The following is a 922746-nucleotide window of genomic DNA, read 5'->3' as shown; positions in this document are numbered from 1 at the left end:
GCGCCAGCCACTGCAGGCCGATGATCGTCGCGGCATTGCAGATTCGGCCGTCGCGTACTGCTTGCAGGGCGTCCTCGAACGACCAGACCCGCACGCGGATATCCTCACCCTCTTCTTCCAGACCATGCAGGCCGCCGGCGCCTTCGCTGACACAGCGGCCAAGAAACAGGTGGACGAATTCATCGCTGCCGCCCGGCGACGGGAAGTAGCGGGTCATCGGCCACAGGGCGGTAAAGCTCAGCCCGGCTTCTTCCTCTGCCTCGCGGTGGGCAACCTGTTCAGGCTGCTCGTCCTTGTCGATCAGGCCAGCGACCATTTCAATCAGCCAAGGGTTATCCACCTTGTCCATGGCGCCCACGCGAAACTGCTCGATCAACACCACTTCATCGCGTTGCGGGTCATACGGCAGGACACACACCGCGTCATGGCGCACAAACACCTCGCGGCTGATTTCGCGGCCCAAGCCACCGGCAAACAGCTCATGGCGCAGGTACACCTTGTCGAGCTTGTAAAAGCCTTGGAAGCAGGTGTCGCGCTTGACGATCTCGACCGCTCTTGGCACTGAATTTGACGTGTCTGTCATGGAAATCCTCATTACCTCTAAAGCTGCATCGCGCCATCCTACTCTGCGTGTGGCCCGGTTTCACCCCTTTCCAGCGACCGTTCGTGCAACCGGGACAGGCCGCGATCTCTCTGATAGCTTAGTGGCGAACCGAAGGCTTTGCCGACGGTCCAAGGCCGACTATTCCTGTTCTGCAAGGATCATCATGACGCTTGTCAAACTGACTTCCGTGGCTGTGCTGGCAGTGGCCCTGAGCGCCTGCCAGAGCCTGTTCACGCCCAACTATCGGGCACCGCTCGAGGTCAAGCGCGATGCCTGGGAGCACGTCAAGCCGGGCTGCAGCGAAAGCGACTGCCCGCTGGTGAACATCGACACCATTCACTTCCCTGACCTGCCCAAGCTCGACGCCATCGTCGAAAGCCGCCTGCTGCAACTGACCGAAGACAACCAGCGCAGCACCGCGCCTACTACGCTCAAGGATTACGAAACGCAGTACCTGGCCAGCGCCGACAAGCGCAACAGCAGCTACCTGCAAGCCAAGGTACGCGAGCAGCATGACGGGCTGGTGATCGTCGAGCTGTCCAGTTACCTCGACAGCGGTGGCGCCCACGGCATGCCCGGCCGCGGCTTCATCAACTATTCGCGCAAGCTGGACAAGGTCCTGACCCTGCAGGACATGCTGGTGCCCGGCCAGGAAGAGACGTTCTGGAAGACCGTCGAAGAGTCGCACCGTGCCTGGATGATCAGCACCGGCATGGACAAGGATGCCGAGTTCGTCAAGACCTGGCCATTCAAGAAGTCCCCGCACATCGCCCTGACCTACGGTGCGGTCGTGGTGAAGTACGAGGTCTATGCCATTGCGCCCTACTCCATGGGCCACATCGAACTGAAGATTCCTTACCCGCGCCTGAACGGCGTGCTCAAGCCTGAGCTGTTTCCCGGCCGCGGCTGACGCTCAGCAGCGCGTATAGCAGCCCTGCCAGGACGATCGCCGGCAGGGTAGCGCCGACCTCGGGGGCGTGGCTGGCCATCACATGGTAGGCCGCCGCTCCCACCGCCCAGGCCAGCAGCGCCTGCCAGTGCAGCCCTGCGACGTGCGTCGGCATCTGTCGACGGCGAATCACGAAGTGGTCAACCAGCACCACGCCGAACAGCGGTGCGAACACCGAACCGATCAACAGCAGAAAGTTCTCGTACTGGGCCAGCGGCGCCAGGTAGGCAATCAGCGTGCACAACACACCGATGGCCAGGGCCAGGTGTTCGACCTTGATCGGCACCAGCAAGCCAGTCGAGACCGCGCCGGAATGGATATCGGCAAAGGCATTTTCGGTTTCGTCGAGCAGGATCAGCAGCAGCGGGATGCCCAGGCCAGCACCGGCCAGCGCCAGCAGCAACGCATTGGCTTCACCGCTCGGGGCAAACGCCAGGGTGTAGGCCACGCCCAGGCTCATCAACCAGGCATTGCCGAGCAGATAGCCCAGGGCGGTGCCGGCAAACACGCGGCTGGCGCGTTGGGCGAAGCGTGAATAGTCGGCGATCAGCGGCAACCACGACAGCGGCATGGCAATGACGATGTCAAAGCCCACCGCCAGCGACATCGAACCGTCACCGGCACGCGCCCAGATCTGCCCCAGGTCAGCCTTGGCGAACAGGTTCCAGGTCAGCCACAGGCAGGCGCCGATCAGCAGCCAGATGCCCCATTTGCGCAGGATCTTGCGCACGAAGGTCAACGGCCCGCAGATCGCCAGCAGGGTTGCCAGCGCGCCAAAGCACAAGGTCCACAGCAATGGGCTGGTCCACACGCTTTCTGCGCCGAAAGCACGCGCGCCGAGCAGGCTGGCAGCGTCACGCATGACAATGATCTCGAACGAGCCCCAGCCGATCAGTTGCAGCAGGTTGAGCATTGCCGGCAAGCGCGCGCCGTGCCCGCCGAGGGTCAGACGCAATGTGCCCATGGCCGACAGGCCGGTGTCACTGCCGATCACCCCGGCGGCCGCCAGCAGCAGGACGCCGACTGCCGTGCCGAGAACGATCGCCAGTACAGCCCCCGCCAGACCCAGGCCTGGCGCGAGCATGGCGCCAACCTGCAGCACCATCAGGCCGGTGCCGAGCGAGAACCATAGAACGAACAGGTCGCGGGCGCCGAACGGGCGTTGGCTGGTGGGGATCGGGTGATCGGGTGAGAAATGGCTGGGGGTGGTCATGCTTGGGCTCGCCGGAATTATTGTCGGGGGTTACACAAGGCCGCTCCCGCAGGGATCCTGCGGGAGCGGCCTTGTGTCGCGAAAGGGCCGCACTGCGGCCCCGCGTTACATCAGACTTTCTGGTACAGCTGGCTGCCTTCCTGGCGGAACCGCTCGGCCTGCTCGCGCATGCCCTCGGCAACCGACACATCCACCGCTTCGATGCGCTGGTTGGCGGCGTACTCACGGACTTCCTGGGTGATTTTCATCGAGCAGAACTTCGGCCCGCACATCGAGCAGAAGTGGGCGACCTTGGCCGATTCCTTGGGCAGGGTCTCGTCGTGGAATGCACGCGCGGTGTCCGGGTCCAGACCGAGGTTGAACTGGTCCTGCCAGCGGAATTCGAAGCGCGCCTTGGACAGCGCATTGTCACGAATCTGCGCGCCGGGGTGGCCCTTGGCAAGGTCGGCGGCATGCGCGGCGATCTTGTAGGTGATGATGCCGGTCTTGACGTCGTCCTTGTTCGGCAAGCCCAGGTGTTCCTTGGGCGTCACGTAGCAGAGCATGGCGCAACCGAACCAGCCGATCATTGCCGCACCGATACCCGAGGTGATGTGGTCGTAGCCGGGGGCGATGTCGGTGGTCAGCGGGCCGAGGGTATAGAACGGCGCCTCGTCGCAGCACTCCAACTGCTTGTCCATGTTCTCCTTGATCAACTGCATCGGCACGTGGCCAGGGCCTTCGATCATGCACTGCACGTCGTGCTTCCAGGCGATCTTGGTCAGCTCGCCAAGGGTCTCCAGTTCACCGAACTGGGCAGCGTCGTTGGCGTCGGCGATCGACCCCGGACGCAGGCCATCGCCCAGCGAGAAGCTGACGTCGTAGGCCTTCATGATTTCGCAGATTTCGTCGAAATGGGTGTAGAGGAAGTTCTCTTTGTGGTGCGCCAGGCACCATTTGGCCATGATCGAGCCACCGCGGCTGACGATACCGGTGACGCGCTTGGCGGTCAGCGGCACATAGCGCAGGAGCACGCCGGCATGAATGGTGAAGTAGTCCACGCCCTGCTCGGCCTGTTCGATCAGGGTGTCGCGGAACAGCTCCCAGGTCAGGTCTTCGGCAACGCCGCCAACCTTTTCCAGGGCCTGGTAGATCGGCACGGTACCGATCGGCACCGGCGAGTTGCGGATGATCCACTCACGTGTTTCATGAATGTGCTTGCCGGTGGACAGGTCCATGACCGTGTCCGAACCCCAGCGAATACCCCAGGTCAGCTTGGCCACTTCTTCCTCGATCGAGGAGCCGAGGGCGCTGTTGCCAATGTTGCCGTTGATCTTCACCAGGAAGTTGCGGCCGATGATCATCGGCTCGAGTTCGGTGTGGTTGATGTTGGCCGGGATGATCGCGCGGCCGCGGGCAACCTCTTCGCGAACGAACTCGGGGGTGATCTCCTTGGGAATGCTCGCGCCAAAACTGTGGCCGGCATGCTGCTGGTCGAGCAGGCCAGCGGCGCGGGCTTCCTGCAGCTTCATGTTCTCGCGGATGGCGACGTATTCCATCTCGGCGGTAATGATGCCCTGGCGCGCGTAGTGCATCTGCGAGACGTTGGCGCCGGCCTTGGCCCGGCGCGGGTTGCGCACATGGGCAAAGCGCAGCTTGGTCAGCTCGGCGTCGCTCAGGCGCTGCTGGCCGAAGTTCGAGCTCAGGCCGGCGAGGCGCTCGGTGTCGCCGCGATCATCGATCCAGGCCGAGCGCACATCACCCAGGCCCTTGCGCACGTCGATGATGACCTCAGGGTCGGTGTACGGCCCCGAGGTGTCATAGACCAGCACCGGCGCGTTGATTTCGCCGCCGAAGTCAGTGGGGGTGTCGTCGAGGCTGATTTCGCGCATGGGTACGCGAATGTCGGGGCGCGAGCCTTCGACATAAATCTTGCGCGAACGGGTGAAGGGTTGCACGGACTGCTGATCGACTTGCGCCGATTCGCTGAGGTTGATCGCTTTTTCTTGTTTGGTCATCACAGGCTCCAGACGGCTTCCTAGCGGCGGAATGTCGGGGAGAACCTGAACGACGCGGACGCACCCCATGATGGGTGCAGTGCCGGATACCTGGAGTGCCATGAGCGTGGTGCGCTGCTCGACAAATCCCGGACCTGACACAAGAGACTCGCCGGGAAAGCGAGAAATCTTGTTCCCTACGCAGGCGCTAACCTGATCAGGTTCAACGGGATCCGCAACTTTGCGATCTCAGCCTTTGCTTCAAGGCACCCCGACAAGAACATGCGCAGTCTAGACTGGAGTGGCAGCCGAAGCCAAGGGTGCTGTAATCCAGATTGATGAAAGGCGCGAGCAATGGATTGTTGCCGGCCGCGCGCGGCACTACACTGGCCCATCGCTCGAAACTCAACAGTTCAGTAATTAAAACTCGTACAAGGATTGCCCTATGCTGCGCAAACTCTCACTGGCGATTGCCGTGTCTTGTGCGTCCAACGGAGTGGTATGGGCGGCAGATGTACCCATGACGGTGAAAACCGACCTGGTCAGCGTTTACCACGAGGCGGCCAGCAACAACGCCGACCTCGCCGCCGCCCGTGCCGACTACGGCGCCCGCCGTGAAGTGGTGCCGCAGGCGCGGGCCGGCTTGCTGCCGAACCTGTCGGCCGGGGCCGAGATGATGAACACCCGGACCAAGCTCGACGAACCGGCGATCACCTCCAACCGCAGCGGCAATTCGTGGAGCGCGACCCTCTCGCAGCCGATCTTCCGCGCCGACCGCTGGTTTCAGTTGCAGGCAGCAGAAGCGGTCAACGAGCAGGCCGCGCTGGAGCTGTCGGCCACTGAACAGAATCTGATCCTGCAAAGCGCTGAGAACTACTTTGCAGTGCTCCGTGCCCAGGACAATCTGGCCTCGACCAAGGCCGAGGAGTCGGCGTTCAAGCGCCAACTTGACCAGTCCAACGAGCGTTTCGATGTCGGTCTTTCCGACAAGACCGACGTGCTCCAGTCGCAGGCCAGCTACGACACGGCCCGGGCCAACCGGATCATTGCCGAGCGCCAGGTGCAGGATGCCTTCGAAGCCTTGGTCACCCTGACCAACCGCGAATATGGCGCGTTGCAGGGCGTGGTCCACAGCCTGCCGATCCAGGTGCCGTCACCCAACGACGCCAAGACCTGGGTCGAGACTGCCGCACGGCAGAACCTCAACCTGCAAGCGACCAACTACGCCGTCGACGCCGCCGAAGAGACCCTGCGCCAGCGCAAGGCCGGCCATGCGCCGACCGTTGATGCCGTCGCGCGTTACCAGAAGGGCGACAACGACAGCCTCGGCTTCACCAACCCGGCGCCTCAGGCTGGCATACGCTATGGCGGCGATGTTGAACAGACCAGCATTGGCCTGCAATTGAACATCCCGATCTACAGTGGCGGCCTGACCAGCTCGCAAGTGCGTGAGGCCTATCAGCGCCTGAGCCAGAGTGAACAACAGCGCGAGAGCCTGCGTCGCCAGGTGGTGGAAAACACCCGTAACCTGCACCGTGCGGTGAACACCGATGTCGAGCAGGTGCAGGCGCGCAAGCAGTCGATCATCTCTAACCAGAGCGCGCTGGAAGCGACCGAGATCGGCTATCAGGTCGGCACGCGCAACATCGTCGACGTGCTCGATGCACAGCGCCAGCTGTACACCTCGGTGCGCGACTACAACAACAGCCGCTATGACTACATCCTCGACAACCTGCGCCTGAAGCAGGCGGCCGGGACCCTGAGCCCACAAGACTTGCAGGACCTGGGGCGGTATCTGAAGGCCGACTACAACCCGGACAAGGACTTCCTGCCACCGGATCTGGCCGCCGCCGCCGCGAAGAATTTCGAACGCCGGCCCTGATCGCTTGGCGGTTCCGGCCGCTTCGCGGGGAAGCCCGCTCCAGGTTTGGCGTGAATCCCTGTAGGAGCGGGTTTACTTGCGAAGAGGCCGGCACCGGTAAGCCCAAAGAATCAAGCAGCGACGGCAATTGTCGATTGCGAGTGCATGTAAGGCACGTCATCGTATATCGATGCAAAGGCCGTTGACGGTTCGAATCCAGCCATCGCGTCGATGAGATTGGCAAGATTTGGTAGAGGTCGGCTGTATGGCTGGACCGACATGGTGCTAACCGGATCGACTAGGCTGGCATTCCCCGCAAAGGCCGGCATTTGAGGTACACCTGTGTCGCGAACGTTGGACTCCTGACTCGTGACAAGGGCTGGTTGCGCGAAGATAAAATCTTCGCGCGTCACCTGAGCCACCTCGAGTGAATCCAGGTACAGCAGTTGCACCGACTTGTCATGCCCAGCCAACTGGCTCGCCTTTACTGTAACGCCGTGAATCTGAGCGACCTCGTTTAACATTGCCCGGTACACCTTGCTGATCTCAAGCTCCTCGAAACGGCTGACTCCAAGCTGGCCAAGGTCAATCCTGTCAATGCCATGTCTGAAGCCACGCAGTACATTTTTGTAGTTATCGACCCCCTCCTGTCTGGCGACTACGAAGACACTGGCGGCGGTACCCTCGGCTGAATACACCTTGCCAGCGAGTGAAGCGACGAGTTGCCCCGTCTGGTCAGGGCCGAAGAGGAAGCCATCGCTGCCACCGCTCAACAGTACGGTTCCATCGGACGGCCCAGCCGGACCGCCGGAACCTTCAATATCGAAAAAGTCCGCTGGGGCAGAGAAGGTATCCTTGAAACGAAAGTGTTCAGGCCGCAAATCGGCCAATGCCCGATCAGCCACCTTCAGTACCTGTCCGTCTCCCAGCACAATCATCACCGCTGAGCCCTCTTGCCGCATCTGCAGGTCGCTGAACTGCTTGCCGCTGAAACCCACCAGATCAATGAACTCGCGATCGACTTCAAAGTTCTCCAGCACATCTACGCCAGCACTGCGCCGATGTATCACATACAGGTCCGCACCAGCTCCACCCACCAGTCGGTTACGGCCGCGCCCAGCGTCCAGCAGTGCCCGCTCTGGGCCAGCGATGAGCGTGTCGTCACCGTCACCACTGATCAGATTGTGTAACGAGCCCGGCGCGATTGTCAGTCCGGCGCCGGCAATGGTCGCCATGCCCGTGCCCAGATCCACAGCTACGGCCCCGCTGACAGCGGCAGCATTGAGGGTATTGCGTCCGCCCACAGTGCCACTCACCGCATCGTCAAGCAGCGCCCGTCCCGGACTCCCGGCTGCGACAAGCGCATACTCGTCGGTAAAGTGGTAGGTGTCATTCGAGGTAGTCGGACTGCCACTCAGGCGCACTGCCCATCGGTTCAGCGCCAGCGGCATTCCGTTATCGGCATTGCGGACCTCGAGCGACCACACTCCCTCCGAGCCTTCGCCACGATGACGAGTCGACATGAATCCGTACTTGAACTCGCCCGTGCGGGTATTGCCGAGATCATCGTCAGAAGACCCTGGCGCTTTACCTGCACGGTCCACCAGCACACTCCGTGTGCCGCTAGGGGATATCAGCGTAAGCGTAAGGTCGCCGAGGCGTGTGACAACGGCATGGATATCAATTTCCACGTGTTCCACTTGCACCCCTGCGCCCATGCTCAGCGATAGCGTCGCGACTTGACCTGCGGCCAGTTCTTGAGGCTTATTCTCGCTCTGTGCGAAAACCAATCCTTCATTAGCCTTGGTCGCCTGACCATGCCAGGACTCGGCAATGCGTACGGCTGCGCGGGCGTCAATCATGCCGAAACCATAATCGTGACTGACATGCATACTCCCGCCATTCCAACTACGAGCAGCGTTTTGCGACCAATCGGTCGAAGGGTCTTCGACCATGCGTGCCGACAGCGCAAGTATCTGCTGGACGTCACGGTAGGCAAGAGCCGGATTAGCCTGAAGCATCAACGCGACCACCCCGGATACAATCGGCGCGGCGAAGCTGGTGCCTTGGGTCGTGCTGTAGGCACTGCCGACAGCCGCGCCACGTTCTGCCTCGAGGGCAAGGCTGCTTGACAGAACGTGGCTACCAGGCGCCGACACAAGTAAGCTGGCGCCTGGGTTGGAGAATGGCGAGGCCGCAACCTGCAAGACCGATAAGTCCGGCTTGGCATTGATAGCACCAACCTCGATCGCGTATCGGCTATTGTTGATCAGCGAACCCTGTGCACTGCCGCCCTTGTCGCGCTGGTTGCCTCCGGCAGCGACAATGATCGTCCCCAGCCCGCCACGACCATTGGTAGCCGCCAGGCGCGCGGTCGAGGCCAGGGCGAGCGCAGTGCTAATGGAACCGTCCTGAACGTTGCCCAATGCGAAGTCGTTGGAGAATCCCCAACTATTGTTGGCAATGTCATAGCCGACCATCTGTCCTAGGCTTGTCAGATCGTCGCCTTTGTTGGCCAGGTAATGACCGCCAATGGTTGAGTCGTAAGCGATGCCAATTCCACCCTGGCCATTTCGGGCGCCAACCATGACGCCTGCAACCTGAGTTGCATGATTTGATGCCAGCGCAGGCAAGGTGCGGTTATTGCGCTGAGTTTGTAGCCATACGGAGTCGATATTCTCTTGCAGATCTGGATGCTGGATATCAAGGATTTCCGGTGCAACGGCGAACTCGCCTCCGGGTTCGAACTGGCCAATCCTTATACCTTTGCCGGTGTAGTCCGCCCAGATCGGCTGGACGTCGATTTCACCCAGATACCACTGGCGTGGCACCAGAGGATCCGAAGGAGATTGCTCGTTGCGTAGGGTTACCAACGCTCGCAATGGTGCGGATGCGCCACTGACCACATCCTGAATCAACAACGAAGGATTTCCACTGCCGTCCACCACGTCATAGCGAAAACTGATATTTCCCACGTGTCCGTGCAAAGGTGCTACTCGCACGTTGCCTTGTTCGTCGAGATGAACAATCGCGCCCCTCGCCTGGGTGACCGTAGCGATACGCAGTGCACCAGCACTCGCTAGCAGCTGATCATTTTCCAACAGCACCGCAGCGGGTATCGTAAAATCCGCTTCGCCTACGGTGAACGAGGCCATCTGTTCCATACCCAGTGTATCGCTGATCGGCATGGCGGCCGGGGCCAACAGGTCTATAGACGCAATGTCAGCGAAACCCAAATTCTGGATGTTGCTGAGAGTGAGGCGGCCATCCCGTTTTGGCACCGTGTCCGAAATCTGGAACCCGGACGCCGTGCGAGTGATGAGGTATTCATCGTGGGTACCGTGGAGCTTGACCAGGTCGACCCCTTCACCACCATTGATCGTGGCGTCGCCTCGCCCGGCTTCAATCACATCATCGGCAGCACTACCGGTGATCAAGTCCGCGCCCCCGCCGGCATAAATGATACTGCCTCCTGCCGAAGCTTGGATGCGATCACCTTTGGGGCCTGCGTAAATCACAGACTTGCCGGTACCGCCGATGATGTTATTGCGGCCAACGCCACCGACCAGCACATCGTTACCACCACCACCGATCAGCAGGCTGTCACCCGAACCGCCCTTGATGAACACACCGCGCTGGCCACCGCTAGCAATAATGTCTCTACCCCTGCCGCCCTGCACAACGCTCAGTCCGGCCTTTGCCATGTTCAGCCCAACGCCCTGCTCGCCTACAATCAATGCTGTATCACGCCCGCCATTGCCTCGGATGTTCGCCTGATCATCGCTGGCACTGACCACAAAGACGTCGTCGCCAATCCCTCCAACGTAGGTGTTGCTGCCACCGCCACCAATGAGCCAACTACCGGCGGGAGCAGCCGTCAGGACATCATCGCCTACCGCACCGTACACGGTATCCACCCCGAGCAAGGAGGCATCCAGAGCAGTGCCCGCGCGGTTCTGGCTTATATAAGCGCGACGAGACGTCGGTCCGCTCGCCGAAGTCAGCAAAGTGCCACCCTCTAGAGGCTCGAGCTGATTGCTGACGGTATCGGCGAGAAACTTGACCGCCAGTATTTCCCGATCCGCCCCATTGAGTGTAAATGCCCCGCGGGAGATTACCTGGTTACCTTGACGCACTTCTCCCACCGGCTCGATCTGGCCATGCCTGATCTGTGTAATGCCGTGTTCTTGTAGTGCCTTGAGCTCACCGGCATCCGCGCGTCCGTCATGATTGCCATCGACCCATACTTTCAACTGCGACCAGATGGGGTCTTCGAAATTGATTGCGCCATCGCTATTGGCATCCACACTCGCTAGCGCGGCGAAGCCATCCTTGAATGGCGTCTCGCCCGCGTTTGCGTCACTACCGGCCTTGCCACCGTAGTACTCGGAAAACAGCTGGCTGATGTTGCTGACCAGCCCTGTGCCATCGTCGTGCACCAGCATGCCGGTCTTCCTGTCAGCCCAGCCCGTGCGGCGCAATGAACCGCTGTTATCTACATCAAACAGCACACCTTCTTCGATTCCCGTCAGACCGACCCCCTCACCGCTCAGATCGAGTAGCAGCGGGTCGACGAAGGTATTTACCGTGGTCATCGCCGCGAGCCCGTTGAGCACCACCGCATTGCGCAAGCTGAAATCGGGCTCCTCGCTGCCATCACGGTAAAATTGGGCCAAATGCTGGTTGGGGCGCACGTTCGGGTCAAGTTGTAGTTCCCCGGGACGAATGCCGCCTGTGGTTAGGCTGCCTATCTGAGCGGAAGTGAAGTCCGTGTTATCGAGGGTTTTGTCAGTGAAGGCGATACTGTGGGTGAGGTTCCGGTCGACGAAACCATTGGAGACATTGTTGCGGAAGTCGTCTTCACCCATCAGGTAGCGGCTGGATCCGGTCGCGGGCGTGATGTCTATCTTCAACGATGAGCTCGGAGGCTCACTTCCTTCCGAATCAATAAAATCGGAGATTACGCTTGCGATGCCTTTTCCTGTTGACTCGGCCAGGGAAAATATGAAAGACGCAACACCTTCTGGCGAATCTATGCGCGCTTTCCAATATCTCGCAACGGGACGTAGGTGCTCCGGAGCCAAGGCCGTGGAGTTAGACACACTGCTATCAGTTTGAATGGACAACCAAAGCTCGCTTGCTGGACTTCCGGCTGCTCGAAGTACTGTTTGCCAATACGCTTCACGCGATTCAGGCGCGATCAGTTCGAATACAGAATTAAGCGTCCACGCGTCTTTCGATCGCCCCAACCTCTCAAACACCTTACTATGAAAGTCCCAAACCTCCTTGTGACTGAGTTCAGTACTGAGCTTCCCATTACTGGCCTTAGCCTCCAATAAATCAAGGTAGGCCTTAGCCATGTTAAGCCGCACCTGTTCAACATCGACCTGCTGCATAGGGCGCCCAGCATCTTCTTCAGTCCTTTTCATGAACCCTATTGCAGCCAGGCCAGCTATCGAGTTGCCTTTAGCGACACCATTGGCGAGTAGTGCATAACGATCTCCCTTCCCTGCAAGGTAGTCGTACATTGCCGCGGCACCTTCCGACTCAAAGGTCCTGCGCGCTCTATTAACATCTTCCACAACCAAACCAGACATAGGTCACCTCATTTCCTACTTTCCACCAAAAAGTCTTTTAATGACTGCATAATCAACGACCATGAACCCAGCTTATCGGGGCGCATAATCACCTCCACTAGCACATCACCAAAGACGACATAGCTCATATGGCATGAATAGTAATTAGGCTCGCGCGGGCGCCAATCGCAGAAACCTACCGAAGTGACTTCTTCAAGACTATCACCCCAATAAATGAGCTTTTTATTATCCTCAAACACACGATCATGCATCTCAACCCGATACAGCTTTGCAACTTCATCATATGCCGTATTAGCAAGCACCTCCTGAACCGGCTTACCTAGCAGCCAATCCAGCGTATTACGTAAGTCTCCCTCTCTAGCAACAATTGGAGACATCGAAACTAATAACCCCTCGTGCTCAAGCCCCTGACGAAACACCCAACTATCATCAGCAGGAGACAGAGCAGGCCAACTCATCGATAAAAAAATAGATGAGAAATTAGCTTTACACCCCTTCTTATTGCTACCGAAGTCAGGGTCAAATGAACTTTTCCCTTCGTACTCTGGCCAGAAAGGAAAATATAAGCGGGGAAATTGGTATACGACTCCCGACATTCTCCCACACACTATCGGATCAACTTCAGCTTTCTCCCGAGGCACCCAAGGCTCTCCGTGCCAAATACCAAGAGCAATGACAACGCCATAAATAGATAGCAGAACAAAGCTAAAAATCCTCAACACACCCCATGACACCGCATAGAGGCGACAGACAATTCTTTTAATAAACATATTTCGTACCCTCTCGCTTGCTCGCGCACGCCTGAGTTATTCTCAACGCTCAACCTCGATAGCTTGATAGTCGCGGACCGACGAAGCCTTTACCGAGGCACTAGCGCTCACCCAAACTTTCACTGACATGCCGCTGCAGAGGACTCAGGAAATAACTTATGATTTTTCGCCGATCTACAATCACCTCAGCACGTACAGCCATACCGGCCGACAGCGGCATGTCCCGCTCGCCCACGCGCATCACATCATTAGCGAGTTGAATCCGGGCGCTGTATACCAACCCACGTCGTTCATCTTCAATCGCGTCATTCGACAACGTCTGAACAACACCCGGCACCACGCCATATTTGGTAAAGGTGAAGGTCTCGACCTTTACTTCTACAGCCTGTCCGGGAAATACAAAGCCGATGTCCTTGTTCTCTACCCATACCTCGACTTCTACAGGTTGCTCTGAAGGCACTATCACCATTAGCGTCTGTGCGGAGGTGACCACACCACCCTCGGTATGCACAGCCAGCTGCTGGACCGTCCCGTCCACAGGAGATGTCAGGGTTTTGAGCCGATGGCGTTGATGCGCCTTGCTAAGTTCCTGTCCTACCCCTGCTATACGCCGCTGTGACTCTCCGCCGAGATCGAGCATGGCGCGCCGTACCTGGGCAATGACCCCCGCCCGACGATGCTGAGCAGCAAGTCTTGCGGCGTTTAACTCGTCCAATCTGGAACGCTGGATGGTGAGTTCTCTCTCCTGCTCAAGTCGAATCTGCTGCTTCTCCAAATAGGTGTGTTTGGCAACCGCCGCCTCATCAAACAACAGCTTGTAGTCGGCCGTGAGCTGGCGGGTAATAACCAGTAACTGATCGAGAGCCCTGACACGAGCGGTTGCCGAACGGATTTCGGCCGCGCGTTGAGCGATCTCGGCATCGACTTGTTCGAGTGTTGCCTGCAACTCCAGATATTGCCCCTGAACCCAGCGTTGCGCCGCCACCTGCTGGGCCGGCGAGGCATGTGGAATGAGTGCTGCCATGGATCCCGGCTGATCTTGACTTTCGAGCGCGAGCAACAGGCTGGAAGCACGGGCTTGGTCGACCTTTGCCGCCATCAACTCGCTGCTCAGACGGCTGACGTCCGCCGCTGTCATCTGATTTTCCAGCTCAATAAGCAAATCGCCTTTGCGCACCCGCTGCCCGTCAATTACATGAATTGCTTGAATCACCGCTACTTCACTGGCTTGGATCTGCTTGCTTCTACCGCTGGGTACAATTTTGCCCTCGGCGGTGGCGACAACATCGACTTCTCCCAGGCATCCCCAGAGCAATGCCAAGCCAATGAGGGTCAGTAAAATCCATTGCACGATACGTGGCAGGGGATGCACCGGCGTTTCCTGCATAGCCAGAGCTGCTGGCAGAAATGCCAGCTCGTCCTTTTCGCGCGGCGTCCCTTCCAGCCTCCGGCGCTGGCGCCAGGCTCCTCGCCAAGCTTCGCGGTAGCGTTCTATCAGGTCGGCCATTGAGCCGCTCATGCAGCAGTACCGAGTTGCAGGCGGTACAAATAGGCGTACACACCCTGCGGATTCCTCAGCAATTCGTCATGCGCCCCTTGCTCGACAATCTGCCCGCACTCCATCACCACAATGCGGTCGGCATAGCGTACGGCGGATAATCGATGCGCGATGATGATGACCGTACGCTGTGCGCAGATACGCGCCATGTTCTCCTGGATGATGCGCTCCGACTCATAGTCCAGCGCGCTGGTCGCCTCATCGAAGATCAAAATTCGCGGATTACCCAGCAACGCGCGGGCTATTGCGATGCGTTGGCGCTGTCCACCTGAAAGGCTGGCACCGTGCTCGCCGATCAGGGTTTCGTACCCATTAGGCAGCGCAAGGATAAAGTCATGAGCGCCCGCCAGTTTCGCAGCATCGATGACCTCCTCAAGGGGCGCACCAGGGTTCACGAACGCAATATTATCGCGGACACTGCGCCGGAAGAGCATGTTCTCCTGCAGTACCACTCCAATCTGTCGACGCAGAGAGGCCACGTCGACCATCGCAAGGTCAGCGCCATCCAACAAAACCCGACCCCGCTCCGGCGAGTGCAGCCGCTGCATCAGATGCGTTAGCGTGCTTTTCCCCGAGCCTGATCTGCCGACGATACCGATTACTTCGCCAGCAGAGATTTTCACACTGACATCGCGCAGGACTTCACTGGCGTCAGGGCGATAGCGAAAGCAGACCTTCTCGAGCTCTATACGACCTTCTATGGAAGGCATCAGCGTTCCCTGGCCACTGGACGACTCAGTGCGGGTATTGAGAATGTCGCCCAGCCTCTGGATGGAAACGCCTGTCTGCTGAAAACTCGTCCACAATTGTGCCAAGCGCATGATCGGTTGAGACACCCGGCCAGCGAGCATATTGAAGGCAACCAGCTCGCCGACTGTCAGTTCACCATCAATCACGAGTCGGGCGCCCAGCCACAATGTACCCACCGTCACCAATTTGCCGATCAGCGCCACGCTCTCGTTTGCAAGATTGGACAGGTTCTGTGTCTTGAAGCTGGCGGCAACGTAGGCTGCCAATTGGTTGTCCCAACGTCGAGTGACTTGGGGCTCCACCGCCATAGACTTCAGCGTATCGATGCCATTTACGGCCTCAACCAGGAACGCCTGGTTCTCCGCGCCGCGCTGGAAACTTTGATCAAGCCGTGCACGCAGTAATGGCGTGACGATCAATGACACCAGGAAATAGAGCGGCAGGGATGCCACGACCAGCAACGTCAACCAGCCGCTATGGAGGAACATCACCGAGATAAATACTATGCTGAACAGGACATCCAGAATAAGCGTAATGCTATTGCCGGTGAGAAAACTTCTGATGTTCTCCAGTTCTCGCACTCGGGCCACAGAATCACCGACCCGTCGTGCATGAAAATAAGCGAGCGGCAGACCTATCAAATGCTTAAATAATTTCGCACCCAACTCAACGTCGATCCGGGACGCTGTGTGTGCTGCGATATAGGTGCGTAGGCCGCTGAGCAGACTTTCGAAAAGGATCACGAATAGTAAACCCAGTGCAATAACATTCAACGTGGTCAACCCACGATGCACTAACACCTTGTCCATAACCACTTGAAAAAAAAGCGGGGTCAACAATGCAAGTACCTGAATTACAAGGGATACCATCAGGACTTCACCCAGCATCTTTCGATACTTCACGACCGCTGGGACAAACCAGGTAAGGTCGAACCGACCTACACCTGCGGACAGCAGAGCATCGGAACGCACCATGATCAACTCGCCGCCCCAGCGTTCCGCCAGTGCCTCCAATGTCAGGGTTTGTGGGGACGCTACCCGCGGGTCTTGAATCAGCGCTCGCTCGCCATCAAAGCGGGCGATGATGAAGTGCCCTCCTTTGGCATCTGAGGCGATTGCGGGCAGGGGTACGAACTTCAAACGCTCGAGTTGCACGCTTCGCGCTTTCGCTTTAAGGCCAAGTTCCGACAGGGCACGAAGCATCAGGGAGACGCAAAAAGATTCTCCCCTTGATGCAAAGCCATGGATAAGCTGTTCAGGAGAAGCGACCACATCATGGAAGCGCGCCACCATGACCAGGCAGGCTAGTCCGCTGTCAATTTCCGGGCGCTCTTCACGAGCAGAAGGCCTCGACACAACAAACACCTCATGCGATTGGGGACATGAGGAATCGTAGTGCTGATCAATCAGAAATTATGTAGTACGCTGCCCGGAAATTTTGAAGGACGGTTCCGACAATCACATTAACTTTGTAGGAAATACTTAACCCCCACATAAAAACCTGCAGCTTTGCGTGTAGGATTCATGACGCCAACTTACAGTTGAAGCTCAAACTATTAGCTTGCGTATGCTCGACTTTGAATGCTCATTGAATAGCATTCGGTGTCGTTCACTTCAACAAAGAGCCCAATCCCTCCAGCAGGCGTTGCAACGCACCCTGATTGGCCTGCATCACCGCCCTGCCCGCCTCGCCCATGCGCCGCGCTTCCTGCGGGGCCTCCACCAGCCGGCACACCGCCAGCGCAAGGCCCTGGCCATCATCCACCGACTGCAACGCTCCGGCATCACGCAACATCGCGCTGATTTCGAGGAAGTTGAACACATGCGGCCCCATGATCACCGGCAATGCCAGCGCCGCTGGCTCCAGCGGATTGTGCCCACCGGTGGCAACCAGGCTGCCGCCGACAAAGCCGATGTCGGCTAACGCATAGAGGAATAGTAACTCGCCCATGGTGTCACCGAGCAGCACACGGGTCTCGCTGCTGACCGCCTCAGCGCAAGAGCGCCGCACCGTGGCGAACTGTTCGCGGCACAACTCATGCACCGTGTTGAACCGCTCGGGATGACGCGGCACAAGGATCAACAACGCATCAGCATGCCGCTCCAGCACCTGCCGATGGGCCTGCAATATCAGCGCATCCTCGCCTTCGTGGGTACTGGCGGCAATCCATACCGGACGCTGCATCGCGCCCCACTGCGCACGCAGCTGCCGCGCGCGCGGCAATAGCTGCTCGTCGATCTTCAGGTCGAATTTGATTGAACCGGTAACCTGCACGCACTCAGCCCGCGCGCCGAGGCGTCGGAAGCGCTCGGCCTCGGTCTCGGTCTGCACGGCGATCAGGCTCATCTCGGCAAGCATCGGCCGGGTCAGCTTGGCGAAGCGCCCATAGCCACGTGCGGAACGGGCCGACAACCGGGCATTGGCCAACGCCACGGGGATCCCGCGCTTGGCGCACTGGTGAATATGGTTGGGCCACAGCTCGGTCTCCATGATGATGCCCAGCCGTGGCTGGACATGATCGAGGAAGCGCCCCGCCGCCCATGGCAGGTCGTAGGGCAGGTAGCAATGCTGCACCCGCGGCTCGTCGGCAAACAGGGCCTGGATCCGCTCGGAGCCGGTCGGCGTCATGCAGGTCAGGGTGATCGGCAGGTCCGGGTAGGCCTTGAGCAACGCGCGCACCATCGGCGCCGCCGCGATGCTTTCACCGACCGACACCGCATGCACCCAGATCCCGCCTTGGCGCATGGCCGGCAGCTTGCAGGCGAAGCGTTCGCCAACACGTTGCCCGTAGGCCGGGGCTTTGCGCGCACGCAGGAACAGGCGCAGCGCAACCAGTGGCAGGGCCAGGTGAAACAGCAGGGTATAAAGGGTTCTGTTCATGGCGGCGAAGTTTACTAGGAATTGAGGGTTGAAGGCGGGCTTGAGCAGGTCGGGTGAAATTGCGCCGGATTCAAATACGCTGGGGCTGCCGAGCTCAATAACGAAGACCTAGAAAGCGCTGCTAACCAATCGCCCGCAGGTGCACGGCGAACCGCTCTGCCAGCCACTGCGCCGCCGGCCCCAACGGCTGATCACGGCGCCAGGCGAGTTCCACCACCAACGCCGGCGGGCGCCACTCGCTGTCGAGTTCGACCATCTGCGTCTGATACGTCGGGTACTGCACGACATGCCGCGGCAACCACGCCCAGCCCAGGCCACGCATGAGCAGCTCGGCCATCGCGTAGAAACTGTCAGCGCGCCAGATCTGCGGGCTGATCGCCTCGCCGCCCGGGTAGTCGCTGTGTTGCGGGGTGATCAACAGCTGGCGATGACGCGCCAGCTGTTGCCGGTTGACCCGTTCCTCGCCAGCCAGCGGATGCCCGACCGCGCACACCGTGACCATTTCAACGCTGCCCAGGGTACGCCGCTCTAAAGAGGCCGGGATGCGCTCGTGATGAAAGAACAGCCCGAGATCGGCCTGCCGCTCGACCAGCTTGCGCGCCACGTCGCCTTGGGCAGCACTGGCCAACTGTACTTGCAGAAACGGAAACTGGCTGGCCAGTTCGTCCAGACTGTCGATCACCGGCTGATAGGGCATGGCTTCGTCCTGGGCCACTCGCAGCAAGGCTTCCTGGCCACGCATCAAGGCCAACGCCCTGCCGTCGAGTCGCTCGCATTGGCGCAGCAGCTCGCGCGCATCCGCCAGCAACGCCGCGCCGCGCTCGGTCAAGCGTGGCTGGCGTCCACTGCTGCGCTCGAACAAGGTCACGCCGAGGTCGGTCTCCAGCATCGCGATGGCATTGCTTACGGCCGACTGGGCCTTGTGCTGCTCGCGGGCGACCGCAGAGAACGAGCGCAGCTCGGCCACGCGGACGAACAGACGCAGCTGCTCAAGGTTCCAGTACTGAGTCATCAACCCATCTCCAATATAGATAGGTAATGACTTTACCGCATCCAGGGAACACCTAAAATGCCCGCCACGAAACCGAGGAACTGCCCATGAACGCTTATACCTACCTGGCTATCGCTATCTGCGCCGAAGTCATCGCCACCGCCTCGATGAAAGCGGTCAAAGGCTTGAGCACACCTCTGCCGCTGCTGCTGATGGTCGGCGGCTACGCGATCGCGTTCTGGATGCTGACCCTGGTGGTGCGCACCATTCCGGTGGGAATTGCCTACGCCGTCTGGTCGGGATTGGGCATCGTGCTGATCAGCATCGCCGCGCTGGTGATCTATGGGCAGAAGCTGGATGTGCCGGCCATGCTCGGCATGGCCATGATTGTTGCCGGGGTGGTGGTGATCCAGGTGTTTTCCAAGACGGCTGGGCATTGAGCCATGGCACAGGCTGTTACCCCGCAGCGGGTCCATTAACGGTATCCCCGGCGTATACTGACTAGCTGTCCAAGTCTTCGAGGTACCCGCATGCCATCTGCCATTTCCACTGACGTGCTGATCGTCGGCGCAGGGGTCGCTGGCCTCTGGCTCAACGCCCGGCTGCGGCGCCAGGGTTACTCGACGGTGCTGGTCGAACGCGCCAGCCTCGGCGGCGAGCAGACCATCAAGTCGCAGGGGATCATTCATGGCGGTATCAAATATGCCCTGCACGGCAGCCTGACCGGTGCATCCGAGGCCATCGCCGATATGCCGCGGCGCTGGCGCGAGGCGCTGGCGGGCAGCGGCGAGCTGAACCTGGACAAGGTCCGCCTGCTGTCCGACGCCCATTACCTGTGGTCGCCGGGCGGCCTGCTGGGCAATGTCACGAGTTTTTTTGCCAGCAAGGCGATGCGTGGCCGGGTTGATCAGGTCAAGGGCGAGCATCTGCCGCCGGCCCTGCAGGACCGCGCCTTCAAGGGCAAGGTCTATCGCCTGGCCGAGCTGGTCATCGATGTGCCGAGCCTGCTCGCCAACCTGGCTGAACTTGCCGGTGACAGTTTGCTGGCCGGCGAGCGGATCGAGCCGCTGCGCGAGGCCGACGAACTGGTCGGCCTGCGCGTCGACGGCCGCGAGATTCGTGCCCAGCGCATCGTGCTGAGCGCTGGCGCTGGCACCGAAGACCTGCTCAACGCCTTGGGCCTGAGCCAGCCGGCCATGCAGCGACGGCCGTTGCACATGGTCCTGGCCAAGGGGCCGAACCTCAAGCCGCTGTACGCCCATTGCCTGGGTGGCGGGCCGAAGCCGCGCATTACCGTCACTACCCATCCGGCCGCAGACGGCCAGTGGGTGTGGTACCTCGGCGGCGACCTGGCCGAGGCCGAAGGCGTCGCCCGCGAGCCAGCCGCACAGATCGCTGCGGCGCAAAAAGAGATCGCCAACCTGCTGCCTTGGGTCGACCAGCGCCAGGTGCGCTGGGCCACGTTGCGGGTCGACCGCGCCGAACCCGCGCAGTCCGGCCTGGTTCGCCCCGACAACGCCTTCCTTGCCGAGCAACAGCGGCTGCTGGTCGGCTGGCCGACCAAGCTGGCCCTCGCGCCGGACTTCGCCGACCACGTGCTGGCCGCACTCGAACGCGACGGCATCCGCCCGGCGGCCCAGCCAGACCTCTCCGACCTGCCGCGCCCTGCGCTTGGCGTGCCTGCCTGGGAGGTCCTGTTGCCATGAGCCTGCCTACCCTGCACCACCTGCATCGCCCGCTGGGCAGCACCGGCCTCTCGGTTTCGCCGCTGGGGCTGGGCACGGTCAAGCTTGGCCGCGACCAAGGCGTCAAATACCCGACCGGCTTCACCATTCCCGGTGATGACGAGGCACGCCTGTTGCTCGCTCAGGCACGTGAACTGGGGATCAATCTGATCGATACCGCGCCGGCCTATGGGCGCAGCGAAGAGCGCCTCGGACCACTGCTGCGTGGCCAACGCGAGCAGTGGGTGATCGTCAGCAAGGTCGGCGAGGAGTTCAATGACGGCCAGTCGCGCTTCGATTTCAGCGCAGCGCATACGCGCCTGTCGGTAGAACGCAGCCTCAAGCGCCTGGAAACCGACCGTATCGAATTGGTGCTGGTGCACTCGGACGGCAATGACTTGGCGATCCTCGAGCAGCAAGAGGTCTACCAGACCCTGGCCGCACTCAAGCAGGAAGGCAAGATTCTCGGCTTTGGCTTTTCCGGCAAGACCGCCGCTGGCGGCCTCAAGGCGCTGGAGCTTGGCGACTGCGCGATGGTCACCTACAACCTCAACGAGCAGGCTGAACGGCCGGTACTGGACTACGCTGCCGAGCACGGCAAGGCGATCCTGGTGAAGAAGGCCCTGGCCAGCGGACACGTCTGCCTGGCCCCCGGTGTTGACCCGGTGCAGGCCAGTTTCGAACTGCTGTTCTCCCACCCGGGCGTGAGCAGTGCTATCGTCGGCACCATCAATCCGGTGCACCTGGCCCATAACGTGGCCACCGTCGCCCGCATCCTGGGCAAGCCTTGAGCTGCCCTGCCGGCTGCCCAGCACAAGGAGGAGGCACGTGGCGCGTACGCTGATCCGCAAGAACCCAAGCAACTTCAAGACCCTGCCGCTGCATGTCGAAGCCACTCCCGACGGCCTGACTTACCAGAGCATCGGCATGCCGCTGAACTTCGCCCAGACCCTGCAGCGGCGCAAGGCCGTGCAGGTCGCCGACAGTGAACGGTTCGTGGTCGAGCTGGCCAACCTTGGCGTGTCGGTACGCTTGACCCTGCATTGGCAGAACCGCGACTACTGGGTACTGGTTCGCCAGCGTCGGCAAGACCGCGGTGATGTGGTACTCAAGCTGATCTCCGGCTACGTGCCTGCGCAGGAGCTCAACCTGCCGCTGCACACGGCAATCCAGGAAGTCGCCGAAGAGTGCCTGCTGGAGACGCCTGAGGGCTGGCTTGGCGGGCGCTTCAATGACACCTGGCTGCCAGCGCCCTACGCGGCCGCCCTGCACTACCGCGAAACGCCGCCGTTTGTTCTCAGCCCGCAGTCAGGTGCTGCGCGGCCTGTGCACTGTGGCAACCTGAAGTTGCTTGAGCGGCCACGGGCCTACGTGCATCTGCCGACAGCGTCGTTGCAGCTGATTTATGACCTGCGTTTGCAGGTGCCGCGCGAGGCAAAGCCACTGAGCCTGTTTCATGTCGATGAGCGGCTCGAAGGTGATCAACTGGTGGCGCGGCTCAACCGCAAGCGGCCAGACCTGTATCTGATGCCGCTCAAAGAGGGCAAGCCGACGGCAGAGCTGTTTACCCTGAAGAAGGATACGCTGGTGCCGGCCAGCACTCGTGGCGTTTACCTGGCAGAGAGCTTTGCCGAGCAGGAAGGCTGGGTGGTGCGCGATGAGCGGATTCGCTGGAAGGATTGGGTGAGGCAGCAGGGGCTGGTCGAGCACAAGCCTGATTCGCGCTTGCGGCGGCTGACGGGCAAGGCCCGGGCGTTGCTGGAGCGGGCGCGGACTACGCTGCAGAAGTAAGCGTTTCGGGAGGGTCCGGCATCTAGGGCGACAATTCGGGCCTCTTCGCGGGGCAAGCCCGCTCCTACAGGATCTCCGCCAGCGGTGGGACAGGCGGTGATCCTGTAGGAGCGGGCTTGCCCCGCGAAGAGGCCCCTACAGCCACTAAAAGATCTGCCGCCTACCCCACAATGCCTCAGTTCTTGCGGATCTTCTCGACGATAGCAGTAGTAGAACTGTTCTCCACCAAGCCGAGAACCTTCACCGTGCCGCCGTAGCCCGCGACGATATCGGCACCGACCACCTGGTCGATGCCATAGTCACCGCCCTTCACCAACACATCCGGCTTGACCTGGCTCAGCAGGTTTTCCGGCGTGCCTTCAGCGAAGCTGATAACCCAATCCACCGCGCCAAGGCCAGCCAACACGGCCATGCGCCGGTCAACACTGTTGATCGGCCGGCCAGGCCCCTTGAGACGACTAACCGAAGCATCGTCGTTGACCGCCACGATCAGGCGATCACCTTGTGCGCGTGCCTGTTCCAGGTAAGTCACGTGGCCAGCATGAAGGATGTCGAAACAGCCATTGGTAAACACGATCTTTTCGTTATGAGCCCGCGCATCGTCGATGGCCAACAACAACTGATCGATCGTCAGCACACCACGCTCGGAACCTTCCTCGCGCTGGATCGCACGGCGCAGCTCCGGGGCGCTGATCGCCGCGGTACCCAACTTGCCTACCACGATGCCAGCCGCAAGGTTGGCCAGGGCCACCGCATGCGGCAGCTCTTCACCGGCCGCAATGGCCGCCGCCAGGGTCGAGATCACGGTATCGCCGGCACCGGTGACATCAAACACTTCACGGGCACGTGCTGGCAGGTGCAAGGCCGGATGATCGGCGCGCAGCAGGGTCATGCCATGCTCGCCACGGGTCACCAGCAAGGCGCCCAGGTCCAGCTCCTGCATCAACTGCAGGCCCTTGGCGACCAGGTCGGCCTCATCGGTGCAACGGCCGACGATAGCCTCGAACTCGCTGAGGTTTGGCGTAATCAGGCTGGCGCCACGGTAGATGGAGAAATCCTTGCCCTTGGGGTCGGCCAGCACCGGAATGCCTTTGGCGCGAGCCGCCAGGACCAGGCTCTGGTGGTTTTTCAGCGCCCCCTTGCCGTAGTCCGACAAGACCAGCACTTTGACCCCGTCGAGCAGCTTTTCGACTTCTTCACCCAGCGACAGCGGATCGGTGGCGAACGGTTCTTCGAAGTCGATACGCAGCAACTGCTGGTGACGGCTCATGACCCGCAACTTGACGATGGTCGGCTGATGCGCGATGCGCTGGAACACCGAGCGCACGCCCGCCGCTTGCAGGCTGTTGGCCAGGCTGTCGGCAGCTTCGTCCTGGCCGGTCACGCCGACCAGTGAAGCCGGCGCGCCGAGCGCGGCGATGTTGAGGGCGACGTTGGCCGCGCCACCCGGGCGGTCTTCGATCTGTTCGACCTTGACCACAGGCACTGGCGCTTCAGGCGAAATACGCGAAGTACCGCCATGCCAGTAGCGGTCGAGCATGACATCGCCGACCACCAGTACCGGGGCTTGATCGAAACGCGGCATGGACAACTTCATGGGCAACCCATATGGATAAATTAACAGGGGCAGGATATTAGCACAGGGTAGGCGATGGCTTTACGGCCAACCTGATCTGGACAATTCCGGTGACAATCGGGGCCAGCGTTGGCCCCGATCAGGGCGGGTCAGGTGATGTCGACTTTCTCTGACCGGTCCAGGCCCATGGCGTGCAAGCGGGCATAATGGCCATTAGCCTGAAGCAGCTCGGCGTGGGTGCCGCGCTCGACCAGGCGGCCGTTGTCCATCACCAGAATCATGTCGGCCTTTTCGATGGTCGACAGGCGGTGGGCGATCACCAGGGTTGTGCGCCCCTGCATCACGTGGTCGAGGGCGGCCTGGATGTGTCGCTCGGATTCGGTATCCAGCGCCGAGGTCGCCTCGTCGAGAATCAGCAACGGCGCATTCTTCAGCAAGGCCCGGGCAATGGCCAGGCGCTGGCGCTGACCACCGGACAGGAGCACGCCGTTCTCGCCAACATCGGTGTCGAAACCTTTCGGCAACTGATTGACGAAGTCCTTGGCGTAGGCATCCGCAGCCGCAGCCTCGATGGCCTCGCGCGGCGCACCGGCCAAATCGCCATAGGCAATGTTGTTGGCTACGGTATCGTTGAACAGCGTGACATGCTGGGTGACCTGGGCAACATGCCGACGCAAGTTACGCAGCTTGTAGTCCTCGATCTCCACGCCATCGAGCAGGATCTGCCCTTGGTCGTGGTGATAGAACCGAGGAATCAAACCCGCCAGGGTCGATTTGCCGCTGCCGGAGCGGCCAACCAGGGCGATCATCTGCCCCGGTTCGGCGGTGAAGCTGATATCGCTCAGCACCTGACGCTCGGTACCGGGGTAGGTAAAGCTGAGGTTACGCACCTCGAGGCGACCTTCGACCCGCTCTTTCTCAACGGTACCGGTATCCAGCTCGGCGGGCTCGTCCAGCTGCTCGAAGATGCTCTCGGCACCGGCCAGGCCCTTCTGGATGGTCGAACTGACTTCCGACAGCTGGCGAATCGGCTTGGGCAGCAGACCTGCGGCAGTGATGTAGGCAACCAGGTCGCCGGCCGAGGCTTCACCGCGCAGGAACAGCACGAGGAACATCAAGGCGGCCATGGCGCTGTAGATCACCAGTTGCAGCAGCGGCGTGTACAGCGCGCCGGTCTTGGTCATGCGCAGTTGCTTGTCGGTATTGCTCTGGCTGGCATTATTGAAGCGGCGTTGCTCGTAGCTCTCGCCGCCAAAGCTGCGCACCACCCGGTAGCCCTGAATGGTCTCGGAAGCGACGTGGGTGACATCGCCCATCGCCACCTGGATCTTCTTGCTCTGCTTGCGGAATTTCTTGCTGGCGGTGCTCACCATAATCGCAATGATCGGCAGGATCGCGACCATCACCAGGGTCAGTTTCCAGTTCATCCACAACAGGTAGGCGAACAGGAATACCACGGTCAGGCCTTCGCGAATCACGACCTTGATGGCATCGGTAGCGGCACCGGTGACCATGGTCACGTTGAAGGTGATCCGCGAGATCAGGTGGCCTGAGTTGTGGTTGTCGAAGTAGCGGTTAGGCAGCACCAGCAACTTGTTGAACAGCTCTACGCGCAGGTCATGCACCAGGCCCAGGGAAACCTTGGCCAGGAAATAGTTGCCGAGGAACGAGCCCAGGCCCTGCCAGGCCGCGATCAGGATGATCAGCAGCGGCACCGCCTGCAGCAGTTGCAGGTCGCGCAGGTAGGGCACAGAGGGGAACAACACCGCCTGAGGATCGCTCAGGCCGTCGACGAAATACTTGAGGATGCCGGCCAGCATGGGCTGGGTAGAGGCGAAGATGACGAAGCCGACGATGCTCAACATGAAGATGCCGATGTAGGGCTTCACGTAGCTCAGCAGGCGAAAGTAGATCTTCAGGCTCGCGGGGGCGGACGATTCAGGAACTGTCATGACAATCCGTCGGGTGAAAAAGAGTCGGGATTATAACACACGCGGTGTCTCCGACCGCCCGCTGCAGGTAAGATAGGCGGCTGTCCCGCCCTCATGGCCAAACTCTGGAGACGTGATGCAAGCGCTTGAACATGCACGTTATCTCGCCCTGCGCGAAGGTGCCCATGTGCTCGAAGCTGACGGCACGGGTGACAAGGTGCTGCGCCTGGTCGATGGTTCGATGCTCAAGCTGTTCCGCCGCAAGCGCCTGATCAGCTCGGCCGCCTGGTACCCCTACGCACAGCGTTTTGCCGACAATTGCCAGTATCTGGCGGAGCGAGAGATTCCCTGCCCACGGGTAATAGCGGTATACCGTATCACCGCCATCGCCCGCGATGCGGTGCACTACGACCCACTGCCTGGGCAAACCCTGCGCCAAGTGTTGGAGCAGCCCGGCGAGCACAGCGCGTTGCGCGCCCAGCTCGGTCGGTTTATCGCCACCTTGCATGAGCGCGGCGTGTATTTTCGCTCGGCACACATGGGCAATGTGGTGCTGACGCCCGAAGGCCAGTTGGGGCTGATCGATATCGCCGACCTGCGCATCTATCAACGACCACTGCGCAAATCGCAGCGCCTGCGCAACTTCCGGCACATGTTGCGCTATCGACAGGATCGCCACTGGCTACTTGAGACCGGCGACAGCAGCTTTGTCGATGCCTACCTCGCCAGCCAGCAGCTGTGCACGCCCCAGGAACTGGCAAACGCCCTGGGCTGAAAAACATAAGGCCGCCTGAGGGCGGCCTTATGTATTACAACGGTGAACGCCGTTGTTGCTGCACCACCCTGCCCAGCACCATCGCCGCCGGCAGCAGCACCAGCGGCCAGAGCTCGTCGGGGTTGCCGATCAACTTGCTGCCGTCGAAGTTGAGCATGACCAGCGCGCAGGCCAGGTACATGCCCCACGGGTCACGCAGGCGGATCGCCTGGATCAGGGTCATGGCCATGACGATCAGGAACAGCACCAGCGAAACACCGCCGGTATACAGACCGAGCGCTACGAAAATGTTATGCGGATGCTGGATAGCCGCCACGCCACCGAGCAACTGATCGGTCCGGAACTCGACGCCGCACCCCAGCAGCCAACCGCAATTGCGCCACTCGCCCACCATGATCCGGAACAGCTCGCCACGGGATGAATCACCCCGGGCAAACAGGCCATGGAACCAGTCCGCGTCCTTGACCATCCACAGTGTACCCGCGCCCAACACTGCCAGCGCCAATACCATAGGCCCGGCGACTCGCGGGTAGCGCCACAGCGCGTAGCCACCCCAGACAGCGAACAGGAAGGCCGCCCCCACCAGTGCCGTACGGGTTTGCAGGACGAAGGCTACCGCCACCACCGACAGCACCACTGCTACCGATGCCTCTAGCCAACGGCGGTTTCTGACCCAGAGAGGCATTGCCAGGGCCAAGGCGCAGAGCAGCCAGACACTGGCGTAGATCACATTGGCCAGCCGCGCGGGCAACAACCCCACCCGCGACCCGAAACCATACAGACCGGTCTGGTAGGCGTAGGCGGCACAGGCATAGATGTATAGGCAAATCACCCAGAACAATGCCCGGGTAAAACCTTCACTGCGGAAGAAGTTCGGGTCGAGCAATCCCGCCAGGACAAATACGAACAGCGCCACATACACAATGTGCTTATAGAACTGCCCATCCCCAGACACCGCCGCCGGCACCAGGAACCACAGCAGAAACACCACCCACGCCACGCCCAGCTTGTTGGAAAACAACCCCGCACCACGCTCCTTGATCAGGAACACCAGGCCGGGCAACGCGACGAACGCATAGAAAATATTGTTGGTCCACTTGGAAGATGCCATCAGCACGTAGCTGAGGAGGAAGATAATCAGTGCCGCGCCGAAGTAGTGCCTACTCATGCCACTGCCTTTGCCCATACCCTCAAACATCCTTCAAAATCCATCCAACCACGAGACCAATGAGCACGGCACCGATCAGCTTGATCTGGTCCCGACGTTTACGACGAAGCTTCTTCACCTTTTCTTCCTGCATCTCAACGTGCTCGCCGAAACCAGTGTGCAGCACTGCATCGTTCTCCAGGATCAGCGCGTAGCGATTGGCCTCGGCGTACAACCGCGACAGGCTCTTCTCGCCAGAATGCGAGGCGTACGGCGCGTGCGCCTGATAGTCAGCCAGGCGGCGCAAGCCTGGGTTGAAGGAAAACCCTTGCCATTCAGCCTTGTGCGAACCCAACTGGTAGAACGGGATGCCTTGCTCTACCTGGCGCTCATGCAGGAATACATAGGGGCTGTGCACCTGCAAGTCATGCATGAAGCTGCGCAACCAGACCTGCAACGCCTGCGGGTCGGCTTCGAGCAGCGTCTGGGAGTCTTCGATGAAGCCGGGGCGATAGAACGCCCAGTCATCCTCACAGTGGAACACCCAGAACGTCTTGATCTGGGCATACGCGGCATCGACCGAACGCAATTGGCCAAGCTTGGGATTGTTGACGATGAAGTGGGTGTGCGCGCGCCAGTGCTCTGGAATACATTCACGCACCGCCTCGTCGCCGGAGTCCTCGGTGATGAACACTTCACGGATGGGCGCGGTGTTGTAGCGGTCGAACGTCTCGAGCGTGCGCTTGAGCAGATCGAACCGACCACAACTGGTCACCATCAGCGTGATCTCGCTGCTTTCACTGAAGAGCATAGTTTCCTCGATGTTGGATGGCTCAGCGCGACCAGCCAAGGGCACGACGCAGGCGTTGCCACGGGCCCTCGCTGATGCGCTGACGCAAAGGGGCGCGCATGGCCTCGACGATCGACTGACCGATCGCATGGAAGGTGAATCGCTGCTCTGCCAGCTCCTGACCATTGCGCGAGATGCGTTCGGCCAGTGCGCTGTCGGCGCGCAGTACGGCAAGCTTTTCGCGCAATTGCTGCAGGTCGCGGTAGAGCACGATGTTGTGCATGTCGACGAAACCCAGGGCGCGATTCTCTTCCTCACCCTGGTCGTAGGCAAACAGCACACAGCCGCAGGCCATGGCTTCGAAGTTCTTGATCATGTACTCGCCCATGCCGACATCGGCACTGACGAAGTAACGGATCCGGCTCAGCGTCTGACTGTACTCTTCACCCGACTTGGTGCGGGTGACGACTAGGTTTTCGACTGCGGCCAGCGAGTCGAGCATGGCCTTGCGCCCGGAATAGGCAACGCTGCGCAAGCTACCAACGAACGCCAGCTCGATGTCGCGCTCACGGTTTTCGTTGCGCAGCAGCGCTTGATCGTAGCCCTTGGGCACGAACAGCGCATCAAAACCTTCGTCCTGCAGGCGCCGTGTCACCACTGCCCCCGAGGTGATCACCCGCGCCCACGGCAAGCGGCGGTAATGCGCGCTGAACTTGCCGGTGTACTTGCAGGGGATGTAATTCTGGTAGGCGTCGTGCTCGAGAATCACCAGGTTAGGGACTTGGCGGATGAAGCGAACCTGGCGGATTTCTTTCTTGAAGCGCAGGAAGAACAGGATGCGGTCGTACTCCTCCACCTTTACATGGCGGTTGAAGTAGCCGCGCAAGTCATCCTGTTCGTCGTCGCTCAACCAGCGAATGTCACATTCGCAACTGGCCGAGATGCCTTCGTACAGACGATCCAGGATCGCACGCTGCTCTTTCTGGACCAGAAACAGGACTTTCACTGTTGCTCTCTCTTGTCGATCAGAGTCTCGACCCAAAACAGTTCATGACGACGCACTGCCTTGCGGAAGAATTCATTTTCACCGAAAGCCGGCCAACGGCGACCGGCCAGATAATGCTGCAGGAAGCGGCGAATTCTCCGCTTGAGCGGCGCCGGCGGCTGCAGGTCGTGCATCATGCCCAAGGCCAGGGCCTTGTGTCGCTGCTGTGCGGGCGACACCTGCAAGGTCCACGGGCGCATCGCCCACTGCGCCTCGAAACTCGGCGGCAAGGCCACGCCGTCGCCTGCCTCGCCCATCGGCCAGCGGTCATTGTCGTGCAGGTGATTGGCGTAGAACAACAGGCTCTGCGGCTGCCACTGGGTGCCCTTGAGCGCCTCGCGAAGGGCGTCGTGGGCGCAGACGTGGTCCGGGTGCGGATCGAGCTGCGGGTGCGGCAGGACAATCGTTGCCGGGCGCGCTCGCTCGATCAGCTCGCGTAAATCCGCCACCAGGTTGCGCCAGGTTGGCAGGCCGTCGGCATCACTGTGCAGTGACAGTTCATTGAAGCGACGGAACGGCCGGGTATCGGCAAGATCAGCTTCGCGCGAGGAGACCACTGCCTCAGGGTCGGCCTGCATCGCCGCCAGCTGCATGCAGAAGTACCCCAACTGCACGCTCTGCGACGCCGGCACACCGGCCCAGCGCGGTACCGCGACGCTGTCCCAGCTGCGCACTTCACCCTTGAGCCGGGCCGCTGCGACCGTATCGAGCTTGAGCGTGTCGCGGTAGTACTCGTTTTCGATTTCGCCAGCGGTCACGGTCACGATCCAGCTCTGCGCCGCCTGAGCGTAGGCGGCAAAGGCGGCCAGCTCGGCATCGTCGGCATGCGGCGCAATGACCATCAGGCTGCCGGCAAGGTAGTCGGCATGGCGCACGACCAACAGCTCCATGTCGCCGGTCAGCCGGCAATGGCGGCCACGCAGGCGCAAACGGCCTGCGGCGAGTGCTTCATCCTGCCCGGTGAGGTTGAGGTAGCGCACGCCGCGCACACCACGCTCGAACGCCTGGCTGTCGGCGTTGCCACCCTCGATGAGCACCGCCGGGTCGAACAGCCGCCCCAACCAGCCAGCCCGCAGGCCAACGCGCACCAGCAACGTCTCGCCACCGTCGAGCGAACAACCGGCGGGCAGCGCGAGCAGCCCGTTACCGCTCTCAAGGGCATAGCGCTCACTGCCCTGCAGGTCGTACTGGTAGTCGCTGCCCGGCTCATAGAACAGGTGATCGGAAAACCACGCTTCGTGCGCCACCCACAGCAGCACCGCCAACAGCAACGGTAACCACCAGGCCAACAGCCCGGTGAGCAACAGCAGGCACAGCGCCACCAGCAGAGCGATGCGCTTGCCCTTTCGATGACGGCTCAGCAGTTGCTGCTTGCGTGCGCTCATGGTCAGACCTGATACACAGTCACGGGATTGCACCAACGGTCCTTGTACTCGCGGTCGGCACGACCGAAAGAGAACCGCAGCGGCTTGCTGCGTGCATTGGCATCTTCCCAGGCCGCCTGGGTGTTGAGGAAACTCAACACGCTGCCGGGGCTGAAGGCCTTGGTTTCGGGGTCGACACCGCCGTTGACGTATTCGACACTGATCCACTCGGGCGCTTCGACGCGATACACCAGCTGGATGGCAATGGGCTTGCCGTCGAGCAGCAGCACCGAGCCGATCAACAGTGCGCGCAGGCGCTCGATGACCTCGGCCATGTGCTGGGCACCGGTAGCGGCAAAGCCCCAGCGGCGCTGGAACAGGTCACAGTACATGGCGGCGATTTCAGCTGAGCTGAAGTCGCTGATCGCCTGCACCTGGCCACCCGCTTCTTCCAGCAGGCGCAGTTCGCGGCGCTGGTTGTAGCGAAACTTCTTCGACAGGTCTTCGTGGGCGCGAGCCATGGCCAACTGCTCGGTTTGCGCCTTGAGGCCACTGAAGCGGCCCTGGTTCAACTCGGACAGATAACGCCCGGCATGGCGCAGCGGCGCAGCAGCATTGGCGGCGGCAGGCAGGATCAGTTCGGCGTTGCCCAGGTCGAACAGGCCCTTCTTGCCGTGGCGCTTGAGCACATCCTTGGCCAAGGCCAGATGCCGCCCCCAGGTGGGAATGGCCGCCTGCAACTGGCCATCTTTCTCCCAACCCAGGTAACGCACCGGAATCTGCGCCAACTGCGCCAGTTGCTCGACCACCAGCGGGTGAGTCGCGACACTGCCGCCGAAGCGCTGCCAGGCGTCGGCATAGGCCGACGCATCAATGACCTGCCAGCCGCGTTCGCGCACAGCCTGAATACGGTTGAGCATCACGTGCGCACCACCAGCGCCCGAGCCTCTGGCAGTTGCCAGAAAGCGTCGCGCACGGCGTGATCGCTGAAGCGCTCGCGCAGCCGTTGCAGCATGTGCTCGGCGCACGCCTGGCGCTGCTGGTCGTCGAGCCTGGCCATATGCTTGAGGCCTTGTGCCAACTGCCCGGCATCACCAAGGGGGAACAGTACGCCAACCCCTTCGACCACTTCCCGGGCACCGCCGCAGGCGGTAGCCAGCACGGGCACGCCGGCGACCATGGCTTCGAGCAGAACCATGCCGAACGGCTCATGGTCGGAGCTCAGGGCAAACACATCGAACGCCTTGAAATAGCGCCGGGCATCCGCCACCTGGCCCAGGAAGTCGACCTGCCCGGCGATACCCAGCTCAACCGCCTGGGCCTTGAGCGTGGCTTCCAGGCGGCCCATGCCCAACACCGCCAGGCGAGCGCCCTCAGGCAACTGCGGCAAGGCCTCGGCAAAGCCCTTGAGCAGGGTGGCCTGGTCCTTGTCCGGGTGCAGGCGGCCGACGTTACCGACAATCCATGCCTGCGGGTCAAGGCCGAGCACGCGGCGCGCCTCATCGCGAGGTACCAGGCTCGCCTGCAGGCCCTCGACATCGATACGGTTGTACAGCGTCTGGATACGCTCGCCAGGCCACTGCGGCAGGCAGCGGCGCATGTCGTCGCGCACGGCGTCGGACACGCCGAGCAGGCTCAGCCGCTTGCGAAACAGGTTGGCAAACAGCCGCCGGCTCTGGCGCTGGTAATCACCAAAGGCATGGTGCACACCGATGACCGGCAGGCGAGTGCCGAGCAAGGCGATATAGATCGGCTTGAAGCGGTGGGCAATGCAGGCACTGAAATTGCGTTCGGCGGCGATCCGCCGCAGGGCACGAATGGCGCCCAGCTTCAGGCCGCGCACGGCCTTTGAGCTGAACTCCAGAAACAGCACTTCATCAGACGCACAGCCAGCCGCCACCTGCGGGTCGGCCTTACCGGTGAGGAACACCGTGGTGACCTGGTAGCCGCTGCCCTGAAACAGGCTGGCGTACTGACGGGCACAGTCGAGAAACGGCCCGTCATAGCCATGGCAGAACTGCAGGATGCGCGGTTCAGAGCGGCTGGTCATAAGGCGCAGCGCCATCCTTGACGACCAGGATGTCTTCCATGATCAGGTACTGCAGGTCAGAGCCGAAGAACATGTTCAGCGCATCGGTCGGCGAGCAGATCATCGGCTCGCCGCGGCGGTTGAGCGAGGTGTTCAACGACACGCCGTTACCGGTCAGGTCCTCGAGCGCCTTCATCATGTCGTAGTAGCGCGGGTTGTACTCACGCTTGAGCACCTGGGCACGCGAGGTACCGTCTTCATGGACGACTTCCGGCACGCGGGTCTTCCACTCTTCCGCCACTTCGAAGGTGAAGGTCATGAACGGCGCCGGGTGATCGATCTTGATCATCTGTGGCGCAACGGTGTCGAGCATCGACGGGCAGAAAGGCCTCCAGCGCTCGCGGAACTTGATCTGGTGGTTGATCCGGTCAGCCACGCCAGGCACGCTCGGGCAGCCGATGATCGAACGACCACCCAGCGCACGCGGGCCAAACTCCATGCGGCCCTGGAACCAGGCCACCGGGTTGCCATCGACCATGATCTTGGCGATCTGCTCGGGCATGTTGTCCAGCTTGCGCCAGGCCGGCTGGCTCGGGTGACGGGCACAGGCGGCGATCACGTCTTCGTTGGAGTACGCAGGGCCGAGGTAGACGTGTTCCATCTTCTCGACCGGTACGCCACGGGCGTGCGACACATAGGCCGCGGCGCCAACTGCGGTGCCGGCGTCGCCGGAAGCAGGCTGGACGAACAACTCCTTGACGTCCGGGCGGGCGATGATCTTCTGGTTGAGCTTGACGTTCAGCGCGCAGCCGCCGGCGAACGCCAGCTTGCCGGTTTGCTTGAGGGTGTCGCCCAGGTAGTGGTCGATCATTTGCAGGGCCAGCTTCTCGAACAGCGCCTGCATGCTTGCCGCATAGTGAATGTACGGCTCGTCGGCGATATCGCCTTCGCGCTTGGGCCCCAGCCACTCGATCAGCTTGGGCGTAAAGTAAAAGCCCTTGCCCTTCTCTTTATAGCGGCGCAGGCCGATGACGTTGGCGTATTCGGTGTTGATCACCAGTTCGCCATTCTCGAAGCTGGCCAAGCGCGAGAAGTCATACTTGCTGGCGTCGCCGTACGGCGCCATGCCCATGACCTTGAACTCGCCGTCGAGCATCTCGAAACCAAGGAACTCGGTGATCGCGCCGTACAGGCCACCCAGGGAATCCGGATCGAAGAATTCCTTGATCTTGTGAATCTTGCCGTTTTCGCCGTAGCCAAAGAAGGTCGTGGCGTACTCGCCCTTGCCATCGATGCCGAGGATCGCGGTTTTTTCCTTGAAGCCGGAGCAGTGGTAGGCACTGGAAGCGTGCGCCAGGTGGTGCTCGACTGGCTCGATCTTGATCTTTTTCGGATCGAAGCCCAGTTGCTCCAGGCACCAGACGATCTTCTTGCGGTAGCGTTTGTAGCGACGGTTGCCCATCAGGATCGCGTCAAGGGCGCGGTCCGGGGCGTACCAGTAGCGCTTGGCATAGTGCCAGCGGGCCTTGCCGAACAGGCTGATCGGGGCGAACGGAATCGCCACCACGTCGACGTCCGACGGCTTGATGCCGGCCTGTTCCAGGCAGAACTTCGCCGATTCGTAGGGCATGCGGTTCTTCGCATGCTTGTCACGCACGAAGCGCTCTTCTTCGGCGGCGGCGATCAACTTGCCGTCGATGTACAGGGCCGCGGAAGGGTCATGGCTAAGGGCGCCGGACAGGCCAAGAATCGTCAATGCCAAGGGTCTAGCCTCTTCATTCGGTAGAGATGCGCCGTCGGCCTGGTGGGCGGACGGCGACTAAAGGGCGGGATTATAACGCAAACATCAGGGACGCACTGCCCCCCGGGAACGGCTTGCCCCAGGATGCAATGCTGAATGTGTCGCCATCATCGCCGGACGAGCCAGGCAACTGCCTTTATTCAGCGATCAGCCAGTCAAGACGCCAACTGCCGTCGGTTTGCGCCAGCTCTTTTGCCAGCAGCGGCAGCAGCTCACGCAGTTCCTCTTCCAGCCCCCAAGGCGGGTTGGCAATGGCCAGGCCGGAGCCATTAAGCCCCTGCGGGCTGTCCTGGTGATGCACATACAACTCGGCGCGCAGCAGCTTTGGCGCGCCGGTGCTGGTCAGGTCCTGATAGAAGCGGGTCAGCGAGCGCTGGTCCTTGATCGGGTACCAGATCGCCGCGACGGTCTGGCGCATACGCCCGATCGCTTCTTTCACGGCCACGGTGCAGCGCTTGAGCTCGTCGGCCTGCTCGAAGGGCGGGTCGATGAGCATGATCGCGCGTTTTTCCTGAACGGGCAGCAGCGCCCGCGGCACGTGCCAACCCTCACCGAGGTGGACGGTGACGCGCGGGTCCTTTTTCATGTTCTCGCGCAGCAGCGGGCCGTCTTCGGGGTGTTTCTCGTTGAGCAGCGCGCGATCCTGCTGGCGCATCAGCCGACGCGCCAGCTCGGGTGAGCCGGGGTAGTAGCGCAGTTCGCCGTCCTGGTTCAGGCGCTTGATGACGCGCAGATAGTCGGCAGTGATCGCCGGCAGGTCATCGCGCCCCCACAGACGCGCGACGCCCTCCAGGTATTCACCGGTGCGCGTTGCCTGGTCGCCCTGCAGGTCGTACAGGCCCAGGCCTGCATGGGTGTCGATGTAGGCGAACGGCTGCTCCTTGCGCGACATCAGGGCGATGAGGCGGGTGAGCACGATGTGTTTGAACACGTCGGCGTGGTTGCCGGCGTGGAAGGCGTGACGATAGTTCATGGCAACTCCTGCAAGGCCGGCAAGTTTACCTTGTCGCGTTGAAGTCGTCAGGCCCGCCGGGCGATTGGTGGGGGTTGGCGTGAGCTCGCCGGGGCCGCTGCGCGCCCCTTTCGCGACACAAGGCCGCTCCCACATGGACGGCGCCGTGCAGTGACTTTCATGTATTGAACAAAAAATGGGCAACACTCCATCCTGTGGGAGCGGCCTTGCCGGGGCGCCGGACCGGTCGGAAAGGGCTGCGCAGCGGCCCCGGCGAGCTCAAGCCAGACCAAATTTCAAAGACCTTGAAAGGGATGGCCGTAAGGGCGGAAGGGGCCAGAAGCACCACCCCATCAAATGGATAAGCCCCCAACCTACAAACCCCGGAACCTACCCCTAGCCCCAGGCAACCCGTGAACAGAAAAAAGCCCGCATCTCCAAGAGACGCGGGCCTTTTCAGACAACCCTCAAACCACCATCACTTACCGATATGATAAGCCTCGTCAGCCTTCTCAAAGCGCGAAATCATGCTCAAAGTCGGCGCGCCCAGCTTGCTCACCACGAAGATCGCAATGCTAGCGAGCAGGAAGCCCGGGATGATCTCGTACAGTTTGCTGTCCAGCAGCTCATTGTCGACCAACTGCTTCCAGGCAATCACCGTTACCGCGCCGATGACAATGCCTGCCAGGGCACCGTTACGCGTCATGCCCTTCCACAGCACAGAGAACAGCACTACCGGACCAAACGCAGCACCGAAGCCAGCCCAGGCATACGACACCAGGCCAAGCACACGGTTTTCCGGGTTCGACGCAATGGCAATGGCGATCAGCGCCACCGCCAGCACCATCAGACGACCGACCCAGACCAGCTCGACCTGCGAGGCATTCTTGCGCAGGAAAGTCTTGTAGAAGTCTTCGGTCAGCGCGCTCGAGCACACCAGCAACTGGCAGCTCAAGGTACTCATCACCGCCGCCAGGATGGCCGACAGCAGCACACCGGCAACCCATGGGTTGAACAGAATCTTGGCCAGCTCGATGAACACACGCTCGTGGTTTTCGTTAACTGGGCCGGCAACCTCAGGGTGCGCCGAGAAGTAGGCGATACCGAAGAAGCCCACGGCGCAGGTACCGGCCAGGCAGAGGATCATCCAGGTCATGGAGATGCGACGCGCCTTTGCGATCGACTTGACCGAATCCGCCGCCATGAAACGCGCCAGGATGTGCGGCTGACCGAAGTAGCCCAGGCCCCAGCCCATCAGCGAGATGATGCCGACGAAGGTTGCGCCCTTGAACATGTCGAAGTGCGCCGGGTTCTGCAATTCAATGGCTGCGAAGGTTGTATCGAAACCACCGGTGGAGATCAGCACGATGATCGGCGTCAGAATCAACGCGAAGATCATCAGCGAAGCCTGCACGGTATCGGTCCAGCTCACCGCCAGGAAGCCACCGACAAAGGTGTAGGCGATGGTTGCCGCAGCGCCGGCCCACAGGGCGGTCTCGTACGACATGCCGAAGGTGCTTTCGAACAGGCGCGCCCCCGCAACGATGCCGGAGGCGCAATAGATGGTGAAGAACACCAGGATGACCACAGCCGAGATGATCCGCAGCAGACCGCTCTGGTCTTCGAAACGGCTGGAGAAGTAATCCGGCAGGGTCAGCGCGTCACCGTTGTGCTCGGTCTGCACCCGCAGGCGGCCGGCAACGAACAGCCAGTTGAGGTAGGCACCGACAGTCAGGCCGATGGCGATCCAGGCTTCGGAGAGTCCCGACATGTAGATGGCGCCCGGCAGGCCCATCAGCAGCCAGCCGCTCATGTCCGAGGCACCTGCAGACAATGCGGTTACCACGCTGCCCAGGCTTCGTCCACCCAGGATGTAATCGGAGAGGTTGTTGGTCGAGCGATAGGCGAAGAAGCCGATCAGTACCATTGCCGCGATGTAGACCACGAAGGTGATCGTTAGTGGATTGCCCATGAGTTGTGCCCTGGCGTTTGTTTTTATCTCTTGCAGACTCACCGGATAAGGCGGTTGCACCCAGGCGGCGAATCCTATGCAACAACATCAATTAGGTGCAACCATTTTTCGGCTGCAAGTTGCACCTACCCGTACAAATTCAGAAAAAGCCGCGTTCTTGCTCCTTTTTGGCGCAAACAACACCGTTTTCATAAGAAAACGCACTGTTGATGACCATTTTCGCTAAATCGGAAAAACCGTCAGACGAGTTGCACCTTTTCCCAAGAAAAAACGGGTTGCACCAGGTTGCACCTGAATTGTCCTACAGCTAATCTTGGCTCCAGCTTAGGCCACGCCCGTGGCAATAACGAGGATAAGAAATGGCGACGACCACCCTTGGGGTCAAACTTGACGACCCTACCCGCGAGCGACTCAAGGCAGCTGCGCAGTCCATCGACCGCACGCCGCACTGGTTGATCAAGCAGGCGATCTTCAACTACCTGGAGAAGCTTGAGGGTGGTGCCACCCTGACTGAAATAAACGGTCATGGCGGCAACCTCGGCGAAGACGCTGGCGACGTCCAGCAAGACCACAACCATCAATGCTTCCTCGAGTTTGCCGAAAGCATCCTGCCGCAGTCGGTACTGCGCTCTGCAATCACTGCCGCCTACCGCCGCCCCGAGCAGGAAATGGTGCCCATGCTGCTGGAGCAGGCGCGCCTGACCACGGCCCAGGCCGAAGCCACCAACAAGCTGGCCGCCGGTATCGCCGAGAAACTGCGCAACCAGAAGAGTGCCAGCGGTCGCGCCGGTATCGTTCAGGGCCTGCTGCAGGAATTCTCGCTGTCGTCGCAGGAAGGCGTGGCGCTGATGTGCCTGGCCGAAGCCCTGCTGCGCATCCCCGACAAAGGCACCCGCGACGCGCTGATCCGCGACAAGATCAGCACCGGCAACTGGCATCCGCACCTGGGCAACAGTCCATCGCTGTTCGTCAACGCTGCAACCTGGGGCCTGCTGCTGACCGGCAAGCTGGTTTCCACCCATAACGAATCCGGCCTGACCTCCTCGCTCACGCGCATCATCGGCAAGAGCGGCGAGCCGATGATCCGCAAGGGCGTCGACATGGCCATGCGCCTGATGGGCGAGCAGTTCGTCACTGGCGAGACCATCGCCGAAGCGCTGGCCAACGCCAGTCGCTTCGAGGCCAAAGGCTTCCGCTACTCCTACGACATGCTTGGCGAAGCCGCGCTGACCGAGCACGACGCGCAGAAGTACCTGGCCTCTTACGAGCAAGCCATCCATTCGATCGGCAAAGCCTCGCATGGCCGCGGCATCTATGAAGGCCCGGGCATCTCGATCAAGCTCTCGGCACTGCACCCGCGCTACAGCCGCGCCCAGTACGAGCGGGTCATGGAAGAGCTCTACCCGCGCCTGCTGTCGCTGACCCTGCTGGCCAAGCAATACGACATCGGCCTGAACATCGACGCCGAAGAAGCCGACCGCCTCGAGCTGTCGCTGGACCTGCTCGAACGCCTCTGCTTCGAGCCGTCGCTGACCGGCTGGAACGGTATCGGTTTTGTCATCCAGGCCTACCAGAAACGCTGCCCGTACGTGATCGACTCGGTCATCGACCTGGCCAAGCGCAGCCGTCACCGCCTGATGATCCGCCTGGTCAAGGGCGCTTACTGGGACAGCGAGATCAAGCGCGCCCAGGTCGAAGGCCTGGAAGGTTATCCGGTCTACACCCGCAAGGTGTACACCGATGTTTCCTACATCGCCTGCGCACGCAAGCTGCTGTCGGTGCCGGAAGCCATCTACCCGCAGTTCGCCACCCACAACGCCCACACCCTGTCCGCCATCTACCAGATCGCCGGGCAGAACTACTACCCGGGCCAGTACGAGTTCCAGTGCCTGCACGGCATGGGCGAGCCGCTCTATGAGCAAGTGGTCGGCACAGTCGCCGACGGCAAGCTGAACCGTCCTTGCCGCGTGTATGCACCGGTCGGCACCCACGAAACGCTGCTGGCCTACCTGGTCCGCCGCCTGCTGGAAAACGGCGCCAACACCTCGTTCGTCAACCGCATCGCCGACCACTCGATCTCGATCCAGGAGCTGGTCGCCGATCCGGTCGCGAGCATCGAGCAGATGGCTGCCCAGGAAGGCAGCATCGGCCTGCCGCACCCACGCATCCCGCTGCCGCGCGACCTGTACGGCAGCGAGCGGGCCAACTCGGCCGGTATCGACCTGGCCAACGAACACCGCCTGGCGTCGCTCTCCTGCGCCCTGCTGGCGACTGCCCACAACCCCTGGAAAGCCGAGCCCCTGCTGGGCTGCGCCTCTAGCCAAGAGGCCGCGGCTGCGGTGCTCAACCCGTCCGATCATCGCGACGTGGTCGGCCATGTGCAGGAAGCCACCATCACTGACGTCGACAACGCCATCCAATGCGCGCTGAACGCCGCGCCGATCTGGCAGGCGACGCCGGCGGCGGAACGCGCGGCAATCCTCGAGCGCAGCGCCGACCTGATGGAAGCCGAGATCCAGCCGCTGATGGGCCTGCTGGTCCGCGAGGCGGGCAAGACCTACGCCAACGCCATCGCCGAAGTGCGCGAGGCGGTGGACTTCCTGCGCTACTACGCAGTGCAGGCACGTAACGATTTCAGCAACGACGCGCACCGCCCGCTGGGCCCGGTGGTATGCATCAGCCCGTGGAACTTCCCGCTGGCGATCTTCAGCGGCCAGGTTGCCGCGGCCCTGGCTGCAGGCAACCCGGTGCTGGCCAAGCCGGCCGAGCAGACGCCACTGGTCGCGGCCCAGGCCGTGCGCCTGCTGCTGGAAGCCGGTATTCCGGAAGGCGTCCTGCAACTGCTGCCAGGCCGTGGCGAGACCGTCGGCGCGCGCCTGGTCGGTGACGAGCGGGTCAAAGGGGTGATGTTCACCGGCTCCACCGAAGTTGCCCGCCTGCTGCAACGCAACATCGCTGGCCGTCTCGACGCCCAAGGCCGGCCGATCCCGCTGATCGCCGAAACCGGCGGCCAGAACGCGATGATCGTCGACTCCTCGGCGCTCACCGAGCAGGTGGTAATCGATGTGGTGTCCTCGGCGTTCGACAGTGCCGGCCAGCGTTGCTCGGCGCTGCGTGTACTGTGCTTGCAGGAAGACTCTGCCGACCGCGTGATCGAAATGCTCAAAGGTGCCATGGCGCAGAGCCGCCAGGGCAACCCGGAGCGCCTGTCGGTCGACATCGGCCCAGTGATCGACGCCGAAGCCAAGGCTGGCATCGAGAAGCACATCCAGGCCATGCGGGAAAAAGGCCGTACGGTTTATCAGGTGGCCATCGCCGATGCTGCAGAGTGCAAGCGCGGCACCTTCGTCATGCCGACCCTGATCGAGCTGGACAGCTTCGACGAGCTCAAGCGCGAGATCTTCGGCCCGGTCCTGCACGTGGTGCGCTACAACCGACGCAACCTCGACCAGTTGATCGAGCAGATCAATGCCTCCGGTTACGGCCTGACCCTGGGCGTGCACACTCGCATCGACGAGACCATTGCCAAAGTGGTCGACAACGTCAATGCCGGCAACATGTACGTCAACCGCAACATCGTTGGCGCCGTGGTCGGTGTGCAGCCGTTTGGTGGTGAAGGCCTGTCCGGCACCGGCCCGAAAGCCGGTGGCCCGCTGTACCTGTACCGCCTGCTGTCGACCCGCCCAGCCGATGCGGTTGCGCGTCAGTTCCAGCGTACCGATGGTGAAGGCAAGGTCGACAGCTTACTGCGCGACCAGCTGATCAAGCCGCTGCATGCACTCAAAGCCTGGGCCGAGAGCAACCAGCTGAGCGACCTGTCGCGTCTGTGCGCCGAGTTTGCCGTGCAATCGCAGAGCGGTATCACCCGCCTGCTGCCGGGCCCGACCGGTGAGCGCAACAGCTACACCATCCTGCCGCGCGAGCACGTGCTGTGCCTGGCGGATAGCGAAGCCGACTTGTTGGCGCAGCTGGCCGCGGTACTGGCAGTCGGCAGCTCGGCGGTGTGCCTGGATGGCGAACCGGCGAAGAGCCTGCGTGCGCGCCTGCCGAAGGAACTGCAAGCGAAGATCAAGCTGGTTGGCGACTGGAACAAGGATGAGGTTGCCTTCGACGCCGTGATTCACCATGGCGATTCGGATCAGCTACGCGTGGTATGCGAGCAGGTGGCCAAGCGTGCCGGGGCAATCGTCGGTGTGCATGGGCTGTCCAGCGGCGATCATCAGATTGCCCTGGAGCGCTTGGTGATCGAGCGTGCGGTGAGTGTCAACACTGCGGCGGCGGGGGGTAATGCCAGCTTGATGACCATTGGTTGATTGAGCTGATGTAATGAAAAAGGAGAGCTTCGGCTCTCCTTTTTTGTGGCAACTACGCCCCCCCGTGGGAGCGGCCTTGTGTCGCGAAAGGGCTGCAAAGCAGCCCCAGCAGGCTCAAGCCAAACACAAGGGTCAGTGCGTCATGCCGAGCTCGGCATCATCCAACAGCGCCTTGGCCAAAGCGCTCAGGTAATGCGAGGCCCAGATCAGTTGCGGGTTGTCTTCCATTACGCCGGTAATGGTCATCTCTCGCACAACGCCCAGCAATTCAGAGGCTTGCTCGCGGGCGAATTGGCAAGGGATGCCGGGTTCGATGCAGAACAAGGGTTGAGTCATCCCTTCGCCCTGGTAGAAGCGGGTTTTGCCGACCGTAGTGTTGGGTTTGACTTCTTTTGTGGTCATGGTGAATCTCCCTGGAATCATCGTTTCAGTACTGGCCTCTTCGCGGGTCAAGCCCGCTCCTACAGGATCTTCACCGTCTCTGTAGCGGGCTTGACCCGCGAAGAGGCCCGAGCAGCCAGCATCGATCAATGCAACGCGCCCGGCTCTGCCGGCATCTGCACCTGAATCAATGCCGACTCGAGCAGCATGCGTAGCGCCTCAAGCTCGTGTACTGCAGCCATGATCAACACCGAAATGGGTGTTTTGGGCTGTTGCAGAAGGGCCTGATGAGCCACGGTCTGCGCGCACAGGGCGTACTCGGCGGCCTGGATGAGGGTGTCTTCTAGGGAATGACGATTGTGGGGTGGGTCGGGGACAATTTTCAGCATTGTATTTTTCCTGAAAAGTGGCCGTCACCCTCTGCTGTCAAACAAGAAGGTGGCAGCTGTACACGGGTTGACAGACCGGTAGGAAAAATCAAAAACCCGGCGCACACGAAGTGCCCCATGCACAGCTGCCATAAAAGCAAAGCCATGATTTTTACCTGGGCGGCCTGTCAAAGCCGGACGCTGATGTGCAGCGACCGTCCGAGACTAGGGCTCAACCCAGAGCATCGCAATGGCTTGAAAGGGGTTCGGAGTATGTTTGGGAAATGGACTACAAGGAATAGGGAAAACCTTAAAACCCGGGTGAAAATCTAAGCCCGAAGTTCGACCGCATCAGGGCCACCAGGCGCATGCCGCTGGCTTCTCGGGCGTTCTCAAGATCGAGCGCCGCCCGCGCGGCGCATCGCGACACAAGGCCGCTCCCACATTTGTTGCAACGTGCCATGGCCTGATAGACCGAGGGTTTAGCCTTGTACTTACGACGAGAATCTCGGGGCGATTCCAATGGTTCTCCCTACTGTTTCGATTTTTGCTGAATCTTGGATTTGGAGCTGTGGAGAAATGGACTACAACTGAGGGGAATGTCTCTGAAAATGCTGCATTTAATCATCATTGTCCTGACAAAATCGGCGTCTGGTTATAAAGTGTTCCAACGCACCGCCATACTGACTCATCGGAGCTCACCATGACTGCGAAAGCCCGCAACAAGCCCAAGGCTGACAACCCGCATGTCGAGGCTGCCGAGCGCATTCGTCAGCTCGCTCAGATTCTCGCTGGCAACCCATCCGAAGCAAAGGCATTCCGCGCCAGCACGGGTGTATTCACCGCGAAGGGCGAGCTCAAGGCCAATTACCGATAGATGTACCAGCAGCTTCCTTCATTCGTTCTCGGCTTCCACGGATGCGATCGCAAAATCGGAGAGGCTGTCTTGGCAGGAGAGCAGATATCTCCAAGCATCAATGACTATGACTGGCTCGGCGAGGGTGCCTATTTTTGGGAAAACAGCCCCGAGCGTGCCCTCAGCTATGCGCACCTAATCAAAAAATACAAACGTGGCCAAGGATCTATCAAAAGCCCATACGTTGTCGGGGCAGTGATCGATTTGGGGCTCTGTCTTAACTTGACGGAAGAGGGGGCATTGCTAGAGCTTGGAGCGGCTTACCCTCTCCTGGCAGCTAATAGTGATGTCCTCCCAGAAAACAAGTCTGGCTTCCGTGGCGACCCAGACAACCTCAAGCGATTCCTCGACTGCGCGGTCTTCCAGACCCTTCATTCGGCCCGTGGCTTTGTTGGCTTGGAGCCCTATCAGTCGATTCGCTCTCCTTTCCTAGAAGGACCCGCACTCTTTCCAGGCACCTCCTTTCGGCAGGAAACACACATTCAGCTCTGCGTACGCGACGTCAGCTGTATCAAGGGATATTTCCGCCCCCTGAATTCCGACGGCACCCTCTTTCAGCCCTGACGCCTTTCTGCATCGTTGCCGTCAAAACGATGCCCACTCGAGTTACCCACGCTTGTTCCGTGCTATCAGCTAGATAAATCATGGTGGTCGCCCCATCCGCGCAATCCTAGACTCGAACCACCCCGAATCAGGACCTGCCGCCATGCCCGAGACCCTGCTCAGCTCCCGCAACCTCGCCTTCGAGCTCTACGAAGTGCTCGACGCCGAATCCCTGACCGAACGCCCGCGCTTCGCCGAGCACAGCCGCGAAACCTTCGATGCTGCGCTGTCCACCGCGCGCACCATCGCCGAAAAATACTTTGCCCCGCACAACCGCAAGGGCGACGAGCATGAACCGCGCTATGTCGACGGCCGCGCCGAGCTGATCCCGGAAGTGAAACCCGCCGTCGATGCCTTCCTCAACGCGGGCTTCCTCAACGCCAACCGCGACTTCGACGTGGGCGGCATGCAGCTGCCAAGCCTGGTCTCACAGGCCTGCTTCGCCCACTTCCAGGCGGCCAACGCCGGTACCACGGCCTATCCGTTTCTGACCATGGGCGCCGCCAACCTGATCGAGAACTTCGGCACCGACGAACACAAACGGCTGTTCCTGCAGCCCATGATCGACGGCCGCTACTTCGGCACCATGGCCCTGACCGAACCCCACGCAGGCTCCTCGCTGGCCGACATCCGCACCCGCGCCGAGCCGGCTGACGACGGCAGCTATCGCCTCAAGGGCAACAAGATCTTCATCTCCGGCGGCGACCACGAGCTTTCGGAAAACATCGTGCACCTGGTCCTGGCCAAACTGCCGGATGCGCCCGCCGGGGTGAAAGGCATCTCGCTGTTCATCGTGCCCAAGTTTCTGGTAAACCCGGACGGCACCCTCGGCGCACGCAACGATGTGCTGCTGGCCGGGCTGTTCCACAAGATGGGCTGGCGTGGCACCACGTCGACAGCGCTGAACTTCGGCGATAACGGGCAGTGCGTCGGCTACCTGATCGGCCAGCCGCACCAGGGCCTGGCGTGCATGTTCCAGATGATGAACGAGGCACGCATCGGCGTCGGCATGGGCGCGGTGATGCTCGGTTATGCCGGCTACCTGTATTCGCTCGACTATGCGCGCCAGCGCCCGCAAGGACGCTTGCCGGACAACAAGGACCCGCTCAGCCCGGCCGTAGCGATCATTGCCCACACCGATGTGCGACGCATGTTGCTCGCGCAAAAAGCCTACGTCGAAGGCGCCTTCGATCTCGGCTTGTACGCAGCGCGGCTGTTCGACGACACCCATACCGCGCCCAGCGAAGACGCTCGCCGCGAGGCCCAGGCGCTGCTCGACCTGCTGACGCCGATCGTCAAGTCGTGGCCCTCGGAGTTCTGCCTGAAAGCCAACGATCTGGCGATCCAGATCCTCGGCGGCCACGGCTACACCCGCGAATACCCGGTCGAGCAGTACTACCGCGATAACCGCCTGAACCCGATCCATGAGGGCACCCACGGCATTCAATCGCTCGACCTGCTCGGCCGCAAGCTGGCGCAGAACGGTGGCGCGGGGCTCAAGCAATTGATCCGGCTGATCGCCGCCAGCGCCGAACGGGCCAGTCACCATCCCAGCCTGGACGCCCTGCGCGAGCCGCTGGAGCAGTTGCTCAAGCGCCTGCAGGCCGTCACCCTGGCGCTGCTCGGCGACCTCGCCCAAGGCAAGCTCAGCGGCGCCCTGGCCAACTCGGCGCTGTACCTCAAGGCCTTCGGCCACTGCGTGATCGGCTGGCGTTGGCTGGAGCAGGCGATCCGCGCCGAGCTCGGCCTGCTCAACGGCAACCCGGCCGACCGCGAGTTCTACCTGGGCAAATTGCAGGCGGCGCGTTATTTCCTCACCTGGGAAGTACCGCCCTGCCATAATGACCTGGCATTGCTCGAGGCCCGCGACGACACCTGCCTGAGCATGCAAGAGGGGTGGTTCTAGGGGGAGCCACCGCGCACACGGAGGTTCCCGCATGTTCGATTCCAGCGCCCTGCTGCGCCAGCGCTTTGCCGTACTGCGCAGCACGGCCGAGTTGTTTTCGCTGCGTCACGTCAAGCAGTCGTACCAAGGCCTTTCAGTACGCCGCAACGTCGCCGAGCCGCCGTTCTTCAGCCAGGACGAAGGCGCCATGCTGACCGTGCGCATCAACGGCGTCGAGGCTTACGCTGCCACCGCCGACCTGTCCCAGGCCGGCCTGCAGCGCGCGCTCGAGCAGGCCGAGGCGCTGGCCCGACAGATCGCCGCGCACAGTTTGCTCGACTTGCGCGACCAACCGGTGCCGAGCCAACGCCACGACCATATCTCACCCAATTTCGAACACGTCTTGCCTGACCTTGCCGACTGCCTGGGCCTGCTTGCCGCAGAATCTGCCAGCGTGCCGAAAGACAGTCGCCTGGTCGATTGGCAAGCAAGTCTTGGCATCAGCCGGGTCGAGCAGACCTACCTGAACTCGGCCGGCGCCGAACTGCGCCATGCCCAGCGCTTCCTGTTCCCGGGCCTGGGCGTCACCGCCAGCGACGGCCAGGACAGCCAAAGCCGCAGCCTGGGCCGGGACAACTTCGGCCAGCAAGGCGGCTTCGAGATCATCCAGCGCTGCGGCCTGGTCGGCGCCGCTGTGCAGGTCGCGGACGAGGCCTTGCAGTTGTTGCTGGCGCCCAATACCCCCAGCGGCCCGCGCGATCTGCTGTTGATGCCGGACCAGATGATGCTGCAGATTCACGAGTCGATCGGCCACCCGCTGGAGATGGACCGCATTCTCGGTGACGAGCGCAACTACGCCGGCACCAGCTTCGTCAAAGCCAGCGACTTCGGCCACCTGCAGTACGGCTCCACGCTGCTTGACGTGACCTTCGACCCGAGCATCGACGAAGAGCTGGCCAGCTACAGCCACGACGACGACGGCAGCCCGGCGAGCAAGCAGTTCCTGATCCGCCAGGGCAAGCTGCTGCGGCCCTTGGGCGGCGCCCTGTCGCAGTTCCGCTCGGGCCTGGACGGTGTGGCCAACAGCCGTGCCTGCAGCTGGAACCGCGCGCCCATCGACCGCATGGCCAACCTCAACATCGAGCCGGGTGATCAGTCGCTGGCGCAGCTGGTGGGCGGCATCGAGCGCGGCATCCTCATGCGCACCAACCGCTCCTGGTCGATTGATGACGCGCGCAACAAGTTCCAGTTCGGTTGCGAGTGGGGTCAGCTGATTGAAGACGGCCAGCTCAAGGGCGTGCTCAAGAACCCCAACTACCGGGGCATCTCCGCGCAGTTCTGGGGCAATCTGGCGGCGGTCGGCGACCGCAGTACCTTCCAGGTGCTCGGCACGCCCAACTGCGGCAAGGGCGAACCCAACCAGGTAGTGCGGGTCGGCCACGCTTCGCCGGCGTGCGTGTTCCGCCAGATCGACGTATTCGGAGGAGACGCCTGATGAGCGCCACACCCCAGCAAGACTTTGCCGACCTGCTCAGCGCCTTGCGCAGCGCGCTGGCCGAGGGCGAGCAGTTCACCCTCGGCTACAGTGCCGAGCAGTCGCAGTTCATCCGCTTCAACCATGCCAAGGTGCGTCAGGCCGGTGTGGTCAACCAGGCCAGTGCGCAGTTGCGCCTGGTCCGCGACGGGCGCCAGGCCGAACAGCAGTTCACCCTGTGCGGCGACGCCGAGCTGGATCGGCAGCGGCTGCACGACGCCCTAGCGCAGTTGCGGCAGACCCTGCCGCTGCTGGCGCTCGATCCCTACCTGAGCCTGGACGACAGCCCCTGGCAATCGCACAGCCAGCAGGATCAGGCCCTGCCCGAGCCGGCCGAAGTACTGGCTTTGGTCGAGCGCGAAGCGGGCCAACTGGACCTGGTCGGGATCTATGCCGCCGGGCCGATCTGCCGAGGTTTTGCCAGCTCGTTCGGCGCCTTCGGCTGGCACCAGGCAAACAGCTTCAACTTCGACTGGAGCCTGTTCCATGCCAATGGTGAGGCGGTAAAAGCCAACTATGCCGGGCAGTCGTGGGACGCCGAGACGTTTGTCGAGCGCTTGCGCCTGGCGCGCGAGCAGTTGACCTACCTCGGTCGACCGGCGATCACCCTCAAGCCCGGCAGCTACCGCGCCTATCTCGCGCCAGCGGCCATGGACGAGATCGCCGGAATGCTCGGCTGGGGTGGGTTTTCGGCCCAGGCGCTGGCCACCGGTAACAGCCCGCTGCAGCGGCTGTACAGTGGCGACGCCCAGCTCAGCCCGCTGGTCAGTTTCGATGAGCAGGTGACGGGGTCGCTCAGTCCGGCGTTTTCGGATGAGGGCTTGCCGCGCAAGGATGTTCGGCTGATCGCCGAAGGACGGGGCCTGGAACGTCTGGTCAGCGCCCGCAGCGCGGCCGAATTCAGCCAGCTGGCGAATGGCGCCGACAGCTACGAAGCGCCCTGCGCACTGAGCCTGGCGCCCGGCAACCTGGCATCGGAGCAGATCCTCGAACGGCTCGGCACGGGCTTGTACATCAGCAACCTGTGGTACCTGAACTACTCTGACTTGCCCGCTGCGCGCATGACCGGCTTGACCCGCTTCGCCACCTTCTGGGTCGAGAACGGCCAGATCCAGGGGCCGGTCAGCACCATGCGCTTCGACGACACCCTGTACAGCCTGCTGGGCAGCCAGCTGGAGGAACTGACCCGCGAGCGCGAGTTGATCCTGTCGACCAGCACCTATGGGCAGCGGCAAACCGGATCGAGTCATTTGCCGGGGGCACTGGTCAAAGGGCTGACGTTGACGCTTTAGCATTACGCTTGGGGGGCGTTGATCGTGCTCCTTCGGGGCGGGCCTCTTCGCGGGGCAAGCCCGCTCCTACAGATTCGAGGCGTACACAGAACCTGTAGGAGCGGGCTTGCCCCGCGAAGAGGCCCGCCCCGACACAACACCAGCACTCACCCACGGCAATCTCAGCCAGGAAGCTTGAGGCCCACATGTCCGAACGCGCACCGCTGGACCCCGTCACCGCCCGCTGGATCCCGTGGGTAGTGGCCATCGCCTTCTTCATGCAATCGCTGGACGGCACCATCCTCAATACCGCGCTGCCGGCCATGGCCCGCTCGCTCGAGGAAGACCCGCTGCGCATGCAGGGCGTGATCATCGCCTACATGCTCACGGTCGCCCTGCTGATCCCGGCCTCGGGCTGGATTGCCGACCGCTTCGGCACCAAGCGGATCTTCTTCAGCGCGATCCTGCTGTTCAGCTTTGGCTCGCTGCTCTGCGCCCTGGCCAACACCCTGAGCATGCTGATCGTCGCGCGAGTCATTCAGGGCCTGGGCGGCGCACTGATGCTACCGGTCGGCCGGCTGGTAGTGCTGCGTGCCTACCCGCGCTCGGAGTTGGTGCGGATCATGAGCTTCATCACCATCCCCGGACTGCTCGGGCCGCTGCTCGGGCCGACGGTGGGCGGCTGGCTGGTGGAGATTCTCAGCTGGCACTGGATCTTTCTGCTCAACCTGCCGGTCGGCGTTCTGGGCTGTTATGCGGTGTGGAAGTTCATCCCCGACTTGCGCGGCAGCGAACGCACCAGCTTCGACGGCCCTGGGTTCATCCTGTTCGGCGCGGCGATGGTGCTGATCACCATCGCCATGGAGGGTCTGGGCGAACTGCACCTGCCGCACCTGCGGGTGATGTTGCTGCTATTCGCCGGCATGGCTTGCCTGGCCGCCTACTGGCTACGCGCCGGGCGCGACCCGGAGCCGCTGTTCTCGCCGAGCCTGTTTCGCGTGCGAACCTTCGCCATCGGCATCCTCGGCAACCTGTTCGCCCGCCTGGGCAGCGGCGCCCTGCCCTTCCTCGTGCCGCTGTTGCTGCAGATCGCCCTCGGCTACTCGCCGTCGCAGGCTGGCATGAGCATGATCCCGCTGGCGGCGGCGGCCATGGTCGCCAAGTCCATCGCCCGGCCGCTGATCGAGCGCCTCGGCTACCGGATCATCCTCACCGGCAACACCCTGCTGCTGGGCATCCTTCTGGCCAGCCTGGGCCTGGTTGACGAACAGACCCCGTATGCCCTGCTGCTGGTGCAGCTGTCACTGCTCGGTGCGGTCAACTCGCTACAGTTCACCGCAATGAACACGGTAACTCTGATTGATCTGGACGATGCCAACGCCAGCGGCGGCAATAGCCTGCTGTCAGTGGTCGCGCAACTGAGCCTGAGCCTGGGCGTAGCCTGCGCCGGCGCCCTGCTCGGCGGTTTCACCGCGGCGGGCAGCGCCGAAGGCGTCGAGACGGCGCTGGGCGCCTTCCAGCTGACCTTCTTCACCATCGGCCTGATGTCGATGCTGGCGGCGGCGATCTTCCTCCAGCTGTCGCCGACGGACGGAAGGCGTGCTCGTCGTCCGGAACCGGAGATCGAACCTTAGGGCGAATGGCCACGAGGCTGGTAGACTGTGCGGCATTTTTTCGCTTCGCAACGCAGGCCCGCCTCGTGACCACCGAATCCACCGCATTTGCCACTCTGCCGCTGTCCAACGCCATGCTGGCCAACCTGGACGCTCTCGGCTATGCCGCGATGACGCCGATCCAGGCCCAAAGCCTGCCGGTCATCCTCCGGGGCCAGGACCTGATTGCCCAAGCCAAGACCGGCAGCGGCAAGACCGCCGCCTTCGGCATCGGCCTGCTCAACCTGATCAACCCGCGCTATTTCGGCTGCCAGGCGCTGGTCCTGTGCCCGACCCGCGAGCTTGCCGACCAGGTCGCCAAGGAACTGCGCCGCCTGGCCCGGGCCGAAGACAACATCAAGATCCTGACCCTCTGCGGCGGCGTTTCGCTCGGCCCGCAGATCGCCTCGCTGGAGCACGGCGCACACATCATCGTCGGCACCCCCGGCCGTGTGCAGCAGCATCTGGACAAGGGCACCCTGGTGCTCGACGGGCTCAACACGCTGGTCCTCGACGAAGCTGACCGCATGCTCGACATGGGCTTCTTCGATGCCATCGCCAGCATCATCGGCAAGACCCCGTCGCGCCGCCAGACCCTGCTGTTCTCTGCGACCTACCCGAGTGGTATCGAGCAACTGGCCGCCGACTTCATGCGCAAGCCGCAACAGGTCAAGGTCGAAGCGTTGCACAGCGATACGCAGATCGAGCAGAGCTTCATCGAAATCGACGCCGAGCAGCGCCTCGAGGCGTTGACCCGCGTGCTTGCCCACTACCGCCCAGCGTCGTGCGTAGCGTTCTGCTTCACCAAGCAGCAGTGCGAGGACGTGGTCGCCCACCTGACCGCCAAGGGCATCGTTGCCCAGGCCCTGCACGGTGACCTGGAGCAGCGTGATCGCGATCAGGTGCTGGCGATGTTCTCTAACCGCAGCAGTTCGGTACTGGTTGCCACCGACGTGGCCGCCCGCGGCCTGGACATCGACGGCCTGGACATGGTGATCAACGTCGAGCTGGCGCGTGATGCCGAGATTCACGTGCACCGCGTCGGCCGTACCGGTCGTGCGGGTGAGAAAGGCGTGGCCGTCAGCCTGGTGGCGCCGGCCGAGGGCCATCGTGCCCAGGCCATCGAGCAGCTGCAGAAGCGCCCACTGCGCTGGGAGCAGCTCGACAACCTGAAGAGCAAGGGCGGCGAGCCGCTGCTGCCGGTGATGGCGACCCTGTGCATCGGTGCCGGGCGCAAAGACAAGCTGCGCCCGGGCGATATCCTCGGCGCGCTGACCGGCGATGCCGGCATTCCCGGCAAGCAGGTGGGCAAGATTGCCATCTTCGACTTCCAGGCCTTTGTCGCGGTGGAGCGGGCGTTGGCCAAGCAGGCCATGCAGCGGCTCAACAGCGGCAAGATCAAGGGCCGTTCGTTGAAGGTGCGCATCCTCTGAGCCCCCTGGGGCCGCTTTGCGGCCCATCGCGACACAAGGCCGCTCCCCCAGGCATCGCGCCCATCAAGGGTGTTGCGCAACCTCTGTGGGAGCGGCCTTGTGTCGCGAAAGGGCTGCTAAGCAGCCCCAATTCCCTATTTGCAGCCCTCAAGAGGTAACTTCGTGCACTCCACCGACGTGATCATCCTCGGCGCCGGCGCCGCCGGCCTGATGTGCGCTCAACTCAGCGCTCGCCGTGGCCGCCGGGTACTGATGCTCGACCACGCCAACAAACCGGGCAAGAAGATCCTCATGTCCGGCGGCGGGCGCTGCAACTTCACCAACATGTACACCGAGCCGGCCAACTTCCTCTCGCACAACCCGCACTTCTGCAAATCGGCGCTGGCCCGCTACACCCAGTGGGACTTCATCGAGCTGGTGAGCAAGCACGGCGTGGCCTACCACGAGAAAAAGCTCGGCCAGCTGTTCTGCGACAACAAGGCCAGCGACATCCTCGACATGCTCCTTGCCGAATGCGCTGCCGCAGGCGCCGAGCTGCGCATGCAGACCAGCATCGAGACCATCGACAAGCACGAGCACGGTTATGTCCTGCACACCAGTGCCGGCCTGTTCGCCTGTCAGTCGCTGGTGATCGCCACCGGCGGCCTGTCGATCCCGACCCTGGGTGCCACCGGCTTCGGTTACCAGGTCGCCCGCCAGTTCGGCCACACCCTGCTGCCGACGCGCGCCGGCCTGGTGCCGTTCACCATTACCGAGCCCCAGCTCAAGGCGCTCTGCACGGAGCTTTCCGGCACCTCGCTGGACTGCACCGCCAGCTGCAACGGCAGTGCCTTCCGGGAAAACCTGCTGTTTACGCACCGCGGCCTGAGTGGCCCGGCGATCTTGCAGATTTCCTCGTTCTGGGAGGCCGGCGACACCGTCGAGATCAACCTGCTGCCAGACCGTGATGCGCTCGACTGGCTGCAACAGCAGCAGGTCGAACGCGCCAACAGCGAACTGAAAACCGTGCTTGGCGAGGTATTCACCCGCAAGCTGGCCAACCTGCTGGCTGATCAGTGGTTCGTCTCCAAGCCGATGAAGCAGTACACACCGGCGGAGTTGACGCAGATCGCCGACAAACTCTCGGCCTGGCAGGTGGTCCCGGCAGGTACCGAAGGCTACCGCACGGCCGAAGTGACCCTGGGTGGGGTGGATACGCGCGAAGTCTCGTCGAAGACCATGGAGTCGCTGAAGAGCCCTGGGCTGTACTTCATCGGCGAAGTGCTCGACGTCAGCGGACATCTGGGCGGATTTAATTTCCAGTGGGCCTGGGCCTCCGCCAACGCCGCCGCGCAGTTCGTGTAATGTAGAATCCTTTCAGCACGGAACGCTTCTTGCTGGTTTCGTGTTAGAGATGCCGTGAAGGGCCGCGCAGCGAATCCAGGTTCAGCGCTACCCCTGTAGGAGCGGGCTTGCCCCGCGAAGGGCCGCGCAGCGGACCCCGGCCACGGCACTCACTGAAAGGTTCTCATTCGATCACTGCCAGCAGGCCATCATGTCATCGAGCTCGTTCCGCCATTCTCTGCGTCGCCTATGGGGTCAAGACAAGTTCAGTTACAGCATCCGGGTAACCATCGCCCTCACCGGCAGCATGGCCCTGTGCTGGTATCAGGATGAAATGAAGCTGCTGATCCCGCTGTTCCTGGGGATCATCGCCAGCGCCCTGGCCGAAACCGACGATGGCTGGCAGGGCCGGCTCAGCGCCTTGCTGGTGACGCTGGGCTGTTTTGCCATCGCTGCGCTGTCGGTAGAGCTGCTGTTCCCCTACCCCTGGATTTTTGCGATTTCAATGGCCTTGGCCGCATTCGGGCTGACCATGCTCGGGGCGCTGGGCGAGCGCTACGGGGCAATCGCTTCGGCGACCCTGATCCTCTCCGTGTACACCATGATCGGCGTCGACCAGCGCGGCGGCGAGGTCACCGATTTCTGGCACGAACCCATGCTGCTGGTGGCCGGCGCCGCCTGGTACGGCCTGCTCTCGGTACTCTGGCAGCTGTTGTTTTCCAACCAGCCGGTGCAGCAGAGCCTGGCCAAGCTGTTCTACGAACTGGGCCGCTACCTCAAGCTCAAGGCCAACCTGTTCGAGCCGATCCGCAACCTCGAGGTCGAGGCCCGCCGCCTGGAGCTGGCCCAGCAGAACGGCAAGGTGGTCGCGGCGCTCAATGCCGCCAAGGAAATCATCCTGCACCGGGTCGGCAACAGCCAGCCCAACTCCAAGGTCAGTCGCTACCTCAAGCTGTACTTCCTGGCTCAGGACATCCATGAGCGGGTTAGCGCTTCGCACTATCCGTACAATGCCTTGGCCGAGGCGTTCTTCCATAGCGACGTGATGTTCCGTTGCCAGCGCTTGTTGCGTCAGCAGGGCTCGGCGTGCCAGCAATTGGCCGAATCGATCCGCATGCGCCAGCCGTTCGTCTACGGCACCGGCTTTGCCGAAGCCCTGGAAGACCTGCACGCCTCCCTCGAACACCTGCGCATCCAGAGCAATCCGGCCTGGCGCAGCCTGCTGCGCTCATTGCGTGCGTTGGCCGGCAACCTGGCCACGCTCGATCGCCTGCTCGGCGCTGCAAGCAACCCGGACGGCCTCGCCGACGCCAGCGACAGTAGCCTGCTCGACCGCTCGCCACGCAACTTCAAGGATGTCTGGAGCCGCCTGCGCACCCAGCTGACCCCCACCTCGCTGCTGTTCCGGCATGCCCTGCGTCTGCCGCTGGCGCTGTCGATCGGCTATGGCATGGTGCACCTGATCCACCCGACCCAAGGCTACTGGATCATCCTCACCACGCTGTTCGTCTGCCAGCCCAACTACGGCGCGACCCGGCGCAAGCTGGTGCAGCGGATCTTCGGCACGGCAATCGGCCTGACGGTCGGCTGGGCGCTGTTCGATCTGTTCCCCAACCCGATCATCCAGTCGATGTTCGCGGTGGTGGCCGGGGTGGTGTTCTTCGTCAACCGTACCACCCGCTACACCTTGGCCACGGCGGCGATCACCCTGATGGTGCTGTTCTGCTTCAACCAGATCGGCGACGGCTACGGGCTGTTCCTGCCGCGCCTGTTCGATACCCTGGTCGGCAGCCTGATCGCGATTCTGGCGGTGTTCCTGTTCCTGCCCGACTGGCAGGGGCGACGCCTGAACAAGGTACTGGCCAACACCCTGACCTGCGCCAGCGCCTACTTGCGCCAGATCATGCAGCAGTACGCCCACGGCAAGCGCGACGACCTCGCCTACCGCCTGGCGCGGCGTAACGCGCACAACGCCGACGCGGCGCTGTCGACAACCCTGGCCAACATGCTCATGGAGCCGGGGCATTTCCGTAAGGAGGCCGATGTCGGCTTCCGCTTCCTGGTGCTCTCGCACACCCTGCTCAGCTACCTCTCGGGGCTCGGAGCACACCGCGACGTAGCACTGCCGAGCGAGGTCCACGAGCAATTGATCGATGGCGCCGGCAGCAGCCTGGCGAAGAGCCTGGAAGAAATCGCCAACGGGCTGGCGGCGCGCTTGCCCGTAGCGATCCACAGCGATGAGGAAGAGGCCTTGGCCGCGGCGCTGGAACAGATGCCCGAAGAGCTCGACGAGCACCAGCGACTGGTGCAAACACAGCTGGCGTTGATCTGCCGTCAGCTGGGGCCGTTGCGGACCATGGCCGCGCACCTGATCAAGGAAGGTACGCCACCGGCGACCGCCTAGGCGGCAGTCACGGGTAGCCCAGCACCTCACGAATGCTGCGCAGGTGCTGGGTGATCCACTGTTTGTCGATCGCGCCCCAGTCATGGATGCGGTAGTGCCCGGCATGGTTGCGTGCGCCGGTTTCCTGCTCGAACTCGCAGACGATATCCAGGTCGGCCAGCGCGGCGATGGTGTCCTGGGCGGTGCGCCGCGGCATGCCGGTGGCTTCCATCAGCGCCGGCACACTGCTGGCGGTCTGGCTGTCGATCAGCCAGGCCACGTACAGGCGGCGGTAGAAACTGCTCTTGGTCTTGCTCACATCCATGCTGGTGGATCCTCAGGTAGTGCCCGGCAGTTCCCGGTAGGTCAGGTACACACGCAGGTCGAACTCCAGTTGGTGGTAGTCCGGCTCCATGTGCTGGCAGAGTTGGTAGAACGCCTTGTTATGGTCGCGTTCCTTGAGGTGGGCAAGCTCATGTACGACGATCATGCGCAGAAACTGCGGCGCGGCGTCCTTGAACAACGCCGCGATACGAATCTCTTTTTTCGCCTTGAGCTTGCCGCCCTGCACCCGCGACACCGCGGTATTGAGCCCGAGGGCGCGGTGGGTGAGGTCCAGGCGGTTGTCGAAGAGGACTTTGTCCAGGTTCGGCGCGCTGCGCAGGTAGGCCTGTTTCAGCTCTTGGGCATAGAGGTACAGCGCCTTGTCGTTCTGCACCTCATGCCGCGCCGGATAGCGCTGGCGCAAGTACTCGCCCAGACGATCACTGGCGATCATCTGGCGTACCTGTTCTTGCAGGTGCGGGGGGTAGGCTTGCAGATAGCGTAGGTCGGTCATGGCACGGCGTTCGATGAAAGCAACCGCGATTCTAGCCAATCACGACCATGGCCAGGGGAAATTCGCCGCAAACCCGCTCGCATCGGCAGCGGTCATCGGCCTGGCCACCAGAAAGCCTTGCACATAGGCGCAGCCGTTAGCCCTGAGCCAGGCTGCCTGGGCCGGCGTCTCGACGCCCTCGGCGATCACCGTGATGGCATAGTCTGCGCACAAGCCGATGACACTGCGCACCAGCGCGGCGTCCACGGCCGAGTCGGGTAGCCGCGCGACCAGGTGACGATCGAGCTTGAGCGTATCGATGGGCAGGTCGCGGATCATGCGCAGCGAACAATCGCCCGCGCCGAAGTCGTCCAGCGCCACCCGCACGCCCAGCTCGCGCAAACGATTGACCTGTTTCACCGCCGCGTCGATGTTGTACATCAGCGAGGTCTCCGCCACCTCGACCTCCAGTTGCGAAGGGTGCAGCCCATGCGCGCGAATCACCGCCTGCAACTCATCGACCAGGTTGGGCATGGCGAACTGGATACGGCTCAGGCTGATACCCAGCACCAAGTCGTCGGCAAACCCCTCGCACCAGGCCCGACGCTGGGCAGCGCTCTTGTCGTAGATCCAACTGGAGAGCCGGCTGATCAGCCGGGTCTCCTCCAGCAGCGGGATGAACAACGCTGGCGGCACATCGCCGACGCTGGGGTGCTGCCAACGCAGCAGCGCCTCAAACCCGCGCAGCCGACCATCGGCAAAAGCGACCTGAGGCTGGAACACCAGATTGAAATCCTTCTGTTCGATGGCTGCCCGTACGCCGTCTTCGAGCATAAGGCGCGAGCGCGCGCGACCATTGAGCTCCTGGTCATAAAAGCGGTATTGCTGACGCCCGGCCTGCTTGGCCGCGTACATCGCGGTATCGGCCGCGCGCAGCAGGCCCTCGACCGCCCCGCCACAATCGGGGTAGGTAGCGATGCCGATGCTGACGCCCAGGCAGACATCCACCCCTTCCACCTGATGAGAAATCGACAGACGCTCGATCACTTGCTCGGCGAAGCGTCCAGCCTGTTCGGGGTAAGGCAGGCCGTCGAACAGCGCGGTAAATTCATCGCCGCCCATCCGCGCCAGCAACGCCTCGCTGCCCAGGCACTCTTTGAGCTGGTCGCTTACCCAGCGCAGCACCTGGTCTCCGGCTTCGTGGCCGAGTGAGTCGTTGATCCGTTTGAAGCCATCGAGGTCCATGTACATCAGGGCCTGGACCTTGTCCGAGCGTTCGCTGCGCAGCAGCGCGCTTTCTGCCGCCTGGTAGAAACCGCGTCGATTGAGCAGGCCGGTGAGCGGATCGGTTACCGCCTGGTATTCCAGTTGCTGGTGCAGATTACGCACCGCTGACATGTCCAGTACGGTCATCACCATCGCCCGCTGCTCGGCAGGCAAGGGTGCGCACGACAAGGCGACGGGCACCAGTTGGCCGCCGAGCGTGCGCAGTTGAGCGTCGTGCACACGAAAGATCTGCCGGGCGAGATACGCTTGGTAGAAATCCGATTCGCGCCACAGGGTAGCGCTCGACAGCTGAATCAAGTCGAGCACATTCGCGCCCTGCAACTTATCCACAGGGGTGTCGAGCAGGCGCGAGATAGCCGGGTTGGCAAAGCTGATGATGCCACCTTCGTCGACCACCAGAATACCTTCGGCGGCGTTCTCCAGGATTGACGCATTGAACGCCCTGGAGGCCTCCAGCTCACGGGTCAGGCGTTGCAGCATGCGCCGGTTGCGCTGCTGTTCGAGCAATGCCTGGACCTTGGGCTTGAGCACCTGCGGGTCGAACGGTTTGAACAGGTAGTCCACCGCACCGGCGGCGTAGCCTTTGAGTACCGCGGCCTGCGACTGCTCGTTGGCGGTGAGGAAGATGATCGGGGTCAGCCGCGTACGCTGGCTGCCGCGCATCAGGCGGGCCACTTCAAAGCCGTCCATTTCCGGCATCTGCACATCCAGCAGAACCAGGTCGACTTCGTGCTGCAGGAGCTTGTTCAGGGCTTCCATCCCGGAGCATGCGGTCAGTACCTGCCAATCCTGGCGTGCGAGCAGCGCGCGCATGCTGATCAGGCTTTCTGGGTAATCGTCGACAACCAGCAGGACGGATTTGCCATCCGAGGCGTTGGGTTGAGCTTCATCCATGTTGCTTCTCGTGTAGGAGCGACTGCCAGTAGCGGTTGAATCCAATTCTTTACTCTAGTCGGGGGTTGGCATGGCGCAATGCAATCAGAACGCTATCAGCCAATATATTTTTGATGCGGCGACTGACGGTAGGGTCTTCTTAGGAATGCAGGTTCCCTCGCTCCGGTCTACTGAGGTCGCGAAGTTACGGGCGGCGTCTGGGTTGTCGTTGTTTTTGATAGTGGCATGGGTGGTGGATATTCGGGCCTCTTCGCGGGGCAAGTCGGATCGCCGCACCGCCGCCCCTACAGGATCTGCGCAGATTTTGAATTCGGCGCTGTACCTGTAGGAGCGGGCTTGTCCCGCGAAGAGGCCGGTACTGCCAATGCAAATCGCAGGGCGCAGCCCTGCCAGCCACCCCACAAATCCGCTGGTAGATAAACAAAGCGAGAGCGCAGCGATTCGCCAGCCGTTGCCCTGGCTGTTGATCTTGCTCTTGATCTACCAGCGACTTCAGGAGGCCGAGTGGAGGTCTTGCGCAGGGAGGTGGAGGCCATGGATGGCCGGAAAGCGCTGAGGCCCAGTATGGGCCGTACAGCGCGGTCCTCCCGGAGCAAGACCGGAGCGAGGGAACCCGTAGCGCAGCGAAGGGCCGGATGCAGGAGCAAGCGGTTTTTGGTTACTTTTTTCCAAGAAAAAAAGTGACCCACCGTAAGGGCGGAAGGGGCCAGCAGCAGCACCCCATCAAATGGATAAGCCCCCAACCTAAAAGCCCCAAAACCACAACCAGCCCCTCCCCCCAACAATTCGTGAAGAAAAAAAACCCGCATCTCTGCGGGTTTTTATTAAGCGCCTAACGACTCAAAGATCAGTTGATCTTGGCCGCCAGCTCACCTTTGGCATAACGCTGGAACATGCCTTCCAGGGAGATCGGCTTGATCTTCGAAGCATTACCCGCAGTACCGAAGGCTTCATAACGAGCGATACACACATCACGCATCGCCTTGACCGTTTCGCCAAAGAACTTGCGTGGGTCGAACTCGCTCGGGTTGGTCGCCATCAGGCGGCGCATGGCACCCGTCGAGGCCAGACGCAGGTCGGTATCGATGTTGACCTTGCGCACACCGAACTTGATACCTTCGACGATTTCTTCAACCGGTACGCCGTAGGTCTCTTTGATGTCGCCGCCGTACTGGTTGATGATCGCCAGCCACTCTTGCGGTACCGAGGAAGAACCGTGCATCACCAGGTGGGTGTTGGGGATGCGCTTGTGGATTTCCTTGATACGGTCGATCGCCAGGACGTCACCGGTAGGTGGCTTGGTGAACTTGTAGGCACCGTGGCTGGTGCCGATGGCGATGGCCAGGGCATCGACCTGGGTCTTCTTGACGAAGTCGGCAGCCTCTTCCGGATCGGTCAGCATCTGGCTGTGATCCAGCACGCCTTCGGCGCCGATACCGTCTTCTTCACCGGCCATGCCGGTTTCCAGCGAACCCAGGCAGCCCAGCTCGCCTTCTACCGAAACGCCGCAAGCGTGAGCCATGGCCACGGTCTGCTGAGTGACACGCACGTTGTACTCGTAGTCGGTCGGAGTCTTGCCGTCTTCGCCAAGCGAGCCGTCCATCATTACCGAGCTGAAGCCCAGCTGGATCGAGCGCTGGCAGACGTCAGGGCTGGTGCCGTGGTCCTGGTGCATGCACACCGGGATGTGCGGGAATTCTTCGATCGCAGCCAGGATCAGGTGGCGCAGGAACGGCGCACCGGCGTATTTGCGAGCACCGGCCGAAGCCTGCACGATGACCGGAGAGTCGGTCTTGTCGGCGGCTTCCATGATGGCGCGCATCTGCTCGAGGTTGTTGACGTTGAAAGCTGGAACGCCGTAGCCGAACTCGGCGGCGTGGTCCAGCATCTGGCGCATGCTAATGAGTGCCATTGTGTATCTCTCTCCCGACAAGCGTCGTTGTTTCGTGCAAGCCTGCCGCAGGGGCGGTTGCTGTTCAAGTTGTGTGGGCCACCATGGCGGCCCGGCCAGTCACGGTGCCTTGCAGCCCCGCCCAATCAGATCGTTGGTCGCCACCCAGTACACCAGGCCTTCTTCGCCCTTGGTGTGCAAGGCCAGCACTCCGTCGCTGTACAACGCGCCAGAGGAACCCGGCTCGGACTTGAGCCGGTAAACCTGGTCGCCGCCGCCAAGACGGACGTCGACCGAATCCTGCGCGGTATCGGCAAACCGCCAGAGTAGCTCGGTCTGCGTATCACAGACCCAGCGCGTCCAGTCGTCGGTCGCCGGGGTCTGCGCGGGGCGCAAGCTTGCGCATCCTGCCAATGTCGCCAGGGCCATCAAGGCCAGCAGCGCTTTCATTGAATATCCTCTAGCTGACCACTCAGCCGCCGCTTGGTTGCCGCGCGCCGATGAAGCGCAGGTTTCAAGGGCAACCCGGCGCCTTGCGCTGGTGCTCGTCGTCATACTTTTCCAGGCCTTCTGGCCCCAGGCGCTTGTTGATCACCGGCACCGTCTCGGCTTGCCATTGAGACTGGTAGCAGCCGCCTTGAGGCTCGTGCGGCTCGGCATCGGTGGCCGGGCCGCCGGAGCAAGCCCCGAGCAGACCAGCCACGATAATCACAGGCAATTGCTTGACCATCCGGCCGCTCCCTTTGCCATGCGCCTTCATGCTCAGGCCTTGGCTCGCGCTTCCAGGATCTCCACGGCGGGCAGGACCTTGCCCTCGACGAACTCGAGGAACGCGCCGCCACCGGTAGAAATGTAGGAGATATCGCCGGCTACGCCATATTTATCGATGGCCGCCAGGGTATCGCCGCCGCCCGCAATGGAGAAGGCTTCGCTCTGGGCAATGGCCTTGGCCAGTACCTGGGTGCCGTTGCCGAACTGGTCGAACTCGAACACGCCGACCGGACCGTTCCACAGGATGGTCTTGGACGACTTCAGGCGCTCAGCGAACTGCGCGGCGGTTTGCGGACCGATGTCGAGGATCATGTCATCGTCAGCAACGTCAGCGATCAGCTTGACGGTTGCCACGGCGCTCTCGGCGAACTCCTTGGCTACCACCACGTCGACCGGCAGCGGTACGTCGACCTTGGCTGCGATGGACTTGGCAGTGTCGATCAGGTCAGGCTCGTAAAGCGACTTGCCGACTTTGTGGCCGGCTGCGGCGAGGAAGGTGTTGGCAATGCCGCCACCGACGATCAGCAGGTCGCAGACCGTGCTCAGGCTGTTCAGCACATCGAGCTTGGTCGACACCTTGGAGCCGGCAACAATGGCGGCCATCGGCTTGGCTGGGGCTTTCAGGGCCTTGCCCAGGGCGTCCAGCTCGGCCGCCAGCAGCGGGCCCGCTGCAGCGATCTTGGCGAACTTGGCGACACCGTGGGTCGAGCCTTCGGCACGGTGAGCGGTGCCAAATGCGTCCATGACGAACACGTCGCAGAGGGCAGCATACTGCTGGGCCAGCTCATCGGCGTTCTTCTTCTCGCCCTTGTTGAAGCGTACGTTCTCGAACAGCACCAGCTCACCGGCCTGAACCTGAACGCCGTCCAGGTAGTCGGCGACCAGCGGTACGTCGCGGCCCAGCGCCTTGCTCAGGTAGTCGGCAACGGGCTTGAGGCTGTTCTCGGCAGAGAACTCGCCCTCGGTCGGGCGACCCAAATGCGAGCAGACCATTACCGCAGCACCTTTTTCCAGGGCCAGCTTGATGGTCGGCAGCGCAGCCAGGATACGCGCATCGCTGGCTACCACACCGTCCTTGACAGGCACGTTGAGGTCTTCGCGAATCAGTACGCGCTTACCTTGCAGGTCGAGGTCGGTCATCTTCAACACGGTCATGAATGCAGTCCTTCAGGGCTGTTTGATGCGGGTTTGGTGAACGACGTGCAGGTAATGACCAGCAACGTCGAGCATGCGGTTGGCGAACCCCCATTCGTTGTCGAACCATGCCAGCAGGTTCACCAGGCGAGGGCCGGAAACGCGGGTCTGGCTGGCATCGACGATGGCCGAATGCGGGTCATGGTTGAAATCGCAGCTGGCGTGCGGCAGCTCAGTGTAGGCCAGCAGGCCTTGCAGCGGGCCGCTCAGCGCGGCGTCACGGAGGATTTGATTGACCTCGACCGCCGTGGTGTCGCGGGCGGTCTGCAAGGTGATGTCCAGGCACGACACGTTGACGGTCGGCACGCGTACGGCTTTGGCCTGAATTCGCCCGGCAAGTTCCGGAAGCAGGCGTTCGATGCCACGGGCAAGGCCGGTGGACACCGGAATCACTGACTGGAACGCCGAACGGGTGCGACGCAGATCCTCGTGGTGATAGGCGTCGATCACCGGCTGGTCGTTCATGGCCGAGTGGATCGTGGTGATCGACACGTATTCGATGCCGAACGCCTGGTCCAGCACGCGCAACAGCGGCACGCCGCAGTTGGTGGTGCAGGAGGCGTTGGATACCAGTCGCTCGGCGCCGGTCAGGCAATCCTGGTTGATGCCGTAGACCACCGTCGCATCGACGTCGGCCTCGCTGGCCATCGGCTGCGAGAACAGCACCCGGGGCGCGCCGGCATCGAGGAAGCGCTGGCCATCGGCGCGGGTGTTATAGGCCCCGGAGCATTCCAGCACCAGGTCGACGTCCAGCGCGGCCCAGTCGATGCCCTCGGGCGTGGCGCTGCGCAAGACCTGCACGCAGTCGCCATTGATATGCAGACAATCGCCGTCGACCCTGACCTCGCCGGGGAAACGCCCGTGGGTGGAGTCGAAGCGTGTCAGGTATTCCAGGCTGGCCTGATCGGCCAGGTCATTCAGTGCGACGATTTCGAAGCCAGCCTTCGCCCCACGCTCGACCAGTGCGCGCAGGACACAGCGGCCGATGCGGCCATAACCGTTGAGTGCAACTTTGTAGGGGCGTGAGTGGGGCATTCAAAACTCGCTAACACATGATGGCTATTGGGGCCGCTGAGCAGCCCATCGCAACACAAGGCCGCTCCCACAGCGTCCGCGCAACGCAGATCCTGTGGGAGCGGCCTTGTGTCGCGATGGAGGGCAACGCCCTCCCTTGCGCGACCAGGGCGGGCATCGCTGCCCGCCCATTCTCATCAGTCTTCCAGCAGCTCTTCAGCAGTTCCCAGGATGTTCTCCAGGGTGAAGCCGAACTCCTCGAACAGCGCCGAGGCCGGCGCCGACTCGCCGTAGGTGGTCATGCCGATGACGCGACCTTCGAGGCCGACGTACTTGTACCAGAAGTCAGCATGGGCAGCTTCGATGGCGATGCGGGCACCGACTTCCAGCGGCAGCACCGACTGCTTGTAACCGGCGTCCTGGGCATCGAACACGCTGGTGCTCGGCATCGACACGACGCGGACCTTGCGGCCCTGCTCGGTCAGCTTGTCGAACGCCTGCACGGCCAGGCCGACTTCGGAGCCGGTGGCAATCAGGATCAGTTCTGGCTCGCCAGCGCAGTCCTTGAGCACATAACCACCACGCGCGATGTCAGCGATCTGCTGAGCGTCGCGGTGCTGGTGCTGCAGGTTCTGCCGCGAGAAGATCAGCGCCGATGGGCCGTCCTTGCGCTCCAGCGCAGACTTCCACGACACCGCCGACTCGACCGCATCGGCCGGGCGCCAGGTGTCCAGGTTCGGCGTGCTGCGCAGGCTGGTCAGCTGCTCGATCGGCTGGTGGGTCGGGCCGTCTTCGCCCAGGCCGATGGAGTCGTGGGTGTAGACGTGGATCACGCGCTGCTTCATCAGTGCCGACATGCGCACCGCATTACGGGCGTATTCCATGAACATCAGGAAGGTCGCGCCGTAAGGCACCAGGCCGCCGTGCAGGGCAACGCCGTTCATGATCGCGGTCATGCCGAACTCACGCACGCCGTAGAACACGTAGTTGCCGCTGGCATCGTTGGCTTCGACGCCCTTGCAGCCCTTCCACAGGGTAAGGTTGGAGCCGGCGAGGTCGGCCGAACCACCGAGGAACTCGGGCAGCAGCGGGCCGAAGGCGTTCAGGGTGTTCTGGCTGGCCTTGCGGCTGGCGATGGTTTCACCCTTGGCGGCGACTTCATTGATGTAGGCCTGGGCCTTTTCAGCGAAGTCGGCCGGCAGCTCGCCGCTGTCACGGCGCTTGAACTCGGCAGCCAGCTCCGGGTAGGCCTTGGCGTAGGCATCGAAGCGCTGGTTCCAGTCGGCTTCGGCCTTGGCACCGGCGGCCTTGGCGTCCCACTCGGCATAGATGTCGGCAGGGATTTCGAACGGGCCGTGGTTCCAGTTCAGTTCTTTGCGGGCCAGGGCGATTTCGTCATTGCCCAGCGGCGCGCCGTGGCAGTCTTCCTTGCCCTGCTTGTTCGGCGAGCCGAAACCGATGATGGTCTTGCAGCAGATCAGGGTCGGACGGTCGCTCTTGCGCGCGGTCTCGATGGCCATCTTGATTTCTTCGGCATCGTGGCCGTCGACGTTGCGGATGACCTGCCAGTTGTAGGCTTCGAAGCGTGCCGGGGTGTTATCGGTGAACCAGCCGTGCACTTCGCCGTCGATGGAAATGCCGTTGTCGTCGTAGAAGGCGATCAGCTTGTTCAGGCCCAGGGTGCCGGCCAGCGAAGCGACTTCGTGCGAGATGCCTTCCATCATGCAGCCATCGCCGAGGAACACATAAGTGTTGTGGTCGACGATGTTGTGGCTGTCACGGTTGAACTGGGCGCTCAGGACTTTCTCGGCCAGCGCGAAGCCAACGGCGTTGGCCAGGCCTTGGCCCAATGGGCCGGTGGTGGTCTCGACGCCTGGGGTGTAGCCGAGTTCCGGGTGGCCCGGGGTACGGCTGTGCAGCTGACGGAAGCCCTTGAGGTCGTCGATCGACAGGTCGTAGCCGGTCAGGTGCAGCAGCGAATAGATCAGCATCGAGCCATGGCCGTTGGACAGCACGAAGCGGTCACGGTCGGCGAAGCTCGGGTTGCTCGGGTTGTGCTTCAGGTAGTCGCGCCACAGTACTTCGGCGATATCCGCCATGCCCATGGGGGCACCTGGGTGGCCGCTGTTAGCCTTTTGCACGGCATCCATGCTGAGGGCACGAATGGCGTTGGCACGATCACGACGGCTGGGCATCGCTAAGTCTCCTGGGGGGCTTGAATAAGTAATGAAGCGCAAAAAGGCGACCATTTTCGCCCACAGGCGCCCCGGGGGCAATGACGGATTTCCAGAGCTTCAAGCAATACGCTGCAAGTGGTAAGAAAAAGCAGATCAGTGGCACGCTCAGCGCCTGCGGCTAATAGCTTGAAACTTGCAGCTCATCAGCAATATCAAAACTTTTTGATATTGCTATTGCGAGGGCAACGATGCCTGTCTAGACTGCCGCGTCATGAACCTACGTGCGCAGTCCATTCCCCTTCAGCGAAGCGACGAGCTGGCAGCCTTGTGCAAAGCCGGCGGCGACGAGTTGCGCCTGAATGTATTGCGCGCCTTGGCCAGCGATTCGTTCGGCGTGCTGGAACTGGCACAGATCTTCGGTATCGGTCAGTCGGGCATGAGCCACCACCTCAAGGTGCTGGCCCAGGCCGAGCTGGTGGCGACACGGCGTGAAGGCAATGCCATTTTCTATCGCCGCGCCCTGCCCGACAGCCTGCGCCCGGGCGGCCGCCTGCATACGGCGCTGCTCGAAGAGGTCGACGACCTGGCCCTGTCCGACGATGTGCAAGCGCGCATCGCCGTGGTCCAGCAGCGCCGCGCGGCCACCAGCCAGGACTTTTTCCTGCGTGTGGAAGAAAAATTCCGCGCCCAGCAGGACCTCATCGCCGGCTTGCCGCAGTACCGCGAAAGCTTGCTGGCGCTGCTCGACAAGCTGAGCTTCGAGCCTGCCGCCAGCGCACTGGAAGTCGGCCCCGGCGACGGCGGTTTTCTGCCTGACCTGGCCCGGCGTTTTGCCCGCGTCACGGCCATGGACAACAGCCCGACCATGCTCGAGCTGGCCCGTCAGGTCTGCGAGCGCGAAGGCTTGAATAACGTAAACCTGCAGTTGGCCGATGCACTGAGTGCAACGGATGTGGAAGCCGACTGCGTAGTGCTGAACATGGTCCTGCACCATTTCAGCGATCCGGCCCTGGCCCTGCGCCTGTTGGCCAAACGGGTAAAGGCAGGCGGTAGCCTGCTGGTCACCGAGCTGTGCAGCCATGATCAGAGTTGGGCGCGGGATGCCTGCGGCGACCTCTGGCTGGGCTTCGAGCAGGATGACCTGGCCCGTTGGGCCCGGGTGGCAGGGCTGGCGCCCGGCGACAGCCTCTATGTGGGCTTGCGTAACGGTTTCCAGATTCAGGTCCGGCATTTCCAGCGGACGGCTGGCGACACTCAACATCGGTAAATTTTAGGAACCCGTCGAGATGAGCGAATACTCCCTTTTCACCTCCGAGTCCGTGTCTGAAGGGCATCCGGACAAGATCGCCGACCAGATTTCGGATGCGGTCCTGGACGCCATCATCACCCAGGACAAATTCGCCCGCGTTGCGTGTGAAACCCTGGTCAAGACCGGTGTCGCCATCATCGCTGGCGAAGTCAGCACGTCGGCCTGGGTCGACCTCGAAGAAATCGTCCGCAAGGTCATTATCGACATCGGCTACGACAGCTCCGACGTCGGCTTCGACGGTGCCACCTGCGCGGTGATGAACATCATCGGCAAGCAGTCGGTGGACATCGCCCAGGGCGTTGACCGCAGCAAGCCGGAAGACCAGGGCGCTGGCGACCAGGGCCTGATGTTCGGCTATGCCAGCAACGAAACCGACGTACTGATGCCGGCGCCGATCTGCTTCTCGCACCGCCTGGTCGAGCGCCAGGCCGAAGCGCGCAAGTCCGGCCTGCTGCCATGGCTGCGTCCGGATGCCAAGTCGCAGGTCACCTGCCGCTACGAAGGCGGCAAGGTGGTAGGCATCGACGCCGTCGTCCTGTCGACCCAGCACAACCCTGAAGTGTCGCAAAAAGACCTGCAGGAAGCGGTGATGGAGCTGATCGTCAAGCACACCCTGCCGGCCGAACTGCTGCACAAGGACACCCAGTTCCACATCAACCCGACTGGCCAGTTCATCATTGGCGGCCCGGTGGGTGACTGTGGCCTGACCGGTCGCAAGATCATCGTCGACTCCTACGGCGGCATGGCCCGTCACGGTGGTGGCGCGTTTTCCGGCAAGGACCCATCCAAGGTCGACCGTTCGGCGGCCTACGCGGGTCGTTACGTGGCCAAGAACATCGTTGCCGCTGGTTTGGCCGAGCGTTGCGAGATCCAGGTGTCCTACGCTATCGGTGTCGCCCAGCCGACGTCGATCTCGCTGAATACCTTCGGCACCGGCAAGATCTCCGACGCCAAGATCGTCCAGTTGGTGCGTGATTGCTTCGACCTGCGTCCGTACGCCATCACCACCATGCTCGACCTGCTCCACCCGATGTACCAGGAGACTGCAGCTTACGGCCACTTTGGCCGTACCCCGCAGCAGAAGACGGTCGGCGACGACACCTTCACCACCTTCACCTGGGAGCGCACCGACCGCGCCCAGTCGCTGCGTGATGCTGCCGGGCTGTAATTTTTCTGCAGCGGTAAACGAAAGCCTCTGCCGAGTGATCGGTGGGGGCTTTTTTTTGGTTCTTCGCGGATTGTAGGGGGGAGATGATCTGTTGGCTTGGCTTGGCTTGGCTGGCTGCCTGCATTTTTCTGAATTTTTCTTTGGCTTGAGCTCGCCGGGGCCGCTGCGCAGCCCTTTCCGACCGGTCCGGCGCCCCGGCAAGGCCGCTCCCACAGGATGGAGTGTTGCCCATTTTTTGTTCAATACATGAAAGTCACTGCACGGCGCCGTCCATGTGGGAGCGGCCTTGCCGGGGCGCCGGACCGGTCGGAAAGGGGCGCGCAGCGGCCCCGGCGAGCTCACGCCAAGCGCAATTTCAGAACACCTTGAAAGGGTTGGCCGTAAGGGCGGAAGGGGCCAGAAAAAGTCACCACATCTAACGGATAAGCCCACCCCCTCGATTCCATTGACATATCACCTGACAACTCTCACCCGCACCTTCAACTGCACCAACCTAGGCTGAGCACTCATCTCGCCAAGCAAGGACGCTGGCCATGTTGCTAAAGCTGTTCGCCTGCCTTCTGACACTCGCCTGTCTATCCACAGCTCACGCTGCCTCCTGCCCGCCCACCCCCGCCGCACAAGCCCGCCTCGAGCTCAGCCAACTCCAGCAAACCGTGGCCCAGTGGGACGACCACTACCACCGCCTCGGCGTTTCGCTGGTAACCGACGAGATCTACGACCAGAGCCGTCAACGCTTGCACCACCTGCGCACCTGCCTCGCCATCACCACCGACGACAACCCACTGGCAACCGCGCGCGGCCCCATCCCCCACCCCGTGCCGCACACCGGCGTCGCCAAGCTGCACGACGATCAAGCTGTGACCCGCTGGCTGCGCGGCAAACACAATGTCTGGATCCAGCCCAAGGTCGACGGTGTGGCGGTTTCGCTGATTTTTCGCCAAGGCCAGCTGGCGCAACTGCTCAGTCGTGGCGATGGCGTGCAGGGTCATGACTGGAGCCGGCACATCGCCGCGCTCACCGGCATCACCCGCCAATTGCCCGGGCCAGACGACCTGGTCCTGCAAGGCGAACTCTACTGGCGGCTCGACCAGCATGTGCAAGCCACGGCCGGGGGGCTGAACGCCCGCGGCAGCATCGCCGGCCTGATGGCACGCAAGCAGTTCGGCACCGAGCACGGTGCGCAGGTCGGGCTGTTCGTCTGGGACTGGCCCAATGGTCCAGCCTCCCAGGCCGAGCGTCTGACCCAGCTAGCGGCGCTGGGTTTCGCCGACAGCCAACGCTACAGCATTGCCATATCCAGCTACGCCGACGCCGCACATTGGCGCCAGCACTGGTACCGCTCGGCGCTGCCGTTCGCCACTGACGGGGTCATCCTGCGTCAGGACAGCCGGCCTCCCGCCGAGCGCTGGCAAGCCAACGCCCCGTACTGGATCGCCGCCTGGAAATACCCGTTCCGTCAGGCGTTGGCCGAAGTCCGTGACGTACGTTTCAGCATTGGCCGCACTGGGCGCATCACGCCGTTGCTGCTGGTCCAACCGCTGCTGCTGGATGATCGGCGCATCAGCCAGGTCAGCCTGGGCTCGCTGGCGCGCTGGCAGGCACTGGATATCCGCCCTGGAGACCAGGTGGCGATCAGCCTGGCGGGGCTGACAATTCCCCGTTTCGACAGCGTGGTCCAGCGCAACGCCGAGCGCTTACCGGTCAATCAACCAGCCCCTGAACAGCATCACCCGCTCAGCTGCTGGCAGGACAGCCAAGCCTGTCGCCCGCAATTCGTCGCGCGACTGAACTGGCTCAGTGGCAAACAAGGCCTGGGCATGTCACGGCTGGGCTCGGCAAGCTGGGCGGCAATGGTCGAGAGCGGCGTTGTCAGCAATCTGGACGACTGGCTGGCCCTGGACCGTAGCCAATTGCTGCGAGTGCCCGGGATTGGCGCAACGCGTGCCGATCAACTCCTGCACATGTTCGAGCAGGCCCGCCAGCAGCCCTTCGAACGCTGGCTACGCGCGCTTGGCGTGCCCGCGCCGAAAAGCCTCGCGCTGGGCCCAGACTGGCAAACCCTGGCCGCCAGAAACACCGAGCAATGGTTGGCCGAGCCTGGTGTCGGGCGTGGCCGTGCCGCGCAACTGCAGGCTTTTTTCAGCCACGATGAGCTGCAGATCCTGGCCGACCAACTGCGCCTGCATGCAATCAAGGGTTTCTAAATTTGCCGGATCAGGGCAGCATTTCCCTTTCCGCCGCCCTGCCCCGAATGGAGTCCCCGATGAAACTGCTCTCGTCCCTTGCCCTGTCCGCCTTGATTGGCCTGACTGCCCAAAGCGCACTGGCTGCCGACCAGCAGCCCGGGCTGACCGGTTGCGCAGCCAAGAAACACGCCATCAGCGAACAGATCGAACAGGCCCGCGCCCATGGCAACAGCCATCAGCAGGCCGGCCTGGAAACGGCCCTGAGCGAAGTCACTGCCAATTGCACCGATGCCAGCCTGCGCAAGGAGCGTGAGCAAAAGGTGCTCGATGCCCGCCACGAAGTGAACAAGCGCACCAAGGACCTGGACAAGGCCATGAAGCGAGGAGACGCGGAGAAGATCAACAAGCGCAAGGACAAGCTGGCAGAGTCGAAGAAGGAACTGGAAGCTGCTCTAGACGACCTTGAGCGTTGATGTCAGTCCAGATAGTCCTTTAAGCGCGTAAGATTTTTCTGAACAAGAGGCCGTATTTATCTGCATGGGTTCAATTGGCCGCGGGTTGCGAGCACTATTGCCCCAACCCCACTCAACCCTTGCCCCGAAAGGAGGCTCTCATGAAACTGTTTTCTTCACTTGCCTTGCTGAGCGTGCTCGGCCTCGCCGCAGGCACACTGCAGGCAGCGCAGATTCTCAGCCCCGGCCTGACGGGGTGTGCAGCCAAGCGCAGCGCTATCGAGAATCAGCTGGCGCAAGCCCGCGCGCAGAACAATTCGGGGCAGATCAGGGGGCTTGAAAAAGCGCTCAAGGAAAACACCGAACACTGCACCGATGAGGGCCTGAAGGCCGAACGTCAGGCCAAGATCGACAAGGCCAAGGCGGAAGTCGCAGAGCGCCAGGCGGATCTGCAGCAAGCCGAGGCCAAGGGCGATGCTGACAAGATTGCCACGCGCAAGAACAAGCTGGCCGAGTCTGAAGCAGAGCTTGAGCAGGCGCAGGCCGAGCTCGACAAGTAAGCGCCAGTGCAATCATCCAGGAGCAGGCTTGCCTGCTCTTGCCTTCAATGATTGCGAAACTCGGCATGGCAAGCTTTGCAGGCGGCTTCCACCTTATCCATCGGCACCTGCAACTGCTGCGCCTCCAGCGGCTGGTTACGGCTTACCTGTAGCAGCTCGCCGGTCACCCCTTCCAACTGTCGTGCCAGATCCGTAAAGCGCGCCTGACGCTGCCACACGTCGGCCCGGGCACTGCTGTCGCCTTGATCCTGCACCTGTGGAAAATGCTCCCATGGGGCATGTGCCAGGCCGTCGAGCTTCTCTGCCCCCTTGGCAAATCCAGCTGCATCGAAGGGCAATCGGCCGCGCAGCATGCCGCCCATGTCCTCACTGGTTTTCAGCATCTCCTTGAAGATCGCCTTGCGCTGCCCCAGCGGTGAGTTAGGATCGACCCGGTCGCAGCCCAACAGGGACAGGCTGGCCAGCAGCAGCACGGTGAAACATTTGAACATCACGGTCACATTGGCATCGGAATGGGGCCGACAGTATCCTCGCCTGCTCGACAAACACCAATACCCATACGAAAAACAGGGGTAGCCGTAAACGGCCACCCGTTCAAGGATTCAGCCATGACATTTGCTCTGCGCCACCTCGCCTGGGCCTTCCCCGCCCTGGCCCTGCTGGCCGGCTGCAACGGCGGCGAAAGCGCCAAGCCCGAACCTCACGCCATTGCCACCTATGCCCCTGCCACCTGGGACGACCTGCCCAGCGTCAGCGACGCCGACCTGCTGGCCGGTTTCCAGGCGTGGCGCAACGGTTGCGAGAAGCTCAAGCGCGATCCGGTCTGGGCCTCTACCTGCGAGGCCGCCCAGCACATTGCCGACGACCCTGCCCAAGCGCGCGGATTCCTGCAACAGAACCTGCAGGTGTACGGGCTGCGCTCGGCCGAGAACAGCGCCAACGGGTTGATCACCGGCTATTACGAGCCGGTCTATCCTGGCAGCCTCAAGCAGACGCCAACCGCCCAGGTGCCGGTGTACGGGATCCCCGAAGACATGATCGTGGTCGACCTGGCCAGCGTTTACCCCGAGCTCAAGGGCAAGCGCCTGCGCGGACGCCTCGACGGCCGCGTACTCAAGCCCTATGACACCGCCGAGACGATCTACCGTGACGGCGTCAAGGCGCCGATACTGGCTTGGCTGACCGACCCGATGGACTTGCAGTTCCTGCAGATTCAGGGGTCCGGCCGGGTGCAACTGGAAGATGGTCGTCAACTGCGCCTGGGTTACGCTGACCAGAACGGCCACCCCTACCGGCCGATTGGCCGCTGGCTGATCGAGCAGGGGCAGTTGAAGCAAGAAGAGGTCAGCATGGGCGCTATTCATGCCTGGGCCGAAGCCAACCCGCAGCGAGTACCGGAGCTGATCGCGAGCAACCCCAGCTACGTGTTCTTCAGTGCACGGCCGGACAGCAACGAAGGCCCGCGCGGCTCGTTGAACGTGCCGCTGACCGCAGGTTACAGCGTGGCGATCGACCGCAAGGTGATTCCGCTGGGCAGCCTGCTCTGGCTCTCCACCACGCGGCCGGATGGCAGCCCGGTAGTGCGCCCAGTCGGCGCGCAGGACACCGGTGGGGCGATTACCGGCGAGGTGCGTGCAGACCTGTTCTGGGGGACCGGAACAGCGGCAGGCGAGTTGGCCGGCAACATGAAGCAGCAAGGCCAGATCTGGTTGCTCTGGCCGAAGGGCGCGGCGCTGCCAGAGGTGCCGAAAGTCCCCTGAACGGTGGAGAATTTTCGCGGCTGAACCCGTTCCCACAGGGACTGCAATGAACCCTGCAGGGGCGGGTTATCCGCGCAAAGGACGAGGCTGATTCAGACCGATATGACGAAGAACGCCACGATCAGCGCCAGCCCGGCAAACCACACGATCGAGCGCAGTGCAGCCCAGTCCGCCAGGTAGCAGATGATGTAGAGCAGGCGACTGGTGATGTACATCACCCCCAGTACGTCCTGGGTCACCTGCTCGGCATTGCCGACGATATCCGCCACCAGCACTGCCGCTGCAAACGCCGGAAACGCCTCATAGCCATTCAACTGCGCAGCATGCGCGCGCCGCGGCAACCCTTCGAGCTTGTCGAGAAACGCACGTGGATCGTGGTTGGCCCCCAGGCCGAAGCGGCCGCTGCTGACCTTGGCGATCAAGGCACACAGCGGTGGCAGGAACAGCGCAATCAGAATGCACCACAGGGCAACGGTCATGGACAGGACTCCTTGTTCGAAATGATCGGGATCAGAGCTTCATCACCAGCATGCCCGCCAGGACCAGCCCGCAAGCTAAGAGCCTTGGCCCGCCAAAAGGTTCTTTGAGGTAGCGCATGCCCAGCAGCACCACGAGGATCACACTCACCTCGCGCAGCGCCGCCGCCTCGGCCACCGACCCCAGGTGCATCGCCCACAGCACCAGGGCGTAACTCAGCAACACGCACACCCCCACCGCCAGGCCAAGCCGCCATTGCGTCCGCCAGAACAGTGCAAACGGCGCCCGACGCGCCACGCTGGCCAGCAACGGGAACGGCCAGGCGCTGAGCAGGGTCAGCCAGACCAGGTAATCCCATGGTTTGCCCCACATCCGCACCGCTTGGCCGTCAAACCAGGTGTAGCAACCAATGCACAGGCCGATCAGCGCCACCACCGGCAGCATCGACCACGGCAGCCGATCACCGCCACCGCCTTGCCACAGCAGGCAGGCCATCCCGCACGGGATCAACAGGATGCCGATGATCTGCTGATGGCTCAGCGACTCGCCGGCAAAGGTCAGCGTCAGGCCCAGCACCACCAGCGGCGATAGCCCGCGCATCAGAGGATAGACCAGGCCTAGATCACCGACTCGATAGGCCTTGATCAACAGTACCCGGTAGAGCTGCTCGGCCAGCGCCGAGGCGAGCAGCCAGGGCCAGATTTCACCGGGCGGGAATTCAGTGAAGGCAACAGCGCCGATGGCGAAGATCAGGGCGACAGCGTCCATGCTGGCGATCACCAGGAGGCGCTCGCCGCTGAACTTGATCAGGGTGTTCCAGGTGGCATGCAGCAGGGCTGCGACCAGTACCAGGGTGGTTGCCAACACACGGGAATCCTTGCAGGAGGCCTGATTGGGCCTTTGGCTTGTGAAGGCTCAAATATAGCGGGTTCAGGGAGATTGTTGGGCTGCTGCGCAGCCCCCAGTTTTTGAACGATTACAACATTTCCGGTCATAGGGTGTGTCCCGAAGCCATCGCCAGGCCATCAAAGAACTGCCTGAGCGATTCGGGTATCGACTTGGAAGCCACTCTTTACAGGATTCGGGATGCTTGAACTTGTTGCCGCTTTTATCTGCCTGACCACCCTCCTTACCTACGTCAACTATCGCTTCATCGGCCTGCCGCCGGCTATCGGCGTGATGGTCACCGCACTATTGTTCTCCTTGATACTGCAGTGCCTGAGCCTGATCGGCTTCCCTGGCCTGGAAGAACGTGTCGAAGGCCTGATGAACCAGATCGACTTCAACGATCTGCTGATGCACTGGATGCTGTCGTTCCTGCTGTTCGCCGGCGCTCTGCACGTCAACCTCGGCGACCTGCGCAGCTACCGCTGGCCGATCGGCCTGCTGGCCACCTTGGGCGTGCTGATCGCCACAGTGGTAATCGGCTTTCTCGCGCACTGGATCTTCGCCCTGTTCGGCTGGCACGTCAGCCTGATCTACTGCCTGCTGTTTGGCGCACTGATCTCGCCGACCGACCCGATCGCGGTGCTCGGCGCGCTGCGTACGGCCAACGCCTCGAAACCGCTGAAGACCACCATCGTCGGTGAGTCGCTGTTCAACGACGGCACGGCGGTGGTGGTGTTCACCGTGCTGCTGGGCATCGTCCAGCTGGGCGAAACGCCGAGCGTTTCCGAGACGGCCATGCTTTTCGCCCGCGAGGCCCTCGGCGGCATCGCCTTCGGCGGCCTGATCGGCTATGCCACCTACCGCATGATCAAGAGCATCGAGCAGTACCAGGTCGAGGTCATGCTGACCCTGGCGCTGGTCATCGGTGGTTCGGCAATGTGCTACGAGCTGCACGTGTCGGCGCCGATCGCCATGGTCGTGGCCGGCCTGATCATCGGTAACCTGGGGCGCAACCTGGCGATGAACGACATGACCCGGCGCTACATGGACGGTTTCTGGGAATTGATCGACGACATGCTCAACGCATTGCTGTTCGCCCTGATCGGCCTGGAGCTGTTGCTGCTGCCGTTCAACTGGCTGCACCTGGCGGCGGGCGGGGTACTGGCGGTGGCGGTCCTGATGTCGCGACTGCTGACCGTGGCACCGGCCATCGTCTTGCTGCGACGCTGGCGCAGTGTGCCGCAGGGGACCATCCGGGTGCTGACCTGGGGAGGCTTGCGTGGCGGGGTGTCGGTGGCCCTGGCGCTGTCGCTGCCAGTGGGGGAAGAGCGCGACCTGCTGCTGTCGATCACCTACATCGTGGTGCTGGCGTCGATCCTGATCCAGGGCTTGAGCATTGGCCGCGTGGTGCGCGGGGTGACTGCCCAGCCTTGACGCGTTGGGGGCGCGATGCGCCCCCAACCCATCAGTTACTCGACGGCGCTGTCGGGAAACTGATCCGACACGTACTTGATCTCGGTCCGCCCATGGGCGGCCGGCAGGCCATCGTCGCCGAGGTTGACGAAGACCATCTTGTCGACCGTGAGGATGCTCTTGCGGGTGATCTTGTTGCGCACTTCACACTTGAGGGTGATCGAGGTGCGGCCGAACTCGGTCGCGGTGATACCCAGCTCGATGATGTCGCCCTGGCGCGAGGCACTGACGAAGTTGATCTCCGAGATGTACTTGGTCACCACGCGCTGGTTGCCCAGCTGGACAATGGCGTAGATCGCCGCCTCTTCATCGATCCAGCGCAGCAGGCTGCCACCGAACAGTGTGCCGTTGGGGTTGAGGTCTTCGGGTTTAACCCACTTGCGGGTGTGGAAGTTCATCTTTGCTCCTACCAGCTTGGCTTACGTACAGCCATGATGGCAGAGCCTGCCGCTGGTCTCCATTGATGATCGACTATCGTCTCGATTAATCGACAGAAAACCTTGGGCTCGAGCCAGCTCACGGCTATAATCGCCAACGTTTTACATGGCCACCCGCCGCGGTGCCATGCCCGCCACCCATCCGAGGGGCGCTGCAGCAGGCTCGACCTGTCAGGCTCGGTTGGGGCGTTGTCCGCCATGCGGACGCTCAACGCACAACGGCGCCCATTCGCACACTACGAATGGAGGCTCTTCATGAGCGCTGTAAACACGCCTGCTGGTTTTACCGATTTCAAAGTCGCTGACATCTCCCTGGCCGCCTGGGGCCGTCGCGAAACCATCATCGCCGAATCGGAAATGCCGGCACTGATGGGCCTGCGTCGCAAGTACCTCGAAGAGCAACCGCTCAAAGGTGCGAAGATTCTCGGCTGCATCCACATGACCATCCAGACTGCCGTGCTGATCGAAACCCTGGTTGCCCTGGGTGCCGAAGTGCGCTGGTCGTCCTGCAACATCTTCTCCACCCAGGACCAGGCCGCTGCCTCGATCGCCGCTGCCGGTATCCCGGTGTTCGCCTGGAAAGGTGAAACCGAGCAAGAGTACGAGTGGTGCCTGGAGCAGACCATCCTCAAGGATGGCCAGCCATGGGACGCCAACATGATCCTCGACGACGGCGGCGACCTGACCCAGCTGCTGCACGACAAGTACCCACAGGTTCTGGATCGCGTCCACGGCGTCACCGAAGAGACCACCACCGGCGTCCACCGTCTGCTCGACATGCTGGCCAAGGGCGAGCTGAAAGTCCCGGCGATCAACGTCAACGACTCGGTCACCAAGAGCAAGAACGACAACAAGTACGGCTGCCGTCATAGCCTCAACGACGCCATCAAGCGCGGCACCGACCACCTGCTGTCGGGCAAGCAGGCGCTGGTCATCGGTTACGGCGACGTGGGCAAGGGTTCGGCCCAGTCGCTGCGTCAGGAAGGCATGATCGTCAAGGTTTCCGAAGTTGACCCGATCTGCGCCATGCAGGCCTGCATGGACGGCTTCGAGCTGGTCTCGCCGTTCATCGACGGTATCAACAACGGCACTGAAGCAAGCATCGACAAGGCCCTGCTGGGCAAAATCGACCTGATCGTCACCACTACCGGTAACGTCAACGTCTGCGACGCCAACATGCTCAAGGCCCTGAAGAAGCGCGCCGTGGTGTGCAACATCGGTCACTTCGACAACGAGATCGACACCGCCTTCATGCGCAAGAACTGGGCATGGGAAGAGGTCAAGCCGCAGGTACACAAGATCCACCGTACCGGCGCTGGCGACTTCGATCCGCAGAACGACGACTACCTGATCCTGCTGGCCGAAGGCCGTCTGGTCAACCTGGGCAACGCCACTGGCCACCCAAGCCGGATCATGGACGGCTCGTTCGCCAACCAGGTACTGGCGCAGATCTTCCTGTTCGAGCAGAAGTACGCCGACCTGTCGCCAGCACAGAAAGCCGAGCGCCTGACTGTCGAAGTACTGCCGAAGAAGCTTGACGAAGAAGTGGCCCTGGAAATGGTCCGCGGCTTCGGCGGCGTCGTCACCCAACTGACCACCCAGCAGGCCGAGTACATCGGCGTGACTGTCGAAGGCCCGTTCAAGCCGGACGCCTACCGCTACTAAGCGGCTGGCTGCGAGCGTCCGCGTGGCGCTCGCAGTACGGATCTTGAAAGATGCCCAAGCCAGGCCGGCCCACACCGCCCTGGCTTTTACTTGCAGCGCGCAGCCCTGAGCTTGCCGCTGAGGATTGAAAGATGTCCCAAGAACGCCGTTACAGTTTCGAATTCTTCCCGACCAAGACCGAAGCCGGTCATGAAAAGCTGATGGGCGTAGCCCGCCAGCTGGCCACCTACAACCCCGATTTCTTCTCCTGCACCTACGGTGCCGGTGGCTCGACCCGCGACCGCACGCTGAACACCGTGCTGCAGCTGGAGAGCGAAGTGAAGGTCGCCGCCGCCCCGCACCTGTCGTGCGTCGGCGACACCAAGGCTGACCTGCGCGCACTGCTCGACGAGTACAAAGCCGCCGGGATCAAGCGCATCGTCGCCCTGCGTGGCGACCTGCCGTCCGGCATGGGCATGGCCTCGGGTGAACTGCGTTACGCCAGCGACCTGGTCGAGTTCATTCGCCAGGAGAGTGGCGACCACTTCCACCTGGAAGTCGCTGCCTACCCTGAGATGCATCCCCAGGCGCAGAACTTCGAGGCCGACCTGGCCAACTTCGTGCACAAGGTCAAGGCCGGTGCCGACAGCGCCATCACCCAGTACTTCTTCAACGCCGACAGCTATTTCTACTTTGTCGATCGCGTGCAGAAGATGGGCGTCGACATCCCGGTAGTGCCCGGCATCATGCCGATCACCAACTACAGCAAGCTGGCGCGCTTCTCCGATGCCTGTGGTGCCGAGCTGCCGCGCTGGATCCGCAAGCAGCTGGAAGCCTATGGCGACGACACCGCCAGCATCCAGGCCTTCGGCGAAGAAGTGATCAGCCGCATGTGCGAGCAACTGCTGCAAGGCGGCGCACCGGGCCTGCACTTCTACACCCTGAACCAGGCCGAACCGAGCCTGGCAATCTGGAACAACCTGAAGCTGCCGCGCTAGCGCATCAAGTCCTTGGGGCCCTTACGGCCTCAAGGCAGCAGTTTGCCAGGGCCAGCAAACGGCCCTGGCCTGTACAAAAAAATACATTTGCACCACCCCGCTTCACTTCTCAGCACCTGACGGACGGCGTACTCTCACGCCATGCCGCGCCTCACCCTGACCCTCTGCCTGCTGCTACTGACCTGCCTGAGCCCGCTTGCTCAAGCCGAACGTCTGCGCCTGGTCAGCGACGATTGGGCGCCCTATCTGTATCAGGAAAACGGCCAACCCAAAGGCCTCGACTACGAAGTCGCAGAAGCGGTTTTCCAGCGCCTGGGCGTTGAAGTCGACTGGCAGTTCCTGCCTTGGAAGCGCTGTCTGGCAATGGTTGAACAAGGCTTGGCCGACGGCGTTCTGGACATTTTCCAGAGCGAGGCACGCAACGTGTTCATGGTCTTCCCCGACGAGCCCTTGTCCACTGTCGAGTTCGTCCTCGTGCGCAAGCGCAGCCAGCGCCCGCCTGTCCAGCGCCTGGAAGACCTCAAAGGCCTGTCCGTCGGCATTTCACCGGGCTACAACTACGGCTCGGCATTCAACCAGTCGCCGCTCTTCAGGCGTGAGCCTGGTCCCACCCATGAGGCCAACTTCGGCAAGCTGATGCTTGACCGAATCGACCTGCTGGTGACCGACCGGCGGGTGAGCCGACACCTGCAGCAACGGCTTGGGCTGGTGGGCCAGGTCGAAGAACAGCCGCTGGTAGTCAGCCGCGACCAGCAGTTTCTGGGTTTGGTACGCAAACCTGGGCGCGACAAACTGGCGCGCGCGTTCGCCGACGAACTGCGCCATTTCAAGCAAGAACCCGCCTATGCCGCCCTCATTGCGCGCCATCAGCCACCAGCTGGGCACATTCCTGAAGCCGTTGAGCAGCAGGAAAGCAGCACGCCGCGATAGCTCTGTTATACTCGGGCCTTCCCGCCAGGCTCACGCCCGGACGCTCGGCCTCGCAACAGGCATCTCGATCGGTGGCAATGCACTCCATAAGTGCCTACCCGCCGCCTCCCGGATGCGCAGTGAACGCCAAGCTGGACCGGACGCGATCGCATCCCTCAGATGCCCGTCGCGCCAGGCAGATCACCCCATAGGGCCTAGCCCCCACGAGAACAGGATTGCCCATGTCCTTTGCTTCCCTCGGTCTCTCCGAGGCACTTGTCCGCGCTATCGAGGCAGCGGGCTATACCCAGCCCACCCCGGTGCAACAGCGGGCCATTCCCGCCGTGTTGCAAGGTCGCGACCTGATGGTCGCCGCACAGACAGGTACAGGTAAAACCGGCGGCTTCGCCCTGCCAATCCTCGAGCGCCTGTTCCCGGGTGGCCACCCGGATAAATCCCAGCGTCACGGCCCGCGTCAACCCCGCGTACTGGTCCTGACGCCAACCCGCGAACTGGCCGCACAGGTGCACGACAGCTTCAAGGTCTACGCCCGTGACCTGAGCCTGGTCAGCACCTGCATCTTCGGTGGCGTTGGCATGAACCCGCAGGTCCAGGCCATGGCCAAGGGCGTCGACGTCCTCGTGGCGTGCCCGGGTCGCCTGCTCGACCTGGCCGGCCAAGGCAAGGTCGACCTCTCGCATGTCGAGATCCTGGTACTCGATGAAGCCGACCGCATGCTCGACATGGGCTTCATCCATGACGTCAAGAAGGTCCTTGCGCGGCTGCCGTCCAAGCGCCAGAACCTGCTGTTCTCGGCGACCTTCTCCAAAGACATCACCGACCTCGCCGACAAGCTCCTGCACAACCCCGAGCGCATCGAGGTCACGCCGCCGAACACCACCGTCGAGCGTATCGAGCAGCGCGTCTATCGCCTGCCGGCCAGCCACAAGCGTGCTCTGCTGGCGCACCTGATCACCCTCGGTGCCTGGGAACAGGTACTGGTGTTCACCCGTACCAAGCACGGCGCCAACCGCCTTGCCGAGTACCTCGAGAAGCACGGCCTGCCGGCTGCCGCGATCCACGGCAACAAGAGCCAGAACGCGCGCACCAAGGCCCTGGCCGACTTCAAGGCCAACACCGTACGCATCCTGGTTGCCACCGACATTGCTGCGCGTGGCCTGGACATCGACCAGCTGCCGCACGTGGTCAACTTCGAGCTGCCGAACGTTGAGGAAGACTACGTTCACCGCATCGGTCGTACCGGCCGTGCCGGTCGCTCGGGCGAGGCCATCTCGCTGGTTGCCCCAGATGAAGAGAAGCTGCTCAAGAGCATCGAGCGCGTCACTCGCCAGAAGATTCAGGATGGCGACCTGATGGGCTTTGATGCCAGCCAGGTTGAAGCCGAGAAGCCGGAAGTGCGTGAGCGTCCGCAAGGCACTGGCCGCGGTGGCCGTAACCAGCCGCGTGGCGACGCCAGCAAAGACAGCAACGGCGGTCGCAAGGATAAGGGAAAGGACAAAGGCAAGGCCAAGCAACCCGCCGCTGACAAGCCTGCCGAGAAAAAGGCTGGCGACAAGCCGCAACAGCAGCCGCGCAAGCCACGTGACAACAAGCCACGTCAGCAGCAGGCCGCTCAGGGCGAGAAGCGTGAAGCCTCCGGCAACCGTGACCCGGAAGTGTTCCTTGACGATGAGGTCGACAACTTCGGTAACCGCGCCGACTACGTCAGCCCTTACCAGAACGCCAAGAACCAGGGCCGCAATCGTCGTCCTGGCGCTACTGCCGGCCAGGGTCAGCCGCAGGGCAGCGCACCGCGCGCTGCTGGCGGCGGTGCCCCGAACCAGGGCCGCAGCAACAACGGCCAGCCGCGCCAGGGTTCGGGCGCAGGCTCGGGCGAGAAGCGTCCGCGCAGCAACAACGGTGGGGGTCGTCGTGACGGCAACCCGGGCCGTAACCGCTCGGCCGGCCGTGATGACAGCGCCCGCCAGGAACCGGCAGTGCGCAACCCGCGCGAATCGCAAAGCCAGCCGGTGATCATCCGCAAGGAATCCAAGCTCGACCGTTACCCAACGCCAGAGCAATTGGACGATCTGCCGAGCCGCCCACGTGGCGAACGCCCGGCACTGCTGACCCGTAATCGCTGATTACGCGTTTGCAGACATGAAAAAGCCGCCCGAATGGGCGGCTTTTTCATTGGGGCTTGAATCGGTGGTGCGTTTTTCGCGGGGCAAGCCCGCTCCTACAGGTTCTGAGTGATCACAAAACAGGTGATCGACCTGGCCCCTGTAGGAGCGAGCTTGCCCCGCGAAGAGGCCAACCACTCAACCCATCACTTCTGCTTGACGCCTTCCAGGCTGATGTCCAGGTCCAGGGTCTGCGAAGTCGGGCCTGGGCCCTTGATGCCGAAGTCGCTCAGGTTCAGCGTAGTCTTGGCGTTGAAGCCAGCACGCTCGCCGCCCCATGGATCCTTGCCTTCGCCGTTGAAGGTAGCCTTGAAGGTGACCGGCTTGGTCACGCCATGCAGGGTCAGGTCACCGGTCACATCGGCAGTCTTGTCACCGGTCGATTTGACTGCGGTGGAGACGAACTTGGCGTCTGGGTACTTCTTCACGTCAAGGAAGTCAGCGCTGGCGATGTGCTTGTCACGCTCGGCGTGGTTGGACCACAGGCTCGCGGTTTTCAGGTCAACGTTGATCTTGCTGGCCTCAGGCTTGGCGCTGTCCCAGCTGAACGCGCCGTCGAAGTCCTTGAAGGTGCCGTGAATGAAGCTGTAGCCCAGGTGGCTGATCTTCCAGTCAACGAACGCGTGCTGGCCTTCCTTGTCGATCTTGTAATCGGCAGCCATGGCCTGGCCAGCGGAGAACAGTGCGGTACCGAGCGCCAGAGCGGCAAAAGTCTTTTTCAACATCCTTTCTATTCCTTGCAATTGAGGTTGAGAGTCAAGCTTTGCGGCCCAGCATGCGAGTCAGGGTCGCGTCACGGTCGATGAAATGGTGTTTCAGGGCAGCCAGGCCATGCAGGACGGCGAAGATCACCAACCCCCAGGCCAGGTAGAAATGAACCACGCCGGCGGTATCGGCCTGGTCAGGCAGATTGCTCAGCAGGGCCGGTACTTCGAACAGGCCGAAGACCGGGATCCCGACACCATCGGCGGTAGAAATCAGGTAGCCCGCGATCATCACCGCAAACAGCCCCAGGTACAGGGCCAGATGGCCCAGCTTGGCAGCCATGCGGGTCAGTGGCCCGTGGTTGGCCGGCGCTGGCGGCGGTGGGCTGAGGAAACGCCAGACAACCCGCAGCAGCATTACCGCCAACAGCACCAGACCGATGCTCTTGTGCAGGTCTGGGCCCGATTTGCGCCAGGGGTTGTAGTAGTCGAGCCCGACCATCCACAGGCCCAGGGCGAACAGCCCGAAGACTGCCAAGGCCACACCCCAGTGCATGACGATGCTGACCAGGCCATAGCGAGAAGGTGAGTTGCGAACTTGCATGTTGGCGTAATTCCCCGTGGAAGCTGTGCACAGATTAACGCGAAACGTATCGAATAAAAGCAGAAAAAACCGCTTCTTATTATCGGATTTACCGATGGTTATTCTGTGCATTCGCTATTAAGGAAACATTAACCATAGCGGAAATTCTGCGGAGGGGGCGGTGCTCTCGAGATTGCTGGGGCTGCTGCGCAGCCCTATCGCGACACAAGGCCGCTCCCACACGTTCTGTGCATGCCTCGAAGGCGGCGTTGTCCTTGTGGGAGCGGCCTTGTGTCGCGAAAGGGCCGCGAAGCGGCCCCGGCAATCTCAAGGTATCAGCTGGCCTTGGCCTGAGTATTGGCCACCGGCTTTTTCACTGGCGCAGGCTTGGCCGCGGCTTTCTTGGCCGCCTCAGACTTCGCTACCGGCTTGGCGGCGGGCTTGTGCGCCGGCGCATGCTTGGCAGGCGCAGCCTTGCTCGCCGCCGGCTTGACTGCAGCTTCCTTGGCCGCAGGCGCAGGTGTCACCGGCGCCGCTACCGGAGCCGGCGCGGCAACCGGGGCGACCTCTTCGGCCTTGGCAATCGGTGCAGCCTTCACTTCAGGCTTGTCGCCACCACCAAACAGGCGGGAGAAGAAGCCCGGCTTTTTAACCTGATCAGTCTCCTTTGCGGTCACCGGCTCGGCCTTGGCGGATGCCTGGTCTTGCTTGTCGGTCTTGCTGGAGCCGCCGAACAGGTTGGAGAAGAATCCTCCTTTGTCTTTCGCAGCCACCGCACCTGCAGCCGCTGCCGCTGCGATCGGCGCAGCCTTGGCCGGGTCGAACGACTTGCCGGCGGCCAGGTCCTGCACCTGCCCCGCCGCGCGCTGACCACTGCGCAAGGCACCTTCGAGAGTGCCCGGATAAAGCGCATCGGTGTGCTCACCGGCAAAGGCGATGCGCTGCACCGGACGCTCCCACAGGCGCCAGTACTTGCTGATCTGCCCTGGGCCGTAGGCCAGATAAGCCCCCCCAGTGCCTGCATCGGTGCTGTAGCGCTTCACTTCATAGCCGGTAAAGGCCCCACGGGCTTGTGGATAAAACGCGTGCAGGCGAATCAGTACCTGATCGACCATCTGCTTGTCGCCAAACGCCTGCAGCAGGCGCGCGTTGTCGCCCGACAGGTTGATCACCACGTTGGCACCGCCCTTGAGGGCTGGCTCGATCCACAACATGCCCAGACCAGTGTTGCTGAAGATCTCACCGGACATGCGCGCCCGGCTTTCCCAGACCGGCTGCTTGAACTTGAGCATCAGCTGGTCACGCCAGCCGTAGTTGGTACCTTTCAGGGCAGCCAAGTGCTGGCTGTCCAGGCCTGGGGTCATCTGAATCTTGCCCAGGGCGCGCAACGGCACGGCCATTACCAGGTAGTCGGCCTGGTAACCGACACTGCCGACTTTCACCGTGACACCGTCCTTGCTCTGGACAATGGCGGTTACCGGCGAGCTGGTCTTGATGGTTTTCAGCTGTTTGACGAACGCCTGCGCCAGCACCGGGCTACCGCCAGGCAAACGCGCTGCGCGCAGGTCACGGTCACTGACGCCACGATAGACCCGGGTCTGCTGGGCAAAGTACAGCAGCGACAAGCGCGACGGCTCGTCATAGCGGGTGCGAATCTGCTGATTGATCAACTGACGAGCGGTTGATGGCAATTGCAGCTTGTCGAGCCAGCTGGAGACGTTGATCTGATCGAGGGCGAACAAGGTGCTGTTCGCCTGCGGGGTCAGCGGGTCATCGATAGAGCGGGCCAGATCATCCAGGGTCTTCTCGTAGCGCTTGAGCGCCTCGGCGGTCGCTGGCTGCTTGGTGGTCAGCTCGGCAGCGCTGAAATACTCACCGTCGATCAGATACCCGGGAGTACGCACAAACTCCGGCGCCGGCAGTGTTTCAAGTTTGAAACGGTCGATGTATTGGTTGAGCACCGGCTGCGCCTTGCCGTTGCCGATCCATTCACTGGTGGCCAGGCCAGAGCGCCCGCCCATGCCGGACTTGGCCTCCAGCAAGGTCACCTGCCAACCCTTGCTCTGCAGCTCGTAGGCTGCGGTCAGGCCCGCCAGGCCGCCGCCGACGACGATTGCCGTCGGGGGCGTGTCTTTCGCCAGCGCGGCACCGCTGGTGACACCGATCAATACCAACGCGCACAGGCGCACCCAAGCAGCAGCCATGTCGGCGAACTCCGGTTGAAATAGGTCAATGAAGGTGGGGAAGAACGCCCCGGATATGATGCGTTAAGAATACGTCACCCTTGGGCACCCTGCCAGCACAGCGACAACAAGTCGTTTATCCGGCTGGTATTTCTATCCAGCCGTTCTATCCAGCCATAGCCCAGCGATGTCGAACACGGTTGTGATGCCCGGCACCTTTGCTTAGGCTTATGCGGTCAAACCAAGCCGTGCCGCCAGGAGAAGTGCCGATGGGCCTCAATGATCAGTGGATGCAACGCGACCTGAAGGTCCTGTGGCACCCCTGCACCCAGATGAAAGACCACGAGCAGCTGCCGCTGATCCCGATCAAGCGCGGCGAGGGCGTCTGGCTGGAGGACTTCGAGGGCAAACGCTACCTGGACGCCGTCAGTTCGTGGTGGGTCAACGTGTTCGGTCACGCTAACCCGCGTATCAACCAACGCATCAAGGATCAGGTCGACCAGCTCGAACACGTCATCCTCGCAGGCTTCAGCCACCAGCCGGTGATCGAGCTGTCCGAGCGCCTGGTGGCGATGACCCCGGCCGGGCTCGACCGGGTGTTCTATGCCGACAACGGTTCGTCGTGCATCGAAGTGGCGTTGAAGATGAGCTTCCATTACTGGCTGAACAAGGGTCAGCCAGACAAGAAGCGCTTCGTCACCCTGACCAACAGCTACCACGGCGAAACCATCGCGGCGATGTCGGTGGGCGATGTGCCGTTGTTCACCGAGACTTACAAGGCGCTGCTGCTCGACACCCTCAAGGTGCCCAGCCCGGACTGCTACCTGCGCCCCGAAGGGGTGAGCTGGGAGGCGCATTCGCGGACGATGTTCGCGGCGATGGAGCAAACCCTCGCCGAGCATCACGCCAGCGTCGCCGCAGTGATCGTCGAGCCGTTGATCCAGGGTGCCGGCGGCATGCGCATGTACCATCCGATCTACCTCAAGCTGCTGCGCGAGGCCTGCGACCGTTATGGCGTGCACCTGATCCACGATGAGATTGCCGTAGGCTTCGGCCGCACCGGGACGATGTTCGCCTGCGAGCAGGCGGGCATTCGCCCAGACTTCCTGTGCCTGTCCAAGGCGCTGACCGGTGGTTACCTGCCGCTGGCCGCCTGCCTGACCACCGATGACGTGTACCAGGCCTTCTACGACGATTACCCGACCCTGCGCGCGTTCCTCCACTCGCACAGCTACACCGGCAACCCGCTGGCCTGCGCCGCCGCGCTGGCGACCCTGGATATCTTCGAGCAAGACAACGTGATCGAAGCCAACAAGGCCCTGTCGGCACGCATGGCCAGCGCTACCGCGCACCTCGCCGACCATCCGCACGTGGCCGAGATCCGCCAGACCGGCATGGCCCTGGCCATCGAGATGGTCCAGGACAAGGCCACCAAGGCGGCCTACCCGTGGCAGGAGCGGCGTGGCCTGAAGGTGTTCGAGCATGCCCTGACCCGCGGTGCCCTGCTGCGCCCGCTGGGCAGCGTGGTGTACTTCCTGCCGCCGTACGTGATCACCCCGGAGCAGATCGACTTCTTGGCCGAGGTAGCCAGCGAGGGCATCGATATCGCAACACGCAGCAGCATCAGCGTGGCCGTGCCGGCAAATTTCCACCCCGATTTTCGCGATCCGGGCTAGCCCCAGCATCGCCACATACCCTGTAGGAGCGGGCTTGCCCCGCGAAGCAGGCGACGCCGTGCATGGCACCCGCTTCGCGGGTGTTCGCGGGGCAAGCCCGCTCCTGCAGGGAAATCAGTGCCCCCATCCTTGAGCAGAACCATGAGACTGTCCCGCTTCTTCATCGACGCCCCCCTGTCCCTCGGCGAGCATGACCTGCCGGAAGCCCAGGCCCACTACATCGGCCGCGTCCTGCGCATGAGCGCCGGCGACGCCGTGCAACTGTTCGACGGCAGCGGCGAGGAATACCTCGGCCAACTGCTCGAAGTCGGCAAGAAAAACGTTCGTGTCAGCCTCGACCAGGCTCTCCCCGGCCAACTCGAGTCGCCTCTGCACATTCACCTGGGCCAGGGCCTGTCGCGTGGCGAGCGGATGGACTGGGCGATCCAGAAAGCCACCGAGCTGGGCGCCAACGCGATTACCCCGATCGTCAGCGAACGTTGCGAAGTGCGCCTGAAGGATGAACGCGCCGACAAGCGCCTGGCCCACTGGCGCCAGGTGGCAATGAGTGCCTGCGAGCAGTGCGGCCGCTCGACCCTGCCGGTGATCCACCCACCGCTGACCCTGGCCGAATGGCTCAAGGCAACCGAGGCAGACCTCAAGCTGGTCCTGCATCCGGTCGCGGAGCCGCTGACCAGCCATCAACGCCCGGCGCGCCTGGCCTTCCTGATCGGCCCTGAAGGCGGCCTGAGCGACGCCGAGGTCGACCAGGCCAAGACTGCCGGTTTCCACGCCGCGCGCCTCGGTCCGCGGGTGCTGCGTACCGAGACCGCGCCGGTGGTGGCATTGTCTGTGGCCCAGCAGTTGTGGGGCGATTTTTAAGGTTATTCACGGGTTGCTAGGGGGCTGATCTATTGGCTTGGCTGGCTGGCTGGCTGGCTTAGGGATTGTGGGCTTATCCATTTGATGTAGTGGCTGTAATGGCCCCTTCCGCCCTTACGGCGGGTCACTTTTTTTCTTGGAAAAAAGTAACCAAAAACCGCCTGCTCCTGCATCCGGCCTCCTGACGTCGCGAAGTTACGGGTGGCGTCTGGGCTGGCGGTGTTTTTGATAGTGGCATGGGTGGTGGGTATTCGGGCCTCTTCGCGGGACAAGCCCGCTCCTACAGGGTTGGCGCAGATTTTGAATTCGGCGCAATCCCTGTAGGAGCGGCGGTGCGGCGATCCGACTTGCCCCGCGAAGAGGCCGGTACTGCCAATGCAAATCGCAGGGCGCAGCCCTGCCAGCCACACCATAGATCCGCTGGTAAATAAACAAAGAGCGCAGCGGAGGGCCGGATGCAGGAGCAAGCGGTTTTTGGTTACTTTTTTCCAAGAAAAGTGACCCGCCGTAAGGGCCATCCCTTTCAAGGTGTTCCGAAATTGCGCTTGGCTTGAGATCGCCGGGGCCGCTACGCAGCCCTTTCGCGACACAAGGCCGCTCCCACAGGGATAGCGCATGTCTCAAGAACGGTGCGGTTCGCCCTTGTGGGAGCGGCCTTGTGTCGCGAAAGGGGTGCGCAGCGCCCCCGGCTCACTCAAGCCAGACCAAATTTCAAAGACCTTGAAAGGGATGGCCGTAAGGGCGGAAGGGGCCAATGGCACCACCACACCAAATGGATAAGCCCACAACCCACAAGCCCCAGCAGCAGCCCCAGCGCCCCCAACAATCCGGGAACCACCCTTTTCAAGCGCAGGCTAACGAACGTAAAAACTCACTGCGATAAAGTGCAGCAGGCTACCGGCGATGACGAACAAGTGCCAAATGCCATGCCAATGGCGAAAGCGCCTGTCGAAGGCAAAGAAGATGATGCCGACGGTGTAGCACACACCTCCCGCCGCCAGCCAGGCGAAGCCCGCAGTACCGAGGGTGTGCAGCAGAGGGTCGACCGCAACCAGCACGATCCAGCCCATCACCGCGTAGATGATGATCGACAGCACGCGCGCTTCAGAACGCGGCTTGATCTCCTGCAACATGCCGATCACGGCAAGCCCCCAGACCACCCCAAACAGGCTCCAGCCCCACGGCCCGCGCAGGCTGACCAGGCAGAACGGGGTATAGCTACCGGCAATCAGCAGATAGATCGACAGGTGATCAAGCTTGCGCATGATCACTTTCGCCCGGCCGCGAGTGCTGTGATAGAGCGTGGAGATGCTGTAAAGCAACAACAGGGTGCCGCCGTAGATGGAGAAGCTGACGATCTTCCACGGATCGCCTTGCAACCCGGCCGTGACGATCAGCCAGATAGCCCCTGTTGCTGCGAGTAGCGCGCCGACCAGATGGGTCCAGGCGTTGAAGCGTTCACCGTAATACATGCAGAAAAAGACCTCCGATGGCCAGGCAGGTTCCTCATGTCGCGTACCAAGGCTACATCAGCGTCCAGCCGCAATGCTAACCGGCATCAGGTTGCAGATCCGCGTCACGCACCATCCGCTCCAACCCCACCAGATCTGGCACCCGCACCACTTGCTCACCCACCTGCACCGCCGCCACCTCCAGTTCAGCCAGCGGCACATCAACATAATTGAGCTGGCTGTCGAGCTTGCACGAGCGCGGAATATCCTGCAGCAGCAGCGCCAGGTAACGCAGCCCGGTATCCCCCAGTGCATTGAGCACGACGATCCGCGCCCGCTCGCCACACACGGTTTCGCCGCCACAGGCCGCCTCGAAGCCAATCAACGGCAGACGCTGCTGACGCCAGTCGATCCAGCCCAGGTGCCAGGCCGGTTCGCCAATCTGGCAAGACAACGCCCGCTGCCCGATCAATTCGGCCACGGCAACGTTGGGCAAGACCAGGGTGCGGTCGCCCAACGGCAACAACAGCCCGGTCAGCGTGCTGCGCTGGCCGGAGATATGCTCAAGCATGGTGCTGGCTCCAGTGGGCGATGCTCTGCAGCAGAAGCGACTCCTGATAGGGCTTGCCGAGGTATTCGTTGACGCCGATGGCCATCGCCCGGTCGCGGTGCTTCTGGCCGCTGCGCGAGGTGATCATGATGATCGGCAGGTCCTTCAGGCGCTCATCGCGACGGATCCGCGTGGCCACTTCAAAGCCGTCCATGCGCGGCATCTCGATGTCCAGCAGGAGCACATCCGGCCGGTGCTGTTCGAGCTGGGCCATGGCATCGACGCCATCCTTGGCGGTCAACACGCTCATGCCGTGGCGTTCAAGCAGGCGGCTGGTGACTTTGCGCACCGTCACCGAGTCATCCACCACCATCACCAGCAGACGCTGACGCGGTGCCGGGCCCAATAGCAGGCGCTGACTGTCGTTACCCGCAGGCAGGCGCGCCAAGCGCCGCTGCTGACCGCGCAGCTGGCCCAGCAGGTCAAGAATCAACACCACTCGGCCATCCCCAAGCAAGGTCGCCCCTGACAACCCAGGTACCGCGGCGAACTGCGGCCCCAGGCTCTTGACCACGATTTCGCGGCTCGGCGACAGGCTGTCGACCTGGATGGCAAACGACTGGTCATGGGAATGCACCAGCACCACCGGCAGCGGCACACTCTGGCCAAGCAGGCTCGGCCGGGCGACGCCACCCTGCAGCAGCTCACCAAGGTAGCGCAGCTCGTAAGCGTGGCCGGCATACACGTAGCGCGGCGTGTCCAGTTGGTAGCAGGTGGCAAGCTCGGCCGGCGGCACGCGCACGATGCCTTCGATGGTGTTGAGCGGGATCGCGTACTGCTCCTCGCCCAGGTGCACCATCAAGGCACGGTTGATCGACACGGTGAACGGCAGGCGGATCAGAAAGCGTGCGCCCTTGCCCGGGCTCGATTCGATGCTCATGGCACCGCCCAGCTGCTTGACCTCCTCATGGACCACGTCCATGCCCAGGCCACGACCGGAAATCTGGGTGATCTTCTCCGCCGTGGAAAAGCCAGGACGGAGGATGAACTGGAGGATTTCGTGGTCGCTCAGCTGCGCCTGCGGGTCGAGCAGACCGCGCTTGATGGCTTTGTTGCGCACGGCCTGCAATGGCACCCCGGCGCCGTCGTCGCTCATTTCGATGACGATGTCGGCGCCTTCGTGCAGTAGATTCAAGTGAATCGTGCCGAGCTCGGGTTTGCCCGCGGCCAGGCGCGCCTCGCGCGACTCCAGGCCATGGTCGACGGCATTGCGCAGCATGTGCTCGAGCGGCGCGACCATGCGTTCGAGCACGCTGCGGTCTAGCTCGCCCTCGGCATTGCCGACCACCAGCTCTACCTGCTTGCCAAGCTCGCTGGCCACCTGCCGGACCACCCGCTGCAAGCGCGGCACCAGGCGCTCGAACGGCACCATCAGCGTCGCAGTGAGGCCTTCCTGCAACTGGCTGTTGACCCGCGCCTGCTGCTGCAACAAGCCTTGCGCCTCCTGTGCGCGCTGGCTCAGGGTCTCCTTGAGATCAAGCAGGTCCGAGGCCGATTCGAAGAGCGCCCGCGAGAGCTGCTGCAATTGCGAATGGCGGTCCATTTCCAGCGGGTCGAAGTCGTCGTAGGCATCGCCTTCAAGCGGCGAACGGCTGGACATGCGCCCCTGAGTCTCGATGTCCAGGCGCAGCAACTGGTCGCGCATGCGCTCAAGGGTGGTTTCCATTTCGCTGAGGGCGAACTGCGCATCGTTGACCTGTTGCTCGACGCGCCCACGAATTACCGCATGCTCGCCGGCCAGGTTGCCGAGGTCGTCGAGCAGCTCGGCAGCCACCTTGACCATGTCCCCCGGTGCCCGCTCCGGTGTGCTGGCCGGCAGATCGGCAACGGCCGCCGGTTCACTGCTGGCGGTCACCGCCGGCTGGCCTGCGGCGCTGTCGGTGAGGGCAGCGCTGCTGAAGTTGCGAATGTAGTCGATCAGGGCCGTGGCGGCGTGCAGTGGATGGCCAAGGCGTACCGCATCAAGCATGTGCGCGAGACGGTCGTGGCAGTTCTGCAGCAAGGCGAACAGGGCCGGGCTGGCCGGCAGGCGTCCAGCGGCGAGCAGTTCGTAGAGAAATTCCAGCTCATGGGCGAGGTCGCCAATCGCGGCGATCTGCACCATCCGCGCACCGCCCTTGAGCGTGTGCAGGTCGCGCAACAGGGTCTCGACCTCGGCGCCGCTGCGCGGATCGGCCTGCCAGCGGGCCAGCGCCGAAGCGGAGCTTTCGACGATGTCCGAGCTTTCTTCGAGGAAGACGTCCAGCAGCTCCTTGTCACCCGGGCTCTCAGGCTCCTGCGTCGGTTCCTGGGCAATTTCGGCAGTGGGTAACAGTGTGATCCCGTCCTGCCCGACCAGGCCCATCGCATCCGGCGCGAGGGCGCTGTCGAGCAGCGCCCGCAGGCCATCGAGGCACTCCGGACGCGCTGCCACTTCCTGCCCGGCGGCGACCTCGTCGAGCATGTCGATCAGCACATCATGGCCCTGCTGGACCTGACTGAAGAAGCGTGGGTCAGCCGCCAGGCTGCCCTCTTCCACCGCGCAATAGACGTCGAGCAGCGCCTCGCACACCTCGTCCAACTGCCACAGGTCGGCCAGATGCGCGCCGTGGCCTAGGCTGGTCAGCGCATCCAGCAAGCCTTCGAGCTGGCTGCGCTGGCCCGGCGCCTCCTGCCAACTCAACAGCAACGACTCGGCCTCCATCAGGCTGTCCATGCCCTCGGCCAGAAAACGCGCGATCGCCTGTGGGTCGCGGCGTGTGCGGCGGCTGGGATGGGGTTCGTCCTGCAAGGTGGCCAGGCGAGCATCAACCCCTTGGCCGACCTGCTCGATCAGTTCTGCGGCGCCGGGGATAACCGTCAGCGGCGCGCTGTCGAGCTGCGCCAGGCCGCGCTGGAACAGGCTACGCGCGGTTTCCAGCCAGTCGATTTCGGCCTGTTGCAACGGCAACTGATGGCCTTTGTATTCACGCGCCAGGCGATCAAGGGCGGTCGCCAGCTCGGCGATCGGCATGACCCCGGCCATCGCCGCGCTGCCCTTGAGGGTGTGCAACGCACGCTGCAAGCTGTCGCTGACCGGAGCATCGCGACCCTCCGTGTCCCGCAGGAATGCCTCGAGGCTGGCCAGATGGCCCTGAGCCTCGTTGCGGAAGATCTCCAGCAACTGCGGATCGAGGCCGTCGACCTCGGGCGCCGACGGCGCTTCATTGTTGGCCAGCGCATGCAGGTGGGTCGACAACGGCTCGATATCGCTCAGCGGCGGCAAGTGGCCGACGGCAAAATCGGCAAGCAGGTCCGGCAGGCGCACGAACACCTGCTGCAAGGCCACCACCGCCTCCGCAGACAAACCAAAGCGCCCCTCGAGCACCCGATTGATCAGGTGCTCGGCGCTCCACGCCAGTTCGGCCAGGGCCTGCGCATGGACCATCCGCCCCCCGCCCTTGAGCGTGTGCAATGCCCTGCGCACTTCGATCAGCGCATCACGCAGGGAATTGTCGGCGCGCCAGCGCAGCCAGTGCCGTTCAAGGTCCGGCAACAGTTCATCGGCTTCTTCGAGAAACACTTCGCGCAGCTCGGCATCGATCTCTTCGACCTCGTCGGCCAGCACCCCATGCCGGCAGGTTACGCCCAGCGCAGCCAGGCTGGTCTGGGCCATCTCGATGAATCGCTGGCCATCGGCCAACGGATCGGCCACGCGCCATTGCAGGTAACACTCGGCGGCGCAGAGGGCGTCGGCCAGGTGGGTCAGCTCGTCGGCGGGCGGCTCTTGCTCGAGGTGCGCCAGCCAGCCCTGGACGTAGCCGGCCGCCCCGCCAAACACTTCAGCGGCGGCCGGTAGCATCAGCATCGCCAGCGCCCCGCGCACTTGATGGAGCAAGCCCGGCAGGGCCTGCAGGCGCTGCCGGGGCCAACCTGACTCGAGGCAGTCGTCGACCAGCTCCTTGGCCTGTTGCAAGACCGAGACAGCCTCGCCCAGGACCAACTGGCGGATATGCGCGAGATCCGAGCCGGGCATGCTGCCCTGGCCGCTTTCTTCCAGCGGGCCGACCATGCCGTTGAGGGTTGCCTCGACGTACAGCAAGGCGCCCGCGACGTCCATCAACAGCGCGTCGTCCACCGCTTGCTGATCCTGGGCCAAGGCCTGCAGGGCCAGCACCTGGTCGATGATGACGCGCCGCGGCTGCTGGAAATTCAACACCGCGAGGGTATCGGCCACCTGGCGCAGGGGCGACACCAACGCATCGAGCTGTTCACGGGTCTGCTCACCGCGCACGAACTGGTCCAGGCAGTCCTTGATCCGCATCAGGTCATCGCACAGTGCCCCCACCACCGAGCGCAGTGCGTCTCGACCCTGGCCGGCCTGCAACTGCTCACGCCAGTTACCCAGCGACAGGTCGAGATCGGCCAGGTCGGCGGCACCCGCCAGGCGTTGCGCGGCCTCGCCGATCAGACTGCCTTGGGCCAAGGCTTCGACCCCGCGGCATTCACGCAGGCGATTGAGCAGCGGCAACATGACCAAGGGCAAGTCGTGCCGCGCCCCGCGCAACCGCTCCAGGTACGGCGGCAATTGCTCAAGGCCACGGAACATCGCACCCAGGCAGTCGCCGCGCGGGGTGATCTGACCGTCAAGCATGGCTCGACCGAGCAACTCCAGCTCTTCAGCCAGGCGCGTTGCCCCGCGCAGTTCGAGCATGCGCAGGCAGCCGTGGACCTGGTGCAGGTTATCCACGTAAAAGGCCAGCATGGCCAGGTCGGCGGGATCGCCGGCAAACCGCTCCAGGGCCTGTCGGGCCTGCGCCAGGCAGTCGAGGATCGGCGCCTTGGTCCAGGCCAGGGCGACCGTGTCGTGGCGCTCGGGGCTCACTGCTGCAGAGGCCATCACTGTTTCCTCAACGCGGCTCGGCGGGTGCCGGCAAGGTGAAACCGGAGACCGAGCGACGCATCTCGCTGGCCATGCGTGCCAGGTGGCGGATGCTGTCGGCGGTGGCACCTGAGCCAGCCGAGGTCTGCGCGGTGATCTGCTGGATCACCGCCATGGTGTGCGAAATTTGCCCGGCCGAAGACGTCTGCAGCTGCGCCGCGTCGGAAATACTGTGGATAAGATCGGCCAGGGTCTGCGAAACACCCTCGATCTCGGCCAGGGCAACCCCGGCATCCTGGGCCAGGCGCGCTCCGCGCACCACTTCAGCGGTGGTCTGTTCCATGGAGATCACCGCCTCGTTGGTATCGGTCTGGATAGTGCGCACCAGCGCCTCGATCTGGCGCGTGGCCGACGACGAGCGCTCGGCCAGGCGCTGTACTTCATCGGCAACCACAGCGAAGCCGCGCCCGGCCTCACCGGCCAACGAGGCCTGGATCGCAGCATTAAGGGCAAGAATGTTGGTCTGTTCGGCAATGTCGTCGATCAGGCTGACGATATCGCCAATTTCCTGGGAAGACTCGCCCAGGCGCTTGATCCGCTTGGCGGTGTCCTGGATCTGCTCGCGGATGTTGTCCATGCCGTGGATGGTGTTGTGCACCACCTCGTTGCCCTTGTTGGCGATGGCCACCGACCGCTCGGCGACCTTGGCCGACTCGTAGGCATGGGCCGAGACCCGATCAATCGACTCGACCATGTCACCCACGGCCAGCGACGCCTCGCTGATCTGCTCGACCTGATGCTCGGAGGCCTTGGCCAGCTGGCGGGCGGTGTTCTGCGTGTCCTGCACGGCCGCGGCGACCTGCAGCGCACTGTGGTTGATCGTGGTGACCAGGTCGCGCAACTGGTCGACCGAGTAGTTGATCGAGTCGGCAATCGCCCCGGTGAAGTCCTCGGTAACCGACACGATCACGGTCAGGTCGCCGTCGGCGAGCTCTTCGATCTCGTCCAGCAGGCGCATGATCGCCTGCTGGTTGCGCTCGTTCTTCTTGGCAGTTTCGCGCAACTGGCGGTTGGTCGCACGGACCATCACCGAGCCGATGAGGATGATCGAGGCCAGCGCCAACAGGCCCAGCACGTAGCCACCGACGGTATCCAGGGTGCGCCCGTTGGCCAGGTTCTCGAAGCCGTTGGCCAGGTGCGAGGCTTCGTCGAGCAAGGTCTGCGACAGGCTGAAAATGTTGCCGGCAGCCTCGCGCACGCGGAACAGTTCAGGCGAGGTCTCGAGGATTTCATCGACACTGCCGGCGACAAACTGGAACAGTTCGGCGATTTCCGCCAGGCGTGCGCGCGCATCGGCGTCCGCGACCCGGGTCACCTGAATCGCCGGGTTGCCGCCAAGCATGCCTTCGAGCACCTGGCCGAAACGGCTGGCATCGCGGCCAAAGGCATCGGCGGCCTGCACCGAGGTGTCGTCGCCGGCCAGCACGGTGTTGACCGAACCCAGAATGCGCTCGGCCAGCAACAGCTGACGCTGGGCCACGGCCACCTGGCTGGCGGGGGCACCGCTCTGCAGCAGGATCTCGACGACTTTCTCGTACTCGACCTGCAGTTGCGGCACGGTCTCGGCAAGGGTCGCCGCCACCTGGTGCAACGACAGCACGGTCTGCTCGCTGGCAAGGATCGTGTCGGTGTTCTTGCGCAGGTTTTCCCAATCCTGGCGTACCGCTTCCATTTCATCGCGCACCTTGGCCGGCGCTGCGGGCAGCGCGGTGGCCTTGTCACCCTCGCGCAGGTAACTCCAGCGCCGCTCGAAGTCGTTGCGCGCATCGGACAGCAACCTGAACGCCAGGGCCTTGCCGGCGGCGGCCTCGGTGGCGTTCTTGGCGATGCGCTGGGACAACACCCGCAACTCGCCGGCGTGGCCGATGTACTGCTTGTCGTAGTTGGACTGGGTGTTGAGGTAGGCAAAATTGGCGAACAGCAGGATGATCGACAGGATCAGCACCATGAACAGCACGGTAATCTGCGCGCTGCTGCGTACGCGCGGGGTCACGGCAGGTGGAGTGACGGGGCTGGCGGGCTTGTTCACGGTCGATCCTCTACAACGCTACATCGAGAAAACCTGGCGCCTGGGCCAGGGCAAACGGACTGAAGATCGCCCAGTTGTGTTCACGTGGGAAATGCCCCTGGACGAAGGGCGCGGCGGCCGCCAGCAACGGTTGTGGCGGCGACAGGTCGAGGCTGCTCAGGTTGAAGTGCTGCAGGCCGAGTACCTCGTCCACCAGCAATCCGGCGAACAGGTCTTCGTGATCCAGAACCAGTACCCGCCGTTGTTTGCCGGGTGCGCCAGGACCCAGGCCGAAGAAGCTGCCCAGGTCCATCACCGGCAGCAGCCGGCCACGCAGATTGGCCATCCCGCGCACCCACGGTTGCACCCCGGGTACGCGGCTGCTGCGCGGCTCACGCAGCACTTCGGCGACTTCCACCATGGGCGCCACGAACCATTGCCGGGCCACGCGAAAGCCAATCCCGCTCCACTGTTGCAGGCGGGTGTCCTGCAACGGTTGATCGGCTATCAGCAGGCGGCAGCGTCGATCGATATCCAGCAGCAGCTCGAAGGCGGTCAACGACGCGCCCTGGGGGCGGGTGGTCAAGCCCCGAGCACTTCTTTGAGCTTGGCGATCAGGGCGTCTTCTTCGACGGGCTTGATCAAGAAGTCGCGCGCGCCCTGGCGGGTCGCCCAGACGCGATCGGTTTCCTGATCCTTGGCGGTGATAATGAGCACCGGAATACCGCTGGTGACCGGGTCCTTGGACAACTGACGGGTCGCCTGAAAACCGTTGAGGACAGGCATGACGATGTCCATCAGGACCACGTCGGGCTTTTCCTGGCGGGCCAAGGCCACGCCATTGGCACCGTTGTCGGCCTTGAGCACCTCATGGCCATGCTTTAGCAGTATTGCGGTCAGTTTGTGCAACTCTGTCGGCGAGTCGTCGACAATCAGAACTCGGGCCATGCTGTTTCCCCATGAAGGAAAAGTGACGCCGCCATGGCGGGCGGGGTCAGGGTGCGTGTTGTTCCTGCGCGGCGAATTCAGGCAGGTGGGCCCTGATCGCGTCGAGCAGTTCGTCCTTGCTGAACGGTTTGGTAAGGAACTGGTCGGAGCCGACCACCCGGCCGCGGGCCTTGTCGAACAGGCCGTCGCGCGATGACAGCAAGATCACCGGGATGTCCTTGAAGGCGCTGTTGTGCTTGATCACTGCGCAGGTCTGGTAGCCGTCCAGGCGCGGCATCAGCACATCGACGAAGATGATCCGCGGCATATGGTCGACGATCTTGGCCAGCGCGTCGAAACCGTCGCTGGCGGTGATCACCTCGCAGCCCGCTTCGGTCAGCAGCAACTGGGCGGTGCGGCGGATCGTGCGGGAATCGTCGATCACCATCACCTTCAGGGGTTGTTCCATAAGTGCGTTGCGTCCGCTTATCGCAGGCTTGCCCCACGATCAAATCGCCCGAAGGCCTATGCAGGCATTTTTAGCACACTCCTGATAGGCATTCCATCTGCCGCACCCCTTGACCATCCACGCGTGCGGCGCCACCCTGAGCCACTTTTCTTTTTCGCCATCGCGGCCAAGCGCCGCCAAGAGGACCCACCCATGAGCGTTCGCCTCGGGATTGTCATGGACCCCATCGCGTCCATCTCCTACAAGAAGGACAGCTCGCTGGCCATGTTGCTGGCAGCCCAGGAACGCGGCTGGACGCTGTTCTACATGGAGCAGCAGGACCTGTACCAGAGCGCTGGCGTGGCGCGGGCCAAGCTGCGCCCGCTGAAAGTGTTCGCCGACCCGGCGCACTGGTTCGAGCTCGAAGCCGAAGTCGACGCGCCGCTGAGCGACCTCGACGTGATCCTGATGCGCAAGGATCCGCCGTTCGACATGGAGTTCGTCTACAGCACTTACCTGCTGGAGCAGGCCGAAGCCGCTGGCGTGCTGGTGGTCAACCGCCCGCAGAGCCTGCGCGACTGCAACGAAAAGCTGTTTGCCACGTTGTTCCCGCAGTGCACCCCGCCGACTCTGGTCAGCCGCCGCCCGGACATCATCCGCGCCTTCGCCGCCGAGCATGGCGATGTAATCCTCAAGCCGCTGGACGGCATGGGCGGTACCTCGATCTTCCGCCACCGGGTCGGCGACCCCAACCTGTCGGTGATCCTCGAGACCCTGACGGCGCTGGGCACCCAGCAAATCATGGCGCAGGCCTACCTGCCGGCGATCAAGGACGGCGACAAGCGCATCCTGATGATCGACGGCGAGCCGGTGCCCTACTGCCTGGCGCGTATTCCCGCCAGCGGCGAGACCCGAGGCAACCTCGCGGCCGGTGGCCGTGGCGAGGCGCGGCCACTGACCGAGCGTGACCGCTGGATCGCTGCCCAGGTCGGCCCGACCTTGCGTGAGAAAGGCCTGCTGTTCGTCGGCCTGGACGTGATTGGCGAGCACCTGACCGAAATCAACGTGACCAGCCCGACCTGCATCCGCGAGATCGACAACGCCTTCGGCACCCAGATTGGCGCACAACTGATGGACGCCATTGATCGCAAGCTGAAAGCTCGCTGACCGCCGACGCGGAGTGAGATCGCGGAGTGCGGTATGATGCGGGTCTTTTTCACCTGACCCGCTGCCCTGCTCCGCGGTTGCTGGATACCTGATGACGCTGCCCGCTGACATCCCTTCTGACCTGTTGCCACCCCGCGTCCGCCCGGTGGACAGGCTCGGCTTTACCCTGTTTCTGGCTGCCCTGGTGCACCTGGCGCTGATCCTCGGGGTCGGCTTCAGCGTGGTCAAGCCCAGCGACATTCGCCACACCATGGACATCACCCTGGCCACCTTCAAGAGCGAGAAAGCGCCCGAAAAGGCCGATTTCCAGGCTCAGGACAACCAACAGGGCAGCGGCACCCTGGACAAGAAGGCGGTGCCCAAGACCACCGAGCTTGCGCCGTTCCAGGACAGCAAGATCAACAAGGTCACGCCGCCGCCCGCGGCCAGGGTCGAGACCCCGCCTGCGCCGCAGAAATCCGCTGTGGCCACCCAGGCCAGCAAAGTGCACAAGGTCGAGCCCAAGCCCAAGGAAACCAAGGCCCAGCCCAAGCCTGCTGCGCCGACCCCGGATTTCGACAGCTCACAATTGACCAGCCAGATCGCCAGCCTCGAAGCAGAGCTGTCAAACGAGCAGCAGTTGTACGCCAAGCGGCCGAAGATTCACCGCCTCAATGCCGCCTCGACCATGCGCGACAAGGGTGCCTGGTACAAAGAGGAATGGCGCAAGAAGGTCGAGCGGGTGGGTAACCTCAACTACCCCGATGAAGCCCGCCGCCAACAGATCTACGGCAACCTGCGGATGATGGTGTCGATCAATCGCGACGGCTCGCTGTACGAGGTGCTGGTGCTGGAGTCGTCTGGCCAGCCACTGCTGGACCAGGCCGCGCAACGCATCGTCCGCCTGGCGGCGCCGTTTGCACCGTTTACCGGCGACATGGCCGAATTCGACCGGCTGGAGATCATCCGCACCTGGCGCTTTGCCCGTGGCGATCGTCTGTCGAGTAACTAAGCCTCGGGCGCGCTGTGTCAGATCCGGCCTCTTCGCGGGGCAAGCCCGCTCCTGCAGTGATCACCACCGACCCTGTAGGAGCGGGCTTGCCCCGCGAAGAGGCCGGGCCTGACACTGCAAACGCTGGCGCCGAACGCGCAGTACACGGCTGCAGCCTTTTTCTCGCAGCTTGCAGCTTGAAGCCGGAGCCACCTGGCGCCACACTATCCCCCATGAAAACCCTCACCCCGAGTTACCTCAAGCATCAGTTCCTGATCGCCATGCCGCACATGGCCGATCCGAACTTTGCCCAGACCCTGACCTATATCGTTGAGCACAACGCCAATGGCGCCATGGGGCTGGTGGTAAACCGGCCGCAGGAACTCAACCTGGCGGATATCCTCGAGCAGTTGCGCCCGGACGAAGAGCCGCCGATGAGCACCGTGCACGTGCCGATCTACCTCGGCGGCCCGGTGCAGACCGACCGCGGCTTCGTCCTGCACAGCAGCGAATGCAGCTACCAGGCCACGGTCGAGCTCGAAGGCCTGTCGCTGTCGACCTCGCAGGATGTGCTGTTCGCCATTGCCGAAGGGGTCGGCCCGGCCAAGAGCCTGATCACCCTCGGCTACGCCGGCTGGGAAGCCGGCCAGCTGGAAGCCGAGCTGGCCGACAACGCCTGGCTCAACTGCCCGTTCGACCCTGAGATCATCTTTGGCCTGGCCAGCGAGCAACGCCTCGAAGCCGCCGCTGCGCTGCTGGGGATCAACCTCAGCCTGCTGACCAGCCAGGCAGGGCACGCCTGATGAGCGAAATTCGCCTGCTGCTGGGCTTTGATTACGGCACCAAACAGATCGGCGTCGCAGTCGGTCAGGTCATCACTGGCCAGGCCCGCGAGCTGTGCACCCTCAAGGCCCAGGACGGCATCCCCGACTGGGCCCAGGTGGAAAAGCTGATCAAGGAGTGGAAGCCCGACGCCATCGTCGTCGGCCTGCCGCTGAACATGGACGGCACGCCCAGCGAGATGAGCGCCCGTGCGCAAAAATTCGCCAACCGCCTGCACGGCCGCTACAACCTGCCCGTGCACACCCACGACGAACGCCTGACCACCTTCGAAGCCAAGGGCGAACGCATGGCCCGTGGCGGCCAGCGCGGCACCTATCGCGACAACCCGGTCGATGCCATCGCTGCAGCGTTACTCCTGCAGGGCTGGCTGGAGGCCAACACCGGGCACTAATTTCATCATTCGCTTTACCGCCGGGCCAACCCGGCGCCCCGAGGAGCACGCAATGAGCCTACCCAATCCCGCCGACCTGATCCGGCAGATGGCCGTCGACCTTCGCGCCCACCTGGCCCGCCGCGCCATTGCCGAGCCGCGTTTCATCGGCATCCGCACCGGCGGCGTCTGGGTGGCCCAGGCCCTCCAGCAGGAACTGGCCGATGCAAGCCCCCTGGGTACCCTGGACGTATCGTTCTACCGCGACGACTTCAGCCAGAACGGCCTGCACCCACAGGTGCGCCCTTCCGAGCTGCCGTTCGAGGTCGAGGGCCAGCACCTGGTGCTGGTCGACGACGTGCTGATGAGCGGTCGGACCATCCGCGCCGCCCTCAACGAACTGTTCGACTACGGCCGCCCGGCCAGCGTAACCCTGGTCTGCCTGCTCGACCTGGACGCCGGCGAACTGCCGATCCGGCCGAACGTGCTCGGTGCCACCCTGTCGCTGGCCGCCCATGAGCGGGTAAAATTGACCGGACCCGCACCGCTCGCCCTCGAGCGCCAGGACCTCGCCACCGCTTCCGCCCTTTAAGAGCACCCGTGATGACGCCATTCGACGCCAAGCGCCCGCTGCAGCTCAACGATCAGGGCCAGCTGCGCCACTTTCTCTCGCTCGACGGTTTGCCCCGCGAACTGCTGACCGAAATCCTCGACACCGCCGACTCGTTCCTCGAAGTGGGCGATCGGGCCGTGAAGAAAGTCCCGTTGCTGCGCGGCAAGACCGTCTGCAACGTGTTCTTCGAGAACTCCACGCGTACCCGCACCACCTTTGAGCTGGCCGCCCAGCGGCTGTCGGCCGACGTCATCAGCCTGAACGTGTCGACCTCCTCGACCAGCAAAGGCGAGACCCTGTTCGACACCTTGCGCAACCTCGAGGCGATGGCCGCCGACATGTTCGTCGTGCGCCATTCCGACTCCGGCGCCGCGCACTTCATCGCCGAGCACGTGTGCCCGGACGTCGCGGTAATCAACGGCGGCGACGGCCGCCATGCACACCCGACCCAGGGCATGCTCGACATGCTCGCCATCCGCCGCCACAAAGGCAGCTTCGAGAACCTCTCGGTGGCCATCGTCGGCGACATCCTGCACTCGCGGGTGGCCCGTTCCGACATGCTCGCGCTGAAGACCCTGGGCTGCCCGGACATCCGCGTGATCGGCCCCAAGACCTTGATCCCGGTGGGTATCGAGCAGTATGGGGTGAAGGTCTACACCGACCTCGCCGAAGGCCTGAAAGACGTCGACGTGGTGATCATGCTGCGCCTGCAGCGTGAGCGCATGGCCGGCGGCCTGCTGCCCAGCGAAGGCGAGTTCTACCGCCTGTTCGGCCTGACCACGGCGCGCCTGGCCGGGGCCAAACCGGACGCCATCGTCATGCACCCCGGCCCGATCAACCGCGGCGTGGAAATCGAGTCGGCCGTGGCCGATGGCAAGCACTCGGTGATTCTCAACCAGGTCACCTACGGCATCGCCGTGCGCATGGCCGTGCTGTCGATGGCCATGAGCGGCCAGAACGCACAACGACAATTGGACCAGGAGAACGGCCTGTGAGCATCAGCATTCTTGGCGCCCGGGTAATCGATCCGCGCAGCGGCCTGGACACCACCAGCGACCTGCACCTTGAAGACGGGCGCATTGTCGCGATCGGCGCCGCGCCGGCCGGTTTCAGCGCCAGCCGTACGATCCAGGCCGAGGGCCTGATCGCCGCGCCTGGCCTGGTCGACCTCGACGTCTCCCTGCGCGAGCCGGGTTACAGCCGCAAAGGCAACATTGCCAGTGAGACCCGCGCCGCAGTCGCCGGCGGTGTCACCAGCCTGTGCTGCCCGCCGCAGACCCGCCCGGTGCTGGACACTTCGGCGGTGGCCGAACTGGTCCTGGACCGTGCGCGCGAAGCCGGCAACAGCAAGGTCTACCCGATCGGCGCCCTGACCAAGGGCCTGGACGGTGAGCAACTGGCCGAGCTGGTCGCCCTGCGCGATACCGGTTGCGTGGCCTTTGGCAACGGCTTGAATCAAATCCCCAACAACCGCACCCTGGCCCGTGCCCTGGAATACGCCGCCACCTTCGACCTGACCGTGGTGTTTCACTCCCAGGATCGCGACCTGGCCCAGGGCGGCCTGGCCCACGAAGGCCCCATGGCCAGCTTCCTTGGCCTGCCGGGCATCCCGGAAAGTGCCGAGACCGTAGCGTTGGCGCGCAACCTGCTGCTGGTCGAGCAGAGCGGCGTGCGTGCACACTTCACCCAGATCACCAGCGCCCGTGGCGCGCGGCTGATCGCCCAGGCCCAGGAGCTGGGCCTGCCGGTGACCGCCGACGTCGCGCTGTACCAGCTGATCCTGACCGATGAGGCCCTGCGCGACTTCTCCAGCCTGTACCACGTGCAGCCGCCGCTGCGCACGGCCGCAGACCGTGATGGCCTGCGCGCAGCGGTCAAGTCGGGGGTGATCCAGGCGATCTCCAGCCACCACCAGCCGCACGAGCGTGACGCCAAGCTGGCGCCATTCGGCGCGACCGAGCCGGGGATCAGCAGCGTTGAGCTGTTGTTGCCGCTGGCGATGACCTTGGTCGAGGACGGCCTGCTCGACCTGCCGACCCTGCTGGCGCGTTTGACCAGCGGCCCCGCCGAAGCGCTGCGCTTGCCAGCCGGCGAGCTGAAAGTGGGTGGTGCGGCGGATCTGGTGCTGTTCGACCCGAAAGCCTCGACCGTGGCCGGCGAACAGTGGCTGTCGCGCGGCGACAACTGCCCGTTCATCGGCCACTGCCTGCCGAGCGCGGTGCGCTATACCTTGGTCGACGGGCACGTCTGCCACGAAGCCTGATCCATCCCGGGGCCGCTTTGCGGCCCTTTCGCACAAGGCCGCTCCCACAATGTCCGCGCATGTCCTGTAAATATGGGCATGACGCCGTCAGTGTGGGAGCGGCCTCGTGTCGCGAACGGGCTGCGTAGCGGCCCCGGCATTGTTAAGCGAACAGCATTACGTCGAGTCGACCATTCATCCTCCCCGGTTGAAATCCTTCCCCCCTCCCCCCATATGAGTCTGCATCAGGCATTTTCGCCCCGCTGCGTGGAGACTCTTCCCTTGACTACCATCGTTTCAGTCCGCCGCCACGGCAAAGTCGTCATGGCGGGCGACGGCCAGGTTTCCCTCGGCAACACCGTGATGAAAGGCAACGCCAAGAAAGTCCGTCGCCTGTACCACGGTCAGGTCATCGCTGGCTTCGCCGGCGCCACCGCCGACGCCTTCACCCTGTTCGAGCGCTTTGAAGCCCAACTGGAAAAACACCAGGGGCATCTGGTCCGCGCCGCTGTCGAGCTGGCCAAGGAATGGCGTACCGACCGCTCGCTGAGCCGCCTGGAAGCCATGCTCGCGGTGGCCAACAAGGACGCCTCGCTGATCATTACCGGCAACGGCGACGTGGTCGAGCCTGAAGACGGCCTGATCGCCATGGGTTCCGGCGGCGCCTTCGCCCAGGCTGCGGCCCGCGCCCTGCTGAACAAGACCGACCTCGGCGCCCGTGAAATCGCCGAGACCGCGCTGAACATCGCCGGCGACATCTGCGTGTTCACCAACCACAACCTGACCATCGAGGAGCAGGACCTGGCCGAGTGATCAGTTGTTTTGGCGTCCCGCCCAGCGCGGGACTTTTCCACACTGATTGCGCCGCCCAAGGACCATACTGATCATGTCCATGACCCCCCGTGAAATTGTCCACGAACTGAACCGCCACATCATCGGCCAGGACGACGCCAAGCGCGCCGTCGCCATCGCCCTGCGCAACCGCTGGCGGCGCATGCAGCTGCCTGCCGAGCTGCGCGCAGAAGTCACCCCGAAGAACATTCTGATGATTGGCCCGACCGGCGTCGGCAAGACCGAAATCGCCCGTCGTCTGGCCAAACTGGCCAACGCGCCGTTCATCAAGGTCGAAGCGACCAAGTTCACCGAAGTCGGTTACGTTGGCCGCGATGTCGAATCGATCATTCGTGACCTGGCCGACGCCGCGCTGAAGATGTTCCGCGAACAGGAAATCATCCGCGTGCGCCACCGCGCCGAAGACGCCGCTGAAGAGCGCATCCTCGACGCGCTGCTGCCGCAAGCGCGCAGCGCCAGCAGCTTTGCCGAAGAAGCCGCGCCGTCGAGCAGCGATTCCAACACGCGCCAGCTGTTCCGCAAGCGCCTGCGTGAAGGCCAGCTGGACGACAAGGAAATCGAGATCGAAGTCGCCGAGTCGATGGGCGTCGAGATCGCCGCGCCGCCTGGCATGGAAGAGATGACCAACCAGCTGCAGAGCCTGTTCGCCAACATGGGCAAGGGCAAGCGCAAGGCGCGCAAGCTCAAGGTCAAGGAAGCGCTGAAGATGGTCCGCGAAGAAGAAGCGGGCCGTCTGGTCAACGAGGAAGAGCTCAAGGCCAAGGCCCTGGAAGCGGTCGAGCAGCACGGTATCGTGTTCATCGACGAAATCGACAAGGTCGCCAAGCGCGGCAACGTCGGCGGCGCTGATGTGTCCCGCGAAGGTGTCCAGCGCGACCTGCTGCCGCTGATCGAAGGCTGCACCGTCAACACCAAGCTGGGCATGGTCAAGACCGACCACATCCTGTTCATCGCTTCCGGTGCGTTCCACCTGAGCAAGCCGAGCGACCTGGTGCCCGAGCTGCAAGGCCGCTTGCCAATCCGTGTCGAGCTCAAGGCCCTGACTCCGGAAGACTTCGAGCGCATCCTGCAGGAGCCGCACGCTTCGCTGACTGAACAGTACCGTGAGCTGCTCAAGACCGAAGGGCTCAACATCGAGTTCCTCGGTGAGGGCATCAAGCGCCTGGCCGAGATCGCCTACCAGGTCAACGAGAAGACCGAGAACATTGGTGCGCGTCGCCTGCATACCTTGCTCGAGCGCCTGCTCGAAGAGGTGTCGTTCAGTGCCGGTGACCTGGCCAGTGCCCATGACGAGACGCCGATCCGTATCGACGCCGAGTACGTCAACGGCCACCTCGGTGAGCTGGCGCAGAACGAAGACCTTTCGCGCTACATCCTGTAACGCCCGCGGCCCGCTCCTTCAGGCTTTCCGGTCGGCCACAGCATGCTGTGACCGACACACAACCCTGTAGGAGCGCGCTTGCCCGCGAAGGGCTGCACAGCAGCCCCATCCGCACCACCTTGAATCTCCAGGGCCAAAGCCCGAAGCTTGCATCATCAAGCCCCGAGAGATTCAGCCCATGCCCCGCATCCCCTCTGCAATCAACCTGCACAAAGCCTCGAAGACCCTGACCCTCTCCTACGGGCCAGACGAGGTCTATCACCTCCCCGCCGAATTCCTGCGCGTGCACTCGCCCTCCGCCGAGGTCCAGGGTCACGGCAACCCCATCCTGCAGTTTGGCAAGATCAACGTCGGCCTCAGCGGCCTCGAGCCTGCAGGTCAATACGCACTGAAATTGACCTTCGACGACGGCCATGACAGCGGATTGTTCACTTGGGAATACCTCGAGCAGCTCTGCCTGCGCCAGGCCGACCTGTGGAGCGAGTACCTCGACGAACTGCGCAAGGCCGGAAAATCCCGCGATCCTGCCGAATCTGTGGTCAAACTGATGCTCTAGCGCAAGGCGCCTGGCGATTAGAGCGCATTTTCTAATTCAGTCTGCTTGAATGCCTTATTGACAGTCCATGACGGGCTGTCTTGCGCATTACATGAAAGTCGGGTAACCAATGGAGCTGGCAAGTTCCCTGCATTGCATCTCGGGCAAGCAGGGCCAGGCCGGTATGTTGTAGAGGTCGCGAGCGAAAGCAGGCTGTCTTCACACGCAGAGTACCCCGCAGCTCATCACTGACACGCATCCGGTCGCAGCACCGCTGTTCCTTCTCACTGGTCACCCGAGCAAGCAGTACCGGGCAGTCGTCTGTGTACCCGCCACAGCCAGCCGGTACTCGTCTCAGGACAACGGAGCGTCGTAGATGAGTAACAAGAACAACGATGATTTGCAGAGCCAGGCCTCGGAGAACACCCTGGGGCTGAACCCGGTCATCGGCATCCGCCGCAAGGACCTGTTGAGCTCAGCGCGCAATGTCCTGCGCCAGGCGGTGCGCCAGCCGTTGCACAGCGCCAAGCACATTGCCCATTTCGGCCTGGAACTGAAAAACGTCCTGCTGGGTAAATCGAGCCTGCAACCCGAGCGTGACGACCGCCGCTTCGCCGACCCGGCCTGGAGCAGCAACCCGCTGTACCGCCGCTACCTGCAGACCTACCTGGCCTGGCGCAAGGAACTCAACGACTGGATCAGCGATGCTGACCTTTCCCCCCAGGACATCAGCCGCGGCCAGTTCGTCATCAACCTGATGACCGAAGCCATGGCACCGAGCAACACCCTGGCCAACCCGCAAGCCGTCAAACGCTTCTTCGAGACCGGCGGCAAGAGCCTGCTCGACGGCTTGTCCAATCTGGCCAAGGACATGGTCAACAATGGCGGCATGCCCAGCCAGGTCAACATGGACGCTTTCGAGGTGGGCAAGAACCTCGGCACCAGTGAAGGCTCGGTGGTCTACCGCAACGACGTGCTGGAGCTGATCCAGTACCGGCCGATCACCGAACAGGTGCACGCCCGCCCGCTGCTGGTGGTGCCACCGCAGATCAACAAATTCTACGTATTCGACCTGAGCCCGGAAAAAAGCCTGGCGCGCTTCTGCCTGCGCTCACACCAGCAGACCTTCATCATCAGTTGGCGCAACCCGACCAAGGCCCAGCGTGAATGGGGCCTGTCGACCTATATCGACGCGCTCAAGGAAGCGGTCGATGCAGTGCTGGCGATCACCGGCGCCAAGGATCTGAACATGCTCGGCGCCTGCTCCGGCGGCATCACCTGTACGGCGCTGGTCGGTCACTATGCGGCGATCGGCGAGACCAAGGTCAACGCCCTGACCCTGCTGGTCAGCGTGCTCGACACCACGCTGGACAACCAGGTTGCGCTGTTCGTCGACGAGCAGACTCTGGAAGCGGCCAAGCGCCATTCCTATCAGTCCGGCGTGCTCGAAGGCAGCGACATGGCCAAGGTGTTCGCCTGGATGCGCCCCAACGACCTGATCTGGAACTACTGGGTCAACAACTACCTGCTCGGCAACGAGCCACCGGTGTTCGACATCCTGTTCTGGAACAACGACACCACGCGCCTGCCCGCCGCCTTCCACGGCGACCTGATCGAGATGTTCAAGAACAACCCGTTGACCCGCTCGGATGCCCTCGAAGTGTGCGGCACACCGATCGACCTCAAGCAGGTCAAGTGCGACATCTACAGTGTTGCCGGCACCAACGACCACATTACCCCGTGGCAATCGTGCTACCGCTCGGCGCACCTGTTTGGCGGCAAGATCGAGTTCGTGTTGTCCAACAGCGGCCATATCCAGAGCATCCTCAACCCGCCGGGCAACCCCAAGGCACGCTTCATGACCGGTGAAGACCGGCCCAACGAGCCGTTGGTCTGGCAGGAAAACGCGATCAAGCACGCCGACTCCTGGTGGCTGCACTGGCAGACCTGGCTGAGCGAACGTGCGGGCGACATGAAGAAGGCCCCGACCCGCCTGGGCAATCGCGCCTATGCCGCTGGCGAGGCGGCACCGGGCACCTACGTCCACGAGCGTTGAGCATGCCGCCCTGGCGCTTGCGCGCGGCCAGGGCGTTTCATCCCTTAAAGAGTCAGGCGCATGTCGCAACCGTACGTTTTTCGCACCGTCGAGCTCGACAACCAGTCCATCCGCACTGCGGTGCGGCCAGGCAAGCCGCACCTGACGCCGTTGCTGATCTTCAATGGCATCGGCGCCAACCTGGAGCTGGTGTTTCCGTTCATCGAAGCGCTCGACCCGGACCTGGAAGTGATCGCCTTCGACGTACCCGGCGTCGGCGGCTCATCGACGCCGCGCCAGCCGTATCGCTTCCCCGGCCTGGCCAAGCTGTCGGCGCGCATGCTCGACTACCTCGACTACGGCCAGGTCAATGTGATCGGCGTGTCGTGGGGCGGCGCGCTGGCTCAGCAGTTTGCCCACGACTACCCGGAGCGCTGCAAGAAGCTGGTGCTGGCGGCCACGGCCGCCGGCGCGTTTATGGTGCCGGGCAAGCCCAAGGTGCTGTGGATGATGGCCAGTCCGCGCCGCTATGTGCAGCCGTCCCACGTGATTCGGATTGCCCCGATGATATACGGCGGGGCCTTTCGCCGCGACCCGGAACTGGCCACGCAGCATGCCGCCAAGGTGCGTTCCGGCGGCAAGCTGGGCTACTACTGGCAGCTGTTCGCCGGGCTTGGCTGGACCAGTATTCACTGGCTGCACAAGATCAGCCAACCGACCCTGGTCCTGGCCGGTGACGACGATCCGTTGATCCCGCTGATCAACATGCGCCTGCTGGCCTGGCGAATTCCCAATGCCCAGCTACACATTATCGACGACGGTCACCTGTTCCTGATCACCCGGGCCGAGGCCGTCGCCCCGATCATCATGAAGTTCCTCCAGGAAGAACGACTGCGCGCGGTCATGCACCCCCGTCCCGCCGCCGGCCGGTAGGCGCGGCAGTGCGGCGATCCGACTTGCCCACGATCGGTCGAGCGGCTGGAACGTAACAACGATGGAGTGTTGTCATGAAAGAAAAGCCGCCCAAGGGGACCCCACCGGCCCCCGCCACGATCATGAACGTGCAGAACGCCATCACTGGCCTGCGCGGTCGCGACCTGATCTCGACCCTGCGCCACGTCGGTCGTCACGGGCTGCGCAATCCGCTCTACACCGCCCGCCACTTGCTCGCCCTCGGCGGCCAGCTGGGGCGGGTGATGCTCGGCGACAGCCCTTATCAGCCGCATGCGCGCGACAGCCGCTTCAGCGACCCGACCTGGAGCGAAAACCCGTTCTACCGGCGTGGCCTGCAGGCCTACCTGGCGTGGCAGAAACAGACTCGCCTGTGGATCGAAGAGAGCTCGCTGTCGGATGACGACAGGGCTCGCGCGCACTTCCTGTTCAGCCTGATCAACGATGCCCTGGCCCCCAGCAACTCGCTGCTCAACCCGCTGGCGGTCAAGGAACTGCTCAATACCGGCGGGCAAAGCCTGGTGCGCGGGCTGGGCCACCTGCTCGACGACCTGCGCCACAACGACGGCCTGCCGCGCCAAGTCGACGAACGCGCCTTTGAAGTCGGCGGCAACCTTGCCACCACGCCGGGTGCGGTGGTGTTTCGCAACGACCTGCTGGAGCTGATCCAGTACAAGCCGATGAGCGAAAAGCAGTACGCCCGGCCACTGCTGGTGATACCGCCACAGATCAACAAGTACTACATCTTCGACCTCAGCTCGAGCAACAGCTTTGTCCAGTACATGCTCAAGAGCGGCCTGCAGGTGTTCATGGTCAGCTGGCGCAATCCAGACCCACGCCATCGCGAATGGGGCCTGTCGAGCTATGTCCAGGCACTGGAGGAAGCCCTCAACGCCTGCCGCAGCATCAGCGGCAACCGCGACCCCAACCTGATGGGCGCCTGCGCCGGTGGCCTGACCATGGCGGCACTGCAAGGCCACCTGCAGGCCAAGCGGCAACTGCGCAAGGTGCGCAGCGCGACCTACCTGGTGAGCCTGCTCGACAGCAAGTTCGACAGCCCGGCCAGCCTGTTTGCCGACGAGCAGACCGTCGAGGCGGCCAAGCGCCGTTCCTACCAGCGCGGCGTCCTCGATGGCGGCGAAGTGGCGCGGATCTTCGCCTGGATGCGGCCCAACGACCTGATCTGGAACTACTGGGTCAACAACTACCTGCTCGGCAAGACGCCACCTGCCTTCGACATCCTCTACTGGAACGCCGACAGCACGCGCCTGCCCGCAGCGCTGCATGGCGACCTGCTGGACTTTTTCAAGCACAACCCGCTGACCCACGCCGACGGCCTTGAAGTGTGCGGTACGCCGATCAACCTGCAGCAGGTGGCAGTGGACAGCTTCCATGTCGGCGGCAGCAACGACCACATCACCCCCTGGGACGCGGTGTACCGCTCGGCGCAGTTGCTCGGCGGCGAGCGCCGCTTCGTGCTGGCCAACAGCGGCCATATCCAGAGCATCATCAACCCGCCTGGCAACCCCAAGGCGTACTTCCTGGACAACCCTCGGCTGTCGAGCGACCCGCGGGCGTGGTTCCACGATGCCAAACGCAGCGAAGGCAGCTGGTGGCCGCTGTGGCTGGAGTGGATCAGCCAGCGTTCAGGCGTGCTCAAGGCGCCGCGCGTGGAACTCGGCAACGCCACCTACCCGCCGCTGGCACCGGCACCTGGCACCTACGTGTTGGCGCGCTGAACGGATGAAGACCCGCGACCGTATCCTTGAATGCGCCTTGCAGTTGTTCAACCAGCAGGGCGAGCCGAACGTCTCGACCCTGGAAATCGCCAACGAAATGGGGATCAGCCCGGGCAACCTGTACTACCACTTCCACGGCAAGGAGCCGCTGGTCAACGGCCTGTTCGAGCGCTTCGAGGAGGCCTTGATGCCGTTGCTCGATCCGCCGCTGGACGTGCGCCTGGAGGCTGAAGATTACTGGCTGTTCCTGCACCTGATCGTCGAGCGCATGGCGCAGTACCGCTTCCTGTTCCAGGACCTGTCGAACCTGACCGGGCGTCTGCCCAAGCTGGCCCGGGGCATGCGCAGCCTGATCAACGCGATCAAGCGGACCCTGGCCGCATTGCTGGCCAGTCTCAAGTCGCAGGGACAGGTGACCAGCGAGACCCAGGCATTGGGGCAGCTGGTGGAGCAGATCACCATGACGTTGATGTTCTCGCTCGACTACCAACGGGTGATCGGTCGCGAGGGCGATGTCGGGGTGGTGGTGTATCAGGTGATGATGCTGGTGGCACCGCACCTGCAGGCACCGGCGCGCAGCGCGGCGGAGCAGTTGGCGATGAAGTATCTGGAGGGGTGACGCCGGCCCCTGTAGGAGCGGGCTTGACCCGCGAACACCGGCAAAGCCGGTGCCATACCCCAAGGTGGCTGGGCTGGCCTCTTCGCGTGGCAAACCCGCTCCTGCAGGGATCGGTGTGATCCTTGTAGAAGCGGGTTAGCCGCGAAGAAGACGACGCGCTATCAGGCCTCGGTCGCTGTGCTCACCGGTGCCGAAGGTGCACTGCTGGCCGTTGCCGCGCTCGGCGCTGGCGCTACGGTAGCGGCTGGCGAAGCGTTGGTCGCCGGGGCTGCCGATTTGGCTGCTGCGGGTTTGGCGGCCGCTTTCTTCACTGCAGGCTTCTTCGCTGCGGCAGGTTTTGCAGCCGGCTTGGCCGCTGCCGGTTTGGCGGCGGCGGTTTTCGCTGCAGGTTTTGCCGCAGGTTTTGCCGCAGCGGTCTTGGTTGCAGGCTTAGCCGCAGCCGTCTTCGCTGCAGGCTTGGCAGGCGCCTTGGCCAACGGCTTGGCGGCCGTCTTGCTGGCCGTTTTGCTCGCGGCCTTGGACACCGGCGTAACCGACGCGCCGGTCAGCTTCTCGATCTGCTTGGTCAGCGTATCGACCTGCTGGTGCAGGGCCTTGATCTCGTTACGGCTCGGCACGCCAAGGCGCGAGATGGCGCTGTTCAGGCGCTTGTCGAAAGCCTCCTCGAGCTCGCCCCATTTGCCCAGCGCACGCTCCTTGACATCAGAGACCCGCGAAGTGGTCGCGGACTTGGCACCATCGGCAGCCGAGTCGACGGTCTTCTTGGCTTGCTTCTCGGCCTTTTCGCCATCCTTGACCAACGAATCAAACAGCTTAGGGCCGTCCTGATCGACCTTGGAGTAGATACCCAGGCCAGCCAACCAGATCTTGCGGGAGTACTTCTCGATTCCGCCGATCCAGGAGCTGCCTTCTTTTTCGGTGTTCTTCTTGCCAGCCATCCTGCTCTCCTTATGGTTTGCGCGCGACACGCTCGAGCAACTCGTGGAGTTGTTCCAACTTGATGGACAACGCCTCAACGTCATGTTTAGACGGAATGCCGAGGCGATTCAAGCCACGCGCGACACGCGCATCAAAAGCTTTTTCAATTTTGTCGAGTTGAACTTCAACCTTGCCACGTACGCGGCTGACTTCTTCACCGGCTTCATCGATCTGCTCGTTGGCAGCATCGAGCTTTTTGTCGATGACTTTCTTGCCACGCTTCTCGACGCCTTCGCCAGCCTTGACCAGCTCCTTGAAGTAGTCGGTGCTCTCCTGGCCGACACGGGCATAGGCGCCCAGGCCTGCCAGCCAGACTCTGCGCGCATAGTTACGCACTTCGTCCAGCGTGCCCTGGGCGTCGTCTTTTTTCTTCAGATTGATCTTGGCCATGCTCTGCACCTCTCGCTCATAGGGGATGGAGGAACTGCCCACGGACTTCGGGCTTGAGCACAACGGTAGGCAGAAAAATTAGAATTCTCACCCTAAGCGACGCAACCACAACGGCCAGGCCCACGTTTGATGTATTTACCGCAGGCCACCACGGCCGCTGGCCTAGCGTACGAGCTCCTTTCGCACTGGAGACCTGCGCCATGCCGCTTGCCGCCCCAACGCCCATCGCTTCGATCAAACGCCTCGTCGCGGCGCGCTTCGCCAACCGCCCCAGCCTGCGCCAGGTCATTGCCCACGAAGGCCTGGAGACGCTGGCCAGGCGCTATCCGTGGATTCGCACCAGCTACCCTCAGCTCGAATCGATCGAAGGCTTCAGTATTCTCCATGCCCAGGCACACGGCGCAGCGCCTGGGCAAAGCCCGCTGGTCGACACGCTGATCGCCCACCTGCTCAGCGGAAATCGCATGGCCTTGGCGCCGACCGATCAGCTCAGCCTGACCCCGGGACAGGTGTTTCACCCGCAGCAAGCCGGGCCAGGCCAGCCAGAGATCGATCTGCGCATGGCCGACCTCAACCCGGATTTCGACGCCCTGCTGGCTTGCGTGATCGACAGCTTCCAGCAAGCCCAGATCGGCTTCTGGAACGCCCGCGAAGGCGATTCGGACATCTCCGCTCTGCGCTGGATGCAACAGTTGTTGAAAGCAAACCTGCTGGCCAACATCCAGCGCCAGGGCCTCGGCGACGCCGAGAAGAGCGTGCTGTACGGCTTGCTCGAAGGGCGCAGCGATGGCCTGGCGTGCCATGCCCTGCAGGTCAGACTGATCAGCGCGGGGGGCGAGCACTGCCTCTCACTCAGCAGCACGTTGCTCTGCGCACGCCACGCCGATCGTGACTTGCTGCTCTGGTGCAAGCCCTCCGGCACCGTGCACGGTTACCACGACCTGTCCGCCTTCGCCTGCGCCCTGCGCGACGAATTGGCACAGCGCTATCGCTTCGAATCGATGGTCTGGGCAAAGGCGCCGCTGGAGGAGGATGTGTTCGCACATCAGGCCCGCCAGTTGCTCAATGGCATCCTCGATCAGATTGGCCGCCTGCGCCTGGCCGATATCGCTACCCCGCGTGAACTTGAAGCGGCGCTGAGCCTGCTCAGTGACCCTGCGGCCGGCTTTCTCGATCAGCCCTGGCCGCCAGCGGCCCAACCCACCATCGAAGTACCGGGCTGGCTGGCCCAGGCCAGCGCGGGCGATCGTTTCCAGTACCAGACGGCCATGCTCCAGTTAGCCGCCAGCCAAGCCTTGGCCAAAGGCGAGACCTCGTGGGGTGATATCGAAGACCTCAACCAGTACGCCTCCCGCTGCCTGCGTGAACAGATGCACGCGGATCATCCCCAGGGGAGGCTGTTACAGCCAGACCAGGTGCTGGCGAGCATTGCCCAAAGGGTGCAGACCTCTTCGCTGACCTTCGATCTTCAATACCTCAGAACCGAGTCGCTCACCGCGCTGGCCATTGCCCGCCTGCAGGTCGGCGAGGATGAAGCGGTGACCGGCATTCTTCTGGCCGACGGCTCGCAACCGCCTCAATGGCTGACCCCAGAGTATGTCGACAGGTTGATACGGACAGTCGATATCGGCGGTCGCTACCCGGCGTACGTCAATGCCGCGCTGCAGGATGCCCGCAGCACGGCCCACCGGGTGCGGCTGCACGCCCGCGAATGGCGCAGCCATCTGCTGCTCGGAGCCCTCCAGGCGAAGATCGCTGGCCAGTTGCGGGAGCGCAGCTGGCAGGCGTTGGCCGATTTCTGTGATCGGCCCGAGGGTCGCTCCAGCGTCCACGCCATGGCCCCGCTGGCGTTTCTCTGTGCGCCGCAAGCGGCTGCGGCCAATGAGGTCCAGGGCATGTTCCTGATCCGGCTCCAGGCGAACGGGCCCTGGGTGCTTTACCGGGCGCTTTGCAACGAGCAGGTCGTACGCGAATTCGACGACCTCGAGCAACTGATGGACAGCGTTCTCGCCGATCAGCCCCTGCAGCAAGACATGCTGGACTGGATGGACGACGACGCTCGCGCGATCTATGAAGACGGTGGTTTCCAGCGACCGCACCTGCACCGCAATCTGTCTGAACTGGCGCACCTGCTGGCCCCTGCAGGCATGCTGGATACACTGCTGAGTCGATTGCGCCAGCCGGCAAGGGTGCGCTTCAGCGCCTGGCAGGGCGATCTTGACCAGCACATGTTCCAGGCCCGCGGCAAGGCCCTGCTGGTGCTGGCGTCCAGGCAAAGCGTTTCCAACGCACAGCAACGCTGGGCACTGATCAGCCAACTGGCCTGGCTGGCCTTCAACACGGTCGCATCGGTGCTACGCGGTCCAGCCGCGTCAGTGGCCTGGCTGATCATCAGCCTGGTCGCACTTAAGGATGACCTCGCCGCGCTGGAGCGGGGTACGCCTGAAGAGAAAGCCCTGGCGGTCACTGACGTGCTGACCAACCTGGCCATGCTGCTGGTTCACGGTCATGCCAGCGGGGCGCAACCAGACACCCCGCCCACATCCGTCAAGCCACGTCTCGATGGGCCCAGACCGCACGAACCCGGCGCCACGCTCAACCGTGAGGAACCCTCTCCGGCGCCCTGGCAGGAACCCGTCCGGCAAGGCCGACCGGCGCCGTTGCGGGTGAGTGGCTGGCAGAGTGGGCAAGGCCTTGGCCATTTGACCGCGGCGCAACGTGAGATGCTGGCCGACCTGCGTGCGAGGATCTCCCTCGCCGGGCACAGGCCCGAGGCGCACGGCCGCCTGCGCGGCCTGTTCAAGGTGGATGAGCGTCATTATGTGGCGCTGAACCACGAGCCCTACGAAGTCCAGGAGAGCTTTGCCGGTGTCCGCGTCATCGGTCCCGAGCAGAACCAGAGTGAATGGTCAGGGCAATGGGGTGGCGCGCCGGACGGTTATTACCTGCCTGATCGAGAACGTGTCCAAGGCCCTTGGATAACCCGCTGGAACGGCGAGTGGCGGCTCGACCTGAGGTTGGCCGGCGGGATGCCGAAAAGCAGGCGCCAGGCGATCGCAGAGAAAGTGGACCATTACAACGCGCTGCAGGATCGTCGCCGCAACAACGACAGCGAGCTGACCAAACTGGCGCCGCTGGCAGAACGCAATGCGCAATTGCTCAGCGCCTATGATCGAGAAGCCGCAGCCTTTCGAAGCGACATGGAAAAATTGCCGCCTGATGCACGCACAGCGCTCCCGGATGATTTACGTACCCGTCTCGAAAGCCTGCACGCGCAGCGCAGGCAACACCGCCCCATCCTCGGAATAATGGCCTCCATTTTCGAGAAACAGGCCGTGCTGATCGAGTCCAATATTGCGCTTTTCACTGAACTCGGCGAACCGCAGTACCAGCGCATGGATCCCGAGGGGCGCGCCCGTCGTGCCCTCAACCAATGGCACGAGCAGTCTATCGACAACGATCAGTACCTCTATCATCGGTTACTGGAACTGACCGATTACGATTCGCTCAGCCAGCAATCACGGGAGCTCGCACGCCTGCCTGTCGAGCCAGCCGAGATCGAGTTTGCCAGCACGTTTCGCCGCACTGTCGCCGAGGCTCTCACCACCCACCAGCGTATGCTCACCGTCAGCGAAAGGCTCGACGCCAACATCCGCACGCTCTACGCCGACCATCGGATTCAGTTCGAGAACAAGCAAGTAAAGATGAGCAAGGCGGTTGCGTATCGCACCTATTCGACCCTCATCGTGCGTGGACAGATCTTCAGCGATCTCGCCCAGTTGGTGATCGACAGGACGCGTCTGGACCCCGAGAATTTTGAAGCAGTGCTGCGCCTGCAGGCGGGTCTTCGCAGCAGTGACTTTCATCAGGCAATGCTCAGCCATGACAGCCTGGAAGGCACTGCCTTGGAACCTGCAGAGCGGGTGGAGGTGCTGGACAACGCATTGCGCGAATACCGGGCCTCGCTAGGCAAGGCCCACGAACTGTTGTCGCTCGACGAGCCTGCGGTGGACAAGCCCAGGGTCGAACAATACATCCGCGAGCTTTCCCAACTGGAAGCGCTGACCGTAGAACAGTTGAGCGACAACCTGCGCGACAACGACAGTGGCGCCACGCCCCAGATTGCGCCGATGACCCACAGGCAAAGACCGGGCAACCGTCGCTTGATCCGCACCGCCCGCGGCAAGCCGCTGCTCGCCGAGCAGAACGATCAAGGCACGCAGGCTGTCCAGCATGACCCCGTCACCGACCAGGCGGTCAGCCACTACGAGCAGCGTGACGGCCAATGGGACGAGGCGCCAAAGGCAGCGCCGACCCCGCCCGGCAGCGCCTACCTGCGCCGCGTTGGCTCAAGCCTGCTGGCGCGCAAGGACGCCAGGCTCGCACTGGCCGCCCGCTACCTGAACGAGCCCAACAGCCTCGCCGACCTGCTGGACTGGCACATCCAGGACATGGACGGCATTGCCACGCAACTTGAAGCCGGCCAGGAGCAGGCCCTTGCCGGCCAACTGCGTGAAGCCATCGAACAGATGCAAGGGGAAAAGCGCCGCCTGCTTACGCAGGCTTACCTCGATACCCGCCATCCTGACAGCCAGGCGTTGCGCTTTCTGGTGGCGCAAGGCGAGGTACAGATCCAGCGCGTACCGACGACGCTGCGCAAACGCCTCAAGGACAGCGATTACCTGGATGTCTACGCCATCAACCGCACGATGCCGCACCAGCAGCTATGGGAAGCGCACTTCCATTACTCCAGCGCACAAGCCGCGCCAGGCGCGTTTGCCAAGGGCCACCTGAAGTTCTGGGAGACACGCGCGATGAGCCGGGAAGAACAACTGCAGCGCACGGTAAACCCGGCGGAGCGGGTGCGCATCTACCGCGGGGATCTACGCCTGGAGCAGATCGAAGACCTGTTCCCGTTTTCCGCCCCCTAGCACGCCTCACTGAGCGTGGCGGTACCGGGGCTGCTGCGCAGCCCATCGCGACACAAGGCCGCTCCCACAAACACAGCGCCAGCCTCGAGGCATGCGCGGTCTCTGTGGGAGCGGCGCATGCCTCAAGACTGGAGGCTCAGGCCAGGGCCTTGTCCAGCGCTCGCTCGATCTCGCTCTTGATGGTGCCGCTCATCATCGACAGCATCATGCCCAGCTTCAGTTCGACGCGGATGCTGTCGTCGTTGATCTGCACGCTGCCTTTGGCACCGCTGCGTTCGACATCGACCCGGTCGCCGTTCCACGTCGCCTTGAGGTCGTATTCGCTGCTCAGCTTGTGCACCAGCGACTCGGCCTTGGCGCGGGCGGCTTCGCGGCCAAGCGCGTGTTTGCGTTCAACGCTGATCTGGGTCATGCGGGCAATCCTGGATAGACAGACAATGGCCACATTATGCCCGGCCCCCGCCCGACGGCACAGCCTGCCAAGACAAATCCGCCCATTGCCCCTAGAATGGCGGTAATTTTTTCCGGTGACGCGATATGACTGACCAGCGCAAAGGCGAACACGCCGAACCCACCACTCATTTCGGCTTCAAGGACGTCCCAGAAAGCCAGAAGGCGAAGAAAGTCGCCGAGGTTTTCCACTCCGTGGCCGCCAAGTACGACCTGATGAACGACGTGCTCTCCGGCGGCATGCACCGCCTGTGGAAGCGCTTCACCATCGAGCTGTCCGGTGTGCGCACTGGCAACCGGGTGCTGGACATCGCCGGTGGCACCGGCGATCTGGCGGCCAAGTTCTCGCGCCTGGTCGGCCCTACCGGCCAGGTCGTGCTGGCCGACATCAACGAGTCGATGCTCAAGGTCGGCCGTGACCGCCTGCTCGACCGTGGCGTGGCCGGCAACATCGAGTTCGTCCAGGCCGACGCAGAAAAACTGCCGTTCCCGGACAACCACTTCGACTGCGTGACCATCGCCTTCGGCCTGCGCAACGTCACCCACAAGGACGAAGCCATTCGCTCCATGCTGCGCGTGCTCAAGCCCGGCGGCCGCCTGCTGGTGCTGGAGTTCTCCAAGCCGACCAACAAGCTCATGTCCAAGGCCTACGACGCCTACTCGTTCGCCTTCATGCCGCTGGCCGGCAAGCTGATCACCAATGACTCGGAGAGCTACCGTTACCTCGCCGAATCGATCCGCATGCACCCTGACCAGGAAACCCTCAAGGCGATGATGGTCGACGCCGGCTTCGACCGCGTCACCTACCACAACATGACCAGCGGCATCGTTGCCGTGCACCGGGGGATCAAACCCTGATGGTCCTGGCCGGTCTGCTCGCCAGCGTCGAACATGGCCTGAACCGCGTCCTGCGCATGGACAGCACGGCCCTGCCGCGGCTGGCCGCGCTGGAGGGCAAGGTGATCGCCATCGACTGCGTGCAGCCGGCCCTGCAGCTGTACCTCCTGCCCGATGAAGACGGCCTGATGCTCGCCGCGCACTGGGAGGGAAGCGTCGACTGCACGTTGCGCGCCCCGGCCGGGAGCCTGGTGCAACTGGCTTTCGCCAAGGACAAGAGCGCCGTCCTGCACAGCCCGCAGGTTGAACTGCATGGCGACAGTGCGGTGCTGCTCGACCTGGTCGGCGTCCTGCAGGACCTGCAGCTCGACTGGGAGTACGAACTGTCGCGCTGGCTCGGCCCGGTGCCTACCGCGCTGCTCGCCGGCCACCTGCGTCTGCGTGCGCGCTGGACCCGCCAGGGCCTGGCGCGCTTCAGCCAGAACCTCTCCGAGTATCTGGCTGAAGAATCGCGTACGCTGGTGGGCCGGCGCGAAGCCGAAGCTGCTTTCAGCCAGCTCGACACCGTCAAAGTCGATATTGAACGCCTCGAGGCGCGCATCCGCCGCCTTGCCCGATCCCTTGATACCAGCGATAACGCATGAAGCTGCTCGCCGTCCGCCGTCTGTTGCGCATCCAGCGCGTCGTGATCCGCTACCGCCTCGATGATCTGCTGTTCGACCTGCCCCTGCCTTGGTGGCTGATGAGCTTGCGTTTGCTCATGCCCTGGCGCTGGCTGCCGCGCAAGCCGTCCGAGCTCAGCCGAGGCGCGCGCCTGCGTCTGGCCCTGCAAGACCTGGGGCCGATCTTCATCAAGTTTGGCCAGTTGCTGTCGACCCGCCGCGACCTGTTGCCCCTGGACATCGCCGATGAGCTGATGCTGCTGCAGGACCGGGTACCGCCGTTCGACCCGCAACAGGCCGTGGCGCTCATCGAGCAACAGCTCGGCGCCAAGGTCGGTGAGGTGTTCAGCCGCTTCGACGTCGAGCCGCTGGCCTCGGCCTCGGTCGCGCAGGTGCACGGGGCACGGCTGAAGACCGGCGAAGAAGTGGTGGTCAAGGTGGTTCGCCCGGGCTTGAAGCCGGTGATCGCCCAAGACCTGGCCTGGCTGTTCCTGATCGCCAAGGGCGCCGAGCGGGTATCGGCCGATGCCCGCCTGCTGCACCCGGTGGAGGTGGTCGGCGACTACGAAAAGACCATCTACGACGAGCTCGACCTGCTCCGCGAGGCGGCCAACTCGAGCCAGCTGCGGCGCAACTTCGAAGGCTCCGAACTGATGTACGTGCCCCAGGTGTACTGGGACCTGTGCCGGCCCAAGGTGCTGGTGATGGAGCGCATCTACGGCATCCCGGTCACCGACATGGCGACCCTGGCCGACCAGCGCACCGACATGAAGCTGCTGGCCGAGCGTGGCGTAGAAGTGTTCTTCACCCAGGTGTTTCGCGACAGCTTCTTCCACGCCGACATGCACCCGGGCAACATCTTCGTCAGCACGGTCAAGCCGTGGAGCCCGCAGTACATCGCCATCGACTGCGGCATCGTCGGCAGCCTGACCGCCGAAGACCAGGACTACCTGGCCCGCAACCTGATCGCCTTCTTCAAGCGCGATTACCGCCGCGTGGCCGAGCTGCACATCGACTCCGGCTGGGTGCCGGCGCATACCAAGGTCAACGAGTTCGAAGCGGCGATTCGTACCGTGTGCGAGCCGATCTTCGAGAAACCGCTCAAAGACATCTCGTTCGGCCAGGTGCTGATGCGCCTGTTCCAGACCGCGCGACGCTTCAACATGGAAGTCCAGCCGCAACTGGTGCTGCTGCAAAAGACCCTGCTCAACATCGAGGGCCTGGGCCGTCAGCTGTACCCGGACCTCGACCTGTGGAGCACCGCCAAGCCGTTCCTGGAGCGCTGGATGCGCGACCGCATGAGCCCCAAGGCGGTACTCGGCAACCTCTACAGCCAGGCTGAACAGCTGCCACACCTGGCCGACATGACCCGCGACCTGCTCGAGCGCCTGTCCCAGCCGCACCTGCAAGACCCACAGATGCCCGAGCGCCGTCGCCACAGCGACAACTGGGCGCTGCGCCTGCTCGGTGCCGGGCTGCTGGGTGGCGGCGCCACCTTGGCCGCTGGCGCGGTCAGCCTCAGTGCTCCTGCGGTTTGGCCGGCCTGGCTGATGCTCGCCGCCGGGCTGTACCTGATCGTGCGTCGCTAATAGCCAGCCGGGCCTGCTGCTGGCACACTAGCGCAACAGGCCCGGTACAGGAGCGGGCCCGGTTTTGGAGTCGACGATGAAAGACTGGCTGGACGAGATCAAGTGGAACAGCGACGGCCTGGTACCGGCCATCGCCCAGGACCACAAGACCGGACGCGTGTTGATGATGGCCTGGATGAACCGCGAGTCGCTGGCCTTGACTGCCGCCGAGCAGCGCGCCATCTACTGGTCACGCTCACGTGGCAAGCTGTGGCGTAAAGGTGAGGAGTCTGGCCATGTGCAGAAATTGCACGAAATGCGCCTCGACTGCGACGCCGACGTGATCATCCTGATGGTCGAACAACTGGGCCAGATCGCCTGCCATACCGGCCGCGAAAGCTGCTTCTATCGCGTCTTCGAAAATGGCCAGTGGACCACCGTCGACCCGGTCCTGAAAGATCCCGATGCAATTTACCACGCAGGACACTGACATGAGCGATACCCTCACCCGTCTGGCCGAAGTGCTGGAGGCCCGCAAAGGCGCGGCCCCGGACAGCTCCTACGTGGCCAGCCTGTACCACAAGGGCCTGAACAAGATCCTGGAAAAGGTCGGCGAAGAATCGGTAGAAACCATCATTGCTGCCAAGGACGCCGCCGTCAGCGGTGACTGCAGCGATGTCATCTACGAGACCGCCGACCTGTGGTTCCACAGCCTGGTGATGCTCTCGGCACTGGGCCAGCACCCACAAGCGGTGCTCGATGAACTCGACCGCCGCTTCGGGCTGTCGGGCCACAACGAGAAAGCCGCCCGGCAGCCGTCGGCCTGACAGCGCCTGACACATATTATTTAGGGAGTACATCATGGGTATTTTTGACTGGAAACACTGGATCGTTCTGCTGGTCGTGGTGGTCCTGGTGTTCGGCACCAAGAAACTGAAAAACCTCGGTGGCGACCTCGGCGAATCGATCAAGGGCTTCCGCAAAGCCATGAGCGATGAAGAGCACAAGCCCGCCGAGCAGACGCCACCGCCGGCGCAGCCCGTACCACCGACCCAGCAGCCGCATGCCAGCGCGCCGCTGAACCAGACGCACACCACCATCGAAGGCCAGGCCCAGCCGGTCCAAGAGCCACAGCGGAAAGACTGACCCATGTTTGGTATCAGCTTCAGCGAGTTGCTGCTCGTCGGCCTGGTCGCCCTGGTGGTGCTGGGCCCCGAGCGCCTGCCAGGCGCCGCACGGACTGCGGGGCTGTGGATCGGCCGGCTCAAGCGCAGCTTCAACAGCATCAAGATGGAAGTCGAGCGCGAAATCGGTGCCGACGACATCCGCCGCCAGTTGCACAACGAGCACATCCTGTCGATGGAACAGGAGGCCCGGCGCATTCTCGACCCGTTCAAGCCCGCGACGCCGCCAACCGATACGCCTGCCGCGACCGGCACCCCGACGGGCCCCGCAGTTGACCTGCCGCCCGCCGATGCGAGCACGCCGGCCGTCACCCCAGAACCACCCCAGGCGCCACGAGCCCCATGAGTGAAAGACCGGAACACGACCAGCCGATGCCGCTGGTCTCGCACCTGACCGAACTGCGCACCCGCCTGCTGCGTTGCGTGGCCGCCATCTTCCTGATCTTTGCCGGGCTGTTTTCCTTCGCCCAGCAGATCTACACCCTGGTATCCGCGCCGCTGCGCGACCACTTGCCGGCCAATGCGACGATGATCGCCACCGACGTGGCCTCGCCGTTCCTGACGCCGTTCAAGCTGACCATGATCGTCTCGCTGTTCCTGGCGATTCCGCTGATCCTGCACCAGATCTGGGGCTTCATTGCGCCGGGCCTGTACCGCCATGAGAAGCGCATCGCCATCCCGCTGCTGGTCTCCAGCATCGTCCTGTTCTACGCCGGGATGGCCTTTGCCTACTTCCTGGTGTTCCCGCTGATCTTCGGCTTCTTCGCCAGTGCCACCCCGGAAGGGGTGTCGATGATGACCGACATCGCCAGCTACCTCGACTTTGTCATGACCCTGTTCTTCGCCTTCGGCGTCGCCTTCGAGATCCCGGTGGCCGTGGTGCTGCTGGTGTGGATCGGCGTGGTCGACGTGAAGTACCTGAAGAAGATCCGCCCCTACGTGGTCATTGGCTGCTTTGTGGTCGGCATGGTCCTGACGCCACCGGACATCTTCTCGCAGACCCTGCTGGCCGTGCCAATGTGGCTGCTGTTCGAGATCGGCGTACTCTGCGGCGGGCTGATCCGCAAGCGCAGCGACGGCGACCCGGCTGCCACCGACGAGCCCAACGACCAGCCGCCAGCCACCCAGTCATGAACCTGTTGTTGCTCGAGGAGGCCGACTTCGTTTCGGCCGACCGTGTCGTCCTGGCTGATCGACGCTTCACGCACATGCAGGAGATCCATCGCGTGGCAGTGGGTGACACGCTGCGCGTGGGCCGCATCAATGGGCTGATGGGCCAGGCCACGGTGGTGCGCCTGGAAGGTCATGAAGCCGAGCTGCAGGTCGCGTTCGACCAGCAACCGCCGGCCAAGCTGCCCTTGACCCTGATCCTCGCCGTGCCGCGGCCAAAGATGCTCCGTCGGCTGTTCCAGACGGTCGCCACCCTGGGTGTGTCGCGGCTGATTCTGGTCAACAGCTACAAGGTCGAGAAGAGCTTTTGGCAGACGCCGTTTCTGCACCCCGAAAGCATCCGTGCCAACCTCATTCTCGGCCTCGAACAGGCGCGTGACACGGTGTTGCCGGAAGTGCTCATCGAGAAGCGCTTCAAGCCGTTCGTCGAAGACCGCCTGCCCGCCATCGCGGCTGGAACGCTCGGTCTGGTCGGCCATCCTGGCCCCTACCCCGCCTGCCCGCGTGCCGTACAAGATCCGGTAACGTTGGCGATCGGCCCTGAAGGTGGGTGGATCCCCTACGAAGTCGAACTGTTGGCCAAGGCCGGCCTGGCCCCGGTGCAGCTGGGTGATCGCATCCTCCGCGTGGAAACGGCCGTCACCGCCCTGCTCTCGCGAATTTTCTGACGCATCAGTCAGACTTTTCCTCCATAAAGTTTCCCCGGCCAAGGCCGATGGCCTATCCAGCACAACAATAATTTGCGCTGCCAAATGCCGGGGAGTCGAACATGTACCAATGGTTTGCCCAGTCACTGGGAAATATGAGTGTCAGCCGCAAGCTCGGCTTTGGCTTCGGTCTGGTCCTGTTGCTGACGCTGGCAATTACCCTGACAGGCTGGTCAGGTGTAGACAGTGTGGTGGACCGCGGCGACAAGCTGGGCAATATCTCGGTCATCCATCAAGGTACGCAGGAGTTGCGCATCGCGCGCCAGCATTACCAGCGTGACCGAGACGAAGCCGCAGTGGCCGAGCTGGAAAAAGCCATCACCCGCCTCGAAAACCAGGTGCAACTCATCCTTGGCCAGATCGAGCAGCCAGAAGACCGCCAGCGCCTTGAGCAGCAACGTGAATCGGTGCGCCAGTACCAACTGGCGTTTGCCCAGCTGCGACAGGCCGAGCAACAACGCACGGCCGGCCGCCAGGTGCTGGGTGACAGCGCCGACAAGGCTGCCGAGCTGATCGGCAAGGTTCAGCAGCGCCTGCTCGCCGGCGGCGACATCGGCCAGTACCGTGAGGCCGTCGAGGTCAGCACCCAGCTCCAGCAAGCGCGCTTCCAGGTGCGTGGTTACACCTACAGCGGCAAGGCAGACTTCCAGCGTTACGCACTGGACGCCATCGACCAGGCCCTCGCCGTACTCAAGGCATTGCCGGCCAAGGTGGGCGCCGAGTATGCCGCCAGCCTCGACGACGCCGCCAGTGCCTTGGCCGCCTACCGGGATGCGGTGATCCAGGTTGGCAACGCGCAGACCAGCAGCGAGCAGGCCCTCCAGCACATGACGGATCAGGGCAGCATCCTGCTCGACACCAGCCTGGCGCTGACCCAGTCGCAGACCCAAGTGCGCGACCAGGGCACGCAACAGGCCAAGACCCTCCTCGCCGGCGCCACTGCGCTGGCCCTGCTGCTCGGCCTGATCGCCGCGTGGGTGATTACCCGGCAGATCGTCGTGCCGTTGCGCTACACCCTTACCGCCGCCGAGCGGGTGGCCAGTGGCGACCTGAGCCACAACCTCAAGGTTGACCGGCGCGATGAACTGGGCCAACTGCAGGCCAGCATGCAGCGCATGACCCAAGGCTTGCGTGAACTGATTGGCGGCATCGGCGACGGTGTCACGCAGATCGCCAGCGCTGCCGAAGAGCTGTCGGCAGTCACCGAGCAGACCAGCGCCGGGGTCAACAATCAGAAGGTCGAGACCGACCAGGTGGCGACCGCCATGAACCAGATGGCGGCGACTGTCCATGAGGTGGCACGTAACGCCGAGCAGGCCTCGGAAGCGGCGCTGATGGCCGACCAGCAGGCACGCGAGGGTGATCGGGTGGTGAGCGAAGCAATCGCCCAGATCGAGCGCCTGGCCGGCGAGGTGGTCAACTCCAGCGAGGCGATGAACCAGCTCAAGGCCGAAAGCGACAAGATCGGTAGCGTGCTCGACGTGATCAAGTCGGTTGCCCAGCAAACCAACCTGCTGGCGCTCAATGCCGCCATCGAAGCGGCACGTGCCGGTGAGGCCGGGCGCGGCTTTGCCGTGGTTGCCGACGAAGTGCGCAGCCTGGCCCAACGCACTCAGCAATCGACCGAAGAAATCGAAGAGCTGATCGCCGGCCTGCAGAGCGGCACCCAGCGCGTGGCCAGCGTGATGGACGCCAGCCGTGGGCTGACCGACAGCAGCGTCGAGCTGACCCGGCGTGCCGGTGGCTCGCTGGAGACCATCACCCGCACGGTGTCGTCGATCCAGGCGATGAACCAGCAGATCGCCACGGCGGCCGAGGAGCAGAGCGCGGTGGCAGAGGAGATCAATCGCAGCGTGATGAATGTGCGGGATATTTCCGATCAGACCTCGGCGGCCAGTGAAGAGACGGCGAGCTCGAGTGTCGAACTGGCGCGGCTGGGTACCCACTTGCAGGGGCTGGTGGGTCGGTTCCGGCTCTGAGGCTGGCCTTCGGGCCTCTTCGCGGGGCAAGCCCGCTCCTGCACTGCTCCTGTAGGAGCGGGCTTGCCCCGCGAAGAGGCCCTCGCTGACACCCCTCACCTTTCCAAGAAACATCCTAGATCACATAGAGACTTTTCCTACACGGTTTACAGGTCCAGTCCTACACCCCCTCTGCCGATGAGCAAGCATGGCCACAGCCAGTGGCCATCACTCAAATGGACGGAGGAACAGCCATGTTCGGATACATCAATCACAGACTCGGCAACTTGAGCGTGAGGCTCAAGCTCGCCCTCGGCTTCACCATAGTCCTGTTGCTCACCCTGGCGACCACCGTCAATGGCTGGCGCGCGCTTGACGGCGCCATCACTCGCTCGCAACAGCTGAGCGAAATCACTCAGATCAATGACCTGACCAAAGACCTGCGCGCTGAACGGATCACCTTCCGGGTGCTGGCTGATGCGGCCAGCAAGGCGCGGATCAGCCAGATCATCGAGCAGCTCGAACATATGCTGACCACCCTGCAACAACGCAGTAGCGTCGATCAGTCCCGCGAGATGATCAGCGACAAGCTGCAGCGCTTGCAGCAGTTGCGCAACGATTTCAGCGCCCTGCTCAAGGCCGTCGACAACCGCCAGCAGCGTCGCGAACTGATGCAGGCTCAGGAGCACGCACTCGGCGAGGTCATCGACGACCTGCAAAACCAGGCCTTGCTGAAACTGCCTGCCGACAGCCCGCAAGGGGCCATCGTTGGCCTGATGGACACGTTGTCTCGCCACGTCGACGGCGCCAATCAGCAGAGCCTGGTACCGGCCTACACGTTCTCGCCCTTTGAAGACTTCGCCAAGGTCGGCGAGAGCGCCCTGACGGCCGCCGACACCACCCTCGCCCAACTGCTGAAGGCACTGGCGCCACTTGGCCTGCCGCGCGCCCTGCTGGAGCGGCCGAGCGCTGAACTGGCCCGCTACCGCAGCAGCCTCGAGCAGTACCGCCGCGCGGCAATCGAAGTCGAGCGGCTGCAAAATGGCATGGAAAAGATCGGCGACGAACTCAGCGCAGCAAGCGTCGCGCTGGGCCAGAGCAAGATCGAGCAGCGCGACCACGAGGCGCTCGCCGCCCGCTCGCTGTTGACCAGCATGGCCTTGCTGGCGCTGGTAGTCGGCATCATTGCCGCCTGGTTGATCACCTTGCAGATCACCCAGCCGCTGCGCCTGGCCTTGGCCCAGGCCGCGCGGATTGCCCGCGGCGACCTCAGCCAGGTGGAGCCGGTGCAGCGCCGTGACGAGATGGGCCAACTGCAGCAGAGCATGCGCGACATGACTCTGAGCCTGCGCGAGCTGATCGGCGGTATCGACCAGGGAGTCGGCCAGCTGTCGAGCGCCGCCTCGCAACTGGCCAGTTCCAGTGCAGAGACCAAGCAGCGGATCAGCCAGCAACGGGAGGAGACCGACCAGGTTGCCACCGCCATGAACCAGATGAGCGCGACGGTGCAGGAAGTCGCGCAGAATGCCGAGCAGGCGTCACAGGCAGCGACCACCGCCGACCACCAGGCGCAACAGGGTGACGACGTGGTGACCCAAGCGGTGGCGCAGATCGAACAACTGGCCGGACAGATGGACCACTGCCTCGAAGCGATGCACCACCTGGCGGCGGAGAGCCTGCGCATCGGCAGTATTCTCGATGTGATCAAGTCAGTGTCCACCCAGACCAACCTGCTGGCGCTCAACGCCGCCATCGAAGCGGCGCGTGCCGGTGAGGCCGGGCGCGGTTTTGCCGTGGTCGCCGACGAAGTGCGCGGGTTGGCGCAACGCACCCAGCAATCGACTGAAGAAATCGAGCAACTGATCGCCAACCTGCACAGTGGCACAGATGAGGTCACCAGCCTGCTCGACAGCAGCAAGCAGCTGACCGAACGCAGTGTCGAGCTAAGCCGCCAGGCCGGCGATGCCTTGGGTCAGATCGCCCAGACGGTTTCCAGCATTCAGGGCATGAACCAGCAGATTGCCACTGCCAGCGAGCAGCAGAGCGTGGTGGCGGAGCAGATCAACCGCAGCGTGATCAACGTGCGCGATGTGTCGGATCAGACCAGTGCGGCGAGTGAGCAGACGGCAGCGGCGAGTGGCGAGCTGGAACATCTCGGTGAGCAGTTGCGGGGGATGGTCGGGCGGTTCAGCCTCTGAACGGGCTGGAGATTCCGGGGCTGCTTTGCAGCCCTGTCGCGGTACAAGGCCGCTCCCACGCCGAATATGGTGGTAGCGGCCTTACCGGAGTGGCGGACCGGTCGCAAAGGGCTGCAAAGCGGCCCCAGCGGTTACAGCACCTGGCGCAAGAACGCCTGCGCGCGCGGATCCTTCGGCGAGTCGAAGAATGCCACCGGCGCCGAGTCTTCCAGCAGTTTGCCGTGGTCGAAGAACAGCACCCGGTCCGCCACTTCGCGGGCAAAGCCCATCTCGTGGGTTACGCAGACCATGGTCATGCCTTCCTGGGCCAGGGTCTTCATCACATCCAGCACTTCACCGACCATTTCCGGGTCGAGCGCCGAGGTCGGCTCATCGAACAGCATGACTTTCGGGTCCATCGCCAAGGCCCGGGCGATGGCCACCCGCTGCTGCTGGCCGCCCGACAAGCGCGAAGGAAACTCGTTGGCCTTCTCGGCGATGCCGACCTTCTTCAGCAGCGCATGGGCCTTGGCCTCGCGCTCGGCCTTGTTGCGCTTGCGCACGACCTTCTGCGCCAGGCACAGGTTCTCCAGCACGGTCATGTGCGGGAACAGGTTGAAGTGCTGGAAGACCATGCCGACTTCGCGGCGATAGGCGTTGATGTCGGTTTTCGGGTCCGCCAGCGGCAAACCGTTGATCGACACATGGCCGGCATCGAAGTGCTCCAGGCCGTTCAGGCAGCGCAGGAAGGTCGACTTGCCCGAACCCGACGGGCCCAGTACCACCACCACTTCGCCCTTGGCCACGCCGGTGCTGACGTTGTCTACCGCACGCACCACCTGGCCACGGGTATCGAACACTTTCAACAGATCACGGACTTCAATCACTTTGCGCAAGCCTCCGTTCAAGCCGGCTGGCAAGGTGCGACAGCGGCAGGTTGATCAGCAGGTACAGGCCTGCCACGCAGAACCAGATCTCGAAGGTCGAGAACGACGTGGTGATCGCTTCGCGACCGCTCTTGGTCAGTTCGGTGATGGCGATCACCGACACCAGCGAGGTGTCCTTGACCAGGCTGATGAACTGCCCGGCCAGCGGCGGCAGCACGCGCTTGAACGCCTGCGGCAGAATCACGTGGCGCATTGACTGGCCCGCATTGAGGCCCAGCGAACGGGCGGCCTCGTTCTGCCCCTTGGCAATCGACTGCACCCCGGCGCGGACGATTTCGGCGACATAGGCGCCGGTGAACAGCGCCAGCGCCGCCACCCCGGCAAACTCGCGCGACAGGTTGAGCACGGTACCGATGAAGAAGTAGAAGATGAAGATCTGCACCAGCAGCGGTGTGCCCCGCACCAACTCGACATAGACCGTCGACAGGTCGCGCAGGGTCGGGTTGTTCGACAGCCGGCACAGCCCGGCAAACAGCCCGACCACCAGGCCCAGCGCACCGGATACCACCGACAGCCACAGCGTGGTCCACAGGCCCCAGGCCAACGGGCCGGGCGCCCAGTGACGGGTCACGCCGATCTGGTCGCCTTCTGCGACATCGTCGCCGCGGCTCAGCTGCAGGCTGTCCTTGGCCACGTCGAGTACCTGCTCGGCGCCATCCTCGCCCTTGAGCGTGACGCGCGCAGTGTCACCTTGCAGGACGATGTCCTGGACGCTGCCATAGCTGGCAGCGCGCTGGGCGTCCTCGGCCTGGTAGGCGAAATACTGCGGGACGCGGTTCCAGCGCCACTCGTAGGACATCATCGAGGTGGCCAGGTACAGGCTGATCGCCAGGCCCACCAGGACCAGCGCGGTCAGCGCGTGCCAGGGCCACTGGGCTTTCTTGTGTTTGATCACGTGGGGTACTTCCGTAAATGCGAACGCGCAGGGTTTGCCTGCGCGTCGGGGTCAAAGCCTGGGTTTGTGGCCTGGGCTCTTATTCCATTTCCTTCAGCCAGTCCTTGTTCTTGAACCACTTGTCGTGGATACGATCGTAGGTCCCGTCATGCTTGATCTGGTGCAGGAAGTTGTTGATGAAGTTGACGCTGTCGTAGTCGCCTTTCTTCAGGCCGAAGGCCAGCGGCTCGTAGGTGAAGGGTTCTTCGAGGAACAGCAGCTTGCCAGCGCCGGCTTTCTCGACCGCCACCACGTTGTACGGCGCGTCATAGACGAAGGCGTCAGCCTTGCCATTGACCACGTCCATCACCGCTTCCTGCTCGTTGTCGTAGCCGTGGTACTTGGCTTTGCTGATGAGCTTCTTGGAGACCATCTCGCCGGTGGTGCCGAGCTTGGAAGTGATGCGGTACTTGTCGCTGTTGAGGTCTTTGTACGACTTGATCTCGCCTGCCAGTTCCTTGCGGATCAGCAGGGTCTGGCCAACCACGATGAAGGGTTCGCTGAAGTTCAGGCGCAGGTTGCGCTCCTGGGTCAGGGTCATGCCGCTGCCGATCATGTCGAACTTGTTGGTCAGCAGGGCCGGGATGATGCCGTCATAGGCGGTGGAGACCGTCTCCAGCTTGACGCCCATGGACTTGGCCATGGCCTTGAGGATGTCGACTTCGAAACCGATGATCTCGCCGCGCTTGTTGGTCATCTGGAACGGCATGTAGGTCGGGTCCATGCCCACCCGCAAAGTACCGCTCTTGACCGCATCGTCGATGGCGCCAGCCTGGGCGGCCGATACCGCAACCAGCGCGGTGACGCCGAGCAGCAGTCGCGACAGGTATTTTTTCATCATCACCAAGTCCCCTAGCAAAGAAAGAGTCGAATCTTATCGTTGGCACGACCGTACCGGCCGGCGTGGAATATCGGAGAGGGATGCTAACGCATGCGCGGCCTGGGACCTAGAGCCGGGGGGGACTTTGTTGGCCAAAAGCAGCGCAAGGCAGTACTTTCGAAGTGGCCCTTGAGGGGGCTTTGCCCCCTATTACGACACAAGGCCGCTCCCACAGGGAACGGTGTAAGCCCTGACTGTGGGAACGGCCTTGTGTCGCGAAAGGGCCGCGAGGCGGCCCCAGCATTGGATCAGGCGCCAACGAGCGTCGGTTGGCCCTCATTCTCGGGGTGCAGTGGCAGCAACGGCGAATGCGGGTCGTTGCTGATCGAACTGCGCCAAACGTCGATCCAGGCCGCATTGCGCTCGGCCCAGACCCGCTCGTGCAGACGCGACAGCGCCACCGGATCGCTCAGCAAGGCCAGGCGGGTATTACCATCCAGCCCCTTCGGCCCGGCTTGCAATGCCTTGGCGATGCGCTCTTCACGCAGCGTTTCGATCGCTGCAGCCTGGCCATGACGGGCCGTGCCCATCGCGCAGGCCAAGGCGTTCTGGCGTGGGTCGACCACTGCCCGGACGAAACCTTCATGCAGGGCATGCCAGCGGTTTTCGTGGGTGTACTGATCAGTCGACAGCAGTTCCTGCGGCGTGGCGTATTCCTCAGGGATCAGGAACAGCTTCTCGTCCTTGGCGCGCAAGCCCAGACGGGTGCGGCTGGAGATCACCGAAACCGGGATCGACAGCACCAGCGAACCGACGATCGGCGCCAGCCACCAGAGGAAGCTTGGGTTCAACCAGGCGACCAAGGCCGCCCAGGCAAAGCCGAGCAAGGTCTGCGGACCATGGCGACGCACCGCTTCGCTCCACGGGGTCGAGTCGTCGTCACGCTGCGGCGAGTTCCAGGTCGCGGCCCAGCCGAGGAACGCGGCCAGCACGAAGCGGGTATGGAAGATCATCCGCACCGGCGCCAGCAGCATCGAGAAGAGCATCTCGATCAACATCGACAGGGTCACCTTGATGCGCCCGCCAAACTCGGTGGCGCCCTTGGCCCAGATCAGGATGATGCTCAGCAGCTTGGGCAGGAACAGCAGCACGATGGTCGTCGAGAACAGCGCGATGGCCTTCTCCGGGTGCCATTGTGGCCACAGCGGATAGAGCTGGAACGGCTCGATGAAATACTGCGGTTCCATCAGGGTGTTGGTCGCCAACAGCGCGGTCGACAGCACCAGGAAGAAGAACCACAACGGCGCCGACAGGTACGACATCACCCCGGTAAGGAACACCGCACGGTGCACCGGGTGCATGCCCTTGACCAGGAACAGGCGGAAGTTCATCAGGTTGCCGTGGCACCAGCGGCGATCGCGCTTGAGCTCGTCGAGCAGGTTGGGCGGCAACTCTTCATAACTGCCCGGCAGGTCATAGGCGATCCATACGCCCCAGCCGGCACGGCGCATCAGCGCGGCTTCGACGAAGTCGTGGGAAAGGATCGCGCCGGCGAAGGCACCCTTGCCCGGCAATGGCGCCAGGGCGCAGTGCTCGATAAAGGGCTTCATGCGGATGATCGCGTTGTGCCCCCAGTAGTGCGACTCGCCCAGCTGCCAGAAGTGCAGGCCGGCGGTGAACAGCGGGCCATAGACACGGGTAGCGAACTGCTGCAGACGCGCATACAGGGTGTCCATGCCCGACGCCTTCGGCGCGGTCTGGATGATCCCGGCGTCCGGGTTGGCCTCCATCAGGCGCACCAGGCTGCTCAGGCAATCGCCGCTCATGACGCTGTCGGCGTCGAGCACGACCATGTACTTGTACTCGCTGCCCCAGCGACGGCAGAAGTCGTCGAGGTTGCCGCTCTTGCGCTTCACGCGGCGACGGCGACGGCGGTAGAAGATCCGGCCAAAGCCCTTGGCTTCGCGGCACACGTCCAGCCACGCCTGTTGCTCGGCAACGGCAATGTCAGGATCGTTGGTGTCGCTGAGCACGAAGAAGTCGAAGCGGTCCAGGTTGCCCGTGGCGGCGACCGACTCGAAGGTCGCCCGCAGGCCGGCGAACACCCGCGGCACATCTTCGTTGCAGATCGGCATGACCAATGCGGTCCGCGCTTCTGTAGCAATCGGCTCATCGCCGGCACTGCTGCCGGAAATCTTGTACTTGTCACGCCCGGTGAGCAGCTCGAGGAAGCCCATCAGGGCGGTCCAGAAGCCCGCCGAGACCCAGCAGAACAGGATGCCGAAGAGGATCAGGATGGACGTCTGCAAGGCATACGGCCAGACCTGCACCACGGTGTCCCAGATCGACTGGTTCATGATCTCGTCGAGGTCGACGAACGACCAGCCCTGGTAGGGCAGGATGCCTTTCATGTACCAGCCGGCGACGATGGTCTGACCCAGCATCAACGCCAGCAGGATATAGCGGCGCATCGAGCCGACCCAGCGCCAGCGCGCCGGCGGCAGCTCTTGCTTGGGCGGCTGCGGCGCATTCGGGCGACCGGTCATGCGCCGCCACATGCGTACCAGGATATTGGTCCGCCAAGGCTCGGGCAGGACCCGGGTGCGCTTGATCGGCGGGGCGATCTTCAGGCACAGCCGGCCGCTACCGTCGACGCCGAGCATCTCGGCCTCTTCCAGTTCGGCAGCGCTGCCTACGGTCAGGCGCGAGCCCACCGAGGCCTGTACGGCCTCGCTGGGGCTGGCCGCCGGATCAGCCGACAGACGTTGGTGCAGCTCGCTGAACGACGTGCAGTCAGCGAGTTGCGCCCGCTGCTCGTCGCTCAGAGGGAGGTGGGCCAGGTACTCGCCAAGCGATTCTGGCCGTGCGCTTGAGTTACTCATCGGCAGGCAACTGATAGCTCCAGGTCTCGGTCAGCACCTTCTCGGTGGTGGCCGGAGCCTCGGGGGTGGACGCCGCGTCGGCGGCTGGTTGCTCGGCAGGCTTGGCCGCTTTGGCATGCTTGGCCGCGGCCTTGTCCTGCTTGGTTTCCTTGGCTGGCTTGGGCGCTTCGACCGGTACGTCCTGCAGCAGGGCTGCACGCATCTCGGTGGACTTGTTGGCTTCCTTGACCTTCAACCGCAGGGTCAGGCGCCAGCCTTTGGTCTCTGGGTTATAGCGCAGATTGTTCTCGACCACCTCGGCGTTGTCGCCGACGCTGATCTGGCTACGCACCTTGGCGTCTTCCGGCAGGGCAGCCAGCGCGGGACCGGCGAAATCGACCAGGAAGGCCACGCTGCCGTCTGGCTGACGGATCAGGTTGGACTGCTTGACGTCACCGGTGGAGCGCAGGGTCTGCTTGACCCAGCCGAGGTCTGGGGCCTGGAACTTGGCCTCGTCGATGGTCCAGTGCAGGCGGTAGTTGTAATCGACCGGCTTGCCTGGCTCCGGCAGGGTTTCCGGGCTCCAGAACGCAACGATATTGTCGTTGGTTTCGTCGGCAGTCGGGATCTCGACCAGATCGACGGTACCCTTGCCCCAGTCACCCTTCGGCTCGATCCAGGTGCTTGGACGCTTCTGGTAGTTATCGTCGAGGTCTTCATAGTCGCTGAAGGCACGCTGACGCTGCATCAGGCCGAAACCACGCGGGTTCTCCACGCTGAAGTTGCTCACCGCCAGGTGTTTCGGGTTGTTCAGCGGACGCCACAGCCATTCGCCGTTGGCGGCATGGATCGACAGGCCTTCGGAGTCGTGCAGAGCCGGACGGTAGTTGAGCACCTTGGACGGCTGGTTAGGGCCGAACAGGAACATACTGGTCAGCGGCGCAATGCCCAGACGGCTGACGTGGTCACGCAGGAACACCCGCGACTGGACGTCGACAATGGTGTCGTTGCCCGGACGCACGATCAGCTTGTAGGCGCCGGTGGAACGCGGCGAGTCGAGCAGCGCGTAGATCACCAGGTGCTTGTCGGCAGCCTTGGGCTTCTCGACCCAGAACTCGGTGAAGCGCGGGAACTCTTCGCCAGACGGCAACGCAGTGTCGATGGCCAGGCCACGGGCCGACAGGCCATAGGCATGGCCTTTACCAACGACACGGAAATAGCTGGCGCCAAGCAAGGTCATGATTTCGTCTTGCTTGTCAGCCTTGTTGATCGGGTACAGCACGCGGAAACCGGCGTAGCCGAGTTTCTCGACAGTCTTGGCATCGTGCGGCACGTCACCAAAGTCGAAGCGACTGGCGTCGTACTTGATTTCTTCGACTTTGGAAGCGGTGACTTCGTTGATTTTCACCGGCGTGTCGAAGTGCATGCCCTGATGGTAGAAGGACAGCTTGAACGGCGTCTTGTCGTTCGCCCACTCGGCCTTTTCCTGAAGGAAACGGATCTTCTGGTAGTCGGCGTACTTCATGTCACGGAACACCGCTGGCAAATTGCTCTTCGGTGCTTCGTACTTCTGGCCGGCCAGATCCTTTGCCTTGGCTGCAACATCGTCAAGATTGAATGCCCACAGCTGACCGGCGCTCAGTAGGCCAACCAGCGCCACACCAGCTGCCAGGGCCGTACGCAGCCGATTGCCAGGGATTCTTTGTGCATTACAGGGACTTACAATCACGAGCAACCCTCGCCGAAAACAGATCATGAAACCAACGGCCAGCGACCAATGCCGGGTTGGCGAGCACTGTTCGGACCCCGTGAGGGCGTAATGATTCCCCAAACGGATCCAGACAGTACTCGAGTGAAGGTGAAACGGACCTGCGAACGCAGGTCCTTGCGACGCGCGATTATCCAGCAGGCCGCGTTACAACGCATCAGGCTGTACTAACTATTTATCGTATAAACCCACTTGTTTTCCTGCAAACAAGCGGATATTTCGCCTCAGATTTGTAACATAAATGTTACGGGGCCATCATTGACCAGGTGCACCTGCATGTCTGCACCAAAACGGCCGCTGGCCACGTTGTCGTGTGCCCCCTGCGCCCGTTGCAACAGGTAGGCGAACAGTTCTGCGCCGAGCGCAGGTGGCGCAGCGGTCGAGAAGCCCGGCCGCATGCCACTGCGGGTGTCGGCCGCCAAGGTGAACTGCGACACCAGCAGCAAGCCGCCACCGATGTCCTTGAGCGACAAGTTCATCTTGCCATCAGCATCACTGAACACCCGGTAGTTAAGCAGCTTGTGCAACAGCTTATCGGCATGTTCGCGGGTATCTTCAGGTTCTACCGCCACCAGCACCAGCAACCCCTGGTCGACGGCGCCGACGATTTCGCCGGCGACCTCTACCCGGGCACCGCGTACCCGCTGGAGCAGGCCCCTCATGCTTCTTCCAGGGGCAGGTCGAGCAGGCGTCGGGCCATCTGGTCGGCAGCGCGCACCAGGGCGTCGGTGATGCCTGGCTCGGACGCGGCGTGACCAGCGTCACGAATCACTTTCAGCTCACTGTTCGGCCAGGCCTGATGCAGCTCCCAGGCGTTGTCCAGCGGGCAGATCACGTCATAGCGGCCATGCACGATCACCGCCGGCAGGTGGGCGATCTTGGGCATGTCACGGATCAGTTGGTCCGGCTCGAGGAAGGCGTTGTTGGTGAAATAGTGGCATTCGATGCGGGCGATCGACAGCGCGCGCTGCGGCTCGGAAAAGCGATCGACCACCAGCGGGTTGGGGCGCAGGGTCGCGGTGCGGCCTTCCCAGGTCGACCAGGCCTTGGCCGCGTGCATCTGGGCGATCTGGTCGTTGCCGGTCAGGCGCTTGTGGAAGGCCGTGACCAGGTCGCTGCGCTCCTCCTGCGGGATCGGCGCGATGTAGTCCTGCCAGTAGTCAGGGAACAGGCGGCTGGCGCCTTCCTGGTAGAACCAGCGAATTTCCTGCGGACGGCACAGGAAGATGCCGCGCAGGATCAACCCATGCACGCGCTCGGGATGGGTCTGGGCGTAGGCCAGGGCCAGGGTCGAGCCCCACGAGCCGCCGAACAGCACCCATTTGTCGATGCCAAGGTGCTCGCGGATCCGCTCCAGGTCTTCGACCAGGTGCCAAGTGGTGTTGTTCTCGAGGCTTGCGTGAGGCGTGGAACGCCCGCAACCGCGCTGGTCGAAGGTGATGATGCGGTACAGGTTGGGGTCGAAGTAGCAGCGGCTCTGGGCATCGCAACCAGCACCCGGGCCACCGTGGATGAACACCACGGGCAAACCTTCCGGCGACCCGCTCTCATCGACATACAGCACATGCGGCGCTTCCACGGCCAGATCGTGCCGGGCGTAGGGTTTGATCTGCGGGTACAGGGTCTGCATTGCGCACTCCGTGTGAGGATTTAGTCTGCCGTTGGGCATCATAAACCTGAAATGCGCTCAGAGCATGTGTCGCAGTGATTCATCGGGATATTGCGCATCACGTGCCGACTGCGCGACACCGCCCTGGCCTACCGCAGGTAACGCGCCCGTCCCCATGCCAACATGGTCTCCAGCAATTGTTGCAGCACTACTTGAGTCGGCCGGGCCAGGTCTTCACGGTAGGCAAACGGCTCCACCTCTTCCATGTAGGTGCTCTGCGCGAGCTCCAGTTGCACGGCGTGGATATCCTGCGCCGGACCGCCGTAATGCCGGGTGATGTGCCCACCTTTGAAGCGGCCATTGAGCACGTGACTGTAATCAGCGGCCTCGCTGCACACCGCTTTGAGGCGCTCGGCCAACTGCGCATCACAACTCGCGCCATTGAACGTGCCGAGGTTGAAGTCCGGCAGCTTGCCCTCGAACAGGTGCGGGATGTGCGAGCGAATCGAGTGCGCATCCCACAGCAGCGCATAACCGAACTGGGCACGCAGGCGCGCCAGCTCGGCCTTTATCGTGTCGTGATACGGACGCCAGATCTGCTCCAGGTAGCCCGCCCGCTCTTCTGCACTGGGCACCTGCCCTGGCTTGAACAGCGGCTCGCCCTCGAACAGCGTGGCCGGGTACAGCCCGGTCGTGGCACCGGCGTACAGCGGCTGGTCATCGTCCGGCCGGTTCAGGTCGATGACAAAGCGCGAGTACTCTGCCGAAACCACGCTAGCCCCCAGGCCCTCGGCGAATTGATACAGCCGGGGAATGTGCCAATCGGTATCGGGCAGGCTGCGCGCCTGGTCGACCAGCCCGTCCTGCACGGCAGGCGTCAGCTTGAGGCCGGCGTGCGGCATGCTGATCAGCAGGGGCAGCCGGCCCTGGTGGAAATTCAGTACCTTGTCCATAGGGCCTCGTTCAATGGGAAATTTCCCGCCCCGAGCGCACCACACGTTTGGGCAAGTCGCCGCCGAGCCAGTAGGCCAGGTCGGCGGGGCGGGCGATCTGCCAGGCGACGAAGTCAGCCACCTTGCCGGCTTCCAATGAGCCATGGCTATGGCCCATGCCGAGCGCCGTCGCGGCATGTTGGGTGACGCCGGCCAACGCCTCTTCAGGGGTCATCCGGAACAGCGTGCAGCCCATGTTCAGCATCAGGCGCAGCGACAGGCCCGGCGAGGTGCCTGGGTTGAGGTCACTGGCCAGGGCGATCTTCACCCCATGCCGGCGCAACGCATCCATTGGCGGCAGCTGGGTTTCACGCAGGAAGTAGAACGCCCCTGGCAGCAGGACCGCGACCGTACCCGCCGCCGCCATCGCGATGGCGTCCTCCTCGGTCATGAACTCCAGGTGATCGGCCGACAGCGCCTGGTAGCGCGCGGCCAGGCTCGAGCCGTGCAGCGACGACAACTGCTCGGCATGCAGCTTGACTGGCAAGCCCAGCTCCTGGGCCTTGATAAACACCCGCTCGACCTGCGCCGGGGAGAACGCCAGGTGTTCGCAGAATGCGTCCACCGCATCCACCAGCCCCTCGGCCGCCAGCGCTGGTAGCAATGCGTCGCAGATATGGCCGATATAGTCATCCGCCCTGCCGGCATACTCCGGTGGCAGCGCATGCGCCGCCAGGCAGGTGCTGCGCACGGTGACGGGCAACACCTCGCCCAGGCGCCGAGCGACGCGCAGCATCTTGCGCTCGTTGGCCAGGTCCAGGCCGTAACCCGACTTGATCTCCAGCGTGGTGACCCCGTCACGCAGCAAGGCCTCGACCCGCTGACGGGCGCTGGCCAGCAACTCATCCTCGCTGGCCGCCCGGGTTGCACGCACGGTGCTGGCGATGCCGCCGCCCTGGGCGGCGATTTCGGCATAACTGACGCCCTGCAGACGCTGCTCGAACTCGCCGCTGCGGTTACCGCCGAACACCGCATGGGTGTGGCAGTCGATCAGGCCCGGTGTGACCCAGGCACCGTCGAGATCGACCGTGCGCTGCACGGCGAACTCGGGCAACTCGCCGCGCGGGCCGATCCACTCGATCAGCCCGGCACGGGTAACGATCGCCGCGTCCTCGATGATCGCGTAACTGCCCTGGGCCATGCTTGCCACATGACAGTGCTGCCAAAGGGTTCTCATATAGGCTCTCCGTTACTAGCGGTGCAACTCGGCGGGTTCGCACACCTGCGCGCCCTGCCCTGCACGTGGTTTGCACCAGAGCAGGTAGGACGCCACCAGGAATACGACCCAGACCACGCCGACGATCAATGCCGCCTGGGTGTCCGGGAAATACCCGAGTACGCCAAAGATGAACAACATGAAGGCAATCGCTAGCGCCGGTCCATACGGCCAGAACGGCACGGGGAAGGCCAGCTGGGCGGCTTCCTCGCGGCTCATGCGGCGGCGCATCGCCACCTGAGTGATCAGGATCATCAACCACACCCAGACGGTGGCGAAGGTGGCGATCGACGCGATCAGCAGGAACACGTTCTCCGGGATCAGGTAGTTGAGCACCACCCCGAGCAACAACGCCGCGCCCATCACCAACACGGTCAGCCACGGCACGCCGTGCTTGGACAACTGGGCGAAACCACGTGGTGCATGGCCTTGCTGAGCCAGGCCGTACATCATGCGACCGGCACCGAAGATGTCGCTGTTGATCGCCGACACTGCGGCGGAGATCACCACGATATTAAGGACGGCGGCGGCCGAGCCAATCCCCAGGTTACTGAAGATCTGCACGAACGGGCTGCCCTGGGTGCCGATCTGCGGCCACGGATACAAGCTCATCAGCACGAACAAGGTGAGCACATAGAACAGCAGGATGCGCAGCGGCACCGCATTGATGGCCTTGGGAATGACCCGCTGCGGGTCCTTGGCTTCACCAGCCGTAATACCGATGATCTCGATGCCACCAAAGGCAAACATGACCACGGCGAAAGAGGCGATCAGGCCACCGATGCCGTTGGGCATGAAGCCGCCATGCGCGAACAGGTTGCTGACGCCGACGGCCGAGCCGTTACCTACCTGCCCCAGGCCGAACAGCATGATGCCGAGGCCGGCAGCGATCATCGCGATGATGGCGCCGACCTTGAGCAGCGACAGCCAGAATTCCATTTCGCCGAACACTTTGACGTTGCACAGGTTCAGCCCGCCGATCAGGAAGACGATGCCCAGCACCCAGATCCAGCGGGCGACTTCGGGGAACCAGAAGCCCATGTAGATACCGAAGGCGGTCACGTCGGCGATACAGACGATGATCATCTCGAAGGCGTAGGTCCAGCCGAGGACAAAGCCGGCCATGGGCCCGAGGTAAGTACTGGCGTACTGGCCGAAAGAGCCGGCTACCGGGTTGTGCACGGCCATCTCGCCGAGGGCGCGCATGACCATGAACACGGCAGCGCCACCGATCAGGTAGGCCAGCAGCACGGCCGGGCCGGCCATCTGGATGGCCGAGGCGGAGCCGTAGAACAGGCCGGTGCCGATGGCCGAGCCGAGGGCCATGAAACGGATGTGGCGGGACGATAGCCCGCGTTTTAGACCTGGTTGAGCTTGTTGCATTTTGCGTCCCTTTTATTTTTATGGACGAATAACTGCGTGGGTTGGCGCTGCGGCGCAGCGCATCGCGGGGCAAGCCCGCTCCTACAGGGTTCAGCGCAAGCCCTGTGGGCGCGGGCTTGCCCGCGCAGCGGCCCCCGCAGGCATCACAGGCTAGGCAGCACTCCCGCCGGCAACAGCCCGGTCAGGCAACCTTCGGCCAATAGCGCACTGGCCATCTCGATGTCTGGCGAGAAGAAGCGGTCACGCTCGTAATGCGCGACTTTCTCGCGCAAAGCCCGGCGCGCCTGCTCCAGCTTGGCCGAGGTTTTCAGCCCCTTGCGCAGGTCCAGCCCTTGGCAGGCGCCAAGCCATTCGATCGCCAGCACGCCACGGGTATTCTCGGCCATTTCCCACAGGCGCTTACCGGCAGCCGGGGCCATCGACACGTGGTCTTCCTGGTTGGCCGAGGTCGGCAGGCTGTCGACACTGTGCGGGTGCGACAGGGCCTTGTTCTCGCTGGCCAGGGCGGCAGCGGTGACCTGAGCGATCATGAACCCGGAGTTGACCCCGCCGTTCTCCACCAGGAATGGCGGCAACTGCGACATGTGCTTGTCCATCATCAGCGAGATACGGCGCTCGCTCAGCGAGCCGATCTCGGCAATCGCCAGGGCCAGGTTGTCGGCGGCCATGGCCACCGGCTCGGCGTGGAAGTTGCCGCCAGAAATCACATCGCCCTCGGCGGCGAACACCAGCGGGTTGTCGGAAACCGCGTTGGACTCGACTGCCAGCACCTCGGCCGCCTGGCGCAGCTGGGTCAGGCACGCGCCCATGACCTGTGGCTGGCAACGCAGCGAGTACGGGTCCTGGACTTTGCCGCAGTTCTGGTGCGAGCGCGACACTTCGGTCGCCTCACCGAGCAGGTCGCGGTAGCACGCGGCCGCATCGATCTGGCCACGCTGGCCGCGCACTTCATGAATGCGTGCATCGAACGGTGAACGCGAGCCCAGCGCCGCTTCGACCGTCAGGCCGCCACAGGTAATGGCCGCCGCAAACAGGTCTTCAGCGTGGAACAGCCCGCGCAAGGCGTAGGCGGTAGAAGCCTGGGTACCGTTGAGCAGGGCCAGCCCCTCTTTGGCCGCCAGGGTCAGCGGCTCCAGGCCGGCAATGGCCAGGGCCTCGGGGGCAGACACCCATTGGCCCTGATAGCGCGCCTTGCCTTCGCCGAGCAGCACCAGCGACATGTGCGCCAGTGGCGCGAGGTCGCCGGAAGCCCCGACCGAACCTTTGAGCGGGATGTGCGGATAGACCTCGGCGTTGACCAGGGTGATCAGCGCATCGATCACTTTGCGGCGGATGCCGGAGAAGCCACGGCTGAGGCTGTTGATCTTCAGCACCATGATCAGGCGCACCATGGCGTCGTCAAGCGGCGCACCGATGCCGGCAGCGTGCGACAACACCAGCGAGCGCTGGAGGTTTTCCAGGTCTTCGCGGGCGATGCGGGTCGAGGCCAGCAGGCCGAAACCGGTATTGATGCCGTAGGCGGTGCGGTCTTCGGCAAGGATCTGTTCAACGCAGGCAACACTGGCGTTGATCGCCGGGCCGGCGCTGTCATCCAGGCGCAGCTGCACAGGCGCGGCATGGATCGCGCGCAGCTGGGCCAGGGTCAGGGTACCGGGCTTGAGGGTCAATTGGTTCACTTCGCTACTCCATTCGCGCGGGGCCCGCAGGCCCCTTCTTGTTATTCAGTATCGCCGTTGTCAGGGAGCGCTGATCAGCCTGTGATCATCGGCAGATCGAGGCCCTGCTCTTTGGCGCAGTCGACGGCGATCGAGTAGCCGGCGTCGGCATGGCGCATGACGCCAGTACCTGGGTCGTTGGTCAGTACGCGGGCAATGCGCTCGGCGGCTTCATCGGTGCCATCGCAGACGATGACCATGCCCGAGTGCTGCGAGAAGCCCATGCCAACGCCGCCGCCGTGGTGCAGCGACACCCAGGTGGCGCCGCTGGCGGTGTTCAGCAGGGCGTTGAGCAGTGGCCAGTCGGACACGGCATCGGAGCCATCCTGCATCGCTTCGGTTTCGCGGTTGGGGCTGGAGACGGAACCGGAGTCGAGGTGGTCGCGGCCGATCACGATCGGTGCCGACAGCTCACCGCTGCGCACCATCTCGTTGAACGCCAGGCCGAGCTTGGCGCGCAGGCCCAGGCCGACCCAGCAGATACGCGCTGGCAGGCCCTGGAAGCTGATGCGTTCACGGGCCATGTCCAGCCAGCGATGCAGGTGGGCGTCGTCCGGGATCAACTCCTTGACCTTGGCGTCGGTCTTGTAGATGTCGTCAGCTTCGCCCGACAGCGCCGCCCAGCGGAACGGGCCGATACCGCGGCAGAACAGCGGGCGAATGTAGGCCGGTACGAAGCCTGGGAAGTCGAAGGCATTGCTGACGCCCTCTTCCTTGGCCATCTGGCGGATGTTGTTGCCGTAGTCGAAGGTCGGCACGCCTTGTTTCTGGAAGTCGAGCATGGCCTGCACGTGCACGGCCATCGACTGCTTGGCGGCCTTGACCACGGCGGCCGGTTCGGTCTGGGCACGGTCGCGGTACTGCTCCCAGGTCCAGCCGGCGGGCAGGTAGCCGTTGAGCGGGTCGTGGGCGCTGGTCTGGTCGGTGACCATGTCCGGGCGCACGCCACGCTTGACCAGCTCCGGGAGAATCTCGGCGGCGTTGCCCAGCAGTGCGATGGAGATCGCCTTGCCCTCGTGGGTGTACTTGGCGATGCGCGCCAGAGCGTCATCGAGGTCGCTGGCCTGCTCATCGACGTAACGGCTGCTCAGGCGGAAGTCGATGCGACTTTGCTGGCACTCGATGTTCAGCGAGCAGGCGCCGGCCAGGGTTGCCGCCAGGGGCTGGGCGCCGCCCATGCCGCCGAGACCGGCGGTGAGTACCCACTTGCCCTTGAGATCGGCGTTGTAGTGCTGACGGCCGGCCTCGACGAAGGTTTCATAGGTGCCCTGGACGATGCCCTGACTGCCGATGTAGATCCAGCTGCCGGCGGTCATCTGGCCATACATGGCCAGGCCCTTGGCATCCAGTTCGTTGAAGTGTTCCCAGTTGGCCCAGTGCGGCACCAGGTTGGAGTTGGCGATCAGCACGCGGGGGGCGTTGGCGTGGGTCTTGAACACGCCGACCGGCTTGCCCGACTGGACCAGCAGGGTCTCGTCGTTTTCCAGGCGGGTCAGGGTTTCGACGATCTTGTCGTAGCACTCCCAGTTGCGCGCCGCGCGGCCGATGCCACCGTAGACCACCAGTTCCTTGGGGTTCTCGGCGACCTGCGGGTCGAGGTTGTTCATCAGCATGCGCAGTGGCGCTTCGGTCAGCCAGCTCTTGGCGGTCAGCGTGTTGCCACGTGGGGCGCGGATTTCTACGTCACGGTATTTGTTGTAGTCAGTCACGGGAGGTCCTCTGCGGTCATCCGACGGCGGTGTGTCGATGGGCAATATACAAACACACCTTTACTTGTATGTACAAGCATGGACAACCGAAATAATTGTACCTGTGCTGGAACTGCCGGGGCCGCTAAGCGCCCCATCGCGGGGCAAGCCCGCTCCTACAGGATGGCGTTGACCCTTGTAGGAGCGGGCTTGTCCCGCGATGGGACGCGTAGCGGCCCCAAATGCTTGAATCTCAGCGCGCAGTCAGCTCAACCAGACAGAACCGCCCGTGCACCTCCAGCCCGAGCAAACCGTCATTGCCCTGCACCTGCAAGCAGTCGTACAACCCTAGGCTCTGCGGCTCATGCCCGCTCACCGCCACCTCAACATGCTTACCCGCAGCAAACACCAACACCGTCGACGCCGAGCTGAACAGCCGACTGCTGCCATCCAGCCACTGCAACCGCGCCCGATACCGCTGCGGTGCATAGATCAGATTGAAATCCCGAATCGATCCGCCCAGCAGCTTGCAACTGACCTGGCTCTCACCCGCAAAGGCGAACCCATCGAACGCCAGCAGCGGCCGGCTGAGCTGGCCGTCGACCAGCAAACGCATGCCATCGCCCTGCAGCACACTGATAATCCGCTGATAACCGGCAAAACTGGAAAACCCGCCAGACTCGTCGATATCGGCAATCGACAGGCGCCAGCCGAAGCCTTCCAGCCCATCGCCGGCATCGCGGGTGATCTCTTCGGTAAACCCGCCGCCGTTCTTCCACGGCATGCGCGGATAATCCTTGGCACGCAACACCTGCAACTGGCTCATTTGCTGAAGCGTCCTTCCAGGCGATGACGGGAACCGGGATGAATCAACCGCGCGGCCGTCACCGGCTGGCGGCCGGACCAGGTCCGACGGCGGATCAGCAGGCACGGCTCGCCGCGCTCGATCTGCAACAGGCGGCACTCTTCAGGTTCGGCGAGAATCGCCTCGACCACGTGCTCGCCCTCGGTCAACGGGGCGACCTGGGACAGGTAGGCGTAAGGCGTCTGCCGGGTGAAGTCCTGCTGCAGGTAATCCGGGGCAATCGCGGCGTTGACGTAGCGGTCTTCGATCTGCACCGGCACGCCGTTCTCGTAATGCACGATCAGCGAGTGGAACACCCGCTGGCCCTCGCGCATGTCCAGCGCCAGCGCGCGCTCGGAGCCCGCGGCCTCTTCGGCGAGCACCATCACCTGGCAGCTATGCTGGTGGCCACGGCTGGCGATCTCGTCGGCAATGTTATTGACCTCGAACAGCGCCGAGCGGCTCTTCGGTTCGGCGACAAAGGTGCCCACGCCCTGCATGCGCACCAGCAAGCCATCGGCGGTCAATTCACGCAGCGCACGGTTGATGGTCATGCGGCTGAAGCCCAGCTGGCTGACCAGTTCGCTCTCGGACGGCACGCGATGATGCGGCGGCCAGCTGCCGTTTTCGATCTGCTGGATGATCATCTGCTTGACCCGGGCGTAGAGCGGCGCCGGCCCTTCGCCCATCGGGGCAACCAGCGCGGAGACAGGAGGTGTCGGCACGGCTTTGGTCCTTGTACGGTTTGAATGAGCGGTAGCTTGCCGGAGTTTACCGGGCAGGCAAACGCCTGTATATGTATATACAAGCTAACAAGAACAGGAAATCCCCCACATGTCCGTCTTTTTCGCCGAGCGCGCACTGCTGTCCAGCGGCTGGGCGCGCAACGTCCGCCTCGAAGTCGACGCCCTTGGTCGACTGTCGAGCATCCAGGCCGATGCTTCGGCCGACGGCGCCGAGCGCCTGGCCGGCCCGCTGCTGCCGGGCATGCCTAACCTGCATTCGCACGCGTTTCAACGGGCCATGGCGGGACTGGCCGAGGTGGCCGGCAACCCCAACGACAGTTTCTGGACCTGGCGCGACCTGATGTACCGGCTGGTCGGCCGGATCAGCCCAGAACAGCTGCAGGTCATCGCCCGTCAGCTGTATATCGAGATGCTCAAGGCCGGTTATACCTCGGTGGCCGAATTCCATTATGTGCACCACGACCGCGAGGGCCAGGCCTATGCCGATCCGGGCGAACTGTCCCTGCGCATCAGCGCCGCGGCGGCGAGTGCCGGGATTGGCCTGACGCTGCTGCCCGTGCTGTATAGCCACGCCGGTTTTGGCGGCCTGGCGCCCAACGACGGCCAACGGCGCTTCATCAATTCCAGCGAGCAGTACCTGCGCCTGCAGCAGCAGCTCAAGCCGGTGCTGAGCAAGCAGCCGGCGCAACGTCTGGGGCTGTGCTTCCACTCCTTGCGCGCGGTCACTCCGACGCAGATCGCCGAGGTGCTGGCGAACGCCGACCAGGACTGCCCGGTGCATATCCATATCGCCGAGCAGCAGAAGGAGGTCGACGATTGCCTGGCCTGGAGCGGTCGACGCCCGCTGCAGTGGTTGTACGAGCACGTCGAAGTCGATTCGCGCTGGTGCCTGGTGCACGCCACCCACGCGCACCCCGATGAAGTCAGCGCGATGGCGCGCAGTGGTGCCGTGGCCGGGCTATGCCTGACGACCGAGGCCAACCTGGGCGATGGCATCTTCCCGGCGGTGGACTACCTGGCGCAGGGCGGGCGCATGGGGATTGGTTCGGACAGCCATGTGTCGTTGAGCGTGGTCGAAGAGCTGCGTTGGCTGGAATATGGCCAGCGCCTGCGCGATCAGCGGCGCAACCGGTTATACCGAGGTGACCAGCCGATGGTGGGCAGAACCCTGTATGACGCGGCGCTCGCCGGCGGCGCGCAGGCGCTGGGGCAGGCGGTGGGCGAACTGGCGGTGGGCAAACGGGCCGACTGGCTGGTGCTGGACGGACAGGATCCGTACATCGCGACGGCTGAAGATGACGCCGTTCTCAATCGCTGGCTGTTTGCCGGAGGCGACCGCCAGGTGCGTGATGTGATGGTCAATGGGCAGTGGGTGGTGCGCCATGGGCGGCATGCGCAAGAAGATGACAGTGGCCGGGCGTTCATTGAGGTAGTGCGCCAATTGCTGGATTGATCGGCTGGCTGATGCAACGTCATCGCGGGGCAAGCCCGCTCCCACGCAACCTGTCGAACCAGGACGTTGCGTGGGAGAGGGCTTGCCCCGCGATAGCAACCTCAATGCCGGGCAGCGATATCCCGATCAGAAACCCGCCAGATCAGCCGATTGGTGTCATAGCCCTGCTGACGCGCCTTGGCCAGCAGATTCTCACGCTCCCAGGCCGGCAGCGACGGCGTGCGCGAGAGTATCCACAGGTATTTGCGATCAGGGCTGCCGACAAGCGCCGTGCGGTAGCGCGAGTCGACATAGAGCACCCAGTACTCACCTTTGGCCACGCCCGGCGCCAGGCGCGTGAACCAGTTGTCGAACTCGACCCACAGCTTGTCGGTATGCCCCACCTCTTGCGGCCGGGCGCTGCCTTCGGCGCGAATCCACTCACCGTCAAGCATGCGACAGCGATTGAGCACGCCAAGGGTACCGTCCGGCTTGGCGTTGTAATGCGCCTCGGACTGCGCGCAGTCGCGCTGGAAGTACATTGGCAGGCGCGCCAGCTCGTACCACTTGCCCTGGTAGCGCTTGAGGTTCACCGGGCCAGCGGTATTGGGCGCCAATGCGTCGCTGCCGCTCGTAGCACAGCCGCTCAACACGAGCGCCAGGCACAACCCCACCAGTAAACTCAGATGCCTCATTTGAGGCCCTGCCCGGAGTACATCAGCACCTTCTCTGCGGCGTACTGCACGCTGATAAAGCTCTTCTCGTCGCCCCAGGTACAGCTGCTCATGCCCAACGCGCCGGAGCACTCGGTCGGCGTGCCGAGCAGTTGCTCGACCTCGGCCTTGTTCATACCGGCCTTGAGCTTGGAATAGTTTTCCTGGTTGATCTTGCTGCAAGCGGTCAGAAACACGCACAAGGACAACAGGGCGAGGGAACGCAACGACATGACGGGACACTCCTGGAGATGGGCATCAGGCGAGAGGCCTGCGGAGACCTTAGAAGGCGAAAAGCCTCCTCGGTTCCGTGCCCCGCGTGCAGACAATGCGTTCAGGCCATGCCATTGGTCGCCTGGGGTTAACCGATTAATGTTTTACCCGCGCACGTCGACACAGTTGCCAGCAGTGCGGCTGCTTGCCGCCACCTCCCCTTCGACGTGCTTCGCGCAGACTCTTCAATGACCAACAACCTCAAGTTCAGCCACAAGATCCTGCTGGCCAGATTCTCGAGCTGAGCAGCGGCATCAACCTGCTCGCGCTCAATGCCGCGATCGAAGCGGCACGTGCCGGTGAGGCCGGGCGCGGTTTTGCCGTGGTGGCCGACGAGGTGCGCAACCTCGCCCATCGCACGCAGGAGTCGGCGCAGCAGGTGCAGCGCCTGATCGAAGAGCTGCAGGCTGGTGCGCAAATGGCGGTGAGCACCATGAACCAGAGCCAGCAGCAGAGTGAGCAGAGCGTTGGCATCGCCAACCAGGCCGGCGAGCGGCTGGGCAGCGTGACCCAGCGAATCGGCGAGATCGACGGCATGAACCAGTCGGTGGCCACCGCCACCGAAGAACAGACGGCCGTGGTCGAGTCGATCAATGTCGACATCACCGAGATCAATACGCTGAATCAGCAGGGCGTGCACAACCTGCAGAGCACCTTGCGTGCCTGCAATGACCTGTCGCAGCAGGTCGATCGCTTGAAGCAGCTGGTGGGCAGCTTCAGGATCTGATGGTTACAGGGCCGGCCTCTTCGCGGGGCAAGCCCGCTCCTACAGGTTGCGCAGCGCTGCATCACCTGCAGGAGCGGGCTTGCCCCGCGAAGAGGCCGGCACCGCCACTCCAGCAATCAGAACCTGGAGCCAGGCTCGAGCAGGAAATCCATCTCTTCGCTGGTACTCGGCCGACCCAGCATCAAGTTGCGATGCGGGAAACGGCCGAACCGGGCAATCACCCGCTGGTGCTGTTCGGCATAATCGAGGAAGCCTTCGAACAAGCGGCGACTCGCCTCCGGCTGTTCATCGAGCAACATCTGATAACGCTCGACGCTCAGGTTCTGCCAGTCCAGCACCTCGGCATGCTCCAGCACCAGCAGCACGAACACGCGCTGGATCGGCAGCAGCTGGTAGTCCCAGTCTTTCTGCAAACCCTGCATCGCGACGACTTGTGCGCGCCGGTCACCCTCGAACGACAAGGGCGTGTCGCGATGGATCATGCGTGGCAACTGGTCAAGCAACAGGATCAGGCCAAGCCAGCCCTGCGGGCTCTGTTGCCACTCATCGAGACCGCCCGCCAGGGCCTGCGCGCACAGATCGCCGAAGCGCTCGCGCGCCTCGTCGTCATGATGCTTGCCAAACCACAGCGTGCTCTTCTCGTCAGCCACGGCCTGCGGGCTCTTGCCCGGGCCGAACCACCACTCCAGCAAAGGCTGCCAAGGTGCGAGCATGACTTACTCCTTGTGGTACGCGGTGACGCGCTCCACCTCTTCCTTCGAGCCGAGAATCACCGACACGCGCTGGTGCAGGCTGTCTGGCTGGATGTCGAGGATGCGCTGGTAACCGTTGGTGGAGGCGCCGCCAGCCTGCTCGATGATGAACGACATCGGGTTGGCTTCGTACATCAGGCGCAGTTTGCCCGGCTTGCTCGGCTCGCGAGAATCGCGCGGGTACATGAACAGGCCGCCACGGGTCAGGATGCGGTGTACGTCGGCCACCATCGAGGCGATCCAACGCATGTTGTAGTTCTTTTTCAGCGGACCGGTCTCACCCGCCAGCAGCTCGCCCACGTAACGCTGTACCGGGGCTTCCCAGTGGCGCTGGTTGGACATGTTGATGGCGAACTCGGCGGTGGTTTCCGGCACCTGGATGTTTTCGTGGGTCAGGACGAAGCTGCCCAGTTCACGGTCCAGGGTGAAGCCCTTGACGCCATTGCCCAGGGTCAGGATCAGCATGGTTTGCGGGCCGTAGATCGCATAACCGGCGGCAACCTGCTCGGTGCCTGGCTGGAGGAAGGCGTTTTCGTTGAGGGTTTCGTTCTGGCTCAGGTACTCGTTCGGGCAACGCAGGACCGAGAAGATGGTACCGACCGAGACGTTGACGTCGATGTTCGAAGAGCCGTCGAGCGGGTCGAATACCAGCAGGTAGGCGCCTTTCGGGTACTTGCCTGGGATCTGGTAGGCATTGTCCATTTCTTCGGACGCCATGCCGGCCAGGTGGCCGCCCCATTCGTTGGCTTCGAGCAGGATCTCGTTGGAGATCACGTCGAGTTTCTTCTGCACCTCGCCCTGCACGTTTTCAGTGCCCATGCTGCCCAGCACACCGCCCAGGGCGCCCTTGGACACGTTGTGGCTGATCTCCTTGCACGCACGCGCCACCACTTCGATCAGGAAGCGCAGATCGGCAGGGGTATTGTTGCTGCGGGTCTGCTCAATCAGATAGCGACTCAGGGTAACGCGGGACATGTATGGCTCCGAAAAGGATAGAGGGAGAAAAACCCCCGCAGTTTACAGGGACTGGTGCGGCCTAGCGAGCGAATGCGGTTGGCATGGCGGATCAGACGGTGGAATGGGGGGTGAGTTCATTGGACGCACGGCCGGCCATCGATTGGGGGCGCGATGCGCCCCACTGGCGCTAATCCAGCGCCTTCCAGATGTCGGTGGCATATTCACGAATGGTCCGGTCCGACGAGAACCAGCCCATTCGCGCGGTGTTGAGCACAGCCACACGCCACCATTCCTGCGGCGTGTGCCAGAGTGCCTCGACCCGGCGCTGGGCATCCCAGTAGGCGTCGAAGTCGGCGCACAACAGGAAGCGGTCATGGTCGACCAGCGAATCGACCAGTTGCACATAGCGCGACGGATCATCCGGCGAGAACACCCCGCCGCGAATCGCCTCGAGCACATCCCGCAGGCGGCGCGAGTCGGCAATCGCCACATTTGCACCAAAGTCGCCGGCCCGCTTGCGCGCTTCCACCTGCTGCGCGGTCAGGCCGAAGATGAACATGTTCTCGGCACCGACCTGTTCGCACATCTCGACGTTGGCGCCATCGAGAGTACCGATGGTCAGCGCGCCATTGAGGCCGAACTTCATGTTGCTGGTCCCGGAAGCCTCGTAGCCTGCCGTGGAGATCTGCTCGGAGAGGTCCGCCGCCGGAATGATGCTCTCGGCCAGGCTGACGTTGTAGTTGGGCAGGAACACCACCTTGAGCAGGCCACGCACGGTCGGATCGTTGTTGACCACCCGAGCGATATCGTTGGTCAGCTTGATGATCAACTTGGCCTGGTGATAGCTGGCGGCAGCCTTGCCAGCAAAGATCTTCACCCGTGGCACCCAGTCGGTACTCGGCTCGGCGCGAATCGCCTGGTACAAGGCAACCGTGTGCAGCAGGTTGAGCAACTGGCGCTTGTACTCGTGGATGCGTTTGACCTGCACGTCGAACATCGCCTCAGGGTTGACCGTAACCCCCAGGCGATCCTGGATGATGCTGGCCAAGGCCCGCTTGCTGTGCAGGCGCTGGGCGGCGAACTGCTTGCGGAACGCCGGCTTGTCGGCGAACGGCGCAAGGTTGACCAGGCGCGTTTCCGAATCATCGAGCACCTCGATGCCCAAGGCCTCGATGAGCATGCCGGTCAGTTGCGGGTTGGCCTGGTACAGCCAGCGGCGGAAGGTGATGCCGTTGGTCTTGTTGTTGATACGCTCCGGGTAGAGCTTGTGCAGCTCGGCAAACACCGTGCTCTTCATCAGTTTGCTGTGCAGCGCCGAGACGCCATTGACGCTGTGCGAACCGAGAAACGCTAGGTTGCCCATGCGCACCCGACGGCCGTTGTCTTCTTCGATCAGCGACACCGCGCGCAGCACGTCGAAATCGTGCTGGCCCTTAGCCCGAAGGGCATCGATATGGTAGGCATTGATCAGGTAGATGATCTGCATGTGCCGCGGCAGCATGCGCTCCATCAGGGCCACCGGCCAGGTTTCCAGGGCTTCGGGGAGCAAGGTGTGGTTGGTGTAGGCCAGCGTGCCGACGGTCACCTCCCAGGCCTTTTCCCAAGGGATTTCATGCTGGTCGACCAGCAGCCGCATCAGCTCGGCCACCGCGATCGAAGGATGGGTGTCATTGAGCTGAATCGCCGCTGCGTCAGGCAGGTTAAGCAGGCTCTTGTGCATGTTCAGGTGACGGCGCAGCAGATCCTGCAGCGAGGCGGAAACAAAGAAGTACTCTTGGCGCAGGCGCAGCTCCTGCCCGGCTTCGGTGCTGTCGGCCGGATACAGAACCCGCGAGATGCTCTCTGCCCGCGCCACTTCGGCCACCGCGCCGAGGTGATCGCCGGCATTGAAGCGCTCCAGGTGCAGCTCTTCCAGGGCGCGCGCGCGCCACAAGCGCAGGGTGTTGACACTGGCGCCGCGCCAGCCGACCACCGGCGTGTCGTAGGCTACCGCCCGCACGGTTTCGCCGGGCCACCAGACCTGACGTTGCTGGCCAGTGGCGTCCTGCACGGTTTCGACGCTGCCGCCAAAGCTGATCGGGTAGATCACCTCGGCCCGCTCGAACTCCCACGGGTTGCCGAAGTCCAGCCAGTTCTCGGTCTGCTCCTGCTGCCAGCCATCGACCACCGCCTGGCGGAACAACCCGTGCTCATAACGGATGCCGTAGCCGTGGGCGGCGATACCCAGGGTCGACATGCTCTCCATGAAGCACGCCGCCAACCGGCCGAGGCCGCCGTTACCCAGCGCCGCGTCGGGCTCGAGCAGGCGGATCCTTTCAAGGTCGACGTTCAGCCCATCCAAGGCTTCGCGGGCGATGTCGAGCAGGCCGAGGTTGCTCAGGCTGTCGAACAGCAGGCGGCCAATGAGAAATTCCAGAGAGAGGTAATAGACGCGCTTCTGGCTGCGTCGATAGGCCTGTCGGGTGTGATCCATCCAGTGATCGACCATGTGGTCGCGAGCGGCCAGGGCAATGGCTTCGAACCAGTCATGATCGAAGGCGTGCTCCGGGTCCTTGCCGACCGCGTAGGTCAGCTTGGCCAATACAGCGGCACGAAAATCGGCCACCTCGGCGTCACGTGCTTTGGGTTCCTGGGACATGCGGCATCCTCGAGCAAGTTGACGAAAGCAGAGGGAGATTGTTCAGACTAGACCCTTCGACAGGGACTGACAGTTCCTGTTCGCAGTTTTCATGCCCAGATGCAGAATCGGGCAAAAGGTTGTTCACAAATTGAGCAACTCCGGTATCATCGCGCGCCCCAAGACCGTGATCTACCCCCCATAATTATGAAACCGACCCTGATTGCCGCGGCCGAAGTCGACCGCCTGGACACCTGGCAACGCTATGCCAGCCATATGTGCGGGGGCTGTCATTCAACCTGCTGCACGCTGCCCGTCGAAGTGAAGATCAAAGACCTCATCCGCATTGGCGTGGTTGATGACTTCGAAAAAGACGAGCCGCCGAAGAATGTTGCCAAGCGCCTGCAGAAGGACGGCATCATCGAGCGCTTCAACCAGAAGTCGGGGATCTTCACCCTGACCCGGATGAGCAACGACGATTGCCTGTACCTGGATCGCAAGAGCCGCCTGTGCACCATTTATGAGAAGCGCCCGGATACCTGTCGTAACCACCCCAAGGTCGGGCCGCGACCGGGGTATTGCGCGTACAAGCCTAAGGCGGCTACGCGCTGAGTTAATTGTTAGCCATTGTCGGCTTGGCTTTGGAGTTGTGGGCTTATCCATTCGATGTGGTGGCCCCACTGGCCCCTTCCGCCCTTACGGCGGGTTACTTTTTTCTTGGAAAAAAGTCACCAAAAACCGCCTGCTCCATCATACGGCCCTCCTGAAGTCACGAAGTTACGGGCGGCGTCTGGGTTGGCGTTGTTTTTGATAGTGGCATGGGTGGTGGTTATTCGGGCCTCTTCGCGGGGCAAGCCCGCTCCTACAGGATTTGCGCCGAATTCAAAGTTTGCGCAATACCTGTAGGAGCGGGCTTGCCCCGCGAAGAGGCCGGTACTGCCAATGCAAATCGCAGGGCGCAGCCCTGCCAGCCACCCCACAAATCCGCTCGTAAACAAACAAAGCGAGAGCGCAGCGATTCGCCAGCCGTTGCCCTGGCTGTTGATCTTGATCTTGCTCTTGATCTACCAGCGACTTCAGGAGGCCGAGTGGAGGTCTTGCGCAGGGAGGTGGAGGCCATGGATGGCCGGAAAGCGCTGAGGCCCAGGATGGGCCGTACAGCGCGGTCCTCCCGGAGCAAGACCGGAGCGAGGGAACCCCGTAGCGCAGCGTAGGGGCCGGATGCAGGAGCAAGCGGTTTTTGGTTACTTTTTTCCAAGAAAAAATCGGCATAGGGGGCAGCCCTCTAGCCGCGCCCCTGCCACACCACCCGGCATGCGGGTCCGCACCGGGCGGTTCGAGAACTCCAGATCAGATCAGGCGGGGTAACCCCATCCGGTCAAACCAGGCAACCGTCAGTACGCCATGAATCAGGCCGGCACTGTTATGCCATACCCTATGGCTCTGCGCCGCAGTCTGTGCAGCCAACTTGGGGCTGGCGCCCATCTTGCGCACTTCACGATAGATCGTTCTGCCGGTTCTCCATTGCTTGAGCTGGATCGCCCTGAGCCTTCGTCGTATCCACCCGTCCAAACGCCTCCACATCGCGGTGGTTTGCGACAAGCCGAAGTACGCTTTCCAGCCCAGTAGGTAAGGTCTCAACCCCTCAATCACCTGCTCCAGACTTCGACCACCATTACGTTTGGTCAACCCCCGGATCCGTTGTTTGAAGGTCTGTAACGCCTTGGTTGTTGCCCAGCGTCTGATCTTGCCTTGCGCTGACAGCCAGAAGCCGTACCCCAGAAACTTTCGACCAAACGCACTGCCAACCGCGCTTTTGCCTTCGTTCACCCGCAGCCCAAGACGACCGTAAAGGCGTCGGAGCAGTGCCATCACCCGCAAGCCGGCTTTGGGGCTTCGAACGTAAACGTTGGCATCATCCGCATACCTGACGAAGCGATGACCCCGTCGCTCCAGCTCCTTGTCCACCTCATCCAGCACCACGTTCGCCAACAGGGGTGAAAGCGGACCGCCTTGCGGCGTCCCCTGTCGGTCCACCACTATGTCCTGGCCGATCAGCGTCCCGCAGTTCAGGTAGGCACGGATCAGGCGCAGTACGCCACGATCAGTCACCGTCCTGCTCAGCCGGGCGATCAGCAAGTCATGCTGGACGCAGTCGAAAAACTGCTCAAGGTCCACGTCCACCACGATTCCACACCCCGAATGGATGTGTTGCTGCGCGGCCAAAACAGCTTGGTGCGCGTTGCGACCGGGGCGAAAACCATAGCTGTGCTCACTGAAACCAGGATCCAGCAAAGGCTGGAGGACCTGCAGCAGCGCCTGCTGGATGACCCTGTCCGTGACCGTCGGTATACCGAGCTTACGCTCGCCACCGCCCGGCTTTGGGATCAATACCCTACGCACCGGCGCTGGCCGGTATTCACCCGCCAGCAGTTGCCGACGGATCAGCGGCCACGCCGTTTTCAGGTGCTCTACGGTTTCGTCGATCGTGAGACCGTCTACACCTGCAACACCTTTGTTCGAACGCACCCGCTTGAGTGCAAGCAATAGATTTTCTCTGGTCAGGGCTGCTTGCAGCAGCCCTCCATCTGTGGGGTTTGGATCATGTCGCGGACAGCCAGCTTCAACGCTGGAGCCGCGCGCCAGGGATTCACCCCTCTTCGTCGACTCCCGCCCCGAGTTACCAGGCATCTGTTGCACGGCCGGCTGTATCTTCATGTCAAACCACTTTCCTTCTCGTTCGGCCCTTCGCTGTTAAACAGCTACTACGACCTCTGCTGACTTCTCGCTCCGGCTCACACCGTCGTCCTTTCGGACACAAGGCGAGATCTCCCCGGGTAAGAACGCCATCCTTCACCTCACAACCGCCGCATTTACGTATCCGGCCTTTAGGCCACAAGAGCTTCGCAGGCACTTGGCTGCTCGCCCTGACCGAATACGCCTCAGATGCGATTCGTGTACCTCGGCTCAAGGTTTATGCTCCACGCTTCCTCCCCACAGTCGGTCGCCCTTCTGCAGTTGCGCTTCGCTTCGCTCGCTGTGGCCAGCTCGCGGGAGGACTTGCACCTCCAGGATGGCGCCCATGCCGGGCGCACAAGTGACCCGCCGTAAGGGCGGAAGGGGCCAGCAGCGCCACCCCATCAAATGGATAAACCCACAGCCCACAAGCCCAAGCCCAACCCAAACCATCCCCCGGCGATCCGGAAACAACCCCAAAAAAAACGCCCCCGGTCTCGCGACCAGGGGCGTTTCTCATTCAGCCTGAGCTAACTCAGTTCTTGGATTTCTTGGCAGCGCGGGTACGCTCGCCTTCGTCCAGGATCTTCTTGCGCAGACGGATCGACTTAGGCGTGACTTCGCACAGCTCGTCGTCCTGGATGAATTCCAGGGCCTGTTCCAGAGTGAAGCGAACAGGCGGAACCAGCGCGATGGTTTCGTCTTTGCCCGAAGCACGCATGTTGTCGAGCTTCTTGCCTTTGGTTGGGTTGACGCCCAGATCGTTGTCGCGGCTGTTCAGACCAACCAGCTGACCGTTGTAGATCTCCTGGCCGTGCTCGACGAACAGCTTGCCGCGCGCCTGCAGGGTTTCCAGCGAGTAGGTCAGGGCCTTGCCGGTCTCGACCGAAACCAGTACACCGTTCTGACGGCCGGACATGTGGCCGGACTTCATGGTGTCGTAGCGATCGAAGATCGAGGTCAGGATGCCTGCACCGTTGGTCAGGGTCAGGAACTGGTTACGGAAACCGATCAGACCACGGGCTGGAATGTTGTATTCCAGACGAACACGGCCCTTGCCATCCGGCACCATGTTGGTCAGGTCGCCTTTACGCAGACCCATTTCTTCCATGACCTTGCCCTGCGAATCTTCAGGGATGTCGATGGTGACGTTCTCGAACGGTTCCTGCTTCACGCCGCCAACTTCGCGGATGATCACTTCAGGACGGCCTACAGCCATCTCGAAGCCTTCGCGACGCATGGTTTCGATCAAAACCGACAGGTGCAGTTCACCACGGCCGGAAACCTTGAACTTGTCAGCCGAGTCGCCTTCTTCAACGCGCAGTGCAACGTTGTACAGCAGCTCTTTGTCCAGACGTTCCTTGATGTTACGGGAAGTCACGAACTTGCCTTCTTTACCGCAGAACGGCGAATCGTTGACCTGGAAGGTCATGGAAACGGTCGGCTCGTCGACGGTCAGTGGCTTCATCGCCTCAACTGCGTCCGGGGAGCACAGGGTGTCGGAGATGAACAGCTCTTCGAAGCCGCTGATGCAGACGATGTCGCCAGCCTGGGCTTCTTCGACGTCAACGCGGTGCAGACCGTGGTGACCCATCAGCTTGAGGATACGGCCGTTACGCTTCTTGCCGTCGACGTCGATGGCAACAACCGGGGTGTTCGGCTTGACGCGACCACGGGCGATACGGCCAACGCCGATAACACCGAGGAAGCTGTTGTAGTCCAGAGCGGAGATCTGCATCTGGAACGGACCGTCACGGTCAACAGCAGGTGCTGGAACGTTGTCGACGATCGACTGGTACAGCGGGGTCATGTCTTCAGCCATTTCAGCGTGGTCCAGACCGGCAATGCCGTTCAGGGCCGAGGCGTAGACGACTTTGAAGTCCAGCTGCTCGTCGGTGGCGCCGAGGTTGTCGAACAGGTCGAAGATCTGGTCCAGAACCCAGTCAGGACGCGCGCCCGGACGGTCAACCTTGTTGATCACGACGATCGGCTTCAGGCCAGCTTCGAAAGCCTTCTTGGTCACGAAGCGGGTTTGCGGCATCGGGCCGTCCTGGGCGTCGACCAGCAGCAGCACCGAGTCAACCATCGACATTACACGTTCAACTTCGCCACCGAAGTCGGCGTGGCCGGGGGTGTCGACGATGTTGATGTGGTAGCCATTCCAGTTGATGGCGGTGTTTTTCGCCAGAATGGTAATGCCGCGCTCTTTTTCCTGGTCGTTCGAGTCCATTACACGCTCGTCGTTGAGCTCGTTACGCTCGAGGGTGCCGGATTGACGCAGGAGTTTGTCGACCAGGGTGGTTTTACCATGGTCAACGTGGGCGATGATGGCGATGTTACGCAGATTTTCGATCACAAATGTATCTCGATCAGAGGATTCGGTTGCCGCCCAGTCTAGGCGGCCAATATGAAGGTAAAAGGCTCAGCGGGCCCATTGGTCGGGAGGGCGATGGCGGATGCTGCCGCCATACAGCCCTGGCGTCTTATGCCGGACGATAAACACGCACATTGGCATGTCCCTCACTGAGCAGGTGATGCGCATGCAGGCGACTCATGACGCCCTTGTCGCAATAAAGAAGGTACTGACGGTTGCCATCGAGCTGCTTGAAACGGCTGTTGATGGCATAGAAAGGCATGACCTGGACGTCGATACCGTCGATCACCAGGGGTTCGTCTTCCTGGGCATCGGGGTGGCGAATGTCGATGACGATCTGGCCAGGCAGGGCTTCTGCCACTTCCTCGACCTGAATGTCCTGGCCCAACTCGTCGATAACATTGTCGATCGAAATGAAGCGGGCACGCTCAAGGGCGCGCTCAAGCACTTGCATGTCGAACTGTTTCTCTTCGTGGGCAACCCGGTGCGGTTTGGCACAGGTGGTCGGGTTCACGGAGATCACGCCGCAGTATTCTGGCATGTGCTTGGCAAACTCGGCGGTGCCGATCTGATAAGCGGTATCGATAATATCCTGCTTGTGGCTGGCCAGCAGCGGGCGCAGCACGAGCTTTTCGGTGGCTTGGTCAATAACGGCCAGGTTCGGCAGCGTCTGGCTGGAAACCTGGGAGATCGCCTCGCCGGTCACCAGGGCATCGATCTGCAGGCGGTCGGCGATGTTTGCCGAGGCCCGCAGCATCATGCGCTTGAGGGTGACGCCCATATAACTGTTGTCGACCTTGCCGAGGATCTCGCCGACCACTTCTTCGAACGGCACGCTGATGAACAGTACGCGCTGACTGCTGCCGTATTTCTTCCACAGGTAGTGGGCGACTTCCATCACCCCCAGCTCATGGGCACGGCCACCGAGGTTGAAGAAGCAGAAGTGGGTCATCAGACCGCGGCGCATCATCTGATAGGCGGCGACGGTTGAGTCAAAGCCACCCGACATCAGCACCAGGGTCTGCTCCAGGGCGCCCAACGGGTAGCCGCCAATGCCCTGATGCTGGTTGTGGATCACGAACAGGCGCTGGTCGCGGATCTCGATGCGGACCATGACCTCAGGCGTCTTCAGGTCGATGCCAGCGGCGCCACACTGCTGACGCAGTTGGCTGCCGACGTAGCGGTCGACGTCCATCGAGGTGAAGTCGTGGTGGCCGCCGCGCTTGCAGCGCACGGCGAAGCGCTTGCCGGCCAGCAGGTGGCCGAAGTGCTCGCGGCACTTGGCGACGATGTCGTCGAAGTCGCCCAGCGGGTACTCCTCGACCTGCAGGAAGTGGGTGATCCCCGGCATGCACGAGAGGCGCTCGATCATCTCGCGCTGAAGCTTCTCGTCTTCGACGCGGGTAACCACTTCGAGATTGTCCCAGACACCATCAACCTTCAGCTCAGGATCGACATCCTTGAGCACATTGCGAATGTTCTTCGCGAGCTGACGGATGAAGCGCTTGCGCACCGGCCGGCTCTTGATGGTGATTTCTGGGAAGACTTTGACGATAAGTTTCATGGGTAAACAGCGCGCCCAGGGCCTGCCGAAAATGAGGGGCGCGAATTATAGCGGAAATTGCTCAGGATTTGACCAACTTTTGTACAGAAAGGTTTGCGGGGCGTCAGCGGCGGCCTCTTCGCGGGGCAAGCCCGCTCCTGCAGGGGATTTTCCAGCCCTTAATCTTGTGGCTATGCGATTGAACTGCGAAGAAGCCCTTAAACAATGCACAAAAACCGATAGACGCACCATAATGGTGCCAGCAAGTTAATTCCTGCATCTTATAAGTGCGTTTTTCGCCGTAAGCCGTCGGCAATCTGCCCGCAAACGCCTGCTTTTGTCCTGTGTTCGCCATTTTCGGGCACTGGCATGCAATTTGCTCCCTTGTGAGGCAGGTAAGCTTGGCCGACTATGCGCGCCCGGCGACACCCTTTTTCCAGGGCAGCGGCCTACCGCGCTCTAGACCATCCGGAGGACAACATGTCGAAGTCGGTTCAGCTCATCAAAGATCATGACGTCAAGTGGATTGATCTGCGTTTCACGGACACCAAAGGCAAGCAGCAACACGTCACCATGCCAGCTCGCGATGCGCTGGATGATGAGTTCTTCGAAGCAGGCAAGATGTTCGATGGTTCCTCCATCGAAGGCTGGAAAGGCATCGAAGCCTCCGACATGATCCTGCTGCCGGATGACAGCACCGCCGTGCTGGACCCGTTCACCGAAGAGCCGACCCTGATCCTGGTCTGCGACGTGATCGAGCCGTCTACCATGCAAGGCTACGACCGCGACCCACGTGCCATCGCCCGTCGCGCCGAAGAGTACCTGAAGACCACCGGTATCGGTGACACCGTCTTCGTTGGCCCAGAGCCAGAATTCTTCATCTTCGACGACGTCAAGTTCAAGTCCGACATCTCCGGTTCGATGTTCAAGATCTTCTCCGAACAAGGTTCGTGGATGACCGACCAGGACGTCGAAGGCGGCAACAAAGGCCACCGTCCAGGCGTCAAAGGCGGCTACTTCCCACTGCCGCCGGTCGACCACGACCACGAAATCCGCACCGCAATGTGCAACGCCCTGGAAGAAATGGGCCAGGTCGTCGAAGTTCACCACCACGAAGTGGCGACTGCCGGCCAGAACGAAATCGGCGTCAAGTTCAACACCCTGGTTGCCAAGGCTGACGAAGTTCAGACCCTGAAGTACTGCGTGCACAACGTTGCCGACGCTTACGGCCGCACCGCGACCTTCATGCCGAAGCCGCTGTACGGCGACAACGGCTCGGGCATGCACGTGCACATGTCGATCGCCAAAGACGGCAAGAACACCTTCGCCGGTGAAGGCTATGCCGGCCTGTCGGAAACTGCCCTGTACTTCATCGGCGGTATCATCAAGCACGGTAAGGCCCTGAACGGCTTCACCAACCCGGCTACCAACTCCTACAAGCGTCTGGTACCAGGTTTCGAAGCGCCGGTCATGCTGGCCTACTCGGCCCGTAACCGTTCGGCCTCGATCCGTATTCCTTACGTTTCCAGCCCGAAAGCCCGCCGTATCGAAGCGCGCTTCCCGGACCCGGCTGCCAACCCGTACCTGTGCTTCGCCGCACTGCTGATGGCTGGCCTGGATGGCATCCAGAACAAGATCCACCCAGGCGATGCTGCCGACAAGAACCTGTACGACCTGCCGCCTGAAGAGGCCAAGGAAATCCCACAGGTGTGCGGTAGCCTGAAAGAAGCCCTGGAAGAGCTGGACAAGGGTCGTGCCTTCCTGACCAAGGGCGGCGTGTTCTCCGACGACTTCATCGATGCCTACATCGAGCTGAAGTCGGAAGAAGAAATCCGCGTTCGCACCTTCGTTCACCCGCTGGAATACGACCTGTACTACAGCGTCTGATGTAAGCGGCGCCCGGCGTCGCGACCGTCAACCAGAAACGGCCTCCCTGTGGAGGCCGTTTCCGTTTCGGCAGACACGATTTTCGGAAGCGTCCGACTTGTACTCCCAAAGCCGCGCTTCACACTCGCAGACTCCACTCAAACAGGAGACTGCCGATGCGCCTCGCCCCGCTTGTTCTTTTTTGCGTCTTTGGCCTGAATGGCTGCGCCGCTGCCCCCACCGACCCCACCCTCCTGCACTTGCTCAACCTCATCGAGCGCCGCCTGGCGACCGCTGACGTCGTGGCCCTGCATAAGTGGGATAGCCAGCAACCGGTGCAGGCGACTGAGCGCGAACACTCGATCGTTGCCGCTGTGAGGCTCGCAGCACCCGCCTATCAATTAAGCCCGGACCTGGCCGCCACGTTTTTCAAGGACCAGATCGAAGCCAATAAACTGATCCAGTACTCGCTGCTCTCGCAGTGGCACCTGGTCGGCCAGGCGCCAGACCTGCCGCGCCACGACTTGCAGAAAACCATCCGCCCGCGTCTGGATAGCCTGCAGGCTGACCTGCTGCGCCAACTGGCGTACTTCCATCAACAACGCCCGCAGGATTGCGCCAGCCAACTGGCCTTTGCCCTGGCACAACGCAAAGGCGATGCGATTCACCGCGTGGGCATGATCCGCGCCACGGGGCAGCTCTGCGACTAAGCCGTTTACCTCTATGCTCTATATTGGTGCAGAAGCAGGGCAAATGCCCTGCTATGCATCCCAATATGGTTCAAGAGAAACGATTCATCAGCAGTTTCTGGCTCGCAATAGCGCATATCCAGGGCTTTTTCAGGTAATTCCGCTTCTTTTCGGAGCCTTGGTTTGTTTCTTGCATTTTCAAGGCATCACGCGGATCACCAGCGCCCGCCCTTGGCTCAGTCAACGGCGGCCCATGTGCCAAAAGAGGTCAACGACGCCCCATGACCATCAGCGATGCACAGCACCGACTGCTTCTGGACAACCTGACCACCGCCACGCTGCTGCTCAATGCCGAGCTGCGCCTGGAATACATGAATCCAGCGGCGGAAATGCTCCTGGCCGTCAGCGGCCAGCGCAGCCATGGGCAGTTCATCAGCGAGCTGTTTACCGAATCGACCGAGGCGCTCAATTCGCTGCGCCAGGCCGTGGAGCAGGCGCACCCGTTCACCAAGCGCGAGGCGCAACTGACTTCGCTGACCGGGCAGAGCATCACTGTCGATTACGCTGTGACACCGATTCTGCACCAGGGCCAGACCCTGCTGTTGCTCGAGGTGCACCCGCGCGACCGACTGCTGCGCATCACCAAGGAAGAGGCCCAGCTGTCCAAGCAGGAAACCACCAAGATGCTGGTGCGCGGCCTGGCCCACGAAATAAAGAATCCGCTGGGCGGCATTCGCGGTGCTGCGCAACTGCTCGCCCGCGAGCTGCCCAACGACGGCCTGCGTGACTACACCAATGTGATCATCGAAGAGGCCGACCGCCTGCGCAACCTGGTCGACCGCATGCTCGGCTCGAACAAACTGCCGTCACTGGCCATGACCAACGTCCACGAAGTACTGGAGCGGGTCTGCAGCCTGGTCGACGCGGAAAGCCAGGGATGCATCACTTTGGTGCGCGACTACGACCCAAGCCTGCCGGATGTGCTGATCGACCGCGAACAGATGATCCAGGCCGTTCTCAATATCGTGCGTAACGCCATGCAGGCGATCAGCAGCCAGAACGAACTGCGCCTGGGCCGTATCACCCTGCGCAGTCGGGCGGTACGCCAGTTCACCATTGGCCATATCCGTCACCGCCTGGTGGCCCGTGTCGAAATCACTGACAACGGCCCCGGGATTCCGGTTGAACTGCAGGACACCCTGTTTTATCCCATGGTCAGCGGACGCCCGGACGGTACCGGGCTCGGTCTGGCCATTACCCAGAACATCATCAGCCAGCACCAGGGCCTGATCGAGTGTGAGAGCCACGCCGGCCACACCACCTTTTCGATCTTCCTGCCCCTGGAACAAGGAGCCACTGCCTAATGAGCCGAAGTGAAACCGTCTGGATCGTCGACGATGATCGCTCTATCCGCTGGGTACTGGAAAAGGCCCTGCAACAGGAGGGCATGACCACCCAGAGCTTCGACAGCGCCGACGGCGTCATGGGCCGCCTGGCTCGGCAGCAACCGGACGTGATCATTTCCGATATCCGCATGCCCGGCGCCAGTGGCCTCGACCTGCTCGCGCAGATCCGCGAGCAGCATCCGCGCTTGCCGGTCATCATCATGACCGCCCACTCCGACCTCGACAGCGCCGTGGCGTCCTATCAGGGCGGGGCTTTCGAATACCTGCCCAAGCCGTTCGACGTTGACGAGGCCGTCTCGCTGGTCAAGCGCGCCAACCAGCATGCCCAGGAGCAACAAGGCCTGGATGTACCGCCGACGCTGACTCGCACTCCGGAAATCATCGGCGAAGCGCCGGCGATGCAAGAGGTGTTTCGCGCAATTGGCCGGCTTAGCCATTCCAACATCACCGTGCTGATCAACGGTGAGTCGGGTACCGGTAAAGAGCTGGTCGCGCACGCCTTGCATCGCCACAGCCCGCGGGCGGCGTCGCCGTTTATCGCGTTGAACATGGCGGCGATCCCCAAGGATTTGATGGAGTCCGAGCTGTTCGGCCATGAAAAGGGGGCCTTTACGGGCGCGGCCAACCTGCGCCGTGGTCGATTCGAGCAGGCCGATGGGGGTACGCTGTTCCTCGACGAGATCGGCGACATGCCGGCCGACACCCAGACGCGTCTGCTGCGGGTACTGGCCGATGGCGAGTTCTATCGGGTGGGCGGCCATGTGCCGGTCAAGGTCGACGTGCGGATCATCGCCGCGACGCACCAGAACCTGGAAACGCTGGTACAGGCCGGCAAATTCCGTGAGGATTTGTTCCACCGCCTCAATGTCATTCGCATTCATATCCCGCGTCTGTCTGATCGGCGCGAAGACATCCCGACCCTGGCCCGGCACTTCCTCGGACGCGCCGCGCAGGAGCTGGCAGTCGAGCCCAAGCTGCTCAAGCCGGAGACTGAAGAGTTCATCCGCAACCTGCCCTGGCCGGGCAACGTGCGTCAGCTGGAAAACACGTGCCGCTGGATCACTGTCATGGCTTCCAGCCGGGAAGTACTGATCGGCGACTTGCCACCCGAGCTGCTCAACCTGCCACAAGACGCTGCGCCGGTGACCAACTGGGAGCAGGCACTACGCCAGTGGGCAGACCAGGCGTTGGCCCGCGGTCAGTCGAACCTGCTCGACAGCGCCGTGCCCAGTTTTGAGCGGATCATGATCGAGACAGCCCTCAAGCACACTGCTGGGCGTCGGCGTGATGCCGCGGTGTTGCTGGGCTGGGGGCGTAATACCCTGACCCGCAAGATCAAGGAGCTGGGGATGAAGGTCGATGGTGGGGATGATGATGACGGGGATGAGCATTGATCCAGGCCTGATGCACTGAATCCAGACACTTTGGGGCCGCTTTGCGGCCCCAAGCATTTTCGATCTCGGTGCACCGATTCTGTGCCGCGTGCACTGCCCCAAGGCACAAACCCCCTCAAAACCTGGCAAAAACGCCTTGAAACGCAATGTTTCCGGCCCCTGCGAAACTGGCACGACACCTGCAATATCTAATACATCCAGTTTCGGGGACCTCGGTACAGGCAAGGCCGGGAATTCCCCTCTTTTATTCGTGCGGCTTGCTGCACAGGCAAATACCAAGCGTCGTCTTGCGGCCCATCGCCATAAGCAGACGCTCCGGTTCTGGGGACCTCGGTACAGGCAGGCCGGGAATCCCCTCTTTTATTCGTGCAACCTCACCTGCACTCGCCAACGCCCATCGTCCTCTGCACCGGCCCAGTCGCCGTGCAGGGGACGCGCGGCAACCACGGTCAACAACAACCCTTCCTCGCTCTTCTGCAAGCGCCAGCCGACCGGCTTGCCCTGCAACATCAATTGGCCCCGCTGCGCCCTGCCTGTAGCCTGGAACACCAGCGCAACCGTCCCTTGGACATTCTCGCCATGCAGCTTGGGTTCTTCGTTGAACCACAGGTCGAGGCCATCCTGAACCACCTCGACCTGCTCGAGCACGCGCTCTTCAGGGGCGGTCAGGCGGCCGATCATCAGGCCGACCATCACGCCCACGATGGCCAGCGAAAACATCACCCGCGGGAAGGCCTTCGAACGCAGGTCGGGTTCGGGGGTAGAATGCCCGTCATCTTCATGCTTGGAGCCGTGCATGTTTCACGTCATCCTTTTTCAACCAGAAATTCCGCCGAATACCGGCAACATCATCCGCCTCTGTGCCAACAGTGGCTGCGACCTGCACCTGATCGAGCCGATCGGCTTCGAGCTGGACGACAAGCGCCTGCGCCGGGCAGGGCTGGATTACCATGAGTATGCCACGCTCAAGCGTCACGAGAGCCTGGCCGGATGCCTGGAGAGCCTCGGCCAGCCGCGTCTGTTTGCTTTTACTACCAAGGGTTCGCACCCGTTCCATGAAGTGGCTTATCAGCCGGGGGATGCGTTCCTGTTCGGCCCTGAGAGCCGCGGGTTGCCGGCCGAGGTGCTGGACAGCCTGCCGGCGGAGCAGAAGCTGCGGCTGCCGATGCGGCCTGGCTGCCGTAGCCTGAACCTGTCCAATACGGTGGCGGTGACGGTGTATGAGGCGTGGCGTCAGCAGGGGTTTGCCTGAGGGGCGGTGCTGGCACCTCGGCTACCTCGTACTCGCCCACAAAAAGGTTGTTCACGGATTGGCGGTGAGTAGGAACTGGTTCTGGGGCTTGCAGGTTGGGGGCTTATCCATTTGATGGGGTGACTTTTCTGGCCCCTTCTGCCCTTACGGCCAGGCATTTCAAAGTCTTTTGAACTTGTGTATGACTTTGGTATGCCGGGGCTGCTGCGCAGCCCTTTCGCGACACAAGGCCGCTCCCACATGGACCGCGCCGGGCAGTGCTTTTCGCGCGCTGAACAAAAATTGGACAAACGCCATCTTGTGGGGCCTTGTGTCGCGAAAGGGCTGCGTAGCGGCCCCGGCGAGCTCAGGCCAAGCGCAATTTCGGAACACTTTGAAATGCCTGGCCGTAAGGGCGGAAGGGGCCAATGGCGCCACCACAGCGAATGGATAAGCCCTCAATGCCTAAGCCGACCAGCCAAGCCAGCAGTTCATCTCCCCATCAATCCGTGAAGAACAAAAAAAGCGCTCCTGAGAGCGCTTTTTTATGCCTCGCAGCAAGGCTTACTGCAGCGAAGGTGCAGCTTCGCCAGCAGCCTGCATACGCTCCATCTCTTGCGCGTACAGAGCATCGAAGTTGACAGGCGACAGCATCAGTGCCGGGAACGAGCCACGGGTAACCAGGCTGTCCAGAGTCTCACGCGCGTACGGGAACAGAATGTTCGGGCAGAACGCACCCAGGGTGTGGCTCATCGACGAAGCGTCGAGGTTCTTGATCAGGAAGATACCGGCCTGCTGCACTTCGGCAATGAAGGCAACCTCGTCACCGTTCTTGACGGTCACCGACAGGGTCAGCACGACTTCATGGAAGTCACCTTCCAGGGCCTTCTGGCGCGTGTTCAGGTCCAGCGAAACAGCCGGCTCCCACTGCTGGCGGAAGATCTGCGGGCTCTTCGGTGCTTCGAACGACAGGTCGCGCACATAAATGCGCTGCATGGAGAATTGCGGTGCGGTTTCATCGGTGGCGGCGGCGCCGTTGTTCTGTTGGTCAGTCATGGCAGATCCTTTTCCTAATGGTTTTATCAGCGCTGAAAATCAGGCCTTGAGGAGGCTATCGAGCTTGCCCGCCCGCTCAAGGGCGTAGAGGTCATCGCAACCACCGACATGGGTAGTGCCGATCCAGATCTGCGGCACCGAGGTGCGGCCGGCCTTCTGGCTCATTTCGGCGCGAACCTGAGGCTTGCCGTCGACCTTGATTTCCTCGAACGCCACGCCCTTGCTCTCGAGCAGGTACTTGGCGCGCATGCAGTAGGGGCAATAGTCGCTGGAATATACGATGACCTTCATATCACTTCACCAGGGGCAGGTTATCGGCTTTCCAGCTGGAAACGCCACCACTGAGCTTGGCAGCGGTGTAACCAGCCTTGAGCAGTTCACGGCAGAGGGTGCCAGACTGCTGGCCCATGCTGTCGACCAGGATCAAGGTCTTGTCTTTATGCTTCTCCAGCTCGGCCATACGGCTGATGAGCTTGTCCTGCGGGATGTTCAGGGCGCCAACGATGTGGCCCGCCGCGTACTCCTTGCTGGTGCGGATATCGATGACCACGGCCTTGTCGGCATTGACCAGGGCAGTCAGCTGGCCGTTGCTCAGGCTCTGGCCGCCGCGACGAATTTCGTTGACCAGCAGCAGGATCAGCAGAACGAAGAAGATCGCCACCAGAATGAAGTGGTTAGTGGCAAATGTGATCAGGTTGGCAACCATCAGGTGTGTTCCAGGCGATTGAAAATGTCGGCCAGTATACACAGCCCCCAAGGCCCACCAAAGCCCGCTGGCCAGGGAGCAGGACAGCTTTCATTGGCGCTGACCAGTGCAATGCGTGACCAGCCAGAGGAATTTTCGCCCCAGATGGCGTATTTGCCCTAAAATGCGTGTCTTTATCATCTTCTAGCAACCGTGAGTGGGATTGATGACGAGCACGCCTAAACCCCTGGTCCTGATCATCCTGGATGGTTTCGGTCACAGCGAAAGCCCCGAATACAACGCCATCTTTGCCGCCAACACACCGGTCTATGATCGCCTGCGCGCTACCCAGCCGCATGGCTTGATCTCCGGCTCCGGGATGGATGTCGGCCTGCCTGACGGGCAGATGGGCAACTCCGAGGTCGGCCACATGAACCTCGGGGCCGGGCGTGTCGTGTACCAGGACTTCACCCGGGTGACCAAGGCCATCCGCGACGGTGATTTCTTCACCAACCCGGTCCTGACCGGTGCCGTGGACAAAGCCAGCAGCGCCGGCAAGGCCGTGCACATCCTTGGCCTGCTCTCCGACGGAGGCGTGCACAGCCACCAGGATCACCTGGTGGCGATGGCCGAGCTGGCTGCCCAGCGCGGCGCCGAAAAGATCTACCTGCACGCCTTCCTCGACGGCCGCGACACGCCGCCGCGTAGCGCCCAGTCGTCGATCGAGCTGCTCGACACGACCTTCGCCAAACTCGGCAAGGGGCGCATTGCCAGCATTATCGGCCGCTACTTCGCGATGGACCGCGACAACCGCTGGGACCGCGTCAGCGCGGCCTACAACCTGATCGTCGACTCGGTCGCCGACTACAGCGCCGAGAGCGCCGTGGCCGGTCTCGAAGCCGCTTATGCGCGGGACGAGAGCGACGAGTTCGTCAAGGCCACGCGCATTGGCGAGGCGGTCAAGGTCGAAGACGGTGACGCGGTGATCTTCATGAACTTCCGCGCCGACCGTGCCCGCGAGCTGTCGCGGGTATTCGTCGAGCCCGAGTTCAACGAGTTCCCCCGGGCACGCCTGCCCAAGCTTGCCGCCTACATCGGCCTGACCCAGTATTCGGCGAAAATCGCCGCCCCTGCAGCGTTCGCCCCGGCCAGCCTGAACAACGTGCTCGGCGAGTACCTGGCGAAAAACGGCAAGACCCAGCTACGCATCGCCGAGACCGAGAAGTACGCCCACGTGACGTTCTTCTTCTCCGGTGGCCGCGAAGAGCCGTTCGAGGGTGAAGAGCGCATTCTCATTCCTTCGCCAAAAGTTGCCACCTACGACCTGCAGCCAGAAATGAATGCGCCGGAGGTCACCGACCGCATCGTCGAGGCCATCGAGCAGCAGCGCTTCGATGTGATCGTGGTCAACTACGCCAACGGCGACATGGTCGGTCACACCGGCGTGTTCGACGCCGCAGTCAAGGCCGTCGAGGCGCTGGATACCTGCGTCGGGCGTATCGTCGAAGCACTGGACAAGGTCGACGGCGAGGCGCTGATCACCGCCGACCACGGCAACGTCGAGCAGATGGAAGACGAGTGCACCGGCCAGGCCCACACCGCCCACACCACCGAGCCGGTGCCGTTCATCTATGTCGGCAAGCGCCAGGTCAAGGTACGTGAGGGCGGCGTGCTGGCCGACGTCGCGCCGACCATGCTGAAACTGCTGGGCCTGGAAAAGCCCGCCGAGATGACGGGCACCTCGATCCTGATCGACGCCTGATCGCCGCCGGGGCCGCTTGCCGGCCCCGGTTCCACCGGCTTTCCAGACAAACGCCTCGCCGCAGATGCCGCGAGGCGTTTTTTTTGCAGGCCCAGGCGGGCATACTAGGCCAGTCTCCATCCCTGGTACGCCCAACCCCATGCTCCGCGCCCTGATTCTTCTAGCCCTGTCCTGCCTGCTCAGCCCGGCTTTTGCCGATGAGCGTGCGCAGACCCAGCAACAACTGGACGCCACCCGCCAGGACATCGCCGAGCTCAAGAAAGTGCTAGGCAAGCTCCAGGAAGAAAAGTCGGGCGTGCAAAAAGACCTCAAGAGCACCGAGACCGACATCGGCAATCTCGAAAAGCAGGTGGAGGCCCTGCAACAAGAACTAAAAAAGACCGAGGGCGAACTGGAGCGCCTTGATACCGAGAAAAAAAAACTCCAGTCCGCCCGCGTTGAACAACAACGACTGATCGCCATCCAGGCGCGCTCGGCCTATCAGAATGGCCGCGAGGAATACCTCAAGCTGCTGCTCAACCAGCAAAACCCTGAGAAATTCGCCCGCACCCTCACCTATTACGATTACCTGAGCAAGGCGCGCCTCGAGCAACTGCGTACCTTCAACGAAACCTTGCGCCAGCTGGCCAATGTCGAACAGGACATCGCCAACCAGCAGACCCAACTGCTGACCCAGCAGGGCGAGCTCGACAGCCGCCGCCAAGCGCTGGAAGGCGAACGCAGCAAGCGCCAGCAGGTACTGGCCAAACTCAACAGCGACATGAAAGCGCGCGACCAGAAGCTGCAGGCCCGCGAGCAGGACCAGGCCGATCTGGGCAAGGTCCTCAAGACCATCGAGGAGACCCTGGCGCGCCAGGCCCGCGAAGCCGAAGAAGCCCGGCAGAAGGCCTTGCTGGCCCAGCAGGAAGCGCAAAAGCGCCGGCAACAGGAAGCCCTGGCCGCCGCCGCCCGCAACGAAGCCGAGCCGCCCAAGAAAAAGGCCCTGACCACCCTCGGGCCGATGGTGTCCGGCGAGGGCGCCAACTATGGCGGGGCTTTTTCTGCTGCACGGGGCAAACTTCCATGGCCGGTCAATGGTCGACTGCTGGCACGCTTCGGCGATGCACGCGGTGGCGATGCCCGGGCCAAGTGGGATGGGGTGATGATCAGCGCCAGCACCGGCACCCAGGTTCGCGCCGTGCACGGCGGTCGCGTGGTGTTTGCCGACTGGTTGCGCGGCGCTGGACTTCTGGTCATTCTCGACCATGGTAATGGTTACCTGAGCCTGTACGGCCACAACCAGAGCCTGCTCAAGAACGCCGGTGACGTGGTCAAGGCCGGCGAAGCGATCTCCACCGTGGGTGACAGCGGTGGCCAGGAAAGCGCAGGCTTGTACTTTGCCATTCGCCAGCAGGGCCGCCCCAGCGACCCGGCGCAATGGTGTCGTGGCTAGGCATTTTTTACCTTTTACGGTTTACGGTGGCTGCACCGTTGCTCCTGCGGGAGCGCCAACAGGATCAGGAGTTCGTTCGACATGCTGCACTCGCCTCGCCTCACCCAACTGGCCCTGACCGTCGCTTTGGCGATCGGCGCGCCCCTGGCCCTTGCCGCCGAGCCGGCCAAGCCAGCCGCTGCGCCAGCTCCGGTGCCAGCCACCGAGGTCACAGCCAAGTCGCCGCTGCCGCTCGAAGAGCTGCGCACCTTTGCCGAGGTCATGGACCGGATCAAGGCCGCCTATGTCGAGCCGGTAGACGACAAGACCCTGCTGGAAAACGCCATCAAGGGCATGCTCAGCAACCTTGATCCGCACTCGGCCTACCTCGGCCCGGAAGACTTCCAGGAGCTGCAGGAAAGCACCAGCGGCGAATTTGGCGGGCTGGGGATCGAAGTCGGCCAGGAAGATGGCTTCGTCAAGGTGGTGTCGCCGATCGACGACACCCCGGCCTCTCGCGCCGGCATCGAAGCCGGCGACCTGATCGTCAAGATCAACGGCGCGCCGACCCGTGGCCAGAGCATGACCGAAGCGGTCGACAAGATGCGCGGCAAGATCGGCGAAAAGATCACCCTGACCCTTGTCCGTGACGGCGGCACGCCGTTCGACGTGACCCTCGCCCGTGCGGTGATTCAGGTCAAGAGCGTGAAGAGCCAGTTGCTCGAAAACAACTATGGCTACATCCGCATTACCCAGTTCCAGGTCAAGACCGGCGACGAAGTGGGCAAGGCCCTGGCCAAGCTGCGCAAGGACAACGGCAAGAAGCTGCGCGGCGTGGTGCTGGACCTGCGCAACAACCCCGGCGGCGTGCTGCAGTCAGCCGTGGAAGTGGCCGACCACTTCCTGACCAAGGGCCTGATCGTCTACACCAAAGGCCGCATCGCCAACTCCGAGCTGCGCTTCTCGGCCAACGCCGCCGACGCCAGCGAGGGCGTGCCGCTGGTCGTGCTGATCAACGGCGGCAGCGCCTCCGCGTCGGAGATCGTCGCTGGCGCCCTGCAGGATCAGAAACGTGGCGTCCTGATGGGCACCGACAGCTTCGGCAAGGGCTCGGTGCAAACCGTCCTGCCGCTGGCCAACGACCGCGCCCTGAAACTCACCACCGCGCTGTACTTCACCCCCAATGGCCGCTCGATCCAGGCTCAGGGCATCGTCCCGGACATCGAAGTGCGCCCGGCCAAGCTCACTGCCGAAGCCGACACCGAGAACTTCAAGGAAGCCGACCTGCAGGGCCACCTGGGCAACGGCAACGGCGGCGCCGACCGCCCGACCGGCAGCAGCAAGCGCAAGGATCGACCACAGGACGATGACTTCCAGTTGAGCCAGGCCCTGAGCCTGCTCAAAGGTCTGAACATCACCAAGGGCGACTGATCTTCTCGATGCGTTATCTGCTGTTCACGCTGTTCTGCCTGCTGGCGGGCACCGCACATGCGGCGCCCGCCAAGGCCTACATGAGCATCATCATCGACGACCTGGGCCAGAGCAGCGAGCGCGACAGCCGTACGCTCGCCCTGCCCGGCCCGGTCACCATGGCGATCATGCCCGACACCCCGCACGCCAGTGACTTCGCCCGGCAAGCGCACAAGGCCGGCAAGACGGTGATCCTGCACATGCCGATGGACCCGGCCACCGGGCCGTATGCCTGGCATCCCGACATCCCGCTGGCAGAGCTGGCCAGCCGCCTCGATGCAGCATTACTCAAGGTGCCTTACGCCGCGGGTATCAATAACCATATGGGCAGCCGCATGACGGCCCAGCGCCCGGCCATGACCTGGTTGATGGGCGAGCTGCAGCGCCGCCACTTGTTCTTCGTCGACAGCCGCACCAGTGCTGCCACCGTGGCCGCCGCCGAGGCCCAGGCGCAGGCGTTGGCACACGTTTCTCGCGATGTATTTCTCGACGACGTGCGCACCCCCGAAGCGATCACCGCGCAGTTGCAACTGGGCGTGGAGATGGCTCGCAGACAGGGTTCTGCCGTACTGATCGGCCACCCTTATCCGCAGACCCTGCAAGTGCTGGAACAACAGCTACCCCGGCTCAGGAGCCAGGGTATCGAGTTGATCGGCCTGCCACAGATGATCGGTGAGCGCGGTAACCAGGCCATGCCTGCCCATGGCAAGCACGGCCGTTACAGCAACCGCTGAGCACCTCAATCGAAGGGAATGACCCCCTCCACCTGCGCCAGGCGCAGATCACCGCGGTAGATCGCCAACAGATCTTCACCGGTGACCGCTGCTCGCAGTTGCGCGGTACGTCCCAGTTTGCGCTGCGCCCACAGTTTCAGGTGACCCTTGCTGAACTGCCGGGCGCCAGTGGTCGTGTCTGGATAGTGAAAGTGCGCCTCCCACAGCCCATCACCCTGCGCTTGGTCGGCCCGCGGCATACGCCTGACCTCATAAACATCGAGAAAATCCGCTGCTGACAGCGGCTTGCGTGTCGCTGTACGGCGGATGCTGACTTGCTGGTTGTCGAACAGAAAGCGCAGGCTATCGGCAGTAGGGTGATCAGTGGACAGGTAGATGCCCGTCAACAGGTCGCGGCGCATGGCCTGCATGCCTTCGATGGCCTGCCCGAGGCTTTCGTACAATGCATCCTCAGGGCTCATCCGCGGCAGTGTGGCCTGTGCTTTGTGCAGCTTTTCCAGATGATCATTGACGACCGTGTTCAGGCCATTAGGCTGCTCCGCCCGGAAGAAACTCCTGGCCAGTTTGTTGACTCGCTCAACTTCGGCCAACAAGGCTTGAGCACGCTTCCTTGCCAAGCGCGGCTCCAGTGGAGAGAACAGCGGCCCGCCCTCCTCCGCCGGCGGCGCATCTTCGACCCACTCGCCGCCATCCTGGTGGAACGTCTTGAGCACATGCTGAGTGCGTTGGTCGCGCTGCTGAACGACAGCCACGCCGTCCTGCTCAACCTCCTCTGCCAGCACCTTGCGTCCGCGCTGAGTCTGTACCAAGCGGCGCCGACCACCGCGCGGTGCATAGACTACCGGGCGTGGTGGCCTCGGTTCGGCGAACTCCTGTTCGCGCACCGCCTGCGCCAGATCGCCCTGGGCAGTGCGCTGCAAGCCCATCAGGGTTTTCTTGTACAACTGCAAATGCTCTTGCCTGATCGCCACGCCTCCCACGCTGCCCAGGTAGTCGGCCATTGCCGCCGCTTCCTCATAACCCTCCAGAATGCCGCTCAACACGTCGATCTGCTCAGCCAGCGACAGCTCGCTGCCAGCCAGATCACCATGCGCGTTGCCGGCACTTTTCAGACTGTCACCGGCCAGGTAGTCGAGGTATTGCGAAAGCAGTCGCTCGTCAACATCAGCCAGCCGATCCAGGCTCGCCTCCGCCAGATCCTGCAGCAGACGAAAATCCAGATCGACCGCCGATATGCGCCGAGTAGCAATGGTTGCCTTGAGCTCGGCATCCTTGTTGATGCGCACATTGGTCACATCATCGAAGAAGACGAATGAGTCGTCCTTGAGCGTTTCCTCGAGCAGACAGTCAAGCAGCCGCGACATGTCCACCAAGTCAGTTTCCCAGCGAACGACCTCGTCCAGCCTCGTGCGAAAATGCTGATACTGGCGGATTTCCTCAGGGCGCTCAGGGTGGATGACAATCTGATCGGCCAGGGTGTCGAGATTCTCCTGATTAATCATGGTGGCCATTTCGTTGTAGAACACCGACAGGTTCTCGATCAGCCCTTGGCGGAGCATGCTGCGCTGCTGCTTGAGCAGTGTGGTGAAGGCATAATCCTCATGACGCATGCCGGACAGGCTGGTAACCACCTGCTCATGCTTGAGGGCATTTTCGATCAGATCCTTGATCTCGTAGATGATCTTCAGCTTGATCTGCTTGCGCAGGCGCCGGGTCACGTCCAGCTCGCCGGCGGTCAGTTCGTCCTTGTCGCCGATCGACTCGAGCACTTCGATGCGTTTGTCTTTTTCGTTGAGCAGATCGCGGTGCTTGTTCAAGGTCTCCGCCAGCGCATTGTGCTGGTGAGAAAAAGCGACCTCTTCGATTTTGAGCTGTTCGATTTTCTGGCGATTTTGCTCTTTCACCACCTCACGCCGGCTCTTTGGCATACCCCCTAGCAGGCGCAACGAGCGGTCGATACGCCATTGTCCGTACTCGAATACCAGCCAAGGCCCCACGGTGCCGTCAGCACCGATGATACGCGGCCCTTGCTCATACACACGGGCCTCGTAGACGCCATCTGCCAAGTACAGGAAGTGGCGCCCGCCAACCTCATACAGGCCGCGAGCAACTCCCGATTGCACAGCCTCAAGGCCTTGTAACGATTGCTGCGAGCGCATGGCGAACAGCGCCTTGCGCTGTTGTGCCGTCAGCACATTGAAGCCCTGGGCGCCGCGCCAGCTGAAGTCCAGCTCGGTACTGCCGTGTAGCGCCAGCCCGCCCGCCACACCGACCTTGCCTTGCTTGGGCACAGCTGGCGTACGCGCATCTTCCAGCCACGCCAGCGGTACGCGGCCAGCGCCGGGTAGCTCGGCCAGGCGCGGTGCAGCAGTCACAGGACGCTGGGGCAATCGCAGGTGCATCAGGGCCATCGAAGTATTGAGCAACAGCTCGACAACAGCGCCACAGCGCTCGAATGCATCGCCGTCTCGCAATGCCGCCAGGTCGTTCTGCAGGCCTGTAATGGCCTGTACCAGCCAGGCAACGGTGGCCACCGGCCCGCGCAACAGCAGCGTGGTGACATCGAACAGCAGCCAGGCGCCCTGCAGCAGGATCGCCCAGCGGCTCTCGGCATTGGACACGGACTGCCGATCAGCCAGCTCAACCAGCAGGTCACGGTTGGCCTGGTACATCCTGAGGTCCGCATCATGGAGCCAGAACTGCGCGCCGAAGGTTGGCGGACGCACCCGCTCGGGCAGCAGTTGGGTATCAAGGATGGGGCCTGGCAGATGCGGCTCGTAAAAGCCCCCGTGGTCATAGACGGCGCGCGCCGCCGGCGTCAGCCAGCCGAGAACGCTGTCCTGCAAGGGGCCAGGGCGTCTGATCGCCGCCAACATCAGTTCCAGACTGGCGAACTCCAGTACCGGCGCCTTGGGGTATAGCGGCCGGTACAACAAGACCCGCGCGGGCTCGGAAGCAAACAGCACATACATGCCCCTGACTTCATCCTGACCTTGGGCACTTGCCTCACGCCGGAATGCCAGTGGCATCAGTATGATGCCCGGTAGCTCAGAATCGATGTAACCGCGGCAGTAGTCAGTCACGCACTGCAGACCGGCATCGCTCAGCCCACCTTGCAATCGGGCAAACAGCGCGCTGAACAGCAACGAACAACGCCACTCACGGGCAAAGCGCTTGACGCGCTCGGGTTGTGTCGCGGGGTCATCCAGTTTCTCTGCGACATAGTCAGGGTAGTGACGACCAACGTCGACGCGTTGTACCAGCGTCTTGAGGTAGTCGACGTTCATCCAGGGCATGATCAATTGGCTTTCGCGATGGCTTACCGCCTTGAGCTGCGCGCCCTGCAGCGAGCTCAGATTACCGATGGCGAACTCAGTCAAGCTCAGGCTGCGGTGGTCCACGACACCATCACCTGGCCCGACGCTGGCGCCTCCGGGCCTGCCAGCCGTGACAGTGAGCGCCAGGATCAGGTCATCGGCAAAGTAATTGGCCTCGTCCGGATAATCGGCAAGCATCTGCGCGCGTAGCGCCTGGCGGGTGTAAGCCTGCAGGTCGAGCACATCCTCCAACGCAGCGGTGCCTTCGGATTGCGCCTGGGCCAAGGCCAGCTCGAACACCCCACGCTGATAGGCAAAACTGTTAACTGGGTTGGTCCCCCTCAGGCCGGGGGGCAAAGCGATCCGCCCTTCGCTATCGAGCCCATAGCCCCTGATGAACCAGCGCGAAGGATCGCTCAGGGCGGAAAAGGACTGCTCAAGCGCTGCGACGTCCGGCAATTGCGCATAGCGCAGCCGACTGATCGAGTCGAGCAAGATCTCGAGCATCAGGCTGGTTTGTTGTGCAAACACATCGCCTTCGAGCTGATAACGGTTCCAGGTCAGCGCATCGAAGCGGTAGTGCTCGGCCAACTCTTCCTGGAGCGCCAGGGCAAACTCATCGAACGACGCAAATGCCTTGATCACACTGGAAGGGGCGCACCACAACAAGACTTCGCGTTCATCCCATTCGCCTCTGACCAGCAGGTTGGGTAGCCAGTCAGTCAGCTCCTGGATGCCCGTCCCGATCTCAGCCTGAACCACAAATACTGACGGCGCCGAGTGGTTCCCGCTGAGCAGCCCATGCACGCATTCGCGCTGCTGATCATCTAGCCCCTGCAGTGGCAGGTTGGTGAGCAGCGCCGATTTGAGTAGGTGCTGCAACCCAAGGTCTCGGCTAACGCCTTGACTGCCGGCGGCCTTCCAGTAGTCGATCTGCGATTGGCAAAAATCTGCCACCAGGGTGAACAGCAACTCATTCAGAGCGTCGAGCTGAGCATTAATGGAGATCACGCCAGACGGTAACGATTCGCCCGCCGCGTCACGCAGGAACCACGGCGGCTCGACGCTCAGCAGAAAATCGCCATCGGTCAGGCCCAGCGCTGCCAGCGGTTGGCCGCTGTGCAGGGATTCGAGCATGACCTCCAGCAACGGCCTCGGCGTCCAAACGTCGTAAGGCTTCGGTCCTGACAGACGAGTGCTGCTGGGAATCTGCAGGATCAAAGGTTCGGCATCCGCCAGTCGAGCGGCTGCCAGGGACGAATGCTGGGGAATCAACAGTGCGAGAACCTGTTGGCCGAGAACGCCGCGCAAGGTGGGACGACTGGCAAACTCGTTGGCAACGGCCCGGTGAAAATCCGGGGCAGGGTTGGCTTGACTGGGCATGGTGGGCGGCTTCCTCGCGGCAAATGGAGCGCAAGGATCGGCCGAGGGGGATGGCCTGAGGCATTACATAATGCTGGACTGATGCGGCCTTTTCGCGGGCGGGCTCGCGCCGCGAAGAGGCCGGCCGGGACACCGCGTTGGATGCCCCGGCACGTCAATCAGCTATAGACGCGACCCAGCACTTGCCGGTGACTCTCGAACTGGTCGAGCACATCACGCACTACCTGCTCAGGCGTGAAGCCCATCAGGTCGTACTCCTGGCTGCCGTCATGCAGATACACCTCGGCGCGGTAGTAGCGCTGACGGACTTCCGCCTCACCTTCGACCGAGGCTTCATTGGGCGCCGCCAGGTAGCCATCCAGGCTCACTTCGTAGACGAAGGGGTTGCCCTCTTCCATCATCACCCGCAGGCCCATCATGTTGCGCGACTGGCCCACTCGGGTTTCGACCTCGAAGCCCTGCGTGCGCAGCTGCTCGGCGGCGTCCTTGAGGGCCGGGCTGACGTGTTTGTCCATGAAGCGCTGAACCACCGACTGAGTCGGCTGCAGATCCATCGCACTGAGCCGCTCGCTGAAGCCGCGACGGCCACGAGCGGCCAATTCGGCGCGTTCAAGCTCCAGCTGCGAGTCCTGCTTCATGGCCTTGTACAGGCCAAACATGAACAGCACCAGCACCACCGAGAACGGCAGCCCTGCCAGCACCACCATGGTCTGCATGGCCGCGAAGTTACCGGCAAACAGCAGGCCGATGGTGACCAGGGTGATCACCACCGACCAGAACACCACCATCCAGTGCGGCGCATCTTCGTCGACCTGGCCGCCTTTGCAGGAAAGGTTGGCCATCATCACGGCGCCGGAATCGGCCGGGGTGAGGAACAGCACGAAGCCGACGAACACCGCCACGCCAATCACAATCTTCGCGGCGGGGAAGAACTCCAGCAACTGGTAGATCGACATCGAAGGCTGCTCGAGCGCGGTCTTGCCCAGCTCCACGGCGCCGTGGTTCATCACCAGGTCGAGCGCGGTGTTACCGAAGATCGACAGCCAGGCCAGGGTGAAGCCCAGCGGGATCAGCAGCACACCGGCAACCAGCTCACGCACGGTGCGACCTTTGGAGATACGCGCAATGAACATGCCGACGAACGGGCCCCAGGAAATCCACCAGGCCCAGTAGAACACGGTCCACAGGCCCAACCAGCGCTCGGACGTGTCGCCCTCGCCTTCATACACGTAGAGGTCGAAGGTCTTCAGCACGATGCCGTTGAGGTAGTCACCGATGTTCTGCACGAAGCCGTTGAGCAGGTGCAAGGTATCGCCGGCCAGCAGGACGAAGATCAGCAGGCCGCTGAACAACACGATGTTCAGGTTGGACAGACGACGGATGCCGTTTTCCACACCCGACACCGCCGCCACGGTAGCCACCGTGGCCATGACCAGGATCACGATCAGCAGGTTGGTCTTGCTGTGGTCCATGCCGAACAGGTATTCCAGGCCCGAGGCCACCTGCATCGAACCGATGCCGAGGTTGGTGACCAGGCCCAGCAGGGTCACGAACATGCCGAAGATGTCCACCGCATGACCGGCGCCACCTTTGACCCAGCGCTCGCCCATCAGCGGGTACAGCGCCGAGCGCAGCGCCAGCGGCTGATTGTGGCGGTAGGCGAAGTAACCCACGGCAAGGCCGACCAGGGCGTAGATGGCCCAGCCGTGCAGACCCCAGTGCAGGAAGGTCAGCTGCAGCCCCTGGCGCGCGGCCTCGGCCGTGGCAGATGTCCCTTCTGGCGGGTTGAAGTAGTGGTCCAGCGGCTCGGACGCGCCGAAGTACAGCAGCGAAATACCGATACCGGAAGAGAACAGCATGCCGGCCCAGGCGCCGTAGCTGAAGTCGGGCTTGTCATCCTTGCCGCCAAGCTTGAGCTTGCCGAAATTGGAGAAGGCCAGAACGATCACGAACACCAGGTAGCCGCCGATCACCAGCATGTAGTACCAGCCGAAGCTGCGCGTCAGCCAGGTCTGGGCAACGTTGAGTACTTCGCCGGCTTTTTCAGGTACAGCGATAAGCAAGGCAGTCAACACGAGGATCAGCAGCGCAGAGGTGATGAACACCACGTTGTTGACCCGGACCCTCTCGGCGGGGGGCTTGGTTAGGGAGGCAGAACTCATTGCACGAATGCTCCGGGGAGTGCGGCTGTGGAGGCTAATCAGTCTTTTCCCGCGCAATTGGTGCAATAGCCCTACTGCGTCAGGTGTTATAAAAGGCACCTTGGAAACCGTGATCCCGAATCGATGCAGTGCAAAAAACAGACAGATGGCCTGTGTGCAACCCGCTATTGGCGCTGGGGTGCGCGCATTAGCCACAGTGAAACCAGCCCGCTCCAAGGGCCCGCCGCACGGCCCATGACCGTTCGGCAGAATCTGTCCCGCGCATCGCTCTTGCCCGTCAACGCCTTGTATTCCGGGGGTTACGCGATTTCCTGGGGTGTCAATCAGTGCTCTTTGAGGCAGCGTGAAAACTGTCAATGGCACAAATTGTCGCAGAGCTTATTCTTTATTGATTGAACGTTCAATCAAAACAAAATAGACTGGCCTTCGCCGAGGCAGCCGCTTGTCGTCTGCCCGCAGGCCTGAGGAGATTCGCTAGATGCCCAAGGTCGGTATGCAACCCATTCGCCGCCAGCAGTTGATCGACGCCACCCTGTTGGCGGTCGACCAGGTCGGTCTGGGAGATGCCAGCATTGCGCTGATTGCCCGTTTGGCCGGCGTGTCGAACGGCATCATCAGTCACTACTTTCAGGACAAGAACGGCCTGATTGCAGCGACCATGCGCCACCTCATGAACGCCTTGAGCGAGGGCACCGTCGCACGTCGACACGCCCTGCTCGACAACAGCCCGCGGGCGCACTTGATGGTCATCGTCGAAGGCAACTTCGACGCCAGCCAGGTGAGCGGCCCGGCAATGAAAACCTGGTTGGCCTTCTGGGCCGCCAGCATGCACCAGCCGTCCTTGCACAGGTTGCAGCGGATCAACGATCACCGCCTGTATTCCAACCTGTGCTTCCAGTTCCGCCGGGTGCTGCCGCGTGATGATGCACGCAGTGCAGCCCGCGGCCTGGCAGCCTTGATCGACGGCCTGTGGCTGCGTGGCGCCCTGTCGGGAGATGCCTTCGATACCGACCAGGCAATACGGATTGCTTACGAATACCTGGATTTACAACTGGCTAAACAGCAGCGCCCGGACCCAAACGACCAGGCCACTGAACAACCGCGCGTAACCATTGCCCAACAAGCAGGAGGGCGCCGCGGCTAGCCGATCACACACTGCACTTGCGAGGACACTATGGCCCGTTTCGGAACGCAAAAACTCTACATCGATGGTGGTTATGTCGACGCTGGCACTGACGCCACCTTCGAAGCCATCAACCCGGCTACCGGCGAAGTCCTCGCGCACGTGCAACGTGCCACCGAGGCCGACGTCGAGCGTGCGGTAGAAAGCGCCGAGCGCGGCCAGAAGGTCTGGGCGGCGATGACCGCCATGCAGCGCTCGCGCATCTTGCGCCGCGCCGTCGACATCCTGCGCGAGCGCAACGATGAGCTGGCCCAGCTGGAAACCCTCGACACCGGCAAGTCGTACTCGGAAACCCGCTACGTCGACATCGTCACCGGCGCCGACGTGCTCGAGTACTACGCAGGCCTGGTTCCGGCCATCGAAGGCGAGCAGATCCCGCTGCGCGAAAGCGCCTTTGTCTACACCCGCCGCGAGCCACTGGGCGTAACTGCCGGTATCGGCGCCTGGAACTACCCGATCCAGATCGCCCTGTGGAAATCGGCCCCGGCCCTGGCCGCCGGCAACGCGATGATTTTCAAGCCCTCGGAAGTCACCTCGCTGACGACGCTGAAACTGGCCGAGATCTACACCGAAGCCGGCCTGCCAGACGGCGTGTTCAACGTCCTTACCGGCAGCGGCCGTGAAGTCGGCACCTGGCTGACCGAGCACCCGCGCATCGAGAAAGTCTCCTTCACCGGCGGTACCACCACCGGCAAGAAAGTCATGGCCAGCGCCTCCAGCTCGTCGCTGAAGGAAGTAACCATGGAACTGGGCGGCAAGTCGCCGTTGATCATCTGCGCCGACGCCGACCTCGACAAGGCCGCCGACATCGCCATGATGGCCAACTTCTACAGCTCCGGTCAGGTCTGCACCAACGGCACCCGCGTGTTCATCCCGGCCTCGATGAAAGCGGCCTTTGAAGCCAAGATCGCCGAGCGTGTTGCCCGCATCCGCATCGGCAACCCGGAAGACGAGAACACCAACTTCGGCCCGCTGGTCAGCTTCCAGCACATGGAAAGCGTGCTCGGCTACATCGCCAAGGGTAAACAGGAAGGTGCCCGCGTCCTGTGCGGCGGCGAGCGTCTGAGCGAAGGCGACTTCGCCAAGGGCGCGTTCGTTGCCCCGACCGTGTTCACCGATTGCACGGACGACATGACCATCGTCAAGGAAGAGATCTTTGGCCCGGTGATGAGCATCCTCAGCTACGAGACCGAAGAAGAAGTCATCCGTCGCGCCAACGACACCGAGTACGGCCTGGCCGCAGGCGTGTGCACCAACGACATCAGCCGCGCCCACCGCATCATCCACCAGCTTGAAGCCGGCATCTGCTGGATCAATGCCTGGGGTGAGTCGCCGGCAGAAATGCCGGTCGGTGGCTACAAGCAGTCGGGCGTTGGCCGTGAAAACGGCGTCAGCTCGCTGGCCCAGTACACCCGCATCAAGTCGGTCCAGGTCGAGCTGGGCGGCTACACCTCGGTGTTCTAAGCACCCCGTGTAGTCACGCCCGCGCCGCGCTGCGCGGGCGTTCTCGCTCCCTGTCACCGCCACACGAGGGTACTTATCATGTCCCAGCAATTCGATTACATCATCGTGGGTGCCGGCTCGGCCGGTAATACCATCGCCACCCGCCTGACCGAAGACGCCAATGTCAGCGTGCTGCTGCTCGAAGCCGGCGGCCCGGACTACCGCTTCGATTTCCGCACGCAGATGCCGGCCGCCCTGGCCTTCCCGCTGCAGGGTCGTCGCTACAACTGGGCCTACGAGACCGATCCTGAGCCGCACATGGACGGCCGCCGGATGGAATGCGGTCGCGGCAAGGGCCTGGGTGGTTCTTCGCTGATCAACGGCATGTGCTACATCCGCGGTAACGCCATGGACTTCGACGGCTGGGCTGAACTGCCAGGCCTCGAAGACTGGACCTACCTGGACTGCCTGCCGTATTTCCGCAAAGCAGAAACCCGCGACATCGGCCCCAACGATTACCACGGTGGCGAAGGCCCGCTCAGCGTCGCCACGCCCAAGGCTGGCAACAACCCGCTGTTCAACGCCATGGTCGAAGCCGGCGTGCAGGCCGGTTACCCGCGTACTGAAGACCTCAACGGTTATCAGCAGGAAGGCTTTGGTCCGATGGACCGTTCGGTAACCAAGAAAGGCCGCCGTTCGAGCACTGCTCGCGGTTACCTGGACCAGGCCAAGAAACGCCCCAACCTGACCATCGTCACCCACGCCCTCAGCGACCGCATTCTGTTCGAAGGCAAGCGCGCTGTCGGCGTGACTTACCTGGTCGGCGATAGCGAAGAGCGCATGGAAGCCCGTGCGCGCAAGGAAGTCATCGTCAGCTCCGGCGCGATTGCCTCGCCGCAACTGCTGCAACGCTCCGGCGTCGGCCCTCGGGCACTGCTGGAAAGCCTCGACGTGCCGGTCGTGCACGACCTGCCAGGCGTTGGCGAGAACCTGCAGGACCACCTCGAGCTGTACCTGCAGTACGCCTGCACCCAGCCGGTCTCGCTGTACCCGTCGCTGCTCTGGTGGAACCAGCCGGCCATCGGTGCCGAATGGCTGTTCAACGGCACCGGCATCGGCGCCAGCAACCAATTCGAGGCCGGCGGTTTCATCCGTTCCCGCCCTGAGTTCGAGTGGCCGAACATCCAGTACCACTTCCTGCCGGTGGCGATCAATTACAACGGCTCCAACGGCGTCAAGGAACACGGTTTCCAGGCGCACATGGGCTCGATGCGTTCGCCTAGCCGCGGCCGTATCCAGCTCAAGTCGAAAGACCCGCGCCAGCACCCGAGCATCCTCTTCAACTACATGGCAACCGAGCAGGACTGGCAGGAATTCCGCGACGGCATCCGCCTGACCCGTGAAATCATGGCCCAGCCGGCACTCGATCAGTACCGTGGTCGTGAGATCAGCCCGGGCGAGCACGTGCAGACGGACGAGCAGCTGGACCAGTTCATCCGCGAGCACGCCGAAACCGCGTTCCACCCGTCCTGCTCGTGCAAGATGGGCACCGACGAGATGGCGGTGGTCGACGACCAGGGTCGCGTGCATGGCATGCAGGGCCTGCGTGTGGTCGATGCGTCGATCATGCCGATCATCATCACCGGCAACCTCAACGCCACCACGATCATGATTGCCGAGAAGATCTCGGACAAGATCCGTGGCCGCCAGCCACTGCCGCGCAGCACCGCCAAGTATTACGTGGCGAACGGCGCGCCGGTCAAAGGCAAAGCCATGCGTGAAGTGAAGCAGGGCTGATTGCGGCGCCAGGCGAGCGCTTTGCGCTCGTTCGCGGGGCAAGCCCGCTCCTACAGGGGTTCGGTATGTCCCCTGATGGGTGATCGACTCGGATCCTGTAGGCGCGGGCTTGCCCCGCGAAGAGACCGGCCCTGACGCCATACAAAGAAGGCACCCTGCGCGGTGCCTTTTTTCATATGCAGAAACGCTTTACACCCTGCCAATTCATCAGGTTAGAATCGATTGGCACGCGACCTGCTAGTTAGACCCTCTAATACACGCACGTCCCCTCCCCGCGATGACCCCCGGAGTAACGCCTTTGGATGCAAGCACCATCAACAGCCTGTTCCTGATCGGCGCATTGCTGGTGGGTGCAAGTATCCTGGTCAGCTCGCTGTCATCGCGCCTGGGCATTCCCATTCTGGTCATCATCCTCGCGGTCGGCATGGTAGCCGGCGTCGATGGTGGCGGCATCATCTTCAACAACTACCCGACTGCCTACCTGGTGGGCAACCTGGCCTTGGCCGTGATCCTCCTCGACGGTGGCCTGCGCACGCGGGTGGCAAGCTTTCGCGTGGCGCTGTGGCCAGCGTTGTCGCTGGCCACGGTAGGCGTACTGATCACCACCGGGCTGACCGGCATGGTCGCCGCCTGGCTGTTCGACCTGAGCCTGATCCAAGGGCTGCTGATCGGCGCCATCGTTGGCTCGACCGACGCCGCGGCGGTATTCTCGCTGCTCGGCGGCAAAGGCCTGAACGAACGGGTCACTGCCACCCTGGAAATCGAGTCGGGCAGCAACGACCCGATGGCGGTGTTCCTCACCGTCACCCTGATCGACATGATCGCCAGCGGCCAGACCGGCCTGCACTGGAGCCTGCTCACCCACCTGATCCGCGAGTTCGGCATCGGTGGTCTGCTCGGCCTGGGCGGCGGCTGGCTGATGCTGCAGATGGTCAACCGGATCAACCTGGCCGGCGGCCTCTACCCGATCCTGGTAGTGGCTGGCGGCCTGGTGGTGTTTTCCCTGACCAACGCCCTGCACGGCAGCGGCTTCCTTGCCGTGTACCTGTGCGGGCTGGTGCTCGGCAACCGGCCGATTCGCAGCCGCCACGGCATTCTGCACATGCTCGACGGCATGGCCTGGCTGGCGCAGATCGGCATGTTCCTGGTGCTGGGCCTGCTGGTCACCCCGCACGACCTGCTACCGATCGCAGTGCCAGCGCTGGCCTTGGCCTTGTGGATGATCCTGGTCGCCCGGCCGCTGTCGGTGGTTGCCGCGCTGCTGCCGTTCAAGGCCTTTCACGGGCGCGAAAAGGGCTTTATCGCCTGGGTCGGCCTGCGCGGCGCGGTACCGATCATCCTCGCGGTGTTCCCGCTGATGGCTGGGCTGCCGCAGGCACAGCTATTCTTCAACCTGGCATTCTTCATCGTCCTGGTATCGCTGCTGGTACAGGGCACCAGCCTGCCGTGGATGGCCAAGCTGCTCAAGGTCACGGTACCGCCAGACCCGGCGCCGATCTCGCGCTCCGCCCTGGAAGTGCATATCACCAGCGAGTGGGAGATGTTCGTCTACCGCCTCGGCGCCGAAAAATGGTGCATCGGCGCCGCCCTGCGCGAGTTGAAGATGCCTGAAGGCACGCGGATTGCCGCGCTGTTTCGCGGCGAGCAATTGCTTCACCCGTCAGGCAGCACCGTGCTGGAAGTTGGCGACATGCTCTGTGTGATCGGCCACGAGCACAACCTGTCGGCACTGGGCAAACTGTTCAGCCAGGCGCCACAACGCGGTCTCGACCTGCGCTTCTTCGGCGATTTCGTCCTCGAAGGCGATGCCGAACTGGGCGCAGTGGCGGCCCTTTATGGGCTGAAACTGGACGGCCTGGACGCCAATATGCCGCTGGCGCAGTTCATCCGACAAAAGGTCGGAGGCGCTCCAGTAGTAGGGGATCAGATCGAATGGCACGGCACAATCTGGACCGTCGCAGTCATGGACGGGAACAAGATCCACAAAGTGGGCGTCAGATTCCCCGAAGGAACCCGACCCGGCCCAGGGCTGTTCCTCTAAACTCCGATTTGCCTCGTTACACAAGAATTCTGCCTATGTCCCTGCGTGTGCACCTGCGCGCAGCCCTTCTCGGGCTGTGCTTGTCCCTCTCGTTTGCCGCCACCGCGGCCGAGACCCTGACCACCCCCAGCATCCAGAACAGTCTCGACAAGATCGCCGAGCGCAAGCTCCCCGAAGCAGAGCAGAAAGCCCTGCAGCAGGTGCTCGAACAGACGCTCACCCTGCTCGGCAACCAGCAGGACAGTGAACGCAAGCTCGCCGACCTCAAGCAGCAGCTGGCCGACGCGCCGCGTCTGACCAGCGAAAGCCAGCGCGAACTGGCCAAACTCAAGACCAGCAAAACGGTGCCGGTGACCCAGCGCTACGCCAACCTCACGGTACCGCAGCTGGAGAACATGCTCAGCGAGCGCAATACCCTGCAGGGCGAGCTGCAAAAGGCGCTGTCCGAAGCCAACAGCCTGATCATCAACTCGCAGACCCGCCCCGAACGGGCCCAGGCCGAGATCAGCAACAACCAGATTCGCACCCAAAAGATCAACAGCACCCTCAAGTCCGGCAAGGACAACGGCAAGAGCCTCTCAGCCGACCAGCGCAACCAGCTCAACGCCGAGCTTGCCGCGCTCAACGCACAGACCTTGCTGCGCCGCCAGGAGCTGGCCGGCAATGGCCTGTTGCAAGACCTCGGCAACGCCCAGCATGACCTGCTGGTCGAGCGCGCCGCGCGCCTTGAGCAAGAAATCCAGGACCTGCAGACGCTGATCAACGACAAGCGCCTGGCCCAGTCGCAGCAAACGGTCACCCAGCAGTCGATCGAAGCGCAAAAAGCCGGCGGCAGCAGCCTGCTGGCCAACGAAAGTGCGGCCAACCTGAAGCTCTCCGACTACCTGCTCAAGAGTACCGACCGTCTCAACGAGCTGACCCAGCAGAACCTCAAGACCAAACAGCAGCTCGATAGCCTGACCCAGGCCGACCAGGCCCTGGACGAGCAGATCAATGTGCTCAAGGGCAGCCTGCTGCTGTCCAAGATCCTCTACAAGCAGAAGCAGACCCTGCCGCACCTGACGCTCGACCGCGGCCTGGCCGACCAGATCGCCGACATCCGCCTGTACCAGTTCGAGGTCAACCAGCAGCGCGAACAGATGAGCAACCCGACCGGCTATGTCGATCGCCTGCTCGCCACTCAACCCGAACAGGACGTCAACCCCGCGCTGCGCAAGGCCTTGCTGGAAGTCGCCATCACCCGTAACGACCTTCTTGAACGGCTCAACCGCGAGCTGTCGGCACTGCTCAACGAGTCGATCACCCTGCAGTTGAACCAGAAGCAGTTGCTGAGCACCGCGCAAGGCCTGCGCACCACCCTTGAAGAGCAGATGTTCTGGATCCCCAGCAACAAGCCGCTCGACTGGGAGTGGCTGAGCACCGTACCCGGCCGCTTCGTCGAGCAGGTAGCCAGCCTGCCGTGGGGCTCGGGGGTCAAAGAGGTGGTCCAGGGCCTGAGCCAACGGCCGCTGCTGTTTCTGCCCTTGCTGTTGCTGATCGGTGCCTTGCTGTGGCGCCGGCGCTACCTGTACCAGCGGCTGAGCAAGGTTCATCAGGACATCGGCCACTTCAAGCGCGACAGCCAGTGGCATACGCCGCAGGCGCTGCTGATCAACGTCTTGCTGGCAATGCCGCTGAGCCTGGCGCTGGCCTTGTGCGCCTATATCCTGCAGGTCGATGCCCGTGGGCAGAACGCCAACCTCAGCGCCGCACTGTGGCAGATCGCCCAGGCCTGGCTGGTGTTCTACACCGCCTACCGCATCCTCTCCCCGGGTGGGGTGGCGGAGATCCATTTCCGCTGGCACAAGCCGCAGGTCGAGTTCCTTCGCGGCTGGGTGCGTCGCCTGGGTAGCGTGGTGCTGGCGCTGGTCGGCGTGGTGGCGGTGGCCGAGCACCAGCCCTCGGCGCTGGCTAACGACGTGCTCGGCATCGGTGTGGTGCTGACCTGCTACGCGCTGATGGCCTGGCTGCTCAGCCGGCTGCTGTTGAGCAGCCCGGCGCACCGCGATACCTCACTGTTCCGCAAGGCAGTCGGGGTAGCCTTTACCGCGTTGCCGATCGCCCTGTTCGTGGCGGTCTGCTTTGGCTATTACTACACCGCCCTGAAACTCACCGACCGCCTGATCTACACGCTGTACCTGCTGCTGTTCTGGCTGGTGATCGAGGCGGCGTTCGTCCGCGGCCTGTCGGTGGCGGCGCGGCGCCTGGCCTATCAGCGCGCCTTGAGCAAGCGCCAGGCGAGCAAGGAAGGCCTGGATGGCGAGGTCTTCACTGAAGAGCCGACCCTGGACATCGAGCAGGTCAACCAGCAGTCGCTGCGGCTGATCCGCCTGGCCTTGCTCGGCGGTTTCATCGGGGGCCTGTACTGGGTCTGGGCCGACCTGATCACGGTGTTCGCCTACCTCAACAACTTCACCCTGTACGAATACACCAGCGGCACCGGCGCCGCCGCCAGCATGGTGCCGATCAGCCTCGGCGACCTGCTCGGCGCGCTGGTGATCATCGGTATCACCTTTGCCTTGGCCGGCAACTTGCCGGGGCTGCTCGAAGTGCTGGTGCTGTCGCGGCTGAACCTGGCCCAGGGCAGCGCCTACGCAACCACCACGCTGCTCTCTTATGTGATCGCGGGGGTTGGTTTTGTCAGCACCCTATCGACCCTCGGGGTCAGCTGGGACAAGCTGCAGTGGCTGGTCGCGGCGCTGTCGGTGGGCCTGGGTTTCGGCATGCAGGAGATCTTCGCCAACTTCATCTCCGGCATCATGATCCTGTTCGAGCGACCGGTGCGCATCGGCGACACCATCACCATCGGCAACCTGTCCGGCACGGTGAGCAAGATCCGTATCCGTGCCACCACCATCACCGATTTCGACCGCAAGGACATCATCGTCCCGAACAAGACCTTCATCACTGGCCAGTTGATCAACTGGTCGCTGACCGACACGGTCACCCGGGTGACGCTGAAGCTCGGCATCGACTACGGCTCGGACCTCGACCTTGTGCGCGACCTGCTGCTCAAGGGCGCCCATGAGAACCCGCGGGTACTCAAGGACCCGGAGCCGCTGGTGTATTTCCTCAACTTTGGCGAGAGTTCGCTGGACCATGAGCTGCGCATGCACGTGCGTGACCTGGGTGACCGCAACCCGACCCTCGATGAGATCAACCGGTATATCAACCGGGAGTTCAAGGCGCACAACATCAAGATTTCGGTGCGACAGGTCGAGGTGTTCCTGATGGATACCTTGGGGCAAAAGCAGCAGCTGATTGCCATGGAAGGAAGCAATGGCGTGAAACCGGATGGCACCGCGCCGGTGTAGCTGGACTCCAACGGCCATCAACCGCAGAATCGCTGCGAGGGCGGCGCCCTCGTTTCGCGACACAAGGCCGCTCCCACAGGGACCGCGCTGAACCTGCAGGAGCGGCCTTGTGTCGCGATTGGGCCGCACAGCGGCCCCCGACCAGCAATCCAGGAGCCGGCCTTTGAAAGCCCTCGACCAACTGACCTTCGACAACCGCTTCGCCCGCCTGGGCGATGCGTTTTCCACCCAGGTCCTGCCCGACCCGATCGCCGACCCACGCCTGGTGGTAGCCAGCGCGTCAGCCATGGCCCTGCTCGACCTCGACCCGGCCCAGGCCGAGCTGCCGCTGTTCGCCGAACTGTTCAGTGGCTACCAGTCCTGGCAGGACGCCGACCCACGGGCGATGGTCTACTCCGGCCATCAATTTGGCTCATACAACCCGCGCCTGGGCGATGGTCGCGGCCTGCTGCTGGGCGAAGTGGTCAACGATGCCGGCGAGCACTGGGACCTGCACCTCAAGGGGGCTGGGCAGACGCCGTACTCGCGCATGGGTGATGGCCGCGCCGTGTTGCGCTCGTCGATCCGCGAATTTCTCGGTTCCGAAGCGTTGCATGCGCTGGGTATCCCCAGCAGCCGCGCGCTGTGCGTGATCGGTTCGAGCACGCCGGTATGGCGCGAGACCCAGGAAAGCGCCGCCATGCTCCTGCGCGTGGCGCCGAGCCATATCCGCTACGGCCATTTCGAATACTTCTACTACACGCGCCAGCCCGAGCAGCAGCAGGTGCTGATCGATCATGTGCTCACGCAGCACTACCCCGAGTGCCGTGAGGCCGAGCTGCCGTACCTGGCCATGTTCCGCAGCATTGTCGAGCGCAACGCCGAGCTGACCGCGTATTGGCAGGCCTATGGTTTCTGCCACGGCGTGATGAACAGCGACAACATGTCGATTCTGGGCATCACCTTCGACTTCGGCCCGTTCGCCTTCCTCGACGATTTCGACGCCAACTTCATCTGCAACCATTCCGATGACCGTGGCCGCTACAGCTATTCCAACCAGGTGCCCATCGCCCATTGGAATCTCAGCGCCCTGGCCCAGGCCCTGACACCGTTCATCGAGGTCGAGGCGCTGAAAGAGGTGTTGGGCTTGTTCCTGCCGCTGTACCAGGCGCATTACCTGGATTTGATGCGCCGCCGCCTGGGCCTGACCACTGCAGAAGACGACGACCTGGCGTTGGTCGAGCGTTTGCTGCAGTGCATGCAGCGTGGCGGCGTCGACTACACGCTGTTGTTCCGCCGCCTGGGCGAACAGCCGGTCGCCGAGGCGTTGCAGCGGGTCCGCGATGATTTTGTCGACCTGGCCGGTTTCGATGCCTGGGGCGCCGAGTATCAGGCCCGCTGTGAGCGCGAGCCCGGCAATGCCGAAGGCCGGCGTGAGCGCATGCATGCGGTGAACCCGCTGTACATACTGCGCAACTACCTGGCGCAAAAGGCCATCGAAGCGGCGAAAAAGGGTGACTACAGCGAGGTGCGCCGACTGCATCAGGTACTCAGCAAACCGTTCGAAGAGCAGCCGGGAATGCAGGCCTATGCCGAACGGCCGCCGGAGTGGGGCAAGCACCTCGAGATCAGCTGCTCGTCCTGACTAACCCGTGAATCCAAGGGCCGCAAGCGCGCTGCACACCCTGTAGGAGCGGGCTTGTCCCGCGAAACCGGCGAAGCCGGTGCCATCTACCATGGTGGCTGAACTGGCCTCTTCGCGGGGCAAGCCCGCTCCTACAGGGTTCCGCTAAATCAATGGGTTAGCGTTAGTTCTGTGGGAAACGGCTGCGCAGCTGCCCCAACAAACTCAAGGAGTACACAATGTCCGACCCGCTAGTGATCCCCTGCCCCCACTGCAATGGCCTCAACCGCCTGCCCGCCGCCCGCCTCACCGACGCGCCAAAATGCGGCCGCTGCAAACAGGACGTCATTCTCGGCAAACCCTTCGACCTCAGCGAAAGCAGCTACGCCAGCCAGATCAAGGGCGACCTGCCGTTGCTGCTGGACGTCTGGGCCGACTGGTGCGGCCCATGCAAATCCTTCGCCCCGATCTTCACCCAGGCCGCCGGCCAGCTCAGCGGCCGCTGCCGCCTGGCCAAGCTGGACAGCGAGGCCAACCGCAACCTCGCCGGGCAACTGGGCATCCGCTCGATCCCCAGCCTGATCCTGTTCAAGAATGGCCGCGAAGTGGCGCGGCAAGCCGGGGCGTTCCCACTGCAATCGTTGCTGGAATGGTTGCGAAGCCAAGGGGTCTAGGCTTCAGGAGCTTTCATCACACCGATGTTAGTGAGCCAGGTCTGGCGCCCCTGTATCAGGCGCCGGCCAGCAGAGACTCATAAGGAATACGTAGGCCATCATGCAGCCGCTTGATCATTGAAAGGCTCAAGCGTCGCTTTCCATTCAATACCTCAGAAACACGCCCGCTCGGCCCTATATAGCGCTCGAGATCTCGCGGGGTCAGCCCTTGCTGATCCATACAAAATTTGATTGCATCGACAGGGTTAGCTGGATGTATCGGGTAGTGCGTGTTCTCGTAGACTTCGATCAGCGTAACAAGAACCTCCATCTCGTCAGCTTCCGGTGAACCAGCCTCTGCCTGAAAGATAGTTTCCAATCGCAGAAAAGCTGCTCGAAGATCTTCATCGTTGCGGATTGGCTTAACATTCATTGATCGTCTCCACATCTATCTCATCATAGCGCTTGTGGGTACCGATGAATTTCACCCACGCAATACCGGCGCGGTATTGCATCTCCACCACCAGCCGGTATTTGTTACCCCCAATGTTGAATACCACCCGGTTATTGCCACAAATACTGGCATTTCCTATCTGGGTTCTAACATCCTGAGGCGTGCGCCAAAGCGCTTTCAGCGCTATATCGTGCCAGCTTTCCAAAGGTGCTTTGGCATCTTCATATCCAGGTTTCTGCCAGAATTTCACCAGGGTACTTTTGGCAATGACGCGCATCCAAATAAATCTCCCGTTTTGGGAGATATTAAACCATCGAATCTGCCCGCTCAAGGAGATCATGCAGCTCAACAAACTGCTGAGTCAGCTTGTGCCGCGGCTCCAGGTGGATCAGCGGCAGGCTGGCATGGTGCGACTCACGCATCTTCACCGAGCTGCTCAGGTATACCGGTAACACCGGCAAGCCCTCTTCCAGCAATTCGTCGAGCATTTGCTGAGGCAAGCTGGCGCGTGATTGGAACTGATTGACGACAATCCCCTCGACCTGCAGATCCTCGTTATGGTCGTCCTTCAGCTCTTCGATCTCGGCCAGCAGGCCATACAGCGCCTGGCGGGAGAAACTGTCGCAATCGAAGGGTATCAACACACGATCAGCCGCGATCAACGCCGAAACTGCGTAGAAATTCAACGCCGGCGGCGTATCGATGTAGATCCGGTCGTAATCCTCATCCAGATCATCCAGCAGTTTGCGCAGCTTGTTGATCTTGTGCTTGGCCTCAAGCTTGGGCTGCAGATCAGCCAACTCGGCGGTGGCGGTCACCACGTGCAGGTTGTCGAACGGGGTTTCGTAGATATCGACCTTGTTCTTCTTGCTGAACGGCCCGCTGGACAGGCTCTGCTTGAAGAAATCGGCAATCCCCATGGGGATGTCGTCGCCGGTCAGCCCGGTCAGGTACTGGGTCGAGTTGGCCTGGGCATCGAGGTCGATCAACAGGGTCCGATAACCCTCGTTGGCGCTCACTGCCGCCAGGTTGCAGGCAATGCTCGACTTGCCCACGCCACCTTTCTGATTGAATACCACGCGCCGCATGAGAGACCTCCGTGTATCAACGAATGCCCGAGTATGTGTGCAGCGCTCAGGCTTGACCAGCCCATGTTGTCGGCTGGCAACCGCGCAAGCACGCGGGATCGGATAAGCCACTGACGCGAGGCGAGAAAACTCTCCTACAAACCACGGTGAATTTTCTGCAAACCGTTGTCCAACACAACAATTGCTACCGCTCGCCAGCACCGGGATAATGCGCGCCACTACAGCACACCCCTGTCTCATTCCCTCGGCGAGCACATCTCCACAAGGCGGGAAGCAGATACACCGTGATCACTTTCGATATCAGCCAATGGCGCGCTTGGGCGCCAGGCTTGCAGGCGCCCGGCGCGTGGCAGGCCTGGGCCAACGGGGCCGAGCTGCCGGCAGACGCCGAGCAGGCTCCGGATGTCTCGTTCCTGCCGGCCATGCAGCGTCGGCGCCTGGGCGCCCTGGCACGCATGGCGTTCGCCGTCGGCTGGCCGCTGGCTGACGGTATCGACCAACTGCCGCTGGTCTACGTCTCGCGCCACGGGGAAACCCCGCGCACTTTTGCCCTGCTCAGCGAACTCGGCGCGCGCCAGCCGCTGTCTCCGACCCAGTTCAGCCTGTCGGTGCACAACGCCGTGATCGGCCTGTGGTCGATCCTGCGCGGGGAAACCAGCGAGATGACCGCACTTGCCGCAGCGGGTGACGGCTTTGAACAAGGCATTCTCGAAGCGGCCGGCCTGCTCCACGATGGCGCCCCCGCCGTGCTGCTGATCGTTGCCGAAGAACAGCCACCAGCCGCCTACCAACCCTGGATCGACGACGTACCCTTCCCCTATGCCTTGGCCCTGCTGCTCACCCCCGGGCAACAATGGGCGTTGACCGCAGGCCCTGCCAGCGAGCACCGCCCAGCCGCGCTGCCACACGCCCTGGACTGGCTGCGCGCCCTGCTCGGCGGCGAAAACCAGCTGGTTCATCCTGGCCGGCAGCGTTCATGGACCTGGCAACGGCAACCATGAACAGCCGCCGCGATGGCTACTACTGGCGCCTGCTGGCGACCGCACTGAGCTTTCTGCTGTTCGGTTTCGGCGGCCTGTGCCTGCGCGTGCTGGTGTTCCCCCTGCTCGCCTGCCTGCCCGGCGGCAGCGAACGCCACCAACAGCGGGCCCGGCGCACCATCGGCTGGCTGTTCTGGCGCCTGGTGCGCTTCATGCGTGTCAGCGGCGTGCTGACTTATGAGATCATCGGCGCCGAACGCCTGGGGCGTCCGGGGCAGATGATCATCGCCAACCATCCGTCATTGATCGATGTGGTGTTTCTCATCGGCCTGGTGCGCAACGCCAATTGCGTGATCAAGCACAGCCTGTTCAGCAACCCGTTCACCCGCGGCCCGGTCCGTGAAGCGCAGTACCTGGGCAACGATGGCAGCATGGAGATGCTCGACGCCGCCGCCGCGACCCTGCGCCGAGGCCAGCCGCTGATCATCTTCCCCGAAGGCACGCGCACCTCGCCTGGCCAGGCGCCAGCCTTTCATCGTGGCGCCGCCGCGATCGCCCTGCGCGGTGCGAAGATCATCACCCCGGTGGTTATCACGGTCAGCCCCACCACGCTGACCAAGAACGAGCCTTGGTACCGCATCCCGCAGCGCCGTGTGCATGTGCGCCTGCAGGTCGGCGTCGATATCGACCCGGCCCGTTTTACCGCCCTCGGCCCGGCGCCGCTGGCGTCACGCCGACTCAACGATTACCTGCACCAGTACTTCATCAAGGAGCTCGCCGCAGATGAGCGATGCACAGCAAGACCTGTACCGTGACATCAAGCAACTGATCATCGACGCCCTCGGCCTCGAAGACATCGCCGTACAGGACATCGACGACCAGCAGCCACTGTTCGGCGAAGGCCTCGGCCTGGACTCGGTGGACGCCCTTGAGCTGGGCCTGGCCCTGCAGAAGCACTTCGGCATCAAGATCGACGCCGAGGCCAAGGACACCCGTAGCCATTTCACCAACGTCGCCAGCCTGGCGGCGTTTGTCACTGCCCGTCAGGCCGCCTGAGACCGCACCATGCAAACCCGCGAAGACATTTTCAACATCCTGCGCGACGCCCTGGTCGAACTGTTCGAACTGGACCCCGCCAGCATCAACCTGCACGCCAATCTGTACCAGGAACTGGAAATCGACAGCATCGATGCCATCGACCTGATCGACCATATCAAGCGCCAGACCGGCAAGAAGATCAGCGCCGAAGACTTCAAGTCGGTGCGCACCGTCGGCGACGTGGTCGACGCCGTGTACCGCCTGGTCAACAGCGCGGCATGAAACGCCTGGTCGGCCCTGGCCTGGTGCTGGCCGGCGTGCTGTATCCGTTTGCGGTGCACTTCGGCCTGGGCCACTTCGCACCGTGGCAGTTCGCCTTGCTGCTCGGCGGCCTGTGGTTGGCCCGCGCCCTGAGCGCGCCGGCCCGGCCCGGTAGCCGCTGGATGGCGCTGCTGGCGCTGGCGTTCTGCGCGCTGCTGGCGGTGTCTGACAGCAGCCAGTTGCTGCGCTGGTACCCGGTGCTGGTCAACGCGTTCATGCTGGCGCTGTTCGGTTCGAGCCTGAAATACGGCCCACCGCTGGTGGAGCGCCTGGCGCGCCTGCGTGAACCGCAGCTGCCGGCTGCGGCAATCCGTTACACACGCCGCGTGACGCAGGTGTGGTGCGGGTTCTTCCTGGTCAACGGGCTGATCGCCGCAGGCCTGACCCTGTGGGCCCCGCTGGCCTGGTGGACCCTCTACAACGGCCTGATCGCCTACCTGGCGATGGGCCTGCTGTTTGCCGGCGAATGGCTGACACGACAACAGGTGCGAGGACGCGCATGAACTGGATCAACCCCGAGCACCTGTTGCGGCCACTGGATGGGCCGCGCCAGGTAACCCAGGCGCCATCACTGGACCACGCCGACCTGTGCCTGCAGGCCCTGCGCCTGGCTGGCGGCCTGCAAGCGCGCGGTGTACGCCGCCTGGCGGTGCACCTGCTGGATGCCGGCGAGCTGGCGATTGCCCTGCTGGGTGCCTGGCGCGCAGGGGTGCAAGTGCTGCTGCCGGCCGACCTGCAAGCCCAGACTCGCGCCCGCTGGCACGACCAGGTCGACCTGTGGCTCAGCGACCAGCCCGCCGATCACAGCATCGCCGCCCTGCAGGGCGAGGCCCTGGCACCCGCCGACCTCGACCTGGATGAGTGCCGCATCGGTCTGTGCACCTCTGGTTCGAGCGGCGAAGCCAAGCTGATCGACAAGCGCCTGCGCCAGTTGGCCAACGAAGTCACCGCCCTTGAGCAGCTGTGGGGCGAATCGCTAGGCGATGCCTGGATCATCGGTAGCGTCGCCACCCAGCATATTTACGGTTTGCTGTTTCGCGTGCTCTGGCCGCTGTGCGCCGGTCGTGGTTTCGGCCGTCAGGCGCTGCCCTTCCCCGAAGACCTGCAGCGCGCCAGCCGCGAACACCCGGCCTTCGCCTGGGTGGCCAGCCCAGCGCTGCTCAAGCGCATGGGCGATAACCTCGACTGGCCCGCGCTGAGCCAGGTCCGGCGGGTGTTCTCCTCAGGTGGCGAGTTGCCCGCCGAGGCTGCCGTACGCCTGCGGCAGCTGCTTGGCCAATGGCCGCTGGAGATTCTCGGCAGCTCCGAGACCGGAGGCATTGCCTGGCGGCAGAGCGATGCCTTGTGGCAGCCGTTCAACGGCGTTCAGCTTGCCCAGGATGAACACGGCGCCTTGCGCATCGCCTCGCCGTACCTGGCCCCCGGGCATATCGAGCAAAGCGCGGATGCCGCCGAAATCAGTACCGATGGGCGTTTCCGCCTGCTGGGCCGGCTCGACCGGATCGTCAAACTGGAAGAAAAGCGCATTGCCCTGCCCATGCTCGAACAGGCCCTGTGCCGCCATGCCTGGGTCAGTGAAGCACGCCTGGGCGTTATCGAAGAGGGCCGCGCCTCGCTCGGCGCCTTGCTGGTGCTCAGCCGCGCCGGCCTGCACGCACTGCGCAGCCAAGGCCGGCGGTCGCTGCTCGAGGGCCTGCGCCAGCACCTGGCCGAGCACTGCGAGGCGCTGGCTTTGCCACGCCGCTGGCGGCTGCTGCGCCAATTACCGTTGAACGCTCAGGGCAAGCTGCCCCAGGCCGAGGTGCAGGCCTTGCTCAAGGCATCCCGCGCCAACCAGCCGGAGGTTCTCGAGCGACACAATGACGGCACCGAGCTGCGCCTGTGGGTACCTTGCGACCTGCCCTGCTTCACCGGCCACTTTCCGACCTCGCCGATCCTCCCTGGCGTGGTCCAGATCGACTGGGCCATTAGCCTCGGTGCTGCGCTGGTTCCACAGGGCTTGCGCTTCGCCGGGATGGAAGTGCTCAAGTTTCAGCAATTGGTGCGCCCGGGTGACGAGGTGACGCTGACCCTGCGTTTCGACGGGCAGCGCAACAAGCTCTACTTCACCTTCAGCCAACAGGGCCAGCCCTGCTCCAGCGGTCGTATCGTACTGGAGGCGGCCGATGCATAAGCCTTGCGCGGTGATTCCGGTGTACAACCATGAGCGGGCGCTGCCGGCCGTGGTCGCCGAGCTGCTGCGCGCCGGGCTGCCGTGCGTGCTGGTCGACGACGCCAGCCACCCGCCCTGCGCCCAGGTGCTACGCCGGTTGGCCGAACAGCAGGCAGTGTTTCTGGTCACCCTTGACACCAACCAAGGCAAGGGCGGCGCGGTCATGGCCGGCCTGCGTGAGGCAGCCCGGCTGGGCTTTAGCCACGCCCTCCAGGTAGACGCCGATGGCCAGCATGACCTGGCCGACGTGACTACCTTCCTGGCCCAGTCGCAGGCTTATCCACAGGCGCTGATCTGCGGTTATCCACAGTACGACGACAGCGTGCCCAAGGGCCGCCTGTACGCCCGTTATCTGACCCACGTGTGGGTGTGGATCAACAGCCTGTCGCTGGCGATCCGCGATTCGATGTGCGGTTTTCGGGTTTACCCGCTGCCGCCCACCCTGGCCTTGATCGATTCGGTACGCTTGGGCAGGCGCATGGACTTTGACACGGAAATCCTCGTCCGCCTGGCCTGGCGCGAGCAACCCATGCGCTGGCTGCCAACCCGGGTGCATTACCCCAAGGACGGCCTCTCGCATTTTCGTCTGGTGCATGACAACGCGCTGATTTCGCGCATGCACGCCACACTGTTCTTCGGCATGCTGCTGCGCGCGCCGATGATCCTCTGGCGGCGGTGGCGTCGATGAGCAGCCCGCCTCGGCATTGGGCCGAGCAGCGCGAACGCGGCAGCTTCTGGCTGATGAAATTGACCGCCGTGCTGGTGCGCCTGCTCGGACGGCGCCTGCTGAGCCCGCTGATCCACGCCATCGTGCTGTATTTCTTCCTGTTCGGCCGGCGCGCCCGGCGCAGTGCCTGGCAGTACCAGCAACGCCTGGCGACGTGGAGCGCTGGGCGCACGCCCGCGCCAAGCCACTGGCAGGTGTTCCGCCAGTTCATGGCCTTTGCCGACTCGCTGCTGGACAAGCTCGACGCCTGGAACGGCAAGCTGCGCCTGGAAGACATCGAAATCGCCGACCCCGCCGGCCTGCGCCAGCAGCTGCGTGGCCGCCGCGGACAGATGCTGGTCGGCGCCCACCTGGGCAACCTCGAGGTGTGCCGGGCGCTGGCCGAACTGGGTGAGCAAGTGACCATGAACGTGCTCGTCCACACCCGTCATGCCGAACGCTTCAATCGCTTGCTGGGCGAGGCCGGCGCCAGCCACCTGCGGCTGATCCAGGTCAGCGAGCTGGACCCGGCGATCATGCTGCAGTTGTCCGAACGGCTGGAGCGCGGCGAGTGGCTGGCAATTGCCGGCGACCGCGTGCCACTGCACGGCGCACGCACGGTCGAGGTGGATTTTCTCGGCCATCCGGCGGCCTTGCCGCAAGGCCCGTGGCTGCTGGCCGGGCTGCTCGGCTGCCCGGTCAACCTGCTGTTCTGCCTCAAGCTCAAGGGCCGCTACCGGATCACCCTGGAACCCTTCGCCGAGCGCCTCGCGTGGCGTCGCGACAGCCGTGACCAGGTGATCGCCGAATGGGCCGCTCGCTACGCCGCACGCCTGGGCGATTATTGCCAGCAGGCGCCGACCCAGTGGTTCAACTTCTACCCCTTCTGGAAAGACCGATGACCCAGTCCGTAACCTTCGGCGAGGCGCCGCTCGCCATCGAAGATGTGCTCGCCCTCAGCCAGCGCCAGGCCACCGCACTGCTCGAAGAAGATCCGGCCTACCGCGAGCGGATCGCCCGTGGCGCGCGTTTTCTCGACACCCTGCTGGACAAGGAAGGCGTGATCTACGGGGTGACCACCGGTTACGGCGACTCCTGCGTGGTGGCCGTGCCGCCGGAACATGTCGAAGCACTGCCCATTCACCTGTATACCTTTCACGGCTGCGGCCTGGGCAAACTGCTCGAGCCGGCGGCCACCCGCGCCGTGCTGGCCGCGCGGCTGCGCTCGCTGAGCCACGGCATGTCCGGTGTGCGCCTTGAGCTGCTGGAGCGGCTGCGGGCGTTTCTCGCCCACGATATCCTGCCGCTGATTCCCGAGGAAGGCTCGGTAGGTGCCAGTGGCGACCTGACGCCGCTGTCATACGTGGCGGCGACCCTCTCCGGCGAGCGCGAGGTGCTCTATCAGGGCAAGCAACGCAGCAGCGCCGAGGTCCACCGCGCGCTCGGCTGGCAGCCACTGGTGCTGCGCCCCAAAGAAGCCCTGGCGCTGATGAACGGCACGGCGGTCATGACCGGTCTGGCCTGCCTGGCCTTCGGCCGCGCCGACTACCTGCTCAAGCTCGCCACGCGCATCACCGCGCTGAATGTGATCGCCCTGCAAGGCAACCCCGAACACTTCGACGAGCGCCTGTTCGCCGCCAAGCCCCATCCCGGCCAGACCCAGGTCGCCGCTTGGCTGCGCCAGGATCTGGCCATCGATGCACCGGCAGCGCCGCTGCATCGGCTGCAGGACCGCTACTCGCTGCGCTGCGCGCCGCATGTACTCGGGGTGCTGGCCGACAGTCTGGGCTGGCTGCGCAGCTTCATTGAAACAGAGCTGAACAGCGCCAACGACAACCCGATCATCGACGGCGATGCCGAGCGCGTGCTGCACGGCGGGCACTTCTACGGTGGCCATATCGCCTTTGCCATGGACAGCCTGAAGACCTTGGTGGCCAACGTCGCCGACCTGCTCGACCGCCAGCTCGCACTGCTGGTCGACACCCGCTACAACCATGGCCTGCCCAGCAATCTGTCGGGCGCCGAGGCTGACCGGGCGATGCTCAACCACGGTTTCAAGGCGGTGCAGATCGGCGCCAGCGCCTGGACCGCCGAAGCCCTCAAGCAAACCATGCCGGCCAGCGTGTTCTCGCGCTCCACCGAATGCCACAACCAGGACAAGGTGAGCATGGGCACCATCGCCGCGCGCGATGCCCTGCGCGTGCTGGAACTGACCGAACAAGTCGCCGCCGCGAGCTTGTTGGCCGCTAACCAGGGGGTCTGGCTACGCGCTCGCCAGGCGGGTGCGCGACCGCTGCCGCCGGCATTGGCCGCAATGCACCAGGCGCTGTTGGCAGACTTCGCGCCGGTCACCGAAGACCGCGCGCTGGAGCGTGAACTGCGCCTGTGCCTGGTGCGTATCGCCGACCAGCACTGGAAGCTGCACGATGCGTAACCCTGGTGTGTTCCACGTCGACAGCGAGATCGTCGTGCCCTTCTTCGACGTCGACAGCATGCATATCGTCTGGCACGGTCACTACGTCAAGTACCTCGAAGTCGCCCGCTGCGCACTGCTCGATGCGCTGCAACACGATTACCGAAGCATGCAGGCCAGCGGCTACATGTGGCCGGTGATCGACCTGCAGTTGCGCTACATCCGCGGCGCCAGCTTCGGCCAGCGCCTCAGCGTGCGCGCGAGCCTGGTCGAGTGGGAAAGCCGACTGAAGATCAACTACCTGATCAGCGACGCCGCCACCGGCGAACGCATGACCCGCGCCAGCACGGTGCAGGTCGCGGTGCACATCGCCAGCGGCGAGATGCAGCTGGCTTCACCGCAAGTGATGCTCGATGCGGTGCAGCAGGTGTTGCCATGAGCCGCCTGATGCCTGCGTTGGCGATGCTCGCCTTGCTGGCCTGCAGCCCACTGGTGTGGGCCTTCGGCCTGGACGACCTGCAAAAGCAGTTGAGCGAACCGGCGGTAGTCAGGGGCTCGTTCATTCAGGAAAAACACCTGCGCGCGCTGCCCCAGCCGCTGCTAAGTCGTGGCAGCTTTGTCCTGGCCCGCGAGCACGGGCTGCTCTGGCTGCTGCAAACGCCCTTGCGCCAGGACTACCGGATCAACGCCGAAGGCATTGCCCGGCGTGACCCGTCCGGTTGGCAACAGTTGCCCAACCGCAGTGCCGGGGCCGAGCAGAACCGACTGTTCTTCGCCGTGCTGCAAGGCGACAGCAGTGGCCTGCAGCGCGACTTCGAGCTGAGCCTGGCCGGCAGCGCCGACCACTGGCAACTGCGCCTCGACCCGCGCTCGTTGCTGCTCAAGCAGATTTTCAGCCGCATCGACATTACTGGCGGACGCTATGTCGAGCGCATCGAGCTGCAAGAAACCCAAGGCGACAGCACCGTGCTGCGCATGCCCGACAGCAGCGGTGACAGCGCCCTGAGCGAAGCGGAGCGCAATGACTTTGCCAAGTGAACGCCTTCTGCCACGCCTGTTCCTGGCCTTGCTGATGGGCGTGCTGGCGCTGGCCGGCTGGCAATGGCACAGCGGCGCGCCGCTATCTTCCGACCTGATGACGCTGGTGCCCGGGGATACCCAGGACCCCCTGGTACAGCGCGCCGAACAGCGCATGCAGGCGCCGCTCAACCGCGAAATGCTGGTGCTGGTCGGTCACCCACAGCGCCAGCAAGCGCTGGCATTGGCGCAACGCCTGGCCGAGCAGTGGCAAGCCAGCGGCCTGTTCGAGAACGTCCAGTGGAGCCTGCAGACCGATCTGCAGGCAGTACGCACGCAACTGCTTGAAGGCCGTCTGGCCATGCTTTCGGGCGCTGATCGCCAACAGTTGATCGAGCAACCCCAAGCGTTTATCGAGCAGCGTGTGCAAAGCCTGTTCGACCCCTTCAGCGGCGTCAGCCTTGTCGCCAGCCAAGACGACTGGCTTGGCCTCACCGGGCGTATTCAGGCCAGCCAACCCAGGCCTGGCAATATCCAGCTGGACACGGCCAGCGGCGCGCTGATCGCCGAGGCTGACGGCCAGCACTGGGTGCTGCTGCGGGCGCGCAGCCTGGGCGATGCCTTCGACCTGAAACTGCCGTTGCAAGTGGCCGACCTGCTCGCCGCCGGTCGCCTGCAGGCCAAGCACGACGGCGCCCAGCTGCTGGCCGTCAGCGGCCTGCTGCACGCGGCCAACGGCCAGCGCCAGGCCAGCCGGGAGATTACCTGGGTGGGCGGTGGCGCTACGCTCGGCATCCTCTTGCTGCTGCTGCTGGCGTTCCGCCGTTGGCGGGTGCTGCTGGCCTTTGTCCCGGTGCTGGTGGGCATGCTGTTTGGCGCAGTCGCCTGCGTTGCGCTGTTCGGCAAGATGCACGTGATGACGCTGGTACTCGGCTCGAGCCTGATCGGCGTGGCCGTGGATTACCCGCTGCACTATCTGTCAAAGAGCTGGAGCCTGCGTCCCTGGCGTAGCTGGGCAGCGCTGCGGTTGACCCTGCCAGGGCTGAGCCTGAGCCTGGCGACCAGTTGCATTGGCTATCTGGCCTTGGCCTTCACGCCGTTCCCGGCCCTGACGCAGATTGCCGTGTTCTCGGCCGCCGGCCTGCTGGGTGCCTATCTCAGTGCCGTGTGCCTGCTGCCCGCCCTGCTGCAAGGCGTCGAGCTGCGCCCGGCGCAATGGCCGCTGCGCATCGCGCAACGCCTGACGAGCCTGCGCGAGCGCCTGCTGCGCAAGGTCCCCAGTGCGGCGTTGCTGGGCCTGCTGTTGCTGTTCTGCGCGGGTGGCCTGTGGCAACTGGAGAGCCGCAACGATATTCGCCAATGGGTCGGCACCTCACCGCAATTGATGGAAGAAGCACAGGCCGTAGCACGCATCACCGGCTACCAGCCGACCAGCCAGTTTTACCTGGTGCGCGGCGTCGACCAGGAGCAACTGCTCGAACGCCTGCAGGCCTTGAGCAACAAACTCGACGAACTGGCTGAGCTGGACAAGCTCCGCGGTTACATGAGCCTCAGCCAATTGGTGGCCAGCGCCGCCGAACAGCAACACGCGCGCGCCGCCCTTGCGCAGCTGCCCACGCACTGGCAACCGCTGTTGGCACTGGGCGTGCCGCAAAGTGCGCTGACCGCCGAGCTGGACCTCCTGCGCAAGCAACCTGACCGCTCGATCGAGCAAGTCCTGGCCGGCCCCCTCGGTGAGGCGTGGCGACCGCTGTGGCTGGGTGCAGACGCTAATGGCGTGGCCGCTGTCGTCAGCCTGCAAGGGCTCAACGATCCGGCGCTGCTCCGCCTGCAGACCGACGAGCTGGCGGGTGTGCAACTGGTCGATCGCCTCGGTCAGTTGAACACACTGTTCGCCGCCACCCAGGTCAGCGCCGCCGAGCTCAAGCTGTTGTCCTGTGCGTTGATCCTGGCCCTGCTGGTGGTGCCGTTCGGCCTCGGCGGCGCCCTGCGTCTGGTCGCCTTGCCCTTGCTGGCGGCGTTGTGCAGCCTGGCCAGCCTTGGCTGGCTCGGTCAGCCGCTGACCTTGTTCAGCCTGTTTGGCCTGTTACTGGTGACGGCGATCAGCGTCGATTATGCGATCCTCATGCATGAACGGATCGGCGGCGCCGCGGTCAGTTTGCTCGGCACGCTGCTGGCGGCCCTCACCACCTGGCTGTCGTTCGGCCTGCTGGCGTTATCCAGCACCCCGGCGGTGAGCAATTTCGGCCTGGCGGTGAGCCTGGGTCTTGCTTTCAGTTTTGTCCTTGCGCCCTGGGCCGCCGCCCGCGAACGAGATACCCCGCAGCCATGAAACGCCTGTTGCTGTTGATCACCGTGCTGCTCGCCGCCTGCGCCGCGCGCGTCCCCCTGCCCGAACAATTGCCGGCATTGCACCTGCCGCAGCAACTGCACGTACAACGCCAACACGCCGAGCAGCGCCAGGACTGGCTGCTGGTGGTGCAGGGCGAAAACAGCCAGTTGCGCTGGTCGCTGCTCGACCTGATGGGCATCCCCCAGGCGCGGCAGTTGCTCGATGGCCAGGACTGGCACGCGGATGGCCTGCTGCCGCCCAACCCCGAGGCGCGCGAACTGTTCGCCGCCGTGCTGTTCGCCCTCACCCCCGAGGCGCAGCTGGCCAGCCTTTATCCCCAGGCTCGGCAACACGGTCAGCGGCGCTGGCTGGGCACGCGCTGGCAGGTCGATTACCGCCACCCCGACGACTTCACCTTGAGCCTCGGCCAAGGCCTGCGCTATCTAGTCAGCCCACTGCCCAGCGAGACCGCACAATGACCGCCTACCTCAATGCCCTGGGCCTGGTCTGCGCCCTCGGCCAGGGCCAGGCCGAGGTGGCCCGCAAGCTGTTCAGCGGCGATTGCTCGGGGATGCAGGCACAGCACGGTTGGGTGCCTGACAAGCAGGTGATGGTCGGCGCAGTCGACGGCGCCCTGCCGCCCCTGCCGCTGGACGGCCACCAGAGCCGCAACAATCAGTTGCTGTATGCCGCCGCACTGCAGATCGAGCCCGTCATTCGTCAGGCCATCGCCCGCTATGGCGCGCAGCGGATCGGCATCGTGCTGGGCACCAGCACCTCCGGCATCGCCGAAGCCAGCAGCGCTATCGCACACTACCTGAGCAATGGGCAGTTTCCCGACGATTATCGCTACGACCAGCAATCCCTTGGCGCACCAGCCGCCTTTCTTGCGGCCTGGCTGCAACTCGAAGGCCCTGCTTACGTGATCTCCACCGCCTGCACTTCCAGCGGCCGGGCGCTGTTGAGTGCCCGGCGACTGCTCGACCTGGGTGTGTGCGATGCGGTGCTGTGTGGCGGCGTGGATAGCCTCTGCGGCCTGACCCTGAACGGCTTCACGGCGCTCGAGGCGGTTAGCGCACAGCGCTGTAATCCGCTCTCGGTCAACCGTGACGGGATCAATATCGGCGAAGCCGCGGCGTTGTTCCTGATGACCGCCGAAGGCCCGGGTATTGCCCTGCTCGGCGCGGGCGCCAGCTCCGATGCGTACCATATCTCCGCGCCCGAACCGACCGGCACAGGCGCCTTGCAGGCCATGGGCAAAGCGCTGGACAATGCCCGCCTCGAGCCCGCTCAAATCGATTACCTGAACCTCCACGGCACTGCCACCGCGCACAACGACGCCATGGAATGCCGGGCAGTGCACAGCCTGTTCGGCGCCCAGCTGCCGTGCTCGTCGAGCAAGCCGATGACCGGCCACACCCTCGGCGCCGCTGGCGCACTGGAAGCTGCGCTGTGCTGGCTGAGCCTGAGCGAGCACAACCCGCACGGCCTGTTGCCGCCCCATTGCTGGGACGGTCAGCACGACCCACAGCTGCCAGCCCTGGCGCTGGTCGACGGCAGCCAGCGCCTGCCACGCCACGGTCCGCGCCGGCTGATGAGCAACTCGTTCGCTTTTGGTGGCAACAATGTCAGCCTGATTATTGGAGACCCGTCATGACCACCTGGCCCCTGGCCGACCTGCTGCCGCACGCCGGTGACATGATCCTGATAGAGGGCATCGAGCACTGTGACGAGGAGCAGGTCCACACCTATGCCACGGTGCGCGCCGGTGGCCAATTCAACCGTGCCGACGGCAGCCTGCCGGCCTGGTTCGCCCTCGAGCTGATGGCCCAGAGCGTGGCAGCCTTCGCCGGTTACCGCGCGCGTCGCCTCGGCAAGCCCGTAGAGATGGGCTTTCTGCTCGGCACACGCAAGTTCGAGTGCAACGTCGAGCACTTCCCGGCTGGCGCCGAACTGCGCATCCATGCCCAGCGCTCGCTGGAAGACGACAATGGCATGGGTGTGTTCGAATGCCACCTGCGCGGGGCCGGTATCCATGCCAGTGCCCGCCTGAATGTCTATCGCCCGCCCCAGGCCAGCCAGTACCTGGCCGAGGCGGCCCCTGAGGAACACCCGCATGACTGACACCATCCTGGTCACCGGCTCCAGCCGCGGCATCGGCCGCGCCATTGCCCTGCGCCTGGCCCGCGCCGGCTACGACCTGGTGCTGCACTGCCGCACGGGGCGCAGCGAAGCCGAAGCGGTGGCCGACGAGGTCCGCGGGCTCGGTCGCCAGGCGCGCATCCTGCAATTCGATATCGCCGACCGGCCGGCCTGCGCCGCCCTGCTCAACGAGGATGTCGAGGCGCATGGCGCCTACTACGGTGTGGTGTGCAACGCCGGCCTGACCCGCGATGGCGCCTTCCCGGCGCTGACCGAAGACGACTGGGACCAGGTCATGCGTACCAACCTGGATGGCTTCTACAACGTTCTGCATCCGCTGATGATGCCGATGATCCGCCGCCGCGCGCCGGGCCGGATCGTCTGCATCACCTCGGTCTCCGGGCTGATCGGCAACCGTGGCCAGGTCAACTACAGCGCCTCCAAGGCCGGCCTGATCGGCGCCGCCAAAGCCCTGGCGATAGAACTGGGCAAGCGCCGTATCACTGTCAACTGCGTCGCGCCGGGCCTGATCGACACGGCCATGCTCGACGAACACGTGCCGGTCGATGAACTGCTGAAGATGATCCCGGCGCAACGCATGGGCACGCCGGAAGAGGTCGCCGGCGCAGTCAACTTCCTCATGTCCGATGAAGCCGCCTATATCACCCGCCAGGTTATTTCGGTCAACGGAGGGCTGTGCTGATGCGTCGGGTCGTGGTCACCGGCATGGCCGGCATCACTGCGCTGGGCAATGACTGGGAAACCCTTGCCAATCATTTTGCCAATAACCACAGCGGCATTCGCCGGATGCACGAATGGGACCGTTTCGAGGAGCTCAACACGCGTCTCGGCGGCCCGATTGACGACTTCCAGGTCCCCTCCCACTGGACCCGCAAGCAACTGCGCAGCATGGGCCGGGTCGCGCGCCTGGCAGTCGCGGCGGCCGAGCGCGCGCTGGCCGATGCCGGCCTGCTCGACGAGCCGAGCATCCGCGACGGACGGATGGGCGTGGCCTGCGGCTCCTCAGCCGGTAGCACCGATGAGATCAAGGCGTTCGGCAACATGCTGCTCAACTCACGCGCCGATGGCCTCAACGCCAACTCGTACGTGCGCATGATGCCGCACACCACAGCAGCCAATATCAGTATCTTCTTCGGCCTGACCGGGCGCCTGATTCCCACCTCCAGCGCCTGTACCAGCGGCAGCCAGGGGGTCGGCTATGCCTATGAGGCAATCAAGTTCGGTCGCCTGCCCATGATGCTCGCCGGTGGCGCCGAGGAACTGTGCCCGACCGAGGCGATGGTGTTCGACGCCTTGTACGCCACCAGCCTGAAGAATGACACTCCGCAGCTGTCGCCGCGGCCCTATGACAGCGCCCGCGACGGCCTGGTCGTTGGCGAAGGCGGTGGCATGCTGGTGCTCGAAGAGCTGGAGCATGCGCTGGCGCGCGGCGCGCGTATTCATGCCGAGATCGTCGGCTTTGGCAGCAATGCCGACGGCCAGCACATCACCCGCCCCGAGCAGGTCACCATGGGCCGCGCCATGCAGCTGGCGCTGGACGATGCCGGCCTGGCAGCCGATGCCATCGGCTACGTCAACGGCCATGGCACGGCCACCGAGCAGGGCGATATTGCCGAGACCCAGGCGACTCACGAGCTGTTTGGTGCACGCATGCCGATCAGTTCGCAGAAGAGCTTTCTCGGCCATACCCTCGGTGCCTGTGGTGCGCTGGAGTCGTGGTTCAGTATCGAAATGATGAACCGCGATCGGTACGTGCACACGCTCAACCTCGACAACGTCGACCCGCGCTGCGCCGAGCTGGACTACTTGCGCGGCGGGATGCGGGTGATGAGCAATGAGTACGTGATGAACAACAACTTTGCCTTTGGCGGGGTCAACACCTCACTGATCTTCCGCCGCTGGGGTTGAATGTCCTGGGGGCGCTGCGCGCCCCTTTCGCGACACAAGGCCGCTCCCACAGAGACAGCGCAAGGCTTGAGGGCCGCGCACAACCTGTGGGAGCGGCCTTGTGTCGCGAAAGGGCTGCACAGCAGCCCCAGGGGTTTCAAGCCAGCTAGGCATTCGCCTGCCCCACCAACAACTCGGCAAACGCCTTGGCCATCGCCGACCCGCCGCCCTGACGCCGCACCAGCCACACCGCCGTGCCCGCCCCCTCGTCGAGTAACGTCCGGTACACCACCCCGTCAATGCGCATGCGCTGAAACGACGCCGGCAGCACCGACACGCCCAACCCCGCCGAGACCAAACCAATGATGGTCATCGCCTCGCCCGCTTCCTGGGCAAAGTGCGGACTGAACCCTGCCTGCCGCGCCAGGCTGAGCAACTGCGCATGCAAGCCGCTGCCGTAACTGCGCGGAAAGAACACGAACGGCTCATGCGCCAGCGCCGCCATGTACAGCCCCTGCTCACTGCCCTCGGCGAGCGGATGCGAGGCGTTGATCACCGCCACCAACGGCTCTCTGAACAGCTCGGTGGCCTCCAGCCCGGCGGGCAGTGGCATGGGCCGCATCAAGCCAACCTCGATGGACTCATCAAACACCGCTTCAGCGACATCGCGGCTGCTCATTTCCTTGAGGTTGAGGTGCACCGCCGGGAAACGCTGGCGAAAGGCATGCAGTGCCTTGGGAATCTTCGAGGTAAACGGCGCAGAAGAAGTAAACCCGATCTTCATCTCACCGAGCTCACCCAGCTGCGCCCGACGGGCGACATCTGCCGCTTTTTCCACTTGGGCGAGTACCAGCCGCGCCTCCTCGAGAAACAACCGCCCCGCCTCACTCAGCTCGACCCGACGATTGGTCCGCTCGAACAGACGTGCGCCGAGCTCCTGCTCCAGCGCCAGAATCTGCTGGCTCAAGGGAGGCTGGGAAATGCCCAGCTGCTGCGCAGCGCGGCCAAAGTGCAGCTCTTCGGCCACGGCGATGAAGTAGCGCAAGTGACGCAGTTCCATGGCCAGCTCCAAACAAGTCGTACAACGTCTTAAATAGGTCGAACAATATATTGGATCTAATCATTAGCCAGCTATATGATTTTTCAATTCGCAATACCGGCCTTCTGCGCCAGAGGTAGTCACCCGTGAAAACTGCTGTAGCCCCCTTACCCACAGAGCCTGACCCTGCCCCGCTGAACGATATCTGGATCGAGAAAGGCACGCCGGCCTTCCTCAAGACCGTGCTGGCGCTGTTCAGCGGCGGCTTCGCCACGTTTGCCCTGCTCTATTGTGTGCAGCCGATGATGCCGCTGCTGTCGCAGGAGTTCGCGATCAATGCCGCCCAGAGCAGCCTGGTGCTATCGGTCGCGACCGCGATGCTCGCGATTGGCTTGCTGATCACCGGGCCGATCTCCGACCGCATAGGCCGCAAGCCGGTAATGGTCTTCGCCCTGGTCTGCGCCGCACTGTCGACGCTGGCCAGCGCGGTAATGCCGAGCTGGGAGCTGGTGCTGGCGACGCGGGCGCTGGTCGGCTTGTCGCTGAGCGGCCTGGCGGCAGTGGCAATGACCTACCTGAGTGAAGAAATTCACCCGCAACATATCGGCCTGGCGATGGGCCTGTACATCGGTGGCAACGCCATTGGCGGCATGAGCGGGCGGCTGATCACCGGCGTGCTGATCGACTTCGTCAGTTGGCACACGGCGATGCTGACCATTGGCGGCCTGGCCCTGGCGGCGGCGGTGGTGTTCTGGAAGGTGCTGCCCGAGTCGCGCAACTTCCGCCCGCAGGCGATGAACCCACGCACCCTGCTAGACGGCTTTGTCATGCATTTTCGCGATGCCGGCCTGCCTTGGCTGTTCCTTGAGGCATTCTTGCTGATGGGCGCGTTCGTCACCCTGTTCAACTACATCGGTTACCGCCTGTTGGCCGAGCCCTATCACATGAACCAGGCGCTGGTCGGCTTGCTCTCGGTGGTCTACCTGTCGGGTATCTACAGCTCGGCGCAGGTCGGCGCTCTGGCGGACAAGCTGGGCCGGCGCAAGGTGTTCTGGGCGAGCATCCTGGTGATGGCCGGCGGCCTGCTGCTGACCCTGGCCAGCCCGCTGGCGATGATCATCATCGGCATGCTGGTGTTCACCTTTGGCTTCTTTGGCGCGCACTCGGTGGCCAGCAGCTGGATCGGCCGACGTGCGCTGAAAGCCAAGGGCCAGGCGTCTTCGCTGTATCTGTTCAGTTACTACGCGGGGTCGAGTGTGGCCGGGACGGCCGGTGGGGTGTTCTGGCACATGGCCGGCTGGGACGGGATCGGATTGTTTATCGGCGGGTTGCTGGCAATAGCACTGGTGGTGGCGCTACACCTGAGCAGGTTGGCACCGAAAACTGCGTGAAACGGGGGGCTGCTGCGCAGCCCCATCACACTTACGGATCAGTTGATGATCTCGACGGTGTCCACATCCACTTCACGGCTCATCAGGTTCTTCTCGACTTCACCGGTCAGCTTGACCTTGGTCTTGTCGTTGAAGCCTGCCGCCGGCATGTCTTCGTCGTCGATCTCAACCTTGATAGTGCCGGTGTTGTCCTTGAACTCGTACTTGTCGTCGTTATCCAGCTTCTTGGTGACGAAACCTTGAAGCACTACGCGGGTGTCGTCAGCAGCCTCGTTGGCGGCCGCGACGGTAGTGATCGGCTGAGCACCAGGGCCGGTGTAGGTATTGGCCAGAGCGGCGGTGCTGAACAGTGGCGCGAGAATCAGAGCGAGGTAGCGAGCTTTCATGATGATCAAGTCCTGTACTGGTTGAGATGGGACCAGATTAACGACGATCGCTGAATTTAAACTTAACGCACAAAAAAACCCGGCACATGGCCGGGTTTTTATTCAGCGACTGATCACTGATGGTATTGCGCCGACAGCTCATGCACGGCGTTGATGAACGCACCCGCATGTTCCGGATCAACCTCAGGCGTGATGCCATGGCCAAGGTTGAACACGTGGCCAGTGCCTTTGCCATAGCTGGCCAGGATGCGCCCGACTTCCTGACGAATCGCCGCAGGCTTGGCGTACAGCACGGTCGGGTCCATGTTGCCCTGCAGGGCAACCTTGTCGCCGACACGGCGGCGGGCATCGCCGATCTCGCAGGTCCAGTCCAGGCCCAGCGCGTCGGCGCCAGCCTCGGCAATGCTTTCCAGCCACATACCGCCGTTCTTGGTGAAGAGAATCACCGGCACCTTGCGCCCATCGTGTTCACGGATCAGGCCGCTGACGATCTTGCGCATGTAGGCCAGGGAGAACTCCTGGTAGGCAGCAGCCGACAGGTTGCCACCCCAGGTGTCGAAGATCTGCACTGCCTGAGCGCCGGCCTGGATCTGCCCATTGAGGTAGCTGATGACCGACTGGGCCAGCTTGTCCAGCAACAGGTGCATGGCCTGCGGATTGTCGTAGAGCATCGCCTTGGTCTTGCGGAAGTCCTTGGAAGAACCGCCTTCGACCATGTAAGTGGCGAGGGTCCACGGGCTGCCGGAGAAGCCGATCAGCGGCACGCGGCCGTTGAGTTCACGGCGGATGGTGCTGACCGCATCCATCACGTAGCCCAGGTCCTTGTGCGGATCAGGGATCGGCAAGGCTTCGATGTCCGCCAGGGTGCTGACGACTTTCTTGAAACGCGGGCCTTCGCCGGTCTCGAAGTACAGGCCTTGGCCCATGGCGTCGGGGATGGTGAGGATGTCCGAGAAGAGGATCGCGGCGTCCAGCGGGTAGCGTTCAAGCGGCTGCAGGGTGACTTCGCAGGCGAACTGCGGGCTCATGCACAGGCTCATGAAGTCGCCGGCCTTGGCCCGGCTGGCGCGGTACTCCGGCAGGTAGCGGCCGGCCTGGCGCATCATCCAGACAGGCGTGACGTCTACGGGTTGCTTGAGCAATGCACGCAGGAAACGATCGTTCTTCAGGGCAGTCATGTCGGCATCCGGAAAAATAGTGCGGGCATTTTCTCAGACACACAGAGAAAAGGCACGGCTGTTTGTCTGTCCGTATGCCTTGGATCAAGATTTTTGTATACACGTTACATCTAGCGAGGGCTCGCGCCCTCGATCGCGACACAAGGCCGCTCCCACAGAGACCGCGCACTCTCAGGTGTAATGCAGCCCCTGTGGGAGCGGCCTTGCTAGAGCGCCGGACCGGGCGGAAAGGGCCGCAAGCGGCCCCAGGATCTATCAGACTTCGAGATAGTCGAGGATCCCTTCAGCGGCCACACGCCCTTCGAAGATCGCCGTCACCACCAGGTCCGAACCCCGCACCATGTCGCCACCGGCGAACACTTTCGGGTTGCTGGTCTGGTGCTTGAACTTGCTCTGCTCCGGCGCAACCACACGGCCTTGGCTGTCGGTCTGGATGCCGTACTGCTCGAACCACGGCGCCGGGCTCGGACGAAAACCAAAGGCGATCACCACGGCATCGGCCGGGAGGATCTCTTCAGAGCCGGGGATCGGCTCAGGGCTGCGGCGGCCACGGGCATCCGGCTCGCCGAGACGGGTCTCGACCACCTTGACGCCTTCGACCTTGTCCTCGCCAACAATGGCGATCGGCTGGCGGTTGTAGAGGAACTTCACGCCCTCTTCCTTGGCGTTCTTCACCTCTTTGCGCGAGCCGGGCATGTTCGCCTCGTCGCGGCGATAGGCACAGCTGACCGACTTGGCGCCCTGGCGGATCGAGGTACGGTTGCAGTCCATCGCGGTGTCACCACCGCCGAGTACCACGACCTTCTTGCCCTGCATGTCGACAAAGTCTTCCGGCGACTTTTCAAAGCCCAGGTTGCGGTTGACGTTGGCGATCAGGAAGTCCAGCGCGTCATGCACGCCTGGCAGGTCTTCGCCGGGGAAACCGCCCTTCATGTAGGTGTAGGTACCCATGCCCATGAACACCGCGTCGTACTCGGCGAGCAGTTGTTCCATGGTGACGTCCTTGCCCACCTCGGTGTTCAGGCGGAACTCGATGCCCATGCCGGTGAAGACTTCGCGGCGATTGCTCAGCACGGTCTTTTCCAGCTTGAACTCGGGGATACCGAAGGTCAGCAAGCCACCGATTTCAGGGTTGCGATCAAACACCACCGGGGTTACCCCGGCGCGCACCAGCACGTCGGCACAACCCAGCCCGGCCGGACCGGCACCAATGATGGCGACACGCTTCCCAGTCGGCTTGACCTTGGACATGTCCGGGCGCCAGCCCATGGCGAAGGCGGTGTCGGTGATGTACTTCTCCACCGAACCGATGGTCACCGCGCCAAAGCCGTCATTGAGGGTGCAGGCACCTTCACACAGACGGTCCTGCGGGCAGACCCGGCCGCACACTTCCGGCAGGGTGTTGGTCTGGTGCGACAGTTCTGCCGCGGCGAGGATGTTGCCTTCAGAGACCAGCTTCAACCAGTTGGGGATGAAGTTGTGCACCGGGCACTTCCATTCGCAGTACGGGTTACCGCAACCCAGGCAGCGGTGCGCCTGGTCGACGGATTGCTGCGGCTTGAAGGGTTCGTAGATCTCGACGAACTCTTTCTTGCGCTGACGCAGCAGCTTTTTCTTCGGGTCTTTGCGCCCAACTTCGATGAACTGGAAGTCGTTATTCAGACGTTCAGCCATTTTCTAAAACCTCTCAACAGCAGCTGCAAGCTATTAGCTGCAAGCCACAAGACGATCACGTAAGCCTGGCAAACCTCGCACTGCTTCTACTTGCAGCGTGAGGCTTGCCCACTTGCAGCTGTTTTACTGCGGGTTGGCACGGGTGCTGGACAACAACTGCTTGAGCGTGGCCGCCTTTGGCTTGACCAGCCAGAAGCGCCGCACGTAGTCGTCGAGGTTCTCCGAGAGCTCACGCCCCCACTCGCTGCCGGTCTCATCCACATACTCGCCAAGGACCCGCGCCAGGTGGCTACGGTAGGCCTCCATCGCTTCACCACTGATGCGCTGGATTTCCACCAGTTCGTGGTTGAGCTTGTCGACGAAGCTGTTGTCCATGTCGAGCACGTAGGCGAAGCCGCCCGTCATGCCAGAACCGAAGTTGTAACCGGTCTTGCCCAGGACGCAGACAAAGCCGCCGGTCATGTATTCACAGCAGTGATCGCCGGTACCCTCGACCACAGCGTGGGCGCCGGAGTTACGTACAGCGAAGCGCTCACCCGCGGTACCCGCGGCGAACAGCTTGCCGCCAGTGGCGCCGTACAGGCAGGTGTTGCCGACGATGGCGCTGTCCTGGGTTTTGAACGGGCTGCCCGCAGGCGGCACGATGGTCACCTTGCCACCGGTCATGCCCTTGCCGACGTAGTCGTTGGCGTCGCCTTGCAGGTGCAGGTTGAGGCCACCGGCGTTCCACACGCCGAAGCTCTGCCCGGCGGTACCCTTGAAGCGGAAGGTCAGCGGCTTGGCAGCCATGCCCTGGTTGCCGTACAGCCGGGCGATTTCGCCGGAGATACGCGCACCGATGGAGCGGTCGCAGTTGCAGATGTCCAGCTCGAACTCGCCACCGGCCTGGTCGCGGATCGCCGGCAGGGCCATCTCGACCATCCGTTCGGCCAACTCGCCCTTGTCGAACGGCGGGTTCTTGTCGACTTCGCAGAACTGCGGCTTGTCGGCCGGAATGTGCGAGCTGCCCAGCAGCGGGGTGAGGTCCAGGTGATGCTGACGCTCGGTGTCGCCTGGCAGCACGTCGAGCAGGTCGGTACGACCGATCAGCTCGCCGAGGCTGCTGACGCCCAGCTTGGCCAGCCACTCGCGGGTCTCTTCAGCGACGAACTTGAAGAAGTTGATCACCATGTCGACGGTGCCGATGTAGTGATCCTTGCGCAGCTTGTCGTTCTGCGTGGCGACGCCGGTGGCGCAGTTGTTCAGGTGACAGATGCGCAGGTACTTGCAGCCCAGGGCGATCATCGGTGCGGTGCCGAAACCAAAGCTCTCGGCGCCGAGGATCGCGGCCTTGATCACATCCAGGCCGGTCTTCAGGCCACCGTCGGTCTGCACCCGGACCTTGCCACGCAGGTCGTTGCCGCGCAGGGTCTGGTGAGTTTCCGCCAGGCCCAGTTCCCACGGCGCGCCAGCGTACTTGATCGAGGTCAGCGGCGAAGCGCCGGTGCCGCCATCGTAGCCGGAGATGGTGATCAGGTCGGCATAAGCCTTGGCCACACCGGCAGCAATGGTGCCCACGCCGGCTTCCGCCACCAGCTTGACCGAGACCAGTGCCTGCGGATTGACCTGCTTGAGGTCGTAGATCAGCTGGGCCAAGTCTTCGATCGAGTAGATGTCATGGTGCGGCGGTGGCGAGATCAGGGTCACGCCCGGTACTGCATAGCGCAGCTTGGCGATCAGGCCGTTGACCTTGCCGCCTGGCAGCTGGCCGCCTTCACCCGGCTTGGCGCCCTGGGCGACCTTGATCTGCAGCACTTCGGCGTTGACCAGGTATTCCGGGGTGACACCAAAGCGGCCGGTGGCGACCTGCTTGATCTTCGAGCTGCGCACGGTGCCGTAGCGCGCTGGGTCTTCGCCGCCCTCACCGGAGTTGGAGCGAGCGCCCAGGCGGTTCATGGCCTCGGCCAGCGCCTCGTGGGCTTCCGGCGACAGCGCGCCGAGCGAGATGCCGGCGGAGTCGAAGCGCTTGAGGATCGCCTCCAGCGGTTCGACCTGGTCCAGAGCCAACGGTTGGTCGGCGACCTTGACCTTGAGCAGGTCACGGATCATCGACACCGGGCGAGTATCGACCAGTGCGGTGTATTCCTTGAACTTGGCGTAGTCGCCCTGCTGCACGGCGGCCTGCAGGGTGTTGACCACATCCGGGTTGTAGGCGTGGTATTCGCCACCATGGACGAACTTCAACAGGCCACCTTGCTGGATCGGCTTGCGCGCGCTCCAGGCTTCGGCGGCGAGCAGCTTCTGGTCGCTTTCGAGGTCGACGAAACGCGCGCCCTTGATCCGGCTCGGCACACCCTTGAAGCTCAGGCCGACTACTTCGTCGGACAGGCCTATGGCTTCGAACAGCTGCGCGCCACGGTACGAAGCGACGGTCGAGATACCCATCTTCGAGAGGATCTTCAGCAGGCCCTTGGAGATGCCTTTGCGGTAGTACTTGAACACTTCGTCGAGATCGCCCAGCACTTCGCCGGTACGGATCAGGTCGGCCAGCACTTCGTAGGCCAGGTACGGATACACCGCCGAGGCACCGAAGCCGAGCAGCACGGCAAAGTGGTGCGGGTCACGCGCGGTGGCGGTTTCCACGAGGATGTTGCTGTCGCAGCGCAGGCCCTTCTCGGTCAGGCGGTGGTGTACCGCGCCAACGGCCAGGGAGGCGTGCACCGGCAATTTGCCTGGCGCGATGAAGCGGTCGCTCAGCACCAGCTGGGTCTTGCCGCTACGTACCGCTTCTTCGGCCTGATCGGCGATGTTGCGGATGGCGGCTTCCAGGCCGAGGCTTTCTTCGTAGTTGAGGTCGATCAGCTGCCGCTCGAAGCCTTCGCGCTCCAGGCTCATCAGCGAGCGCCACTTGGCTGGCGAGATCACCGGCGAGCTGAGGATTACCCGCGAAGCATGCTCCGGGGACTCCTGGAAGATGTTGCGTTCGGCACCGAGGCAGATCTCCAGCGACATCACGATCGCTTCACGCAGCGGGTCGATCGGCGGGTTGGTGACCTGGGCGAACTGCTGGCGGAAGAAGTCGTACGGCGAACGCACGCGCTGCGACAGCACCGCCATCGGGGTGTCATCGCCCATCGAGCCAACGGCTTCCTGGCCCTGCTCGCCGAGTGGACGCAGGACCTGGTCACGCTCTTCGAAGGTGACCTGGAACATCTTCATGAATTGCTTGAGCTGGTCAGCGTCGTAGCTGGCCGCGCCCTGGTCATCGCTCAGGGTCGCCTGGATGCGCGTAGCGTGCTGGCGCAACCAGCGCTTGTACGGATGGCGCGACTTCAGGCGATTGTCGATGGCGTCGGTATCGAGGATCTGCCCGGTCTCGGTGTCCACGGCAAAGATCTGCCCTGGGCCAACCCGGCCTTTGGCGACGACGTCTTCAGGCTGATAGTCCCATACGCCGATTTCCGAGGCGATGGTGATGTAGCCGTTGCGCGTGGTCACCCAGCGCGCTGGGCGCAGGCCGTTGCGGTCGAGCAGGCACACCGCGTGACGACCTTCGGTCATGACGATGCCGGCCGGGCCGTCCCACGGTTCCATGTGCATGGAGTTGTATTCGTAGAACGCACGCAGGTCGGCGTCCATGGTCTCGACGTTCTGCCACGCCGGCGGTACCAGCATGCGCACGCCGCGGAACAGGTCGATGCCGCCGGTGACCATCAGCTCGAGCATGTTGTCCATGCTCGAGGAGTCGGAACCGACGCGGTTGACCAGCGGACCGAGCTCTTCGAGATCGGGGATCTGGTCGTTGGCGAACTTGGTGCGACGGGCCATGGCCCAGTTGCGGTTGCCGGTGATGGTGTTGATCTCGCCGTTGTGGGCGAGGAAGCGGAACGGCTGCGCCAGCGGCCATTTCGGCAGGGTGTTGGTCGAGAAGCGCTGGTGGAACACGCAGATCGCGGTTTGCAGGCGCTGGTCGTCGAGGTCTGGATAGAACGCCGCGAGATCGCGCGGCATCATCAGGCCTTTGTAGATGATGGTCTTGTGCGAGAAGCTGCAGATGTAGTGGTCGCTGTCGTGGGCGTTGGCCACGGACGAACGGCGACGGGCACTGAACAGCTTGATGGCGAATTCCTGATCGCTCAGGCCCTCACCGCCGATGAACACCTGCTCGATCTGCGGCAGGCGCTCAAGGGCAAGGCGGCCGAGGACGCTGGTGTCGATTGGCACTTTGCGCCAGCCGACCAACTGCAGGCCGGCCGCGATGATTTCGCGGTCCATGTTGGCGCGCGCTGCCTGGGCTTTGACCGGGTCCTGGTTGAAGAACACCATGCCGACGGCGTACTGCTTGGGCAGCTCGACGGCAAAATGCTCTTGGGCCATGGCCCGCAGGAACTGATCGGGCTTTTGCATGAGCAAGCCGCAACCGTCGCCAGTCTTGCCGTCGGCGTTGATCCCACCGCGGTGGGTCATGCACGTCAGCGCCTGCATGGCAGTTTGCAGGAGGTGGTGACTTGGCTCGCCCGTCATATGGGCAATCAGGCCAAAGCCACAGTTGTCCTTGAATTCTTCCGGATGGTACAGACCTGTTTTCATAGACACATTCTCACCAGGTTCACCTCTCGACGGAGGCAAATCTCTTTTTAGTACAACCACTTACCATCCACACCGGTCGAATGCCAGCTTTTTTGCGGGGGGCAACGTGAAACCATTGTTGCACAGCGACAGGGAAGCCCACAAATTTTAACGACGCTTCGTTGAAAATTTATGTCGCAATTTTGAATGTTTTTGGCCTGTCGCCATGGTACGGCATTGACCGGAGTCTGAAGCGTTTCAGCCTCGACTGCAACATCAGGCTTGTGGCCGGCAGTCTGGGACAGAAAAGCCTGCCGCGTTTGACGCAGCAGGCTAGACGAAAGTCAGGAGTCGCTCAGCAACTGGGCGGCGGGGTGGTGCCGCCCGGCAGGTATCAGCGGGCCGTAGCCAGCTCTTGTTGGACGCTGGCGACGGTACGTGGCCAAGGTTTACCAGCCTGGACCTTCGCTGGCAAGTTCTTGATTGCCGCAACCGCTGCATCGCGGTTGGCGAAGCTGCCGTAAGTGACCACGTAGAGGGGCTTGCCCTGCAGGGTTTTCTTGAAGTAGCGATAGTCGCCACCCTGCGCCTTGACGAACGATTGGGCGGACGCCTCGGAGCTGGTGCCGAGAATCTGTACCACATAATTGCCCGGTTTCTGCCCGCCATACCAGCCACTGTTGGCGCTGCCAGCGGCCGCCGGCTTGGCGGCGGGTTTGGCGGAGGCAACCTGGACCGGCTCAGGCGCAGGCTTGGCAGGTGCTACCGGCTTGGCAGGCTGGGTTGCAACAGGCTTTTGCGCAGGCGCAACCGGCTGGCTCGGCGCACTGGCAATCGGCTGTGCCGGAGTAACCGCAGGCCCGGCCGCAACACCAGCTGGCGGCGCAATGGTGGTTACAGTTGGCGGGTTCGACGGCTGCAGCGCGGTATTGCCGGCCGGGCCACTCTCCTCACCATCACCCATGCCCGCCGCTTGGGCCAGCGGCTCGCGCATGACCGGCTGGGACTGACCCACCAGTGGCAGCGGCATCGGTTGTGAAGAGCCGGAGAACTCGATCGCCGGGTTGCCATTGTTCGGCTGACCGGCGGCTGGCTGGCCCTCACCCAGTGGCAGCTGGGCCTGGGCGGCTGGGGCGTCAGTCGGGGCCTTGTCGGCACCCTTCTTGGGCATCAGCACCGCGGCGGCAACGGCGACCACGACGACTGCAGACAACGCGAGTACGTGTTTCTTAGGCATATTGAACCCCATGGTTGGTCGCTTCGCCGTAGCGCGGGTGGCGATCATGGCTTCGATCAAGGTATCGCGGGCAACCTGGTTGATAGCGCCAGGCCAGCCGTCCGAATGTTCATGGATATCGGCGATCTGCTCAGCGGTGAACACCTCGATGCCCCGACCAGCACCGTCCAGGCGCTGCTCCAGGTACTCGCGGGTCTCTTCTTCACTGTAGGGGGCGAGTTCGATAATGTGAAACCGCTCGGCACCCACTTCCAGCTCGTCCAGACCGGCGATAAGCGAAGGCTCACCAAACAGGAACACATGCGGACGCCCTTCCGGCACGCCCGCCGCCAACTCCAGCAACGCTTGGAGTGCCGACTCGTCGAGTTGTTCCGCATCGTCCACCAACAGATAGACTTCCTGCCCGGTCAGCGCCAGCTGCACCACCTGGGAGAGGATCGCCTGCATTTCAGCCTGGGCCACGCCAAGCGACTGGGCGACCTGGGCAAGCACACTGGCCGCATCGCTGGCGCCGCGGGCGGAGACCACCACGCTCTGCACCGACTGTTTGTTGGTGCTGGCGACCAGGGCCTGGCGCAGCAGGGTCTTGCCGCTGCCCAACGGGCCAGTGACCACCAGCATCAGCTGGCTGTAGCGAGCCAAGTGATGCAGCTGGCCAAGCACGGGTTTGCGCTGAGCCGGAAAGAACTTGAAGCCGGGCACACGCGGCGCGAACGGATCGTGGCTCAGCTGGTAATGGTCGAGAAACGCCTCATCGGCATGCAAACTGGTCATTGCGTTGTCACAACCTCAAAGCTGGGCCACGATCGCGCGGTAATCCGCCGCCAGCGTGGCCTGAAGGATCTCTTTCGGATAGTCGTCGGTGATAACGGCCTCGCCCAACTGGCGCAACAGCACCAGGCGCAAGCGACCGTCGAGCACCTTCTTGTCGACCGCCATATGCTCCATGAAATGCGCCGGGGTCATTTCCTGTGGTGGCACCACCGGCAATCCTGCGTCCTGCAACAGGCGAATTCCGCGATCACGTGCAGGCAGGTCGATCCAGCCCAGACGCATGGACATTTCCAGGGCCATTACCGTGCCTGCGGCCACGGCTTCGCCGTGCAGCCAGACGCCATAGCCCATGTGGGTTTCGATGGCATGGCCAAAGGTATGGCCGAGGTTGAGAGTGGCCCGCACACCTGACTCACGCTCGTCGGCACCGACTACCGCAGCCTTGGCCGCGCAGGAACGGCGGATGGCCTCGGTCAGGGCAGTGTTGTCCAGGCCTCGCAGGGCGGCCATATTTTCTTCGAGCCAGTCGAGGAAAGACTTGTCGCAGATCAGGCCGTACTTGATCACCTCGGCAAGCCCCGCCGACAGTTCGCGTGGGGGCAGGGTCTTGAGGGTGGTGGTGTCGATCAGCACCGCATTGGGCTGATAGAAGGCACCGACCATGTTCTTGCCCAGCGGGTGATTGATACCGGTCTTGCCGCCCACCGAGGAGTCGACCTGGGACAACAGCGTGGTGGGCACCTGGATAAAGTCGACACCGCGCTGGTAACACGCCGCGGCGAAGCCGGCCATATCACCGATCACGCCACCACCAAGGGCGACCACGGTGGTCCGGCGGTCATGCCGGGCAGTCAGCAGGCCATCGAAAATAAGCTGCAGGGTTTCCCAATTCTTGTGGGCTTCGCCATCTGGCAGTACCACATGGACCACCGCATAGGCGCCTAGGGTGCGGCTCAGGCGTTCGAGATACAGAGGCGCGACGGTTTCGTTGGAAACGATGGCAACCTGCCGGCCGGCGATGTGCGGCGCCAGCAGCTCGGGCTGGTCCAGCAGGCCTTCGCCAATGTAGATCGGGTAGCTGCGTTCGCCCAGATCGACCTTAAGTGTCTGCATGTATCCCCACAATGTGCTTGGGCGCGGCCTTGCCTGGGCAAACCGCGCGCTAACGTTGAACCCTGCCTCGGCATTGGTCGCCGAGAATAGTCCCGGCTTACCGGGGCGGCAACTGCTCGAGGCGCTCGAGGATATCGAGCACTACCATCCGTGGCGGCCGTTCGTCGGTTTCTACCACGACGTCGGCGATCTCTCGATAGAGCGGGTCACGCGACTCGAGCAAGGCGCGCAACGTCGCCTCCGGATTGGCCGTGCGCAACAGCGGGCGGTTGCGATCGCGGGCGGTGCGGCCGACCTGCTGCTCCACCGATGCGTGCAGATAGATCACCCGCCCCCCGGCATACAGTGCACGCCGGTTGGCTTCGCGCATCACCGCACCGCCGCCGGTCGCGACGACCACGCCGTCCAGCTCGCAGAGCTCGGCGATCATCGCCTCTTCACGATCACGAAAGCCCGGCTCGCCTTCTTTGTCGAAGATCCACGGGATATTGGCGCCGCTCCGCAGTTCGATTTCCTTGTCGGAATCTTTGAACAGCAGACGCAGCTCTTTGGCCAGAAGGCGACCGATGGTGCTTTTGCCAGCACCCATGGGGCCCACAAGTATCAAATTTCGCACAGAATCAACGACTCACAGCAATCGCCTGGTCACTCATGATACGCGGAGTCAGGAAGACCAGCAGCTCGGATTTTTTCTCTTGTAATGCATCGCGTCGAAACAGCCGCCCAACATACGGCAGATCGCCAAGAAATGGCACCTTGTCGACCACATTGTTTTGCGTGGTCGAGTAGACGCCACCAATGACAATGGTCTGGCCATCCGCCACGCGCACCTTGGCATTGACCTCGTTCTTGCGGATCGGTGGCACATCATTGAGTGCATTGACGTAATCAGGCTCGTCCTTGGTCACCCTCACGGTCATGATGACCTGCCCATCGGGGGTGATTTGCGGGGTCACTTCAAGCGACAGCGAAGCCTCGCGAAATGACACCGAAGTGGCGCCGCTCTTGCTGGTTTCCTGGTAAGGCACCTCGGTGCCCTTGAGGATGCGCGCGGTTTCCTTGTCGGCGGTGACCACCTTGGGCTGGGAGATGATCTCGCCGTTGCCGCTTTTTTCCATGGCAGTGAGCTCCAGGTCGAGCAGTGCATCGCCGCGTAACAGCCCCAGCCCCACCCCCGCGGTCGCCCGCTCGACACCGAGGTCAACGAACAGACCGTCACCGAGCTTGCCGTCATTGCCGGCGAGCGGCTTGCCCCAGCGCACCCCGAGGCTTTTTTCGTAGTCGACATTGGCCTCGACGATGCGTGCCTCGATCATCACCTGGCGCACCGGCACGTCCAGCTCGGCAACCAGGCGCCGCAACTCCGCGAGCCGGTCGGCAGGTTGATTGGCCACCAGGGTGTTAGTGCGCAGATCTACCCCCAGACTGCCGCGCCCGGTCAGAATGCCGTCGTCCGCCAAGGTCGCCAGCAAGAGCTCGGCAAGCTCCGCTGCCTGGGCGTGATGAACCGGCAGCAAGGCCCGTTGCAGCGGCTGCAACTGCGCCTCCAGTTCAAGCCCGAGACGTGCCTCGCGAGACTGCCCCGCCAGCTCGGCGGCGGGCGCGACCAGCAGCACATTGCCCTCCTGATGCCGTGCCAGGCCCTTGCTGCGCAACACCAGGTCCAGCGCCTGATCCCAAGGCACCTGCTCCAGCCTCAAGGTGATATTGCCACTGACCGTATCACTGACCACCAGGTTGATCCCGGCGTAGTCGGCCAATATCTGCAGGATCGAGCGCACTTCGACATCCTGGAAGTTCAAGGACAGTGGCTCACCCTCGTAGCTCGTCGCCCAAGCCCCCTGAATCGACAGGATGACTGCCAGTACCCACATCAATTGCCGCTTCACGTTCATCCTTGACCTCTTTGCCCGCGCGGTTCCTTAGCGCGAGATACGTCGTTCGTGGCTGCCAGTCACCGCCGAGAAACACCTGTTCGAGTACTTCCAGCTGATGCTCATCGACCCGTACCACGACCCCCTCATCCCTACCTAAGCGATCCCCCGGACGCAGCCGGTACAGGCGCCCGGCCGAGCGCACCAGCGCCTGGTAACGGCCATCACGGGCAAGACTGCCGACCATTTCCACCTGTGCCAGCGGCACCCTGGCGAGGCCGCCGTGCGTACTGATCTGCGCAGACCAAGGGGCGAATGGATCAGCCCGGGTGGCTTGTAGTGGCGGTCGGGCAGCGCCATGCGCCAACGATGCCGGGGCTTGCAATTGCTCACCGGGGTCATAGGCTTTTACTCGCAGGCGCATACGCAGCAGCCCGGTGCGGCCGGGCGCGAGGCCAAGCTGCAGGTTCGACGGGCGCAACAGGCGCACCTGCCCCAGCCACTCATCCAGCCATGTGCGCAACGCCCAATAGCTGCCCACCACCTCTATCTGCAATGGCGTGGCCCGATGGCCCGGTACAGCCAATTCATCCAGCACCTCGATGCGCTCGAACAGCAGCCCGTGGGCATGCCCAGAACCGGCCAACTGATCGAGCAGATCGCTCAGGCCATCTCCTGCCGCCAGCCGCCAGCGCGCGTCCTGCAGCTCAGCCGTGCTGCGAGCCAGGACGTCCTCAGCCGAGGCACGCGACTGCGCCGAGAGCGACTTGCTCGCATGCGCGCGCTCCAGTGCGTCTAGTGCCTCCGCGCCCAGGCGATAGGCCTGATGAGCTTCATGCAGACGAAACACCCAGCCAAGCGTGAAAACCATCACAGCGAGAACAATCAGCAGGATCACCCTGAAGGCTGCAGAGCGCGTAACCAGAGCCTGCAAGTCGGGCGCCCAGCCGCCGTTCATCGAGAAACCACCATCACCCGCGCCAGCAACAGAAACGCGTCGCCCTCGGGGCCGCTACGGATGTGCTTGAGCTCCAGCGTCTCAAAGAGCTGCGCGTGCTGCAGATCACGCATGAATTGCGCAACAACGGCAGGCGACGCGGCCAAGCCCAGCAGCTGTAATTGGCCTTCCTGCAATGACAACTCGGTGAGTTGCAGCCCCGTGCCAAGCGCTCGCTCCAAGGCGGCGAAGACGCTCTGCGCCTGGCCTTGATCCGACCTTAAAGCCTCAAGTGAAGCGAGCTGAGCAGTGACGACCTGGTGGGCGTGATGCAACCCGTCGACCTCCTCGAGTTGCTTGTCCAGACTGGCAATTCGCGCCTTGCCCTCGACGATGGCAGCGGCCTGCAGATGAGCACGCTGGCGTGCCAGATAATCCAGCACCATCACCCCACAGAACGCCAGCAGCAGGCTGCCAATCAGTGCACGCTGAAATCGTCTTAGCGCGGCAAGGCGATCCCGTTCGCGCCACGGCAGCAGGTTCAGGCGAAGTATCATCAGCCCTCTCCCATCGCCAGGCCGCAGGCCAGTGCCATGGCGGCGCAGCCCTCGGGCATTCCCTGCCCGCCCGCCGCCACCCCGGGCCATGGCGCCAGCGCCTCGCACGGTATAGTCAGCCGCTGCGTCAGGCCTTCGATCCAGCCTGCGGCGGTTTCGCTAGCCACTGCGACCAACACCCCCCGCTCTGGGTCGACGGTGTCGCCCAGCAACCGCGCGACACGCTCCACGCGCTGCTCGGCGCTGTCGACCGGAGCAAATTGCAGGTCATGACGCTGCGGCAACCCCTGCCCCGTCCAGGTGTGCAGCGATGCAGCGCCTGATTCGACGCGCAGCAACCTTTGCCCTGCGGGTAACACGCGTCGCAGGGCGATACTGTCGACTTCCAGCGCCACGGTTTGCAGGCCAGCCTCTTCGAACAGTTGCTCGAGCAGTTCGACCGAACGCTGGCGGCAAGCTGCTACCAGCACATCGACTTGGCAGCCTGGCCCCAGTGAAGGACCCAGCACCTGGAAATCCATCGCCAGATCTTCGAGCGGGAAGGGAAACAGCCGCTGTGCATCGCTCAGCAACTGCGCCTCAATCTGGTCTGTCGTGAGCCCGGCCGGCAGCCGGCAGACCTTGCAGATCACTTGCGTGCCGGGCAAAGCCACAGCGACCTGCCTGCACGTGCTGCCGCTACGTGCATAGGCGCTGCGCAGGGCGGCAATCACCGGCTGCGCGTTGCGCGACCAGTCGTCGCACAAGGGTGAGTGCAATGGCTCCCTGGCCCAGGCAGCCACCTTGCGGCGGCCGTGGCGCCGCTGCAGTTGCAGCATCCGTACCGAGTCGGCGGCAATTTCTACCCCCAACAGTGAACCGGCATCCTTGCCATAACGTCCAAGCATCGCTGTCTCTCTTTGTCAGTCGTCGCCAAACTGCACCAACGGATCCGCCCACACGGGCCGGCCGGTCGCCCGACAAGGCGAAAAATGCTTATAATGCCCAGCGTTTTTTCCCTGTCCGCCGGACCCGCGTGCACTCCATTTCTCAATCTGGACACCCAAAAGCCTTGATACGCCTGCTGAAGTTCTTCTGGTGGTCTTTCGTCGCAGTCATCTGCGCGCTCGTACTCGGTCTGAGCGGTGCGTTTCTGTATCTTAGTCCCAACCTGCCCTCGGTCGAGTCGCTCAGAAGCATCCAGTTGCAGATCCCCCTGAGGGTGTACAGCAGCGACGGCAAACTGATTGCCGAGTTCGGCGAGATGCGGCGCTCTCCAATCCGTTTCGCGGAAATTCCCCCACAGTTCATCCAGGCGCTTCTGTCAGCCGAAGACGACAATTTCCTCAATCACTACGGGGTCGATCCGAGCAGCCTGATGCGCGCTGCGACCCAGCTGGTGAAGTCTGGTCATATCCAGACCGGCGGCAGCACCATCACCATGCAGGTGGCGAAGAACTTCTTCCTCACCAGCGAGCGCAGTTTCTCGCGCAAGACCAACGAAATTCTGCTGGCCCTGCAGATCGAACGTGAGCTGACCAAGGACGAGATCCTTGAGCTGTACGTGAACAAGATCTACCTGGGTAACCGCGCCTACGGCATCGACGCCGCCGCGCAGGTCTACTACGGCAAGTCGATCCGTGACATCAGCCTGGCGCAGATGGCGATGATCGCCGGCCTGCCCAAAGCGCCCTCACGCTTCAACCCGCTGGCCAACCCGACCCGCGCCAAGGAACGCCGCGACTGGATCCTCGGCCGCATGCACAAGCTGGGCAAGATCGACGACGCCAGCTACCGGGCTGCCTTGGCCGAGCCGCTCAACGCCAGTTACCACGTACCAACGCCTGAAGTGAACGCACCGTACATCGCTGAGATGGCCCGTGCCGAAATGGTCGGTCGCTATGGCAGCGAGGCCTATACCGAAGGTTTCCGCGTCACCACCACGGTGCCGAGCGACATGCAGAACATGGCCAACAGCGCCGTGCTCAACGGCCTGTCGGACTATGACGAGCGGCACGGCTACCGTGGTCCGGAGTCGCGCTTCCCTGGCAAGACCCACGCGGCCTGGCTGCAGGAGCTGGCCAAACAGCGCCCCCTCGGCGGCCTGGAGCCGGCCATCGTCACCCAGGTCGACAAGACTGGCCTGCAAGTGCTGACGCGCAACGGCGAAGAGCAGACGGTTGCCTGGGACACCATGAAATGGGCCCGGCCGTTCCTCAACAGCAACGCTCAGGGCCGCGCACCGCAGTCCCCGGCGGACGTTGCTCAGGTCGGTGATCTGATCCGCGTACAACGCCTGGAAGATGCCACGCTCAAGTTCAGCCAGGTCCCTGGAGCGCAAAGCGCACTGGTTACCCTCGACCCGTACAACGGCGCTATCCGCGCCCTGGTCGGCGGTTTCTCGTTCGAGCAGAGCAACTACAACCGCGCGATGCAGGCCAAGCGCCAACCGGGCTCGAGTTTCAAGCCATTCGTCTATAGCGCCGCGCTGGACAGCGGCTACACCGCTGCCAGCCTGGTCAACGACGCACCGATCGTGTTCGTCGACGAGTACCTGGACAAAGTCTGGCGGCCGAAAAACGACACCAACACCTTCCTCGGCCCGATCCGCATGCGCGAGGCGCTGTACAAGTCGCGCAACCTGGTGTCGATCCGCCTGCTGCAGGCGATGGGTGTCGACCGTACCATCGACTACATTGCCAAGTTTGGCTTCAACAAGCAGGACTTGCCGCGCAACCTGTCCCTGGCACTGGGTACCGCGACGCTGACGCCGATGGAGATTGCTACCGGCTGGAGCACCTTTGCCAACGGCGGCTACAAGATCAGCCCGTACCTGATCGAGCGCATTGAAAGTCGCAATGGCGAGACCCTGTTCACCGCCAACCCTGCCCACGTGCCGCAAGGCGCGGGCCAGGACCAGGCGGGTATCGCAGCGCCCGAGCAGCCGATCAGCACCGCCGCCATGCCCGGTGAAGCACCGCCGGTGTTTGGCCAGGTGACGCCTGCGCCGCAAGCGCCGGTGATTGCCGAGCAGATCATTGATGGCCGCACCAGCTACATTCTCACCAGCATGCTGCAGGACGTCATCAAGCGTGGCACCGGGCGCCGGGCAATGGCCTTGGGCCGTACTGACCTGGCAGGCAAGACCGGTACTACCAACGAGTCCAAGGACGCCTGGTTCTCCGGCTACAATGCCGATTACGTGACGACTGTGTGGGTCGGTTTCGACCAGCCGGAAACCCTTGGTCGTCGCGAGTATGGCGGTACGGCGGCGCTGCCGATCTGGATGAGCTTCATGGGCGCGGCCTTGAAGGACAAGCCTAACCATCCGCCGGCCGAGCCTGAGGGTATCCTGAGTTTGCGGGTTGATCCGATCAGCGGCCGGGCCGCGACGCCGAGCACGCCGAATGCCTACTTCGAGCTGTTCAAGGCCGAGGATTCGCCGCCTTCGGGGGATGAGCTGGGCAATGGTGCGGCGCCTGGGAGCCCGCTGCCTGCGGATGAAGCGGCGCCGATGGATCTGTTCTGATCGCAGGTAGGCCGGGTTGGCTTGTTGGCTTGTTGGCTTGCTGGCTTGCTGGCTTGCTGGCTTAGGAAGTGTGGGCTTATCCGTTTGATGTGGTGGCCCCACTGGCCCCTTCCGCCCTTACGGCGGGTCACTTTTTTTCTTGGAAAAAAGTAACCAAAAACCGCTTGCTCCTGCATCCGGCCCTCCGCTGCGCTGCGGGTCCCCTCACTCCGGTCTTGCTCCGGGAGGACCGCGCTGTACGGCCCATCCTGGGCCTCAGCGCTTTCCGGCCATCCATGGCCTCCACCTCCCTGCGCAAGACCTCCACTCGGCCTCCTGACGTCGCGAAGTTACGGGTGGCGTCTGGGCTGGCGTTGTTTTCGATAGTGGCATGGGTAGTGGATATTCGGGCCTCTTCGCGGGACAAGCCCGCTCCTACAGGGATTACGCCGAATTCAAAATTTGCGCAAATCCTGTAGGAGCGGGCTTGCCCCGCGAAGAGGCCGGTACTGCCAATGCAAATCGCAGGGCGCAGCCCTGCCAGCCACCCCACAAATCCGCTGGTAAATAAACAAAGCGAGAGCGCAGCGATTCGCCTGCCGTTGCCCTGATTTGTGGAGAGCCCAGGAAGTACGCAAATCCTGTAGGAGCGGCGGTGCGGCGATCCGACTTGCCCCGCGAAGAGGCCGGTACTGCCAATGCAAATCGCAGGGCCCAGCCCTGCCAGCCACCCCACAAATCCGCTGGTAAATAGACAAAAGCGAGAGCGCAGCGATTCGCCTGCCGTTGCCCTGGCTGTTGATCTTGATCTTGATCTTGCTCTTGATCTACAGCGACTTCAGGAGGCCGAGCGCAGGTCTTGCGTAGGGAGGTGGAGGCCATGGATGGCCGGAAAGCGCTGAGGCCCAGGATGGGCCGTACAGCGCGGTTCTCCCGGAGCAAGACCGGAGCGAGGGAACCCCGAAGCGCAGCGTAGGGGCCGGATGCAGGAGCAAGCGGTTTTTGGTTACTTTTTTCCAAGAAAAAAAGTGACCCGCCGTAAGGGCGGAAGGGGCCAGATAATCCACCACATCAAATGGATAAGCCCCCAACCCTCAAGCCCAAGCCCCCCACCAACCCGCGAAGAACCAAAAAAAAGCCCCAACTCTCAAGAGCCAGGGCTTTTCGCTAATGCTACGACCAATCAGCCGTTGAACACGTCATCCACGCTTTTCAGCGGATAGTGCTTCGGATACGGCAGAGTCGCCACACCACTTTCGATCGCAGCCTTGGCTACCGCATCGGAAACCAAGGTGATCAGACGTGGGTCCATCGGCTTCGGAATGATGTACTCACGACCGAATTCCAGCGCCTGAACCCCGTACGCATCGCAAACTTCCTTCGGCACCGGCTGCTTGGCCAGGTCCTTCAGGGCGATGGCAGCAGCAATCTTCATCTCTTCGTTGATGCGCTTGGCGCGAACGTCCAGGGCACCACGGAAGATGAACGGGAAGCCGAGAACGTTGTTGACTTGGTTCGGGTAGTCGGAACGACCGGTCGCCATGATCACGTCATCGCGAGTGGCATGAGCCAGCTCAGGGCTGATTTCTGGATCAGGGTTCGAGCAAGCGAACACGATCGGGTTGGCAGCCATCGACTTCAGGCCTTCAGGGCTCAGCAGGTTCGGGCCGGACAGGCCAACGAACACGTCTGCACCTTGCAGGGCATCAGCCAGGGTGCGCTTGTCGGTCGCGTGAGCGAACTGCGCCTTGTACTGGTTGAGGTCGTCACGGCCAGCGTGGATTACGCCGGAACGGTCGATCATGAAGATGTTCTCGACCTTGGCACCCATGCTGACCAGCAGCTTCATGCACGAGATGGCTGCAGCGCCAGCGCCGAGGCAGACGATTTGAGCGTCTTCGAGTTTCTTGCCGGCGATTTCCAGGGCGTTGATCATGCCGGCCGCGGTGACGATGGCGGTGCCATGCTGGTCATCGTGGAAGACCGGGATGTCGCACTGCTCGATCAGGGTGCGCTCGATCTCGAAGCACTCTGGTGCCTTGATGTCTTCGAGGTTGATGCCACCGAAGGTGATGGAGATGCGGCGAACGGTGTCGATGAAAGCCTGTGGGCTTTCCGATTCGACTTCGATGTCGAATACGTCGATACCTGCGAAACGCTTGAACAGAACGCCCTTGCCTTCCATGACCGGCTTGGAGGCCAGTGGGCCGAGGTCACCCAGGCCAAGAATGGCGGTACCGTCGGAGATCACGGCGACCAGGTTGCCCTTGCCGGTGTATTTGTAAGCCAGCTCTGGATCACGACCGATCTCGCGCACAGGCTCGGCGACGCCCGGGCTGTAGGCCAGGGACAGGTCACGCGCGGTGGCGGTAGGCTTGGTGAGCTCGACGCTCAGTTTCCCCGGACGGGGCTGAGCATGGTATTCGAGAGCGGCGGTTTTCAGGTCTGACATGGTGGGCAATTCCGCTATTTACTGTTCTGACGGACCGCCGAGGATACGCAAAGTGCCGAGCAGCGACAAGACTGCCCGGTCACATGTGTCAAGGCCCTAAGCCTACGACTTTACGCTACAACCCACGGGGCATGCGGGTTTCAGTGTGTACAATCTAGCAATGTAATGTCTACAATTATTTAGCCAGATGTACCTTGAAGCATGCTCGGATCGGTCAATGGCAGCATCCAGCGACGCTGCCCGGGCTTCAGACCACCTTTGCGGGAACGATCCAGCATCCAGCCACGTGCCTCCACCTGGCGTCCTCTGAGGTTATCGAAGAAGCTGGCCGGGAAGTTGCGCTGCAGACGAGCGGGTACGTGCAGCACCACCGTATCGCCCAGATCCAGCCAGACCCCGGCACCATTGCGCTGTAGGCCGGTAATGCGTCCGCTGATCACGGTAAAGCCGGAGCGCCGAACATCGCCCTCGCGCTGAACCGGCGAGCGCTGCCAGAGCCCCGCCCGCGCTATCCTGGCAGCGTGCTCGGCCGCTTGCTGGCAACCCGCCAGGCGTGAATTGGGCGCAAACGCCACATGATAGCCAAGCCCTTCGCCGAGCAGCACAGCCTCTAGATTGTCGCCATTACGCCCATAGATGTGGGCCAAGGTGCGACCGTACTTGTCCTTTTTCTCGACCCCAGGCACCAACCCTACCCGGCCATCACTGGCCTTCACCAAGGCCTGCAGGCGCAGCCGGGCGGCTTCGGCATAGGGCTCGCTGGCGCGGCCCTTGCGGCCCAGCTCGGGCGCGTTGATACCGATCAGGCGCACACTGCGACCATCGCTCAGACGCACGGTATCGCCATCTACCACCTGGCGCACCGCGACCTGCTGCGGCTTGTCGGGCAGAGGGCAGAAGGCCTGGGCTGGCAGGTGCCAGATTGCGGCCACAAAAAAAGCGCCCGCAAGGGGCGCCTTTTTTTGCAACAGTGCGAAACCCGAGGGCATCGCCATGCGCATGATTACTTCTTGGCACCGAACATGCCGAAGCGATCTGCGAACTTCTGTACGCGGCCACCGGTGTCCAGGACTTTCTGCTTACCAGTGTAGAACGGGTGGCACAGCGAGCACACGTCGATCGCCAGCGGCTTGGCCAGGGTCGAACGGGTTTCGAACTTCGCACCGCAGCTGCAGGAGACTGCAACTACTTCGTAAGTTGGATGAATGTCTGCTTTCATGATCACTTCCTCGAGCTGCGTGCCGCCACCCAACACCTATTGTTGAATACCGCACGTAATTAGGCGGGGAATAATACCAGAGCGCAGCTTCTGCGCAAGTTGTCGCTTGTACCGACCGTCGTCTGCTAGGCTCGGCGCATCCCGATACAGTCCCGAAATGCCCTTCAGAGACCTTCTGCGTGTCCGACGTCATCCTGCGCCTTGCCCTACCCTCGCCTTTGCGTCGCCTGTTCGACTACCGGGCCACGGCAGCGATGGCGCGCCAAGCGCTGACGCCCGGCATGCGCATCCGCGTGCCGTTTGGTCGCCGCGAGATGATCGGCGTGCTGGTGGAAGTCTGCGACAAGAGTGAGGTCCCGGCCGAGAAACTCAAGCCGGCGACCGCCCTGCTCGACCCGGTCTCGCCACTACCGCCCGCGTTGTTCAAGCTCTGCCTGTGGACTGCGCAGTACTACCAGCACAGTCTTGGCGATACCCTCAGCTGGGCCCTGCCGGTGCTGCTGCGCCAGGGTGAACCGGCCGAGATCCGCCAGGAGCGCTTCTGGCAGGCGGTACCCGGCGCGCGCCTGGACGACCCCCGGATCGCCCGCGCCCCGCGCCAGCGCGAGGCCCTCAAGACCTTGTCGCAGCACCCGCATGGCGTGGCCCATACCCTGCTGAGCAAGCTCGGCCTGAACAAGGACAGCCTCGACCTGCTGCTGGCCAAGGAGCTGGTACAGCTCGAAGTGCGTCGCCATCTGCCGGCAGCGCGCCACGAGCACTGGCTGGCCCAGCCCGAACTGCCGCTCAACGATGAACAGCTGGCGGCGTTCGAGGCCGTGCGCTCAGGGTTTGGCAGTTTCCATGCGTTCCTCCTGGCCGGGGTGACCGGCAGCGGCAAGACCGAGGTCTACCTGCAACTGATCCGCGAAACCCTGGAGGCTGGCAAGCAGGCGCTGATCCTGATCCCGGAAATCAACCTCGGCCCGCAAACCCTGGCGCGCTTCGAGCAACGCTTCAACGCGCGCATCGCCTTGCTGCATTCTGCGGTGAATGACCGCGAGCGCCTGGATGCCTGGCTGGCCGCCCGCGATGGCGAAGCCGATATCATCATTGGCACCCGTTCGGCGCTGTTCACGCCAATGAAGAACCCCGGCCTGATCATCATCGACGAGGAGCACGACGGCTCCTATAAACAGCAGGAGGGCCTGCGCTACCACGCTCGTGACTTGGCGCTGGTGCGCGCGCACCAGGAAAACATCCCGATCCTGCTGGGCTCCGCCACGCCGTCGCTGGAGAGCCTGCACAACGCCCACAGCGGACGCTACGGCCTGCTGCGCATGAACCAGCGCGCTGGCGGCGCCCGCCAGCCACGCTTTCTGCGCCTGGACGTGCGCAGCCGGCCGCTCGACAGCGGTATCAGCGGCCCGCTGCAGCAGGCGATCGGCCAGACCCTGGCAGCCGGCCAGCAGGTGCTGGTGTTCCTCAACCGCCGCGGCTTCGCCCCGACGCTGCTGTGCCACGACTGCGGCTGGCTCTCGGAATGCCCGCGCTGCGATGCGCGGATGACCGTGCACCAGCGCTCCGCTGTACTGCGCTGCCACCACTGCGGTTACGACGAGCGCTTGCCGCTGTGCTGCCCGAAATGCGCGCATGTCGACCTGCGGCCGGTGGGGGCAGGCACCGAGCGCGCTGAAGAGCGGCTGAAGATCCTCTTCCCCGACTTTCCGGTGCTGCGGGTCGATCGCGACAGCACCTCGCGCAAAGACGCCATGCACAACCTGTTCACGACCATTCAGCGCGGCCAGCCGAGCATCCTGGTTGGCACTCAGATGCTGGCCAAGGGGCATCATTTCCCGCGGGTTACGCTAGTGGCCATTCTTGACGCCGATGGTGGCTTGTTCTCGGGTGATTTTCGCGCCAGCGAGCGCATGGCACAGCTCATCGTCCAGGTTGCCGGCCGCGCTGGCCGCGCCGAAGAACCCGGCAAGGTGATCATCCAGACACACCTGGCCGAGCATCCCCTGCTGGTGCAGTTGACCGAGCAGGGCTACTTCGCCTTTGCCGAGCAAGCGCTGAGCGAGCGCCGTGCCGCCGGCCTGCCACCGTTCGCTCACCTCGCCCTGCTGCGCGCCGAAGCGCATAAGCCGGGGCAGGCCGAAAGCTTTCTGGATGAGGCCTGCAGTGCAGCCGAACGGTTACTCGCCGAGCAGGGCTCACAGGGCATCGAGCTGCTCGGCCCAGTCCCGGCCCCCATGGAGCGCCGGGCCGGGCGCTTCCGTGCGCAGTTGTTGCTTCAGGCCAATGCCCGGGCGTCGCTGCATCGACTGATCAGTGCCTGGTTGCTAGTGTTGGAGCAGATGCCGTCCGGGCGCCAAGTGCGTTGGTCACTGGATGTCGACCCGGTCGATCTTTATTAGCGACAAGCGGCAAGCCAACCGCGGGTTGGCAATGACGGCTGAGCAACGGATAATGCCCAGTTTTTCCACCTGCGCATCGAAGCGCCACGCCGCGCTTGCGGTCGAAAAGAGAATCCCATGAAAGACACCATTCGCCAGCTGATCCAGCAAGCCCTCACCCAACTCGTCACCGAAGGTGTGTTGCCTGAAGGGCTGACTCCGGCGATCCAGGTGGAAAACGCCCGCGACAAGACCCACGGCGACTTCGCCAGCAACATCGCCATGATGCTGGCCAAGCCGGCCGGCATGAAGCCACGTGACCTGGCCGAGAAGCTGATCGCCGCCCTGCCCGCCAGCGACGACGTCAGCAAGGTCGAGATCGCCGGCCCTGGCTTCCTCAACTTCTTCCAGAACACCGAGGCCCTGGCCCAGCGTCTCGACGCCGCTCTGGCCGATGCCCAGCTGGGCGTGCGCAAGACCGGCCCGGCCGAGAAGGTCGTGGTCGACCTGTCGGCACCCAACCTGGCCAAGGAAATGCACGTTGGCCACCTGCGTTCGACCATCATCGGCGACAGCGTTGCGCGCGTTCTGGAGTTCCTTGGCGACACCGTCATCCGCCAGAACCACGTCGGCGACTGGGGCACTCAGTTCGGCATGCTGATGGCCTACCTGCAGGAAAACCCGATCACCAGCGACGAGCTGTCGGACCTCGAGAACTTCTACCGCGCCGCGAAGAAGCGTTTCGACGAATCCGAAGAGTTCGCCACCCGCGCCCGCGGCCTGGTGGTCAAGCTGCAGGCCGGCGACGCGGATTGCCTGGCCCTGTGGACCCGCTTCAAGGATATTTCCCTGTCGCACTGCCAGAAGACCTACGAACTGCTCAACGTCAAGCTGAGCATGGCCGACGTGATGGGCGAAAGCGCCTACAACGATGACCTGGCCAACGTGGTCGCCGACCTCAAGGCCAAGGGCCTGCTGGTCGAGAGTCAGGGCGCCCAGTGCGTGTTCCTCGATGAATTCAAGAACGCCGACGGCGAGCCGCTGCCAGTGATTGTGCAGAAGGCCGACGGCGGCTACCTGTACGCCACCACCGACCTGGCTGCAGTACGCTACCGCAGCAACACGCTCAAGGCCGATCGTGCCCTGTACTTCGTCGACCAGCGCCAGGCCCTGCACTTCAACCAGGTGTTCGAAGTGGCCCGCCGCGCCGGTTTCGTCGGTCATCCGATGCAGATGGAGCACATGGGCTTCGGTACCATGAACGGCGCCGATGGCCGTCCGTTCAAGACCCGCGACGGCGGCACGGTCAAGCTGATCGACCTGCTCACCGAGGCCAAGGAACGCGCCTACGCGCTGGTCAAGGAGAAGAACCCGAGCCTGGCCGAGGACGACCTGCGCAGCATTGCCGAGGTCGTCGGTATCGGTGCCGTGAAGTACGCCGACCTGTCCAAGCACCGCACCAGCGACTACAGCTTCAACTTCGAACTGATGCTCAACTTCGAAGGCAACACCGCCCCGTACCTGCTGTACGCCTACACCCGGGTTGCCGGGGTGTTCCGCAAGCTGGGCAAGGGCTATGACGAAGTCGACGGCCAGATCGTGTTGCAGGCTGCCCACGAACAAGACCTCGCCGCCCGCCTGGCACAGTTTGGCGAAGTGCTGAACAGTGTCGCCGACAAGGGCACCCCGCACGTGCTGTGCAGCTACCTGTACGACATCGCCGGGCTGTTCTCAAGCTTCTACGAGAACTGCCCGATCCTCTCCGCCGAAACTGCCGAACAGCAGCAGAGCCGCCTGCGCCTTGCCGCCCTGACCGGTCGCACGCTCAAGCAAGGCTTGGAACTGCTTGGCCTGGAAACCCTGGAGCGCATGTAAGTTGGCTGCCAAGAAAAAACCTGCACCCAAGCGTGGCGCCAGCCGCCAACAGGCGCCAGCCAAGCAGCCGATTCCCGGTTGGGTGTGGCTGGCGGTCGGCCTCACGGTCGGCGCCTTCATCGTCTTCCTGATGAAGCTCGAACCTGGTGGCGACGACATCAAGCGCGCCAAGCCCGAGCAGCAGAAGCCGGCCAAGGTCGCCGAAGCGGCCAAGGGCACTGCGGCGACGCCGCAGCAACCGGTCAAGCCGAAGTATGACTTCTATACCCTGCTGCCCGAGTCCGAGGTCATCGTGCCGCCTGAAGCGGTGCCTGAGAAGACGCCACCGGTGCCTGCACAGCCGGTCACCCCGGTGACGCCAGCGGAAGCGGCCAAGATCGACACCGCTCGCGCCCAGGCTGCGCTGTTGGGACAAACCCCGCCTCCGGCGCCCCCGGTGATCAAGCCGGCGGCAACCACGCAATTCTTCCTCCAGGCCGGCTCGTTCCGCAAGGAAGCCGATGCCGACAAGGTCCGTGCGCAGATCATTCTGCTTGGCCAGGCGGTCAAGGTTGAGTCGGGCACGGTCAAGGAAGAGACCTGGTACCGGGTATTGGTAGGCCCGTTCAGCAACCGCGAACAGCTGACCGTGGCGCAGAAGCAACTGGCAGGCGCAGGGTTCAGCAACCTCCTCCTGCAGCAGCGGCAGACCCGCCAGTAAACGAAAAAGGCCCTGCCGCCATGGTGCGACAGGGCCTTTTTTTGTAGGGCCAGTCAGACCCTGCCGGCATTGACCTCGGAAATCTGCCGGTTGAGCGTCCAGAAGTCATACAGCACACCGATCAGGAACAACCCACCGGTAAAGAAGTAGATGATCGCGCTGATCCACTTGCCTTGGTACAGGCGATGCGCGCCGAAGATGCCGAGAAACGTCAGCAGCACCCACGCCAGGTTGTAATCCACCCGCCCCGCCTGAAAGCGCATATCCGCTTCGCGGTCCATTGCAGGGATCAGGAACAGGTCAATCAGCCAACCGATACCCAGCAGCCCCAAGGTAAAGAACCAGATCGTCCCGGTGATCGGCTTGCCGTAGTAGAAACGGTGTGAGCCGGTAAAGCCAAAAATCCACAGCAGATAGCCGAGCACCTTGCTGTGAGTGTCGTGAAAGGGCGACCCCTGTTGATAACTGTTCATTCTTAACCCTCTGCGCTTAGCCCAAAATTTTCCAAGAAAAAATGTGACTTTTTCGTGGCGAGTCGACGTATGGCACCCTGCCAGTCGACCAACGGATCATTTTTTGAGCAAAAAGCTGTTATAAAGTTGCGCGCCAACATCTAATTAACATCACCAAGAGCTTCATCTATGCCGCCTTTATTCAAGACATGGCTGACCCTCTGCCTTTTATTACCACTGGCAGCCCACGCCACCAATCGTGAGCAACGTCTTCCAAACGGCTTCACGGGCTATACCACCAACGCTGATACCACCGTGAAGCGTGCACCGGTCAAGCACAGTACCTTGCGTGCTCGCCCGAACAACGCCGCCAAGTCTCGTGATGCAGTGCCTGCCGTTGCCATGTCGGCCAAGCAGAGCAGCGATGTGCTCAGCCGCGCCGTGAATGTGCTGGGCACGCCGTATCGCTGGGGCGGCAGCAGCCCGAGCAAGGGCTTTGATTGCAGCGGGCTGGTCAAGTACGCCTTCAACGATGTGGCGGACGTCAACCTGCCACGTACCTCCAACGCCATGGCTCAGGGGCATGGCGTCAAGGTAGCACGCAGCGATCTCAAGCCTGGCGATCTGATCTTCTTCAACATCAAGAGCCGGCGGGTCAACCATGTTGCCATCTACCTGGGCAACGACCGGTTCATCCATGCACCGCGGCGGGGCAAGCGGGTCAGTATTGATCAACTGAGCAAGCCTTATTGGCAGAAGCATTATGTGGTGGCCAAGCGCGTATTGCCTAAAGATCAGGAATCGCAGGGGCTGCGGTTGGCCAAGCGCTGATCACTTAGGCTGGTTCTGGGGCTTGTAGGTTGTGGGCTTATCCATTTGATGGGGTGACTTTTCTGGCCCCTTCCGCCCTTACGGCGGGTCACTTTTTTTCTTGGAAAAAAGTAACCAAAAACCGCTTGCTCCTGCATCCGGCCCTCCGCTGCGCTGCGGGTCCCCTCGCTCCGGTCTTGCTCCGGGAGTCGCTGTAGATCAACAGCAAGATCAAGATCAACAGCCAGGGCAACGGCGGGCGAATCGCTGCGCTCTCGCTTTGTTTATTTACCAGCGGATTTGTGGCGCGGCATGGCAGGGCTGCGCCCTGCGATTTGCATTGGCAGTACCGGCCTCTTCGCGGGGCAAGCCCGCTCCTACAGGTTTTTGTGAACGCCTCAGGACCTGTAGGAGCGGGCTTGCCCCGCGAAGAGGCCCGAATATCCACCACCCATGCCACTATCGAAGACAACCCCAGCCCAGACGCCGCCCGTAACTTGGCGACTTCAGGAGGCCGAGTGGAGGTCTTGCGCAGGGAGGTGGAGGCCATGGATGGCCGGAAAGCGCTGAGGCCCAGGATGGGCCGTACAGCGCGGTCCTCCCGGAGCAAGACCGGAGTGAGGGAACCCGCAGCGCAGCGGAGGGCCGTATGTGGGAGCCAGCGGTTTTTGGTTACTTTTTTCCAAGAAAAAAAGTGACCCGCCGTAAGAGCGCAAGGGGCCAGAAGCGCCCCCACATCAAATGGATAAGCCCACAATTCCTAAGCCAGCCAGCCAAGCCAGCAGATCACCTCTCCCAACAATCCGCGAAGAACCCTAAATAAGGGCATACACGATCGACCCGAGATCGGCCCCGTGTCGCGAAAGTGCAGCAGAGCAGCCCCAAACCAGGCGACCAGATCACAACTGCCTGGCATGAAAAAGCCCCGCATTACTCAGGCGCAACGACACCCCCAGCGCGCAACGTCTGCAGCGCCGCCTCCATCGTACGCATCCCCGCCGCGCCCCCCGTCTGCATCACCGAATACAACTGCGCCATGCGCCCCTCGCGAATCAGGTTGCGCACCGCTGTCGTCCCCACCAGCACTTCCCGCGCTGCCACCCGCCCACCACCAGCGCGCCTGAGCAACACTTGCGCCACCACCATGCGCAATGAGTCGGCCAGCATGGCCCGCACCAGAGGCTGCTCCTCAGCGGCAAACACCTCGACCAAGCGATCCACGCTGTTGACCGCCGAACGCGTATGCACCGTCGCCAGCACCAGGTGCCCGGTTTGCGCTGCACGCAAGGCCAGGCGGATCGACTCGAGGTCACGCAACTCACCGAGCATGATCACATCCGGATCCTGACGCAGAGCACTGCGCAATCCCTGGGCGAAATCGCGGCTGTGGCGACCGATTTCACGCTGGGTGATCAGGCTGCGCTGCCCGCGGTGAATGACTTCGATTGGGTCCTCAAGGGTAATGATGTGCAGCGACCGCTCACGATTGAACCAGTCGACCAGCGCGGCCAGGGTGCTCGACTTGCCGCTGCCGGTCGGCCCGCCGACCAGGACCAGGCCGTCGGTGCACTGCGTAACAGGTTGAAATACTTCCCTCAGGTCGAGTTCATCGAGTGTCGGCACGCGGCTGGGTATCAGCCGCAGGCTGGCTGCCAGGCCATTGCGCTGGCAGAACAGGTTCAAGCGACAGCGGCTGCCGTCCGCCAGGCTCACAGCCAGGTCGAGCTCATCGCAGGCGCGCCACTGCCGCCGTTGCTCGTCGTCGAGCAACGCTGCCAGCGCCTCCTCGAGCTGGCAGGCCAGCAGCGGCTCCAGCGCCATTCGCTGCAATTGCCCATCGCGGCGCAGCAAGGGTATCTCGCCCACGGCCAGATGCAGGTCGGATGCCCCCGCAGCAGCGGCCTGGGCCAGCAGGTCGGTCACGTCCATGAGACTCCCCAAAGGCCATCAAGCAGGTAGAATGCCGCAGACCACTGAGCCGCCGGCATCGATCCATGTCCACCATAGCAGACAACCTTGGCGCCCTCGCCGCGCGTATCGACCATGCCGCACAGGCCTGCGCGCGCGACCCCGCCAGCATCCAGTTGCTGGCCGTGAGCAAGACCAAACCGGCCGCCGCCGTGCGCGAAGCCTATGCCGCCGGCGTGCGCGATGTTGGCGAAAACTACCTGCAGGAGGCCTTGGCCAAGCAGGAAGAATTAACCGATCTGCCCTTGTCCTGGCACTTCATCGGCCCCATTCAGTCGAACAAGACCCGTGCAATTGCCGAACATTTCGACTGGGTACATTCCGTGGACCGCCTGAAGATAGCCCAACGCCTCTCCGAGCAACGCCCTGCCCAGTTGCCACCGCTGAACATCTGCCTGCAGGTGAACGTCAGTGGCGAAGACAGCAAATCCGGCTGTTCGGCCGCTGAGCTGCCGGCGTTGGCCGCTGCGGTTGCAGCACTGCCCGGCCTGCGTCTGCGCGGCTTGATGGCAATCCCGGAGCCTAGCGATGATCGCGCCACCCAGGAGGCTGCCTTCGCCCGCCTGCGCGAGCTGCAAGAACAGCTGGGCCTAGGCCTGGACACCCTGTCGATGGGCATGAGCCACGACCTGGAAGCCGCGATTGCCCAAGGTGCGACCTGGGTACGCATCGGCACCGCCTTGTTCGGCGCCCGTGATTACGGGCCCGCTTGAATCCATGCTTAACTCACTCTTTCCCTCAAGGACCTGACATGAGCGACACACGTATTGCCTTTATCGGCGCCGGCAACATGGCCGCCAGCCTGATCGGCGGCCTGCGTGCGCAGGGTCTGGACGCCAAGCAGATCCGCGCCAGTGACCCTGGCGCCGAGACCCGTAGCCGCGTCCAGGCCGAGCACGGCATCGAGGTATTCGAAGACAACGCCCAGGCGATCACCGAGGCCGACGTGATCGTCCTGGCGGTCAAGCCACAGGTCATGAAAGCCGTCTGCCAAAGCCTGCAGCCAAGCCTGCGCGACGGCCAACTGATCGTCTCCATTGCCGCCGGGATCACCTGCGTCAGCCTGCAGGACTGGCTGGGGGCCCGCCCGGTAGTGCGCTGCATGCCGAACACGCCATCGCTGCTGCGCCAAGGTGCGAGTGGCCTGTACGCCACCGCCGAGGTTTCCTCAGCGCAACGCGAGCAAGCCGAACAGCTGCTGTCGGCCGTCGGCACTGCGCTGTGGCTCGATCAAGAACAGCAACTCGACGCCGTCACCGCCGTTTCCGGCAGCGGCCCGGCGTATTTCTTCCTGCTGATCGAGGCCATGACCGCTGCCGGCGAGAAACTCGGCCTGCCGCGCGAGACCGCCTCCAAACTGACCCTGCAGACCGCCCTGGGCGCCGCGCACATGGCCGTGGCCAGCGATGTCGATGCTGCCGAGTTGCGCCGCCGGGTAACCTCGCCCGCAGGCACCACCGAAGCTGCAATCAAGTCGTTCCAGGGCAACGCTTTCGAAGCCATCGTGGAACAGGCGCTGCAGGCCGCGGCGACCCGCTCCGCCGAGCTGGCCGAACAATTGGGCAAATAAGGAGCTGTTGATGAATGCACTGTCCGGCGCCGCGATCTTCGTGGTGCAAACCCTGGTCAGCCTGTACCTGGCCATCGTCCTGTTGCGCTTCGTGCTGCAATTGGTCAAGGCCGACTTCTACAACCCGCTGAGCCAGTTTGCGGTGCGCGCCACCCAGCCGCTGCTCAAACCGATCCGCCGGATCATCCCCAGCATTGCTGGCCTGGACACTTCGTCGCTGCTCCTGGCGATATTGATTCAGGCACTGTTGATGGCCTTTGTGCTGATGATCACCTACGGCACGTTTGGTAATGTCCTGCATCTGCTCATGTGGGCGATCATCGGCGTGACCTCGCTGTTCTTGAAGATCTTCTGGGTAGCAATGATCGTCATGGTCATCGTCTCCTGGGTTGCTCCCAACAGCCATAACCCGGCTGCAGAGCTTGCCTATCAGATCAGCGAGCCGGTGCTGGCACCGTTCCGGCGCCTGGTGCCAAACCTGGGCGGCATGGACATTTCGCCAATCTTCGCCTTTATCGCCATTCAGGTGATCCAGTCGTTCGTCATGCCGGCGCTGGCGGCCTACGCTGGCATGCCACAAGAGCTGTGGCGGATGATCTGATCCGCGTACCCGCAGCGGCAAGCCTTTGCTTGCCGCTGCGGGTAGTGCTCTTTAGACTTACGCCTCCGTCAAGCGTGAGCAGGGTCGATGTCCACTGTCTTTCCCGAAGATTCCGTCGGTCTGGTAACACCACAGACTGCCCGGTTCGATGAACCGTTGGCCCTGGCCTGTGGCCGATCGATGGCCAGCTACGAGCTGGTCTATGAAACCTATGGCACGCTGAACAGCAGCGCGAGCAACGCCGTGCTGATCTGCCATGCGTTGTCTGGCCACCACCATGCCGCAGGCTTCCATGCCGCCACCGAGCGCAAGCCGGGCTGGTGGGACAGCTGCATTGGCCCTGGCAAGCCGATCGACACCAACCGTTTCTTCGTGGTCAGCCTGAACAACCTCGGTGGCTGTAATGGCAGCACCGGCCCGAGCAGTATCAACCCGCTGACCGGTAAACCCTACGGGGCCGACTTCCCAGTACTCACCGTCGAAGACTGGGTGCACAGCCAGGTGCGCCTGGCCGATCGTCTGGGCATTGGCCAGTGGGCCGCTGTGGTTGGCGGCAGCCTGGGCGGCATGCAGGCGCTGCAATGGACCATGACCTACCCGGACCGGGTTCGTCACTGCGTCGACATCGCCTCGGCACCCAAGCTCTCGGCGCAGAACATCGCCTTCAACGAAGTCGCGCGCCAGGCCATCCTCACCGACCCCGAGTTCCACGGTGGCTCGTTCCAGGACCAGGGCGTGATCCCCAAGCGCGGCCTGATGCTGGCGCGCATGGTCGGCCACATCACCTACCTGTCGGACGACTCGATGGGTGAAAAATTCGGCCGCGAATTGAAAAGCGACAAGCTCAACTACGACTTCCACAGCGTGGAATTCCAGGTTGAGAGCTACCTGCGCTACCAAGGTGAGGAATTCTCCGGCCGTTTCGACGCCAATACCTACCTGCTGATGACCAAGGCGCTGGACTACTTCGACCCGGCCGCGGCTCACGGTGGCGATCTGGCGGCCACCTTGGCCAAGGTTACGGCCGACTACTGCATCATGTCGTTCACCACCGACTGGCGCTTCTCGCCGGCCCGCTCGCGGGAGATCGTCAACGCCCTGATGGCGGCGCGCAAGAACGTCTGTTACCTGGAAATCGACTCGCCGTATGGGCACGATGCCTTCCTGATCCCCACGCCTCGCTACATGCAGGGATTCTCGAACTACATGAACCGCATCGCCATCTGAGGACAGCATGAGAGCCGACCTGGAAATCATCCAAGACTGGATCCCCGCCGGTAGCCGGGTCCTCGACCTGGGCTGCGGCAACGGTGAGCTGCTGGCTTCGTTGCGCGATCGCAAGCAGGTCACCGGCTACGGCCTGGAGATCGACGCCGACAACATTGCCGCCTGCGTCGCCAAGGGTGTCAACGTCATCGAGCAAGACCTCGACAAAGGCCTGGGCAACTTCGCCAGCAACAGTTTCGACGTGGTGGTCATGACCCAGGCCCTGCAGGCCGTGGAATACCCCGACCGGATCCTCGCCGAGATGCTGCGGGTGGGCCGTGAGTGCATCATCACTTTCCCCAACTTCGGCCACTGGCGCTGCCGTTGGTACCTGGCGAGCAAAGGCCGCATGCCGGTCTCGGACTTCATGCCGTACACCTGGTACAACACGCCGAACATCCACTTCTGCACCTTTGCCGACTTCGAACAGCTGTGCCTTGATCATCGGGCGAAGATTCTCGACCGCCTGGCCGTCGACCGCCTGCACCGTAACGGGTTGGGTGGCCGGGTATGGCCTAATCTTCTAGGAGAGATCGGTATCTATCGCGTCAGCAGCCCAGGCCTTGCGCAACACCAGGTCGCGGTCTGACCCGCCCACCCCGGAGGAATGCGTCCATGCGTCGTCTTGCTGTTTTCCTGTTCAGCCTGTGCCTGGCCTTGCCGGTACTGGCTGCCGATGCCGCCAGGCCCGAGCGCAAGGAAGTCTTCGGCGACGTGACCGTGCACTACAGCGCCTTCACCTCGAGCATGTTGCAGCCGGACATCGCTGCCGCCACTGGCCTGACCCGCAGCAAGCACCAGGGTGTGCTCAACGTGGCGGTGCTCAAGGCCGGCAAACCGGGCATGGCCGTGGTCAGCGGCACCGTCAAGGACCTGACCGGGCGCAGCAGCCCGCTGTCGTTCAAACAGATCAGCGATCGCGGCGCGGTGTACTACATCGCCCAGTTCAAGATCGAGCAGCCGGAAACCCTCACCTTCGACCTGAGTGTCGAAACCGGCGGCGTCAGCCACAAACTCAGCTTCAACCAGGAAGTGTTCCCAGGCGAATGATGAATTTCCAGCAACTCGTATTGGCCAGCCACAACGCTGGCAAACTCAAGGAACTCCAGGCCATGCTCGGCGAGTCCGTGCAGCTGCGCTCGATCGGCGAATTCAGCCAGGTCGAGCCAGAAGAAACCGGCCTGTCGTTTGTCGAGAACGCCATTCTCAAGGCCCGCAACGCCGCGCGCATCTCCGGCCTGCCGGCGCTGGCCGACGACTCTGGGCTGGCCGTGGATTACCTCGGCGGTGCGCCAGGCATCTACTCGGCACGCTATGCCGACGGCAAGGGTGATGCGGCGAACAACGCCAAGCTGCTCGAGGCCTTGAAAGATGTGCCGGACGGCCAGCGCGGTGCGCAGTTCGTCTGCGTCCTGGCCCTGGTGCGGCATGCCGACGACCCGCTGCCGATCCTCTGTGAAGGCCTGTGGCACGGCAGCATTCTACATGCCGCCAGCGGCGAACATGGCTTTGGCTATGACCCGCTGTTCTGGGTCCCGGAGCGCAGCTGCTCCAGCGCCGACCTCGCGCCACTGGAGAAAAACCAGATCAGCCACCGCGCCCGGGCCATGGCCCTGCTGCGCCAGCGTCTGGGCCTGGCATGACCGAAAAGCCGTCCATCCAGCTGCTCCACCCCGGAGCGGCTGGCGCCAGTCTGCACGTGCCACGCCTGGCGCTGCCTGAATTGCCGCCGCTGTCGCTGTATATCCATATCCCCTGGTGCGTACGCAAGTGCCCCTATTGCGACTTCAACTCGCACCAGGCCGGGCCTGAGCTACCGGAAGCGGCCTACGTCGACGCACTGCTGGCGGATCTGGACGAAGAGCTCGGCGCGGTGCTGGGCCGCCCGATCAGCTCGATCTTCTTCGGTGGCGGCACGCCAAGCCTGTTCAGCGCCGATGCCTTGGGCCGGCTGTTGCGCGGTGTCGAGCAACGCATTCCGTTTGCTGCCGACATCGAAATCACCCTGGAAGCCAACCCAGGGACGTTCGAGCAAGAGAAGTTCAAGGCCTATCGGCAGACCGGCATCAATCGGCTATCGATTGGCGTACAGAGCTTCCAGCCGGCCAAACTGGAAAAACTCGGCCGTATCCACAACGGCGACGAGGCGATTCGTGCCGCGGACATGGCCCGTGCTGCCGGCTTCGACAACTTCAACATGGACCTGATGCACGGCCTGCCCGATCAGTCGCTGGATGATGCGCTGGGCGACCTGAAGCAGGCTATCGACCTCGGCCCGACGCACCTGTCCTGGTACCAGCTGACCGTGGAGCCCAACACGGTGTTCTGGAACCAGCCACCGGAGCTCCCTGAGGACGATATCCTCTGGGATATTCAGGAAGCCGGCCAGGCCCTGCTGGCCGAGCATGGCTTCAATCAGTACGAAGTGTCGGCCTACGCCCAGCCGGATCGGGCTGCGCGGCACAACCTCAATTACTGGCGTTTTGGCGACTTCATCGGCATCGGCGCCGGTGCCCACGGCAAGCTGTCGTTCGCCGATGGGCGCATCCTGCGCACCTGGAAGACCCGCCTGCCCAAGGATTACCTGAACCCGGCCAAGCCCTACAAGGCCGGCGAGAAGCTGTTGCCGGTGGAGGAGCTGCCGTTCGAGTTTCTGATGAACGCCCTGCGCCTGACCCAGGGGGTTGAAGCCGATCTGTTCACCCGCCGCACCGGCCTACCCTTGGAGCAACTCGCCCAAGCGCGCCGCGAGGCAGAACAAAAGGGCCTTTTGCAGGTCGAACCGGATCGCCTGGCCGCCACGCCACGCGGCCAATTGTTCCTCAACGACCTGCTGCAGTATTTCTTGACCTAAGGATGACCCATGGACCTGGTACTCGACCTGCTTGCAACCGTATCCCGCTGGAGCCGCAGCAACCTGTCAGAGATCTCTCTGGCGTTGGTAGGCTGCCTGCTGGTGCTGTTTGGCACTGACATCAAGGCGTCAGTGGAGCAGCGACTGGGCGGCCTGGCCGGCGCCTTGCGCGTGCCGTTCATGGCGATGCTGGTGATGATCGGCAGCGGTGCGGCGCTGATCTACGCGACACCCTGGGTGATCAAGGGGCTGAGCCAGTTCAACAACTATGCGTTGGCGCCGGTGCTGTTGGTGGTGCTGGTGTTGATCGGCGTGGTGGCTGATCGGCGAGGATAGAACATCGCTAAAAGCCGCCCCGGCAAGCCGGAGCGGCTTCTCACCCGACTAGCCCCTAATGGGAGTCGTCGAAGTGATCACGCCGCCTTCCCAACCCCTTCATTGAATACAACCACATGAGAGTGAAGTGATCATACCCGGCACAGATCACTTCAACTCAGGTTTACTGATGCAGGATATGTTGAGGTGATTGACTCCCTCCAGACAGCTACCTATCATCGATTACGTGATCGAGATCCAGTGAAGTGAAGCATCCGCAATGATGGACTCTCAAGCCGTCACTGCAACAAAAAAAACCGCCCTTCTCAGGGCGGTTTTTTTTGCCTGCGGGTTAGCAGGCGCTGACATCGCAAGGGCTGGCGGGCAGCCCGACGATCAATCCAGCTTTTCGAACTTCAGATCCCACACCCCATGCCCCAGTCGCTCGCCGCGGCGTTCGAACTTGGTGATCGGGCGCTCTTGCGGACGCGGCACGTAGGCGCCATCCGCCGCCTGGTTGCGATAACCCGGCGCTGCGTTCATCACTTCCAGCATGTATTCGGCATACGGTTCCCAATCGGTCGCCATGTGGAATACACCGCCCGGCTTGAGCTTGCGGCGGACCAGTTCGGCGAACTCCAGCTGGACGATCCGGCGCTTGTGGTGACGCGCCTTGTGCCACGGATCAGGGAAGAACAGCATCAACCGGTCGAGGCTGTTATCGGCCACGCAACGGTTGAGCACTTCGATCGCGTCGCAGTCGTACACGCGCAGGTTCTTCAGCTCCTGAGTGAGCACGCCATTGAGCAGCGCGCCAACACCCGGGCGGTGCACTTCGACACCAATGAAGTCTTGCTCAGGCGCAGCAGCGGCCATCTCCAGCAGGGAGTGGCCCATGCCAAAACCGATCTCCAGGGTACGTGGCGCCGAACGGCCGAATACCTGGTCATAATCGACCGGGCTGTCCGCCAGGGGCAGGACGAACAGGGGCGCGCCCTGGTCCAGGCCGCGCTGCTGGCCTTCGGTCATGCGTCCGGCGCGCATCACGAAACTCTTGATGCGGCGATGCGGGCGCTCTTCGCCGTCAGGGGTGATCGGCGTATCTTGCGATTCAGTCATCAGGGGCTCTTACTTGATCAGACCATCCAGCGGCGACGAGGCGCTGGCATAGAGTTTTTTCGGCATGCGGCCGGCCAGGTAGGCCATGCGACCAGCAACAATGGCGTGCTTCATGGCCTCGGCCATCAGGACTGGCTGCTGGGCGTGGGCGATGGCCGAGTTCATCAGCACCGCCTCGCAGCCCATTTCCATGGCAATGGTGGCGTCGGAGGCAGTCCCCACGCCGGCATCGACCAGCACCGGCACCTTGGATTCTTCCAGGATGATTTGCAGGTTGTACGGGTTGCAGATACCCAGGCCGGTACCAATCAGGCCAGCCAGCGGCATGACCGCGATGCAGCCGATTTCCGCCAGCTGACGGGCGATGATCGGGTCATCACTGGTGTAGACCATCACGTCGAAACCGTCCTTGACCAGCACTTCGGCGGCCTTGAGGGTCTCGATCACGTTGGGGAACAAGGTTTTCTGGTCGGCCAGGACTTCCAGCTTGACCAGGTTGTGGCCATCCAGCAGCTCGCGCGCCAGGCGGCAGGTACGCACCGCTTCGATGGCGTCGTAACAGCCTGCGGTGTTCGGCAGGATGGTGTAACGGTCAGGTGGCAGCACGTCGAGCAGGTTCGGCTCGCCCGGGTTCTGGCCAAGGTTGGTCCGGCGCACGGCGACAGTGACGATCTCTGCACCCGAAGCCTCGATGGCCAGGCGGGTTTCTTCCATGTCACGGTACTTGCCAGTGCCGACCAGCAGGCGCGACTGGAAAGTGCGCCCGGCCAGGATGAAGGGCTTGTCGCTACGAACGTTGCTCATCGTTGTTCCTCTGGAAAAGGTTGCGGGACTTGCAGGGTGAATCGAAGCGGCTCAACCGCCACCGATGGCATGGACCACTTCGACCTGGTCGCCTTCGTTCAGCGCGGTCGTCTCGTGCTGGCTACGCGGCACGATGTCCAGGTTGAGTTCCACCGCCACCCGGCGACCGGTCAGCTCCAGCCGACCCAGCAAGGCTGCGACGCTCTCGCCCGCGGGCACTTCGTAAGGTTCACCGTTCAATTGAATGCGCATGCGCACGGCCACCGTTGTTCTTTGGGGGCCCGCATTCTAGCCCCGATCCACGCTTGAACCCAAGGGCGACAGGCGCCATTAGTCGCGATTGTGGACTGCCCGGTCAGCCCAGCCGCCACGCGGCGAGGAACAGGCACAGCCAGCCGGCGAGGAAGCACAGGCCGCCAATCGGGGTGATGATACCCAGCTTGCTTATGCCGCTCAGGGTCAGCAGGTACAGGCTACCGGAGAACAACACGATGCCCACCGCGAACAGACCACCGGCCCAGCCAATCAGGCGCCCGGGCAGGTGAGCCGCGAGCAGGGCCACGCCAAAGAGCGCCAAGGCGTGCACCAGCTGATAGGTCACACCGGTATGGAAGATCGCCAGGTACTCGGCGCTGAGGCGGTTTTTCAGGCCATGGGCGGCAAAAGCACCCAGCGCCACACCGGTGAATGCAAAAAATGCGGCAAGCATCAGGAAGCTGCGAAGCATGGGACGACTCCTCGGAAGGGGTCTGTATAATGGCCCGTTCCATCGGTCCGGCCAAGCCATCGCCATGCTGTCACTCTTTATCCGCCGCGCTGTCCGCGCCCTGCTCTGGTTTGCTGCTGGCAGTATCGTGCTGGTACTGGTGCTGCGCTGGGTACCCCCACCGGGTACCGCACTGATGGTCGAGCGCAAAGTGCAGTCGTGGTTCAGTGGCGAGCCGATCGATCTGCAGCGCGACTGGCAGCCGTGGGAGCAGATCTCTGATGACCTCAAGGTGGCGGTGATCGCCGGCGAAGACCAGAAATTCGCCAGTCACTGGGGCTTTGACATCCCGGCCATCCAGGCTGCCTTTGCCCACAACGAGCGCGGCGGCAATATTCGTGGTGCCAGCACACTGACCCAGCAGGTGGCCAAGAATCTGTTCCTGTGGTCTGGCCGCAGCTGGTTCCGTAAAGGGCTGGAGGCCTGGTTTACCGCGCTGATCGAGCTGTTCTGGTCGAAGGAGCGCATCCTTGAAGTGTATTTGAACAGTGTCGAATGGGGCCCTGGGGTATTTGGCGCCCAGGCTGCGGCGCGGCATCACTTCGGCGTCGATGCCAGCCGCCTTTCACGCCAGCAGGCAGCGCAATTGGCGGCGGTGTTGCCCAGCCCACTGAAGTGGAATGCGGGGCGCCCCAGCGCCTACGTGGCCAGCCGCGCAGGTTGGATCCGCCGGCAGATGAGCCAGTTGGGCGGCACCAGCTATCTGATGCAGCTGGAGGCCACCCGCGCGCCTTGAGCGGGTTTGGGCTTTGTATTTGCGTTACCGGCCTCTTCGCGGGGCAAGCCCGCTCCTACAGGTTCTCTGAGGACGGCGCATCCCCTGTAGGAGCGGGCTTGCCCCGCGAACACCGGCAAAGCCGGTGCCATACACACGCTGCCCGCGAAGCACAAACAACAAAAAACCGCCTGCCCCGTAAAGGACAGGCGGTTTTTTTACGATCAGGCGGCCAATCAGATAGTAATCAGCGCCTTGACCTTGTTCATCGCGTTCTTCTCCAACTGACGAATACGCTCGGCCGACACGCTGTACTTCTCTGCCAGCTCATGCAGGGTGGCCTTTTCTTCGGCCAGCCAGCGCTGATAGAGAATGTCACGGCTGCGATCGTCCAACCCGCTCAAGGCCTCGTGCAGGTTGCTCGTGGAGTTGTCGCTCCAGTCAGCATCCTCAAGCTGCATCGCCGGGTCGTAGCGGTGATCTTCCAGGTAATGCGCAGGCGACTGGAAGGCACTGTCGTCATCCGCTTCAGCAGCAGGGTCAAAAGCCATGTCCTGGCCGCTCAGGCGGCTTTCCATCTCGCGCACTTCCCGCGGCTCGACGCCGAGGCTTTCGGCCACGCGGTGCACTTCGTCGTTGTTCAGCCAGGCCAGACGTTTCTTCTGGCTGCGCAGGTTGAAGAACAGCTTGCGCTGGGCCTTGGTGGTAGCCACCTTGACGATGCGCCAGTTGCGCAGGATGAATTCGTGGATCTCGGCCTTGATCCAATGCACAGCAAAGGACACCAGGCGTACGCCCATTTCCGGGTTGAAGCGTTTTACCGCCTTCATCAGGCCGACGTTGCCTTCCTGAATCAGGTCGGCCTGTGCCAGCCCGTAGCCAGCGTAGCTACGCGCGATGTGCACGACGAAACGCAGGTGGGCCATTACCATTTGCCGAGCGGCCTCAAGATCCTGCTCGTAAAAGAGACGCTCGGCCAGTTCACGCTCCTGCTCGGGCGTCAGCAGTGGAATGCTGTTGACCGTGTGCACATAGGCTTCCAGGTTTGCACCGGGAACCAAAGCATATGCAGGTTGCAACGAAGTGGTCATTCAAGAACCTCCGACTCACTGGACTCGTGCCTTGTGGGCACTGCCAACATTGACCGGAAACCAAGAAACAAGTTCCCAGAACGCTATCAAAGTCAATGCTGGCGCAAAAACATTATCGTGGTGCCAGCTCATTCAAGTGACGAGCCACCGCGATCCATGCACCGATATACCCTAACAACACCGCACCAATCAAGAGCGACAGACCATCGGACGCCGGCACCCCGGCCAGGGCAAAGTTGCTCCCATACAGCCCGGAAAGCCCGACCACCGCGTCGTTGAGCCAATTCAGGCCGAACGCCAGGATGCCCCAGGCCAGCAGACCAGCCCCCAGCCCGTACAGGGCGCCCATATAGAGAAATGGCCGGCGTACATAGCTGTCGGTACCGCCTACCAGCTTGATCACTTCGATCTCGACACGGCGGTTCTCGATATGTAGACGAATAGTGTTACCAATTACTAAGAGCAAGGCCGAAATAAGCATCACCGCCAGGCCGAAGACGAACCGGTCACCCAGCTTGAGAATCGCCGCCAGGCGCTCGACCCAGACCAGGTCCAACTGGGCCACTTCGACCCGTGGCAGCTCAGCCAGACGCTGACGGAGGGCCTCCAGGGCAGGCTTGTCGACCTCGCTCGGCGTCACCACGACCACACCCGGCAGGGGATTATCCGGCAGCTCGCGCAGGGCCTCGCCCAAGCCGGACTGCTGCTGGAACTCTTCCAGCGCCTGCTCGCGGCTGACGTACTGGGCATCGGCGACGCCCGGCATGGCTTTGATTTCTTCGCGCAGGGCCTCGCCTTCCTTGCCGCCCGTGTCGAGTTGCAGGTACAGCGAGATCTGTGCGGCGCGCTGCCAGGAGCCACCCAGTTGCTCGACATTCTTCAGCAGCAACGACAAGCCCATGGGCATGCTCAGGGCGACGGCCATCACCATGCAGGTGAAAAAGCTGCCGATCGGTTGCTTGGCCAATCGGCGCAGGCTGTCGGCCAGGCTGGCACGGTGGCTTTCCAGCCAGGCGTTGAGCAGGGTGCGGAAATCCGGACCATCGTCATCGTGGCCGCCGCGTTTTTTGCCCGGCTGCGGATCGGCGGGCTTGGGCGCCACGCGCTCGGAAACCTTGGGTGTGCGTGCAGAGCTCATTGTCCGGCCTCCCCATCGCCGATCAGGCGGCCACGTTGCAGGGTCAGCATGCGGTGACGCATGCGTGCGATCAGCGCGAGGTCGTGGCTGGCGATCAGCACCGTGGTGCCCAGGCGATTGATGTCCTCGAATACCCCCATGATCTCCGCCGCGAGGCGTGGATCGAGGTTACCGGTAGGTTCGTCGGCCAGCAGCAAGGCCGGCTGGTGGACGATGGCGCGGGCGATACCGACCCGCTGCTGCTGACCAGTGGACAGGTCAGCCGGGTACAACTCACCCTTGTCGCTGAGGGCCACACGCTCCAGCGCCGAATCGACCCGTTTGGCGATTTCCGCCTTGGACAGCCCAAGGATCTGCAACGGCAGGGCGATGTTGTTGAACACCGTCCGGTCGAACAGCAACTGGTGATTCTGGAACACCACGCCGATCTGCCGGCGCAAGAACGGAATCTGCGCGTTGCTGATCTGACCCAGGTCCTGCCCGGCCAGCAGCAGCTTGCCACTGGTCGGGCGCTCCATGGCCAGCAACAGGCGCAACAAGGTGCTCTTGCCAGCGCCGGAGTGACCGGTTACGAACAGGAACTCGCCGCGGCGAGCGCGGAAACTCAACTCATGCAGGCCGACATGGCCATTAGGGTAGCGCTTGGCAACCTGTTCGAATCGAATCATGAAGGGTCCCGCTCGGCAAACAGGGCTTTGACGAAAGGCTCGGCCTCGAAGGTGCGCAGGTCATCAATGCCTTCACCGACACCAATGAAGCGGATCGGCAGCTTGAACTGCTTGGCCAGAGCGAAGATCACCCCACCTTTGGCGGTGCCGTCCAGCTTGGTCAGGGCCAGGCCGGTAAGCTCGACGCTCTGGTGGAAGTACTTGGCCTGGCTGATGGCGTTCTGCCCGGTACCGGCGTCGAGCACCAGCAGCACTTCGTGCGGCGCGTCGGCATCGAGCTTGGCGATCACCCGGCGGACCTTTTTCAGCTCTTCCATCAGGTTGTCTTTGGTGTGCAGGCGGCCGGCGGTGTCGGCGATCAGCACGTCGGCGCCACGGGCCTTGGCAGCTTGCACGGCATCGAAGATGACCGAGGCCGAGTCGGCGCCGGTGTGCTGGGCGATGACCGGGATCTGGTTGCGTTCGCCCCAGACCTGCAGTTGCTCGACCGCCGCGGCGCGGAAGGTGTCGCCCGCAGCCAGCATGACCTTCTTGCCATCGAGCTGGAGCTTCTTGGCCAGCTTGCCGATGGTGGTGGTCTTGCCGGCGCCGTTCACACCGACCACGAGGATCACGTAGGGCTTGTTCTTCGCGTCGATCTTCAGCGGCTGCTCGACCGGGCGCAGCAGCGCGGCCAGCTCTTCCTGCAGCGACTTGTACAGCGCGTCGGCATCGGCCAACTGCTTGCGAGCGACCTTCTGGGTCAGGTTCTGGACGATGGCCGAGGTGGCCTCGACGCCGACGTCGGCGGTCAGCAGACGGGTTTCGATCTCGTCGAGCAAGTCATCGTCGATGACCTTCTTGCCCAGGAACAGGCTGGCCATGCCCTCGCCGATGCTGGCGCTGGTCTTCGACAGGCCTTGCTTGAGGCGGGCAAAGAAGCCGGGCTTGGACTGCTCGGCGAGCGCGCTTGCCGGGGCGGGCTCAGGCTCGACCGTTGCGATTTCTGCCGCCACGGGCACAGGGGCTACAGGCTCGGGGGCAACAGGCTCGGAATCCGTGCGCTCAGGGATGACCGGAGGCGACTTGGGCTCCAGGTCAGGGACCAGCGCAACAGGCTCTTCGGCCACGGGCAGTACCAGGCTGCTGACCTGTGGCGTTACGAGGGGCTCAATTTCGGCAACTGCGGGCACAGGCTCGGGCGTCGTCGCAGGCAGGTCCACTGCCAGCGGAATCGGCGGCGGCTCTGCAATGACCGGCACCTCGAAGGCCTGAACCGGTGCGGGTTCGACCGGTGAGATCACGGGCTCAGGCGTCGGCGCCAGTACCACAGGCTCTGGCACGGGTTGCGGCGCGGGTACGACCGGCTGCGGCGCAGGCTGTGGCGCTTGAACAACAGGCTCAGGCTCAGGCTCAGGGCGAGGCGCCTCGGCAACCGGAGCCGGCTGCTCGACGGCGTCCTGCGCGGCCAAAGGCTCGGCAGCCTGGGGCTCAGGCGTTGATGGCTGTTCGGCGACAGGTTGCTGCGGTTTCTTGCGGAACCAGCCGAACAGGCCTTTCTTCTCGCCAGCCTCGGCCGGCGCTTTTTTGTCGTCGTTGGAACCAAACATGGAAGACGGCTATCTCAGGGTAGCGATGAGCCATTAGCGGCGCATCTGGAATTCTCTATCACGCAGAACAGACTATCTTGAATCCGGCTGGTTCATGCGTAACGTTTTGTCGTAGGGTCCTGCGGGCCAGAACGGCGACAGGCATGGTCGCCAGGCAACCGGATCAGTATCCTAGCACCTCCTGGCCCGCCGACGCTAAACCGAAGCGGGCCGCCGTACAGGTTAATCAACGTATGAATGCTCTAGCCCGCCGCGCCGCTGGCCTGTTGCTCAGCACGCTCTGCCTGCCACTGGCAGCCTTCGCCGCCGATCCGCAACCTACCCACGAGTTCATCCTCGATAACGGCCTCAAAGTGGTCGTGCGCGAAGACCATCGCGCGCCGGTGGTGGTCTCGCAGATCTGGTACAAGGTCGGCTCCAGCTACGAAACCCCGGGCCAGACCGGCCTCTCGCATGCCCTCGAGCATATGATGTTCAAAGGCAGCGCCAAACTCGGCCCTGGCGAAGCATCGCGGATCCTGCGTGATCTCGGTGCTGAAGAAAACGCCTTCACCAGTGATGACTACACCGCGTATTACCAGGTTCTGGCGCGTGATCGCCTGCCGGTCGCGTTCGAGCTTGAAGCCGATCGCCTGGCCAGCCTGCGCCTGCCGGCCGACGAATTCAGCCGCGAGATCGAGGTAATCAAAGAGGAGCGCCGCCTGCGCACCGACGATAAGCCCAACGCCAAGGCGCTCGAGCTGTTCCGCGCCATGGCCTACCCGGCCAGCGGCTACCACACGCCGACCATCGGCTGGATGGCCGACCTCGAGCGGATGAAGGTCGAGGAACTGCGCCATTGGTACGAGTCGTGGTACGCCCCGAACAACGCCACCCTGGTGGTGGTCGGTGACGTCACCGTCGACGAGGTCAAGGGCCTGGCCCAGAAGTACTTTGGCGCCATCCCCAAGCGCAGCGTGCCGCCGTCCAAGCTGCCGCTGGAGCTCGCCGAACCCGGCCAGCGCCAGCTCACCCTGCACGTGCGCAGCCAATTGCCCACCCTGATCTACGGCTTCAACGTGCCAGGCCTGGCCACTGCCAAGGACCCACGCACAGTGCACGCCCTGCGCCTGATCTCGGCCCTGCTCGACGGCGGTTACAGCGCGCGCATGCCGGCACGCCTGGAGCGCGGCCAGGAGCTGGTGGCCGGCGCCTCGTCCGGTTACGACGCCTTTACCCGCGGCGACAGCCTGTTCCTCATCTCGGCGACGCCGAACGTGCAGAAGCAGAAGACCCTGGCCGATGTCGAAAAAGGCATCTGGCAGTTGCTCGACGAACTCAAGACTACCCCGCCCACCGCTGAAGAGCTTGAGCGCGTGCGTGCCCAGGTCATTGCCGGGCTGGTGTATGACCGCGACTCCATCAGCAGCCAGGCCACCACCATCGGCCAGCTGGAAACTGTCGGCCTGTCCTGGAAGCTGATCGACAGCGAGCTGGACGAACTCAAGCGCGTAACTCCGCAGGACATCCAGGACGCCGCCCGCACCTACTTCACCCGCGAACGCCTGAGCGTTGCCCATGTACTGCCCGAGGAGTCCGCTCATGAGTGATCGCAGCGCCCCACGCTACACCCTGATCGGTGTCGGCCTCATCGCGCTGGTGGTGGCTGGCGCCTTCCTGCTGGCCCGCCCGGCCCAGTCTGATAACGCCAGCAAGCCAGACAGCAACGCCGCACGGCCGGCCAACACCCTGCAGTCGCTGGCCGAACTGGACGGTAAGGCGCCCAGCCGACGTCAGCTGAACATTCAGAGCTGGAATACCACTGAGGGCGCCCGCGTGCTGTTCGTCGAGGCGCGCGAGCTGCCGATGTTCGACCTGCGCGTGACCTTCGCTGCCGGCAGCAGCCAGGACGGCGGCACGCCTGGCCTGGCCAGCCTGACCAACGCCATGCTCAACGAAGGCGTTGCCGGCAAGGACGTCACCGCCATCGCCGAGGGCTTCGAAGGCCTAGGCGCCGACTTTGGCAATGGTTCATACCGCGACATGGCCGTGGCCACCCTGCGTAGCCTCAGCGCAGTCGACAAGCGCGAGCCAGCCCTGAAGCTGTTCGCCGACGTGGTCGGCAAGCCGACTTTCCCGGAAGACGCCCTCAAGCGCATCAAGAACCAGATGCTGGCCGGCTTCGAGTACGAGAAGCAGAGCCCAGGCACGATCGGTGGCAAGGCGCTGTTCGCCAACCTGTATGGCAGCCACCCTTACGCCCAGCCAAGCGACGGTACCTCGCAGAGCATCCCACCGATTACGCTTGAGCAGTTGCGCGCCTTCCATGCCAAGGCCTACGCCGCTGGCAATGCGGTGATCGCGCTGGTCGGCGACCTCGACCGCAGCGAAGCCGAAGCCATCGCCGCTCAGGTCTCCGCAGCGCTGCCCAAGGGGGCGGCCCTGGCCAAGCCCACCGAACCGAGCGCACCTGTAGCGGGCACGACCCACATCGACTTCCCGTCCAAGCAGACGCACCTGATGCTGGCCGAGCTGGGCATCGACCGTCAGGACCCGGACTGGGCCGCGCTGTCGCTGGGTAACCAGATCCTCGGTGGCGGCGCCTTCGGCACCCGCCTGATGAGCGAAGTCCGCGAAAAGCGCGGCCTCACCTACGGCGTGTACTCGGTGTTCAGCCCGATGCAGGTTCGCGGGCCGTTCATGATCAACCTGCAGACCCGCGCCGAACTCAGCGATGGGACGCTCAAGCTGGTTCAGGATATCCTCGCCGACTACCTCAAGACCGGCCCGACCCAGCAAGAGCTGGACGACGCCAAACGTGAGCTGGCTGGCAGCTTCCCGCTGTCCAATGCGAGTAACGCCAGCATCGTTGGCCAATTGGGCGCGATCGGCTTCTACAACCTGCCCCTGACCTGGCTCGAAGACTTCATGCAGCAGTCGCAGAGCCTCACCGTCGAGCAGGTCAAGACAGCCATGAACAAGCACTTGGCAGCGGACAAGCTGGTCATCGTTACCGTTGGCCCGAAAGTGCCGCAAAAACCACTGCCACCGCCTACTGACAAACCCGCCGAGCAACCGCTGGGCGTACCGGAGCATTAATGGCCAAGCCATCCACCCCTGCCCGCGCCAGCCAAGCCGCGAGCCAAGGCCAGGGCCACCTGCGCATCATTGCCGGCGAGTGGCGTAGCCGCCGCCTGGCGGTGCCTGCCGGCCCGGGACTGCGGCCGACGCCGGATCGCGTGCGCGAAACCGTGTTCAACTGGCTCGCGCCCTACATCGAAGGCGCGCAAGTGCTGGATGCCTTCACCGGCAGCGGCGCCCTGGTGCTTGAAGCCCTGTCCCGCGGGGCCGAAGATGCCGTGGCACTGGACAGCAACCCGGCGGCGATCAGCAACCTCAAGGACAACCTCGAACTGCTGCGTTGCCCGCGCGGGCAGATCCTGCAGACCGATGCCTTGCGCTACCTCGATGGTGAGGCGAAAAAGCAGTTCGACGTGGTCTTCCTCGACCCGCCGTTCCATCAAGACCTGCTGGCCAACGCCTGTACCTTGCTCGAAGAGCGCCAGTGGTTGCGCGAACGCGCGTGGATCTACACCGAGAGCGAAGCGGCGCCTTCTTCACTGCAGATGCCGGGCAACTGGCGCCTGCACCGCGAGAAGAAAACCGGCCAGGTGCACTATGCATTGTGGCAACGCGGCTGACCTCCAGCCGCTCGCCCGCCCCACCCCGACGCTCGCCTGAGTAACTATGTAACGCAGGCGAGCGCGCCCCATCACCGAAGCTGCCTTGGCCATATCGCCATTCAGGAGCTTCGCGTGACCTCTTCGACTTTCGCACCCGGCATCCCGTCAGGCCAGCCGCCTGCCGCTGACGCCAGCCCGCCCTTGCAGCAGTTCACCCTCGCCAACGGCCTCACGGTCTATCTGCGTGAGGACCACCGTGCGCCCTTGGTAAGCGTCCAGCTGTGGTACCACGTTGGCTCAAGCTACGAACCGCCTGGGCATTCGGGCCTGTCTCATCTGCTCGAACACTTGATGTTCGAAGGCAGCAGCAAACTGGCGCCCGGTGAGTATTCCACGCTGGTCAGCCGGCTCGGCGGCGAACCCAACGCCCTCACTACCCACGACGCCACCTGCTTTCCGGTGACCTTACCGAGCAGTCGCCTGGAAGTGGTGCTCGAAGCCATGGCCGACGCCATGGCCAGCGCCACCCTGGACCCGGCCGCGTTTGCCCGAGAACTGCAGGTGGTGATGGCCGAACGTCGCTCCACGGTGGACGACAACCCACTGGCACTGGCGATCGAGGCGGCGCAGCGCCTGGCGCATGGCACCAGCACCTATGCCACGCCGGTGATCGGCCATCAGGCAGACCTCGAACAGATGACCTGGGCCCAGGTCAGCACCTGGTATCAAAGCTGGTACCATCCGAACAATGCCACGCTGGTGGTGGTCGGCGACCTCGACCTTGAGCGCCTGCAACCGCTGGTCGAGCACCATTTTGGGCCCATTCCGGCCAACCGCCTGCCGCTGTCCGCGCGCCCCACGCCCGGTAGCTCGCTGGTACAGCGCCGCCAACAGCTGGCACTGCCGGGCATGCGTGATGGGTTGATCATGGCCTTCAACATGCCGAGCCAGGCCACCGCCCGCTCGTTGCAGGAAGCCTGTGCGCTGCGCTTGCTGCCGCAGTTGCTCGGCAACGGCAACAGCGCCCGCCTGCCGCAGCGCCTGCTGCACCAACGGCAACTGCTGCAGGCCATGAGTGCGGCCTACGCACATCAACTGCGCGGCGACAGCCTGCTGAGCTTGTACATGTTCACCAACCCCCAGCAGGGCACGCCGGAGCAGGCCATGCCTCAGGTGTGGGCCGAAATCGAACAGTTGCACCACTCAGCGCCAAGCGAGCGCGAGCTGAACCGGGCCAAGGCACGCCTGCTGGCCAGCCTGGTATTCGCCCGCGACAACATTGCCGAACAAGGCCATGCCCTGGGCCGGGCCGCCAGCAGTGGATTGGACCCCAGCCAGCTCGCGCATGAAGCCCAGGCGATCAATAGCGTCAGCCCAGAGGACGTTCAGCGAGTCGCCCTCACCTACCTCACTCAGGACCGCCTGAGCACCACTTACATGACTGCCGCAGAGGCCCGCCATGCGTGAACCTACCACCCTGACTCAGAGCACTGCTGGCCTTACCTCCCTTGCAGGTCTTGACCTGAGCCAGAGCGAACACCCGCACGCCGAGGTCCAGACCTGGCAGAGCCCGTCCGGCGCCCGTGTGCGCTTCGTCCAGGCGCGCCAGCTGCCAATGGTCGACCTGGTGCTGCGGTTCGATGCCGGCAGCTGCCAGGACAGCGAGCTGTCAGGGCTGGCTGCCCTGACCCTGTACATGCTCGACGAAGGCACGGATGCGCTGGATGCCGCGCAGTTCACCGAGCAGATCGAACGCCTGGGCGCGATCGTCAAGTCCTCGCTGCGCCTTGAGCATGCCACCCTGAGCTTGCGCAGCCTGAGCGCCAGCGCCCTGCTTACACCTGCCCTCGAGCTGTTCACCGCGATGGTCGCGCGGCCTGCCTTTCCCGCCCCGGAACTGGCAAAGGTGAAGCAACAACTGCATGCCCTGCAGACATATCGCGCAGGCTTGCCGGTGATTCGCGCCCGCAGCGAAGCGTTCATGCACCTGTTTGCCGGCCATCCCTATGGCAACCCGTACGGCAGCACCACGGCGGGTATCGACGCGGCAACCTGCGACGACCTGCGGGCCTTTCATCAGCGGGCCTATGCCGCCAACAACCTGGAGCTGTCACTGGTCGGCGACCTGTCGCGAAGTGACGCCGAGGCGATCGTCGAACAGATCTGTCAGGCACTGCCGCAAGGCTGGGCGGCCGTTGAACTGCCAGCGATACCCAGAGCTGAAGCGCGCAAGCTGCATGTCGAGCTACCCGGCGCCAATACCAGCATGCTCATGGCCGTACCAATGGCCCTGCAGGCGAGCGAACCCGAATACGCTGCCATGGTGCTGGCCAGCGAGGTACTGGGCACAGGCCTGGATTCACGCCTGATGCGCGAGCTACGCCAGCAGCTTGGGCTTACCTATGATGTCCATTCACGGTTGTCGCCGCTCAGCGCTGGCGGTTTCCTGTCGATCGAATGGAGTGTCGCCGTCGCGTACGTCGAGGCCTCTGAGCAGCGGGTAATGGCGCTGTTGAGCACCTTCATCGAACAAGGTCCGAGCGACAGCGAACTCGACGTTGCCCGCCAGCAGGTGATTGGCCGCTTGCTCAGAACTGTCGCCACCAATCAGTCACTGGTGGCCATGCTGAGCGAAAACGGCCATCTGCGCCTGCCCGCCGACCACCTCGAGCGCTACCTCGAGCAGTTGCTCGAGGTCACGCCACACGCGGTACGCGACGTGCTGAATCATCGGCTCGACCTGACCCGCCCGGTGCTGGTCAGCGTCGGTACCGTGGCGGATCAGCAGCCTTTGCCAGCACCACCGGCCAGCGACCAATAGCGCAGGTACAGGCGCGCTGTTTCATGGCACTCTAGTCCGGCACATCACGAGTCACACAGTATGCCCAGCCCCACCGACCGTTTTCGTCCGGCCACCGGCCTTGCCAACCCCCACCTGCAAACCTTGTGGGGTCCACTCTGGCGCAAGCTGCCCGCGTTTGAGCGCAAGCGCGAACGCCTGTGGTTGGCCGATGGTGATTTTCTCGACCTCGACTGGCACGGGCCGCATCAGCTCGACGCCCCGCTGGTGCTGGTCCTGCATGGCCTGACCGGCTCATCCAGTTCGCCCTATGTGAAGGGCTTGCAGCAAACGCTGCAGGCCCGTGGCTGGGCCAGCGTCGCATTGAACTGGCGTGGCTGCTCCGGCGAGCCGAACCTGCTTGCGCGCAGTTATCACTCCGGCGCCAGCGAAGACCTGGCCGAGACCATTCGCCACTTGCGCGCACAACGGCCACTGGCGCCGCTGTATGCGGTGGGGTATTCACTGGGCGGTAACGTGCTGCTCAAGTATCTGGGTGAAAGTGGTTCAGCCAGCCAGTTGCAGGCGGCGGTTGCGGTATCGGTGCCGTTTCGCCTGGATCAGTGCGCTGACCGCATCGGGCTGGGCTTTTCCAAGGTGTATCAAGCGCATTTCATGCGCGAGATGCTCGCTTACGTGCAAGACAAGCAGCGCCATTTCCGCGACCAGGGTCATCATGACAGGCTGGCCGAAATCGAGCGCCTTGGCTCCTTGCGCAACCTGCGCACATTCTGGGATTTCGACGGCAAGGTGACTGCGCCGCTAAATGGCTACAGCGATGTGCACGATTACTACCGGCGTGCCTCGAGTCGCTATTACCTGGGTGAGAACCGCACGCCGACCTTGATCATCCACGCCAGCGACGACCCGTTCGTGTTTGGCCACAGCCTGCCGACCGCCGATGAGCTGGCGCCGCAGACGCAGTTCGAACTGCACAGCCGGGGTGGGCACGTCGGGTTTGTCGACGGCAGCCTGCGCAAGCCAGGTTATTACCTGGAGCGCAGGATCCCGCAGTGGTTGGCGGATGGCTGTTAGCGGCGGGCCGTGCCGGTCTCTTCGCGGGGCAAGCCCGCTCCTACAGGTACGGGCTGACGGCACCCCTGTAGGAGCGGGCTTGCCCCGCGAAGAGGCCGGCACAGGCCATACGCTCAATCGCCGGTAGCCACTCCACGCTGCGGATCATTGATCCACTCGCTCCACGAGCCCGCGTACAGCCTGCCCAACGGATAACCGGCCAGCGCCAACGCAAACAGATCATGGCAGGCCGTCACCCCTGACCCGCAATACGCCACCAGCGCCTCTGGCGCACGCCCGGCGAGCTTCTCGGCAAAGCGCTGCTTGAGCTGCTCCGCCGGCAAGAAGCGTCCATCAGCGCCCAAATTGTCGGTGAAGGCCGCGCACTGCGCACCCGGAATGTGCCCCGCCACAGGATCGATCGGCTCGACCTCACCGCGAAAACGCGGCAGGCCGCGGGCATCGATCAGGGTCAGTTGCGGTGCCCCCAGTTGCGCGGCCAATTGCTCGGCATCGATCAACAGCTCCGCGTCGGCTTCACCGCTGAAATTGCCATCGCGCTTCACCGCAGGATCCAGGCTCAGCGGTAGATGAGCCGCGTGCCACGCCTTGAGGCCGCCATCGAGAATAAACACCCCATCGCGCTTGCCCAGCCACGCCAGCAGCCACCAGGCACGGGCAGCAAAAGCCCCTGGGCCGTCGTCGTACAGCACCACCTGGCTGGCGTCATCCACCCCCCACTCGCGCAGGCGCTCGACCAGCCGCCCAGCCTCGGGCAGCGGATGCCGACCGGTGCTGCCCTTGACTACCTTGCCGCTGAGGTCGCGCTCCAGATCGGCAAAGTGCGCCCCGGCGATATGCCCTTCGGCATAACTGCGTTGGCCGTAGTCCACGTCTTCCAAGGCAAAACGACAATCAAGGATCACCAGCCCCGGCGAGCCCAGTTGCTCGGCCAGCTGCTGTGGGGTGATCAATTGCGCAAGGGGCATGACAGTCTCCTGATCGATGGCATGAAGGCCTTGGTTCATTGCTCCAGGGCCTGATTGAAGGGGATGTGGAATTCCTCGCAGAGGGCGTCCACCGCCGCCCGGGCCTCGGCGGTGACGAAGCCGAGTTCCAGCACCAGTACCTGATAGACACCGCGTTTGAAGGCTTCTTCACCCAGGTGCGCAGAATGCTCACGGGTGGTACTCAGAAAACGGACCCAAGAGGTCAGCACAATCCAGGCGTTGATGGTCAGCGACTCGATCTGCATCGGCTCCATGGCCAGGATGCCGGCATCGACAAAGCCCCGGTAGATCGCCTGGCCCTGCAGCAGGCAGCGTTGCGAGAAGCGCCGGTAGCGGGCGGCCAGCTCAGGGTCACTTTCCAGGAGGTGCTCGAGGTCGCGATGGAGAAAGCGGAAATTCCACATCGCCGCGAGCAATGCCTTGAGGTAGAAACGCTTGTCCTCGACGGTGGCGGCGCGGCCTTGGGGTGGCCGCAGAAAGCTGTCCACCAGCTCTTCGTATTGGCTGAAGAGCACAGCGATGATCGCCTGTTTGTTGGCGAAGTGGTAGTACAGGTTGCCTGGCGAAATCTCCATGTGCGCAGCGATATGGTTGGTACTGACGCTGCGCTCGCCCTGCTGATTGAACAACTCCAGGCTGTTCTGCACGATGCGCTCTCGGGTCTTGATGCGCGGGGCCATGCTCTGCTCCGGTCTGCAGGCTTGTTGATAGACCCATCTTACGGTTAATTCGGGGCGGGATGCATCGGTAAGCCGCATGAAAAAGGTTCTTCACGGATTGTTGGGGGAGATGATCTGTGGGCTTGGCTTGGCTTGGCTTGGCTTGGCTTGGCTTGGCTGGCTTAGGAATTGTGGGCTTATCCATTTGATGGGGTGGCGCCACTGGCCCCTTCCGTCCTTACGGCGGGTCACTTTTGTTCTTGGAAAAAAGTAACCAAAAACCGCTTGCTCCTGCATCCGGCCCTCCGCTGCGCTACGGGTTCCCTCGCTCCGGTCTTCTGAAGTCGCGAAGTTACGGGCGGCGTCTGGGCTGGCGTTGTCTTCGATAGTGGCAGGTGTGGTGGATATTCGGGCCTCTTCGCGGGACAAGCCCGCTCCTACAGGTATCGCGCAAATTTTGAATTCAGCGCTGTACCTGTAGGAGCGGGCTTGTCCCGCGAAGAGGCCGGTACTGCCAATACAAATCGCAGGGCGCAGCCCTGCCAGCCACCCCACAAATCCGCTGGTAAATAAACAAAAGCGAGAGCGCAGCGATTCGCCTGCCGTTGCCCTGGCTGTTGATCTTGATCTTGCTCTTGATCTACAGCGACTTCAGGAGGCCGAGCGCAGGTCTTGCGCAGGGAGGTGGAGGCCATGGATGGCCGGAAAGCGCTGAGGCCCAGGATGGGCCGTACAGCGCGGTCCTCCCGGAGCAAGACCGGAGCGAGGGAACCCGGAGCGCAGCGGAGGGCCGGATGACGGAGCCGAGACCTTTTTGGTTACTTTTTGGGGCGTTTGCCAAAAAGTGACCCGCCGTAAGGGCGGAAGGGGCCAGAAAACCCACCACATCAAATGGATAAGCCCCCAAGCCCCATCCCCCCGCCAATCCATGAAGAGCCTGAAAAAACCTACCCGATGATCCCCGTCAGCATACAACCTCGAGGGGTTCACAACCCTTCGAAACCCGCATGACTTCGTCTTCTACCCTGCCCCCGGTACATTTCGACCTCGACACAATCGTCACCGGGCTGATCTTTACGCCATATGGCAAAGCCACGCAGCGTCTGGCGTACAAGCTGATAATTCGCTGACCAGCCAGGAACATGCGCAGGACATGACAAGCCATACCCGCACTGTCTATAGTGCCTTCGTCAGGCCGCGCGACTTGGCCGGGCGCAGTCGCTGCGCTACCATCCGACTCCCCAACGCACTCCAGCCAGGATGACGCGATGAACCGAGTGTTGTATCCGGGTACTTTCGACCCTATTACCAAGGGCCACGGCGATCTGGTCGAACGCGCTTCGCGCCTGTTCGACCATGTGATCATCGCAGTGGCCGCCAGCCCGAAGAAGAATCCGCTGTTCCCCCTGGAACAACGGGTAGCGCTGGCGCGTGAGGTCACCAAGCACCTGCCCAATGTCGAAGTCATCGGCTTCTCCAGCCTGCTGGCACATTTCGCCAAGGAAAAGGGCGCCAATGTGTTCTTGCGCGGCCTGCGCGCGGTTTCGGACTTCGAGTACGAGTTCCAGTTGGCGAACATGAACCGTCAGCTGGCGCCGGACGTCGAAAGCCTGTTCCTGACGCCTTCGGAGCGCTACTCGTTCATCTCTTCGACCCTGGTGCGAGAGATTGCCGCACTCGGCGGAGACATCACCAAGTTTGTCCATCCGGTGGTGGCTGAAGCCCTGACCGAACGCTTCAAGAAGTGATCCTCGCTGCCTGATCTTCGCGCCCGCGTGCACTGCGGGCGCGATTGCGGCACAATTGTGCCCATTAGGTATGAAACATGCCCGGGCCAAGAGCCCCGGCCGGAGCCCCCATGTCCCTGATCATCACCGACGATTGCATCAACTGCGACGTCTGCGAACCCGAGTGCCCGAACGCTGCCATCTCGCAAGGCGAAGAGATCTATGTGATCGACCCGAACCTGTGCACGCAGTGCGTGGGCCATTATGACGAGCCGCAGTGCCAACAGGTCTGCCCGGTCGACTGCATCCCGCTGGATGAAGCCCATCCGGAGTCCGAAGACGAGCTGATGGCCAAATACCGCCGGATTACCGGTAAGGCCTAGTGCCGTTCGTCGCTGCGGTTCGCAATGTAGCCCTTGCCGCTGCCCTCGCGCTGCTGGCGACTGCGGCCCAGGCGCAGGCGCCTGGCCGCGCGGCGATTGCCAGCCCGCATGCCGACGCCACTGCAGCAGCGCAGTTGATTCTCGAGCAGGGCGGCAACGCCTTCGATGCCGCCATCGCCGTCAGCGCTGCACTGGCCGTGGTCGAGCCCTATGGTTCGGGACTCGGCGGCGGCGGCTTCTTCCTGTTGCGCGAAGCAGGCGAGACCCCGGCCTACCGTTTCCTCGATGCCCGTGAGCGCGCGCCCGCTGCCGCCACGGCCGACATGTACCTCAAGGATGGCCAGGTCAGCCCGGGGTTGTCGATCAATGGCCCGTTGGCTGCCGGCATCCCGGGCCTGCCCCAGGCCCTGGCCGAGCTTGCCGCCAGCCATGGCCAACTGCCGCTCAAGGACAGCCTCGCCCCCGCCATTCGCCTGGCCAACCAGGGCTTTGCCGTCGATCGAATCTACCGTGACCGGGCCAAGATGCGCCTCGCTGCACTGCGTGATGATGCGCAGAGCGCCCAGCTGTTTCTGCGTGACCAGCAGGTTCCGGCGCTGGGTACGGTGATCCGCCAACCCGAACTGGCCAACACCCTGCAGCAGCTTGCCGAACATGGCCGCGACGGGTTTTACCGTGGTGCACTGGCGCAGCAGTTGGTCGACGGGGTGCGTGCGGCGGGTGGTATCTGGACCCTCGATGACCTGGCCAATTACCGCAGTGCCTGGCGTGCGCCGTTGCGTTTCAAACTCGCCGAGCAGCGCGAACTGATCAGCAGCCCACCGCCCTCCGCCGGTGGCGTGGCCTTGGCGCAGAGTCTGGCGATGCTCCAGCGCCTGCCTTGGCAAAGCGCGCACCCCGTGCAGCGCAGCCATTACGTGATTGAAGTGCTGCGCCGGGCGTATCGCGATCGCGGCCTGCTCGGTGACCCCGACTACGTCAACAACCCGCTCAACCACCTGCTGGCACGCAGTTACCTGACCGGCCTGGCCGACAGTATCGATGTGCACCAGGCCACGCCGAGCAGCGCCCTGGCACCCGCTCCGGCCTGGCGCGAAGGTGACCACACCACGCATTTTGCGGTGAACGACGCGCACGGCAATGCGGTCTCGGCGACATTGTCGGTCAACCTGCCCTTTGGCGCGGCGTTCACCGTGCCCGGCACCGGGGTGGTGCTGAACAACGAGATGGACGACTTCGCCGCCGACCCACAGGGCAGCAACAGCTATGGCCTGGCTGGCAGCAAGGCCAATGCCGTGGCGGCCGGCAAGCGGCCCTTGTCGAGCATGAGCCCGAGTTTTATCGAAAGCCCAAGCCAGTTCGCCAGCTTCGGGACGCCCGGCGGCAGCCGCATTCCGAGCATGGTGCTGCTGTCGGTGATGGGTTTTCTGGAAGGGCGACCGGTGGCTGAGTGGCCGGCGATAGGCCGCTATCACCACCAGTATCTGCCGGATGTCGTCGAGCACGAACCGGGCACCTTCGACGAGGCGCAGAAGGCTGAGCTGGCCGCTCGCGGCTATCGCCTGAAGGACTTGGGGCGCAGCTATGGCAACCAGCAGGTGCTGTATTGGGACAAGGCAGCGAGAAGCCTGGAGGCTGCGAGTGATCCGCGTGGCGTAGGTGAGGCTGTGGTGCTTCCCTAGTCAGTTAAAAGCTGGGGCCGCTTTGCGGCCCTTGCGCGACACGAGGCCGCTCCCACAACTATCGCGTATACCGATATATACAGGGCAAAAGCGAACACTGTGGGAGCGGCCTTGTGTCGCGAAAGGGCTGCAAAGCAGCCCCAAAACAGACGAACACGTTTTAACTGACAGGCATTAGGTCGAGTTAACGCTGACAACGCGGGCAGTACACGCTCGCACGCTGCCCCAGCTTGAGCTCGCGCAACGGCGTGCCACACACCTTGCACGGCATCCCGCCGCGCCCGTAGACAAACAGCTCCTGCTGGAAATACCCCGGCTGCCCATCGCCACCGATAAAGTCACGCAACGTCGTGCCGCCACGCTCGATGGCCGCTGCCAGTACTCGCTTGATCTCGATCGCCAGCCTCAAGTAGCGCGCGCGGGAAATCCCGCCCGCTTCACGGCGCGGGTCGATCCCGGCAGCGAACAACGCCTCGGTCGCGTAGATATTGCCCACCCCGACCACGATGGCGTTATCCATGATGAACGGCTTGACCGCCATCGTCCGGCCACGCGAAAGCTGGAACAGACGATCGCCGTCGAACAGGTCGGTCAACGGCTCCGGGCCCAGGCGCAAGAGCAGTTCGTGGTTGAGCGGGTCGAGCGACCAGAGCATGGCCCCAAAGCGCCGCGGATCGGTGTAGCGCAGCGCCATCCCCGACTCCAGTTCGATATCCACATGCTCGTGCCGAGAGGCCGGCAAGCCCTGCTCCACCAGCCGCAAGTTGCCCGACATCCCCAGGTGGCTGATCAACGTGCCCACCTCGGCATTGATCAGCAAGTATTTGGCCCGGCGCTGCACGGTGATGATGCGCTGCCCCGACAATCGCACATCGAGGTCTTCCGGAATCGGCCAGCGCAGGCGCCGCTCACGCACGATCACCCGGCTGACCCGCTGGCCCTCCAGATGAGGGGCGATGCCGCGGCGGGTGGTTTCGACTTCGGGTAATTCTGGCATTGGTCAGTGCCCGCCCAGTTCACGAATGGTCTGCTTGAGGTTTTCGAAGTCGTACTCCGAAAGGCCGATGTAGTCGAGTACCAGCGGGGCAATCGCGTTCCATTCATGGTCGACCGCCTGGCTGCCCAGCACCCGGTAGGACGCGCAAATGTGCTCGGCCATCTTCAGCACGGCCAGCAGATTCTTCAGCTGGGTCTGGGTATTGCGCGAGGATTCGTCGCGGAACACGGCCAGGGCGTTGTGGTGATTGGCAATGGCCCCGGTGAGGTGCTCGGGCAGGCGCCACGACTTCGCGGTGAAGTAGCCCACCACCGAATGGTTGGTGTTGTAAGCACGGTTTTCGGTGTCCACCACACGGGTCTGCTCGTCCGCCTTGGCGTAGGCCTCTTCGAGCACGTGCATGTAGTCGGGGAAGCGCTTGAGCATCAGCGGTACACCGCAATCATGGAACAGGCCCAGGGTATAGGCCTCGTCCGCAGCCTGCAGGCCGGTGCGCTTGGCCAGCGTCAGGCAGGTCATGGCGACGTCCTGCGCGGTGTCCCAGAAACGGTTCAAGGTAACGATGGTTTCATCGCTCATCTCGCCCTTGATCGACTGGGCGTTGATCAGGTTGATGATCGAGCGGCTGCCCAGCAGATTGACCGCGCGCTGGATCGAGCCGATCTTGTTGGAAAGGCCGAAGTGCGGCGAATTCACCAACTTAAGCAAGGCGCCAGACAAGCCTGGGTCCTGCGCTATCAGCTTGGCGATGGTTTCCAGATCCGGGTCGGGCATGTACTGCTCGAACTGCAGATCGACCATGATCTGCGGCTGCGGCGGAATGGTAATGCCTTGCAAGGCTTGTTGGATCTGTTCGGGGCTGAGTTCCTGGGACATGTGCACACGCTCGCTGATGACAGGCGATTCTACTCCTGTACCCCGCCAGCGTACCAAGCGCTGGATCAATCAGAAGGTGCTGAACGTACTACCGAAGGTGTCTGCGGCGGCCTTACGCTTTGTCGCGCGGCCACGCCGAAGCCACGACCAACGCGGTATACTCCCGCTCTTTTTTCCGGAGCGACGTCATGTCCCTGCCCAGCCTACGCCTCAAAGCCAATGCCGATCGCCGTCTGCGCGCCGGCCACCTGTGGGTCTACAGCAACGAGGTCGATGTCACCGCGACCCCGCTGCAAAGCCTGCAAGCCGGCCAGCAGGCGATCCTCGAGGCGGCCAACGGCAAACCTCTGGGCATCGTCGCACTGAGCCCGAACAACCTGATCTGCGCCCGCCTGCTGTCGCGCGACATCAAGCTGGCGCTGGACAAATCGCTGCTGGTGCACCGCCTCAACGTCGCCCTGTCGCTGCGTGAACGCCTGTTCGACAAGCCTTGCTACCGCTTGGTGTACGGTGATTCCGACCTGCTGCCGGGCCTGGTGGTCGACCGCTTCTTCGACATTCTCGTGGTCCAGTTGGCCTCGGCGACCATGGAGCAGCACAAGGACGAGGTGATCGCCGCCCTGGTCCAGGTGCTCAAGCCGAGCGGCATCCTGTTCAAGAACGACTCCGCCGCGCGCGATGCCGAAGGCCTGCAGCGCTATGTCGAGACGGTCTACGGCGAGGTCCCGGACTGGGTCGCGCTGGAAGAGAACGGCGTCAAGTTCGAAGCCCCTGTGCGTGAAGGGCAGAAGACCGGCTGGTTCTACGATCACCGCATGAACCGTGCGCGCCTGGCGCCGTACGTCAAGGGCAAACGCGTGCTCGACCTGTTCAGCTACATCGGGGGCTGGGGTGTGCAGGCCGGCGCGTTTGGCGCCAGTGAAGTGTTCTGCGTGGATGCTTCGAGCTTCGCCCTCGATGGCGTCGAGCGCAACGCTGCGCTGAACGGCATCAGCGAAAAAGTCACCTGCATCGAAGGTGACGTGTTCGAGGCGCTGCGCGAACTGAAGGCTGCCGAAGAGCGTTTCGACGTGATCATTGCCGACCCACCCGCCTTCATCAAGCGCAAGAAAGACCTGAAAAACGGCGAGGCCGCCTACCGCCGCCTCAACGAACAGGCCATGCGCATGCTCAACAAGGACGGCATCCTGGTCAGTGCATCGTGCTCGATGCACCTGCCCGAGGACGACCTGAACAGCATCCTGCTGACCAGCGCCCGCCATCTTGACCGCAACATGCAACTGCTGGAGCGCGGCGGCCAAGGCCCGGACCATCCGGTGCACCCGGCGATCCCGGAAACCCGCTACATCAAGAGCATCACCTGCCGGTTGCTGCCTAATAGCTGATTCATCCGAGTGATGAATGGGGGCTGCTGCGCAGCCCCCGCTCTCAAGTACAGATCAGATCTCCAGCACCTGCGAAGCGATCCCGAAGTAGATCAACACCCCCACCGCGTCCGCAATCGAAGTCACCAAAGGCCCACTAGCAGTAGCAGGATCAAGCTTGATGCGGCTCAGCATAAACGGCAGGCTCATGCCGATCAGGCTGCCAATCAACACGATCAACAACATGCTGCTGGCGACGATCAGGGCAATGTCGGTCCCGCCGCGCAACATCCCCAACGACGCCACCGCAATCGCCATGGTGCCACCCAGTGCCAAGGCCACCCCACACTCCTTGCCGAGCATGCGCAACCAGTCCCGCATGACCACATCCCCCGTGGCCAGGCCGCGTACCATCAGGGTTGCCGACTGCGCACCGGCGTTGCCACCACTGTCGACCAGCAAGGGCAGGAAAAACACCAGCGCAATGTGCGCGGCAATGGTGTCCTCGAAGGCGGCAATCCCCGCCCCGGAGAACAGATTGCCAAACACCAGCAGGACCAACCACAACACACGCTTGCGATAGAGCAGCCCGACTGTTGCATCACGCAGATTGCCGATATGGTTGGCGATCAAGGCGCCCTTGTGAAAGTCTTCGGTAGCCTCTTCGACCACCACGTCCAAAGCCTCGTCACAGGTGACGATACCGACCAGGCGCCCGGCCTCATCGAGCACTGGCACTGCCAGCAGGTCATGCTTGCGGATCAGCCGAGCGACCTCTTCCTGCAGGGTGCTGGTGCACACGCAGATGACCGTGTGCACCATCAACTGATCGATGGCCTGGTCAGGGGCCGCCAGGATCAATTCGCGTAACGAGACGGTACCGAGCAGGTTGCGCTGCTCATCGAGCACATAGGATTGATAGATGGTTTCGGCATCCGCCGCCTCACGGCGCAGCATGTCGATGGCCTGGGTAGCGCTCAAACCGCTGTCCAGGCTCGAGTATTCGCTGATCATCAATGCGCCGGCGGTGCCTTCGGCATAGCGCCCAGGCTGGAGCAGGCCGTCGCGTCGAGCTTGGGCAGCCCGCCGTTGGCGGGATTGTGCATCGATAAAATCGGGGGAGTAGTGCATGAGGTGTCTCCAGGCGCCCACCCAGGCGCCTACCGACCTCACCCTCTCAGGTACAAGCCTTCGGCAGCCCTGGCGACGGCGCGCTCAGTGCCAGAATGCGGTTCGCGATGAACTGAAAACTGGGAAGGTCCATTGAGGGTGTATCTCGGTAAGCCGCACATGCGGCGCGGGGATCATAGGCAGGCACGGTACTCCCGTCAGCAGGAAAAACCGCCCATCGGGACGTTTCGGAAGCGTCCTACGACACTTCGGCCATAGGCCGGCCTGTACCCACCCGGCACATCGTCATTCCTTCCAGGCGCCAGCGGTGTAGAATCGGCGTATTCATCGCCAGACATCCCCCGGCGGGTTTATGAGCTCTGGTCGAGCCTGCGGCGATCCCGCAGCGTGTTCGGCCTCATCCGTACCAGCGGCTATCGGCCTTCGGTGCAAAGGACAAGAGAAGCTCACTCCCCTATTAGTTTCTGACCTGATTCAGCCGCCAGGAGTGCTTCATGCCTGATTATCGTTCCAAGACTTCCACCCACGGCCGCAACATGGCCGGTGCCCGTGCCCTGTGGCGTGCCACTGGCATGAAGGATGACGACTTCAAGAAACCGATCATCGCCATCGCCAACTCGTTCACCCAGTTCGTCCCAGGGCATGTGCACCTGAAGGACCTGGGCCAACTGGTTGCCCGCGAGATCGAACGCGCCGGTGGCGTGGCCAAGGAATTCAACACCATCGCGGTCGACGATGGCATCGCCATGGGCCACGACGGCATGCTCTATTCGCTGCCGAGCCGCGAGATCATCGCTGACGCCGTCGAGTACATGGTCAACGCGCACTGCGCCGACGCCATCGTGTGCATCTCCAACTGCGACAAGATCACCCCTGGCATGCTGATGGCCGCCCTGCGCCTGAACATCCCGGTGATCTTCGTCTCCGGCGGCCCGATGGAAGCCGGCAAGACCAAACTGGCCAGCCACGGCCTGGACCTGGTCGACGCCATGGTCATCGCCGCCGACTCCAGCGCCAGCGACGAGAAGGTTGCCGAGTACGAGCGCAGCGCCTGCCCGACCTGCGGCTCCTGCTCCGGGATGTTCACCGCCAACTCGATGAACTGCCTGACCGAAGCCTTGGGCCTGGCCCTGCCGGGCAACGGTTCGACCCTGGCCACCCACTCCGACCGCGAGCAGTTGTTCCTCACCGCCGGGCGGACCATCGTCGAGCTGTGCAAGCGCTACTACGGCGACAACGATGAGTCGGTGCTGCCGCGCAGCATCGCCAACTTCAAGGCGTTCGAAAACGCCATGATGCTCGACATCGCCATGGGCGGTTCGACCAACACCATCCTGCACCTGCTGGCCGCGGCCCAGGAAGGCGAAGTCGCCTTCGACCTGCGTGACATCGATCGTCTGTCGCGCGTGGTGCCGCAGTTGTGCAAGGTTGCGCCGAACATCCAGAAGTACCACATGGAAGACGTCCACCGTGCCGGCGGCATCTTCAGCATCCTCGGCTCGCTGGCCCGCGGCGGCCTGCTGCACACCGACCTGCCGACCGTGCACAGCGCCAGCATGGAAGAAGCCATCGCCAAGTGGGACATCACCCAGACCGACGATGAAGCGGTGCACACCTTCTTCAAGGCCGGCCCTGCCGGCATCCCGACGCAGACGGCCTTCAGCCAGTCGACCCGCTGGGAAAGCCTTGATGACGACCGTGAAAACGGCTGTATCCGCAGCTTCGAGCACGCCTATTCGCAAGAAGGCGGCCTGGCTGTGCTGTACGGCAACATCGCCCTCGACGGCTGCGTGGTGAAGACTGCCGGTGTCGATGAGTCGATCCACGTGTTCGAAGGTAACGCGAAGATCTTCGAAAGCCAGGACAGCGCGGTGCGCGGCATTCTCGCCGACGAAGTCCAGGCCGGCGACATCGTCATCATCCGCTACGAAGGTCCGAAAGGCGGCCCGGGCATGCAAGAAATGCTCTACCCGACCTCGTACCTGAAGTCCAAGGGCCTCGGTAAAGCCTGCGCCCTGCTCACCGACGGTCGCTTCTCGGGCGGTACTTCTGGCCTGTCGATCGGCCATGCTTCGCCGGAAGCCGCTGCGGGCGGTGCCATTGGTCTGGTGCGTGATGGCGACAAGGTGCTGATCGACATCCCTAACCGCAGCATCAACCTGCTGGTCAGCGATGAAGAGCTGTCGCATCGGCGCATCGAGCAGGACAAGAAAGGTTGGAAGCCGGTCGAAGTGCGTCCGCGCAAGGTGACCACCGCGCTGAAGGCCTACGCCCTGCTGGCTACCAGTGCCGACAAGGGTGCGGTCCGCAACAAGGCGATGTTGGACGGCTTGTAGGAAGCGTCTGAAAAACACCAACCGGCGCCCCGTGCGCCGGTTTTTTTTGCCTGCGGCACTGGTGACACTCCTACACTGCCAGAAAAATAAAAGAGGCAGTGACCGCAATGACCCGGATCAGCCCACTCAACGCAACAACCCTGGCATGCCTAGGCCTGGTTTCGACACTGGCCTTGGCAGACAGCGTCATCGGCTTCAGCGGGGCAATCATCGAGCGCAGATGCGAGGCCGACTGGGACACTCGGGGTGCCCGTGTCGTGCTCCACGATTGCCCCGACGCCATGTCCTCCGGCAACCGCATGCCGCGGCTCGAAGCCGAAAATGTAGCCAACGGGCAATCGATCAGGATGGTTCGGACGCAAACCTCTGAGGGTTGGCAGTTCGCCTTGCTCGACCGGCAAGGCAGGGCGCTTGCCAGCGGGAATTATCGAGTAATCATGCACCTACCTTGATGGGTATATTCTGTTTAGATCTAAGCAAATTCCATCTAGGTATAAATAAGCCAGTTTTCAGACTGTTAGCATTTGAGTTCGAAATCGCACATAGAGGCGACGCTCACTCTTCAGTTTTCCGGAGCTTCAATGAACCTGCCGTTGTCACTCAATCTGCTGGCGTTCCTGGCCTTATTGCTGGGCCTGGTAAAAATTCCTCGTAGCGACTGGAGCCTGGCCAAGAAAGTCTTGCTTGGCCTCGGCCTGGGCGTGCTGTTCGGCATGGTCTTGCACACGATCTACGGCGCTGGTCATCCGGTGCTCAAGGCCACCATTGCCTGGCTCGACCTGGTCGGCAACGGGTACGTGGGCTTGCTGCAGATGATCATCATGCCGCTGATCTTCGCCTCGATCCTGAGCGCCGTGGCGCGCCTGCATAACGCCTCTTCGCTCGGTCGCATCAGTGTGCTGAGTATCGGCACGCTGCTGCTGACCACCGCCATCGCCGCGCTGATCGGCATCCTTCTGACCAACCTGTTCGGCCTCAGCGCTGAAGGCCTGGTGGCGGGCATTCCTGAAGCGGCGCGGCTGCAGGCTATCCAGACGGACTATGCCGGCAAGGTCGCCGACCTCAACATCCCTCAGTTGCTGCTGTCGTTCATCCCCAGCAACCCGGTGGGCGATTTGGCCCGGGCCAAGCCGACGTCGATCATCAGCGTGGTGATTTTCGCCGTGTTCGTCGGCCTGGCCGCGCTGCAACTGATCAAGGACGACCAGGACAAGGGCGCCCGTGCATTGTCGGCTATCGACACCTTGCAAGCCTGGGTCATGCGCCTGGTGCGTCTGGTCATGAAGCTCACTCCTTACGGAGTACTGGCCTTGATGGCCAAGGTGGTGGCCAGCTCGAACATTGACGACATCCTCAAGCTGGGCAGCTTCGTGGTGGTCTCGTACATCGGCCTGGGATTGATGTTTGTGGTCCATGGCCTGATCCTGGCGGCGACCGGCGTCAGCCCGCTGCGCTTCTTGCGCAAGGTCTGGCCGGTGTTGACCTTCGCCTTTACCAGCCGCTCCAGCGCCGCGAGTATCCCGCTGAACATCGAAGCGCAGACCCGTCGCCTGGGCGTGCCGGCGTCGATCGCCAGCTTCAGCGCTTCGTTTGGCGCGACCATCGGCCAGAACGGCTGCGCCGGTCTGTACCCTGCGATGCTGGCGGTGATGGTTGCCCCCGCTGTAGGCATCGATACCTTCGACCCGTTGTGGATTGCGACCTTGGTGGCGATTGTCACTCTGAGCTCGGCGGGTGTTGCCGGCGTGGGTGGCGGCGCCACGTTCGCCGCGCTGATCGTGCTGCCGGCGATGGGTTTGCCGGTTGAACTGGTGGCCTTGCTGATCTCGGTGGAACCGCTGATCGACATGGGGCGTACGGCGCTGAACGTGAATGGGTCGATGACGGCGGGCGTGGTGACCAGTCAGTTGCTCAAGCAGACCGACCAGGCTGTGCTGGCCGATGATCAGCATGCTGAACTGAGCCATACCTGAGATCCCGGGGCTGCTCCCCCAGCAGGCTTTCGATTAAAGGCCGGGCCTGCCACCGTGGTGTGTGGCACCGGCGCTGCCGGTTTCGCGGGGCAAGCCCGCTCCTACAGGATTTCGCTATATCAATGAGTTAGCGTCAGTTCTATTTGTGATGCGGCGAAAAAAAAACGTCGGCAATCCCACCGCATACCCTGTTGGGCTTGTCCCGCGAAGAGGCCAGGCCTGCCACCGTGGTGTATGGCACCGGCGCTGCCGGTTTCGCGGGGCAAGCCCGCTCCTATAGGATTTCGCTATATCAATGAGTTAGCGTCAGTTCTATTTGTGATGCGGCGAAAAAACAACGTCGGCAATCCCACCGCATACCCTGTTGGGCTTGTCCCGCGAAGAGGCCAGGCCTGCCACCGTGGTGTATGGCACCGGCGCTGCCGGCTTCGCGGGGCAAGCCCGCTCCTACAGGATTTCGCTATATCAATGAGTTAGCGTCAGTTCTATTAGCGATGCCGCGCAGAACAACGTCGGCAACCCCACCGCATACCCTGTAGGAGCGGGCTTGTCCCGCGAAGAGGACGGGCCTGCCACCGTGGTGTATGGCACCGGCGCTGCCGGTTTCGCGGGGCAAGCCCGCTCCTACAGGATTTCGCTATATCAATGAGTTAGCGTCAGTTCTGTTAGTTATGCGGCGAAGAACAACGTCGGCAACCCCACCGCATACCCTGTAGGAGCGGGCTTGTCCCGCGAAGGGCTGCGCAGCAGCCCCAACGGCCTCAGACCTTATCCCACACCTCAAAGTGATACGCCGGCTTGTCCCCCTCGCCCGGCTGCGGGTCAGAAGACGCCAACCGCCACTCCGCCTGATCAAACTCGGGGAACCACGCATCCCCCTGCGGCGACAGCTCGACCCGGGTCAGGTACATGCGACTGACCAAGCCCTGCTCCAACGCCAGTGCATACAACTGCGCGCCACCTATCAGCATCAGCTCGTCGACGCCCTGCTCCCGTGCCCACTGCTCGGCCCGGGCCAGCGCCTGCTCCAGCGAAGCGAACACCTCGGCGCCTTCCAGCTGCAACCCCGGCTGGCGGCTGACGACGATGTTCAAGCGCCCCGGCAGCGGCCGGCCGAGCGAATCCCAGGTCTTGCGACCCATGATGATCGGCTTGCCCAAGGTGGTGGCCTTGAAGTATTTGAAATCCCCCGGCAGGTGCCAGGGCATGGAATTGTCGATGCCGATCACGCGGTTCTCGGCGCAGGCCGCGATCAGGCTGAGGGGGAGTGATGTATTCATGTCGGCGAGGATAGCAAACCACGCCTGGGTTAAGCTTGTACCCTGACCTGTGCAATGGAAGACCTTGTGACTGCACCGACCGAACTGGACAAGCGCTGGCTCACCGAAGCGGTGCGCCTGCGTGAAGAACACGCCGGCCCCCTGGAGGACCAGGAAGCCAACCGCCGCGCCCGCCAACAAGGCGGCGACCTCGCGACACGCATCGAAACCCGCGCCCTGTGGCTGGCCGAGCGCGATGGCATCAGCGAGGCGCTGCGCCACTGGAAACAAGGCGCACGCCTGGCCCTGATCGGCTTGATACTGTTCGCCGTACTGAGCGGTGCGGGCCTCGGGCTGGCCGCATTAGGCGACGGACAACGGCCGGTCAACGTGTTCTGGGCGCTGGGCAGCCTGCTCGGGCTGAACCTGCTGATGCTGTTCGGCTGGGCCGCAGGCTTGATCACCGCCGGTGAACAAGGGGCTGTGCTGGGCCGGCTGTGGCTGTGGCTCAGCGAGCGCTTCGCCCGCGATGCCAAAGCCGCGCACCTGGCGCCAGCACTGCTCATCCTGCTCCAGCGCCAACGGCTCAACCGCTGGCTGCTGGGTGCTCTGGTCCATGGCTTGTGGCTACTGGCGATGATTGCCGCACTGGGCATGCTCCTGGCCCTGCTCGCCACGCGCCGCTACGGCTTCGTCTGGGAAACCACCCTACTCGCCGCCGAGCCGTTTATCCGCCTGACCCACGCCCTCGGCGCGTTGCCCGCATTGCTCGGCTTTGCCGTACCGGACGAGGCGATGATCCGCGCCAGCGGCGACACCCTGCCGGCCCTCGACTTGGCTCGCCAGGCCTGGGCCAGCTGGCTGCTCGGCGTGGTGCTGGTGTACGGCCTGCTACCGCGCTTGCTGCTGGCGCTGCTCTGCCTCTGGCGCTGGCGCCAGGGCCGCAAACGCCTGACGCTGGACCTGAGCCTGCCCGGCTATGCCCACTTGGGTGATGCGCTGATGCCACGCAGCGAACGGCTGGGCGTACAAGATGCCGCGCCCGAGGCACTGCCGCAGTTCGAGCCAGGGCAACAGGAGTCGGCCACCAGCGGTCCGCTGTTAGTGGGTCTGGAGCTGGACGATCAACGGCCCTGGCCACCCGCCCTGCCAAGCGCAGTGACCAACGCCGGTATCCTCGACAGCCGTCAGTCACGCCACAAGTTGCTCGAACAACTGAGCCGCTTCCCACCGGCGCGCCTGGCCATCGCCTGCGACCCCCGGCGCTCACCCGACCGCGGCAGCCTGGCGCTGCTTGCGGAGCTTGCGCGCAATGCCGGTGCCACACGCATCTGGCTGCTCCAGGCGCTCCCCGAGCAAGCCTTGGACCCGGCGCGCCTGGGCGACTGGCACGAGGCCCTCGACCGGCTCGGCTTGCCCCACGCCGAAATCTCCCCCCTGACCTGGCTGGAGCATGGCCATGACTGAGCCGCTGAAACTGGCCGTGGTCGGCCACACCAACGTCGGCAAGACCTCGCTGCTGCGTACCCTGACCCGCGACGTCGGCTTCGGCGAGGTCTCCCACCGCCCCAGCACCACACGGCATGTCGAAGGCGCGCGGCTGTCGGTGGACGGCGAGCCGCTGCTGGAGCTGTATGACACGCCTGGTCTGGAAGACGCCATCGCCCTGCTCGACTACCTCGAGCGTCTGGAACGACCTGGCGAGCGCCTCGATGGCCCGGCCCGGCTAGAGCGTTTTCTGCAGGGCAGCGAGGCCCGCCAGCGCTTCGAACAGGAGGCCAAGGTCCTCCGCCAGTTGCTGGCGAGCAACGCCGGGCTGTACGTGATCGATGCCCGTGAGCCGGTACTGGCCAAGTACCGCGATGAATTGGAGGTGCTGGCCAGTTGCGGCAAGCCGCTGCTGCCGGTGCTCAACTTCGTCGCCAGCAGCCAGCAGCGCGAGCCCGAATGGCGTGAAGCCCTTGCCCGGCTTGGCCTGCACGCACTGGTACGGTTCGACAGCGTGGCGCCGCCCGAGGACGGTGAACGGCGCCTGTACGAGAGCCTCGCCCTGCTCCTAGAGGATGCGCGTCCCGCGCTGCAGCGGCTGATCGATGACCAGTTGGCACAACGCGTGGCCCGTCAGCACAGTGCCAAACGCCTGATCGCCGAACTGCTGCTCGACTGCGCTGCCTGCAGGCGCAGCGTCGATGCCGAGCCTGCGGCCGAAGCCAAGGCCATCGAAACGCTGCGCGAGGATGTCCGCCAGCGCGAGCAGCGCTGCGTCGAAGCGCTGCTCAAGCTGTATGCCTTTCGCCGCGAAGACGCCGATGCCGGCGAGCTGCCGTTGCTCGATGGCCGCTGGGGGGATGACCTGTTCAACCCCGAGACCTTGAAACTGTTGGGCGTACGCCTGGGCAGCGGGGTTGCTGCCGGGGCTGCTGCCGGTGCTGGTGTCGACCTGCTGGTGGGCGGCCTGACCCTCGGCGCAGCGGCGCTCGCCGGGGCTATTGCCGGCGGTGCGCTGCAGGCCGCGCGTAACTACGGTTCGCGCTTGATGGGCAAGCTCAAGGGGCAGCGTGAGCTGACCGTGGCTGACAACGTACTGAGGTTGCTGGCACTGCGTCAGCAGCAGTTGGTGCAGGCGCTGGAGCGTCGTGGCCATGCGGCGCAAGACAGTATTCGCCTGGTGCCTGCGGACGAGAAGAGCTGGCGCGAAGGCAAGCTGCCCGAAGCGCTGGGCCGGGCGCGGGCGCATCCGCAGTGGTCGTCGCTCAACCCAGGCGCGCGGATCAACCAGGCCGAGCGCCAGGAGCAGCTGGAGTTGCTGGTCAGTCAGATCTGAGCGGGGCACACCGGCCTCCTCGCGGGGCAAGCCCGCTCAGGGTTAGCGTTTACGCCCCGCGCTCGACTACTGCTGAGCGACTTTCTCCGATTTGCCGTCATAACGCTTGCGCCATTCGGCGAGAATCTCGTCGCGATGCTGCGAGGCCCAGGCGAAGTCGTTCTTGATCAACCGCTGCTCATAATCCGCCGGTAACTCGGTCTGCGGCTTGGCAATCCCTGGCGCCGCCAACACGGCAAAGTTTTCCTTGTACAGCTCCATGGCCGCCGGGCTGGCCGAGAAATCTGCCAGACGCCGGGCCGCTTCAGCCTTGGGCGTGCCTTTGATCACCGCCGTGGCTTCGATCTCCCAGCCCAGCCCCTCCTTGGGCAGAATGATGTCAAGCGGCGCGCCCTGACGCTTGAGCTGCACCGCCGGATACTCGAAGGAAATACCAATCGGGAACTCACCGGAAGCCGCCAGCTTGCAAGGCTTGGAGCCAGAATGAACGTACTGGCCGATGTTCTGGTGCAGGCCATCCATGTAGGCCCAGCCCTGGGTCTCGCCGAAGGTCTGCAACCAGGCGCTGACATCGAGGAAGCCGGTGCCCGACGACGCCGGATTAGGCATGACGATCTTGCCTTTGTACTCGGGCTTGGTCAGGTCCTGCCAACTGACCGGCTTGCTCAGGCCCTGCTTCTCAGCCTCGACGGTGTTGAAGCAAAGGGTTGCCGCCCAGATGTCCATGCCGACCCAGGCTGGCGGGTTGGCGGCGTCGCGGTAGTTTTTGGAAATGCTCCCAAGGTCTTTCGGCGCGTAGGCCTCGAGCATCTGCTGCTGATCGAGAATGGCCAGGCTGGAAGCCGCCAGGCCCCACACCGCATCAGCCTGCGGGCGGTCTTTTTCGGCCAGCAGCTTGGCCGTGATGATGCCGGTGGAATCACGCACCCACTTGATCTCGATGTCTGGGTTGGCCTTTTCAAAGGCCTGCTTGTAGGTTTTCAACTGCTCGGCTTCCAGCGCGGTATAGACGGTCAGCTGGGTTCCGGCGGCCATGGCCTGCAGGCTGAATACGGCGGATACGGCAGCGGCAAGTGCAAAGGGCTTGAACATGATGCGGTTCCTTTCAGGGGTGGGCAGTCGGTCATTGACCAGGCGCGCGTTGGCGCCAGGCCTGGGAGCGGCGCAGCAGGCCGCGGGAAGCCGCAGCCAAGAGCAGGGATGCGCCCGCACTGGTCAGCAGAATCAAGGTCGACATCGCGGCAGCACCACCGACGTTGCCGGCGTCATCCATGTTCAGCACAGCGACGGCAGCCAGAATGGTGTCGGGGCTATAGAGGAAGATCGCCGCCGATACCGTGGTCATCGCCGAGACGAACAGGTAGCGGATGATGTCAAGCAGAGCCGGCAGGCAGATGGGCACGGTCACCCGCAGAAAATGCCGGTACAGCGGGGCCTTGAGCGACAGCGCAGCCGCTTCGAACTCGCCGTCGAGCTGGCGCAGGGCCGTGGTGGCAGTCATCTGTGCGGTGGTCAGGTAATGCGCGAGGGTGCAGATCACCAGCAGCGCCATGCTGCCGTAGAGCACGTGCAACGGGTTACCACTGAGATTGAAGAAGAACACATAGCCCAACCCCAGGACCAAGCCCGGCACCGCCATGGGGATGAAGCTGAGCAGGCGCAACGCCTGGTTGAGCAGGCGCTGGCCCTGGGTCTTCTCCATCAGGTAGGCACCGGCGAAGATCACCACGCTGCCGATCAACGCCGTGCAGATCGCCATGGTCACGCTGTTGCGGTAAGCCAGCCAGCCGCCACCGGCGGTGTCCTCGAAGCGGTAGTGGTTGAGCGACAGCGACAGGTTGTACGGCCAGAACTTGACCAGCGACGAGTACACCGCCATGCCGATGACCGCCAACAGCACCGTGCAGACCAGCAGCACGATCGCCAGGAACACGCCATCACGCAGCCGTGCCGGCTTGGGCTCGAACACCTGCGCCCGGCCGCTCAGGGCCTCGCCCTGACGCCGGCGCAGCCAGGCATCGACAGCGAAGCTGAGTAGCGCCGGGACCAGCAAGACCATCCCGATCAACGCGCCCCGGCCAAACTGCTGCTGGCCAACTACTGCCTTGTAGGCTTCCAGCGCCAGTACCTGATAATCACCACCGACCACCACGGGTACGCCAAAGTCGGTGATGGTCAGGGTGAACACCAGGCAAAACGCGGCGAACACCGCCTGGCGAGTGGCTGGCCAGGTGATGCTGAAAAACGCCCGTACAGGCCCGGCGCCCATGCTTGAAGCCGCATCGAACAGGCGCGCATCAGCCAGCGACAGGGCCGAGAGCAGGATCATCAACGCGTGCGGGAAGGTGTAGATGGCTTCGCCGAGGACAATGCCCCAGAAGCCGTAGATATTGTCGCTGAGCAGCCCGCGCAGCAGGCCCTGGTTGCCGAACAGGTAGACCAAGGCGATGGCCGGCAACATCGACGGCGCCAGCAGCGGCAGCAGCGAGATCCCGCGCCACAGGCCCTTGGCCGGGATCAGGGTGCGCTGCAGGGCGTAGGCGAACAGGTACGCCAGCGGGATGACCAGGGCGGCAACGGTAAACGCCACCGCCAAACTGTTGCCGAGCAGCCAGTGAAAATTGGCGCTGGCGAACAGCTCACGCGCGGCAACCCATCCACCGCCTTGGCCGGCCTCGCCACTGAAACCGCGCCAGAATATGGCCAGCAGCGGCATCAGCACAGCGATTATCAGCAATACCAGCAGCAGGCTCTTGCCGCCGACCACGAACAGACGATCACCGAGCGCGACGCCATTGCGCTGCGCTGCCTTGGCCTGGGTGAGCGGCAGGGACATTGACCCGGCCATCTCAGGCAAACACCTGCAGGCTCTGCGGCGGCAAGGCCACCCAGATGTCCTGCGAACCCAGCCGCGGTATGGCCTCCGGGGCCAACTCGGCCAACAGCGTGTGCCCTGGCAGGGTGTTCAGCTCAAAGCTCATCCGGCAGCGGTTGCCGAGAAAGGTGATCTCGCGGACTTGAGCCGGGAACAGATTCTCTTCGTGCACCAACGGATTGACGGTAATCGCTTCAGGGCGGCAGAACAGCCGTCCGCTGCTGGCCCGAGCGGCGTCCGGCAGCAAGCGCATGTTCATCCCGCCGACCTGGGCGTGGCTGGCGCTGCTGCGCTGGAACGGTAGCCAGTTGCCCTGGCCGACGAACTCGGCAACGAACGGCGTGGCCGGATGGTCGTAGATGGCCTGGGGCGTGGCGTATTGCTCGACCTGGCCGTTGTTCATCACCGCGATACGGTCGGCCATCAGCATGGCCTCGTCCTGATTGTGGGTGACCATCAGGGTGGTGATACCGAGCTGGCGCTGCAATTGGCGCAGCTCGCTGCACAAGTGCTCGCGAACACGGGCATCCAGGGCCGACATCGGCTCGTCGAGGAGCAACAGCGAAGGCGACGGCGCCAGGGCGCGGGCCAGGGCCACGCGCTGTTGCTGGCCGCCGGACAGCTGGCCGGGGTACTTCTTCTCGCTGCCCAGCAGGCCGACCAGCTCGAGCATTTCAGCGACCCGCTGACGGCTCTGGTCGCGATTGCTGGCGTTCAGCCCGTAGGCGATGTTGGCTTCGACGGTGAGGTTGGGGAACAGCGCATAGGACTGGAACAGGATGCCGTAGTCACGGGCCTGGGGCGGTAGCGTGGAGATGTCGCGCTCACCGATGTACAACTCGCCGCGGTCCTGGCGCTCCAGGCCGGCAATACAGCGCAGCAGGGTGGTCTTGCCGCAACCTGAAGGGCCCAGCAGGCAGACCAGCTCGCCTGCGGCGATATCAAGGGAGACGTCGTTGAGCGCGGTGAAGGCGCCGAAGCGCTTGTGGATACCGCGCACTTTCATCTGTGCGCCTGGGGATGCGATGGCGTGGGTCATGACAGGGCCTCGTCGAAGAGATGGAGGCCATGCTAGGTAGGCAATGCGAATGTTCTGTGGCGTTGGAGCAAAAGCTGCCGATAGGGGTATAGGTGGATTTTGGTGTGGCCGGGCCGGCCTCTTCGCGGGGCAAGCCCGCTCCTACAGGTACTGGGTACAGCGCCGACCCCGTGAAGAGGCCGGCACTGACAGCCCCTCAGAACTGCGAACCCGTGACCTCCTGCGCCACCCCGAGAAACGCCGCCGGCAAGCGCGCCTGGCGGCGCTCTTTGAGGCAGTACAGGTACTCGTGCATGACCGGTGCATCGTCGAGCACCAACACCTTCAGTTCCGAGTTATGCGGCACTTCATGGCGGGCAATGATGCTCACGCCGATATTGCGCAACACCGCTTCACGGATCGACTCACGGCTGCCAATCTCCAGCAATGTGCCCACCTTGACCCCCGCAGCGGCCAGCATCTGTTCGGTCAGCGTGCGCGTGGTCGAACCCTGCTCGCGCATCAGCAGGCAATGGCCCGCCAACGCCTCGATAGACACCGCCTGGCGTTGTGCCAACGGATGACTGCGGTGCACCGCCAGCACCAGCGGGTCAGCCCCCAGCACACGCCGAATCAACCGGGCGTCTTCGACCAGTTGCGACGACGCGGCGAGGTCCACCCGATAATCCTCGAGCATCTCCAGCACCTGCTGCGAGTTGCCGATCTCCACCGCCACCTCGACCTGCGGCAGGCGTTCGCGAAACACCTTGACCAGGTCGAGGATGTAATACGGCGCGGTAGCGGCAATGCGCAGGCTGCCCTGGGCCTGGCCACTGTTGCGCAGCTCGAACTCGATGTCCGCTTCCTGCTGCAGCAGCGCCTTGACCATCGGCAGCAGGCGCGCGCCCTCTTCGCTGAGCACCAGACGGCGACCGCCGCGGTAGAACAGCTCCACCGCATACTGGCTCTCCAGGTTGCGGATCTGCGTGGTCACCGTCGGCTGGCTGAGGCCGAGCTTCTTCGCCGCCAGGGTAATGCTGCCCAGGCGGGCCACCATGTAGAATGCTTTGAGCTCGGAACTCAGCATGTACATCCCTTACTTGCGCAACAGGCGCAGACCGTTGAAGACCACCAGCAGGCTCACGCCCATGTCAGCGAACACCGCCATCCACAGGGTGGCCATGCCGGCAAAGGTGATCGCCAGGAAGATCGCCTTGATCCCCAGGGCCAGAACGATGTTCTGGATAAGGATCGCCGCACTTCGCCGCGACAGCCTGACGAAGGCGGGAATTTTGCGCAAGTCGTCGTCCATCAGCGCCACGTCGGCGGTTTCGATGGCGGTATCGGTACCCGCCGCGGCCATGGCGAAGCCGATTTCGGCGCGGGCCAGGGCCGGCGCGTCGTTGATACCGTCGCCGACCATGCCGACCCGGTGGCCCTCGGCATAAAGCGCCTCGATGGTCTTCAGCTTGTCGCTCGGCAGCAGGTTGCCCTCGGCCCGGTCGATGCCGACCTGGGCGGCGATGGCCTGGGCCGTATGCGGATTGTCGCCGGTCAGCATGACCGTCTTGATGCCCAGCTCATGCAACTCGGCGATGGCCTGGCGGCTGCTGTCCTTGACCGTGTCGGCCACGGCGAACAGGGCCAGCGGGCCGCTGCGGTCGAGCAGCAGGACCACGGTCTTGCCTTGGCGCTCGAGGGCATCCAGCTGCGCCTCGAGCTGGGCTGAGCACACGCCCAGCTCTTCGACCAGGCGGTGGTTGCCCAAGTGATAAGGGGTTCCGTCGATCTCCCCACGTACACCGCGCCCGGCCAAGGCGGCGAACTCGCTGACCTCGCTCAAGACCACGCCTTGGCCCTTGGCGAACTGGGCAATGGCGCGAGATACCGGGTGATCCGAGCGCTCGCCCAAGCTGGCGGCCAGCGCTTGCGCACGGCCCTCGACGCGCGGATCCAGGACGACAAAATCGGTCTGCACCGGCTTGCCGTGGGTAATCGTGCCGGTCTTGTCCAAGGCCAGGAAGTCGAGTTTGCGCCCCCCCTCCAAATACACACCGCCCTTGATCAGGATGCCTTTGCGCGCCGCAGCGGCCAGGCCGCTGACGATGGTCACCGGGGTGGAGATCACCAGCGCACACGGGCACGCCACCACCAGCAGGACCAAGGCGCGGTAGATCCAGTCGAACCAGGCGCCGGCCATGAACAGCGGTGGCAGGACGGCCACCGCCAGGGCCAGGGCAAACACCACCGGGGTGTAGATGCGCGAGAAGCGATCGACAAAGCGCTGGGTCGGCGCACGGGCGCCCTGAGCCTCTTCCACCGCCTTGATGATCCGCGCCAGGGTCGACTGCCCGGCTAACGCGCTGACCCGGTACTCGAGCGCGCCTTCCTGGTTGATCGTGCCGGCAAACAACTTGTCGCCCAGCGCCTTCTCGACCGGCAGGCTTTCGCCGGTGATCGGCGCCTGATCGACGCTTGATTGACCACTCAACACTTCGCCATCCAGGCCGATACGTTCCCCCGGGCGTACCCGGACCACGGCGCCTATCCCGACATCGCGCACCTCCAGCTCGCGCCATTGGCCATCCGCCTGCTGCACCGTGGCCATGTCCGGACTCAGTTGCATCAGGCTACCGATGGCATTGCGTGCTCGGTCCAGCGAGCGCGCCTCGATCAATTCGGCAACGGTGAACAGCACCATGACCATGGCCGCTTCCGGCCACTGGCCGATCAGTACCGCGCCGGTCACGGCGATGCTCATCAGGGCATTGATGTTGAGGTTGCGGTTTTTCAGGGCGATCCAGCCCTTCTTGTACGTGCCAAGGCCGCAGCCGAGGATCGCCGCCAAGGCCAGCGCGGCGACCAGCCACTCAGGCGCCACGCCGCTGAAATGCAGCACTTCGGCGGCAATTGCGGCTACCCCGGACAGCGCCAATGGCCACCAGCGGGTCTTGACCACGGGCGCCGCAGTGCCGGCATCTTCCTCGCCGAGCGGCTCCGCGTGCATGCCCAGGCTGGCGATGGCCCGCTCGATCTCAGCCGTGCCCAGCAGGGTGTGGCGCACGCCGAGCACCCGGTTGATCAGGTTGAACTCCAGTTGCTCGATACCGGCCATCTTGCCCAGCTTGTCCTGGATCAGGGTCTGCTCGGTGGGACAGTCCATGGCCTGGATGCGGAAACGGCTGAGCTGCGCATCGCTACTCGCGGTTTCGCTCAGCTGGACCAGCGACGGCCCGGCACTGGCGCCACAGCAGCTATGGGCGTGGGCATCGTGGCTATGACCTTGGGCTGCAGGGTCATGAGCATGGAGATGATCGTGGCGCTTTTCGGGGCTGACAGGCTGGTACATGGATTCGTCCTTAAAGGGAGCCTGTTGCCAAGTGAACACCCTGTAGCCACTATAGGGTCAAGCCACCTGCAGGAGATTCGTCATGAAGATCGGAGAATTGGCCAAGGCCACCGACTGCGCTGTCGAGACCGTGCGCTATTACGAGCGTGAGCAACTGTTGCCGGAGCCTGCGCGCAGCGAGGGCAATTACCGGCTCTATACCCAGGCTCACGTCGAACGCCTGACCTTTATCCGCAACTGCCGCACCCTGGACATGACCCTGGACGAGATCCGCAGCCTGCTGCGCCTGCGCGACAGCCCCGAGGGGCAATGTGGCAGCGTCAATGCGTTGATCGATGAGCATATCGAGCACGTGCAGGCACGTATCGATGGCTTGATGGCGTTGCAGGCGCAGTTGCTGGAATTGCGCCAGCGCTGCACCGCGCCGGGGGCAGAGTGCGCAATCTTGCAGCAATTGGAGGTGAATGGGGCGGTATCGGTGCCGGAGACCGAGCATTCCCATGTGGGGCGCAGTCACGGGCACTGACCCGTGTAGGAGCGGGCTTGCCCCGCGAACACCGGCGAAGCCGGTGCCAGCTATCCGCGTTGACGGTGCCGGCCTCTTCGCGGGGCAAGCCCGCTACAGGCTCACGATTGCTCAGACCGCCATCGGCGCCGTCATTGGCGCATGGTGCTCATACCCTTCCAGGCTGAAGTCGCTCGGTTCGATCTTCTCCAGCCATTCAGGCTCGTACTTTCCAGTCTTGGCGAAGTCCGGCACACGGTCACTGATCACCAGCTTGGGCGCTTCCAGCGGCTCGCGCTTGAGCTGCTCATTGAGCATGTCCAGGTGGTTTTCGTACACATGGGCATCACCGATGAAGTAGGTGAACCAGCGCGGCGTGTAGCCGGTCAGGCGGCCGAACAGCGACAGCAGCGCAGCACCTTCGGTGAGGTTGAACGGTGTACCCAGGCCCAGGTCATTGGAGCGGATGTAAAGGGTCAGGGAAATTTCCCTGGTCTCGACATTCGGGTGGAACTGGTACAGCAAGTGGCACGGCGGCAGGGCCATTTCGTCAAGCTGGGCGCAGTTCCAGCCGTGGAACAGAATGCGGCGGCTGCCCGGGTCGTTGGCGATGGTGTCCAGGCATTGGCGCACCTGATCGATCGCCTTGTAGAGAATGACGAACGCCTGGCCGTCTTCCTCGTCCTGGGCGATCTTACGGAAGCCCTGCTGCTCGGCCATCTCGATGGCCGCCGGATTGCTCAGCGGTACACGCTTGTAGCCCGGCCACTGGCGCCATTGCACGCCGTAGATTTCACCGAGGTCGTCATGCCCCTGGCGGAACGGGTTGGCCAGCCACTGGGCGTTCTCGTTGGCGTTCTGGTCCCAGACCTTGCAGCCCAGCTCACGGAATTCACCGGCGTTCTTCACTCCACGCAGGAAGCCGACCATCTCGCCGATCGCCGACTTGAACGCCAGCCTGCGGGTGGTGATGGCGGGAAAGCCCTTCTGCAGGTCGAAGCGCAGCATGGCGCCGGGCAGGCTGATGGTGCGGATACCGGTGCGGTTGCCCTGCAGGGTGCCGTTTTCGATAACGTCGCGGACCAGATCTAGATACTGTTTCATGGCTTACCTGTAACAAGAACGGCAGGGGGATCACCCCTGCCGTGGAAATCAGACGGCGGCCTTGGCCGTGGGTTTGCGGTTGTAGGCCCACCAGATCAGGCCGAGGCCGGCGAGGATCATCGGCACGCACAGCAACTGCCCCATGGTCAGCCAGCCGAAGGCAATATAGCCAAGCTGGGCGTCGGGCACTCGCACGAATTCGACGATGAAGCGGAAAATTCCGTAGAACAGCGCGAACATGCCGGAGACGGCCATGGTAGGCCGCGGCTTGCGCGAATACAGCCAGAGAATCAGGAATAGTGCCACACCTTCCAGCGCGAACTGGTACAGCTGCGACGGGTGGCGCGGCAGTTGCGCCGGGTCGCTGAACGGTGGGAAGACCATCGCCCACGGCACGTCGGTGGCCTTGCCCCACAGCTCGGCATTGATGAAGTTGCCGATGCGCCCGGCACCCAGGCCGATCGGCACCATCGGCGCAACGAAGTCCATCAGCTCGAAGAACGACTTGTTGTTGCGTTTGCCGAACCACAGCGCTGCCAGCATCACGCCGATGAAGCCACCATGGAACGACATGCCACCCTTCCACACTTCGAAGATCAGCGTCGGATTGGCCAGGTAGGCTTGCAGATCGTAGAACAGCACATAGCCCAGGCGCCCACCGACAATTACGCCCATGGATAGCCAGAACACCAGGTCGGAGAGCTTTTCACGGTTCCAGGTCGGGTCGAAGCGGTTCAGCCGGCGCGAGGCCAGCAGCCAGGCACCGCCGATGCCGATCAGGTACATCAGCCCGTACCAGTGAATTTTCAGCGGCCCGAGGGCTATGGCCACGGGGTCGATCTGCGGGTAAGGCAGCATTAGGGTTCCTCTCGATTCAAATCAGGAAGCTGAGGCCGACGCAGAACAGCAGCGCGGCAAACAGACGCTTGAGCAGGCGCGGCGACAGCCGGTGCGCCAACCGCGCGCCATAGCGGGCAAAGAACATGCTGGTCACGGCGATGCCCAGCAACGCCGGCAAATAGACGAAACCGAGGCTGTGCGCCGGCAGGTGCGTTTCGTGCCAGCCCAGCAGCATGAAACTCAAGGCACTGGCCAGGGCAATCGGCAGGCCACAGGCCGACGACGTTGCCACCGCCTGCTGCATGGGCAGGCTGCGCCAGGTCAGGAACGGCACGGTCAGCGAGCCGCCGCCGATGCCGAAAATCGCCGACGCCCAGCCAATCACCACGCCAGCGCCGGTCAGCACCGGTTTGCCGGGCACGCCACGGCTGGCCTTGGGTTTCAGCTCGAGGGCCATCTGCGCCGCGATCACCAGGGCGAACACGCCAATGATCTTCTGCAGCATCGGGCCTTGGATCAGCGAGGCGGTCTTGGCACCGATGCCGGCGCCGATGAGAATGCCCAGCGTCATCCAGGCAAAGATCGGCCACTGCACGGCGCCTTTGCGATGGTGCTCACGCACGGCATTGATCGAGGTGAAGACGATGGTCGCCAGCGAGGTGCCCACCGCCAGGTGGGTAAGTACGCCGGGGTCGAAGCCTTGCAAGGTAAAGCTGAACACCAGCACCGGCACGATGATGATGCCGCCGCCCACGCCGAACAGCCCGGCCAGTACGCCGGCGCAGGCTCCCAACAGCAGGTAGAGTACGAACTCCATTCGTCGACCCCTAGCAATTCAATCCGGCATGGTAACGGAAGCCGGGGTCGCGGCTCTAGTGAACTCTGCGACAGGCAGCGGTGAACGCTGTGACAGGATGGATCTGACGCCGCCCAGTGGCTAGAGTGAGGCAAACCACAGAGGCCAACCTATGTGTCTGATCGTATTTGCCTGGCGGCCGGGGCACGCCCTGCCGCTGATCGTCGCGGCCAACCGTGACGAGTTCTACGCCCGGCCGACCCAGGCGCTCGCGGCCTGGGAAGACGCGCCCGGTGTCTATGCGGGGCGCGACCTGGAAGCGGGCGGTACCTGGCTGGGTATCGGGCCTGGTGGGCGCTTCGCGGCATTGACCAATATTCGTGATCCGGGGCAGGCACCGGGGCCGCGTTCACGGGGCGAACTGGTGGCGGCCTATTTGCGTGGCGAGCTTGCGGTTGAGCAGTACCTGGACCAGGTCGCCAGCCGCAGCGCGCGATATTCCGGGTTCAACCTGCTGGTGGGCGATGCCGAGCAGTTGGGCTTTGTGCATGCCCGTGAGGCGACGCCGCGGCTGCTTGAGGCAGGTGTTTACGGGCTGTCCAACGCAGGGCTGGATACGCCTTGGCCGAAGCTGGTAAAGACCCGTACAGGGTTGGAGCAACTGCTTGATGAGGCGGATCCGCAGCGCTTGCTGACGCTGCTCGCTGACGGCCAGCCGGCGGCGGACGCGGATCTGCCGCAAACCGGGGTTGGCCTGGCGACGGAGCGGTTGTTGTCCAGTGCGTTCATTGCCAGCCAGAACTATGGGACGCGGGCGAGTACAGTGCTGATTGTCGATGCCCAAGGGCGGCGGCGGATGGTCGAGCGCAGCTTTGGGCCGTTTGGTGGGCATCTTGGGGAAATTGAGGTGCAGGATTGAGATTGCTGGGGGGCGCTACGCGCCCCCGGTACCTCAAAGTATCTTGTCGGCGCCAGGCCCGATCATCCGCGCCAGCCCCAGGTTCTTCAGGGCCAATTGCAACGAGCTGTGGATAACCTGCGGGTTGTCATGGCTCATGGCATCGGCAAGCAGCTCCTTGGCCTTGCTCATGTTGATCTGGCGCAGCATCCACTTCACCTTGGGCAGGTTGGTGGCGTTCATCGACAAGCTGTCGAAGCCCATCGCCATCAGCAGGATCGCCGCCGCCGGGTCACCGGCCATTTCGCCACAGATACTCACCGGCTTGCCTTCGGCATGCGCATCGCGCACCACTGTCTGCACCGCCTGCAGCACCGCCGGGTGCAGGTAGTCGTAGAGATCGGCCACCCGCGGGTTGTTGCGGTCGACGGCCAGCAGGTACTGGGTCAGGTCGTTGGAGCCGACCGAGAGGAAGTCCACCTGGCGCGCCAGCTCTTTGGTCTGGTACACCGCAGCAGGAATCTCGACCATCACCCCCACCGGCGGCATCGGCACGTCGGTGCCTTCATCACGCACTTCGCCCCAGGCACGGTGGATCAGGTGCAGGGCTTCTTCCAGCTCGTGGATGCCAGAGATCATCGGCAGCAGGATGCGCAGGTTGTTCAGGCCTTCGCTGGCCTTGAGCATGGCGCGGGTCTGGACCAGGAAGATTTCCGGGTGGTCGAGGGTGACGCGGATGCCGCGCCAGCCCAGGAAGGGGTTTTCTTCCTTGATCGGGAAGTACGACAGCGACTTGTCACCGCCGATGTCCAGGGTACGCATGGTCACCGGCAGAGGATGGAAGGCGGCCAACTGCTCGCGGTAAATCGCCAGCTGCTCTTTCTCGCTGGGGAAGCGCTGCTGGATCATGAACGGCACTTCGGTGCGGTACAGGCCGACCCCTTCGGCACCTCGCTGCTGCGCGCGCGCGACGTCAGCGAGCAGGCCGGTGTTGACCCACAACGGCATGCGGTGACCATCCGGCGTCACGCACGGCAGCTCGCGCAGCGCGTCCAGGCCTTTGGCCAGTTCGCGCTCTTCTTCGACCACTTCGCTGTACTGCTTGCGCAGCACATCGCTGGGGTTGGTGAACACCTCGCCCTTGTAGCCGTCGACGATCATTTCGATGCCGTCGACCTTGGAGTACGGCAGATCGACCAGGCCCATGACCGTCGGAATGCCCATCGCCCGAGCCAGAATGGCCACGTGCGAGTTGCCCGAACCGAGTACCGAGACCAGGCCGGCCAGCTTGCCTTCCGGCACTTCGCCAAGCATCGCCGGGGTCAGCTCTTCACTGACCAGGATGGTATTTTCGGCATACACCAGCGTCTGCGAACGGGCTTCCTGCAGATAGGCCAGCAGGCGTCGACCGAGGTCCTTGACGTCGGAGGCGCGCTCGCGCAGGTAATCGTCGTCCATCAGTTCGAAGCGATTGACGTGCTCGCCAACCACCTGACGCAGCGCGCCCTGGGCCCACTGGCCGGTCTTGATGACTTCGACCACTTCACCGCCAAGGGCGGCGTCTTCGAGCATCATCAGGTAGACGTCGAACAGCGCCCGTTCTTCCGGGCGCAACTGGGTGGCGAGCTTGGCCGACAGTTTGCGCATGTCGGCGCGCACGCCTTCGAGGGCGTTGTTGAACAGCTTGAGTTCGGCGTCGATGTCATCGACGGTCTTCTCCGGGACCACTTCAAGGTCGGCCGGCGGCAGCATGACCACTGCGCGGCCAACGGCGGCACCCGGCGAACCCGGCACACCGACGAAGCGCGCTTCCTGGATACCCTTGCCCTGGCGGCCGAGGCCGCGAATCGAGCCGGTCGCCTCGGCGTGGGCGATAACCCCGGCGAGCTGTGCGCTCATGGTGACCAGGAAGGCTTCTTCGCCTTCGTCGAACTGGCGGCGCTCCTTCTGCTGGATGACCAGCACCCCGACCACCCGGCGGTGGTGAATGATCGGCGCACCGAGGAACGACGCGTAACGCTCTTCGCCGGTTTCAGCGAAGTAGCGGTAGCGCGGGTGGTCGGCGGCGTTTTCCAGGTTCAGCGGCTCTTCACGAGTACCGACCAAGCCGACCAGCCCCTCGTTGGGGGCCATGCTGACCTTGCCGATGGAGCGCTTGTTCAGGCCTTCGGAGGCCATCAGCACGAAGCGGTTGGTTTCCGGGTCGAGCAGGTAGACCGAGCAGACCTGGCTGCCCATGGCCTCCTTGACGCGCAAGACAATGATCCCCAACGCCGTCTTGAGATCTTTGGCGGAGTTCACTTCCTGGACGATCTTGCGCAGCGTATTGAGCATGGCTCGGGGTCGAACTCCGTCGTCAGTCGCGCGTCAGCAGGCGCGGTGCTAGCTCTTTCAGGGCGCGACGATAGACCTCGCGCTTGAATGTCACTACCTGGCCCAACGGATACCAATAGCTGACCCAGCGCCAGCCGTCGAATTCCGGTTTGCCGGTAAGGTCCATGCGCACCCGTTGCTCATTGGTGACCAGGCGCAGCAGGAACCACTTCTGTTTCTGCCCGATGCACAGCGGCTGGCTGTGCGTGCGCACCAGACGCTGGGGTAAACGATAACGCAACCAGCCACGGGTGCAGGCAAGAATTTCCACATCGTCGCGCTCAAGGCCGACTTCTTCATTCAGCTCACGGTACAGGGCATCTTCCGGCGTTTCGTCAGGGTTGATGCCACCCTGGGGAAACTGCCAGGCATCCTGGTTGATCCGCCGAGCCCATAGCACCTGCCCGGCATCATTCGTGAGAATGATCCCGACATTGGGGCGAAAACCATCCGGGTCGATCACGGCAGCAACCTCGCAAACGCATGTCACCGCATTGTTCCACAAAGCTCACGAGCGCAGCAACGCGCCCGCCAAGCTTATGTGCAGCGAGCCAAAAACTTCGTATTCTGCGCAGCCACCCTCTGCCTCAAGCGAGTGACCGCGATGCGCCTGGCTTTATTCGACCTGGACAATACCCTCCTCGGCGGCGACAGCGATCACGCCTGGGGTGACTATCTGTGCGAACGGGGAATTCTTGACCCGATTGCCTACAAGCAACGTAACGATGCCTTCTACCAGGACTACCTCAATGGCACCCTGGACCTGCAGGCCTACCTGGCCTTCTCGATGGAGATCCTCGCCGCCACCGAGCCGGCCACGCTCGACGAATGGCACCGCGACTTCATGCGCGACTGCATCGAGCCGATCATCCTGCCCAAGGCTCTGGCCCTGCTGCGCCAGCACCGCGAGGCCGGCGACAAGCTGGTGATCATTACCGCCACCAACCGCTTCGTGACCGCGCCGATCGCGCGGCGCCTGGGGGTGCGGACCCTGCTGGCCACCGAATGCGAGCGGGACGGCGAACGTTTTACCGGGCGCAGTACCGATATACCGTGTTTCCGTGAAGGCAAAGTGACGCGACTGCAGCGCTGGATGCTGGAGAACGGTTACGACCTGGAGGGGAGCTACTTCTATAGCGACTCGATGAACGACCTGCCACTGCTCGAGCAGGTGGAACATGCAGTGGCAGTCGATCCGGATGCGAAGTTGCAGGCAGAGGCGCTGAGCCGCGGCTGGCCCGTGATCTCTCTGCGGGATTGAGAGGCAGGGGCTGCTGCGCAGCCCTGTCGCCTCAGACCGGCTTGGCGCCCATCAAACCGGCGATCGACAGGAAGCACACCCCACTGAACACCGCCAGCGCCAAGGTCAAGCGCAGCTCGGCAGGCTCAGCTCGGCGCAGCCGGTTCAGGCGCACCAAGAGCCACCAGACGCTGAAGGCGCCGACGGTATAGATGACACTGGAGGCCAGCAGCCAGGTCTGCCCCAGCGGCCAGCCCACCAGGTGCACCAGCCACCAGCCGGTGAACGGCATGCTTACCAGGCACAGCCCCATCAGCAGCCAGACGAATAGCAGCGGTCGGCGCAGCAGCTGGCCGTAGACATTGGCATCGCCCCGGCGCTTGGCGCGCCAGGTCCAGATCGCCAGCCCCAGCGCGCCTGCCAGTAGCAGCACGGTGGCGAGGACATGGGCAGTCTTGAGGGTGATGAGGTATTCCATGGTTTGGTCCTTGGGTTGCGCTTGCTGGCCTCTTCGCGGGGCAAGCCCGCGCCTACAGGGGCTTGTGTTTACCAGGAACCTGCAGGCGCGGGCTTGCCCCGCGAAGAGGCCCTTGAGGCCTAGCTTAGCCGGTCAGCCCAAAAACAGCCTGTACGCCGGGTTCTCGGTCTCGTCCCAATACGGGTAACCGATCTTGGCCAACGCCGCCGGCACCAGGTGGCGCTCATCCTCCGGCACCTGCAGCCCCGCCACCACTCGGCCATCGGCCGCGCCATGGTTGCGGTAGTGGAACATCGAGATATTCCAGCGTCCGCCCAGCTTGTTGAGGAAGTTGAACAACGCCCCCGGCCGCTCGGGAAACTCGAAGCGCAGCACGATCTCGTCACTGGCACCGGCCGAATGCCCGCCGACCATATGGCGGATGTGCAGCTTGGCCAGCTCGTTGTCGGTCAGGTCGGTAACCGGGAAGCCCTGATCGGTCAACTGCTGGACCAACAGCGCACGCGGATCGTTTTCGGGATGCGTCTGCACGCCAACAAAGATGTGCGCCTCGTCCGAGGTGTGCTTGCGGTAGTTGAATTCGGTGATCTGGCGCTTGCCGATGGCCTCGCAGAAGGCCTTGAAGCTTCCCGGCCGTTCGGGGATGGTCACGGCAATGATCGCTTCGCGCTTTTCACCCAGCTCGGCCCGTTCGGCGACGTGGCGCAGGCGGTCGAAGTTGACGTTGGCGCCCGAGTCGATGGCTACCAGCGTATGCCCGGTAACGCCGGTCATCTCGACGTATCTTTTGATCCCCGCAACCCCCAGGGCACCAGCAGGCTCGGTGATCGAGCGGGTATCGTCGTAGATATCCTTGATCGCCGCGCAGATCTCGTCGGTACTTACCGTCACCACTTCATCGACGTGCAGCCTGCAGATATCAAAGGTGTGCTGGCCGATCTGCGCCACTGCAACACCGTCGGCAAACAGCCCGACCTGCGGCAACACCACCCGCTCGCCAGCAGCCATGGCCGCCTGCAGGCAGTTGGAGTCATCTGGCTCGACGCCAATCACCTTGATCTCGGGCCGCAGGTATTTGACGTAGGCAGCAATGCCGGCAATCAGCCCGCCGCCACCGACCGGGACGAAAATCGCGTCCAGACGGCCTGGGTGCTGGCGCAGGATCTCCATGGCCACGGTGCCCTGGCCGGCAATGGTATGCGGGTCATCGTAGGGGTGGATGTAGACGAAGCCCTTTTCCTCGACCAGTTTCAACGAGTAGGCCAGCGCCTCGGGGAACGAATCACCGTGCAAAACCACCTTGCCACCGCGCGAGCGCACGCCTTCGATCTTGATCTCGGGGGTGGTCTTGGGCATGACGATGGTCGCTTTGATGCCCAACTCGCGCGCCGCCAGGGCAACACCCTGGGCATGGTTGCCGGCCGAGGCGGTGACTACGCCGCGGGCAAGCTCTTCCGGGCTCAGCTGGGCCAGCTTGTTGTACGCCCCGCGGATCTTGAACGAGAACACCGGCTGCAGGTCCTCACGCTTGAGCAGGATCTGGTTGCCCAGGCGCTTGCTCAGCTGGCCGGCGCTGTGCAACGGGGTTTCGACCGCAACGTCGTAGACGCGCGAGGTGAGGATCTTCTTGACGTACTGTTCGAGCATCGGGAAAGCATCACTGGCCGCGGGACAAGGGCTGCGAGTCTACCCCAGCGCTACGTCGGCGGACCACAGCAAAGCCGAGGTTTTGCCGGCACTTGCCGCTATACTACGCGCCTCTCGAAACTCCCCTGCCCCTCTCGGAGCCCGCATGACCCAGGACCAACTCAAACAGGCCGTCGCCCAGGCCGCCGTCGATTTCATTCTGCCCAAGCTGGATGCAAAAAGCGTCGTCGGCGTCGGTACCGGTTCGACCGCCAACTTCTTCATCGACGCCCTGGCCCAGCACAAGACCGCCTTTGACGGCGCGGTTGCCAGCTCTGAGGCCACTGCAGAGCGTCTGAAGGGCCATGGCATCCCGGTCTACGAGTTGAACACGGTCAGCGAGCTGGAGTTCTACGTGGATGGTGCCGACGAGAGCGACGCGCACCTGAACCTGATCAAGGGCGGCGGCGCGGCCCTGACCCGCGAGAAGATCGTCGCGGCAGTGGCCAAGACCTTCATCTGCATCGCCGATGGCAGCAAGCTGGTACCGGTGCTGGGCGCCTTCCCGCTGCCGGTCGAAGTGATCCCGATGGCGCGTAGCCACGTCGCCCGCCAACTGGTGAAGCTGGGTGGCGATCCGGTCTACCGCGAAGGTGTGTTGACCGACAACGGCAACGTCATCCTCGATGTGTACAACCTGCAGATCATCGACCCTGTCGCTCTTGAGAGCCAGATCAACGCGATCGTTGGCGTGGTGACCAATGGCCTGTTCGCAGCGCGTCCAGCAGACCTGCTGCTGCTGGGCACTGCTGAAGGCGTGAAAAGCCTCAAGGCCGAGTAAACCCAATCGCGGGACAAGCCGCTCCCGAGCAGCCCTGTTTACCTGGGTATCAGGGCTGCACCATGACGGCGCGGGAGCGGGCTTGCCCCGCGATGAAGGCCTTCTACACAATCAATCGGCCGGCTGCTTGAACACATAAAACAGGTTCGGCTCACTTACCAGATAGATGGTCCCGGCATCATCCATGGCAATCCCTTCCGCCTGCGGCACGTTCTTCTGCAACCCCTGATAACCCTTGTTCAGCGACAGGGTGCTCAGCGGCTTGCCCGTTACGTCCAGTTCCACCACCAGCCGCGACTCGTCCGACAGGGCCAGCAGATGCCCGCTGCGCTCATCGAACTGCAGGCTCGACAGATCCCGCACGAACAGCCGTGAATCACGCTTGCGGTCCTGCACCACATGTACCGCATAAGGCTGCTCGGGGCTTTCATGGGGGAAACCGTGCACCTCGTAGATGACCATCGGGTCGCGCTCCTTGGCCACGAACAGGCGCTTGCCCACCGAGTCATAGGCCAGGCCTTCGAAGCCTTTGTTGCCATTGAGGCCGATGCCAAGGGTCAACTGCTCGGCATCGTTGGCGTCGAGGAACAGCGTGTCGTCATCGAGGCGTACGCGGATCAGCCGTTGCTGGCGCTCATCGGTGATCACGAAGGTGTTGGGCCCGATGTACTCCACCGCCTCCGGGTCGCCAAAGCCGGTCAAGGGTACCCGCCGCAAAATACGGCCATCCAGGGACAGCTCGATCAATTCGGAGCGTTTGTTGGTGACGCTGAACAGCGTCTTGCGCTCAGGGTCGTAGGTCAGGGCCGAGATATCATCGTCCAGCCCGTCGATGACCTGGGCCTCGACCACGACCTGATAGCGCCCCAGGCCAATGCCCGCTTCGCTCGGTTGCCACCAGGTCTTGAGGTTGAACCAACCCCGCTCGAACAGGCGAAACTCTTGCCCGGCCAGGCCCAGCAGGAGCAGCGAGGGCACACCGAGGATCAACAGGAGCAGTGGCAGGCGAAGGTAACGGCGCATAGAGGCAGACTCGGCGAAAGGATGGCGAATCTAACCACGAACAGCTGAAGTAAAGCTTAATGCCAGCATCGGAAAAATCCGAATCTGCTGTCAGTTTTTCTTGAAGCGATAGAACAGATCAGGCTCGCTGACCATGTACAGCGTGCCCTGCTCGTCCATGGCCACCCCCTCAGCCCGCGGCACGCGGTCTTCCAGGCCATTGAACCCGCCGAGCAAGGTCATGAAGCTGACCTGGTTACCGTTCTCGTCAAGCTCCAGCAGCATGTTCGAGTCAGCCGAGAGCACCAAAAGGTGCCCGGTGCGCGGATCGATGCCCAACGCCGACAGATTGCGCAGGTCGAGCTGATCATTGGCCAATGGCTGTTTGTCACCGGTCAGCGGGCTCCGGCCATCAGTACTCCAGGTGAACAGCTTCGGCGGACGCTCTTCACCGATCACCAGGCGCTGGCGCGCCGGATCCCAGGCGACCGCTTCAAAGCCCTTGTTGCTCTTCACCGACGTGCCCAGGTCGTAGCGCTGGAAATCGTCGCGCTTGAGCGCCGTGGTAGTGGCGTCGACTTTCACCAGGGTGATGTCATGGCCACGCTCGTCGACGATAGCCAGCAGGCCGTCTTCAAGCACAGCGACACCTTCGGGGTTTTCCCAGCCTTCCAGCGGCATCTTGCGCAGTACGTCACCGTCGAGGTTGAGCTCGACCAGGAACGGGTTCTTGCCCATCACCGCAAACAGGCTGCGGGTGCGCGGGCTGTAGGCCAGGTCGGAAGCCTCGTCATCTTCCATGCCGGGCAATACCTTGGCATCGATGTCTACCGTGTAATCGGGCAGCCACACGCTTTCACTGCGTTCGTTGGAACTCTCGAAGCGCTCCTTTACCCACAACAAACCACGATCATCCCAGTGCATGGCGATGGACAAGCCGTAGCCGATGACGGCCGTTACGCCGAGCAGGAACGGCCAACGCAGGAACACACTGCGTTTGCGCGACGAAGGACGAGAAGCGCTGGAGGGAGATGCCATGGTGGGAGAATTCCTGCGGATGCCGAGTTTTCCCTAACCGCGGCAGATGGACATAGGTGGGCGCATTATCCGGATTGTTTGTGAAAAAAACGCTAATTGGCGAGCGTTCTTGCCGGTAGTTCCGCCCCTTCGCGGGGCAAGCCCGCTCCTGCAGGATAGATTGCAGGAGCGTTCTTGCCCCGCGAAGAGGCCAGCGTTACGGGATCACAGCACCCGGCTCTCGAACCGGCTCACACCCGGCAACTCCAGCACCAGCTCGTCACCGACATTGAACGGGCCGACACCCGCTGGCGTACCGGTGAGGATCACGTCACCCGGATGCAGCGAGAAGTGCGAGGCCATGTGCTGGATGATCGGCACGATAGCGTTGAGCATCATCGCGCTGTTACCGTCCTGGCGCACTTCGCCATTGATGGTCAGGCGGATGCCGATGTCAGTGACATCCTCGAAGCTCGAAGCAACCACAAAGGGCGGCAGTACGCAGGCGCCATCAAAGCACTTGGCCGATTCCCACGGGAAGCCCTGCTCACGCAACTTGGTCTGCACGTCACGCAGTGTCAGGTCCAGTGCCGGCGCGTAGCCGGAGATCGCGTCGAGCACTTCCTCTTTGGTGGGATGGGCCGACAACGGCTTGCCCAGCAGCACCGCGATTTCTGCCTCGTAGTGCACCGAGCCACGCTCGGTCGGGATCTTGAAACCGCCTTCCAGTGGCACCACGCAACTGCCTGGCTTGATGAACAGCAGGGGCTCGGTCGGAATGGGATTGCCCAGTTCCTTGGCGTGCTCGGCATAGTTGCGCCCCACACAAACCACCTTGCCCAACGGGAAGTGGATGCGGGTGCCGTCTACATACTGATGCTGGTAACTCATGACCGACTCCTTCTGCTTACTGCTTTTATTCAGGAGCGAAGATCTTACCCGGATTCATGATGCCGTTAGGGTCGAAGACGGCCTTGATTGCCTTCATGCAGGCAATTTCATCCGCCGAACGGCTGTAACCCAGGTAGTCGCGCTTGGTCATGCCCACGCCATGCTCGGCAGAAATCGAGCCGTTGTAGCGCTCGACGATCTCGAACACCCACTTGTTGACCCGGGCACACGAAGCAAAGAACGCATCCTTGCTCATGTCATCGGGCTTGAGAATGTTCAGGTGCAGGTTGCCGTCACCAATGTGGCCGTACCAGACCACTTCGTAGTCCGGGTAGTGTTGCGCGACGATGGCGTCTATATCACGCAAGAACGCCGGCACCTTGGAGACCGTGACCGAGATGTCGTTCTTGTAGGGCGTCCAGTGCGAGATGGTCTCGGAAATGTACTCGCGCAACTTCCAGAGGTTTTTCAGCTGGGTTTCGCTCTGGCTCATCACCCCGTCGAGCACCCAGCCCTGCTCGACGCAGTGCTCGAAGGTGGCCAGGGCATCGTTGGCGACATCTTCGTTGCTTGCCTCGAACTCGAGCAAGGCATAGAACGGGCAATCGGTATCGAACGGCGGCGGGACATCGCCGCGGCCCATGACCTTGGCCAGGGCCTTGTCGGAAAAGAACTCGAAGGCGGTCAGGTCGAGACGGCCCTGGAAGGCATGCAGTACCGGCATTATCGAGTCGAAATCAGGCGTACCCAGCACCATCGCGGTGAGGTTACGCGGCGCCCGGTCCAGGCGCATGGTCGCTTCGACGACAAAGCCCAGCGTGCCCTCGGCGCCGATGAACAGCTGCCGCAGGTCATAACCGGTGGCGTTCTTGATCAGGTCCTTGTTCAGTTCGAGCAGGTCGCCCTTGCCGGTGACCACCTTCAGGCCCGCGACCCAGTTGCGCGTCATGCCATAGCGAATCACCTTGATCCCGCCGGCATTGGTAGCGATGTTGCCGCCAATCTGGCTTGAGCCGGATGAGGCGAAGTCGACCGGGTAATACAGCCCGTGATCTTCGGCGAACTGCTGCAGTTGGCGGGTGACCACGCCAGGCTGGCAGACCACGGTGCGGTCGAACTCATTAAAGGAAAGAATCTGGTTCATGTAGTCGAAGGCCACGACCACTTCGCCATTGGCTGCCACGGCGCCAGCGGAGAGGCCGGTGCGTCCGCCGGAGGGGACCAGCGCGACCTGGTGCCGATTGGCCCAGGCAACGATTGCCTGCACCTGCTCGAGGGTCTTGGGTAAGACGATGGCGCTTGGCGCAGGGGGATAATGCTTGGTCCAGTCCTTGCCGTAAGCCTCGAGGGAAGCGGGATCGGTAAGGACCTTGCCAGGGTCGACCAGGGTCATCAGCTCATCAATTACCGCAGGGTGGGTCATCGCTGGAACTCTCGACTTATTCATAGTCACCCTGAGCACTCTTCACCTGTCGGTATGGGCTCAGATTGTGTCGCGTATGCTAGCATAGCCCTCCCGCTGTTCGTGCTAAGGCCGACGCCGCGCCGCATTACCCCCTCGCCATTATTTCTCCGGGATACAGGTTTACGCAGATGAGCAAGACTTCTCTCGACAAGAGCAAGATCAAGTTCCTTCTTCTTGAAGGTGTGCACCAGAACGCGGTCGATACCCTCAAGGCTGCCGGCTACACCAATATCGAGTACCTCACGGGTTCGCTGCCGGAAGCTCAGCTGAAGGAAAAGATCGCCGACGCCCACTTTATCGGTATTCGCTCCCGCACTCAGCTCACCGAAGAGATCTTCGACTGCGCGAAGAAACTGGTCGCGGTTGGCTGCTTCTGCATCGGCACCAACCAGGTCGACCTGGGCGCGGCCCGCGAGCGCGGTATCGCCGTGTTCAACGCACCGTACTCGAACACCCGTTCGGTGGCCGAGCTGGTGCTGGCCGAGGCGATCCTGCTGCTGCGTGGCATCCCTGAGAAAAACGCGGCCTGCCACCGTGGTGGCTGGATCAAGAGCGCGGCCAACTCGTTCGAGATCCGCGGCAAGAAGCTCGGCATCGTCGGTTACGGCTCGATCGGCACGCAGCTGTCGGTCCTGGCCGAGAGCGTGGGCATGCAGGTGTACTTCTACGATCCGCTGACCAAGCTGCCGCTGGGCAACGCCACTCAGGTGGGTAGCCTCAACGAGCTGCTGGGCCTGGCCGACATCGTCTCGCTGCACGTGCCTGAGCTGCCGTCCACCCAGTGGATGATCGGCGAGAAGGAAATCCGTGCGATGAAGAAGGGCTCGATCCTGATCAACGCCGCCCGTGGCACCGTGGTCGAGCTCGACCACCTGGCCGCCGCCATCAAGGACAAGCACCTGATCGGCGCTGCGATCGACGTGTTCCCGGTCGAGCCGCGCTCCAACGACGACGAGTTCGAAAGCCCGCTGCGCGGCCTGGACAACGTGATCCTGACCCCGCACATCGGTGGCTCCACCGCCGAAGCCCAGGCCAACATCGGCCTGGAAGTGGCCGAGAAGCTGGTCAAGTACAGCGACAACGGTACTTCGGTGTCGTCGGTCAACTTCCCGGAAGTTGCCCTGCCGGCCCACCCAGGCAAACACCGCCTGCTGCACATCCACGAGAACATTCCGGGCGTGCTCAGCGAGATCAACAAGGTGTTCGCCGAGAACGGTATCAACATTTCGGGTCAGTTCCTGCAGACCGACGAGAAAGTCGGTTACGTGGTGATCGACGTGGATGCCGAGTACTCGGACCTGGCGCAAGAGAAGCTGCAGCACGTCAAGGGCACTATCCGCTCGCGCGTCCTGTTCTAAGGTTCTCTGCTGGATGAAGAAGGGAGGCCTTGGTGGCCTCCCTTTTTTTTGGTTCTTCATGGATTGTTGGGGGAGATGAACTGCTGGCTTGGCTGGCTGGCTTAGGAATTGTGGACTTATCCATTTGATGTGGTGGCCCCACTGGCCCCTTCCGCCCTTACGGCGGGTCACTTTTTTTCTTGGAAAAAAGTAACCAAAGACCGCCTGCTCCTGCATCCGGCCTCCTGACGTCGCGAAGTTACGGGTGGCGTCTGGGCTGGCGTTGTTTTTGATAATGGCATGGGTGGTGGATATTCGGGCCTCTTCGCGGGGCAAGCCCGCTCCTACAGGGATTACGCCGAATTCATAATCTGCGCCACCCCTGTAGGAGCGGGCTTGTCCCGCGAAGAGGCCGGTACTGAAAATGCAAATCGCAGGGCGCAGCCCTGCCAGCTACACCACAAATCCGCAGGTAGATAAACAAAGCGAGAGCGAAGCGATTCGCCAGCAGTTGCCCTGGCTGTTGATCTTGATCTTGATCTTGCTCTTGATCTACCAGCGACTTCAGGAGGCCGAGTGGAGGTCTTGCGCAGGGAGGTGGAGGCCATGGATGGCCGGAAAGCGCTGAGGCCCAGGATGGGCCGTACAGCGCGGTCCTCCCGGAGCAAGACCGGAGCGAGGGAACCCGTAGCGCAGCGGAGGGCCGTATGACGGAGCAAGCGGTTTTTGGTTACTTTTTTCCAAGAAAAAAAGTGACCCGCCGTAAGGGCGGAAGGGGCCAGAAAAGTCACCCCATCAAATGGATAAGCCCCCAACCCACAAGCCCCAGAGCCCCAGAGCCCCAGAGCCCAGCCCAGCCCAGCCCAGCCCACAGGCTCCACCGCAGGAAGCAAGCTTACTTGACGTCAACCGTAATCTTGTTCGACTCGACGCTCGGCTTGAACGGCACGTGATACTGGTCACCCAGTACCAGTTGCAGAGTGTGCTTGCCTGGCGTCAGGGTAATCGTTGCCTCAGTCTGCGCCTTGCCGAAATGCAGCACCTGCGGCCCCGCAGGCAGCGGCGCGTTGTTTTCAGGCATCAGGCTGGTCGGCAGCGGCATATCCTCGAGCGGCTGCTTGTCGACGTCCACCAGCAAGTGATGGTGGCCAGTGTGCGGGGTCTGGTCACCCGCTGGCTTGAGCTGCATACCCTCGATGCCGAACTTGACGGTAAAGGTCTTGTCGACCGTCGCGCCATCGGCAGGGGAAACAATGAAGACCTTGGCGTCTTTCGGCGGCTCGTGGCTCTTGAGGCCATCCGCGGCATTGGCCAACGCCGCCGCTCCCATCAGCAGACCGGCAACGGCAGCACGCGAAAATAGGCTGTTCATTCACTTCTCCTGTGATTCACTTCATTGACCGCCACCCATAAACGGTTGGCAGCGGACATTCAACATAGTCCAATTGTGCCCGGAGGTGTCTAAATCCGGCGTCACAAAAAATTCACCATCAACCAAAACATTAACAGGGAGACACGGTCATAGCCTGCGTTCGACCGGGACAGGCGGAAAAAGTCGCGGCGAATGAAATTCACCTGCCGAACAAGAAGGGACACTCATGCGTTTGACCATTGGCGTACTGCTGGCAGTACTGATCAGTCCGTTGGCCCAGGCCGAGCTGATAGACGAAATCAACGACCGGGGCGAACTGCGCATTGCCGTGCAAGCCGATACACCGCCCTACGCCTTCAAGGAGGCCGAACACCTGACCGGCTTCGAGATCGAGCTGGGCCAGGCCTTGGCCAAGGAACTGGACCTGCGCGCCGCGTTCATCGACACGCCAACTGCCGAAGTGCTGCCGGGGGTGGAGAGCGGCAAGTTCGATATCGCCCTGAACCAGCTGAATGCCGGGCAGAAGGTCGATGCGGCGCTGGATGTCAGCGATTCGTTTGGCAAAGCCAAGCGGGTGATCCCGTTCCAGAAGGACAACCCGGCGTTTGAGAGCGCAATGAACAACGCCCTGCAACGGATCAAGGATGACGGCAGATTGGCGGCATTGGAGCAGAAGTGGCTTGAGGGTGGCGAGCAGCCTACGGCGGGGCAGTGAATTCTGGGGCCGCTACGCGCCCCATCGCGCTACAAGGCCGCTCCCACAGCGCCTGAGCCTTTAGCTGTACATGTGGGAGCGGCCTTGTGGCGCGATGGGCTGCACAGCAGCCCCAAGGGCCTAAAGCCCTTCCACCGCCCGCTGTGCCGCCTCCAACTCCAGCTCACTGAACACCAGCACCCCTTCACCGCGCAATAACGCCGTGGTCACGCCCTCCCCCGGCACCTTCACCCCGGTGAACGTGCCATCGTAGGTCAGCGCATTGCCACACGACGGGCTGCCGGACTTGAGCACCGCAACCTTGATCGCATGCCGGCGCACCAGCGTCAGCGCCATCTGTGCACCAGCCACGAACGCTGCAGTGAAATCCTCACCCGACACCGCGATCACCTGCGCCTGCCCGGCAAGCACCTGCACGCCTTGTCCGCCGGGGATCTCCGCAGGTGGCCGCGGCGTCGGCAAGCCGCCAGCGACTTCCGGACACAGCGGCACCACCCGGCCCTCGGCCTGCCAACGCTGCAGCAGGTCGGGATGGCCACTGGCGCGCCCGTCATAACGCACCGGCTGGCCGAGCAGGCAGGCACTGACCAAGACCCGTGGCAATTCAGAACGGCTCATTGCCACGCCGCCGGAACCAGCCGGTCAAGGACAGTCGATCACGCCCGGTCACCAGCACTTCATGAGGCACATCGCCGGACAGAAACACCACCAGCGTGCCCCCGGTCGGCTGTACATCATGCTCACGCTCATCGGCGAGGAACATCCGCAGCTCGCCACCATCGCCTGGCTGCCAGTCCGAATTGAGATAGAACACCGCCGACACCGCGCGCCGGTCGTCATCACGGAAGCGGTCAAGATGGCGCTTGTAGAACGCCCCAGCTGGATACAAGGCGAAGTGGCACTCGTAGTCCTCAAGCCCGAGGAACAAACCCTGATTGATCGCCTGGCGCAAATCGTCCATGGCTGTCAGGTACTCGTCGCAGACCTCGGACTCGCCCGGTTCCAGCCAGAGGATATGATCGCCACGGATCGTCTCGCGCACCTCCTGGGCAGCGCCGCGGCCAACGCCAGCAGGGTTCAGCTCGCCTTCGGCGGCGCGCCGCCGGCATTCGGTGGCCAACGCGCTGACCAGCCCGGCAGGCAGAAAGTGCGCCTGCTGGGACCAGCCTTGGCAGGCCAGGTCATCGACAATGGCCGACAGCATCGGGAATTCGGGAGTATTGTGCATGGCGCATCATATCCATTCGCCCTGCCCCCCTCCAGCGCCACTTGGCTGACGTTCGTCATTGCGTCTCGACAAACTCCCGCCCCGCCACGGACAATAGCGCACTGCCGACAGGAGTCCTGAATGCGCCGCTTGTTTTCCCTGCTGTTGCTGATGATCTGCACCATGCCTGTCTGGGCAGACAGCCTCGATCAGCTGTACAAGGCCGCCGGCTGGCCCGACCAGCGCGCCCACTTTACCGACGCCGTGAGTGCTGCCCAACAGCGCTACCGCAATAGTCTGCCGCCTGCGGTTTACCAGGCACTGGTCAGCAACAGCAACCAGCGCTTCCAGGCCCAGGCCATGGACCAGCGTGCCCAGGCACAGCTGCGCAGCAATCTGCCCAACCCAGCCCCGGCTCTGGCGTTTTTCCAGTCGCCGCTGGGACGCAAGGTGGTGGCCGCTGAGTTGCTCGCCACGCGCAAGGACCAGCTGGCAAAAAACGCCAAGGGCCTGCCAAAGATCCAGGCCAGCGACACCCGCCAACTGATCATCGGCCACCTGGCCCAGGCCCTGCCTGCGCGTGAAGCGGGCGCCGAAGTCAGCCTGGCGATTGCCGGGGTTGCCGCTGACAGCCTCAGCTCGATGATCCCCGGCCTGTTCGGCGGCGGTCAGGCCCAGGGGCTGCTCGATGGCCAGCGCCAGCGCCTGATGAATCAGATCGGCGAAGACCTGAACAACACCTTGCTGTATGTCTACCGCGACCTCAGCGATGCGGAGCTGGAAGAGTTCTCCACCTTCGCCGAATCCGCCGAGGGCCAAGCCTATTACAAGGCGGCACTGGCCGCCGTGCGTGGCGGGCTGGCCGTCGGGCAGAGTGGCAACGAACTCAAATGATCAGCTCAGGCGCTGATCGATAAAGTCGAAGTAACGCTGGCGAATGCCCGGCAGTTCGTTGGCCAAGTGGTGGCGAGCCTCGGGCAACATGAGGATCTGCGGATCGGCGAACTTGGCCTTGAGCACTTTGAGGTTATACGGCCAATCGACCGTAGCATCCGCCTCCCCTTGCACGATCAACGGCCGCCGCGCGCTTGGCGGTGCGGCTTCGATGCGCTTGACCCAGGCCACCAACGCTCCCACCCAGGCGGTCGGCAGGCGCCGCGGTTGCAGGGGATCGGCCTGCAGAAACGGCAGAAAGGCCGGGTCGGTGCTGTTCTCGCTGAACTGCCGTTCGATGCCATTGACGAAGTGGCGCAGCACCCGATAGCTCAACTTCGACCAGTGCCAGGCGCGCGGCCGCACCAGCGGTGCGAGCAGGATCACCTGACCGTCCACCGGGCTGCGCTCGCCGGCATGCAGCAGGTGATCGACGGCGATTGCGCCGCCGGTACTCTGCCCACAGAGGTGCCAGGGACGGGGCAGCGCGAGTTGTCTGGCCTGCTCGAACAACGCATCGAGCACCTGCTGATACAGCGAGAAGTCGTTGATGCTGGCCCGCTCACCACTGGACAAGCCATGCCCCGGCAGGTCGCAGCTGATCACGGCGAAGCCCTGCTTGAGCGCCCACTCGATCACGTGGCGGTACAGGCCCATATGGTCGTAGTAGCCGTGCAGCAGGAACAAGGTCGCACTGGGCTGCTCAGGTAGCCAGGCCTGCCCGACCAGGTCGAAGCCCGCCGCCTGAAAGCCACCCAGCCAGCTGGCTACCGGCAGGTTCAGTCCATAGAAGCGCTGGTAATCCTGGGCTTGTGCCGATAGCGGCTGGCGAGCGGTCAACGGCGCCAGGCTGGGGCGCAGGAGGTCGGGGTGAAAAGCAGCGGGCATCAGGTACATCCGGAGCGAGTATTGATCTGTGATATTCAGGTCTTAGCCTCATCGTGGCAAGCTAGGGCACCTTCGAATGAGCAACATCGCTCCCCTGTGGGAGCGGATATCCATGAATAAGCGAATCATCAAACCGCTATGCACGGTACTCGCCGTTCTGGCCGGCACCGCCCTCCTCTGGCTGGCCTACGACAGCTTCCAGGCGCGCTACCTGCGCCCGTTCGACAACCAGACCACCTTCTTCGATGGCAGCCAACTGCGCCTGCCCACCGAACTCGCCGGCCCCGGGCCGATCCGCGTAGTGCATTTCTGGGACCCGGCCTGCCCCTGCAATGTCGGCAACCAGCAACACCTGGGCGAATTGATCGAGCACTTCACCCCGTTAGGTGTCAGCTTCCACTTGGTGCAGAAGCCCGGCAGCCACGGCCAGCTGCCGGCGAACCTGACCAGCCTCAATGCCATCGCCCACTTGCCTGGTAGCGAGCACCTGCCCGCATCCCCAGCCGTGGCGATCTGGGACCGCCAGGGCCGGCTGGCCTACTTCGGACCCTACAGCGAAGGTGCGGTGTGCAACTCGAACAACAGCTTCATCGAGCCGGTGCTCAAGGCGCTGCTTGAAGACCGCAAGGTGAATGCCTCCAACACCTTGGCTGTGGGCTGCTACTGCCCCTGGGCAGGCTGACGCACCCTGGCCGGGTTGCCCACCACCACCGCACCCGCAGGCACATCACGGGTCACCACGCTGCCTGCGCCGACCACTGCATCATCGCCAATGCTCACCCCGGGCAGAATGATCGCCCCACCACCGATCCAGACATTGTTGCCAATGTTCACCGGCCGACCGCTTTCCAGGCCGGTGCGGCGCACCGTTGGGTCAAGAGGGTGGTCAGCGGTATAGATCTGCACCGAGGGCGCAATCTGGCAATCCGCGCCGATGTGCACTGGCAGTACATCGAGAATCACGCAGTTGAAGTTGATGAAGGTGTTGGCACCGACCGTGATGTTGTAACCGTAGTCGCAGAAGAACGGCGGGCGGATCACCACGCTTTCGCCGACACTGGCAAAGTGTTCGGCGAGCAATGCGTAGCGGTCTTCGTTGAGCAACTCGACGTTGTAGTTGTAACGCTGCATCCAATGCCGGTTGGCAGTCTGTTCGGCTTGCAGCTCGGGGCAGCCGGCGTGGTAGAGCTGACCGCTGAGCATTTTCTGTTTTTCGCTGAGGGACATGGAAACTCCTTTCGAGGGCTATGCTCTGTTCGCGAATCCGTCGATGATCTGACCACCGTTTGCGTTCGAATGCACAAGGAGTCTCGATGAAACGCAGCCTCACCCTGCTGGCCATTGTCATCATTGCCGTGGCCGCTGGCGGCGGTTATTGGTACGTGCAAGGCAAACAGCCGCAGCGCCAGGGCGAGCTGACCGTCAACGGCCTGCAGGCGCCGGTCAGCGTGCGCTACGACGAACGCGGTGTGCCGCATATCCAGGCGCAGAACGAAACCGACCTGTACCGCGCGCTGGGCTATGTGCACGCCCAGGATCGCTTGTTCCAGATGGAGATCCTGCGTCGACTGGCCCGCGGCGAACTGGCTGAAGTGCTGGGCAGCAAGCTGGTGCCCACCGATACGCTGTTCCGCAGCCTGCGCATTCGCGAACAAGCTGCGCGCATGGCTCAGCGCCAAGACCATCAGGGGCCGGCCTGGCAAGGCTTGCAGGCCTATCTGGATGGCGTCAATCAATGGCAGGCCAGCCATCCCAAGCCGATCGAGTTCGACCTGCTTGGCATCGCGCCGCGCCCGTTCACCGCTGAGGACACACTGAGCATCGCCGGCTACCTCGCCTACAGCTTCGCCGCAGCGTTTCGTACCGAGCCGGCACTGACCTACATTCGCGACCATCTGGGCGCCGACTACCTGAAAATCTTCGACCTCGAATGGCAGCCCGAGGGTGCGCTCGGCACGCCATTGGCGGCCGCCGACTGGCGTAACCTGGAGCAACTGGCCCGGCTCAGCAGCGACGCCCTGCGCGAAGCCGGCATTGGCCAGTTCGAAGGTAGCAACGCCTGGGCAATTTCGCCCGATCGCACCCGCAGCGGCAGCAGCCTGCTGGCCGGCGACCCGCATATCGGCTTTGCCGTCCCGGCGGTGTGGTACGAAGCTGAACTGTCGGCGCCCGGCTTCAACCTCTATGGCTATTTCCAGGCGCTCAACCCGTTCGCCCTGCTCGGCCACAACCGCGACTTCGGCTGGAGCCTGACCATGTTCCAGAACGACGATGTCGACCTGATCGCCGAGAAACCACACCCAACAAATGCCGATCAGGTGCTGATCGATGGCCAGTGGCAGCCGTTGGAAACCAGCCAACAGCAGATCAGGGTCAAGGGCGAGGCCCCAGTCGATATCACCCTGCGCCGCTCAGCCCACGGGCCGATCGTCAACAGCGTGCTCGGCGAGAGTGGCGGAACCACGCCGATCGCCATGTGGTGGGCATTTCTGGAAACCGAGAACCCACTGCTCGAAGGCTTCTATCAGCTCAACCGGGCCGACACTGTGGCGAAGATGCGCCTGGCGGCGGTGAAGATCCAGTCACCCGGGCTGAATCTGGTCTGGGCCAATGCGCGCGGCGATATCGGCTGGTGGGCAGCTGCGCAGTTGCCGATCCGTCCGGAGGGGGTCAACCCTGCGTTCATCCTCGATGGCAGTAGCGGCCAGGCACGCAAGCTCGGTTTCTACCCCTTCAGCGTCAATCCACAGCAGGTAAACCCCGCCAGCGGCTACATCGTTTCGGCCAACTACCAGCCGCCTGCCAGTGTCCCGGTACCGGGCTACTACAACCTGGCCGATCGCGGCCGCCAGCTCGACCGGCAGTTGGCCAATCCTGAGATCAAGTGGGATGTGCAGAGCAGCCAGGCACTGCAGTTGGACACCAGCAACGACTACGGCCCGCGCACCCTGGCAGCGCTGCTGGCGACCCTGCGCGCGATTGCCGAAGGTGAACAGGAACAGGAACTGGTCGAGCAACTGGCGGCGTGGCGCGGCGATTATCCGCTGGACTCGACCAGCGCCACCCTGTTCAACCAGTTCCTGTATGAGCTGGCCTATGCGGCGCTGCACGATGAGTTGGGCGACAGCTGGTTTCCGGTGCTGATCAGCACGCGGGCCATCGACGCCGCGCTGCCGCGGCTGGCGGCCGATGCCGACTCGCCCTGGTGGGACACCCGCGGCGGCAATCAACGCAGCGACCGCACGGCCATCGTCCGTGAAGCCTGGGGCAAGAGCCTGGCGCATCTGCGCGAGACGTTCGGCAAGGACCCGGCTAGCTGGCAGTGGGGCAAGGCGCACACGCTGACGCACAATCATCCGCTGGGGGTGCAGAAGCCGTTGAACCTGTTGTTCAACGTCGGCCCGTTTGCCGCGCCGGGAAGCCACGAAGTGCCGAATAACCTCTCGGCCAAGATCGGCCCTGCGCCATGGCCGGTGACGTATGGACCCTCCACCCGACGGGTGATCGATTTTGCCGATGTTGGTCAGGCGCTGAGCATCAATCCGGTTGGGCAAAGTGGGGTGCCGTTTGATCGGCATTATCGCGATCAGGCAGAGGATTACATCGAGGGGCGGTACCAGCGGGCGCAGCTGGGGGTGATCCCGGCGCGCAGTACCTTGAGGTTGGTGCCGGCCAAGTGATTGATTGCGCGTCAGTGATGGCCTCTTCGCGGGGCAAGCCCGCGCCTACAGGATCCGGCTATGGCCCGATCACATGCCCCACGCAAACCTTGTAGGAGCGGGCTTGCCCCGCGAGGAGGCCATCACTGACAGCACAAAAAAAGCCGACGCAACTGCGTCGGCTTCTTCTAGCACTTCCACTCACGCGCATCAAAACGCCGGCAACACCGCACCGCTGTACTTCTTGGCGATGAAGGCCTTCACCTCAGGGCTGGTCAGCGCCTTGGCCAGCTTCTGAATGGCTTCGCTGTCCTTGTTATCAGGACGCGCCACCAGGAAGTTCACGTAAGGCGAATCAGCACCTTCGATTACCAGCGCGTCCTTGGCCGGGTTCAGACCCGCTTCCAGCGCATAGTTGGTGTTGATCATGTCCAGGTCGACCTGGTCAAGCACACGCGCCAGCATGGCCGATTCCAGCTCTTTGAACTTCAGGTTCTTCGGGTTCGAGGCAATGTCTTTCGGCGTCGCCAGAGCGTTCTTCGGATCTTTCAGGGTGATCAGGCCAGCCTTCTGCAGCAGGATCAGGGCACGGCCGCTGTTGCTGCCTTCGTTAGGAATGGCAACGGTTGCGCCATCTTTCAGCTCGCTGAGGTTCTTGATCTTCTTGGAGTAGCCGCCGAAGGGTTCGACGTGCACGCCAATCACGGTTTCCAGGTGAGTGCCCTTGCCTTCGTTGAAGCTCTTCAGGTACGGCAGGGTCTGGAAGTAGTTGGCGTCCAGACGCTTCTGGTCGACCTGCACGTTCGGCTGAACGTAATCAGTGAAGACCTTGATCTCGAGGTCGACGCCTTCTTTGGCCAGGGTCGGCTTGATCAGCTCGAGAATCTCGGCGTGCGGCACCGGGGTAGCGGCAACGATCAGTTTTTCCGCCGCGTGGGCCACGCCAGTCAACGACAGGGCAGCAGCCAGGGCCGCGGTCAGCAGGGATTTCTTCATGGTGATCCTTAATCAAGCTGGGCCATCGGCGATGGCAATGTGGGGTGCCCAGCGCTGCGCTGGGCGTGACGCGGACGATACCGGGATTTCTTATGCCGGAACAATATCTTTTACTTAGCTGCTTATGCCAAATTCCTACAGCTCTGCGGGAAGCTGGGCCAAGGTCTGCTCCAGCAAGCGGCGTAGCGCTGTAGCGGTTTCCGGCTCACGGCTACGCGCCAGTTGCCCCAACTGCCCGGCCAGGCTGGTCAAGGGTGCGGTATCTGGCAGGTCGAGATGCTCGGGAAGAATCTCCTCACCCTCGCTGACCAGCAGGGCGAAGTGAATGACGTTCTCCAGCTCGCGGGTATTGCCCGGCCAGCGGTGGGCCTCGAGCGCCTGCTGGGCCTGGTCGCTGATCAGCGGCACGGTACGCTCGAGGCGCGCACTGTAGATACCGACAAAGTATTCTGCCAGCGGCAGGATATCGCCAACCCGTTCACGCAGTGCCGGCAACTCGAGCTCACCCTCGTTCAGGTAGTGATACAGGCGTTCGTTGAACAGCCCGGCCCGCACCGCCTGCGCCAGATCGATACTGGAGGCGGCGACCAGGCGCACGTCCACCGGCTGCGGATGCGAAGCCCCGACCCGAGTGACCTCACGATTTTCCAGCGCCGCCAGCAGCTTGCCCTGAATGGCCAGCGGCAGATCGGCGATCTCGTCCAGATACAGCGTGCCGCCATTGGCCGAACCGAACCAGCCAGCGCGGCTGCTGGCCGTGCCGCCATGGCTGCCGGCGCTGTAGCCGAACAGTTCGGCATCCGCGTAGGTGTGGCTGATCGCCGCGCAATTGACCGAAACGAACAGCCCGGCACGGTCGCTGGCGCGATGAATCTGCCGCGCCAGCAACTCCTTGCCAGTGCCGGTCTCACCGCGGATCAGCACCGGCAGCGGCTGCGGCGCCAGGCGTTCGAGGGCCTGGCGTAGCTGTTGCGAGCGCGGATCGACGAACACCAGCGCCTTGGCGCGGATGCTCAGCGGGCTTTTATCCAGCTCGGGGAAGGTCAGCATGGGCTGGCCGAATGGGGCGTGAAAAGTCATGACAAACTCCCGCCCGGGGCCGCTGCCGGCCGGGCGTCTGGGTATTCAGTAGAAACCGCCGGATCAGGCTCGGCGCAGCGTGTGGTGCTCGATCCGACTCTGCAGACGGTAGAGGTAGGCAAAGCCCTGCTCCCACCGCTCATGACCGGACTTGACGTTGATGTGCCCAGCGTTGGCCAGCAGTCCTGCCTCGGCGCCCCACGACTGGGCCAGGTACAGCGCCCGTGGGACGTTGACCGCCGGGTCGTTGTCGGAGCTGACCACCTGGCTGGGAAACGGCAAGGGCTGCAGCGGGATCGGGGCAAAATTGCGCAGTGCCGGCGCGCAGGTCGGCCGCTCGACATCTGCCGGGGCCACCAGCAAGGCGCCGCGCACGCGCGCGAGCAGCGCCGGGCTGGCCGTTGCCGCCCAATGCGCGACGGTGATGCAGCCCAGGCTATGGGCGATGAGAATCACCGGCGAGCTGTCGGCGGCGATCGCCTGCTCGAGTGCCTGAACCCAATCGCGGCGCAGCGGGGTAAGCCAATCGTGCTGCTCGACCCGGGCGCTGTTGGGCAGGCTGCGCTGCCAGTGACTCTGCCAATGGTTGTCTGGCGATCCTTGCCAGCCCGGCACAATCAGGTAACGAATCGACTCATTGCGCATGGGGACGCCTCCCTAAGTTTGCGTGCTTGGAGACCAGTATAGGGAGGGAGTTATATTCGTAAAGGAATAAGAAGCTATTTGTTAATAACCATTTGCTTGGTGTGACTGTGACGGTGTCCTCGCGGGGCAAGGGCGCTTTTATAGGGTTGGACGGGGCTTGGCTTGGCTGGCTGGCTCAGGCATTGCGAGCTTATCCATTTGATGTGGTGGCGCCACCGGCCCCTTCCGCCCTTACGGCGGGTCACTTTTTTTCTTGGAAGAAAGTAACCAAAAACCGCCTGCTCCTGCATCCGGCCCTCCGCTGCGCTGCGGGTCCCCTCGCTCCGGTCTCCTGAAGTCGCGAAGTTACGGGCGGTGTCTGGGCTGGCGTTGTTTTTGATAGTGGCGTGGGTGGTGGATATTCGGGCCTCTTCGCGGGGCAAGCCCGCTCCTACAGGATTCGCCGAATTCAAAATCTGCGCAATCCCTGTAGGAGCGGGCTTGTCCCGCGAAGAGGCCGGTACAGCCAATGCAAATCGCAGGGCGCAGCCCTGCCAGCCACCCCACAAATCCGCTGTTAAATAAACAAAGCGAGAGCGCAGCGATTCGCCAGCCGTTGCCCTGGCCGTTGATCTTGATCTTGCTCTTGATCTACCAGCGACTTCAGGAGGCCGAGCGCAGGTCTTGCGTAGGGAGGTGGAGGCCATGGATGGCCGGAAAGCGCTGAGGCCCAGGATGGGCCGTACAGCGCGGTCCTCCCGGAGCAAGACCGGAGCGAGGGAACCCCGAAGCGCAGCGTAGGGGCCGGATGCAGGAGCAAGCGGTTTTTGGTTACTTTTTTCCAAGAAAAAAAGTGACCCGCCGTAAGGGCGGAAGGGGCCAGTGGCGCCACCACATCAAACGGATAAGCCCCCAACCCACAAGACCAAGACCAAGACCAAGACCAAACCCAGAGCCCAGCCCCATCGCCCCGCCAATCCATGAAAAACCCAAAAAAAGGGCCACCCCCCTGTCGAGAGAAGCAGCCCTGAAGCACTTGCCTGAAGAAACATCCACCGTTTAACGCGCAGTAATCACCGCCAGCTTGGTAATCCCAGCGCGCTCGATCGCCGCCATCGCCCGCGCCACCTCGCCGTAATTCACACCATCGTCGGCCTGCAATTGCACACGCAGTTCAGTGTCCTTGGCCTTGGCCGCCTTGAGGTTGGTTTCCAGCAGGTCCGGCTGGATCTCATCCTTGTTGATAAACAACTTGCCGCCGCCATCGATACTCACCACCAACGGGTCCTTCTGCTCGACCGGCGCGACGGCCTCGGTCTTGGGCAGGTTGATCGGGATGGCGTTGGTCAGCAGCGGTGCAGTGACGATAAACACCACCAGCAGCACCAGCATGACGTCCACCAGCGGTGTGACGTTGATTTCACTGAGGACTTCGTCGTTATCCTGGGTCGAGAAAGCCATGTCAGGACGCCTCTTTCACAGGTTGGGTGAAGCCGGTCTGGGCCCGGTGGGTAGCCGGGTGAACCAGTACACGGAAAGCACTCTTCTGCGCCAGGCTGTAGAAGTCATGAGCAAAGTCATCGAGGTCGGCGGCCGTCAGCTTGAGGCGACGCAGGAAGTAGTTGTAGACCAGCACCGCCGGCACCGCGACGGCAATACCGACGCCCGTGGCGACCAACGCCGCACCGATCGGACCTGCAACGGTTTCCAGGCTGGCAGAACCTGCCGCACTGATCCCCTTGAGGGCTTCCATGATGCCCCAGACCGTACCGAACAGGCCGATAAAGGGCGAGGTGCTGCCGATACTGGCGACTACCGCCAGGCCGGTTTCCAACGAGCGCCGCTCACGCACGATCTGCTGGCGCAGGGCGCGTTCGAGGCGGTCCTGGTGGTTGATCGACTGGCTCAGGTCACTGGCGTGTCCAGGCTCGCCGACAGCGATCGCGGCGTAACCGGACTGGGCCACTCGCGCCGCAGGGCCAGGCAGCTCATGGCTGATTTCGGCCGCTGAATCCAGGCTCGAAGCAGCCCAGAACTGCTGATGGAAGCGTTTGTCCTGGTTCTTCAGGCGCACGAACTGCACCACCTTGACCAAGGCCAGGCCCCAGGTGACGACGGAGAAACCAACCAGCAGCCAGATGACTGCGCTTTCAACGGATTCGAGGGGGGATGCCAACAGGCTCATGATGATGTCTTCCTATGTTCTGTCGATGTGCTGTTCAGGTGCGTATTAACGAAGCTTGAAATCGATGGGGACGCTGACCCAGCCGGACTGAGCGACGTCGCCCTGCTTGGCCGGGACGAAGCTCCAGCGCTTGACCGCCGCCAGCGCGGCGTCGTCCAGCGCCTGGCGGCCGCTGCTTTTCTGGATCTGGATCTGCCCCGGCTTGCCGCTGGCCATGACCTCGACCCGCAACAGCACGGTGCCCTCCCAACCGCGGCGCTGGGCCAACTGCGGGTACTCCGGCGCCGGGTTCTTCAGGTAGGCGGCGTTGGCCGAAGGCGGCGTGACCGGGGCTGGCTTTGGCGCAGGCGGTGCAGGTGGCGCGGGCGCGGCTACCGGCGGTGGCGGCGTCTCGACCGGCTTTGGCTCGGGCTTGGCGACCGGCTTTGGCGTCGGCGGCTTGGGCTTGGGCTTGGGCACCGGTTTTGGCGCAGGCTTGGCGGCCAGTTCGTCGACCACCGGCGGCGGTGGCGGCTCCACTACAGGCGGGGCCGGCGCGGGAGGTGGCGGCTCGACCACCGGTGGCGCAGGGGCGGCAAACTCGATGGTCATGGGCGGGATCTGCGGCGGCACCACTGGCAACGGCGGGGTCGGCGTCTGGCTGACCCAGTAGGCCGCAGCGCCATGCAGGGCCAGTACCAGCAGGGCCAACGCCCATTTATCGCGGCGCTTGAGGCCGCTGACTGGCGTGCGCTGCAGCCGCAGCTGGCCGAGTGGCAGGCGAAGCGTCCGTCCAAGCTCGACCAGGTCGCCCGGGTTCGGGCGCCATGGCTGGTCGTAGGCCCTGACGGCCGTCTGGACATTACCCATTGATCAAACTCCTGGGGGTCTTGATTCAGGTCTTCGGCCCTCCTTGGGTGGGCCTCGTGGCTGAATCATCGGTGCCAGACGCTTATCTCTGAAAGTAATGTTTAAAATTAAAGCTAGATCGTTATCGAATAACGAATTTTAGCTCGCGTTGCAAAGCCACGTATTTCAAGGGCTCTAGGGCGGGGGCTACGAAGCCATGCTTTGGTGGCATATTAAATATTCGTGTAAGGCATCAAATCCTGCGAGGGCTGCGCCCTCGTTTCGCGACACAAGGCCGCGCCTACGACGGGCTCAAGGCTGCACGTCCCCCTGTAGGAGCGGCCTTGCCGGGGCGCCGGACCGCTCGAGATGGGCTGCGCAGCAGCCCCAAAAATCTTTCAGACAATAAAAAAACCCGAGCCAGGGCCCGGGTTCTTCAGTCACTCACTCAGCGGCTCAGATGTCCGCCACCTTCTGCCACACCTTCGGCCGGAAGAACAACGTCTCCCCCCGCGCCAGGCCCGTCAGGCTGTCGTGATCCTTGACCACCTCGGCCTCGATCAGCTCGCTCTGCCCCGCCACCTTCAAGGTAACCCGGGTAGTCGCGCCAAGCGGCCGGATATCACGCACCTCGGCCGCATGGTGGCCTTCGGTCTCATGCCGCGACAGCGACACCTCGTGCGGGCGGAACAGCACATGGTTGCCCTCGCTCAGCGCCAGGCGGTTGGAGTCACCGAGGAAGTGGTAGACGAAGTCGTTGGCCGGCTGCTCGTACACCTCACCCGGCGAGCCGATCTGTTCGATCACGCCCTTGTTCATCACGACGATACGGTCGGCGACTTCCATCGCTTCTTCCTGGTCGTGGGTGACGAACACCGAGGTCAGGTTGATGTCTTCGTGCAGCCGCGCCAACCAGCGGCGCAGCTCCTTGCGCACCTTGGCATCGAGCGCACCGAACGGCTCGTCGAGCAGCAGCACCTTGGGCTCGACTGCCAGCGCACGGGCCAGGGCAATACGCTGGCGCTGACCGCCAGAGAGCTGCTCGGGGTAACGGTCGGAGAGCCAGTCGAGCTGGACCATGTTCAACAACTCATGGACCTTCTCGGCAATCTTGCTCTCGCTCGGCCGCTCGCCCTTGGGCTTCATGCGCAGGCCGAAGGCGACGTTGTCGAACACACTCATGTGGCGGAACAGCGCGTAGTGCTGGAAGACGAAGCCGACGTTGCGATCACGCACGTCATGCCCGGATACGTCCTCGCCGTGGAACACGATGCTGCCGTCATCCGGCGTCTCGAGGCCGGCGATGATGCGCAGCAGGGTGGTCTTGCCGCAGCCGGACGGGCCGAGCAGGGCCACCAGCTCACCGCTGTGGATATCCAGGTTGATGTTGTCCAGAGCCTGGAAGCTGTTGAAGCGCTTGCTGACGTTACGAACTTCGATCGACATGAATTATTCCTCCGCTGCGCTGTGGCGCAGGCGGTTAATACGGTTCTCGCTCCACTGCTTGAGCAGCAGGATGAAGAGCGCCAGGATCAGCAGCAGGCTCGCCACGCTGAACGCCGCGACGTGGTTGTACTCGTTGTAGAGGATTTCGACGTGCAGCGGCAAGGTGTTGGTGACCCCGCGGATATGCCCGGACACCACCGACACCGCACCGAACTCGCCCATCGCCCGCGCAGTACACAGCACCACGCCGTAGATCAGCCCCCATTTGATATTGGGCAAGGTCACGTGCCAGAACATCTGCCAGCCGTTGGCGCCGAGCAGGCGCGCGGCCTCTTCTTCCTGGGTGCCCTGCTCCTGCATCAGCGGGATCAGTTCACGGGCCACGAACGGCACGGTGACGAAGATGGTCGCCAGGACGATCCCCGGCAAGGCAAACACGATCTGGATGTCGTGGTCCTGCAACCACGGCCCGAACAGGCCCTGGGCGCCGAACATCAGCACGTAGACCAGACCGGCGATCACCGGCGACACCGAGAACGGCAAGTCGATCAGGGTGACCAGGATGCTCTTGCCGCGGAAGTTGTACTTGCTCACGCACCAGGCGGCGCTGACCCCGAACACCAGGTTCAGCGGCACCGAGATGAACACGGCGAGCAGGGTGAGCTTCAGCGCGGACAAGGCGTCGGGCTCGAAGATTGCCTCGAAGAACGTGCCAAAGCCGTTTTTCAGTGCCTGCGAGACGACGATCACCAGCGGCAACAACAGGAACAGCGCGAACACCAGCCAGCCGAGGCCGATCAGCACACGCCGCGAAGTGGCGCTGCCACGGCGTGCGGCGTTGGCGGCGGCGCTGGCACCAAGCGTTGAACTAGACATGAACTAGGCCTCCTTCAAGGTTTTTCGATGCGCCGCTGCAGCAAGTTGATCAGCAGCAGCAGGATGAAGGAAACCACCAGCATCAAGACGCCGATGGCAGTGGCGCCGGTGTAGTCGTACTGGTCGAGCTTGACCATGATCAGCAGCGGCAGGATTTCGGTCTTCATCGGCATGTTGCCGGCAATGAAGATCACCGAGCCGTACTCGCCGACGCCACGGGCGAAGGCCAGGGCAAACCCGGTCAACCAGGCTGGCAGCAACGCCGGCGCGAGGATGTGGCGGAACACCTGCAACGGTTTGGCACCCAGGCAGGCGGCAGCCTCTTCGACCTCACGGGGAATGTCGGCGAGCACCGGCTGCACCGTGCGCACCACGAACGGCAGGGTGACAAAGGTCAGTGCCAAGGTGATACCCAGTGGCGTGTAGGCGATCTTGAAGCCCAGGTCGGTAGCAAACTGGCCAACCCAGCCCGCCGGCGCGTACAGGGCCGTCAGGGCGATACCGGCCACGGCCGTCGGCAGGGCGAACGGCAGGTCGATCATCGCATCGATGATCTTGCGGCCGGGGAAGGTATAGCGCACCAGCACCCAGGCCAGCAGGGTGCCGATCACGCCATTGATGATGGCGGCGAACAGGGCGGTGCCGAAACTCAGTTTCAGCGCAGCGATGACCCGCGGTGCACTGATGATGTTCCAGAACTGCTCCCAGGTCAGCTGCGAGGCATGAATGAACATTGCCGCCAGCGGTATCAGCACGATCAGGCTGAGGTACACCAAGGTGTAGCCCAGCGTCAGCCCGAAGCCGGGTATGACGGGGGAAATACGACGTGACATAAAGGTCCCTGGTTGAACGCAAGAAGCCCGGGATCAATCCCGGGCCCGTGCAGGCTACTGAAGGGTGTTACTCCCGTGAGACACAGTAGCGATTACTGAGCCTGGTAGATCTGGTCGAACACGCCGCCATCATTGAAGAACTTGGGCTGTGCAGTCTTCCAGCCGCCGAAGTCCTTGTCGATGGTCACCAGTTCAAGTTTCGGGAATTGCTTGCCGAACTCGGCAGCGACTTTCTCGTCACGTGGACGGTAGAAGTTTTCTGCGGCGATCTTCTGCCCAGCCGGGCTGTACAGGTGCTTGAGGTACTCCTCGGCGATCTGCTCGTTGCCTTTTTTCTGGGCGTTCTTGTCGACCACGGCCACCGGCGGCTCGGCGAGAATCGACAGCGAAGGCACGACGATTTCGAACTTGTCGCCGCCGCCGTCTTCCTTGAGCGCCAGGAACGCTTCGTTCTCCCACGCCAGCAGCACATCGCCCTGGCCGTTGTTGACGAAGGTGATGGTCGAGCCACGGGCGCCGGTATCGAGCACCGGTACATGCTTGAACAGCTCTTGCACGTAGGCCTTGGCCTTGTCTTCGCTACCCCCGGATTTCAGCCCATAGGCCCAGGCGGCGAGGAAGTTCCAGCGCGCACCACCGGAGGTTTTCGGGTTCGGCGTGATCACCGAAACGTCGTTCTTGACCAGGTCGCCCCAGTCCTTGATGCCTTTGGGGTTGCCCTTGCGCACCAGGAAGACGATGGTCGAAGTGTACGGGGTGCTGGCGTCCGGCAGGCGGGTCTGCCAGTTGTCCGGCAGGGTCTTGCCGAGCTTGGCGATTTCGTCGATGTCGCCGGCCAGGGCCAGGGTCACCACGTCGGCGCGCAGGCCGTCGATCACTGCCCGGCCCTGTTTGCCCGAGCCACCGTGGGATTGCTGGATCTTCACCTTGTCGTCCGGGTGAGCTTGCTGCCAGTGCTTGATGAACTCGGCGTTGTACTGTTGGTACAGCTCACGGGTCGGGTCATAGGACACGTTCAGCAGTTCGTAGTCCTTGGCGATGGCGGAACCGGCAAAAACGGCACTGGCCAGAGCGGCAAGCGCATAACGGCGGATGGACATGGTGAAGCTCCCGATTGGCATTTTTCTAATTAGTAGGTGAGGCGGTATCAGCCGGCCTTGTTGCCGGGCTGTTGCAGGCGGAACTTCTCCTTGCGCTCGATCTGTACGACCTGAGCGTTGTGCACGGTAATCTCCACCGCACCGAATCGCAGATCGCGCAGGGCGCTCTGGATCTCACGCAGAATGGTGGCTTCGTCCTGACCGTCGATGCTACGCAGAGATGCACTCATGCTCGTTCTCCTGTGAGTGAAGTGCCGGGCAGGGGTTTGAAGGGGGTTTGCGCCTGGCTTGAGGCTCATAGTAGTGAGGCGCGGATATTCTTAAAAATACTGTTTAAGAATGTTTATATAACCAAAGTTTATTTATTGACGCGGATGGCCTCTCCGGGGCAAGCCCGCTCCTACAGGGTTGTGGAGTGCTGCAAATCCTGTAGGAGCGGGCTTGCCCCGCGAACACCGGCAAAGCCGGTGCCATGCATGAGGATGAACGGGCCGGGTGTCAGTCCGGTTGTTTCTGCGGCTCACGGATCTTGTACCAGGCCACATACAGCGCCGGCAGGAACAACAACGTCAGCAGCGTTGCACTGATGATGCCGCCGATCATCGCGTAGGCCATCGGCCCCCAGAACACTTCCCGGGCGATCGGGATCATGCCCAGGCTGGCCGCCGCCGCGGTCAGCAGGATCGGCCGGCGGCGATGGTTGGTCGCTTCCAGCACCGCGTCCCACGGCGTGTAGCCCTGGGCCTCGAACTCGTCGATCTGGGTCACGAGGATCACCGAGTTGCGGATGATGATCCCGGCCAGGGCGAGAATCCCGAGAATCGCCACAAAGCCCATCGGCGTGCCCGTCGGCACCAGCGCGACGACCACGCCAATCAACCCCAGGGGCGCCACGCTGACCACCAGGAACAGCTTCTGCACGCTGTGCAGCTGGATCATCAGGAAGGTCGCCATCAGGAACAACATCAGCGGGATGACCTTGGCAATCGGCCCCTGCGCCTTGCCGCTCTCCTCGACCGTACCGCCGGTAGCCACGGCATAACCGGGCGGCAGCTTGCTGGCAAAGGCATCGATGTCGGGCTTGAGCTGGGCCACCAGGTCGGTCGGTTGGATCTCGCCGTTGACCGAGGCCTTGAGGGTGATGGTCGGTTTACGGTCGCGGCGCCAGACCAGCGGCTGCTCCAGCTCGTAGCGCACCGTGGCAAACGCCAGCAGCGGGATCGAGGTGCCGTTGGGGGTGAGAATCTGCAAATTTTGCAGGGTGTCGGGTGAGCCTCGCTCGCTGTCCTCGGCGCGGGCGATCACGTCGATCAGGTAGATGCTGTCATTGACCTGCGTAACCGGGACGCCACTGACGATGCTGTTCATCACATTGGCCACGTCTTCAGACGACAGCCCCAACTGCCGCGCCTTGTCCTGGGCGATTTCGACCCGCAAGACCTTACCCGGCTCGTTCCAGTCGTAGATCATCTCGCCAATATGCGGGTTGTTGTCGAGCAGTGTGGCCAGGTCGATGGCGTGCTTGCGCACCTGATCGATGTCCTTGCCACTGACCCGGTACTGGATCGGCCGCCCAACCGGCGGGCCCATCTCCAGCGACTGGACGTTGCTGCCGATGCCGACGAAGTCTTCTCGCAGGATCTTCTGCAGGCGTTGCATCAAGCCTGCGCGCTCGTCAAAGCCCTTGCTGACGATCACCAACTGGGCGTAGTACGGGTTCTGCAGCTGCTGGTCGAGCGGCAGGTAGAAGCGAATCGCCCCCTGGCCGATGTAGGTACTCCAGCGCACCAGGTCCGGGTCGTCCTTGATCTTCGCTTCGAGGCGATCGACCGCCTTGCGGGTTTCTTCGATCGAGGCATTTTGTGGCAGGTTGAGGTCGACGAGGATTTCCGGCCGGTCGGACGACGGAAAGAACTGGTTCTGCACGAAACGCATGCTGAACAGCGCCAGGGCAAACAGCAACACGGTGCCAATGATGGTCAACCAACGGTGGCGCATGCACCACAGCAGGCCGTGCTCGAAGCTTCTGCCGACCCGACCAGGCTCGGCATCGTGGGCCTTGAGCTTGTCACTCTTGAGGATATGCACGCCCAATACCGGCGCAAAGAACACGGCGACCACCCACGACACGATCAACGCCACAGCGATGACCGCAAACAGGGTGTAGGTGTACTCGCCGGCAGAACTGGCATTGAGGCCGATCGGCACGAAGCCGGCGACGGTCACCAGGGTGCCGGTGAGCATCGGGAATGCGGTCGAGGTGTAGGCGAAGGTCGCCGCCTGCTCCTTGCTCTCGCCCATTTCCAGGCGTGTGACCATCACCTCCACGGTAATCATGGCGTCATCCACCAGCAGCCCGAGGGCGATGATCAGAGCGCCGAGCGAGATCCGCTGCATGGTGATGCCGCTGTATTCCATGAACACGAAGACCATGGCCAGCACCAGCGGAATCGAGCAGGCCACCACCAGCCCGGCGCGCACGCCGAGGCTGATGAAGCTAACCACCAGCACGATCACCACCGCCTCGAACAGGGCGCTGGTAAAGCCGCCGACGGCCTCCTCGACCACCACCGACTGGTCCGACACGGTGTGTACGCCAACGCCTACCGGCAGCTCGCTGACGATGCTGTCCATCTTCTGCTTGAGCGCCTCGCCAAACACCTGGATGTTGCCGCCGGCTTTCATGCCGATAGCCAGGCCGATCGCGGTCTGGCCGTTGTAGCGGAACATCGGCGCCGGGGGGTCGCTGTAGCCGCGCTCGATATCGGCGATGTCGGCCAGGCGGAAGAAGCGGTCGTTGATCCGCAGGTTGACCGTTTCGAGGTCTTTCTCGGAGGCGAACTGGCCGGTGGTACGCACCGAAATACGCTCCGGGCCGGCCTCGATCACGCCGGCCGGGGTCACCGTGTTCTGCGCTTGCAGGGCCTGCATGACCTGGCGCTGATCGATGCCCAGGGCGGCCAGCTTGCGGGTCGAGAAATTCAGGTAGAGCACTTCGTTCTGGGTGCCAACCAGCTCGATCTTACCGATATTGGGTACTTCGCGGACCTCGGCGCGGGCCTGTTCGACATAGTCACGCAACTGTCGCAGGCTCAGGCCGTCGGCGGTAAAGGCGTAGATCGAGCCGAACACGTCGCCGAATTCATCGTTGAAGGCCGGGCCCTGGATGCCCTGCGGGAACTGGCCGCGAATGTCCTGGATCTTCTTGCGCACCTGGTACCAGATGTCCGGAATGTCACCGGCCTTGGTGGTATCGCGCAAGTACACATAGACCGTCGACTCACCCGGGCGGGTGTAGCTTTTCACGTAGTCGAGCGAGTCGAGTTCCTCGAGCTTCTTCTCGATGCGGTCGGTGACCTGATAGAGCGTCTCGTCCTGGGTCGCGCCGGGCCAGCGGGTCTGGATCACCATGGTCTTGATGGTGAACGACGGGTCTTCTTCACGGCCCAGGTTGAAGTACGAGAACACGCCCATCAGCAGGCCGACGAACATCAGGTACCAGACGAAGGATTGGTGCTTGAGCGCCCATTCGGACAGGTTGAAGCTTCCTTTCATCGTCCTTCCTCGTCGAAAGTGACCTGCTGGCCGGGCTTGAGGCTGTTGACCCCAGCGGTGACCACACGCTCGCCGGGCTGTACGCCAGACGCCAGGATAATGCTGTTGTCGGTACGTTCGATCAGGCTGACGTCACGGGCGCTGACCGTTTTTTGCTGCGGGTCGACGACCCACACCTGGGTCTTGCCGTCGCGTTCGAGCAGGGCGGTGCGCGGTAGCTCGCTGCGCGGGGTCACCATCGACGTCAGGGTGACGCTGATGGCGGTGCCCAGATGGAACGCGTCAGGCGTGTGGGCCAGGCTCAGCCGGGCGCGACGGGTGCGGGTGGTGGCATCGGCCTGGGGTTCCAGTTCGCGCAAGGTGGCGGTGGTATTGATGCTCGGGTCGAGCTGCGAGGCGACGGTGAAGGTCAGGCCCTTGCTCAGTTGCTCGGCGAGCAGCAGCGGCAGGTCGATCACCGCTTCCTTGACGTCAGGCCGCGCCAGGGTGACTACCTCCTGGCCGGCACTGACGGTTTGCCCGGCCTCGGCGCGCCAGGCGGTGACAATCGCCGCGTGGTCACTGCGCAGCGTGCTGTAGTCGAGTTGGTCGCGAGCCTGGCTGACCGCTGCGCGCGCCTGCTCCAGCGACGCACCGGTGGTTTTCAGGTCAGTCTGGGCGATGTCCAGTTGCGCCTGGGCGCCGACGCCGCGGTCGTACAGCTGCTGCTGGCGGCGGGCATTGGCCTGGGCGTTGATCCACTGTGCCTGGACCCGGGCCAGATCGCCCTCGGCAGCCCGCAGCTGGTTTTGCTGGTCGGTAGGGTCGAGGGTTGCCAGGGTATCGCCCGGGTTGACCCGGGCGCCCACGTCCAGCCAGCGCCGGGCAATGCGGCCTGAGACGCGAAAGCCCAGGGTGCTTTCGTAGCGTGCCTGGATGCTCCCGGCAAAGCGGCCCAGTTGCGCCTGCACCTGGGGTTGCACCACCGTCGACAGCACCGGGCGAATGGGTTCGGGTTTCTCTTCGTCACTGCCGCAGGCGGCCAGCAGCAGACAGGAGGCGCACATCAGCAACAGGCGGTTCATGGCGCGGCCCCTCCGTCCTTGGCATCGACCTTCTCTACCTGCATGCCTGGGTGCAGCAGCTGGGCACCACTGATCACCACAGTCTCGCCACCCTTGACGCCATCAGCGATGACGATCTTGCCGGTCAGGTAGCGGCCTACCTGAACCTTGCGCAACTCAACCTTGTCGCCCTCGCCCACAATCCACACGGCGGGCTCCTTGAGCGCCTTGGTCAGGGCCGACCAGGGCAGCTCGATGCTCGGCCTGCCCTGGGTGCGGCCGGTGGCGGTGACCGGCGAGCCCAGTTGCATGCCGGCCGGCACATTGCGCAAGGCTACCTTGACCTGCACCGTGCCGCTTTCGGCGGAAACCGTCGGGGTGATTTCCCGGACCTTGCCTTCGGCCTGGACCTTTGGATCGTCGAGCAGGCTGACAATTACTCCCTCATCGCTCGGCGGCGCGATCAGCAAGGATTCATAGACGTTGAACACCGCATCGCGGTCGCCATCGACAGCCAGACTGAAGATTGGCATGGTCGCCTGCACCACCTGGCCAACTTCGGCCTGGCGCGCAGTGATCACTCCGTCGGCCTCGGACACCAACGCGGTGTAGCCGAGTTGTTCCTTGGCATTGGCCAGTTGTGCCTGGGCTGCCTTGAGCGCGCTCTGGTTACCGCGCAAGGCGGCTTGAGCGGAGTCGTATTCACTCTGGCTGGTATACCCCTTGGGCAGCAGTTTCTGCTGGCGAACGAACGCCGCGCTGGTCTGGGTGACCCGCGCCTGTGCCGCGAACACCTCGGCCTTGGCGGTATCGACATTGTTCTGCAGGTCTTTCGGGTCGAGCCGGGCGAGTACCTGGTTGGCCTTGACGTGGTCGCCCACATCGACGCTGCGCGAGATGATCTTGCCGCCAACGCGGAATGACAGGTCAGTCTGGACACGTGCTTGAACGTCGCCGGTCAGGGTGACCTTGGCGGCGAAATCAGTAGGTTCGACTTGCAGTACGCCGACACGAGGCAGTTCCGGGCTCGAGACTTCCTTCTCGCACCCCGACAACATGAACAACAACCCCAGACAAACGACCGACAGTAGACGCCTCAACGTCATGCGGGCTCCTTGCTTGCGCGCAAATGGTTCGAGGGATGCGACTGTTAGCGTAGATCAGGGTTCAGAAAAGGGTACTGATGGAGGTCAGTTGCAGGGTTTCGCAGCGACGCAGCCCATCAGGGCCGCGCCGCTCCGGCGATCTACCTGACCATGTGCAGGAACTGCATGTGCCGCTCGTACTGGTCGAGGATGTCGTTGATGATCTGCTCCTTGCTGTAGCCGACCAGGTCATAGTCCTGGCTACCCTCCGACAGATGCACCTCGGCCCGGTAATAGCGGCGATTCTTCAGGTCTTGCGAGCCCAACCCACCCAAGGCAAACGACGGCGTGAAATAGCCGCGCATCTGTACCTGATAGATGAACGGCTGCTCCTCGCCATGGCCGATCTTCAGGCTGACGTTGTCGTGGCTCGGGTCATCCTGGGTAATCAGCACCAGGCCCTTCTGCTCGAACACCTCGCGCACCTCGCCAATCGCCGGGCGCACCACGTCATCCATGAACCGGTACACCTCGTCCCGCGACGGGAAGTGCACCGCCTGGCTCAGGCGCTGGCGCCAGCCACCACGGCCGCGGCGGGTCTGGGCGAACGGCGCCAGCGAGTGCATCTGCGCAATGCGCCGCTGCGACTCGAGGTAAAACGCCTTGTGCAAGCCCCACATCATGCACAGCAGGATCATCGAGAACGGCAGCGAGGTGAGCACCACCGCTGACTTCAACGAGTCGATGCTGCCGGCGAAGAGCAACGCACTGGTGATCAGCGCGGTCATCGCACCCCAGAAGATTCGCAGCCAGTTCGGCCCGTCTTCATCAGCTGCGCCATCCTTGGCCGACAAGGTCGAGAGCACCACGGTGCCTGAGTCGGCGGAGGTGACGAAGAACACAAAGCTGATGAACACCGTGACGGCGATCACCGTCTTGCTCCAGGGGTAGGTCTCCAGCAGCAGGTACAGGCTCATCGACGGGTTATCCAGCGCCGACTGGCCGAGCGCGGTCATGCCGTGATTGATCACCTGGTCCAGCGCGCTGTTGCCGAAGATCGACATCCACGCCAGGGTGAAGCCCAACGGAATCAGCAGCACGCCGAAGACAAACTCGCGGATGGTCCGCCCGCGCGAAATACGCGCGATGAACAGCCCAACGAACGGCGACCAGGCAATCCACCAGGCCCAGTAGAACACCGTCCAGCCGCCCAGCCAGTCGCGGTTGTCGCCATAGGCATAGACGTCGAAGCTCTTGCGTGGCAAGGCCCCGAGGTAGTCACCGAGGTTCTGGATCAAGGTGTTGAACAGGTGCTGGGTCGGCCCGGCGAACAACACGAACAGCAGCAGCGCACAGGCCAGGAACAGGTTGATGTCGGACATCACCCGCACACCCTTCTCGACCCCGGCGACCGCCACGGCCACGGCCGCGCCCATCATCAGGGTGATCAGCATGACCTGTACCCACTGGCTGTGGTCGATGCCAAACAGGTAGTCGAGGCCAGCATTCAGGTGCAGCACGCCAAAGCCCATGTCGGCACCCAGGCCGAACACCGTGGCAATGATGCCGAAGCCATCCACCGCGTAGCCGATCGGGCCATTGATACGCTTGCCGATCAGTGGATACAGCGCCGAGCGCAGCGCCAGCGGCAGGTTGTGACGGTAGGCGAAGTAGGCCAGCGCCATGCCGACAAAGGCGAACACGCCCCAGCCGTGCAGGCCCCAGTGCAGGAACAGTACCTGCATCGCCTGCCGCCCGGCCTCGGCCGTACCGCCCTCGCCTTGTGGCGGCTGGAGCATGTGGGTCAACGGTTCAGAGACGCAGAAGAAGAACAGCGTGATGCTGATGCCGGCGGCGAACAGCATGCCGGCCCAGGACAGGTAGCTGAACTCGGGTTCGTCGTGGTCGGCACCGAGCTTGATCTTGCCGTAGCCGGACAAGGCGGTGACCACCACGAAGACCAGGTACAGGGTCATCGCCAGCATGTAGTACCAGCCGACCGTATTGGCCGCCCAGTTCTGTGCAGCGAGTAACCAGTCGCCTGCGGCTTGCGGATTGGCGATGACAACCACGCCAAAGATGAGGATGAAACTCGCCGCGAAATAGAACACCGGAGGGTTCATGCGGATCTGGCTGGAGGGGTTTGACGGTGCACTCATTTCAGGGGCACCTCGGGGCACGACGATGGGTTCGGAATGAACGGGTTCAGCAAAGGCTTTTCCTCCTTTTGAACACCGGCAGCGACCAGCGTTTACATTGAACAAGCGTTCAAGTTAAACATGGATAGCTATTGATTGCGACTTGGGGTGACACACGTGGGAGCGGGCTTGCCCCGCGATAGCGTTAGCGAATTCACCACCGTTATCACGGGGCAGGCCCGCTCCCACGCTCTGCCCCGGCACTTTTGGCTACTGCTTGGCCTCACAATCGAGCTGCAGATTGGCCTGGGTAATATTGCTCTCGGCCGGCACGCTGCGAGTCAGCCAGACATTACCGCCAATGGTCGATCCTTTGCCGATGGTGATCCGCCCGAGAATAGTCGCGCCAGCGTAAATCACCACGTCATCTTCAACGATCGGATGGCGCGGATGGCCCTTGTGCAGGGTGCCAGATTCATCTGCCGGGAAGCGCTTGGCGCCTAGCGTCACAGCCTGGTAGATACGCACCCGCTCGCCGATGATCGCCGTCTCGCCGATGACCACACCCGTGCCGTGGTCGATGAAGAAGCTCGGGCCGATCTGTGCGCCAGGGTGGATATCGATGCCGGTGGCCGAATGCGCCAGCTCCGAACTGATACGCGCCAGCAATGGCAGTCCGGCCTGGTACAGGTGATGGGCCAGGCGGTGATGGATGATCGCCAGGATGCCCGGGTAGCACAGCAACACTTCATCGACGCTGCGCGCCGCCGGGTCACCGTGGTAGGCGGCCAGCACATCGGTGTCGAGCAGGACGCGCAGCGCCGGCAATGCCGCGGCAAAGTCCTGAATCAAGCGCAGCGCGTGGGCGTCGACATCGGTCAGGTCGGTCTTGCCCTGGCGCGTCGCGTAACGCAGCTCCAGCCGCGCCTGGGTCAGCAGCGCAGTCAGCGCAGCGTCCAGGGTGTGCCCGACATAGAAGTCTTCGCTCTCTTCACGCAGGTCGACCGGACCCAGGCGCATCGGGAACAGGGCGCCGCAGAGCAGTTCGAGGATGTGCCTGACGGCCTCACGGGACGGCAGCTCGCGCCCGCCCTGCTCGCCGCTGCTGCGCCCGTTGCGGGTGCGCCACTGCTCACGCGCACCGCGCAAGCCGCTGACGATGTTGTGCAATTGCCAATGCCCTGGGGATGGTAGTTCGCTCACGGTGTTCTCCTGGCTGGCGGCATTTTTCTGGAAGTGCGGCGTGGCACTGGGTGTGAGCAGGCTCGCGCCCAAGAGGTTCCACGCTACAAACAAATATGTGGGCGCCGCCGGTGCAAGTTACTCTACGGCAAATCCGCCTCTTGGAAATAACAACGCTTTATTCCATCCTGCGCTAAGTCGGGCATAAGCAGTGCTGACGCAAGCGGCATTCGTGGCCTACCCTCAAAGCTGCCGATTCATGACAAAAGACCACAAAGAAATAACAAAAGACGTTTTTATTATTTCCAGGTCTATATGAGCCAACCCTATAGTCGCCACCCACTACTTCCACACCAAGCGCGGGGCCCTGCCATGTCGAATTTTGCCAAACCGCTTCTCAACGCCAGCCTGGCTATCCTGCTCGGCACCGGCCTGTTCAGCCACGCATTTGCCGGCGAGCAGCTGCAGACCATCAAGGACAAAGGCGTCCTCAGTGTCGGTCTCGAAGGTACCTACCCGCCGTTCAGCTTCCAGGATGAAAACGGCAAGCTCGCCGGCTTCGAGGTTGAGCTGTCCGAACTGCTGGCCAAGGAGCTTGGGGTCAAGGCCAAGATTCAGCCGACCAAGTGGGATGGCATCCTCGCAGCGCTCGACTCCAAGCGCCTGGACGTAGTGATCAACCAGGTGACCATCTCCGATGAGCGCAAGAAGAAGTACGACTTCTCCGAGCCCTACACGGTGTCTGGCATCCAGGCGCTGATCCTGAAGAAAAAGGCCGAGCAACTGAATATCAAGACCGCCCAGGACCTGGCCGGCAAAAAAGTCGGCGTCGGCCTGGGCACCAACTACGAGCAATGGGTCAAGCAGGATGTGCCCAAGGCCGAAGTGCGCACCTATGAAGACGACCCGAGCAAGTTCGCCGACCTGCGCAACGGGCGCATCGACGCGATCCTGATCGACCGCCTGGCAGCGCTGGAGTACGCCCAGAAAGCCAAGGATACCGAACTCGCCGGCCAAGCCTTCTCCCGCCTGGAATCAGGCGTGGCCCTGCGCAAAGGCGAGCCAGAACTGCTCGACGCGATCAACAAGGCGCTGGACAAGCTCAAGGCCGACGGCAGCCTGGCCAAGCTGTCCGAGAAGTACTTTGGCGCTGACGTGACTAAATGATCGAAGAAAGCCTGCAACTGGTCGTCGATTCGGTGCCCTTCCTGCTGAAGGGCGCTGGCTACACCATCGTGCTCAGCGTGGGCGGCATGTTCTTTGGCATGCTCCTGGGCTTCGCCCTGGCGTTGATGCGCCTGTCGAAGATCCTGCCGTTGGACTGGCTGGCGCGGATCTACGTGTCGTTCTTCCGCGGTACGCCCTTGTTGGTGCAGTTGTTCGTGATCTACTTCGGCTTGCCGCAGATCGGCATCGAACTCGATCCGATCCCGGCCTCGCTGATTGGACTGTCGCTGAACATGGCCGCGTACATCTGTGAAATCCTGCGTGCGGCGATTTCCTCGATTGACCGGGGCCAGTGGGAAGCCTGCGCCAGCATCGGCATGACCCGCAGCCAGGCGATGCGCCGGGCGATCCTGCCGCAAGCCATGCGCACTGCCCTGCCGCCGCTGGGCAACAGCTTCATTTCGCTGGTCAAGGACACCGCCTTGGCGGCGACCATCCAGGTGCCTGAACTGTTCCGCCAGGCCCAGTTGATCACCGCGCGCACCTTCGAAGTGTTCACCATGTACCTGGCCGTGGCAGTGGTCTACTGGATCCTCTGCTCGGTCCTCGCCTACTTCCAGAACCGCATGGAAGCGCGGGTCAACCAGCATGACCAGGAGCACTGAAGATGATCGTAGTAGAAGGCCTGAGCAAGCAGTTCAAGGGCCAGACGGTGCTCGACGGCATCAGCCTGACGGTCCAGCCCGGTGAAGTGATTGCCATCATCGGCCCCAGCGGCTCGGGCAAGACCACCTTCCTGCGCTGCCTCAACCTGCTGGAAACGCCTGATGCCGGGCGCATCCAGATCGGCGACATCAGCATCGACGCCAACCGCTCGCTGGGCAACCAGCAAAGTGCGATCCGCCGCCTGCGCCAGCAGGCCGGGTTCGTTTTCCAGAGCTTCAACCTGTTCCCCCACCGCACCGCGCTGGAGAACGTCATCGAAGGGCCGCTGGTGGTCAAGAAGACCCCGCGCGACAAGGCACTCGAATCAGGCCGGCGGTTGCTCGCCAAGGTCGGTTTGGCGGGCAAGGAAGATGCTTACCCGCGGCGCTTGTCCGGTGGCCAGCAGCAACGCGTGGCGATCGCCCGGGCGTTGGCCATGGAGCCGCAAGTGATTCTCTTCGACGAACCGACTTCGGCGCTCGACCCCGAGCTGGTCGGCGAGGTGCTGGCGACCATCCGCGGCCTGGCCGAGGAGAAGCGCACCATGATCATCGTTACCCACGAGATGAGCTTTGCTCGCGACGTGGCCAACCGGGTGATCTTCTTCGACAAGGGCGTGATCGTCGAGCAGGGCGAAGCCAAGGCGCTGTTTGCCAACCCCAAGGAAGAGCGTACGCGGCAGTTCTTGCGCAAGTTTCTGGGCACCACCATCTCGCAGGGCTGAGCCTCCAGCATTGCATTGCCGATCGCATTCGCGGGGCAAGCCCGCTCCTACAGGATCTATACAGAATCCGTCAGCCCAGGCTCCCCATGCCTACAAAATCTACGCAACCCCTGTAGGAGCGGGCTTGCCCCGCGAATGCGTCCGCCCAGGCGACCCCATCTCACGCCCCCTTCCAGCTTCTATATATATTCCTAAAAGTTAGTTCATAAACTTTTTATAAGCGATTAGGGTATATAAACCGGACCACCGGACCAGCAAACGTTTGTCGCCACCACCCCAAGCGACACCGCCAATTTGTGAGGTAAGGAATGGTCAGGATCACAATCACCCCAGTGCATAACGCCAGGGCATTGAGTACAGCCAAGGAGCGGTACTGATGTCCAGCCAGCCAGAAACCCAATTCGCCAGCGATCTCGACAGCTCGCCATTGCTGCTCCCGGCCAAGGTCCTGCGCAACGACGCCGAAGCCCTGCAAGCCGCCCGCGAGCTGGCCGACATCGCCCGCCAGCAGGCCGCCAAACGCGACCAGCAGCGCAAACTGCCCTGGGCCGAGATCGAGTTGTTCACCCGCAGCGGCCTGGGCAGCATCAGTGTGCCGAAAGCCTTTGGCGGCCCTGACGTGTCGTTCGCGACCGTCGCCGAAGTGTTCCGCCTGATCAGCGCCGCCGACCCGGCCCTGGGGCAGATCCCGCAGAACCAGTTCGGCATGCTCCAACTGCTGCGCCTGACCGCCACCGAGGCCCAGCAGGCGCTGATCTTCAGCGCCGTGCTCGACGGCTGGCGGATCGGCAATGCCGGCCCCGAACGTGGCACCAAGGACACCCTGACCCTCAAGGCGCGAATCAGCCGCGACGGCGACGGCTATCGCATCAGCGGTGAGAAGTTCTACTCCACCGGCGCCCTGTTCGCCCATTGGGTGGCGGTCAAGGCGTTGGATGACGAAGGCCGTCAGCGCCTGGCGTTCGTCCGCCGTGGCAGCCCAGGCCTGCGCATCGTCGATGACTGGTCAGGCTTCGGCCAGCGCACCACCGCCAGCGGCACGGTGCTGCTGGATAACGTGCCGGTCGACGCCGAGCTGGTGATCGACAACTGGCGCCAGCGCGACCGGGCCAATATCCAGGGCGCCGCCTCGCAGTTGATCCAGGCCGCCATTGACGCCGGTATCGCCGAGGCGGCCATCGATGAAGCCATCCAGTTCGTGCGTGAAAAATCCCGGCCGTTTATCGACGCCAACGTCGAGCGAGCCAGCGATGACCCCTATGTGATTGCCGACATCGGCCGGCTCAAGCTTGAGCTGCATGCCGCTGAAGCGCTGCTGCGCAAGGCCGCGCGGGTGCTCGATGAGGTCAATGCCGGCGACATCGACGATGACGCCGCAGCGCGCGCCTCGATTGCCGTGGCCGAGGCCAAAGTGCTGACCACCGAAATCGCCCTGCAGGCCAGCGAAAAGCTGTTCGAGCTGGCCGGCAGCCGGGCCACGCTGGCCGAGTTCAATCTCGACCGGCATTGGCGCAACGCGCGGGTGCACACCCTGCACGACCCGGTGCGCTGGAAGTATCACGCGGTGGGTGCCTGGCACCTGAACGGCACCCGTCCCGCCCGCCATTCCTGGATCTGAGTAGGCGCCCTAAGCCGCTTGCGCGCCCTTCGGGGCAAGCCCGCTCCCACGGGTACAGCATCGATCGTCAGATCTGCGCTGACCCTGTAGGAGCGGGCTTGTCCCGCGAAGGGCCGCACAGCGGCCCCCGTGCACCGGAGAACAGCATGAACGCATCAGTCATCACCAGTGACGCCCAAGCCCTGGCCGTCGCCGAGCAAGTCGCCCAACTACTACGCCGCGACAGCGCTCTACGCGACCGCGAACGCCGCCTGCCCCACGCCGAACTCGAGCTGTTCAGCCGCTCCGGCCTGTGGGCCATCAGCGTCCCCAAGACCTTCGGCGGCGCCGGCGTGTCCTACGTCACCCTGGCCCAGGTCATCGCCCGCATCGCCCAGGCCGACGCCTCGCTGGGGCAGATCCCGCAAAACCATTTCTATGCCCTGGAAGTGCTGCGGGTCAACGCCAGCCCCGCGCAACAGCAGCGCCTCTACGCCGAAGTACTGGCCGGCCGCCGCTTCGGCAACGCCCTGGCCGAACTAGGCACCAAGACCGCCCACGACCGCACCACCCGCCTCAGCCGCGACGGCGCCGGGTATCGCATCAACGGCCGCAAGTTCTACTCCACCGGCGCCCTTTATGCCCAACGCATCCCCACCTCGGTGATAGACGACGACGGCGTCCAGCAACTGGCTTTCGTCCCCGCCGACAGCCCAGGCCTGCAAGTGATCGACGACTGGAGCGGCTTCGGCCAGCGCACCACCGGCAGTGGCTCGGTGGTGTTCGACAACGTGTGGGTTGCTGCCGACGACGTGGTGCCATTCCAGAGCGCCTTCGAGCGCCCGACCACGGTCGGCCCGCTGGCGCAGATCCTCCATGCGGCGATCGATACCGGCATCGCCCGCGCCGCCTTCGAAGACGCCCTGCACTTCGTCCGCAGCCGCAGCCGGCCGTGGGTCGACTCCGGCCTCGACAAAGCCAGCGACGACCCGCTGACGCTGAAGAGCTTCGGCCAGCTGTCGATCCGCCTGCACGCCGCTGAAGCCCTGCTCGAACGCGCCGGTGAATACCTCGACCGCGCCCGCGCCGACAGCACCGCAGACAACGTTGCCGCCGCCTCCATCGCCGTTGCCGAAGCCCGCGCGATCAGCACCGAGATCTCCCTGGCCGCCGGCACCACCCTGTTCGAGCTGGCCGGCAGCCAAGCCACGCTGGCCGAGCACAACCTTGACCGGCACTGGCGCAACGCTCGCGTGCACACCCTGCACGACCCGGTGCGCTGGAAGTACCACGCCATCGGCAACTACTACCTCAATGAGGTCAATCCACCACGCCGGGGGACGATCTGATGAGCAAGCAGATCCTCCTCAACGCCTTCAACATGAACTGCATCGGCCACATCAACCACGGCCTGTGGACGCACCCGCGCGACACCTCGACCCAGTACAAGACGCTGGAATACTGGACCAGCCTGGCCAAGCTGCTCGAACGCGGCCTGTTCGACGGCCTGTTCATCGCCGACATCGTCGGCACCTACGATGTCTACGGGCAATCGGTCGACGTGCCGCTGAAAGAGTCGATCCAGTTGCCGGTCAACGACCCGCTGCTGCTGGTCTCGGCCATGGCCGCCGTGACCAGACACCTGGGCTTCGGCCTGACCGCCAACCTCACCTACGAGGCGCCCTACCTGTTCGCCCGGCGGCTTTCGACCCTCGATCACCTGAGCAACGGCCGGGTCGGCTGGAACATCGTCACCGGCTACCTCGACAGCGCCGCCCGCGCCATGGGCCTGCAGCAGCAGCCCGAGCATGACCGCCGCTACGACCAGGCCGAGGAATACCTGCAGGTGCTGTACAAGCTGCTCGAAGGCAGCTGGGACGACGATGCCGTGATCGCAGACCGCGCGCAGCGGGTGTATGCCCGGCCAGACAAAGTGCGCAAGGTCGAGCACCAGGGCGAGTTCTACAAGGTCGCGGGCTATCACCTCTGTGAGCCCTCGCCGCAACGCACGCCGGTGCTGTTCCAGGCCGGCAGTTCACCGCGCGGCCTGGCCTTTGCCGGCAACCATGCCGAATGCGTGTTCATCAGTGGCCAGGACAAACCCGCCACCCGCGCCCAGGTCGACAAGGTGCGCGCCGCCGCCCAGGCCGCTGGCCGCGACCCGCAGGCGGTGAAGGTGTTCATGGGCATCACCGTGATCGTCGCGCCCACCGCGCAGGAGGCTCACGCCAAGCACGCCGAGTACATCCGCTACGCCAGCCCCGAAGCCGGTGTCGCCCACTTCGCCAGCTCTACCGGCATCGACTTTGCCGCCTACGGCCTGGACGAACCGATCGGCTTTGCCAAGGGCAACGCCATCCAGTCGGCCACCCGCCAACTGCAAGACAGCGCCTGGACCCGCCGCCGCCTGCTCGAACAGCACGCCCTTGGCGGGCGCTACGTGACCCTGGTCGGCACACCCGAGCAGGTCGCCAACGACCTGATCGCCTGGATCGACGAGACCGGCCTGGACGGCTTCAACCTGACCCGCACCGTTACCCCGGAAAGCTACGAGGACTTCATCGACCTGGTAGTCCCTCAATTGCAGCAACGCGGTCGCTACAAGACCGCCTACCAAGCCGGCAGCCTGCGCGAAAAACTCTTCGCCAGCGGCCAGCCACACCTGCCCGCCGACCATCCCGGCGCCACGTACCGCGCCACTTACACGTCCCCCGCCCCGACTGGAGCCCTGCACCATGCTTGATAAACTGTTCCGGCCCGTCGCGGCCGCCGTGTTGTCCCTTGCCATCGGCGCCCATGCCTTGGCCGCCGAGCCACTGAAGATCGGTACCACCTCGGCCTTCGCCATCCCGCTGGAAGCGGCGGTCGAAGAAGCACACAAGCAAGGTCTGGAGGTGAAGCTGATCGAGTTCAGTGACTGGATCGCCCCCAATGTCAGCCTCAACAGTGGCGACATCGACGTGAACTACTTCCAGCACATCCCCTTCCTGGAAAACGCCAAGGCCGCTGCCGGATTCGACCTGGTGCCGTACAAGCCCGGAATCATCAACAACGTTGGCCTGTACTCGAAAAAGTACAAAAGCTTCGCCGAGCTGCCCGAAGGCGCCAGCGTGGCCATCGCCAACGACCCGATCAACAGCGGCCGTGGCTTGCAGCTGCTGGCCAAGGCCGGCTTGATCGAGCTCAAGCCCGGCGTCGGCTACAAGGCCACCGAGGACGATATCGTCGCCAACCCCAAGCAGCTGAAGATTCTTCAGGTCGAGGCCGTGCAACTGGTGCGCGCCTATGACGACGCTGACCTGGTGCAGGGCTACCCGGCCTACATCCGCCTGGCGAGCACCTTTGACGCCACCTCGGCGCTGCTCTTCGACGGCCTGGAAAACAAGGAATACGTGATCCAGTTCGTCATCCGCCCGCAAACCAAGGACGACCCACGGCTGGCCAAGTTCGTCGACATCTACCAGCATTCGCCGGCCGTGCGCGCCGCATTGAACAAAGCCCATGGCAGCCTCTACCAGGCCGGCTGGGAAGGCTGACATGAGCAGCGCCAGCGCCCTCAGGGCGCCCACCACTGACGCCACGCCGCCGCCCGGCCGCGAGCAGGCCCTGCGCCCGGAGATCAACCAGGCCCATGTGCGCTTCATCGGCCTGGGCAAGACCTACCCCGGCCAGGCCCAGCCTGCGTTGCAGGGGATCGACCTGAACATTCGTCGCGGCGAGATCTTCGGCATCATTGGCCGCAGCGGCGCCGGCAAGTCATCGCTGCTGCGCACCATCAACCGCCTTGAGCAGCCGAGCGAAGGCCGCGTGCTGATCGACCAGACCGACATCGCCCCGTTCGACGAAGACCGCCTGGTGGAACTGCGCCGGCGCATCGGCATGATCTTTCAGCACTTCAACCTGATGTCGGCGAAGACGGTCTGGCAGAACGTCGAACTGCCGCTGAAAGTCGCCGGCGTGGCCAAGGCCGAACGCCAGCGCAAGGTCCGTGAGCTGCTGCAGCTGGTTGGCCTGGCGGACAAACACCATGTATACCCGGCACAGTTGTCCGGCGGGCAGAAGCAGCGCGTCGGCATTGCCCGGGCGCTGGTGCACGATCCGCAGATTCTGCTGTGCGACGAGGCCACCTCGGCGCTCGACCCAGAAACCACCGCCTCGATCCTCGAGCTGCTGCGCGAGATCAACCAGCGGCTGGGCCTCACCGTGGTGCTGATCACCCACGAGATGGCGGTGATCCGCGACATCTGCCACCGGGTGGTGGTGCTCGAGCGCGGCGCAGTGGTCGAGCAGGGCGAGGTCTGGCAAGTGTTCGGCAGCCCCCAGCATGAGGTCACCCGGACCTTGCTCGCACCGCTGCAGGCCAAGCTGCCCGCCGCAGTGCAAGACGCCTTGCGCGCCAGCCCCGGCAGCCGCGATGCGGCGGTAGTGCTCAAGCTGGTGGTGATCGGCGAGCTGGAATTGTCGGGGCTGTTCAAGGACCTCGGCGGGCAGGTCAAGCTGCTCCAGGGCGGGGTCGAGACCATCGGCGAGCGCGCGCTGGGGCGGTTGATCCTGTCCGTGCGCGGCTCGGCGCATGAGTCGCACCAACTGCTGGAACGCGCCCGGCGCTGGGCTGATGACGTGGAGGTATTGGGTTATGTGGGTTGATCGACTGCTGCAAGGGTTGCTGGATACCCTGCTGATGGTGGGTGTGTCATCGCTGATCGCGCTGCTGCTGGGGGTGCCGATGGCGGTGCTGCTGGTGACCAGCGACAAAGGCGGGATCTACCAGGCGCCGCTGCTCAACCGGGTGCTGGGCGCCTTCGTCAACCTGTTCCGTTCGATCCCGTTTCTGATCCTGATGGTCGCGTTGATCCCGTTCACCCGGCTGATCGTCGGCACCACCTACGGGGTGTGGGCCGCCGTCGTGCCGCTGACGATTGCCGCCACGCCATTCTTTGCACGGATCGCCGAGGTGAGCTTGCGCGAGGTCGATCACGGCCTGGTGGAAGCTGCGCAGGCCATGGGCTGCCGGCGCTGGCACATTGTCTGGCATGTCCTGCTGCCAGAGGCGCTGCCGGGGATCGTCGGTGGTTTCACGATTACCTTGGTGACCATGATCAACTCATCGGCGATGGCCGGGGCGATTGGTGCGGGCGGGCTGGGTGACATTGCCTACCGCTATGGCTATCAACGCTTCGACAGCCAGATCATGCTGACCGTGATCGTCATGCTGGTGGCGCTGGTGGCGGTGATTCAGCTGGGCGGCGATCGGTTGGCGAAGGGCTTGAACAAGCGCTGAATGCTTGGCGCTCAGTCCCAGCGCAGATCCCCTGCCGGCACCGGTCGACCAAACCAATAGCCCTGCCCCAACTGGCACTCCTGCGCCAACAGGAACTGCGCCTGCTCCGCCTGCTCGACCCCTTCGGCATGCACCTGCATGCCCATGCTCCGCGCCAGGGCGATGATCACCCGCACGATGGCAATGTCATCCTCATCGCCCGGCAACCCGGCCACAAACCCCTGGTCGATCTTGAGCTTCTGCACCGGCAAACGCTTGAGCCGCAACAGTGATGAATAGCCGGTACCGAAATCATCGATCGCCAGGCGCAAGCCCAGCTCACGCAAGCGGTGCAGTTGCTCCAGTGCCACCTCCGGGTCTTCCATCACCGCGCTTTCAGTGACCTCCAACTCCAGCAGCGCCGGATCCAGGCCCGTTTCGTCGAGCACCTGCGCCACCTGCCGATACAACTCACGCTGGCCGAACAGCCGGCTGGAGATGTTCACCGCCACAAACTCCAGCTCATGCCCCTCGGCCTGCCACTGGACCATCTGCCGGCACGCCTGGCGCAACACCCAGGCATCGATCTCGGCGATCAACCCGGTGCGCTCGGCAATCGGGATGAACTCACCCGGCGGTACCAGGCCACGCTGCGGATGCTGCCAGCGCACCAGCGCTTCGAAGCCGATGCGCCTGCCGCTGGCCAGTTCATGCACTGGCTGGAAGAACACCCGCAGCTCCTCCTGCTCCAGTGCCCGGCGCAGCTCGCTGGCGGTCTCGACCCGATGCTGGGCGTGTGCGGTCAACTCCTCGGTGTACAGCGCATAGCAGGCGCGGCCATTGGTCTTGGCCTTGAACAACGCCGCGTCGGCGTTGCGCAACAGCTGCTCGGCGCTCAACGCATCGCTGGGGAACAGGCCGATGCCAACGCTGACACTGATGAACAGCCGATGCTCCTCGAAACTGAAAGGCTCGCGCATGCGTTCAATGATGTCCTGGGCCACGGTCGCGGCCTGGCCAACCTGCTGACAGTTCTCCAGCAGCACGCCGAACTCGTCGCCGCCCAGCCGCGCCAGGGTGACGCCATTGCCCAGGATCAGGCGCAGGCGCTCACCAACCTGTTTGAGCAACTGGTCGCCGATGGTGTGGCCGAGGCCGTCGTTGATGCTCTGGAAGTGGTCGAGGTCGAGCAGCAACAGGCCACAGCCGCGCTTGTTGGCCTGGGCCACGGCCAGCGCCTGCTCGGCACGGTCATTGAACAGGAGCCGGTTGGGCAGGCCGGTCAGCGGGTCATGGTGGGCGAGGTAAGCCAGTTCCTGCTCGGAGTGCTTGATCGCGCTGATGTCGCTGAACACCGCGACATAGTGGGTCAGCTCACCGTTATCGTCGCGAATGGCGCAGATTGTCTGCCATTGCGGGTAGATCTCACCGTTTTTTCGCCGGTTCCAGATCTCCCCGCTCCATTGGCCATTGGCCTCCAGTGCGGTGTAGATCTGCTGATAGAACGGCGGGCCATGGCGGCCCGACTTGAACTTGCTCGGACGCTGGCCGATGACCTCGTCCTGCTGGTAGCCGGTGATGCGCATGAACGCCCGGTTGACGTGCACGATCAGCCCACTGCGATCGGTCACCAACACGCCTTCCAGGGTGGTGTCGAACACCGCTGCTGCCATGCGCAGGCGCTCGCGGTCCTCGTTGCGCAGTTGTGCGCCGATACCGATGAAGTTCAACAGGCGCGCACGCGAGATGAAAATCAGCAAGGCGCTGAACAGCACCCACACCAGGAGGTTGATGCCGCGCCCCAAGGTCACCGCCAGCGGGCTGTCGGCCCACTGCTGCAGGAGCTGCTCGGTCAGCACCAGCCAGAGAATCGAGAACACCACATAGAGCGCGGCCATGCGCAAGGCGTCGCGAACGGAAACAGACATGTCGGGTGGGGATGCCCTTAAGAAAAGATGGGGCATTATAAGGGTGGAAACATGGCGTGACGCATTCCTGGTGCAGAATTTGCTCAGTAATGTCGAAATGCCTTATCGCGCGTCAAGCCGCTGCCACATTGGCTCCGACGCCATCATGGCGCTGGCTTTGGTACGGGATAAGGCCAATGCTGTCGACGCAGGGCTCTGGTTTTATTTCCCCGCCAAGGGATAATGCAAAGCGCTGTTTCCCCCGTTTTTCCGAGGGCTTTTACACCTATGTGGTACTACGGTTTACTCGACCTGTCGGCCTGGCAACTGGTCGCGGTCACCCTGCTGATGACTCACGTGACCATTATCAGCGTCACGATCTACCTGCATCGCTATTCGGCGCATCGCTCGCTGGAGCTGAACGCCGGGCTGAAGCACTTCTTCCGTTTCTGGCTGTGGCTGACCACGGCGCAGAATACCCGCGAGTGGACTGCCATCCACCGCAAGCACCACGCCAAGTGCGAAACCGCCGATGACCCGCACAGCCCGCTGTTCAAGGGCCTGGGCACGGTACTGCGCAAGGGCGCCGAGCTCTACCGCGAAGAGGCGCGCAACCCCGAGACCTTGCGCATCTACGGCAAGAACTGCCCGGATGACTGGATCGAGCGCAACCTCTACTCGCGCTACAAGCTGGGCGGCATCGCCCTGATGGCAGTGATCGACCTGCTGCTGTTCGGCACCATCGGCATCACCATCTGGGCCATCCAGATGATGTGGATCCCGGTGTGGGCTGCTGGCGTGGTCAATGGTCTGGGCCATGCAGTCGGCTACCGCAACTTCGAATGCCGCGACGCCGCCACCAACCTGGTGCCGTGGGGCATCCTGATTGGCGGCGAAGAGCTGCACAACAACCATCACACCTACCCCAACTCGGCCAAGCTGTCGGTCAAGCGCTGGGAGTTCGACATGGGCTGGGCCTGGATACGCCTGCTGAGCCTGTTGCGCCTGGCCAAGGTGCAGCGCGTGGCGCCGATCGCCCATCGAGTCGAAGGCAAGGCCAACCTGGACATGGACACCGCCATGGCGATCCTCAACAACCGTTTCCAGATCATGGCCCAGTACCGCAAGCTGGTGATTGCGCCGCTGGTCAAGCAGGAGCTGGACAAGGTCGACGCCTCTGTACGCCATCGCTTCCGCCGCGCCAAGCGTCTGCTGTCGCGCGAAACCAGCCTGCTGCAAGACCGCCATCACGTGCGCATCGAGTCGATGCTCTCACACAGCCAGTCGCTCAAGATCATTTACGAAAAGCGTCTCGCATTGCAGCAGATCTGGGTGCGTACCAGCGCCAACGGCCATGACATGCTCGCCGCCATGAAGGACTGGGTGCATGAGGCCGAAGCCAGTGGCATCCAGTCGCTGCGCGACTTTGCCGCCCAGCTCAAGACCTATTCCCTGCGCCCTACCGCCTGATCGCCTTTGATCGGCACGCCCCATATTGGGGCGTGCCATCCGGAACTTCACCCCCTGTTTTTACTCAAATCCGCCATATCGCCTGCGTGGCGGGCCGGATTGTGGCCGCACGCTTCCAGCCGAGAATTACTCCGTGCTCATGGCCAATAAAAATCCACCCACGCCGCCCAGTTACCGCCCTCCCGAAGCCGCTCAAACGTTGCTTGCGCTGTTTCACGCGCAAGGCGAAGTGGCTCGCCTGAGCGAACGCGAGCAGCTGTTCAGCTCCCTGCTCGACAGCGTCAACGCCGTGCTGTGGGCCTTCGACTGGGAAACCCGCCAGGTGCTCTACGTAAGCCCTGCCTTCGAGCGCATTTTTGGTCGCTCGGTAAGCCTAGTGATGGCCGACTACAACGAGTGGCGCGACAGCATCTACCCGGACGACCTTGAGTATGCCGAGCAGAGCATGGCCAAAGTGCTGGTCCAGGGTGCGGTGGAAGACCGCGAGTACCGCATCATCAATGGCCAGGGCGAGGTGCGCTGGCTGAGCGACAAGTGCTTCATCAATCACCAGCGCGAAGGTGAAGACCGGGTGATCATCGTCGGCATTGCCGAAGACATCACCGACAAGAAACAGCTCGAAGGCGAGTTGCAGCGCCTGGCCACCACTGACGTACTGACCCAGAGCAGCAACCGCCGGCACTTTTTCGACTGTGCCGAGCAGGCCTTTCAAACGGCCCGCGAAAAGGGCTCGGCGCTGGCCTTCCTGCTGCTGGATATTGATGACTTCAAGGTGATCAACGACAGCTACGGGCATCAGGAAGGTGACCAGGTGCTGCAGCGTATTGCCGACAGTGGCAAGGCGGTGTTGCGCCGGGGTGATCAGTTCGGGCGCATTGGCGGCGAAGAGTTTGCTGCGGTGTTCCCCGGTTGCACGGCCGAGGTGGCCGAGCAGATTGCCGAGCGATTGCAGCGCGAGATTCAGCGCTTGAGTTTCAGCCATGGGGAGCAGACCTACGGCGTGACGGTCAGCCAGGGCCTCACCGGGCTGAGCGCTGAAGACGACAGCCTCGACAGCCTGTTCGCCCGAGCGGATGCCGCGATGTACCAGGCCAAGCGCCAAGGCAAGAACCAGATCGTGCGCGGCTGAGCCTGGGGCTGTTCAAAAGGCCCCACAAACACAGCACCAGTCTTGAGGTATGCGCGGCCTTTGTGGGAGCGGCCTTGTGTCGCGAAATGAGGGCGCAGCCCTCACCGGCATCACCTCCAGATACGATCCGTTCGCCTGCTGCAATCCGGTCAGACCATCTTGAAAGCGCCGGACCGGTCGGAAAGGGCCGCTAAGCGGCCCCGGCAATCTATAAGTCAACGCTGATCCAAAGCCCTGTTCATCCCCAGCTCCATGTCATCAATCAGCGCCTTGGCGAACCCGCTGAGAATCCGCACCGCACTCCCCGCCAGCCGATCACCCTCCATCTCCGCTTCGGTCGCCAGATGCCGAATGCATCCCAGCAACACCGACAACTCGGAAAAAGCGTGGTCGAGCGGAATGTCTTCACGCACTCGAAACAGCTCCATGAAAGGTTCTGTCCCCACAGTGCGCGCCTGCAGCGAAAAGTCAGTCATGTGCGCAGCGCCTTTTCCGCTCTGGCGTGCGCCACCAGGACGCAAAGCATCTGCGACAGTATCTGGGCATTTTCGAGGCGGAAATCACCCACATCAACCTGCTCGGAGCAGAGGTAGGATTCGAGGTTTCGATTGAGCAAGTCCATCAGCGTGCCGGAGGCAGCCAGCGCGTCTTCGCCGGCGAGACCGCTGATGATCGAGAAGTAGGAAACGGGTGGGGTGAGGGGTGGATCGGGGACGATCTTTTTCATGGTCAGAACTCTCGTGTGGTTTGAGATAACCACCACTGGCGTCCTTTCTCACGGAACGAAGGGTGGCAGCCGTGCACAGGGTGAGAAACCGAGACACAAGAGAAACCCGGCCAGACCGAAGTCTGCCCGCGCACGGCCGCCATAAAACTGCCGCAGCTTGTGTTGTCGGGTTCTCACACCCGGTCGCCAGAACAAAGCGACCCGGTGAAGTTATCCCTGAGGGGTTTGCCCGACAACAGCGCTGCTTCCGCAAGACTCGTAGGATAATTCCTAAGCATAATCATGCAGAAGCATTTGGTTTCGAGTTCAGAAAGGTCTTACACGACATGTCCCGGGAAGAGGCCAACCCAGACAATGATGATGTATGGCACTGGCTGCGCCGGTGTTCGCGGGGCAAGCCCGCTCCTACAGGGGCCAGGATTAAGCCGACATCTCATTGATTTAGCGGAACCCCGTAGGAGCGGCGGTCGCCTCACTGGCTCGCCGGGCCTTGCTCGTCTCTGTCAGCCGCAGGTTCGGCAGGCTTGGCCGCTGGGTTCTGTACCTTGCGCAAACGGCTCAACTCCGGCAATCCAAGCTTGAGCAAACGCGCGGTCTTGTTGCTCGCGACCTTCTCCAGCCCTTGATCCGCCGGCAACCGCGCCAGCTGCCCGGCCAGGCTCATCGCCAGGATTTCGCGCGAATACACGCCGCCACCCAACTGGTAAACCGCGGCGATCAACTCACGCAAGGTCAGCGGCAAGCGCCAGCGGGTGCGCAGGGCCGAGCCGAACGGCGCACCGAAATCATCCAATGCCGCCTGCACCTGCTGTTCATCCAGCTCGCCACCGGCCAGGCGCCACTCCTGCAGGCAGCGCAACACCGCCAGATCACCCAGACAATGCAACAGCCCCGCGCAATAACAACGGCCCTCATCCACTTCAAGCATGCGCGCCAGGGTGTGACCGTACTCGGCGGTGTGCAGCGACAAATTCCAGTAATGCGCAGCATGCCGGGCCAGCAGCGGATCGCTGAGGCGGGCACTGCGCTTGAGGGTCAGGCCCAGGATCAGGTTCATGCTCTGCGTGCTGCCGAGCTTGTTCAGCGCCTGCAGCAGAGTCTGCACCGGCGCTTCGCGGTGCATCGCGGCACTGTTGGCCGCAGCGATCAACACGCCGGTGATCTGCGGATCGTTACGCACCTCCTCTTCCAACACCTTGAGGTTGAGGCCCTGCGGATTGAGCGCGCGCTTGATCGCCACCTGCACATCGGCCAGCAGCGGGCCGCCATCGGCACTGGCCCGGCGTTGTTCGAGAAACGCCGGCAGCTTCGCCCCCGGCTGCAAGGGTGGCACCGGGCAAGCGACCTCTTCACCACCGGCAATGAGCAGGGTTTCCAAGCGCTTGCGCAGCTTGTCGAGGTTGAGCGGTTTGCTCAGGTATTCGGTGGGATGCAATGGCAACACTTCGCGCACACTGGCGCTGTCGCTGCGTTCGCTCAGCAGAATGAACGGCAAAGCCGGTTTTTCACCCTTGCTGCGCACTTTGCGCAGCAGCTCCAGGCCATCGATACCGCCCAGTTCGCGGGCAGCGATGATCAGGTCAGGTTTGCTCGCCAGTGCACTGAGCGCCTGCGAGCCGTCGGCGCAAATCTGCAGGCGCGCATCGCAGCGCACGCTCAGCAGGGTTTCGCGCAACATGTCACGCACCCAGGGGTCGCCTTCGGCAATCAGTACGCAAGGCGGGGTGGGGTCTGCAGCGCTCATGGTCAACTCCTGAGTAATCCTGACACGCAATCCGTTGCAGCTTCCAAGGCATGTCCATCGGCTAACCATAGCGCCAGACGCGAGCAATAGGCATAAAAAAACCCGCCTAGGCGGGTTTTTTTCTAACGCGTTTCACACTTTTCAGGCAAGTTCAGCGAAGCACTCTTCGATGATCGCCAGGCCCTTGTCGAGCAGGGTGTCTTCAGCAGTCAGCGGCACCAGGATGCGCAGGACATTGCCGTAGGTACCGCAAGACAGCAGGATCAGACCCTTGTCACGCGCCTTGGCAACCACTTGGTTGACGGCAGCAGCGTTAGGGGTGTGCGAGCCAGCGGCGTCGAACACTTCAACAGCGATCATCGAGCCCAGGGCACGCACGTCACCGATGATCGGGTGCTTGTCCTGAATCTGCTTCAGGCCAGCCACCAGGTGCTCGCCAACAGCTTTGCTGCGGTCCAGCAGTTTCTCTTCTTCGAACACTTCGATCACGGCCAGGGCCGCGGCGCAAGCGATCGGCGAACCGGCGTAGGTGCCGCCCAGGCCGCCTGGAGCAACGGCGTCCATGTACTCGGCCTTGCCGCACACACCGGCCAGCGGGAAACCGCCAGCGATGGACTTGGCGAAGGTGGTCAGGTCAGGCGCGACGCCCATCTGTTCCATGGCGAAGAAGGTGCCAGTACGGCCAGCGCCGGTCTGTACTTCGTCGGCGATCAGCAGGATGCCGTGCTGGTCGCACAGGGCGCGCAGGCGCTGCATGAACGGTTTGGTAGCCGGGATGAAACCACCTTCGCCCTGAACCGGCTCGATGATGATTGCAGCGATGTCACGCGGCTCGGCGTCGTTCTTGAAGATGCGCTCGATGGAAGCGATCGACTCGTCGATGCTCACGCCGTGCAGTTCGTTGGGGAACTGGGCACGGAACACGCCGCCTGGCATCAGGCCCATGCCGGCCGAGTACGGCACGACTTTACCGGTCAGACCCAGGGTCATCATGGTACGGCCGTGGTAGCCGCCGGTGAAGGCGATCACGCCGGCACGGCCAGTGGCGGCACGGGCGATCTTCACGGCGTTTTCAACGGCTTCGGAGCCGGTGGTGACCAGCAGGGTCTTCTTCTCGAAGTCGCCTGGGACCAGCGCGTTGATCTTCTCGCACAGCTCTACGTAGGGCTCGTAGGCCAGCACCTGGAAGCAGGTGTGGCTGACTTTGGTCAGCTGCTTTTGCACAGCTGCAACCACTTTCGGGTGCAGGTGGCCAGTGTTGAGTACAGCGATGCCGCCGGCGAAGTCGATCAGTTCGCGGCCTTCAACGTCGATCACGGTAGCGTTCTTCGCCGATTCGACGAAGATCGGGTGAATCTGGCCAACGCCACGTGGGACGGCGGCGACACGACGTTGCATCAAGGATTCGTTGGTCTTGCTCATAATGCCCTCATTCGCGCCGATGCTGACGGCGCTTTTATTCGGGGGTGGCTGGATGTGTTCACGATCAGTATTCGTTGATCGACTGGCGTGAACGCCCTGGCCACCAGGTGCTGCGATGTAAAAAAGACCAGCGAGACGTCGCTCTCGCGCCCCGCTGGCAGAGGTAAAAACCTTGCTGCTAAATCAGACGCTGATGCACAGGTACTTGATCTCGAGGTAGTCCTCGATACCGTACTTGGAACCTTCGCGGCCCAGGCCCGAAGCCTTGATGCCGCCGAACGGTGCAACTTCGTTGGAGATCAGACCGGTGTTGATCCCGACCATGCCGTATTCCAGGGCCTCGGCAACACGGAACACACGGCTCATGTCACGGGCATAGAAGTACGAGGCCAGGCCGAACTCGGTGTCGTTGGACATGGCGATGACTTCGGCCTCGTCCTTGAAGCGGAACAGCGGCGCCAGTGGGCCGAAGGTCTCTTCCTTGGCCACGGCGGCGTTCTTCGGCACGTCGACCAGAATGGTCGGCTCGAAGAAGTTGCCTTCGATCAGCTTGCCACCGGAGAGCACCTTGGCGCCTTTGCTGATGGCGTCTTCGATGTGTTCCTGAACCTTGGCGACAGCCTTGCCATCGATCAGCGGACCGGTGGTGGTGCCGTCTTCCAGGCCGTTACCGATCTTCAGCTTGGCCACAGCGGCCTTGAGCTTCTCGGCGAACGCGTCGTAGACGCCGTCCTGCACGTAGATACGGTTGGCGCAGACGCAGGTCTGGCCGTTGTTGCGGTACTTGGAGATGATCGCGCCTTCGACAGCCTTGTCCAGATCGGCGTCGTCGAACACGATGAACGGGGCGTTGCCACCCAGCTCCAGGGAAACCTTCTTGATGTCCTTGGCGCATTCCTGCATCAGCTGACGACCGATTTCGGTCGAGCCGGTGAAGGACAGCTTGCGTACGATCGAGTTGCCGGTCAGCTCGGTGCCGATGTCGCCAGCGCTGCCGGTGACGACGCTGAACACGCCAGCCGGGATGCCGGCACGGGTCGCCAGCTCGGCCAGGGCCAGGGCGGAGTACGGGGTCTGCGAAGCAGGCTTGAGGACCATGGTGCAGCCAGCGGCCAGGGCCGGGCCGGCTTTACGGGTGATCATCGCTGCCGGGAAGTTCCACGGGGTGATGGCCGCGGTAACGCCGATGGGCTGCTTGATGACGATCAGGCGTTTGTCAGGCTGGTGGCCCGGGATGGTGTCGCCATAGACGCGCTTGGCTTCTTCGGCGAACCACTCGATGAACGAAGCAGCATAGGCGATTTCGCCCTTGGCTTCGGCCAGAGGCTTGCCTTGCTCGGTGGTCATCAGGCGAGCCAGGTCGTCCTGGTTCTCGATCATCAGCTCGAACCAGCGGCGCAGCTTGTTCGAACGCTCTTTGGCGGTCAGGGCACGCCAGGCCGGCAGGGCCTTGTCGGCGGCTTCGATGGCGCGGCGGGTTTCAGCGGCGCCCATCTTTGGCACGGTGCCGATGACTTCGCCGGTAGCCGGGTTGGTCACCTTGATGGTCTGGCCGTTGTCCGCATCCAGCCATTCACCGTTGACGAAGGCTTGCTGGCGGAACAACTGAGCGTCTTTGAGCTGCATGTCGGCTTCCCTTGAGCACCGTGCGCGCACGGGGCGAATTATTGATTGTTGAATAAGCGCCCCTGCAGGGAAACTGCCATCGCGGGGCATCGCGCGTTTGAAATCTCAAACGAATCCTAAGGGTCTGTTGGGTCTTGGACAATAGGCTGTTCGAAAAAAAGAACGAGTGGTTGAACACCTCGTCTGATTTTCGATCGGTGCAAGGCGAGGCTGCGCCCTCAAATCGCGACGCATGGCCGCTCCCACAGGGGCCGTGCCAGCTTCAGGTCTGCATGGTCCCTGTGAGAGCCTTGTATCGCGAAAGGGCGCGCAGCGCCCCCAGCAGTCTGGCTGGATGCCGCTATTACCCAGTTCAACGGGCAGAGAAAACATCCCCCAGATCAAGGCGATGGACGTCATTGGCCAAGATGGGTATTATTGCGCCGCGTTGCACTCGTAGCTCAGCTGGATAGAGTATTGCCCTCCGAAGGCAGTGGTCGTGGGTTCGAATCCCGCCGAGTGCGCCATACCCTGAAAAAGCCCTGGGAGATTTCCCGGGGCTTTTTCGTTTCTGCGGTTTAACCGTCATGGCGTTTTTCAATCAGGTCCATGCCGTTTTTCGCGTTGCCGTGCAGAGCATCCTGGCTGATGCTTTATTTACTCACAGACGCGCATTACCCACCCGCAGAGGCCCGTATGAAAACCGTCGAAGAAATCCTCAAAACCAAGTCCCAGCATCAGACCGTGTACACCATCGGCCCTGATCAGTCGGTGCTCGAGGCCCTGAAAATGCTGGCGGAGAAAAACGTCGGCGCGTTGCCGGTGGTGGAGAACGATCAGGTGGTGGGGATCGTCAGCGAACGTGACTACGCCCGCAAGCTGGTGCTCAAGGGGCGCTCTTCGGCCGCCACACCAGTCAGCGAGATCATGACCAGGACGGTGATCACCGTCGACCTGAAGAAAAGCCTCGACGACTGCATGAACCTGATGACCGACCGTCACCTGCGCCACCTGCCAGTAGTCAGCGACGGCAAGCTGCTCGGCCTGCTGTCGATCGGCGACCTGGTCAAGGAAACCATCGCCGAGCAGGCCAGCCTGATCCGCCAACTGGAGCAGTACATCCGCGGCGAGTGATCAGTGGTAGGCGCTCTCCAGCTCGTCCAGCTGATGATCGAAGCTGCGCAGACGCGCCGACCAGGTGTAGACCAGCACTTCAAGGTCCCGATTGAGTACAGCGGTGCCGCCCCTGCTGCCCTCGGGCAGGTCGCCGAGGTCGAGCTGATAGCGCTCGCGGGCCATCGCCGTGGCCACGCTGGAAAGGTCGCGGGCAAACGCCAGCCAGTGGTGGTGAGGGTCGTGGATCTGCTGATCGAGTTCGCGGCATTGGCACTTCAGCGCATCCAGGCACTGCTCCAGCGGCGTCCCCTTGAGTTCACCCATGACCTCCTCGAAGGTACGCCCGGAGTGCCAGTAGCTGCCCCAGAAGTAACGATCAAAGACGGTCTCGACCCGCCGCAAGGCGACCTTGGTGTTCCAGATGGTGACCAACGTGCGGCCCTGAACCAGTTCCCGCTTGTTCAGGTGCAGCTGCTGCCAGGCGATCCACGTCAGGCCGCAGAGCGCCACCGCCGCGGTAACCGCAGCGGCGGCGTAGAGAAACTGCACCGCCTGATTCATCTGATGGATGTGCCGGATACCGTAGAAGTAGCCAGCGGTCAGGGTGCCCAGGATCGTCACGGTGCACCAGAAACCCGGTGCATAGGGATCTTTCATCACGCTATCCCCTTATTGTTTTACCTGAGCATAGCAACGACCAAATCACCCATCAGGTGCCGCTCGGCGCTTTATTTCTTGTCCTCGTGCAGGGCCTCGTTGAGCTGATCGATCATGACGATCCAATCAGAGTCGGCGATATAATTTTCCTTCAAGAACTCACGTTGCGAATCGTTCCAGAACGGCGCATCAACCAGCTTGACGCCGTCGTCCAGCGGCGAATGAGAGGTAATGAAGCGATCGATCTCGACCGGATCGTCAGCCAGGCCCAGCTGTTTGAAAATATCGGAAAAAGGATGGTTCGGTGCGTCCATGGTGTCCTCCGTAATGCCAGGCAGGCCGTCCACGACGCCGGCCCGGCAGGGTTGGGAATCATCAGCAAAGCTCGCGCACTTCGGCGTTGGGCACCAGCTTCAGGTACTGCTCCATGCTCATGTGGATGAGGTGATCGTGATCACCTGCCTCAAGGTAGACATCACCTTGGCGGGTCAAGGTCGGGTCGAGTAGCATTTTTATCTCATAAGCGTCGCCAAGCGCAGGCACAGCGCCGCGCTCGCAGTCACCAAAGAGGCTCGGCAGGCCGCTTTCGCGGGTCAGTTGCCAGGCACCGGTCATGCGCACCTTGCTCATGTCCAGGTGCCGATTGGCCGGCAGCACGGCCATCAGGTAGTTGCCGCGGCGGTCGTCGAGCAGTACTGACTTGGCCACGCGCTCGGCCGGTACGCCGGCTGTGCGTGCCGACTCCAGGCTGGTGGCTGAATGTGGGTGGGAAATGATGTCGTAGTCGCAGCTGGCCTGGTCCAGGCGTTGCTGCAGGGTCTTGGCCATACGCATGATGCACCTCCAGTTTGCCCCCCTCTTCAAGTTTAGGCCTTGGGGCGCTGGGCACGGCTAAACTTCAGCTATACACCTTGCTGAGGTGACGACAGGTGATCGCTCGTTGCTGGCGCTGCATGCTGCTGTTGCTGGTGCTCGGCACTTGTCCGAGTGGGCAGGCTGCGGGTGCTGCAGTATCGCTGGCAACGGTGAGTTATGCCGGACTGGCGCTGATCCTGCTCGGCGTCGCGTTGATGCTCGCTGAAGTGTTGTTGCCCAGCTTTGGCGTGGTTGGCCTCGGCGGCATTGTCGCTTTCGTGGTCGGCGCGGTGACCATCGCCCGCCAGGCTGAGGCCGAACGTGAGCGGCGGGCCAAGGTGATTCATGCCGAAGGCGAGTTACAGGCGTCGGAGAAGCTGATGCAGGCGGCGCAGATGCTTGGCAGGGAGCAGGGAGCAATGCAGCTGCGGTATATGCAGACGTTGGGCTCGATTGCCGGGGACAAGAGCTCGACGATCGTCTTTCCAATGCCGATGGATTTGCTCAAGGGGTTGGTTGATCGCCAGCCGTGAGGCCCTCTTCGCGGGGCAAGCCCGCTCCTACAGGGCTGGCGGTGATCCATAGGCTGGCTGCTGTAGGGGCGGGCTTGCCGCGCGAAGAGGCCATCAAGGCTTCCTCGAAAATGGCTCAGAGCGGCGCGCGGCGCAGGGTCGCGAGGAAGGTTGCGGCACCGATGAACAGCCCGGCAAAGGTCCGGTTCAGACGCTTCTGCTGCTTGGGCGTGCGCAACATCCGCAGCACCCGCGACGCCAGCCCGGTATACCCGGCCATCACCAGCAGATCGACACTGATCATGGTTACGGTGATGGTCAGATACTGCGGCAACAAGGCCTGGTGCGGATCAATGAATTGCGGCAGCACCGCCAGCATGAACACCAGTGCTTTGGGGTTGCTGACGTTGACCAGAAAACCGCGGAACACCAGGCTCAACGGCTTGCCGATGGGCCGAATGCCTGACTCGTCGCTCATGTCCATGGGCAACGCACGCCACTGCTTGTAGGCCAGGTAGACCAGATAGAAGACGCCAAACCACTTGATCACCTGGAAGGCGGTGGCGGACGCGGCGAGGATGGCACCAACACCGGCGGCAATCACCGCAATCTGCACGATCAGGCCCAGTTGCAGGCCCAGAGCGTTCCAGTAACCGCGCCAGAAACCGTACTGCAGGCCGCTGGACATCGAGGCAATAGCCCCTGCCCCCGGCGACAGGCTGATCACCCAGCACGCGGCAAAAAAGGCCAACCACGCTTCCATCGACATCGAACACCTCGCTCATGCATTTGTTGCAAAACATTAAGCTACGAGGTGGATGAAAAAATGACCAGATAAATTTTTTGGAGGGTGTTTGAGGAGCGTGGCGTGCCGGGGGGGGGCTAGCCTCAGGTTTTGTTGCGCCCTCAAGATCGAGCGCCGGCAGCGCAGCGCATCGCGGGCGGGCTGGCTTAAGAATTGTGGGCTTATCCATTTGATGTGGTGGCGCCACTGGCCCCTTCCGCCCTTACGGCCATCCCTTTCAAGGTCTTTGAAATTTGGTCTTGCTTGAGTGAGCCGGGGGCGCTGCGCACCCCTTTCGCGACACAAGGCCGCTCCCACAAGGGCGAACCGCACCGTTCTTGAGACATGCGCTATCCCTGTGGGAGCGGCCTTGTGTCGCGAAAGGGCTGCATAGCGGCCCCGGCGATCTCAAGCCAAGCGCAATTTCGGAACACCTTGAAAGGGATGGCCCTTACGGCGGGAGGGCCTCCACTCGGCCTCCTGAAGTCGCGAAGTTACGGGCGGCGTCTGGGTTGGCGTTGTCTTCGATAGTGGCAGGTGTGGTGGATATTCGGGCCTCTTCGCGGGACAAGCCCGCTCCTACAGGTACAGCGCTGAATTCAAAATCGGCGCAAATCCTGTAGGGGCGGCGGTGCGGCGATCCGACTTGCCCCGCGAAGAGGCCGGTACTGCCAATGCAAATCGCAGAGCGCAGCCCTGCCAGCCACACCACAAATCCGCTGGTAAATAAACAAAGCGAGAGCGCAGCGATTCGCCTGCCGTTGCCCTGGCTGTTGATCTTGATCTGGCTCTTGATCTGCCAGCGACTTCAGGAGGCCGAGTGGAGGTCTTGCGCAGGGAGGTGGAGGCCATGGATGGCCGGAAAGCGCTGAGGCCCAGGATGGGCCGTACAGCGCGGTCCTCCCGGAGCAAGACCGGAGCGAGGGAACCCGGAGCGAAGCGGAGGGCCGGATGCAGGAGCAAGCGGTTTTTGGTTACTTTTTTCCAAGAAAAAAAGTGACCCGCCGTAAGGGCGGAAGGGGCCCGAAAATTCACCACATCAAATGGATAAGCCCCCAACCTACAAGCCCCAGCCCCCCCAACACCCCGTGAAAAACCTCAATCAGCAGAAACCGCCACATCCTTCCCAGCCACCGGCACCTCCGTACCCCGCCAGCGCCGCACGCACTTCTGGAAAAACTGGCTATTGGGCACCTGCACCAGCGCACCACCAGCGTCAGGCATTTCCATCAGCGTGGTGAACAGCAGGTTGATAGCGATGACCCGGCCTTTGACGCCTGGCTTGTCGAGGGTTTCCACCAGTTCAACCACATCACCAATGCGAAACGGCCCGACGGTAAAGATCAGCACCGCGCAGAGCAGGTTGGAGAGCACGCTCCACATGGCGAAGAACGCCACCGCCGCCACCGCGACAAAGCCCGACAGCGCGGTCCATAGCACGGTCGCCGAAACGCCCAGGCGCTCCAGCACGAACAGCAGCGCACTGCCCATGATCAGCCAGCGCAAGCCACCGCGTACCGGCACCAGCAACTCCGGCGGCAGCGGATAGCGCTCGCCCAGGCGGCTCAGGCAACGTGCCACGAAACGTTGCAGGACAAACGCCGCAACGAGGATCAACAGGATCTGCAGACCCATCCACAGCGCGTCCATCCATTGCCCCGGCAGCAGCCCCTGCAGCTCCTCCATCAGGACAGCGCCTCGAGCTCGGCCTGCATGCTCTCGAGCAACTCCAGGGCTTCCATCCAAGCTTCTTCAAGCTCGGCTTCGCGCTGCTTGAGCTTGCTCTGGCGGGCCAGCAGCTCACGCAGCTGGTCCTTGCGGGCCGCTTCGTAAATACCACTGTCGCCCAACGCCGTTTCGATCTCGGCCAATTGGCTGTGTACCTGGCCAAGCTCGGCTTCCAGCTTGTCGGCGGCGCGTTTGTGCGGTGCCAGTTGCTGACGCAAAGCGGCGGCAGCCTGGCGCTGGGCCTTCTTGTCGGTCTTGTCCGGATTGACTGGCGCACTGCTGACCGGCGCATTGCGCTGGCGGTAATCGATCAGCCAACGGCTGTAGTCGTCGAGATCGCCATCGAAGGTGTCGACCTTGCCGTCGGCCACCAGCAGGAAGTCGTCAGTGGTGCTCTTGAGCAGGTGACGGTCGTGGGAGACCACCACCACCGCACCGCTGAACTCCTGCAGGGCCATGGTCAGGGCCAGGCGCATTTCCAGGTCGAGGTGGTTGGTTGGTTCGTCGAGCAGCAGCAGGTTCGGCCGCTCCCAGGCGATCAGGGCCAGGGCCAGTCGCGCCTTCTCGCCACCGGAGAAGTTCAGCACGGGCTCTTCGGCGCGGGCACCGTGGAAGTCGAAACCACCAAGGAAGTCGCGCAGGGTCTGCTCGCGCTCCGTCGGAGCGATCCGCTGCAGGTGCAGCAGCGGGCTGGCTTTATCGTCCAGCGAGTCGAGCTGGTGCTGGGCAAAATAACCCACGGACAGGTTCTCGCCCCGCACCAGGCGACCACTGAGCGGCTGCAGTTCGCCGGCGAGGTTCTTGATCAGGGTCGACTTGCCGGCACCGTTGGGGCCGAGCAGACCGATCCGCGCGCCCGGGGTGAGCTGCAGCTTGACCTTCTCCAGCACAGCCTTGTCGCCGTAGCCGAGACGGCCCTCGGAGACGTCGAGCAACGGGCTGGAAATTTTCTCGGATTCGCGGAAGACGAAGTCGAACGGCGAATCGACATGCGCCGCCGACAGCTCCTCCATGCGTTCCAGGGCCTTGATCCGGCTCTGCGCCTGGCGGGCCTTGGTGGCCTGGGCCTTGAAGCGGGCGATGTACTTTTCCATGTGCGCGCGCTGCGCCTGCTGCTTCTCGTAGGCCTGTTGCTGCTGGGCCAGACGTTCGGCGCGGGTCCGCTCGAAGGCGGTGTAGCCGCCCTTGTACAGGGTCAGCTTGCGCTGCTCGACATGCAGTACGTGGTCGACCACCGAATCGAGGAAGTCGCGGTCGTGAGAAATCAGCAGCAGTGTGCCCGGATAACCCTTGAGCCAGTCTTCTAGCCAGAGGATGGCATCGAGGTCGAGGTGGTTGGTCGGCTCGTCGAGCAGCAGCAGGTCGGAGGGGCACATCAATGCCTGCGCCAGGTTCAGGCGCATCCGCCAGCCACCGGAGAAGTCCCCGACACGGCGGTCCATCTGCTCGTTGCTGAAGCCAAGCCCGGCCAGCAGCTTGCGCGCACGCGCATCGGCGGTATAGCCGTCGGCGATTTCCAGCTCGCTGTGCAGGCGTGCCAGGGCGGTGCCGTCGTGGGCCTGTTCGGCCACGGCGAGCTCGGCCTGGACCTTGCGCAGGCGAATGTCGCCATCGAGCACATAGTCCACTGCCAGCCGGTCGAGGGTGTCGACCTCCTGGCGCATGTGCGCGATGCGCCAGTCGCCGGGCAGCTGGCAATCGCCGCCATCGGGCGTGAGCTCACCGCGCAGCAAGGCGAACAGGCTGGATTTGCCGGCACCGTTGGCACCGATGAGGCCGGCTTTATGACCGGCGTGCAGGGTCATCTCGGCGCCATCTAGCAAGCGCTGCGGACCACGCTGTAAAGTGAGGTTGGATAGTCTGATCATGATGGTCGCGGAGTCTACCAGCTTCCTCGGCCGCAAGCGCGAGTGGAACCATGCACATCGACCTGTGGAATCACGCCCTGGCCTTGTACGCAAAGCCTGGGGTGGAAGACGCCTGCCTGACCCTTCAGCAATGCGGCGGCGATGTCTGCCTGTTGCTCTGTGCGACCTGGCTGCAACTGCGTGGGGTGGCGCCGACGGCCGAGCGGGTGCAGGCGCTGCGTGACCTTGCCGAGCCCTGGCAGCGCGAGGTTGTCGTGCCCTTGCGCAAACTGCGCGTGCAATGGCGAACGGCATCGGCAAGCGACGCGCAGTTGGCGAGCTTGCGAGAGCAGATCAAAGGGCTGGAACTACAGGCGGAAAAAACCCTGCTGGAGCGTCTGCAGGAAGGCTCGCGGCAATGGCCCGCGGACTCGCAAGAGACCACGGACGACTGGCTCGCCCGGCTGATGCCAGGGCTGGGCCGCGACCACGACGCGCTGCATCAGCTGCGCGTCGCGGCGGTAGGGCTTCAGGAAGCCGACGACGGCGTTTGAGCGGGCGTGCTGGCCGGATCTGACGAGGTCGAAGCCGGTGTTGCCGAGTTGGTCGCGGAAGCCGAGGTGCTGGCCGCTTGAGCCGGTTTGGCTTCGGCTGGCTTGCTCTCTACCTTGGCTGCAGCAGGCTTGGCGGCGGCTTTGGCGGCTGGCTTGGCAGCCGGTTTTGCCGCAGCTGTCTTGGCGGGGGCCTTGGCGGCGGCTGGTTTGGCGGCGGCGGATTTCGCAGCGGGCTTCGCCGCAGCCGCTTTGGCTGGGGCTTTGGCAGCAACGGGTTTGGCCGCCGGTTTCGCCGCGGCAGTCTTGGCCGCTACAGGTTTGGCAGCCGGCTTGGCAGCAGCGGTCTTGGCTGGCGCCTTGGCAGCGGCTGGCTTGGCCGCGGTTGCCTTGGCCGGAGCCTTGGCAGCAACCGGTTTAGCCGCAGAACGGGCTGCCGGCTTGGCGGCGGCAACTTTGGCCGGGGCCTTGGCAGCAGCGGGCTTGGCGGCAGCCCTGGTGGCTGGCTTGGCGGCAGCAGTCTTGCTCGCGGCCTTGCTGGCAGAGGCTTTGGCCGCTGGCTTGGCAGCCGATTTGACCGGTGCCTTGCTGGCCGCTGGCTTGGCCGTGGCACGCTGATCAAGAGCCTTGGTCGCCGCTTCACGCACTTTGCCAACACCCTGGGCGAGCTTCAGGCTCTGCTGGGCATCGCGCTTGAGTTGCTGAATATAAATACGGGTTTCCGACTGGCGTTCCTTGAGCGAATCAAGCAAGCCTTCAAGTTCAGCGCCGGCTTTGTGCGCCTTGTTTTGCGCCTTGGCTTTGCCCGCCTTGGCGGCGTCCTGCAATTTCAAACGCGAGTTGTGCAGTTTTTCCTGCGCCTTGCCACGTTGTTTTTCCAACTTCGCCAACAGTTTCTCTGCATCCGCCAGCGCTTGCGAGCAGGCATCTTCCAGATGTTCGAGCAGGCTACCTGAAAGTTGCTGGAGCAGGTGCAACGGCGTACTTACTGGCTTCTTCTTGGCCGACATGGTTTACCTCCTGGCTGACGAGATTGCGGCTCATACTATGCTTCTGCTGCTACCGCCGCTAGGGCATGTGGACAGTATTATTAGCGCCGCGTTGCATGCCTGGGCAAAGTTGTTATCTTGCAGCTTCGTGCAAGTGTAGTTGGCCATTAAAGTATTGCTGATATTTACACAACGACGCAGTACAACGCTGGCATACTTCCAACTCTTCGCAGCCGGAGTCTAGCGTGCCTCGTCATCTTCTTATTGGCCTTTGCCTGGTGGCTCCCTTTGCCCTCGGCGCCCCTGAAAGCACCCCCGCCAACGACCAGGACCTGGCCTACAGTCTCGGCGCCAGTCTGGGCGAGCGATTGCGTCAGGAGGTCCCTGGCCTGCAGCTCGAAGCCTTGGTAGAGGGCCTGCGCCAAGCCTATCAAGAGCAACCGCTGAAGCTCGATCAGGCGCGCATGCAGCATATCCTGCAGCAGCATGAGGAGCAGGCCATGGCTGCCTCCGCGCAGGCTCAGGAGGCCAAGCTGCAAGCGGTGGAAACACGTTTCATGGCCAACGAACGCGCCCGCGCGGGCGTGCATGAATTACCCGAAGGCATCCTCTACAGCGAGCTGGTCGCAGGCCATGGCGCGCAGCCAACGGCTAACGGCAAGGTCCAGGTACGCTATGTGGGGAGGCTGCCTGATGGCTCGGTGTTCGACCAGAATCAGCAAGCCCAGTGGTTCAACCTGGATTCGGTGATCGAAGGCTGGCAGGTGGCGCTGCCGAAGATGAAAGCGGGGAGCACATGGCGCCTGGTGATCCCTTCGGCGCAGGCCTACGGCGCCGAAGGTGCGGGCGACCTGATCGCGCCCTATACACCGCTGGTGTTCGAGATAGAACTGCTGTCAGTCGCAGACTGACCCAGGCTATCAGGCCTGGACCGCGTCTTCTTCCTTGTGGGCGTTGTGCAGCACTTCGATGAGGCAGTCTTCGAGTTCGAAGCGCTCGTGCAGCAAGCCGCCGAGCTTGGCCAGTTTCTCGGCAAAGCGCTCGGGGTCGGTGCACTCACCCTTTTCGCAATGGTCGTTGAAGGCCAGGGCGATCTGCGTGCTGTCATCGATGCGCGGATTGATCTGCGTGGCCAGCTCGAGCGCGCCGGTGTCACCAAAGGCCTTGGCCTCGCTGACCAACTGCTCGCTGACTTCGAAGTGCCAGGCCGACACATAGTCGACCAGAATCGCGCAGAAATCGCGGCTCTTGTCTTTGTCGGCGAAGGCCGGCTTGGCGTCACGCAAGGTGCGAAACGCCTCGACCAACTCCTCACGCTCCTTCAGCCAGCGATCTATGAGCTGATGAACCCCGCCCCAACGTTCTTGAGCGTTCTGACAACTATCGAGCATGGCAGTTCTTCCCTTCTGGGTAGATGCCGCTGCACCTCGTTCCACAACTGTGCGGCACAAAGGTGACATCAGCAGGACGGCATCGAGCAGTTGTGTTTTCAGTGTCCGTGCAGGGAGATTATTCCCGTGCGTGCTGCCCATCAAGGTACGCATTGGACAAAGTTCATACAAGCGTTTCATCCGCGTGAGGGACGCCACTGGTCGAGCAAGCGCAGCTGCGTTGCGTCAGGTCAAAGCCGTGCAAGGTTGCGGAAACGATACGCCAGCAGGCGCGACAAGGGCAGCATCGCCAACAGCAGAAAGGCCAACAGGCTCCATTCGGGCAGCGTCAGGTCGAGAAAGCTCCAGGCCAGCGCACCGCAGTCGGGGCCGCCCAGCAGCAACACCTCAAATGCCTGGCGCCAACTGTGCTCGAACAGCGCACCGAGCGGCTGCCCGCAGGCGCCCATCAGCGCCTCACTGCCCTGCAGCCAGACATGCCGCGCCGCAAGCAACGCGCCGCCCACCGAGCAGCTCAGCGCCAGCCAGGCATACACACGCCAACCGGATCGCCCCGGGCCATGGATCAGCGCTATCAGACACACCAGCGCATACAGGCTCAACAGCAGGCGCTGGCTGTAACACAGCGCGCACGGCATCAGGCCCAGGCTGCTTTGCAGGCGCAAGGTCACGATCAGGATCGCCAGGGCAGCGAGCAAGCCAGGCAGGAAGAATGTACGAAAACGGGCCAGCGACATGGCGATGGGGTCCCGGGGGGAGTGGACGTGACTTGAAACGGTAGAGGAAAGGGTCACTTTGTTTCAAGGCAATACAGTAGGGACAAGTCTCTGATTGCCAAGGAAAGATTGTAATTGCGCGTAGGAAACTTCCGAAGGCGGGACTGCTACGTAAGCAAAGTCGAGTGGAAAAATCCTTCAACCCACGGCCTGCGCGGGTTTGCGCAGGCCGTGGGGTGGATCAGGCTCGGATGCCGTCGGGCAACGGCAGCGCCAGCAGGCGCTCGTCGAGCAAGCCCAGGCCTTCCTGGAACAGCTGGTTGCTCCGCTCGACCTCGCCGAGGCTGGCAAGCAGACGAGCCAGCTCGGCACAGGTTTCCGGATTGCGTTCCAGGCGCAGGCTGCTTTCGAGGTAGTCGCGGGCCTTGCCCCAGAGGCGATTCTGCAGGCTCAGGCGACCCAGGGTCAGCAGCAGACTCGGGTCTTGCGGGTGCTCCTTCAGCCAGCCTTCGGCAGCCTGCAGCTGGCGCGTCGGGTCATCACCGCGGACCAGGCCATACAGCCGCGCCAGGTGGCTCTCGTAGTGGCGTTTGAGTGATTCGCGCAGGACCTTCTCGGCTTCACCCTGGGCGCCCACCTGGCGCAGCTGTTCGGCGTAGGCCAGGACCAGCTGCGGCTCCTGCCGCTGGGCAGCGGTCAGCTGCTGCCAGGCACGCTCCAGTGCTTGGCGGGCGGCCGGTGCGTCTTCGCCGCGGGTGACGGCAAGATTGAGGTTATGGCCCCAGGCACGCTGCTCCAGTTGGGCCAGCTCGGCAGTCGAGAGCACCTTGCCCTTGCGCAGCTCCGGCAGCAGGCGGATCAATGCCGACCAGTCGCCCCGCTCCAGGTACAGCCGCTGCAGCAAGCGCAGCACCTGGCCGTTGTGCGGATGACGCTCGTGCATCGCCAACAGGGTTTCCAGCGCGCCGTCGACATCGCCACGATCCATCTGCAGTTGCGCATGGGTCAAGGCAACCGCGAGCTCAGCCTGCGGCTGACGCTCGAGGGCACGCTCGAGCAGGTTGTCGCTGTCTTCGGTACGGCCCAGCTCGTTGGCCGCGCGGGCGGCGCCGAGGTAATACAGCAGCGGCTGGCGCTCGGCCTCGGCGGCCCGATGCAGGTGGCGCTGGGCGCTGGCCCAACGGCCCTCGGCGAGGTCCAGCTGGCCCTGCTCGACGGCAATGCGGGTACGCCGCCGGCGGTTACGCCGTGACCACGGATTGACCGCCCCGGTGGAGCTCAGCACCAGGCCAACCAGGTAGCGCAGCAGCCACAGCGCCAGCACCAGGCCGAGCAAGCCGCCCAGCGCAGCCCACAGGCCAGACTGGTAACGGAAGCTGCCGTAGGAGATCAGCACGTAGCCACTGTGCTGGGCCACGGCGATGCCCAAGGCTGCGGCCACCACAATCGCCAGTACCGCGAGCAGGTAGACGCGTTTCATGGTTTGCCCCCTTCAGCATCGGCTGGCAGGTGACGCCGCTGGATGTAGGCCTGCACGGCGGCCAGGCTTTCACTGAGGTCTGGGGTGACCACCGAAACCGGCTGCTCGGCCAGCGCGTTGAGGCTGTCGAGCATGGCCTTGCTTTGCGGGTTGTCGGCGTTGAAGTTGGCCAGCAGCACGCTGCGCGCATCGTCCAGGGCCTGGGTATAGACCTTGGCCTCGCCGTTGAGGGCGGCCCACTGAGCCTGTTCGATGGTCAGGCTGAGGGCCAGGCGCAGCTGATTGAGCGACTGCCCGGCCAGCAACGGGCGGACGTTGTCGTCGGCATCGAAGTCGATCTGGAAGTACTTGGAGATCTCCGCCCACCACTGCGACCAGCGACTGGCGCCGTCGCCATCGTTGGTCAGGGCGCCAAGGGCGTCGGCATTACTGTCGAACTCGGGCGACTGCGCACTCAACTGCTGAACCTGCTCGCGCTGGGCGGCGAGTTTCAGGAACAGGCCGGTGCGGTCCGGCTGCTGGGTGCTGCCGAGGGTGGCCAGGCTGCGCGCCAGTTGCTCGCGGGCGGCAAATGCGCCCGGGTCGCTCTGCTCGCGCAGGATCTCGTCGGCGCCTTCGACCAGGGCCTTGGCGCTGGTGATGTCCTGCAGTGCCGACAGGCGCAGGGTAGCCAGGCGCAGCAAGTGCTCGGCCTCGGCCAGGCGCCACTCCTTGCGGCTCTCGCCCATGACGGTGTCCAGGCGCTGGCTCAGCCGTTGCTGGTCGCCCTGCAACTGCGCGACCAGGCGGCGGCGGTCTTCCAGCTCACTGGCGGCCGGCAGGCTGGCAAGCTGCGCGCTGATCTGCTGATCACGCTGCTGCAAGACCGTGGCCTGTTCACTGAGGGTTTCAAGGCGCTGGCTGTGGCCTTGCTCGCTACCTTGTAGCTGGCGTACCTGCCAGACACCCCAGCCGCCAACGGCGACCCCGGCGGCACCCAGCAGCAAGGCCAGCACTGCCAGGCCGTTGCCTGAGCGCTTGACCGGCGTGGCGACAGGCGTTTCAAGCGCATCGGGCGCTTGCAGCTTTTCATTCTGGGGCAAGACCGTTTCGCTCACGTATCCATCCTTTGCATGGGGGCGCGTCGCTCTGAGCTTAGCGCCTTAAGAGGCAGGTGCAGCGCTACGCTGCACGGCTGCCAGCAAGGCCGCGGCACTCGCGCCACGGCAATCCACAACCTGTAGGGCACCCGCCGCACGGGCCTGATCGGCAACTCGCGGGCTGGGCACGAACAACGGCAAACGCGCCAGGCGCGGCCAATCTGCAGCCGCCATTCGCAGCAAGTGTTCAAGACCCTGCCCACTGCTGACCACCAGGCCGTTGAGGCGTTCCCGTTCGACTTGGCGGATCAGGGTGCCGGCCGGGTAATCCGGCAAGCGGCGACGGTACAGTTGCAGATAATCGACACTAGCACCTTGCTCTGCAAGACGCTCCGCCAGCAGTTCGCGACCTCCGACGCCACGGACGATGAGCACCCGCGGTGCAGAGCAGGCGATAGCCTGGCGCAAATGGGCCAGGCCGAGCAAGGCTTCGCTGTCATCGCCTGCACTGGGAAAGGCCACCTGCAAGCCAGCGTCCTGGAGCACCCGCGCAGTCGCCTCGCCGACGCTGAACCAACCTGCGGTCGGCGCCTGCAGCCCAGCCTGGGCAAGCCCTGCGAGCAACAGCCGGGCCGCCGGCTTGCTGACCACGATGCGTGCCTGATAGCCCGCCAACGCGCTCAGCCGCTCGATCTCGGGCTGTTCCAGGGCGACCGGTTCGATCGCCAGCAGGGGCAAGCTGCTGCTGGCAATGCCTGCGCCAGCCAGGCTCTGCGCCAGTGCCGCACAGTCCTCTTCAGGCCGGGTCAGCAACAGGCGCCAGTGGCTCACGGGTGGCCGGCCTCACCGTAGACTTCCTTGAGGATGGCTTCAGCGCCCTGGCCCAGCAGGTCTTCAGCGACCTGTACGCCAAGTGCCTCAGCCGCGGTGCGCGGCGCACGTGCCTCGGCGACCAGCAAGGTACCGCCGCTAGGTTGACCGACCAGGCCGCGCAGCCACAGCTGCTCGCCTTCGAGCACCGCGTAGCAGGCAATCGGTACCTGGCAGCCGCCATTGAGGTGCTTGTTGAGGGCGCGCTCGGCCACCACCCGGTCGGCAGTGTCGAGATGGTGCAGAGGGGCCAGCAAAGCGTGAATCTCGCTGTCGGCGCTACGGCATTCGATACCGACCGCGCCCTGGCCGCCGGCGGGCAGGCTGTCATCGACACTGATGCTGGCACTGATGCGGTCTTCGAAACCAAGGCGGATCAGGCCGGCGGCGGCCAGAATGATCGCGTCATACTCGCCGGCATCGAGCTTGGCCAGGCGGGTGTTGACGTTGCCGCGCAGGAAGCGGATTTCAAGATCTGGCCGGCGCGCCAGCAACTGGGCCTGGCGGCGCAGGCTCGAAGTGCCGACGATACTGCCTTCAGGCAGTGCCTCGAGGTTGGCGAAGGTATTGGAGACGAAGGCATCACGCGGGTCTTCGCGCTCGCAGATGCAGTACAGGCCCAGGCCCTCGGGGAAGTCCATGGGCACGTCCTTCATCGAATGCACGGCGATGTCGGCTTCGTTGTCGAGCAGGGCAGTTTCCAGCTCCTTGACGAACAGCCCCTTGCCGCCGATTTTCGCCAGCGGGGCGTCCAGCAGCTTGTCGCCGCGGCTGACCATGGGCACCAAGGTGACGACCAGGCCTGGATGAGCCTGCTCGAGGCGGGCTTTGACGTATTCGGCCTGCCACAGGGCCAAGGCACTTTTACGGGTGGCAATGCGGATTTCGCGAGTGGACATGAAACGCCCCGATGCAGAGAAATGCCGCCGATGATAACAGCTCCTCCGGGTCTGCCAGCAGACTCAGGTCAGGTATCGCCGGCGCCGCCTTCGCGGGGCTCACAGCACACCGTTCAGTGCAGCCCCTGCATCATTTTGCGTACGCCCGCCACATGCCGCCGGCTCACGGTCAGCGCATCGTCGCCCAGCCCTTTCAGATAAAGTTGAAAATGCCCCAACGGGGTGCGCTGCAAGCGCTCGATACGCTCGCGGGCGACCAGGGCGTTACGGTGAATCCGCACGAAACGGTCGCCAAATTCGTCTTCAAGGGCCTTCAGCGGCTCGTCCAGCAGTACTTCACCAGCCTCGTGGCGCAGGGTGACGTATTTGTGGTCGGCGATGAAATAGATCACCTGCGCCAGCGGGATCAGCTCGATGCCCTTGCGGGTTCGCGCGCTGATATGGCTGCGCGGGTTGCCGCCGCCTTCGTTGGCCGGCCGGGTGAGTGCCGCCAACTGGGCACGGTTGGGCTTTTCAGCTTTGCGCAGGGCATCGCGCAGGGCCAGCGGCTGGACCGGCTTGGTCACGTGACTGAGGGTGCTGTCCTTGAAGGCCTCGCTGCCGTATTCATCATCACCGGTGCAGAACACCACCGCTGGCGGCGCTTCGCGTTCGCACAGGCGGGCGGCGACCTGCAGGCCATCCAGGCCCGGCATGCCGATATCCAGGAGGACCACATCGGGCTTGAGGCTGTCGATCAGGGCCAGGGCCTCCTCGCCATTGGTGGCGCTGGGCTCCAACACGGTGTAGCCCTCCTGCCCGCCTAGCAAGCGGATGAGCTCCTCGCGGGCTTTGGGTTCGTCATCAACGATCAGGACATTCATAATTGCGCTGGATTCCTGAATGAGTCTTGCACAGGTTAGAGCGTAGACAGGTGTAGGTAGACCCACACTGCGGTCACGCTCTAGACCGATGCAATGGCCAAAGATTCACTGGTCCGGCAGATTCACTGCCAGCCCTTTGTCCAACTGTAGACGGTCCTTAGAACACTGCCGTTCAATCGTTGAATATCCTCACCGGCAACTTTGCCGCGGGTTTTCTGACGATTTCAATCGACCGGCGCCCTGCGGCAGCCCGCGCAACCCTGCTATTATCGGCGCCACTTTTTATCGTTCACGCCTTCAACGAGTGAATCCATGAGCACCGACAAGACCAATCAGTCCTGGGGCGGCCGCTTCAGTGAGCCAGTCGACGCCTTCGTCGCCCGTTTCACCGCCTCGGTCGACTTCGACAAGCGCCTGTACCGCCACGACATCATGGGTTCGATCGCCCACGCCACGATGCTGGCGCAGGTCGGCGTCCTCAGCGATGCCGAGCGCGACACCATCATCGATGGCCTGAAGACGATCCAGGGCGAAATCGAGGCGGGCAACTTCGACTGGCGCGTCGACCTTGAAGACGTGCACATGAACATCGAAGCGCGCCTGACCGACCGCATCGGCGTCACCGGCAAGAAGCTGCACACCGGCCGTAGCCGTAACGACCAGGTGGCCACCGATATCCGCCTGTGGCTGCGCGACGAGATCGACCTGATCCTCGCCGAGATCACCCGCCTGCAGCAGGGCCTGCTGGAGCAGGCCGAGCGTGAAGCCGAGACCATCATGCCCGGCTTTACCCACCTGCAGACGGCTCAGCCGGTGACCTTCGGCCACCATCTGCTGGCCTGGTTCGAAATGCTCAGCCGCGACTACGAGCGCCTGGTCGACTGCCGCAAGCGCACCAACCGCATGCCGCTGGGCAGCGCGGCGCTGGCCGGCACCACCTACCCGATCGACCGCGAACTGACCTGCCAGCTGCTGGGCTTCGAGGCCGTCGCCGGCAACTCGCTGGACGGCGTCTCCGACCGCGACTTCGCCATCGAATTCTGCGCCGCTGCAAGCGTGGCGATGATGCACCTGTCGCGCTTCTCCGAAGAGCTGGTGCTGTGGACCAGCGCCCAGTTCCAGTTCATCGACCTGCCTGACCGCTTCTGCACCGGCAGCTCGATCATGCCGCAAAAGAAGAACCCGGACGTGCCGGAGCTGGTGCGTGGCAAGACTGGCCGCGTCTTCGGCGCCCTCACCGGCCTGCTGACCCTGATGAAAGGCCAACCGCTGGCCTACAACAAGGACAACCAGGAAGACAAAGAGCCGCTGTTCGACGCCGCCGACACCCTGCGCGACTCGCTGCGTGCCTTCGCCGACATGATCCCGGCGATCAAGCCGCGCCATGCCATCATGCGCGAGGCCGCACTGCGCGGCTTCTCCACCGCGACCGACCTGGCTGACTACCTGGTGCGCCGCGGCCTGCCGTTCCGTGATTGCCACGAGATCGTTGGCCATGCGGTGAAGTATGGCGTCGACTCGGGCAAGGACCTGGCCGAGATGAGCCTGGACGAACTGCGTCAGTTCAGCGACCAGATCGAGCAGGATGTGTTTGCCGTGCTGACCCTGGAAGGTTCGGTCAATGCGCGTAATCACATTGGCGGGACAGCGCCGGAGCAGGTGCGTACGGCTGTGGTGCGCGGTAACGCGTTGCTGGCTTCGCGCTAAGCCTTGGCTGAGATTCTGGGGCTGCTTTGCGGCCCTTTCGCGACACAAGGCCGCTCCCACAGGGACCGCGCATGACTGAAAAGCACCGCGGTCCCTGTGGGAGCGGCCTTGTGTCGCGAAAGGGCCGCAAAGCAGCCCCAACAATCTCAATGATCAGCGCTTGCTGCTGATCATCTGCAGAAACCCCGGCATCGCCGCGTCCTTGTCTGCACGAATCTTCGCCATGTGCGGATTCGTCCCCATCAATTCCAGCAGCGCCCTGGCCTGCGGGAAATCCTCCAGCAAGTCCAGGTTCAACACCTTCTTGCCCACCGCATACGCCAGGTCGACCGAGAACACGAACATCAGGTCGGCAATGGTCATCTGCTCACCCGCAACATACGGCGCGAACTTGCCCGTGCGCTTGAGCGTGGCAAACCCTGCCAGCAGATCGCTGCGCGCCTTCTCCTTGATCAGCGGCTCCACCGCCTGCCCGAAGAACGCCTCGGCATAGCAGGTACGCGCCGGCAGTTCGATATACAACTCGATCTCCTTGAGCAGCTCCCGCACCTTGGCCTGGCCGAAGGCATCGGCCGGCAGCAGCGCCGTGCCCGGCTGGGTCTGCTCGATGTAGTCGAGGATCACATTGGTTTCACTGATGAAACCGTGCTCGGTCTCCAGCACCGGCACCTTGCCGCGCGGACTGATGGCCAACGCCTGTGGGGTCTGACCGGCGAAAAACAGCACTTCCTCGAACGGCAGGCCTTTTACCAGCAGGGCCAGCTTGACCATGTTGTAGTAATTGCTGACCGAGAATCCATGAAGCTTGAGCATTGATACAGCCTCCAGGCCGTGAGGGGATGGCTCGGCTGTTATAGCCGCAAGCCTGGGCCATGGCCAGCGTCATGCACGGCGTCGATGGCCGGGCATTGCCGGCACGGGCATGGCAAACTACCCACCTCACTACAGGAGCACTGCCATGAGCGAACCCCGCGACATCGACAGCAACGAGGACGAAGACTTCGCCGAGGCCACGCTGACCCAAGCCATCGAGAACCAGATCGAGAGCGGCGAGCCGCCGGCTGCCAAGGCCACCTTCAACAAGCTGACCCTGGTCGGCTACGAGCGTGAAGACATCCTCAATCTGATGGCCCACGTGCTGGCCATCGAGATCGACGCCCTGCTCGACGAAGACCGTCCCTTCAACACCGAGTGGTATGAAGAGGCCCTGCGCGCCCTTCCCGAGCTGCCACCTGAGCAAGATCAAGGCAACGACTGAAAAGCCTGACTACACTCGAGGATCAGGCACCGCCAGCGGTGCCCCATCCTTGTCTGGAAGTCAGGAGTTGCCATGTCCCTTACCCCCGAGCTGATCGCCGAACTGGAAGTCCTTGCCCTGTTCAACCTGGACAGCAGCCAGGAAGGCATCCAGGTTCATAACACTGCTTCCCCTGCCCTGATCGCCGCTGCCAAACGCCTGCACGAAAAAGAACTGACCGATCAGCCTGATGGTGGTTACCTGACCAGCCTGGGGCGTGATGCGGCCGAGCATGTGCAGGGCCTGCTGATCATTCTCAAGACACCAGAAACCGCTTGATACCAGATCCTGTTGGCGGGCTGCCTGCGCGGGCCTCTTCGCCGGGCACGCCCGCTCCTACAGGGTTCCACTAAATCAATGCGCTAGCGTTTGTTGTATGAGAACGGCTTGGCCCCGCGAAGACGCCCTGTGCAGCGCTATAAATCTGACGTCAAAAAAAACCACGCGAGCCTTATCCGCCCGCAGCACTCAAGCTAAACTCGGCGCAGCCCCACCCCCGGCCTGCCCCTGAGCGTGCAATGAACCACCCCCACGAAATCCGTCCCGACCTGGATGAAGGCATCGACCGCAAGGTCCTGGCCACGCTGCGTGCGCGCTTTCTGCTGATCAACCAGGGCCGTATGGCACGGGCACTGGAGGGCTTGTCGACCCGCCAGCAGCAGGTACTGACGCTGCTGCCTCTGCTGTTTCACGTCAATCACCCACTGCTGCCCGGCTATGTCTCGGGCACTACCCCGGCTGGCGTTTCCGACTACGAGCCGGAAGCCGAGCTGGTTACCGAAGCGCAACGCCTGGCCCGCTCGTTCAGTCACAAGCCGCGCCTGGCCACTACCCCACGGCCGATCCACGGCCTGTACCTGATGGGCAGCCTCGGCACGCTCGCCCAAGCCGAACAGAGCGACATGGACCTGTGGGTCTGCCACGCCCCTGGCCTTGGCGAAGACGCGCTGGCCGAGCTGCGGCGCAAGTGCCAGCTGCTCGAAAGCTGGGCGGCGAGCATGGGCACCGAGGCACATTTTTTTCTGATCGAGCCCCAGGGTTTCGTTCAGGGTGAACGCGACAGCCAGCTCAGCTCCGATGACTGTGGCACCACCCAGCATTATCTGTTGCTCGACGAGTTCTATCGCACGGCCATCTGGCTGGCCGGGCGCACGCCGCTGTGGTGGTTGGTTCCGGTCTATGAAGAACACAACTACCAGGCCTATACCCAGACCCTGCTGTCGAAGCGTTTTATCAGGGCCGAGCACGACCTCGACCTGGGCCACCTGGCGCATATTCCTGCCGGCGAATTCGTCGGGGCGGGCCTGTGGCAGCTGTTCAAGGGCATCGATTCGCCCTACAAGTCGCTGCTCAAGCTGCTGCTGACCGAGGTCTACGCCAGCGAGCACCCGCAGGTGCGCTGCCTGAGCCTGGATTACAAACAGGCGGTGTTCGCCAACCAGCTCGATCTCGATGCGCTCGACCCATACGTGATGATCTATCGCCGTATCGAGCAGTACCTGCAAAGGCGCGGCGACAACGGGCGCCTGGAGTTGGTACGGCGCAGCCTGTACCTGAAGGTGAACAAAAAGCTCAGCGGCCTTGGCCGCTCGCGCACCAGCGGTTGGCAGCGCCGCCTGCTCGCGCGGCTGGTGGAAGAGTGGGGCTGGGACGAGCGCCAACTGACCCTGCTCGACAGCCGTAGCCAGTGGAAGGTGCGCCAGGTCGCCGTCGAGCGCCGAGAACTGGTGGCCGAGCTGAATCACAGCTACCGCTTTCTCAGCCAGTTCGCCCGCGATCAGAACGCCAGCAGCCGCGCCGACCAACGCGACCTGAATGTCCTCGGCCGGCGCCTGTATGCCGCCTTCGAGCGCCGCGCCGGCAAGATCGAGGTGATCAACCCGGGGATCGCTCCAGACCTTGCCGAAGACACCCTGACCTTGGTCCAGGCACCGCATCGCAAGGAGCCCGGCAGCCATCAGTGGGGGCTGTACAACGGCAACCTCGGCGTACACGAATGGGAGCACTTCACCCCACTCAAGCGCTGCCGCGAGCTGCTCGAGCTACTGACCTGGGCGCACCGCAACGGGGTCATCGACAGCACCACCCGACTGGCGCTGCACCCCGGCGTCAGCGACCTGAGCGAGTTCGAGCTGTTCAACCTGCTCGGCAGCTTGCAACAGGCTATCGCCCTGCCCCTGGACACGGTCAGCGAGGTGCGCTTGCTGCAACCCAGCGTGGCTGACGAGATCCTCTTGCTGGTCAACGTCGGTGTCGATCCGCTGCGTCATCAGCGCGACCTGAACATCCTGATGACCACCGAGCGCACCGATTCGCTGAGCTATGCCGGGGTGCGCGAGAACCTGGTGCTGACCCTCGACCAGATCACTCTCAACAGCTGGAACGAAGTGCTGGTACAGCGCTTCGACGGCGAACATGCGTTGATGCGCTGCCTGCGCGACTTCCTCAACAGCCTCGGCCAGCGCAGCCACCGTCCGCGGTTGCGGGTGCGCTGCTTCTGTCATAACCGCGCCCAGGCCATCGCGCAACGGGTCGAGGCGCTGTTCGATACTGCCCTGCTGCTGCTCGATCAAGGCCTCAACCACCGCTACCTGGTGCAGATCGCCCAGCACACCCACGCGTTGGAGCTGAACCCTGGCCAGGTGACCCTGGCGACGTTGCCCGGGCATCAGCAGGTGCTCGAGTACCTGGGCGAGGAACGCGGCGCGTACAGCCCGCTGTACCTGGATGCCAATGCCCTGCAGGACCACGACCTGCCATGGGTCCTCGAGTACGGCCAGCCACAATCCATCCAGGTGTTCTACCGTCTGTTCGAGGGTTGGGCAGACGTGTATGTGCTGGATGAATTCAATGCGCTGTGGCAGCAGCGCCTGCCGCTCGAAGACGAAAGCCACCTGCTGCTGCCGCTGCAGCGTTTCTTGCGCTCGGTGCTGATGCGCCACGACGCGCGCCTGCCGCTGGACAGCCTGCAACAGGCATCGCTGGAGATCTTCTATTACCAGTTGCTGCCTGGCGGGTCGGGCAAGGTGCGTAGCCTGGAGCCACGCCCGGCGCCGCTCGATACCAGCACCCAGCCGTACTACGAAGTGCAGGCGATCATTCAGGGCGGGATTGGCGACGAGGTGCACATCACCCTGTACTGCGACCAGCTGGAATTTTCCGAGCTGGAGCATGGCGACCAACTGTATGCGGTGGTGGCGCGGCAGATCATTGGCCAGCGGCGCAGTGCCGGCAGCTATCGCTGCTACATCACCGACCTCGACCTGTCAGAGCTGCTGGCCGACGAGCAGGGATCGACCTGCCTGTACCTGCGTTACAAACGCGAACTGGAGCAGGCGCTGAATGAGGGGCTGGAGCAATTGCAGGCGACGCTGCAGTCTTGAGATCCCGGGGCTGCTGGGCAGACCGGAATCTCATATGAACGGCAGTCAGGAACGATCAGAGATCGAAATCGCCCGCCGCTTCCGGCTGGTATTCCACCGCCAGCAGTTGCAACTTCAGGGTCTTGCCGGCAGGCGCCGGCCAGTCGATCTGGTCACCTACCGACAAGCCCAGCAACGCACAGCCGATCGGCGCCAGAATCGACACCTTGCCGTCACCGCCGGCATCCTTCGGGTACACCAGGGTCAGGTGGTAATCCTTGCCACTGGCTTCCTCGCGGCAGTGCACACGCGAGTTCATGGTGACCACACCAGCGGGGACCTCATCATGACCGACCACCTTGTCGGCGCGATCCAGCTCGGCCTGCAGCGCGATCACACCCGGCGTGGTTTCATCGAGGCTGTCGATCAGGCGCTCGAGACGCTGCACGTCCAATCGGGTGAGGATGAGGGAAGGTTTGCTGCTCATGATCCAGTCAGACTCCGTGTTCAACAGGCAATTTGTAGTGCGCAGATAAAGCAAAACCCCGCCCAAGGGCGGGGTTTGAGAATGCTTTCGGCTGCACCGATGCAGAGCCCGACAGTACCACAGCGGGGTAAATACTCAAGCCCGTGCGCGCAGTGCCTCGGCTTCGCGACAGATCTGCCGGCGCCGCTGGTCGTCGGCCGAGCGCCATTCACGGATGTGCTCGACGTGCCGATGGCAGCCGGTGCAGACGCGCTGTTCGTCGAGCCGGCAGACATTGATGCACGGCGACTGCACGGCGGGGCTGACGTTGCTGTAGAGCGGCTTGGGCGGCCGCGGCTGCTCGCTCATCTCAGATCTCGTCAAAGTCCAGCTTTTCGCCAGCGCGTTCCCAGACGATACGCTCAAGCATCTCGCCAAGCAGCTCGTCGCTCTTCTCGCAGACCCACTTCTTGCTCTCTTCGTCGTAGTCGAAGTGGAAGCCACCGGACTTGTCCGCCAGCCACAGCTGACGCAGCGGCTCCTGGCGGCTGAAGATCAACTGGCTGCCGTTTTCGAACTTGATGGTCAGCACGCCGGCGGAGTTTTCCATGTCCAGGTCAAGGTCGGTTTCATCGAACAGGTCTTCCAGGGCCTGTTGGGTCGCGTCGACCAGGTCGTGGAAACGCGCTTCACTCAAACTCATTGCAGGAACCTCGAAATTGGCTGCTAACGGCAAGCGGGGGAAGATACGGACGCTTGGCCGTGAATGCAAAGGATAACCCCGAACACAGGACCGGCAGTACGCCCGCCAGGCGGACCGGCCCTTGCATAGGCAATCAGGCAGGCGCTCGGTATACTCGGGCGCAATACTGCTTATTTCAAGGATTTCGCCAATGAAGCGCCTGATTTCCTCCCTCGCGGCGCTGGTCGCGGTTGCCTGCCTCGTTTCGGCCTGCGGTCAGAAAGGCCCACTTTACCTGCCTGAAGACGGCAAGGACGGCAAGGCCAACAAATCGCACCAGCACCAGCACGCTGAGCCCTCGCCGCAGCAAACGCCGCAGCAAGAGCAAGACCCCGAGCAGCAGCCAGCGCAGTAAGGAAATCAGATGAACGCTTTCAACTACCGCGACGGCCAGCTGTTCGCGGAAGGCGTGGCCCTGTCGGCCATTGCCCAGCAATTCGGCACCCCGACCTACGTCTACTCGCGCGCCCACATCGAGGCGCAGTACCGTAGCTACACCGATGCCCTGCAAGGCGTCGAGCACCTGGTGTGCTTCGCGGTCAAGGCCAACTCCAACCTCGGCGTGCTGAACCTGCTGGCCCGCCTGGGCGCGGGCTTCGACATCGTTTCCGGCGGTGAGCTGGAGCGCGTGCTGGCAGCGGGCGGGCGGGCCGATCGCGTGGTGTTCTCCGGTGTCGGCAAGACCCGTGAAGACATGCGCCGCGCCCTCGAAGTCGGGGTGCACTGCTTCAACGTCGAGTCCACCGACGAGCTCGAGCGCCTGCAGGTAGTCGCCGCCGAGATGGGCAAGGTTGCCCCGGTTTCGCTGCGGGTCAACCCGGATGTCGACGCTGGCACCCACCCGTACATCTCCACCGGCCTCAAGGAAAACAAGTTCGGCATCGCCATCGCCGATGCCGAAGAGGTCTACGTCCGCGCCGCGCAATTGCCTAACCTGGAAGTGGTCGGTGTCGACTGCCACATCGGTTCGCAGCTGACCACCCTGGAGCCCTTCCTCGATGCCCTCGACCGCCTGCTGGCGTTGATCGACCGCCTCGGCGAATGCGGCATCCTCCTGCGCCACCTGGACCTGGGCGGCGGTGTTGGCGTGCGCTACCGCGACGAAGAGCCGCCGCTGGCCGGCGACTATGTCAAGGCGATCCGCGAGCGCGTCGGCGACCGTGACCTGGCCCTGGTGTTCGAGCCAGGCCGCTACATCGTGGCCAACGCCGGCGTCCTGCTGACCCGCGTGGAATACCTCAAGCACACCGAACACAAGGATTTCGCCATCGTCGATGCGGCGATGAACGACCTCATCCGCCCGGCGCTGTACCAGGCCTGGATGGGCGTCAGTGCCGTGCAGCCGCGCGACGGCGAAGGCCGTGCCTATGACCTGGTCGGGCCGATCTGCGAGACGGGCGATTTCCTCGCCAAGGACCGCGTGCTGAACCTGGCCGAAGGTGACCTGCTGGCCGTCGGGTCGGCGGGCGCCTATGGTTTCGTCATGAGCTCGAACTACAACACCCGTGGCCGCTGCGCCGAGGTGCTGGTCGACGGTGACCAGGCCTTCGAGGTGCGTCGCCGCGAGACCATCGCCGAACTGTTCGCCGGCGAAAGCCTGCTGCCGGAGTGAACCCATGCTGCTGCGTTTCACCAAGATGCACGGCCTGGGCAACGACTTCATGGTCCTCGACCTGGTCAGCCAGCACGCGCACATCCAGCCCAAGCACGCCAAGCAATGGGGTGATCGGCACACCGGCATCGGTTTCGACCAGCTGCTGATCGTCGAGGCGCCGAACAATCCGGACGTGGACTTCCGCTACCGGATCTTCAACGCCGACGGCTCCGAGGTCGAGCAGTGCGGCAACGGCGCGCGCTGCTTCGCCCGTTTCGTGCTGGACAAGCGCCTGACCGCGAAAAAGCTGATACGGGTTGAGACCAAGGGCGGCGTGATCGAGCTGGACGTGCGTAACGACGGCCAGATCTGCGTCGACATGGGCCCGCCACGGCTGAACCCGGTCGAGATCCCGTTCCAGGCGCCAGAACAGGCCCTGAGCTATGCGCTGGATATCGACGGCCAGAGCTACCCGATCGCCGCCGTGTCCATGGGCAACCCCCATGCGGTGCTGCGCGTCGATGACGTGCTGACCGCGCCAGTGCATGAGCTGGGCCCGAAAATCGAAAACCACCCGCGCTTCCCGCAGCGGGTCAACGCCGGCTTTATCCAGATCGTCGACCGCCACCGTGCCAACCTGCGGGTCTGGGAACGAGGCGCCGGCGAAACCCAGGCTTGCGGCACCGGCGCGTGCGCCGCGGCCGTGGCTGCCATCAGCCAGGGGTGGATGGATTCGCCCGTGTCCATCGACCTGCCAGGCGGTCGCCTGAGCATCGAGTGGGCTGGCCCCGGCCAACCGGTTCTGATGACCGGCCCAGCCGTGCGTGTCTACGAAGGACAGGTTCGTCTCTAAGCGAGTAACCGCCATGACCGATCAGCCACAGGTTGCACCCGAACAGACCACCGAGCTCGATGCCGAGGCGGTGGTTGCCTATCTGCGTGCCCACCCGACGTTCTTTGCCGAGCACGACGAGCTGCTGCTCGAGCAATGCATCCCCCACCAGCGCGGCGACAGCGTGTCGCTGGTGGAACGCCAGCTCAAGCTGCTGCGCGACCGCAACATCGAGATGCGTCATCGCCTGTCGCAGCTGATGGACGTGGCCCGGGACAACGACCGATTGTTCGACAAGACCCGTCGACTGATCCTTGACCTGCTCGATGCCAGCAGCCTGGAAGACGTGGTGATGGCGGTCGAAGACAGCCTGCGCCAGGAGTTCCAGGTGCCCTTCGTCAGCCTGATCCTGTTTGGCGAAAACGCCATGCCGGTCGGCCGCTGGGTCAGCAATGCCGAGGCCCAGCAGGCCATCGGGGCGCTGCTCGGCAGTGGCAAGACGGTCAGTGGCAACCTGCGCGAGCACGAGCTGGCCTTTCTGTTTGGCGAGGCGCAACGCAAGGAAGTCGGTTCCAGTGCCGTGGCCACCCTCGAGTACCAGGGCGTGCATGGTGTGCTGGCCATCGGCAGCCGTGATCCGCAGCACTACAAGAGCACGGTCGGCACGCTGTTTCTCAGCTACATCGCCGAAGTGCTTGGCCGCACCGTGCCGCGCCTGACCCAGACCCTGCGCCAGGTGCGCTGATGGAGCGCCAACTGGAGGCTTATTGCGCACACCTGCGCAACGAGCGCCAGGTATCGGTGCACACCCAGCTGGCGTACCGCCGCGACCTGGCCAAGGTGCTCGAATACTGCAACAGCCAGGGCATCGCCAGTTGGCGCGACCTGCAGATCCAGCAACTGCGCCAACTGGTCGCGCGCCAGCACCATCACGGCCAGTCCGCGCCGAGCCTGGCCAGGCTGCTGTCGGCAGTGCGCGGCCTGTATCGCTACCTCAACCGTGAAGGCCTGTGCGAGCACGATCCGGCCAATGGTCTCTCTCCGCCCAAAGGCGAGCGCCGCTTGCCCAAGGTGCTCGACACCGACCGTGCCCTGCAGTTGCTCGAGGGCGGCGTCGACGACGATTTCATTGCCCGCCGCGACCAGGCCATCCTCGAGCTGTTCTATTCGTCGGGCCTGCGCCTGTCCGAGCTGACCAACCTTGACCTTGACCAGCTGGACCTGGCCGCCGGCCTGGTCCAGGTACACGGCAAGGGCAGCAAGAGCCGCGTCCTGCCGGTCGGCCGCAAGGCCCGCGAGGCGCTGCAGGAGTGGCTCAAGCTGCGCGGCATCAGCGCACCGCGCGACAATGCGGTGTTTCTCAGCCGCCAGGGCCGGCGCCTCGGCCAGCGCGCCATCCAGTTGCGGGTAAAGGCCGCTGGCGAGCGCGAGCTCGGCCAGCACCTGCACCCACACATGCTCCGCCATTCCTTCGCCAGCCATCTGCTTGAGTCGTCCCAGGACCTGCGCGCGGTGCAAGAGATGCTCGGCCATGCCGACATCAGCACCACCCAGATCTACACCCACCTGGACTTCCAGCACCTGGCCGCGGTGTACGACAGCGCCCATCCCCGGGCCAAACGCAGCAAAGGCACAGACTCATGAGCATCAAGCTGATCACCTTCGACCTGGACGACACCTTGTGGGACACCGCGCCGGTGATCCTCAGCGCCGAGACCGTTTTGCGCGACTGGCTCGAGGCCAATGCGCCGCGTCTGGGCGGTGTGCCGGTCGAGCACCTGTTTGCCATCCGCGAACGCCTGGTGCAGGCCGAACCGGGCCTCAAGCATCGCATCAGCGCCCTGCGCCGAAGGGTGCTGTTCCATGCCCTGGCGGATGTCGGCTACAGCGAACAGCAGGCTCAGGCGCTGGCCAACGAAGGCTTCGAGGTGTTTCTTCACGCCCGGCACCAGGTCGAGGTGTTCCCCGAGGTGCAGCCGGTGCTGGAGATCCTCCGCCACCGCTACACCCTTGGCGTGGTGACCAATGGTAATGCCGACGTCAGCCGCATTGGCCTGGCGGACTACTTCAAGTTTGCCTTGTGTGCCGAGGACCTGGGGATCGGCAAGCCTGATCCGGCGCCGTTCCTTGAGGCGTTGAAACGCGGCGAGGCAGACGCCAGTGCTGCCGTGCATATCGGTGACCACCCTGGTGATGACATCGCCGGGGCCCAGCGCGCCGGTTTGCGCGCGGTGTGGTTCAACCCGCAGGGCAAGGCCTGGGCTGGCGACAAAGCGCCGGATGCAGAGATCCAGCGCCTTTCGCAGCTGCCTGAGGTGCTCGCCCGCTGGCGTTAAGCATCTTTGTTGAATGGCGAGGGCTTCGCCCTAGTTCGCGGGGCAAGCCCGCTCCTACAGGTTGTGTGTGAACACCACCGCCCCTGTAGGAGCGGGCTTGCCCCGCGAAGAAACCGCCACAGCCCAAACACCTTCAGCATCGCGCCCACAAAAAAGCCCGCAGCGACGGCGGGCTTTTTTGCAAACAACCACTCAGATAGGGCGGCTGCCGTATTTGTTGTCCGGCTTCTTGGGCGGATCGGCGACCACATTGGCCTCCACTTCCTGCACCTTGCCACCGCGCGACAGGAACTCTTCCATCGCCTTGGCCAGCGCATCACGCTCCTTCTGCTTGGCTTCCATGCTCGGCATCTCGTCTACCGAGACGGCCGCCTTGGATTTGCCTTTGGCAGCCGGTGCCGGGCTGTCTTCGCCAGCGTCTTCGGCGCTGTCGTCAGCCGCAGTCTCAAGACCTTCATCAGCCTCGTCTTCGTCGCCTACTTCGAGGTCATCATTTTCCAGATCGTCGTCGCTCATGTTCTACCTCATGACTTGCAAAAAGCAGGTTAGTTATAGACCAGTGCAGCCGTAGACCGGCCGCCACCAGTGAAAATTCAACTGGCCGTGGGTTGGCCACTGCCCTTGGGCAGCCGTCGCCTGATGAGCGGCGGCGCCGTTCAAACCCTGCTCCTGGCAGGGCCTGACAAAATCCGTGAGCTTCCCTGCTGGCCATACGCTACTGGCAAGCCTAGCAAAGGGTAGCGGAGTGTGCGGGTCACATCGTGCAACACCCTACGGCGCGCATTCTAGCGTGCCCGCAGAAAAAGCAAAGCACCATAAACGCCCTATGCGGTGTAAGTTTTTGCCACGCGTCGCGAACGTGAGGGATAAACCGTTTGCTCTGCGCGAACGTGCAAAAATCAGGCAAAAAAATGCCCGGCGAACCGGGCAAGTTTTTCCAGCGTCGTAGTTACAGGTTGTAACCACGTTCGTTGTGTTGAGCCAGGTCGAGGCCGACCGACTCTTCTTCTTCGTTGACCCGCAGGCCCATCACCACGTCCAGCACCTTGAGGATCACGTAGGTGACGATGGCGGTGTAGACCACGGTGAAGATCACGCCCTTGGCCTGGATCCAGAACTGCGCGCCGATGTCTTCGACTTCGCCGAAGCCGCCCAGCGCCGGAGCTGCGAACACGCCGGTGAGCAAGGCACCGATGATGCCGCCAATACCGTGTACGCCGAAGGCGTCCAGCGAATCGTCATAGCCCATCTTGCGCTTGAGGCTGGTGGCGCAGAAGTAGCAGATCACACCCGAGGCCAGGCCGATCACCAGCGCACCCATCGGGCCGACGGTACCCGCAGCCGGGGTGATGGCAACCAGGCCGGCGACCACACCCGAGGCAATGCCCAGAGCGCTTGGCTTGCCGTGGAAGATCCACTCGGCGAACATCCAGCCCAGCGCCGCCGCCGCGGTGGCGATCTGGGTAACCAGCATGGCCATGCCTGCAGTGCCGTTGGCGGCAGCGGCGGAGCCGGCGTTGAAGCCGAACCAGCCGATCCACAGCATGGCAGCGCCCATCAGGGTGTAGCCGAGGTTGTGCGGCGCCATCGGGGTGGTCGGGTAGCCTTTGCGCTTGCCCAGCACCAGGCAGCAGACCAGGCCCGCGATACCGGCGTTGATGTGCACCACGGTGCCGCCAGCGAAGTCCAGCACGCCCCAATCCCACATCAGCGCGCCGTCACCGCTCCAGACCATGTGCGCGATCGGCGCATAGACCAGGGTGAACCACACGGCCATGAAGATCAGCATCGCGGAAAACTTCATCCGCTCGGCAAAGGCACCGACGATCAGCGCCGGGGTGATGATGGCGAAGGTCATCTGGAAGGTGATGAACACCGCTTCCGGGAAGGCCGCGGTCAGGCTGTCAGGGGTGACGCCGTTGAGGAAGGCTTTGGAGAAGCCGCCCACGAAGGAACTGAAGTTGAGTACGCCCTTTTCCATACCGGTGGTATCGAAAGCCAGGCTGTAGCCGTAGACCATCCACAGGATGCTCATCAGGCCAGTAATGGCAAAGCACTGCATCATCACCGACAACACGTTCTTCGAGCGGACCATGCCGCCGTAGAACAGGGCCAGGCCCGGAATGGTCATGAACAGTACCAACGCCGTCGCGGTGAGCATCCAGGCGGTGTCGCCGGAGTTCAGCGTGGGGACAGCTTCCTCGGCCAGGGCGAGGCCTGGCATTGCGAGGGACAATAGGGCTCCTAGCCCTGCGATCTGACGCAGAGTCATGTTGTTTTCTCCTGGGGCGTTGGGTTTGGTGAGGCTTTTGTTGTTGCTTAGATCGCGTCGGTATCGGTTTCGCCGGTACGGATGCGGATGGCCTGCTCCAGATTGACTACGAAAATCTTGCCGTCACCGATCTTGCCGGTGTTGGCGGCCTTGGTGATGGCCTCGATTACCCGGTCCAGATCCTTGTCGTCGATGGCGACGTCGATCTTCACTTTAGGCAGGAAGTCGACCACGTATTCAGCACCGCGATACAGCTCGGTGTGGCCCTTCTGCCGACCGAAGCCTTTGACTTCGGTGACGGTGATGCCCTGCACGCCGATTTCCGACAGCGACTCGCGCACGTCGTCCAGCTTGAACGGCTTGATGATGGCAGTGACTAGCTTCATGAAACTCTCTCCCGATTTGGTGGACTTGCCCCAGGAAAACAAACCCGTCTCAAGTCTAAGCGCAGTGCCCGGCTTTGTAACGCATCGTTGGCACCCTCCTCACCGCCGATGCACGCCTCGACGGTAACGATCAGCCTTTCGGCTCGGCCTGCGCACTGCCTGGTCACAAGGAACTGCATCAGTGCATGGCTCGCAGAGGTCTTTGCAGAAACCTTGCCAGGTCGCACAAAGCGCCGGAAAACAGGTAGTTGCGTGAAAGAGCAGGGATTGGCCAGTCGCCATCAGTGGAAACATGCACAATTTCGGTGCACCGCCTTGTACCGCGCTGCGCAAAAAGTGTGCAGCGCCAGGGTCCCTTAGGGGCCATGGGGTGGCGTGTTACACTGGCGCTCTTTTACTGATCAAGCGGACAGCCCACCATGCTCGCGCCCAAAGCCCTCCTCGACGCCCTCAGCGACCAGGCCTCGCGCCTGTTCAGCGGCGACACTGCACAGCCCCGCGCCGAACTCGAAAGCCAGTTCAAGATGCTCATGCAGAGCGCTTTCAGCAAACTCGACCTGGTCAGCCGGGAAGAATTCGATAGTCAGATGGTGGTGTTGGCACGTACCCGTGCCCGCCTCGAAGCGCTGGAAAAGCAAGTCGCCGAGCTGGATGCGCGGATGGCGCCGATTGCGCCGCAGCCAGCAGCAGCGGCTGACCCGCAGGACTGAGCCCGTAACGCCACCCGCAATGGCGCCGCAAACCCTGTAGGATCGGCCGTGGTGGATGGCACCGGCGCTGCCGGTTCCGCAGGGCCGTAGCCGTTAGTAAAATCCGGTCGCACTCTTTCAGGGCTGCACGCCCGACTCCGCTCTACGCTTCACAAGCCGCAGGACGCGGCGTCCCTCAGCGACCACGGAGTGTCCATGTCCCTTGCCCTTGTCTACAGCCGCGCCCAGGTGGGCGTGCAGGCGCCGGCTGTCAGTGTCGAAACTCATCTGGCCAACGGCCTGCCCAGCCTGACCCTGGTCGGGCTGCCTGAAGCCACCGTGAAAGAAAGCAAGGACCGGGTACGCAGCGCCATCGTCAATTCCGGCCTCAACTACCCGGCGCGGCGCATCACCCAGAGCCTGGCCCCGGCTGACTTGCCCAAGGATGGCGGGCGTTACGACCTGGCAATTGCCCTGGGCATTCTGGCTGCCGATGGACAGGTGCCGGTGGCGCCGCTGAGCGATCTCGAATGCCTGGGTGAATTGGCACTGTCCGGGGCTGTGCGCGCGGTACAGGGGGTATTGCCCGCCGCGCTGGCGGCACGCGAGGCGGGACGGGCGCTGGTGGTGCCGCGGGACAACGCCGAGGAGGCGAGCCTTGCCAGCGGGTTGGTGGTGTATGCGGTGGGGCACCTGCTGGAACTGGTGGCACACCTCACCGGGCAGGTGCCATTGCCGCCCTATGCAGCCAATGGGCTGGTGTTGCACCAGCGGCCCTACCCCGACTTGAGCGAGGTGCAGGGGCAGGTGGCGGCGAAGCGAGCGCTGCTGGTCGCGGCGGCTGGGGCGCATAATCTGCTGTTCACAGGGCCACCTGGCACAGGCAAGACCTTGCTCGCCAGTCGCCTGCCCGGGCTGTTGCCGCCGCTGGATGAGCGCGAGGCACTGGAAGTGGCGGCGATCCAGTCAGTCAGCGGTCGAACACCGCTAAACAGCTGGCCTCAGCGACCCTTCAGGCACCCCCACCACTCCGCTTCCGGGCCGGCATTGGTGGGTGGCGGCAGCCGTCCGCAACCTGGGGAGATCACCCTCGCCCACCATGGTGTGCTGTTTCTCGATGAGCTGCCCGAGTTCGAGCGGCGGGTACTCGAGGTACTGCGCGAGCCGCTGGAGAGTGGCGAGATTGTGGTAGCGCGGGCCAAGGACAAGGTGCGCTTCCCTGCCCGCTTTCAGCTGGTGGCGGCGATGAACCCCTGCCCGTGTGGCTATCTGGGCGACCCCACCGGGCGCTGCCGGTGCAGCACCGAGCTGATCCAGCGCTACCGCAACAAGCTGTCCGGGCCGTTGCTAGACCGCATCGACCTGCACCTGACCGTAGCGCGGGAAAGCACGGTCCTGAGGTGCGACCCCAGTGGTGAGTCCAGCGCCAGCGTGGCCAGCGTAGTGGCCGAGGCGCGCGAGCGTCAGCAGCGCCGCCAGGGCTGCGCCAATGCCTTTCTCGACTTGAACGGGCTCCGCCAGCATTGCCTGTTGAGCACAGAGGATCAGCGCTGGCTGGAGAACGCCTGTGAACGCTTGAGCTTGTCGCTGCGTGCCGCGCACCGTTTGCTCAAGGTGGCGCGGACCTTGGCCGACCTAGAGCAGGTCGAGTTGATTGGCCGTCCGCACTTGGCCGAAGCACTTCAATACCGGCCAGGCAGTTGAGCGGAGTACCGTCAGCGAGGTACACCTGGCAGCTTGACGACCCACGGGCCCGGGCCGGTCAGCGCCAAGCCGGCGTACAGCACCAGGAACAACCAGGCGAACTGCCCTTGCTCAAGGCTCCACTCCGGGTGCACCACCACCAGCGCCACCAGCAGCACGGCGATTACCGGCAGGCAGGCCAGCCTGGCGCAGATGCCAAGGATCAGCAGCAACGGGCAGAACACTTCGGCGAACACGGCGAGGCCGAGGGTCAGGCTAGCGCCGAGGCCGAACGGGTCTTCGATCCGTTGCAGTTCGCTGCTCCAGTTGAGCAGTTTTGGCAGGCCGTGGATGAGCAGTAGCAACACCGCAGCGGCGACGCGCATGAACAGCAGGCCGGCGGCGGGTGATGCGAGGAATTGGAGTTTTTGCGGGCGGGGCATAAGGGGCGTCTCGGCAATCCGAACAGCGGCGGACTATGCCGGGGATCGTTGAGGGATGATTGAGTAGATGTGCTGTCATGGGAGGTTCAGGCCACGCAGCGCGCCCCTGCAGGAGCGGCGGTACGGCGATCCGACTTGACCCGCGAAAACCGGCGAAGCCGGTGCCATACACCACGGTGGCTGGACCGGCCTCTTCGCGGGGCAAGCCCGCTCCTAAAAAGTATGCGCCGCTTTTACGGGCGTTGAGCGCAGCCCGAAGGGCCGGGCAATCTCCTGCAGGATCCGCGGATGGTTGATGTTGTGATCAGCCCGCAGCCACATCACTTGATGAACCGCACCTGGCTGTTGATCTTTTCGATCACCGCGCCCTTGCGTTCGTTGAAGCGCAACTTGTTCTGCTCGAACAGGTTATTGCCCTTGGTATCGATCGAAATGATCAGCGGCCCGAACTCACGCACGCGGTTCACCCAGAGCGTTTCCGGCATACCCAGGTCCTGCCATTCGGCACGGACGATCTCTTCCACCTGGGTGGCCGCCAGCACCGCACAACCACCGGGGAACACCGCATGCACCGCCTTGTTCTCCAGGCAGCCGGTGGTGGTTTCCGGGCCCATGCCGCCCTTGCCGACAATCAGCTTGACGCCGGTCTGCTCGATGAACTCCTTCTCGAATTTTTCCATGCGCATGCTGGTAGTCGGCCCGATGGAGACCATCTCGAAGCTGCCATCGTCTTTCTTGCGCACGATCGGCCCGGCATGAAAGATCGCCCCGCCGCGCAAGTCCACTGGCAACTCACGCTTGAGCTCGATCAGGCGCCGGTGGGCGACGTCGCGGCAGGTCACCAACTGGCCGGTCAGGTAAATCACGTCGCCGACATTCAGGTCAGCCAGGTCTTCGTCCTTGATCGGGGTGCTGAGGATCTTCTTCACAGGACTACTCCTTCATGCGAGAAGATGTCGTAGGACAGGTCGGCATTGATGCGGATCTTGCCGCGGCGGTGGGCCCAGCAACCGGTCGACACGGCAACGCCGATGGTCGACGGGTGACGCGCCGACGACTCGATGTTCACCCCCATCACGCTGCTGTTGCCGGTCAGCCCCTGCGGGCCGATGCCGATTTCGTTGAGGCCATCCTCCAGCAGCTTTTCCATCATTGCCGCGCTTTCGTTGGGGTGGCTGGAGTCGACCGGACGCAGGATCGCCCGTTTGGACAAGCGTGCGGCGGTCTCGACCGAGGTCGACACGCCAACGCCAACCAGCAGTGGCGGGCAGGCGTTGATGCCGCGCGAGGTGATCACATCGAAGACGAACTCGGTGACCCCTTCATAGCCCTGCCCCGGCATCAACACCTTGGCCGAGCCCGGCAAGGTGCAACCGCCACCGGCCATGTACACGTCGACGATGGCATGATCCGCATCAGGGATGATTTCCCAGTCCAGCCAAGGGATCTTCGAGCCCGTGTTGGTGCCGGTGTTTTTCTCGATGAAGGTTTCCACCGCGTTATGCCGAAGCGGGCCCTTGATGGTCGCCTCTTTGGTGGCATTCTCCAGGATGCTTTCCAGCTCTCCCAGCAGCGGGAAACGCGCCCCGGCACTGATGAAGTACTGGATCACCCCAGTGTCCTGGCAGCTTGGCCGGTCGAGCTTGTCGGCGTAATCCTGGTTCTCGGCCATCGAGTCATAGACGGCGATGGCCAGCGGATTGGTTTCCGCTGCACGCAACTTGGCGGTCTTCTCCTTGACGTCCTTGGGCAGGCGCTTGCCGATATAGGCGGTGAACTTGGCCATGACATCGGTCAGTGATTCAACGGCGGCTTGTCTATCCACGATTATTCTCCTCAGGGCATCACAAGGCTGGTTTGACTGGGCTCTGGGTACTCAGCGGCGGCGCATCCTGAGCTTGCTTGAGCTCCGGTACCGGCCCGCCATCGAGCACCTGGTCCATGGTTTTCTTATCGAGTGCACCCACCCACTTGGCGATCGCCATGGTGCCGACCGCATTGCCGATGGTGTTGGTGATGGCGCGCGCCTCGGACATGAAGCGGTCGACGCCGAGCAGCAGGACCATGCCCGCCACCGGGATGTTGTCCATGGTCGCCAGGGTTGCGGCGAGAGTGATGAAGCCCGAGCCGGTGACCCCCGCCGACCCTTTGGAGGTCAGCAGCAAGACGCCGAGGACGATCAGCTGGTCCATCAGGGTCAGCGGCGTGTTGGTGGCCTGAGCGATGAAGATCGCCGCCATGGTGTAGTAGATGCACTGGCCATCCGGGTTGAAGGTCAGCCCCGACGGGATCACCAGGCCGACCACCGGCTTGGACACGCCGACCCTTTCCAGCTTGGTCATCAGCTGCGGCACCACCGACTCCGACGAGCTGGTGCCAAGCACGGTGAACAGCTCTTCCTTGAGGTACTTGAGAAACTTCCACAGGCTGAAACCGGACATCCGGCAGATCGTGCCAAGGATGATCACCACGAACAGGAAGCAGGTGATGTACATGGTCGCCATCAACTTGCCGAGCGACACGATCGAGCCCAGCCCGTACTTGCCGACGGTAAATGCCATCGCCCCGCAGGCCGCCAGTGGCGCAACCCGCATGACCAGGCCGACGATGTAGAACATGCCGTGGGAGAACGCCTCGAGCACATCGACAAAGGGTTTGCCACGCGGCCCGAGGTGCGACAGGGCGATACCGAACAGGGTCGAGAACAGCAGTATCTGCAGGATCTGGTTCTTGGCGAAGGCATCGGTAATGCTCGCCGGGATCACGTTCATCAGGAACTCGGTAAAGCCGCCCGAGCTGGTCGCCGCCGAGGTGTAGGTCGAGATGCTGGCGATGTCGAGGGTGGCCGGATCGACGTTCATGCCCTTGCCGGGTTCGACCAGGTTGACCACGATCAGGCCAAGCACCAGGGCGAAGGTCGAGAGGATCTCGAAGTAGATCAGCGCTCGCACGCCAACCCGGCCCAGCTCCTTCATGTTGTCCATCTTGGCGATGCCGAGCACCACCGTGGCGAAGATGATCGGGGCAAAGACCATCTTGATCAATTTGATGAAGGCGTCGCCCAAGGGCTTGAGGTCGACGCCGACGTGTGGCCAGAACACACCGAGCAGGATGCCGATGGTTACGCCAATCAGAACCTGGACATAGAGCTTTCCGAGGAATCGCATGGCCATTTTTCTCCGCATTATTGTTGTGAGTCGGATTTTTTCGTGGCGGCGCGTTCGCTACCCAAGGCCAGGCATTGGCGAGGGAGGCGCGTAGAGAACGCAGTGGTGCTGTGGGAAATCACCCCTACAAATTAATGGTTTTGCAAATGTTCTGTAATACACTGAAATTCACTTCATTAAGTCTTCAGAGTTACTTATGAGCCCGACCTCGGAATTGGCCTTTTTCGCCCTGCTGACGAGGCTCGGCAGCCTGGCGGCGACCGCCCGCGAGCTCAACCTGACCCCACCGGCGGTGTCCAAGCGCCTTAACCAGCTGGAACGCCGGCTTGGCGTGCGTCTGCTCAACCGCACCACACGCAGCATCAGCCTGACGGCCGAGGGCGAGCTGTACCTGGTCAATGCACAGCGCATCCTCGGCGAGATCGAAGAGATGGAACGCCAGGTCTCCAGCAGTCGCGCAGAGCCCAAGGGCCTGCTGCGGGTCAATGCGCCGCTGGGCTTTGGCCGCACCCATGTGGGGCCGGCGATCTCTTCATTCGCCAAGCGCTACCCCGAGATCGAGGTGCAGTTGCAGCTGAGCGATCGGCCGATCAACCTGCCGGATGACGCCATCGACGTTGCCATCCGTTTTGGCGAGTTGCCGGATTCACGCCTGATTGCGCGCAAGATTGCCGCCAACCGGCGGCGGTTGTGCGCGGCGCCGGCGTACCTGCAGGCGCATGGCTACCCGGAGAAACCCAAGGACCTCGCCCAGCACAACTGCATCGTGTTGCGGCAGAACGATTCGGCCTTCGGCAGCTGGCGGCTGAGCCGAGGCAAGCTGACCGAGTCGGTCAAAGTGGGCGGTAGCCTGAGTACCAACGATGGCGAGGTGGCACTGAACTGGGCGCTGGAGGGGCACGGCATTCTCATGCGTGCAGAGTGGAACCTCGCCGGGCATCTGCGCAGCGGGCGGCTGGTCGAGGTGCTCAGTGACTACGAAACGCCGCCCGCCGATATCTATGCGGTCTATCTCGAGCGGCTCAACCTGTCGGCCAAGGTGTCGTTCTTCATCGAGCACCTGCGCGAGTTCTTTCGCAGCAAAGCTGACAGCCCGCAAGCCTGGCCATAGTGGCCATAAAGTGGCCAGAATGGCTCGAGACTAATTGGAAACACCGCGTAACATTTATAGATAATTTTTAGTTGTACGATATCCTACCAACTGTGTTCGACTGCGCCGGCTCTCAATACAAAAATAATGGAGACACCCGCGATGACGAGCATTCCTTCCGTTGAGGGCAAAACCGCCACGCCCTCTCAAAGCCGCCTTTCCCGTGTAGTCAAACTACTCGGGCCGGGCATCATTGCCGTTCTGTCATGGCTCGGCGCCGGTGATCTGATCACTTCATCCGTGGCAGGCGCCAACTACGGCTACGCCATGATGTGGGTGCTGGCGGTCTCGCTGCTGCTGCGCTATCTGATCGTCAACATCATTGCCCGCTTCCAGCTGTGCAATAACCAGGGGATGACCATCCTCCAGGGCTACGCCCAGCTGCACCCGGTATTTGCCTGGTTCATGCTTGGTTATGCGCTGATCATGGGCCACTTGATGAACGCCTACATGATCAAGGGCGCGGGCGAATCCCTGGCGATGCTGCTGCGCATCGACTACCCGCTGCTGTGTTCCATGGCCGTGGTGCTCGCCGTGTGGATGCTGGTGGGTCGCAATATCTATTCGATGATCGAAGGGGTGATGAAAGCCCTGCTGGCGATCATGACCCTGGCCTTCCTGGCCCTGGCAGTGATGTCCGGCCCGGACGTGGTCGGCATCGTCAAAGGCACCATCGGCTTCAGCATTCCGCCTGACGAAGGCGTGCACGGTGCCATGCTCGTGGCGGTTTCGGTGATTGGTGCGGTGGCCGGGTCGGTGGCCAACTTCGTCCACCCGTACGTGATGCGCCAGAAGGGTTGGGTCGGGCCGCAACACAAGCGCGTGCAGCGCAACGACCTGCTGTTTGCGGTGTTTGTCGGGATCGTCATCAACCTGGCGATCTGGATTGTCGGCGCCGAGATCCTGCGGCCCAACGGTATCGAAGTGAACACCCTGGCGGACCTGGGCAAGGCGCTGGAGATGTTCTTCGGGCCGATTGGCTGGTACGTGTTCTTCATCGGTGTGTTCGCCACCCTGTTCGCCAGCATTTCGGGCAAGACCACGGCCTTCCCGATGCTGATTACCGATGCGCTGCAGCACGTTCAACCGCAGCGTCGCGCCAAGTACGGCAAGGAGTTCCACAAGGATCCGGCTCACCGTTGGTTCATGCTGTTCATCCTGGTCACACCGCTGGTCTGGTCGATTCCGGGCATGCCCGATTTCGTTACCCTGACCATTGGTGTCAGCGCACTGAACATCATCGGTTTGCCAGTTATTTCGCTGGGCTTGCTGATCATGTCCAACCAGAAGTCGCTGCTGAGCAAGGAATATCGCAACAACCTGTTCGAGAACCTTGCGCTGGCGTTTGCGACGGGTCTGGCGTTGTGGGTTGCGTTCCAGCTGGGAGTCGATCTGTTTACCTGAGTCGTCGTACAACGGCAAAATCTGTTAGGGCCGTTGTGGTGAATCAGTGCGGGCCTCTTCGCGGGGCAAGCCCGCTCCTACAGGGATAGCGGCGCAGTCACTGTAGGAGCGAGGGGGCCGGCACTGACAAACCACTGTCAGTGCCGGCCCAAGGCCAATCCCACCGCATCGAGCAGCGCCTCTTCGCTGAACGGCTTGCGCAAACACGCCACCGCCCCTTCGCGCATCGATTGATCGAGCCCATCGTCATTCCAGTGCGCCGACATGCAGATTACTGGCAACCCCCAGCCGAGCACGGCCAGCTCGCGCTGAATCTCCAGCCCACCCAGTTCCGGCATCTTCAGATCGAGCAGCGCACACCCCGCCTCTCGCGCCAGACCGGACGCCAGAAACTCTCCACCGGAAGCAAACAACAACGTACCGAACCCGGCCGAACGCAGCAGGTTGGCCAGGCTCTTGCGCACCGACGCATCGTCATCAACGATGCACACCGATGCCTTGTCGCCCAGCCGGTCCCCGTTCATGCGGCGCTCTGGCCCTCGCAACGGCGGCTGCCTTCGATGACCTGGTGCATCGAGACCAGATCGACCAACGAGCGCGACTGCATCTTGTTCATGATGTTTTTCTTGTGCACCTTGGTGGTTACTTCACTGGTACCGATCTGCTTGGCGATCTGCTTGTGCGACAGCCCGTTGACCACCAGCGCAAACACCTCGCGCTCGCGGGTGGTCAGCCGGCCATACTTGTCCTTCACATGACGCGCATGCTGCCAGGCCCTGCCCGCGTTGACCGCACGGGCGCGCACGGTATCGAGCAATGTCAGCAGTTGTTGTTCATCGAACGGCTTGGTCAACACCTCGACCGCACCGGCACGCATTGCCTGCACCGTCATCGGCACCGTGCCGTAGCCGGTCATGAACACCACCGGCCAGGGCAGGTCGAGCTTGCCGAGCAGATCCTGCAACTCAAGCCCCGTCGCTGCCGGCAGGTTGATGTCCAGCAGCAGGCAGGCATAGGGCGTGTCGCACTGGCTCTGCAGCAGCTCTTCGGCCGAGGCGTACAGCCGGTGGGCGATGCCCTGCGAGCGGAACAAGCGGCCCAATGCAGTGCGCACCGAAGGGTCGTCGTCGACCACCAGCACGGGCACTGCGGCGCCATCCTCGCCAGGCGCCAGCGCGTCGGCATCGAGGTTGAACGAGGCGCGGTGGGCGTGGGCCAACGAGGACAGGTCGCCAGCCGGATCGACCGCCAGACGGTAGCCGCGGCGCGCCACGGTCTGGATCAGTTGCTTGTCGCCAAGCATCTTGCGCAGCAGTGAGATCTGCACCTGGAGGTTGTTGTCTTCGACCACGGTACCGGCCCAGACCTGGCTGAACATCTCTTCCTTGCCAACCACCCGCCCGTTGGCGCGGATCAGCATGGACAGCACTTCGAAGGCGCGCCCACCGAGCGGCAACGGTTTACCCTCGAGGAAAGCCTCACGCCGCTCCAGCGACACCAACGCATTGCCTAATCGGATCATGATCGTCTCGAATCTCACAGGCCATGGCGGTCGCGCAGCCTCGTGCAATTTAGGCCAACGCCCGCGTCCAGACAATTATCCCGAGGGATAGGTTGGCTTGAGGATACACCCCGCTACCGCTTGGCAATCGGCCAAGGCCGACTGCGCAGGGACCATAACGGTCAAGATGGTTCCCGTTCCTGCCAAGCCGTGTGGGGCAGACCTTCGTATCAGGGCCGCTGCGTATACTCGCGGTCACACTGCAGGTTGTTGAGGGTTGCCCGATGCTGGATGAACGCCTCGTTCACAGGCCCATCGATAACGATCCATCACTCGATGAAGACTGGCTGAATCGTTGCGACACCGCCTTGCTTGGGCAAGAGGGCGAGCTGACCTTCTTCCGCATGTGGGACGCCCGTTCAGGCAAAGCCTGGATCGCGGTACGCGCCCCAGTCGAGTCGCCAGCCGCCTGCCAGCGCCTGGAGCGCGACTACCGGGTCCGTCTGGAGCCAGCCTGGGCGGTGATCCCGGCAGCCTTTATCCGCTCGGCCGAGGGCCCCTTGCTGGTCTACCCCGCAGGCGAATCGATCGCCGACGTCATCGCCCAAGGCCGGCCAACCCTTGGCGCGTTCTTGCAGATTGCGGTACATGCAGCCAATGCATTGACCCTCGCCCATCAGGCAGACGTCCTGCATGGCGCACTGCAACCCCGGCACCTGTTTCTGCTCGATGACAACCAGGTCAGGCTTGGCGGGTTTCGCGCCGACACCGCCGACCTGACCGCCAGCCAAGGTACGCACGGCGTCAACTGGTCGTACCTGGCCCCCGAACAGATCTGCCCGCATGGCTCAAGCAGTGATCGGCGCAGCGACATCTATGCATTGGCGGCGATTCTCTATCAGATGCTGGTAGGCGAGCTGCCGCTGCGCGGTCGCGACAAGCTGCACTGGCGCCAGCTGCATGCGGGCGTCCAGCCCAGGCCCGCAACCGAGGTCAGGCCGGCACTCCCGGAGACGATCAGCCTGATTCTCGCCAAGGCCTTGGCCAAGGAGCCCGACGCCCGCTACCAGAGCGCCCAGGCACTGGCAGTGGACCTTGCCCACTGCCAACGCCAATGGGCCGCCAAACAGGCCATCGAGGTGTTTCAGCTCGGCCGTTGCGACCCGGTCCCGGCCACCCGGGAAGGCTTGTACGGGCGCACCGGCGAGATGCGCGAGATTGCCCGCATCCTCAAGACCCAGGGCCGCGACAGTAGCCCACAGTCACTGTTCATCAGTGGCGCCACCGGCATGGGCAAGTCGAGCCTGGTCAACGCCGCCCTGCGCGAAAACGCCCGCGGCTATTGGGCATCAGGCAAGTGCAACAGTCTCGAGCAAGCCATCCCCTACGCGCCGTGGATCGACATCCTCGGCGCGCTGACCACCCAGCTGCTGGCCAAGAACAGCGCCGACCTGCAAGCGATCGGTGAGCGGATCCGGCAGCGCATCAAGGGCCGCGGCCGGCTGCTGGTCAAGCTGGCACCAGACCTCAAGCTGATCATCGGGCCGATGGCCGACTTCCCGGAAAAACTCTCCAGGCTGGCCCTGGAAAAAGAGCTGCGGGCAATTGTCGAGTTCTTCCAGGTGTTCACTGCGCCGGGTCAGCCGTTGGTGCTATTCCTTGATGATCTGCAGTGGGCCGACGATGCCACCCTGCATCTGCTGCGCGAGTTGATCGGCCAACCGCCGAGCAATCTGCTGCTGATCTTCGCCAGCCGCAGCGACGCGGCCGGCAGCAACACGCCGCTGGCGGCTGAACTGAGCTACCCACGGACCCTGCGCGGCCAGCGCCTCGACCTGCTGCCGCTGCCGGTAAGCGCGGTGGTGGAGCTGATCTGCGCGCGCTATCACGTCACCGCCGAAGAGGCGCAGCAGGTCGCCGAACTGGTGCATGCCAAGGCCGCCGGCAATCCGTTTTTCGTCCGGCAGATTCTCAAGGCGATGGTCGAGGACCAGCTGTTCACCTTCGATACCCTTGGCATGCGCTGGTCGTGGTCGCTCGACGCCGTGGCCCAGCACCGCTACGCCGACAATGTCGCCGACCTCATGGTGCACCGCTTGGCGCGCCTGCCCGCCGCCCAGCGCGAGGTGCTGCGGATCGCGGGCGCCGCGGCCGGACGCTTTGACGAAGACCTGCTGCGCAGGTTGCTCACGGTGGCCCCGGAGCGTCTCGGCGACCACCTCAAGGCCCTGCTCGACGCGGGTTTCCTGTCGCTCAGCCAACACGAACTGGGCTTCTCCCATGACCGCGTGCAGGACGCCGCCTACTGGCTCACCGCGAGCGATGAGCGCGCCGCGCTGCACGCACGGATCGCCCGCGCCATGCAGCGCACCTGGTGTGCCGAGCTGCCTGATGCATTGTTCGAGATCGCCAATCAGGTACAGCGTGCCGACCGTTTCGCCTTTGCCGCAGAAGAGTGCGAGGCGCTGATCGTGCTTTTGCAGGAGGCCGCCACCCTGGCCCGTGACGCTGCCTCATATGACCAGGCCTACGGCTACCTGCAGGCCGCCGAAGCCTTGCTGCACGCCAACGCCTCACGGCAAACCCGCCAGCAGCATGCGTTCGCCCTCGCCTGCATGGCGGCGGAGTGCGACATGCTGCTGTCGCGCATGGCCGAGGCCGAGCAGCGTATCGTGCAGTGCGGCCAGCGCGTGCGCTCGCCGCTCGACCAGGCCACCGCGTGCAAACTGCGCGCCCGCCTGAAGACCCTGCGCTGCGACTATGACGGCGCCATCGACGATGCGCTGGCCGGCCTGCGTCTGCTGGGCATTGCGCTAGAGCGCGGCCACGTGCCGCAACAGGTCGAGGCCGAGTACCGCAAGATCCACGCCCTGATCGAGCGTCAGGGCCGCCACTGCCTGGAGGCACTGCCCAAAGCCGAAAGCGAAGAGGTGATCATTGCCATCGGCCTGCTGGCGACGCTGTCCTCGTCGTTTTTCATCGAGGACGACATCCGCTTCCTGCACCTGGCAAAGATCATCGAACTGACCCTCGCCCACGGCGTTGCCCCGGGCAGTACCTACGGCCTGGCCTGGTTCGGCGTGATGGGCGCGGAGCGCTTTGCCGCCTACCACGACGGCCACGCCTACTGCCTGGCGGCGCTGAAACTGATCGAGCGGCATGGCTTCGAGACCGACCTGACCAGCGCCCTGCTGGCCCTTGACCAGGTCAGCGCGTGGACCGCGTCGATGGAGTTCGCCCGCCGCACCGCGCTTGACGCGATCGACTCCGGCCGTATCAGCGGCGACCTGGCAATGGCCTGCTACGCCCGTAATCACCTGGTTTCAGACTCGCTGGTGATGGGCCACCACTTGCACAGCGTGGCCGAGGAAATCGAGCGCGGCCTGGATACCGTGCGCCAGTGCGGCTATCGCGACATCGAACAGATCCTGCAGGCGCAAAAAGCCTTTGTCAGCGCCCTCAGCGACGGCGCCGAAGCCCGCCGCGAGCACACCGAAAGCGCACTGTGCGACGCCCCTGAAGACCCGCTCGGTTCACGCACGACGCTGTTCTTCAAGCGCCTGTTCGAGGGTATGGCGGCGTTTTACCTGGGCGATATCCAGCAGGCCGTGCGCGCCCTCGACCAAGCCGGGCCACTGGCCTGGGCCGCACCGGCGCATATCAACCTGGCTGATTACCACTTGTTCTGCGGGCTGACCCTGGGCTGCCCGGAAGCCCCCGGCAGCCTTGAACACAAGCGTGAACAGCTGAGCCAATTGCGCGAGCGGTTTGCGCGCTGGGCGCAGTTCAACCCGATGACGTTTCGCAACAAGCTGCTGCTGATTGAAGGGGTGATCGCCAAGCTCGACGGTGACGGTCTGTCAGCCATCCGCTGCTTCGACCAGGCGCAGATCGCCGCCACCGCTGCGGGGTTTATCCATGAGCAGGCGTTGGCCCATGAGCAATTGGCCGAGGTGTGCATCCCCAGCGGGCTGATCTCGGGGGCCAACCTGCACCTGCGGATCGCCCGCGACTGCTTCCATATCTGGGGCGCGGCCGGCAAGGTACGCCAGCTGGAGACCCTGCATCCGTTTCTGCGCACTCAACCGATCCAGGAAACCTACCGCTCTGCTTCGCAGGCCAGCCTGGACCTGGAAGCTGGCATTGAAGCGGCCCGTGCGTTGTCGGAAGAAGTCCTGCTCGAGGGCCTGATCGAAACGCTGATGGGCCACCTGACCCTGCATTCTGGCGCCGATCACGGCGCCCTGCTGATTGTCAGCGGCGCCGAGTTCCAGATGGCCGCGGCGGCCGCGATCAACGATGGCGGCCTGCAGGTGAGCATGGAGGACTGCCAGAAATTCATGACCCAGGCGCCGCTGTCGATCATCAACGCGACCATGCGCACGAAGAAACCGCTGCTGCTGCACGACGCGTTGTGCGAGTGCCCGGAGGCGTTCCGCCAGGACCTGCACGCACGCGGCGCACGCTCGGTGTTGTGCCTGCCGCTGGTGATCCAGGGGGTACTGATTGGCCTGGTGTACCTGGAGAACCGCCTGGTGCCGAACCTGTTCGGCAGCCAGCGCCTGGCCATGCTGGAGATTCTCGCCTCACAGGCTGCGGTGTCGCTGCAGACGGCGAAGTTCTATACCCGCCTGGCCGAAGACAATCAGACCCGCGCGCAGATGGAAGCCGAGCTGCGCCGCTCGCGGGCGGAGTTGGCGCGCAGTTCACACCTGCAGGTGATGAACGAGCTGTCTGCCTCGATCGCTCACGAAATCAGCCAGCCGTTGTTGGGCATCGCCTCCAACGCCGCGGCCAGTTTGCGTTGGCTCAAGCGCGACGCGCCAGACCTGGCTGAGGCGATTGACGGCCTGGAAGACATCCGCGCCGACAGCGAGCGCGCCGCCAACATCGTCAAGGCGTTGCGCTCGCTGGCCAAGCAGGCGCCGCTGCAGGTCAAGCCGATCAACCTCGATGAGCTGGTGCAGGGGGTGATCCGCCTGACGTCGGCGGATGCGCTCAAGTGCGCAGTGAAGGTGCAGGTGCGGCTTGAAGCGGGGGTCAGCGTCAAAGGTGATCCGGTGCAGCTGCAGCAATTGGTGTTCAACCTGATTACCAATGCGCTGGAGGCGTTGGGCGGTTTTCGCGGGGATGGGCTGCTGCGCATTGGCACACGGCTGACCGAGGCGGGCGTGGAGATCTCGGTGGACGACAATGGGCCGGGGATTTCCGCCGAAGAGCGCGAGCGGATTTTCGAGGCGTTCTATACGACCAAGGCCAATGGATTGGGGATGGGTCTGGCGATCTGCAATTCGGTGGTGCGCGCGCATGGCGGGCGGTTGCGGGCGCTGGTGTCGGAGCTGGGTGGCTGTCGGATTCTGGTGGTGTTGCCGGTGGGATAGCGGGGGCCTGTGGGAGCGGGTTTACCGGCGAAACAGGTACCGCGCGGTGTATGGCACCGGCGTCGCCGGTGTTCGCGGGGCAAGCCCGCTCCTACAGGATTTGCGGGGCGCCCGATCCTGTTGGATTTGCGGGGCACTCGATCCTGTAGGAGCGGGCTTGCCCCGCGAATGGGCCGCAACGCGGCCCCACTGCATCAACGCGAAGTCAGTGCCGAATAGCTGTTCATCAGGTTGCGATAGTTGGGAATCCGCTGCGACAGCAGGTTGCCCAGCCCTTCGATATCGTTGCGCCAGTCACGGTGCAGCTCACACGCCACCGAGAACCAGTTCATCATCTGTGCACCGGCCTGGGTCATGCGCGCCCAGGCTGCCTGCTGCACGGTCTCGTTGAAGGTGCCCGAAGCATCGGTCACCACGAACACGTCAAAACCTTCAGCCAGCGCCGACAGCGTCGGGAACGCTACGCACACGTCGGTCACCACACCGGCGATGATCAGTTGCTTGCGCCCGGTCGCCTTGATCGCCTTGACGAAATCTTCGTTGTCCCACGCATTGATCTGGCCAGGACGGGCAATGTACGGCGCGTCCGGGAACATCTCCTTGAGCTCCGGCACCAGCGGGCCATTAGGGCCTTGCTCGAAGCTGGTGGTGAGGATGGTCGGCAGACCGAAGAACTTGGCCAGGTCACCCAAGGCCAACACGTTGTTCTTGAACTCGTTGGGCGAGAAGTCCTGCACGAGCGAAATCAGGCCGGTCTGGTGGTCGACCAGCAGTACCACGGCGTCATCTTTGTTCAGACGTTTGTAATCAGGATTGCTCATGACGGTGACTCCATTGGGTTGGGAAAGTCAGTGGCAACCGCCCTTGTCCACAGGGACCTATCCCTGAGGATAAAAACGGCTTAAGAAAGGTAGCTCGGTGCTTGCGATCGTGCTGCCATGCGCCAGGCTTTCGGCGGCTGTCCGACCAAACGACTGAAAGCACGGGTGAAGTGCGACTGGTCGCAAAACCCGCATTCCAGGCTGACGTAGGTGATCGGTGCTTCGGTGGCCAGCAACTGCTTGGCCTTCTCCATCCGCGCCAGCAGGCGCCAGGCTTGGGGAGAGAGGCCGGTATTGATCTTGAAAGCACGCGAAAAATGGCTCCGGGTCAGGTGACACAGAGCAGCGATGTCGATGATCGACAGCTCGCTGCGCAGCATCAGCTCCTTGGCCCGGCGAAGGCGTGTGGGGGTCAAGGCACCCGGCGCTAGGGTCTGGGGGGTCATGTCGACGCTCCTCATTTCAATGAGCAAAGTCTCGCCCTGGCGACATGACAAAGTCCTGAGCCAATCCTTAATAGTTATTAATTCTGCGGTGGGCCGTGAAATAGAGCGACTCAGAGGGTGATCCAGCCAAAACAGGTGCTGATTTTTCTGCACGTGCTGGCCCCAAGGGCTAAACCCTTACCTTAAGATGCCGATCTGGTTCGGGGTCAGGCCTTCTTGCAAGGGCCGGTTTTCAAGGTGAATGGGTATGCAGCAAAGTGACGCTCACCGTACGGTGGCACTGGTTCTTTTCAATGACGTGCTGATGCTCGATGTCACCGGGCCGATGGACGCGTTTGCCTTGGCCAACCGGTTTCTTCCGGAGCACAAACGCTACCGGCTGATCACCGTGGCCGAGGGCCAGGGCATCATTCGCAGCTCGTGCGGTTTGCAGGTGGTGGCCGACCTCTGCCTGCAGCAGTTGCCAGAGGCCGTTGACCTGCTGCTGGTACCCGGCGGCCCCGGTGCCTACGACATCGCCCTGCCCGGCGTGGAGCACTGGCTGACGCAGGCCGTGCACCGTGCTGGACGCTTCGGAGCAATCTGCACCGGGGTGTTTCTGCTGGCCCGCGCCGGGCTGCTTGGCGGCTATCGCTGCACCACCCACTGGAACTACGTCGAGCGCCTGGCCCAGCAGTTTCCCGAAGTGAAGGTCGAAACCGAGCAGATCTATGTGGTGGATCGCAACCTGATTACCTCGGGCGGGATCACTGCCGGTATCGACATGGCCTTGGCCGTGGTGGCCGAAGACCACGGCAAGGCGCTGGCGCTGGAAGTGGCCAAGGTGCTGCTGGTCGCCCGTCACCGCCAGGGTGGCCAGCTGCCCTATGGGCCGTTGCTGGCGGCGGTGCCACGCGATGGTTCACCCGTTGCGCGGGTCCAGGCGTACCTAGTCGATCACATCGACCAGGCGTTCACGGTGCAGAAGATGGCCGACCTGGTGGCGATGAGCAGTCGCAACTTTGCCCGCGCCTTTCAGCGGGAAGTGGGGCTTACCCCGCTGCAGTATCTGCAGAATGCGCGCATCGACTACGCGCGCAAGTTGCTTGAGGGTTCCGACCTGCCGTTGAAGGTGGTGGCGGCGCGCAGTGGGTTTGGCAGTGATCGGCACATGCGCAAGGTGTTTTGCGAACGCATCGGGATGACCCCGAATCAGTATCGGGCGCAGTTTGGCGGGGGCTGATAGCAGGAAGGTTCTGCGGTGCCCCCAATCCTGTAGGAGCGGGCTTGCCCCGCGAAGAGGCCAATCCTGATTGTCACTCTCTCGAGGACAATGTGTCCTCATCCAGCCAGATTGTCTTATCCACCCCCGCCCGCCACAATTCTCCCTTCACGTAATCAACGCTGCCCCGTAGCAGCTCATGGAGTTCGAGCGATGCCACACGAAGGCAGCCTTCTACAAACCGCCGTCATTTTCCTCCTCGCCGCCGTCATCGCCGTGCCCCTGGCCAAGCGCCTGCAACTGGGCGCGGTGATCGGTTACCTGCTCGCGGGCGTGGCCATCGGCCCGCAGGCCTTGGGCCTGATCCGCGATACCGAAAGCGTCGCGCACATCTCTGAATTGGGCGTGGTCCTGCTGCTGTTCATCATCGGCCTGGAATTGTCCCCGCGCCGCCTCTGGCTGATGCGCAAATCAGTGTTCGGCGTGGGCCTGGCCCAGGTGGTGCTGACCGGCGCGGTGATCGGCACCATTGCCCTGTTCGTCTTCGGCCAGTCGATGCCAGCCGCCGTAGTACTCGGCCTCGGCCTGGCACTGTCGTCGACCGCTCTCGGCCTGCAGAGCCTGGCCGAGAGCAAGCAGCTCAACGCACCGCATGGCCGTCTGGCATTTGCCATCCTGCTGTTCCAGGACATCGCCGCGATCCCGCTGATCGCCTTGGTGCCGCTGCTTGCCGCAACCGGTACGGACGCTGGCCACGGTGACGGCCTGGAACATGGCCTGAAGGTGTTCGCCAGCATTGCCGTGGTCATCGTCGGCGGCCGCTACCTGCTGCGCCCGGTGTTTCGTATCGTCGCCCGCACCGGCTTGCCAGAGGTGTCTACCGCCACTGCCCTGCTGGTGGTGATCGGCACCGCCTGGCTGATGGAAGAAGCCGGCATTTCCATGGCCCTCGGCGCCTTCCTGGCCGGCCTGCTGCTGGCCGACTCGGAGTATCGGCATGAGCTGGAGTCGCAGATCGAGCCGTTCAAAGGGCTGCTGCTCGGGCTGTTTTTCATCAGTGTCGGCATGGGCGCCAATCTCAGCCTGCTGCTCGAGTCGCCGTTGCTGCTGATCGGCCTGACCCTGCTGTTGATCGCCGTGAAATTGCCGCTGTTGATGCTGGTCGGGCGTCTGGGAGGCGGCCTCAGCAACGCTAATGCACTGCGCCTGGGCGTAGTCCTGGCAGCCGGTGGCGAGTTCGCCTTCGTGGTGTTCAAGCTGGGCAAGGATCAAGGCCTGTTCGATACCTACACCTATGACCTGCTGCTGATGACCATCACCCTGTCGATGGCCGCCACCCCGCTGTTGCTGCTGGTGTGTGCACGCTTGCTCAAGCGTCCGCAAATCACCCGCGAAGTGCCTGAGCAGTACAAACAGATCCAGGCTGATGCACCGCGGGTGGTGATTGTCGGCATGGGCCGCATGGGCCAGGTCGTCTCGCGCATCCTGCGCGCGCAGAAGATCCCCTTCATTGCCCTCGACACCTCGGTGGACGCCATTGAACTGACCCGCACCTTCGAGCAGGCGCCGGTGTTCTATGGTGACCCGCTGCGCGCCGAGGTACTGCATGCGGCCAAGGTCGGCGAGGCGGAGTATTTCGTCATCACCACTGACGACCCGGAGATCACCACCCGCACCGCCGAACGGGTCAAGCGCCTGTATCCGCACCTGAAGGTGCTGGCCCGCGCGCGTAACCGCCAGCATGTGCACAAACTGACCGACGTGGGCGCGGTGCCGATTCGCGAGACGTTCTACTCCAGCCTGGAGATGACTCGCCTTGCGCTGGTGGGGTTGGGCTTGTCCGAAGAGCAGGCCGCGGATCGGATTCAGCGGTTCAGCGAGCATGATGAGCAGGTACTGGAAACCCAGGGCCGCGTACGCGATGACCGCGCCAAGGTGATGCAGAACGCCAAGGAAGCGCGGGTCGAGTTGGAGCGGTTGTTTGAGTCGGATGCGGATTGATGTTTTGAGTTGAACATGAAGAGGGCTTAAGCCTAGCGCCGGTCAGTTAAGACTTGGTCGCCTGGTTGGGGGCTGCTTTGCAGCCCTTTCCGACCGCTCCGGCAAGGCCGCTCCTACAGGTACCGCGCTAGGCTCAGAGCCGGAGGCGATCACGGTCCCCTGTAGGAGCGGCCTTGCCGGAGCGCCGGACCGGTCGGAAAGGGTCGCGAAGCGGCCCCAGGATCTCAGGTTCAGCAACGTCCTACAGCATCTGAGGACGTTTCTTGCTGCCTACCCCAAGACCAGAGAAATACCCTACGAAGCCTGTCGATTCCCGTCTGATTGTCCAAGGAAACCATGCCCTCTAGGCTGTCCCGGTCGCTGTCGGTTCAGCGATCGGATGTGGAAATCCGGATGGTCAAGATAGGACTGCTCTTATGGCAGTTGTGCGCGGGAGGCCTATGGCCTGCCGGTTTCCTTCTTGGCCGGTTTTCCACCCCGCGTACAGCTGCCGCCTTCTGTGTGGAAACGGTTGATTGCAGCTCAACTCAAGGAGTTTTCTGCAATGAAAAAAATAGTCCCGGATCCCCCTCTCCCCAACACCACCCAACGCCCCTTCGGCCACTGCGACGCCGGCCATCCCCCCATGTTCACCGTCAACCCAAACATCACCGCCCACGACGCCCTGGTGCATGTCGCGCTGTACCTGCGCGGCGCCTACGCCAGCGGCCAAAAGGCGCTCGCGCATCTGGATGAAAAAGGCCAGAGTCTGTTGTGGGCGAACCTGCATTCGGTCGAGATGGCGGATGGATTGGTCGAGGCGATGCTGGAGGGGATCGAATCGCAGCCCGTGAACTGAGTTTGCGGTGGTTTGCACCGGCCTCTTCGCGGGACAAGCCCGCTCCTACAGGATCGGGGTGCAACTCGAAACCTGTAGGAGCGGGCTTGCCCCGCGAAGAGGCCAGTACTGAACACACACAAAAAGGCCGGCATCCTCAGAAGGATGCCGGCCTTTTTTGCCTTTCAGTCTGGAATTACTTGCCAGCAGTCAACGCGTTGTAGCTGGTCATCAGGTTGCGGTAGTCCGGGATGTGGTTGGAGCACAGCGCGGCCAGGCCTTCGATGTCGTTTCTCCAGTCGCGGTGCAGTTCGCAGGCCACGCCGAACCAGGTCATCAGTTGCGCACCGGCACGGCTCATGCGGTCGTGGGCGGCGTCGCGGGTCATTTCGTTGAAGGTGCCGGAGGCGTCGGTGACCACGAACACATCGAACTCTTCTTCCAGGGCCGCCAGGGCTGGGAAGGCGACGCACACTTCAGTGACGACGCCAGCGATGATCAGCTGCTTCTTGCCAGTCGCCTTCACCGCCTTGACGAAATCTTCGTTGTCCCAGGCGTTGATCTGGCCTGGGCGGGCGATGTACGGGGCGTCCGGGAACAGCGCTTTCAGTTCCGGTACCAGCGGGCCGTTGGGGCCTTGCTCGAAGCTGGTGGTGAGAATGGTTGGCAGGTTGAAGAACTTGGCCAGGTCAGCCAGGGCCAGCACGTTGTTCTTGAAGCGGTCTGGTTCGATGTCGCGGACCAGCGACAGTAGGCCTGCCTGGTGGTCGACCAGCAGTACGGCAGCGTCGTCTTTGTTCAGGCGGTTGTACTTGAAGTTGGTCATGGTCGGTGCTCCAGAAGGTGTTTTGAGGTTGAGTAAGTTGGGTGTTTCGCGTTGATGGGCAAAGATTAAAACCAACACCTTTGGAGCGGTAGATAGCGAAAATTGGCTTTAGCGTTCTATTATGCGAACGATAAATATGTAGCGCCTGTTCTGGCCTCATCGCGGGGCAAGCCCGCTCCTACAGGTTCGGTGGTGTTCATACAACCTGTGAGAACACCACCGAACCTGTAGGAGCGGGCTTGCCCCGCGAAGAGGCCAGAACAGGCAACAGAGCAATACCAGGAGATCAACCCGTGGAAGACCTCAACTCCCTCTACTTCTTCACCCAAGTGGTAGAGCACGGCGGCTTCGCCCCTGCCGGCCGGGCGCTGGACATGCCCAAGTCGAAACTCAGCCGGCGCATCGCCGACCTCGAGGATCGCCTTGGCGTACGCCTGCTGCACCGCACCAGCCGGCACTGCTCGCTGACCGAGATCGGCCAGGAGTACTACCGCCGCTGCCTGGCCATGCGCGTCGAAGCAGAAGGCGCCGCCGAGGTCATCGAACGCAACCGCTGCGAGCCACGCGGCCTGGTGCGCATCAGTTGCCCGACCACCCTGCTCAACTCGCTGGTGGCACCGATGCTCACTCGCTACATGGTCAAGTACCCGCTGGTGGAGCTGTTCATCGAAAGTACCAACCGCCGCGTCGACCTGCTCCACGAAGGCTTCGACATGGCCCTGCGCGTACGCTTCCCGCCGCTGGAAAACACCGACATGGTGATGAAAGTGCTGAGCAACAGCACCCAGTGCCTGGTCGGCAGGCCGTCGTTCCTCGAGCAGCTGCCAGCAGGCTTCGAGCCGCAGGCGCTCAGCGCACTGCCAAGCCTGCACTGGGGCGGCGCCCAGCGTGAATACCAGTGGGCACTGTTCCAGGGTGAAGACATGAGCCGCAGCATCGTCATCCCGCACACGCCGCGGATGGTCACCGACGACCTGTTCGCCCTGCGCCACTTCGTCCTCGCCGGCGTGGGCATCGCCCACCTGCCGCGGGTGGCGGTGCGCGACGACCTGGCCAGCGGGCGTCTGGTCGAGTTGCTGCCGGAGTGGCATCCGCGCTGCGGCATCGTCCATGCGATCTTCCCCTCGCGGCGTGGCCTGCTGCCCTCGGTGCGCTCGCTTATTGATCACCTGGCCGAAGAGTTCGCTGCCAGCGACATGGCCTGAGACGTCCAGCACACGCATACAAGAAGTCCGCCGGGGCATGCGCCACAGTGGAAGCTGAAGAGGGGCCGCTGCGCGGCCCCGGGTTTCTGAAGCCTATCCCCAGAACCGGACTCACCATGCCCCGAGCCTCCAGCAGGATCCCCATCACCCTGCTCACCGCCCTCGCCGTCTGCCATGCGCAGGCCGACGAATCCGGCTGGTCGTTGCTCAGCCGCAACTACCTGCTGCACAACGACTACCGCTCACCCACCGGCAGCGGCCAGAGCTACCGCCAGGAATGGGCTCAGGGTTTCATCGGCGAACTGCGCTCGGGCTTCACCGCAGGCACCATCGGCGTGGGCATCGACGCTCACGCCTTTCTCGGCCTCAAGCTCGACGGCGGCCGTGGCCACGCCGGCACCGGCCTGCTCCCGCGCGACAGCGATGGCCGCGCCGAGTCGGAGTACTCCAGCGCCGGCGCCGCGCTCAAGCTGCGTCTGGGCAACACCCTGCTGCGCTACGGCGAGATGACTGTCGAAACGCCGGTGTTCGACACCGGCGACAAACGCCTGCACCCCGAATACGCCACCGGCTGGCTGCTGGACAACAGCGACCTGCCCGACGTGCGCCTGCAGGCCGGGCGTTTCACCGCGTTCAACAACCAGGACAACAGCTCGAGCCACGATGATTTCAGTGGTGTTGGCGCGACCACCCACGGCCACGCCATCAGCCTGGCCGGCGCCACCTACGCGCCCGACGGCCCGTTCGGCGGCGCGCTGTACGCCTCGCAGCTGCAAGACACCTGGCGCCAGGCCTACCTCAACCTGAACCTGGCCGAGGGCAACTGGCGCTTTGACGGCAACCTCTACCACACCCGCGACACTGGCCAGGCCAGCGCCGGCGCCATCGACACCCTCGCCTACAGCCTGGCCGCCAAGTATCGGCGCGGCGCCCAGGCGCTGACCCTGGCCTACCAGAAGATCGACGGCGACACGCCCTTCGACTTTGTCGGCGGCGACTCGATCTACCTTGCCAACTCGATCAAATACGCCGACTTCAACGGCCCCAATGAACGCTCCTGGCAACTGCGCTACGACCTCGACATGGCCACCCTCGGCGTGCCCGGCCTGAGCCTGATGGGCCGCTATGTCAGTGGCCGCGGCATCGATGGCACGCATGCCCCGGCAGGCGGCGCCTACGTCGGCCAGCAAGGTGACGGCGGACGCCACTGGGAGCGCGACCTCGACCTCAAGTATGTGGTCCAGAGCGGCACCGCCAAAGACCTCAGCCTGTCGCTGTCGCACGTCAGCCACCGCGCCAACAGCGCCCAGGCCGGCGACGACATCGACCGCCTGTACCTGATCATCGAATACCCCCTCAAAGGCAGCTTCTGACATGAGCACTCCCTCCTCCGGCGCCTGGAGCCCCTTGCGCAACAGCACCTTCCGTATGCTGTGGATCGCCACCATCGCCTCCAACATCGGCACCTGGATGCACGAAGTGGGCGCCGGCTGGCTGATGACCACGCTGTCGGCCAGCCCCTTGCACGTGGCGTTGATCCAGGTCGCCGGCTCGCTGCCGATGTTTTTCCTCGCCCTACCCGCTGGCGCTGCGGCGGATATCGTCGACAAGCGCCGCTACCTGCTGCTGGTGCAGTTATGGATGTCAGCGGTCGCCTTGGCCCTGGCAGTACTGACCCTGCTCGGCTTGATGAACGTCACACTGCTGCTCGGGTTGACCCTGGCTCTGGGCATCGGCACCGCGCTGATGATGCCGGCTTGGAGCGCCTTGACTCCCGAGCTGGTAGGCAAGGACGAATTGTCGTCTGCGGTGGCCATTTCCAGCGTCGGCATCAACGTCTCACGCGCAGTCGGCCCGGCATTGGCTGGGGTGTTGGTCAGTCTGGTCGGGCCGTGGCTGACCTTCGCTCTCAATGCCGTGTCGTTCGCCGGGGTGATCGTGGTGTTGCTGCTGTGGAAACGCGAAGTGCAACAACCGCTGCTCCCCGCCGAGCGCTTCATCGGCGCCATGCGCACAGGGCTACGCTTCGCCCGCAGCTCCAAGCCGTTGCAGGCGGTGTTGGTCCGCGCGCTGGCGTTCTTCTTCTGCGCCAGCGCCGGCATGTCGCTGCTGCCGTTGATCGTGCGCGGCGAGATGCACGGCAGCGCGGCCGACTTCGGCATGCTGCTGGCGGCGATCGGCATTGGTGCAGTGGCCGGCGCGACCTTGTTGCCGAAGCTGCGCGAGCGGATCAGCCGTGACCGCCTGGTGGCCATTGCCGCCCTGCTGTATGCGTTGTTCCTGCTGACCTTGGCGCTGGTGCGCAACTTCTACGTGCTGCTCCCGGCCATGCTGCTCAGCGGCGCGGCGTGGATCGCGGTGCTATCCAACCTGCAGGTCGCGGCGCAGACCTCGGTACCCGCCTGGGTACGGGCGCGGGCGCTGTCGGTGTACATCTTGATCTTCTTTGGCGCGATGGCTGCGGGCAGCTTGTTGTGGGGTAGCCTGGCCAGCCATCTCTCAATTACCCAGAGCCTGCTGCTCGCTGCGGCTGGCCTGGCAGCGGGCACCCTGCTGACGCTCAAGGTGTCCTTGCCCACGACCGAAATCGAAGAACTGACGCCGTCGCTGCACTGGCCGGTGCCGGTACTCGATGCTGATGTGGATAAAGAAAGCGGGCCGGTGATGGTGACCGTCGAATACCACATCGAGGCAGCCAAGGCGGACGCGTTTCAGGTGGCTGCACGGGAGCTGGAGGCCATGCGCAAACGCAATGGCGCGCTGTCGTGGGGGTTGATGCGCGACAGTGCCGATCCGTTGATCTGGATGGAGTTCTTCTTCGAGGAGTCGTGGCTGGAGCATCTGCGCCATCACCATCGGGTGACCCGTGCAGAACTGAAGATCGAAGCGCGGGTGCGGCAGTTGCAGAGCGACGGCGTGCCGGTGCGGATTCGGCATTTGTTGGCAGGTAACGCGTAGCGCTTCGGTGAGGGCCTCTTCGCGGGGCAAGCCCGCTCCTACAGGTATCGCGCAAATTTTGAATTCGGCGTAATCCCTGTAGGAGCGGGCTTGTCCCGCGAAGAGGCCGGTACTGTTAATGCAAATCGCAGGGCGCAGCCCTGCCAGCCACCCCATAAATCCGCTGGTAAATAAACAAAGCGAGAGCGCAGCGATTCGCCTGCCGTTGCCCTGGCTGTTGATCTTGATCTGGCTCTTGATCTACCAGCGACTTCAGGAGGCCGAGCGCAGGTCTTGCGCAGGGAGGTGGAAGCCATGGATGGCCGCAAAGCGCTGAGGCCCAGGATGGGCCGTAAAGCGCGGTCCTCCCGGAGCAAGACCGGAGCGAGGGAACCCGCAGCGCAGCGAAGGGCCGGATGCAGGAGCAAGCGGTTTTTGGTTACTTTTTTCCAAGAAAAAAAGTGACCCACCGTAAGGGCGGAAGGGGCCAGAAAAGCCACCCCATCAAATGGATAAGCCCCAACCTTCAAGACCAAGCCCCAAGCCCAGCCGCATCGCCCCCACCAATCCGTGAAAACCCCAAAAAGGGGACCATCAAGGCCCCCGACTCACCTCAGAAAGCGAAGCAGGAACAACCCAACGCCCCCCAGAACCCCTGGAAGTCGTTAACCGGCACACTCGAATGACGCGCCTTCTCATGGCTGTGCGCATGCACCCCACAAGGCCCGACGCACTGGTGTACCGCGGCCGCAAGCGAAGGCGTACCAACGCGCCAGTGCCCCGGCACCTTGGCCACCGGCGACCACTCCGGCAGCACCGGCACCTGCGGAGGCCCAAGTTTGTCGAACTCGCCAGCGCCATACACAACCTTGCCATCAACCAGCGTCAGCACCGACTCGATGCCCTTGATCGCCTCTTCCTCGACACTGAAGAAGTCCAGCGACAACGCCGCCAGGTCGGCCAACTGGCCCACCTTGATCTGGCCCTTCTTGCCCTGCTCACTGGAGAACCAGGCACTGCCCTGGGTAAACAGCTGCAGTGCGGTGTCGCGGCTCAACCCCTCGGGATACAGCTCCATGCCGCCAACGGTCTTGCCGCTGACCAGCCAGTACAGCGACGTCCACGGGTTGTAGCTGGAGACGCGGGTGGCGTCGGTACCGGCGCCGACCGGCACGCCCATGTCGAGCATGCGCTTGATCGGCGGGGTCTGCTCGGCAGCCTTGGCGCCGTAGCGATCGACGAAGTACTCACCCTGGAAGGCCATACGGTCCTGAATGGCGATACCACCGCCCAGCACACGTACGCGCTCGATGTTTTCCGGGGTGATGGTCTCGGCATGGTCGAAGAACCACGGCAGGCCATTGAACGGAATATCGCGGTTGACCTTCTCGAACACATCGAGCATGCGCGTGATGGATTCGTTGTAGGTGGCGTGCAGGCGGAACGGCCAACGCTGTTCGACCAGATGGCGAACCACCGGCTCCAGTTCTTCTTCCATGGTTTGCGGCAGGTCGGGACGCGGCTCGAGGAAGTCCTCGAAGTCGGCGGCGGAGAACACCAGCATCTCGCCGGCGCCGTTGTGCCGGAGGAAGTCGGTGCCACTGTGCAGCTTGACGCTCGACGTCCACTTCTTGAAGTCGTCGAGTTCTTCCTTGGGCTTCTGGGTGAACAGGTTGTAGGCGATGCGCACGGTCAACTGGCCTTTGTCGGCCAGCTCCTGGATCACCGAATAGTCGTCCGGGAAGTTCTGGTAACCGCCGCCGGCATCGATAGCGCTGGTCAGGCCGAGGCGGTTGAGTTCGCGCATGAACTGGCGGGTCGAGTTGACCTGGTACTCCAGCGGCAGCTTCGGCCCCTTGGCCAGGGTGGCGTAGAGAATCATCGCGTTAGGACGGGCGATGAGCATGCCGGTCGGCTCGCCGAACTTGTTGCGCTGGATTTCGCCACCCGGCGGGTTCGGCGTGTCCTTGGTGTAGCCGACGGCCTTGAGCGCGGCGCGGTTGAGCAGCGCACGGTCGTACAGGTGAAGCAGGAACACCGGCGTATCGGGCGCGGCCTGGTTGATTTCTTCCAGGGTCGGCATGCGTTTTTCAGCGAACTGGAATTCGTTCCAGCCACCCACTACACGCACCCACTGCGGGGTTGGCGTGCGCTCGGCTTGGTCCTTGAGCATGCGCAAGGCGTCGGCCACCGACGGCACGCCTTCCCAGCGCAGTTCCAGGTTGTAGTTGAGGCCACCGCGGATCAGGTGCAGGTGGGAGTCGTTCAGGCCAGGAATGACGGTGCGCTGCTTGAGGTCGATGATCTGCGTGGCGGCGCTTTTGTGGGCCATGGCTTCGGCGTCGCTGCCGACCGCAATGAAGCGGCCGTCCTTGATGGCGACGGCGGTGGCGGTGGGCTTCTCACGGTCGACGGTGTGCAGTTTACCGTTGAACAGGATGAGGTCGGCGGTCATGGGGCCTCCTTGAGTGGATGCATGGGCGGAACCGGCGGAACCGGTGAAGGGCAGCGCAGACCAGAGCGCGCCAGCGGCACCGAGCACGGTGCTGGTGGCGAGGAACTGGCGACGGCTCTTGTCGTTGGGGTCCTGGGACATGGTCTTCTCCGTCTGGGTGCGACAGCGGCAGGCGCAACTGCGGAGCATGCCGGTTCATGGGTGACGACGATTGGATCGATGTGCTGGCTTGGAAGAGTTAAGGCTAGCAATCAGCCGCGCAGCCAATTGGCGCAGCGCCGGGTCACCCACGGCATGATGTAGAACACCACCGGGAGGATGACGAAGAGGTTGACGATCAGGTTGCCGAGCACCGGCCCGCCCACCTGCGGGAAGCGCGCGAAGAACGGCGCCAGCAGTTGCGGAATGACCATGGTCATCGGGCAGATCACCAGGTAGGTCAGCAGCGCCTGCTTCCAGCGCGGCGGTTGCGCCGCGGTGCTGCTCGGCGGGGTGAACCAGAATTCGGGGTCTTCATGCACTTGGGTATGGTCGCCATCCTCCAGCAGCGGCAGCACCTCGTTGACCAGCGCCTGACGCTCGGCTGAATTGACCCAACCCTGCAACAACCCTGCATCGGCAAAGCGCACCACGGTGGTGAAGTGGCAGCCACCGCCATCCGGGCGAATCACGTTGACGTCGAGGTGTCCCGGCTGCTGGCGAGCGGTCGACACCGCGCGCTTGAGCCATGCCTCGTACAGCGGCAGCGATTCGGCGCGGGCTTTGTGCTGGATGACCAGGGTCACCACGTTGCGATTGTCTGGAGTTGCAGTGTTCATCGGCGTTCCCTGGGATGAGCGGCGGGCCAGGCCCACTGTGCGGCAGTGGGTCGGCGCTGGATTGGATGGGTGTGCTGTGACGGGGCGGTTTACTTACCGGCGGTCAGGGCGTTGTAGCTGGTCATCAGGTTGCGGTAGTCCGGGATGTGGTTGGAGCACAGCGCGGCCAGGCCTTCGATGTCGTTTCTCCAGTCGCGGTGCAGTTCGCAGGCCACGCCGAACCAGGTCATCAGTTGCGCGCCGGCTTGGCTCATGCGGTCGTGGGCGGCGTCGCGGGTCATTTCGTTGAAGGTGCCGGAAGCGTCGGTGACCACGAACACGTCGAACTCTTCTTCCAGGGCCGCCAGGGCTGGGAAGGCGACGCACACTTCAGTGACGACGCCAGCGATGATCAGCTGCTTCTTGCCAGTCGCCTTCACCGCCTTGACGAAATCTTCGTTGTCCCAGGCGTTGATCTGGCCTGGGCGGGCGATGTACGGGGCGTCCGGGAACAGCGCTTTCAGTTCCGGTACCAGCGGGCCGTTGGGGCCTTGCTCGAAGCTGGTGGTGAGGATGGTTGGCAGGTTGAAGAACTTGGCCAGGTCAGCCAGGGCCAGCACGTTGTTCTTGAAGCGGTCTGGTTCGATGTCGCGGACCAGCGACAGCAGGCCTGCCTGGTGGTCGACCAGCAGTACGGCAGCGTCGTCTTTGTTCAGGCGGTTGTATTTGAATTTGGTCATGGTCGGTGCTCCAGAAGGTGATTTAGGTTGAGTAAGTTGGGTGTTTCGCGTTGATGGGTAAAGATTAAAACCAACACCTTTGGAGCGGTAGATAGCGAAATTTGGCTTTAGCGTTCTGTTTTGTGAACGATGGATTTTGGGAGGCAGTGCTTGCCCCACGAAGAGGCCGGCACTGCCGCAAAACTCTGTTGCTAGTGCACAGGTCCTGCTCTTTACTAGCCGACAGCCCTCCCCCATCCCCGAGACCGCCATGCTGGCTTTCATCCAGTCATATCCGTTGTTGCTCGGCTCCTGCTTGATCCTGCTCGACCTGCTGCTTTGGCAGATAATCCCCCTCCACCGCCAACCCTGGCGCATCGCCGCGCGTCTGCTGACCTTCCTGCTGTTCAGCGCCGTATTGCTGACTGCCGGCATGAGCCCGCTGCAACCGCCGCCCTGGGTCGATGACGTCGCACGCAACTTGCTGGCGACGGTATTGGCGATTGCCTGGTGGCTGTTCGGCGCACGCACGGTGACGGTGGTCTTCGGCCTGTTGCTGGTCGCCCGCGGCAGCCACGGCGGGCGATTGCTGCAGGATGTGCTGGGCGCGCTGATCTTCCTGGTGGCCGTGGTCGCCGCTGCGGCCTATGTGATGCAACTGCCGGTGAAGGGGCTGTTGGCCACTTCCGGGGTGATGGCCATCGTCATCGGCCTGGCACTGCAGAGCACCTTGAGCGATGTGTTTTCGGGGATCGTGCTGAACACCACGCGGCCCTATCAGATCGGCGATTCGATCTCGATCGATGGCACCGAAGGCAAGGTGGTCGATATCGACTGGCGCGCCACGCGATTGATCACCGGCAGCGGCAGCCTGGCGGTGATCCCCAATTCGGTGGCGGCCAAGGCCAAGCTGCTCAACCACAGTCGGCCGGCCGACCGGCATGGGCTGTCGATCAGTGTGGTGGTGCCGGCCAAGGTGCGCCCCAAGCGTGTGTTCGATGCATTGGAGAAGGCGCTGCAGGGCACCTCTGCACTGCTCGACACGCCGGCGCCGAAAGTCTCGGTGAAGGCCTCGACGCTCGATTCAGTCGAGTATGAGGCGAGCGGCTTTGTCGCTGACGCTGGGCGCAAGACCGAGGTGCGTAATCAACTGTTCGACCTCGCCCACCGCCATCTGGAAGCCAGCGGGGTGATGTGGAACGTCGACCTGGCCATGGCGCCGCGCAGCCGCCAGCGTGAGTTGCTGGATGAAGTGCGGGTGTTCCGCTCATTGAGCAGCGAGGAGCGCGACAGCTTGAGCCAGCACATGACGACCATGGAGTATCTGGTCGACCAGGTGATTCTGGGCGTTGGCGAGCGGTCCGAGCATGTGCTGGTGATTGGCAGCGGCGTGGTCTCGGCGTCGGTGCGTGATGGCGAGCGGCTGGTCGAGGCCGGGCGCATGGGCCCTGGCGAAGTGCTGGCGATTGAAGGGTTGGTCGACGACGAGGATTCTTCGGTGGAGTTTCGTACCCTCACCGGTTGCGTGCTGTATCGCATCGACAAGGAGCAGGTGCGCAGCTGTCTGGCCCAGCGCGGCGATGTGCAGACGGCGCTGAACAAGCTGCAGCGGTTCCGCCGGCAGAGCCGGGAATCGCTACTGATGCAGAAGCCTGCGGCGGTGAAGAAAGGTGGGTTCTTGAGTTGGTTGCACAAGTAGCCTGTGCCGGCCTCTTCGCGGGGCAAGCCCGCTACAGGGACCGCGCCGCTAAGAGACCGGCACAGACAACTACAACACCACCCGCAAACACTGTCCGGCGTGGTACAGGGAGAAGCCCGATTCGTAGAACGCAGTGCGCAGAGACGGCGCGCTGACCGCTTTCATCGGCGAGAACGGTAGTGGCAGACTGTCTGGATCATCCTTGAGCAGAAACTCGGCAAACGCCCGGCCAATCACCGTGCCGGTGGTGTTGCCACGGCCGTTGTAGCCGGTGACGGCAACCAGGCCGGGCGCGGGTTCGAACAGGCGCATCAGGTGATCCGGGGTGAAGTCGATGCAACCGGTCCAGTGCATTTCCCAGTCGACCTTGCCCAGCTCCGGGTAGTAATGGCTCTGGATCCGGTCAGCCCAGCTGCGCACGAACCACGCGGGCTTGTTGTCGACCCGGCCCAGGCTGCCGAGCAGCAGGCGGCCCTGGTCGTCGCGGCGAATGCTGCTGAGCACGGTGCGGGTATCCCACGAGCCTTGGCCGTGGGGCAAGACCTTGTCGGCCGCAGCGCCGTGCAACGGGGTCGAGGCGACCTGGTAGTAGTAGCCGCGGAAGTAGTGCTTCTGCAGGTTGCTCCAGTCGCCCTCGGTGTAGGCGCCGGTGGAAATCACCACCTTGTCGGCGCGCACACGGCCATGAGCGGTGTTCACTTGCCAGCCATCGCCTGCGCGCTGCAGGCCTAGCACCGCCGATTGCTGGAACAGCTTGCCTCCCAGTCGCGCGACGGCAGCGGCCAGGCCTTGGGTATACCCCATCGGGTTGATGGTGCCCGCGCGGTGGTCGAGCAGCGCGGCAGAAATCTTGTCGGTACCGCAGTATTCCTGGCATTGCGCGCCGGTCAGCAATTCGACATTGGCGCCGCGGCGGCTCCATTGCTGGTGACGGGCCTCCAGATCGGCGAGGCCGGTGGCGTTGTGCGCCATGTGCAAAGTGCCTTTGTGCTGGGCCTGGCAGTCGATACCCAGGCGCTCGATCATGGCGAAGACTTCGCCAGGGGCGTCACCGAGGGCCTTGTTCAGGCGGCTGCCCTGCTTCTGGCCGAGGGTCGCCTCGACATCGTCAGGGCGAATCCAGGTGCCCGCGTTGACCAGGCCGACGTTACGGCCCGAACCACCGTGGCCGATTTTCCAGGCCTCCAGAAGTATCACCGACTTGCCCTGTTCGAGCAGGTGGATCGCAGCGGACAGGCCGGTGATGCCAGCGCCGATCACGCAGACATCCGCCTTGTGCTCACCGGCCAGGGCCTGGGCGGCGACGGTCGGCTTGGTGACGTGTTCCCACAAGCATTGTTGACGCAGTTCGGACATGGCCGGCTCCAGCAGTATTGTTCTTATTGCGGGTGCATCTGAATCTTTTGGGCCTCTTTGCGGCCCATTCGCGGGACAAGCCCGCTCCCACAGGTACAGCACAGGTATCTGAAACTGTGATGTACCTGTGGGAGCGGGCTTGCCCCGCGAACCGGGGGCAACGCCCCCGGCCATGCAGCATCAGTCGAACACGATACCCTGCGCCAGCGGCAGCTCGCGCGAGTAGTTGACGGTGTTGGTCTGGCGACGCATGTAGCCTTTCCAGGCATCGGAACCCGACTCACGACCACCGCCGGTTTCTTTCTCGCCACCAAACGCGCCACCAATCTCTGCACCGCTGGTGCCGATATTGACGTTGGCGATGCCGCAGTCGCTGCCCGAGGCGCTCTGGAAGCGCTCGGCTTCACGCACGTCGGTGGTGAAGATGCACGAAGACAGGCCCTGTGGCACTTCATTGTTCAGGCGCAGCGCCTCTTCGAACTCGTCGTAGGCCAGCACGTAGAGAATCGGCGCGAAGGTTTCGTGACGCACCACATCGCTTTGCGCAGGCATCTCGGCGATAGCCGGCGAAACGTAGAAGGCATTCGGGTACTCGCCCGCCAACTGACGCTCGCCGCCAAACACCTGGCCGCCCTCGTCGCGGGCCTTGGCCAGCGCGCCTTGCATGGCGTCGAACGACTGCTTGTCGATCAGCGGGCCGACCAGGTTGTTTTCCCGCGGGTCACCGATGCGCACCTTGGCGTAGGCGGCTTTGACCCGGGCAACCACTTCGTCCTTGATCGAACGGTGGACGATCAGCCGACGCAGGGTGGTGCAGCGCTGGCCGGCGGTGCCGACGGCAGAGAAGAGGATGCCGCGCACGGCCAGGTCGAGGTCGGCACTCGGCGCGAGGATCATCGCGTTGTTGCCACCCAGTTCGAGGATGCTGCGGCCGAAGCGCGCGGCAACCCGTGGGCCGACTTCGCGACCCATGCGGGTGCTGCCGGTGGCGCTGACCAGTGGTACCCGCGGGTCATCGACCAGCGCTTCGCCGGCTTCACGGCCGCCGATCACCAACTGGGCCAGGCCCGCAGGCGCATCGCCAAAGACTTTCAGGGCTTTCTCGAACAGCGCCTGGCAAGCCAGGGCGGTCAGCGGGGTCTTTTCGGACGGTTTCCAGACCACGGCGTTGCCGGCGACCAGCGCCAGCGCGGTGTTCCACGCCCACACGGCAACCGGGAAGTTGAAGGCGCTGATCACGCCGACCACGCCCAGCGGGTGCCAGGATTCACGCATGTGGTGGCCTGGGCGCTCGGAGGCGATGGTCAGGCCGTACAGCTGGCGCGACAGGCCGACGGCGAAGTCGCAGATGTCGATCATTTCCTGCACTTCGCCCAGGCCTTCCTGGGTGATCTTGCCGGCTTCGACCGAGACCAGCTCGCCGAGGTCGGCTTTGTGTTCGCGCAGTACTTCGCCAAAGATACGCACCAGCTCGCCGCGACGCGGGGCCGGTACGGTGCGCCAGGCGTCGAAGGCGGCATGTGCCTGGTCGATGCGGGCGGTGGTCTCGGCCTTGCCGAGCAGCTTCACCGTGGCGATCTGGCTACCGTCGATCGGGGTGTGAACAGGGTAGTCGCCCTGGGTGTAAGCCTCGGCGGCAACGCCAAGGCGCTCGAGCAGTGCAGCAACCATTATGCTTCTCCTACATCGGGTGAAGGGGTGGTAAAGGTGATGTGGATCAGTATTAATCCGATCACATCAGTGCAACAAACGACCTTTATTCCGCATATCATTCCGTCAGGTCATGATCCCTTTGCCATAGAGACTGCTATGTCCAAACGTCTGGTGCCGTCGATGACGGCCCTGCAGTGCTTTGAAGCCGCAGCCCGTCACCTGAGCTTTACCCGCGCAGCCGAAGAGCTGCACCTGACCCAGAGTGCGGTCAGCAAGCAGGTGGCGCAGCTAGAAGAGATGCTCCGCCACCATCTGTTCCTGCGCATCCGTCGGCGCCTGCAACTGACGCCGGCCGGCAGCCTGTACCTGGCCGAGGTGAACAAGATCCTCACCCAGGTCGACATGTCCAGCCGCTACGTGCTCACTTACGGCGAGCAGACCGAGATATTGAAGGTAGCCACTCAACCGAGTTTTGGCGTGCGCTGGTTGATTCCGCACCTCAAGGGCTTCGGCAAGCGCTACCCGAACATCCACCTGGACATCCGCAACGAACAAGAGCCGTTTTCGTTGCTGCAGGGCTCGGCCGACGTGGTGTTCTTCTTTGGCCAGGGCACCTGGCCGGGGGCGACCTGCGTGGAACTGTTCCGCGAGGAAGTAGTACCGGTGTGCGCGCCGGAGCTGCTGCAGGGCGCCACGCTGACGGATGCCGGGGCGCTGGCGGAGCTGGTGCTGATGCAGAGCACGTCGCGGCCGGAGGCCTGGCATGAGTGGTTTCTTGAACAGGGGCTGCATACCGACAACAGCTACCGCGGGCCGCGCTTCGATACGTTCTATATGGCGCTGAGTGCGGCGCAGGCGGGGTGTGGGGTGGCCTTGGTGCCGCGCTACCTGGTGGAGAAGGAGCTGGCTGATGGCAGCCTGGTGATTGCCTGGGATCATGCGATGCGCAGCAATGGCGCGCATTACCTGGCGTTTGCCGAGCATGCGGCAGAGGTGCCCAAGGTGCGGGCTTTGCTGGAGTGGACCCGGGAGCAGCTGTTGGCTTGAGAGTGCTGGGGCCGCTGCGCAGCCCCAACACAGGCAACATCGATCTAAAAGGGAATGACACCTCTACTTTTTTTCGCTTGTGGCCCAAGTGCATTCCCCGCTTTCATGTAGTGGTCCACTTATCACCAGGAAGCTAGCGATGCCCGCCCACGATTTCGTCAGCCCAGACAGCATCCGCGCGCAGTTCTCTGCCGCCATGTCGCTCATGTACAAACAGGAAGTGCCCCTCTACGGCACGCTGCTGGCGCTGGTGAGCGAAATCAACCAGCAGGTCATGGACACTCAGCCCAAGGTCGCCGAGGCCCTGCGCTGGACCGGCGAAGTCGAACGCCTCGACCAGGAGCGCCATGGCGCCATCCGCGTCGGCACCGCCGAAGAGCTGGCGACCATCGCCCGCCTGTTCGCGGTCATGGGCATGGCCCCGGTCGGCTACTACGACCTCAGCTCGGCCGGAGTACCGGTGCATTCCACCGCGTTCCGCGCGGTGCACGAGCAGTCGCTGCACATCAGCCCGTTCCGTGTGTTCACCTCGCTGCTGCGCCTGGACTTGGTCGACAACCCACAACTGCGCGCACTCGCCGAAAGCATCCTGGCCAAGCGGCAGATCTTCACCCCCCGGGTGCTTGAACTGATCGCCCAGTGCGAGCGCGACAACGGCCTGAACGCCGCCGACGCCGAGGCTTTCGTCAACGAGGCGTTGCACACCTTCCGTTGGCACCAGGACGCGACGGTAACTGCCGAGCAGTACCAGCAACTGCATGACCAGCACCGGCTGATTGCCGATGTGGTGGCGTTCAAGGGCCCGCACATCAACCACCTGACGCCACGCACGCTGGACATCGATGCGATTCAGCTAGGCATGCCGGCCAAAGGCATTCCGCCGAAGGCCGTAGTCGAGGGGCCGCCTACCCGTCGTCACCCGATCCTGCTGCGCCAGACCAGCTTCAAGGCCTTGCAGGAAAAAGTCGCCTTCAGCGACCAGGACGGCAGCGAAGGCAGCCATACCGCGCGCTTCGGCGAGATCGAACAGCGCGGTGCGGCGCTGACACCGAAGGGTCGTCAGCTCTATGACAAATTGCTGGATGCCACCCGCGCAGCACTCGGCGGCGTGCCGGCAGAAGCCAATGCCGAGCGTTATCGGGCGCTGCTGGAAGCGCAGTTTGCCGAGTTTCCCGATGACCTGGCGCAGATGCGTGAGCAGGGGCTGGCGTACTTCCGTTACTTTGCCACCGAGAAAGGCCTTGCCGCGCGTGAGCAGGCGGATCGCCCAACCGATCTGCAAGGCTTGATTGATGCGGGGCATGTGCACTTCGAAGCGCTGGTTTACGAGGACTTCCTGCCGGTCAGTGCGGCGGGGATCTTCCAGTCGAACCTGGGTGATGATGCTCAGGCCGAGTACGGCAGCAACGCCAATCGCGAGGCTTTCGAGGCGGCGCTGGGGCTGCAGGTGCAGGATGAGTTGGCGCTGTATGCGCAAAGCGAGCGGCGTTCGCTGCAGGCGTGTGCGCAGGCGTTGAACCTGGGTGCGCTGTAAGGCTTGAGATCGCCTTCGCGGGGCAAGCCCGCTCCTACACGGACCGGGTCGATCACAAGATCCGGCCATTCCCCAACCCTGTAGGAGCGGGCTTGCCCCGCGAAAGCGTCGGCTCAGTCAGCCGTTGACCCGGAATCGGTCCACTTCCTGACGCAACTGCGCCGCCAACCCTTCCAGCTCGCGCGCGGTGGTCGCCAGTTCATTGGCCACATCACGCTGCTCGCTGTTGGCCTGGGCGATGCTCTGCAAGTTGCGGCTGAGCACGTTGGCCGTGCTGCTCTGCTCCTGGGTGGCAGTACTGATCGCCGCAAACTGCTCACCCGCCGTGCGGCTCTGCTCGTCGATCTGCGCCAGCGCATCGGCGACCTTGACGTTGCGCTCCAGGCCTTCCTGCATCAGGCGGTTACCCTGCTCGAGAGTGCTGATGGCGTGCCCGGTCTGCTGCTGGATACTGCCGATCATCCCGGAGATCTCATCAGTCGCCGAGCGCGTGCGTGCCGCCAGGCCACGCACCTCATCGGCCACCACGGCAAAGCCGCGACCCTGCTCGCCGGCGCGGGCCGCTTCGATGGCGGCGTTGAGCGCCAGCAGGTTGGTCTGCTCGGCAATCGCGGTAATCACGCCGACGATGCCACCGATCTCCTGCGAGCGGGCACCGAGGGTGTCCATCACTTCGGCGGTGCCGCCCAAGGCATCGGCAATCTGCCGTAACGAAGCCGAGGCCTCGTCCATCGCGCTGCGCCCGACGCGGGTGTGCTGGATGTTGTCGCGGGCCATGCGCTCGGTGCCGGCCATGTTTTCGGCAATGTTCATCGAGGTGGCACTGAACTCTTCCACCGCGCCGGCCATGCTGGTGATTTCGCCAGATTGCTGGTCCATGCCTTCGCACGCGCCAGAGGACAACCCGGCCAACGAGCGGGCACGGCCGCTGACCTGTTCGGAGGCGCTGCGGATGTGCTCGACCATGGTCGACAGGGCTTCGCCCATCTGGTTGAAGCTGCGCGCCAACTGGCCGATTTCATCATGGCTGCTCACCGCCAGGCGCGCACTCAGGTCGCCTGCGCCGAGGGCTTCGGCCTGGCGTACGAGGTCACCCAGCGGCCGCAACTTACGCCGCAGCAAAAACAGCGTCGCCGCCACCGCCAGAAGCATGGCCAACAGGCTGCCGATGGCCAGGCGCAGGCCGACACTCCAGGTGACGTCACGGATCTCGGTTTCCGGCATGCTGGCGATCACCGTCCACGGGCCTTCGGCGAAGGGCATGGCAACGCTGAAAACCTGCTGCCCAGCGCTGTTCCAGAACGCCCCGGCGCCAGCCTTCAGGCCTTTGACCGCCTGCGCTGCAGCTTGCGCATCAACCACATCGGCGGGCTGCACCAGCCATTTGCCTTGCTCGTCGAGCAGCGCCAGCGAGCCGGTCTGGCCGATGCGGAAACGCTTGAGGTTGGCGAACTGGGCGCTCTGCGCATCGGTGTAGTCGAAGCCGACGAACAACACGGCAATCACGCGACCGCCGCTGTCGCGCACGGGCACGTAGCGGGTCATGTAGTTGCGTTCGAACAGGATGGCGCGGCCGACGTAGGTCTGGCCTGCGATCAAACGGGCATAGGCCGGGTGCTGGCGGTCGAGCTGGGTGCCGATGGCGCGGCTGCCGTCCTGCTTGGTCAGCGAGGTGCTGATGCGGATGAAGTCGTCGCCGCTGCGCACGAACAAGGTCGCGACGCCGGCAGTCATCTGCTGAAACTCGTCGACCTGCTGGAAATCGTTGTTCAGCAGGTGCTCGCCCAGGTACAGCGCCGGGGTCGACTGGCCGGCGACGATGGCGGTTTCGCCCGGGTGCAGGGCCAGGCCCGAGGCGAAGCGCCGCTCGAACAGGCCGCTCAGGCGTTGGGTGTTGTCCTTGAGCGAGCCATGGAAGGTATCGAGTTGATCGGCCAACAGCCGCGCTTCACTGGCCAGGTGTTCCTGGCGGGTGGCGAGGTTGGCGGTGTCCAACGAACGCAAGGCGAACAAGGTACTGCCGGTAATCACCAGCGCCAGCACAATGGCGAGGGCGATACCGAGCTGCGAGGCAATCCGGGCACGGGGTTCAGACATGGGGAAGCTCCTGGCGAGAGGCCGGGATCATCCTGATCACCAGACCACCCGCTACGATCTACGGGGAGTTACGCCCTCTTTGCGGGACGCTGGTGCCACTGGATCGGCGTCGCAGGCGAATACTTGAGTGTCGGACCGGGATATTGTGTGTATCAGTGCGGGCCTCTTCGCGGGACAAGCCCGCGCCTACAGGGACGGCGCTGTGCCCCGCGAAGAGGGCCGCACTGCCCACCTCAGCCCAGGGCCGACAAGACATGCACATCGGGCAGCAGCATCGCGGCGGCTTCTTCCTGCAAAAATGCACTGAGCCTGTGCAACCGCTCCCCGCCCGGCCGGGTGCGTGGCCATACCAGGTAATAGTCCAGGCCACTGGCCACCGCTGTCGGCCACGGCAGGCTCAATCGCCCCTGCGCGACATCCTCAGCCACCATCAACAGATCGCCCATGGAGATGCCATAGCCACGCGCCGCGGCGATCATGCCCAACTCCAGCGTGTCGAACACCTGCCCGCCCTTCAGCGAGACCTTGTCGCTCAAGCCCATGCGTGCCAGCCAACTGCGCCAGTCACGTTTGTCCGGGGTCGGGTGCAACAGCTCGATGCCGGCCAGGCGCCGCTCATCCCAGGGGCCGTCTGCCAGCAGCTCCGGTGCACCCACCGGGATCAGCAGCTCGGAGAACAACCGACGCACTTCCCAATCTGCCGGGAACACCCCGTCACTGAGCAGCACGGCGCAATCGAACGGCTCCTGATTGAAGTCGACATGATCGACGTCCATCCAGGCGCTGGTCAGCTGCACCTCGTTACCCGGCTGCAGATGGCGAAAGCGGCTGAGCCGTGCCAGCAGCCAGCGCATGGTCAGCGTCGACGGCGCCTTCATGCGCAAGATGTCATCTTCACCGCGCAAGGTATCGCAGGCCCGCTCCAGCGCGGCAAAGCCATCACGCACCCCCGGCAGCAGCACCCGCGCCGCTTCAGTGAGCTGCAGGCTGCGCCCGCTACGCACGAACAGCCGGCAGGCGAAGTGATCTTCAAGCGTGCGGATATGCCGGCTGACCGCGCTCTGGGTGATCGACAGCTCCTCGCCAGCGCGGGTGAACGAGCTGTGGCGGGCAGCCGCCTCGAATGCGCGTAACGCATACAGCGGGGGAAGCTGACGAGACATGTCGTACCTATAATCTGGGGCTATCAACGCAATCGTGGAAATCATACATGCATGAGTTCAACTCATGCCAATGATCGCTTTTATCCTTTTGTGCAAAGTTGACCAAAGCCTCAGAATCGTCCCCTCACCCCCATCCGCCAGAGAAAAGGACCCCCGCCCATGCATGTCGCGCCCACCACAGAACTCAAGGCTTTGCTGCGCCTGGCCGGGCCGCTGATCGCCTCGCAGTTGGCGCACATGCTGATGGTGCTGACCGACACCCTGATGATGGCCAGGATCAGCCCGCAAGCGCTGGCTGGCGGTGGCCTCGGTGCGGCGAGCTACTCGTTCGTGTCGATCTTCTGCCTCGGGGTGATTGCCGCGGTCGGTACGTTGGTGGCGATCCGCAAGGGTGCCGGCGACATCGCCGGTGCCACGCGCCTGGCCCAGGCCGGGATCTGGCTGGCCTGGGGCCTGGCGCTGGGGGCGGCGCTGGCCTTGTGGAACCTTGGGCCGGTGCTGCTGATGTTTGGTCAGCAGCCGGACAACGTCGACGCGGCCATGGCCTTTCTCACCCTGTTGCCACTGGCACTGCCCGGCTACCTGACGTTCATGGCCCTGCGCGGCTTCACCAGCGCGCTGGGGCGCTCGACGCCGGTGATGGTCATCAGCCTGGTGGGCACAGTGCTCAACTACCTGTTCAACCATGCCTTGATCGAAGGCATGTTCGGCCTGCCCAAACTGGGCCTGATGGGCATCGGCATGGTCACGGCGGTGGTCTCGCTGGGCATGGCGGTGGCCCTTGCGCTGTATATCCGCTGGCACCCGTTCTACGCTGCCTACCCGTTGCGCAAGGGGCTGTCGCGGCCGTCGTTGCCGGCGTTGCGCGAGCTGTGGCGGCTGGGGCTGCCGATCGGCGGTACGTATATGGTCGAGGTCGGTTTGTTCGCCTTCGCCGCGCTGTGCATGGGGGTGCTCGGCAGTACCGAGCTGGGCGCGCACCAGATCGCCCTGCAGATCGTCTCTACCGCGTTCATGGTGCCGACCGGGCTTTCGTATGCGGTGACCATGCGTGTAGGGCTGTATTACGGCGGGGGCAACCTGCTGGCCGCGCGCAGTGCCGGGCGGGTCGGGATCTGCTTTGGCGCATTGCTGATGTTTGCCTTTGCCGCGTTGTTCTGGCTGCTGCCGGAGGAACTGGTCGGGCTGTTCATCAATCGCGATGACCCGGCGTTTGCCGGGATTTACCACCTGGCGGTGAGCCTGGTGATGGTGGCCGCGTGGTTCGAATTGTTCGATGGGGTACAGACCATTGCCATGGGCTCGATCAGGGGGCTGAAGGATGCCAAGACCACCTTCCTGATCGGGCTGTGCTGTTACTGGCTGGTGGGGGCGCCGGCGGCCTGGCTGTTTGCCTTCAATCTGGGTGGCGGTGCGGTGGGGATCTGGTGGGGGCTGGCGTTGGGGCTGGCCTGTGCGTCGGTGGCGCTGACCTTTGGCTTTGAATGGCGGGTGCGGCGGATGCTGCGCAAGGCGGAGCGTCGGGCTGAGGCGGCTGTTTCGGTCTGACTGAATGGCCTCTTCGCGGGGCAAGCCCGCTCCTACAGGACTTGGGGGCGCCTCGGACTTGTAGGAGCGGGCTTGCCCCGCGAAGAGGCCGGCTCAGACTGCGTAAATGCCGGCTACCGGCGCCTTTCTCAGATACGCCATCAACTCCACCACCGGCAACGGCCTGCTGACCAGAAAGCCTTGCACCTGGTCGCACCCAAACTCACGCAGCAAGGCCATCTGCGCCTCGCTCTCGACCCCTTCCGCCACCACTTCCAGGTTGAGGTTGTGTGCCAGGTTGATCATGGCATGCACCAGCTTGCGGTTCTCTTCACGCAGCTCCATGCCGCCGACAAAGCTGCGGTCGACCTTGAGCAACGTGATCGGCAGGCTGTTGAGGTGGACGAACGACGAGAACCCCGTGCCGAAGTCATCCAGCGAAAAACGCACACCAAGCCGGCCCAGCGCGTCCATGGTCTGGCGCACCAGCTCGTTGCGGCGCATCACCGCCGTCTCGGTCAGCTCGAACTCCAGCCAGCGGGCATCGACACCGTGCTCGATGATCAAGCGGCTCAGCGTGGCCAGCAACTGGCTGTCCTGGAACTGACGGAAACTCAGGTTGACTGCCATGTGCAGCGGCTGCAAGCCGTGCTCACGCAGCGCCTGCATGTCACGCAGGGCACGGGAGATGACCCAGTAGCCCAGCGGCACGATCAGCCCGCTCTGCTCGGCCAGCGGGACGAATTCGCTCGGTGCCAGCAGACCCCGCTCGGGATGGTTCCAGCGCACCAGCGCCTCAAGGCCGACGATGCTGCCATCGGCCAAGTTCAGCCGTGGCTGGTAGTGCAGCTCCAGCTCGTCCCGGCGCAAGGCGCGGCGCAGCTCACCTTCAAGGTCGGCGAGGCTGCGCGCGTTGTGGTTGATTCGCTCATTGAACACATGGAAGGTGCAGCCCTGGCTGCCCTTGGCCTGGCGCATGGCGATGTGCGCATGCCACATCAACGGGTCGGCGCCACTCTGCGCACGGGCGTGGGCCAGGCCCAGGCTGCAGCCGACCAACAGGCTTTCGCCGTCGATCCAGTAAGGCTCACCGAGGGCTTCGACGATACGCTCGGCCAGCCATTCGGCGCGATGCGGGTCGCGGCGGGTGTCGATCAACAAGGCGAATTCGTCGCTGCCCAGCCGCGCCAACTGGTCGCCGGCTTCCAGCTGTTGCTTGAGGCGCGTCACCACCTGCAGGATCAGGCGGTCGCCGCCCTGATGGCCGAGGGCATCGTTGACGTGACGGAAATTGTCCAGGTCGAGATGACCAAGGGCCACGCCGCGACCGTCGTTGACCGCCAGGCGGCTGGTCAGCAGGGCCTGGAAGCCCTGGCGGTTGGCGATGCCGGTGAGTGGGTCCTGCTCAGCCAGGCGCTGCAGGGTGGCGACCAGCACACCACGCTCGCGCACGTGGCGCAGGCAGCGACGCAAGGTGTCGGCGGTCAGCTGTGCCTGCACCAGCCAGTCGCTGACGCCGGCGGGCGCGACGTCGGGCTCATGCTCGAGCAAGAGGATGGTCGGCAGCTCGCAGCGGCCCGGGGTCGGCAGCAGGTCCGGCGTGGCCAGCACTACGGCCTGGCGGTCATGGGCGAACAGGGTGTCGACTGCTTCCCAGTTGGGTGCAGTGAGCAAGACGGCACTGCCAGCCAGTGGCTGCAGGCATTCGCGTAATCGGACGGCCCATGCCGGCTCATCAGCCAACAGCAGCAAACGCAAGGGTTCGACAGGCGTGGACAAGCGGGCTCCTTAGGGCGAGGTCGGTGCAACGGTTTACGCGCGGTATCCTACCGCATGAGTGAAAATGATTTTCACTTTTAAACATGCCTTTCCCTGGTCAAGGCCGACGCATTTTGTCGTGCATCCTGCGCGAAAGTTGCACAGCCGGCAATCCGATTAGGTCGGCAGCTGGATTGTGTCGGGTATGCCCTTGCCAGCCTCGTCAGGCCGGGCTCGCCAGGCAAAAGTCTGACTCCGGCGTCAGACGGTCGCGCCATAACCCCTGCAGGCCTGTTAGAATGCGCGGCTATTTTCTGGCGACCCCCGGTTTCTAGCATGTCCCGACTCAATCCCCGGCAACAAGAAGCCTGTGACTACGTCGGCGGCCCTCTTTTGGTGCTCGCCGGTGCCGGCTCAGGCAAGACCAGCGTGATCACGCGCAAGATTGCCCACCTCATCCAGAACTGCGGCATCCGTGCCCAGTACATCGTCGCCATGACCTTTACCAACAAGGCCGCGCGCGAGATGAAGGAGCGGGTCGCCACCCTCCTGCGCGCCGGCGAAGGCCGCGGCCTGACGGTCTGCACCTTCCACAACCTGGGCCTGAACATCATCCGCAAGGAGCATCAGCACCTGGGCTACAAGCCGGGGTTCTCGATCTTCGACGAGACCGACATCAAGGCGTTGCTGTCGGACATCATGCAGAAGGAATACTCCGGCGACGACGGCATCGACGAGATCAAGAACATGATCGGTGCCTGGAAGAACGACCTGATCATGCCCGCCGAGGCCCTGGAAAAAGCCCGTAACCCGCGCGAGCAGACCGCCGCGATCGTCTACACCCACTACCAGCGCACGCTCAAGGCGTACAACGCAGTGGACTTCGACGACCTGATCCTGCTGCCGGTCAAGCTGTTCCAGGAAAACCCCGAGGTACTCGAGCGCTGGCAGAACAAGGTGCGCTACCTGCTGGTGGATGAATACCAGGACACCAACGCCAGCCAGTATTTGCTGGTGAAGATGCTGATCGGCATGCGCAACCAGTTCACCGTGGTTGGCGACGACGACCAGTCGATCTACGCCTGGCGCGGCGCCCGCCCGGAAAACCTGATGCTGCTCAAGGACGACTACCCTTCCTTGAAGGTGGTGATGCTCGAGCAGAACTACCGCTCCACCAGCCGTATCCTGCGCTGCGCCAACGTGCTGATCGCCAACAACCCGCACGATTTCGAGAAGCAGCTGTGGAGCGAAATGGGCCACGGCGACGAGATCCGGGTGATCCGCTGCAAGAACGAGGACGCCGAGGCCGAACGCGTGGCCATGGAAATCCTCACCTTGCACCTGCGCACCGACCGCCCCTACAGCGACTTCGCCATCCTCTACCGGGGCAACTACCAGGCCAAGCTGATCGAACTCAAGCTGCAGCACCACCAGGTGCCGTATCGCCTGTCGGGCGGCAACAGCTTCTTCGGCCGCCAGGAGGTCAAGGACCTCATGGCTTACCTGCGCCTGCTGGTCAACCCGGACGATGACAACGCCTACCTGCGGGTGATCAACGTGCCGCGCCGGGAAATCGGCTCGACCACCCTGGAAAAGCTCGGCAACTATTCCACCGAGCGTGGCGTGTCGATGTACGCCGCCAGCGACGAGATAGGCCTGGGCGAGCACCTCGACGCGCGCTACACCGAGCGGCTGCAGCGCTTCAAGCACTGGCTCGACGGCGTCCGCCACAAGGTCGCACTGGACGACCCGATCGCCGCGCTGCACGAGATGGTCCGCGACATCGACTACGAGAACTGGATCCGCCAGAACACTGCCAGCGACAAGGCGGCGGACTTCCGTATCAGTAACGTCTGGTTCCTCATCGATGCCTTGAAGAACACCCTCGAAAAAGACGAAGAGGGTGACATGACCATCGAGGATGCCATCGGCAAGCTGGTCTTGCGCGACATGCTCGAGCGCCAGCAGGAAGAAGAAGACAATGCCGAAGGCGTGCAGATGATGACCCTGCATGCCTCCAAGGGCCTGGAATTCCCCTACGTGTTCATCATGGGCATGGAAGAAGAGATCCTCCCGCACCGCTCCAGCATCGAGGCCGACACCATCGAAGAGGAGCGGCGCCTGGCTTACGTGGGCATCACCCGCGCGCGCCAGACCCTGGCCTTTACCTTCGCCGCCAAGCGCAAGCAGTACGGCGAAATCATCGACTGCACGCCCAGCCGGTTCCTTGATGAACTGCCGCCGGACGATCTGTCGTGGGAAGGCCTGGATGATGCGCCGGTGGAAGTCAAAGCCGCGCGTGGCAACAACGCATTGGCCGATATACGGGCCATGCTCAAGCGCTAATCACCTTTAAACTTTGCCACAGCACACAGCCGTGGCCATTTTTGCTACATCGAGGAATTCCACAGTGGAAGCACTGCAGCAGAAGATTCGCGAAGAAGGCATCGTGCTTTCCGACCAGGTTCTCAAAGTCGACGCGTTTCTCAATCACCAGATCGACCCTGCGCTGATGCAGCTGATCGGTGACGAGTTCGCCCGTCTGTATGCCGACAGCGGCGTGACCAAGATCGTCACCATCGAAGCGTCGGGCATTGCGCCGGCGGTGATGACCGGGCTGAAACTGGGTGTGCCGGTGCTCTTCGCCCGCAAGCACCAGTCGCTGACCCTGACCGAGAACCTGCTGACTGCCTCGGTGTACTCCTTCACCAAGCAGACCGAGAACACCGTGGCAATTTCGCCGCGTCACCTCAACAGCAGCGACCGCGTGCTGGTAATCGATGACTTCCTGGCCAACGGCAAGGCGTCGCAGGCGCTGATCTCGATCATCAAGCAGGCCGGTGCCACCGTTGCCGGCTTGGGTATCGTCATCGAGAAGTCGTTCCAGGGCGGCCGGGCCGAGCTGGACAGCCAGGGTTACCGGGTTGAATCGCTGGCTCGGGTGAAGTCGCTGGCAGGTGGTGTGGTCAGCTTCATCGAGTAACGGCTGTTGGGGCCGCTTTGCGGCCCCAAAATCAGCGAGTCGCCTGCAGGCCCGCCAGCAGCAAGCGCTGGTACAGCTCTTCTTTCAGCCCTTGCGGCTGCTCCAGCCCCATCCTTGCCAACTGTTCCGGGTAGGCTTCAGGCGCCGGCGCATCCAGTGCCGCCTTGCCCAGCTCAAGCACCTCGCTCAGCTTGAACTTGCTCTTCAGCCAGTTCAGCGCCCTGAACAGGTCGCGTTCTTGCGCCGTAAAGTCACTGCCCAGCGGATACTCCGGGAACATCCGCGGATGCCGTTCGCGCAGCGCTTCAAGTCGTTCCGGGGTGTTGGCGCAAAACCGCGCATCGAGCTCGAATCCCTTGGCCAGCTTGCCCGCCGACTTGGCCTGTTCCATCAGTTCAGCCTGAAACCGCGAGTCGCTGATCGCCAGCAAGCGCGCAATCACCTCGCTGTCGGTCTGCCCGCGCAGGTCGGCAATGCCGTACTCGGTGACGACGATGTCGCGCAGGTGACGGGGAATGGTGCAATGGCCGTAGCTCCAGTACAGGTTTGAAGTCACCTCCCCGCCCGCCTCGCGCCAACTGCGCAGCAGCAGGATCGAGCGCCCGCCTTCCAGCGCGTGGCCTTGGGCGACAAAGTTGTACTGGCCGCCGACGCCACTCAACACGCGGCCATCTTCCAACTGATCGGCGACCCCGGCACCCATCAGGGTCATGCCGAATACCGTGTTGATGAACCGCGCATCGCGGCGCTGGCGGCGCTTGAGGTCTTCCTGGCCATACAGCTCGTTGATATAGCTGATGGCGGTCATCGCATACTGCTTGCGCTGCTCCAGCGGCATCTCGCGCAGGCGCTGATAGAACGCCCGTGGGCCGAGGAAGAAGCCACCATGCACCAACACCCCCTGCTCATCGGCGGGCCGGCGCACCACACCCGCCTCGGCCAACGCCAACAGACCGTTGACGAACATCTCGCTGCAGCCGTAGAGGCCCTGGGCGAAGCCATCCAGGCCCCCTTCACGCTCGATCAGTTGGTGCCACGGCTGCAGGTCCAGATCGTCCAGCAGCGCGCGATAGCCCTCGTTGTCTCCCTGGCGGGCGAGCAAGGCCGCCGCAACGGCATCGCCCATCGCGCCGATGCCGATCTGCAGGGTGCCGCCGTCGCGTACCAGGCTGCTGGCGTGCAGGCCGATGCAGTGATCTTGGGTGGCGACCGGCATGTTCGGCGTGGAAAACAACCGCCGCCGCTCAGGCGTGTCGATCAGCAGGTCGAAGGCATCGCGGTGCAGTTCGCAGGCGCCGGGCATGTACGGCAGCTCGGCATGCACCTGGCCCAGCACCAGGATGGTCTCGCCGGCGGCGCGACGCTTGGCGATCATCGGCAGCAGGTCGAGGGTGATGTCCGGGTTGCACGCCAGGCTGAGCTGATCGGGACACTCCGGGGTTTGTGCGACCAGCTGGGCGATCAGGTTCAGACCCTTGGCATTGATGTCGCGGGCGGCGTGACTGTAGTTGCTGCTGACATAGTCCTGCTGCGCCATGTCGCTGTGCAGCAGGCTGCCGGGCTGCATGAAGAACTGCTCGACACGGATGTTCGGTGGCAGTGCGTCATTGCGCAGGTCGGCGAGATAGTCGAGTTCTTCGTAGTCGGCGAACACCCGTTCGATGAACGGCTCGAGAAAGCGCCGTTGCAGGCCGTCGCCCAAGGGTGGGCGACCAAGGCTCAAGGCGGTATAGATGGTCAGGCGCCGTTCTGGCAGTGCGCGGACCTGAGCGTAGAGCGCGTTGACGAAAGCGTTGGGCTTGCCCAGGCCCAGGGGCAGGCCCATGTGGATATGGGCTGGAAGTTGGGCCAGGACCTGCTCTACGGCCTGGTCGATGGAGCAGCTGTGGGCCATCTGTGCCTCCTGTGACATCCGTGCGTTCAGGGGTTGGACCGTGGGCAGCCAGCAATTGCTGCAGTGCCCTTTTCGCGGATTAACCCGCGAAAAAGCCGCAACAAATATAAACCCAACAACAAAGCCCGCCTTATGGCCAGCCCTTTCAAGGTCTTTGAGATTTAGTCTGGCTTGAGTAAGCCGGGGCTGCTTTGCAGCCCATCGCGACACAAGGCCGCTCCCACAATGTCCGCGTTTGCCCTGTAAATGGGGCAGACACGATCGGCGTGGGAGCGGCCTTGTGTCGCGAAAGGGCCGCAAAGCGGCCCCGGCATTCTTGAGTGAACAGCATCACGCCATAAGACGGACTTCGCAAAATCAGTGCTGACTCAAAGACCCGACATCTTCTGGATCGCAGCCTTGAGCTCTTCATCCGAGCAATCCGCGCAGGTACCCTTGGGCGGCATCGCATTGATCCCGGTAATCGCCTTGGCGAGAATCCCGTCCAGCCCACCCTGGTGGTCAGCGCGTTCTTTCCAGGCCGCCGCATCACCGATCTTCGGCGCATTCAGCAGGCCGGTGCCATGGCAGGCATTGCAGTGCTTGGCGATGATCTCGTCAGGTGTCTTGGCGCCACCACCGCTGGCTGCGGCAGCCACTTCCATGCCCTTGCATTCCTGGCCCTGCACACACACCTGGCCGACCGGCTCGAGGCGCTTGGCAATATCGTCATTGGTTGCGGCGTGTGCATTGATTGCCCAGAGGGCGAAAACGGCTGCTGGTACGGCCAGCATCTTCTTGATTTGGTTCACGCGTACACCCTCATGGTGGCTAATCACGCCGGCAGTCACGAATTGCAGGCGTTGAAAAGTATAGCGGGATCCCAACACCCGTGAAACGACCACACACTGGAAAGGGGTATTAGCGAATCAATACGCTGCGCTGGATCAAAAGTTCGACGGCGTGGCCGCGCTGATCAGCCGTGCCGGCTCATCGAACGGGTTGCGGAAGCGGTGCGGACGGGTGCTTTCGAAGTAGTAGCTGTCGCCGGCCTCGAGCAGAAAGGTCTCACCGCCAACCACCAGTTCGAGGCGGCCTTCAAGGAGGATGCCGGTCTCTTCGCCGTCATGGGTGAGCATCTCTTCGCCGGTATCGGCGCCGGGCGGATAGACCTCGTTGAGAAAGGCAATCGCGCGGTTGGGGTGCGACTTGCCGACCAGCTTCATGGTCACTGCACCGTCCGAGATGTCGATCAGCTCGTGGGCCTTGTAGACGATTTGCGTAGGGCTCTCTGCAGCCAGCTCGACCGAGAAGAATTCGACCATCGACATGGGAATGCCGCTGAGCACCTTGCGCAGTGAGCTGATCGAGGGGCTGACGCTGTTCTTCTCGATCATCGAGATGGTGCTGTTGGTCACCCCCGCACGTTTGGCGAGCTCGCGCTGGGACAGGCCCTTGAGCTTGCGGATGGCTTGCAGTCGTTCGCCGACGTCCAAAGCTGGAGCCTCCTGAAACGTTAGGGGTGGGGTCGAGTGTGAACGATATCATGGCAATGCCGTTCAGTATTTACAACACTCGAGGCCCCAGCCTGTCCGCTTCAGCGCCTTATTCGCCGATATAGTCCAGCGGCACGCGCTTGAGGTTGCAGAAGATCTGGTAAGGAATGGTGCCTGCCTGCATCGCCACGTCGCTGGCCAACACCTGCTTGCCCCACAGCTCCACCGGGCTGCCGAGGGTCGCCTCGGGGATATCGGTGAGGTCGACGCAGAGCATGTCCATCGACACCCGACCGATCAGCTGGGTGCGCTTGCCGGCGACCATCACCGGCGTGCCGTTGGGGGCCAGCCGTGGGTAACCGTCGGCGTAACCCATGGCGACTACGCCAACCCGGGTCGGCCGCGGGCTGATGAATTTCGCCCCATAGCCAACCGGCTCACCGGCGGGCAGTTCGCGCACGCTGATGATCCGCGATTGCAGGGTCATCACCGGCTGCAGGCGCTTTGCCTCGGCCTGCGCCACTTCGAAGGGGCTGGCGCCATACAGCATGATGCCGGGGCGCACCCAGTCGCTGGGCACCTGCGGCCAGCCGAGCAGCGCCGGTGAATTGCGCAGGCTGCACTCGGCGCTCAGGCCCTGCCGGGCGGCCTCGAACACGGCGAGCTGTTGCGCGGTGGCGTCGACGTCCAGTTCATCGGCACGGGCGAAGTGGCTCATCAGCACGATGCGCGCAACCTTGCCACTGGCCAGCAGGCGCTGGTAGGCGTCGTGGTAATCCTTGGGATGCACGCCGGCGCGGTGCATGCCGGTGTCGAGCTTGAGCCAGACCTTCAGCGGCTTGTGGACTGGTGTCTGTTCGATCGCCTCCAGCTGCCACAGCGAATGCACCACGCACCACAGGTCGTGCTCACTGATCAGCGCCAGTTCGCTGGCCTCGAAGAAGCCCTCGAGCAACAGGATCGGGCCCTTGATGCCGGCCGCGCGCAGTTCCAGTGCTTCCTCGATGCAGGCGACGGCAAAACCGTCGGCCTCGGCCTCCAGGGCCAGGGCACAACGCACCGCGCCATGGCCATAGGCATCGGCCTTGATCACGGCGAGGGCCTTGGCGCCGGAGAGCTCACGGGCCAGGCGGTAGTTGTGACGCAGGGCTTGCAGATCGATCAGTGCACGGGCGGGACGCATGGCGGCAGCCTTATGGTCAGTCTGGTATTGAAGGGGTGAAGCTGGCGGCCTCTTCGCGGGGCAAGCCCGCGCCTACAACGGTATAGGTAATCCTGTAGGAGCGGGCTTGCCCCGCGAAGAGGCCGGCACAGCCTGTGCAATTCTATCGAGCTCGGCCGCTCACTGGTGAGCCGGTGCCGGGCTACCGTGCTTGGCCACTTCGCGGTTGTTGCCATAACGCGAAATATCCAGGCCTTCGGCGCTGATCTGCGGCTTGCGCCGGGCAATCAGGTCGGCCAGCAAACGCCCCGAACCACACGCCATGGTCCAGCCCAAGGTGCCGTGACCGGTATTGAGGAACAGGTTACGGAACGCCGTGGCGCCGACGATCGGCGTACCGTCCGGAGTCGCCGGGCGCAGGCCGGTCCAGAAACTCGCCTGGCTCAGGTCGCCGCCGCGAGGATAAAGGTCGTTGACGATCATCTCCAGCGTTTCGCGTCGACGCGGATTGAGCGACAGGTCAAAACCGGCGATTTCCGCCATGCCGCCGACGCGAATGCGGTTGTCGAAGCGGGTGATCGCGACCTTGTAGGTCTCGTCGAGAATGGTCGAGGTCGGGGCCATGGCCGGGTCGGTGATCGGCACGGTCAGCGAGTAGCCCTTCAGCGGGTAGACCGGCGCCTTGATGCCCAACGGCTTGAGCAACTGCGGCGAGTAACTGCCCAGCGCCAGCACATAGCGGTCGGCAGTTTCCAGTTTGCCGTCGATCCACACACCGTTGACCCGGTCACCGGCGAAGTCCAGGCGCTGGATGTCCTGGCCGAAGCGGAACTCAACGCCCAGCTTGATGGCCATCTCGGCCAACTTGGTAGTGAACAGCTGGCAGTCGCCAGTCTGATCGTTGGGCAGGCGCAGCGCGCCGGCCAGAATGTCCTTGACCCCGGCCAAGGCCGGCTCGACGCGGGCGATGCCGTCGCGGTCGAGCAGCTCATAGGGCACGCCAGACTGTTCAAGGACAGCAATGTCCTTGGCCGCGGCATCAACCTGGGCCTGGGTGCGGAACAGCTGGGTAGTGCCCAGTGCGCGGTTTTCGTAAGCCAGGCCGGTTTCGGCGCGCAGCTCGTCGAGGCAATCGCGGCTGTACTCGGACAGGCGCACCATGCGTTCCTTGTTCACCGCATAGCGATTGGCGGTGCAGTTGCGCAGCATCTGCGCCATCCACAGGTACTGGTCGACATCGCCGGTCAGCTTGATGGCGAGCGGGGCATGACGCTCAAGTAGCCACTTGATGGCCTTGAGCGGTACGCCCGGTGCAGCCCACGGCGAGGCATAGCCGGGCGAGATCTGGCCAGCGTTGGCAAAGCTGGTTTCCATGGCCACCGCCGGCTGGCGGTCGACCACCGTCACTTCAAAACCTTGCCGGGCCAGGTAATAGGCACTGGCGGTTCCGATCACACCGCTACCAAGTACCAGAACTCGCATCGTTTATCCCTCGCATGCGGCGCACCGCAATCTTTTGTTGGAATGGCTTGGATGCGCGCAGTATAAAAAGGACAGGCCAGTGCATTTCACTATATAAAAGCCTATATTTGGCGACAATTCTCGGCACAGTTGCCTTTTACGGAGGGGCATCCCCTATGAGAACCCAGCATCAGAGCAAACGTGAACTGGACAAGATCGACCGCAACATTCTGCGTATCCTGCAGAATGACGGGCGTATTTCCTTCACCGAACTGGGCGAAAAAGTAGGGCTTTCCACGACCCCGTGCACCGAGCGCGTGCGCCGTCTGGAGCGCGAAGGGATCATCATGGGCTACAACGCCCGGCTCAATCCGCAGCACCTCAAGGGCAGCCTGCTGGTGTTTGTCGAAATCAGCCTGGACTACAAGTCTGGCGATACCTTCGAGGAGTTTCGCCGCGCGGTGCTGAAGCTGCCGCACGTGCTCGAATGCCACCTGGTATCGGGGGATTTCGACTACCTGGTAAAGGCGCGTATCTCGGAGATGGCCTCCTACCGCAAGCTGCTCGGCGACATCCTGCTGAAGCTGCCGCACGTGCGCGAATCGAAGAGCTACATCGTCATGGAAGAAGTCAAAGAGAGCCTGTGCCTGCCGATTCCGGACTGAGGCTCAGACCAGCACCTGGCGGGTACTGGCGATGAACTGGTGGACCAGTTGCTCGGCCTGCGGGTCGATCGGTTGCGCCGGGCCACGGCCGCGCGGGCAGGCCAGGCGCGGGGTGGTACCGAACAGGCGGCAGATCATTGGCCGCTCCTGGTAGACAGTGCAGCCCTGCGGGCCGAGGTGAACGCAGTCGAGGCGTTCGAGGGCGGCGTCCTGCTCGGCCTTGGATTTGCGCGGCAGCTCGGCCATTTCTTCGGCCGAGGTGGTGACCGGGCCACAGCAGTCGTGGCAGCCGGGTTCGCACTCGAAGGAAGGGATCAGTTCGCGCAGAAAGTGGATCTTGTGGCGGTTGCAGGACATGGTCGGGCTGAATCGCAGAAAGGTTCGCGCATTCTAGACCGATTGGGGCCGCTGCGCGGCCCATCGCGACACAAGGCCGCTCCCACAGGGTTGAGCGTCGACCTCAAAAGCGGCGCGATGCCTGTGGGCTAAGCCTCGCCGGTTGCCCCACTGCGAAGCCACGGCTTATCCTCGCCGTCCTCAACCAATTCCCCAGGGCCGCCCCATGATCCACAGCGCGCAGCACGCCGCCTCCTACTATGCCGCCAGCAGCGCGCCGCAACCTGACTACCCTGCCCTGCAAGGCCAGCACAGTGCCGACGTGTGCATCGTCGGTGGCGGCTATTCAGGCTTGAACACCGCCATCGAACTGGCCGAGCGTGGCCTCTCGGTGATTCTCCTCGAAGCCAACAAAATCGGCTGGGGCGCCAGTGGCCGCAATGGCGGTCAATTGATCCGCGGCGTCGGTCATGGCCTCGAGCAGTTCTTGCCGGTGGTTGGTGAACAAGGCGTGCGCAGCCTCAAGCTGATGGGCCTCGAGGCGGTGGACATCGTCCGCCAACGGGTCGAGCGCCACGCCATCGCCTGCGACCTGACCTGGGGCTATTGCGACCTGGCGAACAAACCTGGCGAGCTGCAAGGCTTCGCTGAAGACGCCGAAGAACTGCGCAGCCTCGGCTACGCCCATGAACTGCGCCTGGTGAGTGCCGAGCAGATCCATACCGTGGTCGACTCCGACCGTTACGTCGGCGGCCTGATCGATATGGGCTCGGGTCATCTCCATCCGCTCAACCTGGCGCTGGGTGAAGCCGCCGTCGCCACACAGTTGGGGGCCAGGCTGCACGAGCACTCGGCCGTCACCCGCATCGACTACGGCCCACAGGTGCAGGTGCACACCGCCACCGGCCAGGTTCGCGCCAAGACCTTGGTGCTGTGCTGCAACGCCTACCACAACGATCTCAACCGCGAACTGGGCGGTAAAGTGCTGCCGGCCGGCAGCTACATCATCGCCACCGAGCCGTTGGGCGAAGCCCGTGCGCGCGCCCTGTTGCCGCAGAACATGGCCGTCTGTGACCAGCGCGTGGCCCTCGACTACTACCGCCTCTCGGCCGACCATCGGCTGTTGTTCGGCGGCGCCTGTCATTATTCCGGGCGTGACCCGCAAGACATCGCCGGCTACATGCGGCCCAAGCTGCTCAAGGTCTTCCCGCAGCTGGCCGACGTGCGTATCGACTATCAATGGGGCGGCATGATCGGCATCGGCGCCAACCGCCTGCCGCAGATCGGCCGGCTGGCCAGCCAGCCCAACGTGTATTACGCCCAGGCCTACTCGGGCCATGGACTGAATGCCACTCACCTGGCCGGGCGCCTGCTTGGCGAGGCCATCAGTGGCCAGCAAAGCGGGCGTTTCGACCTGTTCGCCAAGGTGCCACACATCACCTTCCCGGGCGGCAAGCACCTGCGTTCACCGTTGTTGGCGCTTGGGATGCTGTGGCACAGGCTGAAGGAACTGGTCTGATCGCGAGCGACACTCTCTCTCTGTAGGAGCGGGCTTGCCCCGCGAAACCGGCGCAGCCGGCGCCATACACCTCGGTGCCTGGACCGGCCTCTTCGCGGGGCAAGCCCGCTCCTACAGGGGGCTGCGCTGCCCGAAACAGGGTCGTCCCGCGCCTGTTCCCGGCTCAGGCCGACATCGCGAGTTGCGCGTCATGGGATGCCGTGTCACAGGCTGAAGGAACTGGTCTGATCGCGAGCGATACACATTCCCTGTAGGAGCGGGCTTGACCCGCGAAACCGGCGCAGCCGGTGCCATACACCACGGTGCCTGGACCGGCCTCTTCGCGGGGCAAGCCCGCTTACAGGGGACTGCGCTGCCCGAAACAGGGTCGGTGCAACACCACTCAATCCTTCCAGAAAGGCTTACGCCCCTCGATCCGCGCCTGCTCCCAGCTCAGGCCGACATCGCGCAGCTGCGCGTCATCCAGCTGCAGCAACGCCCGGCGGGTAGTCCAGCGGTGCAGCATCAGGCTGAACCGCCCCAGGCCAGCGGGCGCATTGGAGACACGTGGCTGTTGCCCTGACTCAAGCTCTTTGGCCAACAGTTGCAAGCGCACATCGCTGAAACCACCCATTGCTGCACCCTCCTCATCTGATCAAACCGTGGAGAAAGCATGCGCGCGGGTGGCCTGCCTGATACAGATGCAAACATTCTTTATTATTTCGATACAGAATTGGCGATTGCGCTGCTGAATGCTGTATTTTCGGCCCATCTGTACTGGTCCTAGATCGCGTTTTCTGCGGGAGTATGCCGTGACCCTCTACCTGAACCTCGCCGAGCTGCTCGGCGCCCGTATCGAGCAAGGCCTGTACCGCCCAGGCCAGCGCCTACCCTCGGTGCGCGCCCTGAGCCTGGAGCACGGGGTCAGCCTGAGTACCGTGCAGCAGGCCTACCGCATGCTAGAAGACAACGGCCTGGTGGCGCCAAAGCCCAAGTCCGGCTACTTCGTCACTGAACATCGCAGCCTGCCCGCCTTGCCTGCCGTCAGCCGGCCAGCCCAGCGGCCAGTGGATATCTCTCAGTGGGAGCAGGTGCTGGAGCTGGTCCGCAGTACCCCAGAACCGGGAGTGATCCAGCTCGGCCGCGGCATGCCCGACGTCACCAGCCCGACCCTCAAGCCACTGCTGCGTAGCCTCGCCCAGCTCAGCCGACGCCAAGACATGCCTGGGCTGTATTACGACAACATTCACGGCAACCTGGCCCTGCGCGAGCAGATCGCCCGGCTGATGCTCGACTCCGGCTGCCATTTGAGCCCCGCCGAACTGGTGGTGACCACCGGCTGCCACGAGGCGCTGTCGACCAGCATTCGCGCCGTGTGTGTACCAGGCGACATCGTCGCGGTCGACTCACCCAGCTTCCACGGCGCCATGCAGACCCTCAAGGGCCTGGGCATGAAGGCCCTGGAAATCCCTACCGACCCGATCACCGGGATCAGCCTCGAGGCGCTCGAACTGGCGCTGGAGCAGTGGCCGATCAAGCTCATCCAGATCACCCCGAGCTGCAACAACCCGCTGGGCTACATCATGCCCGAAGCACGCAAGAAGGCCCTGCTGACCCTCGCCCAGCGCTATGACGTGGCGATCCTCGAAGATGACGTGTATGGCGACCTGGCCTACACCTACCCGCGCCCGCGCACGGTCAAGTCGTTCGACGAGGACGGCCGCGTGCTGCTGTGCAGTTCGTTTTCCAAGACCCTCGCACCCGGCCTGCGGATCGGCTGGGTAGCACCCGGGCGTTACCTGGAACGGGTGCTGCACATGAAGTACATCAGCACCGGCAGCACCTCCGCCCAGCCGCAGCTGGCGATTGCCGACTTCATCGAAGCGGGTCATTACCACCCGCACGTGCGGCGCATGCGCAGCCAGTACCAGCGTGGCCGTGACCTGATGAGCGACTGGGTGGCGCGTTATTTCCCGCCGGGCACCCGCGCCAGCCGGCCTCAGGGCGGCTTCATGCTGTGGCTCGAGCTGCCGGAAAGTTTCGACACGCTACGCCTCAACCGGGCTTTACTTGAGCAAGGGGTACAGATTGCCGTTGGCAGTATCTTCTCCGCCTCGGGCAAGTACCGGCACTGCCTGCGCATGAACTATGCGGCGCGGCCAACTGCCGAAATCGAGGCCGCGGTACGCAAGGTCGGCGAAACCGCCCTTCGTCTACTGGTCGAGGAACACCCCGAGGCGTAACTTTGCGCCGCCTTCCGTGGTCAATAGCGCATTGGCCTTTTGCTGCACAGGACGACTATTTGAGACTCCAGCGAGCTCTGCCTCTGTTGCTGGTGCTGTTGCTCGGCCTTTCGGGCTGCGCCAGCGTCAGTACCCCCCGTGAAGTCAGCCAGGCGCTGCCCGCCAACGAGTCGCCCTTTGGCCGCTCGGTGCTACGCCAGGCTGCGCCCTACGAGGGGCGCTCGGGGTTTCGCCTGCTGCCCAACAGCAACGAAGCGTTCCGCGCCCGCGCCGAGCTGATTCGCAATGCCCAGACGAGCATCGACCTGCAGTACTACATCGTCCATGACGGCCTCAGCACGCGGGCGCTGGTCCACGAACTGCTGCGCGCCGCCGACCGTGGCGTGCGCGTGCGCATCCTGCTCGACGACACCACCAGCGACGGCCTCGACACCCTGATCGGCACCCTCGCCGCCCACCCGAACATCGACATCCGCGTGTTCAACCCGCTCAACCTGGGCCGCAGCACCGGCGTCACCCGCGCCATGGGGCGTCTGTTCAACCTGTCGCGGCAGCACCGGCGCATGCACAACAAGCTGTTCCTGGTCGACAACAGCATGGCCATCGTCGGCGGGCGTAACCTGGGTGACGAGTATTTCGACGCCGAGCCCAACCTGAACTTCACCGACATCGACCTGCTCGGCGTCGGCCCCGTGGCCGAGCAGCTCGGGCACGGCTTTGACCAGTACTGGAACAGCGCCCTGAGCCGGCCGATCGGCGACTTCCTCTGGCGCCAGCCCGACGCAGACGACCTGCACGCCAGCCGTCAGCGGCTTGAAGTGTGGCTGGCCGAGGCGCGCATCAAGCGCAAGGCCTTGTATGACCGGCTCATGGCCTATCAGTCCGAGCCGCGCCTGGACATCTGGCGCAACGAACTGATCTGGGCGCACAGCCAGGCGCTGTGGGATGCACCGAGCAAGGTCCTGGCCCGTGATGAGCCCGACCCGCACCTGCTGATGACCCAACAGTTGGCACCCGACCTGAACAATGTCCAGCACGAGCTGATCCTGGTCTCGGCCTACTTCGTCCCCGGCGAGTCGGGTTTGCTGTACCTGACCAGCCACGCCGACGCGGGCATCTCGGTCAGGCTGCTGACCAACGCACTGGAAGCTACCGACGTGCCCGCCGTGCATGGCGGCTATGCGCCGTACCGAAGGGCGCTGCTCGAGCATGGGGTGCAGCTGTATGAATTGCGTCGGCAACCGGGCGACCCCAGTGCCAGCCGCGGCCTGAATTTCCATGGCGGCTCGGACTCCAGCCTGCACAGCAAGGCGATCGTGTTTGACCGGCACAAGACGTTCATCGGCTCGTTCAACTTCGACCCGCGTTCGGTACTGTGGAATACCGAGGTGGGGGTGCTGGTGGACAGCCCGGAGCTGGCCGAGTACACCCGTGAACTGGCGCTGCAGGGCATGGCGCCCGCGTTGAGTTACCAACCGACGCTGGTCGACGGCAAGATGGTCTGGGTGACCGAAGACAATGGCCAGCGGCATATGCTGACCACTGAACCTGGCGGGATGTGGCGGCGGTTCAATGCCTGGATCAGCAAGGCGGTGGGGTTGGAGAAGATGCTTTGAGCTGAAATCGCTGGGGCCGCTCCCACAAGGGCCTGCGCTGTATCTGTGGGAGCGGCCTTGTGTCGCGATGGGGCGCGCAGCGGCCCCAGGATCTATCAGGCAGACGCCGGCTCGAAAGCGCCCTTGCGCCGCGTCAGCACCACCAACCCCGCCGCGCCGACTGCCATCAGCAACGGCAACGCATGGCCGCTGATCCACTGGCTCCCAGCCCCGGCCAGCAACGGCCCAAGCAGGCAACCAATCCCCCACAGCTGCGCCACATGGGCGTTCGCCCGCACCAGCGCATCATCCCGATAGCGCTCGCCGATGAGGATCAGCGACAGCGTGAACAAGCCGCCGGCACTGGCTCCGAACAGCACCCACACCGGCCAGATCAGCGCGGTGTCCAGGAGCAACGGAATCGCCAGGCTGGATACCATCAAGGTCACCGCACAGCCACTGAACAACGTCTGCCGCGACATCTTGTCGGCCAGCGCACCAATCGGCAGTTGCAGCACCGCATCGCCCACCACCACGGTGCTGACCATGAACAACGCGATCTCTGCCGAAAAGCCCTGCTGCAGGCAATACACCGGGAGCAAGGTAAGGATCATCGCCTCGAACGCGGCGAACAAGGCAATGGCCCAGGCGATCACCGGCAGCCGCCGGCAGAAGGCGGCCAGGTCCCTGAAGGTGACGCTATAGGCTTCGGTGGTCGGCGCTCCACCGCGGCCCAACAGCAGCAACGGCGCCACGATCAACAGTCCGGTGGCAGCCCAGAAGCCGAAGTCGTCATCCGAGCCGAGAAAGCCCAGCACCAGCGGCCCGGCTAGCTGGCTCAGCGCATAGCTGCTGCCATACAGCGCGACCAGGCGGCCGCGCCACTGCTCGACGACCAGTTGGTTGATCCAGCTTTCGCCAAGGATGAACACCACGGTCAGTGACATACCGATCAGCAAACGCAGCGCCAGCCACAGCGGATAGCTCGGCAACAGCGCCACCAGGCCAATCGACAGTGCCCCGCCCCACAAGCACAGACGCATCGCCGCAGGCACCCCGACCCAGCCGGCGAGCCGGCTGGCCAGGCTCGCGCCGATCAGTACGCCGACCGCCGGCATTGCCGCCATGACGCCGATGGCGAAGCTGCCGTAGCCCCAACCTTCCAGGCGCAAGGACACCAGCGGCATGCTCACGCCAAGCGCCAGACCAACACTGAGCACCGACGCCAGCACGGCAAAGTAGGTCGCCCACCGCATGACTGCCTCCCAGGCAAAAAATCGTTGAATGACAGAGACGACACAGCCGGGACGGCAGAGGGCCGGCCCGGCTGTGGTGGCATCTTCGCGGGGCAAGCCCGCGCCTACAGTGACGGCGTCGCAGTAATGTACGACGCAATTCCTGTAGGAGCGGGCTTGCCCCGCGAAAGGCTGTGCAACAGCCCCGCTTTTACAGCTTGATCCAGGTCGCCTTCAGCTCGGTGTACTTCTCAAGCGCATGCAGCGACTTGTCGCGGCCGTTACCCGACTGCTTGAAGCCACCGAACGGCGCGGTCATGTCGCCGCCGTCGTACTGGTTGACCCAGACGCTGCCAGCGCGCACGGCACGGGCGGTTTTATGCGCCTTGGAGATGTCCGAGGTCCAGATGCCCGCCGCCAGACCGTACGGCGTGTCGTTGGCAATGGCGATGGCTTCTTCGGCGGTGTCGAAGGTGATCACCGACAGCACCGGGCCAAAGATTTCTTCCTGAGCGATCTTCATGGCATTGGTCACGCCATCGAAGATGGTCGGTTCGACATAGGTGCCGCCCGTCTCTTCAAGGATGCGCTTGCCACCGGCCAGCAGCGTGGCGCCGTCCTGATGCCCGGCATCGATGTACGACAGCACGGTGTTCATCTGCTGGGTGTCGACCAGGGCGCCGACGGTGGTCGCCGGGTCCAGCGGGTTGCCCGGCTTCCAGGCCTTGAGCGCCTCGACGACCAGCGGCAGGAATTTATCCTTGATCGAACGCTCGACCAGCAGACGCGAACCTGCGGTGCAAACCTCGCCCTGGTTGAAGGCGATAGCGCTGGCGGCGGACTCGGCAGCAGCCTGCAGATCAGGCGCATCGGCAAAGACGATGTTCGGGCTCTTGCCACCGGCTTCCAGCCAGACGCGCTTCATGTTCGATTCGCCGGCATAGATCATCAATTGCTTGGCGATCTTGGTAGAACCGGTGAACACCAGGGTGTCGACGTCCATGTGCAGGGCCAGGGCCTTGCCAACGGTGTGGCCGTAGCCTGGCAGCACGTTGAGCACGCCAGCCGGAATCCCGGCTTCGATCGCCAGTTGGGCGATGCGGATGGCGGTCAGCGGCGACTTCTCGGACGGCTTGAGCACCACCGAGTTACCGGTGGCCAGCGCCGGGCCGAGCTTCCAGCAGGCCATCAGCAGCGGGAAGTTCCACGGCACGATGGCGCCGACCACACCCACTGGCTCGCGGGTAACCAGACCAAGCTGGTCGTGCGGGGTCGGCGCAACTTCGTCGTAGACCTTGTCGATGGCTTCGGCATTCCAGTGCAGGGCTTGCGCCGCGCCTGGGACGTCGATGCTCGAGGAGTCGCCGATCGGCTTGCCCATGTCGAGGGTTTCCAGCAGCGCCAGCTCTTCGACATTTTTGCGCAGCAGTTCGGCGAAGCGGATCAGCTTGGCCTTGCGCTTGGCCGGGGCCAGGCGCGACCAGACACCGGAATCAAAGGTGGCGCGGGCGTTTTCGACGGCGCGGTTGGCGTCGGCCAGATCGCAGCTGGCAACCTTGGCCAGGAAGCGTCCGTCCACCGGGCTCAGGCAGTCGAAGGTTTCAGCGGAGGCGGCGTCGGTGTATTCACCGTTGATGAAGGCACGGCCTTCGATCTTCAGTTGCTGGGCACGCTGTTCCCAGTCCGCACGAGTCAGGGTGGTCATACGAAACTCCTCCTCTTGTTAAGGTGCAGCGCCGCACTGGAGACTCACGGGCGCTGTCAGAAATTCTGGCCGGGCGACTAACGCACACAGGCACCCGTAACCCTAAACCAGCCCGTGCAAACTATCAATATATTTGACACGAACGGCCTAAAAGCCTACTGATGTGCATTTTATTAAACAACAAGAGGGCTAATCATGAGCATCAAGAGCATTGTCGACTTCGCCCAGGTACTGACCGAAGCGGAGCGCTACCGCCCGGCGGCGGAGAAAATCCTCAAGGGTGAGCCCGATCAGACCGTCTACAACCACTACGCCAGCCCCTGTGGTCAATTTGCCGCGGGCGTGTGGGAAGGTGCGGTTGGTCAATGGACGGTGAACTACACCGAGCACGAGTACTGCGAGATCGTCCAGGGCGTGTCGGTGCTGCGCGATGACGCTGGCGAGGCCAAGACCTTGCGTGCCGGTGATCGGTTCGTGATCCCGGCCGGGTTTACCGGCACCTGGGAGGTGCTCGAACCCTGCCGCAAGATCTACGTGATGTTCGAACAGAAGTGATTGCCCAGGTTAGCGTGGTGACTATGTACCGCTGATCGGCAGGCCAGCAGGTGAATCATCAAGGCGTCCAATCCAGGACACTTCACGGAGATTCACCATGACCACCGATATCCTCGCCCCTGCCCGTCATGTGATTGGTTCGCAGTATGTAGAAAGCGTCAAACCCTACATTCTCGAACTCACCAACATGACCTATGCTGCCGGCCCTCGCGACATCACCACCAAGGACATACGCTCCGACCGGGTGATGATCGGCGTCGATGGCAACGGCGCGATTGATCGCCTGCAGATCGCCTGATTCAAGCTGGCCAGTCTGTAGCAGGAAAGGGGCGCTCCAGGTGAGCGCCCCTTTTTTAGTTGTTGGGGGGGATGAGCTGTTGGCTTGGCTGGACTTGGCAGGCTTAGGCATTGTGGGCTTATCCATTTGATGTGGTGGCGCCACTGGCCCCAGCCCCAGACCCACCATCCCCCGGCAACCCGTAAAGAACCCTTTGATTGCGGAGCACTAACCCGCTGCCTTCTTATTCAGCCAGGCATAAAAAAACCCGCTTCCGTGAAGAAGCGGGTTTTTCAGGTTGCCGGATCAATTACTTGATCTTGGCTTCCTTGTAGGTCACGTGCTTACGGACGACCGGATCATATTTCTTGATCTCGATCTTGTCCGGGGTGGTGCGCTTGTTCTTGTCGGTGGTGTAGAAGTGGCCAGTGCCAGCACTCGATACCAGACGGATCAATTCACGCATGATGCTCTCCCTTAAACCTTGGCGCCGGCACGGCGGATGTCAACCAGAACGGCATCAATGCCGCGCTTGTCGATGATACGCATGCCCTTGGCGGAAACGCGCAGACGCACGAAACGCTTCTCGGATTCAACCCAGAAACGGTGGTGCTGCAGGTTTGGCAGGAAACGACGACGGGTTTTGTTGTTTGCGTGGGAAATGTTATTCCCAGTCACCGGACCCTTACCGGTAACTTGACAGACTCTCGACATGCCTCAGCCCTCTAAAACCACATGCCCAACCCGGCATGGGTTGGCCGCTTAATCTCTCAGTCTATGGCGCCAGGCGCCGTGTTTCCGGGGGTCTTATCGACCGGATCCGCTTTCGCGACAGAGCGAGCCCCTAGAAAAGAGCGCTGCTTTATACCAGAAAGACTCGGCCACAACAACAGAAGATGAGTATCTGCGAGGGGCCAAGCGAGTGCGGCCAGCATAGCGACTAGGCCCGCGCGCTGTCGACCGCTCGTCGCAGGGATTGTAAAAAAGGATGTGGTCATTTGCCAACGCGCGCACTAGGGTAGGACGTTTCCAGACTGCACTGGCAGATGGGCCACTGACCAGCCAAGGAGCTTTGATGCGCGCCGCCGCCCTTTCCCTGTTGTTCTCTTCCAGCCTGTTGTTCTGCGGCCTTGCCCAGGCAGCGCCGCTCGTCGTCTGCACCGAGGCCAGCCCGGAAGGCTTCGACGTGGTCCAGTACAACTCGCTGACCACCACCAACGCCTCGGCCGACGTGCTGATGAACCGCCTGGTGGAGTTCGACGCGACGAATGGCAAGGTGGTACCGAGCCTGGCCCTCAGCTGGACGGTCTCGGCCGACGGCCTGGTGTACGACTTCAAGCTCCGTGATGACGTCAAATTCCACAACACGGCGTATTTCAAGCCGAGCCGCGAGCTGAACGCCGACGACGTGCTGTTCAGCTTCCAGCGCATGCTCTACCCCGCCCATGCCTGGCACAAGACCGCCGCCGGCGGCTATCCGCATGCGCAGTCGCTGCAACTGGGCAGCCTGATCAAGTCGATCGACGCGCCCGACCCGCACAGCGTGCGTTTCACCCTGAGCCACCCGGACGCGACCTTCCTGGCCACCCTGAGCATGGGCTTTGCCTCGATCTACTCGGCCGAGTACGCCGACAAGCTGCTCAAGGCGGGCACCCCTGAGAAGCTCAACAGCCAACCTGTGGGTACCGGGCCGTTTGTCTTCAAACGTTTCCAGAAGGACGCCCAGGTCCGCTTCGATGCCAACGCCGAGTACTTCGCCGGCAAGCCGGCGGTGGGCCCGCTGATCTACGCGATCACCACGGACGCCAACGTGCGCTTGCAGAAGCTCAAGCGTGGCGAGTGCCAGGTGGCGCTGTCGCCCAAGCCACTGGACATCGCCGAAGCCGGCAAGGACGACAACCTCAAGGTCGCCACTACCCCGGCCTTCATGACCGCCTTTGTCGCCATCAACAGCCAGCACCCGCCACTGGACAAGCCTGAAGTACGCCAGGCGATCAACCTGGCGTTCGACAAGGCCAGCTACCTCAAGGCCGTGTTCGAAGGCACCGCCGTTGAGGCCGACGGCCCCTACCCGTCGACCACCTGGAGCTATGCCAAGGACCTGCCGGGCTACCCGACCGACCTGAACAAAGCCAAGGCCCTGCTGACCAAGGCCGGCCTGCCGGACGGTTTCACTACCACCATCTGGACCCGCCCTTCCGGCAGCCTGCTCAACCCCAACCCCAGCCTGGGCGCGCAGATGCTTCAGGCCGACCTGGCCAAGATCGGCATCAAGAGCGAGATCCGCGTGATCGAATGGGGTGAACTGATCCGCCGCGCCAAGGCCGGCGAACATGACCTGCTGTTCATGGGCTGGGCGGGTGATAACGGTGACCCGGACAACTTCCTCACGCCGCAGTTTTCCTGTGCAGCGGTGAAGTCCGGGACCAACTTCGCGCGCTTCTGCGACAGCCGCCTGGATCAGCTGATCAGCGCTGGGCGTACCACCAACGACCAGAGTGTGCGCAGCCGGCTGTACCAGCAGGCGCAGGCGTTGATCCAGCAGCAGGCGCTGTGGCTGCCGCTGGCGCATCCGACCGCCGCGACCTTGTTGCGCCAGGGGGTTGAGGGGTATCAGGTGAACCCGTTTGGGCGGCTGGATTTCAGCAAGGTGTCGGTGACGCGCTGACACCATTGGCTGGCGGTGGTTGAACCGGCCTCTTCGCGGGGCAAGCCCGCTCCTACAGGATTTGCAGCGCTGCAAACCCTGTAGGAGCGGGCTTGTCCCGCGAAGAGGCCGGCACTGGCTCGCAGATCAGCACGCCAGCCACCCATGTTCGAGCATCGACAGCGGCTCGCCGTCGCCGATGATCACATGATCCAGCACCCGCACATCGATCAGCGCCAGCCCGCGCTTGAGCGACAAGGTCATGTGCACATCATCCTGACTCGGTTCGCAATTCCCCGAAGGATGGTTGTGACACAGAATCAGCGCCGCCGCATTGTGCAGCAACGACCGACGCACCACCTCGCGGGGATAGATACTGGCGCGGTCGATGGTGCCGCGAAAGAGAATCTCGAACGCCAGCGGCCGGTGCTTGGAATCCAGGAACAGGCAGCCGAACACCTCGCTGGGCTCATGGCGCAGCATCGATTTCAGATAGCGACGAACCGCCAGCGGGCTCTCCAGGGCGGGCGCGCGCTCGATGGTTTCGTCCAGATAGCGCCGGCCGATCTCGAGCAACGCCTGTAATTGGGCATACTTCACCGGCCCCATCCCTGGCGCCTGCAGCACGGCACTGCGCTGCGCCTCGAGAAACTGTCTCAGCCCTCCAAAGCGCCCCAACAGCCCGCGCGCCAGGTCGACCACGTTCTGCCCCGCGACCCCTGAACCTAGCAGCACGGCGAGCAATTCGGCGTCCGACAGGCTCCCCGCCCCCTTGTGCAGCAATTTCTCTCTTGGCCGTTCGTTTACCGGCCACTCCCTGATGTTCATCGCTGCTCCTTGGCTCATACTGCGGCGCGTTTGGGCCCTGTGGTAATCTATTTCGCTTCGTAAATGCGACGATCTGCCGCAGGCCTTCTTCGTCGTCGCCCGTTTTCACTGGAAAAAGGCAAGCTTATGCAGCGGCTGTATCGCAAGCGCATCGTTCTCGGCGTGGGTGGCGGCATCGCCGCCTACAAGAGCGCCGAGCTGATTCGCCGACTCCTGGAACACGGCGCGCAGGTGCGCGTCGTCATGACCCGCGGCGGTGCCGAGTTCATCACGCCACTGACCCTGCAGGCCCTGTCCGGCCATCCGGTGCACATGGATCTGCTCGACCCAGCCGCCGAAGCGGCCATGGGCCACATCGAGCTGGCCAAATGGGCCGACCTGGTGCTGATCGCCCCGGCCACCGCTGACGTCATGGCGCGCATGGCCCAAGGCATGGCCAACGACCTGCTGACCACCCTGGTGCTGGCTACCGACGCCACCGTGGCCGTAGCCCCGGCGATGAACCAGGCCATGTGGCGCGACCCGGCCACCCAGGCCAACCTCGAGCTGCTACAGAGCCGTGGCATCCAGGTGTTCGGCCCGGCCTCCGGCAGCCAGGCCTGTGGCGACGTCGGCCTGGGCCGCATGCTCGAAGCGGCCGACCTGGCCTGGTGCGCCGCGGAAAGCTTCAAGCGCCAGGCACTGACCGGCAAACACGTGCTGATCACCGCCGGGCCGACCCAGGAAAACATCGACCCGGTGCGCTACATCACCAATCATAGCTCCGGCAAGATGGGCTTTGCCCTGGCCGAAGCGGCTGCCGAAGCCGGGGCTCGGGTGACCCTCGTCACCGGTCCCGTGCACCTGCAGACCCCGGACCGGGTCAACCGGATCGACGTGGTCAGCGCGCGGGACATGCTCGCGGCCTGTGAAGCGGCTATGCCCTGCGACCTGTTCATCGCCTCGGCAGCGGTCGCGGACTACCGCCCAGAAGTAGTCGCCACGCAAAAACTCAAGAAAGATCCTACGACCGGCGACGGCATGCTGCTGCAGATGGTGCGCAATCCGGATATCCTTGCCACCCTGGCTGGCCGAGCCGATCGGCCGTTCAGCGTCGGCTTTGCCGCCGAGACCGAACACTTGCTCGATTACGCCACGCGCAAGCTCAAGGACAAGAACCTCGACCTGATCGTCGCCAATGATGTGGCCAACCCCAGCATCGGCTTCAACAGCGAGGAGAACGCCTTGACCGTGATCGACCGCCAGCAGCACCAGACCCTCTTCGCGCAGACCAGCAAGGGCAAGATCGCCCGTCAGCTGGTTGCTTTTATCGCCGAACGACTCAATCAGGTTCAATAAGTTACATGCACGCTCTTCAAGCCAAGATTCTCGACCCGCGCATTGGCGCCGAATTTCCCCTGCCGCAGTACGCCACCCCCGGCTCCGCCGGCCTGGACCTGCGCGCCATGCTCAAGGAGGACACCGTCCTCGAGCCGGGCCAGACCCTGCTGATCCCCACCGGCCTGTCGATCTACGTCGGCGACCCGGGCCTGGCCGCGCTGATCCTGCCGCGCTCGGGCCTGGGCCATAAGCACGGCATCGTGCTCGGCAACCTGGTCGGCCTGATCGACTCGGACTACCAGGGCGAGCTGATGGTGTCCTGCTGGAACCGCGGCAACACGCCGTTCACCATCGCCATCGGCGAGCGCATCGCGCAGCTGGTGCTGGTGCCTGTGGTACAGGCGCATTTCGACATCGTCGAAGCCTTCGACGAGAGCCAGCGCGGTGCTGGCGGCTTCGGCCATTCGGGTAGCCACTGACGCCCGGATAACGACCGTTCACGCCAAGGATGGCGAACTCTCTGGCAAAAGTGCCGTCCAAGCGTGCAATTCGCGCCTACCCAGAAGCCTTTGATAGTGGAGCACCCAGAGATGAACGATACGGCCCAGCTGGTCCCCAACTTGCCCGAGAGCATCTTCCGCGCCTATGACATCCGCGGCATCGTCGGCAAGAACCTGCACGCCGAGACCGCCTACTGGATCGGCCGCGCCATCGGTGCACAGACCCTGTCTCAGGGCGAACCCAACATCTCCGTCGGCCGCGATGGTCGCCTGTCCGGCCCGATGCTGGTCGAGCAACTCATCCAGGGCCTGGTTGACGCCGGTTGCACGGTCAGCGACGTCGGCCTGGTGCCGACGCCAGCGCTGTACTACGCCGCCAATGTGCTGGCTGGCACGTCCGGGGTCATGCTCACCGGCAGCCACAACCCGTCCGACTACAACGGCTTCAAGATCGTCATCGCTGGCGACACCCTGGCCAACGAACAGATCCAGGCCCTGCTGACCCGCTTGAAGACCGACGATTTGACCCGCGGTGAAGGCCGTGTGGAAAAAGTCGAGATCCTCGCCCGTTACTACGACCAGATCACCGCCGACATTCAGCTGCAAAAGCCGCTCAAGGTCGTGGTCGACTGCGGCAACGGCGCTGCCGGGGTGATTGCCCCACAACTGATCGAAGCCCTGGGCTGTGAAGTGATCCCGCTGTTCTGCGAGGTCGACGGTAACTTCCCCAACCACCACCCGGACCCGGGCAAGCCGGAAAACCTGGTAGACCTGATCGCCAAGGTCAAGGAAGTCGGCGCCGATATCGGCCTGGCCTTCGACGGTGACGGCGACCGCGTCGGCGTGGTGACCAACACCGGTACCATCGTCTACCCCGACCGCCTGCTGATGCTGTTCGCCCAGGACGTGCTGTCGCGCAATCCGGGTGCCGAGATCATCTTCGACGTCAAATGCACCCGTCGCCTGACCCCGCTGATCGAACAGCACGGCGGCCGCGCGCTAATGTGGAAGACCGGTCACTCGTTGATCAAGAAGAAGATGAAACTGACCGGTTCGTTGCTCGCGGGCGAGATGAGCGGGCACATTTTCATCAAGGAACGCTGGTACGGCTTCGACGACGGCATCTACAGTGCCGCGCGCCTGCTGGAGATCCTCAGCAAGGCCGGCCAGGACGCCGAAAGCCTGTTTGCGGCGTTCCCTGACGATATTTCCACGCCGGAAATCAATATTGATGTGACCGACGAGGGTAAATTCAGCATCATTGATGCACTGCAACGCGACGCCGACTGGGGCGAAGCCAACCTGACCACCATCGACGGTGTGCGGGTCGACTACGCCCATGGCTGGGGCCTGGTACGCGCCTCCAACACCACACCGGTGCTGGTGCTGCGCTTCGAGGCCGACAGCGAGGCCGAATTGCAACGTATCAAGGATGTTTTCCGCGCCCAGTTGCTGCGAGTTGCCCCTGACCTGCAACTGCCGTTCTGACCGACTATCTGTTCCTTACAGGAGCCCTGCATGACCCTCGATCGCGATGCCGCTTCCCATGTAGCCGAGGTTTTGTCCGAAGCGCTGCCCTACATTCGCCGCTTTGTCGGCAAGACCCTGGTGATCAAGTACGGCGGCAACGCGATGGAGAGCGAAGAGCTCAAAACCGGTTTCGCCCGTGACATCGTGCTGATGAAGGCCGTCGGCATCAACCCGGTGGTCGTGCACGGTGGCGGCCCGCAGATCGGCGACCTGCTCAAGCGCCTGTCGATCGAAAGCCACTTCATCGACGGCATGCGCGTGACCGACTCGGCGACCATGGACGTGGTGGAGATGGTCCTCGGTGGCCAGGTCAACAAGGACATCGTCAACCTGATCAACCGTCACGGCGGCAGCGCCATCGGCCTGACCGGCAAGGACGCGGAACTGATCCGCGCCAAGAAGCTCACCGTGTCGCGCCAGACCCCTGAGATGACCACCCCGGAAATCATCGACATCGGCCACGTTGGCGAAGTGGTCGGGGTCAACACCGACCTGCTCAACATGCTGGTCAAGGGCGACTTCATTCCGGTGATCGCGCCCATCGGCGTCGGCGCCAACGGTGAGTCGTACAACATCAACGCCGACCTGGTCGCGGGCAAGGTTGCCGAGGCACTCAAGGCCGAGAAGCTGATGCTGCTGACCAACATTGCCGGCTTGATGGACAAGCAGGGCCAGGTCCTGACCGGCCTGACCACCGAGCAGGTCAACGAGCTGATCGCCGACGGGACCATCTACGGCGGCATGCTGCCGAAGATCAAATGTGCACTGGAAGCGGTCCAGGGTGGCGTGCAGAGCTCGCACATCATCGACGGTCGCGTGCCTAATGCGGTGCTGCTGGAGATCTTCACCGACAGCGGCGTGGGTACCCTGATTACCAACCACAAGCGTCATATCTGATAGTTCTTGGGGCTGCTTTGCGGCCCATCGCGGGGCAAGCCCGCTCCTACGCATAGCTCGCACCACTCGGGCTGCGTGGGAGCGGGCTTGCCCGCGATGGGCTGCAAAGCAGCCCCATGCAGTTCATTCACCTTGGAGAAATCGCGTGAAATACGCATCACACGGACTCGTGCTGGCAGCCGCCCTGGCTGTCGGGTCCCTGGCTGGCTGTGCCGCCACTGAAACATCCACCGCCGTTGCCGTACAACAGGTCGAGAGCGTCAACCGCCCGTACAGCGGCTTGCGCACGCCCATTGCCGTAGGCAAGTTCGATAACCGCTCCAGCTATATGCGCGGGATCTTCTCCGACGGCGTCGACCGCCTCGGCGGGCAGGCCAAGACCATCCTGATCACCCACCTGCAGCAGACCAACCGCTTCAACGTGCTCGATCGCGACAACATGAGCGAGATCCAGCAGGAAGCCGCCATCAAAAAGCAGCTGCAGAAGCTCAAGGGCGCAGACTTCGTGGTCACCGGCGACGTCACCGAGTTCGGCCGCAAGGAAGTCGGCGACCATCAGCTGTTCGGTATCCTCGGCCGCGGCAAGACCCAGATTGCCTACGCCAAAGTAGCCCTGAACATCGTCAACATCAGTACCTCGGAAGTGGTCTATTCGAGCCAGGGCGCCGGCGAATACGCGCTCTCCAACCGCGAGATCATCGGCTTCGGCGGCACCGCCAGCTACGACTCGACGCTCAATGGCAAGGTCCTCGACCTGGCCATGCGCGAAGCGGTGAACAAATTGGTTGATGCCGTCGACAGCGGTCAATGGAAGCCTCAAGCCCAGTAAACGGCCCAGCACGACAAGGAAGACAGTCCCATGCGCATCACCCTCCCCGCCGCCGGCCTCGTGCTGGGCGGCCTACTGCTGGCTGGCTGCAATTCGCACAAGACCCTCTACCAGTGGGAAAGCTATCAGCCGCAGGTCTACGAGTACTTCAAGGGCCAGTCCAAGGAAGAGCAGGCGATCGCCCTCGAGCGCGACCTGGAAAAGATCAAGGCCAAGAACGGCGCGGTGCCGCCGGGCTACCACGCGCAGCTGGGCCTGATCTATTCGAGCCTGGGCAAGGATGACCAGATGATCCAGCAGTTCCAGACCGAGAAGGCCCTGTTCCCGGAGTCGACCGCCTACATGGACTTTTTGATGAGTAACGCCCGGCAAGGAGCCAAACAGTGATCAAGCGCCTCTCCCAACTAATCGTCGGCGCCTGTGTGCTGGCCCTGTTCGCGGGCTGTGCCGAGCGCAAGACCATCGACTACTCGGCCTACAAGCAGAGCCGGCCGAAGTCGATCCTGATCCTGCCGCCGCTGAACGACTCGCCTGACGTCAAGGCCACCTACAGCATGCTGTCGCAGGTGACCTACCCGCTGGCCGAAGCCGGTTACTACGTGATGCCGGTGGCCTTGGTGGATGAAACTTTCCGCCAGAACGGCATGACCACTCCAGCCGACATTCACCAGTTGCCGACCACCAAGCTGCACGAGATCTTCGGCGCCGATGCCGGCCTGTACGTGACGGTGAGCGACTATGGCACCCGCTACATGGTGATTAGCAGCGCGACCATCGTCACCGCCAATGCCAAGCTGGTCGACCTCAAGACCGGCGCCACCTTGTGGACCGGTAGCGCCACCGCGTCGAGCGAAGAAGGCCGGCAGAACCAGGGCGGCGTAATTGGCTTGCTGGTGGCCGCGGCGATCAACCAGATCATCAGTAGCGTGCAGGACGACGCCGGCTACCCGATCGCCGGGATGACCAGTGCCCGCCTGCTGTCGCCGTATCCGAATGGCGGCATCCTGTACGGGCCGCGTTCGCCCAAGTACGGCACTGATTGAACCTCAGTGCAGAGGGCACGAAAAAGGCGACCTAGTCTTAAGTGGCCGGCATTGCCCTAACAGGTCGCCTGGTTTATTGGTTCTTCACGGATTGTTGGGGGAGATGATTTGTGGGCTTGGCTTGGCTTGGCTTGGCTTGGCTTGGCTTGGCTTGGCTTGGCTTGGCTTGGCTTGGGAATTGTGGGCTTATCCATTTGATGTTGTGGCTTTTCTGGCCCCTTCCGCCCTTACGGCGGGTCACTTTTTTTCTTGGAAAAAAGTAACCAAAAACCGCTTGCTCCTGCATCCGGCCCTCCGCTGCGCTGCGGGTTCCCTCACTCCGGTCTTGCTCCGGGAGGACCGCGCTGTACGGCCCATCCTGGGCCTCAGCGCTTTCCGGCCATCCATGGCCTCCACCTCCCTGCGCAAGACCTCCACTCGGCCTCCTGACGTCGCGAAGTTACGGGTGGCGTCTGAGCTGGCGTTGTCTTCGATAGTGGCAGGTGTGGTGGATATTCGGACCTCTTCGCGGGGCAAGCCCGCTCCTACAGGATTTGCGCCGAATTCAAAATCTGCGCAATCCCTGTAGGAGCGGGCTTGTCCCGCGAAGAGGCCGGTACAGCCAATGCAAATCGCAGGGCGCAGCCCTGCCAGCCACCCCACAAATCCGCTGGTGAATAAACAAAGCGAGAGCGCAGCGATTCGCCAGCCGTTGCCCTGGCTGTTGACCTTGCTCTTGATCTACAGCGACTTCAGGAGGCCGAGCGCAGGGCTTGCGCAGGGAGGTGGAGGCCATGGATGGCCGCAAAGCGCTGAGGCCCAGGATGGGCCGTACAGCGCGGTGCTCCCGGAGCAAGACCGGAGCGAGGGGACCCGCAGCGCAGCGGAGGGCCGTATGTGGGAGCCAGCGGTTTTTGGTTACTTTTTTCCAAGAAAAAAATTAACCCGCCGTAAGGGCCATCCCTTTCAAGGTCTCTGCATTTTTCTGAATTTTTCTTTGGCTTGAGCTCGCCAAGCGCACTTTCAGAACACCTTGAAAGGGATGGCCGTAAGGGCGGAAGGGGCCAGCAGCGCCACCCCATCAAATGGATAAGCCGCCAACCGAAAAGCCCCAAACCCAGCCCCCGCCCACCCGCGAATAACCTAAAAAAAAAGGCGACCCACACAGGTCGCCGTCTTTCTACCCGCGATCCTCAGATCCCGTACTGCGCCCGATACGCCTCTACCGCAGGCAGATGCTGCTTGAGCTGCGGATCATCGGCAAGGAACTCCAGCACCTGGGTCAGCGAAACGATGCTGACCACCGGAATACCGAAGTCACGCTCCACTTCCTGGATCGCCGACAGCTCGCCATTGCCGCGCTCTTCGCGGTTCAGCGCGATCAATACACCCGCGGCGGTGGCCTGCTGGGCACTGATGATCTGCATGACCTCACGGATCGCAGTACCGGCAGTGATCACATCATCGATGATCAGCACATTACCTTCGAGCGGCGCACCAACCAGGCTGCCGCCTTCGCCATGGGCCTTGGCTTCCTTGCGGTTGAAGCACCACGGCACGTCGAGCTGATGCCGGTCGGCCAAGGCCACCGCCGTGGCCGAAGCCAGCGGAATACCTTTGTACGCAGGGCCAAACAACACGTCGAAGGGGATCTTGCTGTCGACGATGGCCGCCGCGTAGCAACGCCCCAGTTCGGCCAAGGCCGAGCCGCTGTTGAACAGGCCCGCATTGAAGAAGTACGGGCTGGTACGCCCCGATTTCAGGGTGAACTCACCGAAGCGCAGTACGCCGCGATCGATGGCAAAACGGATGAAGTCGCGCTGATACGGCTGCATGAAGAGTCCCAGACACCACGGATTTAGCTAAATGAGTTGAGCTCGGGTATCATACACGCACGAGATTTTTGGGGCCATTTATGCGGATCATCAGTGTGAACGTTAATGGTATTCAGGCTGCGGCCGAGCGTGGTTTGCTCAGCTGGCTACAAGCCCAGAATGCCGACGTCATCTGCCTTCAGGATACCCGCGCCTCGGCCTTTGAACTCGACGACCCAGCTTTCCAGCTCGATGGCTATTTCCTTTATGCCTGCGATGCAGAGGTGCCCGCCCAAGGTGGCGTGGCGCTCTACTCGCGGATGCAGCCCAAGGCAGTCATCACCGGCCTGGGCTTCGAGACAGCCGACCGTTACGGGCGTTACCTGCAAGCAGATTTCGACAAAGTCAGTATTGCCACCTTGCTGCTGCCTTCGGGCATGAACGGCGACGAAGACTTGAACCAGAAATTCAAGTTGATGGACGATTTCGGCAAGTACCTGGACAAGCAGCGCCGCAAGCGCCGCGAGTACATCTACTGCGGCTCGTTCTACGTCGCGCAGCAGAAGCTCGACATCAAGAACTGGCGCGACAGCCAGCAATCGCCAGGCTTCCTGCCGCCCGAGCGGGCGTGGATGGACTCGATTGTCGGCGACATGGGCTACGTCGATGCCCTGCGCGAAGTCAGCCGCGAAGGCGACCAGTACAGCTGGTGGCCGGACAACGAGCAGGCCGAGATGCTCAACTTGGGCTACCGGTTCGACTACCAGATCCTCACCCCAGGCCTGCGCCGCTTCGTGCGCAACGCGCGCCTGCCGCGCCAGCCGCGGTTCTCCCAGCATGCGCCACTGATCGTGGATTATGACTGGACGCTGACCATCTGATCACAGAGGTCAGCACCGGCAGCACAAAAAAAGGCGACCATCACGGTCGCCTTTTTTATCTCTACATCAGCAATCAGTCCGCCAGGGCGGCATTCTGCAGTTCGTAGATCTCGTTCATGCCCTTCTGCGCCAGCGCCAGCATGGCGTTGAAGTCTTCCGGCTGGAACGGCGCACCTTCAGCGGTGCCCTGCACTTCGATGAAACCGCCAGCGCTGGTCATCACCACGTTGAGGTCGGTCTCGGCGGCGGAGTCTTCCAGGTAGTCCAGGTCGAGCACAGCTTCGCCCTGGTACATGCCCACCGACACGGCGGCGATCATGTGCTTGAGCGGATCGCCGCCCTTGAGGCCGCCGCGCTTCTTGATCACGCGCAGGGCATCGACCAGGGCGACCATGGCGCCGGTGATCGACGCGGTCCGGGTGCCACCGTCGGCCTGGATCACGTCGCAGTCGACATACAGGGTGACTTCACCGAGCTTTTTCATGTCCAGCGCAGCGCGCAGGGAGCGACCGATCAGGCGCTGGATTTCCAGGGTGCGGCCACCCTGCTTGCCACGGCTGGCTTCACGCTGGTTACGCTCGCCAGTGGAGCGCGGCAGCATGCCGTATTCGGCGGTGACCCAACCTTGGCCCTGGCCTTTGAGGAAGCGGGGTACACCGTTTTCGACGCTGACCGTGCAGATGACTTTGGTGTCACCGAACTCGACCAGTACCGACCCCTCGGCGTGCTTGGTGTAGTTGCGGGTGATGCGGATCGAGCGGAGCTGATCGGCGGCGCGACCACTTGGACGTTTCATTTGGGATACCTGTACTGGGACTTGAATCTGCCGAGCATTATAAAGCCCGCAGCCCGACGAGGACATGCCTATCGTCGTGCCCCTGGCAGCCTGTCGCCTTTTCCCACCCAGGCGGGGGCTGCCTGTAACATGGGCGGCTGCCCCGGGTAAGTTGGGCGCCAGGGCCGCACTGCGCTACAATCCTGCGCCTTGCAGCCGAAAGGCTCCCCGTTCAACCATCTTTTGCGAGGTCCTCCCCCATGGTGCACAGCATGACCGCTTTTGCTCGTGTCGAGCGCGCCGGCAGCCAAGGCACCCTGGTCTGGGAGCTACGTTCGGTCAACCACCGTTACCTGGAACCGCACCTGCGCCTGCCCGAAGCCCTGCGCGACCTTGAAGGCGCAGTGCGCGAAGGCCTGCGCCAGGGTCTGTCGCGGGGCAAGGTCGAATGCACCCTGCGCCTTAATGAAGACAGCACCGGCAAACCGCTGCAGGTCGACCGTGAGCGCGCCGCGCAACTGGTCGCCGCCGCCGAGACGGTGGCCAGCCTGATCAAGCAGCCGGCGCCACTCAACCCCTTGGAAGTGCTGGCCTGGCCTGGTGTGCTGGTGGCTGACGCCAGCGACCCGCAGGCGCTCAACGCCGAAGCCGTGGCGCTGTTCAACGATGCCCTGCAGGAGCTCAAGGTCGGTCGCCAACGCGAAGGCCAGGAGCTGGCTCGGCTGATCAACGAGCGCCTGGACAACATGGCCACCGAGGTCACCACCCTGCGCGCGCTGGTGCCGCAGATGCTGGCGGCGCAGCGGCAGAAGATCCTCGACCGGTTCCACGACATGCAGGCCGAGCTCGACCCGCAGCGTCTGGAGCAAGAGATGGTCATGCTGGCGCAGAAAAGCGACGTCGCCGAAGAACTGGACCGTCTCAACACCCATATCATCGAAGTGCGGCGGGTACTCAAGTCCGCTGGCGCTGCGGGGCGCCGGCTGGATTTCCTCATGCAGGAGCTCAACCGAGAAGCCAACACCCTCGGCTCCAAGGCGTTCGACCCGCGCAGCACGCAGGCGGCGGTCAACCTCAAGGTGTTGATCGAACAGATGCGCGAACAAGTACAGAATATCGAGTAAGGCCACCCCTACCATGAATCACTGCAGCGGCACCCTTTATATCGTTTCGGCCCCGTCTGGCGCAGGCAAGACCAGCCTGGTCACGGCGCTGACCCAGGCCGATGAACACATTCGCGTCTCGGTTTCGCACACCACCCGCGCCATGCGCCCGGGTGAAGAGCACGGCGTGAACTACCACTTCGTCGCCCACGAAGACTTCAAGGCGCTGATCGAGAAAGGTGACTTCCTCGAACACGCCGAGGTGTTCGGCAATTACTACGGCACCTCGCGCAGCGCCTTGCAGCAGACCCTGGACCAGGGCATCGACCTGATCCTCGAGATCGACTGGCAAGGTGCGCAGCAGGTGCGCGAGCTGATGCCCGAGGCGCTGTCGATCTTCATCCTGCCACCGAGCCAGGAAGACCTGCGCCATCGCCTGACCGGGCGTGGCCAGGACAGCGAAGCGATCATCGAAGGGCGCATGAAGGAAGCAGTCAGCGAGATGGAACACTTCGCCGAGTACGATTACGTGATCGTCAATGATGATTTCGCGACCGCGCTGGACGACATCAAGGCGGTGTTCCGCGCCAATCGCCTGCTGCTGGCCAAGCAGCAACAGCGCCATGGGGCGCTGCTCAAGCAACTGGTTGGCTGATCCATAGCCGGGGCCTCTTCGAGGCCCTTTCGCGACACAAGGCCGCTCCTACAGGTTCGACGCCAGCCATAAGCTGAGCGCGGTCCCCTGTAGGAGCGGCCTTGTGTCGCGAAAGGGGCGCAGAGCGCCCGCAACGATCAGTCCTGCAACTGCAGTTTTGCCTGCTGCTGCAAGGTAGCCCCGAGGAAAAACGCCGGCAGGCGCAGCCTGGACAGCAACATCAGGCAGATCCCCAGCAGCGAGATGATCGCCGCAATCACGAACACCAGCCCCAGCCCACCCACATGCGAGCCGCTGCCAAAGTCTGGCGAAGCGCTGTCGATTGCCGTGCGCACGAAGATCACCGACAAGATCACCCCACCCAGCAACGGGCACACCCCGCGCATGAAGAAGTGGCGCAGGCTGGCGAACAGGCTGTGGCGGAAGTACCAGACGCAAGCAAAGGCCGTCAGCGAATAGTAGAAGCAGATCATCATCCCCAGCGCAGTGATGGTATCGGCCAGCACGTTCTCGCTGAGCGTGCGCATGGTCACGTAGAACAGCGCTGCGGCGATGCCGGCGCAAATCGTCGCGTAACGCGGCGTCTGCGAACGCGGGCAGACCTTGGCGAAGCGCTGCGGCACGGCGCCGTAGTACCCCATCGCCAGCAACGTACGCGCAGGCGAAACAAAGGTCGACTGCAACGAAGCCGCGGTACTGGCCAGCACCGCGACCGACATCAGAATCGCCAGCGGCCCCATCACCGGACCTGCCAGGTGGGCGAAGACGTTCTCCTGGATGCGCGGATTACCCAGGCCCAGGCCGACGTCGCTGATGCCGGCGAACTGCAGAGTGGCAATCGCCGTCAGCAGGTACAGGAACAGGATCAGCAGCACCGTCCAGGTGGCGGCCTTGCCCGGCACTTCATCACTGCCAATCGACTCTTCACTCACCGTCAGGCACACGTCCCAACCCCAGAAGATGAAGATCGACAGCGACAAGCCCGCCGCAAACGCCGAGAACGACTCGACACCAAACGGGTTGAACCAGGCCAGATCAAAGGCCAGCGGTGGTGGCGCCGTGGTTTCACCGAACGCGGCGAAGGCAAAGCCGATCAGCACCAACAGCTGCAAGGCCACCAGGCCGTACTGCACGGTCATGGTCGTGCCCATCCCTCGGCAGCAGATCCACACCGCCAGGGCAATGAACGCGCAACAGGTGATGATGTTGATCGGCAGGTTGTCCGCCAGTGCCGCCAGCGACTGGTCGCCGGTGATCTGCGCAAGAAACAGATAGAAGAAGTCCACCGCCACGCCGGCCAGGTTGGACAACACGATGGTCGTGGCCACCACCAGCCCCCAACCGCCGATCCAGCCGATCATCGGGCCAAAAGCCCGCGCCGACCAGGTAAACGAAGTGCCGCTGTCCGGCTCTGCCGCGTTCAGCTCACGGTAGCCCAGGGCGACCAGCAACATGGGCAGGAAGCCGACGATGAACACCGCCGGCAGGTGCGCACCGACTTCACGCACGGTCGGCCCGAGGGCGCCGGTCAGGGTGTAGACCGGGGCAATGGTAGAGATGCCCAGCACCACGCTGGCCAACAGGCCAAGACGGCCCTTGGCCAAGCCCTTGCTGACCCGCGTGCCCGTGTTGTCTGGATCGGTCGCCGCATCGGGTGGGCGGCCGGTTTCAGTCTTTACGCTCATGAGTATTCGCCGTTTATATTGGTATTGTTTTACAGACCTTCCATAGCGGGGTCCGCTTTCACTCATTGAAAGCTGCTGCAACGGGGTGAGTCATCCGAGACCTTCGGCTGAGCTCAGGATGCCTTCTGCGGTAAACCCTCCCGAGCAGCATGGGCGATACAGGCCTCGCGAAACGCCTGAAACAGGCGTAGGGAGACCGGGTTTTCGGCGAAACGCCATTCCGGGTGCCATTGCACGCCGAGCACGAAGCCCGGCGCATCAGACATGGACACCGCTTCAATCAGGCCATCCGGGGCCTTGGCCTCGACGCGCAGGCCGGGGGCCAATCGGTCGATACCTTGGGCGTGCAGCGAGTTGACCTCGAACTGCTCGGCCAGGCCCAAGCGCTCGAACAGCCCACCCGCTTCAATGCGCACACTGTGCCGAGGGCCGTATTGCACCTCCAGCGGTGCCTCCTGCGATTCGCGATGGTCAAGGTAGCCGGGCAGCTCATGCACGCGCTGGTGGAGGCTGCCGCCAAGGGCCACGTTCAATTCCTGGAAACCACGACAGATGCACAGCACCGGTACGCCGGCGGCAATTGCCGCCCGCAGCAGCGGCAAGGTCAGGCTGTCACGCGCCTGGTCGTGACGGGTACCCTCGGCGCTGGGGGCGCCATTGTAATGATGCGGCTCGACATTTGAAGGCGAGCCGGTAAAAACAATGCCGTCGAGTGTGGCCAGCAACCTGGCAGGGTCGCCGGCCACATCGCGGGCCGGGAGAATCAGCGGAGTGCCGGCAAAGCCGGCTGCCTCGACATACTTGTCGCCGACCGTGTGCGACGAGTTCTTCCCAACCTGCTGGCGGCAGGCGCTGACACCGATCAGAGGGACCGCATTTGCGCTCATGGGCTTACACCGTGTGCAGGTACCAGTTGTACTCGAGGTCGGAGATCGACACTTCGAACTCAGCCTGCTCGCTTTCCTTGCAGGCGACGAAGATGTCGATGTAATCCGGGCTGATGTATTGGTTGAGGACTTCACTGTCATCCAACGCGCGCAGGGCGTCGCGCAGGTTGTTCGGCAGGCTCTGCTCGAGCTGCTCGTACGAGTTGCCTTCGATCGGCTCGCAAGGCTCGAGCTTGTTGACCAGACCGTGGTGGATGCCGGCGAGGATCGACGCCATCATCAGGTACGGGTTGGCATCGGCGCCCGCCACACGGTGCTCGATACGCACGGCATCGCTGCTGCCGGTCGGCACGCGGACTGCCACGGTGCGGTTGTCCAGGCCCCAGCTCGGTGCATTGGGCACGTAGAACTGAGCGCCGAAGCGGCGGTACGAGTTGACGTTGGGGCAGAGGAAGGCCATTGACGCGGGCATGGTTTCCAGCACCCCGGCGATGGCATTGCGCAGCGGCTCGCTCTCGAGCGGGTCTTCGCTGGTGAAGATGTTCTTGCCGGTTTTTTTGTCCAGCAACGAAATGTGCACGTGCAGGCCATTACCCGCCTGGCCCGGGTAGGGCTTGGCCATGAAGGTAGTGTCCATCTCATGGTCGTAGGCGACGTTCTTGATCAGGCGCTTGAGCAGGATCGCGTAGTCGCAGGCCTTCATCGGGTCAGCGACATGGTGCAGGTTGACCTCGAACTGCGCCGGGGCGCTTTCCTTGACTATCGCATCCGCGGGGATGCCCTGCTCCTTGGCGGCCTCGAGCATGTCCTGCAGGCAGTCGGCGTACTCGTCGAGGTCGTCGATCAGGTACACCTGGGTCGACTGCGGGCGCTTGCCGGAGATCGGCGAACGCGGCGGCTGCGGACGACCGTTGAGGTTGTCCTGGTCGATCAGGTAGAACTCCAGCTCGAACGCCGCGCAGATATCCAGCCCCAGATCGTCGAACTTGCTCACCACCTGGCGCAGCACTTCACGCGGGTCGGCGAAGAACGGCTCGCCTTCGATCTCGTGCATGGTCATCAGCAGCTGGGCGGTGGGGCGCTTTTGCCAGGGCTCGTAGCACAGGGTGCCGGGGATCGGGTAACAGATCCGGTCGGCATCGCCGATGTCCAGGCCAAGGCCGGTGCTCTCGACCGTCGAGCCGTTGATATCGAGAGCAAACAACGACGCCGGCAGGTTGATGCCGCGCTCGTAGACCTTGTGCAGGCTGGCGCGCTCGATGCGCTTGCCGCGGACCACGCCGTTCATGTCGGAGATCAGTAGATCAACATACTGGATGTCCGGATGGGCCTTGAGAAAGTCATTCACTTCGCTGGAAGAACTGGCGCACGGGGTGACCGACGTCATGGCTGTACATCCTATGATTTGGAGCGGCGATGTGGAGGGGTACGGCAGGCGCCTCACGGGCGACGATGGTTGCTGCTGTTGTTTTTTTCACGGTCCCATCGTGGGGATTTTCTGGCCCGACGGGGTGCATTGATTCCCGCAGGCCGTTTCACTATAAAATGGCCTCAACGCAACAGACATTGGCATTTCGGCAAGCAGAGCGTGCACCAATGCAATATCAGATTACCCATGCCGACCTTTCCCTGGTCCTGGCCCTGGAGCGAGGTAGGTCGCTGGCCAAGGCCGCCGAGCTGCTCAAGGTCGACGTTTCGACGGTGTTCCGCTCGATCCGCCGCCTGGAATCGGCGCTGGGCACCGCGCTGTTCGTGAAAAGCCGCAAGGGCTACCTGCCGACCGACACCGCCCAGGCCCTGGCCGAGCAGGCCGAACGCGCCGAGCTGGCACTGGAGGCGGCGCGCATCGCCCTGACCAGCGGTGAGCAGGTCGTCAGCGGCACGGTCCGCCTGACCTGCACCGAGGCCGTGCTGCACAGCCTGCTGCTACCGGCCCTGGCGACGTTCATGCCGAACTACCCGGCGTTGTCACTGGAACTGGGTACCTCCAACACCTTCGCCAACCTCAGCCGGCGCGACGCCGACATTGCCCTGCGTCTGACCAACACACCGCCCGAGCATCTGGTCGGGCGCTGCCTGGGCTCGACCTCCTACGTCATCTGCGGCCACCCCAGTTTGCGCGAACGCCTCGCCGAGGCCCCCGGCAGCGTGCCGTGGATCGCCCCGGACGACTCGATGCAGGATCACCCGACGGTGGTCTGGCGCAACCAGCAGCACCCAGGGCTGATCCCGCGGTACATGTGCAGCGGCATGTCGACCATCGCCCAACTGGTCAGCACCGGCCTGGGCGTGGCGGCGCTGCCCGATTACATGGTGCATGACCTGCCCGACGTCGAGGCGCTGAGCGCCGCGCTGCCCGGTTGCGACACGCAGTTATGGCTGCTGACCCGGCCGGACTGCCGCGCCTTGCGCTCAGTGCAGACGCTGTTCGAGGAACTGACCCCGCATTTGCGCGGGGCGATGTTGCGTTAGGCTCCAATCGTCTGTTGTATTTGAGGCCTGGAAACCGTTATCGTCAGAGCCATCAAGGCGTCTGTAGCGCCCCTTTCGCGGGGCAAGCCCGCTCCCACGGATTGTCCGCGAAAACCCGGCCGTCAAAACAGCCCTTCCCTATTGGCTGGTGATTTTTTAAACTACACAGTCCGCCTGCCCATTCTGGGCTGTACGCCTACCGCATTGCTACTGAGGAAGACCATGGCCCGCGTAACTGTTGAAGACTGCCTGGAACACGTGGATAACCGTTTTGAGCTGGTCATGCTCTCCACCAAACGCGCCCGCCAACTGGCCACCGGTGGTAAAGAACCACGCGTGGCATGGGAAAACGACAAGCCTACCGTTGTTGCCCTGCGCGAGATCGCTGAAGGCATCATCACCAACGAATTCCTCGCGGCCGAAGAGATCGTCACTGAGGATCCGGTATTTGCCGCGTTCGAGGACGAGTCCAACGAGGCTGTCTGATTGATGCCAGGTCGACGTCGCGCGGCAACCGGACCTCTACCTTGGCTGGAGGCAAACCCATGCCGAGCATAGACACCCTCGCCGAACGGCTGTCGACCTACCTCGGCCCAGACCAGGTCAACCTGGTCCGCCGAGCCTACTTCTACGCCGAACAGGCGCACGATGGGCAACGCCGCCGCAGTGGCGAACCCTACGTGACTCATCCGCTGGCAGTCGCCGGCATCCTCGCCGACATGCACATGGACCATCAGAGCCTGATGGCGGCCATGCTGCACGACGTGATCGAAGACACTGGCATCGCCAAGGAAGCCCTCAGCCAGCAATTTGGCGAGACGGTCGCCGAGCTGGTTGATGGGGTCAGCAAGCTGACCCAGATGAACTTCGAGACCAAGGCCGAGGCGCAGGCCGAAAACTTCCAGAAAATGGCCATGGCCATGGCCCGCGATATCCGCGTGATCCTGGTCAAGCTGGCCGACCGCCTGCACAACATGCGCACCCTGGAAGTGCTCTCCGGCGAAAAACGCCGGCGCATCGCCAAGGAAACACTCGAGATCTACGCCCCGATCGCCAACCGCTTGGGCATGCATACGGTACGCGTAGAGTTCGAAGACCTCGGCTTCAAGGCCATGCACCCGATGCGCTCGTCGCGCATTCACCAGGCGGTCAAACGCGCCCGTGGCAACCGTAAAGAGATCGTCGCCAAGATCGAACAGTCGCTGGCCAACTGCCTGGCCACCGATGGTATCGAAGGCGAAGTCAGCGGTCGCCAGAAGCACCTCTATGGCATCTACAAGAAGATGCGCGGCAAGCGCCGTGCCTTCGGCGAGATCATGGACGTGTATGCGTTTCGCATCATCGTCGACAAGGTCGACACCTGCTACCGCGTGCTCGGCGCCGTGCACAACCTGTACAAGCCGCTGCCCGGACGCTTCAAGGATTACATCGCGATCCCCAAGGCCAACGGCTACCAGTCGCTGCACACGACGCTGTTCGGCATGCATGGGGTGCCTATCGAAATCCAGATTCGCACCCGCGAGATGGAAGAGATGGCCAACAATGGCATCGCCGCGCATTGGCTGTACAAGTCCAACGACGACGATCAGCCCAAGGGCAGTCATGCCCGCGCCCGTCAGTGGGTCAAGGGCATCCTCGAGTTGCAGCAGCGTGCTGGCAACTCGCTGGAGTTCATCGAGAGCGTGAAGATCGACCTGTTCCCGGACGAGGTCTACGTCTTCACCCCGAAAGGGCGAATCATGGAGCTGCCCAAAGGCTCCACCGCGGTCGACTTCGCCTATGCGGTGCATACCGACGTCGGCAACAGCTGCATCGCCTGTCGCATCAACCGGCGCCTGGCGCCGCTGTCCGAGCCGCTGCAAAGCGGTTCGACGGTGGAAATCGTCAGCGCCCCAGGCGCGCGACCGAACCCGGCCTGGCTCAATTTCGTGGTCACCGGCAAGGCGCGTACGCACATCCGTCACGCCCTCAAGCAGCAACGCCGCTCCGAGTCGATCAGCCTCGGCGAGCGCCTGCTGAACAAAGTGCTGACCGGCTTCGACAGCAGCCTGGACAAGATCTCCCAGGAGCGCATCCAGCCGATCCTCGCCGAGTATCGCCTGGAAGTCATCGAAGACCTGCTCGAAGACATCGGCCTGGGCAACCGCATGGCCTACGTGGTCGCCCGCCGCCTGCTGTCCGCCGAGGGCGAGCAGCTGCCGGCACCGGAAGGCCCGCTGGCGATTCGTGGTACCGAAGGCCTGGTGCTCAGTTACGCCAAGTGCTGCACGCCGATCCCGGGTGATCCGATCGTCGGCCACCTGTCGGCGGGTAAAGGCATGGTGGTGCACCTGGAAGACTGCCGCAACATCAGTGAAATCCGCCACAACCCGGAGAAGTGCCTGCAGCTCTCCTGGGCCAAGGACGTCACTGGCGAGTTCAACGTCGAGCTGCGTGTCGAGCTTGAGCACCAGCGCGGCCTCATCGCCTTGCTGGCCAGCAGCGTCAACGCCGCCGACGGCAACATCGAGAAGATCAGCATGGACGAACGCGACGGCCGTATCAGCGTGGTCCAGCTGGTGGTCAGCGTGCACGACCGCGTGCACCTGGCCCGTGTGATCAAGAAGTTGCGCACCCTGACCGGCGTGGTCCGCATCACCCGTATGCGTGCGTAGTCCGTCAACCGCAAGGAGTCATCATGACCAAGACCGTCATCAACAGCGACAAGGCCCCAGCCGCCATCGGTACTTACTCCCAGGCGATCAAGGCCGGTAACACCGTGTACATGTCTGGCCAGATCCCGCTGGATCCGAAGACCATGGAGCTGGTCGAGGGCTTCGAAGCCCAGACCGTGCAAGTGTTCGAGAACCTCAAGTCGGTTGCCGAGGCTGCTGGCGGTTCGTTCAAGGACATCGTCAAGCTGAACATCTTCCTCACCGACCTGAGCCATTTCGCCAAGGTCAACGAGGTCATGGGCCGCTACTTCGAACAGCCCTACCCGGCCCGCGCCGCCATCGGCGTTGCTGCTCTGCCCAAGGGCGCCCAGGTCGAAATGGACGCTATCCTGGTCATCGAATGATGCCGTAGGTGACGGGCGCCCTGCCCGTCACCTTTTCTGCCCCCAAGGTTTCCCACCATGCGTCATGCCCTGTCTCTTACGTTGGCAGCCCTGCTCCTGGGCGGCTGCGCCAGCCACAAACCCGAAGATTACAACGGTACCTGGATCAACCAGGCCGCCATCGATGCCGCCGCCAAGGGTGGCAGCCTGCGCCAGGCACTCGCCGCGCATGGCCCGGTGTTCGAGTGGAAACTCGATGTCGCCCGCCAGCACGCCAGCTACAGCAATGGTTTCGAGGCCGCTGATGGCAGCCTGAGCGCTGCCGAGAAGCACTGGCAGGCCAGTTTCCAGGGCGGTCAGACCGAACAGCTGGAGCTCGACGGCAAAGCGCTGAATGTCACTGGCCAGTCCGGTGCGCAACAGACCTTCGTCAAGCCCCAGTTACCGGCAGCGGCAGACACACCCCTGGGCAGCAGCTTCGAGAAAGCGCTATACCAGAGCTACCTGAAAGGTGATTGGAAGATTGTCGAAGGCCAGGGTCAGGGCGCCGTGGTGCGCTTTGCCGACAACGGCAGCCTGACCGGTCTGCCAGGGCCTGATCGTTACGCGCTGTGCCTGGCAGGCGATTGCGCCAGCATGGGCGGCAGCAACGATACCCTGTGGCTGGAGCGCAACCAGCGTGGCGCGCCGTTCGTGTTCAAGCGTGACGGTGACCGGCTGGAGATCTTCCAGGCGGTCAATCGCGCGCAAGCGGGCGATATGCCGCAGCTGGCGCCCGGTGCGCGCCAGTGGTTGCTGGAGCGCGGCTAAGTAACAGGCCTGGATTTGGGCTAGCTTCTTCGCGGGGCAAGCCCGCTCCTACAGGGGCTCAGGTGATCCTGTAGGAGCGGGCTTGCCCCGCGAAGAGGCCGGTACCAACACCGCCTCCGCGTGCTGACTCAACCAAGCCCCTGCAAAATCGCCGCATAGCCCTCTTTATAGCTCGCATACTGCGGCACCCAGCCCAACGCCCGAGCCCGCGCATTGCTGCAGCGCTTGCTGCCAGTACGACGCACCCGCTGTTCATCGGACCACTCGGTAACCCCCATGTACTCGCGCAACCAGGCGACCACGTCGGCCAACGGCGCCGGATCGTCGTCCACGCCTATATAGCAGTCCTCCAGCGCCACCCCGCGCGCATCCGCCTGCAGCAGATATGCCAGCAGGCTGGCGGCATCCTCGGCATGGATCCGGTTGCCATAGAGAGGAGGCTGCTCGGCAACCCGATAGCCTTGGCGCACCTGGCTCAGCAGCCATTCTCGACCCGGCCCGTAGATCCCGGTCAACCGCACTACGCTGGCAGGGATACCACTGGCCAGCGCCAAGCGCTCGGCCTCAAGCATGATCCGGCCCGAATAGCCCTCAGGCTCGGTAGCCGCAGTTTCATCGACCCACTCACCCTGCTGTTGGGCAAACACGCTGCTGCTGGAGACGAACAACAAGCGTCGCGGGTTCTGCCCTCGGGCCTGCAACCAGCTCAGGACATTCCGCAGGCCGTCGACATAAGCCGCCTTGTATCCCGCTTCGTCATGCTGGCTGGCCGCCAAGCAATAGATGACATAGTCCGGCGCACGATCCGGCCAAGCAGCCGGAATGGCGTCATCGGCCAAGTCCGCAGCGACCGGTTGAACGCCCTTTGGCAATTGCCCGACCGACCGCCTCAGACCGCTGACATGCCAGCCAGTGGCCAGTAGTTGTTGGGCCAAACGCCCGCCAACATCTCCGCATCCCACGATCAAAGCCGATAAATCTGACATTACAAGACTCCATTTCTAAAGGCTCAGGCTAGCCGGACTACACGATCAACGGCTAGACAAAGATTAAAAAAACCAATCCTATTGCTTCTGTTAACAAGAATTACTTGCAATAATGGCCGCCAATCTGTTCTCGGCCCACCTCGAGGCCGTGGTGAACGTCAACTCTTTTTCTTCATCAGGTCCGGCCAGCATGACTCGTAATCAACCTTCCGCTTCGCCAACCCCGTCGCGCGCATGGCGCGCCATTGCCGCGCTGATGTTCAGCCTGGTACTGGCCCCAGCCGCCATGGCCGATGAGCCTGTCGCTCCGGCAGCCAACACCCCTGCTGCCGCCACCGCCCCTGCTGATGCCTCGGCGCCAGCCCCGGCCGCCGCAGCGGCTGAAGGCGCTGCCGTCGAAGGTCAGGCACCTGCTGGCGAAAACGTTGAGGCGCTGGTTGAAGACACCACCCTGGGCATGGCGCATGACCTGTCCCCATGGGGCATGTACAAGAACGCCGATATCGTCGTGAAGATCGTCATGATCGGCCTGGCCATCGCCTCGATCATCACCTGGACCATCTGGATTGCCAAAGGCTTCGAACTGCTGGGCGCCAAGCGCCGCCTGCGTGGCGAAGTCGCCGTGCTGAAGAAGGTCGCCAGCCTCAAGGAAGCCGCTGAGGTCTCCAACAAGGAAGGCACCCTGGCCCACACCCTGGTCCATGACGCCTTGGAAGAAATGCGCCTGTCGGCCAACGCCCGCGAAAAAGAAGGCATCAAGGAGCGCGTGGCGTTCCGCCTCGAGCGCCTGGTCGCGGCCAGCGGTCGTAACATGAGCAACGGCACCGGCGTGCTGGCTACCATCGGTTCCACCGCACCGTTCGTCGGTCTGTTCGGTACTGTATGGGGCATCATGAACAGCTTCATCGGCATCGCCAAGACCCAGACCACCAACCTCGCCGTGGTTGCTCCCGGCATCGCCGAAGCCCTGCTGGCAACCGCGCTGGGCCTGGTTGCGGCCATCCCGGCGGTAGTCATCTACAACGTCTTCGCCCGCTCCATCGCTGGCTACAAGGCACAGGTTTCCGACGCGTCGGCGCAAGTCCTGCTGCTGGTCAGCCGTGACCTCGACCACCAGGGTAGCGAGCGCGTCGCCCCGCACATGGTGAAAGTGGGGTAAGCCATGGGCCTGCATCTCAACGAAGGTGGCGACGACCTCGCCGAAAACCACGAAATCAACGTTACGCCGTTTATCGACGTGATGTTGGTACTGCTGATCATCTTCATGGTGGCAGCGCCCCTGGCCACGGTCGACATCAAGGTCGACCTGCCGGCCTCGACCGCCAAGCCCGCGCCCAGACCCGAGAAACCGGTGTTTGTCAGCGTCAAGGCCGACCAGAAGCTGTACGTCGGCGACGATCAGGTCGTACAGCCCGGCCAGCTTGGCGCGATGCTCGACGCCAAGACCAAGGGTGACAAGGAAACCACCATCTTCTTCCAGGCCGACAAGGGCGTGGATTATGGTGACCTGATGGAAGTGATGAACAACATGCGCGCGGCCGGCTACCTCAAGGTCGGTCTGGTAGGTCTCGAGACGGCAGCCAAGAAATGACGAAGACGCGGCACAATCTGGCGCGTTACAGCGGCAGCTTGGCGATCGTGCTCGCACTGCATGTCATCGCCGTGCTGCTGACGCTCAACTGGTCGGTGCCCCAAGCCATCGAGCTGCCTCCGGCAGCCATGATGGTCGAAATGGCACCGCTCCCTGAGCCAGCGCCGCCACCACCACCCAAGGCTGCACCCAAGCCGCCGGTGGAGGTTGAAGAACCGCCCATGCCCAAGCTGGTAGAGGCGCCGAAACCGAAGATCGCCATTCCCAAGCCGCCCAAGCCAAAGGCCAAGCCCCAACCGCCCAAGCCTGAGAAAAAGCCTGAGCCGGTCAAGGATGAACCGACCAAGGAAGAGGTAGTCGACACACCACCGAGCACTGCGCCTGCGCAGAAATCGGCGGCACCGGCACCGAGCATCTCGTCCAATAGCAACGCCTTGCCAACCTGGCAGAGCGACCTGCTGCGCCATCTGGCGAAGTACAAGCGCTATCCGGAAGATGCCCGCCGCCGAGGCCTGCAAGGTATCAACCGTCTGCGTTTCGTGGTCGATGCCGAAGGCAAGGTACTGTCGTACTCGATGGCGGGTGGTTCGGGCAGCGCAGCGCTGGACCGGGCAACCATGGAAATGATCCGTCGCGCGGGCAACGTACCCAAGCCGCCGGCTGAATTGCTGAACAATGGCACGATCGAAGTGGTAGCACCCTTTGTCTACTCGCTGGACAAACGCTGACACTTTGCTTCTGTCACAAAACGGCAAGTCTGATAACGTGCGTCTATCGATTGCAGCCGCTATGCTGGGGCCGCAACTTCATGGACGCACGTTATGACCCTCACAGAACTTCGCTACATCGTCACCCTCGCCCAGGAGCAGCACTTCGGCCACGCTGCCGAGCGTTGCCACGTCAGCCAGCCCACCCTGTCGGTCGGTGTGAAGAAGCTGGAGGACGAGCTTGGCGTGCTGATCTTCGAGCGCAGCAAGAGCGCGGTACGCCTGACCCCGGTCGGCGAAAGCATCGTTGCCCAGGCGCAGAAGGTCCTGGAGCAGGCCCAAGGCATTCGCGAGCTGGCCCAGGCGGGTAAAAACCAGCTGACGGCGCCCCTCAAGGTCGGTGCCATCTATACCGTTGGCCCCTACCTGTTCCCCCACCTGATTCCACAGCTGCACCGGGTCGCCCCGCAGATGCCGCTGTACATCGAAGAAAACTTCACCCACGTGCTGCGCGAGAAGCTGCGCAACGGCGAACTGGACGCGGTGATCATCGCCCTGCCGTTCAACGAGGCCGATGTGCTGACCTTGCCGCTGTACGACGAACCGTTCTGCGCGCTGATGCCCGCCGACCATCCCTGGACCGCCAAGAAGACCATCGATACCGCCCTGCTCAACGACAAGAGCCTGTTGCTGCTCGGCGAAGGTCACTGCTTCCGCGACCAGGTGCTGGAAGCCTGCCCAACCCTGAACAAGGGTGGCGACGGCTCCAAGCACACCACGGTCGAGTCCAGCTCGCTGGAAACCATTCGCCACATGGTCGCCTCCGGCCTGGGTATCTCGATCCTGCCGTTGTCAGCCGTGCACAGCCATCATTACGCCCCCGGCGTGATCGAGGTGCGGCCGCTGACCGCGCCGGCGCCGTTCCGCACTGTGGCCATCGCCTGGCGTGCCAGCTTCCCGCGGCCGAAGGCCATCGAGATCCTGGCTGACTCGATCCGCCTGTGCTCGGTGGTCAAGGCACCTGTGGAACAAACGGCCTGAGCCATGAACGAGCTGTCTAAGGTCCCCGTCACCGAACTCAAGGGCGTCGGCGAGGCGATGGCGGAAAAACTCGCCAAGGTCGGCCTCGAGAACCTGCAGGATCTGCTTTTCCACCTGCCCATGCGCTATCAGGATCGCACCCGCGTCGTGCCTATCGGCCAGTTGCGTCCTGGCCAGGATGCGGTCATCGAGGGCGTGGTCAGCGGTACCGACGTGACCATGGGCAAGCGCCGCAGTCTGGTCGTGCGCCTGGGTGACGGCAGCGGCGTGCTGACCCTGCGTTTCTACCACTTCAGCAACGCGCAGAAGGAAGGCCTGAAACGTGGCACCCATCTGCGCTGCTATGGCGAGGCACGCCCCGGCGCCTCGGGCCTGGAGATCTATCACCCGGAGTACCGTGCGCTCAACGGCAGCGAGCCGGCGCCACCGGTCGAGCAGACCCTGACGCCGATCTACCCGACCACTGAAGGCCTGACCCAGCAACGCCTGCGCCTGCTCTGCCAGCAGAGCCTGACGATGCTTGGCCCGCGCAGCCTGCCTGACTGGTTACCGCCCGAGCTGGCCACTGACTATCAGCTGGCACCGCTCGACGAGGCCATTCGCTACCTGCACAACCCGCCGGCCGATGCCGATCTCGACGAACTCGCCCTGGGCCATCACTGGGCCCAGCATCGGTTGGCCTTCGAAGAACTGCTGACCCATCAACTGTCGCAACAGCGTCTGCGCGAGAGCCTGCGCAGCTTGCGCGCGGCGGTGCTGCCCAAGGCCAGCCGGCTGCCAGCGCAGTACCTGGCCAACCTTGGTTTCGCCCCTACCGGCGCGCAGCAACGGGTCGGCAACGAGATCGCCTACGACCTCAGCCAGGGCGAACCGATGATGCGCCTGGTGCAGGGCGATGTCGGCGCTGGCAAGACCGTGGTCGCCGCGCTCGCCGCCCTGCAGGCGCTGGAGGCAGGTTACCAGGTGGCATTGATGGCGCCCACTGAGATCCTCGCCGAGCAGCATTACATCACCTTCAAGCGTTGGCTGGAGCCGCTGGGTATCGAAGTCGCCTGGCTGGCTGGCAAGCTCAAGGGCAAGGCTCGCGTCAGCGCTCTGGAGCAGATTGCCGGTGGCGCGCCAATGGTGGTCGGCACCCATGCGCTGTTCCAGGAAGAGGTCAAGTTCAAGCACCTGGCCTTGGCCATCATCGACGAGCAGCACCGCTTCGGCGTGCAGCAGCGGCTGGCCTTGCGCAAGAAAGGCGTGGCCGGCGAACTCTGCCCACACCAGCTGATCATGACCGCCACGCCCATTCCGCGGACCTTGGCCATGAGCGCCTACGCCGACCTCGACACCTCGGTGCTCGACGAGCTACCGCCTGGGCGTACGCCGGTGAATACCGTGCTGGTGGTCGATAGCCGCCGCTTCGAGGTGGTCGAGCGGGTTCGCGCGGCCTGTGCCGAGGGGCGCCAGGCGTATTGGGTGTGCACCCTGATCGAAGAATCCGAAGAGCTCACCTGCCAAGCCGCAGAGAGCACCTATGAAGACTTGGGCAGCGCCCTCGGCGAACTGCGCGTGGGCCTGATTCATGGGCGCATGAAACCCGCTGAAAAAGCCGCAGTGATGGCCGAATTCAAGGCCGGCAATCTCCAGTTGCTGGTCGCCACCACGGTGATCGAGGTGGGCGTGGACGTACCCAACGCCAGCCTGATGATCATCGAGAACCCTGAACGCCTCGGCCTGGCCCAGCTGCACCAGCTGCGCGGTCGAGTCGGTCGCGGCAGCGCAGCCAGCCACTGTGTATTGCTTTATCACCCGCCATTGTCGCAGATCGGTCGCGAACGCCTGGGCATCATGCGTGAAACCAATGATGGCTTCATCATCGCCGAAAAGGACCTCGAACTGCGTGGCCCCGGCGAGATGCTCGGGACCCGCCAGACCGGCCTGCTACAGTTCAAGGTCGCCGACCTGATGCGCGACGCCGACCTCCTGCCGGCGGTGCGCGACGCCGCCCAGGCGCTACTGGAGCGCTGGCCTGATCACGTCAGCCCGCTGCTCGACCGCTGGCTGCGCCACGGCCAGCAATATGGCCAGGTGTGACGCACTTCTCGGAATGGATCCAGTCTGTCGATCAGGCTGGTTATACTTTGCGTTTAAAGGATTTCTTGGATACAGACCATGACTGAAGTTGCCCTGGACACCGCAACCCCACACGCACCGTCTGTCATCCGGCTGTTGCTCGAAAAACTCGGCGTGAGCTACCGCGAGGTGCCTGAGCATCCGCAACTGCCGGCTGCTTCGCGTGTGCAGGCGGCCCTGCTCGATGACGAGATCGGCGCCTTGATGGTGCTGTTCCCGCAGGACCACCTGCTCGACCTCAACCGCCTGACCGAGTTGACCGGCCGCAAGTTGGTTGCCGTGCCCCTGGCGCGGCTCAAGCAGATGCTCGACAAGCACCACCTCAAGGCCCTGCCAGCCATTCCGGCGCTGACCAGCTCGCCGTGCCTGTATGAGGAGCGTCTGCTTGACGCGCATACACTGCTGATCCAGTCGGGTGAAGCCGGCTTGCTGCTGGAGATCGAACGTGGACCGTTCAAGCGCATGCTGATCAAGGCCAGCGCGGGTAATTTCGGCCAGAAAGTTGAAGACATCCGGCCAAACCTGAACCGCCCGGACGATGACAGCCATGAAATCACCCAGGCGGTGCAGGCCTTTACCGCCCGACGCATCCAGAAGCGCCTCGAAGAAACCATCGAGATCCCGCCGCTGGCCGACACCGCGCAGAAGATCATCAAACTGCGTGTCGACCCCAATGCCAGCATCGACGATATTACCGGCGTGGTCGAAACCGACCCGGCCCTGGCCGCTCAGGTAGTCAGCTGGGCGGCGTCGCCGTATTACGCATCGCCGGGCAAGATCCGCTCGGTGGAAGATGCCATCGTCCGTGTGCTGGGCTTCGATCTGGTGATCAACCTTGCGCTCGGCCTGGCCCTGGGCAAGACCTTGGAGCTGCCCAAGGATCATCCACAACAGGCCACGCCGTACTGGCAGCAATCGATCTATACCGCTGCAGTCATCGAGGGCCTGACCCGCGCCATGCCCCGAGCGGAACGCCCGGAGACCGGCCTGACCTACCTGGCGGGGCTGTTGCACAACTTCGGCTACCTGCTCCTGGCGCATGTCTTCCCGCCGCATTTCTCGCTGATCTGCCGGCACCTGGAGGTCAACCCGCACCTGTCCCATACCTTCGTTGAGCAGCACCTGCTGGGGATCAGCCGCGAGCAGATCGGTGCCTGGCTGATGAAGCTGTGGGATATGCCGGACGAGTTGTCCACTGCGCTGCGCTTCCAGCACGATCCGGACTACGAGGGTGAGAACGCCGCGTTCCCTAACCTGGTGTGCCTGGCGACGCGCCTGCTGCGTTCGCGCGGCGTTGGTTCGGGGCCGCAGCAGCCGATCCCGGACGCGCTGCTTGAACGCCTCGGGCTGAGCCGGGACAAGGCTGAGGATGTGGTCAGCAAGGTGCTGGAGGCGGAGGCACTGTTGCGTGAACTGGCTTCGCAGTTTCATGCGCCGCACTGAGACCAGCTGATGATCCTGCCTTAAGGTCCGCCCTCTCGAGACCTGTAGGAGCGGGCTTGCCCCGCGAAGAGGCCGGTCCAGGTACCGCGGTGTATGGCACCGGCTGCGCCGGCTTCGCGGCAAGCCCGCTCCTACAGGGGGGTGGGTCTCAGGCCTTCTTCTTCGGCTTCAGGTACTTCATCAGGCCTTGGAACCACATCACCAAGGCAGGGTTGCCTTTGATCTGGATGTGCTTGTCCTGAATCCCCTGCATGAATGCCAATTGCTTGTTACTCGCCTGCATCGTGGCAAACCCGTAAGCGGCATCCTTGAAGGCAATGGCGAACGCCGGCTGCGAGTGTGGGCCGCGCTTGCTGCTGATGCGCTCGTTGCGCACGATGAAGTGACGGGCAACCTTACCGTCGAGGGTCTGCATCTGAAACACCAGGTCCTTGTCGCGCAATTGCTGCTGGAATGCAGGGTTATTGCGACTGGCCCGGGCCATCAACAGGCCCATGGCCCAAAGAAGAAAGCGAAACTTCATCGACGCACACCGATTAAAAAGTGACTGAGTGGCGCAGTTTATCCCCTTCTCGACCCTTTAATGCAAGTTCGCCGTAGTTACCGTGTGTAAAGCACAACGGGCGCCCTGAAGGCGCCCGTTCGATGACTGTGCAGTGGAGCAATGACTACTTTTTCTTGGCAGCCTTGGCCGGCGCCGCAGGTGGATTCACGCTGTCTTTGAGGTTTTTGCCGGGTTTGAAGGCGACCGTGTTGCTGGCCTTGATCTTCACCGGTTCGCCGGTCTGCGGGTTCTTGCCGGTGCGTGCGCCACGATGACGCTTCTCGAAGGTGCCAAAGCCGACCAAGGTAACGGTGTCCTTGTCGAGCGCACCGGTGATGCTGTCTAGGATCGCATTAAGGACCTGATTGGCCTTTTCCTTGGTCAAATCGGTCTTTTCTGCGATGACGGCGGCGAGTTCTGGTTTGCGCATAGTGAAGCCTCTTGGACGGGAGTTCTTGTTGTTATTGCCGTGCTGCTTGGCAAAGCAGCGCTCAAGGCGCCGCAGGCTCTAAACTGCGGCAGACGCGACTGAGAATGGCACGCTCATGGGTACCGCGCCAGTGTCTGCGCGGCCAATGTCGCACCAACAACAAGGCAAAACCGACAGAACACCTTTCATTCACGCCATCAGGGCGGGTAACTGCCGATTCAGTGCCAGCTTTTCCATGACGGCGGTGCCGGTCAGGGCATAGCCCAGCAGCTGTCCTTGAGCATCTCGGCAGAGCAATTTAAGGTCACCGCCCTGCCCTTCGATCTGCCAGGTCCCCTCGCGACCTTGCGGCGGTGGCGAGACCACCAGCGGGCAGGCAGGGGTCTTGACGGTGATCGGCATGGGCCCGTAGGCGACTGCGACCGGGTTGCCGGTCAGCGTTTGCGCCAAGGCCCGCGCACAGCTCATCAGCGGCATCACGTACAGCAGGTTGATGCCATCGACCTCGGCACAATCGCCCAGGGCAAAAATGTTGGCGTGCGAGGTGCGCAGTTCGCGGTTCACCATCACGCCACGGTTGACCTGCAGGCCGGCAGCCGCGGCCAGATCAGTGCGTGGGCGCAGACCGACAGCCGAGACCACCAGGTCGCAGGCGATCACGCTGCCATCCGAGAGGTGCGCCTCGAGGCCATCAGCAGCGTGCTGCAGGCGCGTCAGTACCGGGCCCAGGTGAAAACGCACACCAAGCCCCTCCAGCCCTGCCTGCACCGCCCCAGCTGCAGCAGGATGGAGCAGGGTCGGCATGACCTGTTCGCAGGGCGCCATGACGTCGACCTCAAAGCCTCCCAGGCGCAGGTCATTGGCGAACTCGCAGCCGATCAAGCCAGCCCCGAGAATCAGCACCCGCCGCTTGCCAGCCGCCGCTGCACGGAAGCGGGCGTAGTCTTCCAGGTCGTTGATCGGGAAGACCTGATCGCCGGCATCACCGTCGATCGGCACCTGTACAGTCTGCGCGCCCCAGGCGAGGACCAGGTCGCGGTACTCGACTGCCTCTTCTCCGATCCACAGCCGCTTGTGGCCAGGGTCGATGCCGCTGATGCGCGTATGGGTGCGGACCTCGGCCTTGAGTTGCTCGGCCATCGCCCCAGGTTCGGCCATGCACAGGCTGTCGGCGTCCTTGTCCTTGGCAAAGCCGGTGGAGAGCATTGGCTTGGAGTAGGAGCGACCGTCGTCGGCGGTGATCAGCAACAGCGGGGTGTCGCCGTCGAGCTTACGAAACTCGCGGGCCAGGTTATAGCCCGCCAGGCCGGTACCGATGATCACCACGGGGGACGTCATGTCGTGCTTCCTCTGTTGTTCAATAAGGTGTGATCAGCCGATGGCGATCATTTCGAAGTCCATCTTGCCGACGCCGCAATCCGGGCACAGCCAGTCTGCCGGGACGTCTTCCCAGCGGGTACCGGGCGCGATGCCGTCATCCGGCCAGCCCTCAGCCTCGTCGTAGATCAGGCCACAGACAATACATTGCCACTTCTTCATCAGGGTTCCTCTTATCGGTTTGAGGCTGTAATGCTAATCACGCGGGGCTTTTTACTGGCCCTGCCAGCAGTATGCAAGCAGCGCGGGCAACATGCTAAGCTCGCCGCCTCTCTGGCTGTCACAAGCATACCGACGTGTCGTACGAATCCCCGCAAGCAGCCGCTGTCGCGTGGCTGCCGTATTCACAGCTGGCGACCACGCTCGACCAGCCGATCCTCGACTGGCTGTTCGACGAGGGTTCGCTGACCCGCCGCCTGACCCACCTGTCTCACGAGCACTTCTCCGTCACGCCGCTGTTCGAGGGCTGGCAAGCCCTGCGCGATGACGAATGCCAGGCGCTTGGCCTTGCGCCGGGTGCGCAGGGCTGGGTGCGCGAGGTGTACCTGCGCGGTCACGGCCAACCCTGGGTGTTCGCCCGCAGTGTGGCCGGGCGCAGTGCCCTGGAGCGCGGTGGCCTGGACCTGGAGACACTGGGCAGTCGCTCGCTGGGCGAGCTGTTGTTCTGCGACCAGGCGTTCATCCGTCACCCCCTGCACGTGTGTAGTTATCCACAGGCGTGGCTGCCGTCCGAGGTGGCCGCCGCTGGCCTCTGGGCGCGACGCTCGCGCTTTGAGCGCGATGGCCTCGACCTGCTGGTGGCCGAGGTGTTCCTGCCCGCGCTGTGGCAAGCGGCCAAGGAGGAAACCCGCTGATGTACCTGCAACTGCTCAAGTCGCTCAACCGCCTGCATCCGCGTGCCTGGGACTTCGTCCAGCTGAGCCGCATGGATCGTCCGATCGGCATCTACCTGCTGTTGTGGCCGACCCTGTCAGCGGTATGGATTGCCGGGCACGGTTCGCCGACCGTGGCCAACGTGCTGATCTTCGGCCTCGGCGTGGTGCTGATGCGCGCTGCCGGCTGCTGCATCAATGACTTCGCTGACCGCAAGGTCGACGGCCACGTCAAACGCACCGCTGATCGCCCGCTGGCCAGCGGGCGGATCAAGCCGCGCGAGGCGCTGGCGTTGTTCGCGATCCTGGTCGGGGTGAGTTTCCTGTTGGTGCTGTGTACCAATGCCCAGACGGTATGGCTGTCGTTTGGCGCCGTCGCCTTGGCTGCCTGCTACCCGTTCATGAAGCGCTATACCTACTACCCGCAAGTGGTGCTCGGCGCGGCTTATTCATGGGGCATTCCGATGGCCTTTACCGCGGCCGGCGCCGAACTGCCGGCCAGTGCCTGGCTGCTGTACATCGCCAACCTGTTGTGGACAGTGGGTTATGACACCTACTACGCGATGGTGGATCGGGACGATGATTTGAAGATCGGCGTGAAATCGACAGCGATTCTGTTCGGCGACTCGGACCGCACGATCATCCTGACCTTGCAGATGCTGTCGCTGGGCTGCCTGCTGCTGGCGGGTAATGCGTTTGTACTGGGCGGTTGGTTCCACCTGGGGATAGTCGGCGCGGCGCTGTGTTTCGGCTGGGAGTACTGGTCAACGCGCAAGCTGGACCGCGATTCGTGCTTCAAGGCGTTCCTGCACAATCACTGGGCGGGGTTGCTGGTGTTCATTGGTGTGGTGCTCGACTACGCATTGCGTTGAACCCAGGGGGCTGCTGCACAGCCCCCCGGCAATATCAGGGCTTGGCCACGTGCCAGACGTCTTTCATGCCATCACCAGTGGTTTCCCCAGCCTTCTTGTCCTTGACGAAGGTATACAGCGGCTTGCCGTCATATGCCCACTGCATGCTGCCATCGTCGCGGGTGACATGGGTCCACTTGCCCTTGGCGGCTTCGTCATCTTTCTTGACCATCAACGGCGGCCAGTTCTTCGCACAATCGCCATTGCACATGGACTTGCCGCCGGCATCCTTGTCGAACGTGTACAGCGTCATGCCGTCATGATCGACCCACATGCCATCCTTTTCCATGGCATGGTGGGCGGATGCCACTCCCGGCAGCGCCAGCACAGCGAAAAGGGCCATCCAGTTCAGCGTTTTTCGTGTCATTGGATTTCACCGTTTTTGTTCGGGGGTGGGAGCTAAAGCCTAGCTCAGCCACCGATACTTGCCGCAACGGCCCACGACATGTCACACGACTGCAATAATTCCGTTATCTAATGCGGGCCACGACACCGAATCCAGGAGAGGTTTTGAGCATGGTTGGCAGGAACATTCTGATCGTCGACGACGAAGCACCGATTCGCGAAATGATCGCCGTTGCATTGGAAATGGCCGGCTACGACTGCCTGGAAGCGGAGAACTCGCAACAGGCCCACGCGATCATCGTCGACCGCAAGCCTGACCTGATCCTGCTCGACTGGATGCTCCCGGGCACTTCCGGGATCGAGCTGGCCCGCCGCCTCAAACGCGATGAGCTGACCGGCGACATCCCGATCATCATGCTCACCGCCAAAGGTGAAGAGGACAACAAGATCCAGGGCCTGGAAGTCGGCGCCGACGACTACATCACCAAGCCGTTCTCGCCGCGCGAGCTGGTCGCCCGCCTCAAGGCGGTGCTGCGCCGTACCGGGCCAAGCGACACGGAAGCACCGATCGAAGTCGGAGGCCTGCTGCTCGACCCGATCAGCCACCGCGTGACCATCGACGGCAAGCCCGCCGAGATGGGCCCTACCGAGTACCGCCTGCTGCAGTTCTTCATGACCCACCAGGAGCGCGCCTACACCCGCGGTCAACTGCTCGACCAGGTCTGGGGCGGCAACGTCTACGTCGAAGAACGCACCGTTGATGTGCACATCCGTCGCCTGCGCAAGGCACTGGGTGAAGCCTACGAAAATCTGGTACAAACCGTCCGCGGTACCGGCTATCGCTTCTCGACCAAGAGCTGATCGAAGCCTGAGCACTGGCTGCACGCTGTACAAGGACTGTCACAATTGAACCAGAACTGGCACGCGACCCTGATTCGCCACCTGCTCCTGCTGATCAGCGTCTGCCTGATCGGGGGGCTGGTCACTGGCTATTACGGCTGGAGCCTGGCCATCGGCCTGGCGCTCTACCTGGGTTGGACACTCAAGCAGTTACTGCGCCTGCACGACTGGCTGCGCAATCACCAACCCGATGAAGCACCGCCCGATGGCTATGGCCTATGGGGCGAGGTGTTCGACAGCATCTACCACCTGCAGCGCCGCGACCAGCGTGTGCGCGGGCGTCTGCAAGCGGTGATCGATCGCGTCCAGGAGTCCACCGCCGCCTTGCGCGATGCGGTGATCATGCTCGACAGCGATGGCAACCTGGAATGGTGGAACCGCGCCGCCGAAACCCTGTTGGGCTTCAAGACCCCGCAGGACGGTGGCCAGCAGGTGACCAACCTGGTCCGCCACCCGCGTTTCAAGGAGTACTTCGAGGCAGAGAACTACCTCGAGCCGCTCGAGATCCCCTCGCCGATCAACGACCGCCTGCGGGTCCAGCTGCACATCACCCGCTACGGCAACAACGAGCACTTGATGCTGGTACGCGATGTCACCCGCATTCACCAGCTCGAGCAGATGCGCAAGGACTTCATCGCCAACGTCTCGCATGAGCTGCGCACGCCGCTGACGGTGATCGCCGGTTACCTGGAGACCCTGCTCGACAACGTCGAAGAGGTCAATCCGCGCTGGACCCGCGCGCTGCAGCAGATGAGCCAGCAAGGCTCGCGCATGCAGACGCTGCTCAATGACTTGCTGTTGCTGGCCAAGCTCGAGGCCACCGACTACCCCTCGGACAACCAGCCGGTGTCGGTGGATGCCTTGCTCGCGTCGATCAAGGGCGATGCCCAGGCGCTGTCCGGCCCACGCAACCAGCGCATCAGTCTGGAGGCAACCCCGGGCATCTCGCTCAAGGGCAGTGAGTCGGAGCTGCGCAGCGCGTTTTCCAACCTGGTGTTCAACGCGGTCAAGTACACCCAGGATGAAGGCAATATTCGCATCCGCTGGTGGGCCGACGAGCAAGGCGCGCACCTTTCGGTGCAGGATTCCGGGATGGGCATCGACGCCAAGCACTTGCCGCGACTGACCGAACGCTTCTATCGGGTCGACTCCAGCCGCAACTCCAATACCGGGGGCACCGGCCTGGGACTGGCGATCGTCAAGCATGTGCTGCTGCGCCATCGTGGGCGGCTGGAGATCAGCAGCGTGCCGGGCCATGGCAGTACCTTTACCTGCCACTTTGCGCCGAGCCAGGTGGTGATGGGCAAGGCCTGATACCGAGGGGCCGCTCCCACACGCCCGCGACCGATGCGCTGAACAACTCTTTGCTTTTGCGGGCTCAGCCGCTACATTGGCTGTCCTGTGCCAGCACCTGCTGGCACTTCTTTTTCATCCTTTTTGAAGACGGACCCCGTAAAACTCCATCATGGACCCTTCCCCTGGTATCAGCTTCACCTCCCTGTTTGCCGACTTCGGCATGATTCTCTTTGCACTGTTCCTGGTCTTGCTCAACGGCTTCTTCGTTGCCGCCGAGTTCGCCATGGTCAAGCTGCGCTCGACCCGGGTCGAGTCGATTGCCGAGCAGCATGGCTGGCGCGGCAGCATCCTGCGCAAGGTGCACAACCAGCTGGACGCCTACCTGTCGGCCTGTCAGCTGGGTATCACCCTTGCCTCGCTGGGCCTTGGCTGGGTCGGCGAACCGGCCTTCGCGCACTTGCTCGAGCCGCTGCTGGCCTACTTCGGCGTCGACAGCCCGGAACTGATCAAAGGCGTTTCGTTCTTCGTCGCGTTCTTCGTGATCTCGTACCTGCACATCGTGGTCGGCGAGCTGGCACCCAAGTCCTGGGCGATCCGCAAACCCGAACTGCTGTCGCTGTGGACGGCTGTGCCGCTGTACGTGTTCTATTGGGCGATGTACCCGGCCATCTACCTGCTCAACGCCAGCGCCAACGCCATCCTGCGCATCGCCGGCCAAGGCGAGCCTGGCCCGCACCACGAGCACCATTACAGCCGTGAAGAGCTCAAGCTGATCCTGCACTCCAGCCGTGGCCAGGACCCGAGCGACCAGGGCATGCGCGTGCTGGCCTCGGCCGTCGAGATGGGCGAGCTGGAAGTGGTCGACTGGGCCAACTCCCGCGAAGACATGATCAGCCTCGACGCCAAGGCGCCGCTCAAGGAAATCCTGGCGATGTTCCGCCGGCACAAGTTCAGCCGCTATCCGGTGTACGACGCCGAGCGCGAAGAATTCACCGGTCTGTTGCACATCAAGGACCTGCTGCTGGAACTGGCCGATCTTGACCATATCCCGGGCATCGTCGACCTTGAAGAGCTGTGCCGCCCGCTGGAGCGCGTGTCCCGACACATGCCGCTGTCGCAGTTGCTCGAGCAGTTCCGCAAGGGTGGCGCGCACTTCGTGCTGGTCGAGGAAGCCGATGGCAAGGTGATCGGTTACCTGACCATGGAAGACGTGCTGGAAGTGCTGGTCGGCGATATCCAGGACGAACACCGCAAGACCGAACGCGGCATCCTCGCCTACCAGCCGGGCAAGCTGCTGGTACGCGGCGATACGCCGCTGTTCAAGGTCGAGCGCCTGCTCGGTGTCGACCTGGACCACATCGAGGCCGAAACGCTGGCCGGGCTGGTCTACGAGACGCTCAAGCGGGTGCCTGAGGAAGAGGAACTGCTCGAGGTCGAAGGGCTGCGGATCATCATCAAGAAGATGAAAGGGCCGAAGATTGTCCTGGCCAAGGTTCTGAAACTGGACTGAGCCATTTGGGCCGCTGCGCGGCCCTTTCGCGACACAACGCCGCTCCCACAGGTGATCGCATATACCCTGTGGGAGCGGTCTCAAGCTTTCAGGGGTTGCCCGCGGTGAAGTTGGGCAACCCGCCAAGGGGCTTGTCGAACTGATACGGGATCGACTCCAGCGCCAGGCCGACATTGCGCTGCACCACGAAATGCAGGTGCGGCCCGCTGCTGTTGCCGGTGTTGCCCGACTTGGCCAGCCGCTCCCCCTGCAGCACCCGCTGCCCCTCACCCACCATGACCGACCCGCGCTGCAGGTGCAGGTAGACGCCCATGGTGCCGTCGGGGTGCAGGATGCGCACGAAGTTGCCCGAAGGATGGGTGCCGCGCCCACTCTGGCTGTTCTCGATCTTCACCACCACCCCGCCCCGGGCGGCAATGATTGGCGTGCCTTCCGGCATGGCAATGTCCATTGCATAGCGCCCTTTGGCGCCAAAATGGCTGTAGCGCCCATTCGGCCCCTGGGTCAGACGAAACGGCCCGCCGTGCCAGGGAAACGCGTAGCGGAAGGCCTGGGGCCTTTGCCCCGGGTTGCCCATGGCGTATTTCAACTTGGTCTGGTAGCCCAACTGCGCACCTGGCCGTGTCATCACCACGGTGAGCATTTGCGTCGAGCGCGCCGGGAGCACCTTGCGCACGATCCGCGGTGCGTTGCTGCCCAAGGCATTGCTCAAGCCTTGCAGGCGCAGTTCGACCTCGACCGGCGCAAACAGCTGATTGCGCGCCATGAAGCGCACACCGCCGGCAAAGGCCTCAGCGTCGAGGTGCACCTGGCTGTCGAGCCGCTCGACCATTGAATCGCGCAGAACCAGCGGCTTGGCGCCCAGGCTGGGGCGATCGGAGTAGGACACCACGCCGTAGGCATCGGTCGTTTTGTAGAGGGTCATGGCCACGCTCGACGCCGACGCCGTGAGCAAGACACAGAGCAACAACAGACGGCTGGACATGATAGTGGCTTTTTGACAGGTGAGATCTGTCGAAGCCTAGCAGCCGGATCAGCGACAAGATGTGCAGTTGGTCGGGTGAGCGGGTGTCAGTGCCGGCCTCTTCGCGGGGCAAGCCCGCTCCTACAGGTTTTTTGGGCGCCGCAGTCCCTGTAGGAGCGGGCTTGCCCCGGGTACAAACCGGAGACATCGTTTACATTTCAAACCGGGGACATGGTTTACAGGCTAATACGCATGATCAGGAGGTATTTGATCATGCCCTGGAACCAAGAGTCCCCCATGGATCAACGAGTCAGATTGATTGGCGAATGGCTTTCCGGTGATTACACCAAGAGTCAGCTTGCTCGCCGGTACAACGTCAGCCGCCCCACGATCGACAAATGGATATCGCGATATTCTGCGGGCGGCGTTGAAGCGCTGTCCGATGCCTCACGGCGTCCCGACAACAGTCCTAACAAGACAAGTGATGAGCTGTTGGCCCGCATTGTTGCGATGAAAGAAGCGCACGACAAATGGGGCCCCAAGAAGCTCATTGAGCTGTTGCGCCTTGAAGATCCATCCGTTGACTGGCCGTCCCCGAGCACCGCAGGGCAGTGGCTAGACCGACTGGGCATGGTTCACAAACGTGGGCCAAAGCGGCGATACGGGAAAAGCCCCACAAAGATGAGAGAGGCCAACGAGCCGAACAAGACCTGGTGCATCGACTACAAGGGCCAGTTCAAAATGCTCAACGGCCAGTGGTGCTACCCGCTAACAGTCACGGACCACGCCTCGCGCCTCCTCTTGGCCTGCAAAGCCCACAAGAACATCATGACGCAGCCGGTCATACAGACGCTTGAGTGGCTTTTTCAGGAGCATGGAATGCCAGAGGTAATCCGCTCTGACAACGGCAGCCCATTTGCTTCAGTCGGGCTGGCAAGGATGTCCACTATCGCTGTTTGGTTGATCCGCCTCGGGATTTTTCCCGAACGGACCGCTCCCGCGCGCCCAGATCAGAATGGTCGTCACGAGCGGATGCATCGCAGCATGAAGCTTGAACTGCCTCTGGGTCACAATCTGATCCATCAACAATTGTTGCTTGAGCATTTCCGCCACGAATTCAACTATGTCCGTCCCCACGAAGCACTGGGGATGAAGCGTCCATTTGAGCTGTATGTACCATCCAATCGGCCTTACCCCGGATGTCTGCCTGTCGTGGAGTATCCCGCCGAAATGGCTGTCCGCAGTGTCAGGCAAAATGGCTCGATCAAGTGGAAAGGCAAGCTGCTGTTCATCAGCGAGGCCTTGTCTGGCGAGAGGATTGGCCTGAAAGAGGTGGAGGATGATATTTGGGATGTGTTTCTGTGTGACCATCTCCTGGGGAGGCTGGAACGGGGTGAAAACCGCGTTCAAGCCTCAAATGTGTAAACCATGTCCCCGGTTTAAGATGTAAAGGATGTCTCCGGTCGTACACCCGCGAAGAGGCCGGTACAGACACAAGCGCAATCAAGCACCAGGAATAAAGTGCTTCTGCGCCGTTCCGCGAGCAATCAACCGCGACAGGTAGTCGAGCTTCTGCGCATCCTGGTCAACAAACTTGAAGGTCAGCTGCAACCAGTCGCTGTCAGGTTTTGGCTCCAGCGCTGCCACTGCATGCAGGTAGCCGTTCAGCCGTGCCACCTCGGCGTTTTCACCCTGCTCCAGGTCAAGCACTGCACCTTCCAGTACCTGCGGCAGGTTGGCGCTGCGGCGCACCACCAGCAGCGCTTCCTTGAGGCTCAACGCCTTGATCACGCAGGCCTGCGAACCGCTGGCCAAACGCAGTTGGCCCTGCCCACGCCCGCTCGGCGCAGCTGCAGCCGCAGGCTTGGGCGCCGGCGCACTGACCAGCGGCTTGGCCGCAGGCGCAACCTTGGCCGTCTCAGGACGGCCACCGGTCAGCGCGCTCAGCGAGTCATTGGCAAACGCCGAGTTGACCCGCGCCGCGCCGCCGGCCATCAGGCTGTCGAGCTTGCCGAGTTTGGTCAGGGACTTCTTCACCTTGCTCAGCAACTGCTCGTTGGTAAACGGCTTGCCGACGAAATCGGACACCCCGGCCTGAATCGCCTGGATGACGTTTTCCTTGTCGCCGCGGCTGGTCACCATGATGAACTGCAGGGCTTTGTGCTCTGGCTGCTGACGGCACCAGGTGAGCAACTCGAGGCCTGACATCTCCGGCATCTCCCAGTCGCACAGGACCAGGTCATAGCGGTCCTTGCTCAACAGGGCCATGGCCTTGCGGCCGTTGACCGCGTCTTCGATGACCATCCCAGGGAAGGCATTGCGCAGGCATTTCTTAACCAGGTCACGAATGAAGGGGGCGTCATCCACAACCAGCACATTGACTTTACTCATCAACACTCCTCTTGATCCTGGCTAGCATACCGCTGACTGGTGGCCATATGCCACGAAGCGGTCACGCCAAGACTGCTAACACTGTTCGCGGGTGCCTGTTGGCTGCTCGACCGCAAACGAAAACGCCCGGCACTAGGCCGGGCGTTCATGCTCGGGAGCAGTACTATTTATCGTCCGATTGCGCCGGAACATTAGCGACTTCGCCCTCTCGGCCTGCAGTGCCTTCAACTTCCGCTTTCATGCGCTTGAGGCCCATGTGGCGGACGTCGGTGCCGCGTACCAGGTAGATCACCAGTTCGGAGATGTTGCGCGCGTGGTCGCCGATACGCTCCAGCGAACGCAGGGCCCAGATAACGCTGAGCACGCGCGAGATCGACCGTGGGTCTTCCATCATGTAAGTGACCAGCTCACGCAGGGCGGTCTTGTACTCACGGTCGATGGTCTTGTCGTACTGGGCTACCGACAGGGCCAGATCGGCATCGAAGCGGGCAAAGGCGTCCAGCGCATCGCGGACCATGTTGCGCACCTGGTCACCGATGTGGCGCACTTCGACGTAGCCGCGTGGCGACTCGCCTTCTTCGCACAGCTGAATGGCTCGGCGGGCGATCTTGGTCGACTCGTCACCGATGCGCTCGAGGTCGATCACCGACTTGGAGATGCTGATGATCAGGCGCAGGTCGGAGGCCGCCGGCTGGCGACGGGCGAGGATGCGCACGCATTCCTCGTCGATGTTGCGCTCCATCTGGTTGATCTGCTCGTCGACTTCACGCACCTGCTGGGCCAGACCCGAGTCGGCCTCGATCAGCGCCGTGACGGCGTCGTTGACCTGCTTCTCGACCAGCCCGCCCATCGCCAGGAGGTGGCTGCGAACCTCCTCCAGCTCGGCGTTGAACTGCTGGGAGATGTGATGGGTAAGGCTTTCTTTGTTGATCATGCTTTCGCTCCGCGAAAAAGCTTCAAGTTGCAAGCTTCAAGCTTCAAGTTGTTCGTGTCGTTCCCGGGCTTCACGCTCGCCGCTTCTTGCAGCTTGAAGCTTGCAGCTAGCTGCTGCTACTAGCCGTAGCGACCGGTGATGTAGTCTTCGGTCTGCTTCTTCGAGGGGTTGGTGAACAGTGTATCGGTATCACCAAACTCGATCAGCTTGCCCATGTACATGAACGCGGTGTAGTCGGAGACGCGCGCCGCCTGCTGCATGTTGTGGGTAACGATGACGATGGTGTACTTGGATTTCAGTTCGTAGATCAGCTCTTCGACTTTCAGGGTCGAAATCGGGTCGAGTGCCGAGCATGGCTCATCGAGCAGCAGTACTTCTGGCTCGACGGCGATGGTCCGGGCAATCACCAGACGCTGCTGCTGACCACCAGACAAGCCCAGCGCCGACTCGTGCAGGCGGTCCTTGACCTCATCCCACAGGGCCGCGCCCTTCAGTGCCCACTCGACGGCCTCGTCAAGGGTGCGCTTCTTGTTGATGCCCTGAATGCGCAGGCCATACACGACGTTCTCGTAGATGGTCTTTGGGAACGGGTTAGGCTTCTGGAACACCATGCCAACCCGGCGACGCAGCTCGGCGACGTCTTCGCCCTTACGGTAGATGTTGTTGCCGTACAGGTTGATCGCGCCGTCGACGCGGCAGCCATCGACCAAGTCGTTCATGCGGTTGAAGGTCCGCAGCAGGGTCGACTTGCCGCAGCCGGACGGGCCGATGAAGGCAGTCACGCGCTGCTTGGGGATGTTCATGCTGACGTCGAACAGCGCCTGCTTGTCGCCGTAGAACAGGGACAGGCCAGGCACTTCGATGGCCACGGTTTCTTCGGCCAGGCGCAGGCCCTGCTTGTCGCGACCCAGGGCCGACATGTCGATGCCGCGGGCGTGGGATTCTTGCTGCATGGTCAACTCCATACGCTATCAATTCGTGTCAAAGGGCCGCCCGGCTCGCGGGCGGCACGCTTGTGGATCAGGCTTAGTGGTCGAGCGCCTTGTACTTCTCGCGCAGGTGGTTACGGATCCACACCGCCGAGAGGTTGAGGGTGGCGATGACCATTACCAGCAGCAGCGCGGTGGCGTACACCAACGGCCGCGCGGCCTCGACGTTGGGGCTCTGGAAGCCGACGTCGTAGATATGGAAGCCCAGGTGCATGATCTTCTGGTCAAGGTGCAGGTAAGGGTAGTTACCGTCTACCGGCAACGCCGGCGCCAGCTTGACCACACCCACCAGCATCAGCGGCGCCACTTCACCGGCGGCGCGGGCTACGGCGAGGATCATGCCGGTCATCATGGCCGGGCTGGCCATCGGCAGGACGATCTTCCACAGGGTCTCGGCCTTGGTTGCGCCAAGAGCCAGCGAGCCTTCACGCACAGTCCGCGGGATCCGCGCCAGGCCTTCTTCAGTGGCCACAATTACCACTGGCACGGCCAGCAGGGCCAGGGTCAACGAGGCCCAGAGCAGGCCTGGCGTACCCAGGGTCGGCGCCGGCAATGCTTCAGGGAAGAACAACCGGTCGATCGAACCGCCCAGTACATAGACGAAGAAGCCCAGGCCGAACACGCCGTAAACGATCGCCGGTACGCCCGCCAGGTTGTTCACGGCGATGCGGATCAGCCGGGTGACTGGGCCCTGGCGTGCATATTCACGCAGGTAGACCGCAGCCAGCACGCCGAACGGGGTGACGATCACGGCCATGATCAGGGTCATCATCACGGTACCGAAGATCGCCGGGAAGATCCCGCCCTCGGTGTTCGCCTCACGTGGGTCATCACTGAGGAATTCCCACACCTTGGCAAAGTAGGTCGTCAGCTTGGTGAAGGTGCCCATCGCGTTTGGCTGATAGGCATGGACGACCTTGTCCAGGTTGATCTCGACTTCGCGGCCGTTGCCGTCACGGGCCACCAGGCTGTCGCGGCTGAAGTCGCTGTGCAGGGCACCGAGGCGCTCTTCAATGGCTTTGTAGCGGTTGTTCAACTCGGCGCGCTCGGACTCCATGTCGGCCTGCGCAGCGGCGTCCAGCTTGCCGTCGAGTTCCAGCTTGCGGCTGTGCAGACGCAGGCGCTCAAGGCCATGGTTGATGGCACCGATGTCTTTCTTCTCGAGGGTCTGCAGCTCGCCAGCCAGCTTGCTGGCACGCTTGAGGCGCGCCTGCAGTTCGCCCCAGGCGGCCTGGCCCTCGGCAACTACCTTGCCGTTTTCCTTGACGCTGACCAGGTAGCCGTAGAAGTTGCCCCACTCGCGACGCTCCAGCGCGATCAACTCGGCGGGGGTGGTCTGATCCACCAGCCAGTCGCCGACCACCCAGGTGAAGTCGCTGCCATTGAGGTCGCGGTTACCAACCTTGACCAGCTCGCGGGTCATGAACTCCGGGCCATCCTCAGGCACCGGCAGACCGGCCCCTTTCAGACGCGCCAGCGGCACCTGTTCTTTCTGTACCACTTCACCAACAACCACATGATCAGCCTGGCCCGGCACCTTGTAGGTGGCCTGGATCAGGTCGGCCGGCCAGAAGTGGCCCAGGCCACGCACGGCGATCACCGCCAGCAGGCCCACGGTCATGATCACGGCGATGGCAACCGCGCCACCGCTGATCCAGACGCCGGGGGCGCCGCTCTTGAACCAGCCTTTGAGGGAATCCTTTTTCACGGATCTCTACCTTTCTATCAAAGCGACGAGTATTTCTTGCGCAGACGCTGACGAATCAGCTCGGCCAGGGTGTTCATCACGAAGGTGAACATCAGCAGTACCAGCGCAGCGAGGAACAGCACGCGGTAGTGGCTGCCGCCGACTTCCGACTCGGGCATCTCCACCGCGACGTTGGCAGCCAGGGTACGCATGCCTTCAAACAGGTTCATTTCCATGACCGGGGTGTTGCCGGTGGCCATCAGCACGATCATGGTTTCGCCCACCGCACGGCCCATGCCGATCATCAGCGCCGAGAAGATCCCCGGGCTGGCGGTCAGGATGACCACGCGGGTCAGGGTCTGCCACGGTGTTGCACCGAGGGCCAGCGAGCCCAGGGTAAGGCTGCGCGGCACGCTGAACACGGCGTCTTCGGCAATCGAGTAGATGTTCGGAATCACCGCGAAGCCCATGGCGATACCGACTACCAGGGCGTTGCGCTGGTCGTAGGTGATGCCCAGGTCGTTGCTGATCCACAGGCGCATGTCGCCGCCGAACCACCAGGTTTCAATGAACGGGCTCATGTACAGGGCGAACCAGCCGGTGAACAGGATCACCGGAATCAGGATCGCCGCTTCCCAGCCATCCGGGACGCGCAGGCGCAGCGACTCGGGCAGGCGGCTCCAAGTGAAGCCGGCGACCAGGATGCCGACCGGCATCAGCAGGAACAGGCTGAACACACCCGGCAGGTGGCCTTCGAGGTAGGGCGCGAGGAACAGGCCGGCGAAGAAGCCGAGGATCACCGTCGGCATCGCTTCCATCAGCTCGATCACCGGCTTGACCTTGCGGCGCATGCCCGGGGCCATGAAGTAGGCGGTATAGATCGCAGCGGCAATGGCCAGCGGTGCGGCCAGGATCATTGCGTAGAACGCGGCCTTGAGGGTACCGAAGGTCAGCGGCGAGAGGCTCAGCTTAGGCTCGAAGTCGGTGTTCGAGGCAGTCGACTGCCAGACGTACTTGGGCTCGTCGTAGTTTTCGTACCAGACCTTGCTCCACAGTGCGCTCCAGGACACTTCCGGGTGCGGGTTCTTCAGGCTCAGCGGCAGCAGCTTGCCGCCTTCCTCGATGAAGATGCGGTTGGCGCGCGGCGACAGGGCGAGGATGCCCGCGCCTTCGGCGGCCGGCTCGACCAGCAGGGTGCGATGCGCGGTACTGTGGAACACACCCAGCTGACCGGCGCTGTCCAGGGCGATGAAGCCCTTGCGGCGCTCTTCAGCGTCGATCTGCACGACCGGCGCAGTGCCCATCTGGAAGCTGCGGATCAGCTTGAAACGTTGCTCCCCATCCGGGTCGCGGGCCATGAACCACTGGCTCAGGCCGCCCTTGGAATCACCAAAGATCAGCGAAATGCCGCCGACCAGCTGGGTGCTGGCGGTAATTTCGGCCTGACCGTCGTCCAGCAGCTTGTAGCGACCGTTGAGGCTCTTGTCGCGCAGGCTGAAGACGTCGGCCTGGGCACGGCCGTTGACCACGTACAGCCACTGTTGGCGCGGATCGATGTAGATGGCTTTGACCGGTTCGGTCATCTGCGGCAGGTCGATGTTGGTCTGCTCGCTGGTGACCTCACCGGTCATCATGTTTTCTTCGCGGGTCAGTTGGGTGACCAGCAACTGCGAACCGTGCGAGCCGGCGACCGTCAGGGTCTCACCATTGATGTTGACGCTGACGTGCTCGAGCGCACGGCCCTGCGGGTCCAACGCAAACGGCGCCTGACCGTACGGGAAGTCGATGCCAGGGGTGATGGTCTTCTTGTTGTCCGGGTAGGTGATCTTGTAGCTGTGGTTGAACACCATGGCCTGGCCGTTGGAAAGGCCCAGCACGATCAGTGGGCTGCCCGGCTGGTCGCTGCCGATCGAGGACACTTGAGTGCCTGCTGGCAGTGGCAGGTCGACGCGCTTCACCTCGGCACCGGTCTTGGTGTCGAAGAACAGCGCCTGGCCCTTGTCGGACACACGCATGCCGACGAGGTTTTGCTCCTCGAGGGCAATCATCAGTGGCTTGCCGGCGTCCTGCTGCAGCCAGGTCGGCTCCAGGGCCTTCTTGCTGGTCAGTTCGGCGCCCTGGAACAGCGGCAGCACGACATAGGCCAGGTAGAAGAAGATCAGGGTAATCGCAGCCAGCACGGCAAGCCCGCCCACCAGTACATACCAGCGGGTCAGGCGATCCTTGAGGGCGCGAATACGGCGCTTGCGTTGCAACTCGGGCGTATTGAAATCAATCCGCACCGGAGCAGAATTTTGGGTCATGGTGGAGTTGGCCAGATCATTCATGCGCACACCCTAGCGGTCCCGTATTACAAAAACATGACAGTGCATTGACGCAAAAAAGCCCGCCGCTCAGGAGATCTGGCTTCGGACTGAGAATGTGTGGGAGGACCGGCCTTGCAGCCAGCCCTCGCCGGGGTATTACTTACTTCTTGGCGACATTCGCGTTGTGCGACAGGCCCAGGTCAGCCAGGGTCTTGTCGACCACTTTGGCCGGCAGCGGGATGTAACCATCCTTCACCACGACCTGCTGGCCAGCTTGCGACAGGACCAGCTTGATGAACTCGGCGTCCAGCGGTGCCAGCGGCTTGTTCGGCGCCTTGTTGACGTAGACGTAGAGGAAGCGCGACAGCGGGTACTTGCCGTTCAGGGCGTTTTCTTCGTTGTCTTCGATGAACTCGCCGCCGTCTTTCTTGGCCAGAGGCACAGTCTTGACGCTGGCAGTCTTGTAGCCGATGCCCGAGTAGCCGATGCCGTTCAGCGAGCTGCTGATCGACTGCACGACCGAGGCCGAGCCAGGCTGCTCGTTGACGTTAGGCTTGAAGTCGCCTTTGCACAGGGCTTCTTCCTTGAAGTAGCCGTAGGTACCGGATACCGAGTTGCGACCGAACAGCTGCACTGGCTTATTGGCCAGGTCGCCGGTCACGCCCAGGTCGCCCCAGGTTTTCACGTCGGCCTTGGCGCCGCACAGGCGGGTCGAAGAGAACACGGCATCGACTTGAGCCATGGTCAGGCCCTTGATCGGGTTGTCCTTGTGCACGAACACGGCCAGGGCGTCGACAGCAACCGGAATCGCGGTTGGCTTGTAGCCATACTTCTGCTCGAAGGCCTGCAGCTCGACGTCTTTCATCTTGCGGCTCATCGGGCCGAGGTTGGCGGTGCCTTCGGTCAGCGCGGGTGGCGCGGTGGAGGAGCCGGCAGCCTGGATCTGGATGTTTACGTTCGGATATTCCTTCTTGTAGGCCTCGGCCCACAGGGTCATCAGGTTCGCGAGGGTATCGGAACCGACGCTGGAGAGGTTGCCCGAAACACCGGTGGTCTTGGTGTAGGTCGGGATTGCTGGGTCGACAGCGGCTACCGCATTGGCGGTTGCAACGCCAGCGGCGGCAAAGGTAAGGGCCGCCATCAAACGCTTCAGTTTCATGCCTTGCTCCTAGCAGGAATATTGGGGGTGTTGGATGGATCGGGCCCAAGTATCTGCAGGCCGCATGAACACGATATGACCTCAATGTGACAATTGGATGAAAGGCCATCACCGCTTGCACGGGATGGCCTTTTCAGGATGTTTCAGGGGCGCGCTATGACACTAAAGTTCACGGCGATCCCTGAACATGAGGCTAGAAACGGACTGGCGGCATCTCGGCGGGCTCTATCCAGCGCGACCTTTACCGAGACCTGCAAACGTTGAAGCTGGCTAACAGCCCGCTTGGCCTGATGATGAGCCCGTTCGAGAGCCCGTAGCGCGTCCAGGCTGACGGCAAGCGGCTTCTGAGGCGCTTCGCCGGACAGGGTTATCTGGTGCTCGAGTATGGCTAACTTCTGCTCTGCCTCCCGTTCGGACAAATGAATGTCACCTACCAGTTTTCGGACGTTCTCCAGCGTCCGGGTTGAGGAATGGCTGGCCCGCTGTTCGCGCGTAAAAGTCTGATGAACCGGTGATGGTTGCAAGATCTGGTCTTTGAAGGCAGCCCGGCCGTTGTGCTGATGCCACCTTTTTATCGTGGCAACGATTTGATGAGGATCGATGATGCTGGCCGTGTCATCGGTCTCTGAGTAGAACAGTAGATCGCTGCCGGCGGGATGACCGACTATACGGTTGAAGTGCGTTATCAATACACCATGTGAGATTTCGTCGGTCTCCACATGCCATCTATCTTCGACCAGTCTACGAAAAGAATGCTCATCGTACTGATCCAGACTGGATATATTATCCCTCGCGCCATGAGTTAGCTGCACGTAGGCAGCCAGCGCATTCCCTTACAGTTAACGTTCGTGGCCCTACGTAGACATCAGGATGTCAAATGCTTGGTTATCCGACTAAAAATCACGATCCAACCCAGGCGCCAGCTCATAATGCTGCGTCAATGAACCGGAGTAAATCTCCATCAATTTTCCAGGGGGCACAAGCTCCGCCAATACCAGCTCACTGTGTAGACACCCTAAAAAATCAAATAACAATCGAGCCTTGAGAGTTCATTAACATAGCCCGTCATCTAAGTGAAGCTTAGGCAATAAATATTGAAAACTCATTTTTCCTTAGCTCTAAAGATAACGGCGGAAGTTTCGAAATCAGATGTGTATTGATACATTAATTCCACTCCCGCGAAGCCCTTTCCAGATAGCTCGTACGCATCCCACCCACCCGTCTTCCCTATGGGTTGTGGTAAAGCCACCGGGGCTCTGAAATTTACAGGGTCCCCCCATACTTCTCGAACAAAATGCTTACTCGTACAAGCATAAGGTGGAGACAAAATATCGTTAAACTCTGGTTCAAGCTCCACCCGCCTAATGAACGTTATAATAACAGCCTTCATAACCGCGGTTTCTGTATCAAATTTGTAACTAACGCCAGGCTCTGGCTCAAGGTAAAATTCTGTATCTCCTGGATAGACCGTTATGAATGGCAACCTCGGGTCGAGTCCCAGATCGAGCAACGCGGCATGCGTCTTACCCAAAAATCTCAACCAGTGCTCGACGTTTACAATTTTTTTCATGGCTTCACCACTTCAATGAAATTTTCAAGCAAACTAACAAGCTCCGACTTGACATGTTTCACTATGCTTTCTGTGCACCTCCGTAGGTATCACGACAGCGGGAGCCTGCCTGAGTAACGCTCTGAGCTGGTAAGGTGATAAATCAGGTAAAATGTTATTTATCCAGAGCTTTATCGCGCCTTGGGCTGGTATATGATCCACATCCATATCATCTCTGATACTTCTACGTTCCAAATCCGCATAGGTACCCGTTTCTGTATTTTCTGCCGGTTCATTATTAACCAGACCCGGCTCAGGTAGATCTCCCCCACCACCGAACCCCGGAATTATGGCCCCAGTTTCGCCTGGATTCGCGCCAGGAAGTATTTCAACCCTTGGCCCGACCGGATCAGGCGGTGGGCCAGGCAAGGTGCCCGGCAGGGCTGGGGCCACAGGCAGAAGCGTCGACTCCAGCAACTCTGCCCCAGGCGCCACCAGTGGTGTCCAGATACGCGGGGGCTGGCCGTGTACAATTGTCGCGTCAAATCCGAAGGCCACACTGCTGGCGAACCAGGGCTCGAACGGCTGAACGACCGTCAGGCTGCCCTGAGTGCTCCCAGGCGTGGGAATGCGGAGCTGATCAAGGTCGTAAAGCCCAAATTCGACACTGCCTGCAACGAGATGATGCAGTTCAAACGCGTGCCTGTTGCCGACCCAGCTTTCTTTGGGAGCAACGGGAGAGAAACCGCGAAGGATGCGCCGCTGGTTCAGCTCAAACACGGTCATCAAAGCGAACATCGACGCCTGCATTTACCTCAGCCGCTTCAGGCACTAACGCCAGCACTGCCAGACCTTGCATCTGGCCAGTGAAATGAGCGCCAAGCTGCGCACGGCGCTCCTCGCGTGCCCCTATAGCGCTACGTCAAAACACTCATTTCAGTTCATTTCAATGAATTCAATCCAGGCGTTTATCGATCTGGAAAACCTGTAGGACACTGCCTTATTAAAGGCGATGTCCCACAGCAACTAGAGCAATCAACGCTTTTTCGCCAGCAGGTAGAGCCCCACCAGCAGACCAACGGCGCACAGCACCGCCACATAGTAGGCAGGCGCCATTGGGCTGAACTTCAGCAGCGCGGTCACCGCCATCGGCGTCAGCCCGCCAAAGATGGCGTAGGCCACGTTGTAGGAGAACGACAGGCCGCTGAAGCGCACCGGCGCCGGAAACGCCTTGACCATCACATACGGTACGGCGCCAATCACCCCGACGCACAGGCCGGTGATGGCGTACAGCGGGAGTAGCAGGTCTGGCCGGGTCGGCAGGCTGTGGTAGAAGGTCCACGAGCTGGCCAGCAGCGCCAGGCTGCCGATCACCAGCACACGGCCGGCACCGAAGCGGTCGGCCAGGCTGCCTGAGCCGATACAGCCGAGGCTGAGCAGGACGATCGCCAGGCTGTTGGCCTTGAGCGAGTCGATCGGGCTGATGTGGTAAAGGCTCTGCAGCAATGTCGGGGTCATCAGGATGACCACGACGATACCGGCCGACAGCAACCAGGTCAGCAACATCGACAGGACGATTGCGCTACGGTGATCACGCAGTACCGCTGCCAGCGGCAGCTCTGCAGCCAGGGCCTTGCGTTGCTGCATCTCGGCGAACACCGGGGTCTCATGCAGCCAGCGGCGCAGGTAGACCGAGAACAGTCCGAACACACCGCCGAGCAGAAACGGGATACGCCAGGCGAAATCGGCCACTTCTTCCGGCATGTACAGGGAGTTGATCAGCATCGCCACCAGCGAGCCCAGCAGAATGCCGGCGGTCAGCCCCGCCGTCAGGGTGCCACAAGCGTAACCGGTGTTGCGCGCCGGCACGTGCTCGGAGACAAATACCCAGGCACCCGGTACTTCGCCGCCGATCGCCGCACCCTGGATGACGCGCATCAGCAGCAGCAGAATCGGCGCCCACAGGCCGATCTGCGCGTAGGTGGGCAGCAGGCCCATGATCAGTGTCGGCATCGCCATCATGAAGATGCTCAGGGTAAACATCTTCTTGCGCCCGAGCAGGTCGCCGAAGTGCGCCATGATGATGCCGCCCAGCGGCCGCGCCAGGTAGCCGGCGGCGAAAAGGCCGAAGGTCTGCATCATGCGCAGCCATTCGGGCATATCCGGCGGGAAGAACAGCTCACCAATAACCTTGGCGAAGAACACGAATATGATGAAGTCGTAAAACTCCAGAGCACCGCCAAGGGCGGACAATGACAAGGTCTTGTAGTCTTTGCGGGTCAGCGGCCGCGAGGGCTGCTCGATACTGCTCGGCACGGAGGTCATCGATTATCTCTTGTAGGGCGTGCAGGCCGCTTGCGGCGCGGCTTCTGGATTGGGAAACAGCGAAGATAACAAATTGCCACGCCGTGCTCATAGCAATACGAAAACCCTACAGATATTCATGAATGTACGGTCGTCGCTGGCGGTCAGGGTCTATATACTGCCCCTTCGTAGGAAAAGGTTGCTTCCCTAATGGGATGTTGTGCGAAAACGCCGGTCACTATGCTCGGGCGGTTTCGCAGAGTTTCCCTTTGGCCGCCCTCCAGAGCGAAATCAGCGTAGTATGTTTTTGGCTGAATCGTTTTCACGGCGTCCTTGATTGCGCCCACCAACGAAGCGTCACGGGTCAGAGGCCCCACGGCATGATTGAGCTCGAACAAGAAGATCCTATCCCGCAGGGCGACCTGGCCCTGCAGATCACTGCGTTACCCCGCGAAACCAACGGTTTTGGTGACATCTTTGGCGGCTGGCTGGTCGCCCAGATGGACCTGGCGGGTACCGCCATGGCCAGCCGCGTCGCGGGCGGTCGCGTAGCTACCGTGTCCATCGACCGCATGGCCTTCCTGGTGCCGGTGGCGGTGGGCGCACAGCTGTCGTTCTATACCCAGACCGTAGAAATCGGCCGCAGCTCGATCCAGATGCTGGTCGAGGTGTGGAGCGACGACCCGTTGTCCAGCGAATGGCGCAAGGTCACTGAAGCGGCGTTTGTCTTCGTCGCCATCGATGGCAGTGGTCGCACCCGTTCCGTGCCTCGTCGCTGAGGCACGCTGGCGGTAAACTCGTTGCAAGGCACAAGGTCGAAGGCCTGACGTGCAATCAACGAGACAAGCGTATGGCTAACTTCAAGGTCGACACCGAACTCCACGGTGAGCTCAACTGCTGGCGCATCAGCAGCGCCCACGCCGAACTACTGATCGCCCAGCAGGGTGCGCAGATCCTCAGTTACCAGCGGATCGGCGAGCCGCCGCTGTTGTGGCTGAGCGACCAGGCGATCTTCCGCCAGGGCAAATCCGTGCGTGCCGGGGTGCCGGTGTGCTGGCCCTGGTTTGGCAATTTGCAGCGCAACCCCGAATCTGTTCAAAAAATGTACAACGCTGAGCAGGCACCGGCGCATGGCCTGGTGCGTGCTCGCGACTGGCAGCTGCGCGGGGTCGAGGAAGTTGCTGGCAGCCTGCATATCGAATTCGAACTGCCCGAGGCCCAGGGCGATCTGCCTGGCTGGCCGCACGCGGTCGAGTTGAAGCTGCTGATCGAACTGGGCGAGCAGCTCAAGGTGACCCTGACCAGCCGCAATCTGGGCAACGACAGCGTGACTATCAGCCAGGCGTTGCATAGTTACTTTGCGGTCAGCGACGTGCGCCAGGCGCGGGTCGAAGGCGTCGAGGGGCTGGATTACATCGAGACCCTGGCTGATTGGCAGCAACGCCAGCAGGCGGGTCCGCTTGGGTTTGCCGGCGAGACTGATCGGATCTACCTGCACACGCCGCAGCAGCTGAGCATTGTCGATCCGCATTGGCAGCGACGGATTACCCTGAGCAGCAGTGGCTCGCGTTCGGCGGTGATCTGGAACCCGTGGACCGAGCGGGCCAAGGAATTGGCAGACATGGCCGATGATGGCTGGCAGCGGATGCTGTGCATCGAAACCGCCAATGTGTGGGATGACGTGGTGCTGCTCAAGCCGGGGGCAAGCCAGGCGCTGAGTGTGGTGATTGGCAGCGAGGCGCTCTAGTCCGAAATAGGTGGCGGCCCGTACCGGCCTCTTCGCGGGGCAAGCCCGCTCCTACAGGATCACTGCAACCCCCTGTAGGAGCGGGCTTGCCCCGCGAAGAGGCCAGCACCAACAACCTCAGAGGTCAGCGTCCTCCACAACCCTCACCTGCCCAGCATCCAGCGCATAGGCCGCATCAGCCAAATCATTGCTGACCTTCTCCAGCTTCAACGTGCCGCTGACCCACAGCGGCGTGTAGATGTCGTCGATCTTCAATCCTTTCGGATAACGCACTAACACCAGCTGGTTCGGTGGCGGCGGCGGCACGTGGATACAGGCGCCTGGATACGGCACCAGGAAGAACAGCGTACTGTTGCCCTTGGCGTCGCTCTCCAGCGGCACCGGGTAGCCGCCAAGGCGGATCTGTTTGCCATTCATCGCTGCCACGGTCTTGGTCGAGTACATCACCGCCGGCAAGCCCTTGCTCTGCTTGAGGCCGCCCTTGTCGGTAAAGGTACCCATGGCTTCAGGCGAGTCGTGGTCGATTTCAGGCATCTGCTCCAGCGCCTTCTGGTCCGACGTGGGCATCAACTCGAGCCAGTCGGTTTCGGGCAACTCGGCATGGGCCAGGGTACTGGCCAGCAGCAGGGGAAGGAGAAACAACGCACGCATGAGAACGCTCGGCAACTCGATAGAATTGCCGGGCATTCTAACGTGCAATCAGCGTTTCTTGATCAGTCCGTAGATCACCAGCAGGACGACGGCGCCGACCAGCGCGCCGAAGAAGCCCGCGGCCTGGCCAGCCTGGTAGATGCCCAACGCCTGGCCGCCGTAGGTCGCCAGCAGCGAGCCGGCAATACCGAGGAGGATGGTCATGATCCAGCCCATGCTGTCGTCTCCTGGTTTCAGGAAGCGCGCCAGCAGGCCGACGATCAGGCCGATGAAAATGGTTCCAATGATGCCCATGGCAATCCCTCTGCAATGAAGAAGAAAACAGCCAAAGCCTAGACAGCGCTTTGGCGTGTTGCCATCTCAGAGGGTTTACCAACCGCAGAGGTTCAATCAGCCGGCGATCAACGCCTCTACTTCGGCGATCTTGCCCTGCAGGGTGAGCATGTCGGAGCAACGCAGGGTGGCGTGGCCAACCTTGCGGCCGACCTTGAAGGCCTTGCCATAGTGATGCAGGTGGCAATCGTCGATGGCGACGATCTTGTCCACCGCCGGCACTTCACCGATGAAGTTGAGCATGGCGCTTTCGCCGACCTTGGCGGTCGAACCCAGCGGCAGGCCGGCAACGGCGCGCAGGTGGTTCTGGAACTGGCTGCACTCGGCGCCTTCGATGGTCCAGTGGCCGGAGTTGTGCACCCGTGGGGCAATCTCGTTGGCCTTGAGGCCACCGTCGACTTCGAAGAACTCGAAGGCCATCACGCCCACATAGTCGAGCTTCTCCAGCACGCGGCCAACGTAGTCTTCGGCCAGCGACTGCAGCGGGTGGTCTTCACTGGCGACCGACAGGCGCAGGATGCCGCTCTCGTGGGTGTTGTGCACCAGCGGGTAGAAGCGCGTTTCGCCATCGCGGCCACGCACGGCGACCAGCGAGACTTCACCGGTGAACGGTACAAAACCTTCCAGCAGGCACGGCACGCTGCCCAGTTCGGCGAACGTATCGAGCACGTCTTCAGGCGTGCGCAGGACTTTCTGGCCCTTGCCGTCGTAGCCCAGGGTGCGCGTCTTGAGCACGGCCGGCAGGCCGATGCTGGCAACCGCAGCGTCGAGGTCGGCCTGCGACAGGATGTCGGCGAAAGCCGGGGTGGGGATGCCCAGGTCGCGGAACATGCTCTTCTCGAACAGGCGGTCACGGGCGATGCGCAGCGCTTCGGCGCTCGGGTAGACCGGGACGAACTGCGAGAGGAAGGCGACGGTCTCGGCCGGGACGCTTTCGAACTCGAAGGTCACCAGGTCGACTTCGTCGGCCAACTGGCGCAGGTGCTCCTGGTCGCCGTAGTCGGCACGCAGGTGCTCGCCCAGCGGCGCGGCGCAAGCGTCCGGCGCGGGGTCGAGGAAGGCGAAGTTCATGCCCAGCGGGGTGCCCGCCAAGGCCAGCATGCGGCCCAACTGGCCGCCACCGATTACACCGATCTTCATGTGGTAAGCCTCAAACCTGACGCGGGTCTGGATTGTCCAGGACGGTTTCGGTCTGTTCCGTGCGGAACTGCTTGAGCGCCGCGTGGAACTGCGGGTGCTTGGCACCGAGAATGCTCGCCGACAGCAATGCGGCGTTGATCGCGCCAGCCTTGCCGATGGCCAGGGTCGCAACCGGCACGCCAGCTGGCATCTGCACGATCGACAGCAGCGAGTCGACGCCCGACAGCATCGACGACTGCACCGGTACGCCGAGCACCGGCAGGTGAGTCTTGGCGGCGCACATGCCTGGCAGGTGGGCAGCGCCACCGGCACCGGCGATGATCACCTCGATGCCGCGGCCTTCAGCCTCATCGGCATACTGGAACAGCAGATCCGGGGTACGGTGGGCGGAAACCACCTTCACCTCGTAGGGAATGCCGAGTTTTTCCAGCATATCGGCGGTGTGGCTAAGGGTGGACCAATCGGACTTGGAGCCCATGATCACGCCAACCAGTGCACTCATCGTCGAGCCTCTTCGCTTGTGCGCCATCTGGCGCGTCAAAAAACAACAAGCCACGCGGGACGACCGGCGTGGCTTGTTTGCTGATCATGACCGGAATCTATCCGGTCGAGGGGCCGCGCAGTATAACGTAACGCGATAGCATCCCGGCACCCCTGGCGACCAACTGTCGGGCCTATTTTTCGGGGGTTTGGCTGACTTTCGGGTCAACTGTGCCGCCTTCCAGCTTGCGCCACAGCAGCCTGACGTTGGCCTTGCGCACCAGGGCGCAGCGGTACAGGCGAATCTCCAGCGGCACGTGCCAGGCGCTGGTGCCACACACCGCCAATTCACCGCGCGCCAGCTCGCCTTGCATCGACAGGCGCGGCACCCAGGCAACGCCCATGCCTTCAAGCGCCATGCTCTTCAGGCTGTCGGCCATCGCTGTCTCGTAAACCGTGGTGTAGCGCAAGTTGCGCTGGCGCAGCAGCAGGCTCACCGAACGGCCGAGAAAGGCCCCGGCGCTGTAGGCCAGCAGCGGCACGCTGGCGTCGCCTTCCAGATCGAACAGGGGGTTGCCATCGGGGCCGACGGCGCAGACCGGCAGCATCTCGGTGGTGCCCATATGCAGGGAGGGGAATATCTCGGCATCCATCTGCAGCGCAGCGTCCGGGTCATAGAACGCCAACATCAGGTCGCAGCCACCTTCACGCAGGGCGTGCACCGCGTCACCGACGTTGGTCGCGACCAGGCGGGTGGCGATGTTCAGGCCGTCGTTACGCAACCCCGCTACCCAGCGCGGGAAGAACCCCGAGGCCAGCGAGTGCGCTGCGGCAACCTGGATAACCTCCCCCTGGCCACCTTCAATATGATGCAAATGGCGAAGAACCTCGCTCAACTGGTCGACAACCGTACGCGCGGTGACGAGAAACAGCTGGCCAGCCTCGGTCAGCTCGATCGGCGTGCGTGAGCGGTTCACCAGGGTCAGCCCCAAGGCGGCCTCGAGGCTGCGAATGCGCCGGCTGAAGGCCGGCTGGGTGACGAACCGGCGCTCCGCCGCCTGGGAAAAACTACGCGTCGAGGCCAGCGCACTGAAATCTTCCAGCCATTTGCTTTCAAGGTTCATCAAGCCATCTCCCACCGTGCACCAAAATGGAACACGCTCGAATATCAATTGACGTCACATTAATCATTATGCCGTTTGCGCATAGGTTAGCGCCTAACAGCATTGGCCGACAAATCCTCGCAGGCCTAGGATTGGCGGCATTCCGGCAGGTGCCGGGTCAAACTCGAGATGATATCCATCATGTCCTCCGCTGCATCGTTCCGCGTCGAAAAAGATCTGCTTGGTACCCTTGAAGTCCCTGCCGATGCCTACTACGGCATCCAGACTCTGCGCGCTGCCAACAACTTCCACCTCTCCGGCGTTCCGCTGTCGCACTACCCGAAACTGGTAGTCGGCCTGGCGATGGTCAAGCAGGCAGCTGCTGACGCCAACCGTGAGCTGGGGCACCTGAGCGATGCCAAACACGCGGCGATCACCGAGGCTTGCGCCCGTCTGATCCGCGGCGACTACCACGAGCAGTTCGTGGTCGACATGATCCAGGGCGGTGCTGGTACTTCTACCAACATGAACGCCAACGAAGTCATCGCCAACATCGCGCTGGAGGCCATGGGCCACCAGAAGGGCGAGTACCAGTACCTGCACCCGAACAACGACGTGAACATGGCGCAGTCGACCAACGACGCCTACCCGACCGCGATCCGCCTGGGTCTGCTGCTCGGTCACGACGCCCTGCTGGCCAGCCTCGACAGCCTGATCCAGGCGTTCGCTGCCAAGGGTGAAGAGTTCAGCCACGTCCTGAAAATGGGCCGTACCCAGTTGCAAGACGCCGTGCCGATGACCCTCGGCCAGGAATTCCGCGCCTTTGCCACCACCATGACCGAAGACCTCAACCGTCTGCGTTCGCTGGCGCCAGAGCTGCTGACCGAAATCAACCTGGGCGGTACTGCAATCGGTACCGGCATCAACGCCGACCCGGGCTACCAGATGCTCGCCGTACAGCGCCTGGCAACCATCAGCGGCCAGCCGCTGGTACCGGCTGCCGACCTGATCGAAGCAACTTCCGACATGGGCGCCTTCGTCCTGTTCTCGGGCATGCTCAAGCGTACCGCGGTCAAGCTGTCGAAGATCTGCAACGACCTGCGCCTGCTGTCCAGCGGCCCACGTACCGGCATCAACGAGATCAACCTGCCAGCACGCCAGCCAGGCAGCTCGATCATGCCAGGCAAGGTCAACCCGGTGATCCCGGAGGCCGTCAACCAAGTGGCCTTCGCCATCATGGGCAACGACCTGGCCCTGACCATCGCTGCCGAAGGTGGCCAGCTGCAGCTGAACGTGATGGAGCCGCTGATCGCCTACAAGATCTTCGACTCGATCCGCCTGCTCCAGCGCGCCATGGACATGCTGCGCGAGCACTGCATCGTCGGCATCACCGCCAACGAACAGCGCTGCCGTGAACTGGTCGAGCACTCGATCGGCCTGGTCACCGCCCTGAACCCGTACATCGGCTACGAAAACGCCACCCGTATCGCCCGCGTTGCCCTGGAAACCGGCCGCGGCGTACTGGAACTGGTGCGCGAAGAGCAGCTGCTGGACGAAGAGATGCTCAACGACATCCTGCGTCCGGAAAACATGATCGCTCCACGTCTGGTACCGCTGAAAGCGTAACCGACGGCTGTAACTGACTCACCAGGTTTGAGGGACTAGACACCTCTCGACCTTTCAAGGGCCCGAGCGCACGCTTCGGGCCCTTTTTTTATGTGCAGACTCTGCGGGACGCTGCCCGGCACACAATTTGCTCCATAATGCCTCCCAAGCCACGGGATTGCCGAGCATGCTGCACAGCCACCTGACTACCCTCAACGCCGTTTCGCTGATCCTCACGGTTTTCCAGGAGGAAGGCTGCGATGCCTCGGCGTTGCTGGCCGGCAGCGGCATTGGCCCAGCCGACCTGGGCCATGCGGATGCACGCATCACCACTCAACAAGAGCTGCAGGTATGCGCCAACGCCGTCAGCCGACGTGCGGAGATCGGCCTCGAGCTGGGCCGGCGCATGCATGTGTCGTGCTACGGCATGCTCGGTTACGCCTTGCTCTCCAGTGCCACTTTGGGTGACGCCCTGCGCCTGGCACTGCGCTATCCGGCACTGCTGGGAACAGTCTTCCAGCTGCGTTTGCTCGACGATGGGCAGCGCGTCTGGTTCAGCGCAAGCGATTACCGCGACAGCCCGGCGCTGGCCACCTTCAATGCCGAATTCTGCCTGGTTTCGCTGAAAACCATCTGCGACGACCTGCTGGGGCAGACGCTGCCGCTGTTGGCCGCGCGCTTCGAACACGGCCGACCCAGCTATCACGCGCGGTATCAGGGTGCATTCCCCTGCCCGCTGGGCTTCGCCGCGGGTGAAAATGGGTTCGCCTTCGAACGGCACTGGCTGGACATGCCGTTGCCGTTGGCCGACCCAGTCACCCACAAGGCCATGAGCGAGCGCTGCCGGCAGCTGAACCTGGAGTTCACCGGGCGCCAGGCCTGGCTGGGGCGGATTCGCCAGTTGCTGCTGCAGCAGCTGGATGCGGCGCCTGGGCTGGAAGGGCTGGCGCGGCAGATGAATTGCTCGTCGCGCACGTTGCGCCGGCACTTGCAGGCGCTGGGCAGCAGTTATCAGCAATTGCTCGACGAGCTACGGTTTGAGCGGGCCAAGCAGTTGCTGGCCGAGGACCAGATGCCGATTTATCGGATTGCCGAGACCTTGGGTTTTAGTGAGACCGCGAGTTTTCGGCATGCCTTCCAGCGTTGGAGCGGGGTGGCGCCCAGTCATTTTCGCGGTTAGTCAGTAAGGGCCTATTCGCGGGGCAAGCCCGCTCCTACAGGTTCTGTGTGCGCCGCGTTCCCCTGTAGGCGGGCTTGCCCCGCGAAGAGGCCGTGACTGGCCAGCCCAATGGCCACATCGATCCCCTTTTGGCCATCCCCGACGTTCTCCAGCCACTGGCAGGCCGCGACAATGGACCCACGCCAGTTACCCCGGAGAACAACAAATGCTGACGATCTATTCCGATGATCACCGCCTGCACCACGGCCGCTGCGAGCTGATCGACGGCAAACTGATGCCGTGCTTCGAGATGCCTTCGCGCGCTGACCACGTCCTCGACCAGGTCAACAAACGCAACCTCGGCCCGGTGCAGGGCCCGACCGATTTTGGCCGCGCACCGCTGCAACGCATCCACAGCGCCGACTACCTGAACTTCTTCGAAGGCGCCTGGGCCCGCTGGGCAGCACTGGGCCACGACGGCGACCTGCTGCCTTTCACTTGGCCAGCGCGGACCCTGCGCCAGGTCAAACCCAGCGGCCTGCATGGCGAACTGGGCTACTACAGCTTCGATGCGGGCGCCCCCATCACTGCTGGCACCTGGCAGGCCGCCTACAGCGCCGCGCAGGTCGCCCTCACCGCCCAGGCGGCCATCCAGCAAGGCGCGCATGCGGCCTTCGCCCTGTGCCGACCACCAGGCCACCATGCCGCTGCCGAAGTCATGGGCGGCTATTGCTACCTGAACAACGCTGCCATCGCCGCCCAAGCCTTCCTCGACCAGGGGCAGGGCAAAGTGGCGATCTTTGACGTCGACTACCATCACGGCAATGGCACCCAAGACATCTTCTACCAGCGCAATGAAGTGTTCTTCGCCTCGATCCATGGCGATCCACAAGACGAATTCCCGTTCTTCCTCGGTTATGCCGACGAGACCGGCGAAGGCGCCGGAGAAGGTTTCAACATCAACTATCCATTGCCCGCCGGCAGCGATTGGGACGCCTGGAACCACGCCCTGGAAGACGCCTGCCAGCGCATCGAAAGCTATGCGCCAGATGTACTGGTGATCTCCCTTGGCGTCGACACCTTCAAGGACGATCCGATCTCGCAGTTCAAGCTCGACAGCCCGGATTACCTGAAGATGGGCGAGCGCATTGGCCGCCTCGGCAAACCGACCCTGTTCGTCATGGAAGGCGGCTACGCTGTAGAGGAAATCGGCATCAACGCGGTCAATGTGCTGGAAGGCTTCCAGCGCGCTCAGCCAGGAGCCAAGCCATGAACCGACTCACGCGCCTGCTCGCCCCTCTGCTCGCGGTAAGCCTGGCTGCTGGGGTGGTTCAGGCGCAGGCCGAGCAGCGCACCTTGCGCGTGTACAACTGGTTCGACTACATCACCCCACAGACCCTGACCGACTTCCAGAAAGACAGCCAGCTCAAGTTGATCTACGACATCTTCGACACCAACGAGGCACTGGAAGCCAAGCTGCTCACCGGCAACTCCGGGTATGACGTGGTGGTGCCGTCCAACGTGTTTCTTGCCAAGCAGATCGAGGCCGGCGTGTTCCAGCCGCTGGATCGCAGCAAGTTGCCCAATTGGCAGCATCTGGACCCGGCGCTGATGAAACTCATCGAAGCCAACGACCCGGGCAACAAGTTTGCCGTGCCCTACATGTACGGCACGGTGCTGATCGGCTTCAACCCGGCCAAGGTCAAGGCCGCGCTCGGCGACACGGCGCCGGTCGACAGCTGGGATCTGATCTTCAAGGAAGAGAACCTCGCCAAGCTCAAGCAGTGCGGCGTCGCCCTGCTCGATTCGCCGTCGGAAATTCTGCCACTGGCCCTCAAGTACCTGGGCCTTGACCCCAACAGCAACAAGCCCGAGGACTACAAGAAAGCCGAAGCGCTGCTGCTGAAGATTCGTCCACACGTCACCTACTTCCACTCCTCCAAGTACATGGCCGACATCGCCAATGGCGACATCTGCGTGGCGGTGGGCTATTCCGGCAGCTTCTCGCAGGCGGCCAACCGTGCGCGCGAGGCGAACAACGGTGTGGTGGTGGACATGCGCCTGCCTAAAGAGGGCGCGCCGATCTGGTTCGACATGCTGGCCATACCGAAGAATGCGGCCAACGCTGACGATGCGCATGTGTTCATCAATTACCTGCTGCGGCCTGAGGTGATTGCGCCGATCAGTGATTTTGTCGGCTATCCGAACCCGAACAAGGACGCGACCGAGAACGTCAGCCCGGCGATTCGTAATAACCCCAATCTGTATCCGACGGCCGAGGCGATGAGCACGCTGTATACGCTCAAGCCGTTGCCGCGGGATGCGGAGCGGGCGCGGACCCGAGCCTGGACGCGGATCAAGTCCGGGACCTGATTTGAGTCCGGGGGCTGCTTTGCAGCCCCGGCTATCTCCAGGCCCTGCGCAAGCGCATCAAGGCATCAGCAATCTGCGCCTCCGGTACCGCGGCAAACCCCAGCACCAGCCCCGCGCGGTTATCCATAGGCACGTCACTGTCCTCCAGCCAGTAACGGCTCAGCGGATTCACCTCGACGCCGACCGCCTCGGCGCTGGCTACCAACTCACTTTCCCGCGCCAAGTTATCCACAGCCACCTTCACATGCAGCCCTGCCGACACCTGCGGCATCGCGCCCAACCCCGCCACGCCCTGTGGCCAGCCCGCCTTGAGCACATTGCGCCGGCTCAACGCTGCCCGCCGCATACGGCGAATATGCCGCTGAAAATGCCCCTGGGCGATGAACTGCGCCATCACGCACTGCGTGCCCACTTCCGAGTGCCGCACCGCCAGCGCGCGGCCCTGGCTGAACGCCTCGACCAGACGCTGCGGCAACACCAGGTAGCCCATGCGCAACGCGGGAAAGGCAATCTTGCCGAAGGTACCGACGTACAACACCCGCCCGTGCCGGTCCAGGGCCGCCAAGGGCGCCAGCGGTGCACCGCTGTAACGGTACTCGCCATCGTAGTCATCCTCGATGATCCAGCCATCCTGGCGCTCGGCCCACGCCAGCAATGCCAAGCGCCGGGCCAGGCTCATGGTGACCCCGGTGGGATACTGGTGCGCCGGGGTGACATAGGCCAGTCGGCAGTCGGTCAAGTCCGCGAGCCGGGTGCAATCGAGCCCCTCATCGTCTACTGGCACTCCCCGCACCCGCCCACCCGCAACGGCGAAGGCCTGCCCTGCTGCGCGATAGCCAGGGTTTTCCACAGCTACCTCGTCGCCAGGCTGCATCAGCAACTGTGCACAAAGGCTGATTGCCTCCTGCGCACCACTGGTGATCACTATTTGTCCAGCCGTGCACGACATGCCCCGCGAGCGGCGCAGGTAGGCGGCGATCAATTCACGCAGCAGCGGCTCACCCGCAGGGTCGCCATAGCCAAGTTGAGCTGGATCGGGATTGCGCCAGAAGCCCGCTTGCAGCTTGGCCCAGACCTCAAACGGGAACAGATCGAAAGCTGGAACTCCCACCCGGAATGCCCGTGGCGGGCCGACTTTTGGCGACGGCAGGTAGTTATTTTTCAGACGCTCCAAGGGCTCACTGGAGCGGCCAAAACTGGATAAATCCTCAGTGCTTTTATCTAAAAATGTGGATAAGTCTGTTGATAACCCATGGGATAACCCTGTGGACAGTTGTGTGGATAGTTTTGGCAGCTGGGTGACGTAGGTGCCATCCCCGACCCGGCTTTCGATATAGCCTTCGGCATACAACTGGTCATAGGCGCGCACCACACTGTTGCGCGAGAGCGAGAGCATCCCTGCCAGATCGCGAGTAGCGGGCAGGCGCGTGCCGCTGCTCAAACGCCCATCGAGCACGCGCGCGCGTAACGCCTGATAGAGCTGCTGACTGAGCCCTCGATGCTGGTCGAGAACGATCCCGGCAGGATCGAATGGCAATACCAAGGGACGCTCGCTCATTGCATTGGACCTATCAAATCTACCGTCAATGGCTCTTAACCTAGACCAATAGCCTGCCTAGGATGGAGCCATTCGACAAGGAACTCACCATGTACAACAGCAAACCGCATCAGGAGCACGACCTTGAGCGCCTGCACCAGCAGATGCAGCAGACCCGCCTGGCCGTGCTGGTGACCCACGACGAGCAAGGCCTTCTGGCCAGCCATATACCGGTGTTGATCGACACCGGCGAAGGTCAGTTCGGCACCGTTTACGGCCACCTGGCCCGCGCCAACCGCCAGTGGCAAGTTCTCGAGCAAGGTGCTGAAGCGTTGCTGGTGTTCGCCGGCGCCGACGCTTATGTCAGCCCTGGCTACTACCCAAGCAAGCTCGACAATCCCAAGGTGGTGCCCACCTGGAACTACCTGGCGGTGCATGCCTACGGCGCCGCGGAAGTGGTGCAGGACGGCCCGTGCCTGCTGGACATCGTCAGCCGCCTGACCGACCTGCACGAGCAAGGTCGTAGCGTGCCCTGGAAAGTCGCCGATGCGCCCAGCGACTACATCGAAGGCATGCTGCGCGCCATCGTCGGCTTCCGTCTGCCCATCGCCCGCCTACAAGGTGCGCGCAAACTCAGCCAGAACCGCTCGGCGCAAGACGTCGAAGGCGTGCGCCAGGGCCTTGCCAGCAGCACCGACCCACAAAACAACCAACTTGCGGCGCAGATGCGCCCACTGTGAAGGAATAGCCCAATGTCCAGCGTCACTATCCGCCCGGTCAGCGCCGACGATCACGCCGCCTGGCTGCCCCTGTGGCAGGCCTATCTTCGCTTTTATCAAACCGAGCTGGCCGATGACGTCAGCGCCGTGACCTGGCAGCGCATCCTCGATCCGCAAGAACCGACCCACTCGGCACTGGCCTGGGTCGATGGCAAGGCGGTGGGGATGGTCAACTGGATCTATCATCGAACCAACTGGAGCATCGCCAACACGTGCTACCTGCAAGACCTCTACGTTGACGGCGATCAGCGTGGCCTGGGCGTCGGCCGGCAACTGATCGAACAGGTCAACGCTACCGCCAAAGCGGCCGGCTGCTGCAGGGTGTACTGGCTGACCCACGAAACCAACACCCCCGCCATCGGCCTCTACGAGCAGGTCGCCGAGCGTGCGGGCTTCATCCAATTTCGCCAAACGCTGTAAGACAGGAGCCACCCATGAGTCAGCTTAGTAACTGGCAGCCGGCGACTTTGCCTCAAGCCGAGCCCCTTGAAGGGCGTTTCATTCGCCTGGAGAAGCTCGACCCGGTCCGTCATGCAGACGATCTCTGGGAGGTATTGCAGGGCCCGCAATCCGATCCGGCCCTGTGGGACTACCTGCCCTATGGTCCGTTTGCCGAGCGCGCGCCCTTCGACCAATGGCTTGCAGGCAATGCTGCCAGCGTAGATCCGCTGTTTTACAGCGTCATCGACCGTACCAGCGGCCAGGTCCAAGGGATCCTCAGCCTGATGTCGATCGTGCCAGCCCACGGCCGCATCGAAATCGGCCACATAGCCTTTGGCGCAGCGATGCAGCGCACCCCCAAGGGCAGCGAGGCGGTCTATCTGCTGGGCAAGTTGGCTTTCGAACTGGGCAATCGCCGCCTGGAATGGAAGTGCAACAACGCCAATGCCCGCTCCAAGCGTGCAGCGGAGCGCTTCGGCTTCATCTACGAGGGGGTGTTCCGCAATCACATGGTGATCAAGGGCCAGAACCGCGACACGGCGTGGTACGCGATTACCGATGAGGAGTGGCCAGCAGTGGCGGCGGGTTTCGAACGCTGGCTGAGTGCCGACAACCAGCGCCCCGAGGGTCAGTCGAAGACGCTGGAAGCTTGCCGCGAGCAGGGCTGAGTATCAGCTCAGGTGGCGTTTGAGCTCGGCAATGTGCTCTGGGCCGATGCCGCAGCAACCGCCGAGCAGGCTGGCGCCGCGCTGACGCCAATCCTGGGCCCAGCTCAGGTAACCCGGTGGGTCGAGGTCTTCGCGCAGCTCGTCCAGGCCATCGTTGGCGGTGGCGTCCTTGGGCTGCGGCGGGAAGGCATTGGCGTAGGCGCCGATGGCGATATCCACCGCGAGGCGCTCGAACACCTCGCGTGCGGCGTCAATCGCGGCACCGATCACCTCTGGCTGGCTGCAGTTGAACAGCATGGCTTTCACGCCCAGCTTGGCCACGGCTTCGGCTGCCTCGGTCACGCTTTCACCTGAACGCAGCGTCGGCACATCGCCGACGTCTTCATCCTGCAGGGTGAACGATACCCACAACGGCTTGCCGTCTGCCGGCAACTGCGCGGCAATTGCCTGCACTTCAGCGATGGCGCTCTGAGTCTCGGCCAGCCACAGATCGACATACGGCGCCAGGCCAACCACCAACGGCAGCAGTACCTCGGTCACTCGCTGTGGTTCGAAAAGGTCGGGGCGGTAAGAGCCGAACAACGGCGGCAAGGAACCGGCAACGCGCACCGGCCGTGGGCTGGCATCGGCTGCAGTACGCGCCAGCTGACCGGCGGTCGCGGCCAAGGCGAAGCCTTCATCGGCAAAACGCGCGTCTCCAATATGGAACGGCACCACCGCGTAACTGTTGCTGGTGATCACCCCGGCACCAGCCTCGATATAGGCCGCATGCACCGCCACCACCGCTTCCGGCGCCTCGCTCAGCGCAAGCGCCGACCACTCCGGCTGACGGAACGGCGCGCCTCGGCGCTGCAGCTCCCGACCCATACCGCCATCAAGAATTTCCAACGTCCGATCGGCCATATAACTTCCGCTTATATTGATATGAATATTATTCACTGGTGACTTCAAACTTATAACTATTAAATATCGAATCCGGTTTTTTTAACAACTTTTTCCCAGGTAACTCCATGCGATTGTCTTCCTTGCTTTGCGCAGGCCTTCTGGCCTTGAGCGCCACCTCTGCAGCCTTTGCCGGTGCCACCCTGGACCGCGTCGAGTCGCGCAAGGAAGTCGTCAACGTGCTGATGGAGAGCTACCCGCCGTTCTCCTTCCTCAACGACCAGAACCAGCTCGATGGTTTCGACGTCGACGTGGCCAAGGCTGTGGCGGCCAAGCTCGGCGTCAAGCTGCGCCTGGAAACACCGTCCTGGGACGTCATCGCGGCTGGCCGCTGGAGTGGTCGCTACGACCTGTGCATCTGCTCGATGACGCCAAGCAAGGCCCGCGCCGAGGTATTCGACTTCCCGGTGGAATACTACGCCTCGCCTGCAGTGATCGTGGTAAATGCCAAGGATGATCGGATTCATGCAGCCAAGGACCTCGACGGCCTCAAGGTCGGCCTGACCAGCGCCTCCAGCTATGAGAGCTACCTGAACAAGAACCTGGTGATCGAAGGCGCCGAAGACAAGAAGATCGAATACCCCTTCGACTTCGTCCAGATCGCACCGTATGACACCGACAACGTCGCCTTCCAGGACCTCGGCCTGGGTGCTGGCGTGCGCCTGGATGCGATCCTGACCAACCTGGTGACCGCGCAGCCGCGCCTGGATCAGGACAAGCGTTTCAAGCTGGCGGGCGCGCCGTTGTATGAAGAGCCCAATTCGGTAGCCATCGAAAAAGGCGACCCGGAGTGGGACGCCAAGGTGCGCCAGGTATTCGCCGAGCTGAAAGCCGATGGCACGCTGGCCAAGCTGTCGCAGAAGTGGATCGGCGCCGACATCAGTAAATGAGTGCCCACCAACCTGCACCCAAGCCCGTCGCTGCCGCGACGGCTTCGCGCCTGTTCGGCTTTCGCACCCGCCTGTACCTGACGTGGCTGGTGTTGCTGTTGCTGTTCGTGGGTTTCTTTCTCAGTTTTGACCTGAAGTTCTCGATCATCGTCGAGAAATTCCCCAACCTGGCAGGCTTCAAACTCGGTCCCAATGGCTTCTTGCAGGGTGCTGCGCTGACCCTGTTCCTGTGCCTGTGCTCGATGGTGGTATCGGTCGCGCTGGGCTTTGCCGCCGCCCTGGCACGGCTGTCGAAGAGTGCCGTGTTGTTCGGCGTGGCCAGTTTCTACACCTCGTTCTTCCGTGGCACGCCGCTGCTGATCCAGATCCTGTTGATCTACCTGGGCCTGCCGCAGCTTGGCCTGGTGCCTGGCGCCATCGCAGCGGGGATCATCGCCCTGTCGCTCAACTACGGCGCGTACCTGAGCGAGATCTTCCGCGCCGGCATCATCGGCGTCGCCCTTGGCCAGCGCCAGGCGGCACTCGCCCTGGGCATGCGCCCGGCGGCGATCTTCTGGCACATCACCCTGCCCCAGGCCATGCGCACGATCATCCCGCCAAGCGCCAACCAGTTCATCTCGATGCTCAAGGACTCGTCACTGATCTCGGTGATGGGCGTCTGGGAAGTGATGTTTCTGGCGCAGTCGTACGGGCGTTCGAGCTATCGCTACCTGGAGATGCTGACCACTGCGGCGGTGATCTACTGGGTGCTGTCGATCCTGCTGGAGCTGGTGCAGGCTCGGCTGGAGCGGCATTTTGGCAAGGGCTATCAGCGCTAGGGCTATCTGAACTGGTGGGGGCGCTTGACTACCCCCATCTGCAGACCAAAAGGTCTGAACACGGCGTTCAGCGACTTCAGTGTCGGGTTGCCTTCACCCTGCTCAATCTGGATCAGTGTGCGCACTGATATCTTGCACATACGCGCGAACGAGGCCTGCTGCATCTTGGCCACCTCAACCCGCAACCGTCGCACGGCAGCGCCCAAGTCCAGACTCCCGTCAGCAATACCTTCGCGTACGCCCTCGATCAGCACACCGCGTATATCAATCGACAGCGTCATATCAGCGACCAGTCCTTCATTTTTTGTTCGAGCTTACTCAGAGGGATGGCCGGGTGGTTCATCACGGCATCCGGCAGTCCGGACGCAGACAAGATATCTGGCAGTGCCAGCAAATGCCGAGCATCCTCGCGGAGTTGTTCATAGGCTTGTGCTGGATCCACCAAGGCAGCCAATGTGTTACAGGCGGCCCGCCAATCGATGTCCCCAGCCCGCTCAATGGGTGCCGCCCACTTGGTGGTCCGCGTTACACCTTCAGCATCCATCACCATCGGCGCAAGGTCGTAGATAGGCGCCAGGCGCATGGTTTGCGAGGTGCGAATGATTGCCGTATTGCGCCCATGGTTATCGGAGTTTCCCAGGATTTTGTTGATCAGATCGCGACGCAAATACTCTGCGATCAAGTCAGGGACCTGGGATTCTTGCCCAGCGCGCTGCCAAATCCGCGCCAGCACGTGGATAGCCTCCAGATGCCCGGTCCGCCCGCCCGCTACTCCTAGTAATGAGTAGATCGACTCGACAGCCAACCGCTCCACACCTTTATCAGATACGCGTCGATCAAAACGCTTCATCCACAGACTGGGCTTGGTCGCTTCCTCCAGTGCCAGTTCCGGGCTCGCAACCGTTTCGATATTGAGGCTCTCCAGCGCTTTGTAATACAGGTACTCGGCACGAAGAATATCTTGGTCATTGGCCAACGCCTGGTTGCGGGCAAATTTGACGAACCAGTGACAGCAAGCGTGTTCATCCTCCAACACAGCATCCGGGTAGAGGCGCCCATCCCTACCTTCAGTCAGCAACAACTTGGGCGCTTCGCCCCCGGCGCCGGTAGCGCCGCCAATGGCCGCGCCTTGCTCGTAGGCATACTCGAGAAAACGCTGGTCCCTCGTCACCACCTCTGCCCGAGGAAATCCGATGGGGTCGCTTGTATCCAAGTGCTCAACCGACTCTTTGATACGAAGGTTACCAATGGGCGCTGGCGTACTACGCCCCAACAAAAACATGTCGTCACTGAAGCCTTCAGGTTTCTCGCGACCAATATGCTGCAGGAGAAAGCGTTTGGCAGCACCAGAAGGCGCAATGTCATAAAGAAACGCGGGGGCGTGTGGCAGCCGATAGGCGTCGAAGTCAACGGGCAGGTTTACACTGACCGCTTGAGCGAATTGGCTATCGTATACCTCAGGATTGCACCTGACGTAATCCGATTTGTAGGCAATTTCACAGGGGCTCAATAACCCTTGAGCAGGCTCCGCGAATGTCATGACCATCGCATCGTGCCATTTGCCTTCGACGTACAACTGGAGCATTAATCTGTACATGACGGACCTGCAATTTATTGCATATTCTCGGCAGCATACACCGCCACTTCTGCAATATAGTGCATCTATCAGAAAATACGAGCCCGGATTCTGCATCTAAATGCAGAATTAGGGCTGTCTACTCTGAATAAACGCATTTAAATGCAGATCACAGGTACAAAAAAAGGGGAGCTTATCGCTCCCCAATGAGGTTAACCGCTTGCAGATGAGGGCTTGGCTCAGCCCTCGATCTCGATCAGGATTTCGCCCGGCGTTACCCGGTCACCCTTGGCCACATGAATGGCGACAACCTTGCCGGCGATAGCCGCCTGGACTTCGGTCTCCATCTTCATCGCCTCGGTGATCAGCACAGCCTGGCCGGCCTTGACCTCGTCACCTTCCTTGACCAGCACATCGACGATGTTGCCCGGCATGGTGGTGCTCACGTGACCTGGAGCACTGGCCTGCTTGCGCTTGCTGCCGCCACCACCGACGAAGTCGTTGAGCGGCTCGAACACCACTTCTTCCGGCATGCCATCGATGGACAGGTAGAAGTGACGCTTGCCTTCGGCCTTGACGCCAACCCCGGTGATGTCGACGCGGTAGGTCTCGCCGTGCACATCGATGACAAACTCGGTCGGCACGCCTTCACCGCCAGGTGCAGCAACAGCACCGGCTTCAGGGATCGGCAGCAGGGCTTCAGGGCTCAGGGTGCCGGCTTCGCGCTCCTCAAGGAACTTGCGGCCAATGTCCGGGAACATGGCAAAGGTCAGCACATCTTCTTCGCTACGGGCCAATGCGCCGATATCGCCACGCAACTTGGTCATTTCTGGCTTGAGCAGGTCGGCCGGGCGCACGTCGATCACGTCTTCGCTGCCGATTGCCTGGCGCCGCAGCTGTTCGTTGACCACGCCCGGGGCCTTGCCGTAGCCGCCTTGCAGGTAGAGTTTGACCTCGTTGGTGATGGTCTTGTAACGCTCGCCAGCGAGCACGTTGAAGAACGCCTGGGTACCAACGATCTGCGAGGTCGGGGTGACCAGCGGCGGGAAGCCGAGGTCTTCGCGCACACGCGGGATCTCTGCCAGCACTTCGCTCATGCGGTTGAGTGCGCCCTGCTCCTTGAGCTGGTTGGCCAGGTTGGAAATCATCCCACCCGGGACCTGGTTAACCTGCACACGGGTGTCGACCGCGGTGAATTCGCTTTCGAACTGGTGGTACTTCTTGCGCACGGCGTAGAAGTACAGGCCGATTTCCTGCAGCAGCTCGAGGTCCAGGCCGGTGTCGAACTCGCTGCCCTTGAGCGCGGCAACCATCGACTCGGTGCCCGGGTGGCTGGTGCCCCAGGCGAAGCTGGAAATGGCCGTGTCGATATGGTCGGCACCGTTCTCGACTGCTTTGAGCTGGCACATGGCGGCCAGGCCGGCAGTATCGTGAGAATGGATGAACACCGGCAGCGACTGCTCGCTCTTCAAGGCCTTGACCAGCTCACCGGTGGCGTATGGGGTAAGCAGGCCGGCCATGTCCTTGATCGCAACCGAATCACAGCCCATGGCTTCCATCTGCTTGGCCTGGGCAACGAAGGCTTCGATGGTGTGGACCGGGCTGGTGGTGTAGGCGATGGTGCCTTGAGCGTGCTTGCCAGAGGCCTTGACTGCCTCGATGGCGACACGCAGGTTACGCACGTCGTTCATGGCGTCGAAGATGCGGAACACGTCGATGCCGTTGACCGCAGCCTTGGCCACGAAGGCCTTGACCACGTCATCACTGTAGTGGCGGTAGCCGAGCAGGTTCTGCCCGCGCAGGAGCATCTGCAGGCGAGTGTTGGGCAGTGCCGCGCGCAGCTTGCGCAGGCGCTCCCACGGGTCTTCCTTGAGGAAGCGCACGCAGGCATCGAAGGTGGCGCCACCCCAGACTTCCAGCGACCAGTAGCCGACGTTGTCGAGCTTTTCGCAGATCGGCAGCATGTCTTCGGTACGCATGCGAGTGGCCAGCAGGGACTGGTGGGCGTCGCGCAGGATCGTGTCGGTTACGTGAATTTTCTTGGACATTATGGGGTTCCTCACAGGCCTGCGTGGGCGGCGATGGCGGCGGCGATGGCCAGGGCCAGCTCTTCGGGTTTGCGCTTGATCGAGTAGTTGGTCAGCTCAGGGTGGCTTTCGACAAAGCTGGTATTGAACTGGCCGCTACGGAATTCCGGATTGCGCAGGATCTCCTGATAATACGCAGCGGTGGTTTTCACCCCCTGCAGGCGCATGTCGTCCAGGGCCCGCAGGCCGCGGTCCATGGCTTCTTCCCAGGTCAACGCCCAGACCACCAGTTTCAAACACATGGAGTCATAGAACGGCGGAATGGTGTAGCCGGTGTAGATCGCGGTGTCGGTGCGCACGCCCGGGCCGCCCGGAGCGTAATAACGGGTGATCTTGCCGAAGCTGGGCAGGAAGTTGTTTTTCGGGTCTTCAGCGTTGATGCGGAACTGCAGCGCGTATCCGCGGTGCTGAATGTCTTCCTGCTTGACCGAAAGCGGCAGGCCCGAGGCGATGCGGATCTGCTCGCGGACGATGTCGATGCCGGTGATTTCCTCGGTGATGGTGTGTTCCACCTGGACCCGGGTGTTCATCTCCATGAAGTACACCTCGCCATCGGCGAGCAGGAACTCCACGGTACCGGCGTTCTCGTAGTTGACCGCCTTGGCCGCGCGCACCGACAGGTCGCCGATGTAGGCGCGCTGTTCAGGGGTCAGCTGCGGGCTCGGTGCAATCTCGATGAGCTTCTGGTTACGCCGTTGGATCGAGCAGTCACGCTCGAACAGGTGCACAACGTTGCCAAAGCTGTCGCCGAGGATCTGCGCTTCAATGTGCTTGGGGTTGACGATGCACTTTTCCAGGAACACTTCGGCCGAGCCAAAGGCTTTGGTCGCCTCGGAAATCACCCGGGGGAAGGCCTGTTCCAGCTCCTCGCGGCTGTTGCAGCGGCGAATACCACGGCCGCCACCACCGGAAGTGGCCTTGAGCATCACCGGGTAGCCGATGCGCTCGCCTTCGGCGAGGGCCTCGTGAATATCCGCAACGTTGCCCTCGGTGCCGGGCGTTACCGGCACACCGGCCTTGATCATGGTGCGACGCGCTTCGGTCTTGTCGCCCATGCGGCGAATGACTTCAGCGGACGGGCCGATGAACTTGACCCCGCGCTCGGCGCAAATTTCTGCCAGTTCGGCGTTTTCCGAAAGGAAGCCGTAGCCAGGATGCAGCGCATCACAGCCGGTTTCCACAGCCAGGTTGACCAGCTTGCGCGGGTTCAGGTAACCGGCCAGGGGCTCGGCACCAATGCTGTAGGCCTCGTCGGCGCGCTTGACGTGCAAGGCATGCCGGTCAGCGTCGGAAAAGATCGCCACCGAGCGGATGCCCATCTCGGCGCAGGCCCGCACGATTCGGACCGCAATTTCACCCCGGTTGGCGATCAGGATTTTTTTTATCACTGGATTCTTCCCAAAGCCGATGGAACATACGAGCCGGTTCTACCGGTCGGCGCGTGACCAGATGCTGCTGGCCAGTCGCACATCCACCCTAGCGCTGTAGGACGATAAACAAAAATCAATATTTGTTAGAGGCAGCATTAGCAAAAGCTTATAGTTCGGTAACAAGGTTTTGCCGGAGCGTGGAAAAAGATGCGTAAGTCATTGATGCGTATGACATTGCGTCAATTGCAGATCTTCAATGAGGTGTGTGATTTACGCTCTTACAGCCGGGCCGCCGAAGAGATGTCGCTGACTCAACCCGCCGTTAGTCTACAGATTCGTCAGCTCGAAGAGCTGGTCGGCCAACCGTTGTTCGAGTATGTCGGCAAGAAGCTGTACCTCACCGAAGCTGCCGAAGCCTTGCAGCGCGCCAGCCGCGACATTTTCGGCCGGTTGGAGAACCTCGACATGCAGCTGTCGGACATGCAGGGCTCACTGCAGGGTCAGCTGAAACTGGCAATCGAGTCCAGCGCCAAGTACTTCGTGCCGCACCTGTTCGCCGCCTTCAAGCAACGTCACCCGGAGGTCAACCTGACCCTCACCGTGGTCAACCGCGCCCAGGCGATCCGACGCCTGTCGGACAACCGCGACGACCTGATCATCATGTCCATGGTGCCGCAGGACATGGGGCTGGAATTTCTGCCGTTTCTCAACAATCCGATCGTTGCCGTGGCGCCGCCGGACCATCCGTTGTGCAAGTTGGACAAGCTGCGTCTGCAGGACCTGGAGCCGCATACCCTGCTCATCCGCGAGCAGGGTTCGGGAACGCGCAAAGCCTGCGAAGAGTACTTCAAGGACAAGCGCGTGCACTTCACCCAGACCCTTGAAGTGGCTTCGGCCGATGCCCAGCGCGAATGTGTGATAGCAGGCCTGGGCATCGCCTTGCTGACGCGCCATGCGCTGAACCTCGAACTCGCCACCGGCATCCTTAAAGAATTGCCGGTCGAGGAGCTACCGCTGTACCGCAGCTGGTGCGTGGTGCAGGCCAAAGCCAAGCGGCAGTCGCCGGTGGCCTTGGCGTTTCTCGCGTTCATCCGCAGCGAACGTGCAATGATCAGCGCGATTGTTGAGCGGTTTTCGGGGAAGCTGCCGCAGATACCTGCCACACCGTGACCTCCCTCAGCTCGGGATAATCGACGATTTCGCGCAGTAATTGACGTTGCTCGGAGTAGCTTTCGATCGCGCGGCGGAATTCCATCCGGCGCAGATCCTTCTCCTGCTGTTTGCGAGCCTTGGCGTTGGGTTGATACGAGCCATCGAAGTCACGAGCCATGCCTGTCTCCCTGATCGAGTGCGGGGAGTTTCAGACTGGCGTGGGGGGTTTACAGTTTGGCTGCCGAAGGGTGACAGATCGATGAAATTTGCATCGCCGCCGGCGAACGCTGGTACCGATCAGTCATCCATCGCCTTGATCGACTTCGGTGACAAGCGCAGGCTGCGCAAGCTGCGCTTGACGCTCTTGAGGTGGTTGACCAGGCTCGGTCCACGCGCCATCGCAACGCCCATGGCCAACACGTCGATCACCACCAGGTGGGCAATACGCGAAGTCAGCGGGGTATAGATCTCGGTATCTTCATGCACATCGATCGCCAGGTTGACCGTCGACAGTTCGGCCAACGGCGTCTGGCTCGGGCACAGGGTGATCAGGCTGGCGCCGCTCTCGCGGACCAGATTGGCGGTGATCAGCAGGTCCTTGGAGCGCCCCGACTGCGAGATGCACACCGCCACGTCGCCGGGCTTCAAGGTCACCGCCGACATCGCCTGCATGTGCGGGTCGGAATACGCCGCTGCGCTGAGCAACAAGCGGAAAAACTTGTGTTGGGCATCGGCAGCCACCGCACCGGATGCGCCAAAGCCATAGAACTCCACCCGCTGAGCCGTAGCCATGGCCGCGACGGCCTGCTGCAAGGCATGCGGGTCAAGGTGCTCGCGCACTTCCATCAGGGTATGCAGGGTAGTGTCGAAAATCTTCAGGCTGTAGTCGGCAACCGAGTCATCCTCGTGGATCGCGAACTGGCCAAAACTGGCACCGGCGGCCAGGCTCTGCGCCAGCTTGAGCTTGAGATCCTGAAAGCCCGAACAGCCAATCGCCCGACAGAAACGCACGATGGTCGGCTCGCTGATACCGACGTTGTGGGCAAGGTCGGCCATCGAACTGTGCATCACCGCAGCCGGATCAAGCAGCACATGGTCAGCCACCTTGAGTTCCGATTTACGCAGCAGGTGGCGCGATTGGGCGATATGTTGCAACAGATTCACGGGCTGGACTCGGTTATGATCGGCTGGCCGGGGATGTAGCTTTCTTGTAGTTATACTACATGACCGGCGACCCGCCCAGTTAAACGAACGTGGAGAGTGGTGGCTTGACGATTCCTTGCGACATTCTGGTTTTCGGCGGCACAGGCGATCTGGCCTTGCACAAACTGCTCCCGGCGCTCTACCACCTGTATCGCGAGGCTCGCCTGCACAACGCCGTGCGCATCATCGCGCTGGCCCGACGCCACCTGCACCGGGACGACTACCTCAAGCTCGCCGAACGCCACTGCCGGGTACAGATCGCCCGTGAAGATTTCGACGAAGAGGTCTGGCGGCGGTTTTGCGCGCGGCTCGACTACTTCGCCATGGACGCCGCGCAAAGCGCCGACTTCGGCCGCCTGGCGCGGTACCTGGGCGAGCCTGGCGGGCTCACCCGGGTCTACTACCTGGCCACCGCTCCCCACCTGTTCGTGCCGATTGCCAATAACCTGCGTATTGCCGGCCTGGCCGACCCCGAAGCACGCATCGTGCTGGAAAAACCGATCGGCCATTCGCTGGACTCGGCCACCGCGATCAACCAGGCGATCGGCGCGGTGTTCGATGAGTCTCAGGTGTTTCGCATCGACCACTACCTGGGCAAGGAGACCGTGCAGAACCTGATGGCCCTGCGCTTCGCCAACGCCCTGCTCGAACCGGTGTGGCGCAACGGCCAGGTCGACCATGTGCAGATCAGCGTCTGTGAAACCCTGGGCGTGGAGAACCGCGGTGGCTACTACGACCGCGCCGGGGCCACCCGCGACATGCTGCAAAACCATCTGCTGCAGTTGCTCTGCCTGGTGGCGATGGAGCCACCTGCGCAATTCGAGGCAGAAGCGGTGCGCGACGAAAAGGTGAAGATTCTCCGTGCGCTGAAACCGATCAGCGGCCAGGACGTGCAGGACAAGACCGTACGCGGCCAGTACAGCGCGGGACGCATCGGTGGCCAGGAAGTGCCGGCCTACTACTTCGAGAAAGACGTCGACAACGACAGCGACACCGAGACCTTCGTCGCCGTCCAGGCGCAGATCGACAACTGGCGCTGGGCCGGCGTGCCGTTCTATTTGCGTACCGGCAAGCGCATGGCGCGACGCTCTTCGCAGATCGTCATTCAGTTCAAGCCTGTGCCTCATGAGCTATTCAGCGGTGGCCAGGTCAACCAGCTGTTGATCCAGTTGCAGCCGGACGAGCGCATCAGCCTGCGCATGATGACCAAGAGCCCGGGCAAAGGCATGCGCCTGGAGCCGGTCGAGCTGAACCTCAACCTGGCCCAGGTATTCGGCCAGACCCGCCGCTGGGAGGCCTACGAGCGCCTGCTGCTGGACGTGCTCGAAGGCGATTCGACGCTGTTCATGCGCCGTGACGAAGTGGAAGCGGCGTGGGCCTGGATCGATCCGATCCTCACGGGTTGGGAAGAGCACTTCCAGGCGCCGCGCCCCTATCATGCCGGCAGCAACGGGCCGGAGCAGGCCAACAGCCTGCTGGCGCGACATGGAAGGCAGTGGCACAGATGAATGATTTCTGCCTGCGTCCTGCCTCGAGCACCATGCAGGCCGGCGGGCGCCGTCATAGAGCCCGCCAGGTCCGCCCAGGCCGATGAATGGCAAGCCCCTCAGGTGAACATTTATACAGTAGAGGTTTGCCCCTCCCCACGCCTCGCCCTAGAATGGCGGGATGCGCACAGACGACCTCTCCCTCCTGCTGAACTCCCTCAACGATGCCCAACGCCAGGCTGTAGCGGCCAAGGTCGGGCGTCAACTGGTGCTTGCCGGCGCCGGTTCCGGTAAAACCCGCGTGCTGGTGCACCGTATCGCCTGGTTGATCCAGGTCGAACAGGCCTCGCCGCACTCGATCCTGTCGGTGACCTTCACCAACAAGGCCGCGGCAGAAATGCGCCAGCGGATCGAGCAACTGATGGGAATCAACCCGGCCGGCATGTGGGTGGGCACCTTCCACGGCCTGGCTCATAGACTGTTGCGGGCCCACTGGCAGGAAGCGCGACTGGCGCAGAATTTCCAGATCCTCGACAGCGACGACCAGCAACGCCTGGTCAAGCGGGTCATGCGTGAGCTCGGCCTCGACGAGCAGAAGTGGCCGGCGCGCCAGGCCCAATGGTTTATTAATGGGCAAAAGGATGAAGGCCTGCGCCCGCAGCACATCCAGCCCGGCGGCGACCTGTTCCTGGGTACCATGCGTAGCGTCTACGAGGCGTATGAGCAAGCCTGTGAGCGCGCCGGGGTGATCGACTTCTCCGAACTGCTGCTGCGCGCGCTGGACCTGTGGCGCGACAACCCTGGCCTGCTCGAACACTACCAGCGGCGCTTCCGCCACCTGCTGGTGGACGAATTCCAGGATACCAACGCCGTTCAGTACGCCTGGTTGCGTCTGCTCGCCAAAGGCGGCGACAGCCTGATGGCGGTGGGCGACGACGACCAGTCGATCTACGGCTGGCGCGGCGCCAAGATCGAGAACATCCACCAGTACACCGCCGATTTCCCCGACGCTGAAATGATCCGCCTGGAGCAGAACTACCGCTCCACCGGCGGTATCCTCAAAGCAGCCAACGCCCTGATCGCCAACAACACCGATCGGCTCGGCAAGGAGCTGTGGACCGACGTCGGCGAAGGCGAGCCGCTGACCCTCTACGCGGCCTACAACGAACACGACGAGGCGCGCTACGTGGTCGAGTCGATCGAAAGCGTGATCAAGCAGGGCAATGCGCGCAGCGACATTGCCATCCTGTATCGCTCCAACGCCCAGTCGCGGGTGCTCGAAGAGGCGCTGTTGCGCGAGCGAGTGCCATACCGGATCTATGGCGGTCAGCGCTTCTTCGAGCGCGCCGAGATCAAGAACGCCATGGCCTATCTGCGCCTGCTCGAGGGCCGCGGCAACGACGCGGCGCTCGAGCGCGTGATCAACGTGCCGCCGCGCGGCATTGGCGAGAAGACCGTCGAGGCGATCCGCGATCACGCCCGCCACAGCCAGTTGTCGATGTGGGAGGCGATGTGCCAGCTGCTCGCCGCCAAAGCCCTCAAGGGGCGTGCCGCCAGTGCCCTGGGCGCGTTCATCGAGTTGCTCGAGAACCTCGCCGCCAAGGCTGCAGAGATGCCGCTGCACCTGATGACCCAGACGGTCATCGAGCAGACCGGTCTGATCATCTATCACCAGGAAGAAAAAGGTGAAAAGGGTCAGGCACGGGTGGAAAACCTTGAGGAACTGGTCAGCGCCGCGCGCAACTTCGAAAGCACTGAAGAAGATGCCGACCTGTCGCCGTTGTCGGCGTTTCTCGGTCACGCCTCGCTGGAAGCTGGCGAGTCGCAGGCCGACGAGCACGAAGACAGCGTACAGCTTATGACCCTGCACAGCGCCAAGGGCCTGGAGTTCCCCTATGTGTTCCTGGTCGGCATGGAAGAAGGCCTGTTCCCACACAAGATGAGCCTGGAAGAACCCGGCCGCCTGGCCGAGGAGCGCCGCCTGGCCTATGTCGGTATTACCCGGGCCATGCGCCAGCTGTTCATGACCTACGCCGAGACGCGTCGCCTGTATGGCAGCGAGACCTACAACAAGGTATCGCGCTTCGTTCGGGAAATTCCGGCGGGCCTGATCCAGGAAGTGCGCTTGTCCAACTCGGTAAGCCGCCCGTTTGGTGGCTCCCAGGCCCCGGCCAGCAGCATTTTTGCCAACGCCAATATTCCGCAGACCGCCTTCAACCTCGGCCAGCGGGTGCAACACTCGGTGTTTGGCGAAGGGGTGATTCTCAACTTCGAGGGTTCTGGCGCGCAGGCGCGGGTGCAGGTGAACTTTGCCGAAGGCAGCAAGTGGTTGATGCTGGGCTATGCCAAGCTCGAGGCTATCTGAGCCAGCACGGCCCTCTTCGCGGGGCAAGCCCGCTCCTACAGGTTATGCGCTGCCCCTGTAGGCGGGCTTGTCCCGCGAAGAGGCCGCATATACAGGTTACGCGCTGCCCCTGTAGGAGCGGGCTTGTCCCGCGAAGAGGCCGCATCTAATACCACGCGATTTTTCCTACAGCACTAAATCCAAGGCCCTACAGCCAACCTCCGGTCAGACTTCAGACCTGTCAGGCAAAAGCTGGAAACATTATGGCGCTAGCCATGTCTCCTACAACATGTGCACCATGACGCGCGTGCAATCCACAATCAGGGGATATCCCACTTATGCAACGTTTTCTTAGCATCGCCCTGGCGCTGTGCGTCGGTCTGACGCTGAGCCTGGACGCCAATGCCAAACGCTTCGGCGGCGGCAAGAGCTCGGGCTCCGCGCCTATCCACCAGACTCGCCAGGCTACGCCAACCACGCCTGCTGCCGCAGCGACCACGCCAGGTCGCGCGCCGGCCGCCGCCAGCGGTGCTTCGCGCTGGCTGGGCCCTCTTGCCGGCCTCGCCGCCGGTGGCCTGCTCGCCTCGATGTTCATGGGTGACGGCTTCGAAGGCATGCAGATCATGGACATCCTGATCATGGCGCTGATCGCCTTCCTGGTGTTCCGCTTCATCGCCGCCCGCCGTCGTCAGCAACAGCCTCAAGCCGCTGCTGCCGGTCATGCGCCGTTCCAGCGTGAAGCCCATGCCCAGCAACCAGCCCAGCCGTCGGTATTCGGTGGTTCCGCAGCACCTGCCGCTGCCGCCCCGGCGATCAACGCGCCAGCCTGGTTCAATGAGCAGAGCTTCCTCGCCGCCGCTCGCAGCCACTTCCAGTCGCTGCAGCAGCACTGGGATGCCAACGAGATGGACAAGATCGCCGAGTTCGTGACCCCGCAACTGCTTGAGTTCCTCAAGCGCGAGCGCGCCGACCTGGGTGATGGCTTCCAGTCCACCTACATCGATAACCTCGAAGTGCAGCTCGAAGGTGTCGACGACCGCGCCGACAAGACCATTGCCACCCTGACCTTCCACGGTCAGTCGAAGACCTCGCGTTTCGACCAGGGCGAAGTCTTCAGCGAAAGCTGGCACATGGAGCGCGCCCAAGGCGAGAACCAGCCTTGGCTGCTCGCAGGTATCCGCCAGAACGGCTGATCCTGACGCGCTGAAACAAAAAAACCCCGGGCTTGCCCGGGGTTTTTGCTTTTGCCGCAGTGGCCTACTAGGGTATAACGCGCAGCGTTGTCATCAAGGTAGAGGATGTGAACCGTGGAAGAAGTGATCGAACAACTGCGTGAAGCCAATGAACCGGTGCCGGTGCCCCTGGAGCTTCCTGACGACGATCAGCTGGTCGAGGTCGAGGAGCAGCTGTTCATCAATATTCCGTTTGTGTTCAAGGAGTACCTGCTGACCGTCAGTGACGTCATCTACGGCAGCCTGGAGCCGGTAACCGTCACCGATCCGCAATCCCACACCTACCTGCCCGACGTTGCTGCCAACGCCTGGGATGCAGGCGTACCGCGCGACCTGATCCCGATTTGCCAGGACGGCGACGATTACTACTGCGTCGAAGAAGACGGCACCGTGGTGCTGTGGTCAGGTGAAGAAGAAATCGTCACGGAAGAGAGCTGGGAGTCGGTCTGGCACTGGGTGCGCGACGTCTGGCTGGAAAGCTGAACGCGCACAATCCGCTCAAGTAATGGCCCTTAGCTACTAGTGGCAGTAGAATCGCCAGGCTTTCTGCGCCTGGCGACTTCGCTACCGTGTCATCCCCTCGGACTTCGAAGAAATCTTGCGCAGGGAGCATTCCCTTCAGTGCGTGTGATCACGGTTGTTTTCCAGGGTCTCGAGCAAGGCGATCTGCATGCGGGTATGCACCCGGATGAACCAACGCCACAGCAGCGCCACCACCACCGCCGCCACCACCACGATCACCAGCAGCAATTCGTTGGTCGGCAGGATGCTTGCCGACAAAGCCGAAAGCAGCACGAAGATCACCAGCAGTGACAGTAGCGGGATCACCTCGGCAATCACTCGACGCACGCGCTGGGTGTGCCGCCCGGCCATCTCCGGCTTGACCCCCATCTCTGCCAACAACATCGACAGCGCCTTGAGCTTGCGATAGGCGGCAATCAGGAACGGCAGCGACAACAGCAGCGCTGCGCCCCAGATCAGGGCCTTCTGCTGGCTGACCTGGCTAACCCACTGACTCATCCAGGTGCCGATGCGCTCGGCAAAGTAGCCGCCACTGAAGAAGATCGCGATCACCAGCGCCAGGTTGACCCCGACCTGCAGCAGGATACGCCGGATCATCGCCGCCAGCATTGCGCCCTCGCCCTGCGGCTGAATGCTGCGCAGCCACTCGCCATACAGCGACAGCACCCGCGACAGGCGGCTAGGCATCACCTTGCCAAGCTTGATCGACAGCGGATCAGCGGCGCGGATCAGGTAAGGGGTGAGCAGCGTGGTAATCGCCGAAACGGCCACCGCGACCGGGTAGAGGAAATCGCTGGTGACCTGCAGGGTCATGCCCAGTGCCGCGATGATGAAGGAGAACTCGCCAATCTGCGAAAGCCCCATCCCCACCCGCAGCGAGGTACGCCCGTCGTTGCCGGCAATGAACGCGCCCATTCCGCAGGAGAGCATTTTGCCCAGCACTACTGCGAAGGTGATGACCACGATCGGCCAGGCGTAGTCGATCAGCACCTGCGGATCGATCATCAGGCCGATGGCGACGAAGAAGATCGCGCTGAACATGTCGCGTACCGGTTCGATCAGGCGCTCGATTTTCACCAGTTGGCGTGATTCGGCCATGATTGCGCCGATCAGGAAGGCGCCGAGTACCATGCTGTACTCGAGCTTGACCACCAGCAGGCAGAACCCGAAGCACAGCCCCAGCACGGTGATCAGCAGCATTTCGTTGCTTTCGAACTTGGCCACATACGCCAGCAGCCGCGGCACCACGAGGATGCCGATGACCAGCGCAACGATCATGAACAGCGACAGCTTGCCCACCGTGGAGAAGACTTCGCCAGAACTCACCGAGCCGCTCACGGCAATGCCCGACAGCAGGGCAATGATGCCGATGCCAAGGATGTCCTCGACGATCAGTACGCCAAAAATCAATTGGGCGAAGCGCTCGTTCTTCATCTTCAGGTCATTGAGCGCCTTGACGATGATGGTGGTCGACGAGATCGCCAGGATTGCCCCGAGGAACAGCGAGTCCATGGTGCTCCAGCCGAACCAGCGGCCGATCTCGAAACCGATCCAGATCATCAGGACGATTTCCAGGAACGCTGCGATGAACGCCGTGGCGCCCACCTTGAACAGCTTGCGCAGGCTGAACTCCAGGCCCAGGCAGAACATCAGGAAGATCACCCCAAGCTCGGCGAGGGTCTTGATCGTGTCTTCATCGTGGATGAGGCCAAACGGCGGTGTGTGCGGGCCGATGATGAAGCCGGCGACGATATAACCGAGCACCACCGGCTGCTTGAGGCGATGGAAAAGGATGGTCACCACCCCCGCCACCAGCATGATCACTGCCAGGTCCTGAATGAAGCTTATGGCATGCATGGCGTGGTTCTCCTTTTCACGTTGCCAAGGCAGACCGCTCCTCTGCCGGGGCAAACCAGAGCGAGTAGCGGGTACATACTGTGTTTGATGCAGGAAAGCCCATGTTGCATGGGCTCGCTCAGGTTAACATCGCGCCTCTGCGCAAAGCGTTTGTGCAATATGCAGAAACAGATCGGCCATTGTCGGCACGGCTGATTTGGTGTGTCAGGCTTGTCCGGGAAAGGTCCAGCCGAATCCACGTGACGATGGAACGCCACGCGACGTCCCGTACCAGGATGGGAAAATTCAACAGGGGTACACAGAAGTGTCTGCAGATACCGGCCCCGTAACAGCGCAACCTTACCGTGAGCACACTATGGAACCTGGAAACGCCCAGCTGACTATGACCGTCCTGATGACGCCGGACATGGCCAACTTCTCCGGCAACGTACACGGCGGCACCTTGCTCAAATACCTCGACGAAGTGGCCTATGCGTGCGCCAGCCGTTATGCCGGCACCTATGTGGTGACCCTGTCGGTTGATCAGGTGGTGTTCCGCGAGCCGGTCCACGTCGGCGAATTGGTAACCTTCCTCGCCTCGGTCAACTACACCGGCAACACGTCGATGGAAGTCGGCATCAAGGTGGTTACCGAAAACATTCGCGAGCGCTCGGTGCGCCACTCCAACAGCTGCTTCTTCACCATGGTCGCGGTCGACGACAATCGCCGCCCGGTACCGGTCCCGGCGCGCCTGCCGCAGAGCAGCGAAGAGAAACGGCGCTTCCTGCAGGGCAAGCAGCGCCGGCAGATCCGCCAGGAGCTGGAAAAGCGCTACCAGGACCTGAAGACCGACGCTATCTAAACGCTCAGGCGCTGCGCCTCAAAGCGCACACGCGGATGGGCGATGCGATCCTGGGCCCGCACCAGCTGCAACTCGTAGCTGGCGCTGGCCTGGGTTTCGAGAAGCACCTCGTGCACCGCCGCAGCGGTGTACTCGAAAGCCTGCAGCCAGTTGTCACCCAGCAGTACCCGCGCCAGGAACAGGCCCGAGGTCAGGTCACCCACGCCCACTGGCTGGCGAGGGAAGCACAGCAATGGACGGCGCAGGTGCCAGCTCTCTTCACGGGTCACCAGGAGCATTTCGAAGGCATCCTCGGCGCGACCCGGATAGCTCAGGTGCTTGACCAGCACCACCTGTGGCCCGCGCTCGAGCAAACCGCGCGCCATCGCCACGCAATCCTCCAGTGACTGCGCCCGACGCCCGCTGAAGCTGTCCAGTTCGAGCTGATTGGGGCACAGGATGTCGGCCTTGGCCGCGGCTTGCTGGAGGAGGAACTGGCTGACTTCTTCGGGCACGCTACAGCCCTTCTGCGCGTGGCCCATGACCGGATCGCAGAGGTACAGCGCCTTGGGATTGACTGCCTTGATCCGCTCGACACCGGCGAGAATCGCCCGACCCTGGGCGGCGCTGCCCAGATAGCCGGAAAGCACCGCGTCGCAATTGCCCAGCTCGCCGATACCGCCAATACCTTCTATCAACGCAGGAATTTGCGCTGGAGCAAGCACTTCTCCTGCCCACTGGCCATACTGAGTGTGATTGGAGAACTGCACGGTATTGAGCGGCCAGACATTGACCCCGATCCGCTGCATGGGAAACACCGCAGCGCTGTTACCGGCGTGGCCAAAGACCACGTGAGACTGAATGGCGAGCAGGTGCGGGGTTCGTTTCATGCAGGGATTTCCAAAGCTGATTCAGGATGAGAGCGACGCGCAGTATGAACTCGATTGCCACCTGTACGACAGGCCAGGGACGCAGTTAAGCTGGTTTGACCTGTTTGGAGCCTACGCAAAATGCTGACCCTGGAGAACCTCTTCGTCCTGATGGTGCTGGCCACCGGTGGCGCCTGGCTGTGGCACAACCATGGCTTGCGCGAGAAAGCCCTGGCGCGGGTCAAGCAGCATTGCGCCAAACTGGATCTGGAGCTGCTGGATGACGCTGTCGCGCTCAAGCGCATCGGTTTCGTGCGGGATGCCAATGGCCGCAAGCGCCTGGCGCGGATCTACAACTTCGAATTCACCGTCACGGGTGAACAGCGCCACCCGGGCACCGTGACCCAATTCGGCGCCCACACCATGCAGATCGAACTGGCGCCCTACCCGTTCGAGATCAAGCCAGCTCCGCGCACTGATAACGTTATCGAGATGCAGCAGTGGCGCCAGGAGCACAATCGCTGGCGCAACGATCAGCGCTGATCACGGCAGGCGGCCAATGCCGCCTGCAGCGCCTGCGCAGGTTGCTCAAGGTCGAAGATCAGTTCGACCCGGGAATCCTTGCGCCACTCACTGGGCTGCCACGCCACAGGATTTCCCCCCAGGCCGTTGAACGACTGCCAGCCCGTCCCGCTGTGGATAACTCCCTTGGCGCGCCGCCATGGCCAAGCCCGCAGGAAGCGCTCGACGCGTAGTCGATCAAAATGCTGCGAAGCATGCCAACGCCAACCAATGCTCCAGCCGCCCTCCCCCTGTTGCGCGAGACAAATCGGCGCCGATGGATCTGTCCACACGGTGACGCTGGGCGTTGTTGGCTTTTCCACAGGCAGATCGTGAGTTACCCCAGGCTCCTCCCCGCTTGTGGAAAACTGCAAACGTTCGAAAGCGACCTTTCCATACTCGGTCCAACAAATTGTTGAATTAATAAATTCATTACTTATCAACAACCTACGTGATTCTTCCACAGCCCCGGACTTGTTGAATATCAACAAGCCCGCCGCTGAAACAGCCTCACGCTGCGCCTCTGGCAGCGGCTCTGCACGGGCCAGCGCCTGGGCGTCCAAGACCATGATCAACGGCTGCACACTGAGCACGCCAAGCCACGGCGCCTCGCCCAGCTGATGCAGCAGTTGCAGCGGATGACCCAAGCCAGACGGCTCGATGAACACACGATCAGGCTTGGCCTTGCGCAGCAGGCGGCCCAAGCCCACCTGGAATGGCGTGCCATTGACGCAGCACAGGCAACCGCCGGCAACCTCACCAATGGCCACGCCATCTTCATCCCGCGTGAGCAGCGCAGCATCGAGGCCGATCTGCCCGAATTCATTGACCAATACCGCCCAACGCTCAGTCGGCGGGCGTTGCTCCAGCAAATGACGGATCAGGCTGGTCTTGCCGGCACCCAATGGCCCGGCGATAACGTGGGTAGGTATGTTTCGCAGCATCTGTGGGTATCTGGTTGTGCGAGGGCCAAGGCCCTCGTTCGCGAGTGGTTCAGCCACTATGGCCCGTCACGCCAACCAGTCAAGGCTGAGCAGCAGCCTCCGCTCACCCGCAGCGGTCATCGGTGACCTGTGGATAACTCCAGCACCCTCAGTCCAGCGCTCCCCTTTCAAAATCGCCACATTGCCCGTGCTAAGCCTTTGAATCTTATCCACATCTGGTTTCATGCGTTGCAGATCAGCGCGATCACACTCAGCCTCGCGCAACCATTCACTGCCTGCGCCGGTAAAAGTTGTCAACAGACGCAAGGTGACTTTATCCACATGAAAGCGGGGGCACATCGCGCCGTCCAAGACCCGTAGCCGCAGCCCGATACGCCGCGCACCTACCAGACAGGTGAAGGCCGCTACAAGCCAACACACATCGGCGACAAAAGCCTCATAACCGTGCAAGTCTGCCGCTTCAGCCAATAGCCCTGGCAGTTCAACGGGGGCATCCTCGTCCACATCGATAATCCGCTCATCCGAGAGCAACTGCCCAAGGCTGGCCAACACTGTGGAAAAGTCTTCAACTTGGGCCGGCAGGCGCCGCTGCCAGACCGCAAGATTGACCCCTTCCTGGAGAATCTCGGTCAAAACCTGCGGCGACTCGCCAAACACTTGGCGGATATCCACAGCCCCAGGCACAGTACTCATGCTGCCAGCTCATCCTGCCAAAGACCAAATGGGTCAGGCAGTTGTAGCCACACATCCGGGCCAGCGGCCATCTCGGCATCGGTCAGCAGGCACTCATCCAGCGCTGTGGATAACTTGGCGAAGTCGATGTTTTGCCCAATAAACACCAGCTCCTGGCGGCAGTCACCGGTCTCGCTGGTCCACTGCTTGAGGATCGCCGCAGTGTTATCCACATCCTGCGGCCACTCTTCACGGGGCACGAACCGCCACCAGCGACCCGCGAAGCCGTGGCGCATCATGCCCCCTGCCTGTGACCAGCTGCCGGCCTCCTGATATTTGCTGGCCAACCAGAAAAATCCCTTCGAACGCAGCAGCCGGCCGTTGCTCCAGGGGCTGTGGATAAAGTCGAAAAATCGCTGTGGGTGCAAAGGACGCCGGGCCTGCCAGGTGCTGGCGGCAATGCCGTACTCTTCACTCTCGGGCATGTGCTCGCCGCGTAACTCCTGCAACCAACCGGGCGCTTGCGCGGCTTGATCGAAGTCGAACAGACCGGTATCCAGCAGACGCGCCAACGGCACCTGGCCCATCACCATCGGCAGGATCTGCGCGCGGGCGTTGAGGCTGCGCAGGATGGCGGTGAGTTCTTCGCGCTGGTCGTGGCCGATCAAGTCGATCTTGCTCAGCAAGAGCACGTCGGCGAACTCGATCTGTTCGATCAGCAGGTCACTGATCGAGCGTTCGTCGTCTTCACCCAGCGTTTCACCGCGGCTGGCCAGGCTGTCTGCCGCCTGGTAATCGCGCAAGAAGTTCAAGCCGTCGACTACCGTTACCATCGTATCGAGCCGGGCCATGTCCGACAGGCTGCGACCCTGCTCATCACGAAAGGTGAAAGTCTCCGCGACCGGCAAGGGCTCAGAGATACCCGTCGACTCGATCAGCAGGTAATCGAAGCGGCCGTCCTCGGCCAGCCGCGCCACTTCTTCGAGCAGGTCTTCGCGCAAAGTGCAGCAGATGCAGCCGTTGCTCATCTCCACCAATTTCTCTTCAGCACGGTTAAGGCTGACATTGCGCTGGACTTCACTGGCGTCAATGTTGATCTCGCTCATGTCGTTGACGATCACAGCGACGCGCAGGTTGTCGCGGTTACGCAGTACATGGTTGAGCAAGGTGCTCTTTCCCGCCCCCAGGAAGCCAGAGAGCACAGTGACAGGGAGACGCTTGGACATGGTGAACCTCATCAGGCGAAGGCATTCGAAACGATGCATTGCTTAATGTTATATTATAACAATACAATTTAGCCAAGCCGCTCTGCCCAATGGCTCATCTGGGAGATAGAAATGAAAGGGTCCTGTGTCCTCGCGCTCACGCTGCTATTCGCCTCGGCACACACGCTCGCCCAGCCAAAAAGCAACCTTTCTGTTTGCACGCGCAGCGCCACACTGCTGGCTTGCAAGGATGGCATCGGCAATTACTACAGCGTGCGTGACGCAGGCAGTACCTTCTATCTACGTGGCTATGAGGCAGCCAGCCGTCGCCTGTGGACGCAAACCAACAGCCGATACGGCGTGTTCACCTTCTACACAGGGTTGGCGAGCGATGGAGAGGCCTGGGTGGGCTACAGCCGGCGCGTTGGCTGGACCACTTTGAACCGCGTTTCCAGCTCCAGCGGGCAGCGCTTCAACTTGCATTGCAGCCTCATTGGCGGTTGCCGCTGACGCTGCTTGATGATGGAAAAATCCATGACCAGCCTGATACTTCCCGACATCGCCACGCAAACCCAGCAGCGTACCCAGCCGCTGCAATGGGTCGGCATGCAAGGCATCGCGTTACCGGTATTGTTCGAAGGGCGCAAGCTGAACGCTCGCGCCAGTGCAGGCGTCAACCTTGATGATGGCAAGTCCCGCGGCATTCATATGTCTCGCCTTTATCTGGCACTGGACAGTCTCGAGGATCAGTCGCTGAATACGCAGACCCTAAGGCGCCTGCTTGCCGAGTTTCTCGACAGCCACGAAGGCCTGTCTTCAGCTGCTTATTTACAACTCAGCTTCGACCTTCTGCTGAAACGCCCCGCACTGGTGAGCCCGTTAGCGGGCTGGAAAAGCTATCCAATCACCATCAAGGCCAGCATCGAAAACGAAATGTTCCACGTGGAACTATTTGTGCAAATTCCCTATTCGTCCACCTGCCCGTGCTCGGCCGCGCTCGCCCGGCAACTGATCCAAGCCCAATTCAAGGCGGATTTCGCAGACGCTGAGCTGGATCTGCAGACTGTAGTGCAGTGGCTAGGGACCAGCGAAGGCATCGTCGCAACACCCCACAGTCAACGCAGTGATGCGCAAATCAAGGTCAGGTTGATTGATAGCGCAACAGAGCTGCCGGTGAGTGACCTCATCGACCAGGTCGAATCTGCCTTGGGCACTGCCGTGCAGACTGCCGTGAAAAGGGCGGACGAGCAGGCCTTCGCATTGGCCAACGGACAGAATCTGATGTTCTGCGAGGACGCAGCGCGAAGGGTAGATGCCGTCTTGAAGACGATGGTGTGGGTGAGTGGGTTCAGCGTGCGGGTGGAACATGCTGAGAGCCTGCATGCGCACGATGCAGTGGCGGTTAGTGAGTGGCGGTGGTGAACAGGTGTCAGGGCTGTCTTGCAACAGCCCCCTGTGAATCAGTTAGCCGCGCGGGGTTTGACTGTTCCACAGTCGTTGCCTAACCACACAGCCCGAGTATTCATACTGCCCTGTTGCTGAACGCCGGAGGCGTTGAATGTCCCATTGACCTTGGTGGTGAATTCCCGGTCACTGAGGAAAGTCGCCTCGCCAGTCCCCTGCGCTTTTGGACAGCTGAACTGGAACTGCCAGACATTCCCGGTTCGGTCGGTAATCTTCTGGGTGCAGCCTGACTTAGGATCGGTCAACGGAATATCATCCGACTTGACCTGCTCAGGTGTCAGGCAAGAGCGCACGCCATTCCCCGCTACCGTAATCCCTTGCTTGGACAATGCGCCTTCCATCATGGCCCGCTGCTCGGGTGGCAGGTTTTTCAACTGGCCAAGCATGAAGCCCATATCAGGCAGTGGCTTGCCATCCACCTGCATGTTGCTGGTGGTCAACTCCCACAGGCCCGGTTGCAACATCTGCGCATTGACCAATGGGCTGGTCATCAGGCCCATGGCCAGGGCGAACAGCGGCAGACGAATCTTCATCGATGGATGCTCCTAATCATTACCAGCCACCTGGCTGGACAGAGCTTAGACGTCATTTCTGCGCCTGGGTTGCACGCCTACCCATGAACGTGGTCTGTTAGCACAAGTGATTTCGCCAAGCAGGATGCATATGGATTTCCACAGCCCCTACTTTTTTGGTTACGTGCTCGGCTTCATCCATCTGCTCGGCATCATTGCCGCACTGCATGCAGTATTAACCGTGCGCACGGCGCAGGGCGCGATTGCCTGGGCCATGTCGCTACTATTCATTCCCTATCTGACACTCATCCCCTACCTGGTATTCGGCGCGCGCTCATTCAACGCCTACATTCAGGCACGACGCCAAGCCAACCAGGAAATGCATGTGGCCATGGCCAGTCTGAACTGGCGGCCATGGGTGGAAGAAGCCCTCACGGCACGCGAGTCGGGCAGCTACGCGGCACTGCGAGCCATGCCCAAGCTCGGACGTATGCCCTGCCTCGCCAATAATCAGGTGAAGCTGCTGATCGATGGCGAGACCACCTTCGAGGCGATTTTCGCTGCGATTGCCGCGGCTCGTAAGAGCGTGCTGGTGCAGTTTTTCATCATCCACGACGACGGCATCGGTCGCGCCCTGCAACAGTTGCTGTTGCGCAAGGCCGCCGAAGGGGTAGAGATTTTTGCTCTGTATGACCGCGTCGGCAGCCATGCGTTACCGGCCAGCTATAGCCAGGTGCTGCGTGAGGGCGGTGTACAGATCAAGGCATTTGCCACGCGAGGGGGCTGGTTCAACCGCTTCCAGGTCAACTTCCGCAACCATCGCAAAATTGTCGTGGTCGACGGTATCGACGGGTTTCTTGGCGGCCACAACGTGGGCGACGAATACCTCGGCGGTAACCCGCGGCTGTCGCCGTGGCGTGACACGCATGTGCAAGTCAGTGGTCCTGTGGTCGCCTGCTTGCAGGAGTCCTTTGCTGAAGACTGGTACTGGGCCACCCGCCAGCTGCCGCCACTGATCCTGCCCGACACCTACCCCGACAACGGCGTGTTGTGCCAACTGCTCGCGAGCGGGCCAGCCGATCCCCAGGAAACCTGCTCACTGTTTTTCGTCGAGGCGATTCACTCGGCGAGCCACCGGGTGTGGATAACCACCCCTTACTTCATTCCTGACGAAGCGGTATTCGCTGCACTGCGACTGGCCGTGCTGCGAGGGGTAGACGTGCGCATCCTGATCCCCGCGCGCCCCGACCACCGCATCGTCTATGCAGCCTCCAGCCTGTTCGCGTTCGAGGCCGTGCGTGCTGGTGTGCGCATGTTCCGCTACCAGCCCGGCTTCCTCCACCAAAAGGTAGTGCTGGTTGACGACGAGGTCAGCGCGATCGGCAGCGCCAACCTGGATAACCGTTCGTTCCGGCTGAACTTCGAGATCACCCTGCTGACCGTGGACCGGGCGTTCGCCGATCAGGTCGAGGCGATGCTGCTCGATGACTTGGCCCAAGCCAAGGAGATCACTGCCGAAGACAGCCGCGATACGCATCGCCTGCAACAACTCGGGATGCGCATTGCGCGGCTGATCTCACCGATCCTCTGAGGCCTGATTAGCGGTAGAGGTCTTCACGCGTCCAGGGCAGGTTATGGTGGCCATCCGCGTAAGGCTTCAATGCCAGGATCTGATGCAAATTGATCCAGCCCTTGCTGAAGGCATAGGCGCAGCCTGCAAGGTAGAGGCGCCAGATGCGCAAGGTCTTCTCCGGCACCATCGCTGCGGCACGGTGCAACTGGTGCTCGAGGTTCTCGCTCCAGTGATGCAGGGTCTTGGCGTAGTGCAGGCGCAGGCTTTCGACATCGACCACTTCCATGCCAGCTGTGCAGATGCTGCTGGTGATCATCGACAGGTGCGGCAGCTCGCCATTGGGGAACACGTAGCGGTCGATGAACTCCCCCGCCCCGCGCCCAACCGGACGGCCATCGATGTGCTTGGCGGTAATCCCGTGGTTCATCACCACGCCCCCCTCGCGAACGGCGGCAAACAGCTTTTGGCAGTACAGGTCGAGGTTGGCGTGGCCGACGTGTTCGAACATGCCGACGCTGACCACCTTGTCGAAACGGCCATCTTGCGGCAGGTCGCGGTAGTCGAGAATCTGCAGGTCGACACGCTTGGCCAGGCCTTCGTCCTTGACCCGTTGGCGGGCGAGCTTGAGCTGCTGCTTGCTCAGGGTGATCCCGAACACCTTGGCCCCATACTCCCGCGCGGCGAACCGCGCCAGCCCTCCCCAGCCGCAACCGACATCGAGCAGGTAGTCGTCCTGTTGCAGGCGCAGCTTGCGGCACAGGTGATCGAATTTATCTTGCTGGGCTTGATCAAGGGTCGCATCGGGCTCTTTGAAGTAGGCGCACGAATAGGCCATGTCCTGGTCTAGCCAGAGCTGATAGAACTCGTTGGAGACGTCGTAGTGGTAGGAGATCGACTCGGCGTCGGTGCTCTTGTCATGCGCGACACGCAGCGGCGACGCCCCCTCGTCATCTCTGAACAGTGCGTCACTGAGCTCATCGCAGACGCGAATCGCTTCACCAATATCGCCTTCCAGCTCCAGCTTGCCTTCGACGAATGCAGCGCCCAGTTCACCCATGCTGGGGTGAGTGAGCTGACTGATCAACTGAGGTTCCTTGACCAGAATGGTCACTTGCGGGCTGGGCCCAAGGTCGAAATGGTTGCCATCCCAAAGCTTGAGACGCAACGGCAAGTGCAGGCTTTGCAACGCAGGTGGAAGTTGCGCAAGCATGGAATCACCCTCCCGGAAATTTCGGACGTCATCGAAATAGGGTAGTTCATCCGTGCAAAGTTTCCGTGGGGGTCCATCAAGGGCAAAGCCTCGTCGCGAGGCACGCCTACAAAAAAGCCCCCTTTCGGGCAATGCCGGTCAGTTAAGACTAGGTCGCCTGTTTTGGGGCCGCTTTGCGGCCCTTTCGCGACACAAGGCCGCTCCCACAATGTCCGCGCCTGCCCTGTAAATAGCGGCATGCACGATCCGTGTGGGAGCGGCCTTGTGTCGCGAAAGGGCTGCAAAGCAGCCCCCCGGCGTCTTTACTGACCGGCATTGCCCTGACGGTGATGTGCAGGATTAAAGTCGGTATCAGTGTCACCCGGTTCATGCGGCTTTGAGCCACTTTTTCCGTCCCTCAAAAGTCGGTCTCAACCTCGCACAATGGGTGAAATGCCGCTGGAGTTATGTAATAAAGTCGGTAACTCATCTCCAATTGCGCTCACCCGCTTTTTGGGTCGTCGGTTGTTAGCCCCACACAAGCAAAGGTCCGATGACCTGGCGAGCTTCTATTCGAGTAGAGGGAAGATCGAGACTAGTGCTCGGAGGGAGCGAGGGTGATCGCTCGACCAAGCTTGGTCCTCCAGATCACTCAGCGCGCGCTGCGTTGGAATCGGTCGAAGCGCGCGTGCTATCCCATCGTAGCTGAAAACGTGAAAGCCGAGCTCCAACGCACGGGACACCTGCCGATGCCAGTAGAATTTGCCGTCGCCCAAGACCGCGTCGTCAGCTAGTAGGAGCTCATAAAGCTGCGCGATATAGCCGAGCAGCACTTTTTGAGAGATATCGCGAAGCGCCTCTGAATGACACATGCTCGGCGACCGCCAGACCTGATGGTTCGCGATATTCCGTTTACTGACTTCCGGGATGTGAATCAGTCCGACCTTCACGTAATAGATAACGGAAAGCTCGATATCGTTTACCAAGGCGATCTCGAACTCATTCAGGCTATCTGAATCCAGCTGGCGATCGACGCGGATCAAACGGTAGTTAGGTTCAGCGCGGTAGCCGGCAGTCTCACCGATGTCACTTACCCCTCCAGCCGTCGTAAGAGCTGCGTAGAACGCAGAATTATCGGCACTGCGGGTAAGTGATTCTGAAAGAGAAACGCGCTTTTGGGCAGCGAGGGACATGTTGGTATCTCGGTGAGAGCTTGTGACCTGTACCTCCCACGCTAGCGGAATCTTGAATCCACTACAAAGAAATCGCGATGAGCAATGTCAAACACCGCTTGTCCCCCATAGCTCACCCACCGTGGGTCTTGCTCCGTAGGGCAAAAGCCGCTTAGCCTTGAGCAACTCACCGAGAATCCAAAGGGGAGCTCGGACGTGTGGGCTGGAGCGCCTATAGGAGCACCATGGAACATTTCGTACCGTTTGAGATTGCCATCTGCGAGAAAACTGCAAAAGCGGATAAGAAGGCATGTCCGCTTGTCCCCGACCCCGATAGACCTTTTCACCCGTTCAAAATTCGAGATCCCTTCGGCCTGAGAAATGCCGTAGTACCAGTATTTCGGCAGGACGCGGAGCTTCAGATCTTCGGGATGGGTACCGCATTCAACATTAACGAATTCGGCACGTTCCTGACCGCTCATCATGTCATAGACTTCGGGGGGCAGAGCGCGCCTAGCAGACCACTCCTTTTCCTGAGCATGCATGCCATAGTTTTTGGGAGAGTCGGAATTCCGGATGACTGCTTCGTTCCAATCACGAGCGCGCAGGCACCCGATATGGATTCCGACGATCCCATGGCAGCCTTGCGGGGTGGTTCGCAACGTAAGATCGCTATGGACATTGCAATTATGCAGGCGTCTCCTCTCGGCTCAGGGGTCCGCCCTCCCCACACACTGAAGGTGCGTGTGAATGGCTGGCGACCACATGTTGGCGACATCGTGCTGGCCGTTGGCTATCCGGAGTTGGACCTTTCGGAACTGACTGCCGACTCGCAAAATATACTGCTCACAGAAGGGATGTACGGGGCGTACGGCAAAATCGTCGGCATACATCCATTTGGAGTCGGTACCGCTAACCCAAGCCCGGTTTTCGAGGTGGAAACCGACTGGCCGCCGGGTATGAGCGGAGGGCCAGTCTTCAATCAGGCAGGCGAGGTGATTGGTATCGTCAGCCGATCGATGCGAGCCGACGCGGACCATGCGGGTAGAGGGTTTGCCGTGGATCTGGGCCGGTGTCACGAGATTCAGGTATTCGCACCTAGCCTTGATGCGCCTGGGTGGCAGATTTGCTGGGGACTGTTCCTCGAAAATGAGAGCGATCCAGTCAGCGTTCATGCGTAAGCGTCCGCCCAACTCACCTTGCGTAAGTTAGGCAGACACCCACTGATGCGGTAACAGTTGCCCGATCTCACTGGCCCGTTGCGTCGGCAACCGCGTCAGTACATCTTTGAGATAGGCATATGGATCATGCCCACTCATGCGCGCCGATTGGATCAGGCTCATGATTGCAGCTGCTCGTTTGCCGCTGCGCAACGACCCGGCAAATAACCAGTTCGAGCGCCCGAGTGCCCATGGCCGTATCTGGTTTTCAACTTGGTTGTTGTCGATGGGCACAGCACCATCGTCCAGGTAGCGCGTCAGCGCTACCCAGCGTTTCAGGCTGTAGTCGAGGGCTTTGGCCGTGGCTGATCCGTTGGGCACCAGGTCGCGCTGGGCCAACATCCAGTCATGCAATTTTTTACTGATCGGTACCGCCATTTCCTGACGTATTCGCCAGCGATCTTCATCACTCATGTCCCGCGCCTGGCGTTCCACCTCGTACAGGCCGCTGATCGAGTGCAACGCCTGTTCGGCTAGCTGACTTTTGTTCGCCACATGCAGATCGAAAAACTTGCGACGGGCGTGGGCCATGCAGCCGATCTCAGTGATGCCTTGCTCAAAACCAGCTTTATAACCAGCGAAGTCATCGCAAACCAGCTTGCCGTTCCAGTCGCCCAGGAAGTTACGCGCGTGTTCGCCAGCACGGCTTGGGCTGAAGTCGTAGACCACCGCCTTGAGCGCCGAAAACGGCGTCGTGCTGTAGGCCCAGACATAGGCTCGGTGGGTTTTCTTCTCGCCCGGCGCAAGCATTTGCACCGGCGTTTCATCAGCGTGAATCACGCCCTGGTTCAGAACGGCTTCACGCAGTGCATCGACCAGCGGCTGGAGCCGCACACCGGTTTGTCCGACCCACTGGGCCAGGGTCGAACGAGCGATTGCCAGCCCCGCGCGGCCAAAGATTTTCTCCTGCCGGTACAGCGGCAAGTGGTCGGCAAACTTCGCCACCATCACGTGGGCCAACAAGCCTGCGGTCGGGATACCTTTGTCGATAACCTGCGCCGGCACCGGCGCCTGCATCAGTATCTCGCACTGACGGCAGGCCCATTTGCCACGCACATGTTGCTCGACAGTGAACACGCCCGGCGTGTAATCCAGCTTCTCGCTGACGTCTTCGCCGATGCGCTGAAGTTGGCAGCCACAGGCGCACTGAGTGTCTTCGGGTTCGTGACGAATCACTGTGCGTGGAAACTGCGGCGGCAATGGCGCACGTTTCGGAGATTGCCGTGGCTCGGCTTGTGGCGAAGCTGGAAGGAGCTGTTTCAGTTCTGCTGCGATAGCTTCAAGGTCTGTGTCGAGCAGGTCGTCCAGCAAGCTGCCTTGCGCCGGGCTGATTTGCTCGCTGCGCTTAGCAAACTTGTGGCGCTTGAGCAGGGCGATTTCGAACTTGAACTGTTCGATGAGGATTTCATCGTTCTGGATCTTCCTGCTCATCGCCTCGACTTGGGACTGCAACTGCAGCGCCTGTGCCGCTAAGGCACGGAGCTGTTCCGGGGTCATCTGGTCGAGGTTGGGCGAGAAAGTCATGCCGCCGATTGTGCCAGAGCAGGCCCGAAACGACGACAAGCAGACCGGTCAAATGGCCGGCGATTACAGCATGCTGATCACGCCACCCGTACCGACTCGCTGCCACGGCAAACCCAGTACCAACGCCTGGAGTTGTTCGCTGTCGAGTTCGACCTCGCAGCCGTGGCGAATTCCGGGCCAGTGAAACTTGCCTTGGTTCAGTCGCCGCGCCGCAAGCCAGACGCCCACGCCATCGTGCACCAGTACTTTCATCCGGTTAGCCCGACGATTGGCGAACAGATAGGCGCAGTGCGGCTTCGCCGCACCGAACACTGCGATCACCCGGGCTAATGCGGTTTCGGTGCCGGCGCGCATATCCATCGGCTCGGTGGCCAGCCAGATTGCATCGATGCGGATCATTGAGCGACAGCCCGGATAAATTGCGCGCAGCCCTCGGGATCTGAGGTTGGCCATTTCACTGTGATCACTTGGCCGGCCATGGGCAACTCGATGATCACTGACGCTTCGGCTGGCCGTTTAGGTACGGCTTTTAGCGGGACGAATGCCGGTAGTGAAGTCGCTGCGGGCTGGTCTCGATAGAGCGGCATCCATTTTCGGATGACGTTGGCATTGATGCCGTGGCTGATGGCGACACTTGAGACAGTGGCCCCAGGTTGCAGGCATTCCTGAACGACTTGGGCTTTGAACGGTTTCGGATAAGAGCTTCGTTGGCGCATGGAAATCCTGGCGATAAGGGCGATCGCGTCCGCTTAAAAATACGCGGACACCATCGCCCTTAAAGCTGGAGTTCGGAAGGTGAGTTCGCCGGACGGTTACGTTCATGCCTCAGACGAACAGGCTGCAAAGGCAGGCGACACCTTGGGACAACCTTTTAGTATCCGGAAAATCTCAAATGAGGTGGGTACAAAAAATTGGATGTCGGCTTAGCCAATGCTGCCCGGCTTGAGGGATTACTCCCCGGCATTTCTCAGCTGCGCATCGAAGACCAGCACCGAAACCACCGGTCGCTAGAGATGCCGGCAAGCGCATAAATCCGGACGATTCTCTGACTCGTCCGGATTGTCTTTGCGACAAATTCGAAAGGGTAGCAACCAGGCAATCCGCAAGGGTGGGCGGATTTGCAAGTATCACGGGCGCAAAAATCTTCGCGCTGGCATGTAATTGTTCAGGCATTCCAAGGTGTGCTGTTCAGCTCGACCATTACCGAAGGCCATGTTTAGTACGGTATCGAACTTTTTGGCATTCGTGGTTGTTTCCTTGCCGTAGGCCACCTTTGAAGTAATGTGCCCATGGCCGAAAATGCCGATCGCCTTTACCAGCAATGACTCCAAGCACTCCACTCGTTGATACAGGATAGCTTTGGCGAGCTCACAGTCAGACTCATAGACAGCGCTGAGAAAATTCTTGTCCCCAGTGGTCAGGGTGAAATTTTTGCTTTGCGAGTGCAGATTTTCAGCGTGGAGGGTGAGCTGCAGCTCACCGTCATGAACGCCATCAAGGACCATCAGTTGCTCAAGTAGATCGATATTCTCTTGAGCGGCGCCCAGCTTTTGACATGAGTCGACCATCTGGCATAGCCGATCAAACGCTGACGGGTTCCCCAGCCGCTTATCCAGACACTTGCCTGGATTGTTCAGGTATAGGGAAAACGGCGCCTCGCCAAGCACATAGCAGTCCGCAAAGCTGCAATTGAGCACTGTCAACGCTTCATCGACGAGATCGCATTGGGCCAGTGCTACCAGGACATCATTGTCAGCGAGCACGATCATTTATGCGATAAGGTTCCGAAGCAGGTGCTCGCTGTCCGGATCCAATCCGTCCGCCAAATTGCCGAGCGCACGTCCACGAACCACATCCTGGTCAGGAGTCTGCCCCGAGATCTCTTTCACAGCACTCACGCAGAGAGGGAAGAGCTTGGGAGCGTTGTGGGCAACGTTCAGCACAGCATGGGTCGGATCAATTTGACGCTCCCTTCCAAATCGGATGGCAGTATCAGCAAGCGGCCGAGCCTTCATCAACCCAGGTAGCGCCAGCCGGGTATCCGCGTTACCAGTCAGCAACTCGATGGCAAATCGGTCGGCTTCAATTTCCTGATGATTCCGCCCTTCTTCAGACTCATGGTTCTTGATCTCATCGTCAACGATTGCACCATTTTCTGAGAGGTGCCCCAATGCGATATGACCCAGTTCATGAGCAAGGTGGAACAACAGGAACCCCTGTTTTCGAACGTTCGACAGTACGATGGAAGGCCTGCCTTTAATAGACATGGCGATGCCATCCATCTTCTTACGTCCAAGCAGCGGAGAAGCCAAATGGAGGACAGGAATCCCACTGGCCCAGCACAGATCCAGAATCTGCGTCAGGCCAACCCATGAGGCACCGCTGGCGAGTATGCTTGCGCGAATTTGCGCTGCGCTCGCAGGAAGCGGTGAATAGTCTCCGTCCATCGCATTCAAAGCAATTCGGGAAGCGCTCTTCGCTAACGCAACTGCTACCGCAACGTCGTCTTCCGAGGTCTTGGCAGAGAGCTTGAACCGCTTCTCGTTAGGCAGATCGAAAGCCACCCTAGGGGGATTCTCGCTGAATGCCCTTATCTGAAGGCTCAACGCCTTGGCCAGGTAGATTTTGGCTCGCTGAGCTGCCCCGGGAGTCGCCTCAATTTCAGCCGACCACCACTCAGGCATAAGACTCGCCAGATTTCTCTTGGACAGGCCATAGCTGTGGAGGGCGGAATAGATGCTTTGAATGTCAGTCATGATCAGCCCTCCTTGGGTGAACGTGCGGATGAAATGATGGCGGTTAGACGGCCCAATTGGTTTGGGAAGTCACCTACATGATCAAAATGATAGCATTCCGATCCGTATTCCCATAGGGGATTGCCTGAAGGAGGCATGAATGCCGCACTCGATCAAATCTCATTTGGAAGCAAACCTTCCTATCTGGAGGATTGGACAGCACGCTCAGGCATAAAGCTCCCGTCGCTCTCAGGCCTACTGATCAGGCATCACTTCGGCTTGGTCGGTGAGCGCACCTTCTCCACATGCTTGCCGAAGTTTCTTACCAAATCACTAGCAGATGCCTTGGGAGGGATCGCTGCTCGTGGCGATTGAGGCAGTTTTGAAGCACACGCTCCTTCGTCTAAAAGACCCTCAAGCGCTCGGACCTCCTGTGGAGTGAGCGCTGAATCGATAACCTGGTTCCGAACGTTCTCTGCCCGCTTCGTATCAATTGGGCTCACCACGCTGGGCTTGAATTCTTCGGGGATAACAAAAGGGCACATGAGGTCAGCATGATTCCTTAAACTTCCTTGACTGATAGTCAGTTTCTGTAAATCTTCGACCATGCGAGCGCTGACTGTATAATGACTTGAGCGATAGGCATCGTATAAATCAACCATTCGAATCCTATCTCTACCGGCATTGAAGCTATGCATATAGGCATGCTTGAGCAGCTGGATTACCAGCCGCTTGAGCCCGGCAGTAGATCTGTACAGCTCAGCCGCAAACTCACCAAGGTCTGCATCCACTCGGTCACCGCTGACCCGGATGCATTCTCCCACGTAGTCGAGCCAATCCTGGCTTGTAGGATCATCTGGCAGCATGATGCGAGGCTCAGCCAATAGACGCTGCGTGTCCTCACTGTTTCGGTCCTTAAGCTTATGAATCAAGCTGTAGTTCGAAACGAAAATCAATGGCATCCCGATATTGGTTGAATTGATCAAGATGTCCGTAACTTTGGAAGCGCCTTCACCAGTTGAAACAAACTGCATTTCGTCCAGGACAGCTAATGATACGCCATTGCGATTGGCGATGCCCCGACATGCGTCTAATAGCTCTGTCACGGTCGCATAACTAGCTTTACGGCGATCTTGTCCGCTAGCCACCAGATAATCTAGAAGGATCTGTTTTCCGCTAGATTTCCCCCGTGCGCTTGCATACCAAAACGAATTGAGCTCGACTACCCCTTGGAATAGATCACAGGACAAATCAACCGGAGGCGGTAGGGCACTAAGCAAAGCCTGGATTGTCCTGCTTTTCCCGACACCCGCCAGGCCTGTAAAACAGATAGGAAAATTTTCACTCATGGGCGGCGCAAAGATTCTGGTGTTATAAGTAACTTGGTCGGAAAAAATCTCACTGTGATGCAGGTTAGCTAAACCGATCATTTCATGAATAAAGTCGAGGGAAAACTGGGTCGGCAGGTAAATTTTCTTCAGCTGGTTGGAGAGCACATTCGCCCCAAGCTGGCGATAACGTTGTAAATCGTCTACCGGTTGAGGGCGTACAGTGATCCGGTCACGGATACCTTCTCTATCGAGGTAACCAAGAAAACGTGAATCGATCGTGGGGTTCATTTTTTTGCTCCCCTGAAAATATTATAGGCTTCCATGGCTTGTTTATAATTTGCTCCTTTTGGAGCCGCTCCAGATTTTGTCTGCCCACCATGCCACTCCAAACCAACTGCCTCTTCATGCCTATCCATAAAGTATTGACCTCGCGCAGCCGCTTGGCGACGGTGAGCAGAATAGCCGTCTTGACGCAACTTATCGATTTGCTGCAATTCGTTCAGCGTTATATCCTCAAGGCCCGACGCAGAGCGGACTGTGCGAATAACATCTAATTGATAAAGGTGACCTTTGATATCCACCCAAATATGACGAACACACATTGTCAGGACATAAGCATCGGATTCAATTACGCCGTATCTGGCAACGGAGTCAAACAGCCCGGTATATACCAGTTCGTTCGATCTATATTTACGCCCATATAAATATACGGCATCTTTACGTATAGTCACTGGATGCTTTACCAAAAAACTTCTCACAGCGGTATCAAAGTGCATTGTGACTGCCGAGTTTCTACCAAGTGCGGCCCAATAGCTGAAAGCCCCGTGAGGTGTGGGCGGTACGCCAGCGAGGACTAGTTCATCCTCGAGATTGATTTTTCCTAAAGAATGATTATCCTTTACTGCTCGAAGAATCTCTCGCTTGGCCATCTGAACAAAATTATGATCGCTATGGTGATGTGCGGGCTTACCTTTAATTTTCTTTTTCTTAGGATGCGAGGACTCGATCGTTGCTTTCGATTGGCCAGAAAAAGTTGGCGTCAATTCTACCGATTTTAACCAATTAACATTTGGACCGGATTCGAACATGGCAGCAGGACCCCGATCGAACACTATGCCGCTACAAAGCCCCTCACTGATCCACTCATCTGCATCGATGGTCAGCCCAAAAAGCTCACAATACCTCACCTTGCCTATGGCCATGCAGAATAGGGTCGCCATATATGCGGCCATGTTCTCTTTACCCTCTGAGAAACCCGTGCCCAAAATATAACCAGACATGCCGCAGCGTGCTCGAACTACACAATAGCTGTCCACAGCACAACCTTCAGTGAGCCCTTGAAGCTTCTCATTAATGTAATAGCCATCGAACTCAACGCGCTGATACACATTTAAAAGCTTTTCGTCGAACTTACCTATAGAACCAGAAATTTCACGTGCGCCGTGTTCGCCCTTAAGTGCTATATTCAGCTGTTTAGGATCAATTTGCTTTTTGACCCAATAAATGAATTGATTAAATGAGGGGAAGGGCTCGCCTTGGGGATGAGAGATTTCGTAGTTGTCTGGACCGATTTTTTTAGATTTGCACCCAAATTCGCTTTTTAGCACGTCGCTGTAGATTTCATTCTGCGTTAGGCTGGAATCATTCGAATTCAAAAATCCTTTAAGGATTTTCCCTTTCATTGCCTCATTGCAATGGTACCCATGGCGACTACCGTGGGCTGAGGGACGTCCTAACTTAGTTTTCCGTTCAGGTGTATCTCGGTTGTGCCGGCCGTTACTAAGAAAGTTCGGGACCAAAGCCCATCTATTTTGGCCGTACATAAGATAAGTATAAAACCACGCTCGGAGCCTCGCAGGGGCCTGCTTTAGCTTTTTCGCTTCGCGGTTAATCTCGACGTCCGGGTTTTCTTCGGCAAGAACCTTATCTCGGCGCAAAATAAGGTCAGAGATCATTTCGAAACGATGATTTACATACGATTCATAACTCTTTTTCTTTGAAACTCTTTTTTGCTCTAAATACCATACTGGCTTACCCTCGATAGCCTCAAGCCAAGGGGGCAGTGTAGCGGGAAGCCCATCTTCCACTAGCCATCCATTTTCCAGGGCCTCTTCGAACTCGAATTGTCTCAAAGTAATCAGTCGTGCCTCAGGCCGTTGATTCTCATAGAAGAATTCAACCAAATGCACGCGACTGCGCATACCGTCACTGATAAGAAAATGGTAAGTCCGCCCAACCTTGAGACATTGGAATCCCTCGGGGGCTAAGATTTTAGACCCCGGACTCATCCCTGAAAATCCTCGAACAGGTAGTTGAATTGATCGAGCAGATCTGGCCCGTCCGTGTTGAGCGGATGATCTATCAAAATAGGTTTGTTGAAGTCGACAACAATTCGCCGCTCCCAGATGTCTTGATAGATCTTTGCGATGAAGTGACTAGAATTCCCCCAGCGCCTGCCGTAGCGGATTGCCAGGTAGTTCAGGGGATCTCCAGCACGTACAGCTGCTTGGACTGCGCAAGCGAAATCCTCCAACAGTGTTTGATCTAGGGATACCGGCAGGCCGTGCATATTGAATAGAAGGTCGAGGTTCGCTTCGACTGCTGCAGGAATCTCGTCCTTAGCGACCTCAATGGTCTGGATACCGGCACTGGCGTAATACAAGCGCTCCAAGCGGCCTCGGAGCTGTGCATGCTCGCGGTCTTTTTTCCGCTGGACAGGTGTCTTGGGCGACCTAGCCCTGCGTTCAGCAAAAGCCTGTCGGGTATCCTTGACGGTCCAGTTGATGGCGTAGGCGCGGCCTTGATCGTTCTCCAGGTACAGTAAAAGGTCACCTAAATATGGGTACGGCTGTCTAATGCGCTCTCCCCACTCATCGGTGACGATGATGGCGTGATGCTTGAAGCCAATTTCTGCCGCGATGTAAACGGTGCCACGTAGAGGTGGGAGAAGCTGCCCCTTCGTCTGTGGATGACCTTGCAATGGATGAGGAGCATCTACAGGCCACAGCATCTTCTGTTCATGGAGTTCAAATAGGTTGGGGTGGTGAAGCGCAAGCTGTGTGAACACCCTCTCCGGCGCCGAGAGCGCGTGTACTGTTCGGATCAGCTTGTGGCTATACAGCCTGGAAGCACGAGACCCTCGGGGTGCTTCTCGCGGCACAGCCAAACTAGATGGAACGTAAAAATCGCCCCATTGGAACCCGGCTTGACGTTTCATGATGACGTCAAATCTGTCCTTTTCTTTCATCCTAGCCTTCCAATTTCACGGTGTTCGCTAAGCCCACCCGTCTGGGGATAACTTAACGGGCATCAGCAAACCCCTTGTCCTGCGGGGGTTCCAGGCATGATCCGATTGTGGATAACGCCTACTTTCCTGTGGACGAGCGAATACGTGCGGGACTTGACGTCCTGCAGCTATGGATAGACAATGGAAAAGTCAGCGGTCAATTCTGACTTATCCACAGAGGCCCAAGGTCGCACTTGGGCCTTTGTCTATTGACTGATAACGCTTTGCTTTATCCTGCGTTCATTCAAATTCCTTTCTGTGCACATCGTAGCGGGAAGCAGTCACCGCTGACCCACTTCAGCTTTTTCCTGAACCTCCCGCATGCACCCTGATTAAGCGAGGGTACGCGCTGGAGTCGTTTCGCTTGAAACAGAATATGTTACTGCCGAAAAAAACAACCTGGCAATATATTTGAGCTCTAAACTTTAATTTTCTGTAACGTCAGGAAAGGTTACCCGACACCGCTGACGGACTGGTCTAAACCCATCTAAGGCCCGAACTAGAGCGGCCAGATGCACATAATTAACCTTTAACGGTTAACAGTTCGCGAGCGACAAAACCGTTAATTGTAAAATTTACCTTTGAAATTTCCAATCATTATTTTCTGCACCTAAATGCCAGAGCTATCGTGTTGCTCAAGCCTAGGAGCAGCTCATGAAACCAATAATTCGCCCGCCTCCATTTCTCAACTGGCTAGATGATGAGACATTCTTTAGCATAGTGAGTCGCCAACATGTGTTTTTGCGTAATCGATCAGCGATAGACACGCTAGCGCAACTTTTCGAAACCAAACCAACCCACTATACGCATGATTTTCCAAGCAACTTAATAAGTTTGGTTTCAGATGCTAAAATAGCGTGGGGGAGTGCTGAGAAGATTATTTCTGACCGTACGATCATCCCCCTATTCTTTCCGTTCCAATCGGAACGCTGCCAAGAAGCTATTGTGGCTTCACTGTCTGGCTCGAAGCTGGGGTCCATTAAGTACAAAATTGGACTGGTTGCTGGACGCTTTGGAGGTGAACATCCGTTACGGGCGTGCCTGGATTGCTTAATTGATGATCGTATTACCTACGGTATGTCGTACTGGCATCTATCGCATCAATATCCGGGAGTTTTAATATGCCCCAAGCACGGTTGCCTGCTGAGAGAATCAACGACCAACCGGCAGTGGAGTAGGCAGTTCAAATGGGCGGTGCCGAGTGAAGATGAACTGATAGAGCCTGCTTGGCCCCCGGTGAGGGATAACGTCAAATCCGTGATCGTAGACTTGGGAAACGCAGCACGTTCATTAGCTGAATATGGAAAACATAGCAAGTTCGATTCCTCTATTGTCGCCCAAGTCTACAAGACTACCGTGGATTCCTTCGGATCTGAGAGAGCCGAGTCATCGCACGAATTTTCAGAATTTTGCGTACATCTTCGTCAATTTTGGCCGTTTTTCTCTTTGCCATCATCTTCCCAAGAGGCGGCTGCCTATATGGACGAGATGCTCCGCCGCCCTCGTCGACACTCGCATCCACTTAAGCACCTAATCCTGATCCAGTGGCTCTTCGGAGGCTTTGAAGAGTTTATAAACGCATACAGAAACAGACTTTCTAAGTTCGATGAATTGGTTTGCAACAGTTTTCCTACGGCCGAAAATGATATTACTGATCGTCGAGAGAAAGATAATCTCTTCGTAGCTACCGGAAAACCAAAACCCAAAAAAATGTTTACTGCCCTTAAAAACCTTATACTCGCGGAGCTACAACAAGGGGTTGAGAACCACAATATTTCGACTAAATTCGGGATTTCAATATCTACCATAAATAGACTTCTTCGCACCAATCCTCGTACAAAAAAAGTGAGGTCTGACGTTCGCTTTTGTGAATTGCGCGAAAAGCATTGCACAATATGGCAATCGACTGTTAGAAATAATCCAGATTTTGGGGCTAAACGAATTCGGTCGTTGCTTCCAAACTCTTATGCATGGCTTTACAGGAATGATAGAGGCTGGCTAGCGGAACAGTGTTCCCGCTTGCCTAAAGAGCGGTTCAAACCAAGACAACTAGATTGGGCTATGCGTGATGAGCAACTCTGTGTGTCGATCGAGCGGGTGATCCGTAAGCTCGCCCCTGGCTATTCGAAAGAGGAAATTTTTCTTCGTATCCCTCGATTAAGTGCAGCTCTTGAAAAACGAGCTCGGTATCCTAAGGCAAGGAAACTTCTCCATGGTATCTAGCCAATGCCCTTTGCTGGCCACTAGCCAATAATCGTCATCGACCCGAAGCGGTCTCTCGCGAAGGGCAGCAATCTGCCAGAAGAAGCCGCTCGGGCTCGGACGTGTCTACAGAACTAGGGGCGACCCAGGTCAACAATCAAGAATGCGACTGCGACTTCCCTGTGATCTACGCGATAGGTTGCGACATACCCACTCGCCTCGTAATTCGGGGGTCCCAGAGGCTCGCAGTCAAGGTAGATCAGACCTGAAGGAGCCTCGTGCTCGAGCATTTCACCAACATACTTGAAGAGAGGATTTAGCTCCTTCGCGTACGAGTAAATGACGTGGAAATAGAGGTCACAGACTCCGTATGACACAAGCTTGTCGAAGTGCTTCTTGATGTTGGTGCGATCAAGTCCGGTGCAGACCAGCGCTTCGATTATCGATATTTCCTGACCGGACACCCGGATCACTGCATCCCTTTCGCCGGGATTACCGTTTGCCGTTGCTCCTCCGAGCGATTGGTCAGCCACATCCCATTTAGTCACTGCGAGCAAAGCTCCTAGCACCTCTCGCATGGCGGTGTTGAGGTCATCCTCAAACCTTGCCAAGTTCATGGAGTCTTTCCGCTCGCGGAGCATCGCCGCCATATGTTGAAGCGCGGCAACGGCACGTGAAACTTGCCCTATGAGATAGCCTCGAACCCCGCCGCCAGGGGGACCAAGTATGTCTCCAATCTGGGAAGGCAGAAGCACAGTCAGCTGTTGCAAGGCAGCCCGGATAGAGGAAATCGAATCGAGGACGACCGATGCCGAAGCGATACTGGGCGCGGAGTCTCCAGCTTGAAGGTCGTTCTTGAGCGCGATTAGTCGGTCATCAGTTCCGAACTCGGAGATGGCTGTGTCTAAAATCGCCATTGCCTCGTCACGGAAGCCCAGCTCGTACTTTGAAAGTACGGCTATGAGTTCGAGTTCTGGGCTTCGCCTCTCCCGACGACGAGTCGCCACGCTCTCTAAAGCATCCTCCGGCTTTTGCAATGCCATCATGAGCAGCGCGCGGTTGGCTAGCAGACTACTGCTGACTGAGCTCTCGCCCACAGCGACCTCAGCATTGATTTCCGCTAGGAGGCCTTGGCCGGTCACACGATCTGCACCACTCAACGGATGCAGGGTGGGTCCCACAAGCTGCTGAATGGCAACCGCAAAGACGTTTTCCTTGTATGCGGGAGGCGCACCAGGGCGCGCCGCCAGGCGCTCTAGAGCGACTCGGGCAGCTGCCAAATTGCCGTCTGGGCGCAGCAGTTGGGAGGTTGCCCTGTAAAATTCCAGTTTGTCTTGCGCCTGTTGTGCCGTGAGCCGATCCAGTGCCAAAGGGGCAACAGCTCCATCAAGTGCAGCCCAGTTCTTCTCCTTTAGAAACAGTCGAAGCTCGAGGGCAAAAAGCTCAAGCCGGAACTCAGATGGTGCGCGATCTAAGTCCTGCTCAGCCTCATCCAAGTGCTCACGGGCAAGCGCATATTCGCCAGCGACCAACAAAGACTCGATGCGGTGCTGCAGCTCGGGCCATGTCCAAAACGCGGATGCCTCTTCTGGCTTAAGCTGGCGTAACCTCGCTCGGATGCCGGGCTTTGCCGCCGCAGGTAGGTGCTGGCAAAGCTCGGCAAGTAACACCGGATCGTCTGACAGAGCAAGCGCCTGCAGCATGGCTTCCTGGTGATTGCCGTTTAGCTGTCGCCATGCGGCAGCGAGATCTTCTGCCGGCGAGGCCTCTTCACGTTTGAGTAAAGGGCCTGGCCTATACCTGTCTGTGAGGGCTCCGACGCGCCCTTTCTGGTCATGCTCAATAACACTGCGCGAAATGAGCACTTGGAGTGCGTCACAGAGCTCCGGCGGTACCGTCTCGCCGTCCCAGCCAGCAACGGCGCGTGCGAGCAACCGCACGTGCACTCGTAGAGTTCTGGCAATCGAATAACGCAAGGATGGCCTTTCTTCGACCGGCGTGTTTCGCAGTAGCTGTGCGCTATCGAATGGGGTTAGCAATGCATCTCTATAAGACGCGGTGTGAGCGAATGCAGCCGTGACGAGATGAACGGCCAGATTTGCGGAGAGACTGGCTGCGTCGGTCCATTCTAAGTGCATGTCGCGCGCAAACTTTGAATAAAGCCCCACGACTGGGAAAGCGTCGCTAATCGGCGCGCTCGAAAGGTAGTTCAGCCCGTCGAGCACTGCTGCAAAGCATGCTCTAGGCACGTTGTCTGTGTAGTCGGCCTGATCTACGAGGTGCTGCAGCACTGCAGACTGGAGGTCTTTGCTTTGCCTTGAGGCCACCTTGAGAAGCTGCCGCCCAACGGGTCTCCTCGCGTCTGCAATGGCTCTTTTGCTGTAAGTGTCGCTCGCATAGCACCAAGTCACCAAAGATGCGTATTCCGCAAGATCAAGCGTGCCCTCAGACAAGTGATAAGCCAAAAGCGATAGCGCGTCTTGAACCGCAAATGCCTTAGTTTGAGCTTCACGACTCAGGTTGCGATCACTACTCCGTGTGGATTTCGGACGCCACTCAATAGCCAGTTTGGCTGCTAGGCAGCCCGTGCGCTGATGCATCAGCATGTCTACCAATAGCACTGGTACGGACCTGACTCGGAATAGCAAGTGCTGCAATGCCATCGGATGGGCGGCAGCAAACGATAGGACCGTCGTCGCTGCAGCCATGATGGTAGGCCCGATGTCAGTTTTCTCAAGCTCGGAGCAGAGCAGAGCAAATGCAAAGCTGGCTGTATTAGAGCCGAGCCGTTCCATTATCAGATGTTCGACGTCGGGGCGCATCATCCAGTCAACTCTAGATACTAGAGTGCGGGGAGGTGCTACCTCCGGAGCTCCGGCATTCCGCATTTGGTCCAGCGGAATCGCAAACGTATTTTTGAGCAATGCTGCGTAGCGTTCGGCATCGTTGTCCCACGTACCCCAAAGGGTCTGGCGTTCCAATGCGCGGTGAGCTGCCTCACGGCTGTACCGCATCTCAGTGGGTCCCCAGCCACTGTCCCAGCTACCGTAATAGCCGAGGACGTCACACCATACAGACCACTCCAAAAAGGCTCTATCGACAGTTTCGGCATCCGCATCTAGCAAAGCGAGCGCATCGCAGGCCTCGCGTTCGACAGGGGGCGCTGCGTCAGCTGTGCTGACGCCATCGTCCGCGGAATGCTGCTGGGGCTTCGGGCACAGTCGCTCCCACAGCCGGCCTGCAAGCCAGTCCGGATCTTTGGTTGGTATATGAACTGGAAGCCCGCAATCAGCCAATATCCTGTCTGCAAGCGCTTTAGCATGGGGAGGGGGTGTATCAGACCTCGCAACAAGCTGGAGTTCGCCGAGCCCCGTCAGCAAGTTCTCCGTGCTTGGGCTCGGATAGGTAATGTGCGAGCGCGTGCCTAGAGGCGCGCTCTGCATAATCCAGCGACCGCCGTCGAAGGACACCCAACCGTTATTCTTGAGATCGTCGAACGTCGGGCCGCTGTCTGCAGCGCGACGCTTCGATTCGTCCCAAGACTTGGCAACATCCTCAGCGCCTCCCCGATACTCCAACCGGTAGTGCTGACATAAGTCGAGAATACTTAGCTCGTCGATTATGTCTTCCGGCCCAGCAATGGGGCGCTGATAACTCGACTTGGGCAGCCAGCGCCCGAACATCTGCCTCAACTCTTGGCGCATCTGCAGCGGTGCCCACATACCTTCCGGCGGATGCACCTCTTCGAATCCGGTCACGACTCTTCCTCCATGTGGTCCCGGCCACGAATGGTACTGTACGAAGCCGTGGTATCACGAAAAATGGCGTGGCCAATCGCACGCCCGGCTAAATCGACCGTGTTTCCCTTGAGAGTTTGTAGTCGTGTGACTATGCCTATAGATAATGAATCGCACAGCCAGAATCCAACGGATGCTTTAGGCCGTAATGTCCCGACTCGACCGGCAGCCTCTGCCGGTATGTAGCCTTTTGGCGAAGGGCCGATATGGTTCGCTTGCGGTCCTAGGGGAACGACTGCTTTCGACCCAAAGCTGCCCTTGGTGGAGGGTAGCGATCCGCCATTATCCACCTTTCATGACCGGCTGTCCCGCCACGCCTACTGGCGCATTCTGAATCGCGTCCCGACCATTTGCCGCCATACGAACCCTGCGTCGACTATGAACGGCGATAGTGTCACATGGCCTTGTTTTGTGTTCTTCCGCGCCTTAGGCTGCGTCTTGTAGTGCGCTTTTGTGATGCTGATGAGACAAGGGGTTGGCGAAGAAAAAGCCTTGGCATGAACGAACTGCCATGCTGAATGCTACCTCCTACTATTAGGTCAAATAAAAAGGAGCAAGCATGCTTGAATCAATTGAGCCAATGGATGCATACAACAAGAATATCAATATATTGATCGGGTCAGGTGCTTCAGCAGATTTGTTTCCAACCCTTGCGCTAGAAATAAAAAATGCCAAGGGCGAGAAAGAGACGATTGAAACGCTCGCTACCAAGTTTGAATATTGGCCTGAAAAGCGGACCGCCTTGTTCATGCATTATTATAATACTTGCATCTTTCCAGTGCAGGTTTTTAAGCCAGACTCTATCACCTCTAACGAATGCAAGATTAATCTTGAAAATTATGAGATATTTTTGACGACGCTTTTGGGGCTGTTGGATAGGCGCAAGGATCTTAACCGGAAAATCAACATTTTCACGACCAATTACGACGGATGTCTTGCCTACACTGCTGACAAAATTATAATGAAAGGTGCACATGATTTTGTGGTCAATGATGGCACGTCTGGTTTCCACAGAAAGCACTTGCATCCCAAGAACTTTAGTACCTTCCAGTGTCAGACTGGGATATTTGAGAGAACCAACTACGGAATACCTCAACTCAATATCATCCATCTCCATGGCTCGGTCTACTGGTCAAAGTGTGGTGATAAAATTGAAGTTAAGTACGCCAGCGACTTCAGCAACCTTTTGTCTAAGCAAGCTATTGGCAAGATCAACAAATTTTCTACCTTCCTTGGCACAAGAGGTGGCCTGAGCGCCGATATTCCATCTGTGCCGTTCAGTCGCCAGCAGATGGACAATTTCTGGCGCGACTATAACAAGCTACCCATCGTGAATCCCACTAAGTGGAAGTTCCACGAGACAGTATTTGAAGAACACTACTATCAGATGCTCAGACTTTTGAGCTACGAACTTGAGAAGCCAAACTCCATACTCATCACCTTTGGCTTTTCGTTTGCTGATGAACATATTTTGAAGATTGTCCAGCGTTCCTTGTCAAATCCGCAGCTACAAACGTTCATTTGTTGCTATAGTCGTGATAGTGCCGAAAGAATGAGAGAGGAATTCAAGCTCTGGAAGAATGTCAAGGTGATTGGGCCGCCTGATGGGGTGAGGTTAGACTTCACAAACTTTAATAAGTACATCTTTTCGCTCAAACCCGAAAAGTATGAGTATCCAATTGAAGTTGAGGGTGAGCTATGAGCGTCGTCGTAGGTGAAGTAATTGCAGTCACCGGCGTCCGAATCTCCCTTCGTATCTTTGAAGACTCCAGCCAGGAAACCATTTTCTATGATGGCGTTAAGTACAGAGGTGTTTCACTCAGAGAACATTTATCCATTCAGCGCGGATTCATAGACATCGTCTGCCTTGTAGAAGGTGAGCACTTGGACGAGAAAAAGCTTGAGGCTGACGCTGAGAAAACGTTGTACATCAGAAAGATTGATGTTCGCCCTATTGGCTACATCGTGGATGACACATTCTTTGAGGGCGTAAAGTACATGCCGATGATCAGGGACAAGGCATCCCTGCTCAGTGAGCCCATGGTGGGTAAGATCTACGGTGTCGAGGGTAAGACCAATTTTTCCATCGGTTCCATGCTCAAGGAAAATGTGCCTATCAACTTGCCCTGGGCACGCATCTTTAACAGCCATCTTGGGATTTTTGGGAATACGGGTAGCGGAAAGTCCAACACATTGGCAAAACTATACACAAGCCTTTTCAATGAGAAATTCCAGGCTCTCAAGAATAAAAGTCAGTTCGTAATAATTGACTTCAATGGTGAATACACCGAAGACCAGATTCTGCCTGCAAAAGATAAGAAAATAACTATTCTGGATTCAAAGAAGGGCAAGCACAAGTTTAAGATCGAAGCTGTTCACTTTTGGGATGTTGAAACGCTTAGTCTGCTCTTTCAGGCCACAACCAATACCCAGCAACCATTCCTTCGTCGCGTGCTGTCTGGGAAGAAAAATTCAAAGATGTTCCACTTAAGGACTATGTTGCGAAAGTCTTTGAGAAGGCCTTTAGCACAGGTGAGGCCAAGTCAGACGCATTAGACTTGGGCAGGGAAATTGCGAAAATTATTGAGTGCGCTCCCTTGCAGGGGTATTTAAAAGGGATCGTTTACTTCAATAAAGACAAGTTCTTCAGGCACAACAACGGCACTTATTATAATTCAAATGGTGCGGGCTTTGAAAACAACATTAGACCTATCATTAATGAGTATCTAAAGCTTGATGAAATCGATCAATTCAACGAACTAATCTTAAGGTGTTATCTTCAGCTCTGTTCAGATGTCGTCTTTGGCTATGCCCAATACGAGCACATTCAGCCGGTTCTTGCAAGAGCAAAATCTTCCATCACGGCTCTTCGCAATGTTCTTGAAGTCGTGAATGTTCCACCGCCCCCGCATCTCTTGCATGTCATTTCACTCAAAAGGTGCAAAAACGAAATCAAGAAAATCTTGCCGTTGCTCATCGCTAAGAATTTCTACACGAATCATAAAGACTCAGAGAGCCTGAAGAGTCCGCCAAGCAGGACTCTTCACATCATCATTGACGAAGCTCACAACATCCTCTCAGAGCAGTCCACGCGTGAGCATGAGATCTGGAAGGACTATCGGCTAGAACTGTTTGAAGAAATCATCAAAGAGGGGCGCAAGTACGGAGTCTATCTGACTCTTTCCAGTCAGCGACCAGCCGACATCTCGCCCACCATCGTTTCGCAGATTCACAATTTTTTCATCCACCGGCTGGTGAACGAACGCGACCTTATGCTCCTGGACAATACCATCAGCACATTAGATTCCAGTTTCAAGGCTCTGATTCCGACTCTTGCTAAAGGCTGCTGCGTGGTCACGGGGACGGCATTCGACCTACCCATGATCTTGAAGATCGATCCGCTGCTGAAGGAGCATCGGCCCAGCAGTGATGACGTGGACCTTGAAGAGCTTTGGGCATTGCCTCCCGAGTAGGAAGCCTATGAACACCGACCATAGAGGGAACGGATATATTTCCTCTGCTCTAAACGTCCGCTATGGGTCGGCTAGCGCCTCTCGGCCGAGCTGACCATCCTTGTCCCCCTCACATGGAGGACAAGCCATGAATACCATTTCGACCAGCAGTCATCAGCCTTGGTCGGGCAAAAAGCTCCGCTCCGACTGAAAGATATATGGGCCATTCGGGTAAGGCTTCAAATCGCGGAGCAAACTCGTGATTTAGCTCTTTTCGATCTGGCCATCGACAGCAAGCTACGAGCCTGCGACTTGACCAAGCTTCGCGTACGCGACGTCGCTCATGGGGAGCACGTGTCATCGCGAGCGATAGTGATGCAGCAGAAAACCCAGAGGCCCGTGCAATTTGAGATTACAGAGCAAACGCGGCTGGCCCTACAGGCCTGGATACATCAAGACCATCTCCACAGCGAGGATTGTCTTTTTCCAAGCCGGCTACACGCCTCAGCGCATCTCTCCACCCGGCAGTACGCCCGAATCGTCAAAGCGTGGATAAAAGCTATTGGCCTTGATCCAGCCATGTACGGCACGCACACAATGAGACGTACAAAGGCATCGCTGATCTATCGCAGGACAAAGAACCTGAGGGCAGTTCAGCTCCTGCTCGGCCATACAAAGCTTGAAAGCACGGTGCGATACCTTGGAATTGAGGTCGATGACGCATTGGAAATGGCGGAGCAGACGGAGGTCTGAAAGCGTATAGCGACTGTCGAGGTATGACCGTCGCTATCCGACCCAAAGCAGCCATTGCCGCTCACTGACGCTTCGGTGACGTAGAGCGGTTCTAACCATATCTACGATACCCAGCACGCCAGTGCAAAGCGGGTATGTTTGTAAATCGTACGCTAGTAAATTTTGCTAGTTTCCAAGAGTAGTTGGTGATGCCAGCTTCGCTCGCAATGATAAAAAGCCACTGGATCGTATGACATCGATCCAGTGGCTTTTCCTGCTCTTCATGCTGGTCGAAGAATTATTCCCCGAGAGCTTCCCGTGCATCACGAATCAGCCGACGCTGCTTCCTGACAACGTTGATCGGGCCTGGTATACCTTTACGCAGCAAGTCGCCGGCAACTTTATTGAAGGCGTTAGTAGTGTTCTCACAGCCGTCGATATAAGCCGCTGCCCGATCCAGAGCTTGATCTAAGACAGGATTACTGACTTGCTGAGATTGACCGGTCTTTTTCATGATCATTTTGCTCCAAAGTTTCAAAATACTTGGAAATCAGCTCAATAAAAGCAATGGGCTCTAGACGCTTATCCGCTGACAGTAGCTTGACCTGCCAATCAGGAGGAGCACTAATCTTCAATTTTTTATCAAAAAGTATAAAAGCAGTCTTAGTCTTGGGGAATAAGATCACTTTATTTTTTGCAGATGCTGGCAGAGGAAAATTTTTTGAGGTTAATTGAAATTTGTAATTACGAGAATGAAGCAATTCCTTTACGCGCTTAAACGTTTCGGACGTATTAGGCTCTAATCCAGCGGCCATGATCGCTTTGACACGATCTAGGGGATCAACAAAAGCCTCAGCCGCCTTACGTGCTTTTGCTACCTTGGAGAAGTCAATAACGTTGCTCATGGTGACAGTCCCGTTATTCAGCTGGCCTAGCGAAAACTTCGTCATGGCGCTGGCAATGACCAGCAGTCTTTCGATGATCTATCCGACCCAACGTAAGCTTCAGCTCGTTCCAAGCTAGCTCGCAGGGAATCAGCGATACGTTTTCCTTATATAGTTCAATGGGCTGCACGTCAATGAAGTCATAATGCCATTACCGCTTCACGAGTCTGACTCGTACCGCTGGAGACAAAAGACCGCTTCTGGCCGCTAGCTGTCAGTGGTGAAGGGCAGCTTTGGGTCGGAAGCTGTCACTCGCGAACGGCAGATTTCGACCCATTGCTGCCCTTCAGGAAGGGCAGCTAACGGCCAAGAGCGGTCTTTCGCAGTAGGATAAATTGGCGAAATAGTACGGTCTCACAGTCGCTAGGTGCTTGATGCTGCAGGTCTTTGGAAAATTGGGGCCGACTCAGTCGATCTAGGTAACCATGTCGACCAGACAGCGCCGGCAACGGTCGCCATTAAGAAGCGGCTATTGCTCGCGGATCGCCTGGAGCAGAGCCGGAGTTTCAAAGCCCAGGGCGAGCAAATTGATGGCTCGAATCCAGGGGAGCCGAACGGAGAAGCATTTTTCTGTCATCATTGCGTATGTGCTACGTAGTGCTTCCAGTACTCGGAGGGCTTAGGAGTAAGAAAATGGCTGGCTCAAATTTATCGCTCACCCACGCCCAAGCGACCACTGGGTTAAGAGCTGCTTTGCGAATCATCGAAGCATGGCGAGCAACCGACTCCCAAGCATGCCGCATTTTGCGCATTTGCCCCGCCACCCGTCACCGCGTCATACAGGAACGCACGGCCATTGTTCGCCTCGACCGGGACCAACAGCAGAGAGTCAGCTTGGTGCTGAATATCCATGCTTCCCTGCGCAGCGTGTTCACCAACCAGGACAACGTTCAGGGTTTCGCTAGGATGCGCAACGAAAATCCCTTTTTCGGTGGCCGCACACCGCTTGAGGTGATGGCTCAAGGCAATCTCATCTCGCTGTATGAAACCTATCTACGGATTGATCATCTCAAGCGAGCCAGCTAAGCCGGTCGCTCTGGCTGATTGATCACTGATTCGCCAGCTAATCAGCGGGAATTTGGGGAGTGGCCAGCCCGAGAGCTTTCGCTTGTGCTGGCTGTACAGGAATGGCCGGAAGCGGCTTCACCGTAATGCTACAAAGTCGTTGTCCCTTACCTTTGGGATGGGGGAAATTGCAACACGGATAGATTTTAGGACGCCGTCTTGTGTAGCCATCGTGACTACGGTCTAGCTCGCTTTGCGAGGATGGGTAGGGACAAAACCAACGCCCGATTCCGTAAAGGTAGTCCTCTTCGACATAGTGAGCAGAATTCATCCCGCCAGCCTGGTAGGTAGACCACAGCGTGCTGATAATACGAGGTCGCTGCTCATCAAAGCTGGCATCCACCAGGAAGTCAGTAACCGACTCGTAGACGGTCGCAATGATCTCAATGAGCCTGTACCTGAGCTGCGCGAATCGACACGCGTCGTTTGAATCCTCAGATTCAATCCACTTCAGGCGAGCGCCTAGAGTTTTACTCAATGCCTGAAGCTCAACTGCTCGTTCCCCAGATGAGAATGAAAGAAGGAATTGGGTCTTGGCATAGAGGGCACGTATCGTCCCTTCATAGGGAACGTAATAGGGCGACGAGCACACGCCTTGGAAAGCCTTAGCTAGCTTGAGTGCATGGTAGTCCTGGTTAGGTACCGAAATGGCTTCCCTAAGATGCCTTCCCCCACACCCAGTCCACATCACATCCATTGAGTGCCCCCTACAGTTAAAGGTCTTACCGCAGAAGGGGCAACGGTCGAGCAGGACCGTGTTGTGCCTATGACACGCAGTGATTGAAGGGTTGAGCAAGCGTCGCCAGTAAGAGAACCCCAACTTAAAAAGATCTTCTCGCACGCAATCTGGACAGAACGAAGCGTCCCAGACGTCAAAATGCGAGCGGCACTCACCATAAGCCTTACCTGAGTACGCGGCTTCTTGGAAGTACTTGATGACGAAATGAGCTGCCATAGGAGTGTGGTGGTGTAGTAGACGGTTGAACCCGTAACAACCTGGCCACCCGAGCGACTCGGCAATCAGATTGATCTCACTGTTCGTGAATCCTGGTCGAGCAGCTAGAAACTTGAAAGCCCCGAAATTAGCGTCGTATCTGTTCAGGAAGAGCGTCCGACGCACGTACGAACCGAGCGACTCATCAGGCTGGATTTGTAAACGCATCTGATACGCCGTCGTGAGGTGTTCAATAGTTCTTAAGGGGGGAAATTGATAAGGACGGGAGCCGCTACCAGCTACCGTCCGTTACCGATTTTATTCCTGCGTTACCGACTTAATTCCTGATTTTCAACGGGGGCTTTTCCTTCGAGCGATTTACTCAACCGTCACCGATTTAGCCAAGTTACGCGGCTGATCCACATCGGTACCCTTAAGCACCGCCACGTAGTACGACAGCAACTGCAGCGGGATGGTGTAGAGAATCGGCGCCAGCGCATCGGCAATGTGCGGCACCTTGATCACGTGAGTCCCTTCGCCATTGGTCATGCCAGCATGCTCATCGGCAAACACCACCAGCTCGCCACCACGCGCGCGGACTTCCTGCAGGTTGGACTTGAGCTTCTCCAGCAGTTCATTGTTCGGCGCGACGGTCACCACCGGCATGTCATTGTCGACCAGCGCCAGCGGGCCATGCTTGAGCTCGCCCGCAGGATAGGCTTCGGCGTGGATGTAGGAGATCTCCTTGAGCTTGAGCGCCCCTTCCATCGCCACCGGGTACTGCGCGCCACGGCCGAGGAACAGCGTGTGATGCTTGTCGGCGAACAGCTCGGCAACCTTCTCGACGGTGCCATCCATGGCCAGGGCTTCGCCCAAGCGGGTCGGCAGGCGACGCAGTTCTTCGACCAGCTCGGCTTCGACGCCGGCCTCGAGCGTGCCGCGCACACGGCCCAGCGCAAGGGTCAGCAGCATCAGCGACACCAACTGGGTGGTGAACGCCTTGGTCGACGCTACGCCGATTTCCGGGCCGGCCAGGGTCAGCAAGGTCAGGTCGGATTCACGAACGAGGGAGCTGATACCCACGTTGCAGATCGCCAGGCTGCCGAGGAAGCCCAGCTCCTTGGCGTTGCGCAGGGCGGCCAGGGTGTCGGCGGTTTCGCCAGACTGGGAAATCGACACGAACAGGGTATCTGGCTGCACCACCACCTTGCGGTAGCGGAACTCACTGGCGACTTCTACCTGGCAAGGGATACCCGCCAGGCTTTCCAGCCAGTAACGGGCGACCATGCCGGCGTGGTAGCTGGTGCCACACGCGACGATCTGCACATTGCGCACCTTGGCGAACAGTTCCGCGGCTTGCGGGCCGAATGCCTGGACCAGCACATGGTCGGTGCCCAGACGGCCTTCCAGCGTGCGCTGAACCACGGTGGGCTGCTCATGGATCTCTTTGAGCATGAAGTGGCGATAGGCGCCCTTGTCGGCGGCTTCGGCACCTTCGTGGTACTGGACGGTCTCGCGTTGGACCTGAGTCCCGGCCTGATCCCAGATGGTGATCTGGTCACGACGGATGTCGGCGATGTCGCCTTCCTCAAGGTACATGAAACGGTCGGTGACCTGACGCAGCGCCAGCTGGTCGGAGGCGAGGAAGTTCTCGCCATGCCCCAGTCCAATCACCAGCGGGCTGCCGCTACGGGCTGCGACCAGACGGTCAGGCTGCTGCACGCTGATCAATGCCAGGCCGTAGGCACCATGCAGGCGCTTGACTGCCACCTTGAGAGCAGCGGCCAGGTCTGGCGTGCTCTTCAGGGTGTGGTGGATCAGGTGGACGATGACTTCAGTGTCGGTCTGCGAGGCGAACACGTAGCCCAGGCCCTTGAGCTCTTCACGCAGTTCTTCGTGGTTCTCGATGATGCCGTTGTGCACCACCGCTACGTCGGAGCCGGAGAAATGCGGGTGGGCATTGTGCTCGGTCGGCGCGCCATGGGTGGCCCAACGGGTGTGGGCGATACCCAGTTGGCCGGCCAGCGGGTCGGCAGCGACGGCAGCTTCCAGCTCGCTGACCTTGCCGATGCGACGACGACGCTGGAGCGTACCGTCCTGGGTATAGACGGCCAGACCAGCGCTGTCATAGCCGCGGTATTCGAGGCGCTTGAGGCCTTCGATCAGAATGGTCGTGATGTTGCGTTCGGCTACGGCACCGACAATTCCACACATGATTATTGCTCCTGGCTGATCGCGGCACAGATCAGGTTGATGCCGCGGGCTTCGAGTGCATCGCGCGCCGCTGTGGGCAAGCGATCATCGGTAATAAGGGTGTTGATGTTGCTCCAGGGCAGCTCAAGGTTGGGAATCTTGCGCCCGACCTTGTCCGACTCGACCATGACGATCACTTCGCGGGTCACCTCCGCCATCACTCGGCTCAGACCCAGCAGTTCGTTGAAGGTGGTGGTGCCGCGCTCCAGATCGATACCATCGGCACCGATGAACAACTGGTCGAAATCGTAGGAACGCAGTACCTGCTCGGCGACCTGCCCCTGAAACGACTCGGAATGCGGATCCCAGGTACCGCCTGTCATCAGCAACACGGGTTCGTGTTCGAGGTCGCTGATGGCGCGGGCAACATTCAGCGAATTGGTCATCACCACGAGGCCAGGCTGGCGGCCCAGTTCGGGGATCATCGAGGCTGTGGTGCTGCCGCTGTCGATGATGATCCGCGCGTGTTCGCGGATTCGCTTCACGGCAGCCCGGGCGATGGCCTGCTTGTAACGCGAGACGGGCTGCACCGGTTCGCTGAGCAATTCCTGCGGTACCGGCACGGCGCCGCCATAACGGCGCAGGAGCAGGCCGTTGGTTTCGAGGGCGGCAAGATCCTTGCGGATGGTCACTTCCGAGGTTTCGAAACGTTTGGCCAGGTTATCCACACTCACCTCGCCCTGCTCGTTGAGCAAGGCCAGGATATTGTGGCGGCGCTGAGGGGTATTTCGTTTCGACATGACGGGTTAAGTTTCGATTCGAAAGATAATGAACGCAATCAAAACCTAAGACGCAGGCGGCGTCAAGGGCCCTTATTCAAAAACTAGTCTGTGGATAAATTCGCTTTATGAGTTTTGAGGCTGCTTTGCGGTCTTTCGCGGGGCAAGCACACTCGCATTCCCTGTAGGAGCGGGCTTGTCCCGCGAACACCGGCAACGCCGGTGCCATACATCGCAGACCCGATCTGCCAGGCAACAAAAAAGCCGACTTACTCACATAAGTCGGCTTTCAACATCACGCTGTGGATAACCTTCAGCTTTTCTTGATCTTCTCCGGCCGCTTCCAGCCATCGATATTGCGCTGGCGCGCGCGGGCAACGCCTAGCTGCTTTTCTTCAATGGTCTGATTAATGGTCGAGCCGGCCGCCGTAGTCGCGCCGTCCTTGATTTCCACAGGCGCGACCAACGAGTTGTTCGAGCCGATGAAGACGTCTTCGCCCAACACCGTCTTGAATTTGTTGGCGCCGTCATAGTTACAGGTGATGGTACCTGCGCCGATGTTCGTCCGCGCACCGACCTCGGCGTCGCCCAGGTACGTCAGGTGACCGACCTTGGCACCCTCGCCCAGGTGAGCGTTCTTCAGTTCGACAAAGTTACCCACATGGGCCTTGGCCTCCAGCACGCTACCCGGACGCAGGCGGGCGAACGGGCCGGCATCGCTGCCCTCGCCCAGTACCGCACCCTCCAGGTGGCTGTTGGCCTTGACCACCGCGCCCTTGCGCAGGGTGCTGTTCTTGATCACGCAGTTCGGGCCGATCTGTACGTCGTCTTCGATGACCACCTTGCCTTCGAGAATCACGTTGACGTCGATCAGTACGTCACGACCCACGGTCACTTCACCACGCACATCGAAGCGCGCCGGATCGCGCAAGGTCACACCCAGGGCCATCAGGCGGCGGCCTTCCCGCAACTGGTAGTGGCGCTCGAGCTCGGACAGCTGGCGCCGGTCATTGGCGCCCTGCACTTCCATCGCGTCGTGCGGCTGCTCGGTGGCAACCACCAGGCCATCCGCCACGGCCATGGCGATCACGTCGGTGAGGTAGTACTCGCCTTGGGCGTTGTTGTTGGACAGCCGACCCATCCAGTCGGACAGGCGCGCGGCTGGCATGGCGAGGATGCCGGTGTTGCCTTCCTTGATTGCCTTTTGCGCGTCGCTGGCGTCCTTGTGCTCGACGATGGCGGTTACCTGGCCTTGGCCATCGCGCACGATCCGGCCATAGCCAGTAGGGTCATCAAGGTCAACCGTGAGCAGGCCTAACTGCTGATCGCTGACCTTGGCCAGCAGACGCTGCAGGGTCTCGACTTCGATCAGCGGCACATCCCCATAAAGCACCAGCACGGTGTCGGCGGTAACTGCCGGGATCGCCTGAGCGACGGCGTGGCCAGTACCCAGCTGCTTGTCCTGCAGGACGAAGTTCAGGTCGTCCGCGGCCAGACGCTCGCGGACCAGTTCGGCACCATGGCCAATGACCACATGGATGCCTTGCGGCTGAAGCTGGCGCGCGCTATGGATAACATGGCCGAGCATGGAATTGCCGGCCACCGGGTGCAGCACCTTGGGCAGCGCCGAGCGCATGCGAGTGCCTTGGCCTGCGGCGAGAATAACGATATCGAGGGACATTGACTGGCTACCAATCCTGGGCGGTCAGCGCTGTGACCGAAGAGGGAAATTCGGAAAAAGAAAAAGGGTAGCCGAGGCTACCCTTTTACTCAATCGCAACAGCAATGATCGGCTGGGCCGATTACTTGCCCTTGCGCATTTGCTGGACGGTACGCAGCTGGGCTGCGGCCTCGGCCAGACGTGCGGCAGCGGCGCCGTAGTCGAAATCAGCGCTTTTGCTGTTCAGGGCGTTCTCAGCAGCCTTGAGGGCTTCCTGAGCCTGAGCTTCATCCAGGTCTGCAGCACGTTGCACGGTATCGGCAAGCACCTTGACCATGTTCGGCTGAACCTCGAGGAAACCACCAGAGATGTAGAACACCTCTTGGGCGCCACCCTGCTTGGTCAGCGTAATCGGACCTGGCTTCAGATTGGTGATCAGCGGCGCGTGGCCTGGAGCGATACCAAGATCACCCAGGTTACCGTGCGCAACCACCATCTCGACCAGACCGGAGAAAATCTCTCCTTCCGCGCTGACGATATCGCAATGGACTGTCATAGCCATCTGCTTGCCTCAACCTGATAGCGCCCCTTGCGGGGCGCAGGAATTACAGTTTCTTGGCTTTCTCGATCGCTTCGTCGATGCTGCCGACCATGTAGAACGCTTGTTCTGGCAGGTGGTCGTAGTCACCTTTGAGGATGCCGCTGAAGCCAGCGATGGTGTCTTTCAGGGAAACGTACTTGCCTGGCGAACCGGTGAAGACTTCGGCCACGAAGAACGGCTGCGACAGGAAGCGCTGGATCTTACGAGCGCGGGCTACCAGTTGCTTGTCGGTCTCGGACAGTTCGTCCATACCCAGGATCGCGATGATGTCCTTCAGCTCTTTATAGCGCTGCAGAACATACTGAACGCCACGAGCGGTGTCGTAGTGCTCGTTGCCGATCACGTTCGGGTCCAGCTGGCGCGAAGTCGAGTCGAGTGGATCGACCGCTGGGTAGATACCCAGGGAGGCGATGTCACGAGACAGAACGACGGTGGCGTCCAAGTGGGCGAAGGTGGTCGCTGGCGACGGGTCGGTCAAGTCGTCCGCAGGTACGTATACGGCCTGGACGGAGGTGATCGAACCTTCCTTGGTGGAGGTGATGCGCTCTTGCAGAACGCCCATCTCTTCAGCCAGGGTCGGCTGGTAACCTACTGCCGAAGGCATACGGCCCAGCAGTGCGGATACTTCGGTACCGGCCAGGGTGTAACGATAGATGTTGTCGACGAACAGCAGAACGTCGTTACCTTCGTCACGGAACTTCTCAGCCATGGTCAGGCCGGTCAGCGCTACGCGCAGACGGTTTCCTGGTGGCTCGTTCATCTGACCGTAGACCAAGGCTACTTTGTCGAGAACGTTGGAGTCCTTCATCTCGTGGTAGAAGTCGTTACCCTCACGAGTACGCTCACCCACACCAGCGAACACGGAGTAACCGCTGTGTTCCATGGCGATGTTACGGATCAGTTCCATCATGTTTACGGTTTTGCCGACACCGGCACCACCGAACAGACCGACTTTACCACCCTTGGCGAACGGGCAAACCAGGTCGATAACCTTGATGCCGGTTTCCAGCAGGTCGTTGCCGCCTGCCTGGTCAGCGAACGAAGGCGCTGGCTGGTGGATACCGCGACGCTCTTCTTCGCCGATCGGGCCGGCTTCGTCGATCGGGTTGCCCAGTACGTCCATGATACGGCCGAGGGTGGCCTTACCAACTGGAACGGAAATGGCAGCGCCGGTGTCGACGACATCCAGACCGCGCTTCAAGCCTTCGGTCGAACCCATGGCAATGGTACGAACCACACCGTCGCCCAGCTGCTGCTGAACTTCCAGGGTGGTTTCCGCGCCTTGTACTTTCAGCGCGTTGTATACACTCGGCACGCCGTCACGTGGGAATTCCACGTCGATGACGGCGCCGATGATTTGAACGATACGTCCGCTACTCATAGCTGGATCCTCTGAATATGTGAACCGTTAAACCGCGGCAGCGCCGCCGACGATTTCCGAGATCTCCTGGGTGATCGCAGCCTGACGCGCCTTGTTGTAGATCAGCTGGAGCTCTTTGATCAAATCACCGGCGTTATCTGTGGCGTTCTTCATGGCGATCATCCGGGCCGCTTGCTCAGCAGCGTTGTTCTCGACCACCGCCTGGTAGACCTGCGACTCCACGTAACGGACCATCAAGCCGTCAAGCAGCTCTTTGGCATCGGGTTCGTAGAGGTAGTCCCAGTGGTGCTTGAGTTCTTGATCCGGGGTTGCCACCAACGGTACCAACTGCTCGACCGTCGGAGTTTGGGTCATGGTATTGACGAACTTGTTCGACACCACGGAGAGGCGATCGATACGGCCATCCAGGTAGGCGTCCAGCATGACCTTGACGGAACCGATCAGATCATTGATCGACGGTTCTTCGCCCAGGTGGCTGATTGCAGCTACCACGTTGCCGCCAAAGATGCGGAAGAAAGTCGCACCCTTGCTACCGATCACGCACAGGTCGATTTCGACGCCCTGTTCGCGGTTGACGTTCATGTCCTTGACCAAGGCCTTGAACAGGTTGGTATTCAAGCCACCGCACAGACCACGGTCACTGCTCACCACGATATAACCGACGCGCTTGACGGCGCGCTCGATCATGAACGGGTGGCGGTATTCCGGGTTGGCGTTGGCCAGATGACCGATCACCTGGCGGATACGCTCCGCGTAAGGACGGCTAGCAGCCATGCGCATTTGTGCTCTGCGCATCTTGCTGACCGCCACTTTCTCCATGGCGCTGGTAATTTTTTGCGTGCTTTTGATGCTCGCAATCTTACTGCGAATCTCTTTTGCGCCTGCCATGTATCACCTATCAGGTTAGCAAGCGGGGGCCTGAGCCCCCGCTGCGGCTTACCAGGTCTGGGTGGCCTTGAACTTCTCGATACCGGCTTTCAGGCCTGCGTCGATTTCGTCGTTGAAGTCACCCTTCACGTTGATCTTCGCCATCAGTTCAGCGTGATCACGGTTGAAGAAGGCGATCAGTGCTTGCTCGAAGCTGCCGATCTTGGAGACTTCTACGTCAGTCAGGAAGCCACGCTCAGCGGCGTACAGCGACAGCGCCATGTCCGCGATGGACATCGGAGCGTACTGCTTCTGCTTCATCAGCTCGGTTACGCGCTGACCATGCTCCAGCTGCTTGCGGGTCGCTTCGTCCAGATCGGACGCGAACTGGGCAAATGCAGCCAGTTCACGGTACTGAGCCAGTGCGGTACGAATACCACCGGACAGCTTCTTGATGATCTTGGTCTGAGCGGCACCACCTACGCGGGATACCGAAACACCGGCGTTCACTGCAGGACGGATGCCCGAGTTGAACATGGCCGATTCCAGGAAGATCTGACCGTCGGTGATCGAGATCACGTTGGTCGGAACGAACGCGGAAACGTCGCCAGCCTGGGTTTCGATGATCGGCAGAGCGGTCAGGGAACCGGTTTTGCCAGTCACTGCGCCGTTGGTGAACTTCTCTACGTACTCTTCGGAAACGCGCGATGCACGCTCCAGCAGACGGGAGTGGAGATAGAACACGTCGCCTGGGTACGCTTCACGTCCTGGTGGACGGCGCAGCAGCAGGGAGATCTGACGGTAGGCAACGGCCTGCTTGGACAGGTCATCGTAGACGATCAGTGCGTCTTCACCGCGGTCGCGGAAGAACTCGCCCATGGTGCAACCGGCGTATGGCGCCAGGAATTGCAGCGCGGCGGATTCCGAAGCACTGGCAACCACCACGATGGTGTTAGCCAGGGCGCCGTTTTCTTCCAGCTTGCGAACGATGTTGGCAACGGTGGAGCGCTTCTGGCCGACAGCAACATAAACACAGAAAATACCGGAGTCTTTCTGGTTGATGATGGCGTCGATCGCCATGGCGGTCTTACCGATCTGACGGTCACCGATGATCAGCTCACGCTGGCCACGGCCGACAGGAATCATGGCATCGACGGACTTGTAGCCAGTCTGTACAGGCTGGTCTACCGACTTACGCCAGATCACGCCCGGAGCAACTTTCTCGACCGCGTCGGTCTCGGTGTTGCCCAGAGGACCTTTGCCGTCGATCGGGTTGCCCAGTGCGTCGACGACGCGACCCAGCAGTTCCTTACCAACCGGAACTTCCAGGATGCGGCCGGTGCACTTGGCGCTCATGCCTTCGGCGAGGGTGTCATAGGCACCCAGGACCACTGCACCCACGGAGTCTTGCTCCAGGTTCAGGGCCATACCGTAGACGCCGCCAGGGAACTCGATCATTTCGCCGTACATGACGTCGGCCAGACCGTGGATCCGCACGATACCGTCGGAAACCGAAACGACGGTACCTTCGTTACGGGCTTGGGAGCTCACATCGAGGTTATCGATGCGGCCCTTGATGATTTCACTAATTTCGGAAGGATTGAGTTGCTGCATTGCTCTGCTGCCCCTTCAAACTCAAGATTTCAATGCTTCGGCCAGTTTCGCGATTTTGCCGCGAACAGAGCCATCGATTACCAGGTCGCCGGCGCGGATGAGGACGCCGCCGATCAGGCTGGCATCCTCCGACGCGTGCAGGCGAACTTCCTGGCCGAGCCGTGCACTGAGAACCTTGGCGAGTTTGTCTTGCTGTTCTTGGTTCAACGCAAAAGCACTGGTGACTTCCACGTCCACGGATTTTTCCAGTTCGGCCTTGTACAGCTCGAACAGGTCGGCAATCTCCGGCAGGAGCAGGAGACGGCCATTTTCCGCGGCAACATGAATGAAATTCTGTGCCTGTACATCAAACTTGTCACCGCACACTTCAATGAAAGTGGCGGCCTTTTGTGCGCTCGTCAGTCGCGGGGCCTTGAGCAGGCGCTGCATGGTGTCGTCTTGCGACACAGCAGCAGCCAGGCCGAGCATGGCTGACCAATTGGCCAGTTGCTGATGGGCCTGGGCGTGCTCAAAGGCAGCCTTAGCGTAAGGTCGGGCCAACGTGGTCAGTTCTGCCATGATCGCCCTCGCTTAAATTTCAGCGGCCAGTTTGTTAACCAGCTCCGCATGCGCGTTTTGATCGATTGTGGCGCCAAGGATCTTTTCAGCACCGCCAACAGCCAGGGCACCCACTTGGGCACGCAGGGCGTCTTTGACGCTGTTCAGTTCCTGTTCGATCTCGGCCTGAGCCTGAGCCTTCACACGGTCAGCTTCGACGCGGGCCTGTTCACGGGCTTCCTCGACAAGCTGAGCAGCGCGCTTCTTGGCCTGCTCAATGATTTCGGCTGCCTGTGCTTTAGCTTCACGCAGTTGCTGACCCGCTTTCTCTTGGGCCAGCTCCAGGTCGCGAGCTGCGCGGTTGGCAGCGTCCAAACCATCAGCAATCTTCTTCTGACGCTCATGCAGGGCAGTGATGACCGGAGGCCATACGTACTTCATGCAGAAAACGACAAAAATCAGGAAAGCAACGGATTGGCCAATCAGGGTTGCATTAATGTTCACGCCAACACCTCGCTCGGTCTTTGTTCATCACAGCCTTACACTCGTTGGAAACGAGTGATTAGCCGGCGATCTGACCAACGAAGGGGTTTGCGAAGGTGAAGAACAGAGCGATACCAACACCGATCATGGTGACGGCGTCGAGCAGACCGGCAACGATGAACATTTTGACCTGCAGCATTGGAACCATCTCAGGCTGACGAGCAGCGCCTTCGAGGAACTTGCCACCCAGCAGGCCGAAACCAATGGCGGTACCCAGAGCACCCAGGCCGATCAGCAGAGCAACAGCGATAGCGGTCAGACCAACTACAGTTTCCATCTTTCCTCCCGACTTTTACGTCGTATTGGTTAGGTTTTTAGTTTGAAGCGGTAAAACAAATCGTTTGATACAACTGCCCTTGCGGACTTTTTACAGCCTTCCCCCAAACGGCAGGGAAGGCTATCAGACACGCCAGGCGGTCTTAATGGTTATCTTCGTGAGCCATCGACAGGTAGACGATGGTAAGCATCATGAAGATGAAGGCTTGCAGGGTGATGATCAGGATGTGGAACACCGCCCACGCCCATTGCAGCACCACGCCCAGGCCGCTGAGCCAGAGCAGGCCGCTGCCGAACATCACCGCGATCAGGATGAACACCAGCTCGCCGGCATACATGTTGCCGAACAGTCGCAGGGCCAGCGAGATCGGCTTGGCGATCAGGGTGACGAATTCCAGCAGGAAGTTCACCGGGATCAGCAGGGCTTGAACGAACAGGTTCTTGCTGCCGAACGGGTGCAGGGTCAGTTCGCCGATGAAGCCGCCGATGCCCTTGACCTTGATGCTGTAGAAGATGATCAGTGCGAACACGCTCAGGGCCATGCCCAGGGTGGCGTTCGGGTCGGTGGTCGACACGGCACGGAACGGGATGTGCGGGTCGCCGGAGATCAGGATGGCCAACTGCGGGATCCAGTCGACTGGCACCAGGTCGATGGCGTTCATCAAGAACACCCAGACGAAGATGGTCAGCGCCAGCGGAGCGATCACCGGGCTACGGCCGTGGAAGGAGTCCTTCACGCTGCCGTGGACGAAGTCGACCATTACCTCGACGAAGTTCTGCAGGGCGCCCGGTTGGCCGGAAGTGGCCTTCTTGGCCGCCATGCGGAAGATGAAGAGGAAGATCAGACCCAGCGCAACAGACCAGCCCAGGGTGTCCAGGTGGAATGCCCAGAAGCCCATTGCCTTGGCTTCAGCAGCCGAATGGGCCAAGCCCCAGCTGCCGTCTGGTAGTTGACCGTAGGTCAGGTTCTGCAAGTGGTGCTGGATATAGCCCGAAGCGGTTTCTGCTGCCATGGTTGCCTCAAACGCCCTTAGGTCTCGAAAGTCTTTTATTCATTAGCAGGGGCGCGAACCAGCTGACCAGTTGGGTCAGCACGAAGACGCCGAATACTGCTAACGGCGCCAATGGCTTCACTCCTGCGAAGGTCAGTGCAAACAACACTGCCGTCAAAATCAATTTGCCTGCCTCGCCAGCGTAAAACGACTTCACGATGGCCTGCGCCGCCCGGGCTCCGCTAAAGCGAAAAGCCTTCCAGGCGAAGTACACGTTGGGCAACCAGGCGATCAGCCCTCCACAGAGGCCTGAATATCCACTGACTGCACCCTTCCACTGCCACAACACCAAAGTTGCCAGCAGGACAACGACACATTGCGCCAGCAGTACCGGGAAAACTGCCCAGCGATGGAAAGGCAAGCGGTTTGGCGTGCGTATTTCCATCACAACTGCTCCTCGGAAGTCGACCATCAAGTCAGCAACGACTTGGCATAATTTGTGCCGACAAAATGCGCGCAGAGTATAGGGGTGGATTAACCCCTATTCAACTCTTGGGTAGTGATTTCCGACTGCGCGCTACAACAGGAATTGTTTCAGCGGATGTGAGCAAGGACACCTTGCAACTCGTCAAGCGAGTTATAGCGAATCACTAATTGCCCTTTGCCCTTGTTGCCATGACGGATCTGCACCGCCGAGCCCAGGCGCTCTGCGAGACGCTGTTCGAGGCGGGCGATGTCCGGATCAGGTTTGCTCGGTTCGACCGGATCAGGTTTGTCGCTCAACCACTGGCGAACCAGTGCCTCGGTTTGGCGCACGGTGAGCCCACGTGCGACAACATGACGCGCCCCTTCTTCCTGACGATTTTCTTCCAGACCCAGCAAAGCACGCGCGTGGCCCATCTCCAGATCGCCATGGGCGAGCATGGTCTTGATCGCCTCCGGCAGCGAGATCAGGCGCAGCAGGTTGGCCACGGTCACCCGCGACTTGCCGACAGCGTCGGCCACTTGTTGCTGGGTCAGTTCGAATTCCTGCTGCAGACGTTGCAGAGCAATCGCCTCTTCCAGCGGGTTGAGGTCCTCACGCTGGATGTTTTCGATCAGTGCCATGGCAATGGCGGCTTCATCGGGCACATCGCGGACCATCGACGGGATGGTGTCGAGACCGGCCAGCTGAGTCGCGCGCCAGCGGCGTTCACCGGCGATGATCTCGAAGCGGTTGTCGCCGATCGGACGGACCACGATCGGTTGCATCACGCCTTGAATACGGATCGAGGCGGCGAGTTCCTCCAGCAACTGCGGGTCCATGTCACGGCGTGGCTGGTACTTGCCACGCTGGATCAGCTCGACCGGCAGGTGTTGCAGTTCTTTCTGGTCGATCTTGACAGCCTGCTCTTCGAGCGAGCTGACGGAAGGACCACTGAGCAGTGCATCCAACCCACGTCCGAGACCCCGTTTCTTAACGGCCATGCGGATTCCTTAAGTTGTTTGTGCAGTGCGTGATTGACGGCGTTGACGGCGTACCAGTTCACCGGCCAGGGCCAGGTAGGCCAGGGCGCCACGCGATTGCTTGTCGTAGGCCAGGGCCGGCATGCCAAAGCTCGGGGCCTCGGCCAAGCGAATGTTGCGCGGAATGACCGTGTCGTACAGCTGCTCGCCGAAGTGTTCCTTGAGCTGCGCCGAAACGTCGTTGTTCAGGCTCAGGCGCGGGTCGAACATGGTGCGCAACAAGCCTTCGATCTTCAGCTGCGGGTTCAACCGGGCAGCAATGCGCTTGATGTTATCCACAAGGTCACTGAGACCTTCGAGTGCGTAGTACTCGCACTGCATGGGGATAATCACGCCATCGGAAGCGACCAGGGCGTTGAGCGTCAGCATCGACAACGACGGTGGGCAGTCGATGAGGATGTAGTCGTAGCTCTCGCGGATCGGCGCCAGCGCGTTGCGCAGACGGCTCTCCTTGACCTGCATTTCCAGCAGGACCACCTCGGCGGCGGTCAGGTCGCGGTTGGCCGGCAGGAGCTGGAAGCCACCGTGCTCGGAGAAGCGCATTGCCTGGGCCAGGTCGCATTCGCCGATCAGCAGGTCATAGACCGAGTGCTCGAGCTCGTGCTTGTCGACCCCACTGCCCATGGTCGCGTTGCCCTGCGGATCGAGGTCGATCAACAGCACACGACGCTTGGTCGCAGCCAGCGATGCGGCGAGATTGATACAGGTGGTGGTTTTACCCACACCACCTTTCTGGTTCGCGATTGCGAATACCTTAGCCATTGTTGCGTGCGTTCCCAGTCATGCCTTGCGGCGCAGTATCAGCAGATGGCGTTGGCCCTGGCAACCCGGAACGGTCAGAGCCTGCTCGCTTTCCACTGTGAAGTCTGCGGGCAATGCTACCAGTTCATCGGCAGGATGCAGCCCTTTCATTGCAAGCCACTGCGTCCGCGTGTCGCCCAGATGGCGGGTCCAGCCCGTGAAATTCTCCATGCTGCTGAACGCCCGCGAGATGATCCCGCAGAACGGCTGCGCAGGTTGGTACTCTTCGACCCGGCTGTGGATAACCTGCAGGTTGTCCAGTTTCAGCTCCATCTTCACCTGGGTGAGGAAGCGAGTCTTCTTGCCGTTGCTGTCCAGCAGGGTTACTTGCTTGTCCGGGTGCAGGATAGCCAAAGGTATGCCCGGCATGCCACCGCCACTGCCCACATCGAGCCAGCTGAGCGCGTCGCTGTGGATAAACGGCATGACGCTGAGGCTGTCGAGCAGATGGCGCGAAACCATCTCGTCCGGGTCGCGCACCGCGGTCAGGTTGTAGGCCTTGTTCCATTTGATCAACAGGGCCAGGTAGCCCAGCAGCTGCTCGTGCTGCTGCGGGCTCAGCTCGACACCGAGCTGGCGCGCGCCTGTGGACAACTCTTCTGCGTGTTGCGGGGTGACCAAAGAACTCAAGCGCTTTGCTCCAATTCGCGGCCTGCGCCGCGTTTTTTCAGGTGAATCAGCAACAGGGAAATCGCCGCCGGAGTGACGCCAGGGATGCGCGACGCCTGGCCAAGGGTCTCCGGCCGGGTCTGGCCGAGCTTGCCTTGAATCTCCTTGGATAACCCGGAAATCGTCGTGTAGTCGATATCCACAGGCAGGCGGGTGTCTTCGCTGGCACGCAGGCGGGCGATCTCGTCCTGCTGACGGTCGATGTAACCGGCGTATTTGGTCTTGATCTCGACCTGCTCGGCAACTTGCGGATCGAGCAGCTCACCACCGGTGGCCTCGATCAGGCCGGCATAGTCGATTTCCGGCCGTGCGAGCAGGTTGAGCAGGCTGTATTCGTGGCTCAGCGGCGTACCGAACTTATCCACAATGGCCTGGCCTTGCGGCGTGTTCGGGCGGACCCAGGTCGATTTCATGCGCTGCTCTTCGCGCTCGATGCCTTCGCGCTTGGCGCAGAACGCGGCCCAACGCTGGTCATCGATCAGGCCCAGCTCGCGGCCCTTCTCGGTGAGGCGCAGGTCAGCGTTGTCTTCGCGCAGGATCAAGCGGTACTCGGCGCGCGAAGTGAACATGCGGTACGGCTCCTGGGTACCCAGGGTAATCAGGTCGTCAACCAACACCCCGATGTACGCCTCGTCGCGGCGCGGGCACCAGCTCTCCCGACCCTGAGCACGCAGTGCAGCGTTGGTCCCGGCCAGCAAACCTTGCGCGCCGGCTTCTTCGTAACCGGTGGTGCCGTTGATCTGGCCAGCGAAGAACAAGCCGCCGATGACCTTGGTCTCGAGGCTGTACTTGAGATCACGCGGGTCGAAGTAGTCGTACTCGATGGCGTAGCCAGGGCGAACGATGTGGGCGTTTTCCATGCCGCGGATCGAGCGCACCAACTCCAGCTGCACGTCGAACGGCAGCGAAGTGGAAATACCGTTGGGGTACAGCTCATGGGTGTTCAGGCCTTCCGGCTCGATGAACACCTGATGGCTCTCTTTGTCGGCAAAGCGGTGAATCTTGTCTTCGATCGATGGGCAGTAACGCGGCCCGACGCCTTCGATCACCCCGGAGTACATCGGCGAACGGTCGAGGTTCGAGGCAATGATTTCGTGGGTGCGGGCGTTGGTATGGGTAATCCAGCAACTGACCTGGCGCGGATGCATCTGCGCGTTGCCCATGAACGACATCACCGGAATCGGCGTGTCGCCGGGTTGCTCGGTCATCACCGAGAAGTCTACCGAGCGGCCATCGATGCGTGGCGGGGTCCCGGTTTTCAGCCGGCCGACGCGCAGCGGCAGTTCACGCATGCGGTGGGCCAGGGCAATCGCGGGCGGATCGCCGGCACGACCGCCGGTGTAGTTCTGCATGCCGATGTGGATAAGCCCGGCAAGGAAGGTACCGGTGGTCAGTACCACCGAGTCGGCCATGAACCGCAGGCCCATCTGCGTGACGACGCCCTTGACCTGGTCCTGTTCGACGATCAGGTCATCACAGGACTGCTGGAATATCCACAGGTTGGGCTGGTTTTCCAGGATCTCGCGGACCACAGCCTTGTAGATGGCGCGGTCGGCCTGGGCCCGGGTAGCACGTACGGCTGGGCCCTTGCGGTTGTTCAACACGCGGAACTGGATGCCGCTCTTGTCGGTAGCCAGCGCCATGACGCCGCCGAGCGCATCGATCTCTTTGACCAGATGGCTTTTACCGATGCCACCGATCGCCGGGTTGCAGCTCATGTGACCGAGGGTTTCCACGTTGTGGGTCAGCAGCAGGGTTTTTACACCCATGCGTGCAGACGCAAGCGCAGCCTCGGTACCGGCATGGCCGCCGCCGATGACGATCACTTCAAAACGGGAAGGGAAATCCACCACGCACCTCGTGCCTGTTTTGCAAATAGAGAAGTTAAGCGGACAAGTATGAGACTTCCTGCCTTCTAAAGAAACCTTCTGCGCAAATTTTGACCAGGCTGTGGATGAACGGGATAACAAAAATTATAGAGAGAGAAATTAAAGAAGCTTTGTTTTTATGTTTATTCTTACACAGGCCATTTTCTGTGGATAGAACCCTACAGCCCTTACTCCATGGTATGTACAGAGAAATTAAACCCTGTGTTCTAGTGCCTCTGAGGGCTCTGGATAAGCGCGTTAAGCCTGTGGATTAAACGCCTATTTATCCACAGGCGGATTTATCCTCAGTTCAGGAGGGGTGTTATCAACCGAGCTGAAGGTTAGTTTTCCACAGGGCTTAGACGGCGGAAAACCCGCCTGTTGATGAAATCAGAGGCGTGCCGATAAGGGAATTTTTGTCAGGGAAGGGAAAAATAAGCTGGGCCAATCGAACATTGCATCCGATAGGGGGGCCGCCAAAGACGTCGGCCAAGCGGGCTGGCCCCATGAAGAGGCCAGCCCTGCAGATCAGCTGTGGATCAAATTCTCGGCAAAGACAGGGTTAAGGCGACCCTGTGGATCACTTGCCGATGCAGAAGCTGGAAAAGATACGCCCCAGCAGATCATCAGAGCTGAACGCCCCGGTGATCTCGCCCAGCGCCTGCTGAGCCTGGCGCAGGTCTTCTGCCAGCAACTCGCCGGCACCTGCCAGGGTCAGTTGGTCACGGCCATGCTCCAGATGGCTACTGGCGGTACGCAGGGCTTCCAGATGCCGACGACGGGCGCTGAAGCTGCTCTCAGCGGTCTGTTCATAGCCCATGCAGGACTTGAGGTGATCGCGCAGCAGCTCGAGCCCTGCATCGTCGCCCTTGGCGCTGAGGGTGATCGTCACATGGCCATCTTCACACTGCTCTACCGCGACAACTTCGCCACTGAGATCGGCTTTGTTGCGGATCAAGGTGACCTTGGCCGGGTCCGGCCGCTGGTCGAGGAACTCTGGCCACAGGGCGAACGGATCCGCGGCTTCAGGGGCAGTGCTGTCTACCACCAGCAGCACCCGGTCCGCCTCGCTGATTGCCTTCAGTGCGCGTTCAACGCCGATCTTTTCCACCTGGTCATCGGTGTCGCGCAGGCCTGCGGTATCGACCACGTGCAGCGGCATGCCATCGATGTGGATATGTTCACGGAGGATATCCCGGGTGGTGCCGGCGATGTCGGTAACGATGGCCGCTTCGCGCCCGGCCAGGCGGTTGAGCAGGCTCGACTTGCCGGCATTGGGCCGGCCAGCGATCACCACGTTCATGCCGTCACGGAGCAAGGCACCCTGCCCGGCTTCCTTCTGCACTGTGGACAACTCCCCACGAACCGCATCAAGCATGGACAACACATGGCCATCGGCAAGGAAATCGATTTCTTCTTCAGGGAAGTCGATCGCCGCCTCGACGTAGATACGCAGTGCGATCAGTGCCTCGGTGAGGCTGTGCACGCGCTTGGAGAATTCGCCCTGGAGCGAGCGCAAGGCATTGCGTGCGGCTTGGGTCGAACTGGCCTCGATCAGGTCGGCGATGGCTTCGGCTTGCGCCAGGTCGAGCTTGTCGTTGAGGAATGCGCGCTCACTGAACTCACCCGGCCGGGCCAGACGGCAGCCCAACTGCAGGCAACGTTGCAGGAGCATGTCCATCACCACCGGACCGCCATGGCCCTGCAATTCGAGAACGTCCTCGCCGGTAAACGAGTTCGGCCCAGGGAAGAACAACACGATGCCTTCGTCCAGCACCAGCCCTTCCTGGTCGCGGAACGGCCCATAGTGGGCATGCCGGGGCGTCAGATTACGCCCGGTAATAGCCTGCCCAGCTTGGCTCGCCAGCGGCCCGGACAGTCTGACGATACCGACGCCACCGCGGCCTTGGGCGGTGGCAATGGCAGCGATGGTTTCACGCACAGTGTTCATGCTCGCAAGCCTCAACGACGAAATTCAAAAAGACAGATAGCAAAAACGCCCCACTAGGGGGCGTTTTTATTCACAGGCTAGCTCAGTAGCCTGTCAGGCGGCAGCCTTCTTGGCCGCTGCTTCGATGCTGCGGGTGATGTACCACTGCTGCGAAATCGACAGGCAGTTGTTCACAACCCAGTACAGCACCAGACCAGCCGGGAACCACAGGAAGAAGAAGGTGAAGATGATTGGCATCATTTTCATCACCTTGGCCTGCATCGGATCCGGCGGAGTCGGGTTCAGACGCTGCTGGATGAACATGGTAGCGCCCATGATGATCGGCAGGATGAAGAACGGATCCTTGATCGACAGGTCGGTAATCCACAGCATCCAAGGGGTCTGGCGCATCTCGACGCTTTCCAGCAGTACCCAGTACAAGGCCAGGAATACCGGCATCTGTACCAGGATCGGCAGGCAGCCGCCCAGCGGATTGATCTTCTCTTTCTTGTACAGCTCCATCATCGCCTGGGACATCTTCTGGCGATCGTCACCGAAGCGTTCCTTCAGTGCGGCCAGTTTTGGCGAAACGGCACGCATACGCGCCATGGAACGGTAGCTGGCAGCCGACAGCGGGAAGAACAGGCCCTTGATGAGCATGGTCAGCACGATAATCGACCAGCCCCAGTTACCTAGCAGGCTGTGGATATGTTGCAGCAGCCAGAAGATCGGCTGGGCAATGAACCACAGGAAGCCGTAGTCGACAGTCAGTTCCAGGCCTGGGGACAACTCCTTGAGCTTGGACTGAATCTTCGGACCGGCATACAGCATGGCACTGGTTTCGACCTTGCCACCGGCAGGTACGCTGAGCGCCGGGCCGGTGTAGCCGATGATGTAGTTGCCTTGGCTGTCCTTGCGCGTCTGCAGCACGTTGTTATCCGACTTGGCCGGAATCCACGCAGTCACGAAGTAGTGTTGCAGCCAGGCTACCCAACCGCCGGAAACGGTTTCTTTCAGGCTGCCCTTGTCGATGTCTTTCATCGACACTTTCTTGTACGGCTCGGATGGCGTCCACAGGGCGGCGCCCAGGTAGGTCGCGGTACCGGTGGCCGTGCTCGAAGACGGATCGGAGCTTGCATCACGCTTGAGTTGGGCAAACATGTTGCCCGACCAGGCCTGAGCGCTCTGGTTGTCGATCAGGTAGCTGACGGTCAGGTCGTACTCACCGCGCTTGAAGCTGAAGCGCTTGATGTAGTTGACGCCGTTCTCGCTGAACTTCAGGTCGACGACCAGCTGCTCCTGGCCATCAGCCAGTTGGAAGCTCTTCTGCTCGGCAGCATACAGTGGACGACCCGACGAACGGGCATCCGGACCGTTGGTGCCGGTCAGGCCGCTCTGGGCCAGGTAGGTACGCTCGTTGCCGTTGTCGAACAGCTGGAACGGAATGTCCGGATGGTCCTGGCGACGAGGGTACTCAGGCAGGGACAGCTGGACGATGTCGCCACCCACTGGATCGATAGCCAGCTCAAGGACGTCGGTCTTGACCCGGATCAGGTCCTTGCTGACGGCGACCGGAGCCAATTCGGCTGGGCTGCCATCGGCATTGGCGCTCGGCACATCGGCGCTGGCGCCGTTATTGCCCGCGGCCGGCACGGTATCCGGCAGGGCCGGGTTAGCGTTGCTGGCAGCAGCATGCTGAGTCGGCAAAGCAGCCTGACCGTAGTCCTGGTTCCATTTGAGGACCAGCACGTAGGCCACGATTGCCAGGGCGACGATCAGGATCGTGCGTTTAATATCCATGATTACTCGGCTATCGAAGAAGTTCGGGAGGAGGGAGCGGGTGGGACGGGATCGAAACCGCCGTCGTTCCACGGATGACAACGCCCCAGGCGACGAACGGTTAGCCACCCACCACGCCAGAGGCCATGGTTTTCAATGGCTTCAAGAGCGTAACAGGAGCAACTGGGGTAGAAACGACAGTGACTGGCCATCAGGGGACTAATGGCGTAACGGTAAAACTGGATCGGAACGAGTGCCAGTTTACGCATCGTGACTGTCTACCCCTGCAGAATCGGCAGGAACCGCTGGAGAGGGCCGACTACGAGCGAGGCGCTTCCAGAGCTTGCCAAAGTGTTGGTGCAATTCTGGGTTTTCTATCTCACCCAAGCCCTTGCGCGCGACGATCACGATATCCAGGCCAGCAATCATCTGCTGGTTCAGGCGAAAGGAATCGCGCATCAAGCGTTTGAGCCGATTGCGTTGAACGGCGAGCTTGACGCTCTTCTTGCCGATCACCAAGCCGAGGCGCGGGTGATCGAGGCCGTTCTCGCGGGCAAGGATAAGCAGGCTTTTACCTGGAACCTTGCCGGTGGGCGAGTCGAAGACCGCTTTGAAATGCCGGGGTGTAAGCAGTCGCTTTTCCCGACTGAAGTCCTGACTCACCACCTGTGCCGAAAAATCAAACGGCCAGACGCTTACGGCCTTTGGCACGACGACGCGACAGAACAGCGCGGCCGTTCTTGGTGGCCATACGGGCACGGAAGCCGTGGGTGCGCGCGCGCTTGATGGTGCTTGGTTGGAAAGTACGTTTCATGGCGTGTTACCTGGGTTCGTCGACTACGGGCCGGAATGGCCCCCGTTTTAAGAGATCGGCGATTCTAGAGAAAGCAAGCCAATAGGTCAATTTCCAACCAGCCTTTCCTTATGGATGGCATCACGTCCACATGGCTTCTAGAGGAGGGATCGACAGGTCAGACAGACAGGCTTGCCCGGATCTCGAAACGTGAACAAGATGAAAAAATAAAAGAGGAATATATAAAGCTTTTCTGAATAACTTATAGATCTTATACAGCCACTTTTCTGTGGATAACCTGCTAGAGGCCTTTATTCATCAACTGTACAGAGATCAGAAAGGTTGTCCACAAGGCGTGCTGCGGCTGTGCTGCGCCTGATCAAAAGCTGTGGATGAAAAGCCTGTTTATCCACAGCAGAGTTATCAACAGGTTTGAGCCCAGGGTTGTGCATAGCCCTTAGGTGCGCTTATCCACAGGGCTTATGCACATGCCTCGAATGGCTTTTCGGGCAGTATTTGGCAGCTTTGTCATGGTTGCAGTCGCTGTCTCATGTGGATAAGTAGCCGCTCGCCCGGTACAATGGCGGTTTGCTTTTGCCTCATCCGGCTTTCAACTCAGGGGATATCCGTGTCAGTGGAACTTTGGCAGCAGTGCGTGGAGCTTCTGCGCGACGAACTGCCTGCCCAGCAATTCAACACCTGGATCCGTCCGCTACAGGTCGAAGCTGAAGGCGACGAGTTGCGCGTGTATGCGCCTAACCGCTTCGTTCTTGATTGGGTCAATGAGAAATACCTGGGTCGTTTGCTCGAACTGCTGGGTGAGCACGGCAGCGGCATCGCGCCTGCTCTTTCCTTGTTAATAGGCAGCCGTCGCAGCTCAGCGCCGCGTGCCGCACCCAATGCGCCAGTGAGTGCTGCCGCAGCGGCCATCGCCCAGGCGCAGGTTCACCCGGCCTCGGTCGCGGCACCCAGTGAGCGCGCACAGGCTCCCGCTGTTGAACCGGTGCTGGTCAACGAGGTAGAAGAGCCGACTTCGCGGCATACCTTCGACTCCATGGGTGATACGCCTGTCGCGCCGAGTGCTCCTGGTCGCAGCGAGCAACGTACGGTGCAGGTCGAAGGTGCGCTCAAGCACACCAGCTACCTGAACCGTACCTTCACCTTCGATACCTTCGTCGAAGGTAAGTCGAACCAGTTGGCCCGAGCGGCTGCCTGGCAGGTTGCTGACAACCCCAAGCACGGCTACAACCCGCTGTTCCTTTATGGCGGCGTGGGCCTGGGCAAGACTCACCTGATGCACGCTGTGGGTAACCACCTGCTGAAGAAGAATCCGAATGCCAAGGTCGTGTACCTGCATTCCGAGCGCTTCGTGGCCGACATGGTCAAGGCGCTGCAGCTCAATGCCATCAATGAATTCAAGCGTTTCTATCGCTCGGTCGATGCGCTGCTGATCGATGACATCCAGTTCTTCGCCCGCAAAGAGCGCTCCCAGGAAGAGTTTTTCCACACCTTCAACGCACTGCTCGAGGGTGGTCAGCAGGTGATTCTCACCAGCGACCGTTACCCGAAGGAGATCGAAGGCCTCGAAGAACGACTGAAGTCGCGCTTTGGCTGGGGCCTGACTGTCGCTGTCGAGCCGCCGGAGCTGGAAACGCGTGTCGCGATCCTGATGAAAAAGGCCGACCAGGCCAAGGTAGAGCTGCCGCACGATGCGGCGTTCTTCATCGCCCAGCGGATTCGCTCCAACGTCCGTGAGCTTGAAGGTGCGCTCAAGCGGGTTATCGCTCACTCGCACTTCATGGGGCGCGATATCACTATCGAGCTGATCCGTGAGTCGCTCAAGGACCTGCTGGCGCTGCAGGACAAGCTGGTGAGTGTGGATAACATCCAGCGCACCGTGGCCGAGTACTACAAGATCAAGATCTCCGACTTGTTGTCCAAGCGGCGTTCGCGCTCGGTAGCGCGTCCGCGCCAGGTAGCCATGGCGTTGTCCAAAGAGCTGACCAACCACAGCTTGCCGGAAATCGGCGACATGTTTGGCGGCCGCGACCACACCACCGTGCTGCACGCTTGCCGCAAGATCAATGAACTGAAGGAATCCGACGCGGACATCCGCGAGGACTACAAGAACCTGCTGCGCACGCTGACGACCTGATGGGCGTCGGCGCAGCTATTTGAAGGCAAGGGACTAGACCATGCATTTCACCATTCAACGCGAAGCCCTGTTGAAACCCCTGCAACTGGTCGCAGGTGTCGTCGAGCGTCGCCAGACCTTGCCGGTCCTGTCCAACGTCCTGCTGGTCGTACAAGGCCAGCAGCTGTCGTTGACCGGTACCGACCTCGAAGTCGAACTGGTCGGCCGTGTACAGCTGGAAGAGCCGGCCGAGCCGGGCGAGATCACTGTCCCGGCGCGCAAGCTGATGGACATCTGCAAAAGCCTGCCGAGCGATGTCCTGATCGACATCAAGGTCGACGAGCAGAAGCTGTTGGTCAAGGCCGGTCGCAGCCGTTTCACCCTGTCGACTCTGCCGGCCAATGACTTCCCCACGGTCGAGGAAGGCCCTGGCTCGCTCACCTGCAATCTGGAGCAGAGCAAACTGCGCCGTCTGATCGAGCGCACCAGCTTTGCCATGGCCCAGCAAGACGTACGTTATTACCTCAACGGCATGCTGCTGGAGGTCTCTACCGATACCCTGCGCGCCGTTGCCACTGACGGTCACCGTCTGGCGCTGTGCTCCATGCAGGCCGCAATCGGCCAGGCCGAGCGCCACCAGGTAATCGTCCCGCGTAAAGGTATCCTTGAGCTGGCGCGCCTGCTCACCGATCCGGAAGGCATGGTCAGTATCGTTCTTGGTCAGCACCACATCCGTGCGACCACCGGCGAATTCACCTTCACCTCGAAGCTGGTCGACGGCAAGTTCCCCGACTACGAGCGCGTGCTGCCCAAGGGCGGCGACAAGCTGGTCATCGGTGATCGCCAGGCGCTGCGTGAAGCGTTCAGCCGTACTGCGATTCTGTCCAACGAGAAGTACCGTGGCATCCGCCTGCAGCTGGCCGCCGGCCAACTGAAAATCCAGGCGAACAACCCGGAGCAGGAAGAAGCGGAAGAAGAGATCAGCGTCGACTACAACGGCAGCTCGCTTGAGATTGGTTTCAACGTGAGCTACCTGCTGGACGTGCTGGGTGTCATGACTACGGAGCAGGTTCGTCTGATTCTGTCCGACTCCAACAGCAGTGCCCTGCTGCAGGAAGCCGGTAACGACGATTCCTCTTACGTTGTCATGCCGATGCGTCTGTAATCTGTAGCAGAGCTAATGTCCCTTAGACGTATCATGGTCACTGCGGTGCGCAATCTGCACCCAGTGACCCTCTCCCCCTCCCCCCGCATAAATATCCTTTACGGCGCCAACGGCAGCGGCAAGACCAGCGTCCTGGAAGCCGTGTATCTGCTGGGCTTGGCCCGCTCCTTCCGTAGTACTCGACTGAACCCCGTCATCCAATATGAGCAGGCTACCTGCACGGTATTCGGCGAGGTTCAGTTGGCCGAAGGCGGCACCAGCAACCTGGGTGTTTCGCGGGAGCGGCAAGGGGAATTTACCATCCGCATCGATGGCCAGAATGCGCGCAGCGCAGCCCAACTGGCGGAGTTGTTGCCTCTACAGCTGATCAACCCGGATAGCTTCCGGTTGTTGGAAGGCGCGCCGAAGATTCGTCGGCAATTCCTCGATTGGGGTGTGTTCCACGTGGAACCTCGGTTCTTGGCTGCCTGGCAGCGTCTGCAGAAGGCGCTGCGGCAGCGGAACTCATGGTTGCGGCATGGTACACTTGACCCAGCTTCGCAAGCCGCCTGGGACCGGGAATTATGCCTGGCCAGCGCGGAGATAGATGAATACCGTCGCAACTACATCAAGGCCTTGAAGCCTGTCTTCGAGCGAACCCTGAGCGAACTGGTCGAGCTGGAAGGATTGACCTTGAGCTACTATCGCGGCTGGGACAAGGACCGGGAACTCAACGAAGTACTCGCCTCTTCTCTGCATCGTGATCAGCAGATGGGCCACACCCAGGCCGGTCCGCAGCGTGCTGATTTGCGCCTACGTATTGGCGTAAACAACGCGGCGGATATCTTGTCCCGTGGGCAGCAGAAACTTGTGGTGTGCGCATTGCGTATCGCCCAAGGCCATTTGGTCAGCCAGGCTCGCCGCGGTCTCTGTATCTATCTAGTGGATGACTTGCCGTCTGAGTTGGACGAGCAGCACCGCCGCGCACTATGCCGCTTGCTTGAAGAATTACGCTGCCAGGTATTCATCACCTGTGTAGACCACGAATTACTGAGGGAAGGCTGGCAGACGGAAACGCCAGTTGCTTTGTTCCACGTGGAACAAGGCCGTATCACCCAGACCCACGACCATCGGGAGTGAAGGCATGAGCGAAAATCAAACGTACGACTCCTCCAGCATTAAAGTGTTGAAAGGGCTGGATGCCGTGCGCAAACGTCCCGGCATGTACATTGGCGACACCGATGATGGTAGCGGCCTGCACCACATGGTCTTCGAGGTTGTCGACAACTCGATCGACGAAGCCCTCGCCGGTCACTGCGATGACATTACCGTCATCATCCACCCTGATGAATCCATCAGCGTGCGCGACAACGGTCGCGGTATTCCAGTCGACGTACACAAAGAAGAAGGTGTATCGGCGGCCGAGGTCATCATGACCGTCCTGCACGCAGGCGGTAAATTCGATGACAACTCCTATAAGGTTTCTGGTGGTCTGCACGGTGTAGGCGTTTCCGTAGTGAACGCCCTTTCTGAGCAACTGATCCTGACCGTACGCCGCAGCGGCAAGGTCTGGGAACAGACCTACGTGCATGGCGTGCCACAGGCACCCATGGCGGTGGTGGGCGAAAGCGAAAGCACCGGTACCCACATCCATTTCAAGCCATCGGCTGAAACCTTCAAGAACATCCACTTCAGCTGGGACATCCTGGCCAAGCGGATTCGTGAACTGTCCTTCCTCAACTCCGGCGTTGGCATCCTGCTCAAGGACGAACGCAGCGGCAAGGAAGAGTTCTTCAAGTACGAAGGCGGCTTGCGCGCATTCGTTGAATACCTGAACACCAACAAGACCCCGGTCAACAGCCAGGTCTTCCACTTCAATATCCAGCGTGAAGATGGTGTCGGTGTAGAAGTCGCCTTGCAGTGGAACGACAGCTTCAACGAAAACCTGCTGTGCTTCACCAACAACATTCCGCAGCGCGACGGTGGTACTCACCTGGTCGGCTTCCGCTCTTCGTTGACCCGCAGCCTGAACGCTTACATTGAGCAAGAAGGCTTGGCCAAGAAGAACAAGGTAGCCACCACGGGTGACGACGCCCGCGAAGGTTTGACCGCGATTATTTCGGTCAAGGTTCCGGATCCGAAGTTCAGCTCGCAGACCAAGGACAAGTTGGTTTCCTCGGAGGTGAAGACCGCCGTGGAACAGGAGATGAACAAGTACTTCTCCGACTTCCTGCTGGAAAACCCCAACGAAGCCAAAGCTGTGGTCGGCAAGATGATCGATGCCGCTCGTGCCCGTGAAGCGGCACGTAAGGCGCGCGAGATGACTCGCCGTAAAGGCGCGTTGGACATCGCCGGCCTGCCGGGCAAGTTGGCTGACTGCCAAGAGAAGGACCCTGCCCTCTCCGAACTGTACCTGGTGGAGGGTGACTCCGCAGGTGGCTCGGCCAAGCAAGGCCGTAACCGTCGTACCCAAGCGATTCTGCCGCTCAAAGGCAAGATCCTCAACGTCGAGAAAGCTCGCTTCGACAAGATGATCTCGTCGCAGGAAGTCGGCACGCTGATCACTGCGTTGGGCTGTGGTATCGGCCGCGAAGAGTACAACATCGACAAGTTGCGTTATCACAACATCATCATCATGACCGATGCTGACGTTGACGGTTCGCACATCCGCACCCTGCTGCTGACCTTCTTCTTCCGTCAGTTGCCGGAGCTGGTCGAGCGCGGCTACATCTACATCGCTCAGCCGCCGCTGTACAAGGTGAAGAAAGGCAAGCAAGAGCAATACATCAAAGACGACGACGCCATGGAAGAGTACATGACGCAGTCGGCCCTGGAAGATGCCAGCCTGCACCTGGACGAGTCGGCGCCAGCGGTATCGGGTGTGCAACTCGAAAGCCTGGTGAACGAATTCCGTGGTGTGATGAAGACGCTCAAGCGCCTCTCGCGGTTGTATCCACTGGAGCTCACCGAGCACTTCATCTACATGGATGAAATCACGGTCGAGCAACTGGGCGACCACGCGCACATGCAGGCCTGGCTGGGCAAATTCCAGCAGCGTCTTACGCTCAACCAGAAGTCGGGCCTGGCTTACAACGCCAGCCTGCGTGAGGACAAAGAGCGTAACGTGTGGCTGCCGGAAGTCGAGATCACTTCCCATGGCTTGGCCAGCTACATCACCTTCAACCGCGACTTCTTCGGTAGCAATGACTACCGTACCGTGGTCAACCTGGGCGGCAAGCTGACCACCCTGTTCGGTGAAGGTGCGTATGTTAAACGTGGTGAGCGTCGCAAGGCAGTGACCGAGTTCAAGGAAGCCCTCGACTGGCTGATGAACGAAACTGCCAAGCGTCACACAATCCAGCGCTACAAAGGTCTGGGCGAAATGAACCCGGATCAGCTGTGGGAAACCACCATGGATCCAGCCGTACGGCGCATGCTCAAGGTCACTATTGAAGATGCAATCGCTGCTGACCAGATCTTCAATACCCTGATGGGTGACGCGGTGGAACCTCGCCGTGAGTTCATTGAAAGCAACGCCTTGTCGGTGTCTAACCTGGACTTCTGATTCGTGTTTCGATGAGTTTTCTGATGCTCATCAACTCAAAACCCTGGCCTCGGCCAGGGTTTTTTTTGCTCTCGATAAATTTCATAGCACTTACCCTGTGCCATCTACCGGCCAGGGTAAAGGAAAGGGGAGCCGATGAATGAACACGATACAAATCAGCAGAACGTGTATTCAGGGATTTCGGGATAATTACAAGCGCAAAACGGCTGATAGGATTGATCGTGAAATCCCGCCCAGTACCCAATGAGGTCTGATGATGAGTGAGCAGCACCGTTCCTTTGAAGGGCTCAAGCACCTTACGAACGAGGGATTTGAGTATTGGTCTGCCCGTGAGCTTGCTCCACTCTTGGAGTACAGCGCGTGGCGGAACTTTGAAAATGTCATCAACAAAGCGAAGAGTGCGTGCGCACTGAGCTCGCACGAGGTATCGGACCATTTTGTCGAAGCCAACAAAATGGTCCCAATAGGCTCCGGCTCGCAGCGGGAGCTGGATGACATCCATCTTTCGCGTTACGCCTGCTACCTGGTAGTCCAGAACGGCGACCCATCTAAGCCCGTAATTGCTGCTGGACAGACCTACTTTGCAGTTCAGACGCGTCGCCAGGAAATTGCCGATGACGCCTCCTTCCAGCGGCTCAAAGAGGACCAGAAACGCCTTCTTCTGCGTAACGAGTTACGCGAGCACAATAAGCAGCTGGTAGAAACGGCCCAATTGGCAGGCGTACAGACTGGTCTGGATTTCGCCATCTTTCAGAACCATGGTTATCAAGGTCTCTATGGCGGGCTGGATCAGAAAGCTATTCACCAGCGTAAAGGACTAAAAAAAAGCCATAAGATTCTCGATCACATGGGATCGACTGAGTTGGCCGCTAACCTGTTCCGAGCAACACAAGCGGAAGAGAAACTGCGTCGTGACCAAATCCAAGGTAAGCATCAAGCTAACCAAGTGCACTTTGAGGTGGGCAGTAAAGTGCGCGAGACCATTGCCGAACTTGGAGGCACGATGCCTGAAGACCTCCCTACCCCGGAGCACAGCATCAAACATGTCGAGTCTTCAATTCAAAGACTGAAGAGCACGAAGAAAGAGGAGTAGGCAGTCAATTATTACTGTCTCACTGAGATGTCAGTAGCGACGGTCTGGAGGCCTGATGATCATCGGTAGCAATATTCTGGTTGAAGCGCTGTTCGACGAAGCGACCTCGACCATCAGTTATCTACTCCTGGACCGCCAGACCCTGGCGTGCGCGTTGATCGACAGCGTGCTCGACTATGACCCCAAGTCGGGCCGCACCAGCACGGCATCGGCCGACAAGCTGATCGCTCTGGTCGAATCGCTCGGTGCCAAGGTGCATTGGATCCTCGAGACCCACGTGCACGCCGATCACCTGTCGGCGGCCGCCTATCTCAAGGAAAAACTGGGCGGACACATCGCCATCGGCGCCTGCATTACTCAAGTGCAGAAGACCTTTGGCACGCTGTTCAATGCCGAGCCCGGATTTGCCCGGGACGGCAGCCAGTTCGACGTCTTACTCGAAGATGAGGAGGTCTTCTTCATCGGCAACCTGCGTGCACGTGCCCTGCACACGCCCGGGCATACCCCAGCCTGCATGAGCTACATGGTCGAGGATGGCGGCGAGATCGCGGTATTCGTCGGCGATACTTTATTCATGCCGGACTATGGCACTGCTCGCTGTGATTTCCCCGGTGCCGACGCGCGTACGCTATATCGCTCAATTCGCCGCTTGCTGGCTTTTCCTGACCAGACCCAGCTATTCATGTGCCATGACTACCTGCCCAATGGCCGGGCGCTGCGTTACGTCACCACCGTGGCCGAGCAGCGCGCCGACAATATCCACATCCACCATGGCATTAGCGAGGAGGCCTTCGTCGCCATGCGTGAGGCGCGTGATGCCAGCTTGGACATGCCGGTGCTGATGCTGCCCTCGGTGCAGGTCAACATGCGCAGCGGCCAGTTGCCCGAGCCGGAAGACAACGGCGTGCGCTATCTGAAGATCCCGTTGAACAGGTTTTAAAGGAAACACGAGCAGATGGAGCATCAATTGCTGGGCGCCGGGCTGGGCGCACTCATCGGCGCAGTGCTGGCGTTGACGGGCGCAGGTGGCGGTATTCTCGCGGTACCGCTGCTGGTGTTCGGCCTAGGCCTGAGCATGGTCGAGGCAGCGCCAGTCGGCTTGCTGGCTGTGGGGCTGGCGGCGGGCGTCGGTGCGGTGCTGGGTTTGCGCCAAGGGCGGGTACGCTACCGTGCCGCGTTATTCATCGCTGTGATTGGCATCGCCGCGGCGCCATTCGGGCTGATGCTTGCGCACACCCTGCCCAATACGCCGCTGGCCGTCGGCTTTGCTGGCGTGCTCACATACGCCTGCCTGCGTATCTGGCGCAAGGCGGCGCGTGAACTGCGGGGTGAGTCACCCTGCGGTGAGCGGCAGATCATGCCCTGCGTGCTTAACCCGCTGCAGGGTCGTCTGCGTTGGACCCTACCCTGCGCACGCGCGCTAGCCGTCACTGGCGCCACCTCTGGATTGCTCTCGGGGCTGTTGGGCGTGGGCGGTGGTTTCGTCATCATTCCCGCGTTGAACCGCTACACCAACCTCGACATGCAGAGCATCGTCGCCACCTCGCTGGCGGTGATCGCCCTGGTCGCTACCGGTAGTGTGGTCAGCGCCAGCCTTTCTGGGGTCATGCACTGGCAGGTCGGCGCGCCATTCGCAGCGGGCGCGGTGTTCGGCTTGCTGCTGGCCCGGCCTTTGTCGGCCAAGTTGGCCGGGCCGCGCCTGCAGCAATTGTTTGCGATTATTGGCGTAGCCGCGGCACTGATACTGGCGGGCAAGGCGCTACTCGGCTAGCAGGTCTGCCTGTTCCTGCGCACACAGGTTGAGCAGGTAATCCCACACCACCCGTAACCGTACAGACTTGTGCAGCTCGCGTCGGGTGCAGATCCAGTAACTGCGCTGGATGACTTCACTGGGCAGGACCCGGCGTAAACCAGGGTCATGCCGCGCCATGTAGTTGGGCAGCACGGCTATGCCCAGACCGGCGCGAGCGGCATGCTGCTGGGCGATCACGCTGGTGCTGCGAAACACCACGTTGGGCGCACGGCAGAAGCTGTTGAGAAACAGCAGTTCCTGGCTGAACAGCAGGTCATCGACATAGCCGATCCAGTTATGCCGAGCGAGGTCCTCACGGGTATGCAGTGCTGGCGCGCGCTCGAGGTAGTCCGGGCTGGCATAGAGGGCCAGACGATAGTCGGTGAGCTTGCGTGTGATCAGCAGGTCGGCGTTGGGCCGCTCCAGATGAATGCTGATTTCCGCTTCGCGGTTGAGAATGCTGACGAAGCGCGGCACGGCCACCAGCTCCACTTCAAGCCCCGGATAACGTTCGAACAGCGCGTTCATGCGCGGGGTGAAGAACATGATGCCGATGCCTTCGGTCACCCCCAGGCGAATCTTGCCCAGGGGCGTGATCGCCTGGGTGATTTCCTCCTGCGCCAGCAAGGCGACGTTCTCCATGGCCTCCGCGTGTTTGAGCAGCGCCTGGCCGGAGGGCGTCAGTTCGTAGCCTTGCGCGTGCTGGACGAACAGCGCAGTACCGAGGCTTTTCTCGATGCTCTCGATGTGCCGGGCGACTGTACTGTGGGTGGTGTTGAGACGCTTGGCGGCAGTGAGCAAGCGGCCGCTGCGCTGCAACTCGAGGAAAAACCGTAGATCATTCCAGTCGAACATGCCCTTCCCCAGTCATCCATGGATGGCCTGCGCGTTGTGCTAAAACGCACAGCCGTTGCGCAAAAACTCGTGTCTGCTCAGCGAAATTACTCACTAAGATGAAAGTCGACAAGAATAATAATCAGGCGCGAGGTTACGCATGCCATCAGCCGATTCAGTCTTCGACTACGTGGTCGTTGGCGCCGGTCCCGCCGGTTGCCTGCTGGCCAATCGTTTGTCTGCCGACCCTGCTTGCCGCGTTCTGCTGCTCGAGGCCGGGGGGCGCGATAACTATCCCTGGATTCATGTCCCGGTCGGCTACCTCTATTGCATCGGTAATCCGCGTACCGACTGGTGCTTCAAGACCGAGGCGCAGACCGGCCTGGCCGGGCGCAGCCTGGGCTATCCACGGGGTAAGGTGCTCGGTGGCTGTTCTTCGATCAACGGCATGATCTACATGCGTGGCCAGGCGGCGGATTACGACCGCTGGGCCGAGCAAGGCAACCCTGGCTGGGGCTGGGATGACGTGCTGCCGCTGTTCAAAGTCAGCGAGAATCACTATGCCGGGAGCAGTGATCATCACGGCGCCGGCGGCGAGTGGCGGGTCGAGCAACAGCGTTACAGCTGGCCGATTCTCGATGCCTTCCGCGACGCCGCCGAGCAGAGCGGTATCGCCAAGGTCGACGACTTCAATACTGGCGACAACCAGGGCTGTGGATACTTTCAGGTCAATCAGCGCAGTGGTGTGCGCTGGAATGCGGCCAAAGCGTTTCTGCGGCCAATCCTCAAACGCCCCAATGTAACCATTCTCACCGATGTGCAGGTCGACCAGGTGCTGCTCAACAATGTCCGCGCAACGGCGGTCAAGGCATGCTGGCAAGGCGCCTGGCATGAGTTTCAGGCACGTCGCGAGATCATCCTCTGCGCAGGCTCGGTAGGTTCTCCAGGGATTCTCCAGCGCTCCGGTATCGGCCCGCGCAAGCTCCTCGAAGGCTTGGGCATCGGCGTGCGGCATGACCTGCCGGGTGTCGGCGGCAACCTGCAGGACCACCTGCAACTACGTCTGATCTATCAGATCAGCAACACCCGTACCCTCAACCAGATGGCCAACAGCCTGTGGAGCAAGATGGGCATGGGGCTGCGTTATCTGTACGACCGCAGTGGCCCGCTGGCGATGGCGCCCAGCCAGCTCGGCGCGTTTGTACGCTCCAGCCCTGATCAGCCTAGCGCCAACCTGCAATACCACGTGCAGCCGTTGTCGCTGGAACGGTTCGGTGAACCGCTGCACCGGTTTCCGGCATTTACCGCATCGGTGTGCAACTTGCGCCCGGTGAGTCGCGGGCGCATCGACATCCGTTCGGCTGACATGAACGCCGAGCCGTTGATCGACCCCAACTACCTCAGCGACCCGCAGGACTTGAAGGTAGCCGCCGATGCCATCCGCATGACCCGGCGCATCATCCAGGCCCCTGCCCTCGCGGCGTTCGCGCCCAAAGAGTATCTGCCTGGGCCTGCCCTGCAGAGCGAACAGGAACTGCAGGAAGCAGCCAGCAAGATCGGCACGACCATCTTCCACCCGGTCGGCACCTGCCGTATGGGCAACGGGCCGCTGGACGTTGTGGATAACCAGCTGCGTGTACATGGCGTCCCCGGCCTGCGCGTGGCTGACGCTTCGATCATGCCGCAGATCGTTTCTGGCAATACCTGTTCACCCACACTGATGATCGCCGAGAAGGCGGCACAACTGATCCTCAAGGGGGCCGCAACCCAGACCACTCTCAACGACGCAAGCGCGATACCGACGCCCTGACCGGGTGCGTGCAACAACCGGCGGCTTGGGGTCATGAGCCGCCGACAGTGGAACAACAAGAATAATCACTGTGGCCCGTAGGCCGAGGACAGCAACGATGTCGGATTACATCCAAGAGCAGGGCGCAGCGGCGAGCAGCTCCAGTCGTCGCGAGGAAAGAAAGATCATTTTCGCGTCATCCCTCGGGACCGTTTTCGAGTGGTATGACTTTTTTCTCTACGGCGCGTTGGCGGCGGTCATCAGCAAGCAGTTCTTTGCTGGGGTCAACGACACCACCGCGTTCATCTTTGCCCTGATGGCGTTTGCCGCGGGCTTCCTGGTACGGCCGTTCGGCGCGCTGGTGTTCGGTCGCCTGGGCGACATGATCGGGCGCAAGTACACCTTCCTGATTACCATCGTGCTGATGGGCCTGTCGACCTTTGCCGTGGGGCTGTTACCGACCTACGCCAGCATTGGCATTGCCGCGCCGATCATCCTGGTGATCCTGCGCATGCTGCAAGGGCTGGCGCTGGGTGGTGAATATGGCGGCGCGGCGACCTACGTTGCCGAGCATGCGCCACCAGGCAAACGCGGCTTCCATACCGGTTTCATCCAGTCCACCGCGACCCTCGGCTTGTTGCTGTCGCTGCTGGTGGTACTGGGCAGCCGCTATATCAGTGGCGATCAGTTCGAGACCTGGGGCTGGCGCCTGCCGTTCCTGCTGTCGATCGTCCTGCTGGGGATCTCCACCTGGATCCGCATGAGCATGCACGAGTCGCCAGCCTTCGTGAAAATGAAGGCCCAGGGCAAGATCAGCAAGTCGCCCATTCGTGAGTCGTTCACCAACTGGCCCAACCTCAAGGTGGTCCTGACTGCCCTGTTCAGCATCAACGCCGGCCAGGCAGTGACCTTCTACACAGCGCAGTTCTACGTGCTGTTCTTCATGACGCAGATGCTCAAGATGGACCCGGCTCAGGCTAATACCCTGCTGATCATCAGCGTGGTGATCGGTGCACCTTTCTTCGTGTTCTTCGGTTGGCTGTCGGACCGGATTGGCCGCAAGCCGATTCTGATGGTCGGCCTGTTGCTGGCGACGGTCTTGTACTTCCCGATGTTCAAAGCCCTGAGCCACTACGCCAACCCGCAGATCGATGCCGCCAGCCGACAGGCACCGATCGTGGTCATGGCCGACCCGAACAGCTGCACCTTCCAGTTCGATCCGGTGGGCAAGGCGCGTTTCGACAGCCCGTGCGACAAGGTCAAGACCTTCCTCGTGAAGCAAGGCCTGCCGTATAGTTCAGAGGCGGCAACCGGCAGCGATGTGGTGGTGAACATTGGTGACAAGGCCATCAATGGCTTCGACGAGGCGGCCATGCGCGCGGCGATCGAGCAGGCGGGCTATCCGGCCAAGGCTGATCCGTCGCAGGTCAATGAGTTCATGGTGGTGGTGCTGATCGTGGCGATGATCCTGATCGCGACCATGACGTACGGGCCGCTGGCAGCGGTAATGGTAGAACTGTTCCCGACGCGGATCCGCTATACCTCGATGTCCCTGCCCTACCACATCGGTAACGGCTGGTTTGGCGGCTTCCTGCCGACGGTATCGTTCGCGCTGGTGGTGTATACCGGAGACATCTTCTATGGCTTGTGGTATCCGGTGCTGATTACCGGGATCAGCCTGGTGGTGGGGATCTTCTGCTTGAAAGAAACCAAGGATGTGGATATCGACAAGGTCTGAGGGGAGCGCGCAAGGGACGCCATTGAACCTGCACGAGCGGGCTTGCCCCGCGAAGAATTGAAGACAGATAGCCCTGCAACAGCCACAAAAAAACCGGCGTAAAAGCCGGTTTTTTTATGCCGCTAAAAAACTTATGCACGTTTTTCAGAAAAATGTCATACAGAAAAATAAGCTTTTAATTCAGTAAGTTAGGACGTATCTCTGAGCACTTATTGAAAAGTTGCTCACAAGTTATCCACAGAACGTCATGCAGTCTGCTGTTCCACGTTTTCTGCCGCGGGTGGCAGCGAACCCAAGGCCCGCTGGGTTGCCTGGTTCCAGGCCTCGGCGCGGTTGTTCAGCTCGGCAATCGCTCGCGGTCCGCTGCCCTCGGCGTACATAGGCTCGCCGATTACTACTTCGATAACCCCGGCCTGCTTGCCCCAGCCCGACTTCGGCCAGTACTTGCCAGCGTTGTGCGCAATCGGCAGCACCGGCAAACCAGCATTCACCGCCAGGGCAGTACCGCCGCGTGAAAACTTGCCGATCTGGCCATACGGCACGCGGGTGCCTTCAGGGAAGATCAACACCCAGACGCCCTGCTTGAGCAGTTCGTCGCCCTTCTTGGCGACATGGCGCAAGGCTTCTTTGGGGTTGTCACGGTCGATGGCGATCGGCCGCAACATGGCCATCGCCCACCCGAAGAACGGTACATACAACAGCTCACGCTTGAGCACCTGGCTCAGCGGCTGGAAGTAGGCAGAGAGAAAGAACGTCTCCCACGTGCTCTGGTGGTTGGCGAGGATCACGCAGGGTGTCTCTGGTACGTTCTCGGCACCGGTGATCTTGTAGCGGATACCCAGCACCGTCTGCGTCAGCAGCACGGCGAAGCGGCACCAGTAGACGTTGATGAACCGATAGCGCTTGTTGAATGGCAGAAACGGCGCAATGAAGAAGCTCAGGGTGCACCACAGCAGCGAGCTGGTGCCCAACAGCAGGTAAAAAAGAAAGATTCTGATCGCCTGCAGGATCGACATAGTGGCATGTACCGTTGCGGGCGCGCCCGCCTAGTGAAAAGTGCGCCAGCGCGGCGCACCCTCTTAAATAAGTGCTCTGGCGACTGCGGCCAGATCGTCAAAAATCAGGGTGTCTTGCGTGACGCCCTTGCTCAGGGTCTTCTCACCCTTGCCGGTCTTTACCAACACAGGTTGTGCTCCGACGGCCAGGGCGGCCTCCAGGTCACCTTTGCTGTCGCCGACGAACCAGATGCCATCAAGGGCAACCCGGTACTGTTCGGCGATGGCCAGCAGCATGCCCGGCTTGGGCTTGCGGCATGCGCAGCCTTCGTCCGGACCATGCGGGCAGTACACGATGTGACCGACCTCGCCACCCTCGGCAGCGACCAGCGCGCGCAAGCGCGCGTGCATGGCCTCGAGGGTGTCCAGCGAGTAGTAGCCGCGAGCGATGCCCGACTGGTTGGTGGCAACCGCCACCGTCCAGCCGGCCTTGCTCAACTGCGCGATGGCCTCGATCGAGCCGGCAATCGGGATCCATTCTTCCAGCGACTTGATGTAGGCGTCGGAGTCGTGATTGATCACCCCGTCACGATCGAGAATCAGCAGTTTCAAGGCTTACCCCAGCAGCGAGATGTCGGCGACGCCCAGGAACAGACCGCGCAGGCGGCTGAGCAGGGCATAACGGTTGGCGCGGACCTTGGCGTCCTCAGCGTTGACCATCACCGCCTCGAAGAAGGCGTCGACCGGATCACGCAGGGCAGCCAGGCGTGCCAGCGACTCGCTGTACTGGCGGGCGGCAGCCATCGGCTGCACGGCCTGGTCGGCCTGCTGGATCGCCGAGTACAGGGAGAACTCGTTGGCATTGTCGAAGTACTTCGGCTCGACCTGTTCGGCGATCGCCCCTTCCGCCTTGCTCAGCAGGTTCGACACGCGCTTGTTGACCGCGGCCAGGGCCTCGGCTTCCGGCAGCTTGCGGAAGGCTTGTACTGCCTGCACCCGCTGATCGAAGTCCAGTGCCGACCCCGGCTTGAGCGCACGCACCGAGAGGTAGGTGCCCACATCGATACCTTCGTCTTCGTAACGCGCACGCAGGCGGTCGAAGATGAACTCCAGCACCTGCTCGGCCAGGCCGGCAGCCTTGACCTTGCTGGCGAACTGGGCGACGGCGAAGCTGACTGCGTCGGTCAGGTCCAGGTCCAGCTGCTTGTCGATGAGGATGCGCAGCACGCCCAGAGCGGCACGGCGCAGCGCGTACGGGTCTTTGCTACCGGTCGGCAGCATGCCGATGCCGAAGATGCCGACCAGGGTGTCCAGCTTGTCGGCAATGGCCACGGCAGCGCCGGTCACGGTCTGTGGCAGTTCAGCGCCAGCACCGCGCGGCATGTACTGCTCGTTCAGGGCCAGGGCGACGTCTTCTGGCTCGCCATCGTTGATGGCGTAGTAGTAGCCGGCGATGCCCTGCATTTCAGGGAACTCACCCACCATTTCGGTGGCCAGGTCGCACTTCGACAGCAGGCCCGCGCGCGCTGCGTTCTGGGCGTTACCACCGATGTGCGGCGCGATGAACGCAGCCAGTCGCGAAACCCGCTCGGCCTTGTCGTAGACGCTGCCCAGCTGAGCCTGGAAGACCACGTTCTTGAGGCGCTCGTTGAAGGTTTCCAGCGGCTGCTTCTTGTCTTGCTTGAAGAAGAACTCGGCGTCGGTCAGGCGCGGACGCACCACCTTCTCGTTGCCCTGGACGATCTGCTGCGGATCGCGGCTCTCGACGTTGGCCACGGTAATGAAGCGCGGCAACAGCTTGCCTTCGCTGTCCAGCAGGCAGAAATACTTCTGGTTGTCCTGCATGGTGGTGATCAGCGCTTCTTGCGGCACATCGAGGAAACGCTCTTCGAACGAGCACACCAGCGGCACTGGCCACTCGACCAGCGCGGTCACTTCATCGAGCAGCGCCGGCGGCACGATGGCAGTGCCTTCCTGCTGCATGGCCAGCTCAGCGGTGCGCTTGGCGATCAACTCGCGGCGCTCGGCGAAGTCGGCCAGCACGTAGGCCTTGCGCAGGTCTTCGACATAGTTGGCCGGGGCGCTGATGACGACGTTTTCCGGGTGGTGGAAACGGTGCCCACGCGACTCGCGACCGGCCTGTTGCTTGAGAATGGTGCAGTCCACAACTTGCTCGCCAAGCAGCATTACCAGCCACTGGGTCGGACGCACGAACTCTTCACGGCTGGCCGCCCAGCGCATGCGCTTGGGAATCGGCAGGTCGTTCAGCGAGTCTTCGACGATGGTCGGCAGCAGGCTGGCGGTGGCCTTGCCCGGGATGTGCTGGGAAAAGCGCAGCTTGGCGCCGCTCTGGTCGATCTCGGAGAGGTCGACGCCACACTTCTTGGCGAAGCCCAGGGCGGCCTGGGTCGGCTTGCCTTCGGCATCGAACGCAGCCTGCACGGGCGGGCCGTCGACGTTGATGCTGCGGTCTGGCTGCTGCACGTCGAGCTGACGGATCAGCACGGCCAGGCGGCGTGGCGCGGCATAGACGGATTTCGCCGCATAGTTCAGGCCAGCGGCCTGCAGGCCTTTCTCGATACCGGCCAAGAAGGCGTCGCCGAGGGTGGCGAGGGCTTTCGGTGGCAGCTCTTCGGTGCCCAGTTCAACCAGGAAATCTTGAGCACTCATTGTGCAGCCTCCAGCTTAGCCAACACTTCATCACGCAGTTCAGGGGTCGCCATCGGGAAGCCCATGCGCGCACGGGCTTGCAGGTAGCTTTGCGCCACGTCCCGGGCCAGGGTACGTACACGCAGGATATAGCGCTGACGCTCGGTCACCGAGATGGCGCGGCGGGCGTCGAGCAGGTTGAAGGTGTGCGAGGCCTTCAGGACCATTTCATAGGTCGGCAGCGGCAGGTCGAGCTTGATCAGGCGGTTCGCTTCGCTTTCGTAGAAGTCGAACAGTTCGAACAGCTTGTCGACGTTGGCGTGCTCGAAGTTGTAGGTCGACTGTTCCACTTCGTTCTGGTGGAACACATCGCCGTAGGTGACAACGCCGAACGGGCCGTCAGCCCAGACCAGGTCGTACACCGAATCGACACCCTGGATGTACATCGCCAGGCGCTCGAGGCCGTAAGTGATCTCGCCGGTAACCGGGTAGCACTCGATGCCGCCGACTTGCTGGAAGTAGGTGAACTGGGTCACCTCCATGCCGTTCAGCCAGATTTCCCAGCCCAGACCCCAGGCGCCGAGGGTCGGCGATTCCCAGTTGTCTTCGACGAAGCGAATGTCGTGGACCAGCGGGTCCAGGCCGATCGCCTTCAGCGAGCCCAGGTACAGCTCCTGGAAGTTGGCCGGGTTCGGCTTGAGAACCACCTGGAACTGGTAGTAATGCTGCAGGCGGTTGGGGTTCTCACCATACCGTCCGTCGGCTGGGCGACGGCTAGGCTGCACGTAGGCGGCGTTCCAGGTCTCTGGGCCGACAGCGCGCAGGAAGGTGGCGGTGTGGAAAGTGCCGGCGCCTACTTCCATATCGTAGGGCTGAAGTACCACACAACCTTGCTCCGCCCAGTACTTCTGCAGGGCGAGGATGAGGTCTTGGAAGGTACGCACGGCTGGCGTAGGCTGGCTCACGAAATTCACCTGTATCTGGGGATGCGGATGTAAAGAGCGGGAGTATAACCCGATTCGCCTCGCCCTCTACTCATTGGAGCCTTATGCCACGCTGCTTTTGGTGTTCTGAAGATCCGTTGTACCAGGCCTATCACGACCAGGAATGGGGGACACCGCAGCGCGACCCGGCGTTGCTCTTCGAGATGCTTTTGCTCGAAGGGTTCCAGGCGGGGCTGTCGTGGATCACCGTCTTGCGTAAACGCGAGCGCTACCGCGAGGTGATGTACGGCTTCGACCCGCTGCAACTGGCGCAGATGAGCGACGACAAAATCGAAGCGCTGATGCTCGACGCGGGGATCATCCGCAATCGCCTCAAGCTCAATGCTGCACGGCGTAATGCCAAGGCCTGGCTGGCTGTGGATAACCCCGCCGAATGGCTGTGGTCGTTTGTCGGGGGCGCGCCGAAGATCAACCATTTCAGCAGCCGCAGCGAGGTGCCGGCAGTTACCGACGAGGCCAAGGCGATGAGCAAGGCACTGCAGAAAGCCGGCTTCACCTTTGTCGGCCCGACCATCTGTTATGCCTTCATGCAGGCCACCGGGATGGTCATGGACCACACCACCGACTGTGATCGCTACGCCGCGTTGCAGCGCTGAGGGGTTACAATGCGCGCCTTGCAGAAATAAGGAATCCGCCTGTGGAAAAATTCAAAGGCGCCCTGATGGTCGGGGTGCTACGACTCTTCGCCAAGCTGCCCTGGGGCGCGGTGCAGCGGGTTGGCGCGGGTATCGGCTGGCTCATGTGGAAGGTCCCCAACGGTTCGCGCAACGTGGTGAGGATAAACCTGGCCAAGTGTTTCCCGGAAATGAACCCGGTCGAGCGCGAGCAACTGGTCGGTGAGGCGTTGCGCGACATCGGCAAATCGTTCGTCGAAAGCGCTTGTGCCTGGATCTGGCCGCCGCAGCGGTCGCTGGAACTGGTCAAGGAAGTGCACGGCCTTGACGTGCTCGAGCAGGCCTTGGCTTCGGGCAAGGGCGTGGTTGGCATCACCAGCCACCTGGGTAACTGGGAGGTGTTGAACCATTTCTATTGCAACCAGTGCAAACCGATCATTTTCTATCGCCCGCCCAAGCTCAAGGCAGTCGATGACCTGTTGCGCGAGCAGCGGGTGCAGATGGGCAACCGTGTGGCGCCTTCGACCAAGGAAGGCATCCTCAGCGTGATCAAGGAGGTGCGCCGCGGTGGTCAGGTGGGAATTCCTGCCGACCCTGAACCGGCGGAGTCGGCAGGGGTGTTCGTGCCGTTTCTTGGCACTCAGGCGCTGACCAGCAAGTTCGTGCCGAACATGCTCGCCGGTGGCAAGGCGGTGGGGGTGTTCCTGCATGCGCTGCGGCTGCCGGACGGCTCCGGGTTCCGGGTGATTCTGGAAGCGGCGCCGGAAGAGATGTACAGCGATGATGTGACGGTGTCGGCGGCGGCCATGAGCAAAGTGGTCGAGCGTTATGTGCGCGAGTATCCCAGCCAGTACATGTGGAGCATGAAGCGCTTCAAGAAGCGCCCGGCGGGCGAGGCGCGCTGGTACTGAGATTGCCTGGGGCTGCAAAGCAGCCCCAGGATCTCAACGTTTCAAGGCTTCTCGGCTTTATCGAGCTTCTTGAGAAACACGGCCATCTCTTTCTCTGCCTGCTTGTCGCCATGCACCTGCGCCGCGGCAATGCCCTCCTCCCACGCCTTGCGCGCCGCCGCCAGGTCGCCGTCCAGCTGATAGGCCTTGCCCAGCAACTTCCACGCCGCCGAATACTTCGGGTCCTGCTCGACACAGCGCGCCAGATGCACCGCCGCTTGCGCGCCGTTGCCCTCATCCAGCCAGGCCTTACCCAAGCCAAAACGCAACAGGGCGTTATCCACACCCTTGGCCAGCATCTTTTCCAGCGATTCGCGCATGCGGTGTGTCCTTAGAAGAAGCTCAAGCCCACGTGGAACAGCTTTTCCACGTCCCGGATATGCTTTTTATCCACAACGAACAGGATCACATGGTCACCGGTTTCGATCACCGTGTCGTCGTGGGCGATCAACACCTGCTCATCGCGAATGATCGCGCCAATGGTGGTGCCCGGCGGCAAGGCGATGTCTTCGATCGCCTTGCCGATCACCTTGCTCGACTTCGAGTCGCCATGCGCCACCGCTTCGATGGCCTCGGCCGCGCCCCGGCGCAGCGAATGCACACTGACGATATCGCCACGGCGCACATGCGCCAGCAAGGTGCCGATGGTAGCCAGCTGCGGGCTGATGGCGATGTCGATTTCGCCGCCCTGGACCAGGTCGACGTAGGCCGGGTTGTTGATCAGGGTCATCACCTTGCTCGCCCCCAGGCGCTTGGCCAGCAGCGAGGACATGATGTTGGCCTCGTCGTCGTTGGTCAGGGCAAGGAAGATATCGGCATCGGCGATGTTCTCTTCGAGCATCAGGTCCTTGTCCGAGGCACTGCCCTGGAGCACCACGGTGCTTTCCAGGGTGTCCGACAGATAACGGCAGCGTGCGGCGTTCATCTCGATGATCTTCACCTGGTAGCGGCTCTCGATGGCCTCTGCCAGGCGCTCACCGATCTGCCCGCCGCCGGCGATGACCACGCGCTTGTTGGTCTCGTCGATACGGCGCAGTTCGCCCATGACCGCGCGGATGTCCTTTTTTGCGGCGATGAAGAACACCTCGTCATCGGCCTCGATCACCGTATCGCCCTGCGGCTTGATCGGTCGGTCACGGCGGAAGATCGCGGCTACGCGGGTATCGACATTGGGCATGTGCGCGCGGATCTGGCGCAGCTGCTGACCCACCAGCGGGCCACCGTAGTAGGCCTTGACCGCGACCAGCTGGGCCTTGCCGTCGGCAAAGTCGATCACCTGCAAGGCACCGGGATGTTCGATCAGGCGCTTGATGTAGTTGGTCACCACCTGCTCGGGGCTGATCAGCACATCCACCGGAATGTGGTCGTTGTGAAACAGCTCTTCACGGGTGAGGTACGCCGATTCACGCACCCGGGCGATCTTGGTCGGGGTGTGGAACAGCGAATAGGCGACCTGGCAGGCGACCATGTTGGTCTCGTCGCTGTTGGTCACCGCCACCAGCATGTCGGCGTCGTCGGCGCCCGCCTGGCGCAGCACCGTCGGCAACGAGCCACGGCCCTGCACGGTGCGGATGTCGAGGCGGTCACCGAGGTCGCGCAGGCGGTCGCCATCGGTGTCGACCACGGTGATGTCATTGGCTTCGCTTGCCAGGTGCTCGGCCAGCGTGCCGCCGACCTGCCCTGCACCCAGGATGATGATCTTCATCCGCTACTCCTAACCATTATTCTTATGCGCGCGAGGCGGCGATCTTGATCAGCTTGGCATAGTAGAAGCCATCGTGGCCGCCTTCCTGGGCCAACAGCTGGCGACCGTGCGGCTGGCGCAGGCCGGCTTCGGTGGCCAGGTCCAGTTCACGGGCGCCGGGGGTGCGGGCCAGAAACGCCTCGATCACCTCGGTATTTTCCGTCGGCAGGCTCGAGCAGGTGGCATAGAGCAGCATGCCGCCGACTTCGAGGGTTGGCCACAGCGCGTCGAGCAGTTCGCCTTGCAGCGCGGCCAGGGCCGGGATGTCGTCGGCCTGGCGGGTCAGCTTGATGTCCGGGTGACGGCGGATGACGCCGGTGGCCGAGCAGGGTGCGTCGAGCAGGATCCGCTGGAACGGCTTGCCGTCCCACCAGGTGGCGGTTTCCCGGGCATCACAGGCGATCAGCTTGGCGTCCAGCTGCAGCCGGTCGAGGTTCTCGCGCACGCGGGTCAGACGCTTGGCTTCAAGGTCGATGGCGACCACTTCGGCCAGGCCTTGCTCGGCTTCGAGCAGGTGGCAGGTCTTGCCGCCAGGGGCACAGCAGGCGTCGAGCACGCGCTGGCCGGGGGCCAGTTCAAGCAGGTCGGCGGCCAGTTGCGCAGCCTCGTCCTGAACACTCACCCAACCCTCGGCGAAGCCCGGCAGACCGCGTACATCGCAGGCGGTATCGAGGACGATACCGTCGCGGCTGTACTGGCAGGCGCTGGCCGCGATGCCTGCTTCGACCAGCAAAGCCAGGTAGGCGTCGCGGCTGTGATGGCGGCGGTTGACCCGCAGGATCATCGGCGGGTGGGCGTTGTTGGCGGCGCAGATGGCTTCCCACTGCTCCGGCCAGAAGGCTTTCAGCGACTTCTGCAACCAGCGCGGGTGAGCGGTGCGTACCACCGGGTCGCGCTCCATGCTGGCGAGGAGTGCTTCGCCCTCGCGCTGGGCACGGCGCAATACGGCGTTGAGCAGGGCCTTGGCCCACGGCTTCTTCAGCTTGTCGGCACAGCCCACGGTCTCACCGATGGCGGCATGCGCCGGCACGCGGGTGTAGAACAGCTGGTACAGGCCGACCAGCAGCAGCGCCTGCACATCGCTGTCGGCCGCCTTGAACGGCTTCTGTAACAGCTGAGCGGCAAGCAGCTCCAGGCGCGGCTGCCAGCGGGCCGTGCCAAAGGCCAGGTCCTGGGTCAGGCCACGATCGCGTTCGTCGACCTTGTCCAGTTGAATGGGCAGCGAACTGTTCAGCGAAGCCTTGCCGCTGAGCACGGCGGCAAGGGCGCGGGCGGCAGCCAGACGTGGGTTCATTGGCCAAGCACCTTGCCGCTGGCGAACTTCTCGCGACGGCTGTTGAACAGGTCGCTGAAGTTCAGCGCCTTGCCCCCGGGCAGTTGCAGGCGGGTCAGGCTCAGGGCCTGGTCAGCGCAGGCGACGACCAGGCCGTCCTTGCTGGCGCTGAGGATCTCGCCGGGCGCGCCCTGACTTGTGGATAACGTTGCGGCCAGCACCTTGACGCTTTCGCCATCAAGGGTGCTGTGGCACACCGGCCACGGGTTGAAGGCACGTACCAGGCGCTCCAGCTCAAGCGCCGGACGGTTCCAGTCGATGCGCGCCTCGTCCTTGTTCAGCTTGTGCGCGTAGGTCGCGAGGGTGTCGTCCTGCACTTCGCCATGCAGGCTGCCATCGGCCAGGCCGGCGATGGCCTGCAGGACTGCCGGCGGGCCCAGCTTGGCGAGGCGATCATGCAGGCTGCCGCCGGTGTCTTCGGCGCTGATCGGGGTGACGGCCTTGAGCAGCATCGGCCCGGTATCCAGGCCCGCTTCCATGCGCATCACGGTCACACCGCTCTCGGCGTCACCGGCTTCTACGGCGCGCTGGATCGGCGCGGCACCGCGCCAGCGCGGCAACAGCGAGGCGTGGCTGTTGATGCAGCCCAAGCGCGGGATATCCAGCACCACCTGCGGCAGGATCAGGCCATAGGCAACCACCACCATCAGGTCTGGCGCGAGCGCGGCCAGCTCGGCCTGAGCCTCGGCATTGCGCAGGGTCGGCGGCTGCAACACCGGGATGTCATGGGCCACGGCCAACTGCTTGACCGGGCTCGGCATGAGCTTCTGGCCACGGCCGGCCGGACGATCCGGCTGGGTGTACACGGCCACCACTTCATAAGGGCTGTCGAGCAGGGCTTTGAGGTGTTCGGCGGCAAACTCTGGGGTGCCCGCGAAGACGATGCGCATGGAGTTCTCGCTGTGCAAAAGAAAAAGGCTTGCCGGAGCAAGCCTTTGGAAGGAGGGGATCAGGCTTGCTGGCGGTGCTGTTTTTCCAGCTTCTTCTTGATCCGGTCACGTTTGAGCTGCGACAGGTAATCGACGAACAGCTTGCCGTTGAGGTGGTCGAGTTCATGCTGGATGCACACGGCGAGCAGGCCCTCGGCCTCCAGCTCATACGGCTTGCCATCGCGGTCGAGGGCCTTGACCCGGATCCGCAGTGGGCGGTCGACGTTCTCGTAGAAGCCCGGCACCGACAGGCAGCCTTCCTGGTACTGGCCCATATCGTGGGTCAGTTCTTCGACTTCGGGGTTGATGAACACTCGCGGCTCGCTGCGATCTTCGCTCAGGTCCATCACCACCAGGCGCAGGTGCACGTTGACCTGGGTCGCGGCCAGGCCGATGCCAGGGGCTTCGTACATGGTTTCAAACATGTCGTCGATCAGCTGGCGCAGGGCGTCATCAAACACCGTCACCGGTTTGGCAATGGTGCGCAGGCGCGGGTCAGGGAATTCGAGGATGTTCAAAATGGCCATAGGGGTCAGGCAGTCACTGTGCGGTCGGTTGAAAACTGAACACACATAATAAAGGCAAACGCAGGATTCAGCACCTGGCAAAGCTCGACTAGGGTGATACGGGACGCCTTATAGCCCATTTGACTGACAGGTTGTCAAACTATTATCAACACACTTATCCACAGGTTGTGCCAGGTGGATGACCCTCTGTCGATCAAGGATGATCTGCCATGTTTGAACACCATTCGTCTGCTTGTTCGCCTGCTGAGCTTGAGGCGCGATTGCGTCTGCATCGGCTTCCCGAGGTTGGCTTGCGGCGCTTTCGTACACTCATCGAGGCCTTCGGTAGTGCATCTTCCGCGCTCAGTGCACCTGCTACTGCCTGGCGTAGCTTGGGGATGCCAGCGGCATCCTGCGAGGCGCGCCGCAGCCCTGAGATTCGTGATGGAGCAAGTGCCGCAATGGCCTGGTTAGAGCGCCCCGGCCAGCATTTGCTGATGTGGGACCAGCCAGGATACCCCCCGCTCCTGGCCGAAATAGATGATGCGCCGCCGCTGTTGTTCGTCGCCGGGAATCTTGGATTACTGGAAAAACCACAGTTGGCGATCGTGGGCAGTCGCCGGGCATCGCCCCCTGCACTGGACAACGCTGCGGCGTTCTCCCGGTATCTGAGCCGAGCGGGATTCACCATTACCAGTGGCTTGGCGCTGGGCGTCGATGGCGCCGCTCATCGGGCTGCACTGGATGCTCACGGGAGCACAATCGGGGTGCTTGGAACCGGGATGGAAAAACGTTATCCACAGCAGCACCGGCGTCTGGCGCAGGAGATGATCGAGTGTGGCAGCGCGTTGGTTTCCGAATTCGCGCTGGATGCCGGGCCGTTGCCTGCCAACTTCCCCCGCCGCAACCGGATCATCAGTGGTTTGTCGCTTGGCGTACTGGTGGTGGAAGCGAGTATGGCCAGTGGCTCCTTGACCACTGCCCGCTTGGCGGCCGAGCAAGGGCGCGAGGTCTACGCCCTGCCCGGCTCCATCCACCACCCAGGCGCCAAGGGCTGCCACCAGTTGATTCGCGACGGTGCGTTGCTGGTGGAAAGTGTCGAGCAGATCATCGACAGCCTGCGTGGCTGGCAGAATTTGCCCCCCGCGCCTGTGGATAATCCTGCCCATCCGCTGCTCGCCCTGCTGCACGCCGCACCGCAGACCAGCGAGGCGCTGGCACGCAGCAGTGGCCAGGCGCTGGCGCAGGTGCTGGCCAGTCTGACCGAACTCGAGCTTGATGGGCGGGTAACCAATGAAGCCGGGCGTTGGTTTGCGCGGTCGGGCTAAGTAAACTGCGCATCAGCCCTTATGCGGAGAGACAGCAATGGTGAGCAGTTGGCGTGTGCAACAAGCCGCACGTGAGATTCGAGCGGGCGCGGTGATTGCCTACCCGACAGAAGCGGTCTGGGGCCTGGGTTGCGACCCGTGGAACGAAGACGCGGTGTATCGCCTGCTGGCGCTCAAGTCGCGGCCTGTGGATAAAGGGCTGATTCTGGTTGCGGACACGATTGATCAGTTCGATTTCCTCTTTGAGGATTTCCCCGAACACTGGATCGACCGCATGGCCAGCACCTGGCCTGGGCCGAACACCTGGTTGGTGCCGCATCAGGGGCTGTTGCCTGAGTGGGTCACCGGCCAGCACGACACTGTGGCGTTGCGGGTCAGTGATCATCCGCAGGTGCGCGAGTTGTGTGCGTTGGTGGGGCCGCTGATCTCGACCTCGGCCAACCCGGGTGGGCGTCCTGCGGCCAAGAGCCGGTTGCGGGTGGAGCAGTATTTCCGCGGGCAGCTGGATCTGGTGCTTGGTGGGGTGCTGGGCGGGCGGAAGAATCCGAGTGTGATTCGCGACCTGGCCACTGGCGAGGTGGTTCGGGCGGGGTGATGCCACCCTCTGGCCTTCGCCACCGACCCGGGTAGGAGCGGGCTTGCCCCGCGAAGAGGCCAGCCCAGCCATAGAGGTGTATGGCACCGGCTTCGCCGGTGTTCGCGGGTCAAGCCCGCTCCTACAGGGGGAGTGTTGGCTCTTGGAGGGATGTGGACATTCCTGATTTTGCTGCGAAGGGTGTCAGAAACCTATTAAGGGAAATATCCTACGCAGTCTGTCGAACGCCATCACCTTCTCAGTGGGAACTCGTACCTCTAGGCTCCATACCGTCGCTGAACAACTCAGCGATGGGGTGTGGTAACCCGGGTGTTTGGTGGTGTCACAGCCTATGGCGGCTGTGCGTGGGAGGCTTTAGCCTGCCGGGACCGCCTCCATCCGGTTTACCACCCCGCGTACAGCTGCCACCTAACTCCGTGTGGTAACGGGTTAGTGACAGCTCCAATGCTTTGGAGCGACTGATGAAAAAAATTGTCCCGAATCCACCCCTCCCACGCACCACCTCTCACGCCTTCGGCCACTGCGATGCCGGCCATCCTCCGCTGTATTCCGTAAACCCAAACATCGAAATCGAAGATGCCCTGGTCCACGTAGCCCTTCATTTGCGATGTGCCTATGAAACCGGCATCCAGGCAATTGATCATCTGCGTGAAGAGGGCAAAGGTCTGTTCTGGTCGAATCCGCATGCGGTCGAGGCCGCGGAGGGAGTCGTGGATTCGCTGCTTAATAGCTTTGAGTCCGGGACGCTGAACAAGCGATTATCTTTGTGAGCTAGGCCAAACCTATTGCGGTCGCCGGGTTTGCCACCCGGCTTCTTGGTTGGAGCCAACAATGCTGGGGGCGCTGCGCGCCTCTTTCCGACTGGTCCGGCGCCCCGGCAAGGCCGCTCCCACAGTGGAGCGGCGTGCGCAGGTTCACAGTGTGGGAGCAGTCTCGGAGCTAGATTACCCAGCTCAAGGCAACAGAACCGTAGACCCCACCGTCCGCCGCGCCGACAACTCGGTCTGCGCCTTGGCCGCCTCGTTCAGCGGATAGCGCTGCTGGATATCCACAGTCAACTTGCCGCTGGCAATCATCGCAAACAGATCATCCGCCATGGCCTGGGTATTTTCGGCGTTGTTGGCATAAGTGGCCAAGGTCGGCCGGGTTACATACAGCGATCCTTTCTGCGCCAGAATCCCCAGGTTGACCCCACTGACAGCGCCCGACGCGTTGCCAAAGCTCACCATCAACCCACGCGGTTGCAGGCAGTCCAGCGAGGTCAGCCAGGTGTCGGCACCCACGCCGTCATACACCACCGGCACCTTCTTGCCGTCCGTCAGCTCAAGCACGCGCTTGGCAACATCCTCACGGCTGTAGTCAATGGTCGCCCAGGCACCCAGCGCCTTGGCTCGCTCGGCCTTCTCGGCAGAGCTGACTGTACCGATCAACTTGGCACCCAATGCCGCCGCCCACTGGCAGGCCAACGATCCGACACCGCCCGCAGCAGCATGGAACAGGATGGTGTCGCCCGGCTGCACGGCATAGGTCTGCTTGAGCAAATACTGCACAGTCAGGCCCTTGAGCATTACCGCAGCCGCCTGCTCAAAGCTGATGTTGTCCGGCAGCTTGACCAGATTGGCTTCAGGCAGGGTGTGCAAGTCGCTGTACGCCCCCAGCGGGCCACCGCCATAGGCCACGCGGTCGCCGACCTTGAGGCGGGTGACGCCCTCGCCCACGGCATCGACCACGCCGGCACCCTCGGTGCCCAGGCCAGAGGGCAGCGCAGGCGGCGGATACAGGCCGCTACGGAAATAGGTATCGATGAAGTTCAGGCCGATTGCCTGGTTACGCACGCGTACTTGCTGAGGGCCGGGAGGGGCCGGGTCGAATTCGACCAGTTGTAATACTTCCGGGCCGCCATGTTGGCTGAACTGGATACGCTGGGCCATCTCGCACTCCTGTGGTCGGGGTTGAAGCAGGCCCTCTATCGGACGCCTTTGCTTGATCGCCGTCAACTGCGGCGGGCCAGTTGCCGGTGGTATGCTACCCGGCGAATTCTTCCCCTGCCCCTCCCAGGTGACCCGATGACCAGCCGCACCGAGGCCGTGAAAGCCTACCTGCTCGACCTGCAAGACCGCATCTGCTCTGCCCTCGAGACCGAAGACGGCGGCGCTCGCTTCGTCGAGGACGCCTGGGTACGCGAAGCCGGTGGTGGTGGGCGCACGCGGGTGATCGGTGACGGCCAGTTGATCGAAAAAGGTGGGGTGAACTTCTCCCATGTGTTCGGCAGTGGCCTGCCGCCCTCGGCCAGCGCCCACCGCCCCGAGCTGGCCGGGCGTGGCTTCGAGGCCCTGGGGGTGTCGCTGGTGATTCATCCGCACAATCCGCATGTACCGACTTCACACGCCAATGTGCGCTTCTTCATCGCCGAAAAAGAAGGCGAAGAGGCCGTCTGGTGGTTTGGCGGCGGCTTCGACCTGACCCCGTACTACGGCAATGAAGAAGACTGCGTGCATTGGCACCGGGTTGCCGAGCAGGCCTGCGCGCCGTTTGGTGCCGACGTCTATCCGCGCTACAAGGCCTGGTGCGACCGCTATTTCCACATCAAGCACCGTGGCGAGCCGCGTGGGATTGGCGGGCTGTTCTTCGATGACCTCAACGAGTGGGACTTCGACACCTGCTTTGCCTTCATTCGCGCCATCGGCGACGCCTACATCGACGCGTACCTGCCGATCGTCCAGCGCCGCAAGGCCACCGCCTATACCGCTGAGCAGCGCGAGTTCCAGGAGTACCGTCGCGGGCGCTATGTTGAATTCAACCTGGTGTATGACCGCGGCACCCTGTTCGGCCTGCAGTCCGGCGGGCGTACCGAGTCGATCCTGATGTCGCTGCCGCCGCAGGTGCGCTGGGGTTATGACTTCAAAGCCGCCCCCGGCAGCGAGGAAGCACGTTTGACCGAGTATTTCCTGCAAGACCGCGACTGGCTTGGCCAGTGAGCCTTGTGGATAACCGAGGAGCTCTCATGGACCAGTACGTCGTTTTCGGCAACCCGATCGGCCACAGCAAGTCGCCGTTGATCCATCGCCTGTTTGCCGACCAGACCGGCCAGGACATCGAATACAACACCCTGCTGGCGCCGCTGGATGAGTTCAGTGATTGCGCGCGTGGCTTCTTCAAGCAGGGCAGCGGCGGCAACGTCACCGTGCCGTTCAAGGAAGAAGCCTACCGCTTGTGCGACAGCCTGACGGCGCGGGCCCAGCGTGCGGGTGCAGTGAATACCCTGACCCGGCTGGATGACGGCACCCTGCAGGGTGACAACACCGACGGTGCCGGCCTGGTGCGTGACCTGACGGTGAATGCCGGGGTGGTGCTCACCGGCAAGCGCATCTTGATCCTCGGGGCTGGCGGTGCAGTGCGTGGCGTGCTGGAGCCGATACTGGCGCACAATCCGCAGTCGCTGGTGATCGCCAACCGCACGGTGGAGAAGGCTGAACAGCTGGCGCAGGAATTCGACGAATTAGGCCCGGTGGTGGCCAGTGGTTTTGCCTGGTTGCAGGAGCCGGTGGACCTGATCATCAACGCCACTTCGGCGAGCCTGGCCGGCGAGATGCCGCCGATTGCCGACAGCCTGGTCAAGGCGGGGCACACGGTGTGCTACGACATGATGTATGGCAAGGAGCCTACGCCGTTTTGCCAGTGGGCCAGCCGCCTGGGCGCGGCGCAGGTGCTGGATGGGCTGGGGATGCTCGCCGAGCAGGCGGCCGAGGCGTTCTTCATCTGGCGTGGGGTTCGGCCACAGACCGCGCCGGTGCTGGATGAGCTGCGGCGGCAGTTGGCGCGCGGCTAGGGCTGAAACCCCTGGGGCCGCTGCGCGGCCCTTGTGGGAGCGGCCTTGTGTCGCGAAAGGGCTGCGAAGCGGCCCCGGCAATCTCAATCCACAAAGCGAATCGGACAAGCCTGCGCTCCCTCGAGCTTCTGCAATTCTTCCACCACCTGTGGCCGCGCTCGCTGCAGGGTCAGGCTTCCTCCATTACGCCCCAACCGCCGCGCCTCGCGGTGGAGCATGTCGACCCCTGAATAGTCGATGAAATTGACCTGCCGCGCATCGATCACCACATGCGGCCCCTGGCAGCGCTGCAACCGCAGCTGCAGGTAATGCGCCGCGCCGAAGAAGATCGATCCGCCCACCCGCAATACATCCGCCTCGCCTTCCCGGCTTTGCTGCACCCGCGGCTGCGAGGTGCGCTTGAGATAGAAGAACAGCGACGCCAGCACCCCGGCATAGATCGCCGTCTGCAACTCCAGCAGCAACGTTGCGGCTGCCGTCAGCGCCATCACCAGAAATTCCGCCCGGCTCACCCGAAACAGCGCGCGCATGCCACGGTGGTCAACCAATCCCCAACAGATCAGCAAGATGCTCCCCGCCATGGCCGGAATCGGCAGATGAGCGATCAGGCCAGCGCCAGTCACCGCGAACACCGCCACCCACAATGCCGAGAACACCCCGGCCATCGGCGAGCGGGCGCCCGCTTCGTAACTCAGGCCCGAGCGGGTGAATGAGCCGGAAGACAGGTAGCCCGAGCACCATGCACCCACCATGTTCGACAGGCCTTGGGCGCGGATCTCCTGATTGGCGTCAATCAGTTGCTCGGAGCGTGACGACAGTGAGCGGGCGATCGACAGGCTGGTGACCAGGCCGAGCATACCCACCGCCACGGCGCTGGGCAGCAGGCGCAGGATAACCTCGAGGTCGAACAACGGCAGTGGGCTCAGCGGCGGCAACTGGCCAGTGAAGGCCGGCACTCGCGGGACGTTGGCGAACCACGCCGGCAGCGCCCAGGCGATGGCGCTGACCACCAGCAGACTTATCAACAGACTCGGCCAACGTGGCCGCCACAGCTTCAAGGTGATACCAATCAGCACGGTGGCGAGGCCGAGGCTCAGCGACGGCAGATCGACTTCGCCGGCATGACTGAGCAGGTCTTGCAGGGTTTTCAGGGCTGTGGCCTGGCTCGGCAAGTCCATGCCGAGCAGGTTTGGCAGTTGCCCGAGGGCAATGACGATCGCCGCACCGAGGGTGAAACCGAGCACCACCGAATGCGAGACGAAGTTGACCAGCGCGCCGAAGCGGATCAGCCCGAGCAACAGTTGGAACACACCTGCGAGAAAGGTCAGCAGCAGGACCAGGGTCACGTAGTCGGCGCTGCCGCTGACCGCCAGCGGGCTGATGCTGGCGTAGAGGACGATGGAGATGGCGGCAGTGGGCCCGCAGATCAGGTGCCACGAAGAGCCCCACAGGCAAGCGATGAGCACCGGAACAATGGCGGCGTACAGGCCGTACTCGGCCGGCAGGCCGGCAATCAGCGCGTAGGCGATGGATTGCGGCAGGGCGAGGATGGCGCCGCTGAGGCCGACCAGCAGGTCCTGGCGCAGGCTGCGGCGGGTTTGCCGGGGGAGCCAGGCGAGGAAGGGCAGCAGGTGGGTCAGGCGCGGCATGAGGCGGTCTCGGTGTGCTTGGACTGCTAATCATAGAACGCCGCGTAACCCTCGCGGGCAAGCCCACTCTCATGGACTAACGCTAACTCATTGATTTAGCCACTCCTACCGCGTGTGGGGCGTGCCGTGGACTATCTTATCCACAAAGGTGGCAGGGCTGATGAGCGGAAGTCAGGTTGTCGAGCAACTTCGCGGCATTCGTGTAGGCCTGTGGATAAGCCTCGCGCCTCCCCATCTAATCGCCTGTAAAGAATTTTGATCACTCTGTGGAAAACTTTTTACGGCGGGTTCGCCCGCAGCGGATCAGGGCTGTGGATAACCGGGCTTGGGCCAGCGCCTGTAGGGACATCGGAAGGTTTAGCTGCAAAGCATCCATCACGCCCGCCGCCATCACTGCCTTTATCGAGCTCATCCAGCGTGGCGAAATCGCCCACCAGCAACAGCCGGCGTATAGTCATACGTTCAAGCCTAGCCCCCAGCACCTGTCTCATCTGCCGCTGCGCGGGTAAAGGTGGGGGCGCCAGCGACGCGAGCAACTGATCACTCCGTTGCTGGCGGGGTGATCGTCGAGCCGTATTCAGGAGTTATCGTGCAAAGGATCCAGGGGTATCACGCCCACATCTACTTCGACGCGCACAGCATTGAGCAGGCGCGTGAGCTGTGTGAGGAAGCGGCGCGGCTGTTTCCGGTGACCATGGGGCGCATGCACCAGAAGCCGGTCGGGCCGCATCCGGACTGGAGCTGCCAGCTGGCGTTCGGGCCGGAGGTGGTGGGGGTGGTGCTGCCTTGGTTGGCGTTGTACCGGCGGGGGTTGGTGGTGTTTCTGCATCCGCTGACCGGGGACGAGCTGGCGGATCATCGCGATCATGCGATCTGGATGGGGGCGCTGCGGCCGTTGAAGTTGTCCATCTTCGGCGGGTGATGGTGGCCGTTCGCGCCTCTTCGCGGAGCAAGCCCGCTCCTACAGGGGAGGCCCTGTGGGAGCGGTACAGGTGCCTCAGTTGCGCGCCGAGCGCACCCCTTCAGCCAGCGCCGAGCAGAGGCTCAGCACATCGTTGACGGCTTGTTCGGCGTCTTTGGCGTGGGCGATCTTGTCGACCAGCGCGGAACCAACCACCACCCCTTCGGCCAACCGAGCAATGGCCGCTGCCTGCTCCGGCGTACGAATACCAAAACCAACGCTGATCGGCAGATCGGTGTGCCGACGCAGGCGGGCGATCGCTTCGCTGACATGTTCGGTGGTCGCTGAGCCGGCGCCGGTCACACCCGCCACCGACACGTAGTAGACGAACCCGGAGCTACGCTCGAGCACCCGCGGCAGACGCGCGTCATCGGTGGTCGGCGTCGTCAGGCGGATGAAGTCGATGCCCGCAGCCTGGGCCGGGGTCGCCAGCTCGGCGTCGTGCTCTGGCGGCAGGTCGACGATGATCAGGCCGTCGACGCCTGCCTGGTTGGCCTCGGCAACGAACTTATCCACACCAAAACGGTGGATCGGGTTGTAGTAACCCATCAGCACGATCGGCGTGGTCTGGTTCTCGACACGGAACTCACGCACCATCTGCAGGGTTTTCGCCAGGGTCTGGCCAGCCTCCAGGGCACGCAGGGTGGCCAGCTGAATAGCCACGCCATCGGCCATCGGGTCGGTGAACGGCATGCCCAGTTCGATCACGTCGGCACCGGCGGCAGGCAAGCCCTTGAGGATCGCCAGCGAAGCGTCGTAGCCAGGGTCACCGGCGGTGACAAAGGTGACCAGCGCCGAACGGCCTTCGGCTTTCAGGTCGGCGAAGCGTTGTTGAAGACGGCTCATGCCTGTTTCTCCTGGGCAGCCATGTGGTTCATGACGGTTTGCATGTCTTTGTCGCCGCGGCCAGACAGGCACACGACCATCAGGTGATCCTTGGGCAGCGTCGGCGCGCGCTTGATGGCCTCAGCCAGCGCATGGGAAGTCTCCAGGGCCGGAATGATGCCTTCCAGGCGGCAGGTGCTGTGGAAGGCGTCGAGCGCTTCGTCGTCGGTGATGCTGACGTATTCGACCCGCTTCACTTCGTGCAGGAAGGCGTGCTCTGGGCCGATGCCTGGGTAGTCGAGGCCGGCAGAGATCGAGTGAGCGTCGGTAATCTGCCCGTCGGCGTCCTGCAGCAGATAGGTACGGTTGCCGTGCAGCACGCCCGGTACGCCACCGTTGAGGCTGGCGGCATGCTTGTCGGTATCGACGCCGTGGCCACCGGCTTCGACGCCGATGATCTGCACGCTGGCGTCATCAAGGAACTCGTGGAACAGGCCCATGGCGTTGGAACCGCCGCCGACACAGGCGATCAGGCTGTCGGGCAGGCGCCCTTCCTTCTCGTGCAGCTGGGCGCGGGTTTCTTTGCCGATGATCGACTGGAAGTCGCGGACCATCGCCGGGTACGGGTGTGGGCCAGCCACGGTGCCGATCAGGTAGAAGGTGTCGTCGACGTTGGTGACCCAGTCGCGCAGCGCTTCGTTCATGGCGTCCTTGAGAGTGCCGGTGCCAGCGGTGACCGGTACGATTTCGGCGCCCAGCAGTTTCATGCGGAACACGTTGGCCTGCTGGCGCTCGATATCGGTGGCGCCCATGTAGATCACGCACGGCAGGCCGAAGCGGGCGGCGACGGTGGCAGTGGCCACGCCATGCATGCCGGCACCGGTCTCGGCGATCAGGCGTTTCTTGCCCATGCGTTTGGCCAGCAGCACCTGGCCGATGCAGTTGTTCACCTTGTGCGCGCCGGTGTGGTTGAGCTCTTCACGCTTGAAGAAGATCTTCGCCCCGCCACAGTGTTCGGTCAGGCGCTCGGCGAAGTACAGCGGGTTCGGCCGGCCGATATAGTCGCGCTGGAAGTACGCCAGCTCTTCAAGGAACTGCGGGTCGGCCTTGGCCGCCTCATACTCGCGGGCCAGGTCCAGCACCAGCGGCATCAGGGTTTCTGCGACGTAGCGACCGCCGAAGTCGCCGAACAGGCCGTTGGCGTCGGGGCCAGCGCGAAATTGAGTCTGAGTCATGGAGCGCTCCAAGGCGTTATGAAGGAGTGATGGGCTTTACTCTAACCACCACACGCCCGGCTGAAAACCGATAAGATTGCTGCAATATGTCAGGAAATCTCACACGTCTATGCGCCAGGACCTGCCTCCCCTCAATGCCCTGCGGGCTTTCGAAGCGACTGCCCGGCTGAACAGCGTCAGTCAGGCCGCCGAGCTACTGCACGTAACCCACGGTGCGGTTAGTCGGCAGATCAAGGTGCTTGAAGAGCACCTGGGAGTGGCGCTTTTCGTCAAGGACGGGCGCGGCGTCAAACTCACAGATGCCGGGCTGCGTCTGCGCGACGCCAGCGTTGATGCATTCGATCGGCTGCGTGGGGTCTGCGCCGAACTGAGCCGGGATGTCAGCGAGGCGCCGTTTGTCCTCGGTTGCTCGGGGAGCCTGCTGGCGCGTTGGTTCATTCCGCGGCTGGGCCGGCTCAACGCTGATCTGCCGGAACTGCGCCTGCACTTGTCGGCGGGCGAAGGCGACCTTGATCCGCGACGGCCAGGGCTGGATGCGTTACTGGTGTATGCGGAACCGCCGTGGCCGGCTGACATGCAGGTGCATGTACTTGCCGAGGAGCGCATCGGGCCGGTGCTCAGCCCCCACTTTGCAGGCTCCGAACGGTTGCGCAGTGCGCCTGCGCAGGCCCTGCTGGAGCAACCCTTGTTGCACACCACCTCCCGTCCTCAGGCATGGCCAGCGTGGGCAGCACAGCAGGGTCTGGACCCAGACCGATTGCATCTCGGCCAGGCCTTCGAGCATTTGTATTATTTGCTGGAAGCCGCTGTGGCAGGGCTTGGTGTGGCCATCGCGCCGCAGCCGCTGGTGGCGGACGACTTGCGCGCAGGACGCTTGATCGCGCCTTGGGGCTTCTCCCCCACGCATGCCGCATTGGCTTTGTGGGTGCCACGGCGCGCCGCAGACGGGCGCGCCGAGCAGTTGGCGCAGTGGCTGCGCCGGGAGCTGGGTCAGCAGGTGGTTTAGTTGCGCTTGGTCAGCAGATAGGCAGCCAGCAGGCCCAGTGCACCGACGGCGACGCCTGCAGCGGTCCAAGGGTGTTCCTGAGCATAGTCACGGGTGGCGATACCGGTCTGGCGGGTGCGGGTTTTAACCTCGTCGTAGGCATCGCTGAGCACGCTACGCGAATGCTTGAGTGCATTTTCGGCATTGCCACGAATCGCCTTGATGGTCTTCTGCGACTCATCGGAGGCGTCGTGCTTGAAGGTTTCCAGCGCCTTGAGCAGGTTCTCGATCTCGGCTTCCATGTTTTCCAGTGAGGTTTTACGCAACGCGTTACGGGCCATGTTGACTCTCCTTCGCAGATGATTGGCTGTTAGGAGTGCGACTGCGGCCTGCGCAGAAAGTGCGATCGAACTTTCTCGCACGGCGATGGCTCGCAGGTAAACCAGGCCTGCGCTGCTAGGCTCAGTCCGATACATCACTCAAGGAGAGCACCTATGTCCGATCATCACACCTACAAGAAAGTCGAACTGGTTGGGTCGTCGACCACCAGCATCGAAGACGCCATCAACAATGCCATTGCCGAGGCTGGCAAGAGCATCAAGCACCTGGAATGGTTTGAAGTGGTCGACACCCGCGGTCACATTGAAAACGGCAAGGCCGCGCACTTTCAGGTGACGGTCAAAGTGGGCTTTCGTATCGCCAACAGTTGAAACAGTAGCGGGCTGGAATGTCGTGGCTTGATGCGGTAATACAGTGACAGGGCGCGCGGCCGGCGCCCTTTTCGACTTTGATCTGAACAAGGAAAGCGATCGATGAAGAAACTGCTATTGGCGATGGGTTTGCTGACGCTGGCGGGTGGCGCGATGGCGGCGGGCAAGCCATGTGAAGAGCTCAAGGCGGAGATTGCGGCAAAGCTGGATGCCAAGGGGGTTACTGGCTACAAGCTGGAAATCGTCGACAAGGGTGATCCGGCCGGCAAGGTGGTGGGTAGCTGTGAGGCAGGGACCAAGGAAATCGTCTACCGGCGTGGCTGACTCAACGTTCACCTGAGCGCCTGGCGCCGCTCCACAGGTGGACCGCGCACTTCAGTAATGCGCGGAGCGACCTGTGGGAGCGGCCTTGTGTCGCGATGGAGGGCGCAGCCCTCCCCCGGCTTCACTCGCTCTTCAGGGCCTGCGCCAGTAGCTCGTACGACCTGACCCGATCGGCATGCTCATACAGATCACAGGTAAAGATCAGCTCATCCGCCCCGGTCTGCTCAAGCAAAACCTCGACCTTAGCCCGCACCTTCTGCGGGCTACCGATCATCGCCAAGCCCAGGAAACTCATCACCGCTTCGCGCTCATGCGGCAGCCACAAGCCGTCCATGCTTTTCACTGGTGGCTTTTGCATCAGGCTCTGGCCGCGAATCAGGGAAAGAATGCGTTGATACAGCGAGGTCGCCAGGTACTCGGCTTCTTCGTCGGTTTCTGCCACCACCATCGGCACCCCAAGCATCACATAGGGCTTGTCGAGCACGGTGGAAAACTTGAAATGATCGCGATAGATACGAATCGCCTCGTGCATGTAGCGCGGCGCGAAATGGGAGGCAAAGGCGTAGGGCAAACCGCGCATGCCCGCTAGTTGTGCGCTGAACAGGCTGGAGCCCAACAGCCAGAGCGGTACCTCGGTGTCATGGCCCGGCACGGCGATCACGCGTTGGTCTGGCGTGCGTGGGCCGAGGTAACGAGACAGCTCCTCGACATCATCAGGGAAGTCGTCGGCGCTGCCGGAGCGCTCACGGCGCAGGGCGCGCGCGGTCATCTGGTCGGAGCCGGGCGCGCGGCCCAGGCCAAGGTCGATTCGCCCTGGGTAGAGGCTGGCCAGGGTGCCGAACTGCTCGGCGATGACCAGCGGCGCATGGTTGGGCAGCATCACCCCGCCAGCGCCCACGCGGATGGTCGAAGTACCGCCGGCCAGGTAGCTGATCAGCACCGATGTGGCGGAACTGGCGATGCCGTCCATGTTGTGGTGCTCGGCCACCCAGAAACGGTTGTAGCCAAGGCGCTCGGCATGGCGCGCCAGGTCCAGTGAGTTGTGCAGCGACTGGGCCGGGCCGGCATCGGCACGCACCGGTACCAGGTCGAGCACGGAAATCTTCAGGTCACGCAGGTGGGTCATTGCAGCCTCCGCAAGGGTGGTAGGCCAACGGCCTTTTAGACTCTGTATGGGCACATTCGGCGGATTCAATGCTTGGCGGTGGATTGATCTGAACTTGCCGTAGGCCCTGTCCTCTCAACCTTAGGCACACGAACCCAAGCCCAGGAGGCAGTAATGAAAAAGACAGCATCGGCGGTCTGGCAAGGTGGTCTGAAGGATGGCAAAGGTTTGCTGTCTACCGAGAGCGGCGCGCTCAAGCAGAACCCCTACGGCTTCAATACACGCTTTGAAGGTACCCCAGGCACCAACCCGGAAGAGTTGATTGGCGCGGCGCATGCCGGCTGTTTCTCCATGGCGTTATCGATGATGCTCGGCGAGGCGGGGCTTACCCCGGACCGCATCGACACCATCGCCGAGGTCACCCTGGACAAACAGCCTGACGGTTTTGCCATCACCGCTGTGCACCTGATCCTCAAGGCCAAGGTGCCAGGCGCGAGTGAAGAGCAGTTCAAGGAGATTGCCAACAAGGCCAAGGAGGGTTGCCCGGTATCCAAGGTGCTCAATGCGACTATCAGCCTGGACGCTACGCTGCAATCCTGATCGGCGCAACGGGAGCGGTTTGCTGTAGTCTAAAGTGTGTCGGCAGTTTGCCTACTCCTACAGGAGCCGTTCCATGATCCGCGTTGCCATTGCCGTGCTGGCTTCACTGCTCGCGACGTCCGCGTTGGCGGCGGTCAAGCCATGCGAGGAGCTCAAAGCCGAGATCGAAGCGAAGATCCAGGCGCGTGGGGTGACGTCCTACACCTTGGAAATCGTGCCTAACAGCGAGGTCACCGACCAGAATATGGTTGTTGGCAGTTGTGAGGGCGGGAGCAAGAAGATCATTTATCAGAAGAATGATCAGTAGCGATCTTTCCGGACTCTTCGCGGGGCAAGGCCGCTCCTACAAGGTGGGTGGTGATTCCTGTAGGAGCGGGCTGCCCCGCGAAGAGGCCCTCTCATTCCCCAACCATCTCAGGGAATGCAGAACACCTCGCTAGGCTCATCCACCAGCACGTTGCGGCTGGTGTCGTACAAGAACACCTGCGGTTGCATCGCCGGCGCTCGCGCCTCCAGGCGATAACGCTGGCCAGCCTCGAAGTGATCGAAGCGCACGGTCAGGTAGCAGGTTCGCTCGGTCGGATCGGTGGTAAACAGCCCGGCGTTGACTTCGTAATCGAAGCGCACCACCAATTCATGGCGGCCCGGTGTCACCTGAAAGTAACGCCCATCATTGAGGCGCTTACCGTCCAGGCGTTCGGCCATGATGACCCTGCCGGGGGTCATCGTGTAGAGATCGACCCACGCCTGCTTGGGGTCGACGGGGGGCAAGGGGCTGGCGCAGGCCCCCAGGGCACTGAGGGCAATCAGCATCATGGGCTGGCGCATGGCAAAACTCCCACTTGCAGTTCACTAGGCACAAGCATAGCGCCATTCAGCGGTTTCAGGTGCGCTGACAGCCTGCCGGTGCACCCTGGCCGACCAACTTCTGCTGCTGGTCATACAGCTTGATCCATGGGCGAAAGCCAATGCTTCCCGCTTGCAGGCTGTAACGCTGGCCGGCGCTGAAATCCTTGAAGTTCAGATTGAGCTGGCAGTCGCGCCAGAGTGGTTCGTTGACCGGGCCGATGTTGCTGGGTGCAACCGGAAACTGGTAGCGCACGGTCAGCTCATGATTGCCTGGCTGCACTTCGAAATAACGGTTGTCGGCCCAGTCGCGCTCATCGACCTGCACGGCGTGCAGCGAGGTTTCATCGTGTGGGGCCAAGTCGACCCAGGCCTGGTTCGGGTCAGGGTCCGGCAGGGTCGAGCAACCCGTCAACAGCACTAGTGAGCCGATAGCTAACGGTGAACGCATGGCGATACTCCCCCTTGGCGAGATAGTCTTGGTCTTGCATCGGCCTTGAGCGAGTTGGACAGCTGCAATGTTTCGAATTTTTCTTTTCCAGCGCTCAGGCCCTGGGGCACTCGACCGCGTTTTCTCAGCTTTTGTTCCCGTACTGGCTGCGCTCCTGCTGAGCGGTTGCTCCAGTGTGGGCTACTACGGCCAATTGGCCGAGGGGCAGTGGCAGCTGTTGCGGGCGCGCCAGCCGGTTGAGCGATTGGTGCAGGATCCAGCGACCGAGCCGGCGTTACGCCAGCGTTTATTGCATGCCGAGCAGGCGCGAACCTTTGCCAGTGCACAGTTGAAGCTGCCGGATAACCGCAGTTACCGGGTCTATGCCGACTTGGGCCGGCCCTATGTGGTGTGGAATGTGTTTGCCACGCCCGAGCTGTCCTTGCAGCCGGTCACGCACTGTTTCCCGATCGCCGGCTGCGTGGCTTATCGCGGCTACTACCGGCAGGGGGCGGCGCGCGGCGCAGCGGCATTGATGCGTCAGGCCGGCATGGATGTCTATGTGGGCGGCGTGGAGGCCTATTCGACACTGGGTTGGTTTGACGACCCGCTGCTGTCGTCGATGGTCGGCTGGGGGGACGAGCGCCTGGCTTCGCTGATCTTCCATGAGCTCGCCCACCAGCGCTTCTACGTGAAGGATGACACGGCGTTCAACGAGTCGTTTGCCACCTTTGTCGAACAGGAAGGAGCGCGGCAATGGCGCGCCGCGCGTGGGCTTCCCGCGCTTCGCGATGATGCGGCGCGCCAGCGTGAGCAGTTCATCCGCTTGGTCCTGGACAGTCGTGAGCGGCTGCAGGGGATTTATGCCGGGGTCCAGGATGATGAGGGCAAGCGCGTGGCCAAGCAGGCCGAGTTCGAGCGGTTGCGCCGTGAATACCGCCAACTGCGCGACGGTGAGTGGGCGGGCGACAAACGCTATGACGCGTGGATATATGCGCCGATGAACAATGCCAAATTGTTGCCGTTTGGGCTGTACGACCAATGGGTGCCAGCGTTTGCCGCACTGTTTGCCGAAGTCGGTGGGGATTGGGCGCGGTTCTATCAGCGGGTCGAGGCGCTGGGCAGCATGCCGGCGGAGCAGCGCAAGGCGGTGCTCGGCCGGCTGGCACAGCGCCCGCACATGCTCAGGCCTTGAGGAAGGCCTGGTGCAGATCGGCCACGGTCTCGAAATGGAACGCTGGCGTCTCGGCAATCAGTTCATCGCGACTGCCAAAGCCGTAGCCCACCGCCACTGCCTGCAACCCATTGCTATGGGCGCCGATCAGGTCATGCTTGCGATCGCCGATCATCAGGGTCTGCGCCGGGTCCAGGCCTTCCTGATCCAGCAGATGGCGAATCAGCTCGACCTTGTTGGTGCGCGTGCCGTCCAGCTCACTGCCGTAGATCACCTTGAAGTGATGATCAAAGGCGAAATGCCGGGCGATCTCGCGGGCAAACTGCCACGGTTTTGAGGTGGCGACGTACAACGTCCGGCCTTGGCCATTGAGCGCTTCGAGCAGCTCGGGGACGCCGTCGAACACCAGGTTTTCATAAAGACCGGTCACCTTGAAGCGCTCACGGTAGAAATTTACCGCCTCCCAGGCCTTGGCCTCGTCGAAGTCATAAAACTGCATGAAGGCCTGCAGCAAGGGCGGGCCGATGAAGTGTTCGAGGCGGGCCAGGTCCGGTTCGTCGATGCCCAGCTTGGCCAAGGCATACTGGATCGAGCGGGTGATGCCCAAACGCGGGTCGGTCAGGGTGCCATCGAGGTCGAAGAGGATAGTTTGCTGGTGCATGCGGTGCGGTCCACTCAGGTTGTTCTTGGGGCCCAATCGCGGGGCAATCATTCAGGCTGGTCGTAGCCTTCGGCCAGGTGCAGGTCCTTGAGCTTCACATAATTCGCCGCACTGTAGGGGAAGAAGGCCCGCTCCTTGTCGCTCAACGCCCGTGCTTGCTTCACCGGGCTGCCGACATACAGATAACCACTCTCCAGGCGCTTGCCCGGCGGCACCAGGCTGCCGGCGCCGATGATCACCTCGTCTTCGACCACCGCGCCATCCATGATGGTGCTGCCCATGCCGACCAGGATCCGATCGCCCAGGGTGCAGCCATGCAGCATGACTTTGTGGCCAATGGTTACCTCATCGCCAATAATCAGCGGGAAGCCCTCGGGGTTGAACGGCCCGGCGTGGGTGATGTGCAGGACGCTGCCATCCTGCACGCTGGTGCGCGCGCCTATACGGATGCGGTGCATGTCGCCGCGGATCACCGTCAGCGGCCACACCGAGCTGTCTGCGCCGATCTCGACGTCCCCCAGGACCACCGCCGAACGGTCGACAAAAGCGCGTGGTCCAACTTTCGGAGTGTGTTGCTGGAAGTTTCGAATGGCCATGATAGCGCCTCTCTTGATTGCCAATAGGCGGGCTGCCTGCTGCGGTCGGCGTCGATTGTAATTAAGATGGTCCCGTGTTTCTCCTGCCAAGGTATCTAAACCGTGAGTGCGAACAACCCACTTCTGCAGTCCTACGATCTGCCGCCCTTCTCGGCAATCCGTGCCGAACACGTGTTGCCGGCGATCGAACAGATCCTGGCCGACAACCGTAAAGCCATCGCCGAGATCCTCGAACAGCAAGGCAAGGCCCCGAGCTGGGCTGGCCTGGTGCTGGCGATGGATGAACTCAACGACCGCCTGGGCGCTGCCTGGAGCCCGGTCAGCCACCTCAATGCGGTGTGCAACAGCAAAGAGCTGCGCGAGGCCTATGAGTCTTGCCTGCCAGCGTTGAGCGCCTACTCCACCGAGCTCGGCCAGAACCGCGCGCTGTTCGAGGCCTACGAGGCCTTGGCCAACAGTCCTGAGGCGGCCGGCTTCGACGTGGCGCAAAAGACTATTCTCGAACACGCCCTGCGCGACTTCCGCCTGTCGGGTATCGACCTGCCGGCCGACAAGCAGCAACGCTATGCCGAAGTGCAGAGCAAGCTCAGCGAGCTGGGCAGCCGTTTCTCCAACCAGCTGCTTGATGCTACCCAGGCCTGGACCAAGCACGTCACCGACGAAGCCGCCCTCGCCGGCCTCACCGACTCGGCCAAGGCGCAGATGGCCGCCGCTGCCCAGGCCAAAGGCCTCGATGGCTGGCTGATCAGCCTGGAATTCCCCAGCTACTACGCGGTAATGACCTACGCCAGCGACCGCGCCCTGCGTGAAGAACTGTACGCCGCCTACTGCACGCGCGCCTCCGACCAAGGGCCGAATGCCGGTCAGTTCGACAACGGCCCGGTCATGGCCGAGATTCTCGACCTGCGCCTGGAGCTGGCGCAGCTGCTCGGCTACAGCAATTTCGCCGAGCTGAGCCTGGCGACCAAGATGGCCGAGTCCAGCGATCAGGTGCTGAGCTTCTTGCGAGATTTGGCCAAGCGCAGCAAGCCGTTTGCCGTACAGGACCTGGCCCAGCTCAAGGCGTACGCCGCCGAGCAGGGTTGCCCGGAGCTGGCCAGCTGGGACGCCGGTTACTTTGGCGAGAAGCTGCGCGAACAGCGCTACAGCGTCTCCCAGGAAACCCTGCGCGCCTACTTCCCGATCGACAAGGTGTTGTCTGGCCTGTTCGCCATCGTCCAGCGCCTGTACGGCATCGAGATCGCCGAGCTGAAAGGCTTCGATGCCTGGCACCCGGACGTGCGCCTGTTCGAGATCAAGGAGCACGGCGAGCATGTCGGGCGCTTCTTCTTCGACCTCTACGCCCGCGCCAACAAGCGCGGCGGTGCCTGGATGGATGGTGCGCGCGATCGCCGGCGTACCGAAGCCGGCGTGCTGCAGAGCCCCGTGGCCAACCTGGTGTGCAACTTCACCCCGGCCGCGCCGGGCAAGCCTGCGCTGCTGACCCACGATGAAGTGACCACCCTGTTCCATGAGTTCGGTCACGGTCTGCATCACCTGCTCACCCGCATTGAGCATGCCGGGGTATCGGGCATCAACGGCGTGGCCTGGGATGCGGTGGAGCTGCCGAGCCAGTTCATGGAGAACTGGTGCTGGGAGCCGGAAGGCCTGGCGTTGATCTCCGGCCATTACGAGTCTGGCGCGCCACTGCCACAGGACCTGCTCGACAAGATGCTGGCGGCGAAGAACTTCCAGTCCGGCATGATGATGGTGCGCCAGCTGGAGTTCTCCCTGTTCGACTTCGAACTGCATGCCACGCACGGTGACGGGCGCAGCGCGCTGGAAGTGCTCGAAGGCGTGCGCGACGAGGTGACGGTGATGCGCCCACCGGCGTACAACCGCTTCCCGAACAGCTTCGCGCACATCTTCGCCGGGGGTTATGCGGCGGGTTACTACAGCTACAAGTGGGCTGAAGTGCTGTCGGCGGACGCCTTCTCGCGCTTCGAAGAAGAAGGCGTGCTCAACGCCGAGACTGGCCGTGCCTTCCGCGAGGCGATCCTGGCCCGTGGCGGTTCGCGGGAGCCGATGGTGCTGTTTGTCGACTTCCGTGGCCGCGAGCCATCCATCGATGCCCTGCTGCGCCATTGTGGCCTGAGCGAGAGCGCAGCGGCATGAGTGAGGTGTCTGTGATCAAGACCAAGAAGCGCTTCATCGCCGGGGCGGTATGCCCGGCCTGCAGCGAGCCTGACCGCTTGACGATGTGGAACGAGGATGGTGTACCGCACCGTGAGTGCGTGGCTTGTGGCTTTTCCGACACGCTCAATGAACAGGGCCTTTCGGTGCCCAAGGAACTCGGTACCCGGGTTAACCAGCAGGCGGTCAAAGCCGAGCCGGTAAAGGTGCAGACGGTGCAGTTCTTCCCCAATCCGAAGCTGAAAAAGCCGACCGAATGAGGTTGGCCGGCCCTGCGCGGTTAGCGTCCGCGCAGGGCCACTGCTGTCAGCCTCTATCGAGGGTGGTAGCGGGTTAACAACGCTGCCATCGCTGCCCGTTCGACACTCAGGGGTTCTTACCACCACCTGAGATAGCTCATGTCGACGTTAAACCTCCCCTTCCCGGAAAACACCCCGCTGGACTACAGCCAGCTGACCCCGGCACAGATGCGCGCCTATCTGGAGCAGCGGGTTAGTGAGCATGAACTCGCTATCGAGCGGATTATCGAGAACCAGAGCGAGCTGCCTACCTGGGATGATCTGGTGCTGGCGGTTGATGATTTGGACGCCTCGCTGTTGGGCACCCGTTATGTGATCGTGCCGCTGCTGTACCAGAGCGATGAGTGGTCGGCGGTAATCATCGACGGCTACGAACGGGTCGATAGTCGACTCAAGCACAAACTCAAGGATGCGCGCCTCTATCAGCTCTACCTGAGGTTGTTCGACAGCGCTATAGGCAGACACCTCGACGCACACCAGCGAGTAACGCTGGAGCTGATCTTGCGGGATTTTCGCCTGGCCGGCGTACTGCTCGATGATGCTGCCAAGGCGCAACTCGAAGAGATCGAAGCGCAAATTCGCACTCTGGAATTAAGCTATTCCGACAACATTGCCCGCTCAGTCAGCGAGTCGACGTTGTCTGTCCCTGACTTGGCCAGCCTGGATGGGCTTGCGCCATGGCAGCTGTCCCAATTGCAGGAAATGGCGCCAGCGCCCTCCAGCACAGACGGCCTGCCATTGACCTGTGATGGGCTCGCCTACCGATTCATCCTCTGCCACGTGCATGATCGCAGCCTGCGAGAGCAGATGTACCGGCTCTATCAGACCCGTGGCAGCCATCCGCAACTTTCGCTGGACAATGGCGTCGTCCTTCAGCAATTGGCCGAGCTGCGAGAAGACAAGGCACGCCTGCTGGGCTTCGATAACTACGTCCAGCTGGGCATGCAGGGCAAAAGTGCGGGTTCCGTAGAGCACGTGCAGGCGTTTCTCGGCGACCTGGCGACGCGCATCGGCCCGGTCATGCGCGTTCAGCAGGAACAGCTGCAACGCCTGGCAGCAGAGCACGGGCTTGAGCAGGTCCAGCCCTGGGACATCGACTACCTGCTGGCATTGCAGGTGCAACAGAGGTCAGGCTTGTCCGAGGAGCAGATCCGTGATCATTTCCCTTTGCCCACCGTCGTCCAGGCGCTGATCGACCTGGCGCAGCAGCTGTTTGGCGTTACCCTGCAGCGATGGAGCGAGGCCCCCGCCTGGCACCCGAGCGTGCTCACCTATGAGGTGATCAAGGACCACGCCTCGCTCGGCTACCTCTATCTGGATCTCCTCCAGCACCCCGCCAAGCAGCCGGAGGCGGTGTACACGGCTTACCTGTGGAATCGTCGGGTAAACGCCGAAGGCCGTTATCACGGCGCCGTCGCGGCGGTCATGTGTGACATTGCGCCAGGCCCGGACGGTGCCCAACCGTTGCTCGACCATGAAGCCTTGCGCAAGCTGTTCCATGAGTTCGGCCACGCCTTGCACCACTTGCTGGTGCGTACGAATAACCATCTCTTGTCCGATCTGATGAGGCTTGGCTCGGATGGGGTGGAAATTTCCGGCAAACTGCTGGAACGCTGGGCTTGGGATGCCGACTACCTGGCGAGTATCTCTGCGCACCATGAGCTGGGGCACTCGCTGACGGCTGCCGAGTTGCAGGATTGGCTCGACGCTGGCAAGAACGACAGCATCCGCGAATGCGCGAAGATCCTCGGCGATGCATTGTTCGACCTCGACCTGCACCTGTCCCCCCGGGATGGCCGCACTCTCGAGCAACGCGTGCTCGACAATCATGCCCGCGCCGCACGCTGGCCGCTGGCAGGTTTCGAGCGACCAATGCATGCCTTCGATTACCTGGTGACAGGCTATGACGCGGGGTACTACGCCTACCTGTGGTCGGATGTGTATGCCTTCGACCTGTTTTCACGGTTCGAGCAGGCGGGGTTGCTCGATCAGCACACCGGCTTGGCGCTGCTCGAAGCGTTGTTCGCGCCGGGCATTTCGCGGCCACTGAAAGCCAGTTTCGAGGCCTTCATGGGGCGCCCGGTGAGCGCCGAGCCTTACCTGCAATGGCGTGGACTGGCCTGATCGCCGCCTGCTGACAGAAGGTGCTGGAACATTCCGCTGATCAACTATACTGTATATGGATACAGTATAGGGATGAGTGATGTTGACGCCAGCACCGCAAAAGGGCCGTGGCACCAGCCACAATCCGCACAACCGCTTTGCCCCGAGCCAGTCGGTGGCTGAGGATGACGGCTGGTATCAGGAAGTCCCCGTGACCCAGGGCACCGAGATCCGCATCGAGACGGCCAAGACCATCATCACGCGCAACACCTCTCCCGACCTGCCCTTCGACCGCTCGATCAACCCTTACCGCGGTTGCGAGCACGGCTGCATCTACTGCTATGCCCGCCCCAGCCATGCCTACTGGGACCTCTCTCCCGGCCTGGACTTCGAGACCAAGCTGATCGCCAAGACCAACGCTGCCGAGGTGCTCGAACAGCAGTTGAGCAAACCGGGCTATGTCTGTGCGCCGATCAACCTGGGCTCCAATACCGACCCCTACCAACCCATCGAACGCGAGCAACGCCTGACCCGGCGCTTGCTCGAGGTGCTGCTGCGCTACCGTCACCCGGTGACCATCGTCACCAAAGGCTCGCTGATCCTGCGTGACCTGGATGTGCTGGCCGAGCTGGCCAGCCAGCGCCTGGCGCGGGTAATGATCAGCCTCACCACCCTCGATGATGAACTCAAGCGAGTGCTTGAGCCCCGTGCCGCCGCGCCCAAGGCCCGCTTGCGGGCCATCCGCGTACTGCGTGAGGCGGGTATACCGGTGGGTGTGCTGTGTTCGCCGATGATTCCAATGATCAACGACAACGAGCTCGAACAGCTGCTCGAGGCCGCCAAGGCCGCGGGGGCGCAGAGCGCGGCATACATGATGTTGCGTTTGCCACTGGAGGTGGCGCCATTGTTCGAGCAGTGGCTGCAGGATCACTACCCGCAGCGCGCTGCACATGTGCTCAGCCTGATTCGCCAGAGCCGTGGCGGCGAGCTTTATGACAGCCGGTTTGGTACGCGCATGCGCGGCGAAGGCGTATTTGCCGAATTGCTTGCGCAGCGTTTTGCCCGGGCGATGCGCCGGTTGCAGTTCGAGGGGCGTGAGGCACAGGCGCTGGATTGTTCGGCGTTTTGCCCACCGGGGGGACAGATGGCGCTGTTCTGACCCGTACCCCCTCCCCCGAAAACCCGTGTTTAACTCTGCGCGTGATGTTTAGTGCGACTAATGCCCAACAATATTTTTACTAATGACTCTTGGCCTTTGATGTTTTTTTGCTATTATCAAAGTCCCGCCCCTTGAAGCTGGAACGCCCGTTCTAGAGCCTTCAAATTAAGTTTCAGTTAAGTTTTCCCTAGTAGCGTAGGAAATCAGTCCACACCGACTGTGATTAATAGCCCGTGCGCGTCATCTAATTCCACGCATAGACTTAAACTTTCACCGGTAAAATGGAACTTACCAACACACCGTCAAGAGGATGAATCATGCCCGTCAAGGACCCATCCAAAGCCACTCCGGCCGATGCCCCCGCCGAGAGCGCCGATGCCGCCCTGAAGCATATCGTCGACGGCTTCCTGCGCTTCCATCACGACGTGTTCCCGGAGCAGCAAGAGCTGTTCAAGAAGCTCGCCACCGCACAGACGCCGCGCGCCATGTTCATCACTTGCGCCGACTCGCGGATCGTTCCAGAGCTGATTACCCAAAGCTCGCCAGGCGACCTGTTCGTGACCCGTAACGTCGGTAACGTCGTGCCGCCCTACGGCCAGATGAACGGCGGCGTTTCCACCGCCATCGAATATGCGGTGATGGCCTTGGGCGTACACCACATCATCGTCTGTGGTCACTCTGACTGTGGCGCCATGCGTGCGGTACTCAACCCCGATTCGCTGGAGAAGATGCCCACCGTCAAGGCCTGGCTGCGTCACGCCGAAGTCGCCCGCACCGTGGTCGAAGACAACTGCTCCTGCGGCAGCGAGCAAGAGACCATGCAAGTGGTGACCAAGGAAAACGTCATCGCCCAGTTGCATCACCTGCGCACTCACCCTTCGGTTGCCTCGCGCCTGGCCGCCGGCCAGCTGTACATCCACGGTTGGATCTACGACATCGAGACCAGCCGTATCGAAGCCTACGACGCCACCAGCGACAGCTTCCTGCCGCTGACCGCAGGCGAGCCAGTACCCTGCGCTACTCCGAGAGGCCGCTACTAAGCGACCCTGACACCTGAACGACCTTGATAGCCGGCCGCACCCATAAGGGCGCGGTGCGGCTTTCGGCTGCCTTGAATTTCCCTGACTGCCTTGCCGGCATCCCTGCTGGCGGCCCGCGCCTGCGCGTTCGTCAGGGCCCAAACGTGCCTACGGCCAGCGGAATGGCCGTGCGACAGAGAAAGGAGAAACAGGGTGAACAAGACACAGATAAAAGCGGCCCTGCCGCGTGAGTTGCTAGCGTCGGTAGTGGTCTTCCTGGTGGCCCTGCCGTTGTGCATGGGCATCGCGATTGCCTCAGGCATGCCGCCAGCCAAGGGGCTGATCACCGGTATCATCGGCGGCCTGGTGGTCGGCTTCATTGCCGGCTCGCCGTTACAGGTCAGCGGCCCTGCTGCAGGCCTGGCGGTGCTGGTGTTCGAGCTGGTACGGCAACATGGCATGGCCATGCTCGGGCCGATCCTGCTGTTGGCGGGCCTGCTGCAACTGCTGGCCGGGCGTTTTCGCCTGGGCTGCTGGTTCCGGGTCACGGCACCGGCGGTGGTGTACGGCATGCTCGCCGGGATCGGCGTGCTGATCGTGCTGTCACAGGTGCATGTGATGTTCGACACCGCGCCACAGCCATCGGGCTTGCAGAACCTGTTGGAATTCCCCGCTACGCTGGATGCGGCGATGCCGCTGGAAAGTGCTGGCGCTGGCTGGCAAGCCGGTGTGCTCGGGCTGGGCACCATCGCCATGATGTGGGCGTGGGAGCGCTGGCGGCCGCAGCGCCTGCGCTTTGTGCCAGGTGCGCTGCTCGGGGTGGCGACGATGACAGTGATCAGCATGTGGCTGGCATTGGAAGTCAATCGCGTGGTGGTACCGGCAGACCTGTCCGAAGCTATCGACTGGCTGCGGCCTGACGATTTGTTGAAGCTGGCCGACCCGACCCTGCTGGTGGCGGCCTTTGCTCTGGCCTTTATCGCCAGTGCCGAAACCCTGCTGTCGGCGGCGGCGGTAGACCGCATGCACAGCGGCCAGCGTTCGGACTTTGACAAGGAGCTGTCGGCTCAGGGCATCGGTAACATGCTCTGCGGTGTACTGGGTGCGCTGCCGATGACCGGGGTGATCGTACGCAGCTCGGCCAACGTGCAGGCTGGGGCGCAGACCCGTGCTTCGGCGATCTTGCATGGTGTCTGGCTGTTGGCGTTCGTGGTGGTGCTGAGCAGTGTGCTGCAGCAGATTCCGGTGGCGAGCCTGGCCGGTGTGCTGGTCTATACCGGTATCAAGCTGGTCGACTTCAAGGCCTTTCGCGGGCTGGGTCGCTATGGTCGCATGCCGATGTTCACCTACGCCGCGACGGCCCTTGCGATCATCTTCACCGACCTGCTGACGGGCGTCTTGCTGGGCTTTGCCTTGACCCTGTTGACCCTGGCGTTGAAAGCCGCGCGGTTGAAGATCAACCTGGTCGAACTGGAAAAGCCGGGGCACCTGGAACTTCGCCTGAGCGGTGCGGCAACCTTCCTCAAGGTGCCCGCACTGACCCAGGTGCTGGAAGCTGTGCCAGCCGGCACGCACTTGCACGTGCCACTGGCGAACCTCAGTTACATCGACCACTCGGTGCTCGAGCTGCTGGAAGACTGGGGCCGGGCGAACCGTGCCAGTGGTTCGCGGCTGCTGATCGAGCAGCGTGGACTCAAGCGCAGGGTCGAGGGACGCTTACGCACGGCTGCGCAGGTCTGAGGTCAGTCTTCTTCGACCACTTTGACAGACGGCGAACCGGGCCAGGTACCGTACAGGTTGATGGTCCGGGCGCCGCCGACCCACTGGCTGACGGGGGTTGCCCAGTGCCTGCGAAGGGTCTCGTTCTGGCCGACGTTGACGAACTCGGCCTTGAAGTCGAGGCGACTCGCAGCCATGGGGATGTTGAAATTGTGCGATAGCCCCCCCGGGATGGTGATCGGGCCTTCTTCAACGCGGCCTTTGCCAGGCAGGTCGTAGGCCAGGGTAACCTTGGTGAGGTAGGTGGTCGCTGAGCTGGCTTTGCTGTCGACATGCATACGCAGCGTGCCGATCTGTTGCACCCAGACGGGTATGACCAGTTTACCCGGGCCAAACGAGGCGAAACTGTAGGCCACCGGCAAGGGCGCAGTGGCTTTCTGGCCATCCTGCGCAGGCAACGTGTGCGATTCGACTGCCGAGCTGTTACGCGAGGTCAGGAACGTGGCTGCGCCTTTTCCCGAGATGCCGTTTTCCCCCAGCAACGTATTGAGGCCACTGGCCGTGCCGCTCATGGAAAACGTGGCATCTTTGCTCTTGGCTCCGGCATTCACGCCGCTATCGGCATAGATCACGTTGGTCACCACGCCAAAGCCTTCGGCAATCCTGCCGTTGCTGGCCATGCCGACTTTCTCGGCCTGGGCGTACAGCCAGTCGAACTGATCACGGAGCAGGGCCAGATCCTTCAAGCGGTGTTCGGAGTTAAGGGCAAATTCGGAAACGATCGACTGCTCTTTGCCAAAGGCCCACTCGATGGTCAGGTCGGGTTTGACCTGTGCGCCAGTGGCAGGGTCGAACACGGTGCCGGAAATGTTGGCTTTGGTTTGGTTGCGGGTGACATCCTTGGAGCTGATCGACCAGCGCCGGCCTTGCTCCATCTTGATCACTTCCGCGTTGGGCAGCACGTCGTTGACCAATGTGAAGTCGCCGGACGAGGGGTCTACGATACCCACCGCGCCAGGTTTGATGACCGGGTTCAGGGCCCAGTTACCCCATAATGTCGAGCGACTGCCACGCAGCAGATCGGTGTACAGCCTGTTCCATTTGAGCGCCATGCTTGCTTCCTCATCGAACTGAATTCGCCGACCTCGTGGTCGGGGGAGGAAGACCGTAGCAATTGGCCGTTTTAGCGGTCAGCGGGAGCGCTTTCCGGAGCAGCTCCCGCTACATGGGTGACATTCGGCCATCAAGCCACGTGGCTCAAGCCGGCTGGCTGAGCTCGACACCTAACCGTCGCGACAGGCACGGCCAGCGTTTCCAGGCCTCGCCGGTTTCGGGGCTGCTCAGTTTGGCACGATAGGCCTCGACCGATTCCAGGGCAAAGCTCTCGTCATTGAGCATCTCGTCCACCGAATGATGGACAACCTCATCCAGCTGGTTGGCAAATGCTTCACCGATCAGCTGATGCGCGATGAGATTGGCCACGGTGGTGTCCGCCGGGATCAGCGGCTGGCCGAAATGCTTGATGTACAGGTCATTCACCTCCTCCACCAGGCGATGCGCCAGATACGCCTCATCCAGCAGGCAATCCAGCCCCACGTGGCCTTGCATGACACTCGGCGGCTGCTGGAAGTAAGCCTCGGCAATCTTCAGTACCGGTTTGATCTGCGATTCGATACCGGCTTCAAGGGCCACTTCATGGGCGGCCTCGAGCAGTTCCGGAACCTCATCGATGTAGGCGCAGACGAAGCGCGCCAAAGTACCCTGGGCATCCTGCTCGGGGAGTTGAATCGTAGGATGCAGATGAGGCAGTTGCGCCTCCAGACGCTGTTGCAGTTGGCCGGTCCGGCTCTCATGTTGATGGGCTTCTTTGATCTGCTCGCGTACAGCAGCGATGTTCATGACAACTCCAGGGACAAGGGATGACAAATGGAAGACAGCTTTTACGGAAGACTCTAAGTTAGCTCGGTATACGGAATACCTAAGACGTATTTGTTATAAAACGCGCAAACGTGTGCGCAGTCAGCTATATATCTTGGCCATTATTGTGCCATGCATCAGCATTCATGCGGCTTCCAGCGGTTTTTCCTGTTTCATGACGATCATTTCACAGGCTGCATTGCGCGCCATTAGTGGCTGTCTATACTCGGGTTGAACGTGATTCGTTGATGAGGCCCGCCTGCAGTTTGCAGAGGAGCTCGGTCGTCGAAGTAGGCTGTCTTGACCGCCGCCCCCCCTTGCCCAAGGTCTATGCCTCCGGGACTACAAGAACGATAAGGGGAACCCGCAATGATGCGACATCCACATGTCTGGATGGGCCTTCTGTTGTGGTCGGTTTTCGGTCAGGCGCAGGCCGCATGGACCGTCAACATGGCGCCAGGGGCGACGGAAGTCTCCCACGCAGTGTTCGATCTGCACATGACCATCTTCTGGATCTGCGTGGTCATCGGCATCGTGGTGTTTGGCGCGATGTTCTGGTCGATGGTCATCCACCGCCGCTCCACCGGCCAGCAGCCAGCGCACTTTCACGAGCACACGTGGGTAGAAATCCTCTGGACCGTAGTCCCCTTGCTGATCCTCGTGGTGATGGCCATTCCGGCCACCAAGACCCTGATCGACATCTATGACGCCAGCGAGTCGGACATCGACATCCAGGTCACCGGCTACCAGTGGAAGTGGCACTACAAATACCTGGGTCAGGACGTCGAGTTCTTCAGCAACCTGGCCACCCCCGCCGAACAGATCCAGAACAAGGCACCCAAGGACGAACACTACCTGCTGGAAGTCGACCAGCCGCTGGTGCTGCCGGTTGGTGCCAAGGTGCGCTTCCTGGTCACCGCTGCCGACGTCATCCACTCCTGGTGGGTACCGGCGTTTGCGGTCAAGCGTGACGCCATCCCAGGCTTCGTCAACGAGGCCTGGACGCGCGTCGAGAAGCCCGGCATCTATCGCGGCCAGTGCACCGAATTGTGTGGCAAGGACCACGGCTTCATGCCGGTGGTGGTCGAGGTCAAGTCCAAGGCCGACTACGACACCTGGCTGAGCGAGCGCAAAGCCGAGGCAGCCCAGCTCAAGGAGCTGACCAGCAAGGAGTGGACGCTTGAAGAGCTGGTCGCCCGCGGCGACAAGGTCTACCACACCACCTGCGTCGCCTGTCACCAGGCCGAAGGTCAGGGCCTGCCGCCAATGTTCCCGGCCTTGAAAGGCTCGAAGATCGCCACCGGGCCTCTCGAAGAGCACTTGGGGATTGTCTTCCACGGCAAGCCCGGCACCGCCATGGCTGCGTTCGGCAAGCAGCTGTCGGAAGTCGATATCGCCGCCGTCGTCACCTACGAGCGCAATGCCTGGGGCAACAACAAGGGTGACATGGTCACGCCGAAGGATGTGCTGGCGCTCAAGCAGGCAGAAGCCAAATGAACCGCTATCCCCGTTGCAGCCAGTGGATTGCAGGAGACAGGACATGAGTGCAGTGATCGATGACGACCACGGCCACGGCCATGAACACGCGCATGGCCCGGCCAAGGGCCTGATGCGTTGGGTGCTCACCACCAACCACAAGGACATCGGCACGATGTACCTGTGGTTCAGCTTCGCCATGTTCCTGCTCGGTGGCTCGTTCGCCATGGTCATCCGCGCCGAGCTGTTCCAGCCCGGGCTGCAGATCGTCGAGCCGGCCTTCTTCAACCAGATGACCACCATGCATGGTCTGATCATGGTCTTCGGCGCGGTGATGCCGGCCTTCGTCGGCCTGGCCAACTGGATGATCCCGCTGATGGTCGGCGCGCCAGACATGGCCCTGCCGCGGATGAACAACTTCAGCTTCTGGCTACTGCCGGCGGCTTTCCTGTTGCTGGTCTCGACCCTGTTCAGCCCTGGCGGCGGGCCGAACTTCGGCTGGACCTTCTACGCCCCGCTGTCCACCACCTACGCCCCGGCCAGCGTGACCTTCTTCATCTTCGCCATCCACCTGATGGGCATCAGCTCGATCATGGGCGCAATCAATGTGATCGCGACCATCCTCAACCTGCGCGCACCCGGCATGACCTTGATGAAAATGCCACTGTTCGTCTGGACCTGGCTGATCACCGCCTTCTTGCTGATCGCGGTGATGCCGGTGTTGGCAGGCGTGGTGACCATGATGCTGATGGATATCCACTTCGGCACCAGCTTCTTCAGTGCAGCGGGCGGCGGTGACCCGGTGCTGTTCCAGCATGTGTTCTGGTTCTTCGGCCACCCCGAGGTGTACATCATGATCCTGCCGGCGTTTGGCGCGGTCAGCTCGATCATCCCGGCGTTTTCGCGCAAGCCGCTGTTCGGCTACACCTCGATGGTCTACGCCACGGGGGCGATCGCCTTCCTGTCGTTCATCGTCTGGGCTCACCACATGTTCGTGGTCGGCATCCCGGTGGTCGGCGAGCTGTTCTTCATGTACGCAACCATGCTTATCGCGGTACCTACCGGGGTCAAGGTGTTCAACTGGGTCAGCACCATGTGGGAAGGGGCGCTGACCTTCGAGACGCCGATGCTGTTCGCCATCGCTTTTGTCATTCTGTTCACGATTGGCGGTTTCTCTGGACTGATGCTGGCGATTGCCCCGGCGGACTTCCAGTATCACGACACCTATTTCGTGGTGGCGCACTTCCACTATGTGCTGGTTCCGGGGGCGATTTTCGGCATCTTTGCCTCGGCCTATTACTGGCTGCCGAAGTGGACCGGCCACATGTACGACGAAACCCTCGGCAAGCTGCACTTCTGGTTGTCGTTTGTCGGCATGAACCTGGCCTTCTTCCCCATGCACTTCGTCGGCCTGGCCGGCATGCCGCGGCGCATCCCGGACTACAACCTGCAGTTTGCCGACTTCAACATGGTCTCTTCGATCGGCGCATTCATGTTCGGCGCTACGCAGATCTTCTTCCTGTTCATCGTGATCAAGACCATTCGTGGCGGCGTACCGGCGCCGGCCAAGCCATGGGACGGTGCCGAAGGGCTGGAATGGTCGGTGCCATCGCCAGCGCCGTACCACACCTTCCAGACTCCACCGGAAGTGAAATAGGAGCGCGTCGATGACTGGCCTGCCGCTCAAACGCCTGGTGCGCCGCCTGTTGCTGCTGACGGTGGTGATGTTCGCCTTCGGCTTTGCTCTGGTGCCGATCTACGACGTGATGTGCAAGGCTTTCGGCATCAACGGCAAGACCGGCGGCCCCTATGAAGGGAGCCAGGTCAGCGACCCCTCGCGCACGGTACGTGTGCAGTTCTTGTCGACCAATGCCAGTGACATGGTCTGGGACTTTCATTCACGCGCCGATCAGATCGAGGTCAACCCTGGGGCCGTCAACCAGATGATCTTCGTCGCCCACAACCCGACCGACAAACCCATGAGCGCCCAAGCCATCCCCAGCATCACCCCGGCCGAGGCGGCTGCGTATTTTCACAAGACCGAGTGCTTCTGCTTTACCCAGCAGGTCCTGCAACCCGGTGAACGCATCGAAATGCCGGTGCGCTTCATCGTCGACCGTGACCTGCCGGGCAACGTCAAGCACCTGACCCTGGCCTACACCTTGTTCGACATCACCGCTCGCCACCCGCCAGTCGCGCACGTTGCGACCGAGGGCGTCCAGCGCGCCCGCTGAGGGAAGGAGAACAGCAATGGCAAGTCACGATCACTACTACGTCCCGGCGCAGAGCAAATGGCCGATCATCGCCACCATCGGCATGTTCATCACGGTGTTTGGCCTGGGGACCTGGTTCAATGATCTGAAGGCCGGCCACCCTGAATCGCACGGGCCGCTGATCTTTTTCGCCGGTGCGCTGTGCCTGGCCTACATGTTGTTTGGCTGGTTTGGCGCGGTGATCAAAGAGAGCAAGGCCGGCCTCTACAGCCCGCAGTTGGACCGCTCGTTTCGCTGGGGCATGGGCTGGTTCATCTTCTCCGAAGTGATGTTCTTCCTGGCCTTCTTCGGTGCGCTGTTCTATGTGCGAGTGCTGGCCGGGCCGTGGCTCGGCGGCGAGGGCGCCAAGGGCGTCGCGCACATGCTCTGGCCGAGCTTCGAGTTCGCCTGGCCGTTGCTGCACACCCCAGACCCGAAACTGTTCCCACCGCCCAAGGATGTCATCGACCCGTGGCACCTGCCGCTGATCAACACCCTGCTGCTGGTCAGCTCCAGCGTGACCATCACCATTGCCCACCATGCCCTGCGCAAGGATCACCGTGGCCCACTGAAGCTGTGGCTGGGGCTGACCATTTTGCTGGGGCTGGCGTTCGTCGCGTTGCAGGCCTACGAGTACCACGAGGCCTACAACGAACTGGGGCTGACGCTGGGCTCGGGTATCTATGGCGCGACGTTCTTCATGCTCACCGGCTTTCACGGTGCCCACGTGACCTTGGGCACGATCATTCTGATCGTGATGTTCTGCCGCGTGTTGCGTGGGCACTTCAATGCCGAAAAACATTTCGGTTTCGAAGCGGCCAGTTGGTATTGGCACTTTGTCGATGTGGTGTGGATCGGGCTGTTCATCTTTGTGTATGTGCTCTAACAAGCACACCGCCTGACCCTGTAGGAGCGGGCTTGTCCCGCGAAACCGGCAAAGCCGGTGCCACACACCACGGTAGCTGGACCGGCCTCTTCGCGGGACAAGCCCGCTCCTACAGGGGAGATGTTGGAATGCAGGGCGGTGCAGGACTCAGAACGGGGCGTGGGAGACCAACTGGCCGCTCATGAAGCCCCAGGTCACCAGGGCCAGGGTCAGGGCCGCCAGGCTGACGCGCACGGTCAGCGCCTTGAGCAGGCGGGTCGAGCTCTGCTCATCCTTGACCAGAAACACCAGGCCACTGAACAGACTGGCGATGGTAGCCAACAGCAACAGGACAATCGCGGCCTTGAGCATGGCGGCACTCCGGGGGATGCAGTGATGACTTTCAGTATAGCGCTCGACCCGCCGAGGCCCCGGTGAAGCCCTTTCGCCCCGGCCTGGTACCCACCCTGGTAGTGCTCGCGCTGCTGCCAGGATTGATCGCGCTCGGCTGCTGGCAGCTGCGCCGTGCCGACGAAAAACGCGCGCTGCTCGACAGCTACGCCGAGCGCTCGATCGAAGCACCGCAGACAGTGGCGCACCTGCAGCAATTGCCCGATCCGGCCTTCTACCGCGTGCAGCTGTACGGCCACTTCGACAGCGAGCACAGCCTGCTGCTGGACAACCGCCTGCGCGATGGCCAGGTCGGGGTCGAACTACTGCAGCCCTTCCTCGACCAGAGCAGCGGCCTCTGGCTGCTGGTCAACCGCGGCTGGCTGCCGTGGCCGGACCGGCGGGTGCCGGTGCGCTTCGACACCCCGGTGCAGGCGCTTGCTCTGCAAGCCTCGGTGTATGTCGCGCCAGGCAGCGCCTTTCAGTTGCATCCCGACCCGGTCGGTGGGCACTGGCCGCAGTTGTTGACGGCCATCGATGTCGGCCCGCTCTGGCAACGACTGGGTCGGCAAGGTTTCGCCCATGAACTGCGCCTCGAACCCGGCCCGGCCAGCTACGGGCTGGCCTGGCCGGTAGTCGCCATGGGCCCGGAAAAGCACCTGGGCTATGCCGTGCAGTGGTTCGCCCTGTCGGCGGCGCTGGTGCTGCTGTACCTGTACTTCGGCTGGCACAACAACAACAAGGAGCATCACCATGAGCGCCGCCACGAGTCCACTGGACGTGCCTGAACGCCTCAAGCCGCGAGCGCGTGGGCGCTTGCAACTGCTGCTGATCCTGCTGGTGACCCTCGGCCCGATGATCCTGGCCACCAGTATGTACAAGTTCCAGTTCTGGGTACCGGAAGGTCGCAGCTTTCACGGAGCGATGATCGGCAACGGCCAAGGGCGTGGCGATATCGGCATCACCGCGCAGGACCAGCGTTGGCAACTGCTGGTCAGCGCCCCGGCGAGCTGCGCTGAGGACTGCCAGCAACTGGTGTATCTGGCCCGGCAGATCCAGATTGGCCTGGGCCGCGATGCCAGCCGCGCCAGCCATGCCCTGGCGACTGCGCAGGCGCTGCCAGGCGACTACCAGGCGGTGCTTGGTCGCGGGTACCCGCAGTTGCAGCGTTATCCCCTCGACGTGCAGCGCTACCGTCAGGCGGTCAGCGAGCCTGGCCCGCAACTATGGATCGTCGACCCACACGGCAACCTGGTGCTGCGCTACGACGCCAAGGTCAAAGGCAAGCACGTGCTGGATGACCTGCGCCACCTGCTCAAGCTGTCCAACATCGGATAGGAGCCACGCCATGGCCAGACCCGGCTATCGTCTCGCTGTGTTCGCTACCCTGCTGGCCCTTGTGGTCGTCCTGCTGGGCGCCTATACCCGCCTGACTCACGCAGGCCTCGGCTGCCCGGACTGGCCCGGCTGCTACGGCTTTATCAGTGTGCCGAAGAGCGACGCGCAGTTGGCGCATGCTGAGCTGCATTTCCCGGAGCATCCGGTGGAAACCGCCAAAGGCTGGGCGGAGATGGTCCATCGCTATTTTGCCGGCGGCCTGGCGCTGGTGATCGCTGCGCTGGCGTGGCAGGCGCTGCGTCGCCATGGGCGTGACGGTCAGCCCTATCGCCTGCCGCTGCTGTTGCTGGCGGTGGTGCTGGCACAGGCGGCCTTCGGCATGTGGACGGTAACGCTCAAACTGTGGCCGCAGGTGGTCACGGCGCACCTGCTCGGCGGCTTTACCACCCTGAGCCTGCTGTTGCTGCTGTCGCTGCGCCTGTCGCGGGCGTTTGCGCCGCCGCCCAAGCTGCCGCTGAGCCTACGGCGGATCGCCGTCCTGGGGTTGTTGGTGGTGATCGGGCAGGTAACCCTGGGCGGTTGGGTCAGTGCCAACTACGCGGCGGTTGCCTGCATCGATCTGCCGACCTGCCATGGCCAATGGTGGCCAGCGGCGGACTTCAGCAATGGTTTCCACCTGACTCAGCAGGTTGGCCCCAACTACCTCGGCGGGCAGTTGGACAGCGACGCGCGCACGGCCATCCATCTCAGTCACCGCCTGGGCGCTTTGCTGGTGACCCTGGTGCTGCTGATGCTCAGCTGGAAGCTCTACCGCAATGGCTTGGCCGGGCTGGCGCGGCTGGTGCTGGTGGCCTTGGCTGTACAGGTCTGCCTGGGTATCAGCAACGTCGTGTTCCACCTGCCGCTGGCCGTGGCGGTGGCGCACAACGCGGGTGGCGCACTGTTGCTGCTGAGCATGGTTTTGGTCAACTACCGCATCCGGGTGGTCGACAAGGTTCGCGTGGGGCATGGCTGGCGCTTTACCCGAGTGGCGGGTGCGCATGTGCCGATGAGGAGTGATGCGTGGCGACGATTCTGAGTGAAGCCCGGCAGCAGGCCGGCTGGCGTGATTACCTGGAGCTGACCAAACCCAAGGTGGTGGTGCTGATGCTGATCACCTCGCTGGTGGGCATGTTCCTGGCCACGCGGGCTGGCGTGGCCTGGCCGGTGCTGGTGTTCGGCAACCTGGGAATCGGCCTGTGCGCAGGCGCGGCCGCGGCGGTCAACCATGTGCTCGACCGACGCATCGACGCCCTCATGGCGCGTACCCACAAGCGGCCCTTGGCCGAGGGGCGAATTGCGCCGTTGCTGGCGTTGGGATTTGCCTTGGCCTTGGCGCTGCTGGGGATGACCTTGCTGCTGGTGTTCACCAACCCCCTCACCGCCTGGCTGACGCTGGCCTCGCTGCTCGGCTACGCCGTGGTCTATACCGGCTATCTCAAGCGGGCCACGCCGCAGAACATCGTCATCGGCGGCCTGGCTGGCGCCGCCCCGCCGTTGCTGGGCTGGGTGGCGGTCACCGGCCACATCAGCGCCGAGCCCTTGCTCCTGGTGCTGATCATTTTTGCCTGGACCCCGCCGCACTTCTGGGCGTTGGCCATCCACCGCAAGGAGGAATACGCCAAGGCCGATATTCCCATGTTGCCGGTGACCCACGGCGAGCGTTACACCGCGCTGCATATCCTGCTGTACAGCCTGATCCTGCTGGCGGTCAGCCTGCTACCTTTTGTCATCCGCATGAGCGGCCTGGTGTACCTGGGCTGTGCCCTGCTGCTCAGCCTGCGTTTTGTCGGCTGGGCCTGGGTGTTGTACCGTGGCACCCGGCCGCACGCGGCGATCAAGACCTTCAAGTACTCGGTGTGGTACCTGTTCGGTCTGTTCATCGCGCTGCTTGTTGACCACTATCTGTTCAAGCTGAGTCTATGACCCGAACCCAGAAAACCGTCTTCATCCTCGTTGCCGTGGTCGCGTTGATCCTCGGTCTGACTGTCAACAAGGTGCTCAATGGCCGCAGTGAGGCGAACCCTGCCGAGCTGATCGACGCCGGGATCATTCTGCTGCCGCAGAGCCGCAGCGTGCCGGCGGTAGAGATGCGCGACCAGAATGGCCAGCCGGTTGCGCTGGACCAGCTCAAGGGCAAGTGGTCGCTGTTGTTCTTTGGCTATACCTACTGCCCAGACATCTGCCCGACCACCCTGGCCCAGTTGCGTCAGGTCAAGAGCGAGCTGCCCAAGGAGGCGCTGGATCGGTTGCAGGTGGTCTTGGTGAGTGTCGATCCGCACCGCGATACGGCTGAACAGCTCAAGCAGTACCTGGGCTACTTCGACAAGGATTTCGTGGGTCTGGCGGGGTCGATCGAGGATACCCAGAAACTCGCCAATGCCTTGAGCATTCCGTTTATTCCGGCGGATACCAGCAAGCCTGGGTACACCGTGGATCACAGTGGCAACCTGGCGATTGTCGGCCCGGACGGGCGCCAGCGGGGGTTCATTCGGGCGCCGTTCAATAATCAGAAGTTGCTGGCGCAGCTGCCGGGCTTGGTCAAGCGCGACTGATCTGCTGGCAAAAAATGGGGCTGCTTCGCAGCCCTTTCGCGACACAAGGCCGCTCCCACAAGGGACCGCGTTGCGCAGTCAACTGTGGGAGCGGCCTTGTGTCGCGAAAGGGCCGCAAAGCGGCCCCACTGGATTACGGATCAGAACGCCGGAATCACTGCACCTTTGTACTTCTCGTTAATGAACGCTTTCACTTCAGGCGAGTGCAGCGCCGCTACCAGCTTCTTCATCGCCGCGGAATCCTTGTTGTCTTCACGCGAGACCAGGATGTTGACGTAAGGCGAGTCGTTGCCTTCGATCACCAGAGCGTCCTTCTCAGGGTTGAGCTTGGCTTCCAACGCATAGTTGGTGTTGATCAGCGCCAGCTCGACCTGGGTCAGCACGCGCGGGATGGTCGCGGCTTCCAGCTCACGGAATTTCAGGTTCTTGCTGTTACCGGTGATGTCTTTCACGGTGGACAGGATGTTGCTCTTGTCCTTGAGCGCAATTACCCCAGCCTTGTCCAGCAGCAACAGCGCGCGGCCGCCGTTGGTGGCGTCGTTGGGGATCACCACGGTGGCGCCGGCAGGCAGCTCGGCGAGGGTCTTGAACTTGCTCGAATAAGCGCCCAGCGGCTCCAGGTGCACGCCGGCGACGTTGACCAGGTGGGTGCCCTTGGCCTTGTTGAACTCATCCAGGTACGGCTGGTGCTGGAAGAAGTTGGCGTCCAGGCGCTTTTCGGCGACTTGCACGTTTGGCTGGACGTAGTCGGTGAACACCTTCACGTTCAGCTCAACGCCTTGCTTGGCCAAGGCCGGCTTGACGAATTCGAGGATCTCGGCGTGCGGCACGGGGGTGGCGGCGACGGTCAGGGATTCGGCATTGGCCGAAAAGGCCGCGACGGCGGCGACGACAGCAAGCAGCTTCTTCATCAAACACTCCTTGTGAGGGCCGCGACGGCCCCCGAACGGGTCGGCTCGGCCGACCCCATTGGGGTTACTTACGGGAAAAGTGCACGACCAGTTTGTCGCCAACGCTCTGCAGAACTTGAACCAGGATCAACAGCAGGACCACGGTGACCACCATTACGTCGGTCTGGAAGCGCTGGTAGCCGAAACGGATCGCCAGGTCACCCAGGCCACCGGCACCCACAACGCCGGCCATCGCGGTGTACGACACCAAGGTAATGGCGGTCACGGTGATTGCGGCGAAGATGCCCGGGCGCGCCTCGGGCAGCAGCGCGTTGGTGATGATCTGGCGGGTGGTGGCGCCCATCGACTGGGTCGCCTCGATGATGCCGCGGTCGACTTCACGCAGAGCGGTTTCCACCAGGCGTGCGAAGAACGGCGTGGCGCCCACTACCAGCGGCGGGATGGCGCCGGCGACGCCCAGCGAGGTGCCGGTGATCAGCACGGTGACCGGGATCATCACGATCAGCAGGATGATGAACGGCAGCGAGCGCAGGATGTTCACCACCAGCGACAGCAGCGCGTATACGCCCTTCTGCTCGAACATCTGCCGCGGCCCGCAGAGGAACAGCAGCACGCCCAGCGGCAGGCCGAGCAGCACGGTGAAGAACAGCGAACCGAACAGCATGATCATGGTGTCGATGGTCGCCAGCCAGATTTCGGCCCAGTCGACATTGGCGAAGAAATTCAGAGCGTCCATCAACGCAGTACCTCCATATGTACATCAGCTGCGGTGAAGCGGGCGAACGCCGCTTCCATGTCACCACCGGTCACGGCGAGGGTCAGCTGCCCATAGGGGACATCCTTGATGCGGTCGATACGTCCGGCAAGAATGCTGTAGTCGACGCCGGTCTCGCGGGCCACGGTGCCCAGCAGCGGCGCGTAGGTGGCCTCGCCCTGGAAGGTCAGGCGCACGATGCGCCCAGGCACGTGGGCGAAGTCATCACGCTGCTCGCCTTCATCGACCTGCTCGTCTTCCTGGACAAACCGCTTGGTGGTCGGGTGCTGCGGGTGCAGGAACACTTCGGCCACCGGCCCTTGCTCGACGATCAGGCCGGCATCCATCACCGCCACGCGGTCGCACACACGACGGATCACGTCCATTTCATGGGTGATCAGGACGATGGTCAGCTTCAGCTCGCGGTTGATTTCCGCCAGCAGTTGCAGCACCGAGGCCGTGGTCTGCGGGTCGAGGGCGCTGGTGGCCTCGTCGCAGAGCAGGATCTTCGGCCGGGTGGACAGGGCGCGGGCGATGCCGACGCGCTGTTTCTGCCCGCCAGAGAGCTGCGCCGGGTACTTCTTGGCGTGGTCCGACAGACCGACCCGGGCCAGCAATTCAGTGACGCGCTTGTCGATCTCGCTGCGCGAGAGGTTGCCGGCCAGGATCAGTGGCAGGGCCACATTGTCGGCAACGGTCTTGGACGCCAGCAGGTTGAAGTGCTGGAAGATCATCCCGACCTGCTGGCGGAAGCCGCGCAGCTGGTTGGCGTCGAACGCGGTGACGTCCTCGCCATCGACGATGATCTTGCCGCCGCTTGGCGCTTCAAGGCGGTTGATCAGGCGCAGCAAGGTGCTCTTGCCGGCGCCGGAGTGGCCGATCAGGCCGAACACCTGGCCATTTTCAATGGTCAGGCTGGTCGGGTTGAGGGCGGGGATGTCCCTACCGGCGACGCGGTAGGTTTTGTGCACATGTTGAAACTCGATCACGTAGCGAACCTTGTGGGGCGCATGGAAATTGGGGCAGCGGTTAGTCGGAGGCGCATTTTAGCCTTTTCCCTTAGCTGTTCTTAGCATTTATTTCGTAACGGTCCAATCGTATGGGCATAACGCGACAGCCGGTAAAGCTTATTGAACGCCTGTGATCAGCCTCCAGTCACTACTAGAACAAGCCCCCAAGGGCGGCCTGAAGACCTGATGAGGAGATCCGCAGATGTCCAGCAAGAAGACCGACGCCCCCCGAGAAAGCCAGCTCGCCGGTACCCAGACCCCAGACAAGGCCAATACCAACGCCAAGCTGCAGAGCCTGGAGAATTTCCGTGCTGACGCCACCGGTGAGGCGTTGCGCACCAACCAGGGCGTGAAGATAGCCGACAACCAGAACTCGCTCAAAGCCGGCGCACGCGGGCCTTCGCTGCTCGAAGACTTCATCATGCGCGAGAAGATCACCCATTTTGACCATGAGCGTATCCCGGAGCGTATCGTCCACGCCCGCGGTACTGGCGCGCATGGCTATTTCCAGAGTTACGGCGATCATGCTGCACTGACCAAGGCGGGTTTCCTGCGCGATCCGGAAGCGATCACCCCGGTATTTGTACGTTTCTCAACCGTGCAGGGGCCGCGCGGGTCGGGCGATACCGTGCGTGATGTGCGCGGTTTTGCCGTTAAGTTCTACACAGATGAAGGTAACTTCGACCTGGTTGGCAACAATATGCCGGTGTTCTTCATTCAGGATGCGATCAAGTTTCCTGACTTCGTCCATGCGGTGAAACCCGAGCCGCATAACGAGATTCCGACAGGCGGTTCGGCACACGATACCTTCTGGGACTTCGTCTCGCTGGTACCAGAGTCGGCGCACATGGTCATCTGGGCCATGTCTGACCGAGCCATCCCGCGCAGCTTGCGCATGATGGAAGGCTTTGGCGTACACACCTTCCGTCTGATCAATGCCGAAGGCGTTGCCAGCTTCGTCAAGTTCCACTGGAAACCAGCCCAAGGCGTGCACTCCGTGCTGTGGGATGAAGCGCAGAAGCTTGCCGGCAAGGACACCGACTACCATCGTCGTGACCTGTGGGAGGCTATCGAGACCGGCGACTACCCGGAATGGGAGCTGGGCGTGCAGATCGTCCCTGAGGCCGACGAGCACAAATTCGACTTCGACCTGCTCGACCCGACCAAGATCATCCCAGAAGAGCTGGTACCGGTGACGCCGCTGGGCAAGATGGTACTCAACCGCAACCCGGACAATTTCTTTGCCGAGGTCGAGCAGATCGCCTTCTGCCCGGGGCACATCGTCCCTGGCATCGACTTCAGCAACGACCCGCTGTTACAGGGCCGGCTGTTCTCCTACACCGACACCCAGATCAGCCGCCTCGGTGGGCCAAACTTCCATGAGATTCCCATCAATCGACCGGTGGCGCCCAACCACAATGGCCAGCGCGACGCGTTGCACCGGATGACCATCGACAAGGGCCGCGCCTCCTATGAGCCGAACAGCATCGACGGCGGCTGGCCGAAGGAAACCGCGCCGGCAGCCGAGGATGGCGGCTTCGAGAGTCATCAGGAACGTATCGACGCTACCAAGATTCGCCAGCGCAGCGAGTCGTTCAGCGACCACTTCTCGCAGGCCCGGCTGTTCTTCCAGAGCATGAGCGAGAACGAGCAGCAGCACATCATCAAGGCCTACAGCTTCGAGCTGGGCAAGGTCGAGCGTGAGCACATCCGTATTCGCGAAGTAAATGAGATCCTGGCCAACATCGATCTCAAGCTGGCGGCGGCGGTGGCGGCCAACCTCGGTTTGCCGGCGCCGAAGAAGGGCACGGTGCAGGTCAAGGGTTCGAGCCTGGCGAAATCGCCGGCGTTGAGCCAGATGAACCTGCCAGGCAGCGTCGGCATCAAGGGGCGCAAAATCGCCCTGCTGGTGGCCGATGGCGTCGATGGCGCTGATGTTGACCGGCTGGTGAAAGCCTTGGAAGCACAGGCTGCTCGGCCGCTGTTGCTGGGGCCGAGTTCGGCACCAGTGAAGACCGCGGATGGCAAGGCGTTGCCGGTGGATGCTTCGATGGAGGGGATGCCTTCGGTAATGGTCGACGGCATTCTGGTGCCGGCGGGCAAGGCTTCCCTGCAGGCGTTGGCTGGTAGCGGTCTGGCCAAGCATTATCTGCTTGAGGGCTACAAACATCTGAAGGCGATCGGTGTGGCGAAGGATGGCAAGGCGCTGTTGGATAGCCTGGGCCTTAAAGAAGACGCCGGCCTACTGGTGGGGGATGATCAGAAAGTGATCGATGCCTTCGTCAAAGCCGTCGAGGGGCATCGGGTCTGGGCGCGCGAGGCGGCTGCCGAAGCGATTCCAGCCTGAGATCGCCGGGGCCGCTGTGCGGCCCTATCGCGACACAAGGCCGCTCCCACAATGGACCGCGTTAGGCAATCTACTGTGGGAGCGGCCTTGTGTCGCGATGGTGGGCTGCGCAGCAGCCCCGGCACTCTCAACCCTGGTGCGGAACCAGCACCACCTGCGCCGGCAACGAGCGCTGAATCTCATGCCGCTGCTTCAGCTCAAAGCCGCTGTCGAGCTTGCGCACGCGCTTCTCCAACAGGGTTTTCAGCCAAGGTGCATCGTCGGTGCGCGGCACCTGGAACACCACTTCGCACTGATAACTCAGCACATCCGCAGCGATGTCGTCGAGCTGCCGGCGCAGCGCGCGGCTATCCGTGGTCTTTAGTGCGACCACCGTGCTCGGCGCCGTCGGGTCGATCACCCGCGCTTTCGGCTTGGCCTCGGCAGCCTTCAACGCCGCCTCGGCCCGCTCCAGTTCAGCCTTGCGCGCCAGGGCCACGGCATCGCCGCCGGTCAGCGCCGGGGCTTGTGGCATCAACGCCCGGGCGCGCGCCAGGGCGGTCGCGGCAGCATTCACATCGCCCTTTTGCAGGACGATCTGGCTGCGTTGCAGGTAGGCCTCGGCCAACTGGCGTTGGTACTGCTCGACCCGCGCGTCATCCGGCGCCTGGGCCTGCAGGGTAGTCAGTTGATCTTCAGCGGTGGCCAGTTCGTTGCTGGCGATGTTCTGCTGCAGCGCTCCCCAAGGATCAGCCTCGACAGGCGCGGTCGACTGCTCGACCGGGGCACTGGAACACGCGGCCAGGACTAACGAAAACGCGGCAACAAGCAGATAACGGAAGGCGAACGGCTTCATTCCTGCGACTCTCTATTTGCGCAAAAAGCGAGCAAGTCTACACCCAGGTGCGCACGCTCGAAAACAACACTTACAGACCTTTACCCAGGAAAAGGTTGCAGGATGCGCCGGGGCGCACCCCGAATTTCAACGCTTTGGCAGGGCCAGGCTCAGCAAGAATAGCACCGCCGCGCAGACCACGATCGATGGCCCGGCCGGGGTGTCCTTGAACCACGACAGCGCCAACCCGCCGCAGACTGCGGCAACGCCAAGCAGGCTGGCGCCCAGCGCCATCTGTTCCGGCGAGCGGGCGTGACGTTGTGCGGCAGCGGCGGGAATGATCAGCAACGAGGTGATCAGCAGCACGCCGACAATCTTCATCGCCACCGCGATCACCACCGCAATCAGCAGCATCAGCGTCAGGCGCAGGGCTGCCACCGGCAGGCCCTCGACCATCGCCAGTTCCTCGTGCACGGTAATCGCCAGCAATGGCCGCCAGAGTGCGGCAAGCAGGAGCAGCACCAGCGCACTGCCACCAACAATCCAGCCCAGATCGCCCGGGCTGATCGCCAGCAGGTCGCCAAACAGATACGCCATCAAGTCGATGCGCACATCGTGCATGAAGCTCAGGACTACCAGGCCCAGCGACAAGGTACTGGGCGCGAGGATGCCGAGCAGGGTGTCCGACGCCAGGGGCTGGCGTTGCTGCAGGGTCACCAGGAGGATCGCCAGCAGCAGGCAGCCGACTGTTACCGCCAGCGCTGGGCTGACATCCAGCACAAAGCCCAGGGCGACCCCGAGCAGGGCGGCATGCGACAGCGTGTCGCCGAAATAGGCCATCCGCCGCCAGACCACGAACGAGCCCAGTGGGCCGGCCACCAGCGCCAGGGAAAGACCCGCAAGCAGGGCGTAGAGAAGAAAATCAGCCATGCTTGCAGTGCTCTCCGTGAACATGGGCGCCAGGGGTAACGACCGCGCCATGCAGGTCGTGGCTGTGGTCGTGATGGTGGTGATAGACCGCCAGGCTCGCGGCGTTCTGGCCGAACAGCTCGACGAAGGCCGGGTCGCCGCTGACCTGCTCCGGGTGGCCCGAGCAGCACACGTGGCGGTTCAGGCAGACCACCTGATCGGTGGTGCTCATCACCAGGTGCAGGTCATGCGAGACCATCAGCACGCCGCAGCCGTGGCGGTCGCGCAGGCGGGTGATCAGGTTGTACAGCTCGGTCTGGCCGACCACGTCGACGCCTTGCACGGGCTCGTCGAGCACCAGCAGTTGCGGCTCGCGCAGCAGGGCGCGAGCCAGCAGCACACGTTGCATCTCGCCGCCGGAGATGGTCTGGATCGGGCTGTCGATGACCTGTTCGGCGCCCACTTCCTGAAGTGCCGACAGCGCTGCGGCGCGGTCTACCCCGGGCACCAGGCGCAAAAAGCGCAGCACCGACAGTGGCAAGGTGGCATCGACCTGGATCTTTTGCGGCATGTAGCCGATACGCAGCTTTGGTTTGCGCCACACCGTGCCCCGGTGCGGTTTGAGCAGGCCGAGCACGGCGCGCACCAACGTGGTTTTGCCAGCGCCGTTGGGGCCGATCAAGGTGACGATCTGGCCCGGCGCAACGGCCAGGTCGATGTTGTCCAGCACCGCTTCACCGGCAAACGTGACCCCGACCTGTTCGAGGCGGATCAGCGCGTCGCTCATGCCGCGCTCCGGCAGCTGCCGCACAGGCCGACCACTTCCACAGTCTGTGTCTCGACGCTGAAGCCGACCGCCTTGGCGCTGGCGACGATGGCCCCGCTGATGCTGTCCTGCTCCAGTTCGATGGCCACATGGCACGCACGGCAGATCAGGAACTGGCCCTGGTGGGCATGCTCCGGGTGGCTGCAGCCGATGAAGGCGTTAAGGGATGCGATGCGGTGCACCAGGCCGTTTTCCAGAAGGAAGTCCAGCGCCCGATAGACGGTCGGCGGGGCGGCGCGGCGGCCGTCCTGCTCGCTGAGAACGGCGAGGATGTCATAGGCACCCAGCGGCTTGTGGCTCTGCCAGACCAGTTCCAGCACTCGCCGGCGCAAGGCAGTCAGGCGCAGCCCCTGGCGGATGCAAATGGCATCGGCTTCGGCCAGGGCGCTGTGCACGCAATGGGAGTGGTCGTGGGGACGGTGAGCCAGCGGCGTGATGGACATGGGCGGCGACGGTTCTGAATGGAGACGTTATTATGTTACCTGTTTCTGACAAGACGAGTATTCATCGTGCCCCGTTTCCTGGTCCTTTTTGTCGCTTTGCTTGCCTGTTCGGCCCAGGCCGACGTCCGTGTGCTGACCAGCATCAAGCCCTTGCAGCAGATCGCTGCGGCGGTCCAGGACGGCGTCGGCAGCCCTGAAGTGCTGCTGCCGCCTGGTGCTTCACCGCATCACTATGCCTTGCGCCCTTCCGATGTACGGCGGGTGGCCGATGCCGACCTGCTGTATTGGATCGGTCCGGACATGGAGAACTTCCTGCCACGGGTGCTGAACACTCGCAGCAAGCCGAGCGTGGCCGTGCAGTCGCTGAGCGGCATGCAACTGCGCCACTTTGGCGAGGACAGCCACTCGCATGAACATGATGACCAGGACGCTCACGATGATCACGACCACGATCATCGCCCGGGAAGCCTGGACGCGCATCTGTGGCTGTCGTCGGTCAATGCCCGGGTGATTGCGGCGCAGATGGCTGCGGACCTGGCCAAGGTCGATCCGACCAATGCGCCGCGCTACCAGGCCAACCTCAAGGCGTTTGTCGGGCGTCTGGACGCGCTTGATCAGCGCATCAAGGCACGCGTCGCGGGCGTGGCTGACAAGCCGTACTTCGTGTTCCACGAGGCGTTCGACTACTTCGAAGCTGCCTATGGCTTGAAGCATACCGGGGTGTTCAGTGTCGCTTCCGAGGTGCAGCCGGGCGCGCAGCATGTCGCCGCGATGCGCAAGCGCCTGCAGGAAGTGGGCAAGACCTGTGTATTCAGCGAGCCGCCGCTGAGGCCGCGCCTGGCGGAGACGCTGACGGCCGGGCTGCCGGTGCGTCTGGCCGAGCTGGATGCGCTGGGCGGGACCGATCCGGTAGATGGCAAGGGCTATGAGCGCTTGCTGGAGACGCTGGGCAGCGAGCTGGCGGGGTGCCTGGAGCAGCTCTAGGGTTGGTCGGCCTTATCGCGACACAAGGCCGCTCCGACACCTATCGTGTATGCACCGATTTACAGGACTAACGTGGAAAGTGTGGGAGCGGCCTTGTGTCGCGAAAGGGCTGCGCAGCAGCCCCGGCATTCTCAAGTGAACAGCAGAAGGGCTGACCCCGCGAAGGGGCCGCCCGGATTTACAGGGCGAACGGCAACTTCAGCGCCACCGCCTGGCGCTGCGCCAGACGCACCTCGAACTCGCTCGGGTCGTGGATCATCACATCCATCCCGGCAAACGACTCGGCCGCGATCAGCCGCGACAGCCAGAAGCGCACACACGCCACCCGCAGCATCACCGGCCACAACTCTGCCTCGGCCGCGGTAAACGGCCGCAGCGCCGCATAGGCACCGAGCAAGGCCTGGGCGCGCGGCAGGTCGATGCCCGCCTCGCCGTCCAGGCACCAGTCATTCACGGTAATGGCGATGTCATACAGCATCGGCCCCGAGCAGGCATTGTAGAAGTCGATCAACCCGGTCAGGTGGGTGCCTTCGAACATCACGTTGTCGCGGAACAGGTCGGCATGCAGATTGGCCCGTGGCAAGGCCAGCATCTGCGCCTTGTGCGCGGCAATCTCGTCCAGTGCCGGCTGCAACAGCGCCTGCTGCTCTGCAGTCAGGTGCGAGATCAGCTCGGCGCCTGACTCCAGCATCCAGTCCAGGCCGCGGTCGGTCTTGCGCTCGAGGGTGTGTTCGCGGGTCGCCAGATGAATATGCGCGAGCAACTCGCCAACCTGGGCGCAATGCTGGTTGTTCGGCACCTTGATGTGCTTGCCCGACAGCCGTGGCTGGAGCAGCGCAGGCTTGCCGTTGAGTTCGCGCAGGCCATTACCGTCGCGGTCACGCACGGCGTAGGGCACCGGCATGTCGGCCTCGTGCAGCACGTCGAGCAGGTCGATGAAGAACGGCATGTCTTCACTCGGCCCGCGCTCGATCAGGGTCAGGACGAATTCACCCTGTTCGAGGCTGACGAAGAAGTTGCTGTTCTCGGTACCGGCGGCAATGCCCTGGAAGTCGAGCAGACGGCCCAGCTCATACGGCGCCAGAAAGGTTTCCAGCTCGGGCCGGGACACAGGGGTGAAAACTGACATGATGAAAAGTTGCCCATGCGGGCACTTCCGCCGGGAAGTGCCAGGTTGATGTGAACGGTACGCGTCAGATTACCACTCGAAGATCTTCCAGGACGGAATCAGCATGTCCGGCTGGTCGGATCGAATGAAATTGCCGTCGGAGCCGTCGGCGCGTACCAGAAAATAAGGCTTGCCGTTCTTCGGCGTGATCTTGATCGCATACAGGAAGCCGTTCTGCCGGTACTCCTGGATGGTTCTATCGCCTTCCGTGCGAATGGTCACATCGGGATCTGCCGATGGGGCGTCGTCCGCCGCCTGGGTGACGATTGGCATGGTTGCCAGAAGGCCGAGCAGTAACAGGCGATTGAGTGTCCGCATGATAACCTTGTCCCTTTGTCGTCAATGACTCTGGCTATTCTAGCGCCGGACCCGTCGAAAAGGTTGATTCTCCTCATGAGCCTAGCGCCCCTCGTCCTGGTGGACGGTTCCTCCTACCTCTACCGCGCCTTTCACGCGCTGCCGCCGCTGACCACTTCCAAGGGTCTGCCCACCGGTGCGGTCAAGGGCGTGCTGAACATGCTCAAGAGCCTGCGCAAGCAATACCCCGACAGCCTCTTCGCAGTGGTCTTCGACGCCAAGGGCGGGACCTTCCGCGACGCCCTGTACGCTGATTACAAAGCCAACCGGCCAAGCATGCCGGATGACCTGCGGGTGCAGGTCGAACCGCTGCATGCCAGCGTCAAGGCGCTGGGTTACCCTCTGCTGTGCGTTGAAGGCGTCGAGGCCGACGATGTGATCGGCACCCTCGCCCGCAGCAGCGCGGCCGCCGGCCGTCCGGTCATCATCTCCACCGGCGACAAGGACATGGCGCAGCTGGTGGATGGCCACATTACCCTGGTCAACACCATGACCGGCAGCGTGCTGGACATCCCCGGCGTGCACGAGAAGTTCGGCGTCGGCCCGGAACACATCATCGACTTCCTGGCCCTGATGGGCGACAAGGTCGACAACATTCCCGGCGTGCCGGGCGTGGGCGAAAAAACTGCGGTGGGCCTGCTGACCGGTATCGGCGGCGGTTTGCGCGATGTCTACGACAACCTCGACAAGGTTCCGGCCTTGCCGATTCGCGGCGCCAAGGGCCTGCCGGCCAAGCTTGAGGAGCACCGTGACGCGGCGTTCCTGTCGTACGAGCTGGCGACCATCAAGGTCGACGTGCCGCTGGACATCGAAGTCGACGCGCTGGTATGCGCCGAGCCGGACCGCGACGCGCTGGTTGCGCTGTACACCGAGATGGAGTTCAAGAGCTGGATCGCCGAGGTGCAACGCGATGCCGTCAAGGTCGGCGAGGTGATCGCCCCGGTCGAAGCGCCGGCGGCCAAGGTCGAGCCACAGTATGAAACCGTCCTTGAGCAGGCGCGTTTCGACGCTTGGCTGGAAAAGCTGCGCCAGGCGCCACTGTTCGCCTTCGACACCGAAACCACCAGCCTGGACGCCCAACAGGCGCGGCTGGTAGGTGTGTCGTTCGCGGTCGAGCCGCATGTGGCGGCGTACGTGCCGCTGACCCACGACTACGAAGGCGCGCCGGCCCAGCTCGACCGCGACAGCGTATTGCTGGCGCTCAAGCCGCTGCTGGAAGACCCGAGCAAGGGCAAGATCGGCCAAAATGCCAAATACGACATCAATATCCTGGCAAATTGCGCGATCGGCGGTGATCAGGCGCACGGCATCGAGTTGCGCGGCGTGGCCTACGACACCATGCTTGAATCCTATGTGCTGAATTCCACCGGCACCCGCCACGACATGGACAGCCTGGCGCAGAAATACCTCGACCACAGCACCATCACCTTCGAGCAGATCGCCGGCAAAGGCGCCAAGCAGCTGACCTTCAACCAGATCGATCTGGACAAGGCCGGCCCTTACGCCGCTGAAGACGCCGACATCACCCTGCGCCTGCACCAGGCACTGCAAGCGCTGCTGGCCAAGACCCCGAGCGTGCAGCCGGTGCTGATGGACATCGAGATGCCACTGGTGCCCGTGCTGGCCAAGATCGAGCGCCAAGGCGCGCTGGTCAATGCCAACCTGCTGGCGATCCAGAGCGGCGAGTTGGGCGTGAAGATGGCTGAGCTGGAGCGCGAGGCGTTTGCCCTGGCCGGTGAAGAATTCAACCTGGGTTCGCCCAAGCAGCTTGGCGTGATCCTCTACGACAAGCTGGGCATGCCGGTACTGAGCAAGACCACCAAAGGCCAGGCGTCGACTGCCGAAGCGGTGCTGGCCGAGTTGGCCGAGCAGGAGTACCCGCTGCCCAAGGTGCTGATGCAATACCGCACCCTGAGCAAGCTCAAGAGCACCTACACCGACAAGCTGCCGCACCAGATCAACCCGCGCACCGGACGCATTCACACCTCTTATCAGCAGGCGGTGGCCGCCACCGGCCGTTTGTCGTCCAGCGACCCGAACCTGCAGAACATCCCGATTCGCAGCGCTGAAGGCCGGCGTATCCGCCAGGCCTTCGTCGCCAGCCCCGGCTATACCCTGCTGGCGGCCGACTACTCGCAGATCGAATTGCGCATCATGGCCCACCTGGCCAAGGACGAAGGCCTGCTGCACGCCTTCCGCAATGACCTCGACGTGCACCGGGCGACCGCTGCCGAGGTGTTCGGCGTCGACCTGGCCGCGGTCACCATTGATCAGCGGCGCAGCGCCAAGGCGATCAACTTCGGTCTGATCTACGGCATGAGCGCCTTCGGCCTGGCCAAGCAGATCGGCGTCGACCGCAAGCAATCGCAGGACTACATCGACCGCTACTTCGCCCGCTACCCAGGGGTGCTGGCGTACATGGAGCGCACCCGCGCCCAGGCCGCCGAACAAGGCTTCGTCGAAACCCTGTTCGGCCGTCGCCTGTACCTGCCGGACATCAATGCGAAGAACCCGGCCCTGCGCAAGGGGGCCGAGCGTACGGCGATCAACGCGCCGATGCAGGGCACTGCGGCGGACATCATCAAGCGTGCGATGGTCGCGGTGGATGGCTGGTTGACCAGTAGTGGCCTCGATGCCCGGGTGATCCTCCAGGTGCACGATGAACTGGTGCTGGAAGTGCGCGAGGACCTGGTCGAGCAGGTCAAGGTAGAGATTCGTCAGCACATGAGCGGCGCTGCGCAGCTGGATGTTCCGCTGCTGGTCGAGGTAGGCGTTGGTTCGAATTGGGACGAAGCTCACTAAATGCTTCGTTGAACAGGAGTAGGATCTGCGTCGTGGTGTCGCGGATCCGCTACTGGCTTGAGGCCGTTAGCGCTGCAGTTTCATGAAACCAGTGCAAATAGTTTCATGGGCTGCGGAACTAAACCGGTGAAGCGGGACTCAGACGTACTGAATGGCTGGTGAAGCCTTTCGATGCTCCTATGTTGTGTTAAGTGTTGGCAGATACCTGGACCCCGCCCTAGCGGTCCAGACTTGAACCCCGAACTTCCCCCTCCCCATACGAAGTCCGGGGTTTTTTTTGCCTGCGATTTGAGCAAATGAATAGCTGTGACCGCCCTGCAGCGGCCCCAGCAGTCCAACGGTCTTACTCGGCAGGCTTGTCTTCCAGCGCCATCCAGCCGGCCAACACTGCGTAAGCCTCTTCCAGGCCCTGACGCTTGGGCGCCGAGAACAGTTGGATAGACGCCGCGTCACCCCAACCCTTGCGGATTTCTGCCTGCACCTTGAGCAAGGTGTTCTTGGCCGCGCCGAAGGTGAGCTTGTCGGCCTTGGTCAGCAGAATGTGCATGGCCATGCCGCTGGCTTTGGCCCAGTCGAGCATCATCTTGTCGAAGTCGGTCATCGGATGGCGCACATCCATCATCAGGATGATCCCGCGCAGGCATTCACGCCCACCCAGGTAAGCCTCGAGGTGGCGCTGCCAGTGCTGCTTGAGCGGGATCGGCACTTTCGCGTAACCGTAACCCGGCAAGTCGACCAAACGCCGTTCATCGTCCAGACTGAAGAAATTCAACAGCTGGGTGCGCCCCGGGGTTTTCGAGGTTCGCGCCAGGCTGGCATGGGTCAGGGTGTTGAGGGCGCTGGATTTACCGGCGTTGGAACGGCCGGCGAAAGCCACCTCGTAACCCTGGTCTTCCGGGCATTGTTCGACCTTGGCAGCGCTAAGGGCGAATGTGGCTTTCTGGCAGAGGCCGAGGATGGGGTTCTTGACTTGCATGGGATATCCGATGTGGGTGTTGCCTAATCCAGGCAGTGTCGTTTCCGTTTGGAGGACGGAAGTATATAATGCCCCAGTTTTTGTGTGTGCATTCTCCCAGAGAAGGAGAGCGCACATGGGGTGTCGAACATTAGCTCGCGCAACAGAACGCAGCGCGGCCCCCAACCCTGAAAGGTCGTTCCGCAAGGCGAAATGGCTACTGGCTGTCGGTATGTTCCTACCGTTTTTCAGCGCACAGGCTACACAGGATCCCGAGGCGTTGTACAACCGCAGCTGTGCGGCCTGTCACGCCGGGCAATTGCCGCAGGCACCCAAACGGGGTGATTCCGCGGCCTGGGAGCCCAGACTGGCGCAAGGTATGGAGGTACTGGTGACACATGTTACACAGGGTTTCAAGGCTATGCCGCCGCGTGGATTGTGCAGGGACTGCAGTACCGAGGACTACCGTTTGGTCATCCTTTGGATGAGCGGCAGTCCCGATACATAACATTTCACCCTTAGCCGTGTTGGATTAGCTGATGAACAAACTATTCGTGAGTCTGCTGTTGACCATGGGGGTTGCAGGAGCGGCCAATGCTGCGGACCCTATCAAAGGTGATGCTGCCGCCGGTCAGGCCAAAACCGCCATCTGTGGTGCCTGCCACAACCCCGATGGCAACAGCCTGGCGCCAAACTTCCCGAAACTCGCCGGCCAGGGCGAGCGCTACCTGGAAAAACAACTGCACGACATCAAGTCCGGCAAGCGTACCGTGCTGGAGATGACCGGCATGCTCGAACCCTTCAACGAACAGGACCTGGCCGACATCGCCGCTTACTTCGCTAGCCAGAAAGGCAGCGTGGGCGCGGCGGACCCCAAGCTGGTCGAACGCGGCCGCGCCCTGTTCAATGGCGGCGACCTGGAAAAAGGCATGCCCGCCTGCACCGGCTGCCACTCGCCCAACGGTGCCGGGATCGCCCTGGCAGGCTTCCCCCACCTCAGTGGTCAGCACGCCACCTACATTACCAAGCAGCTCACCGATTTCCGTGAGGGTGAACGGACCAATGATGGCGACGCGATGACCATGCGCACCATTGCCGGCAAGTTGAGCAACAAGGATATCGAGGCGCTGGCCAGCTACATCCAGGGCCTGCACTGAGCCCTGAGGTCGTCATCACGGGCTTGCCCGCGCTGGCGGCCGACCGGCTTAACACTGAGTTAATGGTCGATGAGCGAAGATGAAAGGGCGGCCCGGACCGCCCTTTTTTCTGTCCGCAGCCGTTACACTACAGAACTAGAGCCCTTCCCGACCGGTCACAGCATTGGTCGCGTCGAGGTGACCAATGACTGCTCAGGAGTAAAGCATGCGTAAACTGATTCTCAGCGCTGCGCTGGTCGCCGCCAGCGTATTCGGTATGACCGCCGTCCAGGCCGCCGAGCCTGCTGTAGCCGGCACGCAGTATATCGAGCTGAGCAACCCGGTTCCGGTCTCGAAACCCGGCAAGATCGAAGTCGTCGAGCTGTTCTGGTATGGCTGCCCCCACTGCTATCACTTCGAGCCGACTATCAATCCATGGGCGGAAAAACTGCCGGCTGACGTCAACTTCGTGCGTATTCCGGCCATGTTTGGCGGCCCTTGGGACGCTCACGGCCAGATGTTCCTGACCCTCGAAGCCATGGGCGTCGAGCACAAGGTCCATGCCGCCGTTTTCGATGCGATCCAGAACCAGCGCAAGCAACTGGTCAAGCCTGAAGACATGGCCGAGTTCCTCGCCACCCAGGGTGTCGACAAGGACAAGTTCCTTGCCACCTTCAACTCCTTCGCGATCAAGGGTCAGGTGCAGAAAGCCAAGGAACTGGCAAAGAAGTATGAAATTACCGGCGTACCGAGCATGGTCGTCAACGGCAAGTACCGCTTCGACCTGGGCACCGCCGGTGGTCCGGAAGGCGTGCTGGACGTCGCCGACCAGCTGATCGCCAAGGAGCGCGCCGCTAAGTAAGCGGCGAACCCATGGCCCGTTTGCGCGCCACCCGGGGTGTTGGCCTGCACCAGCCGCAGGTCAACGAGCATCATCTACAGGCCCCTGGCCTGCCGGAAGATGGTCGACTGCGGCTGCTCAGTTTCAATATCCAGGTGGGCATCAGCACCGAACGCTACCGCCACTACCTGACCCGCAGTTGGCAGCACCTGCTGCCGCACACCGGGCGGGCCGGCAACCTGCAGAAGATCGGAGCGCTGCTCAGCGACTTCGACCTGGTCGCACTGCAGGAGGTCGATGGCGGCAGTCTGCGTTCGGGCTACGTCAATCAGGTCGAGCACCTGGCCCAGCTCGGTGCCTTTCCGTACTGGTATCAGCAGCTCAACCGCAACCTGGGGCGCTTCGCCCAGCACAGCAACGGTGTGCTCAGCCGGCTCAAGCCTCATCAACTGGAAGATCATCCACTGCCCGGCCCGGCCGGTCGCGGGGCGATCCTGGTGCGCTTTGGCGAGGGCAAGGACGCCTTGATCGTGGTGATGATGCACCTCGCGCTCGGCGCCAAGACTCGCGCCCTGCAACTGAGCTATATCCGCGAGCTGATTGGCGGCTATCGCCATCAGGTGCTCATGGGCGACATGAATACCCATGCCAATGACCTGCTCGAGCATTCCCCGCTGCGCGATCTTGGCCTGATTGCGCCGCAGGTTGAGGCCACCTTCCCCAGCTGGCGCCCGCAGCGCTGCCTGGACCATATCCTGCTCAGCCCGACCCTCACCCTGGAGCGGGTCGAAGTGCTGGCGCAGCCTATTTCCGATCACCTTCCCGTTGCGGTCGAGATTCGATTGCCTGACGCATTGACTGTGGATACGCTGCCGGTCTTGAGCTAATTGCCATCACCCGCAGCGGACCCAGGCATGACAGACGACGCCGAGCGTTGGAAAGAAAAATACCTTAAAAGCCTCGAACAGCAGGAAAAGCTCGAGCGTCGTTGGGACGCGCGGCTCGACCTGCTGCGCCGCGGTCTGGTGCGCAGCACCTTGGCGGCCGAAGGCAGCGACAAGGCCGTCGACCAGTGCATGAAGGAAATGCGCGAGGTGATCCGTAGCGACAACATGGACGCCGGGCTGGCCAATCTGATCCCACGCCTGGAAAAGGCCGTGCTCGACTCCGAGCAGCGTCGCGAAACCCGCATGAACCAGGTCAGCGATGCGCTGACTGCGCTGGTCTCACAGTTGCAGGCGCTGCCGTTGACCAGCGACGTCGCGCGGCCGTTGAAAAAGCTGGCGAAGAAGCTCGACGGCGGCGTCAGCCAGTCACGCGAGCTGCCGCCGTTGCTGGGTGAGTTGAGCGGCTTGCAGGGCAAGGCGCTGACTGTGCTACAAAACCCTGAAGAGGGTGAGCGCCCGGGTTTCCTGCAACGCCTGTTCGGCAAAGGCGAGAGCGAATCTCGACCAGAACCCGCCGAGTCGTCTGCGCCCACCGCCGTCGACAGCGAGCCGCAACCGCCCGCGGCTGTCGCACCTGCCATGCAGGCGCCTGCTGAGGTCGAAAGCGAGGCGCCGGCGCTGGTCCCGGAACCATTGCTGGATGGCTCGGGCCCCGCTCTGGTTGAAGCCATAACGCCGCAGCCGGGCCCGGTCAACGCCGATCAGGTGCAGATTGAGCTGACCCCGGTACTGGGTGAGGCCGAGCCAGACGCGCTTACGGTAGAACCGGCCCGAGCTGCAGAAGCGCTGCAAGCGCCCGAGACCAGCATCGCTGTGCTGGATGTACTGGAGGGTGAAGATGGCCCCTATGCCCTGCCCCATGCCGTCGAGCCGCCCTACAGTCAGGTGGCCGTACATATCGAGAAGACTCTGATCGGCCTGCTCGACGACCTTAGCTTGCCCGAGCGTTACAAGGCCCAGGCCCTGGAGATGCGCGAGCGGGTTGCCCGCGGACTGAACTGGTACGAGCTGATCCCGGTCCTGGATGATCTGGCGGTGCTCATGCTGGCCATCACCGACAGCGGCCAGCACGAGTTTGAAGCGTATCTGCAGCAACTCAACGAGCGCCTGGAAACCTTCCAGAGCCACTTGCACGAAGCCAGCGCCGGCCATGCCGACAACAGCTCCGCTGCACGCCAATTGGACACGCAACTGCGCGAACAGGTCGATGGCCTGCAAAGCAGCGTACAGGGCGCCGCTGACCTGGACAGCCTCAAGCATATTCTGGATAACCGCCTCGAAGGCGTACTGGTGACCATCGATGACCACCAGCAACAACGTGACCGTCGCGAGCAGGAACTGGCCGGTCGCCTGCACGGCCTGGCGGAACGGGTGGCGAACATGGAGCAGGAAGCCCAGGGCTACCGCGAGCACCTCGAAGAGCAGCGCCAGAAAGCCCTGATCGACCCGCTGACCGGCCTGCCCAACCGCGCTGCGTGGTCCGAGCAGGTCGAGCGTGAGGTACTCGACTGGCAGGAACACGGCGGTCATCTGCTGATGGCGATTCTCGACCTCGACCATTTCAAGCGGATCAACGACAGTTATGGCCACCTGGCCGGAGACAAAGTGCTGAAGATCGTCGCTGATCAGCTGCGCAAGCGACTGCGCGGTCGCGACTTCATCGCCCGCTTTGGTGGCGAGGAGTTCGTCCTGCTCATGCCGCAGACCTCGCCAGCCGCTGGCGCCCAGGTCGCGGAGGCCCTGCGCGCTGCGATCGAAGCCTGCCCGTTCCACTTCAAGGGTGAGCCGGTGGTGATCACTACGTCGATTGGACTGAGTGCCTTCCGTGCTGGCGAGCGCGGCGACCAAGTGCTCAAGCGTGCAGACGCGGCGCTCTATCGGGCCAAGGACCTTGGCCGCAACCGGGTCGAGCAGGGCTGAACAGCCAGCTGTTCATCTCGGGCAACAATTTGCCTGGACGCTTTGCTGCAAGCGCTGAGCAGGGAGCACGTTATACTGTAGCGACATTGTCGACTCGAACATGACGTGCTCACTTTTGATGAAAACACTCTTCACAGCTCTGTTTGTACTGCTCCTGACCGGATGCAGCAGCGGCCCGCGGATTGACCGCAGCCATGTCTCGGCCAACCAGGACGAGCGTATTCAATTCGTCGTCCTGCATTACACCAATGCTTCGCTGGAGCGTTCCCTGGCGCTGCTCACCCATGGCGAGGTCAGCAGCCATTACCTGATTGGCGATGGCCCGGCCAAGGTGTACCAGTTGGTCGATGAAAGCCGCCGGGCCTGGCATGCGGGTGATAGCCAGTGGGATGGTCGCACCTGGCTGAACTCGACCTCGATCGGCATCGAGATCGTCAATCCGGGGTTCACCGACACACCTGCCGGACGCGTCTGGCATCCCTACAGCGAAGCGCAGATCCAAACACTGATCGCACTGCTCAAGGACATCGTTCAGCGTAATCACATCAAGCCTCGCTACATCATCGGCCACAGTGATATCGCTCCGCTGCGCAAGCTTGATCCTGGGCCTATGTTCCCCTGGAAGCGCCTTGCAGATGCAGGCCTGGGGGTCTGGCCGCAGGCTGATGCAGTGGCGCGGCAGCGGGCTTATTTCGAGGTTAATCCGCCCAGCGCGGGTTGGTATCAGCAACAGCTGGCGCGCTTTGGATATGCCATCGAGCAGACCGGCGAGCTGGATGTGGCTACGCGCCATGTGCTGGCCGCTTTCCAGATGCGTTTCCGCCCACAGCGCTTCGATGGCACCCCGGATGCCCAAACGGCGGCGATCTTGCAGGTGCTCAACCGGATGCGTTGAGCCTTCTGGCTGAGCAGCGCATGCGAATCGTTTGCGCATTGCGCCCAACGGCGGTGCTGAGTTGTCATTCAGTTGCTATACCTCTTGGTAATCAACTGGATGTGTTCGATGTCAGCCTTCCTCGCTTGGTTGCGCCAAATTTTCCACCGTCCCTGGCTCCTTGCCGCATTTGCGGCGCTGGCCAGCGCTATTCTGCTGCTCACCGGCAGCGTAGGCGTGGCGCTGCAGCAGATGAAAGAAAGCGAGAGCGCGCAGATGAACGCCCAGGGCGAGCGCTTTCTGGAGCGCCTGGAACAGGTGTTCGGCCAATTACGCGAAGGCGTCGATCAGTTGCAGGCGCTGCCGTTGGCTGGTTGCTCCCCGGCCATGCAGGAGGCCCTGCAGCAAGTCAGCATGAGCTCGCGCTTCATCTATGAGGCGGCCTACGTGGATGGCATCTTCGTTTGCTCCAGCCGCGGTGGTGAGCGTGTCGCCGACCCCCTGCGCCAGCCCGACATTCGCGGCCCGACTTACAGCTACTGGCTCAATACCACGACTGAACCCGACGAGAACCTGGCGGCGCTGATGCTCGGGCGAGGCCGGTTTCTGGTGTCGACCTCTCGCGGCCACCTGACCGACGTGGTCGACCTGCCGCCGGGCGGCAGCCTGCTGGTGGTGCTGGATCACGGCACGCGAGCGATTCCGGTGCTCGGCCCTCCCCAACCCTGGCCCCCCGCGGCCGACTGGCCGTCGGAGGACAAGGATCTGATCGAGCTGAGCGACCGGCTGATCTACCGTATGCCGACCAAGTCGCCGGATTACCAGTTGGTGCTGATAGCCCCCCGTGCCAGCTTGCCGCTGAAGATGAACGGCCTGCTCTGGCTGCTGTTCCCGGGTAGTGTGCTGGTCGCTATCTGCATTGGTTGGCTGGTGTTGCAGCTGATCCTGCAGCGCCGCTCGATGAGTTCGGAGTTGCAGCACGCGCTCAAGCGCGGCGAACTGCAGGTGCTTTACCAGCCCATCTTCGAGCTGGACAGCCGGATTTGCGTGGGTGCCGAAGCGCTGGTGCGTTGGCGCAGGCCGGACGGCAGCCTGACCAGCCCCGACCTGTTTATCCCGCTGGCGGAGAATACCGGGCAGATTCGGCAGATAACCGACTTTGTCTTGCAGCGTGTGCTTGAGCAACTGGGCCAACTGTTGCGGGCCAATCGTCAGTTGTACATCTCGGTAAACCTGGCTGCGTGTGACGTGATGGTGCCGCGCATCGGCCCGGTGGCCGCGCGATTGCTGGCCTACCATCGGGTGCCTGCCAGCCAGATTGCCTTTGAGGTCACCGAGCGTGGCCTTATCGACGTGGTGGTTGCGCGGGACAACCTGCAAGCGTTGCGCGCGGTGGGCCATCAGGTGCTGATCGACGATTTTGGCACGGGTTACTGCAGCCTGGCCTACCTGCAGACCTTGCCGGTGGACTGCCTGAAGATCGACAAGGCCTTCATCGATGCACTGGGGCATGATGCGGCCAGTAGCGGTGTGGCGCCGCATATCATTCGCATGGCCCATGACCTGCATTTGCGGGTAATTGCTGAAGGTATCGAGTGCGAGGACCAGGCGGTACTGCTTAACAGCGAAGGGGTCAATTATGGGCAGGGTTGGCTGTTTGCCCATCCGTTGAGTGCCCGCCAGTTTGTCGAGCTGATCACCCGCGGGCGGCGGGTGCGGTCGCGGCGGATCGATGATGAGCCTTGAGCCGGTTCAGGTCGGCCAGCGGGTGGTTGCCTGACCTGGCCTCTTCGCGGGGCAAGCCCGCTCCTACAGGATAGGTATCACGCCAACGGCCCTGTAGGCGCGGGCTGGCCCCGCGAAGAGGCCGGCTCTGACCAGAAAAAACCTCAGACCGGCAACGCCATATAGAACTGGGTACCCTGCCCTGGCCTTGAGAACACTCCCATCCGCCCGCCATGCAGCTGAACAATCTCCTTGCACAAGGCCAAGCCCAACCCAGCCCCGCCTTTCTTGCGCCCCACCTGCACGAAGGGCTCGAAGATCCGCCCCTGCTGGCCATAGGCAATACCTTCGCCGTTGTCCTCGACGCTGACGATCACCCGCTCGCCGTGGCGCCGCGCATGCAGGCGAATCCGCCCGCCAGTAGGGGTATGGCGCACCGCGTTGTGCAGCAGGTTGTCCAGCACCCGGTCCAACTGGGCCACGTCCGCCTGAATCCGCGGCAACGGTTGCTCAAGCTCGATCAGCAGGTCGATGGACTTTTCCGCGACCTCCCCGGCAACCCGCGCCTGAGCGCGCTCGAGCATCTCGTCGATGGCACAGTGCGCCAATTCAAGCTTTTGCAGGCCACTCTGGTAGCGGGAGAAGTTGAGCAGGTCGTTGATCAACTGGGTGAGCCGTTGCATCTCTTCGCCGATGGTGTCGAGCAGGTCGTTCTCGCGTGCTTCGGCCGGGAACTTGACCCGCTCGCGGAGCAGGCCGAAGGCCATGTGCATGCCGGTCACCGGGGTGCGCAGCTCGTGTGACGCGCGCAAGACGAATTCGCTGCGTACGCGTTCGAAGGCACGTTGTTCGGTGACATCGTGCAGGACCATCACCGCGCCAAGAATCGGCCCTTGGGGATGGCTGACCGGGGTCAGGCTGTAGGTCAGCAGGCGGGCTTCGTCGTCGACTTCGATGCTCAGGTCTTCTGGCGGACGGTCGAGGCTGCCACCGCGCAGCACCTGGCGTAGCTGCTGCTCCAGCTCCGGACGTTGCAGCGCCTCGGCTAGCCCCACGCCGAGGCGGCTGCTGTCCCAGCCCAGTTGGCGCTGGGCAACCGGGTTGAGGTGTTCGAGGTGGCCTTGCCGATCAATGATCAGTAGGCCGTCATCGATACTGTCGAGCACTGCCTGCAGACGCTGTTGGCCGGCCAGGACTTCATCGATGTTGGTCGCCTGATGCTTGCGCAAGGCGTCGGCCATCATCCCGAAACGCCGGGTCAGCTGGTTGAGCTCGGTGGCTTGGGTCACCGGCAGGGTCACATCGAAATTGCCTTGGCCGACTTCATCGGCAGCCTTGGCCAAGGCTTCGATCGGTTGACCGAAGCGGCGGGCGATGTTGTGCGCGGTCACAAAACCCAGGACCAGCACCGCCAGGCCCATCAGACCGAGCAGGCCGCTGACCAGCAGGGCACTGTCGCGGGCCTGTTCCTCGCTGCGGGTGATGTGCTGCAACGCTTCCTTGTGCGAGTCGATCAGGTCGGTCCGGACCAGGTTGAACGCCGCTCCCAGGGGTTCATCGGCGCCCATGCTGCGTGCCGGATTAGCGCTGTCGCGGTAAGCCTGGAGGAACGTCTGGTAGTTGCTGTTGGCCTTGCTGAAGCCACTCTGTTCGTGGCTGCGCCCCAGTCCCTGGTTGAGCAAGCCCTGGAATTGTTCCTGCAGGCTCACCAGGCTGGCTGGGTCGGTATCCTCGTTGAGGATCAACGTCAGCTGCTCACCCAGGTTCTGCCGCAACTTGAGCCCCACCTCGAGGGTGTGGGTGGTGTCGCGGACCAGACGCTGCTGCACGCTGGCCATCTGCAGCACGCTGACCAGCCCGAGCAGGAGGCCGAGCAGCGCCACCGTGACCAGTGCCGAGATGCTCAGGAAAAGCCGCGTGCGCAGCTTCATTGGCCACTTCATAGGTTGAATTGCTTGCGTTTGCGGTACAGCGTCGAGGCGTCGATGCCGAGCGTCTTCGCCGCTTGGTCGAGGGTGTCGCTCGTTGCCAGCACAGCGCCGATATGCGCCCGTTCCAGCTCATCCAGGCTCAAGGCAGCGCCGACCTTCGGGGCGTTGCTGGTGGTCGGTTCGGCCATGCCCAGGTGGCTGATTTCGACGCGCTCCTGCGGGCAGATGATGCTCGCCCGCTCGACCACGTTGCGCAGTTCGCGGATGTTGCCTGGCCAACGGTAGTTGAGCAGGGCTGCGCGGGCCTCGTCACTGAACACCCGGGCCGGTCGCGAGTATTCCTTGACGAAGCGGGCGAGGAAGCGATCGGCGAGGGTCAGGATGTCATCGCTGCGCTCGCGCAGGGGCGGCAGGTGCAGGGTGATGACGTTGAGCCGGTAGAGCAGGTCTTCGCGGAAGCGGCCTTCGCGGACCATGTCGTCCAGGTTGAGGTTGGTGGCGGCGAGAATCCGCACGTCGGCACGACGGGTAACCGGGTCGCCCACCCGCTCATATTCCTTATCCTGGATGAAACGCAGCAGTTTTGGCTGCAGGGTCAGTGGAAAGTCACCGATCTCGTCGAGAAACAGCGTGCCGGCATCCGCTTGGCTGACCCGTCCCAGCGTACTTTCGCTGGCACCGGTGAAGGCGCCGCGGGTGTGTCCGAACAGCTCGCTCTCCATCAATTCGGCATTCAGCGACGGACAGTTGATGGTCACACAGGCCTTGCGTGCACGTTTGCTCCAGCCGTGGATGGCGCGGGCCAACTCGCCCTTGCCAGTACCCGACTCGCCGAGGATGAGGATGTTGGCGTCGGTGCCGGCCACCTGCCGTGCGGTTTCCAGCACCGCCATCATGGCCGGGCTGTGCGAGTCGAGGCCGTCCTTGGGTTTGCGCACCTCGCCTTCGAGCGCTTCGAGGCGCGCTGCCAATTGGCGCACTTCGAGCTGCTTGGCAGTGGCCAGGCGCAGTTGGTCGGGGCTGCACGGTTTCACCAGGTAGTCGGCCGCGCCCGCCTGGATCGCGTCAACGGCGGTATCCACCGCCGAGTGCGCGGTGACAATGACCACGCGCATCCACGGCGCCTGGATGCGCATCTGGGCCAATACATCGAGGCCGTTGTCGTCGCCCAGGCGCAGGTCGAGGAAACACAGGTCAAAGACCTGGCGCTGCAACAACGATTCGGCCTGTGCGGCGCTGTTGGCCGTGGCCACGCTGTAGCCTTCATCTTCAAGGCAGTAACGGAAGGTTCGCAGGATGGCGGACTCGTCATCTACCAGCAGAATGCGGCCTTGTTTATCTGGGGCAGATTCCATTTTCCTACGCTCCTTTAGGATTGATCTCAGTTAGTGTCGGAAAGATCGGGCAAGTTGCATGGTCAATTCTGAAGGATTCTGTCCTTTGCATGCTAGCCGCTAGCCGCAGCTTTAGCTAACTAACTGAAATTAAAGGTTTTTATAGCTGAAACTGGCTGGCACGGTGATTGCGACGATTTTTGGCTTTGTTGAAAAAAGAGGTAACAACATGCCCCTCTCCCCACGAATGGCCGTTTTGGCCGCCAGCCTGGTGTCGGTAATGTCGCCGGCTTTTGCCGATCCGGTCGCGGATGCGCGCCTCGAAGGCGCCCTGCAGACCGCCCTTTCACTGAATCGCGTGCTCAACCCGTTTCGAATCGAGGTCGATGTCGAGGGGCAGCAGGCGCGCCTGAGCGGTGAGGTCGAGAGCCAGGTGGAGCGCCAACTGGCCGAACACGTTGCCTTGGCCACGCGCGGTATCGACCAGGTAGACAATCAGTTACAGATCAATCCCGAGCTGGTGGAGCGGCCACTGGAGCTGCGCGCCTATGCCCAACGCCTCGAGGACGCGACGCTGGCGGCTATTGTTCGTGCGCGTTTGCTGTGGAGCCAGGTCACTGAAAAGGCCCCTATAGAGGTAGAAAGCCGAGACGGTGTGGTAACCCTGCGCGGCCGGGTCGACAGCGTCGAGGCCAAGGAGCTGGCCGGCGTACTGGCGCGAACCACCGATGGCATTCACCTGGTCAACAACCTGGTCAGCCTGGACAGCGCAGCCATGGCCAAGGCGCGGGAGAAGCCGCTCGGAGCCCCCAGCGGGCCGCAGCCGAGCGATCCCTGGATCATCGACAAGATCCAGAGCAGCTACCGCTTCAGCCGCAATCTGGACGGGCTGAACATCAGGGTCTCCAGCCAGGAAGGACTGGTGCGGCTTTCCGGTGAGGTGGTCAGCAGCGAGCAGAAGACCATCGCCGTCGATGTCGCCCGGCAGATCATTGGTGTACGCGGGGTAGACGCCGATTTGCTCAAGATCGCCACCAAGGTGGAGGGCTGACTCGTGCAAATCGCACGACGCCAAACCGGGCATCGTGCAGGATACGTCCTTAGGTCGGTTGTGATTAATTACTAAGTAACTGATTTATAAGGATTTTTTGTTGTTGGCGAGACTGGCATGCAGGCTGCAATTACTTGTTCATAGATTGAATAAGAACACAGCAGGAGGAGCCGGCATGAACCGCCAATCCGTCAACCGCTTACAGTCCACCGCTTTGCCAGTGCGCCAGTTCCTTTTTGTAGGTCTGGCGCTGCTGCTGACCCTGGCCGCCGGCCAGTTCTATTACAGCTGGCAGACCGCCCGGCTTGCCGAGCAAGTGGCTGCACAGACCGCCTTGTTGACTCAGATCCAGGCCACTCGTGCCAATACCTTGGTGAGGGCAGCAGATCCGCTGCAGTCGTCACCTAAGGCTGCTTCACCCGCTACCGTAGAAAACGTCGTACCGCAGGACCGCTGGGTCTTCTAAAGCGCCTGGCAGGCTTGATTTCAAAAAATAGAAAGGAGAACCATCATGCTTAGTTGGGCTATCACTTTCCTGATCATCGCCATTGTCGCTGCAGTGTTGGGCTTCGGTGGTATCGCAGGCGCCGCCACCGGGATCGCCAAGATCCTGTTCATCGTGTTCCTGGTGCTGTTCGTAGCGTCGTTCTTCTTCGGACGCGGCAGGGGCTGACCCATGAGCCGGATGCTTTGCAAAGCCTTGGCTACCGCCCTGCTGGTGGGCGGTAGTGCGGCGGCGATGGCGGCCAATGACGGCCAGGTTCGAGTCAATCAACTGCTTGGCGCGGACCCCGAATACCGGGAAACCTGGCAAGACACGCTGGAGGGCGAGGAACGCCTGCCTGAATGGGTCATCAACCTCAGCGGCAGTTCGCAAGAACAGATGTCGGCAGTATCCGAGGATGGTGACAAGTATCTGGTCGGCCCCTTGTGTGAAACAGACGACAACTGCACGTACAAGCGGCTGATCGTTGCCTTCAGCTGGGACAAGGACGATGCCTACGGGATGCTCGTGGAGGTACCCGAAGGCCTGCCAAGTGACAAATCGCCGACACGCCACGCGCAGTATCGTTGGCTGGGTGAGCCTGATGAGGGCATGAAGGCATTGCTGCGGGAGCAGCTCAAGCGCGATCCGAAGTGGTACTGACGGTTCTGCCGTCGCACAAGGTTCACGCAACCGTAATGTTATAGACGCTGAACCTTTCTATGGTTCTGGCTTCTATGATGCGCCGACCCGAGGAGGGACGGCACATGACCAGGGGGCCGGGCTGTTCTGATTGTTGCAGGATCGGAGTGGCCTAGGGGTACAGGGAGTACCTCCGAGCACGGGCCGGGTCAGGAAAGGTAGCATCGGAAGTATCAGGTCGGTCGTGTCAGAAAGAGACGATACCTGACCTGACTTCCGGAGCACCTATATATAGAAAGCTTTCAGCGCTTTGTAGGAATTCGGTCTCAAGACACATTTTGTATTGACCGTACATCGAAATATTTTCCCCTCGCTGGACCCCTCTGCTAAGCACCCTGGCGCCCATTCGGATTGTCGAACAACCCGTTCGCTGGCGTACGTGAGTGCCGCCAAATCGGCCGATAAATGGCGCTTTGGTCTTGTTCGGAAATCCGAACAGGTCAAATCCAACCCCTTCTGATGCGACTTTTTGCCTCAAGGTCTCATGCAGATTCGGCATAGGGTAGTCGTTTCCGGCATTAGACTGGCCCCGCCCACGTCGCAATAGTTGCGGCCTTTTTCGCTAGCCAGAGCGCCGAAACGCTCGCTTGCGTAGACCTTCGATGGAGCCGTCGTACGAAAACACTCTCGCTGCCCAGCAGGCTTCTAATGGCTCTGGAACGCGTGTTTCCGTTCAGCGTCCCTGACCACTAGAAGAAAAGGTAACGACATGAAGAAGGCAAAACTAAGCCTCGCCTGGCAGATCCTCATCGGACTTGTCCTGGGCGTTGCAATCGGCGCGCTGCTGAACCATTTCAGTGCAGAAAAGGCATGGTGGATCAGTAACGTTCTGCAGCCAGCCGGTGACATCTTCATTCGCCTGATCAAGATGATCGTCGTCCCGATCGTGATTTCGTCGCTGATCGTGGGCATCGCCGGGGTTGGCGACGCGAAGAAACTGGGCAGTATCGGCCTGAAGACCATCCTCTACTTCGAGGTGGTGACCACCATCGCCATCGTCGTCGGCCTGGGCCTGGCCAACCTGTTCCACCCGGGTGTCGGCATCGACATGAGCACCCTGGGTACCGTGGACATCTCCAAGTACCAGGCAACCGCCGCTGAGGTGCAGCATGAGCACGCGTTCATCGAGACCCTGCTCAATCTGATCCCGTCGAACATCTTCGCAGCGCTGATGCGTGGCGAGATGCTGCCGATCATCTTCTTCTCGGTGCTGTTCGGTCTGGGCCTGTCGAGCCTGCAGAGCGACCTGCGTGAGCCGCTGGTGAAGACCTTCCAGGCGGTCTCCGAAACCATGTTCAAGGTCACCCACATGATCATGAACTACGCCCCGATCGGCGTCTTCGCCCTGATCGCGGTGACCGTCGCCAACTTCGGCTTCTCGTCCCTGCTGCCGTTGGCCAAGCTGGTGCTGCTGGTGTACTTCGCCATCGCCTTCTTCGCCTTCATGGTGCTGGGCCTGGTGGCGCGGATGTTCGGCTTCTCGATCATCAAGATCATGCGCATCATGAAAGACGAGATGATTCTGGCGTACTCCACCTCCAGCTCCGAGACCGTGCTGCCACGGGTTATCGAGAAGATGGAAAAGTACGGTGCGCCGAAGTCGATCTGCAGCTTCGTGGTACCGACCGGTTACTCGTTCAACCTTGACGGTTCGACCCTGTACCAGAGCATTGCGGCGATCTTCATCGCCCAGCTGTACGGCATCGACCTGTCCTGGAGCCAGCAGCTGCTGCTGGTGCTGACCCTGATGGTCACCTCCAAGGGTATTGCCGGCGTGCCGGGTGTGTCGTTCGTGGTCCTGCTGGCGACCCTGGGCAGCGTTGGTATCCCGCTGGAAGGCCTGGCGTTCATCGCCGGTGTCGATCGGATCATGGACATGGCGCGTACTGCCCTGAACGTGATCGGCAATGCCTTGGCCGCGCTGGTCATCGCACGCTGGGAAGGCATGTACGACTCGGCCAAGGGCGAGGCGTACTACAATTCGCTGCCGCACATGGCCGGTAGCAAGGCCGCTGCAGTGGCTGGCGAGACGGCCAAGCAGCAGTAAGCCGTAAGCGCTGAACAAAAAGCCCCGACCTGTCGGGGCTTTTTGTTGTCTGCAGGTAGCGTGAAGGCCGGTACGTGCCTGGAGATCAACGTTCCGCTTATTCAATACGCTATCATTCGAGGCATTTTTCGGGGGTACACACGGATGCTCAACGGCCTTTGGCTCAGCTTTTTCCTGGTGGCGGCCATCTCCGCCATGGCCCAATGGCTGGTCGGCGGCAACGCGGGGATCTTTGCCGCGATGGTCGAAAGCATCTTTGCCATGGCCAAACTGTCGGTAGAGGTCATGGTCCTGCTGTTCGGTACCCTTACCCTGTGGCTGGGGTTTCTCAAGATCGCCGAGCAGGCCGGTATCGTCGAGTGGCTGGCCAAGGTGCTCGGCCCGCTGTTCGCCCGCCTGATGCCTGAAGTGCCGCCCGGCCACCCTGCCCTGGGCCTGATCACCATGAACTTCGCCGCCAACGGCCTGGGCCTGGATAACGCAGCCACGCCGATCGGCCTGAAAGCCATGCGCGCCTTGCAGGAGCTCAACCCGAGCAGCACCACGGCGAGCAACGCACAGATTCTCTTCCTGGTACTCAACGCCTCCTCGCTGACCCTGCTACCGGTGACCATCTTCATGTACCGCGCCCAGCAAGGCGCGCCCGACCCGACCATGGTGTTCCTGCCGATCCTGCTGGCCACCAGTGTGTCGACCCTGGTCGGCCTGCTGTCGGTGGCGGTGATGCAGCGCCTGCGCCTTTGGGATCCGGTGGTACTGGCCTACCTGATCCCCGGGGCCTTGCTGCTGGGCTGCTTCATGGCGTTTCTCGGTACGCTGTCGGCGGCAGCGCTGGCGAGCCTGTCGTCGATCCTCGGCAACCTGACCCTGTTCGGCATCATCATGCTGTTTCTGCTGGTCGGCGCGCTGCGCCGGGTGAAGGTCTACGAGGCCTTTGTCGAGGGCGCCAAGGAGGGCTTTGACGTCGCCAAGAACCTCCTGCCGTATCTGGTTGCCATGCTCTGCGCGGTGGGTGTGCTACGCGCCTCGGGTGCACTCGAACTGGCCTTGGACGGCATCCGCCACGCGGTGCAGTGGATGGGCCTGGACACGCGCTTTGTCGAAGGGCTGCCGACCGCGCTGGTCAAGCCGTTCTCCGGCAGCGCGGCGCGGGCGATGCTGATCGAAACCATGCAGACCCAGGGCGTCGACAGCTTCCCGGCGCTGGTCGCGGCGACCATCCAGGGCAGCACCGAGACCACCTTCTATGTGCTGGCTGTGTATTTCGGCGCGGTCGGCATCCAGCGTGTACGCCATGCGGTCGGCTGCGCGCTGCTGGCTGAGTTTTCCGGAGTGGTCGCGGCGATCTTCGTCTGCTACTGGTTCTTTGCTTGAGCCTGAGCGGCCTGGGCGACTGTCCAGTCCGCCAGTTGTGCTACCAGTTGGTCGCTGGCCTTACCGAAGCCGGCGACCACCGCTGAAACTTCGCTGGCGGCCAGCGGCTGGCGCACTTCGAAGCGCCGGCTGGCGAGAATACGCTGGCTGCGGCCCTGGACCAGGCGGGCGTCATAGCGGATCACCACCTCGACGCCCGTAGCCTGATATTCGCTCTGGAACGCTTGTAGCTCACCCGCCAGTTCATAGTCCGCCTGCAGGTTGCTGTCATCGGCGCTCAGCCGTTGCACCCGGCCATCGCGCTGGAAGCCATCGAGCAGACGGTTGCGCACCAGCAGCGGGGTCGGGTCGCTCCAGCGTGCTCCCTTGTAGCCACTGATGATGTCGCCCTGCGGGATCACCGCGATACGCGGGCCGGCGAGCGCTTCGCTGGCCAGCGGCTTGTTCAGGCGCAGTGACCAGTCCACGGGCGGCACGCTACGGCTGGCCTGGTTGACCGGCAGCCGGTAGATGTCCACCGGCGCGCTCTGCGGCAGGATCGAGCAGGCCGTGGCCAGGCTCAGGGCAGCCGCCAGGGTGAGCAGACGCAGCGTCGGTTTCATGGCTGGAACTCCTTGTTGTTGTCACGGCCCAGCAGGTAGCCGCTCGGGTCGGTCTCCAGACGCCGCGAGATGCCTTTGAGGGCATTGAGGGTTTCGCGCAACTCGCGGATCGCCGGGGCCAGTTGATTGAGGCCCTGGGCGCCGTCGTCGAGGGCTTCGCGGTTGTCCTTGAGCAGGTTGTTGATGGTCGCGGTGCTTTCGGCCAGGGCGTTCATGGCCTGTTCGGCACTGCCGAAAGCCTGCTTGCCCTGGGTGCCCAGCAGGCCGTTGGCGTTGCGCATCAGTGCCTGGGTTTCCGCGAGGGTGGCGTTGGCCTGCTTGCCGACTTCGGCCAGTTGGCCAATGGCATCGGTAATGCCGCCCTTCTGGCTGGCGAAGGCGCCGGTGGTCTGCTCCAGGTTGGCCAGGGTGTTGCTCAGGCGGCCGATGTTGTCTTCGGAGAACAGCTGGTTGGCGTTGTGCAGCAGCAGGTTGATGTTGGTCACCAGGTCGCTGCTGTCATTGAGCAGGCGCGAGATCGGTGAGGGTGAGGCGACGATCACCGCCAGCTTGCCGTCCTTGCCCTTGAGTTCCGGGCTCTGCGGCGTGCCGCCACTGAGCTGGATGAAAGCGTTGCCGGTTACGCCCGCCAGGGTCAGCTTGGCCTGGGTATCCTGCTTGACCGGGGTGTCGGCGCTCAGGCGGATACGGGCGAGCACGCGGCGCGGGTCTTGCGGGTCGAGGCGCAGGGTGGTGACGTCACCCACCTTGATGCCGTTGTATTGCACCGCGCTGCCGCGGGACAGGCCCGACACGGCCTCGTTGAACACCACTTCGTAGTCCTTGAAGGTGGCGTCGACGCTGGACTTGGTCAGCCACAGGCCGAACAGCAGCGCGCCGGCCACCACCAGCACGGTGACCAGGCCGATAAAGACATGATGAGCTCGGGTTTCCATGGTTCAGCGCTCCTGCCGGACACGGGCGGCGGCCAGTTCGGCCGCCCGCCCGCGCGGGCCGTGAAAGTATTCGTGGATCCAGGCATCGTCGGTTTGCTCGACCTCGGCAAGAGGGCCGGCGACCAGGACTTTTTTCTGCGACAGCACGGCGATGCGGTCGGTGATGGTGTAGAGCGTGTCGAGGTCGTGGGTGATGAGGAACACACTCAAGCCCAAGGCGTCGCGCAGGGTCAGGATCAGTTGGTCGAACGCGGCGGCGCCGATCGGGTCGAGGCCGGCAGTCGGTTCGTCGAGAAAGAGGATGTCCGGGTCCAGTGCCAGCGCGCGGGCCAAGGCCGCCCGCTTGATCATGCCGCCAGACAGCGACGAGGGGTATTTGTCGGCCGCCGAGATCGGCAGGCCGGCCAGGGCCAGTTTGACCCCTGCCAGGTGCTCGGCGTCGGCGCGAGACAGCCCGGCGTGCTCGATCAGCGGCAGCGCGACGTTCTCGGTGATGGTCAGCGACGAGAACAGCGCGCCCTTCTGAAACAGCACGCCAAAACGCCGCTCCACCTGCGAGCGTTGCTCGTTGTCCAGCTGAGCCAGGTCTTGGCCGAACACCTTGACCTGGCCTTCGTTGGGCCGGCGCAGGCCGACGATGCTGCGCAGCAGCACTGACTTGCCGCTGCCCGAGCCGCCTACCACGGCAAGGATCTCGCCTTGGTACAGGTCGAGGTCGAGGTTTTCGTGCACGCTCTGGCGGCCAAAGCGATTGCACAGGCCGCGTGCCTCGATCACGGTCTCGTTTGCGCCACTCACCAGCCCATCTCCATGAAGAACAACGCGGCCACGGCATCCAGCACGATCACCACGAAGATCGACTGGACTACCGCAGAGGTGGTGTGGGCACCGACCGATTCGGCGCTGCCGCTGACTTTGAAGCCTTCCAGGCAGCCAATCGCGGCGATCAAAAAGGCGAAGAACGGCGCCTTGGCCAGGCCGACCAGAAAGTGCTGCACTCCGATATCGCTCTGCAGCAACGAGAGGAACATCGCCGGTGGGATATCCAGTGATAGCGCGCAGACCACACCGCCGCCAACAATGCCGCAGATCATCGCGATGAACGTCAGCAGCGGCAGCGAGATCAGCAGCGCCAGTACCCGGGGCACCACCAGCAACTCGATCGGGTTGAGGCCGAGGGTGCGGATGGCGTCGATTTCTTCGTTGGCCTTCATCGAGCCGATCTGCGCGGTGAAGGCGCTGGCGGTGCGGCCGGCCATGAGGATCGCGGTGAGCAGCACGGCGAACTCGCGCAGGAAGGAAAACGCCACCAGGTCGACGGTAAAGATTGTCGCGCCAAACGCGGCCAGTACCGTTGCGCCAAGAAACGCCACTACCGCGCCCACCAGGAACGTCAGCAAGGCCACGATCGGTGCAGCGTCCAGGCCGGTCTGCTCGATGTGCGCGACCACCGGCGTCACTCGCCAGCGGTGCGGTTGCAGCACGCGGCGCAGCAGGGTTTCAATGATCAGGCCAATGAAGCCGAGCAGTTGCCGGGTGTCTTGCCAGAGGGTGTCGACGGCGCGGCCGATGCGCTCGAGCAGCAGGAGCAGGACCGGCCGCTCGGCTTCCTTGATCGGGATGCAGTAGTCCTGCACCGAGCGGTAGACGCTTTGCAGCAGGGCGCGGTTGGCCTCGGGAAGGTCGTTGGTGCAGTGCGCAAGGCGTTCTGAGCCAAGCAGCTCGGCCAGGAGCGAGGCACCCGCGGTATCCAGGCGGCCGAGCTGGCTCAGGTCGGCGATGGCGTCGTTGCCGTACTGGCTGCGCAGGCGCTCGCTGTCGCGTTTCAGGCTGGCGTAGTGGGCCAGGGTCCAGTCGCCGGTGATGCGTAGGCAGGCGGGCTGACTGCTGGTATCCAGGGTAGCGCTGGGTGTAGTCATGGGCTCCATGCTTCTGACGGGCGCGAGGGGGCGGTCGGCTCAGATCATAGCGCATCGCCGGGGCAGGTATTGCACCTTGGTGCTGTGCTTGCCTGGGGCGATTGAGGGTGTGGCGGCGGGCCTCTTCGCGGGGCAAGCCCGCTCCGATAGGGGCTCAGGAGATCCTGTAGGAGCGGGCTTGCCCCGCGAAGAGGCCCGCAAGGTCAACCAGCAGGCGCGTCGTTGACCACCTCGAAGCGCAGTACCCCAATCACCTGGCCATCCTCGGTCAGCACCCGTACCTGCCACTTGCCCACCGGGTTGGGCGGGAAGTTCTGCTTGTGGGTCCAGGCGCGATAGCCTTCCTTGCGGCCGCCATGGATATCCAGGGCAATCCGGTCGACCTCTTTGCCGTTCAGCTGCCACACGTGATAGATGCGCTCATTCAGCCCGCGGGGCGCGTTGATCGCGGTATAGGCGTACAGCCCGGCGCCGCGGATGCGGCTGGCGGGTACTTCGTCCAGCGACTCGCCTGGCTGGCGGTTGAGCACCTCGGTACTGACGGCCACTTCGGTCAGCCACAACGTTGCCGGCGGCACCCACGAGCGCAGCAACCAGCCCCCTGCACCGACCGACAGTGTCACCAATACCAGGGCTACGCCGCGCCGCCAGGTGTTGATCGGGAAGCTGCTGGCCAGGCTTGGGAACGACAGTGCCATGGCGGCGATCAAGGCCAGCTTGAAGCTCTGTGCGGTGGTCAGGTGGAGGATGATCGGCAACGCGGTCAGCAGTGCGGCGAACAGGGTCAGGGTGTGCAGGGCAAGGAACAGCCAGCGGCGCGGGGCCAGCCAGCGGTAGTACAGCGGGTCGATGATCGAGATCAGCCCGGCGCAGGCGAGCAGGCCGGTGAAGACCAACTGGCCGCTGTTCCAGGTGGTGGTGATGAAGAAGAATGGCAGGACGAAGAACAGTGTTTCCTGGTGGATCATCTGCGTCGCGTAGCGCAGCAGTGGCTGCGGGATTTCGCGCTTGAAGGTGCGCGCGAACAGCCCGGTGAGGGTGTTCTCGAGCATCAGCCAGACCCAGCTGACCAGCATCAGGATGGCGACCCAACTGGCCAGGCCAGCTTGGCGGTCGACCAGAATGAAGCTGCCGACCCCGGAGAGGAAGCCGCAAAGCGCAATGACGCCGGGGTAGCGCTTGAGCAGTTCGATCACGCGCTGGATGGATTGTGGGATTGGGGGCATGGGTGGCTACTGGAAAAGGGCTGAGGCTGTGGCGGCAGTTCCGGCCTCTTCGCGGGGCAAGCCCGCTCCTACAGGGTTTGAGGTGCACCACAAATCGTGTAGGAGCGGGCTTGCCCGGCGAAGAGGCCGATACAGGATACCGCCGAATCAGCGCTGGCGTGTAGCACCGGTGGGCCGGCTGGGCGGCTGGCGCCGGCGGCGCAGCAGGCCGACGGCAAGGATCAGCCCCAGGAGCAGTGCCACCAGCCCGTACAGCTCGTCATAGCCGAGCAGCGGCTTCTCTATGCGCAGGTAGCCTGGCTCCTTGAGCAGCTCGCGCAGGGCCTCGTCAGCCTGCTTGAGGCTGACCTGGCGCAGCTTGCGTGCCGGATCGGTAAAGCGCCCGTCGGTGTAGTTGTTCAGCGCGCCCCAGTAGTAGTCGGCCAGCGCGCTGTTGCCTTGGCTGGTCCAGCTCTCGCGAGCGATGGTTGCTTGCTTGATGCGCTCGAAGGTGTCCGGGTCCAGGCCGTTCTTGCGCAGGTGCTCGAACAGGTCCTGCAGCACCTTCACCGCAGTATCGAGGTCGTCCCGCTCAAGGTCGGCATTGAGGCTGAGCATGCCGCTGTCGCCAAAGCTCTCGCGCTGCACCGATGGCCCATAGGACAAGCCGTGACGCAGGCGCAACTGGTCGTACATGGCCCAGTCAATATAGCGCGAGAGCAGGTCGAGGGTCTGGTCGTGGTCGTTGTCCAGCACCGGCTCGAGAAACAGCCAGTGCAGCTTGACGCTGTCACCCAGCCAGCCGCGGGTGAGGTCGCGGCGTTGCTCGGCCTCCTGGCTGATGCTGTCGAGGTTGCGCCGCTCGCCCGGCTCGGTGGCGGGCAACTCGCCATAGCTGCGCTCAAGGTAGGCGGGAAGCAAGCGGTCGAGGCCGCCGACCATGATCAAGGTCATGTTGTTGGCCGCGTACCAATGGTCGCGCAGGGCCTGAACCTGTTCCAGGGTCATGTCGTCGAGGTTGGAGCGCGCCGGGCATTTCAGGCCCAGCTCCACCGCCAACTGGTCGCTGGCGCGGTGGCCGATGTCCTGGCGGTCGAGCCAGCGCTGCAGGTGGCCGTAGTGGCCGCCGTCTTCGCGCTCGATGATCCGTTTGGCGGTGGCGAGGGCCTTGGCGTCTATCTGGGTGTCGCGAATCGCCGCCAGCAGCAGGTCGAGGACCTTGCGCTGGTTGCGCGCTGGCGCTTCGATGACAAAGGTGGTGTCGGCGCTGCTGGTGTAGGCGTTCCACTCGCCGCCCAGGGCCTGCATGCGTTCTTCCAGGCCGCCTTCGCCGGTTTCATCGATACCGCTGAACAACAGGTGCTCGAGCAGGTGCGGCAGCTCGCGCTGGTCACACTCGAAATCGTCGAGGCCGACCCCGACCACCAGGCGAATCGCCACATGGTCGCGCTCATAGCCGGATTTGAGAATCACCTGCAGGCCGTTGGGCAGCAGGTAGCCCTCGACCTTCGAGCGGTCGAGGGCCAGTGAGGGCAGGCTGCAGATCAGTAGGCAAACGAACATCAGGCTACGCATGGGCGAGCGGGGATCTCCTGGTCTGTCGGGGTCAGGGCTGGCGGGCTTCATCCGGCACACTGTCGAGCATCAGCCCGCCGGTGTCCGAGCCGCCCAGTACCACATAGGCACTGCTGCAGAACAAAGAGTTCAAACGCTTCATGTCGGCGATCAGCTCCAAGTGTAGCGAACTGGTCTCGATACTTTGCACCACCTTACGTTGCAAACGGCTGACATGGGCGTGGGCCAAGCGCCGCTCCTGGGCGCGAAAACGGCGTTTTTCCCGCAGCAGCAGGTGTGCGCTCTGCGGGTCGGCACTGAGAAACACCGACAGGCCCAGACGCAGGTTGGCTTGCAGTTGCTCTTGCAGGCCGGTCAGTTCCTCCAGGCCGACCTGGGAAAATTCGCGGCGCTGGGAGGTCTTCTGCTGTTGCACCTTGCGCAGCATGCGCTCGATCAGGTCGCTGGACAGCTTGAGGTTGATCGCCAGCTCAATGATCTCCGCCCAGCGGCGGTTGTCCTGTTCGCTGAGGTCTTCACGCGACATCTGCGCCAGGTACAGCTTGATCGCGCTGTACAGCGCCTCGGCATCTTCGGCGAGCGCGCGCACCTGTTGCGGCAGCGCCGCCTGCGTACCACGCAGCGCGCCGAGCATGGCGTCGAGCAGGCTGTCGACGATGTCGCCCAGGCGCAGGGTCTCGCGTGCGGCGTTGGCCAGGGCCAGGCTTGGCGTCTGCAAGGCAGACGGGTCCAGGTGACGCGGACGAATCTGGCCGTTGCCGGTATCACGCTCCGGCAGCAGGCTGTTGCACAGCCGGCCCATAAGCTTGGTGGTCGGTAACATGATCACGCAACGCAGGGTGTTGTAGAGCAGGTGGAAGCCGATCACCAGCTCTTGTGGGCTGAAGTTCAGGCTGTCCATCCAGTCCACCAGCGGGTGCAGCACGGGGATGATCAGGAGCAGGCCGATCAGCTTGTACAGCAGGCTGCCCAGCGCTACCCGGCGGCCGGCGGCGTTCTGCATGCTGGTGGTGAGGAAGGCCAGCAGGCCGCTGCCGATGTTGGCGCCGACCACCAGGCCGATGGCCACCGGCAGGCTGATCAGCTCGGCGCCGGCCAGCGTCGCGGTGAGCAGCACGGCCGCCAGGCTGGAATAGGAAATCATCGCGAACAGGGCGCCAACCAAGGCGTCGAGAAGGATGTCGCCGGTCAGCGAGGCAAACAGGACCCGTACCCCTTGGGCCTGGGTGATCGGCGTTGCGGCCTGGACGATCAGTTGCAGGGCCAGGATGATCAGGCCCAGGCCAATGGCGACGCGGCCCATCTGGCCGAGGCGGGTCTGCTTGCGCGAGAGGAAGAAGATCACCCCGACGAACAGCAGCAGCGGCGACAGCCACGACAGGTCGAAGGTCAGCACGCGTGCCATCAGCGCCGTACCGACATCGGCGCCGAGCATGATCGCCAGCGCCGGGGTCATGGCCATCAAGCCCTGGCCGACGAACGAGGTCACCAGCATGGCGGTGGCGTTGCTGCTCTGGACCATTGCGGTAACGACGATGCCGGCGAGAAACGCCAGTGGGCGCTTGCTCATGTTCTGGCTGAGCACCCGGCGCAGGTTCGAGCCGTATACCCGTAGGATGCCAGTACGCACGATATGCGTACCCCAGACCAGCAACGCCACGGCGGAAAGCAGGTTGAGCAAGGTCAGCATGTTCGAGGCCCCCGTTGTTGCCGTTGCCCCAACGCGGGGCCAAATGGGTGAAGCCGTGAGCCTGACCCGGGGGTGGGCGGTTTTTTCCAGTGCTCACTCAAGCTTTAGTTGTATTACGCAGCTGGCGCCAGCTTGGCATGGCTGAAACATATTTGAAACACTTCCCCCGTGCATGCCGTGGCGTTGCGCAAAATGAAAAAAGGCCCCGAAGGGCCTTTTTTGTGTGCGCTACTGCCAGGGCTTATTGACCTGGGATGTCCTTGCGCAGTTTCACTGCATCGTGCTCGGTGCCTTGCTTGCGTGCCCGCGCCGTACGCATGCGGATGTTGATGGCTTCCACCGCCAACGAGAACGCCATGGCGAAGTACACGTAGCCTTTTGGCACGTGGACGTCGAAAGATTCGGCGATCAGCACGGTACCTACGACGATCAGGAACGATAGCGCGAGCATCTTCAGCGACGGGTGCTTGTCGATGAAGTTACTGATTGCGCCGGCGCAAAGCATCATCACCAGTACCGCGACGACGATCGCGGCAATCATCACCGGCACGTGCGAAACCATGCCCACGGCGGTGATCACCGAGTCCAGCGAGAACACGATGTCGATGATGGCGATCTGGATAATGGTGTAGATGAACTTGCCGCCCGCGCCTTTCGGGGCGTCGCTGTTCTCGTCTTCACCTTCCAGGCCGTGGTAGATCTCCTGCGAGCTTTTCCACAGGAGGAACAGGCCGCCGAAGAACAGGATCAGGTCGCGGCCGGAAATGCCTTGGCCGAACACCTCGAACAGGTCGGCGGTGAGGCGCATGACCCAGGTGATCGACAGCAACAGCAGGATGCGGGTAACCATGGCCAGGGCCAGGCCGAAGATCCGGGTGCGCGGCTGCATGTGCTTGGGCATGCGGCTGACCAGGATCGAGATCATGATGATGTTGTCGATACCGAGAACGATCTCAAGCGCTGTGAGGGTAAAAAAGGCAACCCAGATTTCCGGGCTGGTCAGCCATTCCATGTGTATTCCTTCGAACGTTAAAAGGCGATGCACCCGTCAGGGCGCATCGCAGTGGGGCGTATGTGATTACAGACTGCTGAACAGCGGGAAAGTCCCCAAGAGCAGCGCGGCGAGCATTATGCACATGCATACCAGCACTGCCCACTTGAGCGTGAAGCGCTGATGGTCGCCAAATTCGATGCCCGCCAGCGCTACCAGCAGGTAGGTGGAGGGTACCAGCGGGCTGAGCAGGTGTACCGGTTGGCCGACGATCGACGCGCGGGCCATTTCCACCGGGCTGATGCCGTAGTGGCTGGCGGCTTCGGCCAGCACCGGCAATACGCCGTAGTAGAAGGCATCGTTGGACATGAAGAAGGTGAACGGCATGCTGACGATGGCGGTGATGACTGCCAGGTACGGGCCGAGGGCGTCAGGAATTACCGACAGCAGGCTTTTCGACATGGCTTCGACCATGCCGGTGCCGGAGAGAATGCCGGTGAAGATGCCCGCCGCGAAGATCAGGCCGGTCACTGCCAGCACGCTGCCGGCGTGGGCCGAGATGCGGTCCTTCTGCTGCTGCAGGCACGGGTAGTTGACGATCATGGCGATACTGAAGGCGACCATGAACAGCACAGGCAGCGGCAACAGGCCGGAGATCAGGGCAACCATCAGGGCCAGGGTCAGGGCGCCGTTGAACCAGATCAGCTTGGGCCGACGGGCTTCAGGGAACTGCGAAACGCTGATCTCGCTGTGATCGATATCGTCGGTTGGCAGGTGCAGTTCACCGAGGCGGGCGCGCTCGCGCTTGCCGTACATGTAGGCGATGGCGAGGATCGCGATCACACCAAAGGCCATGGCTGGGATCATCGGTACGAAAATATCCGACGGGTCGACGTGCAGGGCGCTCGCTGCGCGGGCGGTTGGGCCACCCCAGGGGGTCATGTTCATCACCCCGCCGGCCAGGATGATCAGGCCGGCCATGATCCGTGGGCTCATGCCCAGACGGCTGTACAGTGGCAACATGGCCGCGCAGCAGATCATGTAGGTGGTGGCGCCGTCACCGTCGAGGGAGACCACCAGCGCCAGTACCGCGGTACCGACCGAGACTTTCAGCGGGTCGCCTTTGACTGCCTTGAGGATCAGGCGCACGGCCGGGTCGAACAGGCCGGAATCGATCATCAAGGCGAAGTAGAGGATGGCGAACATCAGCATCACGCCAGTCGGCGCGAGCTTACTGATGCCTTGCAGCATCATCGGGCCGATATCGGAGGAGAAACCACCGAACAGGGCGAACAGGATCGGTACCAGGATCAGCGCGATCAAGGCCGACAGGCGCTTGGTCATGATCAGGTACATGAAGGTGATGACCATGGCAAAGCCGAGGAAGGTCAGCATGGCGATACTCCAGGCGTGGCGCGGCGAATGAAAAAAGACGATTCGGGCGGATCAGCGCGTTGGGCGCTGTGCTTGGAATAACGGGAGGGGCACTGCGAGAAGGCGGGCACAGGAATACATCAGAATCACCATTGTTGTTGTTGATTGGGCCGGGCGCGGAACGATCCGGGTGCCCTGGCTGACCGGTCTTGTGCCGGTAGTGGGGCTATCCTATGGGCGTAAGCTTTCAGCCAGCTTTCGCTGCAACAAAGGTGACGAGAGGTAATCATGTCTGAAGTTTTCGAAGGTGGCTGCCATTGTGGCGCCATCCGCTATCGTCTGGAGGGTGATCTGAGCGACATCGCCCACTGCCATTGCTCGATCTGTCGGCGCGTCAGCGGGGGGCTGGTGGTGACCTGGTTGACCTTGCCCAGAAGCGGCTTTCGCTGGCTCAAGGGGCGGCCGCACCTGTATGTGGCGCCGGCCAGCTGTAGTCGTTTTTTTTGCAGCGAGTGCGGTGCACACCTGGCCTTGAGCACCGTGCATAGCCCGCAGACCATTGATGTGACGGTAGCGACGCTGGACCACCCTGAGCGGGTACGGGCCAACCGGCATATCTGGACCAGCAGCCGCTTGCCGTGGTTGCACCTGGATGAAGCATTGCCTGATGAGACTGAGGAGGACCTCTGAGTCGTCAGGTTTTTTGAAAGCGGGCTGAACCTGTCACGGCAGCTGCAACCCACCCGCTGCCTTGTGCAGACCGCGCAGGTGCTCGCCAACCTGTTTCACGTTGGCTTCCACCGCAGCAATTTCCTTGGCCCGGGCCGGATCGAGCAAGGCCCTCACCTCTTTGTCCAGATCAGTACTCAAACGCAGCAACTGCGCCTGGCGCTCGCTACTGACCTTCTCCAGCTGCTTGCGCTCGTCAGGCTGCGGCAGGCCGTAGCCATCGGTACCGAGCAGTTCAGCCGGGCGACTGAGGAAACCACTGTTGGCCAGCATCTGCTGCAGGGTCTCGTTGGCTTTGTCGACCGTACCGTCCTTCAACGCCGTGGCATTCAGGTAACGCTGCTTGACCTCATCCTGGGCCAGCAGCAACTGGCGGCGCAGGGCTGCCTGCTCGAGCAACAGCAGCGCCGCACTGGTGCGCAGGTCAGCCTGGGTGAACCATGGCCGACGCTGCTCGGCATCCTGGGCAAGCCAATCTTCCACCTGCACCTGCCTGATCGGCAGTTGCCGGCGGAGCACGTCGAACATGGCCTGGTAGCGATCGCGATAGGAATCGAAGCGGTAACCCAGGCGCAGCGCCTCACGCGGATCGTCGAGTACGCTGGTGTCGGCCAGGCCACGGCCCTTGAGCACTTCCAGCAGGCCATTGGGCATGATGCTGTCGAGGTCGTTCAGGCGCGGGTTGGCCGTGCCGCTGCGCAGTAACTTGAGGTTCTCGACGGCACAGTTGTTGGACAGGAACCAATAATTGCCGTCGTAGCTCCAGTGCATTTCGGCGGCCTGGCGTACCAGGTTCTCCACCTCCTGGCGATTGAGCCTGAGCGGCACCGAGGCCAGGCTGCGCAGTTCGGTCTTGGTGTATTCGTCGATCACTTGGCCCAGCGGCAAGACAAACAGGCGTGATGGATACTCACCCACCAGGCCGCTCCAGCTGGACAGCTGCACGTCATTGACGAAGGCTCGGTAAGACAGCACCAGATGTTGGTCCAGATCGAGCCGGCAGTCTGGTCCGCGAGGCCGGCCGGGTGCACAGATGACCAGGCGCAGCATGCTGTGGCCCCAGCGGCTGACCAGGTTCTGGTTGGCCTCGGCCAGCAGGTAATCGACCTCGTATACCCGCTCCGGGTCGATCTCGCCCAGTGGCTGGCGGGCGAAGTCATTGCCGGCATTGAGGAACGGCAGGCTTTTCGCGCATTGCTGCTGTGCCGGGGCCCAGCCGAAATGATCGTGCAGGTACTGGTTAAGGGCGGGCCGCCGGCAGGCATAGCTCGGGTCGAGGAGGAAGTACTCCATGTTGACCGCGATGAATTCCTTGGGGCTGCTCAGCTCGTAGGCGTCGGGGCTGCGTACCAGCTGGCCGTTGTGCTGCTCGCGCTCGCCGCGACGGCCAACGTACTGCGGCCAGCCGGCAAGGTCGAGCAGGCGTGGGTCATCGCTCAGGGTGAAGCGGCGTTCGGCCTCACCGCGACAGGCCTCGGGCAGCCCGATCTTGCCCAAGGTGCCCTGCTGGCGTTTGCAGCGGTTGATCTGCAAGCGGTCGGCGTTCGACCAGAGCCGCGCGCGGTCATAGATGTGAGTGAGTTCGTGCAGGACAGTCGCCAGCAGCTCTTGGCGCACGGTGCCATGTGGGCGGTTGGTGCGTTCGCGCGCGGCGCTGCCGTCGACCAGCCCGGGCAGCAGCCGGCGGTTCAACTCCAGGGTCGATACCAACGATGCCTGGCCGTAGGCGTCAGCGGGCATGCGCTCACTCCAGCTGACCTGCACGCGGCGGTCGAGCTGTTGCTTGAAGCGCGGCGGAAGCTTGTCGAGCGCCTCGTCGAGCAAGGCCTGGGTGGCTTGCTGTTGGGCCTGATCAAGGCCGGCAGCCTGCAAGTCGAGCTGCAGGTCAGCCAATGCGGGCGTGCCGAGCAGCGTCAGGACGCAGCCCAGCAGCCAGGCACGCACGCGGGTCTTCACAGGGCCAGAATGGCTTCGGCGAGGACCTGATCACTGGCATCGCGGGCTTCAGGCACGCGCTGACGCACGGTGTTGAAGGCTGCCTCAAGCTGCGCACCACGGATGTCGCCGTTGCTGGCGACAAAGCTGGCGGCATCGTCGTGGGCATCCTGGACGATTTTCGAGTCGCGAATCGAGGTGGTGGTATCAGACGTGAAATCAATCGAGCGGCCAAAGGCGCGGACGATGATATTGCTGGTGGCCACCAGGGTCTGCGCATGGGCCAGGTCGGCCAGCAACAACATGCCGAGGGTAGCGGCGATCAGCGGTTTACGCATGGAGCATCTCCGAAGGACTACAGGGAGTGGAATGTGAGTCATTGGACGAGAATTGCTTCAGCCAGTTCAAGGTCGCCGACAGAGTGATAGCAATGGCGGTGGCGCAGCGAGTCCAGCGCCGCCTGCAGGCGAGCACCGCGAATCAGGCCGTCGCTGGCAACAAACGCTGCGGCATCGTCGCGCGCCTGTACCACCAGCTTGCGATCAAACGGCGCGCTGGTCACTTTGCTGGTGACATAGCCACTGACAACCAGACCTTGAGTGGTGACGTCCATGGCATGGGCGCTTCCCATACCGACAAGGGCAAAAAGCAATGGCAGCAGATAACGCATGGGTTCTGAAGGCTTGTGTTCTAAAGGCGAAGGCTACCCCGGGCACGCTGGTCATAACCAGCGCATCCGGGCATCAAACGGGCGGTTTAGAGCGCGAGGATGGCCTGTGCCAGTTGCGCGTCACTGGCCTGCAGGGTCGGAGCCTGATGGCGAATGTGGTTGAACGCGCTTTCCAGCTTGGCACCGCGGATTGCACCTTCGCTGCCGACAAAGCTGGCGGCGTCATCACGGGCGGCCTGGACAATCTTGTCGTCACGGAAGGACGACGACACATCGGAAGTCGCATCAGTGGAAGCGGCCACTGCACCCACTACCGCGTCGGTGGTTACGATGAAGCTGGTGGCATTGGCAGCGCCGGCCAGGGTCAACAACAGGGCGGCACCAATCAGGTGGTTACGGGACATGGTCGGAGACTCCTGCATATTAAGGGCGGGGTGTTTTCTGATTATCGGACGCTCGCGCGGTCCATCACGGTACGTCATTTGTCGAGCCGTTCAAGCAAGCGTAACACGTGGGGCTGTTTCCAGATGTGACTGAGCGGTCAAAGCTGAACTGTGCTGTAGGATTTATAGATTAAAAAAACTGTACCTGTCTGGCGTTCAGGCGCTCTGCAACAAGCCTTTGAAACAAAAAACCCGTCGCAGTTCCCTGCGACGGGTTTTCGGAATTCGCGGTGCCGGCCGTAGCCGGCGAGCCGAGGCTTAGCGCCAGAAAGGCTTGCTCAGCTCTTCGTAACGCTGCGACTCGCTGATGCCGGCGTCTGCCAACAGGCGACCGTCCAGGCGGGCGAGCTGACGGCGGCTGGCGATGCGGCGCTGCCACAGGAGCAGAGTCGAGAGCGCGCGCAGTGGCAGCGAAGTGTTGGATTGAGCGTTGCTTTCAAAAACCAGACCGGAACTGAGGGTGCGTTCCATGATGTGTCTTCCTTCCGCTTATGGCGGCATTAGGTAGTGATTTAACTGATGCCAATGATCCTCCTCTCTTGTTCAGAACAGTAGGTACAGTTCAGCTGTATTGCGAGGGTTCAATTAACTGCGTAACGGTACTGTTGCACCCAAAATTGGCGCAACTGTACTGGTGCGCTCTAAAAGAGTGCGTTTTTGGCTGCGGGCGGGGATTTTACAGGCGGGAGAGGCTGCTAGAACCAGTACAGTAGTACAGTTTTAGATTGGCTATCTTGAAAAGTGTATGAGCCGTTGGATGGAGCGGTGTTATTAGCGCAGTACAGGCATGGACGATCGCCAAGTACCCTGTAGGAGCGGGCTTGTCCCGCGAAGAGTCCGGTACAGCCACAGTTGTGCATGGCACCGGTCAAGTCGGATCGCCGCACCGGTCGGAAAGGCCGCGCAAGCGGCCCCCCCTCTCAAGCCATGCAGATCAGCAAGCTAGCATGCGCCCGCTTTCTTCCAGGTTTTCGTGCCAGCTCAACGCTTCCCGCAGGATATGCGGGGTATGCCCGCCACGCTGACAGGCGCGCTCGAAGTAGTCATTGAGCGCAGCGCGGTAATCGGGGTGTACGCAGTTGTCGATGATCGCCCGGGCGCGCTCGCGCGGGGCCAGGCCACGCAGGTCGGCCAGACCCTGTTCGGTCACCAGGATATCGACGTCGTGCTCGGTATGGTCGACATGGCTGACCATTGGCACCACGCTGGAAATCGCTCCGCCCTTGGCGATCGACTTGGTGACGAACACCGCCAGGTGTGCGTTGCGGGCGAAGTCACCGGAACCGCCAATGCCGTTCATCATCCGCGTGCCGCAGACGTGGGTCGAGTTGACGTTGCCGTAGATGTCGAACTCCAGCGCGGTATTGATACCGATGATGCCCAGGCGGCGGACCACTTCAGGGTGGTTGGAGATCTCTTGCGGGCGCAGTACCAGCTTGTCCTTGTAACGCTCGAGGTTACCGAACACATCGGCGTTGCGCCGGCTCGACAGGGTAATCGAGCTGCCGGAGGCGAAGCTCAGCTTGCCGGCGTCGATCAGGTCGAAGGTCGAGTCCTGAAGCACCTCGGAGTACATGGTCAGGTCTTCGAACGGCGAGTCGATCAGGCCACACATCACCGCGTTGGCGATGCTGCCGATGCCGGCCTGCAGCGGGCCGAGCTTGTTGGTCATGCGGCCGGCGTCCACTTCACGCTTGAGGAAGCTGATCAGATGGTCGGCGATGCCTTGGGTTTCGTGGTCTGGCGGCAGCACGGTGGACGGCGAGTCGGGCTGATCGCTGATGACGATGGCAACGATCTTGGCCGGGTCGATCGGGATCGCGCCGCTGCCGATGCGGTCGTCGACCTTGATCAGCGGGATGGGGGTGCGCGTTGGGCGATAGGTCGGGATATAGATGTCGTGCAGCCCTTCCAGGTTAGGGTTGTGCGACAGGTTGATCTCGACGATCACCTGCTTGGCGAAGATCGCGAAACTGGCCGAGTTGCCCACCGAGGTGGTCGGCACGATGTGGCCTTGCTCGGTGATCGCCACCGCCTCGATGACCGCGATGTCCGGCAGGGTCAGTTGCTTGTTACGCAACTGCTCGACGGTTTCCGACAGGTGCTGGTCAATGAACATCACCTGACCATCGTTGATGGCCTTGCGCAGGGTGCTGTCGACCTGGAACGGCATGCGCCGGGCCAGTACGCCAGCCTCGGTCAGTTGCTTGTCGAGGTCATTGCCCAGGCTGGCGCCGGTCATCAGGCTGATCTTCAGCGGCGAGACCTTTGCCCGTTCAGCGAGGGCATGTGGTACGGCCTTGGCTTCGCCGGCGCGGGTGAAACCGCTCATGCCGACGGTCATGCCATCTTCGATCAGGCCAGCGGCATCGGCCGCACTCATTACCTTGCTGTGCAGGGAGGACAAGCGGATACGATCACGGTACATGGATTGTTATCTCAGGCTACTCAAGCTAGATGCGCAGTCTAGTGTTTTCGCCCTGCCCCGTCCCGCGACCATGGTCGTATGAGAAGCCCTGCGATAGAGCCGTTGATCTGGATCAATCCGATGCAAAAAGCCCCCGGGAATAAATCACCGGGGGCTTATGCCGCTCTCTCTATATATAGAAGAGTTACTCGACCGCCTTGACCATATCCTCGATGACCTTCTTGGCATCGCCGAACACCATCATGGTCTTGTCCAGGTAGAACAGTTCGTTGTCCAGGCCGGCATAGCCGCTGGCCATGGAGCGCTTGTTGACGATGATGGTCTTGGCTTTGTAGGCCTTGAGGATCGGCATACCGGCAATCGGCGACTTCGGGTCGTTCTTCGCCGCCGGGTTGACCACGTCGTTGGCGCCCAGTACCAGGACCACATCGGCCTGGCCGAACTCGGCGTTGATGTCTTCCATCTCGAACACCTGGTCGTAAGGCACCTCGGCTTCGGCCAGCAACACGTTCATGTGGCCAGGCATGCGCCCCGCGACCGGGTGGATCGCGTACTTCACAGTCACGCCGTTGTGGATCAGCTTCTCGGTCAGCTCCTTCAGCGCATGCTGCGCGCGCGCCACCGCCAGGCCGTAGCCAGGGACGATGATTACCGTGTCGGCGTTGCTCAGGAGGAAGGTGGCATCGTCAGCCGAACCGGACTTGACCGGGCGCTGCTCCTTGGAGCCGGCTGCCGCACCGCTGTCGGTCTCGCCGCCGAAGCCGCCGAGGATGACGTTGAAGAACGAGCGGTTCATCGCTTTGCACATGATGTACGACAGGATCGCACCGCTCGAACCCACCAGCGAGCCGGCAATGATCAGCATCGAGTTGTTCAGCGAGAAGCCGATGCCCGCCGCCGCCCAGCCCGAGTAGCTGTTGAGCATCGACACTACCACCGGCATGTCGGCGCCGCCGATCGGGATGATGATCAACACGCCCATGATGAAGGCCAGGGCCAGCATCAGGGTGAAGGCACTGTAGTGACCGGTGAAGGTGAACAGCAAGCCCAGGGCGATGGTGGTCAGGCCGAGGATCAGGTTCAGCTTGTGTTGGCCGGCGAACTGTACCGGTGCGCCCTGGAACAGGCGGAACTTGTACTTGCCCGACAGCTTGCCGAAGGCGATCACCGAGCCAGAGAAGGTCACTGCACCGATGGCCGCACCGAGGAACAGCTCCAGGCGGTTACCGGTAGGGATCGGGTCGGTGATGGCCGCGACGATACCCATGGACTGCGGCTCGAGCACTGCGGCAATGGCAATGAACACCGCGGCCAGGCCGATCATGCTATGCATGAAGGCGACCAGTTCAGGCATCTTGGTCATTTCCACGCGCTTGGCCATGATCGACCCGGCGGTGCCGCCGATCAGCAGGCCGAGCAGTACGTAACCGATGCCGGCGGTGGCCAGCTCCGAACCCAGCTTATAGATGAGGCCGACTGTGGTCAGCATGGCGATGCCCATGCCGATCATGCCGAAAAGATTGCCCCGGCGCGAGGTGGTCGGGTGCGACAAGCCCTTCAGCGCCTGGATGAAGCAGATCGAGGCGACCAGATAGAGCAGCGTTACCAGATTCATGCTCATGCTTTTTTCTGCGCCTCATTCTTGGTTTTCTTCTTGAACATCTCAAGCATGCGCCGGGTGACCAGAAAGCCACCGAACACGTTGACTGCCGCCAAGGCTACCGCGAGGGTGCCCATCACCTTGCCCGCAGGAGTGACGGTCAATGCCGCGGCCAGCATGGCGCCGACGATGACGATCGCGGAAATGGCGTTGGTCACTGCCATCAGCGGCGTGTGCAGCGCCGGGGTGACGTTCCAGACCACGTGGTAGCCGACATAGATGGCCAGCACAAAGATGATCAGGTTGTAGATGCCGTGGGAAATCAGCATGTCTTCCATAGCCGTGCTCCTTAACCGTTGGTTCGGATAACTTGGCCGTCGCGGCACATCAGGCACGCAGCAACAATGTCATCGTCGAGGTTGATCACCAGTGCGCCGTCCTTGTCGAACAGCAGCTTCATGAAGTCCAGCAGGTTGCGTGCATAGAGCGCCGAGGCGTCGGCGGCGACCTGGGCTGGCAGGTTGGTCGGGCCAACGATGGTCACGCCATTCTCGACCACGACCTGGTCGGCAACGGTCAATGGACAGTTGCCGCCTTGCGCGGCGGCCAGGTCGATGACCACTGAGCCAGGCTTCATTTGCGCCACGGTCTCGGCGCTGAGCAGCGTCGGCGCCTTGCGGCCCGGGATCAGCGCAGTAGTGATGACGATATCGGCCTGCTTGGCGCGCTCGTGCACGGCTTGCGCCTGGCGCTGCATCCAACTGGCCGGCATGGGCCGGGCATAACCGCCGACACCTTGCGCGCACTCGCGCTCTTCATCGGTCTCGTAGGGTACGTCGAGGAATTTGGCACCAAGCGACTCGATCTGCTCCTTGACCGCCGGGCGTACGTCCGACGCTTCGATCACCGCACCCAGCCGTTTGGCCGTGGCGATCGCCTGCAGCCCGGCTACGCCGGCGCCGAGAATCAGCACGCGGGCAGCTTTCACGGTACCTGCAGCGGTCATCAGCATTGGCATGAAGCGCGGGTAATGATGCGCTGCCAGCAACACCGCCTTGTAACCGGCAATGTTCGCCTGCGACGACAGTACGTCTAGGCTCTGCGCCCGCGAAGTGCGAGGTGCAGCTTCGAGGGCAAAGGCAGTAATGCCTCGCTCAGCCATCTTGGCGATGTTTTCATTGTTGAACGGGTTGAGCATGCCCACCAGCAGGCTGCCGCTGTTGATCAGGGCAAGCTCCTGTTCTGTGGGGGCTACGACCTTGAGCACCAATTGCGCGCCGAAGGCATCGGCGGCGCTGCCAAGGGAGGCACCTACCGCTTCATAGGCACTGTCCGGAATGCTGGCGTTGAGCCCTGCCCCCCGTTGGACGGTGACCTGATGGCCTTGGCCAATCAGCTTCTTGAGGGTTTCGGGGGTCGCAGCGACCCGCGTCTCGCCCGTCTGCGTCTCGAGAGGAACACCAATCTGCACGACTTTTCTCCTGCGGTGACCTTCTTATCTTTATGAAGCCAGCATTCGCGGGGTTGAATCCGCTGCACTTCGCCAGCGCGGCCTTAAGGCTCGAACCCGCCGGATCCCGGGCGGGCGAAGCATTTTGCAGATGAACACCCAGGCCTTCAACCGGTTATGGAGCGATACGAAGTTAAAACTACAAGTCACCCTGTGACCGTATGTCGCAAGAGTACCGTTGCAGCCCGTCAAACATGCGCCATTGGGAGATTAGGGGACAAATTGGATTTTTTTTCAGAAATTTCGCAGGGAGCAAGGTGAATGTCGCAAATAGCCCTGAAACCCGCGCAGTATGCAGGGTTAAGCGGGATTTTGAGGTCCGCGATACAGTTTGCAGATATGCGACAAAACAATATATCTGTAGGTGTTTAAAATATTTGACTACGGGGTCAGGTAAGCGCGTCACCCGCATGTTGCGCCACATACAGCCGAGCCTGTGTCAGCAGCCAGTCACGGAAAGCCCGCAGTGAAGCGGACTCCACCTTGCGCTCGGGGATCATCAGATAGTAGGCCTTGTTGCTCGACAGCGCATGCCTGTTGGCGACCACCAGCCTGCCCTGCTCCAGCTCTCGCTGGATCAGGAATGGCGGGATAAGAGCGACCCCCATTTCATGCATGGCGGCTTGGGCCAGCATCGAGAACAGCTCATAGCGTGGGCCGGTCATGTCGCGCTCGACATTCATCTCCAGGCTGCCGAACCACTGTCGCCAGGCGTAGGGTCGGGTCGTCTGCTGCAGCAAGGGCAGTTCTGCAAGGCACTCGGCGTCGAGTTCGCCTTGCCCTTCCAGCAAGGCCGGACTGCAGACCGGCATTGGGTTTTCGCCCATCAGGCGATGGGACTGCGTGCCAGACCAATCGGCATCGCCGAAGTAGATCGCGGCGTCGAACGGTGTATCGGCGAACAGGAATGGCCGGGTGCGGTTGGTCAGGTTGACCGTGACTTCCGGGTGGCGTTGCTGGAAGTCCTTCAGGCGCGGTAGCAGCCATTGAGTGCCGAAGGTGGGCACCACCGCCAGTTCGATCACGTTGGCACCCTGCTGTCGCATCACCGACAAGGTATCGCGCTCCACGGCATCGAGCTGGGCAGAAACCTGTCGACTGTAGGAAAGACCGGCCTCGGTGAGCTTTACCCCCCGACGCGAGCGGCGGAACAGTTCGACATTGAGAAAGGCTTCCAGCCCGCCGATCTGGCGACAGACGGCGCCTTGGGTCAGGGCCAGTTCGTGCGCAGCCTTGGTAAAGCTCTCATGGCGTGCTGCGGCCTCAAAGCAGACCAGGGCGGTAGTGCTGGGGATCTTGCGCCGCATGTACGTCAACCTCACTCGTAAGCCGTTGGATATAGAGATTACAAGATTACGAAGTGAGGAAATATCACTAAACAGTGCGCAATCCTCGTTTGTCCCGTCGCCCGTTCAGGCCTAGGATCAATGCACAAGAACATTGCCTACCCCTATTTCGAGGATTGCACTCATGGCCGCTAAAGCAAGCTTCAACTGGATCGACCCGCTGTTGCTCGATCAGCAGCTCACTGAAGAAGAGCGCATGGTCCGTGACAGCGCTTATCAGTTCGCCCAGGACAAGTTGGCGCCGCGGGTGATCGAGGCGTTCCGCCATGAGCAGACCGATCCGAAGATCTTCCGCGAAATGGGTGAAGTCGGCCTGCTCGGCGCGACCATTCCAGAAGAGTACGGCGGCAGCGGCCTGAACTACGTGTGCTACGGCCTGATTGCGCGCGAGGTCGAGCGCATCGACTCCGGTTACCGGTCGATGATGAGCGTGCAGTCATCACTGGTGATGGTCCCGATCAATGAGTTCGGCACCGTCGAGCAGAAGCAGAAGTACCTGCCCAAGCTGGCCAGCGGGGAATGGATCGGCTGCTTTGGTCTTACCGAGCCCAACCATGGTTCCGACCCAGGTGCGATGATCACCCGTGCGCGCAAGGTCGATGGCGGCTATCGCCTGAGCGGCAGCAAGATGTGGATCACCAACAGCCCGATCGCCGATGTCTTCGTGGTCTGGGCCAAGGATGACGCTGGCGATATTCGGGGCTTCATTCTCGAAAAAGGCTGGGAAGGCCTCAGCGCCCCGGCGATCCACGGCAAGGTCGGCCTGCGCGCCTCGATCACCGGTGAGATCGTCATGGACAGCGTGTTCGTCCCGGAAGAGAACATCTTCCCTGAAGTGCGTGGCTTGAAGGGGCCGTTCACCTGCCTGAACTCAGCCCGCTATGGCATTTCCTGGGGCGCCTTGGGTGCGGCCGAAGCCTGCTGGCACACGGCGCGTCAGTACACCCTGGACCGCAAGCAATTCGGTCGACCGTTGGCCGCCAATCAGTTGATCCAGAAGAAGCTCGCCGACATGCAGACCGAGATCACTCTGGCCCTGCAAGGCTGCCTGCGGTTGGGGCGGATGAAGGACGAGGGAACGGCTGCGGTGGAGATCACCTCGCTCATGAAGCGTAACTCCTGCGGCAAGGCGCTGGATATCGCCCGCCTGGCCCGTGACATGCTCGGTGGTAATGGTATCTCCGATGAGTTTGGTGTGGCCCGTCACCTGGTGAACCTCGAGGTGGTCAACACCTATGAAGGCACCCATGACATCCATGCGTTGATCCTTGGTCGGGCCCAGACCGGTATCCAGGCGTTCTATTAATAGAGGAGCCAGGCCATGGGGGCGTTATCACATCTGCGCGTGCTGGATCTTTCTCGTGTATTGGCGGGGCCCTGGTCCGGCCAGATCCTCGCCGACCTTGGGGCGGACGTAATCAAGGTCGAGCGTCCGGGGGCGGGTGATGACACGCGCTCCTGGGGGCCGCCCTTCCTCAAGGACGCCCGTGGTGAGAACACCACTGAGGCGGCCTACTATCTCTCGGCCAACCGCAACAAGCGCTCAGTGACCATCGACTTCACTCAGGGGGATGGTCAGCGCCTGGTGCGTGAGCTGGCAGCGAAGTCGGACATCGTCATCGAGAACTTCAAGGTTGGTGGCCTTGCTGCCTACGGCCTGGACTACGCGAGCCTGAAGGCGCTCAACCCGAAGCTTATCTATTGCTCGATCACAGGCTTCGGTCAGACGGGGCCTTATGCCAAGCGTGCCGGCTATGACTTCATGATCCAGGGGCTTGGCGGGCTGATGAGCCTGACCGGCCGCCCGGAGGGTGAGCAAGGCGCTGGCCCGGTAAAAGTCGGTGTAGCCCTTACCGACATTCTTACTGGCTTGTATTCCACCGTGGCAATTCTGGCTGCCCTCGCCCACCGTGATCAGTCTGGGGTTGGCCAGCATATCGATATGGCCTTGCTCGATGTCCAGGTCGCTTGCCTGGCCAATCAGGCGATGAACTACCTCACCACCGGTAACCCTCCCCGGCGTTTGGGCAATGCACACCCTAATATCGTGCCGTATCAGGACTTCCCCACTGCGGATGGCGACTTCATCCTGACAGTGGGCAATGATGGTCAATTCCGCAAGTTCGCAGAAGTCGCCGGGCAGCCGCAGTGGGCTGATGATCCTCGGTTCGTAACCAATAAAATGCGGGTGGCCAATCGGGCTGAGCTGATACCGTTGATTCGCCAGGCTACGGTGTTCAAGACCACTGCCGAATGGGTGAGCGCGCTGGAAACGGCGGGTGTACCGTGCGGGCCGATCAACGACCTGGCGCAGATGTTCCGGGATCCTCAGGTGTTGGCGCGTGGGTTGGCAGTGAGTATCCCTCATCCACTGGGCGGTAGCGTGCCGCAAGTGGCGAGTCCTATCCGGCTTTCCGAGACGCCGGTGGAGTATCGCCAGGCACCTCCTCTATTAGGGGAGCACACCAACGCCGTGCTTGCTGAGGTGCTCGGGCTGGATGCGCAGGCTATACAGCAACTGCGCGGTGCGGGGGTGGTATGACGCCCACACCTTATCTATAGATAGAAGGGGCTGGGGTGTCTGGCCGTAAAACAGGCGTTGACTCAACATTGTTACGGTTTTTTGAAATTAAGGGTTGACGCCCTCTCGAATCCCCTTATAATGCGCCCCACTTCCAGCGTAGTTGGAACAGAAAACTCCTTGAGTTTCAAAGAGTTAGAAGTTTCAGGCAGTACTGGAGGTGCTTCGATCGTCAGATCGGCAGCGGTGAAAAAGGTAGTTGACAGCAGGTTGTAACGCTGTAGAATTCGCCTCCCGCTACGAGAGATCGCAAGCGAGTCAAGTGTTTGAAGTTGAACGAGTTTCTCGCAAAATACTTCGAAATAAACGCTTGACAGGCACAAAGGAAAGCGTAGAATGCGCGCCTCGGTTGAGACGAAAAGCTCTTAACCAACCGCTCTTTAACAAATTGAATCAAGCAATTCGTGTGGGTGCTTGTGAGTATGGTTTGATAGTCGCCAAGATTATCAGCATCACAAGTGGCCACATGAGAAATCATAGTAGTCATTTGAGATTGCTGAGCCAAGTTTAGGGTTTCTTAAAAACCCAAGCAGTATTGAACTGAAGAGTTTGATCATGGCTCAGATTGAACGCTGGCGGCAGGCCTAACACATGCAAGTCGAGCGGATGAGAAGAGCTTGCTCTTCGATTCAGCGGCGGACGGGTGAGTAATGCCTAGGAATCTGCCTGGTAGTGGGGGACAACGTTTCGAAAGGAACGCTAATACCGCATACGTCCTACGGGAGAAAGCAGGGGACCTTCGGGCCTTGCGCTATCAGATGAGCCTAGGTCGGATTAGCTAGTTGGTGAGGTAATGGCTCACCAAGGCGACGATCCGTAACTGGTCTGAGAGGATGATCAGTCACACTGGAACTGAGACACGGTCCAGACTCCTACGGGAGGCAGCAGTGGGGAATATTGGACAATGGGCGAAAGCCTGATCCAGCCATGCCGCGTGTGTGAAGAAGGTCTTCGGATTGTAAAGCACTTTAAGTTGGGAGGAAGGGCAGTGAGCGAATACCTTACTGTTTTGACGTTACCGACAGAATAAGCACCGGCTAACTCTGTGCCAGCAGCCGCGGTAATACAGAGGGTGCAAGCGTTAATCGGAATTACTGGGCGTAAAGCGCGCGTAGGTGGTTTGTTAAGTTGAATGTGAAAGCCCCGGGCTCAACCTGGGAACTGCATCCAAAACTGGCAAGCTAGAGTACAGTAGAGGGTGGTGGAATTTCCTGTGTAGCGGTGAAATGCGTAGATATAGGAAGGAACACCAGTGGCGAAGGCGACCACCTGGACTGATACTGACACTGAGGTGCGAAAGCGTGGGGAGCAAACAGGATTAGATACCCTGGTAGTCCACGCCGTAAACGATGTCAACTAGCCGTTGGAATCCTTGAGATTTTAGTGGCGCAGCTAACGCATTAAGTTGACCGCCTGGGGAGTACGGCCGCAAGGTTAAAACTCAAATGAATTGACGGGGGCCCGCACAAGCGGTGGAGCATGTGGTTTAATTCGAAGCAACGCGAAGAACCTTACCAGGCCTTGACATGCAGAGAACTTTCTAGAGATAGATTGGTGCCTTCGGGAACTCTGACACAGGTGCTGCATGGCTGTCGTCAGCTCGTGTCGTGAGATGTTGGGTTAAGTCCCGTAACGAGCGCAACCCTTGTCCTTAGTTACCAGCACGTAATGGTGGGCACTCTAAGGAGACTGCCGGTGACAAACCGGAGGAAGGTGGGGATGACGTCAAGTCATCATGGCCCTTACGGCCTGGGCTACACACGTGCTACAATGGTCGGTACAGAGGGTCGCCAAGCCGCGAGGTGGAGCTAATCTCACAAAACCGATCGTAGTCCGGATCGCAGTCTGCAACTCGACTGCGTGAAGTCGGAATCGCTAGTAATCGCGAATCAGAATGTCGCGGTGAATACGTTCCCGGGCCTTGTACACACCGCCCGTCACACCATGGGAGTGGGTTGCACCAGAAGTAGCTAGTCTAACCTTCGGGAGGACGGTTACCACGGTGTGATTCATGACTGGGGTGAAGTCGTAACAAGGTAGCCGTAGGGGAACCTGCGGCTGGATCACCTCCTTAATCGAAGACATCAGCCTGCTGATGAGCTCCCACACGAATTGCTTGATTCACTTGTATAAAGACGATGCTGTAACGCGACCCTGTTATAGGTCTGTAGCTCAGTTGGTTAGAGCGCACCCCTGATAAGGGTGAGGTCGGCAGTTCAAATCTGCCCAGACCTACCAATTACAGGGTGCAGCCTAGATCAAATGGGGCCATAGCTCAGCTGGGAGAGCGCCTGCCTTGCACGCAGGAGGTCAGCGGTTCGATCCCGCTTGGCTCCACCACTTTTCGCATTACGCAATCGCTTGTCAGAACTTAGAAATGAACATTCGTTGATGAATGTTGATTTCTGACTTTTGTCAGATCGTTCTTTAAAAATTCGGATATGTGATAGAAATAGACTGAACACTACTTTCACTGGTAGTGGATCAGGCTAAGGTAAAATTTGTGATGCGCTCTTAACTGAGCATGTACGAATTTTCGGCGAATGTCGTCTTCACAGTATAACCAGATTGCTTGGGGTTATATGGTCAAGTGAAGAAGCGCATACGGTGGATGCCTTGGCAGTCAGAGGCGATGAAAGACGTGGTAGCCTGCGATAAGCTTTGGGGAGTCGGCAAACAGACTGTGATCCAGAGATCTCTGAATGGGGGAACCCACTCAGCATAAGCTGAGTATCTTGTACTGAATACATAGGTGCAAGAGGCGAACCAGGGGAACTGAAACATCTAAGTACCCTGAGGAAAAGAAATCAACCGAGATTCCCTTAGTAGTGGCGAGCGAACGGGGACCAGCCCTTAAGTTGGTTTGAGATTAGTGGAACGCTCTGGAAAGTGCGGCCATAGTGGGTGATAGCCCCGTACACGAAAATCTCTTATCAATGAAATCGAGTAGGACGGAGCACGAGAAACTTTGTCTGAACATGGGGGGACCATCCTCCAAGGCTAAATACTACTGACTGACCGATAGTGAACCAGTACCGTGAGGGAAAGGCGAAAAGAACCCCGGAGAGGGGAGTGAAATAGATCCTGAAACCGTATGCGTACAAGCAGTGGGAGCCTACTTGTTAGGTGACTGCGTACCTTTTGTATAATGGGTCAGCGACTTATATTCAGTGGCGAGCTTAACCGAATAGGGGAGGCGTAGCGAAAGCGAGTCTTAATAGGGCGTTTAGTCGCTGGGTATAGACCCGAAACCGGGCGATCTATCCATGGGCAGGTTGAAGGTTAGGTAACACTGACTGGAGGACCGAACCGACTACCGTTGAAAAGTTAGCGGATGACCTGTGGATCGGAGTGAAAGGCTAATCAAGCTCGGAGATAGCTGGTTCTCCTCGAAAGCTATTTAGGTAGCGCCTCATGTATCACTGTAGGGGGTAGAGCACTGTTTCGGCTAGGGGGTCATCCCGACTTACCAAACCGATGCAAACTCCGAATACCTACAAGTGCCGAGCATGGGAGACACACGGCGGGTGCTAACGTCCGTCGTGAAAAGGGAAACAACCCAGACCGTCAGCTAAGGTCCCAAAGTCATGGTTAAGTGGGAAACGATGTGGGAAGGCTTAGACAGCTAGGAGGTTGGCTTAGAAGCAGCCACCCTTTAAAGAAAGCGTAATAGCTCACTAGTCGAGTCGGCCTGCGCGGAAGATGTAACGGGGCTCAAACCATGCACCGAAGCTACGGGTATCACCTTTTGGTGATGCGGTAGAGGAGCGTTCTGTAAGCCTGTGAAGGTGAGTTGAGAAGCTTGCTGGAGGTATCAGAAGTGCGAATGCTGACATGAGTAACGACAATGGGAGTGAAAAACTCCCACGCCGAAAGACCAAGGTTTCCTGCGCAACGTTAATCGACGCAGGGTTAGTCGGTCCCTAAGGCGAGGCTGAAAAGCGTAGTCGATGGAAAACAGGTTAATATTCCTGTACTTCCGATTGTTGCGATGGAGGGACGGAGAAGGCTAGGCCAGCTTGGCGTTGGTAGTCCAAGTTTAAGGTGGTAGGCTGAGATCTTAGGCAAATCCGGGATCTCAAGGCCGAGAGCTGATGACGAGTTGCCTTTAGGCGACGAAGTGGTTGATGCCATGCTTCCAAGAAAAGCTCCTAAGCTTCAGACAATCGGGAACCGTACCCCAAACCGACACAGGTGGTTAGGTAGAGAATACCAAGGCGCTTGAGAGAACTCGGGTGAAGGAACTAGGCAAAATGGCACCGTAACTTCGGGAGAAGGTGCGCCGGCGAAGGTGAAGGGTTTACCCCGTAAGCTTTTGCCGGTCGAAGATACCAGGCCGCTGCGACTGTTTATTAAAAACACAGCACTCTGCAAACACGAAAGTGGACGTATAGGGTGTGACGCCTGCCCGGTGCCGGAAGGTTAATTGATGGGGTTAGCGCAAGCGAAGCTCTTGATCGAAGCCCCGGTAAACGGCGGCCGTAACTATAACGGTCCTAAGGTAGCGAAATTCCTTGTCGGGTAAGTTCCGACCTGCACGAATGGCGTAACGATGGCGGCGCTGTCTCCACCCGAGACTCAGTGAAATTGAAATCGCTGTGAAGATGCAGTGTATCCGCGGCTAGACGGAAAGACCCCGTGAACCTTTACTATAGCTTTGCACTGGACTTTGAATTTGCTTGTGTAGGATAGGTGGGAGGCTTTGAAGTGGGGACGCCAGTTCTCATGGAGCCATCCTTGAAATACCACCCTGGCAACTTTGAGGTTCTAACTCAGGTCCGTTATCCGGATCGAGGACAGTGTATGGTGGGTAGTTTGACTGGGGCGGTCTCCTCCCAAAGAGTAACGGAGGAGTACGAAGGTGCGCTCAGACCGGTCGGAAATCGGTCGTAGAGTATAAAGGCAAAAGCGCGCTTGACTGCGAGACCCACACGTCGAGCAGGTACGAAAGTAGGTCTTAGTGATCCGGTGGTTCTGTATGGAAGGGCCATCGCTCAACGGATAAAAGGTACTCCGGGGATAACAGGCTGATACCGCCCAAGAGTTCATATCGACGGCGGTGTTTGGCACCTCGATGTCGGCTCATCACATCCTGGGGCTGAAGCCGGTCCCAAGGGTATGGCTGTTCGCCATTTAAAGTGGTACGCGAGCTGGGTTTAGAACGTCGTGAGACAGTTCGGTCCCTATCTGCCGTGGACGTTTGAGATTTGAGAGGGGCTGCTCCTAGTACGAGAGGACCGGAGTGGACGAACCTCTGGTGTTCCGGTTGTCACGCCAGTGGCATTGCCGGGTAGCTATGTTCGGAAGAGATAACCGCTGAAAGCATCTAAGCGGGAAACTTGCCTCAAGATGAGATCTCACTGGGATCTAGAATCCCCTAAAGGGCCGTCGAAGACTACGACGTTGATAGGTTGGGTGTGTAAGCGCTGTGAGGCGTTGAGCTAACCAATACTAATTGCCCGTGAGGCTTGACCATATAACACCCAAGCAATTTGCTAGCGCGAATTGCGGTGGTGAAGACGAAACAGCTGAAAATTCGCACCATCACAAATCACATATCCGAATTTGCTGGGCTGTCCATCTGGACATTCTGGCTACAGAATTTCTTGACGACCATAGAGCATTGGAACCACCTGATCCCATCCCGAACTCAGTAGTGAAACGATGCATCGCCGATGGTAGTGTGGGGTTTCCCCATGTGAGAGTAGGTCATCGTCAAGATTCATTTCGCAAAACCCCTATCTGCGCGAGCAGGTAGGGGTTTTGTCTTTAAGTATAGAGACTCAAGTTTCGCTGGGACGTCTTTCAGACGGATCGGCACACAGAATTTCTTGACGACCATAGAGCATTGGAACCACCTGATCCCATCCCGAACTCAGCAGTGAAACGATGCATCGCCGATGGTAGTGTGGGGTTTCCCCATGTGAGAGTAGGTCATCGTCAAGATTCAATTCCAAAGGCCCTGTCCGCAATGCGGACAGGGCCTTTGTCTTTTACGGCTGTCTACAAGCCGCACCTTTCAGGCAACTTGATTGCCCCATGAAAAAGGCCCGCTCCTGGTGTCAGGAGCGGGCCTTTTCGCTTTCAGTCAAACCGTTCAGAACTGATAGCTGACCGTTGCACTCACATTGCGCTCTTCACCCATGTAGCAGTAGCTCAGGCTGGCACAGGAGGCGATATAGCTCTCGTTGGTCAGGTTGTTGGCATTCAGGCGCAGATCCACCCCCTTGAGCCCCACCTTGCCCAGGTCATAGCCGATCGAGGCATCGAACAGGGTGTAGGAGGGCACCTTCATGCTGTTTTCCGCATCGACCCAGCTGTACCCCACATAGCGCACGCCACCGCCCAGCCGTAGGCCATCCAGGGCGCCCTGGCGGAAGTTGTAATCGGCCCACAGTGAGAGCATCTGCTTAGGCGCCTGGGTAGGCGAGTTGCCTTTGTTGTCCACTGCAGCGGAAGCCAGGCTCGGCATCGACTTGGCATACTCGATATCGGTGAAGGTATAGCCACCCAGCAGTTTCAAGTTGTCGGTGACCTGGACGTGGGCTTCGAGCTCCAGGCCCTGTGAGCGCACCTCACCTACGGCCCGGTAGAAGTCTTCGTTCGGCTGCTTGGACGCCAGGTTCTCCTGCTCGATGCGGAACAGCGAGGCGGTGAACAGGTTGTCCGTGCCCGGCGGCTGATACTTGATACCGGCTTCCCACTGAGTGCCCTCGGTCGGCGCCAGCGGGCGGCCGTCCTGGTCAGAGACTGTATTCGGGTTGAACGACTCGGAGTAGCTCACATACGGCGCAATACCGTTGTCGAACAGGTAGAGCACACCTGCGCGGGTGGTGAAGCTTGAGCGGTCATCGCTGACGCGAGAGTTGCTGTCTCGGTTCTCCTCGGACACTTTGACCCAGTCTTGGCGTAACCCTAGGGAAAAGCGCCATTGGTCCAGTTCGACCAGGTCCTGCAGGTACACGCCGGTTTGCTGCAGGCGACGCAGGTAGTTGTTTTCGCCGAGTACCTGCAGGTTACCGTTGCCGTACTGTGGATGTGCAGCATCGAGGCTGTCGACCGAGCCGTAGCGCCAGGTCACGTCCGCCTTGCGCCGCTGATAGTCGGTCCCCAGCAGCAGCGTGTGCTTGGCAGCGCCGGTGAAGAATTCGGCCTGCAGCATGTTATCGATGATGAACGAGTGCAGGCGCTCGTCGCCGCCGGTGTACGCGCGGTTCATGATGTTGCTGTCTGCCTCAGCCCAGCCAGCGAAGTAGACCTGGTCCATCGACACGTCAGAGTCTTGATAACGGAAGTTCTGTCGCGCGGTGAAAACGTTGTTGAAGCGGTGCTCGAGCTGATAACTGAATGATTGCTGGGTGCGCTCGTAGTTGTCACTCAGCTCACCTTCGAAGAAGTGATCCGAAAGACGCTGGCCGTTACGCGGGTGCAAGGCACCATCAGCGGGTAGCGCGCCGTGGTAACCACCGTTGGGATCTTTCTGCAGGTGTGCTTGCAAGGTCAGCGAGGTGTCTTCGCTGAAGTCGATGCTGATAGACGGAGCGATGGCGTAGCGTTCTTCCTTGTTGTGGTCGAACTGGGTGTCGGATGAGTCCGCCAGGCCGGTCAGGCGATAGGCAATGCGTTTGTCATCATCCAATGGCCCGCTGAAGTCGAAACCCATCCCGCGTTGGCCTTGGGTACCGACCGTGGCCTGGATCTGATGGAAGGGCTCGAACATCGGCTTTTTCGTGGTCAGCGCTACCAGGCCGCCCGGCGAGCTGCGTCCATAGAGCACCGAAGAGGGCCCTTTGAGGATGTCGATGCGCTCAAGGAAATACGGGTCCACCTGCATGGTGCTGTAGGTGCCGTTGTCGCCCATCGACTTCAGGCCATCGACGTAGATGTTGTCCACCGAGCCGTCATTGAAGCCGCGCATGGCCACGTAGTCATAGCGGTGCGTGGCGCCATAGGGGTTGGTCAGTACGCCGGGTGTGTAGCGCATGGCTTGAGCCACTGTCTGCGAGCCTTGGTCATCCATCTGCTGGCGAGTGACCACCGATACCGATTGGGTGGTCTCGAGGATCGGCGTACTGGTCTTGGTCGCGATCTGGCTGTGGGTGGCGTTGTAGCCCTCCATGCTGCCCAAGGCGTTGCCGAGAGCGAAGCCGCGCACATCGGTGCTCGGCAACGATAGCGCGGCGTCTGCGGGCTGCGCCCTTAGTACGTAGCTGCTGCCGTCCTGGCTGACCGCTTCCAGGCCTGTACCGTTGAGCAACTGCAGCAGCGCCTGCTCCGTTGAGTAGTGCCCTCGCAGGCCTGGCGATTGTCGCTCACCGGTCAGCTGGGGTGTGCTCGAGAGCGTGATGCCAGCCTGACGTGCGAACTGGTTGAGTACATCGTTCAAGTTGCCGGCAGGGATGGTGAACTGCTGGGAGACGGCGCTGGGCTCGGCAGCTACAACCTGAGGCGCAACAGCGCTGATGCCTAGCGCAGTACCGAACAGGGCCGCGTGCACAGCCTTGCGCAGGGCAGTTGAATTCAAGACAGGTCGAAAATCATTCGCTTGTGGAAGGCGATTAGAGGGTAGGGCGCTGGGCATGATCGATCCGTGAGAGGTTAAGGGCAGAAGCGTCGCTTACTGTCCTTGCCGGACTCACCGCCTGTTCCCGCCAAAAAATGCTGAAAAATGTAGCTCAGGCCAGCCGCTCCAGGCGCACCCACCAGCGGGTGCGCTCACGCAATCTGACAGGCAAGGTTTGCGGCAACAACGCCAGCAGCTGGTCGGTATCGGCCAGGCGGAACACCCCGGACAGGCGCAAGTCAGCGACATCGTCATTGCAGCCCAGATAACCATGGCGATAGCGGCCGAGCTCTGCCAGAAAGTCCGCCAGGCGCATGTCGCGGGTGACGATAAGCCCCTCGGCCCAGGCAGCGCCGTCCATGTCCGTGTGCTCCAACAAGCGGGCGCCCTGGCTATCTACACGCCACTGCTGCCCGCTGCTGATCCACTGCAGTGGGCCGTGGTCCGGCCGGTGGATGGCGACCTTGCCTTGGCTGACGCTGATACGTGTGCAGTCGCTGTCCTGACGCACCGTGAAGCGGCCGTCAAAGCCTTCAAGCAACGCCTGCTCGGTTTGTACCAGTAACGGCCTGCCTTGCGCCTGGGCGGTACTGCAGGTGAGCATCAGCTCGCCGTGTTTGAGGCGAACCCGCCGCTGGTGGTCGTCAAACACCAGGTCCGCCGCACTGCGCGTATTGAGTTGGAGCAGTGAGCCGTCCGGCAACGGGAAGCTGCGCCGCTCGCCGGTGCCTGTGGCGAAGTCAGACGTGAACTCATCGAGCACCTGCAGATCCTTGCCCAGCCATGCGGCCGAACCCACCAGCGCAATGCTACCGAGCAGTTTCAGCGTTTGGCGCCGATGCAGGCGGCGTTCGCTGGTCTCCAGGGTCTGCAGAGCCACGCCAGCGCCGGGAATGGCGCGCAGGTTGAGGTCCTGGTGCAGATTGATCACCCGCTGCCACGCCAACTCATGCTCATGATGGGCGTTACGCCATTGTTCGCACTGTAATTGCAGTCCAGGACTGGGACCGCTCTCGCGCAGCCTGAGCATCCACTGGATCGCCTGTTTGACCACCTTGGGCGGCGGCTGGGCAACGCTCATCAGTATTCGTCTGCGTAGCGCAGCTGGTAGCAGTGGTAGAGCGCGTCGGCGATATAGCGTTCGACCGAGCGCAGGGAGATGCCCATCTGCTCGGCGATCGCCTTGTGCCCAAGGCCCTCGCATTGCGCCAGCAGGAAGGCGCGGCGAACCTTGGGCTTGAGGCCATCGAGCATGCGTGCGATGCGCTCGAGCAGCTCCAGCAGCAGCTCGCGCGTCTCTTGAGAAGGGGCGTGCGCCTCTGGCAGATGTGACAAGGCTTCAAGGTAAGCGCGAGCGAGTTCCTCCCGGCGCCAGTGATCGATGACCAGTCCCCGGGCAACCGTGCGCAGGAAGGCCCGGGGGGTATTGAGTTCGAGCTGCTCGCGGCGCTGCAGCAGGCGCACGAAGGTGTCGTGTGCCAGGTCAGCGGCATCGGCGGCATTGCCCAGCTTGCTGCGCAGCCAGGCGTGCAGCCAGCCGTGGTGTTCGCTGTAGAGCGTGTGCACGGGGTCTTGAGAGGGCATGGAATGCGCCGCGAACGTTAGGTCATGAATGATAATTAGTCTCATTGTTCGCGGGCTGGCGGAATTTTGCAACACCCGCGCGCAGCAGAGCAGGCGGCCAGACTGGCCGTGCCGGCACGGGGCAAAGAGACTGCAAGGGGTAGAGGGAGGCGAGGCCGTGCGCAGTTAGCTGCTGACCGGCCCCGTGTGCTGGGCGCGCTGACTGTCGAGATAGTTGCGAATGGCGCGGGCGCCGCTATTGAGGTGGTTTTCGAGAGCCGTGATCGCCTCGTCCACCAGCTTGTCGCTGGCCGCATCGACCAGGGCAGTGTGATCGTCCTGGGTCAGCTTGCCCAAGCCCATCGAAGACAAGTGAAAGCGCAGGAAGCGCTCTTCTTCGTTGAGTTCGTTTTCGATCAGGCGGAGCAGTTTCTGGTTCTGCGCCTTGCAATACAAGCTCATGTGGAACAGCCGGTTGAGACGGCCGAGCTCGGCGTGGCGGGTTTCATTTTCCAACTGATGGATATAGTCGCGGGCGCGGGCAATGTCTTCGGCATCGAGCAGCGGAATCGACTGGCGCAGCGCCTCGGACTCAAGCAACACGCGCAGGGCATAGCTGTCGACGGCATCCTCACCGATCAACGGTGCGACCACCGCGCCCTTGTGCATCACCACCTGCAACAGGCCTTGCGCCTCAAGCTGGCGCAAGGCTTCGCGCACCGGCATGCGGCTGACCCCGAACAGGCTTGCCAGCTCCTGTTGGCGCAGGGCGCTGCCCGCTGGCAGGCGGCCGTCGATGATAGCGCTGCGCAGGCGTTCTTCGATGACACTGCGTGCCAGGTGCGCGGGCACCTTCTCGGTGCCGAGCACGGCTGTTAACAGTCTGATTTTCTCGGCCACTCGGCGTCTGCCTCAACTACTGGCTAAATTGGATCCAATGAAAGTAGGGTTCTGCCTGAAGGGTGTCAAACCAAGGCGATGAACCGTCGTGAGGGCCTGCCTGGCAATAAAGCTATGTTGAATGAAGTACGTGGCGAGGGGAAGCGCAACAAGCGCTTGGTCCGCTGTAATGCATGTGTACAACGGATGGCACAGTGATTGTAAGGTGCCATTGTTTTTTCCCGCGACAGGCCGCACCATCGCGCCTTTCGATTGCTCTGAACAGGTGTTCGCAGTGGCGATACCTTGGATGCTCGGAGTCGCCCTGCGGCGGCTCGGTTGCGCTGCCTTGCTGGGCTGCCTATTGCTTGGCGGCCTGCGCGCGGATTGGGATTTTTCCCAGATCAGCCAGCGCGCGCAGACGCTGTACGGGCCGCTGGGCCCGGGGCGGGCACGCATCGATGCCTGGCAGAACCTGCTGGCCACGCAGCAGGGCAGTGAGCTGGAGCGTCTGCAGGTGGTCAATCGGTTTTTCAACCAGCAACTGCGCTACGTCGAAGATATCGACCTGTGGCACGAGGTGGACTACTGGGCCACGCCCATCCAGTCATTGATCAAGGGCGCTGGTGATTGCGAAGACTATGCCATTGCCAAGTACTTCAGTCTGCGCCGCATGGGTATTGCCAGTGACAAACTGCGAATTACCTATGTAAAGGCCCTGCGCCAGAACCGCGCGCACATGGTGCTGACTTATTATGCAAACCCACAGGCGCAACCGCTGGTGCTCGACAGCCTGATGGACGCCATCAAGCCGGCCAGCCAGCGTAGCGATCTGTTGCCGGTGTATTCCTTCAATGGTGAGGGGCTGTGGCTGACGGGAGCCGCAGGCAACAAGAAGGTTGGCGACACCAAGCGGCTGTCGCGCTGGCAGGACTTGCTGAAAAAAATGCAGGCCGAAGGGTTCCCGGCCGAGCCGGTTTACTGAAGGAGCACAGATGTCACTGTTCAAACAATTGCTACTTGCCATTTGCCTGTTCCTGGTCGTTGCCTTCAGCGGCAGCTTCATGGTCAGCCTGGAAAGCTCGCGCAGCCAGTACGTCAACCAGCTGCGTTCGCACGCCCAGGATGCTGCGACCGCCCTGGCGCTGTCGCTGACGCCGAACATCGATGACCCGGCGATGGTCGAGCTGATGGTCAGCTCGATCTTCGACAGTGGCTATTACTCGAGCATCAAGGTGATCGATCTCGGCTCCAACGCCGTGTTGGTCGAGCGTCACGCCGAGCCCGACCGTGGCGGCGTGCCAGAATGGTTCATCCGCATGATCGGCCTGGAAGCCGCAGGCGGCGACGCGATCGTCAGCCGTGGCTGGCAGCAGGCGGCGCGTGTCGAAGTGATCAGTCACCCGATGTTCGCCTTGGCCAAGCTCTGGCAGAGTGCCCTGGGCAGCCTGGGCTGGCTGTTATTGTGCGGCGCGGCGAGCGCCGTGCTGGGCGCATTGCTGCTACGCCGGCAGTTGCGTCCCTTGGACTACATGGTGGCGCAGTCGCACGCCATCGCCCGGCGTGAGTTCCTCAGCCTGCCCGAACTCCCGCGCACGCCCGAATTGCGCCGAGTAGTACAGGCCATGAACCAGATGGTCGAGAAGCTCAAGGCGCTGTTCACCGAACAGGCCGAGCGCAGCGAACGGCTGCGGGCCGAGTCCTATCAGGACAACCTCACCGGGTTGGCCAACCGGCGCTATTTCGAGATGCAGATGGCCGCCCGGGTCAGCAACCTGGAGGAAGCGCGTGCGGGTTACTTGCTGTTGTTGCGGGTCATGGACCTGGCCGGGCTCAACGCCCGCATGGGTGGTCAGCGCACTGATCAACTGCTGCAGGCGGTGGGTGAGCAGTTGCGCCGTACCTGCGCGAGTTTTCCGCAGACCAATGACCTGATCACCCGTAGTCGCGGTGGCGAGTTTGCCGTGCTGGCGCCGGGCATGGTTCACGAGGAAGCCGTGCAATTGGCCCAGGCCCTGGAAGCCACCTTGCGCAGCCTGCATGAGACGGGTGCCAGTGATGTCGACCCGGTTGCCTGCATCGGCCTGGCGCCGTACATCCCGGGTGATGCTCCGCAAGCCTTGTTGAAGCTGGCCGATGAGGCACTGGCGCGTGCCGAAAGCCAGCCTGAGCCGGGCTGGGTGTGCCTGGAGCAGGGCGTCGCGGCGCAGGCTGCCGATAGCCATCATGCCTGGCATGCGCGCCTCGACCAGGCTCTGAGCAATGGCCAGTTCGAACTGTTCTTCCAGCCGGTGGTGGACAGCCAGGCAGCTGGGCAGATCCTCCACTACAAGGTTATTTCGCGGCTGTATGACGAGCAGGGTGAGGCATTGGCTGCTGGGCGCTTCTTGCCCTGGCTCGAGCGTTTTGGCTGGATGCAGCGGCTGGATCTGCTGGTGCTGGAGAAAGTCCTCAAGCACCTGCAGGGGCATGGCGAGTCGCTGGCGCTCAACCTTTCTGCGGCGACCCTGGCTGATCCGAAAGCGTTGCAGCGGGTGTTCGACCTGCTTGCCCAGCACCGTGCGCTTGGCCCGCGGCTGACCTTCGAGATCGGCGAGGAGCAGTTGCCTGAGCAGGCCGTTCTGGAACAGCTGACGCGGCGCCTGCATGCCTTGGACTTCGGCTTGGGCCTGCAGCGCTTTGGCGGGCGCTTCAGCATGATTGGCAACTTGGCGCACCTGGGGCTGGCGTACCTCAAGATCGACGGCAGCTACATCCGCAGTATCGACCTGGAGCAGCACAAGCGGCTGTTCATTGAAGCGGTGCAGCGTGCCGCGCACAGTATCGATCTGCCGCTGATTGCCGAGCGGGTCGAGACTGAAGGAGAGCTACGGGTACTGCGCGAGATGGGCGTACAGGGGATTCAGGGGCAGTTGGTGGGCGAACCGTCGCCTTGGCGGTAATTCCCACGCTGTTTATTCGGTTTTGCCCCCCAGGGCTGCCTCGCAGCCCTTTCCGAGCGGTCCGGCGCCATCAGATCAGCCCACCCCCCTCATCCTCTTCGATCAAGTTGTTCAAGCTCCCCAACGCCTTGCGCGCCGTAGACCGGTTAAGCAGCTTGGTCTGCGCACCCACCGGCAGGTCGGTAATACTGATCACGCCCTTGGTGGTCAGCACCTCGATCAAATCCTCAAGCACCCGGATCATGTCCAGGTCGCTCTGCTTGAGCTGCTTGAGGCTATTTTCAACCTGATCGTCGGCAAACCATTCCTGGATCTCAGCATGGTCGGCTGGAAGCATTTCTGTGTAATGTTCATAGGGCGCGGCTTCTACCCGCAGCAACTGGCCCTGAATGTCGCGTTGCACGTAGAACATGGCGTCCTCGCTCGTCACATCGGTGCTTTTTAGATAGACAGCAGCATAGGCAAAGTTCAGCGGACATGCCGGTTGGCAGCGTCAGCCAGCACCTGCCTGGTGCTGGCCACACAGGATCAGCGTTCGCGCAATGCCTCGGAGCGAGCCTTGACGATTGGCTTGAGCAGATAACTCATGATGGTTTTCTTGCCGGTCATGATATCCACCGTCGCCACCATTCCCGGAATGATCAACAGCGGCTTCTCATCCGTACCCAGATGGCTGCGGTCAGTGCGCAGGCGGATCAGGTAATAGGTGGTCTTCTTGTCTTCGTCGGTGATGGTGTCGGCACCGATCTGTTCAAGCTTGGCCTTCAGCCCGCCATAAATGGTGTAGTCGTACGCGGTGAACTTGACCGTCGCTTCCTGCCCCGGATGCAGGAAGGCGATGTCCTTGGGCAGGATCTTTGCCTCGACCACCAAGGAGTCGTCCAGCGGGACAATCTCGATGATGTCGCTGCCCGGCTGGATCACGCCACCGATGGTGTTGACCAGCAGCTGCTTGACGATGCCGCGCACCGGTGACGTCACCATGGTCCGGTTGACGCGGTCGTCCAGCGCCTTGCTGGTAGCGGTGGCTTTGCTCAGCTCGGTGCGCGCTTCGTTGAGTTGGGTCAGGGCTTCGCTGCGGAATTTGCCACGTGTCTCTTCGATCTTGCTCTGGACTTCCTTGATCGCTGCCTCGGCACGCGGGATAGCCAGGGTAGTGGCGTCCATCTGGCCACGGTTTTCCACTTCGGAGCGACGCAGGCGCAAGACCTCCACTTGAGAAATAGCCCCCTGCGCTACCAGTGGCTCCGACATGGCGATTTCCTGACGCAACAACTGCAAGCCGCTGGCGTATTGAGCGCGCTTGGAGGTGTACTCGCGCAGCTCTTGCTGGCGCTGGACCAGCTGCTGTTGAAGGCCGCCAATCTCGTCATGCAGTTGCTGGCGCCGGCTCTGGTACAGCGATTCTTCGTTGCTCGCCTGGTAGGGCGCGGCCTTGCGCAGCACATCGTCAATCTGCAGTGGGCGATCTTCTACTTCGGCGGTCAGGCGTTCGACGCGCATGGCCATCGCCAGGCGGTCAGCTTCGGTCTCGCCGACGTTGGAAGCAAAGCGTGTTTCGTCCAGTCGCAGCAACGGCTGGCCAATCTCGACGATCTGCCCTTCCTTGGCGAAGATCTCGGCAACGATGCCGCCCTCGAGGTTCTGGATTTTCTGCACTTTGGAGGACGGAATCGCCTTGCCTTCGCCGCGGGTAACCTCGTCGATGGGAGCGAAGCTGGCCCAGATGATCAGGAACAGAAAGAACGCGATCACACCCCAGATGGTCAGGCGTATGACCCGCGGGGCATCTTCGACCAGCGACTTGCGGACTTCCGGCAACGGCTCGCCGGAAAACGACTCGGAGCCTTTGAAGTAGCGTCGCAAGTTATCTTTGAAACTGCTCATATCCAGCTTAAGCGACACTGATCTGCCCCTTCTTCAATGCATCCATGACCGACGCTTTCGGGCCATCGGCGACCACTTGGCCACGATCGATGACGATCAGCCGGTCGACCAGTGTCAGCAACGAGGCACGGTGGGTAACCAGCAGCACGGTCTTGTGCTCGATCACCGCCTGCAGGCGCTGCTTGAGGCGTTCTTCGCCAGTGTTATCCATTGACGCGGTCGGCTCGTCGAGCAGCAGGATCTGCGGGTTGAGCAATAATGCGCGGCCGAGGGCGACGTTCTGCCGCTGTCCACCCGAGAGGTTCTGGCCACGCTCGCCAACCTGCAGCTCATAGCCGTCCGGATGCAGACGGGCAAATTCATGCACCCCTGCCAGTTCGGCGGCCTGCAGGATCAGCTCGTCCTCGATGTAGCGTGCACCGCTGACCAGGTTGTCGCGCAGGGTGCCGGCCAGCAGTTGGATGTCTTGGGGCACATAGCCGATGTTGTGGCGCAGCTCGCTGACGTCGATCTGGCGGATGTCCACGCCGTCGACCAGCAGCGAGCCGTTGTCCGACTCGTAAAGGCCGACGATCAGCTTGGCCAGCGAGCTCTTGCCCGAGCCGCTACGGCCAATGATGCCGACCTTTTCACCCGGACGAATGGTCAGGTTGATGCCCTTGAGCGCCGGGTTTTGCTGGTTCGGGTAGGTGAAGTCGACGCCCCGGAACTCGATTGCGCCTTGCAGTACCTGACGGCTCAGTGGGCGCTCTTCGAAGTTGCGCTCCTGCGGCAGGTCCATCATCTGGTCGGTGGCGACCATGGTTACTTTGGCTTGCTGGTAGCGGGCCAGCAGACCGTTGAGCTGGCCCAGAGGACCAAGGGCGCGGCCGCTGAGCATGTAGCAGGCGACCAGGCCGCCCATGCTGAGGTTGCCATCGATGATCAGGTAGACGCCGGCACAGATCATCGCCACGCCCGCCAACTGCTGGATCAGCATGGTGATGTTCATCGCCAGGCCCGACAGCACCTTGACTCGCAATTCGAGGCGGCTAAGGGTACCGAGGGTCTGTTCCCACATGTACTGGCGTTCGCTTTCAGCGTTGTTGACCTTGATCGCGTCGAGCCCGCCAAGGGTCTCGATCAGGCTGGACTGGCGCTCGGAGGCCAGGGCCATGGTCCGTTCCATGGTCGACATCAAAGGCTTTTGCAGGGCATAGCCGATGCCCAAAGCCAGTGGGAAGGCCAGGACCGGAATCCACACCAGATGCCCACCCAGAATGGCGATGACGATCAAGATCAGAATGGTGAACGGCAGATCGATCAGGCTGGTCAGGGTCAGCGACGCAAGAAAGTCGCGCAGGCCTTGGAACTCGTGAATATTCTGCGCAAAGCTACCCACCCGTGCCGGGCGGTACTTCATCGACATGCCGACGATACGTTCGAACAGCGTCGCCGACACGATCAGGTCGGTTTTCTTGCCGGCCAGATCCAGGCACAAACTGCGCAAGCCCTTGAGGATCAGATCGAAGACATAGGCCCCGGCGATACCGACCGCCAACACCCACAACGTTGAGGTGGCCTGGTTGGGTACCACCCGGTCATACACGTTCATCACGAACAACGGTGCAGCGAGGGCGATCAGGTTGATCACCAGGCTGGCGGCGATTGCGTCGATGTACAGCCATTTGCTGCGCAGCAGGGTGTCGCGGAACCAGGATTTGGTCCGAGGGATCAGGTTGCCGTGGTTGACGTCGTACTTGTGCTGGGGTTGGGCGAAGAACACCTTGCCGCTGTAATCCTCGAGCAGCGCTTCGCGGCTGACGAGCACTTCGCCGCCATCGCTCTCGCTGAGTAGCAGGCGCGCGTTATCGTTTTCCCAACCCAGCAGAACGGCACTGCGGCCCTCTTTGAGCAGCAACATGGCCGGCATGGCGATATTCGGGATCTGCTCCAGCTTGCGCTGCAGCAGGCGCCCCTGCAGCCCGGCCCGCGCTGCCGCGCGAGGCAGCAGCTCAGGGTCCAGGCGCTGGGCAGGCAAGGGCAGGCCGGTGGTCAGCATGGCCCGGCTGGCGGGCTTCTGATGCAGGACACACAGGGTCAGCAGGCTATCCAGTAATGGATCGTCATGCTGGCTGCGCGGATCGTGACTGAGTTGAACTCGACTAACTTCGGATTCCACGCGGCGCTCTCTCTAATCCTTGCGGGTGTTCAGGAGATGTGCGCCTCAGTTCATGCCTGGCAGGCTCACATTGGGTTTAAGGTCATTCTGCACGACGGTGGCCATTGGCGCGACAACGCCCTGGCTCTTGAGCAACTGGCCCATGGTCGCCTTGATTCGATACTGGGTGAACACTTGCTGGTTCTTCACTTCCACCAAGCGACGCTGAGCGGTGAAGGTTTCATTTTCGCTGTCGAGCAAGTCGAGCAGGGTTCGCTCGCCCAAGCTGAATTGCTGCTGGTAGGCGCTGCGTACTCTAATGCTGTGATCGACGTATTGCTGGGCGATCGGCACCTGAGCGTTGGCATTATCCATGGCATTCCAGGCCAGGCCCAGCTCTTCATTCAACTGACGCAGGGCGTTATTGCGGATATCCAGCGCCTGGTTGGCCAGGTACGACTTGGATTCGAGGTCCGCCTTGTTGCTGCCGCCATTGTACAGGTTGAAGTTCATTCTCAGCATGGCCTGCCACTCGTTGTTGTGGCCTTGGACGCCGTCGATATTGTTATCTGCCGTACGTCCGAGTTCTGCATCAAAGCGAGGGTAAAAGGTAGACTTCGCCGTTTCGTATTGCTTCTCGGCGGCGGCGATGTCGGCTTCGGCCGAGCGCAGCACCGGGCTGTTTTCAACCAGTTGGTGGCGTGCTTCATCAATGTTGGCTGGCAACAGGTCGATGAACGGCGCCGGGGCGCTCAGCTCATCGGGCATCTGCCCGACCACGCTCAGGTAGTTGGTGTTGGCATCGGCCAGATTGGTCTTCTCGGTGATCAGGTTGTTGCGGGCTTGGGCCTGGCGCGCTTCAGCCTGATCAAGGTCGGCATAGCGCCCCACGCCGCGGCTGGTGCGCAGCTTGATCTGGTCGAGTACGCGGTCGTGGTTACGCAGGTTGTCTTCGGCCAGGCGCACCATCTCGCGGCGGGTGAGTACATCCAGGTAGACCTGAGCAACATCCAGCCCGGTGCGCTCGGACGTGCCGAGCAAGCTCCAGGCGCGGGAGTTCACGGTTGCTTGCTGGCGACCGACTTCATTGGAAGTGGCAAACCCGTCAAACACCATTTGCCGCAGGCGCAGGCTCGACTCGCCGCGGTTCAGGGATTCCCAGCGGTTGCCGGTACCCGGGCTGTCAGTACCTTCGCGGCCATAACCGGCAGTGATATCGACCTTGGGCAGATAACCGCCCTTGGCGGCACGCAGTTGATAATCGGCGGCCACGCGGGCGTTTACGCCAGCCTGGATTTCGGGATGTACCTCGAGCGCTTTCTGCATGGCTTCTGGCAGGGTTTGTGCCTGTACGAAGCTGATGGAGAGAGCAAACGGAAGAGCTGTGAATACAGATGCACGCATTGTTGGTTGTTCCCGAGAATTGCTTATTCCAAATCACGGCCGAAGCCGAGCCAGCCTGGTAATTGGCAGCCTGAATAACCGTAGGAAGACGCTCCCGTAGAAGTACTGCTACTAGTACGAAAGGAAGGGTGACGAGCGGTATAAATATCAATGTGACATTACGGTGCCGATTGTTTAGGATGGCGGCCATAAGGTCAATAGTTTGGCATAAAGTTAATAGCCAAAAGTAATAGACGTAAATTTGACGTCAAAAGTATCCAACATATTTCGCATAGCGGCATATACCAGCCGCCTAGGCATGAAGCCAAACAGAGCGGCTAAATCCGGAGAGTCCAATGAGCAGTGTTGTTGCCATCGTCAAAAGCATTGTTGGCCAAGTTATCGCGGTATCCCCAGAAGGCATCCGGCGTGTATTGATCGAAGGTGACCGCCTGTTGGCTGGCGAGCAGGTGCTGACCGGAGTCGGCGGCGCTGTGACGCTGGAACTGGCAGATGGCCGTACCCTCGATCTTGGCCGCGACACTCAATGGAGCGCAGACGCTCCGGATAGCAGCATCGACTTGAGCCAGGCCACCGCACAGGCAGCGCCCTCGGTCGAAGAGTTGCAACAAGCGATCGCCGCCGGCCTCGACCCGACGACTGAGCTCGAAGCCACCGCCGCAGGTCCGACTGCTGCTGGCGCGGGTGGCTCGGTAGGCGGGGGGCATTCGTTCGTACTGCTGGAAGAGACTGCAGGCGCTGTCGACCCTACAATTGGCTTCCCGACCGGCCCGATAGGGTTCGCCACCGAACAGACCACCCAGGAGGTGGGCGCGGTTGATACCAGCGTTAACACCCTGGTGGTCGACCCGACGACGCCCACGCCTCAAGCCGGTACTACAGTTGTTCTCAGCGCCACCCCTTCGATCACTGAAGCGGGTGGCGTAATCGTCTATACCGCCACAGTTGGTCAGGCGCCGCTGACCAACTTGAGCGTGACGCTGTCCAATGGTGCGGTGATTGTCATTGCCGCAGGGCAGACCAGCGGTACCGTCAACGTTGAAATCCCAGGCAACGACACTGTCTACGTAGACGGTGGAGAGGTTTCTGCGAGCATCACCGGTACCAGCGGCGGTGGGCTGCCTGTTACGGCAGATTCAACCCCGGCCGTGACCCAGATCGTCGATACCATCGACACTACCGCTGTCACCCTGACCGCCAACGCCAGTGTCGCTGAGGGCGGTGTGATCACTTACACCGCATCGCTGACCAACCCGGCGCAGACGCCGGTGACTGTGACCTTGTCCAATGGCCAGACCATCACCATCGAAGCTGGCAGGGTCAGTGGCAGCATTGATTTCCAGACTTCCGGTAACGACGTCTACAACAACGGCTCGACCGTCAGCACGACGATCACTGACGCAACCGGCGGCAACTTTGAGAATCTCGAAGCCAACCCGACCCCGGCCCAGACCGCGATCAACGATTCGCTCGACACCACCACGGCCACGCTGACCGCCAACCCTTCGGTCACCGAAGGCGGCGTCATCACCTACACCGTGACCCTGAGCAACCCTGCCCAGACCCCGGTGACCGTGACCCTGTCCAACGGTCAGACCATCACCGTTGAAGCGGGGAACACGCAAGGCAGCATCGACTTCCAGACGCCGGCGAACGACGTCTACAACAACGGTTCGACTGTCACTACCACGATCACTGACGCTACCGGCGGTAACTTCGAAAACCTCGAAGCCAACCCGACCCCGGCGCAGACCGCGATCAATGACTCGCTCGACACCACCACCGCCACGCTGACCGCGAATCCATCGGTCACCGAAGGCGGCGTGATCACCTACACCGTCACCCTGAGCAACCCTGCTCAGACCCCGGTAACCGTGACTCTGTCCAACGGCCAAACCATCACCGTTGAAGCGGGCAACACGCAAGGCAGCATCGATTTCCAGACGCCGGTGAACGACGTCTACAACAACGGCTCGACTGTCACTACGACGATCACTGACGCTACCGGCGGCAACTTTGAGAATCTCGAAGCCAACCCGACCCCGGCCCAGACCGCGATCAACGATTCGCTCGACACCACCACCGCCACGCTGACCGCCAATCCTTCGGTCACCGAAGGCGGCGTGATCACCTACACCGTCACTCTGAGCAACCCTGCCCAGACGCCGGTAACCGTGACCCTGTCCAACGGCCAGACCATCACCGTTGAAGCGGGCAACACGCAAGGCAGCATCGATTTCCAGACGCCGGTAAACGACGTCTACAACAACGGCTCGACTGTCACTACCACGATCACTGACGCGACCGGTGGCAACTTCGAGAACCTCGAAGCCAACCCGACCCCGGCGCAGACCGCGATCAATGATTCGCTCGACACCACCACGGCCACGCTGACCGCCAACCCTTCGGTCACCGAAGGCGGCGTGATCACCTACACCGTAACCCTGAGCAACCCTGCCCAGACGCCGGTGACCGTGACCCTGTCCAACGGCCAGACCATCACCGTTGAAGCAGGCAACACGCAAGGCAGCATCGATTTCCAGACGCCGGCGAACGACGTCTACAACAACGGTTCGACTGTCACTACCACGATCACTGACGCTACCGGCGGTAACTTCGAAAACCTCGAAGCCAACCCGACCCCGGCGCAGACCGCGATCAATGACTCGCTCGACACCACCACCGCCACGCTGACCGCGAATCCATCGGTCACCGAAGGCGGCGTGATCACCTACACCGTCACCCTGAGCAACCCTGCTCAGACCCCGGTAACCGTGACTCTGTCCAACGGCCAAACCATCACCGTTGAAGCAGGCAACACGCAAGGCAGCATCGATTTCCAGACGCCGGTGAACGACGTCTACAACAACGGCTCGACTGTCACTACGACGATCACTGACGCAACCGGCGGCAACTTCGAAAACCTCGAAGCCAACCCGACCCCGGCGCAGACCGCGATCAACGATTCGCTCGACACCACTACCGCAACGCTGACCGCGAATCCATCGGTCACCGAAGGCGGCGTGATTACCTACACCGTCACCCTGAGCAACCCTGCCCAGACGCCGGTAACCGTGACCCTGTCCAACGGCCAGACCATCACCGTTGAAGCGGGCAACACGCAAGGCAGCATCGACTTCCAGACGCCGGTAAACGACGTCTACAACAACGGCTCGACTGTCAGCACCACGATCACTGACGCAACCGGCGGCAACTTCGAAAACCTCGAAGCCAACCCGACCCCGGCCCAGACCGCGATCAACGATTCGCTCGACACCACCACGGCCACGCTGACCGCCAACCCTTCGGTCACCGAAGGCGGCGTGATCACCTACACCGTGACCCTGAGCAACCCTGCCCAGACTCCAGTGACCGTGACCCTGTCCAACGGCCAGACCATCACTGTTGAAGCGGGCAACACGCAAGGCAGCATCGATTTCCAGACGCCGGTAAACGACGTCTACAACAACGGCTCGACTGTCAGCACCACGATCACTGACGCAACCGGCGGCAACTTCGAAAACCTCGAAGCCAACCCTACCCCGGCCTCGACGGTGATCAACGACAGTATCGATGCCGTTACTGTCAGCATCGTCAGCAATGGCAATGTCACCGAAGACCAGCAGCCTTCGTTCACCGTAAAAGTGAGCCAGGTGCTGGATCGTCCGCTGACCGTTACCCTGTCGAATGGCGAAACCGTCACGATCGCGGCGGGCCAGACCGAAGTTGAATACAAGACGCCAGCCCAAGGCGATGACGTCATCAAGGACGCTGGTTCCTTGACCTTGAGCGTGACCGATGCCTCGGTTGAAGGGCAGACATTCGAACAACTGGTGCTGGGCTCAAGTGCAACGGTTGAGATCACTGACACTGTCAGTGAGGTCGTTGCAACCCTGACTGCCGACAAGTCCACCGTGGCCGAAGGCGGGCAAGTCACCTACACCGTGACCCTGACCAACGCCCAAGGTCTGTCTGTTACAGACCACGGTGCACTGACCTTCACCTTGAGCGACGGTACAAAAGTCACGGTCCCGGCCAACAGCGCTAGTGGCACAGCCATCGTCACCGCGAATGACGACGTATTCGTCGGCGGCCAGGCTGCGATCAGCAACAAGCTGGAAAGTGTCAGCGGTGCTGATACCTTCGAGCAGCTGACGCTGGACGGCACAACCGTCACCACGACTGTCACCGACGAGCCTGGTTCAGGCACTCCAGGTACCGACAACCAGGGTGATAACGTCAATGTCACCCTCGTCAGCAATGGCAATGTCACTGAAGACCAGCAGCCATCGTTCACTGTCAAAGTGAGCCAAGCGCTGGACCGTCCGTTGACCGTGACCCTGTCGAATGGCGAAACCGTCACCATCGCGGCGGGCCAGACCGAGGTTGAGTACAAGGCTCCAGCCCAAGGTGACGATGTCATCAAGGACGCAGGTTCGCTGACGCTTAGCATCACCGACGCCTCCGTTACGGGCGAGACCTTCGAGAATCTGACCTTTGGTGGCAGCGCTACCGTCGAGATCGCTGACACCATCAACGATGTGGTTGCGACCCTGACCGCCGACAAGTCCACCGTAGCCGAAGGCGGTCAAGTCACCTATACCGTGACCCTGACCAGCAAGGACGGCCTGGACGTTACTCAGCACACCGGCCTGACCTTCAACCTCGGTGGTGGTACCACCCTGGTGATCGAAGCGGGCAAGGCCAGTGGTACTGCGATCGTGACCGCGGCTGACGACGCCTATGTTGGCGGCCAGCCTTCGATCGACAAATCGATCGTCAGCGTCGCTGGCGGCGAAGTGTTCGAGAACCTGGTTACTGCGGGCACTACTTCTACCACCGTTACTGATGAGCCAGGCACCCCAGGTAATCCGGGTACTCCAGGCACCGCTAACGGCGGCGACAACATTCACGTCAGCATCGTCAGCAATGGCAACGTCACCGAAGACCAGCAGGCTTCGTTCACCATCAAGGTGAGCCAGGTTCTGGACCGTCCGTTGACTGTCACCCTGTCGAACAACGAAACCGTCACGATCGCTGCCGGCCAGACCGAGTACGTCTACAAGGTTGATCTGGGCAAGGACGACGTGTTCAATGACCCGACTTCCCTGACCCTGAGCGTCACCGACGCCACCGTCGAAGACAAGGCGTTCGAGAACCTGACCCTGGGCGGCAGCGCCACCGTCGACATCGCCGACAGCATCAATGATGTCGTGGCGACCTTGACCGCCGACAAGACCACCGTCGCCGAAGGCGGCTCGGTCACCTACACCGTCACCCTGACCAGCAAAGATGGCCTGGATGTCAACGCTCATGGCGGTCTGACCTTCAACCTGGGCGGTGGCACCACCTTGGTCATCAAGGCCGGTGAATCGACTGGCACTGTGACCGTTACGCCTGCGGATGATGTCTATCAGGGCGGTCAGCCGACCCTGGTCAAGTCGATCGAAGGCGTCACCGTTACGGGTGGCGATGTCTTCGAGAACCTGATCACCAAGGGTTCGGTCAGCACCACCGTGACTGACGAGCCAGGTTCGGGCACGCCAGGCGCCGACAACGGCGGCGACAACGTGCACGTCAGCATCGTCAGCAACGGCAACGTCACTGAAGACCAGCAGGCTTCGTTCACCATCAAGGTGAACCAGGTTCTGGACCGTCCGTTGACTGTCACCCTGTCGAACAACGAAACCGTCACGATTGCTGCCGGCCAGACCGAGTACGTCTACAAGGTTGATCTGGGCAAAGATGACGTATTCAAGGACCCGACTTCCCTGACTTTGAGCGTCACTGACGCCACAGTCGAAGGCAAGCAGTTCGAGAATCTGACCCTGGGTAGCGACGCCACCGTCGAGATCGCCGACAGCATCAATGATGTCGTGGCGACCTTGACCGCCGACAAGACCACCGTCGCCGAAGGCGGCTCGGTCACCTATACCGTGACCCTGACGAGCAAGGACGGCCTGGACGTTACCCAGCACGGCGGCCTGACCTTCAACCTCGGTGGTGGCACCACCTTGGTGATCGAAGCGGGCAAAGCCAGCGGTACTGTCATTGTGACTGCAGCCGACGATGTCTATGTTGGCGGCCAGCCTTCGATCGACAAGTCGATCGTCAGCGTCACTGGCAGCGAGGTGTTCGAGAACCTGATCTTTGTCGGTACCACTTCGACCGCCGTTACTGATGAGTCGGGCACGCCTGGCAACCCGGGCGGTAGCAACGAAGGCGACCTGGTCAAGGTCACTATCACCGCCGACCAGACTTCGGTCAACGAAGCCACAGAACCGACCTTCACCCTGCACCTGAACAAGGCGCTGGATAAGGATCTGAGCATCACCCTGAGCACTGGCGCTGTCGTGGTTATCGCTGCCGGTACTACTAGCGTTGGCTACGCCGCACCTGCACAGGGCGACGACGTCTTCAAGGATGCTGGCAAGACCACGGTCAGCATCGACAAGGCCGAGGTCATTGGCGAGCAGTTTGAGAACCTGCAGATCGGCAAGGGCGCCACTGTTGCGGTCACCGATACCGACAGCCTGGTGACTGCCCAGCTCTCTGTGGATAACACCGCAGTCAGCGAAGGCGGCAAGATCACTTACACCGTAACTCTGGTGAGTGCTGATCCGAAGTTGTCGGTTACCGACCACAAAGGCCTGACCTTCACCCTAACCGACGGCACTGTAGTGACCGTGAAGGCCGGTGAGTCCACCGGTTCGAAGACAGTTACCGCGCCAGACAACGTCTACGTCAACGATCCGGTGACCATCACGCAAGAGCTGGTCAAAGTCGAAGGCAAGGGTACCGAGCAGTTCGAGAAGCTCGAACTGGACACCACCAAAGTCCAGACCACCGTCAGCGATGAGCCGGGCACTCCTGGCAACGAAGGCGACCTGGTCAAGGTCACCATCACCGCTGACCAGACTTCGGTCAACGAAGCCACAGAGCCGACCTTCACCCTGCACCTGAACAAGGCGCTGGATAAGGATCTGAGCATCACCCTGAGCACTGGCGCTGTCGTGGTTATCGCTGCCGGTACTACCAGCGTTGGCTACGCCGCCGCTGCACAGGGCGATGACGTCTTCAAGGACGCCGGGAAGATCAGCGTCAGCATCGACAAGGCTGAAGTCATTGGCGAGCAGCTGGAGAACCTGCAGATCGGCAAGGGCGCCACTGTTGCGGTCACCGACACTGACAGCCTGGTCACGGCTCAGCTCTCGGTAGACAACACCGCAGTCAGCGAAGGCGGCAAGATCACCTACACCGTGACCCTGGTGAGCGCTGATCCAAAACTGTCGGTCACCGACCACAAAGGTCTTACCTTTACCCTGACTGACGGCACCGTTGTAACCGTCAAGGCTGGCGAGTCGACTGGCTCGAAGACCGTTACCGCGCCAGACAACGTCTACGTCAACGATCCAGTGACCATCACTCAGGAGCTGGTCAAGGTTGAAGGCAAGGGCACTGAACAGTTCGAGAAGCTCGAACTGGACACCACCAAGGTCGAGACCACCGTTACTGACGAGCCGGGCACTCCTGGCAACCCAGGCGGTAGCAACGAAGGCGATCTGGTCAAGGTCACCATCACCGCTGACCAGACTTCGGTCAACGAAGCCACAGAACCGACCTTTACCCTGCACCTGAACAAGGCGCTGGATAAGGATCTGAGCATCACCCTGAGCACTGGCGCTGTCGTGGTTATCGCTGCCGGTACTACCAGCGTTGGCTACGCCGCCGCTGCACAGGGCGATGACGTCTTCAAGGACGCCGGGAAGATCAGCGTCAGCATCGACAAGGCCGAGGTCATTGGCGAGCAGCTCGAGAACTTGCAGATCGGCAAGGGCGCCACTGTTGCGGTCACCGACACTGACAGCTTGGTTACTGCCCAGCTTTCTGTGGATAACACCGCAGTCAGCGAAGGCGGCAAGATCACTTACACCGTAACTCTGGTGAGTGCTGATCCGAAGTTGTCGGTTACCGACCACAAAGGCCTGACCTTCACCCTGACCGACGGCACTGTTGTAACCGTCAAGGCTGGCGAGTCGACGGGCTCGAAGACCGTTACCGCTCCGGACAACGTCTACGTCAACGATCCAGTGACCATCACTCAGGAACTGGTCAAGGTTGAAGGCAAGGGCACCGAACAGTTCGAGAAGCTCGAGCTGGACGGCACCAAAGTCCAAACCACCGTCAGCGATGAGCCGGGCACTCCTGGCAACGAAGGCGATCTGGTGAAGGTCACCATCACCGCTGACCAGACCTCGGTCAACGAAGCCACAGAGCCGACCTTTACCCTGCACCTGAACAAGGCGCTGGATAAGGATCTGAGCATCACCCTGAGCACTGGCGCTGTCGTGGTTATCGCTGCCGGTACTACCAGCGTTGGTTACGCCGCACCTGCACAGGGCGACGACGTCTTCAAGGATGCTGGCAAGACCACGGTCAGCATCGACAAGGCCGAGGTCATTGGCGAGCAGCTCGAGAACCTGCAGATCGGTAAGGGCGCTACTGTGGCGGTCACCGACACTGATAGCTTGGTTACTGCCCAGCTCTCTGTGGATAACACTGCGGTATCTGAAGGCGGCAAGATCACCTACACCGTGACCCTGGTGAGCGCTGATCCGAAGCTGTCGGTCACCGACCACAAGGGCCTGACCTTTACCCTGACTGACGGCACTGTTGTAACCGTCAAGGCTGGCGAGTCGACTGGCTCGAAGACCGTTACCGCTCCGGACAACGTCTACGTCAACGATCCAGTGACCATCACTCAGGAACTGGTCAAGGTTGAAGGCAAGGGCACTGAACAGTTCGAGAAGCTAGAGCTGGACACCACCAAGGTCGAGACCACCGTTTCTGATGAACCGGGTACTCCTGGCAACGAAGGCGACCTGGTCAAGGTCACTATCACCGCCGACCAGACCTCGGTCGACGAAGCGACTCAGCCGTCGTTCACCGTGACCTTGAACAAGGCGCTGGACAAGCCGCTGACCGTAACTCTGGATAACGGCACTGTGCTGCAGTTCGCCGCGGGTGAGATTACCAAGTCGTTCGAGGCGAAAGCCCAAGGCGATGACGTCTTCAAAGACGCTGGCAAAATCACCGTCGGCATCGACAAGGCTGAAGTGGCGGGCGAGCAGTTCGAAAACCTGCAGATCGGTAAACCAGCGTCGGTCACCGTCACCGATACCGACAGCCTGGTCACTGCCCAGCTCTCTGTGGATAACACTGCGGTATCTGAAGGCGGCAAGATCACCTACACCGTGACCCTGGTGAGCGCTGATCCGAAACTGTCGGTTACCGACCATAAAGGTCTGACCTTCACCCTTACCGACGGCACTGTAGTGACCGTGAAGGCTGGCGAATCGACCGGTTCGAAGACCGTAACCGCGCCGGACAACGTCTACGTCAACGATCCGGTGACCATCACGCAAGAGCTGGTCAAAGTCGAAGGCAAAGGTACCGAGCAGTTCGAGAAGCTCGAACTGGACACCACCAAGGTCGAGACCACCGTTACTGACGAGCCGGGCACTCCTGGCAACCCAGGCGGTAGCAACGAAGGCGATCTGGTCAAGGTCACCATCACCGCTGACCAGACTTCGGTCAACGAAGCCACAGAGCCGACCTTCACCCTGCACCTGAACAAGGCGCTGGATAAAGACCTGAGCATCACCCTGAGCACCGGTGCTGTCGTGGTTATCGCTGCCGGTACTACTAGCGTTGGCTACGCCGCCCCTGCACAGGGCGACGACGTCTTCAAAGATGCTGGCAAGACCACAGTGAGCATCGACAAGGCTGAAGTCATTGGCGAGCAGCTGGAGAACCTGCAGATCGGCAAACCGGCGTCGGTCACCGTCACCGATACCGACAGCTTGGTCACTGCCCAGCTCTCTGTGGATAACACTGCGGTATCTGAAGGCGGCAAGATCACCTACACCGTCACACTGGTGAGCGCTGATCCGAAGCTGTCGGTCACCGACCACAAAGGTCTGACCTTCACCCTGACCGACGGCACCGTCGTGACCGTGAAGGCTGGTGAGTCCACCGGCTCGAAGACCGTCACCGCACCGGACAACGTCTACGTCAACGATCCAGTGACCATCACTCAGGAACTGGTCAAAGTCGAAGGCAAGGGCACTGAACAGTTCGAGAAGCTCGAACTGGACGGCACCAAAGTCCAAACCACAGTCAGCGATGAGCCGGGCACTCCTGGCAATCCAGGCGGCAGCAACGAAGGCGATCTGGTCAAGGTCACCATCACCGCTGACCAGACCTCGGTCAACGAAGCCACAGAGCCGACCTTTACCCTGCACCTGAACAAGGCGCTGGATAAAGATCTGAGCATTACCCTGAGCACCGGCGCTGTCGTTGTCATCGCTGCCGGTACTACCAGCGTTGGCTACGCCGCACCTGCCCAAGGCGACGACGTCTTCAAGGACGCCGGGAAGATCAGCGTCAGCATCGACAAGGCCGAGGTCATTGGCGAGCAGCTGGAGAACCTGCAGATCGGTAAGGGCGCCACTGTGGCGGTCACCGACACTGACAGCCTGGTTACTGCCCAGCTCTCTGTGGATAACACCGCAGTCAGCGAAGGCGGCAAGATCACTTACACCGTCACCCTCGTGAGCGCTGATCCGAAACTGTCGGTTACCGACCATAAAGGTCTGACCTTCACCCTTACCGACGGCACTGTAGTGACCGTGAAGGCCGGTGAGTCCACCGGTTCGAAGACTGTTACCGCGCCAGACAACGTCTACGTCAACGATCCGGTGACCATCACGCAAGAGCTGGTCAAAGTCGAAGGCAAAGGTACCGAGCAGTTCGAGAAGCTCGAACTGGACGGCACCAAAGTCCAAACCACAGTCAGCGATGAGCCGGGCACTCCTGGCAATCCAGGCGGCAGCAACGAAGGCGATCTGGTCAAGGTCACCATCACCGCTGACCAGACCTCGGTCAACGAAGCCACAGAGCCGACCTTTACCCTGCACTTGAACAAGGCGCTGGATAAAGATCTGAGCATTACCCTGAGCACCGGCGCTGTCGTTGTCATCGCTGCCGGTACTACCAGCGTTGGCTACGCCGCACCTGCCCAAGGCGACGACGTCTTCAAGGACGCCGGGAAGATCAGCGTCAGCATCGACAAGGCCGAGGTCATTGGCGAGCAGCTGGAGAACCTGCAGATCGATAAGGGCGCCACTGTGGCGGTCACCGACACTGACAGCCTGGTTACTGCCCAGCTCTCTGTGGATAACACCGCAGTCAGCGAAGGCGGCAAGATCACCTACACCGTCACCCTGGTGAGCGCTGATCCGAAGCTGTCGGTCACCGACCACAAAGGCCTGACCTTCACTCTGACTGACGGCACCGTTGTGACCGTGAAGGCCGGTGAGTCGACCGGTTCGAAGACCGTTACCGCGCCAGACAACGTCTACGTCAACGATCCAGTGACCATCACTCAGGAACTGGTCAAGGTCGAAGGCAAAGGGACTGAACAGTTCGAGAAGCTCGAGCTGGACACCACCAAGGTCCAAACCACCGTTACGGACGAGCCGGGTACTCCTGGCAACCCAGGCGGCAGCAACGAAGGCGACCTGGTCAAGGTCACCATCACCGCTGACCAGACCTCGGTCAACGAAGCCACAGAACCGACCTTCACCCTGCACCTGAACAAGGCGCTGGATAAGGATCTGAGCATCACACTGAGCACTGGCGCTGTCGTGGTTATCGCTGCCGGTACTACCAGCGTTGGCTACGCCGCACCTGCCCAAGGCGACGACGTCTTCAAGGACGCCGGGAAGATCAGCGTCAGCATCGACAAGGCCGAGGTCATTGGTGAGCAGCTGGAGAACCTGCAGATCGGTAAGGGCGCCACTGTGGCGGTCACCGACACTGACAGCCTGGTTACTGCCCAGCTCTCTGTGGATAACACCGCAGTCAGCGAAGGCGGCAAGATCACTTACACCGTCACCCTGGTGAGCGCTGATCCGAAACTGTCGGTTACCGACCATAAAGGTCTGACCTTCACCCTTACCGACGGCACTGTAGTGACCGTGAAGGCTGGCGAATCGACCGGTTCGAAGACCGTAACCGCGCCGGACAACGTCTACGTCAACGATCCGGTGACCATCACGCAAGAGCTGGTCAAAGTCGAAGGCAAAGGTACCGAGCAGTTCGAGAAGCTCGAACTGGACGGCACCAAAGTCCAAACCACAGTCAGCGATGAGCCGGGCACTCCTGGCAACGAAGGCGACCTGGTCAAGGTCACTATCACCGCCGACCAGACCTCGGTCGACGAAGCGACTCAGCCGTCGTTCACCGTGACCTTGAACAAGGCGCTGGACAAGCCGCTGACCGTAACTCTGGATAACGGCACTGTGCTGCAGTTCGCCGCGGGTGAGATTACCAAGTCGTTCGAGGCGAAAGCCCAAGGCGATGACGTCTTCAAAGACGCTGGCAAAATCACCGTCGGCATCGACAAGGCTGAAGTGGCGGGCGAGCAGTTCGAAAACCTGCAGATCGGTAAACCAGCGTCGGTCACCGTCACCGATACCGACAGCCTGGTCACTGCCCAGCTCTCTGTGGATAACACAGCGGTATCTGAAGGCGGCAAGATCACCTACACCGTGACCCTGGTGAGCGCTGATCCGAAGCTTTCGGTCACCGACCACAAAGGTCTGACCTTCACCCTGACCGACGGCACCGTCGTGACCGTGAAGGCTGGTGAGTCCACCGGTTCGAAGACCGTAACCGCGCCGGACAACGTCTACGTCAACGATCCGGTGACCATCACGCAAGAGCTGGTCAAAGTCGAAGGCAAAGGTACCGAGCAGTTCGAGAAGCTCGAACTGGACACCACCAAGGTCGAGACCACCGTTACTGACGAGCCGGGCACTCCTGGCAACCCAGGCGGTAGCAACGAAGGCGATCTGGTCAAGGTCACCATCACCGCTGACCAGACTTCGGTCAACGAAGCCACAGAGCCGACCTTCACCCTGCACCTGAACAAGGCGCTGGATAAAGACCTGAGCATCACCCTGAGCACCGGTGCTGTCGTGGTTATCGCTGCCGGTACTACTAGCGTTGGCTACGCCGCCCCTGCACAGGGCGACGACGTCTTCAAAGATGCTGGCAAGACCACAGTGAGCATCGACAAGGCTGAAGTCATTGGCGAGCAGCTGGAGAACCTGCAGATCGGCAAACCGGCGTCGGTCACCGTCACCGATACCGACAGCTTGGTCACTGCCCAGCTCTCTGTGGATAACACTGCGGTATCTGAAGGCGGCAAGATCACCTACACCGTCACCCTGGTGAGCGCTGATCCGAAGCTGTCGGTCACCGACCACAAAGGCCTGACCTTCACTCTGACTGACGGCACCGTTGTGACCGTGAAGGCCGGTGAGTCGACTGGATCGAAGACTGTTACCGCGCCGGACAACGTCTACGTCAACGATCCGGTGACCATCACGCAAGAGCTGGTCAAAGTCGAAGGCAAAGGCACTGAACAGTTCGAGAAGCTCGAACTGGACACCACCAAAGTCCAGACCACCGTCAGCGATGAGCCGGGCACTCCTGGCAACGAAGGCGATCTGGTCAAGGTCACCATCACCGCTGACCAGACCTCGGTCAACGAAGCCACAGAGCCGACCTTTACCCTGCACCTGAACAAGGCGCTGGATAAAGATCTGAGCATTACCCTGAGCACCGGCGCTGTCGTTGTCATCGCTGCCGGTACTACCAGCGTTGGCTACGCCGCACCTGCCCAAGGCGACGACGTCTTCAAGGACGCCGGGAAGATCAGCGTCAGCATCGACAAGGCCGAGGTCATTGGCGAGCAGCTGGAGAACCTGCAGATCGGTAAGGGCGCCACTGTGGCGGTCACCGACACTGACAGCCTGGTTACTGCCCAGCTCTCTGTGGATAACACCGCAGTCAGCGAAGGCGGCAAGATCACTTACACCGTCACCCTCGTGAGCGCTGATCCGAAACTGTCGGTTACCGACCATAAAGGTCTGACCTTCACCCTTACCGACGGCACTGTAGTGACCGTGAAGGCCGGTGAGTCCACCGGTTCGAAGACTGTTACCGCGCCAGACAACGTCTACGTCAACGATCCGGTGACCATCACGCAAGAGCTGGTCAAAGTCGAAGGCAAAGGTACCGAGCAGTTCGAGAAGCTCGAACTGGACGGCACCAAAGTCCAAACCACAGTCAGCGATGAGCCGGGCACTCCTGGCAATCCAGGCGGCAGCAACGAAGGCGATCTGGTCAAGGTCACCATCACCGCTGACCAGACCTCGGTCAACGAAGCCACAGAGCCGACCTTTACCCTGCACTTGAACAAGGCGCTGGATAAAGATCTGAGCATTACCCTGAGCACCGGCGCTGTCGTTGTCATCGCTGCCGGTACTACCAGCGTTGGCTACGCCGCACCTGCCCAAGGCGACGACGTCTTCAAGGACGCCGGGAAGATCAGCGTCAGCATCGACAAGGCCGAGGTCATTGGCGAGCAGCTGGAGAACCTGCAGATCGGTAAGGGCGCCACTGTGGCGGTCACCGACACTGACAGCCTGGTTACTGCCCAGCTCTCTGTGGATAACACCGCAGTCAGCGAAGGCGGCAAGATCACCTACACCGTCACCCTGGTGAGCGCTGATCCGAAGCTGTCGGTCACCGACCACAAAGGCCTGACCTTCACTCTGACTGACGGCACCGTTGTGACCGTGAAGGCCGGTGAGTCGACTGGCTCGAAGACCGTTACCGCTCCGGACAACGTCTACGTCAACGATCCAGTGACCATCACTCAGGAACTGGTCAAGGTCGAAGGCAAAGGGACTGAACAGTTCGAGAAGCTCGAGCTGGACACCACCAAGGTCCAAACCACCGTTACGGACGAGCCGGGTACTCCTGGCAACCCAGGCGGCAGCAACGAAGGCGACCTGGTCAAGGTCACCATCACCGCTGACCAGACCTCGGTCAACGAAGCCACAGAACCGACCTTCACCCTGCACCTGAACAAGGCGCTGGATAAGGATCTGAGCATCACCCTGAGCACTGGTGCTGTCGTGGTTATCGCTGCCGGTACTACCAGCCTTGCCTACGCCGCACCTGCACAGGGCGATGACGTCTTCAAGGATGCTGGCAAGACCACGGTCAGCATCGACAAGGCTGAAGTCATTGGCGAGCAGCTCGAGAACCTGCAGATCGGTAAGGGCGCCACTGTTGCGGTCACCGACACTGACAGCCTGGTCACGGCTCAGCTCTCGGTAGACAACACCGCAGTCAGCGAAGGCGGCAAGATCACCTACACCGTCACCCTGGTGAGCGCTGATCCGAAGCTGTCGGTCACCGACCACAAAGGCCTGACCTTCACTCTGACTGACGGCACCGTTGTGACCGTGAAGGCCGGTGAGTCGACTGGCTCGAAGACCGTTACCGCTCCGGACAACGTCTACGTCAACGATCCAGTGACCATCACTCAGGAACTGGTCAAGGTCGAAGGCAAAGGGACTGAACAGTTCGAGAAGCTCGAGCTGGACACCACCAAGGTCCAAACCACCGTTACGGACGAGCCGGGTACTCCTGGCAACCCAGGCGGCAGCAACGAAGGCGACCTGGTCAAGGTCACCATCACCGCTGACCAGACCTCGGTCAACGAAGCCACAGAACCGACCTTCACCCTGCACCTGAACAAGGCGCTGGATAAGGATCTGAGCATCACCCTGAGCACTGGTGCTGTCGTGGTTATCGCTGCCGGTACTACCAGCCTTGCCTACGCCGCACCTGCACAGGGCGATGACGTCTTCAAGGATGCTGGCAAGACCACGGTCAGCATCGACAAGGCTGAAGTCATTGGCGAGCAGCTCGAGAACCTGCAGATCGGTAAGGGCGCCACTGTTGCGGTCACCGACACTGACAGCCTGGTCACGGCTCAGCTCTCGGTAGACAACACCGCAGTCAGCGAAGGCGGCAAGATCACCTACACCGTAACTCTGGTGAGCGCTGATCCGAAGCTGTCGGTCACCGACCACAAAGGTCTGACCTTCACTCTGACTGACGGCACCGTTGTGACCGTGAAGGCCGGTGAGTCGACTGGCTCGAAGACCGTTACCGCTCCGGACAACGTCTACGTCAACGATCCAGCGACCATCACTCAGGAACTGGTCAAGGTCGAAGGCAAAGGGACTGAACAGTTCGAGAAGCTCGAGCTGGACACCACCAAGGTCCAAACCACCGTTACGGACGAGCCGGGTACTCCTGGCAACCCAGGCGGCAGCAACGAAGGCGATCTGGTCAAGGTCACCATCACCGCAGACCAGACTTCGGTCAACGAAGCCACAGAGCCGACCTTTACCCTGCACCTGAACAAGGCGCTGGATAAGGATCTGAGCATCACACTGAGCACTGGCGCTGTCGTGGTTATCGCTGCCGGTACTACCAGCGTTGGCTACGCCGCCGCTGCACAGGGCGATGACGTCTTCAAGGACGCCGGGAAGATCAGCGTCAGCATCGACAAGGCCGAGGTCATTGGCGAGCAGCTGGAGAACCTGCAGATCGGCAAGGGCGCCACTGTTGCGGTCACCGACACTGACAGCTTGGTTACTGCCCAGCTTTCTGTGGATAACACCGCAGTCAGCGAAGGCGGCAAGATCACTTACACCGTAACTCTGGTGAGTGCTGATCCGAAGTTGTCGGTTACCGACCACAAAGGCCTGACCTTCACCCTGACCGACGGCACTGTTGTAACCGTCAAGGCTGGCGAGTCGACGGGCTCGAAGACCGTTACCGCTCCGGACAACGTCTACGTCAACGATCCAGTGACCATCACTCAGGAACTGGTCAAGGTTGAAGGCAAGGGCACCGAACAGTTCGAGAAGCTCGAGCTGGACGGCACCAAAGTCCAAACCACCGTCAGCGATGAGCCGGGCACTCCTGGCAATCCAGGCGGCAGCAACGAAGGCGATCTGATCAAGGTCACCATCACCGCCGACCAGACCTCGGTCGACGAAGCGACCCAGCCGTCGTTCACCGTGACCTTGAACAAGGCGCTGGACAAGCCGCTGACCGTAACCCTGGATAACGGCACTGTTCTGCAGTTCGCTGCGGGTGAGGTCACCAAGTCGTTCGAGGCGAAGGCCCAAGGCGACGACGTCTTCAAAGACGCTGGCAAGATCACCGTCGGTATCGAGAAAGCTGAAGTGGCGGGCGAGCAGTTCGAAAACCTGCAGATCAGCACGCCTGCTTCGGTTGCCGTGACGGACACCGACAGCCTGGTCACTGCCCAGCTCTCGGTAGACAGCACCGCAGTCAGCGAAGGCGGCAAGATCACCTACACCGTCACCTTGGTCAGCGCCGATCCGAAACTGTCGGTCACCGACCACAAAGGCCTGACCTTCACTCTGACTGACGGCACCGTTGTGACCGTCAAGGCTGGCGAATCGACTGGCTCGAAGACTGTTACCGCGCCAGACAACGTCTACGTCAACGATCCAGTGACCATCACTCAGGAACTGGTCAAAGTCGAAGGCAAGGGCACTGAACAGTTCGAGAAGCTCGAACTGGACACCACCAAAGTCCAAACCACCGTCAGCGATGAGCCGGGCACTCCTGGCAACCCAGGCGGCAGCAACGAAGGCGATCTGATCAAGGTCACCATCACCGCCGACCAGACCTCGGTCGACGAAGCGACCCAGCCGTCGTTCACCGTGACCTTGAACAAGGCACTGGACAAGCCGCTGACCGTAACCCTGGATAACGGCACTGTTCTGCAGTTCGCTGCGGGTGAGGTCACCAAGTCGTTCGAGGCGAAGGCCCAAGGCGATGACGTCTTCAAAGACGCTGGCAAGATCACCGTCGGCATCGAGAAAGCTGAAGTGGCGGGCGAGCAGTTCGAGAACCTGCAGATCAGCACGCCTGCTTCGGTTGTCGTGACGGATACCGACAGCCTGGTTACTGCCCAGCTTTCTGTTGATAACACCGCCGTCAGCGAAGGCGGCAAGATCACCTACACCGTCACCTTGGTCAGCGCTGATCCAAAACTGTCGGTCACCGACCACAAAGGCCTGACCTTCACCCTGACTGACGGCACCGTCGTGACCGTGAAAGCGGGCGAGTCGACCGGTTCGAAGACCGTCACCGCACCGGACAACGTCTACGTCAACGACCCGGTGACCATCACGCAAGAGCTGGTCAAGGTTGAGGGCAAGGGCACCGAACAGTTCGAGAAGCTCGAGCTGGACGGCACCAAAGTCCAAACCACCGTCAGCGATGAGCCGGGCACTCCTGGCAATCCGGGCGGCAGCAACGAAGGTGACCTGGTCAAGGTCACCATCACTGCTGACCAGACTTCGGTCGACGAAGCGACCCAGCCGTCGTTCACCGTGACCCTCAACAAGGCACTGGACAAGCCGCTGACCGTGACCCTGGATAACGGCACTGTTCTGCAGTTCGCTGCGGGTGAGGTCACCAAGTCGTTCGAGGCGAAGGCCCAAGGCGATGACGTCTTCAAAGACGCTGGCAAGATCACCGTCGGTATCGACAAGGCTGAAGTAGCGGGCGAGCAGTTCGAAAATCTGCAGATCGGCACGCCTGCTTCGGTTGCCGTGACGGACACCGATAGCTTGGTTACTGCCCAGCTTTCTGTGGATAACACTGCTGTATCTGAAGGCGGCAAGATCACGTACACCGTGACCCTGGTGAGTGCAGATCCGAAACTGTCGGTCACCGACCACAAAGGCCTGACCTTCACCCTGACTGACGGCACCGTCGTGACCGTGAAGGCCGGTGAGTCCACCGGTTCGAAGACTGTTACCGCCCCGGACAATGTCTACGTCAACGATCCAGTGACCATCACTCAGGAACTGGTCAAGGTTGAAGGCCAAGGCACCGAGCAGTTCGAGAAGCTCGAACTGGGCACCGAGAAGGTGTCGACCGTTGTTTCCGACGAGCCTAACGGCCAAGGCGACCTGATCAAGGTCACCATCACCGCCGACCAGACCTCGGTCGACGAAGCGACCCAGCCGTCGTTCACCGTGACTCTGAACAAGGCACTGGACAAGCCGCTGACCGTAACCCTGGATAACGGCACTGTTCTGCAGTTCGCTGCGGGTGAGGTCACCAAGTCGTTCGAGGCGAAGGCCCAAGGCGACGACGTCTTCAAAGACGCTGGCAAGATCACCGTCGGTATCGAGAAAGCTGAAGTGGCGGGCGAGCAGTTCGAAAACCTGCAGATCAGCACGCCTGCTTCGGTTGCCGTGACGGACACCGACAGCCTGGTCACTGCCCAGCTCTCGGTAGACAGCACCGCAGTCAACGAAGGCGGCAAGATCACCTACACCGTCACTCTGGTGAGTGCTGATCCGAAATTGTCGGTCACCGACCACAAAGGCCTGACCTTCACCCTGACTGACGGCACCGTCGTGACCGTGAAGGCTGGCGAGTCGACTGGCTCGAAGACCGTTACCGCGCCAGACAACGTCTACGTCAACGACCCCGTGACCATCACGCAAGAGCTGGTCAAGGTTGAAGGCAAGGGCACTGAACAGTTCGAGAAGCTCGAGCTGGACACCACCAAAGTCCAAACCACCGTCAGCGATGAGCCGGGCACTCCTGGCAATCCGGGCGGCAGCAACGAAGGCGACCTGATCAAGGTCACCATCACCGCCGACCAGGCCTCGGTCGACGAAGCGACCCAACCGTCGTTCACCGTGACCCTGAACAAGGCACTGGACAAGCCGCTGACCGTAACTCTGGATAACGGCACTGTGCTGCAGTTCGCTGCGGGCGAGATCACCAAGTCGTTCGAGGCGAAGGCCCAAGGCGACGACGTCTTCAAGGACGCTGGCAAGATCACCGTCGGCATCGAGAAAGCTGAAGTGGCGGGCGAGCAGTTCGAGAACCTGCAGATCAGCACGCCTGCTTCGGTTGCCGTGACGGATACCGACAGCCTGGTTACTGCCCAGCTTTCTGTTGATAACACCGCCGTCAGCGAAGGCGGCAAGATCACCTACACCGTAACTCTGGTGAGCGCTGATCCGAAGTTGTCGGTCACCGACCACAAAGGCCTGACCTTCACCCTGACTGACGGCACCGTCGTGACCGTGAAGGCCGGTGAGTCCACCGGTTCGAAGACCGTCACTGCACCGGACAACGTCTACGTCAACGATCCAGTGACCATCACTCAGGAACTGGTCAAAGTCGAAGGCAAGGGTACTGAACAGTTCGAGAAGCTCGAACTGGACGGCACCAAAGTCCAAACCACCGTCAGCGATGAGCCGGGCACTCCTGGCAATCCGGGCGGCAGCAACGAAGGTGACCTGGTCAAGGTCACCATCACTGCTGACCAGACTTCGGTCGACGAAGCGACCCAGCCGTCGTTCACCGTGACCCTCAACAAGGCACTGGACAAGCCGCTGACCGTGACCCTGGATAACGGCACTGTTCTGCAGTTCGCTGCGGGTGAGGTCACCAAGTCGTTCGAGGCGAAGGCCCAAGGCGATGACGTCTTCAAAGACGCTGGCAAGATCACCGTCGGTATCGACAAGGCTGAAGTAGCGGGCGAGCAGTTCGAAAATCTGCAGATCGGCACGCCTGCTTCGGTTGCCGTGACGGACACCGATAGCTTGGTTACTGCCCAGCTTTCTGTGGATAACACTGCTGTATCTGAAGGCGGCAAGATCACGTACACCGTGACCCTGGTGAGTGCAGATCCGAAACTGTCGGTCACCGACCACAAAGGCCTGACCTTCACCCTGACTGACGGCACCGTCGTGACCGTGAAGGCCGGTGAGTCCACCGGTTCGAAGACTGTTACCGCCCCGGACAATGTCTACGTCAACGATCCAGTGACCATCACTCAGGAACTGGTCAAGGTTGAAGGCCAAGGCACCGAGCAGTTCGAGAAGCTCGAACTGGGCACCGAGAAGGTGTCGACCGTTGTTTCCGACGAGCCTAACGGCCAAGGCGACCTGATCAAGGTCACCATCACCGCCGACCAGACCTCGGTCGACGAAGCGACTCAGCCGTCGTTCACCGTGACCTTGAACAAGGCGCTGGACAAGCCGCTGACCGTAACCCTGGATAACGGCACTGTGCTGCAGTTCGCTGCGGGTGAGATCACCAAGTCGTTCGAGGCGAAAGCCCAGGGCGACGACGTCTTCAAGGACGCTGGCAAGATCACCGTCGGCATCGAGAAAGCTGAAGTGGCGGGCGAGCAGTTCGAGAACCTGCAGATCAGCACGCCTGCTTCGGTTGTCGTGACGGATACCGACAGCCTGGTTACTGCCCAGCTTTCTGTTGATAACACCGCCGTCAGCGAAGGCGGCAAGATCACCTACACCGTCACCTTGGTCAGCGCTGATCCAAAACTGTCGGTCACCGACCACAAAGGCCTGACCTTCACCCTGACTGACGGCACCGTCGTGACCGTGAAGGCCGGTGAGTCCACCGGTTCGAAGACCGTCACTGCACCGGACAACGTCTACGTCAACGATCCAGTGACCATCACTCAGGAACTGGTCAAAGTCGAAGGCAAGGGTACTGAACAGTTCGAGAAGCTCGAACTGGACGGCACCAAAGTCCAAACCACCGTCAGCGATGAGCCGGGCACTCCTGGCAATCCGGGCGGCAGCAACGAAGGTGACCTGGTCAAGGTCACCATCACTGCTGACCAGACTTCGGTCGACGAAGCGACCCAACCGTCGTTCACCGTGACCCTGAACAAGGCACTGGACAAGCCGCTGACCGTAACTCTGGATAACGGCACTGTGCTGCAGTTCGCTGCGGGCGAGATCACCAAGTCGTTCGAGGCGAAGGCCCAAGGCGACGACGTCTTCAAGGACGCTGGCAAGATCACCGTCGGCATCGAGAAAGCTGAAGTGGCGGGCGAGCAGTTCGAGAACCTGCAGCTCAGCACGCCTGCTTCGGTTGCCGTGACGGATACCGACAGCCTGGTTACTGCCCAGCTTTCTGTTGATAACACCGCCGTCAGCGAAGGCGGCAAGATCACCTACACCGTAACTCTGGTGAGCGCTGATCCGAAGTTGTCGGTCACCGACCACAAAGGCCTGACCTTCACCCTGACTGACGGCACCGTCGTGACCGTGAAGGCCGGTGAGTCCACCGGTTCGAAGACCGTCACTGCACCGGACAACGTCTACGTCAACGATCCAGTGACCATCACTCAGGAACTGGTCAAAGTCGAAGGCAAGGGTACTGAACAGTTCGAGAAGCTCGAACTGGACGGCACCAAAGTCCAAACCACCGTCAGCGATGAGCCGGGCACTCCTGGCAATCCGGGCGGCAGCAACGAAGGTGACCTGGTCAAGGTCACCATCACTGCTGACCAGACTTCGGTCGACGAAGCGACCCAACCGTCGTTCACCGTGACTCTGAACAAGGCACTGGACAAGCCGCTGACCGTAACCCTGGATAACGGCACTGTGCTGCAGTTCGCTGCGGGTGAGGTCACCAAGTCGTTCGAGGCGAAGGCCCAAGGCGACGACGTCTTCAAGGACGCTGGCAAGATCACCGTCGGTATCGAGAAAGCTGAAGTGGCGGGCGAGCAGTTCGAGAACCTGCAGATCGGTGCCCCGGCGTCGGTGGAAGTCACCGATACCATCGACATCGTCAAAGCGACCCTGACTGCCGATAAAACCAGCGTCACCGAAGGCGGCTCGATCACCTACACCGTGACCCTGAGCAACCAGGACAACCTGAGCGTCAAAGACCACAAAGGCCTGACCTTCGACCTCGGCGGTGGTACCACCCTGTTCATCGAAGCCGGCAAATCCAGCGGCACGGTCATCGTCAAAGCCGCTGACGACGTCTACCTCGGTGGTCAGCCAGCGATCGTCAAATCGATCGTCAGCGTCACCGGCGGTGAGGTGTTCGAGAACCTGATCACCCAAGGCAGCACCTCGACCACCGTCAGCGACGAAACCGGCTCGGGCACGCCTGGCACCGGCAACCAGGGCGATTTGGTCAAGGTCACCATCACCGCCGACCAGGCCTCGGTCAACGAAGCGACCAAGCCGACCTTCACCATCACCTTGAACGAGAAGCTGGACAAACCGCTGACCGTTACCCTGAGCACCGGCGACACCGTGGTGTTCGCCGCCGGCGAGACCAGCAAGGTCTACACCGCGAAAGCACAGGGCGAAGACGTCTTCAACGACGCAGGCAAGCTCGTCGTCAGCATCGACAAGGCTGAAGTGGCCAACAAGCAGTTCGAGAATCTCGAGATTGGTGCCCCGGCGTCGGTTGAAATCACCGATACCATCGACATCGTCAAAGCGACCCTGACTGCCGACAAAACCAGCGTCACCGAAGGCGGCTCGATCACCTACACCGTGACCCTGAGCAACCAGGACAACCTGAGCGTCAAAGACCACAAAGGCCTGACCTTCGACCTCGGCGGTGGTACCACCCTGTTCATCGAAGCCGGCAAATCCAGCGGCACGGTCATTGTCAAAGCCGCTGACGATGTCTACCTCGGTGGTCAGCCAGCGATCGTCAAATCGATCGTCAGCGTCACTGGCGGTGAAGAGTTCGAAAACCTCATCACCCAAGGCAGCACCTCGACCACCGTCAGCGACGAAACCGGCTCGGGCACGCCTGGCACCGGCAACCAGGGCGATTTGGTCAAGGTCACCATCACCGCCGACCAGGCCTCGGTCAACGAAGCGACCAAGCCGACCTTCACCATCACCTTGAACGAGAAGCTGGACAAACCGCTGACCGTTACCCTGAGCACCGGCGACACGGTGGTGTTCGCCGCCGGCGAGACCAGCAAGGTCTACACCGCGAAAGCACAGGGCGAAGACGTCTTCAACGACGCAGGCAAGCTCGTCGTCAGCATCGACAAGGCTGAAGTGGCCAACAAGCAGTTCGAGAACCTGCAGATCGGTGCCCCGGCGTCGGTTGAAGTCACCGATACCGCCAGCTTGGTGACCGCCAAGCTGACCGTGAACACCAACAGCGTCATTGAGGGTGGCCCGATCACCTACACCGTGACGCTGGTGAGCGCGGATCCAGCGCTGTCGGTTACTGGCCACAACGGTCTGACCTTCACCCTGACCGACGGCACGCTTGTGACCATCAAGGCTGGTGAGGCCAGTGGTGTGGCCACCATCAACGCGCCGGATGACGTATTCATGGGCGGTCAGGCTACGATCTCCAAGCAGATCGTGACGGTTGACGGCGGTGGCGAGTTCGAAAGCCTCAACCTGGACCGCACCGAAGTGAGAACTGCCGTGGCCGACGAGGCGGGCAGTGGTACCGGCAATGTCATCGGCAACACGGGTGACAAGTTCACCCTCACCATCGTCGGCCAGGGCGACGTCTTCGAGAACGAGAAGCCGGGCTTCCTGATCAAGCTGAGCGAAAAACTCGACCAGGCGCTGACCGTCAAGCTGAACAATGGCGACACTGTGGTCATTGCCGCAGGATCGACCGAGTACCTGTATCAGGCGCCTGCGCAGGGTGATGATCCGTTCAAGGACGCCGGCACCCTGGTGGTCGGTATCCAGAGCGCAACCGTCGTTGGCAAGACCTTCGAGAACCTGGTGATTGGCGACGCTGCCAGCGTCAACATCAAAGACACCATCGATACGGTCTACGCCAAGATCAGCATGGTCGGTACCAGCTCCGTCATCGAAGGCGGCAACCTGACCTACAAAGTCGAGTTGGTGGACAAGTCTGGCAACCTGGTGTCCGTGCCAGCCGGCAAATCGGTGGCCGTGAACCTGGAATGGAGCGGTACCGCTTCGAGCAATGACTTCGACGGCACTCGTCCCACCACCGTTACCATCTCGGGCGGGTCGAACAACGCCACCTTTACCGTGAAAACGATCGACGACACCCGGATCGAAGACAACGAGACGTCGATTGCCACGATCAAACAAGTGGTCGACACCAATGGTGTCTTCGAAGACTTGGCCATCAGCGCCCAGAAAAGTGCTACCGGCACCATCGTCGACAACGACCGTGGCCCGGTCATTGCGGGCGGCGACACTGCCACCATCCTGGAAAGCGGCGCAGCCGGCAAAGCCGATGTGGTGCTGGTCCTCGACCGTTCGGGCAGCATGGGGCCTGCCGGTAACGGCAACGGCGGTAGCGACCCGGATGGTCCTGGTGGCTACAGCTCGCGCATGGACATGCTCAAGGATGCAGTCAAGAAACTGTTCGACTCCGAGACTGTGCATGCGGTGTTCATTGTCTCGTTCTCAGACACCACCACCTTCCACTCCTCGGGCGTAAACGGCGGCTGGTACACCAATCTGGACGACGCCTACGACGCGATCAAGTCGCTTCAGGCGCGGGGCAATACCCACTACGACGATGCGCTGGCCAAGGTGGCCAGCAGCTACCAGGCACCTCCACCGGGCGGTAGCAAGCTGGTCAGTATCTTCATGTCTGACGGTGTGCCGACCAACAAACACTCGGCCAACGAAACGACATGGACCAACTTCCTCAAGGACAAGGGGTTCGATGACTCCTATGCCGTAGGCTTTGGCGGCCTGAGCACCAAGGACAAGGATTACCTTGAGCCTATCGGCTGGAAGCAAGGCGAAACCGTCGATCAGATCACCAAAGGCAATGCCGACGATCACGTGCTGGCAGTCGATACCTCGGTCGATGCACTGACTCAAGCGCTGGTTGGAACCGTGACCGGGAGCACCGTGTCGGGTGACCTTACCTCCAACGCGACCAGCGGCACCGCGGGTTGGGCAGCCGACGGCTGGAAGCTGAAATCGGTCGAGTTCAATGGCGTGACCACGGTGTTCACCAGCGCCTCTGACATCAAGACCATCAATCTGGGCGATGTCGGCAAGCTGGTTGTCAAAGGTGACGGAAGCTACTCGTTCTCGGGCAAGGACGACTTCGATACGGCTAGCTCGGTATCGGCTGTGGTCAAGTTCACGGTCAGAGACACGAATGGCGTGACGGCATCGTCGACCCTGACGCTGACGGTCAATGACCGTAGCGACCCGATCGCGAAGAATGATGATGTCACTGCCACGCTGACGTCCAAGTCCGTCATGGGCGCCCCTACAGATGTAATGCTGGCGACCTTCTCCAGCAATGAGGCGAACGCGTGGAAGTTCCAGAACCCGCTGGATCGGGACTCTCTCGATCTGTCGGACAAGTCGGGCCGCTGGCAGGTGACCTCGCTGGTGGGCACTACCGCGGATGCCGGGGTCAGTTCGGCTAACAACCCAACATTGGTATTGACTGACCGCAACGGCGAAAGCTCCGGCGATGCGGGTATGCTCACGCCGATCTACACCGCAGTTGGCGGCGAAACCCTTTCGTTCACTGCCAGCGCTTCGCTGTCTACCGTGAACTACTGGTTCTCAAGCGAGCGAGATACGGCCAACTGGACGCTGTACAAGAGCACCAACGGTACCAACTGGTCGGTTGCAGGTGGGGGCGCGATTGCCAACGGCTCCTCCACGATTACAACGGGGGTGTTGGAAGCGGGTAGCCAGTATCGCGTGCTCCTGAGTGTTCACGACGATACCTCCAACTGGTACACCGGCAATGCGTCGGTCAGCTTCGATGACTTCAAAGTGACGGTTCCAGGTGCTCCGACGATTGAGTGGTCTGCCTCGCCGATAACCGGTTCGGTAACCACCAACGACTCGTTGGGCACCAATGGCGAAACCTCGACGCTGTCGGTCAAGGTCAATGGCGCATGGGTAGAGGTACCGATCGGCGGGACGACCGTTACTGGCCAATATGGCAGCCTGACGATCAGCAAGGACGGTTCGTACACCTACGCGCCGGTGGCCGACAAGAATGGTGCAGGCCATGTAGATCAGTTCGACTACAAGCTGACCCAACCTGACGGCGATACCGACACGGCCCACCTGTACGTAACGCTTACCGCCACTGGCCCGGGTGCAACTTCGGCAATGACGCCAGCCTGGACCGAGGGTAACGATACGCTGCTGGGCAGCGCCGGCAACGACATCATCTTCGGCGGTGCCGGTAACGACTACCTGACCGGCGGCAAGGGCAACGACACCCTGACCGGCGGCAGCGGCGCCGACACCTTCATCTGGAAAGCGGGCCACACCGGCAACGATGTGATCACCGACTTCAAGGCCTCCGAAGGTGACCGTATCGACCTGAGCGACCTGCTGCAGAACGAGAAGGGCAGCACCATCGACAACTACCTGAAGATGATCACCGTCCAGGGTGAAACGGTCTTGCAGATCAGCAGCGATGGCAAGCTCAACGTGCAGGACGGTGCCAACCACGTGGATACCACCATCACCCTGCAGGGCAACAACTGGTCGAGCAGCACGATCAACTCGTTGATCAGCGGTGCCGATCCGTTGATCAAGATCGACAACAACAACAGCTGATCCTTGAACCCAGCGGCGGCAGCTCACTGCCGCTGCTGGGGCAAGGTTTCTCCAGTGCCGGCCTCTTCGCGGGGCAAGCCCGCTCCTACAGGTTCAGCACATAACCTGTAGGAGCGGGCTTGCCCCGCGAAGAGGCCGGCACGGTTGTACTGCCAGACTTTTCCACCGCCTCCCGGCAGCGCATACTCGCGCGCTGGGCATACCGCTATCTGACGACAAGGACTCATCGTGACCAGGCAACACGCCATGTATTACGTGCAGCGCGACCTCGACGGCCGTCTGTCGCGGGTAGACGCTGTCCCTTACAGCGGATTCACCGCAACGCTCGATGCCAGCGATGCCGAGATCCTCGAATGGTTCGCCGATGATGTTGTCGGCAACAGCCTGAACCAGCTCAAACAGAGCGACCTGGACATGATCCGGGTACTCGAAGACCTCATCGACGTGCTGACCGCCAAAGGCGTGCTGAGCATCACCGACCTGCCCGAAGGCGCCCAAGCCAAGCTGCTCAACCGGTCCAGCGCGCGCAAGGCGTTGGGTGGCTTGAGCAACCTTATCGAAGAAGAAGCGGAAGGCGGCCTGATCTGATCCGCGCAAGCGACCAAGCTGTTCATATGCATATTCTCTAACGGTATTTAAAGTCTCGTTCTTATGACTTTATAGTTCACACCACTGCGTACCTGCCGACCAATCGGCGCGCCGCACGACTTGAATCCACACGGGAGTTCCCCGTGCGTTTCTGATCGATGCGCGCCCTGAAGATCGCGCACTACGTGGGAGTGAGAAATGCCAGCCGCCTCTAACGCCTTGTCGGCCATCGACAGCGCACAGCCGCAATCCTTCGAAATCCGCCCGTTTTCCGGTGCCGTCGGTGCCGAGATCATCGGCCTGGACCTGGCCCAACCGGTCAACAGCGACGATTTCAACCGAATCCATCGCGCCCACCTCGACCATCACGTCCTGGTATTCCGTGACCAGCGCATCAGCCCCGAGCACCAGATCGCCTTCAGCCGCCGCTTCGGCGAGCTGCAGATCCACGTGCTCAAACAGTTCCTGCTGCAGGGCCATCCGGAGATCCTGATCGTCTCCAACATCGTCGAAGACGGCCGGAACGTTGGCCTGGGTGATGCCGGCAAGTTCTGGCATTCGGACTTGTCCTATAAAGAACTGCCCAGCCTCGGCTCGATGTTGCACGCCCAGGAGTTGCCGAGCGAAGGCGGCGACACCCTGTTCGCCGACATGCACAAGGCCTGGGACGCCGTGCCCGATGCCCTGCGTAAAGTCATTGAAGGCCGCGGTGCCGCTCACTCCTACACCGCGCGGTATGCCGAAACCAAGTTCGAGGGCAACTGGCGCCCGACGCTGACCGCCGAACAGCTCGCACAGGTTCAGGAAGTGATCCATCCGGTGGTACGTACCCACCCGGAGAACGGCCGCAAGGCGCTGTTCGTCAGCGAAGGCTTCACCACCCGCATCGTCGGCCTGCCGGAAGACGAGAGCCGCGACGTGCTGCAACAGCTGTACGCCCTGAGCGTGCTCAAGCAGAACATCTACCGCCATCAGTGGCAGCCCCACGACATGGTGTTCTGGGATAACCGCTCGCTGATCCACCTGGCCGCCGGCTGCCCCGCGCACCTGCGTCGCAAATTGTTCCGCACCACCATCCAGGGCAATGCCCCGTTCTGACGACTGAGGAAACACACCATGCGCAAATCCATCAGCCGCCTGGCGGCCAGTATTGGCCTGGGCGCGACCCTGGTCGTTGGCACCCTGGCTGCACCCACTGCGGCCCAGGCCGAAGGCAAGATCCGCATCGCCGAACAGTTCGGCATCGTCTACCTGCTGCTCAATGTGGTGCGTGACCAGCAACTGATCGAGAAACACGGCAAGGAAGAGGGCATCGACATCAAGGTCGACTGGGCGCAGTTGTCCGGCGGTGCCGCGATCAACGACGCATTGCTGTCTGGCTCGGTGGACATCGCCGGTGCCGGCGTCGGCCCGCTGCTCACTGTCTGGGACCGCACCAAGGGGCGGCAGAACGTCAAGGCCGTGGCCTCGCTGGGCAACTTCCCGTACTACCTGGTCAGTAGCAATCCCGATGTGAAGACCATCGCCGACCTGTCCAAAAATGACCGCATCGCCGTACCGGCCGTGGGCGTTTCGGTGCAGTCGCGCTTCCTCCAGTACGCCGCTGCCAAGCAGTGGGGCGACAAGGAGTACAACCGCCTCGACAAGTACACCCTGGCTGTCCCCCACCCAGATGCCACCGCTGCCTTGCTGGCGGGCGGCACCGAGCTGAACGGGCACTTCTCCAACCCGCCGTTCCAGGACCAGGTACTGGCCAACAAGGACGTGCACGTTGTGCTCAACAGCTATGACCTGCTCGGCCCCAATTCGCCGACCTTGCTGTTTGCCACCGAGAAGTTTCGCAACGAAAACCCCAAGACCTACAAGGCGTTTGTCGAGGCCCTGGCCGAGGCGGCGGACTTCGCCCAGAAAGACAAGGCCGCAGCAGCGGACACCTATATCCGCGTGACCAAGGCCAAGATCGACCGTGATGCGTTGATTCGGCTGATCGACAACCCGCAATACGAATTCACCATCACTCCGAAAAATACCTACCCGCTGGCCGAGTTCCTCTATCGGGTCGGTGCGATCAAGCACAAGCCCGAGTCGTGGAAGGACTACTTCTTCCAGGACCAACGTCCACTGCAGGGGAGCTGATTGCCGATGACCGCCCCATTGCCAGGCCACACGGCCAGCAACCTGAGCCGTGTCACCACGCCACCGCAGCTCGCGGTGGATAACGTGAGCCTTGAATACCGCACTGCGCAGCGCGTAGTGCGCGCCACCCACCAGGTCAGCTTCGAAGTGGACCGTGCTGACCGCTTCGTCCTGCTCGGCCCGTCAGGCTGCGGCAAGTCGACCCTGCTCAAGGCCGTAGCGGGGTTTATCGAGCCGACCGAGGGGCAGATCCTGCTGCAGGGGCAGCCCGTCAAAGGCCCCGGCCCTGACCGTATCGTGGTGTTCCAGGAGTTCGACCAGTTGCCGCCGTGGAAAACGGTCAAGCAGAACGTCATGTTTCCGCTGCTGGTGTCGGGTCAGCTCAAGCGCGCCGAAGCCGAGGAACGCGCCCTGCATTATCTGGAAAAGGTCGGCTTGGCCGCCTTCGCCGATGCCTATCCGCATACCCTGTCGGGTGGCATGAAAGCGCGCGTGGCGATTGCCCGGGCGCTGGCCACCCAGCCGAAAATCCTCTTGATGGACGAGCCGTTCGCCGCGCTCGATGCGTTGACCCGGCGCAAGATGCAGGAAGAGTTGCTACTGCTCTGGGAGGAGGTGCGCTTCACCCTGTTGTTCGTCACCCACTCCATCGAAGAAGCGTTGGTGGTTGGCAACCGCATCCTGCTGCTCTCGCCCCACCCAGGCCGCGTGCGCGCCGAAGTGCACAGCCATCAGTATGACCTGGGCAGCCTTGGCGCCAGTGACTTCCAGGCCAGTGCGCGGAATATTCATCGGCTGCTGTTCGATGAAACCGATGAGCCGGAGCAAGCGGCCGACCTGGGTTTCAACGACATCCGCATCGCCTACTGAGAGGAGCCTCAGCCATGACCGCTACACCTGTTCGACAGGAATACGAGGTGCAGCTGGAGCCGCTGCTCAGTGTGCCTCTGGAGCGCCAACTGCCGCTGGTTCAGCGCCTCTGGCAACAAGGTTGGTTGCGCAAGACGGTAATCCTGCTGGTATTGGCCGTGCTGTGGGAGGCTGCGGCGCGCTACACCGACAACGACCTGCTGTTGCCAAGCTTCGTGCAGACGGCGAAGGCCTTTTGGGAGGGCATGTTCAGTGGCGAGTTGCCGGCCAAGGTCGGCGTGTCGCTGGTGGTGCTGCTCAAGGGCTACCTGTTGGGGATTGTCCTGGCGTTCGCGCTGACCAGCCTGGCGGTGTCGACCCAGTTTGGTCGGGACCTGCTCGGAACCCTTACCTCGATGTTCAACCCGTTGCCAGCGATTGCCTTGTTGCCGTTGTCGCTGTTGTGGTTCGGGCTGGGCGATAACAGCCTGATCTTCGTGCTGGTGCATTCGGTGCTGTGGGCCTTGGCGTTGAACACCTATGCGGGCTTTCTCGGCGTCTCCGAGACCTTGCGCATGGCCGGGCGCAACTATGGCCTGCGCGGGTTGCGGCTGGTCCTGCATATCCTCGTGCCGGCAGCGCTGCCGTCGATTCTCTCGGGCTTGAAGATCGGCTGGGCGTTTGCCTGGCGCACGCTGATCGCGGCGGAACTGGTGTTCGGTGCCAGCAGCGGCAAAGGCGGACTGGGCTGGTACATCTTCCAGAACCGCAACGAGCTGTACACCGACAAGGTGTTTGCCGGGTTGGCGGTGGTGATTCTGATCGGCTTGCTGGTGGAGGGATTGGTGTTCAACACCCTGGAGCGGGTAACCGTGCGGCGTTGGGGCATGCAGCGCTAAGCAGAACCCCGCTCTCGTGGGTGATCTGCAGCTCTGCGGACCAGCGCTCCCCCTGTAGGAGCGGGCTTGCCCCGCGAACACCGGCGAAGCCGGTGCCATATACCTTTGTCGCCGTGGCTGACCTCTTCGCGTCAAGCCCGCTCCTACAGGTGATCTGCTGCGTGAAAAGGACGCCGTCGATCTCAATCCTGATACTGGGCCGCCGCACTGCTCAAGGTCCGCCCGATCTCCTCGCGCAACGCCTGCGGCTGCTCCACCACCAGCCCAGCACCCTGGCTCAACAGCCACCAGCGCAGCGGCCAGCCATCAATGACCATCGCCCGCATCCGATGCCCTTGATCAAGCGCTGTCAGTTGCATGTCCGCGGTCAATGGCGCCTCACGCAACTGCCGCGCCAGGCCATCACTGACCCACGCCTGCAACTCCATGCCTTCCCCTTGCACCGGCTGCAGCGCGCCATTGCGCAGATACCCCTGCAAATCGAAATTACCGCGTAGCTCGCCCACCGCCGTCGCCGACCAGTGCCAGCCAAACGGAATGCTCTTGTCATTGCGCTCCAGCGGAAAGATCAACGACAGCTCATTGAGGTCGCGTTCGACCGTGCGCTTGCTGACGCTGAAACCTACGTCACGCAGGCGCCACACCAGTTCGGCACTGGTCACGCCAGGGGAGCGGCTGGGCAATTGCCGCAAGAGTGCCCATTGGCGGCTAAGGGTGGCGCGGGTGGTGGCGAAGGGCAAAATGTGACGTCCTTGTCTAGGCTTGCCGCAACAGGATGGCGGCTCAAGCGAGGCATGGCAATTCGCCACAATTCGCTCAGATCAAGGAAGATGCAAATGGTTGCCTTGAATACGATCGTTCGCGACAGGTTTCGTCGTAGCGTCGCGCAGAATCACGCCTCAACACGGCCGCGGTTGGGCTTGTGTGTCGTTCAATGAGGATGAACATGTCTGCTGCCAGCAATATCCATTCGCTGCTCGCGCGGCTTTTGCCGGAGCGAATCGTGCCTGCGCCGGCTCCACCGCGTCAGCGCCAACGGCTGTTCGCCGGGGTTGGCATGCCCAGCCAGCGGGCGCCGTTGGGTGAGCGCTTTGGTCTGGTCAGTCGGCTGGAAGAAGCGGTCGACCTGCAGGCAGTGTACGCCGACCTGCGGCGCCTGGCCCTGGAAGGTAACGTCCCGGCGCTGAACGACCTTGGCTGGATTTGGCTGAACGGCAAGTATTGGCTGGCCGATACCTCGCTGGCTGGTCACCTGCTGCGTATGGCGGCGCTGCAAGGCAGTGCTGCGGCGTGGTTCAACCTTGGTCAGCAGCGTTATTTTGGCAAGGGCGTGGAGGTCTCCTACCAGCAGGCGGCCGAGTGTTATCGGCAGGCCTTCGCGCGCGGCATGCTGCATGCGGCGGCAGCGTTGGGCGATCTTTATGAGGAAGAAGTCTGTGATGGCGATCAGGACTGGCAGGTCGACCTGGTCGAAGCGATGCGCTGGTTTACCCGAGGTGCCGAGCGTGGCGAGGCGCGCTGCCGTTTTGAAGTCGGTTACCGGTTATTGCACGGGCTCTATGTGGAGACCGACACCAAGGCTGCGCTGTACTGGCTGGAGTTGGCGGCCGCGGCGGGGGTGATGCAGGCGGCGGAAGAGCTGGCCGTGCATTTCAGCCGCCGCGATCCGACGCGCTACAGGGACTGGCGCGACCAGGCGATCCTGATGGGCAGCACCCTGGCCCTGACCATGAAACTGGAAGACCAGATCCAGCCCTGAGAATGCCGGGGCCGCTTTGCGGCCCAATCGCGACACAAGGCCGCTCCCACAGAGGCCGCGCATACCGCAAGACTGGCGCTGTGTTTGTGGGAGATCGCCCAGCCCTTGGGCTGCGCTGTCGCGCAGAGAACAATGCCCGTAAATGCGGCGCATACCCTGTAGGAGCGGGCTTGTCCCGCGAAGAGGCCGGTCCAGCCACCGTGGTATATGGCACAGGCTTCGCCGGTTTCGCGGGTCAAGTCGGATCGCCGCACCGCCGCTTCCACAGAGGCCGCGCATACCGCAAGACTGGCGCTGTGTTTGTGGGAGCGGCCTTGTGTCGCGATCGAGGGCGAAGCCCTCGCCAGGCGCGGAGGTTGGGTTTGATCACGGTCTCATGAACAAGATTTCATCCAGGCAGTTCATCGCGCAAGGTTGACGACAGGGGGAGGGCAGGGCGTATATTGATAGTTAGCAAACTATGAATATCCTCGGTTCCTCACATGACGCTTGATGCACTGCACCTGAAAATCAGCAGCGGCATGGTCGTCGCCGCCCGCCACTGGCGGCGGATCTGCCACACCGCCCTGACTGGCTACGGTATCTCCGAAGCCTGCGCCGTGCCCCTGCTGATGATCGTGCGCCTCGGCGATGGCGTGCATCAGGTGGCGGTAGCCAATGCTGCCGGCCTCGAAAGCCCCTCGCTGGTGCGCCTGCTCGACCAGCTGTGCAAGGCCGGCCTGGTCTGTCGCAGCGAAGACCCACTCGACCGCCGTGCCAAGGCCCTGAGCCTGACCACCGACGGCCGCCTGCTCGCCGAGTCGATCGAAGGCGAACTGGTGCGCCTGCGCCGCGAAGTCCTCAACGGCATCAGCGAAGCTGACCTTGAGGCCACCCTGCGGGTCATCCGCGCCTTCGAAGACGCTGGCCAGGTTACCCCCGGCGGGCTCGCATGAACGGCTTTTTCAGTTCAATGCCGCCCGCCCGCGACTGGTTCTACGGCGTGCGTACCTTCGCCGCCTCGATGATCGCCCTGTACATCGCCCTGCTCATGCAACTGCCACGTCCTTACTGGGCAATGGCCACGGTGTACATCGTCTCCAGCCCCTTCGTCGGCCCGACCAGCTCCAAGGCGCTGTACCGCGCGCTGGGTACCCTGCTCGGCGCCGCTGGTGCGATCTTCCTCATCCCGCCCCTGGTGCAGTCGCCGTTGCTCTTGTCGATCGCGATCGCGCTGTGGACCGGCACCTTGCTATTTCTCTCGCTCAACCTGCGTACTGCCAACAACTATGTGCTGATGTTGGCCGGTTACACCTTGCCGATGATCGCTCTGGCGGTCGTCGACAACCCCCTGGCGGTATTCGATGTGGCCTCGTCGCGGGCCCAGGAGATCTGCTTGGGTATCGTCTGCGCGGCGGTAGTGGGCGCAATCTTCTGGCCCCGCCGGCTGGCCCCGGTGGTGGTCGGCTCGACCGGCAACTGGTTCACCGAAGCGATCCGCTACAGCGACACCTACCTGGCTCGTGACGTGGCGGTCGACAAGGTCGGCGCCATGCGCGCGTCGATGGTTGCCACCTTCAACAGCCTGGAGCTGATGATCGGCCAACTCGGCCACGAAGGCGCCGGCCCGCATACCTTGAAGAACGCCCGCGAGCTGCGCGGGCGGATGATCCACCTGTTACCCGTGATCGATGCCCTGGACGACGCTCTGGTCGCCCTCGAAGGCCGCGCCCCGGCCCAGTTCGCCCAGATCCAGCCGCTGCTGGTCGAGGCCCGTGAATGGCTGCAGGCCAGCGCCGAAGACGCTTCGGCGGCGCGCTGGAGCGCCCTGCGTGACAAGCTCGAACGCCTGCAACCCAGCGCTGCCGCGCTCGATCAGCGGGCAGAGTTGCTGTTGTCCAATGCGCTCTACCGTCTTACCGAATGGCTCGACCTGTGGCAGGACTGCTGCACCCTCCAGCACGCCTTGCGCAAGGACGACGCCACGCCATGGCGCGCGACTTACCGCCACTGGCGGCTGGGCCGGCTGACGCCATTCTTCGACCGCGGCCTGATGCTGTACTCGGTGTTCTCCACCGTGACCGCGATCATCGTCGCCTGCGGCCTGTGGATCGGCCTGGGCTGGCACGACGGCGCCAGTGCGGTGATCCTTGCCGCCGTCGCCTGCAGCTTCTTCGCCGCAATGGACGATCCGGCGCCGCAGATCTACCGGTTCTTCTTCTGGACGCTGCTGTCGGTGATTTTCTCCAGCGTCTACCTGTTCCTGGTGCTGCCCAACCTGCATGACTTCCCCATGCTGGTGCTGGCCTTCGCCGTGCCGTTCATTTGCGTCGGTACCCTGACCGTTCAGCCGCGCTTCTACCTCGGCACCCTGCTGACCATCGTCAACACGGCCACCTTCATCAGCATCCAGGGCGCCTACGACGCGGACTTTTTCACCTTCCTCAACGCCAACCTGGCTGGCCCTGTCGGGTTGCTGTTCGCGTTTATCTGGACCTTGCTGGTGCGCCCGTTCGGTGTCGAGCTGGCGGCCAAGCGGCTGACCCGCTTCGCTTGGCGCGACATCGTCGAGATGACCCAGCCGGCGACCCTTGCCGAGCAGCGTCAGGTCGGCGTGCAGATGCTCGACCGCCTCATGCAGCACCTGCCACGCCTGTCGCAGACCGGCCAGGACAGCGGCGTGGCCCTGCGCGACCTGCGCGTGGGGCTGAACCTGCTCGACCTGCAGGCGTACCTGCCACGGGTCGGCCAGCAGGCCCGCGAGCGCTTGCTCACTGTGATCAAAGAAGTCGGCGCCCACTATGCCCAGTGCCTGCGTGCCGGTGAACGCTTGCACGCCCCACCGGCGCTGCTGCGCAACATGGAGCGTGCTCGCCAGGGCCTGGCCCTGGACGACCTGCACGATCGCGGCGAGGCCCGCGTGCACCTGCTGCATGCACTGAGCGGCCTGCGCCTGGCGCTGCTGCCCGGGGTGGAGGTGATGCTCGAGCCGAGCGAACAAGCGCAACTGCCGCAAGGCATCGACGGAGCCCCGCTGTGATCGGAGAACTGGATATCAGCGGGGTGTTCCTGCCCACGCTGCTGGTGATGATGGTCTGCACCTACGTGTTGTTTCTGGGCGTGCACGCTGTGCTGGTGCGCCTGCATTTCTACCGCCTGGTCTGGCACCGGGCGTTGTTCAACGTTGCCCTGTATGCCGTGCTGCTTGGTGCGGTGGATCACTTTTGCCGAAGCCTGATGCTGCCATGAAAAAACCTTTGTTGACCTTGGGCCGTGTGGTCCTGACCCTCTTGGTGGTGACCTTCGCGGCCGTACTGGTCTGGCAGATGGTCGTCTACTACATGTTTGCCCCCTGGACTCGCGACGGCCATATCCGCGCCGACGTGATCCAGATCGCCCCCGATGTGTCCGGGCTGATCCAGAAAGTCGAGGTGCGTGACAACCAGGTGATCAAGCGCGGTGACGTGTTGTTCACCATCGACCAGGACCGCTTCAGCCTGGCCCTGCGCCATGCCCAGGCGACCCTCAGCGAGCGTCAGGAGACGCTCGCTCAGGCCACCCGCGAAGCGCGCCGCAACAAACAGCTGGGCAACCTGGTAGCCGCCGAGCAGCTTGAAGAGAGCCAATCACGCGAGGCCCGCGCCCGCTCGGCGGTCAACGAAGCCCAGGTGGCGGTCGACAGCGCCCAGCTCAACCTCGACCGCTCGGTGGTCCGTAGCCCGGTCGACGGCTACCTCAACGACCGCGCTCCACGTGCCCACGAGTTCGTCACGGCCGGTCGCGCCGTGCTGTCGGTGGTCGACAGTGCCTCGTACCACGTCGATGGCTATTTCGAAGAGACCAAGCTCGGCGGTATTCATATTGGCGATGCCGTGGATATCCGCGTGATGGGCGACGACACCCGCCTGCGCGGCCACGTCGAAAGCCTGGCGGCCGGCATCGAAGACCGCGACCGCAGCAGTGGCGCCAACCTGCTGCCCAACGTCAACCCGGCGTTCAGCTGGGTGCGTTTGGCCCAGCGGATCCCGGTGCGCATCGCCTTTGATGATGTGCCGGAAGATTTCCGCATGATTGCCGGGCGCACCGCGACCGTTTCGATCATCGAGGGCCAGCGCCCATGAAACGCCTGATGCTGCTGGGCCTGGCCCTGTCTCTGGGTGCCTGCCAGATGGTCGGCCCCGATTACCAGGTGCCCGAAGACGCCGCGGTGCAGCGCAGCGACCTCAAAGGCCCGCTGCGCCAGGACGCCGACAGCGTCGTCTCGGCGCCAGTGCCGGAAGACTGGTGGCAGTTGTATCAGGATCAGCGCCTCAATCAGCTGGTCCGCGAGGCGCTGGGCGCCAACAGCGAACTGCGTGTGGCCGCTGCCAACATCGCCAAGGCCCGTGCGCAGCTTGAAGTCGCCCAAGCCCAAGGCGGTTTCAGCGGGGGCGCCAAGGTTGCTGCGCAGCGCTTGCAGGAGTCCGGTGAAGCCTTCCTGCAGCCAGAGAAGGTGCCGGTGGCGAACATCGGCGAAGCTATTCTCAGTGCCTCCTACCAGTTCGACCTGTGGGGTACCTTCAAGCGCGGTACCGAGGCCGCTCAAGCCAATGCCGACGCCGTGCAGGCAGCAGCCGATACCGCGCGCATCACCCTGGTGGCCGACGTGGTCAAGGCCTACACCCAGGTATGCTCGGCCAACGAAGAGCTGCACATTGCGCGTGAGTCTTTGGGCTTGCAGCAGCAGAGCGTGCAGCTCAACCAGCGCCTGCGCGATGCCGGCCGTGGCGATGAAACCCAGGTCACCCGCTCGCAGACCCAGTTCAAATCGTTGCGGGCCGAGCTGCCGCGCTTCAACGCCGAGCGCGAGGCCGGCCTCTACACCCTGGCCGCGCTGTTGGCCAAGCCGGTCGAGCAACTGCCGGCCGGCACTGCCGATTGCGCCGAGCTGCCGCACCTGGCCCAACTGGTCCCGGTCGGCGACGGCGCCGCGCTGCTCAAACGCCGCCCTGACGTGCGCCAGGCCGAGCGCCAGCTGGCCGCGGCCACCGCCACCATCGGCGTGGCGACCGGCGCGCTGTACCCGAACATCAGCATCGGCGCCCAGGTGGGCACCATCGGTATCCTCGAGAACCTTGGCGAGCCGTCAACCAATCGCTGGGGCTTCGGCCCGCTGGTGAGCTGGACCATTCCCACCAACGCCACCCGTGCGCGTATTCGCGAGGCCGAGGCGTCGACCCAGGCGGCGCTGGCGCACTTCGATGGCGTAGTACTCAACGCCATTCGCGAGACCCAGACGCGCTTGGCCCAGTACAGCGCGTTGCTGGATCGGCGCGATGCCCTGGCCGAGGCCGAGAAGTCGGCCAAGGAAGCGGCAGACCAGACTCACCGGTACTTCCAGGCCGGGCGTGAATCGTTCTTGGCGGATCTGCAGGCAACCCGCACCTATACCGAAATGCGTGGGCAGTTGGCGGCGGCCAATAGCCAGGTGGCGATGGGGCAGATTGGCGTGTTCCTGGCGTTGGGTGGCGGGTGGAAGGAGGCTGTTGATCGATAGGCTTGCTGCGCTGCGCAGTTGTGCCCCCTTCGGCTTGTTTCCTAGCAGTTGTACAAGTACCGGTAAAACGCGAACTCATGGATTTTGTGCCCAACGTCCATGGGAGTAATACGCATGACCCATCAAACCAAGCAGCATGAGTCATCCAAAAAACAGTTTTTCTATCAGCGAGATCGTCTGATCAGTGAAGTGGAGGATAACGCCTCTCGTAGCGTTGTCTGCGCTGACCATCACTTGATCGCAAAGCTCAGACGGGAGGGTGAAGTGTCCACGCTGGTCTGGCTGGCGACAGATAACAAGCGTTCAGTACTCACGAGCGGCTCACGGCGTGGCTGGAGAGAGATTGCTTACACCCCTTACGGATTTCATATTCCGGAGGTCGGGCAAGCGGGCATCGGGTTTAATGGCGTAATGAAAGACAGCCATACCTCGCATTATTTTCTGGGCGCTGGGTATCGCCTGTATAACTGCGTGTTGATGCGTTTTCAAAGCCCTGACAGTTGGAGTCCTTTCGGCCAGGGCGGGCTCAACAGCTATGCATTTGTGAAGGGCGATCCTGTCAATCACATTGATCCTGATGGGCACATGCCAAAGCGGGTGGCTACTGCGAGGCGGCTTTCTCAACCCAATCGTATAGCACCCCCGAAGGATTTGACTGTCCCCGGAGCAGCGCTTGGCCAGAGGCGCTCTTCCGCTCCATTGCTCGCGAAGGAAGGCAGGTCGATATCCAGTAGCGAAGCTTCGAAAAGCAGCTCGGCAGCGAGTTTGTCTGCTTCCAGCAGCGGTTCATCGGTATTTTCGCCCAGCCCAATTGATGTTCCTCGTGGAGGGGGATGGACATATTCGAAGACCGGGGCAAAGTTCAAGTCTTCGGGGCTTAATGATATCGAGCAGCAAAAATTCGATACCTTTCAGAATGCAATTCATCATTTCGGCCTGTCGCCAGCAAATGCTGCACTTCTGGCAGGAAAAGCCGACTTCAAACTGTTGGACAAGAACACGGCGCTTTACCAGATCCGCCTCAGTCTGAGTGAGCGTGTGACGTTTACTGCTCAAGACAAACGTGTCGAAATCCGTCAGGTAGGAGGCCATACCTGACTGCCGCTAGGTCTGTTAATTGATAATCGGTAGGATCTTTCCGAAGTTGATTGTCTAGGTCTTCAATGTGATGCTGCTTCGGAAGTATCCTACACGTTTTGCGGAAGTGTCTTAATTGTCGGGGAAGCGGCTCAGGGATAACGTCTTCAGGTCGCCTGAAAAGGGCGATCGGGCGTGAGACCCCCGGTTCCAAGGCATCCGCTTAATGGCGGTCGTACGCGGGCAGGCTTCGGCCTGGTCGGGTTTGCCTATGGGCCCGGGTCTCACCCCGCGTATGACTGCCACCCAAATCCGTGAGACGAAAAGGAAGGCAGTTACCTATCCGCATACCATAGGTGCTTCGCCATGAAAAAGATCGTCCCCGATCCACCCCGCCTCAAGCTCATCATCTCTCCCCACTTCTCCGTCCACAGCCACATGATCCCGCCCGACTCCCTGGCGCTGGCCAGCGAGTTCCTCAATGGCGTCATCGAGACCCTCGAAGCCCACTGTTGCCAGGACGCCGACGAGCCGGATCCGAACGCCCTCGCCAGCGCCGCGCACGTCATCAAGATGGCCCGCACGCTGATCGAGCACGCGCTATCCAGGTTGTGACCCAGGCGAATCAAGGAGAGATGCAATGAACGATGACACCCAGCCCCTAACCACAGCCGGCGTTGAACACACCGACCTGTTCAGCGTCCGCCCAGGCATACCGATCACCCAGGCCTTCGATGAATTGTCGGTACTGCTGGGCTGCGTAGGTCACTTGACCGACCAGGCCGAAATGGAAGGTGATCGTCAAGCCGGCAGCGCCGCCCGTATACTCAGCAGCCTGGCCAAAGCGTTGATCAACGACATGGAGTCGGGGATCAACCGCCTGCGGTAATTCCATCAGAAATAGCCGGGGCCGCTTTGCGGCCCTTTCGCGACACCGCACTGCGTAACCTACAGGGGCTTGCTAAATCAGAGAGCTAGCGTTAGCTCTGCGGGAGATTGCCCCTCCCTTCAGGCTGCGCTATCGCGCATAGAACAGCCATCATAAATGCGGCGCATCCCTGTAGGAGCGGGCTTGTCCGGCGAAGCCGGTGCCATCCACCACGCTGGCTGGACTGGCCTCTTCGCGGGGCCGCCGCCCCTGCAGAGTTCTGCTAAATCAATGAGTTAGCGTTAGTTCCATGAGCGCGGCCTTGTGCCGCGAAAGGGCTGCGCAGCAGCCCCGCTGGGCTCAAACCCTGAGTTCGACGAGCGCAAAATGGGCGACCGGCTGGCGGTACGTAACCTGTTCACCGAGCTGCGCGAACGGCAGGTTTAGCGCATACGAACTGTAACTGGGCTGCGCTCCGTTTGAGCATGCTCTGAGCTAAACGAGGTCTGCCTTGGATCGCGAATGTCTGCAATCAAAAGTGATGCTGGACGAATCCCTCGTTCCCTATTCGGCGTGAGCGCCTCTGTTGCAGGGGTAGTGGCGTTATTTTGGTGTTGGATGTTCGGGCGCTGATTTTGCTGTGCAGCCAGAGGACTGCCAAGGTTCTCTTTACCTGCTATGGATTCAATTCTCTGTGCCATGACCTCTTCTTGCCTACTTCTTCGCATAAGTGTTTCGTGCTCAGAGAGGTTATCTGGGCGATTAGCGAGCGTTCTGGTTTGTTGAGCGCGAGCACGATGAATTGCTGCTCGGCTCATCGGAGAAGGGCCTCGACGGGCAATAATGGGGATGCCATTAAGTGAGATGTTTTTTAGCGCTCGAGTTGGTATTTTTCCACTGGGGTCTACAAAGTTGACTGGGTCACCCTTGCAATAGGCGTATTGATTGACTCCGCCCTCAGCAAATGGGCTCATGGCATCGGGAGAGTGAAAGCGCTGCAGCGAAGGACTAAATAAACGATAGCCATTGCCTAACGGATAGCAACCTGTGTGTTGGTCGAACCGCTCTCCATTGAACGAAAGCATTGAAGCAGTCCGGTTATGTGCTGGACTATAACCGTAGGGTGAATACCGTATTGATTGTGAGAAACCTCTGCTGTTGGCTTGTAAAACCGATTCAAAGCCATTGCTTGCCAAGAGTACGCTCTCAGCGTCACGCTCACTCACTCGAAGTTCGGCATGGGGCATGTTTTTTGTACGGAATGATGAGCATTTTAGGTTATTTGTAATCTCTGTATGGAGTTTTATACCTTGGTTAAACAGCAGAGTGCTCATATTCTTACCACTTGGTGAAGTGAGGCTCTTTAAAATGCTTTAGCGTCGCCCCTAAGGCAACTGGTAAAAATGTTAGGCATGGCGAAGGTTGCATTCATTTTGCGTAAGCTGTGGACGCAATTGTCTGGTTGCAAATCCAAAAGTTTGTACGATCCTGTAAGCATGCTTACCCCGCGAACAACGGCTAAGCCGGTGCCGTCCATCGTCGTTGCCGGAGCTGGCGTTTTCGCGGTGCAAGTCTGCTCCTACAGGGGCGCGCAGTGCTAGCGGTCTTTGATCTCTGTTTGAGGGCCTCCCCTAGGGGGCGAGCGGGTGATGACCTTTCTGAAACTGCTCAGCACACGCTTTAGGTCAGACCTGCTTCAGAAGTAGCCTACATGCTTTGAGGAAGCTTCCATGGGTCGCCTAACAGGAGGGTGGAGCGGGGTTGCCCGAAAAGAGGTCATATCTGGCACTATGCAGAACGTGTCAGAACCGGTGAGAAAAGCAACATGCGTATATGGATCGATGCCGACGCCTGCCCCAAGCAAGCCAAGGACCTGATCGTCAAATTCGCCCTCAAGCGCAAGATCGAGGTGGTGATGGTCGCCGGTCAGGCGCAGATCAAGCCGGCGTTCGCCTGTGTGCGACTGATCGTGGTACCGAGCGGTCCCGATGCGGCGGATGATTACCTGGTCGAGAACGCCGTACCGGGCGAACTGGTGATCTGCAGCGATATCCCCCTGGCCGACCGATTGGTCAAGAAGGGCGTCGCCGCGCTGGACCCACGTGGCCGTGAGTTCGACGAGCGCAACATGGGCGACCGGCTGGCGGTACGTAACCTGTTCACCGAGCTGCGCGAGCAGGGCCAGGTCAGTGGCGGCCAGGCGCCCTATGGTGAGAAAGAGAAGCAGGAGTTCGCCAACTCCCTCGACCGCATCCTGACCCGTTTGGCCAAAGGCTAGAAGGGCGCGCGCGGCGCGCCCGCGGCGTCACGTCAGGCGTCGCCTTCGTGAGTCAGCTCCAGCACCCGGTCCACCAGCTTGTAGATCCCGCCCGCCGCCTCGCTGATCGAGGTGGCCAGCATGTATGCCGGGGTGGTCACCAACTTGCGCTGGGTGTCTTCGACGATGTCATGCACATCGCACTCTTCATGAGTACCGCCCATCTTCACCACGGCTGCGCTGGTGCCGGCGTCATTACCAATGGTGCAGACCACGCCCGGCCCGTAGATCTTCGCCGCCAGCGCGGGCGAAATGCACATCAGGCCCACCGGCTTGCCCGCTTCGGCAAACGCTTCGGCCAGGGCCAGGACGTCTGGCTGCACGCTGCACTTTTCGCCTTCGACAGCAAAGTTGGAGAGGTTCTTCGCGGCGCCAAAGCCACCAGGCACGATCAGCGCATCGAAGTCCTTGGCGTCGGCCTCGCGGATGTCCTTGACCTCACCGCGGGCGATGCGCGCCGATTCCACCAGCACATTGCGCGACTCAGGCATGGTTTCGCCGGTCAGGTGATCGATCACGTGCATCTGCGCGATGTTCGGCGCAAAGCACTGTACCTGCGCGCCTCGCTGGTCGAGGCGCAGCAGGGTGATTACGCTTTCATGGATTTCGGCGCCGTCATACACGCCACAGCCGGAAAGAATCACCGCAACTTTTTTTGTCATGCTCATTACTCCAGTGTCGAGGCGCTTGATGTCCTCTAGTTTGGCAGATGTGGGCATGACGCGGTGTGCTCACAACCCACAGGGGGTTGGATCGCGCACACAGCTGGGTGTTCATTCTTACGCAGGGCAGCGGGTCAGGGACGGTCAGGCCCTTCATCTGGGGTAGGCTTTTCGGCAACCGCTTGTTCAGCCGCTGCAGCCTGTTCAGCCGCAGCCGCCTTGCGCTCGGCACGCAGGGTGCGGAAGCGCCGGCGCAACCACAGCAGCAGGCCCAGCACCAGCAGGGCGCCAAGTACCCATAGCTCGTATTTCTTGACGTTGCCCAGCAGGCCTTCGAGGATCGCGCCGAAGTGATAGGCCGCCGCGCCCAGGACGATGGCCCAGATCGCCGCACCGATACCGTTGAGCAGCAGGTAGCGCCGGGGTGGATAGCCCGACAGGCCAATGGCCACCGGCATCACCGTACGCAGGCCGTAGACGAAGCGGAAACTCAGCACCCAGATGTCCGGATGGCGGCGGATATGGTCCAGCGCCCGGTCACCCATGGCCTGCCAGCGTGGCTTGCGCGCAAGGATCGCGCGGCCATGGCGGCGGCCCATGAAGTACCACAACTGGTCACCGGCATAGCTACCGAAGAACGCGGTCAGCACGACCAGGTTGATGTCCATGTATCCGCGGAACGCAAGAAATCCCGCGAGAACCAGGATGGTCTCACCTTCAAAAAAAGTGCCGAGAAAAAGGGCGAAGTAGCCGAAATCCTGTAGGAATTGTCCAAGCATTTTCTGGGGTGCTGGCGAAATGAACGCGCAGCCTACCCCTTCGCGGGCGCCGGGGAAAGTGTCCAAATGTGTCTCGACATGAACAATTCCGACGCAGAGGCTGGGCAATTCCTACAAGAAGATTGCCTGCGGCCACAAGTCGCAGGGTTGCCCTTGGGTGTAACACAGGCGTCATAATGGCCGCTTATAACTGTCGCGCTGCCCGCCTGCGCGGGCTCAGGAGTCTGCCGTGAGCTTTACCCCCGCCAACCGTATGTTTCCTGCCACCCGTCTGCGTCGCAACCGCCGGGACGACTTTTCCCGCCGTCTGGTTCGTGAAAACACCTTGACCGTTGATGACCTGATTCTGCCGGTATTCGTCCTCGACGGTGAAAATCGTCGTGAAGAAGTGCCGTCCATGCCCGGCGTCGAGCGCCTGTCCATCGACTTGCTGCTGGAAGCCGCGCAGGGTTGGGTCGAGCTGGGCATCCCGGCGCTGGCGCTGTTCCCGGTGACCCCGGTCGAGAAGAAGACCCTCGACGGCGCCGAAGCCTGGAACCCCGAGGGTATCGCCCAGCGCGCCACCCGCGCCCTGCGTGCACAGTTCCCCGAGCTGGGCGTGATCACTGACGTCGCCCTCGACCCGTTCACCACCCACGGCCAGGACGGTATCCTCGATGAAGAGGGTTACGTGCAGAACGACATCACTGTCGACGCTCTGGTGCGTCAGGCGCTGTCGCATGCCGATGCCGGCGCTCAAGTGGTTGCACCGTCGGACATGATGGACGGCCGCCTCGGGGCGATTCGTGAAGCCCTGGAAGCAGCCGGCCACGTCAATGTGCGTATCATGGCCTACTCGGCCAAGTATGCCAGCGCCTACTACGGCCCATTCCGTGACGCGGTGGGTTCGGCATTGAACCTGGGCAAGGCCAACAAGGCTTCCTACCAGATGGACCCGGCCAACAGCGACGAGGCCCTGCATGAAGTGGCCACCGACCTCGCCGAAGGTGCCGACATGGTCATGGTCAAGCCGGGCATGCCGTACCTGGACATCGTTCACCGGGTCAAAGCCGAGTTCAAGGTACCGACCTTTGCCTATCAGGTCAGCGGTGAGTACGCCATGCACATGGCCGCGATTCAGAATGGCTGGCTGAGCGAGGCGGTGATCCTCGAATCGCTGACCGCTTTCAAACGAGCCGGTGCCGATGGCATCCTCACTTATTTCGCCGTTCGTGCCGCCCAATTGTTGAGAGGGCAGTAACGCCTTCCAGGAACGTCAGATGAATAACGAAGTGCTTACCCCTGTCGAAATCAAGGATGCCCAGGCGCTGCCGCAGGAGTTGACGCAAACGCAAACGCCACCGGACCTGCCGTCTGTGGCCGAGCCGGTGGTTGAGGCCGTCGTCGAGGCGCAGGCCGAGGTCGTCACGCCGGCACCTGCGCCAGCCCCGGCGATCCACGTGCCAAGCCTGGACGACAGCAGCCTGTACATTCATCGCGAGCTCTCGCAGCTGCAGTTCAACATCCGCGTGCTGGAGCAGGCGCTGGATGAGTCCTACCCGCTGCTGGAGCGCCTGAAGTTCCTGTTGATCTTCTCCAGCAACCTCGACGAGTTCTTCGAGATCCGCGTGGCGGGCCTGAAGAAGCAGATCAATTTTGCCCGTGAACTGGCCGGCGCCGACGGCTTGCAGCCGCACCAGGCGCTGGCGCGGATCAGCGACCTGGTGCACTACGAGGTCGACCGTCAGTACGCGATCCTCAACGACGTGCTGCTGCCGGAGCTGGAGAAACACCACATTCGCTTCATCCGTCGTCGTCACTGGACGCCGAAGATCAAGACTTGGGTGCGGCGCTTCTTCCGTGACGAGATCGCCCCGATCATCACCCCGATCGGCCTCGACCCGACCCACCCGTTCCCGTTGCTGGTCAACAAGAGCCTGAACTTCATTGTCGAGCTCGAAGGCGTCGATGCCTTCGGCCGTGACTCGGGCCTGGCGATCATCCCCGCGCCGCGCCTGTTGCCGCGGGTGATTCGCGTGCCTGAGGATGTCGGTGGCCCGGGTGCCAACTACGTGTTCCTGTCGTCGATGATCCACGCGCACGCCGACGACCTGTTCCAGGGCATGAAGGTCAAGGGCTGCTATCAGTTCCGTCTGACCCGTAACGCCGACCTGGCGCTGGATTCGGAAGAGGTCGACGACCTTGCCCGGGCCCTGCGTGGTGAGCTGTTCTCACGTCGCTACGGCGATGCCGTGCGCCTGGAAGTGGCCGACACCTGTCCTAAACAACTGTCCGACTACCTGCTCAAGCAGTTCAGCCTGAGCGAGAGCGAGCTGTACCAGGTCAATGGCCCGGTCAACCTGACGCGGTTGTTCAGCATCACCGGCCTGGATAGCCACCCGGAGTTGCAGTACCTGCCGTTCACTCCGGCGATTCCCAAGCTGCTGCAGAACGCCGAGAACATCTTCAGCGTGGTCAGCAAGCAGGACATCCTCCTGATGCACCCGTTCGAGTCGTTCACGCCGGTGGTCGACCTGCTCCGTCAGGCCGCCAAGGACCCGCATGTGCTGGCCGTGCGCCAGACCCTGTACCGCAGCGGCGCCAACTCGGAGATCGTCGACGCACTGGTGGATGCGGCGCGTAACGGCAAGGAAGTCACCGCGGTGATCGAGCTGCGGGCGCGCTTTGACGAAGAGTCCAACCTGCAGATGGCCAGCCGCCTGCAGGCAGCGGGCGCCGTGGTGATCTACGGTGTGGTCGGCTTCAAGACTCACGCCAAGATGATGCTGATCCTGCGCCGCGAGCACGGCGAGATCGTTCGCTACGCGCACCTGGGTACCGGTAACTACCATGCTGGCAACGCCCGCCTGTACACCGACTACAGTCTGCTGACTTCCGATGACGCCCTCTGCGAGGACGTTGGCAAGTTGTTCAGCCAGCTGATCGGCATGGGCAAGACGTTGCGCATGAAAAAGCTCCTGCACGCACCGTTCACGCTGAAGAAGGGCATGCTCGATATGATTGCCCGCGAGACCCAGTTTGCCCTCGAGGGCAAGCCGGCGCACATCATCGCCAAGTTCAACTCGCTGACCGACGCCAAGATCATCAAGGCGCTGTACAAGGCCAGCCAGTCGGGCGTGCGCATCGATCTGGTGGTGCGCGGCATGTGCTGCCTGCGCCCGGGCATCCCGGGGGTGTCGCACAACATCCATGTGCGCTCGATCATTGGCCGCTTCCTCGAGCACACGCGGGTGTTCTACTTCCTCAATGGCGGTGAAGAGCAGATCTACCTGTCGAGTGCCGACTGGATGGAGCGCAACCTCGACAAGCGGGTGGAGACGTGCTTCCCGGTCGAGGGCAAGAAACTCTTGCTGCGAGTGAAGAAGGAACTGGAGCTCTACCTGACCGACAACACCCAGGCCTGGACCCTGCAGTCCGACGGGCGCTACATCCGCAGCGCGCCGACCGGCAACCAGAACCCGCGCAGTGCCCAGGCGACCCTGCTGGAGCGCCTGAGCAACCCGGTCCTCAACGTACGCTGAGGACGAAGCCGACCCGGGCCAGCCACTCCGCCTCGTTGGCGAAGTCGGCCTGGGTCAGCTGGTTCTGCTCCAGCCAACCGTTCGGGAACAGCACTTCCAGGCTGTTCTCGCCGGCCTGCAGCACCACCTTGGGCATCTGCTGGGTGCCGCGGATGTGGTGGAACAGGATGGCAAAGCGCAGCAGCACGCACAGACGGATCAGCTGAATGCTTTCGTCGCCGAATTCGGCGAACTTGTCCTTGGGAATATTGCGACGGTGGCCGCGTACCAGCAGCGCGAGCATCTGCTGGTCTTCACGAGAGAAACCGGACAGGTCGGAGTGCTCGATCAGGTAGGCGCCGTGCTTGTGGTAGTGGTAATGGGCGATATCCAGCCCCACTTCGTGGACCTTTGCCGCCCAGCTCAGCAGGTCACGCCAGTTGCCCTCTTCCAGCCCCCAGTCCTTGGCCACCTGATCAAACGCATGCAGCGCCTTGCGCTCGACCCTGGCTGCCTGGCCCTGATCGACGTGATAGCGCTCCATCAGCGAGTTGAGGGTACGCTCACGCACGTCTTCATGGTGATGACGGCCGAGCAGGTCGAACAGCACGCCTTCGCGCAGGGCGCCGTCGCAGTGCTCCATGCGTTGCAGTTCGAGGGCGTCGAAGATCGCCTCGAGGATCGCCATACCGGCCGGGAAGATGGTGCGACGGTCTGGCTTGACCCCTTCGAAGTCGATCTTGTCGGTCTCGCCCAGTTTGAACAGCCTGCGTTTGACCCAGGCCAAGCCTTCGGCGTTGACCTCGCCATTGCCCAACCCTGCGGACTTGATCGCCGCGCCAATGGCGCGAATGGTGCCCGAGGAGCCAATGGCCTCGTCCCAGGTCAGGCGGTGCAGGGCATTCTCGATGCTCATCAGCTCCAGGCGCGCAGCGGTGTAGGCCTGGGCGTAACGCGCGGGGGTGATCTTGCCGTCGCGGAAATAGCGCTGGGTAAAGCTGACGCAGCCCATCTGCAGGCTCTCGCGCAGCAATGGCTCGAAACGTTGGCCAATGATGAACTCGGTGCTGCCGCCGCCGATATCGGCGACCAGGCGCTTGCCGGGGGTGTCGGCCAGGGTGTGGGAGACGCCCAGGTAGATCAGGCGCGCTTCCTCACGGCCAGAGATCACCTCTACCGGATGGCCGAGGATAGCCTCGGCGCGCTGGATGAAGTCGTTGCGGTTGCGCGCTTCACGCAGCGCGTTGGTGCCGACGATACGCACGGCGCCGTCGGGCATACCGTTGATCAGTTGGGCGAAGCGCTTGAGGCATTCAAGCCCGCGCTGCATGGCTTCTTCGCTGAGGCGGCGCTCGTCGTCGATGCCGGCGGCCAGCTGAACTTTTTCCCCAAGCCGCTCGAGAATACGGATTTCCGTGTGGTGGGCCTTGGCCACGACCATGTGGAAACTATTGGAGCCCAGGTCGATGGCGGCGATCAGGGACAGGTTCTTCGCGGAGTTCTGCGGCATGATTTCGAGATTCTCGGTCGATTACCCGGCAATCGTGCCACGATCGAGGGCATACGCCAACGCACGGCACAGCAAGGATTGATGCAAAGCAAGGGGTCAACGGATCCTATGACACTTGTGTGACAGTTTCGATGCGTGGTGTCTTGCACAACTATAGTTACACTCAATCGACCGCGACTTCCTGTAGACAGCCGGTGCGGCTATGATGGGCCACGTTTTTTTGCTTACCACCTGGAGATATCCATGAGCAGCGACCTGATCAAACATGTCACCGACGCCACCTTCGAGGCCGAAGTCCTGAAGGCTGAAGGCCCGGTGCTGGTCGACTACTGGGCTGAATGGTGCGGCCCGTGCAAGATGATCGCTCCAGTCCTGGACGACATCGCTTCGACCTACGAGGGCAAACTGACCGTCGCCAAGCTGAACATCGACGACAACCAGGAAACCCCGGCCAAGCACGGCGTGCGTGGCATCCCGACGCTGATGCTGTTCAAGAACGGCAACGTCGAGGCCACCAAGGTCGGCGCACTGTCCAAGTCGCAGCTGGCGGCGTTCCTCGACGCCAACATCTGATGTACAAAAAGCCCCGGAAAAACCGGGGCTTTTCTTTTTCCGCACACTAGACGCGGAAAAAAGCAAGTGTTACATTCGGCCTCGCACTGCTTCTTCAGTGCCCTCTGCACGCCGTCGCCGACGCATCCCTAATTCGAATCAGTACGCGATCCTGTCGCCTTCTTGCGGCGCGGCTTCATTAAGCCAGAAGCTTAATTCCCCCTTCTTACATGATTACGTCACTCCCCTTATGAACCTGACTGAACTCAAGCAAAAGCCGATTACTGATCTGCTAGAAATGGCCGAACAGATGGGCATTGAAAACATGGCCCGTTCGCGCAAGCAGGACGTGATTTTCGCCCTGTTGAAAAAACACGCGAAGAGCGGCGAAGAGATCTCAGGTGACGGCGTGCTGGAGATTCTCCAGGATGGTTTCGGTTTCCTGCGTTCGGCTGATGCGTCCTATCTGGCCGGCCCAGACGATATCTACGTCTCGCCTAGCCAGATCCGCCGTTTCAACCTGCGGACCGGCGATACCATCGTTGGCAAGATCCGCCCGCCGAAAGAAGGAGAGCGTTACTTCGCGCTGCTCAAGGTCGACACGATCAACTTCGACCGTCCTGAGAACGCGAAAAACAAGATTCTCTTCGAGAACCTGACGCCGCTGTTCCCCAACAAGCGCCTGAAGATGGAAGCCGGCAACGGTTCCACTGAAGACTTGACCGGCCGTGTCATCGATCTCTGCGCCCCGATCGGCAAAGGCCAGCGCGGCCTGATCGTCGCCCCGCCAAAAGCGGGCAAGACCATCATGCTGCAGAACATCGCGGCCAACATCACCCGGAACAACCCCGAGTGCCACCTGATCGTCCTGCTGATCGACGAGCGTCCGGAAGAAGTCACCGAGATGCAGCGCACCGTGCGCGGCGAAGTGGTCGCTTCGACCTTCGACGAGCCGCCGACCCGCCACGTGCAGGTTGCCGAGATGGTCATCGAGAAGGCCAAGCGCCTGGTCGAGCACAAGAAGGATGTGGTCATCCTGCTCGACTCGATCACCCGTCTGGCGCGTGCCTACAACACCGTGATCCCGAGCTCCGGCAAGGTCCTCACCGGTGGTGTCGATGCCCACGCCCTGGAGAAGCCGAAACGCTTCTTCGGCGCCGCGCGTAACATCGAAGAAGGCGGTTCGCTGACCATCATCGCCACCGCGCTGGTCGAAACCGGCTCGAAGATGGACGAAGTGATCTACGAAGAGTTCAAGGGTACCGGCAACATGGAACTGCCCCTGGACCGCCGCATCGCTGAGAAGCGTGTGTTCCCGGCCATCAACATCAACAAGTCGGGTACCCGTCGTGAAGAGTTGCTGACTGCGGACGACGAGCTGCAGCGCATGTGGATCCTGCGCAAGCTGCTGCACCCGATGGATGAGATCGCCGCCATCGAGTTCTTGACTGACAAGCTCAAGCAGACCAAGACCAACGACGAGTTCTTCTTGTCGATGAAGCGTAAGTAAGCTTCGCCGCTTCAAGCCAGAAAGCCGGGGAAACCCGGTTTTTTGCTGTCTGTTGATCGGCAATGGTGTGGGGGGCTGTCAGCGTTGAAGGATGGCACCGGCTTCGCCGGTGTTCGCGGGTCAAGCCCGCTCCTACAGGTACTGCGCCGTTCCGTGGGTCAGCGCTGTCCCGCGAATGGCTGCGACGCAGCCCCGGGACTGACAAGACTCCTTTGGCCATTTTCCCCCCTTAGGCGCTACACTCTGCACCCCGACCGATACGGCCAACACGAGGCTCACGCATGCAGTATCGCGATTTGCGCGACTTTATCCGTGGCTTGGAGCAGCGCGGCGAACTCAAGCGCATCCAGGTTCCGATTTCTCCCGTCCTGGAAATGACCGAAGTCTGCGATCGCACCTTGCGCGCCAAGGGCCCGGCGCTGCTGTTCGAAAAACCTACCGGGTTCGATATCCCGGTACTCGGCAACCTGTTCGGCACCCCGGAGCGGGTGGCGATGGGCATGGGCGCTGAGTCGGTCGAAGAGCTGCGCGAGATCGGCAAGCTGTTGGCCTTCCTCAAGGAACCTGAGCCGCCCAAGGGGCTCAAGGATGCCTGGTCCAAGCTGCCGATCTTCAAGAAGGTCGTGTCGATGGCGCCCAAGGTCGTTAAAGACGCGGTGTGCCAGGAGACGGTGATCGAGGGCGAAGACGTCGACCTCAGCCAGTTGCCGATCCAGCACTGCTGGCCAGGCGACGTGGCGCCGCTGATCACCTGGGGCCTGACCGTCACCCGTGGGCCGAACAAAGAACGACAGAACCTGGGCATCTATCGCCAGCAGGTGATCGGCCGCAACAAGGTCATCATGCGCTGGCTGAGCCACCGTGGCGGCGCGCTCGATTACCGCGAGTGGTGCGAGAAGCACCCTGGTCAGCCGTTTCCGGTGGCTGTGGCCCTGGGCGCAGACCCGGCGACCATTCTCGGCGCCGTGACCCCGGTACCCGACACCTTGTCCGAATACGCCTTCGCTGGCTTGTTGCGCGGCAATCGTACCGAGCTGGTCAAGTGCCGCGGCAACGACCTGCAAGTGCCGGCCACTGCCGAAATCATCCTCGAAGGGGTGATCCATCCGGGTGAAATGGCCCCGGAAGGTCCCTATGGCGACCACACCGGCTACTACAACGAGGTGGACAGCTTCCCGGTGTTCACCATCGAGCGCATCACTCATCGACGCAAGCCGATCTACCACAGCACCTACACCGGCCGGCCACCGGATGAGCCAGCGATCCTCGGCGTGGCGCTGAACGAAGTGTTTGTGCCGATCCTGCAAAAGCAGTTCCCGGAGATCATCGACTTCTACCTGCCGCCTGAAGGGTGTTCGTACCGCATGGCGGTAGTGACCATCAAGAAGCAGTACCCCGGGCATGCCAAGCGGGTAATGCTCGGTGTGTGGTCGTTCCTGCGACAGTTCATGTACACCAAGTTCGTTATTGTCACCGACGACGATATCAACGCCCGTGACTGGAACGACGTGATCTGGGCCATCACCACGCGCATGGACCCCAAGCGTGATACGGTAATGATCGACAACACCCCGATCGACTACCTCGACTTCGCGTCGCCGGTATCCGGGTTGGGGTCGAAGATGGGCCTGGATGCGACGCACAAGTGGCCGGGCGAGACTACACGCGAATGGGGTCGGGCCATCGTCAAGGACGATGCCGTCACCCGCCGTATCGATGAGCTGTGGGATCAGTTGGGAATAGATTGATGCAGGTAACGTTGCAGCCGTCCGGGGCGGTACTGACGCTCGAGCCCGGCGAGAGGATTCTGGATGGCGCGCGCCGCTTGGGCTATGACTGCCCAAGCAGCTGCCGCAATGGCAACTGCCATGTCTGCGCAGCGTTGCTGGTGGAGGGCCGGGTGCGTCAGGACGGTGAAGTCCGTGACCACGGCGAACTGTTCACCTGCATCGCCGAGCCATTGGAGGACTGTATCTTGCTCTGGGACGGCGTACTTGCCTTGGGCGAGCTGCCCGTGCGCAAGCTGGCCTGCACCGTCAGCGCCTGCGTCGAAGTCGGTGGCGATGTATGGCGGGTGCGCCTGCGTGCCCCCGCCGGCAAGCCGCTGCGCTACCACGCTGGGCAGTACCTGATGATCGAGCGCGACGGCGCGGACAAGGCGGCGTTCTCGCTGGCTTCTGCTCCGCATGGCGGGCGCGACCTGGAGTTGCACGTGTTGGCGCGCGAGCCCAGCGCGGTGGCGCTGATCGAGCAATTGCAGCGCACCGGCATCGCGCGTATCCACATGCCGTTTGGTGACACGCACCTGGCCGAGCTGCCCGATGGGCCGCTGGTGTTGATCGCCGCCGGTACCGGTATGGGCCAGATGCACAGCCTGGTCGAGCACTGCCGGGCCAACGGCTTCAAGCACCCGGTGCACCTGTACTGGGGTGTGCGTCGTCCCGAAGACTTCTACGCCATCGAGCACTGGGACGAGTGGCAGCGCCTGCCCAATCTGTTCCTGCACAAGGTGGTCAGCGACCTGTGCGGTTGGGAAGGGCGCTGCGGCATGTTGCACGAAGCAGTCTGCGAAGACATTGCTGATCTGAATGACGTGCATGTCTATGCCAGCGGCTCGCCGAACATGGTCTACGCCACCCTCGATGCTTTGGTCGAAGCGGGGATGGACGCCCATCGCATGCGCGCCGATGTATTCGCTTATGCGCCACGTGGTTGAATAGTGCCGCTCGGCTAATAACCAAAGTTGTCGACGTTGATTATAAGGCGGTAATTCTTGCCGCCTCAGCCAATAACTTTCACTATACTCGAAACAATACCGTGCGATTGCTCGCAGGCCCCGTACTTCGGCGGCCGCGCTGCGCAGGTGGGGCTTGCGTTGGGCAGACTTTCTGCCGTACGGTAAGTCCAGCGGGGCGTCAGTGAGTTACAGTGGCGCTCTTCTCAAGTTCTCGGGGAATAATGGCGGCAGCATATGTCGGCACTGGAAAGTCTATCCTGGAAGATGTCATATCCTCCGTCGCTCGACTTCGGTCAGCAACTGACGCGCGAGCAACTGTTCACTTCGATGCAGTCGACCATGGCGCGCCACGACGGTGGGCCGGTGTGGCTGTTTGCCTACGGCTCATTGATCTGGCGCCCGGAATGCAATTCGGTCGAACGTCAGCGGGCGCGGGTGCATGGTTATCATCGCGGGCTCTATCTGTGGTCCCACGAGCACCGTGGCACGCCGGAGTGCCCGGGGCTGGTGTTCGGGCTGGATCGCGGTGGCTCGTGCAGCGGTTTCGCTTATCGCCTGGACGAGAGCAACCTGGATGAGTCGCTGATGGCGCTGTGGCAGCGCGAGATGCCTTTCCCGGCCTATCGCCCGCACTGGCTGACCTGCCGTCTGGATGACGGCAGCAAGGTTCAGGCCTTGGGTTTCGTGCTGGAACGGCATCTGCCGTGCTACGCCGGCGAGTTACCGGACGGCTTGCTCAGCCATATCCTGGCCAGTGCCACCGGGCGTTACGGCACTACGCGCGATTATGTCGAGCAGACCTTGAACGCGCTGCGCAGTCACCAGATGCCGGATCGCAACCTGGAAGCCAGGTTCAGGCGCTGCCATAACCTGCGCGAAGTTTGATTTTTTCACAGCGTGTGCCGGCCTCTTCGCCACCCATGCAGGAGCGGGCTTGCCCCGCGAAGAGGCCGGCACAGACCCGCCGCTATCGCGCCAACACCACCAACTTACCTACAGCCTGACGCTGGGCCAGCCGCTCAATCGCTGCACCGGCCTCGGCCAGTGGGTATGTCTGCGACACCAGCGGCTTCAACTTGCCTTCGGCATGCCAGGCAAACAACTGCCTGAAGTTCGCCGCATTATCTTCAGGCTGGCGCTGGGCAAATGCTCCCCAGAACACCCCGACCACCGAGGCCCCTTTGAGCAGCGCCAAATTGACCGGCAGCTGTGGAATGGTCCCGCTGGCAAACCCCACCACCAGCAGTCGCCCATTCCAGGCCAAGCCACGCACCGCCTGGTCAAACAGCTCGCCGCCGACCGGATCGTAGATCACGTCAACGCCCTGGCCACCGGTCAGGCGCTTGATCTCTTCCTTCAGGCTGGCCTTGCTGTAGTCGATCAGCTCGTCGGCACCGGCCGCCTTGGCCACTGCCAGCTTATCGGCACTGCTGGCTGCGGCGATCACTGTGGCACCCATCGCCTTGCCGATCTCGACCGCTGCCAGACCTACACCCCCCGAGGCGCCGAGCACCAGCAGGGTTTCCCCAGGTTGCAGCTTGGCTCGCTGGCGCAGGGCATGCATCGACGTGCCATAGGTCATGCCAAAGGCGGCCGCTGTGGTCAAGTCCATGCTGTCGGGCACAGGCAGCACGTTATGGAACGGCACGGCCACCTGCTCGGCGAAGGCACCCCAGCCGGTCAGCGCCATGACCCGCTCGCCAACTTTGAACGCGCCGGCTTTCTCGCCCACGGCCGCGATCACCCCTGCTGCCTCGCCACCCGGCGAGAACGGCAGCGGCGGCTGGAATTGGTATTTGCCTTCGATGATCAGGGTGTCAGGGAAGTTGACCCCTGCGGCATGCACGTCGATGAGAACTTCATTCTTCTTCGGTGTGGGGCTCGCGGTGTCTTCAAGCACGAGGTCCTGCGCCGGGCCCAGGGTTTTGCACAACACAGCTTTCATCGGGGCTATTCCTTTGCGTGTGGTGGCCGATAAGTGTAGGAGGGCCAGCCGCCGGGTCAACGAGCATGGCCCGGCCTGATGGCCAGGCATAAGCCCGGGCTTGGGTTTGAGCGACGTGCTGGGTAAGCTGGCGCCAACTGTATTGAGGAGCGAATTCGTGAAAGCGTGGATCTTGATGGTACTGGCCTTGATGCTGCCAGCGGCGGCCATGGCCGAAGAAGCCAAGGAAGGGGAGCCCAAGGTCTCCTATATCAGCCTGAGCCCGCCCTTCGTCGGCAACTATGCCCTCGACGGCAGCCCCAAGCTGCGCGTGTACAAGGCCGATGTCGCCCTGCGCGTGACCGGCGATGAGGCCGCCAAGACGGTCAAGCACCACGAGCCGCTGATCCGCAACCAACTGGTGGCGTTGTTCACCCAGCAATCTGTGGAGAACCTGAGCAACGTCGACGCCAAGGAAAAGCTGCGCCAGGAAGCCCTGAAGCAGGTGCAGCAGGTGCTGGAGGCCGAGGAAGGCAAACCTATCGTTGAGGATCTGCTGTTCAATAACCTGATTGTGCAGTGAGCTGAGCGCGCGTCGTTTAGCGGAGCATCTCCCTGTAGGGTCGTCGCATCGCCGCTCCTACAGGGCTAGCGCGGGGTCAGGCGCTCAGTGCCAAAATAGCCGCCCACTGTTCGGGTGTAACCGGCATTACCGACAGCCGCGTGCCTTTCTGCACCAGCGGCAGTTCTTCCAGCGCACTCTGCTGTTTCAGCAGGCCCAGCCCCAGCAATCGTTTGAATGTCTGCACATGGGCCACATCGACCGCGCTCCAGGGGTTTTTCTCGGCCGTCGCCTTGGCGTCGTGATAGTGGCTCTCGGGGTCAAGTGCGGTCGGGTCGGGATACGCCGCAGCGGTAATCCTGGCCACCCCGGCAATACCCGGTTGTGGGCAGCTCGAGTGGTAAAAGAAGAATTCGTCGCCTACGCTCATGGCCCTCAGGAAATTGCGCGCCTGATAGTTGCGTACGCCGTCCCAGCGTGCCTCGCCCAAGCGCGCCAAATCTTCGATCGACAGCTCATCGGGCTCGGATTTCATCAGCCAATAGGCCATGGATGTTGCTCCTGACAAAGTTTGAAATAACCTGATGCATGAAACCGACAGTCGGTTGGAGTGAACGTTTGCGTGTAGACGCACGTTGACGGAAAATGCGCCGATTTTAAGCGACATGCTCCGTCAGCACTGAAAAAGCTGTCGAGCCACAACAGTTGCCGTAGGGGGGCAATCAATGAACAAACGCAAACCGGACCTGCTCTGGATCCTGGCCTTTATCTTTGGCCTGGGCATCGTTACGACCGGTTATGCGCAGAGTTTGTTGGAGCGCAAGATGGATGTCGCCTACCAGACCCCGCTCGAGTCCGCCGCGCAACCCCGCTGATACCCATTCGGGCGTGACTCAGTTGCGCGTCAGATACCAGCCGCGGTCCGAAACCGTCCCTTGCAGCGGTACATCCCAACTGGCCTGGGCCAGCCGCTCGACCTTCTGGCACTCATGGGCCAGCCCCAGTAGCAAAGGTTTCTTCCACGTCTTGCGACGCGCCTGATAAGCCAGGCTGCGGTCATAGAAGCCACCGCCCATGCCCAGCCGGCCACCCACTTCGTCAAACCCCACCAGCGGCAGCAGGATCAGGTCCAGTGCCCAGATCGGCCGTTGCCGCTTGCGCTCGATTACCGGCTCCGGAATGCGAAAGCGGTTGGGCCGCAGGCGCTCGCCGTGTTCAAAACGTTGGAACACCATGCGTGTGGCCGGCCAGGCATGCAGCACCGGCAGGTAGGTGCGCTTGCCGCGCCGCTGGGCCTCGCGCAGCAACAGGCGCGGGTCGATCTCGCCGTCATTGGGCAGGTACAGGGCAATGTGTCGGGCGCGGCGGAACAGCGGGTGCTGCGCCAGTTGGCGGTACAGGCCAAGTGTGGCCTGGCGCTGCTGGGCCGGTGTGAGGGCACGGCGAGCGTTGCGCAGCAAGCGGCGCAACTGGGGGCGGGTTAGCGGCGCGGTGTCGGTCATGGCACAGGCGTTCCCAGAGGTGTCGGCCGCCGTGGCGGCCAAACAAATTGCCCGCCTGGGAAGGCGGGCAATAGACAATTCAGGCTCCCCGATAAGACCGCTATCGGCGTAGCCCTTGAACCCGAAAGTTCAAGGTGGAGATTGCAGGGGGCGTTAAGGCTTTCCGTCGGGCGGACATGCACACCGGCCCCAGCGTGCAACCCCCGTGGTTGTGCGTATCGGCTCAGGGACATAACCGACTGGCGCATCTCCCAGGGAGTGGCGCCAGTATACCAATCTCAGCCGTTTTTGGTACCCGTGTCGTCGGCCAATGCATCATCGACCCGTGCAAGCAGGTCACGCACCTGTTCGCGGGTGGTGGTGCCGCTGACCACCTCTGGGGTTTCCTGGCGATGGAGCATTTCATGGGTGATGTTCAAGGCTGCCATGACCGCGATGCGGTCAGCGCCGATCACTTTGCCGCTGCTGCGGATCTCGCGCATCTTGCCATCCAGGTAGCGCGCGGCGCTGACCAGGTTGCTGCGCTCTTCGGGCGGGCAGATGATCGAGTATTCCTTGTCCAGGATCTGCACGGTGACGCTATTGCTTGAACTCATGAGTCTTGCTCCAGGGCCTTGAGCCGCAAGATCATCGATTCGACCTTGCGCCTTGCGATCTCGTTCTTTTCGACGAGGTGGGCGCGCTCTTCGCGCCAGGATTTTTCCTGCGCTACTAGGAGTGCATTTTGCCGTTTAAGTTGCTCGACACGCTCGATCAGCAACTCGAATCGACTCATTAGCGCTTGCAGGTCGTTGTCTTGCATGGGGTGCACTCGATTCGCTCCATCGTGGACTGCCTGGCGATCATGCCTGTGCCAGGCCCTCGCCGGCCAGTGCCGATGGTCTTGGCGCGCCTGCCGGTGCTAGGATACAAGGTCTTCATTCTAGACATTGCGCCGTCTGGCGCCTAGCAGCCCATGCCCAATACTCAATCGCCGTACACCGCATTCGCCACGCTGCTTTCCAGCAATGGCCACCCTGTCTCTCCTGCCGAACTGCACGGCCTGTTGATCGGCCGCAGTTGCGCCGGGGCCGGCTTCGATGCCGATGCCTGGCTGGCTGACGCCGCCGGCCTGCTCGAGAACGATCCCGCCGACGCCGTGCGCAACGCCCTGATCGGCCTGCAAGAAATGGTCAAGGCCGAGCTTACTGGCGATGACGTCGCCCTGGTCCTGCTGCTGCCCGGTGACGAGCAAGCGCTGACCGAGCGCGCAGCCGCCCTGGGCGAGTGGTGCCAAGGTTTCATCACCGGCTTCGGCTTGAACGTCGGTGGCAAGGAGCTCTCCACCGAGGCCAAGGAAGTCCTCCAGGACCTGGTCGCGATCTCTCAGGTCCAGGACGCCCTTGAGGAATCCGAGGACGGCGAGAGCGACTACATGGAAGTTACCGAATACCTGCGCGTCGCGCCGCTGCTGCTGTTCACCGAGCTGAACGCACCCGCTGCGCCTGCGCCCAAGCCATCGCTGCACTGATCAACCCCTGGGGGTAGTTCTGCCCATGAGCCACATACCCAAGGCCGAGTATGCCCGTCGGCGCAAGGCGCTGATGGCGCAGATGGTCCCCAACAGCATCGCTATCCTGCCGGCCGCCGCCGTTGCCATCCGCAACCGCGACGTCGAGCATGTGTACCGCCAGGACAGCGATTTCCAGTACCTCAGTGGCTTCCCCGAGCCCGAGGCGGTCATCGCGCTGATCCCGGGTCGCGAGCATGGCGAGTACGTGCTGTTCTGCCGTGAGCGCAACCCGGAACGTGAGCTGTGGGATGGCCTGCGTGCAGGCCAGGAAGGCGCGGTGCGAGCGTTTGGCGCCGACGATGCGTTCCCGATCACCGACATCGACGAGATCCTGCCTGGCCTCATTGAAGGCCGCGACCGGGTCTACTCCGCCATGGGCAGCAACCCCGAGTTCGACCGTCGCCTGATGGACTGGATCAACGTGATCCGCTCCAAGGCGCGCCTCGGCGCCCAGCCGCCGAATGAATTCGTTGCGCTGGATCACCTGCTGCATGACATGCGGCTGTATAAATCGGCGGCAGAAGTGAAGGTGATGCGTGCCGCCGCCGAGATTTCCGCCCACGCCCATGTGCGGGCGATGCAGGCCTGCCGCGCCGGGCTCTACGAGTACAGCCTGGAAGCCGAGCTGGACTACACCTTCCGCAAGGGCGGGGCGAAGATGCCCGCCTACGGCTCGATCGTCGCCGCCGGGCGCAACGGCTGCATCCTCCACTACCAGGAGAATGACGCGCTGCTCAAGGACGGCGACCTGGTGCTGATCGACGCCGGCTGCGAAATCGACTGCTATGCCAGCGACATCACCCGCACCTTCCCGGTCAGCGGGCGTTTCTCGGCCGAGCAAAAGGCGATCTATGAGCTGGTACTCAAGGCCCAGGCAGCCGCCTTTGCCGAGATCGCCCCGGGCAAGCACTGGAACCACGCCCACGAGGCAACCGTGCGGGTGATTACCGAGGGCCTGGTGGAGCTGGGCCTGCTCAAGGGCGAGGTGCAGGCACTGATCGACAGCGAAGCCTATCGCGCGTTCTACATGCACCGCGCCGGGCACTGGTTGGGCATGGATGTGCACGACGTCGGCGAGTACAAGGTCGGGGGTCAGTGGCGCGTGCTCGAAGCGGGCATGGCGCTGACCGTCGAGCCAGGCATCTACATAGGCGCCGACAATCAGGCCGTGGCGAAGAAATGGCGCGGCATTGGCATCAGGATCGAGGACGACGTGGTAGTGACCAAGCAGGGCTGTGAAATCCTTACCTCGGGCGTGCCGCGCACGGTTGCCGAGATCGAGGCGCTGATGGCCGATGCGCGCAGAGCGGTGGCATGAGCAGAGTCAATCTGGCGATCATCGGCGGTGGCCTGGTCGGCGCGAGCCTGGCCCTGGCCCTGCAGGCGGGGGCCAAGGCGCGTGGCTGGAAGATCCTCCTGATCGAGCCGTTCGCCCCCGGCGACACCTTCCAGCCAAGCTATGACGCGCGTTCCTCGGCGTTGTCGTTCGGTACCCGGCAGATCTATGAGCAACTGGGCCTGTGGCAGGCGATCAGCCCCCGCGCCGAAGCGATCCGGCAGATTCACGTGTCCGACCGCGGCCGCTTCGGTGCCACCCGCCTGGATGCCGGTGAAGAAGGCGTACCGGCTCTGGGCTATGTGGTGGAGAACGCTTGGTTGGGTCAGTGTCTGTGGCAAGGCCTGGACCCTGATGTGGTCAGTTGGCGCTGCCCGGCCGAGGTCAAGGCGCTGCAGCCCATCGAGGGCGGCTATCGCCTGCTGCTGGATGACGACACCCGCCTTGAGTGCGACCTGGCGGTGCTGGCGGACGGCGGGCGCTCCGGCCTGCGTGAGCAGTTGGGCATCCATGTGCATCGCCGCCCTTACGAGCAGAGCGCGTTGATCGCCAATATCACCCCCGGCGAAGCCCATGGCGGGCAAGCCTTCGAACGCTTCACCGAGCAGGGACCCATGGCCTTGCTACCGCTGCCGGACAACCGCTGTGCGCTGGTCTGGACCCGTCAGGGGATGGACGCCCAGCGTCTTGCGCAAGTCGACGAGCGCAGCTTCCTCGGCGAGCTGCAGGACGTCTTTGGCTATCGCCTCGGCGCGTTGCGCCAGGTCGGCGCACGTCACTTGTATCCGCTGGCATTGGTCGAGGCCGATGAGCAGGTCCGTCCGCACCTGGTGGTATTGGGCAACGCTGCGCACAGCCTGCACCCGATTGCCGGGCAGGGCTTCAATCTGTCACTGCGTGATGTGCAATCGCTGGCTGAAGGCTTGCTGGCTGGTCCACAGCAGCCTGGTGATCTGGCTACGCTGCGGGTCTATCACCAGCGTCAGCGCCTCGATCAGGCCCTGACCATCGGTTTCTCCGATCAGGTCACGCGGATGTTTGGCAGCGGTCAGCCATTGCTGGCCGCCGGGCGCAACCTCGGCCTGCTCGGCCTCGACCTGCTGCCACCAGCCAAGCGCTGGTTCGCTCGCCAGGCAATGGGCCTGGGTACGCGGCCTGACCTGCGGGGTCGCGCATGAGCGACCCGCGCAAGCTCGCTCGCAAGGCCCGGATGCTGCGTTGGCTGCTCAACTTCTACCCGCCCTACCTCGGCGCGGGTATCCGTGTGCAGCACATCAGCCCGGACATGAGCAGCATCAAGGTGTGCATGAAGCTCACCCGCTGGAACCGCAACTACGTCGGCACTCAGTTCGGCGGCAGCCTGTATTCGATGGTCGACCCGTTCTACATGCTGCTGCTGATCGAGCGGCTTGGCAGCGAATACATCGTCTGGGACAAAGCCGCCAGCATCGATTTCATCTCCCCGGGCAAAGGTCCGGTGTTTGCCGAGTTCCACGTCGATGACGCGCTGCTCGATGATATCCGCCAGCAAACTGCCAGCGGCAAGAAGTACCTGCCTCGGCTGCAGGTCGATATCCGCGATGGCACCGGCGAGCTGGTGGCGCGGGTCGATAAAACCCTTTATGTGCGGCTCAAGCCGCAAGCGAGGCAGGCGTAAGGCATGGAAATGCGCGCAGATCTGTTGATTGTCGGTGCCGGTATGGTCGGCAGCGCCCTGGCCCTGGCGTTGCGCCACAGTGGCCTGGAAATTCTCCTGCTCGACGGCAGTCCGCTGTCGGTCAAGCCGTTTGACCCGCAATCGGCGTTCGAACCGCGGGTCAGCGCCCTGTCGGCGGCCAGCCAGCGCATCCTCGAGCGCCTGGGGGCCTGGGAAGGCATCGCCAGACGGCGTGTGTCGCCCTATTCGGACATGCACGTGTGGGACGGTAGCGGCACCGGCCAGATCCATTTCTCGGCGGCGAGCGTACATGCCCAGGTGCTCGGCCACATCGTCGAAAACCGCGTGGTGCAGGATGGCCTGCTTGATCGCCTGCACGACAGCGACATCGGCCTGCTGGCCAATGCACGTCTGGAGCAGATGCGCCGCTCCGGTGACGAGTGGCTGCTGACCCTGGCCGATGGCCGTCGCCTGCGTGCCCCACTGGTGGTGGCCGCGGATGGCGCCAACTCTGCGGTGCGGCGCCTGGCTGGCTGTGAAACCCGCGAGTGGGATTACCTGCACCAGGCGATCGTCACCAGCGTGCGCTGCACCGAGGCGCATCAAGCGACGGCGTGGCAGCGCTTCACCGACGAGGGACCGCTGGCGTTTCTGCCGCTGGCCCGCGATGGCGGTCAGCAATGGTGTTCGATTGTCTGGTCAACCACGCCAGAACAGGCCGAGCAGGCCATGGCGATGGACGACGAAGGCTTCTGCAGGGCGCTGGAGCGGGCGTTCGAGGGCCGTTTGGGGCAGGTGCTCGAAGCCGACCCGCGGGTGTGTGTGCCGCTGCGCCAGCGCCACGCCAAGCGCTACGTCGATGAGGGCCTGGCACTGATTGGCGATGCGGCCCACGTGATCCATCCGCTGGCCGGGCAGGGCGTCAACCTGGGCTTCCTCGATGCTGCGGTGCTGGCGGAAGAGTTGCTGCGTGCCACCGAGCGCGGTGAGCGCCTGGCGGATGTGAAGGTACTCAGCCGCTACGAGCGTCGGCGCATGCCGCACAACCTGGCGCTGATGGCGGCGATGGAAGGCTTCGAGCGGTTGTTCCAGGCCAATCCACTGCCGCTGCGCTGGTTGCGTAACAGCGGCTTGAAGCTGGTCGAGCAGATGCCTGAGGCCAAGGCGCTGTTCGTGCGCCAGGCGCTGGGGCTGTCAGGGGATTTGCCGGAATTGGCCAAGGCCTGAGCTTCTGGGGCCGCTGCGCGGCCCTTTCGCGACACAAGGCTCCCACAAGGACCTGTGCAGCGCCGATCCTGTCGAAGCGGCCTTGTGTCGCCAAAGGGGCGCAAAGCACCCCCACGTGGACTTATTGGCAACATCCGGTAACGGCTCGGTGAGTGAGCTACTTAATGGTATTCACTACCATTTGCACCTCTCAAACCCGCGAGGAATTCCCGATGTTGCCACGCAAGCCCCTACTGGCCGCCCTGGCCCTGACCTTGTTCGGCGGCACTGCCCAGGCGGCGGATGAAGTGGTGGTGTACTCCTCGCGCATCGACGAGCTGATCAAGCCGGTGTTCGACGCCTATACCGCCAAGACCGGCGTGCAGATCAAGTTCATCACCGACAAGGAAGCGCCGCTGATGCAGCGCATCAAGGCCGAGGGCGAGAACGGCGTTGCCGACCTGCTGCTCACCGTCGATGCCGGCAACCTCTGGCAGGCCGAGCAGATGGGCATCCTGCAGCCGATCAAGTCGGCCGTGATCGACGCCAACATTCCCAGCCAATACCGCGCTGCTTCCCACGACTGGACTGGCTTGAGCCTGCGCGCGCGGACCATCGCCTACTCCACCGACCGGGTAAAACCAGAAGAACTGAGCACTTACGAGGCGCTGGCCGACAAGCATTGGGAAGGCCGCCTGTGCCTGCGCACGGCGAAAAAAGTCTATAACCAGTCGCTGACCGCCACCTTGATCGAGAACCACGGCGAGGCCAAGACCGAAGAAATCATCAAGGGCTGGGTCAACAACCTGTCCACCGATGTGTTCTCCGACGACACCGCCGTGCTGCAAGCCATCGAGGCCGGGCAGTGCGATATCGGCGTGGTCAACACCTACTACTACGGCCGGCTGCACAAGCAGCAGCCGAGCCTGCCGATCAAGCTGTTCTGGCCTAACCAGGCTGACCGTGGGGTGCACGTCAACCTTTCGGGTATCGGCCTGACCAAGCATGCGCCGCATCCCGAGGCGGCCAAGCAGCTGGTGGAGTGGATGACCGGTGAAGAGGCGCAGAAGCTGTTCGCCGATATCAACCAGGAGTTCCCGGCCAATCCCAAGGTCAAGCCCTCTGCCGAGGTGGCGGCCTGGGGCAGCTTCAAGGCTGATAGTATTCCGGTTGAAGTGGCCGGCAAGCGTCAGGCCGAGGCCATTCGCTTGATGGATCGGGCTGGCTGGAACTAAGCGTCAGGCTTTATTCTTCTGGGGTCATTGAGGCCCCCTTCGCGGGGCAAGCCCGCTCCTGCAGGGTTCAGCGCTGACCTTGTGGGAGCGGGCTCGCCCCGCGAACGACTGCGCAGCAGTCGCAATCGCAACCGAGATCCCCGACTTGTCCCACGCCCCCCAACGCCGCTGGTACCTTCCTGTCTCCCTGGTCGCCGCCCTGGTCCTGTTGCCGCTGAGTGTCTTGCTGCTGTCCTGGCAAACGATCGACGTGCAGATCTGGTCGCACCTGCTCGACACGCAAATGAGCCGCCTGCTGGGCAATACCCTCACCCTGGTGCTTGGCGTAGGCATTGGCGTGACCGTGCTGGGGGTGAGCCTGGCCTGGCTCACCAGCCTCTGCGAATTCCCTGGCCGGCGCTGGCTGGACTGGGCGCTGATGCTGCCGTTTGCCATCCCGGCCTATGTGCTGGCATTCGTTTTCGTCGGCCTGCTGGATTTCGCCGGGCCAGTACAGAGCGCGCTGCGCGAGGTATTCGGGCCGCTGCGCCTGCCGCGCGTGCGTTCCACAGGTGGCGTGATCATCGTCCTGGTGCTGGTGTTCTACCCCTACGTCTACCTGCTCGCGCGCACCGCCTTCCTGGCCCAGGGCAAGGGCTTGATGGAGGCGGCGCGGGTGCTCGGGCTGTCACCCCTGCAAGCGTTCTGGCGGGTAGCGCTGCCGATGGCGCGGCCGGCCATTGGCGCCGGCATCGCTCTGGCGCTGATGGAAACCCTGGCGGACTTCGGCGCCGTCGCGGTATTCAACTTCGACACCTTTACCACCGCAATCTACAAAACCTGGTATGGCTTCTTCAGCCTGTCCAGTGCTGCCCAGTTGGCCAGCCTGTTGCTGCTGGTGGTAATGCTGGTGCTCTACGGCGAGCGTCGGGCCCGTGGCGCGAGCCGCACCGGCAACGAGCGCCCGCGCGGCCAGGCGCTCTATCACCTGCGCGGCGTGAAGGCGCTGGCGGCCAGTGGCTGGTGCCTGCTGGTGTTCGCCTGTGCCTTCGTCATCCCGATGCTGCAACTGCTGACGTGGTTCTGGCAGCGTGGCCGGCATGACCTGGACGAGCGCTACGTCGGCCTGGTCCTGCACACGCTGTACCTGGGCGCGATGGCTGCGTTGATTACCGTCAGCGTCGCCTTGCTGCTGGCTTTCGCCCGACGCCAGGCGCCGACCGCCGCTATCCGCGCTGGCGTCGGCCTGGCCAACCTGGGCTATGCCTTGCCCGGCTCGGTCCTGGCGGTGTCGATCATGCTGGCGTTCAGTTACCTCGACAATCAGCTGGTGGTGCCGCTGTCGCAATGGCTTGGCGGCGCCGGCAAGCCCTTGCTGCTGGGTAGCCTGGCGGCGCTGCTGGTGGCCTATCTGGTGCGCTTCATGGCCGTTGCCCACGGGCCGCTGGAAAGCAGCCTGGAGCGGATCCGGCCGTCATTGCCCGAGGCGTCGCGCAGCCTTGGGGTGGGTGGGCCACGATTGTTTTTCAAGGTTTATCTGCCATTGCTGGTGCCAGGTGCGCTCAGCGCCGCGCTGCTGGTGTTTGTCGACGTGCTCAAGGAGATGCCGGCGACCTTGCTGATGCGCCCCTTCGGCTGGGACACCCTTGCCGTACGGGTGTTCGAGATGACCAGCGAAGGCGAGTGGGCGCGTGCCTCGCTGCCGGCCCTGACCCTGGTGCTGGTTGGTTTGTTGCCGGTCATCGGCTTGATACGCCGTTCGGCTCGGCGGGCAGGTCAGACTCTCTGAGGATGCCAGCCCGCCCCCATGCGGCTACAATGCGCGGCATTCGCTGCGGCGGGCCCTACAACAAAGGTGACGAGTAAACGTCGCTGACCGCCGCCGCTTCGCCACGCCCGGAAGGAGAAACCCATGGGACAGCGCACGCCTCTGTACGACCTGCACCTGGCGCTAGGCGCCAAGATGGTCGATTTCGGCGGTTGGGACATGCCCCTGCACTATGGCTCGCAAGTCGAGGAGCACCATCAGGTGCGCAGTGATTGCGGCGTCTTCGACGTCTCGCACATGACTGTGATCGATGTCGACGGCAGTGCCGCCACGCCCTGGCTGCAACACTTGCTGGCCAATGATGTGGCACGCCTGGACGGCACCGGCAAGGCGCTCTACAGCACCCTGCTCAACGACCACGGCGGTGTGGTCGACGACCTGATCGTCTATCGCACTGCAGACGGCTATCGCCTGGTGGTCAACGCCGCCACCCGTGACAAGGTATTGGCGTGGCTGCAGACGCACAGCGCCGGCTACGCGGTGGGCTTTGAACAACGTGCAGAGCTGGCCATCCTGGCCATTCAGGGCCCTCGAGCGCGCGACAAGGTCGCGCAGCTGGTCAGCGCCCCGCGCGCGGCAGTAATCCGCGAGCTGAAGCCGTTCGAAGGCGTGGTCGAGGGGGACTGGTTCATCGCCCGCACGGGGTACACCGGTGAAGACGGCCTGGAGATCATGCTGCCCGGCGCTCAGGCCCCGGCTTTCTTCAACGAGCTGGTCGGTGCCGGCATTGCCCCCAGCGGCCTTGGCGCGCGCGATACGCTGCGCCTGGAAGCCGGGATGAACCTGTATGGCCAGGACATCGACGAACAGCACACCCCACAAACGTCCAACCTCGGCTGGTGCATCGCCTGGGAGCCGGCCGAGCGTGACTTCATTGGCCGCACGGGCCTGCTCAAGGAAATCGAGCAGGGCGTACAGGAAAAACTGGTTGGCCTGGTACTCGAAGAGCGTGGTGTGTTGCGCGCCCACCAGGTTGTTCGCGTCGGCGGGATTGGCGAAGGAGAGATCACCAGTGGTAGTTTCTCTCCTACGCTGAGCAAATCGATTGCCCTGGCGCGTGTACCCATGGCCACCGGCGACCGCGCCGAGGTCGAGATTCGTGGCAAATGGTACCCGGTGCGGGTGGTCAAACCGACCTTCGTGCGCCATGGCAAGATTCTGATCTGAACATTTTTCCGGCGGGCCGACCGCTGACCCTATACCGAGGACTACACGACATGAGCAATATCCCCGCCGACCTGCGTTTTGCCGAAAGCCACGAATGGGCACGCCTGGAAGCCGATGGCACGGTCACCGTGGGCATCAGCGACCACGCCCAGGAAGCCCTGGGCGACGTGGTCTTCGTTGAACTGGCGGAAGTCGGCAAGGTATTCGCCGCGGGCGACGCTGCCGGCGTGGTCGAGTCGGTCAAGGCTGCATCGGACATCTATGCGCCGGTCGGCGGCGAAGTGATCGCGGTCAACGAAGCGCTGAGCGACAGCCCGGAAGAACTGAACAGCGATCCGTATGCTGCCTGGATCTTCAAGCTCAAGCCTGCCGACCAGGCCGAACTGGACAAGCTGCTGGACGCCGCCGGCTACGCCGCCGCCATCGGCGAGTAAGTTTTTCCGCAGTATCGGCGATCCCTTCCTAGACTTGTAAGTCTCCATGAGAGCTGGTCCAGGAAGAGATCGTCGCCATGTCCCAGTCGCCATCCCTGAGTCAACTGCAAGCGCTCAACCCGTTTCTGCACCGTCACCTGGGGCCTGATGGCTCCGAGCAGAAAGCCATGCTGGATGCCCTCGGCGTTGCCAGCCGCAGCGAGCTGATCGAGCAGACCGTGCCGCCCGGCATCCGCTTCAACCGTCCCCTCGAGCTACCGCCAGCCCTGGATGAACAGGCCGCCCTGGCCAAGCTGGCCGCTTACGCCGCCCAGAACCAGCTGTGGACCAGCCTGATCGGCATGGGCTATCACGGCACGGTCACGCCCACGGTCATCTTGCGCAATGTGCTGGAGAATCCAGGCTGGTACACCGCCTACACACCTTATCAACCCGAGATTGCCCAAGGACGCCTGGAGGCCTTGCTGAATTTTCAGCAGATGGTCATCGACCTCACTGGCCTGCCCTTGGCCAATGCCTCGCTGCTCGACGAAGCCACCGCCGCGGCTGAAGCCATGGCCTTGGCCAAGCGGGTAGCGAAGAGCAAGAGCAACGCGTTTTTTGCAGACGAACACTGTCACCCGCAAACACTCTCAGTGCTCAAGACCCGCGCCGAGGGCTTTGGCTTCGAGCTTATTGTCGACGCTGTGGATAACCTCGCCAAGCACCAGGTATTCGGGGCCCTGCTGCAATACCCGGATACCCATGGCGAGGTCCGTGACCTGCGCCCGCTGATCGCGCAATTGCATGCCCAGCAAGCCCTGGCCTGCGTCGCAGCGGACATTCTCAGCCTGGTGGTGCTGGCGCCGCCGGGTGAGTTCGACGCCGATGTGGTGCTCGGTTCGACCCAGCGGTTCGGCGTGCCGATGGGCTACGGCGGCCCGCATGCGGCGTATTTCGCCTGTCGGGACGAATTCAAGCGGGCCATGCCGGGGCGCATCATCGGCGTCTCTCGCGATGCACGGGGCAACACCGCGCTGCGCATGGCCCTGCAGACCCGCGAGCAGCATATCCGTCGCGAGAAGGCCAACTCGAACATCTGCACCGCGCAGGTCTTGCTGGCCAACATCGCCGGCTTCTATGCGGTCTACCACGGCCCTGAGGGCCTGCAGCGCATCGCCCAGCGCGTGCACCGGCTGACCTTCATCCTTGCCGCAGGGCTTGAGGCCAAGGGCCTCAAGCGGCTTAACCAACACTTCTTCGACACCCTTACCGTGGACGTGGGCGGCACCCAGGCTGCGGTGATCGAAAGCGCCGAAGCGGCGCAGGTCAACCTGCGCATCCTCGGTCGTGGGCACCTCGGCGTGAGCCTGGACGAAACGTGCAATGAGGCCACGGTGCTGCGCTTGTTCGATATCTTCCTGGGGGTCGACCACGGCCTGGATATCGCGACCCTGGATCAGCTGGCGCACCCTGAGGGCATTCCCGGCACGTTGGTGCGCCGCACGCCGATCCTCAGTCATCCGGTGTTCAACCTGCACCACAGCGAAACCGAGATGCTGCGCTACCTCAAGCAGTTGGAGAACAAAGACCTCGCCCTCAACCAGTCGATGATCCCGCTCGGCTCGTGCACCATGAAGCTCAATGCCAGCAGCGAAATGATCCCCATCACCTGGCCGGCGTTTGCCAACCTGCACCCCTTCGTGCCAGCCGGCCAAGCGCTGGGTTACAAGGCGATGATCGACGAGCTGGAGCGCTGGCTGTGCGCGATTACCGGCTTCGATGCCATCTGCATGCAGCCCAACTCGGGCGCCCAGGGAGAGTACGCCGGCCTGATGGCGATCACCCGCTATCACCGCAGCCGCCAGCAACCCCTGCGCACGCTGTGTCTGATCCCCTCGTCGGCGCATGGCACCAACCCGGCGTCGGCGCAGATGGCCGGCATGCAAGTGGTTATTGTCGAGTGTGACGATGCCGGCAACATCGACCTCGCCGACCTCAAGGCCAAGGCACAGGCTGCCGGGGAGCAGTTGTCGTGCCTGATGGTCACCTATCCCTCGACCCATGGCGTGTACGAAGAAGGCATTCGCGAAATCTGTGACGTAGTGCACCAGTACGGCGGCCAGGTGTACATGGACGGTGCCAACCTCAATGCCCAGGTCGGCCTGGCGCGGCCTGCGGACATGGGCGCGGATGTCTCGCACATGAACCTGCACAAAACCTTCTGCATTCCCCATGGCGGTGGAGGCCCGGGCATGGGACCGATTGGCGTGCGCGCCCACCTCACGCCCTTCGTGGCCAGCCATCCGGTGGTGCCGGTGCCTGGCCTGGACCCGAACAACAGTGCGGTCAGCGCCGCGCCGTGGGGCAGTGCCAGCATCCTGCCGATCAGCTGGATGTACATCGCCATGATGGGCCCGCAATTGGCCGATGCCAGCGAGGTGGCAATCCTCTCTGCCAACTACCTGGCCAGCCAGCTCGGCGGCGCCTTCCCGGTGCTCTACCGTGGGCGCAACCAGCGTGTGGCGCACGAGTGCATTCTCGATTTGCGACCGCTCAAGGCACAGACCGGGATCAGCGAGGAGGACGTGGCCAAGCGGCTGATGGACTATGGCTTCCATGCGCCGACCATGTCGTTCCCGGTGCCGGGGACGTTGATGGTCGAACCCACAGAGAGCGAGTCGAAGGCTGAGCTGGATCGCTTTATTGAAGCGATGCTGGCGATTCGTGAGGAAATTGCCCAGGTGCAGGGCGGGAATTGGTCAGTCGAGGACAATCCGCTCAAGCATGCGCCGCATACCTTGGCCGATGTACTGGGCGGGTGGAACCGGCCATACAGCCTGGAACAGGGCATTGCGCCGAGCGCACATGCGCGGCAGCACAAGTACTGGCCTGCGGTGAACCGGGTCGACAACGTGTATGGCGACCGCAACCTGTTCTGTGCCTGCGTGCCCGTGGAGGCCTATCGCTGAAGGCCTCAGGGCTGCTTTGCAGCCCATCGCGACACAAGGCCGCTGCCACTGACTGTGGGAGCGGCCTTGTGTCGCGAAACGAGGGCGTAGCCCTCGCAAATGCCGCAGCCTTACTCGGCGACGGCGTTCTTGGCCAGGATCGCGTTGGCCAGCTCCATGTCGCTCGCCTCTACCCCAGGATTATCCGCACGCACCTGGCGCATGGCGGCCTCCAGGAACGGCCCACGAATCGCGCCCTCGCTTGCCACGAAGCTGCCGGCGTCGTCTTGCGCGGCAACGATCATCTTGTGGTCCTTGAACGTCAGGTAGGTCGACGCTGTGGTGGCGCCGGACGAAATGACGTTGTGCCAGAACGAATCGGCCATGGCGGAGCCAACTGGCAGCGAAAGCAGGGCAGCGGCGGCAATGGCTGTTTTGAGACGCATGGTGAATCACCTCGAATGGTGAGGGCTGAGAATTGCCCGCTTGGATGTCCAATGCGGGCGCAAGTTCCGGGTGGGCAAAGGGTTTTGCTCAATTGCAGGCCCTCAGCACCTCGGTCAGGCTGGTCAGGCCGCGGGCGATCTTCGCCTCGCCATCACGCCGCAGATCGTGCAACCCGTCGCTCAAGGCATGCTGGCGCAGGCTCGCCAGGTCAGTGTCCGGGCCTATCCGCGCGCGCAACTCATCACTGGGGATGAGCAGCTCGAACAGCCCGATCCGGCCATGGTAGCCAGTACCTCGGCAGAGCCGGCAGGCGCTGCTGTCGCGGATCACCTTGCCTTGGCAACGGGTGCACAGCGTGCGCACCAGGCGCTGAGCCATGACCCCGATCAAAGTGGCCTTGATCAGGTAATCGGCGACGCCCAGCTCCTGCAGGCGGGTGATGGCGCCGCAGGCATCGTTGGTGTGCAGGGTGGACAGGACCAGGTGCCCGGTAAGTGCAGCCTGCACGGCCACCTGGGCTGTTTCGTGATCGCGTATCTCGCCGATCATGATGATGTCGGGGTCTTGCCGGAGCAGGGCGCGTACGCCATTGGCAAAGCCCAGGTCGAGGCCGGGTTGGACTTGCAACTGATTGAAGGCAGGCTCCAGCCGTTCAATAGGGTCTTCGATGGTGCACAGGTTGACCTGCGCAGTGGCCAGGCGCTTGAGGCTGGCATAGAGGGTACTGGTTTTGCCCGAGCCGGTCGGGCCGGTCAGCAGGATGATGCCCTGGCGCTGGCCGAGCAGGCCCTGCCATTGCTCCAGCACCTCGCCATCCAGGCCCAGGCGGTCGAAGTCTTCATGCAGTTGCTGGGGGTCGAACAGGCGCAGCACGAGCTTTTCGCCAAACGGCGTGGGCAGGGTCGACAAGCGCAGTTCAACCTCGAGGTCAGCGGCCAGGCGGCTCTTCAGGCGGCCGTCCTGCGGCCGGCGTTTTTCCGCAACATCCATGCGCGCCAGGTGCTTGAGCCGGCTGACCAAGGCCAGCGTGACGCCTGCCGGAAAGGCATACACGGTGTGCAGCAGGCCGTCGATGCGGTAGCGCAGCTGGCCCTGCTCGCGCCGCGGCTCCAGGTGAATGTCACTGGCCCGCTGTTCGATGGCGTACTGCAGCAGCCAATCGACGATGTGCACGATGTGCGCATCTTCGGCGCCGTTGTGTGCTTGTTCCAGTAGCTGTTCCAGCTCACCCAGGCCGCCGTCCTGCTGCAGGCCCGCGCCTTGGACCGAGTGCGCCAGGCGAAACAGGCTCTGGCCCAGTTGGCGGATCTGCGCGGGGCTGGCAATGACCCGCCGCACGGGTTTGCCCAGACTGCGGGTCAGGTCGTTTTCCCATTCGCGTTGATACGGCTGGGCGCTGGCGACCGTGATGCTGTGCTGGTCATCGGCGATCGCCAGGATGCCGTGGCGCTTGGCGAAGTCGCGCGATATCAGGCCGCTGATCCGCGTCAGGTCGAGTTGTAGCGGGTCGATGCGCAGGAAGGGTTGGCGGACCTTGTCGGCGAGCCATTGGCAGAGAGTGTCCAGGTCCAGGCGCTGGCCGGGGTGCAGTTGGTCTTCCAGTGCGGCTCTGGCGATGGTCTCCAGTGGGTGGTCGGCGTTTGCGGGAGGGCGCTCGAGGACCTGCAACGCGTCGCCGGGTAGCAGCCTGTGATCGGCCAGCAATGCGTCCAGCAGCCGGTTCAGGTCGAGGTTGTGGTTATCGTCGGTGTGCATGGGCGGCTTCCTTGCCAGGGGGGCTGGGAAAGGCTAGCTGCACGGTGAGAATCAGCGGGTGGTGAAGGGTTGCTGGATTTTTCGATGTCATTTCCGGCCTGTCCGCGGGGCCGAGATGTACGTAAATCCTGTAGGCGCGGGCTTGCCCCGCGAACAGGCCGGAAATGAAACGCCAGTTTAACCGGTGGCCAACTCCTGCAACTGTGGCAGGTTCACCACCTCGACTTCACCCACACACACCAGGTTGCGCAATTTCTGCGCGATCACCTCGGCGCGGTGCCAGCTCAAACCGCCGATACTGATTTCCAGATTGAGCCACTCCCCGCGCTGACTCATCTGCACACTATTGGGCGTGAGAAATTGCATGGCAAACAGGTTGAGCACCCGGCACAGGCTGTCTGGCTCGGCTTCGGCCTTTAGCGAGTAACGCACTTGGCTATGAGCGGCGTTAGCAGCCCAGACATCGGAGCGGGGGAGGGTATCGGGCCGTTCGAGTGCGTTCATGCTGTTCTCCATCAGGACGGAGAAATTCTTGCACGCTCGCTGCGGTATTATTTCGCTATTATTCAGCCAATTTGCCCTGCCGACAGATTGAATAATTCGCTAATTAATATCTAGGAGAATCATTAATGCAAAGCGAGCTGGATGCCTACGACCGGCGCATCCTTGAATTGCTCCAGGAGGATGCCTCCCTGTCCAGTGCGCAGATCGCTGAACGGGTTGGCCTGTCACAGTCACCCTGCTGGCGACGGATCCAGCGCTTGAAAGAGGAGGGGGTGATTCGCGCCCAGGTGACGCTGCTCGACCGCAAGAAGGTCGGCCTGAACACGCAGATTTTCGCCGAGGTAAAGCTCAACGCCCACGGCCGCTCGAACTTCGCCGGTTTCACCGAGGCGATCCGCGAGTTTCCCGAGGTGCTGGAGTGCTATGTGCTGATGGGCTCGGTGGACTTCCTCCTGCGCATTGTCACCCCGGACATCGAAGCCTACGAACGTTTCTTCTTCGAAAAGCTGTCGAATGTACCGGGGATCCAGGAGGTCAATTCGATCGTGGCCTTGTCTGAGATCAAGTCCACGACCAGCTTGCCCTTAACGCGTTGACGGCGACTTGAGCAGGTGTTTCCAGGCGCGGTTCTGTTCGATCGCGCGGGCTTGCTCGATGCGCGCGTCTTTCAGCGCCTGGGACTGCTCTTCGTCTTCGCTCAGCGGCTGCTCAGCCAGTTGCTGCAGCTTGTTCAGCTCGCCGTAGAGGCGGTCCAGCTGCGGCACGTCGAGCACTTGGCGGGCGTGGTGCAGCCAGGTCTGCAGGGTCTCGATCCGCGGCAGTTGCTCGCCGAGGTCTTCCGGCTGCTGCACATAACGCTCCTGCAGTTTCAGGGCGCGGGCTTCTTCGCCGACCAGGTGTTGCAGCCAGTTGGCCAGTTGCGCGTTGCCCTGGCGATCGCCACGGCCCTTGCGCTCGACGGTCCAGGCACGGGCCAGCAGCCAGCGCGAGGTTTGCAGCGAGAACTGACCCCAACGCGGGTCTTCCAGCTCTTCGGCAAACTGCTCGGGGGCGGCGCGGCGCACGTCCTCGTCATCGTTGCCGGCCTGCACCAGTGGCCGCCAGTCTTCCAGCAGGGCATCGAGGCTGGTCCGCAGGTCGCGCGTGGTCGGGCGCGGTGCGGCCTGGCCGAGGCTGCCGACCAGGGCGCGCAGTTCGGCCAGGCAGCGGACCCAGTCCTGCAGCAGGCGCCAGTGGCCATTGTGGCGGTACTGCTCGGCCAGGCGCTGGCTGCTGCCCAAAAGCTGCCAGGCGAGCGCGGCGAAGGCGTCGTCCACGGCCATTTCGGCGTCCAGCTCGGTGCTCGGCAGACCCAGTTCGTAGCTGTCCGGCTCCAGCAGGCGGTAGCCGCGCTCAGCCTTGCTGATGTCGCAGGGCATCAGTGCCAGGGTCGCGGAGAGTTCGGCGGCCAGCTCCAGCAGCGCCTCGGGTGCGCCCTCACGCAGCTCCAGCTCCAGCTCGCAGATTTCTTCCTTGCGCTTGCCGGCGATGACGAAGCCCTGGTCCAGGGCCGCTTCGATGACGACCTTGGCTTTGCCGCGGCCCCAGGCGATTTCGGCGAATTCGCGGGTGAAGTCGGTGGTGAACAGCGGCTTGATGGTTTTTTTGTCGAGATCAGCCAGTTGCTCTGGCCAGCAGGTGGCGTCGAGCTTTTTCAGGTCCAGCTTGGCCTTGTCCAGCGGCCACTCGTATTCGTTGCGCTCGGACAGGCCGGCGACGCTCTGGCCGCGGCACTTGAGGGTCTGGATGATGACATCGCCATCACGGCGCAGGCGCAGCGCGACACGCGCGGCGGACAGCTCACGCTCGGGGGTGTCGAAGTACTGGTTGAGCAGTTCGCGGGTCTGCCAGCCGGACTTGTTGCGCTTTTTCAGCAGGGGGTGCTCGCGCAGGGCGGCGAGGGTCTCGCGACTGGCGCGGAGTTTGAGTTCGGTTTCTTTGTGCATCGCGGGCTCGAAGGAGGGGGGCATCGTGGTGTGCAGTCTACAGCAGTCGGCTGCTGACTGTCGGTTCGCGCGGGGTATTGCGGCTGCTGTGCCACCGTTTCGCTACGCAAGGCCACGCCGGCTTGGCTTGCGCGCCTGGATGAGCTTGCGCCGTCAACGGCAGGCATTGTTATGATGGGCAACGCTTCCGAGGAGTACGCGCATGCCATTGCCGTCGCTGAAAGACCAGTTCGCCGCTCTGATCGCCGCGCCCTCGGTCAGTTGCACCCAGCCCGCGCTGGACCAGTCCAATCGTCAGGTGATCGAGCTGCTCGCCGGCTGGTTGGGCGACTTGGGCTTCACGTGCGACATTCAACAGGTCACCCCGGGCAAATTCAATCTGCTGGCCAGCCGTGGCAGTGGCCCTGGCGGCCTGGTCCTGGCCGGTCACAGCGACACCGTGCCCTACGATCCGCAGTTGTGGAAAACCGACCCGCTCAAGTTGACCGAAGTCGGTGATCGCTGGGTCGGCCTGGGCAGCTGCGACATGAAAGGTTTTTTTGCCCTGGTCATCGAGGCGGTGCTGCCGCTGCTGGAGCACGACTTCAAGCAACCCCTGCTGATTCTCGCCACCTGCGACGAGGAAAGCTCGATGTCCGGCGCCCGTGCCCTGGCTGAAGCCGGACAACCGCTCGGCCGTGCTGCGGTGATCGGCGAGCCGACTGGACTCAAGCCGATTCGGATGCACAAAGGCATTCTCATGGAGCGCATCGAGATCCTCGGGCGCAGCGGCCACTCGTCGGATCCGAGCCTGGGTCGCAGTGCCATGGAGGCGATGCACGCGGTAATCGGCGAGATGATCACCTTGCGCGGGCAATGGCAGCAGGCCTATAGCAACCCGCAGTTCAGCGTGCCTACACCCACCATGAACTTTGGCTGCATCCATGGCGGCGACAACCCCAACCGGATCTGTGGCCAGTGTGCGCTTGAGTTCGACCTGCGCCCGCTGCCCGGCATGGACCCAGAACAACTGCGCGCGGCGATTCGCGAGAAGCTGGTGCCGCTGGCTGAACTGCACGACGTCAGCATCGATTACAAGCCGCTGTTCCCTGAAGTGCCGCCGTTCGAGCAGAGCGCCGATGCCGAGCTGGTGCAGGTGGCTGAGCGCCTGACCGGGCACCGCGCCGAAGCCGTGGCGTTTGGTACCGAAGCGCCGTACTTGCAGCAGCTGGGCTGCGAGACGATTGTGCTCGGCCCTGGCGACATCGCCTGTGCCCACCAACCCGGCGAATACCTGGAAATGTCACGTATCGAGCCTACCGTGCGTCTATTGCGTGACCTGATCAGGCACTATTGCCTGAGCTAAACGTCCATCGAGCTGATTCGTTCCTGCCTAGAGGAGAGTGCGCGTGACCGCAAGCCTGTTCCGACGATGACTTTCGAACGTTGTGCGCCTTGACCGTTCTCCGTCCACTTATCCACAGGCCCTGTCATGCCCGAATACGTCAACTGGCTACGCCATGCGTCCCCGTACATCAATGCCCACCGTGACTGCACCTTTGTCGTGATGCTGCCCGGCGATGGTGTCGATCACCCCAACTTCGGCAATATCGTCCACGACCTGGTGCTGCTGCACAGCCTGGGCGTGCGCCTGGTGCTGGTACATGGCTCGCGCCCACAGATCGAAAGCCGACTGTCGGCGCGCGGCCTGACCCCGCACTATCACCGCGGCATGCGCATTACTGATGCGGCCACCCTGGACTGCGTGATCGATGCCGTTGGCGCCCTGCGCGTGGCCATCGAAGCGCGGCTGTCGATGGACATGGCCGCCTCGCCGATGCAGGGCTCGCGCCTGCGCGTGGCGTCGGGCAACCTGGTCACTGCACGGCCGATCGGCGTGCTTGAAGGGGTCGATTATCACCACACCGGTGAAGTGCGCCGGGTCGACCGCAAGGGCATCAGTCGTCTGCTCGACGAGCGCTCGATCGTGCTGTTGTCACCGCTGGGCTATTCGCCGACCGGTGAGATCTTCAACCTCGCGTGCGAGGATGTCGCCACCCGTGCGGCCATTGAACTCAGTGCCGACAAGCTTCTGCTGTTTGGCGCAGAGCCGGGCCTGCTCGACGAAAATGGCCGGTTGGTGCGCGAACTGCGACCGCAACAGGTCGCGCCGCACTTGCTGCGGCTGGGTACGGATTATCAGGGTGAGTTGCTCGATGCGGCTGCCGAGGCTTGCAAGGGCGGTGTAGCCCGCAGCCATATCGTCAGTTATGCCGATGATGGGGCGCTGCTTACCGAGCTGTTCACCCGCGACGGTGGCGGTACCCTGGTGGCCCAGGAGCAGTTCGAGATCGTCCGTGAGGCGACCATCGAAGATGTTGGCGGCCTGCTGGAGCTGATCAGCCCGCTGGAAGAACAGGGCATTCTGGTACGTCGTTCACGCGAGGTGCTGGAACGGGAAATCGAGCAGTTCAGCGTGGTCGAGCGCGACGGCATGATCATCGCCTGTGCGGCGCTGTATCCGATTGCCGATTCCGAGGCGGGGGAGCTGGCGTGTCTGGCGGTGAACCCTGAGTATCGTCATGGCGGGCGTGGTGACGATCTGCTCGAGCGGATCGAGTCGCGGGCGCGCACGTTGGGCTTGAAGACCCTGTTCGTGCTTACCACGCGGACTGCGCACTGGTTCCGTGAGCGTGGCTTCGAGCCGAGCGGGGTCGAGCGACTGCCGGCGGCGCGTGCCTCGCTGTACAACTTCCAGCGTAATTCGAAGATTTTCGAAAAGTCGATCTAAGCTGGGTGTCAGTGCCGGCCCATTCGCGGGTCAAGCCCGCTCCTACAGGGTTGTGGATGATCCTGTAGGAGCGGGCTTGCCCCGCGAAGAGGTCGGTACAGGCAACCCAGATCCCGCAATGAAAAACGCCGTCAGAGAAGACGGCGTTTTCAGTTACACGGTATGCAGATACCAGTTGTACTCGAGGTCGGAGATCGAGTGTTCGAACTCCTCCAGCTCGCTTTCCTTGCACGCGACAAAGATGTCGATGTACTTCGGATCGATGTACTTGTTGAGGATCTCGCTGTCGTCCAGCTCACGCAGTGCATCGCGCAGGTTGTTCGGCAGGCTTTGCTCCATCTGCTCGTACGTGTTGCCTTCGATCGGGGCACCCGGCTCGATCTGGTTGGTCAGGCCGTGGTGAACACCGGCCAGCACCGCTGCCATCATCAGGTACGGGTTGGCGTCGGCACCCGCCACGCGGTGCTCCAGGCGCACAGCGTCCGGCGAACCGGTCGGTACACGCAAGGCCACGGTGCGGTTGTCCAGGCCCCAGCTCGGCGAGTTGGGTACGTAGAACTGAGCACCAAAACGGCGGTACGAGTTGACGTTCGGGCAAAGGAACGCCATCGACGCGGGCAGGGTCTCGAGCACACCGCCGATCGCGTGACGTAGCGCGGCGTTCTGCTCGGGATCCTCGCTGGTGAAGATGTTGTTGCCATCTTTGTCCAGCACGGAAATGTGTACATGCAGGCCGTTGCCTGCCTGGCCCGGGTAGGGCTTGGCCATGAACGTGGTGTCCATTTCATGGTCGTAGGCGATGTTCTTGATCAACCGCTTGAGCAGCACGGCGTAGTCGCACGCCTTGAGCGGATCGGGCACATGGTGCAGGTTGACTTCGAACTGCGCCGGGGCGCTTTCCTTGACGATGGCGTCAGCCGGAATGCCCTGCTCTTTGGCACCTTCGAGGATGTCCTGCAGGCAATCGGCGTACTCGTCGAGGTCGTCGATCAGGTAGACCTGGGTCGACTGCGGACGCTTACCGGAAATCGGCGAGCGCGGCGGCTGCGGACGGCCGTTCACGTTCTCCTGGTCGATCAGGTAGAACTCCAGCTCGAACGCGGCACAGATGGTCAGGCCGAGATCGTCGAACTTGCTCACCACCTGACGCAGGACTTCACGAGGGTCGGCGAAGAACGGCTCGCCTTCGATCTCGTGCATGGTCATCAGCAGCTGGGCGGTCGGGCGTTTCTGCCAGGGCTCGTTGCAGAGGGTGTCGGGGATCGGATAGCAGATGCGGTCTGCATCGCCGATGTCCAGACCGAGGCCCGTGCTTTCAACGGTGGAGCCGTTGATGTCGAGGGCGAAGAGGGAGGCCGGCAGGTTGATGCCTTTCTCGTAAACCTTGTGGAGGCTGGTGCGCTCAATGCGCTTGCCGCGCACCACACCATTCATATCTGCAATCAGAAGGTCAACGTAGAGAACCTCAGGATGTTCCTTAAGGAACGCGTTCGCTTCGTTAAGCTGAACGGCACGCGGGGGTACCGACATGATGCAACACCTTTGTTGTTAAAAATATCAATCAAGGGGGGCTTGCAGTTCCAGTCAATCGGAAAGACATTCTGAAGTCAAGCCAACCCCATGATGCCCTCAAATGGCACATCGACGGCCGATTTGCTGCATATCGGGGCGTGCCATTATCCGCTATTTTCCGTCAGAAGGGTGATCGGCGAGGGGCTGTGTTTTATTTTTTACGGAGATGTTGTGTAAAAAAATGAACAACGCTAAGCTCGGGCTCAACCCAAAACACAATAATACGAGGGTCACATGGTCCGCTTGCCGCGACCTGCAAGTGCTGCCTGCGCAGTACCTACAGGTAATCTTTCCGTTCGCCGCACGGGCGTCGCGCTACGCATCATAGCGCTAGATGCCCTGGCCGCAATAATTGACGGACGGCCGCTTCCATACGCCTTATGTAGCAGTTTGTTGCACACCTTTCGTTCGACCTGCCCTTTGAATGCTTCATGGATACGCGCTTTGTCCGTCTATCCAGTGACATCCTGTGCGCGGCGTTTGCCATTGCACAGTTTTGCAATGGCAACACACACCATCCAGAATCAAAGCGCGGGTCTGCCGCGGCCATTACGGCCGTCCAGCTTCCGCCTTGATCGACGCCAGGCGTCAGCAGCGCCCGTCTCATCCCAGCCGGGCCACCTTACCTCCTGAGGTATTTATGAGTAACAACCTCGACCAGCTCACCGATTGGTTGAAAGAACACAAGATCACCGAAGTGGAATGCCTGATCAGCGACCTGACCGGCATCACCCGCGGCAAGATCTCGCCGACCAACAAGTTCATCGCCGAAAAAGGCATGCGCCTGCCTGAGAGCGTGCTGTTGCAGACTGTGACCGGCGATTATGTCGACGATGACATCTATTACGAACTGCTCGACCCGGCCGACATCGACATGATCTGCCGCCCCGACGAGAACGCGGTGTTTCTCGTGCCATGGGCCATCGAGCCGACCGCCCAGGTGATCCACGACACCTACGACAAGAAGGGCAACCCGGTCGAGCTGTCGCCACGCAACGTGCTCAAGAAAGTCCTCAAGCTCTATGCCGACAAAGGCTGGCAGCCGATTGTCGCGCCGGAGATGGAGTTCTACCTGACCAAGCGCAGCGAAGACCCGGACTTCCCGCTGCAGCCGCCAGTCGGCCGCTCGGGCCGTCCCGAGACCGGCCGCCAGTCATTCTCGATCGAAGCGGCCAACGAATTCGACCCGCTGTTCGAAGACGTCTACGACTGGTGTGAATTGCAGCGCCTGGACCTCGACACGCTGATCCACGAAGACGGCACGGCGCAGATGGAGATCAACTTCCGTCACGGTGACGCGCTGCACCTGGCCGACCAGATCCTGGTGTTCAAGCGGACCATGCGCGAGGCCGCGCTCAAGCACAACGTCGCCGCCACATTCATGGCCAAGCCGATGACCGGCGAGCCGGGCAGCGCCATGCACCTGCACCAGAGTGTGGTCGACGCGCACACCGGCAAGAACATCTTCTCCAATGCCGACGGCAGCATGAGCGAGCTGTTCCTCAATCACATCGGTGGCCTGCAGAAGTACATCCCTTATGTCCTGCCGCTGTTTGCGCCAAACGTGAACTCGTTCCGCCGCTTCCTGCCCGACACTTCGGCACCGGTCAACGTCGAGTGGGGCGAAGAAAACCGCACCGTCGGCCTGCGTGTACCGGATGCCGGCCCGCAGAACCGCCGGGTCGAAAACCGCTTGCCGGGCGCCGACGCCAACCCCTACCTGGCGATCGCAGCAAGCCTGCTGTGCGGCTACATCGGCATGGTCGAGAGCATCAACCCGAGTGCACCGGTGCAGGGCCGCGGCTACGAGCGCCGAAACCTGCGCCTGCCGCTGACCCTCGAAGACGCCCTCGAACGCATGGAAAACTGCCAGGACCTGGAGCTCTACCTTGGCAAGAAATTCATCGCCGGCTACGTCGCCACCAAACGCGCCGAACATGAAAACTTCAAACGGGTAATCAGTTCCTGGGAGCGCGAGTTCCTGCTGTTTGCCGTCTGATCAAACCCTGAGCCCGCAGGAGCGCGGCTGTCGGATAACGGAGAAGCACATGAGCGTCAACAACCCGCAAACCCGTGAATGGCAAACCCTGAGCGGTGAGCACCACCTGGCACCCTTCAGCGACTACAAGCAGCTGAAGGAGAAGGGCCCGCGCATCATCACCAAGGCCCAGGGCGTGCATTTGTGGGACAGCGAAGGGCAGAAGATCCTCGACGGCATGGCGGGCCTGTGGTGCGTGGCGGTCGGTTACGGCCGGGAAGAGCTGGTGCAGGCTGCCGAAAAGCAGATGCGCGAGCTGCCGTACTACAACCTGTTCTTCCAGACCGCCCACCCGCCAGCGCTCGAGCTGGCCAAGGCGATCACCGACCTCGCCCCAGCGGGCATGACCCATGTGTTCTTCACCGGCTCCGGCTCCGAAGGTAACGACACCGTGCTGCGCATGGTTCGTCATTACTGGGCGCTCAAGGGCAAGCCACACAAGCAGACCATCATTGGCCGGATCAACGGCTACCACGGCTCCACCGTGGCTGGCGCGAGCCTGGGTGGCATGAGCGGCATGCACGAGCAGGGCGGCTTGCCGATCCCGGGCATCGTGCATATCCCTCAGCCGTACTGGTTTGGTGAAGGCGGCGACATGACCCCGGATGAGTTCGGCGTGTGGGCGGCCGAACAGCTGGAGAAAAAGATTCTTGAAGTTGGCGAAGACAACGTCGCCGCGTTCATCGCCGAGCCGATCCAGGGCGCTGGCGGTGTGATCATTCCGCCAGACACCTACTGGCCGAAGATCAAGGAGATCCTCGCCAAGTACGACATCCTGTTCGTCGCCGACGAAGTCATCTGTGGCTTCGGCCGCACCGGCGAGTGGTTCGGCTCCGACTATTACGACCTCAAGCCCGACCTGATGACCATCGCCAAAGGCCTGACCTCCGGGTACATCCCCATGGGCGGTGTGATCGTGCGCGACAAGGTGGCCCAGGCACTCAGCGAAGGCGGCGATTTCAACCACGGCTTTACCTATTCCGGCCACCCGGTGGCGGCCGCGGTGGGCCTGGAAAACCTGCGCATCCTGCGTGACGAGAAGATCGTCGAGAACGCCAGAACAGAAGCGGCACCGTATTTGCAGAAACGTCTGCGTGAGCTGCAGGACCACCCTTTGGTAGGTGAAGTGCGTGGTCTTGGCCTGCTCGGCGCGATCGAGCTGGTCAAGGACAAGGCCACCCGCAGCCGTTACGAGGGCAAGGGCGCCGGCATGATCTGCCGCAACTTCTGCTTTGCCAACGGCCTGATCATGCGTGCGGTAGGCGACACCATGATCATTGCGCCGCCGCTGGTGATTAGCCATGCCGAGATCGACGAGTTGGTGGAAAAGGCCCGCAAATGCCTGGACCTGACGCTCGAAGCGCTCAAGTAATGGCCTGCTAGGCTAGCGTTGTGACATTAAGCGGTTGCAAGGCCCTGCTTTCCTTGAAACAGCGCCTTGTAACTTGCCAGACTAGCGGCTGTTTCAGTCGCCCAGCGCTTGCATCAAAGGGACCTGGCTGCTGAACAGATGGCTTGATAATAAATTCTGGAGCATTACGCATGATGAAAATGGGCAAGACGTTGCTGGCCGCCGCCCTGATGGGCGCCATGGCCACCGCTGTTCAGGCTGAAGACAAAGTGCTGCACGTCTATAACTGGTCGGACTATATCGCCCCGGACACCGTGGCCAAGTTCGAGAAACAGACCGGCATCAAAGTGGTGTACGACGTTTTCGACAGCAACGAAACCCTGGAAGCCAAGTTGCTGGCGGGCAAGTCTGGCTATGACATCGTCGTGCCGTCGAACAACTTCCTTGCCAAGCAGATCAAGGCCGGCGTCTATCAGGAGCTTGACCGCTCCAAGCTGCCCAACTGGAAGAACCTCGACGAAGACTTGCTCAAGGCCGTCGGCGACGCCAGCGACCAAGGCAACAAGCACGCCTTCCCGTACATGTGGGGCTCCATCGGCATCGGCTACAACCCGGAGAAGGTCAAGGCGGCGCTGGGCGTCGACAAGATCGACTCGTGGGATGCCGTGTTCAAGCCTGAAAACATCGAGAAACTCAAAAGCTGCGGCGTGAGCTTCCTCGATGCCCCGACCGAAATGATTCCGGCCGCCTTGCACTACCTGGGCAAGCCGACCAACAGCAAGGACAAGGCTGACCTGAAGGCCGCTGAAGACCTGTTCCTGAAGATTCGTCCTTCGGTCGCCTACTTCCACTCCTCCAAGTACATCTCGGACCTGGCCAACGGCAACATCTGCGTTGCCGTGGGTTACTCCGGAGACCTGGAGCAGTCCAAGGCGCGTGCCCATGAGGCAGGCGACAAGGTCAAGCTGGCCTACACCATTCCCAAGGAAGGCGCTGGCACCTTCTACGACATGGTTGCCATCCCCAAGGATGCCAGCAACCTCGACGCCGCCTACCAGTTCATGAACTACCTGCTGCAGCCGGAAGTCATGGCTGAGATCACCAATGCCGTGCGCTTCCCGAACGGCAACAAGGCGGCCACGCCGCTGGTGGAAGAAGACATCACCAGCGATCCGAGCATCTATCCGTCGGATGCCGTGAAGAAGCAGCTGTACGCGATCAGCGACCTCGACGCGGGCACCCTGCGTCTGATCACCCGCAGCTGGACCAAGATCAAGTCGGGCAAGTAAGCCCGTCCTGACGCTCTCTGGGCCGGGCTTCTCCGGCTCTGGGATGCTGAGCGGCAAATAAGTTTGCGGCATCGAGGCTGCAACGGTAAGTTGCGCGCCGGTTTTGCGTGTGCGGCGCAGCCATAACGGCCTGCCGTCACCCAATGCACTGATTGTGAGGACTACCCACTTGTCTATTTCTGTACTTCGCAAGGCCGTGATGGCTGCAGCGGGCCTGACGCTGGCATACAGCGTCCAAGCGGCGCCAACGGTGCATTTGTACAACTGGTCGGACTACATCGGGCCAACCACCCTCGCCGACTTCGAAAAAGCCACGGGCATCAAGCCGGTGCAAGACGTCTTCGACTCCAACGAGACCCTGGAAGGCAAGCTACTGGCCGGTCGCACCGGCTATGACGTAGTGGTGCCGTCCAACCATTTCCTCGGCAAGCAGATCAAGGCGGGCGCGTTCCAGAAGCTCGACAAGAACCTGCTGCCCAATTATTCCAACCTGGACCCGGCGCTGATGAAGCGTCTCGAGAAGAACGACCCGGGTAACCAGTACGCCGTGCCTTACCTGTGGGGCACCAACGGCATTGGCTACAACGTTGACAAGGTCAAGGCGGTACTGGGCGTCGACAGCATCGACTCCTGGGCCATGCTGTTCGAGCCCGAGAACATGAAAAAGCTCTCGACCTGTGGCGTGGCATTCCTCGACTCGGCTGACGAGATGCTGCCGGCGGTGCTCAACTACATGGGCCTGAACCCCAACAGCGCCGACCCCAAGGACTACGCCAAGGCTGAAGCGAAGCTGCTCGCCGTGCGTCCCTACGTGACCTATTTCCACTCCTCGAAGTACATCACCGACCTGGCCAATGGCGACATCTGCGTCGCGGCAGGCTTCTCCGGCGATATCTTCCAGGCCAAGGCCCGCGCCGAAGAGGCGAAGAAGGGTGTCAATCTGGCCTACGCGATTCCCAAGGAAGGCGGCAACCTCTGGTTCGATGTGCTGGCGATCCCCGCCGACGCCAAGAACGTCAAAGAGGCGCACGCCCTCATCAATTATTTGCTGAAACCTGAGGTTATTGCCCAGGTCAGTGATTACGTCGGTTACGCCAACCCGAACCCCAAGGCTGGCGACCTGATGGACCAGGCCGTAAGGACTGACGCCGCGGTTTACCCACCGCAGGAAGTGCTGGACAAGATGTTCGTCAACAGTGAGTTGCCGCCCAAGGTGCAACGTTTGATGACCCGCAGCTGGACCAAGGTCAAGTCGGGCAAATAATCATCCAGACCCGCGCACTCCACGTGCGGGCTTAAAAAATCTTGTTGGGAGTTTCACTCATGGCAGTTGCCTCCGGTGCCTATAAGAAAGCCCTCGAGGGTGACCAGCAGCCCAAACAGGTGCTGGTCAAGATCGACCGCGTCACAAAAAAGTTCGACGAAACGATTGCCGTGGACGATGTGTCTCTGGAAATCCGCAAAGGCGAGATCTTTGCCCTGCTGGGTGGCTCGGGTTCAGGCAAGTCGACCCTGCTGCGAATGCTGGCAGGCTTCGAGCGTCCGACCGAAGGACGGATCTTCCTCGATGGCGTCGACATCACCGATATGCCGCCTTACGAGCGGCCGATCAACATGATGTTCCAGTCGTACGCGCTGTTCCCGCACATGACCGTCGCGCAGAACATCGCCTTCGGCCTGCAGCAGGACAAGATGCCCAAGGCCGAGATCGACGCCCGCGTGGCGGAGATGCTCAAGCTGGTGCACATGACCCAGTACGCCAAGCGCAAGCCGCACCAACTCTCGGGCGGCCAGCGTCAACGGGTGGCCCTGGCCCGCTCGCTGGCCAAGCGGCCCAAGCTGCTGTTGCTCGACGAGCCGATGGGCGCGCTGGACAAGAAGCTGCGCTCGCAGATGCAGCTGGAACTGGTCGAGATCATCGAGCGGGTCGGTGTGACCTGCGTGATGGTTACCCACGATCAGGAAGAGGCCATGACCATGGCCCAGCGCATCGCCATCATGCACCTGGGCTGGATCGCTCAGATCGGCTCGCCGATCGACATCTACGAGACCCCGACCAGCCGCCTGGTGTGCGAATTCATCGGCAACGTCAACCTGTTCGAAGGGCAGGTGGTGGATGACGCCGAAGGCCACGCGCTGATCGCCAGCGCCGAGCTTGAACGCAATATCTATGTCGGCCACGGCGTCAGCACCTCGGTCGAGGACAAGAGCATCCTCTATGCGCTGCGTCCGGAGAAAATGCTGGTCACCACTCAGCAGCCGACCTACGAGTACAACTGGTCGCGCGGCAAAGTCCATGACATCGCCTACCTGGGTGGCCACTCGGTGTTCTACGTCGAGCTGCCGAGCGGCAAGGTGGTGCAGTCGTTCGTGGCCAACGCCGAGCGCCAGGGCACCCGGCCGACCTGGGGCGATGAAGTCTACGTGTGGTGGGAAGACGACAGCGGCGTGGTGCTGCGCTCATGAAAATCCGCAAGCTCAAGCGAGCCTTCCAGCGGCTGGTCCCGGAGGGACGGCACCTGGTGATCGGCGTACCGTTCATCTGGCTGTTCCTGTTCTTCATGCTGCCGTTCTTCATTGTTCTGAAAATCAGCTTTGCCGAAGCCGACGTGGCGATCCCGCCGTACACCGAGATCTACACCTACGTCGAAGACAAGATCCAGCTGGTGCTCAACCTGGCCAACTATGGCCTGTTGACCGAGGATGAGCTGTACCTCTCGGCCTACCTCGGCTCGCTGAAAATGGCCTTTATCAGCACCTTGCTGTGCCTGCTGATCGGGTACCCGATGGCCTATTCGATTGCCAATGCGCGCAAGGAAAGCCAGACCGTACTGCTGCTGCTGATCATGATGCCGACCTGGACCGCGATCCTGATCCGGGTGTACGCCTGGATGGGCATTCTCAGCAACAACGGGCTGCTCAACAGCTTCCTGATGTGGCTTGGCCTGATCGACCAGCCGTTGCAGATCCTCAATACCAACCTGGCGGTGTATATCGGCGTGGTCTATTCGTACCTGCCGTTCATGATCCTGCCGCTGTACGCCAACCTGGTGAAGCATGACCAGAGCCTGCTCGAAGCCGCTTCGGACCTCGGTTCGAGCACCTTCAACAGTTTCTGGAAGATCACCGTGCCGCTGTCGAAAAACGGCATTGTTGCCGGCTGCATGCTGGTGTTCATCCCGGTGGTGGGCGAGTTCGTCATCCCTGAGCTGCTCGGCGGCCCGGAAACCCTGATGATCGGTAAAGTGCTGTGGCAGGAATTCTTCAACAACCGTGACTGGCCGGTGGCGTCCGCGCTGGCGGTAGTGATGCTGGCGATCCTGATCGTGCCCATCCTGCTGTTCAACCGTAGCCAGGCCAAAGAGATGGAGGGCAGGGCATGAAGCGTTTCAGTTTTTCCAAGCTGATGCTGGTGCTCGGCTTGCTGTTCATCTACCTGCCGATGCTGATCCTGGTGATCTACTCGTTCAACGCCTCCAAGCTGGTGACGGTGTGGGGCGGCTGGTCGGTGAAGTGGTATGTCGGCCTGCTCGACAACTCGCAGCTGATGGGCTCGGTCATGCGCTCGCTGGAAATCGCCTGCTACACCGCGGTTGCCGCGGTGGCGCTGGGCACCCTGGCGGCGTTCGTACTGACTCGAGTGACCCGCTTCAAGGGCCGCACGCTGTTTGGCGGCCTGGTCACCGCGCCGCTGGTAATGCCCGAGGTGATTACCGGTCTGTCGCTGTTGCTGCTGTTCGTGGCCATGGCGCAGATGATTGGCTGGCCGCAGGAACGCGGTATCGTCACCATCTGGATCGCCCACACGACGTTCTGTGCGGCGTATGTGGCGGTGGTGGTGTCGGCGCGTCTGCGTGAGCTGGACCTGTCGATCGAAGAGGCGGCGATGGACCTCGGGGCCAAGCCGTGGAAGGTATTCTTCCTGATCACCATTCCGATGATTGCACCGTCGCTGGCGGCGGGCGGCATGATGTCGTTTGCGCTGTCGCTGGACGACCTGGTGCTGGCCAGCTTCGTGTCTGGGCCAGGGTCGACCACCTTGCCGATGGAAGTGTTCTCGGCAGTGCGTCTGGGCGTGAAGCCAGAAATCAACGCCGTGGCCAGTTTGATTCTGCTGTCGGTGTCGTTGGTGACCTTCATGGTCTGGTTCTTCAGCCGCCGTGCCGAAGAGCGTCGCCGCAAGGCGATCCAGCAGGCGATCGAAGAAGGCGCTGCGGCGAACGTCTCGTCGCCGCAGATCAAACGCCCGACCCAGGCTGCTGCGTCCGTCTGATAGCCCTTGGGGGCGCAACGCGCCCCCAATACCAGCGCCATCTCTTCAGTGGCTAATACGGCGCATCGCCAAGGATGGTCGCCCGATGCATCACCCGCCGCTGCGGCCGGTAATCATCCACCGCGTAGTGCTGGGTCACGCGGTTATCCCAGAACGCCACATCGTTCTCCTGCCAACGCCAGCGAATGCTGAACTCCGGCCGTGTCGCATGGGCAAACAGCAGCTTGAGCAAGGCCTCGCTCTCCTGCTCGCTGAGCTCGTTGATCCGCGTGGTGAACCCTTCATTGACGAACAACGCCTTGCGCCCACTGACCGGATGCGTGCGCACCACCGGGTGCGACAGCGGCGGGTTGTTGCGCCGGGTCGCTTCCCAGCGCGCCAGGTCTTCGGCGGTGCTGCCAAAGCGCTCCAGCGGGAATGACTTGGTGAAGTCATGGGTTGCCGTCAGCCCATCGAGCAGCGTGCGCAGTGGCGCCGACAGCGCCTCGAACGCCGCCACACCACTGGCCCACAGCGTATCGCCGCCATACGCCGGCAACTGCTTGGCACTGAGCACCGCGCCCAGCGCCGGGGTAGGCAGGAAGGTCACGTCGGTGTGCCACACGGCGTTGTCACGCACGTCGGTGACCGCAGTGTCGAGGATCAGTACCTGCGGCGTCTCGGGCACATTCGGGTAGATCGGATGAATGTGCAGGTCGCCGAAGCGCGCAGCAAAACCTGCCTGCTGCGCCGGGGTCAACGGCTGCTCACGGAAGAACAGCACGTGGTGCTCGAGCAATGCCTGCTCGATGGCATCGCGCTCGTGCGCGGTGATCTCGCGGCTGATGTCGACGCCGCTGATCTGGGCGCCGAGCGCCGGGCTGAGAGGGGTGATGGTCAGGCTCATGGCGGTCTCGTTCTGTTCAGTGGCTCTGCCCGTGCCAAGGCACCAGCTTGCGTTGCAGGGCGCGCAGGCCCATCTCCAGGGCGAAGGCGATCAGGGCGATCAGCAGAATCCCCAGCACCACCACATCGGTAACCAGAAACTGCGCTGCCGACTGCACCATGAAGCCCAGGCCGCTGGTGGCGGCGATCAGTTCGGCGGCGACCAGGGTCGACCAACCGACCCCGAGGCCGATGCGGATACCGGTAAGGATGTCCGGCAGGGCACTGGGCAGCACCACGTGGCGGATCAGTTGCGCCTTGCTGGCGCCTAGCGACTGTGCCGCGCGCAGCTTGGCCGGGTCGACCGTGCGCACACCGGTGGCGGTGGCGATGGCGATCGGGGCGAAGATCGCCAGGTAGATCAGCAACACCTTGGACAGCTCGCCAATACCGCACCAGATGACGATCAGCGGCAGGTAGGCCAGCGGTGGAATCGGCCGGTAGAACTCGATCAACGGATCGAAAATGCCGCGGGCGATGCGGTTGTAGCCGATGGCAATGCCCACCGGGATCGCGGTCAGGGTCGCGGCGGCCAGCGCCAGGCCAATGCGACCCAGGCTGGCGCCGAGGTGCTGCCAGAGGCTGGCGTCCATGTAGCCCTGGGTCAGCAGCAGCCAGGCCTTGGCCAGGATGTCGGCCGGCGAGGGCAGAAACAGTGGCTCAACCATCCCCGCCGCGGTCACCAGCCACCAGACCAGCAGCAGCGAGGCCAAGGTCAGGGCGCTGATCCAGCGGGTTGGCAGCGACCAACGGGGTTTGGGCACAGGCCTGTCGGGGCTGGCCGGTTTGCGTGCAACGGGCAGTTCCAGGCTGCTCATGCCGATGCCTCCCGCTGGGCGGTTTCACGTTGGGAGAAGACCCGCGCCAGCACGTGCTCGCGGGTAGCGATGAAGTGAGGATCGGACTTGATCGCCCGCGCCGATTCGCCGGCGGCGTAGCGCTGGCCGAAATCCAATTGCAGACGCTCGACCACGCGCCCGGGGTTGGGCGCCAGCAGCACCAGTTCGCTGGCGAGAAACACCGCTTCTTCGATGTCGTGGGTGATCAGGAACACCGGTTTGGCGGTGCGCTGCCAGACCTGCAGCAGCAGCTCCTGCATCTGTTCGCGGGTGAACGCATCGAGTGCACCGAAGGGTTCGTCCATGAGCAGTACGCGTGGGTTGGCCGCCAGCGCGCGGGCGAGGCCGACGCGTTGCTTCTGGCCACCGGAGAGCTGCCAGATCCGCCGCCCGGCAAACCCGTCGAGGTCGACCAGGGCGAGCATTTCGCGGGCCTTGGCCTCGCGTTCGGCACGGGGCACGCCGGCCAGTTCCAGGCCAAAGGCGACGTTGCCCAGCACGTCCTGCCAGGGCAGCAGGGCGTCGTCCTGAAACACCACGCCGCGCTCGGCGCCAGGGCCTTGCACCGGCACGCCATCGAGGCTGATGCGCCCGCCGCTGGGGGCGACGAAGCCTGCGATCAGGTTGAGCAGCGAGGTCTTGCCGCTGCCTGATGGCCCGAGGGCCACCAGCAGCTGGCGCGGGCCCAGGCTCAGGTTGATGTCGGCCAGCACCGGGGTAGTGGCGCCGGGGTACTGTGCGCTGATGCGCTCCAGTTCGAGCAAGGCCATGACAGGCTCCGGATCAGTTGGGGAGGTATTTGGCGCTGACGTAGGGCGAGTAGTCCGGCAGTACCGCGTCGACCTTGCCTTGCTGCTTGAGGAAGGTGGCCGTGTCGGTCAGGGCCTGGGTGGTTGGCGCACCGAGGGCGTTGGCCTGGTCGGCGGCCAGTGGGTAGACGTTGCCTTCGAGCAGTACCGGGATATCGGTCGGCTTGGCCCCCGAGAGCTTGACCAGCTTGGCGACGTTGTCCGGGTTGGCCAGCCAGGCTTGCGGGTCTTTGCGGTAGTCGGCGTAGGCATCCAGGGTGACCTTGGCGAAGGCCTTGACCACCTCGGGGTGCTTGTCGGCGAAGTCTTTGCGCACGATCCAGGCATCGAAGGTTGGCGCGCCTTGCTTGGCCAGTTCGCCCGAGGTGATCAGCACCTTGCCGTTTTCCTTGGCGACGCCCAGGGCCGGGTCCCAGACGTAGGTGGCGTCGATGTCGCCACGCTTCCAGGCGGCAATGATCGCCGGCGGCGCAAGGTTGAGGATCTGCACCTTGGCCGGGTCGATATTCCACGCCTTGAGTGCGGCCAACAGGCTGTAGTGGCCGGTGGAAACAAACGGTACGGCAACTTTCTTGCCGATCAGGTCTTGCGGCGTCTTGATGCTGTCGCGGGCGACCAACGCTTCACCGGCACCGATCTGGGTGGCAATGAGGAAGGTTTCCACTGGCAGCTTGCGCGTGGCGGCAGCGGCCAGCGGGCTTGAGCCGAGGTAGCCGATCTGGACATCGCCCGAAGCGACGGCGGTAATCACGTCGGCGCCGTTATCGAATTTGCGCCAGTCGATGCTGGCCTTGCTGGTCTTTTCGTAGGTGCCATCGACCTGGGCCACTTTGGCCGGGTCGACGGTGGTCTGGTAGGCCACGGTGAGGTCGGCAGCCTGGGCCAACCAGCTGCTGCTGGCGAGGGTCAGGGCGGCAAACAGACGCAGCGGAGCGTGCGGGATCATGGTTGAACTCCTCGTCAGGCAATCGGTGTGATGGATGGCGAGAAGACTAGATGATCTAAGAAACGGAAAATAAATAACCTTTTTGCATTAGCTTAGGAGCCAATTGATTTAAGCTCCGCAGCGATCTGGACAACTTCAGCCTGGCGCGAACCGTATCCACTGCTAGGCTTTTGCGGCCGCTCAGAACGATGTGGAATAAGGTTATGAGCAAACGTTTGCAAATAACCTAAAGCTATGAAAGGGTGCGGTCGATACAACTTTTGGCAGTTAAGGTTCCTAGGATATTCCGCAATAGTCTTAGGAATTCATAAAACGGTCATTTTGGATTTATAGGATTGTCATTATCCTGTAGCGCAGGTGGCCTTAGACCAAAGTCGTGAAACGATTGGAAACGATTGACTTGAACGACACATTTTGGGACTAAATCGCCAATCCACGGTGAGCGGGGCAGCAGATCCCGCCGTCAGAGATACACAAAAATTAGAACGTAGAGGAGCAAAACATGTACAAGTCCAGCCTGGCTCTGGCCGTGGCACTGGGGGTTCTCGCCCAACAAGCAGGCGCTGCCGGTTTCGTAGAGGACAGCAAGCTGTCCGTCAGCTCGCGCACCATGTACTTCAACGACGACAACCGTGAAGGCGGCGCTGACAACCGTGAATCGGGTCAGGGCTTCAAGCTCGACTACCTGTCCGGCTTCACCGAAGGCACCGTAGGTTTCGGTGTCGATGTTCAGGCACTCTGGGGTATTCACCTGGATGGCGGCCGTGGCAAGCACCCGAACACCAGCACCTTCATGCCAAGCGAAACCAACGGTTCGTCGGTAGACCAATGGGCTCGCATCGGCGGTAACGCCAAGGCACGCTTCTCCAAGACTGAAGCTCACTTCGGTAGCGCACTCGCACCGATGCTGCCGATCCTGGTCTCCAACGACGGCCGTCTGCTGCCGCAGACTTTCGAAGGTGGCACCATCACCTCGAAAGAAATCGACAACCTGACCATCAACGCCGGTCAGCTGACCCACGCCATGGGTCGTGCGTCGAGCAACCGTACTGGTTTGTCGGTCAACGGCGCGACCGCTGACAGCAACAAGTTCCGCTACGGCGGCCTGGACTACAAGCTCACTCCAGACCTGACCCTGCAGTACTACTACTCGAACCTGGAAGACTTCTACAAGCAGCACTTCCTGGGTGCGACCCACGTCTTCAAGATCTCTGACGACCAGTCGTTCAAGACCGACCTGCGCTACTTCGATAGCAGCAGCGACGGCCGCAACGGCAGCGGCGGTGGTTACAACTTCAACAACAACGGTGGCTACGCTAAAGATACCGGCGAAGTTGACAACAAGACCTGGTCCGCCATGTTCACCTACACCCTGGGTGGCCATGCGTTGATGCTGGGCCACCAGCAGGTCAGCGATGACGGCGGTTTCGTCTGGCTGAACCAAGGTGGCGTCACCGACAGCAATGGCCGTCCTGAAGGCGCAGGCGGTGCCAGCTTCTACCTGTTCACCGACAGCATGATCAACCAGTTTGCCCGTGCCGGTACCAACACCACCTTCGGTCAGTACAGCTATGACTTCGCCCGCGCTGGCGTACCGGGCCTGAAGGCTTCGGTGTCCTACCTGCGTGGTACTGACATCCGTAACGTTTCGGGCAACGGCACCTACCATGAGTGGGAACGTGACGCCCGTGTCGATTACGTGATCCAGGAAGGCACCCTGAAAGGCCTCGGCGCCAGCCTGCGTCACGGTATCTTCCGTGGCGAGGGCGAGTCCCCGGTCGACAAGGACCAGACCCGCTTCATCGTCAACTACACTTACGCTTTCAAGTAAGTCGTAGCTGCACAAAGAGAGCCTCGCCTAGTGCGAGGCTTTTTTGTGCCCATGATTTCGTATGCTTTTAGGTTATAAACAAATCAGTATTTATTCTTTTTATTTCGCATCGAATGCAGGCACATTGAACCCATAACGCAGACACAGGAGCCGCACCATGAGCCTCAAACTCGGCGACATCGCCCCCGATTTCGAACAGGATTCCAGCGAAGGCAAGATTCGCTTCCACGAGTGGTTGGGCAACAGTTGGGGTGTGCTGTTCTCCCATCCTGCCGACTTCACCCCGGTGTGCACCACCGAGCTGGGCTTGACTGCCAAGCTCAAGGACGACTTCGCCCAGCGCGGCGTCAAGGCGATTGCCCTGTCGGTCGACCCGGTCGACTCGCACCACAAATGGATCGAGGACATCAACGAGACCCAGAACACCGTGGTCAACTTCCCGATCATCGCCGACGCCGATCGCAAGGTGTCCGACCTGTACGACCTGATCCACCCCAACGCCAACGACACCCTCACCGTGCGCTCGCTGTTCGTGATCGACCCGAACAAGAAGGTGCGCCTGACCATCACCTATCCGGCCAGCACCGGGCGCAACTTCAACGAGATCCTGCGGGTGATCGACTCGTTGCAGCTGACCGACAACCACAAGGTCGCCACGCCGGGTAACTGGCAGGACGGCGATGAAGTGGTGATCGTGCCGTCGTTGAAGGACGAGGACGAGATCAAGCAGCGCTTCCCCAAGGGCTACCGCGCCGTGAAGCCGTATCTGCGTCTGACCCCGCAACCTAATCGTTAAGGAATTCCACGTTGCATTGCTCTTAGCCAAGCAGGGATCTTCGGGCCGTTTATACGGCCCTTTTTTATGCCTAGTGGTTTACATAACTGGGTGCGCTGCGCGCCCCTTTCCGAGCGGTCCGGCAAGGCATGCGCGGTCCACTCTGTGGGAGCGGCCTTGTGTCGCGAAATGAGGGCGAAGCCCTCACTAGCTGACTCACAACCTAATGGAATAACCAAATGAAAAAATATGATTTATAGATATATGTATCGGGCTGTTAATGTCACTCCATGACGCGGGGCTACAACCACAAACCCCGCCAACAAATTGAAGGAAGCGTTTCTCATGTTGGTTGTTTCTGTCGGTGGTAGCCCAAGTACCCGTTCACGCTCCGGCGTGTTGCTCCAGCGTTCAAGCCAGTGGCTGCAGGAGCGCGGCGTCGAGGTGGTGACCTTCCAGGTACGTGAGTTCCCCGCAGAAGACTTGCTTCACGCCCGCTTCGACAGCCCGCAAGTGCGCCATTTCCAGGCACTGGTGGCCCAGGCCGATGGCCTGGTGGTCTCGACCCCGGTGTACAAGGCGTCGTTTGCCGGCGCCCTGAAAACCCTGCTCGACCTGCTGCCGGAACGCGCCCTGGAACACAAGGTGGTGCTGCCCATCGCCACCGGTGGCAGCATCGCTCACATGCTGGCCGTGGACTACGCCCTCAAGCCGGTGCTCTCGGCACTCAAGGCGCAAGAGACCCTGCAAGGGATCTTCGCCGACGATAGCCAGGTTGCCTACGGTGAGGGCAACACCCCCGCGCAGCTCGCGGCAAGCCTCGAAGCGCGTCTGCTGGACTCGCTGGAAACCTTTCACAGCGCCCTGGCCCGTCGACCCAGACCGGTCGCCCCCGGGGAGCTCAATGAACGCCTGATCAGTGCTCGCTGGAGCATCTGAACCGGCACAACCGCTTTACCGCTGTCTCACCTTACTCGCCCGTCAACGAGGCAAGCAGGTGCAACCCGAACCTCATTCGTAATGGAGAAGCGCCATGCGCACAGTCTTCTTGCGTCGTGGTCTGGTCGCCCTGTTTGCGGCGGCTGTGTCCTTCGGCGCCATCACCCAAGCCCAGGCCGAAAGCCTGCGCATCGGTTACCAGAAATACGGCACCCTGGTGCTGCTCAAGGCCAAGGGCACGCTGGAAAAGCGCCTGGCCGACCAAGGCATCCAGGTGCAGTGGACCGAGTTTCCCGGCGGCCCGCAGCTGCTTGAAGGGCTCAACGTCGGCTCGATCGACTTCGGCGTGACCGGGGAAACTCCGCCGGTGTTCGCCCAGGCCGCCGGTGCCGACCTGCTCTACGTCGCCTATGAGCCACCGGCGCCGCACAGCGAGGCGATCCTCGTGCCGAAAGGCTCGACGGTCCAGTCGGTGAAAGACCTCAAAGGCAAGAAAGTCGCCCTCAACAAAGGCTCCAATGTGCACTACCTGCTGGTGCGCGCCCTGGAAGACGCTGGCCTCAAGTACAGCGACATCCAGCCGGTCTACCTGCCGCCGTCCGATGCCCGTGCCGCCTTCGAGCGGGGCAGCGTCGATGCCTGGGTGATCTGGGACCCGTACCAGGCCGCCGCCGAGCAACAGCTGCAAGCGCGCACCCTGCGTGATGGCAAGGACCTGGTCGACAACCACCAGTTCTACCTCGCCACCCGTGACTACGCGACCCAGCACCCCGCTGTGATCAGCGCGCTGATCGATGAAGTCCGCGCTGTGGGCGAATGGTCCCAGGCCAATCCGCAAGAGGTTACCGACCAGGTCGCGCCGCTGCTCGGCCTGCCGGCCGACATCACCCTGACCTCGGTCAAGCGTCAAGGCTACGGTGCCGCGCCGCTCACCCCTGAAGTCGTGGCTGCACAACAGAAGATCGCCGATACCTTCCAGGCTTTGAAGCTGATTCCCAAGCCGCTGAGCATCAAGGACGTGATCTGGACACCCCCGGCCAAGGTCGCTAGCGCGCCTTGATTGATTTGCCTGTGCCGGGGCGCCGCCCCGGCTGAGCCACCCTTGAGGAGACAACTCCAATGAGCCTGAATATCTTCTGGTTTCTACCCACCCACGGTGACGGCAAGTACCTGGGCACCTCCGATGGCGCCCGCGCGGTCGACCACGGCTACCTGCAGCAGATCGCCCAGGCCGCCGACCGCCTTGGTTTCGGCGGTGTGCTGATCCCGACCGGCCGTTCTTGCGAAGATTCCTGGCTGGTGGCCGCGTCACTGATTCCGGTGACCCAACACCTGAAGTTCCTGGTTGCGCTGCGCCCCGGGATCATTTCGCCGACCGTGGCAGCACGCCAGGCGGCCACCCTTGATCGCCTGTCCAATGGCCGCGCGCTGTTCAACCTGGTAACCGGCGGTGACCCGGACGAACTGGCCGGTGACGGCCTGCACCTGAACCATCAGGAGCGTTACGAGGCGTCGGTCGAGTTCACCCGCATCTGGCGCAAGGTGCTCGAAGGCGAGAACGTCGACTACGACGGCAAGCACATTCAGGTGAAGGGCGCCAAGCTGCTCTATCCACCGATCCAGCAACCGCGTCCGCCGCTGTACTTCGGTGGCTCGTCGGAAGCCGCCCAGGACCTCGCCGCCGAACAGGTCGAGCTGTACCTGACCTGGGGCGAGCCGCCCTCTGCCGTCGCGGAAAAAATCGCCCAAGTGCGTAAGAAAGCCGCCGCCCAAGGCCGCGAGGTGCGCTTCGGGATTCGCCTGCACGTGATCGTGCGTGAAACCAACGAAGAAGCCTGGGCCGCTGCCGACAAGCTGATTTCGCACCTGGACGACGAGACCATTGCCCGTGCCCAGGCCTCGCTGGCGCGTTTCGATTCGATCGGCCAACAGCGCATGGCTGCCCTGCACGGCGGCAACCGCGACAACCTCGAAGTCAGCCCCAACCTGTGGGCCGGCGTCGGTCTGGTGCGCGGTGGCGCGGGTACCGCCCTGGTTGGCGATGGCCCGACCGTCGCGGCACGGGTCAAGGAGTACGCGGAGCTGGGCATCGATACCTTCATCTTCTCCGGTTATCCCCACCTGGAAGAGTCGTACCGGGTCGCCGAGCTGCTGTTCCCGCACCTCGATGTGCAGCGTCCGGAGCAACCGAAAAGCGCGGGTTATGTGAGCCCGTTCGGCGAGATGGTGGCCAACGACATCCTGCCCAAGTCCGTGTCGCAGAGCTGAGGAACCAAGCATGAGTCGCGCAACTTCCTCAACCCTGGCACACCGTCTTGCGCCCTGGGCCTTGCCGGTACTGCTGCTGGCGGTGTGGCAACTGGCGGTCAGCGCAGGCTGGCTGTCGACCCGCATCCTGCCGGCACCGAGCGCGGTAATCAGCGCCGGCGTCGAGCTGGTGCGCAGTGGCGAGATCTGGAGCCACCTGGCGATCAGCGGCTGGCGCGCCGGCCTGGGCTTTGTCATCGGGGGCAGCATCGGCCTGGTGCTGGGCTTCATCACCGGCCTGTCGAACTGGGGCGAACGCCTGCTCGACAGCTCGGTGCAGATGATCCGCAACGTGCCGCACCTGGCGCTGATTCCGCTGGTGATCCTCTGGTTCGGCATCGATGAGTCGGCAAAGATTTTCCTGGTGGCGCTGGGGACCCTGTTCCCGATCTACCTCAATACGTACCACGGCATTCGCAACGTCGATCCGGCCCTGGTCGAGATGGCGCGCAGTTACGGTTTGTCCGGGTTTGGTCTGTTCCGCCAAGTGATCCTGCCGGGTGCGCTGCCGTCGATCCTGGTTGGTGTGCGCTTCGCCCTGGGCTTCATGTGGTTGACCCTGATCGTCGCCGAGACCATTTCGGCCAACGCCGGCATCGGCTACCTGGCAATGAACGCCCGTGAGTTTCTGCAGACCGATGTGGTGGTCCTGGCCATCGTCCTGTACGCCGTCCTCGGCAAACTGGCCGACCTCGCCGCCCGCGGCCTGGAGCGAGTCTGGTTGCGCTGGCACCCGGCCTATCAAGTGGCCAAGAAGGAGGGCGCATGACCGTGCTCAAGCAACAACCGCCGCGCTTGCTGCGTGGTATCCCCCTGGCTACCCAGGGTGTGCGCAAGACCTTCGGCCAGCGTGAAGTGCTGCGCGGGATCGACCTGCACATTCCGGCCGGTCAGTTCGTCGCCATCGTCGGCCGCAGTGGCTGCGGCAAGAGCACCTTGCTGCGCCTGCTGGCCGGGCTCGACAAACCCAGCGGTGGTGAGCTGCTGGCCGGCGCCGCGCCTCTGGCCGAGGCCCGCGAGGAAACCCGTTTGATGTTCCAGGACGCGCGTCTGCTGCCCTGGAAGAAAGTGATCGACAACGTTGGCCTGGGCCTGTCGGGAGACTGGCGGCCACGCGCCCTGGAAGCGTTGGAGGCGGTCGGCCTGGCTGACCGTGCCAACGAGTGGCCAGCGTCCTTGTCCGGTGGCCAGAAGCAGCGTGTGGCCCTGGCCCGGGCGCTGATCCACCAGCCACGCCTGCTGCTGCTGGACGAGCCGCTCGGTGCGCTGGACGCGCTGACCCGGATCGAGATGCAGCAACTAATCGAGCGCTTGTGGCGCCAGCATGGTTTTACCGTGCTGCTGGTCACCCATGACGTCAGCGAAGCTGTCGCCGTGGCTGACCGGGTGATCCTGATCGAGGACGGTGCGGTCGGCCTGGACCTCACCGTTGACCTGGCAAGGCCGAGGGCGCGTGGTTCACACCGCCTGGCTGCGCTGGAAAGCGAAGTACTCAACCGTGTTCTTGCCGTCCCGGGCGCGTCGCCCGAGCCGGACCCTGTAGCCCCTTTGCCCACGCAACTGCGTTGGGCTCACTGAACCCCAGAAGCCAGACTGAAGGAAGCAAACCATGACTATCAAAGCGATCAACGTCCGCAACCAGTTCAAAGGCACTGTGAAAGAAATCCTCGAAGGCCCGGTACTGTCGGAAATCGACGTACAGACCGCCTCCGGCGTGGTCACCTCGGTGATCACCACCCGCTCGGTGAAAGAGCTGGAGCTGCAGGTGGGCAGCGAAGTGATTGCCTTCGTCAAATCGACTGAAGTGTCTATCGCCAAGCTGTGATGACCTCTGGGGCCGCAAAGCGGCCCCAGAAACATCAGCGTTTAGGCAGGAAAGGCGGCAGATACAACCCCAGATACGCCTCAAAGACCCGCTGGCCTTCCTCGGCCATGCGCGGGGTAATCTGCTCATGCAGTTGCACCGAGCGGGCATACACCCGGTCGCTCAGCTCCATGGCCAAGGCAAACACATCGACATCGCTCGGCACCGCTGGCAGCTGGAAGTACTGGTCGAACAGCTTGTGCATCAGCTCGCCCAGTTCCATGTCGTGCTGGCGGTCAGCCTGGGTCACCTCACTCAAACCATGCTGGGCCAGGATCAACTGCCGGGCGGCAGCATCCTGGTTGTAGATCAACAGCATGCGCTGCTCGATCACCCGCGACAGATCATGCCAGGTCACCAGCGCAGCGCCGTCGATAGGCGCCCGCAAGGCCTCGCGAAAGGCCCGGTGCACGTCTGCCGTCAACGCTTCGAGCAAGGCCGGCACACTGGCGAAGAAGTGGTACACCGAAGACGGTGGAATCTGCGCCCGCTCAGCCACACTGTAGATCGACAGCCCCGCCACGCCCTGTTCAGCGAGCAACTCGCGCGCCGCCGCCAGGATCGCTTCGATCCTGGCCTGGCTGCTGGCGCGCGGCTTGCGCGACGTGGCGGTGCGGGTCATCAGTTGCTGATCGCCAGGATGCTGGCCTGGTAGGCACCGACGAACAGGTCGAAATCACCGACTTCGGTCTGTTCGAGCTCGGCCTGCTTGGCCAGCGACTCGCGGGCGAGTGTTTCGAATGCCTGCTGGCGCTCGCTGCTCAGCGGCTGCTCGCGGAAGGTCTCGGCGTGCAGCTGGCTCTGGCGCAGGGAGAACTTGACGAAGCTTTCATCGTGCTCGGTCATGCGCGCCAGGACCTGCGCCGATGGCGTCAGCGCGGCATCGTCGACCTTGGCTTGCTGCGCGTTCAGGGCGTTGGCGTGTTCATTGCCGCCGTGGGCCTGATCGAGCAGTGCGGCCAGCGGCGCGATGCGGCCGATCAGTTCGCTGGCCCAGACCTTGAGCTCGATCGGCTGGCCGTTACGCTGCAGTTCGAGGCCAGGACGGCGGCCTTCCTTGACCACGCTGAGGAAGTTGCTGGTGCACTGGCCACATTCGCCGTTGCCCAGCTGCGGGCTGTCGTCCAGCGCGCAGAGCAGCAGGAAGGCGTCGAGGAAGCGCGCCTGCGGCAGGTCGATACCCACCGGCAGGAACGGGTTGATGTCCAGGCAACGCACTTCGACATACTGCACGCCACGGGCCATCAGCGCCTGGATCGGGCGCTCGCCGGTATAGGTGACGCGTTTCGGGCGAATGTTCGAGTAGTACTCGTTTTCGATCTGCAGGATGTTGGTGTTGAGCTGAACCCACTCGCCATCCTTGTGCGTGCCGACCTCGACGTAGGGCGGGTAGGGCGTGCCCACCGCCTTGCGCAGGCTGTCGGTGTAACTGGCCAGGTCGTTGTAGCACGGCGTCAGGCCGGCCTGGGCATTGCTCTGGTAACCCAGGTCGCTCATGCGCAGGCTGGTGGCGTACGGCAGGTACAGGGTGTCGGCGTCGAGGTGCTCGAGCTGGTGCGCGCGACCGCGCAGGAAGCCTGCGTCGAGCGCCGGCGAGGCGCCGAACAGGTACATCAGCAACCAGCTGTAACGGCGGAAGTTGCGAATCAGCGCGATGTACGCCGACGACTGGAAGTCGCGGTCGCTCTCGCTGCCACCCTCGGCCTGGCGCAGCAGCGGCCACAGCGCTTCGGGCAGGGAGAAGTTGTAATGGATACCGGCGATACACTGCATGGTGCGGCCGTAGCGCAGGGCCAGGCCCTTGCGGTAGACGTACTTGAGCTGGCCGATATTGGAGCTGCCGTAATAGGCGATCGGAATGTCTTCCTCCGCCGGCAGCGCGCAAGGCATCGATGGGCTCCACAGGTATTCGTTGCCCAGCTTGGACTGAACGAAGCGATGCACCTCATCGAGGTTCTCGAGCACCGCTGCCGGGTCTGCCAGGGCTGGGGTGATGAACTCCAGCAGGGACTCGGAATAGTCGGTGGTGATCTGCTCGTTGGTCAGCGCCGAACCCAAGGCCTCAGGGTGCGGGGTCTGGGCCAGGCGACCTTGGTCGGTCACGCGCAGGCATTCGCGCTCAATACCGTGCAGGCACTGCTTGAGCAAGGGGAGATTGGCACTGAGCAGGCTCAGGCGGCTGTTGAGGAGTTCGCTCAAGATGTATTCCTTCACGCGTCAGTCGCCCCAATATGGGGGTAGAAATGACGGTCTACAAGGGTAGGGACAAAGGAACTGGCGTTGTCGCCTGGTTACGCGGTTCCGGCAGCGCCGTCGCACTGCCGAAAATACCGCAGATACCACTTTGGGAGCTAGAGAACTGCGAAGGTTCCCTGCGCTTTTGCTACCAGCTTGTCGCCTTGGACTACGTCGGCGTCGACCACCAGGGTGCGCCGGCCGGCGTGCAGCACGCGCGCGGTGCACAGCACCTCACCGTCGCTGACGCCGCGCATGTAGTTGATCTTGCATTCGATGGTCACGCTCTGCTGGTCGAAACCATGGCTGGCCGAGCAGGCCAGGCCCATGGCGATATCGACCAGGCTGAAGATCGCCCCGCCGTGCAGATTCTGGCCGCGGTTGCGCAGTTGCGGCGCGAGGGCCAGGGCCACCTCGGCAACGCCCTCGTCGAGGCGTTGCAGGCGGCAGCCGAGCAGCTGGCTGAAGGCGCTTTCGACGTATTCGCTGGGAACGTCGATCATTTCTTCTTCAACTGCTTGGCGTTGGCGAATAGCGATGCCATGGCGTTATTGGCCGGTGCGGCTGTGGTGGTCTCACGCTGGCGCGGGGCCTGCTGGGGGCGGTTGCCACCGTTGCCACGGCCGCCACCACGGTTGCCTTCGACCTTCTCGCCCGGGGTGTCACTCATGCGCATGGACAGGGCGATGCGCTTGCGCGGGATGTCCACTTCCATGACCTTGACCTTGACCACGTCGCCGGCCTTGACCGCTTCACGCGGGTCCTTGATGAACTTCTCCGACAGCGACGAGATGTGCACCAGGCCGTCCTGGTGCACGCCGATGTCGACGAAGGCGCCAAAGTTGGTGACGTTGGTCACCACGCCTTCAAGAATCATCCCTGGCTCGAGGTCCTTGAGTTCTTCGACGCCGTCCTGGAACGAGGCGGTCTTGAACTCCGGGCGTGGGTCGCGGCCGGGTTTGTCCAGCTCCTGGAGAATGTCGGTGACGGTCGGCAGGCCGAAGGTCTCGTCGGTGAAGTTCTTCGGGTCGAGGCGCTTGAGGAAGCCGCTGTCGCCGATCAGCGAGCGGATGTCGCGGTCGGTGTCGGCAGCGATGCGCTGCACCAGCGGGTAGGCCTCCGGGTGCACCGCCGAGGCGTCCAGCGGGTTGTCGCCGTTCATCACGCGGAGGAAGCCGGCGGCCTGCTCGAAGGTCTTTTCGCCGAGGCGGCTGACTTTTTTCAGCGCCACGCGGGTGGCGAACGGGCCATTGGCATCGCGGTGGGCAACGATGTTCTGCGCCAGGGTGGCGTTGAGCCCGGAAATCCGCGTCAGCAGGGCGACCGAGGCGGTGTTGACGTCAACGCCCACGGCGTTCACGCAGTCCTCGACTACAGCGTCCAGGCCGCGCGCCAGTTTCAACTGCGACACGTCGTGCTGGTACTGGCCGACACCGATCGATTTCGGATCGATCTTGACCAGCTCGGCCAGTGGATCCTGGAGGCGGCGGGCAATCGACACGGCGCCACGGATCGACACGTCGAGGTCGGGGAATTCGCGTGCGGCCAGCTCGGAGGCGGAATACACCGAAGCGCCGGCTTCGGAGACCATGATCTTGGTCATCTTCAGCGCTGGGTATTTCTTGATCAGTTCAGCGGCGAGCTTGTCGGTTTCGCGGCTGGCGGTGCCGTTGCCGATGGCGATCAGCTCGACCGAGTGCTTGGCGCACAGGGCGGCCAGCACGGCAATGGTGCGGTCCCAGTCGTTGCGCGGTACGTGCGGGTAGACGGTGGCGGTGTCGAGCAGTTTGCCGGTGCCATCGACCACGGCGACCTTGCAGCCGGTACGCAGACCCGGGTCGAGGCCGAGGGTGGCACGTGGGCCGGCCGGTGCGGCCAGCAGCAGGTCGTGCAGGTTGTGCGCGAAAACGTTGATCGCCTCGCCTTCGGCGCCCTCACGCAGCTCGCCGAACAGGTCGGTCTCGAGGTGGGTGTAGAGCTTGACCTTCCAGGTCCAGCGCACCACTTCGCCGAGCCACTTGTCCGCCGGGCGACCGCGGTTTTCCACGCCGAAGTGGCTGCCGATCATCATCTCGCACGGGTGCAGGGTGCCCGGCAGCTCTTCGCCGACCTTCAGCGTCGCACTGAGGATGCCCTCGTTACGGCCGCGGAAGATCGCCAAGGCGCGGTGCGAGGGCGCGGTGCGCAGCAGTTCGTCGTGGGCGAAGTAGTCGCGGAACTTGGCACCTTCCTCTTCCTTGCCGGCAACCAGGCGGGCGCTGAGCACGGCTTCCTGCTTGAGGAAACCACGCAGTTTTTCCAGCAGGCCGGCATCTTCGGCGAAGCGCTCCATGAGGATGTACTTGGCGCCTTCCAGCGCAGCCTTGACGTCGGCCACGCCTTTTTCTGCATCGACAAAGCGCGCCGCTTCGGTTTCCGGGGTCAGCTGCGGGTCGTTGAACAGGCCATTGGCGAGGTCGCCGAGGCCGGCTTCGAGGGCGATCTGGCCCTTGGTGCGGCGCTTTTGCTTGTAGGGCAGGTAGAGGTCTTCGAGGCGGGTCTTGGTGTCGGCCAGCTTGATCTCGCGGGCCAGCTCCGGGGTCAGCTTGCCTTGCTCCTCGATGCTGGAGAGGATGCTCGCGCGGCGATCGTCGAGCTCGCGCAGGTAGCGCAGGCGCTCGTCCAGGTGGCGCAGTTGGGTGTCATCCAGGCTGCCGGTCACTTCCTTGCGGTAGCGGGCGATGAAGGGCACTGTCGAGCCTTCGTCCAACAGGGCCACGGCCGCTTCGACCTGTTGTGGACGAACGCCCAGTTCCTCGGCGATACGGCTGTTGATGCTGTCCATGAGAACCACCTGACAATATGTGAATACTGGAGGCCGCAGGTGGGCATTCGAGCCCGGCGGCGCTGGGTGAAAGGCGCGCATTATACGCATCACGCACGGCTTGCGGTGATGGCACTGGGCCGGCCCGGCCAGCGTGGAACTGGCGCCCGGGGAAAAATCTGCTAACAATGCACACGGCACGCGCTGCAATGGCTACGCCATAATACGCAGCGATATCAGAGGAGTTATTGATGACCAGCACCGCAAATACAGCTGAAGGTGACAAGATTCTCATCGTCGACGACGATCCGGGGCTCAGCAGCCTGCTGGAACGTTTCTTCACCAGCAAGGGCTTTCGCGCCCGTGCGGTGCCCAACGTCGAACAGATGGACCGGCTGCTGGCCCGTGAAGTGTTCAACCTGGTGGTGCTCGACCTGATGCTGCCTGGCGAGGACGGCCTGTCCGCCTGCCGCCGGCTGCGCGCGGCGAACAATCAGATCCCGATCATCATGCTCACCGCCAAGGGCGATGAGGTCAGCCGCATCAAGGGCCTGGAGCTGGGCGCCGACGACTACCTGGCCAAGCCGTTCAACCCGGATGAGCTGGTAGCGCGGGTCAAGGCTGTGCTGCGCCGTCAGGCGCCGACCGTTCCTGGCGCGCCCGGCAGCGAAGACGAGACGGTCACCTTCGGCGACTACGAGCTGTCGCTGGCCACCCGCGAACTCAAGCGCGGCGAAGAAGTGCACATGCTCACCACCGGCGAGTTCGCCGTGCTCAAGGCGCTGGTCATGCACGCCCGTGAGCCGCTGACCCGCGACAAACTGATGAACCTGGCCCGCGGTCGCGAGTGGGATGCACTGGAGCGCTCCATTGACGTGCAGATCTCGCGCCTGCGCCGCATGATTGAACCGGATCCGTCCAAGCCGCGCTACATCCAGACAGTCTGGGGCGTGGGCTACGTATTCGTGCCGGACGGAAACGCCGGCAAATGAGCCTGCAGGCTGGCCGAGATGCGCCAGGGCGACCCGAACGGGTCGCCCTGTTTGCGTCTATGGCCGGCCAGCAACCCCGGCGAGCCCTGCTCGCGCCGTCTGGCAGTAGTCGTCCTCGATGAAAACCCCCCTGTGGTTCCCGCAAAGCTTCTTCGCCCGCACGCTGTGGCTGGTCTTGATCGTCGTCCTGTTCTCCAAGGCGCTGACCCTGGTGTACCTGCTGATGAACGAGGACGTCCTGGTCGACCGCCAGTACAGCCACGGTGTGGCCTTGACCCTGCGTGCCTATTGGGCGGCCGACGAAGAGAACCGCGACAAGATCGCCGAGGCCGCGGGTCTGATCCGGGTGACCGGCTCCGGCGTGCCGGAAGGCGAGCAGCACTGGCCGTACAGCGAGATCTACCAACGCCAGATGCAGGCCGAGCTGGGCGATGACACCGAAGTGCGCCTGCGTGTGCACGCGCCACCGGCGCTGTGGGTCAACGCACCGAGCCTGGGCCCTGGCTGGCTGAAGGTGCCGCTGTACCCGCACCCACTGCGCGGGCAGAAGATCTGGAACGTGCTCGGCTGGTTCCTGGCCATTGGCCTGTTGTCGACTGCTTCGGCGTGGATCTTCGTCCGTCAGCTCAACCAACCGCTCAAGCGCCTGGTGTTCGCTGCGCGCCAGTTGGGCCAGGGGCGCAGCGTGCGCTTGCCGGTCAGCGACACGCCGAGCGAAATGGCCGAGGTGTATCGCTCGTTCAACCAGATGGCCGAAGACGTCGAACAGGCCGCGCGCGAGCGCGAGCTGATGCTGGCGGGGGTGTCCCATGACCTGCGCACGCCGCTGACCCGCCTGCGCCTGTCGCTGTCGTTGATGCCCAATGACAACGACCTCACCGATGACATGGTGCGCGACATCGAAGACATGGACGCGATTCTCGATCAGTTCCTGGCGTTCATCCGCGATGGCCGTGACGAGCCAGTGGAAGAGATCGATTTCGGTGCGCTGGTTCGCGAGGTGGTGGCGCCCTATAACCAGCCGGAAGAGCGCGTGCGTTTGTGCCTGGAGCCGATCCCGCCATTCCCGCTGCGGCGGGTTTCGCTCAAGCGCATGCTCGGCAACCTGATCGGCAATGCCCTGCATCACGCGGGCAAGGGCGTCGAGGTGGCGGCCTACGTGTCGGGTGATGACAGCGCGCCGTACGTGGTGCTCAGCGTGCTGGACCGGGGTGCGGGTATCGATGAGTCGGAGCTGGAGACGATCTTCAACCCGTTCATTCGCGGAGATCGGGCGCGGGGTGGCAAGGGCACCGGGCTGGGGCTGGCGATCGTCAAGCGGATCGCGGCCCAGCATGGCGGCAATGTCGAGTTGCGCAATCGCTCCGGCGGTGGGATCGAGGCGCGGGTGCGCTTGCCGTTGGGGTTGCTGCTGCCGCGCAATGCGGTTTGATTCATTAGGCCTGTGCCGGCCTCCTACAGGGTCACGCCAGATCCTGTAGGAGCGGGCTTGCCCCGCGAAGAGGCCGGCACAGCCACGCTCAACCTTTGCCTTTGGTCCGGGTCTGATTCGGCCCGCCATTCTTCTCCAGATGCTCGATGATCATCCCTGCCACGTCCTTGCTGGTGGTCACCTCGATGCCCTCCAGCCCAGGCGATGAGTTCACCTCCATCACCAGTGGTCCGTGATTGGAGCGCAGAATGTCCACCCCGGCCACGCTCAGGCCCATCACCTTGGCGGCGCGGATGGCAGTAATGCGTTCTTCAGGGGTAATCTTGATCAGGCTGGCGACGCCCCCACGATGCAGGTTGGAGCGGAACTCACCCGGCTTGGCCTGGCGCTTCATCGAGGCAATCACCTTGTCGCCCACCACGAAGCAGCGGATATCGGCACCGCCGGCCTCCTTGATGTATTCCTGGACCATGATGTTCTGTTTCAGGCCCATGAACGCCTCGATCACCGATTCGGCCGCCTGGGTAGTCTCGCACAGCACCACGCCGATGCCCTGGGTGCCTTCGAGGACCTTGATCACCAGGGGTGCACCGTTGACCATCTGGATCAGGTCGGGGATGTCATCCGGCGAATGCGCGAAGCCGGTGATCGGCAGGCCAATCCCGCGCCGCGACAGCAACTGCAGCGAGCGCAGCTTGTCTCGCGAGCGGGCGATGGCCACCGACTCGTTGAGCGGATAGACGCCCATCATCTCGAACTGGCGCAGCACCGCGCAGCCATAGAAGGTGACCGAGGCGCCGATCCGTGGGATCACCGCGTCGAAACCTTCCAGCGGCTTGCCGCGATAGTGGATCTGCGGCTTGTGGCTGGCGATGTTCATGTAGGCGCGCAGGGTATCGATCACAACCATCTCATGGCCGCGCTGGGTACCGGCTTCAACCAGGCGGCGGGTGGAATACAGACGCGGATTACGCGACAGCACAGCGATCTTCATGCAGCACCTGTGACAGGGGAAAGGGTGGCCGGAAAGGCCGGTTTGTCCTGAACATATTTCAAGCCGGGGTTGACCACCAGTTGCCCGTGTATCAACGCCTTGGAGCCTAGCAGCAAGCGATAACGCATGGCCTTGCGACAGGCCAGGGTGAACTCCACTTCCCAGACCCGATCGCCCAGCGCCAGCGCGGTACGGATCACATAACGCACCTGGGCGTGGCCATTGGAGCTCTTGATGGTCTTCATGGTCACCAGCGGTGCTTCACAGCGGCGATGGCGCAGCTGCACCACGGTTCCGAGGTGCGCAGTAAAACGGACCCACGGCTGGCCGTCACGTTCAAACGTTTCGACGTCCGTTGCATGCAGGCTGGAGGTGCTGGCGCCGGTGTCGATCTTGGCCCTTAGCCCTGCGACACCGAGGTCGGGCAGGGCGACCCACTCGCGCAGGCCGATCACACTCAGATGGTCAAATGTCTTCACTAATCACACCCTGCGAATAAGGTGGTGGACTTTAAAGATCGCGCAGATTTTTTGCATCCGTCAGTCACGGTAGTACAGTTCCGTGAAAGACAGAATTCGAGGTAAAGAGATGGCACACAAGCCGGATGAAGATGACAAGGTTCGCCTGGACAAATGGCTGTGGGCGGCGCGTTTCTACAAGACCCGCGCCCTGGCCAAGGCGGCCATCGAAAGCGGTAAGGTGCATTGCCGCGGCGAGCGCTGCAAGCCTGGCAAGGAGCCGCGAGTGGGCGATGAGTTTGTCCTGCGTACCGGCTTTGACGAGCGTACGGTAAGGGTCAAGGCGCTGTCGGTGGTCCGCCGCGGGGCGCCTGAGGCGCAATTGCTGTACGAGGAGACCGAAGAAAGTATCCGCCGCCGTGAGCAGGCTGCGCAGATGCGCAAGGATGGTGCCTTGGGCATGACTACCGATGGCCGGCCGAACAAGAAGCAGCGGCGGCAGATTCACCAGTTACATGGCAGCTTCGACTGAGGTGAGGCTGTTGGGGCTGCAAAGCAGCCCCAACAATGGATCAGGCGCCGCGCACCACCGCCAGCCTGCCGACCAATGGCAACCGCTGCACCAGCCCAAACAGCGGCGCAGTCCAGCGCACCAGCGCCGCGCTGCCCTTGGCCGACAGCGGCGTGTAGCAGCTCCAGCCCAGCGCCAATACCGCCATCAGCAACCCGCCGATGTAGTCGTCCTGTCCCCAGTGCGCACCAGCCACCAGGCGCGGTAGCATGAACAGCGCGGCCAGCCCCCAGATCACCAGCTTCTGCCCCAGGCGGCGGCTGAACAGGTTCATGAACAGCGCCCACACCAGCAGCACCGAGGCATGGTCGCCCGGGAAACTCTTGCTGGAACGGTCCTTGAGCTCCCAATGGGCTTCAAGGTTGGGGTAGTAATCACTCAGGCGAATGGCATCGCTAAATACCATCGATGGACTGTCGTGCTGCCAGCCAGATGCATCGACCCACTTGGAAAACAGTGCGCGAACCACCACTAAGAGGAGAAGGGTGATCAAGAAGGCGAAAAACGCCTGGCGTACCTGGCTTGCCTTGAACACCCATTCACCGCGGATCAGCAGGGCCAGCAGGATCAGGCCGACGACAATGTCGAACGGCCGCAAGCTGCCCAAGGTCCAGATGTAACGCCAGGCGGCGTTGTCGGCCAGCGGCCCATTGAGGGCATGGAACAGCCACTCGTCGAAAGTCAGGCAAAGGATCTGGCCAAATGGCCATAACCAGAAACACAGTAGTGCGATGGGTAGCAGCGTGCAGGCTGCCAAGGGCCCCCAGGACCACCTTGCTTGGAACAGTGGTCGATTGTCCATAAGATACCTCTAATGCAAACGGGATAACGAGCGCCTCGTGAGCGCTCTGCAGCGGGCTTTTCGCAAGCCTGTAAACATTTTGACATCATTTTCAGACAGCCAGAACCTATGAGCGATTTGCCGGATACCGATTTCACCCAACGATTCATCTTCGATGACCGCGATGTGCGCGGCGAAATGGTCGGGCTCGAGCGCAGCTATGCCGAAGTGCTGGCCAAGCATCCCTACCCACAACCTGTCGCGCAGCTGCTCGGCGAATTGATGGCCGCCGCCGCCTTGCTGGTCGGCACCCTGAAGTTCGATGGCTTGCTGATTCTTCAGGCGAGGTCCGAAGGCCCCGTGCCGCTGTTGATGATCGAATGTTCCAGCGAGCACGAGATCCGTGGCCTGGCGCGTTACGAAGCGAGCCAGATCAGCGATGACGCGAGCTTGGCCGACCTGATGCCCGAAGGCGTGCTGGCACTGACCATCGACCCGGTCAACGGTCAGCGTTACCAGGGCATGGTCGACCTGCATGGCCAGGATCTGTCGGAGTGCTTCACCAACTACTTCGTCATGTCCCAGCAGATCAACACCTGCATCACGCTCACCGCAGATGGCACGCGTGCCCGTGGTCTGCTGGTCCAGCAACTGCCCGCCGACCGCCAGAAAGACAGCGAAGAGCGTGAAGAGAGCTGGAACCACGTCACCGCACTGGCCAACACCGTCAAGGCCGAAGAACTGCTTGGCCTGGACAACGAAACCGTCCTGCACCGCCTGTACCACGAGGACGCCGTGCGCCTGTTCGACATCCAGCCGTTGCAGTTCCGCTGCAGCTGCTCGCGCGAGCGCTCGGGTAACGCTCTGGTCAGCCTCGGCCAGCAGGATGCCGAGCAGCTGGTAGTTGAACATGGCGGGCAAATCGAGGTCGATTGCCAGTTCTGCAACCAGCGGTATCTGTTCGATGCCACCGATGTTGCGCAACTGTTTGCCGGTGGCGGCACGGACTCGGCGTCAGAAACTCGCCACTAAAACGTTTCACTACAGGACAATCTCCTGTCGAACTGCGCTAAACCGCAGTTCTGACAGGAGGGGCCTACTTTTTTTGGGCGTTTCTGGCATAATCCGGCCACTTTTTTCGCTGTAGTAGTTTGAAACAGACAACTACAAAACGTTTGGAGCACTCGGCCTCGGGCCGGATGGGGTATCTCATGACGCAAGCCAATAACACCGTGTACACCGACCTGAGCGTCGATGATCTGGTAAAAGAAGCGCTGAGCCGCGGTGAAGGCGAGCTCGCCGACACTGGCGCGCTGGTCGTGAAAACCGGCCACCGTACCGGCCGTTCGCCAGCTGACCGTTTCATCGTCGACGAACCCAGCACCAGCGAAGCTATCGCCTGGGGCCCGATCAACCGCAAGTTCCCGGCCGACAAGTTCGATGCCCTGTGGGCTCGTGTCGAGGCGTTCAACAACGCACAGGAACACTTCGTTTCCCACGTTCACGTAGGGGCTGCCGAAGATCACTACCTGCCGGTCAAGATGACCACCCAGACTGCCTGGCAGAACCTGTTCGGTCGTTGCCTGTTCATCAACCCGGCCCAGTACAACCCGGCTGGTCGTGATGAGTGGCAAGTGCTTAATGTGGCCAACTTCGAGTGCGAGCCAGAGCGTGACGGCACCAACTCCGATGGCTGCGTGATCATCAACTTCGCCCAGAAGAAGGTTCTGATCGCTGGCATGCGTTACGCCGGTGAGATGAAGAAAGCCATGTTCTCGGTGCAGAACTTCCTGCTGCCGGCCGCCGACGTGCTGCCAATGCACTGCGCTGCCAACATCGGCGAAGCGGGCGACGTGACCCTGTTCTTCGGTCTGTCCGGCACTGGCAAGACCACCCTGTCGGCCGACGAAAGCCGTTACCTGATCGGTGACGACGAGCACGGCTGGGGCGAAGGCGTTGTCTTCAACATCGAAGGCGGCTGCTACGCCAAGTGCATCGACCTGTCCGAGAAGAACGAGCCGGTCATCTGGAAAGCCATCAAGCACGGCGCAGTCCTGGAAAACGTCGTTATCGACGATGCCAAGCACGCCGACTATGCCGATGTCAGCCTGACCCAGAACAGCCGCGCAGCCTACCCGCTGGAGCACGTTGCCAAGCGTTCCGAGAAGAACCTGGGCGGCGAGCCGAACGCTGTAATCTTCCTGACCTGCGACCTGACCGGCGTACTGCCGCCAGTGTCGATCCTGAACAACGAGCAGGCGGCCTACCACTTCCTGTCCGGCTACACCGCGTTGGTCGGTTCGACCGAAATGGGTTCGGGCGGCGGCATCAAGTCGACCTTCTCCACCTGCTTCGGCGCGCCGTTCTTCCCGCGTCCGGCTGGCGAGTACGCTGAGCTGCTGATCAAGCGCATCAAGGGCTTTGATTCCAAGGTCTACCTGGTCAACACCGGCTGGACCGGCGGTGGCTATGGCGTTGGCAAGCGCTTCAGCATCCCGACTACCCGTGCTGTGATCGCTGCGATCCAGAGCGGCGCGTTGGTAGGTACCGAGACCGAGCACCTGGACATCATCAACCTGGACGTGCCGAAGGCCGTTGCCGGCGTTGATACCAACCTGCTCAACCCGCGTACCAACTGGGAAGACAAGGCTGCCTACGACGAAGCTGCCAAAGGCCTGGCCAAGCTGTTCATCGAGAACTTCAAGAAGTTTGAAGTTTCCGACGCCATCAAGGCGGCAGGCCCACAGCTCTAAGCTGTAGCCCGCATCAACGAAAAAGCCGCCCTTCGAGGCGGCTTTTTCGTTTAACACCCTGTCATGGTCACGGCCATCGCTGCCGTGCGTGCAGAATACGCAGGATCTCGACGCTGTCGTGCGTTACTCGATAGACCATCACATAATTGGGTCGAACAACGATTTCCCTTGTCCCCTGGTAGCGCCCCGGCTTGTAGATGGCTGGCCGCAGAGCTGCCCGTCTTGCTCTATCCCTGAATTCTGTATCTAGCACGATAGCCGCTTCAGGGTTGCCTTCAGCTACGAAATTCATGATCCTCAGGCGGTCTTGCTGGGCTTTGGTGTGCCAGGTCAGGCGCATCAGTGGCGCTTAGCCCTGAGCGCAGCGCGGCGCGCGGCGAAGATCCTCTCCACGGCTTCGTCTTCCATTGCTGGAGAAGGATCATTGAGGCTGGCCTCAACCTGTTCGATAAACCACGCGTCATAGGCGCTGGCTTCATGAGCCCGCTTCAGTGCATCCGCACGATCGGGTCGCTGGTAAGTGCTCAATTGGCTAGGGTCGTAGGTGGAACTGTCCACCTCAAAATGATCGATTCCCAGTTGGTGCAGATAGGTAACCAGTGTTTCGAGCTTTTTGAAGAGCCTGGCGTTTCCACTTCGTTGGGCAGTTAAAACGTGTTCGTCCTGGTTGATGCTGACTTGCACGGCCCAGCCACCGGGTTGGCCTACGATGTGGGTTGCATTGACGTGTCCGGCTTTGGCCAGTCTCCTGAGGGCGGCATGATCGAGGTGGTGTGTTGGCACGGGTGTATGTCTCGGTTTCATCGGAATGCCCCATGCTATGCAATCTACAGTTGATTGCGACTATAGGACTTCCTAAGTCTTTGTGGGAAGCTTCTCCCTCATGTAACCAACACGCGTGGTAGCCCATGACCGAATCCCCCAAGCGCCAGGACTTCAACCACTTTCATCCGATCCTCACCCGTCCGAAGGACAACGACCTCAACGGCCACATCGCCGGCGCAACGGTGCATGGTTTCTTCGAAACCGCGATCCAGGCGTTTCTCATCGAGCAGGCCGAACTGGACCTGCGTGCTGGCGCGTTGGTCGGGCTGGTGATCAGTTCGGCGGCGGAGTTCTATGCATTGCCGGCCTTCCCTGACGTACTGGAAGTCGGCTTGGGCGTGACCCGCCTGGGCGGCAGTACCGTGGAGTACCGTCTGGCTCTGTTCCGCCCCGGCGAGGCTGAAGCCTGTGCGGCGGGCACGCTGGTGCAGGTTTTTGTCGAGCGCGCGTCAGGCAGTCCGGCGGCGTTGCCGGAGACGCTCCAGGTGATTCTGGCAGGGCTGCAGCTCAATGGCTGATGCATGAAAAAGCCCCGCCGGTAGGGGCGGGGCTTTTTGCTGCCGGGCCTGGGCCTCAGGCATCAGTGACGCCAGTGGCGCTTGTTCTTGTGCTTGCGGTGGCCGTAGTGATGGCCGCGGTCGTAGTGACGGCGATCGCCATCGTAGCCACGACGGTAGCGGCGGTCGTCGCGGTCGTCTTCATCGGCCTTGTTGCCCATGTAGTTACCCAGCGCGCCACCTGCGCCGCCGCCTGCGGCTGCACCGATGTAGCTGCCGTTGGTGCCACCGATACTGCGGCCTACCACGTTACCGCCGGCTGCGCCCAGGGCGCCGCCGATTGCCGCTTCGCCACGCTGGCGTTTGTCGGCACCGACCGCACTACCGGCCGCGCCGCCCAGGCCTGCGCCAATCGCGCCGCCGGTGCTGCCGCCAATCTGCTGGCCGACCACTGAGCCGAGTACCCCACCCAGTGCGCCGCCAATACCGGCTTCGGTGGTGCCGCCCGCCATGGCAACGCCGCTGAGCAGGCCAAGAGACAACAACAGAATCGAGGAGTACTTCTTCATCGAGAAAGCCTCATAGGGATGACGAGGGCGAATTTGAGGCTAAGGGAGGAGGCTGGCAATCAAAATCCGACGAGTAGCACGAGTTGTACACAATTCTCTAACTTACTGTTTTTAGTATGAAACTTTGTTGGTTTTTGGCGGTCATACGCTACTTGGGACAAAGCTCTGGCCGTTGCGGGCAGGGCTTTTTTTGTGCCCTTCGCGGATTGCTCGGGACGATTGGGCTGGGGCTTGCAGGTAGGGCTTATCCATTTGATGTGGTGACTTTTCGGGCCCCTTCCGCCCTTACGGCGGGTACTTTTTTTCTTGGAAAAAAGTAACCAAAAACAGCTTGCTCCATCATACGGCCCTTCGCTGCGCTGCGGGTTCCCTCGCTCCGGTCTTGCTCCGGGAGGACCGCGCTGTACGGCCCATCCTGGGCCTCAGCGCTTTCCGGCCATCCATGGCCTCCACCTCCCTACGCAAGACCTCCACTCGGCCTCCTGAAGTCGCTGGTAGATCAAGAGCAAGATCAAGATCAACAGCCAGGGCAACGGCTGGCGAATCGCTGCGCTCTCGCTTTGTTTATCTACCAGCGGATTTGTGGTGCGGCTGGCAGGGCTGCGCCCTGCGATTTGCATTGGCAGTACCGGCCTCTTCGCGGGACAAGCCCGCTCCTACAGGGTTTGCGCAGATTTCGGATTCAGCGCTGTACCTGTAGGAGCGGGCTTGCCCCGCGAAGAGGCCCGAATACCCACCACCCATGCCACTATCAAAAACAACGCCAGCCCAGACGCCACCCGTAACTTCGCGACTTCAGGAGGCCGAATGCAGGAGCAGGCGGTTTTTGGTTACTTTTTTCCAAGAAAAAAAGTGACCCCCGTAAGGGCGGAAGGGGTCAGTGGGGCCGCCCCATCAAATGGATAAGCCCACAATTCCTATGCCCGCCAAGCCAACAGATCATCTCCGAAGATCACCGTTTACAGGCAGGCTTCAGATAATCCGGCCACTATCACGCGCGCGCTCAAGCTTGATGGCGATGAACTTCGAAGTTGGCGTATGGCTGCCGTCACCAATACTTTCCAACGGCACCAGTGGATTGACCTCCGGGTAGTACGCAGCCGCCTGCCCCGCAGGAATGTCATAGGCCAGCAGGGTGAAACCGTGCACCCGCCGCTCCAGGCCATCGTCCCACAGCGAGACGATATCCGCCTTCTGCCCCGGCGCGAAGCCGAGCCGAATAATGTCGGCCTCGTTGACGAACAGCACGTCGCGCTGCGCCTTGACCCCACGGTAGCGGTCATCCAGACCATAGATGGTGGTGTTGTACTGATCATGCGAGCGCATCGACTGCATGATCAGGTCCGGCACTTGGCCGCTGGCGCGCGCGCGTGGGTCGAGCAGGGTGTCTGGCAGCAGGTTGGCCTTGAAGTTGGCGCGGCCGTTGGCGGTTTTCCACTGGCGGCTGCCGGCGCTGTTGCCCAGGTAGAAGCCACCCGGATGGCGCAGGCGCTGGTTGAAGTCGGCAAAGCCGGGAATGGTGTCGGCGATCAGTTCGCGAATGCGGTCGTAATCGGCCACCAGCCAGTGCCAGTCCACCGGGCGCTTGCCCAGCGTCGCGGCGGCGATACCGGCAACCACTGAGGGCTCGGAGCGCATTTGTTTGGTCAGCGGGTGCAACTGGCCGTTGGAGGCATGCACCATGCTGAACGAATCCTCTACCGTGACCGCCTGGGGCCCGTCGGCCTGCAAGTCGATATCGGTGCGGCCCAGGCACGGCAGGATCAGCGCCTGCTTGCCATGGACCAGATGGCTGCGGTTGAGCTTGGTGCTGATCTGCACGGTCAGCTCGCAATTGCGCAGGGCCTGGGCGGTGCGGGTGCTGTCAGGCGTGGCTTGGGCGAAGTTGCCGCCCAGGCCGATGAAGACCTTGGCGCGGCCTTCGAGCATGGCGTGGATCGCCTCGACCGTGTTGTGGCCGTTCTCGCGCGGTACGGGGAAGTCGAAGCGCTTCTGCAGGGCATCGAGCAGGGCCGCTGGCGGCCGTTCGTTGATGCCCATGGTGCGGTCGCCCTGCACGTTGCTGTGGCCGCGCACCGGGCACAGGCCTGCGCCTGGCGCACCAATGTTGCCGCGCAACAGCATCAGGTTGACCAGTTCCTGGATGGTCGGCACCGAATGGCGGTGCTGGGTGATGCCCATCGCCCAGCACATGATCACCCGCTTGCCTTTGCAGTACATGCGCGCGGCCTGTTCGATGTCGGCCAGGTCCAGGCCTGATTGCGCCTGGAGCTGGTCCCACGGGGTGGCATCGACCACCGCGAGGTATTCGTTGAGGCCATGGCCGTGCTCGGCGATGAACACGTGGTCGAAGATCGCCGGCTCGCCGTTGGCCTGGGCTTCGCGTTCCCACTGCAAAAGGAATTTGGCCATGCCACGCAGCAGCGCCATGTCGCCGCCCAAGGCTGGTCGGAAATACGCGGTGTTGGTTGGTCGGTCGCTGTTGGTAAGCATCTCCAGCGCGTGCTGCGGATGCTGGAAGCGCTCCAGGCCGCGCTCCTTGAGCGGGTTGACGCAGACCACCTGGGCACCGCGCTTGACCGCATCACGCAGCGGGTCGAGCATCCGCGGGTGGTTAGTGCCGGGGTTCTGGCCCCAGACGAAAATCGCATCGGCGTGTTCGAAATCTTCGAAAGTCACCGTACCTTTACCGACCCCGACACTTTGTCCCAAGGCCACGCCGCTGGCCTCGTGGCACATGTTCGAGCAGTCCGGGAAGTTGTTGGTGCCGTAGGCGCGGACGAACAGCTGATAGAGGAAGGCGGCCTCGTTACTGGCCCGGCCCGAGGTGTAGAACTCGGCCTGATCAGGGCTGGCAAGGTTGTTCAGATGGCGGGCGATCAAGGCGAAGGCGCTGTCCCAGTCGATGGGCAGATATCGGTCGCTGGCCGCGTCGTAGACCATCGGCTCGGTCAGCCGGCCTTGGTATTCGAGCCAGTAGTCGCTTTGCTCGAGCAATGCACTGACGCTATGGCGGGCGAAGAAGGCAGCATCGACGCGGCGCTTGGTGGCCTCCCAGTTGACCGCCTTGGCGCCGTTCTCGCAGAACTTGACCATGCCGCTTTCAGGCGAGTCGCCCCAGGCGCAGCCCGGGCAGTCGAAGCCGCCGTTCTGGTTGGTCTTGAGCAGCGCGCGGATGTTTTTCAGCGCGTTGTCGCTGCCCACCCACGCCTTGGCCACGCTGCGCAGCGCACCCCAGCCGCCGGCGGCGCCGTGGTAGGGCTTGTAGCGGGGAGGGGTTTGTTCTTGCGGGGGTTGCTGATGGGAGGTCACGTCGACTCTACTCCGGCACGGGGCTGAACACCCGTGGTGCACTGTGTTTGGGCAAGTGAATAAGGTTGAGGTTGTGCTTGCGCGCCCACTGCAGGGCAAGCCCGGTGGGCGCCGAGAGGCTGACCAGGGTCTGGATGCCGGCGCGCAGGACCTTCTGGATCAACTCCAGGCTGCAGCGGCTGGTAACGATGGCCAGGCCACCCCGGGTGTCGATCTGCTGACGCAGCAGAGCGCCGATCAGCTTGTCCAGAGCGTTGTGCCGGCCGATGTCTTCGCGGCCCAGCAGCAGCTCACCGTTGCTATTCATGAACAGCGCGGCATGCACTGCCCCGCAGTGCTGGCCCAGCGGCTGGAATGGCTCGATGCGTTGGCGCAGGTCTTTCAGCCAGTGCACGGGCGGCAGTGGCGCGCCCGGCAACGTGGCCAGCTCTGGCAGCGCCTGCTCCAGGGCCTCGACGCCACACAGGCCGCAGCCGCTGGTGCCGGCCAACTGCCGGCGTTGGTTTTTCAGATTCCAGAACGCCCGGCTGGAAATCTGCAGGTCGGCATACAGCGCCGAGCCAGAGCCTGAAAACGCCATGTCGTAAATTTCGCTGACGCCTTCGACGATACCGCTGCCCACACTGAAGCCGACCGCGAAGTCTTCCAGGTCGGTTGGGCTGACCAGCATCACCGCCTGGTTGAGGCCGTTGAAGGCGATGGCCAGGGCGACTTCCTCGGCGAGTGGCGTGCTGGCGCGCGCAGCATCGCTGAGCTGGATGTAGTCGTAGCGGTTGCTGGCGGCTGGCAAGGACAGTGGTGTAGATGCCGAGCAGACCGGAGGTTTGCTGTTCATCAGGGCGGGTTACCGACGGTTTTTTACTACCCCAAGCCTAGGCCGGTGGGCTGGCGCCGTCTAATCGCTAGGTTCTATGCCTTGATAGAGCGCGTCGATTGGTCGCAGTCGAGCGGGCGCGGCAAAGCTGGCCTAGACTCCTGTGTCCATGGATTCATCAACGAGGAGCGCGTCATGAGCCTGTTCAGTTTCGTGAAGGAAGCCGGCGAGAAGTTGATCGACCTGCTGACCCCTGGCAATGCCAATGCCGAGGAGCAGCTCAAGGAGCATGTGAGCAAGGTGGGGCTGGGTAACCCGAATATCACCGCCACTGTAGAGGGCGACAAGATCATCCTCAAAGGCGAGGTGGCGAGCCAGGAGGAAAAAGAGAAGATCATCCTGGCAGCGGGCAACATCAGTGGGGTGGCCAGTGTCGACGACCAGATTACCGTGACCGGGCCGGTGGCACAGGCGGCCAGGTTCGTCACGGTCGAGAAGGGTGACACCTTGAGTGCCATTTCCAAGCGGGAGTATGGCGACCCGAACAAGTACCAGAAAATCTTCGAGGCGAACAAGCCGCTGCTGTCGCATCCGGACAAGATTTATCCGGGGCAGGTGTTGCGCATCCCTGATTAACGCGTCGCCCGGGTTGGGGCTGCGAAGCAGCCCTTTCGACCGGTCCGGCGCTCCGGCAAGGCTGCTCTCATAGAGCTAACGCTAACTTATTGATTTAGCAGAACCCTGTAGGATCGCAGTCTCGATGTCATCCATACGCTGAAGCATCTCGTTTCAGTTGAGAAATATCCTACACCCCAGCGCTGAAGGCACTGACTAAAGAACCTCCAGTTTCGTAAGTGCTCCTCTAGTAATCTGTTGGGTAGCAGGCAACGTTTCATCGTAACGGTGAACAATGCCAAGGTGGTCAGTATGCTCGCCACCCATCATGGGCTAACTTGTCAGGCGTTGACGTCGACACCCGCTTTGGATAGCCTGAACCCAACACACTCGCCACACGTCCTGCCCAACGGGTAGGGTCCTGCTTCAAAGCAGGCGTGCAAAAGGCGAGTTTTTTTTGCCTGGATTTTGAGCATGGCCAAGACGGCTCTCTTGAAAAAGCCTCCATTCGCAAAAAACGCTCGCACGCCTCAAGCACTGCTCGAAAAGCTGAAGTCGCAAGGCCTGATTGTCAGCAACGAGAGCCTGGCGCTTAAATATATCGCGTTTGTTGGCCATTTCCGCCTGAAGGGGTATTGGTACCAAATGCAGGACCGAGTGAGCAAAATGTTCTTGCCGAACACGACGTTTGAGAAAATTTTTGAGCGTTATGAATGTGATCGGGAAATTCGGGCGATTCTCATGGAGTCGGCAGAACGCTTGGAAGTAGCGGTGCGCAGTGTGATCTGCAATCTGCTGAGCCTTAAATATTCGCCGCACTGGTATTTGAAGTCAGAGATATTTGCCCCGAAAGGACGAAATGGCATTGGTCAGATGCTGTCAAAGATTGAAAGCGAGGTCGAGCGTGCGTCAGCTCGACTCTATATAAAGGCTTACTATGACAGCTATGAGGACCCTTATCTTCCACCCAGTTGGGCTATGAGTGAGTGCGTGACGCTGGGAACATGGTCAAAAATATTCGCCATGTTGAGAGACCCGGCAGATCGAAGAATGATCTCATCAAAATTTGGGATAACTCAGGTTGAAGTGTTTGAAAGTTGGCTGCATACACTAACAGTGCTCCGAAATATGGCGGCACACCATGACCGCTTCATCGATGTCAAAATTGGCGTTTCCCCGACAAATTTGAAACGTAAGAATATTAAGTTCACGGACAACAAGACGGTTTACGCTTCACTCACAGTCGTTCATGTACTTCTCCGCGCCATTGGGTTTGACGGAACCTTCAAGGATAGGCTTGCGTTGATGGAAGACAGATATGGCGTGTCTCACTTCCAGCGTCTGGGCTTTCCGGAACACTGGAGAACCGAGGCTGAAGGTTGGTGACCTGTCCTGCTAGCCTCACAACCCCTCAAGCAACGCCCGATAATCCTCAACCGCAGCAAACTCCTGGGTATCGCGTGGGGCTGCCTTGCTGTCCGGTTGGCGCACCGCCAGCAGGTGTCCCACTCCAAAGCGCTGCGCACTGCGCAGGATCGCCAGGGTGTCGTCGATAAACAGGCTGCGCCCTGGGTCAAAGCCGATATCCGCCTGCAACGCATCCCAGAACTGCGCGCTCTCCTTCGGGTAGCCATAGTCGTGCGAGCTGATCAGCCGTTCGAAATACGGCGCCAGCTCGATCCGCTCCAGCTTGAGCGACAACGAATCCCGATGGGCATTGGTGATCATCACCACGCGCTTGCCCGCCTGGCGAATGGCCGCCAGGAAGGTGTCGGCATCCGGGCGCAGGGCGATCAGGTCGGCGATCTCCTGCTTCAATTCACGGATCGGCAGCTTCAGCTCACTGCTCCAGAAATCCAGGCAGTACCAGTTGAGCGTGCCGGCGTTGCGTTCGAACAGCGGCTGCAGCTCCATCTCGGCCATCGCTCGGCTCACGCCATGCAGCTCGGCATAGCGCTGGGGCAGGTGCTCCAGCCAGAACTGGTTGTCGTAATGCAGGTCGAGCAGGGTGCCATCCATATCCAGCAGGACGGTATCAATGGCAGACCAGGGAAGAAGCGGCATGGGAAACTCTCGATCAGTCGGCTAGCCACGGTATAGTAACCCGTTCACGCCAAGGAGCCGCCCCATGCGCCAGAAACCCACCGTCCTCAGCCGCGAAATCGTCGCCAGTAGCCGTCTGTTCCGTGTCGAAGCCGTGCAGTTACGCTTCTCCAACGGTACCGAACGGACCTACGAGCGCCTGGTCGGTCGGGGTAATGGCTACGGTGCGGTCATGATCGTGGCGCTGCTCGACGCCGAGCATGCGATTCTGGTCGAGGAATACTGCGGTGGCACCGACGAATACGAGCTGTCGCTGCCCAAGGGCCTGATCGAGCCGGGTGAGGACGTGCTCGCCGCGGCCAACCGCGAGCTCAAGGAAGAGGCCGGCTTTGGCGCACGCCAGCTTGAGCACCTCACCGAACTGTCGCTGTCTCCGGGCTACATGAGCCAGAAGATCCAGGTGGTGCTGGCCACCGACCTCTACGAAGAGCGCCTGGAGGGCGACGAGCCCGAGCCGATGCGCGTCGACAAGGTCAACCTGCGCGAGCTGTCGGCCTTGGCCATGCATCCGCAGTTCACTGAGGGCCGGGCGTTGGCAGCGCTGTACCTGGTGCGCGACATGCTCACCCAGCGCGGGCTGCTCAGCGTATGAACGATCTCGACCTGATGCACCAAACGGTCAAGCTCGCCCAGCTCGCCGGCGAGGCGATCCTGCCGTTCTGGCGCGCCGACGTGGCGGTCACGGCCAAGGCCGACGATTCGCCGGTGACTGCCGGCGACTTGGCTGCGCACCATGTCATCGCCGATGGCCTGCGGGCGCTGGCGCCGCAGATTCCGGTGTTGTCCGAGGAAGACTGCGAGATCGCCCTGGCCGAACGGCAAGGCTGGCAGCGCTGGTGGCTGGTCGATCCGCTGGACGGCACCAAGGAATTTATTGCCGGCAGCGAAGAATTTACCGTCAACATCGCGCTGATCGAGCAGGGTGAAGTGGTGTTCGGCGTGGTGGCGATGCCGACCAATGGCCGCTGCTATTTCGGCGGACGCGAGCTGGGTGCCTGGCGTGCAGACCGAGACGGTCAGGCGCAGCGCATTCAGGTACGCACGACGCCTCCCGCGGGTGAGCGCTTTACCGTGGTCGCCAGCCGGCGTCACTCCAGCCCGCAACAAGAAGCGCTGTTGGCCGGCCTGAGCGGAGCGGTGGGGGAGCTGGCGCTGGCCAACATCGGCAGTTCGCTGAAGTTCTGCCTGTTGGCCGAAGGCGCTGCCGATTGCTATCCGCGCCTGGCGCCGACCTCGCAGTGGGATACCGCCGCGGCCCAGGGCGTATTGGAAGGCGCGGGCGGCGAAGTGATCAGCCTGGATGGCCAAGCATTCCGTTACCCGCCGCGTGAATCGCTGCTCAATCCATTCTTCCTGGCCTTACCACGCACCGCCAGCTGGCGGCAGGCGCTGATCCAACTCGCCTCAACGATGTAGCACGTATTGCCCGCTGAACCTGACTGCGGGCTCATCGCTGCCAGCATTGGTAACCAACGTCTCAAGCGTCAGGCGTGCGCGGCCGCGGCGCTGGTAGAGGGTGACGAAACGCTCCCAGGTCTTGTCGTCTGGCGCTGCGCAGCAGGCAATTGCAGCGCCGGTGACGGGCAGCGGATAACTGATCTGGCCCTCCTGAATGACGATATGCCCATCGTCGATCCCTGCCTCGCGCAAGCGCAGGTGCAACCAGCCCCACCCCACCAGCACCGCCGCGCAGTACAGGCTGCCGCCAAACATGGTGCTTTTGTGATTGACGTTGGCTGCCAGCGGTAATTGCAGGCGCAGGCAGCGATCCTCCCAGGCGATGACTTCCAGGCCCATCTCGCGGGTCAGGGGGATGTCGCTGTGCAATACCCCTTGCAGGTACTGGCTGTCGCTGTTCATGGGCGCTGCTCCTCGTGATCGTCAGCGCCACCGCCATTGCTGTCGGCAAAGCTCAGGCCGTGCTTGCGCAGTTTGTCGTGGAGGGTCTTGCGCGGGATACCCAGTGCTTCGGCGAGGCTGCGCATGGAGCTGTGCGGTTGGGTCAGTTCGGCGGCGATCAGTGAGCGCTCGAACTGCTCGACCTGCTCACTGAGGTTGCCGCTCAGCAGCGGCTCGGCGCTCGGCGCGGCGGCCGGCGGTTGGCCGTCGAGGGCCAGTTCGAGGCCGAGGGCGAAGCGTTCGGCGGCGTTCTGCAATTCGCGCACGTTGCCCGGCCAGGCGTGGCGCAGGAGCATGGCCCGTTGTCCCGGTTGCAGGCTATGCGGCGCTAGGCCGTGACGCTGGCTGGCGGCGTCGGCGAAATGCTGGAACAGCACCAGGATATCGTCGCCGCGTTCGCGCAGCGCCGGGATGCGCAGCGGGGCGACGTTCAGGCGGTAATACAGGTCGGCACGGAAACGGCCCTGGTCGGCGGCTTGGCGCAGGTCTTCCTTGGTCGCGGCGATGACGCGGATATCCAGCGGGATCAGCTGGTTGCCGCCGAGACGCTCGACCACTCGCTCCTGGAGCATGCGCAGCAGCTTGACCTGGACATCCAGGCTCATGCTCTCGATTTCGTCGAGAAACAGTGTGCCGCCGTTGGCGAACTCGAACTTGCCGATACGCCGCTTCTGCGCCCCGGTAAAGGCCCCGGGCTCATGGCCGAACAGTTCGCTCTCGACCACCGATTCGGCCAGGGCGCCGGCGTTGATCGCCACGAACGGGCCGTCGCGGCGGCTCGACAGGTCGTGCAGGGCGCGGGCGACGACCTCCTTGCCGGCGCCGGTCTCACCGAGGATCAGCACGTCGGCACGGGTGCCGGCGAGGGCGCCGATCTGTTCGCGCAGGCGCTGCATGGCCGGTGACTGGCCGACCAGGCGCGTCGACAACTGCTGGCGGTCGCTCAGGGCCAGGCGCAGGCTGCGGTTGTCCAGTACCAGCCGACGCAGGGCCAGCGCCCGCCGCACGCTGTCGAGCAGGGCATCGCTGGCGAAGGGTTTTTCGAGAAAGTCATAGGCCCCGGCGCGCATCGCCTGCACTGCCAGCGGCACGTCGCCGTGGCCAGTAATCAGCAGCACCGGCAGCTCCTGGTCGCGCCCGCGCAGGTGTTCGAGCAGTTGCAGGCCATCGATGCCGGGCATGCGGATATCGCTGACGACCACGCCCGGCCAGTCTGGCTCGATGCGTTCGGCAAGGCCCTGGGCATCGGCCAGGGTGACCACCTTGAGCCCGGCCAGGTCGAGGGTCTGGCCCAAGGCCTGGCGCAGGTGCGGGTCGTCGTCGACCAGGATCACCTGGGTGTGGCTGTCGATCAAAGTCTCGGGCGTCATGCCGAGGGGTCCTCCGAAGTGGGCAGGGTGGCGCCGGGCTTGGCCACGCGCATCTGCAGGGTGAGCAAGGCGCCGCCTTCAGGGTGGTTGCCGAGCAGCAGCTCGCCACCGAGGGTGCGCATCAGGCTTTCGCAGATGGCCAGGCCCAAGCCCAGGCCCTGGGTACGGGTCTTGGTGGTGAAGAACGGCTCTTTGGCACGCTCCAGGGCTTGCCGGGTAAAGCCCGGGCCGTTGTCGCGAATGTACAGGTAGACGGTGTCGTCGCGCTTTTCCGCACTCAGCCACAGTTTGCGTGGGTTGGCTTTTTCGGTGAGGGCGTCGAGGGCGTTGGCCAGCAGGTTGCCGAGCACCTGGCGCAGACGCGTTTCGCCTGCCTGGACCCATAGCGGCGCGTCCGGCAGGTCGCGGATCAGTTCGACGGCCATGGCCCGCCGGCGCTTGGCCAGCAGGGCCAGGGCGTCGTCCAGCGCGGGTTGCAGGGCAACGCTTTCCGGGGCGTGCCGGTCGCGGCGGGCGAACGCGCGCAGGTGGGCAATGATCGAGGCCATGCGCCCGGTCAGTTCGCCGATCAGCTTGAGGTTGCCGCGAGCGTCGTCGGTGCGTTGGTGGTCAAGCAGGATCTCGGCGTTCTCGGCGTAGCTGCGGATCGCCGCCAGGGGCTGGTTGAGCTCGTGGCTGATGCTGGCCGACATGGTGCCGAGCACCGACAGCTTGCCGGCCTGGACCAGCTCGTCCTGGGCGCGTACCAGCTCTTGCTGGGCGTTCTCGCGCTCGAGCACGGCGCTCTTGAGCCGGGTATTGAGGCCCTCGAGGTCGGCGGTACGCTCGACCACGCGCTTTTCCAGGTCTTGCCGGCCACGGGCTTCGAGGTCGATGCGGTCGATGTAGTGGCGGCGTCGCTGCATCACCAGCCCGGCCAGCAGTATCAGCACCAGCAGTGCGCCTGCGCCGATGGCCATGACCGTCTGCACCGAGCGGTCGATGAGGATGTGCGGGGCGAGGATGCTCACCTGCCAGCCGGTTTCCTTGATGTCGCGGGTTTGCGTCAGCCAGGCATCCGGATTGAGGTTGAGCGGCTGCGGCGCCTGGGTGGGGTAGGGCTGGATGGCGAGCATCGCCTCGCGTTCGGCCGAGGTCAGCTGGCGCGTTGCGCGAAAGCGCCAGTCGGGCCGCGAGGTGAGTACCACCACGCCGTTCTGGTCGGTCAGCAGCAGTTGCTCGGGCGTACGGCCCCAGAGCGTTTCGGTGTGATCCAGGTCAACCTTGACCACCAGTACGCCAATCACCCGATCGCGAACACGCACGGCGGCGGCAAAGAAGTAGCCACGTTTGGCCGAGGTCGTGCCCTGGCCGAAGAAGCGCCCCAGGCGACCTTCCATGGCTTCGATGAAGTACGGCCGGAAGGCGAAATTGCGGCCGACGAAACTGTCGTGCTTGTCCCAGTTGGAGCCGGCCAGGGTATTGCCCCTGACGTCCATCAGGTACATCACTTCGGCGCCGGTCTGCTGGACGATGTCCTTGAGCAGCCGATTGGCGTTGGTCACCGCTTCCAGCTTGAACGGGTCGGCCAGCACCTGGCGCAGCGCGGGCAGCTCGCCGAGGATCTGCGGCAAGGTCTCGTAGCGGTGCAGGGTGCCGAGCAGGTTGGCCACGTACAGGTCGAGGGTCTGCCGGTTTTGCGAGGCCAGGCGGTCCTGGTAATAGCGCTCGGCCAGGTGATGCAGCGGCCAGAGCAACGGCGCCAGGCAGATGGCCAGCAATGCCAGGCTACGCCAGCGGGGGCGTCGGGGTGGGGTGGAAATCTGAATCATCGCCAGTTGCGCCAGAAAAGTCTGAGGCAATTATGCGCTAGTTCATGCTGTCGATGAGCGCTTGCTGGCGCAGATGAGGATCTTCCCCGGGCTCATGGGAACAGCTCCCTGAATGAGCGCCCGAGCTGGTCCTTGGCAGACAGCACTGGCGCCTGCACGCCGCCCCAGTCGATGGCCAGGTCGGGGTCATCCCAGCGTATGCAGTACTCGGCACCTGGGGTGAAGTAGTCGGTGGTCTTGTAGAGGAAGTTTGCCGACTCGCTGAGGACCAGAAAGCCGTGGGCCAGCCCTGGTGGCACCCAGAAGTGGCGATGGTTGGCAGCGCTGAGGCGGGTCGACACCCAGCGGCCGAAGGTGGGTGAGTCGAGACGAACATCGACGGCCACGTCCAGTACTTCGCCTTGCACCACCTGGACCAGTTTGCCCTGCGGGTTGACCAGCTGATAGTGCATGCCTCGCAGTACGCCTTGGCGGGAGAACGAATGGTTGTCCTGGACGAAGTCGGTGGTAACTCCGGTCTGCTCCTTGAAGGTGCGGGCATTGAAGCTCTCGAAGAAAAACCCTCGGCTGTCTTCGAAGACCTGGGGTTCGATGATCAGAACGTCGGGGATATCGGTCTGGATGATGTTCATGAGGGCATCCTCTGCCAGCGGGCGCTGGTTTTGAGCATAGCCTCATTGTTGCGTGTAGGGCGGCCCTGCACAGTACCTGTAGGAGGCCCGCCCAGATCACAGCTGATCGTAATTGTTTACGCTCCCCTTGTTTATCTGCCGCATCGGTGGCGATATAAGCGACAAAAAAACCGAGGTCCCTCGTTCATGCCCCTCAACACTCTGATCCAGCGCTCCAGTCAGCCCAGCCCTTCGCTCAGCGAAGCCCAGGCCCATGCCCTGTTGCGAGCGCACTACGATCTCGAGGGCAGTCTGCAGTCGCTGGGCAGCCAGCAAGACCTCAACCTGCGTGTCGACAGTGCGGCCGGCCGCTTCGTCCTCAAGGCGTGCCATGGCAGCTATGCCGAGGTCGAATTGCAGGCGCAGCACGCCGCCCTGGCGTACCTGGCCAAACAAGGCCTGCCAGTGCCCCATGTTCGCCCTGCGAATAACGGCCAGGCATTGCTGGCGCTGGAGGTCGACGGCCAGCCGCTGCGCGTGCGCCTGCTCAGCTACCTCGAGGGCCAGCCACTGACCCGCCTCAAGCACTTGCCCGCCAGGCTGATGGCTGAACTGGGCGCGCTCTGCGCTCGGGTCGACCAAGCCTTGGCCGGCTTCGACCACCCAGGCCTGACGCGCACCCTGCAATGGGACCCGCAGCATGCCCAGGCACTGATTGGCCACTTGTTGCCGATAATCAGCGATACAGCGCGACGCGATCGTCTGGCGCAAGTGACTGGCCAGGCAGCACAAGCCCTGGCACCGCTGGTGGAGCATCTGCCCAGCCAAGCCGTGCACCTGGACATCACCGATGACAATGTGGTCTGGCGCCGTGACCAGGAACGCGAATGGCAGGTGCAGGGCGTCATCGACTTCGGTGACCTGCTGCGCACCTGGCGCATCGCTGATCTGTCCGTGACCTGCGCTGCGCTGCTGCACCACGCCGAAGGCGACCCGTTGCGCATCCTGCCGGCAGTCAGCGCCTACCAGACCGTCAATCCGCTGGAACTGGCAGAGCTGCGAGCGCTGTGGCCGCTGGTGGTGCTGCGCGCCGCCGTGTTGGTGTTGAGCAGCGAGCAGCAATTGGCGGTCGACCCAGACAACCAGTACATCCGCGACAACATTGCCCACGAGTGGGAAATTTTCGACACCGCCAGCCAGGTGCCGGCGGCACTGATGGAGGCCGCCATTCTCCAGGCCGCAGGCCACTCATTGCCGCCCTTGCAGCTGTCCGGCGGCGCACCGTTGCTGCCAGCGCTGGCCGGACAAGCGGTCAGTCGGGTCGATCTCGGCGTGCTCAGCCCGCATTGCGAGGCGGGCAACTGGGAGCAACGCGGCTTCGATCAAAGCGTGTTGGCGGCTCAACCGGGTGCGGCGTGCAGCCTGCATGGCCAGTACCGACTGTCGCAGACGCACGTTGACCGTGCCGACGAGCCGGCTACCTGCGCGTTGGGCGTGGAACTGAAAGTACCTTCGGGCTGCTTGGTTCAGGCTCCGCAGGAGGGCGTCTGGCAGCGCCTTGGCGAGGGTCGCGGGGTGCTGCGCAGTGCCGATTGGAGCCTGTGGCTCAGCGGCCTGGAGGATGCGCCAAGCGATGGTCAGGCGGTTGCCATGGGCCAAGCGTTGGGGACCGCCTGCGGCTTGCTCAAGGTGCAGTTGTGCCGTGACGTTCAGCTACAGCCGCCGTTCTTTGCCAAACCCTCGATTGCCGCTGCCTGGCTGGCCTTGTGTCCGTCACCGCAGCCCTTGCTGGGCTTTGCCTGTGATGCCGAACCCCTGCCCGATCCAGAGGCATTGCTGGCGCGGCGCGACGCCAGCTTCGCCCGTTCGCAGAAGCACTATTACGCCAACCCGCCGCAGATCGAGCGCGGCTGGCGCAACTACCTGATCGACATGCACGGCCGCTCGTACCTGGACATGCTCAACAACGTCGCGGTGCTGGGCCATGGTCACCCGCGCATGGCAGCCGAGTCGGCGCGCCAGTGGTCATTGCTCAACACCAACTCGCGCTTTCATTACGCGGCTATCGCCGAGTTCTCCGAGCGCCTGCTGGCGCTGGCGCCGGCGGGTTTTGACCGGGTGTTTCTGGTCAACAGCGGCACCGAGGCCAACGACCTGGCCATTCGCCTGGCCTGGGCCTATAGCGGCGGGCGCGACCTGATCAGCGTGCTGGAGGCTTACCATGGCTGGTCGGTGGCCACCGATGCGATCTCAACGTCGATTGCCGACAACCCGCAGGCGCTGCAAACACGACCGGACTGGGTGCACCCGGTGGAGGCGCCGAATACGTTCCGCGGCCGCTACCGAGGCGCCGACAGTGCCGCGGACTACCTGCGCGATGTCGACGCCAAGCTGGCCGACCTCGATGCGCGGGGGCGTCAGTTGGCCGGGATGATCTGCGAGCCGGTGTATGGCAATGCGGGCGGTATTTCGCTGCCGGCAGGCTACCTGCGCGACGCCTACGCCAAGGTGCGTGCGCGTGGCGGCGTGTGTATCGCCGATGAGGTACAGGTTGGCTATGGCCGCCTGGGCGACTACTTCTGGGGGTTCGAGGAGCAGGGGGTGGTGCCGGACATCATCACCATGGCCAAGGGCATGGGCAACGGCCAGCCGCTGGGCGCAGTGATCACCCGCCGCGAGATCGCCGAGGCGCTCGAAGCCGAGGGTTATTTCTTCTCATCGGCCGGCGGCAGCCCGGTCAGCTGCCGAATCGGCATGGCCGTACTCGACGTGATGCAGGAAGAAGGCCTGTGGCAGAACACCCGCGAGGTGGGAGGATATTTCAAGACGCGCTTGCAGGGCTTGGTCGATAAATATCCGTTGGCGGGTGCCGTCCATGGTTCGGGCTTCTATCTCGGTCTTGAGCTGGTGCGTGACCGGCAGACGCTGGAGCCGGCCAGTGCCGAGACCACGATCTTGTGCAACCGCCTGCGCGATCTGGGGATCTTCATGCAACCGACAGGTGACTACTTGAACATCCTCAAGATCAAACCGCCCATGTGCACCACCCGGGCGAGCGTGGACTACTTTGTCGATTGTGTGGATCGGATTCTGGACGAGGGCCTCTAACGACAGATGTAACCGTCTATAAATCGATTGATATCGGCATGAATCGATTTTTAATAGCCAGGCGGTCGTCCGCCTGGCTATTAATGCGGATATTTATCGGATATAACTAGGCGTCTTACCATGGTGCCGCTGCGCGGCCCGGACCATCCGACAGTTCTTGCAGAGGTCACTGATGAAAACCCTCACTTCGACTCCCCGTGCCGACGGCTTCCACATGCCTGCCGAATGGGCGCCGCAGACCCAGGTATGGATGGTCTGGCCTGAGCGTCCAGACAACTGGCGGCTGGGCGGCAAGCCGGCGCAGGCGGCCCACGTGACCCTGGCCAAGGCCATTGCCCGTTTCGAGCCGGTAACTGTCGGCGTGTCTGCTGGCCAATACGAAAACGCCCGCCGTCAGCTCGACCTGCCGAACATCCGCGTGGTGGAAATCAGCAGTGACGACGCTTGGGTGCGTGACACTGGTCCAACCTTCGTGACCAACGATCAGGGTGAAGTGCGCGGCGTGGACTGGGGCTTCAATGCCTGGGGCGGGTTCGACGGTGGCCTTTATGCACCGTGGAACCGCGATGAGGCGCTGGCGGCCAAGGTACTGGAAATGGAGTGCTGCCAGCGTTACCAGACCGAGGGCTTTGTGCTTGAAGGTGGTTCGATCCACGTTGACGGCGAAGGTACCCTGATCACCACCGAAGAATGCCTGCTCAACCGCAACCGCAATCCGCACCTGAACCGCGAGCAGATCGAGCAGATCCTGCGTGATCAACTGGCGGTGGACACCATCGTCTGGTTGCCGGATGGCTTGTACAACGACGAGACCGATGGCCACGTCGACAACTTCTGCTGTTACGTTGCCCCAGGTGAAGTGTTACTGGCCTGGACTGATGATTCCAACGACCCCAACTACGCGCGTTGCCATGCTGCCCTGGAGGTGTTGAACAACACCCGCGATGCCAAGGGGCGTGCGTTCGTGGTGCACAAGATGCCTATTCCTGGGCCGCTGTTTGCCACTGAAGAAGAGTGTGCTGGGGTTGATCAGGTGAGTGGCAGTCAGGAGCGTGATCCGTCGGTGCGCCTGGCCGGTTCGTACGTGAACTTTCTGATCGTCAACGGCGGGATCATTGCGCCAAGCTTTGATGACCCGGCAGATGCCCAGGCTGGAGAGATTCTGGCGAAGATCTTCCCTAACCATGAAGTGGTGATGATCCCGGGTCGTGAGCTGTTGCTGGGGGGTGGCAATATTCATTGCCTGACTCAGCAGCAACCGGCGCCGCTTACGCGCTGAGCTCTGGTAAATAAAAAGGCCCGTCGATGACGGTAATGCTGTTCACTTAAGCTCTACATCGCCTGCATTGGGGCCGCTTTGCGGCCCTTTCGCGACACAAGGCCGCTCCCACGCTGATCGTGTACACCCCTATTTGAAGGGCGTGCGCGGACATTGTGGGAGCGGCCTTGTGTCGCGAAAGGGCTGCACAGCAGCCCCGGCATTCTTAAGTGAACAGCGTTACGTCGATGGCGGGCCTTTTTATTGCGCGCCGACGGCTGGCATACGGTATGGCACACGTTTTGTATTGTTTTTCGTTGCGTTTCAAACAGATAGCTTTTGCCGTTCTGTAACAAAACCCACGTAAGTTAGCCGCTCACGGGCCCAGGGAGTATGTTTGGAGATGAATGCAGCAAGTGAGTTGGCGTTGCCCCCATCGGCAGTGAATCACGAATCGCTCAAAATTTTGACGCAGTGGTTGAAACACCATGGAAGCAAACGGGTCAGGACGACCGATCCACGCCGTCTCTTGCATGGGCGATATCCGCAAGGCCTGATCAGTGATGCCGAGCTCGACGCGCTCATGGCTGTATGGCATTGAGCGGGCAGGGCATCCAGACACAATAAAAAACGCCAGCGTGGTTACGCTGGCGTTTTTGTTTTCGGGGTTGGGGCAACAGTACGCGATACCTGTAGGAGCGGGCTTGCCCCGCGAAGAGGCCGGCAGCCCCAACCCATCAAATGCTGCATGTCCCTGTCACCACCAGGCTAAGCCAATCCCCAGCTGACCCTATTCACTCCTCTTCACATCTGTATCTACTTATTAAAACCACGGCGCTTATCACAGTCTTGATCCCTTACCCAAGAGGCTGACCGTGGGAAAAATCAGCGCAGCCTGTAAGAGAAATTGACTAGCACATCGGCTGATCTCCATCGAAATGCCCTGGATCGCCTCGAAAATTTGGTTATATCGACATGCATTTCACGATTTTTTGACATTCTTGATCACACACGGATAGGATGCGGCCAACGCCTGCCGGCCATGACTTGGCCATGCTGCTGCGCACGGCCCGCCCCACGACCATTGGCGGTGCCTGCCAGTTGGATCCGCATAGCGTCGAACCTACGAAGGGGCGTTGGTTCCTGGCGTCAAAATGCAGAGCGTTTTTGATTAAGACATAAGGAAAAGAACAACATGTTGAAAACCAGGATCAGCCTCGTCGCATTGGCACTGATTGCCGCGACCCAGGCCCAGGCCAATGACCAGGCCGAGAGCAAGGGCTTCATCGAAGACAGCCACGCCAACGTTCTGCTGCGCAACGCTTACATGAACCGTGACAAGAAACACGGTACCGATGACCAGATCCAATGGGGTCAGGCAGTCATCGCCAACTTCTCCTCCGGCTTCACCCAAGGCACCGTCGGTGTCGGCGTCGACGCCTTCGGTCTGTACGCCTTGCGTCTGGACGGCGGAAAGGGCCACAACGGTGGCGGCGGTATCGACTTCTTCAAGCGCGAAAACACCGTCGATGCACAAGGCAAGAGCGCCGCGGCCAACGACCTCGCCCGTGGCGGTGCCGCGGTCAAGTTCCGCATCTCCAACACCGTGCTGAAGTACGGTGACCAGATGCCGGCCCTGCCGGTCCTGCAGTACGACGACGCCCGCCTGCTGCCAGAAAGCTTCACCGGCACCCTGATCACCTCCAAGGAGATCGAAGGCCTGGAGCTGAACGCCGGTCGCTTCACCCAGGAAGTGCGCAAGAGCGCCCAGCACCGTGACAGCGGTGGCCTGAAGTCGATCAACGTGCTCGGTGGTAGCTACAAGTTCACCGACAACTTCACCGCTTCGCTGTACACCGCAGACAACGAAGACGTGATGCAGAAGCACTACCTGGGCTTGAACTACGTCTTCCCGATCGCCGCTGACCAGTCGCTGACTCTGGACTTCAACGGCTACAAGTCGGACATCAACAACAAGTACGTACGTGCCGCTGGCCTGAACGGCGACTCCAACACCATCTGGAGCCTGGCAGCCACCTACGCCTACGGCGCGCACTCGTTCACCCTGGCGCACCAGCGCAGCACCGGCAGCACTGGCTACAACTACGGCTGGTACCAGAACGAAGGCGGCGTGGGTGACGGTGGTTCGACCATCTACCTGGCCAACTCGTACTGGTCTGACTTCAACGCTGAAGACGAGCGTTCCTGGCAACTGGGCTACGGCCTGGACTTCGGTGCGTTCGGCGTGCCTGGCCTGACCTACAAGCTGGCCTACGTAGTGGGTGACAACATCAACACCCGCAACCTGAGCAACCCGCAAGGCTTCGGCGAAGGTAAAGAGCGCGAGATCTTCAACCAGGTCCGTTACGTCGTTCAGGACGGCCCGGCCAAAGACCTCTCGGTCAAGCTGCGTAGCTCCTTCCTGCGTACCAACAACGCAGTGCAGCAGAACGGCTACAACGACGACGGCAACGAAGTCCGCATCTTCGTCGAGTACCCGATCAGCATCTTCTGATACTGACCTGGCGTCTCCAGCAGCCCCGGCCTATGCCGGGGCTGTTTCGTTTTCGGAGTTATGCAAATGCCATAAGCAGCCCCGCCCTATGCCGGGGTATTTCGTTTTCGGGGTATGCAAGTGCCATAAGCAGCCCCACCCTCCTGTAGGAGCGGGCTTGCCCCGCGAAGAGGCCAGCCCAGGCGACGAGGGTATATGGCACCGGCTTCGCCGGTGTTCGCGGGGCAAGCCCGCTCCTACAGGAGAGTGGGGAAAGGCAGAGGGATGGCGGAGAATGGAAGCGGGATGGCGAAAGCAGGATACTGGCCAAGCCCCGCAGTACTGTCCTCGCAAGGCCTAATTGGCCTGTCCCTTGGGCAGCAGCACACTGACCCGCAAACCACCCCCCTCGCGGTTTTTCAGCAACAACTCACCGCCATGGCTGGCCGCGATCCGCTGGGCGATGCTCAGGCCCAGGCCATACCCTCCCGAAGCCTGGTTGCGCGAGCCTTCGCCGCGCACGAACGGCTCGGTAATGCTGTCCAGCTGCGCCGCCGCGATCCCCGGCCCGCGGTCGTCGATGTGGATAAACACCCCGCTAATGGCCGTTTCCAGGGTCACCGAGACCTGGTTGGCGTAACGCAGGGCATTCACCAGCAGATTCTGCAGGCAACGCTGCATCAGCAGTGCATCGACCTCGACCGTGCCCGCCTGGCCGTGCACCGGTAATGGCTCGTCCGCAGTGGCCAGCTCGGCACACTGACGCGCCACCAACCGGTCCAGATCCACCTGCTGCAAATTTTGCTGCTCGCCGGCACGCAGGTAATCCAGCACCTGGCCGATCATCCCGTCCATCTGCACGATGTTCTGCCGCAGGCGCTCCTTGTGCTCGCTCTCGGCCAGCCGCTCCAGGCGCAGGCGCATCCGCGTCAGCGGGGTGCGCAGGTCGTGCGAGACCGCCGCGAGAAAATACGCCTTGTCGTTGACCATGGCGATCAACCGTTGCTGCATGGCGTTGAAGGCCTGGGCGGCCTGGCGCACTTCCTCGGGGCCATCCAGCGGTAACGGCGCCTGCTCCAGGTTGCTGCCCAAACCGCGCGCTGCATCGGCCAGCCGGCGCAGCGGTCGCAGGCACAGGCGCACGGCAACAAGGCACACCAGCAGCACCGCGACGATGCGCAGGGCATACACCCGCAGCAGGTAGTCGCTGATCAACGCCCACGCCGATTCACCGCTCCAGCCCTGCAGCTCCTCGCCATCAATCGTCAACCAATGGCCGTCGGCCAGCGGCACGGCAAACTGGATGTGCGCCTGGGCCGTGCGCAAGCCAAACAGGCTGCGCCAGACAATCGGCTGGCCGAGTTCATCAGTGAGCTGCACCTTGAGCAGGCGCGCCTGGGCGTCACGGCCCAACTCATAGGCCAGCGCTTGCTGCAGCAGTAGCTCTATTCGGTGACGGCCGCGACGGTTATCCGGTTGAGCGTCGGGCGGGGCTTCGGCGCAGCGCAGGCGGTAGTGATTGGGCAACGTCAGCGTGCCGGCATGGCAGTCCGCCTGGGCGATCAACGGCGCACTGCGCGCGGCGATCAAGCGCACCGGCGCTTCCAGTACCTGCGCAAAGCGCACATCGAACCAGATGCTGCTGGACATCAGCTGGATCAACAACGTGCCGCTGACCATGATCAACAGCAACTGGCCGAACAGGGTCTTTGGCCACAGGCGGCGCAGTGCGGCCGGCAGGCGCATGTCAGTTAGGCGCGCCGGTCAGCAGATAGCCTTCGTTGCGGATGGTGAGGATCTGCACCGCGCCTCCTGGGCTGCGCCGCAACTGCTGGCGCAGGCGACTGATGCACATGTCTACCGAGCGGTCATCGGGCAGGTGATCCCGGCCAAACGCGCTGCGTGTCAGCAGGTCGCGCGACACCACACGGTTGTTGGCATCGAGCAGCTCGCGCAGTACCCGGTAGTCGGAGCGCGGCAACGACAGCGCCTGGCCGTCGGGGCAGGTCAGCAGGCGCTTGATGTGATCGAGACGGTAGCCGGCGAAGCTCTGTTCGTCTATCGGCGCGTCTTCGACGGGCGGCTCGAGGCGTTGCGGACGGCGCAGCACGGCCTTGATCCGGGCGATCAGCTCGCGCGGCTCGAACGGTTTCGACAGGTAGTCATCCGCACCCACTTCGAGGCCGATGATGCGGTCGAAGGTACTGCCCTTGGCCGACAGCATGATCACCGCCAGACCCGGCTGGGCCTGCAATTGCCGACACAGGCTCAAGCCATCCTCGCCGGGCAGCATCAGGTCGAGTACCACCAGGTCGACCTTGTGCTGCGCCAACTGCTCGCGCATCTGCTCGCCATCCGCAGCCGGCAGCACGGCATAACCCGCATCGCTCAGGTAATCGCAGAGAAGTTCGCGGATTTCATCGTCATCGTCGACGACCAGCAGGGTGGTGCTCATTGCCTATGTACCTGTTCATCGAGCGCCAGCAGTGCTCATTACATTCGATTACATACCCGTACATGCCGGGCATGGAGTGCGGTGGGCGCAGGCCTAGAATCCTACCAAAAAATCATCTGCGAATACGACGCTTTCCCAATGACGAAGAGCATCATGAACAACATGTCATCCTTTGCCCGTGGCGCCAGTCGCCTCACCCCGCTTGCTTTATGCATTGCTGCAGCCTGCAGTGCGAACGCCTCGGCTGCCGACAGCCAGCCACTGGAGCTGGATGCTACACAGATTGAAGACAGCACGCTGTTATCTGCCGACGCGGCCGGCCAACTCGGTTACACAGTCGAGAGCTCGCGCAGCTCCACGGGCCTGAAGCTGACGCCCAGACAGACCCCGCAGTCGGTCACCAGCATCACGCGGCAACAAATGGACGACCGCGATATCCACTCGATCGAACAGGCATTGGAAACCACCCCTGGGGTCAGCGCGAGCAAGATGGAAGTCGGCGGGCGCACCGACTTCCGTGCCCGCGGTTATTCGATCTCCAACTGGAAGGTCGACGGCTTGCAGTTTCCCGGCGGCTCTGACTTCAGTGGCGGTGGCAATGCGCTGAACATGGACCTGTACGAACGCATCGACATCGTCCGCGGCGCCAACGGCCTGCTCGGCGGCACCGGTGACCCTTCGGCGACCGTCAACCTGATCCGCAAGGCGCCAACCAAGACCTTCGGCGGCAGCGCCTACGCCACCTATGGCAGCTGGGACAAACGCCGTATGGGCGCCGACCTGAACCTGCCGCTGTCTGCCGATGGCCGCCTGCGCTCGCGCTTCGTCATGACCCAGCAGGACGGCAACTCGTTCCGCGACAACCAGTCCGAACGCTCCCGCGCGGCCCTGGCCAACTTCGAGTTCGACCTGGACGACGCCACCACCCTCGGCGCCGGTTATCAGTACGAATACAGCAAAGTGGTCGGCGGCGGCTGGGGGGCGAACATTCCCATCTGGTACCGCGACGGCAGCAAGACCGACCTGCCGCGCAGCACCAACGTGGTACCGAGCTGGAGTTTTGGCGAGTACATCACCCGCACCACCTTTGGCTCGCTCAAACACAACTTCGACAACGACTGGACGCTGGACCTCAAGCTTGCCCAGAGCGAAGGCGAGACGCTCAATCACCGTGGCCTGGCCAAGGTCAACTCGGCCGGCCGCGGCAGCTATGGCGGCTACTGGCAGCAGGATGGCAGTGGCGCCGTGCTCAACGGCCTGCACAGCTCCACCGACACCACCCAGCAGTCGGCGCAGATCGACTTGTCGGGCCCGTTCCAGCTGTTTGGCCGCACCCATCAGGCGATGGTCGGCTACAACGACAGCCGCACCGTGGCCTGGTCGCCGCAGTACACCTGCACCATGGTCGGCGATGGCCAAGCCAGTGCGCCTGCGCTGGGCTGCCAGTTCCGCGCCAACAATGGCCTGCCGGTGAGCAATTGGGGCAATGGCGTGGACAGCGACTACGACATGCTCGCCTCGCGCACTGGCCTCCACAGCAAGACCACCACCCGCCTGCAAGGCATGTACGCCGCCACCCGCCTGAGCATTACCGACCCGCTGTCGGTGATCGCCGGCGTGCGCAGCACCGACTACTCGGCAACCACCCGCAGCGTTGCCGACGTGCGCAGCAACCAGCAGAACCACGGCATCGTCACGCCGTACCTGGGCGTGGTCTACGACCTCAACGACAGCTACTCGCTGTATGCCAGCTACACCGACATCTTCAACCCGCAAAGCGCAGAGACCGTCAGCGGCACCAAGGTCGAGCCGATTCGTGGCCAGAGCTACGAGACCGGTATCAAGGGCGCCTGGCTGGACGGCCGCCTGAACGCCTCGGCGGCCTACTTCCGCACCAAGCAGCAGAACAAGGCGGTGCTGGACGACGGCCAGCTGACGCCGACTGGCAGTGACGCCTACACCACGGGTAGCGGGCAGGAAACTGATGGTATCGACCTGGAGGTTGCGGGCGCGCTGACTGATAGCTGGAATGTTTATGCCGGTTATACCTACCTGCATTTCCGTCGTGTCGACAGCGATGGGCGCAGTGACCCTTCGCACTTGTTCAAGGCATCGACTACCTATCGGTTGTCTGGGCCGCTGGATCGGCTGACCGTGGGCGCTGGGGTGTCTGCGCAGAGCAACATCCGCGCGATTTCCAGCCCGGCTGGGCAGCCGGTTAATGGCGCGAGTTCGGGGGCTACGGATGTGAACTGGTCGGGGTATGCGATCTGGAATGCCATGGCCAAGTATCAGCTGACTGACGATACCTCGGTCAGCCTCAATGCCAATAACCTGTTTGATAAGCACTACTACAGCAACTATGGGTTCTATGCAGGGGCTATTTATGGCGATCCGCGGAACATGTCGCTGACGGTGAGTACGGCGTTTTGAGGTCTGCGTAATACGCTGACCTGCTCATAAAGGCCAGCATTGCTGGGGGCGCATAGCGCCCCTTTCGCGACACAAGTTTCTCTCACAGAACTAACGCTAACTCATCGATTTAATCGCACCCTGAACGCTACTTCATCGATCTGATCGAACCCTGTAGGAGCGGGCTTGCCCCGCGAAACCGGCGAAGCCGGTGCCATACACCACCCCAACTGGACCGGCCTCTTCGCAGGCTAAGCCGGATCGCCGCCCCGCCCCTCCTCTAGGGTATGCGCGGACTGTGTGTGAGCAACTGTCCTGCACAAAACCTAAAAGCTGGCGCCATCATTGTGGGAGCGGCCTTGTGTCGCGAAAGGGCTGCAAAGCAGCCCCGGCATACGCAACCCAGACGCAAATTGATTAGCGTGCGCCTTGGGTAACAGACGGAGCATGCGGTGCTGTGGATAACCCCACAGCGGGTTTGCGCCGGTTGCCGTATCGCCAAATTGGCGATACGATCAGGCCATGTCTACCAAATATCGATTTCGCGACAAGTACCGCATTGAGCTAAGGGAAAGGGATCATCTACCACCGCACGTTCACCTTACGGGCGGTGGTGTGGACGTGGTGATCAGTCTGGAATCTTTGACTGTTACCCAAGGCAGAGCACCTGCCAAAGTGGTGCAAGAAGCCCTGGCTTGGGTCGCGACCCATCAGGTCGATTTGTTGAAGGAGTGGATGAAATGGCATCGATGAAACGTCCGCGTCTGAAGGGTGTGCAGCCTAGATCGGGCGCCAACCTTGAGCTTACCTTTACCAATGGTCAGCATTTCACCCTGGATATGAGCGATGCGCTCAAGGCGTATCCAGGATTGGCGCCCCTGTCCAAGCAAAACGCGTTTGAAGGGGTCGTATTGGGCGACGGGGGATGGTCGGTGGAGTGGCCGACGCTGGATATTCAGATTGGTGCGGATACCCTGCTGCTGGACGCGCTTGCCCAGAACGCCCCTGATGAAAATACCCGAATTTTCATTCGCTGGCGTCTGCGCCACCGGATGACGCTCGACCAGGCTGCCGAAGCGCTGGGAGTCAGCGCCCGTAGCATCAGCCGCTATAGCAGTGGTCGTGATGCGGTTCCGCGCACATTGGCGCTGGCTTGCCTGGGGTGGGAGATCTTGGAGCAGAGAGCCGCCTGACAGGACGTTTTGAGTTCTGTCGGAGGGCTTGAAATTTTCGCTGTTCTGGTCTGAGATTGCCGGGGCCGCTCTGCGGCCTATCGCGGCACAAGGCCGCTCCCATAGAAGACGCGGCGTGCTGCGAATCCAGTTCTCTACGATGGCTGCCTCGTAGCGTGAGCCAGCTCATTTCCTACGATTTGAAATGCACCCGTGCGGTTGTGTGCCCGTCTCGCGCAAGGCTGGGGGAATTCGCCAACTGAGCCCTATCGCGAAGCTGAAAGCAAAAAAAGGCCCACGTTTCGGTGAGCCTCTTGAGTACTACGTATGGTGCGGCACCAGGAATCGAACCCGGGACCTACTGATTACAAGCCGTTTGCTCTGATGATTTCTGAGAAGTCACCGATTCTCATGGGGTGCCGTGATTACCAGAGAAGACCAGTTATAGCGCCGGTTTGATGTCTTTCTATGTTTCACCCGATAGCGTACCTTTGCATCGAAAACGGGGATCGAACGGGGAAAACGTGGAGGTAACGGGGAAAAATGGCTAAACGCATGCGCATGACTGAGATGGAGGCATACTCCGTAAAGACCCGACAGTCTGAACCGGTGGGTTCTCGTGGAAAGGGCACTCTGCTTCTTGAGCGCAAAGCATCAGGTGCAATCCAGGCCTATTACCGAGAGCGCACACCTGACAGCGACAAAAGGCTGGTGCTGGGGACGCTCTCGAAGAAGCCCCGTGTAGGGACAGGTGAGCATACCCTTGATGGAATCCGGGCCGAGGCGATGCGTATCTCCGTTGAGGCCGCGGCTGCGGGAGGCCTAGCCAAGTACCTGGCGTATGTTGCTGAACAGAAAGCCGCAGCCGAAATCGAGCAAGAGAATGCGGCTGCGCGGATGGAGCAAGAGAGACTTGAACACTTGCGCTTGGCTGAGATAGACGCAGCCCGTGGCAGCTTCCATGACCTTTTCTTGGATTACATCGAGTCACGCCGGGTCAAGGCGACCATAGGCGTTGTGAAAGAGCTGGAGCGCTTGTTCAAGAGCAATCTGGAAACACCCCATCCCGAGATCATGCAGATGAAGGCCCGGGATGTTCGATCAGAGCATATCCTCACCATCCTCAACCCGATCTGGAATCGTGGCTCCAAGGTCCAAGCGGATCGGATGCGTTCTTTCCTCGTCGCGGCATTCAATCATGGCTTAACAGTTGAGAGCGTCGTAGGACGCTCAAATGCAAAGGTCTATAGCCTTGAGACCAACCCGGCTGCAATGGTGAAGGTGGAGAAGGTCTCCGCTCCTGTCGAACGGGCGCTTTCGGATGCAGAGCTGAAGCACTTTTGGCAGACGATCGAGAACACAGAAGGCATTGGTCCAGTGATGGCACTGCTGTTCAAGTTCGTGATCGCGACTGGTGGTCAGCGCATCAAGAACATCATCGAAACCACATGGGCTGACTACGACCTGGACGCGGGCACTGTCCTGCTCGTTCACCGGAAAGGCAGGGGCGGGCAGACCATGAGCCGGCCGCACCTTGTCCCGCTTTCGGATCGTGCGATCTCTATCATGCGGCGCGTGCTGGAAATCAGCGGTGACCATCAATGGCCTTGGACCACCCATGGCAAGCAGCCCTTCGTTATCAGTAGTCCGACCCATGCGATAGCGGATTGGATGGATTCCAAGCATGCTGTGGTCGATGGAGTGCGGATGTCGCCATTCTCGCCCCGTGACCTGCGCCGCACTTGCACCCAGCTTATGCAGCGGTGCGGTGTTGATGATCGCCTGTCTGACCTTCTGCAGGCGCATGGCCAAACAGGGGTTGTCTCGAAGCACTATCGGAATAACGCTGAAGCTGCGTTACCGGAGAAGCGCCGCGCACTTGAGCAATTTGAGCTCGGGTTGGCAGTTGTATTGGGCGAGCTGAAAACGAAAGATAGCAATGTGCTACCAATGCCTCGGCGTATCAAGAAAAACGCTGGGCCAAAGCCGTAACGCATGTCAGCGCCCCATTCTCGCAGTTGAAGAAGCCGGGCTGATTTAGCAGCTAAATTTTGAGCTCCCGCCTCAATCCACCATTCCATCCATAGATGCCTGGGCGCCGATGGTTTCAGCAGCGATGATGATCATCCAGGCGCGCTAGGCTGCTGCGTATCGCTCCTTGTTCACTTCCAAAGCCCATACGGGAACGAGGTCGGAACAGTGCATAACCGTGAATAGCAGCGAATAAGCCCAAATAAACAACGTCTAATATTACGCAGCGTTGTTAGTTGCCCGTAAGGCTCTTCTGCATCTGAAAAAAAAGCGCGCGCCACAAAATCGTACTTCATGGTTTTGTGGCGCGGCGTCACGGCTACTTGTCACAGATGAAAAAGAAGATCGGTGCGTGATTGTGAGATAAGGGCGAGCGAGGGACGCATGAGACCCTCATGAGGCCCTCAACAGGGACCAGTAAAACCGGGGGTTTCAGGGGCGTAATCTACCGCCTGTCGGATTTTCTGTCTGGGATCTCTGATATAGTTTTGCACGTATTGATACCTGTTGGGACGCATTGGGACGTATAGGGCCGTGTTTCAATCATGGGCTCTCAGTGCTCCGGATTTTTTATCCACAGGTAACTTGGAAAGTGCGGGAGAAAGTTGTTGCGAACACGAGAGCTGCGCCGTTAACATCCCGTCATCCGGCACCGAAGCGACATACTGAAAAGTGGTTGCAACTGCTGGGACGTTGGATCGCTGTCTGCAGGCAAAGAAAAGCCCCTGGTACTGCAATACCAGGGGCTGATTCGGGAAAGGGCGTTAGAGCGCCCTCTGTGCATAGCAGAGCCAATACACAAACCCCGAGGGGAGAAGCTTTTGAGTGGGCTTCAGAGGTTTACCGATAACGGTAAACTCGGGCGGACTGTAGTACCAACGGGAATATTGCGCAACACTGGGTCTCCATACAGGTGCGCGCTTTCCGATGATTTGCAGGTCGACCCCCTCGGTTTTTCCCGTGTAAGGAGAAATCGACAATGGCTCAAACCGCCATCAGCAAGACCGATCTGCCCCACCTGCCGGTTCCCGGCGCCCGCGCTACCGCAGCCCAGCTCTGCGCGAAGTATCAAGTCAGCCGCTCCACCTGGTGGCGGTGGTCCAAAACCCCCGGTTTCCCTGAGCCTATCCGCTTCGGTCGCTCCGTCCGATGGGAACCTGAGTCTGTCGAAAGCTTCCTGCGCAGCCAGGAGGCCTAACCCATGATGATCAATCAACTCTGCGTTGGCGCGGAGCAGGGATCGGCCGGCCTGGAAAAATCAGTTCTATCCCTTCCCGTACCCTTAAAAAATTTGGTGCATCCCCGCCAGATCGAGCAGGGACATCAGAGCGAGCGCGATCCAGCAGGCTGCGAAGGCGAGGGGGCATGAAAATGGCTGACACTCCGCCTCTCGATAGTGGTTGCTCAGCAAGCGACACCAGCGGCAGCGCGCAGCGTATTCGCTTGCTTGCCCATTTGCGCCAACACGGATCGATCAACACCTTCCAGGCCATCGCGCAGCTGAACATCGTGCGCCCGGGCGCGCGTATTGCCGAGCTTCGCGCCCTGGGTCACAAGATTGCTACTCATCTGAGCACGCTGAAAGATGACCATGGTCGGGATCATCGCAAAGTGGCCACGTACTTCCTAAGCGCTGGGCCGGCGCAGAAGGTGGTCGAATGATGCCGGCACTAAAGATCCACGTTGAACGGTCGATAATTCTGGTTGCAGGCAATTGTGATGCTCGGTATGGTTCGCCGGTCGCTGCAAATTCAGCGGCCGGGTTTGGCGACCCGACGAAATCAAGGCGCATAAGCGCCCCTATCACGATTGCAGGCGCTTTTTTTGTGCCCGCAGTCACGTGTTATGGCGGCTGTGCGCGGGAGACCCTTGGGTCTGCCGGGTTCCTTGATTCCCGGTTCGCCAACCTGCGTACAGCTGCCACCCTAAATCGTTTGGCGACGATCAGTGGCAGCTCCTCAAATCAAGGAGCTCGACCCATGCACGCCCTCAATCCGTCCAAAATCCGCGCACACGCCCACCGCCGTCTGGCCTTGGCCGCTCTTCGCGCAAACTCTTCCCTGTCTGTCCGTCTCGCCCGCTATAACCATCACGCCAAGATCGCCCGCGCCCTGGAAGGGCAAGGTGGTGCCCAGTGACTCACGCCCAGCAAGTCGCCGAGGTGGTTCAGGGCTTCATTCAGTCTCAAGTCGTGGTCACTATTCCTGGACAACAAGTGTTCCGCCTGCCCCCAGTGGTTGGGGTAAGCCTTGCAGGCGAGATCGCCACCTTGGTCAGTGCGGACTTTCCGAAAGCAGCTGTGAGCATCCTAGGCCGTTGCCGTGGCTCTTTGGTCGGCCTAGAAGACGCCATGCGTGCTTCAGATGAAGTCTGTGCCGCGCTGGAGCAGTGCCGGCGCCAGCCGAATCCAGGTGCGGCTCTGGTGGAACATTTCCAAATCGTCGCTCATGTCGGAGGTGCCCAATGACCATCTTCCCGACACCGGCTGTTCTTGAAGGTGAAGTGCTGCCTGAGGCGGTGCTTGAAGCGTTCGAGATGTGCCAAATGAACTTCGCCAGGGAGGAGCATCGCAAGCTGAAAGAAATCCTGCTGACGTTCGTGATCCCATCCATGGGCGGCTATGAGAATCAAGTGGCCCGCGACATTGCCCGGCACCTTGAGCAGATCCAGTCGTTCAGCGGTAATTATTGCTGGCGCCACCGCCACCTCGGTGCCTCGCATGGGGTCGTAGGCAAGCGTGCTGGCTTGGATGAGGAGGCTACGGTATGACTCCCCCTATCCAGATGCCTGATGACTGCCTAGACGAACTGCGAGACGTGCAAGGCATCCTTGTGTTGCTGAGCATGGCGCTGGCGGTGATCGCCTCACCTACCACGCCCGTCATCGTCGCCCGTGTTACCGCTGTGATGGCGCAGCACACCGCCATGGCCTGGGCCGAAGTGCTGGAAGACGTGATTGCCGAGCAAGGGGGTGACCTGTGAAGGCTAATTCCAAATCGACACGCACTGACCGCACGAAAAGCGCTGGCAAGCGTTCCCGCACCAAGGCCAAACAATTCGGCCTTCGCGCCCATCCCGAGAAAAGTGGTCCATGGGAGCGCTTGCCATTTGTTGGCCAGGATCACGGCGCACGGGAGGGAAACTGGGACGTGCCGATGACTGGAACATTTCTTGGTGGCGTGGAAGCCGGCAAATCCATCGCTCACGTCTATTTGAAATACCTCCGAGACGAGCGGGATAACCAGTTTTCACTTAGCGCCTCACTGCTGGCTTCAATGCTCTATTCGATGGCACTAAAGGAGCCATCGACCAGGGAAGAGCAAACCGCGCTCAATGGTCAGCGCGCTGGTTTCCTTGGAGAGCTATCCCGGTGGCTCGAGCAAGCTGCTGTCAGGCTGGGATCTGATCTTGATCGTCTGACAGAGCAACAGCTGATCGACAACGCAAATCGCTGGCTTGACCCCAGCACTTATCCGGCGAGCTTCAAGGAACTGAGCTAACAGCCCAGGAGAATTTAGGATGACGAATTTTCAACGCTGCCAATCGGCGGCGACGGGATCGGCTTGCCCGAAGAAAGCCGCTGAGCTGTTTTATGTGAGCCATCCGAAGGCCGATCGGAATTTGCTGGGGCCGTTCTTGAGCCTGGCCGACGCCGAGTGTGGGCGCGTAGTTTTGCGTAGTCCTGATGCGGTGGTGACGGCCTGCCGCGTCGAGTCGCTCGACGAGCTGACCTACTGGCACGCGTTGAACAATGGCCAAGTTTGCCGGACCTTCGCAGGCGCTGAAGGGGTGAACCATGAGTAAGGTCACTTCCATTCGACGCAAGGGTGCCGGTGGTCCGCCGCCTGCTGGCGCCTACATCGACAGCGCCAGCTACACGCTGCTGGTGGAGAGCCTGGTGGGGTTTCTGGAACTGCGCATTGCCGAGGGTGACGCTGGCCGTCACTGCCCTGAGCTGGAGCGCCTGACCAATCAACTGGAACGGCTGGCCAAGCGCTTCACGCCGCCGCAGGGGGCCGCATGACTGATCCTGTGATCTTGTTCCGCGACGTGCTCCAGTCGGCCTATGGTCTGCTCGACTGGTTACCACTGGACGATGGCGACATTCACCGCTTCCACGTCCCCGGCGACAAGCCCGGCACGCTCAATGGCTGGTACTGCCTGTTTGCTGATGGCATTGCCTCGGGCGCGTTCGGGAGCTGGAAGACGGGCGGCACCAACACTTGGTGTAGCCGTGAGCCGGTGGACGCCCGCGAAGCCGAGCAGGTGCGCCAGTGCATCGAGCAAGCCCGGCGCCAGCGGGAGGCCGAACGGCAGCGGCGCCAGCTTAGGGCGGCCGGCCTGGCGCAGCGCTGGTGGCGTGACGCCCGTCGTGCTGATCCGGCCCACCCCTACCTGATCGCTAAGTCCATTCGAGCTCACGGTTTGCGCCAGCGTGGTGACGACCTGCTGATCCCTCTGTACGCGGCTGGTGTGCTTGTGAACCTGCAACGGATCGCCCCAGATGGCGACAAGCGCTTCCTGTATGGCGGGCGAATCAAGGGCGCCTATTCGCCGCTGGGGCGCATCACCCCGGGCATGCCGCTGTGCATCTGCGAAGGCTGGGCTACGGGCGCCACGCTCCACGCAAGCGGCTACACGGTCGCCTGTGCGATGAACGCCGGGAACCTGAAACCGGTGGCACTGGCGCTGCGGGCCGACCACCCCGGCACCGAAATCATCATCGCCGGCGACGACGACCGCGAAACCGAGGCCGAAGGCAAGGGCAATCCGGGGCGCACCGCCGCCCATGAGGCCGCTGTCGCGTGTGGCGGTCTAGTGACCTTCCCCGAGTGGCCGGCCGACGCGCCGCTGTCCCTTTCCGACTTCAACGACCTCGCCGCCTGGAGGTGCCGCCATGCGCCCGCCTGATACCAACGTCATCAACCTGCGCCCCGAAGCCCCCAAAGTCGAGCCTGACCGCCCATGCTGGGGTGTGTATGAGCACTGGGTGACGAATGAGAAAGGTCGCAGGCTAAAACCCGGTGTGTACTGGCACGGCTTCAAGCGCAGCGCCGGCGACGACGACAGCGACGACGATAAGGCAGATCGCCCGATCACTGACGAGTGGATCGCCACGCCCGTGACCGTCGCCGCTCGCACCACCAACAGCGACGATGGCAGCGAAGGCCGGTTTCTGCGCCTGCTCACCGACAGCGGCACCAAGGAGTGGATCATTCCCATGGAGGTGTTCGGTGGGAGCGGCGAGGACGCAAGGCGGACGCTGTTCGGCATGGGCGTCATCATCGCCCTGAAGAAGCGCGGCCAGTTCATGGAGTACCTGCTGGACCAGCACCCTGCAGAGGTGTTCGCCACCACCTGCCGCCCCGGCTGGCATGAGTCAGGCGCCTTTGTGCTACCTGGGCGCACCATCGGCAGCGACAAAGTGCGCTATCAGGCCAGCGCCAAGGGGCAGAACCTTTTCAGCGTGCGCGGGAGCCTGGAGGGTTGGAAGATCGAGGTAGCGGCCAAGTGCGAGGGCAACCCGGTGCTGACCCTGGCCATCGGCTGCGCCCTCGCTGGCCCGCTGCTGAGCTTGGTTGGCGTGTTGGGTGGCGGTGTTCACCTGGTGGGCGACAGCTCCAGCGGCAAGTCGCTGGCGCAACTGATCGGCTCGTCCGTATGGGGCGACCCAGGCATCTTCGCTGCGTCCTGGGATATGACCAAGGGCGGACTGGAGATCGAGGCGTCCAGCCGCAACGACACCATGTTGCCCCTGGACGAGATCAAGCGGGCCGACCCGAAGCGCGTACAGGAGATGGCCTATTCGCTCGCCAACGGCCAGGGCAAGGGCACCATGACCCGTGACCGGGAGGCCCGCGGCAAACTGAGCTGGCGCCTGCTGGCGCTGTCCAGCGGTGAGCGCTCCCTATCCGAGCACGCGGCCATCAGCGGCAATGCTGCCCATGCTGGCGCCGAGCTGCGCATGGTCGACGTGAACGCCGGTACCCGCACGCACCGCGCCTTCGATGAATTGCACGGCCTGGAGGGCGCTGACTTCCACCGCCAGCTCACGGTGGCCGTAGGAGCGAACCATGGGCACATCGGGCCGGCCTTCGTTGAGAAGCTGCTGGCCAGCGATGACCGCCCCGGGCTGCTCGAGGACTTCGCCGGTATCCGCGCTCAATTCGTCGAGGACAACGCCCAGGCCGGGCGGGTGGCAGATCGTTTCGCGGTGATCGCCCTGGCCGGCGAAATGGCCATTGCCTACGACCTGCTGCCCTGGGCGCCAGGCACCGCTCTGGCCGACTGCCAACTGCTGTACGGCGAGTGGCTGAGCCGGGTGGGCGGTGGCAATGCCGAAGACCGCCAGATCCTGGCCGGCATCCTCGACTTCATCGACAAGCACGGCAGCAGCCGTTTTTCGGACGTAGAAGACCAGGCGCTGGACACCAAGGTGTTCAACCGCGCCGGGTACTGGGAGGTGGTCGGCGCCAAGCGGCTGTATCTGTTCAACAAGTCCGCACTGACCGAGGCCGCCCATGGTCACGGGCTGGCGCGGGTTGTGAAGGCGCTGGAAGGCGCTGGCGCTCTTGCCAAGCACGATACCGACCGGGACAGCCGCAGGACCAAGAAATACCGCCTGCCTGCTGGTGGGTCTGCCCGCCTGTATGTGATCGATCCCGACGCCATGGATAGCGAAGGCGGTGGCCTATGACCGTCATCACCACCCAACGCCAATGCCCGAATCCACAGGAACCTAAAAACGTGGGGAACAGGGGGAACGGGGGAACAGCCAGTAAATACGCGGTCTGTAGCCGTTCCCCCTTATTGAAGTGTTGGGGAACAGGGGGAACACAAACATGGTTTTGAATATAAGCGCCTGCGGTGCCCCTTCTGCTTGGTTATCACTGTTCCCCAGTTTTTCGGGTGGGGAACACGTACCCCAGCTGGAGGCCCCGGAAACACTGGGTGTTCCCCGCGTTCCCCCGTTCCCCCGATCTTTTTTCACAGACACATTTGGGCGTTATGGGAATCCGGGGGAGGTGACGCCATGAGCCTCCTTTCCGACCTGCTCAATCACATGCCGCCGAACGGTGCTGGCGCTAGCAAGCCACCGATGGCGAAACGCGCTCCGGATCGCCCGCGGTTGGTGTTGGTCGAGGCTGTGCAATTGCCATCCGGCCCTTACGCCAACGCCGCCAATGCCACGCTTCAGTGGCGGGAGGCCCGCGACCAGTACATCAGCCATGTCATGACCTGCCGGGGTTGCTATGCGCCCGCTGGTCGCCATTGCCTGATCGGTACCGAGTTGCGCATCACCTACGACAACACGCCCATGGAGGCCCACCCATGACGCCCACACCGACCATGCGTCTGTGCAATATCGCCTTGAAGCCAGGAATCAGCGCCAGCACGCAACTCATCACCACCCGGCGTATCTGCCGCAACATCAGCCGCAACCTCGATTCAATACACGCCGAGCGACGAGCCATACGCCGCCAGGCGGGCAAGCTGAAAGCATTCCTGCCATTCACCCGCCAGGCTATTGCCGATCTGGAGCAGCAAGCGTGGGAGCACCGCGACGATGAGCAGAGCAAGGCTCTGGTGGCCTTGTCCGGGTTCGGGCGGCAGTTGCTGTTCGATGAGGACGGATTAGCCGATGCCCTGGGGGTCGACCGCCTGTGCGACCTGCTGAGCGTGAACGTGGTGGAGCGTGAGCATGTCAGGCGGGAGGGCGTCACCAGCCTGGAAGGTTTGGTGTTCACCCACGTCGTGGAGGACAGTGCAGAGCGCCGGGGGCAAGAATGGAATGACGCGCCGCTGTTCAACGCCTGTCACGCGGCCATGGCGGACTTCATCAGGGATTGTCCCGATGGGGTGCTGCCTGACCCTTTCGCACCTGGGGCGCCATTCGGGCCCAAGCTGCCACCTAAGCTGCGGGTGGTGTGAGCCATGACTAAGCCAGAGTCGAAACAGCCTGATTCGCCCGTGAAGACGAAGCAGCGGGTTTCAGATAAGCAGCGGCGCCTAGTGTTGGACCTGCGCCGGCGTCACTCCCTCCGTGAGGTGGCCCAGATCACCGGCATACCGCTAGGAACGGTGAAGACCCTAGTTTCACGATCCGGGGCGTTCCGCGACAACGAGCAGCACCGCGCCATGTTTACCCTGCCGCCGATCAGCGCCAGCACCGAGGCACTGCCAAGCGTGCCCGAGCTGCCACCGCAGGAGGTGGTCACCGGCGACAAGGAGGTGGATGCGGTGCTGTGGCTGCGCTCCGTCATCAGTACCGGCCAGGCCGCCCTGATTGACCGGGCCATGGAGGGCGCCAAGAAGATTAAGACGCCGCTCAATGTGCTAGAGAAGCGGTACCGAGATTACTTGGTGGACACCAATCCAGGGCACCTGTTCGCTGCTATGTCGTCGTTTGGCTTCGCTGACTTGGATGCGCTGGCCACTCGGGCCATTGAGCAGCACCGGCTTAGGCAGGAGGGTGCCGCTCGCTTCGGTGGTAACCTGCTGGCCGATACCGAGGCTGAAACGTTCTGCATTGAGGCGCTGCGCGGACTGCGTGCTACCGGCCAGTTCGGTGACTTCGATAAGCGCCAGGTAGCCGCGCGGTTCAACGCCCACTCTGAATTGCTGCCTCACACCTTAGCGGATTGCCTGTACGAGCTGGGCTACTGGGACCAGCTCTACCGGCTGCGTAACGCCGTCGACCGTGACGCCAGCGACGGACCACCCGATGCGACTGCACGGGACTGGTTCGTGTTCGGCCTGCTGGCGCAGATCCGGCCCCGTGACAAGGCCGAGGGACTGGCAGTGTTCCGCTACCTGGTCGCCAGCCAGCGCGACGATATGCCGGAATCGGAAGCAATTCTTGTAAACCTCATTGGGTAGCCGATTCACGATGTCCCGCGTCTTTACTGGCTCATCCCTAGGGTATCCAACAGCAGCGGGCTATTCGAGCAATTGGCATTGTAGGGAGTTGGCGGGTATAAAACCCTGGCCAAGAGCACTTGGCCATCACCTAAGGACGCAGTCGGGGGCGCTTTCTGCCCGCTAAGAAGGATGAACATGAAACGACTCTGCACGCTTGCCCTAGCGCTGGCCCTAGCCGGTTGCGCAGGTGTAACTCCCGAAGTCGAATGGGTCACCGTCAGAAGTACTGACCAGTTCACGGACAAATCTACCTGTGGCGTGACTGTGGGCAGCTTCTACACAGGCGGCGGTGTATTCACTGCTTCCAACCACTACTACCCGTACATCGAATCGGTGAATGGGGAACTGAGGGTAGGGATTCGGAGCGGGGGCCGTTTCAAAATTCCTGTCGGAGATGTCCAGCTTAGGATCGACCAAAACACTGCGTGGACCATTGCGACAGGGGAGACCCCAGTGGACTACGTGCCGGAAGGGCAGCTCAAAGCCATGCAAGCATACGGTGGGGATGCCAAGCAGCAGCAGATGCTGGAGAGCACCTACAAGGCCGCCCTGCAGGCCTCTGCCCAGGCCATGTCTCCATTCACCGCGGCGACCGGTGAAAAGGCCGAGAAGATCCTGGCGCAAATGAAGACCGGCAAGGTGCTGATCTATCGCACGCTAGGCATGAACCAGGCTGCCAGCACCACGGGCGAATATGCCCTTGATCAATCGCTGAGCAAGGCCTTGGCCGAATGCGGCATTAAGTGATCCCTGCTCGCGCCACAAAACGCTGTACCCCTGTTTTGTGGTGCGCGCACAGCTGGTCAGCCTGGCGCGTAGCATCGTTGACGGCCTATCGTCGTTTCGTATCAATTTGAGTTGCTCCTAGATACTGCTACGAAATTCCCTTCTAGACCCCTCCGCTTGTTGTGTCAGGACGTGCCAGGATGTGTCTCTATTGAGGTGCACCCTTAAAATACTGGATATATACACAATTTAGCGGTGAGTATGCGCTGGATAGTCGAAACCAAAGAGGCTACCCAATGACATTCTCTTCTGATATCCAGCCGGCCAAGCGCCGGGGTCGTAACCGCGCCGTATCCAAAAGTGAAATCGAAGCGGCGTGGAGTCGCCTTCGTACCGCTGCTGAGCAGGGGCATATCGAAGCCAATGCACTGCTGATCGCCCTCGCTGAAAACAGATCGTCCATTGTTCTTTGCGGTCCTGGGGCAGCCGGGCAAGGTGCTTCTCTATGACGACGGAATCGCGCCTCGCAATCACAATCGACTCTCGTGGCGCAAAGCGAAATGTCGATGATCTCGCTGGCGCCCTTGCCAGAGTTGAGAAGGTGGGGGATGCCGTCGCATCGTCGGCTGAAAATGTATCAAGCACGTGGGATGAACAACGAAAAGAGCTGTATCAGCTTTTGGGCCAGATCAATCCCACAGTCGCGGCCCTTGGCCGTCTGGACGACATGCAGGACAAGCTGGCCAAGTTCAAAAAAACCGGCATTGTCGAAAGTGACACGTTCATCGAGTACAACGACCGTATCAACATCCTTCGCCAAACGTTGGGAGATACCGCCGAAGGCATGAACAGGGCTGGGATGTCAGCGAAGGCCTACAACGCCGCAATGCGCGGACTGCCGGCACAGTTCACTGATATCGCTGTGAGCTTGCAAGCCGGTCAGGCGCCGCTGACCGTCTTCCTGCAGCAGGGCGGCCAGCTCAAAGACATGTTCGGAGGCGTCGGGCCAGCGGCCCGGGCAATGGGAGGCTATGTAGCCGGCTTGGTCAATCCCTTCACCGTAGCCGCCGCTGCAGCAAGTGCTTTGGCGTTGGCGTACTACCAAGGCAGCGAAGAAAGCGAGCGGTTCGCCAACACGCTGATCGAGAACGGGAATGCAGCTGGCGTAACGGCAAACCAACTATCCGACATGGCCAACCAGGTGGCGGCATCCAGCGGTACTGTGGGGGCTGCTGCTGAGGTCTTAAACCAACTTGCAGCAGCTGGTAACCCGCTGCGCGGCATGTACGTCGAAATCGCTCAGGCATCGCTGGCTTGGTCAAAGCAGACTGGCCGCGACGTAAGCGAGGTGATTAAAAGCTTCAACGACATTGCGAAAGACCCTGTTGCTTCCATCAAGAAGCTCGACGGTGAGTTGAACATCCTGACCGCGTCCCAATACGCCAACATCGTGTCGCTGCAGGAGCAAGGCAAGACAATGGAGGCCGCGCGGACCGCTGCTGATATTTACTCCGGGACCATAAGCTCCAGGGCCGGGCAGATGGAGGAGAATCTGGGTACGCTTGAGACGGCCTGGAGGTCTCTAGGAGAGATTGCGAAAGGCGCGTGGGACAAGATGCTCAATATTGGCCGAGAGGACACAACTGAGCAAAAGCTTGCTGCTGCCTATGAACGTTATCGGGATCTAACGCGCGATGGCCGTGACGCGGCGTCAGAAGACCCGTTCCGATTTAACGAGGTCAACACCGAGATCACCAAGCTGCAGCAGAAGATTGCAGACGAAAGCTGGACGGCCTGGGAGCAGGCCGGGATCAAATCGATTCAGGATGCTGGCAAGAAGGGCATCGACCTCATCAACTCCACTTACAGATCTTCGCTGACTCAAACCCAAAAGCTGCAGAAGGAGTTGACCAACCTGGACAAAGCGCGGGTTGATGCCATTGCCGCCGGAGGCTTCACGGCGGCCGAGGAGGAGAAGTACGCCAAGTCACGGAAGAATATTGAGCAAGAGATTGCGGACATCAAGACCCGCGAGGCGAAGAAGAACGCGCCGAAGAACGTCAATCGCGGCTTGGCCGAAGCAACGAATACCTTCGCCCGGCTATATGGCCAGTACGACCCGGCTGCTCAGGCTGCCCGTGCATTGACCAAAGAGCAGAGCCAGCTCGACCTGGCGCTGAGCAAAAGCAAGATCACCCAAGAGGAGTACAGCAAGGCGCTGGCCCAAGCCTCCGTCAACTACGCCGCCGCATTGAAGGGCGCCCAGGGCCTGACTGCCGTCGAGCAGTATCGTGCACAGTTGCAGCGCCAGCTGCTTAACGAGCAGGCCCAATACCAGCTTGATGCGGCCAGCATCGGCATGGGCGGCTTACAGTCGTCTAGGATGCAGCAGCGACTGAGCTTGGAAATGCAGACCAACGACCGTCTATTGCAGTTGCAGACCGAGTTGGCCAACGCCACCGACCAGAAACAACGGCAGGCGCTCCAAGGTCAGATAGACGCCATCAACGAATTTCTGCCGCAGCAGATCGCGGCTATGCAGGCTGGCTGGTCGCAGATCGACCAAGCCATGCTCAATCCAATCGCGGGTTGGACAGCCGCTGTCCAGAATTTTGGTAACCAGGCTCGCGATATTGCCGGGCAGACGCAATCAGTGTTTTCCGGCGCTTTCAACACAATATCCACCGATATCACGTCGGCGATCATGAGCGGGAGTTTGTCGTTCAACACGCTCGGGGACATCTCTGCGAATGTCACCAGGGAGATCATCGGCGGGTTTGTGAAAATGGGTGTACAGATGGGGGTAAACGCTGCGCTGAATGCGACCCTTGGTACTGCCGCCGCCGGGCAGAGCATGATCCTAGCCGGAACCACAGCCACGGCCTGGGCGCCAGCTGCGGCGATGGCATCCCTGGCAACACTCGGCGCAAACTCCGTGCCGGCAGCTACTGCTCTGACCTCCACCACTGCACTGGCCACAAGCCTGGCCGTTATCCCTGGCTTCGCCACCGGCGGCTTCGTCTCTGGCGCCGGTACCGGCACCTCCGACAGCATCATGGCCCGGCTCAGCGACGGCGAGTTTGTGGTGAATGCCTCGGCAACGAAGCGCAATCGCGGCCTGCTCGAGGCGATTAACTCAAACGAGCGGGTATCGCTAGCAGGTGGCAGCGTGGAAGTTCCGAGACTGAATGGTGGTAGCCAGAAGGCCCAGGCGCCCCAAGTCACCCATCAGGTTTACATCGTGAATAACAGCAATGCGGTGGTAGAGACGCGCACCGGTGAAAACGGCCGCCTTGAGGTACTCATTCAGGCTGTGGAAGACCGGCTGGTAGATCAGATGGCAACTGGATGGGGCAACTTCGTTCAAGTTACAGAGCAGGCGTATGGCCTGAAAAGGCAGGGTGGTTGAATGAATGAGGTCAAGTGGGACGCGGCCTTGATGGAGAAGGCCGTCATCGAGCTATTCATGAAGCAGATCGCGGTAAAGCCAGGTGACCATGACGCACCCATGAATGAGATCAGGGACCGCTTTGAGGTTGCTGGCATCATGATCGGACGCACCATGGCGATGGTCAATCACAACGGCCCGGTCGGCGCCGATCTGGCCATGAAGGTCAGGCGGTACGAGGAGCACTACAAGGAGCGGTGCCTACGTACCGCCCGCAATATGTGGGGGCCGAATGGCTGGATGCGCATGAACCCCATGGCTAGCTAAGGGAGTAGCAGCCGGGTATGCCTCTGCGGATACGGAAAAAATACCTAGGAATACGCGGTTTTACTTGATTAGTAACACCCATAGTGCAACAGTGTTAGGACAACACCCTAACTGATACAGGTTGCACTATGTTCATCCGCGCCTACCTTCGAGCATCCACCGACGAGCAAGACGCCGGCCGCGCCCGGACCTCATTGGAAAAGTTTGCCAGCGACCACAACAAGGTCATTGCCTGCGAATACTTGGAGAATGCCAGCGGTGCCGCTGCAGATCGGCCGGAACTGCTGCGCCTGCTCAAGGATGCTCGGAAGGGTGACGTGCTGCTTGTCGAATCAATTGACCGCCTGTCCCGGCTGCCGGCCGACGACTGGGCGAAGCTCAAGAGTGCGATCGACGCCAAGGGCCTTCGCATCGTGGCGTTGGACCTGCCCACCAGCCACCAGGGTATGCGCGACACTAGGGGCGACGAGTTCACCGACCGCATGCTGTCCGCGATCAACTCGATGCTGGTCGAAATGATGGCCGCCATCGCCCGGAAGGATTACGAGCAGCGCCGCGAGCGCCAGGCTCAGGGGATTCAGAAGGCAAAAGCCGAAGGCAAATACCAAGGCCGGCCTGTGGACGAGGAGCTTCACAAGCGCGTGAAGGAGCTTCTCGGCGCCGGGCTAGGTATCCGAGCCACTGCCAGGCATGCGAACTGCTCGACAACCACTGTACTGCGCATTCGCGACACTGCTGCCTGATACCGTATCGCTCCTGCCCGGCAGCATCACAACCACCTCTCTCGCCAGGCGGTCGAACCTTGACAATTGTTAACAAAGAACTGGGCCGATCAACCAGGGCAAATACTAACTTTTGCTAACAGGCCGGCCCGCTAACGCCCGCTCCGATGTCAACATTTGTCAACATGCGGTCCAGTCGTCGAGGTGGATTTCATGACAGGTTTTGACAGGCCGCTAGTGCTGAACATGGCGCTATGATGTGGTGATGAAATGGCGTTCTTGTGCCACGGAATTAGCGCGGATTGGACCTTGCTGATGCCGACGAGATGAGCTTCGCACTTTCAGTCCATTGTTGTGCCACAGGAATGCAATTGCGTGCCGCGTCAAAGCCACGGCTACGCCACCATTCAGGTAAACCGAACCCGTACCAGGGTCAGGACTATTTTTGTACCGGGGTCAGGACGTTGTCATTTCAAGCCTGAAAGTGTCCCGAGTCTATTACGGTTTTGGTGAATTTGCCGGTACTGCAGCTGTGTAGCACCGTCTCGGACCAATCCAGTTCGGCCTCGGTATCCGCACCGGTATCCAGGGTTTGGGCTAATCATGCTGGATACCTGGCCTAGTTCGCGCAGCGCTTCACGCACGATCGTCACGCAGTCGCAGTGCGCGATCCTTCCGAAGTGCGCGGCTAGGTACGCGCCGGTGGCACGCATTCTGGTGTGCGTACCGGGCTAGTTCGCACGCTAGGTTCGCAACCGCGTATGCGCGAACCTGGACGGCCTGCCTGTTATCAAAAGTTATGGTTTCCAGGCGTGAGTTTCCACTGTGGTTTCCATGGTAATGCAGGCTTCCGGTGACCACCAAGCCGCAGTGAATGACCACATGAAAACCACAATGCTCATCGCCCAGTGCGCGCCGGTCCGGTCTCAGGTTTTCTTAGGTTCCAGTGAGTATGAGTGGCCAGCGTGAGCAGCTGGATCGAACACCAGGTCTGCCCCTCATGAGGCTAACCTGGCTGTGGATCATTGGTAGATTGGCCCAAACATTCCTGAGTTGATGAGAGCTTCCCATACCTTCTTCATCGCTTGGCCGGTTTCCTGACCTACGAAAAGCGATGATCTGCGTCCATATGGTGAGCCTAAGATGTACGGGCGCATCGTCTCCCAAGTTTCTGCCACCTGCGAAGATCTCCACGTAGGGACTTCTTTCTCCAGAAACAGTGGCATGGCAACCGCCAACGGAATCATGCCGCTCTCAAGGTCTATGCCCCAGTCGCACCTGATAAGTACTGGGTGGGCGCTAGGCTGGTAGAACTGAACGTCAAGTCGTTCAGCTCGGATCAGAGCTGCTTGGTGTTGCGGCAGCCTGTTCACGGCATCAATGACTTTCTGAGGCTCCCGGTACGGGCAAGTGATGAAACCGTTAGCCAAATAGACATTGTGATCAAGCCCAGCATAACCGCACCGATCGCTTGGCCGCCTGGCCCATAGGCGATCGGATGGATCGTGGTTGGACACCAAGGGATGCCACGAGGGGTATTCGTCAATGACCGGACCTAACTCATCAATGATCTCCGCCAGTTTCTCCCTGCTACGCGCTGCTTCGTAAGGGTCTGCGCATATCTCCCTGGATACGAGATATCTCGACGCTTCTTCATGCCGAAGGCGTGCCGCTTCGTCTGCTCTAAATGCCATGTATCTATCTCCCAAAAAAAGAGTACGCATGCATGATATTCATATTTTGCGCATAAAACACGCATTTCATGCGTTAGTTGTTTTTTTGTGCGGAGTGTTCGCCTGTTTAGCTTTTACCGGATGTGAGACAGGCATGAGACGTAATCGGCGCCAGGCGGGCATCTGAGGTACATAGGGCGCGGGAGGCCCTCAAAGACGAGTATGTGGCCGTCTCATACCCCTGACAGACCCCTGACGGAATGGGGGAGTATCAAGGAGGCCCTAGCCCACACCGGAAGCCGCCTGCGAGTGAAATTGAACAGTCACATCGTCAAGGATTTGCGAGCGTGGATTTTGGACAGCTATGGACGGATCAGTGTGGGCGCTGCGCGGCTGCTCCGACTCTGTGGCGCGTGAATGCTGAGCTGCGCGCCTGGTGGTGGCGCTCGCCTGTCATACCGTCGTCCAAAGCGACCGAGGAGAAACTAGACCAGCACTAGACCGCAATAGACGGTGATCGGATGCCCATTTCACTGGATCAATTGCCGGGCTTGGGCTGGACCTGTGCGTGATGAGCTGACGCGGGCACTCCCGTCTCATGCCGAAGCCCGACTGCTGGGCAGCCCTGGACTGGTCCGCGCGAGCACCAGCAGACGGAATGCCGTGGGAACGGTGATTTACCGGATGCGCGGAGGCTGGCCACCATCGACCGCCGGGTACCCGTCCAAAATTGCAGATGAATAACAAGATTCTTGACAGGTCTTGACGGAATTCTTGACAGGGTCTTGACGGATTGGGCCACTGGCGCTTGAGCACGAACGTCTGTAACCCTTGCTGTACAAGGGCTGGCGCTGATTCTGGCCGACCTGTGGGAGCGGAGGGCGTCAACAGTTTCCGGGCTTGCTCGTCAAGAGAGACCGGGTGGGCCAGAACCTGACAAAACCTGACATGCCGAGTATGCCGAGGGAGCGACCACAGTGCTCCGACGTCGGTCGGTGGACGCACGCTGTGGGAGCGGGAACAAGGGCAACCATAACGGCTAGGGTGGTGAAGATCCCCACCCCTATCGGCGAAGGTGTCCCCTAGAGGGAGGCTTCCAATCCGTTTGCCTGTCACTGCGGACCGACTATGGTTCCTCAATTACCTAACGGAGATACATGGATGAAAGAGCTACAGACCGTGGCTGAGGTGCTTGAACGCCTCAGTCACAACCAGGACGCACTGCGGGCTTCAGTGGAGGAGCTGGCTAAGTGGGTTGGCGAGCGCGGATCGGATGCGGTAGTGGGGAACGTCAATGGCGCGCTGGCCAGTATGGATGGCAATATCGATGCTGTGCGACAAGGCATCGCGGAACTGGTGGCAGCAAGCGTCAGGTAGACTTGGAGATTAGGCTGGCCGGCCTCCACGGCCCCCGAGATATCCACCGTGGTATCCAGCGAAAAGCCGCCTTCTTCTGCCTTGATGTTCGGCGGTTATATACCAATCAAAGGTGTGATATGGCATTTTGCCCATGTCAGTACACCCAATGATCGAGGGATGAATGAGCCAGGGAAACTTTTTTGCGGTTGGCGCGGCGGAGTTTGAGAGAGCATGCGACCTCGGGCTGCGCCCAGCGGTAGCGCTTTTGGTCATGGCCCGCGGAACACTCAAAGACCAGGCAACTACGTCCTGGAGCGCACAGGCTATCTTCGACAACACCGGTATGGCTTGGCGGAGGGCGAAGGAGGCAATTCAAGCACTGATCGAAGCGAAGATCGTCACGCAGCTCAAGGCAGGGAAAATGCCTCGCTATAAGCTTTCTAAGCCGAAAGATACTGATGGCTTCATCTGGCTACCCAATGAAATCGTAGACGGCGCCGGAAATGAGGTGCCACCGGTGCGGAGGCTGCGTGAGAGAGGGGATGCCTTCCTGTTCCGCAAGTTCATCCAGTTGTACGGTGCTCAGGATTTAACTGCCGATGGAGGACTGCCCCGGACATTGGTCAGATCAGTTTATTCCCGCGAAAAGATATGCCCTGTGGGTGCTTTCGTCGTATACGGCTTCAAGCATGAGACTACAAGCTGTAGCGCCGTAGGGGTGCTGGCTGAATGCAATGGCCAGGAAGACGATGACGGGAACAAAGGGGGATGGATAGTTCTGACTCCTCTTCACTCGATGGGCCTGATCGAGGAGGGGCGCTACATGACCGAATCAGAAGACCACGAGTCTGAGATCCTGTACCCGATGAATGCCGACACAGAAGAAGCCACCTATGGTTTGGTTCCCTTCTTCGACTTGAATGGTGGAGCAGGCTTCGCTAGAAAAATTGAGATCTACCACCCATTGGTGGGGATTGCATTAAGAGATCTGAATGCACCGACATTGATTGGTGTCTTCAGATTGGTCTATCGCCCGAAGACGGCAAAGACCACAGTATGGTACGCAAGCGAGCAAGGTCTGACGGAGCGCTTTGTGCAAGGCATGAACATGATGCTTGGGCTGAGCGATGATGTTGATATCAATGGTTTTCAAGGTTCATCAATGGAAATCAAAGGGTATCAATGAGCCGTAATGTTGATATCAATGGATATCAAAGAAAAGTAAGCGCAGCTGCAAACACGCGCCAATCAACGAGGTTTGCCATGAAATCATGGGAGCATGCATTCGCTCAGCTCAGCAGCGTAAAGGACAGCAAGGCGCCACCCTCGGCGTGCAGTCGTCGTGTGTTACTTGGAGGGTGTGTGTTGATCACGTTTCCCTCAAAAGCGAGTAATCAGGGCGCGCGGTGAATCCCGCATCACCTTATGCCTGATCGAGCAATTCAGGATCATAAGGCAACGAAAAGGGCACCACCCCCGATCAGGGTAGTGCCCACATAGACCTCAATTTGCTCAGCTGGAATATCAGCCCAGGTCCCTGAACTCCTGAGAGTAGGCGTTCGGGTCAAGCCATGCGTTCGTGTTGTCTATGAGCTGCAGCTCAGACAGCCGATCGAGGTCGGGCCCAAGCCGCACTGCAGCCTGTTCAAGCCAGCGCGACAGCTCGCCCAGGAAGCCAGCGCGCTGACCATTGAGCGCGGCCTGCTCCTCCTTCGACGCCGGCTGCTTCAATGCCATTGAATAGAGCATCGAACCCAGCAGTGACGAGCTAAGCGAGAACTGATTGCCACGCTCATCTCTGAGGTACTTCAGGTAAATGTGAGCGATCGACTTGCCCGCCTCGACGCCGCCGAGGAAAGTCCCAGTCATCGGGACATCCCAGTTGGTCTCAAGCTTGCCATGATCCTTGCCAACGAACGGCAGGCGCGCCCAAGGCCCTGACTTGCCCGAATGAGCCCGCAATCCTCTGCGCTTTGCTCTGAGGGGGCGCTTAGCGCACTGTTTCTTCACCAATGAGCTTGAGGGCGGTTCAGTTTGAGCTGTCTTAGGGTTAGCGGGGTCGTATGGCTTGCCACCATCCGCAAGATGTCTCAGGCCCACCATTGCAAGTTTCGCAATGCCTTCGGAGAATCCCATTTCAGTGCCACGACTTGGCTGCCAGTTGTGACTCGAGAACGCGAACCCGATTGCGTTGTACGCTTCCTCCTCGTTCAAGGCCGCTAGTTTTTCAATTTCATCCACCATCTTGCGGCCAAGCTCAACGCCGATATCCCACTGATTGATTTGTCTAGGGACTATGAGGGGCGCCCAGTTTTCGAGCATCGGCAAATCTGGAAAATCCTTCCTCGGAATGCGTGCAGTAAAACTCAGGTCATCCCTAGTCATGGATGCAACCTTAAAAGCTGCCGTCTTGCGCGCTCGCTTTGTGCGTTGAACTGCCGGCTTAGCTGAGCGCTCATCCGAAAGCTTGCCAGGCTGCTTGTGCTTGAATTGGGTCACGTTGCCTCCCTCCATGTGGTCGTTCGCCGCATCTACTTGCAGTTGGTCTTGCTGCCGGTCACTGTTACGTTGTGCAAGTTTCATGACGTCTGCCTCAAAGTGTCGTCGTGATAGCCAGGTCGGTGTTGGTAGCACCGGCCTGGCGCCTTCAAATGTGGGGAAATCCCACCCTTTACTGCTTGCCCTTCTCGTTCAGCCACCCGATCGCCCAACTGATGGGGTCTTTGCTCCCCTGCGGCTTAAGTGGCTTGCTGTCTACCGCCGCCTGACGCCCTTCCTGCTGCGGTTAGCCGAAATCCAGCTTCGCGCTGACGCTCCTTGTAGAGCCTTTGGCGCTGAGCGAGGCTGTTTCTGCTCTTCGGTCATCAATATCTCCGTGACTAGTTATGCAAGTACTAGGGTGCAATTATTGTCCACCCCCGATAAACAGTCTGCCGACCAGGCCCTTGCTCAGCCGCCCCTCCCGAGCCAAGATCGGCGCTCTCCATATGGAAGGAAAACCCCTTAAGAGCGGGCTGGCCCGGGGAAAAGGTGTCTCCGAGACGGAGATGCCCTGAAATCTGAGGACATTGCCAGGCCGGGAGATGTGCTCAGATCTGAGCGCATCAAGATGCCCCAAAACCTCGGGATATCAACCGAGGCGAAACTACCAAAATTAGTCGTCTCGACCGATTCTGGTGATATCACTGAGCGAGCCCGTTTGGTCTCAGTGAGACGATTAGGTCTCTGAACGCTCCAGCGCGTGAAAAGCATCATGTGATCGCGGCTCACATCACCGTGTAGGGATCGACACGCTGTGTAGTAATCAACACGGTGGAGATCGGTGAAATCCCAGCTGATGCCCTTTCGCGACCATCTCGTAAAAGGCCTGAGCGGGAATTACCGCTTTGGCTAAGCCATAACTCCGGCTTAGCTCGCCAACTTCTGGATTTTAAGTCCGAAAGTCGGACTACAAGCCGAGACAGACCAAATCGTCCGATTCGGACCGAAATAGGGATTTTCTGTTGAGTGAACCGATATCGGTTCAGTGAACAGGCCTGAAAGCAGATCGGCAAGGTCGCCGATGGTCTTAGCGCAAACTACCCAGATGCCGGGCAGTTATCAGATAATCAAGCGACCAGCTCACTGCCCGGTGGGTGCTACGACGAGGAGCGCACCATGTCCGTTATCGACTGCGACTACCTACCCGACCCGGAACCGATCACCTTCCCGCCTGAGCTGGCGCTACTGATCGTCAGGAAGGCCGCCGCCATGGCCGAGGCATTCGAGAGCAAGGCGCTTGACCAGATGACCGCGGACGCAAGTAGGGCGCTTCGCGATGGTATGGAGCCGCGCCGGATTATCAGGCAGATGGGGCTGTAATTACGGGATTCCCCGCAATTGCCTAGCAAGGGGTTGCTGTCATCGCAACGCCTGTTGCGCCTCACCGTTCGGGTTAGTCAGGCCCGGCTATACACGGCCCCCTGGGCATCGCTTAAACAATGGCTATACACAACTCCCCTGCCATCGCCTTGGTTGCATGACCGGTCCAGCCATGCCAGCAATCAGCGGAGTACGTCTGAGGGGGATGATTTGAGAAACGGGGAACGAACGGGGAAAAAATCTTGATAAAAACCCCAGAAACGAAAAAGGCCCACCGTGAGGTGAGCCTAAATCGTTGATCTATATGGTGCCGGCACCAGGAATCGAACCCGGGACCTACTGATTACAAGTCAGTTGCTCTACCATCTGAGCTATACCGGCACAGGGTCGTCATTATAGCTATCCGATTGCGCCTGTAAACCACTTCCTTGCAGTGATTGCATAAATACCTAAGTCACCGGCACAAAAGGAGAAAATTCCTACCAGCCTCGGTGGATGGTGTTGACGCTTGGCTCAGGCGTGCCCGGGTTGAAAAACAGCTTGTGGTTATCACAGCCGCGCTTGCGGCAAGGCGTCTCGTCCCTCAGTTGCAGGGGTCGATCATCGCTGTACGGCAGCGCATGGGCACTGCGGTCCATCTCATGTGGAGAGTGCGACGGAGCACCATTGGCACAGCCAGCCAGAACCAGGGCAAGGGCAATCAGAGCAAGTGGCTTGGGAAGGAGCACGATGTCGACGTCCGTTGGCAGGGAGTAATTGCCGCGAGTGTACCGCAACGGAGCGGCGCCAAAGCAGCTGCCAATACGCCTTTCGCACTATAGCCAGAAAAGCTTATGCACAAGCGGCATGCCAGCGTTGCGGCGAAGGCATACCGCTCGTCGCTACCGCCGGTCTTTGCGCAAAGGCCTGCTTTTGCTGGGCTTGAAGGTTTAAGGGAATAAGCAAAAGGCTCTGGGAAGCGCTCTGGATCCAAAATTGGCCGACTTTCATCAAAAGCTTGTGCACAGACTTATCCACAGGTTTTCAGCTGTTTCGTTCGGCCAAAAGCAGAAGGTTTCTCGGGGTCAGTGGATACTCGCAAAACACCCCGAGACGCACGATGTAACCCTGTTCCTGCAAATACAGCGCACGATCAAGCACCAGCCACAACTCCAGCGGGCGCCTGAACAGGTTGCGGACCCGTTCCAGATTGCGCACCTCGGCCAATCGCTGCCAGCCAGCAGCTTCCAATGCGGTCCAGTCAGGGTTGCCAGTCAGGATCAGCTGTTTGAGTTCAGCCAGGTCATGGCAGTACTGGGCAAAGGGCTTTTCCAGCCAGCTCACCGGCAGCGAGGGCGTCGGCAAGTAACTGTCGCTTTGACGCTGCTCGCGTTGCAGCAGATCAAAGCCCAGGCGGCGCGCCATTGAGGCGTCGCGCTGGCGGCGCACGCGTGCGCCGGCTGTCACGGTTTCGCTCAGGGGCAAACCGAGGTCGTCGAGGTCCAGCTGCAGGGTGGAGGCACGCGCAGGGGTCGAGAGGGCCTGGTAGTGGTCAGCCTGGATGCGGTTGTAGCAGCAAGGGGCAACGGCCACTTGTTGGCAGCCCTGGGCGGCGGCCAGCTGCAGCAGGCGGACATGCAGGTCGCCGCAGGCATGCAGGGCGACCACGCTCTTGGCGCCGTCGAGGTGGCGGGCGCTGTCGTCGGCCATCACGTCCTGGTGCAGGTGCGTGGCGGGCAGATGGTGGTGATCACTCAGGGCCTGGCCGGCGGCGACCAGGGCGGCGTCGTATTCCAGACAGGTCAGCCGCTGGCCGGGTTGCAGCAGGCGGCGGCCGAGGTGACCCTTGCCGGCGCACCAGTCGAGCCAGTGACGGGGCTGCTCGCGAAAGGCCAGGCGGCGGCTGAAGGCTTCGATCTGTTGCCATTTGCGGCCAGGGACGTTTACGTCGAGACGGTGGCCGGCGGGGGGCAGGCCAGCGTCGGGGAGTTCGCCGAGTTCGGTCAGGTGCTGGGCATGGTTGGCTAGCTGGGCGAAGGGTGCTGGGGCCAGGATTGGGTCGAGGGCGGACTCGGCGTCTTCCAGGCTGCGTTGGCGTAGCCAGCGTGACAGTGCTGGGTGTTGGGCTTCCCAGGGTAGGTGCAAGGAGGTGAAGGGGCGGGGTTTCCACAGAGATTGGTGCTCGACCAGGAACTGGTCGAGGGCGCGGAAGCGCTGGAGGAGCTGGTCGCTGTGGAGGTAGGTGGGGGGCATGATGGGTGGGTATCTGTTGGCGATGTGGGCGGCAGTGATGGCCTCTTCGCGGGGCAAGCCCGCTCCTACAGGGGAGGTGGAGACTCTGTAGGAGGGGTTTGCGTCAGCGCCCTTGGCAGGCGTCTACGCGCAACCAGCGCTCGAGCAGCTTGAAGCCTTGCACCAGCACGAACGAGATCACCAGGTAGAACACCCCGGCGGCAAAGAAGATCTCCACCGGCAGGTAGGTGCGGGCGATGATGGTCCGCGCCATGCCGGTCAGCTCGAGCAGGGTGACGGTACTGGCCAGGGCGCTGGCCTTGAGCATCAGGATCACTTCGTTGCTGTACGCCGGCAGGCCGATGCGCGAGGCGCGCGGCAGCATGATGTAGAACAGGGTCTTGCCGCGGGACATGCCCAGGGCCCGCGCAGCTTCGATCTCGCCCTTGGGAATCGCCTGCAGCGCGCCGCGCAAGATCTCGGCGATGTAGGCGGCGGTGTGCAAGGTCATGGTCAGCACGGTGCACCAGAACGGATCGCGCAGGTACGGCCACAAGGCACTGCTGCGCACCGCATCGAACTGGGCCAGGCCGTAGTACACGAGAAACAGCTGGACCAGCAGCGGCGTGCCGCGGAAGAAGAAGATGTAGCCGTAGGGCACGGCGCGCACATACCAGTGCCGCGAGGCCCGGGCGACGCCCAGCGGGATGGCCAGGATCAACCCGGCAACCACGGCGATGGCTACCAGCTCAAGCGTCAGGGTGGCACCCTGGGCCAGGCGCGGCAGCCATTTGATGATGACTTCCCAGTTCATTATTCAGCCCTCACGAAGCCGCGAGCGGCGCGTTTTTCCAGGAAGTACATGCCGGTCATGGCAACCACCGTCAGGCTCAGGTAGATGCACGCGGCGACCATGTAGAAGGTGAACGGCTCCTTGCTCACGGTCACGGCGATCTGCGAGTGACGCATGATTTCTTCAAGACCGATGACCGAGACCAGCGCGGTGTCCTTCATCAGGATCATGAACAGGTTGCCCAGGCCCGGCAGGGCGATGCGCCACATCTGCGGCAGGATGATCCGCACCAGGATGCGGCCCTTGGACATGCCCAGCGCCATGCCCGCTTCGCGGTGGCCCTTGGGGATCGCCAGGATCGCCCCGCGGAACACTTCGGTGGCATATGCGCCGAAGCACAAGCCCAGGGCAATCACCCCGGCGGCAAAGGCGCTGAGTTCCAGGCCAGGGATATTCAGAGCTTCGCCGATGCTGTTGACCAGCCCGACGGTGCCGAAATAGATCAGCAGAACCCACAGCAGTTCGGGCACGCCACGAACCAGGGTCGAGTAGAAGCCGCCAAGCCACTGCAGTGGCTTGAGCGAAGAAGTCTTGGCCAGGGCGCCGAGCAGGCCCAGGACCAGCCCCAGCAGCAAGGCGCAAAGCGCCAGTTTTACGGTCATCAGGGTGCCGGCCATCAAGGCCGGACCGAATCCGTGCAGGTCAATATTCATTGATTAGGTGCGTTCTAGGGACCGACACGCCGCAAGGGCGTGCCGGTCGGGGCGAATCATTCGATGCTGAACGGGAAGTACTTGTCGTTGATCTTCTTGTACGTACCGTCGGCTTTGATTTCTTTCAGGGCAGCGTTGAGCTTGTCGCGCAGTTCGTTGTCACCCTTGCGCACGGCGATGCCGATCTTGTCGCTGTCCAGTACCGGCTCGCCCTTGAACTCGAAGTTGCGGCCGTCGGCGCTCTTGAGCCACTCGTACTGCACGTACTTGTCGGCCAGGATGCCGTCGATGCGGCCAGAGATCAGGTCGAGGTAGGCGTTTTCCTGGGTGTCGTACAGCTTGACCTGGATGTCATCGCCATAGTTGTCTTCCAGCCAGGTGCCAGACAGGGTGGCGCGCTGGGTACCGATTACCTTGCCCTTGAGCGAGGCCTTGTCGGTCTTGAAGTCGACGTTTTTCGGTGCGATGAACTGCAGCTTGTTGGAGTAGTAGGGGTCGGTGAATTCAACCGCCTGCTTGCGCTCATCGGTGATCGACAGCGACGACACCAGGAAGTCGAACTTCTTGGCGTTGAGGGCCGGGATGATGCCGTCCCAGTCGGAGGTGACCACCGAGCAGTCGGTCTTCATCTTGGCGCACAGGGCGTCGCCGATGTCTTTGTCGAAGCCGACGACGTTACCGCTGGCATCCTTGTTGTTGAACGGCGGGTAGGCCGCTTCGATACCCATGCGCAGTTTTTCTGCAGCCAAGGCATTGGCCGAGAACACCAATGTGGCGGCAGCGGCCAGGATCAACTTCTTGTAGGTCTGCATGTATTGCTCCGTTAGCGGTGGCTGGACATGAATTGCTTGCAACGCGCCGAGTTCGGGTTTTCGAAGACCTGCTGCGGCGTTCCTTGCTCTTCGACCAGGCCCTGGTGCAGGAAGACCACTTCGCTGGACACCTGGCGGGCAAAGTTCATCTCGTGGGTTACCAGCAGCATGGTACGGCCTTCGTCGGCCAGTGCGCGGATAACGTTAAGCACTTCCTGGACCATTTCCGGATCGAGCGCTGAAGTTGGCTCGTCGAACAGGATGACCTTGGGCTTCATGGCCAGGGTCCGGGCAATCGCAGCGCGCTGCTGCTGGCCACCGGAAAGCTGGGCAGGATAGCTGTGGCGCTTGTCGTAGATGCCGACCTTGTTCAGCAGGGCTTCGGCGTGTTCGGTCGCCTCGGCCTTGCTCTGGCCGAGCACGCGGCGTGGCGCCTCGATGATGTTGTCGAGGATCGACATGTGCGGCCACAGGTTGAAATTCTGGAAGACAAAGCCGATCTCGCTGCGCAGGCGATTGATCTGGCGGTTGTCGGAGGGGATCAGGTCGCCATTTTTCGCGGCCTTGAGCTTGAGCTCTTCACCGGCGACGAGGATCTGGCCCTGATGCGGGTTCTCCAGCAGGTTGATGCAGCGCAGCAGGGTGGACTTGCCGGAGCCGGACGACCCCAGGATGGAGATAACGTCACCGTCACGAGCGGTCAGCGAAATGCCCTTGAGAATTTCCTGCGTGCCGTAGCGTTTGTGCAGGTTGCGGATTTCCAGCGCGGGCGTGGCCTGGGCCATGTGCGGTCCTCATGTGTTCGGGTGCGTTCCCAGCTGTTGGCGGCCTTCCTGGCGAGCGCCACGCTAGCATAGCGGCTCAGTGACATCCAACCGGGTCGCGGGGGGCTCGGGTCGCTGGCGGGACAGTTTGTCGCATCGCTGCAGTGCAACGTCGCGAGGATGTCCGCAAAGCCTTCGCCCAGCGCCGGAGCCTTGATGAAAAAAGGCGCGATGGTGCCAGTTTTGGGCGGGTGTGGAAAGCCATTTTGGCCGTCAAAGGCTTACTCGCGTCTATCCGCGCTGCACCGCCCCTCTACCAGCAGGTGCCCCGCGAAAGGCTCAACTCAAATCAACGGTCGAACCGGTTGCTCCTGGCGGTTGCACTTTTTCTGCATCGTTTATGTGCTCAGGTGTTACCGAGGAGCACCTTTGGTGCGTTTGTAAGTGGGTATTTCTGTAATCTGGACTTGGCATGGGGGTTTGAGGGGCTTTTGGTCAGCGCTTGGCCGAATGCCCTGCAAGCCGCGTAGTTTCTGGTTGCTGAATGAATTCAGACGAAAGTGATTCTCGCTTGGCCCAGTTATTGCCATCTGGAAAACCACTGAATGCAGTGACGCTGACTTTTACCCCAGGCGCGCTGGCAGTCATTCGTGTAGTCCACCTCCTTACAAAGGTAGTTTTATGAGCGGTAACAATTCCAACGACCTCGCTCAGGGGCTCAAACAACGGCATGTGACCATGCTGTCGATCGCGGGCGTGATTGGCGCCGGCCTGTTCGTCGGCTCCGGCCATGCCATTGCCGCCGCGGGCCCTGCCGTGCTGCTGGCCTATGCCGCCGCCGGTACCCTGGTGGTACTGGTGATGCGCATGCTCGGCGAGATGGCCATCGCCTCGCCTGACACCGGCTCTTTCTCGACCTACGCCGACCGTTCGATCGGTCGCTGGGCCGGCTTCACCATCGGTTGGCTGTACTGGTGGTTCTGGGTCCTGGTGATCCCGCTGGAGGCCAACGCCGCCGCGGCGATCCTGCATGCCTGGTTCCCGGCCGTTGACCTGTGGGCATTCTCCTTGCTGATCACCTTGGCGCTGACCGCCACCAACCTGTGCAGCGTGAAGAACTACGGCGAGTTCGAGTTCTGGTTCGCCCTGCTCAAGGTGCTGGCGATCATCGGTTTCATCGTGGTCGGTTGTGCGGCCATGTTCGGCATGGTGCCGAGCAGCCAGATCAGCGGTGCCAGCCACCTGTTCGATACCCAGGGCTTCATGCCCAATGGCCTCGGCGCCGTGCTGGCGGCCATGCTGACCACCATGTTCTCGTTCATGGGTACCGAGATCGTCACCATTGCTGCGGCCGAGTCGAAAGACCCAGGCAAGCAGATCAGCCGCGCCACCAACTCGGTGATCTGGCGTATCTGCCTGTTCTACCTGGTGTCGATCTTCCTGGTGGTGGCCCTGGTGCCATGGAACGACCCGGCCCTGGCCGAGACCGGCTCCTACCAGACCGTGCTGAGCCGTATTGGCGTGCCTAACGCCAAGCTGATCGTCGATATCGTCGTGCTGATCGCCGTGACCAGTTGCCTGAACTCGGCGCTGTACACCTCTTCGCGCATGCTGTTCTCGCTGAGCAAGCGCGGTGACGCTCCGGCGGTCGCCCAGCGCACCACCAAGGCCGGTACCCCGCACTGGGCGGTGATGTTGTCGACGGCGGCGGCCTTCCTCTGCGTGTTCGCCAACTTCGTTGCGCCGGCCCAGGTGTTCGAGTTCCTGTTGGCCAGCTCCGGTGCCATTGCGCTGCTGGTGTACCTGGTGATTGCCGTTTCGCAATTGCGCATGCGCAGCCAGCGTGAAGCGCGTGGCGAGCAGATCGACTTCAAGATGTGGCTGTTCCCAGGGCTGACCTGGGTGACTATCGCTTTCATTGTCGCGGTGCTGGTGGTGATGGCGATTCGTCCGGATCACCGTGTCGAAATCATCGCTACGGCGTTGTTGAGCATCGGTGTGGTGGCGGCGGGCTTGCTGGTGCATCGCAAGCGCAAGGCTGAAGAAGCGGCAGGGCGGGTAGCGCTGGATAGCTGATTCGCGCTGCTTGCAATGAAAAAGGCCACGCCCTGTGAGGGGCGTGGCCTTTTTGTTGGTCTGTACCGGCCTCTTCGCGGGACAAGCCCGCTCCTACAGGGATCGCGCCGCTCTCAGGCCATGCGCAAGACATCTGTGGGAGCGGCCTTGTGTCGCGAAAGGGCTGCGCAGCAGCCCCTGCATTCTTGAGCGAACACCATTAGGACAAGCCCACGAAGAAGCCACTAAGACTTCAGCCGAACTGCTTCTGCTGTTGCTTGGCCACCACTTCCGAGGCCGCGATGTAGGCGTCCTGGAACTCGTCGCTCTCCAGCCAGGCCATGGTGGTCTCTTCGTCGGCGCCGTCGAGCCAGGTGCGGTAGGCGGTGAACACCAGCACGATGTAGTCGGTGGCGTGCTCTTCCTTGTGGCCCTTGAGTACCAGGGTCAGCAGCGGGTCGACCAGGAATACCGAGATCATCGAGACCAGGCTGGTTTCCTGCGCCGCTTTCATCTTCTCGAACATGTCTTTGTAGCTGTCCGACTCCATCGCCTTGTTGAAGATCTGCTCGACGCTGGCGCTGTCGCCGGCGCTGGCCTTGACCGCCTGGCCGCTGCGCACCATGCGGTTTTGCTTGGCCTTGATGGCGGCGCGTTTGGCGCGTTTCTGTTGCTTGGTATTGGTGGCCATGGGGCTGGAAATCCTTGGGGGCGAAAATGTGCGTATTGAATCGTACTTGCCGAGGAAACCCAAGCAGCAAGCAATGGTCTCAGGCAGGCTTGCGGATATCCGGTATCTATTGATGAGGTTTCAGGGATGAAAACAGCGATCTCGCTTGGCCTGCTGGCTGTGGCGCTCTCCGGCTGCGGCAACATTGCTGCGGTCAAATCGTTCAACACCCCCTACGGCTCGCCGGTTGCGGGCGATACCGCAAGGCTGCGGGTTATCGCCAATGGCATGGTGCGTGCTGTGCCGGAAAAGGACTGCGTGGACTGGTACAGCCCTGGCGCGGGGGTGATCGTGGTGCCCACCAAAGGCTTCGCCGACCGTAACGGCGAGAACCTGGGCATGCCTGCCAGCGCGGCGGTGCAGGCGAATGATGCCGTCAGCGAGGTGCTGGTCCCGGCGGGTAAGCCCTTTACCTTGCACTTTCTCGATGGCGGCCGGTCGGTCGGGTATGACACGGTGCAGAACTGCCTGGGGATGTTCTCGTTCGTGCCGGAAAAGGGCGCTGACTATGAGTTCGTCGTGCATGGCTACAGTGCCTGCGATGGGTCGCTCAAACGCTTGGGGGAAACTCAGGAAGTGCCCAAGCGCAAGGCTGACTATTGCAGTGCCATTGCCAACTTCTAAGCCTTCAGGCTTGCGGCGCCAGCTCGTCCTCCTCGAAGCCGCGTGAGGCGCGCCCCACCAGTTGTGCGTCCGGCGCATAGGCAACGTTGGGATCCTTGCCGGGGTAATCCAGCGAATGCAGGAAGTGCCGGATGCAGTTGATCCGTGCGCGTTTCTTGTCGTCCGACTTGATCACCGTCCACGGCGCATCGGCGGTATCGGTGTGGAAGAACATCGCTTCCTTGGCTGCGGTGTAGTCATCCCACTTGTCCAGTGACTTGATATCGATCGGCGACAGCTTCCAGTGCTTGAGCGGATCGTCCCGGCGGGAGATGAAGCGGCGCAGCTGCTCTTCGCGGTTGACCGAGAACCAGTACTTGAACAGCAGGATGCCGCTGTTGCAGAGCATCCGCTCCAGCTCCGGCGCCTGGCGCATGAATTCCAGGTACTGCACCGGCGTGCAGAACTCCATCACCCGCTCGACGCCGGCGCGGTTGTACCAGGAGCGGTCGAAGAAGACCATTTCACCCGCCGTCGGCAGGTGCTGGACATAGCGCTGGAAGTACCACTGACCCTTCTCCTGCTCGGAAGGCTTCTCCAGCGCCACGATGCGTGCGCCGCGCGGATTCAGGTGCTCCATGAAGCGCTTGATGGTGCCGCCCTTGCCCGCTGCGTCACGACCCTCGAACAGCACTACCACGCGCTGGCCGGTTTCTCTTACCCAGCTCTGCACCTTGAGCAGCTCGATCTGCAGGGCGTGCTTGGTCTTCTCGTACTCACTGCGCCGCAGGCGGCTGCTGTAGGGGTAGCTGGCGGGCAGGCGGGCGCTGGTGCTGTCCTCGTTGCTGCCCTTGCGAGCGGTAGCCACTTGCAGCGCTGCCGGTTGCTGGCTGACGGTGAGGATGCTGGCGTCGGGCGTGGGCTTGGCGGCGGGTTTGCGCTGGCGGGGGCGGCGCGTACGGGCAGGCGGGGAGGGTGGCAGAAGCGGGGTGGATTCGTCGCTCATGGAAGTCCTTGCGGGTCGATTCGAGTGTCCACCTGGAATTTTAAGGGAGAGGGGGTGATGGCTGTTTGATGTCGGTCAATGTGCGGATGGCGCAACCGAGAGCGTTTCATGAGCAGGCCGGGCGGCATAAACAGATTGAAACAGACTCAAATTGATGTAGTGTGAACTGTAGTTTACATTTTTTTCATGCACACATTAATTCAGACTGACGCGTACAGAAGGTGGTTTGCTGCGCTGCGAGATGCTCGTGCCCAAGCTCGGATCAACGTGCGGCTACGTCGAGTGGAGCTGGGGATGATCGGCGACAGTAAGCCGGTAGGTGAAGGCGTCTCCGAGCTGCGGATCGACTACGGCCCAGGCTATCGGGTGTACTTCATCCAGCGAGGCAGCGAAGTGATCATCCTTCTGGCCGGCGGCGACAAGGCTAGCCAGGCGAGGGATATCAGATCTGCACTGAAGCTGGCACGCGATCTTTAGGAGGCCGCCATGAGCACTATCAAATTGACCAGATGGGATGCTGCAGACCATTTGAAAACAGACCAGGACGTGGCTTTGTACCTTGAGGCCTGCCTTGAAGAAAACGATCCAGCGTTGCTTGCAGCTGCCTTGGGCGATGTGGCCCGTGCGCGTGGGATGAGTCAGCTGGCGCGCGATACGGGTCTGACCCGCGAAGGGTTGTACAAGGCGTTGTCAGCTGAGGGTAATCCCAGCCTGGCGACGATCATGAAGGTCATGGCGGCGCTTGGTGTGAAGCTGCATGCCGAAGTGCTGCCTCGCGTTGCGGGGTAGGCGGGGGCAGGTGTGGATATGACGGCGAGGCCTGGGGCCGCTGGTTCCAGGGCAAAAATCTCAGACAACAAAAAACCCGCACTAGGCGGGTTTCTTGTGTCGCTTCGGGTAACTTTGCAACCACCAGAAGCTGAAGGTGGTGCCCAGAGACGGAGTCGAACCGCCGACACGAGGATTTTCAATCCTCTGCTCTACCGACTGAGCTATCTGGGCGACGGGGCGAATTAAATAGCTTTTCAGACCTAGCGTCAACGACTTTTTGAAAATTTATTAAATTAATTCCGTCGCTTACGATTTTACCGGGTCATTCCGAAGGTGGAACGTAGCCTTCGGCCTTGGCGTAGTCCTCGCCGGAGAAGTACTTGTCCATCTCCAGCTGGAGGAATTTACGGTCCTCGGCGTTCATCATGTTCAGACGCTTCTCGTTGATCAGCAGGGTCTGGTGTTTCTGCCAGTCGCTCCAGGCCTTCTGCGAGATGTGTTCGAAGATGTCCTGGCCCTTGGCGCCCGGGTACGGCGGGCGGTCGAGGCCTGGCAGTTCTTCGTGGTACTTGCGGCACATAACAGTGCGGGTCATCGGGACTCTCCTGCAATCAATTCGTCAGCCGCACGTTTGAGCAGCTTCTTCACCGGGGCGGCGAGGCCCAGGCGCGGCGGGGTGGCGAGGTTATACCAGAGCCAGTCAGGCTCGGCCACGTGCGTGCCGAGCGGGTCGACGCGCACCAGCCACGGCTCGATGGCCAGCTGGAAGTGGCTGAAGGTGTGGGTCAGACCGTCCAGAGCCTGGCTGGCGGTCTGGCGCAGACCGTGCTGGTAGACGAGGTCGTCGAGCTGCTCGAGGGTGTCCAGCTCAGGCAAGCTCCACAGGCCGCCCCAGAGGCCGCTGGATGGGCGTCGGTAGAGCAGGATGGCGCCGTCGTGGTTGGCCAGCATCGGCATCAGCGTGCGCCGCTGGGGCAGGGCCTTGCGCGGCTTCGGCTCGGGGTAGCGGGTCGGCTCGCCGAGCATGTGCGCCTCGCAGCCGCGCTGCAGCGGGCAGATCAGGCAGCTGGGCTTGCTGCGGGTGCACAGTGTCGCGCCGAGGTCCATCACCGCTTGCGTGTAGTGGTTGGCGCGGGTGTGTGGCGTGTAGCGCTCGGCAGTGGCCCACAAGGCGTTGGCCACCTTCGGCTCGCCCGGGTAACCGCCCTGGGCGGTGAAACGCGCCAGCACGCGCTTGACGTTGCCGTCGAGGATCGGCGCGCGGATGCCCATGCTGATGCTGGCGATCGCGCCTGCGGTCGAGCGGCCGATGCCGGGCAGCTCGGTGAGTTGCTCGACGCTGCGCGGAAACTCGCCGCCGTGCTGGTTGACGACGATCTGCGCGGCCTTCTGCAGGTTGCGTGCGCGGGTGTAATAGCCCAGCCCGGTCCACAGGTGCAGCACTTCGTCTTCCGGCGCTTCAGCCAGGGCCTGCACGGTGGGCAGGGCCTGCATGAAGCGGTCGAAATAGTTCAGCACGGTGCTGACCTGGGTCTGCTGCAGCATGATTTCCGACACCCACACCCGGTAGGGGTTGATGCCCTGCTGCCACGGCAGATCATGCCGGCCGTGCTGGTCGTACCAATCCAGGACAGCGCTGGAGAACTGCTGGGGGCTCATCGCTTGAACAGCCCCTTGAGTGCGTCTTTCAATTCAGGGCTCACTTTGTCTCCAAGTTTCTCATCGAGCTTTTCATCGATCTTGTCTTTCAGGCGGTTGCCGGCCAGCTTGGCGGCCACCTTGCCCAGGCCGTCCTGGTCCAGGCGGCAGGCCTTGGCGCCCAGCTCCAGCGGGCCACGGCAGCGCAGCGGCAATTCGACACCGACATAGCGCTCGTTGACCTGGCAGGCCGGGTCGGGCATGGCCCGCTGGTCGCCTTCGACGACGACGCCAACCCGGTAGTCCATGCCCAGCACACGCAGGTCGAGATCGCCCTGGCCGTTGACGGTCAGGCCGGGAATCCGCGCCTTGAGGTCCGGGTTGCTGGCAACGCCATTGCGTATCACCAGGCTGCCGCGCAACTCCTCGAACGGCGTGTCCTTGCCGCGTGGGTCACCGCTCAGTTGTTTGCGGTTGAGGGTGGCGATGGCCTGGCACAGTTGCTGTTCAAGGTTGGCATTGACCAACACACCGTCGTTGATGGTGAAATTGGCATTGCCGTTGAGGGTATCGATCAGCGCCTTTTGGCTGTTGCCAGTGGCGGTCAAGTCGCTGGTCAGGGTCAGCAGGCCTTTGACCGGAGGCGACTGCTCAGGGTTGTCGGACTTGATGAAGTGCTCGACCGGCACGCGGCTGATCTTGGTGTTGACCCCAAGCTGCGGCACCGCAGGGCGCACGTCGACCGTGCCCTTGGCCTCGAAGCTGCCGTTGTAGAGGCCGCCGCGCAAGCTTTGCAGGGTCACCAGGCCGCCTTGACCATTGGCCTTGAGCTGAGCGTCGGTGATCGGCAGTTTGTCCAGGGTGAGGGCGCCGAAGCTGACATCGGCTTGCAGGTCGAGGGCGCGCAGGCGATCGACCGGCAGCAGCTTGTCGGTGCTCCAGGCGCCTTGGGTCGGGGCGTTGGGCAGCGGCGAGCTGCCAGCCCCGGCGACGGCGCTGGCTTCCTGTTGCTTGACCTCGGCCTGGCGCGCGGCGGTGGCGCCCTTGGCCTGCTCACTTTTGGCCGGGAAGTAGCGGTCGGCGTCGAACTTGTCGCCCTTGAGCTGCACGCGCAGCGCCTGTTTGGCGAAGTCTTCGACGGCCACGCGACCGCTGAAGCTGCTGTCGTCGAGCTTCACCGCAAGATCTTCCAGAGCCAGGCTGTTCGGGCTGGCGGCAATGCGGCTGACCAGTTCCAGCTTGGCAAAGGCAGCCGGGTCGGCGGTGGCGGGCAGCGGATGACCGATGCCGTCGAGGAAGGTGCGCAGGTCGAACTGGGCGATCGACAGCCCGCCGCTGACCAGTGGCGTCTTGTCCAGTTCGCGCACATTCAGGTCGCCGAGGGCGCGCAGCTGGTTGGCGGAAATCTTCAGACCGCTCCACGAGGCGACGTTGGCGCCCAGGTCGACCAGTAATTGGCCTTGGGCATTGAAGGTGAGGGTCTTGCCCGCCAGTGGCTCACCCGAGGTTTCGCCGGACAGACGCAGGTCTTCAAGGTTGTAGCGCTTGAGCTTGCGATCAAAGCGCAGCTCGCCACTCAGTTCGGTACGGGCCTTCATGTTCGGCTGTGCGGCACTGAGGAAGGCGCTGGCCTTGAGCGGGATGTTTGCCCCCTCGTGGACCGGGCCGGTGCTCAACTGGATGCTTTCGGCGCTGTAGCTCTGGCCGGTCTTGGCATCGGTGTACTGCACCCGGGCGTTATTCACGGTCAGGCTGTCGATGTCCAGTTTGACGGCACGCTCGCTGGCGCTGTCCTGCACTGCAGGCTCACCGGCCGGCGTTGGCGCTGGCGTATCGGCTGTGCCGGAGGCCGGTGCGGGCAGCGGCTTGCCGATGTCCTGCCAGTTGCCGTGGCCGTTTTCATCACGGACCAGGCTCAGGTTCAGCCCCTCGACGCGCACATCGCTCATCTGCACCTCGCGGCGCAGCAACGGCAGGACCCGCACCGACAGACCAAGCATCTGCAGATCGGCGAACGGCTCGGTGGGCTTGTTCAGGGTCGCGACGCTGGCTTCATGCAGCTCCAGGCCTAGCCAGGGGAACAGGCTCCAGCCGATATCGCCATTGAGGGTCAGCTCGACGTGGGCCTTGTCGCGCGCCAGTTGGCGAATCTCGTCTTTATAGTCGTTGGGATCGAAGAGGTGGGTCAGGGCAAAGCCCAGTGCCACGATGATCAGCAGCAACCCGAGAAGCCCCAGCCCCAGGATTTTGCCGAACGCTTTCATGGGCGAGTCCTTGTAGTCCGAAATGTTGAAAATTCAAGCGGCAGAGTATAGCGCCGCACGTAGGTGCTGTTGGAAATTGCCCGGCCAGCTGGCACAGCGCTGAATGGCACCGGCTGGGCCGGTGTTCCGGGTCAAACCCGCTCCTGCAGGATTGTCCTTATCCGAATTTCGACCGCCATGTCTGGGACAGTTCATTAAACGTACTCGGCAGCCCGAAAAATAACGATATCAGATTGCTTTCATTGAGCGTTTCAGCTGCTAATCTTGCGCCGCTTTCGGAGCATTACGCGACGTATTGTCGCGGTTTGCCCCAAAATGGCCGAACAGATTACAAGAGGAAACACCATGAGCAGCAGTATCACGGCAGGAGAAGCGGCCCGCGCGCCAGGCTTCCTGTCGAAGGAGCGCATCATCGCCCGCCCGGGCTTCAACCGCTGGCTGGTACCGCCGGCAGCCCTGGCCATTCACCTGTGCATCGGCATGGCCTACGGTTTCTCGGTGTTCTGGCTGCCGCTGTCGCAGGCGCTTGGCGTCAGTGCACCGGTTGTCTGCGCGGCAGACATGGGCTTCGTCGCCCGGCTGTTCAGCGCCGAATGCGACTGGCCGATCTCGATGTTGAGCTGGATCTATACGCTGTTCTTCGTCTTCCTCGGTTGCTCGGCAGCCGTATTGGGCGGCTGGCTCGAGCACGCCGGCCCGCGCAAGGCTGGCCTGGTGTCGGCGCTGTGCTGGTGCGGTGGCCTGCTGATTTCGGCGATCGGGGTCAAAACCCACCAGTTGTGGCTGATGTGGCTGGGCTCTGGGGTGATCGGTGGTATCGGTCTGGGCTTGGGCTATATCTCGCCGGTGTCGACCTTGATCAAGTGGTTCCCGGACAAGCGCGGCATGGCCACCGGCATGGCGATCATGGGCTTCGGCGGCGGAGCAATGGTCGGCGCACCGCTGGCAACGGCGCTGATGGGCCACTTCGGCAGCGCCCAGGAAGTCGGTGTGTGGCAGAGCTTCGTTGCCATGGCGGTCATCTACTTCGTGTTCATGACTGCAGGCGCCCTGGCCTACCGCGTGCCGCCGACCGGCTGGAAGCCTGAGGGCTGGACGCCGCCGGCGAAAAAAGCCAACGCGATGGTCACCGACCGTCACGTGCACGTCAGCGTCGCCTGGAAAACCCCGCAGTTCGCCCTGGTCTGGCTGGTGCTGTGCCTGAACGTATCGGCCGGTATCGGTATTCTCGGCATGGCCTCGCCACTGCTGCAGGAAGTGTTCGCCGGCAAGCTGCTGGGCAACGAGCTGACCTTCAGTGAGCTCAACAGCGCACAACTGGCGCAAATCGCCGCGATTGCAGCTGGCTTTACCGGCCTGCTCAGCCTGTTCAACATCGGCGGGCGATTCTTCTGGGCGTCGTTCTCCGACTATATTGGCCGCAAGAACACCTACTTCGCCTTCTTCGCATTGGGCGTGGGCCTCTACAGCCTGGTGCCGAACATGGGCCACCTGGGCAACGTGGCGCTGTTCGTGGCGGCGTTCTGCATCATTCTGTCGATGTACGGCGGTGGTTTTGCCACGGTGCCGGCTTACCTGGCCGACCTGTTCGGCACGCAGATGGTCGGCGCGATCCATGGCCGGCTGTTGACCGCTTGGGCGGCAGCGGGCGTGCTCGGGCCGGTGCTGATCACCTATCTGCGCGAGTCGCAACTGGCGGCGGGCGTCGAGCGCGCGGCGGCATACGACATGACCCTGTACATCCTCGCTGGCTTGTTGGTGCTGGGCTTTATCTGCAACGCACTGGTGCGGCCGGTGGCCGACAAGTACTTCATGACCGATGCCGAGCTGGCCGCCGAGCGGGCGCTGAGCCATGACAAGGGTGCCGACAGTGCGCGGGCGCTGGAGTGGCATGCCGCGCCGGGGAGCCTGCCGCTGGTGCTGGTGGCCTGGGCGGTGGTGGTGATTCCGCTGGCGTGGGGCGTGTGGATTACCTTGCAGAAGACGGCTGTGCTGTTCCACTGATAGAGCGGGACCCAGCGGATCCTGTAGGCGCGGGCCTGCCCCGCGAAGAGGCCGGCCCGGGCACAGTGGTGCCTGGCACCGGCCTCGCCGGTGTTCGCGGGGCAAGCCCGCTCCTACAGGGGTTGCGCTGCCCTTACGTCATGCATGGGTACGCTTTCGCACTGCCATATGTCATCCGCGTTTCAAGCGGGCGCGTTCTAGGCCTATAATGATCGCCTTTTCGCCCAATGATTTTGCGGAGCTGGTGATGGTCGAACGTAAGGCTTCCGTCGAGCGCAATACCCTGGAAACCCAGGTGAAGGCCTCGATCAACCTCGATGGCAGTGGCAAGGCCCGATTCGATATCGGTGTGCCTTTCCTTGAACACATGCTCGACCAGATCGCCCGGCACGGGCTGATCGATCTGGACATCGAGTGCAAGGGCGACCTGCACATCGATGACCACCACACTGTCGAAGACGTCGGCATCACCCTCGGCCAGGCGTTTGCCCAGGCCATCGGTGACAAGAAAGGCATCTTCCGCTACGGCCATGCCTATGTGCCGCTGGACGAAGCCCTGTCGCGTGTGGTGATCGACTTCTCCGGCCGTCCTGGCCTGCAGATGCACGTGCCCTACACCCGCGCTTCGGTCGGTGGTTTTGACGTCGACCTGTTCCAGGAGTTCTTCCAGGGCTTCGTCAACCATGCCCTGGTCACCCTGCACATCGACAACCTGCGTGGGCACAACACCCACCACCAGATCGAGACCGTGTTCAAGGCCTTCGGTCGCGCCCTGCGCATGGCCGTGACTCAGGACGAGCGCATGGCCGGGCAGATGCCGTCGACCAAGGGATGCCTGTAAATGCAGACGGTAGCCGTAATCGACTACGGTATGGGCAACCTGCACTCGGTGGCCAAGGCGCTTGAGCACGTCGGCGCCGGCAAAGTGCTGGTTACCAGCGACGCCGCCGTGATTCGCGAAGCCGACCGGGTGGTATTCCCCGGCGTCGGCGCGATTCGCGACTGCATGGCCGAGATCCGCCGCCTGGGCTTCGACAGCCTGGTCCGCGAGGTCAGCCAGGACCGGCCGTTTCTCGGTATCTGCGTGGGCATGCAAGCGCTGCTCGAGCACAGCGAAGAGAACGACGGCGTCGACTGCATTGGTCTGTTCCCCGGCCAGGTGAAGTTCTTCGGCAAGGACCTGCAAGAAGACGGCGAGCATCTCAAGGTGCCGCACATGGGTTGGAACGAAGTCAGCCACGCGGTCGAACACCCGCTCTGGCATGACATCCCCGACCGCGCGCGCTTCTACTTCGTGCACAGCTACTACATCAACGCCGGCAAGCCAGGCCAGGTAGTCGGCCGCGGCCACTACGGCGTCGACTTCGCTGCAGCGTTGGCCGAAGGTTCGCGCTTTGCCGTGCAGTTCCACCCAGAGAAGAGCCACACCCATGGCCTGCAGTTGCTGCAGAACTTCGCTGCCTGGGATGGGCGCTGGTAAATGAGCAAGTCGCGGACCAAGGCACCGATCATAACCCTGGCCCCCGAGCAGGAGCGTGAAGCGCTCGATACGCTCAAGCGCTTTCTCGAAGACCGCTTCGAGCTTGAGCTGGGGTCATTCGAGGTGGCCGAGGTCCTCGACCTGTTCAGCAAGGAAATTGCACCCCATTACTACAACAGGGCGATTGCCGATGTTCAGCTGCACCTCAAGGAGCGGTTCGAGAGCATCGAAAGCGACCTGTGGGCGCTCGAGAAGCCCTGAACTCCAACGATTAGACAGGTTGCCAAGATGCTGATTATCCCCGCTATCGATCTCAAGGACGGTGCCTGCGTACGCCTGCGCCAAGGCCGCATGGAAGACTCCACAGTGTTCTCCGATGACCCGGTGAGCATGGCCGCCAAGTGGGTCGAGGGTGGCTGCCGCCGCCTGCATCTGGTTGACCTCAACGGCGCCTTCGAAGGCCAGCCGGTCAATGGCGAAGTGGTCACCGCGATCGCCAAGCGCTATCCGCACCTGCCGATCCAGATCGGCGGCGGCATTCGCTCGCTGGAAACCATCGAACACTACGTCAAGGCGGGCGTCAGCTACGTGATCATCGGCACCAAGGCGGTCAAGCAGCCTGAGTTCGTTGCCGAAGCGTGCAAGGCTTTCCCAGGCAAGGTCATTGTTGGCCTGGACGCCAAGGACGGCTTCGTTGCCACCGACGGCTGGGCTGAAGTCAGCTCGGTGCAGGTCATCGACCTGGCCAAGCGCTTCGAGGCCGATGGCGTCTCGGCGATCGTCTACACCGACATCGCCAAGGACGGCATGATGCAGGGCTGCAACGTGCCCTTCACCAAGGCCCTGGCCGAAGCCACCCGTATCCCGGTGATCGCCTCCGGCGGCATCCACAACCTGGGTGACATCAAGGCCCTGCTCGACGCCAAGGCGCCGGGCATCGTCGGCGCGATCACCGGCCGTGCCATCTACGAAGGCACTCTGGATGTCGCCGAGGCCCAGGCCTTCTGCGACGCCTACCAAGGCTGAGGAGCGACACATGGCACTGGCCAAGCGCATCATCCCTTGCCTGGACGTGGACAACGGCCGGGTGGTCAAGGGCGTCAAGTTCGAGAACATCCGCGATGCTGGCGACCCGGTAGAGATCGCCCGTCGCTATGACGAGCAGGGTGCTGACGAGATTACCTTTCTCGACATCACCGCCAGCGTCGATGGCCGTGACACCACCTTGCATACCGTCGAGCGCATGGCCAGCCAGGTGTTCATCCCGCTGACCGTCGGCGGTGGTGTACGCACCGTGCAAGACATCCGCAACCTGCTCAATGCCGGTGCCGACAAGGTCTCGATCAACACCGCGGCGGTGTTCAACCCGGAGTTCGTCGGTGAGGCTGCGCAGCGCTTTGGTTCGCAGTGCATTGTCGTTGCCATCGATGCCAAGAAGGTTTCCGGCCCGGGCGAAGCGCCGCGCTGGGAGATCTTCACCCATGGCGGGCGCAAGCCTACCGGGCTCGATGCGGTGGAGTGGGCGAAGAAGATGGAAGGCCTGGGTGCCGGTGAGATCCTGCTGACCAGCATGGATCAGGACGGCATGAAGAACGGCTTCGACCTCGGTGTGACGCGGGCCATCAGCGACGCGCTGGGGATTCCGGTGATTGCTTCCGGTGGTGTGGGTAACCTGCAGCACCTGGCGGACGGCATCGTTGAAGGGCACGCCAGTGCGGTGTTGGCGGCGAGTATCTTCCACTTTGGCGAGTACACGGTGCCTGAGGCCAAGGCCTATATGGCGGCGCGCGGAATCGTTGTTCGCTGAGCCGGCATTTGGGGCCGCACAGCGGCCCCAATGGCATCACCCGTGACTCTTGCCTAGCAGCGCGTGATACAGCTCGGTATCGCCGAGAATCCCGACCACCTGGTCGTTCTCCTGCAACACCAGCTTGTTGCCCGTCTGATAGCGAATCTGCAGTGCCTCGCGCATGCCGATATCGGCATGTACCACCGTCGGCCTGCGGTCCAGTAGCGCGACATCCTGCCCCGGCGCCCAGTTCTGCATGTCCAGGCCATTCTGGCCCTGCCGCGCACGCTTGAGCGCGCCGCCTTCACCCAGGTCCAGCCACGAATCGCCACCCGGGTCCAGGCACACCGAGCCATTGATCCGCTTGCACTTGTCCAGCGTGCGCATCAGGCTGCGCCCGCACAGCACGTTGAGCGGGTTGGTGTGGGCGACAAAGGTGCGCACGTACTCGTCCGCCGGGTTCAGCACAATCTCCTCGGGCTTGCTGTACTGGATGATCCGCCCGTCCTTCATGATCGCAATGCGGCTGCCCAGCTTGAGCGCCTCATCGAGGTCATGGCTGACAAACACGATGGTCTTGTTCAGCTTTTGCTGCAGCGCCAGCAGTTCATCCTGCAAGCCCTGGCGGATCAGTGGGTCGAGCGCCGAGAACGGTTCGTCCATCAGCAGGATATCGGCATCCATCGCCAGCGCTCGGGCCAGGCCCACGCGCTGCTGCATGCCGCCGGAGAGTTCGTCGGGCTTCTTGTTGCGCCACTGGGTAAGGCCGACCAGCTCGAGCTTTTCATCGACCAGCTTGCGCCGTTCCTTCTCAGGACGGCCCTGCATCTCCAGGCCAAAACTGATGTTCTCGCGCACTGTCAGCCAGGGCATCAGGGCGAACTTCTGGAACACCATGGCGATGCGCTGGGTGCGCATCATCTTCAGCTCCGCCGGGGTGCAGTGAGCGATGTCGATGTGCTTGCCTTCATGCTCGACAAACAACTTGCCACGGCTGACCGTGTTGAGGCCGTTGATGCAGCGCAGCAAGCTCGACTTGCCTGAGCCCGACAGGCCCATCAGCACGCAGATCTCACCCTTGTTGATATCCAGGTTGGCCTTTTCGACCCCGACCACCAGGCCGGTCTGCTTGAGGATCTGCTCGCGGGTCTGGCCTTGGTCGAGCAGGGCCAGGGCCTCGCGCGGCTTGTTGGAGAAAATGACGTCGACGTCTTCGAACCGAATGATGCTCATGCCTCACCCCTTACCGTGACTTCCGGTTGCTTGCAGATACGGTCGAGCATGATCGCCAGCAGCACGATCGCCAGGCCCGCTTCGAAGCCGAGGGAGATATCGGCGGTGTTCAGTGCATTGACCACAGGTTTGCCCAGACCATCAGCGCCCACCAGGGCAGCAATCACCACCATCGACAGCGAGAGCATGATGCATTGGGTCACGCCAGCGGCGATGCTCGGCATCGCGTGCGGCAGTTCGATCCGCGTGAGCAACTGGCGCCGCGAGCAGCCAAAGGCCTTGCCGGCATCGAGCAGTTCTTGCGGCACATCGCAGATGCCCAGGTAGGTCAGGCGGATCGGCGCGGCGATGGCGAAGACCACCGTCGAGATCAGCCCCGGTACCACGCCCAGGCCGAACAGGGTCAGGGTCGGGATCAGGTAGACGAAGGTCGGCACCGTCTGCATCAGGTCGAGGATCGGCCGCAGGGCGGTGTAGAACATCGGCTTGTGCGCGGCAAGAATGCCCACCGGCACGCCGATGGCCACGCACACCACGGTGGCGAAGGTCACCTGGGCGAGGGTCTCCATGGTCTCCTGCCAGTACCCCAGATTGAGGATCAGCAGGAACGACAGGGCGACGAATGCGGTGAGCGACCACTTGCGCTGGATCAAGTGAGCCAGGGCGGCGAACAGGGCAATGAGGACGAGGGGGTTGAACCAGGTCAGAGCGCTGGTGACCCCATGGATCATGAATTCCAGGCCTTGAGCGATGGCATCGAAGTAGTCGGCGCCGTTCTGAGTCAGCCATTCGACGAACGACGCGATGTACTGTCCCAGGGGTATTTTCTGATCAATAAGCATAATAGCGAGCTTCCACCTGCATAGATTGGAATCAGTCCGGGGCGGGCACGGTCCCGCCCCGCGGTAGTGCCATTACTGCGTCAGCTTGGCCTTGGCCGCCTCCAGCCCCGGTTTGCCATCAACGGTGGTCACCCCCGCCAGCCAGGTGTCGAGCTTGCCTGGATTGGCCTTGAGCCACTTCTGCGCGGCCGCCTCGGGCTTCATCTTGTCGTCCAGGACATAGCCCATCATGGTGCTTTCATCCTTGAGGTCGAACGACAGGTTCTTCAGCAGCTGGCCAACGTTGCTGCACTCCTGCGTGTAGCCCTTGCGGGTGTTGGTGAGCACGGTCGCCTTGCCGAAATCGGGGCCGAAGAAGTCATCCCCGCCGGTCAGGTACTGCATCTTGAAGCGGGTGTTCATCGGGTGTGGTTCCCAGCCGAGGAACACCAGCGCATCACCGCGCTTCTGCGCTCGATCGACTTGCGAGAGCATGCCTGCTTCACTGGACTGGACGATCGAGAAACCGGCGTCTTTGAGGCCGAAGGCGTTCTTGTCGATCATGCTCTGGATGGTGCGATTGCCATCGTTGCCCGGTTCGATGCCGTAGATCTTGCCCTTGAGTTCGGTCTTGAACTTGGCGATGTCGGCGAAATCCTTGAGGCCCTTGTCGTACAGCGCCTGCGGCACCGCCAGGGTGTACTTGGCGTTCTCCAGATTGGCCCGTACCGTCTCGACAGTGCCCGCGTCGCGGTACTGCTTGATATCGTTCTCCATGGTTGGCATCCAGTTGCCGAGAAACACGTCCAGGTCTTTGCCGGCCGCCAGCGACTTGTAGGTCACCGGTACCGAGATCATGGTGGTGTGGGTCTTGTAGCCGAGGGCTTCGAGCACGACGCTGGTGGCTGCGGTGGTCACGGTGATGTCGGTCCAGCCGACGTCGGAGAACCTTACCGTCTGGCACTGTTCGGGTTCTGCGGCCTGGGCCAGCAACGGTGCTGCGAGCAACGCGACCAGCAACAGCGAGGGTGAACCTTTCATGGGTGGACTCCTGTAGTTTTTTCTTCGGGTTCGCGTGGGCCGCCGGGGTTTCTCAGGGTCCGGTCGACCAGGCCTGCAGAGGGCAGGATGCGAGGCCGTGCAATACGAGTCGCTTTCGATAATCCTCCAGCGCCGGGCAATCGCCTACTGGTAGGGTCGTATCCAGTACAGGATGGGTCGCATCCAGTACGGGCAATGTCGCAACTGGATTTTTCCTCCCCCACGACCGCGTTTTTGCGTCACCGGCTCGCCAGAAAGCGGCGTGAACAAGGCCGGATCAGTGCGGCGCGGTCGGACAAAACTACGTCGGTTGCAGACGGCGAGGGCAGGGGTAAAAGCCCGATGATGCGTGCATTAGCGGCAGCTCGCCGGTTTCAGACTAGCAGCTGCGGGGTCGCCCATATGGCGCGGCCAGACAAGCCCATCAAGAGGTGAAGCGACCATGGCCATCAGCGTGTTCGACCTGTTCAAGATTGGTGTCGGGCCTTCGAGCTCACACACCGTCGGCCCCATGCGCGCCGGCGCGCTGTTCGTCCAGGGTCTGCGCGAGCGCGGCGAGCTGGAGCAGGTGCGGCGCGTCGAGGTGCGCCTGTACGGCTCGTTGTCGGCCACCGGCGTCGGGCACGGCACCGACCACGCCACGATCATGGGCCTGATGGGCGAGTGGCCGGACGCCATCGACCCCAGCCAGATCGTCCCGCGGATCGCCGACCTGCGCGAAACCAACCTGCTCAAGCTGGATAATCGCCTGCCCATCGAGTTTGTCTGGGCCAGGGACATGCTCCTGCTGGACGAGAACCTGCCGTACCACCCCAATGCGATGACCCTGATCGCCGAAGGCGAGCACGGCGAGCTGCACCAGGACACCTACTACTCGGTCGGAGGCGGCTTTGTGGTCGATGCAGCCCAGGCTGCCAGCGGCGTGCTCGACGCCGACCAGACCGTGCTGCCGTACGATTTCAACAGCGCCGCCGAACTGCTGCGCCTGTGCAAGCAAAACGACCTCAGCGTGTCGCAATTGATGATGGCCAACGAGTTGGTCTGGCGCAGCGAAGCCGAGATTCGCGCCGGCCTGCTCAAGCTCTGGGAGGCCATGCAGGAGTGCGTCAACAACGGTCTCAAGCACGAGGGCCTGCTGCCTGGCGGGCTCAATGTGCGCAGGCGCGCTGCCAAGCTGCACCGCAGCCTGCAGGAGATCGGCAAGCCCAACGTGATCGGCTCGACCATGAGCGCCATGGAGTGGGTCAACCTGTTCGCCCTGGCGGTCAACGAAGAAAATGCCGCCGGCGGGCGCATGGTCACCGCGCCGACCAATGGCGCCGCGGGGATCATCCCGGCGGTGTTGCACTACTTCATGCGCTTCTCCGATGTGGTCGATGAATCCAACGTGGTGGATTACTTCCTCAGTGCTGCCGCGGTGGGCATCCTGTGCAAGAAGAACGCCTCGATCTCCGGCGCCGAAGTCGGTTGCCAGGGTGAAGTCGGTTCGGCCTGCGCCATGGCCGCCGCAGGCCTTGCGCAAGTGCTCGGCGCGACGCCGGGGCAACTCGAGAACGCTGCCGAGATCGCCCTGGAGCACAACCTCGGCCTGACCTGCGACCCGGTCGGTGGCCTGGTCCAGGTGCCGTGCATCGAGCGCAATGCGATCGCTGCGGTAAAGGCGATCAACGCGGTGCAAATGGCCTTGCGTGGCGATGGCGAACACTTCATCTCGCTCGACCAGGTGATCCGCACCATGCGCGATACCGGCGCCGACATGCACGACAAGTACAAGGAAACCTCGCGCGGCGGGCTGGCGGTCAGTGCGATCGAGTGCTGAACTGCAATTGCTGCAGACACCTTCGCGGGGCAAGCCCGCTCCTACAGGGCACAACGCTCCTGTAGGAGCGGGCTTGCCCCGCGAATGGCTGTACCGCCGAAATGATGTTGATGCTCTGTTTTGGTGCGCCGGTCATCTGCATTTTCAACTTAACTGTGCAGCAGGCAGATACTGAGGCGGTGACAGTTAAACCTGTCGTTGACGGACATGTTCCCACCCACTGCTACCTAAATGCTCACAGCAACACAGCAGATGCCCTGCCACGGCGCTTTTAGTCCCCTGACAGGTTGTAGGAAATGTCCCAATTATCAGGCCTGAAAGGTCGCTTTTAGAAGTTATTGGATGCCCGTTCAATTTCAGGCACGCCAATTGCGTTGTAAAGACCAAAGCCCCCGCAAGCGAACTGGGGCCATTACAAAATCAGTGCCCGCCTGAGGCACCCCCTGCATTTGTGTGAGGAGAAATCGCGATGACGTCGTCCACCTCCGGGAACCCATCCCAGAACCGCACAGCACCCCAGTCCATCGGATTTCTCCTTCTGGACAACTTCACCCTGATTTCTCTGGCCTCGGCCGTCGAGCCGCTGCGCATGGCCAACCAGTTGTCTGGCCGCGAGCTGTATCGCTGGCACACGCTGACCGTCGATGGCGGCCAGGTCTGGGCCAGCGATGGCTTGCAGATCACCCCGGATGCGGCGATGCACAGCGCGCCGCCGATCGACACCGTGATCGTCTGCGGTGGCGTCGGTATCCAGCGCACCGTGACCCGTGAGCACGTGACCTGGCTGCAATCCCAGGCCCGTCAGTCGCGCCGCCTCGGCGCGGTGTGTACCGGTAGCTGGGCACTGGCCTGCGCCGGCCTGCTCGACGGTTTCGATTGCAGCGTGCACTGGGAGTGCCTGGCCTCGATGCAGGAAGCCTTCCCGCGGGTGAACATGAGCACCCGCCTGTTCACCCTCGACCGCAACCGCTTCACCAGCTCCGGCGGCACCGCGCCGCTGGACATGATGCTGCACCTGATCAGCCGCGATCACGGCCGTGAACTGTCGGCAGCGATCTCGGAGATGTTTGTCTACGAGCGTATCCGTAACGAGCAGGACCACCAGCGCGTGCCGCTCAAGCACATGCTCGGCACCAACCAGCCGAAGCTGCAGGAGATTGTCGCGCTGATGGAGGCCAACCTCGAGGAGCCGATCGACCTGGATGAACTCGCCGTGTACGTCGCGGTGTCGCGTCGCCAGCTCGAGCGGCTGTTCCAGAAGTACCTGCATTGCTCGCCGTCGCGTTACTACCTCAAGCTGCGTCTGATCCGTGCCCGGCAGTTGCTCAAGCAGACACCGATGTCGATCATCGAAGTGGCGTCGGTGTGTGGCTTCGTCTCCACCCCGCACTTCTCCAAGTGCTACCGCGAGTATTTCGGCATTCCGCCGCGTGATGAACGCGTGGGCTCCAACACCGCCCAGCAAGTGGCGATGATGCCAATCCCACAAGCGATGGCGCTGTCGCCGCACAGCGGGCCGTTGGCAGCGCTGAGCCAGGCGCGCAACGAATCGACGTTTGCCAGCGTAAGGCTCTGAAGGTATGGGCGTGCGAAGCACGCCTATTATGTTGATAATGATTCGCAACTACGGGTAACATCGCCGCCCCCGAGCAGCACTGGCATACCACCCCGTGGCGGACGACAAACTCCAGCTGTACCTGACCCACCGGGCGGCGATGGTCGATTACGCCACGCCGATCGTGGGTTGTCGTGCCCGTGCCGAAGATGTGGTGCAGGAAGCCTGGCTGCGCTTCAGCCGCCAGGATGACAATGCCGATATTCGTCACCCGGCCAGCTACCTGTACCGCATCGTGCGCAATCTCGCCCTCGACCAGACCCGCCGTAGCGCCACCGAGAAGATCCAGCCCGGTAGTGACGAGATGCTCGCCGAACTGCCCTCCGGCAGTGCCTCGCCCGAACAGGCGATCAGCCAGCAGAATGAACTGACTGCGGTCAGCCGTGCCCTCGAGGAACTGCCCGAACGCACCCGCCTGGCCTTCGAGATGCACCGCCTCGGCGGCTTCACCTGCAGCACGTGGCGACTCACCTGAATGTCTCGGTCAGCCTGGTCCACCAGTTGGTCCATGACGCCCTGCGTCATTGCCTGGAACGGCTGGAGGGCGAGCTGTGAACGAATATCTGAAAAAACCCGGCGCTGGCGCGTCCTTTGCCGAACGGGCCGACTCTGTGCGACCCTTCGCGCCCCCGAGCCCTGAGGAGACTTGCCGGACATGATGCCAGCAGACCCCGTATCCAGCCGCCGCGACCAGGCTCTGGACTGGCTCCTGCGCGTGCAGCAGGCCCCGCACGATGCCCAACTGCGCGCAGCGCTTGCCCAGTGGTGCGCCAGCGACGTCGCCAATGCCGAGGCCTATGGCAAGGCCGAACGGGTCTGGCGCCTGACCGGGCAACAGGCGCCGACCACGGCCGAACAGTGGCCACCATTGCCTGCGGCCAATGTAGTGCCCTTGCCGAGCAAGCGCTCGCACCGGCGCTGGTGGCTTGGCGCTGCCGTGGCGGCCTGCCTGATGGTTGCCGTAGCGCCGTCACTGAGCGTGCGCCTGCAGGCCGACTACCGCACTGCCCAGGGTGAAACGCGGGATATCACCCTGGCCGACGGCAGCGTGGTGCAGATGGACAGCAACACCGCCATCGCCGTCAGTTACGCCGGTACGCGCCGCGATGTGCGCCTGCTCAGCGGGCAGGCATTCTTCAAGGTTACGCCAGACCCATCCAAGCCGTTCCACGTGCGCGCCGCCGAGGTGCGGGTGACCGTGACCGGTACTGCGTTCAACGTCGAGCTGCGCCCGGGCGGGGTCGATGTCGATGTCGAGCACGGTTCGGTGCGGGTGGATGACGCCAAGCGTTCACGCGCGTTGTCCAGCGCGCTGACAGCTGGGCAGCGTCTGCATTATGTCGATGGGCTGGTGCAGGTGCGGACGTTCCAGCCATCGCAGGCTGCCGCCTGGCGCCAGGGTCAGCTGATTGCCGATGAGACCTCGGTGGCCGAGCTGGTTGAAGCGCTGGGGCGTTATCTGCCGGGCAAGGTTGTGCTGAAAGACAAGGGCCTGGGTGAGAAGCGCGTGACCGGCGTGTATGACTTGCGCAAGCCGCAAGCGGCGTTGAGTGCCGTGGTTCGGCCGCATGGTGGCAAGGTCACCCGTTATGGGCCGTGGCTGGTGGTTTTGAGCCGGCCGTAACATCTTGGGGCCGCTTTGCGGCCCATCGCGACACAAGGCCGCTCCCACAGGTTGGGCGGCGCGCTCTGAACTGTGGCAACTGTCTTGCACTAAACCTCGAGCTGGCGCCATCACTGTGGGAGCGGCCTTGTGTCGCGATGGGCTGCGCAGCAGCCCTAAAATCTCCCATTAAAAAAATATTTCAAAATTTTCTGAAAAATCCCCGAACTCCCCCGTCTTGTTCCCGCGCGCAATAACTGAGATCGATTCGTATTCATTTTAGCTGCCCGGAATCTGTCCGGGGCGGGGACGTGGGATGACTGAAGTAGCTAGCCGTAGGCCGCGCCCAGCGCGGGATTGGTCGTTGCGCCTGAAGCACGCGGCAGGGGGCGGCATGCTCGGCCTGTGCTGCGCATTCGCGGTAATTCCGGCACATGCCGAGCAACCTGCCGAGCGCGCCGTGCTGACCCAGGTGCATGCGTTCGACATTCCGGCGCAGAAACTGGCTATCGCCCTGATCAACTTCGGCCAGCAGAGCGACCTGCAGGTCACGGTCGACCCGGACCTGCTCGACGGCCTGCACTCCACCGCCATCAGCGGCCACCTGAGCAGTGAAGCGGCGCTCTCGCGACTGCTTCAGGGCAGCGGCATCACTTGGGAGTACGAGGCCGGCGCACTGGTTTTTCGCCTGCTGCAAAGTAGCGCCGACGGCTCGCTGGAGCTGCACAACACGGTGATCCTTGGTGACACCGAAGAGAACAGCTACATGGGCGCGACGGTCATCGACCGCAAAGCGATCCAGGCTTTCCCCGGCGCCAACGGCGACATCACCACGCTGTTGCAGATGCACCCCAACGTGCAGTTCAGCACCGACCAGAAAAGCTCCAACACCCCCGGCGAAATCGACCCGGCCGACGTCAGCATCAACGGCGCCAAGTTCTACCAGAACAACTTCATGATCGATGGCATCTCGATCAACAACGACCTCGACCCGGGCGCGCATGGCTACAACGAGACACGCCAGTACGACTCGGCGCCCAGCCGATCGCACGGCATCGCCCTGGACGCCGACCTGCTCGAAGAGGTCAAGGTTTACGACAGCAACGTGCCGGTCGAATACGGCGGCTTCAATGGTGGCGTGGTCGATGCGATTACCCGGCGTCCGAGCCAGGACCTGCACGGCAAGCTCTCCTACGCCATGACCCGCTCGGAGTGGACCCGCTACCACATTACCCGGGAAAACCAAGAGACCTTCGAAACCTCGTCGAACGAGAAGAACCAGCCCGAGTTCACCAAGACCACCCTGCGCGGCACGCTCGAAGGGCACCTCACTGACGACTTCGGCGCCTTGTTCAACTTCTCCCAGAAGCGCTCGTACCTGCCGCTGCGCAGCTACGCCAACGGCTACAACAGCCCCAACAACGACAACGAGCAGGAGCAGACCCGGTCGCTGGACAACTTCCTGCTCAAGACCTACTGGACGGTCAACGATCGCCTGACCCTGGACACCTCGATCGTCTACGCCCCGCAAGAGAACACCTACTTCCGTGAGGATTACAGCGACTCCGGCTACACCAACATCAACGGCGGCTGGCAGGGTTCGCTGAAGGCGATCTATGAGGGCGACAGCGCGCGCTGGACCCAACAGTTGGCGGTGAGCAACCTGTATGCCTCGCGCGACTCCGATCGCGACGACCTGATCATGTGGTACTGGTCCGACACCAAGGACTGGGGCAACCCTGACGCCTCCAGCGCGCGCAGCCCCGAAGGTTGGTTCGGCAGCCTGTACCAGACCCAGCGCAGCATCGACTACAAACTCAAGGTCGACTGGCAGACGTTCAACATCGCAGGCACTACCCACAGCGTGACCTCCGGAGTCGAACTGGGCTACCAGCGGGCGACCTGGGAGCGTGAGGACGAGGCCCTGTCGATCACCACCTTGAAGCGTGACAACGGTGTCTGCGGTGGCGCTGATCCGTGGTGCTCGAATGGCCAGTTGCTCAACGGCAACAGCCGTCAGTACGGCTCGGCGATGATGGTCTACGGCGCCGGCAAGGTAGACATCGCGCAGAAGAAGTACGCCCTGTTCGTCCAGGACGAAATCGGCTACGGCAACCTCACCCTGCGTCCCGGCCTGCGTTACGAAGGCGACGACTACATGCAGAAGAAGAGCCTGGCGCCGCGCTTTGCCGGCGACTATGACTTCTTTGGCGACCGCAGCACGGTGCTGGTGTTCGGTGCCAACCGCTATTACGGGCGCAACCTGTTCAAGTACCGCCTGGCCGATGGCCGCCGGGCGTATACCTCGCGTTACACCCGGGCCAGCCAGGACGGCGAATGGGCGCTGTCCAGCCAGAACAAGAACATGAGCAAGTTCTCCACAATGGACATCCCCTACGACGATGAGTGGATGCTGGGGCTCAACCAACGCTGGCTCGACACCGAATTCCAGCTCAAGTACGTCAATCGCAAGGGCAAGGGCCAGATCTACCGCACCCGGCCCTACTACAACCTGGACGCCAAGGACATTCCCGAAGGCTACAGCAAGGACTACTACGCCTACCTCAACGCCGGCAGCAGCGCGAGCGAGAACCTCAGCCTGACCGTCACCCCCATGCAAGCCCTGCGCTTCAAGGGCACCAGCACCAGCCTGCAGTTGGCCCTGGACTGGTCGCGGACCAAGAGTGGTTACGGTTCGACCTACGAGGCGGGCCTGGATGGCGACGAGTTGTCCGGCAACGATGTGGTGCTCGACGGCAAGCGTATTCCTTACAACGAGTTGCCAGGCAGCGACTACAACCGCCCATGGACCGCACGCCTGATCACCATCACCGACATTCCCCAGTGGAACTTGTCGATCAGCAACTTCTTCCGTTATCGCGGCGCGTATGACCAGGTCGTCAGCCTTGATCAGGACATCGAAGTCGATGGCGAGGTGCTCAGCCGCTACGAGACCGTGGCCACACCGGCCGCGCCAACCTGGGACATGAAGTTCGCCTGGGACATCCCCACCGGCAAGGACCAGGCGTTCTTCGTCAACGTCGACGTGACCAACGTCACCGACAAGGTCAACAAGATCTCCAGCCGCGAGTCGGTCAGCCTGGTCAGTTACGAAGTCGGCCGCCAGTACTGGCTGGAAGTCGGCTACCGCTTCTGACCTCCCAATAAGAAACCGTGGATAACCTGATGAAAAAGCTCATTGCGGGCCTGCTCGGCCCGCTGCTGCTCGGCGCCTGCGTGGCGCTGCCTGAAGCCGATGCACCATTGCCCTGGGACAGCCACGTCAGCCAAGGCACCCTGGCCAACGGCCTGCAATACCGATTGGTGCGCGAGACCGCCCAGCCGGGCCGGCTCGACCTGCGCCTGACGGTCAATGCCGGCTCGATCGACGTGGCCGACGACCAGGTCGGCGTCGCCCACATGGTCGAACACCTGGTGTTCCACAGCCGCGCCGGGCAGGCGCAAAACCTGCGCGAGCGCATGACCGCGCTGGGCTGGGTACAAGGCCGTCACTTCAACGCCGTGACCAACTACGAACGTACCCAGTTCATGCTCAGCCCACCGGCCGGCGTACGGCAAAGCCCTGAAGCGCTCAAGGCGCTGGCTGATCTGGTCTTCGCCGCGGACTACAGCGCGGCTGACCTTGAACGCGAACGGCCGATCGTCATCGAAGAATGGCGCGGCGGCCTCGGCGTGGCCCAGCGCATGAACCAGCAACGCACCGCCTCGCAGCGGGTCGGCTCGCGTTATCCCGAGCACCGCACCATCGGCAACGAGGCGGCCATTCGCAGTGCAAGCCTGGCCAGCCTGCAAGACTTCCAGGCGATGTGGTACCAGGCGCCGAACATGGTCCTGTCGGCGGTGGGCGACTTTGAGCCCAAGGCCATGCTGGCGCAGATCGAGCAGGCTTTTGGCAAGGTCGAGGGCGGTAGCCGCCCGCTGCGCGAGTACCGCGACCTGACGCTGGACGAGAAGCTGAAAATCTTCCGCCTGCAAGACCCACAGTCGGGCAGCAATCAGGTATCGCTGCTGTTCCGCCTGTACGAGCCGGACAGCCGCGGCACCAGCCGCGCCGCCCTGCGCGAGCGGCTGATCGACCGCATGACCCTGGCCGTCCTGCTCGACAGCCTGCGCCGCCAGCCACTGGAGCCTGGGGTTAAAAGCCTGGTCGCGCAGAAGACCCTGATCGGCAACCACTCGACGGTGCTGGGCATCGCTGCAAGTGTCGACGGCCAGGCCCACGACAAGGCCTTGCGCCAGTTGCTCAGCGAGCTCGAGCGCCTGCGCCAGCATGGTTTCAGCGACGCGGACTTCGCCCATGAACAGGCGCATATCCGCAGCCTGGGCGCCAAGACCCTGGCCAAGCCAACCCCGCGTACCTTCGAGCAATGGGTCGAGCAGTTGAACAACGCCAGTGCGCCGAATGGCCGTGTGGTAGAGCGCCACGCCTCCGCCAGTCGCTACCTGGAAGTGCTCGAAGGCATCGACCGCAGCGACCTCGAGCAGCGCCTGCGGCGCTGGCTGGCCAGCCGCGACCGGGTGCTGCAGATCAGCGCCCCACGTGCCTCGTTGACCCACCTGCCAACGGTGGCCGAGGTCGAGGCGCTGCAGGCGAGCCTGGCTCAGACCAACCTGTCCGCGCCTTCCAGCACACCGCCCGCCTCGCTGGCGCCAGTAGCGCCCTTCGAGCCGCCCGCGCCAGGCCCGGCGGGCACAGTGAGCGCACGCAAGACCTTCGCCAAGGAGCAGGTCGAACACTGGACGTTGAGCAATGGCGATCGGTTGGTCTGGTTGCGCCGCAACGGGCCAGAAGGCAGTGCCTTGCTGCAGGTTGAGTCGTCCGCCGGCTACAGCGTCGCAGGAGCCCCCGGCTGGCGCCTGCAGATGGCCGCGCAACTGGCGTTGCGCAGCGCCCAGCAGGGTGGCGATCCGCAGGCCTTGGCAGACTGGCGCCAGCAACAGCGCGCGACCATCAGCCTTGCCCATCAACCACAGCGCCTGCAGCTCAATCTCAGTGGCACGCCCGAGCAACTGCCGAGCCTGCTGCAAAGCTATCGCATCAGCCAGCAGGCCAGCATCGACCCTGTGCAGTTCAGCGCGTCGCGTGACGAGTTGCTACAGCGCCTGCGCAGTCGGCCAGACGATGTGCGTGCGCTGCAGGAGAGCCGCCAGCGCACGCTCAAGTACGGTGCTGATCACTGGCAAACGCCGGCTATCACCACCTTGCAGGCCTTGAGCCGCGAGCAACTGAATGCCGACTGGCAGCGTCTTGGCCTGGCACCGGTCACCTACTACCTGATGGCCGACATCGAGCCTGCGCAGCTCGAAACGTGGGTTAGTGAGCAACTGGCGAGCCTGCCTAGGCAAGCTGCCCTGAGCACCGAGCCGGTCCTGCAGCAGCCCGGTCAACGCCGCCAAGACCTGCCCATCGCACTGGAGCCGCGGGTGGTGCTGGACGCCACCAGCTATCAGTCGCAGCCGTGGAGCCCGGAAGCCGCCATGCGTGTAGCAGTGCTGCGCGACCTGGCCAATCAGCGCCTCAAGCAGCAATTGCGCGGCGAGGCGTCGGGGGTCTATCGGTTGAGCTTCGAGAGTGAACTCAACCCGGACACCCAGCGCATCGAGAGCCGCCTGAACTTCACCTGCGACCCCGCTCGCGTCGATGAACTGTGGGCGCTGGCGCAGCAGACGCTGGCCGGGCTGACGGTCGACGAGGCGTGGATGCTCGCTGAGCGTAAGCAACTGTCCCGCCAGGAAGCCAAGCGCCGTGACGATCCGCAGACCCAGTTCAAGCGCCTGATCCTCAGCGAACGCCACTGGCAGGACCCACGCTACCTCAGCAGCCAGGCGCGGTTGCCTGAGGCGCTGAGCCTGCCGGCCCTGCAGCAGCAGGCACGTCAGTTGTTCCCGGTTGCCAACCAGGTGCAACTGCGCCTGCTGCCTTCGGCAACTGCGCTGGAACAGGCGCTGTGAACACCTTGCGTACGTTCTATCGCCTGAGCCGGCCGTTCTGGCAAGACCGCCAGCACTGGCTGGCCTGGGTGATGCTGGCGGCGATCATCGGCCTGGGCCTGTTGATCGTGCAGATCAATGTGCTGATCAACCGTTGGAGCAAGACCTTCTACGACACCCTGGCGGCGTTCGACAGCAGTGGGCTGTACGCGCTGGCCGGCGAGTACGCCCTCTACCTCGGGGTGTATGTGCTGATCTTC

General features: G+C 62.1%; 796 protein-coding genes, 5 tRNA genes, 4 rRNA genes, 1 other RNA gene, 6 pseudogenes and 2 riboswitches (2 of these 814 only partly in view). Of the genes and pseudogenes, 415 read left to right on the top strand and 397 right to left on the bottom strand.

The window, feature by feature from the left end:
* Positions 1 to 583, bottom strand: partial view of an NUDIX domain-containing protein gene (locus J3B00_RS04780; protein WP_209864740.1) — the 5' portion only. Its footprint begins 35 nt before the window's first position; 583 of the gene's 618 nt are visible here — the first part of the coding sequence; it begins with the start codon at positions 581 to 583; its stop codon lies beyond the left edge, outside the window.
* A gap of 184 nt (positions 584 to 767) precedes the next feature.
* On the opposite strand from J3B00_RS04780, the gene J3B00_RS04775 reads away from it, so the two are divergent.
* Positions 768 to 1514, top strand: a complete 747-nt coding sequence (locus J3B00_RS04775) for an RsiV family protein (protein WP_209864737.1) — start codon at positions 768 to 770, stop codon at positions 1512 to 1514.
* On the opposite strand, the gene cytX is transcribed toward J3B00_RS04775, so the two are convergent.
* Both cytX and thiC read right to left on the bottom strand, forming a co-directional pair.
* Positions 1483 to 2766, bottom strand: a complete 1284-nt coding sequence (gene cytX / locus J3B00_RS04770) for a putative hydroxymethylpyrimidine transporter CytX (protein ID WP_209864734.1) — start codon at positions 2764 to 2766, stop codon at positions 1483 to 1485. The genes J3B00_RS04775 and cytX overlap by 32 nt on opposite strands.
* A gap of 110 nt (positions 2767 to 2876) precedes the next feature.
* Positions 2877 to 4763, bottom strand: a complete 1887-nt coding sequence (gene thiC, locus J3B00_RS04765; protein WP_209864731.1) for a phosphomethylpyrimidine synthase ThiC — start codon at positions 4761 to 4763, stop codon at positions 2877 to 2879.
* A 156-nt stretch (positions 4764 to 4919) separates the two neighbouring features.
* A riboswitch (TPP riboswitch) is annotated at positions 4920 to 5026 on the bottom strand.
* A 161-nt stretch (positions 5027 to 5187) separates the two neighbouring features.
* Here thiC and J3B00_RS04760 point away from each other — a divergent pair.
* Positions 5188 to 6624 (top strand): TolC family outer membrane protein, encoded by a 1437-nt coding sequence (locus tag J3B00_RS04760; RefSeq protein WP_209864728.1) that lies wholly within the window; start codon positions 5188 to 5190, stop codon positions 6622 to 6624.
* A 110-nt stretch (positions 6625 to 6734) separates the two neighbouring features.
* Here J3B00_RS04760 and J3B00_RS04755 read toward each other — a convergent pair whose 3' ends face one another.
* The 6 genes from J3B00_RS04755 to J3B00_RS04730 all read right to left on the bottom strand — a co-directional run bounded on the left by J3B00_RS04755 (position 6735) and on the right by J3B00_RS04730 (position 19170).
* On the bottom strand, positions 6735 to 12200 hold the full coding sequence (locus tag J3B00_RS04755) for a S8 family serine peptidase (protein WP_209864724.1): 5466 nt from the start codon (positions 12198 to 12200) through the stop codon (positions 6735 to 6737).
* A gap of 8 nt (positions 12201 to 12208) precedes the next feature.
* Complete coding sequence (locus J3B00_RS04750) at positions 12209 to 12970, bottom strand: hypothetical protein (RefSeq protein WP_209864721.1); 762 nt, start codon at positions 12968 to 12970, stop codon at positions 12209 to 12211.
* 100 nt (positions 12971 to 13070) lie between these two features.
* Positions 13071 to 14489: an HlyD family type I secretion periplasmic adaptor subunit gene (locus J3B00_RS04745; RefSeq protein ID WP_209864718.1), complete on the bottom strand. Its 1419-nt coding sequence runs from the start codon at positions 14487 to 14489 to the stop codon at positions 13071 to 13073.
* Positions 14486 to 16633 carry a type I secretion system permease/ATPase gene (locus tag J3B00_RS04740; RefSeq protein WP_348635929.1) on the bottom strand — a complete coding sequence of 716 codons (2148 nt, stop codon included), beginning with the start codon at positions 16631 to 16633 and terminating at the stop codon, positions 14486 to 14488. The genes J3B00_RS04745 and J3B00_RS04740 overlap by 4 nt, the downstream gene beginning before the upstream one ends.
* Positions 16634 to 16886: 253 nt before the next feature.
* The gene (gene waaA / locus J3B00_RS04735; protein ID WP_209864715.1) at positions 16887 to 18158 is read right to left on the bottom strand and encodes a lipid IV(A) 3-deoxy-D-manno-octulosonic acid transferase; all 1272 of its coding nucleotides are present in this window, start codon (positions 18156 to 18158) and stop codon (positions 16887 to 16889) included.
* A 121-nt stretch (positions 18159 to 18279) separates the two neighbouring features.
* Positions 18280 to 19170: a LysR family transcriptional regulator gene (locus J3B00_RS04730; RefSeq protein ID WP_209864711.1), complete on the bottom strand. Its 891-nt coding sequence runs from the start codon at positions 19168 to 19170 to the stop codon at positions 18280 to 18282.
* 86 nt (positions 19171 to 19256) lie between these two features.
* Between J3B00_RS04730 and J3B00_RS04725 the strand changes: the two genes are divergently transcribed.
* From J3B00_RS04725 to J3B00_RS04710, 4 genes are all read left to right on the top strand, one after another.
* On the top strand, positions 19257 to 19589 hold the full coding sequence (locus J3B00_RS04725; RefSeq protein WP_209864708.1) for a multidrug efflux SMR transporter: 333 nt from the start codon (positions 19257 to 19259) through the stop codon (positions 19587 to 19589).
* A 90-nt stretch (positions 19590 to 19679) separates the two neighbouring features.
* A complete protein-coding gene (locus J3B00_RS04720) occupies positions 19680 to 20855 on the top strand; it encodes an FAD-dependent oxidoreductase (RefSeq protein ID WP_209864704.1) in 1176 nt (391 codons plus the stop codon).
* Entirely contained in the window at positions 20852 to 21664 is an 813-nt protein-coding gene (locus J3B00_RS04715; protein ID WP_209864701.1) for an aldo/keto reductase, read from the top strand. Before J3B00_RS04720 ends, J3B00_RS04715 begins: the two co-directional genes overlap by 4 nt.
* Positions 21665 to 21701: 37 nt before the next feature.
* Positions 21702 to 22664 carry a metal ABC transporter ATPase gene (locus tag J3B00_RS04710; RefSeq protein WP_209864698.1) on the top strand — a complete coding sequence of 321 codons (963 nt, stop codon included), beginning with the start codon at positions 21702 to 21704 and terminating at the stop codon, positions 22662 to 22664.
* Positions 22665 to 22839: 175 nt separating this feature from the next.
* On the opposite strand, the gene hldE is transcribed toward J3B00_RS04710, so the two are convergent.
* Positions 22840 to 24261, bottom strand: coding sequence for a bifunctional D-glycero-beta-D-manno-heptose-7-phosphate kinase/D-glycero-beta-D-manno-heptose 1-phosphate adenylyltransferase HldE (gene hldE / locus J3B00_RS04705; protein ID WP_209864695.1), 1422 nt, complete (start codon positions 24259 to 24261; stop codon positions 22840 to 22842).
* A 128-nt stretch (positions 24262 to 24389) separates the two neighbouring features.
* Positions 24390 to 26192 carry a lipid A export permease/ATP-binding protein MsbA gene (gene msbA / locus J3B00_RS04700; protein ID WP_209864691.1) on the bottom strand — a complete coding sequence of 601 codons (1803 nt, stop codon included), beginning with the start codon at positions 26190 to 26192 and terminating at the stop codon, positions 24390 to 24392.
* Positions 26193 to 26307: 115 nt separating this feature from the next.
* Between msbA and J3B00_RS04695 the strand changes: the two genes are divergently transcribed.
* Positions 26308 to 26946 carry a phosphotransferase gene (locus J3B00_RS04695; RefSeq protein WP_209864688.1) on the top strand — a complete coding sequence of 213 codons (639 nt, stop codon included), beginning with the start codon at positions 26308 to 26310 and terminating at the stop codon, positions 26944 to 26946.
* A gap of 34 nt (positions 26947 to 26980) precedes the next feature.
* On the opposite strand, the gene J3B00_RS04690 is transcribed toward J3B00_RS04695, so the two are convergent.
* From J3B00_RS04690 to putP, 9 genes are all read right to left on the bottom strand, one after another.
* Complete coding sequence (locus tag J3B00_RS04690; protein WP_245362486.1) at positions 26981 to 28114, bottom strand: O-antigen ligase domain-containing protein; 1134 nt, start codon at positions 28112 to 28114, stop codon at positions 26981 to 26983.
* Between the two features lie 22 nt (positions 28115 to 28136).
* Entirely contained in the window at positions 28137 to 28904 is a 768-nt protein-coding gene (locus J3B00_RS04685) for a glycosyltransferase family 2 protein (protein ID WP_209864681.1), read from the bottom strand.
* A gap of 22 nt (positions 28905 to 28926) precedes the next feature.
* Positions 28927 to 29889 carry a glycosyltransferase gene (locus J3B00_RS04680; RefSeq protein WP_209864678.1) on the bottom strand — a complete coding sequence of 321 codons (963 nt, stop codon included), beginning with the start codon at positions 29887 to 29889 and terminating at the stop codon, positions 28927 to 28929.
* Positions 29886 to 31313, bottom strand: coding sequence for a PIG-L family deacetylase (locus J3B00_RS04675; protein WP_209864674.1), 1428 nt, complete (start codon positions 31311 to 31313; stop codon positions 29886 to 29888). The genes J3B00_RS04680 and J3B00_RS04675 overlap by 4 nt, the downstream gene beginning before the upstream one ends.
* Before the next feature lie 2 nt (positions 31314 to 31315).
* Positions 31316 to 32212: an antimicrobial resistance protein Mig-14 gene (locus tag J3B00_RS04670; RefSeq protein ID WP_209864671.1), complete on the bottom strand. Its 897-nt coding sequence runs from the start codon at positions 32210 to 32212 to the stop codon at positions 31316 to 31318.
* Positions 32212 to 33342 (bottom strand): glycosyltransferase, encoded by a 1131-nt coding sequence (locus tag J3B00_RS04665; RefSeq protein ID WP_209864667.1) that lies wholly within the window; start codon positions 33340 to 33342, stop codon positions 32212 to 32214. Before J3B00_RS04665 ends, J3B00_RS04670 begins: the two co-directional genes overlap by 1 nt.
* Positions 33326 to 35083, bottom strand: coding sequence for a carbamoyltransferase (locus tag J3B00_RS04660; protein ID WP_209864663.1), 1758 nt, complete (start codon positions 35081 to 35083; stop codon positions 33326 to 33328). The genes J3B00_RS04665 and J3B00_RS04660 overlap by 17 nt, the downstream gene beginning before the upstream one ends.
* Before the next feature lie 175 nt (positions 35084 to 35258).
* Positions 35259 to 36095, bottom strand: a complete 837-nt coding sequence (gene rlmJ, locus J3B00_RS04655; RefSeq protein ID WP_209864659.1) for a 23S rRNA (adenine(2030)-N(6))-methyltransferase RlmJ — start codon at positions 36093 to 36095, stop codon at positions 35259 to 35261.
* A 457-nt stretch (positions 36096 to 36552) separates the two neighbouring features.
* Entirely contained in the window at positions 36553 to 38046 is a 1494-nt protein-coding gene (putP, locus tag J3B00_RS04650; protein ID WP_209864656.1) for a sodium/proline symporter PutP, read from the bottom strand.
* A 359-nt stretch (positions 38047 to 38405) separates the two neighbouring features.
* Here putP and putA point away from each other — a divergent pair, with 359 nt between their 5' ends.
* The gene (putA, locus tag J3B00_RS04645) at positions 38406 to 42359 is read left to right on the top strand and encodes a trifunctional transcriptional regulator/proline dehydrogenase/L-glutamate gamma-semialdehyde dehydrogenase (protein WP_209864652.1); all 3954 of its coding nucleotides are present in this window, start codon (positions 38406 to 38408) and stop codon (positions 42357 to 42359) included.
* Between the two features lie 132 nt (positions 42360 to 42491).
* Here the strand turns inward: putA and J3B00_RS04640 are convergent, their stop codons facing one another.
* Together J3B00_RS04640 and J3B00_RS04635 are read right to left on the bottom strand one after the other, a co-directional pair.
* The gene (locus J3B00_RS04640; RefSeq protein WP_209864649.1) at positions 42492 to 42761 is read right to left on the bottom strand and encodes a DUF3077 domain-containing protein; all 270 of its coding nucleotides are present in this window, start codon (positions 42759 to 42761) and stop codon (positions 42492 to 42494) included.
* Between the two features lie 125 nt (positions 42762 to 42886).
* Positions 42887 to 43129, bottom strand: coding sequence for a hypothetical protein (locus tag J3B00_RS04635; RefSeq protein ID WP_209864646.1), 243 nt, complete (start codon positions 43127 to 43129; stop codon positions 42887 to 42889).
* 682 nt (positions 43130 to 43811) lie between these two features.
* On the opposite strand from J3B00_RS04635, the gene J3B00_RS04630 reads away from it, so the two are divergent.
* The 9 genes from J3B00_RS04630 (at position 43812) to yccS (ending at position 56129) form a co-directional block, all read left to right on the top strand.
* Positions 43812 to 43985 (top strand): hypothetical protein, encoded by a 174-nt coding sequence (locus J3B00_RS04630; RefSeq protein ID WP_209864634.1) that lies wholly within the window; start codon positions 43812 to 43814, stop codon positions 43983 to 43985.
* Positions 43986 to 44588 (top strand): hypothetical protein, encoded by a 603-nt coding sequence (locus J3B00_RS04625; RefSeq protein WP_209864631.1) that lies wholly within the window; start codon positions 43986 to 43988, stop codon positions 44586 to 44588.
* Positions 44589 to 44730: 142 nt separating this feature from the next.
* Positions 44731 to 46533 carry an acyl-CoA dehydrogenase gene (locus J3B00_RS04620; RefSeq protein WP_209864627.1) on the top strand — a complete coding sequence of 601 codons (1803 nt, stop codon included), beginning with the start codon at positions 44731 to 44733 and terminating at the stop codon, positions 46531 to 46533.
* Positions 46534 to 46564: 31 nt separating this feature from the next.
* Positions 46565 to 48007 (top strand): TldD/PmbA family protein, encoded by a 1443-nt coding sequence (locus J3B00_RS04615; protein WP_209864623.1) that lies wholly within the window; start codon positions 46565 to 46567, stop codon positions 48005 to 48007.
* Positions 48007 to 49338, top strand: a complete 1332-nt coding sequence (locus J3B00_RS04610) for a TldD/PmbA family protein (protein WP_209864620.1) — start codon at positions 48007 to 48009, stop codon at positions 49336 to 49338. Before J3B00_RS04615 ends, J3B00_RS04610 begins: the two co-directional genes overlap by 1 nt.
* Before the next feature lie 185 nt (positions 49339 to 49523).
* Entirely contained in the window at positions 49524 to 50951 is a 1428-nt protein-coding gene (gene mdtD, locus J3B00_RS04605) for a multidrug transporter subunit MdtD (RefSeq protein WP_209864617.1), read from the top strand.
* 65 nt (positions 50952 to 51016) lie between these two features.
* Positions 51017 to 52402: an ATP-dependent RNA helicase DbpA gene (gene dbpA, locus J3B00_RS04600; RefSeq protein ID WP_209864614.1), complete on the top strand. Its 1386-nt coding sequence runs from the start codon at positions 51017 to 51019 to the stop codon at positions 52400 to 52402.
* Between the two features lie 162 nt (positions 52403 to 52564).
* Positions 52565 to 53746, top strand: a complete 1182-nt coding sequence (locus tag J3B00_RS04595; RefSeq protein ID WP_209864611.1) for an NAD(P)/FAD-dependent oxidoreductase — start codon at positions 52565 to 52567, stop codon at positions 53744 to 53746.
* Positions 53747 to 53936: 190 nt separating this feature from the next.
* Complete coding sequence (gene yccS, locus J3B00_RS04590) at positions 53937 to 56129, top strand: YccS family putative transporter (RefSeq protein WP_209864608.1); 2193 nt, start codon at positions 53937 to 53939, stop codon at positions 56127 to 56129.
* Positions 56130 to 56136: 7 nt separating this feature from the next.
* Here the strand turns inward: yccS and J3B00_RS04585 are convergent, their stop codons facing one another.
* The 9 genes from J3B00_RS04585 to tkt form a co-directional block, all read right to left on the bottom strand.
* The gene (locus J3B00_RS04585) at positions 56137 to 56433 is read right to left on the bottom strand and encodes a winged helix-turn-helix domain-containing protein (protein WP_209864604.1); all 297 of its coding nucleotides are present in this window, start codon (positions 56431 to 56433) and stop codon (positions 56137 to 56139) included.
* A 12-nt stretch (positions 56434 to 56445) separates the two neighbouring features.
* The gene (locus tag J3B00_RS04580; protein WP_209864601.1) at positions 56446 to 56946 is read right to left on the bottom strand and encodes a M48 family metallopeptidase; all 501 of its coding nucleotides are present in this window, start codon (positions 56944 to 56946) and stop codon (positions 56446 to 56448) included.
* 39 nt (positions 56947 to 56985) lie between these two features.
* Entirely contained in the window at positions 56986 to 59106 is a 2121-nt protein-coding gene (locus J3B00_RS04575; protein WP_209864598.1) for an EAL domain-containing protein, read from the bottom strand.
* Between the two features lie 847 nt (positions 59107 to 59953).
* Complete coding sequence (gene fba / locus J3B00_RS04570; RefSeq protein ID WP_209864596.1) at positions 59954 to 61018, bottom strand: class II fructose-bisphosphate aldolase; 1065 nt, start codon at positions 61016 to 61018, stop codon at positions 59954 to 59956.
* A gap of 99 nt (positions 61019 to 61117) precedes the next feature.
* Complete coding sequence (locus tag J3B00_RS04565; RefSeq protein ID WP_209864591.1) at positions 61118 to 61447, bottom strand: MliC family protein; 330 nt, start codon at positions 61445 to 61447, stop codon at positions 61118 to 61120.
* A 64-nt stretch (positions 61448 to 61511) separates the two neighbouring features.
* Positions 61512 to 61727: a hypothetical protein gene (locus tag J3B00_RS04560; RefSeq protein WP_209864589.1), complete on the bottom strand. Its 216-nt coding sequence runs from the start codon at positions 61725 to 61727 to the stop codon at positions 61512 to 61514.
* A 32-nt stretch (positions 61728 to 61759) separates the two neighbouring features.
* Positions 61760 to 62923: a phosphoglycerate kinase gene (locus J3B00_RS04555; protein ID WP_209864586.1), complete on the bottom strand. Its 1164-nt coding sequence runs from the start codon at positions 62921 to 62923 to the stop codon at positions 61760 to 61762.
* Between the two features lie 12 nt (positions 62924 to 62935).
* Positions 62936 to 63997 carry an erythrose-4-phosphate dehydrogenase gene (gene epd / locus J3B00_RS04550; protein ID WP_209864584.1) on the bottom strand — a complete coding sequence of 354 codons (1062 nt, stop codon included), beginning with the start codon at positions 63995 to 63997 and terminating at the stop codon, positions 62936 to 62938.
* 176 nt (positions 63998 to 64173) lie between these two features.
* A complete protein-coding gene (gene tkt / locus J3B00_RS04545; protein WP_209864571.1) occupies positions 64174 to 66171 on the bottom strand; it encodes a transketolase in 1998 nt (665 codons plus the stop codon).
* Between the two features lie 253 nt (positions 66172 to 66424).
* On the opposite strand from tkt, the gene J3B00_RS04540 reads away from it, so the two are divergent.
* The 5 genes from J3B00_RS04540 to J3B00_RS04520 all read left to right on the top strand — a co-directional run bounded on the left by J3B00_RS04540 (position 66425) and on the right by J3B00_RS04520 (position 71831).
* Positions 66425 to 67420 (top strand): metalloregulator ArsR/SmtB family transcription factor, encoded by a 996-nt coding sequence (locus J3B00_RS04540; protein ID WP_209864568.1) that lies wholly within the window; start codon positions 66425 to 66427, stop codon positions 67418 to 67420.
* A gap of 19 nt (positions 67421 to 67439) precedes the next feature.
* Positions 67440 to 68630, top strand: a complete 1191-nt coding sequence (gene metK, locus J3B00_RS04535) for a methionine adenosyltransferase (RefSeq protein ID WP_209864564.1) — start codon at positions 67440 to 67442, stop codon at positions 68628 to 68630.
* A gap of 533 nt (positions 68631 to 69163) precedes the next feature.
* Positions 69164 to 70837: an NAD-dependent DNA ligase LigB gene (gene ligB / locus J3B00_RS04530; protein WP_209864562.1), complete on the top strand. Its 1674-nt coding sequence runs from the start codon at positions 69164 to 69166 to the stop codon at positions 70835 to 70837.
* Between the two features lie 59 nt (positions 70838 to 70896).
* Positions 70897 to 71292 carry a DUF1090 domain-containing protein gene (locus J3B00_RS04525; protein WP_209864559.1) on the top strand — a complete coding sequence of 132 codons (396 nt, stop codon included), beginning with the start codon at positions 70897 to 70899 and terminating at the stop codon, positions 71290 to 71292.
* Between the two features lie 140 nt (positions 71293 to 71432).
* Entirely contained in the window at positions 71433 to 71831 is a 399-nt protein-coding gene (locus J3B00_RS04520; protein ID WP_209864556.1) for a DUF1090 domain-containing protein, read from the top strand.
* Between the two features lie 44 nt (positions 71832 to 71875).
* Here the strand turns inward: J3B00_RS04520 and J3B00_RS04515 are convergent, their stop codons facing one another.
* Positions 71876 to 72322: a cytochrome c gene (locus J3B00_RS04515; RefSeq protein ID WP_209874594.1), complete on the bottom strand. Its 447-nt coding sequence runs from the start codon at positions 72320 to 72322 to the stop codon at positions 71876 to 71878.
* Positions 72323 to 72439: 117 nt separating this feature from the next.
* Here J3B00_RS04515 and J3B00_RS04510 point away from each other — a divergent pair, with 117 nt between their 5' ends.
* Entirely contained in the window at positions 72440 to 73591 is a 1152-nt protein-coding gene (locus J3B00_RS04510; protein WP_209864553.1) for a murein transglycosylase A, read from the top strand.
* Positions 73592 to 73683: 92 nt separating this feature from the next.
* On the opposite strand, the gene J3B00_RS04505 is transcribed toward J3B00_RS04510, so the two are convergent.
* Complete coding sequence (locus tag J3B00_RS04505) at positions 73684 to 74070, bottom strand: MAPEG family protein (RefSeq protein WP_209864550.1); 387 nt, start codon at positions 74068 to 74070, stop codon at positions 73684 to 73686.
* Between the two features lie 31 nt (positions 74071 to 74101).
* Positions 74102 to 74935: a DMT family transporter gene (locus tag J3B00_RS04500; protein ID WP_209864547.1), complete on the bottom strand. Its 834-nt coding sequence runs from the start codon at positions 74933 to 74935 to the stop codon at positions 74102 to 74104.
* A gap of 219 nt (positions 74936 to 75154) precedes the next feature.
* Here J3B00_RS04500 and J3B00_RS04495 point away from each other — a divergent pair, with 219 nt between their 5' ends.
* Positions 75155 to 76390, top strand: coding sequence for a sodium:proton antiporter (locus tag J3B00_RS04495; protein WP_209864544.1), 1236 nt, complete (start codon positions 75155 to 75157; stop codon positions 76388 to 76390).
* Positions 76391 to 76425: 35 nt separating this feature from the next.
* On the opposite strand, the gene J3B00_RS04490 is transcribed toward J3B00_RS04495, so the two are convergent.
* Positions 76426 to 76827 (bottom strand): hotdog domain-containing protein, encoded by a 402-nt coding sequence (locus J3B00_RS04490; protein WP_209864541.1) that lies wholly within the window; start codon positions 76825 to 76827, stop codon positions 76426 to 76428.
* A 177-nt stretch (positions 76828 to 77004) separates the two neighbouring features.
* Positions 77005 to 77100, top strand: a riboswitch (S-adenosyl-L-homocysteine riboswitch).
* Between the two features lie 21 nt (positions 77101 to 77121).
* Here J3B00_RS04490 and ahcY point away from each other — a divergent pair.
* From ahcY to J3B00_RS04470, 4 genes are all read left to right on the top strand, one after another.
* Positions 77122 to 78531 carry an adenosylhomocysteinase gene (gene ahcY / locus J3B00_RS04485; protein ID WP_209864538.1) on the top strand — a complete coding sequence of 470 codons (1410 nt, stop codon included), beginning with the start codon at positions 77122 to 77124 and terminating at the stop codon, positions 78529 to 78531.
* Between the two features lie 131 nt (positions 78532 to 78662).
* Positions 78663 to 79508: a methylenetetrahydrofolate reductase [NAD(P)H] gene (gene metF / locus J3B00_RS04480; protein WP_209864535.1), complete on the top strand. Its 846-nt coding sequence runs from the start codon at positions 78663 to 78665 to the stop codon at positions 79506 to 79508.
* A 141-nt stretch (positions 79509 to 79649) separates the two neighbouring features.
* Complete coding sequence (locus J3B00_RS04475; RefSeq protein WP_209864532.1) at positions 79650 to 80438, top strand: transporter substrate-binding domain-containing protein; 789 nt, start codon at positions 79650 to 79652, stop codon at positions 80436 to 80438.
* Between the two features lie 221 nt (positions 80439 to 80659).
* Complete coding sequence (locus J3B00_RS04470; protein ID WP_209864529.1) at positions 80660 to 82561, top strand: DEAD/DEAH box helicase; 1902 nt, start codon at positions 80660 to 80662, stop codon at positions 82559 to 82561.
* A gap of 185 nt (positions 82562 to 82746) precedes the next feature.
* On the opposite strand, the gene J3B00_RS04465 is transcribed toward J3B00_RS04470, so the two are convergent.
* From J3B00_RS04465 to J3B00_RS04455, 3 genes are all read right to left on the bottom strand, one after another.
* Positions 82747 to 83325, bottom strand: coding sequence for a YceI family protein (locus J3B00_RS04465; protein WP_209864526.1), 579 nt, complete (start codon positions 83323 to 83325; stop codon positions 82747 to 82749).
* Positions 83326 to 83356: 31 nt separating this feature from the next.
* On the bottom strand, positions 83357 to 83908 hold the full coding sequence (locus tag J3B00_RS04460) for a cytochrome b (RefSeq protein WP_209864523.1): 552 nt from the start codon (positions 83906 to 83908) through the stop codon (positions 83357 to 83359).
* A 314-nt stretch (positions 83909 to 84222) separates the two neighbouring features.
* Positions 84223 to 86091 (bottom strand): flavin monoamine oxidase family protein, encoded by a 1869-nt coding sequence (locus J3B00_RS04455; RefSeq protein ID WP_209864520.1) that lies wholly within the window; start codon positions 86089 to 86091, stop codon positions 84223 to 84225.
* A gap of 248 nt (positions 86092 to 86339) precedes the next feature.
* Here J3B00_RS04455 and J3B00_RS04450 point away from each other — a divergent pair, with 248 nt between their 5' ends.
* A complete protein-coding gene (locus J3B00_RS04450) occupies positions 86340 to 87746 on the top strand; it encodes an adenosylmethionine--8-amino-7-oxononanoate transaminase (protein WP_209864516.1) in 1407 nt (468 codons plus the stop codon).
* Between the two features lie 141 nt (positions 87747 to 87887).
* Positions 87888 to 88607 (top strand): 16S rRNA (uracil(1498)-N(3))-methyltransferase, encoded by a 720-nt coding sequence (locus tag J3B00_RS04445; protein ID WP_209864513.1) that lies wholly within the window; start codon positions 87888 to 87890, stop codon positions 88605 to 88607.
* A gap of 854 nt (positions 88608 to 89461) precedes the next feature.
* On the opposite strand, the gene J3B00_RS04440 is transcribed toward J3B00_RS04445, so the two are convergent.
* The 7 genes from J3B00_RS04440 to J3B00_RS04410 form a co-directional block, all read right to left on the bottom strand.
* Positions 89462 to 90079, bottom strand: a complete 618-nt coding sequence (locus J3B00_RS04440; RefSeq protein WP_209864510.1) for a hemolysin III family protein — start codon at positions 90077 to 90079, stop codon at positions 89462 to 89464.
* Positions 90080 to 90155: 76 nt separating this feature from the next.
* Complete coding sequence (locus J3B00_RS04435) at positions 90156 to 90629, bottom strand: chemotaxis protein CheW (protein WP_209864507.1); 474 nt, start codon at positions 90627 to 90629, stop codon at positions 90156 to 90158.
* Positions 90622 to 95526, bottom strand: coding sequence for an Hpt domain-containing protein (locus J3B00_RS04430; protein WP_209864504.1), 4905 nt, complete (start codon positions 95524 to 95526; stop codon positions 90622 to 90624). Before J3B00_RS04430 ends, J3B00_RS04435 begins: the two co-directional genes overlap by 8 nt.
* Before the next feature lie 10 nt (positions 95527 to 95536).
* On the bottom strand, positions 95537 to 97597 hold the full coding sequence (locus tag J3B00_RS04425; RefSeq protein WP_209864501.1) for a methyl-accepting chemotaxis protein: 2061 nt from the start codon (positions 97595 to 97597) through the stop codon (positions 95537 to 95539).
* A gap of 10 nt (positions 97598 to 97607) precedes the next feature.
* Entirely contained in the window at positions 97608 to 98162 is a 555-nt protein-coding gene (locus tag J3B00_RS04420) for a chemotaxis protein CheW (protein WP_209864498.1), read from the bottom strand.
* Positions 98159 to 98524, bottom strand: coding sequence for a twitching motility response regulator PilH (gene pilH / locus J3B00_RS04415; RefSeq protein ID WP_209864495.1), 366 nt, complete (start codon positions 98522 to 98524; stop codon positions 98159 to 98161). Before pilH ends, J3B00_RS04420 begins: the two co-directional genes overlap by 4 nt.
* 46 nt (positions 98525 to 98570) lie before the next feature.
* Entirely contained in the window at positions 98571 to 98972 is a 402-nt protein-coding gene (locus J3B00_RS04410; RefSeq protein ID WP_209864492.1) for a response regulator, read from the bottom strand.
* A 192-nt stretch (positions 98973 to 99164) separates the two neighbouring features.
* Here J3B00_RS04410 and gshB point away from each other — a divergent pair, with 192 nt between their 5' ends.
* The 14 genes from gshB (at position 99165) to J3B00_RS04340 (ending at position 113268) form a co-directional block, all read left to right on the top strand.
* Positions 99165 to 100118 (top strand): glutathione synthase, encoded by a 954-nt coding sequence (gshB, locus tag J3B00_RS04405; RefSeq protein WP_119146823.1) that lies wholly within the window; start codon positions 99165 to 99167, stop codon positions 100116 to 100118.
* Between the two features lie 91 nt (positions 100119 to 100209).
* A complete protein-coding gene (locus tag J3B00_RS04400; protein WP_209864489.1) occupies positions 100210 to 101109 on the top strand; it encodes an energy transducer TonB in 900 nt (299 codons plus the stop codon).
* 212 nt (positions 101110 to 101321) lie between these two features.
* A complete protein-coding gene (locus tag J3B00_RS04395; protein ID WP_209864486.1) occupies positions 101322 to 101891 on the top strand; it encodes a YqgE/AlgH family protein in 570 nt (189 codons plus the stop codon).
* A complete protein-coding gene (gene ruvX / locus J3B00_RS04390) occupies positions 101891 to 102322 on the top strand; it encodes a Holliday junction resolvase RuvX (RefSeq protein ID WP_209864483.1) in 432 nt (143 codons plus the stop codon). Before J3B00_RS04395 ends, ruvX begins: the two co-directional genes overlap by 1 nt.
* A 52-nt stretch (positions 102323 to 102374) precedes the next feature.
* Positions 102375 to 102893 (top strand): bifunctional pyr operon transcriptional regulator/uracil phosphoribosyltransferase PyrR, encoded by a 519-nt coding sequence (gene pyrR, locus J3B00_RS04385; protein WP_209864480.1) that lies wholly within the window; start codon positions 102375 to 102377, stop codon positions 102891 to 102893.
* An 11-nt stretch (positions 102894 to 102904) separates the two neighbouring features.
* A complete protein-coding gene (locus tag J3B00_RS04380; protein ID WP_209864477.1) occupies positions 102905 to 103909 on the top strand; it encodes an aspartate carbamoyltransferase catalytic subunit in 1005 nt (334 codons plus the stop codon).
* Positions 103906 to 105177 carry a dihydroorotase gene (locus tag J3B00_RS04375; RefSeq protein WP_209864474.1) on the top strand — a complete coding sequence of 424 codons (1272 nt, stop codon included), beginning with the start codon at positions 103906 to 103908 and terminating at the stop codon, positions 105175 to 105177. Before J3B00_RS04380 ends, J3B00_RS04375 begins: the two co-directional genes overlap by 4 nt.
* Before the next feature lie 261 nt (positions 105178 to 105438).
* A complete protein-coding gene (hslV, locus tag J3B00_RS04370; protein WP_119146807.1) occupies positions 105439 to 105969 on the top strand; it encodes an ATP-dependent protease subunit HslV in 531 nt (176 codons plus the stop codon).
* A 73-nt stretch (positions 105970 to 106042) separates the two neighbouring features.
* Positions 106043 to 107389, top strand: a complete 1347-nt coding sequence (gene hslU / locus J3B00_RS04365; protein ID WP_209864470.1) for an ATP-dependent protease ATPase subunit HslU — start codon at positions 106043 to 106045, stop codon at positions 107387 to 107389.
* A gap of 178 nt (positions 107390 to 107567) precedes the next feature.
* A complete protein-coding gene (locus J3B00_RS04360) occupies positions 107568 to 107945 on the top strand; it encodes a DUF971 domain-containing protein (protein ID WP_209864467.1) in 378 nt (125 codons plus the stop codon).
* A 355-nt stretch (positions 107946 to 108300) separates the two neighbouring features.
* Positions 108301 to 109980 carry a class II poly(R)-hydroxyalkanoic acid synthase gene (gene phaC, locus J3B00_RS04355; protein WP_209864464.1) on the top strand — a complete coding sequence of 560 codons (1680 nt, stop codon included), beginning with the start codon at positions 108301 to 108303 and terminating at the stop codon, positions 109978 to 109980.
* A 60-nt stretch (positions 109981 to 110040) separates the two neighbouring features.
* Positions 110041 to 110892, top strand: coding sequence for a poly(3-hydroxyalkanoate) depolymerase (phaZ, locus tag J3B00_RS04350; RefSeq protein ID WP_209864461.1), 852 nt, complete (start codon positions 110041 to 110043; stop codon positions 110890 to 110892).
* A gap of 74 nt (positions 110893 to 110966) precedes the next feature.
* On the top strand, positions 110967 to 112649 hold the full coding sequence (gene phaC, locus J3B00_RS04345; RefSeq protein ID WP_209864458.1) for a class II poly(R)-hydroxyalkanoic acid synthase: 1683 nt from the start codon (positions 110967 to 110969) through the stop codon (positions 112647 to 112649).
* A 4-nt stretch (positions 112650 to 112653) separates the two neighbouring features.
* On the top strand, positions 112654 to 113268 hold the full coding sequence (locus J3B00_RS04340; RefSeq protein ID WP_209864455.1) for a TetR/AcrR family transcriptional regulator: 615 nt from the start codon (positions 112654 to 112656) through the stop codon (positions 113266 to 113268).
* Between the two features lie 161 nt (positions 113269 to 113429).
* Here the strand turns inward: J3B00_RS04340 and J3B00_RS04335 are convergent, their stop codons facing one another.
* Both J3B00_RS04335 and J3B00_RS04330 read right to left on the bottom strand, forming a co-directional pair.
* On the bottom strand, positions 113430 to 114206 hold the full coding sequence (locus tag J3B00_RS04335; protein WP_209864452.1) for a phasin family protein: 777 nt from the start codon (positions 114204 to 114206) through the stop codon (positions 113430 to 113432).
* A 10-nt stretch (positions 114207 to 114216) separates the two neighbouring features.
* The gene (locus J3B00_RS04330) at positions 114217 to 114636 is read right to left on the bottom strand and encodes a phasin family protein (RefSeq protein ID WP_101322926.1); all 420 of its coding nucleotides are present in this window, start codon (positions 114634 to 114636) and stop codon (positions 114217 to 114219) included.
* Positions 114637 to 114836: 200 nt separating this feature from the next.
* Here J3B00_RS04330 and J3B00_RS04325 point away from each other — a divergent pair, with 200 nt between their 5' ends.
* Entirely contained in the window at positions 114837 to 119567 is a 4731-nt protein-coding gene (locus tag J3B00_RS04325; RefSeq protein ID WP_209864447.1) for a DUF6543 domain-containing protein, read from the top strand.
* A 136-nt stretch (positions 119568 to 119703) separates the two neighbouring features.
* On the opposite strand, the gene J3B00_RS04320 is transcribed toward J3B00_RS04325, so the two are convergent.
* A complete protein-coding gene (locus J3B00_RS04320) occupies positions 119704 to 119979 on the bottom strand; it encodes a polyhydroxyalkanoic acid system family protein (protein ID WP_209864444.1) in 276 nt (91 codons plus the stop codon).
* A 125-nt stretch (positions 119980 to 120104) separates the two neighbouring features.
* Here J3B00_RS04320 and ubiE point away from each other — a divergent pair, with 125 nt between their 5' ends.
* The 11 genes from ubiE to J3B00_RS04265 all read left to right on the top strand — a co-directional run bounded on the left by ubiE (position 120105) and on the right by J3B00_RS04265 (position 130301).
* Positions 120105 to 120875: a bifunctional demethylmenaquinone methyltransferase/2-methoxy-6-polyprenyl-1,4-benzoquinol methylase UbiE gene (ubiE, locus tag J3B00_RS04315; protein ID WP_209864441.1), complete on the top strand. Its 771-nt coding sequence runs from the start codon at positions 120105 to 120107 to the stop codon at positions 120873 to 120875.
* The gene (locus J3B00_RS04310) at positions 120875 to 121498 is read left to right on the top strand and encodes an SCP2 sterol-binding domain-containing protein (protein WP_209864438.1); all 624 of its coding nucleotides are present in this window, start codon (positions 120875 to 120877) and stop codon (positions 121496 to 121498) included. The genes ubiE and J3B00_RS04310 overlap by 1 nt, the downstream gene beginning before the upstream one ends.
* Positions 121495 to 123105, top strand: coding sequence for a ubiquinone biosynthesis regulatory protein kinase UbiB (ubiB, locus tag J3B00_RS04305; protein ID WP_209864434.1), 1611 nt, complete (start codon positions 121495 to 121497; stop codon positions 123103 to 123105). Before J3B00_RS04310 ends, ubiB begins: the two co-directional genes overlap by 4 nt.
* A 76-nt stretch (positions 123106 to 123181) precedes the next feature.
* Positions 123182 to 123574, top strand: a complete 393-nt coding sequence (gene hisI / locus J3B00_RS04300) for a phosphoribosyl-AMP cyclohydrolase (protein ID WP_209864419.1) — start codon at positions 123182 to 123184, stop codon at positions 123572 to 123574.
* Position 123575: 1 nt separating this feature from the next.
* Complete coding sequence (locus tag J3B00_RS04295; protein WP_209864407.1) at positions 123576 to 123911, top strand: phosphoribosyl-ATP diphosphatase; 336 nt, start codon at positions 123576 to 123578, stop codon at positions 123909 to 123911.
* A 34-nt stretch (positions 123912 to 123945) separates the two neighbouring features.
* Positions 123946 to 124230 (top strand): twin-arginine translocase TatA/TatE family subunit, encoded by a 285-nt coding sequence (locus tag J3B00_RS04290; RefSeq protein WP_209864404.1) that lies wholly within the window; start codon positions 123946 to 123948, stop codon positions 124228 to 124230.
* A gap of 3 nt (positions 124231 to 124233) precedes the next feature.
* Complete coding sequence (gene tatB, locus J3B00_RS04285; protein ID WP_209864402.1) at positions 124234 to 124614, top strand: Sec-independent protein translocase protein TatB; 381 nt, start codon at positions 124234 to 124236, stop codon at positions 124612 to 124614.
* Positions 124611 to 125402 (top strand): twin-arginine translocase subunit TatC, encoded by a 792-nt coding sequence (gene tatC / locus J3B00_RS04280; RefSeq protein ID WP_209864399.1) that lies wholly within the window; start codon positions 124611 to 124613, stop codon positions 125400 to 125402. Before tatB ends, tatC begins: the two co-directional genes overlap by 4 nt.
* Positions 125399 to 126106 (top strand): 16S rRNA (uracil(1498)-N(3))-methyltransferase, encoded by a 708-nt coding sequence (locus tag J3B00_RS04275; protein WP_209864394.1) that lies wholly within the window; start codon positions 125399 to 125401, stop codon positions 126104 to 126106. The genes tatC and J3B00_RS04275 overlap by 4 nt, the downstream gene beginning before the upstream one ends.
* 101 nt (positions 126107 to 126207) lie before the next feature.
* Positions 126208 to 128124: a methyl-accepting chemotaxis protein gene (locus tag J3B00_RS04270; RefSeq protein ID WP_209864391.1), complete on the top strand. Its 1917-nt coding sequence runs from the start codon at positions 126208 to 126210 to the stop codon at positions 128122 to 128124.
* Positions 128125 to 128357: 233 nt separating this feature from the next.
* A complete protein-coding gene (locus tag J3B00_RS04265; RefSeq protein ID WP_209864388.1) occupies positions 128358 to 130301 on the top strand; it encodes a methyl-accepting chemotaxis protein in 1944 nt (647 codons plus the stop codon).
* A gap of 131 nt (positions 130302 to 130432) precedes the next feature.
* Here J3B00_RS04265 and J3B00_RS04260 read toward each other — a convergent pair whose 3' ends face one another.
* The 14 genes from J3B00_RS04260 to hutC form a co-directional block, all read right to left on the bottom strand.
* Positions 130433 to 131167 carry an amino acid ABC transporter ATP-binding protein gene (locus J3B00_RS04260; RefSeq protein ID WP_209874591.1) on the bottom strand — a complete coding sequence of 245 codons (735 nt, stop codon included), beginning with the start codon at positions 131165 to 131167 and terminating at the stop codon, positions 130433 to 130435.
* Positions 131160 to 132122, bottom strand: a complete 963-nt coding sequence (locus tag J3B00_RS04255; RefSeq protein ID WP_209864385.1) for an amino acid ABC transporter permease — start codon at positions 132120 to 132122, stop codon at positions 131160 to 131162. Before J3B00_RS04255 ends, J3B00_RS04260 begins: the two co-directional genes overlap by 8 nt.
* A 79-nt stretch (positions 132123 to 132201) precedes the next feature.
* A complete protein-coding gene (locus tag J3B00_RS04250) occupies positions 132202 to 132999 on the bottom strand; it encodes a transporter substrate-binding domain-containing protein (protein ID WP_209874587.1) in 798 nt (265 codons plus the stop codon).
* Between the two features lie 290 nt (positions 133000 to 133289).
* Positions 133290 to 135863: a glucans biosynthesis glucosyltransferase MdoH gene (gene mdoH, locus J3B00_RS04245; protein WP_209864382.1), complete on the bottom strand. Its 2574-nt coding sequence runs from the start codon at positions 135861 to 135863 to the stop codon at positions 133290 to 133292.
* Positions 135856 to 137571, bottom strand: coding sequence for a glucan biosynthesis protein G (locus J3B00_RS04240; protein WP_209864378.1), 1716 nt, complete (start codon positions 137569 to 137571; stop codon positions 135856 to 135858). The genes mdoH and J3B00_RS04240 overlap by 8 nt, the downstream gene beginning before the upstream one ends.
* 263 nt (positions 137572 to 137834) lie before the next feature.
* Positions 137835 to 138272, bottom strand: coding sequence for a D-aminoacyl-tRNA deacylase (gene dtd / locus J3B00_RS04235; protein WP_209864373.1), 438 nt, complete (start codon positions 138270 to 138272; stop codon positions 137835 to 137837).
* Positions 138269 to 139240, bottom strand: a complete 972-nt coding sequence (gene pip / locus J3B00_RS04230; protein WP_209864361.1) for a prolyl aminopeptidase — start codon at positions 139238 to 139240, stop codon at positions 138269 to 138271. The genes dtd and pip overlap by 4 nt, the downstream gene beginning before the upstream one ends.
* Positions 139241 to 139368: 128 nt before the next feature.
* Positions 139369 to 140172: an N-formylglutamate deformylase gene (gene hutG, locus J3B00_RS04225; protein ID WP_209864357.1), complete on the bottom strand. Its 804-nt coding sequence runs from the start codon at positions 140170 to 140172 to the stop codon at positions 139369 to 139371.
* Between the two features lie 10 nt (positions 140173 to 140182).
* On the bottom strand, positions 140183 to 141388 hold the full coding sequence (gene hutI, locus J3B00_RS04220) for an imidazolonepropionase (protein ID WP_209864354.1): 1206 nt from the start codon (positions 141386 to 141388) through the stop codon (positions 140183 to 140185).
* A 15-nt stretch (positions 141389 to 141403) separates the two neighbouring features.
* Positions 141404 to 142810, bottom strand: a complete 1407-nt coding sequence (locus J3B00_RS04215; protein WP_209864351.1) for an amino acid permease — start codon at positions 142808 to 142810, stop codon at positions 141404 to 141406.
* Positions 142811 to 142953: 143 nt separating this feature from the next.
* Positions 142954 to 144486 carry a histidine ammonia-lyase gene (gene hutH / locus J3B00_RS04210; protein WP_209864347.1) on the bottom strand — a complete coding sequence of 511 codons (1533 nt, stop codon included), beginning with the start codon at positions 144484 to 144486 and terminating at the stop codon, positions 142954 to 142956.
* Positions 144487 to 144560: 74 nt separating this feature from the next.
* On the bottom strand, positions 144561 to 146234 hold the full coding sequence (gene hutU / locus J3B00_RS04205) for a urocanate hydratase (protein ID WP_209864343.1): 1674 nt from the start codon (positions 146232 to 146234) through the stop codon (positions 144561 to 144563).
* A gap of 232 nt (positions 146235 to 146466) precedes the next feature.
* Positions 146467 to 147039, bottom strand: coding sequence for a HutD family protein (locus tag J3B00_RS04200; RefSeq protein WP_209864337.1), 573 nt, complete (start codon positions 147037 to 147039; stop codon positions 146467 to 146469).
* Complete coding sequence (gene hutC / locus J3B00_RS04195; protein WP_209874584.1) at positions 147036 to 147746, bottom strand: histidine utilization repressor; 711 nt, start codon at positions 147744 to 147746, stop codon at positions 147036 to 147038. The genes J3B00_RS04200 and hutC overlap by 4 nt, the downstream gene beginning before the upstream one ends.
* A gap of 145 nt (positions 147747 to 147891) precedes the next feature.
* Between hutC and J3B00_RS04190 the strand changes: the two genes are divergently transcribed.
* Positions 147892 to 149256: a formimidoylglutamate deiminase gene (locus J3B00_RS04190; protein WP_209864331.1), complete on the top strand. Its 1365-nt coding sequence runs from the start codon at positions 147892 to 147894 to the stop codon at positions 149254 to 149256.
* Positions 149257 to 149357: 101 nt separating this feature from the next.
* Here the strand turns inward: J3B00_RS04190 and J3B00_RS04185 are convergent, their stop codons facing one another.
* Positions 149358 to 149930 (bottom strand): lipocalin family protein, encoded by a 573-nt coding sequence (locus J3B00_RS04185; protein WP_209864327.1) that lies wholly within the window; start codon positions 149928 to 149930, stop codon positions 149358 to 149360.
* Positions 149927 to 150181, bottom strand: coding sequence for an outer membrane protein assembly factor BamE (gene bamE, locus J3B00_RS04180; RefSeq protein ID WP_209864323.1), 255 nt, complete (start codon positions 150179 to 150181; stop codon positions 149927 to 149929). The genes J3B00_RS04185 and bamE overlap by 4 nt, the downstream gene beginning before the upstream one ends.
* A gap of 266 nt (positions 150182 to 150447) precedes the next feature.
* Here bamE and J3B00_RS04175 point away from each other — a divergent pair.
* Positions 150448 to 150948: pseudogene (locus J3B00_RS04175) on the top strand (methyl-accepting chemotaxis protein); the annotation flags it as partial.
* Between the two features lie 116 nt (positions 150949 to 151064).
* On the opposite strand, the gene J3B00_RS04170 reads toward J3B00_RS04175, so the two are convergent.
* The 3 genes from J3B00_RS04170 to J3B00_RS04160 form a co-directional block, all read right to left on the bottom strand.
* Positions 151065 to 151661: a DUF924 family protein gene (locus tag J3B00_RS04170; RefSeq protein ID WP_209864320.1), complete on the bottom strand. Its 597-nt coding sequence runs from the start codon at positions 151659 to 151661 to the stop codon at positions 151065 to 151067.
* 3 nt (positions 151662 to 151664) lie between these two features.
* Positions 151665 to 152675, bottom strand: coding sequence for a class 1 fructose-bisphosphatase (locus J3B00_RS04165; RefSeq protein WP_209864316.1), 1011 nt, complete (start codon positions 152673 to 152675; stop codon positions 151665 to 151667).
* A 169-nt stretch (positions 152676 to 152844) separates the two neighbouring features.
* A complete protein-coding gene (locus J3B00_RS04160; protein WP_209864313.1) occupies positions 152845 to 155295 on the bottom strand; it encodes a glycogen/starch/alpha-glucan phosphorylase in 2451 nt (816 codons plus the stop codon).
* A gap of 186 nt (positions 155296 to 155481) precedes the next feature.
* Between J3B00_RS04160 and J3B00_RS04155 the strand changes: the two genes are divergently transcribed.
* Positions 155482 to 155886 carry a YkgJ family cysteine cluster protein gene (locus tag J3B00_RS04155; RefSeq protein WP_209864310.1) on the top strand — a complete coding sequence of 135 codons (405 nt, stop codon included), beginning with the start codon at positions 155482 to 155484 and terminating at the stop codon, positions 155884 to 155886.
* A 738-nt stretch (positions 155887 to 156624) separates the two neighbouring features.
* On the opposite strand, the gene ltrA is transcribed toward J3B00_RS04155, so the two are convergent.
* From ltrA to thiI, 3 genes are all read right to left on the bottom strand, one after another.
* Positions 156625 to 157992, bottom strand: coding sequence for a group II intron reverse transcriptase/maturase (gene ltrA / locus J3B00_RS04150; protein WP_209864306.1), 1368 nt, complete (start codon positions 157990 to 157992; stop codon positions 156625 to 156627).
* Positions 157993 to 158545: 553 nt separating this feature from the next.
* Positions 158546 to 160366 carry a translational GTPase TypA gene (gene typA / locus J3B00_RS04145; RefSeq protein ID WP_209864302.1) on the bottom strand — a complete coding sequence of 607 codons (1821 nt, stop codon included), beginning with the start codon at positions 160364 to 160366 and terminating at the stop codon, positions 158546 to 158548.
* A gap of 127 nt (positions 160367 to 160493) precedes the next feature.
* Positions 160494 to 161948 carry a tRNA uracil 4-sulfurtransferase ThiI gene (gene thiI, locus J3B00_RS04140; protein WP_209864287.1) on the bottom strand — a complete coding sequence of 485 codons (1455 nt, stop codon included), beginning with the start codon at positions 161946 to 161948 and terminating at the stop codon, positions 160494 to 160496.
* Between the two features lie 459 nt (positions 161949 to 162407).
* Between thiI and glnA the strand changes: the two genes are divergently transcribed.
* From glnA to ntrC, 4 genes are all read left to right on the top strand, one after another.
* Positions 162408 to 163814: a glutamate--ammonia ligase gene (gene glnA, locus J3B00_RS04135; protein ID WP_209864284.1), complete on the top strand. Its 1407-nt coding sequence runs from the start codon at positions 162408 to 162410 to the stop codon at positions 163812 to 163814.
* A 155-nt stretch (positions 163815 to 163969) separates the two neighbouring features.
* Entirely contained in the window at positions 163970 to 164503 is a 534-nt protein-coding gene (locus J3B00_RS04130; protein WP_209864281.1) for a chorismate mutase, read from the top strand.
* Between the two features lie 260 nt (positions 164504 to 164763).
* Complete coding sequence (gene glnL / locus J3B00_RS04125; RefSeq protein ID WP_209864278.1) at positions 164764 to 165846, top strand: nitrogen regulation protein NR(II); 1083 nt, start codon at positions 164764 to 164766, stop codon at positions 165844 to 165846.
* Complete coding sequence (gene ntrC, locus J3B00_RS04120) at positions 165846 to 167282, top strand: nitrogen regulation protein NR(I) (RefSeq protein ID WP_209864275.1); 1437 nt, start codon at positions 165846 to 165848, stop codon at positions 167280 to 167282. Before glnL ends, ntrC begins: the two co-directional genes overlap by 1 nt.
* 360 nt (positions 167283 to 167642) lie before the next feature.
* Here the strand turns inward: ntrC and J3B00_RS04115 are convergent, their stop codons facing one another.
* Entirely contained in the window at positions 167643 to 168080 is a 438-nt protein-coding gene (locus tag J3B00_RS04115; protein WP_209864272.1) for a hypothetical protein, read from the bottom strand.
* Here J3B00_RS04115 and trmL point away from each other — a divergent pair.
* Positions 168079 to 168534 (top strand): tRNA (uridine(34)/cytosine(34)/5-carboxymethylaminomethyluridine(34)-2'-O)-methyltransferase TrmL, encoded by a 456-nt coding sequence (gene trmL / locus J3B00_RS04110; protein ID WP_209864269.1) that lies wholly within the window; start codon positions 168079 to 168081, stop codon positions 168532 to 168534. The genes J3B00_RS04115 and trmL overlap by 2 nt on opposite strands.
* A 543-nt stretch (positions 168535 to 169077) precedes the next feature.
* Here trmL and secB read toward each other — a convergent pair.
* Genes secB through J3B00_RS04095 form a run of 3 tightly spaced genes read right to left on the bottom strand, consistent with a single transcriptional unit; the run spans position 169078 to position 170275 of the window.
* Entirely contained in the window at positions 169078 to 169569 is a 492-nt protein-coding gene (gene secB / locus J3B00_RS04105; protein WP_209864256.1) for a protein-export chaperone SecB, read from the bottom strand.
* Positions 169570 to 169608: 39 nt separating this feature from the next.
* The gene (gene grxC / locus J3B00_RS04100; protein ID WP_209864253.1) at positions 169609 to 169860 is read right to left on the bottom strand and encodes a glutaredoxin 3; all 252 of its coding nucleotides are present in this window, start codon (positions 169858 to 169860) and stop codon (positions 169609 to 169611) included.
* Position 169861: 1 nt separating this feature from the next.
* Positions 169862 to 170275: a rhodanese-like domain-containing protein gene (locus J3B00_RS04095; protein WP_209864249.1), complete on the bottom strand. Its 414-nt coding sequence runs from the start codon at positions 170273 to 170275 to the stop codon at positions 169862 to 169864.
* Between the two features lie 205 nt (positions 170276 to 170480).
* On the opposite strand from J3B00_RS04095, the gene gpmI reads away from it, so the two are divergent.
* From gpmI to J3B00_RS04075, 4 genes are all read left to right on the top strand, one after another.
* Positions 170481 to 172016: a 2,3-bisphosphoglycerate-independent phosphoglycerate mutase gene (gene gpmI, locus J3B00_RS04090; RefSeq protein WP_209864246.1), complete on the top strand. Its 1536-nt coding sequence runs from the start codon at positions 170481 to 170483 to the stop codon at positions 172014 to 172016.
* A 139-nt stretch (positions 172017 to 172155) separates the two neighbouring features.
* Positions 172156 to 173448, top strand: coding sequence for a murein hydrolase activator EnvC (locus J3B00_RS04085; RefSeq protein WP_209864242.1), 1293 nt, complete (start codon positions 172156 to 172158; stop codon positions 173446 to 173448).
* Between the two features lie 81 nt (positions 173449 to 173529).
* Positions 173530 to 174858 (top strand): S41 family peptidase, encoded by a 1329-nt coding sequence (locus J3B00_RS04080; protein ID WP_209864239.1) that lies wholly within the window; start codon positions 173530 to 173532, stop codon positions 174856 to 174858.
* A gap of 8 nt (positions 174859 to 174866) precedes the next feature.
* A complete protein-coding gene (locus J3B00_RS04075) occupies positions 174867 to 175631 on the top strand; it encodes a divergent polysaccharide deacetylase family protein (RefSeq protein WP_209864236.1) in 765 nt (254 codons plus the stop codon).
* A gap of 5 nt (positions 175632 to 175636) precedes the next feature.
* On the opposite strand, the gene J3B00_RS04070 is transcribed toward J3B00_RS04075, so the two are convergent.
* Both J3B00_RS04070 and betT (J3B00_RS04065) read right to left on the bottom strand, forming a co-directional pair.
* Complete coding sequence (locus J3B00_RS04070; RefSeq protein WP_209864222.1) at positions 175637 to 180331, bottom strand: DUF6543 domain-containing protein; 4695 nt, start codon at positions 180329 to 180331, stop codon at positions 175637 to 175639.
* A gap of 158 nt (positions 180332 to 180489) precedes the next feature.
* Positions 180490 to 182493 carry a choline BCCT transporter BetT gene (betT, locus tag J3B00_RS04065; RefSeq protein ID WP_209864219.1) on the bottom strand — a complete coding sequence of 668 codons (2004 nt, stop codon included), beginning with the start codon at positions 182491 to 182493 and terminating at the stop codon, positions 180490 to 180492.
* Between the two features lie 478 nt (positions 182494 to 182971).
* Between betT (J3B00_RS04065) and betI the strand changes: the two genes are divergently transcribed.
* The 7 genes from betI (at position 182972) to trxC (ending at position 194587) form a co-directional block, all read left to right on the top strand.
* Positions 182972 to 183637, top strand: coding sequence for a transcriptional regulator BetI (gene betI, locus J3B00_RS04060; RefSeq protein WP_209864216.1), 666 nt, complete (start codon positions 182972 to 182974; stop codon positions 183635 to 183637).
* 30 nt (positions 183638 to 183667) lie between these two features.
* Positions 183668 to 185140: a betaine-aldehyde dehydrogenase gene (gene betB / locus J3B00_RS04055; protein ID WP_209864213.1), complete on the top strand. Its 1473-nt coding sequence runs from the start codon at positions 183668 to 183670 to the stop codon at positions 185138 to 185140.
* Positions 185141 to 185218: 78 nt separating this feature from the next.
* A complete protein-coding gene (gene betA, locus J3B00_RS04050) occupies positions 185219 to 186916 on the top strand; it encodes a choline dehydrogenase (RefSeq protein ID WP_209864210.1) in 1698 nt (565 codons plus the stop codon).
* A 298-nt stretch (positions 186917 to 187214) separates the two neighbouring features.
* Positions 187215 to 188957, top strand: a complete 1743-nt coding sequence (locus J3B00_RS04045; protein ID WP_209864207.1) for a potassium/proton antiporter — start codon at positions 187215 to 187217, stop codon at positions 188955 to 188957.
* A 35-nt stretch (positions 188958 to 188992) separates the two neighbouring features.
* Entirely contained in the window at positions 188993 to 192310 is a 3318-nt protein-coding gene (gene mscK / locus J3B00_RS04040) for a mechanosensitive channel MscK (RefSeq protein WP_209864204.1), read from the top strand.
* Between the two features lie 163 nt (positions 192311 to 192473).
* Complete coding sequence (gene selO, locus J3B00_RS04035; RefSeq protein WP_209864202.1) at positions 192474 to 193934, top strand: protein adenylyltransferase SelO; 1461 nt, start codon at positions 192474 to 192476, stop codon at positions 193932 to 193934.
* A gap of 218 nt (positions 193935 to 194152) precedes the next feature.
* Positions 194153 to 194587: a thioredoxin TrxC gene (trxC, locus tag J3B00_RS04030; protein WP_209864199.1), complete on the top strand. Its 435-nt coding sequence runs from the start codon at positions 194153 to 194155 to the stop codon at positions 194585 to 194587.
* A gap of 55 nt (positions 194588 to 194642) precedes the next feature.
* Here the strand turns inward: trxC and J3B00_RS04025 are convergent, their stop codons facing one another.
* Genes J3B00_RS04025 through J3B00_RS04015 form a run of 3 tightly spaced genes read right to left on the bottom strand, consistent with a single transcriptional unit; the run spans position 194643 to position 196108 of the window.
* Entirely contained in the window at positions 194643 to 194999 is a 357-nt protein-coding gene (locus J3B00_RS04025; protein ID WP_209864196.1) for a helix-turn-helix domain-containing protein, read from the bottom strand.
* Positions 194989 to 195297: a type II toxin-antitoxin system HigB family toxin gene (locus J3B00_RS04020; RefSeq protein WP_209864193.1), complete on the bottom strand. Its 309-nt coding sequence runs from the start codon at positions 195295 to 195297 to the stop codon at positions 194989 to 194991. The genes J3B00_RS04025 and J3B00_RS04020 overlap by 11 nt, the downstream gene beginning before the upstream one ends.
* 28 nt (positions 195298 to 195325) lie before the next feature.
* Positions 195326 to 196108, bottom strand: coding sequence for a ParA family protein (locus J3B00_RS04015; protein WP_209864190.1), 783 nt, complete (start codon positions 196106 to 196108; stop codon positions 195326 to 195328).
* A 284-nt stretch (positions 196109 to 196392) separates the two neighbouring features.
* Here J3B00_RS04015 and J3B00_RS04010 point away from each other — a divergent pair, with 284 nt between their 5' ends.
* Genes J3B00_RS04010 through J3B00_RS03930 form a run of 17 tightly spaced genes read left to right on the top strand, consistent with a single transcriptional unit; the run spans position 196393 to position 211198 of the window.
* The gene (locus tag J3B00_RS04010) at positions 196393 to 197109 is read left to right on the top strand and encodes a beta-ketoacyl synthase chain length factor (RefSeq protein WP_209864187.1); all 717 of its coding nucleotides are present in this window, start codon (positions 196393 to 196395) and stop codon (positions 197107 to 197109) included.
* The gene (locus tag J3B00_RS04005; RefSeq protein ID WP_209864183.1) at positions 197085 to 197903 is read left to right on the top strand and encodes a lysophospholipid acyltransferase family protein; all 819 of its coding nucleotides are present in this window, start codon (positions 197085 to 197087) and stop codon (positions 197901 to 197903) included. Before J3B00_RS04010 ends, J3B00_RS04005 begins: the two co-directional genes overlap by 25 nt.
* The gene (locus J3B00_RS04000) at positions 197872 to 198144 is read left to right on the top strand and encodes a phosphopantetheine-binding protein (protein WP_209864178.1); all 273 of its coding nucleotides are present in this window, start codon (positions 197872 to 197874) and stop codon (positions 198142 to 198144) included. The genes J3B00_RS04005 and J3B00_RS04000 overlap by 32 nt, the downstream gene beginning before the upstream one ends.
* A gap of 9 nt (positions 198145 to 198153) precedes the next feature.
* The gene (locus J3B00_RS03995) at positions 198154 to 198408 is read left to right on the top strand and encodes an acyl carrier protein (protein WP_209864174.1); all 255 of its coding nucleotides are present in this window, start codon (positions 198154 to 198156) and stop codon (positions 198406 to 198408) included.
* Positions 198405 to 198950: a hypothetical protein gene (locus J3B00_RS03990; protein ID WP_209864170.1), complete on the top strand. Its 546-nt coding sequence runs from the start codon at positions 198405 to 198407 to the stop codon at positions 198948 to 198950. Before J3B00_RS03995 ends, J3B00_RS03990 begins: the two co-directional genes overlap by 4 nt.
* Positions 198947 to 200620 carry an AMP-binding protein gene (locus J3B00_RS03985; protein ID WP_209864167.1) on the top strand — a complete coding sequence of 558 codons (1674 nt, stop codon included), beginning with the start codon at positions 198947 to 198949 and terminating at the stop codon, positions 200618 to 200620. Before J3B00_RS03990 ends, J3B00_RS03985 begins: the two co-directional genes overlap by 4 nt.
* The gene (locus J3B00_RS03980) at positions 200613 to 201347 is read left to right on the top strand and encodes a glycosyltransferase family 2 protein (RefSeq protein WP_209864163.1); all 735 of its coding nucleotides are present in this window, start codon (positions 200613 to 200615) and stop codon (positions 201345 to 201347) included. Before J3B00_RS03985 ends, J3B00_RS03980 begins: the two co-directional genes overlap by 8 nt.
* Positions 201344 to 202267, top strand: coding sequence for a glycosyl transferase (locus tag J3B00_RS03975; RefSeq protein ID WP_209864160.1), 924 nt, complete (start codon positions 201344 to 201346; stop codon positions 202265 to 202267). Before J3B00_RS03980 ends, J3B00_RS03975 begins: the two co-directional genes overlap by 4 nt.
* Positions 202264 to 203799: an aromatic amino acid ammonia-lyase gene (locus J3B00_RS03970; protein ID WP_209864157.1), complete on the top strand. Its 1536-nt coding sequence runs from the start codon at positions 202264 to 202266 to the stop codon at positions 203797 to 203799. Before J3B00_RS03975 ends, J3B00_RS03970 begins: the two co-directional genes overlap by 4 nt.
* On the top strand, positions 203792 to 204217 hold the full coding sequence (locus J3B00_RS03965) for an acyl-CoA thioesterase (protein WP_209864154.1): 426 nt from the start codon (positions 203792 to 203794) through the stop codon (positions 204215 to 204217). The genes J3B00_RS03970 and J3B00_RS03965 overlap by 8 nt, the downstream gene beginning before the upstream one ends.
* A complete protein-coding gene (locus J3B00_RS03960) occupies positions 204214 to 204816 on the top strand; it encodes an outer membrane lipoprotein carrier protein LolA (RefSeq protein WP_209864151.1) in 603 nt (200 codons plus the stop codon). The genes J3B00_RS03965 and J3B00_RS03960 overlap by 4 nt, the downstream gene beginning before the upstream one ends.
* Positions 204800 to 207127 (top strand): hypothetical protein, encoded by a 2328-nt coding sequence (locus tag J3B00_RS03955; RefSeq protein WP_209864148.1) that lies wholly within the window; start codon positions 204800 to 204802, stop codon positions 207125 to 207127. Before J3B00_RS03960 ends, J3B00_RS03955 begins: the two co-directional genes overlap by 17 nt.
* A complete protein-coding gene (locus tag J3B00_RS03950) occupies positions 207124 to 207606 on the top strand; it encodes a hypothetical protein (RefSeq protein WP_209864145.1) in 483 nt (160 codons plus the stop codon). The genes J3B00_RS03955 and J3B00_RS03950 overlap by 4 nt, the downstream gene beginning before the upstream one ends.
* Positions 207603 to 208784, top strand: coding sequence for a beta-ketoacyl-[acyl-carrier-protein] synthase family protein (locus tag J3B00_RS03945; protein ID WP_209864142.1), 1182 nt, complete (start codon positions 207603 to 207605; stop codon positions 208782 to 208784). Before J3B00_RS03950 ends, J3B00_RS03945 begins: the two co-directional genes overlap by 4 nt.
* Positions 208781 to 209251, top strand: coding sequence for a hotdog family protein (locus J3B00_RS03940; protein WP_209864135.1), 471 nt, complete (start codon positions 208781 to 208783; stop codon positions 209249 to 209251). Before J3B00_RS03945 ends, J3B00_RS03940 begins: the two co-directional genes overlap by 4 nt.
* Complete coding sequence (gene fabG, locus J3B00_RS03935; protein ID WP_209864133.1) at positions 209244 to 209972, top strand: 3-oxoacyl-ACP reductase FabG; 729 nt, start codon at positions 209244 to 209246, stop codon at positions 209970 to 209972. Before J3B00_RS03940 ends, fabG begins: the two co-directional genes overlap by 8 nt.
* On the top strand, positions 209972 to 211198 hold the full coding sequence (locus J3B00_RS03930; RefSeq protein WP_209864130.1) for a beta-ketoacyl-ACP synthase: 1227 nt from the start codon (positions 209972 to 209974) through the stop codon (positions 211196 to 211198). The genes fabG and J3B00_RS03930 overlap by 1 nt, the downstream gene beginning before the upstream one ends.
* A gap of 145 nt (positions 211199 to 211343) precedes the next feature.
* Here J3B00_RS03930 and J3B00_RS03925 read toward each other — a convergent pair whose 3' ends face one another.
* Positions 211344 to 212237, bottom strand: a complete 894-nt coding sequence (locus J3B00_RS03925; protein WP_209864127.1) for a LysR family transcriptional regulator — start codon at positions 212235 to 212237, stop codon at positions 211344 to 211346.
* Positions 212238 to 212412: 175 nt separating this feature from the next.
* On the opposite strand from J3B00_RS03925, the pseudogene J3B00_RS03920 reads away from it, so the two are divergent.
* Positions 212413 to 213607: pseudogene (locus J3B00_RS03920) on the top strand (MFS transporter); the annotation flags it as partial.
* Between the two features lie 38 nt (positions 213608 to 213645).
* Here the strand turns inward: J3B00_RS03920 and J3B00_RS03915 are convergent.
* From J3B00_RS03915 to pilM, 11 genes are all read right to left on the bottom strand, one after another.
* On the bottom strand, positions 213646 to 213993 hold the full coding sequence (locus J3B00_RS03915) for a NirD/YgiW/YdeI family stress tolerance protein (protein ID WP_209864121.1): 348 nt from the start codon (positions 213991 to 213993) through the stop codon (positions 213646 to 213648).
* 113 nt (positions 213994 to 214106) lie between these two features.
* Positions 214107 to 215171 carry a uroporphyrinogen decarboxylase gene (hemE, locus tag J3B00_RS03910; protein ID WP_209864117.1) on the bottom strand — a complete coding sequence of 355 codons (1065 nt, stop codon included), beginning with the start codon at positions 215169 to 215171 and terminating at the stop codon, positions 214107 to 214109.
* A 255-nt stretch (positions 215172 to 215426) separates the two neighbouring features.
* Positions 215427 to 216845, bottom strand: coding sequence for an FAD-dependent oxidoreductase (locus J3B00_RS03905; RefSeq protein ID WP_209864115.1), 1419 nt, complete (start codon positions 216843 to 216845; stop codon positions 215427 to 215429).
* A 123-nt stretch (positions 216846 to 216968) separates the two neighbouring features.
* Positions 216969 to 221414, bottom strand: a complete 4446-nt coding sequence (gene gltB, locus J3B00_RS03900; RefSeq protein WP_209864111.1) for a glutamate synthase large subunit — start codon at positions 221412 to 221414, stop codon at positions 216969 to 216971.
* A 373-nt stretch (positions 221415 to 221787) separates the two neighbouring features.
* Positions 221788 to 223404, bottom strand: a complete 1617-nt coding sequence (locus tag J3B00_RS03895) for an AAA family ATPase (protein ID WP_209864108.1) — start codon at positions 223402 to 223404, stop codon at positions 221788 to 221790.
* Positions 223405 to 223419: 15 nt separating this feature from the next.
* Positions 223420 to 224517, bottom strand: coding sequence for a 3-dehydroquinate synthase (gene aroB, locus J3B00_RS03890; protein ID WP_209864105.1), 1098 nt, complete (start codon positions 224515 to 224517; stop codon positions 223420 to 223422).
* 97 nt (positions 224518 to 224614) lie between these two features.
* Positions 224615 to 225133 (bottom strand): shikimate kinase AroK, encoded by a 519-nt coding sequence (gene aroK / locus J3B00_RS03885; RefSeq protein ID WP_209864101.1) that lies wholly within the window; start codon positions 225131 to 225133, stop codon positions 224615 to 224617.
* 4 nt (positions 225134 to 225137) lie between these two features.
* Positions 225138 to 226406 (bottom strand): type IV pilus secretin PilQ, encoded by a 1269-nt coding sequence (gene pilQ / locus J3B00_RS03880; RefSeq protein ID WP_348635979.1) that lies wholly within the window; start codon positions 226404 to 226406, stop codon positions 225138 to 225140.
* On the bottom strand, positions 226330 to 227349 hold the full coding sequence (locus tag J3B00_RS03875; protein ID WP_209864094.1) for a pilus assembly protein PilP: 1020 nt from the start codon (positions 227347 to 227349) through the stop codon (positions 226330 to 226332). The genes pilQ and J3B00_RS03875 overlap by 77 nt, the downstream gene beginning before the upstream one ends.
* Positions 227346 to 227882, bottom strand: a complete 537-nt coding sequence (locus tag J3B00_RS03870) for a PilN domain-containing protein (RefSeq protein ID WP_209874581.1) — start codon at positions 227880 to 227882, stop codon at positions 227346 to 227348. Before J3B00_RS03870 ends, J3B00_RS03875 begins: the two co-directional genes overlap by 4 nt.
* 2 nt (positions 227883 to 227884) lie before the next feature.
* On the bottom strand, positions 227885 to 228772 hold the full coding sequence (pilM, locus tag J3B00_RS03865) for a pilus assembly protein PilM (protein ID WP_209864091.1): 888 nt from the start codon (positions 228770 to 228772) through the stop codon (positions 227885 to 227887).
* 164 nt (positions 228773 to 228936) lie between these two features.
* On the opposite strand from pilM, the gene J3B00_RS03860 reads away from it, so the two are divergent.
* Positions 228937 to 231393: a penicillin-binding protein 1A gene (locus J3B00_RS03860; protein WP_209864088.1), complete on the top strand. Its 2457-nt coding sequence runs from the start codon at positions 228937 to 228939 to the stop codon at positions 231391 to 231393.
* 1162 nt (positions 231394 to 232555) lie between these two features.
* Here the strand turns inward: J3B00_RS03860 and J3B00_RS03855 are convergent.
* The 3 genes from J3B00_RS03855 to rpmE form a co-directional block, all read right to left on the bottom strand.
* The gene (locus J3B00_RS03855) at positions 232556 to 233824 is read right to left on the bottom strand and encodes a malic enzyme-like NAD(P)-binding protein (protein WP_209864085.1); all 1269 of its coding nucleotides are present in this window, start codon (positions 233822 to 233824) and stop codon (positions 232556 to 232558) included.
* A 179-nt stretch (positions 233825 to 234003) separates the two neighbouring features.
* Entirely contained in the window at positions 234004 to 234825 is an 822-nt protein-coding gene (locus tag J3B00_RS03850) for a thermonuclease family protein (RefSeq protein WP_209864082.1), read from the bottom strand.
* 2 nt (positions 234826 to 234827) lie between these two features.
* Complete coding sequence (rpmE, locus tag J3B00_RS03845; protein WP_209864079.1) at positions 234828 to 235043, bottom strand: 50S ribosomal protein L31; 216 nt, start codon at positions 235041 to 235043, stop codon at positions 234828 to 234830.
* 179 nt (positions 235044 to 235222) lie between these two features.
* On the opposite strand from rpmE, the gene J3B00_RS03840 reads away from it, so the two are divergent.
* From J3B00_RS03840 to J3B00_RS03830, 3 genes are all read left to right on the top strand, one after another.
* On the top strand, positions 235223 to 237442 hold the full coding sequence (locus J3B00_RS03840) for a primosomal protein N' (protein ID WP_209864076.1): 2220 nt from the start codon (positions 235223 to 235225) through the stop codon (positions 237440 to 237442).
* Between the two features lie 117 nt (positions 237443 to 237559).
* Positions 237560 to 239296 (top strand): arginine--tRNA ligase, encoded by a 1737-nt coding sequence (argS, locus tag J3B00_RS03835; RefSeq protein ID WP_209864072.1) that lies wholly within the window; start codon positions 237560 to 237562, stop codon positions 239294 to 239296.
* Position 239297: 1 nt separating this feature from the next.
* Positions 239298 to 239996 (top strand): SPOR domain-containing protein, encoded by a 699-nt coding sequence (locus J3B00_RS03830; RefSeq protein WP_209864068.1) that lies wholly within the window; start codon positions 239298 to 239300, stop codon positions 239994 to 239996.
* 53 nt (positions 239997 to 240049) lie between these two features.
* On the opposite strand, the gene J3B00_RS03825 is transcribed toward J3B00_RS03830, so the two are convergent.
* Positions 240050 to 240469 (bottom strand): TM2 domain-containing protein, encoded by a 420-nt coding sequence (locus tag J3B00_RS03825; protein ID WP_209864065.1) that lies wholly within the window; start codon positions 240467 to 240469, stop codon positions 240050 to 240052.
* A gap of 168 nt (positions 240470 to 240637) precedes the next feature.
* Between J3B00_RS03825 and J3B00_RS03820 the strand changes: the two genes are divergently transcribed.
* A complete protein-coding gene (locus J3B00_RS03820; protein WP_209864062.1) occupies positions 240638 to 241279 on the top strand; it encodes an NlpC/P60 family protein in 642 nt (213 codons plus the stop codon).
* 909 nt (positions 241280 to 242188) lie between these two features.
* Here the strand turns inward: J3B00_RS03820 and J3B00_RS03815 are convergent.
* Positions 242189 to 243187: a PilT/PilU family type 4a pilus ATPase gene (locus J3B00_RS03815; protein WP_209864059.1), complete on the bottom strand. Its 999-nt coding sequence runs from the start codon at positions 243185 to 243187 to the stop codon at positions 242189 to 242191.
* A 65-nt stretch (positions 243188 to 243252) separates the two neighbouring features.
* On the opposite strand from J3B00_RS03815, the gene J3B00_RS03810 reads away from it, so the two are divergent.
* The 9 genes from J3B00_RS03810 (at position 243253) to J3B00_RS03770 (ending at position 249853) form a co-directional block, all read left to right on the top strand.
* Positions 243253 to 243939 carry a YggS family pyridoxal phosphate-dependent enzyme gene (locus J3B00_RS03810; RefSeq protein ID WP_209864055.1) on the top strand — a complete coding sequence of 229 codons (687 nt, stop codon included), beginning with the start codon at positions 243253 to 243255 and terminating at the stop codon, positions 243937 to 243939.
* Between the two features lie 38 nt (positions 243940 to 243977).
* Positions 243978 to 244796, top strand: coding sequence for a pyrroline-5-carboxylate reductase (proC, locus tag J3B00_RS03805; RefSeq protein ID WP_209864052.1), 819 nt, complete (start codon positions 243978 to 243980; stop codon positions 244794 to 244796).
* 10 nt (positions 244797 to 244806) lie between these two features.
* Entirely contained in the window at positions 244807 to 245397 is a 591-nt protein-coding gene (locus tag J3B00_RS03800; RefSeq protein ID WP_209864048.1) for a YggT family protein, read from the top strand.
* A gap of 87 nt (positions 245398 to 245484) precedes the next feature.
* Complete coding sequence (locus J3B00_RS03795) at positions 245485 to 246624, top strand: homoserine O-acetyltransferase (RefSeq protein WP_209864045.1); 1140 nt, start codon at positions 245485 to 245487, stop codon at positions 246622 to 246624.
* 7 nt (positions 246625 to 246631) lie between these two features.
* Complete coding sequence (metW, locus tag J3B00_RS03790) at positions 246632 to 247252, top strand: methionine biosynthesis protein MetW (protein ID WP_209864042.1); 621 nt, start codon at positions 246632 to 246634, stop codon at positions 247250 to 247252.
* 26 nt (positions 247253 to 247278) lie between these two features.
* Positions 247279 to 247713 (top strand): DUF4426 domain-containing protein, encoded by a 435-nt coding sequence (locus tag J3B00_RS03785; protein WP_209864038.1) that lies wholly within the window; start codon positions 247279 to 247281, stop codon positions 247711 to 247713.
* Positions 247710 to 248306 carry an RdgB/HAM1 family non-canonical purine NTP pyrophosphatase gene (gene rdgB, locus J3B00_RS03780; RefSeq protein ID WP_209864034.1) on the top strand — a complete coding sequence of 199 codons (597 nt, stop codon included), beginning with the start codon at positions 247710 to 247712 and terminating at the stop codon, positions 248304 to 248306. Before J3B00_RS03785 ends, rdgB begins: the two co-directional genes overlap by 4 nt.
* A complete protein-coding gene (gene hemW, locus J3B00_RS03775) occupies positions 248303 to 249517 on the top strand; it encodes a radical SAM family heme chaperone HemW (RefSeq protein ID WP_245362479.1) in 1215 nt (404 codons plus the stop codon). Before rdgB ends, hemW begins: the two co-directional genes overlap by 4 nt.
* Positions 249518 to 249526: 9 nt before the next feature.
* Positions 249527 to 249853 (top strand): DUF3392 family protein, encoded by a 327-nt coding sequence (locus J3B00_RS03770; RefSeq protein ID WP_209864031.1) that lies wholly within the window; start codon positions 249527 to 249529, stop codon positions 249851 to 249853.
* A 375-nt stretch (positions 249854 to 250228) separates the two neighbouring features.
* Here the strand turns inward: J3B00_RS03770 and trmB are convergent, their stop codons facing one another.
* From trmB to J3B00_RS03750, 4 genes are all read right to left on the bottom strand, one after another.
* Positions 250229 to 250951: a tRNA (guanosine(46)-N7)-methyltransferase TrmB gene (gene trmB / locus J3B00_RS03765; RefSeq protein WP_209864027.1), complete on the bottom strand. Its 723-nt coding sequence runs from the start codon at positions 250949 to 250951 to the stop codon at positions 250229 to 250231.
* Between the two features lie 9 nt (positions 250952 to 250960).
* Entirely contained in the window at positions 250961 to 251755 is a 795-nt protein-coding gene (locus J3B00_RS03760; protein ID WP_119146592.1) for a thiazole synthase, read from the bottom strand.
* Between the two features lie 51 nt (positions 251756 to 251806).
* Positions 251807 to 252007 carry a sulfur carrier protein ThiS gene (thiS, locus tag J3B00_RS03755; protein WP_209864024.1) on the bottom strand — a complete coding sequence of 67 codons (201 nt, stop codon included), beginning with the start codon at positions 252005 to 252007 and terminating at the stop codon, positions 251807 to 251809.
* Positions 252008 to 252110: 103 nt separating this feature from the next.
* Positions 252111 to 252482, bottom strand: a complete 372-nt coding sequence (locus J3B00_RS03750; protein WP_209864021.1) for a DUF423 domain-containing protein — start codon at positions 252480 to 252482, stop codon at positions 252111 to 252113.
* Between the two features lie 64 nt (positions 252483 to 252546).
* Between J3B00_RS03750 and mtgA the strand changes: the two genes are divergently transcribed.
* A complete protein-coding gene (mtgA, locus tag J3B00_RS03745; RefSeq protein WP_209864006.1) occupies positions 252547 to 253257 on the top strand; it encodes a monofunctional biosynthetic peptidoglycan transglycosylase in 711 nt (236 codons plus the stop codon).
* A 215-nt stretch (positions 253258 to 253472) separates the two neighbouring features.
* Here mtgA and rpoH read toward each other — a convergent pair whose 3' ends face one another.
* The 4 genes from rpoH to ftsY all read right to left on the bottom strand — a co-directional run bounded on the left by rpoH (position 253473) and on the right by ftsY (position 257722).
* Entirely contained in the window at positions 253473 to 254327 is an 855-nt protein-coding gene (rpoH, locus tag J3B00_RS03740; protein ID WP_119146586.1) for an RNA polymerase sigma factor RpoH, read from the bottom strand.
* A gap of 112 nt (positions 254328 to 254439) precedes the next feature.
* Positions 254440 to 255465 (bottom strand): permease-like cell division protein FtsX, encoded by a 1026-nt coding sequence (gene ftsX, locus J3B00_RS03735; protein WP_209864001.1) that lies wholly within the window; start codon positions 255463 to 255465, stop codon positions 254440 to 254442.
* Positions 255462 to 256133, bottom strand: a complete 672-nt coding sequence (gene ftsE, locus J3B00_RS03730; protein WP_209863998.1) for a cell division ATP-binding protein FtsE — start codon at positions 256131 to 256133, stop codon at positions 255462 to 255464. Before ftsE ends, ftsX begins: the two co-directional genes overlap by 4 nt.
* Complete coding sequence (gene ftsY, locus J3B00_RS03725; RefSeq protein WP_209863995.1) at positions 256130 to 257722, bottom strand: signal recognition particle-docking protein FtsY; 1593 nt, start codon at positions 257720 to 257722, stop codon at positions 256130 to 256132. The genes ftsE and ftsY overlap by 4 nt, the downstream gene beginning before the upstream one ends.
* Before the next feature lie 233 nt (positions 257723 to 257955).
* Between ftsY and J3B00_RS03720 the strand changes: the two genes are divergently transcribed.
* The 6 genes from J3B00_RS03720 to J3B00_RS03695 all read left to right on the top strand — a co-directional run bounded on the left by J3B00_RS03720 (position 257956) and on the right by J3B00_RS03695 (position 265258).
* Positions 257956 to 259311, top strand: coding sequence for a pitrilysin family protein (locus J3B00_RS03720; protein WP_209863991.1), 1356 nt, complete (start codon positions 257956 to 257958; stop codon positions 259309 to 259311).
* On the top strand, positions 259304 to 260800 hold the full coding sequence (locus J3B00_RS03715; protein WP_209863988.1) for a pitrilysin family protein: 1497 nt from the start codon (positions 259304 to 259306) through the stop codon (positions 260798 to 260800). The genes J3B00_RS03720 and J3B00_RS03715 overlap by 8 nt, the downstream gene beginning before the upstream one ends.
* A complete protein-coding gene (gene rsmD, locus J3B00_RS03710) occupies positions 260800 to 261402 on the top strand; it encodes a 16S rRNA (guanine(966)-N(2))-methyltransferase RsmD (protein WP_209863985.1) in 603 nt (200 codons plus the stop codon). Before J3B00_RS03715 ends, rsmD begins: the two co-directional genes overlap by 1 nt.
* A gap of 183 nt (positions 261403 to 261585) precedes the next feature.
* Positions 261586 to 262851, top strand: coding sequence for a pitrilysin family protein (locus tag J3B00_RS03705; RefSeq protein ID WP_209874568.1), 1266 nt, complete (start codon positions 261586 to 261588; stop codon positions 262849 to 262851).
* Positions 262844 to 264205 (top strand): pitrilysin family protein, encoded by a 1362-nt coding sequence (locus tag J3B00_RS03700; protein ID WP_209863970.1) that lies wholly within the window; start codon positions 262844 to 262846, stop codon positions 264203 to 264205. Before J3B00_RS03705 ends, J3B00_RS03700 begins: the two co-directional genes overlap by 8 nt.
* Positions 264206 to 264265: 60 nt before the next feature.
* Positions 264266 to 265258, top strand: a complete 993-nt coding sequence (locus J3B00_RS03695) for a hydrolase (protein ID WP_209863965.1) — start codon at positions 264266 to 264268, stop codon at positions 265256 to 265258.
* 113 nt (positions 265259 to 265371) lie between these two features.
* On the opposite strand, the gene J3B00_RS03690 is transcribed toward J3B00_RS03695, so the two are convergent.
* Positions 265372 to 266226 carry a sulfurtransferase gene (locus J3B00_RS03690; protein WP_209863961.1) on the bottom strand — a complete coding sequence of 285 codons (855 nt, stop codon included), beginning with the start codon at positions 266224 to 266226 and terminating at the stop codon, positions 265372 to 265374.
* Positions 266227 to 266261: 35 nt separating this feature from the next.
* Entirely contained in the window at positions 266262 to 266927 is a 666-nt protein-coding gene (locus J3B00_RS03685) for a TetR/AcrR family transcriptional regulator (protein WP_209863956.1), read from the bottom strand.
* Between the two features lie 986 nt (positions 266928 to 267913).
* On the opposite strand from J3B00_RS03685, the gene J3B00_RS26780 reads away from it, so the two are divergent.
* From J3B00_RS26780 to ggt, 4 genes are all read left to right on the top strand, one after another.
* The gene (locus J3B00_RS26780) at positions 267914 to 268036 is read left to right on the top strand and encodes a hypothetical protein (RefSeq protein ID WP_281074628.1); all 123 of its coding nucleotides are present in this window, start codon (positions 267914 to 267916) and stop codon (positions 268034 to 268036) included.
* A 138-nt stretch (positions 268037 to 268174) separates the two neighbouring features.
* Positions 268175 to 268654, top strand: coding sequence for a pantetheine-phosphate adenylyltransferase (coaD, locus tag J3B00_RS03680; RefSeq protein ID WP_209863951.1), 480 nt, complete (start codon positions 268175 to 268177; stop codon positions 268652 to 268654).
* A 110-nt stretch (positions 268655 to 268764) separates the two neighbouring features.
* Positions 268765 to 269016, top strand: coding sequence for a YfhL family 4Fe-4S dicluster ferredoxin (locus J3B00_RS03675; protein WP_200140954.1), 252 nt, complete (start codon positions 268765 to 268767; stop codon positions 269014 to 269016).
* On the top strand, positions 269016 to 270698 hold the full coding sequence (ggt, locus tag J3B00_RS03670; protein ID WP_209863948.1) for a gamma-glutamyltransferase: 1683 nt from the start codon (positions 269016 to 269018) through the stop codon (positions 270696 to 270698). Before J3B00_RS03675 ends, ggt begins: the two co-directional genes overlap by 1 nt.
* A gap of 184 nt (positions 270699 to 270882) precedes the next feature.
* Here the strand turns inward: ggt and mutM are convergent, their stop codons facing one another.
* A complete protein-coding gene (mutM, locus tag J3B00_RS03665) occupies positions 270883 to 271695 on the bottom strand; it encodes a bifunctional DNA-formamidopyrimidine glycosylase/DNA-(apurinic or apyrimidinic site) lyase (protein ID WP_209863945.1) in 813 nt (270 codons plus the stop codon).
* 3 nt (positions 271696 to 271698) lie between these two features.
* Positions 271699 to 272517 carry an HDOD domain-containing protein gene (locus J3B00_RS03660; protein ID WP_209874564.1) on the bottom strand — a complete coding sequence of 273 codons (819 nt, stop codon included), beginning with the start codon at positions 272515 to 272517 and terminating at the stop codon, positions 271699 to 271701.
* Between the two features lie 242 nt (positions 272518 to 272759).
* Between J3B00_RS03660 and J3B00_RS03655 the strand changes: the two genes are divergently transcribed.
* On the top strand, positions 272760 to 273956 hold the full coding sequence (locus J3B00_RS03655) for a class I SAM-dependent rRNA methyltransferase (RefSeq protein ID WP_209863942.1): 1197 nt from the start codon (positions 272760 to 272762) through the stop codon (positions 273954 to 273956).
* 54 nt (positions 273957 to 274010) lie between these two features.
* On the opposite strand, the gene mgtE is transcribed toward J3B00_RS03655, so the two are convergent.
* Positions 274011 to 275066: a magnesium transporter gene (gene mgtE, locus J3B00_RS03650; RefSeq protein ID WP_209863939.1), complete on the bottom strand. Its 1056-nt coding sequence runs from the start codon at positions 275064 to 275066 to the stop codon at positions 274011 to 274013.
* A 494-nt stretch (positions 275067 to 275560) separates the two neighbouring features.
* Between mgtE and ilvD the strand changes: the two genes are divergently transcribed.
* The 3 genes from ilvD (at position 275561) to J3B00_RS03635 (ending at position 279375) form a co-directional block, all read left to right on the top strand.
* On the top strand, positions 275561 to 277402 hold the full coding sequence (gene ilvD, locus J3B00_RS03645; protein ID WP_209863936.1) for a dihydroxy-acid dehydratase: 1842 nt from the start codon (positions 275561 to 275563) through the stop codon (positions 277400 to 277402).
* A gap of 107 nt (positions 277403 to 277509) precedes the next feature.
* On the top strand, positions 277510 to 277854 hold the full coding sequence (locus J3B00_RS03640) for a hypothetical protein (RefSeq protein ID WP_209863933.1): 345 nt from the start codon (positions 277510 to 277512) through the stop codon (positions 277852 to 277854).
* Positions 277855 to 277983: 129 nt separating this feature from the next.
* The gene (locus J3B00_RS03635; RefSeq protein WP_209863931.1) at positions 277984 to 279375 is read left to right on the top strand and encodes an L-cystine transporter; all 1392 of its coding nucleotides are present in this window, start codon (positions 277984 to 277986) and stop codon (positions 279373 to 279375) included.
* Between the two features lie 761 nt (positions 279376 to 280136).
* Here J3B00_RS03635 and J3B00_RS03630 read toward each other — a convergent pair.
* Positions 280137 to 280655 (bottom strand): dihydrofolate reductase, encoded by a 519-nt coding sequence (locus J3B00_RS03630; RefSeq protein ID WP_209863928.1) that lies wholly within the window; start codon positions 280653 to 280655, stop codon positions 280137 to 280139.
* Between the two features lie 54 nt (positions 280656 to 280709).
* Between J3B00_RS03630 and J3B00_RS03625 the strand changes: the two genes are divergently transcribed.
* Together J3B00_RS03625 and J3B00_RS03620 are read left to right on the top strand one after the other, a co-directional pair.
* Positions 280710 to 282101 carry a DUF2868 domain-containing protein gene (locus tag J3B00_RS03625; protein WP_209863925.1) on the top strand — a complete coding sequence of 464 codons (1392 nt, stop codon included), beginning with the start codon at positions 280710 to 280712 and terminating at the stop codon, positions 282099 to 282101.
* Complete coding sequence (locus J3B00_RS03620; protein WP_209863922.1) at positions 282094 to 283458, top strand: GTPase/DUF3482 domain-containing protein; 1365 nt, start codon at positions 282094 to 282096, stop codon at positions 283456 to 283458. The genes J3B00_RS03625 and J3B00_RS03620 overlap by 8 nt, the downstream gene beginning before the upstream one ends.
* A 66-nt stretch (positions 283459 to 283524) precedes the next feature.
* Here the strand turns inward: J3B00_RS03620 and J3B00_RS03615 are convergent, their stop codons facing one another.
* From J3B00_RS03615 to J3B00_RS03595, 5 genes are all read right to left on the bottom strand, one after another.
* Positions 283525 to 284550, bottom strand: coding sequence for a putative 2-aminoethylphosphonate ABC transporter substrate-binding protein (locus tag J3B00_RS03615; protein WP_209863919.1), 1026 nt, complete (start codon positions 284548 to 284550; stop codon positions 283525 to 283527).
* Between the two features lie 31 nt (positions 284551 to 284581).
* Positions 284582 to 286306, bottom strand: coding sequence for a putative 2-aminoethylphosphonate ABC transporter permease subunit (locus J3B00_RS03610; protein WP_209863916.1), 1725 nt, complete (start codon positions 286304 to 286306; stop codon positions 284582 to 284584).
* A gap of 1 nt (position 286307) precedes the next feature.
* Positions 286308 to 287372: a putative 2-aminoethylphosphonate ABC transporter ATP-binding protein gene (locus J3B00_RS03605; protein ID WP_209863913.1), complete on the bottom strand. Its 1065-nt coding sequence runs from the start codon at positions 287370 to 287372 to the stop codon at positions 286308 to 286310.
* Positions 287373 to 287568: 196 nt separating this feature from the next.
* A complete protein-coding gene (locus tag J3B00_RS03600; RefSeq protein ID WP_209863909.1) occupies positions 287569 to 288438 on the bottom strand; it encodes a LysR family transcriptional regulator in 870 nt (289 codons plus the stop codon).
* Between the two features lie 9 nt (positions 288439 to 288447).
* Complete coding sequence (locus J3B00_RS03595) at positions 288448 to 290700, bottom strand: heavy metal translocating P-type ATPase (protein ID WP_209863906.1); 2253 nt, start codon at positions 290698 to 290700, stop codon at positions 288448 to 288450.
* A gap of 82 nt (positions 290701 to 290782) precedes the next feature.
* On the opposite strand from J3B00_RS03595, the gene cadR reads away from it, so the two are divergent.
* Positions 290783 to 291226: a Cd(II)/Pb(II)-responsive transcriptional regulator gene (gene cadR / locus J3B00_RS03590; protein WP_209863903.1), complete on the top strand. Its 444-nt coding sequence runs from the start codon at positions 290783 to 290785 to the stop codon at positions 291224 to 291226.
* Between the two features lie 111 nt (positions 291227 to 291337).
* Here the strand turns inward: cadR and J3B00_RS03585 are convergent, their stop codons facing one another.
* From J3B00_RS03585 to J3B00_RS03575, 3 genes are read right to left on the bottom strand one after another with little or no spacing between them, the layout of a single operon-like run.
* Positions 291338 to 292309 (bottom strand): thymidylate synthase, encoded by a 972-nt coding sequence (locus tag J3B00_RS03585; protein ID WP_209863886.1) that lies wholly within the window; start codon positions 292307 to 292309, stop codon positions 291338 to 291340.
* A gap of 48 nt (positions 292310 to 292357) precedes the next feature.
* Complete coding sequence (gene lgt / locus J3B00_RS03580; RefSeq protein WP_209863883.1) at positions 292358 to 293167, bottom strand: prolipoprotein diacylglyceryl transferase; 810 nt, start codon at positions 293165 to 293167, stop codon at positions 292358 to 292360.
* 16 nt (positions 293168 to 293183) lie between these two features.
* Positions 293184 to 293966 carry a sulfite exporter TauE/SafE family protein gene (locus J3B00_RS03575; protein ID WP_209863880.1) on the bottom strand — a complete coding sequence of 261 codons (783 nt, stop codon included), beginning with the start codon at positions 293964 to 293966 and terminating at the stop codon, positions 293184 to 293186.
* Between the two features lie 151 nt (positions 293967 to 294117).
* Between J3B00_RS03575 and J3B00_RS03570 the strand changes: the two genes are divergently transcribed.
* Complete coding sequence (locus J3B00_RS03570; protein ID WP_209863876.1) at positions 294118 to 294864, top strand: NRDE family protein; 747 nt, start codon at positions 294118 to 294120, stop codon at positions 294862 to 294864.
* A 33-nt stretch (positions 294865 to 294897) separates the two neighbouring features.
* Here the strand turns inward: J3B00_RS03570 and ptsP are convergent, their stop codons facing one another.
* Both ptsP and J3B00_RS03560 read right to left on the bottom strand, forming a co-directional pair.
* Entirely contained in the window at positions 294898 to 297177 is a 2280-nt protein-coding gene (gene ptsP, locus J3B00_RS03565; RefSeq protein ID WP_209863873.1) for a phosphoenolpyruvate--protein phosphotransferase, read from the bottom strand.
* A 22-nt stretch (positions 297178 to 297199) separates the two neighbouring features.
* A complete protein-coding gene (locus J3B00_RS03560; RefSeq protein ID WP_186555901.1) occupies positions 297200 to 297679 on the bottom strand; it encodes an RNA pyrophosphohydrolase in 480 nt (159 codons plus the stop codon).
* Positions 297680 to 297820: 141 nt separating this feature from the next.
* On the opposite strand from J3B00_RS03560, the gene J3B00_RS03555 reads away from it, so the two are divergent.
* On the top strand, positions 297821 to 298477 hold the full coding sequence (locus J3B00_RS03555; RefSeq protein ID WP_209863870.1) for an HAD family hydrolase: 657 nt from the start codon (positions 297821 to 297823) through the stop codon (positions 298475 to 298477).
* 31 nt (positions 298478 to 298508) lie between these two features.
* On the opposite strand, the gene J3B00_RS03550 is transcribed toward J3B00_RS03555, so the two are convergent.
* Positions 298509 to 298934, bottom strand: a complete 426-nt coding sequence (locus tag J3B00_RS03550) for a DUF2269 family protein (RefSeq protein ID WP_209863866.1) — start codon at positions 298932 to 298934, stop codon at positions 298509 to 298511.
* A gap of 132 nt (positions 298935 to 299066) precedes the next feature.
* Complete coding sequence (gene ilvA / locus J3B00_RS03545; RefSeq protein ID WP_209863862.1) at positions 299067 to 300581, bottom strand: threonine ammonia-lyase, biosynthetic; 1515 nt, start codon at positions 300579 to 300581, stop codon at positions 299067 to 299069.
* A gap of 145 nt (positions 300582 to 300726) precedes the next feature.
* Between ilvA and rpiA the strand changes: the two genes are divergently transcribed.
* Positions 300727 to 301401 carry a ribose-5-phosphate isomerase RpiA gene (gene rpiA, locus J3B00_RS03540; protein ID WP_209863859.1) on the top strand — a complete coding sequence of 225 codons (675 nt, stop codon included), beginning with the start codon at positions 300727 to 300729 and terminating at the stop codon, positions 301399 to 301401.
* A gap of 111 nt (positions 301402 to 301512) precedes the next feature.
* Here rpiA and J3B00_RS03535 read toward each other — a convergent pair whose 3' ends face one another.
* The 4 genes from J3B00_RS03535 to J3B00_RS03520 form a co-directional block, all read right to left on the bottom strand.
* Positions 301513 to 302424 carry an SdiA-regulated domain-containing protein gene (locus J3B00_RS03535; protein WP_209863856.1) on the bottom strand — a complete coding sequence of 304 codons (912 nt, stop codon included), beginning with the start codon at positions 302422 to 302424 and terminating at the stop codon, positions 301513 to 301515.
* Positions 302425 to 302514: 90 nt separating this feature from the next.
* A complete protein-coding gene (locus tag J3B00_RS03530) occupies positions 302515 to 303441 on the bottom strand; it encodes an SdiA-regulated domain-containing protein (RefSeq protein ID WP_209863853.1) in 927 nt (308 codons plus the stop codon).
* A gap of 204 nt (positions 303442 to 303645) precedes the next feature.
* Positions 303646 to 304311 (bottom strand): fumarylacetoacetate hydrolase family protein, encoded by a 666-nt coding sequence (locus J3B00_RS03525; RefSeq protein ID WP_209863850.1) that lies wholly within the window; start codon positions 304309 to 304311, stop codon positions 303646 to 303648.
* Between the two features lie 25 nt (positions 304312 to 304336).
* Positions 304337 to 305734, bottom strand: a complete 1398-nt coding sequence (locus tag J3B00_RS03520; protein ID WP_209874561.1) for an FAD-binding oxidoreductase — start codon at positions 305732 to 305734, stop codon at positions 304337 to 304339.
* 170 nt (positions 305735 to 305904) lie between these two features.
* Between J3B00_RS03520 and serA the strand changes: the two genes are divergently transcribed.
* Positions 305905 to 307134 carry a phosphoglycerate dehydrogenase gene (serA, locus tag J3B00_RS03515; protein ID WP_209863845.1) on the top strand — a complete coding sequence of 410 codons (1230 nt, stop codon included), beginning with the start codon at positions 305905 to 305907 and terminating at the stop codon, positions 307132 to 307134.
* A gap of 874 nt (positions 307135 to 308008) precedes the next feature.
* Here the strand turns inward: serA and J3B00_RS03510 are convergent.
* Positions 308009 to 308485, bottom strand: a complete 477-nt coding sequence (locus J3B00_RS03510; protein WP_209863842.1) for a DUF4399 domain-containing protein — start codon at positions 308483 to 308485, stop codon at positions 308009 to 308011.
* 226 nt (positions 308486 to 308711) lie between these two features.
* Here J3B00_RS03510 and J3B00_RS03505 point away from each other — a divergent pair, with 226 nt between their 5' ends.
* A complete protein-coding gene (locus tag J3B00_RS03505) occupies positions 308712 to 309200 on the top strand; it encodes a transporter substrate-binding domain-containing protein (protein ID WP_209863839.1) in 489 nt (162 codons plus the stop codon).
* 120 nt (positions 309201 to 309320) lie between these two features.
* Here the strand turns inward: J3B00_RS03505 and J3B00_RS03500 are convergent, their stop codons facing one another.
* Positions 309321 to 309818, bottom strand: a complete 498-nt coding sequence (locus J3B00_RS03500; RefSeq protein WP_209863836.1) for a DUF523 domain-containing protein — start codon at positions 309816 to 309818, stop codon at positions 309321 to 309323.
* Positions 309805 to 310428 (bottom strand): 2OG-Fe(II) oxygenase, encoded by a 624-nt coding sequence (locus J3B00_RS03495; RefSeq protein WP_209863833.1) that lies wholly within the window; start codon positions 310426 to 310428, stop codon positions 309805 to 309807. Before J3B00_RS03495 ends, J3B00_RS03500 begins: the two co-directional genes overlap by 14 nt.
* Positions 310429 to 310548: 120 nt before the next feature.
* Here J3B00_RS03495 and J3B00_RS03490 point away from each other — a divergent pair, with 120 nt between their 5' ends.
* Positions 310549 to 311301 carry a DUF2059 domain-containing protein gene (locus tag J3B00_RS03490; RefSeq protein WP_209863829.1) on the top strand — a complete coding sequence of 251 codons (753 nt, stop codon included), beginning with the start codon at positions 310549 to 310551 and terminating at the stop codon, positions 311299 to 311301.
* On the opposite strand, the gene J3B00_RS03485 is transcribed toward J3B00_RS03490, so the two are convergent.
* Positions 311302 to 312228, bottom strand: a complete 927-nt coding sequence (locus tag J3B00_RS03485; protein WP_209863825.1) for an alpha/beta hydrolase — start codon at positions 312226 to 312228, stop codon at positions 311302 to 311304. It abuts the gene before it with no gap.
* Between the two features lie 112 nt (positions 312229 to 312340).
* Here J3B00_RS03485 and J3B00_RS03480 point away from each other — a divergent pair, with 112 nt between their 5' ends.
* A complete protein-coding gene (locus J3B00_RS03480) occupies positions 312341 to 312910 on the top strand; it encodes a DUF6436 domain-containing protein (RefSeq protein WP_209863822.1) in 570 nt (189 codons plus the stop codon).
* Here J3B00_RS03480 and J3B00_RS03475 read toward each other — a convergent pair.
* Positions 312889 to 313455 carry a sugar O-acetyltransferase gene (locus J3B00_RS03475; protein ID WP_209863819.1) on the bottom strand — a complete coding sequence of 189 codons (567 nt, stop codon included), beginning with the start codon at positions 313453 to 313455 and terminating at the stop codon, positions 312889 to 312891. The genes J3B00_RS03480 and J3B00_RS03475 overlap by 22 nt on opposite strands.
* Before the next feature lie 86 nt (positions 313456 to 313541).
* Here J3B00_RS03475 and J3B00_RS03470 point away from each other — a divergent pair, with 86 nt between their 5' ends.
* The gene (locus J3B00_RS03470) at positions 313542 to 315908 is read left to right on the top strand and encodes a penicillin acylase family protein (protein ID WP_209863816.1); all 2367 of its coding nucleotides are present in this window, start codon (positions 313542 to 313544) and stop codon (positions 315906 to 315908) included.
* A 189-nt stretch (positions 315909 to 316097) separates the two neighbouring features.
* On the opposite strand, the gene J3B00_RS03465 is transcribed toward J3B00_RS03470, so the two are convergent.
* The 16 genes from J3B00_RS03465 to epsC all read right to left on the bottom strand — a co-directional run bounded on the left by J3B00_RS03465 (position 316098) and on the right by epsC (position 334879).
* A complete protein-coding gene (locus J3B00_RS03465; RefSeq protein ID WP_209863812.1) occupies positions 316098 to 316883 on the bottom strand; it encodes a MetQ/NlpA family ABC transporter substrate-binding protein in 786 nt (261 codons plus the stop codon).
* A gap of 135 nt (positions 316884 to 317018) precedes the next feature.
* Positions 317019 to 317963, bottom strand: coding sequence for a sigma 54-interacting transcriptional regulator (locus tag J3B00_RS03460; protein ID WP_209863809.1), 945 nt, complete (start codon positions 317961 to 317963; stop codon positions 317019 to 317021).
* A gap of 63 nt (positions 317964 to 318026) precedes the next feature.
* Entirely contained in the window at positions 318027 to 318608 is a 582-nt protein-coding gene (locus tag J3B00_RS03455) for an alpha/beta hydrolase (RefSeq protein WP_209863805.1), read from the bottom strand.
* A 1038-nt stretch (positions 318609 to 319646) separates the two neighbouring features.
* Positions 319647 to 320048, bottom strand: a complete 402-nt coding sequence (locus J3B00_RS03450) for a biopolymer transporter ExbD (RefSeq protein ID WP_119147001.1) — start codon at positions 320046 to 320048, stop codon at positions 319647 to 319649.
* Between the two features lies 1 nt (position 320049).
* Entirely contained in the window at positions 320050 to 320772 is a 723-nt protein-coding gene (locus J3B00_RS03445) for a MotA/TolQ/ExbB proton channel family protein (RefSeq protein WP_209863802.1), read from the bottom strand.
* Between the two features lie 45 nt (positions 320773 to 320817).
* A complete protein-coding gene (locus J3B00_RS03440) occupies positions 320818 to 321621 on the bottom strand; it encodes an energy transducer TonB (protein ID WP_209863799.1) in 804 nt (267 codons plus the stop codon).
* A gap of 435 nt (positions 321622 to 322056) precedes the next feature.
* Positions 322057 to 323046, bottom strand: a complete 990-nt coding sequence (locus J3B00_RS03435; protein ID WP_209863796.1) for a sulfate ABC transporter ATP-binding protein — start codon at positions 323044 to 323046, stop codon at positions 322057 to 322059.
* A gap of 3 nt (positions 323047 to 323049) precedes the next feature.
* A complete protein-coding gene (gene cysW, locus J3B00_RS03430; RefSeq protein WP_209863793.1) occupies positions 323050 to 323922 on the bottom strand; it encodes a sulfate ABC transporter permease subunit CysW in 873 nt (290 codons plus the stop codon).
* A gap of 14 nt (positions 323923 to 323936) precedes the next feature.
* Positions 323937 to 324755 carry a sulfate ABC transporter permease subunit CysT gene (cysT, locus tag J3B00_RS03425; protein WP_209863788.1) on the bottom strand — a complete coding sequence of 273 codons (819 nt, stop codon included), beginning with the start codon at positions 324753 to 324755 and terminating at the stop codon, positions 323937 to 323939.
* A 92-nt stretch (positions 324756 to 324847) separates the two neighbouring features.
* Positions 324848 to 325855 (bottom strand): sulfate ABC transporter substrate-binding protein, encoded by a 1008-nt coding sequence (locus tag J3B00_RS03420; RefSeq protein ID WP_209863784.1) that lies wholly within the window; start codon positions 325853 to 325855, stop codon positions 324848 to 324850.
* Positions 325856 to 325902: 47 nt separating this feature from the next.
* Positions 325903 to 326085, bottom strand: coding sequence for a sulfur starvation response protein OscA (gene oscA, locus J3B00_RS03415; RefSeq protein ID WP_016712582.1), 183 nt, complete (start codon positions 326083 to 326085; stop codon positions 325903 to 325905).
* Between the two features lie 268 nt (positions 326086 to 326353).
* Positions 326354 to 329410, bottom strand: a complete 3057-nt coding sequence (locus J3B00_RS03410) for an efflux RND transporter permease subunit (RefSeq protein WP_209863781.1) — start codon at positions 329408 to 329410, stop codon at positions 326354 to 326356.
* The gene (locus tag J3B00_RS03405; protein WP_209863778.1) at positions 329407 to 330474 is read right to left on the bottom strand and encodes an efflux RND transporter periplasmic adaptor subunit; all 1068 of its coding nucleotides are present in this window, start codon (positions 330472 to 330474) and stop codon (positions 329407 to 329409) included. Before J3B00_RS03405 ends, J3B00_RS03410 begins: the two co-directional genes overlap by 4 nt.
* Positions 330471 to 331559, bottom strand: a complete 1089-nt coding sequence (locus tag J3B00_RS03400; protein WP_209863775.1) for an efflux RND transporter periplasmic adaptor subunit — start codon at positions 331557 to 331559, stop codon at positions 330471 to 330473. The genes J3B00_RS03405 and J3B00_RS03400 overlap by 4 nt, the downstream gene beginning before the upstream one ends.
* Positions 331560 to 331699: 140 nt before the next feature.
* On the bottom strand, positions 331700 to 333661 hold the full coding sequence (gene betT, locus J3B00_RS03395) for a choline transporter BetT (protein WP_209874558.1): 1962 nt from the start codon (positions 333659 to 333661) through the stop codon (positions 331700 to 331702).
* Between the two features lie 285 nt (positions 333662 to 333946).
* Complete coding sequence (epsC, locus tag J3B00_RS03390; protein ID WP_209863772.1) at positions 333947 to 334879, bottom strand: serine O-acetyltransferase EpsC; 933 nt, start codon at positions 334877 to 334879, stop codon at positions 333947 to 333949.
* 351 nt (positions 334880 to 335230) lie between these two features.
* Here epsC and tcyJ point away from each other — a divergent pair, with 351 nt between their 5' ends.
* The 9 genes from tcyJ (at position 335231) to J3B00_RS03345 (ending at position 344332) form a co-directional block, all read left to right on the top strand.
* Positions 335231 to 336025, top strand: a complete 795-nt coding sequence (tcyJ, locus tag J3B00_RS03385) for a cystine ABC transporter substrate-binding protein (RefSeq protein WP_209863767.1) — start codon at positions 335231 to 335233, stop codon at positions 336023 to 336025.
* Entirely contained in the window at positions 336022 to 336690 is a 669-nt protein-coding gene (tcyL, locus tag J3B00_RS03380; RefSeq protein WP_209863764.1) for a cystine ABC transporter permease, read from the top strand. Before tcyJ ends, tcyL begins: the two co-directional genes overlap by 4 nt.
* Positions 336691 to 336692: 2 nt before the next feature.
* The gene (gene tcyN, locus J3B00_RS03375) at positions 336693 to 337454 is read left to right on the top strand and encodes an L-cystine ABC transporter ATP-binding protein TcyN (RefSeq protein WP_209863760.1); all 762 of its coding nucleotides are present in this window, start codon (positions 336693 to 336695) and stop codon (positions 337452 to 337454) included.
* 376 nt (positions 337455 to 337830) lie between these two features.
* Positions 337831 to 339072, top strand: coding sequence for an SfnB family sulfur acquisition oxidoreductase (locus J3B00_RS03370; RefSeq protein ID WP_209863757.1), 1242 nt, complete (start codon positions 337831 to 337833; stop codon positions 339070 to 339072).
* Positions 339073 to 339218: 146 nt separating this feature from the next.
* Complete coding sequence (locus tag J3B00_RS03365) at positions 339219 to 340400, top strand: SfnB family sulfur acquisition oxidoreductase (protein ID WP_209863755.1); 1182 nt, start codon at positions 339219 to 339221, stop codon at positions 340398 to 340400.
* Positions 340400 to 341794, top strand: a complete 1395-nt coding sequence (locus J3B00_RS03360) for an LLM class flavin-dependent oxidoreductase (RefSeq protein WP_209863752.1) — start codon at positions 340400 to 340402, stop codon at positions 341792 to 341794. Before J3B00_RS03365 ends, J3B00_RS03360 begins: the two co-directional genes overlap by 1 nt.
* Positions 341787 to 342587 (top strand): MetQ/NlpA family ABC transporter substrate-binding protein, encoded by an 801-nt coding sequence (locus tag J3B00_RS03355; protein WP_209863749.1) that lies wholly within the window; start codon positions 341787 to 341789, stop codon positions 342585 to 342587. Before J3B00_RS03360 ends, J3B00_RS03355 begins: the two co-directional genes overlap by 8 nt.
* A gap of 1 nt (position 342588) precedes the next feature.
* Positions 342589 to 343698: a methionine ABC transporter ATP-binding protein gene (locus J3B00_RS03350; RefSeq protein WP_209863747.1), complete on the top strand. Its 1110-nt coding sequence runs from the start codon at positions 342589 to 342591 to the stop codon at positions 343696 to 343698.
* Entirely contained in the window at positions 343688 to 344332 is a 645-nt protein-coding gene (locus tag J3B00_RS03345) for a methionine ABC transporter permease (protein ID WP_209863744.1), read from the top strand. Before J3B00_RS03350 ends, J3B00_RS03345 begins: the two co-directional genes overlap by 11 nt.
* Before the next feature lie 11 nt (positions 344333 to 344343).
* On the opposite strand, the gene dibA is transcribed toward J3B00_RS03345, so the two are convergent.
* Positions 344344 to 346239 carry a phosphodiesterase DibA gene (dibA, locus tag J3B00_RS03340; protein ID WP_209863741.1) on the bottom strand — a complete coding sequence of 632 codons (1896 nt, stop codon included), beginning with the start codon at positions 346237 to 346239 and terminating at the stop codon, positions 344344 to 344346.
* A gap of 267 nt (positions 346240 to 346506) precedes the next feature.
* On the opposite strand from dibA, the gene desA reads away from it, so the two are divergent.
* On the top strand, positions 346507 to 347688 hold the full coding sequence (desA, locus tag J3B00_RS03335; protein ID WP_209863738.1) for a delta-9 fatty acid desaturase DesA: 1182 nt from the start codon (positions 346507 to 346509) through the stop codon (positions 347686 to 347688).
* 139 nt (positions 347689 to 347827) lie between these two features.
* A complete protein-coding gene (locus J3B00_RS03330) occupies positions 347828 to 348817 on the top strand; it encodes a sensor domain-containing diguanylate cyclase (RefSeq protein WP_209863736.1) in 990 nt (329 codons plus the stop codon).
* Positions 348818 to 349032: 215 nt separating this feature from the next.
* Here the strand turns inward: J3B00_RS03330 and J3B00_RS03325 are convergent, their stop codons facing one another.
* The 5 genes from J3B00_RS03325 to gabD form a co-directional block, all read right to left on the bottom strand.
* Positions 349033 to 349293 carry a DUF3077 domain-containing protein gene (locus tag J3B00_RS03325; protein ID WP_245362477.1) on the bottom strand — a complete coding sequence of 87 codons (261 nt, stop codon included), beginning with the start codon at positions 349291 to 349293 and terminating at the stop codon, positions 349033 to 349035.
* The gene (locus J3B00_RS03320) at positions 349290 to 349544 is read right to left on the bottom strand and encodes a hypothetical protein (RefSeq protein ID WP_209863733.1); all 255 of its coding nucleotides are present in this window, start codon (positions 349542 to 349544) and stop codon (positions 349290 to 349292) included. Before J3B00_RS03320 ends, J3B00_RS03325 begins: the two co-directional genes overlap by 4 nt.
* 472 nt (positions 349545 to 350016) lie before the next feature.
* Positions 350017 to 351288 (bottom strand): response regulator, encoded by a 1272-nt coding sequence (locus J3B00_RS03315; protein WP_209863730.1) that lies wholly within the window; start codon positions 351286 to 351288, stop codon positions 350017 to 350019.
* Positions 351289 to 351429: 141 nt separating this feature from the next.
* Positions 351430 to 352710, bottom strand: coding sequence for a 4-aminobutyrate--2-oxoglutarate transaminase (gene gabT, locus J3B00_RS03310; protein WP_209863715.1), 1281 nt, complete (start codon positions 352708 to 352710; stop codon positions 351430 to 351432).
* Positions 352711 to 352893: 183 nt separating this feature from the next.
* Positions 352894 to 354336: an NADP-dependent succinate-semialdehyde dehydrogenase gene (gene gabD, locus J3B00_RS03305; protein ID WP_209863712.1), complete on the bottom strand. Its 1443-nt coding sequence runs from the start codon at positions 354334 to 354336 to the stop codon at positions 352894 to 352896.
* 429 nt (positions 354337 to 354765) lie between these two features.
* Between gabD and J3B00_RS03300 the strand changes: the two genes are divergently transcribed.
* Together J3B00_RS03300 and J3B00_RS03295 are read left to right on the top strand one after the other, a co-directional pair.
* Positions 354766 to 354842, top strand: a tRNA-Arg gene (locus tag J3B00_RS03300).
* 169 nt (positions 354843 to 355011) lie between these two features.
* A complete protein-coding gene (locus J3B00_RS03295) occupies positions 355012 to 355449 on the top strand; it encodes a CBS domain-containing protein (RefSeq protein WP_209863708.1) in 438 nt (145 codons plus the stop codon).
* Here J3B00_RS03295 and J3B00_RS03290 read toward each other — a convergent pair whose 3' ends face one another.
* The 3 genes from J3B00_RS03290 to J3B00_RS03280 form a co-directional block, all read right to left on the bottom strand.
* Positions 355450 to 356088, bottom strand: a complete 639-nt coding sequence (locus tag J3B00_RS03290) for an NADH:ubiquinone oxidoreductase subunit N (protein WP_209863705.1) — start codon at positions 356086 to 356088, stop codon at positions 355450 to 355452.
* 71 nt (positions 356089 to 356159) lie between these two features.
* Positions 356160 to 356402 (bottom strand): DUF2789 domain-containing protein, encoded by a 243-nt coding sequence (locus J3B00_RS03285; protein ID WP_209863702.1) that lies wholly within the window; start codon positions 356400 to 356402, stop codon positions 356160 to 356162.
* Positions 356403 to 356463: 61 nt separating this feature from the next.
* The gene (locus tag J3B00_RS03280; RefSeq protein ID WP_209863699.1) at positions 356464 to 356922 is read right to left on the bottom strand and encodes a YbaK/EbsC family protein; all 459 of its coding nucleotides are present in this window, start codon (positions 356920 to 356922) and stop codon (positions 356464 to 356466) included.
* Between the two features lie 299 nt (positions 356923 to 357221).
* Between J3B00_RS03280 and J3B00_RS03275 the strand changes: the two are divergent.
* Positions 357222 to 357476: pseudogene (locus J3B00_RS03275) on the top strand (slipin family protein); the annotation flags it as partial.
* A gap of 115 nt (positions 357477 to 357591) precedes the next feature.
* On the opposite strand, the gene J3B00_RS03270 reads toward J3B00_RS03275, so the two are convergent.
* From J3B00_RS03270 to J3B00_RS03260, 3 genes are all read right to left on the bottom strand, one after another.
* Positions 357592 to 358224, bottom strand: coding sequence for a LysE family transporter (locus J3B00_RS03270; protein WP_209863687.1), 633 nt, complete (start codon positions 358222 to 358224; stop codon positions 357592 to 357594).
* Positions 358225 to 359337: 1113 nt separating this feature from the next.
* Entirely contained in the window at positions 359338 to 359925 is a 588-nt protein-coding gene (locus J3B00_RS03265) for a mechanosensitive ion channel family protein (RefSeq protein WP_209863684.1), read from the bottom strand.
* Entirely contained in the window at positions 359925 to 361835 is a 1911-nt protein-coding gene (locus J3B00_RS03260) for an ATP-binding cassette domain-containing protein (protein WP_209863681.1), read from the bottom strand. The genes J3B00_RS03265 and J3B00_RS03260 overlap by 1 nt, the downstream gene beginning before the upstream one ends.
* A 50-nt stretch (positions 361836 to 361885) precedes the next feature.
* Between J3B00_RS03260 and J3B00_RS03255 the strand changes: the two genes are divergently transcribed.
* Positions 361886 to 362368, top strand: coding sequence for a TIGR02444 family protein (locus J3B00_RS03255; RefSeq protein WP_209863678.1), 483 nt, complete (start codon positions 361886 to 361888; stop codon positions 362366 to 362368).
* Here J3B00_RS03255 and J3B00_RS03250 read toward each other — a convergent pair.
* The gene (locus tag J3B00_RS03250) at positions 362344 to 363375 is read right to left on the bottom strand and encodes an AlgP family protein (RefSeq protein ID WP_209863675.1); all 1032 of its coding nucleotides are present in this window, start codon (positions 363373 to 363375) and stop codon (positions 362344 to 362346) included. The genes J3B00_RS03255 and J3B00_RS03250 overlap by 25 nt on opposite strands.
* A gap of 224 nt (positions 363376 to 363599) precedes the next feature.
* On the opposite strand from J3B00_RS03250, the gene J3B00_RS03245 reads away from it, so the two are divergent.
* Positions 363600 to 364265: an FKBP-type peptidyl-prolyl cis-trans isomerase gene (locus tag J3B00_RS03245; protein WP_209863672.1), complete on the top strand. Its 666-nt coding sequence runs from the start codon at positions 363600 to 363602 to the stop codon at positions 364263 to 364265.
* A 9-nt stretch (positions 364266 to 364274) separates the two neighbouring features.
* Here the strand turns inward: J3B00_RS03245 and rsd are convergent, their stop codons facing one another.
* The 7 genes from rsd to J3B00_RS03210 all read right to left on the bottom strand — a co-directional run bounded on the left by rsd (position 364275) and on the right by J3B00_RS03210 (position 370652).
* Entirely contained in the window at positions 364275 to 364745 is a 471-nt protein-coding gene (gene rsd, locus J3B00_RS03240; protein ID WP_209863669.1) for a sigma D regulator, read from the bottom strand.
* A gap of 230 nt (positions 364746 to 364975) precedes the next feature.
* Positions 364976 to 365482 (bottom strand): disulfide bond formation protein B, encoded by a 507-nt coding sequence (locus tag J3B00_RS03235; protein WP_209863666.1) that lies wholly within the window; start codon positions 365480 to 365482, stop codon positions 364976 to 364978.
* Between the two features lie 220 nt (positions 365483 to 365702).
* Positions 365703 to 366941: a heme biosynthesis protein HemY gene (locus tag J3B00_RS03230; protein WP_209863663.1), complete on the bottom strand. Its 1239-nt coding sequence runs from the start codon at positions 366939 to 366941 to the stop codon at positions 365703 to 365705.
* The gene (locus J3B00_RS03225) at positions 366938 to 368023 is read right to left on the bottom strand and encodes a uroporphyrinogen-III C-methyltransferase (RefSeq protein WP_245362677.1); all 1086 of its coding nucleotides are present in this window, start codon (positions 368021 to 368023) and stop codon (positions 366938 to 366940) included. The genes J3B00_RS03230 and J3B00_RS03225 overlap by 4 nt, the downstream gene beginning before the upstream one ends.
* 60 nt (positions 368024 to 368083) lie before the next feature.
* On the bottom strand, positions 368084 to 368851 hold the full coding sequence (locus tag J3B00_RS03220; RefSeq protein WP_209863655.1) for a uroporphyrinogen-III synthase: 768 nt from the start codon (positions 368849 to 368851) through the stop codon (positions 368084 to 368086).
* On the bottom strand, positions 368848 to 369789 hold the full coding sequence (gene hemC, locus J3B00_RS03215) for a hydroxymethylbilane synthase (RefSeq protein WP_209863651.1): 942 nt from the start codon (positions 369787 to 369789) through the stop codon (positions 368848 to 368850). Before hemC ends, J3B00_RS03220 begins: the two co-directional genes overlap by 4 nt.
* 113 nt (positions 369790 to 369902) lie before the next feature.
* Complete coding sequence (locus J3B00_RS03210) at positions 369903 to 370652, bottom strand: LytTR family DNA-binding domain-containing protein (protein WP_209863635.1); 750 nt, start codon at positions 370650 to 370652, stop codon at positions 369903 to 369905.
* 312 nt (positions 370653 to 370964) lie between these two features.
* Between J3B00_RS03210 and argH the strand changes: the two genes are divergently transcribed.
* The gene (gene argH, locus J3B00_RS03205; RefSeq protein WP_209863632.1) at positions 370965 to 372359 is read left to right on the top strand and encodes an argininosuccinate lyase; all 1395 of its coding nucleotides are present in this window, start codon (positions 370965 to 370967) and stop codon (positions 372357 to 372359) included.
* Between the two features lie 153 nt (positions 372360 to 372512).
* Here argH and J3B00_RS03200 read toward each other — a convergent pair whose 3' ends face one another.
* Entirely contained in the window at positions 372513 to 373172 is a 660-nt protein-coding gene (locus J3B00_RS03200; RefSeq protein ID WP_209863628.1) for a glutathione S-transferase, read from the bottom strand.
* Positions 373173 to 373317: 145 nt separating this feature from the next.
* On the opposite strand from J3B00_RS03200, the gene J3B00_RS03195 reads away from it, so the two are divergent.
* The 3 genes from J3B00_RS03195 (at position 373318) to J3B00_RS03185 (ending at position 377039) form a co-directional block, all read left to right on the top strand.
* Positions 373318 to 373617 (top strand): hypothetical protein, encoded by a 300-nt coding sequence (locus J3B00_RS03195; protein WP_209863614.1) that lies wholly within the window; start codon positions 373318 to 373320, stop codon positions 373615 to 373617.
* A 72-nt stretch (positions 373618 to 373689) separates the two neighbouring features.
* Positions 373690 to 373935 (top strand): TIGR02647 family protein, encoded by a 246-nt coding sequence (locus tag J3B00_RS03190; RefSeq protein ID WP_209863609.1) that lies wholly within the window; start codon positions 373690 to 373692, stop codon positions 373933 to 373935.
* A gap of 239 nt (positions 373936 to 374174) precedes the next feature.
* The gene (locus J3B00_RS03185) at positions 374175 to 377039 is read left to right on the top strand and encodes a class I adenylate cyclase (protein ID WP_209863606.1); all 2865 of its coding nucleotides are present in this window, start codon (positions 374175 to 374177) and stop codon (positions 377037 to 377039) included.
* 55 nt (positions 377040 to 377094) lie between these two features.
* Here J3B00_RS03185 and rnk read toward each other — a convergent pair whose 3' ends face one another.
* From rnk to cyaY, 3 genes are all read right to left on the bottom strand, one after another.
* A complete protein-coding gene (rnk, locus tag J3B00_RS03180) occupies positions 377095 to 377505 on the bottom strand; it encodes a nucleoside diphosphate kinase regulator (RefSeq protein ID WP_209863602.1) in 411 nt (136 codons plus the stop codon).
* A 135-nt stretch (positions 377506 to 377640) separates the two neighbouring features.
* Positions 377641 to 377853, bottom strand: coding sequence for a DUF1289 domain-containing protein (locus tag J3B00_RS03175; RefSeq protein ID WP_209863599.1), 213 nt, complete (start codon positions 377851 to 377853; stop codon positions 377641 to 377643).
* A gap of 1 nt (position 377854) precedes the next feature.
* Entirely contained in the window at positions 377855 to 378187 is a 333-nt protein-coding gene (gene cyaY, locus J3B00_RS03170; protein WP_209863596.1) for an iron donor protein CyaY, read from the bottom strand.
* A 190-nt stretch (positions 378188 to 378377) separates the two neighbouring features.
* Between cyaY and J3B00_RS03165 the strand changes: the two genes are divergently transcribed.
* From J3B00_RS03165 to J3B00_RS03140, 6 genes are read left to right on the top strand one after another with little or no spacing between them, the layout of a single operon-like run.
* Positions 378378 to 378581: a lipoprotein gene (locus J3B00_RS03165; RefSeq protein ID WP_209863593.1), complete on the top strand. Its 204-nt coding sequence runs from the start codon at positions 378378 to 378380 to the stop codon at positions 378579 to 378581.
* Between the two features lie 9 nt (positions 378582 to 378590).
* Complete coding sequence (gene lysA, locus J3B00_RS03160; protein WP_209863589.1) at positions 378591 to 379838, top strand: diaminopimelate decarboxylase; 1248 nt, start codon at positions 378591 to 378593, stop codon at positions 379836 to 379838.
* A 4-nt stretch (positions 379839 to 379842) separates the two neighbouring features.
* Positions 379843 to 380673: a diaminopimelate epimerase gene (gene dapF, locus J3B00_RS03155; RefSeq protein WP_209863586.1), complete on the top strand. Its 831-nt coding sequence runs from the start codon at positions 379843 to 379845 to the stop codon at positions 380671 to 380673.
* Between the two features lie 13 nt (positions 380674 to 380686).
* Positions 380687 to 381397, top strand: a complete 711-nt coding sequence (locus tag J3B00_RS03150) for a DUF484 family protein (RefSeq protein ID WP_209863583.1) — start codon at positions 380687 to 380689, stop codon at positions 381395 to 381397.
* Positions 381397 to 382296, top strand: coding sequence for a tyrosine recombinase XerC (gene xerC, locus J3B00_RS03145; protein WP_209863580.1), 900 nt, complete (start codon positions 381397 to 381399; stop codon positions 382294 to 382296). The genes J3B00_RS03150 and xerC overlap by 1 nt, the downstream gene beginning before the upstream one ends.
* The gene (locus J3B00_RS03140) at positions 382293 to 382988 is read left to right on the top strand and encodes an HAD-IA family hydrolase (RefSeq protein WP_209863577.1); all 696 of its coding nucleotides are present in this window, start codon (positions 382293 to 382295) and stop codon (positions 382986 to 382988) included. The genes xerC and J3B00_RS03140 overlap by 4 nt, the downstream gene beginning before the upstream one ends.
* 192 nt (positions 382989 to 383180) lie before the next feature.
* On the opposite strand, the gene sutA is transcribed toward J3B00_RS03140, so the two are convergent.
* The 3 genes from sutA to glnK form a co-directional block, all read right to left on the bottom strand.
* Entirely contained in the window at positions 383181 to 383504 is a 324-nt protein-coding gene (gene sutA, locus J3B00_RS03135) for a transcriptional regulator SutA (protein WP_209863573.1), read from the bottom strand.
* Between the two features lie 433 nt (positions 383505 to 383937).
* Complete coding sequence (locus tag J3B00_RS03130) at positions 383938 to 385260, bottom strand: ammonium transporter (protein ID WP_209863570.1); 1323 nt, start codon at positions 385258 to 385260, stop codon at positions 383938 to 383940.
* A 47-nt stretch (positions 385261 to 385307) separates the two neighbouring features.
* Entirely contained in the window at positions 385308 to 385646 is a 339-nt protein-coding gene (gene glnK, locus J3B00_RS03125; RefSeq protein WP_002555808.1) for a P-II family nitrogen regulator, read from the bottom strand.
* A 419-nt stretch (positions 385647 to 386065) separates the two neighbouring features.
* Here glnK and J3B00_RS03120 point away from each other — a divergent pair, with 419 nt between their 5' ends.
* Both J3B00_RS03120 and J3B00_RS03115 read left to right on the top strand, forming a co-directional pair.
* Positions 386066 to 386356, top strand: a complete 291-nt coding sequence (locus J3B00_RS03120; RefSeq protein ID WP_209863567.1) for an accessory factor UbiK family protein — start codon at positions 386066 to 386068, stop codon at positions 386354 to 386356.
* Positions 386357 to 386551: 195 nt separating this feature from the next.
* A complete protein-coding gene (locus J3B00_RS03115) occupies positions 386552 to 388039 on the top strand; it encodes a YifB family Mg chelatase-like AAA ATPase (protein ID WP_209863564.1) in 1488 nt (495 codons plus the stop codon).
* 11 nt (positions 388040 to 388050) lie between these two features.
* Here the strand turns inward: J3B00_RS03115 and J3B00_RS03110 are convergent, their stop codons facing one another.
* The 4 genes from J3B00_RS03110 to J3B00_RS03095 all read right to left on the bottom strand — a co-directional run bounded on the left by J3B00_RS03110 (position 388051) and on the right by J3B00_RS03095 (position 391634).
* Complete coding sequence (locus tag J3B00_RS03110) at positions 388051 to 388461, bottom strand: DoxX family protein (protein WP_209863561.1); 411 nt, start codon at positions 388459 to 388461, stop codon at positions 388051 to 388053.
* 320 nt (positions 388462 to 388781) lie between these two features.
* Entirely contained in the window at positions 388782 to 389390 is a 609-nt protein-coding gene (ttdB, locus tag J3B00_RS03105) for a L(+)-tartrate dehydratase subunit beta (RefSeq protein ID WP_209863558.1), read from the bottom strand.
* Positions 389387 to 390286, bottom strand: a complete 900-nt coding sequence (ttdA, locus tag J3B00_RS03100) for a L(+)-tartrate dehydratase subunit alpha (RefSeq protein ID WP_209863555.1) — start codon at positions 390284 to 390286, stop codon at positions 389387 to 389389. Before ttdA ends, ttdB begins: the two co-directional genes overlap by 4 nt.
* Positions 390287 to 390305: 19 nt before the next feature.
* A complete protein-coding gene (locus J3B00_RS03095; protein WP_209863552.1) occupies positions 390306 to 391634 on the bottom strand; it encodes a dicarboxylate/amino acid:cation symporter in 1329 nt (442 codons plus the stop codon).
* Between the two features lie 190 nt (positions 391635 to 391824).
* Between J3B00_RS03095 and J3B00_RS03090 the strand changes: the two genes are divergently transcribed.
* Positions 391825 to 392739, top strand: a complete 915-nt coding sequence (locus J3B00_RS03090) for a LysR substrate-binding domain-containing protein (RefSeq protein WP_209863549.1) — start codon at positions 391825 to 391827, stop codon at positions 392737 to 392739.
* 141 nt (positions 392740 to 392880) lie between these two features.
* A complete protein-coding gene (locus tag J3B00_RS03085; protein ID WP_209863546.1) occupies positions 392881 to 394182 on the top strand; it encodes an Nramp family divalent metal transporter in 1302 nt (433 codons plus the stop codon).
* A 137-nt stretch (positions 394183 to 394319) separates the two neighbouring features.
* Here J3B00_RS03085 and J3B00_RS03080 read toward each other — a convergent pair whose 3' ends face one another.
* The gene (locus J3B00_RS03080; protein WP_209874552.1) at positions 394320 to 394673 is read right to left on the bottom strand and encodes a response regulator; all 354 of its coding nucleotides are present in this window, start codon (positions 394671 to 394673) and stop codon (positions 394320 to 394322) included.
* A gap of 29 nt (positions 394674 to 394702) precedes the next feature.
* On the bottom strand, positions 394703 to 395704 hold the full coding sequence (locus tag J3B00_RS03075; protein ID WP_209863542.1) for a response regulator: 1002 nt from the start codon (positions 395702 to 395704) through the stop codon (positions 394703 to 394705).
* Positions 395705 to 395967: 263 nt separating this feature from the next.
* On the opposite strand from J3B00_RS03075, the gene J3B00_RS03070 reads away from it, so the two are divergent.
* Positions 395968 to 401064 (top strand): trifunctional serine/threonine-protein kinase/ATP-binding protein/sensor histidine kinase, encoded by a 5097-nt coding sequence (locus tag J3B00_RS03070; RefSeq protein ID WP_209863539.1) that lies wholly within the window; start codon positions 395968 to 395970, stop codon positions 401062 to 401064.
* A gap of 194 nt (positions 401065 to 401258) precedes the next feature.
* Here J3B00_RS03070 and ycaC (J3B00_RS03065) read toward each other — a convergent pair whose 3' ends face one another.
* Together ycaC (J3B00_RS03065) and J3B00_RS03060 are read right to left on the bottom strand one after the other, a co-directional pair.
* Positions 401259 to 401885, bottom strand: coding sequence for an isochorismate family cysteine hydrolase YcaC (gene ycaC / locus J3B00_RS03065; RefSeq protein WP_119137219.1), 627 nt, complete (start codon positions 401883 to 401885; stop codon positions 401259 to 401261).
* An 80-nt stretch (positions 401886 to 401965) separates the two neighbouring features.
* The gene (locus J3B00_RS03060; protein ID WP_245362475.1) at positions 401966 to 402331 is read right to left on the bottom strand and encodes an AraC family transcriptional regulator; all 366 of its coding nucleotides are present in this window, start codon (positions 402329 to 402331) and stop codon (positions 401966 to 401968) included.
* 247 nt (positions 402332 to 402578) lie between these two features.
* Here J3B00_RS03060 and J3B00_RS03055 point away from each other — a divergent pair, with 247 nt between their 5' ends.
* The 3 genes from J3B00_RS03055 (at position 402579) to J3B00_RS03045 (ending at position 406371) form a co-directional block, all read left to right on the top strand.
* Positions 402579 to 403553: a GlxA family transcriptional regulator gene (locus J3B00_RS03055; protein WP_209863536.1), complete on the top strand. Its 975-nt coding sequence runs from the start codon at positions 402579 to 402581 to the stop codon at positions 403551 to 403553.
* Between the two features lie 192 nt (positions 403554 to 403745).
* Positions 403746 to 405533, top strand: coding sequence for a monovalent cation:proton antiporter-2 (CPA2) family protein (locus J3B00_RS03050; RefSeq protein WP_209863531.1), 1788 nt, complete (start codon positions 403746 to 403748; stop codon positions 405531 to 405533).
* A gap of 544 nt (positions 405534 to 406077) precedes the next feature.
* Entirely contained in the window at positions 406078 to 406371 is a 294-nt protein-coding gene (locus J3B00_RS03045) for a hypothetical protein (RefSeq protein WP_209863509.1), read from the top strand.
* A gap of 175 nt (positions 406372 to 406546) precedes the next feature.
* Here J3B00_RS03045 and ycaC (J3B00_RS03040) read toward each other — a convergent pair whose 3' ends face one another.
* Complete coding sequence (ycaC, locus tag J3B00_RS03040) at positions 406547 to 407176, bottom strand: isochorismate family cysteine hydrolase YcaC (RefSeq protein WP_209863506.1); 630 nt, start codon at positions 407174 to 407176, stop codon at positions 406547 to 406549.
* A 293-nt stretch (positions 407177 to 407469) separates the two neighbouring features.
* Between ycaC (J3B00_RS03040) and J3B00_RS03035 the strand changes: the two genes are divergently transcribed.
* From J3B00_RS03035 to J3B00_RS03025, 3 genes are all read left to right on the top strand, one after another.
* On the top strand, positions 407470 to 408381 hold the full coding sequence (locus J3B00_RS03035) for a LysR substrate-binding domain-containing protein (RefSeq protein ID WP_209863503.1): 912 nt from the start codon (positions 407470 to 407472) through the stop codon (positions 408379 to 408381).
* 116 nt (positions 408382 to 408497) lie between these two features.
* Positions 408498 to 409754, top strand: coding sequence for an OprD family porin (locus J3B00_RS03030; protein ID WP_209863500.1), 1257 nt, complete (start codon positions 408498 to 408500; stop codon positions 409752 to 409754).
* Between the two features lies 1 nt (position 409755).
* A complete protein-coding gene (locus tag J3B00_RS03025; protein WP_209863497.1) occupies positions 409756 to 411339 on the top strand; it encodes an MFS transporter in 1584 nt (527 codons plus the stop codon).
* A 592-nt stretch (positions 411340 to 411931) separates the two neighbouring features.
* On the opposite strand, the gene J3B00_RS03020 is transcribed toward J3B00_RS03025, so the two are convergent.
* The 3 genes from J3B00_RS03020 to ycaC (J3B00_RS03010) all read right to left on the bottom strand — a co-directional run bounded on the left by J3B00_RS03020 (position 411932) and on the right by ycaC (J3B00_RS03010) (position 415310).
* Entirely contained in the window at positions 411932 to 413773 is a 1842-nt protein-coding gene (locus J3B00_RS03020) for an amidohydrolase (RefSeq protein WP_209874545.1), read from the bottom strand.
* A gap of 251 nt (positions 413774 to 414024) precedes the next feature.
* Positions 414025 to 414591 (bottom strand): antibiotic biosynthesis monooxygenase, encoded by a 567-nt coding sequence (locus J3B00_RS03015; RefSeq protein ID WP_209863494.1) that lies wholly within the window; start codon positions 414589 to 414591, stop codon positions 414025 to 414027.
* 89 nt (positions 414592 to 414680) lie between these two features.
* Positions 414681 to 415310, bottom strand: coding sequence for an isochorismate family cysteine hydrolase YcaC (gene ycaC, locus J3B00_RS03010; RefSeq protein ID WP_209863491.1), 630 nt, complete (start codon positions 415308 to 415310; stop codon positions 414681 to 414683).
* 250 nt (positions 415311 to 415560) lie between these two features.
* Here ycaC (J3B00_RS03010) and J3B00_RS03005 point away from each other — a divergent pair, with 250 nt between their 5' ends.
* On the top strand, positions 415561 to 416988 hold the full coding sequence (locus J3B00_RS03005) for a mechanosensitive ion channel family protein (RefSeq protein ID WP_209863488.1): 1428 nt from the start codon (positions 415561 to 415563) through the stop codon (positions 416986 to 416988).
* Between the two features lie 69 nt (positions 416989 to 417057).
* Here the strand turns inward: J3B00_RS03005 and J3B00_RS03000 are convergent, their stop codons facing one another.
* The gene (locus J3B00_RS03000) at positions 417058 to 418344 is read right to left on the bottom strand and encodes an FAD-binding oxidoreductase (RefSeq protein WP_209863472.1); all 1287 of its coding nucleotides are present in this window, start codon (positions 418342 to 418344) and stop codon (positions 417058 to 417060) included.
* A 180-nt stretch (positions 418345 to 418524) separates the two neighbouring features.
* Positions 418525 to 420015, bottom strand: coding sequence for an aldehyde dehydrogenase family protein (locus J3B00_RS02995; RefSeq protein ID WP_209863469.1), 1491 nt, complete (start codon positions 420013 to 420015; stop codon positions 418525 to 418527).
* A 138-nt stretch (positions 420016 to 420153) separates the two neighbouring features.
* Between J3B00_RS02995 and J3B00_RS02990 the strand changes: the two genes are divergently transcribed.
* Positions 420154 to 421044: a LysR family transcriptional regulator gene (locus tag J3B00_RS02990; RefSeq protein WP_209863467.1), complete on the top strand. Its 891-nt coding sequence runs from the start codon at positions 420154 to 420156 to the stop codon at positions 421042 to 421044.
* Positions 421045 to 421183: 139 nt separating this feature from the next.
* The gene (locus J3B00_RS02985) at positions 421184 to 422578 is read left to right on the top strand and encodes a VOC family protein (protein ID WP_209863464.1); all 1395 of its coding nucleotides are present in this window, start codon (positions 421184 to 421186) and stop codon (positions 422576 to 422578) included.
* Positions 422579 to 422695: 117 nt separating this feature from the next.
* On the opposite strand, the gene J3B00_RS02980 is transcribed toward J3B00_RS02985, so the two are convergent.
* Together J3B00_RS02980 and J3B00_RS02975 are read right to left on the bottom strand one after the other, a co-directional pair.
* Positions 422696 to 424675: a methyl-accepting chemotaxis protein gene (locus J3B00_RS02980; protein WP_209863462.1), complete on the bottom strand. Its 1980-nt coding sequence runs from the start codon at positions 424673 to 424675 to the stop codon at positions 422696 to 422698.
* Between the two features lie 233 nt (positions 424676 to 424908).
* On the bottom strand, positions 424909 to 425838 hold the full coding sequence (locus J3B00_RS02975) for a LysR substrate-binding domain-containing protein (protein WP_209863459.1): 930 nt from the start codon (positions 425836 to 425838) through the stop codon (positions 424909 to 424911).
* Positions 425839 to 425997: 159 nt separating this feature from the next.
* On the opposite strand from J3B00_RS02975, the gene J3B00_RS02970 reads away from it, so the two are divergent.
* Positions 425998 to 427386 carry a NorM family multidrug efflux MATE transporter gene (locus J3B00_RS02970; protein ID WP_209863456.1) on the top strand — a complete coding sequence of 463 codons (1389 nt, stop codon included), beginning with the start codon at positions 425998 to 426000 and terminating at the stop codon, positions 427384 to 427386.
* A gap of 93 nt (positions 427387 to 427479) precedes the next feature.
* On the opposite strand, the gene J3B00_RS02965 is transcribed toward J3B00_RS02970, so the two are convergent.
* On the bottom strand, positions 427480 to 429144 hold the full coding sequence (locus J3B00_RS02965) for a GGDEF domain-containing phosphodiesterase (protein WP_209863453.1): 1665 nt from the start codon (positions 429142 to 429144) through the stop codon (positions 427480 to 427482).
* A 315-nt stretch (positions 429145 to 429459) separates the two neighbouring features.
* Here J3B00_RS02965 and rep point away from each other — a divergent pair, with 315 nt between their 5' ends.
* Positions 429460 to 431469: a DNA helicase Rep gene (gene rep / locus J3B00_RS02960; RefSeq protein WP_209863450.1), complete on the top strand. Its 2010-nt coding sequence runs from the start codon at positions 429460 to 429462 to the stop codon at positions 431467 to 431469.
* A gap of 64 nt (positions 431470 to 431533) precedes the next feature.
* Positions 431534 to 432106 (top strand): xanthine phosphoribosyltransferase, encoded by a 573-nt coding sequence (locus tag J3B00_RS02955; protein WP_209863447.1) that lies wholly within the window; start codon positions 431534 to 431536, stop codon positions 432104 to 432106.
* Positions 432107 to 432137: 31 nt separating this feature from the next.
* Here the strand turns inward: J3B00_RS02955 and J3B00_RS02950 are convergent, their stop codons facing one another.
* From J3B00_RS02950 to dadA, 5 genes are all read right to left on the bottom strand, one after another.
* Positions 432138 to 434000 (bottom strand): acetyl-CoA hydrolase/transferase C-terminal domain-containing protein, encoded by a 1863-nt coding sequence (locus tag J3B00_RS02950; RefSeq protein WP_245362474.1) that lies wholly within the window; start codon positions 433998 to 434000, stop codon positions 432138 to 432140.
* A 368-nt stretch (positions 434001 to 434368) separates the two neighbouring features.
* Positions 434369 to 434791, bottom strand: a complete 423-nt coding sequence (locus J3B00_RS02945; protein WP_209863441.1) for a c-type cytochrome — start codon at positions 434789 to 434791, stop codon at positions 434369 to 434371.
* A gap of 135 nt (positions 434792 to 434926) precedes the next feature.
* A complete protein-coding gene (locus J3B00_RS02940; protein ID WP_209863438.1) occupies positions 434927 to 435475 on the bottom strand; it encodes a cupin domain-containing protein in 549 nt (182 codons plus the stop codon).
* A 109-nt stretch (positions 435476 to 435584) separates the two neighbouring features.
* On the bottom strand, positions 435585 to 436658 hold the full coding sequence (alr, locus tag J3B00_RS02935; protein ID WP_209863434.1) for an alanine racemase: 1074 nt from the start codon (positions 436656 to 436658) through the stop codon (positions 435585 to 435587).
* Between the two features lie 159 nt (positions 436659 to 436817).
* On the bottom strand, positions 436818 to 438119 hold the full coding sequence (dadA, locus tag J3B00_RS02930; RefSeq protein WP_209863431.1) for a D-amino acid dehydrogenase: 1302 nt from the start codon (positions 438117 to 438119) through the stop codon (positions 436818 to 436820).
* Between the two features lie 155 nt (positions 438120 to 438274).
* Between dadA and dadR the strand changes: the two genes are divergently transcribed.
* Entirely contained in the window at positions 438275 to 438763 is a 489-nt protein-coding gene (dadR, locus tag J3B00_RS02925; RefSeq protein ID WP_003258963.1) for a transcriptional regulator DadR, read from the top strand.
* Positions 438764 to 438766: 3 nt separating this feature from the next.
* Here the strand turns inward: dadR and J3B00_RS02920 are convergent, their stop codons facing one another.
* Entirely contained in the window at positions 438767 to 439120 is a 354-nt protein-coding gene (locus tag J3B00_RS02920) for a YkgJ family cysteine cluster protein (RefSeq protein ID WP_209863427.1), read from the bottom strand.
* A 205-nt stretch (positions 439121 to 439325) separates the two neighbouring features.
* Between J3B00_RS02920 and J3B00_RS02915 the strand changes: the two genes are divergently transcribed.
* A complete protein-coding gene (locus J3B00_RS02915) occupies positions 439326 to 440618 on the top strand; it encodes an FAD-binding oxidoreductase (protein WP_209863425.1) in 1293 nt (430 codons plus the stop codon).
* A gap of 382 nt (positions 440619 to 441000) precedes the next feature.
* Here J3B00_RS02915 and J3B00_RS02910 read toward each other — a convergent pair whose 3' ends face one another.
* Positions 441001 to 441231 (bottom strand): DUF1127 domain-containing protein, encoded by a 231-nt coding sequence (locus J3B00_RS02910; protein ID WP_209863423.1) that lies wholly within the window; start codon positions 441229 to 441231, stop codon positions 441001 to 441003.
* Between the two features lie 178 nt (positions 441232 to 441409).
* Here J3B00_RS02910 and J3B00_RS02905 point away from each other — a divergent pair, with 178 nt between their 5' ends.
* Both J3B00_RS02905 and J3B00_RS02900 read left to right on the top strand, forming a co-directional pair.
* Entirely contained in the window at positions 441410 to 442840 is a 1431-nt protein-coding gene (locus J3B00_RS02905; protein ID WP_209863420.1) for a PLP-dependent aminotransferase family protein, read from the top strand.
* A gap of 59 nt (positions 442841 to 442899) precedes the next feature.
* Positions 442900 to 444456, top strand: coding sequence for a phospholipase D family protein (locus J3B00_RS02900; protein WP_209863417.1), 1557 nt, complete (start codon positions 442900 to 442902; stop codon positions 444454 to 444456).
* 95 nt (positions 444457 to 444551) lie between these two features.
* Here the strand turns inward: J3B00_RS02900 and J3B00_RS02895 are convergent, their stop codons facing one another.
* Positions 444552 to 445691 carry an MFS transporter gene (locus J3B00_RS02895; RefSeq protein ID WP_209863414.1) on the bottom strand — a complete coding sequence of 380 codons (1140 nt, stop codon included), beginning with the start codon at positions 445689 to 445691 and terminating at the stop codon, positions 444552 to 444554.
* A 190-nt stretch (positions 445692 to 445881) separates the two neighbouring features.
* On the bottom strand, positions 445882 to 447375 hold the full coding sequence (locus J3B00_RS02890; RefSeq protein WP_209863411.1) for an aldehyde dehydrogenase: 1494 nt from the start codon (positions 447373 to 447375) through the stop codon (positions 445882 to 445884).
* A gap of 195 nt (positions 447376 to 447570) precedes the next feature.
* Here J3B00_RS02890 and J3B00_RS02885 point away from each other — a divergent pair, with 195 nt between their 5' ends.
* Together J3B00_RS02885 and J3B00_RS02880 are read left to right on the top strand one after the other, a co-directional pair.
* Positions 447571 to 447930 (top strand): cupin domain-containing protein, encoded by a 360-nt coding sequence (locus J3B00_RS02885; RefSeq protein WP_209863408.1) that lies wholly within the window; start codon positions 447571 to 447573, stop codon positions 447928 to 447930.
* Between the two features lie 97 nt (positions 447931 to 448027).
* The gene (locus J3B00_RS02880) at positions 448028 to 448228 is read left to right on the top strand and encodes a hypothetical protein (protein WP_209863404.1); all 201 of its coding nucleotides are present in this window, start codon (positions 448028 to 448030) and stop codon (positions 448226 to 448228) included.
* A gap of 289 nt (positions 448229 to 448517) precedes the next feature.
* On the opposite strand, the gene rpmG is transcribed toward J3B00_RS02880, so the two are convergent.
* Positions 448518 to 448673, bottom strand: coding sequence for a 50S ribosomal protein L33 (gene rpmG / locus J3B00_RS02875; protein ID WP_021702025.1), 156 nt, complete (start codon positions 448671 to 448673; stop codon positions 448518 to 448520).
* 11 nt (positions 448674 to 448684) lie between these two features.
* Positions 448685 to 448921, bottom strand: coding sequence for a 50S ribosomal protein L28 (gene rpmB / locus J3B00_RS02870; protein ID WP_023629974.1), 237 nt, complete (start codon positions 448919 to 448921; stop codon positions 448685 to 448687).
* Between the two features lie 361 nt (positions 448922 to 449282).
* Between rpmB and J3B00_RS02865 the strand changes: the two genes are divergently transcribed.
* Entirely contained in the window at positions 449283 to 450875 is a 1593-nt protein-coding gene (locus J3B00_RS02865) for an ABC transporter substrate-binding protein (protein ID WP_209863401.1), read from the top strand.
* 126 nt (positions 450876 to 451001) lie between these two features.
* On the opposite strand, the gene radC is transcribed toward J3B00_RS02865, so the two are convergent.
* Positions 451002 to 451682, bottom strand: coding sequence for a DNA repair protein RadC (radC, locus tag J3B00_RS02860; RefSeq protein ID WP_209863398.1), 681 nt, complete (start codon positions 451680 to 451682; stop codon positions 451002 to 451004).
* Positions 451683 to 451808: 126 nt separating this feature from the next.
* Between radC and coaBC the strand changes: the two genes are divergently transcribed.
* The 7 genes and pseudogenes from coaBC to J3B00_RS02825 all read left to right on the top strand — a co-directional run bounded on the left by coaBC (position 451809) and on the right by J3B00_RS02825 (position 457801).
* Positions 451809 to 453020 carry a bifunctional phosphopantothenoylcysteine decarboxylase/phosphopantothenate--cysteine ligase CoaBC gene (coaBC, locus tag J3B00_RS02855; RefSeq protein WP_119137173.1) on the top strand — a complete coding sequence of 404 codons (1212 nt, stop codon included), beginning with the start codon at positions 451809 to 451811 and terminating at the stop codon, positions 453018 to 453020.
* A gap of 5 nt (positions 453021 to 453025) precedes the next feature.
* Complete coding sequence (gene dut / locus J3B00_RS02850; protein ID WP_209863395.1) at positions 453026 to 453481, top strand: dUTP diphosphatase; 456 nt, start codon at positions 453026 to 453028, stop codon at positions 453479 to 453481.
* Between the two features lie 120 nt (positions 453482 to 453601).
* A pseudogene (locus tag J3B00_RS02845) lies at positions 453602 to 454990 on the top strand (phosphomannomutase/phosphoglucomutase); the annotation flags it as partial.
* Positions 454991 to 455020: 30 nt separating this feature from the next.
* Entirely contained in the window at positions 455021 to 455929 is a 909-nt protein-coding gene (gene argB, locus J3B00_RS02840; RefSeq protein ID WP_209863389.1) for an acetylglutamate kinase, read from the top strand.
* A 169-nt stretch (positions 455930 to 456098) separates the two neighbouring features.
* On the top strand, positions 456099 to 456758 hold the full coding sequence (locus J3B00_RS02835; RefSeq protein ID WP_209874543.1) for a CsgG/HfaB family protein: 660 nt from the start codon (positions 456099 to 456101) through the stop codon (positions 456756 to 456758).
* A gap of 30 nt (positions 456759 to 456788) precedes the next feature.
* Complete coding sequence (locus J3B00_RS02830; protein ID WP_209863386.1) at positions 456789 to 457145, top strand: DUF4810 domain-containing protein; 357 nt, start codon at positions 456789 to 456791, stop codon at positions 457143 to 457145.
* Positions 457146 to 457165: 20 nt separating this feature from the next.
* Positions 457166 to 457801 (top strand): DUF799 domain-containing protein, encoded by a 636-nt coding sequence (locus J3B00_RS02825; RefSeq protein ID WP_348635978.1) that lies wholly within the window; start codon positions 457166 to 457168, stop codon positions 457799 to 457801.
* A 73-nt stretch (positions 457802 to 457874) separates the two neighbouring features.
* Here the strand turns inward: J3B00_RS02825 and J3B00_RS02820 are convergent, their stop codons facing one another.
* On the bottom strand, positions 457875 to 458087 hold the full coding sequence (locus J3B00_RS02820; protein ID WP_209863381.1) for a hypothetical protein: 213 nt from the start codon (positions 458085 to 458087) through the stop codon (positions 457875 to 457877).
* 886 nt (positions 458088 to 458973) lie between these two features.
* On the bottom strand, positions 458974 to 459615 hold the full coding sequence (gene pyrE / locus J3B00_RS02815) for an orotate phosphoribosyltransferase (RefSeq protein ID WP_209863378.1): 642 nt from the start codon (positions 459613 to 459615) through the stop codon (positions 458974 to 458976).
* Between the two features lie 80 nt (positions 459616 to 459695).
* Here pyrE and J3B00_RS02810 point away from each other — a divergent pair, with 80 nt between their 5' ends.
* Positions 459696 to 460475 carry an exodeoxyribonuclease III gene (locus J3B00_RS02810; RefSeq protein WP_119137165.1) on the top strand — a complete coding sequence of 260 codons (780 nt, stop codon included), beginning with the start codon at positions 459696 to 459698 and terminating at the stop codon, positions 460473 to 460475.
* Between the two features lie 73 nt (positions 460476 to 460548).
* Here the strand turns inward: J3B00_RS02810 and rph are convergent, their stop codons facing one another.
* Entirely contained in the window at positions 460549 to 461271 is a 723-nt protein-coding gene (gene rph, locus J3B00_RS02805; protein ID WP_209863375.1) for a ribonuclease PH, read from the bottom strand.
* A 239-nt stretch (positions 461272 to 461510) separates the two neighbouring features.
* On the opposite strand from rph, the gene J3B00_RS02800 reads away from it, so the two are divergent.
* Together J3B00_RS02800 and gmk are read left to right on the top strand one after the other, a co-directional pair.
* Positions 461511 to 462374 carry a YicC/YloC family endoribonuclease gene (locus J3B00_RS02800; protein ID WP_209863372.1) on the top strand — a complete coding sequence of 288 codons (864 nt, stop codon included), beginning with the start codon at positions 461511 to 461513 and terminating at the stop codon, positions 462372 to 462374.
* Positions 462375 to 462387: 13 nt separating this feature from the next.
* Positions 462388 to 463008 carry a guanylate kinase gene (gmk, locus tag J3B00_RS02795; protein WP_209863369.1) on the top strand — a complete coding sequence of 207 codons (621 nt, stop codon included), beginning with the start codon at positions 462388 to 462390 and terminating at the stop codon, positions 463006 to 463008.
* A gap of 137 nt (positions 463009 to 463145) precedes the next feature.
* Here the strand turns inward: gmk and J3B00_RS02790 are convergent, their stop codons facing one another.
* From J3B00_RS02790 to J3B00_RS02780, 3 genes are all read right to left on the bottom strand, one after another.
* On the bottom strand, positions 463146 to 464693 hold the full coding sequence (locus J3B00_RS02790; RefSeq protein WP_209863367.1) for an APC family permease: 1548 nt from the start codon (positions 464691 to 464693) through the stop codon (positions 463146 to 463148).
* A 113-nt stretch (positions 464694 to 464806) separates the two neighbouring features.
* Positions 464807 to 465580: a gamma-glutamyl-gamma-aminobutyrate hydrolase family protein gene (locus tag J3B00_RS02785; protein WP_209863364.1), complete on the bottom strand. Its 774-nt coding sequence runs from the start codon at positions 465578 to 465580 to the stop codon at positions 464807 to 464809.
* 4 nt (positions 465581 to 465584) lie between these two features.
* Positions 465585 to 466967, bottom strand: coding sequence for a glutamine synthetase family protein (locus tag J3B00_RS02780; RefSeq protein ID WP_209863361.1), 1383 nt, complete (start codon positions 466965 to 466967; stop codon positions 465585 to 465587).
* A gap of 209 nt (positions 466968 to 467176) precedes the next feature.
* On the opposite strand from J3B00_RS02780, the gene J3B00_RS02775 reads away from it, so the two are divergent.
* The 5 genes from J3B00_RS02775 (at position 467177) to J3B00_RS02755 (ending at position 471899) form a co-directional block, all read left to right on the top strand.
* On the top strand, positions 467177 to 468052 hold the full coding sequence (locus J3B00_RS02775) for a LysR family transcriptional regulator (RefSeq protein WP_209863358.1): 876 nt from the start codon (positions 467177 to 467179) through the stop codon (positions 468050 to 468052).
* A gap of 222 nt (positions 468053 to 468274) precedes the next feature.
* Complete coding sequence (gene rpoZ, locus J3B00_RS02770) at positions 468275 to 468538, top strand: DNA-directed RNA polymerase subunit omega (protein ID WP_101322874.1); 264 nt, start codon at positions 468275 to 468277, stop codon at positions 468536 to 468538.
* A 59-nt stretch (positions 468539 to 468597) separates the two neighbouring features.
* Positions 468598 to 470706: a bifunctional GTP diphosphokinase/guanosine-3',5'-bis pyrophosphate 3'-pyrophosphohydrolase gene (gene spoT / locus J3B00_RS02765; RefSeq protein WP_209863355.1), complete on the top strand. Its 2109-nt coding sequence runs from the start codon at positions 468598 to 468600 to the stop codon at positions 470704 to 470706.
* A 23-nt stretch (positions 470707 to 470729) separates the two neighbouring features.
* Positions 470730 to 471110: a RidA family protein gene (locus J3B00_RS02760; protein WP_119137156.1), complete on the top strand. Its 381-nt coding sequence runs from the start codon at positions 470730 to 470732 to the stop codon at positions 471108 to 471110.
* A gap of 57 nt (positions 471111 to 471167) precedes the next feature.
* Positions 471168 to 471899, top strand: coding sequence for a hypothetical protein (locus J3B00_RS02755; protein ID WP_209863351.1), 732 nt, complete (start codon positions 471168 to 471170; stop codon positions 471897 to 471899).
* 128 nt (positions 471900 to 472027) lie between these two features.
* On the opposite strand, the gene J3B00_RS02750 is transcribed toward J3B00_RS02755, so the two are convergent.
* Entirely contained in the window at positions 472028 to 472885 is an 858-nt protein-coding gene (locus J3B00_RS02750) for an NAD-dependent epimerase/dehydratase family protein (protein WP_209863348.1), read from the bottom strand.
* A gap of 190 nt (positions 472886 to 473075) precedes the next feature.
* Here J3B00_RS02750 and exbB point away from each other — a divergent pair, with 190 nt between their 5' ends.
* The 6 genes from exbB to J3B00_RS02720 all read left to right on the top strand — a co-directional run bounded on the left by exbB (position 473076) and on the right by J3B00_RS02720 (position 479788).
* Positions 473076 to 474044 (top strand): tonB-system energizer ExbB, encoded by a 969-nt coding sequence (gene exbB / locus J3B00_RS02745; RefSeq protein WP_209863345.1) that lies wholly within the window; start codon positions 473076 to 473078, stop codon positions 474042 to 474044.
* Between the two features lie 3 nt (positions 474045 to 474047).
* Complete coding sequence (gene exbD / locus J3B00_RS02740) at positions 474048 to 474476, top strand: TonB system transport protein ExbD (RefSeq protein WP_209863343.1); 429 nt, start codon at positions 474048 to 474050, stop codon at positions 474474 to 474476.
* Positions 474473 to 475204 carry an energy transducer TonB gene (locus J3B00_RS02735; protein ID WP_209863341.1) on the top strand — a complete coding sequence of 244 codons (732 nt, stop codon included), beginning with the start codon at positions 474473 to 474475 and terminating at the stop codon, positions 475202 to 475204. The genes exbD and J3B00_RS02735 overlap by 4 nt, the downstream gene beginning before the upstream one ends.
* A gap of 93 nt (positions 475205 to 475297) precedes the next feature.
* Positions 475298 to 476224, top strand: coding sequence for a hydrogen peroxide-inducible genes activator (locus J3B00_RS02730; protein ID WP_209863338.1), 927 nt, complete (start codon positions 475298 to 475300; stop codon positions 476222 to 476224).
* 3 nt (positions 476225 to 476227) lie between these two features.
* Complete coding sequence (gene recG, locus J3B00_RS02725; RefSeq protein WP_209863335.1) at positions 476228 to 478306, top strand: ATP-dependent DNA helicase RecG; 2079 nt, start codon at positions 476228 to 476230, stop codon at positions 478304 to 478306.
* A gap of 78 nt (positions 478307 to 478384) precedes the next feature.
* Positions 478385 to 479788, top strand: coding sequence for an aminoacyl-tRNA deacylase and HDOD domain-containing protein (locus J3B00_RS02720; protein ID WP_209863331.1), 1404 nt, complete (start codon positions 478385 to 478387; stop codon positions 479786 to 479788).
* A gap of 148 nt (positions 479789 to 479936) precedes the next feature.
* Here the strand turns inward: J3B00_RS02720 and J3B00_RS02715 are convergent, their stop codons facing one another.
* The 4 genes from J3B00_RS02715 to J3B00_RS02700 all read right to left on the bottom strand — a co-directional run bounded on the left by J3B00_RS02715 (position 479937) and on the right by J3B00_RS02700 (position 482301).
* Entirely contained in the window at positions 479937 to 480311 is a 375-nt protein-coding gene (locus J3B00_RS02715) for a helicase (RefSeq protein ID WP_209863328.1), read from the bottom strand.
* Between the two features lie 145 nt (positions 480312 to 480456).
* The gene (locus J3B00_RS02710) at positions 480457 to 480762 is read right to left on the bottom strand and encodes an HU family DNA-binding protein (RefSeq protein ID WP_043199840.1); all 306 of its coding nucleotides are present in this window, start codon (positions 480760 to 480762) and stop codon (positions 480457 to 480459) included.
* A gap of 189 nt (positions 480763 to 480951) precedes the next feature.
* The gene (locus J3B00_RS02705; protein WP_209863317.1) at positions 480952 to 482100 is read right to left on the bottom strand and encodes an FAD-dependent oxidoreductase; all 1149 of its coding nucleotides are present in this window, start codon (positions 482098 to 482100) and stop codon (positions 480952 to 480954) included.
* A gap of 33 nt (positions 482101 to 482133) precedes the next feature.
* Positions 482134 to 482301 carry a rubredoxin gene (locus J3B00_RS02700; protein ID WP_028942479.1) on the bottom strand — a complete coding sequence of 56 codons (168 nt, stop codon included), beginning with the start codon at positions 482299 to 482301 and terminating at the stop codon, positions 482134 to 482136.
* Between the two features lie 134 nt (positions 482302 to 482435).
* On the opposite strand from J3B00_RS02700, the gene J3B00_RS02695 reads away from it, so the two are divergent.
* Both J3B00_RS02695 and ubiA read left to right on the top strand, forming a co-directional pair.
* The gene (locus tag J3B00_RS02695) at positions 482436 to 482993 is read left to right on the top strand and encodes a chorismate lyase (protein ID WP_209863314.1); all 558 of its coding nucleotides are present in this window, start codon (positions 482436 to 482438) and stop codon (positions 482991 to 482993) included.
* Positions 482993 to 483883 (top strand): 4-hydroxybenzoate octaprenyltransferase, encoded by an 891-nt coding sequence (gene ubiA, locus J3B00_RS02690; protein WP_209863311.1) that lies wholly within the window; start codon positions 482993 to 482995, stop codon positions 483881 to 483883. The genes J3B00_RS02695 and ubiA overlap by 1 nt, the downstream gene beginning before the upstream one ends.
* A gap of 34 nt (positions 483884 to 483917) precedes the next feature.
* Here ubiA and J3B00_RS02685 read toward each other — a convergent pair whose 3' ends face one another.
* The gene (locus J3B00_RS02685) at positions 483918 to 484289 is read right to left on the bottom strand and encodes a hypothetical protein (RefSeq protein WP_209863307.1); all 372 of its coding nucleotides are present in this window, start codon (positions 484287 to 484289) and stop codon (positions 483918 to 483920) included.
* A 149-nt stretch (positions 484290 to 484438) separates the two neighbouring features.
* On the opposite strand from J3B00_RS02685, the gene phoB reads away from it, so the two are divergent.
* The 3 genes from phoB (at position 484439) to J3B00_RS02670 (ending at position 487973) form a co-directional block, all read left to right on the top strand.
* The gene (gene phoB / locus J3B00_RS02680; RefSeq protein ID WP_008091627.1) at positions 484439 to 485128 is read left to right on the top strand and encodes a phosphate regulon transcriptional regulator PhoB; all 690 of its coding nucleotides are present in this window, start codon (positions 484439 to 484441) and stop codon (positions 485126 to 485128) included.
* A gap of 36 nt (positions 485129 to 485164) precedes the next feature.
* Positions 485165 to 486481, top strand: a complete 1317-nt coding sequence (gene phoR, locus J3B00_RS02675) for a phosphate regulon sensor histidine kinase PhoR (protein ID WP_209874540.1) — start codon at positions 485165 to 485167, stop codon at positions 486479 to 486481.
* A gap of 151 nt (positions 486482 to 486632) precedes the next feature.
* A complete protein-coding gene (locus J3B00_RS02670) occupies positions 486633 to 487973 on the top strand; it encodes a hemolysin family protein (RefSeq protein ID WP_209863304.1) in 1341 nt (446 codons plus the stop codon).
* Positions 487974 to 488061: 88 nt separating this feature from the next.
* Here the strand turns inward: J3B00_RS02670 and J3B00_RS02665 are convergent, their stop codons facing one another.
* Positions 488062 to 488958 carry a peptidoglycan DD-metalloendopeptidase family protein gene (locus J3B00_RS02665; RefSeq protein WP_209863300.1) on the bottom strand — a complete coding sequence of 299 codons (897 nt, stop codon included), beginning with the start codon at positions 488956 to 488958 and terminating at the stop codon, positions 488062 to 488064.
* A 276-nt stretch (positions 488959 to 489234) separates the two neighbouring features.
* Between J3B00_RS02665 and J3B00_RS02660 the strand changes: the two genes are divergently transcribed.
* The gene (locus tag J3B00_RS02660) at positions 489235 to 490362 is read left to right on the top strand and encodes a DDE-type integrase/transposase/recombinase (RefSeq protein ID WP_245362473.1); all 1128 of its coding nucleotides are present in this window, start codon (positions 489235 to 489237) and stop codon (positions 490360 to 490362) included.
* Positions 490363 to 490440: 78 nt separating this feature from the next.
* On the opposite strand, the gene J3B00_RS02655 is transcribed toward J3B00_RS02660, so the two are convergent.
* The 10 genes from J3B00_RS02655 to J3B00_RS02610 all read right to left on the bottom strand — a co-directional run bounded on the left by J3B00_RS02655 (position 490441) and on the right by J3B00_RS02610 (position 502277).
* A complete protein-coding gene (locus J3B00_RS02655; RefSeq protein ID WP_209863294.1) occupies positions 490441 to 491328 on the bottom strand; it encodes a response regulator in 888 nt (295 codons plus the stop codon).
* Positions 491329 to 491491: 163 nt separating this feature from the next.
* Positions 491492 to 492262 carry a phosphate signaling complex protein PhoU gene (phoU, locus tag J3B00_RS02650; protein ID WP_209863291.1) on the bottom strand — a complete coding sequence of 257 codons (771 nt, stop codon included), beginning with the start codon at positions 492260 to 492262 and terminating at the stop codon, positions 491492 to 491494.
* 119 nt (positions 492263 to 492381) lie between these two features.
* Entirely contained in the window at positions 492382 to 493215 is an 834-nt protein-coding gene (pstB, locus tag J3B00_RS02645) for a phosphate ABC transporter ATP-binding protein PstB (protein WP_209863289.1), read from the bottom strand.
* A gap of 73 nt (positions 493216 to 493288) precedes the next feature.
* Positions 493289 to 494959 (bottom strand): phosphate ABC transporter permease PstA, encoded by a 1671-nt coding sequence (pstA, locus tag J3B00_RS02640; protein WP_209863285.1) that lies wholly within the window; start codon positions 494957 to 494959, stop codon positions 493289 to 493291.
* Between the two features lie 17 nt (positions 494960 to 494976).
* A complete protein-coding gene (locus tag J3B00_RS02635; protein WP_209863280.1) occupies positions 494977 to 497265 on the bottom strand; it encodes an ABC transporter permease subunit in 2289 nt (762 codons plus the stop codon).
* 139 nt (positions 497266 to 497404) lie between these two features.
* Positions 497405 to 498403: a phosphate ABC transporter substrate-binding protein PstS gene (locus tag J3B00_RS02630; RefSeq protein WP_209863277.1), complete on the bottom strand. Its 999-nt coding sequence runs from the start codon at positions 498401 to 498403 to the stop codon at positions 497405 to 497407.
* 143 nt (positions 498404 to 498546) lie between these two features.
* Positions 498547 to 499215 (bottom strand): bacteriocin immunity protein, encoded by a 669-nt coding sequence (locus tag J3B00_RS02625; RefSeq protein ID WP_209863273.1) that lies wholly within the window; start codon positions 499213 to 499215, stop codon positions 498547 to 498549.
* Positions 499216 to 499505: 290 nt separating this feature from the next.
* A complete protein-coding gene (locus J3B00_RS02620) occupies positions 499506 to 499973 on the bottom strand; it encodes a hypothetical protein (RefSeq protein ID WP_209863269.1) in 468 nt (155 codons plus the stop codon).
* A gap of 33 nt (positions 499974 to 500006) precedes the next feature.
* Positions 500007 to 500750 carry a hypothetical protein gene (locus tag J3B00_RS02615; RefSeq protein WP_209863266.1) on the bottom strand — a complete coding sequence of 248 codons (744 nt, stop codon included), beginning with the start codon at positions 500748 to 500750 and terminating at the stop codon, positions 500007 to 500009.
* A gap of 237 nt (positions 500751 to 500987) precedes the next feature.
* Positions 500988 to 502277 carry an MFS transporter gene (locus J3B00_RS02610; RefSeq protein WP_209863263.1) on the bottom strand — a complete coding sequence of 430 codons (1290 nt, stop codon included), beginning with the start codon at positions 502275 to 502277 and terminating at the stop codon, positions 500988 to 500990.
* 359 nt (positions 502278 to 502636) lie between these two features.
* On the opposite strand from J3B00_RS02610, the gene J3B00_RS02605 reads away from it, so the two are divergent.
* Together J3B00_RS02605 and J3B00_RS02600 are read left to right on the top strand one after the other, a co-directional pair.
* Positions 502637 to 503035, top strand: coding sequence for an acyl-CoA thioesterase (locus tag J3B00_RS02605; protein ID WP_209863260.1), 399 nt, complete (start codon positions 502637 to 502639; stop codon positions 503033 to 503035).
* Positions 503036 to 503106: 71 nt separating this feature from the next.
* Entirely contained in the window at positions 503107 to 504003 is an 897-nt protein-coding gene (locus J3B00_RS02600; protein ID WP_209863253.1) for a D-hexose-6-phosphate mutarotase, read from the top strand.
* A gap of 117 nt (positions 504004 to 504120) precedes the next feature.
* On the opposite strand, the gene J3B00_RS02595 is transcribed toward J3B00_RS02600, so the two are convergent.
* The 5 genes from J3B00_RS02595 to J3B00_RS02575 form a co-directional block, all read right to left on the bottom strand.
* Positions 504121 to 504654: a DUF3299 domain-containing protein gene (locus tag J3B00_RS02595; RefSeq protein ID WP_209863248.1), complete on the bottom strand. Its 534-nt coding sequence runs from the start codon at positions 504652 to 504654 to the stop codon at positions 504121 to 504123.
* Positions 504655 to 504702: 48 nt separating this feature from the next.
* Entirely contained in the window at positions 504703 to 504948 is a 246-nt protein-coding gene (locus tag J3B00_RS02590) for a GlsB/YeaQ/YmgE family stress response membrane protein (protein WP_119137131.1), read from the bottom strand.
* Positions 504949 to 505044: 96 nt separating this feature from the next.
* Complete coding sequence (locus tag J3B00_RS02585; protein WP_209863244.1) at positions 505045 to 506127, bottom strand: 5-(carboxyamino)imidazole ribonucleotide synthase; 1083 nt, start codon at positions 506125 to 506127, stop codon at positions 505045 to 505047.
* 10 nt (positions 506128 to 506137) lie between these two features.
* A complete protein-coding gene (gene purE / locus J3B00_RS02580) occupies positions 506138 to 506629 on the bottom strand; it encodes a 5-(carboxyamino)imidazole ribonucleotide mutase (RefSeq protein ID WP_119137129.1) in 492 nt (163 codons plus the stop codon).
* 172 nt (positions 506630 to 506801) lie between these two features.
* The gene (locus J3B00_RS02575; RefSeq protein ID WP_209863241.1) at positions 506802 to 507731 is read right to left on the bottom strand and encodes a LysR substrate-binding domain-containing protein; all 930 of its coding nucleotides are present in this window, start codon (positions 507729 to 507731) and stop codon (positions 506802 to 506804) included.
* A 180-nt stretch (positions 507732 to 507911) separates the two neighbouring features.
* On the opposite strand from J3B00_RS02575, the gene aspA reads away from it, so the two are divergent.
* The 4 genes from aspA (at position 507912) to J3B00_RS02555 (ending at position 512847) form a co-directional block, all read left to right on the top strand.
* On the top strand, positions 507912 to 509336 hold the full coding sequence (gene aspA / locus J3B00_RS02570; protein ID WP_119137127.1) for an aspartate ammonia-lyase: 1425 nt from the start codon (positions 507912 to 507914) through the stop codon (positions 509334 to 509336).
* A gap of 166 nt (positions 509337 to 509502) precedes the next feature.
* Positions 509503 to 510495: an AraC family transcriptional regulator gene (locus J3B00_RS02565; RefSeq protein ID WP_209863238.1), complete on the top strand. Its 993-nt coding sequence runs from the start codon at positions 509503 to 509505 to the stop codon at positions 510493 to 510495.
* Positions 510496 to 510700: 205 nt separating this feature from the next.
* Complete coding sequence (locus J3B00_RS02560; RefSeq protein ID WP_209863234.1) at positions 510701 to 511747, top strand: histone deacetylase family protein; 1047 nt, start codon at positions 510701 to 510703, stop codon at positions 511745 to 511747.
* The gene (locus J3B00_RS02555) at positions 511744 to 512847 is read left to right on the top strand and encodes a polyamine ABC transporter substrate-binding protein (RefSeq protein WP_209863231.1); all 1104 of its coding nucleotides are present in this window, start codon (positions 511744 to 511746) and stop codon (positions 512845 to 512847) included. Before J3B00_RS02560 ends, J3B00_RS02555 begins: the two co-directional genes overlap by 4 nt.
* A gap of 31 nt (positions 512848 to 512878) precedes the next feature.
* On the opposite strand, the gene J3B00_RS02550 is transcribed toward J3B00_RS02555, so the two are convergent.
* Positions 512879 to 514405: a PLP-dependent aminotransferase family protein gene (locus J3B00_RS02550; RefSeq protein WP_209863228.1), complete on the bottom strand. Its 1527-nt coding sequence runs from the start codon at positions 514403 to 514405 to the stop codon at positions 512879 to 512881.
* Between the two features lie 89 nt (positions 514406 to 514494).
* On the opposite strand from J3B00_RS02550, the gene J3B00_RS02545 reads away from it, so the two are divergent.
* From J3B00_RS02545 to J3B00_RS02535, 3 genes are read left to right on the top strand one after another with little or no spacing between them, the layout of a single operon-like run.
* Entirely contained in the window at positions 514495 to 515124 is a 630-nt protein-coding gene (locus J3B00_RS02545; RefSeq protein WP_209863224.1) for an FMN-binding negative transcriptional regulator, read from the top strand.
* Positions 515125 to 515136: 12 nt separating this feature from the next.
* Complete coding sequence (locus J3B00_RS02540) at positions 515137 to 515583, top strand: GNAT family N-acetyltransferase (protein ID WP_209863220.1); 447 nt, start codon at positions 515137 to 515139, stop codon at positions 515581 to 515583.
* A 14-nt stretch (positions 515584 to 515597) separates the two neighbouring features.
* Entirely contained in the window at positions 515598 to 516272 is a 675-nt protein-coding gene (locus J3B00_RS02535; protein WP_209863210.1) for a GNAT family protein, read from the top strand.
* Positions 516273 to 516275: 3 nt separating this feature from the next.
* Here the strand turns inward: J3B00_RS02535 and J3B00_RS02530 are convergent, their stop codons facing one another.
* Entirely contained in the window at positions 516276 to 517175 is a 900-nt protein-coding gene (locus J3B00_RS02530) for a homocysteine S-methyltransferase family protein (protein ID WP_209863207.1), read from the bottom strand.
* A 107-nt stretch (positions 517176 to 517282) separates the two neighbouring features.
* On the opposite strand from J3B00_RS02530, the gene J3B00_RS02525 reads away from it, so the two are divergent.
* Both J3B00_RS02525 and J3B00_RS02520 read left to right on the top strand, forming a co-directional pair.
* Positions 517283 to 518104 carry an ABC transporter substrate-binding protein gene (locus J3B00_RS02525; RefSeq protein ID WP_209863202.1) on the top strand — a complete coding sequence of 274 codons (822 nt, stop codon included), beginning with the start codon at positions 517283 to 517285 and terminating at the stop codon, positions 518102 to 518104.
* Positions 518101 to 518922 carry an amino acid ABC transporter permease gene (locus J3B00_RS02520; RefSeq protein ID WP_209863197.1) on the top strand — a complete coding sequence of 274 codons (822 nt, stop codon included), beginning with the start codon at positions 518101 to 518103 and terminating at the stop codon, positions 518920 to 518922. The genes J3B00_RS02525 and J3B00_RS02520 overlap by 4 nt, the downstream gene beginning before the upstream one ends.
* A gap of 2 nt (positions 518923 to 518924) precedes the next feature.
* Here the strand turns inward: J3B00_RS02520 and J3B00_RS02515 are convergent, their stop codons facing one another.
* From J3B00_RS02515 to J3B00_RS02500, 4 genes are all read right to left on the bottom strand, one after another.
* The gene (locus J3B00_RS02515) at positions 518925 to 519203 is read right to left on the bottom strand and encodes a helix-turn-helix transcriptional regulator (protein WP_209863194.1); all 279 of its coding nucleotides are present in this window, start codon (positions 519201 to 519203) and stop codon (positions 518925 to 518927) included.
* Positions 519200 to 520519 (bottom strand): HipA domain-containing protein, encoded by a 1320-nt coding sequence (locus J3B00_RS02510; protein WP_209863193.1) that lies wholly within the window; start codon positions 520517 to 520519, stop codon positions 519200 to 519202. The genes J3B00_RS02515 and J3B00_RS02510 overlap by 4 nt, the downstream gene beginning before the upstream one ends.
* Before the next feature lie 218 nt (positions 520520 to 520737).
* A complete protein-coding gene (gene oadA, locus J3B00_RS02505; RefSeq protein ID WP_209863190.1) occupies positions 520738 to 522546 on the bottom strand; it encodes a sodium-extruding oxaloacetate decarboxylase subunit alpha in 1809 nt (602 codons plus the stop codon).
* 11 nt (positions 522547 to 522557) lie between these two features.
* Complete coding sequence (locus J3B00_RS02500) at positions 522558 to 523973, bottom strand: acetyl-CoA carboxylase biotin carboxylase subunit (RefSeq protein ID WP_209863187.1); 1416 nt, start codon at positions 523971 to 523973, stop codon at positions 522558 to 522560.
* Positions 523974 to 524162: 189 nt separating this feature from the next.
* Between J3B00_RS02500 and J3B00_RS02495 the strand changes: the two genes are divergently transcribed.
* Positions 524163 to 525125 (top strand): LysR family transcriptional regulator, encoded by a 963-nt coding sequence (locus J3B00_RS02495; RefSeq protein WP_281074521.1) that lies wholly within the window; start codon positions 524163 to 524165, stop codon positions 525123 to 525125.
* Here J3B00_RS02495 and J3B00_RS02490 read toward each other — a convergent pair.
* Both J3B00_RS02490 and hexR read right to left on the bottom strand, forming a co-directional pair.
* Positions 525067 to 525285, bottom strand: a complete 219-nt coding sequence (locus J3B00_RS02490; RefSeq protein WP_209863184.1) for a hypothetical protein — start codon at positions 525283 to 525285, stop codon at positions 525067 to 525069. The genes J3B00_RS02495 and J3B00_RS02490 overlap by 59 nt on opposite strands.
* Before the next feature lie 119 nt (positions 525286 to 525404).
* The gene (gene hexR, locus J3B00_RS02485) at positions 525405 to 526271 is read right to left on the bottom strand and encodes a transcriptional regulator HexR (protein WP_119137112.1); all 867 of its coding nucleotides are present in this window, start codon (positions 526269 to 526271) and stop codon (positions 525405 to 525407) included.
* Positions 526272 to 526375: 104 nt separating this feature from the next.
* On the opposite strand from hexR, the gene zwf reads away from it, so the two are divergent.
* The 4 genes from zwf (at position 526376) to J3B00_RS02465 (ending at position 531856) form a co-directional block, all read left to right on the top strand.
* On the top strand, positions 526376 to 527818 hold the full coding sequence (zwf, locus tag J3B00_RS02480; protein WP_209863180.1) for a glucose-6-phosphate dehydrogenase: 1443 nt from the start codon (positions 526376 to 526378) through the stop codon (positions 527816 to 527818).
* A 160-nt stretch (positions 527819 to 527978) separates the two neighbouring features.
* The gene (uvrD, locus tag J3B00_RS02475) at positions 527979 to 530162 is read left to right on the top strand and encodes a DNA helicase II (RefSeq protein ID WP_209863178.1); all 2184 of its coding nucleotides are present in this window, start codon (positions 527979 to 527981) and stop codon (positions 530160 to 530162) included.
* A 317-nt stretch (positions 530163 to 530479) separates the two neighbouring features.
* Positions 530480 to 531334, top strand: a complete 855-nt coding sequence (locus tag J3B00_RS02470; protein WP_209863176.1) for a TIM44-like domain-containing protein — start codon at positions 530480 to 530482, stop codon at positions 531332 to 531334.
* Positions 531335 to 531448: 114 nt separating this feature from the next.
* Entirely contained in the window at positions 531449 to 531856 is a 408-nt protein-coding gene (locus J3B00_RS02465; RefSeq protein WP_209863162.1) for an SMI1/KNR4 family protein, read from the top strand.
* Between the two features lie 135 nt (positions 531857 to 531991).
* Here the strand turns inward: J3B00_RS02465 and J3B00_RS02460 are convergent, their stop codons facing one another.
* Positions 531992 to 533752, bottom strand: a complete 1761-nt coding sequence (locus J3B00_RS02460; RefSeq protein ID WP_209863159.1) for a cation:proton antiporter — start codon at positions 533750 to 533752, stop codon at positions 531992 to 531994.
* Between the two features lie 355 nt (positions 533753 to 534107).
* Between J3B00_RS02460 and J3B00_RS02455 the strand changes: the two genes are divergently transcribed.
* Positions 534108 to 534593, top strand: coding sequence for an acyl-CoA thioesterase (locus J3B00_RS02455; protein ID WP_186553080.1), 486 nt, complete (start codon positions 534108 to 534110; stop codon positions 534591 to 534593).
* Here J3B00_RS02455 and pdxY read toward each other — a convergent pair.
* Positions 534590 to 535462: a pyridoxal kinase PdxY gene (pdxY, locus tag J3B00_RS02450; protein WP_209863156.1), complete on the bottom strand. Its 873-nt coding sequence runs from the start codon at positions 535460 to 535462 to the stop codon at positions 534590 to 534592. The two genes, J3B00_RS02455 and pdxY, sit on opposite strands and share 4 nt — an antisense overlap.
* A gap of 120 nt (positions 535463 to 535582) precedes the next feature.
* On the opposite strand from pdxY, the gene J3B00_RS02445 reads away from it, so the two are divergent.
* Positions 535583 to 535984, top strand: coding sequence for a DUF3301 domain-containing protein (locus J3B00_RS02445; protein WP_209863153.1), 402 nt, complete (start codon positions 535583 to 535585; stop codon positions 535982 to 535984).
* On the opposite strand, the gene J3B00_RS02440 is transcribed toward J3B00_RS02445, so the two are convergent.
* The 3 genes from J3B00_RS02440 to zigA all read right to left on the bottom strand — a co-directional run bounded on the left by J3B00_RS02440 (position 535975) and on the right by zigA (position 538844).
* Positions 535975 to 536946 (bottom strand): CobW family GTP-binding protein, encoded by a 972-nt coding sequence (locus J3B00_RS02440; RefSeq protein ID WP_209863149.1) that lies wholly within the window; start codon positions 536944 to 536946, stop codon positions 535975 to 535977. The genes J3B00_RS02445 and J3B00_RS02440 overlap by 10 nt on opposite strands.
* Positions 536947 to 537012: 66 nt before the next feature.
* Positions 537013 to 537639, bottom strand: coding sequence for a DUF1826 domain-containing protein (locus J3B00_RS02435; protein ID WP_209863146.1), 627 nt, complete (start codon positions 537637 to 537639; stop codon positions 537013 to 537015).
* The gene (zigA, locus tag J3B00_RS02430) at positions 537636 to 538844 is read right to left on the bottom strand and encodes a zinc metallochaperone GTPase ZigA (RefSeq protein ID WP_209863143.1); all 1209 of its coding nucleotides are present in this window, start codon (positions 538842 to 538844) and stop codon (positions 537636 to 537638) included. Before zigA ends, J3B00_RS02435 begins: the two co-directional genes overlap by 4 nt.
* 111 nt (positions 538845 to 538955) lie before the next feature.
* Between zigA and J3B00_RS02425 the strand changes: the two genes are divergently transcribed.
* Positions 538956 to 539333 (top strand): glutamine synthetase, encoded by a 378-nt coding sequence (locus tag J3B00_RS02425; protein ID WP_209863140.1) that lies wholly within the window; start codon positions 538956 to 538958, stop codon positions 539331 to 539333.
* Between the two features lie 24 nt (positions 539334 to 539357).
* The gene (gene folE2, locus J3B00_RS02420) at positions 539358 to 540245 is read left to right on the top strand and encodes a GTP cyclohydrolase FolE2 (protein WP_209863137.1); all 888 of its coding nucleotides are present in this window, start codon (positions 539358 to 539360) and stop codon (positions 540243 to 540245) included.
* A gap of 38 nt (positions 540246 to 540283) precedes the next feature.
* Here folE2 and J3B00_RS02415 read toward each other — a convergent pair whose 3' ends face one another.
* Complete coding sequence (locus J3B00_RS02415) at positions 540284 to 540820, bottom strand: DUF3617 domain-containing protein (protein ID WP_209863124.1); 537 nt, start codon at positions 540818 to 540820, stop codon at positions 540284 to 540286.
* A gap of 130 nt (positions 540821 to 540950) precedes the next feature.
* On the opposite strand from J3B00_RS02415, the gene cls reads away from it, so the two are divergent.
* Positions 540951 to 542390, top strand: a complete 1440-nt coding sequence (gene cls, locus J3B00_RS02410) for a cardiolipin synthase (protein WP_209863121.1) — start codon at positions 540951 to 540953, stop codon at positions 542388 to 542390.
* A gap of 7 nt (positions 542391 to 542397) precedes the next feature.
* Here cls and cfaB read toward each other — a convergent pair whose 3' ends face one another.
* Both cfaB and J3B00_RS02400 read right to left on the bottom strand, forming a co-directional pair.
* Positions 542398 to 543582, bottom strand: a complete 1185-nt coding sequence (cfaB, locus tag J3B00_RS02405) for a C17 cyclopropane fatty acid synthase CfaB (RefSeq protein ID WP_209863118.1) — start codon at positions 543580 to 543582, stop codon at positions 542398 to 542400.
* Positions 543583 to 544130: 548 nt separating this feature from the next.
* On the bottom strand, positions 544131 to 544754 hold the full coding sequence (locus J3B00_RS02400) for a hypothetical protein (protein ID WP_209863115.1): 624 nt from the start codon (positions 544752 to 544754) through the stop codon (positions 544131 to 544133).
* A gap of 224 nt (positions 544755 to 544978) precedes the next feature.
* Here J3B00_RS02400 and J3B00_RS02395 point away from each other — a divergent pair, with 224 nt between their 5' ends.
* A complete protein-coding gene (locus J3B00_RS02395) occupies positions 544979 to 545914 on the top strand; it encodes a serine protease (protein ID WP_209863112.1) in 936 nt (311 codons plus the stop codon).
* A gap of 27 nt (positions 545915 to 545941) precedes the next feature.
* On the opposite strand, the gene J3B00_RS02390 is transcribed toward J3B00_RS02395, so the two are convergent.
* The 8 genes from J3B00_RS02390 to J3B00_RS02355 all read right to left on the bottom strand — a co-directional run bounded on the left by J3B00_RS02390 (position 545942) and on the right by J3B00_RS02355 (position 554790).
* On the bottom strand, positions 545942 to 547477 hold the full coding sequence (locus J3B00_RS02390; RefSeq protein WP_209863109.1) for an IS66 family transposase: 1536 nt from the start codon (positions 547475 to 547477) through the stop codon (positions 545942 to 545944).
* Positions 547478 to 547540: 63 nt separating this feature from the next.
* Positions 547541 to 547876: an IS66 family insertion sequence element accessory protein TnpB gene (tnpB, locus tag J3B00_RS26505; RefSeq protein WP_232893846.1), complete on the bottom strand. Its 336-nt coding sequence runs from the start codon at positions 547874 to 547876 to the stop codon at positions 547541 to 547543.
* Complete coding sequence (locus J3B00_RS02380; protein WP_034111071.1) at positions 547873 to 548193, bottom strand: transposase; 321 nt, start codon at positions 548191 to 548193, stop codon at positions 547873 to 547875. Before J3B00_RS02380 ends, tnpB begins: the two co-directional genes overlap by 4 nt.
* Positions 548194 to 548604: 411 nt before the next feature.
* Positions 548605 to 549246 carry a hypothetical protein gene (locus J3B00_RS02375; protein ID WP_209863106.1) on the bottom strand — a complete coding sequence of 214 codons (642 nt, stop codon included), beginning with the start codon at positions 549244 to 549246 and terminating at the stop codon, positions 548605 to 548607.
* Positions 549247 to 550233: an ImmA/IrrE family metallo-endopeptidase gene (locus tag J3B00_RS02370; RefSeq protein WP_209863104.1), complete on the bottom strand. Its 987-nt coding sequence runs from the start codon at positions 550231 to 550233 to the stop codon at positions 549247 to 549249.
* A gap of 248 nt (positions 550234 to 550481) precedes the next feature.
* Entirely contained in the window at positions 550482 to 551831 is a 1350-nt protein-coding gene (locus J3B00_RS02365; RefSeq protein ID WP_245362472.1) for an AAA family ATPase, read from the bottom strand.
* Complete coding sequence (locus tag J3B00_RS02360; protein ID WP_209863100.1) at positions 551828 to 553744, bottom strand: transposase; 1917 nt, start codon at positions 553742 to 553744, stop codon at positions 551828 to 551830. Before J3B00_RS02360 ends, J3B00_RS02365 begins: the two co-directional genes overlap by 4 nt.
* A gap of 83 nt (positions 553745 to 553827) precedes the next feature.
* A complete protein-coding gene (locus tag J3B00_RS02355) occupies positions 553828 to 554790 on the bottom strand; it encodes a hypothetical protein (protein ID WP_245362471.1) in 963 nt (320 codons plus the stop codon).
* Positions 554791 to 555483: 693 nt separating this feature from the next.
* Between J3B00_RS02355 and J3B00_RS02350 the strand changes: the two genes are divergently transcribed.
* The gene (locus J3B00_RS02350) at positions 555484 to 557052 is read left to right on the top strand and encodes a TnsD family Tn7-like transposition protein (RefSeq protein ID WP_209863097.1); all 1569 of its coding nucleotides are present in this window, start codon (positions 555484 to 555486) and stop codon (positions 557050 to 557052) included.
* Between the two features lie 113 nt (positions 557053 to 557165).
* Here J3B00_RS02350 and J3B00_RS02345 read toward each other — a convergent pair whose 3' ends face one another.
* Positions 557166 to 560789 (bottom strand): hypothetical protein, encoded by a 3624-nt coding sequence (locus J3B00_RS02345; protein ID WP_209863094.1) that lies wholly within the window; start codon positions 560787 to 560789, stop codon positions 557166 to 557168.
* A gap of 598 nt (positions 560790 to 561387) precedes the next feature.
* Here J3B00_RS02345 and J3B00_RS02340 point away from each other — a divergent pair.
* The 5 genes and pseudogenes from J3B00_RS02340 (at position 561388) to J3B00_RS02320 (ending at position 565484) form a co-directional block, all read left to right on the top strand.
* Entirely contained in the window at positions 561388 to 562530 is a 1143-nt protein-coding gene (locus J3B00_RS02340) for an SIR2 family protein (RefSeq protein WP_209863090.1), read from the top strand.
* Complete coding sequence (locus J3B00_RS02335; protein ID WP_209863087.1) at positions 562527 to 563384, top strand: DUF87 domain-containing protein; 858 nt, start codon at positions 562527 to 562529, stop codon at positions 563382 to 563384. The genes J3B00_RS02340 and J3B00_RS02335 overlap by 4 nt, the downstream gene beginning before the upstream one ends.
* Positions 563385 to 563386: 2 nt before the next feature.
* On the top strand, positions 563387 to 564301 hold the full coding sequence (locus J3B00_RS26500; protein WP_245362470.1) for an ATP-binding protein: 915 nt from the start codon (positions 563387 to 563389) through the stop codon (positions 564299 to 564301).
* A gap of 127 nt (positions 564302 to 564428) precedes the next feature.
* Positions 564429 to 565033: pseudogene (locus J3B00_RS02325) on the top strand (tyrosine-type recombinase/integrase).
* A 229-nt stretch (positions 565034 to 565262) separates the two neighbouring features.
* A complete protein-coding gene (locus J3B00_RS02320) occupies positions 565263 to 565484 on the top strand; it encodes a hypothetical protein (RefSeq protein ID WP_209863085.1) in 222 nt (73 codons plus the stop codon).
* Positions 565485 to 565491: 7 nt separating this feature from the next.
* Here J3B00_RS02320 and J3B00_RS02315 read toward each other — a convergent pair whose 3' ends face one another.
* Positions 565492 to 565917: a hypothetical protein gene (locus tag J3B00_RS02315; RefSeq protein ID WP_209863082.1), complete on the bottom strand. Its 426-nt coding sequence runs from the start codon at positions 565915 to 565917 to the stop codon at positions 565492 to 565494.
* 672 nt (positions 565918 to 566589) lie between these two features.
* Here J3B00_RS02315 and J3B00_RS02310 point away from each other — a divergent pair.
* On the top strand, positions 566590 to 566982 hold the full coding sequence (locus J3B00_RS02310) for an antitoxin Xre-like helix-turn-helix domain-containing protein (protein WP_209863079.1): 393 nt from the start codon (positions 566590 to 566592) through the stop codon (positions 566980 to 566982).
* A 1351-nt stretch (positions 566983 to 568333) separates the two neighbouring features.
* On the opposite strand, the gene glmS is transcribed toward J3B00_RS02310, so the two are convergent.
* The 21 genes from glmS to rpmH form a co-directional block, all read right to left on the bottom strand.
* Entirely contained in the window at positions 568334 to 570169 is a 1836-nt protein-coding gene (glmS, locus tag J3B00_RS02305) for a glutamine--fructose-6-phosphate transaminase (isomerizing) (RefSeq protein WP_209863076.1), read from the bottom strand.
* 2 nt (positions 570170 to 570171) lie between these two features.
* Positions 570172 to 570948 carry a DeoR family transcriptional regulator gene (locus tag J3B00_RS02300; RefSeq protein WP_209863073.1) on the bottom strand — a complete coding sequence of 259 codons (777 nt, stop codon included), beginning with the start codon at positions 570946 to 570948 and terminating at the stop codon, positions 570172 to 570174.
* A 292-nt stretch (positions 570949 to 571240) separates the two neighbouring features.
* Complete coding sequence (glmU, locus tag J3B00_RS02295; RefSeq protein ID WP_209863069.1) at positions 571241 to 572608, bottom strand: bifunctional UDP-N-acetylglucosamine diphosphorylase/glucosamine-1-phosphate N-acetyltransferase GlmU; 1368 nt, start codon at positions 572606 to 572608, stop codon at positions 571241 to 571243.
* A 121-nt stretch (positions 572609 to 572729) separates the two neighbouring features.
* Positions 572730 to 573149, bottom strand: coding sequence for a F0F1 ATP synthase subunit epsilon (locus J3B00_RS02290; RefSeq protein WP_209863066.1), 420 nt, complete (start codon positions 573147 to 573149; stop codon positions 572730 to 572732).
* A gap of 43 nt (positions 573150 to 573192) precedes the next feature.
* Positions 573193 to 574569, bottom strand: coding sequence for a F0F1 ATP synthase subunit beta (atpD, locus tag J3B00_RS02285; RefSeq protein WP_043199911.1), 1377 nt, complete (start codon positions 574567 to 574569; stop codon positions 573193 to 573195).
* A 27-nt stretch (positions 574570 to 574596) separates the two neighbouring features.
* Complete coding sequence (atpG, locus tag J3B00_RS02280; RefSeq protein ID WP_209863063.1) at positions 574597 to 575457, bottom strand: F0F1 ATP synthase subunit gamma; 861 nt, start codon at positions 575455 to 575457, stop codon at positions 574597 to 574599.
* Positions 575458 to 575505: 48 nt separating this feature from the next.
* Positions 575506 to 577050 carry a F0F1 ATP synthase subunit alpha gene (gene atpA, locus J3B00_RS02275; protein WP_119137086.1) on the bottom strand — a complete coding sequence of 515 codons (1545 nt, stop codon included), beginning with the start codon at positions 577048 to 577050 and terminating at the stop codon, positions 575506 to 575508.
* A 21-nt stretch (positions 577051 to 577071) separates the two neighbouring features.
* Positions 577072 to 577608 (bottom strand): F0F1 ATP synthase subunit delta, encoded by a 537-nt coding sequence (locus J3B00_RS02270; RefSeq protein ID WP_209863060.1) that lies wholly within the window; start codon positions 577606 to 577608, stop codon positions 577072 to 577074.
* A 12-nt stretch (positions 577609 to 577620) separates the two neighbouring features.
* The gene (locus J3B00_RS02265; protein ID WP_209863057.1) at positions 577621 to 578091 is read right to left on the bottom strand and encodes a F0F1 ATP synthase subunit B; all 471 of its coding nucleotides are present in this window, start codon (positions 578089 to 578091) and stop codon (positions 577621 to 577623) included.
* A gap of 58 nt (positions 578092 to 578149) precedes the next feature.
* Positions 578150 to 578407 carry a F0F1 ATP synthase subunit C gene (gene atpE / locus J3B00_RS02260; protein ID WP_003097235.1) on the bottom strand — a complete coding sequence of 86 codons (258 nt, stop codon included), beginning with the start codon at positions 578405 to 578407 and terminating at the stop codon, positions 578150 to 578152.
* A 142-nt stretch (positions 578408 to 578549) separates the two neighbouring features.
* The gene (gene atpB / locus J3B00_RS02255; protein ID WP_209863054.1) at positions 578550 to 579419 is read right to left on the bottom strand and encodes a F0F1 ATP synthase subunit A; all 870 of its coding nucleotides are present in this window, start codon (positions 579417 to 579419) and stop codon (positions 578550 to 578552) included.
* A gap of 7 nt (positions 579420 to 579426) precedes the next feature.
* The gene (locus J3B00_RS02250) at positions 579427 to 579843 is read right to left on the bottom strand and encodes a F0F1 ATP synthase subunit I (protein WP_209863051.1); all 417 of its coding nucleotides are present in this window, start codon (positions 579841 to 579843) and stop codon (positions 579427 to 579429) included.
* Positions 579844 to 579992: 149 nt separating this feature from the next.
* The gene (locus tag J3B00_RS02245) at positions 579993 to 580865 is read right to left on the bottom strand and encodes a ParB/RepB/Spo0J family partition protein (RefSeq protein WP_209863048.1); all 873 of its coding nucleotides are present in this window, start codon (positions 580863 to 580865) and stop codon (positions 579993 to 579995) included.
* A 9-nt stretch (positions 580866 to 580874) separates the two neighbouring features.
* Positions 580875 to 581666, bottom strand: coding sequence for a ParA family protein (locus tag J3B00_RS02240; protein WP_209863044.1), 792 nt, complete (start codon positions 581664 to 581666; stop codon positions 580875 to 580877).
* 18 nt (positions 581667 to 581684) lie between these two features.
* Positions 581685 to 582335 carry a 16S rRNA (guanine(527)-N(7))-methyltransferase RsmG gene (gene rsmG, locus J3B00_RS02235; RefSeq protein WP_209863041.1) on the bottom strand — a complete coding sequence of 217 codons (651 nt, stop codon included), beginning with the start codon at positions 582333 to 582335 and terminating at the stop codon, positions 581685 to 581687.
* Positions 582332 to 584224, bottom strand: a complete 1893-nt coding sequence (gene mnmG / locus J3B00_RS02230; protein WP_209863038.1) for a tRNA uridine-5-carboxymethylaminomethyl(34) synthesis enzyme MnmG — start codon at positions 584222 to 584224, stop codon at positions 582332 to 582334. Before mnmG ends, rsmG begins: the two co-directional genes overlap by 4 nt.
* Before the next feature lie 598 nt (positions 584225 to 584822).
* The gene (gene mnmE, locus J3B00_RS02225; RefSeq protein WP_209863035.1) at positions 584823 to 586193 is read right to left on the bottom strand and encodes a tRNA uridine-5-carboxymethylaminomethyl(34) synthesis GTPase MnmE; all 1371 of its coding nucleotides are present in this window, start codon (positions 586191 to 586193) and stop codon (positions 584823 to 584825) included.
* Positions 586194 to 586286: 93 nt separating this feature from the next.
* Positions 586287 to 587972, bottom strand: coding sequence for a membrane protein insertase YidC (yidC, locus tag J3B00_RS02220; RefSeq protein WP_209863032.1), 1686 nt, complete (start codon positions 587970 to 587972; stop codon positions 586287 to 586289).
* Between the two features lie 2 nt (positions 587973 to 587974).
* Positions 587975 to 588220: a membrane protein insertion efficiency factor YidD gene (yidD, locus tag J3B00_RS02215; protein ID WP_209863029.1), complete on the bottom strand. Its 246-nt coding sequence runs from the start codon at positions 588218 to 588220 to the stop codon at positions 587975 to 587977.
* Positions 588213 to 588617 (bottom strand): ribonuclease P protein component, encoded by a 405-nt coding sequence (gene rnpA, locus J3B00_RS02210; RefSeq protein ID WP_119137075.1) that lies wholly within the window; start codon positions 588615 to 588617, stop codon positions 588213 to 588215. Before rnpA ends, yidD begins: the two co-directional genes overlap by 8 nt.
* A 13-nt stretch (positions 588618 to 588630) precedes the next feature.
* Positions 588631 to 588765, bottom strand: a complete 135-nt coding sequence (gene rpmH, locus J3B00_RS02205) for a 50S ribosomal protein L34 (protein ID WP_002551315.1) — start codon at positions 588763 to 588765, stop codon at positions 588631 to 588633.
* A 607-nt stretch (positions 588766 to 589372) separates the two neighbouring features.
* On the opposite strand from rpmH, the gene dnaA reads away from it, so the two are divergent.
* From dnaA to J3B00_RS02170, 7 genes are all read left to right on the top strand, one after another.
* Positions 589373 to 590899 carry a chromosomal replication initiator protein DnaA gene (gene dnaA / locus J3B00_RS02200; protein ID WP_209863026.1) on the top strand — a complete coding sequence of 509 codons (1527 nt, stop codon included), beginning with the start codon at positions 589373 to 589375 and terminating at the stop codon, positions 590897 to 590899.
* Between the two features lie 40 nt (positions 590900 to 590939).
* Positions 590940 to 592043 (top strand): DNA polymerase III subunit beta, encoded by a 1104-nt coding sequence (dnaN, locus tag J3B00_RS02195; protein WP_209863023.1) that lies wholly within the window; start codon positions 590940 to 590942, stop codon positions 592041 to 592043.
* 15 nt (positions 592044 to 592058) lie between these two features.
* Complete coding sequence (gene recF, locus J3B00_RS02190; RefSeq protein ID WP_209863020.1) at positions 592059 to 593162, top strand: DNA replication/repair protein RecF; 1104 nt, start codon at positions 592059 to 592061, stop codon at positions 593160 to 593162.
* A 4-nt stretch (positions 593163 to 593166) separates the two neighbouring features.
* Positions 593167 to 595587, top strand: coding sequence for a DNA topoisomerase (ATP-hydrolyzing) subunit B (gyrB, locus tag J3B00_RS02185; RefSeq protein WP_209863017.1), 2421 nt, complete (start codon positions 593167 to 593169; stop codon positions 595585 to 595587).
* A 256-nt stretch (positions 595588 to 595843) separates the two neighbouring features.
* Positions 595844 to 596680: a DNA damage-inducible protein D gene (gene dinD / locus J3B00_RS02180; RefSeq protein WP_209863014.1), complete on the top strand. Its 837-nt coding sequence runs from the start codon at positions 595844 to 595846 to the stop codon at positions 596678 to 596680.
* Positions 596681 to 596735: 55 nt separating this feature from the next.
* On the top strand, positions 596736 to 597620 hold the full coding sequence (locus J3B00_RS02175) for an MBL fold metallo-hydrolase (RefSeq protein WP_209863011.1): 885 nt from the start codon (positions 596736 to 596738) through the stop codon (positions 597618 to 597620).
* Between the two features lie 15 nt (positions 597621 to 597635).
* Entirely contained in the window at positions 597636 to 598451 is an 816-nt protein-coding gene (locus tag J3B00_RS02170) for a sulfite exporter TauE/SafE family protein (RefSeq protein WP_209863008.1), read from the top strand.
* On the opposite strand, the gene J3B00_RS02165 is transcribed toward J3B00_RS02170, so the two are convergent.
* Positions 598440 to 599327 (bottom strand): LysR family transcriptional regulator, encoded by an 888-nt coding sequence (locus tag J3B00_RS02165; RefSeq protein WP_209863005.1) that lies wholly within the window; start codon positions 599325 to 599327, stop codon positions 598440 to 598442. The genes J3B00_RS02170 and J3B00_RS02165 overlap by 12 nt on opposite strands.
* 139 nt (positions 599328 to 599466) lie before the next feature.
* Between J3B00_RS02165 and J3B00_RS02160 the strand changes: the two genes are divergently transcribed.
* Both J3B00_RS02160 and J3B00_RS02155 read left to right on the top strand, forming a co-directional pair.
* Positions 599467 to 601116 (top strand): GMC family oxidoreductase, encoded by a 1650-nt coding sequence (locus tag J3B00_RS02160; RefSeq protein ID WP_209863002.1) that lies wholly within the window; start codon positions 599467 to 599469, stop codon positions 601114 to 601116.
* Positions 601117 to 601213: 97 nt separating this feature from the next.
* Positions 601214 to 602833, top strand: a complete 1620-nt coding sequence (locus tag J3B00_RS02155; RefSeq protein WP_209862997.1) for an MFS transporter — start codon at positions 601214 to 601216, stop codon at positions 602831 to 602833.
* Between the two features lie 245 nt (positions 602834 to 603078).
* On the opposite strand, the gene J3B00_RS02150 is transcribed toward J3B00_RS02155, so the two are convergent.
* From J3B00_RS02150 to glyQ, 4 genes are all read right to left on the bottom strand, one after another.
* The gene (locus J3B00_RS02150; protein WP_209862993.1) at positions 603079 to 603849 is read right to left on the bottom strand and encodes a lysophospholipid acyltransferase family protein; all 771 of its coding nucleotides are present in this window, start codon (positions 603847 to 603849) and stop codon (positions 603079 to 603081) included.
* Positions 603850 to 603912: 63 nt separating this feature from the next.
* Positions 603913 to 604440: a D-glycero-beta-D-manno-heptose 1,7-bisphosphate 7-phosphatase gene (gene gmhB / locus J3B00_RS02145; protein WP_209862990.1), complete on the bottom strand. Its 528-nt coding sequence runs from the start codon at positions 604438 to 604440 to the stop codon at positions 603913 to 603915.
* 3 nt (positions 604441 to 604443) lie between these two features.
* On the bottom strand, positions 604444 to 606498 hold the full coding sequence (gene glyS / locus J3B00_RS02140) for a glycine--tRNA ligase subunit beta (protein WP_209862985.1): 2055 nt from the start codon (positions 606496 to 606498) through the stop codon (positions 604444 to 604446).
* Positions 606495 to 607442, bottom strand: coding sequence for a glycine--tRNA ligase subunit alpha (gene glyQ, locus J3B00_RS02135; protein ID WP_119137063.1), 948 nt, complete (start codon positions 607440 to 607442; stop codon positions 606495 to 606497). Before glyQ ends, glyS begins: the two co-directional genes overlap by 4 nt.
* A gap of 83 nt (positions 607443 to 607525) precedes the next feature.
* Between glyQ and J3B00_RS02130 the strand changes: the two genes are divergently transcribed.
* Both J3B00_RS02130 and J3B00_RS02125 read left to right on the top strand, forming a co-directional pair.
* Positions 607526 to 608077: a DNA-3-methyladenine glycosylase I gene (locus tag J3B00_RS02130; protein WP_209862981.1), complete on the top strand. Its 552-nt coding sequence runs from the start codon at positions 607526 to 607528 to the stop codon at positions 608075 to 608077.
* A 41-nt stretch (positions 608078 to 608118) separates the two neighbouring features.
* Positions 608119 to 609006 (top strand): lysophospholipid acyltransferase, encoded by an 888-nt coding sequence (locus tag J3B00_RS02125; protein WP_209862978.1) that lies wholly within the window; start codon positions 608119 to 608121, stop codon positions 609004 to 609006.
* 41 nt (positions 609007 to 609047) lie between these two features.
* Here the strand turns inward: J3B00_RS02125 and J3B00_RS02120 are convergent, their stop codons facing one another.
* The 5 genes from J3B00_RS02120 to def are packed head-to-tail and all read right to left on the bottom strand — an operon-like array spanning position 609048 to position 613578.
* Positions 609048 to 609365 carry a tetratricopeptide repeat protein gene (locus J3B00_RS02120; protein ID WP_209862975.1) on the bottom strand — a complete coding sequence of 106 codons (318 nt, stop codon included), beginning with the start codon at positions 609363 to 609365 and terminating at the stop codon, positions 609048 to 609050.
* Positions 609366 to 609376: 11 nt separating this feature from the next.
* The gene (gene trkA, locus J3B00_RS02115; RefSeq protein WP_119137059.1) at positions 609377 to 610750 is read right to left on the bottom strand and encodes a Trk system potassium transporter TrkA; all 1374 of its coding nucleotides are present in this window, start codon (positions 610748 to 610750) and stop codon (positions 609377 to 609379) included.
* A gap of 22 nt (positions 610751 to 610772) precedes the next feature.
* Positions 610773 to 612083: a 16S rRNA (cytosine(967)-C(5))-methyltransferase RsmB gene (rsmB, locus tag J3B00_RS02110; protein ID WP_209862972.1), complete on the bottom strand. Its 1311-nt coding sequence runs from the start codon at positions 612081 to 612083 to the stop codon at positions 610773 to 610775.
* Positions 612080 to 613012, bottom strand: coding sequence for a methionyl-tRNA formyltransferase (fmt, locus tag J3B00_RS02105; RefSeq protein WP_209862968.1), 933 nt, complete (start codon positions 613010 to 613012; stop codon positions 612080 to 612082). Before fmt ends, rsmB begins: the two co-directional genes overlap by 4 nt.
* A 59-nt stretch (positions 613013 to 613071) precedes the next feature.
* A complete protein-coding gene (gene def, locus J3B00_RS02100; protein WP_209862965.1) occupies positions 613072 to 613578 on the bottom strand; it encodes a peptide deformylase in 507 nt (168 codons plus the stop codon).
* A 209-nt stretch (positions 613579 to 613787) separates the two neighbouring features.
* Between def and dprA the strand changes: the two genes are divergently transcribed.
* The 3 genes from dprA to J3B00_RS02085 all read left to right on the top strand — a co-directional run bounded on the left by dprA (position 613788) and on the right by J3B00_RS02085 (position 616250).
* Positions 613788 to 614885 carry a DNA-processing protein DprA gene (gene dprA / locus J3B00_RS02095; protein ID WP_209862962.1) on the top strand — a complete coding sequence of 366 codons (1098 nt, stop codon included), beginning with the start codon at positions 613788 to 613790 and terminating at the stop codon, positions 614883 to 614885.
* A gap of 37 nt (positions 614886 to 614922) precedes the next feature.
* Entirely contained in the window at positions 614923 to 615480 is a 558-nt protein-coding gene (locus J3B00_RS02090) for an L-threonylcarbamoyladenylate synthase (RefSeq protein ID WP_209862958.1), read from the top strand.
* 461 nt (positions 615481 to 615941) lie between these two features.
* Entirely contained in the window at positions 615942 to 616250 is a 309-nt protein-coding gene (locus tag J3B00_RS02085; RefSeq protein WP_209862955.1) for a hypothetical protein, read from the top strand.
* A 183-nt stretch (positions 616251 to 616433) separates the two neighbouring features.
* Here the strand turns inward: J3B00_RS02085 and J3B00_RS02080 are convergent, their stop codons facing one another.
* Positions 616434 to 617411, bottom strand: a complete 978-nt coding sequence (locus J3B00_RS02080) for an NADPH:quinone reductase (RefSeq protein ID WP_209862952.1) — start codon at positions 617409 to 617411, stop codon at positions 616434 to 616436.
* Positions 617412 to 617546: 135 nt separating this feature from the next.
* Here J3B00_RS02080 and hemF point away from each other — a divergent pair, with 135 nt between their 5' ends.
* Both hemF and aroE read left to right on the top strand, forming a co-directional pair.
* Positions 617547 to 618458, top strand: coding sequence for an oxygen-dependent coproporphyrinogen oxidase (gene hemF / locus J3B00_RS02075; protein WP_209862948.1), 912 nt, complete (start codon positions 617547 to 617549; stop codon positions 618456 to 618458).
* Positions 618459 to 618484: 26 nt separating this feature from the next.
* The gene (aroE, locus tag J3B00_RS02070; RefSeq protein WP_209862945.1) at positions 618485 to 619309 is read left to right on the top strand and encodes a shikimate dehydrogenase; all 825 of its coding nucleotides are present in this window, start codon (positions 618485 to 618487) and stop codon (positions 619307 to 619309) included.
* Between the two features lie 83 nt (positions 619310 to 619392).
* On the opposite strand, the gene J3B00_RS02065 is transcribed toward aroE, so the two are convergent.
* Entirely contained in the window at positions 619393 to 620958 is a 1566-nt protein-coding gene (locus J3B00_RS02065) for a SulP family inorganic anion transporter (RefSeq protein WP_209862941.1), read from the bottom strand.
* Between the two features lie 278 nt (positions 620959 to 621236).
* On the bottom strand, positions 621237 to 621416 hold the full coding sequence (locus J3B00_RS02060) for a hypothetical protein (RefSeq protein ID WP_209862938.1): 180 nt from the start codon (positions 621414 to 621416) through the stop codon (positions 621237 to 621239).
* 131 nt (positions 621417 to 621547) lie between these two features.
* Between J3B00_RS02060 and J3B00_RS02055 the strand changes: the two genes are divergently transcribed.
* Entirely contained in the window at positions 621548 to 621880 is a 333-nt protein-coding gene (locus J3B00_RS02055; RefSeq protein ID WP_209862934.1) for a DOPA 4,5-dioxygenase family protein, read from the top strand.
* Between the two features lie 75 nt (positions 621881 to 621955).
* Here the strand turns inward: J3B00_RS02055 and trpA are convergent, their stop codons facing one another.
* Together trpA and trpB are read right to left on the bottom strand one after the other, a co-directional pair.
* The gene (gene trpA, locus J3B00_RS02050) at positions 621956 to 622765 is read right to left on the bottom strand and encodes a tryptophan synthase subunit alpha (RefSeq protein WP_209862931.1); all 810 of its coding nucleotides are present in this window, start codon (positions 622763 to 622765) and stop codon (positions 621956 to 621958) included.
* Positions 622762 to 623979, bottom strand: a complete 1218-nt coding sequence (gene trpB, locus J3B00_RS02045; protein ID WP_209862928.1) for a tryptophan synthase subunit beta — start codon at positions 623977 to 623979, stop codon at positions 622762 to 622764. The genes trpA and trpB overlap by 4 nt, the downstream gene beginning before the upstream one ends.
* A gap of 109 nt (positions 623980 to 624088) precedes the next feature.
* Between trpB and J3B00_RS02040 the strand changes: the two genes are divergently transcribed.
* Complete coding sequence (locus J3B00_RS02040; protein WP_209862913.1) at positions 624089 to 624985, top strand: LysR family transcriptional regulator; 897 nt, start codon at positions 624089 to 624091, stop codon at positions 624983 to 624985.
* Here the strand turns inward: J3B00_RS02040 and J3B00_RS02035 are convergent.
* Complete coding sequence (locus J3B00_RS02035) at positions 624982 to 625305, bottom strand: DUF883 family protein (RefSeq protein ID WP_209862909.1); 324 nt, start codon at positions 625303 to 625305, stop codon at positions 624982 to 624984. The two genes, J3B00_RS02040 and J3B00_RS02035, sit on opposite strands and share 4 nt — an antisense overlap.
* Before the next feature lie 153 nt (positions 625306 to 625458).
* Between J3B00_RS02035 and J3B00_RS02030 the strand changes: the two genes are divergently transcribed.
* Positions 625459 to 625674 (top strand): dodecin, encoded by a 216-nt coding sequence (locus J3B00_RS02030; protein ID WP_209862906.1) that lies wholly within the window; start codon positions 625459 to 625461, stop codon positions 625672 to 625674.
* A 102-nt stretch (positions 625675 to 625776) separates the two neighbouring features.
* Positions 625777 to 625998 (top strand): DUF1161 domain-containing protein, encoded by a 222-nt coding sequence (locus J3B00_RS02025; protein ID WP_209862903.1) that lies wholly within the window; start codon positions 625777 to 625779, stop codon positions 625996 to 625998.
* A gap of 121 nt (positions 625999 to 626119) precedes the next feature.
* Here J3B00_RS02025 and J3B00_RS02020 read toward each other — a convergent pair whose 3' ends face one another.
* Complete coding sequence (locus J3B00_RS02020; protein WP_209862900.1) at positions 626120 to 627124, bottom strand: LLM class flavin-dependent oxidoreductase; 1005 nt, start codon at positions 627122 to 627124, stop codon at positions 626120 to 626122.
* Between the two features lie 153 nt (positions 627125 to 627277).
* On the opposite strand from J3B00_RS02020, the gene J3B00_RS02015 reads away from it, so the two are divergent.
* Together J3B00_RS02015 and J3B00_RS02010 are read left to right on the top strand one after the other, a co-directional pair.
* The gene (locus tag J3B00_RS02015; RefSeq protein ID WP_209862897.1) at positions 627278 to 627703 is read left to right on the top strand and encodes an OsmC family protein; all 426 of its coding nucleotides are present in this window, start codon (positions 627278 to 627280) and stop codon (positions 627701 to 627703) included.
* 73 nt (positions 627704 to 627776) lie between these two features.
* Positions 627777 to 628010 (top strand): DUF1161 domain-containing protein, encoded by a 234-nt coding sequence (locus J3B00_RS02010; RefSeq protein WP_209862894.1) that lies wholly within the window; start codon positions 627777 to 627779, stop codon positions 628008 to 628010.
* 107 nt (positions 628011 to 628117) lie between these two features.
* On the opposite strand, the gene J3B00_RS02005 is transcribed toward J3B00_RS02010, so the two are convergent.
* Positions 628118 to 628531 carry a hypothetical protein gene (locus tag J3B00_RS02005; protein WP_209862891.1) on the bottom strand — a complete coding sequence of 138 codons (414 nt, stop codon included), beginning with the start codon at positions 628529 to 628531 and terminating at the stop codon, positions 628118 to 628120.
* Between the two features lie 55 nt (positions 628532 to 628586).
* The gene (locus tag J3B00_RS02000; RefSeq protein WP_209862888.1) at positions 628587 to 629000 is read right to left on the bottom strand and encodes a hypothetical protein; all 414 of its coding nucleotides are present in this window, start codon (positions 628998 to 629000) and stop codon (positions 628587 to 628589) included.
* A 67-nt stretch (positions 629001 to 629067) separates the two neighbouring features.
* Between J3B00_RS02000 and J3B00_RS01995 the strand changes: the two genes are divergently transcribed.
* Complete coding sequence (locus tag J3B00_RS01995) at positions 629068 to 630174, top strand: aminopeptidase (RefSeq protein ID WP_209862885.1); 1107 nt, start codon at positions 629068 to 629070, stop codon at positions 630172 to 630174.
* Here the strand turns inward: J3B00_RS01995 and J3B00_RS01990 are convergent.
* Together J3B00_RS01990 and J3B00_RS01985 are read right to left on the bottom strand one after the other, a co-directional pair.
* Complete coding sequence (locus J3B00_RS01990; protein ID WP_209862882.1) at positions 630164 to 630814, bottom strand: HAD family hydrolase; 651 nt, start codon at positions 630812 to 630814, stop codon at positions 630164 to 630166. The two genes, J3B00_RS01995 and J3B00_RS01990, sit on opposite strands and share 11 nt — an antisense overlap.
* A gap of 47 nt (positions 630815 to 630861) precedes the next feature.
* Positions 630862 to 631410 carry a gamma carbonic anhydrase family protein gene (locus tag J3B00_RS01985; protein ID WP_209862879.1) on the bottom strand — a complete coding sequence of 183 codons (549 nt, stop codon included), beginning with the start codon at positions 631408 to 631410 and terminating at the stop codon, positions 630862 to 630864.
* A 102-nt stretch (positions 631411 to 631512) separates the two neighbouring features.
* On the opposite strand from J3B00_RS01985, the gene prlC reads away from it, so the two are divergent.
* The 6 genes from prlC (at position 631513) to J3B00_RS01955 (ending at position 639902) form a co-directional block, all read left to right on the top strand.
* Positions 631513 to 633564 (top strand): oligopeptidase A, encoded by a 2052-nt coding sequence (prlC, locus tag J3B00_RS01980; RefSeq protein ID WP_209862876.1) that lies wholly within the window; start codon positions 631513 to 631515, stop codon positions 633562 to 633564.
* A gap of 5 nt (positions 633565 to 633569) precedes the next feature.
* Positions 633570 to 633842 (top strand): YheV family putative zinc ribbon protein, encoded by a 273-nt coding sequence (locus tag J3B00_RS01975; RefSeq protein ID WP_209874528.1) that lies wholly within the window; start codon positions 633570 to 633572, stop codon positions 633840 to 633842.
* 138 nt (positions 633843 to 633980) lie between these two features.
* Positions 633981 to 636005 (top strand): M3 family metallopeptidase, encoded by a 2025-nt coding sequence (locus tag J3B00_RS01970; protein ID WP_209862873.1) that lies wholly within the window; start codon positions 633981 to 633983, stop codon positions 636003 to 636005.
* 79 nt (positions 636006 to 636084) lie between these two features.
* Positions 636085 to 637143: a PA0069 family radical SAM protein gene (locus J3B00_RS01965; RefSeq protein WP_209862870.1), complete on the top strand. Its 1059-nt coding sequence runs from the start codon at positions 636085 to 636087 to the stop codon at positions 637141 to 637143.
* 317 nt (positions 637144 to 637460) lie between these two features.
* Entirely contained in the window at positions 637461 to 638183 is a 723-nt protein-coding gene (locus tag J3B00_RS01960; protein ID WP_209862867.1) for a carbonic anhydrase, read from the top strand.
* Between the two features lie 192 nt (positions 638184 to 638375).
* Positions 638376 to 639902 carry a SulP family inorganic anion transporter gene (locus tag J3B00_RS01955; RefSeq protein WP_209862864.1) on the top strand — a complete coding sequence of 509 codons (1527 nt, stop codon included), beginning with the start codon at positions 638376 to 638378 and terminating at the stop codon, positions 639900 to 639902.
* A 2-nt stretch (positions 639903 to 639904) separates the two neighbouring features.
* On the opposite strand, the gene J3B00_RS01950 is transcribed toward J3B00_RS01955, so the two are convergent.
* Together J3B00_RS01950 and J3B00_RS01945 are read right to left on the bottom strand one after the other, a co-directional pair.
* Positions 639905 to 640993 (bottom strand): hypothetical protein, encoded by a 1089-nt coding sequence (locus J3B00_RS01950; RefSeq protein WP_209862861.1) that lies wholly within the window; start codon positions 640991 to 640993, stop codon positions 639905 to 639907.
* 145 nt (positions 640994 to 641138) lie between these two features.
* Positions 641139 to 641780, bottom strand: coding sequence for a hypothetical protein (locus J3B00_RS01945; RefSeq protein WP_209862858.1), 642 nt, complete (start codon positions 641778 to 641780; stop codon positions 641139 to 641141).
* 387 nt (positions 641781 to 642167) lie between these two features.
* On the opposite strand from J3B00_RS01945, the gene coxB reads away from it, so the two are divergent.
* The 4 genes from coxB to J3B00_RS01925 are packed head-to-tail and all read left to right on the top strand — an operon-like array spanning position 642168 to position 646412.
* A complete protein-coding gene (gene coxB, locus J3B00_RS01940; protein ID WP_209862855.1) occupies positions 642168 to 643295 on the top strand; it encodes a cytochrome c oxidase subunit II in 1128 nt (375 codons plus the stop codon).
* A gap of 43 nt (positions 643296 to 643338) precedes the next feature.
* A complete protein-coding gene (gene ctaD / locus J3B00_RS01935; protein ID WP_209862852.1) occupies positions 643339 to 644931 on the top strand; it encodes a cytochrome c oxidase subunit I in 1593 nt (530 codons plus the stop codon).
* A 10-nt stretch (positions 644932 to 644941) separates the two neighbouring features.
* A complete protein-coding gene (locus J3B00_RS01930) occupies positions 644942 to 645508 on the top strand; it encodes a cytochrome c oxidase assembly protein (RefSeq protein WP_209862849.1) in 567 nt (188 codons plus the stop codon).
* Between the two features lie 16 nt (positions 645509 to 645524).
* Complete coding sequence (locus J3B00_RS01925) at positions 645525 to 646412, top strand: cytochrome c oxidase subunit 3 (protein WP_209862846.1); 888 nt, start codon at positions 645525 to 645527, stop codon at positions 646410 to 646412.
* Positions 646413 to 646559: 147 nt separating this feature from the next.
* Here J3B00_RS01925 and J3B00_RS01920 read toward each other — a convergent pair whose 3' ends face one another.
* Complete coding sequence (locus J3B00_RS01920) at positions 646560 to 646763, bottom strand: twin transmembrane helix small protein (RefSeq protein WP_209862841.1); 204 nt, start codon at positions 646761 to 646763, stop codon at positions 646560 to 646562.
* A 62-nt stretch (positions 646764 to 646825) separates the two neighbouring features.
* On the opposite strand from J3B00_RS01920, the gene J3B00_RS01915 reads away from it, so the two are divergent.
* Genes J3B00_RS01915 through J3B00_RS01895 form a run of 5 tightly spaced genes read left to right on the top strand, consistent with a single transcriptional unit; the run spans position 646826 to position 650713 of the window.
* A complete protein-coding gene (locus J3B00_RS01915; protein WP_209862837.1) occupies positions 646826 to 647569 on the top strand; it encodes an SURF1 family protein in 744 nt (247 codons plus the stop codon).
* A complete protein-coding gene (locus J3B00_RS01910; protein WP_209862834.1) occupies positions 647535 to 648119 on the top strand; it encodes a hypothetical protein in 585 nt (194 codons plus the stop codon). Before J3B00_RS01915 ends, J3B00_RS01910 begins: the two co-directional genes overlap by 35 nt.
* A 10-nt stretch (positions 648120 to 648129) precedes the next feature.
* Positions 648130 to 649197 (top strand): COX15/CtaA family protein, encoded by a 1068-nt coding sequence (locus tag J3B00_RS01905; protein WP_209862831.1) that lies wholly within the window; start codon positions 648130 to 648132, stop codon positions 649195 to 649197.
* On the top strand, positions 649182 to 650084 hold the full coding sequence (cyoE, locus tag J3B00_RS01900; RefSeq protein ID WP_209862828.1) for a heme o synthase: 903 nt from the start codon (positions 649182 to 649184) through the stop codon (positions 650082 to 650084). Before J3B00_RS01905 ends, cyoE begins: the two co-directional genes overlap by 16 nt.
* Positions 650081 to 650713 carry an SCO family protein gene (locus J3B00_RS01895; RefSeq protein WP_209862826.1) on the top strand — a complete coding sequence of 211 codons (633 nt, stop codon included), beginning with the start codon at positions 650081 to 650083 and terminating at the stop codon, positions 650711 to 650713. The genes cyoE and J3B00_RS01895 overlap by 4 nt, the downstream gene beginning before the upstream one ends.
* 140 nt (positions 650714 to 650853) lie before the next feature.
* Here the strand turns inward: J3B00_RS01895 and J3B00_RS01890 are convergent, their stop codons facing one another.
* The 3 genes from J3B00_RS01890 to J3B00_RS01880 form a co-directional block, all read right to left on the bottom strand.
* Positions 650854 to 651624, bottom strand: coding sequence for a MetQ/NlpA family ABC transporter substrate-binding protein (locus tag J3B00_RS01890; RefSeq protein ID WP_209862824.1), 771 nt, complete (start codon positions 651622 to 651624; stop codon positions 650854 to 650856).
* A gap of 64 nt (positions 651625 to 651688) precedes the next feature.
* Positions 651689 to 652360, bottom strand: a complete 672-nt coding sequence (locus J3B00_RS01885; protein ID WP_209862822.1) for a methionine ABC transporter permease — start codon at positions 652358 to 652360, stop codon at positions 651689 to 651691.
* Positions 652360 to 653367 (bottom strand): methionine ABC transporter ATP-binding protein, encoded by a 1008-nt coding sequence (locus J3B00_RS01880; RefSeq protein ID WP_209862819.1) that lies wholly within the window; start codon positions 653365 to 653367, stop codon positions 652360 to 652362. Before J3B00_RS01880 ends, J3B00_RS01885 begins: the two co-directional genes overlap by 1 nt.
* Before the next feature lie 223 nt (positions 653368 to 653590).
* Between J3B00_RS01880 and katE the strand changes: the two genes are divergently transcribed.
* Positions 653591 to 655735, top strand: a complete 2145-nt coding sequence (gene katE, locus J3B00_RS01875) for a catalase HPII (protein WP_209862816.1) — start codon at positions 653591 to 653593, stop codon at positions 655733 to 655735.
* A 127-nt stretch (positions 655736 to 655862) separates the two neighbouring features.
* Here katE and J3B00_RS01870 read toward each other — a convergent pair whose 3' ends face one another.
* From J3B00_RS01870 to zur, 4 genes are all read right to left on the bottom strand, one after another.
* Complete coding sequence (locus J3B00_RS01870) at positions 655863 to 656570, bottom strand: PA5502 family lipoprotein (RefSeq protein WP_209862814.1); 708 nt, start codon at positions 656568 to 656570, stop codon at positions 655863 to 655865.
* A gap of 126 nt (positions 656571 to 656696) precedes the next feature.
* Positions 656697 to 657479, bottom strand: coding sequence for a zinc ABC transporter permease subunit ZnuB (gene znuB, locus J3B00_RS01865; RefSeq protein ID WP_209862811.1), 783 nt, complete (start codon positions 657477 to 657479; stop codon positions 656697 to 656699).
* A complete protein-coding gene (znuC, locus tag J3B00_RS01860; RefSeq protein ID WP_209862808.1) occupies positions 657472 to 658245 on the bottom strand; it encodes a zinc ABC transporter ATP-binding protein ZnuC in 774 nt (257 codons plus the stop codon). The genes znuB and znuC overlap by 8 nt, the downstream gene beginning before the upstream one ends.
* On the bottom strand, positions 658242 to 658727 hold the full coding sequence (gene zur / locus J3B00_RS01855) for a zinc uptake transcriptional repressor Zur (RefSeq protein WP_209862805.1): 486 nt from the start codon (positions 658725 to 658727) through the stop codon (positions 658242 to 658244). The genes znuC and zur overlap by 4 nt, the downstream gene beginning before the upstream one ends.
* An 18-nt stretch (positions 658728 to 658745) precedes the next feature.
* Between zur and znuA the strand changes: the two genes are divergently transcribed.
* On the top strand, positions 658746 to 659711 hold the full coding sequence (gene znuA, locus J3B00_RS01850) for a zinc ABC transporter substrate-binding protein ZnuA (RefSeq protein ID WP_209862802.1): 966 nt from the start codon (positions 658746 to 658748) through the stop codon (positions 659709 to 659711).
* Between the two features lie 178 nt (positions 659712 to 659889).
* Here znuA and J3B00_RS01845 read toward each other — a convergent pair whose 3' ends face one another.
* Positions 659890 to 660840, bottom strand: a complete 951-nt coding sequence (locus J3B00_RS01845; protein ID WP_209862799.1) for a homoserine kinase — start codon at positions 660838 to 660840, stop codon at positions 659890 to 659892.
* A gap of 69 nt (positions 660841 to 660909) precedes the next feature.
* Complete coding sequence (locus J3B00_RS01840) at positions 660910 to 661197, bottom strand: DUF2782 domain-containing protein (RefSeq protein WP_209862796.1); 288 nt, start codon at positions 661195 to 661197, stop codon at positions 660910 to 660912.
* Positions 661198 to 661272: 75 nt separating this feature from the next.
* On the opposite strand from J3B00_RS01840, the gene polA reads away from it, so the two are divergent.
* Positions 661273 to 664038, top strand: coding sequence for a DNA polymerase I (gene polA / locus J3B00_RS01835; protein WP_209862793.1), 2766 nt, complete (start codon positions 661273 to 661275; stop codon positions 664036 to 664038).
* Positions 664039 to 664381: 343 nt separating this feature from the next.
* Here polA and yihA read toward each other — a convergent pair whose 3' ends face one another.
* Positions 664382 to 665014 carry a ribosome biogenesis GTP-binding protein YihA/YsxC gene (gene yihA, locus J3B00_RS01830; RefSeq protein WP_209862790.1) on the bottom strand — a complete coding sequence of 211 codons (633 nt, stop codon included), beginning with the start codon at positions 665012 to 665014 and terminating at the stop codon, positions 664382 to 664384.
* Positions 665015 to 665225: 211 nt separating this feature from the next.
* Here yihA and J3B00_RS01825 point away from each other — a divergent pair, with 211 nt between their 5' ends.
* The 7 genes from J3B00_RS01825 to J3B00_RS01795 all read left to right on the top strand — a co-directional run bounded on the left by J3B00_RS01825 (position 665226) and on the right by J3B00_RS01795 (position 672457).
* The gene (locus tag J3B00_RS01825) at positions 665226 to 665501 is read left to right on the top strand and encodes a c-type cytochrome (RefSeq protein WP_209874525.1); all 276 of its coding nucleotides are present in this window, start codon (positions 665226 to 665228) and stop codon (positions 665499 to 665501) included.
* 31 nt (positions 665502 to 665532) lie between these two features.
* A complete protein-coding gene (locus tag J3B00_RS01820; protein WP_209862786.1) occupies positions 665533 to 666150 on the top strand; it encodes a c-type cytochrome in 618 nt (205 codons plus the stop codon).
* 205 nt (positions 666151 to 666355) lie between these two features.
* The gene (gene dsbA, locus J3B00_RS01815) at positions 666356 to 666991 is read left to right on the top strand and encodes a thiol:disulfide interchange protein DsbA (RefSeq protein WP_209862783.1); all 636 of its coding nucleotides are present in this window, start codon (positions 666356 to 666358) and stop codon (positions 666989 to 666991) included.
* 11 nt (positions 666992 to 667002) lie between these two features.
* Positions 667003 to 667857 carry an endonuclease/exonuclease/phosphatase family protein gene (locus J3B00_RS01810; protein ID WP_209862780.1) on the top strand — a complete coding sequence of 285 codons (855 nt, stop codon included), beginning with the start codon at positions 667003 to 667005 and terminating at the stop codon, positions 667855 to 667857.
* Between the two features lie 27 nt (positions 667858 to 667884).
* On the top strand, positions 667885 to 669837 hold the full coding sequence (locus J3B00_RS01805; RefSeq protein ID WP_209862777.1) for a GGDEF domain-containing protein: 1953 nt from the start codon (positions 667885 to 667887) through the stop codon (positions 669835 to 669837).
* A gap of 118 nt (positions 669838 to 669955) precedes the next feature.
* A complete protein-coding gene (locus J3B00_RS01800; protein ID WP_209862774.1) occupies positions 669956 to 670732 on the top strand; it encodes an N-acetylmuramoyl-L-alanine amidase in 777 nt (258 codons plus the stop codon).
* Positions 670733 to 670840: 108 nt separating this feature from the next.
* Positions 670841 to 672457 (top strand): EAL domain-containing protein, encoded by a 1617-nt coding sequence (locus J3B00_RS01795; protein WP_209862771.1) that lies wholly within the window; start codon positions 670841 to 670843, stop codon positions 672455 to 672457.
* Between the two features lie 143 nt (positions 672458 to 672600).
* On the opposite strand, the gene J3B00_RS01790 is transcribed toward J3B00_RS01795, so the two are convergent.
* A complete protein-coding gene (locus tag J3B00_RS01790) occupies positions 672601 to 674379 on the bottom strand; it encodes a KinB sensor domain-containing domain (protein WP_209862766.1) in 1779 nt (592 codons plus the stop codon).
* Positions 674376 to 675722 carry a sigma-54-dependent response regulator transcription factor AlgB gene (gene algB, locus J3B00_RS01785; protein WP_209862750.1) on the bottom strand — a complete coding sequence of 449 codons (1347 nt, stop codon included), beginning with the start codon at positions 675720 to 675722 and terminating at the stop codon, positions 674376 to 674378. Before algB ends, J3B00_RS01790 begins: the two co-directional genes overlap by 4 nt.
* Before the next feature lie 208 nt (positions 675723 to 675930).
* On the opposite strand from algB, the gene J3B00_RS01780 reads away from it, so the two are divergent.
* The 6 genes from J3B00_RS01780 to J3B00_RS01755 all read left to right on the top strand — a co-directional run bounded on the left by J3B00_RS01780 (position 675931) and on the right by J3B00_RS01755 (position 681359).
* Positions 675931 to 676752 (top strand): BON domain-containing protein, encoded by an 822-nt coding sequence (locus tag J3B00_RS01780; protein ID WP_209862747.1) that lies wholly within the window; start codon positions 675931 to 675933, stop codon positions 676750 to 676752.
* Positions 676753 to 676927: 175 nt separating this feature from the next.
* The gene (locus tag J3B00_RS01775; RefSeq protein WP_209862744.1) at positions 676928 to 677218 is read left to right on the top strand and encodes a hypothetical protein; all 291 of its coding nucleotides are present in this window, start codon (positions 676928 to 676930) and stop codon (positions 677216 to 677218) included.
* A 45-nt stretch (positions 677219 to 677263) separates the two neighbouring features.
* Complete coding sequence (locus J3B00_RS01770; RefSeq protein ID WP_003252966.1) at positions 677264 to 677425, top strand: DUF1328 domain-containing protein; 162 nt, start codon at positions 677264 to 677266, stop codon at positions 677423 to 677425.
* 3 nt (positions 677426 to 677428) lie between these two features.
* Positions 677429 to 677899 (top strand): inhibitor of vertebrate lysozyme family protein, encoded by a 471-nt coding sequence (locus J3B00_RS01765; protein WP_209862740.1) that lies wholly within the window; start codon positions 677429 to 677431, stop codon positions 677897 to 677899.
* A gap of 748 nt (positions 677900 to 678647) precedes the next feature.
* Positions 678648 to 679985: a glutamate/aspartate:proton symporter GltP gene (gene gltP / locus J3B00_RS01760; RefSeq protein ID WP_209862738.1), complete on the top strand. Its 1338-nt coding sequence runs from the start codon at positions 678648 to 678650 to the stop codon at positions 679983 to 679985.
* A gap of 144 nt (positions 679986 to 680129) precedes the next feature.
* The gene (locus tag J3B00_RS01755; RefSeq protein ID WP_209862736.1) at positions 680130 to 681359 is read left to right on the top strand and encodes a spore maturation protein; all 1230 of its coding nucleotides are present in this window, start codon (positions 680130 to 680132) and stop codon (positions 681357 to 681359) included.
* Here the strand turns inward: J3B00_RS01755 and J3B00_RS01750 are convergent.
* The 9 genes from J3B00_RS01750 to J3B00_RS01710 all read right to left on the bottom strand — a co-directional run bounded on the left by J3B00_RS01750 (position 681341) and on the right by J3B00_RS01710 (position 691671).
* Positions 681341 to 681961 carry an ABC-type transport auxiliary lipoprotein family protein gene (locus tag J3B00_RS01750; protein WP_209862733.1) on the bottom strand — a complete coding sequence of 207 codons (621 nt, stop codon included), beginning with the start codon at positions 681959 to 681961 and terminating at the stop codon, positions 681341 to 681343. The genes J3B00_RS01755 and J3B00_RS01750 overlap by 19 nt on opposite strands.
* Positions 681958 to 682896, bottom strand: a complete 939-nt coding sequence (locus tag J3B00_RS01745; protein ID WP_209862730.1) for an MlaD family protein — start codon at positions 682894 to 682896, stop codon at positions 681958 to 681960. Before J3B00_RS01745 ends, J3B00_RS01750 begins: the two co-directional genes overlap by 4 nt.
* Positions 682897 to 682899: 3 nt before the next feature.
* Complete coding sequence (locus J3B00_RS01740; protein WP_209862727.1) at positions 682900 to 683694, bottom strand: ABC transporter ATP-binding protein; 795 nt, start codon at positions 683692 to 683694, stop codon at positions 682900 to 682902.
* Complete coding sequence (locus tag J3B00_RS01735) at positions 683691 to 684824, bottom strand: MlaE family lipid ABC transporter permease subunit (RefSeq protein WP_209862723.1); 1134 nt, start codon at positions 684822 to 684824, stop codon at positions 683691 to 683693. The genes J3B00_RS01740 and J3B00_RS01735 overlap by 4 nt, the downstream gene beginning before the upstream one ends.
* Before the next feature lie 194 nt (positions 684825 to 685018).
* Positions 685019 to 686041: a DUF5924 family protein gene (locus J3B00_RS01730; RefSeq protein ID WP_209862720.1), complete on the bottom strand. Its 1023-nt coding sequence runs from the start codon at positions 686039 to 686041 to the stop codon at positions 685019 to 685021.
* 147 nt (positions 686042 to 686188) lie between these two features.
* A complete protein-coding gene (locus J3B00_RS01725; protein WP_209862716.1) occupies positions 686189 to 687595 on the bottom strand; it encodes an insulinase family protein in 1407 nt (468 codons plus the stop codon).
* 31 nt (positions 687596 to 687626) lie between these two features.
* Positions 687627 to 689285, bottom strand: coding sequence for a Na/Pi cotransporter family protein (locus tag J3B00_RS01720; protein WP_209862712.1), 1659 nt, complete (start codon positions 689283 to 689285; stop codon positions 687627 to 687629).
* A 241-nt stretch (positions 689286 to 689526) separates the two neighbouring features.
* The gene (locus J3B00_RS01715; protein ID WP_209862707.1) at positions 689527 to 690297 is read right to left on the bottom strand and encodes a TerC family protein; all 771 of its coding nucleotides are present in this window, start codon (positions 690295 to 690297) and stop codon (positions 689527 to 689529) included.
* A gap of 66 nt (positions 690298 to 690363) precedes the next feature.
* The gene (locus tag J3B00_RS01710) at positions 690364 to 691671 is read right to left on the bottom strand and encodes a CitMHS family transporter (protein ID WP_209862703.1); all 1308 of its coding nucleotides are present in this window, start codon (positions 691669 to 691671) and stop codon (positions 690364 to 690366) included.
* A 267-nt stretch (positions 691672 to 691938) separates the two neighbouring features.
* Here J3B00_RS01710 and J3B00_RS01705 point away from each other — a divergent pair, with 267 nt between their 5' ends.
* Entirely contained in the window at positions 691939 to 692340 is a 402-nt protein-coding gene (locus tag J3B00_RS01705) for a GFA family protein (protein ID WP_209862699.1), read from the top strand.
* A 33-nt stretch (positions 692341 to 692373) separates the two neighbouring features.
* Here the strand turns inward: J3B00_RS01705 and J3B00_RS01700 are convergent, their stop codons facing one another.
* From J3B00_RS01700 to J3B00_RS01655, 10 genes are all read right to left on the bottom strand, one after another.
* The gene (locus tag J3B00_RS01700) at positions 692374 to 694323 is read right to left on the bottom strand and encodes a DUF4105 domain-containing protein (protein WP_209862694.1); all 1950 of its coding nucleotides are present in this window, start codon (positions 694321 to 694323) and stop codon (positions 692374 to 692376) included.
* Positions 694324 to 694331: 8 nt separating this feature from the next.
* A complete protein-coding gene (locus J3B00_RS01695) occupies positions 694332 to 694652 on the bottom strand; it encodes a DUF2388 domain-containing protein (protein ID WP_209862691.1) in 321 nt (106 codons plus the stop codon).
* A gap of 38 nt (positions 694653 to 694690) precedes the next feature.
* Entirely contained in the window at positions 694691 to 694984 is a 294-nt protein-coding gene (locus J3B00_RS01690) for a DUF2388 domain-containing protein (RefSeq protein WP_209862677.1), read from the bottom strand.
* An 86-nt stretch (positions 694985 to 695070) separates the two neighbouring features.
* The gene (locus J3B00_RS01685) at positions 695071 to 695388 is read right to left on the bottom strand and encodes a DUF2388 domain-containing protein (RefSeq protein ID WP_209862675.1); all 318 of its coding nucleotides are present in this window, start codon (positions 695386 to 695388) and stop codon (positions 695071 to 695073) included.
* A 297-nt stretch (positions 695389 to 695685) separates the two neighbouring features.
* On the bottom strand, positions 695686 to 695898 hold the full coding sequence (locus J3B00_RS01680; RefSeq protein WP_209862672.1) for a DUF1127 domain-containing protein: 213 nt from the start codon (positions 695896 to 695898) through the stop codon (positions 695686 to 695688).
* 463 nt (positions 695899 to 696361) lie between these two features.
* Positions 696362 to 697855, bottom strand: a complete 1494-nt coding sequence (locus J3B00_RS01675) for an acetyl-CoA hydrolase/transferase family protein (RefSeq protein WP_209862669.1) — start codon at positions 697853 to 697855, stop codon at positions 696362 to 696364.
* A 184-nt stretch (positions 697856 to 698039) separates the two neighbouring features.
* A complete protein-coding gene (locus tag J3B00_RS01670; RefSeq protein ID WP_209862667.1) occupies positions 698040 to 699476 on the bottom strand; it encodes an NAD(P)(+) transhydrogenase (Re/Si-specific) subunit beta in 1437 nt (478 codons plus the stop codon).
* Complete coding sequence (locus J3B00_RS01665; RefSeq protein ID WP_209862662.1) at positions 699473 to 699793, bottom strand: NAD(P) transhydrogenase subunit alpha; 321 nt, start codon at positions 699791 to 699793, stop codon at positions 699473 to 699475. Before J3B00_RS01665 ends, J3B00_RS01670 begins: the two co-directional genes overlap by 4 nt.
* 11 nt (positions 699794 to 699804) lie before the next feature.
* Positions 699805 to 700926 (bottom strand): Re/Si-specific NAD(P)(+) transhydrogenase subunit alpha, encoded by a 1122-nt coding sequence (locus J3B00_RS01660; RefSeq protein ID WP_209862659.1) that lies wholly within the window; start codon positions 700924 to 700926, stop codon positions 699805 to 699807.
* Between the two features lie 428 nt (positions 700927 to 701354).
* Positions 701355 to 702272: a LysR family transcriptional regulator gene (locus J3B00_RS01655; protein ID WP_209862657.1), complete on the bottom strand. Its 918-nt coding sequence runs from the start codon at positions 702270 to 702272 to the stop codon at positions 701355 to 701357.
* Positions 702273 to 702435: 163 nt separating this feature from the next.
* Between J3B00_RS01655 and J3B00_RS01650 the strand changes: the two genes are divergently transcribed.
* From J3B00_RS01650 to rrf (J3B00_RS01615), 8 genes are all read left to right on the top strand, one after another.
* On the top strand, positions 702436 to 703617 hold the full coding sequence (locus tag J3B00_RS01650; RefSeq protein WP_209862653.1) for an acyl-CoA dehydrogenase: 1182 nt from the start codon (positions 702436 to 702438) through the stop codon (positions 703615 to 703617).
* A gap of 15 nt (positions 703618 to 703632) precedes the next feature.
* Positions 703633 to 704853 (top strand): CaiB/BaiF CoA-transferase family protein, encoded by a 1221-nt coding sequence (locus tag J3B00_RS01645; RefSeq protein ID WP_209862650.1) that lies wholly within the window; start codon positions 703633 to 703635, stop codon positions 704851 to 704853.
* Between the two features lie 576 nt (positions 704854 to 705429).
* Positions 705430 to 706966 (top strand): 16S ribosomal RNA (locus J3B00_RS01640).
* A gap of 87 nt (positions 706967 to 707053) precedes the next feature.
* Positions 707054 to 707130: transfer RNA gene (locus J3B00_RS01635), tRNA-Ile, on the top strand.
* Between the two features lie 26 nt (positions 707131 to 707156).
* Positions 707157 to 707232: transfer RNA gene (locus J3B00_RS01630), tRNA-Ala, on the top strand.
* A 244-nt stretch (positions 707233 to 707476) separates the two neighbouring features.
* Positions 707477 to 710368, top strand: a 23S ribosomal RNA gene (locus tag J3B00_RS01625).
* Between the two features lie 129 nt (positions 710369 to 710497).
* Positions 710498 to 710613 (top strand): 5S ribosomal RNA (gene rrf / locus J3B00_RS01620).
* A gap of 109 nt (positions 710614 to 710722) precedes the next feature.
* Positions 710723 to 710838: ribosomal RNA gene (rrf, locus tag J3B00_RS01615) — 5S ribosomal RNA — on the top strand.
* The 16S, 23S and 5S rRNA genes sit together here with 2 tRNA genes alongside, the layout of an rRNA operon.
* 151 nt (positions 710839 to 710989) lie before the next feature.
* On the opposite strand, the gene J3B00_RS01610 is transcribed toward rrf (J3B00_RS01615), so the two are convergent.
* The 4 genes from J3B00_RS01610 to J3B00_RS01595 all read right to left on the bottom strand — a co-directional run bounded on the left by J3B00_RS01610 (position 710990) and on the right by J3B00_RS01595 (position 715918).
* Complete coding sequence (locus J3B00_RS01610) at positions 710990 to 713401, bottom strand: TonB-dependent siderophore receptor (protein ID WP_245362652.1); 2412 nt, start codon at positions 713399 to 713401, stop codon at positions 710990 to 710992.
* Between the two features lie 166 nt (positions 713402 to 713567).
* On the bottom strand, positions 713568 to 714536 hold the full coding sequence (locus J3B00_RS01605) for a FecR family protein (protein WP_209862644.1): 969 nt from the start codon (positions 714534 to 714536) through the stop codon (positions 713568 to 713570).
* Positions 714536 to 715039, bottom strand: coding sequence for a sigma-70 family RNA polymerase sigma factor (locus tag J3B00_RS01600; RefSeq protein ID WP_209862642.1), 504 nt, complete (start codon positions 715037 to 715039; stop codon positions 714536 to 714538). Before J3B00_RS01600 ends, J3B00_RS01605 begins: the two co-directional genes overlap by 1 nt.
* Positions 715040 to 715204: 165 nt before the next feature.
* Positions 715205 to 715918, bottom strand: coding sequence for a GntR family transcriptional regulator (locus J3B00_RS01595; RefSeq protein WP_209862639.1), 714 nt, complete (start codon positions 715916 to 715918; stop codon positions 715205 to 715207).
* A 205-nt stretch (positions 715919 to 716123) separates the two neighbouring features.
* On the opposite strand from J3B00_RS01595, the gene lapG reads away from it, so the two are divergent.
* Positions 716124 to 716882: a cysteine protease LapG gene (lapG, locus tag J3B00_RS01590; RefSeq protein ID WP_209862635.1), complete on the top strand. Its 759-nt coding sequence runs from the start codon at positions 716124 to 716126 to the stop codon at positions 716880 to 716882.
* A gap of 10 nt (positions 716883 to 716892) precedes the next feature.
* Entirely contained in the window at positions 716893 to 718839 is a 1947-nt protein-coding gene (gene lapD / locus J3B00_RS01585) for a cyclic di-GMP receptor LapD (RefSeq protein WP_209862632.1), read from the top strand.
* Between the two features lie 70 nt (positions 718840 to 718909).
* Here lapD and J3B00_RS01580 read toward each other — a convergent pair whose 3' ends face one another.
* The 4 genes from J3B00_RS01580 to J3B00_RS01565 form a co-directional block, all read right to left on the bottom strand.
* Positions 718910 to 719251, bottom strand: a complete 342-nt coding sequence (locus tag J3B00_RS01580; protein ID WP_209862629.1) for a tryptophan synthase subunit beta — start codon at positions 719249 to 719251, stop codon at positions 718910 to 718912.
* Positions 719252 to 719367: 116 nt separating this feature from the next.
* Complete coding sequence (locus J3B00_RS01575; protein WP_209862626.1) at positions 719368 to 720726, bottom strand: HlyD family type I secretion periplasmic adaptor subunit; 1359 nt, start codon at positions 720724 to 720726, stop codon at positions 719368 to 719370.
* 7 nt (positions 720727 to 720733) lie between these two features.
* On the bottom strand, positions 720734 to 722887 hold the full coding sequence (locus J3B00_RS01570) for a type I secretion system permease/ATPase (protein ID WP_209862624.1): 2154 nt from the start codon (positions 722885 to 722887) through the stop codon (positions 720734 to 720736).
* 45 nt (positions 722888 to 722932) lie between these two features.
* Positions 722933 to 724270 (bottom strand): TolC family outer membrane protein, encoded by a 1338-nt coding sequence (locus J3B00_RS01565; protein ID WP_209862621.1) that lies wholly within the window; start codon positions 724268 to 724270, stop codon positions 722933 to 722935.
* A 335-nt stretch (positions 724271 to 724605) separates the two neighbouring features.
* Between J3B00_RS01565 and J3B00_RS01560 the strand changes: the two genes are divergently transcribed.
* From J3B00_RS01560 to J3B00_RS01535, 6 genes are all read left to right on the top strand, one after another.
* On the top strand, positions 724606 to 751629 hold the full coding sequence (locus J3B00_RS01560; protein ID WP_209875178.1) for an immunoglobulin-like domain-containing protein: 27024 nt from the start codon (positions 724606 to 724608) through the stop codon (positions 751627 to 751629).
* Between the two features lie 246 nt (positions 751630 to 751875).
* Positions 751876 to 752217, top strand: a complete 342-nt coding sequence (locus tag J3B00_RS01555; protein ID WP_209874522.1) for a tryptophan synthase subunit beta — start codon at positions 751876 to 751878, stop codon at positions 752215 to 752217.
* Positions 752218 to 752415: 198 nt separating this feature from the next.
* Positions 752416 to 753315, top strand: a complete 900-nt coding sequence (locus tag J3B00_RS01550; RefSeq protein ID WP_209862619.1) for a TauD/TfdA family dioxygenase — start codon at positions 752416 to 752418, stop codon at positions 753313 to 753315.
* Positions 753316 to 753333: 18 nt separating this feature from the next.
* A complete protein-coding gene (locus J3B00_RS01545; RefSeq protein ID WP_209862616.1) occupies positions 753334 to 754353 on the top strand; it encodes an ABC transporter substrate-binding protein in 1020 nt (339 codons plus the stop codon).
* A 6-nt stretch (positions 754354 to 754359) separates the two neighbouring features.
* Positions 754360 to 755223, top strand: coding sequence for an ABC transporter ATP-binding protein (locus J3B00_RS01540; RefSeq protein ID WP_245362467.1), 864 nt, complete (start codon positions 754360 to 754362; stop codon positions 755221 to 755223).
* A 14-nt stretch (positions 755224 to 755237) separates the two neighbouring features.
* The gene (locus J3B00_RS01535) at positions 755238 to 756101 is read left to right on the top strand and encodes an ABC transporter permease (protein ID WP_209862613.1); all 864 of its coding nucleotides are present in this window, start codon (positions 755238 to 755240) and stop codon (positions 756099 to 756101) included.
* Between the two features lie 182 nt (positions 756102 to 756283).
* Here J3B00_RS01535 and J3B00_RS01530 read toward each other — a convergent pair whose 3' ends face one another.
* Positions 756284 to 756841, bottom strand: a complete 558-nt coding sequence (locus J3B00_RS01530; protein WP_209862610.1) for a WYL domain-containing protein — start codon at positions 756839 to 756841, stop codon at positions 756284 to 756286.
* Positions 756842 to 757047: 206 nt separating this feature from the next.
* On the opposite strand from J3B00_RS01530, the gene J3B00_RS01525 reads away from it, so the two are divergent.
* The 10 genes and pseudogenes from J3B00_RS01525 to J3B00_RS26495 all read left to right on the top strand — a co-directional run.
* Positions 757048 to 757860, top strand: a complete 813-nt coding sequence (locus J3B00_RS01525; RefSeq protein WP_209862607.1) for a tetratricopeptide repeat protein — start codon at positions 757048 to 757050, stop codon at positions 757858 to 757860.
* Positions 757861 to 758342: 482 nt separating this feature from the next.
* Complete coding sequence (locus J3B00_RS01520) at positions 758343 to 758795, top strand: MarR family transcriptional regulator (RefSeq protein ID WP_209862604.1); 453 nt, start codon at positions 758343 to 758345, stop codon at positions 758793 to 758795.
* Positions 758792 to 760879: an FUSC family protein gene (locus tag J3B00_RS01515; RefSeq protein WP_209862601.1), complete on the top strand. Its 2088-nt coding sequence runs from the start codon at positions 758792 to 758794 to the stop codon at positions 760877 to 760879. The genes J3B00_RS01520 and J3B00_RS01515 overlap by 4 nt, the downstream gene beginning before the upstream one ends.
* Positions 760876 to 761088: a DUF1656 domain-containing protein gene (locus J3B00_RS01510; protein ID WP_209862598.1), complete on the top strand. Its 213-nt coding sequence runs from the start codon at positions 760876 to 760878 to the stop codon at positions 761086 to 761088. Before J3B00_RS01515 ends, J3B00_RS01510 begins: the two co-directional genes overlap by 4 nt.
* Positions 761085 to 761960 (top strand): HlyD family secretion protein, encoded by an 876-nt coding sequence (locus J3B00_RS01505; RefSeq protein ID WP_209862595.1) that lies wholly within the window; start codon positions 761085 to 761087, stop codon positions 761958 to 761960. The genes J3B00_RS01510 and J3B00_RS01505 overlap by 4 nt, the downstream gene beginning before the upstream one ends.
* On the top strand, positions 761957 to 763375 hold the full coding sequence (locus tag J3B00_RS01500) for an efflux transporter outer membrane subunit (protein ID WP_209862592.1): 1419 nt from the start codon (positions 761957 to 761959) through the stop codon (positions 763373 to 763375). The genes J3B00_RS01505 and J3B00_RS01500 overlap by 4 nt, the downstream gene beginning before the upstream one ends.
* Before the next feature lie 114 nt (positions 763376 to 763489).
* Positions 763490 to 764473, top strand: a complete 984-nt coding sequence (locus tag J3B00_RS01495; protein WP_209862589.1) for an RHS repeat-associated core domain-containing protein — start codon at positions 763490 to 763492, stop codon at positions 764471 to 764473.
* A 345-nt stretch (positions 764474 to 764818) separates the two neighbouring features.
* On the top strand, positions 764819 to 765067 hold the full coding sequence (locus J3B00_RS01490; RefSeq protein WP_209862585.1) for a hypothetical protein: 249 nt from the start codon (positions 764819 to 764821) through the stop codon (positions 765065 to 765067).
* A 25-nt stretch (positions 765068 to 765092) separates the two neighbouring features.
* Positions 765093 to 765341: a DUF3077 domain-containing protein gene (locus J3B00_RS01485; RefSeq protein ID WP_209862582.1), complete on the top strand. Its 249-nt coding sequence runs from the start codon at positions 765093 to 765095 to the stop codon at positions 765339 to 765341.
* 303 nt (positions 765342 to 765644) lie between these two features.
* A pseudogene (locus J3B00_RS26495) lies at positions 765645 to 765758 on the top strand (YaiI/YqxD family protein); the annotation flags it as partial.
* Between the two features lie 5 nt (positions 765759 to 765763).
* Here the strand turns inward: J3B00_RS26495 and J3B00_RS01480 are convergent.
* Positions 765764 to 766654: an RHS repeat-associated core domain-containing protein gene (locus J3B00_RS01480; protein ID WP_209862579.1), complete on the bottom strand. Its 891-nt coding sequence runs from the start codon at positions 766652 to 766654 to the stop codon at positions 765764 to 765766.
* A 491-nt stretch (positions 766655 to 767145) separates the two neighbouring features.
* On the opposite strand from J3B00_RS01480, the gene J3B00_RS01475 reads away from it, so the two are divergent.
* Complete coding sequence (locus J3B00_RS01475) at positions 767146 to 767598, top strand: YaiI/YqxD family protein (protein ID WP_209862576.1); 453 nt, start codon at positions 767146 to 767148, stop codon at positions 767596 to 767598.
* Between the two features lie 32 nt (positions 767599 to 767630).
* Here the strand turns inward: J3B00_RS01475 and elbB are convergent, their stop codons facing one another.
* Both elbB and J3B00_RS01465 read right to left on the bottom strand, forming a co-directional pair.
* Entirely contained in the window at positions 767631 to 768299 is a 669-nt protein-coding gene (gene elbB / locus J3B00_RS01470) for an isoprenoid biosynthesis glyoxalase ElbB (protein ID WP_209862573.1), read from the bottom strand.
* A gap of 134 nt (positions 768300 to 768433) precedes the next feature.
* Positions 768434 to 769078: a DedA family protein gene (locus J3B00_RS01465; RefSeq protein WP_209862570.1), complete on the bottom strand. Its 645-nt coding sequence runs from the start codon at positions 769076 to 769078 to the stop codon at positions 768434 to 768436.
* Positions 769079 to 769307: 229 nt separating this feature from the next.
* Here J3B00_RS01465 and hemB point away from each other — a divergent pair, with 229 nt between their 5' ends.
* Together hemB and ppk1 are read left to right on the top strand one after the other, a co-directional pair.
* On the top strand, positions 769308 to 770318 hold the full coding sequence (gene hemB / locus J3B00_RS01460; RefSeq protein WP_209862567.1) for a porphobilinogen synthase: 1011 nt from the start codon (positions 769308 to 769310) through the stop codon (positions 770316 to 770318).
* A 19-nt stretch (positions 770319 to 770337) separates the two neighbouring features.
* Positions 770338 to 772599: a polyphosphate kinase 1 gene (ppk1, locus tag J3B00_RS01455; RefSeq protein WP_245362466.1), complete on the top strand. Its 2262-nt coding sequence runs from the start codon at positions 770338 to 770340 to the stop codon at positions 772597 to 772599.
* On the opposite strand, the gene ppx is transcribed toward ppk1, so the two are convergent.
* Positions 772586 to 774088: an exopolyphosphatase gene (gene ppx / locus J3B00_RS01450; protein WP_209862564.1), complete on the bottom strand. Its 1503-nt coding sequence runs from the start codon at positions 774086 to 774088 to the stop codon at positions 772586 to 772588. The two genes, ppk1 and ppx, sit on opposite strands and share 14 nt — an antisense overlap.
* Positions 774089 to 774331: 243 nt before the next feature.
* Here ppx and trxA point away from each other — a divergent pair, with 243 nt between their 5' ends.
* From trxA to J3B00_RS01425, 5 genes are all read left to right on the top strand, one after another.
* Complete coding sequence (trxA, locus tag J3B00_RS01445; RefSeq protein ID WP_209862561.1) at positions 774332 to 774661, top strand: thioredoxin TrxA; 330 nt, start codon at positions 774332 to 774334, stop codon at positions 774659 to 774661.
* A 229-nt stretch (positions 774662 to 774890) separates the two neighbouring features.
* Positions 774891 to 776150 carry a transcription termination factor Rho gene (gene rho / locus J3B00_RS01440; RefSeq protein ID WP_119146917.1) on the top strand — a complete coding sequence of 420 codons (1260 nt, stop codon included), beginning with the start codon at positions 774891 to 774893 and terminating at the stop codon, positions 776148 to 776150.
* Positions 776151 to 776431: 281 nt separating this feature from the next.
* Positions 776432 to 777898 carry a 4-hydroxy-3-polyprenylbenzoate decarboxylase gene (gene ubiD, locus J3B00_RS01435; RefSeq protein ID WP_209862558.1) on the top strand — a complete coding sequence of 489 codons (1467 nt, stop codon included), beginning with the start codon at positions 776432 to 776434 and terminating at the stop codon, positions 777896 to 777898.
* Positions 777898 to 778866: a CDP-6-deoxy-delta-3,4-glucoseen reductase gene (locus J3B00_RS01430; RefSeq protein WP_209862555.1), complete on the top strand. Its 969-nt coding sequence runs from the start codon at positions 777898 to 777900 to the stop codon at positions 778864 to 778866. Before ubiD ends, J3B00_RS01430 begins: the two co-directional genes overlap by 1 nt.
* A 255-nt stretch (positions 778867 to 779121) precedes the next feature.
* A complete protein-coding gene (locus J3B00_RS01425) occupies positions 779122 to 779772 on the top strand; it encodes a gamma-glutamylcyclotransferase (RefSeq protein ID WP_209862552.1) in 651 nt (216 codons plus the stop codon).
* 82 nt (positions 779773 to 779854) lie between these two features.
* On the opposite strand, the gene J3B00_RS01420 is transcribed toward J3B00_RS01425, so the two are convergent.
* Positions 779855 to 780832 (bottom strand): NADPH:quinone oxidoreductase family protein, encoded by a 978-nt coding sequence (locus J3B00_RS01420; RefSeq protein WP_209862550.1) that lies wholly within the window; start codon positions 780830 to 780832, stop codon positions 779855 to 779857.
* 157 nt (positions 780833 to 780989) lie between these two features.
* Between J3B00_RS01420 and J3B00_RS01415 the strand changes: the two genes are divergently transcribed.
* Entirely contained in the window at positions 780990 to 781394 is a 405-nt protein-coding gene (locus J3B00_RS01415) for a flagellar basal body-associated protein FliL (protein WP_209862547.1), read from the top strand.
* A 76-nt stretch (positions 781395 to 781470) separates the two neighbouring features.
* On the opposite strand, the gene J3B00_RS01410 is transcribed toward J3B00_RS01415, so the two are convergent.
* Complete coding sequence (locus J3B00_RS01410; protein WP_209862544.1) at positions 781471 to 781923, bottom strand: EVE domain-containing protein; 453 nt, start codon at positions 781921 to 781923, stop codon at positions 781471 to 781473.
* A gap of 175 nt (positions 781924 to 782098) precedes the next feature.
* Here J3B00_RS01410 and J3B00_RS01405 point away from each other — a divergent pair, with 175 nt between their 5' ends.
* On the top strand, positions 782099 to 782248 hold the full coding sequence (locus J3B00_RS01405) for a hypothetical protein (RefSeq protein ID WP_209862541.1): 150 nt from the start codon (positions 782099 to 782101) through the stop codon (positions 782246 to 782248).
* An 18-nt stretch (positions 782249 to 782266) separates the two neighbouring features.
* Here the strand turns inward: J3B00_RS01405 and J3B00_RS01400 are convergent, their stop codons facing one another.
* The 4 genes from J3B00_RS01400 to J3B00_RS01385 all read right to left on the bottom strand — a co-directional run bounded on the left by J3B00_RS01400 (position 782267) and on the right by J3B00_RS01385 (position 783677).
* Entirely contained in the window at positions 782267 to 782875 is a 609-nt protein-coding gene (locus tag J3B00_RS01400) for a 5-formyltetrahydrofolate cyclo-ligase (RefSeq protein WP_209862538.1), read from the bottom strand.
* 81 nt (positions 782876 to 782956) lie between these two features.
* A non-coding RNA gene (ssrS, locus tag J3B00_RS01395) (6S RNA) lies at positions 782957 to 783136 on the bottom strand.
* 17 nt (positions 783137 to 783153) lie between these two features.
* Positions 783154 to 783471 carry a cell division protein ZapA gene (locus J3B00_RS01390; protein ID WP_209862535.1) on the bottom strand — a complete coding sequence of 106 codons (318 nt, stop codon included), beginning with the start codon at positions 783469 to 783471 and terminating at the stop codon, positions 783154 to 783156.
* Positions 783468 to 783677, bottom strand: coding sequence for a TIGR02449 family protein (locus tag J3B00_RS01385; RefSeq protein ID WP_209862531.1), 210 nt, complete (start codon positions 783675 to 783677; stop codon positions 783468 to 783470). Before J3B00_RS01385 ends, J3B00_RS01390 begins: the two co-directional genes overlap by 4 nt.
* Positions 783678 to 783830: 153 nt before the next feature.
* Between J3B00_RS01385 and J3B00_RS01380 the strand changes: the two genes are divergently transcribed.
* From J3B00_RS01380 to gcvP, 10 genes are all read left to right on the top strand, one after another.
* Complete coding sequence (locus tag J3B00_RS01380; protein WP_209862528.1) at positions 783831 to 784385, top strand: YecA family protein; 555 nt, start codon at positions 783831 to 783833, stop codon at positions 784383 to 784385.
* A 25-nt stretch (positions 784386 to 784410) separates the two neighbouring features.
* A complete protein-coding gene (pepP, locus tag J3B00_RS01375) occupies positions 784411 to 785745 on the top strand; it encodes a Xaa-Pro aminopeptidase (protein WP_209862525.1) in 1335 nt (444 codons plus the stop codon).
* On the top strand, positions 785742 to 786941 hold the full coding sequence (gene ubiH / locus J3B00_RS01370; RefSeq protein ID WP_209862521.1) for a 2-octaprenyl-6-methoxyphenyl hydroxylase: 1200 nt from the start codon (positions 785742 to 785744) through the stop codon (positions 786939 to 786941). The genes pepP and ubiH overlap by 4 nt, the downstream gene beginning before the upstream one ends.
* On the top strand, positions 786938 to 787420 hold the full coding sequence (locus J3B00_RS01365) for a DUF4442 domain-containing protein (protein ID WP_209862517.1): 483 nt from the start codon (positions 786938 to 786940) through the stop codon (positions 787418 to 787420). The genes ubiH and J3B00_RS01365 overlap by 4 nt, the downstream gene beginning before the upstream one ends.
* 9 nt (positions 787421 to 787429) lie before the next feature.
* On the top strand, positions 787430 to 788647 hold the full coding sequence (locus J3B00_RS01360; protein ID WP_209874502.1) for a 2-octaprenyl-3-methyl-6-methoxy-1,4-benzoquinol hydroxylase: 1218 nt from the start codon (positions 787430 to 787432) through the stop codon (positions 788645 to 788647).
* Positions 788648 to 788859: 212 nt separating this feature from the next.
* The gene (locus J3B00_RS01355; RefSeq protein ID WP_209862515.1) at positions 788860 to 789861 is read left to right on the top strand and encodes an extracellular solute-binding protein; all 1002 of its coding nucleotides are present in this window, start codon (positions 788860 to 788862) and stop codon (positions 789859 to 789861) included.
* A 145-nt stretch (positions 789862 to 790006) separates the two neighbouring features.
* Positions 790007 to 791629, top strand: coding sequence for an iron ABC transporter permease (locus tag J3B00_RS01350; protein ID WP_209862513.1), 1623 nt, complete (start codon positions 790007 to 790009; stop codon positions 791627 to 791629).
* Between the two features lie 123 nt (positions 791630 to 791752).
* Positions 791753 to 792835 carry a glycine cleavage system aminomethyltransferase GcvT gene (gcvT, locus tag J3B00_RS01345; RefSeq protein WP_209862511.1) on the top strand — a complete coding sequence of 361 codons (1083 nt, stop codon included), beginning with the start codon at positions 791753 to 791755 and terminating at the stop codon, positions 792833 to 792835.
* 50 nt (positions 792836 to 792885) lie between these two features.
* Complete coding sequence (gene gcvH, locus J3B00_RS01340) at positions 792886 to 793269, top strand: glycine cleavage system protein GcvH (protein WP_209862509.1); 384 nt, start codon at positions 792886 to 792888, stop codon at positions 793267 to 793269.
* Between the two features lie 77 nt (positions 793270 to 793346).
* Positions 793347 to 796220: an aminomethyl-transferring glycine dehydrogenase gene (gene gcvP / locus J3B00_RS01335; protein WP_209862508.1), complete on the top strand. Its 2874-nt coding sequence runs from the start codon at positions 793347 to 793349 to the stop codon at positions 796218 to 796220.
* A 110-nt stretch (positions 796221 to 796330) separates the two neighbouring features.
* Here gcvP and J3B00_RS01330 read toward each other — a convergent pair whose 3' ends face one another.
* The 3 genes from J3B00_RS01330 to J3B00_RS01320 form a co-directional block, all read right to left on the bottom strand.
* A complete protein-coding gene (locus J3B00_RS01330) occupies positions 796331 to 796645 on the bottom strand; it encodes a DUF2388 domain-containing protein (RefSeq protein WP_209862507.1) in 315 nt (104 codons plus the stop codon).
* A gap of 88 nt (positions 796646 to 796733) precedes the next feature.
* Positions 796734 to 798401 (bottom strand): GspE/PulE family protein, encoded by a 1668-nt coding sequence (locus tag J3B00_RS01325; RefSeq protein ID WP_209862506.1) that lies wholly within the window; start codon positions 798399 to 798401, stop codon positions 796734 to 796736.
* A gap of 177 nt (positions 798402 to 798578) precedes the next feature.
* On the bottom strand, positions 798579 to 798905 hold the full coding sequence (locus J3B00_RS01320) for a hypothetical protein (protein ID WP_209862505.1): 327 nt from the start codon (positions 798903 to 798905) through the stop codon (positions 798579 to 798581).
* Positions 798906 to 799030: 125 nt separating this feature from the next.
* Here J3B00_RS01320 and J3B00_RS01315 point away from each other — a divergent pair, with 125 nt between their 5' ends.
* Positions 799031 to 799501, top strand: coding sequence for an Lrp/AsnC family transcriptional regulator (locus tag J3B00_RS01315; protein WP_209862503.1), 471 nt, complete (start codon positions 799031 to 799033; stop codon positions 799499 to 799501).
* Here the strand turns inward: J3B00_RS01315 and J3B00_RS01310 are convergent.
* Positions 799490 to 800890 carry a CYTH domain-containing protein gene (locus J3B00_RS01310; RefSeq protein ID WP_209862500.1) on the bottom strand — a complete coding sequence of 467 codons (1401 nt, stop codon included), beginning with the start codon at positions 800888 to 800890 and terminating at the stop codon, positions 799490 to 799492. The genes J3B00_RS01315 and J3B00_RS01310 overlap by 12 nt on opposite strands.
* Before the next feature lie 202 nt (positions 800891 to 801092).
* Between J3B00_RS01310 and argE the strand changes: the two genes are divergently transcribed.
* Positions 801093 to 802235 carry an acetylornithine deacetylase gene (gene argE / locus J3B00_RS01305; RefSeq protein WP_209862497.1) on the top strand — a complete coding sequence of 381 codons (1143 nt, stop codon included), beginning with the start codon at positions 801093 to 801095 and terminating at the stop codon, positions 802233 to 802235.
* Positions 802236 to 802361: 126 nt separating this feature from the next.
* Positions 802362 to 803660 carry an amino-acid N-acetyltransferase gene (argA, locus tag J3B00_RS01300; RefSeq protein WP_209862494.1) on the top strand — a complete coding sequence of 433 codons (1299 nt, stop codon included), beginning with the start codon at positions 802362 to 802364 and terminating at the stop codon, positions 803658 to 803660.
* 153 nt (positions 803661 to 803813) lie between these two features.
* On the opposite strand, the gene J3B00_RS01295 is transcribed toward argA, so the two are convergent.
* On the bottom strand, positions 803814 to 805190 hold the full coding sequence (locus J3B00_RS01295; RefSeq protein WP_209862491.1) for a glutamine synthetase family protein: 1377 nt from the start codon (positions 805188 to 805190) through the stop codon (positions 803814 to 803816).
* A 682-nt stretch (positions 805191 to 805872) separates the two neighbouring features.
* Between J3B00_RS01295 and J3B00_RS01290 the strand changes: the two genes are divergently transcribed.
* The 7 genes from J3B00_RS01290 (at position 805873) to J3B00_RS01260 (ending at position 814183) form a co-directional block, all read left to right on the top strand.
* Positions 805873 to 807231, top strand: coding sequence for a glutamine synthetase family protein (locus tag J3B00_RS01290; RefSeq protein ID WP_209862488.1), 1359 nt, complete (start codon positions 805873 to 805875; stop codon positions 807229 to 807231).
* A gap of 49 nt (positions 807232 to 807280) precedes the next feature.
* Entirely contained in the window at positions 807281 to 808642 is a 1362-nt protein-coding gene (locus tag J3B00_RS01285; protein WP_209862485.1) for an aspartate aminotransferase family protein, read from the top strand.
* Positions 808643 to 808812: 170 nt separating this feature from the next.
* Complete coding sequence (locus tag J3B00_RS01280) at positions 808813 to 809910, top strand: polyamine ABC transporter substrate-binding protein (protein WP_209862482.1); 1098 nt, start codon at positions 808813 to 808815, stop codon at positions 809908 to 809910.
* A gap of 169 nt (positions 809911 to 810079) precedes the next feature.
* Positions 810080 to 811174, top strand: coding sequence for a polyamine ABC transporter substrate-binding protein (locus J3B00_RS01275; RefSeq protein WP_209862479.1), 1095 nt, complete (start codon positions 810080 to 810082; stop codon positions 811172 to 811174).
* A gap of 59 nt (positions 811175 to 811233) precedes the next feature.
* Positions 811234 to 812376: a polyamine ABC transporter ATP-binding protein gene (potA, locus tag J3B00_RS01270; protein WP_209862475.1), complete on the top strand. Its 1143-nt coding sequence runs from the start codon at positions 811234 to 811236 to the stop codon at positions 812374 to 812376.
* Positions 812373 to 813293: an ABC transporter permease subunit gene (locus tag J3B00_RS01265; protein ID WP_209862471.1), complete on the top strand. Its 921-nt coding sequence runs from the start codon at positions 812373 to 812375 to the stop codon at positions 813291 to 813293. The genes potA and J3B00_RS01265 overlap by 4 nt, the downstream gene beginning before the upstream one ends.
* Positions 813290 to 814183 carry an ABC transporter permease subunit gene (locus J3B00_RS01260; RefSeq protein WP_209862468.1) on the top strand — a complete coding sequence of 298 codons (894 nt, stop codon included), beginning with the start codon at positions 813290 to 813292 and terminating at the stop codon, positions 814181 to 814183. Before J3B00_RS01265 ends, J3B00_RS01260 begins: the two co-directional genes overlap by 4 nt.
* A 52-nt stretch (positions 814184 to 814235) precedes the next feature.
* Here the strand turns inward: J3B00_RS01260 and tauD are convergent, their stop codons facing one another.
* Genes tauD through tauA form a run of 4 tightly spaced genes read right to left on the bottom strand, consistent with a single transcriptional unit; the run spans position 814236 to position 817701 of the window.
* Complete coding sequence (tauD, locus tag J3B00_RS01255) at positions 814236 to 815069, bottom strand: taurine dioxygenase (RefSeq protein ID WP_209862464.1); 834 nt, start codon at positions 815067 to 815069, stop codon at positions 814236 to 814238.
* 16 nt (positions 815070 to 815085) lie between these two features.
* The gene (gene tauC, locus J3B00_RS01250; protein WP_209862460.1) at positions 815086 to 815925 is read right to left on the bottom strand and encodes a taurine ABC transporter permease TauC; all 840 of its coding nucleotides are present in this window, start codon (positions 815923 to 815925) and stop codon (positions 815086 to 815088) included.
* Positions 815922 to 816716, bottom strand: a complete 795-nt coding sequence (tauB, locus tag J3B00_RS01245; RefSeq protein WP_209862455.1) for a taurine ABC transporter ATP-binding subunit — start codon at positions 816714 to 816716, stop codon at positions 815922 to 815924. Before tauB ends, tauC begins: the two co-directional genes overlap by 4 nt.
* Before the next feature lie 13 nt (positions 816717 to 816729).
* Positions 816730 to 817701, bottom strand: coding sequence for a taurine ABC transporter substrate-binding protein (tauA, locus tag J3B00_RS01240; RefSeq protein WP_209862451.1), 972 nt, complete (start codon positions 817699 to 817701; stop codon positions 816730 to 816732).
* Between the two features lie 502 nt (positions 817702 to 818203).
* On the opposite strand from tauA, the gene J3B00_RS01235 reads away from it, so the two are divergent.
* From J3B00_RS01235 to J3B00_RS01200, 8 genes are all read left to right on the top strand, one after another.
* The gene (locus J3B00_RS01235; RefSeq protein ID WP_209862447.1) at positions 818204 to 819532 is read left to right on the top strand and encodes an OprD family outer membrane porin; all 1329 of its coding nucleotides are present in this window, start codon (positions 818204 to 818206) and stop codon (positions 819530 to 819532) included.
* Between the two features lie 157 nt (positions 819533 to 819689).
* Complete coding sequence (locus tag J3B00_RS01230; RefSeq protein WP_209862444.1) at positions 819690 to 820328, top strand: peroxiredoxin; 639 nt, start codon at positions 819690 to 819692, stop codon at positions 820326 to 820328.
* Between the two features lie 324 nt (positions 820329 to 820652).
* Positions 820653 to 821246 carry an NADPH-dependent FMN reductase gene (gene ssuE, locus J3B00_RS01225; RefSeq protein ID WP_209862441.1) on the top strand — a complete coding sequence of 198 codons (594 nt, stop codon included), beginning with the start codon at positions 820653 to 820655 and terminating at the stop codon, positions 821244 to 821246.
* Between the two features lie 94 nt (positions 821247 to 821340).
* On the top strand, positions 821341 to 822306 hold the full coding sequence (locus J3B00_RS01220; RefSeq protein ID WP_209862438.1) for a sulfonate ABC transporter substrate-binding protein: 966 nt from the start codon (positions 821341 to 821343) through the stop codon (positions 822304 to 822306).
* 59 nt (positions 822307 to 822365) lie between these two features.
* On the top strand, positions 822366 to 823514 hold the full coding sequence (gene ssuD / locus J3B00_RS01215) for an FMNH2-dependent alkanesulfonate monooxygenase (protein ID WP_209862436.1): 1149 nt from the start codon (positions 822366 to 822368) through the stop codon (positions 823512 to 823514).
* A 10-nt stretch (positions 823515 to 823524) separates the two neighbouring features.
* Positions 823525 to 824322 (top strand): aliphatic sulfonate ABC transporter permease SsuC, encoded by a 798-nt coding sequence (gene ssuC / locus J3B00_RS01210; protein WP_209862432.1) that lies wholly within the window; start codon positions 823525 to 823527, stop codon positions 824320 to 824322.
* The gene (ssuB, locus tag J3B00_RS01205; protein WP_209862429.1) at positions 824319 to 825131 is read left to right on the top strand and encodes an aliphatic sulfonates ABC transporter ATP-binding protein; all 813 of its coding nucleotides are present in this window, start codon (positions 824319 to 824321) and stop codon (positions 825129 to 825131) included. Before ssuC ends, ssuB begins: the two co-directional genes overlap by 4 nt.
* Positions 825132 to 825162: 31 nt before the next feature.
* Positions 825163 to 825378: a TOBE domain-containing protein gene (locus J3B00_RS01200; RefSeq protein ID WP_101322556.1), complete on the top strand. Its 216-nt coding sequence runs from the start codon at positions 825163 to 825165 to the stop codon at positions 825376 to 825378.
* 34 nt (positions 825379 to 825412) lie between these two features.
* On the opposite strand, the gene J3B00_RS01195 is transcribed toward J3B00_RS01200, so the two are convergent.
* The 4 genes from J3B00_RS01195 to J3B00_RS01180 all read right to left on the bottom strand — a co-directional run bounded on the left by J3B00_RS01195 (position 825413) and on the right by J3B00_RS01180 (position 830476).
* Complete coding sequence (locus tag J3B00_RS01195; RefSeq protein WP_209862424.1) at positions 825413 to 826039, bottom strand: TetR/AcrR family transcriptional regulator; 627 nt, start codon at positions 826037 to 826039, stop codon at positions 825413 to 825415.
* Positions 826039 to 827616: a glutamate--cysteine ligase gene (gshA, locus tag J3B00_RS01190; RefSeq protein WP_209862422.1), complete on the bottom strand. Its 1578-nt coding sequence runs from the start codon at positions 827614 to 827616 to the stop codon at positions 826039 to 826041. Before gshA ends, J3B00_RS01195 begins: the two co-directional genes overlap by 1 nt.
* A gap of 152 nt (positions 827617 to 827768) precedes the next feature.
* Positions 827769 to 828152 carry a PaaI family thioesterase gene (locus J3B00_RS01185; protein ID WP_209874500.1) on the bottom strand — a complete coding sequence of 128 codons (384 nt, stop codon included), beginning with the start codon at positions 828150 to 828152 and terminating at the stop codon, positions 827769 to 827771.
* Positions 828152 to 830476: a Tex family protein gene (locus tag J3B00_RS01180; protein WP_209862419.1), complete on the bottom strand. Its 2325-nt coding sequence runs from the start codon at positions 830474 to 830476 to the stop codon at positions 828152 to 828154. The genes J3B00_RS01185 and J3B00_RS01180 overlap by 1 nt, the downstream gene beginning before the upstream one ends.
* A 230-nt stretch (positions 830477 to 830706) precedes the next feature.
* Here J3B00_RS01180 and ompR point away from each other — a divergent pair, with 230 nt between their 5' ends.
* Together ompR and J3B00_RS01170 are read left to right on the top strand one after the other, a co-directional pair.
* Positions 830707 to 831447, top strand: a complete 741-nt coding sequence (gene ompR / locus J3B00_RS01175; RefSeq protein ID WP_209862416.1) for a two-component system response regulator OmpR — start codon at positions 830707 to 830709, stop codon at positions 831445 to 831447.
* A 118-nt stretch (positions 831448 to 831565) separates the two neighbouring features.
* Positions 831566 to 832879 carry an ATP-binding protein gene (locus J3B00_RS01170; RefSeq protein WP_209862399.1) on the top strand — a complete coding sequence of 438 codons (1314 nt, stop codon included), beginning with the start codon at positions 831566 to 831568 and terminating at the stop codon, positions 832877 to 832879.
* Positions 832880 to 832967: 88 nt separating this feature from the next.
* Here the strand turns inward: J3B00_RS01170 and rimK are convergent, their stop codons facing one another.
* Both rimK and J3B00_RS01160 read right to left on the bottom strand, forming a co-directional pair.
* Positions 832968 to 833873 (bottom strand): 30S ribosomal protein S6--L-glutamate ligase, encoded by a 906-nt coding sequence (gene rimK / locus J3B00_RS01165; protein ID WP_119137413.1) that lies wholly within the window; start codon positions 833871 to 833873, stop codon positions 832968 to 832970.
* A complete protein-coding gene (locus J3B00_RS01160; protein ID WP_209874497.1) occupies positions 833870 to 834319 on the bottom strand; it encodes an ATP-dependent zinc protease in 450 nt (149 codons plus the stop codon). Before J3B00_RS01160 ends, rimK begins: the two co-directional genes overlap by 4 nt.
* A 142-nt stretch (positions 834320 to 834461) precedes the next feature.
* On the opposite strand from J3B00_RS01160, the gene J3B00_RS01155 reads away from it, so the two are divergent.
* Positions 834462 to 834863, top strand: a complete 402-nt coding sequence (locus tag J3B00_RS01155) for a S4 domain-containing protein (protein WP_209862396.1) — start codon at positions 834462 to 834464, stop codon at positions 834861 to 834863.
* 40 nt (positions 834864 to 834903) lie between these two features.
* On the opposite strand, the gene J3B00_RS01150 is transcribed toward J3B00_RS01155, so the two are convergent.
* A complete protein-coding gene (locus tag J3B00_RS01150) occupies positions 834904 to 835704 on the bottom strand; it encodes a phosphatase PAP2 family protein (RefSeq protein WP_209862393.1) in 801 nt (266 codons plus the stop codon).
* Between the two features lie 108 nt (positions 835705 to 835812).
* Here J3B00_RS01150 and hslO point away from each other — a divergent pair, with 108 nt between their 5' ends.
* Together hslO and J3B00_RS01140 are read left to right on the top strand one after the other, a co-directional pair.
* On the top strand, positions 835813 to 836715 hold the full coding sequence (hslO, locus tag J3B00_RS01145) for an Hsp33 family molecular chaperone HslO (protein WP_209862382.1): 903 nt from the start codon (positions 835813 to 835815) through the stop codon (positions 836713 to 836715).
* A 179-nt stretch (positions 836716 to 836894) separates the two neighbouring features.
* The gene (locus J3B00_RS01140; RefSeq protein ID WP_209862377.1) at positions 836895 to 838436 is read left to right on the top strand and encodes a phosphoenolpyruvate carboxykinase; all 1542 of its coding nucleotides are present in this window, start codon (positions 836895 to 836897) and stop codon (positions 838434 to 838436) included.
* 67 nt (positions 838437 to 838503) lie between these two features.
* On the opposite strand, the gene J3B00_RS01135 is transcribed toward J3B00_RS01140, so the two are convergent.
* Together J3B00_RS01135 and J3B00_RS01130 are read right to left on the bottom strand one after the other, a co-directional pair.
* Positions 838504 to 838776 carry a type II toxin-antitoxin system RelE/ParE family toxin gene (locus tag J3B00_RS01135; protein ID WP_209862374.1) on the bottom strand — a complete coding sequence of 91 codons (273 nt, stop codon included), beginning with the start codon at positions 838774 to 838776 and terminating at the stop codon, positions 838504 to 838506.
* The gene (locus tag J3B00_RS01130; RefSeq protein ID WP_245362464.1) at positions 838776 to 839120 is read right to left on the bottom strand and encodes a hypothetical protein; all 345 of its coding nucleotides are present in this window, start codon (positions 839118 to 839120) and stop codon (positions 838776 to 838778) included. Before J3B00_RS01130 ends, J3B00_RS01135 begins: the two co-directional genes overlap by 1 nt.
* 224 nt (positions 839121 to 839344) lie before the next feature.
* Between J3B00_RS01130 and J3B00_RS01125 the strand changes: the two genes are divergently transcribed.
* A complete protein-coding gene (locus J3B00_RS01125; protein ID WP_209862367.1) occupies positions 839345 to 839779 on the top strand; it encodes a thioesterase family protein in 435 nt (144 codons plus the stop codon).
* A gap of 62 nt (positions 839780 to 839841) precedes the next feature.
* On the opposite strand, the gene J3B00_RS01120 is transcribed toward J3B00_RS01125, so the two are convergent.
* From J3B00_RS01120 to fdhD, 3 genes are all read right to left on the bottom strand, one after another.
* Positions 839842 to 840327: a glycine zipper domain-containing protein gene (locus J3B00_RS01120; RefSeq protein WP_209862363.1), complete on the bottom strand. Its 486-nt coding sequence runs from the start codon at positions 840325 to 840327 to the stop codon at positions 839842 to 839844.
* A 972-nt stretch (positions 840328 to 841299) separates the two neighbouring features.
* Positions 841300 to 843639, bottom strand: a complete 2340-nt coding sequence (locus J3B00_RS01115) for an FdhF/YdeP family oxidoreductase (protein ID WP_209862361.1) — start codon at positions 843637 to 843639, stop codon at positions 841300 to 841302.
* 7 nt (positions 843640 to 843646) lie between these two features.
* The gene (gene fdhD, locus J3B00_RS01110; RefSeq protein WP_209862358.1) at positions 843647 to 844474 is read right to left on the bottom strand and encodes a formate dehydrogenase accessory sulfurtransferase FdhD; all 828 of its coding nucleotides are present in this window, start codon (positions 844472 to 844474) and stop codon (positions 843647 to 843649) included.
* A gap of 174 nt (positions 844475 to 844648) precedes the next feature.
* Here fdhD and lysM point away from each other — a divergent pair, with 174 nt between their 5' ends.
* Positions 844649 to 845089 carry a peptidoglycan-binding protein LysM gene (gene lysM, locus J3B00_RS01105; RefSeq protein ID WP_209862355.1) on the top strand — a complete coding sequence of 147 codons (441 nt, stop codon included), beginning with the start codon at positions 844649 to 844651 and terminating at the stop codon, positions 845087 to 845089.
* Positions 845090 to 845542: 453 nt separating this feature from the next.
* Positions 845543 to 846454 (top strand): Abi family protein, encoded by a 912-nt coding sequence (locus tag J3B00_RS01100; RefSeq protein WP_209862352.1) that lies wholly within the window; start codon positions 845543 to 845545, stop codon positions 846452 to 846454.
* Between the two features lie 15 nt (positions 846455 to 846469).
* Here J3B00_RS01100 and yrfG read toward each other — a convergent pair whose 3' ends face one another.
* Positions 846470 to 847132, bottom strand: a complete 663-nt coding sequence (yrfG, locus tag J3B00_RS01095) for a GMP/IMP nucleotidase (RefSeq protein WP_209862348.1) — start codon at positions 847130 to 847132, stop codon at positions 846470 to 846472.
* A 64-nt stretch (positions 847133 to 847196) separates the two neighbouring features.
* On the opposite strand from yrfG, the gene nudE reads away from it, so the two are divergent.
* Positions 847197 to 847763: an ADP compounds hydrolase NudE gene (gene nudE, locus J3B00_RS01090; protein ID WP_209862345.1), complete on the top strand. Its 567-nt coding sequence runs from the start codon at positions 847197 to 847199 to the stop codon at positions 847761 to 847763.
* Positions 847760 to 848587, top strand: a complete 828-nt coding sequence (cysQ, locus tag J3B00_RS01085; protein ID WP_209862342.1) for a 3'(2'),5'-bisphosphate nucleotidase CysQ — start codon at positions 847760 to 847762, stop codon at positions 848585 to 848587. The genes nudE and cysQ overlap by 4 nt, the downstream gene beginning before the upstream one ends.
* On the opposite strand, the gene J3B00_RS01080 is transcribed toward cysQ, so the two are convergent.
* The 4 genes from J3B00_RS01080 to rfbC form a co-directional block, all read right to left on the bottom strand.
* Positions 848576 to 849031 (bottom strand): YiiD C-terminal domain-containing protein, encoded by a 456-nt coding sequence (locus J3B00_RS01080; RefSeq protein WP_209862338.1) that lies wholly within the window; start codon positions 849029 to 849031, stop codon positions 848576 to 848578. The genes cysQ and J3B00_RS01080 overlap by 12 nt on opposite strands.
* Positions 849028 to 850440, bottom strand: coding sequence for a sigma-54 dependent transcriptional regulator (locus tag J3B00_RS01075; protein WP_209862334.1), 1413 nt, complete (start codon positions 850438 to 850440; stop codon positions 849028 to 849030). The genes J3B00_RS01080 and J3B00_RS01075 overlap by 4 nt, the downstream gene beginning before the upstream one ends.
* Complete coding sequence (locus J3B00_RS01070; protein ID WP_209874493.1) at positions 850437 to 852251, bottom strand: ATP-binding protein; 1815 nt, start codon at positions 852249 to 852251, stop codon at positions 850437 to 850439. The genes J3B00_RS01075 and J3B00_RS01070 overlap by 4 nt, the downstream gene beginning before the upstream one ends.
* 92 nt (positions 852252 to 852343) lie before the next feature.
* On the bottom strand, positions 852344 to 852883 hold the full coding sequence (rfbC, locus tag J3B00_RS01065; protein WP_209862330.1) for a dTDP-4-dehydrorhamnose 3,5-epimerase: 540 nt from the start codon (positions 852881 to 852883) through the stop codon (positions 852344 to 852346).
* Positions 852884 to 853069: 186 nt separating this feature from the next.
* On the opposite strand from rfbC, the gene J3B00_RS01060 reads away from it, so the two are divergent.
* The 4 genes from J3B00_RS01060 (at position 853070) to J3B00_RS01050 (ending at position 859743) form a co-directional block, all read left to right on the top strand.
* Positions 853070 to 855970 (top strand): aminotransferase, encoded by a 2901-nt coding sequence (locus J3B00_RS01060; RefSeq protein ID WP_209862327.1) that lies wholly within the window; start codon positions 853070 to 853072, stop codon positions 855968 to 855970.
* A gap of 172 nt (positions 855971 to 856142) precedes the next feature.
* The gene (gene aguA / locus J3B00_RS01055) at positions 856143 to 857249 is read left to right on the top strand and encodes an agmatine deiminase (RefSeq protein ID WP_209862324.1); all 1107 of its coding nucleotides are present in this window, start codon (positions 856143 to 856145) and stop codon (positions 857247 to 857249) included.
* 382 nt (positions 857250 to 857631) lie between these two features.
* Positions 857632 to 857829, top strand: coding sequence for a hypothetical protein (locus tag J3B00_RS26490; protein WP_245362463.1), 198 nt, complete (start codon positions 857632 to 857634; stop codon positions 857827 to 857829).
* Positions 857830 to 858423: 594 nt separating this feature from the next.
* Positions 858424 to 859743, top strand: coding sequence for an OprD family porin (locus tag J3B00_RS01050; RefSeq protein WP_209862321.1), 1320 nt, complete (start codon positions 858424 to 858426; stop codon positions 859741 to 859743).
* A 336-nt stretch (positions 859744 to 860079) separates the two neighbouring features.
* Here J3B00_RS01050 and J3B00_RS01045 read toward each other — a convergent pair whose 3' ends face one another.
* Together J3B00_RS01045 and J3B00_RS01040 are read right to left on the bottom strand one after the other, a co-directional pair.
* Positions 860080 to 861468 (bottom strand): ATP-binding protein, encoded by a 1389-nt coding sequence (locus tag J3B00_RS01045; RefSeq protein ID WP_209862318.1) that lies wholly within the window; start codon positions 861466 to 861468, stop codon positions 860080 to 860082.
* 1 nt (position 861469) lies between these two features.
* Complete coding sequence (locus tag J3B00_RS01040; RefSeq protein ID WP_209862315.1) at positions 861470 to 862177, bottom strand: response regulator transcription factor; 708 nt, start codon at positions 862175 to 862177, stop codon at positions 861470 to 861472.
* A gap of 138 nt (positions 862178 to 862315) precedes the next feature.
* On the opposite strand from J3B00_RS01040, the gene J3B00_RS01035 reads away from it, so the two are divergent.
* From J3B00_RS01035 to J3B00_RS00915, 25 genes are all read left to right on the top strand, one after another.
* Positions 862316 to 864610 (top strand): TonB-dependent siderophore receptor, encoded by a 2295-nt coding sequence (locus J3B00_RS01035; protein ID WP_209862311.1) that lies wholly within the window; start codon positions 862316 to 862318, stop codon positions 864608 to 864610.
* Between the two features lie 501 nt (positions 864611 to 865111).
* Positions 865112 to 865342 carry a DUF4160 domain-containing protein gene (locus J3B00_RS01030; protein WP_209862309.1) on the top strand — a complete coding sequence of 77 codons (231 nt, stop codon included), beginning with the start codon at positions 865112 to 865114 and terminating at the stop codon, positions 865340 to 865342.
* Positions 865330 to 865782: a DUF2442 domain-containing protein gene (locus tag J3B00_RS01025; RefSeq protein WP_209862306.1), complete on the top strand. Its 453-nt coding sequence runs from the start codon at positions 865330 to 865332 to the stop codon at positions 865780 to 865782. Before J3B00_RS01030 ends, J3B00_RS01025 begins: the two co-directional genes overlap by 13 nt.
* Before the next feature lie 522 nt (positions 865783 to 866304).
* On the top strand, positions 866305 to 867753 hold the full coding sequence (locus J3B00_RS01020) for a site-specific integrase (protein ID WP_209862303.1): 1449 nt from the start codon (positions 866305 to 866307) through the stop codon (positions 867751 to 867753).
* Between the two features lie 1240 nt (positions 867754 to 868993).
* Positions 868994 to 869161, top strand: coding sequence for a hypothetical protein (locus J3B00_RS01015; protein WP_156351075.1), 168 nt, complete (start codon positions 868994 to 868996; stop codon positions 869159 to 869161).
* Positions 869158 to 869454: a helix-turn-helix domain-containing protein gene (locus J3B00_RS01010; protein WP_209862300.1), complete on the top strand. Its 297-nt coding sequence runs from the start codon at positions 869158 to 869160 to the stop codon at positions 869452 to 869454. Before J3B00_RS01015 ends, J3B00_RS01010 begins: the two co-directional genes overlap by 4 nt.
* A gap of 317 nt (positions 869455 to 869771) precedes the next feature.
* Positions 869772 to 869930: a hypothetical protein gene (locus J3B00_RS01005; protein ID WP_209862296.1), complete on the top strand. Its 159-nt coding sequence runs from the start codon at positions 869772 to 869774 to the stop codon at positions 869928 to 869930.
* Positions 869927 to 870259: a hypothetical protein gene (locus J3B00_RS01000; RefSeq protein WP_209862291.1), complete on the top strand. Its 333-nt coding sequence runs from the start codon at positions 869927 to 869929 to the stop codon at positions 870257 to 870259. The genes J3B00_RS01005 and J3B00_RS01000 overlap by 4 nt, the downstream gene beginning before the upstream one ends.
* Complete coding sequence (locus J3B00_RS00995; RefSeq protein ID WP_104833616.1) at positions 870256 to 870561, top strand: hypothetical protein; 306 nt, start codon at positions 870256 to 870258, stop codon at positions 870559 to 870561. Before J3B00_RS01000 ends, J3B00_RS00995 begins: the two co-directional genes overlap by 4 nt.
* The gene (locus tag J3B00_RS00990) at positions 870558 to 870773 is read left to right on the top strand and encodes a hypothetical protein (protein ID WP_209862288.1); all 216 of its coding nucleotides are present in this window, start codon (positions 870558 to 870560) and stop codon (positions 870771 to 870773) included. Before J3B00_RS00995 ends, J3B00_RS00990 begins: the two co-directional genes overlap by 4 nt.
* The gene (locus J3B00_RS00985) at positions 870770 to 871291 is read left to right on the top strand and encodes a hypothetical protein (protein WP_209862285.1); all 522 of its coding nucleotides are present in this window, start codon (positions 870770 to 870772) and stop codon (positions 871289 to 871291) included. Before J3B00_RS00990 ends, J3B00_RS00985 begins: the two co-directional genes overlap by 4 nt.
* Before the next feature lie 19 nt (positions 871292 to 871310).
* Positions 871311 to 871595, top strand: a complete 285-nt coding sequence (locus J3B00_RS00980; RefSeq protein WP_209862282.1) for a hypothetical protein — start codon at positions 871311 to 871313, stop codon at positions 871593 to 871595.
* Entirely contained in the window at positions 871588 to 871815 is a 228-nt protein-coding gene (locus tag J3B00_RS00975; RefSeq protein WP_209862280.1) for a hypothetical protein, read from the top strand. The genes J3B00_RS00980 and J3B00_RS00975 overlap by 8 nt, the downstream gene beginning before the upstream one ends.
* The gene (locus J3B00_RS00970) at positions 871812 to 872702 is read left to right on the top strand and encodes a toprim domain-containing protein (protein WP_209862277.1); all 891 of its coding nucleotides are present in this window, start codon (positions 871812 to 871814) and stop codon (positions 872700 to 872702) included. The genes J3B00_RS00975 and J3B00_RS00970 overlap by 4 nt, the downstream gene beginning before the upstream one ends.
* On the top strand, positions 872689 to 874488 hold the full coding sequence (locus J3B00_RS00965) for a DUF927 domain-containing protein (protein WP_209862274.1): 1800 nt from the start codon (positions 872689 to 872691) through the stop codon (positions 874486 to 874488). The genes J3B00_RS00970 and J3B00_RS00965 overlap by 14 nt, the downstream gene beginning before the upstream one ends.
* Positions 874489 to 874824: 336 nt before the next feature.
* Positions 874825 to 875127 (top strand): hypothetical protein, encoded by a 303-nt coding sequence (locus tag J3B00_RS00960; RefSeq protein WP_209862271.1) that lies wholly within the window; start codon positions 874825 to 874827, stop codon positions 875125 to 875127.
* Positions 875124 to 875723 carry a hypothetical protein gene (locus J3B00_RS00955; protein WP_119368517.1) on the top strand — a complete coding sequence of 200 codons (600 nt, stop codon included), beginning with the start codon at positions 875124 to 875126 and terminating at the stop codon, positions 875721 to 875723. Before J3B00_RS00960 ends, J3B00_RS00955 begins: the two co-directional genes overlap by 4 nt.
* A 3-nt stretch (positions 875724 to 875726) precedes the next feature.
* The gene (locus tag J3B00_RS00950) at positions 875727 to 876671 is read left to right on the top strand and encodes a hypothetical protein (RefSeq protein WP_245362462.1); all 945 of its coding nucleotides are present in this window, start codon (positions 875727 to 875729) and stop codon (positions 876669 to 876671) included.
* Positions 876672 to 876848: 177 nt separating this feature from the next.
* Positions 876849 to 877460: a hypothetical protein gene (locus J3B00_RS00945; RefSeq protein WP_209862268.1), complete on the top strand. Its 612-nt coding sequence runs from the start codon at positions 876849 to 876851 to the stop codon at positions 877458 to 877460.
* Between the two features lie 275 nt (positions 877461 to 877735).
* Entirely contained in the window at positions 877736 to 877948 is a 213-nt protein-coding gene (locus J3B00_RS00940) for a hypothetical protein (protein WP_110096665.1), read from the top strand.
* Positions 877945 to 880848, top strand: a complete 2904-nt coding sequence (locus tag J3B00_RS00935) for a phage tail length tape measure family protein (protein ID WP_209862264.1) — start codon at positions 877945 to 877947, stop codon at positions 880846 to 880848. The genes J3B00_RS00940 and J3B00_RS00935 overlap by 4 nt, the downstream gene beginning before the upstream one ends.
* Positions 880849 to 881154, top strand: coding sequence for a hypothetical protein (locus J3B00_RS00930; protein ID WP_019750220.1), 306 nt, complete (start codon positions 880849 to 880851; stop codon positions 881152 to 881154). It abuts the gene before it with no gap.
* A gap of 128 nt (positions 881155 to 881282) precedes the next feature.
* Positions 881283 to 881897, top strand: a complete 615-nt coding sequence (locus tag J3B00_RS00925) for a recombinase family protein (protein ID WP_209862260.1) — start codon at positions 881283 to 881285, stop codon at positions 881895 to 881897.
* 2813 nt (positions 881898 to 884710) lie between these two features.
* Positions 884711 to 884926 (top strand): hypothetical protein, encoded by a 216-nt coding sequence (locus tag J3B00_RS00920; RefSeq protein WP_209862256.1) that lies wholly within the window; start codon positions 884711 to 884713, stop codon positions 884924 to 884926.
* Between the two features lie 163 nt (positions 884927 to 885089).
* A complete protein-coding gene (locus tag J3B00_RS00915) occupies positions 885090 to 886094 on the top strand; it encodes a hypothetical protein (protein WP_209862252.1) in 1005 nt (334 codons plus the stop codon).
* 338 nt (positions 886095 to 886432) lie between these two features.
* Here J3B00_RS00915 and J3B00_RS00910 read toward each other — a convergent pair whose 3' ends face one another.
* On the bottom strand, positions 886433 to 887491 hold the full coding sequence (locus tag J3B00_RS00910) for a hypothetical protein (protein WP_209862249.1): 1059 nt from the start codon (positions 887489 to 887491) through the stop codon (positions 886433 to 886435).
* Between the two features lie 1074 nt (positions 887492 to 888565).
* On the opposite strand from J3B00_RS00910, the gene J3B00_RS00905 reads away from it, so the two are divergent.
* Positions 888566 to 888769, top strand: a complete 204-nt coding sequence (locus J3B00_RS00905) for a hypothetical protein (protein WP_209862246.1) — start codon at positions 888566 to 888568, stop codon at positions 888767 to 888769.
* Between the two features lie 305 nt (positions 888770 to 889074).
* Here J3B00_RS00905 and J3B00_RS00900 read toward each other — a convergent pair.
* The 7 genes from J3B00_RS00900 to J3B00_RS00875 form a co-directional block, all read right to left on the bottom strand.
* Positions 889075 to 889150 (bottom strand) — tRNA-Thr (locus tag J3B00_RS00900).
* Between the two features lie 98 nt (positions 889151 to 889248).
* Positions 889249 to 889497, bottom strand: a complete 249-nt coding sequence (locus tag J3B00_RS26485; protein WP_348635928.1) for a hypothetical protein — start codon at positions 889495 to 889497, stop codon at positions 889249 to 889251.
* Positions 889498 to 889792: 295 nt separating this feature from the next.
* A complete protein-coding gene (locus J3B00_RS00895; protein WP_209862243.1) occupies positions 889793 to 891001 on the bottom strand; it encodes a methyltransferase in 1209 nt (402 codons plus the stop codon).
* A 103-nt stretch (positions 891002 to 891104) separates the two neighbouring features.
* Positions 891105 to 891794, bottom strand: a complete 690-nt coding sequence (locus J3B00_RS00890; RefSeq protein ID WP_209862240.1) for an ABC transporter permease — start codon at positions 891792 to 891794, stop codon at positions 891105 to 891107.
* On the bottom strand, positions 891794 to 892486 hold the full coding sequence (locus tag J3B00_RS00885; protein WP_209862238.1) for an ABC transporter permease: 693 nt from the start codon (positions 892484 to 892486) through the stop codon (positions 891794 to 891796). The genes J3B00_RS00890 and J3B00_RS00885 overlap by 1 nt, the downstream gene beginning before the upstream one ends.
* 56 nt (positions 892487 to 892542) lie before the next feature.
* Positions 892543 to 893298 carry an ABC transporter substrate-binding protein gene (locus J3B00_RS00880; protein ID WP_209862234.1) on the bottom strand — a complete coding sequence of 252 codons (756 nt, stop codon included), beginning with the start codon at positions 893296 to 893298 and terminating at the stop codon, positions 892543 to 892545.
* 11 nt (positions 893299 to 893309) lie between these two features.
* A complete protein-coding gene (locus tag J3B00_RS00875; protein ID WP_209862230.1) occupies positions 893310 to 894083 on the bottom strand; it encodes an ABC transporter ATP-binding protein in 774 nt (257 codons plus the stop codon).
* A gap of 660 nt (positions 894084 to 894743) precedes the next feature.
* Here J3B00_RS00875 and gabP point away from each other — a divergent pair.
* Positions 894744 to 896138, top strand: coding sequence for a GABA permease (gabP, locus tag J3B00_RS00870; RefSeq protein WP_209862226.1), 1395 nt, complete (start codon positions 894744 to 894746; stop codon positions 896136 to 896138).
* A gap of 232 nt (positions 896139 to 896370) precedes the next feature.
* Here gabP and J3B00_RS00865 read toward each other — a convergent pair whose 3' ends face one another.
* Positions 896371 to 896808, bottom strand: a complete 438-nt coding sequence (locus tag J3B00_RS00865; protein WP_209862223.1) for a hypothetical protein — start codon at positions 896806 to 896808, stop codon at positions 896371 to 896373.
* A 126-nt stretch (positions 896809 to 896934) separates the two neighbouring features.
* Here J3B00_RS00865 and J3B00_RS00860 point away from each other — a divergent pair, with 126 nt between their 5' ends.
* Positions 896935 to 897471 carry a hypothetical protein gene (locus tag J3B00_RS00860; RefSeq protein ID WP_209862220.1) on the top strand — a complete coding sequence of 179 codons (537 nt, stop codon included), beginning with the start codon at positions 896935 to 896937 and terminating at the stop codon, positions 897469 to 897471.
* Between the two features lie 4 nt (positions 897472 to 897475).
* Here J3B00_RS00860 and ppk2 read toward each other — a convergent pair whose 3' ends face one another.
* Positions 897476 to 898456 (bottom strand): polyphosphate kinase 2, encoded by a 981-nt coding sequence (ppk2, locus tag J3B00_RS00855; RefSeq protein WP_245362461.1) that lies wholly within the window; start codon positions 898454 to 898456, stop codon positions 897476 to 897478.
* Positions 898457 to 898642: 186 nt separating this feature from the next.
* Here ppk2 and J3B00_RS00850 point away from each other — a divergent pair, with 186 nt between their 5' ends.
* On the top strand, positions 898643 to 898933 hold the full coding sequence (locus J3B00_RS00850; protein ID WP_209862217.1) for a type II toxin-antitoxin system RelE/ParE family toxin: 291 nt from the start codon (positions 898643 to 898645) through the stop codon (positions 898931 to 898933).
* 9 nt (positions 898934 to 898942) lie between these two features.
* The gene (locus J3B00_RS00845) at positions 898943 to 899245 is read left to right on the top strand and encodes an addiction module antidote protein (protein ID WP_209862213.1); all 303 of its coding nucleotides are present in this window, start codon (positions 898943 to 898945) and stop codon (positions 899243 to 899245) included.
* A 137-nt stretch (positions 899246 to 899382) separates the two neighbouring features.
* On the opposite strand, the gene J3B00_RS00840 is transcribed toward J3B00_RS00845, so the two are convergent.
* The 4 genes from J3B00_RS00840 to J3B00_RS00825 form a co-directional block, all read right to left on the bottom strand.
* Positions 899383 to 899458, bottom strand: a tRNA-Phe gene (locus tag J3B00_RS00840).
* A 91-nt stretch (positions 899459 to 899549) separates the two neighbouring features.
* A complete protein-coding gene (locus J3B00_RS00835; protein WP_209862209.1) occupies positions 899550 to 899822 on the bottom strand; it encodes an oxidative damage protection protein in 273 nt (90 codons plus the stop codon).
* On the bottom strand, positions 899819 to 900886 hold the full coding sequence (gene mutY, locus J3B00_RS00830; protein WP_209862206.1) for an A/G-specific adenine glycosylase: 1068 nt from the start codon (positions 900884 to 900886) through the stop codon (positions 899819 to 899821). Before mutY ends, J3B00_RS00835 begins: the two co-directional genes overlap by 4 nt.
* Positions 900883 to 903129, bottom strand: coding sequence for an AsmA family protein (locus J3B00_RS00825; RefSeq protein ID WP_209862202.1), 2247 nt, complete (start codon positions 903127 to 903129; stop codon positions 900883 to 900885). Before J3B00_RS00825 ends, mutY begins: the two co-directional genes overlap by 4 nt.
* Positions 903130 to 903474: 345 nt before the next feature.
* Here J3B00_RS00825 and J3B00_RS00820 point away from each other — a divergent pair, with 345 nt between their 5' ends.
* From J3B00_RS00820 to hisF, 6 genes are all read left to right on the top strand, one after another.
* Positions 903475 to 905133 carry an OFA family MFS transporter gene (locus J3B00_RS00820; RefSeq protein WP_209862199.1) on the top strand — a complete coding sequence of 553 codons (1659 nt, stop codon included), beginning with the start codon at positions 903475 to 903477 and terminating at the stop codon, positions 905131 to 905133.
* 247 nt (positions 905134 to 905380) lie between these two features.
* Entirely contained in the window at positions 905381 to 905974 is a 594-nt protein-coding gene (gene hisB, locus J3B00_RS00815) for an imidazoleglycerol-phosphate dehydratase HisB (protein WP_209862196.1), read from the top strand.
* Positions 905975 to 906613: an imidazole glycerol phosphate synthase subunit HisH gene (gene hisH / locus J3B00_RS00810; protein ID WP_209862193.1), complete on the top strand. Its 639-nt coding sequence runs from the start codon at positions 905975 to 905977 to the stop codon at positions 906611 to 906613. It begins immediately after the preceding gene.
* A complete protein-coding gene (locus tag J3B00_RS00805) occupies positions 906614 to 906874 on the top strand; it encodes a DUF2164 domain-containing protein (protein WP_186552794.1) in 261 nt (86 codons plus the stop codon).
* A gap of 27 nt (positions 906875 to 906901) precedes the next feature.
* Positions 906902 to 907639: a 1-(5-phosphoribosyl)-5-[(5-phosphoribosylamino)methylideneamino]imidazole-4-carboxamide isomerase gene (hisA, locus tag J3B00_RS00800; protein WP_119137503.1), complete on the top strand. Its 738-nt coding sequence runs from the start codon at positions 906902 to 906904 to the stop codon at positions 907637 to 907639.
* A 10-nt stretch (positions 907640 to 907649) separates the two neighbouring features.
* The gene (gene hisF / locus J3B00_RS00795; protein WP_209862190.1) at positions 907650 to 908420 is read left to right on the top strand and encodes an imidazole glycerol phosphate synthase subunit HisF; all 771 of its coding nucleotides are present in this window, start codon (positions 907650 to 907652) and stop codon (positions 908418 to 908420) included.
* 36 nt (positions 908421 to 908456) lie between these two features.
* On the opposite strand, the gene choV is transcribed toward hisF, so the two are convergent.
* The 3 genes from choV to J3B00_RS00780 all read right to left on the bottom strand — a co-directional run bounded on the left by choV (position 908457) and on the right by J3B00_RS00780 (position 911497).
* A complete protein-coding gene (gene choV, locus J3B00_RS00790; protein WP_209862187.1) occupies positions 908457 to 909635 on the bottom strand; it encodes a choline ABC transporter ATP-binding protein in 1179 nt (392 codons plus the stop codon).
* Complete coding sequence (gene choW, locus J3B00_RS00785) at positions 909632 to 910480, bottom strand: choline ABC transporter permease subunit (RefSeq protein ID WP_209874483.1); 849 nt, start codon at positions 910478 to 910480, stop codon at positions 909632 to 909634. The genes choV and choW overlap by 4 nt, the downstream gene beginning before the upstream one ends.
* 69 nt (positions 910481 to 910549) lie before the next feature.
* On the bottom strand, positions 910550 to 911497 hold the full coding sequence (locus J3B00_RS00780; RefSeq protein WP_209862183.1) for a choline ABC transporter substrate-binding protein: 948 nt from the start codon (positions 911495 to 911497) through the stop codon (positions 910550 to 910552).
* Positions 911498 to 911939: 442 nt separating this feature from the next.
* On the opposite strand from J3B00_RS00780, the gene J3B00_RS00775 reads away from it, so the two are divergent.
* From J3B00_RS00775 to J3B00_RS00745, 7 genes are all read left to right on the top strand, one after another.
* Entirely contained in the window at positions 911940 to 913316 is a 1377-nt protein-coding gene (locus J3B00_RS00775) for an L-serine ammonia-lyase (RefSeq protein WP_209862178.1), read from the top strand.
* Positions 913317 to 913785: 469 nt separating this feature from the next.
* The gene (locus J3B00_RS00770; RefSeq protein ID WP_209862174.1) at positions 913786 to 914892 is read left to right on the top strand and encodes a GlxA family transcriptional regulator; all 1107 of its coding nucleotides are present in this window, start codon (positions 913786 to 913788) and stop codon (positions 914890 to 914892) included.
* A 94-nt stretch (positions 914893 to 914986) separates the two neighbouring features.
* On the top strand, positions 914987 to 915406 hold the full coding sequence (locus tag J3B00_RS00765) for a sigma-70 family RNA polymerase sigma factor (protein WP_348635927.1): 420 nt from the start codon (positions 914987 to 914989) through the stop codon (positions 915404 to 915406).
* 180 nt (positions 915407 to 915586) lie between these two features.
* A complete protein-coding gene (locus J3B00_RS00760; protein ID WP_209862167.1) occupies positions 915587 to 916555 on the top strand; it encodes a FecR family protein in 969 nt (322 codons plus the stop codon).
* A 343-nt stretch (positions 916556 to 916898) separates the two neighbouring features.
* Entirely contained in the window at positions 916899 to 919691 is a 2793-nt protein-coding gene (locus tag J3B00_RS00755) for a TonB-dependent receptor (protein ID WP_245362459.1), read from the top strand.
* Between the two features lie 29 nt (positions 919692 to 919720).
* Positions 919721 to 922507, top strand: coding sequence for a M16 family metallopeptidase (locus J3B00_RS00750; protein ID WP_209862164.1), 2787 nt, complete (start codon positions 919721 to 919723; stop codon positions 922505 to 922507).
* Positions 922504 to 922746, top strand: the beginning of a protein-coding gene (locus J3B00_RS00745; RefSeq protein ID WP_209862161.1) for an ABC transporter ATP-binding protein/permease. Its footprint extends 1425 nt past the window's final position; 243 of the gene's 1668 nt are visible here — the first part of the coding sequence; its start codon is at positions 922504 to 922506; the stop codon falls past the right edge of the window. Before J3B00_RS00750 ends, J3B00_RS00745 begins: the two co-directional genes overlap by 4 nt.

Source organism: Pseudomonas sp. BP8 (genome assembly GCF_017875955.1).
Taxonomy (GTDB): domain Bacteria; phylum Pseudomonadota; class Gammaproteobacteria; order Pseudomonadales; family Pseudomonadaceae; genus Aquipseudomonas.
The sequence above is the reverse complement of the archived record's forward strand: the minus strand, read 5'-3'. Positions and strand labels throughout refer to the sequence as shown.

What these genes read in the sequence shown, in the direction of transcription:
- J3B00_RS01385 (WP_209862531.1), bottom strand. Translation starts at nt 783,677, where the DNA reads ATGCAAGACAACGACCTGCAAGCGCTAATGAGTCGATTCGAGTTGCTG.
- J3B00_RS01580 (WP_209862629.1), bottom strand. Translation starts at nt 719,251, where the DNA reads ATGTTCTACGTGCAACGCGACATTCAGGGCCAGTTGCTGCGGGTAGAA.
- ftsY (WP_209863995.1), bottom strand. Translation starts at nt 257,722, where the DNA reads ATGTTTGGTTCCAACGACGACAAAAAAGCGCCGGCCGAGGCTGGCGAG.
- J3B00_RS02790 (WP_209863367.1), bottom strand. Translation starts at nt 464,693, where the DNA reads ATGAGCGTAAAGACTGAAACCGGCCGCCCACCCGATGCGGCGACCGAT.
- zur (WP_209862805.1), bottom strand. Translation starts at nt 658,727, where the DNA reads ATGTCCATCACGCCGCTGGCTCACCGTCCCCACGACCACTCCCATTGC.
- J3B00_RS03675 (WP_200140954.1), top strand. Translation starts at nt 268,765, where the DNA reads ATGTCCCTGATCATCACCGACGATTGCATCAACTGCGACGTCTGCGAA.
- J3B00_RS03110 (WP_209863561.1), bottom strand. Translation starts at nt 388,461, where the DNA reads ATGCCCCGCCCGCAAAAACTCCAATTCCTCGCATCACCCGCCGCCGGC.
- J3B00_RS01780 (WP_209862747.1), top strand. Translation starts at nt 675,931, where the DNA reads ATGCCCCTCTCCCCACGAATGGCCGTTTTGGCCGCCAGCCTGGTGTCG.
- ftsE (WP_209863998.1), bottom strand. Translation starts at nt 256,133, where the DNA reads ATGATTCGATTCGAACAGGTTGCCAAGCGCTACCCTAATGGCCATGTC.
- J3B00_RS01970 (WP_209862873.1), top strand. Translation starts at nt 633,981, where the DNA reads ATGTCGACGTTAAACCTCCCCTTCCCGGAAAACACCCCGCTGGACTAC.
- J3B00_RS02020 (WP_209862900.1), bottom strand. Translation starts at nt 627,124, where the DNA reads ATGACCCACCTGCGTGACCTGAAGATTTCCGTGCTCGACCTGGTACCG.
- J3B00_RS00860 (WP_209862220.1), top strand. Translation starts at nt 896,935, where the DNA reads ATGAAAACAGCGATCTCGCTTGGCCTGCTGGCTGTGGCGCTCTCCGGC.
- gabD (WP_209863712.1), bottom strand. Translation starts at nt 354,336, where the DNA reads ATGCAGCTCAAAGACGCTCAGTTGTTCCGCCAGCAAGCCTTCGTCAAC.
- J3B00_RS02885 (WP_209863408.1), top strand. Translation starts at nt 447,571, where the DNA reads ATGAGCATCAAGAGCATTGTCGACTTCGCCCAGGTACTGACCGAAGCG.
- J3B00_RS01525 (WP_209862607.1), top strand. Translation starts at nt 757,048, where the DNA reads ATGTCTGCTGCCAGCAATATCCATTCGCTGCTCGCGCGGCTTTTGCCG.
- J3B00_RS03510 (WP_209863842.1), bottom strand. Translation starts at nt 308,485, where the DNA reads ATGAACAGCCTATTTTCGCGTGCTGCCGTTGCCGGTCTGCTGATGGGA.
- J3B00_RS01010 (WP_209862300.1), top strand. Translation starts at nt 869,158, where the DNA reads ATGAAAATGGCTGACACTCCGCCTCTCGATAGTGGTTGCTCAGCAAGC.
- J3B00_RS01775 (WP_209862744.1), top strand. Translation starts at nt 676,928, where the DNA reads ATGAACCGCCAATCCGTCAACCGCTTACAGTCCACCGCTTTGCCAGTG.
- ptsP (WP_209863873.1), bottom strand. Translation starts at nt 297,177, where the DNA reads ATGCTCAATACGCTGCGCAAGATCGTCCAGGAAGTGAACTCCGCCAAA.
- pdxY (WP_209863156.1), bottom strand. Translation starts at nt 535,462, where the DNA reads ATGAAACGAACCCCGCACCTGCTCGCCATTCAGTCTCACGTGGTCTTT.
- J3B00_RS01575 (WP_209862626.1), bottom strand. Translation starts at nt 720,726, where the DNA reads ATGAGCAGTTTCAAAGATAACTTGCGACGCTACTTCAAAGGCTCCGAG.
- znuB (WP_209862811.1), bottom strand. Translation starts at nt 657,479, where the DNA reads ATGGCTGATTTTCTTCTCTACGCCCTGCTTGCGGGTCTTTCCCTGGCG.
- trkA (WP_119137059.1), bottom strand. Translation starts at nt 610,750, where the DNA reads ATGAAGATCATCATCCTGGGTGCAGGGCAGGTCGGCGGCACGCTGGCC.
- cysT (WP_209863788.1), bottom strand. Translation starts at nt 324,755, where the DNA reads ATGTCACGTCGTATTTCCCCCGTCATACCCGGCTTCGGGCTGACGCTG.
- J3B00_RS04575 (WP_209864598.1), bottom strand. Translation starts at nt 59,106, where the DNA reads ATGGATGAAGCTCAACCCAACGCCTCGGATGGCAAATCCGTCCTGCTG.
- J3B00_RS03695 (WP_209863965.1), top strand. Translation starts at nt 264,266, where the DNA reads ATGCCCAGCCCCACCGACCGTTTTCGTCCGGCCACCGGCCTTGCCAAC.
- J3B00_RS03570 (WP_209863876.1), top strand. Translation starts at nt 294,118, where the DNA reads ATGTGTCTGATCGTATTTGCCTGGCGGCCGGGGCACGCCCTGCCGCTG.
- xerC (WP_209863580.1), top strand. Translation starts at nt 381,397, where the DNA reads ATGGAGCGCCAACTGGAGGCTTATTGCGCACACCTGCGCAACGAGCGC.
- J3B00_RS02920 (WP_209863427.1), bottom strand. Translation starts at nt 439,120, where the DNA reads ATGTCCTGCAACCGCCACAAGATCCACTTTCTGCGCGAACTGATCCCT.
- J3B00_RS01505 (WP_209862595.1), top strand. Translation starts at nt 761,085, where the DNA reads ATGAAAAAACCTTTGTTGACCTTGGGCCGTGTGGTCCTGACCCTCTTG.
- J3B00_RS01755 (WP_209862736.1), top strand. Translation starts at nt 680,130, where the DNA reads ATGCTCAACGGCCTTTGGCTCAGCTTTTTCCTGGTGGCGGCCATCTCC.
- J3B00_RS03320 (WP_209863733.1), bottom strand. Translation starts at nt 349,544, where the DNA reads ATGAAAAAGATCGTCCCCGATCCACCCCTCACCCCACCCGTTTCCTAC.
- J3B00_RS02455 (WP_186553080.1), top strand. Translation starts at nt 534,108, where the DNA reads ATGGAACCTGGAAACGCCCAGCTGACTATGACCGTCCTGATGACGCCG.
- J3B00_RS03070 (WP_209863539.1), top strand. Translation starts at nt 395,968, where the DNA reads ATGCTGGATGAACGCCTCGTTCACAGGCCCATCGATAACGATCCATCA.
- J3B00_RS02950 (WP_245362474.1), bottom strand. Translation starts at nt 434,000, where the DNA reads ATGGCCCACAGCTGCTCCATCGACCAGGCCGTAGAGCAGGTCCTGGCC.
- J3B00_RS04020 (WP_209864193.1), bottom strand. Translation starts at nt 195,297, where the DNA reads ATGCGCGTCATTGCCAAAAGTACCCTGGTGAAATTCTGGCAGAAACCT.
- waaA (WP_209864715.1), bottom strand. Translation starts at nt 18,158, where the DNA reads ATGAACAGAACCCTTTATACCCTGCTGTTTCACCTGGCCCTGCCACTG.
- J3B00_RS01155 (WP_209862396.1), top strand. Translation starts at nt 834,462, where the DNA reads ATGGCACACAAGCCGGATGAAGATGACAAGGTTCGCCTGGACAAATGG.
- J3B00_RS03770 (WP_209864031.1), top strand. Translation starts at nt 249,527, where the DNA reads ATGGACCTGGTACTCGACCTGCTTGCAACCGTATCCCGCTGGAGCCGC.
- J3B00_RS03265 (WP_209863684.1), bottom strand. Translation starts at nt 359,925, where the DNA reads ATGGAGGAGCTGCAGGGGCTGCTGCCGGGGCAATGGATGGACGCGCTG.
- J3B00_RS03610 (WP_209863916.1), bottom strand. Translation starts at nt 286,306, where the DNA reads ATGGCCGGGTCAATGTCCCTGCCGCTCACCCAGGCCAAGGCAGCGCAG.
- J3B00_RS03075 (WP_209863542.1), bottom strand. Translation starts at nt 395,704, where the DNA reads ATGATCCGATTAGGCAATGCGTTGGTGTCGCTGGAGCGGCGTGAGGCT.
- hemF (WP_209862948.1), top strand. Translation starts at nt 617,547, where the DNA reads ATGACCAGCCGCACCGAGGCCGTGAAAGCCTACCTGCTCGACCTGCAA.
- rsd (WP_209863669.1), bottom strand. Translation starts at nt 364,745, where the DNA reads ATGCTCGATAGTTGTCAGAACGCTCAAGAACGTTGGGGCGGGGTTCAT.
- J3B00_RS03115 (WP_209863564.1), top strand. Translation starts at nt 386,552, where the DNA reads ATGTCCCTTGCCCTTGTCTACAGCCGCGCCCAGGTGGGCGTGCAGGCG.
- J3B00_RS00865 (WP_209862223.1), bottom strand. Translation starts at nt 896,808, where the DNA reads ATGGCCACCAATACCAAGCAACAGAAACGCGCCAAACGCGCCGCCATC.
- J3B00_RS02035 (WP_209862909.1), bottom strand. Translation starts at nt 625,305, where the DNA reads ATGGCCCGTAACGCGTTGCGTAAAACCTCACTGGAAAACATGGAAGCC.
- J3B00_RS00980 (WP_209862282.1), top strand. Translation starts at nt 871,311, where the DNA reads ATGACGAATTTTCAACGCTGCCAATCGGCGGCGACGGGATCGGCTTGC.
- J3B00_RS02780 (WP_209863361.1), bottom strand. Translation starts at nt 466,967, where the DNA reads ATGACGTCGGTCACCCCGTGCGCCAGTTCTTCCAGCGAAGTGAATGAC.
- J3B00_RS02705 (WP_209863317.1), bottom strand. Translation starts at nt 482,100, where the DNA reads ATGACGTCCCCCGTGGTGATCATCGGTACCGGCCTGGCGGGCTATAAC.
- gmk (WP_209863369.1), top strand. Translation starts at nt 462,388, where the DNA reads ATGAATCACTGCAGCGGCACCCTTTATATCGTTTCGGCCCCGTCTGGC.
- J3B00_RS04665 (WP_209864667.1), bottom strand. Translation starts at nt 33,342, where the DNA reads ATGACCAGCCGCTCTGAACCGCGCATCCTGCAGTTCTGCCATGGCTAT.
- J3B00_RS04265 (WP_209864388.1), top strand. Translation starts at nt 128,358, where the DNA reads ATGTTCGGATACATCAATCACAGACTCGGCAACTTGAGCGTGAGGCTC.
- J3B00_RS01545 (WP_209862616.1), top strand. Translation starts at nt 753,334, where the DNA reads ATGCGCAAATCCATCAGCCGCCTGGCGGCCAGTATTGGCCTGGGCGCG.
- rph (WP_209863375.1), bottom strand. Translation starts at nt 461,271, where the DNA reads ATGAAACGTCCAAGTGGTCGCGCCGCCGATCAGCTCCGCTCGATCCGC.
- J3B00_RS02575 (WP_209863241.1), bottom strand. Translation starts at nt 507,731, where the DNA reads ATGAACCTTGAAAGCAAATGGCTGGAAGATTTCAGTGCGCTGGCCTCG.
- J3B00_RS03990 (WP_209864170.1), top strand. Translation starts at nt 198,405, where the DNA reads ATGAAACGCCTGGTCGGCCCTGGCCTGGTGCTGGCCGGCGTGCTGTAT.
- J3B00_RS04755 (WP_209864724.1), bottom strand. Translation starts at nt 12,200, where the DNA reads ATGTCTGGTTTGGTTGTGGAAGATGTTAATAGAGCGCGCAGGACCTTT.
- J3B00_RS02175 (WP_209863011.1), top strand. Translation starts at nt 596,736, where the DNA reads ATGATCATCGGTAGCAATATTCTGGTTGAAGCGCTGTTCGACGAAGCG.
- J3B00_RS03620 (WP_209863922.1), top strand. Translation starts at nt 282,094, where the DNA reads ATGACTGAGCCGCTGAAACTGGCCGTGGTCGGCCACACCAACGTCGGC.
- J3B00_RS01485 (WP_209862582.1), top strand. Translation starts at nt 765,093, where the DNA reads ATGAACGATGACACCCAGCCCCTAACCACAGCCGGCGTTGAACACACC.
- ilvD (WP_209863936.1), top strand. Translation starts at nt 275,561, where the DNA reads ATGCCTGATTATCGTTCCAAGACTTCCACCCACGGCCGCAACATGGCC.
- ppk2 (WP_245362461.1), bottom strand. Translation starts at nt 898,456, where the DNA reads ATGAGCGACGAATCCACCCCGCTTCTGCCACCCTCCCCGCCTGCCCGT.
- J3B00_RS01140 (WP_209862377.1), top strand. Translation starts at nt 836,895, where the DNA reads ATGACGCAAGCCAATAACACCGTGTACACCGACCTGAGCGTCGATGAT.
- J3B00_RS00920 (WP_209862256.1), top strand. Translation starts at nt 884,711, where the DNA reads ATGAAAGAGCTACAGACCGTGGCTGAGGTGCTTGAACGCCTCAGTCAC.
- J3B00_RS01770 (WP_003252966.1), top strand. Translation starts at nt 677,264, where the DNA reads ATGCTTAGTTGGGCTATCACTTTCCTGATCATCGCCATTGTCGCTGCA.
- J3B00_RS02355 (WP_245362471.1), bottom strand. Translation starts at nt 554,790, where the DNA reads ATGAAAGAAAAGGACAGATTTGACGTCATCATGAAACGTCAAGCCGGG.
- J3B00_RS01560 (WP_209875178.1), top strand. Translation starts at nt 724,606, where the DNA reads ATGAGCAGTGTTGTTGCCATCGTCAAAAGCATTGTTGGCCAAGTTATC.
- J3B00_RS01905 (WP_209862831.1), top strand. Translation starts at nt 648,130, where the DNA reads ATGGCCAGACCCGGCTATCGTCTCGCTGTGTTCGCTACCCTGCTGGCC.
- gcvH (WP_209862509.1), top strand. Translation starts at nt 792,886, where the DNA reads ATGAGCAATATCCCCGCCGACCTGCGTTTTGCCGAAAGCCACGAATGG.
- J3B00_RS01180 (WP_209862419.1), bottom strand. Translation starts at nt 830,476, where the DNA reads ATGGACAGCATCAACAGCCGTATCGCCGAGGAACTGGGCGTTCGTCCA.
- J3B00_RS04615 (WP_209864623.1), top strand. Translation starts at nt 46,565, where the DNA reads ATGTTCGATTCCAGCGCCCTGCTGCGCCAGCGCTTTGCCGTACTGCGC.
- mgtE (WP_209863939.1), bottom strand. Translation starts at nt 275,066, where the DNA reads ATGCACTACTCCCCCGATTTTATCGATGCACAATCCCGCCAACGGCGG.
- J3B00_RS01605 (WP_209862644.1), bottom strand. Translation starts at nt 714,536, where the DNA reads ATGAGCGTTGCCCAGCCGCCGCCCAAGGTGGTCAAACAGGCGATCCAG.
- J3B00_RS04510 (WP_209864553.1), top strand. Translation starts at nt 72,440, where the DNA reads ATGACATTTGCTCTGCGCCACCTCGCCTGGGCCTTCCCCGCCCTGGCC.
- J3B00_RS04435 (WP_209864507.1), bottom strand. Translation starts at nt 90,629, where the DNA reads ATGCTTGAGCATATCTCCGGCCAGCGCAGCACGCTGACCGGGCTGTTG.
- J3B00_RS03190 (WP_209863609.1), top strand. Translation starts at nt 373,690, where the DNA reads ATGTCCCTTACCCCCGAGCTGATCGCCGAACTGGAAGTCCTTGCCCTG.
- J3B00_RS01285 (WP_209862485.1), top strand. Translation starts at nt 807,281, where the DNA reads ATGAGCGTCAACAACCCGCAAACCCGTGAATGGCAAACCCTGAGCGGT.
- J3B00_RS02630 (WP_209863277.1), bottom strand. Translation starts at nt 498,403, where the DNA reads ATGAAACTGAAGCGTTTGATGGCGGCCCTTACCTTTGCCGCCGCTGGC.
- J3B00_RS03940 (WP_209864135.1), top strand. Translation starts at nt 208,781, where the DNA reads ATGACCACCTGGCCCCTGGCCGACCTGCTGCCGCACGCCGGTGACATG.
- J3B00_RS02910 (WP_209863423.1), bottom strand. Translation starts at nt 441,231, where the DNA reads ATGGGTGGTTTCAGCGATGTGCGCTTGCAACTGTTGGCCAAAGAGCTT.
- betT (WP_209864219.1), bottom strand. Translation starts at nt 182,493, where the DNA reads ATGAGTTCTGCCTCCCTAACCAAGCCCCCCGCCGAGAGGGTCCGGGTC.
- J3B00_RS03200 (WP_209863628.1), bottom strand. Translation starts at nt 373,172, where the DNA reads ATGCTCAAGCTTCATGGATTCTCGGTCAGCAATTACTACAACATGGTC.
- glmS (WP_209863076.1), bottom strand. Translation starts at nt 570,169, where the DNA reads ATGTGTGGAATTGTCGGTGCCGTAGCCGAACGCAACATCACGACCATT.
- rep (WP_209863450.1), top strand. Translation starts at nt 429,460, where the DNA reads ATGTCCCGACTCAATCCCCGGCAACAAGAAGCCTGTGACTACGTCGGC.
- thiC (WP_209864731.1), bottom strand. Translation starts at nt 4,763, where the DNA reads ATGACCAAACAAGAAAAAGCGATCAACCTCAGCGAATCGGCGCAAGTC.
- cysW (WP_209863793.1), bottom strand. Translation starts at nt 323,922, where the DNA reads ATGTCTAGTTCAACGCTTGGTGCCAGCGCCGCCGCCAACGCCGCACGC.
- J3B00_RS00925 (WP_209862260.1), top strand. Translation starts at nt 881,283, where the DNA reads ATGTTCATCCGCGCCTACCTTCGAGCATCCACCGACGAGCAAGACGCC.
- J3B00_RS00895 (WP_209862243.1), bottom strand. Translation starts at nt 891,001, where the DNA reads ATGCCCCCCACCTACCTCCACAGCGACCAGCTCCTCCAGCGCTTCCGC.
- J3B00_RS03050 (WP_209863531.1), top strand. Translation starts at nt 403,746, where the DNA reads ATGCCACACGAAGGCAGCCTTCTACAAACCGCCGTCATTTTCCTCCTC.
- J3B00_RS01015 (WP_156351075.1), top strand. Translation starts at nt 868,994, where the DNA reads ATGATGATCAATCAACTCTGCGTTGGCGCGGAGCAGGGATCGGCCGGC.
- folE2 (WP_209863137.1), top strand. Translation starts at nt 539,358, where the DNA reads ATGACCAGCCTGATACTTCCCGACATCGCCACGCAAACCCAGCAGCGT.
- J3B00_RS01965 (WP_209862870.1), top strand. Translation starts at nt 636,085, where the DNA reads ATGTTGACGCCAGCACCGCAAAAGGGCCGTGGCACCAGCCACAATCCG.
- J3B00_RS02520 (WP_209863197.1), top strand. Translation starts at nt 518,101, where the DNA reads ATGAGTGCCCACCAACCTGCACCCAAGCCCGTCGCTGCCGCGACGGCT.
- J3B00_RS02370 (WP_209863104.1), bottom strand. Translation starts at nt 550,233, where the DNA reads ATGACTGACATTCAAAGCATCTATTCCGCCCTCCACAGCTATGGCCTG.
- J3B00_RS03945 (WP_209864142.1), top strand. Translation starts at nt 207,603, where the DNA reads ATGACCGCCTACCTCAATGCCCTGGGCCTGGTCTGCGCCCTCGGCCAG.
- pyrE (WP_209863378.1), bottom strand. Translation starts at nt 459,615, where the DNA reads ATGCAGCCGTATCAGCGCGACTTCATCCGTTTTGCCATCGATCGCGGC.
- J3B00_RS03825 (WP_209864065.1), bottom strand. Translation starts at nt 240,469, where the DNA reads ATGAACAGTTATCAACAGGGGTCGCCCTTTCACGACACTCACAGCAAG.
- J3B00_RS01365 (WP_209862517.1), top strand. Translation starts at nt 786,938, where the DNA reads ATGAGCGACCCGCGCAAGCTCGCTCGCAAGGCCCGGATGCTGCGTTGG.
- J3B00_RS01050 (WP_209862321.1), top strand. Translation starts at nt 858,424, where the DNA reads ATGTTGAAAACCAGGATCAGCCTCGTCGCATTGGCACTGATTGCCGCG.
- J3B00_RS04335 (WP_209864452.1), bottom strand. Translation starts at nt 114,206, where the DNA reads ATGGCTGGCAAGAAGAACACCGAAAAAGAAGGCAGCTCCTGGATCGGC.
- J3B00_RS01995 (WP_209862885.1), top strand. Translation starts at nt 629,068, where the DNA reads ATGTTTCGAATTTTTCTTTTCCAGCGCTCAGGCCCTGGGGCACTCGAC.
- J3B00_RS02470 (WP_209863176.1), top strand. Translation starts at nt 530,480, where the DNA reads ATGCAACGTTTTCTTAGCATCGCCCTGGCGCTGTGCGTCGGTCTGACG.
- J3B00_RS03195 (WP_209863614.1), top strand. Translation starts at nt 373,318, where the DNA reads ATGAGCGAACCCCGCGACATCGACAGCAACGAGGACGAAGACTTCGCC.
- J3B00_RS04685 (WP_209864681.1), bottom strand. Translation starts at nt 28,904, where the DNA reads ATGCTCTTCAGTGAAAGCAGCGAGATCACGCTGATGGTGACCAGTTGT.
- J3B00_RS02530 (WP_209863207.1), bottom strand. Translation starts at nt 517,175, where the DNA reads ATGGCCGATCGGACGTTGGAAATTCTTGATGGCGGTATGGGTCGGGAG.
- J3B00_RS04070 (WP_209864222.1), bottom strand. Translation starts at nt 180,331, where the DNA reads ATGCCCAGTCAAGCCAACCCTGCCCCGGATTTTCACCGGGCCGTTGCC.
- ubiB (WP_209864434.1), top strand. Translation starts at nt 121,495, where the DNA reads ATGAAGCTGCTCGCCGTCCGCCGTCTGTTGCGCATCCAGCGCGTCGTG.
- rpoH (WP_119146586.1), bottom strand. Translation starts at nt 254,327, where the DNA reads ATGACCACTTCGTTGCAACCTGCATATGCTTTGGTTCCCGGTGCAAAC.
- potA (WP_209862475.1), top strand. Translation starts at nt 811,234, where the DNA reads ATGGCAGTTGCCTCCGGTGCCTATAAGAAAGCCCTCGAGGGTGACCAG.
- J3B00_RS01330 (WP_209862507.1), bottom strand. Translation starts at nt 796,645, where the DNA reads ATGCGTCTCAAAACAGCCATTGCCGCCGCTGCCCTGCTTTCGCTGCCA.
- J3B00_RS01945 (WP_209862858.1), bottom strand. Translation starts at nt 641,780, where the DNA reads ATGAACATCGCTGCTGTACGCGAGCAGATCAAAGAAGCCCATCAACAT.
- J3B00_RS04585 (WP_209864604.1), bottom strand. Translation starts at nt 56,433, where the DNA reads ATGGATGTGAGCAAGACCAAGAGCAGTTTCTACCGCCGCCTGTACGTG.
- J3B00_RS03605 (WP_209863913.1), bottom strand. Translation starts at nt 287,372, where the DNA reads ATGACCCACGCCATCGCATCCCCAGGCGCACAGATGAAAGTGCGCGGT.
- glyS (WP_209862985.1), bottom strand. Translation starts at nt 606,498, where the DNA reads ATGAGTGCTCAAGATTTCCTGGTTGAACTGGGCACCGAAGAGCTGCCA.
- hisF (WP_209862190.1), top strand. Translation starts at nt 907,650, where the DNA reads ATGGCACTGGCCAAGCGCATCATCCCTTGCCTGGACGTGGACAACGGC.
- J3B00_RS02700 (WP_028942479.1), bottom strand. Translation starts at nt 482,301, where the DNA reads ATGAAGAAGTGGCAATGTATTGTCTGTGGCCTGATCTACGACGAGGCT.
- J3B00_RS00970 (WP_209862277.1), top strand. Translation starts at nt 871,812, where the DNA reads ATGACTGATCCTGTGATCTTGTTCCGCGACGTGCTCCAGTCGGCCTAT.
- J3B00_RS01920 (WP_209862841.1), bottom strand. Translation starts at nt 646,763, where the DNA reads ATGCTCAAGGCCGCGATTGTCCTGTTGCTGTTGGCTACCATCGCCAGT.
- tauA (WP_209862451.1), bottom strand. Translation starts at nt 817,701, where the DNA reads ATGATCCCGCACGCTCCGCTGCGTCTGTTTGCCGCCCTGACCCTCGCC.
- J3B00_RS02415 (WP_209863124.1), bottom strand. Translation starts at nt 540,820, where the DNA reads ATGAAGATTCGTCTGCCGCTGTTCGCCCTGGCCATGGGCCTGATGACC.
- J3B00_RS04270 (WP_209864391.1), top strand. Translation starts at nt 126,208, where the DNA reads ATGTACCAATGGTTTGCCCAGTCACTGGGAAATATGAGTGTCAGCCGC.
- J3B00_RS02990 (WP_209863467.1), top strand. Translation starts at nt 420,154, where the DNA reads ATGTCCAAACGTCTGGTGCCGTCGATGACGGCCCTGCAGTGCTTTGAA.
- J3B00_RS01515 (WP_209862601.1), top strand. Translation starts at nt 758,792, where the DNA reads ATGAACGGCTTTTTCAGTTCAATGCCGCCCGCCCGCGACTGGTTCTAC.
- J3B00_RS02335 (WP_209863087.1), top strand. Translation starts at nt 562,527, where the DNA reads ATGAGCGTCGTCGTAGGTGAAGTAATTGCAGTCACCGGCGTCCGAATC.
- J3B00_RS04290 (WP_209864404.1), top strand. Translation starts at nt 123,946, where the DNA reads ATGGGTATTTTTGACTGGAAACACTGGATCGTTCTGCTGGTCGTGGTG.
- J3B00_RS03020 (WP_209874545.1), bottom strand. Translation starts at nt 413,773, where the DNA reads ATGACCGCCGACCTCATCCTGTTCAACGGTAAACTGCACACCGTCGAC.
- J3B00_RS04170 (WP_209864320.1), bottom strand. Translation starts at nt 151,661, where the DNA reads ATGCTCGCACCTTGGCAGCCTTTGCTGGAGTGGTGGTTCGGCCCGGGC.
- bamE (WP_209864323.1), bottom strand. Translation starts at nt 150,181, where the DNA reads ATGTCGTTGCGTTCCCTCGCCCTGTTGTCCTTGTGCGTGTTTCTGACC.
- rpmE (WP_209864079.1), bottom strand. Translation starts at nt 235,043, where the DNA reads ATGAAAGCAGACATTCATCCAACTTACGAAGTAGTTGCAGTCTCCTGC.
- J3B00_RS04640 (WP_209864649.1), bottom strand. Translation starts at nt 42,761, where the DNA reads ATGACCACAAAAGAAGTCAAACCCAACACTACGGTCGGCAAAACCCGC.
- spoT (WP_209863355.1), top strand. Translation starts at nt 468,598, where the DNA reads ATGCCGAGCATAGACACCCTCGCCGAACGGCTGTCGACCTACCTCGGC.
- J3B00_RS03150 (WP_209863583.1), top strand. Translation starts at nt 380,687, where the DNA reads ATGACCGATCAGCCACAGGTTGCACCCGAACAGACCACCGAGCTCGAT.
- J3B00_RS02600 (WP_209863253.1), top strand. Translation starts at nt 503,107, where the DNA reads ATGGCTAACTTCAAGGTCGACACCGAACTCCACGGTGAGCTCAACTGC.
- J3B00_RS03055 (WP_209863536.1), top strand. Translation starts at nt 402,579, where the DNA reads ATGCAGCAAAGTGACGCTCACCGTACGGTGGCACTGGTTCTTTTCAAT.
- J3B00_RS04440 (WP_209864510.1), bottom strand. Translation starts at nt 90,079, where the DNA reads ATGTATTACGGTGAACGCTTCAACGCCTGGACCCATCTGGTCGGCGCG.
- J3B00_RS01895 (WP_209862826.1), top strand. Translation starts at nt 650,081, where the DNA reads ATGACCCGAACCCAGAAAACCGTCTTCATCCTCGTTGCCGTGGTCGCG.
- J3B00_RS01380 (WP_209862528.1), top strand. Translation starts at nt 783,831, where the DNA reads ATGCCCAATACTCAATCGCCGTACACCGCATTCGCCACGCTGCTTTCC.
- J3B00_RS03715 (WP_209863988.1), top strand. Translation starts at nt 259,304, where the DNA reads ATGAGTGATCGCAGCGCCCCACGCTACACCCTGATCGGTGTCGGCCTC.
- J3B00_RS01480 (WP_209862579.1), bottom strand. Translation starts at nt 766,654, where the DNA reads ATGAGCACTCTGCTGTTTAACCAAGGTATAAAACTCCATACAGAGATT.
- J3B00_RS02685 (WP_209863307.1), bottom strand. Translation starts at nt 484,289, where the DNA reads ATGACACGAAAAACGCTGAACTGGATGGCCCTTTTCGCTGTGCTGGCG.
- hisH (WP_209862193.1), top strand. Translation starts at nt 905,975, where the DNA reads ATGCAGACGGTAGCCGTAATCGACTACGGTATGGGCAACCTGCACTCG.
- J3B00_RS00770 (WP_209862174.1), top strand. Translation starts at nt 913,786, where the DNA reads ATGACGTCGTCCACCTCCGGGAACCCATCCCAGAACCGCACAGCACCC.
- J3B00_RS01705 (WP_209862699.1), top strand. Translation starts at nt 691,939, where the DNA reads ATGTCTGAAGTTTTCGAAGGTGGCTGCCATTGTGGCGCCATCCGCTAT.
- J3B00_RS04720 (WP_209864704.1), top strand. Translation starts at nt 19,680, where the DNA reads ATGCCATCTGCCATTTCCACTGACGTGCTGATCGTCGGCGCAGGGGTC.
- J3B00_RS03690 (WP_209863961.1), bottom strand. Translation starts at nt 266,226, where the DNA reads ATGCCCCTTGCGCAATTGATCACCCCACAGCAGCTGGCCGAGCAACTG.
- J3B00_RS02495 (WP_281074521.1), top strand. Translation starts at nt 524,163, where the DNA reads ATGCGTAAGTCATTGATGCGTATGACATTGCGTCAATTGCAGATCTTC.
- J3B00_RS00905 (WP_209862246.1), top strand. Translation starts at nt 888,566, where the DNA reads ATGTCCGTTATCGACTGCGACTACCTACCCGACCCGGAACCGATCACC.
- J3B00_RS03635 (WP_209863931.1), top strand. Translation starts at nt 277,984, where the DNA reads ATGAACCTGCCGTTGTCACTCAATCTGCTGGCGTTCCTGGCCTTATTG.
- J3B00_RS03800 (WP_209864048.1), top strand. Translation starts at nt 244,807, where the DNA reads ATGAATGCACTGTCCGGCGCCGCGATCTTCGTGGTGCAAACCCTGGTC.
- J3B00_RS02975 (WP_209863459.1), bottom strand. Translation starts at nt 425,838, where the DNA reads ATGTCTCGTCAGCTTCCCCCGCTGTATGCGTTACGCGCATTCGAGGCG.
- J3B00_RS01235 (WP_209862447.1), top strand. Translation starts at nt 818,204, where the DNA reads ATGTACAAGTCCAGCCTGGCTCTGGCCGTGGCACTGGGGGTTCTCGCC.
- J3B00_RS03350 (WP_209863747.1), top strand. Translation starts at nt 342,589, where the DNA reads ATGAGCAGCGCCAGCGCCCTCAGGGCGCCCACCACTGACGCCACGCCG.
- cadR (WP_209863903.1), top strand. Translation starts at nt 290,783, where the DNA reads ATGAAGATCGGAGAATTGGCCAAGGCCACCGACTGCGCTGTCGAGACC.
- J3B00_RS01720 (WP_209862712.1), bottom strand. Translation starts at nt 689,285, where the DNA reads ATGCTGACCTTGCTCAACCTGCTTTCCGCCGTGGCGTTGCTGGTCTGG.
- J3B00_RS02540 (WP_209863220.1), top strand. Translation starts at nt 515,137, where the DNA reads ATGTCCAGCGTCACTATCCGCCCGGTCAGCGCCGACGATCACGCCGCC.
- J3B00_RS02065 (WP_209862941.1), bottom strand. Translation starts at nt 620,958, where the DNA reads ATGCCGCGCCTGACCCACCTGCTGCCCTTCCTCGCCTGGCTCCCCCGG.
- J3B00_RS00835 (WP_209862209.1), bottom strand. Translation starts at nt 899,822, where the DNA reads ATGACCCGCACTGTTATGTGCCGCAAGTACCACGAAGAACTGCCAGGC.
- J3B00_RS01735 (WP_209862723.1), bottom strand. Translation starts at nt 684,824, where the DNA reads ATGGAGCCCATGACTACACCCAGCGCTACCCTGGATACCAGCAGTCAG.
- J3B00_RS02120 (WP_209862975.1), bottom strand. Translation starts at nt 609,365, where the DNA reads ATGCGCGAATCGCTGGAAAAGATGCTGGCCAAGGGTGTGGATAACGCC.
- J3B00_RS01845 (WP_209862799.1), bottom strand. Translation starts at nt 660,840, where the DNA reads ATGTCAGTTTTCACCCCTGTGTCCCGGCCCGAGCTGGAAACCTTTCTG.
- znuA (WP_209862802.1), top strand. Translation starts at nt 658,746, where the DNA reads ATGGAGACGTTATTATGTTACCTGTTTCTGACAAGACGAGTATTCATC.
- J3B00_RS04670 (WP_209864671.1), bottom strand. Translation starts at nt 32,212, where the DNA reads ATGCTCAACCGTATTCAGGCTGTGCGCGAACGCGGCTGGCAGGTCATT.
- J3B00_RS03175 (WP_209863599.1), bottom strand. Translation starts at nt 377,853, where the DNA reads ATGAGCGAGCAGCCGCGGCCGCCCAAGCCGCTCTACAGCAACGTCAGC.
- J3B00_RS03475 (WP_209863819.1), bottom strand. Translation starts at nt 313,455, where the DNA reads ATGTCCCTCAGCGAAAAACAGAAAATGCTCAGCGGTCAGCTCTACCAC.
- J3B00_RS01710 (WP_209862703.1), bottom strand. Translation starts at nt 691,671, where the DNA reads ATGCTGACCTTCCTCGGCTTTGCCATGGTCATCACCTTCATGTACCTG.
- recF (WP_209863020.1), top strand. Translation starts at nt 592,059, where the DNA reads ATGTCCCTTAGACGTATCATGGTCACTGCGGTGCGCAATCTGCACCCA.
- J3B00_RS03365 (WP_209863755.1), top strand. Translation starts at nt 339,219, where the DNA reads ATGAACGCATCAGTCATCACCAGTGACGCCCAAGCCCTGGCCGTCGCC.
- J3B00_RS00975 (WP_209862280.1), top strand. Translation starts at nt 871,588, where the DNA reads ATGAGTAAGGTCACTTCCATTCGACGCAAGGGTGCCGGTGGTCCGCCG.
- cyaY (WP_209863596.1), bottom strand. Translation starts at nt 378,187, where the DNA reads ATGAGTTTGAGTGAAGCGCGTTTCCACGACCTGGTCGACGCGACCCAA.
- betI (WP_209864216.1), top strand. Translation starts at nt 182,972, where the DNA reads ATGCCCAAGGTCGGTATGCAACCCATTCGCCGCCAGCAGTTGATCGAC.
- atpB (WP_209863054.1), bottom strand. Translation starts at nt 579,419, where the DNA reads ATGGCAGCAGAAACCGCTTCGGGCTATATCCAGCACCACTTGCAGAAC.
- metW (WP_209864042.1), top strand. Translation starts at nt 246,632, where the DNA reads ATGAGAGCCGACCTGGAAATCATCCAAGACTGGATCCCCGCCGGTAGC.
- J3B00_RS02360 (WP_209863100.1), bottom strand. Translation starts at nt 553,744, where the DNA reads ATGCGCAGTCGCGTGCATTTGGTTGAATTCTTCTATGAGAATCAACGG.
- J3B00_RS02510 (WP_209863193.1), bottom strand. Translation starts at nt 520,519, where the DNA reads ATGTACAGATTAATGCTCCAGTTGTACGTCGAAGGCAAATGGCACGAT.
- J3B00_RS03595 (WP_209863906.1), bottom strand. Translation starts at nt 290,700, where the DNA reads ATGTACCAGCCTGTCAGCCCCGAAAAGCGCCACGATCATCTCCATGCT.
- J3B00_RS01495 (WP_209862589.1), top strand. Translation starts at nt 763,490, where the DNA reads ATGACCCATCAAACCAAGCAGCATGAGTCATCCAAAAAACAGTTTTTC.
- J3B00_RS03530 (WP_209863853.1), bottom strand. Translation starts at nt 303,441, where the DNA reads ATGGCATCTCCCTCCAGCGCTTCTCGTCCTTCGTCGCGCAAACGCAGT.
- J3B00_RS01075 (WP_209862334.1), bottom strand. Translation starts at nt 850,440, where the DNA reads ATGACGCCCGAGACTTTGATCGACAGCCACACCCAGGTGATCCTGGTC.
- J3B00_RS04445 (WP_209864513.1), top strand. Translation starts at nt 87,888, where the DNA reads ATGAGACTGTCCCGCTTCTTCATCGACGCCCCCCTGTCCCTCGGCGAG.
- J3B00_RS04630 (WP_209864634.1), top strand. Translation starts at nt 43,812, where the DNA reads ATGACTGCGAAAGCCCGCAACAAGCCCAAGGCTGACAACCCGCATGTC.
- J3B00_RS01745 (WP_209862730.1), bottom strand. Translation starts at nt 682,896, where the DNA reads ATGGAAACCCGAGCTCATCATGTCTTTATCGGCCTGGTCACCGTGCTG.
- J3B00_RS03285 (WP_209863702.1), bottom strand. Translation starts at nt 356,402, where the DNA reads ATGGACGCACCGAACCATCCTTTTTCCGATATTTTCAAACAGCTGGGC.
- J3B00_RS03450 (WP_119147001.1), bottom strand. Translation starts at nt 320,048, where the DNA reads ATGGCTTTCTCGACCCAGGATAACGACGAAGTCCTCAGTGAAATCAAC.
- J3B00_RS02890 (WP_209863411.1), bottom strand. Translation starts at nt 447,375, where the DNA reads ATGACCACCCTGACTCGTGCGGACTGGGAACAGCGTGCCCAGCAACTG.
- thiI (WP_209864287.1), bottom strand. Translation starts at nt 161,948, where the DNA reads ATGAAACTTATCGTCAAAGTCTTCCCAGAAATCACCATCAAGAGCCGG.
- ubiD (WP_209862558.1), top strand. Translation starts at nt 776,432, where the DNA reads ATGCAGTATCGCGATTTGCGCGACTTTATCCGTGGCTTGGAGCAGCGC.
- cytX (WP_209864734.1), bottom strand. Translation starts at nt 2,766, where the DNA reads ATGACCACCCCCAGCCATTTCTCACCCGATCACCCGATCCCCACCAGC.
- J3B00_RS03405 (WP_209863778.1), bottom strand. Translation starts at nt 330,474, where the DNA reads ATGAACCGCCTGTTGCTGATGTGCGCCTCCTGTCTGCTGCTGGCCGCC.
- J3B00_RS03555 (WP_209863870.1), top strand. Translation starts at nt 297,821, where the DNA reads ATGCGCCTGGCTTTATTCGACCTGGACAATACCCTCCTCGGCGGCGAC.
- betT (WP_209874558.1), bottom strand. Translation starts at nt 333,661, where the DNA reads ATGAACCCTCCGGTGTTCTATTTCGCGGCGAGTTTCATCCTCATCTTT.
- J3B00_RS02435 (WP_209863146.1), bottom strand. Translation starts at nt 537,639, where the DNA reads ATGAGTACTGTGCCTGGGGCTGTGGATATCCGCCAAGTGTTTGGCGAG.
- J3B00_RS01950 (WP_209862861.1), bottom strand. Translation starts at nt 640,993, where the DNA reads ATGGCGCTCAAATGGAACAGGCTGTACACCGATCTGCTGCGTGGCAGT.
- J3B00_RS03345 (WP_209863744.1), top strand. Translation starts at nt 343,688, where the DNA reads ATGTGGGTTGATCGACTGCTGCAAGGGTTGCTGGATACCCTGCTGATG.
- aguA (WP_209862324.1), top strand. Translation starts at nt 856,143, where the DNA reads ATGAAAACCCTCACTTCGACTCCCCGTGCCGACGGCTTCCACATGCCT.
- J3B00_RS01325 (WP_209862506.1), bottom strand. Translation starts at nt 798,401, where the DNA reads ATGCACACCGACGATAACCACAACCTCGACCTGAACCGGCTGCTGGAC.
- dnaN (WP_209863023.1), top strand. Translation starts at nt 590,940, where the DNA reads ATGCATTTCACCATTCAACGCGAAGCCCTGTTGAAACCCCTGCAACTG.
- J3B00_RS02985 (WP_209863464.1), top strand. Translation starts at nt 421,184, where the DNA reads ATGCCCGCCCACGATTTCGTCAGCCCAGACAGCATCCGCGCGCAGTTC.
- J3B00_RS02550 (WP_209863228.1), bottom strand. Translation starts at nt 514,405, where the DNA reads ATGAGCGAGCGTCCCTTGGTATTGCCATTCGATCCTGCCGGGATCGTT.
- J3B00_RS04130 (WP_209864281.1), top strand. Translation starts at nt 163,970, where the DNA reads ATGCGCCTCGCCCCGCTTGTTCTTTTTTGCGTCTTTGGCCTGAATGGC.
- ppx (WP_209862564.1), bottom strand. Translation starts at nt 774,088, where the DNA reads ATGCCGCAGAACTCCGCGAAGAACCTGTCCCTGATCGCCGCCATCGAC.
- J3B00_RS01430 (WP_209862555.1), top strand. Translation starts at nt 777,898, where the DNA reads ATGCAGGTAACGTTGCAGCCGTCCGGGGCGGTACTGACGCTCGAGCCC.
- rpoZ (WP_101322874.1), top strand. Translation starts at nt 468,275, where the DNA reads ATGGCCCGCGTAACTGTTGAAGACTGCCTGGAACACGTGGATAACCGT.
- J3B00_RS02715 (WP_209863328.1), bottom strand. Translation starts at nt 480,311, where the DNA reads ATGAAGTTTCGCTTTCTTCTTTGGGCCATGGGCCTGTTGATGGCCCGG.
- alr (WP_209863434.1), bottom strand. Translation starts at nt 436,658, where the DNA reads ATGCGTCCCGCCCGTGCACTGATCGATCTGCAAGCCCTGCGTCACAAC.
- J3B00_RS03445 (WP_209863802.1), bottom strand. Translation starts at nt 320,772, where the DNA reads ATGAGCCTGTTGGCATCCCCCCTCGAATCCGTTGAAAGCGCAGTCATC.
- serA (WP_209863845.1), top strand. Translation starts at nt 305,905, where the DNA reads ATGAGCAAGACTTCTCTCGACAAGAGCAAGATCAAGTTCCTTCTTCTT.
- J3B00_RS04275 (WP_209864394.1), top strand. Translation starts at nt 125,399, where the DNA reads ATGAACCTGTTGTTGCTCGAGGAGGCCGACTTCGTTTCGGCCGACCGT.
- J3B00_RS00775 (WP_209862178.1), top strand. Translation starts at nt 911,940, where the DNA reads ATGGCCATCAGCGTGTTCGACCTGTTCAAGATTGGTGTCGGGCCTTCG.
- gyrB (WP_209863017.1), top strand. Translation starts at nt 593,167, where the DNA reads ATGAGCGAAAATCAAACGTACGACTCCTCCAGCATTAAAGTGTTGAAA.
- J3B00_RS02375 (WP_209863106.1), bottom strand. Translation starts at nt 549,246, where the DNA reads ATGATCGTGCTCGCTGACAATGATGTCCTGGTAGCACTGGCCCAATGC.
- J3B00_RS03095 (WP_209863552.1), bottom strand. Translation starts at nt 391,634, where the DNA reads ATGGCCATGCGATTCCTCGGAAAGCTCTATGTCCAGGTTCTGATTGGC.
- rnk (WP_209863602.1), bottom strand. Translation starts at nt 377,505, where the DNA reads ATGAGCAGCAAACCTTCCCTCATCCTCACCCGATTGGACGTGCAGCGT.
- thiS (WP_209864024.1), bottom strand. Translation starts at nt 252,007, where the DNA reads ATGCGCATTCAATTGAACGGTGAACCTTACGAAGTGCCCGCGGGCGAG.
- J3B00_RS01870 (WP_209862814.1), bottom strand. Translation starts at nt 656,570, where the DNA reads ATGAAGCCGTTCGCCTTCCGTTATCTGCTTGTTGCCGCGTTTTCGTTA.
- J3B00_RS03925 (WP_209864127.1), bottom strand. Translation starts at nt 212,237, where the DNA reads ATGGAACTGCGTCACTTGCGCTACTTCATCGCCGTGGCCGAAGAGCTG.
- aroE (WP_209862945.1), top strand. Translation starts at nt 618,485, where the DNA reads ATGGACCAGTACGTCGTTTTCGGCAACCCGATCGGCCACAGCAAGTCG.
- pstB (WP_209863289.1), bottom strand. Translation starts at nt 493,215, where the DNA reads ATGCAGCAAGAATCCCACGCCCGCGGCATCGACATGTCGGCCCTGGGT.
- J3B00_RS01135 (WP_209862374.1), bottom strand. Translation starts at nt 838,776, where the DNA reads ATGCGCCTGACCTGGCACACCAAAGCCCAGCAAGACCGCCTGAGGATC.
- putP (WP_209864656.1), bottom strand. Translation starts at nt 38,046, where the DNA reads ATGGGCAATCCACTAACGATCACCTTCGTGGTCTACATCGCGGCAATG.
- J3B00_RS01540 (WP_245362467.1), top strand. Translation starts at nt 754,360, where the DNA reads ATGACCGCCCCATTGCCAGGCCACACGGCCAGCAACCTGAGCCGTGTC.
- ubiH (WP_209862521.1), top strand. Translation starts at nt 785,742, where the DNA reads ATGAGCAGAGTCAATCTGGCGATCATCGGCGGTGGCCTGGTCGGCGCG.
- J3B00_RS03720 (WP_209863991.1), top strand. Translation starts at nt 257,956, where the DNA reads ATGAATGCTCTAGCCCGCCGCGCCGCTGGCCTGTTGCTCAGCACGCTC.
- hslU (WP_209864470.1), top strand. Translation starts at nt 106,043, where the DNA reads ATGTCCATGACCCCCCGTGAAATTGTCCACGAACTGAACCGCCACATC.
- J3B00_RS01670 (WP_209862667.1), bottom strand. Translation starts at nt 699,476, where the DNA reads ATGAGCATGAATCTGGTAACGCTGCTCTATCTGGTCGCCTCGATCTGC.
- J3B00_RS03455 (WP_209863805.1), bottom strand. Translation starts at nt 318,608, where the DNA reads ATGCGCAATGAGTCGATTCGTTACCTGATTGTGCCGGGCTGGCAAGGA.
- J3B00_RS02445 (WP_209863153.1), top strand. Translation starts at nt 535,583, where the DNA reads ATGCTGACCCTGGAGAACCTCTTCGTCCTGATGGTGCTGGCCACCGGT.
- J3B00_RS01690 (WP_209862677.1), bottom strand. Translation starts at nt 694,984, where the DNA reads ATGCGTTATCTGCTGCCATTGCTTTTTGCCCTTGTCGGTATGGGAAGC.
- gshB (WP_119146823.1), top strand. Translation starts at nt 99,165, where the DNA reads ATGAGCGTTCGCCTCGGGATTGTCATGGACCCCATCGCGTCCATCTCC.
- rpmG (WP_021702025.1), bottom strand. Translation starts at nt 448,673, where the DNA reads ATGCGTGAATTGATCCGTCTGGTATCGAGTGCTGGCACTGGCCACTTC.
- J3B00_RS02785 (WP_209863364.1), bottom strand. Translation starts at nt 465,580, where the DNA reads ATGAGCGCAAATGCGGTCCCTCTGATCGGTGTCAGCGCCTGCCGCCAG.
- J3B00_RS02995 (WP_209863469.1), bottom strand. Translation starts at nt 420,015, where the DNA reads ATGGTTGCTGCACTGCTCGAGCGCCTTGGCGTTGCCGCCGAGGCTTAC.
- J3B00_RS03970 (WP_209864157.1), top strand. Translation starts at nt 202,264, where the DNA reads ATGACCCAGTCCGTAACCTTCGGCGAGGCGCCGCTCGCCATCGAAGAT.
- ssuD (WP_209862436.1), top strand. Translation starts at nt 822,366, where the DNA reads ATGAGCCTGAATATCTTCTGGTTTCTACCCACCCACGGTGACGGCAAG.
- J3B00_RS01475 (WP_209862576.1), top strand. Translation starts at nt 767,146, where the DNA reads ATGCGTATATGGATCGATGCCGACGCCTGCCCCAAGCAAGCCAAGGAC.
- J3B00_RS02290 (WP_209863066.1), bottom strand. Translation starts at nt 573,149, where the DNA reads ATGGCTATGACAGTCCATTGCGATATCGTCAGCGCGGAAGGAGAGATT.
- ssuB (WP_209862429.1), top strand. Translation starts at nt 824,319, where the DNA reads ATGACCGTGCTCAAGCAACAACCGCCGCGCTTGCTGCGTGGTATCCCC.
- J3B00_RS01220 (WP_209862438.1), top strand. Translation starts at nt 821,341, where the DNA reads ATGCGCACAGTCTTCTTGCGTCGTGGTCTGGTCGCCCTGTTTGCGGCG.
- dut (WP_209863395.1), top strand. Translation starts at nt 453,026, where the DNA reads ATGCACGCTCTTCAAGCCAAGATTCTCGACCCGCGCATTGGCGCCGAA.
- J3B00_RS02005 (WP_209862891.1), bottom strand. Translation starts at nt 628,531, where the DNA reads ATGCGCCAGCCCATGATGCTGATTGCCCTCAGTGCCCTGGGGGCCTGC.
- J3B00_RS01715 (WP_209862707.1), bottom strand. Translation starts at nt 690,297, where the DNA reads ATGGAATGGCTGACCAGCCCGGAAATCTGGGTTGCCTTTTTTACCCTC.
- J3B00_RS03120 (WP_209863567.1), top strand. Translation starts at nt 386,066, where the DNA reads ATGCTCGCGCCCAAAGCCCTCCTCGACGCCCTCAGCGACCAGGCCTCG.
- J3B00_RS04750 (WP_209864721.1), bottom strand. Translation starts at nt 12,970, where the DNA reads ATGTTTATTAAAAGAATTGTCTGTCGCCTCTATGCGGTGTCATGGGGT.
- choV (WP_209862187.1), bottom strand. Translation starts at nt 909,635, where the DNA reads ATGAGCATCATTCGGTTCGAAGACGTCGACGTCATTTTCTCCAACAAG.
- J3B00_RS03140 (WP_209863577.1), top strand. Translation starts at nt 382,293, where the DNA reads ATGAGCATCAAGCTGATCACCTTCGACCTGGACGACACCTTGTGGGAC.
- J3B00_RS04690 (WP_245362486.1), bottom strand. Translation starts at nt 28,114, where the DNA reads ATGAGTAGGCACTACTTCGGCGCGGCACTGATTATCTTCCTCCTCAGC.
- J3B00_RS01080 (WP_209862338.1), bottom strand. Translation starts at nt 849,031, where the DNA reads ATGAACAGCGACAGCCAGTACCTGCAAGGGGTATTGCACAGCGACATC.
- J3B00_RS01320 (WP_209862505.1), bottom strand. Translation starts at nt 798,905, where the DNA reads ATGAACGCACTCGAACGGCCCGATACCCTCCCCCGCTCCGATGTCTGG.
- J3B00_RS02590 (WP_119137131.1), bottom strand. Translation starts at nt 504,948, where the DNA reads ATGGGCATCATTGGAACCATTTTCATCGGCCTGATCGTCGGCCTGCTG.
- sutA (WP_209863573.1), bottom strand. Translation starts at nt 383,504, where the DNA reads ATGAGCGACGACGATCTGGAAAATGATGACCTCGAAGTAGGCGACGAA.
- J3B00_RS04475 (WP_209864532.1), top strand. Translation starts at nt 79,650, where the DNA reads ATGCCGCGCCTCACCCTGACCCTCTGCCTGCTGCTACTGACCTGCCTG.
- J3B00_RS01315 (WP_209862503.1), top strand. Translation starts at nt 799,031, where the DNA reads ATGCAAAGCGAGCTGGATGCCTACGACCGGCGCATCCTTGAATTGCTC.
- putA (WP_209864652.1), top strand. Translation starts at nt 38,406, where the DNA reads ATGGCGACGACCACCCTTGGGGTCAAACTTGACGACCCTACCCGCGAG.
- proC (WP_209864052.1), top strand. Translation starts at nt 243,978, where the DNA reads ATGAGCGACACACGTATTGCCTTTATCGGCGCCGGCAACATGGCCGCC.
- J3B00_RS02565 (WP_209863238.1), top strand. Translation starts at nt 509,503, where the DNA reads ATGCTGCACAGCCACCTGACTACCCTCAACGCCGTTTCGCTGATCCTC.
- coaD (WP_209863951.1), top strand. Translation starts at nt 268,175, where the DNA reads ATGAACCGAGTGTTGTATCCGGGTACTTTCGACCCTATTACCAAGGGC.
- coxB (WP_209862855.1), top strand. Translation starts at nt 642,168, where the DNA reads ATGATGCGACATCCACATGTCTGGATGGGCCTTCTGTTGTGGTCGGTT.
- J3B00_RS03420 (WP_209863784.1), bottom strand. Translation starts at nt 325,855, where the DNA reads ATGTCCATCCGCCGTTATGCGCTTGCCGCTCTGGCCAGTGCCGTTTTT.
- J3B00_RS02915 (WP_209863425.1), top strand. Translation starts at nt 439,326, where the DNA reads ATGATCCACAGCGCGCAGCACGCCGCCTCCTACTATGCCGCCAGCAGC.
- J3B00_RS00890 (WP_209862240.1), bottom strand. Translation starts at nt 891,794, where the DNA reads ATGAACTGGGAAGTCATCATCAAATGGCTGCCGCGCCTGGCCCAGGGT.
- J3B00_RS04395 (WP_209864486.1), top strand. Translation starts at nt 101,322, where the DNA reads ATGAAAACCCTCACCCCGAGTTACCTCAAGCATCAGTTCCTGATCGCC.
- phaC (WP_209864458.1), top strand. Translation starts at nt 110,967, where the DNA reads ATGAAAGAAAAGCCGCCCAAGGGGACCCCACCGGCCCCCGCCACGATC.
- J3B00_RS00930 (WP_019750220.1), top strand. Translation starts at nt 880,849, where the DNA reads ATGAATGAGGTCAAGTGGGACGCGGCCTTGATGGAGAAGGCCGTCATC.
- J3B00_RS00935 (WP_209862264.1), top strand. Translation starts at nt 877,945, where the DNA reads ATGACGACGGAATCGCGCCTCGCAATCACAATCGACTCTCGTGGCGCA.
- J3B00_RS01410 (WP_209862544.1), bottom strand. Translation starts at nt 781,923, where the DNA reads ATGGCCTATTGGCTGATGAAATCCGAGCCCGATGAGCTGTCGATCGAA.
- J3B00_RS02585 (WP_209863244.1), bottom strand. Translation starts at nt 506,127, where the DNA reads ATGAAGATCGGTGTAATCGGTGGCGGCCAGTTGGGCCGCATGCTGGCC.
- argB (WP_209863389.1), top strand. Translation starts at nt 455,021, where the DNA reads ATGACCCTCGATCGCGATGCCGCTTCCCATGTAGCCGAGGTTTTGTCC.
- J3B00_RS03520 (WP_209874561.1), bottom strand. Translation starts at nt 305,734, where the DNA reads ATGACCCACCCTGCGGTAATTGATGAGCTGATGACCCTGGTCGACCCT.
- J3B00_RS03700 (WP_209863970.1), top strand. Translation starts at nt 262,844, where the DNA reads ATGCGTGAACCTACCACCCTGACTCAGAGCACTGCTGGCCTTACCTCC.
- hutI (WP_209864354.1), bottom strand. Translation starts at nt 141,388, where the DNA reads ATGAGAACCCTTTGGCAGCACTGTCATGTGGCAAGCATGGCCCAGGGC.
- rsmD (WP_209863985.1), top strand. Translation starts at nt 260,800, where the DNA reads ATGGCCAAGCCATCCACCCCTGCCCGCGCCAGCCAAGCCGCGAGCCAA.
- J3B00_RS00750 (WP_209862164.1), top strand. Translation starts at nt 919,721, where the DNA reads ATGAAAAAGCTCATTGCGGGCCTGCTCGGCCCGCTGCTGCTCGGCGCC.
- J3B00_RS03955 (WP_209864148.1), top strand. Translation starts at nt 204,800, where the DNA reads ATGACTTTGCCAAGTGAACGCCTTCTGCCACGCCTGTTCCTGGCCTTG.
- J3B00_RS03500 (WP_209863836.1), bottom strand. Translation starts at nt 309,818, where the DNA reads ATGAGCCGTTCTGAATTGCCACGGGTCTTGGTCAGTGCCTGCCTGCTC.
- J3B00_RS03855 (WP_209864085.1), bottom strand. Translation starts at nt 233,824, where the DNA reads ATGTCAGACCTGAAAACCGCCGCTCTCGAATACCATGCTCAGCCCCGT.
- J3B00_RS02735 (WP_209863341.1), top strand. Translation starts at nt 474,473, where the DNA reads ATGACGAAGACGCGGCACAATCTGGCGCGTTACAGCGGCAGCTTGGCG.
- oscA (WP_016712582.1), bottom strand. Translation starts at nt 326,085, where the DNA reads ATGAGTGCATCTCTGCGTAGCATCGACGGTCAGGACGAAGCCACCATT.
- J3B00_RS03280 (WP_209863699.1), bottom strand. Translation starts at nt 356,922, where the DNA reads ATGCGTATGGCCAAGACCCTGCAGCAACGCCTGGACCAGGCCAGCTGC.
- desA (WP_209863738.1), top strand. Translation starts at nt 346,507, where the DNA reads ATGTGGTACTACGGTTTACTCGACCTGTCGGCCTGGCAACTGGTCGCG.
- J3B00_RS02160 (WP_209863002.1), top strand. Translation starts at nt 599,467, where the DNA reads ATGCCATCAGCCGATTCAGTCTTCGACTACGTGGTCGTTGGCGCCGGT.
- J3B00_RS04250 (WP_209874587.1), bottom strand. Translation starts at nt 132,999, where the DNA reads ATGAAAAAATACCTGTCGCGACTGCTGCTCGGCGTCACCGCGCTGGTT.
- J3B00_RS03435 (WP_209863796.1), bottom strand. Translation starts at nt 323,046, where the DNA reads ATGTCGATCGAAGTTCGTAACGTCAGCAAGCGCTTCAACAGCTTCCAG.
- mscK (WP_209864204.1), top strand. Translation starts at nt 188,993, where the DNA reads ATGTCCCTGCGTGTGCACCTGCGCGCAGCCCTTCTCGGGCTGTGCTTG.
- dprA (WP_209862962.1), top strand. Translation starts at nt 613,788, where the DNA reads ATGTTTGAACACCATTCGTCTGCTTGTTCGCCTGCTGAGCTTGAGGCG.
- J3B00_RS03815 (WP_209864059.1), bottom strand. Translation starts at nt 243,187, where the DNA reads ATGGACGTGACCGACCTGCTGGCCCAGGCCGCTGCTGCGGGGGCATCC.
- J3B00_RS02535 (WP_209863210.1), top strand. Translation starts at nt 515,598, where the DNA reads ATGAGTCAGCTTAGTAACTGGCAGCCGGCGACTTTGCCTCAAGCCGAG.
- J3B00_RS03235 (WP_209863666.1), bottom strand. Translation starts at nt 365,482, where the DNA reads ATGTCGCTGGCCCGTTTTCGTACATTCTTCCTGCCTGGCTTGCTCGCT.
- J3B00_RS03255 (WP_209863678.1), top strand. Translation starts at nt 361,886, where the DNA reads ATGCACATCGACCTGTGGAATCACGCCCTGGCCTTGTACGCAAAGCCT.
- J3B00_RS03930 (WP_209864130.1), top strand. Translation starts at nt 209,972, where the DNA reads ATGCGTCGGGTCGTGGTCACCGGCATGGCCGGCATCACTGCGCTGGGC.
- J3B00_RS02820 (WP_209863381.1), bottom strand. Translation starts at nt 458,087, where the DNA reads ATGCAGGAGCAAGCGGTTTTTGGTTACTTTTTTCCAAGAAAAAAAGTG.
- J3B00_RS00880 (WP_209862234.1), bottom strand. Translation starts at nt 893,298, where the DNA reads ATGCAGACCTACAAGAAGTTGATCCTGGCCGCTGCCGCCACATTGGTG.
- J3B00_RS02270 (WP_209863060.1), bottom strand. Translation starts at nt 577,608, where the DNA reads ATGGCAGAACTGACCACGTTGGCCCGACCTTACGCTAAGGCTGCCTTT.
- J3B00_RS04540 (WP_209864568.1), top strand. Translation starts at nt 66,425, where the DNA reads ATGAACCTACGTGCGCAGTCCATTCCCCTTCAGCGAAGCGACGAGCTG.
- J3B00_RS04495 (WP_209864544.1), top strand. Translation starts at nt 75,155, where the DNA reads ATGCTTGAACTTGTTGCCGCTTTTATCTGCCTGACCACCCTCCTTACC.
- J3B00_RS03615 (WP_209863919.1), bottom strand. Translation starts at nt 284,550, where the DNA reads ATGTTCAAGCCCTTTGCACTTGCCGCTGCCGTATCCGCCGTATTCAGC.
- J3B00_RS04725 (WP_209864708.1), top strand. Translation starts at nt 19,257, where the DNA reads ATGAACGCTTATACCTACCTGGCTATCGCTATCTGCGCCGAAGTCATC.
- J3B00_RS03185 (WP_209863606.1), top strand. Translation starts at nt 374,175, where the DNA reads ATGAACCACCCCCACGAAATCCGTCCCGACCTGGATGAAGGCATCGAC.
- rlmJ (WP_209864659.1), bottom strand. Translation starts at nt 36,095, where the DNA reads ATGAACTATCGTCACGCCTTCCACGCCGGCAACCACGCCGACGTGTTC.
- J3B00_RS03045 (WP_209863509.1), top strand. Translation starts at nt 406,078, where the DNA reads ATGAAAAAAATAGTCCCGGATCCCCCTCTCCCCAACACCACCCAACGC.
- J3B00_RS03950 (WP_209864145.1), top strand. Translation starts at nt 207,124, where the DNA reads ATGAAACGCCTGTTGCTGTTGATCACCGTGCTGCTCGCCGCCTGCGCC.
- rho (WP_119146917.1), top strand. Translation starts at nt 774,891, where the DNA reads ATGAACCTGACTGAACTCAAGCAAAAGCCGATTACTGATCTGCTAGAA.
- J3B00_RS01650 (WP_209862653.1), top strand. Translation starts at nt 702,436, where the DNA reads ATGGCCGCTAAAGCAAGCTTCAACTGGATCGACCCGCTGTTGCTCGAT.
- def (WP_209862965.1), bottom strand. Translation starts at nt 613,578, where the DNA reads ATGGCCATTTTGAACATCCTCGAATTCCCTGACCCGCGCCTGCGCACC.
- J3B00_RS01675 (WP_209862669.1), bottom strand. Translation starts at nt 697,855, where the DNA reads ATGTACCGTGATCGTATCCGCTTGTCCTCCCTGCACAGCAAGGTAATG.
- J3B00_RS03025 (WP_209863497.1), top strand. Translation starts at nt 409,756, where the DNA reads ATGAGCACTCCCTCCTCCGGCGCCTGGAGCCCCTTGCGCAACAGCACC.
- J3B00_RS03760 (WP_119146592.1), bottom strand. Translation starts at nt 251,755, where the DNA reads ATGAGCAACGTTCGTAGCGACAAGCCCTTCATCCTGGCCGGGCGCACT.
- J3B00_RS03325 (WP_245362477.1), bottom strand. Translation starts at nt 349,293, where the DNA reads ATGACTGACTTTTCGCTGCAGGCGCGCACTGTGGGGACAGAACCTTTC.
- gabP (WP_209862226.1), top strand. Translation starts at nt 894,744, where the DNA reads ATGAGCGGTAACAATTCCAACGACCTCGCTCAGGGGCTCAAACAACGG.
- J3B00_RS01170 (WP_209862399.1), top strand. Translation starts at nt 831,566, where the DNA reads ATGAAAACCCCCCTGTGGTTCCCGCAAAGCTTCTTCGCCCGCACGCTG.
- J3B00_RS04730 (WP_209864711.1), bottom strand. Translation starts at nt 19,170, where the DNA reads ATGACTCAGTACTGGAACCTTGAGCAGCTGCGTCTGTTCGTCCGCGTG.
- J3B00_RS02635 (WP_209863280.1), bottom strand. Translation starts at nt 497,265, where the DNA reads ATGAATGATCTGGCCAACTCCACCATGACCCAAAATTCTGCTCCGGTG.
- argE (WP_209862497.1), top strand. Translation starts at nt 801,093, where the DNA reads ATGCCATTGCCGTCGCTGAAAGACCAGTTCGCCGCTCTGATCGCCGCG.
- cysQ (WP_209862342.1), top strand. Translation starts at nt 847,760, where the DNA reads ATGAACGATCTCGACCTGATGCACCAAACGGTCAAGCTCGCCCAGCTC.
- J3B00_RS01805 (WP_209862777.1), top strand. Translation starts at nt 667,885, where the DNA reads ATGACAGACGACGCCGAGCGTTGGAAAGAAAAATACCTTAAAAGCCTC.
- trmB (WP_209864027.1), bottom strand. Translation starts at nt 250,951, where the DNA reads ATGACTGAATCGCAAGATACGCCGATCACCCCTGACGGCGAAGAGCGC.
- pyrR (WP_209864480.1), top strand. Translation starts at nt 102,375, where the DNA reads ATGAGCCTACCCAATCCCGCCGACCTGATCCGGCAGATGGCCGTCGAC.
- J3B00_RS03490 (WP_209863829.1), top strand. Translation starts at nt 310,549, where the DNA reads ATGCGCCGCTTGTTTTCCCTGCTGTTGCTGATGATCTGCACCATGCCT.
- J3B00_RS04075 (WP_209864236.1), top strand. Translation starts at nt 174,867, where the DNA reads ATGCGTTATCTGCTGTTCACGCTGTTCTGCCTGCTGGCGGGCACCGCA.
- J3B00_RS04380 (WP_209864477.1), top strand. Translation starts at nt 102,905, where the DNA reads ATGACGCCATTCGACGCCAAGCGCCCGCTGCAGCTCAACGATCAGGGC.
- atpG (WP_209863063.1), bottom strand. Translation starts at nt 575,457, where the DNA reads ATGGCAGGCGCAAAAGAGATTCGCAGTAAGATTGCGAGCATCAAAAGC.
- trxC (WP_209864199.1), top strand. Translation starts at nt 194,153, where the DNA reads ATGTCCGACCCGCTAGTGATCCCCTGCCCCCACTGCAATGGCCTCAAC.
- ruvX (WP_209864483.1), top strand. Translation starts at nt 101,891, where the DNA reads ATGAGCGAAATTCGCCTGCTGCTGGGCTTTGATTACGGCACCAAACAG.
- mtgA (WP_209864006.1), top strand. Translation starts at nt 252,547, where the DNA reads ATGCTGTCACTCTTTATCCGCCGCGCTGTCCGCGCCCTGCTCTGGTTT.
- J3B00_RS04775 (WP_209864737.1), top strand. Translation starts at nt 768, where the DNA reads ATGACGCTTGTCAAACTGACTTCCGTGGCTGTGCTGGCAGTGGCCCTG.
- J3B00_RS01120 (WP_209862363.1), bottom strand. Translation starts at nt 840,327, where the DNA reads ATGAAGAAGTACTCCTCGATTCTGTTGTTGTCTCTTGGCCTGCTCAGC.
- J3B00_RS01645 (WP_209862650.1), top strand. Translation starts at nt 703,633, where the DNA reads ATGGGGGCGTTATCACATCTGCGCGTGCTGGATCTTTCTCGTGTATTG.
- J3B00_RS00805 (WP_186552794.1), top strand. Translation starts at nt 906,614, where the DNA reads ATGAGCAAGTCGCGGACCAAGGCACCGATCATAACCCTGGCCCCCGAG.
- J3B00_RS04565 (WP_209864591.1), bottom strand. Translation starts at nt 61,447, where the DNA reads ATGAAAGCGCTGCTGGCCTTGATGGCCCTGGCGACATTGGCAGGATGC.
- J3B00_RS04410 (WP_209864492.1), bottom strand. Translation starts at nt 98,972, where the DNA reads ATGGAACAACCCCTGAAGGTGATGGTGATCGACGATTCCCGCACGATC.
- J3B00_RS00825 (WP_209862202.1), bottom strand. Translation starts at nt 903,129, where the DNA reads ATGAAAGCGTTCGGCAAAATCCTGGGGCTGGGGCTTCTCGGGTTGCTG.
- ycaC (WP_209863506.1), bottom strand. Translation starts at nt 407,176, where the DNA reads ATGACCAACTTCAAGTACAACCGCCTGAACAAAGACGACGCTGCCGTA.
- J3B00_RS01725 (WP_209862716.1), bottom strand. Translation starts at nt 687,595, where the DNA reads ATGCGTAGCCTGATGTTCGTTTGCCTACTGATCTGCAGCCTGCCCTCA.
- J3B00_RS01465 (WP_209862570.1), bottom strand. Translation starts at nt 769,078, where the DNA reads ATGCTTGGACAATTCCTACAGGATTTCGGCTACTTCGCCCTTTTTCTC.
- J3B00_RS02525 (WP_209863202.1), top strand. Translation starts at nt 517,283, where the DNA reads ATGCGATTGTCTTCCTTGCTTTGCGCAGGCCTTCTGGCCTTGAGCGCC.
- ntrC (WP_209864275.1), top strand. Translation starts at nt 165,846, where the DNA reads ATGAGCCGAAGTGAAACCGTCTGGATCGTCGACGATGATCGCTCTATC.
- J3B00_RS00940 (WP_110096665.1), top strand. Translation starts at nt 877,736, where the DNA reads ATGACATTCTCTTCTGATATCCAGCCGGCCAAGCGCCGGGGTCGTAAC.
- J3B00_RS02800 (WP_209863372.1), top strand. Translation starts at nt 461,511, where the DNA reads ATGGTGCACAGCATGACCGCTTTTGCTCGTGTCGAGCGCGCCGGCAGC.
- J3B00_RS01990 (WP_209862882.1), bottom strand. Translation starts at nt 630,814, where the DNA reads ATGCACCAGCAAACTATCCTCTTCGACCTCGATGGCACCCTGACCGAC.
- rfbC (WP_209862330.1), bottom strand. Translation starts at nt 852,883, where the DNA reads ATGAACATCATCCAGACCGATATCCCCGACGTTCTGATCATCGAACCC.
- J3B00_RS01355 (WP_209862515.1), top strand. Translation starts at nt 788,860, where the DNA reads ATGTTGCCACGCAAGCCCCTACTGGCCGCCCTGGCCCTGACCTTGTTC.
- J3B00_RS01795 (WP_209862771.1), top strand. Translation starts at nt 670,841, where the DNA reads ATGTCAGCCTTCCTCGCTTGGTTGCGCCAAATTTTCCACCGTCCCTGG.
- J3B00_RS03485 (WP_209863825.1), bottom strand. Translation starts at nt 312,228, where the DNA reads ATGCCCGCTGCTTTTCACCCCGACCTCCTGCGCCCCAGCCTGGCGCCG.
- J3B00_RS02340 (WP_209863090.1), top strand. Translation starts at nt 561,388, where the DNA reads ATGCTTGAATCAATTGAGCCAATGGATGCATACAACAAGAATATCAAT.
- aspA (WP_119137127.1), top strand. Translation starts at nt 507,912, where the DNA reads ATGTCCTCCGCTGCATCGTTCCGCGTCGAAAAAGATCTGCTTGGTACC.
- J3B00_RS01100 (WP_209862352.1), top strand. Translation starts at nt 845,543, where the DNA reads ATGGCCAAGACGGCTCTCTTGAAAAAGCCTCCATTCGCAAAAAACGCT.
- elbB (WP_209862573.1), bottom strand. Translation starts at nt 768,299, where the DNA reads ATGACAAAAAAAGTTGCGGTGATTCTTTCCGGCTGTGGCGTGTATGAC.
- J3B00_RS02245 (WP_209863048.1), bottom strand. Translation starts at nt 580,865, where the DNA reads ATGGCCGTTAAGAAACGGGGTCTCGGACGTGGGTTGGATGCACTGCTC.
- J3B00_RS02610 (WP_209863263.1), bottom strand. Translation starts at nt 502,277, where the DNA reads ATGACCTCCGTGCCGAGCAGTATCGAGCAGCCCTCGCGGCCGCTGACC.
- tcyL (WP_209863764.1), top strand. Translation starts at nt 336,022, where the DNA reads ATGATCGAAGAAAGCCTGCAACTGGTCGTCGATTCGGTGCCCTTCCTG.
- J3B00_RS03585 (WP_209863886.1), bottom strand. Translation starts at nt 292,309, where the DNA reads ATGAAACAGTATCTAGATCTGGTCCGCGACGTTATCGAAAACGGCACC.
- gltB (WP_209864111.1), bottom strand. Translation starts at nt 221,414, where the DNA reads ATGAAAACAGGTCTGTACCATCCGGAAGAATTCAAGGACAACTGTGGC.
- betA (WP_209864210.1), top strand. Translation starts at nt 185,219, where the DNA reads ATGTCCCAGCAATTCGATTACATCATCGTGGGTGCCGGCTCGGCCGGT.
- J3B00_RS01310 (WP_209862500.1), bottom strand. Translation starts at nt 800,890, where the DNA reads ATGCACAAAGAAACCGAACTCAAACTCCGCGCCAGTCGCGAGACCCTC.
- J3B00_RS00910 (WP_209862249.1), bottom strand. Translation starts at nt 887,491, where the DNA reads ATGAAACTTGCACAACGTAACAGTGACCGGCAGCAAGACCAACTGCAA.
- J3B00_RS01230 (WP_209862444.1), top strand. Translation starts at nt 819,690, where the DNA reads ATGAGCCTCAAACTCGGCGACATCGCCCCCGATTTCGAACAGGATTCC.
- gltP (WP_209862738.1), top strand. Translation starts at nt 678,648, where the DNA reads ATGAAGAAGGCAAAACTAAGCCTCGCCTGGCAGATCCTCATCGGACTT.
- ubiA (WP_209863311.1), top strand. Translation starts at nt 482,993, where the DNA reads ATGTACCTGCAACTGCTCAAGTCGCTCAACCGCCTGCATCCGCGTGCC.
- J3B00_RS02080 (WP_209862952.1), bottom strand. Translation starts at nt 617,411, where the DNA reads ATGGCCCAGCGTATCCAGTTCAGCCAACATGGCGGCCCGGAAGTATTA.
- rimK (WP_119137413.1), bottom strand. Translation starts at nt 833,873, where the DNA reads ATGAAGATCGCTGTGCTGTCGCGTAATCCGCGTCTGTATTCCACCCGC.
- J3B00_RS02660 (WP_245362473.1), top strand. Translation starts at nt 489,235, where the DNA reads ATGGATCAACGAGTCAGATTGATTGGCGAATGGCTTTCCGGTGATTAC.
- J3B00_RS01200 (WP_101322556.1), top strand. Translation starts at nt 825,163, where the DNA reads ATGACTATCAAAGCGATCAACGTCCGCAACCAGTTCAAAGGCACTGTG.
- argH (WP_209863632.1), top strand. Translation starts at nt 370,965, where the DNA reads ATGAGCACCGACAAGACCAATCAGTCCTGGGGCGGCCGCTTCAGTGAG.
- J3B00_RS03685 (WP_209863956.1), bottom strand. Translation starts at nt 266,927, where the DNA reads ATGGCCCCGCGCATCAAGACCCGAGAGCGCATCGTGCAGAACAGCCTG.
- J3B00_RS02595 (WP_209863248.1), bottom strand. Translation starts at nt 504,654, where the DNA reads ATGCGTGCGTTGTTTCTCCTTCCCCTGCTGCTGGCCAGTACCCTGGCC.
- J3B00_RS04330 (WP_101322926.1), bottom strand. Translation starts at nt 114,636, where the DNA reads ATGGCCAAGATCAATCTGAAGAAAAAAGACGACGCCCAGGGCACGCTG.
- ligB (WP_209864562.1), top strand. Translation starts at nt 69,164, where the DNA reads ATGTTGCTAAAGCTGTTCGCCTGCCTTCTGACACTCGCCTGTCTATCC.
- J3B00_RS03980 (WP_209864163.1), top strand. Translation starts at nt 200,613, where the DNA reads ATGCATAAGCCTTGCGCGGTGATTCCGGTGTACAACCATGAGCGGGCG.
- J3B00_RS03015 (WP_209863494.1), bottom strand. Translation starts at nt 414,591, where the DNA reads ATGAACACTGCAACTCCAGACAATCGCAACGTGGTGACCCTGGTCATC.
- tatB (WP_209864402.1), top strand. Translation starts at nt 124,234, where the DNA reads ATGTTTGGTATCAGCTTCAGCGAGTTGCTGCTCGTCGGCCTGGTCGCC.
- J3B00_RS01150 (WP_209862393.1), bottom strand. Translation starts at nt 835,704, where the DNA reads ATGGACAATCGACCACTGTTCCAAGCAAGGTGGTCCTGGGGGCCCTTG.
- J3B00_RS01930 (WP_209862849.1), top strand. Translation starts at nt 644,942, where the DNA reads ATGACTGGCCTGCCGCTCAAACGCCTGGTGCGCCGCCTGTTGCTGCTG.
- J3B00_RS03270 (WP_209863687.1), bottom strand. Translation starts at nt 358,224, where the DNA reads ATGTCGATGGAAGCGTGGTTGGCCTTTTTTGCCGCGTGCTGGGTGATC.
- J3B00_RS01400 (WP_209862538.1), bottom strand. Translation starts at nt 782,875, where the DNA reads ATGACCGACACCGCGCCGCTAACCCGCCCCCAGTTGCGCCGCTTGCTG.
- J3B00_RS01800 (WP_209862774.1), top strand. Translation starts at nt 669,956, where the DNA reads ATGAAAACACTCTTCACAGCTCTGTTTGTACTGCTCCTGACCGGATGC.
- tcyJ (WP_209863767.1), top strand. Translation starts at nt 335,231, where the DNA reads ATGTCGAATTTTGCCAAACCGCTTCTCAACGCCAGCCTGGCTATCCTG.
- phaZ (WP_209864461.1), top strand. Translation starts at nt 110,041, where the DNA reads ATGTCGCAACCGTACGTTTTTCGCACCGTCGAGCTCGACAACCAGTCC.
- nudE (WP_209862345.1), top strand. Translation starts at nt 847,197, where the DNA reads ATGCGCCAGAAACCCACCGTCCTCAGCCGCGAAATCGTCGCCAGTAGC.
- J3B00_RS01405 (WP_209862541.1), top strand. Translation starts at nt 782,099, where the DNA reads ATGAACAAACGCAAACCGGACCTGCTCTGGATCCTGGCCTTTATCTTT.
- J3B00_RS02425 (WP_209863140.1), top strand. Translation starts at nt 538,956, where the DNA reads ATGAAAGGGTCCTGTGTCCTCGCGCTCACGCTGCTATTCGCCTCGGCA.
- phaC (WP_209864464.1), top strand. Translation starts at nt 108,301, where the DNA reads ATGAGTAACAAGAACAACGATGATTTGCAGAGCCAGGCCTCGGAGAAC.
- fdhD (WP_209862358.1), bottom strand. Translation starts at nt 844,474, where the DNA reads ATGAACAGCAAACCTCCGGTCTGCTCGGCATCTACACCACTGTCCTTG.
- purE (WP_119137129.1), bottom strand. Translation starts at nt 506,629, where the DNA reads ATGAGTGCACTGGTTGGCGTGATCATGGGCTCCAAGTCCGATTGGTCC.
- J3B00_RS04610 (WP_209864620.1), top strand. Translation starts at nt 48,007, where the DNA reads ATGAGCGCCACACCCCAGCAAGACTTTGCCGACCTGCTCAGCGCCTTG.
- J3B00_RS02170 (WP_209863008.1), top strand. Translation starts at nt 597,636, where the DNA reads ATGGAGCATCAATTGCTGGGCGCCGGGCTGGGCGCACTCATCGGCGCA.
- pip (WP_209864361.1), bottom strand. Translation starts at nt 139,240, where the DNA reads ATGCAGACCCTGTACCCGCAGATCAAACCCTACGCCCGGCACGATCTG.
- znuC (WP_209862808.1), bottom strand. Translation starts at nt 658,245, where the DNA reads ATGAGCGACGCGCTGATCCGCCTCGAACAGGTCGGGGTCACGTTTGCC.
- J3B00_RS03410 (WP_209863781.1), bottom strand. Translation starts at nt 329,410, where the DNA reads ATGAAAGGAAGCTTCAACCTGTCCGAATGGGCGCTCAAGCACCAATCC.
- J3B00_RS02555 (WP_209863231.1), top strand. Translation starts at nt 511,744, where the DNA reads ATGAACCGACTCACGCGCCTGCTCGCCCCTCTGCTCGCGGTAAGCCTG.
- J3B00_RS02980 (WP_209863462.1), bottom strand. Translation starts at nt 424,675, where the DNA reads ATGTCTGAACCCCGTGCCCGGATTGCCTCGCAGCTCGGTATCGCCCTC.
- J3B00_RS04400 (WP_209864489.1), top strand. Translation starts at nt 100,210, where the DNA reads ATGACGCTGCCCGCTGACATCCCTTCTGACCTGTTGCCACCCCGCGTC.
- J3B00_RS01555 (WP_209874522.1), top strand. Translation starts at nt 751,876, where the DNA reads ATGTATTACGTGCAGCGCGACCTCGACGGCCGTCTGTCGCGGGTAGAC.
- J3B00_RS02365 (WP_245362472.1), bottom strand. Translation starts at nt 551,831, where the DNA reads ATGAACCCCACGATCGATTCACGTTTTCTTGGTTACCTCGATAGAGAA.
- J3B00_RS01490 (WP_209862585.1), top strand. Translation starts at nt 764,819, where the DNA reads ATGAAAAAGATCGTCCCCGATCCACCCCGCCTCAAGCTCATCATCTCT.
- ycaC (WP_119137219.1), bottom strand. Translation starts at nt 401,885, where the DNA reads ATGAGCAATCCTGATTACAAACGTCTGAACAAAGATGACGCCGTGGTA.
- hslO (WP_209862382.1), top strand. Translation starts at nt 835,813, where the DNA reads ATGAGCGATTTGCCGGATACCGATTTCACCCAACGATTCATCTTCGAT.
- J3B00_RS01790 (WP_209862766.1), bottom strand. Translation starts at nt 674,379, where the DNA reads ATGAAGTGGCCAATGAAGCTGCGCACGCGGCTTTTCCTGAGCATCTCG.
- hldE (WP_209864695.1), bottom strand. Translation starts at nt 24,261, where the DNA reads ATGAAGTTGTCCATGCCGCGTTTCGATCAAGCCCCGGTACTGGTGGTC.
- J3B00_RS03750 (WP_209864021.1), bottom strand. Translation starts at nt 252,482, where the DNA reads ATGCTTCGCAGCTTCCTGATGCTTGCCGCATTTTTTGCATTCACCGGT.
- yidC (WP_209863032.1), bottom strand. Translation starts at nt 587,972, where the DNA reads ATGGATATTAAACGCACGATCCTGATCGTCGCCCTGGCAATCGTGGCC.
- J3B00_RS03535 (WP_209863856.1), bottom strand. Translation starts at nt 302,424, where the DNA reads ATGCGCCGTTACCTTCGCCTGCCACTGCTCCTGTTGATCCTCGGTGTG.
- J3B00_RS04095 (WP_209864249.1), bottom strand. Translation starts at nt 170,275, where the DNA reads ATGGTTGCCAACCTGATCACATTTGCCACTAACCACTTCATTCTGGTG.
- gabT (WP_209863715.1), bottom strand. Translation starts at nt 352,710, where the DNA reads ATGAGCAAGACCAACGAATCCTTGATGCAACGTCGTGTCGCCGCCGTC.
- mutM (WP_209863945.1), bottom strand. Translation starts at nt 271,695, where the DNA reads ATGCCAGAATTACCCGAAGTCGAAACCACCCGCCGCGGCATCGCCCCT.
- J3B00_RS01005 (WP_209862296.1), top strand. Translation starts at nt 869,772, where the DNA reads ATGCACGCCCTCAATCCGTCCAAAATCCGCGCACACGCCCACCGCCGT.
- J3B00_RS02515 (WP_209863194.1), bottom strand. Translation starts at nt 519,203, where the DNA reads ATGACGCTGTCGATTGATATACGCGGTGTGCTGATCGAGGGCGTACGC.
- J3B00_RS02760 (WP_119137156.1), top strand. Translation starts at nt 470,730, where the DNA reads ATGACCAAGACCGTCATCAACAGCGACAAGGCCCCAGCCGCCATCGGT.
- J3B00_RS01265 (WP_209862471.1), top strand. Translation starts at nt 812,373, where the DNA reads ATGAAAATCCGCAAGCTCAAGCGAGCCTTCCAGCGGCTGGTCCCGGAG.
- J3B00_RS02895 (WP_209863414.1), bottom strand. Translation starts at nt 445,691, where the DNA reads ATGCGGTGGGCGACCTACTTTGCCGTGCTGGCGTCGGTGCTCAGTGTT.
- phoU (WP_209863291.1), bottom strand. Translation starts at nt 492,262, where the DNA reads ATGATCAACAAAGAAAGCCTTACCCATCACATCTCCCAGCAGTTCAAC.
- J3B00_RS03355 (WP_209863749.1), top strand. Translation starts at nt 341,787, where the DNA reads ATGCTTGATAAACTGTTCCGGCCCGTCGCGGCCGCCGTGTTGTCCCTT.
- J3B00_RS02865 (WP_209863401.1), top strand. Translation starts at nt 449,283, where the DNA reads ATGCGCGCCGCCGCCCTTTCCCTGTTGTTCTCTTCCAGCCTGTTGTTC.
- J3B00_RS04625 (WP_209864631.1), top strand. Translation starts at nt 43,986, where the DNA reads ATGTACCAGCAGCTTCCTTCATTCGTTCTCGGCTTCCACGGATGCGAT.
- J3B00_RS03460 (WP_209863809.1), bottom strand. Translation starts at nt 317,963, where the DNA reads ATGACTTTTCACGCCCCATTCGGCCAGCCCATGCTGACCTTCCCCGAG.
- J3B00_RS04465 (WP_209864526.1), bottom strand. Translation starts at nt 83,325, where the DNA reads ATGTTGAAAAAGACTTTTGCCGCTCTGGCGCTCGGTACCGCACTGTTC.
- rdgB (WP_209864034.1), top strand. Translation starts at nt 247,710, where the DNA reads ATGATGAATTTCCAGCAACTCGTATTGGCCAGCCACAACGCTGGCAAA.
- J3B00_RS04085 (WP_209864242.1), top strand. Translation starts at nt 172,156, where the DNA reads ATGCTCCGCGCCCTGATTCTTCTAGCCCTGTCCTGCCTGCTCAGCCCG.
- J3B00_RS04695 (WP_209864688.1), top strand. Translation starts at nt 26,308, where the DNA reads ATGCAAGCGCTTGAACATGCACGTTATCTCGCCCTGCGCGAAGGTGCC.
- J3B00_RS04295 (WP_209864407.1), top strand. Translation starts at nt 123,576, where the DNA reads ATGAGCGATACCCTCACCCGTCTGGCCGAAGTGCTGGAGGCCCGCAAA.
- J3B00_RS01765 (WP_209862740.1), top strand. Translation starts at nt 677,429, where the DNA reads ATGAGCCGGATGCTTTGCAAAGCCTTGGCTACCGCCCTGCTGGTGGGC.
- J3B00_RS03505 (WP_209863839.1), top strand. Translation starts at nt 308,712, where the DNA reads ATGCGTTTGACCATTGGCGTACTGCTGGCAGTACTGATCAGTCCGTTG.
- pepP (WP_209862525.1), top strand. Translation starts at nt 784,411, where the DNA reads ATGAGCCACATACCCAAGGCCGAGTATGCCCGTCGGCGCAAGGCGCTG.
- J3B00_RS02320 (WP_209863085.1), top strand. Translation starts at nt 565,263, where the DNA reads ATGACATCGATCCAGTGGCTTTTCCTGCTCTTCATGCTGGTCGAAGAA.
- J3B00_RS02720 (WP_209863331.1), top strand. Translation starts at nt 478,385, where the DNA reads ATGACTGAAGTTGCCCTGGACACCGCAACCCCACACGCACCGTCTGTC.
- hisB (WP_209862196.1), top strand. Translation starts at nt 905,381, where the DNA reads ATGGTCGAACGTAAGGCTTCCGTCGAGCGCAATACCCTGGAAACCCAG.
- J3B00_RS26490 (WP_245362463.1), top strand. Translation starts at nt 857,632, where the DNA reads ATGAATGCAGCAAGTGAGTTGGCGTTGCCCCCATCGGCAGTGAATCAC.
- J3B00_RS03810 (WP_209864055.1), top strand. Translation starts at nt 243,253, where the DNA reads ATGTCCACCATAGCAGACAACCTTGGCGCCCTCGCCGCGCGTATCGAC.
- rpiA (WP_209863859.1), top strand. Translation starts at nt 300,727, where the DNA reads ATGACCCAGGACCAACTCAAACAGGCCGTCGCCCAGGCCGCCGTCGAT.
- atpE (WP_003097235.1), bottom strand. Translation starts at nt 578,407, where the DNA reads ATGGAAACTGTAGTTGGTCTGACCGCTATCGCTGTTGCTCTGCTGATC.
- J3B00_RS01070 (WP_209874493.1), bottom strand. Translation starts at nt 852,251, where the DNA reads ATGATTCAGATTTCCACCCCACCCCGACGCCCCCGCTGGCGTAGCCTG.
- J3B00_RS02350 (WP_209863097.1), top strand. Translation starts at nt 555,484, where the DNA reads ATGAAACCAATAATTCGCCCGCCTCCATTTCTCAACTGGCTAGATGAT.
- J3B00_RS04155 (WP_209864310.1), top strand. Translation starts at nt 155,482, where the DNA reads ATGAAACCGACCCTGATTGCCGCGGCCGAAGTCGACCGCCTGGACACC.
- dinD (WP_209863014.1), top strand. Translation starts at nt 595,844, where the DNA reads ATGAGTGAGCAGCACCGTTCCTTTGAAGGGCTCAAGCACCTTACGAAC.
- J3B00_RS03985 (WP_209864167.1), top strand. Translation starts at nt 198,947, where the DNA reads ATGAACTGGATCAACCCCGAGCACCTGTTGCGGCCACTGGATGGGCCG.
- J3B00_RS02315 (WP_209863082.1), bottom strand. Translation starts at nt 565,917, where the DNA reads ATGAGCAACGTTATTGACTTCTCCAAGGTAGCAAAAGCACGTAAGGCG.
- J3B00_RS04490 (WP_209864541.1), bottom strand. Translation starts at nt 76,827, where the DNA reads ATGAACTTCCACACCCGCAAGTGGGTTAAACCCGAAGACCTCAACCCC.
- J3B00_RS03090 (WP_209863549.1), top strand. Translation starts at nt 391,825, where the DNA reads ATGAGCCCGACCTCGGAATTGGCCTTTTTCGCCCTGCTGACGAGGCTC.
- J3B00_RS02130 (WP_209862981.1), top strand. Translation starts at nt 607,526, where the DNA reads ATGCCACGCTGCTTTTGGTGTTCTGAAGATCCGTTGTACCAGGCCTAT.
- J3B00_RS01025 (WP_209862306.1), top strand. Translation starts at nt 865,330, where the DNA reads ATGGCATCGATGAAACGTCCGCGTCTGAAGGGTGTGCAGCCTAGATCG.
- radC (WP_209863398.1), bottom strand. Translation starts at nt 451,682, where the DNA reads ATGAACATCAGGGAGTGGCCGGTAAACGAACGGCCAAGAGAGAAATTG.
- ilvA (WP_209863862.1), bottom strand. Translation starts at nt 300,581, where the DNA reads ATGCTCGAACAGTACGTCAAGAAGATCCTCACCTCGCGCGTCTACGAC.
- J3B00_RS03250 (WP_209863675.1), bottom strand. Translation starts at nt 363,375, where the DNA reads ATGTCGGCCAAGAAGAAGCCAGTAAGTACGCCGTTGCACCTGCTCCAG.
- J3B00_RS01390 (WP_209862535.1), bottom strand. Translation starts at nt 783,471, where the DNA reads ATGAGTTCAAGCAATAGCGTCACCGTGCAGATCCTGGACAAGGAATAC.
- polA (WP_209862793.1), top strand. Translation starts at nt 661,273, where the DNA reads ATGAGCCTAGCGCCCCTCGTCCTGGTGGACGGTTCCTCCTACCTCTAC.
- J3B00_RS03060 (WP_245362475.1), bottom strand. Translation starts at nt 402,331, where the DNA reads ATGACCCCCCAGACCCTAGCGCCGGGTGCCTTGACCCCCACACGCCTT.
- J3B00_RS04080 (WP_209864239.1), top strand. Translation starts at nt 173,530, where the DNA reads ATGCTGCACTCGCCTCGCCTCACCCAACTGGCCCTGACCGTCGCTTTG.
- J3B00_RS04000 (WP_209864178.1), top strand. Translation starts at nt 197,872, where the DNA reads ATGAGCGATGCACAGCAAGACCTGTACCGTGACATCAAGCAACTGATC.
- J3B00_RS04675 (WP_209864674.1), bottom strand. Translation starts at nt 31,313, where the DNA reads ATGAGCGCACGCAAGCAGCAACTGCTGAGCCGTCATCGAAAGGGCAAG.
- J3B00_RS02665 (WP_209863300.1), bottom strand. Translation starts at nt 488,958, where the DNA reads ATGTCCAGCCGTCTGTTGTTGCTCTGTGTCTTGCTCACGGCGTCGGCG.
- J3B00_RS02560 (WP_209863234.1), top strand. Translation starts at nt 510,701, where the DNA reads ATGCTGACGATCTATTCCGATGATCACCGCCTGCACCACGGCCGCTGC.
- lysM (WP_209862355.1), top strand. Translation starts at nt 844,649, where the DNA reads ATGAGCCTGTTCAGTTTCGTGAAGGAAGCCGGCGAGAAGTTGATCGAC.
- ssuC (WP_209862432.1), top strand. Translation starts at nt 823,525, where the DNA reads ATGAGTCGCGCAACTTCCTCAACCCTGGCACACCGTCTTGCGCCCTGG.
- J3B00_RS04185 (WP_209864327.1), bottom strand. Translation starts at nt 149,930, where the DNA reads ATGAGGCATCTGAGTTTACTGGTGGGGTTGTGCCTGGCGCTCGTGTTG.
- katE (WP_209862816.1), top strand. Translation starts at nt 653,591, where the DNA reads ATGTCCAGCAAGAAGACCGACGCCCCCCGAGAAAGCCAGCTCGCCGGT.
- tauB (WP_209862455.1), bottom strand. Translation starts at nt 816,716, where the DNA reads ATGGCCTTGCTCGAACTGGAGCGCATCAGCGCACAGTACCCCGGCGCC.
- J3B00_RS02400 (WP_209863115.1), bottom strand. Translation starts at nt 544,754, where the DNA reads ATGTCCCTCGCTGCCCAAAAGCGCGTTTCTCTTTCAGAATCACTTACC.
- grxC (WP_209864253.1), bottom strand. Translation starts at nt 169,860, where the DNA reads ATGAAGGTCATCGTATATTCCAGCGACTATTGCCCCTACTGCATGCGC.
- J3B00_RS02830 (WP_209863386.1), top strand. Translation starts at nt 456,789, where the DNA reads ATGCGCATCACCCTCCCCGCCGCCGGCCTCGTGCTGGGCGGCCTACTG.
- J3B00_RS01885 (WP_209862822.1), bottom strand. Translation starts at nt 652,360, where the DNA reads ATGGACGCTCTGAATTTCTTCGCCAATGTCGACTGGGCCGAAATCTGG.
- J3B00_RS03550 (WP_209863866.1), bottom strand. Translation starts at nt 298,934, where the DNA reads ATGGAATACCTCATCACCCTCAAGACTGCCCATGTCCTCGCCACCGTG.
- cfaB (WP_209863118.1), bottom strand. Translation starts at nt 543,582, where the DNA reads ATGCTTGCGCAACTTCCACCTGCGTTGCAAAGCCTGCACTTGCCGTTG.
- J3B00_RS02085 (WP_209862955.1), top strand. Translation starts at nt 615,942, where the DNA reads ATGAAAAAAATTGTCCCGAATCCACCCCTCCCACGCACCACCTCTCAC.
- J3B00_RS01020 (WP_209862303.1), top strand. Translation starts at nt 866,305, where the DNA reads ATGGCTAAACGCATGCGCATGACTGAGATGGAGGCATACTCCGTAAAG.
- J3B00_RS01295 (WP_209862491.1), bottom strand. Translation starts at nt 805,190, where the DNA reads ATGTCGGTACCCCCGCGTGCCGTTCAGCTTAACGAAGCGAACGCGTTC.
- yidD (WP_209863029.1), bottom strand. Translation starts at nt 588,220, where the DNA reads ATGCGTAAACTGGCACTCGTTCCGATCCAGTTTTACCGTTACGCCATT.
- phoB (WP_008091627.1), top strand. Translation starts at nt 484,439, where the DNA reads ATGGTTGGCAGGAACATTCTGATCGTCGACGACGAAGCACCGATTCGC.
- J3B00_RS01600 (WP_209862642.1), bottom strand. Translation starts at nt 715,039, where the DNA reads ATGCCCTCTCAAGACCCCGTGCACACGCTCTACAGCGAACACCACGGC.
- J3B00_RS03370 (WP_209863757.1), top strand. Translation starts at nt 337,831, where the DNA reads ATGTCCAGCCAGCCAGAAACCCAATTCGCCAGCGATCTCGACAGCTCG.
- J3B00_RS01890 (WP_209862824.1), bottom strand. Translation starts at nt 651,624, where the DNA reads ATGAAGAAGCTGCTTGCTGTCGTCGCCGCCGTCGCGGCCTTTTCGGCC.
- dtd (WP_209864373.1), bottom strand. Translation starts at nt 138,272, where the DNA reads ATGAGGGGCCTGCTCCAGCGGGTACGCGGTGCCCGGGTAGAGGTCGCC.
- J3B00_RS01260 (WP_209862468.1), top strand. Translation starts at nt 813,290, where the DNA reads ATGAAGCGTTTCAGTTTTTCCAAGCTGATGCTGGTGCTCGGCTTGCTG.
- coaBC (WP_119137173.1), top strand. Translation starts at nt 451,809, where the DNA reads ATGCAGCGGCTGTATCGCAAGCGCATCGTTCTCGGCGTGGGTGGCGGC.
- J3B00_RS03915 (WP_209864121.1), bottom strand. Translation starts at nt 213,993, where the DNA reads ATGAAAGCTCGCTACCTCGCTCTGATTCTCGCGCCACTGTTCAGCACC.
- hutC (WP_209874584.1), bottom strand. Translation starts at nt 147,746, where the DNA reads ATGGGCGAAGGGCCGGCGCCGCTCTACGCCCGGGTCAAGCAGATGATC.
- J3B00_RS01125 (WP_209862367.1), top strand. Translation starts at nt 839,345, where the DNA reads ATGACCGAATCCCCCAAGCGCCAGGACTTCAACCACTTTCATCCGATC.
- J3B00_RS01040 (WP_209862315.1), bottom strand. Translation starts at nt 862,177, where the DNA reads ATGAGCACCACCCTGCTGGTCGTCGACGATGACGATGAAATCCGCGAA.
- J3B00_RS03260 (WP_209863681.1), bottom strand. Translation starts at nt 361,835, where the DNA reads ATGATCAGACTATCCAACCTCACTTTACAGCGTGGTCCGCAGCGCTTG.
- J3B00_RS02310 (WP_209863079.1), top strand. Translation starts at nt 566,590, where the DNA reads ATGGCTGGCTCAAATTTATCGCTCACCCACGCCCAAGCGACCACTGGG.
- hemC (WP_209863651.1), bottom strand. Translation starts at nt 369,789, where the DNA reads ATGTCCACTCGCGAAATCCGCATTGCCACCCGTAAAAGTGCCTTGGCC.
- J3B00_RS03000 (WP_209863472.1), bottom strand. Translation starts at nt 418,344, where the DNA reads ATGTCCGAACTGCGTCAACAATGCTTGTGGGAACACGTCACCAAGCCG.
- argS (WP_209864072.1), top strand. Translation starts at nt 237,560, where the DNA reads ATGAAAGACACCATTCGCCAGCTGATCCAGCAAGCCCTCACCCAACTC.
- rsmB (WP_209862972.1), bottom strand. Translation starts at nt 612,083, where the DNA reads ATGAACCCACGTCTGGCTGCCGCCCGCGCCCTTGCCGCCGTGCTCAGC.
- exbD (WP_209863343.1), top strand. Translation starts at nt 474,048, where the DNA reads ATGGGCCTGCATCTCAACGAAGGTGGCGACGACCTCGCCGAAAACCAC.
- J3B00_RS04115 (WP_209864272.1), bottom strand. Translation starts at nt 168,080, where the DNA reads ATGCACGGCTCCAAGCATGAAGATGACGGGCATTCTACCCCCGAACCC.
- lapD (WP_209862632.1), top strand. Translation starts at nt 716,893, where the DNA reads ATGTCACTGTTCAAACAATTGCTACTTGCCATTTGCCTGTTCCTGGTC.
- pilH (WP_209864495.1), bottom strand. Translation starts at nt 98,524, where the DNA reads ATGGCCCGAGTTCTGATTGTCGACGACTCGCCGACAGAGTTGCACAAA.
- J3B00_RS03875 (WP_209864094.1), bottom strand. Translation starts at nt 227,349, where the DNA reads ATGAACGGCGGCTGGGCGCCCGACTTGCAGGCTCTGGTTACGCGCTCT.
- J3B00_RS02380 (WP_034111071.1), bottom strand. Translation starts at nt 548,193, where the DNA reads ATGCGCCAACGAAGCTCTTATCCGAAACCGTTCAAAGCCCAAGTCGTT.
- secB (WP_209864256.1), bottom strand. Translation starts at nt 169,569, where the DNA reads ATGACTGACCAACAGAACAACGGCGCCGCCGCCACCGATGAAACCGCA.
- recG (WP_209863335.1), top strand. Translation starts at nt 476,228, where the DNA reads ATGAACGAGCTGTCTAAGGTCCCCGTCACCGAACTCAAGGGCGTCGGC.
- dadA (WP_209863431.1), bottom strand. Translation starts at nt 438,119, where the DNA reads ATGCGAGTTCTGGTACTTGGTAGCGGTGTGATCGGAACCGCCAGTGCC.
- yccS (WP_209864608.1), top strand. Translation starts at nt 53,937, where the DNA reads ATGTCATCGAGCTCGTTCCGCCATTCTCTGCGTCGCCTATGGGGTCAA.
- J3B00_RS04745 (WP_209864718.1), bottom strand. Translation starts at nt 14,489, where the DNA reads ATGAGCGGCTCAATGGCCGACCTGATAGAACGCTACCGCGAAGCTTGG.
- trpA (WP_209862931.1), bottom strand. Translation starts at nt 622,765, where the DNA reads ATGAGCCGTCTTCAACAACGCTTCGCCGACCTGAAAGCCGAAGGCCGT.
- J3B00_RS01985 (WP_209862879.1), bottom strand. Translation starts at nt 631,410, where the DNA reads ATGGCCATTCGAAACTTCCAGCAACACACTCCGAAAGTTGGACCACGC.
- mnmE (WP_209863035.1), bottom strand. Translation starts at nt 586,193, where the DNA reads ATGAACACTGTGCGTGAAACCATCGCTGCCATTGCCACCGCCCAAGGC.
- J3B00_RS01730 (WP_209862720.1), bottom strand. Translation starts at nt 686,041, where the DNA reads ATGCCCCCAATCCCACAATCCATCCAGCGCGTGATCGAACTGCTCAAG.
- J3B00_RS02460 (WP_209863159.1), bottom strand. Translation starts at nt 533,752, where the DNA reads ATGCATGCCATAAGCTTCATTCAGGACCTGGCAGTGATCATGCTGGTG.
- J3B00_RS02015 (WP_209862897.1), top strand. Translation starts at nt 627,278, where the DNA reads ATGAAAAAGACAGCATCGGCGGTCTGGCAAGGTGGTCTGAAGGATGGC.
- algB (WP_209862750.1), bottom strand. Translation starts at nt 675,722, where the DNA reads ATGGAATCTGCCCCAGATAAACAAGGCCGCATTCTGCTGGTAGATGAC.
- J3B00_RS01680 (WP_209862672.1), bottom strand. Translation starts at nt 695,898, where the DNA reads ATGGAACGCACCCTCAGTTCCGGTCTGGTTTTTGAAAGCAACGCTCAA.
- J3B00_RS04525 (WP_209864559.1), top strand. Translation starts at nt 70,897, where the DNA reads ATGAAACTGCTCTCGTCCCTTGCCCTGTCCGCCTTGATTGGCCTGACT.
- J3B00_RS01060 (WP_209862327.1), top strand. Translation starts at nt 853,070, where the DNA reads ATGCCCCTCAACACTCTGATCCAGCGCTCCAGTCAGCCCAGCCCTTCG.
- J3B00_RS01195 (WP_209862424.1), bottom strand. Translation starts at nt 826,039, where the DNA reads ATGACCCGCACCGCCACGTCGCGCAAGCCGCGCGCCAGCAGCCAGGCC.
- J3B00_RS00995 (WP_104833616.1), top strand. Translation starts at nt 870,256, where the DNA reads ATGACCATCTTCCCGACACCGGCTGTTCTTGAAGGTGAAGTGCTGCCT.
- J3B00_RS03465 (WP_209863812.1), bottom strand. Translation starts at nt 316,883, where the DNA reads ATGAAGAAATCCCTGCTGACCGCGGCCCTGGCTGCTGCCCTGTCGTTG.
- metF (WP_209864535.1), top strand. Translation starts at nt 78,663, where the DNA reads ATGTCCCAAGAACGCCGTTACAGTTTCGAATTCTTCCCGACCAAGACC.
- J3B00_RS02395 (WP_209863112.1), top strand. Translation starts at nt 544,979, where the DNA reads ATGGAACATTTCGTACCGTTTGAGATTGCCATCTGCGAGAAAACTGCA.
- J3B00_RS00875 (WP_209862230.1), bottom strand. Translation starts at nt 894,083, where the DNA reads ATGGCCCAGGCCACGCCCGCGCTGGAAATCCGCAACCTGCACAAACGC.
- J3B00_RS04455 (WP_209864520.1), bottom strand. Translation starts at nt 86,091, where the DNA reads ATGGCTGCTGCTTGGGTGCGCCTGTGCGCGTTGGTATTGATCGGTGTC.
- J3B00_RS02025 (WP_209862903.1), top strand. Translation starts at nt 625,777, where the DNA reads ATGAAGAAACTGCTATTGGCGATGGGTTTGCTGACGCTGGCGGGTGGC.
- J3B00_RS01360 (WP_209874502.1), top strand. Translation starts at nt 787,430, where the DNA reads ATGCGCGCAGATCTGTTGATTGTCGGTGCCGGTATGGTCGGCAGCGCC.
- fba (WP_209864596.1), bottom strand. Translation starts at nt 61,018, where the DNA reads ATGGCACTCATTAGCATGCGCCAGATGCTGGACCACGCCGCCGAGTTC.
- gcvP (WP_209862508.1), top strand. Translation starts at nt 793,347, where the DNA reads ATGTCCCAGTCGCCATCCCTGAGTCAACTGCAAGCGCTCAACCCGTTT.
- J3B00_RS02710 (WP_043199840.1), bottom strand. Translation starts at nt 480,762, where the DNA reads ATGCGCAAACCAGAACTCGCCGCCGTCATCGCAGAAAAGACCGATTTG.
- glnL (WP_209864278.1), top strand. Translation starts at nt 164,764, where the DNA reads ATGACCATCAGCGATGCACAGCACCGACTGCTTCTGGACAACCTGACC.
- J3B00_RS03965 (WP_209864154.1), top strand. Translation starts at nt 203,792, where the DNA reads ATGCGTAACCCTGGTGTGTTCCACGTCGACAGCGAGATCGTCGTGCCC.
- J3B00_RS04215 (WP_209864351.1), bottom strand. Translation starts at nt 142,810, where the DNA reads ATGCAACAAGCTCAACCAGGTCTAAAACGCGGGCTATCGTCCCGCCAC.
- J3B00_RS01960 (WP_209862867.1), top strand. Translation starts at nt 637,461, where the DNA reads ATGCCCGTCAAGGACCCATCCAAAGCCACTCCGGCCGATGCCCCCGCC.
- J3B00_RS03440 (WP_209863799.1), bottom strand. Translation starts at nt 321,621, where the DNA reads ATGGGTAATGTCCAGACGGCCGTCAGGGCCTACGACCAGCCATGGCGC.
- J3B00_RS04340 (WP_209864455.1), top strand. Translation starts at nt 112,654, where the DNA reads ATGAAGACCCGCGACCGTATCCTTGAATGCGCCTTGCAGTTGTTCAAC.
- J3B00_RS00960 (WP_209862271.1), top strand. Translation starts at nt 874,825, where the DNA reads ATGAGCCTCCTTTCCGACCTGCTCAATCACATGCCGCCGAACGGTGCT.
- J3B00_RS00760 (WP_209862167.1), top strand. Translation starts at nt 915,587, where the DNA reads ATGATGCCAGCAGACCCCGTATCCAGCCGCCGCGACCAGGCTCTGGAC.
- hutG (WP_209864357.1), bottom strand. Translation starts at nt 140,172, where the DNA reads ATGGACAAGGTACTGAATTTCCACCAGGGCCGGCTGCCCCTGCTGATC.
- J3B00_RS04160 (WP_209864313.1), bottom strand. Translation starts at nt 155,295, where the DNA reads ATGTCCCAGGAACCCAAAGCACGTGACGCCGAGGTGGCCGATTTTCGT.
- J3B00_RS02300 (WP_209863073.1), bottom strand. Translation starts at nt 570,948, where the DNA reads ATGTCGAAACGAAATACCCCTCAGCGCCGCCACAATATCCTGGCCTTG.
- J3B00_RS03005 (WP_209863488.1), top strand. Translation starts at nt 415,561, where the DNA reads ATGCTGGCTTTCATCCAGTCATATCCGTTGTTGCTCGGCTCCTGCTTG.
- J3B00_RS02040 (WP_209862913.1), top strand. Translation starts at nt 624,089, where the DNA reads ATGCGCCAGGACCTGCCTCCCCTCAATGCCCTGCGGGCTTTCGAAGCG.
- J3B00_RS00850 (WP_209862217.1), top strand. Translation starts at nt 898,643, where the DNA reads ATGCACACATTAATTCAGACTGACGCGTACAGAAGGTGGTTTGCTGCG.
- J3B00_RS04450 (WP_209864516.1), top strand. Translation starts at nt 86,340, where the DNA reads ATGGGCCTCAATGATCAGTGGATGCAACGCGACCTGAAGGTCCTGTGG.
- trpB (WP_209862928.1), bottom strand. Translation starts at nt 623,979, where the DNA reads ATGACTCAGACTCAATTTCGCGCTGGCCCCGACGCCAACGGCCTGTTC.
- cls (WP_209863121.1), top strand. Translation starts at nt 540,951, where the DNA reads ATGGATTTCCACAGCCCCTACTTTTTTGGTTACGTGCTCGGCTTCATC.
- J3B00_RS00820 (WP_209862199.1), top strand. Translation starts at nt 903,475, where the DNA reads ATGAGCAGCAGTATCACGGCAGGAGAAGCGGCCCGCGCGCCAGGCTTC.
- J3B00_RS03640 (WP_209863933.1), top strand. Translation starts at nt 277,510, where the DNA reads ATGACCCGGATCAGCCCACTCAACGCAACAACCCTGGCATGCCTAGGC.
- fabG (WP_209864133.1), top strand. Translation starts at nt 209,244, where the DNA reads ATGACTGACACCATCCTGGTCACCGGCTCCAGCCGCGGCATCGGCCGC.
- dapF (WP_209863586.1), top strand. Translation starts at nt 379,843, where the DNA reads ATGCTGCTGCGTTTCACCAAGATGCACGGCCTGGGCAACGACTTCATG.
- J3B00_RS03600 (WP_209863909.1), bottom strand. Translation starts at nt 288,438, where the DNA reads ATGCTGAGTTCCGAGCTCAAAGCATTCTACATGGTGGCCCGCCTGGGC.
- fmt (WP_209862968.1), bottom strand. Translation starts at nt 613,012, where the DNA reads ATGCGCATCGTCTTCGCGGGCACCCCAGAGTTTGCCGCCGAACACCTC.
- J3B00_RS03165 (WP_209863593.1), top strand. Translation starts at nt 378,378, where the DNA reads ATGAAGCGCCTGATTTCCTCCCTCGCGGCGCTGGTCGCGGTTGCCTGC.
- J3B00_RS02730 (WP_209863338.1), top strand. Translation starts at nt 475,298, where the DNA reads ATGACCCTCACAGAACTTCGCTACATCGTCACCCTCGCCCAGGAGCAG.
- J3B00_RS04310 (WP_209864438.1), top strand. Translation starts at nt 120,875, where the DNA reads ATGGTCCTGGCCGGTCTGCTCGCCAGCGTCGAACATGGCCTGAACCGC.
- J3B00_RS04620 (WP_209864627.1), top strand. Translation starts at nt 44,731, where the DNA reads ATGCCCGAGACCCTGCTCAGCTCCCGCAACCTCGCCTTCGAGCTCTAC.
- J3B00_RS03230 (WP_209863663.1), bottom strand. Translation starts at nt 366,941, where the DNA reads ATGAAACGCGTCTACCTGCTCGCGGTACTGGCGATTGTGGTGGCCGCA.
- gpmI (WP_209864246.1), top strand. Translation starts at nt 170,481, where the DNA reads ATGACGAGCACGCCTAAACCCCTGGTCCTGATCATCCTGGATGGTTTC.
- J3B00_RS04165 (WP_209864316.1), bottom strand. Translation starts at nt 152,675, where the DNA reads ATGTCCCGCGTTACCCTGAGTCGCTATCTGATTGAGCAGACCCGCAGC.
- ubiE (WP_209864441.1), top strand. Translation starts at nt 120,105, where the DNA reads ATGACTGACCAGCGCAAAGGCGAACACGCCGAACCCACCACTCATTTC.
- glmU (WP_209863069.1), bottom strand. Translation starts at nt 572,608, where the DNA reads ATGTCCCTCGATATCGTTATTCTCGCCGCAGGCCAAGGCACTCGCATG.
- hisI (WP_209864419.1), top strand. Translation starts at nt 123,182, where the DNA reads ATGAAAGACTGGCTGGACGAGATCAAGTGGAACAGCGACGGCCTGGTA.
- J3B00_RS01280 (WP_209862482.1), top strand. Translation starts at nt 808,813, where the DNA reads ATGATGAAAATGGGCAAGACGTTGCTGGCCGCCGCCCTGATGGGCGCC.
- J3B00_RS03625 (WP_209863925.1), top strand. Translation starts at nt 280,710, where the DNA reads ATGGAAGACCTTGTGACTGCACCGACCGAACTGGACAAGCGCTGGCTC.
- mutY (WP_209862206.1), bottom strand. Translation starts at nt 900,886, where the DNA reads ATGAGCCCCCAGCAGTTCTCCAGCGCTGTCCTGGATTGGTACGACCAG.
- uvrD (WP_209863178.1), top strand. Translation starts at nt 527,979, where the DNA reads ATGCGCACAGACGACCTCTCCCTCCTGCTGAACTCCCTCAACGATGCC.
- mdtD (WP_209864617.1), top strand. Translation starts at nt 49,524, where the DNA reads ATGTCCGAACGCGCACCGCTGGACCCCGTCACCGCCCGCTGGATCCCG.
- J3B00_RS04015 (WP_209864190.1), bottom strand. Translation starts at nt 196,108, where the DNA reads ATGCGGCGCGTGGTATTCAATCAGAAAGGTGGCGTGGGCAAGTCGAGC.
- ssuE (WP_209862441.1), top strand. Translation starts at nt 820,653, where the DNA reads ATGTTGGTTGTTTCTGTCGGTGGTAGCCCAAGTACCCGTTCACGCTCC.
- J3B00_RS01565 (WP_209862621.1), bottom strand. Translation starts at nt 724,270, where the DNA reads ATGCGTGCATCTGTATTCACAGCTCTTCCGTTTGCTCTCTCCATCAGC.
- metK (WP_209864564.1), top strand. Translation starts at nt 67,440, where the DNA reads ATGAGCGAATACTCCCTTTTCACCTCCGAGTCCGTGTCTGAAGGGCAT.
- J3B00_RS01500 (WP_209862592.1), top strand. Translation starts at nt 761,957, where the DNA reads ATGAAACGCCTGATGCTGCTGGGCCTGGCCCTGTCTCTGGGTGCCTGC.
- epd (WP_209864584.1), bottom strand. Translation starts at nt 63,997, where the DNA reads ATGCCCCACTCACGCCCCTACAAAGTTGCACTCAACGGTTATGGCCGC.
- J3B00_RS03480 (WP_209863822.1), top strand. Translation starts at nt 312,341, where the DNA reads ATGAATAAGCGAATCATCAAACCGCTATGCACGGTACTCGCCGTTCTG.
- atpD (WP_043199911.1), bottom strand. Translation starts at nt 574,569, where the DNA reads ATGAGTAGCGGACGTATCGTTCAAATCATCGGCGCCGTCATCGACGTG.
- J3B00_RS01840 (WP_209862796.1), bottom strand. Translation starts at nt 661,197, where the DNA reads ATGCGGACACTCAATCGCCTGTTACTGCTCGGCCTTCTGGCAACCATG.
- J3B00_RS02750 (WP_209863348.1), bottom strand. Translation starts at nt 472,885, where the DNA reads ATGTCAGATTTATCGGCTTTGATCGTGGGATGCGGAGATGTTGGCGGG.
- dsbA (WP_209862783.1), top strand. Translation starts at nt 666,356, where the DNA reads ATGCGTAAACTGATTCTCAGCGCTGCGCTGGTCGCCGCCAGCGTATTC.
- glnK (WP_002555808.1), bottom strand. Translation starts at nt 385,646, where the DNA reads ATGAAGCTAGTCACTGCCATCATCAAGCCGTTCAAGCTGGACGACGTG.
- J3B00_RS03400 (WP_209863775.1), bottom strand. Translation starts at nt 331,559, where the DNA reads ATGACGTTGAGGCGTCTACTGTCGGTCGTTTGTCTGGGGTTGTTGTTC.
- J3B00_RS00965 (WP_209862274.1), top strand. Translation starts at nt 872,689, where the DNA reads ATGCGCCCGCCTGATACCAACGTCATCAACCTGCGCCCCGAAGCCCCC.
- J3B00_RS00780 (WP_209862183.1), bottom strand. Translation starts at nt 911,497, where the DNA reads ATGAAAGGTTCACCCTCGCTGTTGCTGGTCGCGTTGCTCGCAGCACCG.
- J3B00_RS01535 (WP_209862613.1), top strand. Translation starts at nt 755,238, where the DNA reads ATGACCGCTACACCTGTTCGACAGGAATACGAGGTGCAGCTGGAGCCG.
- aroB (WP_209864105.1), bottom strand. Translation starts at nt 224,517, where the DNA reads ATGCAGACACTTAAGGTCGATCTGGGCGAACGCAGCTACCCGATCTAC.
- J3B00_RS03330 (WP_209863736.1), top strand. Translation starts at nt 347,828, where the DNA reads ATGGCCAATAAAAATCCACCCACGCCGCCCAGTTACCGCCCTCCCGAA.
- J3B00_RS01665 (WP_209862662.1), bottom strand. Translation starts at nt 699,793, where the DNA reads ATGGAAGACATGCTGATTTCCCACGGCATCTACAACCTGATCATCTTT.
- lgt (WP_209863883.1), bottom strand. Translation starts at nt 293,167, where the DNA reads ATGCTGCCTTACCCGCAGATCGACCCCGTGGCCATAGCCCTCGGGCCG.
- J3B00_RS03290 (WP_209863705.1), bottom strand. Translation starts at nt 356,088, where the DNA reads ATGAAAGATCCCTATGCACCGGGTTTCTGGTGCACCGTGACGATCCTG.
- J3B00_RS03360 (WP_209863752.1), top strand. Translation starts at nt 340,400, where the DNA reads ATGAGCAAGCAGATCCTCCTCAACGCCTTCAACATGAACTGCATCGGC.
- J3B00_RS01810 (WP_209862780.1), top strand. Translation starts at nt 667,003, where the DNA reads ATGGCCCGTTTGCGCGCCACCCGGGGTGTTGGCCTGCACCAGCCGCAG.
- glnA (WP_209864284.1), top strand. Translation starts at nt 162,408, where the DNA reads ATGTCGAAGTCGGTTCAGCTCATCAAAGATCATGACGTCAAGTGGATT.
- J3B00_RS02155 (WP_209862997.1), top strand. Translation starts at nt 601,214, where the DNA reads ATGTCGGATTACATCCAAGAGCAGGGCGCAGCGGCGAGCAGCTCCAGT.
- J3B00_RS04200 (WP_209864337.1), bottom strand. Translation starts at nt 147,039, where the DNA reads ATGAGCCAGTTGCAGGTGTTGCGTGCCAAGGATTATCCGCGCATGCCG.
- J3B00_RS04635 (WP_209864646.1), bottom strand. Translation starts at nt 43,129, where the DNA reads ATGCTGAAAATTGTCCCCGACCCACCCCACAATCGTCATTCCCTAGAA.
- J3B00_RS00915 (WP_209862252.1), top strand. Translation starts at nt 885,090, where the DNA reads ATGAGCCAGGGAAACTTTTTTGCGGTTGGCGCGGCGGAGTTTGAGAGA.
- J3B00_RS01925 (WP_209862846.1), top strand. Translation starts at nt 645,525, where the DNA reads ATGGCAAGTCACGATCACTACTACGTCCCGGCGCAGAGCAAATGGCCG.
- J3B00_RS02250 (WP_209863051.1), bottom strand. Translation starts at nt 579,843, where the DNA reads ATGGAAATACGCACGCCAAACCGCTTGCCTTTCCATCGCTGGGCAGTT.
- J3B00_RS02390 (WP_209863109.1), bottom strand. Translation starts at nt 547,477, where the DNA reads ATGACTTTCTCGCCCAACCTCGACCAGATGACCCCGGAACAGCTCCGT.
- J3B00_RS04760 (WP_209864728.1), top strand. Translation starts at nt 5,188, where the DNA reads ATGCTGCGCAAACTCTCACTGGCGATTGCCGTGTCTTGTGCGTCCAAC.
- argA (WP_209862494.1), top strand. Translation starts at nt 802,362, where the DNA reads ATGCCCGAATACGTCAACTGGCTACGCCATGCGTCCCCGTACATCAAT.
- J3B00_RS04360 (WP_209864467.1), top strand. Translation starts at nt 107,568, where the DNA reads ATGCCCCGCATCCCCTCTGCAATCAACCTGCACAAAGCCTCGAAGACC.
- tkt (WP_209864571.1), bottom strand. Translation starts at nt 66,171, where the DNA reads ATGCCCAGCCGTCGTGATCGTGCCAACGCCATTCGTGCCCTCAGCATG.
- J3B00_RS03495 (WP_209863833.1), bottom strand. Translation starts at nt 310,428, where the DNA reads ATGCACAATACTCCCGAATTCCCGATGCTGTCGGCCATTGTCGATGAC.
- zigA (WP_209863143.1), bottom strand. Translation starts at nt 538,844, where the DNA reads ATGTCCAAGCGTCTCCCTGTCACTGTGCTCTCTGGCTTCCTGGGGGCG.
- J3B00_RS01750 (WP_209862733.1), bottom strand. Translation starts at nt 681,961, where the DNA reads ATGAAACCGACGCTGCGTCTGCTCACCCTGGCGGCTGCCCTGAGCCTG.
- gcvT (WP_209862511.1), top strand. Translation starts at nt 791,753, where the DNA reads ATGGGACAGCGCACGCCTCTGTACGACCTGCACCTGGCGCTAGGCGCC.
- J3B00_RS02010 (WP_209862894.1), top strand. Translation starts at nt 627,777, where the DNA reads ATGATCCGCGTTGCCATTGCCGTGCTGGCTTCACTGCTCGCGACGTCC.
- J3B00_RS02880 (WP_209863404.1), top strand. Translation starts at nt 448,028, where the DNA reads ATGACCACCGATATCCTCGCCCCTGCCCGTCATGTGATTGGTTCGCAG.
- J3B00_RS04460 (WP_209864523.1), bottom strand. Translation starts at nt 83,908, where the DNA reads ATGCAAGTTCGCAACTCACCTTCTCGCTATGGCCTGGTCAGCATCGTC.
- J3B00_RS02240 (WP_209863044.1), bottom strand. Translation starts at nt 581,666, where the DNA reads ATGGCTAAGGTATTCGCAATCGCGAACCAGAAAGGTGGTGTGGGTAAA.
- J3B00_RS03575 (WP_209863880.1), bottom strand. Translation starts at nt 293,966, where the DNA reads ATGGAGTTCGTACTCTACCTGCTGTTGGGAGCCTGCGCCGGCGTACTG.
- dadR (WP_003258963.1), top strand. Translation starts at nt 438,275, where the DNA reads ATGAGAACCCAGCATCAGAGCAAACGTGAACTGGACAAGATCGACCGC.
- J3B00_RS04005 (WP_209864183.1), top strand. Translation starts at nt 197,085, where the DNA reads ATGGACCTGGCAACGGCAACCATGAACAGCCGCCGCGATGGCTACTAC.
- J3B00_RS01420 (WP_209862550.1), bottom strand. Translation starts at nt 780,832, where the DNA reads ATGAAAGCTGTGTTGTGCAAAACCCTGGGCCCGGCGCAGGACCTCGTG.
- tauD (WP_209862464.1), bottom strand. Translation starts at nt 815,069, where the DNA reads ATGAGCCTGACCATCACCCCTCTCAGCCCGGCGCTCGGCGCCCAGATC.
- J3B00_RS02810 (WP_119137165.1), top strand. Translation starts at nt 459,696, where the DNA reads ATGCGGATCATCAGTGTGAACGTTAATGGTATTCAGGCTGCGGCCGAG.
- oadA (WP_209863190.1), bottom strand. Translation starts at nt 522,546, where the DNA reads ATGTCCAAGAAAATTCACGTAACCGACACGATCCTGCGCGACGCCCAC.
- J3B00_RS00885 (WP_209862238.1), bottom strand. Translation starts at nt 892,486, where the DNA reads ATGAATATTGACCTGCACGGATTCGGTCCGGCCTTGATGGCCGGCACC.
- J3B00_RS01550 (WP_209862619.1), top strand. Translation starts at nt 752,416, where the DNA reads ATGCCAGCCGCCTCTAACGCCTTGTCGGCCATCGACAGCGCACAGCCG.
- ycaC (WP_209863491.1), bottom strand. Translation starts at nt 415,310, where the DNA reads ATGACCAAATTCAAATACAACCGCCTGAACAAAGACGACGCTGCCGTA.
- J3B00_RS01425 (WP_209862552.1), top strand. Translation starts at nt 779,122, where the DNA reads ATGTCGGCACTGGAAAGTCTATCCTGGAAGATGTCATATCCTCCGTCG.
- J3B00_RS03895 (WP_209864108.1), bottom strand. Translation starts at nt 223,404, where the DNA reads ATGACCAGTTTGCATGCCGATGAGGCGTTTCTCGACCATTACCAGCTG.
- J3B00_RS01045 (WP_209862318.1), bottom strand. Translation starts at nt 861,468, where the DNA reads ATGCGCCTGCCGGCCGCACTGCGCCGCCTGTGGCCAAAGACCCTGTTC.
- ftsX (WP_209864001.1), bottom strand. Translation starts at nt 255,465, where the DNA reads ATGAGCTCTGCACGCACACCCAAGGTTTCCGAGCGCGTGGCGCCCAAG.
- J3B00_RS04325 (WP_209864447.1), top strand. Translation starts at nt 114,837, where the DNA reads ATGCCGCTTGCCGCCCCAACGCCCATCGCTTCGATCAAACGCCTCGTC.
- J3B00_RS03905 (WP_209864115.1), bottom strand. Translation starts at nt 216,845, where the DNA reads ATGGCTGAACGTCTGAATAACGACTTCCAGTTCATCGAAGTTGGGCGC.
- yrfG (WP_209862348.1), bottom strand. Translation starts at nt 847,132, where the DNA reads ATGCCGCTTCTTCCCTGGTCTGCCATTGATACCGTCCTGCTGGATATG.
- tatC (WP_209864399.1), top strand. Translation starts at nt 124,611, where the DNA reads ATGAGTGAAAGACCGGAACACGACCAGCCGATGCCGCTGGTCTCGCAC.
- J3B00_RS03995 (WP_209864174.1), top strand. Translation starts at nt 198,154, where the DNA reads ATGCAAACCCGCGAAGACATTTTCAACATCCTGCGCGACGCCCTGGTC.
- J3B00_RS02490 (WP_209863184.1), bottom strand. Translation starts at nt 525,285, where the DNA reads ATGGCTCGTGACTTCGATGGCTCGTATCAACCCAACGCCAAGGCTCGC.
- J3B00_RS03960 (WP_209864151.1), top strand. Translation starts at nt 204,214, where the DNA reads ATGAGCCGCCTGATGCCTGCGTTGGCGATGCTCGCCTTGCTGGCCTGC.
- J3B00_RS03655 (WP_209863942.1), top strand. Translation starts at nt 272,760, where the DNA reads ATGTCCCTGCCCAGCCTACGCCTCAAAGCCAATGCCGATCGCCGTCTG.
- J3B00_RS02165 (WP_209863005.1), bottom strand. Translation starts at nt 599,327, where the DNA reads ATGTTCGACTGGAATGATCTACGGTTTTTCCTCGAGTTGCAGCGCAGC.
- hisA (WP_119137503.1), top strand. Translation starts at nt 906,902, where the DNA reads ATGCTGATTATCCCCGCTATCGATCTCAAGGACGGTGCCTGCGTACGC.
- J3B00_RS02090 (WP_209862958.1), top strand. Translation starts at nt 614,923, where the DNA reads ATGGTGAGCAGTTGGCGTGTGCAACAAGCCGCACGTGAGATTCGAGCG.
- J3B00_RS03795 (WP_209864045.1), top strand. Translation starts at nt 245,485, where the DNA reads ATGTCCACTGTCTTTCCCGAAGATTCCGTCGGTCTGGTAACACCACAG.
- trxA (WP_209862561.1), top strand. Translation starts at nt 774,332, where the DNA reads ATGAGCAGCGACCTGATCAAACATGTCACCGACGCCACCTTCGAGGCC.
- J3B00_RS04555 (WP_209864586.1), bottom strand. Translation starts at nt 62,923, where the DNA reads ATGACCGTGTTGAAGATGACCGACCTCGACCTGCAAGGTAAGCGCGTA.
- J3B00_RS01035 (WP_209862311.1), top strand. Translation starts at nt 862,316, where the DNA reads ATGACGAAGAGCATCATGAACAACATGTCATCCTTTGCCCGTGGCGCC.
- J3B00_RS02060 (WP_209862938.1), bottom strand. Translation starts at nt 621,416, where the DNA reads ATGACTATACGCCGGCTGTTGCTGGTGGGCGATTTCGCCACGCTGGAT.
- rpmB (WP_023629974.1), bottom strand. Translation starts at nt 448,921, where the DNA reads ATGTCGAGAGTCTGTCAAGTTACCGGTAAGGGTCCGGTGACTGGGAAT.
- J3B00_RS04025 (WP_209864196.1), bottom strand. Translation starts at nt 194,999, where the DNA reads ATGAATGTTAAGCCAATCCGCAACGATGAAGATCTTCGAGCAGCTTTT.
- betB (WP_209864213.1), top strand. Translation starts at nt 183,668, where the DNA reads ATGGCCCGTTTCGGAACGCAAAAACTCTACATCGATGGTGGTTATGTC.
- J3B00_RS03085 (WP_209863546.1), top strand. Translation starts at nt 392,881, where the DNA reads ATGACGAGCATTCCTTCCGTTGAGGGCAAAACCGCCACGCCCTCTCAA.
- J3B00_RS03785 (WP_209864038.1), top strand. Translation starts at nt 247,279, where the DNA reads ATGCGTCGTCTTGCTGTTTTCCTGTTCAGCCTGTGCCTGGCCTTGCCG.
- J3B00_RS04580 (WP_209864601.1), bottom strand. Translation starts at nt 56,946, where the DNA reads ATGACCGACCTACGCTATCTGCAAGCCTACCCCCCGCACCTGCAAGAA.
- J3B00_RS03210 (WP_209863635.1), bottom strand. Translation starts at nt 370,652, where the DNA reads ATGAATGTCCTGATCGTTGATGACGAACCCAAAGCCCGCGAGGAGCTC.
- J3B00_RS03470 (WP_209863816.1), top strand. Translation starts at nt 313,542, where the DNA reads ATGAAACGCAGCCTCACCCTGCTGGCCATTGTCATCATTGCCGTGGCC.
- J3B00_RS01825 (WP_209874525.1), top strand. Translation starts at nt 665,226, where the DNA reads ATGTTCCTACCGTTTTTCAGCGCACAGGCTACACAGGATCCCGAGGCG.
- J3B00_RS02620 (WP_209863269.1), bottom strand. Translation starts at nt 499,973, where the DNA reads ATGAAAAAAATTGTAAACGTCGAGCACTGGTTGAGATTTTTGGGTAAG.
- trmL (WP_209864269.1), top strand. Translation starts at nt 168,079, where the DNA reads ATGTTTCACGTCATCCTTTTTCAACCAGAAATTCCGCCGAATACCGGC.
- hemE (WP_209864117.1), bottom strand. Translation starts at nt 215,171, where the DNA reads ATGACTGCCCTGAAGAACGATCGTTTCCTGCGTGCATTGCTCAAGCAA.
- tauC (WP_209862460.1), bottom strand. Translation starts at nt 815,925, where the DNA reads ATGAGCAGCCTGGAACTGCCCGTTGCACGCAAACCGGCCAGCCCCGAC.
- ctaD (WP_209862852.1), top strand. Translation starts at nt 643,339, where the DNA reads ATGAGTGCAGTGATCGATGACGACCACGGCCACGGCCATGAACACGCG.
- J3B00_RS00955 (WP_119368517.1), top strand. Translation starts at nt 875,124, where the DNA reads ATGACGCCCACACCGACCATGCGTCTGTGCAATATCGCCTTGAAGCCA.
- J3B00_RS02775 (WP_209863358.1), top strand. Translation starts at nt 467,177, where the DNA reads ATGCAATATCAGATTACCCATGCCGACCTTTCCCTGGTCCTGGCCCTG.
- J3B00_RS04715 (WP_209864701.1), top strand. Translation starts at nt 20,852, where the DNA reads ATGAGCCTGCCTACCCTGCACCACCTGCATCGCCCGCTGGGCAGCACC.
- exbB (WP_209863345.1), top strand. Translation starts at nt 473,076, where the DNA reads ATGACTCGTAATCAACCTTCCGCTTCGCCAACCCCGTCGCGCGCATGG.
- J3B00_RS03315 (WP_209863730.1), bottom strand. Translation starts at nt 351,288, where the DNA reads ATGAGCGCTGCAGACCCCACCCCGCCTTGCGTACTGATTGCCGAAGGC.
- mdoH (WP_209864382.1), bottom strand. Translation starts at nt 135,863, where the DNA reads ATGAGTAACTCAAGCGCACGGCCAGAATCGCTTGGCGAGTACCTGGCC.
- pilM (WP_209864091.1), bottom strand. Translation starts at nt 228,772, where the DNA reads ATGCTTGGACGTTATGGCAAGGATGCCGGTTCACTGTTGGGGGTAGAA.
- ompR (WP_209862416.1), top strand. Translation starts at nt 830,707, where the DNA reads ATGACCAGCACCGCAAATACAGCTGAAGGTGACAAGATTCTCATCGTC.
- J3B00_RS02030 (WP_209862906.1), top strand. Translation starts at nt 625,459, where the DNA reads ATGTCCGATCATCACACCTACAAGAAAGTCGAACTGGTTGGGTCGTCG.
- J3B00_RS04470 (WP_209864529.1), top strand. Translation starts at nt 80,660, where the DNA reads ATGTCCTTTGCTTCCCTCGGTCTCTCCGAGGCACTTGTCCGCGCTATC.
- J3B00_RS04320 (WP_209864444.1), bottom strand. Translation starts at nt 119,979, where the DNA reads ATGACCCAGATCAGCGTTGAACGCAAACACGCGCTTGGCCGCGAAGCC.
- J3B00_RS03030 (WP_209863500.1), top strand. Translation starts at nt 408,498, where the DNA reads ATGCCCCGAGCCTCCAGCAGGATCCCCATCACCCTGCTCACCGCCCTC.
- atpA (WP_119137086.1), bottom strand. Translation starts at nt 577,050, where the DNA reads ATGCAGCAACTCAATCCTTCCGAAATTAGTGAAATCATCAAGGGCCGC.
- lysA (WP_209863589.1), top strand. Translation starts at nt 378,591, where the DNA reads ATGAACGCTTTCAACTACCGCGACGGCCAGCTGTTCGCGGAAGGCGTG.
- J3B00_RS03130 (WP_209863570.1), bottom strand. Translation starts at nt 385,260, where the DNA reads ATGACTCTGCGTCAGATCGCAGGGCTAGGAGCCCTATTGTCCCTCGCA.
- J3B00_RS03850 (WP_209864082.1), bottom strand. Translation starts at nt 234,825, where the DNA reads ATGCGCATGGCGATGCCCTCGGGTTTCGCACTGTTGCAAAAAAAGGCG.
- msbA (WP_209864691.1), bottom strand. Translation starts at nt 26,192, where the DNA reads ATGACAGTTCCTGAATCGTCCGCCCCCGCGAGCCTGAAGATCTACTTT.
- J3B00_RS02605 (WP_209863260.1), top strand. Translation starts at nt 502,637, where the DNA reads ATGATTGAGCTCGAACAAGAAGATCCTATCCCGCAGGGCGACCTGGCC.
- J3B00_RS01820 (WP_209862786.1), top strand. Translation starts at nt 665,533, where the DNA reads ATGAACAAACTATTCGTGAGTCTGCTGTTGACCATGGGGGTTGCAGGA.
- J3B00_RS26780 (WP_281074628.1), top strand. Translation starts at nt 267,914, where the DNA reads ATGACTTCGTCTTCTACCCTGCCCCCGGTACATTTCGACCTCGACACA.
- J3B00_RS01695 (WP_209862691.1), bottom strand. Translation starts at nt 694,652, where the DNA reads ATGCGTAAACCGCTGATCGCCGCTACCCTCGGCATGTTGTTGCTGGCC.
- J3B00_RS01030 (WP_209862309.1), top strand. Translation starts at nt 865,112, where the DNA reads ATGTCTACCAAATATCGATTTCGCGACAAGTACCGCATTGAGCTAAGG.
- ahcY (WP_209864538.1), top strand. Translation starts at nt 77,122, where the DNA reads ATGAGCGCTGTAAACACGCCTGCTGGTTTTACCGATTTCAAAGTCGCT.
- J3B00_RS01910 (WP_209862834.1), top strand. Translation starts at nt 647,535, where the DNA reads ATGAGCGCCGCCACGAGTCCACTGGACGTGCCTGAACGCCTCAAGCCG.
- J3B00_RS02970 (WP_209863456.1), top strand. Translation starts at nt 425,998, where the DNA reads ATGCATGTCGCGCCCACCACAGAACTCAAGGCTTTGCTGCGCCTGGCC.
- J3B00_RS04505 (WP_209864550.1), bottom strand. Translation starts at nt 74,070, where the DNA reads ATGACCGTTGCCCTGTGGTGCATTCTGATTGCGCTGTTCCTGCCACCG.
- J3B00_RS03975 (WP_209864160.1), top strand. Translation starts at nt 201,344, where the DNA reads ATGAGCAGCCCGCCTCGGCATTGGGCCGAGCAGCGCGAACGCGGCAGC.
- J3B00_RS02545 (WP_209863224.1), top strand. Translation starts at nt 514,495, where the DNA reads ATGTACAACAGCAAACCGCATCAGGAGCACGACCTTGAGCGCCTGCAC.
- tcyN (WP_209863760.1), top strand. Translation starts at nt 336,693, where the DNA reads ATGATCGTAGTAGAAGGCCTGAGCAAGCAGTTCAAGGGCCAGACGGTG.
- J3B00_RS00945 (WP_209862268.1), top strand. Translation starts at nt 876,849, where the DNA reads ATGAAACGACTCTGCACGCTTGCCCTAGCGCTGGCCCTAGCCGGTTGC.
- J3B00_RS01520 (WP_209862604.1), top strand. Translation starts at nt 758,343, where the DNA reads ATGACGCTTGATGCACTGCACCTGAAAATCAGCAGCGGCATGGTCGTC.
- J3B00_RS02615 (WP_209863266.1), bottom strand. Translation starts at nt 500,750, where the DNA reads ATGTTCGCTTTGATGACCGTGTTTGAGCTGAACCAGCGGCGCATCCTT.
- J3B00_RS04430 (WP_209864504.1), bottom strand. Translation starts at nt 95,526, where the DNA reads ATGGCCTCTGCAGCAGTGAGCCCCGAGCGCCACGACACGGTCGCCCTG.
- tnpB (WP_232893846.1), bottom strand. Translation starts at nt 547,876, where the DNA reads ATGATCCGCATCGATGCAATCTGGCTGGCCACCGAGCCGATGGATATG.
- J3B00_RS00990 (WP_209862288.1), top strand. Translation starts at nt 870,558, where the DNA reads ATGACTCCCCCTATCCAGATGCCTGATGACTGCCTAGACGAACTGCGA.
- ltrA (WP_209864306.1), bottom strand. Translation starts at nt 157,992, where the DNA reads ATGAAGATACAGCCGGCCGTGCAACAGATGCCTGGTAACTCGGGGCGG.
- J3B00_RS04515 (WP_209874594.1), bottom strand. Translation starts at nt 72,322, where the DNA reads ATGTTCAAATGTTTCACCGTGCTGCTGCTGGCCAGCCTGTCCCTGTTG.
- J3B00_RS04520 (WP_209864556.1), top strand. Translation starts at nt 71,433, where the DNA reads ATGAAACTGTTTTCTTCACTTGCCTTGCTGAGCGTGCTCGGCCTCGCC.
- J3B00_RS01685 (WP_209862675.1), bottom strand. Translation starts at nt 695,388, where the DNA reads ATGTCCCGTAACCACCTGATTGGTGCCGCCCTGTTGTTGACCCTGGCC.
- J3B00_RS02000 (WP_209862888.1), bottom strand. Translation starts at nt 629,000, where the DNA reads ATGCGTTCACCGTTAGCTATCGGCTCACTAGTGCTGTTGACGGGTTGC.
- J3B00_RS00950 (WP_245362462.1), top strand. Translation starts at nt 875,727, where the DNA reads ATGACTAAGCCAGAGTCGAAACAGCCTGATTCGCCCGTGAAGACGAAG.
- J3B00_RS02150 (WP_209862993.1), bottom strand. Translation starts at nt 603,849, where the DNA reads ATGTCGATCCTGCAGGCGATCAGAATCTTTCTTTTTTACCTGCTGTTG.
- J3B00_RS02670 (WP_209863304.1), top strand. Translation starts at nt 486,633, where the DNA reads ATGGACCCTTCCCCTGGTATCAGCTTCACCTCCCTGTTTGCCGACTTC.
- J3B00_RS03820 (WP_209864062.1), top strand. Translation starts at nt 240,638, where the DNA reads ATGCCGCCTTTATTCAAGACATGGCTGACCCTCTGCCTTTTATTACCA.
- J3B00_RS03295 (WP_209863708.1), top strand. Translation starts at nt 355,012, where the DNA reads ATGAAAACCGTCGAAGAAATCCTCAAAACCAAGTCCCAGCATCAGACC.
- J3B00_RS02440 (WP_209863149.1), bottom strand. Translation starts at nt 536,946, where the DNA reads ATGCTGCGAAACATACCTACCCACGTTATCGCCGGGCCATTGGGTGCC.
- J3B00_RS04560 (WP_209864589.1), bottom strand. Translation starts at nt 61,727, where the DNA reads ATGGTCAAGCAATTGCCTGTGATTATCGTGGCTGGTCTGCTCGGGGCT.
- J3B00_RS01290 (WP_209862488.1), top strand. Translation starts at nt 805,873, where the DNA reads ATGAGTAACAACCTCGACCAGCTCACCGATTGGTTGAAAGAACACAAG.
- J3B00_RS01655 (WP_209862657.1), bottom strand. Translation starts at nt 702,272, where the DNA reads ATGCGGCGCAAGATCCCCAGCACTACCGCCCTGGTCTGCTTTGAGGCC.
- J3B00_RS04190 (WP_209864331.1), top strand. Translation starts at nt 147,892, where the DNA reads ATGTCCGTCTTTTTCGCCGAGCGCGCACTGCTGTCCAGCGGCTGGGCG.
- J3B00_RS02655 (WP_209863294.1), bottom strand. Translation starts at nt 491,328, where the DNA reads ATGAGTAAAGTCAATGTGCTGGTTGTGGATGACGCCCCCTTCATTCGT.
- ppk1 (WP_245362466.1), top strand. Translation starts at nt 770,338, where the DNA reads ATGAATAACGAAGTGCTTACCCCTGTCGAAATCAAGGATGCCCAGGCG.
- rpmH (WP_002551315.1), bottom strand. Translation starts at nt 588,765, where the DNA reads ATGAAACGTACTTTCCAACCAAGCACCATCAAGCGCGCGCGCACCCAC.
- dibA (WP_209863741.1), bottom strand. Translation starts at nt 346,239, where the DNA reads ATGTCTGTTTCCGTTCGCGACGCCTTGCGCATGGCCGCGCTCTATGTG.
- J3B00_RS02755 (WP_209863351.1), top strand. Translation starts at nt 471,168, where the DNA reads ATGCGTCATGCCCTGTCTCTTACGTTGGCAGCCCTGCTCCTGGGCGGC.
- J3B00_RS00845 (WP_209862213.1), top strand. Translation starts at nt 898,943, where the DNA reads ATGAGCACTATCAAATTGACCAGATGGGATGCTGCAGACCATTTGAAA.
- J3B00_RS03630 (WP_209863928.1), bottom strand. Translation starts at nt 280,655, where the DNA reads ATGAATACATCACTCCCCCTCAGCCTGATCGCGGCCTGCGCCGAGAAC.
- J3B00_RS03525 (WP_209863850.1), bottom strand. Translation starts at nt 304,311, where the DNA reads ATGAGTTACCAGCATCAGTATGTAGACGGCACCCGCATCCACTTCCCG.
- yihA (WP_209862790.1), bottom strand. Translation starts at nt 665,014, where the DNA reads ATGCAAGTCAAGAACCCCATCCTCGGCCTCTGCCAGAAAGCCACATTC.
- hemW (WP_245362479.1), top strand. Translation starts at nt 248,303, where the DNA reads ATGACCGAAAAGCCGTCCATCCAGCTGCTCCACCCCGGAGCGGCTGGC.